This window comes from Sphingomonas aerolata (assembly GCF_023935825.1).
Classification (GTDB): domain Bacteria; phylum Pseudomonadota; class Alphaproteobacteria; order Sphingomonadales; family Sphingomonadaceae; genus Sphingomonas; species Sphingomonas aerolata.
On sequence record NZ_CP098762.1, the window covers coordinates 462,634 to 1,382,842 of the forward strand.

At 67.1% G+C, this 920,209-nt stretch carries 839 protein-coding genes, 13 tRNA genes, 2 pseudogenes and 6 riboswitches (2 of these 860 running past the window's edge); of the genes and pseudogenes, 461 read left to right on the top strand and 393 right to left on the bottom strand.

The window, feature by feature from the left end; all coding sequences use genetic code 11:
- Positions 1-100: the 5' end (the start) of a cytochrome b/b6 domain-containing protein gene (locus tag NEF64_RS02205; RefSeq protein WP_031396583.1), read on the bottom strand. It extends 677 nt beyond the left edge of the window; the window shows 100 of its 777 coding nt (coding positions 1-100); its start codon is at positions 98-100; its stop codon lies off the left edge, out of view.
- A 51-nt stretch (positions 101-151) separates the two neighbouring features.
- On the opposite strand from NEF64_RS02205, the gene NEF64_RS02210 reads away from it, so the two are divergent.
- Positions 152-769 (top strand): flavin reductase family protein, encoded by a 618-nt coding sequence (locus tag NEF64_RS02210; protein WP_056406790.1) that lies wholly within the window; start codon positions 152-154, stop codon positions 767-769.
- A 70-nt stretch (positions 770-839) separates the two neighbouring features.
- Here the strand turns inward: NEF64_RS02210 and NEF64_RS02215 are convergent, their stop codons facing one another.
- The 4 genes from NEF64_RS02215 to NEF64_RS02230 form a co-directional block, all read right to left on the bottom strand.
- Positions 840-1,598 (bottom strand): sulfite exporter TauE/SafE family protein, encoded by a 759-nt coding sequence (locus NEF64_RS02215; protein WP_261362613.1) that lies wholly within the window; start codon positions 1,596-1,598, stop codon positions 840-842.
- Positions 1,591-2,781, bottom strand: a complete 1,191-nt coding sequence (gene rlmN, locus NEF64_RS02220) for a dual-specificity RNA methyltransferase RlmN (protein ID WP_042466312.1) — start codon at positions 2,779-2,781, stop codon at positions 1,591-1,593. The genes NEF64_RS02215 and rlmN overlap by 8 nt, the downstream gene beginning before the upstream one ends.
- 216 nt (positions 2,782-2,997) lie before the next feature.
- Complete coding sequence (locus NEF64_RS02225) at positions 2,998-3,471, bottom strand: invasion associated locus B family protein (RefSeq protein ID WP_056406794.1); 474 nt, start codon at positions 3,469-3,471, stop codon at positions 2,998-3,000.
- A complete protein-coding gene (locus tag NEF64_RS02230; protein ID WP_056406796.1) occupies positions 3,468-4,151 on the bottom strand; it encodes a histidine phosphatase family protein in 684 nt (227 codons plus the stop codon). Before NEF64_RS02230 ends, NEF64_RS02225 begins: the two co-directional genes overlap by 4 nt.
- A 139-nt stretch (positions 4,152-4,290) precedes the next feature.
- Between NEF64_RS02230 and NEF64_RS02235 the strand changes: the two genes are divergently transcribed.
- From NEF64_RS02235 to gyrB, 6 genes are all read left to right on the top strand, one after another.
- On the top strand, positions 4,291-4,944 hold the full coding sequence (locus NEF64_RS02235; RefSeq protein ID WP_031439125.1) for an outer membrane protein: 654 nt from the start codon (positions 4,291-4,293) through the stop codon (positions 4,942-4,944).
- A 132-nt stretch (positions 4,945-5,076) separates the two neighbouring features.
- The gene (gene dnaN / locus NEF64_RS02240) at positions 5,077-6,195 is read left to right on the top strand and encodes a DNA polymerase III subunit beta (protein WP_031395114.1); all 1,119 of its coding nucleotides are present in this window, start codon (positions 5,077-5,079) and stop codon (positions 6,193-6,195) included.
- Positions 6,196-6,305: 110 nt separating this feature from the next.
- Complete coding sequence (locus NEF64_RS02245) at positions 6,306-7,058, top strand: Coq4 family protein (RefSeq protein ID WP_056406798.1); 753 nt, start codon at positions 6,306-6,308, stop codon at positions 7,056-7,058.
- Positions 7,059-7,139: 81 nt separating this feature from the next.
- Complete coding sequence (recF, locus tag NEF64_RS02250) at positions 7,140-8,264, top strand: DNA replication/repair protein RecF (RefSeq protein WP_056406800.1); 1,125 nt, start codon at positions 7,140-7,142, stop codon at positions 8,262-8,264.
- A 96-nt stretch (positions 8,265-8,360) separates the two neighbouring features.
- Positions 8,361-9,155, top strand: coding sequence for an OmpA family protein (locus tag NEF64_RS02255; RefSeq protein WP_252574577.1), 795 nt, complete (start codon positions 8,361-8,363; stop codon positions 9,153-9,155).
- 389 nt (positions 9,156-9,544) lie between these two features.
- The gene (gyrB, locus tag NEF64_RS02260) at positions 9,545-12,076 is read left to right on the top strand and encodes a DNA topoisomerase (ATP-hydrolyzing) subunit B (protein WP_031394810.1); all 2,532 of its coding nucleotides are present in this window, start codon (positions 9,545-9,547) and stop codon (positions 12,074-12,076) included.
- Positions 12,077-12,127: 51 nt separating this feature from the next.
- On the opposite strand, the gene NEF64_RS02265 is transcribed toward gyrB, so the two are convergent.
- From NEF64_RS02265 to NEF64_RS02285, 5 genes are all read right to left on the bottom strand, one after another.
- Positions 12,128-13,189, bottom strand: coding sequence for a LuxR C-terminal-related transcriptional regulator (locus tag NEF64_RS02265; protein ID WP_056406802.1), 1,062 nt, complete (start codon positions 13,187-13,189; stop codon positions 12,128-12,130).
- 114 nt (positions 13,190-13,303) lie between these two features.
- Complete coding sequence (locus NEF64_RS02270; protein ID WP_252574579.1) at positions 13,304-13,762, bottom strand: Csu type fimbrial protein; 459 nt, start codon at positions 13,760-13,762, stop codon at positions 13,304-13,306.
- Positions 13,750-16,053, bottom strand: a complete 2,304-nt coding sequence (locus NEF64_RS02275; RefSeq protein ID WP_162235398.1) for a fimbria/pilus outer membrane usher protein — start codon at positions 16,051-16,053, stop codon at positions 13,750-13,752. The genes NEF64_RS02270 and NEF64_RS02275 overlap by 13 nt, the downstream gene beginning before the upstream one ends.
- A gap of 10 nt (positions 16,054-16,063) precedes the next feature.
- Positions 16,064-16,753: a fimbrial biogenesis chaperone gene (locus tag NEF64_RS02280; RefSeq protein ID WP_162235399.1), complete on the bottom strand. Its 690-nt coding sequence runs from the start codon at positions 16,751-16,753 to the stop codon at positions 16,064-16,066.
- 66 nt (positions 16,754-16,819) lie between these two features.
- The gene (locus NEF64_RS02285) at positions 16,820-17,341 is read right to left on the bottom strand and encodes a Csu type fimbrial protein (protein WP_056406810.1); all 522 of its coding nucleotides are present in this window, start codon (positions 17,339-17,341) and stop codon (positions 16,820-16,822) included.
- 495 nt (positions 17,342-17,836) lie between these two features.
- Between NEF64_RS02285 and msrB (NEF64_RS02290) the strand changes: the two genes are divergently transcribed.
- Positions 17,837-18,289: a peptide-methionine (R)-S-oxide reductase MsrB gene (msrB, locus tag NEF64_RS02290; RefSeq protein ID WP_056406811.1), complete on the top strand. Its 453-nt coding sequence runs from the start codon at positions 17,837-17,839 to the stop codon at positions 18,287-18,289.
- A 40-nt stretch (positions 18,290-18,329) separates the two neighbouring features.
- On the opposite strand, the gene NEF64_RS02295 is transcribed toward msrB (NEF64_RS02290), so the two are convergent.
- From NEF64_RS02295 to NEF64_RS02345, 11 genes are all read right to left on the bottom strand, one after another.
- Complete coding sequence (locus NEF64_RS02295) at positions 18,330-18,755, bottom strand: organic hydroperoxide resistance protein (protein ID WP_056406813.1); 426 nt, start codon at positions 18,753-18,755, stop codon at positions 18,330-18,332.
- A gap of 111 nt (positions 18,756-18,866) precedes the next feature.
- Entirely contained in the window at positions 18,867-19,898 is a 1,032-nt protein-coding gene (locus NEF64_RS02300; RefSeq protein ID WP_031394818.1) for a sensor histidine kinase, read from the bottom strand.
- Complete coding sequence (locus NEF64_RS02305) at positions 19,899-20,342, bottom strand: response regulator (RefSeq protein ID WP_031394819.1); 444 nt, start codon at positions 20,340-20,342, stop codon at positions 19,899-19,901.
- A complete protein-coding gene (locus NEF64_RS02310) occupies positions 20,339-21,847 on the bottom strand; it encodes a sensor histidine kinase (protein WP_031394820.1) in 1,509 nt (502 codons plus the stop codon). Before NEF64_RS02310 ends, NEF64_RS02305 begins: the two co-directional genes overlap by 4 nt.
- A 186-nt stretch (positions 21,848-22,033) precedes the next feature.
- Positions 22,034-22,276 carry a hypothetical protein gene (locus tag NEF64_RS02315; RefSeq protein WP_056406816.1) on the bottom strand — a complete coding sequence of 81 codons (243 nt, stop codon included), beginning with the start codon at positions 22,274-22,276 and terminating at the stop codon, positions 22,034-22,036.
- Positions 22,277-22,633: 357 nt separating this feature from the next.
- Positions 22,634-22,879, bottom strand: coding sequence for a hypothetical protein (locus NEF64_RS02320; RefSeq protein WP_056406818.1), 246 nt, complete (start codon positions 22,877-22,879; stop codon positions 22,634-22,636).
- Positions 22,880-22,988: 109 nt separating this feature from the next.
- Positions 22,989-23,768 carry an exonuclease domain-containing protein gene (locus tag NEF64_RS02325; RefSeq protein WP_042467016.1) on the bottom strand — a complete coding sequence of 260 codons (780 nt, stop codon included), beginning with the start codon at positions 23,766-23,768 and terminating at the stop codon, positions 22,989-22,991.
- Between the two features lie 27 nt (positions 23,769-23,795).
- Positions 23,796-24,251 (bottom strand): PH domain-containing protein, encoded by a 456-nt coding sequence (locus tag NEF64_RS02330; RefSeq protein WP_031394824.1) that lies wholly within the window; start codon positions 24,249-24,251, stop codon positions 23,796-23,798.
- A 79-nt stretch (positions 24,252-24,330) separates the two neighbouring features.
- Positions 24,331-25,698, bottom strand: a complete 1,368-nt coding sequence (gene pgmG / locus NEF64_RS02335; RefSeq protein ID WP_252574581.1) for a phosphoglucomutase/phosphomannomutase PgmG — start codon at positions 25,696-25,698, stop codon at positions 24,331-24,333.
- A gap of 16 nt (positions 25,699-25,714) precedes the next feature.
- The gene (locus NEF64_RS02340; protein WP_056407417.1) at positions 25,715-25,969 is read right to left on the bottom strand and encodes a J domain-containing protein; all 255 of its coding nucleotides are present in this window, start codon (positions 25,967-25,969) and stop codon (positions 25,715-25,717) included.
- Positions 25,970-26,003: 34 nt separating this feature from the next.
- Positions 26,004-26,858 (bottom strand): division plane positioning ATPase MipZ, encoded by an 855-nt coding sequence (locus NEF64_RS02345; RefSeq protein ID WP_056406822.1) that lies wholly within the window; start codon positions 26,856-26,858, stop codon positions 26,004-26,006.
- 75 nt (positions 26,859-26,933) lie between these two features.
- On the opposite strand from NEF64_RS02345, the gene panC reads away from it, so the two are divergent.
- Both panC and NEF64_RS02355 read left to right on the top strand, forming a co-directional pair.
- On the top strand, positions 26,934-27,785 hold the full coding sequence (gene panC / locus NEF64_RS02350; protein ID WP_056406824.1) for a pantoate--beta-alanine ligase: 852 nt from the start codon (positions 26,934-26,936) through the stop codon (positions 27,783-27,785).
- Positions 27,786-27,865: 80 nt separating this feature from the next.
- Positions 27,866-28,162, top strand: coding sequence for an SEL1-like repeat protein (locus NEF64_RS02355; protein WP_031440481.1), 297 nt, complete (start codon positions 27,866-27,868; stop codon positions 28,160-28,162).
- A 44-nt stretch (positions 28,163-28,206) separates the two neighbouring features.
- Here the strand turns inward: NEF64_RS02355 and topA are convergent, their stop codons facing one another.
- A complete protein-coding gene (topA, locus tag NEF64_RS02360) occupies positions 28,207-30,828 on the bottom strand; it encodes a type I DNA topoisomerase (RefSeq protein ID WP_056406826.1) in 2,622 nt (873 codons plus the stop codon).
- A 413-nt stretch (positions 30,829-31,241) separates the two neighbouring features.
- On the opposite strand from topA, the gene NEF64_RS02365 reads away from it, so the two are divergent.
- Positions 31,242-31,508 carry a hypothetical protein gene (locus tag NEF64_RS02365; RefSeq protein ID WP_037531701.1) on the top strand — a complete coding sequence of 89 codons (267 nt, stop codon included), beginning with the start codon at positions 31,242-31,244 and terminating at the stop codon, positions 31,506-31,508.
- Here NEF64_RS02365 and dprA read toward each other — a convergent pair.
- A complete protein-coding gene (gene dprA / locus NEF64_RS02370; RefSeq protein WP_420833715.1) occupies positions 31,477-32,613 on the bottom strand; it encodes a DNA-processing protein DprA in 1,137 nt (378 codons plus the stop codon). The genes NEF64_RS02365 and dprA overlap by 32 nt on opposite strands.
- The gene (gene plsY, locus NEF64_RS02375; RefSeq protein WP_056406828.1) at positions 32,606-33,223 is read right to left on the bottom strand and encodes a glycerol-3-phosphate 1-O-acyltransferase PlsY; all 618 of its coding nucleotides are present in this window, start codon (positions 33,221-33,223) and stop codon (positions 32,606-32,608) included. The genes dprA and plsY overlap by 8 nt, the downstream gene beginning before the upstream one ends.
- A gap of 281 nt (positions 33,224-33,504) precedes the next feature.
- On the opposite strand from plsY, the gene murI reads away from it, so the two are divergent.
- A complete protein-coding gene (murI, locus tag NEF64_RS02380) occupies positions 33,505-34,299 on the top strand; it encodes a glutamate racemase (protein WP_056406830.1) in 795 nt (264 codons plus the stop codon).
- A gap of 136 nt (positions 34,300-34,435) precedes the next feature.
- Entirely contained in the window at positions 34,436-35,698 is a 1,263-nt protein-coding gene (gene hemA / locus NEF64_RS02385) for a 5-aminolevulinate synthase (RefSeq protein WP_042466797.1), read from the top strand.
- A gap of 11 nt (positions 35,699-35,709) precedes the next feature.
- On the opposite strand, the gene NEF64_RS02390 is transcribed toward hemA, so the two are convergent.
- From NEF64_RS02390 to NEF64_RS02405, 4 genes are read right to left on the bottom strand one after another with little or no spacing between them, the layout of a single operon-like run.
- On the bottom strand, positions 35,710-36,174 hold the full coding sequence (locus NEF64_RS02390) for a DUF3429 domain-containing protein (RefSeq protein WP_056406832.1): 465 nt from the start codon (positions 36,172-36,174) through the stop codon (positions 35,710-35,712).
- The gene (locus NEF64_RS02395; protein ID WP_235516400.1) at positions 36,174-36,893 is read right to left on the bottom strand and encodes an anti-sigma factor; all 720 of its coding nucleotides are present in this window, start codon (positions 36,891-36,893) and stop codon (positions 36,174-36,176) included. The genes NEF64_RS02390 and NEF64_RS02395 overlap by 1 nt, the downstream gene beginning before the upstream one ends.
- Complete coding sequence (locus tag NEF64_RS02400) at positions 36,886-37,455, bottom strand: sigma-70 family RNA polymerase sigma factor (RefSeq protein ID WP_056406836.1); 570 nt, start codon at positions 37,453-37,455, stop codon at positions 36,886-36,888. Before NEF64_RS02400 ends, NEF64_RS02395 begins: the two co-directional genes overlap by 8 nt.
- 10 nt (positions 37,456-37,465) lie before the next feature.
- On the bottom strand, positions 37,466-37,894 hold the full coding sequence (locus tag NEF64_RS02405; RefSeq protein WP_252574585.1) for a hypothetical protein: 429 nt from the start codon (positions 37,892-37,894) through the stop codon (positions 37,466-37,468).
- A gap of 160 nt (positions 37,895-38,054) precedes the next feature.
- Between NEF64_RS02405 and rpiB the strand changes: the two genes are divergently transcribed.
- The 5 genes from rpiB to NEF64_RS02430 all read left to right on the top strand — a co-directional run bounded on the left by rpiB (position 38,055) and on the right by NEF64_RS02430 (position 41,716).
- Entirely contained in the window at positions 38,055-38,513 is a 459-nt protein-coding gene (gene rpiB, locus NEF64_RS02410) for a ribose 5-phosphate isomerase B (RefSeq protein WP_056406840.1), read from the top strand.
- Positions 38,510-39,820: a serine hydroxymethyltransferase gene (locus NEF64_RS02415; RefSeq protein WP_056406841.1), complete on the top strand. Its 1,311-nt coding sequence runs from the start codon at positions 38,510-38,512 to the stop codon at positions 39,818-39,820. Before rpiB ends, NEF64_RS02415 begins: the two co-directional genes overlap by 4 nt.
- Positions 39,821-39,825: 5 nt before the next feature.
- On the top strand, positions 39,826-40,005 hold the full coding sequence (locus NEF64_RS02420; RefSeq protein ID WP_031394946.1) for a hypothetical protein: 180 nt from the start codon (positions 39,826-39,828) through the stop codon (positions 40,003-40,005).
- Complete coding sequence (nrdR, locus tag NEF64_RS02425) at positions 40,006-40,470, top strand: transcriptional regulator NrdR (RefSeq protein ID WP_056053297.1); 465 nt, start codon at positions 40,006-40,008, stop codon at positions 40,468-40,470. It abuts the gene before it with no gap.
- Between the two features lie 160 nt (positions 40,471-40,630).
- Positions 40,631-41,716, top strand: coding sequence for a TrmH family RNA methyltransferase (locus NEF64_RS02430; protein WP_082446897.1), 1,086 nt, complete (start codon positions 40,631-40,633; stop codon positions 41,714-41,716).
- Positions 41,717-41,867: 151 nt separating this feature from the next.
- Here the strand turns inward: NEF64_RS02430 and NEF64_RS02435 are convergent, their stop codons facing one another.
- Positions 41,868-42,167, bottom strand: a complete 300-nt coding sequence (locus NEF64_RS02435) for a chorismate mutase (protein ID WP_031394943.1) — start codon at positions 42,165-42,167, stop codon at positions 41,868-41,870.
- Between the two features lie 192 nt (positions 42,168-42,359).
- Between NEF64_RS02435 and rpsD the strand changes: the two genes are divergently transcribed.
- The 5 genes from rpsD (at position 42,360) to aguB (ending at position 47,071) form a co-directional block, all read left to right on the top strand.
- Positions 42,360-42,974, top strand: coding sequence for a 30S ribosomal protein S4 (gene rpsD / locus NEF64_RS02440; protein ID WP_031394942.1), 615 nt, complete (start codon positions 42,360-42,362; stop codon positions 42,972-42,974).
- Between the two features lie 277 nt (positions 42,975-43,251).
- Positions 43,252-44,883 carry a M28 family peptidase gene (locus tag NEF64_RS02445; RefSeq protein ID WP_252574587.1) on the top strand — a complete coding sequence of 544 codons (1,632 nt, stop codon included), beginning with the start codon at positions 43,252-43,254 and terminating at the stop codon, positions 44,881-44,883.
- A complete protein-coding gene (locus NEF64_RS02450) occupies positions 44,884-45,852 on the top strand; it encodes an agmatine deiminase family protein (RefSeq protein WP_252574589.1) in 969 nt (322 codons plus the stop codon). It abuts the gene before it with no gap.
- Complete coding sequence (locus NEF64_RS02455; RefSeq protein WP_056406845.1) at positions 45,852-46,202, top strand: DUF3147 family protein; 351 nt, start codon at positions 45,852-45,854, stop codon at positions 46,200-46,202. Before NEF64_RS02450 ends, NEF64_RS02455 begins: the two co-directional genes overlap by 1 nt.
- 8 nt (positions 46,203-46,210) lie before the next feature.
- Entirely contained in the window at positions 46,211-47,071 is an 861-nt protein-coding gene (gene aguB, locus NEF64_RS02460) for an N-carbamoylputrescine amidase (protein WP_031395228.1), read from the top strand.
- 6 nt (positions 47,072-47,077) lie between these two features.
- On the opposite strand, the gene NEF64_RS02465 is transcribed toward aguB, so the two are convergent.
- The gene (locus tag NEF64_RS02465; protein WP_031441050.1) at positions 47,078-47,749 is read right to left on the bottom strand and encodes a uracil-DNA glycosylase; all 672 of its coding nucleotides are present in this window, start codon (positions 47,747-47,749) and stop codon (positions 47,078-47,080) included.
- Between the two features lie 22 nt (positions 47,750-47,771).
- Here NEF64_RS02465 and folK point away from each other — a divergent pair, with 22 nt between their 5' ends.
- The 5 genes from folK (at position 47,772) to NEF64_RS02490 (ending at position 50,059) form a co-directional block, all read left to right on the top strand.
- Positions 47,772-48,248 (top strand): 2-amino-4-hydroxy-6-hydroxymethyldihydropteridine diphosphokinase, encoded by a 477-nt coding sequence (folK, locus tag NEF64_RS02470; protein WP_056406848.1) that lies wholly within the window; start codon positions 47,772-47,774, stop codon positions 48,246-48,248.
- 19 nt (positions 48,249-48,267) lie between these two features.
- A tRNA-Lys gene (locus tag NEF64_RS02475) sits at positions 48,268-48,343 on the top strand.
- Positions 48,344-48,435: 92 nt separating this feature from the next.
- Complete coding sequence (locus NEF64_RS02480; protein WP_056406850.1) at positions 48,436-48,855, top strand: HIRAN domain-containing protein; 420 nt, start codon at positions 48,436-48,438, stop codon at positions 48,853-48,855.
- A 175-nt stretch (positions 48,856-49,030) separates the two neighbouring features.
- Entirely contained in the window at positions 49,031-49,300 is a 270-nt protein-coding gene (locus NEF64_RS02485) for a DUF1488 family protein (protein WP_031395725.1), read from the top strand.
- 6 nt (positions 49,301-49,306) lie between these two features.
- A complete protein-coding gene (locus tag NEF64_RS02490) occupies positions 49,307-50,059 on the top strand; it encodes a phosphatase PAP2 family protein (RefSeq protein ID WP_082446898.1) in 753 nt (250 codons plus the stop codon).
- 12 nt (positions 50,060-50,071) lie between these two features.
- Here NEF64_RS02490 and galE read toward each other — a convergent pair whose 3' ends face one another.
- On the bottom strand, positions 50,072-51,052 hold the full coding sequence (galE, locus tag NEF64_RS02495) for a UDP-glucose 4-epimerase GalE (RefSeq protein WP_031438854.1): 981 nt from the start codon (positions 51,050-51,052) through the stop codon (positions 50,072-50,074).
- Positions 51,053-51,144: 92 nt separating this feature from the next.
- Here galE and msrA point away from each other — a divergent pair, with 92 nt between their 5' ends.
- On the top strand, positions 51,145-51,687 hold the full coding sequence (msrA, locus tag NEF64_RS02500; protein WP_031395728.1) for a peptide-methionine (S)-S-oxide reductase MsrA: 543 nt from the start codon (positions 51,145-51,147) through the stop codon (positions 51,685-51,687).
- An 88-nt stretch (positions 51,688-51,775) separates the two neighbouring features.
- On the opposite strand, the gene NEF64_RS02505 is transcribed toward msrA, so the two are convergent.
- Entirely contained in the window at positions 51,776-52,780 is a 1,005-nt protein-coding gene (locus NEF64_RS02505; protein WP_056406853.1) for an L-threonylcarbamoyladenylate synthase, read from the bottom strand.
- A gap of 46 nt (positions 52,781-52,826) precedes the next feature.
- Here NEF64_RS02505 and NEF64_RS02510 point away from each other — a divergent pair, with 46 nt between their 5' ends.
- Together NEF64_RS02510 and NEF64_RS02515 are read left to right on the top strand one after the other, a co-directional pair.
- Positions 52,827-54,539, top strand: a complete 1,713-nt coding sequence (locus NEF64_RS02510) for an acyl-CoA dehydrogenase family protein (protein ID WP_056406856.1) — start codon at positions 52,827-52,829, stop codon at positions 54,537-54,539.
- A 411-nt stretch (positions 54,540-54,950) separates the two neighbouring features.
- Entirely contained in the window at positions 54,951-55,781 is an 831-nt protein-coding gene (locus NEF64_RS02515) for an arylamine N-acetyltransferase family protein (protein WP_056406864.1), read from the top strand.
- Positions 55,782-55,816: 35 nt separating this feature from the next.
- Here the strand turns inward: NEF64_RS02515 and NEF64_RS02520 are convergent, their stop codons facing one another.
- Positions 55,817-56,173 (bottom strand): GntR family transcriptional regulator, encoded by a 357-nt coding sequence (locus NEF64_RS02520; protein ID WP_031394568.1) that lies wholly within the window; start codon positions 56,171-56,173, stop codon positions 55,817-55,819.
- A 37-nt stretch (positions 56,174-56,210) separates the two neighbouring features.
- Positions 56,211-56,786, bottom strand: a complete 576-nt coding sequence (locus NEF64_RS02525; protein ID WP_031394567.1) for a nitroreductase family protein — start codon at positions 56,784-56,786, stop codon at positions 56,211-56,213.
- A 164-nt stretch (positions 56,787-56,950) separates the two neighbouring features.
- Between NEF64_RS02525 and NEF64_RS02530 the strand changes: the two genes are divergently transcribed.
- Positions 56,951-58,744 carry a peptide MFS transporter gene (locus NEF64_RS02530; protein ID WP_056406865.1) on the top strand — a complete coding sequence of 598 codons (1,794 nt, stop codon included), beginning with the start codon at positions 56,951-56,953 and terminating at the stop codon, positions 58,742-58,744.
- 151 nt (positions 58,745-58,895) lie between these two features.
- On the opposite strand, the gene NEF64_RS02535 is transcribed toward NEF64_RS02530, so the two are convergent.
- Together NEF64_RS02535 and NEF64_RS02540 are read right to left on the bottom strand one after the other, a co-directional pair.
- A complete protein-coding gene (locus NEF64_RS02535; RefSeq protein WP_056406867.1) occupies positions 58,896-59,888 on the bottom strand; it encodes an aldo/keto reductase in 993 nt (330 codons plus the stop codon).
- Positions 59,863-61,137, bottom strand: coding sequence for a dicarboxylate/amino acid:cation symporter (locus NEF64_RS02540; protein WP_056406869.1), 1,275 nt, complete (start codon positions 61,135-61,137; stop codon positions 59,863-59,865). The genes NEF64_RS02535 and NEF64_RS02540 overlap by 26 nt, the downstream gene beginning before the upstream one ends.
- 69 nt (positions 61,138-61,206) lie before the next feature.
- Here NEF64_RS02540 and glmM point away from each other — a divergent pair, with 69 nt between their 5' ends.
- The 7 genes from glmM to NEF64_RS02575 all read left to right on the top strand — a co-directional run bounded on the left by glmM (position 61,207) and on the right by NEF64_RS02575 (position 67,903).
- Positions 61,207-62,547: a phosphoglucosamine mutase gene (glmM, locus tag NEF64_RS02545; RefSeq protein ID WP_056406872.1), complete on the top strand. Its 1,341-nt coding sequence runs from the start codon at positions 61,207-61,209 to the stop codon at positions 62,545-62,547.
- Complete coding sequence (locus NEF64_RS02550) at positions 62,547-62,762, top strand: DUF1272 domain-containing protein (protein WP_031395385.1); 216 nt, start codon at positions 62,547-62,549, stop codon at positions 62,760-62,762. The genes glmM and NEF64_RS02550 overlap by 1 nt, the downstream gene beginning before the upstream one ends.
- 199 nt (positions 62,763-62,961) lie before the next feature.
- Complete coding sequence (thiD, locus tag NEF64_RS02555; protein ID WP_056406874.1) at positions 62,962-63,753, top strand: bifunctional hydroxymethylpyrimidine kinase/phosphomethylpyrimidine kinase; 792 nt, start codon at positions 62,962-62,964, stop codon at positions 63,751-63,753.
- Complete coding sequence (locus tag NEF64_RS02560) at positions 63,741-64,379, top strand: ribonuclease HII (RefSeq protein WP_056406877.1); 639 nt, start codon at positions 63,741-63,743, stop codon at positions 64,377-64,379. Before thiD ends, NEF64_RS02560 begins: the two co-directional genes overlap by 13 nt.
- Positions 64,380-64,556: 177 nt before the next feature.
- Positions 64,557-65,699, top strand: a complete 1,143-nt coding sequence (locus NEF64_RS02565; protein WP_037531642.1) for a site-specific DNA-methyltransferase — start codon at positions 64,557-64,559, stop codon at positions 65,697-65,699.
- 156 nt (positions 65,700-65,855) lie between these two features.
- Positions 65,856-66,914, top strand: coding sequence for a dihydropteroate synthase (gene folP, locus NEF64_RS02570; RefSeq protein WP_056406879.1), 1,059 nt, complete (start codon positions 65,856-65,858; stop codon positions 66,912-66,914).
- Positions 66,915-67,018: 104 nt separating this feature from the next.
- On the top strand, positions 67,019-67,903 hold the full coding sequence (locus NEF64_RS02575; protein ID WP_031396098.1) for a bestrophin family protein: 885 nt from the start codon (positions 67,019-67,021) through the stop codon (positions 67,901-67,903).
- Between the two features lie 40 nt (positions 67,904-67,943).
- Here NEF64_RS02575 and NEF64_RS02580 read toward each other — a convergent pair whose 3' ends face one another.
- Entirely contained in the window at positions 67,944-69,362 is a 1,419-nt protein-coding gene (locus NEF64_RS02580) for a sigma-54-dependent transcriptional regulator (protein WP_056406881.1), read from the bottom strand.
- Between the two features lie 207 nt (positions 69,363-69,569).
- Here NEF64_RS02580 and NEF64_RS02585 point away from each other — a divergent pair, with 207 nt between their 5' ends.
- From NEF64_RS02585 to NEF64_RS02615, 7 genes are all read left to right on the top strand, one after another.
- The gene (locus tag NEF64_RS02585) at positions 69,570-69,692 is read left to right on the top strand and encodes an aa3-type cytochrome c oxidase subunit IV (protein ID WP_031396100.1); all 123 of its coding nucleotides are present in this window, start codon (positions 69,570-69,572) and stop codon (positions 69,690-69,692) included.
- A 4-nt stretch (positions 69,693-69,696) separates the two neighbouring features.
- The gene (locus tag NEF64_RS02590; RefSeq protein WP_056406884.1) at positions 69,697-70,818 is read left to right on the top strand and encodes an NAD(P) transhydrogenase subunit alpha; all 1,122 of its coding nucleotides are present in this window, start codon (positions 69,697-69,699) and stop codon (positions 70,816-70,818) included.
- Between the two features lie 69 nt (positions 70,819-70,887).
- Positions 70,888-71,181 (top strand): NAD(P) transhydrogenase subunit alpha part 2, encoded by a 294-nt coding sequence (locus NEF64_RS02595; protein ID WP_031394789.1) that lies wholly within the window; start codon positions 70,888-70,890, stop codon positions 71,179-71,181.
- 28 nt (positions 71,182-71,209) lie between these two features.
- Positions 71,210-72,643, top strand: a complete 1,434-nt coding sequence (locus NEF64_RS02600) for an NAD(P)(+) transhydrogenase (Re/Si-specific) subunit beta (RefSeq protein WP_056406886.1) — start codon at positions 71,210-71,212, stop codon at positions 72,641-72,643.
- A gap of 100 nt (positions 72,644-72,743) precedes the next feature.
- Positions 72,744-73,694 (top strand): helix-turn-helix domain-containing protein, encoded by a 951-nt coding sequence (locus NEF64_RS02605; protein ID WP_043157284.1) that lies wholly within the window; start codon positions 72,744-72,746, stop codon positions 73,692-73,694.
- 75 nt (positions 73,695-73,769) lie between these two features.
- Positions 73,770-73,845, top strand: a tRNA-Val gene (locus NEF64_RS02610).
- A 66-nt stretch (positions 73,846-73,911) separates the two neighbouring features.
- Positions 73,912-75,231: a M20/M25/M40 family metallo-hydrolase gene (locus NEF64_RS02615; protein WP_056406888.1), complete on the top strand. Its 1,320-nt coding sequence runs from the start codon at positions 73,912-73,914 to the stop codon at positions 75,229-75,231.
- Between the two features lie 22 nt (positions 75,232-75,253).
- Here NEF64_RS02615 and NEF64_RS02620 read toward each other — a convergent pair whose 3' ends face one another.
- From NEF64_RS02620 to NEF64_RS02635, 4 genes are all read right to left on the bottom strand, one after another.
- Positions 75,254-77,689, bottom strand: coding sequence for a hypothetical protein (locus NEF64_RS02620; protein WP_031395530.1), 2,436 nt, complete (start codon positions 77,687-77,689; stop codon positions 75,254-75,256).
- 52 nt (positions 77,690-77,741) lie between these two features.
- The gene (gene pncB / locus NEF64_RS02625; RefSeq protein ID WP_031395531.1) at positions 77,742-79,046 is read right to left on the bottom strand and encodes a nicotinate phosphoribosyltransferase; all 1,305 of its coding nucleotides are present in this window, start codon (positions 79,044-79,046) and stop codon (positions 77,742-77,744) included.
- A 21-nt stretch (positions 79,047-79,067) separates the two neighbouring features.
- A complete protein-coding gene (locus tag NEF64_RS02630) occupies positions 79,068-79,727 on the bottom strand; it encodes a nucleoside/nucleotide kinase family protein (RefSeq protein ID WP_031395532.1) in 660 nt (219 codons plus the stop codon).
- Between the two features lie 140 nt (positions 79,728-79,867).
- Positions 79,868-80,146, bottom strand: a complete 279-nt coding sequence (locus NEF64_RS02635; RefSeq protein ID WP_031395533.1) for a chorismate mutase — start codon at positions 80,144-80,146, stop codon at positions 79,868-79,870.
- Between the two features lie 101 nt (positions 80,147-80,247).
- On the opposite strand from NEF64_RS02635, the gene NEF64_RS02640 reads away from it, so the two are divergent.
- Positions 80,248-81,276, top strand: a complete 1,029-nt coding sequence (locus NEF64_RS02640; RefSeq protein WP_056406890.1) for a polyprenyl synthetase family protein — start codon at positions 80,248-80,250, stop codon at positions 81,274-81,276.
- Positions 81,277-81,354: 78 nt separating this feature from the next.
- Here NEF64_RS02640 and NEF64_RS02645 read toward each other — a convergent pair whose 3' ends face one another.
- From NEF64_RS02645 to mutS, 3 genes are all read right to left on the bottom strand, one after another.
- A complete protein-coding gene (locus NEF64_RS02645; RefSeq protein WP_056406892.1) occupies positions 81,355-81,801 on the bottom strand; it encodes a glycine zipper 2TM domain-containing protein in 447 nt (148 codons plus the stop codon).
- A gap of 52 nt (positions 81,802-81,853) precedes the next feature.
- Positions 81,854-82,822 (bottom strand): cation diffusion facilitator family transporter, encoded by a 969-nt coding sequence (locus tag NEF64_RS02650; protein WP_056406894.1) that lies wholly within the window; start codon positions 82,820-82,822, stop codon positions 81,854-81,856.
- 127 nt (positions 82,823-82,949) lie between these two features.
- On the bottom strand, positions 82,950-85,529 hold the full coding sequence (mutS, locus tag NEF64_RS02655) for a DNA mismatch repair protein MutS (protein ID WP_056406896.1): 2,580 nt from the start codon (positions 85,527-85,529) through the stop codon (positions 82,950-82,952).
- A 151-nt stretch (positions 85,530-85,680) separates the two neighbouring features.
- Between mutS and NEF64_RS02660 the strand changes: the two genes are divergently transcribed.
- Complete coding sequence (locus NEF64_RS02660; protein WP_031394701.1) at positions 85,681-87,939, top strand: NADP-dependent malic enzyme; 2,259 nt, start codon at positions 85,681-85,683, stop codon at positions 87,937-87,939.
- Between the two features lie 136 nt (positions 87,940-88,075).
- On the opposite strand, the gene NEF64_RS02665 is transcribed toward NEF64_RS02660, so the two are convergent.
- Complete coding sequence (locus NEF64_RS02665; protein WP_056406898.1) at positions 88,076-88,864, bottom strand: SDR family oxidoreductase; 789 nt, start codon at positions 88,862-88,864, stop codon at positions 88,076-88,078.
- A 344-nt stretch (positions 88,865-89,208) separates the two neighbouring features.
- Between NEF64_RS02665 and NEF64_RS02670 the strand changes: the two genes are divergently transcribed.
- A complete protein-coding gene (locus NEF64_RS02670; protein WP_081877380.1) occupies positions 89,209-89,823 on the top strand; it encodes a CHAP domain-containing protein in 615 nt (204 codons plus the stop codon).
- Positions 89,824-89,836: 13 nt separating this feature from the next.
- Here NEF64_RS02670 and msrB (NEF64_RS02675) read toward each other — a convergent pair whose 3' ends face one another.
- The 4 genes from msrB (NEF64_RS02675) to NEF64_RS02690 form a co-directional block, all read right to left on the bottom strand.
- Positions 89,837-90,343: a peptide-methionine (R)-S-oxide reductase MsrB gene (gene msrB / locus NEF64_RS02675; protein WP_056407427.1), complete on the bottom strand. Its 507-nt coding sequence runs from the start codon at positions 90,341-90,343 to the stop codon at positions 89,837-89,839.
- Between the two features lie 60 nt (positions 90,344-90,403).
- Positions 90,404-91,606: a cytochrome P450 gene (locus NEF64_RS02680; protein ID WP_252574916.1), complete on the bottom strand. Its 1,203-nt coding sequence runs from the start codon at positions 91,604-91,606 to the stop codon at positions 90,404-90,406.
- A 142-nt stretch (positions 91,607-91,748) separates the two neighbouring features.
- The gene (locus NEF64_RS02685; protein ID WP_056406900.1) at positions 91,749-92,978 is read right to left on the bottom strand and encodes an ABC transporter permease; all 1,230 of its coding nucleotides are present in this window, start codon (positions 92,976-92,978) and stop codon (positions 91,749-91,751) included.
- On the bottom strand, positions 92,975-93,886 hold the full coding sequence (locus tag NEF64_RS02690; protein ID WP_235516401.1) for an ABC transporter ATP-binding protein: 912 nt from the start codon (positions 93,884-93,886) through the stop codon (positions 92,975-92,977). Before NEF64_RS02690 ends, NEF64_RS02685 begins: the two co-directional genes overlap by 4 nt.
- A 44-nt stretch (positions 93,887-93,930) precedes the next feature.
- On the opposite strand from NEF64_RS02690, the gene queG reads away from it, so the two are divergent.
- Together queG and NEF64_RS02700 are read left to right on the top strand one after the other, a co-directional pair.
- Entirely contained in the window at positions 93,931-95,082 is a 1,152-nt protein-coding gene (queG, locus tag NEF64_RS02695; RefSeq protein WP_056406903.1) for a tRNA epoxyqueuosine(34) reductase QueG, read from the top strand.
- A gap of 125 nt (positions 95,083-95,207) precedes the next feature.
- Positions 95,208-96,194, top strand: coding sequence for an MlaA family lipoprotein (locus NEF64_RS02700; RefSeq protein ID WP_234387674.1), 987 nt, complete (start codon positions 95,208-95,210; stop codon positions 96,192-96,194).
- Positions 96,195-96,199: 5 nt separating this feature from the next.
- On the opposite strand, the gene NEF64_RS02705 is transcribed toward NEF64_RS02700, so the two are convergent.
- The 3 genes from NEF64_RS02705 to NEF64_RS02715 form a co-directional block, all read right to left on the bottom strand.
- Entirely contained in the window at positions 96,200-96,541 is a 342-nt protein-coding gene (locus NEF64_RS02705; protein WP_183936195.1) for a hypothetical protein, read from the bottom strand.
- A gap of 65 nt (positions 96,542-96,606) precedes the next feature.
- A complete protein-coding gene (locus NEF64_RS02710) occupies positions 96,607-97,305 on the bottom strand; it encodes an EI24 domain-containing protein (protein ID WP_056406908.1) in 699 nt (232 codons plus the stop codon).
- Between the two features lie 49 nt (positions 97,306-97,354).
- Positions 97,355-97,918 (bottom strand): helix-turn-helix domain-containing protein, encoded by a 564-nt coding sequence (locus NEF64_RS02715; RefSeq protein ID WP_056406910.1) that lies wholly within the window; start codon positions 97,916-97,918, stop codon positions 97,355-97,357.
- A gap of 105 nt (positions 97,919-98,023) precedes the next feature.
- On the opposite strand from NEF64_RS02715, the gene NEF64_RS02720 reads away from it, so the two are divergent.
- The 3 genes from NEF64_RS02720 (at position 98,024) to NEF64_RS02730 (ending at position 100,191) form a co-directional block, all read left to right on the top strand.
- Positions 98,024-98,626 (top strand): DUF6456 domain-containing protein, encoded by a 603-nt coding sequence (locus tag NEF64_RS02720; RefSeq protein ID WP_414711878.1) that lies wholly within the window; start codon positions 98,024-98,026, stop codon positions 98,624-98,626.
- Positions 98,611-99,552, top strand: a complete 942-nt coding sequence (dapF, locus tag NEF64_RS02725; RefSeq protein ID WP_056406912.1) for a diaminopimelate epimerase — start codon at positions 98,611-98,613, stop codon at positions 99,550-99,552. Before NEF64_RS02720 ends, dapF begins: the two co-directional genes overlap by 16 nt.
- Before the next feature lie 84 nt (positions 99,553-99,636).
- Entirely contained in the window at positions 99,637-100,191 is a 555-nt protein-coding gene (locus NEF64_RS02730; protein ID WP_056406915.1) for a fasciclin domain-containing protein, read from the top strand.
- Between the two features lie 87 nt (positions 100,192-100,278).
- Here NEF64_RS02730 and NEF64_RS02735 read toward each other — a convergent pair whose 3' ends face one another.
- Positions 100,279-101,544, bottom strand: a complete 1,266-nt coding sequence (locus NEF64_RS02735) for a NupC/NupG family nucleoside CNT transporter (RefSeq protein ID WP_031440507.1) — start codon at positions 101,542-101,544, stop codon at positions 100,279-100,281.
- A 174-nt stretch (positions 101,545-101,718) separates the two neighbouring features.
- Between NEF64_RS02735 and NEF64_RS02740 the strand changes: the two genes are divergently transcribed.
- The 6 genes from NEF64_RS02740 (at position 101,719) to NEF64_RS02765 (ending at position 105,747) form a co-directional block, all read left to right on the top strand.
- Positions 101,719-102,363 carry a queuosine precursor transporter gene (locus NEF64_RS02740; RefSeq protein WP_056406917.1) on the top strand — a complete coding sequence of 215 codons (645 nt, stop codon included), beginning with the start codon at positions 101,719-101,721 and terminating at the stop codon, positions 102,361-102,363.
- Positions 102,364-102,495: 132 nt separating this feature from the next.
- On the top strand, positions 102,496-103,413 hold the full coding sequence (gene argB, locus NEF64_RS02745) for an acetylglutamate kinase (RefSeq protein ID WP_056406920.1): 918 nt from the start codon (positions 102,496-102,498) through the stop codon (positions 103,411-103,413).
- Between the two features lie 220 nt (positions 103,414-103,633).
- On the top strand, positions 103,634-103,936 hold the full coding sequence (locus NEF64_RS02750; RefSeq protein WP_031395935.1) for a YggT family protein: 303 nt from the start codon (positions 103,634-103,636) through the stop codon (positions 103,934-103,936).
- A complete protein-coding gene (locus tag NEF64_RS02755) occupies positions 103,933-104,229 on the top strand; it encodes a DUF167 domain-containing protein (RefSeq protein ID WP_056406921.1) in 297 nt (98 codons plus the stop codon). The genes NEF64_RS02750 and NEF64_RS02755 overlap by 4 nt, the downstream gene beginning before the upstream one ends.
- A 10-nt stretch (positions 104,230-104,239) precedes the next feature.
- The gene (gene folD / locus NEF64_RS02760) at positions 104,240-105,130 is read left to right on the top strand and encodes a bifunctional methylenetetrahydrofolate dehydrogenase/methenyltetrahydrofolate cyclohydrolase FolD (protein WP_056406923.1); all 891 of its coding nucleotides are present in this window, start codon (positions 104,240-104,242) and stop codon (positions 105,128-105,130) included.
- Positions 105,127-105,747, top strand: coding sequence for a MarC family protein (locus NEF64_RS02765; protein ID WP_056406925.1), 621 nt, complete (start codon positions 105,127-105,129; stop codon positions 105,745-105,747). The genes folD and NEF64_RS02765 overlap by 4 nt, the downstream gene beginning before the upstream one ends.
- A gap of 297 nt (positions 105,748-106,044) precedes the next feature.
- On the opposite strand, the gene NEF64_RS02770 is transcribed toward NEF64_RS02765, so the two are convergent.
- Positions 106,045-107,835 (bottom strand): hypothetical protein, encoded by a 1,791-nt coding sequence (locus tag NEF64_RS02770; RefSeq protein WP_056406927.1) that lies wholly within the window; start codon positions 107,833-107,835, stop codon positions 106,045-106,047.
- Positions 107,836-107,947: 112 nt separating this feature from the next.
- Here NEF64_RS02770 and NEF64_RS02775 point away from each other — a divergent pair, with 112 nt between their 5' ends.
- Both NEF64_RS02775 and NEF64_RS02780 read left to right on the top strand, forming a co-directional pair.
- Positions 107,948-108,352, top strand: a complete 405-nt coding sequence (locus NEF64_RS02775) for a GtrA family protein (RefSeq protein WP_235516402.1) — start codon at positions 107,948-107,950, stop codon at positions 108,350-108,352.
- Positions 108,353-108,368: 16 nt separating this feature from the next.
- A complete protein-coding gene (locus NEF64_RS02780; RefSeq protein WP_056406929.1) occupies positions 108,369-109,097 on the top strand; it encodes a class I SAM-dependent methyltransferase in 729 nt (242 codons plus the stop codon).
- A gap of 36 nt (positions 109,098-109,133) precedes the next feature.
- Here NEF64_RS02780 and NEF64_RS02785 read toward each other — a convergent pair whose 3' ends face one another.
- From NEF64_RS02785 to NEF64_RS02800, 4 genes are all read right to left on the bottom strand, one after another.
- The gene (locus NEF64_RS02785) at positions 109,134-109,373 is read right to left on the bottom strand and encodes a hypothetical protein (RefSeq protein WP_056406931.1); all 240 of its coding nucleotides are present in this window, start codon (positions 109,371-109,373) and stop codon (positions 109,134-109,136) included.
- Between the two features lie 213 nt (positions 109,374-109,586).
- Positions 109,587-110,579, bottom strand: a complete 993-nt coding sequence (locus tag NEF64_RS02790; RefSeq protein WP_056406933.1) for a glycosyltransferase family 2 protein — start codon at positions 110,577-110,579, stop codon at positions 109,587-109,589.
- 71 nt (positions 110,580-110,650) lie between these two features.
- Positions 110,651-112,462, bottom strand: a complete 1,812-nt coding sequence (locus NEF64_RS02795) for a DUF885 domain-containing protein (RefSeq protein WP_252574591.1) — start codon at positions 112,460-112,462, stop codon at positions 110,651-110,653.
- A gap of 616 nt (positions 112,463-113,078) precedes the next feature.
- Positions 113,079-115,199 carry a RelA/SpoT family protein gene (locus tag NEF64_RS02800; RefSeq protein ID WP_031394869.1) on the bottom strand — a complete coding sequence of 707 codons (2,121 nt, stop codon included), beginning with the start codon at positions 115,197-115,199 and terminating at the stop codon, positions 113,079-113,081.
- Between the two features lie 131 nt (positions 115,200-115,330).
- Between NEF64_RS02800 and NEF64_RS02805 the strand changes: the two genes are divergently transcribed.
- Entirely contained in the window at positions 115,331-115,813 is a 483-nt protein-coding gene (locus tag NEF64_RS02805; RefSeq protein ID WP_056406937.1) for a winged helix-turn-helix transcriptional regulator, read from the top strand.
- Positions 115,814-115,817: 4 nt separating this feature from the next.
- Here NEF64_RS02805 and NEF64_RS02810 read toward each other — a convergent pair whose 3' ends face one another.
- Both NEF64_RS02810 and NEF64_RS02815 read right to left on the bottom strand, forming a co-directional pair.
- A complete protein-coding gene (locus NEF64_RS02810) occupies positions 115,818-116,246 on the bottom strand; it encodes an acyl-CoA thioesterase (RefSeq protein ID WP_056406939.1) in 429 nt (142 codons plus the stop codon).
- A gap of 287 nt (positions 116,247-116,533) precedes the next feature.
- A complete protein-coding gene (locus NEF64_RS02815; protein ID WP_031440657.1) occupies positions 116,534-117,742 on the bottom strand; it encodes an LL-diaminopimelate aminotransferase in 1,209 nt (402 codons plus the stop codon).
- A 391-nt stretch (positions 117,743-118,133) separates the two neighbouring features.
- Here NEF64_RS02815 and NEF64_RS02820 point away from each other — a divergent pair, with 391 nt between their 5' ends.
- Positions 118,134-119,891: a PHA/PHB synthase family protein gene (locus NEF64_RS02820; protein ID WP_056406941.1), complete on the top strand. Its 1,758-nt coding sequence runs from the start codon at positions 118,134-118,136 to the stop codon at positions 119,889-119,891.
- A gap of 205 nt (positions 119,892-120,096) precedes the next feature.
- Complete coding sequence (locus NEF64_RS02825) at positions 120,097-121,236, top strand: glycosyltransferase family 2 protein (RefSeq protein WP_252574593.1); 1,140 nt, start codon at positions 120,097-120,099, stop codon at positions 121,234-121,236.
- A gap of 18 nt (positions 121,237-121,254) precedes the next feature.
- Here the strand turns inward: NEF64_RS02825 and NEF64_RS02830 are convergent, their stop codons facing one another.
- Complete coding sequence (locus NEF64_RS02830) at positions 121,255-122,727, bottom strand: lipopolysaccharide biosynthesis protein (protein ID WP_056406945.1); 1,473 nt, start codon at positions 122,725-122,727, stop codon at positions 121,255-121,257.
- A 662-nt stretch (positions 122,728-123,389) separates the two neighbouring features.
- Between NEF64_RS02830 and NEF64_RS02835 the strand changes: the two genes are divergently transcribed.
- Both NEF64_RS02835 and clpS read left to right on the top strand, forming a co-directional pair.
- On the top strand, positions 123,390-124,229 hold the full coding sequence (locus NEF64_RS02835; protein WP_056406947.1) for a phasin family protein: 840 nt from the start codon (positions 123,390-123,392) through the stop codon (positions 124,227-124,229).
- A gap of 236 nt (positions 124,230-124,465) precedes the next feature.
- A complete protein-coding gene (gene clpS, locus NEF64_RS02840; protein ID WP_056407432.1) occupies positions 124,466-124,852 on the top strand; it encodes an ATP-dependent Clp protease adapter ClpS in 387 nt (128 codons plus the stop codon).
- A gap of 54 nt (positions 124,853-124,906) precedes the next feature.
- On the opposite strand, the gene NEF64_RS02845 is transcribed toward clpS, so the two are convergent.
- The gene (locus tag NEF64_RS02845) at positions 124,907-125,695 is read right to left on the bottom strand and encodes a Crp/Fnr family transcriptional regulator (RefSeq protein WP_081874263.1); all 789 of its coding nucleotides are present in this window, start codon (positions 125,693-125,695) and stop codon (positions 124,907-124,909) included.
- Between the two features lie 121 nt (positions 125,696-125,816).
- Here NEF64_RS02845 and murA point away from each other — a divergent pair, with 121 nt between their 5' ends.
- A complete protein-coding gene (murA, locus tag NEF64_RS02850) occupies positions 125,817-127,100 on the top strand; it encodes a UDP-N-acetylglucosamine 1-carboxyvinyltransferase (protein ID WP_031440515.1) in 1,284 nt (427 codons plus the stop codon).
- 165 nt (positions 127,101-127,265) lie between these two features.
- Here the strand turns inward: murA and NEF64_RS02855 are convergent, their stop codons facing one another.
- The 6 genes from NEF64_RS02855 to lgt form a co-directional block, all read right to left on the bottom strand.
- Positions 127,266-127,784 (bottom strand): phosphoribosyltransferase, encoded by a 519-nt coding sequence (locus NEF64_RS02855; RefSeq protein ID WP_056406949.1) that lies wholly within the window; start codon positions 127,782-127,784, stop codon positions 127,266-127,268.
- A gap of 187 nt (positions 127,785-127,971) precedes the next feature.
- Positions 127,972-129,315, bottom strand: a complete 1,344-nt coding sequence (locus tag NEF64_RS02860) for a cystathionine gamma-synthase family protein (RefSeq protein WP_373928262.1) — start codon at positions 129,313-129,315, stop codon at positions 127,972-127,974.
- A gap of 76 nt (positions 129,316-129,391) precedes the next feature.
- Positions 129,392-130,150 carry a peptidoglycan editing factor PgeF gene (gene pgeF / locus NEF64_RS02865; protein WP_056406951.1) on the bottom strand — a complete coding sequence of 253 codons (759 nt, stop codon included), beginning with the start codon at positions 130,148-130,150 and terminating at the stop codon, positions 129,392-129,394.
- Between the two features lie 150 nt (positions 130,151-130,300).
- Positions 130,301-130,810 (bottom strand): GNAT family N-acetyltransferase, encoded by a 510-nt coding sequence (locus NEF64_RS02870; protein ID WP_056406953.1) that lies wholly within the window; start codon positions 130,808-130,810, stop codon positions 130,301-130,303.
- Positions 130,807-131,859, bottom strand: a complete 1,053-nt coding sequence (locus NEF64_RS02875) for a class I SAM-dependent methyltransferase (protein WP_056407436.1) — start codon at positions 131,857-131,859, stop codon at positions 130,807-130,809. Before NEF64_RS02875 ends, NEF64_RS02870 begins: the two co-directional genes overlap by 4 nt.
- Before the next feature lie 143 nt (positions 131,860-132,002).
- A complete protein-coding gene (gene lgt / locus NEF64_RS02880; RefSeq protein ID WP_056407438.1) occupies positions 132,003-132,911 on the bottom strand; it encodes a prolipoprotein diacylglyceryl transferase in 909 nt (302 codons plus the stop codon).
- 94 nt (positions 132,912-133,005) lie between these two features.
- On the opposite strand from lgt, the gene NEF64_RS02885 reads away from it, so the two are divergent.
- The 4 genes from NEF64_RS02885 (at position 133,006) to phbB (ending at position 139,113) form a co-directional block, all read left to right on the top strand.
- The gene (locus tag NEF64_RS02885) at positions 133,006-134,694 is read left to right on the top strand and encodes a class I adenylate-forming enzyme family protein (protein WP_056406956.1); all 1,689 of its coding nucleotides are present in this window, start codon (positions 133,006-133,008) and stop codon (positions 134,692-134,694) included.
- A 465-nt stretch (positions 134,695-135,159) separates the two neighbouring features.
- Entirely contained in the window at positions 135,160-137,352 is a 2,193-nt protein-coding gene (locus NEF64_RS02890; protein WP_056406958.1) for a molybdopterin cofactor-binding domain-containing protein, read from the top strand.
- Complete coding sequence (hemH, locus tag NEF64_RS02895; RefSeq protein ID WP_056406960.1) at positions 137,349-138,356, top strand: ferrochelatase; 1,008 nt, start codon at positions 137,349-137,351, stop codon at positions 138,354-138,356. The genes NEF64_RS02890 and hemH overlap by 4 nt, the downstream gene beginning before the upstream one ends.
- A 34-nt stretch (positions 138,357-138,390) precedes the next feature.
- Positions 138,391-139,113, top strand: coding sequence for an acetoacetyl-CoA reductase (gene phbB / locus NEF64_RS02900; protein ID WP_031439092.1), 723 nt, complete (start codon positions 138,391-138,393; stop codon positions 139,111-139,113).
- A gap of 437 nt (positions 139,114-139,550) precedes the next feature.
- On the opposite strand, the gene NEF64_RS02905 is transcribed toward phbB, so the two are convergent.
- A complete protein-coding gene (locus NEF64_RS02905) occupies positions 139,551-139,937 on the bottom strand; it encodes a glycine zipper 2TM domain-containing protein (protein ID WP_056406961.1) in 387 nt (128 codons plus the stop codon).
- Between the two features lie 205 nt (positions 139,938-140,142).
- Between NEF64_RS02905 and NEF64_RS02910 the strand changes: the two genes are divergently transcribed.
- The gene (locus NEF64_RS02910) at positions 140,143-141,177 is read left to right on the top strand and encodes an esterase-like activity of phytase family protein (RefSeq protein ID WP_235516403.1); all 1,035 of its coding nucleotides are present in this window, start codon (positions 140,143-140,145) and stop codon (positions 141,175-141,177) included.
- Between the two features lie 242 nt (positions 141,178-141,419).
- Here the strand turns inward: NEF64_RS02910 and rpmB are convergent, their stop codons facing one another.
- Positions 141,420-141,710, bottom strand: coding sequence for a 50S ribosomal protein L28 (rpmB, locus tag NEF64_RS02915; protein WP_031395040.1), 291 nt, complete (start codon positions 141,708-141,710; stop codon positions 141,420-141,422).
- A gap of 227 nt (positions 141,711-141,937) precedes the next feature.
- On the opposite strand from rpmB, the gene NEF64_RS02920 reads away from it, so the two are divergent.
- Complete coding sequence (locus tag NEF64_RS02920; RefSeq protein ID WP_031395039.1) at positions 141,938-142,171, top strand: hypothetical protein; 234 nt, start codon at positions 141,938-141,940, stop codon at positions 142,169-142,171.
- Positions 142,172-142,250: 79 nt separating this feature from the next.
- Positions 142,251-142,679: a nucleoside deaminase gene (locus tag NEF64_RS02925; RefSeq protein WP_056407442.1), complete on the top strand. Its 429-nt coding sequence runs from the start codon at positions 142,251-142,253 to the stop codon at positions 142,677-142,679.
- A gap of 306 nt (positions 142,680-142,985) precedes the next feature.
- On the opposite strand, the gene NEF64_RS02930 is transcribed toward NEF64_RS02925, so the two are convergent.
- Positions 142,986-143,660, bottom strand: a complete 675-nt coding sequence (locus tag NEF64_RS02930) for a YiaD family glycine zipper/OmpA-like lipoprotein (RefSeq protein ID WP_056406963.1) — start codon at positions 143,658-143,660, stop codon at positions 142,986-142,988.
- A gap of 140 nt (positions 143,661-143,800) precedes the next feature.
- On the opposite strand from NEF64_RS02930, the gene NEF64_RS02935 reads away from it, so the two are divergent.
- Positions 143,801-145,102, top strand: a complete 1,302-nt coding sequence (locus tag NEF64_RS02935; protein ID WP_056406965.1) for a hemolysin family protein — start codon at positions 143,801-143,803, stop codon at positions 145,100-145,102.
- Positions 145,103-145,177: 75 nt separating this feature from the next.
- On the opposite strand, the gene NEF64_RS02940 is transcribed toward NEF64_RS02935, so the two are convergent.
- A complete protein-coding gene (locus NEF64_RS02940; protein WP_056406967.1) occupies positions 145,178-145,579 on the bottom strand; it encodes a hypothetical protein in 402 nt (133 codons plus the stop codon).
- 135 nt (positions 145,580-145,714) lie between these two features.
- Here NEF64_RS02940 and NEF64_RS02945 point away from each other — a divergent pair, with 135 nt between their 5' ends.
- Complete coding sequence (locus NEF64_RS02945; RefSeq protein WP_156360366.1) at positions 145,715-146,020, top strand: hypothetical protein; 306 nt, start codon at positions 145,715-145,717, stop codon at positions 146,018-146,020.
- A 41-nt stretch (positions 146,021-146,061) separates the two neighbouring features.
- Here NEF64_RS02945 and NEF64_RS19240 read toward each other — a convergent pair whose 3' ends face one another.
- Both NEF64_RS19240 and purD read right to left on the bottom strand, forming a co-directional pair.
- On the bottom strand, positions 146,062-146,871 hold the full coding sequence (locus tag NEF64_RS19240) for a hypothetical protein (RefSeq protein WP_056406970.1): 810 nt from the start codon (positions 146,869-146,871) through the stop codon (positions 146,062-146,064).
- Positions 146,872-147,004: 133 nt separating this feature from the next.
- The gene (gene purD, locus NEF64_RS02955) at positions 147,005-148,276 is read right to left on the bottom strand and encodes a phosphoribosylamine--glycine ligase (protein WP_056406972.1); all 1,272 of its coding nucleotides are present in this window, start codon (positions 148,274-148,276) and stop codon (positions 147,005-147,007) included.
- Here purD and xseA point away from each other — a divergent pair.
- From xseA to NEF64_RS02970, 3 genes are read left to right on the top strand one after another with little or no spacing between them, the layout of a single operon-like run.
- Positions 148,275-149,738: an exodeoxyribonuclease VII large subunit gene (gene xseA, locus NEF64_RS02960; RefSeq protein WP_082446904.1), complete on the top strand. Its 1,464-nt coding sequence runs from the start codon at positions 148,275-148,277 to the stop codon at positions 149,736-149,738. The genes purD and xseA overlap by 2 nt on opposite strands.
- 31 nt (positions 149,739-149,769) lie before the next feature.
- Positions 149,770-149,970, top strand: a complete 201-nt coding sequence (locus NEF64_RS02965; protein ID WP_031441717.1) for a DUF2093 domain-containing protein — start codon at positions 149,770-149,772, stop codon at positions 149,968-149,970.
- The gene (locus NEF64_RS02970) at positions 149,967-150,818 is read left to right on the top strand and encodes a M23 family metallopeptidase (protein WP_414711877.1); all 852 of its coding nucleotides are present in this window, start codon (positions 149,967-149,969) and stop codon (positions 150,816-150,818) included. Before NEF64_RS02965 ends, NEF64_RS02970 begins: the two co-directional genes overlap by 4 nt.
- Before the next feature lie 30 nt (positions 150,819-150,848).
- Here the strand turns inward: NEF64_RS02970 and NEF64_RS02975 are convergent, their stop codons facing one another.
- Positions 150,849-151,400 carry a hypothetical protein gene (locus NEF64_RS02975; protein WP_235516404.1) on the bottom strand — a complete coding sequence of 184 codons (552 nt, stop codon included), beginning with the start codon at positions 151,398-151,400 and terminating at the stop codon, positions 150,849-150,851.
- Between the two features lie 307 nt (positions 151,401-151,707).
- Here NEF64_RS02975 and NEF64_RS02980 point away from each other — a divergent pair, with 307 nt between their 5' ends.
- Both NEF64_RS02980 and NEF64_RS02985 read left to right on the top strand, forming a co-directional pair.
- Complete coding sequence (locus tag NEF64_RS02980; protein ID WP_056406974.1) at positions 151,708-154,845, top strand: TonB-dependent receptor domain-containing protein; 3,138 nt, start codon at positions 151,708-151,710, stop codon at positions 154,843-154,845.
- 415 nt (positions 154,846-155,260) lie between these two features.
- Positions 155,261-158,341, top strand: a complete 3,081-nt coding sequence (locus tag NEF64_RS02985) for a TonB-dependent receptor domain-containing protein (protein WP_252574595.1) — start codon at positions 155,261-155,263, stop codon at positions 158,339-158,341.
- A 69-nt stretch (positions 158,342-158,410) separates the two neighbouring features.
- Here the strand turns inward: NEF64_RS02985 and clpB are convergent, their stop codons facing one another.
- A complete protein-coding gene (clpB, locus tag NEF64_RS02990; RefSeq protein ID WP_056406978.1) occupies positions 158,411-160,990 on the bottom strand; it encodes an ATP-dependent chaperone ClpB in 2,580 nt (859 codons plus the stop codon).
- A gap of 170 nt (positions 160,991-161,160) precedes the next feature.
- Between clpB and NEF64_RS02995 the strand changes: the two genes are divergently transcribed.
- Entirely contained in the window at positions 161,161-161,562 is a 402-nt protein-coding gene (locus tag NEF64_RS02995; protein ID WP_056407449.1) for an acyl-CoA thioesterase, read from the top strand.
- A gap of 417 nt (positions 161,563-161,979) precedes the next feature.
- On the opposite strand, the gene NEF64_RS03000 is transcribed toward NEF64_RS02995, so the two are convergent.
- A complete protein-coding gene (locus NEF64_RS03000) occupies positions 161,980-163,374 on the bottom strand; it encodes a helix-turn-helix domain-containing protein (protein WP_252574597.1) in 1,395 nt (464 codons plus the stop codon).
- Between the two features lie 101 nt (positions 163,375-163,475).
- Here NEF64_RS03000 and NEF64_RS03005 point away from each other — a divergent pair, with 101 nt between their 5' ends.
- The 12 genes from NEF64_RS03005 (at position 163,476) to NEF64_RS03060 (ending at position 178,799) form a co-directional block, all read left to right on the top strand.
- Complete coding sequence (locus NEF64_RS03005; protein ID WP_056406980.1) at positions 163,476-165,002, top strand: acyl-CoA carboxylase subunit beta; 1,527 nt, start codon at positions 163,476-163,478, stop codon at positions 165,000-165,002.
- A gap of 59 nt (positions 165,003-165,061) precedes the next feature.
- Positions 165,062-165,370: a hypothetical protein gene (locus tag NEF64_RS03010; protein WP_056406982.1), complete on the top strand. Its 309-nt coding sequence runs from the start codon at positions 165,062-165,064 to the stop codon at positions 165,368-165,370.
- Positions 165,361-165,573: a hypothetical protein gene (locus NEF64_RS03015; RefSeq protein ID WP_056406984.1), complete on the top strand. Its 213-nt coding sequence runs from the start codon at positions 165,361-165,363 to the stop codon at positions 165,571-165,573. Before NEF64_RS03010 ends, NEF64_RS03015 begins: the two co-directional genes overlap by 10 nt.
- Positions 165,570-166,085 (top strand): hypothetical protein, encoded by a 516-nt coding sequence (locus tag NEF64_RS03020; RefSeq protein ID WP_056406985.1) that lies wholly within the window; start codon positions 165,570-165,572, stop codon positions 166,083-166,085. Before NEF64_RS03015 ends, NEF64_RS03020 begins: the two co-directional genes overlap by 4 nt.
- Entirely contained in the window at positions 166,082-166,501 is a 420-nt protein-coding gene (gene mce / locus NEF64_RS03025; protein ID WP_056406987.1) for a methylmalonyl-CoA epimerase, read from the top strand. Before NEF64_RS03020 ends, mce begins: the two co-directional genes overlap by 4 nt.
- 130 nt (positions 166,502-166,631) lie before the next feature.
- On the top strand, positions 166,632-167,417 hold the full coding sequence (locus NEF64_RS03030) for an enoyl-CoA hydratase-related protein (protein WP_056406989.1): 786 nt from the start codon (positions 166,632-166,634) through the stop codon (positions 167,415-167,417).
- Positions 167,418-167,539: 122 nt separating this feature from the next.
- Positions 167,540-169,684 (top strand): methylmalonyl-CoA mutase, encoded by a 2,145-nt coding sequence (gene scpA / locus NEF64_RS03035; RefSeq protein ID WP_056406991.1) that lies wholly within the window; start codon positions 167,540-167,542, stop codon positions 169,682-169,684.
- A gap of 113 nt (positions 169,685-169,797) precedes the next feature.
- Positions 169,798-170,841, top strand: coding sequence for a biotin synthase BioB (bioB, locus tag NEF64_RS03040; RefSeq protein ID WP_056406993.1), 1,044 nt, complete (start codon positions 169,798-169,800; stop codon positions 170,839-170,841).
- On the top strand, positions 170,832-171,197 hold the full coding sequence (locus tag NEF64_RS03045; protein ID WP_056406995.1) for a lysozyme inhibitor LprI family protein: 366 nt from the start codon (positions 170,832-170,834) through the stop codon (positions 171,195-171,197). The genes bioB and NEF64_RS03045 overlap by 10 nt, the downstream gene beginning before the upstream one ends.
- Before the next feature lie 55 nt (positions 171,198-171,252).
- A complete protein-coding gene (locus NEF64_RS03050) occupies positions 171,253-173,265 on the top strand; it encodes an acetyl-CoA carboxylase biotin carboxylase subunit (RefSeq protein ID WP_252574599.1) in 2,013 nt (670 codons plus the stop codon).
- Positions 173,266-173,691: 426 nt separating this feature from the next.
- The gene (locus NEF64_RS03055) at positions 173,692-176,103 is read left to right on the top strand and encodes a DUF3772 domain-containing protein (RefSeq protein WP_056406999.1); all 2,412 of its coding nucleotides are present in this window, start codon (positions 173,692-173,694) and stop codon (positions 176,101-176,103) included.
- Between the two features lie 65 nt (positions 176,104-176,168).
- The gene (locus NEF64_RS03060; protein ID WP_252574602.1) at positions 176,169-178,799 is read left to right on the top strand and encodes a TonB-dependent receptor; all 2,631 of its coding nucleotides are present in this window, start codon (positions 176,169-176,171) and stop codon (positions 178,797-178,799) included.
- 78 nt (positions 178,800-178,877) lie between these two features.
- Here NEF64_RS03060 and NEF64_RS03065 read toward each other — a convergent pair whose 3' ends face one another.
- Positions 178,878-180,434, bottom strand: a complete 1,557-nt coding sequence (locus NEF64_RS03065; protein ID WP_056407004.1) for an ABC transporter permease/substrate-binding protein — start codon at positions 180,432-180,434, stop codon at positions 178,878-178,880.
- On the bottom strand, positions 180,431-181,192 hold the full coding sequence (locus tag NEF64_RS03070) for an ABC transporter ATP-binding protein (protein WP_056407454.1): 762 nt from the start codon (positions 181,190-181,192) through the stop codon (positions 180,431-180,433). The genes NEF64_RS03065 and NEF64_RS03070 overlap by 4 nt, the downstream gene beginning before the upstream one ends.
- Before the next feature lie 53 nt (positions 181,193-181,245).
- Between NEF64_RS03070 and NEF64_RS03075 the strand changes: the two genes are divergently transcribed.
- The gene (locus NEF64_RS03075; protein WP_056407006.1) at positions 181,246-182,031 is read left to right on the top strand and encodes an SDR family oxidoreductase; all 786 of its coding nucleotides are present in this window, start codon (positions 181,246-181,248) and stop codon (positions 182,029-182,031) included.
- A 121-nt stretch (positions 182,032-182,152) separates the two neighbouring features.
- On the opposite strand, the gene NEF64_RS03080 is transcribed toward NEF64_RS03075, so the two are convergent.
- Positions 182,153-182,449 carry a 4a-hydroxytetrahydrobiopterin dehydratase gene (locus NEF64_RS03080; protein WP_031394518.1) on the bottom strand — a complete coding sequence of 99 codons (297 nt, stop codon included), beginning with the start codon at positions 182,447-182,449 and terminating at the stop codon, positions 182,153-182,155.
- A 47-nt stretch (positions 182,450-182,496) separates the two neighbouring features.
- Between NEF64_RS03080 and NEF64_RS03085 the strand changes: the two genes are divergently transcribed.
- The 3 genes from NEF64_RS03085 to NEF64_RS03095 are packed head-to-tail and all read left to right on the top strand — an operon-like array spanning position 182,497 to position 184,141.
- Positions 182,497-182,919, top strand: a complete 423-nt coding sequence (locus tag NEF64_RS03085; protein ID WP_235516405.1) for a metallopeptidase family protein — start codon at positions 182,497-182,499, stop codon at positions 182,917-182,919.
- The gene (gene ccmA, locus NEF64_RS03090; protein ID WP_056407011.1) at positions 182,916-183,500 is read left to right on the top strand and encodes a heme ABC exporter ATP-binding protein CcmA; all 585 of its coding nucleotides are present in this window, start codon (positions 182,916-182,918) and stop codon (positions 183,498-183,500) included. The genes NEF64_RS03085 and ccmA overlap by 4 nt, the downstream gene beginning before the upstream one ends.
- Entirely contained in the window at positions 183,500-184,141 is a 642-nt protein-coding gene (locus NEF64_RS03095; RefSeq protein WP_056407012.1) for a heme exporter protein CcmB, read from the top strand. The genes ccmA and NEF64_RS03095 overlap by 1 nt, the downstream gene beginning before the upstream one ends.
- Positions 184,142-184,271: 130 nt before the next feature.
- Here the strand turns inward: NEF64_RS03095 and NEF64_RS03100 are convergent, their stop codons facing one another.
- The 11 genes from NEF64_RS03100 to coxB all read right to left on the bottom strand — a co-directional run bounded on the left by NEF64_RS03100 (position 184,272) and on the right by coxB (position 194,196).
- Entirely contained in the window at positions 184,272-185,147 is an 876-nt protein-coding gene (locus NEF64_RS03100) for a class I SAM-dependent methyltransferase (RefSeq protein WP_056017567.1), read from the bottom strand.
- The gene (thrC, locus tag NEF64_RS03105; RefSeq protein WP_056407014.1) at positions 185,144-186,544 is read right to left on the bottom strand and encodes a threonine synthase; all 1,401 of its coding nucleotides are present in this window, start codon (positions 186,542-186,544) and stop codon (positions 185,144-185,146) included. Before thrC ends, NEF64_RS03100 begins: the two co-directional genes overlap by 4 nt.
- A gap of 11 nt (positions 186,545-186,555) precedes the next feature.
- Entirely contained in the window at positions 186,556-187,188 is a 633-nt protein-coding gene (locus NEF64_RS03110) for an SURF1 family cytochrome oxidase biogenesis protein (RefSeq protein WP_261362614.1), read from the bottom strand.
- Entirely contained in the window at positions 187,185-187,568 is a 384-nt protein-coding gene (locus NEF64_RS03115) for a DUF983 domain-containing protein (protein ID WP_056407015.1), read from the bottom strand. Before NEF64_RS03115 ends, NEF64_RS03110 begins: the two co-directional genes overlap by 4 nt.
- A gap of 238 nt (positions 187,569-187,806) precedes the next feature.
- On the bottom strand, positions 187,807-188,733 hold the full coding sequence (locus NEF64_RS03120; protein WP_031441784.1) for a cytochrome c oxidase subunit 3: 927 nt from the start codon (positions 188,731-188,733) through the stop codon (positions 187,807-187,809).
- A 29-nt stretch (positions 188,734-188,762) separates the two neighbouring features.
- Positions 188,763-189,302, bottom strand: coding sequence for a cytochrome c oxidase assembly protein (locus NEF64_RS03125; protein WP_031441785.1), 540 nt, complete (start codon positions 189,300-189,302; stop codon positions 188,763-188,765).
- Positions 189,302-189,445 carry a hypothetical protein gene (locus tag NEF64_RS03130; protein ID WP_166746380.1) on the bottom strand — a complete coding sequence of 48 codons (144 nt, stop codon included), beginning with the start codon at positions 189,443-189,445 and terminating at the stop codon, positions 189,302-189,304. Before NEF64_RS03130 ends, NEF64_RS03125 begins: the two co-directional genes overlap by 1 nt.
- The gene (locus NEF64_RS03135) at positions 189,442-190,341 is read right to left on the bottom strand and encodes a heme o synthase (RefSeq protein WP_056407017.1); all 900 of its coding nucleotides are present in this window, start codon (positions 190,339-190,341) and stop codon (positions 189,442-189,444) included. Before NEF64_RS03135 ends, NEF64_RS03130 begins: the two co-directional genes overlap by 4 nt.
- A gap of 92 nt (positions 190,342-190,433) precedes the next feature.
- Positions 190,434-191,075, bottom strand: a complete 642-nt coding sequence (locus NEF64_RS03140; RefSeq protein WP_082446907.1) for a L,D-transpeptidase family protein — start codon at positions 191,073-191,075, stop codon at positions 190,434-190,436.
- Positions 191,076-191,342: 267 nt separating this feature from the next.
- The gene (gene ctaD / locus NEF64_RS03145) at positions 191,343-193,007 is read right to left on the bottom strand and encodes a cytochrome c oxidase subunit I (protein ID WP_031393246.1); all 1,665 of its coding nucleotides are present in this window, start codon (positions 193,005-193,007) and stop codon (positions 191,343-191,345) included.
- Position 193,008: 1 nt separating this feature from the next.
- The gene (gene coxB, locus NEF64_RS03150) at positions 193,009-194,196 is read right to left on the bottom strand and encodes a cytochrome c oxidase subunit II (protein ID WP_320466472.1); all 1,188 of its coding nucleotides are present in this window, start codon (positions 194,194-194,196) and stop codon (positions 193,009-193,011) included.
- A 280-nt stretch (positions 194,197-194,476) separates the two neighbouring features.
- On the opposite strand from coxB, the gene pyrE reads away from it, so the two are divergent.
- From pyrE to NEF64_RS03175, 5 genes are all read left to right on the top strand, one after another.
- Positions 194,477-195,061 carry an orotate phosphoribosyltransferase gene (pyrE, locus tag NEF64_RS03155; protein WP_159512048.1) on the top strand — a complete coding sequence of 195 codons (585 nt, stop codon included), beginning with the start codon at positions 194,477-194,479 and terminating at the stop codon, positions 195,059-195,061.
- Positions 195,058-195,798: a pyridoxine 5'-phosphate synthase gene (locus NEF64_RS03160; protein ID WP_056407023.1), complete on the top strand. Its 741-nt coding sequence runs from the start codon at positions 195,058-195,060 to the stop codon at positions 195,796-195,798. The genes pyrE and NEF64_RS03160 overlap by 4 nt, the downstream gene beginning before the upstream one ends.
- A 180-nt stretch (positions 195,799-195,978) precedes the next feature.
- Complete coding sequence (acpS, locus tag NEF64_RS03165) at positions 195,979-196,401, top strand: holo-ACP synthase (protein WP_056407025.1); 423 nt, start codon at positions 195,979-195,981, stop codon at positions 196,399-196,401.
- The gene (gene lepB / locus NEF64_RS03170) at positions 196,398-197,393 is read left to right on the top strand and encodes a signal peptidase I (RefSeq protein WP_056407027.1); all 996 of its coding nucleotides are present in this window, start codon (positions 196,398-196,400) and stop codon (positions 197,391-197,393) included. The genes acpS and lepB overlap by 4 nt, the downstream gene beginning before the upstream one ends.
- Position 197,394: 1 nt before the next feature.
- The gene (locus NEF64_RS03175) at positions 197,395-198,462 is read left to right on the top strand and encodes an AI-2E family transporter (RefSeq protein WP_056407030.1); all 1,068 of its coding nucleotides are present in this window, start codon (positions 197,395-197,397) and stop codon (positions 198,460-198,462) included.
- Here the strand turns inward: NEF64_RS03175 and NEF64_RS03180 are convergent.
- Positions 198,407-199,498 carry a glycosyltransferase gene (locus NEF64_RS03180; protein ID WP_056407459.1) on the bottom strand — a complete coding sequence of 364 codons (1,092 nt, stop codon included), beginning with the start codon at positions 199,496-199,498 and terminating at the stop codon, positions 198,407-198,409. The genes NEF64_RS03175 and NEF64_RS03180 overlap by 56 nt on opposite strands.
- A gap of 178 nt (positions 199,499-199,676) precedes the next feature.
- Here NEF64_RS03180 and NEF64_RS03185 point away from each other — a divergent pair, with 178 nt between their 5' ends.
- From NEF64_RS03185 to NEF64_RS03195, 3 genes are read left to right on the top strand one after another with little or no spacing between them, the layout of a single operon-like run.
- Positions 199,677-200,645 (top strand): hypothetical protein, encoded by a 969-nt coding sequence (locus tag NEF64_RS03185; protein ID WP_234387567.1) that lies wholly within the window; start codon positions 199,677-199,679, stop codon positions 200,643-200,645.
- Positions 200,646-200,665: 20 nt separating this feature from the next.
- Positions 200,666-201,193 carry a DUF2141 domain-containing protein gene (locus tag NEF64_RS03190; RefSeq protein WP_056407032.1) on the top strand — a complete coding sequence of 176 codons (528 nt, stop codon included), beginning with the start codon at positions 200,666-200,668 and terminating at the stop codon, positions 201,191-201,193.
- An 18-nt stretch (positions 201,194-201,211) separates the two neighbouring features.
- Complete coding sequence (locus NEF64_RS03195) at positions 201,212-202,408, top strand: glycosyltransferase (protein WP_031440539.1); 1,197 nt, start codon at positions 201,212-201,214, stop codon at positions 202,406-202,408.
- Here the strand turns inward: NEF64_RS03195 and NEF64_RS03200 are convergent.
- Positions 202,290-203,789, bottom strand: coding sequence for a glycosyltransferase family 39 protein (locus NEF64_RS03200; protein WP_200912185.1), 1,500 nt, complete (start codon positions 203,787-203,789; stop codon positions 202,290-202,292). The two genes, NEF64_RS03195 and NEF64_RS03200, sit on opposite strands and share 119 nt — an antisense overlap.
- Before the next feature lie 223 nt (positions 203,790-204,012).
- Positions 204,013-204,753 (bottom strand): bifunctional 2-polyprenyl-6-hydroxyphenol methylase/3-demethylubiquinol 3-O-methyltransferase UbiG, encoded by a 741-nt coding sequence (ubiG, locus tag NEF64_RS03205; RefSeq protein ID WP_252574605.1) that lies wholly within the window; start codon positions 204,751-204,753, stop codon positions 204,013-204,015.
- A gap of 52 nt (positions 204,754-204,805) precedes the next feature.
- On the opposite strand from ubiG, the gene NEF64_RS03210 reads away from it, so the two are divergent.
- From NEF64_RS03210 to pal, 9 genes are all read left to right on the top strand, one after another.
- On the top strand, positions 204,806-206,059 hold the full coding sequence (locus NEF64_RS03210) for an aspartate kinase (protein WP_056407466.1): 1,254 nt from the start codon (positions 204,806-204,808) through the stop codon (positions 206,057-206,059).
- A gap of 97 nt (positions 206,060-206,156) precedes the next feature.
- Entirely contained in the window at positions 206,157-207,176 is a 1,020-nt protein-coding gene (locus NEF64_RS03215) for an NAD(P)H-dependent flavin oxidoreductase (RefSeq protein ID WP_031440024.1), read from the top strand.
- Between the two features lie 132 nt (positions 207,177-207,308).
- Positions 207,309-208,109, top strand: a complete 801-nt coding sequence (locus NEF64_RS03220; RefSeq protein WP_056407033.1) for a hypothetical protein — start codon at positions 207,309-207,311, stop codon at positions 208,107-208,109.
- A gap of 93 nt (positions 208,110-208,202) precedes the next feature.
- On the top strand, positions 208,203-208,664 hold the full coding sequence (locus tag NEF64_RS03225) for a YbgC/FadM family acyl-CoA thioesterase (RefSeq protein ID WP_031440026.1): 462 nt from the start codon (positions 208,203-208,205) through the stop codon (positions 208,662-208,664).
- Positions 208,661-209,353: a protein TolQ gene (tolQ, locus tag NEF64_RS03230; RefSeq protein WP_031440027.1), complete on the top strand. Its 693-nt coding sequence runs from the start codon at positions 208,661-208,663 to the stop codon at positions 209,351-209,353. The genes NEF64_RS03225 and tolQ overlap by 4 nt, the downstream gene beginning before the upstream one ends.
- A 35-nt stretch (positions 209,354-209,388) precedes the next feature.
- Entirely contained in the window at positions 209,389-209,826 is a 438-nt protein-coding gene (gene tolR / locus NEF64_RS03235) for a protein TolR (protein WP_037531582.1), read from the top strand.
- 27 nt (positions 209,827-209,853) lie between these two features.
- Complete coding sequence (locus NEF64_RS03240; protein WP_056407037.1) at positions 209,854-210,930, top strand: hypothetical protein; 1,077 nt, start codon at positions 209,854-209,856, stop codon at positions 210,928-210,930.
- Positions 210,931-211,130: 200 nt separating this feature from the next.
- A complete protein-coding gene (gene tolB, locus NEF64_RS03245) occupies positions 211,131-212,492 on the top strand; it encodes a Tol-Pal system beta propeller repeat protein TolB (protein WP_056407040.1) in 1,362 nt (453 codons plus the stop codon).
- A 52-nt stretch (positions 212,493-212,544) separates the two neighbouring features.
- Positions 212,545-213,072, top strand: coding sequence for a peptidoglycan-associated lipoprotein Pal (gene pal, locus NEF64_RS03250; RefSeq protein WP_031395926.1), 528 nt, complete (start codon positions 212,545-212,547; stop codon positions 213,070-213,072).
- A gap of 212 nt (positions 213,073-213,284) precedes the next feature.
- Here pal and NEF64_RS03255 read toward each other — a convergent pair whose 3' ends face one another.
- The 4 genes from NEF64_RS03255 to NEF64_RS03270 all read right to left on the bottom strand — a co-directional run bounded on the left by NEF64_RS03255 (position 213,285) and on the right by NEF64_RS03270 (position 216,873).
- Positions 213,285-214,151 (bottom strand): S1/P1 nuclease, encoded by an 867-nt coding sequence (locus NEF64_RS03255; RefSeq protein WP_056407042.1) that lies wholly within the window; start codon positions 214,149-214,151, stop codon positions 213,285-213,287.
- Positions 214,148-215,077: an isoaspartyl peptidase/L-asparaginase family protein gene (locus NEF64_RS03260; RefSeq protein ID WP_056407044.1), complete on the bottom strand. Its 930-nt coding sequence runs from the start codon at positions 215,075-215,077 to the stop codon at positions 214,148-214,150. Before NEF64_RS03260 ends, NEF64_RS03255 begins: the two co-directional genes overlap by 4 nt.
- 8 nt (positions 215,078-215,085) lie before the next feature.
- Positions 215,086-216,267: an acyltransferase family protein gene (locus NEF64_RS03265; RefSeq protein ID WP_056407046.1), complete on the bottom strand. Its 1,182-nt coding sequence runs from the start codon at positions 216,265-216,267 to the stop codon at positions 215,086-215,088.
- 84 nt (positions 216,268-216,351) lie between these two features.
- Positions 216,352-216,873: a DUF1993 domain-containing protein gene (locus NEF64_RS03270; RefSeq protein ID WP_056407048.1), complete on the bottom strand. Its 522-nt coding sequence runs from the start codon at positions 216,871-216,873 to the stop codon at positions 216,352-216,354.
- Between the two features lie 115 nt (positions 216,874-216,988).
- Between NEF64_RS03270 and ispG the strand changes: the two genes are divergently transcribed.
- Genes ispG through NEF64_RS03295 form a run of 5 tightly spaced genes read left to right on the top strand, consistent with a single transcriptional unit; the run spans position 216,989 to position 220,144 of the window.
- Positions 216,989-218,128: a flavodoxin-dependent (E)-4-hydroxy-3-methylbut-2-enyl-diphosphate synthase gene (ispG, locus tag NEF64_RS03275; RefSeq protein ID WP_031440350.1), complete on the top strand. Its 1,140-nt coding sequence runs from the start codon at positions 216,989-216,991 to the stop codon at positions 218,126-218,128.
- 36 nt (positions 218,129-218,164) lie between these two features.
- Positions 218,165-218,395: an AbrB/MazE/SpoVT family DNA-binding domain-containing protein gene (locus NEF64_RS03280; protein ID WP_056407050.1), complete on the top strand. Its 231-nt coding sequence runs from the start codon at positions 218,165-218,167 to the stop codon at positions 218,393-218,395.
- Positions 218,392-218,772, top strand: coding sequence for a type II toxin-antitoxin system VapC family toxin (locus NEF64_RS03285; protein WP_056407052.1), 381 nt, complete (start codon positions 218,392-218,394; stop codon positions 218,770-218,772). Before NEF64_RS03280 ends, NEF64_RS03285 begins: the two co-directional genes overlap by 4 nt.
- The gene (locus NEF64_RS03290) at positions 218,769-219,671 is read left to right on the top strand and encodes a DMT family transporter (protein ID WP_056407055.1); all 903 of its coding nucleotides are present in this window, start codon (positions 218,769-218,771) and stop codon (positions 219,669-219,671) included. Before NEF64_RS03285 ends, NEF64_RS03290 begins: the two co-directional genes overlap by 4 nt.
- Positions 219,668-220,144, top strand: coding sequence for a GNAT family N-acetyltransferase (locus NEF64_RS03295; RefSeq protein WP_031440353.1), 477 nt, complete (start codon positions 219,668-219,670; stop codon positions 220,142-220,144). The genes NEF64_RS03290 and NEF64_RS03295 overlap by 4 nt, the downstream gene beginning before the upstream one ends.
- 77 nt (positions 220,145-220,221) lie before the next feature.
- On the opposite strand, the gene NEF64_RS03300 is transcribed toward NEF64_RS03295, so the two are convergent.
- Entirely contained in the window at positions 220,222-221,373 is a 1,152-nt protein-coding gene (locus NEF64_RS03300; protein ID WP_252574608.1) for a DUF1176 domain-containing protein, read from the bottom strand.
- A gap of 90 nt (positions 221,374-221,463) precedes the next feature.
- On the opposite strand from NEF64_RS03300, the gene NEF64_RS03305 reads away from it, so the two are divergent.
- From NEF64_RS03305 to NEF64_RS03330, 7 genes and pseudogenes are all read left to right on the top strand, one after another.
- Positions 221,464-222,333, top strand: coding sequence for a 3-hydroxyacyl-CoA dehydrogenase NAD-binding domain-containing protein (locus NEF64_RS03305; RefSeq protein WP_056407059.1), 870 nt, complete (start codon positions 221,464-221,466; stop codon positions 222,331-222,333).
- A gap of 139 nt (positions 222,334-222,472) precedes the next feature.
- A complete protein-coding gene (locus NEF64_RS03310) occupies positions 222,473-222,994 on the top strand; it encodes a hypothetical protein (RefSeq protein WP_056407060.1) in 522 nt (173 codons plus the stop codon).
- Positions 222,994-224,316 (top strand): DNA-packaging protein, encoded by a 1,323-nt coding sequence (locus NEF64_RS03315; RefSeq protein WP_056407063.1) that lies wholly within the window; start codon positions 222,994-222,996, stop codon positions 224,314-224,316. Before NEF64_RS03310 ends, NEF64_RS03315 begins: the two co-directional genes overlap by 1 nt.
- A 123-nt stretch (positions 224,317-224,439) precedes the next feature.
- Positions 224,440-224,754, top strand: a pseudogene (locus tag NEF64_RS19345) (non-contractile tail sheath protein); the annotation flags it as partial.
- A 282-nt stretch (positions 224,755-225,036) separates the two neighbouring features.
- Positions 225,037-225,750: pseudogene (locus tag NEF64_RS19350) on the top strand (GTA baseplate fiber-binding domain-containing protein); the annotation flags it as partial.
- Between the two features lie 17 nt (positions 225,751-225,767).
- Positions 225,768-226,271 (top strand): DUF2793 domain-containing protein, encoded by a 504-nt coding sequence (locus NEF64_RS03325; protein ID WP_056407468.1) that lies wholly within the window; start codon positions 225,768-225,770, stop codon positions 226,269-226,271.
- Positions 226,272-226,389: 118 nt separating this feature from the next.
- Positions 226,390-227,514 (top strand): OmpA family protein, encoded by a 1,125-nt coding sequence (locus NEF64_RS03330; RefSeq protein ID WP_031396246.1) that lies wholly within the window; start codon positions 226,390-226,392, stop codon positions 227,512-227,514.
- Between the two features lie 417 nt (positions 227,515-227,931).
- On the opposite strand, the gene ygfZ is transcribed toward NEF64_RS03330, so the two are convergent.
- Positions 227,932-228,687, bottom strand: coding sequence for a CAF17-like 4Fe-4S cluster assembly/insertion protein YgfZ (ygfZ, locus tag NEF64_RS03335; protein ID WP_056407470.1), 756 nt, complete (start codon positions 228,685-228,687; stop codon positions 227,932-227,934).
- Positions 228,688-228,769: 82 nt separating this feature from the next.
- On the opposite strand from ygfZ, the gene pyrC reads away from it, so the two are divergent.
- Positions 228,770-229,804 carry a dihydroorotase gene (gene pyrC, locus NEF64_RS03340; protein ID WP_056407068.1) on the top strand — a complete coding sequence of 345 codons (1,035 nt, stop codon included), beginning with the start codon at positions 228,770-228,772 and terminating at the stop codon, positions 229,802-229,804.
- Positions 229,805-229,920: 116 nt separating this feature from the next.
- Here the strand turns inward: pyrC and NEF64_RS03345 are convergent, their stop codons facing one another.
- Both NEF64_RS03345 and NEF64_RS03350 read right to left on the bottom strand, forming a co-directional pair.
- Positions 229,921-230,271 (bottom strand): hypothetical protein, encoded by a 351-nt coding sequence (locus NEF64_RS03345; protein ID WP_056407070.1) that lies wholly within the window; start codon positions 230,269-230,271, stop codon positions 229,921-229,923.
- Positions 230,272-230,514: 243 nt separating this feature from the next.
- Positions 230,515-231,264 (bottom strand): DUF1134 domain-containing protein, encoded by a 750-nt coding sequence (locus tag NEF64_RS03350; protein WP_252574610.1) that lies wholly within the window; start codon positions 231,262-231,264, stop codon positions 230,515-230,517.
- A gap of 162 nt (positions 231,265-231,426) precedes the next feature.
- Between NEF64_RS03350 and NEF64_RS03355 the strand changes: the two genes are divergently transcribed.
- Together NEF64_RS03355 and NEF64_RS03360 are read left to right on the top strand one after the other, a co-directional pair.
- Positions 231,427-231,519 (top strand) — tRNA-Ser (locus NEF64_RS03355).
- Between the two features lie 205 nt (positions 231,520-231,724).
- Positions 231,725-231,994 (top strand): hypothetical protein, encoded by a 270-nt coding sequence (locus NEF64_RS03360; RefSeq protein ID WP_031393429.1) that lies wholly within the window; start codon positions 231,725-231,727, stop codon positions 231,992-231,994.
- 145 nt (positions 231,995-232,139) lie between these two features.
- Here NEF64_RS03360 and NEF64_RS03365 read toward each other — a convergent pair whose 3' ends face one another.
- From NEF64_RS03365 to NEF64_RS03375, 3 genes are read right to left on the bottom strand one after another with little or no spacing between them, the layout of a single operon-like run.
- Complete coding sequence (locus NEF64_RS03365; RefSeq protein ID WP_031393428.1) at positions 232,140-232,895, bottom strand: sterol desaturase family protein; 756 nt, start codon at positions 232,893-232,895, stop codon at positions 232,140-232,142.
- Positions 232,892-233,677: a fatty acid desaturase gene (locus tag NEF64_RS03370; RefSeq protein WP_234387274.1), complete on the bottom strand. Its 786-nt coding sequence runs from the start codon at positions 233,675-233,677 to the stop codon at positions 232,892-232,894. Before NEF64_RS03370 ends, NEF64_RS03365 begins: the two co-directional genes overlap by 4 nt.
- Entirely contained in the window at positions 233,674-234,165 is a 492-nt protein-coding gene (locus NEF64_RS03375) for a sterol desaturase family protein (RefSeq protein ID WP_042466627.1), read from the bottom strand. The genes NEF64_RS03370 and NEF64_RS03375 overlap by 4 nt, the downstream gene beginning before the upstream one ends.
- Positions 234,166-234,367: 202 nt before the next feature.
- Between NEF64_RS03375 and NEF64_RS03380 the strand changes: the two genes are divergently transcribed.
- Positions 234,368-235,342 (top strand): phosphatase PAP2 family protein, encoded by a 975-nt coding sequence (locus tag NEF64_RS03380; protein ID WP_031393425.1) that lies wholly within the window; start codon positions 234,368-234,370, stop codon positions 235,340-235,342.
- Here NEF64_RS03380 and NEF64_RS03385 read toward each other — a convergent pair.
- On the bottom strand, positions 235,290-236,597 hold the full coding sequence (locus NEF64_RS03385; protein ID WP_235516409.1) for a glycosyltransferase: 1,308 nt from the start codon (positions 236,595-236,597) through the stop codon (positions 235,290-235,292). The genes NEF64_RS03380 and NEF64_RS03385 overlap by 53 nt on opposite strands.
- Positions 236,598-236,866: 269 nt before the next feature.
- Between NEF64_RS03385 and NEF64_RS03390 the strand changes: the two genes are divergently transcribed.
- From NEF64_RS03390 to NEF64_RS03400, 3 genes are all read left to right on the top strand, one after another.
- Entirely contained in the window at positions 236,867-237,382 is a 516-nt protein-coding gene (locus tag NEF64_RS03390; RefSeq protein WP_252574612.1) for an RNA polymerase sigma factor, read from the top strand.
- 56 nt (positions 237,383-237,438) lie between these two features.
- Positions 237,439-238,275 carry a FecR family protein gene (locus NEF64_RS03395; protein WP_156360369.1) on the top strand — a complete coding sequence of 279 codons (837 nt, stop codon included), beginning with the start codon at positions 237,439-237,441 and terminating at the stop codon, positions 238,273-238,275.
- 79 nt (positions 238,276-238,354) lie between these two features.
- Entirely contained in the window at positions 238,355-241,378 is a 3,024-nt protein-coding gene (locus NEF64_RS03400; protein WP_252574614.1) for a TonB-dependent receptor, read from the top strand.
- A 178-nt stretch (positions 241,379-241,556) separates the two neighbouring features.
- Here NEF64_RS03400 and NEF64_RS03405 read toward each other — a convergent pair whose 3' ends face one another.
- Genes NEF64_RS03405 through NEF64_RS03415 form a run of 3 tightly spaced genes read right to left on the bottom strand, consistent with a single transcriptional unit; the run spans position 241,557 to position 243,203 of the window.
- Entirely contained in the window at positions 241,557-241,961 is a 405-nt protein-coding gene (locus NEF64_RS03405) for a barstar family protein (RefSeq protein ID WP_056407097.1), read from the bottom strand.
- Positions 241,962-241,980: 19 nt separating this feature from the next.
- Positions 241,981-242,121 carry a hypothetical protein gene (locus NEF64_RS03410; RefSeq protein WP_156360370.1) on the bottom strand — a complete coding sequence of 47 codons (141 nt, stop codon included), beginning with the start codon at positions 242,119-242,121 and terminating at the stop codon, positions 241,981-241,983.
- Positions 242,118-243,203: a Ca2+-dependent phosphoinositide-specific phospholipase C gene (locus tag NEF64_RS03415; RefSeq protein WP_200912187.1), complete on the bottom strand. Its 1,086-nt coding sequence runs from the start codon at positions 243,201-243,203 to the stop codon at positions 242,118-242,120. Before NEF64_RS03415 ends, NEF64_RS03410 begins: the two co-directional genes overlap by 4 nt.
- A gap of 243 nt (positions 243,204-243,446) precedes the next feature.
- Here NEF64_RS03415 and NEF64_RS03420 point away from each other — a divergent pair, with 243 nt between their 5' ends.
- From NEF64_RS03420 to NEF64_RS03430, 3 genes are read left to right on the top strand one after another with little or no spacing between them, the layout of a single operon-like run.
- On the top strand, positions 243,447-243,935 hold the full coding sequence (locus NEF64_RS03420; protein ID WP_159043639.1) for a YfiR/HmsC family protein: 489 nt from the start codon (positions 243,447-243,449) through the stop codon (positions 243,933-243,935).
- Positions 243,936-243,937: 2 nt separating this feature from the next.
- A complete protein-coding gene (locus NEF64_RS03425; protein ID WP_056407099.1) occupies positions 243,938-245,977 on the top strand; it encodes a TonB-dependent receptor plug domain-containing protein in 2,040 nt (679 codons plus the stop codon).
- A complete protein-coding gene (locus NEF64_RS03430; protein WP_056407102.1) occupies positions 245,967-247,787 on the top strand; it encodes a methyl-accepting chemotaxis protein in 1,821 nt (606 codons plus the stop codon). The genes NEF64_RS03425 and NEF64_RS03430 overlap by 11 nt, the downstream gene beginning before the upstream one ends.
- 38 nt (positions 247,788-247,825) lie before the next feature.
- Here the strand turns inward: NEF64_RS03430 and NEF64_RS03435 are convergent, their stop codons facing one another.
- A complete protein-coding gene (locus NEF64_RS03435; protein ID WP_056407104.1) occupies positions 247,826-248,509 on the bottom strand; it encodes an HPP family protein in 684 nt (227 codons plus the stop codon).
- 113 nt (positions 248,510-248,622) lie between these two features.
- Between NEF64_RS03435 and NEF64_RS03440 the strand changes: the two genes are divergently transcribed.
- A complete protein-coding gene (locus tag NEF64_RS03440; protein ID WP_056407106.1) occupies positions 248,623-249,294 on the top strand; it encodes a DUF6445 family protein in 672 nt (223 codons plus the stop codon).
- 2 nt (positions 249,295-249,296) lie between these two features.
- Here NEF64_RS03440 and NEF64_RS03445 read toward each other — a convergent pair whose 3' ends face one another.
- Positions 249,297-250,091 carry a ThuA domain-containing protein gene (locus tag NEF64_RS03445; protein WP_056407108.1) on the bottom strand — a complete coding sequence of 265 codons (795 nt, stop codon included), beginning with the start codon at positions 250,089-250,091 and terminating at the stop codon, positions 249,297-249,299.
- Between the two features lie 105 nt (positions 250,092-250,196).
- On the opposite strand from NEF64_RS03445, the gene NEF64_RS03450 reads away from it, so the two are divergent.
- Positions 250,197-251,141, top strand: a complete 945-nt coding sequence (locus tag NEF64_RS03450; RefSeq protein ID WP_056407110.1) for a 3-keto-disaccharide hydrolase — start codon at positions 250,197-250,199, stop codon at positions 251,139-251,141.
- On the opposite strand, the gene NEF64_RS03455 is transcribed toward NEF64_RS03450, so the two are convergent.
- Positions 251,104-252,111, bottom strand: coding sequence for an alpha/beta hydrolase (locus NEF64_RS03455; RefSeq protein ID WP_056407113.1), 1,008 nt, complete (start codon positions 252,109-252,111; stop codon positions 251,104-251,106). The two genes, NEF64_RS03450 and NEF64_RS03455, sit on opposite strands and share 38 nt — an antisense overlap.
- A 211-nt stretch (positions 252,112-252,322) precedes the next feature.
- Here NEF64_RS03455 and NEF64_RS03460 point away from each other — a divergent pair, with 211 nt between their 5' ends.
- The 3 genes from NEF64_RS03460 to NEF64_RS03470 are packed head-to-tail and all read left to right on the top strand — an operon-like array spanning position 252,323 to position 256,319.
- Positions 252,323-253,612: a cytochrome c gene (locus NEF64_RS03460; RefSeq protein ID WP_082446914.1), complete on the top strand. Its 1,290-nt coding sequence runs from the start codon at positions 252,323-252,325 to the stop codon at positions 253,610-253,612.
- The gene (locus NEF64_RS03465) at positions 253,609-254,100 is read left to right on the top strand and encodes a (2Fe-2S)-binding protein (RefSeq protein WP_056407115.1); all 492 of its coding nucleotides are present in this window, start codon (positions 253,609-253,611) and stop codon (positions 254,098-254,100) included. Before NEF64_RS03460 ends, NEF64_RS03465 begins: the two co-directional genes overlap by 4 nt.
- A complete protein-coding gene (locus NEF64_RS03470) occupies positions 254,097-256,319 on the top strand; it encodes a molybdopterin cofactor-binding domain-containing protein (RefSeq protein ID WP_056407117.1) in 2,223 nt (740 codons plus the stop codon). The genes NEF64_RS03465 and NEF64_RS03470 overlap by 4 nt, the downstream gene beginning before the upstream one ends.
- A gap of 38 nt (positions 256,320-256,357) precedes the next feature.
- On the opposite strand, the gene NEF64_RS03475 is transcribed toward NEF64_RS03470, so the two are convergent.
- The 8 genes from NEF64_RS03475 to NEF64_RS03510 form a co-directional block, all read right to left on the bottom strand.
- Positions 256,358-256,723 (bottom strand): DUF4440 domain-containing protein, encoded by a 366-nt coding sequence (locus NEF64_RS03475; RefSeq protein ID WP_056407119.1) that lies wholly within the window; start codon positions 256,721-256,723, stop codon positions 256,358-256,360.
- 150 nt (positions 256,724-256,873) lie between these two features.
- Positions 256,874-259,744 carry a TonB-dependent receptor domain-containing protein gene (locus tag NEF64_RS03480; RefSeq protein ID WP_276576759.1) on the bottom strand — a complete coding sequence of 957 codons (2,871 nt, stop codon included), beginning with the start codon at positions 259,742-259,744 and terminating at the stop codon, positions 256,874-256,876.
- 152 nt (positions 259,745-259,896) lie between these two features.
- On the bottom strand, positions 259,897-260,217 hold the full coding sequence (locus NEF64_RS03485) for an HNH endonuclease (protein WP_056407120.1): 321 nt from the start codon (positions 260,215-260,217) through the stop codon (positions 259,897-259,899).
- A gap of 32 nt (positions 260,218-260,249) precedes the next feature.
- A complete protein-coding gene (locus NEF64_RS03490) occupies positions 260,250-260,747 on the bottom strand; it encodes a metallophosphoesterase family protein (RefSeq protein WP_056407122.1) in 498 nt (165 codons plus the stop codon).
- Positions 260,744-261,256 (bottom strand): peptide-methionine (S)-S-oxide reductase, encoded by a 513-nt coding sequence (locus tag NEF64_RS03495; protein WP_056407125.1) that lies wholly within the window; start codon positions 261,254-261,256, stop codon positions 260,744-260,746. Before NEF64_RS03495 ends, NEF64_RS03490 begins: the two co-directional genes overlap by 4 nt.
- Positions 261,253-262,056: an SDR family NAD(P)-dependent oxidoreductase gene (locus tag NEF64_RS03500; RefSeq protein WP_056407126.1), complete on the bottom strand. Its 804-nt coding sequence runs from the start codon at positions 262,054-262,056 to the stop codon at positions 261,253-261,255. The genes NEF64_RS03495 and NEF64_RS03500 overlap by 4 nt, the downstream gene beginning before the upstream one ends.
- 10 nt (positions 262,057-262,066) lie before the next feature.
- Positions 262,067-263,605, bottom strand: coding sequence for a GMC family oxidoreductase (locus NEF64_RS03505; RefSeq protein ID WP_056407482.1), 1,539 nt, complete (start codon positions 263,603-263,605; stop codon positions 262,067-262,069).
- The gene (locus tag NEF64_RS03510; RefSeq protein ID WP_056407128.1) at positions 263,602-264,945 is read right to left on the bottom strand and encodes an alpha/beta hydrolase; all 1,344 of its coding nucleotides are present in this window, start codon (positions 264,943-264,945) and stop codon (positions 263,602-263,604) included. Before NEF64_RS03510 ends, NEF64_RS03505 begins: the two co-directional genes overlap by 4 nt.
- Positions 264,946-265,132: 187 nt before the next feature.
- Here NEF64_RS03510 and NEF64_RS03515 point away from each other — a divergent pair, with 187 nt between their 5' ends.
- Together NEF64_RS03515 and NEF64_RS03520 are read left to right on the top strand one after the other, a co-directional pair.
- Positions 265,133-265,897: a hypothetical protein gene (locus NEF64_RS03515; protein WP_082446915.1), complete on the top strand. Its 765-nt coding sequence runs from the start codon at positions 265,133-265,135 to the stop codon at positions 265,895-265,897.
- Between the two features lie 37 nt (positions 265,898-265,934).
- Positions 265,935-266,948: an alpha/beta fold hydrolase gene (locus tag NEF64_RS03520; RefSeq protein ID WP_082446916.1), complete on the top strand. Its 1,014-nt coding sequence runs from the start codon at positions 265,935-265,937 to the stop codon at positions 266,946-266,948.
- Positions 266,949-266,957: 9 nt separating this feature from the next.
- On the opposite strand, the gene NEF64_RS03525 is transcribed toward NEF64_RS03520, so the two are convergent.
- Both NEF64_RS03525 and NEF64_RS03530 read right to left on the bottom strand, forming a co-directional pair.
- Entirely contained in the window at positions 266,958-267,917 is a 960-nt protein-coding gene (locus NEF64_RS03525) for an alpha/beta hydrolase (RefSeq protein WP_056407130.1), read from the bottom strand.
- 49 nt (positions 267,918-267,966) lie between these two features.
- Positions 267,967-268,155, bottom strand: coding sequence for a hypothetical protein (locus NEF64_RS03530; RefSeq protein WP_156360372.1), 189 nt, complete (start codon positions 268,153-268,155; stop codon positions 267,967-267,969).
- 604 nt (positions 268,156-268,759) lie between these two features.
- Between NEF64_RS03530 and NEF64_RS03535 the strand changes: the two genes are divergently transcribed.
- A complete protein-coding gene (locus NEF64_RS03535) occupies positions 268,760-268,927 on the top strand; it encodes a hypothetical protein (protein ID WP_156360373.1) in 168 nt (55 codons plus the stop codon).
- A 17-nt stretch (positions 268,928-268,944) separates the two neighbouring features.
- On the opposite strand, the gene NEF64_RS03540 is transcribed toward NEF64_RS03535, so the two are convergent.
- The 5 genes from NEF64_RS03540 to NEF64_RS03560 form a co-directional block, all read right to left on the bottom strand.
- On the bottom strand, positions 268,945-270,114 hold the full coding sequence (locus NEF64_RS03540; RefSeq protein ID WP_056407132.1) for an AMP-binding protein: 1,170 nt from the start codon (positions 270,112-270,114) through the stop codon (positions 268,945-268,947).
- Positions 270,111-271,400, bottom strand: coding sequence for a sensor domain-containing diguanylate cyclase (locus NEF64_RS03545; RefSeq protein WP_056407134.1), 1,290 nt, complete (start codon positions 271,398-271,400; stop codon positions 270,111-270,113). Before NEF64_RS03545 ends, NEF64_RS03540 begins: the two co-directional genes overlap by 4 nt.
- Positions 271,401-271,409: 9 nt before the next feature.
- Positions 271,410-271,778 carry a phosphonate transporter gene (locus tag NEF64_RS03550; protein WP_031394610.1) on the bottom strand — a complete coding sequence of 123 codons (369 nt, stop codon included), beginning with the start codon at positions 271,776-271,778 and terminating at the stop codon, positions 271,410-271,412.
- Positions 271,779-271,846: 68 nt separating this feature from the next.
- Positions 271,847-272,449, bottom strand: coding sequence for a response regulator transcription factor (locus NEF64_RS03555; protein WP_056407136.1), 603 nt, complete (start codon positions 272,447-272,449; stop codon positions 271,847-271,849).
- Entirely contained in the window at positions 272,439-273,893 is a 1,455-nt protein-coding gene (locus NEF64_RS03560) for a sensor histidine kinase (RefSeq protein WP_156360374.1), read from the bottom strand. Before NEF64_RS03560 ends, NEF64_RS03555 begins: the two co-directional genes overlap by 11 nt.
- Positions 273,894-274,204: 311 nt before the next feature.
- Between NEF64_RS03560 and NEF64_RS03565 the strand changes: the two genes are divergently transcribed.
- From NEF64_RS03565 to NEF64_RS03595, 7 genes are all read left to right on the top strand, one after another.
- Positions 274,205-274,831 (top strand): LuxR C-terminal-related transcriptional regulator, encoded by a 627-nt coding sequence (locus tag NEF64_RS03565; protein WP_192069587.1) that lies wholly within the window; start codon positions 274,205-274,207, stop codon positions 274,829-274,831.
- A 157-nt stretch (positions 274,832-274,988) separates the two neighbouring features.
- Positions 274,989-276,185 (top strand): cupredoxin domain-containing protein, encoded by a 1,197-nt coding sequence (locus NEF64_RS03570; RefSeq protein WP_056407143.1) that lies wholly within the window; start codon positions 274,989-274,991, stop codon positions 276,183-276,185.
- Between the two features lie 20 nt (positions 276,186-276,205).
- Positions 276,206-277,273 (top strand): multicopper oxidase domain-containing protein, encoded by a 1,068-nt coding sequence (locus NEF64_RS03575; RefSeq protein ID WP_252574616.1) that lies wholly within the window; start codon positions 276,206-276,208, stop codon positions 277,271-277,273.
- On the top strand, positions 277,270-277,920 hold the full coding sequence (locus NEF64_RS03580) for an SCO family protein (RefSeq protein ID WP_082446920.1): 651 nt from the start codon (positions 277,270-277,272) through the stop codon (positions 277,918-277,920). Before NEF64_RS03575 ends, NEF64_RS03580 begins: the two co-directional genes overlap by 4 nt.
- Positions 277,921-278,289: 369 nt before the next feature.
- Positions 278,290-285,513, top strand: coding sequence for a peroxidase family protein (locus NEF64_RS03585; protein WP_252574618.1), 7,224 nt, complete (start codon positions 278,290-278,292; stop codon positions 285,511-285,513).
- Positions 285,514-285,516: 3 nt separating this feature from the next.
- Positions 285,517-287,277 carry a type I secretion system permease/ATPase gene (locus tag NEF64_RS03590; protein WP_056407150.1) on the top strand — a complete coding sequence of 587 codons (1,761 nt, stop codon included), beginning with the start codon at positions 285,517-285,519 and terminating at the stop codon, positions 287,275-287,277.
- Entirely contained in the window at positions 287,274-288,587 is a 1,314-nt protein-coding gene (locus tag NEF64_RS03595; RefSeq protein WP_252574620.1) for an HlyD family type I secretion periplasmic adaptor subunit, read from the top strand. The genes NEF64_RS03590 and NEF64_RS03595 overlap by 4 nt, the downstream gene beginning before the upstream one ends.
- Positions 288,588-288,599: 12 nt before the next feature.
- On the opposite strand, the gene NEF64_RS03600 is transcribed toward NEF64_RS03595, so the two are convergent.
- The 3 genes from NEF64_RS03600 to NEF64_RS03610 all read right to left on the bottom strand — a co-directional run bounded on the left by NEF64_RS03600 (position 288,600) and on the right by NEF64_RS03610 (position 291,263).
- Entirely contained in the window at positions 288,600-289,481 is an 882-nt protein-coding gene (locus NEF64_RS03600; protein ID WP_056407154.1) for a polysaccharide deacetylase family protein, read from the bottom strand.
- A 102-nt stretch (positions 289,482-289,583) separates the two neighbouring features.
- Positions 289,584-290,528 (bottom strand): GGDEF domain-containing protein, encoded by a 945-nt coding sequence (locus tag NEF64_RS03605; protein WP_031394411.1) that lies wholly within the window; start codon positions 290,526-290,528, stop codon positions 289,584-289,586.
- Between the two features lie 288 nt (positions 290,529-290,816).
- Positions 290,817-291,263 carry a hypothetical protein gene (locus NEF64_RS03610; RefSeq protein ID WP_235516410.1) on the bottom strand — a complete coding sequence of 149 codons (447 nt, stop codon included), beginning with the start codon at positions 291,261-291,263 and terminating at the stop codon, positions 290,817-290,819.
- On the opposite strand from NEF64_RS03610, the gene NEF64_RS03615 reads away from it, so the two are divergent.
- From NEF64_RS03615 to NEF64_RS03630, 4 genes are all read left to right on the top strand, one after another.
- Positions 291,264-292,469 carry a sugar transferase gene (locus NEF64_RS03615; protein WP_235516411.1) on the top strand — a complete coding sequence of 402 codons (1,206 nt, stop codon included), beginning with the start codon at positions 291,264-291,266 and terminating at the stop codon, positions 292,467-292,469.
- Positions 292,470-292,552: 83 nt separating this feature from the next.
- A complete protein-coding gene (locus NEF64_RS03620) occupies positions 292,553-292,876 on the top strand; it encodes a hypothetical protein (protein WP_031394409.1) in 324 nt (107 codons plus the stop codon).
- 1 nt (position 292,877) lies between these two features.
- The gene (locus NEF64_RS03625; protein WP_031394408.1) at positions 292,878-293,378 is read left to right on the top strand and encodes a PilZ domain-containing protein; all 501 of its coding nucleotides are present in this window, start codon (positions 292,878-292,880) and stop codon (positions 293,376-293,378) included.
- A 202-nt stretch (positions 293,379-293,580) separates the two neighbouring features.
- Positions 293,581-293,721 (top strand): hypothetical protein, encoded by a 141-nt coding sequence (locus tag NEF64_RS03630; RefSeq protein WP_156360375.1) that lies wholly within the window; start codon positions 293,581-293,583, stop codon positions 293,719-293,721.
- A gap of 287 nt (positions 293,722-294,008) precedes the next feature.
- Here NEF64_RS03630 and NEF64_RS03635 read toward each other — a convergent pair whose 3' ends face one another.
- On the bottom strand, positions 294,009-295,139 hold the full coding sequence (locus NEF64_RS03635) for a glycosyltransferase family 4 protein (protein WP_031394407.1): 1,131 nt from the start codon (positions 295,137-295,139) through the stop codon (positions 294,009-294,011).
- 84 nt (positions 295,140-295,223) lie between these two features.
- On the opposite strand from NEF64_RS03635, the gene NEF64_RS03640 reads away from it, so the two are divergent.
- Together NEF64_RS03640 and NEF64_RS03645 are read left to right on the top strand one after the other, a co-directional pair.
- A complete protein-coding gene (locus NEF64_RS03640; protein ID WP_031394406.1) occupies positions 295,224-296,378 on the top strand; it encodes a GumK N-terminal domain-containing glycosyltransferase in 1,155 nt (384 codons plus the stop codon).
- Between the two features lie 223 nt (positions 296,379-296,601).
- Complete coding sequence (locus tag NEF64_RS03645; protein WP_031396235.1) at positions 296,602-297,903, top strand: UDP-glucose dehydrogenase family protein; 1,302 nt, start codon at positions 296,602-296,604, stop codon at positions 297,901-297,903.
- Between the two features lie 66 nt (positions 297,904-297,969).
- On the opposite strand, the gene NEF64_RS03650 is transcribed toward NEF64_RS03645, so the two are convergent.
- From NEF64_RS03650 to NEF64_RS03710, 13 genes are all read right to left on the bottom strand, one after another.
- Positions 297,970-298,374: a hypothetical protein gene (locus NEF64_RS03650; protein ID WP_156360376.1), complete on the bottom strand. Its 405-nt coding sequence runs from the start codon at positions 298,372-298,374 to the stop codon at positions 297,970-297,972.
- Between the two features lie 150 nt (positions 298,375-298,524).
- Positions 298,525-298,767 (bottom strand): XrtV sorting system accessory protein, encoded by a 243-nt coding sequence (locus NEF64_RS03655; protein WP_031396237.1) that lies wholly within the window; start codon positions 298,765-298,767, stop codon positions 298,525-298,527.
- Positions 298,768-299,019: 252 nt separating this feature from the next.
- The gene (locus NEF64_RS03660; RefSeq protein ID WP_056407158.1) at positions 299,020-300,090 is read right to left on the bottom strand and encodes a glycosyltransferase family protein; all 1,071 of its coding nucleotides are present in this window, start codon (positions 300,088-300,090) and stop codon (positions 299,020-299,022) included.
- Positions 300,083-301,537 (bottom strand): lipopolysaccharide biosynthesis protein, encoded by a 1,455-nt coding sequence (locus NEF64_RS03665; protein WP_042467778.1) that lies wholly within the window; start codon positions 301,535-301,537, stop codon positions 300,083-300,085. The genes NEF64_RS03660 and NEF64_RS03665 overlap by 8 nt, the downstream gene beginning before the upstream one ends.
- 3 nt (positions 301,538-301,540) lie before the next feature.
- Positions 301,541-302,371 (bottom strand): polysaccharide pyruvyl transferase family protein, encoded by an 831-nt coding sequence (locus NEF64_RS03670; RefSeq protein WP_200912189.1) that lies wholly within the window; start codon positions 302,369-302,371, stop codon positions 301,541-301,543.
- Positions 302,368-303,108 carry a WecB/TagA/CpsF family glycosyltransferase gene (locus NEF64_RS03675; protein WP_056407160.1) on the bottom strand — a complete coding sequence of 247 codons (741 nt, stop codon included), beginning with the start codon at positions 303,106-303,108 and terminating at the stop codon, positions 302,368-302,370. The genes NEF64_RS03670 and NEF64_RS03675 overlap by 4 nt, the downstream gene beginning before the upstream one ends.
- A gap of 2 nt (positions 303,109-303,110) precedes the next feature.
- Positions 303,111-303,998: a CpsD/CapB family tyrosine-protein kinase gene (locus NEF64_RS03680; RefSeq protein ID WP_037530233.1), complete on the bottom strand. Its 888-nt coding sequence runs from the start codon at positions 303,996-303,998 to the stop codon at positions 303,111-303,113.
- On the bottom strand, positions 303,995-305,368 hold the full coding sequence (locus tag NEF64_RS03685; protein ID WP_056407162.1) for a GNVR domain-containing protein: 1,374 nt from the start codon (positions 305,366-305,368) through the stop codon (positions 303,995-303,997). The genes NEF64_RS03680 and NEF64_RS03685 overlap by 4 nt, the downstream gene beginning before the upstream one ends.
- Positions 305,352-306,665, bottom strand: a complete 1,314-nt coding sequence (locus NEF64_RS03690; protein WP_051916621.1) for an ATP-binding protein — start codon at positions 306,663-306,665, stop codon at positions 305,352-305,354. The genes NEF64_RS03685 and NEF64_RS03690 overlap by 17 nt, the downstream gene beginning before the upstream one ends.
- A 106-nt stretch (positions 306,666-306,771) precedes the next feature.
- Positions 306,772-307,854 (bottom strand): glycoside hydrolase family 5 protein, encoded by a 1,083-nt coding sequence (locus NEF64_RS03695; protein ID WP_235516413.1) that lies wholly within the window; start codon positions 307,852-307,854, stop codon positions 306,772-306,774.
- A gap of 280 nt (positions 307,855-308,134) precedes the next feature.
- On the bottom strand, positions 308,135-308,953 hold the full coding sequence (locus NEF64_RS03700) for an SLBB domain-containing protein (RefSeq protein WP_159043454.1): 819 nt from the start codon (positions 308,951-308,953) through the stop codon (positions 308,135-308,137).
- A 10-nt stretch (positions 308,954-308,963) separates the two neighbouring features.
- Complete coding sequence (locus tag NEF64_RS03705) at positions 308,964-310,208, bottom strand: outer membrane beta-barrel protein (protein WP_082446923.1); 1,245 nt, start codon at positions 310,206-310,208, stop codon at positions 308,964-308,966.
- Between the two features lie 207 nt (positions 310,209-310,415).
- A complete protein-coding gene (locus NEF64_RS03710; protein WP_051916620.1) occupies positions 310,416-311,138 on the bottom strand; it encodes a FadR/GntR family transcriptional regulator in 723 nt (240 codons plus the stop codon).
- Between the two features lie 164 nt (positions 311,139-311,302).
- Positions 311,303-311,391: riboswitch (TPP riboswitch) on the top strand.
- A 70-nt stretch (positions 311,392-311,461) separates the two neighbouring features.
- Here NEF64_RS03710 and NEF64_RS03715 point away from each other — a divergent pair.
- The 3 genes from NEF64_RS03715 to pnuC are packed head-to-tail and all read left to right on the top strand — an operon-like array spanning position 311,462 to position 315,554.
- The gene (locus tag NEF64_RS03715) at positions 311,462-313,774 is read left to right on the top strand and encodes a TonB-dependent receptor (RefSeq protein WP_082446924.1); all 2,313 of its coding nucleotides are present in this window, start codon (positions 311,462-311,464) and stop codon (positions 313,772-313,774) included.
- 14 nt (positions 313,775-313,788) lie between these two features.
- The gene (locus tag NEF64_RS03720) at positions 313,789-314,940 is read left to right on the top strand and encodes a phosphotransferase enzyme family protein (RefSeq protein ID WP_056407493.1); all 1,152 of its coding nucleotides are present in this window, start codon (positions 313,789-313,791) and stop codon (positions 314,938-314,940) included.
- The gene (gene pnuC / locus NEF64_RS03725) at positions 314,937-315,554 is read left to right on the top strand and encodes a nicotinamide riboside transporter PnuC (RefSeq protein WP_056407167.1); all 618 of its coding nucleotides are present in this window, start codon (positions 314,937-314,939) and stop codon (positions 315,552-315,554) included. The genes NEF64_RS03720 and pnuC overlap by 4 nt, the downstream gene beginning before the upstream one ends.
- On the opposite strand, the gene NEF64_RS03730 is transcribed toward pnuC, so the two are convergent.
- The 12 genes from NEF64_RS03730 to NEF64_RS03785 form a co-directional block, all read right to left on the bottom strand.
- Complete coding sequence (locus tag NEF64_RS03730; RefSeq protein ID WP_252574625.1) at positions 315,485-316,663, bottom strand: copper resistance protein B; 1,179 nt, start codon at positions 316,661-316,663, stop codon at positions 315,485-315,487. The two genes, pnuC and NEF64_RS03730, sit on opposite strands and share 70 nt — an antisense overlap.
- Positions 316,660-318,453: a copper resistance system multicopper oxidase gene (locus NEF64_RS03735; RefSeq protein WP_082446925.1), complete on the bottom strand. Its 1,794-nt coding sequence runs from the start codon at positions 318,451-318,453 to the stop codon at positions 316,660-316,662. The genes NEF64_RS03730 and NEF64_RS03735 overlap by 4 nt, the downstream gene beginning before the upstream one ends.
- Positions 318,454-318,533: 80 nt before the next feature.
- Positions 318,534-319,139: an RNA polymerase sigma factor gene (locus NEF64_RS03740; protein WP_414711875.1), complete on the bottom strand. Its 606-nt coding sequence runs from the start codon at positions 319,137-319,139 to the stop codon at positions 318,534-318,536.
- Positions 319,136-319,576, bottom strand: a complete 441-nt coding sequence (locus NEF64_RS03745) for a periplasmic heavy metal sensor (protein WP_235516415.1) — start codon at positions 319,574-319,576, stop codon at positions 319,136-319,138. Before NEF64_RS03745 ends, NEF64_RS03740 begins: the two co-directional genes overlap by 4 nt.
- Complete coding sequence (locus NEF64_RS03750; protein ID WP_056673976.1) at positions 319,573-319,851, bottom strand: hypothetical protein; 279 nt, start codon at positions 319,849-319,851, stop codon at positions 319,573-319,575. Before NEF64_RS03750 ends, NEF64_RS03745 begins: the two co-directional genes overlap by 4 nt.
- Positions 319,852-319,950: 99 nt before the next feature.
- The gene (locus NEF64_RS03755) at positions 319,951-320,862 is read right to left on the bottom strand and encodes an HNH endonuclease (RefSeq protein WP_056407173.1); all 912 of its coding nucleotides are present in this window, start codon (positions 320,860-320,862) and stop codon (positions 319,951-319,953) included.
- A gap of 64 nt (positions 320,863-320,926) precedes the next feature.
- On the bottom strand, positions 320,927-322,171 hold the full coding sequence (locus tag NEF64_RS03760; RefSeq protein WP_031441721.1) for a putative DNA modification/repair radical SAM protein: 1,245 nt from the start codon (positions 322,169-322,171) through the stop codon (positions 320,927-320,929).
- 61 nt (positions 322,172-322,232) lie between these two features.
- Entirely contained in the window at positions 322,233-322,418 is a 186-nt protein-coding gene (locus NEF64_RS03765; RefSeq protein ID WP_056407175.1) for a hypothetical protein, read from the bottom strand.
- 47 nt (positions 322,419-322,465) lie between these two features.
- The gene (locus tag NEF64_RS03770) at positions 322,466-325,861 is read right to left on the bottom strand and encodes a chromosome segregation SMC family protein (protein WP_252574626.1); all 3,396 of its coding nucleotides are present in this window, start codon (positions 325,859-325,861) and stop codon (positions 322,466-322,468) included.
- A gap of 135 nt (positions 325,862-325,996) precedes the next feature.
- On the bottom strand, positions 325,997-326,731 hold the full coding sequence (locus NEF64_RS03775; protein ID WP_031396513.1) for a thioredoxin domain-containing protein: 735 nt from the start codon (positions 326,729-326,731) through the stop codon (positions 325,997-325,999).
- A gap of 19 nt (positions 326,732-326,750) precedes the next feature.
- Entirely contained in the window at positions 326,751-327,413 is a 663-nt protein-coding gene (locus tag NEF64_RS03780) for a DsbA family protein (RefSeq protein WP_056407181.1), read from the bottom strand.
- Positions 327,414-328,022, bottom strand: coding sequence for a DUF721 domain-containing protein (locus NEF64_RS03785; RefSeq protein WP_081877807.1), 609 nt, complete (start codon positions 328,020-328,022; stop codon positions 327,414-327,416).
- A 26-nt stretch (positions 328,023-328,048) separates the two neighbouring features.
- Between NEF64_RS03785 and NEF64_RS03790 the strand changes: the two genes are divergently transcribed.
- From NEF64_RS03790 to nudC, 3 genes are read left to right on the top strand one after another with little or no spacing between them, the layout of a single operon-like run.
- Entirely contained in the window at positions 328,049-329,080 is a 1,032-nt protein-coding gene (locus tag NEF64_RS03790; RefSeq protein ID WP_056407182.1) for an A/G-specific adenine glycosylase, read from the top strand.
- Between the two features lie 10 nt (positions 329,081-329,090).
- Positions 329,091-330,458 carry a serine hydrolase domain-containing protein gene (locus tag NEF64_RS03795; RefSeq protein ID WP_056407184.1) on the top strand — a complete coding sequence of 456 codons (1,368 nt, stop codon included), beginning with the start codon at positions 329,091-329,093 and terminating at the stop codon, positions 330,456-330,458.
- On the top strand, positions 330,455-331,360 hold the full coding sequence (gene nudC, locus NEF64_RS03800) for an NAD(+) diphosphatase (RefSeq protein WP_056407185.1): 906 nt from the start codon (positions 330,455-330,457) through the stop codon (positions 331,358-331,360). The genes NEF64_RS03795 and nudC overlap by 4 nt, the downstream gene beginning before the upstream one ends.
- 1 nt (position 331,361) lies before the next feature.
- Here the strand turns inward: nudC and NEF64_RS03805 are convergent, their stop codons facing one another.
- Positions 331,362-332,264, bottom strand: a complete 903-nt coding sequence (locus NEF64_RS03805) for a prephenate dehydratase (RefSeq protein WP_056407188.1) — start codon at positions 332,262-332,264, stop codon at positions 331,362-331,364.
- A gap of 138 nt (positions 332,265-332,402) precedes the next feature.
- On the opposite strand from NEF64_RS03805, the gene NEF64_RS03810 reads away from it, so the two are divergent.
- Positions 332,403-333,107, top strand: a complete 705-nt coding sequence (locus NEF64_RS03810) for a c-type cytochrome (protein ID WP_031396507.1) — start codon at positions 332,403-332,405, stop codon at positions 333,105-333,107.
- A 105-nt stretch (positions 333,108-333,212) separates the two neighbouring features.
- Here NEF64_RS03810 and NEF64_RS03815 read toward each other — a convergent pair whose 3' ends face one another.
- A complete protein-coding gene (locus tag NEF64_RS03815; protein WP_056407191.1) occupies positions 333,213-334,106 on the bottom strand; it encodes an LOG family protein in 894 nt (297 codons plus the stop codon).
- A 46-nt stretch (positions 334,107-334,152) separates the two neighbouring features.
- Complete coding sequence (locus tag NEF64_RS03820) at positions 334,153-334,818, bottom strand: extensin family protein (RefSeq protein ID WP_056407193.1); 666 nt, start codon at positions 334,816-334,818, stop codon at positions 334,153-334,155.
- A gap of 233 nt (positions 334,819-335,051) precedes the next feature.
- On the opposite strand from NEF64_RS03820, the gene NEF64_RS03825 reads away from it, so the two are divergent.
- The 4 genes from NEF64_RS03825 (at position 335,052) to NEF64_RS03840 (ending at position 340,432) form a co-directional block, all read left to right on the top strand.
- Positions 335,052-336,206, top strand: a complete 1,155-nt coding sequence (locus NEF64_RS03825; RefSeq protein WP_056407195.1) for a phosphoserine transaminase — start codon at positions 335,052-335,054, stop codon at positions 336,204-336,206.
- A 188-nt stretch (positions 336,207-336,394) separates the two neighbouring features.
- Positions 336,395-337,972: a phosphoglycerate dehydrogenase gene (serA, locus tag NEF64_RS03830; protein ID WP_056407197.1), complete on the top strand. Its 1,578-nt coding sequence runs from the start codon at positions 336,395-336,397 to the stop codon at positions 337,970-337,972.
- A 39-nt stretch (positions 337,973-338,011) separates the two neighbouring features.
- Positions 338,012-339,112: an ATP phosphoribosyltransferase regulatory subunit gene (locus NEF64_RS03835; protein ID WP_056674010.1), complete on the top strand. Its 1,101-nt coding sequence runs from the start codon at positions 338,012-338,014 to the stop codon at positions 339,110-339,112.
- Positions 339,113-339,142: 30 nt separating this feature from the next.
- A complete protein-coding gene (locus NEF64_RS03840; RefSeq protein WP_031440105.1) occupies positions 339,143-340,432 on the top strand; it encodes an adenylosuccinate synthase in 1,290 nt (429 codons plus the stop codon).
- 68 nt (positions 340,433-340,500) lie between these two features.
- On the opposite strand, the gene NEF64_RS03845 is transcribed toward NEF64_RS03840, so the two are convergent.
- The 6 genes from NEF64_RS03845 to NEF64_RS03870 form a co-directional block, all read right to left on the bottom strand.
- Positions 340,501-340,998, bottom strand: coding sequence for a hypothetical protein (locus NEF64_RS03845; protein ID WP_056407201.1), 498 nt, complete (start codon positions 340,996-340,998; stop codon positions 340,501-340,503).
- A 56-nt stretch (positions 340,999-341,054) separates the two neighbouring features.
- A complete protein-coding gene (gene aroC / locus NEF64_RS03850; RefSeq protein WP_056407203.1) occupies positions 341,055-342,122 on the bottom strand; it encodes a chorismate synthase in 1,068 nt (355 codons plus the stop codon).
- Positions 342,119-342,532 carry an endonuclease domain-containing protein gene (locus NEF64_RS03855; protein WP_056407205.1) on the bottom strand — a complete coding sequence of 138 codons (414 nt, stop codon included), beginning with the start codon at positions 342,530-342,532 and terminating at the stop codon, positions 342,119-342,121. The genes aroC and NEF64_RS03855 overlap by 4 nt, the downstream gene beginning before the upstream one ends.
- A 62-nt stretch (positions 342,533-342,594) precedes the next feature.
- Positions 342,595-343,398: an enoyl-ACP reductase FabI gene (gene fabI / locus NEF64_RS03860; RefSeq protein WP_156360377.1), complete on the bottom strand. Its 804-nt coding sequence runs from the start codon at positions 343,396-343,398 to the stop codon at positions 342,595-342,597.
- Complete coding sequence (locus tag NEF64_RS03865) at positions 343,395-344,285, bottom strand: YihY/virulence factor BrkB family protein (protein WP_235516416.1); 891 nt, start codon at positions 344,283-344,285, stop codon at positions 343,395-343,397. Before NEF64_RS03865 ends, fabI begins: the two co-directional genes overlap by 4 nt.
- Positions 344,286-344,367: 82 nt before the next feature.
- Entirely contained in the window at positions 344,368-345,300 is a 933-nt protein-coding gene (locus NEF64_RS03870; RefSeq protein ID WP_082446926.1) for a DnaJ C-terminal domain-containing protein, read from the bottom strand.
- A gap of 95 nt (positions 345,301-345,395) precedes the next feature.
- On the opposite strand from NEF64_RS03870, the gene NEF64_RS03875 reads away from it, so the two are divergent.
- Positions 345,396-345,542, top strand: a complete 147-nt coding sequence (locus tag NEF64_RS03875; protein ID WP_156360378.1) for a hypothetical protein — start codon at positions 345,396-345,398, stop codon at positions 345,540-345,542.
- A 118-nt stretch (positions 345,543-345,660) separates the two neighbouring features.
- On the opposite strand, the gene NEF64_RS03880 is transcribed toward NEF64_RS03875, so the two are convergent.
- The 4 genes from NEF64_RS03880 to ku form a co-directional block, all read right to left on the bottom strand.
- On the bottom strand, positions 345,661-346,563 hold the full coding sequence (locus NEF64_RS03880) for a transglutaminase family protein (protein ID WP_056407208.1): 903 nt from the start codon (positions 346,561-346,563) through the stop codon (positions 345,661-345,663).
- Positions 346,560-349,067, bottom strand: coding sequence for a circularly permuted type 2 ATP-grasp protein (locus tag NEF64_RS03885; protein ID WP_252574629.1), 2,508 nt, complete (start codon positions 349,065-349,067; stop codon positions 346,560-346,562). Before NEF64_RS03885 ends, NEF64_RS03880 begins: the two co-directional genes overlap by 4 nt.
- A gap of 231 nt (positions 349,068-349,298) precedes the next feature.
- A complete protein-coding gene (gene ligD / locus NEF64_RS03890; RefSeq protein WP_234387413.1) occupies positions 349,299-351,797 on the bottom strand; it encodes a DNA ligase D in 2,499 nt (832 codons plus the stop codon).
- A 68-nt stretch (positions 351,798-351,865) separates the two neighbouring features.
- Complete coding sequence (ku, locus tag NEF64_RS03895) at positions 351,866-352,753, bottom strand: non-homologous end joining protein Ku (RefSeq protein ID WP_252574631.1); 888 nt, start codon at positions 352,751-352,753, stop codon at positions 351,866-351,868.
- Positions 352,754-352,866: 113 nt separating this feature from the next.
- On the opposite strand from ku, the gene pdxH reads away from it, so the two are divergent.
- Genes pdxH through NEF64_RS03910 form a run of 3 tightly spaced genes read left to right on the top strand, consistent with a single transcriptional unit; the run spans position 352,867 to position 355,221 of the window.
- Positions 352,867-353,445, top strand: coding sequence for a pyridoxamine 5'-phosphate oxidase (pdxH, locus tag NEF64_RS03900; RefSeq protein WP_031440566.1), 579 nt, complete (start codon positions 352,867-352,869; stop codon positions 353,443-353,445).
- Positions 353,442-354,389 (top strand): cation diffusion facilitator family transporter, encoded by a 948-nt coding sequence (locus NEF64_RS03905; protein ID WP_031440565.1) that lies wholly within the window; start codon positions 353,442-353,444, stop codon positions 354,387-354,389. The genes pdxH and NEF64_RS03905 overlap by 4 nt, the downstream gene beginning before the upstream one ends.
- 40 nt (positions 354,390-354,429) lie before the next feature.
- On the top strand, positions 354,430-355,221 hold the full coding sequence (locus tag NEF64_RS03910; RefSeq protein ID WP_056407212.1) for a PhzF family phenazine biosynthesis protein: 792 nt from the start codon (positions 354,430-354,432) through the stop codon (positions 355,219-355,221).
- A gap of 118 nt (positions 355,222-355,339) precedes the next feature.
- Here NEF64_RS03910 and NEF64_RS03915 read toward each other — a convergent pair whose 3' ends face one another.
- Both NEF64_RS03915 and mnmA read right to left on the bottom strand, forming a co-directional pair.
- Positions 355,340-355,588 carry a UvrB/UvrC motif-containing protein gene (locus NEF64_RS03915; RefSeq protein WP_031440563.1) on the bottom strand — a complete coding sequence of 83 codons (249 nt, stop codon included), beginning with the start codon at positions 355,586-355,588 and terminating at the stop codon, positions 355,340-355,342.
- Positions 355,589-355,603: 15 nt separating this feature from the next.
- Positions 355,604-356,728 carry a tRNA 2-thiouridine(34) synthase MnmA gene (gene mnmA / locus NEF64_RS03920; RefSeq protein ID WP_056407215.1) on the bottom strand — a complete coding sequence of 375 codons (1,125 nt, stop codon included), beginning with the start codon at positions 356,726-356,728 and terminating at the stop codon, positions 355,604-355,606.
- 136 nt (positions 356,729-356,864) lie between these two features.
- On the opposite strand from mnmA, the gene NEF64_RS03925 reads away from it, so the two are divergent.
- The 3 genes from NEF64_RS03925 to NEF64_RS03935 all read left to right on the top strand — a co-directional run bounded on the left by NEF64_RS03925 (position 356,865) and on the right by NEF64_RS03935 (position 357,854).
- The gene (locus NEF64_RS03925) at positions 356,865-357,092 is read left to right on the top strand and encodes a hypothetical protein (protein WP_031393005.1); all 228 of its coding nucleotides are present in this window, start codon (positions 356,865-356,867) and stop codon (positions 357,090-357,092) included.
- A gap of 102 nt (positions 357,093-357,194) precedes the next feature.
- On the top strand, positions 357,195-357,494 hold the full coding sequence (gene sciP / locus NEF64_RS03930) for a CtrA inhibitor SciP (RefSeq protein ID WP_031393004.1): 300 nt from the start codon (positions 357,195-357,197) through the stop codon (positions 357,492-357,494).
- 102 nt (positions 357,495-357,596) lie between these two features.
- A complete protein-coding gene (locus NEF64_RS03935) occupies positions 357,597-357,854 on the top strand; it encodes a GlsB/YeaQ/YmgE family stress response membrane protein (protein WP_031393003.1) in 258 nt (85 codons plus the stop codon).
- 66 nt (positions 357,855-357,920) lie between these two features.
- Here the strand turns inward: NEF64_RS03935 and NEF64_RS03940 are convergent, their stop codons facing one another.
- Entirely contained in the window at positions 357,921-358,661 is a 741-nt protein-coding gene (locus NEF64_RS03940) for an SIMPL domain-containing protein (protein ID WP_252574634.1), read from the bottom strand.
- Positions 358,662-358,878: 217 nt separating this feature from the next.
- On the opposite strand from NEF64_RS03940, the gene NEF64_RS03945 reads away from it, so the two are divergent.
- The 3 genes from NEF64_RS03945 to NEF64_RS03955 are packed head-to-tail and all read left to right on the top strand — an operon-like array spanning position 358,879 to position 364,581.
- A complete protein-coding gene (locus tag NEF64_RS03945; RefSeq protein WP_056407218.1) occupies positions 358,879-360,093 on the top strand; it encodes an efflux RND transporter periplasmic adaptor subunit in 1,215 nt (404 codons plus the stop codon).
- Between the two features lie 6 nt (positions 360,094-360,099).
- Positions 360,100-363,255 (top strand): efflux RND transporter permease subunit, encoded by a 3,156-nt coding sequence (locus tag NEF64_RS03950; RefSeq protein ID WP_031440559.1) that lies wholly within the window; start codon positions 360,100-360,102, stop codon positions 363,253-363,255.
- A gap of 57 nt (positions 363,256-363,312) precedes the next feature.
- Positions 363,313-364,581 (top strand): DUF445 domain-containing protein, encoded by a 1,269-nt coding sequence (locus tag NEF64_RS03955; RefSeq protein WP_056407221.1) that lies wholly within the window; start codon positions 363,313-363,315, stop codon positions 364,579-364,581.
- A gap of 9 nt (positions 364,582-364,590) precedes the next feature.
- On the opposite strand, the gene NEF64_RS03960 is transcribed toward NEF64_RS03955, so the two are convergent.
- Positions 364,591-365,271, bottom strand: coding sequence for an HAD family hydrolase (locus NEF64_RS03960; RefSeq protein ID WP_031440557.1), 681 nt, complete (start codon positions 365,269-365,271; stop codon positions 364,591-364,593).
- Between the two features lie 62 nt (positions 365,272-365,333).
- On the opposite strand from NEF64_RS03960, the gene NEF64_RS03965 reads away from it, so the two are divergent.
- The 4 genes from NEF64_RS03965 to NEF64_RS03980 are packed head-to-tail and all read left to right on the top strand — an operon-like array spanning position 365,334 to position 368,900.
- The gene (locus NEF64_RS03965) at positions 365,334-366,443 is read left to right on the top strand and encodes an ABC transporter permease (RefSeq protein ID WP_031396263.1); all 1,110 of its coding nucleotides are present in this window, start codon (positions 365,334-365,336) and stop codon (positions 366,441-366,443) included.
- Positions 366,443-367,339, top strand: coding sequence for an ABC transporter ATP-binding protein (locus tag NEF64_RS03970; RefSeq protein ID WP_031396264.1), 897 nt, complete (start codon positions 366,443-366,445; stop codon positions 367,337-367,339). Before NEF64_RS03965 ends, NEF64_RS03970 begins: the two co-directional genes overlap by 1 nt.
- A complete protein-coding gene (locus NEF64_RS03975) occupies positions 367,339-368,301 on the top strand; it encodes an MlaD family protein (RefSeq protein ID WP_031396265.1) in 963 nt (320 codons plus the stop codon). The genes NEF64_RS03970 and NEF64_RS03975 overlap by 1 nt, the downstream gene beginning before the upstream one ends.
- Before the next feature lie 8 nt (positions 368,302-368,309).
- Positions 368,310-368,900 (top strand): ABC-type transport auxiliary lipoprotein family protein, encoded by a 591-nt coding sequence (locus tag NEF64_RS03980; RefSeq protein WP_081874269.1) that lies wholly within the window; start codon positions 368,310-368,312, stop codon positions 368,898-368,900.
- 7 nt (positions 368,901-368,907) lie between these two features.
- On the opposite strand, the gene NEF64_RS03985 is transcribed toward NEF64_RS03980, so the two are convergent.
- The 8 genes from NEF64_RS03985 to NEF64_RS04020 form a co-directional block, all read right to left on the bottom strand.
- Positions 368,908-369,762: an HpcH/HpaI aldolase/citrate lyase family protein gene (locus tag NEF64_RS03985; protein WP_031396267.1), complete on the bottom strand. Its 855-nt coding sequence runs from the start codon at positions 369,760-369,762 to the stop codon at positions 368,908-368,910.
- 66 nt (positions 369,763-369,828) lie between these two features.
- Positions 369,829-371,448, bottom strand: a complete 1,620-nt coding sequence (locus tag NEF64_RS03990; RefSeq protein WP_056407226.1) for an alpha-D-glucose phosphate-specific phosphoglucomutase — start codon at positions 371,446-371,448, stop codon at positions 369,829-369,831.
- Positions 371,445-372,890 (bottom strand): glycogen synthase GlgA, encoded by a 1,446-nt coding sequence (glgA, locus tag NEF64_RS03995; RefSeq protein WP_056407228.1) that lies wholly within the window; start codon positions 372,888-372,890, stop codon positions 371,445-371,447. Before glgA ends, NEF64_RS03990 begins: the two co-directional genes overlap by 4 nt.
- Before the next feature lie 43 nt (positions 372,891-372,933).
- Entirely contained in the window at positions 372,934-374,196 is a 1,263-nt protein-coding gene (gene glgC, locus NEF64_RS04000; RefSeq protein ID WP_031396272.1) for a glucose-1-phosphate adenylyltransferase, read from the bottom strand.
- Between the two features lie 59 nt (positions 374,197-374,255).
- Positions 374,256-376,418 carry a 1,4-alpha-glucan branching protein GlgB gene (gene glgB, locus NEF64_RS04005; RefSeq protein WP_031396273.1) on the bottom strand — a complete coding sequence of 721 codons (2,163 nt, stop codon included), beginning with the start codon at positions 376,416-376,418 and terminating at the stop codon, positions 374,256-374,258.
- Complete coding sequence (locus NEF64_RS04010) at positions 376,415-378,841, bottom strand: glycogen/starch/alpha-glucan phosphorylase (protein WP_199848918.1); 2,427 nt, start codon at positions 378,839-378,841, stop codon at positions 376,415-376,417. The genes glgB and NEF64_RS04010 overlap by 4 nt, the downstream gene beginning before the upstream one ends.
- A 130-nt stretch (positions 378,842-378,971) precedes the next feature.
- The gene (locus NEF64_RS04015; protein ID WP_056407506.1) at positions 378,972-380,279 is read right to left on the bottom strand and encodes an Nramp family divalent metal transporter; all 1,308 of its coding nucleotides are present in this window, start codon (positions 380,277-380,279) and stop codon (positions 378,972-378,974) included.
- A 170-nt stretch (positions 380,280-380,449) separates the two neighbouring features.
- Complete coding sequence (locus NEF64_RS04020) at positions 380,450-381,073, bottom strand: DNA-3-methyladenine glycosylase family protein (RefSeq protein ID WP_252574637.1); 624 nt, start codon at positions 381,071-381,073, stop codon at positions 380,450-380,452.
- 72 nt (positions 381,074-381,145) lie between these two features.
- On the opposite strand from NEF64_RS04020, the gene NEF64_RS04025 reads away from it, so the two are divergent.
- Entirely contained in the window at positions 381,146-381,463 is a 318-nt protein-coding gene (locus NEF64_RS04025; protein ID WP_031396278.1) for a 2Fe-2S iron-sulfur cluster-binding protein, read from the top strand.
- Positions 381,464-381,499: 36 nt separating this feature from the next.
- Here the strand turns inward: NEF64_RS04025 and rlmB are convergent, their stop codons facing one another.
- Together rlmB and NEF64_RS04035 are read right to left on the bottom strand one after the other, a co-directional pair.
- Positions 381,500-382,246 carry a 23S rRNA (guanosine(2251)-2'-O)-methyltransferase RlmB gene (rlmB, locus tag NEF64_RS04030; RefSeq protein ID WP_031440547.1) on the bottom strand — a complete coding sequence of 249 codons (747 nt, stop codon included), beginning with the start codon at positions 382,244-382,246 and terminating at the stop codon, positions 381,500-381,502.
- A 21-nt stretch (positions 382,247-382,267) separates the two neighbouring features.
- Positions 382,268-383,917: a M20/M25/M40 family metallo-hydrolase gene (locus NEF64_RS04035; RefSeq protein WP_056407232.1), complete on the bottom strand. Its 1,650-nt coding sequence runs from the start codon at positions 383,915-383,917 to the stop codon at positions 382,268-382,270.
- 126 nt (positions 383,918-384,043) lie between these two features.
- Between NEF64_RS04035 and NEF64_RS04040 the strand changes: the two genes are divergently transcribed.
- The 6 genes from NEF64_RS04040 to NEF64_RS04065 all read left to right on the top strand — a co-directional run bounded on the left by NEF64_RS04040 (position 384,044) and on the right by NEF64_RS04065 (position 389,769).
- A tRNA-Tyr gene (locus NEF64_RS04040) sits at positions 384,044-384,130 on the top strand.
- Positions 384,131-384,318: 188 nt separating this feature from the next.
- The gene (locus NEF64_RS04045; RefSeq protein WP_056407234.1) at positions 384,319-385,332 is read left to right on the top strand and encodes a sigma factor-like helix-turn-helix DNA-binding protein; all 1,014 of its coding nucleotides are present in this window, start codon (positions 384,319-384,321) and stop codon (positions 385,330-385,332) included.
- Positions 385,333-385,365: 33 nt separating this feature from the next.
- On the top strand, positions 385,366-385,824 hold the full coding sequence (locus NEF64_RS04050; protein WP_042467030.1) for a hypothetical protein: 459 nt from the start codon (positions 385,366-385,368) through the stop codon (positions 385,822-385,824).
- Between the two features lie 41 nt (positions 385,825-385,865).
- Entirely contained in the window at positions 385,866-386,258 is a 393-nt protein-coding gene (locus tag NEF64_RS04055; RefSeq protein WP_042467029.1) for a helix-turn-helix domain-containing protein, read from the top strand.
- Positions 386,259-386,662: 404 nt separating this feature from the next.
- On the top strand, positions 386,663-388,396 hold the full coding sequence (mqo, locus tag NEF64_RS04060) for a malate dehydrogenase (quinone) (RefSeq protein ID WP_234387406.1): 1,734 nt from the start codon (positions 386,663-386,665) through the stop codon (positions 388,394-388,396).
- Between the two features lie 221 nt (positions 388,397-388,617).
- Positions 388,618-389,769 carry an acyltransferase family protein gene (locus NEF64_RS04065; RefSeq protein WP_252574639.1) on the top strand — a complete coding sequence of 384 codons (1,152 nt, stop codon included), beginning with the start codon at positions 388,618-388,620 and terminating at the stop codon, positions 389,767-389,769.
- Here NEF64_RS04065 and NEF64_RS04070 read toward each other — a convergent pair.
- Both NEF64_RS04070 and NEF64_RS04075 read right to left on the bottom strand, forming a co-directional pair.
- Positions 389,766-390,608 (bottom strand): glycosyltransferase family 4 protein, encoded by an 843-nt coding sequence (locus NEF64_RS04070; RefSeq protein ID WP_056407240.1) that lies wholly within the window; start codon positions 390,606-390,608, stop codon positions 389,766-389,768. The two genes, NEF64_RS04065 and NEF64_RS04070, sit on opposite strands and share 4 nt — an antisense overlap.
- Before the next feature lie 516 nt (positions 390,609-391,124).
- Positions 391,125-391,198: transfer RNA gene (locus tag NEF64_RS04075), tRNA-Gly, on the bottom strand.
- 160 nt (positions 391,199-391,358) lie between these two features.
- Between NEF64_RS04075 and NEF64_RS04080 the strand changes: the two genes are divergently transcribed.
- On the top strand, positions 391,359-392,678 hold the full coding sequence (locus NEF64_RS04080) for a methyltransferase family protein (RefSeq protein WP_082446927.1): 1,320 nt from the start codon (positions 391,359-391,361) through the stop codon (positions 392,676-392,678).
- Here NEF64_RS04080 and NEF64_RS04085 read toward each other — a convergent pair.
- The 3 genes from NEF64_RS04085 to NEF64_RS04095 all read right to left on the bottom strand — a co-directional run bounded on the left by NEF64_RS04085 (position 392,675) and on the right by NEF64_RS04095 (position 395,136).
- On the bottom strand, positions 392,675-394,063 hold the full coding sequence (locus tag NEF64_RS04085; protein WP_056407241.1) for a glutamate--cysteine ligase: 1,389 nt from the start codon (positions 394,061-394,063) through the stop codon (positions 392,675-392,677). The genes NEF64_RS04080 and NEF64_RS04085 overlap by 4 nt on opposite strands.
- Before the next feature lie 64 nt (positions 394,064-394,127).
- Positions 394,128-394,901: a 16S rRNA (uracil(1498)-N(3))-methyltransferase gene (locus NEF64_RS04090; protein WP_056407243.1), complete on the bottom strand. Its 774-nt coding sequence runs from the start codon at positions 394,899-394,901 to the stop codon at positions 394,128-394,130.
- 79 nt (positions 394,902-394,980) lie between these two features.
- On the bottom strand, positions 394,981-395,136 hold the full coding sequence (locus tag NEF64_RS04095; protein WP_166746254.1) for a hypothetical protein: 156 nt from the start codon (positions 395,134-395,136) through the stop codon (positions 394,981-394,983).
- Between the two features lie 84 nt (positions 395,137-395,220).
- Between NEF64_RS04095 and ubiA the strand changes: the two genes are divergently transcribed.
- From ubiA to NEF64_RS04110, 3 genes are read left to right on the top strand one after another with little or no spacing between them, the layout of a single operon-like run.
- The gene (ubiA, locus tag NEF64_RS04100; RefSeq protein ID WP_056407247.1) at positions 395,221-396,144 is read left to right on the top strand and encodes a 4-hydroxybenzoate octaprenyltransferase; all 924 of its coding nucleotides are present in this window, start codon (positions 395,221-395,223) and stop codon (positions 396,142-396,144) included.
- Positions 396,145-396,159: 15 nt separating this feature from the next.
- Positions 396,160-397,506, top strand: a complete 1,347-nt coding sequence (locus NEF64_RS04105) for a TldD/PmbA family protein (RefSeq protein WP_056407249.1) — start codon at positions 396,160-396,162, stop codon at positions 397,504-397,506.
- Positions 397,499-398,296, top strand: coding sequence for a 3'(2'),5'-bisphosphate nucleotidase CysQ (locus NEF64_RS04110; RefSeq protein WP_056407251.1), 798 nt, complete (start codon positions 397,499-397,501; stop codon positions 398,294-398,296). The genes NEF64_RS04105 and NEF64_RS04110 overlap by 8 nt, the downstream gene beginning before the upstream one ends.
- A gap of 151 nt (positions 398,297-398,447) precedes the next feature.
- Here the strand turns inward: NEF64_RS04110 and typA are convergent, their stop codons facing one another.
- Positions 398,448-400,292, bottom strand: a complete 1,845-nt coding sequence (gene typA / locus NEF64_RS04115) for a translational GTPase TypA (RefSeq protein WP_031393418.1) — start codon at positions 400,290-400,292, stop codon at positions 398,448-398,450.
- A gap of 260 nt (positions 400,293-400,552) precedes the next feature.
- On the opposite strand from typA, the gene NEF64_RS04120 reads away from it, so the two are divergent.
- From NEF64_RS04120 to NEF64_RS04135, 4 genes are all read left to right on the top strand, one after another.
- Positions 400,553-401,776, top strand: coding sequence for a toxic anion resistance protein (locus NEF64_RS04120; protein ID WP_056407253.1), 1,224 nt, complete (start codon positions 400,553-400,555; stop codon positions 401,774-401,776).
- 3 nt (positions 401,777-401,779) lie between these two features.
- The gene (locus NEF64_RS04125) at positions 401,780-402,493 is read left to right on the top strand and encodes a hypothetical protein (RefSeq protein WP_056407255.1); all 714 of its coding nucleotides are present in this window, start codon (positions 401,780-401,782) and stop codon (positions 402,491-402,493) included.
- A 155-nt stretch (positions 402,494-402,648) separates the two neighbouring features.
- Complete coding sequence (locus NEF64_RS04130) at positions 402,649-403,023, top strand: hypothetical protein (protein ID WP_031393114.1); 375 nt, start codon at positions 402,649-402,651, stop codon at positions 403,021-403,023.
- A gap of 89 nt (positions 403,024-403,112) precedes the next feature.
- Positions 403,113-403,391 carry a DUF3297 family protein gene (locus tag NEF64_RS04135; RefSeq protein WP_031393113.1) on the top strand — a complete coding sequence of 93 codons (279 nt, stop codon included), beginning with the start codon at positions 403,113-403,115 and terminating at the stop codon, positions 403,389-403,391.
- A gap of 116 nt (positions 403,392-403,507) precedes the next feature.
- Here NEF64_RS04135 and NEF64_RS04140 read toward each other — a convergent pair whose 3' ends face one another.
- The 7 genes from NEF64_RS04140 to NEF64_RS04170 form a co-directional block, all read right to left on the bottom strand.
- Complete coding sequence (locus NEF64_RS04140; RefSeq protein WP_031393112.1) at positions 403,508-405,376, bottom strand: ABC-F family ATP-binding cassette domain-containing protein; 1,869 nt, start codon at positions 405,374-405,376, stop codon at positions 403,508-403,510.
- Between the two features lie 172 nt (positions 405,377-405,548).
- A complete protein-coding gene (locus NEF64_RS04145) occupies positions 405,549-406,346 on the bottom strand; it encodes a LytR/AlgR family response regulator transcription factor (RefSeq protein ID WP_031393111.1) in 798 nt (265 codons plus the stop codon).
- Positions 406,343-407,485, bottom strand: coding sequence for a sensor histidine kinase (locus NEF64_RS04150; protein WP_056407257.1), 1,143 nt, complete (start codon positions 407,483-407,485; stop codon positions 406,343-406,345). Before NEF64_RS04150 ends, NEF64_RS04145 begins: the two co-directional genes overlap by 4 nt.
- A gap of 161 nt (positions 407,486-407,646) precedes the next feature.
- On the bottom strand, positions 407,647-411,000 hold the full coding sequence (locus NEF64_RS04155; RefSeq protein ID WP_056407259.1) for a TonB-dependent receptor: 3,354 nt from the start codon (positions 410,998-411,000) through the stop codon (positions 407,647-407,649).
- A 216-nt stretch (positions 411,001-411,216) separates the two neighbouring features.
- Complete coding sequence (gene ligA, locus NEF64_RS04160; protein ID WP_252574642.1) at positions 411,217-413,361, bottom strand: NAD-dependent DNA ligase LigA; 2,145 nt, start codon at positions 413,359-413,361, stop codon at positions 411,217-411,219.
- A 41-nt stretch (positions 413,362-413,402) separates the two neighbouring features.
- The gene (recN, locus tag NEF64_RS04165; RefSeq protein ID WP_107045238.1) at positions 413,403-415,067 is read right to left on the bottom strand and encodes a DNA repair protein RecN; all 1,665 of its coding nucleotides are present in this window, start codon (positions 415,065-415,067) and stop codon (positions 413,403-413,405) included.
- 218 nt (positions 415,068-415,285) lie between these two features.
- Positions 415,286-416,254, bottom strand: coding sequence for an outer membrane protein assembly factor BamD (locus NEF64_RS04170; RefSeq protein ID WP_056407265.1), 969 nt, complete (start codon positions 416,252-416,254; stop codon positions 415,286-415,288).
- Positions 416,255-416,490: 236 nt separating this feature from the next.
- On the opposite strand from NEF64_RS04170, the gene NEF64_RS04175 reads away from it, so the two are divergent.
- On the top strand, positions 416,491-417,315 hold the full coding sequence (locus NEF64_RS04175) for a pirin family protein (RefSeq protein ID WP_056407511.1): 825 nt from the start codon (positions 416,491-416,493) through the stop codon (positions 417,313-417,315).
- Here the strand turns inward: NEF64_RS04175 and NEF64_RS04180 are convergent.
- Complete coding sequence (locus tag NEF64_RS04180) at positions 417,291-418,874, bottom strand: glycerol-3-phosphate dehydrogenase (RefSeq protein WP_056407267.1); 1,584 nt, start codon at positions 418,872-418,874, stop codon at positions 417,291-417,293. The two genes, NEF64_RS04175 and NEF64_RS04180, sit on opposite strands and share 25 nt — an antisense overlap.
- Positions 418,875-418,963: 89 nt before the next feature.
- Between NEF64_RS04180 and glpK the strand changes: the two genes are divergently transcribed.
- Entirely contained in the window at positions 418,964-420,457 is a 1,494-nt protein-coding gene (glpK, locus tag NEF64_RS04185; protein WP_056407269.1) for a glycerol kinase GlpK, read from the top strand.
- 17 nt (positions 420,458-420,474) lie between these two features.
- Here glpK and NEF64_RS04190 read toward each other — a convergent pair whose 3' ends face one another.
- The gene (locus NEF64_RS04190; protein WP_031395863.1) at positions 420,475-420,855 is read right to left on the bottom strand and encodes a hypothetical protein; all 381 of its coding nucleotides are present in this window, start codon (positions 420,853-420,855) and stop codon (positions 420,475-420,477) included.
- Positions 420,856-421,172: 317 nt separating this feature from the next.
- Complete coding sequence (locus NEF64_RS04195) at positions 421,173-422,501, bottom strand: MFS transporter (protein ID WP_031395864.1); 1,329 nt, start codon at positions 422,499-422,501, stop codon at positions 421,173-421,175.
- Positions 422,502-422,721: 220 nt separating this feature from the next.
- Here NEF64_RS04195 and NEF64_RS04200 point away from each other — a divergent pair, with 220 nt between their 5' ends.
- The 10 genes from NEF64_RS04200 (at position 422,722) to NEF64_RS04245 (ending at position 432,297) form a co-directional block, all read left to right on the top strand.
- Complete coding sequence (locus NEF64_RS04200) at positions 422,722-423,933, top strand: ubiquinol oxidase subunit II (protein WP_051916611.1); 1,212 nt, start codon at positions 422,722-422,724, stop codon at positions 423,931-423,933.
- Between the two features lie 10 nt (positions 423,934-423,943).
- On the top strand, positions 423,944-425,944 hold the full coding sequence (cyoB, locus tag NEF64_RS04205) for a cytochrome o ubiquinol oxidase subunit I (RefSeq protein WP_031395866.1): 2,001 nt from the start codon (positions 423,944-423,946) through the stop codon (positions 425,942-425,944).
- 4 nt (positions 425,945-425,948) lie between these two features.
- Positions 425,949-426,593 carry a cytochrome o ubiquinol oxidase subunit III gene (cyoC, locus tag NEF64_RS04210; protein WP_042467557.1) on the top strand — a complete coding sequence of 215 codons (645 nt, stop codon included), beginning with the start codon at positions 425,949-425,951 and terminating at the stop codon, positions 426,591-426,593.
- The gene (gene cyoD, locus NEF64_RS04215) at positions 426,590-426,991 is read left to right on the top strand and encodes a cytochrome o ubiquinol oxidase subunit IV (protein WP_031395868.1); all 402 of its coding nucleotides are present in this window, start codon (positions 426,590-426,592) and stop codon (positions 426,989-426,991) included. Before cyoC ends, cyoD begins: the two co-directional genes overlap by 4 nt.
- On the top strand, positions 426,991-427,707 hold the full coding sequence (locus NEF64_RS04220; RefSeq protein ID WP_031395869.1) for an SURF1 family protein: 717 nt from the start codon (positions 426,991-426,993) through the stop codon (positions 427,705-427,707). The genes cyoD and NEF64_RS04220 overlap by 1 nt, the downstream gene beginning before the upstream one ends.
- A gap of 36 nt (positions 427,708-427,743) precedes the next feature.
- Positions 427,744-429,093: an ATP-binding protein gene (locus NEF64_RS04225; protein ID WP_107045234.1), complete on the top strand. Its 1,350-nt coding sequence runs from the start codon at positions 427,744-427,746 to the stop codon at positions 429,091-429,093.
- Positions 429,090-429,638, top strand: a complete 549-nt coding sequence (locus NEF64_RS04230; protein WP_197975339.1) for a response regulator transcription factor — start codon at positions 429,090-429,092, stop codon at positions 429,636-429,638. The genes NEF64_RS04225 and NEF64_RS04230 overlap by 4 nt, the downstream gene beginning before the upstream one ends.
- A gap of 66 nt (positions 429,639-429,704) precedes the next feature.
- On the top strand, positions 429,705-430,742 hold the full coding sequence (locus NEF64_RS04235; protein WP_236701606.1) for a radical SAM protein: 1,038 nt from the start codon (positions 429,705-429,707) through the stop codon (positions 430,740-430,742).
- A 132-nt stretch (positions 430,743-430,874) separates the two neighbouring features.
- Entirely contained in the window at positions 430,875-431,441 is a 567-nt protein-coding gene (locus NEF64_RS04240) for an NADPH-dependent FMN reductase (RefSeq protein ID WP_056407274.1), read from the top strand.
- 1 nt (position 431,442) lies between these two features.
- Positions 431,443-432,297 (top strand): pirin family protein, encoded by an 855-nt coding sequence (locus tag NEF64_RS04245; protein WP_056407276.1) that lies wholly within the window; start codon positions 431,443-431,445, stop codon positions 432,295-432,297.
- A 111-nt stretch (positions 432,298-432,408) separates the two neighbouring features.
- On the opposite strand, the gene NEF64_RS04250 is transcribed toward NEF64_RS04245, so the two are convergent.
- Positions 432,409-434,352, bottom strand: coding sequence for a CocE/NonD family hydrolase (locus tag NEF64_RS04250; protein WP_056407278.1), 1,944 nt, complete (start codon positions 434,350-434,352; stop codon positions 432,409-432,411).
- Positions 434,353-434,495: 143 nt separating this feature from the next.
- Between NEF64_RS04250 and NEF64_RS04255 the strand changes: the two genes are divergently transcribed.
- The gene (locus NEF64_RS04255; RefSeq protein ID WP_051916390.1) at positions 434,496-434,882 is read left to right on the top strand and encodes a potassium channel family protein; all 387 of its coding nucleotides are present in this window, start codon (positions 434,496-434,498) and stop codon (positions 434,880-434,882) included.
- Here the strand turns inward: NEF64_RS04255 and NEF64_RS04260 are convergent.
- Positions 434,879-435,763, bottom strand: coding sequence for a LysR family transcriptional regulator (locus tag NEF64_RS04260; RefSeq protein WP_031394236.1), 885 nt, complete (start codon positions 435,761-435,763; stop codon positions 434,879-434,881). The two genes, NEF64_RS04255 and NEF64_RS04260, sit on opposite strands and share 4 nt — an antisense overlap.
- Positions 435,764-435,857: 94 nt before the next feature.
- Between NEF64_RS04260 and NEF64_RS04265 the strand changes: the two genes are divergently transcribed.
- Positions 435,858-437,375: a CoA-acylating methylmalonate-semialdehyde dehydrogenase gene (locus tag NEF64_RS04265; protein WP_056407281.1), complete on the top strand. Its 1,518-nt coding sequence runs from the start codon at positions 435,858-435,860 to the stop codon at positions 437,373-437,375.
- Between the two features lie 93 nt (positions 437,376-437,468).
- On the opposite strand, the gene NEF64_RS04270 is transcribed toward NEF64_RS04265, so the two are convergent.
- The gene (locus NEF64_RS04270) at positions 437,469-437,789 is read right to left on the bottom strand and encodes a GIY-YIG nuclease family protein (RefSeq protein ID WP_056407513.1); all 321 of its coding nucleotides are present in this window, start codon (positions 437,787-437,789) and stop codon (positions 437,469-437,471) included.
- Between the two features lie 113 nt (positions 437,790-437,902).
- Between NEF64_RS04270 and NEF64_RS04275 the strand changes: the two genes are divergently transcribed.
- The 4 genes from NEF64_RS04275 to mmsB all read left to right on the top strand — a co-directional run bounded on the left by NEF64_RS04275 (position 437,903) and on the right by mmsB (position 442,092).
- The gene (locus NEF64_RS04275; RefSeq protein ID WP_056407515.1) at positions 437,903-439,048 is read left to right on the top strand and encodes an acyl-CoA dehydrogenase family protein; all 1,146 of its coding nucleotides are present in this window, start codon (positions 437,903-437,905) and stop codon (positions 439,046-439,048) included.
- Positions 439,049-439,160: 112 nt separating this feature from the next.
- The gene (locus NEF64_RS04280) at positions 439,161-440,201 is read left to right on the top strand and encodes an enoyl-CoA hydratase/isomerase family protein (RefSeq protein WP_252574645.1); all 1,041 of its coding nucleotides are present in this window, start codon (positions 439,161-439,163) and stop codon (positions 440,199-440,201) included.
- A 53-nt stretch (positions 440,202-440,254) separates the two neighbouring features.
- A complete protein-coding gene (locus tag NEF64_RS04285; protein ID WP_056407285.1) occupies positions 440,255-441,031 on the top strand; it encodes an enoyl-CoA hydratase in 777 nt (258 codons plus the stop codon).
- Between the two features lie 179 nt (positions 441,032-441,210).
- Positions 441,211-442,092 carry a 3-hydroxyisobutyrate dehydrogenase gene (gene mmsB, locus NEF64_RS04290; protein ID WP_056407286.1) on the top strand — a complete coding sequence of 294 codons (882 nt, stop codon included), beginning with the start codon at positions 441,211-441,213 and terminating at the stop codon, positions 442,090-442,092.
- Here mmsB and NEF64_RS04295 read toward each other — a convergent pair.
- Positions 442,089-442,949 carry a peptidylprolyl isomerase gene (locus tag NEF64_RS04295; RefSeq protein WP_056407289.1) on the bottom strand — a complete coding sequence of 287 codons (861 nt, stop codon included), beginning with the start codon at positions 442,947-442,949 and terminating at the stop codon, positions 442,089-442,091. The genes mmsB and NEF64_RS04295 overlap by 4 nt on opposite strands.
- Before the next feature lie 88 nt (positions 442,950-443,037).
- On the opposite strand from NEF64_RS04295, the gene NEF64_RS04300 reads away from it, so the two are divergent.
- A tRNA-Ser gene (locus tag NEF64_RS04300) sits at positions 443,038-443,128 on the top strand.
- A 327-nt stretch (positions 443,129-443,455) separates the two neighbouring features.
- On the opposite strand, the gene NEF64_RS04305 is transcribed toward NEF64_RS04300, so the two are convergent.
- The 5 genes from NEF64_RS04305 to NEF64_RS04325 form a co-directional block, all read right to left on the bottom strand.
- The gene (locus NEF64_RS04305; RefSeq protein WP_252574647.1) at positions 443,456-443,911 is read right to left on the bottom strand and encodes a Csu type fimbrial protein; all 456 of its coding nucleotides are present in this window, start codon (positions 443,909-443,911) and stop codon (positions 443,456-443,458) included.
- Positions 443,908-446,250, bottom strand: a complete 2,343-nt coding sequence (locus NEF64_RS04310) for a fimbria/pilus outer membrane usher protein (RefSeq protein WP_082446929.1) — start codon at positions 446,248-446,250, stop codon at positions 443,908-443,910. Before NEF64_RS04310 ends, NEF64_RS04305 begins: the two co-directional genes overlap by 4 nt.
- An 18-nt stretch (positions 446,251-446,268) precedes the next feature.
- A complete protein-coding gene (locus NEF64_RS04315; protein WP_056407294.1) occupies positions 446,269-446,961 on the bottom strand; it encodes a fimbrial biogenesis chaperone in 693 nt (230 codons plus the stop codon).
- Between the two features lie 47 nt (positions 446,962-447,008).
- Complete coding sequence (locus tag NEF64_RS04320) at positions 447,009-447,572, bottom strand: Csu type fimbrial protein (RefSeq protein WP_235516418.1); 564 nt, start codon at positions 447,570-447,572, stop codon at positions 447,009-447,011.
- A gap of 539 nt (positions 447,573-448,111) precedes the next feature.
- The gene (locus NEF64_RS04325; protein ID WP_056407296.1) at positions 448,112-449,233 is read right to left on the bottom strand and encodes a GGDEF domain-containing protein; all 1,122 of its coding nucleotides are present in this window, start codon (positions 449,231-449,233) and stop codon (positions 448,112-448,114) included.
- A 211-nt stretch (positions 449,234-449,444) separates the two neighbouring features.
- Here NEF64_RS04325 and NEF64_RS04330 point away from each other — a divergent pair, with 211 nt between their 5' ends.
- The 3 genes from NEF64_RS04330 (at position 449,445) to NEF64_RS04340 (ending at position 452,693) form a co-directional block, all read left to right on the top strand.
- On the top strand, positions 449,445-449,768 hold the full coding sequence (locus NEF64_RS04330) for a hypothetical protein (RefSeq protein ID WP_156360379.1): 324 nt from the start codon (positions 449,445-449,447) through the stop codon (positions 449,766-449,768).
- A gap of 256 nt (positions 449,769-450,024) precedes the next feature.
- The gene (locus tag NEF64_RS04335; RefSeq protein WP_051916249.1) at positions 450,025-450,396 is read left to right on the top strand and encodes a response regulator; all 372 of its coding nucleotides are present in this window, start codon (positions 450,025-450,027) and stop codon (positions 450,394-450,396) included.
- The gene (locus NEF64_RS04340; protein WP_252574650.1) at positions 450,396-452,693 is read left to right on the top strand and encodes a sensor histidine kinase; all 2,298 of its coding nucleotides are present in this window, start codon (positions 450,396-450,398) and stop codon (positions 452,691-452,693) included. Before NEF64_RS04335 ends, NEF64_RS04340 begins: the two co-directional genes overlap by 1 nt.
- 222 nt (positions 452,694-452,915) lie before the next feature.
- Here NEF64_RS04340 and NEF64_RS04345 read toward each other — a convergent pair whose 3' ends face one another.
- Together NEF64_RS04345 and NEF64_RS04350 are read right to left on the bottom strand one after the other, a co-directional pair.
- Entirely contained in the window at positions 452,916-453,566 is a 651-nt protein-coding gene (locus NEF64_RS04345) for a VOC family protein (RefSeq protein ID WP_252574652.1), read from the bottom strand.
- A 106-nt stretch (positions 453,567-453,672) separates the two neighbouring features.
- Positions 453,673-454,347, bottom strand: a complete 675-nt coding sequence (locus NEF64_RS04350; RefSeq protein ID WP_414711874.1) for a TetR/AcrR family transcriptional regulator — start codon at positions 454,345-454,347, stop codon at positions 453,673-453,675.
- Between the two features lie 138 nt (positions 454,348-454,485).
- Here NEF64_RS04350 and NEF64_RS04355 point away from each other — a divergent pair, with 138 nt between their 5' ends.
- From NEF64_RS04355 to NEF64_RS04420, 14 genes are all read left to right on the top strand, one after another.
- Positions 454,486-456,834: a TonB-dependent receptor gene (locus tag NEF64_RS04355; protein WP_056407301.1), complete on the top strand. Its 2,349-nt coding sequence runs from the start codon at positions 454,486-454,488 to the stop codon at positions 456,832-456,834.
- A 51-nt stretch (positions 456,835-456,885) separates the two neighbouring features.
- A complete protein-coding gene (locus NEF64_RS04360) occupies positions 456,886-458,157 on the top strand; it encodes a spinster family MFS transporter (RefSeq protein ID WP_031395745.1) in 1,272 nt (423 codons plus the stop codon).
- Between the two features lie 490 nt (positions 458,158-458,647).
- The gene (locus NEF64_RS04365; RefSeq protein ID WP_056407304.1) at positions 458,648-460,126 is read left to right on the top strand and encodes a putative bifunctional diguanylate cyclase/phosphodiesterase; all 1,479 of its coding nucleotides are present in this window, start codon (positions 458,648-458,650) and stop codon (positions 460,124-460,126) included.
- A complete protein-coding gene (locus NEF64_RS04370) occupies positions 460,123-460,863 on the top strand; it encodes a LysM peptidoglycan-binding domain-containing protein (protein WP_056407306.1) in 741 nt (246 codons plus the stop codon). The genes NEF64_RS04365 and NEF64_RS04370 overlap by 4 nt, the downstream gene beginning before the upstream one ends.
- Complete coding sequence (locus NEF64_RS04375) at positions 460,863-462,539, top strand: serine/threonine-protein kinase (RefSeq protein ID WP_235516419.1); 1,677 nt, start codon at positions 460,863-460,865, stop codon at positions 462,537-462,539. Before NEF64_RS04370 ends, NEF64_RS04375 begins: the two co-directional genes overlap by 1 nt.
- A gap of 17 nt (positions 462,540-462,556) precedes the next feature.
- Positions 462,557-463,561, top strand: coding sequence for a type VI secretion system-associated FHA domain protein (locus NEF64_RS04380; RefSeq protein ID WP_252574654.1), 1,005 nt, complete (start codon positions 462,557-462,559; stop codon positions 463,559-463,561).
- Positions 463,558-464,319, top strand: coding sequence for a PP2C family protein-serine/threonine phosphatase (locus tag NEF64_RS04385; protein WP_082446932.1), 762 nt, complete (start codon positions 463,558-463,560; stop codon positions 464,317-464,319). The genes NEF64_RS04380 and NEF64_RS04385 overlap by 4 nt, the downstream gene beginning before the upstream one ends.
- Positions 464,320-464,985: 666 nt before the next feature.
- Positions 464,986-466,320: a chloride channel protein gene (locus NEF64_RS04390; protein ID WP_056407309.1), complete on the top strand. Its 1,335-nt coding sequence runs from the start codon at positions 464,986-464,988 to the stop codon at positions 466,318-466,320.
- Positions 466,321-466,355: 35 nt separating this feature from the next.
- A complete protein-coding gene (locus tag NEF64_RS04395) occupies positions 466,356-467,819 on the top strand; it encodes a DUF389 domain-containing protein (RefSeq protein WP_056407312.1) in 1,464 nt (487 codons plus the stop codon).
- 140 nt (positions 467,820-467,959) lie between these two features.
- Positions 467,960-469,144: a trypsin-like peptidase domain-containing protein gene (locus tag NEF64_RS04400; protein WP_056407314.1), complete on the top strand. Its 1,185-nt coding sequence runs from the start codon at positions 467,960-467,962 to the stop codon at positions 469,142-469,144.
- A gap of 66 nt (positions 469,145-469,210) precedes the next feature.
- Entirely contained in the window at positions 469,211-469,888 is a 678-nt protein-coding gene (locus NEF64_RS04405; protein WP_031438913.1) for a winged helix-turn-helix domain-containing protein, read from the top strand.
- Positions 469,888-471,252, top strand: coding sequence for a sensor histidine kinase (locus NEF64_RS04410; protein WP_056407317.1), 1,365 nt, complete (start codon positions 469,888-469,890; stop codon positions 471,250-471,252). Before NEF64_RS04405 ends, NEF64_RS04410 begins: the two co-directional genes overlap by 1 nt.
- 63 nt (positions 471,253-471,315) lie before the next feature.
- Positions 471,316-472,083, top strand: a complete 768-nt coding sequence (locus tag NEF64_RS04415) for a bacteriorhodopsin (RefSeq protein ID WP_235516430.1) — start codon at positions 471,316-471,318, stop codon at positions 472,081-472,083.
- Complete coding sequence (locus tag NEF64_RS04420) at positions 472,080-472,952, top strand: Brp/Blh family beta-carotene 15,15'-dioxygenase (RefSeq protein ID WP_082446933.1); 873 nt, start codon at positions 472,080-472,082, stop codon at positions 472,950-472,952. The genes NEF64_RS04415 and NEF64_RS04420 overlap by 4 nt, the downstream gene beginning before the upstream one ends.
- 67 nt (positions 472,953-473,019) lie before the next feature.
- Here NEF64_RS04420 and NEF64_RS04425 read toward each other — a convergent pair whose 3' ends face one another.
- From NEF64_RS04425 to NEF64_RS04435, 3 genes are all read right to left on the bottom strand, one after another.
- Positions 473,020-474,264, bottom strand: coding sequence for a DUF2254 domain-containing protein (locus NEF64_RS04425; RefSeq protein ID WP_056407321.1), 1,245 nt, complete (start codon positions 474,262-474,264; stop codon positions 473,020-473,022).
- A gap of 188 nt (positions 474,265-474,452) precedes the next feature.
- Positions 474,453-475,568, bottom strand: coding sequence for a sialidase family protein (locus tag NEF64_RS04430; protein ID WP_235516420.1), 1,116 nt, complete (start codon positions 475,566-475,568; stop codon positions 474,453-474,455).
- Between the two features lie 161 nt (positions 475,569-475,729).
- On the bottom strand, positions 475,730-476,566 hold the full coding sequence (locus NEF64_RS04435) for a hypothetical protein (RefSeq protein WP_031393622.1): 837 nt from the start codon (positions 476,564-476,566) through the stop codon (positions 475,730-475,732).
- A gap of 311 nt (positions 476,567-476,877) precedes the next feature.
- Here NEF64_RS04435 and NEF64_RS04440 point away from each other — a divergent pair, with 311 nt between their 5' ends.
- Positions 476,878-477,549, top strand: coding sequence for a hypothetical protein (locus NEF64_RS04440; protein ID WP_056407323.1), 672 nt, complete (start codon positions 476,878-476,880; stop codon positions 477,547-477,549).
- A gap of 91 nt (positions 477,550-477,640) precedes the next feature.
- Here NEF64_RS04440 and NEF64_RS04445 read toward each other — a convergent pair whose 3' ends face one another.
- From NEF64_RS04445 to katG, 3 genes are all read right to left on the bottom strand, one after another.
- Positions 477,641-478,096 (bottom strand): SRPBCC domain-containing protein, encoded by a 456-nt coding sequence (locus NEF64_RS04445; RefSeq protein WP_031393620.1) that lies wholly within the window; start codon positions 478,094-478,096, stop codon positions 477,641-477,643.
- Positions 478,093-478,746, bottom strand: coding sequence for a TetR/AcrR family transcriptional regulator (locus NEF64_RS04450; protein WP_235516421.1), 654 nt, complete (start codon positions 478,744-478,746; stop codon positions 478,093-478,095). Before NEF64_RS04450 ends, NEF64_RS04445 begins: the two co-directional genes overlap by 4 nt.
- 394 nt (positions 478,747-479,140) lie before the next feature.
- Entirely contained in the window at positions 479,141-481,327 is a 2,187-nt protein-coding gene (katG, locus tag NEF64_RS04455; RefSeq protein ID WP_235516431.1) for a catalase/peroxidase HPI, read from the bottom strand.
- A 589-nt stretch (positions 481,328-481,916) separates the two neighbouring features.
- Here katG and NEF64_RS04460 point away from each other — a divergent pair.
- Positions 481,917-483,014 carry an alkaline phosphatase gene (locus NEF64_RS04460; protein ID WP_043156644.1) on the top strand — a complete coding sequence of 366 codons (1,098 nt, stop codon included), beginning with the start codon at positions 481,917-481,919 and terminating at the stop codon, positions 483,012-483,014.
- Between the two features lie 166 nt (positions 483,015-483,180).
- Here NEF64_RS04460 and NEF64_RS04465 read toward each other — a convergent pair whose 3' ends face one another.
- Together NEF64_RS04465 and NEF64_RS04470 are read right to left on the bottom strand one after the other, a co-directional pair.
- Positions 483,181-483,780: a putative antibiotic biosynthesis monooxygenase gene (locus tag NEF64_RS04465; RefSeq protein WP_156360381.1), complete on the bottom strand. Its 600-nt coding sequence runs from the start codon at positions 483,778-483,780 to the stop codon at positions 483,181-483,183.
- A 24-nt stretch (positions 483,781-483,804) separates the two neighbouring features.
- Positions 483,805-484,113, bottom strand: coding sequence for a hypothetical protein (locus tag NEF64_RS04470; RefSeq protein ID WP_056407329.1), 309 nt, complete (start codon positions 484,111-484,113; stop codon positions 483,805-483,807).
- Positions 484,114-484,270: 157 nt separating this feature from the next.
- Here NEF64_RS04470 and NEF64_RS04475 point away from each other — a divergent pair, with 157 nt between their 5' ends.
- The 4 genes from NEF64_RS04475 (at position 484,271) to NEF64_RS04490 (ending at position 489,765) form a co-directional block, all read left to right on the top strand.
- Positions 484,271-485,101, top strand: coding sequence for a 23S rRNA (adenine(2030)-N(6))-methyltransferase RlmJ (locus tag NEF64_RS04475; RefSeq protein ID WP_056407331.1), 831 nt, complete (start codon positions 484,271-484,273; stop codon positions 485,099-485,101).
- 289 nt (positions 485,102-485,390) lie between these two features.
- Positions 485,391-486,125: a metallophosphoesterase family protein gene (locus tag NEF64_RS04480; protein ID WP_056407333.1), complete on the top strand. Its 735-nt coding sequence runs from the start codon at positions 485,391-485,393 to the stop codon at positions 486,123-486,125.
- 575 nt (positions 486,126-486,700) lie between these two features.
- Positions 486,701-487,090, top strand: a complete 390-nt coding sequence (locus NEF64_RS04485) for a hypothetical protein (protein ID WP_156360382.1) — start codon at positions 486,701-486,703, stop codon at positions 487,088-487,090.
- A 65-nt stretch (positions 487,091-487,155) separates the two neighbouring features.
- Positions 487,156-489,765 carry an HWE histidine kinase domain-containing protein gene (locus NEF64_RS04490; protein WP_056407528.1) on the top strand — a complete coding sequence of 870 codons (2,610 nt, stop codon included), beginning with the start codon at positions 487,156-487,158 and terminating at the stop codon, positions 489,763-489,765.
- A 198-nt stretch (positions 489,766-489,963) separates the two neighbouring features.
- Here NEF64_RS04490 and NEF64_RS04495 read toward each other — a convergent pair whose 3' ends face one another.
- On the bottom strand, positions 489,964-492,852 hold the full coding sequence (locus NEF64_RS04495) for a PAS domain S-box protein (protein ID WP_082446934.1): 2,889 nt from the start codon (positions 492,850-492,852) through the stop codon (positions 489,964-489,966).
- 645 nt (positions 492,853-493,497) lie between these two features.
- On the opposite strand from NEF64_RS04495, the gene NEF64_RS04500 reads away from it, so the two are divergent.
- Positions 493,498-493,737 carry a formate/nitrite transporter family protein gene (locus tag NEF64_RS04500; RefSeq protein ID WP_261362625.1) on the top strand — a complete coding sequence of 80 codons (240 nt, stop codon included), beginning with the start codon at positions 493,498-493,500 and terminating at the stop codon, positions 493,735-493,737.
- On the opposite strand, the gene NEF64_RS04505 is transcribed toward NEF64_RS04500, so the two are convergent.
- On the bottom strand, positions 493,729-494,703 hold the full coding sequence (locus NEF64_RS04505; RefSeq protein ID WP_056407339.1) for a glutathione S-transferase family protein: 975 nt from the start codon (positions 494,701-494,703) through the stop codon (positions 493,729-493,731). The genes NEF64_RS04500 and NEF64_RS04505 overlap by 9 nt on opposite strands.
- Before the next feature lie 226 nt (positions 494,704-494,929).
- Between NEF64_RS04505 and NEF64_RS04510 the strand changes: the two genes are divergently transcribed.
- Both NEF64_RS04510 and NEF64_RS04515 read left to right on the top strand, forming a co-directional pair.
- Positions 494,930-496,048, top strand: coding sequence for an SGNH/GDSL hydrolase family protein (locus tag NEF64_RS04510; RefSeq protein ID WP_235516422.1), 1,119 nt, complete (start codon positions 494,930-494,932; stop codon positions 496,046-496,048).
- A 72-nt stretch (positions 496,049-496,120) separates the two neighbouring features.
- Positions 496,121-497,161, top strand: a complete 1,041-nt coding sequence (locus NEF64_RS04515; protein WP_056407343.1) for a cupin-like domain-containing protein — start codon at positions 496,121-496,123, stop codon at positions 497,159-497,161.
- A gap of 3 nt (positions 497,162-497,164) precedes the next feature.
- Here the strand turns inward: NEF64_RS04515 and NEF64_RS04520 are convergent, their stop codons facing one another.
- The 5 genes from NEF64_RS04520 to NEF64_RS04540 are packed head-to-tail and all read right to left on the bottom strand — an operon-like array spanning position 497,165 to position 504,846.
- Positions 497,165-498,907 carry a glycoside hydrolase family 9 protein gene (locus NEF64_RS04520; protein ID WP_056407345.1) on the bottom strand — a complete coding sequence of 581 codons (1,743 nt, stop codon included), beginning with the start codon at positions 498,905-498,907 and terminating at the stop codon, positions 497,165-497,167.
- Complete coding sequence (locus NEF64_RS04525; RefSeq protein WP_082446953.1) at positions 498,907-500,409, bottom strand: tryptophan halogenase family protein; 1,503 nt, start codon at positions 500,407-500,409, stop codon at positions 498,907-498,909. Before NEF64_RS04525 ends, NEF64_RS04520 begins: the two co-directional genes overlap by 1 nt.
- Positions 500,406-501,923, bottom strand: coding sequence for a tryptophan halogenase family protein (locus tag NEF64_RS04530; RefSeq protein ID WP_056407347.1), 1,518 nt, complete (start codon positions 501,921-501,923; stop codon positions 500,406-500,408). Before NEF64_RS04530 ends, NEF64_RS04525 begins: the two co-directional genes overlap by 4 nt.
- Complete coding sequence (locus tag NEF64_RS04535) at positions 501,920-503,323, bottom strand: tryptophan 7-halogenase (RefSeq protein WP_082446935.1); 1,404 nt, start codon at positions 503,321-503,323, stop codon at positions 501,920-501,922. Before NEF64_RS04535 ends, NEF64_RS04530 begins: the two co-directional genes overlap by 4 nt.
- The gene (locus tag NEF64_RS04540) at positions 503,320-504,846 is read right to left on the bottom strand and encodes a tryptophan halogenase family protein (RefSeq protein ID WP_414711873.1); all 1,527 of its coding nucleotides are present in this window, start codon (positions 504,844-504,846) and stop codon (positions 503,320-503,322) included. The genes NEF64_RS04535 and NEF64_RS04540 overlap by 4 nt, the downstream gene beginning before the upstream one ends.
- Positions 504,847-505,003: 157 nt before the next feature.
- Here NEF64_RS04540 and NEF64_RS04545 point away from each other — a divergent pair, with 157 nt between their 5' ends.
- Complete coding sequence (locus NEF64_RS04545) at positions 505,004-508,393, top strand: TonB-dependent receptor (RefSeq protein ID WP_056407353.1); 3,390 nt, start codon at positions 505,004-505,006, stop codon at positions 508,391-508,393.
- A gap of 101 nt (positions 508,394-508,494) precedes the next feature.
- On the opposite strand, the gene NEF64_RS04550 is transcribed toward NEF64_RS04545, so the two are convergent.
- The 5 genes from NEF64_RS04550 to NEF64_RS04570 form a co-directional block, all read right to left on the bottom strand.
- On the bottom strand, positions 508,495-509,637 hold the full coding sequence (locus NEF64_RS04550) for an endo-1,4-beta-xylanase (protein ID WP_031393584.1): 1,143 nt from the start codon (positions 509,635-509,637) through the stop codon (positions 508,495-508,497).
- Between the two features lie 137 nt (positions 509,638-509,774).
- The gene (locus tag NEF64_RS04555; RefSeq protein ID WP_252574657.1) at positions 509,775-511,181 is read right to left on the bottom strand and encodes a DUF2779 domain-containing protein; all 1,407 of its coding nucleotides are present in this window, start codon (positions 511,179-511,181) and stop codon (positions 509,775-509,777) included.
- Between the two features lie 58 nt (positions 511,182-511,239).
- Positions 511,240-511,611, bottom strand: coding sequence for a hypothetical protein (locus tag NEF64_RS04560; RefSeq protein ID WP_051916297.1), 372 nt, complete (start codon positions 511,609-511,611; stop codon positions 511,240-511,242).
- A gap of 23 nt (positions 511,612-511,634) precedes the next feature.
- Complete coding sequence (locus tag NEF64_RS04565) at positions 511,635-512,231, bottom strand: response regulator transcription factor (protein WP_031393582.1); 597 nt, start codon at positions 512,229-512,231, stop codon at positions 511,635-511,637.
- Positions 512,228-513,781 carry an ATP-binding protein gene (locus tag NEF64_RS04570; RefSeq protein ID WP_166746192.1) on the bottom strand — a complete coding sequence of 518 codons (1,554 nt, stop codon included), beginning with the start codon at positions 513,779-513,781 and terminating at the stop codon, positions 512,228-512,230. The genes NEF64_RS04565 and NEF64_RS04570 overlap by 4 nt, the downstream gene beginning before the upstream one ends.
- Before the next feature lie 230 nt (positions 513,782-514,011).
- Between NEF64_RS04570 and NEF64_RS04575 the strand changes: the two genes are divergently transcribed.
- The gene (locus NEF64_RS04575) at positions 514,012-514,296 is read left to right on the top strand and encodes a hypothetical protein (RefSeq protein WP_031395767.1); all 285 of its coding nucleotides are present in this window, start codon (positions 514,012-514,014) and stop codon (positions 514,294-514,296) included.
- 113 nt (positions 514,297-514,409) lie between these two features.
- Here the strand turns inward: NEF64_RS04575 and NEF64_RS04580 are convergent, their stop codons facing one another.
- Entirely contained in the window at positions 514,410-515,543 is a 1,134-nt protein-coding gene (locus tag NEF64_RS04580) for a hypothetical protein (protein WP_252574660.1), read from the bottom strand.
- A gap of 127 nt (positions 515,544-515,670) precedes the next feature.
- The gene (locus NEF64_RS04585; RefSeq protein ID WP_252574663.1) at positions 515,671-517,842 is read right to left on the bottom strand and encodes a TonB-dependent receptor; all 2,172 of its coding nucleotides are present in this window, start codon (positions 517,840-517,842) and stop codon (positions 515,671-515,673) included.
- Positions 517,843-518,010: 168 nt separating this feature from the next.
- Positions 518,011-518,249, bottom strand: a riboswitch (cobalamin riboswitch).
- 220 nt (positions 518,250-518,469) lie between these two features.
- Here NEF64_RS04585 and NEF64_RS04590 point away from each other — a divergent pair.
- The 9 genes from NEF64_RS04590 (at position 518,470) to NEF64_RS04625 (ending at position 527,869) form a co-directional block, all read left to right on the top strand.
- A complete protein-coding gene (locus tag NEF64_RS04590) occupies positions 518,470-520,170 on the top strand; it encodes a catalase (RefSeq protein WP_276576761.1) in 1,701 nt (566 codons plus the stop codon).
- 70 nt (positions 520,171-520,240) lie between these two features.
- Positions 520,241-520,813 carry an ankyrin repeat domain-containing protein gene (locus NEF64_RS04595; RefSeq protein ID WP_252574666.1) on the top strand — a complete coding sequence of 191 codons (573 nt, stop codon included), beginning with the start codon at positions 520,241-520,243 and terminating at the stop codon, positions 520,811-520,813.
- A 75-nt stretch (positions 520,814-520,888) separates the two neighbouring features.
- Complete coding sequence (locus tag NEF64_RS04600) at positions 520,889-521,098, top strand: hypothetical protein (protein ID WP_056406018.1); 210 nt, start codon at positions 520,889-520,891, stop codon at positions 521,096-521,098.
- Positions 521,099-521,239: 141 nt separating this feature from the next.
- Complete coding sequence (locus NEF64_RS04605; protein WP_056406019.1) at positions 521,240-523,552, top strand: glycoside hydrolase family 127 protein; 2,313 nt, start codon at positions 521,240-521,242, stop codon at positions 523,550-523,552.
- Between the two features lie 109 nt (positions 523,553-523,661).
- Positions 523,662-524,594, top strand: coding sequence for an NAD(P)/FAD-dependent oxidoreductase (locus tag NEF64_RS04610; protein WP_056406020.1), 933 nt, complete (start codon positions 523,662-523,664; stop codon positions 524,592-524,594).
- Positions 524,595-524,720: 126 nt separating this feature from the next.
- Positions 524,721-526,160: a 3-isopropylmalate dehydratase large subunit gene (gene leuC / locus NEF64_RS04615; RefSeq protein WP_056406021.1), complete on the top strand. Its 1,440-nt coding sequence runs from the start codon at positions 524,721-524,723 to the stop codon at positions 526,158-526,160.
- Positions 526,157-526,282, top strand: coding sequence for a hypothetical protein (locus tag NEF64_RS19245; RefSeq protein WP_261362615.1), 126 nt, complete (start codon positions 526,157-526,159; stop codon positions 526,280-526,282). Before leuC ends, NEF64_RS19245 begins: the two co-directional genes overlap by 4 nt.
- Positions 526,279-526,908, top strand: coding sequence for a 3-isopropylmalate dehydratase small subunit (leuD, locus tag NEF64_RS04620; protein WP_056406022.1), 630 nt, complete (start codon positions 526,279-526,281; stop codon positions 526,906-526,908). Before NEF64_RS19245 ends, leuD begins: the two co-directional genes overlap by 4 nt.
- Positions 526,871-527,869 carry an NADPH:quinone oxidoreductase family protein gene (locus NEF64_RS04625; protein ID WP_031441615.1) on the top strand — a complete coding sequence of 333 codons (999 nt, stop codon included), beginning with the start codon at positions 526,871-526,873 and terminating at the stop codon, positions 527,867-527,869. The genes leuD and NEF64_RS04625 overlap by 38 nt, the downstream gene beginning before the upstream one ends.
- Before the next feature lie 24 nt (positions 527,870-527,893).
- On the opposite strand, the gene NEF64_RS04630 is transcribed toward NEF64_RS04625, so the two are convergent.
- Entirely contained in the window at positions 527,894-528,091 is a 198-nt protein-coding gene (locus tag NEF64_RS04630; protein ID WP_056406023.1) for a hypothetical protein, read from the bottom strand.
- A 150-nt stretch (positions 528,092-528,241) separates the two neighbouring features.
- Here NEF64_RS04630 and NEF64_RS04635 point away from each other — a divergent pair, with 150 nt between their 5' ends.
- The 11 genes from NEF64_RS04635 (at position 528,242) to NEF64_RS04685 (ending at position 536,276) form a co-directional block, all read left to right on the top strand.
- Positions 528,242-528,565, top strand: a complete 324-nt coding sequence (locus tag NEF64_RS04635) for a DUF1476 domain-containing protein (protein ID WP_056406024.1) — start codon at positions 528,242-528,244, stop codon at positions 528,563-528,565.
- A gap of 4 nt (positions 528,566-528,569) precedes the next feature.
- Positions 528,570-528,800 carry a BolA family protein gene (locus tag NEF64_RS04640; RefSeq protein WP_031395261.1) on the top strand — a complete coding sequence of 77 codons (231 nt, stop codon included), beginning with the start codon at positions 528,570-528,572 and terminating at the stop codon, positions 528,798-528,800.
- A 10-nt stretch (positions 528,801-528,810) separates the two neighbouring features.
- Positions 528,811-529,137 carry a Grx4 family monothiol glutaredoxin gene (gene grxD, locus NEF64_RS04645; protein ID WP_056406025.1) on the top strand — a complete coding sequence of 109 codons (327 nt, stop codon included), beginning with the start codon at positions 528,811-528,813 and terminating at the stop codon, positions 529,135-529,137.
- Between the two features lie 351 nt (positions 529,138-529,488).
- Positions 529,489-529,857 carry a BlaI/MecI/CopY family transcriptional regulator gene (locus tag NEF64_RS04650; RefSeq protein ID WP_031441616.1) on the top strand — a complete coding sequence of 123 codons (369 nt, stop codon included), beginning with the start codon at positions 529,489-529,491 and terminating at the stop codon, positions 529,855-529,857.
- Positions 529,854-531,476 carry a M56 family metallopeptidase gene (locus NEF64_RS19250; RefSeq protein WP_056406026.1) on the top strand — a complete coding sequence of 541 codons (1,623 nt, stop codon included), beginning with the start codon at positions 529,854-529,856 and terminating at the stop codon, positions 531,474-531,476. The genes NEF64_RS04650 and NEF64_RS19250 overlap by 4 nt, the downstream gene beginning before the upstream one ends.
- A 148-nt stretch (positions 531,477-531,624) precedes the next feature.
- Complete coding sequence (locus NEF64_RS04660) at positions 531,625-532,476, top strand: MBL fold metallo-hydrolase (RefSeq protein ID WP_031395957.1); 852 nt, start codon at positions 531,625-531,627, stop codon at positions 532,474-532,476.
- Positions 532,461-533,201 carry a DUF4230 domain-containing protein gene (locus NEF64_RS04665; RefSeq protein ID WP_056406027.1) on the top strand — a complete coding sequence of 247 codons (741 nt, stop codon included), beginning with the start codon at positions 532,461-532,463 and terminating at the stop codon, positions 533,199-533,201. Before NEF64_RS04660 ends, NEF64_RS04665 begins: the two co-directional genes overlap by 16 nt.
- 14 nt (positions 533,202-533,215) lie before the next feature.
- On the top strand, positions 533,216-534,220 hold the full coding sequence (gene nadA, locus NEF64_RS04670; protein ID WP_056406028.1) for a quinolinate synthase NadA: 1,005 nt from the start codon (positions 533,216-533,218) through the stop codon (positions 534,218-534,220).
- Positions 534,217-535,062, top strand: a complete 846-nt coding sequence (nadC, locus tag NEF64_RS04675; protein ID WP_031395953.1) for a carboxylating nicotinate-nucleotide diphosphorylase — start codon at positions 534,217-534,219, stop codon at positions 535,060-535,062. The genes nadA and nadC overlap by 4 nt, the downstream gene beginning before the upstream one ends.
- A gap of 87 nt (positions 535,063-535,149) precedes the next feature.
- Complete coding sequence (locus NEF64_RS04680) at positions 535,150-535,551, top strand: hypothetical protein (protein WP_031441622.1); 402 nt, start codon at positions 535,150-535,152, stop codon at positions 535,549-535,551.
- A gap of 5 nt (positions 535,552-535,556) precedes the next feature.
- Positions 535,557-536,276, top strand: coding sequence for a ribonuclease T2 family protein (locus NEF64_RS04685; RefSeq protein WP_031395951.1), 720 nt, complete (start codon positions 535,557-535,559; stop codon positions 536,274-536,276).
- A gap of 7 nt (positions 536,277-536,283) precedes the next feature.
- Here NEF64_RS04685 and NEF64_RS04690 read toward each other — a convergent pair whose 3' ends face one another.
- The 5 genes from NEF64_RS04690 to rpsA all read right to left on the bottom strand — a co-directional run bounded on the left by NEF64_RS04690 (position 536,284) and on the right by rpsA (position 540,445).
- Positions 536,284-536,709: a DUF4112 domain-containing protein gene (locus NEF64_RS04690; protein ID WP_031395950.1), complete on the bottom strand. Its 426-nt coding sequence runs from the start codon at positions 536,707-536,709 to the stop codon at positions 536,284-536,286.
- Between the two features lie 5 nt (positions 536,710-536,714).
- On the bottom strand, positions 536,715-538,073 hold the full coding sequence (locus tag NEF64_RS04695; protein WP_235516349.1) for an ABC transporter substrate-binding protein: 1,359 nt from the start codon (positions 538,071-538,073) through the stop codon (positions 536,715-536,717).
- Between the two features lie 95 nt (positions 538,074-538,168).
- Positions 538,169-538,252 (bottom strand) — tRNA-Leu (locus NEF64_RS04700).
- 64 nt (positions 538,253-538,316) lie between these two features.
- Entirely contained in the window at positions 538,317-538,598 is a 282-nt protein-coding gene (locus NEF64_RS04705; protein ID WP_031393082.1) for an integration host factor subunit beta, read from the bottom strand.
- Between the two features lie 128 nt (positions 538,599-538,726).
- Positions 538,727-540,445 carry a 30S ribosomal protein S1 gene (gene rpsA / locus NEF64_RS04710; protein WP_031393081.1) on the bottom strand — a complete coding sequence of 573 codons (1,719 nt, stop codon included), beginning with the start codon at positions 540,443-540,445 and terminating at the stop codon, positions 538,727-538,729.
- 275 nt (positions 540,446-540,720) lie between these two features.
- Here rpsA and NEF64_RS04715 point away from each other — a divergent pair, with 275 nt between their 5' ends.
- Positions 540,721-540,978 (top strand): SemiSWEET family transporter, encoded by a 258-nt coding sequence (locus NEF64_RS04715; protein ID WP_031393080.1) that lies wholly within the window; start codon positions 540,721-540,723, stop codon positions 540,976-540,978.
- 242 nt (positions 540,979-541,220) lie between these two features.
- Here the strand turns inward: NEF64_RS04715 and cmk are convergent, their stop codons facing one another.
- Complete coding sequence (cmk, locus tag NEF64_RS04720; RefSeq protein WP_056406029.1) at positions 541,221-541,853, bottom strand: (d)CMP kinase; 633 nt, start codon at positions 541,851-541,853, stop codon at positions 541,221-541,223.
- Between the two features lies 1 nt (position 541,854).
- Positions 541,855-543,201: a 3-phosphoshikimate 1-carboxyvinyltransferase gene (aroA, locus tag NEF64_RS04725; protein ID WP_056406030.1), complete on the bottom strand. Its 1,347-nt coding sequence runs from the start codon at positions 543,199-543,201 to the stop codon at positions 541,855-541,857.
- Positions 543,202-543,299: 98 nt separating this feature from the next.
- On the opposite strand from aroA, the gene NEF64_RS04730 reads away from it, so the two are divergent.
- Both NEF64_RS04730 and NEF64_RS04735 read left to right on the top strand, forming a co-directional pair.
- A complete protein-coding gene (locus NEF64_RS04730; protein WP_031395784.1) occupies positions 543,300-543,626 on the top strand; it encodes a TIGR02300 family protein in 327 nt (108 codons plus the stop codon).
- A gap of 82 nt (positions 543,627-543,708) precedes the next feature.
- A tRNA-Ala gene (locus NEF64_RS04735) sits at positions 543,709-543,784 on the top strand.
- An 88-nt stretch (positions 543,785-543,872) separates the two neighbouring features.
- Here the strand turns inward: NEF64_RS04735 and NEF64_RS04740 are convergent.
- Positions 543,873-545,087, bottom strand: coding sequence for a methyl-accepting chemotaxis protein (locus tag NEF64_RS04740; protein ID WP_252574667.1), 1,215 nt, complete (start codon positions 545,085-545,087; stop codon positions 543,873-543,875).
- A 140-nt stretch (positions 545,088-545,227) separates the two neighbouring features.
- A complete protein-coding gene (locus tag NEF64_RS04745; protein ID WP_056406032.1) occupies positions 545,228-545,911 on the bottom strand; it encodes a peptidylprolyl isomerase in 684 nt (227 codons plus the stop codon).
- Between the two features lie 96 nt (positions 545,912-546,007).
- Between NEF64_RS04745 and NEF64_RS04750 the strand changes: the two genes are divergently transcribed.
- Positions 546,008-546,175, top strand: a complete 168-nt coding sequence (locus tag NEF64_RS04750; RefSeq protein WP_168427553.1) for a hypothetical protein — start codon at positions 546,008-546,010, stop codon at positions 546,173-546,175.
- On the opposite strand, the gene NEF64_RS04755 is transcribed toward NEF64_RS04750, so the two are convergent.
- Positions 546,165-547,496 (bottom strand): MFS transporter, encoded by a 1,332-nt coding sequence (locus tag NEF64_RS04755; protein ID WP_052148897.1) that lies wholly within the window; start codon positions 547,494-547,496, stop codon positions 546,165-546,167. The genes NEF64_RS04750 and NEF64_RS04755 overlap by 11 nt on opposite strands.
- Before the next feature lie 223 nt (positions 547,497-547,719).
- On the opposite strand from NEF64_RS04755, the gene pgsA reads away from it, so the two are divergent.
- Genes pgsA through NEF64_RS04770 form a run of 3 tightly spaced genes read left to right on the top strand, consistent with a single transcriptional unit; the run spans position 547,720 to position 548,979 of the window.
- The gene (gene pgsA, locus NEF64_RS04760) at positions 547,720-548,271 is read left to right on the top strand and encodes a CDP-diacylglycerol--glycerol-3-phosphate 3-phosphatidyltransferase (RefSeq protein WP_031395843.1); all 552 of its coding nucleotides are present in this window, start codon (positions 547,720-547,722) and stop codon (positions 548,269-548,271) included.
- A 4-nt stretch (positions 548,272-548,275) separates the two neighbouring features.
- Positions 548,276-548,533 (top strand): molybdopterin converting factor subunit 1, encoded by a 258-nt coding sequence (moaD, locus tag NEF64_RS04765; RefSeq protein WP_031395844.1) that lies wholly within the window; start codon positions 548,276-548,278, stop codon positions 548,531-548,533.
- Positions 548,530-548,979, top strand: coding sequence for a molybdenum cofactor biosynthesis protein MoaE (locus tag NEF64_RS04770; protein ID WP_056406033.1), 450 nt, complete (start codon positions 548,530-548,532; stop codon positions 548,977-548,979). Before moaD ends, NEF64_RS04770 begins: the two co-directional genes overlap by 4 nt.
- 6 nt (positions 548,980-548,985) lie before the next feature.
- Here NEF64_RS04770 and NEF64_RS04775 read toward each other — a convergent pair whose 3' ends face one another.
- From NEF64_RS04775 to NEF64_RS04785, 3 genes are all read right to left on the bottom strand, one after another.
- Complete coding sequence (locus tag NEF64_RS04775; protein ID WP_056406034.1) at positions 548,986-549,654, bottom strand: fasciclin domain-containing protein; 669 nt, start codon at positions 549,652-549,654, stop codon at positions 548,986-548,988.
- Positions 549,655-549,800: 146 nt separating this feature from the next.
- Positions 549,801-550,439 carry a fasciclin domain-containing protein gene (locus NEF64_RS04780; RefSeq protein WP_235188440.1) on the bottom strand — a complete coding sequence of 213 codons (639 nt, stop codon included), beginning with the start codon at positions 550,437-550,439 and terminating at the stop codon, positions 549,801-549,803.
- A 95-nt stretch (positions 550,440-550,534) separates the two neighbouring features.
- On the bottom strand, positions 550,535-551,452 hold the full coding sequence (locus tag NEF64_RS04785) for a LysR substrate-binding domain-containing protein (protein ID WP_031395848.1): 918 nt from the start codon (positions 551,450-551,452) through the stop codon (positions 550,535-550,537).
- Positions 551,453-551,603: 151 nt separating this feature from the next.
- Here NEF64_RS04785 and epsC point away from each other — a divergent pair, with 151 nt between their 5' ends.
- Positions 551,604-552,335 (top strand): serine O-acetyltransferase EpsC, encoded by a 732-nt coding sequence (gene epsC / locus NEF64_RS04790; protein WP_043158123.1) that lies wholly within the window; start codon positions 551,604-551,606, stop codon positions 552,333-552,335.
- A 9-nt stretch (positions 552,336-552,344) separates the two neighbouring features.
- Entirely contained in the window at positions 552,345-552,689 is a 345-nt protein-coding gene (locus NEF64_RS04795; protein ID WP_031395850.1) for a DUF2794 domain-containing protein, read from the top strand.
- A gap of 17 nt (positions 552,690-552,706) precedes the next feature.
- Here NEF64_RS04795 and NEF64_RS04800 read toward each other — a convergent pair whose 3' ends face one another.
- The 9 genes from NEF64_RS04800 to NEF64_RS04840 all read right to left on the bottom strand — a co-directional run bounded on the left by NEF64_RS04800 (position 552,707) and on the right by NEF64_RS04840 (position 561,496).
- Positions 552,707-553,621, bottom strand: coding sequence for an SDR family NAD(P)-dependent oxidoreductase (locus tag NEF64_RS04800; RefSeq protein ID WP_056406035.1), 915 nt, complete (start codon positions 553,619-553,621; stop codon positions 552,707-552,709).
- Positions 553,622-553,723: 102 nt separating this feature from the next.
- On the bottom strand, positions 553,724-554,092 hold the full coding sequence (locus tag NEF64_RS04805) for a hypothetical protein (protein ID WP_031395852.1): 369 nt from the start codon (positions 554,090-554,092) through the stop codon (positions 553,724-553,726).
- A 156-nt stretch (positions 554,093-554,248) separates the two neighbouring features.
- Positions 554,249-554,941 (bottom strand): phosphate regulon transcriptional regulator PhoB, encoded by a 693-nt coding sequence (gene phoB / locus NEF64_RS04810; protein ID WP_031395853.1) that lies wholly within the window; start codon positions 554,939-554,941, stop codon positions 554,249-554,251.
- Between the two features lie 5 nt (positions 554,942-554,946).
- Positions 554,947-555,630 carry a phosphate signaling complex protein PhoU gene (gene phoU, locus NEF64_RS04815; RefSeq protein ID WP_031395854.1) on the bottom strand — a complete coding sequence of 228 codons (684 nt, stop codon included), beginning with the start codon at positions 555,628-555,630 and terminating at the stop codon, positions 554,947-554,949.
- A 14-nt stretch (positions 555,631-555,644) separates the two neighbouring features.
- Positions 555,645-556,406, bottom strand: coding sequence for a phosphate ABC transporter ATP-binding protein PstB (pstB, locus tag NEF64_RS04820; protein WP_031395855.1), 762 nt, complete (start codon positions 556,404-556,406; stop codon positions 555,645-555,647).
- Entirely contained in the window at positions 556,406-557,620 is a 1,215-nt protein-coding gene (gene pstA, locus NEF64_RS04825; protein WP_031395856.1) for a phosphate ABC transporter permease PstA, read from the bottom strand. The genes pstB and pstA overlap by 1 nt, the downstream gene beginning before the upstream one ends.
- Positions 557,621-557,708: 88 nt before the next feature.
- Complete coding sequence (gene pstC / locus NEF64_RS04830; protein ID WP_056406037.1) at positions 557,709-559,085, bottom strand: phosphate ABC transporter permease subunit PstC; 1,377 nt, start codon at positions 559,083-559,085, stop codon at positions 557,709-557,711.
- 49 nt (positions 559,086-559,134) lie between these two features.
- Entirely contained in the window at positions 559,135-560,217 is a 1,083-nt protein-coding gene (locus NEF64_RS04835) for a substrate-binding domain-containing protein (RefSeq protein WP_056406038.1), read from the bottom strand.
- Positions 560,218-560,263: 46 nt separating this feature from the next.
- Complete coding sequence (locus NEF64_RS04840; protein ID WP_056406039.1) at positions 560,264-561,496, bottom strand: ATP-binding protein; 1,233 nt, start codon at positions 561,494-561,496, stop codon at positions 560,264-560,266.
- A gap of 142 nt (positions 561,497-561,638) precedes the next feature.
- Between NEF64_RS04840 and NEF64_RS04845 the strand changes: the two genes are divergently transcribed.
- The 4 genes from NEF64_RS04845 (at position 561,639) to NEF64_RS04860 (ending at position 564,196) form a co-directional block, all read left to right on the top strand.
- Positions 561,639-562,049, top strand: coding sequence for a hypothetical protein (locus tag NEF64_RS04845; protein ID WP_031441639.1), 411 nt, complete (start codon positions 561,639-561,641; stop codon positions 562,047-562,049).
- 4 nt (positions 562,050-562,053) lie between these two features.
- On the top strand, positions 562,054-562,341 hold the full coding sequence (locus NEF64_RS04850; protein ID WP_056406040.1) for an HPr-rel-A system PqqD family peptide chaperone: 288 nt from the start codon (positions 562,054-562,056) through the stop codon (positions 562,339-562,341).
- Positions 562,338-563,198: an HprK-related kinase A gene (locus NEF64_RS04855; RefSeq protein WP_056406041.1), complete on the top strand. Its 861-nt coding sequence runs from the start codon at positions 562,338-562,340 to the stop codon at positions 563,196-563,198. The genes NEF64_RS04850 and NEF64_RS04855 overlap by 4 nt, the downstream gene beginning before the upstream one ends.
- 71 nt (positions 563,199-563,269) lie before the next feature.
- Positions 563,270-564,196, top strand: a complete 927-nt coding sequence (locus NEF64_RS04860) for a nucleotidyltransferase domain-containing protein (protein ID WP_235516369.1) — start codon at positions 563,270-563,272, stop codon at positions 564,194-564,196.
- A gap of 16 nt (positions 564,197-564,212) precedes the next feature.
- Here NEF64_RS04860 and NEF64_RS04865 read toward each other — a convergent pair whose 3' ends face one another.
- Both NEF64_RS04865 and NEF64_RS04870 read right to left on the bottom strand, forming a co-directional pair.
- Positions 564,213-564,596, bottom strand: a complete 384-nt coding sequence (locus NEF64_RS04865) for a hypothetical protein (RefSeq protein ID WP_051916633.1) — start codon at positions 564,594-564,596, stop codon at positions 564,213-564,215.
- On the bottom strand, positions 564,593-565,312 hold the full coding sequence (locus NEF64_RS04870; RefSeq protein WP_031396148.1) for an HAD hydrolase-like protein: 720 nt from the start codon (positions 565,310-565,312) through the stop codon (positions 564,593-564,595). Before NEF64_RS04870 ends, NEF64_RS04865 begins: the two co-directional genes overlap by 4 nt.
- A 74-nt stretch (positions 565,313-565,386) precedes the next feature.
- On the opposite strand from NEF64_RS04870, the gene glmU reads away from it, so the two are divergent.
- Together glmU and glmS are read left to right on the top strand one after the other, a co-directional pair.
- On the top strand, positions 565,387-566,745 hold the full coding sequence (gene glmU, locus NEF64_RS04875) for a bifunctional UDP-N-acetylglucosamine diphosphorylase/glucosamine-1-phosphate N-acetyltransferase GlmU (protein ID WP_252574669.1): 1,359 nt from the start codon (positions 565,387-565,389) through the stop codon (positions 566,743-566,745).
- A gap of 96 nt (positions 566,746-566,841) precedes the next feature.
- Positions 566,842-568,665, top strand: a complete 1,824-nt coding sequence (gene glmS, locus NEF64_RS04880; protein WP_252574671.1) for a glutamine--fructose-6-phosphate transaminase (isomerizing) — start codon at positions 566,842-566,844, stop codon at positions 568,663-568,665.
- A gap of 12 nt (positions 568,666-568,677) precedes the next feature.
- Here the strand turns inward: glmS and NEF64_RS04885 are convergent, their stop codons facing one another.
- Positions 568,678-570,471 carry a putative bifunctional diguanylate cyclase/phosphodiesterase gene (locus tag NEF64_RS04885; RefSeq protein WP_056406046.1) on the bottom strand — a complete coding sequence of 598 codons (1,794 nt, stop codon included), beginning with the start codon at positions 570,469-570,471 and terminating at the stop codon, positions 568,678-568,680.
- A gap of 147 nt (positions 570,472-570,618) precedes the next feature.
- On the opposite strand from NEF64_RS04885, the gene NEF64_RS04890 reads away from it, so the two are divergent.
- Positions 570,619-571,545, top strand: a complete 927-nt coding sequence (locus NEF64_RS04890) for an ROK family protein (protein ID WP_056406047.1) — start codon at positions 570,619-570,621, stop codon at positions 571,543-571,545.
- 88 nt (positions 571,546-571,633) lie between these two features.
- On the top strand, positions 571,634-573,469 hold the full coding sequence (locus NEF64_RS04895; protein ID WP_056406048.1) for a putative bifunctional diguanylate cyclase/phosphodiesterase: 1,836 nt from the start codon (positions 571,634-571,636) through the stop codon (positions 573,467-573,469).
- Between the two features lie 27 nt (positions 573,470-573,496).
- On the opposite strand, the gene dinB is transcribed toward NEF64_RS04895, so the two are convergent.
- Entirely contained in the window at positions 573,497-574,585 is a 1,089-nt protein-coding gene (gene dinB / locus NEF64_RS04900) for a DNA polymerase IV (RefSeq protein WP_056406049.1), read from the bottom strand.
- A gap of 147 nt (positions 574,586-574,732) precedes the next feature.
- On the opposite strand from dinB, the gene NEF64_RS04905 reads away from it, so the two are divergent.
- Positions 574,733-576,127, top strand: a complete 1,395-nt coding sequence (locus NEF64_RS04905) for a phospholipase D-like domain-containing protein (RefSeq protein WP_082446801.1) — start codon at positions 574,733-574,735, stop codon at positions 576,125-576,127.
- A 30-nt stretch (positions 576,128-576,157) separates the two neighbouring features.
- On the opposite strand, the gene NEF64_RS04910 is transcribed toward NEF64_RS04905, so the two are convergent.
- Together NEF64_RS04910 and NEF64_RS04915 are read right to left on the bottom strand one after the other, a co-directional pair.
- Positions 576,158-577,837 carry a formate--tetrahydrofolate ligase gene (locus tag NEF64_RS04910; protein ID WP_056406051.1) on the bottom strand — a complete coding sequence of 560 codons (1,680 nt, stop codon included), beginning with the start codon at positions 577,835-577,837 and terminating at the stop codon, positions 576,158-576,160.
- Between the two features lie 4 nt (positions 577,838-577,841).
- On the bottom strand, positions 577,842-578,696 hold the full coding sequence (locus tag NEF64_RS04915; protein ID WP_056406052.1) for an ABC transporter permease: 855 nt from the start codon (positions 578,694-578,696) through the stop codon (positions 577,842-577,844).
- Between the two features lie 86 nt (positions 578,697-578,782).
- Here NEF64_RS04915 and NEF64_RS04920 point away from each other — a divergent pair, with 86 nt between their 5' ends.
- Positions 578,783-579,565 (top strand): GcrA family cell cycle regulator, encoded by a 783-nt coding sequence (locus NEF64_RS04920; protein WP_056406053.1) that lies wholly within the window; start codon positions 578,783-578,785, stop codon positions 579,563-579,565.
- A 339-nt stretch (positions 579,566-579,904) separates the two neighbouring features.
- Here NEF64_RS04920 and NEF64_RS04925 read toward each other — a convergent pair whose 3' ends face one another.
- Entirely contained in the window at positions 579,905-580,756 is an 852-nt protein-coding gene (locus NEF64_RS04925) for an outer membrane protein (protein WP_031394659.1), read from the bottom strand.
- A gap of 162 nt (positions 580,757-580,918) precedes the next feature.
- On the opposite strand from NEF64_RS04925, the gene parE reads away from it, so the two are divergent.
- On the top strand, positions 580,919-582,922 hold the full coding sequence (gene parE, locus NEF64_RS04930) for a DNA topoisomerase IV subunit B (protein ID WP_056406054.1): 2,004 nt from the start codon (positions 580,919-580,921) through the stop codon (positions 582,920-582,922).
- 52 nt (positions 582,923-582,974) lie between these two features.
- On the opposite strand, the gene NEF64_RS04935 is transcribed toward parE, so the two are convergent.
- Positions 582,975-583,772 carry a hypothetical protein gene (locus NEF64_RS04935; protein WP_056406055.1) on the bottom strand — a complete coding sequence of 266 codons (798 nt, stop codon included), beginning with the start codon at positions 583,770-583,772 and terminating at the stop codon, positions 582,975-582,977.
- A 247-nt stretch (positions 583,773-584,019) separates the two neighbouring features.
- Between NEF64_RS04935 and NEF64_RS04940 the strand changes: the two genes are divergently transcribed.
- The 5 genes from NEF64_RS04940 (at position 584,020) to queE (ending at position 588,907) form a co-directional block, all read left to right on the top strand.
- The gene (locus NEF64_RS04940; RefSeq protein ID WP_056406056.1) at positions 584,020-585,210 is read left to right on the top strand and encodes an aspartate aminotransferase family protein; all 1,191 of its coding nucleotides are present in this window, start codon (positions 584,020-584,022) and stop codon (positions 585,208-585,210) included.
- A gap of 168 nt (positions 585,211-585,378) precedes the next feature.
- Positions 585,379-586,302: an ornithine carbamoyltransferase gene (argF, locus tag NEF64_RS04945; protein WP_056406057.1), complete on the top strand. Its 924-nt coding sequence runs from the start codon at positions 585,379-585,381 to the stop codon at positions 586,300-586,302.
- Between the two features lie 164 nt (positions 586,303-586,466).
- Entirely contained in the window at positions 586,467-587,372 is a 906-nt protein-coding gene (hslO, locus tag NEF64_RS04950; RefSeq protein WP_056406058.1) for an Hsp33 family molecular chaperone HslO, read from the top strand.
- Between the two features lie 196 nt (positions 587,373-587,568).
- On the top strand, positions 587,569-588,273 hold the full coding sequence (gene queC / locus NEF64_RS04955) for a 7-cyano-7-deazaguanine synthase QueC (RefSeq protein WP_056406059.1): 705 nt from the start codon (positions 587,569-587,571) through the stop codon (positions 588,271-588,273).
- 1 nt (position 588,274) lies between these two features.
- Complete coding sequence (gene queE, locus NEF64_RS04960; protein WP_056406060.1) at positions 588,275-588,907, top strand: 7-carboxy-7-deazaguanine synthase; 633 nt, start codon at positions 588,275-588,277, stop codon at positions 588,905-588,907.
- Between the two features lie 57 nt (positions 588,908-588,964).
- Here queE and NEF64_RS04965 read toward each other — a convergent pair whose 3' ends face one another.
- The 3 genes from NEF64_RS04965 to lipB all read right to left on the bottom strand — a co-directional run bounded on the left by NEF64_RS04965 (position 588,965) and on the right by lipB (position 591,014).
- Positions 588,965-589,672: a hypothetical protein gene (locus NEF64_RS04965; protein WP_192097582.1), complete on the bottom strand. Its 708-nt coding sequence runs from the start codon at positions 589,670-589,672 to the stop codon at positions 588,965-588,967.
- Positions 589,673-589,951: 279 nt separating this feature from the next.
- Positions 589,952-590,200, bottom strand: a complete 249-nt coding sequence (locus NEF64_RS04970) for a hypothetical protein (protein ID WP_031396007.1) — start codon at positions 590,198-590,200, stop codon at positions 589,952-589,954.
- A gap of 91 nt (positions 590,201-590,291) precedes the next feature.
- Positions 590,292-591,014, bottom strand: a complete 723-nt coding sequence (lipB, locus tag NEF64_RS04975) for a lipoyl(octanoyl) transferase LipB (protein WP_261362616.1) — start codon at positions 591,012-591,014, stop codon at positions 590,292-590,294.
- 169 nt (positions 591,015-591,183) lie between these two features.
- On the opposite strand from lipB, the gene NEF64_RS04980 reads away from it, so the two are divergent.
- A complete protein-coding gene (locus NEF64_RS04980; RefSeq protein WP_056406062.1) occupies positions 591,184-592,017 on the top strand; it encodes a DUF7847 domain-containing protein in 834 nt (277 codons plus the stop codon).
- Positions 592,014-592,754, top strand: coding sequence for a YciC family protein (locus tag NEF64_RS04985; RefSeq protein ID WP_252574673.1), 741 nt, complete (start codon positions 592,014-592,016; stop codon positions 592,752-592,754). The genes NEF64_RS04980 and NEF64_RS04985 overlap by 4 nt, the downstream gene beginning before the upstream one ends.
- Positions 592,755-592,787: 33 nt before the next feature.
- Here the strand turns inward: NEF64_RS04985 and NEF64_RS04990 are convergent, their stop codons facing one another.
- From NEF64_RS04990 to NEF64_RS05000, 3 genes are all read right to left on the bottom strand, one after another.
- Complete coding sequence (locus tag NEF64_RS04990) at positions 592,788-593,381, bottom strand: GNAT family N-acetyltransferase (RefSeq protein ID WP_031393569.1); 594 nt, start codon at positions 593,379-593,381, stop codon at positions 592,788-592,790.
- A gap of 10 nt (positions 593,382-593,391) precedes the next feature.
- The gene (hemF, locus tag NEF64_RS04995; RefSeq protein ID WP_056406064.1) at positions 593,392-594,234 is read right to left on the bottom strand and encodes an oxygen-dependent coproporphyrinogen oxidase; all 843 of its coding nucleotides are present in this window, start codon (positions 594,232-594,234) and stop codon (positions 593,392-593,394) included.
- A gap of 68 nt (positions 594,235-594,302) precedes the next feature.
- Positions 594,303-594,752, bottom strand: a complete 450-nt coding sequence (locus tag NEF64_RS05000; RefSeq protein ID WP_031393567.1) for a tRNA (cytidine(34)-2'-O)-methyltransferase — start codon at positions 594,750-594,752, stop codon at positions 594,303-594,305.
- Positions 594,753-594,946: 194 nt separating this feature from the next.
- Here NEF64_RS05000 and petA point away from each other — a divergent pair, with 194 nt between their 5' ends.
- The 4 genes from petA to NEF64_RS05020 all read left to right on the top strand — a co-directional run bounded on the left by petA (position 594,947) and on the right by NEF64_RS05020 (position 598,578).
- A complete protein-coding gene (gene petA, locus NEF64_RS05005) occupies positions 594,947-595,513 on the top strand; it encodes a ubiquinol-cytochrome c reductase iron-sulfur subunit (protein ID WP_042467607.1) in 567 nt (188 codons plus the stop codon).
- A gap of 10 nt (positions 595,514-595,523) precedes the next feature.
- On the top strand, positions 595,524-596,822 hold the full coding sequence (locus tag NEF64_RS05010) for a cytochrome b (protein ID WP_031393565.1): 1,299 nt from the start codon (positions 595,524-595,526) through the stop codon (positions 596,820-596,822).
- Positions 596,823-596,843: 21 nt separating this feature from the next.
- Positions 596,844-597,686 carry a cytochrome c1 gene (locus NEF64_RS05015; protein ID WP_056406065.1) on the top strand — a complete coding sequence of 281 codons (843 nt, stop codon included), beginning with the start codon at positions 596,844-596,846 and terminating at the stop codon, positions 597,684-597,686.
- 244 nt (positions 597,687-597,930) lie between these two features.
- Positions 597,931-598,578 carry a hypothetical protein gene (locus NEF64_RS05020; protein ID WP_156360318.1) on the top strand — a complete coding sequence of 216 codons (648 nt, stop codon included), beginning with the start codon at positions 597,931-597,933 and terminating at the stop codon, positions 598,576-598,578.
- A gap of 4 nt (positions 598,579-598,582) precedes the next feature.
- On the opposite strand, the gene NEF64_RS05025 is transcribed toward NEF64_RS05020, so the two are convergent.
- The 3 genes from NEF64_RS05025 to ychF all read right to left on the bottom strand — a co-directional run bounded on the left by NEF64_RS05025 (position 598,583) and on the right by ychF (position 601,539).
- Entirely contained in the window at positions 598,583-599,044 is a 462-nt protein-coding gene (locus NEF64_RS05025; protein ID WP_056406067.1) for a MaoC family dehydratase, read from the bottom strand.
- Between the two features lie 14 nt (positions 599,045-599,058).
- Positions 599,059-600,369, bottom strand: a complete 1,311-nt coding sequence (locus tag NEF64_RS05030) for an alkaline phosphatase family protein (protein WP_056406068.1) — start codon at positions 600,367-600,369, stop codon at positions 599,059-599,061.
- A 72-nt stretch (positions 600,370-600,441) separates the two neighbouring features.
- Positions 600,442-601,539, bottom strand: a complete 1,098-nt coding sequence (gene ychF, locus NEF64_RS05035; protein WP_056406069.1) for a redox-regulated ATPase YchF — start codon at positions 601,537-601,539, stop codon at positions 600,442-600,444.
- Between the two features lie 332 nt (positions 601,540-601,871).
- Here ychF and NEF64_RS05040 point away from each other — a divergent pair, with 332 nt between their 5' ends.
- A complete protein-coding gene (locus NEF64_RS05040) occupies positions 601,872-602,936 on the top strand; it encodes an NAD(P)-dependent alcohol dehydrogenase (RefSeq protein ID WP_031393697.1) in 1,065 nt (354 codons plus the stop codon).
- Positions 602,937-603,118: 182 nt separating this feature from the next.
- Here NEF64_RS05040 and NEF64_RS05045 read toward each other — a convergent pair whose 3' ends face one another.
- The 4 genes from NEF64_RS05045 to NEF64_RS05060 form a co-directional block, all read right to left on the bottom strand.
- Complete coding sequence (locus NEF64_RS05045) at positions 603,119-603,724, bottom strand: TIGR02466 family protein (protein ID WP_056406070.1); 606 nt, start codon at positions 603,722-603,724, stop codon at positions 603,119-603,121.
- On the bottom strand, positions 603,721-604,290 hold the full coding sequence (pth, locus tag NEF64_RS05050; protein WP_031441582.1) for an aminoacyl-tRNA hydrolase: 570 nt from the start codon (positions 604,288-604,290) through the stop codon (positions 603,721-603,723). The genes NEF64_RS05045 and pth overlap by 4 nt, the downstream gene beginning before the upstream one ends.
- Positions 604,291-604,516: 226 nt before the next feature.
- Complete coding sequence (locus NEF64_RS05055) at positions 604,517-605,215, bottom strand: 50S ribosomal protein L25/general stress protein Ctc (protein ID WP_056406071.1); 699 nt, start codon at positions 605,213-605,215, stop codon at positions 604,517-604,519.
- Positions 605,216-605,470: 255 nt separating this feature from the next.
- Positions 605,471-606,337, bottom strand: a complete 867-nt coding sequence (locus NEF64_RS05060) for a TraB/GumN family protein (RefSeq protein ID WP_056406359.1) — start codon at positions 606,335-606,337, stop codon at positions 605,471-605,473.
- A gap of 203 nt (positions 606,338-606,540) precedes the next feature.
- Here NEF64_RS05060 and NEF64_RS05065 point away from each other — a divergent pair, with 203 nt between their 5' ends.
- The 3 genes from NEF64_RS05065 (at position 606,541) to ppdK (ending at position 612,498) form a co-directional block, all read left to right on the top strand.
- A complete protein-coding gene (locus tag NEF64_RS05065; RefSeq protein ID WP_056406361.1) occupies positions 606,541-607,380 on the top strand; it encodes a glycine--tRNA ligase subunit alpha in 840 nt (279 codons plus the stop codon).
- A 226-nt stretch (positions 607,381-607,606) separates the two neighbouring features.
- Complete coding sequence (glyS, locus tag NEF64_RS05070) at positions 607,607-609,772, top strand: glycine--tRNA ligase subunit beta (protein WP_252574675.1); 2,166 nt, start codon at positions 607,607-607,609, stop codon at positions 609,770-609,772.
- Between the two features lie 62 nt (positions 609,773-609,834).
- The gene (ppdK, locus tag NEF64_RS05075) at positions 609,835-612,498 is read left to right on the top strand and encodes a pyruvate, phosphate dikinase (protein WP_056406073.1); all 2,664 of its coding nucleotides are present in this window, start codon (positions 609,835-609,837) and stop codon (positions 612,496-612,498) included.
- Positions 612,499-612,701: 203 nt separating this feature from the next.
- On the opposite strand, the gene NEF64_RS05080 is transcribed toward ppdK, so the two are convergent.
- From NEF64_RS05080 to NEF64_RS05115, 8 genes are read right to left on the bottom strand one after another with little or no spacing between them, the layout of a single operon-like run.
- The gene (locus NEF64_RS05080) at positions 612,702-613,091 is read right to left on the bottom strand and encodes a hypothetical protein (RefSeq protein WP_056406074.1); all 390 of its coding nucleotides are present in this window, start codon (positions 613,089-613,091) and stop codon (positions 612,702-612,704) included.
- Positions 613,092-613,145: 54 nt separating this feature from the next.
- On the bottom strand, positions 613,146-614,141 hold the full coding sequence (locus tag NEF64_RS05085) for a type II secretion system F family protein (RefSeq protein ID WP_192070668.1): 996 nt from the start codon (positions 614,139-614,141) through the stop codon (positions 613,146-613,148).
- Positions 614,142-614,148: 7 nt separating this feature from the next.
- Entirely contained in the window at positions 614,149-615,120 is a 972-nt protein-coding gene (locus NEF64_RS05090) for a type II secretion system F family protein (protein ID WP_031441588.1), read from the bottom strand.
- A gap of 53 nt (positions 615,121-615,173) precedes the next feature.
- Positions 615,174-616,466, bottom strand: a complete 1,293-nt coding sequence (locus NEF64_RS05095; RefSeq protein WP_031441589.1) for a CpaE/TadZ family protein — start codon at positions 616,464-616,466, stop codon at positions 615,174-615,176.
- A complete protein-coding gene (locus NEF64_RS05100) occupies positions 616,466-617,101 on the bottom strand; it encodes a CpaD family pilus assembly protein (protein WP_056406075.1) in 636 nt (211 codons plus the stop codon). The genes NEF64_RS05095 and NEF64_RS05100 overlap by 1 nt, the downstream gene beginning before the upstream one ends.
- Positions 617,102-617,136: 35 nt before the next feature.
- The gene (locus tag NEF64_RS05105; protein ID WP_082446803.1) at positions 617,137-618,717 is read right to left on the bottom strand and encodes a type II and III secretion system protein family protein; all 1,581 of its coding nucleotides are present in this window, start codon (positions 618,715-618,717) and stop codon (positions 617,137-617,139) included.
- A 13-nt stretch (positions 618,718-618,730) separates the two neighbouring features.
- A complete protein-coding gene (cpaB, locus tag NEF64_RS05110; protein ID WP_056406077.1) occupies positions 618,731-619,786 on the bottom strand; it encodes a Flp pilus assembly protein CpaB in 1,056 nt (351 codons plus the stop codon).
- Between the two features lie 49 nt (positions 619,787-619,835).
- Complete coding sequence (locus NEF64_RS05115; protein WP_031395063.1) at positions 619,836-620,330, bottom strand: A24 family peptidase; 495 nt, start codon at positions 620,328-620,330, stop codon at positions 619,836-619,838.
- Between the two features lie 48 nt (positions 620,331-620,378).
- On the opposite strand from NEF64_RS05115, the gene NEF64_RS05120 reads away from it, so the two are divergent.
- Both NEF64_RS05120 and NEF64_RS05125 read left to right on the top strand, forming a co-directional pair.
- Positions 620,379-621,395: an alpha/beta fold hydrolase gene (locus NEF64_RS05120; protein WP_082446737.1), complete on the top strand. Its 1,017-nt coding sequence runs from the start codon at positions 620,379-620,381 to the stop codon at positions 621,393-621,395.
- Positions 621,392-622,474, top strand: a complete 1,083-nt coding sequence (locus NEF64_RS05125) for an NAD(P)/FAD-dependent oxidoreductase (protein ID WP_056406078.1) — start codon at positions 621,392-621,394, stop codon at positions 622,472-622,474. Before NEF64_RS05120 ends, NEF64_RS05125 begins: the two co-directional genes overlap by 4 nt.
- A 17-nt stretch (positions 622,475-622,491) precedes the next feature.
- On the opposite strand, the gene rnhA is transcribed toward NEF64_RS05125, so the two are convergent.
- Genes rnhA through ispH form a run of 3 tightly spaced genes read right to left on the bottom strand, consistent with a single transcriptional unit; the run spans position 622,492 to position 624,870 of the window.
- Positions 622,492-622,968: a ribonuclease HI gene (rnhA, locus tag NEF64_RS05130; protein WP_414711881.1), complete on the bottom strand. Its 477-nt coding sequence runs from the start codon at positions 622,966-622,968 to the stop codon at positions 622,492-622,494.
- A complete protein-coding gene (gene thrB, locus NEF64_RS05135) occupies positions 622,965-623,915 on the bottom strand; it encodes a homoserine kinase (protein WP_056406079.1) in 951 nt (316 codons plus the stop codon). Before thrB ends, rnhA begins: the two co-directional genes overlap by 4 nt.
- A gap of 1 nt (position 623,916) precedes the next feature.
- The gene (ispH, locus tag NEF64_RS05140) at positions 623,917-624,870 is read right to left on the bottom strand and encodes a 4-hydroxy-3-methylbut-2-enyl diphosphate reductase (RefSeq protein WP_031395013.1); all 954 of its coding nucleotides are present in this window, start codon (positions 624,868-624,870) and stop codon (positions 623,917-623,919) included.
- A gap of 176 nt (positions 624,871-625,046) precedes the next feature.
- On the opposite strand from ispH, the gene NEF64_RS05145 reads away from it, so the two are divergent.
- The 5 genes from NEF64_RS05145 to gcvPB all read left to right on the top strand — a co-directional run bounded on the left by NEF64_RS05145 (position 625,047) and on the right by gcvPB (position 630,862).
- Positions 625,047-625,685: a hypothetical protein gene (locus tag NEF64_RS05145; RefSeq protein ID WP_235516350.1), complete on the top strand. Its 639-nt coding sequence runs from the start codon at positions 625,047-625,049 to the stop codon at positions 625,683-625,685.
- A gap of 205 nt (positions 625,686-625,890) precedes the next feature.
- Positions 625,891-626,009, top strand: a riboswitch (glycine riboswitch).
- 1 nt (position 626,010) lies between these two features.
- Positions 626,011-626,114, top strand: a riboswitch (glycine riboswitch).
- 46 nt (positions 626,115-626,160) lie between these two features.
- A complete protein-coding gene (gcvT, locus tag NEF64_RS05150; protein WP_082446741.1) occupies positions 626,161-627,408 on the top strand; it encodes a glycine cleavage system aminomethyltransferase GcvT in 1,248 nt (415 codons plus the stop codon).
- Position 627,409: 1 nt separating this feature from the next.
- Positions 627,410-627,781 (top strand): glycine cleavage system protein GcvH, encoded by a 372-nt coding sequence (gcvH, locus tag NEF64_RS05155; RefSeq protein WP_031441599.1) that lies wholly within the window; start codon positions 627,410-627,412, stop codon positions 627,779-627,781.
- A gap of 121 nt (positions 627,782-627,902) precedes the next feature.
- Positions 627,903-629,261, top strand: coding sequence for an aminomethyl-transferring glycine dehydrogenase subunit GcvPA (gene gcvPA / locus NEF64_RS05160; protein ID WP_056406080.1), 1,359 nt, complete (start codon positions 627,903-627,905; stop codon positions 629,259-629,261).
- Positions 629,258-630,862 (top strand): aminomethyl-transferring glycine dehydrogenase subunit GcvPB, encoded by a 1,605-nt coding sequence (gene gcvPB / locus NEF64_RS05165; protein WP_056406081.1) that lies wholly within the window; start codon positions 629,258-629,260, stop codon positions 630,860-630,862. Before gcvPA ends, gcvPB begins: the two co-directional genes overlap by 4 nt.
- Positions 630,863-631,039: 177 nt before the next feature.
- Here gcvPB and NEF64_RS05170 read toward each other — a convergent pair whose 3' ends face one another.
- Complete coding sequence (locus NEF64_RS05170) at positions 631,040-631,936, bottom strand: DMT family transporter (RefSeq protein WP_056406082.1); 897 nt, start codon at positions 631,934-631,936, stop codon at positions 631,040-631,042.
- Positions 631,937-632,122: 186 nt separating this feature from the next.
- Here NEF64_RS05170 and NEF64_RS05175 point away from each other — a divergent pair, with 186 nt between their 5' ends.
- Positions 632,123-633,658 carry an aminoacyl--tRNA ligase-related protein gene (locus tag NEF64_RS05175; RefSeq protein WP_056406368.1) on the top strand — a complete coding sequence of 512 codons (1,536 nt, stop codon included), beginning with the start codon at positions 632,123-632,125 and terminating at the stop codon, positions 633,656-633,658.
- Here the strand turns inward: NEF64_RS05175 and NEF64_RS05180 are convergent.
- Together NEF64_RS05180 and NEF64_RS05185 are read right to left on the bottom strand one after the other, a co-directional pair.
- Positions 633,652-634,614: a cation diffusion facilitator family transporter gene (locus tag NEF64_RS05180; RefSeq protein WP_252574677.1), complete on the bottom strand. Its 963-nt coding sequence runs from the start codon at positions 634,612-634,614 to the stop codon at positions 633,652-633,654. The genes NEF64_RS05175 and NEF64_RS05180 overlap by 7 nt on opposite strands.
- 146 nt (positions 634,615-634,760) lie before the next feature.
- On the bottom strand, positions 634,761-634,919 hold the full coding sequence (locus NEF64_RS05185) for a hypothetical protein (RefSeq protein WP_166746134.1): 159 nt from the start codon (positions 634,917-634,919) through the stop codon (positions 634,761-634,763).
- Between the two features lie 191 nt (positions 634,920-635,110).
- On the opposite strand from NEF64_RS05185, the gene NEF64_RS05190 reads away from it, so the two are divergent.
- Positions 635,111-636,496, top strand: coding sequence for a helix-turn-helix domain-containing protein (locus NEF64_RS05190; RefSeq protein ID WP_056406084.1), 1,386 nt, complete (start codon positions 635,111-635,113; stop codon positions 636,494-636,496).
- Between the two features lie 198 nt (positions 636,497-636,694).
- On the top strand, positions 636,695-637,054 hold the full coding sequence (locus NEF64_RS05195; RefSeq protein ID WP_200912165.1) for a response regulator: 360 nt from the start codon (positions 636,695-636,697) through the stop codon (positions 637,052-637,054).
- A gap of 38 nt (positions 637,055-637,092) precedes the next feature.
- Here NEF64_RS05195 and NEF64_RS05200 read toward each other — a convergent pair whose 3' ends face one another.
- Entirely contained in the window at positions 637,093-638,040 is a 948-nt protein-coding gene (locus tag NEF64_RS05200) for an aldo/keto reductase (RefSeq protein WP_056406086.1), read from the bottom strand.
- A gap of 334 nt (positions 638,041-638,374) precedes the next feature.
- Positions 638,375-638,746 carry a hypothetical protein gene (locus NEF64_RS05205; protein WP_252574680.1) on the bottom strand — a complete coding sequence of 124 codons (372 nt, stop codon included), beginning with the start codon at positions 638,744-638,746 and terminating at the stop codon, positions 638,375-638,377.
- Between the two features lie 207 nt (positions 638,747-638,953).
- Here NEF64_RS05205 and NEF64_RS05210 point away from each other — a divergent pair, with 207 nt between their 5' ends.
- The 4 genes from NEF64_RS05210 to metH all read left to right on the top strand — a co-directional run bounded on the left by NEF64_RS05210 (position 638,954) and on the right by metH (position 644,796).
- Positions 638,954-639,907 (top strand): ArsR/SmtB family transcription factor, encoded by a 954-nt coding sequence (locus NEF64_RS05210; RefSeq protein WP_056406087.1) that lies wholly within the window; start codon positions 638,954-638,956, stop codon positions 639,905-639,907.
- Entirely contained in the window at positions 639,904-640,848 is a 945-nt protein-coding gene (gene metF, locus NEF64_RS05215; RefSeq protein WP_056406088.1) for a methylenetetrahydrofolate reductase [NAD(P)H], read from the top strand. The genes NEF64_RS05210 and metF overlap by 4 nt, the downstream gene beginning before the upstream one ends.
- A gap of 127 nt (positions 640,849-640,975) precedes the next feature.
- Positions 640,976-642,034 (top strand): homocysteine S-methyltransferase family protein, encoded by a 1,059-nt coding sequence (locus NEF64_RS05220; protein ID WP_031396518.1) that lies wholly within the window; start codon positions 640,976-640,978, stop codon positions 642,032-642,034.
- 134 nt (positions 642,035-642,168) lie between these two features.
- Positions 642,169-644,796, top strand: a complete 2,628-nt coding sequence (gene metH, locus NEF64_RS05225) for a methionine synthase (protein WP_056406089.1) — start codon at positions 642,169-642,171, stop codon at positions 644,794-644,796.
- Between the two features lie 57 nt (positions 644,797-644,853).
- Here metH and NEF64_RS05230 read toward each other — a convergent pair whose 3' ends face one another.
- The gene (locus NEF64_RS05230; protein ID WP_056406090.1) at positions 644,854-646,062 is read right to left on the bottom strand and encodes a cation:proton antiporter; all 1,209 of its coding nucleotides are present in this window, start codon (positions 646,060-646,062) and stop codon (positions 644,854-644,856) included.
- Positions 646,063-646,299: 237 nt separating this feature from the next.
- On the opposite strand from NEF64_RS05230, the gene NEF64_RS05235 reads away from it, so the two are divergent.
- Positions 646,300-647,232 (top strand): polysaccharide lyase domain-containing protein, encoded by a 933-nt coding sequence (locus NEF64_RS05235; RefSeq protein ID WP_056406370.1) that lies wholly within the window; start codon positions 646,300-646,302, stop codon positions 647,230-647,232.
- Positions 647,233-647,338: 106 nt separating this feature from the next.
- On the opposite strand, the gene NEF64_RS05240 is transcribed toward NEF64_RS05235, so the two are convergent.
- Positions 647,339-649,021, bottom strand: coding sequence for an alkaline phosphatase family protein (locus tag NEF64_RS05240; protein ID WP_056406091.1), 1,683 nt, complete (start codon positions 649,019-649,021; stop codon positions 647,339-647,341).
- 70 nt (positions 649,022-649,091) lie between these two features.
- Between NEF64_RS05240 and NEF64_RS05245 the strand changes: the two genes are divergently transcribed.
- From NEF64_RS05245 to NEF64_RS05260, 4 genes are all read left to right on the top strand, one after another.
- A complete protein-coding gene (locus NEF64_RS05245; protein ID WP_200912166.1) occupies positions 649,092-651,125 on the top strand; it encodes a protein-disulfide reductase DsbD family protein in 2,034 nt (677 codons plus the stop codon).
- Between the two features lie 71 nt (positions 651,126-651,196).
- A complete protein-coding gene (locus NEF64_RS05250) occupies positions 651,197-652,720 on the top strand; it encodes a circularly permuted type 2 ATP-grasp protein (protein WP_056406093.1) in 1,524 nt (507 codons plus the stop codon).
- The gene (locus NEF64_RS05255) at positions 652,720-653,655 is read left to right on the top strand and encodes an alpha-E domain-containing protein (protein WP_031439469.1); all 936 of its coding nucleotides are present in this window, start codon (positions 652,720-652,722) and stop codon (positions 653,653-653,655) included. The genes NEF64_RS05250 and NEF64_RS05255 overlap by 1 nt, the downstream gene beginning before the upstream one ends.
- The gene (locus tag NEF64_RS05260) at positions 653,655-654,467 is read left to right on the top strand and encodes a transglutaminase family protein (protein WP_056406094.1); all 813 of its coding nucleotides are present in this window, start codon (positions 653,655-653,657) and stop codon (positions 654,465-654,467) included. Before NEF64_RS05255 ends, NEF64_RS05260 begins: the two co-directional genes overlap by 1 nt.
- Positions 654,468-654,477: 10 nt before the next feature.
- Here the strand turns inward: NEF64_RS05260 and NEF64_RS05265 are convergent, their stop codons facing one another.
- Together NEF64_RS05265 and NEF64_RS05270 are read right to left on the bottom strand one after the other, a co-directional pair.
- Entirely contained in the window at positions 654,478-655,251 is a 774-nt protein-coding gene (locus tag NEF64_RS05265; protein WP_056406095.1) for an arginyltransferase, read from the bottom strand.
- Between the two features lie 126 nt (positions 655,252-655,377).
- Complete coding sequence (locus tag NEF64_RS05270) at positions 655,378-656,634, bottom strand: threonine ammonia-lyase (protein ID WP_056406096.1); 1,257 nt, start codon at positions 656,632-656,634, stop codon at positions 655,378-655,380.
- A gap of 57 nt (positions 656,635-656,691) precedes the next feature.
- Here NEF64_RS05270 and NEF64_RS05275 point away from each other — a divergent pair, with 57 nt between their 5' ends.
- Both NEF64_RS05275 and NEF64_RS05280 read left to right on the top strand, forming a co-directional pair.
- Positions 656,692-657,546 carry an NAD(P)-dependent oxidoreductase gene (locus NEF64_RS05275; protein WP_056406097.1) on the top strand — a complete coding sequence of 285 codons (855 nt, stop codon included), beginning with the start codon at positions 656,692-656,694 and terminating at the stop codon, positions 657,544-657,546.
- Positions 657,543-659,228 carry an amidohydrolase gene (locus tag NEF64_RS05280; RefSeq protein ID WP_252574682.1) on the top strand — a complete coding sequence of 562 codons (1,686 nt, stop codon included), beginning with the start codon at positions 657,543-657,545 and terminating at the stop codon, positions 659,226-659,228. Before NEF64_RS05275 ends, NEF64_RS05280 begins: the two co-directional genes overlap by 4 nt.
- A gap of 13 nt (positions 659,229-659,241) precedes the next feature.
- Here the strand turns inward: NEF64_RS05280 and NEF64_RS05285 are convergent, their stop codons facing one another.
- From NEF64_RS05285 to NEF64_RS05300, 4 genes are all read right to left on the bottom strand, one after another.
- Positions 659,242-659,421, bottom strand: a complete 180-nt coding sequence (locus tag NEF64_RS05285; protein WP_156360320.1) for a hypothetical protein — start codon at positions 659,419-659,421, stop codon at positions 659,242-659,244.
- Between the two features lie 277 nt (positions 659,422-659,698).
- Entirely contained in the window at positions 659,699-660,400 is a 702-nt protein-coding gene (ctrA, locus tag NEF64_RS05290) for a response regulator transcription factor CtrA (RefSeq protein WP_031396653.1), read from the bottom strand.
- Between the two features lie 185 nt (positions 660,401-660,585).
- Positions 660,586-662,079 (bottom strand): glucose-6-phosphate dehydrogenase, encoded by a 1,494-nt coding sequence (gene zwf / locus NEF64_RS05295; RefSeq protein ID WP_056406099.1) that lies wholly within the window; start codon positions 662,077-662,079, stop codon positions 660,586-660,588.
- A gap of 147 nt (positions 662,080-662,226) precedes the next feature.
- Positions 662,227-663,120, bottom strand: coding sequence for a LysR family transcriptional regulator (locus NEF64_RS05300; protein WP_031396651.1), 894 nt, complete (start codon positions 663,118-663,120; stop codon positions 662,227-662,229).
- Positions 663,121-663,235: 115 nt separating this feature from the next.
- Between NEF64_RS05300 and NEF64_RS05305 the strand changes: the two genes are divergently transcribed.
- Together NEF64_RS05305 and wrbA are read left to right on the top strand one after the other, a co-directional pair.
- A complete protein-coding gene (locus tag NEF64_RS05305) occupies positions 663,236-663,955 on the top strand; it encodes a pirin family protein (protein WP_056406100.1) in 720 nt (239 codons plus the stop codon).
- Between the two features lie 65 nt (positions 663,956-664,020).
- Positions 664,021-664,620 carry an NAD(P)H:quinone oxidoreductase gene (gene wrbA, locus NEF64_RS05310; RefSeq protein WP_031439461.1) on the top strand — a complete coding sequence of 200 codons (600 nt, stop codon included), beginning with the start codon at positions 664,021-664,023 and terminating at the stop codon, positions 664,618-664,620.
- Between the two features lie 32 nt (positions 664,621-664,652).
- Here wrbA and NEF64_RS05315 read toward each other — a convergent pair whose 3' ends face one another.
- Positions 664,653-665,408, bottom strand: coding sequence for a M15 family metallopeptidase (locus NEF64_RS05315; RefSeq protein ID WP_056406101.1), 756 nt, complete (start codon positions 665,406-665,408; stop codon positions 664,653-664,655).
- A 46-nt stretch (positions 665,409-665,454) separates the two neighbouring features.
- Between NEF64_RS05315 and NEF64_RS05320 the strand changes: the two genes are divergently transcribed.
- The 4 genes from NEF64_RS05320 (at position 665,455) to NEF64_RS05335 (ending at position 668,076) form a co-directional block, all read left to right on the top strand.
- Complete coding sequence (locus tag NEF64_RS05320; protein WP_056406102.1) at positions 665,455-666,180, top strand: RluA family pseudouridine synthase; 726 nt, start codon at positions 665,455-665,457, stop codon at positions 666,178-666,180.
- Positions 666,173-666,586 carry an alternative ribosome rescue aminoacyl-tRNA hydrolase ArfB gene (gene arfB / locus NEF64_RS05325; protein ID WP_056406103.1) on the top strand — a complete coding sequence of 138 codons (414 nt, stop codon included), beginning with the start codon at positions 666,173-666,175 and terminating at the stop codon, positions 666,584-666,586. The genes NEF64_RS05320 and arfB overlap by 8 nt, the downstream gene beginning before the upstream one ends.
- A gap of 19 nt (positions 666,587-666,605) precedes the next feature.
- Positions 666,606-667,088, top strand: coding sequence for a GAF domain-containing protein (locus tag NEF64_RS05330; protein ID WP_056406373.1), 483 nt, complete (start codon positions 666,606-666,608; stop codon positions 667,086-667,088).
- 130 nt (positions 667,089-667,218) lie between these two features.
- A complete protein-coding gene (locus NEF64_RS05335) occupies positions 667,219-668,076 on the top strand; it encodes an RcnB family protein (RefSeq protein ID WP_056406104.1) in 858 nt (285 codons plus the stop codon).
- Positions 668,077-668,079: 3 nt separating this feature from the next.
- Here NEF64_RS05335 and NEF64_RS05340 read toward each other — a convergent pair whose 3' ends face one another.
- Entirely contained in the window at positions 668,080-669,363 is a 1,284-nt protein-coding gene (locus NEF64_RS05340) for a M20/M25/M40 family metallo-hydrolase (RefSeq protein ID WP_166746727.1), read from the bottom strand.
- Between the two features lie 93 nt (positions 669,364-669,456).
- The gene (locus NEF64_RS05345) at positions 669,457-669,912 is read right to left on the bottom strand and encodes a universal stress protein (protein WP_031394497.1); all 456 of its coding nucleotides are present in this window, start codon (positions 669,910-669,912) and stop codon (positions 669,457-669,459) included.
- 134 nt (positions 669,913-670,046) lie between these two features.
- On the opposite strand from NEF64_RS05345, the gene NEF64_RS05350 reads away from it, so the two are divergent.
- The 15 genes from NEF64_RS05350 (at position 670,047) to NEF64_RS05420 (ending at position 691,221) form a co-directional block, all read left to right on the top strand.
- Positions 670,047-671,414, top strand: coding sequence for a pyruvate dehydrogenase complex dihydrolipoamide acetyltransferase (locus NEF64_RS05350; RefSeq protein ID WP_056406105.1), 1,368 nt, complete (start codon positions 670,047-670,049; stop codon positions 671,412-671,414).
- 111 nt (positions 671,415-671,525) lie between these two features.
- Positions 671,526-671,738, top strand: coding sequence for a hypothetical protein (locus NEF64_RS05355; protein ID WP_031393452.1), 213 nt, complete (start codon positions 671,526-671,528; stop codon positions 671,736-671,738).
- A gap of 44 nt (positions 671,739-671,782) precedes the next feature.
- On the top strand, positions 671,783-672,124 hold the full coding sequence (locus NEF64_RS05360) for an acyl-CoA thioesterase (protein ID WP_042466532.1): 342 nt from the start codon (positions 671,783-671,785) through the stop codon (positions 672,122-672,124).
- Positions 672,125-672,145: 21 nt separating this feature from the next.
- Positions 672,146-673,540: a dihydrolipoyl dehydrogenase gene (gene lpdA / locus NEF64_RS05365; RefSeq protein WP_056406106.1), complete on the top strand. Its 1,395-nt coding sequence runs from the start codon at positions 672,146-672,148 to the stop codon at positions 673,538-673,540.
- A gap of 201 nt (positions 673,541-673,741) precedes the next feature.
- Positions 673,742-674,263: a DUF2975 domain-containing protein gene (locus NEF64_RS05370; protein WP_252574686.1), complete on the top strand. Its 522-nt coding sequence runs from the start codon at positions 673,742-673,744 to the stop codon at positions 674,261-674,263.
- A complete protein-coding gene (locus NEF64_RS05375; RefSeq protein WP_031393448.1) occupies positions 674,263-674,493 on the top strand; it encodes a helix-turn-helix domain-containing protein in 231 nt (76 codons plus the stop codon). Before NEF64_RS05370 ends, NEF64_RS05375 begins: the two co-directional genes overlap by 1 nt.
- A 17-nt stretch (positions 674,494-674,510) precedes the next feature.
- On the top strand, positions 674,511-675,458 hold the full coding sequence (locus NEF64_RS05380; RefSeq protein ID WP_056406107.1) for an ABC transporter ATP-binding protein: 948 nt from the start codon (positions 674,511-674,513) through the stop codon (positions 675,456-675,458).
- A complete protein-coding gene (locus NEF64_RS05385) occupies positions 675,455-676,954 on the top strand; it encodes an ABC transporter permease (RefSeq protein WP_056406108.1) in 1,500 nt (499 codons plus the stop codon). The genes NEF64_RS05380 and NEF64_RS05385 overlap by 4 nt, the downstream gene beginning before the upstream one ends.
- Before the next feature lie 60 nt (positions 676,955-677,014).
- Complete coding sequence (locus NEF64_RS05390; RefSeq protein ID WP_200912167.1) at positions 677,015-679,048, top strand: M13 family metallopeptidase; 2,034 nt, start codon at positions 677,015-677,017, stop codon at positions 679,046-679,048.
- A gap of 406 nt (positions 679,049-679,454) precedes the next feature.
- Positions 679,455-682,613 (top strand): TonB-dependent receptor, encoded by a 3,159-nt coding sequence (locus NEF64_RS05395; protein WP_056406109.1) that lies wholly within the window; start codon positions 679,455-679,457, stop codon positions 682,611-682,613.
- A gap of 55 nt (positions 682,614-682,668) precedes the next feature.
- Positions 682,669-684,219: a tryptophan halogenase family protein gene (locus NEF64_RS05400; protein ID WP_056406110.1), complete on the top strand. Its 1,551-nt coding sequence runs from the start codon at positions 682,669-682,671 to the stop codon at positions 684,217-684,219.
- Positions 684,216-685,751: a tryptophan halogenase family protein gene (locus tag NEF64_RS05405; protein ID WP_056406111.1), complete on the top strand. Its 1,536-nt coding sequence runs from the start codon at positions 684,216-684,218 to the stop codon at positions 685,749-685,751. The genes NEF64_RS05400 and NEF64_RS05405 overlap by 4 nt, the downstream gene beginning before the upstream one ends.
- 159 nt (positions 685,752-685,910) lie before the next feature.
- Positions 685,911-687,461 carry a GH39 family glycosyl hydrolase gene (locus NEF64_RS05410; protein ID WP_320466483.1) on the top strand — a complete coding sequence of 517 codons (1,551 nt, stop codon included), beginning with the start codon at positions 685,911-685,913 and terminating at the stop codon, positions 687,459-687,461.
- 21 nt (positions 687,462-687,482) lie between these two features.
- Positions 687,483-689,039, top strand: coding sequence for an alpha-L-fucosidase (locus NEF64_RS05415; protein ID WP_056406113.1), 1,557 nt, complete (start codon positions 687,483-687,485; stop codon positions 689,037-689,039).
- Positions 689,040-689,172: 133 nt separating this feature from the next.
- Positions 689,173-691,221 carry a beta-galactosidase gene (locus tag NEF64_RS05420; protein WP_252574688.1) on the top strand — a complete coding sequence of 683 codons (2,049 nt, stop codon included), beginning with the start codon at positions 689,173-689,175 and terminating at the stop codon, positions 691,219-691,221.
- A 59-nt stretch (positions 691,222-691,280) separates the two neighbouring features.
- Here the strand turns inward: NEF64_RS05420 and NEF64_RS05425 are convergent, their stop codons facing one another.
- The 3 genes from NEF64_RS05425 to NEF64_RS05435 form a co-directional block, all read right to left on the bottom strand.
- Positions 691,281-692,273: an SDR family oxidoreductase gene (locus tag NEF64_RS05425; protein WP_056406115.1), complete on the bottom strand. Its 993-nt coding sequence runs from the start codon at positions 692,271-692,273 to the stop codon at positions 691,281-691,283.
- Between the two features lie 107 nt (positions 692,274-692,380).
- Positions 692,381-693,310: an AEC family transporter gene (locus NEF64_RS05430; RefSeq protein ID WP_056406116.1), complete on the bottom strand. Its 930-nt coding sequence runs from the start codon at positions 693,308-693,310 to the stop codon at positions 692,381-692,383.
- Positions 693,307-694,800 (bottom strand): FAD/NAD(P)-binding protein, encoded by a 1,494-nt coding sequence (locus NEF64_RS05435; RefSeq protein ID WP_082446745.1) that lies wholly within the window; start codon positions 694,798-694,800, stop codon positions 693,307-693,309. Before NEF64_RS05435 ends, NEF64_RS05430 begins: the two co-directional genes overlap by 4 nt.
- A 246-nt stretch (positions 694,801-695,046) precedes the next feature.
- On the opposite strand from NEF64_RS05435, the gene NEF64_RS05440 reads away from it, so the two are divergent.
- Complete coding sequence (locus NEF64_RS05440; protein WP_252574691.1) at positions 695,047-696,318, top strand: PQQ-dependent sugar dehydrogenase; 1,272 nt, start codon at positions 695,047-695,049, stop codon at positions 696,316-696,318.
- The gene (locus tag NEF64_RS05445) at positions 696,315-697,193 is read left to right on the top strand and encodes a hypothetical protein (RefSeq protein WP_056406119.1); all 879 of its coding nucleotides are present in this window, start codon (positions 696,315-696,317) and stop codon (positions 697,191-697,193) included. Before NEF64_RS05440 ends, NEF64_RS05445 begins: the two co-directional genes overlap by 4 nt.
- Before the next feature lie 715 nt (positions 697,194-697,908).
- Here the strand turns inward: NEF64_RS05445 and NEF64_RS05450 are convergent.
- Together NEF64_RS05450 and NEF64_RS05455 are read right to left on the bottom strand one after the other, a co-directional pair.
- Positions 697,909-698,334, bottom strand: a complete 426-nt coding sequence (locus tag NEF64_RS05450; protein WP_128082073.1) for a hypothetical protein — start codon at positions 698,332-698,334, stop codon at positions 697,909-697,911.
- A gap of 366 nt (positions 698,335-698,700) precedes the next feature.
- Entirely contained in the window at positions 698,701-699,252 is a 552-nt protein-coding gene (locus NEF64_RS05455; RefSeq protein ID WP_252574693.1) for an FxDxF family PEP-CTERM protein, read from the bottom strand.
- A gap of 399 nt (positions 699,253-699,651) precedes the next feature.
- On the opposite strand from NEF64_RS05455, the gene xrtV reads away from it, so the two are divergent.
- The 8 genes from xrtV (at position 699,652) to NEF64_RS05495 (ending at position 710,470) form a co-directional block, all read left to right on the top strand.
- On the top strand, positions 699,652-700,545 hold the full coding sequence (xrtV, locus tag NEF64_RS05460) for an exosortase V (protein ID WP_162235371.1): 894 nt from the start codon (positions 699,652-699,654) through the stop codon (positions 700,543-700,545).
- A 4-nt stretch (positions 700,546-700,549) separates the two neighbouring features.
- On the top strand, positions 700,550-701,239 hold the full coding sequence (gene epsI, locus NEF64_RS05465) for an exosortase-associated protein EpsI, V-type (RefSeq protein ID WP_162235372.1): 690 nt from the start codon (positions 700,550-700,552) through the stop codon (positions 701,237-701,239).
- 257 nt (positions 701,240-701,496) lie between these two features.
- On the top strand, positions 701,497-702,357 hold the full coding sequence (locus NEF64_RS05470) for a SurA N-terminal domain-containing protein (protein ID WP_056406121.1): 861 nt from the start codon (positions 701,497-701,499) through the stop codon (positions 702,355-702,357).
- A gap of 1,406 nt (positions 702,358-703,763) precedes the next feature.
- A complete protein-coding gene (locus tag NEF64_RS05475) occupies positions 703,764-704,780 on the top strand; it encodes an endonuclease/exonuclease/phosphatase family protein (protein WP_056406122.1) in 1,017 nt (338 codons plus the stop codon).
- A 289-nt stretch (positions 704,781-705,069) separates the two neighbouring features.
- Entirely contained in the window at positions 705,070-706,377 is a 1,308-nt protein-coding gene (locus NEF64_RS05480; protein ID WP_156360322.1) for a mechanosensitive ion channel family protein, read from the top strand.
- Positions 706,378-706,589: 212 nt separating this feature from the next.
- A complete protein-coding gene (locus NEF64_RS05485) occupies positions 706,590-707,612 on the top strand; it encodes a potassium channel family protein (protein WP_056406123.1) in 1,023 nt (340 codons plus the stop codon).
- A 151-nt stretch (positions 707,613-707,763) separates the two neighbouring features.
- Entirely contained in the window at positions 707,764-708,423 is a 660-nt protein-coding gene (locus tag NEF64_RS05490) for a glycoside hydrolase family 97 N-terminal domain-containing protein (protein ID WP_082446755.1), read from the top strand.
- A gap of 58 nt (positions 708,424-708,481) precedes the next feature.
- Positions 708,482-710,470, top strand: coding sequence for a BCCT family transporter (locus NEF64_RS05495; protein WP_252574695.1), 1,989 nt, complete (start codon positions 708,482-708,484; stop codon positions 710,468-710,470).
- A 932-nt stretch (positions 710,471-711,402) separates the two neighbouring features.
- Here NEF64_RS05495 and NEF64_RS05500 read toward each other — a convergent pair.
- The 6 genes from NEF64_RS05500 to NEF64_RS05525 all read right to left on the bottom strand — a co-directional run bounded on the left by NEF64_RS05500 (position 711,403) and on the right by NEF64_RS05525 (position 716,516).
- Positions 711,403-711,477, bottom strand: a tRNA-Glu gene (locus NEF64_RS05500).
- 47 nt (positions 711,478-711,524) lie between these two features.
- The gene (gene recJ, locus NEF64_RS05505; RefSeq protein ID WP_056406125.1) at positions 711,525-713,276 is read right to left on the bottom strand and encodes a single-stranded-DNA-specific exonuclease RecJ; all 1,752 of its coding nucleotides are present in this window, start codon (positions 713,274-713,276) and stop codon (positions 711,525-711,527) included.
- 84 nt (positions 713,277-713,360) lie between these two features.
- Entirely contained in the window at positions 713,361-714,044 is a 684-nt protein-coding gene (locus NEF64_RS05510; RefSeq protein ID WP_056406126.1) for a prolyl hydroxylase family protein, read from the bottom strand.
- Between the two features lie 91 nt (positions 714,045-714,135).
- Positions 714,136-715,044, bottom strand: coding sequence for an RcnB family protein (locus NEF64_RS05515; RefSeq protein ID WP_252574697.1), 909 nt, complete (start codon positions 715,042-715,044; stop codon positions 714,136-714,138).
- A gap of 124 nt (positions 715,045-715,168) precedes the next feature.
- Entirely contained in the window at positions 715,169-715,714 is a 546-nt protein-coding gene (locus tag NEF64_RS05520) for a (2Fe-2S)-binding protein (RefSeq protein ID WP_056406128.1), read from the bottom strand.
- Positions 715,715-715,754: 40 nt separating this feature from the next.
- Complete coding sequence (locus NEF64_RS05525) at positions 715,755-716,516, bottom strand: class II aldolase/adducin family protein (RefSeq protein WP_031438880.1); 762 nt, start codon at positions 716,514-716,516, stop codon at positions 715,755-715,757.
- A gap of 172 nt (positions 716,517-716,688) precedes the next feature.
- On the opposite strand from NEF64_RS05525, the gene NEF64_RS05530 reads away from it, so the two are divergent.
- Positions 716,689-717,996 (top strand): sugar MFS transporter, encoded by a 1,308-nt coding sequence (locus tag NEF64_RS05530; protein WP_056406129.1) that lies wholly within the window; start codon positions 716,689-716,691, stop codon positions 717,994-717,996.
- Positions 717,997-718,075: 79 nt separating this feature from the next.
- Here the strand turns inward: NEF64_RS05530 and NEF64_RS05535 are convergent, their stop codons facing one another.
- The 4 genes from NEF64_RS05535 to NEF64_RS05550 form a co-directional block, all read right to left on the bottom strand.
- Positions 718,076-719,221: a CaiB/BaiF CoA transferase family protein gene (locus tag NEF64_RS05535; protein WP_200912169.1), complete on the bottom strand. Its 1,146-nt coding sequence runs from the start codon at positions 719,219-719,221 to the stop codon at positions 718,076-718,078.
- Between the two features lie 136 nt (positions 719,222-719,357).
- Positions 719,358-720,554, bottom strand: coding sequence for an acyl-CoA dehydrogenase (locus NEF64_RS05540; RefSeq protein ID WP_056406386.1), 1,197 nt, complete (start codon positions 720,552-720,554; stop codon positions 719,358-719,360).
- A gap of 66 nt (positions 720,555-720,620) precedes the next feature.
- The gene (locus NEF64_RS05545) at positions 720,621-720,947 is read right to left on the bottom strand and encodes a hypothetical protein (protein ID WP_156360323.1); all 327 of its coding nucleotides are present in this window, start codon (positions 720,945-720,947) and stop codon (positions 720,621-720,623) included.
- Positions 720,944-721,132, bottom strand: a complete 189-nt coding sequence (locus tag NEF64_RS05550) for a hypothetical protein (protein WP_056406131.1) — start codon at positions 721,130-721,132, stop codon at positions 720,944-720,946. Before NEF64_RS05550 ends, NEF64_RS05545 begins: the two co-directional genes overlap by 4 nt.
- Before the next feature lie 90 nt (positions 721,133-721,222).
- Between NEF64_RS05550 and NEF64_RS05555 the strand changes: the two genes are divergently transcribed.
- Positions 721,223-721,855: a S24 family peptidase gene (locus NEF64_RS05555; protein ID WP_056406132.1), complete on the top strand. Its 633-nt coding sequence runs from the start codon at positions 721,223-721,225 to the stop codon at positions 721,853-721,855.
- Here NEF64_RS05555 and NEF64_RS05560 read toward each other — a convergent pair.
- On the bottom strand, positions 721,852-722,019 hold the full coding sequence (locus tag NEF64_RS05560) for a hypothetical protein (protein WP_167396669.1): 168 nt from the start codon (positions 722,017-722,019) through the stop codon (positions 721,852-721,854). The genes NEF64_RS05555 and NEF64_RS05560 overlap by 4 nt on opposite strands.
- A 173-nt stretch (positions 722,020-722,192) precedes the next feature.
- Between NEF64_RS05560 and NEF64_RS05565 the strand changes: the two genes are divergently transcribed.
- The 3 genes from NEF64_RS05565 to NEF64_RS05575 all read left to right on the top strand — a co-directional run bounded on the left by NEF64_RS05565 (position 722,193) and on the right by NEF64_RS05575 (position 730,196).
- Entirely contained in the window at positions 722,193-724,175 is a 1,983-nt protein-coding gene (locus NEF64_RS05565) for an autotransporter assembly complex protein TamA (RefSeq protein ID WP_056406134.1), read from the top strand.
- Entirely contained in the window at positions 724,172-728,335 is a 4,164-nt protein-coding gene (locus NEF64_RS05570; RefSeq protein ID WP_200912170.1) for a translocation/assembly module TamB domain-containing protein, read from the top strand. The genes NEF64_RS05565 and NEF64_RS05570 overlap by 4 nt, the downstream gene beginning before the upstream one ends.
- Positions 728,336-728,420: 85 nt before the next feature.
- Entirely contained in the window at positions 728,421-730,196 is a 1,776-nt protein-coding gene (locus NEF64_RS05575; protein ID WP_056406135.1) for an SLC13 family permease, read from the top strand.
- A gap of 34 nt (positions 730,197-730,230) precedes the next feature.
- On the opposite strand, the gene NEF64_RS05580 is transcribed toward NEF64_RS05575, so the two are convergent.
- Entirely contained in the window at positions 730,231-731,655 is a 1,425-nt protein-coding gene (locus NEF64_RS05580) for an aldehyde dehydrogenase family protein (protein ID WP_056406390.1), read from the bottom strand.
- A 104-nt stretch (positions 731,656-731,759) separates the two neighbouring features.
- On the opposite strand from NEF64_RS05580, the gene NEF64_RS05585 reads away from it, so the two are divergent.
- A complete protein-coding gene (locus tag NEF64_RS05585) occupies positions 731,760-732,725 on the top strand; it encodes a quinone oxidoreductase family protein (protein WP_056406136.1) in 966 nt (321 codons plus the stop codon).
- A gap of 256 nt (positions 732,726-732,981) precedes the next feature.
- On the opposite strand, the gene glnA is transcribed toward NEF64_RS05585, so the two are convergent.
- From glnA to aroQ, 6 genes are all read right to left on the bottom strand, one after another.
- Complete coding sequence (gene glnA / locus NEF64_RS05590) at positions 732,982-734,394, bottom strand: type I glutamate--ammonia ligase (RefSeq protein ID WP_031394506.1); 1,413 nt, start codon at positions 734,392-734,394, stop codon at positions 732,982-732,984.
- 120 nt (positions 734,395-734,514) lie between these two features.
- The gene (locus NEF64_RS05595) at positions 734,515-734,853 is read right to left on the bottom strand and encodes a P-II family nitrogen regulator (RefSeq protein ID WP_031394505.1); all 339 of its coding nucleotides are present in this window, start codon (positions 734,851-734,853) and stop codon (positions 734,515-734,517) included.
- 156 nt (positions 734,854-735,009) lie between these two features.
- The gene (locus NEF64_RS05600; protein WP_056406137.1) at positions 735,010-735,345 is read right to left on the bottom strand and encodes an arsenate reductase family protein; all 336 of its coding nucleotides are present in this window, start codon (positions 735,343-735,345) and stop codon (positions 735,010-735,012) included.
- 102 nt (positions 735,346-735,447) lie between these two features.
- Positions 735,448-736,800 (bottom strand): acetyl-CoA carboxylase biotin carboxylase subunit, encoded by a 1,353-nt coding sequence (gene accC, locus NEF64_RS05605; protein WP_031438893.1) that lies wholly within the window; start codon positions 736,798-736,800, stop codon positions 735,448-735,450.
- Complete coding sequence (accB, locus tag NEF64_RS05610; protein WP_037527677.1) at positions 736,800-737,288, bottom strand: acetyl-CoA carboxylase biotin carboxyl carrier protein; 489 nt, start codon at positions 737,286-737,288, stop codon at positions 736,800-736,802. The genes accC and accB overlap by 1 nt, the downstream gene beginning before the upstream one ends.
- A 14-nt stretch (positions 737,289-737,302) precedes the next feature.
- Positions 737,303-737,761, bottom strand: a complete 459-nt coding sequence (aroQ, locus tag NEF64_RS05615; RefSeq protein ID WP_037527679.1) for a type II 3-dehydroquinate dehydratase — start codon at positions 737,759-737,761, stop codon at positions 737,303-737,305.
- Between the two features lie 142 nt (positions 737,762-737,903).
- On the opposite strand from aroQ, the gene thiS reads away from it, so the two are divergent.
- The 4 genes from thiS to NEF64_RS05640 all read left to right on the top strand — a co-directional run bounded on the left by thiS (position 737,904) and on the right by NEF64_RS05640 (position 740,274).
- On the top strand, positions 737,904-738,911 hold the full coding sequence (gene thiS / locus NEF64_RS05625; RefSeq protein ID WP_082446759.1) for a sulfur carrier protein ThiS: 1,008 nt from the start codon (positions 737,904-737,906) through the stop codon (positions 738,909-738,911).
- A 105-nt stretch (positions 738,912-739,016) separates the two neighbouring features.
- Complete coding sequence (locus NEF64_RS05630) at positions 739,017-739,199, top strand: CsbD family protein (protein WP_031394577.1); 183 nt, start codon at positions 739,017-739,019, stop codon at positions 739,197-739,199.
- A gap of 141 nt (positions 739,200-739,340) precedes the next feature.
- Complete coding sequence (locus NEF64_RS05635) at positions 739,341-740,003, top strand: HAD-IA family hydrolase (protein ID WP_056406138.1); 663 nt, start codon at positions 739,341-739,343, stop codon at positions 740,001-740,003.
- A gap of 115 nt (positions 740,004-740,118) precedes the next feature.
- On the top strand, positions 740,119-740,274 hold the full coding sequence (locus NEF64_RS05640) for a hypothetical protein (RefSeq protein WP_156360324.1): 156 nt from the start codon (positions 740,119-740,121) through the stop codon (positions 740,272-740,274).
- A gap of 31 nt (positions 740,275-740,305) precedes the next feature.
- Here the strand turns inward: NEF64_RS05640 and NEF64_RS05645 are convergent, their stop codons facing one another.
- Both NEF64_RS05645 and NEF64_RS05650 read right to left on the bottom strand, forming a co-directional pair.
- Positions 740,306-741,376: a PA0069 family radical SAM protein gene (locus tag NEF64_RS05645; RefSeq protein WP_056406139.1), complete on the bottom strand. Its 1,071-nt coding sequence runs from the start codon at positions 741,374-741,376 to the stop codon at positions 740,306-740,308.
- Between the two features lie 82 nt (positions 741,377-741,458).
- Positions 741,459-742,181 carry an outer membrane protein gene (locus tag NEF64_RS05650; RefSeq protein WP_056406140.1) on the bottom strand — a complete coding sequence of 241 codons (723 nt, stop codon included), beginning with the start codon at positions 742,179-742,181 and terminating at the stop codon, positions 741,459-741,461.
- 150 nt (positions 742,182-742,331) lie between these two features.
- On the opposite strand from NEF64_RS05650, the gene NEF64_RS05655 reads away from it, so the two are divergent.
- Complete coding sequence (locus NEF64_RS05655) at positions 742,332-742,514, top strand: hypothetical protein (RefSeq protein ID WP_031394581.1); 183 nt, start codon at positions 742,332-742,334, stop codon at positions 742,512-742,514.
- Between the two features lie 9 nt (positions 742,515-742,523).
- Here the strand turns inward: NEF64_RS05655 and NEF64_RS05660 are convergent, their stop codons facing one another.
- The 4 genes from NEF64_RS05660 to NEF64_RS05675 form a co-directional block, all read right to left on the bottom strand.
- Complete coding sequence (locus NEF64_RS05660; protein WP_056406141.1) at positions 742,524-742,808, bottom strand: hypothetical protein; 285 nt, start codon at positions 742,806-742,808, stop codon at positions 742,524-742,526.
- A gap of 222 nt (positions 742,809-743,030) precedes the next feature.
- Positions 743,031-743,558, bottom strand: a complete 528-nt coding sequence (gene moaB, locus NEF64_RS05665; protein ID WP_252574699.1) for a molybdenum cofactor biosynthesis protein B — start codon at positions 743,556-743,558, stop codon at positions 743,031-743,033.
- A gap of 6 nt (positions 743,559-743,564) precedes the next feature.
- Entirely contained in the window at positions 743,565-745,436 is a 1,872-nt protein-coding gene (locus tag NEF64_RS05670; protein WP_252574701.1) for a lytic transglycosylase domain-containing protein, read from the bottom strand.
- A complete protein-coding gene (locus NEF64_RS05675) occupies positions 745,433-746,200 on the bottom strand; it encodes a uracil-DNA glycosylase (protein ID WP_031394585.1) in 768 nt (255 codons plus the stop codon). Before NEF64_RS05675 ends, NEF64_RS05670 begins: the two co-directional genes overlap by 4 nt.
- A gap of 150 nt (positions 746,201-746,350) precedes the next feature.
- Between NEF64_RS05675 and NEF64_RS05680 the strand changes: the two genes are divergently transcribed.
- The 6 genes from NEF64_RS05680 to NEF64_RS05705 all read left to right on the top strand — a co-directional run bounded on the left by NEF64_RS05680 (position 746,351) and on the right by NEF64_RS05705 (position 753,454).
- Positions 746,351-748,012 (top strand): electron transfer flavoprotein-ubiquinone oxidoreductase, encoded by a 1,662-nt coding sequence (locus NEF64_RS05680; RefSeq protein ID WP_056406394.1) that lies wholly within the window; start codon positions 746,351-746,353, stop codon positions 748,010-748,012.
- Between the two features lie 25 nt (positions 748,013-748,037).
- The gene (locus NEF64_RS05685; RefSeq protein WP_056406144.1) at positions 748,038-749,441 is read left to right on the top strand and encodes a tetratricopeptide repeat protein; all 1,404 of its coding nucleotides are present in this window, start codon (positions 748,038-748,040) and stop codon (positions 749,439-749,441) included.
- A gap of 20 nt (positions 749,442-749,461) precedes the next feature.
- Positions 749,462-750,319, top strand: a complete 858-nt coding sequence (locus tag NEF64_RS05690; protein WP_056406145.1) for a 4-(cytidine 5'-diphospho)-2-C-methyl-D-erythritol kinase — start codon at positions 749,462-749,464, stop codon at positions 750,317-750,319.
- A gap of 313 nt (positions 750,320-750,632) precedes the next feature.
- On the top strand, positions 750,633-751,706 hold the full coding sequence (recA, locus tag NEF64_RS05695; protein ID WP_031396669.1) for a recombinase RecA: 1,074 nt from the start codon (positions 750,633-750,635) through the stop codon (positions 751,704-751,706).
- A gap of 258 nt (positions 751,707-751,964) precedes the next feature.
- Complete coding sequence (locus NEF64_RS05700; protein WP_162235373.1) at positions 751,965-752,822, top strand: class I SAM-dependent methyltransferase; 858 nt, start codon at positions 751,965-751,967, stop codon at positions 752,820-752,822.
- The gene (locus tag NEF64_RS05705; protein ID WP_056406147.1) at positions 752,819-753,454 is read left to right on the top strand and encodes a glutathione S-transferase family protein; all 636 of its coding nucleotides are present in this window, start codon (positions 752,819-752,821) and stop codon (positions 753,452-753,454) included. The genes NEF64_RS05700 and NEF64_RS05705 overlap by 4 nt, the downstream gene beginning before the upstream one ends.
- 56 nt (positions 753,455-753,510) lie before the next feature.
- Here the strand turns inward: NEF64_RS05705 and NEF64_RS05710 are convergent, their stop codons facing one another.
- Positions 753,511-754,848 (bottom strand): dicarboxylate/amino acid:cation symporter, encoded by a 1,338-nt coding sequence (locus NEF64_RS05710; RefSeq protein WP_031441733.1) that lies wholly within the window; start codon positions 754,846-754,848, stop codon positions 753,511-753,513.
- A 72-nt stretch (positions 754,849-754,920) separates the two neighbouring features.
- On the opposite strand from NEF64_RS05710, the gene NEF64_RS05715 reads away from it, so the two are divergent.
- Positions 754,921-756,189 (top strand): M24 family metallopeptidase, encoded by a 1,269-nt coding sequence (locus tag NEF64_RS05715; protein ID WP_056406148.1) that lies wholly within the window; start codon positions 754,921-754,923, stop codon positions 756,187-756,189.
- Between the two features lie 16 nt (positions 756,190-756,205).
- Here the strand turns inward: NEF64_RS05715 and NEF64_RS05720 are convergent, their stop codons facing one another.
- From NEF64_RS05720 to NEF64_RS05740, 5 genes are all read right to left on the bottom strand, one after another.
- Positions 756,206-756,907 carry a phosphocholine cytidylyltransferase family protein gene (locus NEF64_RS05720; RefSeq protein WP_056406149.1) on the bottom strand — a complete coding sequence of 234 codons (702 nt, stop codon included), beginning with the start codon at positions 756,905-756,907 and terminating at the stop codon, positions 756,206-756,208.
- A gap of 1 nt (position 756,908) precedes the next feature.
- On the bottom strand, positions 756,909-758,000 hold the full coding sequence (locus tag NEF64_RS05725) for an inositol-3-phosphate synthase (RefSeq protein ID WP_031396675.1): 1,092 nt from the start codon (positions 757,998-758,000) through the stop codon (positions 756,909-756,911).
- 15 nt (positions 758,001-758,015) lie between these two features.
- The gene (locus tag NEF64_RS05730) at positions 758,016-758,786 is read right to left on the bottom strand and encodes a CDP-alcohol phosphatidyltransferase family protein (RefSeq protein WP_234387504.1); all 771 of its coding nucleotides are present in this window, start codon (positions 758,784-758,786) and stop codon (positions 758,016-758,018) included.
- A gap of 120 nt (positions 758,787-758,906) precedes the next feature.
- Positions 758,907-760,982, bottom strand: a complete 2,076-nt coding sequence (locus NEF64_RS05735; protein ID WP_056406150.1) for an NAD(+) synthase — start codon at positions 760,980-760,982, stop codon at positions 758,907-758,909.
- Positions 760,983-761,052: 70 nt separating this feature from the next.
- Positions 761,053-761,286, bottom strand: coding sequence for a hypothetical protein (locus tag NEF64_RS05740; protein WP_156360325.1), 234 nt, complete (start codon positions 761,284-761,286; stop codon positions 761,053-761,055).
- Between the two features lie 251 nt (positions 761,287-761,537).
- Between NEF64_RS05740 and NEF64_RS05745 the strand changes: the two genes are divergently transcribed.
- From NEF64_RS05745 to NEF64_RS05780, 8 genes are all read left to right on the top strand, one after another.
- Positions 761,538-761,894 (top strand): ArsC family reductase, encoded by a 357-nt coding sequence (locus tag NEF64_RS05745; RefSeq protein ID WP_200912171.1) that lies wholly within the window; start codon positions 761,538-761,540, stop codon positions 761,892-761,894.
- Positions 761,895-761,905: 11 nt separating this feature from the next.
- Positions 761,906-762,187 (top strand): DUF427 domain-containing protein, encoded by a 282-nt coding sequence (locus NEF64_RS05750; protein ID WP_056406152.1) that lies wholly within the window; start codon positions 761,906-761,908, stop codon positions 762,185-762,187.
- A 71-nt stretch (positions 762,188-762,258) separates the two neighbouring features.
- On the top strand, positions 762,259-763,131 hold the full coding sequence (gene panB, locus NEF64_RS05755; RefSeq protein WP_031395623.1) for a 3-methyl-2-oxobutanoate hydroxymethyltransferase: 873 nt from the start codon (positions 762,259-762,261) through the stop codon (positions 763,129-763,131).
- A 92-nt stretch (positions 763,132-763,223) separates the two neighbouring features.
- On the top strand, positions 763,224-763,961 hold the full coding sequence (locus tag NEF64_RS05760; RefSeq protein ID WP_031441741.1) for a tetratricopeptide repeat protein: 738 nt from the start codon (positions 763,224-763,226) through the stop codon (positions 763,959-763,961).
- Positions 763,958-765,280 carry an outer membrane protein assembly factor BamB family protein gene (locus NEF64_RS05765; protein ID WP_056406153.1) on the top strand — a complete coding sequence of 441 codons (1,323 nt, stop codon included), beginning with the start codon at positions 763,958-763,960 and terminating at the stop codon, positions 765,278-765,280. Before NEF64_RS05760 ends, NEF64_RS05765 begins: the two co-directional genes overlap by 4 nt.
- A 71-nt stretch (positions 765,281-765,351) precedes the next feature.
- The gene (der, locus tag NEF64_RS05770; protein WP_031395626.1) at positions 765,352-766,740 is read left to right on the top strand and encodes a ribosome biogenesis GTPase Der; all 1,389 of its coding nucleotides are present in this window, start codon (positions 765,352-765,354) and stop codon (positions 766,738-766,740) included.
- A gap of 15 nt (positions 766,741-766,755) precedes the next feature.
- Complete coding sequence (locus NEF64_RS05775) at positions 766,756-767,025, top strand: sulfurtransferase TusA family protein (RefSeq protein WP_261362617.1); 270 nt, start codon at positions 766,756-766,758, stop codon at positions 767,023-767,025.
- 55 nt (positions 767,026-767,080) lie between these two features.
- Complete coding sequence (locus tag NEF64_RS05780) at positions 767,081-767,518, top strand: Hpt domain-containing protein (protein ID WP_031395627.1); 438 nt, start codon at positions 767,081-767,083, stop codon at positions 767,516-767,518.
- 54 nt (positions 767,519-767,572) lie between these two features.
- On the opposite strand, the gene bfr is transcribed toward NEF64_RS05780, so the two are convergent.
- From bfr to purL, 3 genes are all read right to left on the bottom strand, one after another.
- A complete protein-coding gene (gene bfr, locus NEF64_RS05785) occupies positions 767,573-768,088 on the bottom strand; it encodes a bacterioferritin (protein ID WP_042467738.1) in 516 nt (171 codons plus the stop codon).
- A gap of 93 nt (positions 768,089-768,181) precedes the next feature.
- Positions 768,182-768,352 (bottom strand): (2Fe-2S)-binding protein, encoded by a 171-nt coding sequence (locus tag NEF64_RS05790; protein ID WP_037527780.1) that lies wholly within the window; start codon positions 768,350-768,352, stop codon positions 768,182-768,184.
- Positions 768,353-768,445: 93 nt separating this feature from the next.
- Entirely contained in the window at positions 768,446-770,665 is a 2,220-nt protein-coding gene (purL, locus tag NEF64_RS05795) for a phosphoribosylformylglycinamidine synthase subunit PurL (protein ID WP_166746066.1), read from the bottom strand.
- 159 nt (positions 770,666-770,824) lie between these two features.
- Between purL and NEF64_RS05800 the strand changes: the two genes are divergently transcribed.
- Positions 770,825-771,247: a hypothetical protein gene (locus NEF64_RS05800; RefSeq protein WP_056406156.1), complete on the top strand. Its 423-nt coding sequence runs from the start codon at positions 770,825-770,827 to the stop codon at positions 771,245-771,247.
- Between the two features lie 135 nt (positions 771,248-771,382).
- Here NEF64_RS05800 and map read toward each other — a convergent pair whose 3' ends face one another.
- Positions 771,383-772,210, bottom strand: a complete 828-nt coding sequence (gene map, locus NEF64_RS05805) for a type I methionyl aminopeptidase (RefSeq protein ID WP_056406157.1) — start codon at positions 772,208-772,210, stop codon at positions 771,383-771,385.
- A 52-nt stretch (positions 772,211-772,262) separates the two neighbouring features.
- Here map and NEF64_RS05810 point away from each other — a divergent pair, with 52 nt between their 5' ends.
- Both NEF64_RS05810 and NEF64_RS05815 read left to right on the top strand, forming a co-directional pair.
- Positions 772,263-773,021, top strand: a complete 759-nt coding sequence (locus NEF64_RS05810; protein WP_031441748.1) for a competence/damage-inducible protein A — start codon at positions 772,263-772,265, stop codon at positions 773,019-773,021.
- A 325-nt stretch (positions 773,022-773,346) separates the two neighbouring features.
- Positions 773,347-776,103, top strand: coding sequence for a response regulator (locus tag NEF64_RS05815; RefSeq protein WP_056406158.1), 2,757 nt, complete (start codon positions 773,347-773,349; stop codon positions 776,101-776,103).
- A 67-nt stretch (positions 776,104-776,170) separates the two neighbouring features.
- On the opposite strand, the gene NEF64_RS05820 is transcribed toward NEF64_RS05815, so the two are convergent.
- Positions 776,171-776,785: a TetR/AcrR family transcriptional regulator gene (locus NEF64_RS05820; RefSeq protein WP_031441750.1), complete on the bottom strand. Its 615-nt coding sequence runs from the start codon at positions 776,783-776,785 to the stop codon at positions 776,171-776,173.
- Between the two features lie 160 nt (positions 776,786-776,945).
- Here NEF64_RS05820 and NEF64_RS05825 point away from each other — a divergent pair, with 160 nt between their 5' ends.
- Positions 776,946-777,809 carry an NAD(P)-dependent oxidoreductase gene (locus NEF64_RS05825; protein WP_056406399.1) on the top strand — a complete coding sequence of 288 codons (864 nt, stop codon included), beginning with the start codon at positions 776,946-776,948 and terminating at the stop codon, positions 777,807-777,809.
- Here NEF64_RS05825 and NEF64_RS05830 read toward each other — a convergent pair.
- From NEF64_RS05830 to NEF64_RS05850, 5 genes are all read right to left on the bottom strand, one after another.
- Positions 777,806-778,177: a thiol-disulfide oxidoreductase DCC family protein gene (locus NEF64_RS05830; protein WP_056406159.1), complete on the bottom strand. Its 372-nt coding sequence runs from the start codon at positions 778,175-778,177 to the stop codon at positions 777,806-777,808. The two genes, NEF64_RS05825 and NEF64_RS05830, sit on opposite strands and share 4 nt — an antisense overlap.
- Positions 778,174-778,749, bottom strand: coding sequence for a TspO/MBR family protein (locus NEF64_RS05835; protein WP_082446761.1), 576 nt, complete (start codon positions 778,747-778,749; stop codon positions 778,174-778,176). Before NEF64_RS05835 ends, NEF64_RS05830 begins: the two co-directional genes overlap by 4 nt.
- A gap of 3 nt (positions 778,750-778,752) precedes the next feature.
- Complete coding sequence (locus NEF64_RS05840; RefSeq protein WP_235516353.1) at positions 778,753-779,004, bottom strand: glutaredoxin domain-containing protein; 252 nt, start codon at positions 779,002-779,004, stop codon at positions 778,753-778,755.
- Positions 779,005-779,095: 91 nt separating this feature from the next.
- The gene (locus NEF64_RS05845; RefSeq protein ID WP_056406160.1) at positions 779,096-780,115 is read right to left on the bottom strand and encodes a phytase; all 1,020 of its coding nucleotides are present in this window, start codon (positions 780,113-780,115) and stop codon (positions 779,096-779,098) included.
- Entirely contained in the window at positions 780,115-783,171 is a 3,057-nt protein-coding gene (locus NEF64_RS05850) for a TonB-dependent receptor (RefSeq protein ID WP_162235375.1), read from the bottom strand. Before NEF64_RS05850 ends, NEF64_RS05845 begins: the two co-directional genes overlap by 1 nt.
- Positions 783,172-783,449: 278 nt before the next feature.
- Here NEF64_RS05850 and NEF64_RS05855 point away from each other — a divergent pair.
- Positions 783,450-783,523: transfer RNA gene (locus NEF64_RS05855), tRNA-Gly, on the top strand.
- 95 nt (positions 783,524-783,618) lie between these two features.
- Here the strand turns inward: NEF64_RS05855 and NEF64_RS05860 are convergent.
- Complete coding sequence (locus NEF64_RS05860; protein WP_199848935.1) at positions 783,619-785,241, bottom strand: OFA family MFS transporter; 1,623 nt, start codon at positions 785,239-785,241, stop codon at positions 783,619-783,621.
- A gap of 123 nt (positions 785,242-785,364) precedes the next feature.
- Positions 785,365-786,039 (bottom strand): fumarylacetoacetate hydrolase family protein, encoded by a 675-nt coding sequence (locus NEF64_RS05865; protein ID WP_031393742.1) that lies wholly within the window; start codon positions 786,037-786,039, stop codon positions 785,365-785,367.
- Between the two features lie 141 nt (positions 786,040-786,180).
- Between NEF64_RS05865 and NEF64_RS05870 the strand changes: the two genes are divergently transcribed.
- Positions 786,181-787,272, top strand: a complete 1,092-nt coding sequence (locus tag NEF64_RS05870) for a catalase family protein (RefSeq protein WP_056406162.1) — start codon at positions 786,181-786,183, stop codon at positions 787,270-787,272.
- 1 nt (position 787,273) lies between these two features.
- The gene (locus tag NEF64_RS05875) at positions 787,274-788,038 is read left to right on the top strand and encodes a metallophosphoesterase family protein (protein ID WP_031393740.1); all 765 of its coding nucleotides are present in this window, start codon (positions 787,274-787,276) and stop codon (positions 788,036-788,038) included.
- A 113-nt stretch (positions 788,039-788,151) separates the two neighbouring features.
- Here the strand turns inward: NEF64_RS05875 and rpoC are convergent, their stop codons facing one another.
- Positions 788,152-792,438, bottom strand: coding sequence for a DNA-directed RNA polymerase subunit beta' (rpoC, locus tag NEF64_RS05880; RefSeq protein ID WP_031393739.1), 4,287 nt, complete (start codon positions 792,436-792,438; stop codon positions 788,152-788,154).
- A 169-nt stretch (positions 792,439-792,607) separates the two neighbouring features.
- A complete protein-coding gene (gene rpoB, locus NEF64_RS05885) occupies positions 792,608-796,789 on the bottom strand; it encodes a DNA-directed RNA polymerase subunit beta (protein ID WP_031393738.1) in 4,182 nt (1,393 codons plus the stop codon).
- Between the two features lie 662 nt (positions 796,790-797,451).
- Between rpoB and NEF64_RS05890 the strand changes: the two genes are divergently transcribed.
- Together NEF64_RS05890 and NEF64_RS05895 are read left to right on the top strand one after the other, a co-directional pair.
- A complete protein-coding gene (locus tag NEF64_RS05890; protein WP_056406164.1) occupies positions 797,452-798,639 on the top strand; it encodes an EAL domain-containing protein in 1,188 nt (395 codons plus the stop codon).
- Between the two features lie 126 nt (positions 798,640-798,765).
- The gene (locus NEF64_RS05895) at positions 798,766-800,100 is read left to right on the top strand and encodes a hypothetical protein (protein WP_056406165.1); all 1,335 of its coding nucleotides are present in this window, start codon (positions 798,766-798,768) and stop codon (positions 800,098-800,100) included.
- A 211-nt stretch (positions 800,101-800,311) separates the two neighbouring features.
- Here NEF64_RS05895 and rplL read toward each other — a convergent pair whose 3' ends face one another.
- Both rplL and rplJ read right to left on the bottom strand, forming a co-directional pair.
- Positions 800,312-800,686 carry a 50S ribosomal protein L7/L12 gene (rplL, locus tag NEF64_RS05900; protein ID WP_031392842.1) on the bottom strand — a complete coding sequence of 125 codons (375 nt, stop codon included), beginning with the start codon at positions 800,684-800,686 and terminating at the stop codon, positions 800,312-800,314.
- Positions 800,687-800,750: 64 nt separating this feature from the next.
- Positions 800,751-801,266, bottom strand: coding sequence for a 50S ribosomal protein L10 (rplJ, locus tag NEF64_RS05905; protein WP_252574703.1), 516 nt, complete (start codon positions 801,264-801,266; stop codon positions 800,751-800,753).
- Between the two features lie 401 nt (positions 801,267-801,667).
- On the opposite strand from rplJ, the gene NEF64_RS05910 reads away from it, so the two are divergent.
- Entirely contained in the window at positions 801,668-804,172 is a 2,505-nt protein-coding gene (locus tag NEF64_RS05910) for a PhoX family protein (protein WP_252574705.1), read from the top strand.
- 95 nt (positions 804,173-804,267) lie between these two features.
- Positions 804,268-805,122 carry an oxidoreductase gene (locus tag NEF64_RS05915; RefSeq protein ID WP_056406167.1) on the top strand — a complete coding sequence of 285 codons (855 nt, stop codon included), beginning with the start codon at positions 804,268-804,270 and terminating at the stop codon, positions 805,120-805,122.
- Between the two features lie 84 nt (positions 805,123-805,206).
- Here the strand turns inward: NEF64_RS05915 and rplA are convergent, their stop codons facing one another.
- Both rplA and rplK read right to left on the bottom strand, forming a co-directional pair.
- Complete coding sequence (rplA, locus tag NEF64_RS05920; protein WP_031439626.1) at positions 805,207-805,899, bottom strand: 50S ribosomal protein L1; 693 nt, start codon at positions 805,897-805,899, stop codon at positions 805,207-805,209.
- 4 nt (positions 805,900-805,903) lie between these two features.
- Positions 805,904-806,335, bottom strand: a complete 432-nt coding sequence (gene rplK / locus NEF64_RS05925; RefSeq protein ID WP_031392847.1) for a 50S ribosomal protein L11 — start codon at positions 806,333-806,335, stop codon at positions 805,904-805,906.
- Between the two features lie 447 nt (positions 806,336-806,782).
- Here rplK and NEF64_RS05930 point away from each other — a divergent pair, with 447 nt between their 5' ends.
- From NEF64_RS05930 to NEF64_RS05940, 3 genes are all read left to right on the top strand, one after another.
- Positions 806,783-807,172 carry a hypothetical protein gene (locus tag NEF64_RS05930; protein WP_056674699.1) on the top strand — a complete coding sequence of 130 codons (390 nt, stop codon included), beginning with the start codon at positions 806,783-806,785 and terminating at the stop codon, positions 807,170-807,172.
- A gap of 122 nt (positions 807,173-807,294) precedes the next feature.
- Entirely contained in the window at positions 807,295-808,674 is a 1,380-nt protein-coding gene (locus NEF64_RS05935) for a sensor domain-containing diguanylate cyclase (protein ID WP_056406169.1), read from the top strand.
- Positions 808,675-808,679: 5 nt separating this feature from the next.
- Positions 808,680-810,080, top strand: a complete 1,401-nt coding sequence (locus NEF64_RS05940; RefSeq protein ID WP_082446767.1) for a methyl-accepting chemotaxis protein — start codon at positions 808,680-808,682, stop codon at positions 810,078-810,080.
- A 33-nt stretch (positions 810,081-810,113) separates the two neighbouring features.
- On the opposite strand, the gene NEF64_RS05945 is transcribed toward NEF64_RS05940, so the two are convergent.
- From NEF64_RS05945 to NEF64_RS05955, 3 genes are all read right to left on the bottom strand, one after another.
- Positions 810,114-813,113, bottom strand: a complete 3,000-nt coding sequence (locus tag NEF64_RS05945; RefSeq protein WP_056406170.1) for a TonB-dependent receptor plug domain-containing protein — start codon at positions 813,111-813,113, stop codon at positions 810,114-810,116.
- Between the two features lie 130 nt (positions 813,114-813,243).
- Positions 813,244-813,921 carry a FadR/GntR family transcriptional regulator gene (locus NEF64_RS05950; protein ID WP_056406405.1) on the bottom strand — a complete coding sequence of 226 codons (678 nt, stop codon included), beginning with the start codon at positions 813,919-813,921 and terminating at the stop codon, positions 813,244-813,246.
- Positions 813,922-813,960: 39 nt separating this feature from the next.
- Positions 813,961-815,307 (bottom strand): GntP family permease, encoded by a 1,347-nt coding sequence (locus NEF64_RS05955; protein WP_056406171.1) that lies wholly within the window; start codon positions 815,305-815,307, stop codon positions 813,961-813,963.
- Positions 815,308-815,673: 366 nt separating this feature from the next.
- Between NEF64_RS05955 and NEF64_RS05960 the strand changes: the two genes are divergently transcribed.
- Both NEF64_RS05960 and NEF64_RS05965 read left to right on the top strand, forming a co-directional pair.
- On the top strand, positions 815,674-815,886 hold the full coding sequence (locus NEF64_RS05960; protein WP_037529849.1) for a helix-turn-helix domain-containing protein: 213 nt from the start codon (positions 815,674-815,676) through the stop codon (positions 815,884-815,886).
- 85 nt (positions 815,887-815,971) lie between these two features.
- Positions 815,972-818,968, top strand: coding sequence for a glycosyl hydrolase family 28-related protein (locus tag NEF64_RS05965; protein WP_156360338.1), 2,997 nt, complete (start codon positions 815,972-815,974; stop codon positions 818,966-818,968).
- Between the two features lie 33 nt (positions 818,969-819,001).
- Here NEF64_RS05965 and NEF64_RS05970 read toward each other — a convergent pair.
- The 3 genes from NEF64_RS05970 to NEF64_RS05980 all read right to left on the bottom strand — a co-directional run bounded on the left by NEF64_RS05970 (position 819,002) and on the right by NEF64_RS05980 (position 821,343).
- Positions 819,002-819,077, bottom strand: a tRNA-Thr gene (locus NEF64_RS05970).
- 17 nt (positions 819,078-819,094) lie between these two features.
- Entirely contained in the window at positions 819,095-819,949 is an 855-nt protein-coding gene (locus tag NEF64_RS05975; RefSeq protein ID WP_031396686.1) for a hypothetical protein, read from the bottom strand.
- Between the two features lie 74 nt (positions 819,950-820,023).
- Positions 820,024-821,343: a replication-associated recombination protein A gene (locus tag NEF64_RS05980; RefSeq protein ID WP_056406173.1), complete on the bottom strand. Its 1,320-nt coding sequence runs from the start codon at positions 821,341-821,343 to the stop codon at positions 820,024-820,026.
- 176 nt (positions 821,344-821,519) lie between these two features.
- Between NEF64_RS05980 and NEF64_RS05985 the strand changes: the two genes are divergently transcribed.
- Positions 821,520-822,131 carry a PadR family transcriptional regulator gene (locus NEF64_RS05985; protein WP_043157622.1) on the top strand — a complete coding sequence of 204 codons (612 nt, stop codon included), beginning with the start codon at positions 821,520-821,522 and terminating at the stop codon, positions 822,129-822,131.
- Positions 822,128-822,418 (top strand): DUF2218 domain-containing protein, encoded by a 291-nt coding sequence (locus NEF64_RS05990; RefSeq protein WP_031395273.1) that lies wholly within the window; start codon positions 822,128-822,130, stop codon positions 822,416-822,418. Before NEF64_RS05985 ends, NEF64_RS05990 begins: the two co-directional genes overlap by 4 nt.
- 37 nt (positions 822,419-822,455) lie before the next feature.
- Here NEF64_RS05990 and NEF64_RS05995 read toward each other — a convergent pair whose 3' ends face one another.
- A complete protein-coding gene (locus tag NEF64_RS05995) occupies positions 822,456-823,607 on the bottom strand; it encodes a glycosyltransferase family 4 protein (RefSeq protein ID WP_031395274.1) in 1,152 nt (383 codons plus the stop codon).
- Between the two features lie 124 nt (positions 823,608-823,731).
- Between NEF64_RS05995 and radA the strand changes: the two genes are divergently transcribed.
- The 5 genes from radA to NEF64_RS06020 all read left to right on the top strand — a co-directional run bounded on the left by radA (position 823,732) and on the right by NEF64_RS06020 (position 828,358).
- Positions 823,732-825,102: a DNA repair protein RadA gene (gene radA / locus NEF64_RS06000; protein ID WP_107929806.1), complete on the top strand. Its 1,371-nt coding sequence runs from the start codon at positions 823,732-823,734 to the stop codon at positions 825,100-825,102.
- A 115-nt stretch (positions 825,103-825,217) separates the two neighbouring features.
- Complete coding sequence (locus NEF64_RS06005) at positions 825,218-825,784, top strand: CvpA family protein (protein WP_031439610.1); 567 nt, start codon at positions 825,218-825,220, stop codon at positions 825,782-825,784.
- Entirely contained in the window at positions 825,781-826,269 is a 489-nt protein-coding gene (locus NEF64_RS06010) for an iron-sulfur cluster assembly scaffold protein (RefSeq protein WP_252574707.1), read from the top strand. Before NEF64_RS06005 ends, NEF64_RS06010 begins: the two co-directional genes overlap by 4 nt.
- Positions 826,269-828,032: a cation:proton antiporter domain-containing protein gene (locus NEF64_RS06015; protein ID WP_031439608.1), complete on the top strand. Its 1,764-nt coding sequence runs from the start codon at positions 826,269-826,271 to the stop codon at positions 828,030-828,032. The genes NEF64_RS06010 and NEF64_RS06015 overlap by 1 nt, the downstream gene beginning before the upstream one ends.
- Entirely contained in the window at positions 828,029-828,358 is a 330-nt protein-coding gene (locus NEF64_RS06020) for a DUF423 domain-containing protein (protein ID WP_056406176.1), read from the top strand. Before NEF64_RS06015 ends, NEF64_RS06020 begins: the two co-directional genes overlap by 4 nt.
- A 13-nt stretch (positions 828,359-828,371) precedes the next feature.
- On the opposite strand, the gene NEF64_RS06025 is transcribed toward NEF64_RS06020, so the two are convergent.
- Genes NEF64_RS06025 through NEF64_RS06035 form a run of 3 tightly spaced genes read right to left on the bottom strand, consistent with a single transcriptional unit; the run spans position 828,372 to position 830,148 of the window.
- Positions 828,372-828,512, bottom strand: a complete 141-nt coding sequence (locus NEF64_RS06025; RefSeq protein WP_081874135.1) for a DUF2256 domain-containing protein — start codon at positions 828,510-828,512, stop codon at positions 828,372-828,374.
- On the bottom strand, positions 828,512-829,612 hold the full coding sequence (aroB, locus tag NEF64_RS06030) for a 3-dehydroquinate synthase (RefSeq protein WP_056406177.1): 1,101 nt from the start codon (positions 829,610-829,612) through the stop codon (positions 828,512-828,514). The genes NEF64_RS06025 and aroB overlap by 1 nt, the downstream gene beginning before the upstream one ends.
- Positions 829,609-830,148 carry a shikimate kinase gene (locus NEF64_RS06035; RefSeq protein WP_031395245.1) on the bottom strand — a complete coding sequence of 180 codons (540 nt, stop codon included), beginning with the start codon at positions 830,146-830,148 and terminating at the stop codon, positions 829,609-829,611. The genes aroB and NEF64_RS06035 overlap by 4 nt, the downstream gene beginning before the upstream one ends.
- Positions 830,149-830,251: 103 nt before the next feature.
- Here NEF64_RS06035 and NEF64_RS19255 point away from each other — a divergent pair, with 103 nt between their 5' ends.
- The 4 genes from NEF64_RS19255 to NEF64_RS06050 are packed head-to-tail and all read left to right on the top strand — an operon-like array spanning position 830,252 to position 834,205.
- Positions 830,252-830,386: a hypothetical protein gene (locus tag NEF64_RS19255; RefSeq protein ID WP_260171443.1), complete on the top strand. Its 135-nt coding sequence runs from the start codon at positions 830,252-830,254 to the stop codon at positions 830,384-830,386.
- Positions 830,370-832,262 carry a hypothetical protein gene (locus NEF64_RS06040; protein ID WP_056406178.1) on the top strand — a complete coding sequence of 631 codons (1,893 nt, stop codon included), beginning with the start codon at positions 830,370-830,372 and terminating at the stop codon, positions 832,260-832,262. Before NEF64_RS19255 ends, NEF64_RS06040 begins: the two co-directional genes overlap by 17 nt.
- Before the next feature lie 13 nt (positions 832,263-832,275).
- Complete coding sequence (locus NEF64_RS06045) at positions 832,276-833,226, top strand: tyrosine-type recombinase/integrase (protein ID WP_056406179.1); 951 nt, start codon at positions 832,276-832,278, stop codon at positions 833,224-833,226.
- Positions 833,227-833,257: 31 nt separating this feature from the next.
- Positions 833,258-834,205 (top strand): acetyl-CoA carboxylase carboxyltransferase subunit alpha, encoded by a 948-nt coding sequence (locus NEF64_RS06050; RefSeq protein WP_252574709.1) that lies wholly within the window; start codon positions 833,258-833,260, stop codon positions 834,203-834,205.
- Positions 834,206-834,281: 76 nt separating this feature from the next.
- Here NEF64_RS06050 and NEF64_RS06055 read toward each other — a convergent pair whose 3' ends face one another.
- Both NEF64_RS06055 and NEF64_RS06060 read right to left on the bottom strand, forming a co-directional pair.
- Positions 834,282-834,455: a Flp family type IVb pilin gene (locus NEF64_RS06055; protein WP_031396231.1), complete on the bottom strand. Its 174-nt coding sequence runs from the start codon at positions 834,453-834,455 to the stop codon at positions 834,282-834,284.
- A gap of 120 nt (positions 834,456-834,575) precedes the next feature.
- On the bottom strand, positions 834,576-834,791 hold the full coding sequence (locus NEF64_RS06060; RefSeq protein WP_414711882.1) for a Flp family type IVb pilin: 216 nt from the start codon (positions 834,789-834,791) through the stop codon (positions 834,576-834,578).
- Between the two features lie 31 nt (positions 834,792-834,822).
- On the opposite strand from NEF64_RS06060, the gene NEF64_RS06065 reads away from it, so the two are divergent.
- Positions 834,823-835,233 carry a (deoxy)nucleoside triphosphate pyrophosphohydrolase gene (locus NEF64_RS06065; RefSeq protein WP_031396229.1) on the top strand — a complete coding sequence of 137 codons (411 nt, stop codon included), beginning with the start codon at positions 834,823-834,825 and terminating at the stop codon, positions 835,231-835,233.
- 39 nt (positions 835,234-835,272) lie between these two features.
- Here NEF64_RS06065 and NEF64_RS06070 read toward each other — a convergent pair whose 3' ends face one another.
- Together NEF64_RS06070 and gntA are read right to left on the bottom strand one after the other, a co-directional pair.
- A complete protein-coding gene (locus tag NEF64_RS06070) occupies positions 835,273-835,854 on the bottom strand; it encodes a DUF1989 domain-containing protein (protein ID WP_031439601.1) in 582 nt (193 codons plus the stop codon).
- Complete coding sequence (gene gntA / locus NEF64_RS06075; protein ID WP_056406180.1) at positions 835,847-836,545, bottom strand: guanitoxin biosynthesis heme-dependent pre-guanitoxin N-hydroxylase GntA; 699 nt, start codon at positions 836,543-836,545, stop codon at positions 835,847-835,849. Before gntA ends, NEF64_RS06070 begins: the two co-directional genes overlap by 8 nt.
- 122 nt (positions 836,546-836,667) lie before the next feature.
- Here gntA and NEF64_RS06080 point away from each other — a divergent pair, with 122 nt between their 5' ends.
- From NEF64_RS06080 to NEF64_RS06095, 4 genes are all read left to right on the top strand, one after another.
- Entirely contained in the window at positions 836,668-837,402 is a 735-nt protein-coding gene (locus tag NEF64_RS06080; protein ID WP_031394876.1) for a Crp/Fnr family transcriptional regulator, read from the top strand.
- Positions 837,399-837,617 (top strand): hypothetical protein, encoded by a 219-nt coding sequence (locus NEF64_RS06085; protein ID WP_042466584.1) that lies wholly within the window; start codon positions 837,399-837,401, stop codon positions 837,615-837,617. The genes NEF64_RS06080 and NEF64_RS06085 overlap by 4 nt, the downstream gene beginning before the upstream one ends.
- A 195-nt stretch (positions 837,618-837,812) precedes the next feature.
- Positions 837,813-839,882 carry a M3 family metallopeptidase gene (locus NEF64_RS06090; protein ID WP_235516354.1) on the top strand — a complete coding sequence of 690 codons (2,070 nt, stop codon included), beginning with the start codon at positions 837,813-837,815 and terminating at the stop codon, positions 839,880-839,882.
- Positions 839,882-841,171, top strand: coding sequence for an MFS transporter (locus NEF64_RS06095; RefSeq protein WP_056406182.1), 1,290 nt, complete (start codon positions 839,882-839,884; stop codon positions 841,169-841,171). The genes NEF64_RS06090 and NEF64_RS06095 overlap by 1 nt, the downstream gene beginning before the upstream one ends.
- Before the next feature lie 42 nt (positions 841,172-841,213).
- Here the strand turns inward: NEF64_RS06095 and NEF64_RS06100 are convergent, their stop codons facing one another.
- From NEF64_RS06100 to NEF64_RS06120, 5 genes are all read right to left on the bottom strand, one after another.
- Complete coding sequence (locus NEF64_RS06100) at positions 841,214-842,542, bottom strand: sensor histidine kinase (RefSeq protein WP_082446771.1); 1,329 nt, start codon at positions 842,540-842,542, stop codon at positions 841,214-841,216.
- Positions 842,543-842,594: 52 nt separating this feature from the next.
- Entirely contained in the window at positions 842,595-843,314 is a 720-nt protein-coding gene (locus tag NEF64_RS06105) for a response regulator (protein ID WP_031395033.1), read from the bottom strand.
- A gap of 84 nt (positions 843,315-843,398) precedes the next feature.
- Positions 843,399-844,052, bottom strand: coding sequence for an EF-hand domain-containing protein (locus tag NEF64_RS06110; protein ID WP_056406184.1), 654 nt, complete (start codon positions 844,050-844,052; stop codon positions 843,399-843,401).
- A gap of 148 nt (positions 844,053-844,200) precedes the next feature.
- Positions 844,201-844,977, bottom strand: coding sequence for a thioesterase family protein (locus tag NEF64_RS06115; protein ID WP_056406185.1), 777 nt, complete (start codon positions 844,975-844,977; stop codon positions 844,201-844,203).
- Positions 844,974-846,542: a class I adenylate-forming enzyme family protein gene (locus tag NEF64_RS06120; RefSeq protein ID WP_056406186.1), complete on the bottom strand. Its 1,569-nt coding sequence runs from the start codon at positions 846,540-846,542 to the stop codon at positions 844,974-844,976. Before NEF64_RS06120 ends, NEF64_RS06115 begins: the two co-directional genes overlap by 4 nt.
- Before the next feature lie 77 nt (positions 846,543-846,619).
- Between NEF64_RS06120 and NEF64_RS06125 the strand changes: the two genes are divergently transcribed.
- From NEF64_RS06125 to NEF64_RS06135, 3 genes are all read left to right on the top strand, one after another.
- Entirely contained in the window at positions 846,620-847,234 is a 615-nt protein-coding gene (locus tag NEF64_RS06125; protein ID WP_056406187.1) for a glutathione S-transferase family protein, read from the top strand.
- Positions 847,235-847,916: 682 nt separating this feature from the next.
- Complete coding sequence (locus NEF64_RS06130; protein ID WP_162235376.1) at positions 847,917-851,096, top strand: TonB-dependent receptor domain-containing protein; 3,180 nt, start codon at positions 847,917-847,919, stop codon at positions 851,094-851,096.
- Positions 851,097-851,175: 79 nt separating this feature from the next.
- Positions 851,176-852,498, top strand: a complete 1,323-nt coding sequence (locus NEF64_RS06135) for a spinster family MFS transporter (protein WP_235516355.1) — start codon at positions 851,176-851,178, stop codon at positions 852,496-852,498.
- Between the two features lie 64 nt (positions 852,499-852,562).
- Here the strand turns inward: NEF64_RS06135 and NEF64_RS06140 are convergent, their stop codons facing one another.
- Positions 852,563-853,792 carry a TetR/AcrR family transcriptional regulator gene (locus tag NEF64_RS06140; protein WP_056406190.1) on the bottom strand — a complete coding sequence of 410 codons (1,230 nt, stop codon included), beginning with the start codon at positions 853,790-853,792 and terminating at the stop codon, positions 852,563-852,565.
- A 156-nt stretch (positions 853,793-853,948) separates the two neighbouring features.
- Here NEF64_RS06140 and NEF64_RS06145 point away from each other — a divergent pair, with 156 nt between their 5' ends.
- The 5 genes from NEF64_RS06145 to NEF64_RS06165 all read left to right on the top strand — a co-directional run bounded on the left by NEF64_RS06145 (position 853,949) and on the right by NEF64_RS06165 (position 859,141).
- A complete protein-coding gene (locus tag NEF64_RS06145; RefSeq protein ID WP_056406191.1) occupies positions 853,949-855,232 on the top strand; it encodes an acyl-CoA dehydrogenase family protein in 1,284 nt (427 codons plus the stop codon).
- A 124-nt stretch (positions 855,233-855,356) separates the two neighbouring features.
- Positions 855,357-856,439 (top strand): Zn-dependent alcohol dehydrogenase, encoded by a 1,083-nt coding sequence (locus NEF64_RS06150; RefSeq protein ID WP_056406192.1) that lies wholly within the window; start codon positions 855,357-855,359, stop codon positions 856,437-856,439.
- Positions 856,436-857,515 carry a phosphotransferase family protein gene (locus NEF64_RS06155; protein WP_056406193.1) on the top strand — a complete coding sequence of 360 codons (1,080 nt, stop codon included), beginning with the start codon at positions 856,436-856,438 and terminating at the stop codon, positions 857,513-857,515. The genes NEF64_RS06150 and NEF64_RS06155 overlap by 4 nt, the downstream gene beginning before the upstream one ends.
- 35 nt (positions 857,516-857,550) lie before the next feature.
- Positions 857,551-858,315, top strand: coding sequence for an SDR family NAD(P)-dependent oxidoreductase (locus NEF64_RS06160; RefSeq protein ID WP_056406407.1), 765 nt, complete (start codon positions 857,551-857,553; stop codon positions 858,313-858,315).
- A 13-nt stretch (positions 858,316-858,328) separates the two neighbouring features.
- Entirely contained in the window at positions 858,329-859,141 is an 813-nt protein-coding gene (locus tag NEF64_RS06165; RefSeq protein WP_056406194.1) for an SDR family NAD(P)-dependent oxidoreductase, read from the top strand.
- A gap of 10 nt (positions 859,142-859,151) precedes the next feature.
- Here NEF64_RS06165 and NEF64_RS06170 read toward each other — a convergent pair whose 3' ends face one another.
- From NEF64_RS06170 to NEF64_RS06195, 6 genes are all read right to left on the bottom strand, one after another.
- Positions 859,152-859,565, bottom strand: a complete 414-nt coding sequence (locus NEF64_RS06170) for a BLUF domain-containing protein (protein ID WP_252574712.1) — start codon at positions 859,563-859,565, stop codon at positions 859,152-859,154.
- 76 nt (positions 859,566-859,641) lie between these two features.
- Positions 859,642-860,529, bottom strand: coding sequence for an acyl-CoA thioesterase (locus NEF64_RS06175; protein ID WP_056406196.1), 888 nt, complete (start codon positions 860,527-860,529; stop codon positions 859,642-859,644).
- Positions 860,530-860,601: 72 nt separating this feature from the next.
- A complete protein-coding gene (locus NEF64_RS06180; protein WP_056406197.1) occupies positions 860,602-861,729 on the bottom strand; it encodes an acyl-CoA dehydrogenase family protein in 1,128 nt (375 codons plus the stop codon).
- 90 nt (positions 861,730-861,819) lie between these two features.
- Positions 861,820-863,001 (bottom strand): acyl-CoA dehydrogenase family protein, encoded by a 1,182-nt coding sequence (locus NEF64_RS06185; RefSeq protein ID WP_056406198.1) that lies wholly within the window; start codon positions 862,999-863,001, stop codon positions 861,820-861,822.
- Positions 863,002-863,123: 122 nt separating this feature from the next.
- Positions 863,124-865,154, bottom strand: coding sequence for a 3-hydroxyacyl-CoA dehydrogenase NAD-binding domain-containing protein (locus tag NEF64_RS06190; protein ID WP_252574714.1), 2,031 nt, complete (start codon positions 865,152-865,154; stop codon positions 863,124-863,126).
- A 30-nt stretch (positions 865,155-865,184) separates the two neighbouring features.
- Positions 865,185-866,414, bottom strand: coding sequence for a serine hydrolase domain-containing protein (locus NEF64_RS06195; RefSeq protein ID WP_252574716.1), 1,230 nt, complete (start codon positions 866,412-866,414; stop codon positions 865,185-865,187).
- A 187-nt stretch (positions 866,415-866,601) separates the two neighbouring features.
- Here NEF64_RS06195 and NEF64_RS06200 point away from each other — a divergent pair, with 187 nt between their 5' ends.
- The 4 genes from NEF64_RS06200 (at position 866,602) to NEF64_RS06215 (ending at position 870,001) form a co-directional block, all read left to right on the top strand.
- Positions 866,602-868,311, top strand: a complete 1,710-nt coding sequence (locus NEF64_RS06200; RefSeq protein WP_056406200.1) for a class I adenylate-forming enzyme family protein — start codon at positions 866,602-866,604, stop codon at positions 868,309-868,311.
- A 243-nt stretch (positions 868,312-868,554) separates the two neighbouring features.
- Positions 868,555-869,703, top strand: a complete 1,149-nt coding sequence (locus NEF64_RS06205) for an AI-2E family transporter (RefSeq protein WP_081874318.1) — start codon at positions 868,555-868,557, stop codon at positions 869,701-869,703.
- 55 nt (positions 869,704-869,758) lie between these two features.
- Positions 869,759-869,835, top strand: a tRNA-Asp gene (locus tag NEF64_RS06210).
- Between the two features lie 89 nt (positions 869,836-869,924).
- Positions 869,925-870,001, top strand: a tRNA-Asp gene (locus tag NEF64_RS06215).
- A gap of 61 nt (positions 870,002-870,062) precedes the next feature.
- Here NEF64_RS06215 and NEF64_RS06220 read toward each other — a convergent pair.
- From NEF64_RS06220 to NEF64_RS06235, 4 genes are all read right to left on the bottom strand, one after another.
- Positions 870,063-870,263 (bottom strand): DUF2842 domain-containing protein, encoded by a 201-nt coding sequence (locus NEF64_RS06220; RefSeq protein ID WP_031396564.1) that lies wholly within the window; start codon positions 870,261-870,263, stop codon positions 870,063-870,065.
- Positions 870,260-870,793 carry a 5-formyltetrahydrofolate cyclo-ligase gene (locus NEF64_RS06225; RefSeq protein WP_056406201.1) on the bottom strand — a complete coding sequence of 178 codons (534 nt, stop codon included), beginning with the start codon at positions 870,791-870,793 and terminating at the stop codon, positions 870,260-870,262. The genes NEF64_RS06220 and NEF64_RS06225 overlap by 4 nt, the downstream gene beginning before the upstream one ends.
- A gap of 216 nt (positions 870,794-871,009) precedes the next feature.
- Positions 871,010-871,318, bottom strand: coding sequence for a cell division protein ZapA (locus NEF64_RS06230; RefSeq protein ID WP_031440961.1), 309 nt, complete (start codon positions 871,316-871,318; stop codon positions 871,010-871,012).
- On the bottom strand, positions 871,318-871,542 hold the full coding sequence (locus NEF64_RS06235; RefSeq protein WP_031396567.1) for a hypothetical protein: 225 nt from the start codon (positions 871,540-871,542) through the stop codon (positions 871,318-871,320). Before NEF64_RS06235 ends, NEF64_RS06230 begins: the two co-directional genes overlap by 1 nt.
- A 144-nt stretch (positions 871,543-871,686) precedes the next feature.
- On the opposite strand from NEF64_RS06235, the gene gap reads away from it, so the two are divergent.
- The 3 genes from gap (at position 871,687) to NEF64_RS06250 (ending at position 874,473) form a co-directional block, all read left to right on the top strand.
- Positions 871,687-872,697 (top strand): type I glyceraldehyde-3-phosphate dehydrogenase, encoded by a 1,011-nt coding sequence (gene gap / locus NEF64_RS06240; RefSeq protein ID WP_056406202.1) that lies wholly within the window; start codon positions 871,687-871,689, stop codon positions 872,695-872,697.
- Between the two features lie 178 nt (positions 872,698-872,875).
- Entirely contained in the window at positions 872,876-873,286 is a 411-nt protein-coding gene (locus tag NEF64_RS06245) for an MOSC domain-containing protein (RefSeq protein ID WP_052148901.1), read from the top strand.
- Positions 873,283-874,473 (top strand): phosphoglycerate kinase, encoded by a 1,191-nt coding sequence (locus NEF64_RS06250; protein WP_056406203.1) that lies wholly within the window; start codon positions 873,283-873,285, stop codon positions 874,471-874,473. Before NEF64_RS06245 ends, NEF64_RS06250 begins: the two co-directional genes overlap by 4 nt.
- Here the strand turns inward: NEF64_RS06250 and NEF64_RS06255 are convergent.
- The gene (locus tag NEF64_RS06255; RefSeq protein WP_056406204.1) at positions 874,470-874,979 is read right to left on the bottom strand and encodes a TlpA family protein disulfide reductase; all 510 of its coding nucleotides are present in this window, start codon (positions 874,977-874,979) and stop codon (positions 874,470-874,472) included. The genes NEF64_RS06250 and NEF64_RS06255 overlap by 4 nt on opposite strands.
- Positions 874,980-875,133: 154 nt before the next feature.
- On the opposite strand from NEF64_RS06255, the gene relB reads away from it, so the two are divergent.
- From relB to NEF64_RS06385, 26 genes are all read left to right on the top strand, one after another.
- The gene (gene relB, locus NEF64_RS06260; RefSeq protein WP_056406205.1) at positions 875,134-875,364 is read left to right on the top strand and encodes a type II toxin-antitoxin system RelB family antitoxin; all 231 of its coding nucleotides are present in this window, start codon (positions 875,134-875,136) and stop codon (positions 875,362-875,364) included.
- 14 nt (positions 875,365-875,378) lie between these two features.
- The gene (locus tag NEF64_RS06265) at positions 875,379-875,690 is read left to right on the top strand and encodes a type II toxin-antitoxin system PemK/MazF family toxin (RefSeq protein ID WP_037527513.1); all 312 of its coding nucleotides are present in this window, start codon (positions 875,379-875,381) and stop codon (positions 875,688-875,690) included.
- Between the two features lie 13 nt (positions 875,691-875,703).
- Entirely contained in the window at positions 875,704-876,624 is a 921-nt protein-coding gene (locus NEF64_RS06270; protein ID WP_056406206.1) for a class I fructose-bisphosphate aldolase, read from the top strand.
- A 75-nt stretch (positions 876,625-876,699) separates the two neighbouring features.
- Positions 876,700-877,386: a thiamine phosphate synthase gene (thiE, locus tag NEF64_RS06275; protein WP_056406207.1), complete on the top strand. Its 687-nt coding sequence runs from the start codon at positions 876,700-876,702 to the stop codon at positions 877,384-877,386.
- Positions 877,387-877,512: 126 nt separating this feature from the next.
- Positions 877,513-878,529, top strand: a complete 1,017-nt coding sequence (locus tag NEF64_RS06280; protein WP_056406208.1) for a L,D-transpeptidase family protein — start codon at positions 877,513-877,515, stop codon at positions 878,527-878,529.
- A gap of 4 nt (positions 878,530-878,533) precedes the next feature.
- A complete protein-coding gene (locus NEF64_RS06285) occupies positions 878,534-879,142 on the top strand; it encodes a M23 family metallopeptidase (protein WP_031393848.1) in 609 nt (202 codons plus the stop codon).
- Positions 879,143-879,215: 73 nt separating this feature from the next.
- Positions 879,216-879,779, top strand: a complete 564-nt coding sequence (efp, locus tag NEF64_RS06290; protein WP_037527514.1) for an elongation factor P — start codon at positions 879,216-879,218, stop codon at positions 879,777-879,779.
- A gap of 162 nt (positions 879,780-879,941) precedes the next feature.
- The gene (locus NEF64_RS06295; RefSeq protein ID WP_056406209.1) at positions 879,942-880,754 is read left to right on the top strand and encodes an inositol monophosphatase family protein; all 813 of its coding nucleotides are present in this window, start codon (positions 879,942-879,944) and stop codon (positions 880,752-880,754) included.
- A gap of 251 nt (positions 880,755-881,005) precedes the next feature.
- Positions 881,006-881,380: an NADH-quinone oxidoreductase subunit A gene (locus tag NEF64_RS06300; protein ID WP_031393845.1), complete on the top strand. Its 375-nt coding sequence runs from the start codon at positions 881,006-881,008 to the stop codon at positions 881,378-881,380.
- A complete protein-coding gene (locus tag NEF64_RS06305; protein ID WP_037527518.1) occupies positions 881,371-881,940 on the top strand; it encodes a NuoB/complex I 20 kDa subunit family protein in 570 nt (189 codons plus the stop codon). The genes NEF64_RS06300 and NEF64_RS06305 overlap by 10 nt, the downstream gene beginning before the upstream one ends.
- Positions 881,937-882,785 (top strand): NADH-quinone oxidoreductase subunit C, encoded by an 849-nt coding sequence (locus NEF64_RS06310; RefSeq protein WP_037527520.1) that lies wholly within the window; start codon positions 881,937-881,939, stop codon positions 882,783-882,785. Before NEF64_RS06305 ends, NEF64_RS06310 begins: the two co-directional genes overlap by 4 nt.
- 20 nt (positions 882,786-882,805) lie before the next feature.
- Positions 882,806-884,017: an NADH-quinone oxidoreductase subunit D gene (locus NEF64_RS06315; protein WP_197975229.1), complete on the top strand. Its 1,212-nt coding sequence runs from the start codon at positions 882,806-882,808 to the stop codon at positions 884,015-884,017.
- A complete protein-coding gene (locus tag NEF64_RS06320) occupies positions 884,017-884,685 on the top strand; it encodes a complex I 24 kDa subunit family protein (protein WP_031393841.1) in 669 nt (222 codons plus the stop codon). Before NEF64_RS06315 ends, NEF64_RS06320 begins: the two co-directional genes overlap by 1 nt.
- The gene (gene nuoF / locus NEF64_RS06325) at positions 884,685-885,986 is read left to right on the top strand and encodes an NADH-quinone oxidoreductase subunit NuoF (RefSeq protein WP_031393840.1); all 1,302 of its coding nucleotides are present in this window, start codon (positions 884,685-884,687) and stop codon (positions 885,984-885,986) included. The genes NEF64_RS06320 and nuoF overlap by 1 nt, the downstream gene beginning before the upstream one ends.
- Positions 885,986-887,980: an NADH-quinone oxidoreductase subunit NuoG gene (nuoG, locus tag NEF64_RS06330; RefSeq protein ID WP_031393839.1), complete on the top strand. Its 1,995-nt coding sequence runs from the start codon at positions 885,986-885,988 to the stop codon at positions 887,978-887,980. Before nuoF ends, nuoG begins: the two co-directional genes overlap by 1 nt.
- A complete protein-coding gene (gene nuoH, locus NEF64_RS06335; protein WP_031393838.1) occupies positions 887,977-889,026 on the top strand; it encodes an NADH-quinone oxidoreductase subunit NuoH in 1,050 nt (349 codons plus the stop codon). Before nuoG ends, nuoH begins: the two co-directional genes overlap by 4 nt.
- A complete protein-coding gene (gene nuoI, locus NEF64_RS06340) occupies positions 889,023-889,508 on the top strand; it encodes an NADH-quinone oxidoreductase subunit NuoI (RefSeq protein WP_031393837.1) in 486 nt (161 codons plus the stop codon). Before nuoH ends, nuoI begins: the two co-directional genes overlap by 4 nt.
- Before the next feature lie 119 nt (positions 889,509-889,627).
- A complete protein-coding gene (locus tag NEF64_RS06345) occupies positions 889,628-890,239 on the top strand; it encodes an NADH-quinone oxidoreductase subunit J (RefSeq protein ID WP_031440949.1) in 612 nt (203 codons plus the stop codon).
- Positions 890,236-890,544 carry an NADH-quinone oxidoreductase subunit NuoK gene (gene nuoK, locus NEF64_RS06350; RefSeq protein ID WP_031393835.1) on the top strand — a complete coding sequence of 103 codons (309 nt, stop codon included), beginning with the start codon at positions 890,236-890,238 and terminating at the stop codon, positions 890,542-890,544. Before NEF64_RS06345 ends, nuoK begins: the two co-directional genes overlap by 4 nt.
- A 5-nt stretch (positions 890,545-890,549) precedes the next feature.
- Positions 890,550-892,658: an NADH-quinone oxidoreductase subunit L gene (gene nuoL / locus NEF64_RS06355; RefSeq protein WP_056406211.1), complete on the top strand. Its 2,109-nt coding sequence runs from the start codon at positions 890,550-890,552 to the stop codon at positions 892,656-892,658.
- A complete protein-coding gene (locus tag NEF64_RS06360; RefSeq protein WP_056406212.1) occupies positions 892,658-894,190 on the top strand; it encodes an NADH-quinone oxidoreductase subunit M in 1,533 nt (510 codons plus the stop codon). Before nuoL ends, NEF64_RS06360 begins: the two co-directional genes overlap by 1 nt.
- Positions 894,190-895,635: an NADH-quinone oxidoreductase subunit NuoN gene (nuoN, locus tag NEF64_RS06365; RefSeq protein WP_056406213.1), complete on the top strand. Its 1,446-nt coding sequence runs from the start codon at positions 894,190-894,192 to the stop codon at positions 895,633-895,635. The genes NEF64_RS06360 and nuoN overlap by 1 nt, the downstream gene beginning before the upstream one ends.
- Positions 895,602-896,369 (top strand): biotin--[acetyl-CoA-carboxylase] ligase, encoded by a 768-nt coding sequence (locus NEF64_RS06370; RefSeq protein ID WP_082446777.1) that lies wholly within the window; start codon positions 895,602-895,604, stop codon positions 896,367-896,369. The genes nuoN and NEF64_RS06370 overlap by 34 nt, the downstream gene beginning before the upstream one ends.
- A gap of 72 nt (positions 896,370-896,441) precedes the next feature.
- Positions 896,442-897,218 (top strand): type III pantothenate kinase, encoded by a 777-nt coding sequence (locus NEF64_RS06375; RefSeq protein ID WP_031440944.1) that lies wholly within the window; start codon positions 896,442-896,444, stop codon positions 897,216-897,218.
- A gap of 63 nt (positions 897,219-897,281) precedes the next feature.
- Positions 897,282-898,919: a ribonuclease J gene (locus tag NEF64_RS06380; protein ID WP_252574718.1), complete on the top strand. Its 1,638-nt coding sequence runs from the start codon at positions 897,282-897,284 to the stop codon at positions 898,917-898,919.
- Between the two features lie 4 nt (positions 898,920-898,923).
- Complete coding sequence (locus tag NEF64_RS06385; protein ID WP_031393778.1) at positions 898,924-899,205, top strand: DUF1467 family protein; 282 nt, start codon at positions 898,924-898,926, stop codon at positions 899,203-899,205.
- Positions 899,206-899,228: 23 nt separating this feature from the next.
- Here NEF64_RS06385 and NEF64_RS06390 read toward each other — a convergent pair whose 3' ends face one another.
- Positions 899,229-901,523, bottom strand: a complete 2,295-nt coding sequence (locus NEF64_RS06390; protein WP_056406214.1) for a coiled-coil domain-containing protein — start codon at positions 901,521-901,523, stop codon at positions 899,229-899,231.
- A gap of 83 nt (positions 901,524-901,606) precedes the next feature.
- On the opposite strand from NEF64_RS06390, the gene NEF64_RS06395 reads away from it, so the two are divergent.
- From NEF64_RS06395 to NEF64_RS06410, 4 genes are all read left to right on the top strand, one after another.
- Positions 901,607-901,900, top strand: coding sequence for an Hpt domain-containing protein (locus NEF64_RS06395; RefSeq protein WP_056406215.1), 294 nt, complete (start codon positions 901,607-901,609; stop codon positions 901,898-901,900).
- An 80-nt stretch (positions 901,901-901,980) separates the two neighbouring features.
- Entirely contained in the window at positions 901,981-903,162 is a 1,182-nt protein-coding gene (locus NEF64_RS06400) for a glycosyltransferase family protein (RefSeq protein WP_056406216.1), read from the top strand.
- 34 nt (positions 903,163-903,196) lie between these two features.
- Positions 903,197-904,327, top strand: coding sequence for a DUF2336 domain-containing protein (locus tag NEF64_RS06405; protein ID WP_056406217.1), 1,131 nt, complete (start codon positions 903,197-903,199; stop codon positions 904,325-904,327).
- Positions 904,328-904,335: 8 nt separating this feature from the next.
- Complete coding sequence (locus NEF64_RS06410) at positions 904,336-905,742, top strand: sensor histidine kinase (RefSeq protein ID WP_056406418.1); 1,407 nt, start codon at positions 904,336-904,338, stop codon at positions 905,740-905,742.
- Here the strand turns inward: NEF64_RS06410 and NEF64_RS06415 are convergent.
- From NEF64_RS06415 to gltX, 3 genes are read right to left on the bottom strand one after another with little or no spacing between them, the layout of a single operon-like run.
- A complete protein-coding gene (locus NEF64_RS06415) occupies positions 905,698-905,898 on the bottom strand; it encodes a hypothetical protein (protein WP_252574720.1) in 201 nt (66 codons plus the stop codon). The genes NEF64_RS06410 and NEF64_RS06415 overlap by 45 nt on opposite strands.
- A gap of 1 nt (position 905,899) precedes the next feature.
- Entirely contained in the window at positions 905,900-907,183 is a 1,284-nt protein-coding gene (locus NEF64_RS06420) for a citrate synthase (protein ID WP_031395755.1), read from the bottom strand.
- 25 nt (positions 907,184-907,208) lie between these two features.
- On the bottom strand, positions 907,209-908,714 hold the full coding sequence (gene gltX / locus NEF64_RS06425) for a glutamate--tRNA ligase (RefSeq protein ID WP_081877730.1): 1,506 nt from the start codon (positions 908,712-908,714) through the stop codon (positions 907,209-907,211).
- A gap of 19 nt (positions 908,715-908,733) precedes the next feature.
- Here gltX and NEF64_RS06430 point away from each other — a divergent pair, with 19 nt between their 5' ends.
- A complete protein-coding gene (locus NEF64_RS06430) occupies positions 908,734-910,941 on the top strand; it encodes a ComEC/Rec2 family competence protein (RefSeq protein WP_235516356.1) in 2,208 nt (735 codons plus the stop codon).
- Between the two features lie 160 nt (positions 910,942-911,101).
- On the opposite strand, the gene lexA is transcribed toward NEF64_RS06430, so the two are convergent.
- Together lexA and NEF64_RS06440 are read right to left on the bottom strand one after the other, a co-directional pair.
- The gene (lexA, locus tag NEF64_RS06435; RefSeq protein ID WP_252574722.1) at positions 911,102-911,827 is read right to left on the bottom strand and encodes a transcriptional repressor LexA; all 726 of its coding nucleotides are present in this window, start codon (positions 911,825-911,827) and stop codon (positions 911,102-911,104) included.
- Between the two features lie 68 nt (positions 911,828-911,895).
- A complete protein-coding gene (locus NEF64_RS06440; protein WP_056406219.1) occupies positions 911,896-913,080 on the bottom strand; it encodes a molybdopterin molybdotransferase MoeA in 1,185 nt (394 codons plus the stop codon).
- 237 nt (positions 913,081-913,317) lie between these two features.
- Positions 913,318-913,530, top strand: a riboswitch (cobalamin riboswitch).
- A gap of 179 nt (positions 913,531-913,709) precedes the next feature.
- On the opposite strand from NEF64_RS06440, the gene NEF64_RS06445 reads away from it, so the two are divergent.
- The 4 genes from NEF64_RS06445 to NEF64_RS06460 all read left to right on the top strand — a co-directional run.
- Positions 913,710-914,747, top strand: a complete 1,038-nt coding sequence (locus tag NEF64_RS06445) for a HoxN/HupN/NixA family nickel/cobalt transporter (RefSeq protein ID WP_476727171.1) — start codon at positions 913,710-913,712, stop codon at positions 914,745-914,747.
- Between the two features lie 160 nt (positions 914,748-914,907).
- Positions 914,908-915,124, top strand: a riboswitch (cobalamin riboswitch).
- A 137-nt stretch (positions 915,125-915,261) separates the two neighbouring features.
- Entirely contained in the window at positions 915,262-916,311 is a 1,050-nt protein-coding gene (cobW, locus tag NEF64_RS06450) for a cobalamin biosynthesis protein CobW (protein WP_056406220.1), read from the top strand.
- Positions 916,312-916,316: 5 nt separating this feature from the next.
- Complete coding sequence (gene cobN, locus NEF64_RS06455; protein ID WP_056406221.1) at positions 916,317-919,616, top strand: cobaltochelatase subunit CobN; 3,300 nt, start codon at positions 916,317-916,319, stop codon at positions 919,614-919,616.
- Positions 919,613-920,209, top strand: partial view of a cobalamin biosynthesis protein CobG gene (locus NEF64_RS06460; protein ID WP_056406222.1) — the 5' portion only. The gene runs 534 nt beyond the window's last position; only the first 597 of its 1,131 coding nucleotides appear in the window; its start codon is at positions 919,613-919,615; its stop codon lies off the right edge, out of view. Before cobN ends, NEF64_RS06460 begins: the two co-directional genes overlap by 4 nt.

A 920,209-nucleotide genomic window follows, 5' to 3' on the forward strand; every position in this document is an offset into this window, starting at 1 on the left:
TCGCCACCGCGGTGATCCAGTGCCACAGCCGCGTCGCGATCCGGTGGCGTTTGATGACGGTGACAGGGGCAGTGGCGATAGGGCGGGCGGGATCGTTCATGCTTGGCCTTCGCTTTAGGCGACAAGCTCCGACCATAGCAGGGATACGCGTATGACCGAATGGCATTCTTACGAACCGGCGAGCGGCCATCGCCTGCCGCATGATCCGCTCAACGCGATCGTCGCGCCGCGCCCGATCGGCTGGGTGAGCACGCTGTCCGCGGGCGGCGTGCCCAATCTTGCGCCCTACAGCTTTTTCAACCTGTTCAACTACACCCCGCCGCTGATCGGCTTTTCGTCGATGGGGTGGAAGGACAGCGTCGCCAACATCGCCGCGACCGGCGAATTCGTCTGGAACCTCGTCAGCCGCGACCTGGGCGAGGCGATGAACGCGACCGCTGCCAATGTCGCGGCGGACGTCGACGAATTCGCGCTTGCGGGGCTCGAGACGCTGGCGTCGCTGCACGTGAAGCCGCCGCGCGTCGCGGCGAGCCGTGCGCAGTTCGAATGCAAGGTGACGCAGATCGTCCGGCTGGAAACCAAGGAGAGGCGCGAACTCGACCAGTGGCTGGTGCTCGGCGAGGCGGTCGCGATCCATATCGACCCGGCGATGCTCGACGACGGCGTGTACCAGACCGCGCGCGGCGAACCGATCCTGCGCGGCGGCGGTCCGGCGGATTACTTCGCGATCACCGAGGAGTCGCTGTTCAAGATGCGTCGGCCGGGTTGACCTGAGGAGGTTGGTTCACCCGCGAAGGCGGTGCCCAGACTGGTTCCCCGCCTTCGCGGGGAAACAATTCTCAGCCATACGCCCGCCAGAAGAACACGATCGTCGTCGCGATCGTTACCAGCAGCGTCCACACCCGGATGACCTTGGCGGGCAGCACCAGCCCGAGCTTCGCGCCGAAATGCCCGCCGACGATCCCGCCGAGCAGCATCGGTATGCACAGCGCCCAATAGACCATGCCGGTGGCGATGAAGACGAACGTCGCCGCCAGATTGGCGACCGCGAGCATCAGCGTGCGCGGTGCGGCAAGCATGGCGGGCGTTGCGCCCGACAACAGCCCCCAGGCGGCGGTCAGCATCAGCCCGACACCGCCGCCGAAATAGCCGCCATAGACGCCCAGCATCGCCTGCACCGCGACCAGCGATTTCGGCCCGATCTCGACGCGCGACCGCAGCCAGAGCGACGCCTGCGTGCCGAACGCGATCGCCAGCGTCGCGAACAGCAGCAGCCACGGCACGATCAGGTCGAACGCGCGCGCCGAGGTCGCGACGAGCAACAGGCTGCCGACGAGCCCGCCGACGAACGTGATCCCCGCCATCGTCCGCATGCCGACGCCCGACACCGGCTCCAGCCCGTGCCGGTAGGTCCATGCGCTAGCCATCGCGCCTGGCTGGAGCGAGACGTTGCTCGTCGCATTGGCGAAGGTCGACGGCACGCCCAGCCCGATCAGCGCGGGCATCGTCGCAAAACTGCCGCCCCCCGCCAGCGCGTTCATCGCGCCGCCCAGCAACCCCGCACCCGCCGCCAGTGCCACCACACCCAAATCAGGCAAGCGCGGCTTCGCGATCGAGTTGCGCGCGGCTCTTCTTCTCCGACGCGGTCTTCAGCTGGCCGCACGCGGCATCGATGTCGCGACCGCGCGGGGTGCGCACCGGCGCGGAGATGCCCGCCCCGAACACGATGCTCGAGAACGACTTGATCCGCTCGGGCGTCGAGCATTCATAGGCCGCACCCGGCCAGGGGTTGAACGGGATCAGGTTCACCTTGGCGGGCAGCTCGTATTTGCGCAGCAGCCTGACGAGTTCGTGCGCGTCGGCGTCCGAATCATTCTTGTCCTTCAGCATCACGTACTCGAACGTGATCCGGCGCGCATTGTTGGTGCCGGGATAGTCCGCGCACGCCTGGAGCAGTTCCTCGATGCCGTACTTCCGGTTGAGCGGCACGATCTCGTCGCGCACCTCCTTGGTCACCGCGTGCAGCGAGACGGCGAGGTTCACGCCGATCTCCGCGCCCGCGCGCGCCATCATCGGCACCACGCCGCTGGTCGACAGCGTGATCCGGCGGCGGCTGAGCGCGAGCCCCGCACCGTCCATCACCAGCTTCAGCGCATCGCGGACATTCTCGAAATTATACAGCGGCTCGCCCATCCCCATCATCACGATGTTGGTGAGCATGCGGCCCTCGGGCTGGCTTGGCCATTCGCCGAGCGAATCGCGCGCAAGCATCACCTGGCCGACGATCTCGGCGGGCGTCAGGTTGCGCACCAGCCGCATCGTGCCGGTGTGGCAGAAGGTGCAGTTGAGCGTGCAGCCGACCTGACTCGACACGCACAGCGTGCCGCGATCCGCGTCGGGGATGAACACCATCTCGTAATCCTGCGCGTCGTCCGATCGCAGCAGCCACTTGCGCGTGCCGTCGGTCGACACCTGCGCCTCGACCACATTGGGTCGGCTGATGACGAAGCGCTGCTCGAGCCACGGATGCATCGTCTTCGAGATGTCGGTCATCGCCGAAAACTCGGTCGCGCCGCGATTGTAGATCCAGTGCCACAGCTGTTTCGCGCGCAACTTGGCCTGTTTTTCCTCGAGCTGCGACGTCTCGAGCGCCATCCGCAGATCGGCGAGCGACAGCCCGAGCAGGTCGATACGCCCGTCGCTGCGCGGCACGAAGCTGCGGGGAACGGGCACGGGATCGATGTGCCCGGGGATGGGCATGAGGTTCGCGGCGGTCTGCATGGGGCGGCCCTTAGCGGAATTTTGCCGATTTTTCTACAGGCTGCGTGGAGCGAAGCGTTGCCGCCATGAACACCACGCGTAGCCCCACATGATAGCACCGCCCCGGCGAAGGCCGGGGCCCAGTTGGGGGACGGAGGTAAGGACGGTCAGCCCGTCGTTACGACCACCATTCCACCTGGCCCCCGGCCTTCGCCGGGGAGGTAGAGAGAAGGGAGGCTACCCCCCGCGACACGCCAGCACCGCGGCATCGATCGCCGTCGCCGCGCCAGACAGCGCATAGACATCCGCGAACGGCCGCCCGCCGACGCCGACCGCCTCGACGCTCATGCTGCGTCCCGAGCGCAGCGCGGCGACGATCGCGCGGTCGCTGGGGGCATCGCTCGCCCATGCGTCCAGCCCGTTCGCGACCAGCGCGAACCGGCGTTCGCCGACCGTCAGCGTCACCCCGGCGGAGCGATCACGCTCGCGGCTCAGGCGGATGTACAGCGAGGCGCGCAGGCCGCGTTTCGGCCAGGTTGCGATGGTCGCGAAACCTGTCGTGCGCCCGCCCGCCATCACCGGTCGCGCGATCGCGTAGCAGCGCGGCGGCATCGCGTCGCGGAACGCGCCCCATCCCCGGTAGATGCCGATCGTGTCGCGCGCCGTCGCCGGTGTCGCGACCGCGAAGGCCAGCAGGACCGCCAGCCTCACGCGGGGGCGAAGCCGGTGCCGCGGTGCGGAACCGTCGCGCTGCCCTGCTCGACCAGCGTCACCGACCCTTGCGGCAAGCCGGGCGCAACCGCGGTGCCGAGCACCGGATCGACCGGCGCACCCGTCATCGCGCCCAGCATCACCCGGCTCGAAATCCCGTGCATGATCACCAGCCGGTCGCCCGGATCCTGCGCGGTGTCCGCCAGCCAGCCGCCGACCCGTGCCGCGATCTGCGGATAGGTCTCGCCGTCGGGCGCGGGCTTCAGGGTGCCGCCGGGCATCATCACCGGCCCGACCTCGTCGACCACATCGGCATAATAGCGGCCCCCCCACGAGCCCATGTCGATCTCGACCAGCCGCGGGTCGGTGCGCGCATCGTGCCAGTCGAGCTCGAGATGCTCGCAGATCACCGCCAGCGTCTGCAGCGCACGCCCGGTCGGCGACGCCCACAGCGTCAGCACAGGCCTGGCCCCGAGCAGGTCCCGCAGCGCACGGCCGAGCTCGTCGGCCTGCGCGAATCCGGCGCGCGTCAGCGGCGTGTGCGCGGCATCGCCCTGCAACCGGTGCGCGGCGTTGAACACGGTTTCGCCGTGCCGTGCGACGAAATCCCGGCCAAGCCTGACGGGCGGTTTGCCGGTTGGACCGAGGTCCGCTGCACGTTGCCGAGGGCTTGGAATCATGGCCCGCATTTCAACCCCCTGTTGCGCAAAAGCAACGGATTTCCGTGTTTATCTGGGGTTCATGCAACGCCTGTCGGATTGGTCCATTGGAGCCATCCACCCCGCGTTCGGGGGTGACGAAGATCAATGGAGTATCCCAATGCGTAAGCTTATCGCCGCATCGCTGTTCGCGACCACCGCCGTTGCCGCCCCCGCGCTGGCACAGACCAACCCGACCTTCACCGGCCCGCGCGTCGAGGCCACGCTCGGCTACGACCACACCGGCGCCGGCAGCAGCGTGTCCAACAACAACGGGCGCGACGACCAGAAGATCGACGGCCTGCTGTACGGCGGCGGCATCGGCTACGACATCGCGACCTCGAGCAACATCGTGCTCGGCGCCGAGGCCGAACTGACCGGTTCGACCGCAAAGAGCGACCGCAACGACTATACCAGCGACTTCGGCTTCGGTCGCGTCAAGCAGGGCCGCGACATCTATGTCGGTGGTCGCGTCGGCTATGTCGTCGCGCCGACGACCATGATCTACGCGAAGGGCGGCTACACCAATGCCAAGCTGAACGTGCTGGCGGGCGACACCAACCAGACCACCGACACCGACTTTAACCTCGACGGCTGGCGGATCGGCGCGGGTGCCGAGCATGCGGTCGGCCCGAACAGCTATGCCAAGCTCGAATATCGCTATTCGAACTATGAGCGCAGCAACATCGACTATGCGACCGGCGGCACCAGCGGCCGATTCGACGTCGACACCGATCGTCATCAGGTCGTCGCCAGCTATGGCTTCCGCTTCTGATTGCGGTTTAACGCGACGTTTACCGTGATCAAAGAAGGGTCGGGGCGCTTGCTCCGACCCTTTATTGTTGGGTAAGCCATCTGCGGATTGCCCCCAGCCCCGAATCCGGCTGTGGAGGCCGGGGGAATTTTGATGAAGGCGACGATCGAACGCGCAACGCTCCTCAAGGGGCTGAGCCATGTCCAGTCCGTGGTGGAACGGCGCAACACCATCCCCATCCTGTCGAACGTGCTGATCGAGGCGACTGCCGAGGGCACGCTGAAGCTGATGGCGACCGATCTGGATCTGCAGATCAACGAATCGATTGCAGCCGCGGTCGATCAGCCCGGCGCGACCACCGTGTCCGCGCACACACTGTTCGACATCGCGCGCAAACTGCCCGAGGGCAGCCAGGTCCAGCTCGCCGCGTCGGAAGGCCGGATGAGCATCATCGCGGGCCGCGCACGCTTCTCGCTCGGCACGCTGCCGCGCGACGATTTCCCGGTGATCGCGGAAGGCGAACTGCCGACCCAGTTCGAACTGCCCGCCGAGACATTGAAGCAGATCATCGACAAGACGCGCTTCGCGATCTCGACCGAAGAGACGCGCTATTATCTCAACGGCATCTTCCTCCACGTCGCGGACGGCGACAGCGCGAACCCGGTGCTGAAGGCCGCCGCGACCGACGGCCACCGCCTCGCGCGCGTTACGCTGCCGCGGCCCGAGGGCGCCGAATCGATGCCCGACGTGATCGTGCCGCGCAAATGCATCGCCGAGCTCCGCAAACTGCTCGACGAGGTCGACGGCTCGGTCGGCGTCTCGCTGTCGCCGACCAAGATCCGCTTCGACCTCGGCCAGGCGATCCTGACCTCGAAGCTGATCGACGGTACCTTCCCCGATTACAGCCGCGTGATCCCGACCGGCAACGACAAGATCCTCAAGATCGACCCCAAGAGCTTTATGGAAGGCGTCGACCGCGTGTCGACGATCGCCACCGAGAAGACTCGCGCCGTGAAGATGGCGCTCGATCGCGACAAGATCACGCTGTCGGTGACCTCCCCCGAAAACGGCACCGCCGCGGAGGAAGTCCCCGGCGATTATGTCGCGCTCCCGTTCGAGATCGGCTTCAACAGCCGCTATCTGATGGACATCCTCGCGCAGATCGACGGCGACATGGTCGAGGTTCACCTCGCCGACGCCGCCGCGCCCACGCTGATCCGCGAAAACGACAAGTCGCCCGCGCTCTACGTACTGATGCCGATGCGCGTCTGACCGTCGCACGCTGGCGATCGCGTGAAAGGCCATCCTGCGGGGTGGCCTTTCTCGTTTGAAGGCTCCAGCGGATCTGATACTGACAATGCTGTTAGTAAGGAGTCGACTCGATGGCGAAGCTTCCTCCCTTTCCTGGTACGACCGGTCATCGCGACTGGCGGACCGCGATGGATGCGATCCGGAAGCTCCTCGCCAATGGCGACGACACGACGCAGGTGTTCCGGATCATGCGCGCGCTGAACGTCGGCAATGCGCCGATGAACTATGCGCGGCTGATCGCGACCGAGCGGGGCGGGCGGATCGCCTATGAGCAGGTCGAGCTGGCGCGGCGCTTCTCCGATCCGGTGTTCGTCGCGAGCTTTGCGCCCGGCACGGTCGGCGCGGCCTATCGCCATTTCCTCGAGACCACGGGTTATTCGGCGGACGGGCTCGTCGAGGTGTCGCGGCTGGTGCCGAGCGAGGACGATCTGGCGCATCCCTATGCGTGGTTCGGCCGGCGGGTGCGCGACACGCATGACATCTGGCACGTGCTGACCGGCTACAAGGCGGACGAGAGTCTCGGTGAGGCGGCGCTCGTCGCGTTCAGCTATGCGCAGGTCGGCGGGCTCGGCTGGGCGCTGATCGGGTCGGCGGCGGCGCTCAAGAGCCTCCGCGTCACCGGCAACGCCTTGTTCGCAAAGGCGGTCTGGGAGGGCTATCGCAACGGCCGCAAGGCAGAATGGATTTCGGGCGAGGATTATCTGACCCTGCTGCACGAGCCGCTCGATGCGGCACGCGCGCGGCTCGGGATCGCGACGCCGGTCGCCTATCTGCACGCGCAGCGCGAACTCGGCCCCGCGCTCGCCTCCTATCTGAGCGCGTAGAAGGCGGGCGCCGTTCCCGAGCGGATCGCCGCCTGACGCAAAGGCTGACAGCACGCCGGGATTGCCGCTAAGGCCGGTGCGATGCTGTCGCGCCTCGTCCTTACCGATTTCCGCAATCATGCCGACCTGACGCTCCAGCCGGGGGCGGGGTTCGTGGTGCTGACCGGTGCGAACGGCGCGGGCAAGACCAATATCCTCGAGGCGGTCTCGCTGCTCGCCCCCGGCCGGGGGCTGCGCCGGGCGGCGCTCGGCGAGATGGCGCGGCAGGGCGGTGCGGGCGGTTTCGGCGTCGCGGCGACGCTCTGCCCCTCCGCGCGAGGTGAGACGTCCGTAGCTGGGGACGAACGCGACCAGCATGCTGACGCCGGTAGCCACATCGGCGATGTCGATATCGCGACCGGCGCGCTGACATCGGCGCCCGAGCGCCGCATCGTCCGCGTCCAGGGTGCGACCACCACCGCCAATACGCTCGCCGAATGGCTGACGGTGCTGTGGCTCACCCCCGCGATGGACCGGCTGTTCGTCGCCCCCGCGGGCGAACGCCGCGGCTTTCTCGACCGGCTGACGCTCGCGCTTGCACCCGGGCACGCGCATCATGCCGCGCGCTACGAGGCGGCGATGCGCGCGCGCAACCGGCTGCTTGGCGACGAAGGCCGTCCCGATGGCGACTGGCTGTCCGCGCTCGAGGCGCAGATGGCCGACCATGGCGACGCGCTCGATGCCGCGCGCCGCGAAACGGTCGATCTGCTCGGCGCGCGGCTGGCGGGCGAGACGGACGGCGCATTTCCGCGGGCGGGCCTCGCGCTCGACGGCTGGGCCGGCGATGCCGCGCCGCTCGCGGTTGCGCTCGCCCAGGGTCGCGCGCGCGATGCCGCCGCCGGGCGGACCCTGGTCGGGCCGCACCGTGTCGACCTGATCGTCACGCACCACGACAAGGCGCGCGCCGCGTCGCTCGCTTCGACCGGCGAGCAGAAGGCGCTGCTGCTCGGCATCGTCCTTGCGCATGCCGAACTGGTCGCCGAGCGGACCGGCCAGCCGCCGGTCCTGCTGCTCGACGAGGTCGCGGCACATCTCGATCCGGCGCGGCGTGCGGCGCTGTTCGATCGGCTGGCGGGACGCGGGCAGGTGTGGATGACCGGCACCGAGGATGCGCTGTTCGATGCGATCGACGCGCAGGCGACGCGGATCGCGGTCGGGCCCGGCTGAACGCGCGCTGTCAATGCGCGTCACGGCGCGTTCAAGCGGGCGCGGGCAAATCCCGGTTCATCGCGCCCCGGTCCATAGCGGGGGCGACGGAGAGACATGATGAAGACGACTATCGCACGCGCCGCATTCGGACTGGTCATGATCGCGGCAACCACCGCACCGGCATTCGCGCAGGCGCGCTATGACATGAGCAACCCGCCCTGGTCGCGCCCCGGTTACAGGCTGGCGGGCGTGGGCGTGCCGATCCTGTTTCCCGAACTCCGCAATACCGCGCGGGGCCGTGCGTTCGTGATGCCCAATTTCGACGCGAACGGCGATGGCCGGATCAACCGGCAGGAGGCCGGTGACGCCAACCGCGAATTCGCCCGCATCGCCGGGCCGCGTCGCGACCGGTTCGACTGGGCCGCCTATGGCCGCGACCCGGGAGGCTATCGCGGCGACCGCGGCGGCGGCACCACTGTAGTCGAGACCACCACGACCTGGGACCGCGGCGCGATGCGCAACTACGGCTTCCGCCAGACGCCACGCGGCGCGACGCTGACCCTGCAGGAGGACGTGCTGTTCCGCACCGACAGCGCGGTGCTGCGCCCCGGCGCGATCGAGAAGCTGCGCCCGCTATCGCGCTATCTGCGCGGCAATCCGGGCGTCCGCGTCGCGATCGACGGATTCACCGATTCGCGCGGGTCCGATGCGCACAACCAGGACCTGTCCGAGCGCCGCGCGGCGAGCGTCCGCCAGGCGTTCGACGACATGGACGTCGTCCGCGCGCGCTTCAGCGTCGTCGGCCATGGCGAGCGCCAGCCGGTCGCGACCAACGCGACCGCCGCCGGCATGCGCCTCAACCGCCGCGTCGAAGTCACCCTGCTCGGCCAACGCGCCGACCGCTTCTGACGGTGAACTCCCTCTCCCCCCGGGGGAGAGGGAAGGGGCCCGCGGCCCTTGCCGTGGGAAGGGTGAGGGCAAGTGAGGCTCGGGAGCGCGCGCCAAAGCCCCTCACCCTTCCGTCGCCTGCGGCGCCTCCCTCCCTCTCCCCCGAGGGGAGAGGGGCAGGCCTGCCTCCACCACCCCGGCGAAGGCCGGGGCCCAGGTGGGGGACGTCATCTGACGGAAGGCGTCGCTGCGTTACGACGACCTTTCCAACTGGGCCCCGGCCTCCGCCGGGGAGGCGGCGTGTTTGGAGCAAGGCCAGAGCCGACCGCTGTCCTACGCCTCACGACCCGACCCCCGCGCCACAGGCCATTTCGCTTCCGTTTCGGGCGTGCGATGCCTATATGCTGGGCATGGCATCCAACCCTGAATCCAACAATCCCAACCTGCCCAACCAGGGCGACTATGGCGCAGACTCGATCAAGGTCCTCAAGGGCCTCGACGCGGTCCGCAAGCGCCCCGGCATGTATATCGGCGACACCGACGACGGGTCGGGCCTCCACCACATGGTGTTCGAGGTCAGCGACAACGCGATCGACGAGGCGCTGGCCGGGCATTGCGACCGGATCGACATCGTCCTGAACGCCGACGGTTCGGTCAGCGTCACCGACAATGGCCGCGGCATCCCCACCGGCATCCACACCGAGGAAGGCGTGTCCGCAGCCGAGGTCATCATGACCCAGCTCCACGCTGGCGGTAAGTTCGAGAACACCAGCGACGAGAACGCCTACAAGGTCTCGGGCGGCCTGCACGGCGTCGGCGTCTCGGTCGTCAACGCACTCAGCGAATGGCTCGACCTGACGATCTGGCGCGACGGCAAGGAGCATTACATGCGCTTCGCGTTCGGCGACGCGGTGCTCCCGCTCAAGATCGTCGGCGACGCGGCCGAGGGCCAGAAGGGGACGCGAGTCACATTCTTCCCGTCGCCCGCGACCTTCAAGATCACCGATTTCGACTTCGACAAGCTCGAGCACCGCTACCGCGAACTCGCCTTCCTCAATTCGGGCGTGCGCCTGTTCCTGACCGACGCGCGGCACGAGGAACTGAAGACCGTCGAGCTCTATTACGAAGGCGGGATTGCCGCGTTCGTGAAGTATCTCGATCGCGCCAAGCTGCCGTTGATGCCCGAGCCGGTCGCGATTTCGGGCACGCGCGACGACGTCACGATGGACGTCGCGCTTCAGTGGAACGACTCTTATTACGAGAACGTCCTCGCCTTCACGAACAACATCCCGCAGCGCGACGGCGGCACGCACATGGCCGCGTTCCGCGCCGCGCTGACCCGCACGCTTAACAATTATGCCGAGAAGTCGGGCCTGTTGAAGAAGGAAAAGGTCCAGCTCACTGGCGAGGACATGCGCGAGGGTCTGACCGCGATCGTCTCGGTCAAGCTGCCCGACCCGAAGTTCAGCAGCCAGACCAAGGACAAGCTCGTCTCGTCCGAAGTCCGCCAGCCCTTGGAAAGCCTGATGGCCGACAAGATGGCCGAATGGCTCGAGGAGAACCCCGCGCACGGCAAGGCGATCGTCGCCAAGATCATCGACGCCGCCGCCGCCCGCGAAGCTGCCAAGCGCGCGCGCGAACTGACTCGCCGCAAGGGCGTGATGGACATCGCCTCGCTGCCCGGCAAGCTCGCCGACTGCCAGGAGCGCGATCCCGCCAAGTCTGAGTTGTTCCTCGTCGAGGGTGACTCGGCCGGCGGTTCGGCAAAGCAGGGCCGCGATCGCCATTTCCAGGCGATCCTCCCCCTGCGCGGCAAGATCCTGAACACCGAGCGCGCGCGCGAGGACCGCATGTTGTCGAGCCGCGAGATCGGCACGCTCATCACCGCGATGGGCACCGGCATCCGCGACGATTTCAACGCGGACAAGCTGCGCTACCACAAGATCGTCATCATGACCGACGCAGACGTCGATGGCGCGCACATCCGCACGCTGCTGCTGACGCTGTTCTACCGTCACATGCCCAAGATCATCGAGGGCGGCTATCTCTACATCGCGCAGCCGCCGCTCTACAAGGCGACCAAGGGCCGCTCCGAGATGTACCTGAAGGACGATGCCGCGCTCGACGAATATCTGGTCGATGCAGGCGTCGGGTCGATGGTCCTCGAAGGGCCCGGTGGCGCCCGCTCGGGTCGCGACCTGAAGGATCTGGTCGATCATGCGCGCCGCATGCGCACGCTGATGCGCTACGTCCCCAAGCGCTATGACGCGGGCATGATCGAGGCGCTGGCGCTGGGCGGCGTGTTCGATCCCGAGGCGTCGGTCGCGGACCGCACGTCGCGGCTCGAGATCGTCACGCGTCGCCTCGAACTCGACGACGGCGATGCGCGCTGGACCGCCGAGCTGACGCAGGATGGCGGCATCCATTTCCAGCGCGCGTGGCGCGGGGTGACTGATCACCACATCATCGAGGCGAGCTTCCTCGTCTCGGCCGAGGCGCGCAAGCTGCACGCCCTGTCGGCCGAGCAGTCGGACAGCTATGCGCGCACCTCGAACCTCGTCCCCGCGAGCAAGGCGGCGCATGCCGACGAGCCCGAGGTGGAAGACGCCGCAGAGACCGGTGCCGGCGTGATCGGGTCCGCCACCGCGGTCGCGACGCGCGGCTCGACGCAGGTGTCGCGCCCGAGCCATCTGCTCGACGCGATCCTCGCCGCCGGCCGCAAGGGCCTTGCGATCCAGCGCTACAAGGGGCTGGGCGAGATGAACGCGGAACAGCTGTGGGAAACCACGCTCGATCCGTCGGTCCGCTCGATGCTGCGCGTGACCGCGGTCAATGCCGAGAGCGCGAACGAGATCTTCACGCAGCTGATGGGCGAAGTCGTCGAACCACGCCGCGAGTTCATCCAGGACAACGCGCTCAACGTCGCCAATCTCGACGTCTAGGACGCGCCGCCTGGCCGGACCGACGCGCAGGGATCGTCCGATCCGGGTGCGTCAGTCCGGTTTGGCAAGGCGTGGTGCGTCTTTCTTGCGGATGATCGCGCCGAAATGCGTCTGGCCGTCTTCGCGCCACATCGACAGCGACAGCGTGACGGCCAGTTTCGACCCGCCGCGGTGCGTCGCCTCGAGGGTGACGGTCGTCCCGACCAGATGCGCAGCGCCGCGGGCCGCGAGTTGCTGAAGGCTCAGGGCGTTACCCCGTTCTCGCGGATCGATGATCGCAATCGTCTGACCCAGCGCCTGGTCGGTGCTGAAACCGAACAGCGTCTCGCACGCCGCGTTCCAGACGATGATCCGGCCGTCATGATCCGCACATAGAATGCCATCGGGAGAGGTCGCGGCGAAATTGTCGAAGCGGGACCGACCCGGGTCGGGCAGCTGTGGCACGTGGTTCGCCAGTGGCGACCCCTCACGCAGGCTGCGCGCGAGTTCAGGCGTGTCCAGCCAGCGTTCGCGGGGCGCGAGCCCGCCATCGACCGCGACATAGACCATCTCCGCCACGCTGCTGACGTTCAGCTTGCGCAGCGCCTGCGCGCGATGCCCCTCGACCGTACGCGGGCTGATCGCCATCGCCTGCGCGATCGCCTTGTTCGTCTGGCCGACGATCATCGCGCGCACGACATTGCGCTCGCGCTCGGTCAGCAGGTCGAGACGCGCGCGCGCCGCGCCGCGCTGCAGCGTCCAGTTCACCAGCGTCGCGACCCGTTCGAACGCGCGGTCCAGCGCGGCCGCCAGCGTTTCGGGCTCGAGCGGCATGTCGAGCACCTCGGTCGCGCCCAGTTTCATCGCCTCGACGGTGACCGTCGCATCGGTCCGCGCCGTGATCGCGATCGCCGGCCAGCGGATGTCGCGTTGTACCAGCGCGGAGAGCAGCCCCAGGCCGTGCGCCGGCGGCGTCCGCAGCTCGATCAGGATCGGCGCAGGCTTGAGCGTCGGCAATTGCTCGAGGAACAGGTCGGCATGGGCAAAGGGCCAGACCGTGATGCCCGACGGCTTCAGACAGGCCTGCAGATGCCGCCGCGTGCCGCTGTCGTCGTCGATGACGTATAGGATCATGGCTGCTCCGGTCGGTGGCGGTGCCAGGGGCCCGAAAATGGTGCCGCGGCCGGGACGATGAAATTCGGCGTTACACGGTAAAGTTTAAGAGTTCGAGGGGGCTGTCGCGGGCGTTCAATAGGTTATGCTGACCCAGAGGATGTCGCTGTAGGATCCCGGCTTCAGCTGCGTCTGGCGGGCCGGTGCGCGGGCATAGACGGGAATCGCGGTGCTGGTCGCGACCGCGGTGCTGCTGACGGTGCTGCTGCCATTGGTGCCATCGCCCCAGACCCGGGAGTGCGCAGGATCGATATAGAGATTGTAGAGCAGCGCCTGGGCGCCGCCGGTCATGGTCCGCGTGCCATAATCGCCATTGCCCGGGCCGATCGCGATGACGACGCTGGTCTCGACGTCGCAGGTGATCGCGATGCCGGTGACCGCATCCTGGGGTGCGGTCGCGAACGGATCATAGGAGCCGAGCGTCAGCGCCTGCGGGCTTACGCTGCAACTGGCTGCCGCTGCCGGCGCCGCGGTCGCGGGTAGCGCGAAGACAAACGCGGCGGTGATCGCGCTGCGACCGATCATGAGGTGCATGTGAAGGTTCCGAGATCGGGTTGGGTCTGTCCGGCGGGGACGAAGTCGAAGGCGAAAGCACACCCGCCGCCGGCAAAGGTGGCGGACACGCGATTGCGCGTGGCCAGCCCGGTCAGATAGGCGTCGCCGCCGGGCGCCAGCAGAAAGGCTTCGCCCGCGCCGTTCAGGTGAAGCACGGTGCCGGCGGGAAGCGGGTTGCCGTCCGCACCGACCACCCGGAGCCGCGCATCGCTTGCCGCGCGTGCGCCGAACCGTACCGCGACGCCGCTGCGATCATAGGGCCGCACCGTACGCTTGGTCTCGTCGATGATCGCGTCGAGCGGCAGGTCCTCGGCCTCGATCCGGATATGATTGTCCTGAAACGGCAGCAGCCGCGGGATGACCAGCACGCCCGCCGCGTTCGTCCGGCCGACCAGCTGGTTGTCCGAATAGACGCGGACATTGGCGTAGGGGCCGACACGCACGGTCCCGAAGCTCTGCTCGATCCGGCGTGCGGCGAACACCGCGCCATCGACCGTCGCGACCGATCCGACCAGCTGCAGCCGCGCGCCCGACGCACCGTTCAGCCGGGTCACCTGCGCATCGATACGGCCGATGCCGCTCTGGGCATTGACCTCTGCATCAAGCCGCTCGATCGCCCCGGTTTCCGCCTGCAGCCGGTATCCGACGCCGTCTCCATAAGGGAGGTTGCGTTGCAGCGTCGTCGTCGCGCCGAGCTCGCCGTCGCGCAGCTGCACGCCGGCGGTGGCGCTCGTCCGCTGGCCGAACGGGACGGTGAGGCGGAACTGCACCGTCGTGTCGCGCGCGCCGGCAAAGCTCCGGCTCGCATTGAGGCTGAGCGCGCCGATCCGACGGAGCCGCATTGACGCATTGGCATTGCCCGACAGGATATCGCCGCGCTGGTCGCGGCTGCGTCGCCACAGGAGAGAAGCGGTGACCGATCCATAGGGCGTGGGCGTGCCGATAAAGCCGGTCACCGTGCTGCGCGCGCGCCGATAGGCAATCGAATCGCCGACCGTCGCATAGTCCGCGGTGGTGATCTCGCCATTGCCGCCCAGCGACAGGCCGCGCGTCTGGCGTTCGAACCCGATCCCGAACAGGCCGCCGCCGCCCCGGTCCGAATGGCTGCCCGCGGCCGAGAGCGAGAAGATCCCGACCGCGGGCCACAAGGCGCTGACCTGCATGCTGGTCGCCTGCATCTTGCGGGTGGTTTCACCATGCGCCTCGACCGTCAGCCGCTCGGTCACGCCGTAGCGATGCGTCGCCGACAGGATCGGCGTGCCATAGTCGAAGCTCGCCCGCGTGAAATTGCGCCGCAACACGCCGATCTCGTACGAGAAATCATGCAGCCCCCGGCGCAGGATCTGCGGCGCGGCATAATAGGATTGCGTCACCCGCGTCTCGCGACCCAGCGCGTCGCGCACCACCAGCTGGATATCGCCGCTGCCATTGACCACCGGGACGTCGGTCAGCGCGAACGGTCCGGACGCGACGCTCTGGCGGTTCTGGAGGATGTTGTTGACATAGAGGTCGACGACCGAGGGTACGGCGGCGCTGCCGTTCAGCGTCGGCAGCGCCATCGTCAGATAGCCCGGCTGCGTCGCGAAATTGGTTGCGAGCTGAAGGCCCGCGAACCGCAGCGCGCCGGTCCCGGTGCTGCCGCGCGTCACGCCGTCGCCGATCCGCAGCGATCGCAGCCGCGCCGGGTCGTCGATCGTCCAGTTGGTATCCAGCCTGACGAGGCTGCGTCGCCCGTCGCCACTGTTCCCCGTGCCGGCGATGAAGCCCGTCCCCATCGTCCCCGCGCCGCTGAACGCGCCCAGCTCGAACAGGCCGTCGAGCGAGGACGCGCCTGACGCGGTCTGTGCGGACAGGTCGTAATTGAGGAAGCCGCCGATCCCGCTGCGCGTCATCGGCCCGTCGGTCCGGCCCGACAGCAGCGCGCTCGACGGCATGAACAATGCCGCCGGCGCGGTGATCGATAATGTCTGCGTCGCATCGTCGAGGCCGGCGACGAGTCCTTCCGCCGTGTCGAGCCGAAGATAGGTCTCGCCCTCGAACAGCCGCGTGTCGTCCTCTTTCAGCACCAGCCGCCAGGCGAGCGCCGCGTCTCCGGTGACGTACAGCGCATCCGCATCGTACAGCACCCAGACCGGATCGGGCTGATCGATGCCGTTAATCCGTATCGCAAGCAACGCCAGACGCAGGTCCGCCGGCGCCGCAGCCTGCCCCGCAGCCGGGATGGGCGCGGGGTCGGCAGCGATGCCGGACGAACCCGCGGCCAGAAGCACGATTGCCAGACTAGCGCGCGGCCAGATTCGCCGTGACTTCGTGCTCGCCATCGGCGGTGCGGATCGCGAGCGTCAGCGGCGTCCCGGTCGTGAGTTCGGGGTGCTTGCCGATCTCCCATTGGCGCATGCTCTGCGGCAGGACGACGCCCATCGCGTTGCTCAACACGGTCGATGTGCCGCCCGTCCCCGTCCCCGTCCGATGTGCGATGCCGGTGACCTGCGCGATGGCGCCGCCGGTGTTGCGCGCCTCGAGCACGATGTCGCCGGCCGGACGCTGCCAGGCGGTCCAGGCGACGGCGGCCTTGGCGGCCGGATCGGCGACGATATAGAGCGGCAGGTTCAGTTTGACCGCGATGCGCACGCCGTTCGCCGTCGCCGGCCCGGGGATTTCCTGCAGCATCACGCGATAGGCGGCATTGGGCAGGCGGTGCCGCACGCCGATGCGGACGAGTTGCGGCGCCCGCGTCGCGGCGGTGAAGATGGGTGGCGACGCGATCAGGTCGTCGGTCGGCGTATAGACGTCCTTGCCGTCGACCTGGGTCCAGCGAAAGGCGGACACCCGGATCGATACCGGTACATCCTCGCCATTGGTGATGGTCAGCGATCCGATCGGGCGGTTGGCGGGCAGGGTGAGCGTGACCGGGCTGACGCGGAAGTTGCTCGCGACCGCATCGCCGGGCAGGGCGATGGCGGCGGCCATGCAAAGACCGGCCGCCGTGAGGCGACCGGTCTGCAAGAGGCTCATAAAGCGCATTGCTTGAAGAGCTTAGTAGTTGACCGTGACCTGGACGAGATCCGCATAGGTTCCTGCTGGTATGCCCGTCTGGCCAAGCGGGATGCTGCCGGCCAGCACGATCGGCACAACGACGCCGGTGCCGGTGCCGATGATCGGCGAGGTGCCGCCCGTGCCATCACCCCATGGGCTGGTCGCGGTGTTGTCGTTGTACAGGACGTAGTTCAGCGGCAGGCCGCCCCCGGCGGTCGAGGTCATCCCGCGCAAGGCCATCGTTGCATTTGCGCCCGTGCCGACATCGGCCGTCGCGGTCCAGGCCGTGCCACTGGTGCACATGACGTCCAGACCACCGGTGCCCGCATGCGCGGCGCCATCGGTCACATCGGCGCCGCCGAACTGCAGGGCGGTCGAGGTGACCACGCAGCTCTCGGTGACTTCAGCGTTGGCGGCGATCGTCGTGCCGGTGGTCTGCGCCGATGCCGGAAGGCCGACGAAAGCGGTCAGGCCGAGCGCGGACGCCAGCGCGAATTGGACGCGCATGTTGTTGATAGCCATTGGTAATTCCCAGGACTGGGCGCAGCAGGACGTACCTTGCGCCACTCATGTCGAGCCGTATCTGTCATCAAGAGGCTTCTTGAAAACATGCCGCCTCATCGATGCAGTTCTACGCCAATGGCATTGCGAAGACCTGAACAAATGTACAATATTTGCCACGTAGATTTACGTGGACATGCATGGTCTTGCCTTGGGATAATCGTCGATCATTGCCGTACATCATGACGCATCATGGTAAACGGAATGGGCTTCGATGGTTAATACTAGATGAAAGGCTGAATGCTGGCAAGCCGTGCAGTGCGCAGGGGCGCCACATGCCCCGGGATTGCGAAGATCGCGGCCCGGGCACCGGCTCATCGGCCTAACCATCACCGTCGCGCGGCCATTCCTATAGCGCCAACGCCTCCTATATCCCGTCGGCACCCTGCTGACCGGACGCAGCTTTCGCGCATCCCGGCCGGCCAACCGACGCGGATCGCCGCGTGAGAGGACAGCATGACAGAGTATAAGAAGACCGACGCCGCGCTCGCCAAGCTGACGCCCGAGCAATATTACGTCACGCAGGAAAGCGGCACCGAGCGGCCCGGGACGGGATCCTATCTCAACACCCGCGAACCCGGGCTCTATGTCGACATCGTGTCGGGCGAACCGCTGTTCGCGTCGGCCGACAAGTTCGACTCGCACTGCGGCTGGCCGAGCTTCACCAAGCCGATCACCCCCGCGCATGTCGCCGAGCTGCATGACCGCAGCCACGGCATGGTCCGCACCGAGGTCCGCTCGGCAGGCGCGGACAGCCATCTCGGGCATGTCTTCGAGGATGGGCCGCGCGACCGCGGCGGGCTGCGCTACTGCATCAACTCGGCCGCACTCCGCTTCGTCCCGCGTGACGCGATGAAAGCCGAGGGGTATGCGGATTATCTCGATCAGGTCGACGCCGCAGGCGCCTGAAGGAACGGCCGGCCGCTCGCGCGGCCGGCCACCCCGTGGGTCAGGCGAGCGTCAGCCCGACATCGACATTGCCGCGCGTGGCGTTCGAATAGGGGCAGATCTGGTGCGCGGTATCGACCAGCTTCTGCGCCTGCTCGCGGTCGAGACCCGGCAGCGCGACGGTCAGATCGGTGGTGATGCCGAACCCGCCCGCACTGCGCGGACCGATGCCGACCTTGGCGGTCACCGAGACATCGTCGGGCAGCTTCACCTTCAGCTCCTGTCCGGCGACCTTCAGCGCGCCGATGAAGCAGGCCGAATAGCCCGCTGCGAACAGCTGTTCCGGGTTGCTCCCGTCACCACCGGCGCCACCAAGCTCCTTGGGCGTCGACAGGGCCACCGCGAACCGGCCGTCCTCCGACCGTGCCTGACCGTCACGACCGCCGGTGGCGGTTGCCGTGGTGCTGTATTTCACATCGACCGACATGCTGAATCTCCTATTTGCTTATCGCGATAACTAAATAGGAGCATGGGTCGGCGCTGTCCAGAGCCGCGCGCTCGGACCAGCATCGACAATCCTGCTCGTGACTGACGGAGGTCAGCGCACCTCGGCGCGGAGCGTCGCGCGGACGCCGCGATGCGCGCGGTCATATTCGACGATCGAATGCAGGCTCTGCGCCATCGCGCGGATCAGCTTGGTGCCGAGCCCCGTACCGCGGGGCGTGGCATCGGCGGGCATGCCGCAGCCATCATCCTCGACCGCCAGCAGGAACTGGCCGTCATCGGTCTGCGACAGCGTCACGCGGACCTCGCCCGATCCCGTGGGATAGGCGTATTTGCAGGCATTGGTGACGAGTTCGGTGACGATCACGCCCAGCGACACCGCGCGGTCGGTCGCCAGCCGGATCGGTTCGGCGACCAACCGCAACGCGCGGGGCAGCGCCTCGCTCGACCAGGTCTCCGCCAGTTCGTCGACCAGCGCGCCGAGATATTCGCGCATGTCGACGCTCTCGACATCGTTGCTCGTATATAGGCGGCGATGGACCTGCGCGATCGCCTGGATCCGCCGCTGCGTATCCTCGAGCGCCCCGCGCGCGGCCGGGTCGGTCAGCGCCCCCGCCTGCAGGCTGACCATCGCCGAGACCAGCTGCAGCGAATTGGCGACGCGGTGGTTCACCTCGCCGAGCAGCGCCTCGAGCCGCGCATTGGTCGCGCGCAGATCGGCCTCGGCGACGGCCTTGGCCTGTTGCAGCACCGATCGTGCGCCGACCTGTTCGAACGCCGCATCGAGCAGCTCGAAAAACTCCTCGCCGACGGTCTTCACGACATAGTCGGCCGCGCCCGCCTTCAGTGCGGCGACCGCGATCCGTCCCTCGTCTGACCCGGTGACATAGACGACGGGCGGCGCATCGGGCAGCGCGCGCAGCACGTTCAGCGTCTCGAGCCCGTCCATCCCGGGCATGTAATGATCGACCGCGATCAGGTCATACGGTTCGGCGCGCGCCATCGCGATGCCGTCCGCGCCTGACTCGGCCAGCGTCATATGGTACCCGCGACGCTCCATCGCGCGCCCGACCAGCCGCCGGATACCCGCATCGTCATCGATATAGAGAACGCGTTTGCCGGTCATTCAACTCTCGGCCGAGGGGACCTGGATCACCGACAGGAACAGGCCGAGCTGGCGGATCGCCTGGGCGAAGCTCTCATAATTGACCGGCTTGGTGATATAGACGTTGCAGCCCAGATCATAGCAGCGCTGGATCTCGACCTTGTCGTCGGTGGTCGTCAGCACGACGACGGGCGCGCGTCGGAGCGGGCTGCCCTCCGCCTTGATCCGCGCGAGGATGTCGGTGCCGCTCATGTCGGGCAGGTTGAGGTCGAGCAGGATCAGCGCGGGGCCGCTCTTCGCCGGACCGTCGGCCGCATCGAACAGGAAGTCGAGCGCGGTCGTGCCATCGGTGAAATGGCGGATATCGTTGAGGATGCCCGCACGACGGATGTTCTTTTCGATGAGGCGTGCATGGCCCTCGTCATCCTCGATCATCACGATGCCGACGGATTTGTGATCGTTCATGCCACGGGATCCTGTAACCTGAGGTCGAAGGGAAGGTTGAGCCGGAAGGTCGCGCCTTCGCCGAGCGTCGAGACCACGTCGATCGTCCCGCCCAGCCGATAGGCCAGCGCGCGGACATGCGCGAGGCCGATGCCCTCGCCGGGCTGGTCCTGCGGCCCGGCACGCCGGAACAGGTCGAAGACGCGCTGATGATCGCCCGGCGCGATCCCGCGGCCATTGTCGATGACCGACAGGATCACGCGGTTGCGCTCGCGCGTGCCGGCAAGCCGGATCACGCCCGGCCGCCCGGGCTGAAGATATTTGGTCGCATTCTCGATCAGGTTCGACAGGATCTGTTCGAGCGCGAGCCGGTCGGTGACGAGTGCGGGCAGCGGGCGGTCGATCGTGACGGTCGCGCCGCGATCGTCGATAAGGTGCTGGATCGACGCGACGATCGCGTCCCCGACGGCGGCCGGGTCGACCGGTTCGGGGGTGATCGACCGCCGCCCCTCGCGCGACAGCTTCAGGATCGCGTTGATCAGCCGGTCCATCTTCTGCGTCGAGGCGCGGATGAAGCCGATCGCCTCGGGCAGGTCCTCGCGCGCGGCGATCCGCGCCTCGGGCGTGACGATCTCCGGGGCGATCGCCTCCGCCCGGTCGATCAGCGCCGCCAGCGGTGCGGCGGCCTCGGCCAGCTCCGCGGTGAAGCCCATCACGTTGACGAGCGGCGAGCGCAGGTCGTGGCTGACGATATAGGCGAAACGCTGGATCTCGTCATTCGCGCGGCTGAGATCCGCGGTCCGTTCGACCACCTGATCCTCGAGCGTCTCGTTGAGCAGGTGCAGCCGGTCGCGCGACGCACCGAGATCGGCGGTGTAGCGCCGGATCACCAGGATCGCGAGGATCGCCACGACGAGCAGCAGCATCGCCGCGACGCCCGCCACCGACAGGAACAGCATGTTCGACCGCTGCTGGCGGTCACTGCGGATTTCGAGCAGGCGAACTTCCTCGGCCGCCATCGCCCGCAGCCGGTAGCGGATGCTGCGCATCAGCGGGACGCTCGCATCGACCGTGAACCGGCGTTGCGCCTCGCCGATCCGGCCCGCGTCGACCAGCGCGATCGACTGGGTCCGCAGGCTGCGCAACTGGCCCACCCGCGGTTCGATCAGGTCGAGCCGCGCGGTCTGGCGTGGATTGTCGTGGGTCGAGGAGCGCAGCGCCGTCAGCGCCGGCGCGAGCCGTTGGGCCGTCGTCTCGTAGGCCGTCGAGAACAGGGGCAGGCCGGTCAGAAGATAGCCGCGCCGCGCGGTCTCCGACTGCTCCATCTCGACCTGCAACGTGGCGATCGCCTGGCGGACGTCCTGCGTATGAAGAATATCGGCGGTGTAGCGCGCGTTACGCACCGTGATCCAGCCGATCGCGACCGCGGCAGCGGCCAGCGCGACGAAGCCGAGCGTCATGAACGCGACCAGCCAGCGGGCGATGCGCCCTTCCGACTGGGGAAGTTTCAAGCTGATACGCGCCATATGCGACCCGTCTAGGATACCGCCTATCGTTACGCCAGCGATACTGACGGACGGCGGCCGGAGAGGGTGGATACCGGCGGCTTGCGCGACGGCGATTGCGAGGATCGGGGCGTCTGGCCACGCCGGATGGGCATCGACACCGGCCCGCCAGGGTGGGGCCGGCGCCAGCGCCGACCCCGTTATGTCTTAGTTGCTGTCGGAGTTGTTGTCGTCGTCGATCGCGAGATACAGCGCGCCGCCCACGGCGACGGCAGCGACGGCGACGATGACCAGACCGGCACCGGCAACCTTGTTCTTCTTGGCAGTCGGCGATGCAGTGCGCACCGACTTGGCGACCGACAGCGACGCTGCGGAATTTGCAGCGGCATTCGCCGCGACGGGCATGGCCGAGACGGCAACGGCAGCAGCCGTGAGAAGGATCTTACGCATGAGAACAACTCCGTAACTTTATGAGAAGAGCACACAGTATAGGCGTTTGTATTAAAAATGAAGCAACGTCTAAACCGATCGGGGGCAATTATCGGTCACCGACCGTGCCCCTGGGGCAACAGTTTTCGGGCGCTGGCCTTGCCAACGCGGCGGTCGCCACTGTGTCGCATCGATCGCGGGATTGGCCGAGACCCGGAGATCGCAATCGCGATCGGTCGGGACGGCCATCAAGGTCACGGATCATCATGACCCGGTGATATCGTCGTCCTGGTTCGACTTTGGCAGGCCCTCTAACCCGCCCGACAAGGCGGGACCGCTGCCGTTCGAGCGGATGACATCGCTACGCCGTTCGTTTGCTCAGTTGCTGTCCGAATCATCGTCGTCGCTCGAGGCGAGCAGAATGGCGCCGCCCACGATGACAACCGTTGCCAGCAGGGGGACGATCAGGCTCGGACCGGCAAGCTTGGTCTTCCTGACGGTCTGCGTCGATACACGCACCGACTTGGCGACAGTCAATGGCGCCGCTGCGTTGGTGGCTGCATTCGCGGTGGCCGGCATCGTAGAGATTGCAAATGCTGCAGCAGTGATGATGAACTTGCGCATGAAGGGTCTCCACTTCACCGAAGGAGACACGATCATAGTTCAATTCACGAATAATATAAACGCGCGCAATGTTTTGGTACGTATTGTAGGTATCCGCCGCGAAGTCGCGCTAAAGCAACAGTTCCTGCGCGCTCGCCTTGCCGACACGGCCGCCACCGCTGCGCCGATCCATCTCGTGATTGGCGGTGAAGCGGATATCGGGATCGCGATCGGTCAGGAATGCCATCAGGGTCTCGTGATCCAGTTCGGACCATTCCTTGCCGCGGTCGGGGCCATAGCGCACGCGCGGGATCAGGCCGGGATCGCGCGACCATTCGATCAGCTGCGCCAGGCTCGCCTCGTTGAGCATGTCGCGCAGATGGAAGGCGGTGACATAGGCGTCGGGGAAGGCGCGATGCGCGGGCAGGCCGCGCTCATGCTCCATCCCCGCTGGCTTGCGCCAATAGCGCAGCACCTGGTTCGAGAAGCTCGGCGAATCGGGCCACAGCCGCAGCGCGCATTTCCACGTGCAGATCCATTCGGCATCACGGGTCAGCGCGGGAGTACAGAATTTCTGTTCGAAATCGGCGCGGTGCGCGGCCAGCGCGAGCCGTCGCGGCCAGGGATCGAGCACCTGGCGCGCGCAATCATGCCACCAGGGCGCATCGGCGACATGCTCGTCGAGAATATGGTGGATCGCCTGCGTTACCGGCGGAATCAGCCGGCCGGGATTGACCAGCAGGCTGCCGCCCTCGCCGTAGATTTCCCAGCGCCCGTCCTCACCCAGCGCGACGTCCTGCCAGCCGATCTCGCACACGCCGTGCGCGGGGGGAGCCGATCCGGTGGTCTCGAGGTCGATGACCCGGATCATCTGCGGCTGGGGTTTGGGCTTTGCATAAGATGGCGCCATGACTGCCATGTGGGGACAAAAGCGCGGCTAATCCAGCGCGTATGCACCGTCGCGGTCGATATCGACCTCGCGCACGCCGCGCCGCTGGCGCGCACGGTCGACGAGCGTGCGCAGCCCTTCGCGCCGCTCGCGCGCCATCGGCACGTCGCGCAGGACGAATTCGCCGCCGCCGGTCGTGCGATCGGTCGACGTCAGCACGATCGTGCCGATGTCGGTCATCTGGTTGAGCAGCGAATAGCCGAGCCGGACGTCCTTGATCCGGTAGAGCTCGATCTCGTCGATCGTCTTGAACAGGATGCCGCGCTTCACGATCAGCCGCTGGTCGGTGATCTCGAAGGTCGTGCTCCGGTTCCGGAGCCAGCGCAGCCCGATCAGTACGAAGCCCACGCCGACCAGGCAGGTCAGCAGCGTTCCCCAGCCGGCAAAGCTGCCGAGCAGCCAGCGGCGCGTGCTGGACCGGAATTCGTCGATGGGTCGCTCCACGCGGCACTCCTTGGGATGATGGCGGAGGGTAGGGTCGCGCGGCCCCGAGTCAATCGCCGCACTCGGGGCGGCACGCGGATCAGGCTCGCGCCACCCCGCAGGCCGCGAGATGCGCGTCGACCGCCGCGAGCAGGCTGGCAAGCGCGTCGTCGGTGCGTGCCTCGGCGCGCACCGTCAGCATCGCCTGCGTGTTCGACGCGCGCAGCAGCCACCAGCCCTCGGGCGTGGTGACGCGCGCGCCGTCGGTCAGGTCGACCACCGCGCCGTCGCGCGCCAGCCGTGCGACGACCGCGTCCACCACCGCGAACTTCTCCGCGTCGTCGACCGGGAAGCGCAGATCGGGCGTCGCGACCAGCGCCGGCATCGCATCGTGCAGCGCGGTCAGTGACTGTCCCGACAGATGCACCGCGCGAATGAGGCGGATCGCGGCATAGGCGGCGTCGTCGAACCCGTAATAGTCGCCCGCGAAGAACAGGTGCCCGCTTAGCTCGCCGCCGAGCGGGGCGCCGGTGCGCGTCATCGCGGTCTTCATCAGGCTGTGCCCGGTCGGCGCCATCACCGCCTTGCCGCCAAGCGCGGTGATCCGGTCGAACAGCGCCTGGGACGACTTCACGTCCGCAACGATCGACGCGCCGGGATGCTCGCGCAGCGCGGGCTCGACCAATATGGACAGGATCTGATCCCCCCAGATCACCCGCCCCAGCGCGTCGACCGCACCGATCCGGTCGCCATCGCCGTCAAAGGCCAGTCCGAAGTCGAGGTTGTTTTTGGTGACGAGCCGTTTCAGATCGGCAAGGTTCGATTCTTCGGTAGGATCTGGATGATGATTGGGAAAATTGCCGTCGACTTCGGCGAAGATCACATGATGCTCACCCGGGAGGAGCTTGACCAGCGCCTCGATCACCGGGCCCGCGGCGCCATTGCCCGTATCCCAGCCGATCCGGTACGCGCCGCCGGCATAGCCCGCCATCAGCCGGCCGACATAGGCGTCGCGCAGGTCGACGGTGGTGACCACGCCGGCGCCTTCGCTCCACGCGCCCGACGCGGCAAGCGCGGCAAGATCCTGGATGTCGTCACCGAAAAATGGGGCGTGACGCAATACCATCTTGAAGCCGTTATACTCGGCGGGATTATGGCTGCCGGTTACGTGGATGCCGCTATCCACTTCTAGCGTCGCCTCGGCATAATAGAGCATCGGCGACGGGCCGAGACCGATCCGGACGACGTCGACGCCGCCCGCGATCAGCCCGGCGACCAGCGCCGCCTCGAGCGCGGGGGAGGACAGGCGGCCGTCATAGCCGACCGCCACGCGGGTGCCGCCGATGCCGCGGACGCGCGTCGCGAACCCCCGGCCGATCGCGGTGGCATCTGCGGGGCCGAGGCTTTTGCCGACGATCCCGCGAACGTCATATTCGCGCAGCGCGCTGGGGTCGAACCGGTGCGTCATTCTCTTCCGTGTCGGCTTATCGCGTGCGTTTGAGCAGCAGGTCGCGCGCGGCGTTCACCCGCCGCGTCAGGTCGGTCGAGCCGCCGCGGTCGGGATGGACCGAGGCGATCAGCCGCCGGTGCGCGCCACGGATCGCATCGACGTCCGCGTGCGCGTCGATCCCCAGGATCGCGCGCGCTTCCGCCTCGTCGGTCACCACGCGCTGTTTCGGCTTGGGGCGCAGATACCGCCAGGCCAGCCAGATCAGCAGCGCGGTGGCGATCCACGTCACGCCGCGGTCCTGCGGCGGACCGTGGTGCGGTCCGTCATGCAGCGACATCCGACACGGGGCCGGGCGACGACGGCGCGGCGGCGCGCGGCGCGGTTTCGGCGACCAGCTCGGGCAGCTGCAGCGCCGCCATCATCTCGCGCAGTTCCTGGCGCGCGGCGACGTGCGCCAGCCCCATGCCGCCGAATTCCTTCGCATCGATCATTGTCAGCCCGGCGGGGAACATCTCGCGGTAGATGACGCGCTCGCCGAGCCCCGGGATGATCCGGAACCCGACCCGCTTCGACAGCTGGACCAGAGCATCCGAGACGCGACGCATGTTGCGCGCTTCGATATGCTGGAGGCGGTTGCGCAGCACGACCCAGTCGATCGTCGTCCCGTCCGCGCGCGCACGCTGCTTGCGCGCGTCCCAGATCAGCTCGGAATAGAAGCTCGGCCGCGTCACCTGGAAGGTTTCGGGATCGACCTGCCCGATCAGATCGAAATCGACGAAGCTGTCGTTCATCGGCGTGACCAGCGTGTTCGAGAGCGCGGCGGCGGTGCGCGCAAACGGATCGTCGCGGCCGGGCGTGTCGACGACGAGGAAATCCGAGTCCGCGCACAGCGAATGCCACAGATCCTCGAACTGGTCCTCGGTCTGCGCCGACAGCGTCGCGTGACGCGGCATCGGCAGCGCGGAGCCGGTGCGCTTGATCGTCTCGGCGCGGTTGTCGAGATAGCGGCCGACGGTGCGCTGGCGGTGGTCCAGGTCGAGACAGGCGACCCGCGCGCCCCTGGCGGCCAGCGCGATCGCGACATGGACCGCGGTCGTCGATTTGCCCGTGCCGCCCTTCTCGTTGGCGAACACGATGACGTGCGTCGAAGCGTGAGGGGAATCCGGGCCCGTGGCCAACGCGCGTTTCCTTATTGATCGTGAGTGACGCCCTTCATAGAAGCCGCGACCGTACTTATCGAGTGGGAGTTTCACGTGGACACCGTCAGGGACCTGAATATGCTGCGCGAAAGCGTCGCCGCGTTCCGCGCGGCCGGCCAGCGCGTCGCGCTCGTCCCGACGATGGGGGCGCTCCATGCGGGCCATGTCGCGCTGATCGAGGCGGCGAAACGCCCGGGAACGAAGGTCGTCGCGTCGATCTTCGTGAACCCCAAACAGTTCGGCCCGAACGAGGATCTCGCGCGCTATCCGCGGCGCGAGATGGCGGACATCAGGCTGCTGAACGACGTCGGTTGCGACCTGCTCTGGGCGCCGGGCGTCGAGGACATGTATCCCGACGGCTTTGCCACCAATGTCAGCGTCGCCGGGGTGAGCGAGGGCTTTGACGGGGCCGCGCGTCCCGGCCATTTCGATGGTGTCGCGACCGTCGTCGCCAAGCTGTTCAACCAGGTCGGCGCGGATGCCGCCTATTTCGGCGAAAAGGACTTCCAGCAGCTCGCCGTGATCCGCCGGATGGTCACCGATCTCGACTTTGCGATCGAGATCGTCGGCGTGCCGACGCAGCGCGACGATGACGGCCTCGCCATGTCGTCGCGCAACATCTATCTCGATGACGACCAGCGCCGACAGGCGGTCGCGCTGCCGCGGGCGCTCGGCGTCGCCGCGCGTGCGATCGCCCGCGGCGAGGATGTCGCCGCCGTGCTTGACGACGCCCGGACCGCGCTGGTCGGCGCGGGCTTCGCGATCGACTATGTCGCGCTCGCGGATGCCGAGACTCTCGTCGAGCAGACGGGGGCGGAACAGCTCGGTGCGGGGCGCCCGCGGCGGCTGCTGGCGGCCGCGCGGATGGGCACGACCCGGCTGATCGACAACATCGCGGTCGACTAGGCAATCCTACGGAATGCCCCGTTAACCATTGTGCAGGCCGAGTCGGTCCAGTCTGTCGGCAGGAACAGCGGGGACCGACAATGGCTGGCAGGCTCAAGACCAAGAATTTCCTGATCGAACGGCGCCTCGCCGATGCCGCGCGCGGCGACGAGCGGGCGTGTTACGAACTCGGGATGGTGTATTCGACCGGCACCGCGGGCGTCGTGCTCGACCTGATCGAGGCGCATAAATGGTTCAACCTGGCGGCGGTGTCGGGCAATCACGCGGCGCAGGAATGCCGCGCGCAGATCGCCGAGGACATGAGCCCACGCGATATTGCGGTGGCGCAGCGCGCCGCGCGCGACTGGATGCAGTTGACGCAGCGCCGCGCGGCGTAAGCCTTCTGTCTGTATCCTCCCCCTGACGGGGGAGGATCAGGGCGTCATTCCGCTGCGGCCTTCTTCTTGGGCGCGGCCTTTTTCGCCGGCGCCTTCTTGGCCGGCGCCTTCTTCACCGGCGCCGCCTTCACCTCCCCGTCCTTGGCCGCAGCAGCCTTGGCCGGCGCCTTCTTTGCCGCGGGCTTCTTGGCGGGCGCCTTCTTCTTCTTCGTCGCAGGCGCCGCCGCGGCTCGCGCGTCGATCAGCGAGGCGGCTTCCTCCAGCGTCAGCTGGTCCTTCTCGATCGACTTGGGCAGGGTCGCATTGGTCGTGCCGTCGGTGACATAGGGGCCGTAACGCCCCTCCATCAGCTTGATCTCCGCCTCGGTGCGCGGATGGTTGCCCAGTATCTTGAGCGGCGCCTGCGCCCCGCGCGCGGTACGACCGCCGCCTGCCGCCGCTTCGGCCAGCTTCACGACCGCCGCGTTCATGCCCGTCTCGAACACGTCCGCGGTCGTGGTGAGGCGCGCATATTTGCCCTGATGCTTCAGATACGGCCCGAACTTGCCGATCGTCGCGATGATCGGCTCGCCGGTCTCGGGGTGATTGCCGACCGTCCGCGGGAGCGAGAGCAGCTTGACCGCCCATTCGAGGTTGAGCTCGCCGATATCCTTCGGGATCGACGCCATCTTGCGGTCCTCACCCTCGCCGATCTGCAGATACGGGCCGAAGCGTCCCGACTTGCGCTCGATCGGCTGGCCGGTATCGGGATGCGTGCCGAGCGTCGACGGACCCGCATCCGCCTCGGCGTCACCGCCGGGCTGCGCGAAGCGGCGGGTATATTTGCACTCGGGATAGTTCGAACACGCGATGAACGCGCCGAACTTGCCGCCGCGCAGCGCGAGTTGCCCTTCGCCGCAATTCGGGCAGAGCCGCGGATCGCCACCATCCGCCTTGGCGGGGAACAGGTACGGCGCGAGGAAGGTGTCGAGCTCGGCGGTGATCGCGCTGGGCTGCTGCTCCATCACCTCGGACGTGCGCGGCTTGAAATCGCGCCAGAACGCGTCGAGCACCGACTGCCACTGCGCGCGGCCGCCCGACACGTCGTCGAGCTCCTCCTCGAGTTCGGCGGTGTAATCATAGCCGACGTACTTCTCGAAGAAGCGTTCGAGGAACGCCGTCACCAGCCGGCCGGATTCCTCGGCGAAGAAGCGGTTCTTCTCGATCCGCACATAGGCGCGGTCCTTCAGCGTCTTGATGATCGAGGCGTAGGTCGACGGGCGACCGATGCCGAGCTCCTCCATGCGCTTGACGAGGCTGGCCTCCGAGAAGCGCGGCGGCGGCTGCGTGAAGTGCTGCTCAGCATCGACCTTCTTCTTGGCGGGGGCATCGCCCTCCTTCATCCGCGGCAGGCGACGTGCGTCCTCGTCCTGCGTGTCGTCGGCGCCTTCCTCGTACAAGGCGAGATAGCCGGGGAAGAGCACGACCTGCCCTGTGGCGCGCAGGATGTTGCGCCCCGTGCCGTCGGCCATCTCGACCGTCGTGCGTTCCATCCGCGCCGACGCCATCTGGCTGGCGAGCGCGCGCTTGAAGATCAGGTCGTAGAGCCGCGCATGATCGCCGCCGCCGGCCTTGTCCTTGGAAAAGTCCGTGGGACGGATCGCCTCATGCGCTTCCTGCGCGTTCTTCGCCTTCGACTGGTACTGGCGCGGCTTGTCGGGGACGTAGCTCGCATCGAAGCGGTTCGCGACCGCGAGGCGTGCGGCGGAAATCGCGCTGCCGTCCATCTGCACGCCGTCGGTACGCATATAGGTGATCGCGCCGTCCTCGTAGAGCCCTTGCGCGATCCGCATCGTGTGATCGGCGGAGAAGCCGAGCTTGCGCGACGCCTCCTGCTGCAGCGTCGAGGTCGTGAACGGCGGCGGCGGGTTGCGCGTGGCGGGCTTGGTCTCGACCGTCTGGACCGAGAAATTGCCGTCGAGCACCGCCTGCTTGGCACGCAGCGCGTCGCCTTCGTTGCCGATCGACAGGCGGTCGAGCTTGTTGCCCTCGAACTGCGTCAGGCGCGCCTGGAACGCGGTGCCGTCATGCTCCATCTCGGCCGTCACCGACCAATATTCCTGCGGCTTGAAGACGTCGATCTCACGCTCGCGCTGGACGATCAGGCGCAGCGAGACCGACTGGACGCGGCCGGCGGACTTGGCGCCGGGCAGCTTGCGCCACAGCACCGGCGAAAGCGTGAAGCCGACCAGATAATCGAGCGCACGGCGGGCGCGGTACGCATCGATCAGATCGTCGTCGAGCTCGCGCGGGTTCTTCATCGCCTCGGTGACGGTCGCCTTGGTGATCGCGTTGAAGGTGACGCGCTCGACCTCCTTCGGCAGTGCTTTCCGCGCACGCAGCACTTCGCGAACATGCCACGAAATCGCCTCGCCCTCGCGATCCGGATCGGTCGCGAGGATCAGGCGGTCGGCAGTCTTGGCGAGGTCGGTGATCGCTTTGAGCTGCTTCGACTTGTCGGCGTAATTCTCCCACGTCATCGCGAACTGGTCGTCGGGATCCACCGAGCCGTCCTTGGGCGGCAGGTCGCGGACATGGCCGTAGCTGGCCAGCACGCGATAGTCGCTGCCGAGATACTTCTCGATGGTTTTGGCCTTGGCAGGCGATTCGACGATGACAAGCTGCATGGGGAAACCGGGATCCTTACGTGTACGCGTACGAGGGTGACGGCGTTCGGGTGGTGCCGTCAAGCAGGCGCTTGGTCGGCATGAATGCGCCAGATAGGGCGCGCGCGCCCGTTTGTCAGAGGCAGGGCGGGCGCGGTGGCGGCATCGCGGTGCGCGATCGCGGGCGCGCATCGTGCAGACCGGATGGCGTCCCCGCCCGGGACTGGTCGAAGTGATGTCGATAGAGCATATGCTGGATAGTTGATCCAAATCAGGTTAATTGTTGGTGTAAGATCGCATCGATCGGCGCTCATTTCGGCGGATTGCATGACATATCAGGGCCCTCTGCCGCGCTGTACTGCCCCCGACCGGGAAAGCGCGTCTTGCCGCGCAGCGGCGTCGATCACTGTCCGGGTGGATCCGGCGGGCGTCGCATGACCCCCGCGGCACTCGTCCTCGCGCAACGCAAATGCGCGGTGTTGGCGCGACGGATCGCGACGCTGCGCCGGGCCGCGCTGCGCACGACCACGCCGCTCCTGATCGAGGACGACCAGCGCGAGCTCGACGGATTGATCGCGACGATCGAGCGGGCCTGCGACGATGCGGACGCGCTCGCCCGGAAACAGCGTGCGGCGATCGCGCTGGCACTCGCGACCACCGGCGGCGCGCCTAGCCGGCGGACCCGGCCCAGATCAGGCTGACGCGCCCGCCCGCATGCCGTTCCAGCCGGCCGGCCAGTTCGAGCTCGAGCAGGATCAGCTGGACGATCGCGGGCGCCCGGTGCGACTGGCGGACGAGTTCGTCGATCCCGACGGGGACGGGGCCGAGCAGGTCGGCGACCGCGCGCCGGTCGGCCTCGCTCGCATCGTCCGGATACCCACCGCCGGTGTCCTGCCCGGTATAGGCGTCGACGGGCGAGCGGACCGAGCGGCTGTCGAACGGGCGGATCTGTTCCAGAATGTCCGCCGCCGACTGGACCAGCGTCGCCCCCTCGCGGATCAGCAGGTTGCACCCCTGCGCGCGCGGATCGAGCGGGCTGCCGGGCACCGCCATCACTTCGCGTCCCTGCTCGGCGGCGAGCCGCGCGGTGATCAGCGAGCCCGATTTGGGCACCGCCTCGACCACCACCGTCCCGATCGAGAGCCCTGCGATGATGCGGTTGCGCGACGGGAAGTTGCGCGCCTTGGGTTCGGTCCCGGGCGGCTGTTCGGCGAGCAACAGCCCGTGCGTGGCGATCGCGTCCTGCAGTGCGGCGTTGTCGGGCGGATAGGCGATGTCGATACCGCTCGCGATCACGCCGATCGTGCCGCCGGATCCGGTCCCCGTCCCGTTCTTCCCGAGCGCACCGACATGCGCGGCAGTGTCGATGCCGCGGGCGACGCCCGACACCACGGTGGTGCCCGCCTCGGCGAGCGCATGCGCGAGTTCGCGCGCGAAGCGGCAGGCGGCGGCAGAGGCGTTGCGCGCGCCGACCATCGCGATGCATGGCCGGGTCGCATGCGCGATGTCGCCGCGCAGGATCAGCACCGGCGGCGCGGTCTCGGTCTCGGCCAGCAGGCGGGGGTAATCGGGGTCGTCGACAAAGAGGTAGCGGGCGCCGAGCCGCGCCGTCGCCGCCATCTCGCGGTCGACCAGCGTCCGGTCCGCGACCCGCGGGACGCGCCCGCCGCCGCGTGCGGCCAGCGTCGGCAGCGCGTCGATCGCGGCCTGCGCGCTGCCGAAGCGCGCGATCAGCTGGCGATAGGTGACCGGTCCGATCCCGGTCGTACGGATGAGCCGAAGTCTGGCGACCGCGGTGTCAGCCACCGCGCGGCCGGCTGGTGCCACCGATCCGCGGCTCGGTCCCGGCGAGCAGCCGCTGGACATTCTCGCGGTGTTTCCACCCGACGATCAGCGCGAGCGCGAGGAGCAGCAGGACCAGATCCATGCGTCCGAACAGTGCGGCGGCGAGCGGTGCGCTGAACGCCGCGGCGATGCCCGCGACCGACGAGATCCGCAGCTTGCCAAGCAGGCCGAGCCACACCACGGCATAGACCAGCCCGAGCGGCCAGTGGAGCGCGACGACGATTCCCATCAGCGTCGCGACGCCCTTGCCGCCGCGGAACCGCAGCCAGACCGGGTAGCAATGGCCGATAAAGGCGCCGGCCGCGGCGAGCAGCGCGTTGCCCGGGAACAGATGCGCGACCAGCAGCACCGCGACCAGACCCTTGGCCATGTCGAGCAGCAGCGTCGCCGCGGCGAGGCCCTTGCGCCCGGTCCGCAGCACGTTGGTCGCGCCGATATTGCCCGATCCGATCGTCCGCAGATCGCCCGCGCCGCCCAGCCGCGTCAGGATGACGCCAAACGGGATCGACCCCAGCAGGTAGCTGAGCGCCAGCGACAGCGTCGGCGCGACCCAGAATATGTCCGTCTGCAAGAAAGTTCCCCCGTTCCGCCCTGCTATAAACGACCCGCGGCGGACGGCAAATGCCCCCGACACCCATCCCGTCATCCTGACGAAAGTCAGGATCCAGAGCCACGCAGGACGACGCTCGCAACTCTGGATCCTGACTTTCGTCAGGATGACGGAAGAAGGGGGGCGGATACCGTAAGGCGCGGGCGGCGGAAGCGCCGTGCGGGCGACGGGCGACACCCCTGCCAACCTTCGGCCCTCCCGCCAGGCTGTCACCCGCCATCGATACCGCCTAAGGCGCGGTGATGGACGTTCGCCCCATCCTGTTCTTCGATTCCGGCGTCGGCGGCTTGTCGATCGTCGGCCCCGCGCGCGCTGCCCTGCCGGACGCGCCGTTCGTCTATGCCGCCGACTCGGCCGGCTTTCCCTATGGCACCAAGAGCGAGGCGGAGATCGCCGCGCGCGTGCCGGCGCTGCTCGGGCGGCTGGCGGAGCGGTATCGGCCGCGGCTGATCGTGATCGCGTGCAACACCGCGTCGACGATCGCGCTGCCGGTGGTGCGCGCCGCGCTCGACCTGCCGGTGGTCGGCACGGTCCCCGCGATCAAGCCCGCCGCCGCGCTGTCGGTGACGCGGACGATCGGCGTGCTCGGCACCGAGGCGACGGTCCGCCAGGCCTATGTCGACGATCTCGCGGCGCGGTTCGCGGCCGACTGCACCGTCCTGCGCCACGGCTCGGCGGCGCTGGTCGAGATGGCGGAGGCCAAGCTCCACGGCCGCGCGGTCGCGCCCGATCGCTATGCCGCCGTCCTCGACGGCCTGTTCGCGCAAGCGGGTGGCGAGGCGATCGACGTGATCGTCAACGCCTGCACGCATTTTCCGCTGGTCGCCCCCGAGCTGGCCGCTGCCGCCGGGACGCGGGACATCCGCTTCGTCGATGGCGGCCCCGGCATCGCCCGCCGGATCGTCCACCTGATGCAGGGTCAGTCCTGGGCCGGCGCCGGCGCAGGGGTCGCGGTCTTCACGCGATTCGGCCCCGACGAACAGGCGCTCGCCCCCGCACTCGCCCGGCACGGGTTCACCCGGATGGAGCAGCTCTGACGCAAGGCTTGGGACAATATGCCCGCTTGCGTCATGCGCGCAGCATGGCAATGTTCTACAAGGACGAGGAAAGCGATCACCGTAACAACGGTATTGCGCTGGATTAGACGGAAAGCGAGGCGTAGTGCCCCAGGTCATGATTACGGATGTCTCCACGACGGCCGACGGCATTGCGGGCCCACGAGTCGATTATTCGCGCGTCTTCACGCAGGCGATCGACCGCCTCCATGCCGAGGGCCGCTACCGCGTCTTCATCGATATCCTGCGCAACAAGGGCGCGTTTCCGAACGCGCGCTGCTTTGCCGGACACAACGGCCCCAAGCCGATCACCGTCTGGTGCTCGAACGACTATCTCGCCATGGGCCAGCACCCCAAGGTGATCGCGGCGATGGAAGAGGCGCTGCACGATGTCGGCGCCGGCTCCGGCGGCACGCGCAACATCGGCGGCAACACGCATTACCATGTCGACCTGGAAGGCGAACTCGCCGACCTGCACGGCAAGGAAGCGGCGCTTCTGTTCACCAGCGGCTATGTCTCGAACGAGGCGACGCTGGCGACGCTCGCCAAGGTCCTGCCGGGCTGCATCATCTTTTCGGACGAACTGAACCACGCGTCGATGATCGCGGGGATCCGCAATTCGGGCTGCGAGAAGCGCGTGTTCCGGCACAACGACCTCGCGCATCTCGAGGAGCTGCTCGCCGCCGAGGATCCGAGCGCACCGAAGCTGATCGCGTTCGAGAGCGTCTATTCAATGGAAGGCGACATCGCGCCGATCTCGGCGATCTGCGATCTCGCCGATCGCTACAACGCGCTGACCTATTGCGACGAAGTCCATGCGGTCGGGATGTACGGCGCGCGCGGCGGCGGCATTTCGGAGCGTGATCAGGTCGCGCACCGGATCACGATCCTCGAGGGCACGCTCGGCAAGGCGTTCGGCGTGATGGGGGGCTATATCGCGGCCGATCGCACGATCGTCGACGTGATCCGCAGCTATGCGCCGGGGTTCATCTTCACGACCTCGCTGTCACCCGTGCTCGTCGCGGGCGTGCTCGCCAGCGTGCGGCACCTCAAGGCGTCGAGCGTCGAGCGTGACGGGCAGCAGGCGTCGGCCGCGATGCTGAAGGCAATGCTGAAGGATGCCGGGCTGCCGGTGATGATCGGCGACACGCATATCGTGCCCTTGATGGTCGGCGATCCGGTCAAGGCGAAGAAGATCAGCGACGTGCTGCTCGCCGAATACGGCGTGTACGTCCAGCCGATCAACTATCCGACCGTGCCGCGCGGTACCGAGCGGCTGCGCTTCACGCCCGGCCCCGCGCATACCGAGGCGATGATGCGCGAACTGACCGACGCGCTGGTCGAGATCTGGAGTCGTCTGGACCTGCGCAAGGCCGCCTGAGCCGGACCAGCCTATAGTGCCGCCGCCCCGAGGGTCAGGACACCGAGCCCCAGCGACAGCGGCACGCGCAGCGCCATCCACCCCGGTGGCGCTATCCCCGCGCGGACCAGCGCGCGGTCGACAAGCAGCGCGCCGATCAGGCTGATCCCGAGCACCACCAGCGACGGCCCCGGCCAGCGCAGCCCGACCATCCATGGCCAGGCGGTCACCAGCGCGATCAGCGACGGCGCGACGCTCGCGAACCACAGCCAGCGCGGCGCGCCCTCGGTGCGCGCGGCCAGCCCCCACCACAGCCCCCCGAGAAAGCTGAGGATCAGCGCGGCATAGGCATAGGCGACCGCCAGCGCGGAAAACCGGCTTGCAGGATCGTTGCCGAGCAGCAGCGCGACCGCGCCGATCTGTGGCAACAGCCCCGACAGCCCGAGCAGCCGCGCGATCGGCGGAATGCCACCGGAGGGCGCGGGCGCGGGCGTCATCAGACCCGCGCGACCACGCCGGTCGCGACGACCGGACCGGTCGGCAGCCCGGTCGGCGAGCCGCCCAGCGGTTCGATCGAGATCGCCAGCGTCGCGCCCGGCGCGATCCGGCCGCGATCCGCGCCCTGCGGCGCCAGCACGGTCGGCCGCGCGGCAAGCAACCCGAGCGAATGCGGCACGCCATCGCCGCCGATCACCCAGAGCTGCGCGACGCGCGCATCGGGCACGCCCGGCCCGGCCGCGACGCGCAGCGCCCCGGTCGCCGGGTCGTAGACCGCGGCGACGGGCGACTTGGCATCGCCCAGCATCGCGACGAGCACGCTGCTCGGCCGCGCCGCCGGAATCGGCTGCGACACCGGCGGCGCCGACCGCGGCTCGACCGCGATGAACAGCAGCAGACAGGCGGCGATCGCGCTGCTCGCCGCCGCCAGCCACGGCCAGGGCGACCGCGCCCCGCTGCGGAGCGTGGTCACGCCGTCGGTCGCACGACCCGATTGGCGGGTGAGGGCGTCGAGACTCGTCTCGACCCGCGCCGCGAGCTGCGGTGGTGCGTCATGCTCGGGCCACAGGTCGAACAGCGCCGCGAACTGCGTGCGCCACCATTCGACATCGGCGGCGAAACCGGGTTCGGCGAGCAGGCGACGCACCGCCGCGGCCCGCTCGTCGCCCTCGAGCAGGCCCAGGGCGAATTCGCCCGCAAGCGGATCACGATCAGCCACCGAGGCAATCCTTCAATCGGGCCAGCCCGCGCCGCACCCAGCTCTTCATCGTCCCGAGCGGCACCGCGCGACGCAGCGCGAGCTCGGCATAGGTCACGCCATCGAAGAACGCGGTCCGGATCACGTCGCGCTGCTGCTGCTCCAGACCCTCGAGACAGGCGTGCAACCGCCGCGTCGCCTCTTCGTCGAGCAGCAGCGCCTCGGCGCTCGGCTGCGGGTCGGCAATGTCCGGCGCATCGTCGATCGGCGAGGCGCGGCGGACGCCCTGCGCGCGCTGCCAGTCAATCGCGCGGTTGCGTGCGATCGTCGCCAGCCAGGTGATCGGGCTCGCACGACCGGGTTCCCAGCCGCCGGCGCGCTTCCAGATCGTGAGATAGACGTCGTGCAGCACATCCTCCGCGGCTTGAGCATTGCCACAGATACGCAGGGTGATCCCGAAAAGCTTCGCCTGGGTCAGCGCATAGAGCTCGCGAAAGGCGTCACGGTCTTCCTCGCCGGTCCGGATCAGGACGCTCGAGAGATGGGCGCGGGCGGCATCCGCCTGGGGCTTGGACAGGGTCACGCGGCCGACACTAGCGCGTTGATCCGCGGCGACAATAGCCTTCGCCCGTCTTGACCGTCAGGCAGTCGGTCTTGCCGGCCAGATATTTCAGACCCGTCGCGTCGCCGTTCGTCGGCCGCAGGATCTCGCGCACGCCGTCGCGCGTGAAGACGATCGTGTCGCCCACCGCGCGCGCGTCGAACACCGCCTTGTGGTCGAGGTCCCACTGCATCGCGAGCCGGAACTGCCCCGGTTCGCCCGCCGGCGTCACGTCGAGGACCATGCCGTCGACGCCGATCCACCGCCCCGACAGGTCGCGCGTCGGCTCTGCGACGACCTTTTCGAGGCGCGTCGTCTCGGTCGCGCCCGCCGACGTCATGCCCGCGTCACCGCGCGTCTCGGGTGCCGGTCCGGAACAGGCGGCGAGGACGAGGGCGGCGGTTAGGGCGAGAGCTTTCATGGGAATCTCTTTGCAGGCGGCAGGGCGGTCATTGCAATCCTCCCCCTGGCGGCGGAGGGTCGTCACGCTCCATACGCCGCCTTCGCGAACAGGTGTGGCAAATCCCGGCTCGGCTCGGTAAAGGGCTGGGCACCCGATCCCGATCACAGGAACACGCCAGGTGCGCATCGCCATCGCGTCCGACCACGCCGCCGTTTCGTTGAAAGCGGTGCTGACCGCGTGGCTGCGCGAGGCCGGGCACGACGTGCTCGATCTTGGCCCCGAAGGCACCGCCAGCGTCGATTATCCCGATTACGGGTTCAAGCTCGCGTCGGCGATCGCCGATGGTCGCGCCGAGCGCGGCATCGCGCTGTGCGGCTCGGGCATCGGTATCTCGATCGCTGCCAACCGCAACTCCGCCTGCCGCTGCGCGCTCGTCTCCGAGCCGCTGTCGGCGAGCCTCGCGCGGATCCACAACGACGCCAATGCCATCGCGATGGGCGCCCGCCTGATCGGCGAGGAAATGGCAAAGGCGTGCGTCGAAGCCTTCCTGTCCGCCGATTTCGCCGGCGGCCGTCATCAACACCGTGTCGACAAGCTCTCCGCCGTCGACCGGACTTCCGCAAAGGTCCCCGCATGAGCACCCAGCCCAACACGCTCCATGACGTCCAGCCGGACGGCTTCTTCACCCGCGGCCTCGCCGATGCCGATGCCGCCGTCTTCGCCGGCGTCGAGGCGGAGCTCGAGCGCGAGCAGACCCAGATCGAGCTGATCGCGAGCGAGAACATCGTCTCCAAGGCGGTGCTCGAGGCGCAGGGCTCGGTCTTCACCAACAAGTACGCCGAAGGCTATCCGGGCAAGCGCTATTACCAGGGCTGCGCGCCGTCGGACACGGTCGAGACGCTCGCGATCGAGCGCGCCAAGCAGATCTTCGGCTGCGGCTTCGTCAACGTCCAGCCGCATTCGGGCGCGCAGGCGAACGGCGCGGTGATGCTCGCTTTGGTCAAGCCCGGCGACACGATCCTCGGCATGAGCCTCGACGCCGGCGGCCACCTGACCCACGGCGCCAAGCCCGCCCAGTCGGGCAAGTGGTTCAACGCGATTCAGTACGGCGTCGACGCCACCACGCACCTAATCGACTATGACCAGGTCGAGGCGCTGGCGGTCGAGCATCAGCCGAAGCTGATCATCGCGGGCGGCTCGGCCTATCCGCGCGTCATCGACTTCACCCGTTTCCGCGCCATCGCGGACAAGGTCGGCGCCTATTTCATGGTCGACATGGCGCATTTCGCCGGGATCGTCGCGGCGGGGCTTCACCCGACGCCGTTCGGTCACGCGCATGTCGTGACCACCACCACGCACAAGACGCTGCGCGGACCCCGCGGCGGCATGATCATGACGAATGACGAGGGCGTAGCGAAGAAGATCAACTCGGCGGTGTTCCCGGGGCTCCAGGGCGGGCCGCTGATGCACGTGATCGCAGCCAAGGCGGTCGCGTTCGGCGAGGCGCTCCAGCCCGACTTCAAGAGCTATATCGCCGCGGTCGTCGAGAATGCGAAGGTGCTGGCGGCGACGCTCAAGGAGCGCGGCTCGGATGTCGTCTCGGGCGGCACCGACACGCATCTCGCGCTGATCGACCTCACCCCGCTCGGCATCACCGGTCGCGATGCGGACGAGGCGCTCGAGCGTGCAGGCATCACCTGCAACAAGAACGGCATCCCCAACGACCCGTTGCCGCCGATGAAGACCAGCGGCATCCGCGTCGGCACCCCTGCCGGCACGACGCGCGGCTTCGGCCCCGCCGAATTCCGCGAGATCGGCAACATGGTCGCCGACGTGCTGGACGGGCTCGCGAAAAAGGGCGAGCATGGGGACCCGCAGGTCGAGGCGGACGTTCGGGCACGTGTTCGCACGCTGTGCGCACGCTTCCCCATCTATCAAGGATAACGAGCATGTCGAAGATCGATGACATCCAGAACGACATCAAGGCGACCCCGGGTCTCGGCAAGAGCATGGCCAAGTGGAGCGCACTCGGCGCGGTCGTCGCGATTCCAGTGCCGGTGATCGGCCCGATCTTCGGCGCGCTCGCGGGCGCGGGCTACGCCTATTACAAGGGCAAGAAGAAGGTCTGAATGCGCTGCCCCTTTTGCGGACATGAAGACAGCCAGGTCAAGGACAGCCGCCCCACCGAAGACGGGGCGGCGATCCGGCGCCGGCGCCAGTGCGAAGGCTGCGCCGCGCGTTTCACGACGTTCGAGCGCATCCAGCTGCGCGAACTGTTCGTACTGAAAAGCGAGGGGCGCAGGGAGCCATTCGACCGCGAGAAGCTGCTCCGCTCGCTCTCGATCGCCACGCGGAAACGCGCGATCGAGCCGGGACGGATCGAGAAGCTCGTCAGCGGCATCCAGCGCCGGCTCGAGACGCTCGGCGAGAACGACGTCACGTCGAAGCGGATCGGCGAGATGGTGATGGACGGGCTCAAGGGGCTCGATTCGGTCGCGTATATCCGGTTTGCCAGCGTGTACCGCGACTTCAGCGAGGCGAAGGACTTCGAGGCGTTTGCCGGGAGTGTCGAGGAGGTCGGGCGGGCGGAGTGATCCGGGCCTGTCCCTCGTCACGCGCTTTCGACAAGCTCGATCACTACTCGGGACGAACGGCTGCATTGCGGCACGACTCCCCGCAATCTCCCCCACCCCCGTTCGTCCCGAGTAGACGTCGAGCTTGTCGAGACGGCGTATCGAGGGATAAGCCCCGCGGATGACATTTTGGGCCTATGTGGTGCGCTGCGCCGACGACAGTTATTACACCGGACACACCGACGACCTCGAGCGAAGGATCGGTCAACACAACCTTGGCGAGATCGAGGGCTACACACAGACGCGCCGCCCCGTGACGCTGATGTGGAGCCAGGAGTTCCCCTCGCGACAGGAGGCACTCGCGGCCGAGTTCCAGGTCAAGGGCTGGTCGCGCAAGAAGAAGGAGGCGCTGTTCCGCGACGACTGGGCAGCGGTGTCGGCCGCGGCGCGCAAGCCGGAGCGCTCCGAATCTGTCCCTCGATACGAGGTCTCGACAGGCTCGACCTCTACTCGGGACGAACGGGATGGGGGAGCCGCAACCCCACCCCCGGTCATAATCCTCGTCCGCCCCCAGCTCGGCGAAAACATCGGCAAGGCCGCGCGTGCGATGCTCAACTTCGGCCTCGTCGAGATGCGCCTCGTCTCCCCGCGCGACGGCTGGCCCAACCCATCGGCCGGCCCCGCCGCCAGCGGCGCCGACATCGTCCTGCAAAACGCCAAGGTCTATGACAGCGTCGCCGCCGCTACCGCCGACTGCGCACAGGTCTTCGCGACAACGGTCCGCAAACGCGGCGTCACCAAGCCTGTCGTGACCCCCGAACAGGCCGCGACCGAGATCCACGCCGCCCCCGGCCGCTCCGCCATCCTGTTCGGACCCGAGCGCTCAGGGCTAGAAACCGACGACGTCGCGGTCGCGCGGACGATCATCACGGTGCCGATCAACCCCGAATTCGGCTCGCTCAACCTTGCCCAGGCGGTGATCCTGGTCGCCTATGAATGGTCGAAGGGGCTGACCGCGGAGCGCGAGCTCAGCCAGCCCTCGATCAATCCGATCATGCCGCCCGCACCGCAGGAAGAGCTCGACGGGATGATCGGCCAGCTCGACACGATGCTGATGGGCGCAGGCTTTTTCTATCCGCCCGACAAGATCCAGACGACGCGCCGCACGCTGCGCACGCTGCTGACTAAGCCGGGCTGGTCGAGCCAGGAAATCCGCACGATGCGCGGCGTGCTCTCGTCGCTGGCGGGGAAGAAGCCGCGGGGGTGAGGGGAGCGGACGCGCCTACCCGAATTCCGTCATCCCCGCGAAGGCGGGGATCCATACCGGCGAACGCTGGCGCTCAAGGGGCCAAACTTTGCCACTATGGGTTCCCGCCTCCGCGGGAATGACGGACTTGGTTAAAGGCAGGCCTGTTCTTCTAGCGCCGGTCGAACGCCGCCAGCTCATACGCGATCGACGCCTCGACCAGCCCCTCCCATAGATCCGCGATCGCCGCGTCCGGCAACCCCAGCCGCGCGGCCTCGGCCCGCGCATTCTCGATCACCTGAGTCTTGCGCGCCTCGTCGCGCACATGCCCCCGCTCGGGCTTGATGCGCGCGGCGGCGTCCATATAGGCAAAGCGTCTGGCCAGCAGCGCGACGAGCTCGCGGTCGAGCGCGTCGACGCCCGCGCGGACCTCGGTCATGGTGGTGCAATCGGGGCCGGATAGGATGGTCATGCCGCCTCTTGCCGAGCGGCCCGCACGCTGTCCAGCTTGACTCTGGCAGGCGCGGCGTCTAGGCGCCCGCCTTCGCAATGGCCCTGCACCCCGGTGAAGCGGTGGCCCTGCCTTGTCCGGACCCCTGGGTCCTATGACGACCAGCAGAGCGATACCGGGACCAACGTTGTTTGCATTTGCAAAGGTTTTATCATGTCGAAGCGTCAAAGCGCAAAGTACAAACTCGATCGCCGTATGGGCGAGAACATCTGGGGTCGCCCCAAGTCGCCGGTCAACAAGCGCGAATACGGCCCCGGCCAGCACGGCCAGCGCCGCAAGGGCAAGGTCAGCGACTTCGGCATCCAGCTGCGCGCCAAGCAGAAGCTCAAGGGCTATTATGGCGACGTGACCGAGAAGCAGTTCCGCGCCTGCTATTTCGAAGCCGCACGCATGAAGGGCGATACCAGCCAGAACCTGATCGGCCTGCTCGAGCAGCGTCTCGACATGATCGTCTACCGCGCCAAGTTCGCACCGACGATCTTCGCGGCTCGCCAGATCGTTTCGCACGGCCACATCCGCGTCAACGGCGTGAAGTGCAACGTCGCATCGCGTCGCTGCTTCGTCGGTGACGAGATCACGCTGGGCACCAAGGCGCAGGAGATGGCGCTGGTCATGGAAGCACAGACCCTCGCCGAGCGCGAGATCCCCGACTATGTCGCCACCGACGGCGCCGCCAAGGTCACCTTCACGCGCGTGCCCACGCTCGACGAAGTGCCCTATCCGGTGAAGATGGAACCGAACCTGGTCGTCGAGTTCTATTCGCGCTGATTTGATTTCCTCCCGTTCGTCCTGAGTAGCCGTCGAGTAGCGGCGCAGCCGCGTATCGAGGCGGCGTATCGAAGGACAGGTTGGCGCGTACCACTTGTGCTTCGATACGAGCCCTCGATACGGTGCCTTCGGCACCTACTCGGTCTCTACTCAGCACGAACGGTAAGGGTGTGAAGGGCGGTCCTGCGGGGCCGCCCTTTTTCGTTGCGCCTTTTCGTTTCGTGGACATGCACGCCCGGCTTTGCCAGAACCCGCGCAACTGATTGGGGAAATGACCATGCGCGCTGCCATCCTGTCTCTGTTGCTGCTCGGCACCGCCGCCTCGGCGCAGACCGCGCCCGCGATCTCGGTCGAAACGCTCAAGACCGTCACCCAGACGCTGTCATCGGACGCCTATGAAGGCCGCGCGCCGACCACGCCGGGCGAAGCGAAGACCGTCGCCTATCTCGTCGCGCAGATGAAGGCCGCGGGGCTGAAACCCGGCAACAAGGGCAGCTGGACGCAGGACGTGCCGATGGTCGAGATCACCGCCAAGGACGTCCGGCCGTTCGTCTTCACCGGCGGCACCGCCCCCGTCAGCCTCGCCTATCGCACCGACATGGTCGCCGGCACCTACCGCGTCGCGCCGACGTCGACCGTGACGAACAGCGACGTCGTGTTCGTCGGCTACGGGATCACCGCGCCCGAAAAGGGCTGGGACGATTATGCCGGCGTCGACGTGAAGGGGAAGACCGTCGTCATCCTCATCAACGACGCCGACTGGCAGACAATGGGCCGCGAAGGGCCGTTCGAGGGCCGCGCGATGACCTGGTATGGCCGCTGGCCGTACAAGTTCGAGAATGCGGCGAAGCACGGCGCGGCGGCGGCAATCATCGTCCATGACACCGAACCCGCGGCCTATCCCTGGGCGGTGGTGCAGTCGTCCTGGACCGGGCCGCAGCTCGAACTCGACGAGACGGGCGATCATCTCGACCAGTCGCAGGTGATCGGCTGGATGCAGAAGCCTGCCGCCGAGCGCGTCTTCGCGAGTGCGGGCAAGGACTATGCCGCGCTCGCCGCGGCGGCCAAGGTGAAGGGCTTCAAGGCGGTACCGCTCGGCCTCAAGCTGTCGACGGGCTTTGCCAACACGATCCGTCGCCAGGCATCGAAGAACGTCATCGGCGTGCTGCCGGGCACGACCGCACCGGACGATTACGTGCTGTATTCGGGGCATTGGGATCATCTCGGCCGCTGCGATGCGGTGGGTGGCGACGACATCTGCAACGGCGCAGCGGACAATGCGACGGGCACCGCAGGGCTGATCGCGCTCGCACAGGCGCATGTGAAGGCCGGCCCGGCGAAGCGCTCGATCGCGTTCCTCGCGGTAACCGCGGAGGAATCGGGGCTGCTCGGCTCGCGCTATTATGCCGAACATCCCGTCTATCCGCTCGCGCGGACGGTCGGCGGCGTGAACATGGACGTGCTGAACGTCGACGGCCGCGTGAAGGACTTCGTGCTGACGGGGGCGGGCAAGTCGGAGATCGAGGATCTGGTCAAGCCGTTCGTCGCCGCGCAGGGCCGCGTGATCGGCGTCGAGGCGAACCCCGAACGCGGCGGCTATTACCGCTCGGATCATTTCAGCTTCGCCAAGCTCGGCGTGCCGATGCTCGACGGCGGCAGCGGCGAGGACCTCGTCGTCGGCGGCACTGCGGCGGGTCATGCCGCGCGCGAGGACTATGTCGCCAACCGCTATCACAAGCCCGCGGACGAATATGACGCTACATGGGACTGGTCGGGTGCGGTCGAGGATCTGACGATCTATTACGGGCTCGGCCGCAAGCTCGCCGACGACACCGGGCTGTGGCCCAACTGGTACAAGACCGCCGAATTCCGCAACATCCGCGACAAAGATCGCGCAGGAGCCAAGTAAGTGACGACACTCCCCCCGCCCGCCGAATGGGCCCATCACAAGGCCGTGTGGATCGGCTTTCCGAGCCATGCCGATCTGTGGCTCGACGATCTCGAACCCGCGCGTGACGAGGTCGTCGCGTTTGCGTCCGCAGTCCATGCCGACGGCCGCGGCGAGACGGTGATCCTGGTCGCCGCGGACGAAGGGTCGGCGGGCACCGCACGCCGGCTCGCGCCGTTCGCCGAGGTCGTGGTCGAGCCGTTCGGCGACATCTGGCTGCGCGACACCGCGCCGATCATCGTCGGCGACGGCACCGCGCACCAGTTCGTGTTCAACGGCTGGGGCGGCAAATACGACCTGCCCGGCGACGACACGATCGGCCGCCGTCTGGCCGAGGGCCGTGGCAAGACGCTCGCGGCGTTCGACTGGGTGCTCGAAGGCGGCGCGGTCGATGGCGACGGCACCGGCGTGGTCGTCACGACCGAACAGTGCCTGCTCAACCGCAACCGCAACCCCGACCTCGACACGGCGGGGATCGAGGCGCGCCTGAAGTCCGACCTCGGCTTCAGCCAGGTCGTGTGGCTCGGCGACGGCCTCGTCAACGATCATACCGACGGCCATGTCGACAACCTCGCACGCTTCGTCGGCGAGGGCCGCGTCGCGATCCCCGAGGCAGCCGAGAACGACCCCAACTGGCAGGTCTATCAGCTGGCGAAGCGCGATGCGGAACGCGCCGGCCTGACGGTGGTCAGCATCCCGTCGCCCGGCCGCGTGCTGCGCGACGAGGAAATCGTCCCGGCCAGCTACATGAACTTCTACATCGGCAATGCCGCCGTCGTCGTGCCGCTCTACGGCGCGGAGAATGACGATGCCGCGGTCGCGGCGATCCAGGCGATCTTTCCCGATCGTCAGGTCGTCGGGCAGCGTGCGGACCATATCCTGACCGGCGGCGGCAGCTTCCACTGCATCAGCCAGCAAATCCCCGGCTGATGCTCGCCTTCGCGGTCCGCGCGGTCCTGTCCGGGATCATCGTCGCGCTGATCGCGCTGGTTGCCCGGCGGAGTCCGGCGGCAGGGGCGCTGGTCGCGTCGCTGCCGCTGCTGTCGGTGCTCGGCATGATCTGGCTGTGGCACGACACCGGCGACCGCGTCCGGCTGGCCGCACATGCCGAGGCGACCTTCTGGTACGTGCTGCCCTCGCTGCCGATGTTCCTGCTGATTCCGGCGCTGTTGCGGCACGGCGTCGGCTTCTGGGTTTCGCTCGCTGCCGGTTGCGTCCTGACGATCCTTCTCTATCTCGCGGTCGTCGCAATCGCGGCGCGCTTCGGCGTGACGCTATAGGAATTCGCATGACCGAGATCACTGTCGCCGCGCTCCAGCTCGGTTTCACTGCCGATATCGACAAGAACATCGCCAATGTCTCGCGGCTGGTCCGCGAAGCTGCGGCGCGTGGCGCGCAGGTGATCCTGCCGCCCGAATTGTTCGAGGGCGAATATTTCTGCCGCGTCGAGGACGAGGGCCTGTTCGCCAACGCCGCCCCCGTCGGCGAGCACAAGGCGGTGCTCGCGATGCAGGCGCTCGCCGAGGCGCTCAAGGTCACCATCCCGACCAGCTTCTTCGAGGCCGATGGCCCGCATCACTATAACAGCCTCGCGATGATCGGTCCCGACGGCGAGGTGCAGGGCGTCTATCGCAAGAGCCACATCCCCGACGGCCCGGGCTATGAGGAAAAATTTTATTTCCGCCCCGGCAATACCGGCTTCAAGGTCTGGCCGCATGCCGCAGCGCAGGGCCGCTCGACGCTCGGCGTCGGCGTCTGCTGGGACCAATGGTATCCCGAGACCGCGCGCGCGATGATGCTGATGGGCGCCGAAGTCCTGTTCTACCCGACCGCGATCGGCAGCGAGCCGCACGACACCAGCCTCGACACCGCGCGGCTGTGGCGGCGTGCGATGGTCGGGCATGCGGTCAGCAACGTCGTCCCGATCGTCGCCGCCAACCGCGTCGGTGTCGAGCATGGCCAGACCTTCTACGGCACCAGCTTCATCGCCGACGAGCGCGGCGACATTCTGGCGGAACTCGGCCGTGACGACGAAGGCGTGATCACCGCGACGATCGACCTCGACATCGTCAAGCGCCACCGCGCCGCCTTCGGCTTCTTCCGCGACCGCCGGCCGGATCTTTACGGGCGGCTCGTCGCGGACGTCTGACGCAGCTTATGCTGCGGCGATGCTGCGCCGCAGTTCCAGCGCCCGTGCGAAGACTGCCTCGAACATCTCGGGCGTCAGGACGCGGGTGTTCTGGTTGTAGCGCGAGCAGTGATAGCTATCGATCAGGATGCGGCCGTCGGGCATGACATGCTCGGCGAGATGGCCGAACTTCGCCTTGGGCAGGCGTCCGCCGAGCAGCTTGACGCTGGTCTGGTGCGCGATCTGGCCGAGTGCGATGAAGATCCGCGCCTTGGGCAATTCGGCGAGCTGCGATTCGACGAACGGGCGGCAGGTGCGGATTTCCTCCGGGGTCGGCTTGTTTTGCGGCGGCAGGCACTTGACCGCGTTGATGATGATCGCGCCGTTGAGCTTCAGCCCGTCATCGGGTTTCGCCGCGAAGACGCCGTCTGCCAGCCCGAACTTGCCAAGCGTGTCATAGAGCAGCTGCCCCGCGAAATCGCCGGTGAACGGGCGGCCGGTGCGGTTGGCGCCGTGCTTGCCGGGGGCGAGGCCGATGATGCCGAGCCATGCGTCGGGATCGCCGAAGGCGGGGACGGGCGCGTTCCACCAGGTCGGGAATTCGGCGCGCAGTTCGTTGCGGAAGGCGACGAGGCGCGGGCAATTGGGACAGTCGTGCGGCGGCTCGGTTTCGGGCAGCGGGGAGGGTGCGAAGTTCATCGCGGTGCGTTAGGCGGGTCGGATGGAGCGGACAACCTATGCGATCGCGCTCGGCTCGAATCGGCGCGGGATCCACGGCGCGCCCGCCGCGACGATCCGCGCCGCGCTGGCCGCGGTCGGCGGTGTCGTCGCCGTGTCGCCGATCATCGCAAGCGCACCGCTCGGGCCGTCGATCCGCCGCTATGCCAATGCGGTCGCGCTGATCGAGACGCGCGACTCGCCGCCCGTGCTGCTCGCGCGGCTGAAGCGAATCGAGACCGCGTTCGGGCGGCGGCGCGGGCGCCGCTGGGGATCGCGGGTGATCGATCTCGACATCATCCTGTGGTCGGGGGGTGCTTGGAGGGGGCCGGGGCTGACCGTGCCGCACGCCGCCTACCGGGACCGCGGCTTCGTGCTGGCGCCGCTCGCGCGCATCGCGCCGCGCTGGCGCGACCCGCTGACCGGGCAAAGCGTCCGCCATCTCGCGCACAAGGTTGACCGACCGCGGCTGCGCCCCTAGTGGCTCGCAGCCGATGTACGGGTCCGTAGCTCAGTTGGTAGAGCAAGCGACTTTTAATCGAGAGGTCCCGGGTTCGAGCCCCGGCGGACCCACCATCGGCACCTCCTCCTCTCGCAAGCCCCTGATTCGCCCCCCCCCCCGATTTGCACCGCTTGATCGGCCGCGCCGGCGCGCGCATCGTTGCGCGATGGACGAATTCACCACCTCGATCGTCGGCATCGACTTCCCCAATGCGGACAAGACCAGGAGCAACCGGCGGATGGAAATCCTGCTCTGTGCGCCGGGCGACCGCGTGACCTTGCGCCGCGAACCGAAGAATCCGCATGATTCGAATGCGGTCGGCGTGTGGAGCGAACGCGACATCCAGCTCGGCTATATCAGCGCCGAACGCGCGCCGATGATCGGCCGGCGGCTGCAGGCCGAGGAGACGAGCGCGCTGTTCCAGGCGATGCATCAGGGCAGCGCCTATATCCGCATCCGCTTCGGCGGGGGCGACCCTTCGCTGCCGCCGCCGATCGCCGATCCCGGCCCGCCGCCACCCCCGCCCGAACCCGACCGCGACGACGGCTTCTACCGCGACGAGGACGGGCCCGAATGGGGCGCCTGATCGCTGGGCGTGGTGAAACACCGCAGCGTGGACCTTTCCCGGATCGAAGGCCGGGCTCACGGGTTATCGCTGCCTGACCAACCCTGTATCGGCGAAGCGCAAAACGCGTTTTACCGGCTTGCCCTGCACGAGGGGCGAGGGCAGGGACGATCGCGTAACCCCGGGAGTTCAAGACATGGCCAGCAGCCTCGTAATCGACCAGAACAGCCTTACCGACAACGACCGCGAGCGGCAGGTCGAGTTCACCGCCGAGATTGACGGCGACGACCGTGATTTCGCGGTGAAATATGCCGTGCTGAAGGAACTCAGCGGCGACGAGCCCGAGGACGACGCGCTCGAGCTGTTCGAGCGTTTCAGCGACGAGATCGTCGACGTCTGCGCCGAAGCCGCGATGAAGAAGCCGTCCGCATCGCTCATCGTCATCGACGAGGGCGATCTGGAATAATTCCGCATGACGGCGTCGGCCGGCCGTGGCGACGGTGATCGCAGCGTGACGCCCGGCGTCGCCACCCCGGGCGAGGCGCATCGCCGTCGCCTGCCGGTGGTGCTTGCGGGCGCATCGGTCGGCGCGGTCGCGATCGCGCTCGTCCTGCTGATCGGTCTCGCGCTCGGCCACTGGCCGTTCGATTTCGACCGCGCGATCATCCTCAACCTGCGCGCCTGGGGCGGGCCGTCCTGGCTACCCAAGGTCGCCGCCGACGTCACCGCGCTCGGCGGCGGCGTCGTGCTGACGATCATCGTGGTGCTGGCGGCGGGGCTGCTCGCGGTCCAGCGGCTCTGGCTCAGCGCGGCGGCGACGCTCGCCGCCAGTGTCAGCGGCGGGATGGTCGTCGCGCTGGTCAAGACCGAGGTCGCCCGGCCGCGACCCGACATCGTCGACCATCTGGTCCAGGTGTCGAACATGAGTTTCCCGAGCGGGCATTCGGCGAACAGCGCGATCGTCTATCTCACGCTCGCCGGGCTCGCGTCGCAGGTCACCGTGTCGAATGCGGCACGGCGCTACATCCTCGTCATGGCGATCCTGATGGTCGGGGCGATCGGATGCAGCCGCGTCTATCTCGGCGTCCACTGGCCAAGCGACGTGCTCGCCGGCTGGAGCTTCGGGACGCTGTGGGCGCTCGGCTGGTGGCTCGCCACCGCCCGCGCCCGGGCGGCGATCGGCGGCGAGCGCCACGCCTTTGGCCGCCCGCCCGCCGACGCCTGATCGAGCCGGTTCCTAGCGCTGGCGCTCGGCAAGCGTGCGTTCCCAGGCCAGCGCATCGCGGACGATCCCGTCGAGATCGGCATGGCGCGGCTGCCAGTCGAGCGTCGAAAGGATCGCGCTGTTGTCCGAGATCAGCATCGCCGGATCGCCCGCGCGGCGCCCCTCGAGGCGGCGGTCGATCGTCATGTTGGTGACCTTGTCGACCGCATCGAGCACCTCGAGCACCGAGAAGCCGGTGCCATAGCCCGCGTTCAGCGTGTGGCTCTTCGCCGGCTCGGCGACCAGCAGGTCGAGTGCGGCGACATGCGCGGCGGCAAGGTCGCTGACATGGATATAGTCGCGCACGCCGGTGCCGTCGGGGGTGGCGAAATCGGTGCCATAGACGCCGACATGGCTGCGCTTGCCCGTCGCCGCCTCGACCGCGATCTTGATCAGGTGAGTCGCGCCGACCGTCGACTGGCCGCTGCGCCCCTGCGGATCCGCGCCCGCGACGTTGAAGTAGCGCAGCGCGGCATAGTTGATCGGGTGCGCCGCCGCGACGTCGCGCAGCATCGCCTCGGTCATCAGCTTCGACATGCCGTACGGATTGATCGGCACGGTCGGATCGCCCTCGGCGACCGGCACCTTTTCGGGCGTGCCATAGGTCGCCGCGGTCGACGAGAAGATGAAGTGCGGCACGCCTTCCGCCACCGCGCTCTCGATCAGCGACCGGCTGGCGGCGGTGTTGTTGCGGTAATATTTGAGCGGGTCGCTGACCGATTCGGGCACCACGACCGAGCCGGCGAAATGCATGATCGCGCGGACCTTGTGATCGCGGATCGCCGCGCGGACCTTCGCATCGTCGGCGACGTTCGCCTCGACCAAAGTCGCGCGGGGATCGACCGCCCAGTCGAAGCCGGTGACCAGATTGTCGACCACGACCACCTCATGCCCCGCGTCGAGCAGCGCCAGGACCGCATGGCTGCCGATATAGCCGGCGCCGCCCGTTACCATCACCCTGCCATCAAGCCTTGCACCGTCGATCACATGCGTCTCCTCTTTGTTGCGGGGTAGCGGCTTCCTATCTTGGCGGAAAGGAGATCGTGATGACGGATTATGTAACGCTGGCGGGCGGGTGCTTCTGGTGCACCGAGGCTGTGTTCAAGGACGTGATCGGCGTCGAGAGCGCCGAGAGCGGCTATATCGGCGGGCATGTGCCTGATCCGACCTACAAACAGGTGTGCGGCGGCGATACCGGCCATGCCGAGGCGATCCGGATCGGCTTCGATCCCGAACAGCTGAAGCTTGGCGACCTGCTCGACATCTTCTTCGCGACGCATGACGCGACGACGCTCAACCGGCAGGGCAACGACGTCGGCACGCAATATCGTTCGGCAATGTTCCCCGCCGACGACGCGCAGAAGGCCGAGATGCAGGCCGCGCTCGAGCGTGCACAGGCGGACAGCGCCAAGCCGATCGTCACGACGATCGAGCCGATGACGACCTGGTACGAGGCCGAAGGCTATCACCAGGATTATTGGGAAACCTCGGGGCGCTCCAACCCCTATTGCATGGCGGTGATCCCCCCCAAGCTGCAGAAGCTCCGCAAGAGCTTTGCCGCACGGTCGAAGGCCGCGGTCAGCGCGTAACGACGCTGTTCCCCCGCGGACGCGGGGGTCCAGCTAAATACCGGATGCCAACGCGACTCCTGAACCCCCGCCTGCGCGGGGGAACAGGTCAGCGATGCGCGGCGCGGCAGAGGCGGTCATTGATCGCCTCGCCGATGCCGTCGGAAGGAATGGGTGCGACGGCGATCTTCGGACGGTCGTTCGCATCGGCAGCGTGGAGCAGGTCGAACAGCTTCGCGGCGGCTTCGACGAGGTCGCCTGACGTCGACAGCGAGACATTCCCTGCAACCGCCCCGAACCCGATCAGCCACTCGTCGGCCTCGGCATCGAGCGCGCTCAACCGAAGCAACTTGCTCGGCGCATAATGGCTTTCAAGCTGCCCGGGCGCCGTAACCGCACGCCCCCCCGGCGAAGGCCGGGGCCCAGTTGCGGGACGATCGTGAGGCCCATCGTCCTTCGTTACAGCGACCTTTCCACCTGGGCCCCGGCCTCCGCCGGGGAGGTGGCTTAAGAGCAACTCCGCCGTCACCGGCCCCGGCCGCAACACCGTCCGCCCCGCCACGATCGTCGACTCGAGCCCCGCCTCGGTCGCGCCATCGTCGAGGATCAGCGGCACGTTCCCCCCCAGACTCGCCGCGACATGCGCCGCCGTCGTTGGCGAGATCCCCCCGCTCGCATTGGCCGATGGTGCCGCGAGCGGCCGCCCCGATGCCGCGATCAGCGCCTGCATCGCGCGGTGCCGCGGCACCCGGATCGCGATCGTGTCGAGCCCCGCGGTCACCAGTGCCGCGATCCCCGAATCGCTGCGCACCGGCAGCACCAGCGTCAGCGGACCCGGCCAGAACGCCGCGGCCAGCGCGCGCGCATCCGCATCGAACACCGCGATCCGTTCGGCCGCGGCAAGATCCGCGACATGCACGATCAGCGGGTTGAAGCTCGGCCGTCCCTTGGCGGCATAGATGCCCGCCACCGCCTGCGCGTCGGTCGCATCCGCGGCGAGTCCGTAGACCGTCTCGGTCGGCACCGCGACGAGTCCGCCGGCGCGAATCACCGCCGCCGCCTGCGCGACCGCCGCGGTGCCGTAGGGTAAAATCAGGGGGTGTGGACGCGTCATTCTGAAGGCCTATAGCGGGCGCAAAGCATAGCGATAAGAGGATGCCATGGCCTTCACCCCAGCAACCACCGAACAGCGTTTCGTGCTCGATCACGTCGTGCGGATCGGCGAACTCGCCGCCACCGACCGGTTCGCCGCCGCCAGCGACGACGTCGTCGACGCGGTGCTCGAAGGCGTGGGACAGTTCGCCGCGGGCGAATGGGCGCCGCTCAATCGCGCGGGCGACACCGTCGGCGCGAAATGGACCCCCGACGGCGTCGTCATGCCCGACGGTTTCGCGCAGGCGTACAAGGATTATGTCGAGGGCGGCTGGGGCACGATCGGCGTCGAGGAGGAATGGGGCGGGCAGGGCCTGCCCTTTGCGATCCAGACCGCGGTGCTCGACACGCTGGGCAGCGCGAACATGGGCTTCGCGCTCTGCCCGACGCTGACCGTCGGCGCGATCGAGGCGCTCGCGCATCACGGCAGCCCGGAGCAGCAGGCGCTCTACCTCCCGCATCTCGCGACCGGCGAATGGACCGGCACGATGAACCTGACCGAACCGCAGGCCGGCTCCGACGTCGGCGCGCTGCGCGCGACCGCCACCCCGCTGGGTGACGGCAAATGGTCGATCAAGGGCACCAAGATCTACATCTCGTTCGGCGATCACGACATGGCGCCGAACATCGTCCACCTCGTCCTCGCGCGGACGCCCGGCGCGCCCGCGGGTACCAAGGGCATCTCGCTGTTCCTCGTCCCGAAATACCGGCTGAACGAAGACGGCACGCCCGGCGACTTCAACGACGTCCGCGTCGTCTCGATCGAGCACAAGATGGGGCTTCACGCCTCGCCGACCTGCGTGCTGAGCTTCGGCGACACGGACGACTGCATCGGCGAGCTGATCGGTGCGGAACTCGGCGGCATCCGTGCGATGTTCACGATGATGAACAATGCGCGGCTCAATGTCGGGCTTCAGGGCGTGCAGGTCGCCGAGGGCGCGACTCAGGGCGCGGTCGCCTATGCGCTCGACCGCGTCCAGTCGGCGCGCGCGGGCTCGCCGAACAAGGAGTCGGTCAAGATCGTCGAGCATCCCGACGTCCGCCGCATGCTGCTGCGGATGAAGGCGCAGACCCAGGCGGCGCGCGCGCTCGTCTATTATGCCGCCGGGCAGGTCGACCGCGCCAATATGGGCGACGCCGCGGCGCGCAACCGCCTCGAACTCGTCACCCCGCTGGCCAAGGCGCACGGCACCGACATCGGCAACGAGGTCGCCTCGCTCGGCATCCAGGTGCACGGCGGCATGGGCTATGTCGAGGAAACCGGTGCCGCGCAGTATTTCCGCGATGCGCGCATCACGCCGATCTACGAAGGCACCAACGGCATCCAGGCCGCCGATCTGGTCGGCCGCAAGCTCGCGCTCGACAATGGCGGCGCGTTCGCCACGCTGATCGCCGACATCCGCGCGGAAGCCAGGGACGAGCGGCTGCTCGCGCTCGTCGACGCCTGCGACGCGATCGGCCGCCGCCTCGCCACCGCGGACGCCGACGACAAGCTCGCGGCCAGCTACCCCTTCCTGACGATGCTGTCGGTCGCGACCTGCGGCTGGCTGATGGAGCGCCAGGGTGCGGTCGCCGGCACCGACGATTTCGGACGGATGAAGGCGGCCTCGGTCCGCTTCTACCTCGACCAGATCGTCCCCGAAGCCATGGGCCTCGTCGCCGCCGCCAGCGCCAGCGCGGCGGTGCTCTACGCGATCGAACCGGCGCTCTTCGCGGCGTAAGCCCCCCTCCCGTCATCCTGACGAAAGTCAGGATCCAGAGCCACGCATGCGGGCGTCCGTGGCTCTGGATCCTGGGTCGAGCCCAGGATGACGGAGGGGCTGGTGCGCACACCCACCCCCGTTCGCCCGCTTCCATTCGCCCCATTCCCAAACACCCCACCCCCGTTCGCCCTGAGCGCAGTCGAAGGGCCGCCCCAAGCCCAGGTGCTTCGACTTCGCTCAGCACGAACGGCGGGGGCGAGGGGTGAGGGACGGGACGGCGACGGAGGCGCGGGGCGGGGGCGGGACCGTGGCGCACGCCCGCCCCAGAACCGCGGCCATGCCCCCCAACAGCCCACACCCGCCCTTCAGCACTCGACGGCCGCGCCACACGCACGGTAAGGGCAAACCCAAACGAGGACCCCCCGACCGATGTTCGATCTCGACGCTTACCTGACCCGTGTCGCCATGCCCGCGCGGCCGACGCTCGATTCGATCGGCCTCGGCCGGTTGCAGCTGGCGCACCGGCTCGCCATCCCGTTCGAGGATCTCGATGTCGTGCTCGGCCGCGGCATCGCGATCGACAGCGCCTCGGTGTTCGCCAAGCTCGTGACCGCGCGCCGCGGCGGCTATTGCTTCGAGCATAACCGGCTGTTCCTCGACGCGCTCGCCGAGCTGGGCTTTGCCGCCCGCCCGGTGCTGGCGCGCGTCTGGATCGCCGCAACCGAAGTGCCGCCGCTCACGCACACCTTCTCGCTGGTGACGATCGACGGGCAGGCCTGGATCGCCGACACCGGCTTCGGCGGCAGCTACACCCCCGTGCTCCCGCTCGCGGACGGGGCCGAGGCGACCGCGCCCGATGGCGCGCGCTTCCGGCTCGAGGCGACGAGCCGCGATCACGGCGAACAGGGCTGGATGCTGCTGCGCGACGGGGATCCGATGACCACCGACGGACGCGGCGCGAGCGGCGGGTTCCAGCCGCAATACAGCTTCACGATCGCCGAGGTGTTCGACGCCGACCTGCTGCTCGGCAATCACTGGACGTCGACCGCCCCCGCGAGCCGCTTCACGCAGACCGCGATCGCCAGCATCGTCCTGCCCAACGGCTTCGCGTCGCTGATGGGGCGCACCTATCGCCGGCGGTCGGGCACCGACACGGCCAGCGGCGAGATCACCGACCCGCGCGTCTACCGGATCCGCATGAGCCTGTTGTTCGGGATCGACCTGAGCGTCGAGGACATCGCCGCGCTGAATCTGTTCTGAGTCACCCGCCGCGCGGGATCACCCCGCGGGGCGGCTCAGGCCCGCTCGTGCGCCAGCAGGTCGCGCGCATCGAGACCGAGCAGGTCGATATGCCCGAGGATGCGCGGCCAGTGCGTGGTGACGAACGTCTCGCGTTCCGCCACGCGCAGGGCCTCCGCGGCACCCGGCAGGACAAACATGCCGACGCCGCGCCGGACCTCGACATAGCCGTCGTCCTGGAACGTCTGATAGGCCTTGGCGACGGTCAGCGGATTGGCGCCGTGCTCGGCGGCAAAGGCACGGACCGAGGGCAGCTGATCGCCTGCGCGATAGTCGCCGCGTAATATCCCGGCGGCGATCGTGGCGCGGAGGCGGAGATATACGGGGCTGTCTTCGCTGCTGAGCGCTGTCATGCTGCCTTAATACAGCAATTGGCCATTTCGTCGAGTCCTAGGGCCGCCAGCGCGAGACGACACGTTCCATATCGGGGCGGGGCCGTTCGTCGAGCGGCCGCGACGGCGTGCCGACGAACAGGAACCCGGCGATCCGCTCATGGCCCTCGCCGAACGCATCGCGCACCGTGTCCGAATAGCTCGGCCAGCCGGTCAGCCAGCCGCCCGCAAAGCCCAGCGCATGCACCGCGTGGAGCAGGTTCATGCACGCCGCCCCGGTCGACAATTCCTGTTCGAACACGGGGATGTGGCTCGGCTTGGGCGACGACAGCACGACGACCAGCGCCGGGGCCTGGTGCGCGAACTGGTCGAGCGCCTCGATCTCGGTCCGCGACGCGGTCGGCCGCTCGACGCGGTACGCATCGATGATCAGCGCGGCGAGCGCGGTGCGCTGGTCCTGGCCGACCACCACGAAGCGCCAAGGCGCGAGCTTGCCATGATCGGGAGTGCGCGCCGCGATCGCCAGGATCTGCGCGAGCTGGTCGGCATCGGGACCGGGCGCGACGAGGTCGCGCGGCTTGCCCGAACGGCGGGTCGCGAGCAGCGAAAGCGGGCTGGAAGTGTCGTTGAACATCGCCCCGCAGATAGGCACGGGGCGCGGCAATTTACAGCCGCATCCGCGATTTAGCAGGCGGTCGCGCGGCCACCGATATTTACAGTCCCGGCTTTGCCGCTAGGTAAGGCCGCAATGAAGCCGCCGCGTTCGACGGCGGCCCAGCGTTTCAGGGAGCGTAAAAGATGGTGGACACCCCGACCGCGGATACGCCGCGAGAACCGGATATCACCCATGTGAACCCCGCCACCGGGGAGACGTGGTTCGGCCATCCCCGCCAGCTCGCGCGACTGTTCACCACCGAAATGTGGGAGCGGTTCGGCTATTACGGCATGCGTGCGCTGCTCACGCTGTACCTCACCAAGCATTTCGTGTTCGGCGACCGCGAGGCGACCGGCCTGTACGGCGGCTATACCGCCCTGGTGTATCTGACGCCGCTGGTCGGCGGCTATCTTGCCGACCAGTATCTGGGTTCGAAGCGCGCGGTGAAGTTCGGCGCGATCATCATGGCGCTCGGCTATCTGCTGCTCTGCTTCGGCGGCGAGACCGCCAAGCCCTATGCGACGATCGCCAACCAGCGCTACGAAATCCAGGTCGTCGAGCAGGCCGACAGCGAGGTCCGCTACCTCGTCGACGGCGCGAACACGCTGAAGATCAAGGGCAATGACGACGGCACCGTCTCGCTGCTCGCCGCCGACGGATCGACCGCGCGCACGGTCGAGAAGGGCGGCTTTGAATCGGGCGCGGAACGCAGCAGCTTCTACGTCACGATCATGCTGCTCGCGCTGTGCATGATCTCGGTCGGCAACGGCTTCTTCAAGCCCAACATCTCGACGATGGTCGGCGAGCTCTACGCGCAGGGCGACAAGCGCCGCGATGCCGGGTTCACGATCTTCTACATGGGGATCAACCTCGGCTCGCTCTTCTCGCAGCTGCTCTGCCCGTTCCTCGCGGTCGCGTTCGGCTGGTGGGCCGGCTTCGGGCTGGCGGCGATCGGCATGCTGTTCTCGTGGACGCTGATCCAGTTCGATGGCGGCAAACTGAACGGATATGGCGAGCCGCCGGTGCGCAGCGGTCCCGATCGCGCGCTCGGCATCTATGCGCTCGCGCTGCTCGGCATCCCGATCTTCTACCTGCTGTTCGTCAACCTGATGAACGCCGAGCCGCCGGTCCCCGGATCAGGGATCATCGGCTACATCGTCTCGCTGTCGCTGATGGGGAAATTGCTGTTCGGCACGTTCTTGGTCGCGGTGCCGGGCATCCTGATCTGGTCGTTCGTCAATGGCGAGCGGCGCGAGTTCCAGATGATGCTCGCGGCGATGGTGCTGATCGTGTTCAACGTCGTGTTCTGGACGCTGTTCGAGCAGGCAGGCTCGAGCCTGACGCTGTTTGCGGATCGCAACACCGATCTCAGCGTGTTCGGCCTGTTCAGCATCTCGGCCGGGCAGACCCAGTTCTTCAACGCGTTCTTCATCGTCGCGCTTGCGCCGGTGATGTCGATCCTGTGGACCAAGCTTGCGGCCAGGGGCATCGAGCCGTCGATCCCGGTCAAGTTCGGCATCGCGCTGATCGGCGTCGGCGTCGGCTTCCTGTTCCTCGTCTGGGGTGCAAGCATGGTCGGGCCGACGTTCAAGGTCGCGATCTGGTGGCTGGCGGGTCTCTATTTCATCCACTCGTTCGCCGAGCTCTGCATCTCGCCGGTCGGGCTCAGCATGATCACCAAGCTGTCGATCGCGCGTGTCGTCGGGCTGATGATGGGCGTGTGGTTCCTGTCGATCTCGGTCGCGCAATATGTCGCGGGCATCGTCGCACAGGTCGCCAGCGTCGAGACGGTCGGCGGGCAGGTGACCAATCTCAAGGTCAGCCTCGACACCTATGCCGGCGTGTTCTGGACGATCGGACTGGTCTCGGCGGGGATCGGCGTGCTGCTGCTGCTGATCTCGCCGCTGATCAAGAAGTGGATGCACGGGGTCCAGTAATTCGGCTGGACCTACCAACGCATCATTCCCAATAATCCGTCATCCCCGCTGAGGCGGGGATCCAGACACTCTGCGGTTCGTAAGAGACCACGGGTCGCCAGTCTGGATCCCCGCCTCCGCGGGGATGACGATTATAAGGCAGTAGACCCGGTCAGATCCGCGTCATCGACAGCGCCTTCTCCCCATAGCGCGGCCCCGCCGTGCCACCCCTCGGCGCCGCCGCATCAAGCTTCGCCAGATCGTCCGCCGACAGCGTGACGTCGGCCGCCTTCATGCTGTCCTCCAGCGTGACGCGGCGCTTCGACCCCGGGATCGGCACGATGTCGTCACCCTGCGCCAGCAGCCACGCCAGCGCGACCTGCGCCGGGCTCGCGCCATGCGTGTCGGCGATCGCCTTCACCACCGCGACCATCTCCATGTTCTTGGCGAAGTTTGCGTCCGAATAGCGCGGGTCGTTGCGGCGGTAATCGCCCTCGGGCAGGTCCGACCGCGCGGTGATCTGCCCGGTCAGGAACCCGCGGCCCAGCGGCGAATAGGGCACGAACCCGATCCCCAGTTCACGGCACAGCGGCAGAATTGCGTCCTCGACCCCGCGCTCCCACAGCGAATATTCGCTCTGCAGCGCCGCGATCGGATGCGTCGCCGCCGCGCGCCGGATCGTGTCGAGCCCGGCCTCCGACAGCCCCAGATGCCGCACCTTGCCCTCGCGGACGAGCTCGGCCATCGCGCCCACCGTCTCCTCGATCGGCACGCCCGGATCGACGCGGTGCTGGTAGAGCAGGTCGATCGTCTCGACGCCGAGCCGCTTCAGCGATCCCTCGCACGCGCGCCGCACATTGGCGGGCGTGCTGTCGACGCCGGTCATGCCGTTCTCGTCATAGCGGAAGCCGAACTTGGTCGCGATCACGACGCCGTCGCGCTTGCCCCGGATCGCCTTGCCGAGCAGCTCCTCGTTGATCAGCGGACCATAGATTTCGGCGGTGTCGAACAGCGTCACGCCCAGTTCGATCGCGCGGTGGATCGTCGCGATGCTCTCGTCGGCGGGGGCGCTGCCGTACATGTCCTTGCCGACCCCGGCCATCGGCATGCAGCCGAGACCAAGCGCGGAAACCTCGAAATCAGGGCCGAGCGTGCGATACTTCATGCGGAATCTCCTCGGCGCCGCCGCCGTGATCGGACCGCGCCGCGACGGAGATAGTGACGGCGGTGTCCATCGTCACGTTCCCGACCGTGCGAAATAGGTCGGGAATGGTCTCCACCGCGATGAGCAGGCCGAGCACCTCGAGCGGGATGCCCATCGCCAGCGCGACCGGCGCGACCGAGGCGACGAAGCTGATCGTGCCGGGCAGCGAGATCGATCCCATCGTCGTGATCGCCGCGGTCGCGACGCCCGCGGCCATCTGCCCCGGCCCGATCGGCAGCCCCAGCCAGTGCGCGACATAGAGCGCGACCGCGAGGTTCATCGCCGGGCTGGTCGCGCGGAACACCGCGACCGACAGCGGCAGGACGATCCCGGCGGTGGCGGGCGACGCGCCGAGCTCGGTCGAGGCCTTCAGCATCGCCGGCAGCGAGGCGAGCGACGACTGGGTGCTGATCGCCACCGCCTGCGCCGGCGCGACCGCGCGCGCGAACCGGCCCAGGCTGACCCGGCCGCCGATCATCCCGATTGGATAGGCGCTCAGCAGGACGATGAAGCCGATCGCCGAGACGCAGACGATATAGTGCAGCAGCGCGCCGAACGCCGCCGTGCCGGTGCGCGCGCCGACCCCGTAGGCGAGTGCGAAGATGCCGATCGGTGCAAGCTTCAGCACCCATTTGATGATGATCAGCAAGGCGTCGACGACCGCCTGGAAGAAGCCGGTCAGCACCCGGCGGCGATCATCGGGCAGTTTCGTGACGGCGAACGCGAACGTCAGCGCGAAGACGGTGAGCGGCAGGAACGAATCGCTCGATGCCGCGGCGACGATGTTGGTCGGCACGATCGTGTCGAAGAACGCGCCGATCCCCGGCACCGGCCCGACCGGGGCGGCGCCGGTCAGCGCGGCGCGCAGAGCGGCACCGAGCCCGCGTGGCAGCGGGAAGGCATCGAGGATCAGTGGCATGACCAGCGCGGACATGATCGTCGAACTCCACAGGATGACGACGATCATCACCATCGCCCGCATCGTGATCCGCCCGGCGCGCGCCGCCTCGGTCGTCGCGCCGATTCCGGTGACGAGCAGCCCGACGACGAGCGGCACGATCACCATCTGCAACCCGTGCAGCCAGGCCGCGCCGATCGGCTGGGTCACCGCCGTCGCCGCGAGCGCGTGGGCCGGCGACCAGGCGGCCGCGGCGATGCCGATCCCGATGCCGCCGAACAGCGCTGCGAGTATCCGTGTAGTCTGCGACATGCTCGCCCTTCGTGTTCCACCGCGCTATCAGCGATGCCAGAGAGCGATACCGGACGGAAAGCATTGACGATGGCAAGGAAATATTTCGGCACCGACGGCATTCGCGGTGCCACCAACGCATCGCCGATGACCGCGGAGATGGCGATGAAGGTCGGCATGGCGGCGGGCGCCTATTTCCTGCGCGGCGATCACCGCCACCGCGTCGTGATCGGCAAGGACACGCGGCTGTCGGGCTATATGCTCGAATCCGCGCTGGTCGCGGGCTTCACCAGCGTCGGCATGGACGTGGTGATGGTCGGGCCGATGCCGACGCCTGCGGTCGCGATGCTGACCCAGTCGATGCGTGCGGATATCGGCGTGATGATCTCCGCCAGCCACAACCCCTATGCCGATAACGGGATCAAGCTGTTCGGCCCCGACGGCTTCAAGCTGTCCGACGAGGCCGAGACCGCGATCGAGGCGCTGATCGACGGCGACGTGCCGCTGGTCGCGTCGAGCAAGATCGGCCGCGCGCGCCGGATCGACGATGCGCAGGGGCGCTACATCCATTTCGCCAAGTCGACCTTCCCGGAAAATCTGCGGCTCGACGGGATGCGGATCGTGCTCGATTGCGCGAACGGCGCCGCCTACAAGGTCGCCCCCTCGGCGCTGTGGGAACTCGGCGCGGACGTCGTCGCGATCGGCGTCACGCCCGACGGCACCAACATCAATGATGGCGTCGGCTCGACCGCACCGCAGGCGCTCGCCGAGACGGTCGTCGCGAGCGGCGCGGATATCGGCATCGCGCTCGACGGCGACGCCGACCGGCTGATCGTCGTCGACGAGACCGGCACGATCGTCGACGGCGATCAGCTGATGGCGACGATCGCGGCAAGCTGGGCGCGGCAGGGGCGGCTCAAGGGCGGCGGCCTCGTCGCCACCGTGATGTCCAATCTCGGCCTCGAACGCCATCTCGCCGCGCAGGGGCTCGGGCTGGTCCGCACCCAGGTCGGCGATCGCCACGTGCTCGAAAAGATGCGCTCCAGCGGCTATAATGTCGGCGGCGAGCAGTCGGGGCACATCATCCTGAGCGACTATGCCACGACCGGCGACGGCCTGGTCGCAGCCCTCCAGATCCTCGCCGAGGTCAAGCGCTCGGGCGCGCGCGCGGGCGAGGTGCTCCACCGGTTCGAGCCCCTGCCGCAACTGTTGAAGAACGTCCGGTTCGGCGGCGGCAAGCCGCTCGACGACGAGGCGGTGAAAGCGGTGATCGCGCAGGCCGAGGCCGAGCTCGCCGGCAAGGGGCGCCTCGTCATCCGCCCGTCAGGCACCGAACCCGTCATCCGCGTGATGGCGGAAGGGGATGATCCGGGTCAGGTCGGGCGCGTCGTCGACCGGATCTGCGACGCCGTCCGCAAAGCGGCCGCCTGATGCTCGAGATGCGCCCCGCCTGCGAACGCTGCGCCGCCGAGCTTCCCGCCGACGCGCCCGGCGCGTTCATCTGCTCGTACGAATGCACCTTCTGCGCGTCCTGCGCCGACGCACTCGACGAGCGCTGTCCCAATTGCGGCGGCGAACTCCTCGACCGCCCGACCCGGTTCGGCGATGCCCCGCCACAGAGACCGGCCTCGGGCCGGCGGCACTAGACCCTCTCGAAACCTCAACCACCCCGGCGAAGGCCGGGGCCCAGTTGGCAAGGTCGCAGTAACGAAGCGCTGCGCTCAGCCAGCGCCGTTTGCCAACTGGCCCCCGGCCTCCGCCGGGGTGGTGGCGGGGGCCTGTCCCGCACCGTACCGACTATGCCATAGCCCGACCCATGATCTCCAACCCCGCCCGGCACCGCCAATGACCGCGAGACTCCTCATCATCGCCGGCTCCGATTCAGGCGGCGGCGCCGGCATCCAGGCGGACATCAAGACCGTCACGATGCTCGGCGGCCACGCGATGACCGCCATCACCGCGATCACCGCGCAGAACACGCTCGGCGTGCAGGCGGTCCACCCGGTGCCCACCGACATCGTCCTCGCGCAGATCGACTCGGTCGTGTCCGACATCGGCGTCGACGCGGTGAAGATCGGCATGATCGGCTCGGCCCAGACCGCCAACGCCGTCGCCGACCGCCTGACGTCAATGTTCTCCCGCGAACCGATACCGATCATCTTCGACCCGGTCATGATCGCCAGCAGCGGCTCGGTGCTCGCCGACCCCGACACGATCGCCGCCTTCGCCCGCCTCATGCGGATCGCCACGCTCGTCACCCCCAACCTCCCCGAACTGGCAGCGCTCGGCGGTGAGGCGGCGGTACGCGCGCTCGGGCCCGCCCTGCTCATCAAGGGCGGCCACGCCGAAGGCCCGCGCGTCACCGACCGCCTCGTCACCGACGCCGGCGAAACCCTCTGGACCAACCCCCGCATCGAAACCCGTCACGCGCACGGCACCGGCTGCACGCTCGCCAGCGGCATCGCCACCGGGCTCGGCCAGGGCATGCCGCTCGACGCAGCCATCGCGCGCGCGATCGCGTTCGTTCGCGCCGCGCTTGCGCAGCCGCCGGGGCTTGGCGCAGGGCACGGGCCGATGGGGCACGCGCTCGGCGTCAGCCCGTTCGACCAGCTGAAAGACCGCACATGCCCGGCATGAAACATGAAAAGCTCTGCGTCGGCCCCGTCGCCGGCGTCGACGAGGCCGGTCGCGGTCCGCTCGCCGGTCCGGTCGTCGCCGCCGCGGTGATCCTGCCGTCAAAGGGCGTGCCCCGCGGCATCGACGATTCGAAGAAGCTCTCCGCCTCCGAACGCGAACGGCTCTGCGCGCGGCTCAAGGGCTGTGCGATCGTCGGTATCGGCATCGTCGAGCCCGACGAGATCGACACGCTCAACATCTACTGGGCGACGATGAAGGCGATGACGCTCGCGGTCGACGCGCTCGCCACCGAACTCGGCCACGCGCCCGGCCACGTCCTCGTCGACGGCAACCGCCTGCCGCGCTGGACCTACCCCGCCACCCCGCTGGTCGGGGGCGATGCGAAATCGCTGTCGATCGCCGCCGCCTCGATCGTCGCCAAGCACACGCGCGACCTGATCATGATCGCCGCCGCCGACGCCCACCCCGAGTACAACTGGCATTCGAACAAGGGCTATGGCTGCGCGCACCACATGAAGGCGCTGCGCGATCACGGCCCCACACCGATTCATCGCCGCAGTTTCGCCCCCGTCGCGGCGGCCTATCTGACGCGCGAGGGCCTTTTCGCGAAGGAAGCGACGAGCTGAGTCTTTCGCGCCACACCCCAAGGGCTTGAGGCGCGAGTCTGTCACGACTCAACATCTGGGCGACGGCGACTCGTTTTGTCGCACCGACGGATTCGCACGCGCGCGCCGTTCATCAAACTCTGCTTGACGGAGTCGGACAATTCCGCAGCTATGGGGGTCGACAAGGGGCGCAAAAACATGGGTTTGATCGACACGATCGCGCGGCCGCGCGCGGTAAAGAAGGGAACGGCGCCGGCCGTGCAGCCCGCGCTGCCGCTCGACCAGATCCTGCGCGGCGACTGTATCGAGCGCATGAAAGCGCTGCCGTCGAACTCGATCGACATGATCTTCGCCGATCCGCCCTACAATCTCCAGCTCGGCGGCGAGCTCTATCGTCCCGATGGCAGCCATGTCGACGCGGTCACCGACGAGTGGGACAAGTTCGACACCTTCGCCGCCTATGACCGCTTCACCCGCGCCTGGCTGAAGGAAGCGCGCCGGATCCTCAAGGACGATGGCAGCATCTGGGTGATCGGCAGCTATCACAACATCTTCCGCGTCGGCGCGGCGGTGCAGGATCTCGGCTACTGGATCCTCAACGACATCGTCTGGCGCAAGACCAACCCGATGCCCAATTTCCGTGGCACGCGCTTCACCAACGCGCACGAGACGCTGATCTGGGCGTCGAAGGGCGAGAAGGCGAAATACACCTTCAACTACCGCGCGATGAAGACGCTCAACGACGAGCTGCAGATGCGCAGCGACTGGGAATTCCCGATCTGCGGCGGCCCCGAGCGGCTCAAGAAGAACGGCACCAAGGTCCATCCGACGCAGAAGCCCGAGGCGCTGCTCTACCGGATCCTGCTGGCCTGCACCAAGCCCGGCGACGTCGTGCTCGACCCGTTCTTCGGCACCGGCACCACCGGCGCGGTCGCCAAGCGGCTGGGGCGCAGCTGGATCGGGATCGACCGCGAGGGCGAGTATATCGAGGCGGCGCAGGAGCGGATCGAGGCCGCACTGCCGCTCGACGAATCCGCGCTCGCGACGATGATGAGCCCGCGCGCGCAGCCCAAGGTCGCGTTCGGCGTGCTCGTCGAGAATGCGTATCTCGCGCCCGGCACGGTGCTGACCGACGGCAAGCGCCGCTGGCGCGCGACGATCCGCGCGGACGGCTCGCTGCTCAGCGATTGCGGCACGATCGGCTCGATCCACAAGCTCGGCTCGACGCTCCAGAACGCGCCCGCCTGCAATGGCTGGAGCTTCTGGCATTACGAGAGCGACAAGGGGCTGAAGCCGATCGACGATCTCCGCCAGACCTATTTGCTGGCGACGACGGTCTAGCGAATTGCCGTTCGTGCCGAGTAGAGACCGAGCGTAGTCGAGGGCTCGTATCGAGGTACATGTTTCTCGATACGGCGTCTCGACGTGCTCGATGCCTATACGGGACGAACGGGATTAGCCGTTTGAACGGCATGCGGATTTGGGGAAAAGGGGGGCATGACCAGCCTCCACCTCCGCCCCGTCCAGTTCGTCGACACCCCGATCGGCCATCCCGACGGCAGCGTCGCGCGGCTCGCGGGCGGGATGCAGTGGTTCGCCGCCTATGAGGTGATCGAGCGCGGCACCCGCCGCACGATCCCGGTCGCCGACGTCGCGATGCTGGGCGACCGCGCGGCGCAACTCCACGCCATGATCACCGCGCCGCGCGCGCCGCTCGCGCTCGGCGAGCGCATGCTGCGCTTCGACCAACCGCTCGTCGCCGCTATTCTCAACGTTACCCCGGACAGCTTCTCCGACGGCGGCAAGCATGTCGACGACCCCGTCGCCGCCGCGGCCGCCGGGATCGACATGGCCGCGTCGGGCGCGACGATGATCGATGTCGGCGGCGAATCGACCCGCCCCGGCGCGGCGGCGGTCTGGGAAGGCGACGAGATCGCCCGGCTCGTCCCCGTCGTCGAGCGGCTCGCCCGCGCCGGCGCGATCGTCTCGGTCGACACGCGCAAGGCCGGCGTGATGGCGGCAACGCTCGCCGCCGGCGCGCATATCGTCAACGACGTCGCCGCCCTGCTGTGGGACGACCGCGCGCTCGAGGTCGTCGCGGCCAGCGGTTGTCCGGTCGTACTGATGCACTCGCCCGACCCCCGCGAGGGCGGCCACGGACGGACCGGCTACGCAAACGTCGTCACCGACGTGTTCGACTGGCTCGAGGCGCGGATCGCCGCGGTCGTCGCGGGCGGGGTCGATCGCACGCGGATCATCGTCGATCCCGGCATCGGCTTCGGCAAGACGCTCGCGGACAATCTCGCGCTGCTCAACGGCCTCGCGATGTTTCACGGGCTCGGCTGCCCGATCCTGCTCGGGGCGAGCCGCAAGCGGCTGATCGGCGCTTTGTCGAACGAGGCCCCGGTCGGCGACCGGCTCGCCGGATCGCTCGCGCTCGCGCTCAAGGGCGTCGAGGCGGGCGTCCAGATCCTGCGCGTCCACGACGTCGCCGAGACCGTCCAGGCGCTACGCGTCTGGCGCGGGATGCGCGACCTCGCGCTGGTTGGCGGCTGACCCGGCCCCGATCTTCTGGTCACATGTTCGGGGCGGAATATCGCCGCATTGCAGCGAAATGCGCGATCGCGCATTAGACAAGGCGTCAGCAAGGAGCCTTTCGTTTGATCGTTACCGCAACACCGCGCCTCAGCCAGATCCTCAGCGAAGTCTGGCGCCCGTTGCTCGGGCTCTTTGTCTGGGACGTCGTGGTGACCATCACCTATTATGTCCTGCCCTTTCATGCGCCGTCGCTGCCGCTGACGCTGTTCGGCACCGCGCTCGCGTTGTTCCTCGGCTTTCGCGACAATTCCGCCTATCAGCGCTGGTGGGAAAGCCGCGGCCTCTGGGGGCTGATGACCAACGCCTCGCGCAGCCTTGCCCGCATGACGCGCAACCTGCTGCCCGAACCCGAAGGCCATGATCTCAAGCGCACGATCGTCCTGCGCCAGATCGCCTATGTGAACGCGCTGCGCTGTCAGCTCCGTCGCCAGCCGGTCGCGCCCGATGTCCTGCGGTTCCTGTCGGAGGACGAGGCGTCGTTCGCCCTCGCGCGGACCAATCCTGCCAACGGCCTGCTCGACGGTACCGGGCGGCGGATCGACATCGCCCGCCGCAACGGCTGGATCGACACGATCCAGCAGGCGTCATTCGAACGGCTGCTGGTCGATATCGCCAATGCACAGGGCGGGATGGAGCGGATCAAGAACACCCCGCTGCCCAACCAGTACCGGTTCTTCCCGACGCTCTTCACCCGGCTGTTCTGCATCCTGCTGCCGATCGGGCTGGTTGAGACGCTCGGCTTCGCAACCCCGATCGGCTCGACGATTGCAGGGCTGATGTTCCTCGCGGTGCTTCAGATCGGCGACGATCTCGTCGATCCGTTTGCGGACACGATCCACGACGTGCCGCTCAACGCGATGTGCCGCACGATCGAGATCGACCTGCTCCAGGCGATCGGTGACGAGGCCCCCGAGCCGCTGAAGCCGGTCAAGGGCGTGCTCTGGTAGGTCGCTGCCTAATCCGGCTCCAGGATAACGTCGCCCGGGGTCAGGCGACGTTGTCGATCCCGAGCTCGGCGAGCTTGCGGTACAGCGTCGACCGCCCGATCCCGAGCCGTCGCGCGACCTCGGTCATCCGCCCGCGATAATGACCGATGGCAAGCCGGATGAGGTCCGACTCGATCTCCTCCAGCGTGCGCAGATGGCCGTCGGCACTGAACAGCGTCACCCCGCCGCCGCCGCCGGCCGCGGTCGCGGGCTCGGGCCGGCGACGGCTGCCGAGCGCCGCGATCTGCGGGAAATCGGCGCGTGTCAGCGCGTCGCTCTCGCACAGCACCGCGGCGCGGAAGAGCGCATTCTGCATCTGCCGGACATTGCCCGGCCAGTCATATTGGACCAGCAACGCCAGTGCATCGTCGGTGATGCCGAGCGGACGCAGTCCCGGCTGCTGCGCGATCCGCGCGAGCAGGTGGCGGGCGAGCGCCGGTATGTCACCGGTCCGCTCACGCAGCGGCGGGATCGTCACCTGCACCGCGTTCAGCCGGTAATAGAGGTCCTCGCGAAACCGGTCCGCCTCGACCTCGTCGATCAGCGTCGTGTTGCTCGCGGCGATCACCCGGACGTCGACCTGCTGCGGATGCCGCGCACCGAGTGCATGGACGTCGCCCGTATCGAGCAGATGGAGCAGCTTGATCTGCGCGTCGATCGGCATCGCCCCGATCTCGTCGAGGAACAATGTGCCGCCGTCCGCCTCGCGAAACCGGCCGATCTTGCGTTCGAACGCGCCGGTAAAGGCGCCTTCCTCGTGGCCGAACAGCTCGCTCTCGACCAGATTGGCGGGGATCGCGCCGCAATTGACGCTGATCATCGGGCGTTTGGCGCGCGGCGACGCCGCATGGATCGCCTCGGCGACGACCTCCTTGCCGACCCCGCTTTCGCCTTCGAGCAGGATCGCGACGCGGCCGCGCGCGGCCTTGGCGGCGATCGCCAGCGCGGCGCGGAAATCGGGCGACGAGCCGACGATCTCATCGAACGCGAGCAGTGCGGGGATCTTCTCGGTCAGCGGGCGCAGCTCGCCCGCGGTCGTGCCGGCGACGACCGCGTCGAGCGAGGCGAGGAGCCGGTCGGGCGCGAGCGGCTTGACCAGGAAGTCGGTCGCGCCCGCGCGCATCGCGTTCACCGCATGCTCGACCGATCCGTTCGCGGTCAGCATCAGGATCGGCAGTGCCGGACGACGATTGCGCAGCTCGGCGATCACCGCCGATGCGTCCTCATGCGGTGCGGAATGGTCGAGGATGATCGCGTCGAGCTGCATCCCGTCCTGCGTGCCGAGCGTGGCGATCGCCATCTCGCCGTCGCTCGCGAACACGGTCCGCCAGCCGCCACGCGACGCCAGTGCGGACACCAGCCGCCGTTGTGCAGGCTCGTTGTCGATCAGTAGTAGCAGGCGCTGCCCGTTGCGCGTCATGGCGAATCCTGTCCCGTTTGCGGACAGTCTTTAGCGTTTTCAGGTAAAGGGCGACTTAAATATCGCTTTGGGGCGGTTGCGAAGCGCTCCGATCGTGCCGCCGCGGCTGCACGACGGCGTGAAGCCGGGGTTTGGAAGCGCGGGGGTTGAGGCTGGGGCACCGGCCCGATAAGGTCGCACCGATAACAGAATGGCGAGGGACGGATCATGGCGGACGATGCAAACATCAAGGGTCATGCTGCGACCTATGACAGCGTCATCGGTGTGATGAAGATCGGCGCGATCGCCTGTGCGGTGATCGTCGCGATCGTCATCTGGCTGATTTCCTGATCCGATGAAGATCGCCGTCCTCAAGGAGCAGGTGGACGGCGAGCGGCGGGTTGCCGCGACGCCAGAAACCGTCCGCAAGTTCGTCGCGCTGGGCGCGACGCTCGCGGTCGAGGCAGGGGCCGGCCAGTCCGCGTCGATTGCCGACGCGGCCTATGCCGATGCCGGCGCGAGCGTAACCGACCGGGCGGCGGCGATTTCGGGTGCGGACATCGTGCTCGGCGTGCAGGCGCCGGATCCGGCAACGCTGGCGGGCGCCGCGCCCGGCGCCTGGGTCGTCGCGAGCTTCAATCCCTTTGGCGAGCGCGCCCGGGTCGATGCCTATGCCGCGGCGGGCCTCGAGGCGCTGGCGATGGAGTTCATGCCGCGGATCACCCGCGCGCAGTCGATGGACATCCTGTCCTCGCAGTCGAACCTGTCGGGCTACAAGGCGGTACTCGACGCGGCGGCCGAATATGGCCGCGCCTTTCCGATGATGATGACTGCGGCAGGGACGATCAGCGCGGCGCGCGTGTTCGTGATGGGGGTCGGCGTCGCCGGGCTCCAGGCGATCGCGACCGCGCGCCGGCTCGGGGCGCAGGTTTCGGCCACCGACGTCCGCGCCGCGACGCGTGAGCAGATCCAGTCGCTCGGCGCGAAACCGATCTTCGTCGAAAGCGTCGCCGGGATCGAGGGCGAGGGCACGGGCGGCTATGCGGGCGAGATGAGCCCCGAATATCAGGCCGCGCAGGCCGAGCTCGTCTCCGGGCACATCGCCAAGCAGGACATCGTCATCACCACCGCGCTGATCCCCGGCCGCCCCGCGCCGCGGCTGATCTCGGCCGCGCAGGTCGCGAGCATGAAGCCCGGCTCGGTGATCGTCGATCTCGCGGTCGAACAGGGCGGCAATGTCGAGGGTGCGGTCGCGGGCGAGATCGTCGAGGTGAACGGCGTCCGGATCGTCGGCCACCGCAACGTCCCCAGCCGCCTCGCGGCCGACGCCAGCGCACTGTTCAGCCGAAATTTGTTCAACTTTCTCAGTGCCTTCTGGGACAAGGAGACGGGGCGGCCGGTGCTCGATGCGGAAATCGGCGACGCGATCCGGCTGACCCGCGACGGCGCGGTCGTCAATCCGCGTTTGCAGCCATGACCCGGCACGATACAAAACCCCGTTTGCGTCTCAACATTCGCAACATTCGCGGGGCTCAGGAGGGCTGAGATGGACTTTATCGCGATCCTGTCGATCTTCGTCATGGCCTGCTTCGTCGGCTATTATGTCGTCTGGTCGGTGACGCCTGCGCTTCACACGCCGCTGATGGCGGTGACCAACGCGATTTCCAGCGTGATCATCGTCGGCGCGCTGATCGCGTCCGCCGCGGCGGGATCGCCGGTCGCGAAATATCTCGGGCTGCTCGCGGTCGTGCTGGCGAGCGTCAACATCTTCGGCGGCTTTGCGGTCACCGCGCGGATGCTGGCGATGTACAAGAAAAAGGAACGGCCGGTCGCCAAGTGACCGTCACGGATCCGAGGGGAACTGAGTGATGCATGACGTAGCCGTGAACCCCTGGGTCGCGCTGGCCTATCTCGTCGCCGGCATGTGCTTCATCCTCGCGCTGCGTGGTCTGTCCAGCCCGGCGACGAGCCAGCGCGGCAACCGGTTCGGCATGATCGGCATGACGATCGCGGTCGTCACGACGCTGGTCACGCATCTCAACGTCGGCATCTGGGAGATCGTCGTCGCGATCGGCATCGGTGCCGCGATCGGGCTCGTCACCGCCCGGCGGATCGCGATGACCGCGATGCCGCAGCTCGTCGCCGCGTTCCATTCGCTGGTCGGGCTTGCCGCGGTGCTGGTCGGGGTCGCTGCCTATCTCAACCCGCAGGCGTTCGGAATTTCGGACCTGATGATCCCGCTGCTCGGCGATCCGGTCGCGATCATCCGGCCGGTCAGCCGGATCGAGCTGGGGTTGGGCGTCGCGATCGGCGCGATCACCTTCTCGGGCTCGGTCATCGCCTTCCTGAAGCTCAACGGCAACATGGGCGGCAAGCCGATCATGCTGCCCGGGCGCCACGTCATCAACATCGCGCTGCTTGCCGCGATCCTCGGGCTGATCGCCTATTTCGTCACCAATCAGGAGCCCTGGATCTTCTGGACGATCACGGTCTTGAGCTTCGTGATCGGCTTCCTGCTGATCGTGCCGATCGGCGGCGCGGACATGCCGGTGGTCGTCAGCATGCTCAATTCCTATTCGGGCTGGGCGGCCGCGGCGATGGGCTTCACGCTGCACAATACCGCGATGATCATCACCGGTGCGCTGGTCGGCTCGTCGGGCGCGATCCTCAGCTACATCATGTGCCGGGCGATGAACCGCAGCTTCATCAGCGTGATCGCCGGCGGGTTCGGACAGTCCGCCGATGCCGGCGGCCCCGCGACCGCCACCGACCGCCCGTGGAAGCGCGGTTCGGCGGAGGACGCCGCCTTCCTGATGAGCCAGGCCGAACAGGTCGTCATCGTGCCCGGCTACGGCATGGCGGTCGCCCAGGCGCAACACGTCCTGCGCGAGATGGGCGACAAGCTGAAGGCGGAAGGGGTGCGCGTGAAATACGCGATCCACCCCGTCGCCGGGCGCATGCCAGGCCACATGAACGTCCTGCTTGCGGAGGCGAACGTGCCCTATGACGACGTGTTCGAGCTCGAGGACATCAACAGCGAATTCGCGCAGACCGACGTGGCTTTCGTGATCGGCGCGAACGACGTCACCAACCCGGCGGCAAAGACCGACAAATCATCGCCAATCTATGGCATGCCGGTGCTTGACGTCGAGAAGGCGAAGACGGTGCTGTTCATCAAGCGGTCGATGGGCGGGGTCGGCTATGCCGGTGTCGACAACGACTTGTTCTACCGCGACAATACGATGATGCTTCTGGCGGATGCGAAGAAGATGGTCGAAGACATCGTCAAGGCGCTCGACTGACGGCGTCCGCCTGTCCGCCGGATCCGCCGAGAACCGACCCATTTGGCGTGTGAATCCGGTACGATCCATGGCCTAATCGCGTCTGGTGGGGGATGCGGCAATGACGGCGATCGACACGCTATCGGCGGACATACGCTATGATGGCGGTGCCGCTGCGGTTCTGATTGCGGACCTTGGCGGTGCGGGGGCAGGGGATCGGCTCGCGACCGCGCTGGGTGCGCTGGGCGGGCGCCTGATTGCCCGGATCGACTGGCACGTCTTGCTCGATCGGTCCGCGACACCGCGTATCATTCTGGTCGATACGGTGGGGATCAACGCACCGCTGCTCGCCGAACGGATGGCACAGATCGTGGCCTGGGCCGCCGATACCGATGCTGCGCTGGTGGTCGCGCTGCGGCCCGACCAGATCGACGCGATCACCGCACTGACGCTAGGCGGTGCGACATCGCTGCTCGTCGATCCCGGGATCGGCGAGTGCGTGGCCGCGGTGGCGATCGCGATCGAACGATCGCGCCAGCCTGCCGGGGTCTTCGACGTCACCCGCGAAAGCGACGGGGCCCGGCTGGAGCGTCTAAGCGCGGAGGTCGGGCGCATTGCCGAGGCGCTTGCCCGACTGACACAGGCAGATCATGATCGATCGTCCGATCCCCCGGCGATCGTCGGCGATCGATCGGTCGCCTATCAGGCGGCGCCCGGGGCGACGCAACACGACGCCAGCGACATTCGACGCGCGATCCGCGCGCGGCGGCTGCGCGACCAGTTTTTCGGCGGCACGCTGTTCGAGGATCCGGGTTGGGACATGCTGCTCGATCTCTACGCCGCCGATCTCGAGCGGCGCCGTGTATCGGTGTCGAGCCTGTGCATCGCCGCAGCCGTCGCGCCCACGACGGCGTTGCGCTGGATCGCGCGCATGACCGATAGCGGGCTGTTCGAACGTCAGCCCGATCCGCATGATCGCCGCCGCGCCTATATGGCGCTGTCGCCGCCCGCGCGCGATGCAATGCGCGGCTATTTCGGCGCGGTCCTGCGCAACGAACTGCGGATCGCCTGAACGCATGTGCTTTGGGGCTTGCCCCGACGCCGCAGCTTTGGCATCGAACCCCGACCTCAGGGTCTTATCCCGAGAGGGCGCTTAGCTCAGCTGGTAGAGCGGCTCGTTTACACCGAGTAGGTCGGCGGTTCGAACCCGTCAGCGCCCACCATATCTCCCGACACTGGACGCGGCGGCCGAACCCCGCTTTCATGCTGCCAAGGGAGTTGAGACGCTTATGGCACGACAGAAATTCCGGTGGGTCGCGACGGTGGTCGGGGTTATCCTTCTCGCAGGGGCAGCGCAGGCGCGCCTCACGCCGGCAGAAATGCGGGCGGTTGCGACCGTCGACGCCGAGCATGAGCGCTCGATCGCACTGCTCAAGACGCTCGTCGACCAGAACAGCGGCACGATGAACCTCGCAGGGGTCGCCAAGGTCGGTGTGATGGTCCGTGCTGAGCTCGAACCCCTCGGCTTTGCGGTGACCTGGAAACCGATGCCACAGACGCAGCGGGCGGGACATCTGATCGCGCGGCACCCGGGCAAGCCTGGCGCCAAACGCCTGTTGCTCATCGGTCATCTCGACACCGTTTTCGAGCAGGATTCGCCGTTTCAACGGTTCGAACGCGAAGGCGAGCGCGCGACGGGGCCAGGTGCGGGCGACGACAAGGGCGGGATCGTCGTGATGCTGTCGGCGCTGCGGGCGATGAAGGCAGCCGGCCTGCTGGACGCCGCCGATATCGAGATCGTGCTGACCGGCGATGAGGAAGATGCGGGCGACCCGGTGGCGATCGCGCGGGGCGATCTGATCGCAGCGGGCAAGCGCGCCAATGTCGCGCTCGACTTCGAAGGCCTGTCGGTCGTCGAAGGTCGCGACATGGGATCGATCGCGCGGCGGTCGTCGAACGGTTGGGTGCTCACCACGTCGGGCAAGACCGGGCACTCGTCGCTGATCTTCTCGGACGCCTATGGTGACGGCGCCATCAACGAGATGGCCCGGATCCTGGCGGTATTTCGCAAGGATCTGCCCGAACCCAACCTTACGTTCAATACGGGCGTGGTCGCGGGCGGTGCGACGGCGACGCTCGACAGCGACGGCGTCCGGGCGAGCGCGACTGGCAAGGGCAATATCATCCCTGCAACCGCGGTGGCCCGTGGCGACTTTCGGACGCTGAGCGAAGATCAGACCATGCGGGTCCGTGCGAAGATGGAGCGGATCGTCGCGGCGCATGCGCCCGGCACGAATGCGACGATCCGGTTCGAAAGCGGGTATCCCGCCATGCCGCCGACGGTGGGAAATCGCGCGCTGCTCGACCGATTGAATCTGGTCAATCGCGACATGGGGCTGCCCGAGATGGCAGCGCTCGATCCGCTCAAGCGGGGTGCGGGCGACATTGCATTCGTTGCGGGTGACGTCGACGGGCTGATCGGGCTTGGAACCGCGAGCAGCGGGGATCATGCACCGGGGGAGACGGTCGACCTTGCGAGCATTCGCCGGCAGGCGAAGCGCGCCGCGATCCTGATGGCCCGCCTCTCACGCGAGCCAAAGGATCGGTGACAAGGCTCGACGCCTCGCTGGGCTAGCGGTCGACGACGTTCGGCTTGGCGCTCGCAACGACTGAATCGTCGTCGCGCAGCTTGAGGAACAGCGTGTCGGTCGGGCGCGGAATTGCGACCGTACTGGCGGTATAGCCGTCAGGAATTGCCGCAACGCCGGTGAACTGCGCGTCTCCGCCAACCGCGGCGAGCAGATACAGCGCGTCACCGCTCAGCAGGCACCGCGGCGCGCCCTTGTCGCAAGTCACCCCCGTCAGTGTGGGCAGGCGGACGAGGGTGATGAGCGGCGCCCAGTCGCTTTCCGCACCGTCCTGCAGGAGGCGGTATCGCAGCGGGCCATAGGCCGATACGCCTAGCGCCCTGGCCGGTTCGATCGTCGCAATCGCGACTTGTGCACTCTGGACGCGGTAGCCGTTCGCTGCGGCGATGACCGTCGACGCGCGTCCGTCGACCGTGGCGATCTCGACCTGTTCGCGTCCGCTGAACCGGGTCGCCCCCGCGCCGCGGAGCGAAAAGGTCAGGCTGGCATCGAGCGGCATGACGGTGCTCGACGGCAATATGATCGGCAGCGACGCTGCGTGCGCCGCCGGGGCGATGGTCTTGTCGATGAGTGTGACCGAAGGCCGCGCTAGAGCGACATGCACGGTGACCGGCAGCACGCGACCATCTTTCAGCGTCACCCGCCCCGATCGATCCTGGTCTGCGGTCCAGGCGGCGACCGGAGCAGGCGTGTCGACCGTCATGACGCGTTCGTCGGCTTTGCCGGTTCGAACCACCGCACCAGGGCTGAATACCGCGCCATCGACGCTCAGGGAGGCGACGGTGTCGAGCCGCGTGCCCGTCAGGACACCATGAAGATCGCCGGCGTGCAGCGTGAACGCGTCGATCCGCCCCGTCTCCGTCAAGGCGGTCAGGGCGATCGTGTCGACGTCAGCGATTCCCTGCTGGCGGACGAGCAGGCTGACCTGCCCCGCCGCGATCTGCGCCTTCGGGATCGTTGCGGTGATCCGACCATCCGGCAATGCGGCCCATTTGAGCGGCTCGGTCGTGCCGGACGTGCGGGCGAGCGCGATGTCCTCGACACAGGCGGCTGCTCCGCCCTCGATCGTCAGGCTGTTATCGCGTCCGGCGATCACTGTGGTGCCCTCGATCGCGCGCCAGCTGTTCGCGCGCGGATTCTGGATGCGAAAGCGTGGACCGTCGAACGGGGTGAAGCCCCATACGCCATGAAGCGTGGCGTCAAAACCAGCTCGCACCTCGCCGCCGTCGCTGCCCGGGCCGGCGAGAAGGAAACCCCCGCGTTCGACATCGGCGCTGACCGGGAGATCGAGCGTGCTGCCGTCGGCACGCGTCACGCGCACCGCCATGGCATGCGCATAGCGCGTGGCATAGATCAGCGGCGCGCCTTCAACCGGAAGCAGCACACCCTCTCGTGCCCGACACAGCGCGCGACCGGGCGCGATCGTGCGCAGCGGCGGCGGCTCGGGCGCCTCGATCGCCGGAAGCGCCGCGACCATGACCGACTTTGGCTTTGCAAAGGAGGGGGCGGCGTTCAGCAACAGCGACAGGCGCGACTCTGCCGCGCGGCCGAGGGCGGGAATATACTGGAACTGGGTCGACTGGAATGCACCGAAAATCCGGGCAAGATCGCGAACGACGCCGATATAGGAGCTGTAATAGCCGTATCCGGCCTCGGGTGTTGCGGCGAGTTGCAATGCCAGATCGGTGGGGGCGCCGACGAGGGTTTCGGTCAGCGATGCGCTGTGACTGTCGGCCAGCAGCAGCGAGCTCCGGCTCTGCGTCAGGCAGGCCGCCTGAAGATCTATCGCCTGTTCGAGGCATTCGGCCTTGAGCGTGATCGACAGGCTGCGAGTCAGGACGGGCGATACGGCTTCGATCCGTTCGGGATGCGTGCGCTCGAGGCGGTGGATCGACTCCAGGAAGGTGTCGAGCCGCGCGCGGTCGAGCGACGCCTGGTTAAGTTCCTGCGAGGCGCGGACGAACGCGCCGGGCTGTTTGCGGACGGCGTCGACGATCGAGTCATAACCCCCGCCGGTTTCCGGCGCGAGGAAGAGGATCAGCTGGCGTGCGCCCGCGGGCACGGTCAGGTCGAGGGTATTCTTCTTCCGCTCCCACGTCTTGGCCAGCGTGAACCAGTTTTTGGGGGGCGGATTGGTCGCGCCGCGCAGGAATGCGGCCACCAGCAGGTAATGGACACCCTGATCACGGGGTAAATCCGCACTCACCGCGATCCGGTCGCCTTCGCTGAGATTGGGTACCTGCCCGATCGGCAATGTCGTCGCGCCGTGTGTCACCGTGACGTTCAGCGCCGGACCAGACAGGTCGAAGGCCGCAGGGTCGGCCTGTGCGGGGGTGAGCGGCAGCAGCGCGGCGAAGAGCAGCGCGATGCGTCCCGACCGGGTAATCGACGCGCCGAGGGGGAATCGCGAAACAGCCATGGGCGCTACCCGTGGCGGCAGGGCATGGCCATTTTAGGGCGGTCGCACGGGTCTAGACCGCGACCTTCGCGTTCGTGCGGCCCTCGTCGCCGAAGATTTTCAGATACCGGGCAATCTCGCCCGGATCGCCGGTCGCCTTGGCCGGATTGTCCGACAGCTTGACCGCCGGGCGTCCATTGGCCTGCGTGACCTTGGCAACCAGCGAAATCGGCTCGAGTCCGGCCATGCCATCGGGGTCGCACCCTCGGAAATCGTTGGTCAGATTGGTCCCCCAGCCAAAACTCATCCGCACCCGGCCGTGGAATTGCCGATATGTCTCTTCGATCGTGTCGACATCCATGCCGTCCGAAAAGATCAGCAGTCTCGTTTTAGGGTCGCGACCCTGTGCCTTCCACCAGGCAATGATCGCTTCGCCACCGGCGATCGGCGGCGCACTGTCGGGGCGGAAGCCCGTCCAGTCGGCGACCCAGTCGGGCGCGTTGGCGAGGAACGCGCTAGTTCCGAACGCGTCGGGCAACGCGATCAGCAGATTGCCGCCATAATGGCGTCGCCAGTCATCGAGCACCCGGTAGGGGGCATCCGCTATCCCCCGGTCGTCGTCGGCCAGTGCTGCATAGACCATCGGCAATTCATGCGCGTTGGTGCCGATGGCTTCCAGATCGTTGTCCATCGCCAGCAAGACGTTCGACGTGCCGATGAAACGGCTGCCAAGCCCTTCCTTGAGCGCCTCGACGCACCAGCGTTGCCACAGGAAGCCATGGCGGCGGCGCGTGCCGAAATCGGACAGGACCAGATCGGGCAGATCCCTCAGCCGTTCGACCTTGTCCCATAATTTGGCCTTCGCGCGTGCATAGATCACGTCGAGCGCGAAACGTCCGCGATCGCGGACCGCCGCGCGCGCGCGCAATTCATTTATGATCGCGAGGGCGGGGATTTCCCACATCGTCGTTTCCGCCCAGCAGCCCTCGAAGCGCAGCTCGAACTGTCCGTCGACGGTCTGCAGCTCGTATTCGGGCAGCCGGAAGGCGGCGAGCCACTGCAGGAATTCGGGCGCAAACATGCGATCCTGGCCATAGAAGCTGTTCCCCGCGAGCCAGATCAACTCCTTCTTGCCGAATCGTACCGTGCGCGCATGGTCGAGCTGTGCGCGCAGCTCGCCTTCGTCGATGATATCCGCGAGCCGCACGTTCGTCGTGCGGTTGATCAGGGTGAACGTCGCCTGCACGGTCGGGTGGAGGTGACGGATCATCTGCAACATCAGCAGCTTGTAGAAATCGGTATCGAGCAGGCTGCGGACGATCGGATCGAGCCGGAAGCCGTGGTCATAGGTACGCGTGGCAATATCGGTGACGGCCATGCCGATCTCCTTCCGGGGCGTTCAGCGCAGCAATGCAACGATATCGCGTGCAATGTCCGCTGGCAGTCGCGAAGCGCCGGCCTCGACCGTCGATACGGTCGCCCAGCGGCCGAGCAGCCCTGCCGCCGCCATCGCGGCATAGTTGACGCGGACGCGGTCCTGGAGCCCGGTATCCGCTTCGTAAGCGTCGAACGCATCGTCGGTATAGGATCGCTTGCGCTTCTGGCGGATCAGCCCGCGTGCAATGTCTGCCGGGGTATCGAGGTAGACGGACAGATCAGGCGTCGGCAGGGCAAAGCTGCGCGTCTCGAGATCCGCGATCCAAGCCATCATCGTATCCGCTTCGTCGACGGGCACCTGCGCCGCCTGATACGCCATGTTCGACGCGATATAACGGTCGAACACGACGACGTCGTTCGCCGCCATCGTTGCCATCAGGTGATCGCGCGATTCCATCCGGTCGAGCGCGTAGAGCACCGCGGCGGCCTTTGGCGTCGTGCCGCGTGGTAGTGTGCCCGCGAGCATCGCCCCCAGCGCCCAGCCGCCGACCGTGTCCGTATAGCGCGGGAACGAAATGACCGCGGCGCTGCGCCCGGCGGCCTGCAACTGCTCGACGACCAGTGCGGAGGCCGTGGCCTTACCGGCGCCGTCGGCACCTTCGATAGCGAGGAGGAAGCTCATCGCGCTCCCCTAACCGACCGGCGCGTGCAGGTCGATAAAGCTGTGCTGAAGCGAATATACGGGAAGTGCGGCCTGGCGGAGATGTCGGCCGCCCTTGGCGATGCCGTGAATCATTCAATCGGCCACCACCGCCCAGCGCGTCATTGGCAAAGTTTCTGGTGGTGGCGGATCACCTCGTCGATGATGAACCGCAAAAACTTTTCGGAGAATTCCGGATCGAGCTGGGCTTCCTCGGCAAGCCGACGCAACCGCGCGATCTGACGCTCCTCACGTCCGGGATCGGCAGCCGGCAGCCCGTGCTCCGCCTTGTGCCGGCCAACCGCCTGCGTCACCTTAAACCGTTCGGCAAGCATATGAATCAGTGCCGCATCGATGTTGTCGATGCTCTGGCGATAGCCGCTCAGCAGGTCGTCGGGCATCGTGTAACCTCCACCTATTGCCGTCGCCTGCCTTTTGGTGAGGGTTTGCCGAGCCGGCAAGGGTTGCTTTGCGAGGCCGTAGCCGTCAGAGGCACGGGCAGATGAGCGCCACCGTCCACCGCCTCGACTCCCCTCGTTCGAATCCCGGGCCACAGCCTTCGCTGGACCCGATGGTCAAGCTCGTCACCACCGACATGGACCAGGTCAATGCGGTGATCGTCGCGCGCATGACCTCCGATATTCCGTTGATCCCCGAACTGGCGGGTCATCTGATCGCGGGCGGGGGCAAGCGGATGCGCCCGATGCTGACGCTCGCGAGTGCACAGCTGCTGGACTATGCCGGGACGCAGCATCACCTGCTCGCGGCGGCCGTCGAATTCATCCACACCGCGACGTTGCTGCATGACGACGTCGTCGATGGCTCTGACCTGCGGCGTGGGAACCGCACGGCGAACATCATCTGGGGCAATCCTGCCAGCGTGCTGGTCGGCGACTTCCTGTTCAGCCGCAGCTTCGAACTCATGGTCGAGGCGGGCAGCCTGAAGGCGCTCAAGATCCTTTCATCGACCAGCGCGGTCATCGCCGAGGGCGAGGTCAACCAGCTGACGGCGGCCCGCCGCGTCGATCTGGGCGAGGAGCGCTATCTCGACATCATCGGCGCAAAGACCGCAGCGCTGTTCGCTGCCGCCTGCCGAATCGCTGCCGTGGTGGCCGATCGGCCCGAGAATGAAGAGGCGGCACTCGACGCCTATGGCCGCAACCTCGGGATCGCTTTCCAGCTTGTCGACGACGCGATCGACTATGTTTCGGATGCGGATACGATGGGCAAGGATGCGGGCGACGATTTCCGCGAAGGCAAGATGACCCTGCCGGTGATCCTCGCTTATGCGCGCGGATCGGCCGAGGATCGTCAATTCTGGAAGGATGCGGTCGAGGGGCGTCGCGACACCGATGCCGACCTGCAGCATGCCGTGCGCCTGATCCGGGCAACCCGCGCGATCGACGACACGTTTGCACGTGCGCGGCATTATGGTCAGCGGGCGATCGATTCGATCGCGGGCTTTGCCAATGGCGAGGCGAAGGACGCGATGATCGAAGCGGTCGAGTTTGCGGTGGCTCGCGCTTATTAAGTTCAACCGGCTGAGGCAGACACGATAACGGCGGCCGATCGCTCGGCCGCCGTATCTTCATTTACCGAGCAAAAAAGCTCAGCGGCACTTGACGTTACCGCGGTCGACCGACCGTCCGAGCAGTGCACCGCCACCGGCACCCGCCAGCGTTCCGAGCGTGCCGCCGCCGATCAGATTGGCAAGAACGCCACCGCCGAGCGCGCCGATCACGAGCCCGGTCGTGCCATCGTTGCGCTTGCAATAGGCCCGGCCATCGTTGCCGCGATAGATCCGGTCGTTGCGACCGAGACGACGCTCGCGGTAGTTGCCGTTCTGATAGCTGCGCGAAGGATCCCAGTTGCGATCGTCACCGCGCCAGTTGCGGTCGTTGCCGCGGCGCGAATCGTTGTTCCGGCGGTCGTCATGGCCCCGGCGGTCGTCATGGCCCCGGCGGTCGTCATGGCGCTGTGCAACCGCTTCAACGGGCACCATTCCGGGGGCGACCACGGCGATGGACATCAGCGCGGCGATAAAATGCTTCTTCATCGGGTATTACTCCAGAACTATACTAGGATAACCCGCGCAACGCCCCAAAGGTTCATATCACTGCGTGGCGCGTCATCGAGCATGGCTGACCGTCGCCCGTCTCGACCTGCAACGTGGCATGGCCGATCCCGAAACGCTCCTGCAGCATCGTGCGGGTCGAGGTGAGGAACGGATCGCCGGGATGGCCGCCCGGCATGACCAGGTGCGCGGTCAGGACGGGCTCCGTCGTGCTCATCGGCCAGATGTGCAGATCATGGATCGCGGTCACGCCGGGGAGGGTGCATAGCGCCTCGTCGACCTGGTCGAATTCGATCCCGCGCGGCACCGCGGACAGCGCCATTTCGACGGTCTCACGCAGCAATCCCCAGGTTTGCCAGAAGATCAGGACCGCGATGACGATGGAGACCGCCGGGTCGATCCAGGAGATCCCGGTCTGCCAGATCAGCACGCCCGCGATCACGACCCCCGCCGACACCAGCGCGTCCGCGGCCATGTGCAGATAGGCGCCACGGATGTTGACGTCCCCCTTGCGACCGCGCGCGAACATCCAGGCGGTGATCGCGTTCACCGCGATGCCGATCCCGGCCACCATTGATACGGTCAGGCCCGCCGTGGGCGTCGGATCTGCGAAACGCTGCGTCGCTTCGAGCAGGATCGCCCCGAGCGCGACGAGCAACAGCAGCGCATTGGTCAACGCGGCAAGGATCGTCGACCCCTTCAGCCCATAGGTAAAGCGCTTGGTCGGCTCGGTTCGCGCGAGCATCGTCCCGCCCCAGGCGACGACCAGGCCCAGCACATCGGATAGATTATGCCCGGCGTCCGCGAGCAGCGAAACCGAGTTGATCCGCAATCCGACCAAGGCCTCGACCGCGACAAACGCCACGTTGAGCCCGATCCCGATCGCAAACGCGCGGTCGAACGATGCCGGAGCATGGCTGTGTGCATGTCCGTGCCCATGTCCCGCATGCCCGTGTGCATGCCCGTGCCCGTGTCCCGCATGCCCGTGCCCGTGTCCGCCCAAAGCCGATGCTCCAATGATTCGGCCGGCGCGTAGCATCCGTCTTGCATGTGATACTAGGACGCCGCGCGATGGGACTACAGATCGGGGGCAAGTATCGACGATACTGTGGTTTTCGCCGGGTTTGCGCTCAGCCCTCGGTCGCGAGCGCCTTCAACCGGTAGAGCGCATCGAGCGCGTCGCGTGGGCTCATCGCATCGATGTCGAGCTTCGCCAGGTCTTCGCGCAGCACGTCGCAGGCCACCTCCTCGATCTGTGCGGCGGCCGCGAACAGCGGAAGATCATCCAGCCCCGCCGCCAGACCGCCGGTTTTGGCACGCCCGGCTTCCAGCTTGGCAAGCACCGCTTTCGCACGCTGCACGGTGACCGGCGGCATGCCGGCGAGGCGCGCGACGGCGAGGCCGTAGCTGCGATCCGCGGGCCCGTCGGCGAGCTCGTGGAGCAGGACGAGTTCGCCCTTCCACTCTCGCGCGCGAACGTGATGCAGCGACAGCGCCTCGCAGCGTTCAGCGAGCCGGGTCAGCTCATGATAATGCGTGGCGAACAAGCAGCGGCATCGATTGTCCTCATGGATCGCCTCGACCACGGCCCAGGCGATCGCGAGGCCGTCATAGGTGGACGTGCCGCGACCGACCTCATCGAGAATCACGAAGCTTCGCGGCGTCGCCTGCGCGAGGATGGCGGCCGTCTCGACCATTTCGACCATGAAGGTCGAGCGACCGCGCGCAAGATTGTCCGACGCGCCGACGCGACTGAACAGGCGGTCGACGAGACCCAGCGTTGCCTTGGTGGCCGGCACATAGCTGCCCGCCTGCGCCAGGACCGCGATCAGCGCATTCTGGCGCAGGAAGGTCGACTTGCCGCCCATGTTCGGGCCCGTGACGAGCCACAGTCGCGAGGATTCCGACAGGTTGCAGTCGTTGGCGACGAACCGGTCGCCCGACTTGGCGACGGCGGCCTCGACGACCGGGTGCCGGCCTCCCTCGATCTCGAAACAGGCATGGTCGACCAGGATCGGGCGCGACCATTGCCCCTCGGCTGCGCGCTCGGCGAGACCGGCGGCGACATCGAGCCGGGCAAGCGCATCGGCGGTCGCGGCAATCGCCTCGCGACCGCCGAGCGCTCGCGCGGTCAGATCCTCGAGATGCGCCGACTCCGCCGCCGTGGCATGCGCACCCGCCTGCGAGACTTTCGTTGCGACATCGTGCAGCGCGGGCGTGTTGAAGCGTACGACACCTGCGAGGGTCTGGCGGTGCGTGAAACCGCTGTCGGGCTTCATCAGCGAATCGGCAGCTCGTGCAGGGACCTCGACATGATAGCCGAGCACGCCATTGTGGCGGATCTTGAGCGCGGACACGCCGGTCGAGGTGCGAAAATCGGCCTCCAGTGCGGCGATCGCGCGGCGTCCCCCAGCGCCGGTATCGCGCAGGTCGTCGAGAGCGGCGTCATATCCCGCCGCGATATACCCCCCGTCAGAGGCTTCGATCGGTGGCGATGGTACGAGCGCACGCTTGAGCAGGTCGATCAGGCTGCCATGCCCGCGCAACAGCGGTGCGACGTCGCTGAGCAGGCGCGGCGGATCGGTAAGTGCATCGAGCCGCTCCCCCAGGTTCCAGGCGCCGTCGAGACCGTCGCGCAACTGGCCAAGATCGCGCGGTGATCCTCGACCCGCGGCGAGGCGGCCAAGCGCCCGGCCGATGTCCGGCAGCGCGCGCAGCGTCGCGCGCAACCGTTCGCGCAGGGCCTGGTCGTCATGGAACAACCGGACGAGGTCGAGCCGCGCGTCGATCGCGGCCTTGTCCATCAGGGGCGCGCCGAGATCGGCACCGAGAAGGCGTGCGCCGGCACCGGTGACGGTGCGATCGACCGCGTCGAGCAGGCTCCCCTTGCGGACGCCCCCGGTGGTGCAGGTCAGTTCGAGGCTTTCCCGCGTCGCGGCGTCGATCGCCATCACCTGGGCTGCCCGCCCGATTCGTGGCGGGCGCAGGAAGGGCAGCGCGCCCTTCGCGTTATGTTCGAGATACGCGACCAGACCGCCCGCCGCGGCCAGCGCGGCCCGCCCGAACTGCCCGAAGCCGTCGAGGGTCGCGACGCCGTAGATCCGCTTGAGTCGCGCTTCGCCCGCACCACTGTCGAAATCGCTCCTGGGGCGCAGCGTCGTGGCGGCCTCCGCGAAACCACTCGCCTCGGCGACGACGATCTCGGCCGCGGCAAGTCGCGCCAGTTCGGCCCCGACCGCGTCGTCGGCGACGTCGATGACCTCGAACCGGCCGGTCGACACGTCGGCCGCGGCAATCGCGACGGATCCCCCGGCTTCACCGATCGCCACGCACCAATTGTCGCTGCGCGCGTCGAGCAAGGCTTCCTCGGTCAGCGTGCCCGCGGTCACGACGCGCACGATCGCGCGGGCGACCAGCGCCTTCGATCCGCCGCGCGCCTTCGCCTCGGCCGGGCTCTCGACCTGTTCGGCGATCGCGACGCGGTGCCCGGCCTTGATCAGTCGCTGGAGATAGGCGGTGGCCGCGTGGACTGGTACGCCGCACATCGGGATCGGCTTGCCCTCATGCTCGCCGCGGGCGGTCAGCGCGATGTCGAGCACCGCCGCGGCGATGCGCGCATCGTCCATGAACAGCTCGAAAAAATCGCCCATGCGGTAGAACAGCAGGCAATCCTGCGCCTCGGCCTTGAGGCCGAGATACTGCGTCATCATCGGGGTAGCGGCGGGAGTGGACATCGGCGCGGGGTAGCGAAAACCGTCCGCACGTCCAATAGCACTGCGAAGGGTTCCCAAGGGGTGACGAACAGCCACGCGTTCCGTAAAGGCAGGGGCTCCCCCTGCAGATACCCCCGAGGCCCCGCTTATGTCCGACGACAATAATCTCCAGTTCTCCGAACGCGAAGCGCTGCTGTTCCATTCGGAAGGCCGTCCCGGGAAGCTCGAGATCATTGCGTCCAAACCGATGGCGACGCAGCGCGACCTCGCGCTCGCCTATTCGCCCGGCGTGGCGATTCCGGTGCAGGCGATCGCCGATGACCCCTCGACCGCCTATGACTATACCGCCAAGGGCAATCTGGTCGCGGTGATCTCGAACGGGACCGCGATCCTCGGCATGGGCAATCTCGGCGCGCTCGCGTCGAAGCCGGTGATGGAGGGCAAGGCGGTGCTCTTCAAGCGCTTCGCCGACGTCGACTCGATCGACATCGAGCTGAAGACCGAGGATGTCGATCGCTTCATCGATGCGGTCGAGCTGATGGAACCGACGTTCGGCGGCATCAACCTCGAGGACATCAAGGCGCCCGAGTGCTTCATCATCGAGCAGACGCTGCGCGAGCGGATGAATATCCCCGTATTTCATGACGATCAGCACGGCACCGCGATCATCTGTGCGGCCGGGCTGATCAACGCCTGCCTCGTGACCGGGCGCAAGCTTGGCGACATCAAGCTGGTCGTCAACGGCGCGGGCGCCGCGGCGATCGCGTGCACCGAGCTGATGAAGGCGATGGGCGTGCGGCCCGATAACGTCATCATGTGCGACCGTACCGGCGTGATCTATCAGGGTCGCGACGACGTGAACCAGTGGCAGTCGGCGCATGCCACGACGAGCAGCGCGCGGACGCTGACCGAGGCGCTGGTCGGCGCCGACGTGTTCCTCGGCCTGTCGGCGGCAGGCGCGCTCAAGCCCGAGATGGTCAAGGACATGGCGGCCGCGCCGATCATCTTCGCCATGGCCAATCCCGAACCCGAGATACGCCCCGAACTGGCGATGGCCGCACGTCCCGACGCGATCGTCGCGACGGGCCGGTCGGATTATCCGAACCAGGTCAATAACGTGCTCTGCTTCCCGTTCATCTTCCGCGGTGCGCTCGACGTCCGCGCGACGGGGATCAACGACGCGATGAAGATCGCCGCGGCCAATGCGATCGCCGAGCTGGCGCGCGAGCGTGTGCCCGAGGAGGTTGCGCTGGCCTATGGTGTCAGCCACAGCTTCGGTCCGGCCTATATCATCCCCGCGCCGTTCGATCCGCGGCTGATGGAGGTCGTTCCCGTCGCGGTCGCCAAGGCGGCAATGGCATCGGGCGTCGCGACCAAGCCGATTCTCGACATCGAGGCGTATCGCCAGTCGCTGCGCGCGCGTCTCAACCCGACCACCTCGGTGCTGTCGATGGCCTATGAGGGCGCACGGGCGCATCCCAAGCGTGTCATCTTCGCCGAGGGCGAGGAAGAGGTCGTGCTGCGGGCGGCGATCGCGTTCAAGGAGGGCGGCTACGGTACGCCGGTGCTGGTCGGTCGCGACGACGTGCCCGACCGGTTGCGCGCGCTGGGCGTCACCGATCCCGAGAGCTTCGAGCTGCACAACAGCCGCGTCTCGCCGCTGGTGCCGAAGATGGTCGAGCTGCTCTACGCCCGGCTCCAGCGTCGTGGGTATCTGCGGCGCGACTGCGAGCGGATGGTGAACCAGGATCGCAACATCTTCGGTGCGCTGCTGCTGCAGCTCGGCGAGGGCGATGCGATGATCACCGGCATCACGCGCACGTACGGCGAGACGATGCGCCAGATCTACCGCGTGATCGATCCGGCGGCGGGCAAGACGCCGTTCGGCATCCACCTGCTCGTCGGGCAGAGCCACACGGTGTTCATCGCCGACACCACGGTCAACGAACGTCCGACCGCCGAACAGCTCGCCGATTTCGCCGAGCAGACCGCGGCGGTCGCACGTCGCATGGGGCATGAGCCGCGCGTCGCGTTTCTGAGCTATTCGAACTTCGGCAACCCGAAGGGCGAGTGGCTCGACAATATCCGCGACGCGGTGACCGTGCTCGACGGTCGTCAGGTCGGGTTCGAATATGAGGGCGAGATGGCGCCGGACGTGGCGCTCAACCCGAAGCAGCTGGCGAACTATCCGTTCGCGCGGCTGTCAGGGCCGGCGAACGTGCTGATCATGCCGGGTCTTCAGTCGGCGCATATCTCGGCCAAGCTGTTGCGCGAGCTCGGTGGCGATTCGGTGATCGGGCCAATGCTGATCGGCATGGAGAAGCCGGTGCAGGTCGCGCCGATGACGAGCACGGCGAGCGAGCTGGTGACGCTGGCGGTGCTCGCCGCGGGTGGAATTGCTCGCTGACGAGCGAGCCCTCTCCCCGGCGGGGAGAGGGAGCGAGCGGGGGTGAGGGCAGGGGCGGGAATGCGGCGCGTGCCCTCACCCTCCCACCGCTTCGCGGCGGGCCCCTCCCTCTCCCCTGAAGGGAGAGGGGTTTTGCTTAGGCGTCGATGCTGGTGCCTAGCGAGGCGTGGACGAGGCCGCCGTCGACGGTGATGGTCTCGCCGATCACGTAATCGCCGGCGCGGCTGGCGAGGTAGATCGCAGCGCCGGCCATGTCCTCGTCGACACCGACCCGCTTGGCCGGGATCCCTTGCGCAACCGCGTCGCCGTGATCGCGGGCCGCCTTGTTCATGTCGCTGGCAAACGCACCGGGGGCGATCGAGGTGACGTTGATCGAATCGGTCACGAGCCGCGCGGCCATGCGCTTGGTCAGATAGATCAGCGCTGATTTCGACGCGTGATAGCTGTAGGTTTCCCAGGGGTTGAGCCGCTGGCCGTCGATCGAGGTGATGTTGATGACCTTGGCCGGCCGGTCGCGCGAGCCCGAGGCCGTGAGCGCTGCGTGAAGCGCCTGGGTCAGGAAGAAGGGCGATTTGACGTTCAGGTCCATGACCTTGTCCCAGCCGACCTCCGAAAACTCCTCGAACGGGACGCCCCAGGCCGCGCCCGCATTGTTGACGAGGATGTCGAGCCGGCTCTCGTGCTCGGCGAACTGCGCCGCGAGCGCCTTGCAACCGGCGACGGTCGAGACGTCCTGGGGCAGCGCGATGCAGTTGGGGCCAAGTTCGGCCGCCGCGGCTTCGCAGGCATCGGCCTTGCGCGACGAGATATAGACCTTTGCGCCCTGCGCGATGAAGCCCGCCGCGATCATCTTGCCGATGCCGCGGCTGCCGCCGGTGATCAGCGCGACGCGGCCGTCGAGACGGAACAGGGTGGTCGTATCCATGCGGCATCCTCCAGAGATTTTTGCGACTGGTATCCCCGCGCGATGCGTGCCGCAAACCCGTTTTTCGAATTATGGCAACTTGAGTAGGTGGTGTGCCGTACTGTCATCGCAAAGCCGGCCTTCGTGTGCTCTTTTGGAGCGCGCGGCGCAGGGATGCCTGTATGCATTCGCGCGTTGGCTGCATCAGGGGCAGAACGCCGCATAAGGGGCAGCGTGACTGGCGAATAAAGGGGCTCGTCGGCGCGGCAACACGCTTCGTCGGATATGGTTCCGCGACGCCTTTCAATTAAATCCGCACTCCCGTAGCCAGACTGTGACGAACGGGTTTTGACCGGGGGGTCTCGATGAATTTCAAGGCGTTAGCAGCGCGTTTTGCGCTGGTGGTATCGTGCGGCCTGATGACGGCCACACCGGCAGCGGCCCAGTTCTGGCAGTGCGTGACCTTTGCCCGCTCGGTGTCGGGCATCGAGATCCGTGGCAATGCCAACACCTGGTGGAGCCAGGCCGAGGGCCGTTACGAGCGTGGCCATGCACCAAAGGCCGGTGCCGTCCTCGCCTTCTCGCCGACCTCGCGGATGCGCGTCGGCCATGTCGCGATGGTCTCCAAGGTCGTCAGCGACCGCGAAGTGCTCCTGACCCATGCCAACTGGTCGCGTCGCGGTGCGATCGAAACCAATGTCCGCGCGATCGACGTGTCCGACGCGGGTGACTGGAGCATGGTCAAGGTCTGGTACGGGCCGCAGGGCGATCTCGGTACCTCGGCCTATCCGACCAAGGGCTTCATCTATTCAGGCCATGCACCGCGTGGCGACACGCTCGACGCCCCCGCCCAGCCGTCGCTTCAGATGGTCAGCGCGCCCAGCGCGACGCAGCGTGCCAATGCCGCTCAGCTCGCCACGGTGCAGCATGGCCCGACCGACCCGCGCGGCATCTTCACGCTCGTAAACGACGCGGGCTGAACCAGTTAAGCGATTACCGGGCCGCCATCGCCCGGAACGTCAGCGCATCGCCGTTCATGCAATAGCGCTTTCCCGTCGGCTTGGGGCCGTCCTCGAACACATGGCCGAGATGCCCGCCGCAGCGTCGGCAATGCACTTCGGTCCGCGCCATCCCGAGCGTCGAATCGACCCGGGTCCGCACGGCATTGGGCAAGGGCTGCCAGAAGCTCGGCCATCCCGTCCCGCTCTCGAACTTGGTCTTCGACGAGAACGCAGGCAATGCGCAGCCGGCACACGAAAAGATCCCGGCGCGATGTTCGCCGTTGAGCGGGCTCGAATAGGGTCGCTCGGTCGCTTCCTTGCGCAGCACGTTATACGCGTCGGGCGACAGCTTCTTGCGCCACTGTGCATCGCTCAATGTGACCTCGAAGCGTTCGGCAGCCTGGGCGGACTGCGACGAACAGCCCCAGAGGGCAAAGCCCGCCGCGCCGGCGCCGGCGAGCGTGAGGAACGTGCGGCGATCGGGCGATGTATGTGTCATGGTCATGATATAAGTACGAACCTTGCCGCGAACAGGATGCGCGGGGGCGGGCGATGAAAGTCAGTAGCGGCTGATCTCGACCGGGAGCGAACGATAGCCGTGGACGAAACAGGCGGCGACACGGGTCGGCGGGCCGACCATGTTGATCCGCATGCGGCGGTTCGCCATTTCCTCGAGCAGGATCGCGAGCTGCATCTCGGCGAGCCTCGCCCCGACGCAGCGGTGGATGCCGTGGCCGAAGGCGAGATGGCGCCGCGCATTGGGACGGTCGACGCGGATCGCGTCGGCATCATCCCCGAACACGCTCTCGTCGCGATTTGCCGAGAGATACCACAGGGCCAGCTTGTCGCCGGCCTTGATCGACTGGCCCTGCAGTTCGGTATCCTGCGTTGCGGTCCGGCGCATGTGCGCGAGCGGCGTCTGCCAGCGGAGAATCTCGCTCACGGCGTTGGGAATGAGCGCCGGATCCGCTTCGAGCATGGCGCGGGCGTCGGGAAATGCGTCGAGGCCATAGGCCAGCGCCGACATCGAGTTGCGGGTCGTGTCATTGCCTCCGACGATCAGGAGGATCAGGTTTCCGATGAATTCGTGATGCTCCATATGCGCCATCGCATCCGAATGGATCATCATCGAGATCAGGTCGGGGGTCGGCGGCCGGTCGATCTTGGCGTTCCAGAGCGTCTGGAAATAGGCCCCGCAATCAAACATATGCGCGAGCCGCTGCTTGCGCGTCTCCTCGTTCTTGACGAGCTCGATGTCGCCCGCCCAGTCCGACCACAGGGTCAGCTTGCGCCGATCCTCCCAGGGAAAATCGAACAGGATCGCCAGCATCTGCGTCGTCAGCTCGATCGCGACGCGGTCGACCCAGTCGAACGGCGTGTTCCAGTCGAGCCCGTCGAGGATCTCCGCGGTGCGCCGGCGGATGTCGGGCGCCATGCGGGTCATCTCGCTCGGCGTGAAGGCGGGGGCGACCGTGCGGCGCTGGCTGGTGTGGATCGGGCGATCGCGCGCTATGAACATCGGCATGCGGACGTCGCGATCGCGATCGAAATCGGCGAGGGTGATGCCGCCGGCTTCGGAGGAATAGAGGTCGGGCAGCGACTCGACCTCGACGATCCCCCGGTAGTTCGAGACCGACCAATAGGGGCCGTAATCCGAGCTCGCGACATGGTGGACCGGGGCATGCGCGCGAAGATGGCGGAAGGGCGCGTGCCAGACATCGTCGCGGTAGAGGTCCGCGCGACTGACATCGAGCGGGTCGATCGGGTGTTTTCCGGTTGCCGCCCTGGTGGTTACGGGGCTGCCAAGCGGAGCCGTCGTGATTTCGCCTGCAAGCGTCGCCACCCATAACTCTCCTGTTTTCGGGCAGGAGACCAAGTACTGACAGGGATGTCAACAACCTGTGTCAGTGGGGTTTCGCGCGGCGCCAGAAGGGCCGGGCGCTGCCCGACTGGAGCACGCCGCGGCGGAACAGTCGTGCGCCCACGACGATGAAGATCGTCACCCACAGGGCCTGCCAGGCCAGCGCCGCGACGTGCGGCCAGAGCTCGGGGGAATTGGCCGCGTGCCCGGCCATCGCGAAGGGCGAGGAAAGCGGGAAGAGCTCGGCGAGCGTCGCGATCCAGCTGCCGGGGCGCGAGACCGCGGCGGACGAGAGACCGAACATCGCGACCTGAAGGATCGTGATCGGCAGCGACAGCATCTGGATCTCGCGCATCGTCGAGGCCTGCGCGCCGACGCCGAGAAACACTGATCCCAGAAGCAGATAGGCCATGGTGAAATAGCCAGCGAACAGCAGCGCGAACATCGGCCCGCCGACCGCCGGGCGGAGATCGCCGATCGCCGCCGCCGCGCCTGCGGGAAGCAATGTCGTGACCTGTCCGACGACGGTTCCCCAGAAGGCGACGAACAGCACCGCGACGCCGAACATGCCGATCAGCTTGCCGAAGAACACCGATTCGAGCGGGACCGCGGCGGCGAGCACCTCGATCACCTTGTTGTTGCGCTCCTCGGCCATCGTGCCGACGACCTGGCCGGAGAGGAACAGCGTCAGGAAGAAGATCCCGAACACCGCGAAGAAGGCGGACTGATGCTGGCCGCCGACCGAGCCGCGCGACCGCGTGATCCGGGTCTTGGTCACGTCGATCGGGGGCAGCGTGCCGCCCGCCTGTTGCGCCGCGAGCGTGGTCTGCGCGAGCGTCGCGAGATAGCCCGCCGCGCGGTCGCCGCGTGGCCCATAGAGGATCTGTGGCGCCGCGAGCGGGCCGTAAAGCACTGCGGCGGCGTCGATATCGTTGCGGTCGAAGGCGTTGCGCGCCTGTGCCGCCGGATCGGCGGCGGCCGGCTGGGTGGTCAGGTCGGGTGGTCCCTCGCCAGGCCGGAAGATGCCGCGCAGCTGCGTGTCGGCCTCGGCCATCATACGCGACTCGGCGGCGGGGAGGATCGCGATGATCTGCGCCTTGTCCTGCGCGCCGTCGGTGACGCTGGCCGCGCCGAGCCCGCCGACCGCCCCGAAGGCGCCCATGATCAGCGGCGCGAACAGGAAGAGCAGGAAGATCGGGGTGAAGACGGTTGCGGTGAAATCGCGGCGGGCGATGGTGAAGGTCTGGCGCAGCGTGCGGCGGAAGCGGGTCATGGCTGCGCCTCCTGCTGACCGACGATTCGCACGAACGCCTCGTGCAGCCCGGGGCGTTCGATCGAGAGCCCGGAAATGCCGTATCCCGCGTCGATCAGCCGCACCAGCAGCGTCTCGATCCCGCCGCCCGGCAGTTCGAACCGCCAGCCGTCGCGATCGGGCAGCGCGTCGGGGGGCAGGACGCCGCGGATCGCGGGGTCGGGGCGGTGCGGGGTGTAGTGGACGCGCTGGGGCAGGACGCCGCGCGCGTCGTCGACGGTGCCTTCGAACCGGCGCTTGCCGCCGGCGATGATCGCCAGCCGGTCGCACAGCCGTTCCGCGTGGCTCATGATATGCGTCGAGAACAGGATCGTCGCGCCGCGATCGCGCTCGACAAGGATAAGCTTTTCAAGACGTTCCTGGTTGACCGGATCGAGCCCGGAAAAGGGTTCGTCGAGCACGAGCAGATCGGGCTGATGGACGACCGAGCCGAGCAGCTGGACGAGCTGCGCCATGCCCTTCGACAATTTGCGGATCTTCTCGTCGACCGCATGGCCGAGCCCCGCCCCCTCCATCAGCGTGACCGCGCGCGCACGCCCGGTCTTCCAGTCGAGACCGCGCAGTGCGCCCATGAACGCGATCGCCTCGCGTGCCTTCATCGCGGGATAAAGTCCCCGTTCCTCCGGCAGATAGCCGACATGATCCGAAGCGTCGCGCGGGCTGTCGAAGCCAAGCAGGGTGCGGTGGCCTTCATCGGGTTCGATGATCCCGAGCAGCATGCGCAGCGTCGTGGTCTTGCCCGCGCCGTTGGGGCCGAGCACGCCGTAGATCGCGCCGGTTGGCACGGCGATGTCAACGTCGTCGACCACTCGCCGGTCGCCGAAGCGCTTGACCAGCCCGCTGGCCTTGACCGCCCATTCCTCGCCCACGCGTAAACTTCCTTCAAGCCGAGCGGCTGTGGTAGCGGGCGGACGTGCCCGACGACAAGCCATCCGAACTCGAATCGCGCGTGAAGGCCAAGGCGGCCGAACTGGGCTTTGCGGCGTGCGGGATTGCGCGCGCGGATGCGGCGCCGCTGGCGGGCGAACGGCTGCACCAGTGGCTGGCCGAAGGGCGGCATGGCGACATGATCTGGATGGAGGAGCGGCGCGATCAGCGGGCGAGCCCGGCCGGGCTGTGGCCCGCGGTGCGCAGCGTGATCGCGCTGGGCATGAGCTATGCGCCGAAGGACGATCCGCTGCGGCTGGCGGAGCAAGGCGAGGTCGGCCGGATCTCCGTCTATGCGCAGGGCGCGGACTATCACGACGTCATCAAGCGGCAGCTGAAGGCGCTCGGCCGGTGGCTGGCGAGCGACGCGGTCGGTGTCGAGTATCCGTTCGATCTCAAGGTGTTCGTCGACACTGCGCCGGTGATGGAGAAGCCGCTCGCCGAGGCGGCGGGGCTGGGGTGGCAGGGCAAGCACACCAATCTGGTCAGCCGGACAGAGGGCAGCTGGCTGTTCCTCGGTGCGATCTACACGACGCTCGAACTGAAGGGCGACGCCGCGGGCCGGGATCTGTGCGGGAGCTGCGACGCGTGCCAGCGCGCATGCCCGACCGATGCGTTTCCGGCGCCCTACAGGCTCGATGCGCGGCGTTGCATCTCGTATCTGACGATCGAGCATGCGGGGGTGATTCCTGAGGAATTCCGGGCGGGTATCGGCAACCGCATCTATGGCTGCGACGATTGCCTGGCGGTGTGCCCGTGGAACAAGTTCGCCGCCGCCGCGAACGCCAATCTCGCCTTCGCGCCGCGCGCCGAGCTGGTCGCGCCCGAGATCGCCGACCTGATCGCGCTCGACGATGCGGGGTTCCGCCAGGTCTTTGCCGGCTCGCCGATCAAGCGGATCGGGCGCGACAAGATGGTGCGTAACGCGTTGATCGCGGCGGGGAATAGTAATGACGCGACATTATCGGAGGGCGTCGCGGCGTTGCTGGGCGACCCGGCGCCGGTCGTGCGCGGGACGGCGGTGTGGGCCTTGTCGCGACTCGACGCGGTGCGATTCGCGGCCGAGAAAGCGGATCGTCGTGGCGGCGAAAATGACGATGGCGTCCGCGCGGAATGGGACCGGGCGAACTTAAGCTGACGCGGGCCAAGTGACGCGCGACAGGGGAAATTATTCACGAACGCCGGTGTAGGGGTGCGCATTCGAGACTTGCCTTGCGGGGGCAATGCGGACAGCGGTGGCGGTCCAAGGGGCGATGATTGCATATGTTGGCATTTTCCACTGCTACGATGGTCGCCGCGCTGGCGGTGCAGGCCGTCGACCCGCTGCCCGTCGCGCCGGTCCCGGTTGCGCCGTCGACGGTGGTTGCGGACGAGCAGCGCGTGCCCGAATCGCCCGTCGTGCCGGTATCGCCGCCCGTGGTGCCCGTAGCGCCGGTTGCAGCGTCCCAGACTGTCCCGGTTCCAGCGCCCGTGCCCGCCGAGCCGAACGCGCAGAAGGACATCGTCGTCGTCGGGCAGTCGCGTGATGCCGGGGATCCGCTGCGTGGCGTGAATGCCCAGGCGTTCGGGGCGACGCAGGCGGTCGACAGCGCGGTCGTTGGGCCGGTGGCGCGGGTCTACAAGCGCAAGGTGCCGAGCCCGATCCGCAAGGGTATTCACAACTTTCTCTATAACTTGCGCGAGCCGATCGTGTTCGTGAACTTCCTGCTGCAGTTCAAGCCGGGCAAGGCGGCCGAGACGGTCGGGCGGTTCGTGATCAATTCGACGGTCGGCGCGGCGGGGGTCATCGACGTTGCCAAGAAGCGGCCGTTCCGGCTGCCGCGCCGGTCGAACGGCTTTGCCAACACATTGGGGTATCACGGGATCGGCAACGGGCCGTTCCTGTTCCTGCCGCTGGTCGGGCCGACGACGGTGCGCGACCTGATCGGCGGGACGCTCGACCGGTTGCTGCTGCCCACTGCGATCGGGTCGCCGTTCACCGATGCGAGCTACACGGTGCCGGCCGGCGTGCTCGGCGCGCTCGACCACCGCGCCGATTTCGACGAAACTCTCAAGTGTTTGCATGACGATGTGGGCGATCCCTATGCATCGTCGCGCGCCTTTTACCTGCACCGGCGACAGGCGGAGATCGATCATCTCCACCGCCGGCCCCCGGCACCGCCGCCCGAATGCCAGGCGGCGCTGCCCGCGACGCGGATCCCGGTCGGCGCGGCGGGTGCGACCGAAACGGTGCCGCCGCCCGGGCCCTGAGCGGCCTAGCGGCCGCCGTCGCGGCGGGTGAGCGCGGCGACGCAGCTGGCGCGGTCGATCGTGCTGCCGTCGAGTTCGCGCGCGTCGATATAGGTGACCTTGGGCTCGCCCGATCCGGCGGGGTAGAGATAGGCGTCGAGCACGCAAATTCCGCTCTGGAACTGGAGCTTGCGCGCCACGCCCTCGCGGACATCGGCGTCGGGATCGCCGAACAGCCGGGTCAGGCCGGCGGCGGTCTGGCCGATCACGCGTTCGAGCCCGACGCTGGTATAGGGGATGGCGGGGCGGCCGACCGGCGCGGTCGCGACGGGAGCGGCGCAACCCGCGAGCGCGAGGCCGAGGGCCATCGCCAGGCCCGCGCCTGACCGCGCGATTGTTAGGCCTTTCAACGCGTTGACACGTGATCTCGTCATCAGCTGGTCCCCCGGGCGCGCACCGCTGCGCGCGTCCCGTGATAAAAATGCGTCGCCATCGCCGCGCCGAGCACGGGGGCGGCGATGTTGAGGATCGGAACCACGAACAGCGCGGTGTTCGCAAGACCCAGCACGAACCGCGACGCCCGCGTCGTCGCACGCCAGCCCCGCATCGCCGCGGCGTCCATGTGGCGCGCGGCGACCATGTCGCCGAGATCGCGCCCGAGCAGCCAGCCATTGACCACGAAAAACGCCGCCGCGGTGCCGACCCCGGTGACGAGCAGGCCGATATAGACGGGCACCATCAACAGGTTGACGAGCAGCACGCGGAACGCCGAGCGCAATCCCATCGCCAGGCTGCGCGCGAACGGCACGGGTCGCGCGGTAGCCAGACTGGCGGGATAATGCCGCGCCTCGACCGCGGCGACGACATCGTCGGCGAAGATCCCGACGACCGCGATGGCGACCGCGCGAAACAGGATCCAGACCGCGAGGATGGTCAGGAACAGCGCGACCGCGGCGGCGATCCCGGCCTGGTCACTGCCGAGCCAGGCGGCGAAAATCGCCTTTGCGCCCAGCCACATGAGCAGGCCGAGCGCGGCGAAGACGAGCAATGTCACCGCCATCGACTTGGCAAAGACGCGCAGCACCGGCGGATCGCCGAGCTGGCCGAGCGAGAGGAAAAAACCGCGGATCATGCGTCAGCGATGGCCCGCCGCCTCCGGGCCGTCAACGTTGGGCTTCGACTCAGAGCGTGCGGATCAGGCGGACCGCGCGGGCGATCCAGACGGGGCGCTCGATCTGCTGGGGCGCGGCATCGTCGCCGACCGGAATAAGCGTGGGGCTGCCGTCGGTTAGCGCGACCAGACGGCCAAAGGCGAAGCGGCCGGCGGGGCGGGGGACGAGCACGTCGCGGTAGAGCGCGCTCTCGAATTCGTCGGGGCCGAGCGTGGTGCACCAGAGCACGTCGCCCGTGCGGTAGTCGCCGACGCCGGCGGCCACCGTGACCGCGACCTGACCCGGCTCGACCTGCGGCGGCGTGGCGAGGTTGGGGCGGGTAGGGGCTTGAATTCCGGTCGAATCCAGGATCGCGACGACGGGCAGATCGGCGCGTTCGGGCATCGTCACGAGATCGACCGCGGCGACGTCGAGCGCGGCGGCGATCCGGTTGAGCCAGCCGACCGACACGGTCCGCGTCCCCGTCTCGAGCCGGCCGATCGTCTGCGCGGTTGTCGGGGGATCACAACGCCTTGCAACGTCGTCGAGCGTCAATCCCTTGGCGCGGCGGACGGCACGGATAGCAGTGATCATCGACAGGCTCCGTCGCTTGCACAAACCATATAGGTTAATTTCTCTTGCAATTTCTGGTCGAATATGGCAAGACAAACGGGACTCGGCAAATGGAAAGGGCGGCGCATGCAGGATCTGATCGAGGTCGCGATCGATGGGCGGGGCATGCGGCGGGAGCCTGACAGGGAAGGTGAGCGGGAAGCTGACAGGGTCGGTGAGCGGGAGGTGCAGCGGGAAGGTGTAACCCGGGGCGGGCGGAGCGTGACGGTCAACCGGGCAGAGTCGCCGCTGACCTGGCTGCGGTCGCGCGGGCTGATCGATGCGCGGCAGTTTGCGGCGGGCGAGCGGTTGCGCGGGGCCTACGAGACCGCGTCGATCGCGCCGAGCGTGACGATGCGCTGGACGCCGCGGGTCGATGGCGGCGGGCAGGATGCGCTCGACCCGACCAGCGCGCAGATCGCGGCGAAGCGGCGGTTCGATGCGGCGATCGCGGCGGCGGGGCCGGGGCTCGCGGATATCGTGTGGCGGGTGGTGTGCGCGGGCGAGGGGCTGCCCGCGGCGGAGCGCGCGCTGTCCTGGCCAGCGCGCGCGGGGCGGCTGGTGCTGACGCTCGCGCTCGACCGGCTGGCGGCGCATTATGAGGGCGGGGACGTTAGAGGGCGCGAGGGGGGCGGCGGCTCGCCTTTGCGCAGCGACGCGGGTAAGGGCGCGGCATGCGCTTCGAACTGATCAAATGTCATGGCTCCGGCAACGATTTCCCGCTGATCGACGCGCGTGCGCTGTCGCTGGGCGATGCGGACTGGGCGCGCGTCGCACGCGCGCTGGCGGATCGCGCGGGGCCGGTCGGCGGCGACGGGCTGCTGCTGCTGACCGCGGGTGACGAGGACGGGCGGGCGTTCGGGATGCGGATGTTCAATTCCGATGGCAGCGAATCGGAGACGTGCCTCAACGGGCTGCGCTGTGTCGCGCGTGCGGGGTTCGCCGCGACCGGGCTGACGCGCGCGACCGCTCGGCTGAAGACAAGCGATGCGCTGGTCGTGCGCGACGCGGAGATCGCGCCGGGCGTGTTCACGGTGCGCGAGACCGCGGGGCCGGCGTCGCTCGACGTCGCGGCGTGGCCGATGCATGTCGATGCGGACCAGATCGTCGAGGCGCCGCTCGCCGGACTGCCCTCGACGCGCGCGTTCACCGCGGTGGCGATGCCCAACCCGCATCTGGTGGCGTTCGTCGAGGCGGTCGACGATGCCGAGCTGGTCCGCGTCGGCGAGGCCTGCGAGGCGGCGCCCGACTGGCTGCCCAACCGCGCCAATGTGAGCTTTGTCGAGCTGCGCGGGACCGACCTGTTCGTCCGCACGCATGAGCGCGGGGTCGGGCTGACCGACAGTTGCGGCAGCGCGATGGCGGCGTCGACCTTCGCCGCGTGCCTGACGGGGCGGATCGCGTACGACACGCCGACGACGGTGTTCAACCGCGGCGGGCTGGTCCGCGCCGAGGCGGGGGCGGACGGCATGGTGACGCTGTCGGGCAATGCGACGGTCGAATGGACCGGGTCGGTGACGGTCGATCTCGAGTCCGGCGAACCGGGCGACCTGGTGATTGCGCGGCGGCATGACGAAGAGATTGCCGCCTGGGAAACATTGCGCACCGGAATGTAAAAAAGCGTGTGCATCGTTGCGGCCGGGGTGGCCGTATCTTCGCCGCGGCAGCCGGATCATCGGCGCCGATCAGGAGAGACCGTCATGACCCCCCTGTTTCGTACCACGATCATTGCCGCCGCTGTCGCCGTCAGCGGCACCGCGCTGGTCGCCGCGCAGACCAACCCGATGGTCGGCGGCGCCGCGATGTACCCGACCAAGACGATCGTCGAGAATGCGGTCAATTCGAAGGATCACACGACGCTGGTCGCCGCGGTCAAGGCCGCCGACCTGGTCGAGACGCTGTCGGGACCGGGGCCGTTCACGGTCTTCGCGCCGACCAATGCCGCGTTCGGCAAACTGCCCGCGGGGACGGTCGACACGCTGCTCAAGCCCGAGAACAAGGCGCAGCTGGCGGGCGTGCTGACCTATCATGTCGTGCCGGGGACGATCATGGCCGCCGACATCGCGGCGAAGGCCAAGGCGGATGGCGGGACGGCGAGTTACACCACCGTGCAGGGTGAGCCGCTGATGTTCATGAAGTCGGGTAGCGGCTGGGGCATCATGGACGGCAAGGGGCACAAGGGGCGGATCACGATCGCCGATGTGCGCCAGTCGAACGGGCTGATCCATGTGATCGATACGGTGATGCTGCCGTGAGGGGGTGAGGTTCTGAGCCTCGCGTGCCCTCACCCTCCCACGCTTCGCGTGGGCCCCTCCCTCTCCCCCTGGGGGAGAGGGGCTTGTTTAGCTGATCAGGAGGCCGGCTAGGGCGGCGGACATGAGGTTGGCGAGGCTGCCGGCGGCGAGGGCGCGGAGGCCGAGTTTGGCGATCATCGGGCGCTGGTTGGGGGCGAGGCTGCCGGTTACCGCCATCTGGATCGCGATCGACGAGAAATTGGCGAAGCCGCACAGCGAGAAGGTGATCACCGCGATCGTCCGCGGGCTGAGCCCGGGTTGCGTGCCGAGCGAGATATAGGCGACGAATTCGTTCAGCACGATCTTCTGCCCGAACAGCCCGCCGGCGATCCCCGCCTCGCTCCACGGCACGTTCAAGAGGAACATGATCGGCGCGAAGACATAGCCGAGCAGCCCCTGGAAGCTCAGCCCCGGCAGCCCGATCATGTTGCCGAGCCCGCCGAGCAGGCCGTTGGCGAGCGCGACCAGCGCGACGAAGGCGAGCACCATCGCGCCGACCGCGACCGCGAGGCGGACGCCGGTCTGTGCGCCCTGCGCCGCGGCCATGATCAGATTGGCGGGCTTTTCCTCGTCATGCGTCGCCTGCGGCATGGGCTCGCCCGCGGACGATTCGCCGGGCAGGTCGCCGAGCGCGAGTTCGCCCTCGGGCGGCGTGACGCGGTCGGGCATGATGATCTTCGCCATCAGGATCCCGCCCGGCGCGGCCATGAAGCTGGCGGCGAGCAGATAGTCGATGCGGATCCCCATCGATGCGTAAGCCGCGAGGATCGTGCCCGCGACGCCGGCCATCCCGCTGGTCATCACGGTGAAGAGCTGCGCCGGGGTGAGGCCGGCGAGATAGGGGCGGATGACGAGCGGCGATTCGCTCTGGCCGACGAAGATGTTCGCCGCCGCGCAGAGCGATTCGACCTTCGACACGCCGATCACCTTCTCGATGCCGCCGCCGACCCAGCGCACCACGAACTGCATGATGCCGAGATAATAGAGGATCGAGACGAGGCTGGCGAAGAAGATGATGACGGGGAGGGCGGCGATCGCGAAGCTCTGGCCGCCGATCTCGGGGGTCGCCATCTTGCCGAACAGGAATTCGGTGCCCTTTTGCGAATAGCCGAGCAGATTGGCGACGCCGCCCGACATGCTGCCGAGCACGACCTTGCCGAAGCTGGAATAGAGCACGAGGATCGCGATGCCCGCCTGGAGCGCGAAGGCGGCGCCGACGATCCGCAGCCGGATCGCGCGGCGGTCGCTCGACAGCAGCACCGCGATGCCGAGGATGACGGCGATGCCTGCAAGGCCGATGATCAGTCTTTCCATGGACGCCCTGCGTTTTGGTACGATGACACACGCGGCCCCCCGGCTGCGCAAGCGGCCGACATGACACGGGTACGCCGTGCTCGCCAGTCATTTGACGCCTGCACGCTTTCACGGCGCGGTTTCATGGGGGCTAGGCATTTGACGGCGCGCGGCATTTCGCTAGCGTCCGGCGCGATGACCACAGATCTTCCCACGTTCCCGCGTTCGCTCTTCATTTTCTCCGTCCTCTATGGCGGCATGGTGTGCATCGCCGGCGTGCTGGGGGTGAAACAGGTCGCGCTCGGGCCGCTCGCGGTCGAGGCGGGGATCTTCGCGTTCCTGCTGCTGGTGGTGATCAGCAGCGCGATTTCGGAGCTGCACGGGCAGAAGACCGCGACGTTCCTGGTGCGGCTGGGGTTCATCCCGCTGCTGGTGTCCGCGGCGCTGATCCAGCTGGTACTCGCGCTGCCGCATGATCCGGGGATGTACCCGCCTGCGGTCGACGCGTTTCCGGTCGTCGTCGGGCAGGGCGCACGGATGATGATGGCGGGGCTGATCTCCTACGGGATCTCGCAGACGCTCAACGTGCTGATCTTCGCGCGGCTGGCCGGGCCGGTCGGCGGCGAGGGGCGGCTGGTGTGGCTGCGCGGGATGATCGCGAGCATCGTGTCGCAGGTGATCGACACGGTGCTGTTCATCACCATCTCGTTCCTCGGCGCGCGGCCGATCGTCGAGCTGATGGCGGGGCAGATGCTGACCAAGGTGGTGCTGTCGGTGGTGCTGGTGCCGTTCGCGATCACCTTCTTCGTGCGGCTGGGGCGGCGGCTGGACCGGGTTTGAGCGGGCCGGCCACCTGATGTGTCCCCGCGAAGGCGGGGACCCAGACTGGGCTCCCGCCTTCGCGGGAGAACAGGGAGGCAGGCGGGCCCCCGGCGGCTTTCACTCCCTCCCTCAACTGGCTAAGGGGGCGGGATGACCGATCATACGCCCGATCCCGCCCTGCTCGCCAAGGCCGAGACGCTGACCGAGGCGCTGCCCTATCTGCAGCGTTATGCCGGCAAGACCTTCGTCGTGAAATATGGCGGGCACGCGATGGGTGATCCCGAGCTGCAGCGCGATTTCGCCGAGGACATGGTGCTGCTGAAGGCGGTCGGGATCAACCCGGTCGTGGTGCATGGCGGCGGGCCGCAGATCGGCTCGATGCTGAAGCGGCTGGGGGTCGAATCGCGGTTCGTCGACGGGCTGCGCGTGACCGACAAGGAGACCGCGCAGATCGCCGAAATGGTGCTGGCGGGATCGATCAACAAGGAAATCGTCGGCTGGATCGGCCAGGCGGGCGGCCGCGCGGTCGGGATTTCGGGGAAGGACGCCGGGCTCGTCCTCGCGCAGAAGGTCGGGCACGGGCGCGAGCCGGACAAGCTGCAGGGGATCGAGCGGCATGTCGACCTGGGGTTCGTCGGCGAGCCGATTGCGGTCGACCGGACGATCCTCGACACGCTGATCGCCGCGGACATCATCCCGGTGATCGCGCCGATCGGGATCGGTGCGGACGGCCACACCTACAACATCAACGCCGACACGATGGCGGGCGCGATCGCCGCCGCGATGGGCGCGGCGCGGTTCTTCCTGCTGACCGACGTGGTCGGCGTGCTCGACAAGCAGGGCGAATTGCTGACCGATCTGGACCCGGCGAAGATCGCCGAGCTGCGCGCCGACGGGACGATCACGGGGGGGATGATCCCCAAGCTCGAGACCTGCGTCGCGGCGGTCGGATCGGGCGTCGACGCGGCGGTGATCATCGACGGGCGCGTGCCGCATGCGATGCTGCTGGAGATTTTCACGCGGCAGGGGGCGGGCACGCTGGTGAGCGCGAACGGGCGGGCGCGGTAGGGGTTTTCTTCCGTCATCCTGGGCTTGACCCAGGATCCAGGGTTACGGGGGATGACGCTGCTTGGCTCTGGATCCTGACTTTCGTCAGGATGACGGCGTTGGGGCAGGGGGGATGCTCTCTTTTCGTCAGGATGACGGGTGGGGGTTGTTTGGGGCGGGCGGGGTTCTCGTTGTCGGTCCGCTGCCTTATATAAGGCATACACCAGCGGAGACCCTTGCCTTGCTCGCCCTTCTTCAGATCGTCCAGTTGCTGCTCAACCTTGTCTGGTGGGTCATCATGATCCAGGCGGTGATGTCGTGGCTCATCGCGTTCAACATCATCAACACGCAGAGCAATGTCGTCCGGTCGGTATGGGAGGCGCTGCAGCGGATCACCGAGCCGCTCTATCGGCCGATCCGGCGGATCCTGCCCGATTTCGGCACGCTCGACCTGTCGCCGCTCGTCGTGCTGCTGATCCTGTACATCCTGACCAACATCGTCGTGCCGAACATCGCGCAGAGCCTGCTCGCCCCCGGGCTGTGAGCGAACCGGCCGCCTGGCGTGCGGTGGACGGCGGTCTGGCGATCGCGGTCCGCGTGACGCCGCGCGGCGGGCGGGATGCGCTGGCGGCGGGGACCCCGGAGCATCTGGCCGCAAGGCTCGCGGCGGCGCCGGTCGATGGCGCCGCGAATGCCGCGCTGATCGCGCTGGTCGCCAAGAGCTTCGGCGTGCCGAAACGTGCGGTGAGGATCGTCGCGGGCGAGACCGCGCGGCTGAAACGGCTGCATGTCGCGGGCGACACGCCTGCGCTGGCGGAAATCGCCGCCGCGCTTTAGGACGGCGGGCATGAGTGCGACCATCATCGACGGCAAGGCCTTCGCCGCCGGCCTCCGGGCCCGTATCGCCACCGGCGTCACCGCCTTTGCCGCAGCGGCGGGCCGCGCGCCCGGGCTCGCGGTGGTGCTGGTCGGCGAGGACCCCGCGTCCAACGTCTATGTCCGGTCGAAGGGCAAGGCGACGCGCGAGGCGGGAATGGTGAGCGTCGAGCACCGGCTGCCCGCCGATGTCGGGGCCGAACAGCTGCTCGCGCTGGTCGCCGATCTGAACGCCGATCCGACGATCGACGGGATCCTCGTCCAGCTGCCGCTGCCCAAGCATATCGACGAGCAGGCGGTGATCGCGGCGATCGATCCCGACAAGGATGTCGACGGCTTCCACCCGATCAATGCGGGGCGGCTGGCGACGGGCTCGGCGGGGTTCGTGCCGTGCACGCCGCTCGGCTGCGTGATGCTGCTCAAGAGCGTCGTGCCGAACCTGAGCGGGATGGAGGCGGTGGTCGTCGGCCGGTCGAACATCGTCGGCAAGCCGATGGCGCAGCTGCTGTTGCGCGAGAGCTGCACCGTGACCGTGGTGCACAGCCGGACGCGCGACGTGCGCGCGCATGTCGGCGCCGCGGACATCGTCGTCGCGGCGGTGGGGATCCCCGAGATGATCAAGGGCGACTGGCTGAAGCCCGGGGCGACCGTGATCGACGTCGGCATCAACCGCACCGAGGCCGGGCTGGTCGGCGATGTCGATTTCGCGAGCGCGGTGGGCGTCGCGGGCGCGATCACGCCGGTGCCGGGCGGCGTCGGGCCGATGACGATCGCGTGCCTGTTGCGCAATACGCTCGTCTCGGCGGGGCGGCGCGCGGGCGTGGCGATCGACGAGGCGGCGCTCGACCGGGCCGGCGCATGATCGAGCTTTATATCTCGTCGCTGATCACCTTCTTCGTGGTGATCGATCCGCCGGGCTGCGCGCCAATCTATGCCGGGCTGTCGGCGAGCGCGTCGGCGGCACAGAAGCGTGCGATGGCGATCCGCGCGGTCGGCGTGTCGGCGGCGATCCTGTTCGTGTTCGCGCTGTTCGGCGAGGCGTTGTTGAAAGGATTGGGGATCAGCCTGGCGAGCTTCCGGATCGCGGGCGGGATCATGCTGTTCCTGATCGCACTCGAGATGGTGTTCGAGAAGCGCACCGAACGCCGCGAGGACCGCGCCGCCAAGGTCGCGAGCGATCCCGAAGCCGACGACGTGTCGATCTTCCCGATGGCGATGCCGATGATCGCCGGGCCGGGATCGATCGCGTCGGTGATGCTGCTGATGAGCCGCAACAGCGGGATCGAGCGCTCGGCGGTGGTGCTGGCGGCGATGGTGACGATCCTGTTGCTGACGCTGGTCGCGCTGCTCGCGGCGGGGCCGATCATGCGGATCCTGGGCGCGAAGATCGAGGCGGTGATCACGCGGCTGCTCGGCGTGCTGCTGGCGGCGCTGGCGGTGCAGTTCGTGCTGGATGGGTTGTCGGTGGTGTTGCGGTAGGCTGGGGTCGGCGTGCGCGGTGCGCCGATTGCCGTCATCCTGACGAAAGTCAGGATCCAGAGCCAAAACCGATACCGCACGTAACTCTGGATCCTGACTTTCGTCAGGATGACGGGGAGGGGGTGACGGTGTCGCAGCCCCCTTCGTCATCCCCGCGGAGGCGGGGATCCATAGGCTATGCGGTTGTTGATGACTCGCAGCGGTTGCCAGTCTGGATCCCCGCCTTCGCGGGGATGACGGTTGGGGGGCGGGGATGACGGTGCGCGTCCGCGTCCGTCGTGCGGGGGTGCCTGGGCCTTAGTCGACCTTGAAGAGCCGCAGCGGGGATTTTGCCGGGAGGGGGAGCGGGGTGAGCCACGCCGGGACCTCGTTCTTCGCCATCTGCGCGTAGAAGCCGTTGGGGCTGCGGGCCTTGTAGTTGGTCGATTCCGCCGCGTTGGGGCAGAGCAGCAACAGGGTCGCGCCGTGGCGCTTGATGATCGCGTGCGCTTCGTCGGGGGTGCGGCCAAAGGCGTGCTGGACGTCGAGGATCGCGGCGCCGTTGCGGTGATAGGGGCCGGCGATCGCATTGTGGTGCGTGATCGTGATCAGCCGCGGGCCCATGTCGACGAAGGTGAAGATCGTCTGCGCGGGGTATTTGTTCAGCGCGAGCAGCACGGTGGTGCGCAGGCAGTTGCCGGTCGCCATGTTGACGCGCTTTTCATAGCCCTTGGGCTTGCCCACGGGGACGTATTTCAGCGCGATGCCGACGAAGAAGCCCGAGACGATCACCAGCGCGCCCGCGGTGCCGAGCACGCGGACCAGCATCGAGCGGTGGCCGAGCAGCCGGGGGACGATCACCCAGGCGAGCGCGACGCCGCCGGGGACCGCGAGCATCTGCGCCGCGGGACCCGCGCGGACCTGCCACAACAGCATCAGCACCGCGAAGGTGGTGAACAGCGCGACCGCGACCCAGCCGATCGCGCTCGGGCGGCGGCGTGCGCGCCACGCGGCGAACAGCGCGCCGAGCAGGCCGATCACCGGCAGCGTCGCGATCGCGACGCCGGTGCGCCAGCTGTGCTTGTAGATCGGCTTGGCCTCACGGACATTGTTCAGCCAGTTGCGCTGAAGCTCGGGCGAGACGCCCTCGGGCCGGGCGAGGCATTGCGGGAACATCAGCGCGAAGCCGATGACGATCGCCGCGCCCGCCGCGACCGCGAGCGCGAGACGCACCCCGCGTGATGCAGGGCCGAAGCGCGCGAGCAGGAAGAGGAGCATTCCGGCCGCGATCATCACGCTGAGCCAGACCGGCGTCAGCGCGTCGCAGCGCATCGCCTGGTTCGCGTTCGAGGCGAACAGTGCGAAACCCAAGGTGCTGCCGCCGCCCAGGGTCAGCGCATAGACCGCGAGCCGCGGCGCCTCGGCGCGGTCCCAGACCCAGCGCAGGGCGATGATCGCGCCCGCCATCGCGGCATAGGGGAGGAGTTCGAGCCCGATCGACAGCGACACCGCGCTCGCGATCCCGACGAGCGCGCCGCCGCGTCGCGCGCGCGGGTCGCACAGGCCGGCGAGCGTCAGGCTGAGCATCGCGAGCTGCCAGCCGTGATGGTCGATGCGTTCGGGCATGTACATCAGCATCGTCGCGGTCGCGCCGACGAGGAACAGGATCGCGAGCGGCCAGGCGAGCGGGTGGATCAGCCGCCGCACTGTCGCGCCGATGCCGAGCATCGTGATCGACAGCGGTAGCAAGGGCGCGATCCCGCAGGCGAGCCGTTCGGCCCAGCTGTTGCTGGTGAACAGGCGGAAGAAGAGGATGAGCCCGGCGATCGGCAGGTCGACGATCCGGCTCCAGTGGATGTCGAAGCCCGCGGGCGGGTTCATCCGGTACTGGCGCAGGTCGTACCAGCCCTGGCCGTCCAGCCACGCGCGGACCTGCATCAGGCGCATATTGTCGTCGGTGTCGCCGAGCGACAGCCAGCGGACCTGACCCCAGCGGTCGGCCAGCGACCAGGCGGCGACGCCGAGCCATGCCAGCAGCGTCAACGCGACCCAGTGGCGATCGAGCAGGTCGCGCCCCCGCTGCCATGGGGACTGGTGGGGCTGATCCAAAACGCTTTCCTCCTGACCGCGCGCGGACTAATGCGCGGGGCGTGACGTTGAGCGCCGCTGTATCGACGCGCGTGTAAAGAACAAGGCGGGCATGCAGGCGATCAGGCGACAGATGGACCAGATGCGGGCGAGCGGCGTGCTCGGCCAGCTCTTCCGCTTCGGGATTGCGGGCGGGCTGTCGAGCGTGATCTATTCGCTCGTCTATCTGCCGCTGACCAAATTCGTGTTTCCGCCCGAGCAGGCGGTCGCGGCGGTGCCGTTCGCCTTTGCGGTGGCGGTGACCGCGGGCTATTTCCTGCACAGCCGGTGGAGCTTCAAGGGGCATGCCGCCGAGCCGGGCGGGGCGAAACACGTCAAGTTCGTGCTGGTGCAGGGGACGGGGCTCGCGCTCAACGCGCTGATCACCTGGGTCGGGACCGCGTTCCTCCATCTGCATCCCTGGGTGCCGCTGGTCCCTGCGGTGTTCCTTGCCGCGATTCTGACGTTCGTGCTCAACCGCTTCTGGGTATTCTCTTGATTATGGCCGATTGCTGATGGACCGCATCGTTTACGACCGGATGGCCGCGCATGATTCCACGCATTGGTGGTACCGCGCGCGCCGCGACATCCTGGCGGATTATCTGACGCGCTATGGCGGCCTGCCGGCGGATGCGAAGATCCTCGAGATCGGCTGCGGGACGGGGCACAACCTGCCGATGCTGGCGGGGTTCGGCGAGATCGACGCGATCGAGATCGATCCGGCGGCGCGCGAGATCGCGAGCGCACGGCTCGGCAAGCCGGTCGGGGCGGCGCCGCTCCCCGAGCTGCCGGGGGTGCCGCGCGGGCATTACGACCTGATCGCGGTGCTCGACGTGGTCGAGCATATCGCGGACGACGTCGCGGCGTTGAAGGCGATGGCGCAGTGCCTCGCGCCCGGGGGCAAGATCCTGATCGCGGTCCCGGCGCACCAGTGGCTGTGGAGCGCGCACGACACGGTCAACCATCACCATCGCCGCTATTCGAAGGCGACGCTGAAGACCGCGATCGCGGCGGCGGGGCTGAAGCCCGACAAGCTCGGCTATTTCAACTCGCTGCTGTTCCCGCTGGCGGCGGCGGCGCGGATCGCGGGGCGGCTGTCGGGCCGCGACGACAGCGACGATTCCCCGCCCGCCAAGCCGCTGAATGCGCTGTTCGAGCGGATCTTCCGGCTGGAGCGGCATCTGGTCGGGCGCGTGCCGATGACGCCGGGGGTGTCGATCGTGACGCTGGCGGTGCCTGGGTAGGGGGTGGCGAGCGCGACGATGTGTCTGCGCTCTCCATCACTCTTGCTGGTCGGGTGATTGCCGATATCTGTCCGGGATCGGACGGACGAACGCCGCCAGGACGCACCCGACGATCAGCGCGCCGAGCTTCACCAGGTCGAAAGAGTCGCCGTTCTGCACGGTCTCGATCAGGCCGGTGAGCGCGAGCCAACCGATCGCGAACGACAGAAATGGCGTCATGGCCATACGCAGCCGCGGGGGCAGCCTGTTCGCCAGCCGTGCTGTTACCGTCGCCATCCCAATCTCCTCTGTGCGAAGACATGTCACGATGGTTTGATGTCCGCAATCGGGCCAGGCGCCGCCCCATGTCCGTTCGCCCTGAGCTCAGTCGAAGGGTGGGTGCCGGGGGGCGGTGCTTCGACTTCGCTCAGCACGAACGGGGACTTTGCGAGCCGGTGCTTGCGGGGTGGGGCCCCACCCCAACCCCTCCCCTGAAGGGGAGGGGCTTTTTTATGTAACGGGGGTTTCTGGGGGTTCGGCGCGGAAGCCCAATGTGGCTTTGCCCTGGATGGGGCCGGCGATGTCGGCGACGATGTAGAGGGGGCGGCGTTTGGATTCTACATACAGCCGGCCGAGATATTCGCCGATCATGCCGAGCACGAACATCTGCACCGCGCCGAGGAACACCGTCACCAGCATCGTCGAGGTCCAGCCCTGCACCGCGCTGCCCGAGAGCCAGCCGATCGCGATGTAGACGAACAGCAGCAGCGAGACGCCGGTGAGTGCGAGGCCGGCATGGCTGGCGAAGCGCAAGGGGGCGGTCGAGAAGCCGGTGACCGCGTCGAAGGCGAGGCGCATCATCTTGGCGAGCGGATAGTTGGTCTCGCCCGCATGCCGCTCGGCGCGGTCATAGGCGAAGGGGACCTGGCGGAAACCGATCCAGGCGACCATGCCGCGGATGAAGCGGGCCTGTTCGGGTAGCGACAGGAACGCGTCGAGCGCGCGCCGGCTCATCAGCCGGAAATCGCCGGTGTCGACCGGGATCGGCGTGTCGGTCATCTTGGTCAGCAGCCGGTAGAAGGCGGCGGCGGTGGCCTTCTTGAACACGGTCTCGCCCGCGCGCTGGCGGCGGACCGCGTAGACGACGTCGGCCTGCTGCTCGGCCATCGCGGCGCGCATCTGGGGGAGGAGCTCGGGGGGATCCTGGAGATCGGCGTCGATGATCAGGATCTGCTCGCCCGCGCACAGGTCGAGCCCGGCGGTGAGCGCGAGCTGATGCCCGTGGTTGCGCGACAGGTTGATCGCGACGAGCCGGGGATCGGCGGTGGCGAGACGCTGCATCACCGACCAGCTGTCGTCGCGCGAGCCGTCGTTGATCAGGACGATCTCGTAATCCTCACCGACCGCGCTCTGCGCTGCGCCCGATATGCGCGCGTGGAGGAGGTCGAGGCAGGCCGCCTCGTTGTAGCAGGGGACGACGATCGAGAGCGCGGGACGGTGCATCCCCGCTCTCTAGCCGCCCCGTTGCGCGGCGTCATCGTCCGAAATCGCCGCCCCGCGTCGGGCCCCCCGTGTCAGGCCTTGGCGAGGGCCGTCGCGCGGGCCTCGACGAGGCGTTCGAGGATCGTGAGGGGGACGGCGCCGTCGCGCAGGACTTCGTGGAACTGCTTCACGTCGAACTTGTCGCCGAGGATCTTCTTCGCGGTGTCGCGGGCGCGGAGCCAGCTGATGTGGCCGAGCTTGTAGCTGCAGGCCTGGCCGGGCATCGTGCAGTAACGCTCGATCTCGCGCTGCGAACGGGGGCGGGCGAAGCCGACGGTGTCGACGAAATAGTCGGTCGCCTGTTCGCGCGTCCAGCGCTTGGCGTGGATGCCGGTGTCGGCGACGAGGCGCGCGGCGCGGAAGAGGAAGGACTGGAGATAGCCTGCGCGTTCGATCGGGCCGGCATAGCCGCCGAGCTCGTCGGCGAGCTGTTCGGCATAGAGCGCCCAGCCTTCGACATAGGCGCCGAAGAACGAGAATTTGCGCAGCAGCGGCGTGTCGAGCCCGGCGACGAGGCTGAGCTGGAGATGATGCCCCGGCACGCCCTCGTGATAGGTGAGCGAGGGGAGCGTGTATTTGGGCCAGTCGGCGACGCTTTTCAGGTTGATGAAGTAGATGGCGGGGCGCGACCCATCGAGCGCGGCGAGCCGGTAATAGCCGTTCGAGGCGCCGTCCTGGATATCGGTCGGGACCGCGCGGATCTGGAGCGGGGCGGACGGCGGGTTTATGAACGCCTGGGGGAGCTTGGCCTGCATCGCGGCGAGCCCGGTGTTGAGCCCGGCGATGAGGTCGGTGCGGCCGGCGGGCGTGTCGGGATAGAGCTGTGCCGGGGTGGCGTTGAAGGCGGCGAGGCGTGCGCCGATGCTGCCCTTGGTCAGGCCTTGCGCCTTGAGGATGGTGTCGAGTTCGGCGCCGATCTGCGCGACCTGGTCGAGGCCGAGCTTGTGGACCTCGTCGGGGGTGAAGTTGGTGGTGGTCGCCTGGGCGAGCGCGGCGGCGTAGATCGCGTCGCCGCCGGGGACCACCCAGAGACCGGCCTCGGCGCGGGCCGTGGTCCGGAGCTGCTTGACCAGCGCGATCTGGCGGTCGAGCGCGGGATAGACCTTGTCTGTCACGAGCGCGGTGGCGCGGCGGTCCCAGTCGCCGGTCAGCCCCGCGGCCCTGGTGCGCGTCGCGACCGAGGTGACGAGGCCGCTCTGCGCGGGCGCGGGGGCGCGCAGCGCCGCCATCTGGCCGAGCGCGAGGTCGAGCGAGAAGCCGGGGGCGACGAGGCCGCGTTTCGCACGCTCGGCCTGCGTCGCGGTGTCGCCGTCGAGCGCGGTCGCGAACGCGTCGAGGCGCGCGCAATAGGCGTCCGCGTCGGCGGCGGTCTTGATCGTGTGCGCGCTGTCGAGGAAGTCGGGGACGTTGAAATAGGCGCCGTCCTGCTGGCTGATGACATAGGGGTTGGTGGGGGAGCCGAGCCCGAACCGCTCGGCGGCGGTGCGCTGCTGGTTTTGCGAATAGAGCACCACCTCGCGGTTGAGGCGGCCGGCGTCGGAGAGCGTGGCGGGGGGCACGGCCTCGATCTGCGCGATCGTGCGGGTGGTGCGCGCGAGGTTCGCCCTGACCGCGCCGGGGGTGTAATCGCCGAGCCGGCTTTTCAGCGCGGCGTTGGCGCCCTTGTCGAGCCCGAGCTGGGTGGCGAATTCGGGGGCGTATTTGAGGTTCGCGTCGAAGATCGAGGTGAGGAGCGCGTCGAGCTTCGCGTCGCCGGGGGTGGCGCCGGCGGCGAGCGCGGCGCGGGGGACGAGGGCGAGCGTGGCGAGCATGCTCGCGGACGAGAGGAAGGCGCGACGGTTCATGTGATGGGTCCCCCGGGGTGTTGCGGGGGATAGTAGCTGGGGAATTGTGCGGGGCAAGCGCGGGGGGCTTGTCCCTCGCGTCGTCATCCCCGCGGAGGCGGGGATCCATAGGCTATGCGGGTTCATGGATCGCGGGCGGTCGCCAGTCTGGATCCCCGCCTGCGCGGGGATGACGGGGGAGGGGGCGGCCCTCCCCTTACGTCATCCTGGGCTTGACCCAGGATCCAGGGTTGCAGGCGGTGGTGCTGTTTGGCTCTGGATCCTGACTTTCGTCAGGATGACGGTGGGGATGGGGGCAGGGGCTTGTCCGCCCGCTCCGTCATCCCCGCGGAGGCGGGGATCCATAGTCTATGCGGTTGGTGATGAATCGCCGGCGGTCGCCAGTCTGGATCCCCGCCTGCGCGGGGATGACGGGGGAGGGGTGACTCTCCCCTTTCGTCATCCCGGGCTTGACCCGGGACCCAGGGTTGCGGGTGGTGGTGCTGCTGGGCTCTGGGTCCCGACTTTCGTCGGGATGACGGAAAGGGGGGAGGATGGGACGGAGGACGACGAAACGGGGGACGATGGAAAGCGGGATGGCGGGGACGGGACGGGGACGGCGGTGGGCCGCTTTCCCTTACACGCGTTCGACGGTGTTGACGGCGTCGGCGGCGCGGAGGCCGGCCATGAGGCGCATGAGTTGCTGGATGTCGTGGACCTCGACGTCGATCTCGTTGGTGTGGAAGCTGGTGTCGCGCGTGTCGAGGCGGAGGTTGATGATGTTGGCCATGTGCGTACCGATGATCGACGCGACCACGCCCAGCGAGCCGGGCTCGTTCTTGACCATCACCGAGATGCGCGCGACCGCGCCTTCGGTCTTTTCGCCCCAGGCGACGTCGACCCAGTCGGTCTCGTTCTCGGTCCGCTCGGCGAGTTCGGCGAGCACGCGGCAGTCGATCGCATGGACCTCGATCCCCGCATCGGGGCGGCGCAGGCCGACGATGCGGTCGCCCGGCACCGGGTGGCAGCAGGTGGCGAGGTCATAGGCGACGCCCGGCGTCAGCCCCTTGATCGAGATCGCGCTCGACTGCGGGGCGACCGCATGGCCGAGATCGGCGCCGGTCGAGCCCGGCATCAGCGCCTCCATCACCTGTTCGTCGGACACGGTGCGGCGCGCGATTGCGACCATCAGCGCGCCCTCGTCGGCGAATTTGAGCCGCTTGAGTGCGGGCTCGGTCGCGTCGGGGCCGATCGGGGCTGGGAGGCGCGAGGCGATGTCGTCGAACAGCGTGCGGCCGAGCGCCTCCTGCTCGACGCGCTCCTTGTGGCGCAGATGGCGGCGGATCGCGGCGAGCGCCTTGCCGGTGGTCGCGACGTTGAGCCAGTGCGGTTGCGGCGACTGGCCCTTCGAACGCAGGATCTGCACCTGGTTGCCGTTTTCGATCACGGTCGAGAGCGGCACGACGCGGCCGTCGATCTTCGCGCCGACCGCCTGGTCGCCGAGATCGGTGTGGACCGCATAGGCGAAGTCGATCGGCGTCGCGCCCTTGGGCAGCTGGATCAGCTCGCCCTTGGGGGTGAAGGCGAAGATGCGGTCGGCGTACATCGCCATCCGCGTGTGTTCGAGCAGCTCCTCGGGGCTTTCGGCGGTGTCGAGGATCTCGACCAGGTCGCGGATCCAGCTGACCTGATGCTCGCCGCCGCCGATCGTCTGGCCGCCGCTCTTCTGCTTGTAGGCCCAGTGCGCGGCGAGGCCGAATTCGGCCTGGGCGTGCATCGCCTCGGTCCGGATCTGGATCTCGATGCGCGCATTGTCGGCATGGATCACGCTGGTGTGGAGCGAGCGATAGCCGTTGCGCTTGGGCGTCGAGATGTAATCCTTGAACCGGCCGGGCACCATCGGCCAGCGCTGGTGGATGATGCCGAGCGCGGCGTAGCAGTCCGCCTCGGTCGGGACGATCGCGCGGAACGCCATCACGTCGGACAATTGTTCGAAATTGATGTGCCGTTCGGACATCTTGCGGAAGATCGAATAGGGATGCTTCTCGCGCCCCGCGACCTCCGCCTCGATGCCGGCGCGCGACAGCACGAGTTTGAGCCCCGAGGCGATCTTGGCGATGCGGTTGCCGTCGCCGTCCTTCAGCTGTTCCAGCCGGCGGTTGATCGATTCGGAGGCCTCGGGTTCGATCTGTTCGAAGGCGAGCGTCTGCATCTCCCGCATGAACTCGTACATGCCGATCCGCTCGGCGAGCGGCGCGTAGATGTCCATCGTCTCCTTGGCGATGCGACGGCGCTTCTCGGGCTTGGCGATGTGATGCAGCGTGCGCATGTTGTGCAGCCGGTCGGCGAGCTTCACCAGCAGCACGCGGATGTCGTCGGACATGGCCAGCAGGAACTTGCGCAGGTTCTCCGCGGCGCGCTCGTTCTCGGTCTGCGCCTCGATCTTGCTGAGCTTGGTGACGCCGTCGACCAGCCGCGCGACCGACGGGCCGAACAGCCGCGTGATCTCCTCGGGCGTGGCGACGGTATCCTCGATGGTGTCGTGGAGGATCGCGGTGGCGATCGTCTCGTCATCGAGATGCAGGTCGGTGAGGATGCCCGCCACCTCGATCGGATGGCTGAAATAAGGATCGCCGCTCGCACGCTTCTGCGACCCGTGCGCCTGCATCGAAAACACATAGGCGCGGTTCAGCAGGGCCTCGTCGGCATCGGGATCGTAATCGAGGACTCGATCGACGAGTTCATATTGGCGCAACACCCGACATAGATGGGGCCGCAGCGTGTTGCTTTGCAACCAAAAGCGTTGGGTCACCGTGATAGACGCACTCGATGAGCGCATCGCGCGGCAGGATGCTATAGAATAGACCGGGGTCGGGGGGAGCCGAGACGATGGGGATTTCGGGGGGAATTTCGCGGGGGATTTTGCGCGAGCCGCTGCGCGAATGCAGCCTGCCGGCGGCGCTCGAGGCGATGGGGGAGCGCTGGTCGTTCCTGATCCTGCGCGCGGCGTTCAACGGGCTGCATCATTTCGAGGAATTCCAGGCCGAGCTCGGCATCGCGCGCAACATCCTGGCGAACCGGCTCGCGCGGCTGGTCGAGCACGGGATCCTCGCGCGGCGGCCCTTGCCCGAGGATCGCCGCAAGATCGCCTATGGCCTGACCGAGAAGGGCTTTGCGCTGCTGCCGACGATGATCGCACTGCGGCAATGGGGCGAGCGGTGGGAGACGCGGATCCCGGCCTTCCCGATCCTGGTCGATGCGCGCGACCGGCAGCCGATCGAACAGGTCGCGGTGCGCGCGCATGACGGCCGCGTGCTGGGCCGGGGCGAGCTGATCTGGGCGCTGCCGGGGGAGATCGGCGCGACGGACTAAGCGGTCAGGCGGGGGTGGCGAGCCGCGCGATATGGTCGCGGATCGCGGGCGGCAGGGGTGCGGGGCGGCCGGTCGCGAGATCGACATGGACGCTGACCATCGTGATTACCGTGTGGAGCGCGCCGCTTTCGGCATGCGTCAGCTCGATCCGCTTGGTGAGGCTCGACGTGCCGACCCGCTCGATCCGGACATGCGCCGCGATCGTGTCGCCGAGGCGGAAGGGCGCGAGATAGTCGATCTCGGTGCGGCGGACGTTGAATTCGATGTCGTCCCAGCCGGGCACCGCGGCGGCGATCCCGCTCCAGTCCCAGAAGTCGGTGATCGCGACATCGGCATATTCGAGATAGCGCGAGTTGAAGACGATCTTCTGCCCGTCGATCTCGGCGTAGCGGACGCGCAGGGTGGTGGAGAAGGCGAAGCCGGGGCGGGTCATGGCTTTGGGGGATGGCTGGGGCGGGGGGTGGCGTCAACCTTCGGGGGGCATGGCCACCCGCTTCGTCATCCCCGCGGAGGCGGGAGTCCATAGTCTATGCGGGTGCGGCTGGACTCGCGGGCGTTCGCCGGTCTGGATCCCCGCCTGCGCGGGGATGACGGTTTGGGGTGGGGGTGCTGCTCTTCCCGCCGTTATCCTGGACTTAATCCGGGACTCAGAGCCACGGGCGGAGTGCTGCGTGGCTCTGGGTCCTGACGTTCGTCAGGATGACGGGGGTCGGCGGCGGGTCAGCCGGCGCCCTGGGCGGGGGTGTTGACGCCCATGCTCTGGAGGTAGCGCTTCACGTTGCGTGCGGCCTGGCGGAGGCGTTGTTCGTTTTCGACCATCGCGATGCGGACATAGCCCTCGCCATTCTCGCCATAGCCGACGCCCGGCGCGACCGCGACGTGCGCGTGGGTGAGGAGCTGCTTGGTGAATTCGAGGCTGCCGAGATGCGCGAGCGCGGGCGGGAGCGGCGCCCAGGCGAACATCGAGGCGCGCGGCGAGGGGATGTCCCAGCCGGCGCGGCCGAAGCTTTCGACCAGCACGTCGCGGCGCTTGTGATAGAGCTCTCGGTTGCGCGCGACGATGTCCTGCGGGCCGTTCAGGGCGGCGCAGGCGGCGGCCTGGATCGGGGTGAAGGCGCCGTAATCGAGATAGCTCTTCACCCGGCTCATCGCCGCGATCAGCGTCTTGTTGCCGACCGCGAAGCCGATCCGCCAGCCCGCCATCGAATAGGTCTTGCTGAGCGAGGTGAACTCGATCGCGATGTCCTTGGCGCCCTTGACCTGGAGGATCGAGGGGGTCGGATTGCCGTCGTAGTAAAGCTCGGAATAGGCGAGGTCGGAGATGATCCAGACCTTGTTCTCCTTCGCCCAGGCGACCAGCCGTTCGTAGAAGGCGAGATCGACCGCCTCCGCGGTCGGGTTCGACGGATAGTTGACGACGAGGATCGACGGGCGCGGCACGGTGAACGCCATCGCGCGCTCGAGGCTCTCGAAATAGGCGTCGTCGGGGGTGGTCGGCACCGCGCGGATCGTCGCGCCGGCGATGATGAAGCCGAAGGTGTGGATCGGATAGGACGGGTTGGGCGCGAGCACGACGTCGCCGGGCGCGGTGATCGCGGTGGCGAGGCTGGCGAGCCCTTCCTTCGAGCCCATCGTCACGACGACCTCGGTCTCGGGATCGACATCGACGCCGAAGCGGCGGCCGTAATAGTTCGCCTGGGCCTTGCGGAGACCGGGAATGCCGCGCGACTGCGAATAGCCGTGCGCGCCGGGCTTGCTGGCGACCTCGACGAGCTTGGCGATGACGTGCTCGGGGGGCGGCAGGTCGGGATTGCCCATGCCGAGATCGATGATGTCCTCGCCGCCCGCCCGCGCCGCCGCCCGCATCGCGTTCACTTCGGCGATGACATAGGGTGGCAGGCGTTTGATGCGGTAGAAATCGTCGGACATGATCGGCCCCGAGCTGGAGGAAGGGGTGCTGTACCGTATGCCGCGGGGGGCGTCATCCACCGCGTTTGGGTTGTGGCGGGAAAGGTGGGGGGTGCTCTCCACGTCGTCATCCTGGACTTGATCCAGGATCCAGAGCGGCAGGCGGGGGTGCTGCTTGGCTCTGGATCCTGACTTTCGTCAGGATGACGGGTTTTTTGGGGCGGGCGGTCGCTCTCCACGTCGTCATCCTGGACTTGATCCAGGATCCAGAGCGGCGGGCGTGTACGCTGCTTGGCTCTGGGTCCTGACTTTCGTCAGGATGACGGAAGGGGACGGAAGGGGCGGGAGGGTTGCTGGGTGCTTTCGCCGGGTGGGGGAGTGGGTTAGGCTTGGGCAAAAGGAGAGGTTGCCCATGTCCGAGACGCCGGGGATTGCCGCACCGACGCTGGCCGAGCTGCAGCACTGGACCTGGGTGATGGGGCGCGCGCAGCAGATGATGATGGCGCAGGGGCTCGATGCGATCACCGCGCCGCTCGATGCGGCGGTGCCCGAGGCGATGGTGGTGCCGGGGTTCAACGATCCGGCGACGCTTTCGCGGGTGCGCGATTTCTGGCGTGACGGGTTTGCGTTGTGGCAGCAGATGCTGGTGCCCCCGGGGGGCGGCGCGGCGCCGCAGCCCGAGCCCGGGCCCGCGACCGACAAAAGGTTCAAGGCGGCGCAGTGGCGCGAGCCGGTGTTCGACCTGATCCGGCAGAGTTACCAGACGATCGGCGACCAGATGCTGCGCAGCGTCGACGCGGTCGAGGGGCTGGAGCCGCGGCAGAAGGAGCAGCTGCGCTTTGCGACGCGCGGCTTCGTCGATGCGATGAGCCCGACCAATTTCGCGCTGACCAACCCCGAGGTGATCGAGAAGACGATCGAGACGCGCGGCGCCAACCTGTTGCAGGGCCTGCAGAACATGATGGCGGACATCGGTCGCGGGCAGCTCAGCCACACCGCGCAGGGCAGTTTCGAGCTGGGCCGCAACCTGGCGATGACGCCGGGCAAGGTCGTGCTGCGCACGCCGCTGTACGAGCTGATCCATTATGCGCCGACCACCGAGCGCGTGCAGGCGACGCCGCTGGTGATCTTTCCGCCGTGGATCAACCGCTTCTACATCCTCGACCTGAACCCCGAGAAGAGCTTCATCCGCTGGGCGGTCGAGCAGGGCTTGAGCGTCTTCATGGTGTCGTGGAAGTCCGCGGATGCGAGCATGAAGGACGTGATCTGGGACGATTATGTCGCCGCGCAGATCGAGGCGATCGAGACGGTGCGCGGCCTGCTCGAGGTGCCCGCGGTGCACACGATCGGCTATTGCGTGGCGGGGACGACGCTGGCCGCGACGCTGGCGGTGCTGAGCGCGCGGGGGCAGGCGGACCGCGTCGCGAGCGCGACGTTCTTCACGGCGCAGGTCGATTTCGCGGATGCGGGCGAGCTCGCGCATTTCATCGACGACGAGCAGATCGCGCTGCTCGGCACGCTGTCGCCCGAGGGGTTTCTCGACGGGCGCTATATGGCGGCGACGTTCAACCTGCTGCGCGGGCGCGACCTGATCTGGAATTACGTCACCAACAACTATCTGCTCGGCAAGGATTATGTGCCGTTCGACCTGCTCCACTGGAACGGCGACACGACCAATTTGCCGGCGAAATGGCACAGGGCCTATCTGACCGACCTGTACCGCGACAATCTGCTGGTCGAGCCGGGCGCGATGGTGGTGGACGGCACGCCGGTCGACCTCAGTTGCGTGACGACGCCCGCCTATGTCCAGGCGGGGCGCGAGGATCATATCGCGCCGGCGGCGAGCGTGTGGAAGCTGACGACCGCGCTGTCGGGGCCGGTCCGCTTCGTGCTGGCGGGATCGGGGCATATCGCCGGCGTGGTCAACCCGCCCGCCGCGGGGAAATATCAATATTGGACGCTGGACCCGGCCAGCACCGACACGCCGTCGAGCCTCGACGCGTTCGTCGCCGCGGCGGTCGAGACCAAGGGGAGCTGGTGGCCCGACTGGGTCGCGTGGCTGCGCGCGATGGGGGACGAAACGGTCGCGGCGACGGGGGCGCGGATCCCCGGCGAAGGCGCGCTGCCCGCGCTTGGCGAGTCGCCGGGAGACTATGTGCGGATGCGGTGAGCGGGGGTGCGTCCCCATGCGCCGGTGCGGGATTCGCGCCTGAGCCAGTCGTGGCGGCGTGTCGCGCTCCGGGCAGAGGCGCGGCGGGACCAAGGTCGCGCCACGCCGGTCGGTGTTCTTAACAGAGGATAATTTGCCGTTATGCATTGACCCGGACCGTGCCGCGAGGGCACCGGCCGCCAGCAACTCGCATAAAGGACGCCCCTTGACCGCCCAAATCGACGTGCTCATGTCGACCTATAATGCCGGCCGGTTCCTGCCCGAGACCCTGGCCAGCATTCAGGCACAGACGATCCGGGACATCCGGATCATCATCGTCGATGACGGCTCGACTGACAATTCACCGGAACTGCTCGCACAAGCCGCGCGGCAGGATCCGCGCATCCACGTCATCACGCAGGCCAATGGCGGGATCGTCGCGGCGCTCAATGCGGGGCTTGCGGCCTGCACCGCGCCCTTTATCGCCCGGCACGATGCCGACGACCTGTCGAACCCGGACCGGTTCGAGCGGCAGATCCGCTATCTCGAGGCGAACCCCGACTGTGTTGCGGTGGCGGGCGCGGCACGGCAAATCGACACGGATGGGCGCTGGCTCGGCACGCTGACGCGGCTTCGCGATCCCGCGCGCGCCGATCCGTTCAGCATCCCTGCGACCGAGCCCTACCTGCTTCAGCCGATGTTGATGGTGCGGACCGAAAGCTTTCACGCGGCCGGTGGCTATCGCCCTCTCCTGATCGCGGAGGATTCCGATTTGTATTGGCGGCTTCAGAGCTTCGGTCGGCTGCACAATCTTACCGAACCGCTGGGCGGCTACCGGATGCATGACGGCAGCATCACGAGCCAGTCGGTCGTTGCCGGGCGCCGGGGGGCCTTGTGCGCCCAGCTCGCCGCGATCTCGGCACAGCGTCGCATGCGTACCGTGCCGGATCTCGTGTTCGATGCCGCGCTGTACGACGCGATCAAGCAGGCGACGACGATGACAGACCTCTACACGGTGGGATGCGCGCAGCTGACCCCGGCAGAGCAGAACTGGCTTGCAGTGGCACTCTCCGCAAAACTCGTCGAGCTGTGCTTTTACAGACCGTTCGAGCCATCGGTCGAGGATTGCCGGTTTATCCGCGATGCACTGAACGCGCATGGCGATATCATGACGCCGGACAACCGCGCAGCGCTGCAGGAATTGTTAATCGGCACCGCCGTGCGCCTCGCCATCAAGGGGCTGATCGCAGAGGCGCTGGTGCTGGCGCCGGCGAAACGCCTGCCGACCGTGATGGCACGAATCCTGTTCCGCGTCGCGCTCCCGGGCACGCTGCGGACCCGGGTGAAGGCGCTGGTCGGGCGGTGACCCGGGACGATAGGTTGGCTAGGCGGACCGGCGTCGAGCCGCCAGGCCTCGCAGCTCGGTGATGATCGGGTGACGGTAGTAGAGAAGGGCGAGCGCCCAGAGCATACCACCGGCCACGACCGACATCGCGACTTGCACGAACGGGGTCCGGGCATCCCATCCGTGCCACATCATCAGCAGGAGCGGCGGGCAGATCGCTGCGATGGTGACCACCGCGCTACGTCTATAGATGGGGAGAAAGTCTCCGTCGTGACTTCCCGTCATTCTCTTGATGTGCGGCAGATAGAGGAATACGGCGAACATGCCTTCGGCGACGCGGCCCAGCATGGCGCCGGTGAGGCTGAACAGTGCGCCGGTCACGAACAGCGCAACCCCAACAGTCGCCCGGATAATTTCGAACCGTGCCTGTTTCGAGGTCTCCTTCGCGACCACGAAGAGCTCCCACGCCATCGTCACCGAAACCCACAGGATTCCGTTGAAGCACAGCACCGACAGTGGAAGCGCAAGCGCGGTCCACTTCGCGCCGTAGAGGATGTAGACCATCGGTCCCGCCAGAACGGCCATGCCGGCGAAGGCCGGCCACAGGATCGCGGTCATGAATTCGAGCACCCGAAGGTAGCGTAAGCGCAACGGTGCGCCGTCGCGTGCGATCTGGGCGAAATCGGCGATCAAAACCCGCGCAAGAACGGTATGCACGTTATCCGACAGGATGCTGAAAAGGTTGTTCGCGCGGGAATAGAGACCGAGGGCCGACAGCCCGCTAAGATTGCCCAGCGCAAAATTCGATACCTGGTTCTGCATCTGCACGACACCATTGATCATCAGCATCCGTGACCCGAACTTGTAGATATCGCGCCAGTGACGTGCGCCCAAGCGGAACTGGACGTGGCGCGGGGCGACGAGGCAGGTTGCAACTGAACTCATGACGGCCGTTATGACGCTGCCATAGGCGAGGCTCATGTAACTGAAGCCCGCGATCGCGAAAAGGACTGTGCAGATCGTCCCGGTCAGGGAGCTTATCAGGCGGATCGTCGAGATCGATTTGAAGTTCCCCTCGCGCTGGAGCAGTCCGGTCGGGACCAGCGACAGTGCATTGATCAGCGGCGTCCACGCGATCCAGAACAGCACTGTCTGAACCCCGGGATCCTTGAACAGCGCCTGACCCAGCAGACCGAATGCGACAATGATCGCGCTGATCGCCACAGACAGCAGAATGTTGACACTGAAGACCGACGACAGGACATCGCGATCCACGACATCAGCGCGAATCAGATAGTTGCCAAGGCCAAGCGACTGAAACGCGGTGATCATGCCGACCGTCGCAAGCGCAATCGCGAACACGCCAAGCTCGTACGGCGTCAAGATCCGCGCCAGCACCACGGAGCTGCCAAACTGTATGACGAGCATTCCCGTCTGTCCGATTGCCGCCCACAGGAATGAACGGCGAATGGAGCCGGGTGCCTTCCCCTTGTGATCAGATGCGACGTCCATAATTCGAGGCCCTTGAGCGAGCCCTATTCGGCAGCGAATAGAGCTCGATATCCATGGTTTGGGGGGTGCCGAAGCCCTGAAAGCCCATCAGGCCTGAGGCTTGGCTATGTTGGTAGTGATTGATCGGCGCTCTGCCGGCGGCTCTACGCGTAATCGATGGTCGCAGGCTCGCATGTATTCCAGTGCCGCGACCATCCGGGCAGGCCGCGTGGTCGTCGGATAGCCGGTTGCGCAAACGCGGTGGGGATATCCATGATTAGGCCGGACATATACGAGATGGGATCAAGCCCTTCGGTGCTGACAGACGTTGGGATCACTGGGCTGACCGAAGGCCATTGCTTCCAATAGCCCCGTTCCGGCGCTGCTGCCAAGAAAAACGTCTGGGATCATCGCGTTCGGAGAAGATTTGACGCGATCGCTTTCGCCGTGTGGGGATAAACGGGAAGGCATGTGGGGCACGATCCCCGTACGGTTACGACGCGACTCGGCTGGGTCCTGCCGTCGTGCGTTGACCGGCCTTGCGGCCCGGGCCGCGGAGGCGTGGAGCGTCGATATGCAAAGCCATTGAATCCGCTTTATATTGCACTGCACAAACGACATTGTTATCGTGTTTTGAGTCTGATATATTGCGCCGCAGCACAAGAATGCGGGGAGCGGTGGCGATGCGGGGGTCTGGGGCCAAGTCGGACGAGCACAAGGCGGTAAAGCTGGGTGCGACGCCGCGTCGCGCAGCCCGGGGCGGATCGCGCGCCGCCACACCGAAGACGGCGCAAGCCCTCGAAATCGCACCGCCCGAGACCGCGCCCGTCGCGCCTCCCGAGACTGTGCCCGAGATGGCTGTCGCTGCGGTCGAGGGGGCGGCGGGGATTGCTGCGGCGGACATCGCTGCGCAGCCCGTGAGCCCCGACGAGCCGCAGACCGCCGCGTCCGACGACGCACAGCCTGTGAGCACCGACGAGGTGCCGCCCGCCGTGACCGGCGTCGCGGTGCCGCTTGCAACACCCGTTTCGACACCAGCAGACATCGTCGTTCCCGTCGGAGCGGCGCGTACAGGAAAGGATGGCATGATGAATTTCGACACCGGCACGATCGAAAAGACCCAGGCAATGTTCGCCGACCTCTCGACCCGCGCGAAGGGCGCGATGGAGAAGAGCGCGGCCGCGTTCGAGGACGCCAATGCGTTCGCCAAGGGCAATATCGAGGCGATCGTCGAATCGTCGAAGATCGCCGCCAAGGGCGCCGAGACGCTGGGGCATGAGGTTTCGGCCTATGCCAAGGCGTCGTTCGAGGGCGCGACCGAAGCGATGAAGACGCTCGCCGCGGCCAAGTCGCCGACCGAATTCATGAAGCTCCAGGGCGACTACATGCGCACCGCGTTCGACACGCTGATCGCGGACAGCGCGCGTTCGACCGAGATGATGATGAAGATGGCGGGCGAGATCACGCAGCCTCTGTCCAACCGGGTCGCGATCGCGACCGAGAAGATGAAGATCGCGAACTGAGCCGGTGACCGGGGTCGGCGCCACGCGTCGTCCCCGGCCGGATGCGAGACGGGAGGGGCAGGCAGGGGATCCCTTGCCTGCCCCTTTTGCGTGGCGCTTGTGTCCAGCCCTTTTGCCGGGCCCTTTCGCCGGGCCTCATAGGTTGCCCTTTTAGCGGGCGGGGCTTGCTCTTCGACCATCAGGTGCCATATTTTCACGTCATGGCGCTGACACCGAAAATACTGGTTCCGATGACGATGACCGAGCGACGCTATAGCCGTGTTGAAGACGGGATCCGTGCCGAAGACGGGAATTCCGACGGCACCGGAGATTCCGGCGGCAACGACCGGGGCAATGTCGGCATCGCGACCAAGACGCGGTCGCGCACCAAGCAGCCGACGCCGTACCGCGTGCTGATGCTCAACGACGATTACACGCCGATGGAATTCGTCGTGCTGTGCCTGCAGCGCTTCTTCCGCATGGACATGGAGGCGGCGACGCGGGTGATGCTGCACGTCCACCAGAAGGGCGTCGGCGTGTGCGGGACGTTCAGCTACGAGGTCGCCGAGACCAAGGTCAGCCAGGTGATGGATTTCGCGCAGCAGAACCAGCACCCGCTGCAGTGCACGCTCGAAAAGGCCTGATCGCACGGTTTTGAGCGCGCGGCTGGCGCTGGGCCCCCCGCCGGGCCCGGCGGATCAGCGCGCGGGCGGGAGCCAGCGCAGGTCGAGACCGTCGAACCGGTTCACGTAATTGGCCGCGCGCAGCAGCGCGGTCTCGTCGGTGAACGACACGCGGCCAGCACCGCGCGCGATCAGCCCGTCCTCCTCGAGCTGACGGAGCATGCGGTTGACATGGACCGCGGTCAGCCCGGTCGCGTCGCCGATCTCCTCCTGCGTGAGCGGGAGTGCAAAGTCGGTGGTCGCGGCCTGTCCGGTCAGCCGGATGCGGTTGCGGATCTCGAGCAGCAGCGCGGCGACGCGGACCTTGGCGGAGGTCCGGCCGAGGGCTGCGAGCCGGTCGGTCAGCGCGACCTTTTCCATCTGGTTCATCACCATGATGACCGCGGCGAGCCGCGGATGTTCGGTCAGCAGCCCCGCCATCAGCGTCCGGTCGAACGGGCAGACGGTCAGGTCGGTCATCGCGACGATCGTCTCGGGCGAGTCGCGATAGACCAAAGCCGAGACCGCGAGCATGTCGCCGGGAAACAGGAAGCGCAGGATCTGGCGGCTGCCGTCGTCGAGCAGGACATAGCTCATCGCCATGCCGCGCTGGAGGATGAAGAGCTCGGCCATCGGGTCGTGCTCGCGCAGCAGGATCGTGCCGCGGCGCAGGTCGCGCGGGCGCTCCTCGAGGCGCGTCAGTGCCGTCGTCTCGCTCTCGGTCAAGGTGATGTAATCGCCGAGACGTTCGGCGAAGCAGCTGTGCGGCACTGTGATCGGCTCCCCGTCGTTGCTCCACAGAGCAAACCCCCCGATTTTACGCATTAAAGTCGATCAATAGGGCCGGTATGAGCCGCATTTGGTTGGCCGCCATGCGCGCCTGCGGAGGCAGGCCCGCCATGCGGCCGGGCTTGCGCGGATCGTGCGGGGCGATAGACAGCCGGGGATGGACCGTATTCTCATTCGCGGCGGCAACCGCCTGACCGGGCGCCTGCCCATTTCCGGCGCGAAGAACGCCGCGCTCACGCTGATGCCCTGCGCATTGCTGACCGAGGAGCCGCTGACGCTGCGCAATTTGCCGCGGCTGGCCGATGTCGACGGGTTCGGGCATCTGCTCAACCAGCTGGGCGCGTCGACCGCGATCCAGGGGACGCGGCCCGAGGATTTCGGGCGGGTGATGACGATCCGCGCGGGCAATCTGACCTCGACCGAAGCCCCCTACGACATCGTGCGCAAGATGCGTGCGTCGATCCTCGTGCTCGGGCCGCTGCTCGGGCGCGGCGGCGAGGCGACGGTGTCGCTGCCCGGCGGCTGCGCGATCGGCAACCGGCCGATCGACCTGCATCTGCGCGCGCTCGAGGCGATCGGCGCCGAGCTGGAGATGGCGGCGGGCTATGTGAAGGCGACTGCGCCCGGCGGACGGCTGACCGGGGGGCGCTATCGCTTCCCGATCGTGTCGGTCGGCGCGACCGAGAATGTCGTGATGGCGGCCGTGCTCGCGCGCGGGACCAGCGTGATCGAGAATGCCGCGCGCGAGCCCGAGATCGTCGACCTGTGCCGCTGCCTCGTCGCGATGGGCGCGTCGATCGACGGGATCGGCACCGAGACGCTGACGATCGAGGGGCGCGACCGGCTGCACGGCGCGACCTATGCGGTGATGCCCGACCGGATCGAGGCGGGCAGCTATGCCTGCGCGGCGGCGATCACCGGCGGCGACCTCGAGCTGACCGGCGTGACCGCGTCGGACATGGGCGCGACGCTCGACGCGCTGGTCGAGGCGGGGGTGAGCGTCACCCCGACCAAGGACGGCATCCGCGTCGCGTCGGACGGGCATCTCCAGCCGCTGACGCTGTCGACCGCGCCCTATCCGGGGTTTGCGACCGACATGCAGGCGCAGTTCATGGCGATGCTGTGCAAGGCGGACGGCGCGAGCGTGCTGACCGAGACGATCTTCGAGAACCGCTACATGCACGTGCCCGAGCTGGCGCGGATGGGCGCGGACATCCAGGTGCGCGGGCGCACCGCGGTGGTGCGCGGCGTCGACAAGCTGGTCGGCGCGCCGGTGATGGCGACCGACCTGCGCGCGTCGATGAGCCTGATCCTGGCGGGTCTGGCGGCGGATGGGGAGACGTCGGTCGGGCGGGTGTATCATCTCGACCGGGGGTATGAGCGGCTCGAGGAGAAGCTGAGCGCGGTCGGGGCGGATATCGAGCGGGCCAGCGACGGGTGAGGCTCTTTCCTCCGTCATCCTGAGGGGCGTCGGGACCCAGAGCCGTGAAGCGCGGCGCCTGTAACCCTGGATCCTGACTTTCGTCAGGATGACGGGTTTGGGGGGAGTGCGGCGTTTGGGACCCTGGGTCCTGACGTTCGTCAGGATGACGGGGTTGAGCGCGCGTCAGGCGATGCGGTCGGGGACTTCGGCGGCGTCGTGTTCGATCGTCGTGGCGGGGGCGACGGCTTCCCAGGGGAAGACGAACCAGTCCTTGGTGTCGCGGCGGTCGATCGTGCGCGCGGTGTAGTCAATGCGTTCGGCGGAGCTGAGATTGTCGATCAACGTCGCGAAGCGGATCGCGCCGGGGACGGCGCCCGCGGCGGCGAGCGCGGTGCGCAGATGGGTGATCGTGCGGCCGGAATCGTTGATGTCGTCGAGGAAGAGCAGGCGTTCGCCCGACTGGGTGCGCGCGGCGAGCTTGACGAGCGGCTGGTCGGCGAAATCCTCGACCTGGCTCGAATAGTCGACCGAGAGCGTCGGGAGGCCGATCGCGTGGCTGAGGAAGACCGCGGGGACGAGACCGCCGCGGCCGATGCCGATGATGAAATCGGGGGTCCAGTCGGCGTCGGCGCGCAGCTGTGCGGCGAGGGTGTGGATCGCGGCGACGAAGTCGTCCTGCGGGATGGGGGTGAAGATCGGCATCCGTTGCGCTTTAACGGGTGGGGGGCGCTGGGGCCAGATCGGATCGGGTAGGGTGGGTTTGCTTGGCTCTGGATCCTGACTTTCGTCAGGATGACGGGGGGAAGGCGGGGCTCCTAGTCCGGGTGTTTCCCCGCGAAGGCGGGGACCCAGTCTGGGCTCCCGCCTTCGCGGGAGAACAAGGTTAGGGTCAGATCGCTTCGAGCGCCTGCGTGAAGTCGGCGATCAGGTCGTCGGCATCCTCGACGCCGATCGAGATGCGCACCAGGTTGTCGGTGATGCCGAGCGCCTGCTTGCGTGCGTCGGGGACCGAGAGGTGCGTCATGCCGGCGGGGTGGCTGGCGAGCGTTTCGGTGCCGCCGAGCGAGACCGCGAGTTTCGCGATCTTGAGCGCGTCGAGGAAGGCGAAGCTCTCGCGTTCGCCGCCCTTGAGGTAGAGCGAGAAGGTCGAGCCGCCGCCGGTGCAGTGGCGGCGATAAATGTCGGCCTGACGCTCGGCGCCGGGTTCGTCGGCGAGGAAGCCGAGATAGCCGACGCGCTCGACCTTGGGGTGGTGACGCAGATAGGCGCAGACCTTGGCGGCGTTCTCGCCCGCGCGGCTCATGCGGAGCTCGAGCGTCTCGAGACTGCGCAGGAGCATCCATGCGGTGTTGGGATCGGTGATCGTGCCGATCGTGTTGCGCATCGTCCGGATCGTGTTGATGTGCGCCTTGGTGCCGAGCACGCCGCCCGCGACGAGATCCGAATGACCGCCGACATATTTGGTCAGCGAATAGACGACGATGTCCGCGCCGTGCTTGAGCGGCTGGAACCAGAGGGGTCCGAGGAAGGTGTTGTCGATCGCGATCGGCGGCTTTTCGTCACCGAAGATCGCGTCGCGGCTGGCGGCGACCGCTTCCACGTCGACCAGCGCGTTGGTCGGGTTGGCGGGGCTTTCAAGATAGATGAGCGCGACATTGCCGGTCGCGGCCTCGGTCATCACCGCGTCGATCTCCTCGCGGGTGGCGCCCGCGGGGAAGTCGAGCCACTTGACCCCGAACTTGCCGAGCACGCGGCCGATCAGCGTCTCGGTCGCGGCGTAAAGCGGCCCCGAATGGACGATCGTGTCGCCGGGCTTGACCATCGCGAGGAACAAGGTGGCGATCGCGGACATGCCGGACGAGAAGGCGAGCGCGTCCTCCGCCTCTTCCCAGACGCCGAGGCGATCCTCGAGGATCTCCTGGTTGGGGCCGTTGAAACGCGAATAGACGAGGCCCTCGGCACCGCCCGGACGCTTGCCGGTGACGCCCTCGAAATGGCGCTTGCCCGCGGCGGCATTGGGGAAGACGAAGGTCGAGGTGAGGAAGATCGGGGGCTTGAGCGACCCTTCCGACAGCGACGGGTCGTAACCATGGCCCATCATCAGCGTCGAGGGTTTCAGCTTGCGGCCGCCGATCTTCTCGACCTCGGGCTTGGGGGCGACGCGCGCGGCGACGCCGGTGAGGTCGGCTTCGGTCTCGGCGGGCATGCCGGTGGGGGTCGGGGTATCGGACATTCTAGGCTCCTGCATGACCCGTCTGGTGCGGGCCGATGCGGCGAGCCTAGCGATGCGCAGCCGGTTTGGGGAGGCGTCAGAGGCCGATGATACTGATCTGGCGACCATAAGTGGGTTCGCCGCGATGGGTCGCACGGCGATAGCTGAAGAAGGCGTCGTCTTCGGTGTAGGTGTCGCGGCCGAGCGCCTCGACCCGGCCGACCCCCGCGGCGGCGAGCCGGTTGACGACATAGGCCTCGAGATCGAACTGGTAATGGTCGGTGCGGGCATCCGCGAAGAAGCGTTCGTTCTCCGGATCGGCCTCGCAGAAGCGGCGGAGGAAGCCGGTGTCGACCTCGTAGCTGGCGCGCGCGATGCACGGGCCGACCGCGGCGACAATCCGGTCGCGGCGCGCGCCGATCGCCTCCATCGCGAGCAGGGTCGCGTCGGTGACGCCGCCGAGCGCGCCCTGCCAGCCGGCATGCGCGGCGCCGACGATCCCCGCCTCGCTGTCGGCGAAGAGGACGGGGGCGCAGTCCGCGGTGAGGATGCCGAGCGCGAGCCCGGGGCGGTCGGTGACGAGCGCGTCGGCGCGCGGGCGGAATGTGTCGTCGACCGGCGCGGTGATCGTCACCGCCTCGGCGGAGTGGATCTGGTAGAGGCCGACGAGCTGCGCGCCGGGGAGGACGGCGTCGGTCGCGCGGCGGCGGTTTTCGGCGATCGCGGTGGGGGAATCATCGGAACCGGTGCCGGTGTTGAGGCTGGCGTAAGGGCCGGTCGAGATGCCGCCGGTGCGGGTGAGGAAGCCGTGGGGGATGGGGGCGAGGGATTTTGCGCGGATGGGGGTGGGGGTCATGCGCGTGGGTCCTGTCTGTCGTCGAGCACCACCCCGGCGGAGGCCGGGGCCCAATTGGGGGACGGGTGTGACGGGGGGCGGTGCTTCATTACCGGGGACGTGCCACTTGGGCCCCGGCCTTCGCCGGGGTGGGGTTCGGTAGGTGCCGCGTCACAGCGCCAGGCGGAGGATGCGGTCGTCGTCGGCTTTTTCGCCGACCATGAAGACGTAGCGGCCGATCTCGGTGAAGCCGTAGCGCTGGTAGAAGCGGTGGGCGCGGTGGTTGTCGACATAGACGCTGAGGATCATCTCGGTCCGGGCCTCGGCGCGCGCGGTGGCGAGCGCCCAGTCCATCAGCGCGGGGCCGACGCCGGCGCCGTGCCGGTCGGCGCGGACATAGAGCTGGTAGAGCTCGACCGCGGTGGCGGGCCAGTCGCCGGGGAAGGCGACCGGGCCGGTCTTCGCGAAACCGACGATCGCACCATCGTCGAGCGCGACATGGATGCGGAAGGCGGGGTCGCCGATCTGCGACGGCAGGCCCTGCGGCCCGAACGCCTGGTCGAGGAACGCGGCGAGATCCTGCGGGCGGTAGAGCGTGCCGAACGTCTCGGTGAACGACGCGCGCGCCATCGCGGCGAGCGCGGGGCCGTCGGCGGGGACCGCGTCGCGATAGGTGATCATGCGAAGGCGGCCGGGTTGGGCCAGCTGGGCGACGTGATCGCGAGCGCTTTGAACAGGCTGCCCATGCCGTCCATCAGCCGGCGGCGGTCGGCGGCGAGCGCCTCGGCGCGGTCGGGCGAGGCCTTGGCGAGCGCGGACGTGCGCGTGTCGATGCCGAGACCGCCGAGCAGGTCGCGCTGTGCGACGGGGCCCCAGGCGACCGCGCCATCGGCCTGCGCGGCGGCGGCGAGCGTGGTGAAATCGACATGCGCGGTCAGGTCGTGCTCGCCCGGTGCCTCGAACGGGTTGGCGAAGGCGTGCGCGCGGACCGCCTGGAGCGTGTCGCCGAGCGCGGGGCCTTCATAGCCGTAGTCGATCGCGAGCAGCGCGCCGCCCTGTGCGACGAGGCGTTTCGCAAGCGCGCGGACGATGCCGACCGCGGCGGGGGCGGTCTCGAGGATCGATCCGGCGGGCGCGTCGCGGAACGGCTCGGGGATGACGGCGTCGGGCAGCGGCTTGCCCGCGATCGGGAGGAACAGCAGGTCCTGCGCGGCGACGAGGCGTTCGTGCCAGGCGTCCTCGCGCTTGAGCAGCTGGCGGATCGGCAGCGCGTCGAAGAATTCGTTCGCGACGACGATCAGCGGAAGCTCGGTCGGCAGCGTGTCGATCGCATCGTGCCAGGTCGCGGCGGGGACGCGTTCGGCCTGCGCGGTGCGGAGCGCGGGGCTGGTTTCGACGAAATGGACGGGGGGCACGAGGCCGGCCTTGGCCATGGCGCGGAGCGCGTCGGCGGCGAGCGTGCCGCGGCCGGGGCCGAGCTCGACCCAGGCGATGTCCGGGCGGCCAGCGCGGTCCCACAGGTCGGCGCACCACAGGCCGAGGAGCTCGCCGAACATCTGGCTGATCTCGGGCGCAGTGGTGAAGTCGCCCGCGGTGCCGAGCGGGTCGCGGGTCGCGTAATAGTGTGCGTTGGCGGCGGCCATGTACTGCGCGACGGGGACGGGACCGGCGAGGGTGATCGCGCGGGCGAGGCGTTCGGGGAGGGCGGTGTCGGGGGTGGTGTCAGTCATCATGTATTTCTCTGCCTCCCCGGCGGAGGCCGGGGCCCGGTTGGGGGACGGTGATGACGGGGGGCAGCACGCTCGTCACCTGGGCCTTCCCAACTGGGCCCCGGCCTTCGCCGGGGTGGGGATGAGGGTGAGGGTGGTGTCCGCTACGCGACGCTCTGCGCGCCGGCGATGGATTCGACGCGGATGCGGCGGCGGGCGGCGGTGAGGATCAGGAAGAGGCCGCCGAGGATCATCGGCACGCAGAGCCACTGGCCCATGTGGAGCCCGGTCTTCTCGGCAAAGGCGCGCAGCTGCGAATCGGGTTCGCGGAAGAATTCGACGGTGAAGCGCGCGAGGCCGTAGCCGAGCACGAACAGCCCGACGAGCTTGCCCGGGTCATAGCGCGCCTTGGTCTTCCAGAAGGCGAACCAGAGCAGCGCGAACAGCGCGAGCCCCTCGAGCCCGGCCTCGTAGAGCTGGCTCGGGTGGCGGGCGGGCTCGATCATGCCGAAGGGGACGGTGCGCGCGAAGACGATGCCCCAGGCGACGTCGGTCGGCTTGCCCCAGAGCTCGCCGTTGACGAAATTGGCGAGCCGCCCGAAGAACAGCCCGAACGGTACACAGCAGGCGATATAGTCGTGGACGCGCAGCCAGTTGAGCTTGTGCTTGCGCGCGAACAGGATCAGCCCGAGCGACACGCCGATGACGCCGCCGTGGAACGACATGCCGCCGTCCCAGAGCCGGAGGATGCGCAACGGCCGCAGGATCATCTCGGGTGCGTAGAACAGCACATAGCCGAGCCGCCCGCCGAGGATGATGCCGAGCGTCGCGTAGAAGACGAGGTCGTCGGCATGACGCCGCGCCATCGGTGCGCCGGGCTGGGCGAGCAGTTTCAGCAGATACCACCAGCCGAGCAGGATCCCGCCGATATAGGCAAGGCTGTACCAGCGCAGCGTGAAGAAGCCGATCGAGAAGACGTCGGGGTGGAGCCCCAGGTCCTCGAACCGGATATGTTGGCCCGTAGCGGGGCTAGGCAGGCCACCGGCTACGGCGGCTAAGGTCGACAGGATCAATGGCTTTTCCCCACGCGTTCGCGCCTGCATAATGAGCGGTGACGATAAGACCAAGGCGATAAGACCGGGGTCGTCGTAGCAATGGGAGAGCGAGATGCGGACCGAGCTAGACGCGGCGATGGATTCGACGATGGCGGCGCTGACCGCGCCCGGGGGGATGCTCGGGCTCGGATCGATCGAGCGGTTCGGCGTGACGCTGCCGACGATCGCCGTCGCGCCGCCCGCGCTCAACGCCTATTTCGCGCATTATGCCGGCGAGCACCGCGACCAGGTGTTCCTGGTCGCAGGCGACGAGCGGCTGACCTTCGCCGAGGTCGAGGACGCCGCCGAGCGCGTCGCCTGCGCGCTGGTGTCCGCGCACGGCATCCAGCGCGGCGACCGGATCGGCATCGCGATGCGCAATTCGCCGTCGTGGATCGTGCTGTACATGGGCATCATCATGGCCGGCGGGGTCGCGACGCTGCTGAACGGCTGGTGGCAGTCGGACGAGCTGGAAGCGGCGATCCGCGACGTCGACTGCAACATGGTGTTCGCCGATCCGCCGCGCGTGAAGCGGCTGGCGCAGATCGCCGGGCTGGCGACGCCGGTGATCGGGATCGACGACATGCTGCCGCTGCGAATCGCGCTCGACGTGCTGCTGAAGGAGGACCCGGTCGGCGTCGCGCTGCCGCCGCTGGGCCCCGACGACCATGCGACGATCCTGTTCACGAGCGGGTCGACCGGCCAGTCCAAGGGCGCGCTGTGCGATCACCGCGCGATCATCCAGGCGATCTTCAACTATCTGGGGCAGGCGATGATGATGCTCGGCATCGCCACCGCGCAGGGCAACCCGCCGGTCGGCCAGCCGGTCACGCTGCTGACGATCCCGCTGTTCCACATCACCGGCGAGGTGCCGGTGTTCCTGCAGAGCTTCGCGATGGGGCGCAAACTGGTGCTGATGCCCAAATGGGATGCGCGCGAGGCGATGCGGCTGATCGAGGCGGAGGGCGTGACCTATTTCGTCGGCGTGCCGCTGATGAGCTTCGAGATCCTCAACCATCCCGATCGCGGTGACTATGACCTGTCGACGGTGACCGACTTCGCCGCGGGGGGCGCGCCGCGGCCGGTCGAGCATGTCCGGCGGCTGGGCGAGGAGATGGGCGGAAGCGCGCCGCTGATCGGCTACGGCCTCACCGAGACGAATGCGGTGGGGACGGGCAACTGGCGGAGCAATTATATCGCCAAGCCCAATTCGGCGGGGCGGGCGAGCGCGCCGCTGGTCGACCTCGCGATCCTCGACGATGACGGGCGTGCACAGCCCGCGGGCGTGCGTGGCGAGGTGGGCATCCGCAGCGTGTGCAACTTCAAGGAATATTGGAACCGGCCCGAGGCGACCGCGGCGGCGTTCACCGCGGACGGCTATTTCCGGACGGGCGATATCGGGTTTCTCGACGAGGACGGCTATCTGTTCATCGTCGACCGCAAGAAGGACATCATCATCCGCGGCGGCGAGAATATCTCGTGCCAGGAGGTCGAGGCGGCGCTGTACCAGAACCCCGCGGTGGCGGAGGCGGCGGTGTTCGGGCTGGCGGACGAACGGTTCGGCGAGGTGCCGGGCGCGGTGGTGGTGCTGCAGGAGGGCGAGACGCTGACGCCGGACGATCTGTGCGCGTTCCTCCACCAGCATATCGCGGCGTTCAAGGTGCCGCAGCGGGTCTGGATCGCCGACGCGCCGCTGCCGCGGCTGGGGACGGAGAAGATCGACAAGGTGACGATCCGGGAGCGGTATCGGGGGATGGTCTGAGGGGGGTGCGGCTGGGATAGCTCGCTTCTTGCGTCATCCTGACGAACGTCAGGACCCAGGGTCCAGCGGCGTTGCGTTTTGGTACTCTGGATCCTGACTTTCGTCAGGATGACGGGGTGGGGGGCGTATGTTGGGGTGTCTCACTTCTTCTCGTCATCCTGACGAAAGTCAGGACCCAGGGTCCAGCAGCGTTGTGGCCTGTTACCCTGGGTCCCGACGTTCGTCGGGATGACGGGTGGGGGTGAGGGGAGGGTGGATGACCCACCCCCTCCCGTCATCCTGACGAAAGTCAGGATCCAGAGCCCAGCAGCGTTGCGTTTTGGTACCCTGGGTCCCGAATTTCGTCGGGATGACGGAAGGGGGGATGACGGAAGGGGGGAGACGGGTGGGGGTGGGGCGCGCTGCCCCTCATCCGGCGGTTTGCGGCGCCTTCACCGCGGGGGGGAGACGGGGTAGGGGCGCGGGATGATCAGCAGGCGGGGGATTTTGGCGGGGGGCGGCGTGGGGATCGGGCTGGTCGTGGCCTGGGGGCTGTGGCCGCGCGACTATGCGCCGACGCTGGTCGCGGATCCGGGGGAGAGCGCGTTCGGGGCGTGGCTGAAGATCGGCAGCGACGGGCATGTCACGGTCGCGGTGCCGCAGGCCGAACAGGGGCAGGGCGTCTATACCGCGCTGGCGCAGATCGTCGCGGACGAGCTGGGCGCGGACTGGCGGACGGTGGGGGTCGAGCCCGCGCCGCTCAACCCGCTCTATGCCAATCCGGTCGGGCTGAACGCGCTGTTCGAGGGGATGCCGGGCGTGGTTCCCGCAGCGGTCGCCGGCCCCGCGCCGATGCTGACCGCGGGATCGAGTTCGGTGCGGATGTTCGAGGCGGCGTGCCGGAGCGCGGGCGCGGCGGCGCGGGTGTTGTTGTGCAAGGCGGCGGCGCGGCGCTGGGATGCGGACTGGGCGGACTGCCGGACCGAGGCGGGGTTCGTCGTCCAAGGCACGCGGCGGATCCGCTTCGCCGCGCTGGCCGACGACGCCGCGCGCGAGACGCTCCCGGACGACTCCAATATCGGCGGGCCGGGCGCGGGGGCGCTCGCGGGGCGGTCGGTGCCGCGGATCGACACGCCCGCCAAGGTCGACGGATCCGCCAATTTCACCGGCGACGTGCGGCTGCCCGACATGGTCCATGCGGCGATCCGGCAGGGACCGGTCGGCGACAGCCGGCTGATCGGGGTCGACCGCGCCGCCGCGGACCGGGTGCGCGGCGTGCTGCAGATCGTCGAGACGCCGGCCTGGGTCGCAGCGGTGGCGACAACCGGCTGGGCGGCGCAGCAGGCGCTGTCCGCAATGGCACCGCGATTTTCCACGCGGGGCCCGCTGGTCGACAGCGGGACGATCGCCGCCGCGCTCGACGCCGCGTTCGAGACGTCGGGCGCGACGATGGCGCAGACCGGGGAGATCGGCACGCTGCTCGACGGGGCGGGGGTGGTGACCGCCGCCTACCGCGTCGCGCCCGCGGTGCATGCGGCGATCGAGACGCGCAGCGCGACCGCGGCGTACCGCGACGGGATCCTGGAGCTGTGGCTGCAGACTCAGGCGCCGGGGCCCGCGCGCGCGGCGGCGGCAAGCGCGGCGGGGATCGCCGAGGCGCAGGTGGTGATCCATCCGATGCCGGTCGGCGGGTCGTTCGGCGCCGCGCTGGAGCATGACGCGGCGGCGCAGGCGGCGGTGCTGGCGGTGCGGCTGAAACGCCCGGTCAGCCTGGTCTGGTCGCGGGCCGAGGACCTGATGCACGACCGCTATCGGCCCGCGGCGGCGGCGCGGCTGGCGGCGCGACTCGACGCGCGCGGGCGGATTCTTGCCTGGCGCACGGCGATCGCGGCGCCCGCGACCGGCGCGGAGATCGCGGCGCGGGTGCTGCCGGGGGTTGCGAGCCGCGCGGCGACCGCGCTGACGCGGGGCGATCCGCATGCGGTCGGCGGTGCGCTGCCCGCCTATGCGATCCCGGCGGTGGCGGTCGTGCATCATGCCGCCGAGATCGGCGTGCCGACCGGGGCGCTGCGCGGTGGCGCGCATGGCTATACCGCGTTCTTCACCGAGACGTTCGTCGACGAGCTCGCGCGGATCGCCGCGAGCGAGCCGATGTCCTACCGGATCGGCATGCTGGGCGGTGGCGCGAGACTCGCGCGGTGCCTGTCGACCGCGGCGTCGCTGGGCGGGTGGAATGGCGGCGTGCCCGGCAGCGGCCAGGGGATCGCGGCCCACGCCTTTCGCGGCAGTTTCATCGCGGTGCTGGCGGAAGCGCATCTCGGCGCGGACCGGCGGCCGGTGGTCGAGCGGCTGGTCGCGGCGGTCGATTGCGGGGTGCAGCTCAACCCCGATCTGGTCCGCCAGCAGATCGAGGGCGGGCTGATCTTCGGGCTGGCGACCGCGCTGGGCGCGGCGACCGGCTTCACGCGCAACCTGGCCGATGCGCGCGGGTTCGGCGACCTGCATCTGCCGCGGCTGGCGGACACGTCCGACATCACCGTCGAGCTGATCCGCAGCGACGAGGCGCCGGGCGGGGTCGGCGAGCTGGGCGTGCCCGCGGTCGCGCCGGCGATCGCCAACGCAATCTTCTCCGCAACGGGCTTTCGTCTGCGCGATTTGCCTTTAAGACCCTCGACATGACCCTGCCCCCCGACCATCCCGCGATTCCGAAGCCCCGGATCGGCGTCCTGCTGATGAACCTGGGGACGCCCGACGGCCCCGACGTGCGATCGGTCAAACGCTATCTCGGCGAATTCCTGTCGGATCGCCGCGTCGTCGAGATCCCGGCGATCGCGTGGCAGCCGATCCTGCGCGGCATCATCCTGAACACGCGGCCCAAGAAATCGGCGCATGCCTACAGCCAGGTGTGGCGCGAGGACGGATCGCCGCTCGCCGCGATCACGCGGTTGCAGGCGGCGGCGGTGAAGGAGTCGTTCGGGCCCGAGGTGCTGGTCGACTGGGCGATGCGCTATGGCCGGCCGGCGATCGCCGAGCGGCTGAGCGCGATGCAGGCCGCGGGCTGCGAGCGGATCCTGCTCGCGCCGCTCTATCCGCAATATTGCGCGGCGACGACCGCGACCGCGAACGACAAGGCGTTCGCGCATCTGGCGGGGCTGCGCTGGCAGCCCGCGCTGCGCACGCTGCCGCCTTATTATGACGATCCCTTGTATATCGACGCGCTGAAGACCGATCTCGAGACGTCGCTCGCCGCGCTCGACTTCGTCCCCGATGCGATCGTCGCGAGCTTTCACGGCATGCCCAAGCGGACGCTGGAGATGGGCGATCCGTACCATTGCCACTGCCAGAAGACCGCGCGGCTGCTGAGCGCGGCGATGGGGCGCGAGCTGACGGTGGCGTTCCAGTCGCGGTTCGGGCCGCAGAAATGGCTTGGGCCCGCGACCGACGAGACTCTGGTCGAACTGGCCAAGGCGGGGAAGACCAAGGTCGCGATCTTTGCGCCGGGCTTTTCGGCGGACTGTCTGGAAACGCTCGAGGAATTGTCGATTCGCGGGCGCGAGAGCTTCGAGGAGGCGGGCGGCAAGGACTTTGCCTATCTGCCGTGCCTGAACGATGGCCCTGCGGGGATCGCGATGCTCGAGCGGCTGCTCGCACGCGAGCTTGAAGGTTGGACGCGCCGCGGTTAGCCTCCGGTAAAACACGTATGGCGGGAGAGAAGGCATGGCACGCGTCGCGATCGTAACCGGGGGAACGCGTGGCATCGGCGAGGCGATCAGCCTCGCGCTGCAGAAGACCGGGCTGACCGTGGCGGCGACCTATGCGGGCAATGCCGAACGCGCCGAGGCGTTTGCCGCGCGGACCGGAATCGCGGTCTATCAATGGGATGTCGCGGATTATGACGCGTGCCAGGCGGGCTGTGCGAAGGTCGCGGCCGACCTGGGCGATGTCGACATCGTCGTGAACAATGCGGGCATCACGCGCGACGGCACGATCCTGAAGCTGAGCTATGACGACTGGAAGGCGGTGATCGACACCAATCTGGGCGGCTGCTTCAACATGGCCAAGGCGGTGTTCCCGGGGATGCGGACGCGGAAATGGGGGCGGATCGTCAATATCGGCTCGATCAACGGGCAGGCCGGGCAATATGGCCAGGTCAATTACGCCGCGGCGAAATCGGGCATCCACGGCTTCACCAAGGCGCTGGCGCAGGAGGGCGCGCGGGCCGGCGTAACGGTCAACGCGATCGCGCCGGGCTATATCGATACCGACATGGTCGCGGCGGTGCCGGCGGACGTGCTCGAGAAGATCGTCGCGAAGATCCCGGTCGGGCGGCTGGGCCAGGCGAGCGAGATTGCGCGCGGGGTGGTGTTCCTGTGCTCGGAAGAGGGCGGGTTCGTTACCGGCTCGACGCTGAGCATCAATGGCGGGCAGCATATGTATTGACGGTTTGGGCCCGGCTGCGGGGCAGCCGGGCCCAAACCGGCACGGCCGGCGGACGGGTGCAACCCGGTCCGGCCGACGGCTTTGCCGACGGGGTGGGGTTTCTCCGGGTCACTGGGGACGGTGGCCTGAGCTCTGGATCCTCACTTTCGTCAGGATGACGGGAGTGGGGTGTCGACCGGCCCGACCAAAAATCCCGTCATCCTGACGAACGTCAGGACCAGGGTTACGAGGGGCGACGCTGCTGGGCTCTGGGTCCCGACTTTCGTCGGGATGACGGAAGAGGGGTCGGTCGTGTTTGCGGAGGGTCTTGCGGCTTGACGAACACGAGGCCGGCCCCCTGTGGGGGACCGGCCTCTGCCCTCGATACGCTACGCGAGGGAACTGGGGGAACTGGGTGGCGCGGGTGCTCGGCTTGGCGAGCACCCGCGCTTTCGCGTTTAGCGGCGGCAGTAGCGCGGGTTGTCCGACTTATCGATCGCGTTGCCGGCGAGGCCGCCACCGGCGGCGCCGAGGAGGGCGCCGATCGTGCCGTTGCCGCGGCCCGCGACGGTGTGGCCGAGAAGGCCGCCGGCGAGCGCGCCGACGATCGTGCCGCCGGTGTTGTCGCAGCCGCGACGGTTGTTGCGGTCGTTGCGGTAGTTGTAGCGGCGGTCGTTGCCGCGATATTCGCGGTCATAGCCACGGCCACGGTCATAGCCGCGCCCGTCGTAACCGCGGTCATAGCCGCGCTCGTAACCGTAGCGCTGCGCCTCGGCGGCGACGGGGACCAGGGTCGCGGTGCCCATTGCGAGCGCGCTGACGGCGAGGGTGAAGGTCTTGAACATCAAACGTCTCCCATTTGGGACCTGGGGGAGTGCGCCGGTGGCGGGCCCTTCGATCCTGATGACAGCCTTATGGTCGAGTCGGATTGAGCCGAGCCTGAATGCGTTCGTTATCAACGGTTCAGGCGCGACTCCGGTCCCACGCCCTATCGCGCGCGCCTGACCGGAAGCGGGTGCCCCCGGGCGCGGCAGCGGCTATGGGGCGGGCGTGCGGCGTATCCCGACCCTGTTGTTCGTGCTGGCGAGCGTGCACCTGCTGGTGCCCGGATGGAGCGGCACGTCGCGGCTCCCGCTGCTGGGTGCGGCGGCGGACATGACCGCGACGCGGGTGCGGATCGATCCGGCCGATCCGTCGCGGCGGCGGCTCGGCGGGCTGACCTATCTGGGCGGGGTGGTGCTGCGCAGTCGCGATTCGGCGTTCGGGGGATATTCCTCGATCGCGGTCCGTCGCGGGGCTTCGCGGACACAGGTGACGCTGCTCAGCGATGGCGGGAATATCGTCCGCTTTCATATCGGTGACGACTGGCGGCCCGCGGGGATCGGCTTTGCCGCGCTGCCGGGTGGTCCCGGGCAGGGCTGGTCGAAGCGCGACCGGGACAGCGAATCGCTGACGATCGATGCGGCGACGGGGACCGCGTGGGTCGGGTTCGAATATTGGAACGCGGTCGGGCGCTATGCCGCAGGGGCCGACGGTACGCTGCTGGCGCGATTCGAGGGGATGGTCCGGCCGCGGGCGATGCGCGAATGGCCGGACAATGGCGGGCCCGAGAGCATGGTGCGGTTGCGCGACGGGCGATTCGTCGTGCTGTCGGAGACCGCGCGGCCGCGGGTGCGGACGAGCGCGGGCGGGGTCGGGCGCGGGACCGGGCGGCGGGGGCTGCTGTTTGCGGGCGATCCGCTGACGGCGCGCGGCGTCGGCTTTACCTATGTGCCGCCGACGGGGTTCAGTCCGGTCGATGTCGCCGAGCTGCCTGACGGGCGGCTGATCGTGCTCAATCGCGCCTTTGCCGCGCCGTTCGCGTTTTCCAACGCTGTTACGGTGATCGAATCGGGGGCGATTCGGGCGGGGGCGGTGGTGCGCGGGCGCGAGATCGCGCGGCTGGCGGCGCCGCTGGTGCACGACAATTTCGAGGGAATCGCGGTGATGCGCGAGGGGGACGACACGGTGGTGTGGATCGTGTCGGACGACAACGAGACCGTGCTGGAGCGGACCCTGTTGCTGAAATTTCGGCTGGAGGGGTAGCGGGGGTGGTGCGCCGGGGTGGCGGTGGTGTCTCGACTTCGCTCGACACGAACGGGAGGGGGCGCTCGACACGAACGGGAGGGGACGGTGCGCCGGGCGGGCGGTGTCTCGACTGCGCTCGACACGAACGGAGAGGGGGTGGAACGGGTTCGGCGGCGCGTTTCGGTGCGGCAAGCGCACAAACGCCGACGGCCCGCGCTCCGGTGGGAGCGCGGGCCGGGGCCGTGTCGCAGTCGCGCGGGTTAGGCGGCGGCGGCGATCTTCTTGACGACGTCGCGCTTCAGGCGGCGGGCCTTGAGCGAGAGCTTGTCGTCCGAGGTCTTGACGAGCCAGTTGTCGAGGCCGCCATTATGCTCGACCGAACGCAGGCCGTGCGTCGAGACGCGGAGACGAACGCTCTGCTCGAGCGAGTCGGAGATCAGCGTGACGTTCTGCAGGTTGGGCAGGAACGTACGCTTGGTCTTGTTGTTGGCGTGGGACACGTTGTTCCCGACCATCCGGCCTTTGCCGGTCAGTTCGCAAATGCGCGACATCTGTCTACCTATCAAGTGTCGGGAGGAACCCCGGAAAGGCGCGCGGATACCCGGCAAGCGCGGCCGCGTCAACCGATTCACCCGTTTTTGCCGATCGGTGCTCGCGCGGATGCGGCGAACGGGGCGGCACAGCGGCGCGTGCAACCGCGCGGGGTTGATCGACGTTGTTACGCCATCGAACCGGTCGACGCCCGTCATGGGTCGTGGCCTTATATAAGGGGAATCCCATGCGTACGCTCTTGTCTCTGGTCGCGATCGCGCTGCTCGCCGTCGTCGCGCTGATGTATTTCGGGATCATCAACATCGACCAGACGCGCGCCGGCGCGATCCAGACGCCGAAATTCGAGGCGGACGTCGCCAAGGTGCGGCTGGGGACCGAGACCAAGACGGTCGCGGTGCCGACGATCTCGGTCGACAAGCCGGGGACCGCGGCGGACAATGGCCAGGTGCCCGCCAACTGATCCGCGCCCGCGCTGCCCTGTGGCTTTACCTGATGGGGAAGGCAGGGCAGGGCGGGGCATGTTTCCGATCCCCGACCCGATGCGGCGCGCGCTGGACGCCGCGCGCGACGCCGCGGCGGCGGGCGAGGTGCCGGTCGGCGCTGTCGTGGTGCGTGCCGGGCAGGTGATCGCGACCGCGGCCAATGCGCCGCGCGCGCTGTGCGATCCGACCGCGCATGCCGAGATCCTCGCGATTCGCGCGGCGGCCAGGGCGCTGGGGCGGGATCGGCTGGAGGATTGCGATCTGTGGGTGACGCTCGAGCCGTGCGCGATGTGCGCGGGGGCGATCGCGCATGCCCGGATCGCGCGGCTCTATTACGGGGCGGCGGATGCGAAGGGCGGCGCGGTCGAGCATGGCGCGCGGTTCTTCGGCCAGCCGACGTGCCATCACCGGCCTGAGGTGTATGCGGGGATCGGGGAGCGGGAGGCTTCGGGGTTGCTGACGGGGTTTTTCCGGGGGCGGCGTTAGGGGGCTGTCGGCAGCTTGTTGGCTGGGCGTCGAAAGAGTGGGTTCACGCGAAGGCGCGAAGGCACAAAGATGTTGCGAGCGTGGAGCCGCGATATCTCAATCGCATCTGCAAAGTCGCATTGTGTCTGCCGGCCGAGAGGCCCGAATCTATGACTTCGCGCCTTTGCGCCTTCGCGTGAACGCGGTTCTTCTCTCTCTCCGCGCCTCCGCGCCTCTGCGCGAACCTCTGTCTTCTGCTGCCGGTCCGCCCGCGGCCCTGGGTCCCGGCTTTCGCCGGGATGACGGAGGGGTGGGCGGACGGTGGAGTTAGCGGAGGTCGTTCTGGGTGATGGGGACGATCTTGACCTCGACGCGGCGGTTGGCGGCGCGGCCGGCGTCGGTGTCGTTCGAGGCGATCGGCTGGCTTTCGCCGTAGCCGCGGGTGCCGATGCGGGCGGACTGGACGCCGTGGCTCGACAGGTAATCCGCGACCGAGGTCGCCCGGCGCTGCGACAGGGTCTGGTTGTAGGAGTCGCTGCCGGTCGAATCGGTGTGGCCGTACACGTCGATATAGGTCTGGTTATACTGGCCGAGCGTCGAGGCAACCTGGTCGAGCGTGCGCTGGAACTGCGGCTGCACGGTCGCGCTGTCATAGGCGAAGGTGATGCCCGACGGGATGTTGAGGACGAGGTCGTCGCCCTGGCGGATCACCTGGACGTCGGTCCCTGCGGTGCGCGCGCGCAGATCGCGCTCCTGCTTGTCCATGTACGCGCCGACGCCCGCACCCGCGAGACCGCCGATCCCTGCGCCGAGCAGCTTCTCTGTCCGGTCGTTACGCCCGCCGACGATGTCGCCGAGCAGATAGCCGCCGAGCGCGCCGCCGATGCCGCCGAGCGCGGTCTTCGAGATCGTCCGCTGGCCCGTCTCCGGATCGGTCGTGCAGGCCGACGTCGTGACGAGTGCGGCGAGCGCTGCGCCGATGAATATACCCTTGGCCTTCATGTCTCTGTCCCTTTTGATCATGCCGCAGATAACCCGGCATATTCGGCGATTGTTCCACCTGCGCACTGAACGCCCAATGACGATAAGTGTCGAGACCGGTTGTGAAGCGCGCGAATGTGCGCCAAGAGACGATCGAGCCAATGGCACCGCTTCCCCCCTTCCCCTGGATCGACGTCGCGATCATCCTCGCGCTCGTCGCGTTGAACGGCGTGTTCGCGATGAGCGAGCTCGCGATCGTGTCGTCGCGGCGTGCGCGGCTCGATGCGCTGGCGCGGACCGGACGCAAGGGCGCGAGCGCCGCGCTGCTGCTCGCCGCCGACCCCGGCAAGTTCCTGTCGACCGTGCAGATCGGCATCACGCTGATCGGGATCCTCGCGGGTGCCTATTCGGGCGCGAGTCTCGGCACGCCGACCGCGGCGCGGCTGCAGGCGCTGGGGCTGAGCGCGAGCACCGCTGAGACCGCGGGCTTTGCGATCGTCATCGGCCTGACCACCTATGCCTCGCTGATCATCGGCGAGCTGGTGCCCAAACAGTTCGCGCTGCGATCGCCCGAGACGATCGCCGCGTTCATGGCGCGGCCGATGCGCTGGCTCGCGATCATCACCGCGCCGATCGTGTGGGTGCTCGATTCGACGAGCGCGCTGATCTTCAAGGCGCTGCGCCTCAACCGCGAATCGGAGGAGCACGTCACCGCCGAGGAGCTCCACCTGATCGTCGCCGAGGCGTCCAAGTCGGGCGTGATCGAGGAGCATGAGCGCTCGATCATCTCGGGCGTGGTGCGGCTCGCCGACCGGCCGGTGCGCGAGGTGATGACGCCGCGGACCGATATCGACTGGCTCGACTGCAACTGGGATGCCGACGAGATCCGCGACACGCTGCTCGCGTCGCAGCACACGCGGCTGCCGGTCGGCGACGGGTCGATCGACCGCGTGCGCGGCGTCGTGCAGGCGCGCGACATCGCCGCCGCGCTGTTCCGCGGCGAGCCGCTCGACCTCAACGTGCTGATGCGCAAGGCGCCGGTGGTGATCGACCAGATCGACGCGATGGACGCGCTGATCGCGCTGCGCCAGGCCGAGGTGCCGATGGCGCTGATCCATGACGAATACGGGCATTTCGAGGGGATCGTGACGCCCGCCGACCTGCTCGCCGCGATCGCGGGCGAGTTCAAGTCGGATGCCGACCCCGACGATTCGCCGTCGGTGGTGGTGCGCGACGACGGCTCGCTGCTGGTCGCCGGCACGATGGCGGCGGATGCGCTGGCCGACCGGCTGGGCATCGACCTGCCCGAGGACCGCGACTACGCGACCGTCGCGGGACTGGCGCTCGCGGTGTTCCGCCATCTGCCCGGCGAGGGCGAGAGCTTCGTCGAGCAGGGATGGAAGTTCGAGATCGTCGATCTGGACGGGCGACGGATCGACAAGCTGCTCGTCAGCGAGGTCTGAGGCTGGGGGTGCGGGGCTTGAACGCGCCGGATCACCGACCCGGTTGATTTACCCGGGCGCTCATTGTTTCGACGCTTAGCGGTTGCCCGAGATTTTAAGCCGTCGCGACACGTACCGCACGCAGGCAAAAGCCGCGATTCCGACTACAAGAGACGGCGCATAGATCATTCCGACCCCGTAGATCGGGACGTCGCGAAGTGATTGGTAGTCATACCACGAGCTATAGATGACGTAGACGCACAGTGCGACGAACAGGATTGCGCACACGAGGATGGCGATCCTTGCTTCGGCGTCGACCTCCTCGTGTGCGACGGTTTCCGCATGCTCGCTGTTTGCCAGACGGTGCAGGACGGGACCAAGGAACACGCCAACGGCCAAACCGACCGCCAGGATAATGACAGGCTTGTCGAAGGCGACAGCAGCGCAGACGATTGGACCCAGACATAGATACGCAAGGATCAGCAGCCCCTTTGCCATCCCGTATCGTGGTTGCTGCATAGCCTGTCCGCCGCCTTATTGGTTTTCCTTGTCGTGGATGAAATTCGTTAACGGTGCGTGAGGCAGCGTCCGCGTCAACGCGGGCGGTGGCGGATGTTCGTGCTAGTGTCGGCCATGACCACCATAGCCTTTGTCTTATTGCTGCAAGCTGCCTCGGGGCAGATGGCGCCACCCGTGATCGTGCGGCCGGCGGATGACCGGACGGTGTCCGCCCCGCTTCGTGGGCTGGGCGACACGATGGAAATCGCGGGTCGCTGTTCGCGCTTCATCGCATCGGCCGACATGGACACGTTCCTTGCCGTGGCCAAGGCCAACCCCGCCGACGAGCCGTATCTCATCAGCCGGATCGGCCAGGGCAGCCAGCATCCGAAGGACCCCGCATGGTGCAATGCGGCGATCAAGACGCTCGGTCGGAAATAGCCTGTCGGGATAAGGCAGGCCGCTGACGCGCGGCCCGGGCGTCAGAGTTTGCCGAAGACCGCTTCGAAGCCGGGCTTGTCGCCGGCGGCGAGGAGGCGGGATTGTTCGATCCAGCGGTCGCGGCCCATGCGGCCGGTGAAGGCGCCGAGCTGCGCGTCGATGTTCTGCGCTTCGGTTTCGGAGAGTGCAGCCATGTCGCCGACGGTGGTGACGCCCAGCTCCGCGAGGCGGGTGGCGACCTTGGGGCCGAGGCCCTTGAGCTGGGTGACGGGGGCGGCGGCGTGGTCGACCGCTGGCGTCTGAGCCGGGGCGGGTGCCGGGGTCGGGGCTGGCGCCTCGGTCGGGGTGGCGGCTTCGGCGGCGGGGTTGGCGTCGAAGCTGGCGGCGGCGATCGGTTCGTCGGACAGCGGCGCGGGGGTTGGCGCGGGAGCAGGCGCGGGGGCGACTGGCTGCGGTGCGGGCGCGACCGGGCGCGCGACCGGAATCGGGGCGGGGATCGGATTCGGGGCGGTCTGGACCTGCGACTGGCTGGGCGCGGGGGTCGGTTTCGGGGCCGGCTTCGGGGTTGGGGCCGGGGGCGTTTCGGGGGCGGGAGCCGCGGCGGGCGTCGGCGCGGGGGGCAGATCGGGGGTCGGCTCGGGTGCGGGTTCGACGCCGGCTTCGCGGGCGTTGGCGATGACGTCGCGCGACGCCTTTTTGCGGCTGCGCTTGGCCTTGATGCCCCAGAGCAGCCCGGCGATCACGAAGAGCGCGAGCACCGCGATGATCGCGAAATGGATCGTCGTCAGCGTGGTGATGCCGTCGGGGAGCAGGCTGTCGCCCGAGGCGGACGTCGCGGAAGTTTCGTTCATTTGCCTATAGTAGCGGGGTGGGTCGGGGGGGGCGAGACTTAATGCGCGTTGGCGGTGGTATCAGTGGCGTTGCGTTTGGGGATGCGCCCCACCCCCAACCCCTCCCCTGAAGGGGAGGGGCTTTTGCTTTGGGTCAGCGGGTGAGTTCGCGCCAGCCTATGTCGCGGCGGTAGAAGCCTTCTGCGAAATCGATCGCCTCGACCGCGCGGTAGGCGTTGGCCTGCGCCGAGGCGAGGTCGTCGCCGGTGGCGGTGACCGCGAGGACGCGGCCGCCCGCGGCGACGAGGCCGCCATCCTCGAGGCGGGTGCCGGCGTGGAAGACGGTGCCGCCTGCCGCGCGTGCCGAATCGAGGCCGATGATCGCGCCGCCCGCCTTGGGCGTGCCGGGATAGCCCTCGGCCGCCATCACCACGGTCAGCGCGGTGGCGGCGCTGAAGCGGGCGGGGGGCAGGTCGGCGAGCCGGCCTTCTGCGACCGCGAGCATCGTCGCGATCAGGTCGCCCTCGAACCGCATCATCAGCACCTGCGTCTCGGGATCGCCGAAGCGCGCGTTATATTCGATCAGCTTGGGGCCCTGCGCGGTGAGCATGAGGCCGGCATAGAGGACGCCGCTGAACGGGATCCCGTCCGCCGCCATCGCGGCGACGGTGGGCGCGACGATCTCGTCGAGCGCGCGCTGTTCGAGCGCGGCGGTGAGGACGGGGGCGGGGCTGTACGCGCCCATGCCGCCGGTATTGGGGCCGGTATCGCCCTCGCCGACGCGCTTGTGATCCTGCGCCGAGCCGAACGGCATCAGCGTGGTGCCGTCGGTGAGGACGAAGAGGCTCGCCTCCTCGCCTTCGAGGAATTCCTCGATCACCGCCTCGGCCTCGCCGTCCGCGAACAGCGCGTCGAGCGCGGCGTCGGCCTCGGCGCGGGTGAAGGCGATGACGACGCCCTTGCCCGCGGCGAGCCCGTCGGCCTTGATGACCACGGGCAGCGAGAAGGTGCGGGTGAGCGCGACGTCGGCGTCGGCGCGGCTCGCGACGCGGACATAGCCCGCGGTCGGGATACCGGCGCGCGCGCACAGATCCTTGGTGAAGCCCTTCGACCCTTCGAGCTGGGCGGCCGCTTTCGACGGACCGAATACGGGGATGGCGGCGGCGCGCAGGGTATCGGCGAGGCCGTCGACGAGCGGCGCCTCGGGGCCGATCACGACGAGGCCGATGGCTTTCTCGCGGACGAAGGCGACGACGGACGCGTGATCCGTCGCATCGAGACGCACGAGCGTCGCAAGGCTGGCAATGCCGGGGTTGCCCGGCGCGGCATAGAGCGTATCGAGGCCTGGAGAAAAGCTGGCCGATTGCACCAGCTTCCACGCGAGCGCATGTTCGCGGCCCCCCGAGCCCAACAGCAGGACGTTCATGCCCGATCCCTTTTCCGATGACGTCGTGTCCAGCGACATGCTGGCGAGCGATATGGGGCGGCTGGTAGCCGAGCCGGTCGCCGGCGACAACGCACTCGCCATGTCGGTCGGCGAACTCGCGTTCAAGCTCAAGCGGATGGTCGAGGGCGAATTCGGCCATGTCCGCCTGCGCGGCGAGATTTCGGGATGGAAGCGCGTCGCGTCGGGGCATTGCTACATGGCGCTCAAGGACGATCAGGCGGTGATCGACGGCGTGATCTGGAAGGGGAGCGCGGCGCGCCTTGCCTTCGTGCCGCAGGACGGCGTCGAGGTGATCGCGACGGGCAAGCTGACGACCTATCCCGGGCGGTCGAAATACCAGATCGTGATCGACCGGATGGAACTGGCGGGCGCGGGCGCGCTGATGGCGCTGCTCGAGAAGCTGAAGGCGAAGCTCGGCGGCGAGGGACTGTTCGACGCGGGCCGAAAGAAGCCGCTGCCGTTCATGCCGCAGGTGATCGGCGTGGTGACGTCGGGGACGGGCGCGGTGATCCGCGACATTCTCCACAGGCTCGAGGATCGCTGTCCGACGCACGTCATCGTCTGGCCGGTCAAGGTGCAGGGCGAGGGATCGGCGGCCGAGATCGCCGCGGCGGTGCGCGGCTTCGATGCGATCGCGCCCGGCGGACCGGTGCCGCGCCCCGACCTGGTGATCGTCGCGCGCGGCGGCGGGTCGGTCGAGGATCTCTGGTCGTTCAACGAGGAGGTCGTCGTGCGCGCGGTCGCCGCCTGTTCGATCCCGATCATCTCCGCGGTGGGCCATGAGACCGACACGACCCTGTGCGACTATGCCGCCGACCTGCGCGCGCCGACGCCGACCGCGGCGGCCGAGATCGCGGTGCCGGTGCTCGCCGACCTGCGCCTCACGATCGACAGCCATCGCAACCGGACCGAGCGGTGCGCGCGACGCTATGTCGAGCGCGGGCGCGAGCGGCTCGACGCGCTCGCGCGGCATCTGCCCAAGCGCGACCAGCTGCTCGGGCCGCAGCGGCAGCGCGCGGACGATGCCGGGCAGCGGCTCGACCGCGGGCTCGAGCGGCGGCTGACGCTGGCGCGCGGGAGCCTCGACCGGTCGGGCGCGGCGTTGCGGCCGGCGACGCTCGAACGCAAGCTGGAGGGCGCGCGGGCGCGGCTCGATGCGACGTGGCGGCTGGTCCAGTCGCTCAACCCGGATGCGATCCTCGACCGTGGCTATGCGCGGGTGACGTCTCGGGCTCCGGGGGGCACGACGCTGGCGTCGGCGGCGGCGGCGCGTGCAGCGGGGGCGCTGACGCTGCATTTCCGCGACGGGATGGTCGATGCCACCGTCGATGGGGGTGACAGCGAGGTGGCCGCCAAGCCGAAGCCGGCGAGCCGGCCGACGCCGTCTGCCGCCCCGTCCGCTGCCGCCGGTGCCGCGCCGCGCCAGCCGACCCTGTTCTGATCCTTCCCTCTGTGACGACGAGAGAAACCCGATGCTGATGTCCAATTCCGACCGCGCCGCCAAGCTGCACTACATGGCGAACGGCTTTCGCGTGCTGAGCCCGGGGGATCATGTCGTGTGCGCGGTCACCGGCCACCGCATCCTGCTCGAGGATCTGCGCTACTGGAGCGTCGAGCGGCAGGAGGCCTATGCGACCGCGGCGGGCGCCGCCGAGGCGATGAAACCGCGGTGATCCGCCCGCTGCTGCTGCCGTTGGCGCTGCTGGCGTCGGGCGGCGTCGCGCAGACCGTGCCGGCGCCTGTCGCGGTCGCCCCCGCGGCGACGGGGTTCGTCTGGACCGGGACGCTGAGCCAGGGCGGGCTGATCCTGGGCACCGCGCCTGCGGGGACGCGCGCGCTGACGCTCGACGGGCGGCCGGTGACGGTCGCGCCCGATCGCCGCTTCGTCGCGGGGTTCGACCGCGATGCGGGGACGCAGGCGATGCTCGTCGCGACGCTGGCGGACGGGCGCGTCGTGCAGCAACCGCTGGGAATCGCAGCGCGCGGATGGGACATTTCGCGGCTGTCGAGCCTGCCCAAATATCCGGTCCCCGCGCCCGAATTCGCGCGCGTGCGCCCCGGCGAACTCGCGCAGATCGTCGCGGCGCGGCGGATCGGGGCGGTGTCGGACGGCTGGCGGCAGGCGTTCGTCTGGCCGGTGACGGGGCGGATCTCGACGCTGTTCGGGTCGCAGCGCGTCTATGCCAATGGCGAGGCGGGGTCCTATCATTCGGGGATCGACATCGCGCGGCCGACGGGGACGACCGTGGTCGCGCCCGCGGACGGCGTGGTGATCCTGGCGGCGGATCACCCCTTCACGCTCGAGGGCAATCTGCTGATGATCGACCACGGCATGGGGCTGAACAGCGCGTTCCTGCATCTGTCGCGGATCGACGTGAAGCCGGGCGACCGGGTGACGCAGGGCCAGCCGGTCGGCGCGGTCGGAAATAGCGGGCGTGCGACGGGTCCGCATCTCCACTGGAGTTTGCGCTGGGGGGACGCGAAGCTTGATCCGTTGCTGGTGGCGGGGGCGATGAAGTAAGCGCCGGACGCCAGAGGGGGCGCGCGACGGTCAGTTGAGGCGGCGGACCTTGACCGCGGGCTGACCGCCGACGCTCATCCGGAAACTGCCGAGTGCGGCGCGCTTGATGACGACCGCATCCTTCGCGCGCGGGCGCCGGGCGATCACATTGTCGTCGGTCTGAACCCAGCGCGCGCCGTCGGCGAGCTGGAAGCGCCAATGGCCGGAGTCGTCGACCGACGCACCCGCGAGAACCGCCTCGATCTGCGGCAGGTCCTCGGCCTTGCCGAGCAGGCCCGTCTCGGGGAGCGCGATGCCGAACACCGCGCGTCGCGTCTCGCGCACCTGCTGCTGATCGATGATGACGATCGTCCGGTTCGCTTCAGCCTGTTCGAGCGCGGCGACCGAGCGGTCGAAACAGGCGAGCCGCGCGGCGGTCTCCGACAGCGTGCGGCACTGGGTGAGCGCGACCAGCACGGGCGCGCGTCCGCCGCGGGGCGACCCCGCGGTCGCGGCGGACGGCAGGGCCGCGATCAGCAGGGCGGTGGTCAGCAGCGCGGCGATCAGCAGGCCGGGGGCCGCGCGTCGTGTCGATATGTGCATGTCCGTGTCATCCTCGTATCGGCTTCGGCAATCCGGGGCCGATCCGCGGCGGGGGCGCGCAGGGCCCGCCATCCCCGGAATATCCCCTTTGATTCCTTCGGAAAACCCGCCGCAGGGCGCCGGATTCACGATGTTGCCTTTTTGTAACAATGGTACGTCAATGCGATGATCCGTTACTATTTTACAATTTTATTTTGGACAAAAGCGCTGCCGTTTGCGTAACCGGCCCCCAGTCAGTGCGCCGGAGCGCGCCGCAACACATCGCGTCAGTCATCACGGATCGACGGCGCGAAAGGGGAATGAATACATGCGGAATCATATGTTTCGGGACTGCCTGCTCGCGTCCACGATGATCGCGGGCGCCGTCGTGGCGCTGCCGGCAGCGGCCCAGACCGCACCGGCTCCTGCACCGGCAGCCGAGCCGGCTCCAGCACCGCAGAGCACCACCAGCGACGACGGCGCGGCAGCGACGACCCCGGCGGTCTCGAACACGCCGAGCGAGGATCCCGCTGCAGCCGGAACCGCCGCGAGCACCGACATCGTCGTCACCGGATCGCGCATTTCGAACCCCAACCTGACCTCCGCCAGCCCGATCACCGTGGTCAACGCGGCGGACATCAAGCTGCGTGGCGCGACGCGGATCGAGGACGTGCTCAACAGCCTGCCGGCGTCGTTCGCGACGCAGACCTCGTCGGTGTCGAACGGTTCGACCGGTACGGCGACGATCAACCTGCGCAACCTGGGTGAATCGCGCACGCTGGTGCTGATCAACGGCCGCCGCCTGATGCCGGGCAACCCCTCGTCGAGCAGCACCGCGAGTGCGGCCGCCGACGTCAACATGATCCCCGCCTCGCTGATCAAACGCGTCGACGTGCTGACCGGCGGCGCCGGTTCGGTCTATGGGTCGGACGCGATCGCGGGCGTCGTCAACTTCGTGCTCGACACCGATTACGAAGGCTTCAGCGTCGACGTGTCGGGCGGCATCAACAACCACAACAACCGCAGCGAGCGGTTCCAGGCGCTGTCGGCGGCAAGCGGCTATCCCGCGCCGAGCGGCCAGGCGTTCGACGGCACGCAGTTCGACATCAACTTCAAGGTCGGCGCGGCAACCAGCGACGGCCGCGGCCATGTCGTCGGCTATGGCGGCTATCGCAAGATCGGCGCGATCCTGCAGGGGTCGCGCGACTATAGCTCGTGCGGGCTGAACGCGCCGTCGGGCAATGTCGGCAACGATTATGTCTGCGGCGGATCGGCCACCGCATTCCCGGCGAACTTCACGCTCGGCGATGCGACCGAGGGCGGGCCGCCGACCGGCTATACGCTGAACGCAGCAGGCCAGCTCGTCGCGGGGCGGACGCTCTACAACGCCAACCCGCTGAACTATTACCAGCGTCCGGACACGCGCTACACCGCGGGCTTCCTCGCCAAGTATGAAGTCAGCGACGCGTTCAAGCCCTATGCCGACTTCATGTTCATGGACGATCGCTCGGTCGCGCAGATCGCGCCGTCAGGTGATTTCAACAACACGACGGTCCTGAACTGCAACAACCCGCTGCTGTCGGCGGCGCAGGTCTCGACCTTCTGCCGTGCGTCCAACCTGGTGACCGACGCCAATGGCGCGGTGGTCAACCTGACCAACCCGGACGGCTCGCAGTATCAGCAGGCGAAAGTCCGCATCGGCCGTCGCAACGTCGAGGGCGGCGGGCGCCAGGCGGATCTTCGCCATACCCAGTATCGCTTCGTCGCGGGCGCGACCGGCGATATCGACAAGGGCATCTCGTACGAGGCCTATGGCCAGTTCGGCAGCACCGTGTTCAGCCAGGTGTATCGCAATGAATTCTCGATCTCGCGCACCACGCGCGCGCTCGACGCGATCACCGACACACGTCCCGGCTCGGCGACGCTCGGCCAGGCGGTCTGCCGCTCGGTCGTCGACGGCACCGATCCGAACTGCGTCCCGCTCAACATCTTCGGCGCGGCCGGGATCACGCCCGAGGCGCTGAACTATGTCCAGACCCCGGGCTTCCAGTCGGGCGAGAACAAGGAAACCGTCCTCAACGCGAACTTCACCTTCAAGGGCGCCGAATACGGCGTGCAGTCGCCGTTCGCGAGCGAGGGCATCGCGCTGAACGTCGGTGGCGAGTACCGCAAGGAATCGCTGAGCCTCGAAGTCGACAACGCGTTCCTGAGCGGCGATCTGGCCGGCCAGGGCGGCGCGACGTTGCCGATCCGCGGCAGCTACACCGTCAAGGAAGTGTTCGGCGAAATCCAGGTGCCGCTGGTCAGCGACCGCCCGTTCGTCAACGAGCTGACGGTCAATGGCGGCTATCGCTATTCGAGCTACAGCACCGCGGGTTCGGCGCATTCGTACAAGGGTGAGCTGGTCTGGGCGCCGGTCTCCGACGTCCGCTTCCGCGGCGGCTACAACCGTGCGGTCCGCGCGCCGAACACGCAGGAGCTGTTCGCACAGCAGTCGGTCCAGCTCGACGGTGCGACCGATCCCTGCGCCGGCGCCGCGGTCAACGGTCTGGTCAACGGCAACACGGCCGCGCAGTGCGCGCTGACCGGCGTTCCCGCGAACCGGTTCGGCCTGATCGCCGCCAACCCGTCCGAGCAGTATAACGGCCTGCTCGGCGGCAACCCGAACCTGCGCCCCGAAAAGGCCGACACGTTCACCGCGGGCGTGATCCTGCGGCCGTCGTTCCTGCCGGGCTTCAACCTGTCGGTCGACGGCTTCCGCATCAAGCTGAAGGACCGGATCGGCGTCGTCGGCGCGGACACGATCATCGCGCAGTGCCTCCAGACCGCCGACGACCAGTTCTGCAGTGCGATCAACCGCGATGCCAACGGCACGCTGTGGCAGGGCAATGCGGGCTTCATCGTCGACACCAATGTCAACGCAGGGTCGCTGACCACGCAGGGGATCGAGACCTCGGCGGGCTATACCTATCGCTCGGACAGCATCGGCACGATCGGCCTGTCGTTCAACGGCACCTATGTCGACAAGTTCACGTCGGACAAGGTCGGCACCAAGTTCGATTGCGCGGGCCTGTACGGCGCACAGTGCGGCTATCCGATGTCCAAGTGGCGTCACCAGGCGCGTCTGTCGCTGACCACGCTGGGTGGCATCGGCCTGTCGGGCAACTGGCGCCATCTGTCGGCGACCAAGTTCGAGCGGACCAGCGGCGATGCGGATCTGGCCGGGCCGTTCTTTGCCAATGACGGCCGCGTGAAGGCGCAGGACTATTTCGATCTCGCCGCGACCATCCGGGTCGCGGACAAGGTCACCTACCGCCTCGGCGTCAACAACGTGCTCGACAAGACGCCGCCGATCCTCAGCGCGACAGCCTCGCCGATCGGCTCGTTCGGCAACGGCAACACCTATCCGGGCATCTATGATGCACTCGGCCGGTACCTGTTCGTCGGCCTGACGATCGACATGTAAGCGATCCTTTCGGACGCGATATCGGGGGGCGGCGGATCATGGATCCGCCGCCCCTTTTTTTTGGTTCGGGCGGCCGGTCCGGAGTGACGCTGAAGCCCGAGCCGAGGCCTCGCCAAGCGCCTGTCGCGGGTGCGACGTGAAAATGCCTTTGCCTAATTATTATGCGTAGCGAGGATCTGCTGTCGGAAAAAGCAACAGATTGTAAGAAAAAGTACCAGTGATTGTGTCTTTTTCGCTACACGAGATTGCCAAAGCATTCGGCCGCCCGGATGCATTCTTTACAGGATGCGACAGCACCTCCATCCCATCGCCATTGTCCTTTGGGGTCGCGTCACTGCGCGCGATGAAGGGGGCGCGACATTGCCCGGCGGACTGCGATGCAGCCGCGAGGGTACAAGCGAGGGATAACGCTCAAGTGACCAATTCAAGTTTCGCACGCTGCGCGCTGCGCGGGGGAACCGCCTTGCAGGCGCTCATGCTGATGGGTGCCGGTATCGTCTTTGCCGGCCCGGCGTCGGCGCAGACCGTGCCGCCCCCCGCATCGGCGCCGACGACGGCCCCGACCAACGAAGCGGAGCCTGCTTCCGACGCTGCGCAGTTGCCGCCGACCGCCAGCACGCCACAAGATGGCGAGGATATCGTCGTCACGGGGTCGCTGTTCCGCGGGCGCGACACCGGCCCGTCGCCGGTCACCACGCTGACCGCCGCGACTCTGCAGGAGCGCGGCATCAACACCGCGGCCGAGGCCGTGCAGCGGCTGACGTCGAACGGTGCGGGTACGATCAGCCAGGGCTGGAACACGGGCAGCAACTTTGCGACCGGGGCGACCGCGGCGTCGCTTCGCGGCCTGTCGGTCCAGTCGACGCTGACGCTGTTCGACGGCCTTCGCATGGCACCCTATCCGCTGGCCGATGACGGCCAGCGCAACTTCGTCGACATGAACACGATCCCGAGCGCGCTGGTCGAGCGGATCGAAGTGCTCAAGGACGGTGCATCGTCGACCTATGGCGCGGATGCGGTCGCGGGCGTCATCAACGTCATCATGAAGAAGCAGGTCGAGGGTCTCCACCTCAACGGATCTGCGGGCATTTCGGATCGCGGCGACGGCGCCGAGCAGCGGCTCGATGCCACCTGGGGCTATGGCGACCTCGCCACCCAGGGCTATAACTTCTACGTCAACGGCGAGTATCAGAACACCGCAGCAGTCAATGCGAGCGATCGCGGCTATCCGTTCAACTCGTCGGACCTGAGCCGGATCTGCAACGACGCGGGCAGCTGCATCCGCCAGCCCGCCGGTGCACGCAACTTCTTCAACGCCGACGGTACGTTTTCCGGACTGGCGTCGACGACCGTACCGCTGGTCCGTCCCGTCGATGCGACCGGCGTCGCGCTCGGCCGGTACAATATCCTGAACGCGGCCGATGGGTGTCGCAACCTGAACCCCGTGACGGTTCTTCCCGGGCAGAGCCCGACCGCCGGGTCGGTTGTCTGTCAGCAGGACTTCCGCAAGCAGTATCTGCAGGTATTGCCGCAGCAGGAGCGGTACGGCTTTGCCGGTCGTTTCACCGCCAATGTCGGCGAGAACGCACAGGCCTATGTCTCGGGTAACTATTACCGGACCAACACCTTCACGCAGCTGAGCCCGCTCGGCTACAACAACCAGACCACGCCGCCGGGTGCGGTCGTGCTGAACCCGCTCTTCCTGCCGACCTATGTCTGCGCCGGCGGCGTTGGTTCGCTGACGATGCTGAACACGGGCTGCAACGTGGGGAACGGGGTTCTGAACCCGAACAACCCCTTCGCGGCAAGCGGCAACCGTGCGCAGCTGCTGAGCCTGTATGACCGGCCGCGTACGATCGAGACCAACTCGCGCGCGCTGCGCATCGCCGCAGGGCTCAAGGGTTCGTTCGGCGACGACTGGAACTACAATGCGGACTTCACCGCGTCGAACACCCAGCTCGACGTCATCCAGAAGAACTACCTGATCCCGCAGCGCCTGCTCGACGTGATCGCGCGGGGGACGTATAACTTCGTCAACCCGAGCGCGAACTCGGAAGAGAGTCGCAACTACATCGCGCCCGAAAACCGGACGCGCTCGACGGCCGATCTCTGGCAGATCCAGGGCAACATCTCGAAGGCGCTGTTTACGCTGCCCGGTGGTCCGTTGCAGGTCGCGGTGGGTGCGGCCTATCGCAAGGAGTCGATCGACAACCCCAGCGCGAACCCGCAGAACGACGCCGCCCCTTATGATCGCTATTATGGCGTGAATTCGGTCGGTGCAGTGGGTAGCCGCAACGTGAAGTCGGCCTTCTTCGAAATCAACGCGCCGGTCCTCGACCAGCTCGTGATCAACGGCTCGGGCCGCTATGACGACTATTCGTCGGGTCAGAGCAACTTCTCGCCAAAGATCGGTGCGAAGTTCACCCCGATCGAGCAGTTCTCGTTGCGCGGTACCTATTCGAAGGGGTTCCGCATCCCGAGCTTCAACGAAGCTAACGGCCTGCCGACCACGGGTTATGTCACGCGGTCGCTCGACCCGAGCATCCCGGCGCAGGCTGCGTTCATCGCCGCGCATGGCGGCAACTCCTATGCAACGGGTCAGTTCTCGGTCGGCAACACCTCAACGGGCAATCCGAACCTCGACCCCGAAAAGTCGACCAGCTGGACGCTCGGTGCGATCTTCGAGCCGACATCGCGGATCAACTTCACCGTTGATTACTTCAACATCAAGGTGAAGGGCATCATCAACCCGGCCAGCTCGGCCGGCGCGTTCGAGCAGTATTACGCGAACAATGGTGTCGTGAACCTGCCCGGCGTCGTCGTCCGTCCCGGCCTGGCCGATAATGACAACCCTGCGGCACTGCCACAGATCGGCTTCATCGAGGTCTCGTACCAGAATGCGGATCAGCAGAACGTGCAGGGTATCGATTTTGGTGCCAATGCGCGCTTCCCGATCGGCGACAACGTCACGTTCACCACGTCGGCCGATGCGTCTTACCTGCTCCGGTTCGACAAGCGGACTGCAGACGGCAACACCGAACGCTATGACGGTACGCTCAGCCCCTGCAACAACACGTCGTGCTCGGGTTCGCCCAAGTGGCGTGCGACGTGGCAGAACACCGTCGAAGTCGGAGCCGCGTCGCTTTCGGCGACCGCCTACTACACCGGGGGCTATGACCTGGCATCGACCGATGTCTCGAACGGTTACAGCGGTGTGAAGGGCGATTGCGAGGCGAGCATCGGTTCGTCGGTCGTGACGTACCAGGACGGCTCGCCCGTGCTGTGCAACGCGAAGGCAACGTGGAACGTCGACATGACCGCGACGGTCAAGGTCAACGACCGGTTTACGCTGTACACAAACGTGCTCAACATCTTCGACATCAAGCCCCCGTTCGATCCGAGCGGCGGGTACAGCATCAACCAGTACAACCCCGCATGGACGACGGCGAACGTCCTGGGTCGCTTCTTCCGGGTCGGCGCTCGCGTCGACTTTTAAGAACGAGCATTCTGCATGAGGGCGGGTCCTTCGGGACCCGCCCTTTTTTTGTGCCTGCGGTTCGGGGGCTCACCCGACCGCGAGCACCAGTTTCCCGTCGCCCTCGTCGATATGGACGGTGGCGCCGTCCTTGACCTCGCCGCGCAGGATCATGTCGGCGAGCGGGTCCTGGAGGTAGCGCTGGACCGCGCGTTTGAGGGGGCGCGCGCCGTAGACGGGGTCGTAGCCGACGCGGCCGAGCCAGGCGCGGGCGGCTTCGGTGAGGTCGAGCGTGATCTTGCGGTCGGCGAGCAGCTTGTCGACGCGCGACACCTGGATGTCGACGATCGGCGCCATGTGCGCCTGGCCGAGACGGTGGAACAGGATCACCTCGTCCAGGCGGTTGAGGAATTCCGGGCGGAAGTGCGACCGGACGATCTCCATCACCTGCGGTTCGACCGACGAGACGTCGTCGCCCTCGGCCATGTTGGCGAGATACTGGCTGCCGAGATTGCTCGTCAGGATGATCAGCGTGTTGCTGAAATCCACCGTGCGGCCCTGGCCGTCGGTCAGGCGGCCGTCGTCGAGCACCTGGAGCAGCACGTTGAACACGTCGCCATGCGCCTTCTCGACCTCGTCGAACAGGATCACCTGATAGGGACGCCGGCGGACCGCCTCGGTCAGCACGCCGCCCTCCTCATAGCCGACATAGCCTGGAGGGGCGCCGATCAGCCGCGCGACCGCGTGCTTTTCCATGAACTCGCTCATGTCGATGCGGACCATCGCCGAGGGATCGTCGAACAGGAATTCGGCGAGCGCCTTGGTCAGCTCGGTCTTGCCGACGCCCGTTGGCCCGAGGAATAGGAAGCTGCCCAAGGGCCGGTTCGGATCCTGAAGGCCCGCGCGTGCGCGGCGGACCGCGGTCGAGACGGCCTTGACCGCATGCGCCTGGCCGATGACGCGCTTGCCGATCGTCGCCTCCATCGCGAGCAATTTGTCGCGCTCGCCCTGGAGCATCCGCTCGACCGGGATGCCGGTCCAGCGGCTGACGACACCGGCGATGTCGTCGGCATTGACCTCCTCGCGCAGCATCGCGCCCTTGGTCGCGCCCGCGGCCTCGTCGAGCTGGCGTTGCAGGCCGGGGATCGTGCCGTAGGAGAGCTCGCCCGCGCGGGCGAGATCGCCCGAACGCTGTGCCTGGTCGAGTTCCAATCGCGCGGCGTCGAGCTGTTCCTTCAGCCGTGCCTCGGCGTTGATCTTGTCCTTCTCGCCCTTCCAGCGCGTCGTCAGCTCGGCGGACTGTTCCTCGAGATTGACGAGGTCGCCCTCGAGCGTGTCGAGCCGGTCGATCGAGGCCTCGTCGGTCTCGCGCTTCAGGGCCTCGCGTTCGATCTTGAGCTGGATGATGCGGCGGTCGAGATTTTCGATCTCCTCGGGCTTGGATTCGACCTCCATGCGGATCCGGCTTGCGGCCTCGTCCATCAGGTCGATCGCCTTGTCGGGGAGGAAACGGTCGGTGATGTAGCGGTTCGACAGCGTCGAGGCGGCGACGATCGCGCCGTCGGTGATGCGGACGCCGTGGTGGAGCTCGTATTTCTCCTTGAGGCCACGCAGGATCGAGATCGTGTCCTCGACCGTGGGTTCGCCGACCATGACGGGCTGGAACCGGCGCTGGAGCGCGGGGTCCTTCTCGACATATTTGCGATATTCGTCGAGCGTGGTCGCGCCGACGCAGTGGAGCTCACCGCGCGCCAAAGCGGGTTTCAGGAGGTTGCCCGCGTCCATCGCGCCTTCGGATTTGCCCGCGCCGATCAGCTGGTGCATCTCGTCGATGAACAGGATGACGTCGCCCTCGGCGGCCTTCACCTCGTCGAGCACGCCCTTCAGCCGCTCCTCGAACTCACCGCGATATTTCGCGCCCGCGATGAGCGAGCCCATGTCGAGCGACATCAGGCGGCGGTCCTTCAGCGTATCGGGGACGTCGCCATTGGCGATGCGCAGTGCCAGGCCTTCGGCGATCGCGGTCTTGCCGACGCCGGGTTCGCCGATCAGCGCGGGGTTGTTCTTGGTGCGGCGCGCGAGGATCTGGATCGTGCGGCGGATCTCCTCGTCGCGGCCGATGACGGGGTCGAGCTTGCCGTCGCGTGCCGCCTGGGTGAGGTCGCGCGCGAATTTCTTGAGCGCGTCATAGCGGTCCTCGGCGCCCGCGGTGTCCGCGGTGCGGCCCTGGCGGACGCTGTTGATCGCGGTGTTGAGCCCCTCGGGGGTGACGCCGCCGGTCTTGAGCGCCTTGCCCGCGGCGGTGTTGAGCGAGAGCGCGAGCGCGACGAGCAGGCGTTCGACGGTGACGAAGCTGTCGCCCGCCTTGGTCGCGATCTGTTCGGCCTGGTCGAGCACGCGGACCGCGTCATTGTCGATGCCCGGCGTGGTCTGCGCGCCCGAGCCCGACACGGCGGGGATCTTGGCGAGCGCGAGATCGGTCTCGGCGGTCGCGCGCTTGGCGTCGCCGCCCGCGGCCGCGATCAGCCCGGCGGCCATGCCCTGTTCGTCCTCGAGCAGCGCCTTCAGCAGATGCTCGGGCGCGATCCGCTGATGGTTCATGCGGATCGCGACGGTCTGCGCGGACTGGAGGAAGCCTTTCGCGCGGTCGGTGAATTTGTCGATGTCCATGGGCGTATCCCTGTGGTCTTTGGCCAGAGATGGTGTTGTATTTAGGCAACACAAGAGGGCGGCGTTGCATCATGCTAGGGACAAGCGCGGCGGGCCGGAATAGCGTTTATTGTCGGTGTCGAAGCAGCGTCGTGATCGCTATAAGCCCGCGCCCATGCTATATGGGTGGGGTGTCAACAGCCATTCCCCATATCTACGCCATCGGCATCGAGCCGGCCGACATCGACTTCATGGGTCACGTCAACAACGCGAACTATCTGAAGTGGGTACAGGCCGCGGTGATCGATCACTGGCAGCGGCTCGCGCCTGCCGACGCGGTGGCGGGGCATTTGTGGGTCGCGCTGAAACACGAGATTACCTACCGCAAGCCGGCGTTCCTGAACGACGACGTGATCGCGACGGTGCTGCTCGAGAAGGTGCAGGGCGCGCGGGCGTTCTACGAGACGATCATCAAGCGCGGCGAGGATGTGCTGGCCGAGGTGAAGTCGAGCTGGTGTTGCCTGGATGCGGAGACGCTGCGGCCTTCGCGACTGGCGAGTAACGTGGTGGAGCGGTTCTTTCCGAAGGATTGAGGGGGCGTTTGCCCCGGCCGTTCTCCCGCGGAGGCGGGAGTCCAGGGTTATGAAGCGCTGCGCTGCTTGACCCTGGGCCCCCGCTTTCGCGGGGGAACGGGTTTTTTTGACCGGGACGTGCGACCCGTGCCGTCATTCTCGCGGAGGCGGGAAGCCGGAGCGGCTGGCTTTTGTGGGTATCGCCGTGGTTTGCCGGTCTGGATCCCCGCCTTCGCGGGGATGACGGGTTTTGGGGGGCGGGCTGGATGCGGCCGCCTGTCCTGGGTCGCCGGATTGGGGCGAGCGGTCAGCGACGTACACTACCTCCCCGGCGGAGGCCGGGGCCCAGGTGGGAAGGCCCTCGTGACTCCGCTTCGCCTCACGTTATTTCCGGCCCCCAACTGGGCCCCGGCCTTCGCCGGGGAGGTGGCCTAGTCGTCACACCACCTCATACGGCACCGCGCCGCGGCGGTTGGGGTCGACGCGGATTTCGCTGGCGGCCGGCGGAAAGGCGCGCTGGTCGCAGTCGGGGCGCAGGCAGATGCGGCAGGATGCGCCGATCGGGGTGGCGATGCCGCCGGTGCCGAGCGCGTCGGCGTAGATGAATTCGGACGCGTTCGCTTCCTCGCAGCCCAGCGCCACCGCATAGCGGCGCGCGGGCCGGGTATAGGTTTCGGACGGTTTCACCAGCCCCTTGGCCATTGAGACGTAGCGGATGCCGTCGCTGGTCTCGAGCAATTGCGTCAGGATGCGGTCGGGGATCGCGACCGCTTCGTGGACGATCCACAAGGGACAGGCGCCGCCGAAGCGCGCGAACTGGAGGCGGGTGGCGGAGTGGCGCTTGGTGATGTTGCCCGCCATGTCGACGCGGCAGAAGAAGAACGGGATGCCGAGCGCGCCGGGACGCTGCAAGGTCGAGAGCCGGTGACAGGTCTGTTCGAAGCTGGTGCCGAAGATCCGCCGCAGCCGGTCGATATCGTGGCGGACGCTGCGCGCCTCGCTGCGGAAGCGGGTATAGGGCATGACGATCGCGCCCGCGGCGTAGTTGGTGAGCCCCGCGGTCAGCAGCGCGCGCGTGGTTTCCGACGCCATGTCGGAGGCGGCGACGATGTCGGCGATCAGATCGGCGAATTCGCCGCGCGCGACCTGATGCGCGAGCGAGAAGAGCGTGGTCTCGCCGGGCTGCGACCCGTCGAGCCGCAGCGTCGCGCCGTCATAGTCGCGTAACGGTGCTGCCAGGGCGCCCGAGATCGTCACCGAGACGCCGCGCGCCGCGAGCCGCGCCTCGAGTGCGGCGATCCGGTCACTGCCGAGCGTCTCGCCGATTTCCTCCGCGCGGCGATCGAGCGTGTCGACATAATTGCCCGCGGCGTGAAACCAGTCGCGGACATCCTCCCAGGGGAGCAGTCCGGGTGCGCCCGATCCGGCGACGAGACGGTCGTCGAGCGCGCGCAACTGCTCCTGCGCGCGGCGATAGGCGTCGTGCATCGCGACGAGGCGCTGGGCGAGCAGCGGCTGGTGCTTCACCGCGCGGCGGATCGCGCTTTCGTCCAGAGTCGGCGCGGCGACGCTGGTGTCGGTGACGGCCTCGAGCGTCGCGACGAGCAGCGCGGTGTCGTCGTCGGCGTCGATGCTGCCCCAGTCGGCGGGGAATTCGCGCGCCAATGTGACGAGCACGGCTTCGCTGACCGGGCGGTCGCCATTCTCGATCTGCGAGAGATAGCTGACCGAGATGCCGATCCGGACCGCCATCGCCGCCTGGCTGATCCCGAGCGTGCCGCGAAGGTCGCGCAGCCGGTGTCCGACGAAGAGGCGGCGTGGGGGATTGGTCATGCTGCGGGTGTAGTTTGCAAACATGGGTGGCACAAGTTTGCAACATTGCATTTGCGCATTGCGTCCCGCTCTGTGAAAGCCCCCAGCAGGACGGAGAGACGATGTCATCGACGATCGAAGAGCTTGAACGACGCCGCGAAGCCGCAAGAGTGGGCGGGGGTATCAAGCGGATCGGAGCGCAGCACGCCAAGGGAAAGCTCACCGCAAGGGAGCGCCTTGACGTGCTGCTGGACGAGGGATCGTTCGAGGAGCTCGACATGTATGTCGAGCATAACTGCGTCGATTTCGGCATGCAGGACCAGGTGATCCCCGGCGACGGCGTGGTTACGGGATCGGGCACGATCAACGGCCGCCTCGTCTTCGTGTTCAGCCAGGATTTCACGGTATTCGGCGGGTCGCTCAGCGAGCGTCACGCGCAGAAGATCTGCAAGGTGATGGACAGCGCGATGAAGGTCGGCGCGCCGATCATCGGGCTGAACGACAGCGGCGGCGCGCGCATCCAGGAGGGCGTGGCCAGCCTTGGCGGCTATGCCGAGGTGTTCCAGCGCAACGTGCTCGCGAGCGGCGTCGTGCCGCAGCTGTCGCTGATCATGGGCCCGTGCGCGGGCGGCGCGGTGTACAGCCCGGCGATGACCGACTTCATCTTCATGGTGAAGGATTCGAGCTACATGTTCGTGACCGGCCCCGACGTGGTGAAGACGGTGACGAACGAGGTGGTGACGCAGGAGGCGCTGGGCGGCGCGGTGACGCACACGACCAAGACGTCGGTCGCGGACAATGCGTTCGAGAACGACATCGAGGCACTGCTCGCGGCGCGCGACTTCTTCGACTTCCTGCCCGAATCGAACCGCGCCGGCGTGCCCGAGCGGCCGACTGCGGACGAGTGGGACCGGGTCGAGGAGAGCCTCGACACGCTGATCCCGGCGTCGGCGAACCAGCCCTATGACATGCACGAGCTGATCCGGAAGGTCGTCGACGAGGGCGATTTCTTCGAGACGCAGCCGGCGCATGCGGCCAACATCATCACCGGCTTCGGGCGGATCGAGGGGCGGACCGTCGGTTTCGTCGCGAACCAGCCGATGGTGCTCGCGGGCGTGCTCGACATCAACAGCTCGAAAAAGGCGGCGCGGTTCGTGCGCTTCTGCGACGCGTTCGAGATTCCGATCGTGACCTTCGTCGACGTCCCCGGCTTCCTGCCCGGCACCGCGCAGGAGCATAACGGCATCATCAAGCACGGCGCTAAACTGCTGTTCGCGTACGGCGAGGCGACCGTGCCGAAGATCACCGTGATCACGCGGAAAGCTTACGGCGGCGCGTATGACGTGATGGCGTCGAAGCATCTGCGCGGCGACCTCAACTATGCATGGCCGACCGCGGAGATCGCGGTGATGGGCGCGAAGGGCGCGGTCGAGATCATCTTTCGCGGCAAGACGCCCGAGGAGATAGCCGCGCGCACCGCGGAGTATGAGGCGCGCTTCGCGAATCCGTTCGTCGCGGCGAGCAAGGGCTTCATCGACGAGGTGATCCAGCCGCATTCGACACGGCGGCGGATCGCGCTGGGCCTGCGGAAACTGCGCGGCAAGGCGGTCGAAAATCCGTGGAAGAAGCATGACAACATCCCGCTCTGAAGGGGCGGCTTGTTGGGTCATGCCAAGCACATTATCATGTCATGCGAAGGAGTCGTGACATGCAGACCGAACGCGTGACGTTTCTGACCACCCCCGATCACAAGGCGGCGCTCGACGCGTTTGCGGCGAGCAACGGCATGTCCGTCGGCCACGTCGTTCGCGAGGCGACCTCGCGCTATGTCGTGGAGGGCGACATGACCGAGGACGACCGCTTCAAGCTGTTGATCCATGAACTCGACGAGGCGCTCCCGGCAATGCACGCCGCGCTCGATGCGGCGATCGAGGGGCAGCAGCGTCTGCGCGCCGATATCGACGCCAGGCTGCGCGAGGCCGGGTTGTCCGACGCAGAGCATGCCGCATGGGCATGATCGGCGACGCGATGCGGACGATCGAGTCCGTCATCCTGCTCCGCAGCAAGGTGGAACGGTTGAATGAGGAACTTGCCGCGACCAACGGGCAGGTGCGACGCGTGGTCGACTCGGTCATTCAGATCAACGGGCGCCTGATCCGCCTGGAAACGTTCGAGGAAATGCGGTCCGGGATACGACCGACCCCGAGGATCGAGCAATGATCGCGCTTCTGCTTCTTCAAGCCGCGGCTGCGACAAGCACAGCAACGCCCGCGTGGAAGCTCGCCGACCGGACCAATGCGGCGGGGGTGCGGAGCATCTCCACCTCGGTCACGGGCAATGACGGGCTGTCGCGGTTCGTCGTGAAGTGCGACGTCGGCACCGAGTCGATCGTGTCGATCCAGTTCATCCAGCCGCAGTCGCTCGGGCAGGGCGCGGACAAGCCGGTCGCGGTGCGCTTCGATGGTGGGCCGGCCTTCACCTATAACTGGCAGTTTCCGGGGACGGGAACGTACATCACCGATCCCGTGGCGATCACGCGGCTGACGACGTTCCTGGTGAAATCGAAGACGCTGCGGGTCGAGTCGACCAATGGCGCAGGCTTTGCGGTGCAGGCCAATTTCGCCGCGCCGGCGAGCGATGCGATGGTGCGGCAGGTGCTGGGGGTGTGCGGCTACACGCTGGGCGTCGTGCCGCCGCCGCCTGCGCCGCCCGCGGCGGAGGATGCGCAATGACTTTGGGCCGCCTCAACCATGTCGGGGTCGCGACGCCGTCGATCGCGAAGTCGGTCGAGACGTATCGGTTGCTGCTCGGCGCGACCGCGATCGGCGAGCCGTTCGACCTGCCTGCGCAGGGCGTGAAGGTGTGCTTCATCGATGCGCCCAATACGCAGATCGAGCTGATCGAGCCGTATGACGAGAGTTCGCCGATTGCGGGGTTTTTGCGCAAGAACCCGGCGGGGGGGCAGCATCATGTGTGTTTCGAAGTGGCCGATATCGCTGTGGCGGTCGCGGAGCTGAAAGCCAAGGGCGCGACGGTGCTCGGCGAACCGCGGATCGGTGCGCATGGCACGCCGATCGTGTTCGTCCACCCGAAGGACTTTGGCGGCATGCTCGTCGAGTTGATGGAGACGCCGGGGGAGGATCATTGACCCCGCATCCTTTGTCCGTTCGTGGTGGGCGTGGTCCGCGTGCGTGGGACTCAGGCCCTTCGACTTCGCTCAGGGCGAACGGCGGGGGTGGGGCTCGCGGACTGGGGCGTAATCGATGGGGGAGACTGGCATGACCGCCTATGTGCATATCCTGAGCGAGCGGCGTGGCGACGTGCTGGTGCTGACGCTCAACCGGCCCGACCGGCTGAATGCGGCGCCGCCGGCGATGTTCGAGGAGATCGCCGCCGCGGTCGCCTCGCTCGACGGTGCGCGGGCGGTGCTGATCGCGGGTGCGGGGCGGGCGTTCTGTTCGGGCGCGGATGTCGGCGGCGGGGCGCTGGGGTCGGATGATCCGGGTGCGGCGACCTATCAGGCGCTGACCGGCAGCTATAATCCGGCAATGGCGGCGATCGCCGATCTGGGCGTGCCGGTGGTAAGCGCAGTGCGCGGGCCGGCGGCGGGGATCGGGTGCAGCCTCGCTCTTGCCGCGGATTTCTGTGTCGCCAGCGAGAGCGCGTATTTCCTCCAGGCGTTCGTCAATATCGGGCTGGTGCCCGATGGCGGCGCGTCGTGGATGCTGCCGCGGCTGATCGGGCGTGCACGGGCGACCGAGATGATGATGCTCGGCGAGCGGGTGCCCGCGGCGAAGGCGCTCGACTGGGGGATGGTGCACAAGGTCGTCGCGGACGATGCGCTCGACGCCGAGGCGTTCGCGCTGGCGGAGCGGCTGGCGGCGATGCCGACGGTTGCGCTCGGGCTGATGCGGCGGGCGATCACGGCTGCGTATGCGAGCGATTATGCGGGCGCGATGGAGGCCGAGGCGGTCAACCAGCGTGCGGCGCGCGGGTCTGCGGATTCGATGGAGGGCGGGATCGCGTTCCTGACGAAGCGCAAGCCGGTGTTCACGGGGACGTGACGACACGCGCTTCTCGTTCCCCGGCGGAGGCCGGGGCCCAGGCTCGATGCGCAGCATCGAACGCGCTGCCGCGCGCGATTTATTTTAGGGCTGGGCCCCGGCCTTCGCCGGGGAACTAGAGTATGACTGACAAACCGAATCCGACGCTTGCCGAGTGGGAGGCTGCTGCTGCCAAGGAGGTGAAGGGCGCCGACCTGACCTGGGCGACCCCGGAGGGGATCGACGTCAAGCCGCTCTACACCGCTGACGACGTGACCGCCGACCCCGGCCTCCCGGGGTTCGCGCCGTTCACGCGTGGGGTGCGGGCGTCGATGTATGCGGGGCGGCCGTGGACGATCCGGCAATATGCGGGGTTCTCGACCGCGGAGGCGTCGAACGCGTTCTACAGGCGCAATCTTGCCGCGGGACAGAAGGGGCTCTCGGTCGCGTTCGATCTCGCGACGCACCGCGGCTATGACAGCGATCATCCGCGTGTGACGGGCGATGTCGGCAAGGCCGGCGTCGCGATCGACAGCGTCGAGGACATGAAGATCCTGTTCGACGGCATTCCGCTCGACAAGATGTCGGTCAGCATGACGATGAACGGCGCGGTGATCCCGATCCTTGCCTTCTTCATCGTCGCGGGCGAGGAGCAGGGCGTGCCGCGGCACCTGCTCGACGGGACCATCCAGAACGACATCCTCAAGGAGTTCATGGTCCGCAACACCTATATCTACCCGCCTGAACCCTCGATGCGGATCATCTCGGACATCTTCGGCTACACGTCGCGCGAGATGCCCAAGTTCAACAGCATCTCGATCAGCGGCTATCACATGCAGGAGGCGGGAGCGACGCAGCTCCACGAGCTCGCCTTCACGATCGCCGACGGCATGGAATATGTGAAATACGGCGTCGCGAGCGGGCTCGACATCGACAAGTTCGCCGGGCGGCTGTCGTTCTTCTTCGCGATCGGCATGAACTTCTTCATGGAGATCGCCAAGCTGCGCGCCGCGCGCGTGCTGTGGCACCGCGCGATGACGGAGCTGGGCGCGCAGGACGAGCGCTCGAAGATGCTGCGCACGCATTGCCAGACGAGCGGCGTGTCGCTGACCGAGCAGGACCCGTACAACAACGTCATGCGCACGACGATCGAGGCGATGGCGGCGATGCTGGGGGGCACGCAGTCGCTCCACACCAACGCGCTCGACGAAGCGATCGCGCTGCCGACCGACTTTTCCGCCCGGATCGCGCGCAACACGCAGATCGTGCTGCAGGAAGAGACGGGGATGACCAAGGTCGTCGATCCGCTCGGCGGCAGTTACTATGTCGAGAGCCTGACGCAGAGCCTGGTCGACGGGGCGTGGACGCTGATCGAGCGGATCCAGGCCGAGGGCGGGATGGCCAAGGCCGTCGCGGCGGGCTGGCCCAAGGCGATGATCGAGGAGGCCGCCGCGGGGCGCCAGGCGCGCGTCGATCGCGGCGAGGACGTGATCGTCGGCGTCAACAAGTACAGACTCGCCGAGCAGGACGCGATCGAGATCCTCGACGTCGACAATGTCGCGGTGCGCGCAGGCCAGGTCGAGCGGATCGCGCGGGTGAAGGCGACGCGGGACGAGGAGGCGTGCCGGGCGGCGCTGGATGCACTGCGCGAGGGCGCGAAGGGGTCGGAGAACCTGCTGGCGCTCGCGGTGGAGTGTGCGCGGGCGCGGGCGACGCTCGGCGAGATCTCGTCGGCGATGGAGGATGTGTTCGGGCGCTATGGCACGCAGCCGACGCCCGTGTCGGGCGTCTATGGCGGCGCGTATGAGGATGATGCGCGCTGGACGCGGCTGACCGACGGGGTCGAAGCGACCGAGCGGCGGCTGGGACGCAAGCCGCGCATGCTGGTCGCCAAGATGGGGCAGGACGGGCATGACCGCGGCGCCAACCTCGTCTCGTCGATGTTCGGCGATCTGGGGTTCGAGATCGTGCCGGGCGCGCTGTTCCAGACCCCGGCGGAGGTCGCCGCGCTGGCGCTGGCCAAGGACGTCGACGTGGTCGGCGCGTCGAGCCTCGCGGCGGGGCACAAGACGCTGATCCCCGAGCTGATCGGCCACCTGCGCGAGGCGGGACGCGCGGATATCAAGGTGATCGCGGGTGGCGTTATTCCCGCACAGGACTATCAGGCGCTGCGTGATGCCGGGGTCCAGGCGATCTTCGGACCCGGCACCAACCTGATCCAGGCCGCCGAGGACGTGTTGAAGCTCCTCGGCCATAATATGGGCCCGCAAGAGGAAGCCGCAGAATGACCGATACGATGATCCGCACGAGCCCCTCCGGTGACGGCTATGGGGCACCTGCGAGCCCCTCCCCTTCAGGGGAGGGGTTGGGGTGGGGTTCCGCCGCGAACGCGACGTCGGATATGCGGACAGGCCCCACCCCCAGCCCCTCCCCTGAAGGGGAGGGGGGTGAAGTAAGGACCGACTGGACGCGTCCTGAGATCGCGGCGTTGTTCGACCTGCCGTTCGACGACCTCATGTACCGGGCGCAGACCGTGCACCGGGCGCATCATGCGGTGAGCGAGGTGCAGCTGTGCACATTGCTGTCGATCAAGACCGGCGGGTGCCCCGAGGATTGCGGCTATTGTTCGCAGTCGGCGAGCGCGGACACGCAGCTGAAGGCGGAAAAGCTGATGGACGTCGATGCGGTGCTCGCGGACGCCGCGCATGCCAAGGCGGCGGGATCGCAGCGCTTCTGCATGGGCGCGGCGTGGCGCAACCCGAAGCCGCGCGACATGCCGAAGGTCGTGGCGATGGTCGAGGGTGTCCGCGCGATGGGGCTGGAGACGTGCATGACGCTCGGCATGCTCGACGCGGAGCAGGCGCGGCAGCTCGCCGATGCGGGGCTCGATTACTACAACCATAATATCGACACTTCCCCTGAGAATTACGGCAACGTCATCACCACGCGGACCTTCGAGGACCGGCTGGAGACGCTGGCCAATGTGCGCGATGCGGGCATCTCGGTGTGCTGCGGCGGGATCGTCGGGATGGGTGAGACGCGCGGCGACCGCGTCGGCTTCGTCCATGCGCTCGCCACGCTGCCGCGGCATCCCGAGAGCGTGCCGGTCAATGCGCTGGTGCCGGTCAAGGGGACGGTGCTCGGCAACATGCTCGCCGACACGCCGCTCGCGAAGATCGACGATATCGAGTTCGTGCGGACCGTCGCGGTGGCGCGGATCACGATGCCGCTGAGCATGGTGCGGCTGTCGGCGGGACGCGAGAGCATGTCCGAGGCGACCCAGGCCCTGTGCTTCATGGCGGGGGCGAATTCGATCTTCACCGGCGACACGCTGCTGACGACGGGCAATGCGGGCGACAGCGCGGATGCGGCGTTGCTGGCCAAGCTCGGCATGACGCCGATGGTCGGGCCGGAGCCGATGCGCGAGGCCAAGACATGCTGCTGATCGCACTTTTGATGGCCGCCGCGCCGATGCAGCCCCAGTCGCAGGCGCAGATGACCCGGTCCGCGGGCAGCAGCTATGCGCAGGCGGATGCGGCGATGACCGCGCAGTGGAAGCGGACCTACGCCTATATGAAGCGGCGCGATGCGCAGGACACGTCGCGTGGCGGTGGCTTCGGGTTTGCGGGATCGCTGCTCGAAAGCCAGCGCGCGTGGCTGAAGTTCCGCGACACGCAGTGCGTGATCGAGGGCGGGCAATATGCCGGCGGATCGGCGCAGGCGATGACGATCGCCGACTGTCGCACCGGCCTGACCAAGGCACGGACCGCGCAGCTCAAATCGATGATGTGGTACCAGTAAATACACGTCCGCACCCGGCGCCAAGCCGGGGAGACGGCACAGTTTAGGGCGAGAGATGTTCAAGAAAATCCTGGTCGCCAATCGCGGCGAGATCGCATGCCGCGTGATGCGCACCGCCAAGGCGATGGGGATCAAGACCGTCGCGGTCTATTCCGACGCCGATGTGCGCAGCCCGCACGTGCTGATGGCGGACGAGAGCGTGCGGCTGGGGCCAGCGCCCGCGGCGGAAAGCTATCTCAAGGCCGAGCTGATCCTGCTGGCGGCCAAGGAGACGGGCGCGGACTGTATCCATCCGGGTTACGGCTTCCTGTCCGAGCGCGAGAGCTTTGCGCGGGCGTGTGCCGAGGCGGGGATCGCGTTCGTGGGCCCGCCGCCGGCTGCCATCGCGGCGATGGGCGACAAGATCGAATCGAAGAAGCTCGCCAAGGCGGCGGGCGTCAACGTCGTGCCGGGCTATCTGGGCGAGATCGCGGACACCGACGAGGCGGTGCGGATCGCGGGCGACATCGGCTATCCGGTGATGATGAAGGCGTCGGCGGGCGGCGGCGGCAAGGGCATGCGGCTGGCTTATGGCGAGCAGGACGTCCGCGAGGGCTTCGAGGCGACCAAGCGCGAGGGGCTGGCGTCGTTCGGCGACGACCGCGTGTTCATCGAGAAGTTCATCGAAAGCCCGCGGCATATCGAGATCCAGCTGATCGGCGACCAGCATGGCAACATCGTCTATCTCAACGAGCGCGAATGCTCGATCCAGCGGCGGCACCAGAAGGTCGTCGAAGAGGCGCCGTCGCCGTTCGTGACGCCCAAGATGCGCAAGGCGATGGGCGAGCAGGCGGTCGCGCTGGCGCGGGCGGTCGGCTATTATTCGGCGGGGACGGTCGAGCTGATCGTGTCGGGCGCGGATACGAGCGGCGAGGGGTTCTACTTCCTCGAGATGAACACGCGGCTCCAGGTCGAGCATCCGGTGACCGAGGAGATTACCGGGCTGGATCTGGTCGAGCTGATGATCCGGGTCGCGGCGGGCGAGCCGCTGGGGTTCGCGCAGGACGACGTGAAGCTGAACGGCTGGTCGATCGAGAACCGGGTCTATGCCGAGGATCCGTATCGCGGGTTCCTGCCGAGCATCGGGCGGCTGGTGCGGTATAATCCGCCTGAGACGTCTCCCCTCCCGCTTGCGGGAGGGGGGGCAGAAGAACCCCGCGTCCGTGTCGACGATGGCGTGCGCGAGGGGGGCGAGGTCAGCATGTTCTATGACCCGATGATCGCCAAGCTGATCACCTGGGCGCCGACGCGCGAGGGGGCGGTCGCGGCGCAGATCGCGGCGCTCGACGCGTTCGAGCTCGAGGGGCCGGGGAACAACATCGATTTCCTGTCGGCGATCATGCAGCATCCGCGCTTCCAGTCTGGCGCGCTGACGACCGGGTTCATCGCCGAGGAATATCCCGACGGCTTCCACGGCGCGCCCGCGGATGCGGCGTTGCTGACGACGCTTGCCGCCGTCGCCGCGTTCGCCGCGACCGCGGAGGCCGATCGCGCGCGGCGGATCGACGGGCAGCTCGGGCGGCGGTTGCGGCCGCCTGCGGACTGGGTGGTGACGATCGGCGGGACGGATCACGACGTGCGCGTGTCGACCGACGGGATTTCGGTCGATGGCGTCGAGCTCGACTTGTCGCTCGAATATACGCCGGGGGACCGGATGGTGATGGTCGAGGGCGACGAGCATCTCACGATCCGCATCGCCAGGGCGCGCGCCGGGTTCAGGCTGACGACGCGCGGCGCGAGCCATGTCGCGCGCGTGCTGCCGGCGCGGGTCGCACCCTATGCCGCGCATCTGATCGAGAAGGTTGCGCCCGACCTGTCGAAATTCCTGATCTGCCCGATGCCGGGGCTGCTCGTGCGGCTCGACGTGGCGGCGGGGGACCGGGTCGAGGCGGGGCAGGCGCTCGCAGTGGTCGAGGCGATGAAGATGGAAAATATCCTGCGCGCGGAGAAGACCGGCGTGGTGAAGTCGGTGTCGGCCGCGGCGGGCGACAGCCTGGCGGTGGATCAGGTGATCTTGGAGCTGGAATAGGCGTTGCGGCCCTTGTGTCCCCGCGAAGGCGGGGACCTAGACTGGGCTCCCGCCTTCGCGGGAGAACAAGGGGTCCACCACCCCGGCGGAGGCCGGGGTCCAGTTGGGGGACGTGGCTAGGCTAGCGCTGCGCGTCGCCACCTCAGCCTTCCCACCTGGGCCCCGGCCTTCGCCGGGGTGGTTTGGTTTGTGGTGGGGTGGGGCTACCGCCGCACGCATTGTGCGCCACCCCGGCGGAGGCCGGGGTCCAGTTGGGGGACGTGGCTGGCTAGCGCTGCGCGTCGTCACTTCAGCTTTCCCAACTGGGCCCCGGCCGACGCCGGGGTGGTTCGTAGGGGTGGGGCAGCGTAGGGGTGCGCCATCCGGGCGGGGAGCCATCGCGGCGGGCTCTCCCGTTTTTGGCTGTGACGCTGTAGAGCCGGGCGGATGATCGTTCCCCGCTATTTCGCCGCGTTGCTGCTGCTCGTGTCCGCTCTGCCTGCCGTCGCGCAGGACGAGGCGAAGGTGGCCTCGGTGGCGGCGGGGCTGACGCGGGCGTCGGCGGAGTTGCAGGCGGTCGACGATGCCGCGGTCGAGGCGCGTGACGATGCGGCGCGGCAGGCGTTGCGGACGCGGGCGGAGGCGGTGCAGGCGACCGCAGCGGAGGCGGTGCGCGTGCTGACGCCCGAAATGGCGCTGGTCCAGGCGCGAGTGACCGAGCTGGGCGCGGCGACGCCGGGGGTGGTCGAGGCGCCCGAGATCCGCCAGCAGCGCCGGCTGCTCGCGCAGAGCCAGTCGGCGATCGATTCGGCGATCAAGCGCGCGCGGCTGATCGGGGTCGAGGCCAAGCAGCAGATCGACGATATCGGTGCGGCCGAGGCGGAGGAGCTAGGCCAGCAACTGTCCGAGCGCAGCGCGTCGCCGCTGTCGCCGACTTTGTGGACCGCGATCGTCGATCACCTGCCGCGTGACACCGCGCGGCTGAACCGGTTCGCGGCGACCGGCGCGCGCCAGTTCGTCCAGCGGTTCGACATGCAGGCGGCGATCATCGCGCTGACCGGGCTGCTCGCCGCACTGGTGCTGCTCGTGCCGGTGCGCGGTGCGCTGCACCGGCTGGGGCGCGGCTATGCGACCGATCATGCGCCGGGGGGGCGGATCCGGCGGTCCGCCTATGCGCTGTGGCTGGTGGTGATCGGCACGATGTTGCCGGGGCTGGCGGCGCTGGCGGTGGTCCAGTCGCTGCGCTGGTCTGCGCTGCTGTCGCCCGCCTGGAGCGAACTCGCCTCGACCTTTGTCGGGCTGTCCTTCTTTGCCGCGTTCCTGTCGTCGCTCGGCGGCGCGCTGTTGCTGCGCGGCCAGCCGAGCTGGCGGCTGCTGCCGATCGGCGACACCGCCGCGCAGACGCTCAGGCCCTATACCTGGGCGGCGGCGGCGCTGGTGTTCTTCGGCCCGCTGCTGATCGCGGCGAATGTGCAGGTCGGGGCGAGCGCGGCAGCATCGACCGCGGCCAATGCGCTGATCGCGCTGCTCCACCTCGCGCTGATCGGCAGCGTGCTGATGGCGCTGGCGCGGTTGCGTGCGGCGGCGCTGGCGGATCCGGCCGCGCCGGCGCGCAACAGCCTGCTGGCGATCATCGCGCTGGTGGTCTGGCTGGGCGTCGTCGTGGCGCTGGGCGCGACGCTGATCGGCTACGTCAATTTCGGGTTGAAGACCGGGCAGTGGATGCTGTGGGGCGCGATCGTCGGCGCGACCCTGTACCTGATGATGACGTTTACCGACGATGCGTGCCGCGCCGCCTTGTCGAGCAGCAACCGGATCGGGCGCAGCGCGAACAGCGGGTTCGGCGTCGGCAACCGCACCGTCGACCAGATCGGCGTGCTGGTGTCGGCGGTGCTGCGGCTGATGCTGATCATGCTGGCGTTCGGCGCGGTGATGGCGCCGTTCGGGGCGGGCGTGACATCGGTGTTCGAGCTGCTCGGCACGGTCGCGGGCGGGATCACGGTGGGCGAGATCACGATCTCGCCGGGCGCGGTGCTGCGCTCGATCGGGGTGCTGTTCGTCGCGCTGGCGATCATGCGCGGGCTGCAGCACTGGCTGGTCAACAGTTACCTGCCGACGACCGCGATGGATGCGGGCGCGCAGAATTCGGTGACGATGGTCGCGCGCTATGCGGGGATCATCGCCGCGGTGCTGTGGGCGCTCGCCGCGCTCGGGATCGGGATGGAGAAGCTGGCGGTGGTGCTCGGTGCGCTGTCGGTGGGCATCGGCTTCGGCCTGCAGGCGATCACGCAGAATTTCGTGTCGGGGCTGATCCTGCTCGCCGAGCGGCCGGTCAAGATCGGCGACTGGGTGCGGATCGGCAACCAGGAGGGCGATGTGAAGCGGATCAACGTGCGGTCGACCGAGATCCAGGTCGCGGACCGATCGACGCTGATCGTCCCCAATTCGGAACTGATCACCAAGACGATCCAGAACATGACGCTGGCCGCGCCGATCGGGCGGATCCAGCTGCAATTCTCGGTGCCGCTCGAAAGCGATCTCGACGCGGTGCGGACGATGCTGTTCACCGCCTTTGCCGACCAGAGCGAGGTGCTCGACGATCCCGAGGTGAAGGTGTTCATCGATTCGGTCGATGGCGGGCGCGCGAAGCTCAACTGCTTCGCCTATGTCGCGAGCCCGCGCGATGCCTATCCGGTGCGCAGCGCGCTGCTGTTCACGCTGTTGCGCCAGTTCCGCGAGGCGGGGATCGATCTGGGCGCGACGACGACGCGGATGGAGCTGATCGGGACGCCGCCCGCCGTCGGGGCCGCCGTCGGGGCTGCCGGAATCATGGCCGGACCGACCGACGCGGCGCGGTGAAGCGGCATAATCCTGCGACAATTGGCCCCTAGGTGCCGGGGTCAGGTCGATGGGATGTCAGGGTTATGCGTACACTGGGTTTGATGCTGGCGGTGAGCCTGCCGGCGATGGCGGCGGCGCAACAGGCGCCTGCGCCGGTGCCGGCGACAGAGGGCGCGCAGACGGACGGCGCCGCAGCCGAGCCGGAGGATGGCGTCGAGGGCGAGGAGATCGTCGTCACCGGATCGCGCAAGCTGCCGGGGTCGGTGGTCGGCGACATTCCGCCCGACCAGACGCTGGGGCAGGCGGACATCCGCTCCTACGGCGTCAGCTCGGTGTCCGACCTGCTCGCCGAACTCAGCCCGCAGACGACGAGCGGGCGCGGCAGCGGGGGGGCGCCGGTGGTGCTGCTCAACGGGCGGCGCATCTCGAGCTTTTCGGAAATCCGCGACATCCCGACCGAGGCGATCCAGCGCGTCGAGATCCTGCCCGAGGAGGTCGCGCTGAAATATGGCTATCGCGCGGACCAGAAGGTCGTGAACTTCGTGCTGCGCCGCCGCTTTCGCGCGGTGACCGCGGAGGCGATCGACCGGATGCCGACCGAGGGGGGGACGAATACGCCGCAGGCCAAGCTCGACCTGCTGACGATCGCGCGCGACCGGCGGGTCAACCTGCACGCCGAATATACGACGAGTTCGGCGCTGACCGAGGCGGAGCGCGACATCCTGCCGATCGCCGGGGGCAACGGCAGCGGGGCGGTGGGAGCGGGCGGCACGGTCGTCGATCCGACGCCGTTCCGCACGCTGCAGGGCCAGACGAGCACCTTCACCGCGAACAGCGTCTATGCGCGCAACATCTTCGGCAATGTCGGCGCGACGATCAACGGACGGCTCGAATCGACCGACAGCCGCAGCCTGAACGGCCTGCCCGTGGCCGCGCTGACGCTGGCGGACGGCAGCGTGATCAACCGCGCGCTCGACGATCCGGGCTTCCTGCCGCTGGCGCAGCGCGCGTCGTCGATCGCGGCGCATCTGGGCACGACGCTGAACGGCGATGTCGGCACGTGGCGCTGGACAGTGACGGGCAATTACGATCGCAGCGATACGCAGACCTTCACCGATACCGGCGTCGATGCGAGTGCGTTCAATGCGCGGCTGGCGGCGGGTGATCCGACCGCGGTGCCGCTGGGCGCGCTGACCGCGGCGGATATCGGCGCGGCGGCGGGCAACCGTGCCTATGCGACGCAGAGCATCGGCGGGATCGACGCGGTCGCCAATGGCCGGCTGTTCGCGCTGCCTGCGGGCGACGTGTCGACGACGCTCAAGCTGGGCGCGGAGACCGCCGACTTCGACAGCCGGTCGGATCGCGGCGGGTTCGCGCAGCGCGGGCAGGTGGCGCGCGACACGGTCAACGGCCAAGTCAATGTCGACCTGCCGATCGCGAGCCGGTCGAAGGACGTGCTGCCGTTCCTCGGCACGCTGTCGGCGAACTTCAACCTGGCGCAGGATCATTTGTCGGATTTCGGCACGCTGACCACGCTTGGTTACGGCGCGAACTGGGCGCCGATCCCGGCGGTGCGGCTGATCGCGTCGGTGACCGACACCGACCAGGCGCCGACCGCGCAGCAGCTGGGCAATCCGTCGATCACGACGCCCAATGTCCGCGTGTTCGATTATGTCCAGGGCACGACCGCGACCGTCACCACGATCAGCGGCGGCAATCCCGGGCTGAGCGCGGACAATAACCGCGTGACCAAGCTGGGGCTGACGGTGAAGCCCTGGGCGGGGCGCGAGGTGACGCTGACCGCCAATTATGTCGACAGCCGGACCGACAATCCCATCGCCGCCTTCCCGGCCGCGACCGCGGCGATCGAGGCGGCGTTTCCCGACCGGTTCGTCCGCGACGCGACGGGGTCGCTGTTGCAGGTCGACCGGCGGCCGATCAATTTCGCGCGCAGCGAACGCTCCGAACTGCGCTGGGGGATCAATTTCTCCGCGCCGCTGAAGTCGAAGATCCAGCGCGAGCTCGAGGCGTTTCGCGCGGGGACGGGGCCCAATCCGTTTGCCGGGATGCAGCCGCCGGGCGGCGGGCGGCCGCGGGGTGAAGGGGCGCGGGGCGAAGGACCGAGGGGGGAAGGTGCCGGGCCGGGTGAAGGACGTGGCGGCGGTGGCCCGGGCGGTCCGGGCGGCGGGGGCGGCGGCTTCGGGCGTGGCGGGCGCGGGCAGGGCGGCGGGCGTGTCCAGTTCGCGCTGTATCACACCTGGCGCTTTACCGACCGCGTGCTGGTCGCGGAGGGCGGGCCGGGTCTGAACCTGCTCGACGGCGATGCGATCGGCAATAATGGCGGGTCGGCGCGGCACAGCCTCGAGGCGCAGGCGGGCTATAGCAACAATGGGCTCGGCGCGCGGCTGTCGGCGAATTACGCGGCGGGCACCCGGGTCGATGGCGGGACCGCAGCGGCGCCCGAGACGCTCAATTTCGGCGGGCTGGCGACCGCCAATATGCGGCTGTTCGCGGATCTGGGGCAGCGGCTCGAATGGGTGAAGGCGCGGCCCTGGCTGCGCGGGATGCGCGTCACGCTGTCGGTCGACAATGTGTTCAACACGCGGCAGCGGGTGACGGATGCGAGCGGGGCGGTGCCGAATACCTATCAGCCGGATTATCTGGATCCGCTGGGGCGGACGGTGCGGCTGAGTGTGCGGAAGCTGTTTTTCTGAGGCTCGCGTCATCCTGACGGAAGTCAGGATCCAGGGTAACGGAGCGCTGTTCTGCTTGGCTCTGGATCCTGACTTTCGTCAGGATGACGGAAGGCCGATCTTGCTCGCGAGCCAGCGGGCGGCGGCTTCGGGGGTCTGTTTGTCGGTGTCGCGGTCGACCTGGTAGTTGGCGGTGCGCATCGCCTCGACCGGGATGCGGCCGACAAGCGGGCGGAGCGTGGCGGTGAAGCGCGCGTCGTTCGCGCGGGCGGGGGCGACCATCAGGATCGCGTCATAGCCCGGAATCGCGTGGCGCGGGTCGGTGAGCACGGTCAGCTTGTCCGCGGCGATCCGGCCGTCCGAGGAAAAGGCCGAGATGACGTCCGCCTTCCCGCTCTGCAACGCGCGGTACATGAAGGTCGGGCTGTACGGCGTGGTGCGCGCGAAGCGGAGCGGATAGGCGCGTTTCACCGCCGCCCATTCGGGGCGTTCGAGGAATTCGAGGTCGCTGCCGAGCGTCAGGCCTGGCGCGGCCTTCACCAGATCGTCGAGGCTCGCGATGCGCTGGCGGCGCGCAGGCTCCGCCTTCATCGCAAAGGCATAGGCGTTCTCGAACCCGAGCGTGCCGACCAGGCCGACGCCGTGCGTGCGGTTCGCCCAAGTGCCGATATCGGCGACCATCTTCGTGCGCTCGGGCACGTCGCTGCGTTTCATCTCGTTGGCCCAGATCGTGCCGGCATAGTCGACATAGACGTCGATATCGCCGCCTGAGAGCGCGCCGAAGACGAGCGCGGAGCCGAGCCCGTCGCGATAGGTGACGGTGTAGCCCGCGCGGGTCAGCCGGTCGCCGATCAGCCGCGCGAGGATATATTGCTCGGAGAAGTTCTTCGCGCCGACGACGACCGTCCGGTCGCCGCCGCCGCCGCCGCCGCGGGGCCAGAGCGGCGCGGTGGCGAGCGCGGTCCCTGCGACCAGCATCGCGGCGCTCGCGATCCACAGCCAGCGGCGGCGCGCGCGGATGCCCTGTTCGATCCCGCCGATCAGCGCGTCGACCGCGAGCGCGAGCGCCGCCGCGCTGACGCAGCCGGCAAGCACCAGCGCCCAGTTTTGTGTCTGGAGCCCGGCGAAGATCAGGTCGCCCAGACTCGGCTGGCCGACCGTGGTCGACAAGGTCGCCGCGCCGATCGTCCAGACCGCGGCGGTGCGGATGCCGGCGACGACGACGGGGGCGGCGAGCGGGGCCTCGACGAGGCGGAGCTTCTGCGCGGGCGTCATGCCGACTGCGTCGGCGGCCTGCGACACCGCGGGATCGAGCCCCTGCAGCCCCGCGACCGCGTTGCGCAGGATCGGCAGCAGCGCATAGAGCGTGAGCGCGATCAGCGAGGGGAGGAAGCCCAGCGCCGGGATCCCGCCGCCGACCAGCGCGGACAGGCTGAGCAGCAGCGGATAGAAGAGTGCGAGCAGCGCGAGGCTGGGGACGGTCTGGACGAGGCTGGCGAAACCAAGCGCGACGCGCGCGACCGCGGCGTTGCGCGCGGACCAGATCGCGAGCGGCAGGCTGATCGCGATGCCGAGCAGCAACGCCGCCGCGGACAGCAGGACGTGGCTGGCGAGCAGCGCCGGCACGCGGGTCAGCGCGTCGAGGAACGCGCTCATGCGACGAGCGCCCGGAGGCGGTCGGCCTGCGCGCGCGGGACCTGGACCAGAGCCTGGGCGTCGTCGCCGCCCTCACCCGCGACGAGCGCGGCGGGGGTCGCATCGGCGACGATCCGCCCGGCCTTCATGACGAGCACGCGGTCGGCGAGCAGCAAGGCCTCCGCCATGTCGTGCGTGACGAGGATGGTGGTGAGGCCCAGTCGGTCGTGCAGCTCGCGGATGCGCGTGCCGAGCGCGGCGCGGGTGACGGGATCGAGCGCGCCAAACGCCTCGTCGAGGAGCAGCAGCTTTGCCCCGGGTGCGAGCGCGCGGGCGATGCCGACGCGCTGGCGCTGGCCACCCGACAGCGCGTCGGGCAGACGTCCGGCGATGTCGCGCGGCAGGTCGACGAGATCGAGCAGCGCGCCGACATCGGCCTCGTCGCCGCGGCCGGCGATGCGCAGCCCGATCGCGATGTTCTCGGCGATCGTCATGTGCGGGAACAGGCCGATATTCTGGAAGACATAGCCGACCCGGCGGCGCAGCGCGGGCGCGGGGCCGTGCGTGACGTCGGTGCCGTCGAGCAGGACGCGGCCGTCGCTCGGCTCGACCAGGCGGTTGATCGTCTTGAGCAGGGTCGACTTGCCCGATCCGGAGGTGCCGACGAGCGCGACGAAGCTGCCGCCCGCGATGTCGAGCGAGACCGCATCGACCGCGATCGTCGCGCCGTAAGCCCTGGTGACGCGTTCGAAAGCGAGCGCTGGAGATTGATCTGGCATCTGGGCGCAGGATGCGGGAAACATACCGCAAAATCAAACGGAGAGGATCGGCCATGAGCCAGCAGAGCATATTCATCACCGGCGGCGGATCGGGGATCGGCCGCGCGACCGCTTTGCTGTTCGCGCGCAAGGGCTGGCGGGTCGGGCTGGCCGACGTCAGCGCCGCGGGGTTGGCGGAGACCGCGGCGCTGCTGCCCGAGGGGGCGTCGACCTATGTGATGGACGTACGCGACCGCGAGGCGTGGGTGGCGTCGCTCGATGCGTTCACCAAGGAGACGGGCGGGCGGCTCGACGTGCTGTTCAACAATGCCGGGATCGGCTCGGGCGGACCGCTCGCGACGACCGACTTCGCGGAGATCGACCGGGTGGTCGGGGTTAACCTGATCGGCGTGCTGAACGGCGCGAAGATCGGCCATGGCTATCTGAAGCGGACGCCGGGATCGTGCCTGCTCAACACCGCATCGGCGTCGGCAATCTATGGCTCGTCGGGGCTGGCGCCCTATTCGGCGACCAAGTTCGGGGTGCGCGCGATCACCGAGGCGCTCGACGGCGAATGGGCGGGCGACGGGATCAAGGTGCGCGCGATCGTGCCGAGCTTCATCGACACGCCGTTGTTGAACACGACCGCGGGGGGATCGAACCGGTCGATCCGCGAGACGGTGACGGGCGCGGGGCTCGAGCTGACCGGGGTCGAGGCGGTGGCCGACGCGGCCTGGGCGGCGGTGCACGGCAATGCGGTCCACACCTATGTCGGCAAGACGGCGCACCGCATGGCATTCGCCGCGCGCTGGATGCCGGGGTCGCTGCGCAAGCGGATGCGACGGAGCGTGAAGCGGTAGGGGGGCTTCCGTCATCCCGGGTTTGATCCGGGACCCAGAGTCACGGGCGTTGCCGTTTGGGGCTCTGGGTCCTGACTTTCGTCAGGATGACGGGGGGGGCGTCAGGATGACGGGAGGATCGTCAAGAGTCGCCGACGATGGCGTCGATGGCTTCGGCCATTTCGATGTCGCGGGGGGAGAGGCCGCCGGCGTCGTGGGTGGTGAGCAGGATCTCGACGCGGTTCCAGACATTCTTCCATTCGGGATGATGGTTGGCGCGCTCGGCGATCAGTGCGACCTGGGTCATGAAGCCGAATGCCTCGACGAAATCGGCGAACACGATCGTCCGCGTGATCGCGTCGCGGCCATCGTCATAATCCCACTCGTCGAGCCCATCGAGCGCCTCGGCCCGCTCGGTCTCGTTCAGTGCCTCGATCATTCGCGTACCCTTGCAGCTATGGATCGCCAACGCGTATGGCTGGAGCCATGAGCGGGCAAGCGACAATCCATGGTGATACGCAGGGGCTCGCGCCCGATGCGGCTGCGATCGAGGCGATGGGGCGCGCGACGATCGCGCGGCTGCCCGCCGAATTCCGCGTGCATCTGGGCGACGTCGTCTTCGCCATCGAGGAATTTGCCGACGAGGAGACGCTGGCAGAGCTCGGCATCGAGCATCCGCTCGACCTGTCGGGGGTGTATCAGGGGCGGCCGCTGGGCGAGAAATCGTCGATGGACACCGGCGCGATGCCTGATCGCATCACCTTGTACCGGCGGGCGATCCTCGAGGAATGGATCGAGACCGGGGTGCGGCTCGACGATCTGGTCGCGCATGTCACGATCCACGAGATCGGGCATCATTTCGGGCTGAGCGACGACGACATGCATGCGCTGGAAGACGCCGCGGCGTGAGCCTGGCGTTTCGCCGTGTCGCCTGCGACCGCGGCGGACGGCGGCTGTTCGACGACGTGTCGTTCGCGCTGGCGGCGGGTGAGGCGGCGGTCGTCGCGGGGCCCAACGGCGTCGGCAAATCGAGCCTGATCCGGATCGCCGCGGGGCTGTTGCCGCCCGCCGCGGGTGAGGCCACGGCGACCGGGCGCATCGCGCTGCTCGCCGAGGCGGCGGCGCTGGATGCGGAGCGCACGGTGCGCGAGGGGCTGGCATTCTGGGCGGCGCTCGACGGGGCGGACGCGGCGGCGGTGGCGCAGGCGCTCGACGCGGTCGGGCTCGCGGCACTGGCGGGGGTGCCGGTGCGGATGCTGTCGACCGGGCAGCGGCGGCGGGTGGCGATGGCGCGCGTGGTCGCGTCGGGCGCGCCGATCTGGCTGCTCGACGAGCCGGGCAACGGGCTCGATGCGGCGTCGCTCGGGCGGCTCGAGGCGCTGATCGCGCGGCACCGGGACGCGGGCGGGATCGTCCTTGCCGCGACGCATCTGCCGCTCGCGATCCCGGGGGCGCAGACGATCAACCTGGCGGGTGAGGAGGCGGCGTGATGCTGGCGCTGACCTTGCGCGACGTGCGGCGCGGCTATGCGGGGGGCGGGGCGGCGCTGGTCGTCGCGTTCTTCCTGCTGGTCGCGGTGCTGTTTCCGTTCGCGATCGGGCCCGATGCGGCGGTGCTCGCGCGGGTCGGGGGCGGGGTGATCTGGGCGGCGGCGTTGCTCGCGGCCTTGCTGCCGGTCGAGCGGCTGGTGGGGCCCGATCTGGAGAGCGGGGTGCTCGATCAGTTGCGCGTGCGCGGGGTGTCGCTGGCGCTGGTCGCTGCTTGCAAGGTCGTCGCGCACTGGGTGGCGTTCGCGCCGCCGCTGATGCTGGCGGCGGTGATCGCGGCGGGGTTGCTCGATCTGTCGGGGGCGACGTTGCTGCGGGTCGAGATCGGGCTGGCGATCGGGACGCCGGGGCTCGCGGCACTCGCGGTCGCGACGGGGGCGCTGGTCGCGGGGTTGCGCGGCGGGAGTGCGGTGGCGGGGCTGGTGATGCTGCCGCTCGCGGTGCCGTTGCTGATCTTTGGCGCAGGCGGGCTCGATCCGGTCGGCGGGGCGGGGGCGTTCAAGCTGCTCGGCGCGGTGAGCCTGGTGCTGGTGGCGGGGGCGCCGTTCGTGGCGGGGGCGGCGATGCGGGCGGGGATGGAGTAGGCGGGGGTTGGGGCAGGTGTTGGGGCTTGTGCTTCGACTTCGCTCAGCACGAACGGTTTGGGTTGGGGCCGGGCTGTGCTTCGACTTCGCTCAGCACGAACGGATCTAGGAGGAACGCGCGGGTCCCGCGTCAGTCGCGGGACCAGCGGGCCCAGATGGCGGTGGGGAGGGTGAGGCCGCGGGTTTCCTCGCGGACGCCGAGTTCGCCGGCTTCGACCTTGCCCGGCAGGTCGGCGAAGACCTGGTTGAGCAGTTCGCCGATCGCGAGCGCGGACATGCGTACCGCGTAGACCGTCAGGAACAGGAAGCGCGAATTCTCGTCGAGCAGCTTGCGGCAGTCGGCGATGAGGCGGGGGAGATCCTCCTCGAGCCGCCAGACCTCGCCCTCGGGACCGCGGCCATATTTGGGCGGGTCGAGCAGGATGCCGTCATAGCGGCGCCCGCGACGCACCTCGCGCGCGACGAACTTGGCGGCGTCGTCGGTCATCCAGCGGATCGGCGCGTCGGCCATGCCCGACAGGCGCGCATTGGCCTTGGCCGCCTCGACCGATTTCTTCGACGCATCGACATGGACCATGCGGACGCCCTTGGTCGCCATCGCCAGCGTGCCGACGCCGGTATAGCCGAACAGGTTCATGCATTCCGGGCTGTCGAGCCCGGCGACGCGTTCGCGCATCCAGCTCCACACTGGCGCCATGTCGGGGAAGAAGCCGAGATGGCGGAAGGGGGTGGTCTGCGCGGTGTAGGACACCTCGTTCCACTTGAGCGTCCAGCCCTCGCGGGGCACGGGTTCCGAAAATTCCCAGCGGCCGCCGCCATCCTCGTCCGAGCCGGGGACGAATTCGCCTTGCGCCTTCCAATCGGTCGAGGCGGGGGCCCACATCGCCTGTGGTTCGGGGCGGATGAAGCGGAAACGGCCATAGCGTTCGAGTTTCTTGCCGTGGCCCGAATCGATCAGGCCGTAATCCGCCCAGGGTTCGCCGATCAGGGTGTCGAGCGTCTTCATGCCGACGGCTTCGCGCGGTCGGCGATATAGGCGGTGATCGCGTCGAAGGTGGCAGGGAGCGTGACGTAACGCTCCTCGCGCTGGAACAGGTCGCCGACACGCGCGGGGAGCGAAGGCCGGACGCCGGTCGCGCGCTCGACCGCGTCGCGGAACTTGGCGGGATGCGCGGTGGCGAGCGTGACGATCGGCGTGCCAGGCGGCACCTCGGTGCGCAGCGCGGCGGCGAGGCCGATCGCGGTGTGCGGGTCGATCACCTGGCCGGCATGCTCGTGTGCCCAGCGCATCGCGAGCGTCATGTCGTCGAGATCGACGCGGTCGCTCTGGAACAGCGCCGCCGCCCCTTGCGACTGTGCGTTGGTCAGCCGCATCGCGCCAGACGATTCGAAGCCTGCCATCTGCGCGGCGAGCGCCGTGCCGTCGCGGCCGCCGAGGTCGAACAACAGGCGTTCGAAGTTCGAGCTGACCTGGATGTCCATCGACGGGGTCGGGGTCTGTTCGACGCCGGTCTTCGAATAGTCGCCGCTGCTGAGCGCGCGGTGGAGGATGTCGTTGACGTTGGTCGCGACGACCAGGCGCGCGACGGGAAGGCCCATGCGGGCGGCGACATAGCCCGCGAAGACGTCGCCGAAATTGCCGGTCGGCACGGAGAAGGCGACCTCGCGGTCGGGCGCGCCGAGGCGGACCGCGGCGTAGAAGAAGTACACGACCTGCGCCATCAGCCGGGCCCAGTTGATCGAGTTCACCGCGGACAGCGCGAACCGGTCGGAGAAGCCGGGGTCGTTGAACATCGCCTTCACGAGCGCCTGCGCGTCGTCGAAACTGCCTTCGATGGCGATGTTGTAGACATTGGGGCTGAGCACCGTCGTCATCTGGCGGCGCTGCACGTCCGAGATGCGGCCGGCGGGGTGGAGCATGAAGATGTCGATGCCCTCGCGCCCCGCGACCGCGTCGATCGCGGCCGAGCCGGTGTCGCCGCTGGTCGCGCCGACGATCGTCAGGCGCTTGGTGGTGCCCGCGAGGAAGCGTTCAAAGAAGAGGCCGAGCAGCTGGAGCGCGACGTCCTTGAACGCGAGCGTCGGGCCGTGGAAGAGTTCGAGCAGCCACTGGTCGTGGTCAAGCTGGACCAGCGGGACGACCGCGGCGTGCGAGAAGCGGCCATAGGCCTGGTCGCAGAGCGCCTTCAGCTCGTCGCGGGTCATCGCGTCGCCGACGAACGTCGCCATGACGGCGACCGCGGTGTCGACATAGGAGAGGCCGGCGAGCGCGGCGATCTCGTCGCGGGTCATCGTCGGCCATGTCTCGGGGAGGTAGAGGCCGCCATCGGATGCGAGACCGGCGAGCGTCGCCGCTTCGAAATCGAGGACGGGGGCCGAGCCGCGGGTGCTGATGTAACGCATGGCCAAGCCGGTTAGCGGGACGCAGCTTTCGACACAACCTTGCCGCGCCTGCCCAGTGCCAGGACATAAATGATCGCGGCGATGGCGGCGAAGAAGAACCACTGGCCGGCATAAGCGAGATGGTTGTTCGGGACCGCGTCGAGGTCGGGCTTGCCGTTGGGGGCGAGGCCGGCGGGCGGCGTGTCGGCGACGAGCATCAGCCGCGCCGGGGTCGGGTCGAACAGCGACCCGATCAGCGAGCGGCCGTCGGGGGCGTGGGTAATATAGCCCGAGACCGCGCCGCCGGGCCATTGCGGCTTGAGCTTCGGATCGCGCGTCGTGCCGAGCTGGACGATCATGCCGGGGCCCTCGGCGCCGGTGCGGCAGTCGGCGATGACGCGGAAGCCCGCCTTGCCCGCGCCGGCGAGGCGGATCGCGGTCGGCTCGAGGCAGACGCCGGTTGCGCGGCGGAACAGCAGCGTCTCGTCGGGGAGGCTCGGGAACGCCATGGGCGGGCGCGCGGGGTTGGCGGCGAGCTGGGCGAGGAACGCCTCCTTTTTCGGGAGGCGGTCGAGTAACTGCCACAGGCCGAGCGCGATCATCGCCGCGACCGCGAGGGCGACGAGGAGCGTCGGGAGGACGGGGAAACGTCGGGTGGTCGTCACGGCTGGCTGCGACCCTCGCGCGCGGCGTTGCGATATTCGGCGGACATGAGCGCACCCTTGGCGGCGCGGAGCAACAGGATGACGCCCGCGGCGGTGAACGGGATCCAGACCAGCATGTGCACCCAGAGCGGCGGGTGCAGCGTCAGCTCGAGCGTGATCGCGAGCGCGACGACGATCGCGCCGAGGATCAGTGTCAGGAACGCGGCGGGACCGTCGCCGACGTTGAACTTGCTGAAGTCGAGGCCGCAATTGGAGCAGCGGTCGGCGAATTCGGCCCATCTGGCGAAGAGGGTGGGCTTGCCGCAGCGCGGGCAGAGGCCCTTGAGCGCGACCTGGGCGATCGGGGGGGCGGAGGCGAGGGGGTAGGGGTCGGGGGTCATGCGCGGTCGCCTTGCCCAGCCTGGCTCCCCGCGGGGGCGGGGAGCCAGGCTGGGCTCCCGCCTTTGCGGGAGAACAGGGTGGGGCGGGCGGGCGGTTCGCCGGAGGCCACCTCCCCGGCGCAGGCCGGGGCCCAGTTGGGGGACGTTGCCAACGCAGGGCAGTGCTTCGTTACTGCGGCCTTCCCAACTGGGCCCCGGCCTTCGCCGGGGTGGTAGGCAGGGATGGTGGCGTGAACGCTCAACCGCCGTGGACGGGGGCGCCCCAGCCGCCCCAGACATAGACGGTGACGAACAGGAACAGCCAGACGACGTCGACGAAATGCCAGTACCAGGCCGCGGCCTCGAAGCCGAAATGCTGGCGGGGGGTGAAGTCGCCCTTATAGGCGCGGACGAGGCAGACGATCAGGAAGATCGTGCCGATGAGGACGTGGAAGCCGTGGAACCCGGTCGCCATGAAGAACGCGGCGCCATAGTTGATCCCCTTGAACGGGAAGGGCGCGTGCATGTACTCATAGGCCTGGATCGCGCTGAACAGCGCGCCGAGGATGACGGTCAGCCACAGGCCCTTGAGCACGCCGTCGCGGTTGCCGACGCCGATCATGCCCCACAGCCCGGTCTTCTCGCCACCGCGCTGGTTGTGGATCAGCGCATGGTGCGCCCAGGTGACGGTCGTGCCGGACGTCAGCAGGATCAGCGTGTTGAGCAGCGGAAGCTCGAAAGGGTTGATGACGGTGAGGCCCTTGGGCGGCCACTGCGCGGCGACCGCAGCCGCGCCTTCGGCGGCGCGTTCGACCTGGCCGTCGACGATGCTCATCGCCGTCGGGAAAAGCGAGAAGTCGAAGAAGGCCCAGAACCAGCCGACGAAGAACATGACTTCGGAGGCGATGAACAGGATCATGCCATAGCGGAAATGGAGCTGGACGACGGGGGTGTGATCGCCCGCGCGCGCCTCGGCGATGACCTGGGCCCACCAGCTGTAGAAAGTGAAGAGCAGCCCGGCGAGGCCGATGAAGAAGATCCAGCCGCCGCCATTGGGCTTGTCGACATGGCCGCCATGCATCCACATGACGCCGCCGACCGCCATCACGAGTGCGGACATCGACCCGACCAGCGGCCAGACGCTGGGCGGCAGGATGTGATAATCGTGGTTCTTGGCGCCAGCCATGGTACTCCCCTATGTTCTTTACGACTGTCCTAGCTTGCGTTTTTCGCGGAATCCACCGGGTAAAACGTGTAGCTGAGCGTGATCGTCTGGATATCCGCCGCGTCGGGATCCTTCAGGATCTTCGGATCGACGAAGAAGATCACCGGCATCCGCGCGGTCTCGCCGGGCTTGAGCGTCTGCTCGGTGAAGCAGAAGCACTGGATCTTGGTGAAATATTTGCCGGCCTGCGCGGGCGTTACGTTGAACGTCGCGGTCCCGGTGATCGGCCGGTCCGAGGTGTTGGTCGCGGTGAAGAACGCCATGTCGCGCGCGCCGACCGCGATCGTGTCCGACGGGTTTTCGGGCGCGAACTTCCACGGCAGCTTCGGGTTCACATTGGCGTCGAAATCGACGCGGATCTGGCGATCGGTCCCCCCCGGGGCGACGAGCCCGCGCTGCGTCGTGCCGTTGAGGCCGGTGACCTGGCAGAACAGGCGGTAGAGCGGCACGCTGGCAAAGGCGAGCCCGGTCATGAAGCAGATGCCGAGCACCGCGAGCAGGGCGGTTCGCGTGGTGCGCTCGACCCGCATCAGTGCGGCATCCCCGCCTGGATCTTGGCGATCGAGATGGCGAAGACGAGGATGACGAACGCGCCGAGCAGCAGCGCCATCACCTTGGCCCGGCCCATCTGGCGGCGGCGGATCAGGTCTTCGCGGGTCTTGTCGTCGTTCATGCCAGCCACCTATCGACGACGAGCGCGCCGAACATCGCAAAGAGATACAGGATCGAATATTTGAACAGCCGCCGCTCGGGCTTCATCGCGTCGTCGGTGCCGGTCGTGCGCGTCGCGACGACCACTACGAGCCAGGCGAAGATCCCCGTCAGGCCGGTCGCGACGACGCCATAGAAATTCCCGACCAGGCCGAGCGGCCAGGGGAGCACCGCGGCGAGCGCCATCGGGATGGTGTAGAGCCCGATCTGGGTCCGGGTGACGCGTTCGCCCGCGACGACGGGGAGCATCGGCACGCCCGCATTGGCGTAATCGGTCTTCACGAACAGCGCGAGTGCCCAGAAATGCGGCGGCGTCCACAGGAAGACGAGCCCGAAGAGCAGCAGCGGGAGCAGCGCGACATCGCCGGTCGCGGCAGCCCAGCCGATCAGCGGCGGGAACGCGCCCGCCGCACCACCGATGACGATGTTCTGCGGCGTGCGGCGCTTGAGCCAGACGGTGTAGACGAGGACGTAGAACAGGATCGAGACGGTCAGGATCGCGGCCGCGGCGAGGTTGACCGCGAGCCCCATCAGCAGGACCGAGAAGCTGGCCAGCCCGACGCCGAAATGCAGCGCGGCCTGGCGGTCCATCCGGCCCGCGGGGAGCGGGCGCTTCTGCGTGCGGCGCATCACCGCGTCGATGTCGGATTCATACCATTGGTTGAGCGCCCCCGCCGCACCCGCGCCGAGCGCGATGCACAGGATCGCGGTGAAGCCGATCACGGGATGGATGCCGACGGGCGCGGCGAGCATGCCGCACAGCCCGGTGAACACGACGAGCGTCATCACCCGGGGTTTGGTCAGCGCCAGAAAATCGCGCCATTCGGCGGGGGGAAGCAGGGGCGTCGCAGTGGTCATGGTTGCGCAGGCCTATACGCGACCCGGCGGTTCGAGGAAAGCCATGGTTCTGCTGGGCTTCTGCTGGGAAAATCGAAATCCGGGTATGCCGATCAGGCGGCGGTGATCGGCTGGCCGAGGTCGAGTCGCTCGCCATCGGTGACGATCACCCGGTCGCCGAGCTTCACCGCGTCGAAGATCCGCTTCGCGAACGCCCTGGGCACGCCGATACAGCCATGCGTGGCATAGCCGTCGCCAACATCGCTGCCATGGATCGAGATGCCGTCATTGGTCAGCCGCAGCATGTACGGCATCGGCGCATTGTAGAGGTTGGAGACGTGGTCGGCGTCCTTCTGCGTGATCGGGAAGACGCCCAAGGGGGTCGGCTTGTCGTCCGCGCCGTAGATGATGACCGCGGTGCCGATCTCATAGCCCGCGCGGAAGACCGAGACGGTCTGCGCGGCGAGGTCGACGGTGACGATGACGGGGCCCTGGGGGGCGCCGGTCTCGTCCCAGTAATGATCGCCCTGGTGCATGGGCCCGGGGATCTGGAGGATGCGCTTGACGGTGTAGGCGGCGGGATCGGGGGTGGCGGGTTTCGGGGCGGGTGCCGCGGGGCGGGCCTTTGGCGCGGTGCGGGGTGGGGCGGGGTCCTGGATCGCCGTCACGGGGCGGGCGCCGGTCAGCGCGATCGCGGTGCCGCCGGCGAGGGTCAGGCCGAGAATCGAGACGGCGAGGTGCTGGAGCGTCGGCATGGGCCGTGTTTGGGGACCCGCGCGGGGTTTGGCTAGCGGGGGATTTTGGGGCGTGCCGGGGTGGGACGATTTTCGGGCGCGCGCTGTCCGGCTGGGCTCTGGGTCCTGACGTTCGTCAGGATGACGGATTGGGGGGCGGATATGAAAAACGCCCCGGGTTGCCCCGGGGCGTCTTCTGGCTGGGCCCGACACGGGAGCAAGTCCCGTGTCGTCGGACGCGGCGTTGCCGCGCCGGCCGGGCGGGGGCCTGATGGCCCTGATCCGCCCTCAGTCGATCTTCGGCAGCGTCTCGAACTGGTGATAGGGCGGGGGCGAGGAGATCGTCCATTCGAGCGTCGTGGCGCCTTCGCCCCAGGGATTGTCCGCCGCCTTCTTGCCCGCGATCAGCGACCAGATCAGGTTGACGAAGAAGATCGCCATGCCCGCAGCCATGATCATGTAGCCGACCGTCGCGACATAGTTCCAGTGCGCGTAGGCGTCGGGATAGTCCGGGTAACGGCGCGGCATGCCCTGGAGGCCGAGGAAGTGCATCGGGAAGAACATGACGTTCACGCCGATGAAGAACACCCAGAAGTGGAGCTGGCCGAGGAACTCGTTGTACATCTTGCCCGACATCTTCGGGAACCAGTAGTAGAAGCCCGCGAACAGCGAGAACACCGCGCCGAGGCTGAGCACGTAGTGGAAATGCGCCACCACGTAATAGGTGTCCTGCATGTAATCGTCGATGCCGCCATTGGCGAGCACGACGCCGGTCACGCCGCCGACGGTGAACATGAAGATGAAGCCGATCGACCAGACCATCGGCGTCTTGAAGCTCATCGAGCCGCCCCACATCGTCGCGATCCACGAGAAGATCTTGATGCCGGTGGGAACCGCGATGACCATCGTCGCGGCGGTGAAGTACATCTTGGTGTTCACCGACAGGCCGGTGGTGAACATGTGGTGCGCCCAGACGACGAAGCCGACCACGCCGATCGCGACCATGGCATAGGCCATGCCGAGATAGCCGAAGACGGGCTTGCGGCTGAAGGTCGAGATGATCTGGCTGACGATGCCGAAGCCCGGCAGGATCATGATGTAGACTTCGGGATGGCCGAAGAACCAGAACAGATGCTGGTAGAGGACGGGATCGCCGCCCCCTGCCGGATCGAAGAAGGTCGTGCCGAAGTTGCGATCGGTCAGCAGCATCGTGATCGCGGCCGCGAGGACCGGGAGTGCGAGCAGCAGCAGGAACGCGGTGACGAGCATCGACCACACGAACAGCGGCATCTTGTGCAGCGTCATGCCCGGCGCGCGCATGTTGAAGATGGTGGTGATGAAGTTGATCGCGCCGAGGATCGACGAGGCGCCCGCGAGATGGAGCGCGAGGATCGCCATGTCGGTCGACGGCCCGGGCTCGCCGTAGGTCGAGAGCGGGGCATAGAGCGTCCAGCCATTGCCGGCGCCGCCGAAGAAGGGCGAGGCGAGCAGCAGCGTGAAGGCGGGGATCAGCAGCCAGAACGACACGTTGTTCATGCGCGGGAACGCCATGTCGGGCGCGCCGATCATGATCGGCACGAACCAGTTGCCGAACCCGCCGACCATCGCCGGCATGACCATGAAGAACACCATGATCAGGCCGTGCGCGGTGATCAGCACGTTCCAGAGGTGGAGCGATTCGTCGAGGCTGGCGCTGCCGCCGTGGAGCATGCCGGCCCAGCCCTGGAGATACTGGATGCCGGGCTCGGCGAGCTCGGCGCGCATGAGGCCCGAGACCGAGCCGCCGATGATCCCCGCGACGATCGCGAAGATCAGGTAGAGCGTGCCGATGTCCTTGTGGTTGGTCGACATGAACCAACGCGCGAAGAAACCGGGCTTGTGATCGGCATCGTGATGATGCGCATGCGCATCATGGGCGACGAACGCCGACGGGTTGAGAGCGGTGTCGGTCATCTTAGAGTCCCGCGTTGCCGGCGCCGGCCGGGTTGGAGGTGGCGCCCTGCGTGGTGGCGGGCGCTGCGGTGGTCACGTTTTCGACCGGGCCGGTGGCGTTGGCGGTTTCCGCCGCCTCCTCGACCTTGGCCGCGGAGCCGTCGGCGCCGGGCTGCGGAATGACCTTGTCGGAGGCCTGGCCCGGGGTCGGCATCGTGCCGCCCTTGGCCCGGACCCACGCCGCGAACTGCGCGGGCGAAACGGCCTGGACCGCGATCGGCATGAACGCGTGACGCGCACCGCATAGCTCGGAGCACTGGCCGAAATAGAGGCCGGGCTTGTCGATCGTGAAGCTCGTCTCGTTCAGGCGGCCGGGGATCGCGTCGAGCTTGATCCAGAAGGCGGGGACCGCCCAGCTGTGGATCACGTCGTTCGCGGTGGTGATGAGGCGGATCGGCACGCCGACCGGCAGGACGATGCGGTTGTCGGTCGCGAGCAGGCGCGGGCCGTCGGCATCGGTGCGCGCGCGTTCGCCCGCGCCGACGTCCTTGGCCTCCTTCAGCATGTTCGCGGTGACTTCGAAGCCGCCATTATCGGGATACTGGTAGGTCCAGTACCACTGGTTGCCGATCGCCTTGATCGTCACCGCGCCCGCGGGCGCCGGCTTGAACTGGGCGGAGAGCAGGCCGATCGACGGGACCGCGATCAGCACGAGGATGATCACCGGGGCGAGCGTCCAGATGATCTCGATCACGGTGTTGTGGCTGGTCTTCGACGGCACCGGGTTGGCGGCGCGGCGATAGCGGAAGACCACCCAGAAGAGCAAAGCGAGCACCAGCAGCGAGACCGCGGTGATCGTCGGCATCAGGATCGCATTGTGCATCCAGTGCGCGAAGACGCCGTTCTTGGTGACCTGAGGCTGGAGGCCGACGGTGCCGGGGGTGGGCTGGCCCACGCCGGGGGTCGGGGCCATCGCATAACCGCCATCCTCGGCGAGCGCCGGGCTGGAGGGATTCGCGGTCGCCGGGGCGGCAGCGCTGGTGGGTGCGGTGTTCGACACGCCGGCCGGGCCGGCCGCGGCCTGTGGTGCAGCGCCCACGGCGCCGGTGTCAGGCGCGGTCGCGGCGGCCTGCGAAGCCGGTGCAGCCTGCCCGGCGACGCCGCCAAGACTCGCCAGTGCGAGCCCCGCTGCGATCGCCAATCCTCTCATCCCCAGTATGCGCATCGTTTTTCTTGACCCCGGTTTGGTGCGAACCCGTATCACGGACGCGCGGATGTCTGCTTATCATTTTGACATTCGGCTATAGGCGGCGGCGGGGCGAGCCTCAACCCCGGTGCGGGCTTTGTTGAATTTGTTGCACGGGCCGGCAAATTTTTCGGGGCGTATGACGGCCGGCGCGGGGCGGTGGCGGGGGCGGTGGCGGTTGTCATTGCGTGGACTTTGCCGCGATCGTACAGCGCGACAGATTTCATTGGAGCGATGACCCGCGATGACCGAAGACGACGTGCTCGCCGAATTCCGCGCTGCCGAGGCGCTGCTCGAGGGGCATTTCATCCTGTCCTCGGGCCTGCGCAGCTCGCGCTATCTGCAATGCGCGCGCGTGCTGATGGACCCCAGGCGTGGCGCGCGGCTGGCGGAGGCGCTGGTCGCGCGGATCCCGGAGAACCTGCGCGCGTCGATCAGCGCGGTGGTGTCACCGGCGATGGGCGGGGTGATCTGCGGTCATGAGATGGCGCGCGCGCTGGGCGTCGAGGCGATGTTCCTCGAGCGGCCCGACGGCGTGTTCGAGCTGCGCCGCGGGTTCCGGCTGGCGCCGGGGCAGCGCGTGCTGATGATGGAGGACGTGGTGACCACCGGGCTGTCGTCGAAGGAGGCGATCGCGGCGATCGGGCGCGCGGGCGGCGAGACGGTCGCGGCGGCGGCGCTGGTCGACCGGTCGAACGGCGCGGCGGATCTGGGCGTGCCGTTCTTCCCGCTGATCCGGCTCGACGTGCCGACCTATGCGGCGGATGCGCTGCCCCCCGAACTCGCGGCGATCCCGGCGATCAAGCCCGGTAGCAGGGCGGTCGCATGAGCCCCCCCGGCACCGCGCATCTGCGCCTGGGCGTCAACATCGATCACGTCGCGACGGTGCGCAATGCGCGCGGGGCGGGCTATCCCGATCCGGTCCGCGCGGCGCTGGTCGCGGCGGCGGCGGGGGCGGACGGGATCACTGCGCATCTGCGTGAGGATCGCCGGCACATCACCGACGACGATATCGCGCGGCTGTCGACCGAGTTGACCATCCCGCTCAACCTGGAGATGGCGGCGACCGACGAGATGCTCGGCATCGCGCTGCGCCACCGGCCCCATGCGGCGTGCATCGTGCCCGAAAAGCGCGAGGAGCTGACCACCGAGGGCGGGCTCGACGTGGCGGGGCATTATGACCGGATGGCACGGCTGGTCGACGCGCTGGCGGGGGCGGGGATCCGCGTGTCGCTGTTCATTGAGCCCGACGCGCGGCAGATCGAGGCGGCGGTGCGGCTGAAGGTGCCGGTCGTCGAGCTGCACACGGGGCGTTACGCCGAACTGTCGGGCGATGCGCGCAGCGTCGAGCTGCGGCGGCTCGAGGATGCGGCGGCGCTGGCGGCGAAGAACGGCATCGAGGTGCATGCGGGGCACGGGCTCACCTATGACAATGTCGCGCCGATCGCGGCGATCCGGCAGGTGCGCGAGCTGAATATCGGGCATTTCCTGGTGGGCGAGGCGTTGTTCGTCGGGCTTGGCGAGGCCGTGCGGCGGATGCGCGAGGCTATGGATGCGGCGCGGTAATTTTAAGAAGGGTTTGTTCGCGCGGAGGCGCGGAGGCGCGGAGGAGAAGAGGGGGGCGGTGGTCGCTGCGACCCATCCGTTCCCTCACGTCATCCTGCCGCCCTTGCGGCCTTCATACTCTCCGCGCCTCCGCGCCTCCGCGCGAACAAACTCTTCTGTCTTCCGACTCCAGGCGTCGCGATGATCATCGGGTTGGGGTCGGACCTGTGCAATATCGAGCGCATCCAGGCATCGGTCGAGCGGTTCGGCGAGCGGTTCGAGCAGCGGGTGTTTACCGAGGTGGAGCTGGCCAAGGCGGCGCGGCGGCCGTTTACGAAGGCGGGGACGCTCGCCAAGCGGTTCGCGGCGAAAGAGGCGTTTTCGAAGGCGGTCGGTACCGGGTTTCGCGCGGGCGTGTTCATGAAGGACATCGGCGTCGTCAACGCCGCGAGCGGTGCGCCGACGCTGGCCCTGACCGGCGGGGCCAAGGCGAGGCTTGACGCGTTGACCCCCGAAGGCCACGCCGCGCGCGTACACCTGACCATGACGGACGATCATCCCTGGGCGCAGGCCTTTGTGATAATCGAAGCGATACCCCTGTTATCCGCGGATAAAGATCGATGAAGGAAGCGGCGTTGGACGGCAAAGAGTCGCTCGAAAATCCGGCAGCATCGCGGGTCGGCGCCACACCCGTCCCGCCCCCGGGCAACGACGGTTCCCCTCCCACCACGACGACGGCACCCGTGCGCCGCGGGACCGACTGGTGGGGCGAGGTGAAGGGCATATTCTGGCTGGTGCTGGTGGTGCTCGGCTTCCACAGCTTCATCGCCAAGCCCTTCTATATCCCGAGCGAATCGATGCTGCCGGGCCTGCGGATCGGCGACCGGCTGGTCGTCACGAAATTCGCCTATGGCTGGTCGTTCGTGTCGCCGACGATCCCCAACCCGGTCGCGATCTTCAAGAGCGTCGTGCTTCGCCAGCAGGAAGACAGCTGGAGCGTGCAGATCCCCTTCATCAAGGGGCGGCTGTTCGGGTCGCTGCCGACGCGCGGCGACGTGGTGATCGTGACGCCGCCGGGGACGCAGAATGACTATATCAAGCGCGTGATCGGCCTGCCGGGCGACCGGCTGGAAGTGCGCGGCGGGACGGTGATCCTGAACGGCGTGCCGGTGAAGCGCGGCCCCGTCCACGACACGCTGATCCCGGTCGACACCAACAGCCCGTGCAGCGAGGACGAATATCCCGGCGCGCGCGAGACGCGCCCCGACGGCGCGATGATCTGTCGCCTGCCGACGATCACCGAGACGCTGCCCAATGGCCGGCGGTTCGACACGATCGAGATGGGCTGGAGCCCCGGCGACGATTACGGGCCGATAACGATCCCGGCGGCTCATGTCTTCCTGATGGGCGACAATCGCGACCGGTCCGCGGACAGCCGTTTCGCGCTGACGCAGCTCGGCCTTGGCGGACCGGTGCCGTACGAGAATCTGGGCGGGCGAGCGGAGTTCATCACCTTCAGCCTCGACGGCGATGCGACCTACAACCCGCTGACCTGGTGGGGATCGCTCCGGTCGGATCGCGCGGGCACGTCACTGCACCCTGCGACGGCGAACTGACATGGCCGATGCGGGCGGCGCGACCAAGCGCGTCGACGAGGCCAGCCCGGTCGAGATGCGCGACCCGGCGCTGCGCACCGAAGTGCGGCGCGCGACGATCTGGTTGGGGCTCGCCTGCCTGATCGCACTGGCGATCGTGCTGGTGCAGCCGTTGCTGCTGATCTTCGCCGCGGTGGTGTTCGCGTCGCTGCTCGACGGCGGCGTCCGGTTGCTCGGGCGCGTGCTGCCGATCAGCCGCGGATGGCGGCTGCTGATCGTCGTGGTGCTGGTGCTGGTGTTCATGATCGGCACGTTCGTGCTGACCGGCGTGCAGGTGACCGAACAGGTGACGCAGCTGCGCTCGACGCTCGAGCTGCAGGCGAACCGGTTCACGGGCTATCTGGCGTCGCAGGGGCTGATGCCGGGCGTGTCGGACGTGAGCGGGATCGCCAAGCAGGCGCTGGGCTCGGTCGGGCGCGTGACCTCCTGGGTCGGCACCGCGATCGGCGCGCTGACCAGCCTGTTCATGATCTTGGTGCTCGGGCTGTTCATCGCGATGGATCCGGGCACCTATGCGCGCGGCGTGCAGTGGATGGTGCCGACCGACCTGCGCGACGAATTCGCCCGGACGATGGTGACGATGGGCGAGACGATGCGGCGGCTGCTCGCGGGGCGCTTGCTCGGCATGGCGGTCGAGGGGGTCGCGACGGGGATCGCGCTGGCGATCGGCGGTGTGCCGATGGCGATGCTGCTCGGGATCATCGCGGGCATCCTCGCCTTCATCCCCAATATCGGTGCGATCGTCACCGGCGTGCTGATGGTCGCGGTCGGCTTCAGCGCGGGCGTCGACACCGGATATTGGGCGATCGGTACCTATTTCGTGGTGCAGACGATCGACGGCTATGTGATCGTGCCGATGGTCGCCAAGCGCACCGTGGACCTGCCGCCCGCGCTGACGCTGGGCGCGCAGATCCTCGCGAGCGCGCTGTTCGGGATCCTTGGCCTCGCGCTTGCCGATCCGATGACCGCGATGCTCAAGACCGTGCTCGAGCGTCGGTCGGACCGCGAGGATGAGAAGGCCGCGGACTGACGAGCGTATCGAACAGCGCGAGATAGCGCTGGGCCGAGTCGTTGCCGGGTTGCGGGACAGGTGCGGGCCGCGAAATGCCGGGCGCGAGCCAGGCGTCGAGGGCTGCGACGAGTGCGGGGCCGTCGTCGCGCGCGACGATCGTGCCGCGTGCGGGGGTGTCGACGATCTCGGCGATCGCATGGCTCGAATCGGTCGCGACGACGGGCGTGCCGACCGACAGTGCCTCGCGCAGGACGCCCGGCACGCCTTCGAAATCCGACGTCAGCGCGACGACCTGTGCGCGGGCCATTGCCGGGAGCGGATCGGCGACATGGCCGGGCAGGTGCACGCGGGCGGCAAGGCCGAGTGCGGTCGCCTGAGCCGCGAGCGCACCGCGACATGCGCCCTCGCCGAGGATGACGAGCGTGATGTCGCGATCGGCGAGTGCTGCGACCGCGGCGAGCAGCCGGTCCCAGCGCTTCTGCGGTTCGAGCCGGCCGACGCCGAGGATGAACCGCGACGGCAGCACGGGGAGCGTCGCGCCCGGCGCCGCGCGTGCCGGCGGGTTGGGGATGACGCTGACCCGGCCCGGCATGCGCGTTGCAGCGGCGGCCTGGACCGCGGTGCCGGGGGTCATCGCGACGAGGTGATCGAGGAACCGGCCGTGCCGCGCGAGCCAGATGCGGTGTGCGGCGTGGAGCAGGCGGCCATGGTCGCCGCGGTCGGGCGCGTTCGACATCTTGGCGACGATCGGCGGACAGGCCCGGCCGAGCCTGAGCCGGATCCAGGCGGCGATGCCGGTATAATGATTGCCGGGGCAGAAGACGATGTCGGGGGCCATGCGGCGGACGAGGCCGGGCAATGTGCGCGCGGTGCCGGGGATGACCTCGAGCCCGTCGGGAAGCTCGGCGGCGAGCGGGCCGGTCGGGTCGCCGATCACCAGCGTGACGCGGCGCCCTGCGGCGAGCCAGCCGCGCGCGAGCCGTAGCTGCGCGCGTTCGACGCCGCCGCCGGACAGGTCGTCTGCATAGGTGAGGATGTGGTGCGCGCCGGGCATCGCGCACAGATGGCGCGGCCGGGGCGCGATGGCGAGAGGGTAAGCGGCGGCGAACCGCGCGGGTTCGGGGACGGATGACTCGATCTTCACGTGCAAGCCGGCGGCGGGGCGGCTATTGGCGCGGCGTGATGGCATGCCCGGAAAGGCCGGGTGCGCGGTACAGGACGAGGATCGTTCGATGCGTACGCGTATGACGGGCTCCGCGCTGACGGCCGGGAACCCGCCGGGTCGTTCCGCGGGCGGGGTGGTGCAGGCGGGAGCCGATATCGTCGGGCTCGAACCGCTCAAGACCTTCCGCAGCCGGTGGCCAGCGATCATCGGCGCGGTGCTGACGCTGGCGATGATCGCGGGGCTCGCGCGCGAGCTGTTCGCGCACGGGCTGGCCGGACTGTCGCGGTCGGTGCCGTCCGATCCCCGATTCTACCTCTGTTTCGCGCTGCTCTACATGTCGCCCCCGACGGGGGATTACGTGATCTTCCGCCGGTTATGGGGCATCCCGGTCGCGGGGCTGGTCGCGCTGATCAAGAAGCGGATCGCGAACGAGGTGGTGTTCGGCTATTCGGGCGACGCCTATTTCTATGCCTGGGCGCGGGCGCGGGCACGGATGGTGGCGTCGCCGTTCGGCGCGGTGAAGGACGTGACGATCCTGTCGGCGATCGCGGGCAACGCGATCACGCTGGCGATGGTCGCGATCGCGCTGCCGCTGAGCCGCGACCTGTTGCCGCCCGACCTGTTCAAGACGGTGCTGGGGTCGGCGGCGATCACCTTTGCAATCTCGCTGCCGTTCCTGATCTTCTCGCGGCGCGTCTTCTCGCTGCCACGCGCGACCTTGTGGTGGGTGTTCATGATCCACTGCATCCGGCTGATGTGCGGATCGCTGCTGATCGCGCTCGCCTGGCATTTTGCGCTGCCCGGCGTGTCGATCGCGATGTGGCTGTTCCTGGCGGCGGGGCGGCTGCTGGTGTCGCGGCTGCCGCTGGTGCCGAACAAGGACCTGCTGTTCGCCAATTTCGCGATCCTGCTGATCGGGCAGGACCAGGCGCTGTCCGAGCTCGTCGCGTTCACCGCGGCGCTGACGCTGCTCGTCCACGTCATTCTGATTGTCATATTCAGCGGGCATGCGATCGCGATGAGGACGCGTGCGTGAACCGATTCCTTGGGGCGGGGATGATGCTGGCGGGGCTGGTCGCGGGCGCCGCCCCGGCATGGGCCGGCGGCCGGACGGCGATCCAGGAGCCGATGCTCGGCAGCGACGCGCAGGCGTGCGAGCGCGACGAGGGGCCGGCGATCGCAGCGACGATCGTCGGACTGAAGGATCGCAAGGGCAATCTGAAGCTCGAACTCTATCCGCCCGACGAGGCCGATTTCCTGCGCGGCGACCGCGAGCTGATCACGGCGGGCAAGACGTTTCGCCGTATCAGCGTGCCCGCCCCCGCGACCGGTCCGACCGCCTTGTGCATCCGCGTGCCGCATCCGGGCCGCTACGCGCTGCTGTTCACGCACGACCGTGACGGCCGGGCCAAGTTCAGTGTCTGGTCGGATGGCGCGGGGTTCGTGAAGGGCGACCGGCTCGGGCGATCGCGACCCAAGGTCGACCAAGCGATCGTCGAGGTCGGGCCCGGACTCACGCATGTCACGATCCGCGCGCAATATCTGCGCGGGCTGGGCGGGTTCGGCCCATTGGACGGCAAGTGAGGGGGCGGGCGGGCTGAGATGCGGATCGTCGACGTCAACGAATTCTACTCGCCGACGGGCGGTGGCGTGCGCACCTATATCGACCGGAAGATGGGGATCCTCGCCGATCTGGGGCACGAGCTGATCGTCGTCGCGCCGGGCCGCGAGGACCGCGTCGAGGAGCGGCCGGGTGGCGGGCGCGTGATCTACCTCAAGTCGCCGGGGATGCCGTTCGATCGCAATTACGGGCTGTTCTGGGACCGTGCGGCGATCCACCGGGTGCTCGACGACCTCGATCCGGATGTGGTCGAATGCTGTTCGCCGTGGCGGCCGGCCTGGTTCGTCGGCGACTGGACGGGGCCCGACGGGCAGCAGCGCGCGCTGAAATCCTTCTTCATGCACAACGACAATATCGCCGCCTATGCGCAGCGCTGGTTCGCGGGGTTCGCCAGCCACGACCGGATCGAGCGCGCGTTCGGCTGGTACAGCCGCTACATGAACCGGTTCCTGACGCGGTTCGATACGGTCGTCACCAACGGACCTGCGCTGGAGAAACGGTTGCGCGCGCGTGGGGTCCGGATCGATGCGGCGATGCCGCTGGGGATCGAGCGCGGTCATTTCTCGCCACGGCTGCGCGACGAGGCGCTGCGAGGGCGGCTGTTGCAGCAATGCGGGTTGCCGGCGGACGCGATGCTGCTGATCGGGCTGGGCCGGCATCATGGCGAGAAGCGCTGGCCGCTGGTCGTCGACGCGGTCGCGCGCGCGGGCACCGACTTGCCGATCGGGCTGATCCTGTTCGGCACGGGCAGCCAGAGCAAGGCGATCGCGCGGCGGATCGGCGGATCGCCGCATATCCGGATGTTCGCGCCGGTCTATGACCGCGAGCGGCTGGCCGCGATCATGGCGAGCTGCGACGCGCTGATCCACGGGTCGGAGGCCGAGCCGTTCGGGCTGGTCGCGTCGGAGGCGATGGCGTCGGGGCTGCCGCTGATCGTGCCCGATACGGGCGGGTGCGCGGAGATCGCGGACCGGCATGCCAGCGAGCTCTATACCGCGCGCGATGCGACCGCGGCGGCGGCGGCGATCGCACGGCTGTTCGCGCGCGACCGCGGGATGCTCAGGCGCGCGGCGGTCGTGGCGTCGGCGCAGGTCCGCTCGGATCATGCGCATGCGGTGGAACTGGTGGACTATTATGCCGGTCTGATCGCGGCGCGACGGGGGCGGCTGGCGGCGTGACCGACAGCCGGAAGCGGGTGCCGGGGACGGCGACCGCTGCGGCTCCCGCCTTCTCGAGCGCGGCGTCGAGTTGCGAATCGCCCGCGGTCGCGGCGGATTCGCCACCGGTGAGGATGACGGTGCCGGGGGCGAGGTGCAGGCGATCGCGTGCGACGAGGTGGAGCCGGGCCTCTGCCGCGGGGTCGAGCAGGGTGCGGCTGCGGAAGTAGAAGGGGCCGGCGGCGAAGCGGGCATCGGGCAGGCGGCCGGTGGCGGGCAGGACCTGCGGCGACAGCGTGACGATCGGGCCGATGATCCGGCGTGCGTCGAGCGTCCGGGTCAGCGTGGCGGCTTCGCGCATGGCGGTGACGAGCGGGAGGCGGCCGGGCTCGACGAGCGCTGAGAGCGTGGGTGCGAGGCCGAGCAGCGCGAAGACGGCCATGATCCGGGTAGTCGCGCGGGTCGGCGGTTGCGCGGTCCAGACGGCGGCGAGCGCGACGAACAGCGGGGGGAGCATCGGCAGCAGATATTGCCGCCAGGTCGGCACCGGGAGCATCGCGGCGACCAGCCCGGCGAGGACGAGCAGATCGAGCAGGGTGACGCGCCGACGACGGATCGCGGCGCGCGCGACGAGGACGAGGGCGGGCAGCGCGGCACCGAGCGCGAGGAACTTCAGCGAATCGAGCGCCTTGGCGGCAAGCGAGAGCTTCCAGGGCCGGGCCGCGTAATATTCCGCGGGCGCCTGGGCGGGAAAGTGCAGCGTGCCGAACAGGAAGCCTTCGGGCGACAGCGCGAACGTCCAGCCGACGAAGGCGACGACCGGCAGCGCGCCGAGCGCGACCAGCCAGACGCGGTGGCGGGGATGGACCAGCGCGTAGAGGCCATAGGCGGCGGCGGGGAAGGCGTAGGAGATCTTTGCGGCGACCGCGGCGGCGAGCAGTAGGCCGATTGTCAGCGCGCCGGCGCGGGTCCGGTCTTCCCGGAGGATCAGCCAGAGCGCGGCGGCGAGGCAGGCGGCGGGGAGCGCGTCGTTGCGCGCGGTGCCGATGCTGAACAGCAGGATGTCGGTGGTCGCGAACAAGGCGGCGCAGAGGCGTGCAGTGGCGGGGCCGGCGCCGGTGCGGCGCGCGGCGGCGTGGACGAACGCGACGGTCGCGAGGCCGAGCAGCGCGTTGGTGAGGCGGAGCGCGGGCCAGGTCCAGGCGCCGGCGATCAGCGCTACAGGTGCGAGGAGGAAGGGCTGGAGCGGGGTCTGGAGATAGGCGAAGTCGCGATAGGGGAGCAGGCCGTGCGCGGTGAGGACGGCCGCGGCGACATACTGGCTCTCGTCGTGGTCGACGGGGCGGAGGAGGGCGAGCGCGATGTAGAGCGCGGCTAAACCCACTAGAAGAAGGATGTTCACCCGCGAAGGCGGGTGGCCAGTCTGGGCACCCGCCTTCGCGGGTGAACAGGGGTGGGGAGGGCTAGGCTCCATTATTTGGTCCACCCCGGCAGGATTCGGTTCCACACCGGCGGAGGCCGGGGCCCAGTCGGGGGGCGGTCATGGCTGAGGGTCGCGTTTCGTTACCCCGGCCTTCCCAACTGGGCCCCGGCCTTCGCCGGGGTGGTGTGGGAGGGGGCAAGGGTCAGGCTTTTACCGCGGTCAGGAAATAGTCGAGGCTGGTCGAATTGCTGAGCGTGAAGCCGGTTGCCGGCGAGAAGCCGAGGCCTTGCGTGTGGACGACGTGGAGGCCGGCGTCGCGCAACAGCGCGGTCAGTTCTTCGGGGGTGAGGAACTTGTTCCAGTCATGCGTGCCGCGCGGGATGCGGCCGGTGCCTTCCGCGATCGTGATCATCGCGAGCCGCGACAAGGGCGTGCGGTTGGGGGTGGACAGGATCAGCAGGCCATTGTCGGCCAGCACGCGCGCGAGCCCGCGGACAAAGCCGGCAGGGTCGCTGACATGCTCGATCACCTCGAGGCTGGTGACGAGGTCGAACTGGCCGTCGAGCCCCTCGACGCCGCCCGCGCGATAGTCGATCGCGAGCCCGCTCTGCGCTGCATGTATTTCTGCCGCGGCGATATTTTCGGGCGCGGCGTCGATCCCCGTCACGCTGGCGCCGAGCCGCGCGAGCGGTTCGCAGAGCAGCCCCGCGCCGCAGCCGACGTCGAGCGCGGTCCGGCCGGCGAGCGGGGTGAAGCCCGTGCCGTCGCCGTGCCAGTGCGTATCGACCCGGTCGCGGATGTAGCGCAGGCGGGGCGGATTGAGCTGGTGGAGCGGCGCGGACGAGCCCCTGGGGTTCCACCAGTCGGCCGCCATCGTGCCGAAATGCGCGGCCTCCCGGGGATCGATTGTTGCGCTTTCGTTGCGGTCACTTGCCAGTATCATGCGCGCTACCTATCAGGGCCGCCGCTTCGACCCAAAGGGATTTACGCTGCCCATGGCCCGTATCGTGATGAAATTCGGCGGGACGTCGATGGCCGGGATCGAACGTATCCGCAACGTCGCGGCGCGCGTGAAGCGCGAGGTCGATGCAGGCAACGAGGTCGCGGTCGTCGTCTCCGCAATGGCGGGCGAGACCGACCGGCTGGTCGGCTTCTGCCGCGAGGCGTCGTCGCTGTACGATGCGAAGGAATATGACGTCGTCGTCTCGGCGGGCGAGCAGATCACGAGCGGCTTGCTCGCGATCGCGCTGCAGGCCGCGGGCTGCAAGGCGCGGTCGTGGCTGGGCTGGCAGCTGCCGATCAACACTTCGGACGCGCATGGCTCGGCACGTATCGGCGAGATCGACACGGTCGCACTCGATGCGAGCCTTGCGGACGGGGTTGTCGCGGTGATCCCGGGGTTTCAGGGCGTGGCGGAAGGCCAGCGCGTCACCACGCTGGGGCGCGGCGGGTCGGACACGTCGGCGGTCGCGATGGCGGCGGCGATGAAGGCCGATCGCTGCGACATCTATACCGATGTCGACGGCGTCTACACGACCGATCCGAGGATCGTGCCGCGCGCGCGCAAGCTCGGCAAGGTGACGTATGAAGAGATGCTGGAACTCGCCAGCGTCGGCGCCAAGGTGCTGCAGACGCGGTCGGTGGGCCTGGCAATGAAAGAGAATGTGCGCGTGCGCGTGCTGTCCTCGTTCGAGGATGGCGATACGACCGATGGTCACCGCGGCACGCTGATCGTGGGCGAAGAGGAAATCGACGATATGGAACGCCAGCTCATCACCGGCATCGCGCATGACAAGAACGAGGCAAAGATCACGCTGACGCAGGTCAGCGATCGCCCGGGATCGGTCGCGGCGATCTTCGCGCCGCTCGCCGATGCGGGGATCAACGTCGACATGATCGTCCAGAACGTCGCGCATTCGACCGGGTCGACCGACGTGACGTTCACCGTGCCCTCGGCGGATCTGGCGCGGACGCTCGACGTGCTCGACAAGGCGAAGGACGCGATCGGTTTCGCGAGCCTGGTCCACGACACGCGCGTCGCCAAGGTGTCGGTGGTCGGCGTCGGGATGCGCAGCCATGCGGGCGTCGCCTCGACGATGTTCACCACGCTCGGCGAGCGCGGGATCAACATCCAGGCGATCGCGACGTCGGAGATCAAGGTCAGCGTGCTGATCGAAGAGGATTATACCGAGCTGGCGGTGCGCGTGCTGCATACCGCTTACGGGCTCGATGCCGAGGATGCGGCTTGACGGACACCGTCCGTTCGTTTCGAGCATTGTCGGGAAATATGTCACGGATACTGCGCGGGGTTTCTCGACTTCGCTCGACACGAACGGGAGTTTTGTAATGACCATCGGCAGCGACCGGCTTCAGCGTCGCATGGCGCGCGGCGCCGCATTCCTCGGGTCCGAGGTCGCGATCCTTGGCGGGGCGATGTCGTGGGTGAGCGAGCGCAACCTCGTCTCCGCGATTTCGAACGCGGGCGGGTTCGGGGTGATCGCGTGCGGGGCGATGACGCCCGCGCTCCTCGATGCCGAGATCGCCGCGACTCAGGCGATGACCGACAAGCCGTTCGGCGTGAACCTGATCACGATGCATCCCGACCTGGTCGAGCTGATCGCGGTGTGCACGCGGCACAAGGTCGGCCATGTCGTGCTTGCGGGCGGATTGCCGCCCAAGGGCAGCCTCGAGGCGATCAAGGCGGGCGGCGCCAAGGTCATCTGTTTCGCGCCGACGCTGGCGCTGGCCAAGAAGCTGATCCGCAGCGGCGTCGATGCGCTGGTGATCGAGGGCATGGAAGCCGGCGGGCATATCGGCCCGGTGTCGACGAGCGTGCTGGCGCAGGAGATGCTGCCCGAGATCGCCGAGCTGGTGCCGGTGTTCGTCGCGGGCGGGATCGGTCGCGGCGAGGCGATTGCGGGCTATCTCGACATGGGGGCTGCGGGCGTCCAGCTCGGCACGCGGTTCGTCTGCGGGACCGAATCGATCGCGCATGCCAATTTCAAGAAGGCGTTCATCCGCGCTTCGGCGCGCGATGCGATCGCCAGCGTCCAGCTCGACGCGCGGCTGCCGGTTATCCCGGTGCGCGCGCTGAAGAATGCGGCGGGCGAGCTGTTCTCCGCCAAGCAGCGCGAGGTCGCGGGGCATCTCGACGAGGGACGCGTGGCGATGGGCGAGGCGCAGTTGCAGATCGAACATTACTGGGCAGGCGCGCTGCGCCGCGCGGTGGTCGACGGCGATGTCGAGCACGGGTCGGTGATGGCGGGCCAGTCGGTCGGCATGGTCACGAAGGAAGAGCCGGTCGCGGACATCATCGCCGAGTTGATGGCACAGGCGGCGGCGGCGCTGGAGGCGCGCGCGGCCTGATCCTTCCCGGCCTAACACGCTGCGATCGTGCCGTTCGTCGCATTAGGGTTGCAGTCGCGTACGCGTTTTATACCCTGTTAACCTTATCGCGGCAGGTCTGTCTCGGTCGGGGGACAGCGAGGACTTGAGTCGATGAAGCGTCAGTTTGCGATGATTGCGGTGACCGCAGCCCTGCTCGCCGGGTGCGCGCGGAAGCCGGTCGAGGTCGCGGCGCCCGCACCGGCGCCGGTCGCGCCGGTACCGGTCGCCGCCCCGCTGCCCAAGGGTGCGTTCCCGGGGATGAAGATCCCCGCGGTGCTCGCCGACGGCACCTATCCGACGCCGAACCGCAACCTGACCGAATCCGCGAAGATCTGGCACCTGCGCGCTGCGCTGAACGTCGCGGCGCTCGCGTGCCGCGGACCGGACGAGGCGGTAATCGTCGCGGGCTACAACGCGATGCTCGCCGCGCAGAAGCCGGTGCTGGCCAAGGCCGAGGCGACCTATTCGGCGGAATATCGCGCGGGCGGCGGCGACTGGCAGGATCGCTACGACGATTCGATGACGCGGCTGTACAATTTCTTCTCGCAGTCGCCGTCGCGCGATGCCTTCTGCGAAGCGGCAGGGCGCGTGCTGGCGGAGGGCGCGAGCGTGCCGGGGCCGATGCTGGCGAGCTTTGCCGCGACGCGGCTGCCGATGCTGGAGCAGCCCTTCACCGATTTCTACCGTGCGTTCGACGCCTGGCGCGGCACTGCGGTGCAGCCGCTTCCGGCACAGCGCGTGATCTTTGCGAGCAACGGCGCAGTGCCGGTCGGCAGTTCCGGCGTGGCACCGCTGCCGTCCGCCGCGCCCGCCACGCCGGGGTTGCAGGCGCAGCTCCGGCCCGTCACGCAGCCGCCGCTTCCCGTCGTGCCGCGTCCGCAGCTGCAGGTCGATCCGGGCGCCCTGCAATAAGACGAGTCGTATCCGCCTGCTCCGGTGCGAAACCGCGGGCCGGGCGACGCGAATGCTTTCTTCGCGGCGATGCTTGGGTTAACAGCCCCCGGAATGGCTGACGCAGAGCAGGATCAACCGGCGGGAGGGCGCTTTGCGGGGCGCGAGCACCGGTTCGCGCTGCGCGTGTATTTCGAGGACACCGACCTGTCGGGCGTCGTCTATCATGCCAATTATCTGCGCTACATGGAGCGCGCGCGGTCGGACATGCTGCGCGTCGGCGGGATCGACCAGCGTGCCGCGTTCGAGGCGGGAGAGGGCTCCTATGCGATCGCGAGCCTCGCCATCCGCTATGCCGCGCCCGCGCGGCTCGACGATGCGCTGGTGATCGTCTCACGGATCACGCAGGTCCGCGCGGCCAGCGTCGCCATTCATCAACGAGTCATGTGCGGCGGGCTTGTCTTGGCCGAGGCGGACGTGGTGGCGGCGCTGATCGCCCCCAACGGCCGGCCGCGACGCCAGCCGCGCGCATGGACTGACATCTACGAACGCCTTGTCTGGCAGGGGGAAGCATGAATCCGGTTCTGACTATGGATAGCGCGACATTGTCGCCGATCCACTTGTTCCTACAGGCCGATCTGGTCGTGAAGGGCGTGATGATCGGGCTGCTGCTCGCCAGCGTCTGGACCTGGGCGCTGATCGTCGCGTTCTGGCGGCGGCTGGGCAAGACGCGCAAGGGGCTGGTGCGGTTCGAGCGCGACTTCTGGAAGGCTGAGGACATCGACGTGTTCTACAAGGCCGAGAGCGAGACCGACCTGCCGTCGGCGCGCGTGTTCGCGGCCGGGGTGACCGAGTGGCGGCGGTCGACCGCGGGCGGCACGATCGACAAGGCCGGGACGCGCGAGCGGCTCGCCACGACAATGGGTGCGGCGGTCGCGCACGAGATCGACACGCTGTCGGACCGGCTGAACGTACTGGCGACGGTCGGATCGGTCGCGCCGTTCGTCGGGCTGTTCGGCACCGTCTGGGGAATCATGCGCAGCTTCACGAGCATCGCGGCGGCGCAGAACACCTCGCTCGCCGTCGTCGCGCCGGGGATCGCGGAGGCGCTGTTCGCGACCGCGATCGGCCTGTTCGCGGCCATCCCGGCGGTGATCGCGTACAACCGCTTCAGCCACGGCATCAACCGGATCGAGGCGAGCCTCAACCGCTTCGCCGACGGCTTCCACGCGACGCTGTCGCGACAGCTGGACGGCGCGCGATGAGCGGCTGGCCGGTGCTGTGCACGGGAGGCGCGTAGATGGCGATGAACCTTCCTTCGGGTCGCGGTCGCGGGCGGCGCGCGCCGATGGCGGACATCAACGTCACGCCGATGGTCGACGTGATGCTGGTGCTGCTGATCATCTTCATGGTGACCGCACCGCTGATGACCGCAGGCGTGCCGGTGAACCTGCCCGATGCGCGTGCCAAGGCGCTGGATCAGGAGCAGAAACCCGTCGAGATCTCGATGGATGCGACGGGCGCGGTGTTCATCGACCAGGACCAGATCGGCGAGGACGCGCTGCCGGTGCGGCTCGCCTCGATCGCGGCGAGCCGGGCGGTCGGCAACGAGCCGCAGGTGCTGCTGCGCGCGGACCGCAAGCTCGACTACGGCCGGGTGATGCGCGTGATGGGCGAGCTCAACCGCGCCGGGCTGAACCGCGTCGCGCTGGTGACGGTCGAGGGCACACCCAACTGATGTCGCGGCGGTGATGGGCCCTTGGTGATGGATCGCTCCGAAAAGATCGGGTTCGGCGTCGCGCTGGTCGGGCATGTCGTGCTGTTCGCGCTGTTGTCGGTCGGGTTTCTCGACACGCCCGAGCCGCCCAAGCCGGTCCAGCAGCCGATCGACATCAGCCTGGTGCCCGACGTGGCGCTCGAGGCGACCGCGCCGCAATCGGCGGAGACGCCCGCCGAATCGGTCGCGCCCGACGAGGGCATGCCCGAGGATGCGGCCCCGCCCGCGCCGCAGGAGGCCGAGCCCGAGCCGCAGCCGGATCCGGTGCCGCCTGCGCCGCAGCCGGCGCCCCCCAAGCCTGCGCCCAAGCCTGCGCCGCCCAAACCGGCGCCCAAGCCCGAGCCGAAGCCCGAGCCCAAGCCGGTGGCCAAGCCCAGGCCCGCGCCGCCGAAGCCGGTGGCGAAGCCTGCGCCCGTTCCCAAGCCGGTGGCCAAGCCTGCGCCGGCCAAGCCGAGCCCGGCGAAATCCAAGCCTGCGCCCGCGAAACCGGCGGCCAAGCCTACGCCTGCCAAGGCGGCACCGGCGAAGAGCGCGTCCAAGTCGAGCGCGGCGCCCGCCAAGAGTGCGGCGTCCTCGGCAAAGCCCGCCAAGCCTTCGGCGACGAAGGGCAGTGGATCGACCGCAGAGGCCAAGGCGGCGCGGCCGCGCGGGTCGCGGCTGGGCGACAATTTCCTCAAAGGCCTGTCGGCGGATCCGTCGCCGAGCAAGTCGGAGGCGCCCAAGGCGGCCAAGCTGGGCGCGCAGGCGGCGGCCAATATCGGCTCGGCGATCCTGCGACAGGTGCAGCCCTGCGCGAACCGGCAGGTGACGCCGGGGCCGGGCGCGGAGCGGATCCGCGTGACGATCAACCTGAAGCTCAACCGCGACGGGACGCTGAAGTCGCGGCCGACGATCACCGGGCATGCGGGCGTCGACGACGAGAACAGGCGCTATGTCGACCGCGTCGACGATCTGGCGATCGCGACCTTCACGGGCTGTTCGCCGCTGCGCGGTTTGCCCGACGACCTGTATGACGTGCAGAATGGCTGGAGCAATTTCAGCCTGCGTTACAAGCTTCCCGGATGAGGATGTCCGTTATGTTCCGATCGCTGTCCCCCCGCCGGCCCGCCATGATCTCCAGCCTCTTCCCCGGCGAAGGCCGGGGCCCAGGTGGAGAGGTTTTCGTGACGGCGCGCACCGTGCTTGCAGCAGCTTCTCCCAACTGGGCCCCGGCCTTCGCCGGGGTGGGGTCTGGGGTGAGGGCGGTGCTTGCTTCGGTCGGGTTGATGGCACTCGTTGCCGGCGGTGCGGCCAGTGCGCAGGATGCGCCGGCGCCGGCGCCGGTACCGCAGGCGGGGGCGCCGGCGGCCGCGGACGATCAGGCCGGCGGGCTGGTGGTCGACGTGACGGGCGGGATCTCCGCGCCGATGCCGATCGCTGTGCCGGTAATGCCGACGTCCGCGGTCGTGTCGACGCCGGCTGGGTCGACCGACGTGCTCGGCCGGCAGCTGGCCGATATCGTCACCAACGACCTGCGCAATTCGGGGCTGTTCACGCCGCTCGCCCCCGGGCAGCTGCGCGCGATCGGCTTTCCCGAGGTCACCGCGCCGGGGTTCGATTACTGGGGCAGCACGGGTGCGCAGGCGCTGGTGCAGGGGTTCATCCGCGCGAATGGCGACGGGAACCTGACGGTCGGCTGCTATCTGTACGACGTGTCGTCGCGTGCCGAGCTGACCCGGCAGGGGTTCGTCGTGCCGCCGTCCGACTGGCGGCGTGCCGGGCATAAATGCGCGGACATGGTCTATACGCGACTGACCGGCGAGGGCGCCTATTTCGACAGTCGCGTCGTCTATGTCTCGGAAACCGGACCCAAAAACCGCCGCATCAAGCGGCTGGCGATCATGGACCAGGATGGTGCGAACCACCGCTTCCTGACCAATGGCCAGTCGATCGTGCTGACGCCGCGCTTCGCGCCGAACCAGCAGTCGATCGTGTATATGAGCTATGTGAACAACCGGCCGGCGATCTATGTCTATGACATCGGCACCGGGCGGCAGCGGCTGGTGGTGCAGAATGCCAGCCTGACCTTCGCGCCGCGCTTCTCGCCCGATGGCCGCAACATCCTGTTCTCGATGGCGCAGGGCGGCAATACCGACGTGTACCGCGTGTCGAGCCAGGGCGGCGCGCCGCAGCGGCTGACCAATTCGCCGGGGATCGACACCGGCGGGAGCTATTCGCCCGACGGATCGAAAATCGTGTTCGAGAGCGACCGGTCGGGCGGGCAGCAGATCTATGTCATGAACGCCGACGGATCGAACCAGCAGCGGATCAGCTTTGGCGGCGGGCGCTATGCGACGCCGGTGTGGAGCCCGCGCGGCGACCTGATCGCGTTCACCAAGCTGGGCGGGGGGTTCCGGATCGGGATCATGAGCCCGAGCGGCGGAGGCGAGAAGCTGCTGACCAACGACTGGCAGGACGAGGGGCCGAGCTGGTCGCCGAACGGCCGCGTGATCAACTTCTTCCGCTCCGGGCGCGGCGGCGGGGGTAAGGCGGATCTGTGGTCCGTCGACCTGACGGGCGTCAACGAGCGCAAGATTCCGACCCCGCTCGACGGGTCGGATCCAGCCTGGGGCCCGCTGCGGCCCTAGACCGATTATGTAATCTATGTTGGAATATGTTCCGACCACGGGAGAAGATGTGATGGCCAAGTTTACGACAACGCTGCTGTGCGCGACCGCGCTGATCGCCGTCGCGGGCTGCGCCAAGAAGCGCCCCGAGACCCTGCCGCCCGCCCCCGTCGATTCGTCGGCGGGCGTCGACCCGACCGGCGGGCTGGCCAATGGCGGCGCGAACGGCGCGATCGTACCCGGGTCGGACGCCGATTTCCGTCGCTCGGTGCAGAGCAACACGGTCAATTTCGCGCTCGACATGTACGATATCGATCCGACCGCGCGCGCGATCCTCGACAGCCAGGCCGAGTGGCTGGCGCGCAACCCCAATGTCCGCATCACGATCGAGGGGCATTGCGACGAGCGCGGCACGCGCGAGTATAACCTGGCGCTGGGCGACCGGCGGGCCAATTCGGCGAAGAACTATCTGGCGGCACGCGGCGTGTCGGCGTCGCGGATGACGACGATCAGCTATGGGTCGGAGCGGCCGGTGGCGCAGGGGTCGGACGATGCGGCCTGGGCGGAGAACCGCCGGGCGGTTACGATTGTGCTGAACTGAGGGTTGGGGGCGGGCCCTTCGGGGGCCTTTCCTGCCGTCATCCCCGCGGAGGCGGGGATCCAGATGGGCTGACGGTCGGGTCTAGTCGCCAGGGTAGCCGGTCTGGGTTCCCGCCTTCGCGGGAATGACGGGGGGGCTTGAGCCTCGTGCCCTCACCCTCCCATGCGCAAGGGCGCATGGGCCCCTCCCTCTCCCCCTAGGGGAGAGGGGTTTTAGGTCAGGGCGTTGTCTAGGAGTTTTGCCAGGCGGAGGCCGCCTTTGCGGACTTCTTCGCGGGAGACGGGCGCGATGCGGGCGATCGTGGCTTCGTCGAGCTTCACGCGCGGGGGGACGGGGGCGCAGGCGTCGCCGCCCAGCGCCGAGGCATAGGTGACGTCGTGCGCGACCTGCCAGCTTTCGCGGCTCCAGTCGGCGACGGTGCCGGCGGCGATGCGCGCGCGTTCGGCGGCGGGGTAGCGGCGGACGAGCGACGGTGGCGCGGAGATCGCGCGTTCGGCGAGCGTGCCGTCCCAGACCGAGTGGAGATTGAGCCGCGCGGGGGCGTAGATGCCGTAATCGGTCTTCACGTCGTTGCCGCCCTTGTCATGGCGATCGCCCGCGTGGAGCGGCTGATGCAGGTCGCCGACGAAGTGGATGAGGAAGGCGAGCGCCTGGACGCGGTCGTGCGGCGAGGTCCTGCGGTCGCGGAGCAGTCTCACGTCGCGGTCGATCTGCGCGGAGACGCAGTCGCCGTCCTTGCAGGCAGGCGTCAGGTCGAACGGCGCGCAGACATCGACATTCTGGTAATGCCAGCTGTACGCAAAGCCGAAGCGCGACTTGCCGTCGGCGGTCTTGAGCGGCTTTATGCAATCCGCCCAGACACTTGCCTCTTCGATCGTGCCGGCGGGGCATTCGGGGGTGTCGAGCAGCGCCTGCTGCGCGAGGAGGCGGCGGATCGCGACCTTCGTGCGCGGCGCGACATTGGCATAGGCGATCTGCGCGACCGTCTCATGCCCATATTCCCAATAGGCGGTGGCGGGGGCGGCGGTCAGCGCGGTCGCGGCGAGCAGGCCGAGCGCGGTCAGGGGCTTGCGAATCATGGCTGCTCACTAGCGTAGATGGCGACGTTGCGCGCGCCCTTTGCGGATGCGGTACCGCGGTACATGCCCGGCGTGGTGAACGACCAGGCCATGCTGCCATCGGGGGCGACGACGATCGCGCCGCCGGTGCCGCCGAGCGCGCGGACTTCGGCGAGGACCGCCTCGGTCGCGGCCTGGAGCGGTTCGCCGGTCAGGCGGACGCGCGCGGCGATCTCATGCCCGACGCCGACGCGCAGGAAGAACTCGCCCGAGCCGGTGCATGACACTGCGCAGGCACGATCGTCGGCGAAGGTGCCAGCACCAATGACGGGCGAATCGCCGATCCGGCCCCAGCGCTTGCCGGTGACGCCGCCGGTCGAGGTGGCGGCGGCGACATGGCCGTTACCGTCGCAGGCGACCGCGCCGACGGTGCCGTATTTCATGTCGACGTCGAACATGTCGCCGCTCGCCTGGAGCTCGGCGAACTGGCGGCGGCGCTCGTCGGTGGCGAACCAGTCCTGATCCGCCTGTTCGAGGCCGTGCTCGCGCGAAAACGCATCGGCGCCGGCACTTGCGAGGAAGACGTGGCGGCCGTCGTCGAGGATCGCGCGGGCGAGGCCGACCGGGCTGCGCGTCGCGGTGGCGGCGGCGACCGCGCCCGCGGCGCGCGTGCGGCCGTCCATGATCGCGGCGTCGAGCTCGATCCCGCCGTCATGCGTGAAGACCGCGCCGCGGCCCGAATTGAAGTGCGGATCATCCTCGAGCACGCGGACCGCGGCCTCGACCGCGTCGAGCGCGGTGCCGCCGCCCGCGAGCACGGCCGAGCCGGCGTCGAGCGCGCGCGACAGGCCGGCGCGCGCGCCCGAATCCTGCTCGGCGGAGAGCATCTCGCGGTCGAGCTTGCCCGCGCCGCCGTGGATGACAAGGGTCCAGTTGGGTTGGGGCATGGGGGCTTTCACAAGGTTGGCGGGGTGGGACGAAGGTGGAGACGCAGCCCGATCAGCGGGCGCAAGGGGGCGACCCTGCGGCCGATCCGGTAGAAGGCGAAGCAGCCGATCAGCGTCGCGGCGAGCAGCATCAGGAACTCCGCCCAGCCGGGAAGGCCGGCGGGGAGCAGCGCGTACATGACGAGGACGATGATCGTCTGGTGGATCAGGTAGAAGGGGAAGACCGCCTCGGTCAGCATCGGCCGCCAGCGATGGTCGCGGTTGAGATGGCGTTCGGCGAGCCCGATCAGCGCGACGATTCCGCCCCATTGCTCAAGCGCATGCGCGATGCCGTAGGCGGTATAGACCCAGTGCGGCTTCGCAACCCCGGCGGGCCAGCCGAGCTCTATGCCGAGGATCGTCGCATAGCCGAGCAGCGCGAGCCCGGCGCCGACCTTCCACAGCCGCGCGATCGCGGCGATCGCGGGTTCGGAGCGCGCGAGGCCGAAGCCGAACAGGAAGGCGGGGAAATAGGTGATGTGCGCGATCCAGTCGCCGAGCAGCGCCTGGCTCTCGGCCGCCATCTGGAACCACCAGCCATGGACGAAGATGAGCCAGGCGAGCGGCAAGAGCAGCACCAGCCAGCCGCCGAAGACGCGGTCAAAGAGCCGCTGCGCGCCGCGGCTGCGGACATTCTGGTGGCTGCGCAGGCTTCGCGGGCCCCGGACCAGCGCGACGCCGAGCGTCAGGACCGTCGTGTAGACAAAGAGATAGACGACGAACCAGAGGTGGTTCCAGGCGGGCAGCCAGAGCCCGTCGAGCGACCCGAAGCGGAAGGCGTCGTGCGTCCAAAAGGTCCAGTAGCTGCCCGCATAGCCGTGCCGGGTGACGAGTTCGACCCAGGGTTGCGGGGGGACGATGACGAGGATGCCGAAGGCGAGTGGCACGAGCAGCCGGTAGCAGCGCGTCGCGAAGAAGCGGACCGGGCCGCTCGACCGGCGGAGCAGCGCGCGGCTGGCATAGCCGGAGACGACGAACAGCAAGGTCAGCCGCCACGCATTGGTGGCGAGCATCGGCAGCCGCACCCAGTCCTCAACATGCGCCGACTTCACATGGAAGTTCCACGGCACGAAGACCATCGCGATATGGTAAAGGATCAGCAGGGCGAAGGCGCCGATCCGCAGCCAGTCCATGCCGTAATGCCGGGTCATCGCAGCGCCCTAGGCGGCGGGTGACGGGGCTGCAAGCACGCGCTGCCCCGTCACACCGGCGCGGGCCCGCCCGGCCCGGCCCGGTCAGGCGGCCATGCGGGGGACGCCGAGGAAGTCGCGTTTGCCGAGCGGGACGCCCTGCGCGCGCAGGATCGCGTAGGCGATGCTGGCGTGGAAGTAGAAATTGGGCTGTGAGAAGGACAAAAGGAAGTTGGCGCCGGTGAAGGGCATGACATAGCTGCCGAATTCGAACTTCGTCGCGGCGGTGGCGAGCGTATCGAACTCGGCCGGGTCATAGGCCTCGAGCGTCGCGATCGCGCCCTGTACCGCGGCGTGGAGCCCGGCGAAATCGGTCGGCCAGGCGCTGCGATCGGGGGAGAAGACGCCGTCGCGGACGCCCTGCACGCCGCCCGCCGAATGCGCGACGCACGACTTCACCTGATAGCCGAAGGGGAGCATGTCGTCGGCGAGCTTCGCGTCGATCAGCGTGGCGGGGTCGATCCCGCGCTCGGTGGCGAACGCCTCGGCCTTGTCGAGCAGGGCGTCGAGCGCGCGCAGGATCTGGAGGTTGGAGGGGATCGTCGCATCGTAGAGGGACAGGGTCATCGATCGGGCTCCGGGGTGAGGCGGCAACCTATGGCCGTGCGGCGGCATGTGCCAGCGTTGTTTCGCTCGCCGCGTCCAGCCGCTATATACGGCAGTGAACCCACGAGGAATCTTCATGTCCCTTCGTCCCTGGCGCGATATCACCCGCCGCACGAGCCGCCAGATCATGGTCGGCAACGTCCCCGTCGGCGGCGATGCGCCCGTCACCGTGCAGACGATGACCAACACGCCGACCGACGACATCAAGGCGACGGTCGACCAGATCCGCCGATGCGAAGAGGCGGGCGTCGACATCATCCGCGTCAGCTGCCCCGATGTCGAATCGACCAGCGCGCTCAAGCAGATCGTCCGCGCGAGCCGCGTGCCGATCGTCGCGGATATCCATTTCCACTATAAGCGCGCGCTCGAGGCGGCGGATGCGGGCGCGGCGTGCCTGCGGATCAACCCGGGCAATATCGGGTCTGCGAGCCGCGTGAAGGAGGTCGTCGACGCGGCGAAATCCAATGGCTGCGCGATCCGGATCGGCGTGAACGGCGGGAGCCTCGAGCGGCATCTGCTCGAGAAATATGGCGAGCCGTGCCCCGATGCGCTGGTCGAATCGGCGCTCGATCATATCAAGTTGCTGCAGGACCATGATTTCCACGAGTTCAAGGTCGCGGTGAAGGCGTCCGACCTGTTCCTCGCGGTCGCGGCCTATCAGCAGCTCGCCGAACAGGTCGACTGCCCGCTGCATCTCGGCATCACCGAGGCGGGCGGGTTCGTCGGCGGCACGGTCAAGTCGGCGATCGGGATGGGCAGCCTGCTCTGGTACGGGATCGGCGACACGATCCGCGTCTCGCTGTCGGCCGAGCCCGAGGAGGAAGTGCGCGTCGGGTTCGAGATCCTGAAGGCGCTCGGCATCCGCAACCGCGGCGTGCGCGTCGTGTCGTGCCCGAGCTGTGCGCGGCAGGGGTTCGACGTGATCCGGACGGTCCAGGCGCTCGAGGAGCGGTTGCAGCATATCCGCACGCCGATGTCGCTCAGCGTGCTCGGCTGCGTCGTGAACGGGCCAGGCGAGGCGCGCGAGACCGATATCGGGATCACCGGCGGCGGCAACGGCAAGCACATGGTGTATCTGTCGGGGGTCACCGATCATCATGTCCAGGATGCCGACATGGTGAACCACATCGTCAAGCTGGTCGAGGCCAAGGCGGCGGAGATCGAGGCGGCGGATGCGGCGGTCGCGGCGCTGGTGCCGGAGATGGCGGCGGAATAGGTCCGGTGCTATGCGTCGGGTACTGGAGGCTCGGCCATGACCTATCATGCCAAAGTGATCACTGGCGGCAAGATCGTGATTCCGGCGGACTTGCGCCGGGAATTGGGCATCAAGGACGGTGACTCGATCGTCCTCGAAGCGAACGCCGACGGCATCCTGCTTCGCCGTGAGGACCCCGATGCGGCGCTGGCGCGTCTGCGTCGCGGGCTCAGCGGATATAGCGTCGACCAGTTTCTTCACGAGCGACGCGTCGACTGGGGCGAATGAGACAGGTCATCGATGCGTCGGTCGTGCTGGCCCATCTTCGCGGTGAGCCGGGCGGCGATATTGTGGTTCGCGACGATGGCCCTTTCTGCCTGTCCAGCGTCAATCTGGCCGAGATCATGACGAAGGTAATCGACCTCGATCTTTCGGCGGATGACGTGACCAGCGTGCTCAAGACGCTGCCGATCGAGAGCTTCGCTTATGGCACGGAAGACGCGGTGCGGACGGCGACGTTGCGCACGGCAACGCGGCCGCTGGGTCTCTCGCTCGGCGATCGCGCGTGCCTTGCGCTCGCGACGCGCCTGGCGGTGCCGGTGTTGACGGCAGATACCGCGTGGGCCGGGCTCGATCTGGATATCGAAGTCCGCCTGATTCGATGACAGCCCGGCTCGTTTCGCCTGCTCTGGCCTTTGCTGTCGCCGCACTCGGGATCGGGTTGTTCTCGGTGATGGACGCGGTGATGAAGTCGCTGGTGCTGGGGATCGGGGTGTATAACGCGCTGCTCTGGCGGCAGATGGCGAGTGTCGGGCTGGGGGCGGTCGCCTGGAAGCTCGGGCGGAGCGGGCGGCCGAGCGGGCGGGCGCTGAAACTCCATCTTGCCAGAGGGTTGGTGACCGCGGCGATGGCGCTGCTGTTCTTCTGGGGGCTGGCGCGCGTGCCGATGGCGCAGGCGATTTCGCTGACCTACATCTCGCCGATCCTCGCGCTGCTGCTCGCCGCCGTCACGCTGGGCGAACGCGTCGGGCGCCGGGTCGTGGTCGCGTCGATCCTGGCGCTGGGCGGGGTCGGGATCGTGATGATCGGGCATGGCCGCGAGGGTGCGGCGGGGGCGGCGAGCCTGACGGGGGTCGCCGCGGTGCTGGGATCGGCGCTGCTCTATGCGGTCAACCTCGTGATCGCGCGGGTGCAGGCGCAGGCGGCGCGGCCGGGCGAGATCGCGTTCTTCCAGGCGCTGGTGGTGACCGCGACGCTCGCGCTCGCGGCGCCGTGGCTGGCGGTGGTGCCCGACGCCGCGACCTGGCCGCGGCTGCTGCTGGCGGCGGGGCTGGCGACCGCTTCGCTGTGGCTGCTCGGCTGGGCCTATGCGCACGGCGACACGGGATTTCTCGCTACGACCGAATATAGCTCTTTCGTCTATGCCGCCGGGCTCGGCTATCTGGTGTTCGGCGAGCGGGTGTCGGCGTTTACCGCGTGCGGCGCGGGTGTCATCGTCGTCGCATGCCTGTATGCGGCGCGGCGGCGCGATATCGCGCAGACGTCGATGGAGGCCGCCGCATGACCCAGATCCGTTCCGCCACCCGCGCCGATACCGGCACGATCCTGCGCTTCGTGCGCGAACTCGCGGCGTTCGAGCGCGAGCCCGATGCGGTCGAGGCGACCGAGGCGACGCTGGGCGAGGCGCTGTTCGGGGATGCCCCCGCGGCGGAGGCGGTGATCGCGGACGGGGCAGACGGGCCGGTCGGTTTCGCGGTGTTCTTCCACAATTTCTCGACCTGGACGGGCAAGCGCGGGGTGTATCTGGAGGATCTGTACGTGACCCCCGAGGCGCGCGGGCAGGGGGTCGGCGGCGCGCTGCTGGCGCATCTGGCGGGGATCGCGATCGACCGCGGGTGCGCGCGGTTCGAATGGTCGGTGCTCGACTGGAATGCGGATGCGATCGCGGTCTATCGCAAGCTGGGTGCGGTGGGGATGGAGGACTGGACGATCCAGCGGTTGACGGGGGATGCGCTGGTGAAGCTGGCGGGGCGGTAGGGGCGTCGTCATCCTGACTTTCGTCAGGATGACGGAAGAAGAAGAGGATGACGGAAGAAGAAGATGACAGGGGCGCGTCAGTTGCGGGCGACGGTGGTGCGCCAGATTACTGGCCAGGTGATCGCGCCGCGGCATTCGCCCATCATGCGCATTTCGGCGAGGCGGAAGCGGGTGCCGTCCCAGACATAGTCCTGGCCGACGCCGCAGTCGCCGATGCCGCGACCCTTGGCGTAGGAGCTGAGCAACCCGGTCTTCGGGTCGTAGCCCGCGTTGACGAGCGAGGGTTTCGCGCCGGGTTCGCCGAATTGCGGGGGCAGGTCGAACGGCGCTTCGCTGGCCTTGCCGTCGCGGACGATCAGCGCGCGGGTGATGACATTATACGCGCCGGATCCGCAGGATAGCAGGACGAGATCGGTTGTCGCGTCGAGCGCATAGGTCTCGTTGGTGACGGGGCCGAACTGGTCCGCGGCACAGCCGGTGCGCTGGCGCATCTGCGCGACGAGCGGCGCGGCGGGGGCCTGCGCGCGGCGGTCGGTGAGCGGGGCGGCGAGGATCGTCGGGAGTGCGGGCGGGGTGGTCGCGGGCGTCGTGTCGCCGGTCGCGACGAGCGCGGTGGCGGTGTCCGCGCGGCCCTGCTGCGCGTCGGCATAGCGGAGCGCGGCGGCGGCGCCGGTGATGACGACGGGGATCGTCCGGCCGTCGAGTCGCGCGGTCATCGCGGTGCCGGTGGCGAGGCGGCGGGCGAGCGTCATCGCGACCGGGCCGGTGACGGTGAAGCGCCGGTCGTCGCCGGGATTGCCGCTGGCGAGCGGGGTGCCGTCGATCGCAACGACGACGCGGCTGAGCGCGCTGCCCGGCGTGCCGATCGTCACCGACACGGGGGCGTCGGCGGCGGGGCCGCGCTCGATGACGATCGCCAGCTCTGCGATGCTCGAATCGTCGGGTGCCATCGAAACCGCAGTGCAATAGGCACCGTTGTCGCAGGCAATTCCCCAGGCGCCGAAGGTCTTTACGCTGGTCGGGCGGGGTCGCGCCTTCGAGTCGACGGCGGGCTCCGCGGGGGCCTGCGGGGCGGCGCCGCGCGCGACGGGGCGCGGTTTGGGGCGCGCGGGGGTTTCGAGCGGGACGGTGGCGTCGTTGGGCGCGCCGGTGTTGCCGCTGGGACTGCAGGCCGTCGCGGCCACCAGAACCGAAACGGGCAGAAGCGAAACGAGAACTGGATAGCGCATGCGACCTCCTGACCGGTCTGGCGGCGACGGTCCCGCTTCGATAGGGGCGGCTCGATAGTCGAACAACCGGCAATAGAGATGGAGAGTGCGATGCAGACGATCGGCGTAATCGGCGCGGGACAGATGGGCGCGGGGATCGCGCAGGTCGCCGCGCAGGCGGGCTACCGCGTGCTGCTGGCCGATATGGGCCTGCCCCAGGCCGAGGCGGGCAAGGCAGGGATCGGCAAGGCAATGGCGCGGCTGGTCGAGAAGGAGAAGATCACCGCCGACGTCCGCGAGACGACGTTGGCCAATATCGAACCGGTCGCGAGCGTCGCCGAGATGGGCGACTGCGTCATCGTCGTCGAGGCCGCGACCGAGCGCGAGGCGATCAAGCGGACGATCTTTGCCGAGGTCGGCAAGGTGTTGAAAGCGGACGCGATCCTGGCGTCGAACACCTCGTCGATCCCGATCACGCGGCTGGCGCAGGCGGCGCCCGATCCGGCGCGGTTCATGGGGGTGCATTTCTTCAATCCCGTCCCCGTCATGCGGCCGATCGAGCTGATCCGCGGGCTCGCCACGTCGGACGCGACGGTCGCCGCGGTCGAGGCGTTTGCGGAGAAGCTCGGCAAACAGGTGGTGCATGCGAACGACGCGCCGGGGTTCATCGTCAACCGCGTGCTGATGCCGATGATCAACGAGGCGTGCTTCGCGCTGGGTGAAGGCGTGGCGGGGGTGCGCGACATCGATCTGGCGTGCCAGCTGGGGCTCAATCACCCGATGGGGCCTTTGACTTTGGCCGATTTCATCGGGCTCGACACCTGCCTGGAGATCACCCGCGTGCTGTTCGAGGGGACCGGCGATCCCAAGTTCCGGCCCGCGCCGCTGCTGGTCAAATATGTCGAGGCGGGGTGGTTCGGGCGCAAGACCAAGCGCGGCTTCTATGACTATTCGGGCGCGGAGCCGGTGCCGACGCGCTAACCAGATCGGTTATTCACCCTTGACATCGTCACGCTGTTCTGGCACATAACGGGAACGATGACGAATTGCGAGTCGGGCCGGACGCGGTCGGGGTGATCCCCCGGCGGCGGACCGGCCCGATCCATTTGGGGGATGGCGGATGGCGGCGGGGGCGGGCGGGAAAGCGGGGCGGTTGCAGGTGCGCAAGGCCGCCAGGGGCGGCTGGACGCCCGCCAAGCGCGCGGCGTTTCTCGAGCATCTGGCGGCGACGTGCAACATCGCGGCGTCGGCGCGCGCGGTGGGGATGGCGCCGCGCGGGGCGCATGCGCTGAAGAAGCGCGACGCGGTGTTCGCGGCCGACTGGGCGGGGGCGATCGAGGCGGCGTACGAGACGCTCGAGGCGCGGTTGCTGGCCTATGCTCTGGGGGACGCCGAGGGGGAATCTGAGGCGGAGTCTGAGGCTGAAGCTGACGGGGATGCGGAGGCGGAGTTGCGCGGGGCGCATTTCGATCCGCGGGTGGCGGTGCAGGCGCTGGGGTTTCGCAAGCGCGGAGGCGCTGCCGTTGGAACGGGGGCGGGGACGCTGTGCAAGCGCGTGTCGCTGGCCGAGCTGGAGGCGGTGCTGGTCGCGCGGCTCGATGCGCTGGATGCGCAGGCGGCGTCCGTCACGGGGGATGCGTGATGGCGGATAGCGGGGGCGCGACCTTCGATCCTGCCGTGCTCGCGCGGTTGCGGGGGTTGCCGCGGGGGCAGCTAGTGACGCTGTTGCGCGGGTTGTCCGAGGCGGAACTCAGGACGCTGCACGAGAGCTGGGCGATCTGGGCGTTGCCGGGGCAGCGCGAACCCGCGGGCGACTGGCAGGTCTGGCTGATCCGCGCGGGTCGCGGCTTTGGCAAGACGCGGGCGGGCGCCGAATGGGTGAGCGCGCTGGCCCGCGCGATGCCGGGCGCGCGGATCGCGATGGTCGGCGGGACGATGGACGACGTCCGCAAGGTGATGGTCGAGGGCGAGAGCGGGCTGATCGCGGTGGCGCAGGCGGGCGAGACCTATCGCTGGCGGCGCGATGCGGGCGAGTTCGTGTTCGACAGCGGCGCGCGCGCCTTCGTCTATTCGGCGGAGGCGCCCGAGAAACTGCGCGGGCCCGAGCATCACGCGGCATGGTGCGACGAGCTGGCCAAGTGGCGCTATGGCGACGCGGCCTGGGACAATCTGATGATGGGGCTGCGGATCGGCGACCGGCCGCGCGTGCTGGTGACGACGACGCCGCGGCCGGTGCCGCTGATGCGGCGGCTGCTCGCGTTGCCGGGCCTGTTTGAATCGCGCGGGGGGACGGGGGAGAATCCGTTTTTGCCTGCGTCGTTCGTGGCGGCGATGACCCAGACCTATGCGGGGACGCGGCTGGGGCGGCAGGAGCTGGACGGCGAGCTGATCGACGATGTCGAGGGGGCGCTGTGGACGCGCGACCTGCTCGAGCGGCAGCGCGGCGGGGTGGTGCCGGCGCTGGTGCGCGTGGTCGTGGGGGTCGATCCGCCCGCGGGGACCGGGGGCGATGCGTGCGGGATCGTGTGCGTCGCGATGGGCGAGGACGGGCTCGCCTATGTCCTCGAGGATGCGAGCGTTGCGGGTCTGTCGCCCGAGGGCTGGGCGCGGGCGGTGGCGGAGTGCGCGGCGCGGCATGGCGCGGACCGGGTGGTCGCGGAGTGCAACCAGGGCGGGGAGATGGTGCGCAGCGTGCTGATGGCCGCGGACTGTGCGCTGCCGGTGCGGCTGGTGCATGCGAGCCGCGGGAAGGTCGCGCGGGCGGAGCCGGTGGCGACCTTGTACGAGGGCGGGCGGGTCGTTCATGTCGGGGCGTTTCCGGCGCTGGAGGACGAGCTCTGCGGGCTGGTGAGCGGGGGGTATGTCGGGCCCGGGCGCTCGCCGGATCGGGCGGATGCGCTGGTGTGGGCGTTGACGGAGCTGTGCTTGCGGCGGCGGGTTAAGGTGGGGGTTCGGGTGGTTTGAGGGGGGGGGGCTCTCCTCCTTCCCCTTTCTCCCTTTTGCGATCCCCCGTCCGTTCGTGCTGAGCGTAGTCGAAGCACTGGCGCGCGGGTCGTGCCCTTCGACTTCGCTCAGGGCGAACGGGGGGGGTGGGCGTCGCCGGCGTTCGATGTGCTGCAGCTGGAGGATTATGACTGGGTGACCGCGGGCGATGTCGCGTCGTCGGCGGATGCGGTCGCGCTGGTCGAGGGCCGGCTGGGCTATCCTGCCGCGCGGCAGCATTATCTGTCGGGGTTCGTGACCGCGCCCGAGCGCGCAGGCGACTGGGCGCGGATCGAGGCGGCGGCGGTGGCGGCGCGGGGGCGCGGCGTCGGCGAGACGTTCGTCTGGGCGCTGCCGCAGGTGATGCGCGATGGGTTCGTGCATTTCGAGACCGAAGAGGGGGAGACTCGGGTCGAGGCGATGGTGACGAGCCTGGTGCTGACCCCGCTCACGCCCGCGCCGCTGCCGGTGCGCGGGAGCAGCGGGCGGATCGTCGGTGCGGCGGATGCGCTGATCGGCACGACGCGGCTCGCGGCGTTCGAGACGCCGGGGCTCGAGGATGCGCCGCTCGCCGCGCCGCGGCTGTCGGTGGCGGCGACGGGCACGGGGGCGGGGTGGCGTCATGCGGCGCTGCTCTATTCGCTCGACGATGGCGCGAGCTGGATTGCGGCGGGAGCGAGTGCGGCCCCGGCGACGATCGGGACGATCGCGGTCGTCGCAGAGGCGGCGCCGGCGACGCTGAGCGACCGGGCGGGCGCATTCGAGGTGGTGCTGGTGCGCGGCGACCTGGCACTCGCGGACGCGGATGCGGCGGCGCTCGATGCGGGGGCCAATCTGGCGATGGCGGGGGGCGAGCTGATCCAGTTCGGTCGTGCGGTGCCGCTCGGCGGCGGGCGGTGGCGGCTGACGCAGCTGCTGCGCGGGCGGCGCGGGACCGAGGCGGCGATCGGCACGCAGGCGCCGGGCGACGGCTTCGTGCTGATCAGCGCGGATTCGGTGCGGACGATCGACCTGCCGGTCGCGGCGATCGGCGGGACGGTGCGCGTGATGGCGTCGGGGGTGGGCGATGCGGTGCCGGTCGAGACCCGGCTCGTGCTGGCGGGCGCGTCGGTGCTGCCGCCGTCGCCAGTCGGCTTGCGCGCAACGATCGCGGCGGATGGCGGTGCGACGCTGCGCTGGACGCGGCGGAGCCGGGCGGGGTGGCGCTGGATCGATGGCGGCGACGTGCCGCTGGGCGAGGGCGGCGAAGCCTATGCGGTGACGGTTCTGACCGGCGCGGGGGTGACGCGCCTCGTCGAGACGACCGCGCCGGTGGCGACGCTGTCCGCGGCGGAGCGCGTAGCGGGGGCGGTGCGTGTCGAGGTGCGCCAGCGCGGCGACTTCGGCGTGTCGCTGCCCGCGGTGCTGATGGTGTGACGAGGGGGAGAGTGGCGATGACGGACGAGACGAGCGCGCGGACGGGGTTGCCGCTGCTGCAGCCGGGGCAGGCGCAGAAGGAGATGGTGCATGACGAGGCGCTCGCGCTGATCGACCTGCTGCTCCAGCCGAGCGTGGTCACGGTCGGGCTGAACGTGCCGCCGGCCGCGCCCGCGCCCGGCGCGTGCTGGATCGTCGGGACCGCGCCGACCGGCGACTGGGCGAGCCATGCGCAGGCGCTGGCGGGCTGGACGGCGGGGGGCTGGCGGTTCGCCGCGCCGCGGGCCGGCATGACGGTGTGGCGCGAGGATCTGGCGACGCTGATCCGGCATGACGGCACCAGCTGGACAGCCGCCGATATCACCGGCGGGCGAGTCGTGATCGGTGGTAACCAGGTGGTCGGCGCGCAAGGCGCGGCAATTGCCGATCCGGTCGGCGGAACCGTGGTCGATACGTCCGCCCGGGCTACACTTTCCGCCGTTCTGGTGCTATTGAGGAGCCACGGATTGATCGCCGCCTAAACACTCGAAAAACTGTGGCGTTCCAGCAACACCTCGAACTTTTGTGCGCTTGCGTGGAAACAAGCCGAAGGATAGGGAGTTTGCGATGTCCGTGTGACACTCATGAAAGGGGATTTATATGCGGAAGCTTGCCGTCGTTCTGGCACTCGCCTCCACCGCACTCGCCACTCCTGCCCTCGCCCGCGACAAGTCGTGGTACGTTGGCATCGAAGGCGGTGCGATGATCGTTGAAGACATCGATTACGACATCGGTGCTCTGAACAATGCCGGTTCGGTCGACCATGACTATGGTTATGACGTCGACGCAGTCATGGGCTACGATTTCGGTGGCTTCCGCCTCGAAACCGAAGTCGGATACCGCAAGGCCACTGTGGACGGCTATTCGTCGACCACGACCACGCCAGCTTTCACGGGTGCAGGCGCACTCGTCAACGCACCGGCCAACAACTATGACTATGCTGGCGGTTCTTCGTCGGCACTCAGCTTCATGCTGAACGGCCTGCTGGACTTCGGTCCGGATGACGGCATCCAGGGCTTTGTCGGCGGTGGTGTCGGTGTTGCTCGCGTCAAGGCGAACTACGCCCTCAACAACAACGGTTCGTTCCTGAACGATTCGGACACCGTGTTCGCCTATCAGGGCCTCGCCGGTATCCGTGCACCGCTGACCGACCACATCGACGCGACGCTGAAGTATCGTTTCTTCAACGCCGAGAACGTCAAGCTGGTCGACAACACCAACCGCCTGTTCGACGGTCGTTACCGTTCGCACAGCATCCTTGGTGGTGTGACGTACAACTTCGGCGCCCCTGCCGAGCCGATGGCACCTCCTCCCCCGCCGCCGGCACCCGAGCCGATGGCTCCCCCGCCGCCGCCGGCGCCGGTCGAGGTCGTTTGCTCGCCTGGTCCGTTCATCGTGTTCTTCGAGTGGGACAAGTCGGACATCACGCCTGAGGCTGCGTCGATCCTCGACAACGCCGTCACGCAGTACCAGTCGTGCGGCAACGCACAGGTCATGCTGGCAGGCCACGCCGATAAGTCGGGTTCGGCGTCGTACAACGTCGGTCTCTCGCAGCGTCGTGCAGACGGCGTCCGCGCCTATCTGTCGTCGCATGCGATCCCGGATGGCGTGATCTCGACCGAAGCGTTCGGTGAGAGCCGTCCGCGCGTCGACACCGCCGATGGCGTGCGCGAAGTGCAGAACCGTCGCGTGGAAGTCACCTACGGTCCGGGTTCGGGCCAGTAAGACTTCCGCCTTCCGGTCCTTGCGGATCGGATGCGGGAAAAGATCGGGGAGGTCGGCGCGAGCCGGCCTCCCTTTTCTTTGTCTGCTGTTCTTTGGGGCGGGAAGAAGTTTGGTTCGCGCGGAGGCGCGGAGGCGCGGAGCCTTTTGGGGTAAGCCGCGGGGGTGCATCACGGAGGTCTCGGCAGGATTTGGCGTGCCGCACGGGATGCTTCGGCGCGGTCGCGCATGGGCGTGCGTTGGAAGTGTTCACGCGAAGGCGCGAAGGCGCGAAGATCTTGGGGCTGCCTTCTTGTGTGCCGCCGGGCGGCGGGGCGCGGCTTCGCTGATCGTGGTCGGGGCGGTCAGCCGGCTGACGTGCAATCTTTGCGCCTTCGCGCCTTCGCGTGAGATGCTAATCACTGCGCCTGGCGGCGGCGTTTACGACGTGGGGGGATCGTCGGCCTCGAGGGCGGGGGCGAGCCAGGTGGGGATGAGGGCGTCGCCGAGGGCGTCGGTGCGGCGGTGGTCGATCATCAGGGCGAGGTCGGGATAGGTGACGCGGGTGCGGCTGCTCGGTTCGGTGAAGGGCGCGACGACGAGGCGGCGGTTGACCTTCGAACGGTGGTGCATCCGCGCGGTGTTCTCCTGGCCGACATAGCAGCCCTTGGTGAAGCTGACGCCGTTCAGCTCGCGCGCGTTGCATTCGAGCCAGAGCGTCTCGCCATTGCCGAGCTCGGCGACGCCTTCGGTCACGCCGAGCGACAGGCGGTGCGCGTGCCAGGCGGGTGACGCATCGCCTGCCGCCGGGTCGGCGGGGGCGAGCCAGCGGTGACCGAGCGCGGGAAGCCGCGGGTCGGGGCTGCCCTGACTCCCCGTCGGCGACCAGTGGACGCGGAGCGGATCGGGCGCGATCGCGATCGCACGGCGCAGGCGGTAGAGCGTCAGCCGCTTCGCCAGCGCCTCGGCCTGCGTGGCTTCCACATCGACCAGCACGTCGGCACCATCCGCCCAGAGAATGAAGTCGAACAGCACCTTGCCCTGCGGCGACAGCAAAGCGGCCCAGGCGGGCGCACCGGGCGCGAGCAACGCGGTGTCGGCGGTCACCAGCCCCTGCAGGAAGCCGCGGACGTCCTCGCCCCAGATGCGCAGCACCGCGCGGTCGGCGAGAAGGGTTGCGCTGTCGGTCTGGGTCATCTCCTTCACCTAGTGCGTGCCCGGCGATTTCCAAGGCGCGCAACCGTCTGGCGTCGCCTGCCGCGCGTCGGTAGGAGGGCGCATGACCGACAGCATCACGATCCGCCGCCCCGACGACTGGCATCTCCACCTGCGCGACGGCGCGATGCTGGACGCGGTCGCGCCGCACAGCGCGCGGCAGTTCGCGCGCGCGATCATCATGCCCAACCTCACCCCGCCGGTGACGACGATCGCCGCCGCGCGCGCCTATCGCGAGCGGATCCTCGCGGCGGTCGGCGGTGCCGATTTCACGCCGCTGATGACCTGCTACCTGACCGACGGCACCGATCCCGCCGAGATCGCGCGCGGCCATGCCGAGGGCGTGTTCACCGCGTGCAAGCTCTACCCCGCGCATGCGACGACCAATTCGGCGCACGGCGTCACCGATATCCGCGCGCTGACCGGCGTGCTCGAGACGCTGCAGCGGATCGGCATGCCGCTGTTGATCCACGGCGAGGTGACCGACAAGGCGATCGACATCTTCGACCGCGAGGCGGTGTTCGTCGAGCGGACGCTCGCGCCGCTGACGCGCGACTATCCGGGGCTGAAGATCGTGCTCGAGCACATCACCACCGCGGAGGCCGCGGCGTTCGTCAGCGAGGCGGACCATCCGATCGCCGCGACGATCACCCCGCAGCATCTGCTGATCAACCGCAACGCGCTGTTCGACGGCGGGCTTCGGCCGCACGCCTATTGCCTGCCCGTGCTCAAGCGCGAGACCCACCGGCTCGCCGTGCGGAAGGCCGCGGTGTCGGGCAGCCCGCGCTTCTTTCTCGGCACCGACAGCGCGCCGCATGTCGTGGGCGCGAAGGAATCGGGCTGCGGCTGTGCAGGGATCTTCAACGCGCCGTTCGCGCTCGAGGCGTATCTCGGCGTGTTCGACGCGGAGGGCGCGATCGACCGGTTCGAGGGGTTCGCGTCGGAGCACGGCGCGCGCTTCTACGGGCTGCCGCTGAACGAGGGGACGGTAACGCTGGTGCGCGAGAGCGTGATCGTGCCCGAGCGGGTCGGGGAGGGGGACACGTCGGTCGTGCCGTTCCTGGCGGGGGCCGATGCGGGGTGGCGGTTCGCGGGCTAAGGCGCGCACGCCTCTGCCTTTTTCCGTCATCCTGACGAACGTCAGGACCCAGAGCCAAGCAGCGACCGCGTTCGTGACCCTGGGTCCTGACGTTCGTCAGGATGACGGTTGGGGGGTCAGTTCGCCGGATCCTCCTCCGCGAGTCGGTCGAGCCAGAGCCGCGCCTCTTTCTGTTCGCCGGGCGCGCTCGCGCTGACCGGCCCGCGCGCGGCGAAGAAGTCGCGGTGGAGCGCGAACGGATCGAGCATCAGCCGGTCGCGCATCGCGTCGATCTCGGTGCCCATCTCGGTCAGCGCGGCGATCGTTGGGGCGATCGCGGTGCGGACGCGGCGGTCGCTGCTGCGGTCGAACAGCCCGAGCGCGCCGTTCGCGGTCTTCTCCAGCGCGGCGATCAGTGTCGCGCGATACTCGGTTTCGAGGTCTTCGCGCTGGGCGTCTAGACGGGCGAGGCGGTCGGGTTTGGCCATTCGCGTGGCGTTAGGGGATTGTGGGGGTGGGCGCTACCGGAGGCTGTTGTCGCCGTGGGTGCCCGGCGGCCCGCCGCACACGCTGTTCTCCCGCGAAGGCGGGAGCCCAGGGGTGTGGGGGGTGAGGGGTGTTGGCGGGGGTGGTGCCGCGCCGCGGGCAAAGCCCGCGTCGTCGGACGGGCTGTCGCCCGCCGGCCGGGCTTGGTGGAGTCAGCCGGGCGTGGCCGGCTGCCCACCTTCGCCTTAAAAAGGCAACCACCTGCTCTTGTGCGTGATGTTCATGTACCCGACGTTCACCCCCGCGCGCCAGCCGACGCCGAGGCGGATCGGGATCAGCACGACGTTGCCGCGGCGGAGATAGGTCGCGGCGAATCCGCCGACGAGATAGAGCCGGCCCTCGACCGCGGGGAAGCGCTTGTAGAGCTCTTCGGTGTCGTAGAGGTTGTAGACCAGCACGAAGACCTTGTTCGCGTCGCCGCCGACGTCGAAGCCGACCGACGGCCCGGTCCAGTAGACCGGCTTCTCGCCCTCGACCTTGTGGTTCATCAGCCCCGAGCCGTAGCGCACGCCGAGGATGAACGCGCCCGACGCTTCGCGGCCGGCGATATAGGCATTGGGCTGGCCCTGGTCCTTGAGGATGTTCTCGAGGATGCCGCCGAGCCCGGCCGCGCCCTTTCCGAACACGCCTTCGCCCGCGGCGAGCAGATCGTCGCGCTCATAGGTGTCGGCGGCGCTCATCGTCGCCTCCGCGCGTGTCGTCGCACCGGGGCCAGGCGCGGGCGGGGGCGGCGCGGCGGGCTGGACCGGCTCGACCGGCGCGGGCTCCGGATAGCGCTGGTCGGGGACCTGCTGCCCCCGCGATGGGGTGGTGCTGGTCTGGGGCGCGAGATCCCCGTCGATCGCCTGGTTGGGATCGATCGTGCGGACCTGTGCGGGCGCGCTGCTCGCGATCGACGCTGCGAAGGCGCCGAGGCCAAGCCATAAACTGCGCATGATGCTATCTTCCCCAATGCCGATTGCGCGTGAGTTAACAAACCCCCGCCTGACCCCGCAATGAATGAAACGGCGGGAAGAGTCGAATTCGCGTCCGGTACCCGCGTAACGACGGTTGCCCCCGCCGCAGACCCTCGCTATAGCCCCGCATCTGCTGCAGCCGGAGACGTGGGTGAGTGGCTGAAACCAGCGGTTTGCTAAACCGCCGTACCGGGTTTACTGGTACCGAGGGTTCGAATCCCTCCGTCTCCGCCATTTTCGTCACCGCAGCGTATTGGTGATGTGCCTCCCATTGTAGCGTGCCGATGCGGGATAGCGGGCCGCTTCCGCGGTGGACCAACCGCGACTTTGACGTCCGGCCTCTTCGATCACCGCTGCGCTTCGATATCCCATCTAACGGATCGGCGTTGAATATCGGCTGTTGTCGTGTATGCGTGTGGCACCACTAAGAGGGTTGATCATGAAGAAGATTTTCGCTGTCGCCGTCGCTGCCGGCCTGTTCTCGCTCGCAGCCTGCAACACCAGCCCGCGCGAGCAGGCAGCCGACAACATCGAGTCGAACACCGAGGCGGTCGCTGACAACCTCGAGGACGCTGCCGACCTCACGGGCAACGAAGCAGCCGAAGAAAGCCTCGAGAACAAGGCTGACGCGGTGCGTGCGACCGGCCAGAACCAGGCTGAAGACATGCGCACCAACGACGCTGATACCAATCTGTCGAACGGTATCTGAGCCACAGCGCTCAGGGTGGCGGGCCAAGCTGCCTGCGTCCCCGAGCGACGTGCAGAAAAGGGCATCCGGGGCGACCCGGATGCCCTTTTTGCGTTCGGGATACGTGAGGAACGCCGCTGGCGACTTCTACCGCGCCGCCGGCCGGTCAGGCCGCATCGGCCCGCCGGGCGGCGCGGGCGTGTTCGCGGGTGAAATCGCCGACGCCGCGATCGGTGTGGCACAGCCGGTCCCAGTGGCGGAAATACAGGCCGTAATTGCAGCCATAGAGCTCGTGATGGCGCTGATGATGGCTGGCGGTGATCAGCCATCCGCCCAGCGGGCCGCTCCACATGAAGCGCGGGAAGATCTCCCATCCCATGTGGTTGGTCACGCCCATCACCGTCATGATCGTCAGCACGACTCCCAACCCGTAGATGTGGATCGGTACGAAGAAGACGAGCAGCGGAATGACGATGGCGCCGCTCAGCGCCTCGATCGGGTGGAACGCCATCGCCGCCCATGCCGTCGGCGGACGGCTGGCATGATGGAGCGCGTGCGCGAGCTTGAACGGGGCGGGGCGATGCATCCAGCGATGCGTCCAGTAGAACCAGGCATCGTGGAGGAGCAGATAGGCGAACACCGAGACCGGGAGATACCAGAGCGGATAGGCGTGGACATCGGCATAGACCTGCGTCCAGCCGCGATGCTGCCAGCCCCAGGCGACGACGCCGGCGGGAATGCCGTAGAGCGCGGCGGAGGCGAGGCTCCAGACGATCTCGCGCCGGACCTGCGGATCGAGCCCGAGATACAGCCCCGGATGCTTGCGCGTCGTGATCCAGGCGAACGCGCCCGACACGAGCAGATAGCGGACCCCGACGATGACGGTCATCGCAATGGCGGAGAGGATGATGGCAAGCGTCATGCGGGGTCCTCTACACCGCGGCGGTCGGCGGCGCGAACCGCAAGCGCACGCCGCCGCGCGGGCAGCCCCCACCACGGCGTGCCCGGCGAGAGATGATGTTCGTGATGATAGCCGCCGAAGTGGAAGCAGGTCATCAGCGACAGCGCGGGTCCGATGTCGAGGCTGTGTGCGCGGTGGGTATCCGCGAAGGGCAGGTCGCGCTCGCGGTGCGGCAGCCAGGTGCCGAAGACGAACAGCTGCGCGACGGCACCGAGCGCGGGCAGCGCCCAGAAGATCACGATGTTGCCGAGCGGCGCGCCGAGCAGCAACGTATAGACCAGCGCCACCAGCGTGATGCGGATGATCTGGCCGTGCGAATAATAGGTCTTGAAGAACTGCAGGAACCAGCGGGTCAGCCGCGGGTCGCCGCCATGGAAATCGGGATCCCCGGCGCGTCCGGTCTGCTTGTGGTGGAGATGATGCTGCGGGAGCAGGGACGCATAGGACAGGCAGGCATAGAGCGAGAGACAGGTCGCGCCGATCGCCCGGTTCAGCCTTGGATGCTCGGGCGCGAGCGCACCATGCATCGAATCATGCGCGACGATGAACAGCCCGGTGGAGAGCCAGGTCTGGACGAGGACCATTAGGACCGCGATCGGCAGCGTCGCGAGGCTCCACTGCCAGAAGAAGATGCCGGTGATGTGGATGGCGAGCCACGCGACCATGATCGCGGCGGACAGCGACACGCCGATCCGCATCTGGCGCTTCATCGCGTCCGACGGGTGGGCGGCGGTGATGCTCACCCGCGCTGGTCTGCCGGACTGGTGTTCGGGGTCCGCGCGGGACGGGCCGCACGACGCTGCGCATCGGCATTGGCGCGCAACTGCGCCTTCAGCACCGCGGGCTTGCGCGCGAACAGGAAGCCATGGCTGACGGTGCCGTCCTTGCCCTCGACCGCGTGATGCAGGCGATGCGCCTGGAGCAGCCGCTTGAAATAGCCCTGTTTGGGGACCCAGCGGAAGCCGCCGCGCTGATGCACGAGCATGTCATGGACGAAGGCGTAGATGCCGCCATAGACGGTGATGCCGAGCGCCGCCCACCAGAGCGGCGGGTACCAGAGCCCAACGACGAACAGCACGATCGGGACGATCGCGAAGACGATCGCATAAAGGTCGTTCTTCTCGAACCAGCCCTCATGCTCCTCGTGATGCGACTTGTGCCAGCCCCAGCCCCAGCCGTGCATCACATAGCGGTGCGTCGCCCAGGCGAAGCACTCCATGAACAGGACCATGCCGACGACGATCGCCAGTTTCTCGACCCAGGTCACGACGCGCGATCGGGCAAATCGGCGCTGACCAGAAGCAGTGCATTCAACATGACGTATATATAACCGTTCGGGGCGGACGATGCGAGGGCGCGCCGCCATAAAAGCACGCGCCGCACCGCGTCGGCGGCCGCGGGCCGGCGGTGGCATACACAGGTAAATCATACGGATGCGATCGATCGCGGCACCGCAGGGCGGGACGCTGCGTTCGACCCCGATGCCCGCTTCGAATTTCCGTGCCGACCACCGCGACACCCCGTCCTGGTTGCTGGTCGCAGCCATGATCCTCAGTTTCCTCGTCGCGCAGCAGGATGACCGCTTCACGGTCGATCCGCTGCGGGCGGTGCCGGCGGTCGTGTCGCTGCTCGCGCTGGGCGGCGCGCTGGCGATCGGCCGGTATAGCGCGCGACCGCGGCTTGCCGCGGGGGCGAGGGCGTTTCTGCAGATGACGCTGTTCACGCTGTTCGGCGTGGTCCTCGCCTATGCGCTGGCAGCGAAGTCCGGCACCTTGTGGGATGCCCGGCTGGCGGCGGCGGATCGTGCGGTCGGCTTCGACTGGCCGGTCGTGCTCGCGTTGCTCGACCAGTGTCCGCCGCTGATCTGGCTGCTGGGCATCGCCTATCACAGCCTGACGGTGCAGATGATCGTCGTCATCGTGGCGCTCAGCGGGATGGGGAAGTTCGACACGCTGCGGACGATGGTGTGCGCCGCGATCCTGTCCGGGTTCGTCACGATCCTCATCTCGGGTCTGACGCCCGCGATGGGAAATTTGTTCGACCCGGCGCGCTACGTGCATCTCTGGCCGTCGATCGCGTGGCTGGAACAGGGGCTGATCTCGGGGCTGCGCGACGGATCGCTGCGCGTGCTCGACCTCACCATGCTGATGGGGATCGTCAGCTTTCCCAGCTTCCATGCGACGCTCGCCGCGATCTTCATCTGGACCTTCGGTGCGATGCCGCGCCTTGCCGGACCGGGCCGCGGCTGGGCGATCCTGACGATCATCGCGACGCCGGTGTTCGGCGGTCACTACGGGGTCGACGTGCTGATGGGGCTGCTGCTCGCGCCGCCCGCGATCGTTGCGGCGCAGCGCCTCACGCAGCGCAGGCAGCCCTGTCCTCAGCCAGGTCCAGGCGTGCCGGCGTAACGGCCGCGTCGTCGCGCAGCGCCGCCTCGACGCGCGCGGCCGCGTCGGCGGCGCCCCCCGCCATCGCCATCTCCGCCGCGAGCAGGCCGGCCGCGCGGCGATAGCCCGGATCGGTCAGGACATGGCGGAGCGCGGGTTCGAGCCCGCCTTTGGCGGCGTCGGCGGCGGACATGATGCGCGCCGCGCCGATCCGCTTCAGCCGCGCCGCGGTCGCCGGCTGTTCGAACGCCAAGGGCACGGTGACGATCGGTACGCCCGCTGCGAGCGCGTCGAGCACGGTGTTGAAGCCGCCGTGGAGGATGGCTGCCGAACAGTGCGGCAGGATACGCGTCTGCGACCAGAAGGCGCGGACCAGCGGGTCGCCGGGCAGCGAGGCCGCGTCGCCGTCGCTCAGGCCACCGCCATGCGCGACCACCGCGCGCGCCCCGACCGCGGCACAGGCGGCGGTCATCGCGGCGAACAGCGACCGGCGCGCACCCTGCAGCGACCCCAGTGAGCAATATATGAGCGGTCGGCCGTCGCTTTCGGGGATGTCGTCCACGGGTTCGTCGAGGCGCCACGGCGCGCCGTACCGGAAGCTCGGTGGCAGGGCCGTGCGCGGAAAGTCGAGCCCTGCGGGGCATTGCGCGATCTGCAGCCGGTCGGACCATTGCTGCTGCGGATCGGGATCGAGCCCCCAAAGCTGTGCATAGGTCGTCACGATGCGGGTCACCGGGCGCATCAGCAGGTCGCTGACCGCATAGCCGCCATTGTTGCGATTCCGCCCGAGCGCATCGGCCCGGTAGGCCCAGCCGAGAAAGGGCGGTGGGATCATCGGCTCGCGGAGCAGCGGCAGCCCGGTGATCGCGGTCACGAACGGCAGGCCGAGATGGCGTGCCACCAGCGCCCCCGCCGGCTCGACCGAATCCGCCACGACCGCATCGACGCCGAGCCGTGTGAGGGTGGCCGGCAGCGCCGCGAGCAGGAGCTCGGTCATCGCCGCGGTGCTGCGGATCATGCGCGGCAGTCCGACCGGCCCCGAGGGCTGGGCGAGCTTGCGATAATGTTCGGCCAGCAGGCCCTGGCGATCGGCGGGATGGTCGAGCGGCGCGAACGCGACGTCGCCACGGGGCAGCATCGCCGCGACGTCGGCCATATGCACCAGCGTGACCCGGTGTCCCGCGGCGACGAGCGATGTGCCGAGCGCGACCAGAGGATTGAGGTGCCCGGCGGTCGGCGGCGCGATGATGGCGATATGCCGCCCTGCAACAGTCAATTCAGGAGCTTTCCGACGCCGTCTGGTAGGGCCGCCACTATCAGCATGGATGCGACGCGCGATAGTCGCAATACGGTGATCGAGTATAACTTGGTAACGATCTACCCCTGGGATCGATCTCGCCGCATGGTCGCGCCTGCCAAGACCCGCGCGGCTGCGCGGTGTCATCCCGGCTTCACGATGGACGCATAAGACGCCCCGAATCGCAAGCGGGGGGCGTGGTGAACAGGGACGCGGGGGTTTTCAGGGGCGTCGGGGAGCACCGGCCGGTGACGCCGGCGCTGGCGATGCAATGCCCGGACGCGGCGCTGTCACGCGCGCTGCGTGCGTTCGTGCACGGGCGACTGGGGCATCACGCTGACGGCGACGACGTCGTGCAGGGAACCTATCTGCGGCTGTTCACCTATCAGGCGAGCGCGCGGGTCGAGGATGTGAAGGCGCTCTGCTTCGCGATCGCGCGCAATTTGCTGCGCGATCATCACCGGGTCGCGCGGCGCGGCGCGCATGTCGAGCTGGACGAGGCGATGGTCTGTCCGCTGCCGGCGGCGGATCGGGTGGTGGCGTTCCGCCGCGCGGTCGCGCTGATGGCGGGCGCGCTTGAACGCATGCCGCCGCTGCGCCGCGAGATATTCCTGCGCCGACGGCTGGACGGCCTCACCACCGCGGCGATCGCCGAACGGCTCGACATGAGCACCGCCGCGGTCGAGAAGCACGTCGTCCGGGCCTTTGCCGACCTTCGCACCGCGCTGGCGCGGCGGGGGTTCACAATGGAAGCGGGGGCGTGACCGCCGGCAGCAGCAGCAGGGGTGGGGGCAGCAGGGGCGGGGGCGGGGGCGCGGCCGTGACCGATGCCGCGCTGACCGATGCGCTGCGGACCGCCGCTTTGCAGTGCGGCCGGCTGTCGGACGAGCAGGTCCGCGCGCTCAGGCGGCGGCGGTCCGTCGTCGTCGCGGCCACGACCGCGCCGGTCGTCGCCGTACTGCTCGTCCTCGGCCTCCGCATGGCCCCGCCGCCCGCCGCGGTGGCACCGTCGCCGCAGCTGTTCGCGACGCGGGCCGGCGAGCGCGCGACCGCGACGCTGGCGGACGGCACCACCGTCCGGCTGAACGGTGCGACGCGACTGCAGGTCGTCTACACGACCGCCGGGCGCAGCGCCCGGCTGCTGGCGGGCCAGGCGTTCTTCGACGTGCGCCACGATGCCGCGCGCCCCTTCGTCGTGCATGCGGGCGCCAGCCGGACGCGCGTGCTCGGCACCGCGTTCGACCTGGATCTGACACGGCGGCAGGTCGCACTGGCGGTCTATCGCGGCGCGGTCGGGTTCGACCCGCTCGACCCGGCGTCAGCAGGCGCGCGGCGCGGCGTCGTGGTCCGCGCGGGCTATCGCAGCAGCATCCGCAGCGGCGTGACGGCGGTACCCGAGCGCTTCGATCCGGGGCTGCCCGACTGGCGTCAGGGCTGGATCGACACCGCGGGCATGCGGCTCGACGATCTGGTCGAGATCCTCGACCGGCAGGGCGGCGTCCGGATCGCGCGCCCTGCCGAGCCGCTCGCCTCGACGACGGTGTTCGGCCGTTTCCGGACCGATCATCCGCGCCAGCTTCTGGCGGCGATCGGCGGCGGGTTCGGGTTCGCGCTGGTCGAGCGGGACGGGGGGCTCGCGCTCGAAACCGCGCGCTGAAAAAACACTGTCCGGATCCGTCGGGCTGCGCCGTCTTCCTCCCGAATGGCGCGTGGGGGCGCCATGACGGGGGATTATCATGACGCGGTTTTACGGAACGTCGGCACTCGCTCTGGCGGTGTGTGCGCTTATGGCGCCAGCGGCGGCACACGCCCGGCCGGCGGGGGCACAGCCGGCGGAAACGCGTGCGTTCGCCATTCCCGCAGGCGACCTCGCCGCGGCGCTGTCGGCCTATTCGAGCGCGACGGGGATGCAGGTGATCGCGGCGCCCGCGCTGATCCAGGGACAGCGGACCGGGGGGGTGAGCGGGCGGCTGACCGCGCCGGCGGCCCTCGCCGTGCTGCTGCGCGGTACGGGCCTGCACCCGGTCGAGAGCAACGGCGTGCTGGTGCTGCGACGCGCGCCGCCGCGCCCGGGCCTGCGCACCGTCAGCGCACCCGCGCCGGTAGCCACGCCGGCGGTTGCGGGGGCCGTCGCGGGGGGCGTGTCGACGCTGGCAGCCGACCCGGTCGCGGTCGCCGACGACATCGTCGTCAACGGCTATCGCCGCAGCCTGCTCGCCGCGCAGGAGCTCAAGCGCCGCGCGGTCGGGACCGAGGACAATATCGTCGCGTCGGACATCGCCGCCTTTCCCGACCTCAATCTCGCCGAAGCGCTGCAACGCGTCCCCGGCGTCGCGATCACCCGCGACACCGGCGAAGGCCGCCAGATCGCGCTGCGCGGGCTCGGCCCCGATTTCACGCGCACCCAGCTGAACGGCATGGAGGTGCTCGGCAACACCGCGTCGGGGATGGACAATCGCGGCAACGTCAGCCGCAGCCGCGGCTTCGACTTCAGCCTGTTCGCGTCCGAGCTGTTCAACCGCGTCAGCGTGCAGAAGAGCTATGCCGCCAATCAGGACGAGGGCGGCATTGCCGGGACGGTCCAGCTCTTCACCGCCAAGCCGTTCGACTATGACGGGCAGAAGATCGTGCTGTCGGCCAAGGGCCAGACCAACGACCAGACCAGCGGCATCACCCCGCGGCTCGTCGGGCTGTTCTCGCAGCGCCAGGGCGATTTCGGTGCGCTCGTCTCGGTCGCCTATTCGAAGATCCGCAACAACGAATATGGCTATCGCAACTGGAACTGGGGCAAGGTCACCTACGGCGCGAACAATATCGGGCCCGAGATCGATGCGGCGACGCGCGCGCTGCTGCGCGGCGGCACGATCTTCGCACCGCAGGCGCAGTCGCCCTCGACTTGGTACACCGACCGCGAGCGGATCGGCGTCACCAGCGCGCTGCAATATCATCCGGGCGATCGGTTCAAGCTGGATGTCGACCTGCTCTACGGACACCTCGCCGACAAGCGTGACGACTGGGCGATCGCGGCGGGCGGCTATAACGCGCTGACCGGCAATGTCAGCGGGACCCAGGTCATCCGCTCCGCGACGATCCAGGGCAATTCGCTCGTCGCCGCCAGCTATACCGGGATCGACCAGCGGACCGAGCATCACCGGGTCGAGAACCAGACCGATTTCTATCAGGCGGTGGCCAATGCCGAATGGAAGGTCGGCGATCGCCTGACGCTGACCGCGCTCGCCGGCTATCAGAAGTCGGCGTTCGCGCAGCCGACGTTCGACAAGATCTTCCTGCAGGCGCGCAACACCGCGTTCAGTTTCGACATGCAGCCGACGATCCCGGTCAACACCTATGGGTTCGACCTGACCAAGCCGGCGAACTGGAACGTCCAGCGGCTGGTGACGCAGGAAAACACGATCGACAACGCCTATCGCAACGGCCAGCTCCAGGCGGTCTATACGGTGTCGCCGATCCTGAAGCTCGAGCTTGGCGGCGAGTATAAGCGCTTCACCAACAGCGGGTACCAGTATCTCACCAACATCTTCTACGGGACGCAGGCGACCAGCGACCGCGCGGTACCCGACGCGCTGAAATACGTGATCAACCGCGACAGCCTGATCCCCTATATCGGCGGCGACGTCGCGGGCATCTACGCGCTGCTCGGCAACAACCGCAATCTGACCGCGGCGAACCTGACCGCGGGCAGCGACTTCCGCATCCGCGAGACGAGCTGGGCGGGCTTCACGCAGCTCGATCTGGATACCGAACTCGGCTCGATGCGGCTGCGCGGCAATGCGGGCGTGCGCTATTATCATACCGCGCTGGTCTCCAGCGGGTCGCTCGCGACCGCGACCAACGGCGTCACGGTACTCCAGCCCGTGACGGTCAAGACCAGCAACGACGACTGGCTGCCTGCGCTCAACATCGCGCTCGACCTCACGCCCAAGCTGATCGCGCGCGCGTCGGCGAGCCGCAACGTCAACCGTCCCGGCCTGCCGCAGCTTGCCGCCGCGGGCACGCTGACGGTCGCGCCGTTCGGCGGCACGGTGTCGGTCGGCAACCCCAACCTCCAGCCGTTCCGCTCGACCTCGGTGGAAGGCGGCCTCGAATATTATATGGATCGCAACGGCTTCGCGTCGGTCGGCGTGTTCTGGAAGGATCTGGCGAGCTTCATCACCTCGGAGACGTCGCAGGTGCCCTACAGCGCCACGGGCTTCCCGGTCTCGCTGCTGCTGCCGGGGCAGGACGGCACCACGCCGTACAACTATACGCGGCCGGTCAATGGCGACGGCGCCAGCATCCGCGGGGTCGAGGCCGCGGTCCAGCACGACTTCACCTTCCTGCCCGCGCCGTTCGACCATTTCGGCGTGGTCGCCAACGGCACCTGGATCGATGGCGACCAGAAGGCGATCTACAACGGCGTCGCCCAGACCATCCCGCTGTTCAACCTGTCGAAATGGGCCGCCAACGCGACGCTGTATTTCGAGACCGAGCGGTTCGGCGCGCGCGTCTCGACCGCCTATCGCAGCCGCTACATCACCGGCGCGGGCAGCAACGCCAATGTCGGCGACGGCATCCGGCCGACCAACAACGTCGATTTCCAGATCCGCTACAGCCCGGCCGAGAATCTCCGCTTCGTGATCGAGGGCATCAACGTCACCAACCGGCCGATCGAGCAGTTCGCCGATCTCAGCGCCGACCGGACGCTCGTCTATACGCGCAGCGGCCGCATCTTCACCTTCGGCGTGACCACCAGCTTCTGACCTTCGCGTCCGCGGCGATCCCCGCCGCGGACGCGGGCGTACGGCGTATCTCCACACACCTGCCACGGGAGTTTGCATGAAAAGCCAAGCTACATTGTTGTCCGCCGTCGGCCTGGCCGCCGACAACCTGTTCCGCATCCGCGCATCGGTGACGCCGCGATAACCCAATTGCGCCGGGTCAGGCGCGGACGAGGTGGATGTTGGGGTGGTCGGCGATGATGGTCAGGATGGTGTCGAAATAGGTCTCGCCGCGGCCCTGTTCGAGCGCGTCGAGCTGGGTGGTGATGCGTGCGGCGTCGAACGCCGTGTTCTGGAGCTTGGCGCGGAGATGGGCTCTGGTGGCGTCGATGCCGAGCGCGGCGCGGCTCGTCTCGATATCCTGCCAGACGAGGATGACCGGCGCCTTGCCCGCAAGCGCGCCGTAGCTGCCGTAGAACAGGTCGTCGAGCGCATCGAGGCTGGGGCCGAGCGACCAGTCCTCGCCCGCCATGAAGACGCGGTTGATCTCGTCGTAGAAGCTCGCAATGTCGCGGATCGCGCCGCCGGCGATGGTGAGGGTCGTGGCCTTGGGGTCGTCGATCATCCGCGTGCTGGTCCGTCTGCTAGCTGGCGCCGGCCTCGATCCGGCACTGCGACATATCGGGGACAGCGCCCGCGGCGTGCGCGAGTTCCGTGCGCGCGGCGTCCATGTCGCGGCGGAACTCGGGGGCGGTGTGCAGCGTCGCGACGAGAAGCGGCTTCACCTGGCGGATCCTTCGAGGTCGCCGCATTGCTTGGCGATGCGGACGGGATTGCAGCGCGCGACATGGCCGTCGGGCAGCGCGACGCGGTAGCCGCCGGCGAACCGCGGATCGGGCCAGAGATAGTCGGTCGAGACATAATGCGCGCCGCCCGCGAGCGCGGTGTCGCGCGGCACGCCGTCATTGGCGCGCGCCTCGCGCGTGTTGGCGTCGGCGCGGGTGCGGACGAGGAAGCCCGCGCGTACGTCGCGGCGGATGCGTTCGGCGTCGCGGACCGGGTCGTTGAGCGTCAGATAGGCGGCGGCGGGCGACGCCTCGTCGGTGTTGATGAAAAACACCCGGCCTTCGAGCGAGCGGCGCGTGCCGCGATAGACCGCGACCTTGGCGGGGGGCTCGTCGAGCGCGAACAGGAACTTGCCGCGCGACGCCTCGAGCAGCGGCCAGTTGTCGGCGAGGACGGCGTCACGCAGCGTCGGATAGTGGCCCTGCACGTCGTCGGGCACGATCAGCCTGGCCGGCGCGAGCACCGAGCGGATCTCCGCATCGAGCGCGTCATAGGCGGCTGCGTCGAACGGCAGCGCGTCGATGCCGCCGCGCGCGGCATTCTGCTCGTCCTTGGCGTTGAACATCAGCAGGATCGGGACGTGACGCGGGTGGCGGGCCGACCAGTTGCGGACGATTGTCAGGCATTCGGTGAGCAGGACGCAGCTCGACGCATTGTCGATGCCGGGGATGTGCAGCACCTTGAAGCCCGGCCGCTGCAGCTTCGGATCCGACGAGCCGCGCGCATAATGCCCGCCCTGCGGATCATAGTTCACGTCGATCTCGAGCTGGCGCGCGCCCGTGTCGAGCTGGTCGACGAGGCTGCGATGCGCATAGTCGAGCGCGTCGGCCATCGCCGGATCGGCGGCGCGCACCTTCGCCATCGTCGCGGCGGGCATCGGCTGCTTGTAGCTGTTGTGCGTGCCGATGACGGCGATGTCGTTGATCCGCAGCGGCGCGGCATCCTTTGCAGTTGCGGGGCCTGCGAGCATGGCGAGGGCCTGAACCGCCGCGGTCGCCCGCAGCATCGTCGAGATACGCATGATTGTCCTGCCCTGTTGGCGCCCGGCCGGCGTGGTCCGCGGGCTATGGCCGTGCCAGATGACGCGCCGAGGACCGTTCTGTTACGCGACCGTCTTAATTGGGCGCGCGGCGGCCCGCGCGATGGGGCCGCAGATTGTGTATCGCGGTCTCTAAGCCATTAACTAATTGGACAATATCGGGTGATACTCGCTGTCCCCTCAGTGGGGGACAGCGTGTTTAGACCTTGGATATGGATGTGCGGCGTGGCCGCGCTGGGCAGCGCGACGCCGTTGTCCGCGGAACTGAACGTGCCGATCGCGGCGCGGGTCGTGTCGTTCCTTCAGCCCGGTCCGGCGGGGACGGTCGCCGCGGCGATCGTGTTCGAGCCGGGCAATGCGGCATCGGAGGCCGAGGCGGCGGCGATCGAGCGGGCGATCGGATCGGGGCTGGCCGCCGGACGCAGCGCGATCCGCGCGCGCCGAGTGCCGGTCGGCGCGATCGGGTCGCTGGCCGGATTCCGGCTCGCCTTCGTCACGACGGGATTGCGCCCGGAGCATGCCGGCATCGCCGCCGCGGCCGCCAGATCGTCGGTCCTGACGATCTCGTCGGATCCCGCCTGCGTGCAGACCGCGCGGTGCGTGGTCGGCATCACCTCGGGTCCCAAGACCCAGATCACCGTCAATCGCGCCGCGGCGCGGGCTGCCAATATCAGATTCGGGTCGGCATTCCTGATGCTGATCAAGGAAATTTAACGATGACCGTTTCGACTTTCGCCACCGGATTGCGCGCCATGCTGACGGCCGGTGCGGTGCTGTGTCCGGCCGTCGCAGGTGCGCAGGCCGTCGATTACCAGGCGTTGCAGGAAACGATCGGCGAGCCGGTGACGACCAGCGTCACGGGCAAGCCACAGCGCGCGTCCGAACTGCCCGCCTCCGCGATCATCATTACGCGCGAGGATATCGCCCGGTCGCCCGCCCGCGACGTGCCCGGGCTGCTGAAGACGCATGCCGGCATCGACGTGAACAGCTGGACCGCGGGGCAGAGCGACGTGTCGGTGCGCGGCGGCGTGCAGACCTATAATGCGCGGCTGCTCGTGCTGGTCGACGGACGCCAGGTCTATCTCGATCATTATGGCATGACCGATTGGAATCTCCTGGGCGTCCAGCTCGAGGAGATCCAGCAGATCGAGCTGGTGCGCGGGCCGGCAAACGCGCTGTTCGGGTTCAACGCCGCCAGCGGTGTCGTCAACATCATCACCCGGCGCGTCGGCCAGACGCCGACCGTCACCGCGACCGCCGAGCTCGGCAATCACGACATCAGCCGGCTCGCCGGGTCGGTGACGCTGCCCGTCACCCCGGCGATCGGCATCCGCCTGGCCGGGGTCCGCGCGCGCGAGGACGAGCGTCGCATCCCGGCGACGCTGCTGCGCCCGGCGATGGTCAGCGACGTCGCGAGCAACCAGGTGTCGGGCGACATCACCGGTTCGTTCGACGGACTGGAGACGGTGCTGGGCGGCGGCCATTCGACCAATCGGCAGGCCGAGTATCTGCCGAGCCAGCTGCTGTCGAACCAGCGCTATCGCAGCGACAACGTCCATGCCTCGGCCACGCGCGACACGGGCTGGGGCGGCGTGACGCTGGGCGGCTATGTCAACTGGCTCGATGTGCAATATGGCGTCGGCGCGACGGCTGATGCGACCGAGCCGCTCGGGTTCAAGAACCGGATCATCGTCACCCAGGCGTCGACGCTGGTCCGGCTGGGCAAGAGCGATACGCTGCGGCTCGGCGGCGAATATCGCAACAACCGGCTGCGCTCGGCCTATCAGTTCGCCGAGCGGATCTCCTATGACGTCGGATCGGCCAATGCGATGCTCGACCTGCATCCGGACGAGGCGATTTCGATCACCGCGGCGGCGCGGATCGACCGGCTCTGGCTGCACCAGGCGGGCGCGATCGCGCAGCCGAGCTATGACGTGGCGAGCGATTTCAACCGCGCCTTCACCCGGTTCAGCTTCAATGTCGCGCTGCTCGTCCAGACCGATGCGCGCGGCCAGCTGCGGATCAATGGCGGTCGCGGCTACCAGCTGCCGTCGCTGGTGAATTACGGGATCCGCCTGCCGATCATCACCCCGGCGCCGGTGCCGATCTTCGTGGCAGGGTCGCCGCGGATCGATCCGGTCGGCGTGTGGAGCGGCGAGGTCGGCTATGCGCGGACGATCGGCGGGACGCAGATCGAGGCGAACGCCTTCGTGACGAAGACGGACAATGCGATCGCGTCGCCGGGCGACGGCTTGCAGACCGAGCTTTTCCTGACCCCGCTGCCCTCGCTCGTCGCGCGGTTCACGGCGATCGGCGACTATACCACCTATGGCACCGAGGTGTCGGCGTCGGGCGCGGTCGGTGCGCTCACATGGCGCGCCAATTATACCTGGACGCACACCGACGAGGAGCTGGCGTCGCTGACGCTGCCGATCCCCTATGCGCTGTCGCCCAAGTCGACGACGCCGGTCCACAAGGCGAATCTGGCGCTCGGCTATGACATCGGGCGACTGTCGCTGTCGGGGGTCGCGCGCTACACCTCGTCGACGCGGCAATTCGCCTTCTCGTCGACGCCGCAGCTGCTGCTCTACCGGGTCGACGACGCGGTGGCGCTCGATGCGCGGGCGGGGCTGCGGCTGACCTCCGCGCTCGAAGTCTATGTCGCGGGCGAAAATCTGGCGCTGGCGGACGGCGCCGCGGTATCGCCGATCCCGGCGGATCGTCGCGTGCGCGCAGGGGTGCGACTTGCGCTTTAACGCGTTCTTCCGGCTGTCGGACCGGCTCGACCGCAGGCTGGCGCTCGCCGACCGGCCGATCGCGGTCAAGGTCGCGGCGACGCCGGTCATCATGCTGGTGCTGTTCGTGGTGATGGCGCTGGCCAGCACCGCGGCGCTGCTGATCACCGGGCGCAGCGTCGACGACATCGTCAACCGCGACATGCGCGATATCAAGCAGCTCAACGCGATCACGCAGCGGTTCGATATCGCCAACGCGAACGTCTATCACCTGCTGGTGACGAAGGCGGCGACGCCGACGATCGCGGTCGACGGGCAGGTGGCGGCGATCCACCGCGACCTGGCCCGGGTCCGTACGGCGCTGGTCGGCTACCGCCGCAGCCATGCCGGGCAGCGCGCACAGCTGGGCCCGGTGCTCGCCGATCTCGACCGATATACCGCGACCGTCGACGTGCTGACGTCGATGCTCGAGGTCGACTTTGCCAGCACCGCGGCGATGGTCGACCCGTTTCGCGCCAATGCGCAGCAGATCGATATGCGGATCCGGCGCGTGACCGCCGCGGGGATCGGCCGCGCCGGGCAGGCGGCATCGGGGGCGCTGCTGGTCACGCATGTCACGATCGCGATCCTGCTGCTCGTCCTGCTCGTCGGCACGGGCGGCAGCCTGGTGATGGCCTATGTGATCGGGCGATCGATCATCGGTTCGATCACCGATATTGCGGCGGCGACGGATGCGGTGATGCACGAGGCCGCGATCGATCTGTCGACGCTCAAGCGGCATGACGAGCTGGGGCTGGTCGTCACCGCGCTGACGACGTTCCAGACGCAGCGCGAGGATGCGAAACGCCTCGCGGATCAGGCCGAACTGCTGCGCCTCCATGCCGAAGAGGAAAAGGCGCGCCAGGCCAGCGCGATCGCCGAGGTCGAGGCGCAGGCGCGGCGCGAGCGCGAGGCCACGCTGGCCGCGCTGGCCGAGGCGTTCGAACGCCAGGTCGGCGGCATCATCCGCGAGGCGCAGGAGGCGATGGCGCTGCTCGAGGCGAATGCGATCAGCCTGCACGAGACGATCGAGGGCAATCGCCGGCTGGCACAGGAGCTCGACGCGATCGCGCAGCTGTTCGCGACCGAGATGCTCGAGGCGGGCAAGGAGACGCATCTGCTGGCGCACACCTTCGAGGAGATCGACCGGGAGGTGGCGGGAACCAGCCTGGCCGCAAGGTCGATCAGCGACCATGCGCGCAGTGCCAACGACACCGTCGCGCTGTCGCAGGAACAGGCCAGCAGCATCGAGCAGATCGTCGACGTGATCAGTGCGATCACCAAGCAGACCAACCTGCTCGCGCTCAATGCGACGATCGAGGCGGCGCGCGCGGGACCTGCGGGCGCGGGCTTTTCGGTGGTGGCGGCCGAGATCAAGTCGCTGGCGACGCGGACGGGCGCGAGCGCGGGCGACGTGCGCTCGAAGATCGAGGCGGTCCAGGACCAGATCCGGTCGGTCGTGGCGAGCACGGGCAGTCTGGGGGCGCTGATCAACGGCATGGACGACGGTGCGGGCCGGGTGGCGGCGATGTCGCGTGCGCAGGCGCAGGCGATCGAACAGCTCAACGGGCGGATCGAGGCGGTCGAGGACCGCAGCCAGATGCTCACCGAGGCGAGCCAGCAGATCGCATCGTCGGTCGATCGCAACCTCGCTTCGGTCGACGAGGTCCAGCGGACCGGCGCGATGCTCAAGCGGACGCTGCAGTCACTGGCCGACGACGCGCATGCCTTTACCCGCCATTTCCTCGGCGATGACGCAGGCCCCGAGCGGCAGCAACGGCAGGTCGCGTGATCTTGCCGGACTGGCGCGCCGGGAGACCCGGTTCGCGCTCAGCCGCGCTGGCGGCGTTGCGCGTGGCGTTCGGCCCTGGCGAGCAGCGCGTGGAGATCGTCGCGGGCGATGTCGAAGCTTTCGTGCATATCCTCGAGCGCGGCGTCGATGTCGTCGGGGTGAAATCCCGCGGCGCGGCGGTCGGCCGCGATCGCGGCGGGGGGCAGCGCGCTGTGATGCGGATAGGGGTGCCGCGTCACGCGGTAGAAGAGGACGGCGACCAGCACGAGCACGACCGAATTGAGCGCGACGGGGACGAGCGCGAAGGCGTAGCCCGCCGCATGGATGCCGGGTCCGCCGATCACCGCGGTCAGCGCCGCGGCGCCGCCGGGCGGGTGCAGGCAGCGGAGCAGCGACATCGCCAGGATCGCAGCCCCGACCGCCACGCCCGCGGCCAGGCTGGCGTCGGGGATGAGCTGAAACGCGGCGACGCCGATCGCGGCGGACAGCGTGTTGCCGCCGATCACCGGCCAGGGCTGTGCCAGCGGGCTCGACCGGACCGCAAAGACGAGCACCGCCGACGCCCCCAGCGGCGCGACGATCTGGGGAACGTCGCCGGCGGGGAGCAGCGCGACGCAGACGAGCATCGTCAGCGCGATGCCGATACAGGCACCGACGCCCCCGAGCAGACGGTCGGCGGGAAAGGCCTTCGCCCAGAAGGCTTTGGCATGGGGCAGGGGCATGAGCGATCGTCCGTGTGACTGAGCGTGCCGCCCCTACGCTGCGCCCGTGCATTTCGCTATGTCGCGCGTCACCGGGATCGCTAGAGGACGGTGAAGATGGATGATGACGAGGCATGATGCTGGGGGATGTGACCAGGCGGCGTATCGGCCGGGAGGCGGAGCCGCTGGTGATCATCGACGGCTTTGCCGAGGATCCGGACGGATTGCGCAAGGCCGCGGCGGACGCGGCGTTCGGATCCGCGGGCGAGCATTATCCCGGTCTCCGCGCGGCGCTGCCCGAACATTATCTTACCGACCAGCTTCCGCGGATCGCCCGCGCGCTGGGCCGCGATTTCGGACCGTGCCGCCGCATCCATGTCGTCGATGCGCAATTCTCGATCGTCACGGTGACGCCCGACGCGCTCGAGATCCGGCAAAGGCTGCCGCATGTCGATGCCTATGCGCGCGACCGGATCGCGCTGATCCATTATCTGTCGCCGACGAACCGCGACGGGACCGCCTTCTTCCGTCATCGCGCCACCGGGTTCGAGACGGTCGACGAGACGCGCGCGCCCGCCTTTTTCGAACGGCTCGGCCGCGAGGTCGCGGCGATGCCGCCGCACGGCTATATCGCCGACGATACCGCGTTGTTCGAGCGGACCGCGCTGGTCGATGCCGCCTATAACCGGGCGCTGCTGTACCGCAGCTATGTGCTGCACAGCGGCGCGATCGCGGGCGATGCGGTGTTGTCGGCGGATCCGGCGGCGGGGCGGCTGACGGTCACCGCGTTCCTCGCGATCGAATGACGCTATTGCCGGCCCGCCCAGCGGATCGCGTTGACGAGAACGCGTCGATAGGTCGGGTCGTCATAGGCCTCTGGTAAATGGCCGAGCGCCGAATAGACCACGCGGCCTTTGGTGCGCGGGTTGGTCCAGATGACGGGGTGCGTCCCCATTGCGAGCTTGGCGCCCGGACGGTAGCTCGCCTCGTCGAGCGTCGCGAGCACGGTCATGCCGCGGGCGGCCGGATTGGCGTTGAACGAATACCATTCGTCGACCGCGGTCCAGGGCAGGCGCACCCCCGCCATGACCGGATGGTCGGCGCGATCGACGACGAGCCGCGCGCGCTGGAACTGATCCTCGCCGCCCGGATGGCCGATGAACTTCGTGCCGATCACCGTGTCGCTGTACCAGGCGTCGGTATGGCTGTCGTCGCCCGCAGCATGCAGCGCGACGACGCCGCCGCCGCGCGCGACGAAGCGGGCGAAGGCCGCGCGCTGGTCTGGCGTCAGGAAGCCGCCGCTGGCGCTGTTGAGCACGACGACGGAAAAGTGGCGCAACTGTTCGTCGTTGAAGACCGCCGCATTCTCGGTCGCGTAGCTCGTGCGACCCATTCCCTGCACGATGTCGGCGAGCACGCGGTTCGAATGCGGGATATGTTCGATATGCCGCCAGCCATTGGTCTTCGACACGATCAGCACCGCGTGATCGAGGCCCTTGGGCAGCACGGGGGCGACGGTGTCGGTCGTGGCCTTCGGCAGATGCGGATCGGGCGCGGCCTGCGCCGTGGTGAGCAGGGCGGCCAGCGCCAACATCTTGAGCATCGTGCAATCTCCCGCCCGGTCCTAGCGCGTGGGACCATCGGAGTTCAACTGGTAGCGATAACGCGCTATGCTGGGTCATAAATATGACGGGGGAGTTGAGAGCGAATGTCTGGAAGATCCAAGCGCGCGCTGGTCGCGCTGATGCTGGTGTCCGCGCCTGCGACCGCGCAGACGTCTCAGGACCGTGCGCGGGCGATTGCGGGGGAGCCCGTCGCGGGACCGCAGCGGCTCAGGCTGACCGACGTTCCCGTGGCGACGGGGAAGTCGACCGCGCTGTTCGACGGGCGCAGCCTCAAGGGCTGGACCGCGTGGCTCGGCTATGCCGACCCGTCGATCACCTATCAGGCAAGGCCGGGCACGCCGCCGATCGGCACGAGCCGGGATACCAAGGGCGATTTCGCGGTGCGCAGCGTCGACGGGGCGCCGGCGATCTGGGTGAAGGGCGAAACCTGGGGCAGCCTGGTCCACCAGGCCGACCTTCGCGACTATCACCTGCGGCTGCAGTTCAAATGGGGTGCCAAAACCTGGGCACCGCGGGCGACGCAGCCGCGCAACAACGGCCTGCTCTATCATACGCATGGCGCGCCGGGCGAGGTGTTCGGCACGTGGCGGCCCTCGGTCGAGTTCGAGATCATGACCGGATCGACCGGGATGATCGTCGCGGTCGGCAGCAAGCTGCGCGGCCGTACCGGGGTGACGTTCGACCCGTCGCTGGTCGAACCGCATCTCCGCTTCCGTGCCGGGGGACGCGAGATCGACATCGTCAACGGCACGCCGACCTGGAATGTCGAGGCGGCGGCCGATGCCGAACGGCCGGTCGGCGCGTGGAACACGCTCGACCTCTATGTCGTCGGCGACCGCGCGGTGCATGTCGTCAACGGCGTCCCGGTCGGCGAGGTGCATGATCTGGCGACGATCGGCCCCGACGGCCGGCAGCCGCTGACGCATGGCCGGATCCAGCTGCAATCCGAAGGCGCCGAGACCTGGTTCCGCGCGATCACGGTCGAGCCGATCACGACCCTGCCGAAGATCGTCGTCTCGGGGGAGTAGGGGGCGGGGCGTCCGCGGCGGCGGGCTGGTCGCGCCAGATCCAGCGGAGCATGTCGGGCAGGATCGCGCCGCCGTCCGCGTCCGAATGGCCACCGTGCGTCCAGGCCGTCCTGACGTCGTAGCGCGGGCCCGGGCGGTGCTCCGCATCGGCCTGCGCATTGGCCCAGGCGAGGCTCTTTGCCATCTGCTGGTTGGCGAGAAACCAGTTGCCATGTTCGTTGTCGAGATCGGCGGCCCCGTCCTGCAGGACGATGCGCAACGGGCGGATCGGGCTCTTGCGGATGAGCCCGGGATAGAGGTCGCCGCCAAGCGTGCGCGGTGCGCCGTCCGGGCCGAGCGTGAGGCCGATCGACGTATAGCTGCCGATGAAGCTGATCACGTTGCCGAACGCTTCCGGATGCCGCCACGCGATCGTCCAGGAGGCGATCGCGCCGCTCGACGTGCCGCCGATCGCGCGGCGCTTCGGATCGTTGGCGAACCGCCAGCGTGCCGCGACCGCGGGGAGCAGTTCGTTCAATGTCATCCAGCCATAATCGTCGGACAGCGCGTCATATTCCTCCACCCGGTGATCCGGATTGGCCATGCCGAGCGTGTCGGGATAGTGCGCCGCGCGGTGACCGGGGGTCACGAAGATGCCGAGCGTCGGCGGAATCGCGTGCTGCAGGATCAGCGTGTCGAGGACCGCGGGCACCCTGAGCGACCCTGCCGGATTAGTCGCGCGCTGTCCGTCCTGGAACAGCAGCAGATTGGGCGGGCGGCGTGGATCATAGCCTGGCGGGACATAGACCCAGTAGCGCCGCACCGTGCCTGCAAAGCGCCGCGACCGGAGCTCGAACGGGCCGGCCAGCGTTCCCCGCAGCGTTGGTGCCAAGGCCGGTGGGGGCGCAGTCTGCGCGGGGGGCTGCGCAGCTGCCGCCGACACGGTCAACACGGCGCCCAGCAGGGCCGCCGCCGTCAGGATCTCGCGCATCTCCGCCCCCCTCATAGTGTCGGGTCAGCCTAGCACAGCGCAGGCGCGGTGCGAATCGACGCGGCGGGGCGGGATTATCTCCCTGTGCGGGGAGATTGTCGGCATCCGGATCGTTCAATCCCCGTCCGATCGGCCCGTGCGTCCGATGTCACACGGGGGAGACGAGACGATGCGTATGACGGCGTTCGGCGACGCAAGGGGCTAGGCGAGGATGAGCCGGCCCGGGATCAGGCGCATCGTCGTCATCGCCGCGGCGCTGCTGGGTCTATGCGGGATCGCGTTTGCCGCAATCGCATACCGGCCCGCCATCGCCCGCGTGACGCGCCCGGATCCCCGGCAGTTCGATCCCGCGCTGGTCGCGCGCGGTGCGAATCTGGCGCGACTGGGCAATTGCGTCAGCTGCCATCAGGCGGCGGGCGGGCGTCCCTATGCGGGCGGCTATCCGATCAAGACGCCGTTCGGGACGATCTACGGCAGCAACATCACGCCCGATGCCGCGACCGGGATCGGATCATGGTCGCCCGCCGCGTTTCGCCGGGCGATGCGCGAGGGCGTCGGGCGCGACGGCAGCCATCTCTATCCGGCCTTTCCCTATACGCATTATGCGGGCGTGGCGGACGGCGATGTGGACGCGCTCTACGCATTCCTGATGACCCGGCCGGCGGTGCGCGCGGTGCCGCCCGCGAACCGGATGATCCCGCCGCTCGGCTTCCGGCCGCTGCTGGCGGGATGGAAGCTGCTGTTCTTCCATCCGCAGCCGGTCGTCGCCGATCCGCGCCAGTCGGCCGCGTGGAACCGGGGGCGCTATATCGGCGAGACGCTGGCGCATTGTACTGCCTGTCACAGTCCGCGCGGGCTGTTGCAGCAGGAGAAGCGCGGCGACCAGGCCTATGATGGCGGCTGGTCGGGCGGCTGGTATGCGCCGCCGATCAACGCGCACTCGCCCGCGGTCCGTGCCTGGACCGTCGAGCGGCTCGACGCCTATTTCCGGACCGGGCTCAGCACCGCGCATGCCGCAGCGGCGGGGCCGATGGGGCCGGTCACCTATAATCTCGCGCGTGCGGCGCCGGCCGATGTCCGCGCGCTCGCGACCTATTATGCGTGGCAGATGCGCGCTGCGCCTGCCGCGCGGGCCGAGCCGCGGCTGCCCGATCGTCGCGCGCTTGCGAGGCAGCGGCATCCCGAGGGCGCGCGGCTGTATGCGGGGGCGTGCGCGGTCTGCCACGAGCCGGGGGCGGCGATGATGGTCGCCGGGCGTCCCGCGCTGCCGCTCGGCACGCCGCTGCACGAGGCGAACCCGCGCGACACGATCCAGGTCATTCTTAAGGGCCTGAAACCGCCGGTCGCGCCGCGCGGGCCGTATATGCCCGCCTTTGCCGATGCGCTGGACGACCAGCAGGTGGCGGAGGTCGTGGCTTATCTGCAGGCCCGGCACGGGACGGGGCCGGCCTGGCCGGACCTCGAGAAAGACGTCGCTGCGGCGCGCAAGGAGGGTGAATGATCGACCTGACCGTCAACGGGGCGACCGCGCGCGTCGATGTCGATCCCGCCACCCCGCTGCTCTATGTGCTGCGCGACGACCTGAGGCTGCATGCGGCCAAGTTCGGGTGCGGGCTGGGGCAATGCGGGGCGTGCACCGTGCTGGTCGACGACCGGCCGGTCTTTGCCTGCCTGCTGCCCGTCGGTGCGGTCGGTACGCGCACGGTCACGACGGTCGAGGGGCTGGGCAGCGCCGCGGCGCCGGGCGACGTCCAGCGCGCGTTCCTGCACGAGCAGGCGGCGCAGTGCGGCTATTGCATCCCCGGGATGATCGCGCGCGCCGAGGGCCTGTTGCGCAAGACGGTCACGCCGACCGAAACCGAGCTGCGCAGCGCGATGGCGCCGTCGCTCTGCCGGTGCGGGACGCATATGCGGATCCTGCGCGCGGTGCGGCGCGCGGCGGTGATGCGCGGCGGCGGGGTGGTCGAGCCTGCGGAGCCGGTGACGTGAGCGGACAGGCGTCGCGGCGCGACATACTCGGCGGGCTGCTGGTCGCCTTCGCGCTCGCGCCGGCCGCCGCGCTGGCGCAGACCGGTGGCGGCGAGGGCAGTGGCGGACCGCCGACGGTCGCGCCCGATTTGCCGGGGACGCTCGCCAAATTCCCCGATCTCGACGCGTGGATCCGCATCGGTCCCGATGGCCGGGTCACGGTGTTCACGGGCAAGGTCGAGCTCGGCACCGGCGTGAAGACCGCGATGGCGCAGCTGGCCGCCGACGAGCTCGACGTCGCGATCGGGCGGGTCGACCTGATCACCGCGGATACCGCGCTGACCCCGAACGAGGGCGTGACCGCGGGCAGCCAGACGCTCGAGCAGAGCGGGACCGCGATCGCCAATGCCGCCGCCTGTGTCCGGCTGCTGCTCGCCGAGACCGCGGCGGCGCGCTGGGGCGTGGCGGCGACGACGCTGTTCACGCGCGACGGCGTCGTGCTGGACGGGCAGGGGCGGCGTGCGACCTATGCCGAGCTCGCCGCGTCGACGTCGCTGGCGGTGCGTGCGCGCGCCGACGTGCCGCGCAAGCCTGTGGCGGCGCGGCGGCTGATCGGGCGACCGGTGCCGCGCGTCGACCTGCCCGCCAAGCTGAACGGGCTGCCGAGCTATGTGCAGGACATGCGGCTGCCGGACATGGTGCATGCGCGCGTCCTGCGCGGGCCGTCGTCGGGGACGCGGCTGACGCCCGATCTTGCCGCGCTGCGACGGCAGCCGGGCGTCGCGCGGGTCGTTGAGGTCGGGCGGTTCGCGGCGATCGTCGGTCCGCGTGAATGGCCGCTCGAACAGGCGCTGCGCGTCGCCAATCAGGGTGCATGGACGCGCGACGCGGCTGTGCCCGCGCTGCCGCCGATGCCCGCGGGACTGCTGGAGATGCGGCGCGAGAGCAGTGTGATCGACACGCGGCGCGACGCATCCGCGGCGCTTGGCGTGCGGCGGCTGTCCGCGCGGTACGACCGGCCGTATCTGATGCACGGTGCGATCGGGCCGTCCTGCGCGGTGGCGCTGATGGCCAAGGGACAATTGACGGTGTGGACGCACAGCCAGGGCGTCGAGCCGCTGCGCACCGCGATCGCCGAGCTGGTCGCGATGCCCGCCGACCGCGTCCGCTGCGTCCACCGCGAGGGGGCGGGCTGTTACGGGCATAATGGGGCGGACGACGTCGCGGGCGATGCGGCGCTGGTCGCATGTGCGATGCCCGGCGTTCCGGTCCGGCTGCAATGGAGCCGCGAGCAGGAGCATGGCTGGGAACCGCTCGGCCCGGCGATGCTCGCGCAGATCGACGCGACGCTCGATGCGTCGGGGCGGATCGTCGACTGGCGGCATCAGGTGTGGAGCAATACGCACAGCACGCGGCCCGTCGCGGCGGGCGACCTGCTTGCGGGCGTGGAGGTGGTGTCGCCGTTCGCGCCGACGCCGCCCAAGCCGATCCCGCAGCCCAATGGCGGCGGCGATCGCAACGCCATCCCGCTCTATCGCTTCGCCAACCAGAGCATTGTCAGCCATTTCCTGCCCGACATGCCGGTGCGCGTGTCGGCGCTGCGCGGGCTGGGCGCGCATCTGAACATCTTCGCGCTCGAAAGCGCGATGGACGAGCTGGCGGCGGCGGCGGGGCGCGACCCGGTCGCGTTTCGGCTCGCGCATCTCGACGATCCGCGCGCCGCAGACGTGATCCGGCGCGCGGCGGCGCGGTTCGGGTGGAGCCGCTACCGGCCTCGGCCCAATCGCGGGCGGGGCTTCGCCTTTGCGCGGTACAAGAATCACGGCGCCTATTGCGCGGTCGCGCTCGATGTCGAGCGGATCCCCGACGAGGGGCGGCTGATCGTCCACCGTGCGGTCGTCGCGGTCGACAGCGGCGAGGCGGTCAATCCCGACGGCATCCGCAATCAGGTCGAGGGCGGGGTGCTCCAGTCGCTGAGCTGGACCGCCTACGAGGCGGCGGGGCACGACGGTGCGCGCCGGACCGATTATGACTGGAGCGGCTATCCGATCCTGCGGTTCGCAGACGTGCCGCGCAGCGTCATCGTCGAGGTCATCGACCGGCCGGGTACGCCGTTTCTGGGCACGGGCGAGTGCGCGCAAGGGCCCACCGCCGCCGCGCTCGCCAATGCGCTGGCGGCGGCGACGGGGGTCAGGACCAGGAGCATGCCGCTGGCGGGGGGGCTGGCGACGCGCTCCTGATCACCGGCGGTCACGGGGCGACCGCCGTATCGGTCGGGTCAGGCGCCGCCGGCAACCGGGGCGAGCGTCTGCTGGTGCTGGACCACGCGCCATTCCTCATGCTCGAGCCGGCGCATCGTGGTGGTGCAATAGGCGGTATAGCCGGTTGCGCCTTCGCGGCTCGCCTCGGCCTTGTAGGCGATCGCGATCAGGCCTTCCTGCGGGCGCATAATCTGCTGTTCGCTGAACCGGACCTCCGACCAGCGCGGCGTGTCGGCGACCGCCTTGATCGCCTGCGCCCCGGTCATCACGAAGGGCTGCTCGGGAAGCACCATCACGCATTCGTCGTCGATCAGCGTGTGATACTGGTCCGCGTCGCCCGTCCACAGGCTTTCTTCAAATGCCCAGACCCTGGTGTCGTCCATTGCTCGTCTCCTTCTGTCGGGGTCGAGCGCGGGGACGGCCTACTTCGTTCCTCACAATCGGTGAGACGAGGGTCTTTTGGCGATCGGAGCATCCTATGTTTCCGACGCCTGTGTGGCTGCCGACCGACGCGCCGGTCGGCAGCCCTCGTCCTACAGCCCGTAGGAGAGCCGCAGATAGCCGAACCGGCCCGGGATGTCATAGGTCGTCGGGTCGAAGTTGTTCAAGCTGCAGCTGAAGCAGGCGGGGGGATCCTTGTCGAAGACGTTGTTCACGCCGAAGGTCAGCGCGAGCTTCGAATCGAGCCAGGCCGGCCGGAACTGGAGCTGGACGTCGCCGTAGAGGCGGCTCTTCAGGGCGTTCTCCGCAGCGATCTCGTCGACATTGTCGATATAGCGTCCGGTGACGCTCGCGGTGACCGGTCCCACCGACCAGTCGATCGTGCCCAGTCCCTTGAAGTGCGGATAGGTCTGATCGGGCGAGCCGCGTTCGGTGCCGACATAGTCGGTCGTGACGAAGCCGTCGGTCGCGGGCGTCCGCTCGCTGTACTTGAGCAGATAGTTGCCCGAGACGTAGAGGCCGAAGCGCCCGGCGCCGGTCTCGCCCGAGCGGACCGTCAGCGTCGCGTCGATGCCCTTGGTGCGGATGCCGCCGGTGTTGAGCAGCAGGCCGTTGATCGCGGTCACGATGCCGCTGGGGGCACGCCGGACCGCCGCGCAGCTGAGCGCGTCGCCGGTCTGGGCGCAGCGGCTGAGCAGCACCTGGGCCGGGATCGACGCGATCGAGTCGTCGACCTTGATGTCGTAGTAGTTGACCTCGAGGCTGAGCGCCGAGAGCGTGCCGCCGCGGGCCCAGCTGGGGCTGTAGACGCCGCCGAACAGCAGCGTCCGGGCGGTTTCAGGGCGCAGCTCGCTGTTGCCGCCGGTGAGCACCGGCAACTGGCCCGAGGGTTCGGCATAGCTGCCATTGCCGGGCACGCCGTTGGCGACGCAGTTCGCGCGAACGGTCGGGTTGGACTGGAACAGCCCGCCCGCGGCGCTGGTGCAGGGATCGTCGATCGAGGCGTCGAACCGCGACTGCGCGCCGAATAGTTCGCCGATCGACGGTGCGCGCAGCGATTCGGCATATTGGCCGCGCAGCAGCAGGTCGCTGACGGGCTTCCACAGCGCGCCGCCGCTGAGCGTCGTATTGCCCCCGAAGGTCGAATAGTTCGAGTGGCGGACCGCGCCGTTCAGCTCGAGCGAGGCGATGCCGGGAATGTCGCGCAGCAGCGGCAGGCGAATTTCGCCATAGACCTCGTCGACGTTGAACTTGCCGCTCGCCGCCTGTGCCGGGATGTCCGCGCCGAGACCCGCCTGGATGATCGGGTCGGGCGTGAAGCTGCCGAACTGATAGCGATGCTCATAGCCGATCGCGATGCCGACCGGCCCGCCGGGCAGGTCGAACAGCTCGCCGGAGACGTTGGCGGTATAGTCGTTCAGCTTCTGGCGGCTGCGGTCGCGTTCGTCGAAGCCGATATAGCCGAGCATCGCCGGGGTGATCGAACCGACCCCGCCGAAGAAGTTGAACGGCACGCATTCGCCGGTGCACTGGCTGATCGGGCCGATCGCGCGGGCGAGGCGTGCGGCGTTGATGTTGCCGGTGAACAGCTGCTTGGCATCGTTATAGCCGATGACCGCGCTCGCATCCCAATACCAGTTGTGCCCGAACATCTGGAACTTGCCGTCCAGCGTGCCGGTCAGCGACATGGTGTCGACCTGCTGGCTGTAGGTGCGCTGCCCCGCCTCGACGAGGCGACGGAAGATCCCGGTGTAGTTCTGCCCGGGGACGAGCGTCACGCCGAACGGGTTGAACGGGTTGGTCGCATCGACCGAGAGCGTGTCGAGCATGTTGCCGTTGCCGACGTCGGGACCGATGCCGAGCGGGAGGAACGCCGCCTGATTCTGCGAATTACGGCGGTTATAGACCGCCTTCACGCGCAGGTTGAGCGCCTCGGAAAACTCGGCGCGCGTGTTGACGAAGCCGCCGAACCGCTCGACGGGGGTCAGGAAATAGTTGAGCGGGGCGAAGTTGAACCGATCGGCGGCGGTGAACGCCTTGAAGTCGCCGGTCGCGAGCGTCGGGTCATAGACCGGCCGACCGCTGGCGACGGGGCCGCGCAGCGTGATGTTCTGGCCGTTCACCAGGAACCGGCCGAAGGGCGTGAAGCTGGAGCAGCCGCCGATGGGTTCGGCGCAGCTCGTCTGCCCCGGATTGGGGAATTGCGAGATGTCGCGATCGGCGGCGCTGACCGATTCCTGCTTGGTGTAATAGCCGCCCGCGACGACGTGCACGCCCTGGCTGCCAAAGCCGTAGCTCAGCTGGTAATCCTGCGTCTTGCCGTCATTGTCGCCGAGATACTGGCCATATTGCGCCGATCCCTTGAACCCCTTCTGGTTCTGTTTGGTGATGATGTTGACGACGCCGGCGATCGCGTCGGACCCGTATTGCGTCGAGGCGCCCGATTGCAGCACCTCGATCCGTTCGATCATCGAGGACGGGATCGAGTTGAGATCGACCGTCGCCGGGATGCCGCTGGCCGACGCGCCGTTGACGAAGCGCAGGCCGTCGACGAGCACGAGCGTCCGCTTGGGGCCGAGATAGCGCAGGTCGAGCACCGCGGAGCCGGCGCCGACGCCGCCGCCATCGGGCGGGTTGCCGAAATTGCCCGAGCTGTTGAACTTCGAATTGAGGCCGCCCGACGAGGCGGGCAGGCGTTGCAGGATGTCCGCGACGGACGACAGACCGGTGCGCGCGATCGCGTTCTCATCCACGGTGATGACGGGCGATGGCTGATCGAGCGGGTCGCGGCGGATGCGCGATCCGGTGACGATGATGTCTTCGGTGGGGGCCTCGGTCGCCGCGGGGGCGGTGGGCGTCTGGGGGTCGGTCGCCAGTTGCGCCGCGGCGCCATTGGCCGCGATCAGCAGGCCCGCGCCCATCGCCATCCGCGACGAGCGCATCATCCATTTCGTCCAACGCATTTCTGTCCCCCTTGTGACACCCCGTTTTACGGCGGTGCACCATGGTTACGACGAAAATGGTTTTTATGACCATATGTTGCCGGTCCGTTACGATCGGCAGCGTTATATTGCGAAACGGGTGTTGCTTGTAGGTTACACCATCGGGTGTCCGTTCAGGGGGTGCTGCGCTTGCGCGTGGGGGCGCGGAAGTCGGGGGGCTTGTCGACGATCCAGCGCAGGTAGCGGCCGATATCTTCGCGCGCGCGGAGCTGGTCCATCGTCGCGTAGCTGGTGGCGAGGTCGCGGTTTGCGACGAAGGCGTGGATGGTGCGGTGGCAGATCGGATGGACCGGCACGGTCTGCGTACCGCCCTCGCTCTTGGGGACGACGTGATGGCGCTCGACGCGGTGGCCGAGCGGGCGGCCGCAGAGCGCGCAGGGCGGGTCGTCCGATGCCTGCGCGGTCCGCGCCGCTGCCTCGGCCAGTCCGGCCATCCGTTTCACGCGCCCGCCCATCCCCCTTGCACCTATCGCCGGGGCGCGAGCAGGCTGTCGAGCCGGACAGGCGCATAGTCGTGACCCTCGACATCGACGCCGACGTCGAACTGGCGGAGCATCGGCTTCAACCGGCCATGGCTGTGCCCGTGGAGATTGAGCGCGCCGCGGTGCTGGCCGTTCCAGCTGCGGAACGGGTAATGGCACAGGACGAGCCGCCGGTCGTCGAGCGTGATCTCCACATAGTCGGCGACGCTGGCCCAGCCCGGTGCCGCCAGCGTCGCATCGGGATCATTGTTGCCGCGCAGCAGGTGCTTGGTCCCGTGCAGCCGCGCGAGCAGCCCGGCCACGTCCGCGGGGCGACGCGCGACGTCGCCAAGGTGCCACACCACGTCCTGCGGCCCGACGACCGCGTTCCACCGCTCGATCAGCGCGGCGTCCATCGCGGCGGTGTCGGCGAACGGCCGGCGCGCGATGTTGATCGTGCGGTGGTCGCCGAAATGCGTGTCGGCGGTGAAGAACACGCTCACGCGCGCGGCTCCGCGGGCAGGGCGACGGCGGCGAAATGGGTGCGGATATAGTCGAGTTTGGGATCGATGTAGCGGCGGCAGAAGGGCCGGTCGGGATCGGTCCGGTAGTAATTCTGGAAGCGCGCGTCCGAGGGCCGGAAGCCGGTGCACGGCAGGACCAGCGTGCGGGCCGGCTCAGCGCTCTCGGCTACGAACCGGGCGATCGCGGCTTCGGCGTCGGGGCGCTGGTCGTCCTCGAACACATAGATGGCGCTGCGGTAGCGTCCGGCGGGGGAATAGCCGGATTTCGCCGAATGCGTGCGAAGATGGACCTCGGCCAGTGTCGCGAGGGTGATGACGGCGGGATCGAACGTCACGATCACACCCTCCGCCCAGGCGTCCGACGGCGCCTCGGACTGGAGGAAGCCCTGCTCGACCGTCTGCACGCCGAGGAGCGCCTGAAAGACGCCCTCGGTGCACCAGTGGCACCCGCCGCCGAACCCGATCCGGTGCACGCGCTGTTCCGTCATCCGGCGATCGTGAACACCGAGCCGGAATCGACGCGGATGCCCGCGCCGTTGATGAAGCTCGCGCGCTCCGAGCAGAGGAAGGCGACGGCGGCGGCGACCTCCTCGGCCTTGCCACGGCGCTTGAGCACCATGCCCGGGCGTTCCTCCTCGAGGAAGCTGTCGATCGCCGCGTCGAAGCTCTCGCCGCGTTCCTCGGCGCGCTTGCGCATCATCTTATCGGTCATCGGCGTCGCGATGAACGCGGGCGAGACGGTGTTCACGAGGACATTGTCGCCGCCATAGGCCTTGGACAGCCCTTTCGCGAGCGCGAGGATCCCCGCCTTCGACGCGCAATAGGCGAGTTCGTCGACATAGGGCTGCACCGCGTCTTCGGAGGCGAACAGCACGATCCGGCCCCAGCCGCCCTTGCGCATCGCCGGAATCGCCTCGCGACACATGCGCACCGCGCCCATGAGGTTGATGTCGAGCGTCTGCTCCCAGCCCGCATCGTCGACATCGAGAAAGTCGCCGGTCGCGCCCGTCACGCCCGCGGCGTTGACATAGATGTCCGGATCGCCGAGCCGCTCGCGCACCTCCGCCCAGATCGCGCGGACATCGTCGAGGTTGGTGACGTCGCCGGTCACCGCGACCACCTCGCCGAGCGGCGACAGTTCGGCGAGCGCCGCGTCGAGCGTGCCGCCCGGCTGGTCGGTGATCGCGACGCGCACGCCGGCCTCGAGGAGCAGTCGCGCGGTTTCCTTGCCCATGCCGGAATCCGCGCCGCTGATCAGCGCGATGCGCCCCTTGATACCCAGATTCATGTGAAACTCCTCAATCGTCGGATGCGAGAAAACGGTCGGCGGTGCGCAGCGACAGCGCCATGATCGTCAGCGCGGGATTGGCCGCCAATGCGCTGGGAAAGATGGAATTGTCGCAGATCCGCAGGTTCGCAATGTCGAAGCTGCGGCCGTCGGAATCAACCACTGCGGTGTCGCCGTCATGCCCCATGCGGCAGGTGCCGATCGTATGCGCCGAGCGATCGACCGCGAAGATGTCCTGCGCCCCCGCCGCCGCCCAGATGTCGCTGAGCGTGCGCCGCGCGTGGCGATCGATCGCCTGTTCGTTGGCATGATAGCTGAAGTCGATCCGCGCCTTGCGGTGGCCAAAGGCGTCGACCTCGTCGGCGAGCGTCAGCCGGTTGTCGGCATGCGGCAGGCATTCGCCGTTGATCCCGATCCCGGCCATCCGGTTATAGCCGCGCAGGAGCGTCTGCAGCCGTTCGCCCCACAGGCCGGCACCGCGGGCGAGCCCGGTGGCGAGGTTGACGGGGAGCACGCCGAGGCTCTGGATCAGATAGCCGCCCGCGCAGCCGGCATCGCCGGGTCGCATCATGTCCTCGCTGATCAGCGAGGAGGGATAGCCGCGGTTCATCCGCATCTCGGCGTCGAACCGGCCCCAGATCTGGGTCGCGACATGCGCCATGAAGTTGCGCCCGACCTGACCGCTCGAATTGGCGATGCCGAGGTTGAGCAGCAGACGCGGCGTCTCGATTCCGCCCGCGCACAGGAAGACCGCGGCGCAAAGCTGGCGATGCTCCTGCCCGTTCTGGCTGTACACGACCGCGCTGATCCGGCCGCGGCCGTCATAGTCGAACGCGATCACGCGGGCGCCGGCGCGGATCTCGGCCCCATGCGCCACTGCGAGGGGCAGATAGGTCGTGTCCATGCTCGTCTTGGCGGCGTTGCGGCAGCCCTGATGACAGGCGCCGCAATTGACGCAGGCCTGGCGCTGTCCCCAGTGCGGCTGGTCGCGATCGCGCGAGACCAAGGCGGCGGGGGCGTCGGTCGCGGTGATGCCGAGCGCCGCGCAGCCGCGCGCCATGGCGTCGGCGGCGGCGTTGCGCGCGACCGGGGGATAGGCGTAGCGGCGGGTGGCGTCCCACGGATAGTCGGCCGGGCCCGAGACGCCGGTGAACGCCTCGACCTCCGCGATGTACCGGGTCAGCTCGTCAGGATCGATCGGCCAGTCGGCGCCTTCGCCGGTCAGCGTCCTGAGCTGCAGGTCGCGGGGATCGGGACGCGGGCAAAAGGCGCCCCAGTGCAGCGTCGAGCCGCCGACGCCCATCCCCGAATTGTTCGACCCGAACGCGGTCGGCGTCGATCCGCCGCTCAGCCGTTCTTCCATCCAGTAGATGTCGGCCGCGACCTCGTCGGCGACATGCTCGTCGGGGCGGAAGGCGCGGCCCGCCTCGAGCGCGACGACCGACAGGCCCGCCTGTGCGAGCCGGGCCGTGAGCGGCGCACCGCCCGCGCCGGTGCCGATCACGACCGCATCGACGACGTCATTCGCGCCATGCTGCCTCGTCGTCACGCCCCGCGCTCCTGCGACGGGCGCTGCCACGCTTCGGGATCGTCGGCGCCGGTGCGGGTATAGCCCTGCTTGCGGGGGCCATCGCCGCCGATCGCAAAGCCGTCATAGCCGATCGCCGCCATCGTCGCGGGCTGCGCCATCCAGATGCGCACCGTCTCGGCGCGGACATCCTCGAACCAGAGCCGCATCTGCACGGGCGACAGGCGGGTCGCGTCCTCCTCGATGCCGACCGTGCCGCCGGCGATGCGATCGAGCCAGCCGTCCTGGTCCGGATCGGCCAGCGCGACGAAACCGCCGGTTGCCGTATCGAGCGTCGCGAGCCCGCGCGACCATGCCGCACGGTCGTCCGGCAGTTCGGCGAAGCGCCAGCCGTCGCCGACACCCTGCGCGACCGAGTCGAGGATGCGACCCGCCAGCGCACGGTCGGCGCCGCAATCGGGGAGGATCCGGGCCACCAGTGCCGCGACGGTCGCATGGTCGGCCTCGTCCCATAACGCGGTACCGACGGGCATCGGGTAGATCCGGTCGAGCATCGCGGCGCGCGTTCCGCTGCTGACGCGATCGGAGTCGAGCAGCCGGGCGAAATCTTCGGGCAGCGCAGCCGTCGTCGCCAGTGCCGCATGCTCGCGGATCAGCGCGGCGAGCGCGCGGGGTTGTTCATAGGGGATGAGGTGCGCGGCACCCTGGACGACGCGCATCCGGGCATTGGCATAATGCGGCAGGTTGAGCCGGCGTTGCGCATCCTCGCCGAGATCGCCGTCTTCGGTTCCGGCAATGATCAGCGCGGGGAGCGCGAGCTGCCCGACCGCGGCGCCCCAGTCCTCGCGGCTGCCGCGTTCGAGCCAGCCAAGCCAGGCCTCTCGGTTCGATCGCCGCACGTCGTCGATGGCCTGGTCGCGGAGGGCCTCCGGGAGCCTCTCGGCGCTGTTGGCATCGACGAAGGTTTCCGCATTTTCACGCGACGCCGGGCCATCGGCGAACCACCCGATCATCTCCGCCCGGCGTTTTTCGTCCATCGGTTCGGGTGAGGGAGGCGAGGCGGCGACGAGCACGACGCCGAGAATGTTCGCGAGACCCGGTTCGCCCGCGGCGGCGCGCGCGGCGACGAGCGTGGCGATCTTGCCGCCCATGCTGTGCCCGACGAGCACGCAGGCGGTGAGGTCGCGGGCGCGGATCTCCTGCGCCAGCCAGTCGGTCATCGTCCCGACATCGGCATGCCCCGTATCGGCCGCGTCGCCGAACCCCGGCAGATCGAGCGCGACGCAGTCATGATCGGACAGGTGATCGGCGACCTGCTGCCATTCGCGCGCGCTGGCGCCAAGAGCGTGTAAAAACAACAAGGTGGGTGGGGTCATGGGGCCTCGCGAAACTGACCCCTACCGGACGATGCAGGCGCGGAACCGTTCCATCGCACCGGCCGTCGTAATTGACATAGATCAATTTGACGTCGATCTGCGATCACTTTGGGTGCGTCTGTCGCACCGCGCGGGTCTGGACCGGGCGCGCAAAGACCGGCATCCTCGCGCGATGGACGACAATAGCGGTCAGCGCGCCCCGATGATCGACCGTGCCCGCAGCGTCGCGGCAGGGTTCGCCGATGTCGGGCTCACCCAGGCCGAAGAGCTGCTCCGGCGGCTGTCTCCCGAGGGCCGCGAGCAGGCGCGGCGCGAGCGCGAGGCGAGGGCGCGTCGGCAGAAGCGGCTGATGGTCCGGCTGGTCCTCGCGGCGATCGTTTCGCTGCTCGGCGGCGCGGTGTTCGCCGCGGTCCTGCCGGCGATGCTGGCGCTTGCCGTCGCAGCGGCGCTGATGCTGCTGCTGGTGATCATGATCGTCGCGCAGGCCGATCCGCGCGCACCGGGACGCGAGGCGCTGGTGGAGGCCGGGCTGGCCGGGCTCGCCGAGCAGGCGGGGATCTGGCTCGCCGCACAACGCCGCATGATGCCGCTGCCCGCGCTGCGGCTCGCCGATGCCCTGGGCAGCCGGTTCGAGGCGCTGGCGCCGCGCCTCGCCCGGCTCGATCCGCGTAGCCCGGCCGCGGCGTCGATCCGCAAGCTGGTCGCGGTCGAGCTGCCCGCGCTGGTCGACAGCTGGCGGATGGTCGGCATTTCAGCGCGGCGCGAAATGCAGGCGGATGGCCGGACGCCCGACGATCACCTGATCAACGGACTGCGGCTGATCGATGCCGAGCTCGCGCGCGCCGGCGAATGCCTCGGGCGGACCAGCCTCGACGAGATCGCGATCCAGGGGCGGTATCTCGAACTCAAATATGACGGGGAGGGTCCGGGCTTGTAGGACGGGACACCTCGTGGCGGCCGGTCGTTAGAGGCGGATGATCCGTTTGAAAATCCCCGCCGCGATCGCCGCCGTCGCTGCCTTCACCGCCTCCGCCACGCCGGGCCTTGCCCAGACCGTGCCGCTCGGCGCCAATCTCGAGCGCTTTGCCTATCCCGCGTCGCTGCGCTGGTATGACGGATCGTCGCAGGGGGAGGCGGTGCGGATGGCGTATCTCGACCTCGCACCGACCGCGCGCGCGAACGGCACGACGGTCGTGCTGCTGCACGGCAAGAATTTCTGTGCCGCGACCTGGGACGAGACCGCGCGCGGGCTGGCGGGTGCAGGCTACCGGGTGATCGCGCCCGATCAGGTCGGCTTCTGCAAATCGTCCAAGCCCAAGGGCTATCAATACAGCTTCAACGCGATGGCCGAACTGACCTGCGGGCTGCTCGACCGGGCCGGGGCGGGCAAGGTCATCCTGGTCGGCCATTCGACCGGCGGGATCCTCGCGACCCGGTTCGCGCTGCTCCACCCCGAGCGCGTGTCGCGGCTCGTGCTCGTCAATCCGCTCGGGCTGAACGACACGCTGGCGCAGGGCGTGCCCTATACCGATCTCGGCGCGCTGCGCACCGAGGAGGCGAAAACCGATGCCGCGTCGATCAAGGCGTATCAGCTGCGCAACTATTATCACGGGGAATGGCGCCCGGCCTATGATCGCTGGGTGGCGATGCTGGCGGGGCAATATGCCGGTCCCGACGGCGATGTGGTGCGCGATGCGCAGGCGCGGCTGTCGGACATGATCCAGACCCAGCCGGTCGCGGCCGAACTGCCGCGGCTGGCGATGCCCGTGCGGCTGATCATCGGCGACCGTGATCTGACCGCGTTCCGGGCGAACCGCGCCGCACCCGACCGGCGGGCACAGGTGCAGACCGTGCCGCAGGCGGCGGTGACCGCGGCACGACGCATCCCCGACGCGCGGCTGATCCGCCTCGAGGGGCTGGGTCATGCACCGCAGGTCGAGGCGCCGGCGCGGTTCCTGCAGACGCTGGAGGCGGCGATCGCGTCGTGAGGGGCGCGGTTACTGCGCGGGCTTGATCCAGCCGTGCATTGCCATCCAGCGCGCGAATTCGTCGAACCAGCCGGTGCTCGTGGTGGTCTTCGGATACATGCCGAAGCCGTGGCCGCCCTGTTCGAACAGGTGGAACTCGACCGGGCGTTTGGCGGTGCGCCAGCTGTCGATCAGGCCATAGCCGGCATTGCCGAACAGCGGATCGTCCGCCGCCAGCGCGACGAACATCGGCGGTGCGTCGGCGGGCACCGTCATCGCGGCGAGCGGGCCGTAGATGTTGCCGATGAATGCGGGCTTCGCGTCCTGACCTGCCAGTGTCGTCGCCATCGTCAGCATCGCGCCCGCGGAAAAGCCGACCATGCCGATGCGGGCCGGATCGACGTGCCATTCGCCCGCCCGCTTACGGACGAGTGCGAAGGCCGCGCGCGCATCGGCGATCTGCGGCGCGAGGCCCGCCATCATCGCCGCGGGGTCCCGGCGTGGCGGGGATGCGCCAGCGGGGGCACCCGCGGGGGCGGGACGTGCGAAGGTTTCGAGATCCGCCGGCGTCTGATTCAGCCGGTATTTGAGCACGAACGCGGCGACGCCCCGCGCGGCAAGCGCGCGCGCCACGTCCCAGCCCTCATTCTCCATCGACAGCGTGCGGAATCCACCGCCCGGCGCGACGATCACCGCGGTGCCGTTGGCCTTGGCGGGATCGGGCAGGACGGGGGTCAGCGTCGCGACCGTGACGTTGCGCGCGAACACGCTGCCATATTGGCTGTGCCAGGCTTCGGAAGCGGTCGCCCCGGGGAGTTTCCCGGTGCCGAGGTCGATTGCGCCGGGCTGCGCGGGAATGGCGATCGACGCCATGGTGTCGGAGGACTGCGCCAGCGCGGGCGGGGCGACTGCGATCGTCAGGCCGACCAGCCATGCAAGACGATGTCTTGCCCCTCGAACGACTTCGTTGCCGCGACATCCGATGCGCATATCCGCTCTCCCGTTTTCGACTGTTTTCGGGATGATATCGATAGCGCTATCACTGCACAATGGTGGCCGGACGCTTTTTCCTTGCGATCGGCGGTTGTGAGGAAGGTGAAAGGCGGGTGCGATAAATCACCGCTGCAATGCGCACAGACTTTGCTGCGGTGCGGCAATGTCGAAGGGCGTACAGGCTCAGAATTTTGACGAACATCCTTGTGAGCGATGGCGGGCGTTGCTGGCTCATCTGCCGCATCCGGCCGTCGGGTGAGTCTCGCTGGTTCGGCTGTACTTGCGTAGAGCGTCGGCCGCGATCGTCGCTTCTGTAGAGGCAGTGCGGACCGTGCGGCTCGCGGCGCGGCGAACCGTGTCTCCGTGCGGCGTGGGGCGCTGTGTCGGTTTGGGACAAGCCATTGCCCCTTTTGTAAGAATCTGAGCATGGGTCGGACGACGCGACGACAGCAGTGGGGCCGCAGGATGCCGGATTTCGCAAGAGACTGTTTGAAAGCCAGAAATGACGGCCGTATCGCCGCGAGCGATCCGGTCGCCCATCTCGCGCCTTGCCCCTATGACGAGATTCGCGATCCAGTGCTGCGCGCGATGTGGCAGGATGGGTTTGTTGTCACGCGTCTATATGGGTCAGAATCTTAACTCAGATTACCCGGCCGTGACGGCGACCGTGACGGCGGGAATCCGCGATGGCGATGCCGGAATAGTATCCGCAGCCGTGCGACGGCGCCCGGAGGTGCGCAACCTCTCTGGCCGGTTAAGCAGCGTTTTAAGCAGGTTGCGGCCGGAGGCAGGCCATTTATCGTCACGGGACATCGTGAAGAGGAATGAACGGCAGGCCCATGCCAGACCAAGACCCGACCCCCGACTATGAGCGGCTGACGATCGACGCGCTGGCCGCGGCCGCGGCTGCGGAGACCGACGAACAGCGTCACCTGCTCCTCGATCAGGCCGCGATCTACGCCGCGCTCGGCGAGAAGACCCGCGGCTATGCGCTGACTGGGCGCTAGACGCCGGCGGGGCGGCATCAGCCCCAGTCTTCGAGCTTTCCCATGGCCGTGCGCGGCACCGCCGTGCCGAAGCGATAGGCCTTCGGACGCTCGGGATCGGTGAGCCGGTTCGCCGCCAACTGCTCGATCCGCGCGGACAGCCGGGCGGGGTCCTGACCGGGGTGCGGCACGACGAACGCCTTCAACCGGCCATTGCCGTGCAGCCGCACCGCGACGTCCGCGACACCCTCCACCGTCCGCAGCACGCCGGCGACGCGCCCTGGCCAGACATTGTGCCCGGCGACCTGGACCGCCCCGTCGCGCCGGCCGACCGGGCGAATGACGCGCTCGCCGAGACGCGCGACATGGTCGGGTAGGTCGTGGTGCCGGCCGTCGCAGTCGACGAGCCGCCAGTCATCCGGGTCGGCGGCGGTGAGCTGCCAGCGGGGCAGCAGATCATAATCGAGCGCGGGCAGCGTGCGCATCGCGATACCGCCGGTTTCGGAGGCGCCGTAGATATCGGCCAACCCGGCAAGCCCCGCCGCGAGCAGCACGGCGGCGACGGCGTCGTCGAGCGGCCCGGCGGAACTGACGCCGACGACATCCCCCGGCCAGTGGTGCGTCATCCGCGACAGCGCGCGCCACTGATCGGGCACCGCGACGACGAGGTCGCCCGCCTCGAGCGACAGCGATGCGCCGACCGTCCGCACGACGACGGGAACGCCCAGCGCGTCGGGCAGCAGCGCGGTCCAGATCAGCCCGTAGAGATGATCGGCGGGGACCAGTGCGACGACCCGCCGCCGGTCGGCGAACCGTGTCGCGAAGAAGGCTGCTTCTTCAAGCAGTTCGGGGACGGCGTGGACGCACTGGCGCGGGCTGCCGGTCGAACCGGACGTCCGCACCGCGATCCGGCCGGGGCCGGTAGCGTGCGCGCGCAGGATCCAGTCGGTCCAGGCGCCGACCGTCTGCGGCGGACCCTCGCCGAGCGTGTCGTCGTCGAGCTCGAACGCCTCCGCCAGCGCGCCCAGCGCGCCGAGCTGCTCCATCGAATCGAGCCCGAGGCCCTCGTCGCCGATCGGCGTGGCTTCGGGCCAGTCGCCGCGTGTCGCGGCCGGCGGCGCGGGATCGCGCAGCCGCGCCATCTCGGTCGCGACGACCGCGCAGGCGATGCGGTGCACCGCGGCACGCGACAGTCCGGGCCGGGTCACGCGGTCGCGGTCTCGCGCGAGCGGACCCGGTTCCGCCCGGCATGCTTGGCGGCGTAGAGGCGATCATCCGCCAGCGCGAGCAGCGCATCGATCGAACCGTCGGTTTCGTTCAGCGCGGCGCAGCCCAGGCTGGCGGTGACGTGCAAGCCACCGCGCGGCGTGTCGACCGCGATGCCGGCGATCGCCGCGCGCATCGCCTCGGCGAGCGCCGCCGCCTGATCCTCGTCATAGCGCGGCAGCAGGACGCCGAACTCCTCGCCCCCGAGCCGCGCGAATATCCCGCAGGGCGGGAGCAGCGCGGTGCACACATCGGTAACGCGGCGGAGCAGCGTGTCGCCGACCGGATGGCCATGTGTGTCGTTGACCGCCTTGAAATGATCGAGGTCGAGAACGATCAGCGACAGCGATTGCCGCAGCTCGCGCCAGTGCCGCTGTTCGCGTTTCAGCACCTCGCCGAAATGCCGCCGGTTGGCGGCGCCCGTCAGGTGATCATGGTTCAACAGCCGGCGCATGTCCGCCGCCGCCTCGCCACGCCGCGGCACGTCGCGCAGGATGACCGAGAAGCCGGAGGCGCGGGGCTCACCCCGTTCGGACCGCGCGACGACGAGCCGCTGGCACCAGTAGCGCTCGCCATCCGCGCGCTGCTGCCATCCTTCCTGGAGATGCCAGCCCTCGCGCGCGGCGATCAGCAGTTGCTCGTCCAGGCGAAGATCGCCGCCGCTCGCCTCGCTCCCGCCGATCTCGGCGAGGTGGCGTCCGATGACATCGGCGGCGTCGTGTCCGGTCTGGCGGGCGAAGCAGGCGTCGGCGGACTGGATCTCGCCGCTGGGCGTGATCGTCAGCGCGGCATAATGGCTGACGCTGTCGAGCAGGGTGGCAAACCAGGTATCCGCCTGACGCAGCCGCGCCTCCTGGGCGACCTGCTCGCTGATATCGGACAGCGTCGCCATCAGTCGATCGGGGCCGAGCTTGACCAGGGTGCACGCCAGCACCTTGGGTGTGGTGGTGCGCCGTCGCGCGGCGAGATCGACGAAGATCCGGTGGCCGTCGCAGATCCGTCCCGTCGCCGGCGCATAGGCCGCGACGATGCTGCGCAATTCGGGCGCATGATGTTCAAGCGCGGCGAAGAGATTGCCGGGATCGCGCGGCCCGGCGAGCGGCAGGAGATGCTGCATCGCGTGCGGGTTCATCATCGCGATCGCGCCGCTGCTGTCGCACTCGATCAGGCCGACGGGGCAGGCGTACAGAAACTCGAGAAGCTCTTCCTCGGTCGACCTATCGCTCATCGAAGCGGCTTAGCGTTCGATGAGGATATAGCGGCGCGCAATGCCGGGTGCCGCGAGCAGACGCAGCCGGACCCTGGTCGGGCGCATCCGCAGCGTCAGGACATAGGGGACGATGTCGTCGATCTCGGGCTCGTCCTCGAACCGCTGCGCGACCATGAAATTGTTCATGCACTGCGCCACCGCATCGAAGAACGGCACGCCCATGACCGTTGCGGGATCCAGGCCCGACATCCGCGCCTCGGTCGCGTTATAGACCTGGACGAGCGTGTCGGCTTCGAACCCGACCACCCCGAACGGCAGGGTGTCGCGGTCCTCGACGCGCATCGTGTCGAGCTCGGGCAGCGCGACATTATCAAAACTGTATTGTTCCAGTACCATAGCCACGGTCTCCCTGCGACTGCGCTATGGGGCGGCGGGGTTAAGCATAGCCTAAGATCGGCTGTTTCTTACAACGGCACGCACGTGACGCGCGCCTCGACCGCGAACCGGACGAGCTGCGCCAGGCTGGTCGCGCCCGTCTTGCGCATGAGATGCTCGCGGTAGGTTTCGACCGTGCGCGGGCTGATATCCAACCGCGTCGCGATCTGTTTCGCGGTTAGCCCCTCGACGATCTGGCGCAGGACCTGGCGTTCGCGGTGCGAGAGCGAGGCGAGGCGCTGCTCGAGCAGGGTCGATTGCAGGATCCGGTCGCGGACCGCCGCCACCGCGCCGAGCAGCCGCTGCGCTTCGAACGGCTTTTCGAGCAGGTCGGCGGCGCCCGATTTCATCGCCGCTACCGCCATCGGGATATCCGCATGACCGGTGACGAGGATCACCGGGTCCGACCGGTCGAGCGAAGGGAGGGTCTGCAGCAGCTCAAGCCCGCTGAGGCCGCCCAGCGCGACGTCGCTGAGGATGATCCCGGGCGGAAGCCGCGGGAGGTCGCTAATGAACGCCTCGACGCTGGGGAAGGACCGGGTCTCGAAATCCTCCAGCGCGAGGAGCATTTCGAGCGAGCGGCACATCTGGGGCTCGTCATCGATGATGTAGATCGGCCGGTCACGCGGCATGGGCGACCATTTCTCCACTGGACCCGATACCAGGACGCTGTGGCAGCGAGATGCGGAAGGTCGCGCCGCCGCCGCTGTTCGTCACGGCGGTGATCGTCCCCTCATGCGCGTCGACGATCGCGCGGCAGATGGCGAGCCCGACGCCGAGGCCATGGGGCTTGCTGGTCCGGAACGGGGCGAAGATCGCCTGTTCCTGGCCGGGTGCGATGCCGGGGCCGGTGTCCGAGACGGTGATCGTGCACTGCCCGTCCGGCCCCGAGACGGCGCGCAGATCGATCACGCGGACCGCCGTGTCGGACACCGCATCGGCCGCATTGGCGATAAGGTTGAGCAGGACCTGCTGGATCTGGATCGCATCGATCCACAATTCGCCGAGATCGGGCGCGATACTGACCTTCAGCTCCGCTCCGGCCTGACGGACCGCGAGCATGCCGAGCATCGCCCCCTCCGCGATGATGTCGCGCGCATCGACCCATTGCGCCTGTAACGGGCCGCGCTCGACGAACCGACGCAGCCTTTTGAGCACGGCGGCCGCCCGGAAGATCTCCTGGACCGCGCCGTCGAGCGCTGCGCCGACCTCGCCTACGTCGCGGCCGCGCGCCAGCGCCGCCTGCGCAACGGTGGCGAAGTTCGCGGCGGTCGCCAGCGGCTGGTTCAGTTCATGCGCGATCGCCGAGCCGAGCTGGCCGAGCGCGGTGGCGCGTGCGAGCTGGTGGAGCTCCGCCTGCAACAGCGCGAGCCGTTCGGCGGCGGCGACCTGTTCGGTCTCGTCACGGAGATGGAGCGTGCGCAGCCCGGTCGCGGCGAACGGCAGCGGGCCGCTCGACAGCGACAGCGCGAGACGCGTGCCATCGGCGCGGCACAGCTCGTGCGCGGTCGCGGTGTCGCCGGACAGGTCGGGCAGGCCGGGAAGCAGGTCCGCGAGCCGCAGGCGTCCGGTATCGGGGTCGGTGATCCCGAGGATGCCGCGCGCGCTCCGGTTGATCGCGAGCACGTCGCCCGCCGCGTCGACGATGAGCATCGCCGCGGGCGTGGTGTTGAAGATCGAGTGGAGACAGAGTTCGCGCTGGTGCGACCGGCCCTGCGCGAGGCCGGCGCGCTGGCGCAGAAGGGTCATGCGACCGCCGAACAGCGCGAGGATGATCGCAAAACCGGTCACGACCAGCGTGTTCAGCGGCGTCACGAGCGGATGGTGCGCGCTGAACACCAGTGCGGTGGGAATCGTCGTCGCGGCGCCCACGCATGCGGTCAGCGCACCCCCCAGGACGGCGCCGATCGCGATCGCCGCCAGCGCGAAGGTGAAGGGCAGGTCGATCCCGAACAGGTGCCGACCGACCGCCGTGGCGACCAGCGCGGCGCTGCCGAAACCCACGCCCTGCAGCAGGTTCCAGCGCCAGTCGGACGCGGTCTCCTGCTGGTCGACGATGGCCCATAGCCGCTGCACGATCGCTCCAAATTCGAATCCGCCGGAAAGAACCAAAATGCTACGCTTTCCGCATAGGGGTTTCCAGATACCGGCCGGGGTCTTCGTGCAGTGCAACCGTCTCAAATTGAAGCAAAGCCGGTGTGGTGGGCATGGTGTGCCAAGCCTGAACAGACTGTCTGGGGTCCGTATCCGTACGGACTTGCCTAAGACCCGGCGTGGTCGCAGCCTCGGCCAATGGTCTAGGCAGCTTTGGTAAGATTATCGCGTAATATTACAAAAACATCCAATGGAGGGGCGTCATGAATGAGCAGTTCATTCGCAATGATGAATTGGATAGATCCAACGCTATTGTCGCAAGCAATGCCGAAATATTCCGCTACGCCATATCGAGCATTCTAAGCCAGCAGCATCTAGCCGATACGGTTCTGACGACATCGAACTGGAGCAGCGTCCAGGCGCATCTCCTGAGGGCGCACTGCACCAAGCTCGCCGTCATCAATACCGATGTTCTGAACGGCCAGGGTCACGGGATGATGCGCCGGCTGCGCCTGTCCTACCCGCACCTTCGGATCATCGTCGTCGGGCAGACGCGCGAGCGGATGAAGATCCTGTCGCTGATCAGCGCGGGCGCGCACGCCTATATCCTCGAGTCCATGCCGATGGACGAGATTGCCAAGGCGGTGCGGATGGTCGCCGCGGGCCATATCTACTTGCCCGACATGGTCGGCGACCTGTCGGCGCCCGAACCGGACTCGGTGCGGGCCGAGGGCGCGCTCACCCGGCGGCAGCAACAGGTGCTGCAACTGCTCGTCGGGGGCGCGTCGAACAAGGAGATCGCGCATGCGCTCAACCTCGCCGAGGGGACGATCAAGGTGCATCTGTCGGGGCTGTTCAAGGCGCTCGGGGTGCACAACCGAACCGGTGCGGTGGCGTCGGTGCATGCGCAGGCCTATTGACCCGGCCTGCAACCATGTCGCGCGGCGACCCGCCCGGGCCCTGCATCGTCCATGGTCTTAGACCGAGCGGCCTACTTGATCCTGCAGCAGCGTCTGGCACCTAAATACCGGGAAATCGGGCAGATATTGCGCTGCGTGAACGTCATGGGGATAGTCGATGGAGCGCCGGGACTTTCTGAAGATTGGGGCCGGCGCAACGACGGTGGCGCTGGCGGCGACGGCGCAGCAGATGATCACGCCAACCGACACGCCGCTCAGCAGCCCGGCGCCGACGCCGATGTCGCTATCGGGGTCGTCCGATCTTGCGCAGTCGCTCCGGCTGGTCATCGAGCCGGTCGAGAAGGAGATGATCGACGGCAAGATCGTCTACATGGTGTTCTATTTCCACGAAAGCGGCCAGCCGCAGCCGGTGTTGCGGTACCGCGAGGGCGAACCCGTCTCGATCAGCATCACGAACAACGACCTCGTCCCGCACGGTTTTGCGATCACCGGCATCCCGCAGGCGACCGTGCCCGAAATTCCCCCCGGCCAGACGCGGCAGGTGCCGGATTTCGTCGCGCCGGTCGGCGGCTCCTATCTCTATCACGATCCGTATGAGCCGCCGCTCAACCGCATCCTCGGGCTGCACGGCGCCTTCATCGTCGACCCTGCGCTGGGCACGACGGTCGCGGGCTCGGCCACGCCGTTCAGTCGCGCGATGCACACGCCGCAGATTGCCGCGGTGTTCGATGCGTTCGGGCGGCATCCGCGCTTTCCCGGCGAGCGGTGGAAGGCGGGGGATCCGGCCCGCGACAAGCTGTGGCTGTTTTCGCAGACCGATTCGGCGATCAACGCGCGCGTGGCGGCGGGGTATCGGATATCGGGCCAGGCGCTGATCGATGCGTTCCTGCCCGATTATTTCCACATCAACGGCCTGAGCGGGTTCGATACCGCGGTCCACGACACCACGGCCAGCGTCGACCGGGCGGCCGCGCAGGCGATCGAGCCGGTCGGGAAGCAGGGCCAGCCGACGCTGTTGCGGGTGATGAATGCCGGGCTGTGCACGCATTCGGCGCACATCCACGGCAATCACCTGTTCGAATGCACCGAGGCGGACGCGAGCGGCGTCCCCTATTGCGAGACCAACGTCTACGAACGCGACGTGTGGGTCATGCGGCCGATGGACCGCAAGGACATGATCCTGCCGTTCGAGCGGCCGCCCGACGTGCCGGTCTGGCCGCCGAGGGAGGAGCCGTTCCCGCTGAAATACGTCATGCACTGCCACACCGAGATGTCGCAGACCGCGGGCGGGGGCAATTATCCGCAGGGACTGGTCACGCACTGGACGATGACCAGCCCGATCTACGCCTTCTGATCCGGTCGAGACGATGGGGAATGACCATGGGCGATGAGAGTATCAGTCCGTCGGGGATCGACTGGACCAAGACCGCGGCACAGGGCGTCACCAATTTCCAGACGTTCGGGTGCAACGTCTTCAAGGCGAGCCTGCCGACGCCCGACCGGCTGACGCCCGACATCAGCTTCGTCCGGCAGGTGACGACCAGCGGCACCCTGGTCGCGCCCGACGGGGTGCGGCTGCGCTACTGGGCGTTCGAGGATCCGGCGAGCGGCATCAAATCACCCTATCCCTCGCCGCTGATGCGCGTGCGGCAGGGGCAGATCGTGCATGTCACGCTGCTCACCGCCAAGCATGCGCACACGATCCACCATCACGGCATCGAGCCGACGACGATGCATGACGGCGTCGGCCATGTGTCGTTCGAGGTGGCGAACCAGTTCACCTATCAGTGGAAAGCGTCGAGCCCGGGCACCTTCTTCTATCACTGCCACCGCAACACGCCGCTGCATTTCGAGATGGGGATGTTCGGCGGGCTGATCGTCGATCCGCCGGAGGGGCCCGGCTATCTCTATTCGTCGCCGATGGCGAATGCGCCGCACCAGCGCTATCAGGTCGAGCGGCTCTGGGTGTGCGACGACATGGATGCGCGCTGGCACAATGTGCTGAGCAACAACCATGATGCGGGCATGTGCGGCGAAAATGTCGGGCTGAACCGGTTCGAGCCCAAATATTTCCTGATCAACGGTGTGTTCCCGACCAAGACGATGACCGATCAGAAGGTCGCGGCGAAGGCGCGGGTCGGCGACACGATCCTGATCCGGCTGCTCAACGCGAGCTACTCGATCCTTCGGGTGACGTTCCAGGTGCCGGTGACCTGCGTGTCGTGCGACGGGCACCGGCTGGGCAAGGAAAACTGGAATGCGCCGATCGTCTTTCCTGCGGGCACCCCGATCGAGCTGACCAGCGCCGCTCGTCTCGATTTCCTGATCACCGCGACTCAGCGCGGGCCGATCGGCGCAACGATCGAATATCTCCACTGGATCACCCGCCGCGTCCAGGACAATGGCCGCGGCGTGGCCAAGACGCAGATTGTCGTATCATGACCACACCCCCGACCCGATCCGCCCCCCCGTCCGCACGTCCCGGCCATGCGACGCATGCGGCAATGCCCACGCAGCTGGGCGGGGCGTTCAACTTTTCCGATGTCGCAGGCCGCCCGATCGGGCCTTCGGACTTTCGCGATCGCTGGACGCTGCTGTTCTTCGGGTACAGCCGCTGCCGCGCGAGCTGCCCGATGGCCATTCCGCGGATGGTGCAGACGGCCGAACGGCTGCGCCAGTCGGGGATCGCGGCGCGTGCGCTGTTCGTCGACATCGACGTACCGCCGCTCGGCGTCGTGCGATTCCGCCGGCCGGGCGCGGCGGCGGCGATGGCGCTGCAGGCGCCGCCGCATCATGGTCATGGCGAGCTCGACCGCATTGCCGCGATGCGCGCGCTGGCCAAGAAGTTCGACGGGCGGCTGGTGGTCGCGACCGGCACGCGCGCGCAGCTGAACGCCGCGACGCAGGCGTTCAACGTCGCGCGCGAGCACATCCCACCAAGGCCCGGCGAGATGGGGCACAGCATCAACCATTCCTCGCTCATCTATGTCCTCGCGCCCGACACCCATGTCGCGGGCTATGTGATGCACGACCAGTCCTCGGTCGCGCTCGAGGACATGATCCGTCATCTGGCACGCCGCCGGGGCTGACCCGGCGGCTCTTGTGTCCAGTATCGTCTCGACCGGCTGACTCGCTCGCCGGATCGGGACCCCGCCGCCGGAAAGAGCCCCCCCTCACTGGCGGCGGGGTAGCGCCGCGCATGGCCCCGCTCGACCTCGCACAGCCCGGGATCCGAAGCGTGTTCGGGTCCATCGCCAGGCGAAGCGGCCGCGAACCCGGCCGTTCGGCCTAGGACAGGGCCTAGGCTGCCAGGGGCCGGCGTAGGTCCTTCATGGGCCTTATCCCGCCGAACGAAGAATGGAAGGTTGGCGTCACGACGTGTGCCGGTCTTCGATCACGACCCGATCACGATCGCTCGAGACGTTTCGCGTTTCGTCATTCAGAGGGGAAATTGCATCATGTCTGGTGACTTTACCGTCGATCTGGGAGATCTGAACTTCATCCTGGCGCAGATCAGGATCAGCGAGCGCAATGCCGCTGGCGAGTCACTCGCGGATATCCTGGGCCCCCAGGCGCAATTGATCCCCTATGGTCTGCGGACCGTCGATGGCAGCTACAACAATTTGCTGCCGGGCAATGCCGTGCTGGGCGCGGCGGACCAGCTGCTGCCGCGGCTGACGACGCCGGTGTTCCGTAATCTGAACGACGGCGCGACGTTCGGCACCGGGCCCGGCGGACCGGTCCTGACCAACACCGATTACGGCACGCCGGGCAGCGTGGTCGATGCCGATCCGCGGCTGATCAGCAACCTGATCGCCGACATGACCAACACCAATCCCGCGGCGATCGCCGCCTGGTACGTCAACGCGCATGCGCAGGCGGCCTATGCTGATGCGCATGGCGGCGACGCGCCACCCGACGGCTATATCCCGACCAACGAGGAACTGGCGTCGATCCCGAACCTGTCGCCGGACATCGGCCTGTCGCCGTCGTTCAACGCCTGGATGACGTTCTTCGGCCAGTTCTTCGATCATGGGCTCGACCTGATCACCAAGGGCGGCAACGGCACGGTGCTGATCCCGCTGCAGCCCGACGATCCGCTCTATGTGCCTGGCGGCCCCAATTTCATGCCGCTGACCCGGTCGACGCAATATGACGCCAACGGCAACCCGGTCGTCGGCGGGACCGAGACGGTCAACACCACGACGCCGTTCATCGACCAGAACCAGACCTATACGTCGCATGCGTCGCACCAGGTGTTCCTGCGCGAGTATAAATTCTCGGTCGACTCGGATGGCGACGGCGTCAAGGATTCGCATGCGATCTCGACCGGGCGGCTGCTCGACGGCGCGATCGGCGGGATGGCGAACTGGGCCGAGACCAAGGCGCAGGCGCTCACGATGCTCGGCATCCGGCTCGACGATTACGACGTGCACAATGTGCCGCTGCTGCTGACCGACGCGTACGGCCGGTTCATCCCCGGCGCGAACGGCTATGCGCAGATCACGCTGAAGGACGGCACGCTGCTCGAGGGGACGGCCGAGGGCGTGGCGGTGCCGGCGAACGCGTACTTCACCGGCCACGCGTTCCTCAACGACATCGCGCATCATGCCGAACCGGTGCTGGTCGACCTCGATCACAATCCGGCGACGCCCGCGGTGCGGCAGACCGCCGATACGGACATGCTCGACTTTAATGGCGACGGCGTGTCCGACGAGGCCGACCTGGTCGCGGGCGAGGGGCGGATCGTCGATGTGGATGGCGACGACGTGATCACGCTCGACGACCTGCGCGACGTCAATCTGGACGGCGTGATCAACGCGCGCGACCTGACCGCCGACGACAACAACCCGCTGACCTATGACGACGAGATGCTCGACGCGCATTTCGTCACGGGCGACGGCCGCGGCAACGAGAATATCGGGCTGACCGCAGTCCACACCATCTTTCATTCCGAACATAACCGCGTGGTCGAGGCGGACAAGCTGACGATCATCGCATCGGGCGACCTCGCCATCGTCAACGAATGGCTGCGCCCCGCCGCCGACGGCACACGCAGCGCGATCACGCAGGCGGAGCTCGATGCGATCGAGGCGCTGACCGGGACGGCGAAGACGCAGGCGATCGATGCACTCGACTGGGATGGCGAGCGGCTGTTCCAGGCGGGGCGGTTCAGCACCGAAATGCAGTATCAGCATCTGGTGTTCGAGGAATTCGCGCGCCGGATCCAGCCCAATATCGATCCGTTCATCTTCAGCAACACCGCCGACATCGACCCCGCGATCACCGCCGAGTTCGCGCATGCCGTGTACCGGTTCGGCCATTCGATGCTGACCGACACGATCGAGATCACCGATCCGACGCTGTCGACGCAATCGCTGAGCCTGGTCGAGGCGTTCCTGAACCCGCAGGCGTTTGGCGAAGCCGGTCTGGATCCCGTCACCGGCGAGGAGGATGCGGCGATCGCCGCAGGCGCCATCATCCGCGGGATGACGCGCGTCGAGGGCAGCGAGATCGACGAGTTCGTGCCGGATTCCCTGCGCAATTTCCTCGTCGGGCTGCCGCTCGACCTCGCCGCGCTCAACATCGCGCGCGGCCGCGATGCGGGGGTCGCGGCGTTCAACGTGGTGCGTGCGCAGCTCTATGCCTCGACCAACGATTCGCAGCTCAAACCCTATACGAGCTGGCTCGACTTCGCGCAGAACATCAAGAACCCGCTGTCGATCGTCAATTTCGTGGCCGCCTATGGCACGCACCCGCTGATCACCGGCGAGACGACGCTGGAGGGCAAGCGCGCCGCCGCGACCCTGCTGGTGATGGGCGGCTCCGATATCGTCGTGCATGCGAATGCCGCGATGGGCGTCGAGGAGCATGTGCTCCAGGCCCCGGCCGATCGGCTCAACTTCCTGCAGAGCAAGGGCAACTGGGCGCCCAGCATCGTCGACGGGGTCAATAGCCACGAAACCGGGCTGAACCTGGTCGATCTGTGGATCGGCGGTCTGGCCGAGGAGAAGATGGAATTCGGCGGGATGCTGGGTTCGACGTTCAACTATGTGTTCGAGCACCAGCTCGAAAGCCTGCAGAACGGCGACCGCTTCTATTATCTCAGCCGCACCCAGGGCATGAACATGCTCAACGAGCTGGAGAAGAGCAGCTTCTCCGATCTTGTCATGCGCAATTCCAATCTGGGCGACGTGCATTCGACGCATGTCGACGGCCAGATCTTCAACACCGCGGACTATATCCTCGAACTCGATCCGCTGACGCCGCAGATCACCAACCTCGGCGAGGACGGCGAATATCTGGCCGGGGGCACGTTCGATCCTATCTGGACGAACGGATTCCAGCAGACGATCGATCCCAAGGTGGTGCGGATCGCGCCCGGCCTGGACGTCGACGGCGACGGCTATGGCGATGGCGGGATGCTCAAATACAGCGGCGGCGAGCATGTCGTGCTCGGCGGGACCGAGGGCAATGACCGGCTGTACGGCGACAAGGGCATCGATACGCTGTGGGGCGATGGCGGCGACGATTACCTGAATCCGGGCATGGAGTCCGACCAGGTCTATGGTGGTGACGGCGACGACATCATCGAGGATCCGTTCGGCGACGATTTCCTGCGCGGCGGCGAGGGCAACGACGTCGTGAGCGGCGGCTCCGGGCTCGACATCATGTTCGGCGGCGGCGGCAACGACTTCATGGTCGGCGGCACCGATGCGAAGGAGATGTTCGCGGGCCGCGGCAACGACTTCCTGCTCGGCGGCAGCGGCAGCGACAATCTGATGGGCAATGAAGGCGACGACTGGCTCGAGGGCGGCGACGGCTTCGACGGGCTGACGGGCGAGAATTCGAACCTGTTCTTCAACAGCCCGATCATCGGCAACGACATCATGAACGGTAACGGCAACGATACCGATTATGACGGCGAGACCGGCGACGACATCATGGTCCAGGGCGCCGGGATCCAGCGCAACAACGGCATGGCCGGATTCGACTGGGCGATCCACCAGGGCGATCAGACCGCCGCGAATTCGGACCTCGGGCTGAGTGCCGCGGTCAACCAGCAGGCGTTCACGCTGCGCGACCGCAACGACCTGGTCGAGGCGCTGTCGGGCTGGAAATATGCCGACACGCTGACCGGCCGGCAGATCCCGCTCGGGCTGGTCGGCACGGGCGCCAATTTCCCCGACCTGCTCGGCGACACGAACCCTCGCATCCTCGGCAACGACCTGTACGAGGACGGCGTCCGGCTGATCACCGGTCTGCGCGAGTTGCTGAGCTTCAAGACCTGGGATGAGAGCGACGTCAACGCGCTGGTGCTCGACGGCGACACGACCGACGACCTGCTGATCGGCGGCGGCGGTGCGGACGTCATCAAGGGGCGCGCGGGCAACGACATCATCGACGGCGACGCCTATATGCACGTCTTCATCAGCGTGCGCGAAAACAAGGACGGCTCGGGTGCCGAGCTGTTCCGCGCGGATTCGCTGACCGAGATTCAGGCGCGGCTGGCGAACGGCACGATCAATCCGGGGCAGCTCGTCGCGTCGCGCGAGATCGTCTACCGCGAGACCGTCAACGGCTATGCTACGGGTACGGCGACGATCGGGTCGGGGATGGACACCGCCGTCTATATCGGCAACCGCTCCAACTTCACGATCACGCTGCGGCCCGATGGGCGGGTCAGCGTCGTCGACAATGTCGGCGACGAGGGCAGCGACATGCTGCGCAACATCGAGCGGATCCAGTTCGCCGACAGCGTCGCCGAGATCAACCGCCAGCATGTCGGCACCTTCGGAATCGACAATGTGACGCCGCAGCTCGATCAGGTGCTGACCGTCACGGCGGGCAGTTTCATCGATTATGACGGCACGACGAGCTTTGCGCGGCAGTGGCAGCGTCAAGTCGAAGGGACGTGGGTCGATATCGCGGGGGCGACCGGCGACACGTACAAGGTCACGATCGACGATATCGGCCAGCCGCTGCGCGTCGCGACCAACTATACCGACAATCGCGGGTTCAGCACGCAGGGGACGAACCAGCCGGAACAGGTGGTCTATTCCGACGCGACGACGGCGGTGGCGATCCCGGATTACGCGATCGTCGGCGACGGCGAGGCCAATATGCTCACCGGCACGGCTGGCGACGACCTGATCTTCGCGCGCGGGGGCGATGACACGCTGCTCGGGATGAACGGGAACGACCGGCTGTTTGGCGAAGCGGGCAACGACAGTCTCGACGGCGGTGCCGGAGCCGACCGGATGGCGGGGGGGCTGGGCGACGACACCTATGTCGTCGATGACGGTGGCGACACGGTCGTCGAGGGGAGCCTCGGCGGCACCGATACGGTGACCAGCAGCATCAGCTACACGCTGGGCACCGACGTCGAAAATCTGGTGCTCGGCGGCGTCGCGGGGATCAGCGGTACCGGCAATGCGGGCAACAACGTGCTGACCGGCAACGGCGGCGCCAACACGCTGACGGGGCTCGCCGGTGCCGATTTCCTCGATGGCGGGGCGGGCGCCGATACGATGGCGGGCGGGCTGGGCGACGACACCTATGTCGTCGACAACAGCGGCGACGTCGTCAGCGAAAGCGGGGGCGACGGGACCGATACCGTCATCAGCAGCATCGGCTACACGCTCGCGACGGGGCTGGAAAACGTCACGCTGACCGGGATCGCGGCGCTGAACGCCACCGGAAACGCGGCCGCGAACATCGTCACCGGCAATGACGGGGACAACAGCCTGGCGGGGCTTGCGGGGGACGACCGGCTGACCGGCGGCGGCGGCAACGACCGGCTGGACGGCGGCACCGGCGCGGACACGATGGCGGGTGGGCTCGGCAACGACACCTATGCGGTCGATAATGTCGGCGACGTCGTCGACGAGACCGGCGGTGACGGGGTAGATCTGGTCAACAGCAGCGTGAGCTTCGCGCTGGCGGCCGGGGTGGACAATCTCACGCTGACCGGCACTGCGGCGATCAACGCGACGGGCAATGCCGATGCGAACGTCCTGACGGGCAATGCCGGGGTGAACCGGCTGACCGGGCTGGACGGCGCGGACACGTTGCGCGGACTGGCCGGCAACGACCAGCTGTTCGGGGGCGGCGGGGCGGATGACCTCGATGGCGGCACCGGCGCAGACACCATGTCTGGCGGTACGGGTGACGACACCTATACCGTCGACAATGCCGGCGACGTCGTTGACGAGACCGGCGGCGACGGCGTCGACCTGGTCAAGAGCAGCGTGACCTTCACACTGGCCGCGGGCGTCGAGAATCTGACGCTGACGGGGAGCGGCTCGACCAGCGGCACGGGCAACACCGCCGCCAACATCCTGACGGGCAACGGTGCGGCGAACACGCTGACGGGTCTGGACGGCGACGACACGCTGATCGGGTTGTCGGGCAACGACCGGCTGAACGGGGGGGCGGGCGCCGACATCCTGAACGGCGGTACCGGTTCGGACATCATGACGGGCGGTGACGGCGACGATCTCTACATCGTCGATGCGGTCGGCGATGTCGTCGACGAGACCGGCAGCGACGGTATCGACACCGTCACCAGCAGCATCACCTACACGCTCGGCGCCGGCGTCGAACGCCTCACCCTGACCGGGACGGGGGCGACCGCGGGGCGGGGCAACGCCGCCGACAATGTCATCACCGGCAATGACGGCGCCAACGCGCTGTCGGGCTTTGCCGGCAACGACCAGCTGTTCGGCGGTGCGGGCACGGATACGCTCGACGGCGGCACGGGCCAGGACGTGATGTCCGGCGGGCGCGGCAATGACAGCTATGTCGTCGACGATATCGGCGACGTCGTCGACGAGACCGGCGGCGACGGCCTCGATACGGTCACCAGCAGCGTGTCCTTCACGCTGGGGGCCGGGGTCGAGCGTCTGACGCTGAGCGGGGTGGCGGCGATCGATGCGACGGGCAGCGCGGACGCCAACATCCTGACGGGCAATGCCGGCGTCAACATCCTGTCGGGCATGGAGGGGGCCGATACGTTGCGCGGGATGGCCGGCAACGATCAGCTGTTCGGCGGTGGCGGCGCCGACACGCTCGACGGCGGCACCGGCGCGGACGTGATGGCGGGTGGCCTGGGCGACGATATCTACATCGTCGACACTCTGGGCGACAGCGTCGACGAGACCGACGGGGACGGCGTCGATCTGGTCACCAGCAGCATCACCTTCACGCTGGCCGACGGGCTTGAGAACCTGACGCTGACGGGCACGTCCGGGGTGCACGGCAACGGCAATGCCGGCGCGAACGCACTGACGGGCAATAGCGCGGGCAATATCCTGTCCGGGTTCGACGGCGACGACCTGTTGCAGGGGCTGGGGGGCAATGACCAGCTGCTGGGCGGTGCGGGGCAGGACCGGCTCGTCGGCGGCACGGGCAGCGACCGGCTGACCGGGGGCACGGGCGACGACGTGTTCGTGTTCGTGACCGGGCAGGGCAATGACACGGTGGTCGATTTCGACTTCGATGCGGCCGGGGGGCAGGACCTGCTCGATGTTTCGGGTTGCGGCATCACCGCCGCCAATTTCGGGGCACAGGTGCTGATCTCGCAGGTCGGCGTCAACACGGTGATCACGATCGGCACGCAGACGATCACGCTCACCGGGGTGAACGCGACGACGATCGACCACAGCGATTTCGGGTTCTGATCGATGATGCAGATGTTCGGGGACCGGCTGCCACTGCCGGTACGTGACGCGGTCAGGCAGTGTCGGTCGCATGTGGTGGCCGCTCTGCTGTTCAGCGCGCTGGTCAACATCCTGTACCTCGCGCCGACGCTGTACATGATGCAGGTCTATGACCGGGTGGTGCCGACCGGGGGTGTCGTCACCTTGGTGATCCTGACGCTGGTGCTGGGGGCGGCGATCGCCACGATCGGGGTGCTGGAGGCCCTGCGGTCGCGGCTGATGGTCAAGGTGTCGCTGCGGCTCGACCAGCGCGTGTCGCGGGCGATCCTGGCGCGGCTGATCGAGCGCGGTCACACCCGGCAGCGCGACCCGACGACCGCACAGGCGATGCGCGAGTTCGATACGCTGCGGCAGGTGATCACCGCGCCGACGCTGGTCGGGATCTTCGATGCGCCCTGGACGCCGATCTATGTCCTGGCAGCGGTGCTGATCCATCCGCTGCTGGGGCTGTTCATCATCGCCGCGGGCGCGTGCCTCGCGGTGCTGACATGGATGTCCGAGCGGGGGACGCGCGGGCTGATGACCGTCGCGCACACCGCCAATGCCCGGTCGGCGATCGTCCAGGAGGATATCGCCCAGCAGGCCGAGCTCGTCCGCGCGCTGGGCATGGGCCGGGCGATGGTCGACCGGCAGATCACCGAACGCAGCGACGGGCAGGCAGCGCTGGCCGCGGCGCAGATGGCGACCGCGCGCTATGCCGCGATCGCCAAGTTCATGCGGCTGTTCCTCCAGTCGCTGGCGCTGGGGCTCGCCGCGATCCTCGCGGTCCAGCGGCAGATCTCGGTCGGATCGATCATCGCCGCATCGGTGCTGCTCAGCCGTGCGTTGCAGCCGGTCGAGCTGCTGATCGGCGGTTGGTCGAACCTGCAGAGCGCGAACGAGGCGCTGAAATCGCTGAAGCAGTTGTTCGACACGGACGCGGCGGCGGCGCCCGCGACCGTCCTGCCGGCGCCGCTCGGCCGGATCACCGCGCGCAAGATCACCACGCGCAGCGGCGATGGCGCGGCGATGCTGCTCAAGGGCGTGAGCTTCGACCTGCAGGCGGGGCAGATGCTGGGCATCGTCGGCGCGTCGGGGGCGGGCAAGACGACGCTGATCCGCATCCTCGCCGGGGGTATCGCGCCCGAATCCGGACAGGTGCTGCTCGACGGCGCGGACTCGATCCTCTGGGATGCGCAGCGGCTCGCGCGGTACCGCGGTTATGTGCCGCAGGAGCCCGGCTTCCTGACGGGCACGGTGGCGCAGAACATCGCCCGGTTCGCCGATCCGAACGCGGTGGACCCGGTCTCGTTCGACCGGCGGGTGATCGACGCGGCCAAGGTCGCGGGGTGCCACGCGCTGATCCTGTCGCTGCCCGGTGGCTATGACTGTCCGATCGGGCGCGGCGGGCTGGCGCTGTCGGCGGGTCAGCGGCAGCGGATCGCACTGGCGCGAGCGATGTTCGACGACCCGCCGATCCTCCTGCTCGACGAACCCAATGCCGCGCTGGACGCGGAGGGCGAGGCGGCGCTGATGCGCGCGCTGGAGACCAGTCGCCAGCGCGGCGCGACGATCGTGATCGCGGCGCACCGCACCAGCGTGCTGGCCGCCGCGGATCGGCTGCTCGTCCTCAACGCCGGATCGGTCGACTGCGAAGGTCCGGCCGAGGAGGTTCTGGCCGAGCTGGCGCGCCGCGCCGGCGGGAGCCGCGGCAATGTCGTCGGACTGAAGGGGGCTGTGTCATGAGCATGATCGACGATTCGGCGCGGGTGGAGATCCGGCGCGGCCTGCGCGTCGCGGCGCTGTTCTTCATCGGGCTGCTGGGGGGCGCGTCGATGATGCCGCTCGACGCCGGCGTCTATGCCCGCGGCGCGGTGATCGTGTCGGGCAAGCGGCAGGCGGTGCAGAACCGCGACGGGGGCATCGTCACGGCATTGCGCGCCGTCGAAGGCCAGAAGGTCGCCCGCGGGCAGGTGCTGCTCGAGATCGCGTCGGCGGATCTGCACGCGCTCGAACGCGGGATGACCGCCGAGCTGATGATGCTGTTCGCGCAGCGCGAACGCCTGCTCGCCGAACGCGACCGGCGCGCGGTGATGGCCGAGCCGGTCGAATTCCGCGCGCTGCCGGCGGCGGACCGGGTGCTGGCGGAGGATGCGCTGCGCGGGCAGCGGTTGCTGCTGGCGGCGCGCCTGCGGACCGCGCAGACCGAGAAGGCGGTGTGGATGCGGCGCGCCCACGCCAATGCCGAACAGATTGGCGGGTTCGGGGAGCAGATCACGGCGAACCGCCGGCAACGCGCGCTGCTCGACGACGAGCTGACGGGGATGCGGGTCATCGCCGCCAAGGGCTTTGCCTCGATCAACCGGATCCGCGCGCTCGAGCGCACCCAGGCCGCGCTCGACGGCGAGCATGGCGCGCTTGGTGCGCAGATCCTCCAGACGCGCGATGCGATCGGCGAAGCCGAACTGTCGGCCGCGGGCGTCGATCGTCGCCAGATCGAGGAGGTGGAGGGCAGCCTGCGCGATCTGCTGGTCCGGATGAACGAGCTGCAACCCAAGTTGCTCGCGGCGCGCGAACAGCTCGCCCGCTCGATGGTGCGCGCGCCGGTGGCCGGCACGATCGTCGGCCCGACGATCTACACCATCGGCGGGGTGGTCTCGCCGGGGCAGACGCTGATGGAAATCGTGCCCGATCGCAGGGCGCTGGTGATCGAGGTGCAGGTCTCGCCCGACGATGCCGACGACATGCGCCCCGGCCAGACGACGCAGGTCCGCTTCACCGGCTTCCACGACCGCGCGATGCCCGCGCTCGACGCCCGGATCGACACGGTGTCGGCGGACAGCTTCACCGAGGAGCGGACCGGCAACCGCTTCTTCCGGGCGGAGGCGTCGCTCCTGCCGGAAAGCTATCGGACGCTCGTCGCGCTGAAGGGGCCCGGCGCGCTGACGCCGGGCATGCCCGCCGAGATCCTTGTCCCGCTCCGGAAACGGTCTGCGCTCGACTATCTGATCGGCCCGTTGAAGGAGAGCCTGTGGCGCGGCGGTCGTGAGGCCTGAGTGAGTGCGGGGTCAGGCGGCCAGCCCGTTCGCCTCGACATGCGCGGCGATGTCGCCGGCGGTGGTCCACCAGATGCGCGGATCGTTCGCCGCGCGGAGTTCGGTCAGCACGCGGGCGAGGGCGGGGACGCGGTGTGCCTGTCCCATGATATAGGGATGGAGCGCGATGCCGAGGACGAGCGGACGCCGGTCGCATTCGGACAGCAGCTGTTCGACGCCGTCGCGGATCATGGCCGCGAACGTCACCGCCTCCTGCTTGCGCGCGATGATCGCGGGCAGGTCGTTGATTTCCTGGGAATAGGGGATGGAGAGCAGTCCGCCATGAGGGGTGGCGAGCCGGGTCGGCTGGTCGTCATGCGCCCAGTCGAGGACATAGCGATAGCCATTTTCGGCGAGCAGGTCCGGCGTGATGTCGCTCTCCGATATCCACGGCCCCAGCCAGCCGGTGGGACGTACGCCGAGTGTCGCCAGCCGCTCGGTCACGTCGGCGATCATCTGGGTCTCGCGCGGGTGCGCAAGGGATCCTTGCGCGGTCGCGTTGGTGCCGCCATGCGCCGCGATCTCGTCGCCGCGGTCGCGGCATGCCTCGGCCAGTCCGGGGCAGCGATCGAGGACGTCGGCGTTGAGCAGCGCGGTGGTGCGCAGGCCCAGCCGATCGAACAGATCGAACAATCGCCACGCCCCGACCCGGTTGCCATAATCGCGCCAGGCATAGTTCATCACGTCCGGGTCGGTCTGCGCGGGGGCCAGTTCCGGACCCAGCCCGCCGCCGAAATCGAACACCTCGTAATTCACCCCGAAATAGATGGCGAGGCGGCGGCCGTCGGGCCAGTCATAGTCCGGGCGGTCGACGATCGGGCGATAGGCGTAGCGGCCATGGTGCGAGATGCTCATCGCGCTGGAACGCGTGGATCGCGGGATAGAAACGCCATAATGCAGATACTTATCGAATCCATGATCGCGGCCGGAGCAAGCGAACCGTCGAATCCGACCCGCTCAGCCGTCCACAGGGGCGAAACCCTCGACGGTGGCACGGTACAGATCGGCGCGGGCCTGGCTCAGGGCGGCGTCCTGGTCGTCGCCCTGGCCGACGACCAGTCCCGCGAGCGCGCGGACCGGGCCGATCCATGCGCCGCTGCCGCGCAGCTTGAGGCGGCGGGTTTCGAAGGCGGCGATGGCTTCGTCGGCGAGATCGCGGGCCGCCGTCAGGGCGACGTCGGTCACGACCACGACGAATTCATTGCCGGTCCAGCGAATGATCTCCTCGTCGGGAAACACCCGTCGCAGGTTCGCGACAAAGGCGCTCAGCACATTGTCGCCGACGGCGTGGCCGAAGCGCTGATTGACCCCGGCCAGATCGGCGACGCTGAAGATCATGAGGACATAGCTTCGCGCCTGTTCGGCGAGTTGTGCGAAGATCGGCCGCGCGCCCTCGGACGTCAGCGCGCCGGTGGCTGCGTCGCGCATCGGATCGTGCCGCGCCGTACCGAGCGAGCCGAGGTCGGACTGGAGCCGGGCGACGTCGCGGCGCAGCTCGGCCAGCTCGCGTTCGGCATCGGCCAGTCGCGTCACGAGCAGTGTCGCATCGGGCCAGTTCTCCGCCTCGCTCGCCATCGCGCTGACGTCGTGGCTAAGCGACCGCGTCAGCGTCTGCGCATCGGTGGTCAGCGCGCCGAGCTGGTTCGCGCGTGCGGTGACCGCGCTGTCGCGTTCGGCGGTCGTGTCGCGCTTGATCGCAAGATGGCGTTCGCTGAGCGTTTCGAGCGCGCGTGCGGTCAGCCTCAGGCCGCCATCCGTCTCGGCCGCCACGGCGCGCGCCAGGTCCGATCCGGGATCGGCGACCACGGCAAGCGCGAAGGTATAATTTTCAGCAACCGGTGCGAGACGATGTGCCTCGAGAAAGGCGAGCGCGTCGCGCGCCGCACGAAAAGCCTCTGGCATGCTTGTCTCGAACCTTTTTATGTACTGGATTGTACAACGCGGGATCGCGCGCGTCTGTTTCATTCCGACGCCCCCTAGCGCGAAAGAGCGCGCGATCAATCCTTGCGCGGCGATCGGTTCCGCGTTCGGGGGCGTGTCGCTGCGACGGGTGGCGGCTGATCGCGGGCGGCAGCGGCGCGGTTTTTCTTATGATGGGGGGCATGTTCCGGGATGGGACGGCCCGCCGGCGCCGGTTGTCCGCTATAGAGGGATATGTTGCGCCAAGGGGAGAGTCCGGTCGTACCGGTTTCAGTCCATTGCCGGAATAGCCGCACCGGGCTGCTGGACGCTGCTGCGCGCATGCTGGGGGTGCTGCGGCGACGGCAAGGTGGTGGCGGTGGCATAGCTGCGGCGGGCGGCATTGCGCACGCGGCGCGGTGCGTGCCGACCGGGTGGCGCTCCGATGGGGTGAGCCGCGCATCTCGGCTCTGGTTTCTTCAAACCGCCTATGGCAGAGCCTTGGCCCTGCTGAGCATAAGTCGAGATTGTGGCGGGCAGGGAGCTGGCACTGTGGAAAATACTAAAGTTACCGGCACGCGCGGTGCAGTGTTCGATCGTTTTGGCTCGACCTCGCATCGTCACCAACTGCGCATCGCGCTTTATATCCTGTTGGTGTTTGCTGATCTGCTCGCGGTGGTTGCTGCATTCGAGCTCGGTATATTTGCAAAATATGGCCGTTTTGCTGTTACGTCGCATATGAACGTCGTCATCGTCACGGCGCCGATATATGTGCTGACGGCGTTCAATAATGGCGCCTACTCGATCGACGTGCTGCGCAAGGCCCGGGCCGGCATCATGCGCTCGGCGACAGCGCTTTTACTAGCCTTTTCAAGCTTTTTGTTCATCTCCTACTATTTCCGGGCGGTGCAGGCGGAATCCCGTGGCGTCATCAGCATCGGAATGCTCGGCAGCTTCGTGCTTCTCGCAGTCTTTCGATTGGTCATCGATCGGTTTGTCCGCCTGACGATTGGCGGCAACGTGACCACCGATCTGGTGATCTTGGACGACGTCGAATTCGCGGTGCCTGCACATTGCAAAGTCGTCGAGACGCGGGCCGCGAACCTTCGCCCGAACATGCAGGATCCGATGATGCTCGATCGACTCGCGCGCCAATTGCGCGGTGTCGACCGCGTCGTGATCGCCTGCCGGCCCGACAAGGAGCGCGAATGGGCGATGCTGCTGAAGGGCGCGGGCATTCGCGGCGAGATTATTTCGAACGAAATCGACCAGGTCGGCGCGATCGGGCTCGACACTTTCGTCGGGCGGTCGACGCTGGTCGTGGCGGTCGGACCGCTGAGCACGCGTAACCGGATGATCAAGCGGACGTTCGACCTGGCCTTCGCGGTGCCCGCGCTGATCGTCGTGCTGCCGCTGCTGCTGATCACCGCCGCGGCGATCAAGATCGACAGCCGCGGACCGGTCTTCTTCCGGCAGGATCGCGTCGGCCGCGGCAACGCGCTGTTCAAGGTGTTCAAGTTCCGGTCGATGCGGGTCGAGCAGTCGGACGCCAGCGGCAGCGTTTCGGCGTCGCGCACCGACGACCGGATCACGCGCGTCGGTCGCGTGATCCGCGCGACCAGCGTCGACGAGCTGCCCCAGCTGCTGAACGTGCTGCTCGGATCGATGAGCATCGTCGGGCCGCGACCGCATGCACTTGGGTCGCTGGCGGGACAGCAGCTGTTCTGGGAGGTCGATGAACGCTATTGGCACCGTCACGCGCTCAAGCCGGGGATCACCGGTCTCGCGCAGGTGCGCGGATTCCGGGGTGCGACGCATCGCCGCGACGATCTGACGCAGCGCCTTCAGGCCGATCTGGAGTATATCCTGGGCTGGTCCGTATGGCGCGACTTTGGCATTCTCGTGTCTACGGTACGGGTCGTTGTGCACCGCAACGCGTTCTAGTGCACCGTAAAACACGTACAAAAAATGCCGCGACAGCAATTTAACATACGCTTTCTTAACCACCAGTATGGCATGGTGTCGTCATGCCCCTTCACGCACCTCTTGCTAACCTGGCTGACCCCGTATCGCCACATGCGGCGTTTCGTGGCGGCGATCCGCTTTCCGGCGCTACGACGGATTCGTTCGACGGGGCGCGTTCCGTCGCAGACCCGCTCGCGGCCGAGCTTCAGGTCGTCGACCCGCGTGCCGCCAACCCGTTGGCCGGCGACCGGATCGACTACGAGAACTGGCTCCTTCCGGTCGAGCCCGCCTCGCTGGGTGAACGCGCGATCCGGGCCGGTTCGACCATCGCCGGCGTGGCGGTCTTCGCCGCGGCGCTCGCTGGTGTCCTTGCCTGGATCATCTAGCGTGCGTGCGGAGATGACGGTGATCGAGCCGGTGGCCGAGCGCCGGCGAAAGCCGAGTCGTGCGGCAATAGCGCGCGCGAGCACGGTCCGTGCGGCCGATGCACGGGCGATCGACGTCCGTGTCGAGGACCTGTCCGAAGGCGGTTTCCGTTTTTCCAGCGCCAGCGTCCTGCCGGTCGGTGCCCATATCCGCGTCGGCCTGGCCGGTGCGGGGCAGGCGACCGCGCGGATCGCATGGCGCGACGGCGAAGCGCATGGCTGCGCATTCCAGCCCCTGCTGACGAACGACCAGATCCAGTCGGCCTTCACGCACACGATCTGCGAGTCTGCGGTCCTGTCGTTGATCCCCGACAGCGCGGTGGTGTCCATGCCCGCCGCGGGTGCGGCACTGGCGCCGCCGCAGCGCTTTGCAGCGCCGGTGCGGCTTATCCTGCTGGTCGTGGCGAGCTGCGCATGCTGGGCCCTGGCGACGCTGCTCCTGCGCGGACTTGCATCGTTCTGAACCGACGCTGACGCCGGTGTAGTGGTCTGCGAGGTGCAGGCCTGCTCCGGGGGCGTTTGCCGGCCTTGCCGACCCGCTGAACGCACAAGATTTTCAGGATCTTAGCTAATTTTGCGCTAGTCTAGATATTAGTATTGATTATTTATGACCCCTGTCCCATGTTGAGACAAGACGGTTGAAACGACCGCTGAGGAGAGTGTTCATGACTGCGCTTCCCGGCCCGGCTATCCAGGCCCCATCCTATCCCGAAATCCCCTCGGCCGTGCTCGGTCTTATCACTGGCCTCGCGGTCAGCGTTGCGCTCTGGGCATTGATCGTCCTGATGGCGTTTTTCCTGGCCTGATTTCAAGCACATGGGCGGTCGCTATTTCGCGTCCGCCTGTGTCTGACGATCCCGGCCGTCGGATCGCCAAAGTGTTTGGGCGCCCGGGATATGGCGATGCGCCTTCGCCGTAGGGCTGCGGTGATCCTCAGGCTTGAGCGTTCGCCCGACCCGCTTGAAGCAACAGGGCCTGTACGCTCGCGGTAAACTCGGCTTGGGCGATGCGGGCATCGTGATCGATCCCGAGCGACGATACGCTTCTCCTCGCCGAATCGCCCCGGAATACGGGGCGCGGCACCCCGGCGTTGTCAGCCCCGCGCGCCGCGTTTCCGCAGGACATCTTGATACACATCGGCGAACTGCCGCGCGACGCTACGCCAGTCATAGGCCAGACTCGCGGCGATGTTATTCGCGCGGTTCGACTCATAGGCGGCGCTTGAATCGCGGTGCGCGGCTTCGATCCGGCCCGCACCAGCCTCGACATCGTCAATGTCGAACAGGATGCCGCTGCCGGACGAGCGGACCAGCCGGCGGAAGGGCGGGATGTCGCTGACGATCGGGGTCAGGCCTGCGGACAGGCCTTCGACCACGCTCAGCCCGAAGCCTTCGTAGCGTGACGCCGAGCCGATATAGCTGGCCTCGCCGATCAACGCCTTGATACCCTCGTCGCTGGGCGAGGGCACGAGCGTGACCGCTCGTTCGGTACCGGTCCGGCGCATATGCTCCTCGATCTGCGCAGGCGTGACGTCGGCCGGGCCGCCCGCGATGATCAGCCGCCAGTCGCCGTGAAGCCGGCCGAGCGCAGCGACGAGGTCGATCAGGCCGGTGATGTTCTTGTTCGAGGAAAAGCGGCCGATATAGATCATCGTCCGCGTCGGCTGCGGCGACCCTGCACCCTGCCACTTGCCGATATTGACGCCATTCTCGATCGTCACCGTCTTGCTCGCGGCGATCTCGTTGAACCGGGCGGCGTCGCTTTCGCTCGAGGCGATGATCCGGTCATAGGCGAGCGACGACGCGCGCGTGACGCTGGCGAAATAGGCGAGCTTCAGCCGGCTGGCGAAATCCGTGTGGAAGAAACCGCCATGCGTCGAGGCGACCATCGGCCGGCGGTGGAGCGGGCGGGTGAGCGCCATGCCGTCGAAGAACGAATCGATCGCATGGACATGGACGATGTCCGCTTGGCCGAGATGCTGCAGTACGGTGGGTGCGAGCGGATAGCGCGTCGAGCCGCGGAACGGGATCCGCTGCACGGGCACGCCCTGATAGGTGTCGCGCGGCGGCAGCGTCGCGTCGAGACGCGAAAACTGCCGGTCGAGCGTGACCACCGACGTCGTGATTCCGCAGTCCCGCTTGAGCGCGACCGCGAGATTGCTGACGGCGTCTTCCAGCCCGCCAATGGCCGGATAAAATTGACGAACGACGTGAAGAACGTGCATCGGCTTCCCAACGTGATCCAGATTGCCAGCCCCTTTGTCTGATTACGGCCAACCGTCCAGCCCAAAGTCGATGGAGTGTCATGCATGTCCGATAAGCCAGCGCCGGCGCAGCCAAAGCGTTCCCGTGTCGTCATCCTGTCGGCATTTCAGGATTACCGGACGCCCAAGCGCGCCAGCATCCACCAGGTCGCGCATGCGCTGGCGCAGGATGGCTGCGACGTGTCGTTCATCTCGACGCGGTTCAGCCTGATCTCGAAGAAGAAGGGCGATTCGCGCCTGTTCCTGTGGGACCAGGCCAATGCCTGGCACAAGGTGGACGGCGTCAATTGCTATCTGTGGCGGACGCCGCTGCATCCCTTTGCGACCAACAACGCGGTCGCCGATGCGGTGATGGCGAAGCTGTTTCCGCTGTTCGCCAGGCTGCCCAATGCCGATATCGACGGCGCGTTCCAGGCGGCGGACTTTATCGTCATCGAATCGAGCGTCGCAGCGATCTTCATCGACCGGATCAAGCGGCTCAACCCGACCGCCAAGATCATCTATTACGCCACCGACCGGCTCGATACCGTCGGCGCGCATCCCTATGTCCGCCGCCATCTGGTGAAGAACGCGCGGCATATCGACCATGTCTGCCTGCGGTCGACCAAGATGGTGTCGGATTTCCTGTGGGCGAAGGATCGCCTGTACCGTGCCGAATTCGGGATCGATCCCGCCGACTTCGAGACCGTCGGGCCGTCGCCCTATACCGCGCAGCGCAATGCCGTCGCGGTCGGGTCGATGCTGTTCGACGAAAGCTTCTTCCATGCGGTCGCGCCGCAGTTTCCCGATGTGCATTTCCACGTGATCGGCTGTGGGAAGAGCTTCAAGGGGCCCGACAACGTGTTCGTCCACAAGGAAATGCCGTTCCGCGCCACGCTGCCCTATATCAAGCATGCGAGCATTGGCATCGCACCCTACCGGCTGGCGCCGGGGGTCGAGTATCTTGCCGAGTCGAGTCTGAAATTGGGACAATATGAATATCTGCAGATCCCCGCGGTCTGCCCCGATTTCGCGGTCGGGACGAACCCGTTCCGCGCCGGCTATGTGTCGAACGATCCGGCGTCGATGATCGCGGCGACCGAAAAGGCGCTGGCGCTGGCGGGACAGGTGCCCGCGCGGCATTTCTCGACCTGGACAGAGGTTGCGGACCGCGTGCTTCGTCCCGAAAACTACCCTGACGCCCGCATCGTCGCGGACTAAATGGGCGGGGCCGGCGCGTCGCCCGCGGGCGCGGGCCGGCCCGCCAACCCTCTCGGTTATCGGCGTTTGATCGGTATCGGCACGGATCGCTGGAGCAGCGTACCGGCCCGCCGCATCAGGTGAACCACCTTATTGATGGCCGGCGGTTCATCTTCTAGGAGTTCCGCCGAATATCAATGTCCGTACGACGATCGTAGGGACCAACATCGTCTGAGGGATTATAATGCGCATAGCGATGGTGGGATCGGGTTACGTTGGTTTGGTGTCGGGCGCATGTTTCGCCGATTTCGGACATGACGTGATCTGCATCGACAAGGATGCCGGCAAGATCGCGGCGCTCGAAAACGGCATCATGCCGATCTACGAGCCGGGTCTGGATGCACTGGTGGCGCGCGGCGTCGAGGCCGGGCGGTTGCGCTTCGGTACCGATCTTGCCGCGAGCGTGAAGGGCGTCGACGCGGTCTTCATCGCCGTCGGTACGCCGTCGCGGCGCGGTGACGGTCATGCCGACCTGTCCTATGTCTATGCCGCCGCCGAGGAAATTGCCGGCGCGATCGACGGCTTCACCGCGATCGTCGACAAGTCCACGGTCCCGGTCGGCACCGGCGACGAGGTCGAGCGGATCATCCGCCGGGTCAATCCGGATGCCGACTTCGCGGTCGTGTCGAACCCCGAATTCCTGCGCGAAGGCGCCGCGATCGACGATTTCAAGCGTCCCGACCGTGTCGTGATCGGCAGCGACGACGAAAAGGGTCTTGCGGTCATGCGCGAGATCTATCGTCCGCTCGCCCTCGGTCGTTCGCCGCTCGTCGAGATGAGCCGGCGTGCTGCCGAGCTGACCAAATATGCCGGTAACGCGTTCCTCGCGACCAAGATCACCTTCATCAACGAGATCGCCGATCTGTGCGAGAAGGTCGGCGCGGACGTGCAGGACGTTGCGCGCGGCATCGGCCTCGACAACCGCATCGGCTCCAAGTTCCTGCATGCCGGCCCGGGCTATGGCGGTTCGTGCTTCCCCAAGGACACGCTCGCGCTGCTCAAGACCGCGCAGGATCACGACGCGCCGCAGCGCATCGTCGAGGCGGTCGTCGCGGTGAACGACAATCGCAAGCGCGCAATGGGCCGCAAGGTCATCGCCGCCGTCGGTGGCGACGTTCGCGGCAAGACGATCGCGGTACTCGGCCTGACGTTCAAGCCGAACACCGACGACATGCGCGACAGCCCGGCGATCGCGCTGATCCAGACGCTGCAGGATGCGGGCGCGACGATCAACGTCTATGATCCCGAGGGTCATGAGCAGGCGAAGGCGGTCATCAAGGACGTGACCTATTGCACCGGTCCCTATGAGACGATGGAGGGCGCCGAGGCGCTTGTCATCGTGACCGAATGGGACATCTTCCGCGCGCTCGACTTCAAGCGCGTCAAGTCGCTGCTGGCGTCGCCGGTGCTCGTCGACCTGCGCAACATCTATCCGCGCGACATGGTCGAGAAGGCCGGGCTGACCTATCACGCGGTCGGCCGCTGATCGACCGGGACGGGCGGCGCGCCGAGCGGTGCGCCGCCTGTCTAATTAAGCCAAGGGCCAGTCCGGTTATTCGACCAGGCTGGCATATTGCATATGATCCGGGTCCCGCATCGTGTCGGGGGGGATAACCGCATCGTCGGTATCGCTGGTGGCCGGTGTGCCCGCGTCGGCACTACCCGCCGCTGCAGGCGGTGCCGCTGCCGCAACCGCGATACCGGGTTCGCTCGGTCCGGCCCCCGATCTCACGACGACGATTCCCGCCTGTTCGGGCGCTTCGACCGCGGATCCGCAGGCGGCGAGCATCGCCAGCGCTGCGATGCCGACCATGCCGCGCAGGGCAGCGCCAAAGCGCTGAGGTCGACCACCATCACAAAGTGAGCGCGGCAGGACACGGTTTGGCGCATGCGGGCGAGCGGCCAGGGCCGGCGCGGCGGACGCGACGGCGCGGTGCGCGTCGTGGATCAGGGGCATTGGAAATTCTCCGTTGGCACCCGATCCTTCACTCGGCCGATGCAAAGGAGGTCTCTTCAAACCTGGTTAGCGGCGGGTTTAGGGTAATGCAGATCCTGTTCTACCATGATCGACCACTGCTGCCGGGGCCGGCGCGTCCGGCCGGCCGGATCAGCGCCCGGGCAGGGATGGGCGCAGCACGTAGATGATATAGCCGACACTGGCGGCAAGCACGAGCACGGCGGGGATCGCATAGCCTTCGTTGCCGAGCCAGTTGCTCAGCGCACAGGCGATCGCGGGCGGCAGATAATGCCACACCGTATCGACCGGCTCATCCTCCATCGAGCGTTGCAGATAGAGCAGCGCCAGGCCCGCAAATACCGCGACGCTCAGCCAATCGTAAATTGTTTCCATGATATACTTCCCAAGCCGCCCGGAACTCGGCCGGCGCCACAATCCGTCAGAGGCGATCCCTATGCCCGGTCCTTCTAGATTTTCTCATCGTCTCGGGCAAATGCAGTATCTTGCCCCCGCTCTCGCGGTGGGACTGCCTTGACGACGACCGCCGCGCTGCGCCAGACCGAATAGCTGCAATCGGGAATCAGCCAGCGTCAGGCGGTGCTGTGCAAGCGAAGATCGACGATGCGAAGGGCTTCGCGCCCGAGGTCAGCCCGACGCCAAATTCTTGAACCGCGCGAGCATCGCCTCGGACAGCCGCATCGGGTCGAGCGGCTCCAGATCGGGGCGGCCGCCCGGCGGGCTGGTGCGAAGCGTGTCGATGCTTGCGCGCAACGCCGGCGGCGCGAGCGGCGGATCGAACAGCGTGACCCAGCCGCCGGCGATCTCCGCCGCGAGGCTGGGCAGCGTGCCGACCGCGGGGGCGAGCAGCGGGCGGTCGAGCGACAGCGTGACGAGCGCGGTGCCCGAATTGAGCGTCGATGTCTGGTTCATCAGACAGGCATCGCAGGCGGCGATCGCCGAGGCGAAGCGCATGTCGTCGAGCGCGCCTGTTACGATACGGATCGTCCCGTCGGACCGGTCCGCGACCGCGGTAAGCCGCGCGGCGATGTCGTCATCGCCCGCATCGCCGGCGATCAGCAGCATCTCATCGGGCCGGCGGATCGCGAGGAACGCCTCCGCCGCCTCGACAAGATTCTTGCTGGGGCGGAGCGACCCGATCATGCCGAGCACCCAGATACCGTCGGGGATCGCCCAGGCCGCGCGCGCTTCGGCACGAGGGATCGCCGGATAGTCCTCACGATAATGCGGGTGCGGAATGATCGTCCCCGCCACCGCCTCGATTGCCGGATGCGCGGCGCGATAGCGCTCGAGCGAGGCAGCGGACAGGCCGATCAGGTGATCGATCTGGCCGAGGAGCCGTGCATGATAGGCGTGCCAGACCCGGTGCCGCCAGCCGGTCAGGTCGCGGTGCGGCGCGACATTGTGCGCGGTGACGACGAGCTTGCCGCCCGATCGCCGGATCCCCCGCGCGGCGTTCAGCACGCGCGCGGCCTTCGCCGCGACGATCGCCGGGTTGTTGCTGCCCGAGCCTTCGAAGATCCCCTCGGGCCAGTGGATATGGAAGATGTCCGCGGCGGGGATGCGCCGCATCAGCGGACGGAACGCGGTGACCGAGGCCGCGGGCGCGCGGAACGCGCCGTACATGCGGCGGACATAGGGGTTGAGGTCGCTCGGATCACCGGCGGGCCAGGCGAGGATGCGCAACGGTTCAGCCACGGGCCACCGCCGTCCGCGCGAAGCGGATGAGCGCGAGCATGTCGCGGCGGCCGATCACGAACAGCGCCGCGGCATAGACGACCGCGCCGACCGCGACGTGGATGACCAGCGCGAGCAGCGGAGAGGGGACGTCGATCGTCCGGTGCAGCAGAAGCAGCGCCCCGACCATCACCGCGGATGCGGCAAGCGAGGGTGCTATGCGGGCAGCATAGGCCATCGGTTTTATCCTCAGCAGGTGGAGGGCCGCGCCGACCGAGAGCGGGTAGAGCAGGACGGCACGGACGGTGAAGCCGATCGCGAGCGCCTGGAGACCATAGCGCACGACGACGAGGAACAGCGATATGTTGCTGACCGCGTAGATCGAGGTGAGGACCGTCTGCCAGTGCGGCTTGTCCTTCACCAGGATGATCGCCTGATTATACTGGCCGATCGTCGTCAGATAGGCGGTGCCGGCGATGATCGAGATGATCGGTGCCGCTTCCATCCATTTCGCACCGAGCGCGACGCGCACGACCAGATCGCTGACGGCGATGAGCGACAGGAACATCGGTGCGGTGATCGCGGTGGTGAACGATACCGCGTTCAGAAACGCGCCGCGGAGCCGTTCCTCGTCGTCGCGAAGCCCGGCAAAGGTCGGCAGCGCGACGCGCGACAGCGCGGACGCCATCAGCTGGTTGAGGCCGAGCAGGATGCGCTTGGCGGCGTTGTAGATGCCCGTCGCCGACGCGCCGAGATAATAGGACGAGAAGAAGGTGTCGCTCTGCGTGTTGGCGAAGTTGGTGAAGCCAGTGATCGCGACATGGCGGCCATAGCGCCAGGTCGCGAGCAGTTTGGCGCGCTCGACGCGCAGGCTCGGCCGCCAGTCGCTGACGACCCAGAGCAGGATCGTCGACAGCAAGGAGGTGGTGAGCTGCTGGACGACGAGTGCAGTCAGGCCCCAGCCGTTCATCGCGAGGAACAGGCCCGCACCGCCGCCGACGAGTAGCGCGAGGATCGAGCGGATCGCGAGCGGCTTGAACAGCAACTGGCGCGTCATCCACGCCTCATGCGTGCGCGACAGTCCTGAACTGAGGAGCAGCACCGAGGTCAGCCGGAGCGCGAACTCGATCCGCTCATTGTGCATGATCTCCGAGATGAACTGCGCCGACAGCAGCATCAGCGCCGCGCCGATCACCGCGCCGATCTGGATCAACAGGAAACAGGCATTGTAGTCACCGGCGTCGGGCGCACCGCGCGAAACGATGGCGGTGGCGAAGCTTTCGACCGAGATCTGTTTGAACAGCTCGACGAAGAGCAGGCAGGTGGCGAGGATACCGAAGTCGGCGACCGGGACGAACCGCGCGGTCACCAGGAACACCAGGAGGTTGATCACCTGGACGAGCGCGCTGTTGACGACCGACCAGATTGCGCCGCGTCCGACCTGTTTACCTAATGAGGGGGCAGCCATAACTCACTCCCACAAATCGTGCGGGAATGTCGCGAGCAGCGCCTGGGGATCGAAGGATATCGGCGGTGCGCCCCCCATTTCGAGCGCTTCGGCGACACTGTTCGCGGAGTCGATGCCGGATCGTCCGGTCCCGCGTGCGTAATCGTCATATTTGAACGGCGGTTCGGTCTCGGTCAGGCGCACATGCCGCGCGGGAATGCCGAAGGCCTCGGCGATCACGACGCCGTGGAGCGAACTTGCGAGCACCAGATCGGCGCCGACGATCTGCTCGACGACCGCGTTCCAGCCGCGCAGCGGCGACACGAACGGCAGGCCGAGCGTCGGCGCGAGCGTGAGGTCGTGGAGGTTGGGGACGAACAGCACCGGCTGTGCGCTATGCCGCTTGAACCGGTCGGGGAACAGCGTCGGCAGCAGCAGCGCGGGGTCGCCATAGACCGCCGGGACGTCCAGCCCGCGCTCCGAAAGAAACGCCGCGGTCAGCGGACCACGAACCGCGCGGATGTCGAGTGCGTCGAAAGCATGACGATCGGCAGGAATCTTGCCGTTGACGCCCGAGCCCCAGACGGTGTCGCCGGTCTTGGCGAAATGCATCACCGATCCGACCGTGAACAGCGTCGCGTCGCGCGCCGTCTCCTCGTCGAGGCTGCGTCCGTGCAGCGCGAGAACACGCTCGGCGACGACCGTCGCCAGCCGGTCGCCGAAGTTGATCGCGCTGCCCGCGGGACGCCATTCGAACACGTCGACGCTCGGATAGCGTTCGTCATAGGAGGGCGGCGGGGCATGCCGCAGACGCGAAAGTGCGCGGTGCAGGCGAGGAGGCATCATCTGTTTCATCGCTTCATCCGTTGTCCGAGCGTCGCGGCCAGGAAGGTCGCGTTGCCGACAAGATAGCGTGACGCCATCCGTCGGGGCTCCTGCAGAAGGCGGAAGGTCCATTCGATGCCCGCGCGCTGCATCCAGAGCGGCGCGCGGACGAACTGGCCCGCAGTGAAATCGAGAAAGGCGCCGATGCACAGGATCACCGCACCGACTGCGCCCGCATTGGCGGCCGCCCATTTTTCCTGCCGCGGCTGTCCCATGCCCGCGAGCACGAGTCGCGCGCCCGATGCGCGGATCCGCTCCGACAGGGCGGGTGCCTCGTCGGCGCTGAAAAAGCCGTGATGGCTGCCCGCGATACGGATGTTCGGGAAGCGCTCCGCGAGGATCGCAGCGGCCTTTTGCGCGACGCCCGGCGGGCTCCCGAGCAGGAAGACGCCCGTTCCCGCCGGCAGTGCGGCGAGCACCGCGGGCGTCAGGTCGGTGCCGTTGAGATTGGCCGGGAAGCGCGTGCCGTAGAGCAGCCGACTGGCGATATCGACGCCGCTGCCGTCGTTGAAGAACACGCCCGCCCGCGTCGCGGTCACGAAGGCGGGATCCGCCCGCGCAAGGTTGACGCTGTGCGCATTGCAGAAGCCGAAGATGGCCGGACCGTCGCCTTCTACCGCGGCAACGACCTGTGCAACGGCACCCGGTACATCGGTGGCGACCACATCGATGTGGCCGATTCGCCGAATCTCCATCATGCCCACCATGCTCAATCGATCAGGATCGAGCCGAGAACGGGGGTAGCATGCTCCTGCAGCACGGCCGCGGCGTTGCGCAGCGCGCGCGCGTCCGACCGGTTGCGGCGCGCGACGATGATCGCCGCGTCGAGTCCGAAACACGCCTCGAGCTGTGTCGCGCTGGCGGGGCCGGCATCGAAGATGACCAGCCCATAATGATCGCGCAGCGGATCGAGCGTGTTGGCAAGCCGCTGGCGGTCGAAGAGCTCGGACGCGTTGGGGACGCTCGGACCCGCCGACAGCAGCGACAGGCCGGGGATCGCGGTCGTCTGGGCGATCGCCTCGACGCGACCGCCCGACGACAACAGCGTCGACAGGCCGGTCCGGTTGGGCAGGCGGAAGAGCCCGTGCTGACGCGGTGCGCCGATGCCGCCATCGACCAGCAGCGTCGAATAGCCGGCCTGGGCGCACGCGACCGCCAGATTGGCGGTGAGCACGGTGGTGTGCAGGGTTTCGTCATCGATCCCGATCATCGCGATCCCCTGAAGCGGGGAGCCATCGGGGCGGACGTCGCGCGTCACGATCGCGCGAATGTCGCGCGCGGTGACCGCGATGGGATCGTCGGGCGCGAATGCTGCGACGACGAGCGGATCGACGCGCTCATCGCCCTCGGGCAGGACGGTGAAGCCCTGTTGCAGCTCGATCGCGCGGCGCACCTGCTCCTCGGTCGCAAAGCCGAGCTGGACCGCCGCCTCGCCGAACAATAGCCCGGTTTCGGCCTGGCGATGCTCGATCTGGCGATGCGCCTCGGGCGACAGCGACAGCAATTTGCCCAGAAGCTGCCGCTGGCTGGGCGCTTCGGCGCCCGGCGCGACCGCGGGACGAACGACATTTGCCGTTTCGCTCGAACGAAGCCTCATGACGTCTGCCTTCCACCCAGCAGCGACGCGACGCGCGACTGCGAAAACGATACCGAGCCCAGCACGGGCACACCCATGGCGGTCGCTGCGCCACTCGACGTCCGCACCCGCGGCCGCCACAGTTCGAGCGCCAGCGCCGTCCCCGCTGCCAGCATTCCGCCCAGCACGAGGCCGAGCGCCAACCGCATCGGTACGTTGGGCGAGGAGGGGAACATCGGCGGCTGCGCGACGTCGAGCTGGACGACGTTGGTCGACGGCGCTTCGCTCTGCAGCCGCATCGTGCCGAGACGCTGGGTGACGGTGTCATAGGCCGCACGCGCCGAATCGACGTCGCGCTGGAGCACGTCGAGCTCGGCGCGGTCGCCCGCCAGCGACAGCATCTTGCCGCGCTGCTGGTTCAGCAGGGCGCGCATCTGGCTTTCCTTGCTGCTCGCCGCACCGCTGGCGACGCGCACCGCATTGGTGCTCGTCCCGGTCTCGACCGCGAGCCGGCGACGCAGTGCCGACAGTTCCGCCTCGGCGGCCTGACGCTGCGGGTGGTTCGGACCAAGATCCGCGCTGAGCTGTGCGACTTCGGCCGTCTTGGCGGAGATCTGCGTGCGCAGACCCTGGACGACACCGGCCGACTGCACGTCGAGCCCGGTGCTGCCGCCGCCAGCCCGCGCGCCGGCATCCGCCGCCGCCGCTTCGGCTGCGGTCAGCTGGCCGGACAATTCGGTCAGGCGGGCGGCGTCGGTGTTGTTGGTCGTCGTGTCGACGATCCCGGTGCGACGCTGGAACGCGGTCAGCCGGCCCTGCGCCTGCTCGAGCGCGGTGCGGACCTCGCGCGTGCGATCCTCGAACCAGCGCGAATAGGTGCGGGCGGGATCGGTCTGCAGTTGTAGGCGCGCATCTAGGTAGCTGGTGGCAAAGCCATTGGCGACCTGGGCCGAGAATTGCGGATCGGCCGATTTGAAGCGGATCGCGAGCACGCGCGAGGTCCGGCCCGGTATGACCTCGAGCCCGCCGAGCAGCTGACGACCATACCAGGCGTTGACGTCGCCGGTGCCACCGGTGCGCGCACGCCACTGGTCAGCGATCTGCGGGTTGGCGGCAAGCTTCAGGTCGCGGACGACCGCGGCGGCGATCGCCTCACTCTGCAGGACGTCGGCCTGGGTCGCGACGAGCGCGGCCACGCCATCCTGCGGCGCCGCCTCGTCGGTAACCGACTGGGCCGGGCCACCGTCGAACAGCAATGAGGACTGCGCGACATAGGTCTTGGGCGTGACGGCCGTCCAGAGTGCGACCAGCACGACGATCAGCAGAATGATCGCCAGCTCGATACGCCAGCGCGCCTTGAGCGACGCGATCAGATCAGCGGGTATTAGCAAGGTTGCTCTCCTGCGGTGCGCCAAGCCGGGCCGCCGTGGTGGAAACAGGGGTCGTCATCAACAGCGCGATCAGCATCTGCGGCGCGGTACTGTCACGGAAATACACGCCATCGTGTTCGCCGTCATTGCCCCGTTCGCGGACCAATGCGGGGTCTAGCATCGAAATGGCACGATCATATCGATCGGTATCAAGCAAAACGACGTCCATCGTCGCGGCGGCGCGGGCCAAAGCCTCGAGCGCATCGCGCTGTTCGATCGTGCAGCCGAGCACGACCTTAGCGAACAGCCGTGCATCGGGCTCGTTCATCTGCGCCCAGTGGCTGAACGCATCGACGAAGCCGGTGCGGGTATGCGCCTTGGTGACGATATCCGCGTCGCTGCTGACAGCGGCGAGCGACGAATGCCCGGCCAGCATACGCAGGTGATAGGGCGAGCCACAGGCGGCATCGGCGATCATCGCGCGCGCATCGGTATCGAACCGGACGCCGGTATTGGCCTCGCCACGTGCGATCAGCGCGTCGACGCTGTCGGCGCCGATCCGGCCCAGCGACACGATCCGCATGTGCCGGCGCAGCGACGGGTGGCCAGCGACGACGTCGGACACGGTCCGCGCGATTCCCACCAGCACGAACAGCACCGGCACGAGCGCGTCGGACAGCAGCTTCATCGCCGCCGCGACGTCGCTCTTCACGCTCGCATCCTCGATCCGGTCGAACTCGTCGAAGATCAGGATCGTCGGCGCGGTGACGCGGTCTGCCACCAGATCGACGAACGCCCGCGGGCCGAAATTCTCCGGCATCTGTTCGAGCTTCTGCGCAAAGGCACGCTGTCCGCCGGGCGCGAAGGCTGCGGGCGGGAGCGCGTCGAGATAGAGCCGGATGATGTCGGCAAAGGTCGCATGCGGTTCGCACGCGAAATAGAGCACGACGGCGCCCGATTCATCCGCATGCTCACCGAGCACGCGCACCAGCGACGTCTTGCCCGAGCCGCGCGCACCGTGGATCACCGCATGCTGATGAAAGTCGAGCGTCGCGGCGAGCAGATGGTCGAGCTCGACCGCGCGTCCGAACAGCTCGCCGCGGGTCCGCACCGGGCGTGCGGCATCGAACGTGTCAGCGATCCGGCGCCGGTCGCCGATCAGCCGCGTCGCGGTGCTTGCCGGGACGGGATCCGCGGGCAGGTCGACGACCGGCGCGGCGGGCGGGGTGTAGCGATGCGTCAGCTCGATCACGGGGGGCTCGGCCCATCCGCGGCCGTCCAGCCAGCGCGTCAGCGATGCAATCCATGACTTCAACATAATTCTTGTATCTGCCTTGCCGATCCGGGGAGCGGGTACGCGACGTTGCTGCAACGCACAATAGGATTGCCGTACGGCTCCACCAGGCCACTATACCCTGTGATCATTAAGATTTGTGCCGTATCAGGATAGACATTTGCGGTTTGTCCCCGGTCTTGTCGGGTTGCACGCTGTACATATACGGCCCCCACAGGGCGCCGCCTGCCCAATAGGTCCAACCGAGCCAGACGTCCGAGCCCGCGTCAAGTGTGCCGAGCACCGCATCGAGCGCGGCGAGGCAGTTCGGGTCGCTGCTCGCGCCGAATTCGCCGAGAAATCCCCGTGCCTTGTTGGCGCGCAGCCAGGCGGTGGCCGAGTCGAATGCCTGTGCGGCGGCCTTTGGCGACACGCATTCCGGATGCGTTCCCGAGGAGTCGGCATCCGGATATTGGTGCATCTCGAACGCCATGTTGTTCGCCGGGTCGACGAGCGTTCTCAACGCCTCGCCGTTCGAGTCGCTGCCTTTCGTCCAGGAATGAGCACCCGACCAGTTCGTTCCCGGGACGAGCACCAGATTGCGCGCGCCCGTCGCGCGGATCGCCTGTAACGACGCCTCCGCAATCGGTCGCCACGCCGTGGCGGAGAGGCCATTGGGTTCGTTCATCACGCCGAACGCGATGCGCTGATCCCCGGCATAATGGCGGGCGAGGCGGGTCCAGAGGTCGGCGAGCATGGCGCCGCGCGGGTCGATCTGGTCGAGCCGTTGTCCCCGGTATTTGGCGTAATTGTGCACGTCGAGGATGATCAGGCCGAACCCGCCGAGCCCCGCGATCGATTCGTCGAGCCGTGCGAGTTCCGCGGCGTCGATCGGGGCATTGGGCCGCGGTTGCAGCCGTTCCCAGAGAACGGGCACGCGGATCGCGTTCATGCCCGCGGCGACGAAGGGCGCGGTCTCCTGTGGCTTGGGGTAGAAATAGTCGAAGCCGTAGCGCCCGGGAATGCGCTTGGAGGCAAAGCCGCCCGTCGCGATGTTGACGCCGGTATAGCGCGGATGCGCAGGCTTGCGCGGCCCAGTCGCGGAGGGGGCATCGGCGGCGGGATCGAGCGTGATCGGCAGACCGGTTCGCGCGGGCGCAATCATGACCGCAACGCCAGCCGTCGCGACCAGCGCAGCGCCCCCCAGCGCGATGAACAGGCCGTTATGTCGCATCGGCACGCCCATCACCCAAGCCGGTGACCCGTGCAAGCGTCACTCGACCAACGCCGGGGGAATCGCGACGGCTGGCCCGGGTAGCGGGGTGCGCCGGCGCCGGCGGCGACGGACGTGGCGGGGCAGTAGGGCATGAAAAAAGGCGCCCCATTGCCGGCGCGCCCTCTTCTCAGGCCGTGGCCGCAGACGTCAGGCTGTTGCGAAACGGACCTGGCGACGACGAACGCGCAGGGCACCGCATGAAACGAGACATCCCGGCCACCGGAATCCGATCACTGATTCAGAGCCATTTTTCATTGATGAAGACCGAGTCCTCGGCCTTCAGTTCGCCGTCGAGATCGACCTTCTTCAACTTCTCACCATCGCGGAAGATCGTGACGTTCCGCGTCGATCCGGCAAGCGTCGGACCACCGGCGCGGGCAAGCGCCTGGCGAACCGTCATCCCGGTCTTCAAGGGGAAGGATCCGGGCGAATTCACCTGACCGTAGATATAGACCACAGGCGCGACCGGAACGAAGAGCGTGTCCTTCGCCTCGAGCAGCGTCGCCGCGCTCCATTCGCCGCTGAGGTCCGAAAGGAGGATGCGGTGTTCGACCGGGTCGCCGTCGCGCTTCAGGATTGCAAAGTCCGCGCTTGTTCCACGCGTGCCGCCCGCGCGGGCGAGCGTCATGCCGACGGTCAGCTGCAGATCGAGCGGATAGATGCCGGGAGTTCCGACCTCGCCGAACACGGTTACCGAACTGCTGACGAACTGCGTGACCTCGACATTGACGACGGGCTTGACGAAATAGCCGCCGCTTCGCAGCCGGGCGGCGATGTCCGCGGCCAGTTCCCGCGCGGTCTGGTTGCGCACCTGGACCGCGCCGAGGAACGGCAGGGTGATCGTGCCGTCGTTTTTGACGCGCGTCTTGACCACCTGACCCGGACCCTGGCCGAAAATCGTCACCTCGACCTCGTCATTGGGGGCCAGCCGATACCCGTCGTTGGGCACGGCACCGGTCGACGCAGGCGTGGGGGGCGCGGTTGGTACCTGCGCCCCGGCGGCCGCAGCGGCCATGAGCAACGGCAGAACAAGCGAATGCGCCATGCGGATCTTCATCATCATCCCCTTAGAAACGGGCCGTGACACCCGCCGATGCGGATGTGGCCGTATAATCGTAAATCGCATTGTCGGCCGTGCGGCGCTGGTGAGCGACGTTCAGGCTGAGCCGTAGCGACCGGTGAAAATCGAATGCATAGCTTCCGCCGACGACGTTCAGCCTGTCCTTGCCGCGTGGTGGCTGAAGCGTGAGCGCCAGATCCTCGCCGCGCGGGTCGCGTCGCGCGCGCTGGGCGAACAGCGTGGCGGTGCTACGCGCCGAGAGCAGATAGGACACGTTGAGGTTGTAGCTGTCGGCGATGATATAGGTCGCGCCAAACGAGCTCTGATTCTGCACCGCACGGCGGCCGGAGCCGACGATCGTGAACCGGGGCACCGGGCGTATCGTCACCTGCGCGTCGAACGACGGGCCGCTGAAGGACGGCACGGCCGCGCGCTTGGGGTCGGCATGCGTGATGCCGCCGCCAAGCCGGAAGCTGACGCGCGGCGCGACCGAACGTTCGAAGATCAGCTGGACGTCGGTGATCATCGTCGAATCGTCGATTCCGGTCAGATCCTCGATACCCGGGCGCGCGATCTTGGCAACCGAGCCAATGAGCTGCAGCGTACCGAGGCTGGGCCGCCCATAGCCGATCCCCGCGCGCAGCGCGGACTGGTTCGTGTCCAGAACCTTGCGGCTGCTGTTGGTGAGCGACACGCGGTTGACGCCCACCGCGGGAAAGAAGCCCGCCGCGGCGCGGCAACTCGCGCCGACGTCATAGACCTGGCGCAGGAAGCTCTCGGTCACCACGGTGTTGGTGTCACCGAGATCGAACTGCGCGCGTTCGAGCGCCGCGCTGCCGGTCACGCTGCAGGGCGCGCCGACCGGGGTCGTCACGCTCGAGGTCAGGTTGATCCGCTCGCGATCGAGGCCGCTGAACCGGGTGTTGAAATCATAGCCGACCGTGCCGCCGGCGGTGACGCGGGTGCGTCCGAAGATGCGATTCAGGTCGACGGCCAGCGCCGGCGAAACGCGGATATTGTCGCGCGGCCCGCTCCCGCGCGCGTCGTTGAGACGCAGCACGTTGCTGTCATAGACGCTGGTGATCACCGGCACGACACGAAACCGGTCGACATTGCCCGCGACGGGCACGCTGACGGGTGTGTTGACGTTGACCGTCTGTGCCTGCGCACCGCTCACCAAACCGCCGGTCATGGCCGCCGCGAGCGCGACCTTGCCGATCCGTGCAGTTCGCTCGTCTCGAGCCCTTCGCATTGTTTCCCGTCATGTTTTCAATTGCTACCCGCATGATGCGCGGTCGCATTTCGTCCTTCGAGCTATTCCGGCGCTTGTCAAATCTCGACTCGCGGCACCGGGCCCAAGGGCACCGCGTCTCGATAAGTGAAAAGCGCGATCAGGTCGAGTGACGGCGTCACACGGTGCTGTCCCTTGATCGTACACCGGGTCGCGACGATTCGGGTGTCAGGCCTCGGCGATCAGGCTGAGCACGTCGCCGATCAGGCGTCGCATCGCGTCGCGCGCACCATCGGCATCGCGCGCGGCGATCGCGACGGCGACCGCGGCATGGTCGGCGATGTTCGCGCTGCGCCCCTTGATACGGTTGGTGAAGCGGATCGAGGTGCGAAGCGCGGTTTCGACCACCGACTGGAACTGTGCGTAGAAGGGGTTGCGCGACGCGCGCAGGACGGCGACGTGGAACGCGATGTCCGCGTCGAGTGGATCGTCATAGCTGCGCTCAGCCGCGGCCATCCGCGCCAGCCCCGCCTCGATCGCGACCATGTCCTGTTCGGTGTGGTACAGCGCCGCGAGCGCCGCCGCTTCGGGTTCGATCCCGATCCGCAGCTGGTTGAACTGCTGGAGCAGCTCGACCGAGAATTTGCGGTCCAGCAGCCAGCGCAGCACATCGGTGTCGAACAGGTTCCAGCTGCTCGCTGGCTGGACGATCGTGCCCTGTCGCGGGCGCGCGCTAACCAGTCCCTTGGCGGTCAGCATCTTGACCGCCTCGCGGGTCACCGATCGGCTGACGCCATGCGCCACCGCGATCTCCGCCTCGGTCGGGAAGGGCCGATCCGTATATTGGCCGGTCACGATGGCCTTGCCGAGCAGGTCGAGCATGCCATGCGTAAGGTTCCGTCCCAGATCCCGATTCTCCAGGGCAACGACGTCGGTCAGCACACGCTCCATAAAGCCTGTGTGGCGCAAACCGGTCCGGCTGTCACCCACTGCAAGCGTCTGGGTGGCGTGGATTGTCATATAATTCTGCCGCGCGTGTGCCGGGAAGGCGCTGCGGAAGGGCGAACGGGCAATAACGCTATCCCCGGAAGACCGAACCCCCTAGACGGCGCGCTCCCCGGGGGGCCGCTGACGCGCGGCTGAGAGGTGGGCTGCAGACCATGACCCGCTGAACCTGATCCGGTTGATACCGGCGTAGGGAGGGCTGGCGGCGCGTCCGTCGTCCCTCCGTGTGGAGTGGACGCAAGACCGTGATGATCCTTCGATTTGACCTGATGACGGGCCGGCCGCCCCGTGTTGCATGTACTGCGCTGGCAGTGGCACTTGCTGCTGTGGTGGCCTTCGCCCCCGCCAGCGCGCAGACGCAGGCGGATTCGCGGGACGGCGCCGACCCGGTCGATATCCGCGTGGTCGGCCTTCTCGATCCCGAGGGGCTGCTCCCCGACCAGACGGTGCCCAAGTCCGAGAGCGCGATCGCCGCGGCGTTCATCACCAAGCAGGCGCCGACGCTCAACGCGTTCCAGCTGGTCAACCTCCTGCCCGGCGCGACCGTCGCGTCGAGTGATCCTTACGGTCTGTCGACCAGTTCGAGCCTGACGTTGCGCGGGCTGGGGCAGGACGAGATCGGCGTGACGATGGAGGGCGCGCCGCAGAACGACATTGGCTATTATTACGCCTATCCCTCGCAGTTCGCCGATACCGAGAATCTCCAGCGGATCGCGCTGGCGCAGGGCGCGGTCGATATCGCGTCGCCGACGCTGGGCGGTGCGGGCGGGTCGCTGTCGCTCTGGCTCGACGATCCGAGTGCGGCGCCGCGCGGGCTCGTCGACCTGTCGATCGGATCCTATGCGGCGCGGCGCGGCTTCGTCCGGCTCGATAGCGGACGGATCGGCCAGACGGGGCTGCGGGCCTTCGTCTCTTATTCGAACACGCGCGCGAACAACTGGCGCGGTGCCGGCCATGACACGCGCCAACATGTCGATGCCAAGCTGCTCGGCGAATGGGGCAACGGCAACCGCGCGAGCCTGGCGCTGTCGTTCAACGACGCGAACTCGTCGACCTATCGCAGCCCGACGCTCGCCGAATGGCGCGCGCAGGGACGCGATTTCAACTTCGATGCGCGGTACAGCGCGGGCAACACCAATTACTGGCGGCTGTACCGCGCGCCGTTCCGCAACCTCTATGCGTCGGCGCCGGTGCATCTGGCGCTGGGCGCAGGGGTAACGCTCGACAGCACCAGCTATCTGCAGTTCGGCTACGGCAATTCGCCCTATGGGACGCAGCTCGGCACGACCGGCAATTTCCTCGGCATCGAGCCGCTCGCCGATCCGATCGCGCTGCCGGGTGCGGTCGACGGGGTCGCGACGGTGCTGGGCAATTATACCGGCGACCAGCGCCGCGTGGGCACGGTCAACACGCTGACAATCGAGCGCGGCATCCACCGGCTGACCGCGGGGCTGTGGTTCGATCACGGCACCGACCGCGTCGTCCAGTCCTACACCGCGGTCGGCGCCGACGGCGCACCGGCCGATCGCTGGGGGTATCGCGCAAAGGCGATCCGGACCGCGGACGGCCGGTTGCTCGCCTATGAGAACCAGCGGACCGTGACGGTGACCAAGGCGGCGTTCCTGGCCGACCATGTCACGCTGACCCCGCGTCTTGCGGTCGATATCGGGTTCAAGGGCGTCAACGTGCTGCGCAGCGGGCGCAACTACCTGCCCGGGCCGCAGGACCGCGTCCGCCTCGACAGCTTCGCCGCGCTGCCGCGGGCGGCGGTGCATTACGAGATCGACGACCGGCAGCAGCTGTTCGCCAACATCACGACGAACTTCCGCACGCCGAACGAGTTCACGCTCTACGACAGCTATGCGGGCGGTGCGCTGGTCAGCGCGGGGACGACCGCGCTGAAGAACGAATATGCGGTCTCGCAGGAGCTGGGCTATCGCTATATCGGTACAGCGCTGTCCGCATCGGTGACGGGGTTCCATTATGATTTCCGCAACCGCCAGTTGGCGACGGTCATCAACAATGGCGGCGCGCTGGTCAATTCGACGCTGAATGTCGGGGGGCAGAGTTCCTACGGGATCGATGCGGAGATCGACTATCGCCCGGCGCGCGGTGTCAGCGTCTATGTCTCGGGCGAATATCTGCGCGCGCGGATCAGCGACGACCTGCCGGTCGGCGACGATTATCTGCCGACCCGCGGCCGGCATGCGGTCTCCAGCCCGACCGTCCAGGTCGGTGGCGGCGGGACCTATGACGACGGACGGCTGTTCGGCAGTGTCGCGGTGAAATATGTCGGCCGGCAATATGCGACCTTCGTCAATGACGAGAGCATCAAGGGCTATGCGACGCTCGACCTGTCGGTCGGCGTGCATCTGGCGTCGATGCTCGACGGCAAGCGGACCGACCTGCGGCTGAACGCGATCAACGTGACCGATCCGCGCGTGCTGGCGGGGGTGCAGTCGGTCTCGACCAATGCGCGCGACGTGATCGGGCGCGGGGGGACGCTGATCGCGGGATCTGCGCCGACCTATTATGTCGGGAGTGGTGCGGCCGTCATGGCGACCATCTCGCGCGGCCTGTGACCGATGCCGGCGCGATGAGCGGCGCGGGCTCGCCGGCGGCGCATCTGGTCCACGGGATGGGCACCGACATGGCCGCGCCGAGCTGGCCGGCGATCACCGCCGAGGAAGCCGCGACCGTGGCCGCGCAGTTTCCGGCCGCCGGTCCGCTCGAGCGCGTGCACTGGCATTCGCCGCGGCCCTTCTCCGCGGCGGCGCTGATCGAGACCGGGCAGGGGATGTTCCTGCTCAAGCGGCATCACCGCCGGATGCGGACGCCCGATCAGCTTGGCGCGGAGCACCGGTTCATCGCGCATCTGCGGACGCGCATTACGGTGCCCGAGGTCATGACGCTCGCCCCCAGCGACAACGGCGCGCTGGCCCGTGGCGACTGGACCTATGAACTGCATCGCAAGGCCCCCGGCGTCGACCTGTATCGCGACCGGCCGTCCTGGACGCCGTTCCTGTCGCTCGCGCAGGCGCGTGCGGCGGGCGTTGCGCTGGCCCGGCTGCACCGCGCGTCGCAGGGGTTCGACGCGCCCGCGCGACCGCCGCAACCGCTGGTCGCCAGCTTCACCATCCTGCCCGATCCCGATCCGATCGCGGCGGCGGAACGCTATGTCGCGGCACGGCCGGCGCTCGCCGCGTTCCTTGCCCCGCGGCCGTGGCGGCGCGAGATCGCGTCGCTGTTCAGCGCGCTCGGCGACGGGTTGCAGCCGCGGCTCGCCGCGCAGCCGCCTTTGTGGACGCATAATGACTGGCATCCCTCCAACCTGCTCTGGGAGGCGGAGGACGTGCGGACCGTCTTCGATTTTGGGCTGGCGGACCGGACCTGCGCGCTGCACGACGTGGCGATCGCGATCGAACGCAGCGGTGTTGCCTGGCTGGCGCTCGGGCAGGGCGCAGACGCCGCGATCGGCCAGCCCGAGGCGGCGTGTGCGCTGCTGGCGGGCTATGGGGCGACGACCGCGTTTGGTGCGGAGGATCGGGCGACGCTCGTCCGGCTGCTGCCGCTGGTACATCTCGAATTCGCCCTGTCGGAGGTCGCGTATTTCGCGGGGGTGCTCGGCGACATGAGCGCGGCGGCGCTGGCCTGGGACGGCTATCTGATCGGCCATGCAGCTTGGTTCCTGTCCGAACCGGGGCAGGACTTCCTCCGCCGGATCGCCGATGCGGAGAGCGGCGCGTGACGATGCTCGAGATCGCCGCGGTCGCCGTCAGTTTCCTCGGCATCTGGCTGACCGCGGTGCGGCGGCTGTGGTGCTGGCCGGTCAATTTGCTGGCCTGTGCGCTGTACTTCAAGCTGTTCCTCGACGTGCGGCTCTATGCGGACATGATGCTGCAGGCGGTGTTCGCGGGCGCGCTGGTCTATGGGTGGCGCAACTGGGCGCGCGGGCGGCAGGATGCGGGCGATGTCGCCGTCCTACCGCTACGGCCGATCCACGCGCTGGCGGGGCTTTGCGCCGGTGCGGGTGCCGCGATGGCGATCGGCTTTTTTATGAGCCGCTATACCGACGCGGCGCTGCCCTGGATCGATGCGACGCTGAGCAGCTTCAGCCTCGTCGCGCAATATTGGACCGCGCGGCGGCACAGTGCGAGCTGGCTGCTGTGGATCGTCGTCGACATCGTCTATGTCGGGATGTTCGTCGTGAAGGGCCTGATGCTGACCGCGGGGCTCTATGCGGCGATGATCCTGCTCGCGCTGCTGGGCTATCGACAGTGGCAGGCGGCGCGTCAGAACCAGGCGCGCACACCGAGCGCGAGCGAGACCCCGCCGGTCGTATCGCCATCGCTGCGCGCATAACGCGCGGTGGCACCATAGCGCCGTTCCCAGGACAGTCCGACATAGGGCGCGAATTCGCGGCGGATCTCGTAGCGCAGTCGCAGGCCCAGTTCGGCGGTGGATAGCCCCGCGCCGATCCGGCTGCCAGGCATGTCCTGCGCGGCGAGGTTCAGCTCGACACGCGGCTGGAGGATCGCGCGCTGGGTGATGCGCTGGTCGTACCAGGCCTCCGCACGCGCCAGCACGTCGCCCTTGTCGGACAGGAACAGCGTGCCCTCGACGTCGAACCAATAGGGCGCCAGACCCTCGACCCCGAGCGCGGCATAGGTCCGTTTGGCGCCTGCGCCAAGATCCTGGCGGATGCCGGCCTGCAGGTTCCAGTACGGATCGAGCGCGCGCGAATAGAGCGCCTGTACTTCGGCGGCCTCGACCCGGTCGCCGAAACCGCCTTCGCCCTCGGTCTTGACGACAAGGCGGTGGATGTCGCCGCCGAACCAGCCCGCGCCGTCCCAGCGATAGCCGTCGCGACCGTTGCGCACCTGCACCTCGGCGAGGTTGAAGAGGATCTGGCTGAAGCGCATGCCGCCATGCTCGTCGCGCATCATCCGATTGGCCTTCGTCATCGTCGCGGAATCGTAGAAGCGCGCCGCCGCCAGCGTGGTCGGCGGCGCGGGGGGCGGTGCGGTGCCGGCGGGCTGGTCGGTGCCCGTCGGCGCGGCGGGACCGTCAGACGCGGCCGGGGTGCAATGGCCCATCGCGGCGTGTTCGGGCGGGCAGGCGGCGGCGGCCGTCGCCTTGGCTGGGGGTGGTGGGGCCGCGTCATTGGCGGCGGGTTTGCAATGGCCCATTGCGGCATGCTCGGCCGTGCAGGCGGCGGTCGGGGACATGTCCATCGCCGGCATTGTCGATGCGGCGGGCTTCGCAGCGCGCGCCCGCGCCGGCGTCGCCTTGCGTGCCGCGGGTTTTGCCGGGGCGGTCTGTTTAGGTGCCGGCCTTTTTGGTGCGGGCTTTTTGGGCGCGGGTTTGGCGGGCATCGCCATGCCGGGCATCTTCATCCCGTGCATCTCGTGCATCTGCGCCGCGGCGGGCGCGGCCGTAACGGTCGCTAGGAAGAGAGCGAGCGTCTTCATGCCGCTGCTCCCGCTTCGCTATCAGGGCGGACGGTGACAACCTGCATCATGCCCGCATGCATGTGGTAGAGCATGTGGCAATGGAACGCCCAGTCGCCGACCGCATCGGCGGTGAGGTCGAAGGTCGCGGTGCCGCCGGGGGCGACGTTGATCGTGTGCTTGCGCGGCGAATGATCGCCGTGGCCGGTCACCAGCTCGAAGAAATGGCCGTGCAGGTGGATCGGGTGCGCCATCATCGTGTCGTTGACCAAGGTGACGCGGACGCGTTCGCCCTGGCGGAACGGGATCGGCGCCTTCACCTCGTTCAGCTTCACGCCGTCGAACGCCCACATATAGCGTTCCATGTTGCCGGTCAGGTGGATCTGCAGCTGTCGCGTTGGCGCGCGCAGGTCGGGATTGCGCTCGAGCGCGACGAGATCGCGGTATACCAGCACCGTGTGGCCGGTGTCGCTAAGGCCCTGCGGCGGCTCGCCGGTGCGATCCATTGGCATCGGCGCGACGGTCTGTACGGTCGGCGTCCTCGGCAGGCCCGGCGCGTTGGCAAAGTCGCGCATGCTGTGGCTCATGGCCGGCATCGGCTCTTCGCCGGCGGGAGTCGGCGCGGGCTTGTCCATGCCCGGCATCGCGCCGTGGTCCATCCCCGCCGTGCCGCCCATCGCGCCATGATCCATCGCGGCCATGTCGCCCATGCCCATGTCCTTCATGGTCGCGAGCGGGCGTCTGCGCAGCGCAGGAACCGCGGCGACCATCCCGACGCGCGGCGCGAGCGTCGCGCGCGCCATGCCCGACCGGTCCCAGGCTTCGGCGACCAGCGTGTGGGCGACGGGCGCGGCGGGTTCGACGATCACGTCATAGGTTTCGGCGACTGCGATCTGGAACTCGTCGACCGTGACCGGACGCACGTTCTGGCCATCGGCCTGCACGACGGTCATCTTCAGCCCCGGAATACGGACGTTGAAATTGGTCATCGCCGAGGCGTTGATGATGCGCAGGCGGACGCGCTCGCCGGGCGTGAACAGCGCGGTCCAGTTGTCCGCGGGGCCATGCCCGTTGACGAGATAGGTATAGGTCGCGCCCGTGACGTCGGACACGTCGGTCGGGTCCATCCGCATCCCGCCCCACATCCGCCGTTCGCCCGCCGGCTGGTCCCGGCCCGCGAGCAGGCCGCCGAGCGTCTGCTTCTGATAGTTGAAATAGCCGCCCTGGAGCTTCAGCTTGCGGAAGATGGCATGCGGGTGAAGCGGGCTGTGATCCGACAGGACGATCACATGTTCGCGGTCCGACACGATCGGATCGGGACCTTCGGGGTCGATCACGATCGGGCCGTAATGCCCCATCTGCTCCTGCAGCCCCGAATGGCTGTGATACCAATAGGTCCCCGCCTGCACGACGGGGAAGTCGTAGGTGAAGGTCGATCGCGCCGGGATGCCGGGAAAGCTGATCCCGGGCACGCCGTCCATCTGGAACGGTACGAGCAGCCCGTGCCAGTGGATCGACGTCTCCTCGTCGAGGCTGTTGGTCACCGACAGCCGGACCTGCTGCCCCTGTTTCAGCCGGATCAGCGGCGCGGGGCTGGTGCCGTTGATGCCGATCGCGTGGCTGCGCGTGCCGTCGATCGTCCGCGTCAGATGCGCCACGGTCAGCGCGATATCGGTGCCGGACAGGATCGGCAGCGGGGTCGCGATCCCCGTGGACACGGGCTGGGCCCAGGCGGGCAGCCAGGGCAGCGCAAGCGCGCCGCCGCCAAGCGTGGCGTCGCGGAGGAATTGGCGGCGGGTCGGTCGGGTCATGCGGATCCTCGGGCCGGGAGCGGCCACGTCTGTCAGGTCATACGCCGCCGATCGGCTTGCCCCTCATGACGTTAGACAAATCAGGCCGCGCCGGCGAGCGCGGCGCGCGCGCGGCGGATCCGGGTCTCGACCGCCTTAACGCTGATCCCCAGCGCCTGCGCGGCCTCTGCCTGGCTGAGCTCGTGGATCGTGCACAGCAGCAGCGGCTCGCGCAGCGGGGCGGGGAGCCGCGCGATATCGGCCATCGTGCGGGCGAGGTCGTCGCGACCGATCGCGTTCGTCTCCGTATCCGCCGCCCCGTCCGCGACCCGCTCGCCCGCCTCGATCGGCAACACGCGGGCGAGCATATGGCGGACACGGCGGCGACGGTGCCAGTCGCGGCATTTGTTGATCGCGATCCGCGCGAGCCACGCGCGCAGCGACCGGTCGCGGTCATAGCGGGACAGCGCGGCGTGCGCCGCAACGAAGCTGTCCTGCAACAAATCGAGCGCCTCGTCGGGATCGCCGATCTGCGCGAGGATCAGGCGGTAGAGCGGCTGTTTGTGCCGCCGCATCAGCGCCGCAAACGCCGCCTGCCGGTCCGCCGCCGGTCCGGCGAGATGCGCGGTGACCAGCGCGGCGTCGTCATAGGCATCGAGATCGATGCTCGTGCGGCGCGCGGTCCTGTCGGGGCGGGGCGGGATCAATGCGCGGGGGTCAGCGCCTGCACGACGACCCGGTCGAACGCCGCGGTCTGGTCGGCGCGCATCAAGCCGCGCATCGCAAAGACGTGCGCGAGCGTCGCCTTTTGCAGCGCGCCCATCGTCCGGTGCGACCGGTCGACCGCGGCGGCGACCGCGGGGCCATTGGCATGTTCGCGCTCGATCGCGGCGGCGAGACGGACATTGTCGGCGCGCAGCTCCGCTTCCAGGGCCGCGCGGCGGACCGCGAACTCGGCCTCGAGCCGGTCGAGCGCTGCCTCCTGCGGGGCGTCGAGCACCACGTCGCGGTGGAGCAGCGTGTGGAGTTCGGTGCCGTGCGCTGCGCCCGGCGCCCGGATCCAGCCGCCGATAAACACACCGGCGATCGCCGCGAGGAAGGCAAGGACGATCGTCGGTGCCGCACGCCGGACCACGGACGTCACTGCCCGAGCAGCAAGGTCGAGGGGGCAAGCGCGCCGTCGATTCCGATCGGGATCGACGCCTGCGCCGGCGCACCATGGCCGATCGGTGCCGCCCCGCCGATCAAGCCCAGCACCAGCGCGGTACCGACCGACCACCGCCCGACCAGGAGGCTGGTGTGCCGACTGCGCGCATTCTCCGCGATGCTCTCGAACACCGACGCCTCGACGCCATCGAGCGCGCGCGGCACCGGCATCGCCGCCAGCCGGGTCAGTCCTTCATCGACAGGATCCTGCATCGTCCGCTCCCTCTGCATCCAGACATACGCACCGCCGCGCGCGATCCCGCATGATTTTTGCCCACTGGCGAGAATGGGCTTGCCGCCGCGATGCCGACGCTACTGCTTGAAGCAGTGCGCGCGGTGCCATTGCAGGAAATGCGGGTGCGGCCGATCGGCGGCGCGGGCCGGCGCGGTGGCATAGCCGCTCGCGTTGACGACCCCGCGGATCGTGTCGGGATCATTGGCCTGGCGCGATACGAGGATGGCGAGATCATCGGCGAGCGACAACAGCCCGCGGTCGAACATCCAGTGCGCGGTGCCCGACAGCGCGAGCCCGTTGCTGACGATATCGGGGCCGTTCGCCTCGACCGGGCGGATATGCGCCGCCTCGACCTCGGCACGGCCGCCGCCGTTGATAAGCTTCAGCCCTGTGATCGCGCAACGTTCGTCATAGGCGCGCAGGACGGTGCGGCGGAATATCCGGTCGCGGACTATCCGGGACGTGAGGCTGGCGATGCGCGGACGCTCGCCCTCGATCAGGAACGGGCTGCGCTCCTCGTGCCAATGGCCATCGTCTATTGTGTCGGCCACGGCATCGCCGGTGCGCGGCAGCAGCGGGGCATCGTCGTCGAGGCCGAGCGTGACGATCCGGTTGAAGTCGGCGGCGGAGATCGGGCGCACGGCGGACTGGGCGCGGCCGGATATCCGCCCCTGATCGTTCAGGACGCCCCGTTCGACCGGACCGTTAACGCCGGCAAAGGGCACGGGGGTCGCGAAGTCGAGATAGGAGCCGGGTTCGATGAGCGCGCGATACATCGCCGGCGTCGACGGATCGGGGATGATCCGTTCGACCTTGGCAACCGCGAAATAGCCGCGCGTGGCGACGACCTTGCGAGGTTCGTAATAGAGGATCCAGTCGCCGATACTGGGCTGCGCACGGCTCAGATACTGGGCTGGGAACTGGTATTGTTCGGCCGGGCTATCCTTGTAGATCGAGTCCGAGCGATAAATGAAAACGCCAAAGGCCATGGCCTGACCTTAGCGCATCGCCCCCGATCCACCAGCCGTCACCGTATGTGCCCCGACCGGGGTCTCAGGCGAACATTTCCATCTGGCGCGGTTTCGGCGCAACGATCGGGCGGAGTTCGGCGCGGTCGGACAGTGCGACGGGGCGCCAGTCCTCAGCGATGATGAACGGGCGAATCTTGGCGACCGACACGGTCAGCCGCGCGACATCGGCGAGGTGGAGGCGGCGCCAGCGGCGGCTGGTCAGGATGCCGTTGACCGCCTTCACGCCGAGCCCGGGGACGCGGAGCAGCATCTCGCGCGGCGCACGGTTGACGTCGACCGGGAAGCTGCCGCGGAACTTCAGCGCCCAGGCGAGCTTCGGATCGATGTCGAGCGGCAGCATGCCGGTCGCGTCGTCCGCCGCGGCGACGACCTCGTGCGGCTGGAATTCGTAGAAGCGCATCAGCCAGTCGGACTGATAGAGCCGGTGTTCGCGCATCAGCGGCGGGCGCTGCAGCGGCAAAACGGCGCTGGCGTCGGGGATCGGGCTGAACGCCGAATAATAGACGCGGCGAAGACCGAACCGGTCGTACAGCGTCGAGGCCTTGCGGACGATGTCGCCATCGGTCGCAGCATCGGCGCCGACGATCATCTGCGTCGACTGGCCTGCGGGGGCGAAACGCGGCGCGGACTTGTATTTGGCCTTGGCGTCCTTGCCGTCGACGATCGAGGCCTTGACCTCACGCATTGCGGTCTCGATCCGGACGCCGTCCTTTTCTGGGGCGAGCCGCTTGAGCCCGCCTGCGGTCGGCAGCTCGACGTTGATCGACAGGCGATCGGCATAGAGTCCCGCCTGGTGGACGAGCTCGGGGTCCGCATCGGGGATCGTCTTGAGGTGGATATAGCCGCGGAAATGATGATCCTCGCGCAAGCTGCGCGCGACCTCGACCATCTGCTCCATCGTGTAGTTGGACGAGGCGATGATCCCCGAGGAGAGGAACAGCCCCTCGATATAGTTGCGCTTGTAGAAGGCGATCGTCAGGTCGACGACCTCCTTGGCGGTGAAGCGCGCGCGGCGGACGTTCGAGCTCTTGCGGTTGATGCAGTAATGGCAGTCGAAGATGCAACTGTTGGTCAACAGGATCTTGAGCAGCGAGATGCAGCGGCCATCGGGCGCATAGGCATGGCAGATGCCCATGCCCTCGGTCGAGCCGAGCCCCTTGCCGTCCTTCGAATTGCGCTTGGCAGTGCCCGACGACGCACAGGATGCGTCGTACTTTGCGGCATCGGCCAGGATCTCGAGTTTCTCACGGGTGTCGAGCTGGGCCATGCGTTCATCTTACGTTCCGCGCATGGGCCTGTCGATTGATGCGGATCAACTGTCCGGGGAATTATCCAAACAGGCCAGCGACGTAGCGGATGATGTCGACGAAGCTGCCAAGGCTGATCGGGAGGAGCATCAGCGCGAGCGCATAGACGAGCAGCATGCGGCTGAGCGCCTTCTCATGGCGGAAGGCGGGTTTGCGCGGCGGAAGATCCTCCTTGCGCGGCCAGATCGTCGAGTCGTCGAGGAACATCCGACCATTATAGCGCGATTGCTCGCGTTTCGCAGCGGGTGACGCCTTTATGCAGCGACAAGGATGGTGGCGGCCTGAAGATCGACCGAGACGAGGCGACTGACCCCGGGTTCGATCATCGTCACGCCGAACAGCCGGTGCATGCGGCTCATCGTGACCGCATTGTGCGTGACGACGAGGTAGCGCGTGGCGGTGTCGCGCGCCATCCGGTCGAGCAGGTCGCAGAAGCGGTCGATATTGGCGTCGTCGAGCGGCGCGTCGACCTCGTCGAGCACGCAGATCGGCGCGGGATTGGTCAGGAACAGCGCGAAGATGAGCGCGACCGCGGTCAGCGCCTGCTCGCCGCCCGACAACAGCGCCAGCGACTGGAGCCGCTTGCCGGGGGGCTGGGCGAGGATCTCGAGTCCCGCCTCGAGCGGATCGTCCGAATCGACGAGCTCGAGATGCGCGCTGCCGCCGTTGAACAGCGTTGCGAACAGCCGTTGGAAGTGGCCGTTCACCGTCTCGAACGCCGCGAGCAACCGCTGGCGGCCCTCGCGGTTGAGGGTGCCGATCGAGCCGCGCAGCCGGTGGACCGCCTGACCCAGCTCGTCGCGGTCGGCTGCATTGCCGACCGCCTCGGTCTCGAGCGCGGCGAGTTCTTGGTCGGCAACGAGGTTGACCGCGCCGATCCGCTCGCGCTCGGCGGTCAGGCGGTCCTGCGCGCGAGCCTCGTCCGCGGGGGTGCGGACATCGGCGACCAAGAAGCCGAGGCGTTCGGGCAGGACGGGGGCGGGGCAGGCGAAACGCTCCCCCGACAGTCGCCCGAGCTCGCGGCGGTGCTGGTCCTGCGTATCGACGCGCACCAGCGCGCCGGCGCGGTATTCGCGGGCCTCGGCGAGCGCCTCGGCGGCGCGACGATGCGCGTCGTCGGCGGTGCGGAGCGCGGCTTCGGCGGCGCGTTCGACGGTCTGGAGCGTGTCGGCGTCGGCGCGGGCGGCGGTGTGCTCGGTATCGAGCGTGGCGATCGCGGCATCGAGGGTGGCGGGACGGTCCGTGAGCGCCTCTGCATCGGCGGCGACGTCGCGGGCGCGGCGGTCCAAGGCGGTGATGCGGGTTGCCGCTTCGCCCGCACGCGCACGCCAGCTGCGGATATCGGCCTGCGCGGCGGCGAGGCGTTCGCGCGTTTCGGCGCGCAGCCTGTCCTGCGCGGCGCGGTCGCTGCGCGCCTGTGCGACCGCGCCGCGGCGGGCCTCGGCGTCGCGGTGGAGCGTCGCGACCGCGTCGGCGCTGGCGCGACCGTCGGGCAATGCCGCGGCCGCGGCCTCGGCGGCGGCGAGGTCCGCGGCGGCATCGGCCTGTTCGGCATGGACGCGGTGGGCGCGCTGGTCGAGATCGGCACGCTGTCCGGCGCGGCGTTCGAGCGCGGCGGCGGCGCGATCCTCGCTGCGCTGCGAGTCACGGATGCGGGTCTCGGCGGCGGACAGGTGGGCGCGGGCGTCCTGGGCGGCTTGGCGGTGCGCGGCGATCTGCTGGTCGATCGCGGTGCGCGCCGCGTCGTGCGTGGCGAGCGCGGCGGCGGCCGCCGGGCGCGCGGCCTCCAGCGCGTGCAGGCGATTGCGACGTTCGAGCCGTTCGGCGGCCGCGGCGCCGCTGCCCTGCGCGACGAAGCCGTCCCAGCGGCGCAGCACGCCGTCGCGGGTGACGAGGCGCTGGCCGACCGCGAGCGGCTGGCCGTCGTCACGGTCGGTGACGAAGACCTGCGCGAGCCGGCGCGCGAGGGACGCGGGCGCGTCGACGTCGGCGGCAAGCGCGGTGGTGCCGGGTGGGGGCGCGGGATCGCCGGGTGCGGGCACAGCGCCTGCCCAGGCGGCGGGGTCGGTATCCAGATCGTCGCCGAGTGCGGCGGCGAGCGCGCGCTCCAGCCCCGGCATGGCGGTGACATGGTCGAGCAGCCGGTCGCGGCCGCTGCGCTGGGTCGCGCGGGTGAGCGCGGCGGCCTCGCTGTCGAGCGCGGCGAGTTCGGCGCGGGTGGTGGCGCGCGCGGTCTCGGCGGCATCGCGCAGGCCACTTGCGGCGCGTTCGTCGCTATCGGCCTGCGCGAGCGCGTGGCGGGCGGCGGCGGCGTCCTCCAGCGCGGCGAGGCGCGCCTCGGCGGCGGTGGCGCGATCGGCCTCGAGCGGGGCGGGGTCGCCAAGTGCGCGGTGCGCCGCCTCGATCTGCGCCGCGTCGCGTGCGGCGCGATCGGCGCGGGTGCGCGCGGCAGCGAGCGCGGCGGCGGCGACGCGCGCCTCGGCGACGTCGCTCGCATGGCGGGTCATCGCCTGCGCCAGTGCGACCTCGACGTCGCGCGCGGCGCGTTCGGCCTCAGCCTGCGCGGCGTCGAGCGCGGGAAGCGCGGCGGTGGCGGCGGCGATCGCGGCCTCGAGCGCGGCGATCTCGGTCGCGAGGCGGGCGAGCGCGTCGGCAGCGTCGCTGGCGAGGCTGCCCTCGCGCAGCCGGTCCTCGGCGATCCGTCGGCGCGAGTCGGCGAGATCGGCGAGGCGGCGGTCGAGCGCGGTGCGTTCGGTCCGCAGGCCGGCCAGCTTATGGCCGGTGCCGGCGGCATGGTCGCGCGCGGCGAGTGCGGCGGCGCGAGCGGTCGCGACCGCGGCGGCGTCGTCGTGCTGCGCCTTCGCGGTAAGGGATTCGGCGGCGGCGGCGGCGGCCACCCGCGCCTCGGCCTGCGCGGCGTCGGCGGTCGCCGACTCGGCGGCGGCGGCGGCGTCGCGCCAGCGCGCGAAGATCGTCCGTGCCTCCGCGACGCGGATCTGGTTCGACAGCAGGCGATAGCGTTCGGCGGCGCGCGCCTGGCGTCTGAGCGCGGCGGCGCGCGCGTCCTGATCGGCGATGACGGCGTCGAGCCGGGCCAGATTGGCCTCGGTCGCGCGCAGCCTCGCCTCGGCATCCTTGCGGCGGACGTGGAGTCCGGCGATCCCGGCGGCATCCTCGAGCATCGCGCGGCGGTCGGCGGGCTTGGCGGCGATGACCGCACCGATCCGGCCCTGGCTGACCAGCGCAGGGCTGTGCGCCCCGGTCGCGGCGTCGGCGAAGAGCAGCCCGACGTCCTTCGCACGGACGTCGCGGCCGTCGATCCGGTAGGCGGACCCTGCGCCGCGCTCGATCCGGCGGACGATCTCGCGTTCGTCGGCGCCGTCTGGGCCGGCGATCTCGGCGAGGATCGACACTTCGGCGAAATCGCGCGCGGGGCGGGTCGCGGTCCCCGCAAAGATCACGTCGTCCATGCCGGCACCGCGCAGCGACTTGGCGCTGGCCTCGCCCATCGTCCAGCGCAGCGCCTCGAGCAGGTTCGACTTGCCGCAGCCATTGGGGCCGACCACGCCGGTCAGCCCGGGTTCGATCACCAGGTCGGCGGGTTCGACGAAGCTCTTGAACCCGGTGATGCGGAGGCGTTTGATCTGCATGGCGCGCGCTCTCCCTTCACGATTGGCGAGCGTAGCGCGCTCCTGCTCTTCCGCGAAGGCGGCAGCCCGGACCGGGTCCCCGCCTTCGCAGGGGCACACTCCGGGCTGACAAATGCCCGCCGGACGGGATGCGGCTTACGCGCCGGCCGCCTTCAGCGCCTTTTCCATCTCGCTCCACGACAGCACGTTTTCCATCTTCTTGCCGTTCAGCAGGAAGGTCGGCGTACCGGTGACCGTGCCCGACTGCATCGCGTTTTCGGTCGGCTTGGCCATGATCTCGAGCTGCTTCTGGTCGGCGAGGCAGGCGCGCGCCTTGGCCTCGGGGATGCCACGCTGCTTGACGAAGTCGATCGCGCCCATGTGCTCGGCGAGCTTGGTCGCGACCGCGGTCGGGGCGAGATTGGCGAGGCTCTGCTGCATCGCCGGGGGCATCGTCTGGAGCTTGTCGAGGAAGGCGTTCTGGTTCTGGTACATCTGCTCGAGGATCGGGAAGAACGGCGCGGTCCCGCCGCACTGGCCGAGCAATGTCAGCGCGACGTCGGGCGCGCCGTGGACGAGGAAGTCGCGGAATTCGAAGCTGACCTTGCCGGTCGAGACATAATTGTCGGTCAGCGGCTTGAACGCCTCGCGCGCAAAGGCGCCGCAGGTCGGGCACGAGCGCGCGCCATATTCGACCAGCTTGATCGGGGCATTGGGGTTGCCCATCAGATAGCCCTCGTCGGTCTTGACGACGGTCTCGGTCCAGTTCTGGCCGGCGGGGGCGGTCGCCGCGGCGACAGGTGCTGCGGCCTGGGTGGTGTTCGACGAATCGCCCCCCGAACAGGCAGCGAGCGCGAGCGGCAGGACGGCGATGGCAGTGACGAACTTCATGCGGGATACTCCAACGAAATTAGCGGGCGCCGGCAGTGCGCAGCGCGGGTTCGAGCTGGGCCCAGCCGCCATGCGGCATGACCTTGCCGTTGATGAAGAAGGACGGCGTCGAATCGACCTCGGGCGGTGCCGCCGCGGTGATGGCGAGGATCCGGTCGATCTCCGCCGTATCCGCGAAGCACGCGTCGATCGCGGCGGCGGACAGCCCGCGCGCCTTGACCAGATCGGTCAGCCCCGCGCCATCGGCATAGGCCTTGAGCTGCGCCGGCCGCGGATAGAGGTTGATGCGCGCGGCGTTGACCTGCTGGAACTCGATCCCCTTTTCGAGCCAGGCGGGCTGCGCCGCGAAGATCGCCGCCGATGTCGGGAAGAAGCCACGCGGCCCGGTGCAGCGGGCGAGCACCGCCGCGGCGAGATCGAGCCGGTCGCGGATCATGTGGCGGAATTCGAGGCTGGTCGATCCCGACGCGATCATCCTGCCCTTCAGCACCGCCTGCGACTGGGTCGAGAAATCGGCACAATGCGAACAGGTGTAGCTGGCATATTCGACCAGCTTGACCCGGGCTGCGGGGCTGCCGAGCACATAGGTGCCGCTCGCCGTGCGGGTGACGGGCACGGGCTTCGGGGCGGGCGCGGCCGCGGTGAGCAGCGCGAGACCGAACAACGCAAAGAACAGACGCATTCAGCTGATCCTGGGAAGGCCGCTCGTCGAGGCGACGCCGGCGGCGAGGGATTCGAGGACCGCACGCAGTTCGGGATCGGCGATGCCCTTCAGGCTGAGACCGAGATCGGCGGGGACGGTGCGGAGCGGGGGTGGCGCCGCCTTGACGCGTGGCTTGGCAACCTCGCCCTGGCGGATGGTGATGCGCGCGACCGCGGCATAGCCGAAGAAGCGGTTCACGCGCTCGGTGATCTCGGGAATGACGTGCTGCATCATCGGCGCATGCGCGCCGCGCACGGTCAGCGTCAGGACGCCATCCTGTTTCTGCCCCATCGGGAAGCGGATCGATTCGGGCGTGCTGACGCCGGAAAACCGCTCGCCGACGATCTCGGGCCAGCGGCTGACGACCGACGACTGGATAAAGCCGAAGCGCCGGAACGCCGCGCCGCCGATCGCGGGGAGCAGCTCGGCGACCGCGCGCGACCGGTTGGCGCGCGGCGCATCGGCATCGACTTTGGGCTTGCGGGCAGCAGTTTTGCGGACGGCGGTCTTGCGCGCGGGCGGAACGTCCGTCGCGCTGGCCGCGGTCGCGGACTTTTGTTCGGTGGTGATACCGGGCGGGTTGCTCATCGCGCCACCCATGCCATAGGCGGCGCGTGAACGCCAAGCGCTCTTCGGTCCCCGTGGCCCTACTCGACTGGTATGACGCGCATCGTCGTGTGCTGCCGTGGCGCGCCCGGCCGGGCGAGACGGTCGATCCCTATCGCGTCTGGCTGTCGGAGGTGATGCTGCAGCAGACCACGGTCGCCGCGGTCACCCCGCGCTTCCTCGCCTGGACCGCGCGCTGGCCCGATTTCGCGAGCCTCGCAGCGGCGGACGATGCCGATGTGATGGCCGCCTGGGCGGGGCTCGGCTATTATGCCCGCGCGCGCAACCTGGTGAAGGCGGCGAAGGCGGTCGTCGCGGAGCATGATGGCGTGTTTCCGCGGACCGAGGCCGAGCTGCGGACGCTCCCCGGGCTTGGTGCCTATACCGCGGCGGCGGTGGCGGCGATCGCCTTCGGCGAGCGTGCGGTGGTGGTCGATGCCAATGTCGAGCGTGTCGTCGCGCGTCTGTTCGCGATTCAGACGCCGCTCCCCGCCGCGCGTCCGGCGATCCGTGCGGCCGCGGACACGATCACGCCCGACATGCGAGCCGGCGATTTCGCGCAGGCGATGATGGACCTGGGATCGTCGATCTGCACGACGCGAAACCCCAAATGCCTGCTGTGCCCGCTCCGCCCCGACTGCGACGGCTTTGCGCAAGGGGAGCCCGAACGGCTGCCGGTCAAGGCGAAGAAGGCCGCCAAGCCGCAGCGTCACGGGACGATCTTCTGGCTCGAGCGCGACGGACAGGTGTTGCTGGTGCGGCGCCCCGATACCGGGCTGCTCGGCGGCATGCGCGCGCTGCCGACCGGGCCCTGGACCGACCAGCCGCCGGGGTTCGAGGCCGCACCGGCACAGGCCGACTGGCAGATGCTCGACGACCGCGTCACGCATGGCTTCACGCATTTCGACCTCGAACTCGGTCTTGCGGTGGCGCGGGTGGAGGCGCATCAACCCGGCGAATGGTGGCCCGTCGAGACCCTGGATACCGCCGGGCTGCCGACCGTTTTCGCCAAGGCCGCCCAGGCTATACGGGCGCGATAGGGAGGCCTGCATGACGCGTGCACACTGGATTTCGACCGGCGTGATTGCCGCACTGGCGGCGACCGCCGCCCTGGGGCAGGCGCAACGACAGGCCACCCCCGGCCCGATCGCCGTCACCGAACGCGCGGGCGATCCCGCACGCGCCGCCTTGCCGAGCGTCGAACGGCTGTTCGACGGCTATGTCCGCGACAACAAGATGCCCGGTATCGTCGGCGCGTTCGGGCTGGGCGACCGGCCGACCCTGTTCCTGGCGAGCGGCAAAATCGGCGACGAGCCGGGGCGGCCGTTCGCCGACGCCGATTCGTTGTGGCGGGTCTATTCGATGACCAAGCCGATCACCGGTATGGCGGCGATGATGCTGGTCGAGGACGGTCGGCTGAACCTCGACGATCCGCTGAGCAAATACATCCCCGCATTCAAGACGATGACGGTCGCGACCAGCCCCGATACGTCGCTGGCGACGCGGCCCGCGACGACGCCGATCACGATCCGCATGCTGCTGACGCATACTGCGGGGCTCGGCTACAGCATCAACGTGAAGGGGCCACTGCTCAAGGAATATGAGCAGCGCGGCGTGCTGCCGATGTCGGTCAATGCGCAGATGGAAACGCAGATGGCCAAGGTGCGCCCGACCTCGCTCGAGGACTTCGCGAACCGTGCCGCGACGCTGCCGCTGGTTGCGGAGCCGGGGACCAAATGGAGCTATTCGATCGGGCTCGACGTGATGGGCCGGGTGATCGAGGTGGCGAGCGGGATGTCGTTCGAGCGGTTCCTGCAGACGCGGATGTTCGCGCCGCTCAAGATGACTTCGACCTTCTTCATGGTGCCACAGGATCAGGTGAAGCGGCTGGCGACCAACTATGCGTTCGTCGGCGACAACCGCACCCCGCTCGACCCCGCGGCGACGTCGGTGTTCGCGGAGCGGCCGAGCTTTCCCTATGGCGGCGCGGGGCTGGTGATGTCGGCGCGCGATTATGACCGGTTCCTGCACATGCTGCAGGATGGCGGGACGCTGGACGGCGTGCGGGTGATGAAGCCCGAGACGGTCGCGCTCGGCATGTCGAACCTGATGCCCAAGGGGGTGTCGTTCGGCGGGATCGGCACCGGGACCGGTGCGGCGGCCGCAGGTAATGCGATGGGGTTCGGCGCGGGCGGGTCGGTGTATCTCGCGGACGTGCCGGGCGGCGCATCGAAGGGCACCTATGGCTGGGGCGGCGCGGCGGGGACGTTCGCCTGGGTCGACCCGGTCCGTCATGTCCGGAGCACGGTGATGGTCAATTATTTCCCCGGTGAGAAATGGCCGCTGCGGAAAGAGGTGGTCGGCGCGCTGGTCGCCGATGTCGCGCGAAGCGGATCTGCGGGGGGCGTGCGCCGATGAGCTTGACCGCGGATCTCATGCCCGATGTCGCACCGGGTTTTACCGGCGGGATGCTCGAACGTGCCGACGCACTGCGCCACGATGCGGACGCGCTGGCGGCGGCGCAGGGCGACTGGCGGGCGCGGCTGCTCGCGCTCGACGGTCTGTTGCCGGGGGTGACCGATGAGGGGCGGCTGGCCTGGACGTCGATGGCCGACCTGCCCGACGATGCCGAACCGATCCTGCTCGGGCTCGACGAGAGCGGGCGGCCGCATTTCACCGCGCTGCTGGCGGGCATGGGGGTCGACAACGCCCCGGCGATGCGCTCGCCCGCGCTGATGGCGGTGCTGGGCAGCCTCGCGCCGGGCGAGGCGGCGACCTATGCCGCGGCGCGCAGCGTGCTCGACTGGCATGTCCGGCACCGCTTCTGCGCGAAATGCGGGACCGCGACGGCGATGTTCCGCGCGGGCTGGGCACGCAAATGCCCCAATTGCGCGACCGAGCATTTCCCGCGCGTCGATCCCGTCGTCATCATGATCGCCGAGCATGACGGGCGCGCGCTGCTCGGGCGCGGCAAGGGGTGGCCGCCGGGGCGCTATTCGGCGCTGGCGGGGTTTCTCGAGCCCGGCGAATCGATCGAGGAGGCGGTCGCGCGCGAGATCGCCGAGGAATCGGGCGTGCGCGTCGGCCGCGTCCGCTATGTCGCGAGCCAGCCCTGGCCCTTTCCCTCGTCGCTGATGATCGCGTGCGTCGCGGAGGCGGTCGACGACGCGATCACGCTCGACGTGAACGAGCTGGAGGATGCGATGTGGGTACCGCGCGAGATGGTGCGCGCGGTGCTGCGCGGCGAGGAGGGGCCGTTCCTGCCGCCGCCGCCCTATGCGATCGCGCACACGCTGCTGACCGTCTGGGCGAAGGGGTGACTCAGCCGCGCGTGCGCGCCTGGCGGTAGGTGCCGAGCACGCGGAGCCATTTCGAGTGGAAGCCCAGCTCCTCGAGCGCGTGGTCGAGGTTCGCGTCGCCCGGCTTGCCGACCACATCCGCGTAGAATTCGGTCGCGGCAAAGCTGCCGTTGCGCTGGTAGCTTTCCAGCTTGGTCATGTTGACGCCGTTGGTCGCGAAGCCGCCCATCGCCTTGTAGAGCGCGGCGGGAACGTTGCGGACCTCGAAGATCAGCGTCGTCATCCAGTCGCCGCCCGCCGGATCCTGCGCCGCCGGTGGCTTGCCGCCACGCGCGAGCGTGACGAAGCGGGTCGTGTTGTGATCGGCATCGGCAATGTCGGTCGCAAGCAGATCGAGCCCGTAGAGCGCGGCGGCGGCGGGCGGCGCGAGCGCGGCGATCGTCGGGTCGGCAAGCTCGGCGACCTTGGCCGCGGCGCCCGCGGTGTCGGGATAGCTGACCGGCTCGATCCCGTGCGCCTTGAGCCAGTGGCGGCACTGGCCGAGCGCCTGCGGATGGCTCATCGCCTGGCGAATGGCGTCGCGCGGACCGCAGCCCATCAGCGCGTGGCGGATCGGGAGAAAATGCTCACCCGTGATTACCAGCCCCGATTCCGGGAGCAGGAAATGGATATCGGCGACACGACCGTGCAGCGAATTCTCGATCGGGATGATCGCGCAGTCGGCGCGGCCGTCCTTCACCGCGTCGATCGCATCGGCGAAATCGAAACAGGGCAGCGGCAGTCCGTCCGGAAATGCCTCGGTCGCCGCGACATGGCTGTTGGCGCCGGGCGCACCCTGAAACGCGACCGCGCGCGCGGGCTCCGCCATCGCGGCTTGGGTCATCTGCGCGACGATCGGACGGGCGGGGGCGGCGAAGTTTTCCATCGCCACGGCGCGTAGCCAGCGGGCCGGATGCAATCAAGGGCGCGCGGCGCCCGCGCAAGACGGGGCGCAGCGTTTGCTTGCGGTGTCGGTCAGGCTTTTCTATGGCTGTCCTAAATCAAATAGGGGTGGGTGCGCTTTATGGACGACAGGACCAATACGATCGCCGGCTGGGTGCTCGCAGGTTGTGGTGCGGCGCTTGGGCTGTCGATCGTGGGGGGCATGTTGTTCCACGGCGAGCGCCCCGAGAAGATGGGCTATGCGATCGAGGGCGTCGTCGAGGAGGGTGCCGGCGGTGGCGCTGCCGAGGTGGCGATCGCGTCGCTGCTGCCGACCGCCGATGCCGCCAAGGGCGCCGAGGTCTTCAAGAAGTGCGCCGCGTGCCACACGATCAACCAGGGCGGCGCGAACGGGATCGGTCCGAACCTGTATGCGACGCTGGGCGAGGGAATCGCGCAGGGCAAGGGCGGCTATGCCTTTACCGACGCGCTGAAGGGCGTCGGCGGCAAGTGGGACTTCGACAAGATGAACGCGTGGCTGACCAGCCCGCGCAAGTTCGCGCCGGGCACCAAGATGACGTTTGCGGGATTGGGCAGTGCCGAGGACCGCGCGAACGTGATCCTGTATCTCAACCAGCAGGGGTCGAACCTGCCCTTGCCGGCAGCGCCTGCCGCCGGTGCAGAACCCGCCGCCGCTGGAGATCAGCCTGCGACCGCCAACGCCGCCGAGGCTGCGGTCGAGAACGGCGGCGATACCGCGGATATCGCGAACACCGGCACGGCCGCGTCGGGTGCACCGTCGGTCGATCCCGAAGCCGCACGCAAGGGTGCGCGGACGGAGCAGTAATCGCGGCTCCCTCTCCTCGGTGAGGAGAGGGGCTGTTTCGGGGTGTGCGCTGCCTGGCGGCCCCTCACCCCGGCCCTCTCCCCCGAGGGGAGAGGGGGCAGAAGGTCAGGCTCCTGCGGCCTCTGCGGCTTCGGCCGCAGCGCGCTCGCGGTAGAAGGACTGGACCGCGGCCCAGGCTTCATCGGCGGTCTCGACATAGCGGAAGATCGACAGGTCCTTTTCGCTGACCACGCCTTCCTCGACCAGCGCGTCGAAATTCACCACGCGCTCCCAGAACTGGCGACCGAACAGCAGCACGGGGATCGGCTGGATCTTGCCCGTCTGGATCAGCGTCAGCAGCTCGAACAGCTCGTCGAACGTGCCGAACCCGCCCGGGAACGCCGCCAGCGCGCGCGCGTGGAGCAGGAAGTGCATCTTGCGCAGCGCGAAATAGTGAAACTGCACCGACAGCGACGGGGTGACGTACGGGTTGGGGGCCTGCTCATGCGGCAGGACGATGTTCAGCCCGATCGATTCGGCGCCGACATCGGTCGCGCCGCGATTGGCGGCTTCCATGATCGACGGGCCGCCGCCCGAGCACACCACGAACTGACGCCAGCCGCGTTCGTCGCGGGGCAGGACGCTGACCTTGGCGGCGAGCTCGCGCGCGACGTCGTAATATTTCGACTTCTCGACCAGCCGCTCGGCGATCTTCTTCGACTTTTCGTCGCTGGCGAGTTCGAGCAGCGCCTGTGCCTTGGCGGGCTCGGGGATGCGCGCCGAGCCGTAGAAGACGAAGGTCGAGGCGATCTTCGCTTCCTCGAGCACCAGCTCGGTCTTGAGCAGCTCGAGCTGGAAGCGCACCGGGCGAAGGTCTTCGCGGAGCAGGAAGTCCATGTCCTGGAAGGCGAGCCGGTAATGCGGATGCTGGGTCTGCGGCGTGGAAACGATCTCGCGGGCGGTTTCAGCGTCCTGGCTGGCGTTCGCGAAAACGCGTGAGGGAATGCGGGTATCTGTCATTTCGGCGGATTTAGTCGAAAGCCGTGCGCAGGGCTAGACCGGTGTACTAGCGGCAGAAATTCGCGCGATCGTCCTCGAGATGGAGGTGATTGCGGTGCGCGGCGTTATAGTCGGGGCTGAGCACCGTCCCGAACCGCTTGCAGGCCGAGGCGCGGATCGTCTGGAGGAATTGGCGAACCTGCGGGTCGGGCGACGACCAGTCATTCAGGATGCTGATCCGTCGTCCGTCCTTCAGCACGAACCCGCCGATATCGACTGCGTTGGCGACCGCATGGCCCGAGCGGCGGCTCGCGTTGCGAGCCGAACCGACGACGTTGCGGCAGGCATAGCTGCCCATGCTGTCGATCCGCGCGAGTTCGCTGCCGAGCATCTGATAGGCGGCGGGGGCGACCGCGTTGCGCGTCCAGCCGATCAGCGCGCGCGCCGCGCCGCAGCGGACCGCGGTGAGGTTGGCGACCGGGACGCCGATATCGACCAGCTTGACGGTGCCCGCGAGCCCGCAGCCGGGACCGGTCTCGCGGTCGGGCAGGAGTTGGAACGAGACGTGGAGCTGGCGCAGGTCGGCGAGGCATTGCGCGGTCTCGCGATTGCTCGGGACCGAGAGGTTGGGGCGGGTCTGTTGCGGCGCGGCGGGGCGATCGGCGCGGCCGCAGGCGGCGAGCGCGAGAATGGGCGCGAGCGCGAGCAGGACAGGGTAAAGGACGCGGTACATGGGGCCATCATCCCCGCGTGGCACCGGCTTGTCACGCGTCGCGGGGCGGCGTTGCGGCGAGTCGAGGCATGGGCGTGTGCGGCGCGGCCCTTCGACTTCGCTCGGGGCGAACGGGGGAGCGTGGCGACGGAAGCGCATGCGCGGACATGGTTGACTCGCCGCGCCACGTCGTTAGGGCCGGCGACGGGCCACGCGGTCCCAACGCCGCGCGTGCTCTCTGTGAGGAGAGATACATGACTGATACGACCTACGCCACCGCCACAGGTGCGCCTGTGCTGCCTGCAACCAAGCCGGCACGCCCCTTTTTCTCCAGCGGTCCCTGCGCGAAGCCTCCGGGCTGGTCCGCGGACAAGCTCGCCACCGATTCGCTCGGCCGCTCGCATCGCTCGAAGATTGGCAAGACCCGCCTCCAGTACAGCATCGACCTGATGCGCGAACTGCTGAAGCTCCCCGATACGCACCGCATCGGCATCGTCCCCGGCTCCGACACCGGCGCGTACGAGATGGCGATGTGGACGATGCTGGGCGCGAAGCCCGTCACCGCGCTCGCCTGGGAAAGCTTCGGCGAGGGCTGGGTGACCGATGCGGTCAAGCAGCTCAAGATCGACCCGACCGTGGTGCGCGCCGATTACGGCCAGCTGCCCGATCTGGACTCGGTCGACTGGTCGAACGACGTGCTGTTCACCTGGAACGGCACCACCAGCGGCGTGCGCGTGCCCAACGCGGACTGGATCCCCGACGACCGCGAAGGCCTGTCGTTCGCCGATGCGACGTCGGGCGTGTTCGCCTATGACATCGACTGGACCAAGATCGATGTCGCGACCTTCTCATGGCAGAAGGTGCTCGGCGGCGAGGGCGCGCACGGCGTGCTGATCCTCGGCCCGCGCGCGGTCGAGCGGCTCGAGAGCTACACGCCCGCCTGGCCGTTGCCGAAGGTGTTCCGCCTCGTGTCGAAGGGCAAGCTCGCCGAGGGCGTGTTCAAGGGCGAGACGATCAACACCCCGTCGATGCTGGCCGTCGAGGACGCGATCTTCAGCCTCGAATGGGCGAAGTCGCTGGGTAAGGACGGGCTGATCGCGCGGTCGGACGCCAATGCTGCGGCTTTGGACAAGATCGTGGCGGAGCGCGAGTGGCTCGGCCATCTCGCGGCCGATCCGGCGACGCGCTCGAAGACGAGCGTCTGCCTGACGGTCGAGGGTGCGGACGAGGCGATGATCAAGGCAATGGCTGCCGCGCTCGAAAAGGCGGGGGCTGCCTATGACGTGGCGGGCTACCGCGACGCGCCGCCGGGCCTGCGCATCTGGTGCGGCGCGACCGTCGACACCGCCGATATCGTCGCGCTCGGGCCGTGGCTCGACTGGGCCTACGCGACCGCCAAGGCGGGTTGATCTAGCCTAGCCGCTCTCAACTTCTGTCCGTCATCCCGGCGCACGCCGGGACCCATGGATACGGAGCATCCGCTCATGACGCGGACCGCAACCATGGGCCCCGGCGTCCGCCGGGGTGACGGGGTTGGCGAGGCGGGTTTTCCACATTGAGCGCACCGCAGTTTCCCGACATTCCCAGGAGCAATCCCATGCCAAAAGTCCTCATTTCCGACAAAATGGATCCCCGCGCCGCCCAGATCTTCCGCGAGCGCGGCGTCGAGGTCGACGAGATCACCGGCAAGACGCCGCAAGAACTCATGGCGATGATCGGCGAGTATGACGGCCTCGCGATCCGCAGCTCGACCAAGGTGACCAAGGAGATCCTTGAGCATGCGACCAACCTGAAGGTCGTCGGCCGCGCGGGCATCGGCGTCGACAATGTCGACATCCCCGCCGCATCGGCCAAGGGCGTGGTCGTGATGAACACGCCGTTCGGCAACTCGATCACCACCGCCGAGCACGCGATCGCGCTGATGTTCGCGCTCGCCCGCCAGCTGCCCGAGGCCGACGCCTCGACCCAGGCGGGCAAGTGGGAAAAGAATCGCTTCATGGGTGTCGAGCTGACGTCGAAGACGCTCGGCCTGATCGGCGCGGGCAATATCGGCTCGATCGTCGCCGACCGTGCGCGCGGGCTCAAGATGAAGGTCGTCGCGTTCGATCCGTTCCTGACCCCCGAGCGTGCGATCGAGATCGGTGTCGAGAAGGTCACGCTCGACGAGCTGCTCGCGCGCGCCGATTTCATCACGCTGCACACGCCGCTGACCGACCAGACGCGCAACATCCTCTCGGCCGAGGCGCTCGCCAAGACCAAGAAGGGCGTGCGGATCATCAACTGTGCGCGCGGCGGCTTGATCGACGAGGTTGCGCTAAAGGCGGCGCTCGATTCGGGCCAGGTCGGCGGCGCCGCGCTCGACGTGTTCGTCGAGGAGCCCGCCAAGGCGTCGCCGCTGTTCAACACGCCGAACTTCATCAGCACGCCGCATCTCGGCGCGTCGACGACCGAGGCGCAGGTCAATGTCGCGATCCAGGTCGCCGAGCAGATGGCCGATTTCCTGATGTCGGGCGGCGTCACCAACGCGCTCAACATGCCGTCGCTGTCGGCGGAGGAAGCGCCCAAGTTGAAGCCGTACATGGCGCTGGCGGAAAAGCTCGGTGCGCTGGTCGGGCAGCTGACGCATGGCGCGGTGACGCGGATCTCGGTGCATACCGAGGGCGCGGCTGCCGAGCTGAACCCCAAGCCGATCACCAGCGCGGTGCTGGCGGGCTATCTCCAGACGCAGACCGCGACGGTCAACATGGTCAATGCGCCGGTACTTGCGCGCGAACGCGGGCTCGAGGTGCGTGAGGTGCGGACCGAGCGCGAGGCGGATTACCACACGCTGCTGCGCGTCTCGGTCAGGACCGAGGATGGCGAGCGCTCGGTCGCGGGCACGCTGTTCGGCGATTCGGCGCCGCGTCTGGTCGAACTGCTCGGCATCAAGATCGAGGCGGATCTGGCGGGGCCGATGCTCTATGTCGTCAACGAGGATGCGCCGGGGTTCATCGGTCGTCTCGGGACGGCGCTGGGCGAGGCGGGGGTCAATATCGGCACCTTCCATCTCGGCCGCCGCCAGGCGGGCGGCGAGGCGGTGCTGCTGCTGTCGGTCGACGAGGCGGTGACGCCGGAGCTGCTGACGAAGGTGCGCGCGCTGCCGGGGGTTAAGACCGCGATGGGTCTCAACTTCTAAGGCTCGCGAACGGGGGGCGAAGTGGTTAGAGGCACGCGCATGACTGCTTTGCTCCCCGAAGGTTTTCGAGACCGCCTGCCCCCCTTCGCCGATTCGGCAGCCGCGCTCGAGGCGCGTGTGCTCGAGGCTGCACGCCTGCATGGCTATGAGCGCGTCGATCCGCCGCTGGCCGAATTTGCTGATGGGCTAGAGATGCGGTTGAAGGCGGGCGGGCTGCACGATGCGGTGCGGTTCGTCGATCCGGTGTCGCAGCGTACGCTCGCGATCCGGCCCGACATCACCGCGCAGGTCGCGCGGATCGCGGCCACGCGGATGGGGCATCACCCGCGGCCGGTGCGGCTGAGCTATGCCGGCTCGGTGCTCAAACTGCGCGCGTCGCAGCTCGCGCCCGCGCGCGAGACGCGGCAGATCGGCTGCGAGCTGATCGGGCTCGATTCGGTCGCCGCCGCGCAGGAGGTCGTCGCGGTCGCGGTCGACATGCTCGGTGCGGCGGAGGTCCGCGGTGCGTCGATCGACTTCACGCTGCCGGATCTGGTGTCGACGCTTGCGGCGGGCCCGCTGCCGGTCGCGCCCGACCAGGTCGCGACGCTGCGCGACCGGCTCGATGCCAAGGATGCCGGCGCGGTCGCCGCGCTTGCGCCCGCCTATCTGCCGCTGATCGAGGCGGCGGGGCCATTCGCGCCGGCGATGGAGCGGCTGCGGATGTTCGATACGACAGGTGCCCTCGCGTCGCGGCTCGACGCGCTCACGCGGATCGCCGCAGCGCTCGACGGCCGCGTCGCGCTGACACTCGACCCGACCGAGCGGCACGGGTTCGAATATCAGACCTGGCTCGGCTTCTCGCTGTTCGCGGATGGCAGCGCGCGCGAGGTTGGGCGTGGCGGCACCTATACCGTGGTGCATGAGAGCGGGGCCGAGGAAGCGGCGACGGGCTTCTCGCTGTTTGCCGACCCGCTGGTCGACCGGGTCGTCAGCGTCGATCGCCGCCGCCTGTTCCTGCCGCTGGGTACGCCGGCCGCCGACGGCGCGGCGATGCGGGCGCAGGGCTGGGTCACGGTCGCTGCGCTCGACGCGGGCGATACCCCCGAAGCGCAGGTCTGCACGCATCTTTGGGTGGCGGATGCGCCCCGCGCGCTGTAGGCGCTGCGGGTAATTCTCAGGAGATAGAGTTTGGCCAACGTAGCAGTCATCGGCGCGCAATGGGGCGACGAAGGCAAGGGCAAGATCGTCGACTGGCTCGCCGAGCGTGCCGACATGGTCGTGCGGTTCCAGGGCGGTCACAATGCCGGCCACACCCTCGTCGTCGGCGAGAATGTGTACAAGCTGTCGCTGCTGCCGTCGGGCATCGTCCGCGGCACGCCGTCGTTCATCGGCAACGGCGTGGTGCTCGATCCTTGGGCGCTCAAGGACGAGATCGCCCGGCTCGGCGCGCAGGGTGTCGTCGCGACGCCCGAGACGCTGCGCATCGCCGATACCTGCGCGCTGATCCTGCCGTTCCACCGCGATCTCGACGGTCTGCGCGAGGATGCGAGCGGCGCGGGCAAGATCGGCACGACGCGCCGCGGCATCGGCCCGGCCTATGAGGACAAGGTCGGTCGCCGTGCGATCCGCGTGTGCGATCTGGCGCATCTCGACGACCTGGGGCCGCAGCTCGATCGTCTGACCGCGCATCACGACGCGCTGCGCGCCGGGTTCGGCGAGCCGCCGATCGACCGTGCGGCGCTGATCGCCGAGCTGCGCGAGATTGCCGGCTTCGTCCTGCCGTTCGCCAAGCCCGTGTGGCGCGACCTGAACGCGGCGCGCTCGGCCGGCAAGCGGATCCTGTTCGAGGGTGCGCAGGGCGTGCTGCTCGACGTCGATCACGGCACCTATCCGTTCGTCACCTCGTCGAACACGATTGCAGGCGCTGCGGCGGGCGGTTCGGGCCTGGGGCCAAGTGCAGTCGGGTTCGTGCTCGGGATCGCCAAGGCCTATACGACGCGGGTCGGGTCGGGGCCGTTCCCGACCGAGCTCGAGAACGAGACCGGCGAGCGGCTGGGCGTGCGCGGGCACGAGTTCGGGACGGTGACGGGGCGCAAGCGTCGCTGCGGCTGGTTCGACGCGGTGCTGGTGCGCCAGTCGGCGGCGGTCGGCGGCATCACCGGGATCGCGCTGACCAAGATCGACGTGCTCGACGGGTTCGAGACGGTGTCGATCTGCACCGGCTATCGTCTGCGCGGCGAGACGCTCGATTATTTCCCGGCGCATGCCGCCGACCAGGCGCTGGTCGAGCCAATCTACGAGACGATGGAAGGCTGGCAGGAAACGACTGCCGGTGCGCGCAGCTGGGCGGATCTGCCGGCGCAGGCGATCAAGTATATCCGGCGTATCGAGGAGCTGATCCGCTGCCCAGTGGCGCTGGTCTCGACTAGCCCGGAGCGGGCGGACACGATCCTGGTGCGGGATCCGTTCTCGGACTGAGGCGACGGTCGCTGACACGAAAAAGGCCGGGCGATTGCCCGGCCTTTTTTTGGATCAGCCCGTGTGGCTCAGCGTGGCGGCGTGCCGCCGACGGTGCCGCCAGTTGTTGCCGAACCGCCCATGGTGCCGCCCATGGTACCACCTGCGGCCGTGCCGCCCATCGTTCCACCCATGGTGCCCGGGCCGGTGCTGCCAGTCGACATCGAACCGGAGGTCGTGCCGGTCGTGGTGCCGGTGCCGGTCACCGTATCGGGACCCGTGGTCGTACCGGTCGTCGTACCCGTCGTGCCGCGCGTGCGGCTACGGGCGCGGGTACCGCGCTGCGTGCGGGTCTGGGTCGCGGAATCGGTCGCCGTGGTGCCCGACTGCGTCGTCGGTCCCGTGGACATACCGCCCATCGCGCCGCCGGTGGTGCCGCTACCCATGGTACCGCCCATGGTACCACCAGTCGTGCCGCCGCCCATGGTGCCGCCCATCGTGCCACCTGCGGTACCGCCGGTGGTCTGGGCCATGACGGCGGCCGGAAGGATCAGGGCTGCCGCTGCGATCGAGGTCAGAATACGCATGTTTCTCTCCTATCGTGTTGGAGACACAGCGTTTCGGTTCGACTTATGTTCCCCGGTCAGCCGCATTGGCCGCGGTGGAGCAGCGCCTGATCGGCAAGGACGAGTGCGACCATCGCCTCGACCACGGGGACTCCGCGGATGCCGACGCAGGGGTCGTGGCGGCCCTTGGTGGCGATCGTCGCGGCCTCGCCGGACGGGCTGATCGTCTCGACGGGGGTGAGGATCGAGCTGGTCGGCTTGAACGCGACGCGCAGCCGGATCGGCTGGCCGGTGGCGATCCCGCCGGCAATCCCGCCTGCATGGTTGGCCAGAAATTCGGGGCCTTCTGCGCCCGGTCGCATGGGGTCGGCATTGGCCTCGCCCGACAGTGCGGCGGCGGCGAACCCGTCGCCGATCTCGATCCCCTTGACCGCGTTGATGCTCATGCAGGCCGAGGCGAGTTCGGCATCGAGCTTGGCATAGAGCGGCGCGCCCCAGCCCGCGGGGACGCCGGTCGCCTCGCACGCGATCACCGCACCGAGCGACGATCCCGCCTTGCGCGCGGCGTCGACGAGCGCTTCCCAGCGCAGCGCCGCTTCGGCATCGGGGCAGAAGAAAGGGTTTTCGTCGATCTGCGCGTCGTCGAAGTTCGCCGGGTCGATCGCGTCGCCGCCAATCGCCTCGACCCAGGCGCGAACGCGGACCTGGGGCACGACGAGCCGCGCCACCGCGCCGGCAGCGACGCGCGCCGCGGTCTCGCGCGCGGATGAGCGGCCGCCGCCGCGATAATCGCGAAACCCGTATTTGGCGTCATAGGCATAGTCGGCGTGGCCGGGGCGATAGGCCTTGGCGACGTCGGAATAATCCTTCGAGCGCTGGTCGACATTCTCGATCATCAGGCTGATCGGCGTGCCCGTCGTGCGGCCGTCGAACACGCCCGAAAGGATCCGCACCGCATCGGGCTCGCGCCGCTGCGTGGTGAAGCGCGAGGTGCCGGGACGGCGCTTGTCGAGCCAGGGCTGGATATCGGCTTCGGTGAGGGGGATGCCGGGGGGGCAGCCGTCGACCACCGCGCCGAGCGCGGGTCCGTGGGACTCGCCCCAGGTGGTGAAGCGGAACATCCGCCCGAAGCTGTTGACGCTCACTTGGGCCTCTCCCCGACGGGGAGAGGGAGGGGCCCATGCGAAGCATGGGAGGGTGAGGGCACGCTGGTGAGCGCGGACAGGATCGCGGCAAGCACGTCGTCCATCCGCTGCATCACGTCGTTGTTCCAGACACGGATCACACGGTATCCCTTGTTCGCGAGGTAGGCGGTTCTGTCGGCGTCATAGGCCGCATCCTCGATATGCTGGCTGCCGTCTACCTCGACGACGAGCATGGCGTCCATGCACAGAAAGTCGGCGATGAACGGGCCGATCCACACCTGGCGGCGGAACTTGAAGTCGGCGAGGCGGCGGCTGCGGAGGTTCTGCCATAGCCGGGTTTCCGCGTCGGTCGCGTCGCGACGCAGCTTCCGCGCGCGGTTGAGTGCTTCGGTGCCGTCCTTCTGCCTCACCGTGCCCTCACCCTCCCATGCTGCGCATGGGCCCCTCCCTCTCCCCGGAGGGGAGAGGGTATTTACACCAGTGCGATGTCGGGGGCGTCTTCGGCTTTCATGCCGATCACGTTGTAGCCGGCGTCGACATGATGGGTCTCGCCCGTGACGCCCGATGCCAGATCGCTGAGCAGGTACAGCCCCGCGCCGCCGACATCGTCGATCGTCACGTTGCGCTTGAGCGGCGAGTTGAGCTCGTTCCACTTCAGGATCAGGCGGAAGTCGCCGATCCCGCTAGCGGCCAGCGTCTTGATCGGGCCGGCCGAGATCGCGTTGACGCGGATATTGTCGCGGCCGAGATCGACCGCGAGATACTGGACGCTCGTCTCGAGCGCGGCCTTGGCGACGCCCATGACGTTGTAATGCGGGATGACCTTCTCGGCGCCGTAATAGCTCAGCGTCAGCATCGACCCGCCCGGGTTCATCATCTTCGCCGCACGCTGGGCGACCGCGACGAACGAATAGACGCTGATGTTCATCGTCATCAGGAAATTGTCGAGGCTGGTGTCGACGAACCGCCCGCGCAGCTCGTTCTTGTCCGAAAAGCCGATCGCATGGACGACGAAATCGATCGTCGGCCATTCCTCGCCGAGCTTGGCGAAGGTCGCGTCGAGCGCACCCATGTCGGAGACGTCGCAGTCGAACAGCCGCGCGACGCCCAGTTGCTCGGCGAGCGGGCGGACGCGCTTCTCCATCGTCTCGCCCTGATAGCTGAACGCGAGCTCCGCGCCGGCCTCGGACAGCTTCTTGGCGATCCCCCAGGCCAGCGACTTGTCGTTCGCCAGCCCCATGATCAACCCACGCTTGCCCGCCATCAAACCGTTCACGCCGTTCTCGCCTTCGCCTCTACCTCGTCAGCCGGTTGCTCTAGCGCTGTTTCGAGGGGTTCCGCCAGTGCCGCGTTCAAATGCGCCCCGAACACCAGCCCCAGACCGATGACGTAGAAGAACAGCAGCATGATGACGACGCCCGCCAGGCTGCCATAGGTCAGGTCATAGCCACCAAGGCTCGACAGGACGATCGGCAGCAATGCGGTCGCGCTGATCCACCAGACGGCGGTGAAGAGCGCGCCGGGCCATTTGCGGCATTTCGAATAGCGATAGCGCGACGGCGTTACGGAATAGAAGAGCATGTAGAGCGCGCCGAACATCAGCAGCGCGGGGATCAGACGCGACAAGCCGACCCAGCCCGCGGCGTCCTGCGCGAAGGGGACGAGGCGGTAGATGAACTGTTCGGCCGCGGTCAGGATGCCCTGCACCAGGAAGGAGAGCAGTGCCATGATCACCGAGCCGACGATCACCGCGGACGATCCGAGCCGCGACTTCCAGAAGGGCGCGGTCGCCTTGATCCCGTAGGCGCGGTGGAAGATGTCGCGGATCGTCTCGACGAAGCTGCCGACGGTCCACAGCCCGACGAGTGCGCCGAGCCACAGCAGCGAGCCGGTGCGCGCGGCGAGGACGTCGGCAATCGGCTTGCGCAACAGGTCGGCAACGTTGGGGGGTAGAACATGGAGGAAGGACTCGACCGCACGGATCGTCTCGGTGCTCTGGCCGAACAGCGACAGGATCGCCGCGGCCACGATAAAGAACGGAAAGACCGTCATCAGCGCAAGATAGGCGAGGTTGCCCGCATGGATGAAGCCGTCGTTGAACACGCCGACCGCGGCGCGCTTGACGACCTCGAAGGCGTGGCTGCCCGGCTTGACCTTCGCCATGCCGCGATTGAGGCGCCGGCGCGTGCCGCCATGGTCGTGGGCGCGCGCCTCAGGCGTAAGATTGCTGTCGTTCACAAGGCGTTCAGACGCCCATGGCCCCCCGCGGGTTCCCGGTATTGCTCTTCGCCCAGCCCTCGACGAAGTCGGCAAGAGCCTTGTTGTCGGCTGGAATGTCGATCATCAGCGTGACGAGCTGATCGCCGCGGCCACCGGTCTTCTTGTGGAAGCCCTTGCCCTTGAGGCGCAGCGTCTTGCCCGAGGTCGTGCCCTTGGGGATCGTCAGCATGACCGGCTTTTCGACCGTCGGCGCCTTGATCGAGCCGCCGAGCACTGCCTCGGCGAGGCTGATCGGCAGGTCGATGCGGACGTCATCGCCGTCGCGTGTGAAGAAGCGGTGTGGCTGGACGTCGATGGTCAGGATCGCATCGCCCGCGCCGCCCGGCCCCTGCTCGCCCTTGCCCGCGAGCTTCATCTGCGTGCCGCTCTCGACGCCTGCGGGCAGTTTCAGATCGAGCGTCTTGCCATCGGAGAGCGTGACGCGCTGGGGCTCGAGCGTTGCCGCGTCGACGAACGGGACCTGCAGGCGATAGGCGACGTTTTCGCCCTTGGGCTGCGGGCGCCGGCCGAAGCCGCTCGCGAACCCGCCGCCACCGCCACGCTGGGCGCCGCCGAACAGCCCTTCGAAGATGTCGCTCATGTCGGGGCCGCCGCTCTCATAGCCTTCGCTGCGAAAGCCGCCGCCGGGCTGAGGGCGCCCACCACCGCCGCCACCGAAGCCGAACGGCGCGGCGGGGTTGCCGTCGCCATCGATCTCGCCGCGATCGAAGCGCGCGCGCTTGTCCTTGTCGTTCAGCAGGTCATACGCGTTGGTGACCTGGCTGAACTTCTCCGATGCCTTCGGATTGTCCTTGTTGCGATCGGGATGAAGCTCCTTGGCGAGCTTGCGATACGCCTTCTTGATGTCGGCTTCGTTCGCGTCGCGGGCAACGCCCAGGGTCTTGTACGGATCGGCCACTTAGGTCCCCACTCTGTCTTGCGCGTCTATGTGGGGCCGCCGCGGGCGCAACGCAATTCCCGTACCGTGCGTTTGGCGGGCGAGAGGAGACGATGATGGCTGACAAGCAACCGATGCAGGGCGTGCCCGAGGGCGATGATGGTGCCAAGCAGAAGGACGGCGTGAATGACGCGCCGGCCAAGGACAAGGGCGGCGAGAGTGGCGGCGGATCCTATCCGAACCCGCATGAGGGGAAGGACTGACGCGTGTCTCGTCATTCCCGCGAAGGCGGGAACCCATACCGGCAATCCTGCGAGACTATCGCAACCGTACGAGTATATTGGGTCCCCGCCTCCGCGGGGATGACGACCGTGGAGCAGGTTACCCGGCGACCCGGACCGGTGCCTCGTCCAGCGGCGCGACGTCGACGCTGACGTCCATGCTCTGTGCGCCCGAGCCCAGCACCACGCCGTCGACCGGTGCGATCTCGGCATAATCGCGGCCGACCGCCATGACGATATGGTCGCTCGCCATCCAGATGCCGTTGGTCGGATCCATCCCGACCCAGCCATGCACCGGCCCGCACCACAGCAGCACCCAGGCATGCGTCGCGTCCGCGCCGACCAGCCGCGGCTGGCCCGCGGGCGGGATGGTGCGGATATAGCCAGACGCATAGGCGGCGGGCAGGCCGGCGGCGCGCAGGCCGGTGATCATGATCTGCGCGAAATCCTGGCACACGCCCTTGCGGTGGAGGAACGCCTCGTGCGGCGGGGTGTCGACCAGCGTCGCATCCGCATCGAACACGAATTCGCGCTGGATCCGCCGGGCGAGCGCGATCCCCGCCTCCAGCGCGCCGCGCGCGGGGTCGAGATCGACCGTGCAATAGTCGGCGATCGCATGGTCGAGCGGGATCAGCGGCGAGGGATAGAGATAGGTGGCGGGGCTCGCCGCGGACAGGTCGGTGCTCGCGCGCGCCAACACCGCGATCTCGGCGAGCGTCGGGTCGCCGGCGGCGGGGACGGGGATGAGCCGGTCTACCGTGATCCGCGACCGGCTCTCGATCGTCAGGTGGCGGACCGGGCTGTCGACCACGAGCCGGGTGACGTTGGCGAGCCCCGCCTCGGCGCGCGCGGGGCTGACGCGTCCCGCGGGATGGACCGAGAGCGTGTAGTCGTCGAGCCGCTGGCCGGGCCAGTCGATGGGCTTCAGCCGGAGGTTGCAGCGCGCGAACTTGACGCTCGCGCCATAGTCGAAGGTGGTGACGTGGCGGATGTCGTAGATCATGCGAGCGTCAGTTCGCTGGTGCGGAGCGGCTCTGCGCCTTGGAGGAAATAGCGTCTCGCCAGCGCGTCCGACACGCCCGCCAGCCGGCGTTCGACGTCGCCCAGCGTATCCGCGTCCAGCTCGGCGGCGGTCGCGGTCATCACGATCGCCATGAGTGCGGTCGCCTGAGCCTGTTGCGGTTCGGCCATCTCGTCGTCGCTCAGCACCGGCAGCTCAGCGAGCCGGGCGGCGATGCGGTCGGCGGAGAAGGCGAGGCTGCGCGGGTTGCCGGGGTCGAGCGCGACGAGATCCATGACCGGCACGCGGGCGATTCCCGTTGGATAGCGCTGGCGATAGGTGATCTGGCTGTCGGCGAGGTTGAGCAGCACCGACAGGTCGTCGGGCGAGGCGCCGGGCATGCCGAACAGCCGGATCGCGCGGGCCATCGCCATCGCACGCTCGATCCGGCGGCCGAGATCGTGGAACCGCCATGCCGCGGTCCGTCCCATATGCTCGGCGGACAGCCCGGCGATCGCGGCATAGCGGCGCTGGAGCGAACCGGCGCGCTCGAGCATCCCGCGATGCGTGGGGAAGGGCGCCTCGAGCAGCCGGACCATGTCCGAGGACAGCCGGTCGCGCGATCCCTCGCCGATCGCACGCGCATGGCGGTTGATCGTCGCGACCGACTGCCACCCCTCGTCCTCCATCGCGGTGCGCGCGAACGCGGTCAGGTCGGCGCGACGCAGCGCGGGGGGATGCGGTGCGGCACCGCTGCCGACGATCAGCCCAACGAGCTTGCCGACGGTCTGCGACGACAGCACTGCGCCGCCGTCCGCGTCGATCGAATTGCCGAGCATGACGCGGATCGCGGCCAGCAACGCCTCGCCGCGCTCGAGATAGCGGCCGAGCCAGTAGAAATTGTCCGCGACTCGGCTGGGCAGCGTGCCGGGATTGCGCCGGACGTGGAGCGAATCCGGCGCGGTGAGCAGCGAGACGGGCGCAACGGGCTCGGGCCCATAGACGCAGACATCGGCGGACCAGATGCCCTCGCCCATCACCGCGGCGCGCGCGTCGGGATGCTCGCCGATCCGCGCGAACCCGCCAGGCAGCACGGTCCATTCGCCGTCGCCGCCGCGTGCTGCAAAGACGCGCAGCGTGAACGGGCGCGGCTCGAGCGTGTCGCCAACGACGACGGGCATGGTCGACAGGCGAACGATCTCCTGCCCGACATAATCCTGCGGCCGGCGGGCCATGTCGGCGAGCAGCGCGGCACGGTCGGCGCCGGTGATGTCGGCACCCGCGGTCGCACCGTTCGGCAGGCCGAGCGGGCGGGTGTGATAGGCGGGGGCGATCAGCAGCCGGTCGAGATCTGCCTCGACCGCGGTGCGCGCCGCGTCCTGCCCGCACCACCAGGTCGCGATGTTGGGGAGCAGCAGGTCTTCGCCGAGGATCGTGCGCGCGAGTTGCGGCAGGAAGGCCGAGAAGGCGGGGGCCTCGAGCACCGCGGAGCCGGGCGCATTCGACAGCACGACATTGCCCGCGGCATAGGCGTCGATGAGGCCGGGCACGCCGATCTGCGAATGCGTGTCGAACGCCAGCGGATCGAGCAGCCGCGGATCGAGCCGCCGCCACAGCGCGTCGATCCGCTTCAACCCGCCGATCGTGCGGACATAGAGCTTGTCCTCAAGCGCGGCGAGATCCGCGCCCTCGACGAGCAGCAGCCCCAGATAGCGCGCAAGATGCGCCTGTTCGGGATAGCTCGGGTTGAAGCGGCCGGGGGTGAGCAGCCCGATCCGCGGATCGGTGCGCTTGCACATCGCCGCCAGCCCCGCGCGGAACGCGGCGAAGAAGGGCGCGTGGCGCTGGACGTTCAGCCGCGCCTGCAGCCCGCCGAGCGTGCGGCCGACCGCGAGCCGGTTCTCGAGCGCATAGCCCGCACCCGCGGGCGCGCGCAGATGATCGGCGAGCACGCGCCATTCGCCGCTTGGACCGCGGCCGAGATCGATCGCGATGAAATCGAGGTGGCGGCCGCCCGGCGGATCGAGCCCGACCATCGGCCGCAGGAAGAACGGGCTGCCGGTGACGAGCGCGGCGGGGATATGGCCATCCGCGACCAGCTTTCCCTCGCCGTACAGATCGGCGATCACCGTTTCCATCAACGTCGCACGCTGGACGACGCCCGCCGCGATCCGCGCCCATGCGTCCGCCTCGATCAGCAGCGGGACGGGGGAGACCGGCCAGGGGCGCTCGTCGGGTTCGTCGGCGATGCGGAAGCCGGTGCCGATATCGACCGCGTGACGCTGGACGCGTTCGCGGACATGGCCGAGATCGTCCGAGGCGACCATCGCGAGCTCGGCGAAGGTCGCGCTCCAGGCGGGGTCGATGCTGCCGTCGGCGGCGGGGCAGAGCATGTCGGCGGCGGTGCTGCGCGCGCAATAGTCGGCAATCCAGCGCTCGGCATGGCGTGTCGCGTCATAGGCGCTCGATTGCGCCGTATCGGTCGGGGGCGTGGATTGCGTCGCCATCTCCATGCCTTGCTGCCCTTGATGCGTGGCGGGGGTGTTTCACCTTTCGCCGCCGCAGTGCAACCTAAAAGCGTGTCTGCGGGGCGGGTTTCGCCTACGCCTTCCACCCCGGCGGAGGCTGGGGCCCAATTGGGTGGAGGGGCGTAACGGCTAGCCACCCGTTATCACGGGCGTCCCCCAATTGGGCCCCGGCCTTCGCCGGGGTGGTGGGCGAGGGGGGCGTTTTCGCTTTTAGAAATCCGGCAGCACCTGGTCCGCCACACCCCAGCCCTTCAACCCGCGCGACCCGGCGCGTGCGATCAGGTCTTCGGCGTCGCGAACACCCCAGCGGGCGGCGGTGTCGATGTCGCGCAATTCGCTCCATGATACGGGGGCGGCGACAGGCGCGCCGGCGCGGGCGCGGGCGGAATAGGGCATCACCGCGGTGCTGCCGCGCTGGTTGCGCAGCCAGTCGATGAAGATGCGGCCCTTGCGCTTGGCCTTGGCCATCGATGCCACGAACCGGTCGGGCTCGGCACTTGCCAGCGCCCGCGCGAAACGGTCGGCGAAATCCTTGACCGCGGGCCATTCCGCCCTGGGGGTGAGCGGGACGATGACATGGACGCCCTTGCCGCCCGACAGCATCGCGAAGCTGACGAGCCCCAGTTCGGCGAGCTGCGTCTTCAGAAACTCTGCGGCCTTCTTGGTATCGTCGAAGTCGAGCCCCTCGTCGGGGTCGAGATCGAAGACCAGGCGATCGGGCTTTTCGAGGGTGTCGTTGGAGGATCCCCACCCGTGGAACTCGATCGTCCCCATCTGGACGCAGGCGACCAGCCCGTCGGCATCGTCGACATAGAGATAGTCCTCGGTCGATCCGTCCTTCTCGCGGATCGGTACCTGATGGACCGCGTCGCCGAAGCTGCCGGCATCGTGTTTCTGGAAGAAGCAGGCGCGCGACCGGCCCTGCGGGCAGCGGACGAGGCTGATCGGGCGGTTGCCCGCGAAGGGGAGGATGAGGCCCGACAGCGCGGCGTAATAATCGGCGAGATCGCCCTTGGTGACGTCGGACTCGTCGAAGATCACGCGGTCGCGGTTGGTGATCTTGATCTTGGTCTCAGGCGCAGCATCGGGGAGCGGGGCGGGGGTCTCGGCGACGACGTCCTTGGCCGCCTTGTCCTCGCGCAGAGCGATGAAGCTCGAATGGCGCAGCACGCCGTCGGGGGTGGTTTCGGCAAAGGCGATCTCGGCGACCAGCTTGGGCGTGACCCAGTGCGCGCCGCGGACCGCGGCTTTCGGGGCCTCGACCGTCGGCGTCTTGCGGTCGAGCGCATCGAGTTTCTCGCGCAGCTCGTCCATCAGCGCCTGGTCAAAGCCGGTGCCGACCTTGCCCGCATAGCGATAGGTCTTGCCCTCGCGGACACCAAGCAGCAGCGACTTGAAGCCGCGCTTCTTGTCGGACGGGAGCCAGCCGACGATGACGAATTCCTGGCGGTGCGTGCACTTGACCTTGAGCCACGCCTTGGTCCGCTTGCCCTGATAGGGCGCGTCGGCGCGTTTCGAGACGATGCCTTCGAGGCCCTCGCGGCACATCGTCTCGAACAGTTGCTCGCCCGCGCCGATGACGTGGTCGGAATAGCGCAGGCGGTCGTCATCGGCCGGGATCAGCGGTTCGAGCCGGGCCTTGCGGTCGAGATTGGACAGGCCGGTCAGGTCCTCGCCGTCGAGTGCGAGCAGGTCGAACGCGAACAGGGTCATGTCGCCGCCGTTGGAGATCGCGTCCTTCAGCGTCGAGAAATCGGGGTGGCCGTTCTTGAAGGCGACGATCTCGCCGTCGATCAGCGCGGATTTTACGGGGAGCTTCGCGGCAGCGGCGGCGATTCCGGCGAACTTGTCGGTCCAGTCGAGGCCGGTGCGGGTGAAGACCCTGGCCGTGCCGTTCGCGACCGCGACGAGCGCGCGGTAGCCGTCATATTTGACCTCGTGCAGCCAGGCGGTGCCGGTGGGAACGGCGTCGACGAGCGTGCAGAGCTGGGGGTCGCGGAATTCGGGAAGCGTGCCGTCATTCTGGCGAAGGCCAGGATCCGGAGTATCGGCCGCGACGCTTTTCGCTCTGGGTCCCGGCTTTCGCCGGGATGACGGGGGAGGGGCTGCTTTGCTCGCGCGTGCCGGCTTCTTGCCCTCGGCAATCTCCGCCATCGTGCGCCCGGTCGAGATGCTCGTCAGCGCTTCGTCGACCAGCGTGTCGGTGCCGCCCGCCGCGGCGTCGTCGATCTTGCGGAGCAGCCAGTTCTCGCGCTTTTCCTTCGCGCGGGGTTTCAGGCGGATCAGCAGCCATTCGCCTTTCATCCGTTCGCCATCGAGGACGAAGTGGAGATGCCCCTTGTCGAGGTCCTTCGCCGACTTCCCCTTGATCGGGGCCCAGGTGCCGCGGTCCCACAGCATCACCGTGCCGCCGCCATATTCTCCCGCGGGGATCGCGCCTTCGAAAGTGGCGTAGCTCAAGGGATGGTCCTCGGTGCGGACCGCGAGGCGCTTTTCGTCGGGATCGAGGCTGGGGCCGCGGGTGACCGCCCAGCTTTTGAGGACGCCGTCGATCTCCAGGCGCAGGTCCCAGTGGAGGCGGGTGGCGTCGTGCTTCTGCACCATGAAGCTGTTGCCGTTGCCGGGGGTCAGCGTGCCGGCGGGTTCGGCGGTCCTCGCGAAGTCCCGCTTGGCATTGTAGAGCGCGAGGGGGTCTGGGGTGTCAGCCACCATTATTCTCCCGCGAAGGCGGAAGCCCAGGCTGGGTCCTCGCCTTCGCGGAGACACAACAGGGGGCGTTACGCACGTTTCTTGGCCGGGGTCTTGGTCGCAGTCTTGGTCGCGGTCTTGGCCGGGGCTTTCTTGGCGGGTGCCTTCTTCGCAGCCGTGGCCGTGCCGCCCGATTTCTCCATCGATTTCTTCAGCGCCGCCATCAGGTCGACGACGTTAGACCCCTTGCTCTCGCCGCTGTCCTTGTCGTCTATGATCGTCTTGCCGTTCGCCTCGCGCTTGCGTTCGATCAGGTCCTTCAGCGCGTCGACATACCGATCGTGGAAGTCCTGCGGGTGGAAGTCGCCGCTGCGCTTCTCGATCAGCGCCTCGGCGAGTTCGAGGAGCTCCTCGGACGGCTTGTCGTCGGGGATATCGCGGAAATAGCCCTGCGCCTTGTGCACCTCGTCCGCGTAGCGCAGCGTCTCGAGCACCAAGCCGCGCCCGCACGGCTTGAGGCTGACGACATATTCGCGGCCGCGCATCGCCAGCTGGCCGAGCCCGACCTTTTTCGTACGGCGCAGCGCCTCACGCAGGACGATGAACGCCTCCTCCGCCAGATCGTCCGCAGGGACGACGAAATAGGGCTTCTGGTAATAGAGCACGTCGATCTCGCTCGCATCGACGAACTGGGTGAGTTCGAGCGTCTTCTTCGATTCGAGCTTCACCGCGTCGATCTCGTCCTGGTTCAGCAGGACATATTCGCCCTTTTCGACCTCATAGCCCTTCATGATCTCGTCGGCGTCGACCGGGCCGACGCCGGTGACGACCTTGTCGTAATGGATCGGCTGGCCCGAGGGTTCGTGGATCTGCTTGAACGAGACGGCCGCACCCGATTTGGTGGCGGAGTAGATCTCGACCGGGATCGAGACCAGCGCGAGCCGGATCTGTCCCTGCCAATAGGCGCGCGCTGCCACGGTGCGGTTTCCTTCGTTGCGAAACCGATTCAATCGTCGGCGTGGCGAGTCGTTCCGTGAGCGCCGTGCCGTGCGCTGTTTCGCGGCCCGCCAAGTTTCGCTATGGCGCTGCCATGTCCGATAACCCGATCACGCTGTTCGAGGCCTGGTACGCCGAGGCCAGGCAAACAGAAATCAACGACTCCAACGCTGTAGCCCTCGCCACTGCGGATGCGCAGGGACGTCCGTCGGTGCGGATGGTGCTGCTGAAAGGGCATGGCCCCGATGGTTTCGTCATCTACACCAACCGCGAGAGCCGCAAGGCGGGCGAACTGACCGCGAACGCGCATGCGGCGTTGCTCTTCCACTGGAAGTCGCTGCGCCGGCAGGTCCGGATCGAGGGGCGCGTCAGCCTTGTGAGCGATGCGGAATCCGACGCCTATTTCGCGACGCGCGGCCGTGATTCGCAACTCGGGGCATGGGCATCGGAGCAGTCGCGCCCGCTCGACACGCGCGACACGTTCGAACGCCGCTTTGCCGAGGCGCAGGCGCGGTTCGAGGGTGGCGACGTGCCGCGGCCGCCGCATTGGGGCGGGTACCGGATCGCGCCGGATCGCATCGAGCTGTGGCAGGACCGCGAACACCGCCTACATGAGCGGCGACTGTTCGTGCGCGACGGTGAAGGCTGGACCGAAGGATTGCTGTTCCCATGACCCAGGACGAACGCCGCAGGGTGATCCCGCTGGCGACGCGCGCAGCGCTCGCCAGCGTCGCGATGGCGTGTTTCCTGCTGCTGCTGAAGGGCTTTGCGGCGTGGACGACGGGGTCGGTCGCGATGCTCGGCTCGCTTGCCGACACCGCGCTCGACCTGCTCGCGAGCCTCGTCACGCTGTATGGCGTGCGGCTGGCGGCGACGCCGGCCGATCATGATCACCGTTTCGGCCACGGCAAGGCGGAGGCGCTCGCCGCGCTGTTCCAGGTGATGCTGATCACTGCGTCGGCGGCGGGCATCGCCTGGCGCGCAATCCTCGCGTTCAACGATCCTCAGCCCACCACGGGCGCCGATTTCGGCATCGGCGTGTCGGTCGTCGCGATCGTCGCGACGGTCTTCCTGCTCGCCTATCAGCGCCGGATCATCCGCCAGACCGGATCGGTCGCGATCCTTGCGGACAATGTCCATTACCAGTCGGACGTGCTGCTCAACGGGTCGGTGATCGTCGCGCTGGTGCTCGACCAGTATATGGGGTGGAGCGGGGCGGATCCGATCTTCGGCATCGTCATCGCGCTGTGGCTCGCCTGGGGTGCGTTCTCGGCCTCGTCGAACGCGATCGACCAGCTGATGGACAAGGAATGGCCCGAGGATCTGCGTGCGCAGTTCCTCGACGTGGCGGCGCGCCAGCCCGGTATCCGCGGCATCCATGACTTCCGCACCCGCCGGTCGGGCAGCCATGATTTCGCGCAGTTCCACATGGAGGTCGCGCGCGACCTGACCGTCGCGCATGCCCACGACATCGTCGAGGCGGTCGAGCGCAACCTTCGCACCGCGTTTCCGAAGGTCGAGGTGCTGATCCACCTCGATCCCGAAGGGCATGTCGATACCGACAATCCGCTGGTCGAGGCGGACGTGACGCCGCATTGGTTTGGCAAGCGGGTCTAACCCGCTAGGCGCCCGACAACCGGGTATGAGGGGCAGCAGCATGAGAATACCGTTCGCGCAGATCGATGCGTTCGCCGACACGGCCTTTGCGGGCAATCCGGCGGCGGTGATGCCGTTGTCGGCGTGGCTCGACGATGCGGTGCTGCTGGATATCGCGCAGGAGAACAACCTGAGCGAGACCGCGTTCATCGTCCCCTCGGCCGAAGAGGGCGTCGATTTCGACCTGCGCTGGTTCACGCCGGGCGCGGAGGTCGCGCTGTGCGGTCATGCGACGCTGGCGAGCGGGCATTTCGTGCTGTCGTCGGATAGCGCGCGCGACCGGGTCCGGTTCGCGACGCGGCAGGCCGGGATCCTCGAGGTCGCCTGCGCGGACGGCGGATACACGCTCGAGCTGCCGGCCTGGGCGCCCGCGCCGAAGGCGATGCCGGAGATCGTCGCGGCACTGACGATCGATTCGCCGGTCGAGACCTTGTGGCACGACAAGGGCTATGCGCTGGTGATCGTCGAGGACGAGGCGATCGTCCGGAACCTGAAACCCGATTTCGTCGCGCTGGCGAAGTTTCCGATCGTCGCGATCGTCGCGGCGAAGGGGTCCGCGACCGCGATCGTCAGCCGCGTCTTCACGCCTTATTATGCAATCAACGAGGACCCGGTGACGGGGTCGGCGCATGCGGTGATGGTACCGTACTGGGCGCAGACGCTGGGCGACAGCTTCACCGCTTTCCAGGCGAGCGCGCGCGGGGGGCGGCTGACGTGCCGGCTCGATGGCGACCGGGTGGTGCTTGGTGGCGCGTGCGTGACGGTGATCGAGGGCACGTTCCTGCTGCCGTGAGTGCGGTCTGACTCTTTGTCATCCTGACGAAAGTCAGGATCCAGAGCCAGGATCGTCTTGCTTCGTTACCCTGGATCCTGACTTTCGTCAGGATGACGGAAGAGGAGCGGCGTGGCGGCTAGCGCTTGCGGCCCTTGGTCATCGGGTCAGGCTTCTTGGGCTTCACCCAGCCCGGCGGCGGGGTCAGACGCTGCTGGCTGGTGCCCAGACCCATCGCGCCGGGTTGCTGCCGGGTGAGTCCCGCGGTGTCGGCGACGGTGCCGCCGCCGCGGAGCAGGCTGATCTGGTCGCGCAGCCGCCCCGCGGTCTCGAAGTCCATCGCCGCGGCGGCGGCTTCCATCTGGCGGCGCAGGTCGTCGATATCCATGCCACGCCCAACGCGTCAGGCGGCAGCGAGTGCCGCTTCGGTCGACGCGATCCAGCCGCCGCCGAGCACGCGGTCGCCGGCATAGAGGACGGTCGCCTGTCCCGGGGCGACACCATATTCGGGTGAGTCGAACACGACGCGGTCGCCGATCAGGCGCGCCGGGACGGGCTTGGCCATCGAGCGCACCTTGGCGGTGAGCGGCCCGGTGAAATCGTCGCCGAGCCAGTTGATGTCGCTCAGCTGTGCCGCCGAAACCGCGAGGGCACGACGCGGGCCGACCACGACGCGCTTCGTGTCGGGCTCGACGCGCACGACGTAAAGCGGCTCGGGGCTGCCGCCGATCTCCAGCCCGCGACGCTGGCCGACGGTGAAGTGGATCAGCCCGCGATGCTCGCCGAGCTTCATGCCGCCGATATCGACGATATCGCCCGCGGTATCCGCCTCCGGGCGCAGCTTCTTGACCAGCCCGGCGTAATCGCCGTCGGGGACGAAACAGATATCCTGGCTGTCGGGCTTGGCCGCGACGCCGAGGCCGAGTTCGGCCGCGATCTCACGCACGCGCGCCTTGGGCAGGCCGCCGAGCGGGAAGCGCAGATAGTCGAGCTGCGCCTGCGTCGTCGCGAACAGGAAATAGCTCTGGTCGCGGGCCGGATCCGCGCCGCGATGGAGTTCGGCGCCGTGCGTCCCCTCGACGCGGCGGACATAATGGCCGGTCGCCAGGCAGTCCGCGCCGAGATCGCGCGCGAGCTTCAGCAGATCGGTGAACTTGGGCCCCATGTTGCACTGGACGCACGGAATCGGCGTGCGCCCCGCGAGATAAGCGTCGGCAAAGGTGTCGACGACCTGTTCGCGAAAGCTCGATTCATGATCGAAGACGTAATGCGCGATGCCCAGCCGGTCGCAGACCGCGCGCGCGTCGCGAATGTCGCGGCCCGCGCAGCACGAGCCCGCGCGGCCGACCGCCTCGCCGTGGTCGTAGAGCTGCAACGTCACGCCGATCGTCTCCGCGCCGGTCGCATGCGCGAGCGCCGCGACGACCGAGCTGTCGACCCCGCCCGACATCGCGACGACGATCCGTCGACCGGCCAGCGACCCCGACCCTGGTGTCGCGCCGCCGAGCTGAAAATCCGCCTGTTCCATCGGTACACCATAGTCTCTGCGACGAGGCGTTGCAAAAAAAGCGACAGGCGCGACAACTCTTTGTCCCGAACTTTACCTCGTTTTCATTCCCCGGCGTTTAGACGGAACCTCTAGTTGGTGTTTTGCGAGTGTCGCGTTGGATCTGAGCTTCCCCCGTTTCGATCGAGAGGCCGAGCTGACCGTTCTGCCCGGTGACCTGGCGGTGTTGATCGTCGGGATCGCCGCGCGTCAGGCGGCGAGCCCGACCGCGGCGGTTCAGGCCGGGTTTTCGCGGGGTGCGATCGATCCCAAGCTGTTCGCCCCCGTCCACGGGGCGTTCAATGGGCCAATGGCGGATGCCTTGACGCGATGGAAACAGGAATGACCGCGGCGTTTACCGCGGCGTTTCAGCCATTCTTCAACTCCCTTGGCTACGGGTCGTAGCCACGTATCGAGAGGGGGCCCCCGCCCCGATCAGAGGTTGTAAATGATCGAGAACCAGAAGTTCCGCCCTGCCAAGGTCATCGGACCGCTTGGCGAGCAATTGACGCTGGATTCGCTGCCGCCGCCCAGCACGACGCGGTGGGTCGTACGCCGCAAGGCCGAGGTCGTCGCCGCGGTCAATGGCGGTCTGTTGTCGGTCGACGAGGTCTGCGACCGCTATGGACTGACGGTCGAGGAATTTGCCGGATGGCAGCGCGCGATCGACCGGTCGGGGATGCCGGGCCTGCGCGTGACGCGGATCCAGCACTATAAGTCGCTGTACGAAAGGCAGCAAAAATACTGACCCGAATCAGCATACATAATCAAAACGCGGGCGGAACAAACGTCCGTGCTCGCACGTCTTTCCGCCATCGCCCGGCTACGGGAACAACGGAGGGAAAGTAAAATGGGTATCATTCTTTGGCTGATCATCGGCGGCGTCATCGGCTGGATTGCCAGCATGATCATGCGCACTGACGCGCAGCAAGGCATCTTCCTGAACATCATCGTCGGCATCGTCGGCGCCTTCATCGGCGGCCTGATCCTGTCGGGTGGCTCGATCAACAGCGCACCGCTGACGCTGACCTCCTTCATCGTGTCGCTGCTTGGCGCGATCGTGCTGCTCGCGATCGTCAACCTCGTGCGCCGCGGCAGCGTCCGCTAATAGCGGTCGTTACACAGCGTTGAAAAAGGGCCGTCCGGGCAACCGGGCGGCCCTTTTTCTGTGCGCTCAGTTCAGCAGGAAGCGGACCGAGACCGAAACGGTGACGTCCTTCTCGCCCGCGACGATCTGCGTGCTGTCCTTGGCCATCGCGGCGCGCGCCATGAAGACCGGCGGGTTCGGGCTGCCGGCATTCTCGCCATTCTCGGTGATCGAGACGATCCGCGAGACGCGCATGCCGGCCGACCGCGCATAGATCTCGGCGCGGGCGCGCGCACGCTTGACCGCGTCGGCCCGCGCCTCGTCCAGTGCCGCATCGGGCTGGTCGATCGACAGATTGGGACCGTCGATCTGGTTCGCGCCCTCGGCGACCAGCGCATCGAGGATCGCGCCCGACTTCGCCACGTCGCGGAAGCGGATCGAGACGCTGTTGGTCGCCTGATAGCCGGTGACCGCCGGCGGCTGGTTGTCGGCATAGCGATATTGCGGCGCGAGCCCGACCGTCGCGGTGGCGATGTCGCGCGGCGCGACCCCGGCCTTCTTCAACGCTGCGAGCACGCGATTCATCCGCTGCGCATTGTCCGCCAGCGCAGCCGCGGCGGTCGTCGCCTGCGAGACGACGCCCGCACGGATTGTCGCGACATCGGGCACGCGCGTGGTGCGGCCCTCGGCGCTGACGTCGAGCACGGTCCCGGTCGCGGGGACCATCGGTTCGACCGTCGACGCCTGCGCCTGCGCCGAAGCGGCGGCGGGGATCGCGGCGGCGAGCGGAACCGCCGCCAGCGTCGCGATCATGGTGAACCTGGTCATATCGTGTCTCCCTGTAAGTCAGCCTGCTTTCGCGATTGATCGAAGCCGGGTCAACGCAGGCTGAACATCGCGTGCAGCTTGCAGACAGGTGCGATCCTGGTCATGTCTGACATTTGGCTGCGCGGCGTGCCGGGGGGCTTGAGCACGGTGATCTATTTATATAATACAGCTGGCGAGTGGTCCGGCGGATTCGGGTCGGGACGGGGATAGCGCGCGCATGAACTACGAAGCCAGGACGATCGGCGGCGAGCCGCAGCAGGTGCTGACGGATCAGACGCCGCCGTCGCATACCCGTCGCAACATCATCATCGCGGTGGTCGTCATCCTCGCGGCGCTGGCCATCGCCTGGTTCGCGTTCGGATCGGGCAAGAAGGATGCGGCGGCGCCCGGTGCGCCGACCGAGCAGATCCCGAGCGTCACCGTCATCGTGCCCGGTCGCCAGACCGTCGACCGGGTAATCGCCGCGACCGGTACGCTGGCCGCGCGGCGCGAAATGCCCGTCGGCGTCGCGGGCGAGGGCGGCATGATCACGCGCGTGCTGGTCGAGCCGGGCCAGTGGGTCGCGGCGGGGCAGGTGCTCGCGACGGTCGACCGCTCGGTCCAGACCGAGACCGCGGCATCGCTGTCGGCATCCGTAACCGTGGCGCGGTCGGACGAAACGATCGCACAGGCGGAGCTTGACCGCGCGCAGCAGCTGGTCGATCGCGGGTTCATCTCGAAGGCGGATCTCCAGCGCAAGGCGGCGACGCGTGATGCGGCGGCGGCGCGCGTCAAGGTGGCGCAGGCGTCGCTCGGCGAGGCCCGCGCGCGCAACGGGCGACTCGACATCCGTGCACCGGCCGCCGGCCTCGTGCTGACCCGCGGCGTCGAGCCCGGGCAGATCGTCAGCTCGGGGACCGGCGTGCTGTTCCGCATGGCGATGGGCGGACAGATGGAAATGCGCGCGGCGCTGGCCGAAAGCGATCTGCTCGGCCTTCCGGTCGGTGCGCGGGCGACGGTGACCCCGGTCGGTTCGGCCAAGGGGTATAAGGGCGAGGTCTGGCAGGTGTCGCCGGTGATCGATCCGCAGACGCGCCAGGGCGTCGCGCGAATCGCGCTCGCCTATGATCCCGCGCTGCGCCCGGGCGGGTTCGCCGCGGCGTCGATCGTCGGTGGCGCGACGGTCGCGCCGCAGTTGCCCGACTCGGCGTTGCAGAGCGACGACAAGGGCAGTTTCGTGTATGTTGTCGGTCCCGACGACAAGGTGGTGCGCCGCGACGTGAAGATCGGTCAGGTTTCCGACAGTGCGGTGACGATCGCAGGCGGGCTGCAGGGCAACGAACGCGTCGTCCAGTCGGCCGGCGGGTTCCTCGCACCGGGGCAGAAGGTCAAGCCCGTGACCAAGGCGACGACCAGCGCGACGACGACACCCACCAGTATCAAACGGGGCTGACGCACCATGGGTTTCCGCAACATCTCGGCTTGGGCGATCCGCAACCCGGTACCGCCGATCGTGCTGTTCCTCGCACTGACGCTGGCGGGAATCGTCAGCTTCATGCGGATGGACGTGAACAACGATCCGGATATCGACTTCCCGATCGCGATCGTCGTCATCAGCCAGCCGGGCGCGGCGCCCACCGAACTGGAAACCCAGGTCACGCAGCGGGTCGAGGCGGCGGTGCGGACGCTGCAGGGCATCGACCAGATCAGCTCGACGGTCACCGAAGGCACGTCGCAGACGGTCATCCAGCTCAATATCGGCACGCCGATCGACCGCGCGGTCAACGACGTTCGCGACGCGATCGCGCAGATCCGCGGCGACCTGCCCGAGGGGATCCTCGAGCCGCAGGTGTTCCGCGCCAACACCACCGACGAGGATATCGCGAGCTATTCCGCGATCGCCAGCGACATGACGGTCGAACAGCTCAGCTGGTACATCGACAATACCGTGGCGAAGGAGCTGCTGTCGGTATCGGGGCTTGCCGCGGTCAACCGCAATGGCGGGGTGAGCCGCGAGATTCGCGTGATCCTCGATCCCGTCAAGCTGCAGAGCCAGGGGCTGACCGCGAGCCAGGTCAACGCGCAGTTGCGTCAGGTCAATCTGAACGCGGCGGGCGGCCGCGCGGAGATCGCCGGATCCGAACAGTCGGTCCGTGTGCTCGGAAATGCCAAGAACGCTTATGACCTTGGCCAGACGCAGATCTCGGTCGGCGGGCGGACCGTGCGGCTGGCGGACATCGCGCAGGTCCGCGACCTTTATGCCGAACAGCGAACGGCGGCGGCAATCAACGGTCGCCAGGTCATCAGCTTCGACTTCCAGCGCGCCAAGGGCGCGTCCGACGTCACCGTGTTCAACGATGCGGTCAAGAAGCTCGAGGCGCTGGAGAAGCGCAACCCGGCGGTGCATTTCGTGCTGCGCTCGAACAGCGTGAAATATACCGAGGAGCAATATCACAGCGCGATCGATGCGATGATCGAGGGCGCGGTGCTCGCGGTGATCGTGGTGTTCCTGTTCCTGCGCGACTGGCGCGCGACGATCATCTCCGCGCTCGCGATTCCGCTGTCGGCGATCCCCGCCTTCTGGTTCATGGACCTGCTCGGCTTCACGCTGAACCAGATGACGCTGCTCGCGCTCAGCCTGGTCGCGGGCGTGCTGGTCGACGATGCGATCGTCGAGATCGAGAACATCGTCCGGCACATGCGGATGGGCAAATCCGCCTATCAGGCGTCGATCGACGCCGCCGACGAGATCGGGCTGGCGGTGCTGGCGACGACGATGTCGATCGTCGCGGTGTTCCTGCCGGTCGGGCTGATGCCGGGTATCTCGGGTCAGTTTTTCAAGAATTTCGGTCTGACCGTGGTCGCCTCGGTGCTGATGAGCCTCGCGGTCGCGCGTCTGATCACGCCGATGATCGCGGCCTATTTCCTGAAGGCGCATGGCACCGCCAGCCACGGCGAAGGCAAGCTGATGGACTGGTACATGGCGTCGCTGCGCTTCACGCTGCGGCACCGCTGGCTGCCGGTCGTGGCGGGTGCGGCCGCGACCGCGATCACGATCGCGATGTTCTTCGTCCTGCCCTCGACCTTCCAGCCGCCGCGCGACAGCGACACCAGCACCGCGACGATCGACATGGTCCCCGGCACGACGCTGGCGCAGACTCAGGCGGTCGTGACCCGGGTCGCGAGCATCCTCCAGGCGCAACCCGATGTCGCATCGGTCTATGCCCGTACCGCGGTCGGCAATGGCCGCGTCACCGCGACGCTCAAGGACGATCGCTCGATGAAGAGCACCGCGTTCGAGCGGAGTCTCGCGCCGCAGCTCGCGGCGATCCCCGATGCGCGCGTGTCGTTCCGGTCGCAGTTCGGCTGGGGCGGCAGCAATCGCGACGTGACGATCACGCTGGGCGGCGACGACCCGGTCAAGCTCGACGCGACCGCGCAGAAGATCGTGACCGAGATGGCTAAACTGCCGTCGCTGGTCGCGCCGCGCGTCGCGGGCAATCTGCAACGGCCTGAAATCGTCATCCGCCCGCGGCTCGATCTCGCCGCCAATCTCGGCGTGACGACGCAGGGCCTGTCGAGTGCGATCCGCATCGCGACGCTGGGCGATATCGACCAGAACAGCGCACGCTTCTCGCTCAGCGATCGCCAGATCCCGATCCGCGTCGCGCTCGACCAGAATGCGCGGACGAGCCTCGCGACGATCCAGAACCTGCCGGTCGCCACCGCGACGGGCGGATCGGTGCCGCTCAGCCTCGTCGCCGATATCGGGCTGGGCTCGGGGCCGACCAAGATCGATCGCGTCAACCAGCAGCGCCAGCTGTCGATCGGTGCGGATCTCGCGCCCGGCGTGATCAGCGGCGATGCGCAGAAGCAGATCCATGCGCTGCCGACGATGAACGCGCTGCCGATCGGGGTGAGCGAACTCGTGCTCGGCCAGGCCAAGTGGCAGGCCGAGATGATCAGCAACTTCATCGTCGCGGTGGTGGCGGGCGTGCTGCTCGTCTTCGCGGTGCTCGTGCTGCTCTATCGCCGTCTGTTGCCGCCGTTCGTCAACATGGGCTCGCTGATCCTCGCGCCGCTCGGCGGGCTGCTCGCCTTGTGGGTGACGGGTCATCCGATCTCGATGCCGGTCTATATCGGGCTGCTGATGCTGCTCGGGATCGTCGCGAAGAACTCGATCCTGCTGATCGACTTCGCGCTCGAGGAGATGGGCAAGGGCGTCGATATCTGGACGGCGATCGTCGATGCCGGGCACAAGCGTGCGCAGCCGATCGTCATGACCACGGTCGCGATGGTCGCGGGCATGGTGCCGACCGCGCTGTCGATCGGCGGCGACGGATCGTTCCGCGCGCCGATGGGAATCACCGTGATCGGCGGTCTGGTGATGTCGACCGTGCTGACGCTGCTGATCGTGCCGGCGACGTTCAGCATCGCGGTCGGGATCGAGCGCTGGGCAGGGCCGCGACTGGGTCGTCGCCTGCTCACCTTCCGGCCCGGCGACGACGGCGCGGAGGTGGTCGGGATCGCCGGCCCCAACGCGCCGGCGCTCGGGCCGGCGTCGCCCAAGATCGGCTTTCGCGACGGCGATGGCGGGACACAGCCGGCGGAATGATCGCCGGCGTGACACCTCACGGGTGAACTATCCCTGCGCTCGGGGATTGTTTCGGGCATGACATCGAATTCCCGCGTGCGCCTGGCCAAGGAAGCGACGAACCCGGCCCTCATTCGCATGCGGATCGTCGCGACCGGGCTGCTGGTGCTGATGGCGGTCGTGTTCCTGGTCAGCCGCGCGCTGGTCGACCGGCACCCTGCGATCGGCTTCGTCCGGGCCTTTGCCGAGGCGGCGATGGTCGGCGGACTCGCGGACTGGTTTGCGGTCACCGCGCTGTTCCGCCATCCGCTCGGGTTGCCGATCCCGCACACCGCGATCATCCCGCGGAACAAGGACCGGATCGGCGACACTCTCGCAATATTCCTGCGCGACAATTTCCTGCTGCCCTCGGTCATCTCGCGCCGGATGCGGCGGCTCGACGTCGCGGGCGCGATCGCACACTGGCTGACCGATCCGCCCGAAGGGGCAGGGGGGCGGTTCCGGTCGGGCGCGTCGAAGCTGGTCGCGCAGATTCTCGAAGGCCTCGACCCCGCGCGGCTCGGCGGCATGGTGAAGGCCGGCATCCGCGCAAGGCTGCGCCAGACCGAGATATCGCCGATCCTCGGCCAGTTGCTCAAGGCCGCGATCGCCGAGCGTCGTCACGCTCCGCTGCTCGAGGCGGCGATCCGCTGGGCATCGATCACGCTCGCCGCGAACGACCATCTCGTCCGCGCGATGGTGCACGAGAAGTCGGGTTCGATCCTGCGCTGGACGGGGCTCGACACCACTGTTGCGGACAAGCTGATCAACGGGTTCGACCGCCTGCTCGCGGAGATGGCAGAGGATCCGCAGCACCCGTTGCGGCTGAAGGCGGAGGAAGCGCTCGAGCGGCTGGCCTGGGACCTCCAATATGACCGCCGCATGCGCGAGCGGGTCGAGGCGATGAAGAACGACCTGCTCGACAACCCAGCGATGCAGCGCTGGCTCGACGGTTTGTGGGAGCAGGCGCGCGGCGCGCTGCTGGCGATCGCGCGCGATCCGGAGCGGGCGATGGCGGGCAAGCTGGGCGACGTGCTGCGCCAGCTCGGCGAGACGCTGCTCCACGATCCGCGGCTGTCGCATACGATCAACCGGTTCGTCCGCCGCGCGGTCGTCGGCATCGCGGCGGATTATGGCGACGGGATCGTCCGGCTCGTGTCGGAGACGGTACGCGGCTGGGATGCGGAGACGATCACCAGCCGGCTGGAGAATGCGGTGGGTCGCGACCTGCAATATATCCGCGTCAATGGCACGATCGTGGGCGGCCTCGTCGGCCTGGTGATCCACACCGTCGACCGGATCCTCTAGTCGCCCCGGTTATCGCTCCCAGTCGGGCATCGGCCAGCCCTTTGCCTTTGCCAGCAGGCGGAGCGGACCATGCGCGTTGACCGCGAACGGCTCGTCGGCCCAGGCAAAGGTCGGCGCATCGGAAACATGGTCCGAATAGAAGCGGACATGCGCATCGTGCCGCGCGATCCCCTCACGTGCCATCCAGCGCTCGATCATCGCGAGCTTGGCGGGGCCGTAGCAATTCTCGCCGTCGATACCGGCGAGCAGATGCCCGTTCGCGTCGCGCAGGCTCTCGGTACCGATCACCGCATCGAAGCCGAGCCGCTCGGCGATCGACTCGACATAGAAGCGGTAGGAGGCGGTCGCCATCACCAGCCTGTATCCCGCCGCGCGATCCGCCTCGATCTGGCGGAGCGCGGCGGCGAAGACACCATCGCGCATCACGCGGTCGGCGAACGCCTCGGCGGCACGACGCTCCTGCGCCGGGGTCAGCGTCTTGCCGAGCATCATCCGCTGCATGATGTGCTTCAGGCGGCCCCGGCTCATCAGCTTGGCGAGATATCCCGCCGCCGCGAGGGCTGCGACCGGCACCAGCGCGAGTCGCCACGGCGCGCCGCCGGTGCGCGTGGTGTGGATCAGGAACGGCGTCCAGGTCGGCGCGTGCGTGATCGTCTTGTCCATGTCGTAGATGGCGAGAAGCTGGGTCATTGGGCCGGCTTACACAGCATTCGTCTTGCCGATCCAGTCCGTTTGCCGCAAAGGTGCCGCCGATGAGCGCGATGGCCGATTTTCAGCAGGACGGTGCCGACACGGGTACGCTTCGCTTCACCGGCGATCTGTCGCTCGCCAACATCGGAAATCTTCCCGATCGGCTCGAGGCGGTCGATGCCGCGTCGATCAAGCGGGTCGACCTGAGCCAGGTCGACCGGATCGACACGATCGGCGCCTGGATCGTCCACCGCTTCGCCGCACGCAACGACGCGACGATCGACGGGCTTGATGCCGACGGCCAGAATCTGTTCGATCAGGTCGTCGCCTCCGACCAGCCGCTGGCGGCACGCGGCAAGCCGGTCGGTTCGGTAAAGCGCGTGCTGGGCGAGATCGGCGACGCGGTCGTGCTGACCGGCCGGACGATGCTCGGCCTGCTCGCCTTTCTGGGCGCGACGACGATCGCCTTCGGCAGTGTCATTCGCCACCCCAAGCGCTTCCGCTTCAACGCCGTCGTCCAGCGGTTCGAGGTCGTCGGCATCGCCGCACTCGGCATCGTCGGGCTGATGAGCTTCCTGATCGGCGTCGTCATCGCGCAGCAGGGCGCGGTCCAGCTCCGCCAGTTCGGGGCAGAGGTGTTCACGATCAATCTGGTCGGGCGTCTGACGCTGCGCGAACTCGGCGTGCTGATGACCGCGATCATGGTCGCGGGCCGGTCGGGCTCCGCCTTTGCGGCGCAGCTCGGCACGATGAAGCTGACCGAAGAGATCGACGCGATGCGGACGATCGGGGTGTCGCCGATGGAGGCGCTGGTCCTGCCGCGCGTGCTGGCGGCGATCGTGATGATGCCGCTGCTCGCCTTCTACGCATCGCTGATCGCGATCATCGGCGGTGGGCTGCTGTGCTGGATCCAGCTCGGCATCCCGCCTGTCACCTTCATCGCCCGGATCCGCGAAGTCGTGCCGATCACCGATCTGTACATCGCGCTGATCAAGGCCCCGGTCTTCGGCGCGATCATCGCGGTCGCGGGTTGTTTCCAGGGCATGCAGGTCGAGGCCGACGCCGAACAGGTCGGGCTGCGCACGACCTCGGCGGTGGTGCAGGGCATCTTCCTCGTCATCGTGCTCGACGCGTTCTTCGCGGTATTCTTCACCTGGATCGGCTGGGACTGATGGCCCGCAAGACTGACGACAGCATCATCTCCGTAAAGGGGCTGAGGAACGAGTTCGGCGATTCGGTCGTGCATGACGGCCTCGACCTCGACGTCCGGCGTGGCGAGATCCTCGGCGTGGTCGGCGGATCGGGGACTGGCAAGTCGGTGCTGATGCGCTCGATCATCGGCCTCCAGACGCCTGCCGAGGGCGCGATCACGGTGTTCGGGGAATCGAATATCGGCCGCGAGGAGACCGAGGCGACCGAGATCCGCAAGCGCTGGGGCGTGTTGTTCCAGGGCGGCGCGCTGTTCTCGACGCTGACGGTCGCCGAGAATGTCGAAGTGCCGCTGCGCGAATTCTATCCCGACCTGCCGCCCGCGCTACTCGCCGAGATCGCCGCGTACAAGGTCGTGATGACCGGGCTGCCGGCCGATGCCGCGAACAAGTTTCCCGCCGAATTGTCGGGCGGCATGAAGAAGCGCGCCGGGCTCGCGCGCGCGCTCGCGCTTGACCCCGAACTGCTGTTCCTTGACGAACCGACCGCCGGGCTCGACCCGATCGGCGCGGCGGCGTTCGATTCGCTGACGCAGTCGTTGCAGAAGACGCTGGGCCTGACCGTCTTCCTGATCACGCACGACCTCGATACGCTTTACGCGATCTGCGACCGTGTCGCGGTGCTCGCCGACAAGAAGGTGATCGCGGTCGGCACGATCGACGAACTGCTCGCGCTCGACCATCCGTGGATCGAGGAATATTTCAAGGGACCGCGCGGCCGCGCCGCGGTGGCGACCAAGGAGGCGCATCGCAGCGCCGACGCGGTTGCCGATGCCCACCCGACCGAAGTCCAGTCCAAGCAGTCCGCGCCGGACGACGCCGACGCGACATATGCCGAGAAAGAAGCAAGGACGCTCTGATGGAAACCCGTTCGAACCATGTCCTTGTCGGCGCCGTCGTGCTGATCCTGCTGGCGATGCTCGCGCTGTTCACCGTGTGGATCGCGCGGCTCGGTGGCACGGAAGAGAAGGAATATGACATCTTCTTCCGCCAGTCGGTCGATGGTCTGGCGCGCGGCTCCGCGGTGACCTTTTCAGGTGTGCCGTCGGGGCAGGTGAAGTCGATCTCGCTGTGGAAGAACGACCCGCAGTTCGTCCGCGTCCGCATCAGCGTGAACGAGGAGACGCCGGTGCTCCAGGGCACGACCGCGTCGATTTCGGGCGTCGGCTTCACCGGCGTCAGCCAGGTTTCGCTCGATGGCGCGCGCAAGGGTGCGCCCGCGGTCGGCTGCCCCGATTCGAACGGCCAGCCATGCCCGTATGGCGTGCCGGTCATCCCGACCAAGCAGGGTGGCCTTGGCGCGATCCTCAATTCAGCGCCGCAGCTGCTCGAGCGTCTGTCGACGCTGACCGAGCGGCTGACCGGGCTGCTGACCGATCGCAACCAGGCGTCGATCGCCGGGATCCTCGAGAACACCAATCGCCTGACCGATGCGCTGGCCGATCGCGGGCCGGAAATCGCCGCGACGCTGGCGCAGACGCGGGTCGCGATCCAGCAGGCGGGCGATGCCGCACAGCAGTTCGGCGTGCTCGCGCAGACCACCAACGGGGTGCTGTCCGAAGACGTGAAGCCGGCGATGGCCAATCTGAACAAGGCGATCCAGTCGGCACAGACCAGCGCCGAAACGCTGAACGCGGCGATCGGCGACGCGCGGCCCGGGCTGCAGGCCTTCTCGAAGACCACCATTCCCGAAGCCAACCGCCTCGTCCACGATCTGCGCACCACCGCCGCGGCGCTGTCCTCGGTCGCCGAACGTGTCGACCAGCAGGGGGCAGGCTCGCTCGTCGGGCAGCAGAAGCTTCCGGACTATAAGGGTAAGTGATGACCGCCATGAAGACACCGCTGTTCATCCTCCTCGCGGCGCTGCCGCTCAGCGCCTGCATCAGCTTTGGCGCCGCGCCGCCGCCGACCCTGCTGACGCTGACGACGCAGTCCGCGGTTGCGGTCGGGCAGAACCAGAATTCGGCGACGTCGAAGTCGATCACGCTGCAGGTGCCGACGGTGCCGCAAGCGCTGGCGACCGCGCGCGTGCCGGTGCAGGCCACCGCGACGTCGATCGCCTATGTGAAGGACGCGCAATGGGCCGAGCCGCCCGCGCGGCTGTTCGCGCGACTGATGTCCGACACGGTCGCCGCGCGCACCGGGATGGTCGTGCTGTCGACCGTCCAGGCAGTCGGCGATCCGAGTGCAATGCTGGGCGGGGAACTGCGCAATTTCGGGCTCGACGCGACGACGCGCGAGGCAGTCGTGACGTTCGATGCCTCACTGACGCGGGCAGGGATGCAGTCGGTCGAGAAGCGTCGCTTCGAGGCGCGTGTCCCGGTCGCGGCGATCGATGCGCCGTCCGCGGCGGCGGGGATCAACACCGCGGCCAATAGCGTCGCACAGCAGGTCGCGGACTGGGTCGGCCGCCCGCGCTGAGCCCGGGTCAGCCTTCGGGCTGATCCGCCTGCGCGAGCATCGCCTCAGCTTCGGCGAGGTGAAGTCGTTCGACCATTTGACCGTCTAGCCGGATCGCGCCCTTGTCCGCAGTGGCGCCGTCGGCGAACGCCGCGACCACCGTCTGCGCCCATTCGAGCTGGTCGGGGGTAGGGCCGAACGCAGTGTTCGCCACCGCGATCTGCGCCGGATGGATCAGCGTCTTGCCGTCAAAGCCGAGACCAGCGCCCTGTTCGGTTTCGGCGGCGAGGCGCGCCGGATCGTCGAGCGCGTTGCAGACGCCGTCCAGCGCCACGAGCCCGGCCGCGCGTGCGGCCGTCACGATCGCCATCAGCGCGGGGATGAGTGGCATTCGATCGACGCCCGGGCGGCAGCGCAGCTCCTTGGCGAGGTCGTTGGTGCCGGCAATCAGCGCGGTGAGCCGCGATCCCGCGGCCGCACGAGCGATCGCCGGGAGTTCGAGCACGCCGCCACAGGTCTCGATCATCGCCCAGATTGGTGGCCCGTCGGTACCCAGTGCGGCGCGGACGGCGGCAAGATCGGCAGCGCCGGAGATCTTGGGCACGAGCACCGCATCAATGCCGATACTGCGCAGCGCGGCAATGTCGTCGGCGCCCCATGGCGTATCGAGCGCGTTGATCCGCACCACCAGCTCGCGCGTACCGAAACCGCCCGTGCCGACCTCGGCAACGACACGGTTGCGTGCCGCCGCCTTCTCGTCGGGCGCCACCGCATCTTCGAGGTCGAGGATCACGACGTCGCAGGCCAGACTGCGGGCCTTGGCGATGGCGCGGGGGTTGGAGGCGGGCATGTAGAGCGCGCTGCGGCGACGGCGAAGGGTCATGACGCCCAGCCTAGAAGACTATGGCCGGGGTTTGAACCCCGGCCCGCCTGCTGCGGGGTGACGCGATCAGGTGACGACGTCGGGTGCGCTGCGGCCGGTGTGCTGCGCGATCCCCGCGATCGATTCGGCCGCCGCGACGATGCTTGCCAGCATGTCGCCGGTTTCGCGGTCGAGATCACCGCCGACGGGCTCATAGCGTTCGAGATAGACGCGCAGCGTCGCGCCGGTGGTGCCGGTGCCCGACAGGCGGAACACGACGCGGCTGCCGCCGGTGAAGAGAATGCGGACGCCCTGGTTGCGGCTGATCGAGCCGTCGGTCGGGTCGGTATAGGCGAACTCGTCCGCGGTCTCGACGGTGAGGTCGCCGAACTGCTTGCCGGGCAGGGTCGCGAGGCTTCCACGTAGCGCGGCCATCAGTGCGTCGGCGCGCGGCGTCTCGATGCCCTCGTAATCGTGGCGCGCGTAATAGTTGCGGCCGAACTTCGCCCAGTGATCGCGGGCGATTGCGTCGACGCTCTCGCCGCGAACTGCGAGGATGTTGAGCCACAGGAGCACTGCCCAGAGCCCGTCCTTCTCGCGGACGTGATCGGACCCGGTCCCGGCGCTTTCCTCGCCGCAGATCGTCGCCATGCCGGCATCGAGCAGGTTGCCGAAGAACTTCCAGCCGGTCGGCGTCTCGTACGCAGGAATGCCTAGAGCCTCGGCAACGCGGTCGGCAGCCGCGCTGGTCGGCATCGAGCGGGCGATCCCCTTGAGTCCACTGGCATAACCGGGGGCGAGGTGTGCGTTTGCCGCCAGCATCGCGAGGCTGTCCGACGGGGTCACGAAGCGGTGGCGGCCGATGATCAGGTTGCGGTCGCCATCGCCATCCGATGCCGCACCGAAATCGGGGGCGTCGGGCGCCATCATCGTCTCGTACAGCTCATGCGCGTGGACGAGGTTGGGGTCGGGGTGATGCCCACCGAAATCGGGCAGTGGGGTGCCGTTGCGCACCGTGCCCGCGGCAAAGCCCAGCCGGCGTTCGAGGATCTCTGTCGCATAGGGCCCGGTGACCGCGCTCATCGCGTCGAACGCCATCGTCAGCTTGGACGCGCGGATCGCGTCGAAGTCGAACAGCGTCTCCATCAGCGCGGCATAGTCCTCGACCGGATCGACCACCTCGACGGGCATGTCGCCGACCATGACCTCACCGTCCTGGTCGAGATCGATGTCGGCCGCGTCGACGGTCAGCCAGCGGCCGATCTCGAGCGTGCGCGCGTTGATCGCGTCGGTGATCGATTCAGGCGCGGGACCGCCATTGGCGATGTTGTACTTGATCCCGAAATCCTCGTCGGGACCGCCGGGATTGTGGCTGGCGGACAGGACCAGCCCGCCGATCGCGCCACGCTTGCGGATCATGTGGCTGGCGGCGGGCGTCGACAGTATGCCGCCACGCCCGACGATCACGCGACCAAAGCCGTTTGCGGCCGCCATGCGGATTGCGACCTGGATCACCTCGCGGTTGAGGAAGCGGCCGTCGCCACCAATCACCAGCGTCGCGCCGGCCTTGTCCTCGACCACGTCGAACACCGACTGGACGAAGTTTTCGGCATAATTGGCCTGCTGGAAGACCTTCACCTTCTTGCGCAGACCCGATGTGCCCGGCTTCTGGTCGGTATAGGGCGTGCTAGTAACGGTACGGATCATGTAGGCTCCACAAGGCTCGAATACAGGGTCGCATAACGCCGGCCACTCTCGTCCCACGAGAAGTCCGCGCGCATCGCATTGCGCTGCAACATGGCCCAGTGATCGGGGCGTGCATAGAGCGCGATCGTTCGGCGCAACGCATGGCTGAGCGCTTCGGGCGTGATACCGTCGTGCTGGATACCGGTGGCGACGCCCGCGGCGACCGCCGCCTCGTTGGCGTCGATCACCGTATCGGCCAGCCCGCCGGTGCGCGCGACGACGGGGATGCAGCCATAGGCCAGCCCGTAGAGCTGAGTCAGGCCGCAGGGTTCGAACCGCGACGGGATCAGGATCGCATCGGCACCCGCCTGGAGCAGATGCGAGACCGGCTCGTCATAGCCGATGCGAACGCCGACCCGGCCCGGATGCCGCTCGGCGGCGGCGAGAAAGGCGTGTTCCAGCCCGCTATCGCCCGACCCGAGCAGTGCCAGCCGGCCGCCGAGCGCCACCAGCTCGTCGATTGCCGCGACGAGGACGTCCATACCCTTTTGCCAAGTGAGCCGGCTGATGACGGTGAAGATCGGACCGTCGCCGGTGTCGAGGCCGTACAGCGTCTCGACCGCGCGCTTGTTGATGCGGCGGCGGGTGAGCGTGCGCGCGGTGTAGCGCGACGGCAGCGCGGCATCGGTGGCGGGGTTCCAGACCGCGGGATCGATCCCGTTGACGATCCCCGTCAGTCGATCGGCACGGACGTTGATCAGCCCTTCGAGACCCATGCCGAATTCGCCGCGACGGATCTCGGCGGCATAGGTCGGGCTGACTGTGGTGATCGCATCGGCAGCCTCGAGCCCGGCCTTCAGGAAACCGACGCCGCCATAATATTCGATCCCGTCGAGCGCGAACGCCGCGTCGGGCAGCGCGAGGTCGGCGAAGATCTCTGCGCCATAGCGGCCCTGGAACGCGATATTGTGGATCGTGACGATCGTCTTCGCCGCCGTGCCCGGCCCGGGGGCGTAGCGCAGATAGGCGGGCGCCATTGCAGCCTGCCAGTCATGCGCGTGCAGGATGTCGAACTGCTGGCCGTCGACAACGCCCGAGGCGAGATCGGCGGCGGCCCGGCTGAACGCGGCAAAGCGCAGCCAGTTGTCGACCCAGTCGGCGCCGGTCGTGTCGCCATACGGACCGCCGCCACGCGCGAAGAGGCCGGGGGCGTCGAGGATCAGCAGTGGATGGTCGCCGATGCTTGCCGCGAGGATCCGCGCCTCGACGCCGAGCAGGTCGGTGTAGCGGTGGACGACCTTTGCCGTCCGCATGACCGCGGCGAGCGCGGGATAGCCGGGAAGGAAGGTCGTCATCGCGACGCCGTGATGCGCAAGCGCCGCGGGCAGCGCGCCGACGACATCCGCAAGGCCACCGGTCTTGATCAACGGATAGGCTTCTGACGCTACCGAGAGAACACGCATCAGCCGGGCCCCTGTCCTGATCGAGAAAGCGTCGTATACACCCTCACGCGATCAGCCGGTCGATCATGGATTTGGTTACGAGCACCACGCCGCTGTCGGTACGGCGGAAACGCTGCGCGTCGAGTTCGGCGTCCTCGCCGACGACGAGGCCGTCGGGAATGACGACGCCGCGATCGACCACGACCTTCGACAGGCGCGCGCCGCGGCCGATCTCGCAATGCGGCAGGATCACCGCCTGATCGAGCATCGAATAGCTGTGCGCACGCGTGCCCGTAAAGATCAGGCTGCGGTGGATCGACGATCCCGAGATGATGCAGTCGCCCGAAACCAGGCTCGACACCGCCTCGCCGCGGCGTCCGTCATCGGCATGGACGAACTTGGCGGGCGGGGTGACCTCCGAATAGGTCCAGAGCGGCCAGCTGCGGTCGTAGAGGTCGAGCTTGGGCACCACGTCGGTGAGGTCGATATTGGCCTCCCAGTAGGCGTCGACCGTGCCGACGTCGCGCCAATAGGCCTCGACCTCGCTGCCCGAGCGGACGCAGCTGTCGGAGAAGCGATGCGCGACCGCCTTGCCGTGCTTGACGAGGTAGGGGATGATGTCCTTGCCGAAATCGCGTGCGGATCCCGGCGTCTCGGCATCGCGGCGCAGTTCGTCGAACAGCAGCTTGGTGTGGAAGACGTAGATCCCCATTGACGCTAGCGCGATGTCCGGATTGCCCGGGATCGCGGGCGGATCGGCGGGCTTCTCGACGAACGCGGTGACATTGTCATGCTCGTCGACCGCCATCACGCCGAAGCCGACCGCCTCCATCCGCGGCACTTCGAGGCAGGCGATCGTGACGTCCGCACCGGTCTCGCAATGCTGTTGCAGGATCAGCTCGTAATCCATCTTGTAGATGTGATCGCCGGCCAGGATGACCATGTATTCGGGCGCGTGGCTCTCGATGATGTCGATATTCTGATAGACCGCGTCGGCGGTGCCCTCATACCATTGGAACTCGCTGATCCGCTGCGACGCGGGCAGGATGTCGAAGCTTTCGTTGCGTTCGGAGCGCAGGAAGTTCCAGCCGCTCTGAAGATGGCGGATCAGCGAATGCGCCTTGTACTGGGTCGCGACGCCGATCCGGCGGATGCCCGAGTTGATCGCATTCGACAGCGCGAAATCGATGATCCGCGCCTTGCCGCCGAAATACACCGCGGGTTTTGCGCGGGTATCGGTCAGCTCCATCAACCGACTGCCGCGACCACCGGCCAGCACATACGCCATTGCGTCGCGCGCCAGTGGCTGTCCCCGCCGTTCAACCATGTCCGTCTCTCCCTAATCGTCCGCCGTATAACGCCCCGTTACCCGCGGCTTGTTCCGTCTCAGCCCTCAAACTCGAGCATGATCGTCGCGAGCGGGGGCAAGGTGACCCACGCCGCGCCGTCCTCCGCGACCACGCCGCCGAGGTTGCCGAGCCCGCTGCCCCAATATTCATGCGCGTCGCTGTTGATGATCTCGCACCAGCGGCCGTCGAGCGGCAGCGGGATGCGGTAAGGCGCGCGCGCGATCGGCGTCATGTTGGCGATGACGGCGACGGGCTTCGCGCCAGGTGCCTTGCGCAGCCAGGCGAAGACCGAATTGGCAGCGTCGTCGGCGATCAGCCATTCGAAACCCTCGGCCTCGCAATCGCGCGCATGGAGCGCGGGCTTGTCGCGATAGACCGTGTTGAGGTCGCGGACGAGGTTGCGGATGCCCTCATGGCTGCGGCTGTTGCGCAGGCACCAGTCGAGCGCGCGACCTTCGGACCATTCGCGGCGCTGCGCGAATTCCTGCCCCATGAAGAGCAATTTCTTGCCCGGATAGCCCCACATGAACGCGTAATAGGCTCGCAGATTGGCGAATTGCTGCCAGTCGTCGCCGGGCATCTTGGTCAGCAGCGAACCCTTGCCGTGGACGACCTCGTCATGGCTGAGCGGCAGGACGAAATTCTCGCTGAACGCATAGACCAGGCCGAAATTGATCTCGCCGTGATGATGCTTCCGGTGCAGCGGATCACGCGCCATGTACTGGAGCGTGTCGTGCATGAAGCCCATGTTCCACTTGAACCCGAAGCCCAGGCCACCACTCTTGCCGTCGTCGCCGACGGGGGCGGAGACGCCCGGCCATGAGGTCGATTCCTCGGCGATCGTGAAGATGCCGGGATGCTGGCCGTACACCGCGCGGTTCATGTCGCGCAGGAACGCGACCGCTTCCCAGTTCTCGCGCCCGCCGGTGTCGTTGGGGATCCATTCGCCCGCCTCGCGCGAATAATCGCGGTACAGCATCGACGCGACCGCATCCACGCGAAGCCCGTCGATATGATAGCGCTCGGCCCAGAACAGCGCGTTGTTGACGAGGAAGGACGATACTTCGCGCCGCCCGAAATTGTAGATCGCGGTGTTCCAGTCGGGGTGGAAGCCGAGCCGCGGGTCTTCATGTTCGTAGAGCGCGGTACCGTCGAAATGCGCGAGCCCGAACGCATCCGTGGGGAAATGCGCCGGCACCCAGTCGAGCAGCACGCCGATCCCCGCCAGATGCGCACCGTCGACGAACCGCGCGAACCCCTCGACATCGCCGAACCGCGCGGACGGCGCGTAAAGCCCGGTGGTCTGATAGCCCCAGCTCGGATCATAGGGATGTTCGCTGATCGGCATGAACTCGATGTGCGTGAAGCCCATCTCGACCACGTACGGGATCAACCGGTCGGCGAGCGCATCCCAGGTCAGGAACCAGCCCTCGGCATCGCGGTCCCATGATCCTGCATGCACCTCATAGATGCTGATCGGCACGCGGCGCGGATCGACCGAGGCCCAGTGTTTGCGGTGGCTCGTATCCGCCCATTCGTGCGCGAGCGTGCGGGTGATCGACGCGGTCGCGGGACGCAGTTCGCTGGCAAAGGCGAAGGGATCGGCCTTCAGCGGCTGGAGCCGGCCATCGGGACCGACGATCTCGTATTTATACGCGCGATATTCGGCGATGTCGGGGATGAAGATCTCCCAGACGCCGACGTCGCCGCGCCTGCGCATCGCATGGCGGCGGCCATCCCAGTCGTTGAAGTCGCCGACCACCGAGACGCGCTGCGCATTGGGGGCCCAGAGCGCGAAATGCACGCCCGGCGCGCCTTCGTGCTCGATCAGGTGCGCGCCCAACTTATCATGGAGGCGGTGGTGATTGCCCTCCGCCATCAGCAGGTCGTCGATCGGGCCGAGCACCGGACCGAAGCTGTACGGGTCGGTCACCCACCAGTCCGTGCCGCCGCCCTCGGCGTGATATTTCACCGGTTGCGGATCGCCGTCGATCGGCCCCTCGAACAGGCCGCGATCGTCGATCCGGGGGAGGGTGCCGAGTGTCGTGCCGTCGAGCGCATGCGCCTCAGCGGTCGTCGCACCCGGCAGCCACGCGCGCGCAAACGTGCCGCCGGGGCCGGCATGCACGCCGAGCAGCGAGAAGGGATCGTCGTGACGCCCCTCCAGCAGGGCAACGATGGCGCCTTCGGGTGGCTTCACATTACCGTCCAGATATCGCGGGCATATTCACGGATCGTGCGGTCCGAGGAGAACCAACCCACCCGCGCGACGTTGCGCACGGTCGAGGCGACCCAAGCGTCGCGATCGTTCCAGCGCGTGTCGACGCTGCGCTGCGCGGTGGCATAGCTGTCGAAATCAGCGGCGAGCATGAACCAGTCGCCCTCGTACAGCCCGCCCATCAGCCCGGCGTAGCGCTGACGATCATCGGGCGAGAACACGCCCGAGGCGATCGCCGAGACCGCCTGGCAGAGCTCGTTCGACCCGTCGATCACGCTGCGCGGATCATAGCCCGATGCGCGCTTCGCTTCGACCTCGTCTGCGGTCATCCCGAAGATGAAGATGTTGTCGTCGCCGACCCGGTCCTTGATCTCGATATTCGCGCCGTCGAGCGTGCCGATGGTCAGCGCGCCGTTCATTGCGAACTTCATGTTGCCGGTGCCCGACGCCTCGAGCCCCGCGGTCGAGATCTGTTCGCTGAGATCGGCGGCGGGGATGATCTGCTCCGCGAGCGACACATTATAGTTGGGCAGGAACGCGACCTTGAGCAGTCCACCGACCGACGGGTCCGAATTGATCCGGCGCGCGACGTCGTTCGCCAGTTTGATGACGAGTTTCGCATTGTGATAGCTCGACGCCGCCTTGCCCGCGAACAGCTTCACGCGGGGCGTCCAGTCGCGTTCGGGATGGCTGCGGATCTGGTCGTACAGCGCGACCGTCTCGATGATGTTGAGCAGCTGGCGCTTATATTCGTGAATGCGCTTGATCTGCACGTCGAACAGCGCGTCGGGGTCTATGCGCAGCCCCATGCTGTCCTTGATATGATTTGCCAATGCCACCTTGTTCGAACGCTTCACCGCCCAAAACCGCTCCCTGAACGCGGAATCGTCGGCAAAAACATCGAGATCGATCAGCCGTTCGGCATCATCGAGGAAGCCGTCGCCGATCGCGTCGCGGATCAGCGTGGTGAGGCCGGGGTTGCATTGCTGAAGCCAGCGGCGCGGCGTGATCCCGTTGGTCTTGTTGTTGATCCGCGTCGGATAGAGGCGGTGGAGATCCGCGAAGACCGTCTTCTTCATCAGCTGCGTATGCAGCGCCGCGACGCCATTGACGCTGTGCGATCCGGCAAAGGCGAGGTTGGCCATCCGCACGCGCCGCTCGCCGCCTTCGTCGATCAGGCTGATCGCGGCGATTGCGCGGTCGTCTATCCCTGTGACCCCGCGTGCCTCGCGCAGCAGCCTTGCGTTGATCGCGTAGACGATCTGCATGTGCCGCGGCAGCAGGCGCTCGAACAGCGGCAGCGGCCAGCTCTCCAGCGCCTCGGGCAGCAGCGTGTGGTTGGTGTAGCCGAAGGTCGCGCGCGTGATCTTCCACGCCTCGTCGAATGCGAATTCGTGATGATCGATCAGCAGCCGCATCAGCTCGGCGACCGACACCGCGGGGTGCGTGTCGTTCAGCTGGATCGCAGCCTTGTCGGGCAGCGTGCGGATGTCGCCGAAATACTGGATGTGGCGGCGGACGATGTCCTGGATCGAGGCGGACGAGAAGAAATATTCCTGCCGCAGCCGCAGCTCCTGCCCCGCGGCGGTCGAGTCGTTGGGATAGAGCACGCGCGTGAGCGTCTCGGCGCGGAGCTGGTCCGCAAGCGCACCAGAAAAGTCGCCCGCGTTGAACCGGTCGAGCTTGATCGGATCGAACGCGCGCGCGGTCCATAGCCGCAGCGTGTTGACGTGTTCGCCGCGCCAGCCGACGACGGGGGTGTCGACCGCCATCGCCTCGACCGCCTCTGCGGGACTCCAGTGAACCTGGCCGCTGTCGGTCGCGATGACCTCGCCGCCGAAGCCGATGAAATAGGCGCTCTCGCGGCGTTCGAACTCCCAGGGATTGCCGTGCGCGAGCCAGCTTTCGGGCATCTCGACCTGCCAGCCATCGTCGATCCGCTGGCGGAACATGCCGTTCACATAGCGGATGCCATAGCCATAAGCGGGCAGCGCGAGGCTCGCCATGCTCTCCATGAAGCACGCCGCCAGCCGCCCGAGCCCGCCATTGCCGAGCGCCGCATCGGGCTCGATCTCCTCGAGCGCGGCAAGGTCGACGCCGTGCAGCGCGAGCGCCCGCGACACCTCGCCGCTGCGTTGCAGGTTGGTCACCGCATCGCGCAGCAGCCGGCCGATCAGGAATTCGAGGCTGAGATAATAGACGCGCTTGGCGCCCGCCGCATGCGCCGCCTTGGTCGATGCCATCCAGCGTTCGACGATGTCGTTGCGCACGGTGAGGATCGTTGCCGCGAGCCAGTCGTGCGGAAGCGCGGCCTGCGCATCCTTGCCGATCCGGTGGACGAGCGTGTCGAGGATCGAATCGGCCAGCGACTGGACGGAGCGCTGCAGGGCGGGGTTTGCGGTCACGCGAATTCCGGATCTCGTTGTCGTCACCGGTGATCCTAGCCGCGCGGACACCTTTGTCACGCGGACTTGCGAGGTCGCGGGACGCGATCGGCCAGTTAGCCGTGCATCCCCTGATCCATGTCAGTTTATCTCAGAGCATGCCGATCAGCAGCGTCGCGTTGAGGCCGATAATGACCGCGGCGATGACCCAGGCGAGCGCTTTGAGCCAGACCGGGCTGACGAGCGAACCCATGATTCGCGCGTCCCCGGTGAACTTGACGAGCGGCACGACCGCGAAGGGGAGCTGGAGGCTCAGCACGACCTGGCTCAGTACGAGCAGCCGGGTCGCGCCCGCATCGCCCGCGGCGCCGACGACGAATACCGCGGGGATGATCGCGAGCAGCCGCGTCACCAGCCGGCGTAACCAGACGGGCATGCGCAGGTCGAGGAAGCCCTCCATCACGATCTGGCCGGCGAGCGTGCCCGTCACCGTCGAATTCTGCCCCGAGGCGAGCAGCGCGACTGCGAACACGACGCTCGCGGCCCCCATGCCGAGCATCGGCGCGAGCAGCGCATGCGCCTGGTCGATATCGGCGACGTCGGTGCGCCCGGCGACGTGGAAGGTCGCAGCGGCGAGGATCAGGATCGCGGCGTTGATGAAGAAGGCGAGGCCGAGCGCGATCGTGCCATCGATCGTCGCCATCGTCACCGCGTCGCGCTTGCCCGCCTCGGTCGCCGCGAACGCGCGCGTCTGGACGATCGACGAGTGGAGATAGAGGTTGTGCGGCATGACCGTCGCGCCGAGGATGCCGATCGCGATATAGAGCATCGCCGGGTTGGTGACGATCTCGGTCGTCGGCACCAGTCCGCCGAGCACCCCCGCCATGTCGGGCCGCGCGAGGAACAGCTCGAAGATGAAGCAACCGGCGATGATTACCAGCAGCGCGACGATGAACGCCTCGAGCTTGCGGAAGCCGAAGCGTTGCAGCGCGAGGATCAGGAACACGTCGAGCGCGGTGAGCACGACACCCCAGACCAGCGGGAGCCCGAACAGCAGTTTGAGCGCGATCGCGGTGCCGAGCACTTCGGCCAGATCGCAGGCGATGATCGCGATCTCGCACAGGAACCAGAGCACGACCGAAACGCGCTTCGAATAATGCGCGCGGCAGGCCTGGGCGAGATCGAGCCCGGCGACGATGCCGAGCCGTGCGGACAGCGCCTGAAGCACCATCGCCATCAGGTTGGACAGCAATACGACCGACAGGAGGGTGTAGCCGAACGCCGAGCCGCCGGCGATGTCGGTCGCCCAGTTGCCCGGATCCATATAGCCGACCGCGACGAGATAGCCCGGCCCGACGAACGCGAACAGCCGCCGCCAGAAGGGCGCGCCTTCGGGGATCGCGACGGTGCGATAGCTGTCGGACAGCGAATGGGCGAGGGCGGAACTGGGCGGCGGCATCGCGGGTGCTTTGCCGGATGCGCGCAAGGGGGACAAGCGGTTCGGTCGGCCGGCGGATATCGGACGGGCGGCGCACGGCTGTCCTTGCTCCCGTCATCCTGACTTTCGTCAGCATGACGGGAGGGGGCGAGTGGGGTCTCGCGGGCTTGGCCACGCTTGAGCGGCCGCGGTCAGATCACCTTCATGTCGGCCTGGTAATGATGCCATAGGAAGATCGCTGCCGCGCCGCGGTGCGGGCGCCAGGCTTCGGCGAGTTCGCGGGTCAGCTTCTCGCTCGGGCGGGCGTCGTGGCCGAGGATGCGGCCGATCTCGATCTGGACCGCAAGGTCGCCCGCGGGCCAGATGTCGGTGCGGCCCTCGGCGAACAGCAGATAGATTTCCGCCGACCAGCGGCCGATCCCCTTGACCCGGACCAGCGCTGCGATCGCCTCCTCGTCGTCGGCGGGCAGGTTCGTCAGGTCGAGCCGGCCGCTCGTGACCTCGTCGGCGAGGCTGCGGGCATAGCCGAGTTTCTGCCGCGACAGCCCCGCGCTGCGCAGCGTCTCGTCGCTGGCGGCGGCGATGTTGGCGGGGTCCGCGGCACCGCCGACAAGCGCGTCGAGCTTGTTCCAGACCGATTGCGCGGAGGCGACGCTGACCTGCTGGCCGAGGATGGTGCGGAGCAACGTCGCGAAGCCGCGCTCGCTGATCCGCGGGGCAGGGTGGCCCTTGTTCGCGACCGCGGCCGCGAAGGCGGGTTCGATCGCACACAGCGCGGTCATGGCAGCCTGCAACTGGTCGGCGTTCAGGCCCATGACGCGAACCTTGCAGCTTGATCGGGGCGGCGGCGCGCGGCATGGACCGCGCACGGTTTTTCGGAGGACAGCATGCCCAAGCTTATCGTCGTGACGCGGGACGGGGAAGAACGCGAGCTCATGGGCGAAACGGGTCTTTCGGTCATGGAAGTGATCCGCGACGCCGGGATCGACGAGATCCTCGCTTTGTGCGGCGGCTGCTGCTCCTGCGCCACCTGCCACGTCCATGTCGACCCAGAATTTGCGGCCAAACTCAAGCCGATGAGCGAGGACGAGAACGACCTGCTCGATTCGACCAGCGACCGCGACGACTATTCGCGGCTGTCGTGCCAGATCGACATGACCGATGCGCTTGACGGGCTGAAGGTCCGGATCGCCGCCGAGGATTGATCCGGCCCCTCTCCCCCGCGGGGGAGAGGGGGACGTTCAGCGCGTCGTGACCGCGTAGAGCGCGATCGCGGCAGCGTTCGAGACGTTGAGGCTCTCGACCTTTTCCGAGATGGGGAGCTTGGCGAGCTCGTCGCAGTGATCCTCGGTGTTTTTGCGCATGCCCTCGCCCTCGGCGCCGAGCACGATCGCGACGCGCTGCGTGCCCATCGCCTCGGACAACGTCTGCGTCGCATGGCCCGTGAGGCCGATCCGCCAGAACCCGGCTTCGGCGATTTCCTCGAGCGCGCGGGCGAGGTTCACCACGCGGATCCACGGCACCGTTTCGAGCGCGCCCGACGCGGCGCGGGCGATCGTGCCCGATTCGGGTGGCGCGTTGCGGTCGGGCGTGACGATGCCGAGCGCATCGAACGCCGCCGCCGAGCGCAGGATCGCGCCGACATTATGCGGATCGGTCACGCCGTCGAGGATGACGAGCGGACGGTTGTCGTCCTTGCCATGCTCGAGCAGGTCGGCGAGCCACATGTCCTCGAGCGGTTCGACCTCGATCACCACGCCCTGATGCGGGGCGTCGCCCGGCACCAGTCGCGCGAGATCGGTGGCCTCGGCGAAGGTCACCGGCACGGCGGCGGGGAGGTCGAACCCGGCCAGCGCCTCGCGCGTGCCCATGATCTTGCGCACCGTGCGTTCGGGATTGGCGAGCGCGGCGCCCACCGCATGCTTGCCCCAGAAGCGCGGACGCCCCGCGGGGGCCTTGCTCGGCCGGTGGCCCTTGCGTGCTGCCATCAGAGCGCTCCCGTCATCATATCAGTCATCGTCATCGCTATATCCATAAGGGTCGGTCACCACCGGCTTGGTCGGCAGTGGCGTGCGTGGCAGCGCCTTGTCCGCATTCGCCGCGCTGAGCAACACTGATGCGAGCACGATCGACGCCTGGCGCATGTCGTCGGCCTTCAGGTGATCGAAGGTGTCGGCCGACGTATGATGGATCCGGCTGCCATAATCGAGCGGATCCTGGATGAACTGGAACCCCGGCACGCCGACCTGCTGCAGGAAGACGTGATCGGTGCCGCCGGTCGGCCGCAGGACGACGTTCGACGCGCCCATCGACGCGAACGGGCTGAGCCAGTCGCGAAAGATCGGCACGACCGCGGGGTTGGTTTCCGCATAGAGCCCGCGCAATTTACCCGAACCATTGTCGATGTTGAAATAGGCGGCGAGGTCGGCATGACCCGGCAGCGGGGTGATCGGCCATTTCTGCGAAAAGCCGTAATAGCTCTGCATCCCGGTCTGCGGCGGGTCGTTGGGGCTGCCGCGCGTCGCCAGATGGCGGGTGACATAGGCCATCGAACCTAGAATGCCCTGCTCCTCGCCCGACCAGAGCGCGAACCGGATCGTCCGCTTCGGGCGGACGCCGGTTGCGGCCAGGATGCGGGCGGCCTCCATGATCATCGCCGAGCCTGCCGCATTGTCGGCGGCACCATCCGCAGCGACCCAGCTGTCGAGATGCGCGCCCGCCATGACATAGCCCGCCTTCGGATCGGTCCCGGGAATGTCGGCGATGATGTTGTACGCCTGCGCATCACTGTCGTCGAAGCGGACGTCGCTGACGATCTCGAGCGTGGGGGCGGGGCCCGCCTTGGCGAGCCGCGCGAGGCGGCGGTAATCCTCCGCGGCGATCTGCACGCCGGGCAGTACGGGCGTGTCGCCGACCCCGAACAGATAGCCTTCGCCGCTGACCAGCTTGCCGTCGTGATAGGCCATCGTCGCGGTCGCGACCGCACCTTCGCTTTTCAGGAACGCATCGAGTTTCTTCGAGAAATCGAGCCGCTTCATCCGGCGGTCGGCGGCATCGGGGTCGTAATTCGGCTGCTGGAACCGGTCGAGCCTCGCGATATCCTCGCCACTCAGCCGCTTGAACGCGGGCTCGGCGGGTTCGTCGCCGGTGCCGGGCCGCGTGAGCATCACGATTCTGCCGCTGAGCTTGCCGCGCCATTTCGCGAAGTCGCGCTCGCGCGCCATCGGTGCGACGATCACGGGCGCGCTTAGCGCGGTGCCGTTCGTGCCGGGCGTCCAGGCGACGGGGATCGCGGTCAGCTGTACCACCCGCGGCGTCGTCATCCGCACGCTCGACCGTTCGATCGACCAGCCGCGACCGAATGCGAACCCTTCCTTGTGGACATTCGTGAGGCCCCAGTCGGCGAAGCGGCGCTGCGTCCATGCCTCGGCCGTGCGCATCGACGGCGAATTGGTGAGCCGCGGGCCGATCACGTCGGTCAGATGCTGGACGGTCACCATGACCTGGCTGTGGTTGGTCCCTTCGTCGATGATGCGGTTGACCATGGGCTGATCGGGCTTTGCGGTGCCGCCACGCTCCTTGGCGGCCGCGGGGCTGAGCGCGATGATCGTTACGGTTGCGGCGAAAATGGCAAGTCGGCACGGACGCGATTGGTGCATGAAGGTCCCCCTGGGCAATTTTTTATGCATGAAAGGCTATGCGGGGGCGGAAGTTGGCGCAACCCGCGTTGACAGCACCGACAAGCTTCGCCATTGAGCCGCCTCGCTCGAGAGAGTGGCCCCGTTGGACAGGTGGCCGAGTGGTTAAAGGCAGCAGACTGTAAATCTGCCCGGGTTTCCCGTACGCTGGTTCGAATCCAGCCCTGTCCACCAAAGCTTTGCGGTATCACCGCCCAAGCTTTGGTCCTTCGCCGGTAGCAAGGCCAGGCGCGAACCTCACAACCTTCAGATCTGTGCCGGGATGTCGTGCGGACATCGTGCGCGAAAACGCGTCCCGCGACGGCATTTTGCGCGCTTCAAACAGGGATGCCTAACCGCGGAATTGCGGTTAATGTAGGTCTATGTCTGCCAGCCGCATTGATCTCCTGACCGAAGCGCAACGGGCCTGTCTTCGACTGGTCCTGACGCATCATAATTCAAAGGAGATCGCAGCGCTGCTCGGCGTGTCGCCGTCGGCGATCGACAAGCGGATCGAACGCGCGGTCCAGGTGCTGGGCGCGGGGTCGCGGTTCGAGGCTGCGCGGCTGTTGCAACGGCACGAAACCGCCGGGGATTTCGATGTGCCCGCAGAGCCCCGCGTCATGCCCTCCGCCACGCCCGCGCCCCGCGCTGCGAACGACAGGACGGAGGACGGGACGTCGCCAACGCCGTCGTCCGACCTGCTGGTCGCGACGTATGATCGGCTCCCATCCGAACCAATCGACGTAGCGCGCGCGCCGTCGCATCCGCCACAGGTCGGCCAGGACGATCCATGGGGGCTTGTCCGCCGCTTCATGGGGATGACGCCCGGAGGCGGACCGGAGGGAGCGGCGCGGAACCGCCTGTCCAAGGGGGACAGGCTGATCCGACTGGTCGGGCTCATGGCGTTGCTGGCGATCACCACGGTGGCGCTGGTGACGATGACGATGACCATGACGAGCCTGTTCAGGCAGGTTCGCGGCAGCGCCGCCTCTCCCCGGGTTGAGCATTCGTCGCGCTGGGGTGGGAAATTCGACATGTTGAAGGAACGTCGTCAGGCAACCGACAGGGTTACCGCGGACTTTCTGAAGGCAGAGGCAGCGGTCGACCAGGCCGCGTCGCTCGCTGCTTCCTGCGTCGCGACCTTGTTGCAGCAGCTTGCGGCGGCAAGATTGCCGGTCGCGACCGGGATCGCCGCGCTGCAACTCGTCGCGGATGCATCGTCCGATCTGATCAAGGCCCGCCAGCGCTTTGTCGACGCGCACCGGGCGCTGGTCGCGGTACGCAGCGAAATCGGCCTCGGTGCCTTTTATGCCTATGGTGACGAGGGCGAGTGTCCGCCCAACGAAGGGGCTTTGCGCGACGATGCGCGACTGCACCTCGTCGTTGCCGCCTGACGACGCGGCCGGTGGATCGCTTGACCCGATAACGTGGACCGCGTCTGGATCTTCAACGCGCTGCAACTGGCGGCGACCGGCTATGCATTCTGGCGTGGCGGTGCCCCCGAGCGGCTGACCGGGCTTGCCCTGCTGCTCGCGGCACTGGCCACGCGGATGTTTCACCAGCTTGGCGCAGGCGAGTTCGTCGACGTCGAGATCGGTATCATGACCGTCGACATCGTCCTGCTCGGCGTGATGATCGCCATCACGCTGCACGCCGATCGGTTCTGGCCGGCCTGGGTCACCGCGCTCCATGCACTGGGGACCGGGGCGCATCTGGCCCGGGCGATCAACCCCGACGTGATCCGGCTCGCTTATGCGGTCCTGTCGGTCATGTGGAGCTACCCCATCGTCCTGCTGCTCGCCGTCGGAACGATGCGGCATGCCAGACGGGTCCGGTCGCGAGGCTGGGATCTCGACTGGAGCCGCCAGGACCCGACCCTTCCTTAGCCCTGCATCTGAGGCTTTAAATGTCTTATGCCATTCCTTTCATGCGACTCTTGAACGGCGCACGGCCCGGGCCGGCTCTTGCACCCGCCGCCGTCGATCCCGCCCGCCTGGTGAGCGCTGCCAAGCATCTGTACGAACTGCGTCGCCAGCGCGACGCGGCATTCGGTGCGGACCTGTTCTCCGAACCCGCCTGGGACATGCTGCTCGACCTGTTCATCTCGCATCACGAGGGGCGTCAGCTCAGCGTGTCCGCGGTGTGCATCGGTGCGCGGGCGCCCTCGGCGACGGCGCTGCGCTACCTTGCGATCCTGCAGGAGGCGGGTCTCGTTCTGCGGACCCGCGACAAAAATGACGGTCGACGATCGCATATTCAGCTGTCGGTCGTCGGGCGTCAGCGGATGAGCGATCTGCTCGCGGGTCTGGTGGATTGCTGATCCGCAAGCCGGCCGGGTGACCGGTCGAGCTTGGCGGACGGACGAACAAGATCCCTGCGGCCGGCGCCGACCGGGCGTCTTCGCGGCTGCTGCCGCGCGGCTCGATACGCCGCGCATGGCGGGCCCCGATCCGGCCGTCCGCCATCCAAAGCTTGTAAAATTGCGCCTGTGATGGCATGTAAGTCTCGGATACCCGTCAATTTTACTGGTTTGCGGGCCTCCCAATAGATTCCGGCAAATGGGCGAGGACTTTGAGCAACGGTTGTGCTCGGTCGATCGCTTCTGTGCGTCTTTCGGCCGATCCTGCGCAGCCCATCCATCATCCGGCGATGCGCCCTTAGCCGTCTCCGCCCCTCGGGGGCCGGGATCGGGGGCGGGCAGGCGGTAACGAAAAAGGCATCATAGTGCGAATTGGATCGAACGACGACACGCGGACCGCCGAGCAGGCAGGCGATGCCCCGGCGGCCGGCACGGGCGTAACGCGCCGCAATCTTCTAGGCTCGGCGATCGTTGCAGGCGTCGCGGGGACCTCCGCCATGGTCCCCCTGTCGCCGGCGCAGGCCGCGACGACGGAACGGTCGGTCGACGTGCTGCTGATCGGCGGCGGCATCATGAGCGCGACGCTCGCCGTGCTGCTGCGCCAGCTCGAGCCGAGCTGGACGATCGAGCTGGTCGAGCGGCTCGACAAGGTTGCCGAAGAGAGCTCGGGCGGCTGGAACAACGCGGGCACCGGCCATTCGGCGCTGTGCGAACTGAACTATACGCCGGTCAACGCGGCCGACGGCCGTGTCGAGATCGCCAAGGCGGTCGAGATCAACGAGCAGTTCCAGGTCACGCGCCAGTTTCTCAGCCACCAGGTCAAGGCCGGCATGCTCGGCGCACCGCGGACGTTCATCAACTCGACCCCGCACATGAACCTCGTCTGGGGCGACGCGAATGTCGCCTTCCTGCGCAAGCGCTGGGAAGCGCTGGGCGCCAGCCCGCTCTTCTCGGGCATGGAATTCTCCACCGACCGCGCCCAGATCGCCAAATGGGTGCCGCTGATGATGCAGGGCCGCGACGCGTCGCTGCCGCTTGCGGCGACCCGCTCGCCGCTCGGCACGGACTGCGACTGGGGCACGGTGACGCGGCAATATATCGCCGCGCTCGACAAGCAGGCGAATTTCACGCTGACGACGGGGCATGAGGTTCGTTCGCTCGAGCGCAATGCCAAGGGCGGCTGGGAAGTCACCGCGCGCGACATGAAGACCGACGACAAGCAGGTCATCAATGCGCGCTTCGTCTTTGCCGGCGCGGGTGGCGGCGCACTGCCGATCCTGCAGAAGTCGGGCATCCCCGAGGCGGACGACTATGCCGGCTTTCCGGTCGGCGGATCCTTCCTGGTCGCGGACAAGCCGGAGATCACGCACCGCCATCTCGCCAAGGTTTACGGCAAGGCCGCGGTCGGCTCACCGCCCATGTCGGTGCCGCATCTCGACACCCGCTATCTCGACGGCAAGCAGGCGCTGCTGTTCGGACCGTTCGCGACCTTCTCGACCAAGTTCCTGAAGCAGGGGTCCTATTTCGATCTGCCTGCATCGGTGACGATCGACAATTTCCGGCCGATGGTCGCGGTCGGCTGGGACGATTTCGCGCTGGTCGAATATCTCGCAGGGCAGCTGATCATGTCGGATGCCGACCGGATGGAGGCGTTGCGCGAATATTTCCCCGGCGCCAAGGACGGCGACTGGCGCCTGTGGCAGGCGGGCCAGCGCGTGCAGATCATCAAGCGTGATCCTGAAAAGGGCGGCGTGCTGAAGCTGGGCACCGAGATCGTCGCGTCGAAGGACGGCTCGATCGCGGCGCTGCTCGGCGCGTCGCCGGGTGCGTCGACCGCGCCGTCGATCATGCTCGACCTGCTCAAGAAGGTGTTTCCGAACCGGCTGTCGACCGCCGGCTGGCAGGCCAAGATCCGCGAGATCGTCCCGAGCTACGGCATCAAGCTCAATGAGCATCCCGAACTGCTCGCCGATCACTGGGGCAATACCGCCGATACGCTGCAACTCGCCATCGCCTCGCCGGCCGTCCATGTCGCGACCAAGCCCCGGCCCGCCGCGATGCGCGTCAAGCCGGACCGCAGCCCCGACCTCGCCCTCTGACCTCTGTCCTCGATCGCGCCCTCCCCGGCATTGCCGGGGAGGGGTAAGCGATGGCGCGCAGGCGGGCCCTGCTGGCGGGAAATGCCTCATATCCGATCCACCCCGATAACGAAGATCGCCCACCTTGCGGTCATGCGTGAGCGATCATCAGAACGCCAGAATAGTAAAGCCGTCGAAATCATGTCGACCTGGGACGGTCTTGGTCAAAAAACACGATAGACTTGTCTGTCGATGCCCCCGACAGTTCTCTCGATATTCGTGTTTTGCCCCGCCTAATCGGGATAAGCGCTGGGGGAATGTATATGCAGCCTGTCCGGGCCGCCGAACACTCGAAACGTCGCTTTGTCGCACTGGATGGGTTGAGGGGGGGCGCGGCGCTGATGGTCGTGGCATACCATATCGGTATCTTCCTGAAGTTCCCGAGCGGAATGACGGTCCATGGTAATATCGCGGTGGACTTTTTTCTGTGTCTTAGCGGTTTCGTCCTCGCCTTCGCCCACGAGCGGCGGTTGCGCGAGGGCGGGGGTGAGCTGGCGCGCTTTCTGGTGTCACGGGTGGTTCGGCTCTGGCCAAGCGTGCTCGCCGGATCGGTGGTGGCCGTGCTCGTGGCGCTCGGCATGGCGGGCGGTCCGGGGGCGTCATCCGCCTATCGGGCGTTTGCCCTGTCCCTCGTCGTCCTGCCGCGGCTCGAGGGGCAGAACCTGGTCTGGTTCAACGGCGTCTATTGGTCGCTTTTTGCAGAGATCCTCGTCAATCTGCTTTGGGCGATATCCGTCAAGGCGCTTGGCAATCGACGGCTGATCGCGATCGCCTTCATCCTTTCGGTCGCGATCACCTGGATCGCCATCGACCATAATAGCGTCCATTTCTTTTATCAGTCGGTCGATATGATCGTGCCAACGACGGTCAGGGCCTTGGCGTCCTTCTGCATGGGGGTGGTCGTATACCGGATCTACGAGGCGCGTCGCGTGAAGGCGGATGTTGCGCCGGTGATCCTGGTCGCCGCACTCCTCTTTCCGATGATCGTGCCCGGCGTCTCCTGGTTTGGCATCCCGCTGTCGCTCTTCTACATCCTGTGCGCCAACCCGATGATCGTTTTGCTCGGCGCACTTGGACAGCGTGAGCAGTCGCGCGTGCTGACATGGCTGGGGAATATCTCCTTCCCGCTATATGCCACGCATCTGCCGGTCGTCATGCTGCTCTCTCGATTGGTGGCGGGCCAGCCGCTCGCCGAGCGACTGATCGCAGCGGTCGGTATTGTGGGGGCTGCGCTGATCGTGGCGGAGGTCGTCCGCCGCTACGTCGAAAAGCCGGCGCTCGCCTATCTGGGTGCGCGCCTGCTCGTCCCGCGTCGTGCCGTCTCGGTCGGCTAGCGCGAGGCGACGAGCGGCGGCGGCCGATGCTCGGCCTCGGCACGCAGAAAGGCCCTCCACGCATCGACGAAGGTCGGCATCGAGAACGCGTCGAGACGCGCCTCGAGATCGACCCGCCGTGCCGCGATCTGGTCCGGGCGGAGTTCGGCGAGTTGTATCATCCCCGCGGCGATGGCCTCGACGGAGTGCGGATCGACCGCGATCGCACTTGGTCCCGCGACCTCTTCGAGGACGCTGTCGGCGCTGATCAGCGGCACCAGTCCGTTACGCATCGCTTCCGCGACGGGGACGCCAAATCCCTCGAGAAGGCTCACCAGCACGAACCCCCGCGCATGCGCATAGAGCCAGCGCAACTGCTCGTCCGAGACATAGGGCAGGAGGATGACGCCGGGGGTTTGCTCCGCCTCGGCGATGACGGCCTCGGATCCCGGCTCGCGACTGCCGCAGATGACATAGCGATAGCCCGCATCGGCGAGGCCCGCGTGCGCGAATGCGCGGATGCTGGCCAGCTGGTTCTTGCGGCGCCCGATGCTGCCCACGGTCAGCAGAAACAGGCCTTCGACGCCGTCCACGGCGTGTTGCGCGCCACCCGCCACGCCGGTGCGGATCGGTGGATAGATCACGGTGGCGGGGGACCCGGTGCCATAGAGCCGCTGAAATGCTGTCCGCGATGCCTGGCTGACAAAGGCCATGCGGGGCTGGCGTTCGGCGATGCGTGCATAGACCCGCTCGTAGAGCGCGGTGACGGACGGGGCGAAGAGTTCGGGATGCGTCAGGGGGCCGAGATCGTGGCACAGCACGGCATCATGCGACGTGACGTGCCAGCCCAGCACGGTCATCGGATCGAGATGAAGGACCGCGCGTCGGCTCCGCTGTCGCGGCAGCAGCTTGGGATACCGGGCTCTGAGGCGATCCTCTTCGGCCCATAATCGACCGATGACTTTGCGGGACAAGGCATTGACGCCGACCCTTTCGGGAAGCCTCCATATCTTCACGCTGCAAAATACCTCCGGCAGCGTGTCGATAATGTCCCTGCCGATAAAATACTTTCCGGTTCGATTGTGAAGCGAAAGCGTGAAGTCGACATCCCATCGTTGAAAAGACTTGCTAATAGTATTTCATCCCGAAATCATCGGTAATATGCGTCGTAGAGCTACCAGAAATCAGCAAATGGGTCATGTCGAAATCGGAATGGGGGCCCCATTTCAAAGAATAACAGGCGCGGGGGGGGCGGGTGCTCTAAGGCACAGAATTCGCTATGCCGGCTGTCGTCGTTGATAACAGCGCGTATCACGGTATCGTCGGCCGACGATCGGGCTACGCCCGTCAAGACGGGTCGACACTCTTGGAAACGATGGAGCGGGTAACGGGAATCGAACCCGTGTATTCAGCTTGGAAGGCTGCTGTACTACCATTGTACTATACCCGCGAAGCCGGCGTTGCCGCGGCCTGCGCCCCCGCTCTGACCGTCGCGAAGGCGAGACGGGCGGCAGAAGGTGTAGGACCGCGATAGCGCGGCTCGTGGGGTGGTGCAAGCCGGGGCAGGATGGTTCATGGTTTGCTGACGAAAATCGGCTACCCCTGGCGCCATGTCCGACGCGCCTGTGCTTCCCGAGACGACGAGCCTGACCCTGCAACGGCGCCGCGCCGCGGATCCGCGCCCCGCGTCTGCCGTCAGTCACGGCGCCGGGCTGGCGGGGCTGGCGGGGGTGCTCGGATGGGTGGCGTGCGCGCGCGGCTGGGGGATGGACGGGCCCTATGCCGCGCTGGTCAACCTGCTCGCCTGCGCGGTCCCGATGATCCTGTGGTCGGTGCTGGTCGACAAGGTCCATCGCCGGCCGAGCACCGGGCTGGACTGGTCGCGGCCCCGGCCATGGCGCGAGACGATCGACGTCAGCCTGACCAAGCTCGCCGCCTTCTGGGTGACCTGGGCGGGGATCGCGGTGATCTATGGCACCGGGCGATTCTATTGGGAGGGGAATTTCGCCTTTGCGATGTGGTGCTTCACCAACGCCGTGCCGATCCTCGTGCTCGTGTCGATCCCCTATGTCCTCTGGCTCGACCGCTTTCTGGTGGAACCGAAGGACGGGGCCTGGTCGCTCGGGGCATGGCTGACCGGGCAGCCGGGGGTCGACCGTGCTGCGCTCCACAACCACCTGCGCAGCTGGGGAGTGAAGGCGTTCTTCCTCGCCTTCATGCTCGCGATCGTGCCCGGCGGGTTTGGCGAGTTCATCCGCGGCGACACAAGCGCGATCCTGCGCGACCCTGTCGCGCTCGCCAGGTGGCTGATCACCTTCATGTTCCTGATCGACGTCGCCTTTGCGACGGTCGGCTATGTCCTGACGCTGCGACCGCTCGATTCGCATATCCGCAGCGCCAATCCGTTTGCGGCGGCGTGGATGGCGGCGTTGATGTGCTATCCGCCGATCATCCTGATGAGTGACGGCGGGCCGATGGACTATCACCCGGGCACGCAGGAATGGGACGTCTGGTTCCAGTATCACCCCGTCCTGCTGGTGCTGATCGGCGCGGTGCTGGTCGCGCTGACCGCCATCTATGCGTGGGCGACGATGGCGTTCGGCTTGCGATTCTCCAATCTCACCAACCGCGGGATCCTGACGCACGGGCCCTATGCCTGGTCGCGGCACCCCGCCTATCTGTCGAAGAACCTGTTCTGGTGGCTGTCGACGATCCCCGTGCTGACGACGGGGACGCCGATCGACGCGATGCGCGCGACCCTGCTGCTCGCGGCGGTCAGCGGGGTCTATTACTGGCGTGCGCGGACCGAGGAGCGGCATCTGGGCTTCGACCCCGATTACCGCGCCTATAGCGACTGGATGGCGCGCAACGGACCGGTACCGCGCCTTCTGGCGTGGGTGGCTGGGTCAGGCCGGGCGTCAGGCGCCTAGAAGCTTTCCACGCCGTAGACCTTGGCGATATCGCCGCCCCAGACACCGTTATACTTGTCGAGCAGCAGCTCGGCGGGGACCTTGCCCGAGCGGACGATGTCGCGCAGCGGATCGAGGAAGCCGGTCTCGTTGTCGCCCGCCTTGTTCAGGCGCGCGCGCGACGACAGGCCGGCACCCGCGATATCGAGCACCTGTGCGGCGATGTCGCGCAACTGGCCGCCACCTGCGATCGGCGCATTCAGCCCGAGCTTGGGCACCGAATCGCGCAGCGACTGGCGTTCGTCGATCGTCCAGTCCTTCACCAGATCCCATGCCGCATCGAGCGCACCCTGATCGTAGAGCAGCCCGACCCAGAGCGCGGGCAGCGCGCAGATCCGGTTCCACGGCCCGCCATCGGCGCCGCGCATCTCGAGGAAGGTCTTCAGCCGCACCTCGGGAAAGGCGGTCGAGAGATGATCGGTCCAGTCGTCGAGCGTCGGCTTCTCGCCGGGCAGGACGCTGAGCTCGCCCTTCAGGAAGTCGCGGAAGCTGAGCCCCGCCGCGTCGATATATTTGCCGTCGCGGTAGACGAAGTACATCGGCACATCGAGCGCATAGTCAGTGTAGCGGTCATAGCCGAAACCATCCTCGAACACGAAGGGCAGCATGCCGGTGCGGTGCGGGTCGGTGTCGGACCAGATATGGCTGCGATAGGACAGCATGCCGTTGGGCTTGCCCTCGGTAAACGGCGAATTGGCGAAGAGCGCGGTGGCGAGCGGCTGAAGCGCGAGGCCGACGCGGAATTTCTTCACCATGTCCGCTTCCGACGCGTAATCCAGGTTCACCTGGATCGTGCAGGTCCGCAGCATCATGTCGAGCCCCATGCTGCCGACACGTGGCATGTGCCGCAGCATGATCGCATAGCGCCCCTTGGGCATGATCGGCAGCTCCGCGCGGGTCTTGTCGGGCCACATGCCGAGGCCGAGGAAGCCGATGCCGAGCTTTTCGCCCGCGGCCTTGACCTGTTCGAGATGGCGGCCGGTCTCGGCGCAGGTTTCGTGGAGGGTCTCGAGCGGCGCGCCCGAGAGTTCGAACTGGCCTGCAGGCTCCAGGCTGATGCTGCCGTCCGCACCGGTCATGGCGATGACGTTCTCGGTACCGTCGGGGCCGCGCTCGAACACGGGGGCCCAGCCATATTGCTCGAGCTCGCCGAGCAGCGCGCGGATGCCGCCCGCCTCGGTGTACGAAGGCGCACGATGGTCGTCCTTCGCGTACACGAATTTCTCGTGCTCGGTGCCGATCCGCCAGCGGTCCTTGGGCTTTTCACCGCGCGCGAAGCTGGCGATCAACTGGTCGCGCGACTCGATCGTCGGGCTGGTCTTTGCAGGGGCGGTCTTGCTCGTCATCGCCGCGCCTTACGCGGCGATGAACGAGGGTGCTAGAGGGGATTCGGACCGGTCGGTAGCAATGTCACGCGACGGGTGACGGGACGGGCGGTTCGGCCGCCCAATCGCCCGCCGCCGCCATCCACAGCGCGACCGCTGCCGCCGCTGCGGTTTCCGCGCGGAGGATGCGCGGGCCGAGGCCGATGCCGACCGCCTGCGGGTGCGCGCGAATCGCGGCACGCTCGTCGGCGTCGAAACCGCCCTCGGGGCCGATCAGGATCGCTGCGGGACCGGCATGCGCGCGCATTGCCGCGAGCGCGGGCGCGCCGCCGGTTTCGTCGGCGAAGAACAGCGTGCGATCGGCGGGCCAGTCGCGGAGCAACGCTGCGAGCTTCACGGGTTCGGCGACCTGCGGCAGCGCGGTGCGCCCGCATTGCTCGGCCGCCTCGATCATGTGCGTGCGCAGACGGTCGGTATTGGGCTTGTCGACCACGGTGCGGCGCGTGACGACCGGGACGAGCCGGTCGACGCCGAGCTCGCACGCCTTCTCCGCGAGCCAGTCGACCCGGCCTTTCTTGAGCGGCGCGGCGCAGAGCCAAAGATCAGGCACCGCCTCGCGTTCGCGGAGCCGTTCGGTCACGTCGAGGACGAGGTCGCGCTTGCCGACGCTGGCCGCGGTGGCGAGCCATTCGCCGGTGCGGTCGTCGAACAGCTTGACCGGGTCGCCGATCTTCAGCCGCATGACGCCGGCGAGATAATGCGCGGCGGGGCCGTCGGCCGGGAGTGGGCCGGGGCTGAGCGGGGTGTCGACGAACAGCCGCGGCGTGGATTGCGGCGGCCAGGCTGGGGTTGCAGGCATTGCGGGGGCCTAGCAAATCCCGCCGCATGCGGGGAGGGCGTTTCGCTCGTTCGCGATCCTCCGCCGTCCGGAGGATTGGTCAGCGGCGGTTCCAGAGTTTACGGGCGACGATCCATACGATGATCGCGACCGCGATGCCGAGGATCAGCGCGCCCGCGACCGCGCCGGCGACGCGGAAGATGCCCCAGAAGAGCGCCTCGACGAAACGGCCGACCGCGACCGAAAGGCCGATCATGCAAAGGGGCTCGAACGCGACACTGACGCTATCCTAGCCGCTGCGGGCTTGCGCGCCAAACGCCGTCTTCCTACGCCCCGCGTCATGCAGACCACACCGAGCCCGATGGACATCGTCCCCGACAGCGAACATCGCGGCCTGGTCGCGCGGCTTCCGCCGACGCTGCGCGGGCTGGCGCTGCTCGCGCGGTTCGACCGGCCGATCGGCTGGTGGCTGCTGTTCTGGCCGGGCGCCTGGGGGATCGCGCTGGCGGGCGGGGCGTGGGCGCGCTGGGATCTGATCGCGTGGTTCCTGCTCGGCAGCATCGCGATGCGCGGCGCAGGCTGCGTGTTCAACGACATCGTCGACCGCGATCTCGACGCGCAGGTCGCGCGGACGCGCGCGCGGCCGATCCCGAGCGGGCTCGTCTCGCTGCGGCTGGCGTGGATCTGGCTCGGCGTGCTGGCGCTCGTCGGGCTGGTCGTGCTGCTGCAGCTGACGCCGCTCGCCGCGATCGTCGCGCTGGCGAGCCTTGCGCCGGTCGCCGCCTATCCGTTCATGAAGCGGATCACCTGGTGGCCGCAGGCATGGCTCGGGCTGGTGTTCAGCTGGGCGTTGCTGGTCGGGTGGAGCGACATCGCCGGCGCGCTGACGTTGCCGATGTGGCTGCTCTATGCGGGCTCAATCGCCTGGGTGATCGGCTATGACACGATCTATGCGCTGCAGGACCGCGAGGACGATGCGATGATCGGTGTCCGGTCGTCCGCGCTGCGCATGGGGCGGCATGTAAAGGCGGGGGTCGGGATTTTCTATGCGATCGCGGTCGGGTTCTGGGCGGCGGCGTTCTGGACGATGCGGCCCGATCCGCTCGCGATCGCCGCGCTGGCGCCCGCCGCGCTGCATCTGGGGTGGCAGGTCGCGACGCTGCGCGCGGACGACAGCGCCGGTGCGCTCGCTCGATTCCGCGCCAACCGCTTCACCGGGTTGCTGATCTTCCTCGCCTGCGTGGTTGTCGGCACGAGCCTGTGACCCTAGATCGGCGACATGCTCACACCCGATCAAGCCCGCGACCGCGCCCATGACATCGTAGCGCGCGCCAAGGCCGCCGGCGCGGACGCCGCCGATGCGGTCTTCGCCGCCGATGCCTCGCTCGACGTTTCGATCCGCCTCGGCAAGCTCGAGGATATCGGCCGGTCGGAAAGCGAGGACCTGGGCCTGCGCGTGTTCGTCGGCAAGCGGTCGGCGAGCGTCTCGACCTCCGACCTGTCGTCCGCGGCGATGGACGCGCTCGCGGCGCGCGCGGTGGCGATGGCGCGCGAGGCCCCCGAGGATGCCTGGGCCGGCCTCGCCCCTGAAAATCGCTTGTTGCACGGCGTACCGCCGATGCTCGGGCTTGCCGATCACGGTGAGGTCTCGCCCGAGCAGCTACGCGATGCGGCAACCGCGGCGGAGGATGCGGCGCGCGCGGTGCCCGGCGTGACGAACAGCGAAGGCGGTGGCGCAAGCGCGTCGAGCAGCGTCTGGGCGCTGGCCACCAGCCATGGGTTCGCGGGCGCCTATGCCTCGACCGCCTATGGCGTGTCGGCGAGCGTGCTGGCGGGCGAGGGCGGCGCGATGCAGCGCGACTATGCCTATCACAGCGTGCGGCACCGCCAGCATCTCGAATCGCCCGAGGCGATCGGGCAGCGCGCGGGCGAGCAGGCAGTCGCGCGGCTCAATCCGGGGCGGCTCGCGAGCGGGCCGATGACGGTGGTGTATGACCCGCGCGTCGGCAGTTCGCTGCTCGGCCATCTGATCGCGGCGATCGCGGGGCAGGCGATCACGCGCAAGACCAGCTTCCTGCTCGATTCGCTGGGATCGCAGGTGTTTGCGCATGGCATCACGATCCGCGACGATCCGCATCGGCCTTACGGATTGCGGTCGCGGCCGTTCGATGGCGAAGGGCTGCCGGTGTCGCCGACCGCGATCATCGAGCACGGCATGCTCGAAAGCTGGCTGCTCGATTCGGCGTCGGCACGCCAATTGGGGCTTGAGCCGACCGGCCATGCCGCGCGCGGCGTCAACGGTGCGCCGGGTGTGTCGACGAGCAACGTCTTCATGGAAGCGGGCACGATGCCGCCCGAGACGCTGATCGAGGATATCGTGTCGGGCGTCTATGTCACCGAACTGATGGGCGGCGGCGCGAATGGCGTCACTGGCGATTACAGCCGCGGCGCGGCGGGCTTCAGAATCGAGAATGGCGTCATCACCGGGCCGGTCGCCGAATTTACGATCGCGGGCAATGCGAAGGACATGTTCCTGGCGATGACCCCCGCCAACGACCTCGAATTCCGCTACGGCATCAACGTGCCCACGTTGCGCGTGGAGGGGATGACGGTGGCGAGTGGCTGAACCGCCCCCGGGTCCGGCCACGACGTTGCGCGCGGCGGTCGAATCGATCGCTGCCGAAGCCGGGCAGACGGCGCTAGCGCGGTTCGGGACCGATTTCCGCCGCTGGGAAAAGACGCCGGGCAGTCCGGTGTGCGAGGTCGATATCGATATCGACCGGATGTTGAAGGTGCGGCTGTCCGCACTGCTGCCCGACGCCGGCTGGCTGTCGGAGGAAACCGCCGACAATCCCGCGCGGCTTGCGCGCGACCGGCTCTGGGTCGTCGACCCGATCGACGGCACGCGCGATTATATCCGGGCACGTCCGGGCTGGTGCGTGTCGATCGCGCTGGTCGAGCGCGGGCGGGTGGTGATCGGCGTGCTCGATGCGCCAGCGCGAGGCGAGGTCTGGTCGGCGGCGCTGGGCGAAGGCGCGACGCTTAACGGCGCGGTGCTGCGGGCCGGATCGCGCACCGACTTTCCCGGATCGCGCGTGCCGACCGATGCACTGCCCAAGGCGGACCGCGATCTGGTAGTGGTGGAGAAACCCAATTCTATCGCGCTTAGGATCGCGATGGTCGCAGCCGACCGGGCCGACCTGGTCGCGACGCTGCGCTGGGGAAATGAGTGGGACATCGCCGCCGCCGCGCTGGTCGCGAGCGAGGCCGGCGCGGCAGTGACCGACGCGGTCGGGATCCCGCTGGTGTTCAACAAGCCGCGCCCGCAGGCGTTCGGGGTCGTCGCGAGCACGCGCGGGATCCACCGCGCGGCGATCGCGCGGCTGGCGGATCGGGCGGCGGCTATTCTGGGGTAGGGCTGGGCGCTTCGCTGGACACGAAAAAGGCCGGAGGTTTCCCTCCGGCCTTTTTCGTTTTGGGGAGCGCCGCGGCGGAGCCGCGTCGTCGGACCTCGCCTGAGCGAGGCCGGCCGAGCTTGTAAGCTTGGCCGGCTTCGCCGTGCCAGGCTTACGCGCTCTGCTTAGCCCGGCTCGCGCGCTTGCGCTCGTTCGCGTCGAGGAAGCGCTTGCGCAGACGGATCGACTTCGGCGTGACTTCGACCATCTCGTCGTCGTCGATGTACGCGATCGCCTGCTCCAGCGTCGCACGCTTCGGCGGGGACAGGCGGACCTGGTCGTCCTTGCCGCCGCTCGCGCGGAAGTTGGTCAGCGCCTTGGTCTTCATCGGGTTGACCTCGAGGTCGTCCGGCTTGGCGTTCTCGCCGACGATCATGCCCTCATAGAGTGCCTCGCCGTGACCCACGAACAGGATGCCGCGCTCTTCGAGCGGACCGAGGGCATAGTTGTTCGCTTCGCCCGACCCGTTCGAGATCAGCACGCCGTTCTTGCGGCCTTCGATCTGGCCCTTGTGCGGACCATACTTCTCGAACAGCCGGTTCATGATGCCCGTGCCGCGCGTGTCGGACAGGAATTCACCGTGATAGCCGATCATCCCGCGGCTCGGCGCCGAGAAGGTGATGCGGGTCTTGCCACCGGTCGACGGACGCATGTCGGTCAGTTCGGCCTTACGGATGTTCATCTTCTCGACGACGGTGCCCGAATGCTCCTCGTCGACGTCGATGATGACGGTCTCGTACGGCTCGGTCTTCTTGCCGTCCTCGTCCTCGCCGAACAGCACGCGCGGACGCGAGATGCCGAGCTCGAAGCCCTCGCGGCGCATCGTCTCGATCAGCACGCCCAGCTGGAGCTCGCCACGACCGGCGACTTCGAAGCTGTCCTTGTCGGCTGCCTCGGTCACCTTCACGGCGACGTTCGACTCGGCTTCGCGGAACAGGCGCTCGCGGATCATGCGCGACGTCACCTTGGTGCCTTCACGGCCCGCCATCGGCGAATCGTTCACGGCAAAACGCATCGACAGCGTGGGGGGATCGATCGGCTGCGCGTGCAGCGGCTCGGTCACCGTGATGTCGGCGATCGTGTCGGCGACGGTCGCAACCGAAAGCCCTGCGAGCGAGATGATGTCGCCGGCCTTGGCTTCGTCGACCGGCACGCGGTCGAGGCCGCGGAACGACATGATCTTGGACGCGCGACCCGTCTCGATGATCTTGCCGTCGTTATCGAGCGCGTGGATCGCCTGGTTGGTCTTCACGGTACCCGAATTGACGCGACCGGTGAGGACGCGGCCGAGGAACGGATCGCGATCGAGCAGCGTGACAAGGAAGGTGAACGGCACGCCGGCAACTTCCACGGCGGGAGGCGGCACGTGCTTCACGATCGTCTCGAACATCGGGATCAGCGTGCCTTGGCGCGCGTCCATGTCGGTCGAGGCATAGCCGTTGCGGCCCGAAGCATAGAGCACCGGGAAATCGAGCTGGTCGTCATTCGCGTCGAGCGACACGAACAGATCGAACACTTCGTCGAGCACTTCCTGGATGCGCGCGTCGTTACGATCGACCTTGTTGACGACGACGATCGGCTTCAGGCCGAGGGCCAGCGCCTTGCCGGTGACGAACTTGGTCTGCGGCATCGCGCCTTCCGACGAATCGACCAGCAGGACGACGCCGTCGACCATCGACAGGATGCGCTCGACTTCGCCGCCGAAATCGGCGTGGCCGGGCGTGTCGACGATGTTGATGCGGATGCTCTCGCTCTCGCCCGGGGGCGTCCAGTCGACCGAGGTCGGCTTGGCGAGAATCGTGATCCCGCGCTCCTTTTCGAGGTCGTTGGAATCCATTGCGCGCTCTTCGACACGCTGGTTGTCGCGGAAGGTGCCGGACTGGCGGAAGAGCTGGTCGACCAGCGTCGTCTTGCCGTGATCGACGTGCGCAATGATCGCCACGTTGCGGAGGCTCATGGGAATGCTTTCGGTTTGGACGGAATTTGCAGGCGCGCTTAGCGTTTATTCCGCGATGCGGCAAGTTTGGCGTTTCGATTGCCGCCCGAATGGTTCCCCGCTGCCGGAAAAATCGCCGATCGCGAGCCTGTTTCGGGGTGGCCCGCGCCAGTCTCCGGGCGAGCCGCCAAGACGATTGCGTGGCTTGCGTGTATTATCTAGACACCACAGTTGAATGCGGGTGTCGTTCCCCTAGGATGCGGCACCGATTGGAGGATTGCATGGCGACGACACCCGAGACGCTGACGACCGAGCCTGGCCTGGTCCTGACGCCGCCCGACCCCGTGCCGACTGTCTCCGCGACGAAGGCCGCCGGGCTCGTGCCGGTCGATGCGGGAGTGAAGTCGCAGCTCGATGATCGGGTCGCCGGCTTTGTCACCGACCTCGTCGCGCAGGACGTCAACAGCCCTGAATTCGGCAAGCGCGTCGATGCGATCACCGCGATGGGGGCGAAGGAAATCCGCGAGGCGGCGGGCCAGTCGAACCGGTTCCTCGATCGCCCGGTCCGCGCGATGGATCAGGAAACCGGCGTCGGCAAGGATCTGGCGGAGCTGCGCCGCGTCGTCGAGGATCTCGATCCCGGCAAGAAGGGCAACCTGACCGCGCCACAGAAACTGTTCGGGATCATCCCGTTCGGCGGCAAGATGCGCAATTATTTCGACGGCTACAAATCATCGCAGACCCATATCGCGCAGATCCTGAAGAGCCTGTCGTCGGGCAAGGACGAGCTGCTGATGGACAATGCCGCGATCGATACCGAGCGCGCCAATCTGTGGGCGGCGATGGGGCGGCTCGAACAGATGATCCATCTGTCGAAGACGATGGATGCGAAGCTCGAGGATGTCGCGAATGATCTCGACCACAGCGATCCGGCCAAGGCCAAGGCGATCCGCGAGACCGCGCTGTTCTACACCCGCCAGCGCACGCAGGATCTGCTGACGCAGATGGCGGTCACCGTGCAGGGCTATCTCGCGCTCGACCTGGTCAAGAAGAACAATGTCGAGCTGGTGAAGGGCGTCGACCGCGCCTCGACCACGACCGTGTCCGCGCTGCGCACCGCGGTGACGGTCGCGCAGGCGCTGACCAACCAGAAGCTGGTGCTCGAACAGATCACCGCGCTCAACACGACGACCGCGAACATCATCGACTCGACCGGCAAGCTGCTGAAATCGCAGACCGCGCAGATCCACGAGCAGGCGGCTTCCGCAACCATCCCGCTCGAGACGCTGCAACGCGCGTTCCAGAATATCTACGACACGATGGACGCGATCGACGTGTTCAAGCTGAAGGCGCTCGACAGCATGAAGACCACGGTCGGCGCGCTGTCGAACGAGGTCGACAAGTCGCGCGGCTATATCGCGCGGGCTGAGGGGGCCACCCAAGGTCAAAATGGGGGGCAGCTGGGCGGCCCGTCGCCGAGCGCGTTCAAGCTGGAGGCGATGTAAGGCGTGAGCGAAGTCGACGACGCCATCGCCAGCGCGCGCGCCTCCTGGTCGCGGATCTCGGACGACCGCGGCGCGGTCGGCGCGGCCCGGCTGCCGACGCGGGGGCGGACACGCCGGACTCAGACGATCGGTAAGAGGCTGACGCGGATCGCGATCGCCGACGTCGCGATCCTTATTGCGGCGATGGTGATCGGCTGGATCGTCCCGCTCGGGATCGGCGGTTTTATGTTGGTCACCGCGTTGTTGGTCGCGGCGACATTGCTGTTCGCGGTGTGGCCCGCCGAGCGCGCGCCGACGCCCGAGCGGCTCGCATCGGTCGATATCAAGGCACTGCCGCGGCAGACCGAACGCTGGCTGGAGGCGCAGCGCCCCGCCTTGCCCGCGCCCGCGGTGACCCTGGTCGACCGGATCGGCGTGCGGCTCGAAACGCTCGCGCCGCAGCTCGCGCGGTTCGCCGACGACGCGCCCGAGGCGATCGAGGTGCGCAAGCTGGTCGGCGAGCAGCTGCCCGCGTTCGTCAAGGATTACGAACGCGTGCCCCAGGCGCTGCGTACGACGCCGCGCAATGGCCGCACGCCCGATGCCGAACTCGTCGCGGGGCTGTCGCTGATCGAGCAGGAGATTGGCGAGATGACACAGAGGCTCGCGCAGGACGATCTCGACACGCTGGCGACGCGCGGTCGCTTCCTCGAGATGAAATATCGCGACGAGACCTAGCACGCCGTGAGGGCGGGGCGGAGATGCTCTCCATGCCGTTAAACCTCAGCTTAACAGCACATTCCGCTTCGGTTCAGCCCGACTCGGATAGAGCGGGACCACGGTCGCGGTTCATGCGTTTGCTTCATGCGGACCGGACGTAGAGGAGGTTCTCGATGAACGGATTGATGAAAAAGGCAGGTCTCGGCATCGCACTTGCGGCGACCGCGTTGACCGCGGCAGCGCCAGCCGATGCGCAGCGTTGGGGTCGCGGCTATCGCGGCGGCGGCTGGGGTGGGTATCACCATCGCGGTGGCGGCAATGTCGCGGGCGCGGCGGTGCTCGGCGGTATTCTGGGGCTCGGCGTGGGTGCAGCGATCGCGAGCAGCAACCGCGACCGCTATGTCGACCGCGGCTATTATAATGGCGGCTATTATGATGGTCCGCCGGTACGGACCTATTACCGCCAGGATTATCGTCCGCGGTGCTGGAGCGAGTGGCGGGTCGATCCCTATTATGGCGATCAGGTCCAGGTGCAGGTCTGCAGCTGATCTGATCTGACGCAAAACGCGGCGTCGGGAGCAATCCCGGCGCCGTTTTTTTGTGGCGCCACCCGCCCGCTTGCGGCTAAGCGCGCGCGATGACCGACACGCCCCCAGATCGCCTTTCGACCAACCATCGCAGCCCGTTTTTCCAGCAGGAGCTGCTGGAGCGCGGGATCGGCATCCGCTTCAAGGATGGCGTGCGCCACGACGTCGAGGAATATTGCATCTCCGAAGGCTGGATCCGCGTCGCGCTCGGCAAGAAGGTCGATCGCAACGGCAACCCGTTGACGCTGAAGCTCTCGGGGCCAGTCGAGGCATGGTTCGAGCGGCCTGCGGCTTCGGACGGGGCTACGGACGACGCCGACGAGGGCTGAGCCTCTCGTTCACGAAACCTACCCCGTCATCCTGGACTTGACCCAGGATCCAGAGTCACAGGCACCACCCTGCGTAACTCTGGATCCTGACTTTCGTCAGGATGACGGGGCGTGGCTTACGCCGCCACGCCCTCCAGAGCCTCGCTCGCCTCGAGCCACTTGGCTTCGCTTGCCTCGAGCTTCGCATTCACCTCGGCGCGACGCTTGCTGAGATCGCCCATCGACATCCGCGAGAAGCGTGGCTCGGCATTGGCCGGGTCGACCATCGCGCGGTCGATCGCGTTGCGTTCCTTGGTGAACTTCGCGGTCTGCTCCTCGACCTCGCGCAGCGTCTTGCGCAACGCGGCGTCGTTGCTCTTGGCCTCCGCCGCGGCCTTCTTGCCCGCCTTCTTGTCGGCCTTCGACGCCGCATCGCCCTTGCCGGCATCGCCCTTCAGGACGAACGCGATGTAATCGTCGAGGCTGCCGTCGAATTCCTTCGCCGTGCCGCCATCGACCAGCACGAGCCGGTCGGCGGTGAGTTCGAGCATGTGACGGTCATGGCTGACCAGCACGACGGCGCCGGTATAGGCGTTGAGCGCCTGCACCAGCGCCTCGCGCGCGTCGACGTCGAGATGGTTGGTCGGCTCGTCGAGGATCAGCAAATGCGGCGCGTCGCGGGTGATGAGCGCGAGCGCGAGCCGGGCGCGTTCGCCACCCGACAGCTTGCCGACCTTGGTCGTCGCCTTGTCGCCGGAGAAACCGAAGCGGCCGAGCTGGCCGCGCACCGCGGCGGGCGTCGCGCCCTTCATCAGATGCGCCATATGCTCGATCGGCGTATCGTGCGGATCGAGTTCCTCGACCTGATACTGGGTGAAATAGCCGACCTTCATCTTGTTCGACGACGCCATGTCGCCGTCCATCGGCGTCAGCTGCGCCGCGAGCAGCCGCGCGAGCGTGGTCTTGCCGTTGCCGTTGCGCCCGAGCAGCGCGACCCGGTCGTCGGGGTCGAGCCGCATGTTGAGCCGCTTCAGGATCGGCACGTCCGCATAGCCGACCGTGGCCATGTCGAGCGTGATCAACGGCGGGCGGAGCTCGGTCGGGTTGGGGAAACCGAACGAGAGCGTCGGATCATTATAGCTCTCGGCGATCGGCTGCATCTTCGCCAGCATCTTCTGGCGCGACTGGGCCTGCTTGGCGGTCGAGGCGCGCGCGCTGTTCTTGGCGATATATTCCTGCAGCTTCTCGCGCTGCACCGCTTGGTTGGCGCGCGCCGCCTCGATCTGCGCGAGGCGCTCGGCACGTTGGCGCTCGAACGCGTCATAGCCGCCGGGATAGAGCGTGATCTTGCCGCCCTGCAGATGCAGGATGTGATCGACGACGTTGTTGAGGAAATCGCGCTCGTGGCTGACGACGACGATCGTCGCCTTGTAGCTTTTGAGGAAATCCTCGAGCCACATCACCGCTTCGAGATCGAGATGGTTCGACGGCTCGTCGAGCAGCAGCAGGTCGGGCTGCGAGAACAGCAGCGCGGCGAGCGCGACGCGCATCTTCCAGCCACCCGAGAAACTGTCGAGCGTGCGGGCCTGCATCTCCTCGTCAAAGCCGAGGCCGAGCAGGATCTGCGCCGCACGCGCGGGCGCGGTATAGGCGTCGATCGCGATCAGCCGCTCGTACACGTCGCCGAGCCGGTCGGGATCCTCGCTGGTCTCGCTCTCCAGCATCAGCGCGGCGCGTTCTAGATCGGCCTCGAGCACGGTCTCGAACGGGGTCTTCACGCCGTGCGGGGCTTCCTGCGCGAGATAGCCGATGCGAGCGCCCTTGGGCATGTCCGCGGAGCCGTCATCGGGCTCCAGCTGCCCTGCGATCACGCGCACCATCGTCGACTTGCCCGCGCCGTTGCGGCCGATCAGCCCGACCCGGCTGCCCGGCGGCAGCGCCGCACTGGCGCCGTCGAGGATAACGCGTCCGCCGAGGCGCACCGTGATATTGTTCAGGTTCAGCATGGCCGCGGGCGTTAGCAGATGCAGCATGGTTTTGCGAGGGGGCGGGCGAGGGGGGCAGCGCCGATCGCGGCGCGTCGTCGATCGCGGCACGGCGCCTCCACCTCCCGTCATCCTGACTTTCGTCAGGATAACGGCGGGGAGTATGGAACGGCGGGAGACGACCCGCCGCGTTTTAGTGGACGAAGCGCGCCACCACGTCGCGATAGGAGCGCGACACTTTCACGCTCGCACCCGAATTGAGCACCAGGAAGCATTCGCCGTTGGTATGCGGCTTCACCTGCTTGACGAGGTCGAGATTGACGATCGTCGAGCGATGCACGCGCTGGAACCGGCGCGGGTCTAGGCGCTTCTCCAGATCCTTCATCGTCTCGCGCAGGATCAGCGTGTTGTCGCCGGTGTAGATGCACATGTAATCGCCGGCCGCATCGATCCGCTCGATCGTGTCGACGTCGACGCGGAAGATCTGGCCGCGATCCTTGATGTTGATGAGCTTTTCGAAGCGGTTGGCGGACACCGCATCGCCGTCCGGCATGTCGGCCGCCGCATCGGGGGCGACGTCGGCGAGCACTTCGCGCAACCGATCGACCTCCTCGACGCCGCGCTTTTCCGAGAGGCGCTGGCGGACGCGTTCGATCGTGTCGGCGAGCCGCGACTCTTCGACCGGCTTCATCAGATAATCGACCGCCTGCGCCTCGAACGCGCGCAACGCGTGGTCCGAATAGGCGGTGACGAAGACGAACAGCGGCGGTTCGACTTCCATCAGCCCCTGGACGACGGAGAAGCCGTCAAAGCCGGGCATCTGGATATCGAGGAAGACGAGATCGGGCTTGTGCGTCTTGATCGCGCGAATCGCCTCGCGGCCGTTCGAGCATTTTTCGATGATCTCGACGTCTTCATGCGCCTGGAGGCGAAGTTCGAGCCCCTGGATCGCCAGCGGCTCGTCGTCGACGAGAATGGTACGGATGGTCATGCGGCCTCTCTGTTCACGTCTTCAAGCTGGTAGGGAATCTCGATCTCGACCGAGAAGCCGCCAGCGGGCGTGGAGCGGGTTTCAAAACGATGGTCGGGGCCATATGCCTGCGCCAACCTGTCTCTAATATTAGCGAGCCCGACGCCTGTTGAAAGGCTTGGACTGATCCGGCCATCGATCAAGCCCGGTCCGGTATCGGATACGGCGATCTGCACCCGTTCCCCGGCCAGCCGCACCGTGACGCAGATTTCGGCGCCTTCCTCCTGCGGCGTGACCGCATATTTGATCGCATTCTCGACCAGCGGTTGCAGCAGAAGCGACGGCAGCCGGGCGCGCTCGGCGCGCGGGTCGATGTCGAATTTGGGCCGCATCCGGTCCTCGAACCGCATCTTCTCGATCTCGAGATACAGCTTCAGCGTCTCCATCTCCTGCGCGACGGTGACGTGCGCGGTCGGCTCATTGGCCAGCGTGTAGCGCAGGAACGACGACAGCCGCGACAGCATCGCGTTCGCCCGCTCGGTCTGTTTGAGCAGCACGAGCGTCGAGATCGAGTTCAGCGTGTTGAACAGGAAATGCGGGTTCAGCTGATAGCGCAGCATCGCCAGCTGCGCCGAGGAGGCCTGATTCTCCAGATGCTGCATCTGGTCGATCTGCTCCTCGACGATCAGGTAGAAGTTGATCCCGAAATACAGCGCCGACCAGCCCGCCAGCGTGACGAAGTTGAGGAACACGAAGCCGAGCATGCGGGTGATCGTGATCCCCGGCGTCGCGGTCTGGATGAACGAGAAGGAAAAGGCGTCGAGCACCGCATAGAGAAAAGTCGCCGCCGCCAGCGTGGCGATCGTCAGGAACAGCCCGATCACGCGCGGGATGCGGCGGTAATAGCCATAGAGCGTCGAGAGCAGCAGCGTGATGCAATAGCCGACGATCGCCTCGATGATGACCGGGATGATCGAGGTGAGCGTGAGGCCATTCGACACCGACGACACGCCGCGCAGCATCAGATAGCCGCTCCAGCCGACCGCCTGCAGCGTCCAGAACGCACGCGCCTTGTTCTCGAAAAAGGGCCGCGCGGAAAAGGGCAGGCGGGGGGGCGTGCCGGGGGGCTGGGTGGAGGACGGGGCGGGAGAGCTGGCCATGGTTAGCGCCGGTCTTACACGCGGGCGGCGGCGGGCGCAAAAGTGGTTGCGGCTTCAGGAGATTTTCGTGCCGGCGGCGAAGGGCCGGTGACCGGACGCGAAAGGGCCGCCGTTTCCCATCTGGAAACGGCGGCCCGGTCGTCACGTCGAGGCGATAGGGCTCAGAAGCTGAACCGTGCGCCGACGCGGATCGAGTAGAGCGACTGACGCGAATAGATCGTGTCGCTCGGCGCCGATGCGGGCGCGCTGTACCGATATTGCGCGCAGGCCTGGCTCGAATTCGCCGTGACTGCTGCGCCCGGCGCCGTGCCGGTCGCGACCGCCGTCTGAAGGCACTGAACGCGAACCGCCGGGATCGTGTACGGGAACTGGTATTCGCGGATCTGGCCCCAGTTCTTGTTCAGCAAGTTGGTGACGTTCTCGATATCCGCGAACAGCTGGACGCGGCTGGCGCCGACGAAGGTCGGGATTTCCTGCGACAGATGAAGGTCGAAACGCGTGAACCACTTCGAGTTGAAGCCGTTGCGCGGCGTGATCTTGCCACGATACTTCTTCAGGTCAGTCGAGTTGATCAGCGCCTCGAACGTGTCCCGCGTTGCCACGCTGTCATACGACACGAGCGCATCGGTGGTCGAGGTCGGCACGTAGAGGAGGTAGCGCGATGCGCTGCCGATCGTGCCGAACACCGGCGACCGGTTCGAGGACAGATCCTGCATCGTGTAGCTGTACGGGCGACCGATACGCGTCTCGCCGAACAGCGTGAAGTTGGTCTTGTAGTCGCCGAAGAACGCGTGGTTGAAGCTGACGTTATACTTGATGTTGTGCTTCACCTGGTCGTTCGAAATGCCATAGGCGGCACCGTTGGCATCGAGGAACGCGCCATTGCCGTAGTTGGACGACGCGGTCGACGAGGTTGCCGGCGCCTGATCCTTGATGTCCTGATAGGTGTAGCTGACGCCCAGGTTGAGGCCGAAATCGAAGTCCTTGCTGACGCGCGCGACGCCGATGTAGCTGCGGCCACGCGTGGTGTTCGTCAGATACAGGTCCGAATTGGTGTCGGCGAACGTGGTCCGCGAGGCATAGCGTACGCGGCCATCTGGCGTCCGCAATGCCGTCGGCGCGACGCGCAGATCGGTGAAAAACACCTGGTTGCGGACGTCGGACCACAGGAAGTCGGCGCCGAAGTGCCAGCCATCGCCGAACGTGCCACCCCAGTTGGGATCATAGTCGGCCGACAGCGTGCCACGCCACTGCGACGGCACCTTGAAGTTCGGATCGAGTGCGTTGGTCGGCGAAAGCGTGTTGACCGTCGCGTTGGTGAGCACGCCATTGGCCGCCGCCGGGACCGCCGTGCCGTTCACGTTGGTCAGGATCGCGCCGCCGTTGGTCTGCGCGTCCGCCGCGGACAGCCCGGCGATCGTGTAGCTGTTGTTGTTGTTCTGGCGGACGTCGATCGCGTTGGTCAGGAAGCCCGTGTTCGAGAAGCTGTTCGAGACATAGACGTCGGGCGCGCCGCCCGAGAAGATGCCGATACCGCCGCGCAGCGACACCGCCGACACCGGCTTGAAGTCGAACCCGATGCGCGGCTGGAACACGCCGCGGCCCGAGATATAGGCGGTGTTCGGGAAGTTGTAGCGCGACAGGAATGCCGAGTTCAGCTCGGGACGGCTATGGCCGCCGAACGTGTCGTAGCGTGCGCCGTAGGACAGCGTGAACAGGTCGCTCACGCGCCACGTGTCCTGAACACCGAAGCTGTAGGACTGGTAGCGGAAGCGCGCGGCACCGTTGACCGGGTCGAGCGACGGAACGGCATTGCCATAACGGAAACGCTGCGCATTGCCGGCCTGGAAATCGGCGATCGAGTCGAAGTAGTAATCGCCCGCCGTCCGCTGGACGAACAGGTTGTTGATCTTCGAATCGGTGAACTCACCGAACACGCGGACGTCATGATTGTCCCGCGTCAGGCGCCCCTGCACGAGGCCGCCGAAGCTGCGGCTGGTCAGTTCGTTCGACTGGCGCGAGATGTCCGGTCCGAACGAGACGTTGCCAAAGCCCGACTGGCAAGTGTTGGACAAGTCGTTGTTGGTGGCGGTGCCGGTGCCGCGATCCGAGGTCGGCGCGGTGCAGACCTGCATCTGGGCGAAGCCGCGGCCGAGGATCGGGTCCTGACCGCGCTTGTAGTCCTTGTAGAAACCGCGGATTTCGGTCGAGAATTCCTCGCTCCAGTCGCTGTTCAGCTGCGCGACGCCGGTGTGGAGGCGGTTCGACGATATATAGCCGTTCGACTCGAGGCCGAGCCCGGGCGTGCCCGTGACGAAGGTGTTCTGACCGAGCTGGATCGAATCCTTCGTGTAGAGATAGGTCAGCGACGCGCGCTGCGTATCCGACAGGTTGGCGTCGATACGGGCGACGAGGCGATCGTCGCGATCGTTCGAATCCTGCAGCACACCGCCGGTGTCATAGCCGTAGCGCGAGTCCGCGATCTGCTGGATCTGGGCGACCTGTGCGTCGGTGATGTTGGGGACGACCGTACCGGCGTTGGTGCCGGCGGTACCCTCGACGATCGGGGTGTTCGCACGGATGCGCTCGCCCGCGATCATGAAGAACAGCTTGTCCTTGATGATCGGCCCGGACAGCTCCGCGCCGAAATTCTCGTACTTGAAGTCGGGAATGTTGACGCGGCCGGTGGGAACGCCGGGGCCTGCCTTCGTGCGGTTGCCGGTCAGGCTGTCGTCCGAATAGGCATAGAAGCCCGTGCCGTGGAATTCGTTGGTGCCCGACTTCAGGATTGCGTTGATCGCGCCGCCCTGGAAGTTGCCTTCGCGGACGTCATAGGGCGCGACCTTGGTCTGGAACTGGCCGATCGAATCGAACGGGATAGGCGCGCGGCGGGTCGGCAGGCCGTCGGGGTTGAGGCCGAAATTGTCGGTGACCGGCACGCCGTCGACCGAGAAGCGGTTGAAGCGCGCATTCTGGCCGGCGAACGAAACGGCACGACCGCCCGAGGGGGTGTCGTCGAGACGCGCGAACGGATCGCGGCGCATCAGGTCGCGGACGTCGCGGTTCACCGATGCGACCGAGCCGATCTGCTCGGCGTTCAGGACCGTTGCCGGGCCCTGGCTGACGTTGCGCGCGCGGGGCAGCGACGATGCGGTGATGACGATGTCTGCACCGCCGGATTCGGCGGCGGCCAGCTCGATCGGCAATTCATAGGTCTGCGCGACGGTGGTCTGGATGTCGGTGATCGACGTTTCGGGATAGCCCGCCGCGGTGACCGTGACGGTGAACGGACCACCCACGCGCAAACCGCCGGCGTTGAAGTTGCCCGAGGCGTCGGTCGTCTGCGTCGAGCGCGAGCCCGACGGTACGTTCAGGATCACCACCGACGCACCGGCTACGGGCGCGCCATTGGCTGTAACAGTGCCGCGGATCGAGGAGGTCGTCTCCTGCGCGGACGCGGCCATCGGCGCGATCAGCGCAATCGCCGCCGCACCCAGGAAAAGGTTGTTACGCATTTGAAATGTCCCCTTTGAGCTTATGCTCGAGATCCGCGACTTGATCGTTCGGTCAGCCGCGCCCCTGCGCTCCAAATATTTCGGTTCCATGACATTGGCGAGTCGCGTGTTGCGCCGGACGCACTCCGTCATATTGCGTTGCAAAAAAGCCACGGCCCGGTATCGATTGGTCCACGACGGAACCAATTTCGATCAAGTGCGTGCGGTACTGCGCATTCAGCTCGCCGCGACGATCGCCGCCCATTCCGCTTCGGTGATCACGCGAATCCCCAGGTCGGTCGCCTTCTTCAGCTTCGATCCCGCGCCGGGGCCGGCGATGACGAGGTCGGTCTTGGCCGAAACCGACGCCGCGACGCGCGCGCCGAGCAGCTCGGCCTGCGCCTTGGCCTCATCGCGGCTGAGCGTCTCGAGGCTGCCGGTGAAGACCAGCGTCTGGCCGCTGACGTCCGAATCGCGGGTTTCATGGACGACGTCGGCGGGCGTCACCTCGCGCAGCAGGTCGAACACGACCGCGCGATTGTGCGGTTCGGCGCAGAAGCCGATCAGCGCGTTGGCAACCTCGGGGCCGACGCCCGCCGTCTCGATCACGCCGACGAGCAGCTTGTCGCGGCGCAGGACATATTTGCGTTCGGGCTCGCCGATCACCGGCGTGATGCTGTGATACAGGAACACCGCGCGGCGCAGCATGCTGCCGAGCGCCTTGGCCGAGCGATAGCGGCGGGCGAGGTCGCGTGCGGTGATCTCGCCGACATGGCGGATGCCGAGCGAGAAGAGGAAGCGGTCGAGCGCGATGCTGCGTCGCGCGTCGATCGCCGCGATCAGCTTGGCCGCCCAGACGCGGCCGTCCTTCTTGCGCGCGACGAGCTGCTCCTCGGTGAGGCGGAAGATGTCGGCGGGCGATTCGATCAGCCCGTCGCGGAAGAACGCCTCGACCAGGGTCTGGCCGAGCCCGCCAATGTCGAAGGCGTGGCGCGAGGTGAAATGGATGAGCCGCTCGACACGTTGTGCGGGGCAGATCAGCCCGCCGGTGCAGCGATAGACGACCTCACCCTCCTCGCGCTCGGCCGCCGACCCGCAATCGGGGCAGAGCCGGTCGAAGACATAGGCGGGGCGATCCTCGGCGGCGGTCAGGCTCTCGACGATCTGCGGGATGACGTCGCCCGCGCGCTGGACGAGGACGCGGTCGCCGACGCGGACGCCGAGCCGCTCGATCTCGTCGAAATTGTGGAGCGTCGCATTGGTGACGACGACGCCGCCGACGGTGACGGGATCGAGCCGCGCGACCGGGGTCAGCGCGCCGGTGCGCCCGACCTGGATGTCGATCGCGTTGAGCGTGGTCTGCGCGCGCTCCGCGGGGAATTTGTGCGCGATCGCCCAGCGCGGCGCGCGCGCGACCTGGCCGAGTCGCGTCTGCCAGTCGAGCCGGTCGACCTTGTACACGACACCGTCGATATCGAAGGGAAGCTCGGCCCGGCCGGCCTCGATCGCGCGGTAGACTCCGAGCGCGCCCTGTTCGTCCTCGACGCGCGCAAAGCCGTCGGCAACCGCGAAGCCCCAGGCGCGGAACTGGTCGACGATCGCGGACTGTGTTTCCGCGGGGACGGTGCTCGCCTCGCCCCAGCCATGCGCGAGGAAACGCAGCGTGCGCTCGGCGGTGATGCTCGCGTCCTTCTGGCGGAGCGAGCCGGCGGCGGCATTGCGCGGGTTGGCGAACTGGCGCGCCTCCTTGCTGTTCTGCTCGGCGTCCGCGAGCAGGCGGGCGTTGAGCGCGGCAAAGTCGGCCTTTGCCATATAGACCTCGCCGCGGATCTCGAAGACCGCAGGGTAGGGGGGCTCGCCGGCCAGTTGCTGCGGGATGTCGGCGATCGTGCGGACATTGGCGGTGACGTCCTCGCCGACCTGGCCGTCGCCGCGGGTGAGCGCCTGGACCAGCCGGCCCTGCTCGTAGCGCAGCGAGCAGGACAGGCCATCGATCTTGGGCTCGGCGGTGAGCGCGACGGGGGCATCGTCGGCGAGCTTGAGGAAGCGGCGGACGCGGCGCACGAACTCCTCGACCTCCTCGTCCGAAAACGCGTTGTCGAGGCTCATCATCGGCTTGGCATGCGCGACCTTCGACAAATGCCCGGCGGGGGCGGCACCGACGCTTCGGCTCGGCGAATCGGCGCGGACGCTCGCGGGGAAGGCAGCCTCGATCGCGCTGTTGCGGCGAACCAGCGCGTCATAGTCCGCGTCGCTGATCTCGGGCGCGTCGTCGGTGTGATAGCGCGCATTGTGATAGGCGATGCGCTCGGCGAGCGTCGTCAGCTCGGCGGCGGCCTCCGCTTCGGTGGCGGGCAGGGCGGACGTGGGCAGCGCAGTCATGATCGCGGGGTTAGGCAGCTGCCCCGCGCGCGGCAAGAGTGTCAGGCGGTTTCGAGCAGTCGTTCGGCCTGTGCGCGCGCTTCGTCGGTGATCGTCGCGCCCGAGAGCATCCGGGCGATCTCCTCGCGGCGTTCGGCCTCGTCGAGCGCGCGGACGCCGGTGCGGGTGACGGTGCCGTCGTTGCTCTTGGCGATCAGCAGATGCTTGGCGCCGCGCGCCGCGACCTGCGGGCTGTGCGTGACGACGAGCAGCTGCGTGCTCTGCGCGAGGCGTGCGAGTCGCTCGCCGATCGCGCTGGCGACAGCGCCGCCGACGCCGCGGTCGATCTCGTCGAACACCATCGTCGTTGCGCCGCCTTCTTCCGCGAGCGCGACCTTGAGCGCGAGGATGAAGCGCGACAATTCGCCGCCGCTGGCGATCTTGGTGAGGCCGGCGAAGGGCGCGCCGGGGTTGGTCGAGATTTCGAACTCGACACGGTCCTTGCCCGCGCCCGACCAGCCCTCCTCGCCGAGCGGGGCGCAGACGGTGCGGAAGCGGGCGGCGTCGAGTTTCAGCGGCGCGAGCTCGCCCGCGACCGCGGTGTCGAGTCGCAGCGCGGCCTTGGCACGCCGGGCCGAGAGCGCGTCCGCAGCCTTGTCGTAGGCTGCGCGCGCCTTGGCAAGCGCTGCCTCGAGCACCGCGATACCGCCTTCGCCCGCGTCGAGTCGTTCGAGCCGGGCGCGCATCTCATCGGTCAGCGCGGCGAGGTCATCGGGCTGGACGCGGTGCTTGCGTGCCATCGCGCGGAGTTCGAACAGCCGCGCCTCGTCGTCCTCGAGGCTGCGCGGGTCATAGGCGAGGTCGATCCGCGCATCGCGCATCCGCTCCTCGGCGACCGATCCCTCGATCACCGCGCGGTCGACCGCGGCGAGCGCGTCGGCGAGCGCGACATGATCGCCCGAAATCCGTTCGAGCACACGCGCGGCCTGACGCAGCTTGGCGAGCCCGCCATCCGACCCTTCGAGATAGTCGTCGATCGCCGACAGGTCGTCCGCGATCTTCTCCGCGCGCTGCATCGAGCGGCGGGTATCGGCGAGTGTTTCCTCCTCGCCGGGTTCGGCGCCGAGCGCGGTCAGTTCGGCGACGGTGTGTTCGAGCCAGTCGCGATCGCGCGCCGCGCTTTCGATATCCGCGCGGGCAGTGGCAAGCGCATCCTCGGCCTCGCGAAGCGCGGTCCACGCGCGTGTCGTCGCGGCGGGTTCGGTACGGCCGAAAATGTCGAGCAGCGCGCGGTGGCCGCGCGGGTTGAGCAGGCCGCGCTCGTCATGCTGGCCATGAATCTCGACCAGCGTCGGCGCCATCTCGCGCAACAGACCAGCGGAGGCCGGCTGGTCGTTGACGAAGCCGCGGCTGCCGCCATCGGCCTTGACGATGCGGCGGATGATCAGCGGTTCGCCCGCTTCGATCGCCAGCCCGTTCTCATCGAGCAGCGCCATCAGCGGCGTGCCGGGGGCGGGCGGATCGAAGGTCGCGGTGACCACCGCCTGCGCAGCGCCATGCCGGACCAGTCCGCTGTCGCCGCGGCCGCCGAGCGCGAGCCCGAGCGCATCGAGCAGGATCGACTTGCCCGCGCCGGTCTCGCCGGTCAGCACGCCGAGCCCCGGGCCGAAGCCGAGGTCGAGCGCCTCGATCAATACCACGTCGCGGATGGAGAGTTCTGTCAGCATCGGTTCGTCCCTTAGACGATCCGGATGCGAAAATGATCCCCCAATGTTCTGGTTCGTCAGTGGGGCTAGGGGCCGTTCGTCATTTCGAAGCGCGCGACGCCAATCGTCATCCTGACGAACGTCAGGACCCAGGGTTACGAGCGTGCCGTTGATGGCTATGGGTCCTGACTTTCGTCAGGATGACGTTGCTCGGGGGACGGGGCCGAGCCCCTAGGGCCTCAGTTGCCGGGCGTGGTGCGCGTGGTACCGGCTGGGCCGACCGGGCCCGACCCGCCTGCCGCAGCGGAGCCCGAACCGCCGTTGCCGGGCGAGCCCGGGATTGCCGGGGTCTCGCCGAGGCCAGCGGCGGGGAGCGCGCCGGGGGTGCCGGCGGGGACGATCTGCGCGCCCGTCGCGATCGGCGCCAGCGGCTTGACCGGATGCTCCTGCATGAGCTTGTACGCGCGCTGATACCAAGGCGTGCCCGGATAGTTGCGACCCAGCACGGCCGCGGCCTTTTCGGCCTCGATCGGTACGCCGAGCGCGAGATAGGTTTCGGTCAGACGCATCAGCGCCTCGGGGGTGTGCGTGGTCTGCTGATACTGGTCGATCACGGTGCGGAACCGCCCGTTCGCCGCGAGCCACTGGCCGCGCGTCTCGTAGAAGCGACCGATCTCCATCTCCTTGCCGCCAAGGTGATCGTTGACGAGATCGATCTTCAGCCGCGCATCTGACGCATAGCGCGTGTTGGGATAGCGCCGTGTCAGCTCGCCCAGCGCGTCGAGCGCCTGGCGCGTGATCTTCTGGTCGCGCGTGACGTCGGTGATCTGCTCGTAATAGCCCAGCGCGATCAGATAATAGGCATAGGGCGCGTCGCGGTTGCCCGGGTGGACCGCGATGAACCGCTGCGCCGACTGGATCGACTTGGTATAGTCGGTGTCGAGATAATAGCTGAACGCGCTCATGATCTGCGCACGGCGGGCCCAGATCGAATAGGGATGCTGGCGCTCGACCTCGTCGAACAGCTGCGCCGACTCCTTGTAGCGCCCCTGGTCGAGCCGCTTCTTCGCCAGCGAGTAGAGCGTGCCCACGTCGCGCGCGACATACGGGATGTCGGTGGAGGTGCGCGAACTCGCGCACCCGGCCATGGGGAGCGCTATGGCGGCGAGGAGCGCGATCGAGAGCGCGCGAGACTGGGGGATACGCATGGACGTCGTCCTTAGCGTAACCGGGGGCACGCGAACAATCCCCCCTAGCGAGGGGGTTTGAAGGCGCCTGAAGCAGCGGCCTTCGGGGCGGTCTATTCAGCCACAATTCACCGGTCGACGGGCGCGATACGCCTGGCGCGATGCCGCGTCGACGACGGGACATTCCCGGCGTCTCGCCAGTTGGGCCCCGGGGCGCTATGTCGCGCCAGTCCGCCAGCCTTGAGAAGGAACGTTTGATGCCCGCCACCCTGCTTCACACCCATCGTGTCGAGAAGCCCTGGGGACGCCACACGCTGTGGCCCGGCTTTGACGATCCCGCCCCGGATGCGCCGGCGATCGGCGAGGTCTGGTTTCAGGAGCCCGGCGACACGACCCCCGATCTGCTGATCAAATATCTGTTCACCAGCGAGAAGTTGTCGGTGCAGGTCCATCCCGACGACGACCAGGCGCATGCGCGCGGCCTGCCACGGGGCAAGGACGAATGCTGGACGGTGCTGGCCGCCGAACCCGATTCGACGATCGCCGTCGGTACCAAGGCGCCGATGTCGCGCGACGACCTGCGCGCGGCCGCGATCGACGGCACGATCGAGGACAAGCTCTACTGGAAGCCGGTCAAGGCGGGCGATTTCATGTACTGCGCCTCCGACACGATCCACGCGATCGGCGGCGGCCTGACGGTGATCGAGGTTCAGCAGAACTCGGAAACCACCTATCGCCTCTATGATTATGGCAGCGACCGCGAACTGCACCTCGACGACGGCATCGCGGTCTCGGATCCGGTGCCCTATCAGCCGATCACGTCACCGGGCGTCGTCTCCGAAGGTCGGACGATCCAGGTCGAAGGCCCCAAGTTCGTGCTCGAGCGCTGGACCGGTGGCGAGCATGCGGTGACCCTGCCCGAGGGGCGGACCGCCTGGCTGATCCCGATCACCGGATCAGGCAGCGTCGCGGGTGTCGCGTTCAAGGCGGGCGAATGCGTCACCGTGACCGGGTCCGAGCGGATCGAGGCCAGCGACGACGCCGACCTGCTGTTCGCCTATGCGGGCGACACGCGGATCTGATCGGGCGCTGCGGCGGGGGGCGGTGCGCCTCCCGCCGCCCCATCGATGCGATCGGCCAGATACGCGTCGATCCGTGCGGCGGCGTCGGCGGGTACGTGCAGCCCGAGCTTGCTGCGGCGATAGAGGATATCGGCCGCCGATCGCGCCCATTCCTGATCGACGAGATAGTCGATTTCCGCAGCATGAAGCCCCGCGCCGAAATCCTCGCCAAGCTCGGCGGTGGTGCGCGCCGCACCGAGGATCCGGTCCACCCGCGTACCGTAGGCACGGCCGAGTCGGCGCAGCAGTGCGGCCGGCAGGTCGGGGTACGCCCGGATCAGCGCTTCGAGATACCGGTCGAAATTGCTCTCGGGCAGATCGCCACCGGGCAGCGCGACCGTCGCGGTCCAGCTTTTCGTCAAGTCCGTGTTTCGATCGGGGAAAAAGGGCGCAAGCTGAGTCATCGCGTGCTCGGCGAGCTTGCGATAGGTCGTGATCTTGCCGCCGAAGATGCTCAGCATCGCCGCGCGATCCTCCGCGGCGTCGAGATCGAGCACATAGTCGCGAGTCACCGCCGACGCGTTGGCGGCGTGATCGTCATAGAGCGGGCGGATCCCCGAATAGCTCCAGACGATGTCGGCGGGGGTGATGCCACGCTGGAAATACCGGTCGATCGTGTCGCACAGATAGGCGGTCTCGGCGGCGTCGATCGTCGCGGGGCCGGGCGCGCCCTGCCACGCCTCGTCGGTGGTGCCGATCAGCGTGAAGCGACCTTCATAGGGAATCGCGAAGACGACGCGCTTGTCCGGGTTCTGCAACAGCAGGGCGTGATCGCCCGCATAGAGGCGCGGCACGACGATGTGGCTGCCCTTGATCAGCCGGACGCCGCGGTCGCGGCGCGAATCGGGGACCTTACCCAGCACATCGGCGACCCAGGGGCCGGCGGCGTTGACGAGGACGCGGGCGGTGACGGTGCGCTCGCCCTGCGCATCGGCGATCGTCGCGGACCAGCCGCCGTCCCGTCGGGTCGTCGCGACCAGCCGGGTGCGCGTCAGGATCGTCGCGCCGTGCTCCGCCGCATCGCGCGCGTTGAGCACGACCAGCCGGCTGTCCTCCACCCAGCAATCCGAATAGACGAAGGCGCGCGTCGCGCCGGGTTTCAGCCCGTCGCCCAGCGGATCGCGGTCGAGATGCACCGTCCGCGTCGCGGGCAGGACCTTGCGGCCGCCCAGATGGTCGTAGAGGAACAGCCCGAGCCGGACCATCCAGGCGGGGCGCGGCGAATGCGTCTGCGGCAGGACGAACTGCAGCGGCCAGATGATGTGCGGCGCGATCGCCAGCAGCCGCTCGCGTTCGATCAGCGCCTCGCGCACCAGCCGGAGCTCGCCATATTCGAGATAGCGCAGCCCACCATGGATCAGCTTGGTGCTGGCCGACGAGGTATGGCTGGCGAGATCGTCCTGCTCGACCAGCAGGACCGACAGTCCGCGCCCGGCGGCATCGCGTGCGATCCCGGTGCCGTTGATGCCGCCGCCAACGATCAACAGGTCGACGTCGAATTTCGCGGGCGTTTTCATCATCGTCTCCCGTTTACCACCGCGGGCGGACCGGTGGCTAGCCTCGACGCGGGGCGGTGGGGCGGCCTAGAGCGGTCGCAAAGGAGAGCCGCATGGGCCAAGCCACGCACGTCCTCGCGATCGATCAGGGTACGACATCGACGCGCAGCATCCTGTTCGATGCGACGGCCAGACCGGTCGCGACGGCGCAGCGCGAATTCGCGCAGCATTATCCGCGACTCGGCTGGGTCGAGCATGACCCCGAGGACATCTGGCGCGACACGCTGGCGACCGCGCGCGAGGCGATCGCACGCGGCGGCGTGCCCGCGCGCGACATCGCGGCGATCGGTATCACCAACCAGCGCGAAACCGTTATCGTCTGGGATCGCGCGACGGGCACGCCGATCTACCCCGCGATCGTCTGGCAGGACCGCCGCACCGCGGATGTGTGTCAGAGCCTGAAGGCCGAGGGCGCGGAACAGATGGTCCGCGACAAAACCGGCTTGCTGCTCGATCCCTATTTCTCCGCAACCAAGATCGCGTGGATCCTCGACACCGTGCCGGGTGCGCGTGCGCGCGCGGACAAGGGGGAACTCGCCTTCGGCACGATCGACTGTTTCCTGCTGTGGCGGCTCACCGGCGGCGCGGTGCATGCGACCGACGTGACCAATGCCGGGCGCACGCTCCTCTATGACATTCGCCGACAGGACTGGGACGATGCGCTGTGCCGGCTGCTGCGCGTGCCGCAGGCGATGCTGCCCGAGGTGCACGACAACAGCCATGTGTTCGGCACGACCGCACCGGGGTTGTTCGACGTCCCGATCCCGATCGCGGGAATGGCGGGGGATCAGCAGGCGGCGTTGTTCGGCCAGGCCTGCTTCGCGCGCGGCATGGTCAAGTCGACCTATGGAACAGGATGTTTCATGCTGCTCAACACCGGCGACACGGCGATCGCGTCCGACCACCGGTTGCTGACCACGCCCGCCTATCGGCTGAACGGGCAGATGACCTATGCGCTGGAGGGATCGATCTTCGTCGCCGGCGCGGCGGTCAAGTGGCTGCGCGACGGGCTCGGCGTGATCACCAGCGCGCACCAGACGCACGACATGGCGACCGAGATTCCCGACAGCCACGGCGTCTACATGGTCCCCGCCTTTGTCGGGCTGGGCGCGCCGCACTGGGATCCCGACGCGCGCGGGCTCATCACCGGGCTGACGCTGGGCGCGACGGGCGCGCATCTCGCGCGTGCGGCGCTTGAGGCGGTCGGCTATCAAACGCTCGATCTGGCGCAGGCGATGGTCGCGGACGGCGGCGCGGCGCCCGCGACGCTCAGGATCGACGGCGGCATGGCGGCGAACGACTGGCTGTGTCAGTTTCTCGCGGACATGCTCGAGACACCGGTCGAGCGGCCGACGCATCTCGAGACGACCGCGCTTGGCGCAGCGTTCCATGCGGGGCTGGCGACCGGCGTCTGGCCCGATCTCGATGCGTTGTCGCAGACGTGGCGGCGGGGGGCGTGTTTCGAGCTGCGCATGGCGACGAACGACCGCGCCGCGCTGATCGCCGGCTGGCACGCCGCGTTACGCAAGGCGCTCAGTACGGACTGACGATCGGCCGGGCCGCCTCAGGATGCGACGCGCAGACCCGTCACGCGCTGGACCAGGACTTCGATCTGGCCGCGATGGAACCCGGCGGCGAGGAACCGCTCGATCTCGGCGACCGGCAGCGCGAAGCCGTGGCGCCACGCATGGACCGAGAGCCGACGCAGCGCCTCGAGCCGCGGGTCGGCCAGCGGCGAGCGCTCGGACAGGCCGAAGATCGTCCGCAGTGCACGGTCCAGCCGTCCCGGCACCGCCAGGCTGCGCAGGCCGTCTTGCTTGGCAAGCATGATGACGTGCCATTCGAGCTGCGTGAACCCGGCCCGGCCTTCGGTCTGCGCGGCGCTGATCGTCGGCCGGCTGGCGACGGGGGCGGCGAACAGGTTGTCGAGGTCGAGATAGGCCATGGTCGGGTCTCTTCGGATGGACAAAGGGGCACGCGGCGAGGGTGCCGCGTGGGAACAGGTCGAATTGTGGTGCAGCGCTTCGGGGCGGCAGCAAAATCATCGGTCGGTGAAGACCGGAGCAGGATCCCAGGACCCCGATCGTCTTCGATACCGCTCGGTATAGTAAGCGCAGGCGGGCGTCAATCGCCTTTTGTACCGCCGGGTAGGGTTTCGACAGGGGCTGAAAACCGTAACGTCACCCGCCGCGGGGGCGGCGAGTGACGTCAGTCGGGCAGTCTTGGATTGGCGGGCAGCTTTAAGCCGGCCCGGGGGGTGGCTCAGCCCTCGTTGGCGCGCTTCGCCAGTTCCTTGTTCACGCCAAGCGCGATCAGCGTGCAGACCGCACCCGAGAACAGATAGGCGCCGCTGGCAGCGAGGCCGAGCTTGCTCGACAGGAGCAGTGCGGCGAGCGGGGCGAAGCCCGCACCGAACAGCCAGGCCAGATCGGTCGTCAGCGCCGACCCGGTATAACGGTGCGTCTTGCCGAGGCTGGTCGCGAGCGAGCCCGACGACTGGCCGAACGACAGGCCGAACAGCGCGAAGCCAACGATCATGAACACCCACTCACCGGTCGCGCCGCCGTCGAGCAGCATCGGCGCGCCGATCGCGAACAGCGCGATCAGCACCGCGGTGCTGCCGAGCAGCGTACGGCGACCGATGCGATCCGCGAGCAGTCCCGACACGAGCGTCGCGCACAGGCCGATTGCCGCGCCGATCACTTCGATCGTCAGGAACCGGCCTGGCGTCTCGCGCGTGAACAGCACGATCCACGACAGCGGGAACACCGTCACCATGTGGAACAGCGCGAAGCTGGCGAGCGGGGCGAAGGCGCCGAGCACGATGGTGCGGCCTTCCGCGCGAATCGTGTCGAGCACGGGCGCCGGCTGCAGCGCACGCGATTCGAACAGCGTCGTGAACTCAGGGGTAACGACGAGGCGGAGACGGGCGAAGAGCGCGACGACGTTGATCGCGAACGCCACGAAGAACGGATAGCGCCAGCCCCAGTCGATGAAGTCGGCGGCCGGCAGCGTCGCGACGAAAAAGGCGAACAGGCCACTGGCCACCAGAAGGCCGAACGGCGCGCCGAGCTGTGGCAGCATCGCGTACCAGCCGCGGCGACCCTCGGGAGCGTTGAGCGAGAGCAGCGAGGCGAGACCGTCCCAGGCACCCGCGAGCGCGATGCCCTGCGCGATACGCAGGATCGACAGCAGCACGACCGACCAGTTGCCGACCTGCGCATAGCCGGGGAGGAAGCCCATCGCCACGGTCGCCGTGCCGAGCAGGAACAGCGCGATCGTCAGCTTGGCGCTGCGGCCATAGAGCCGGTCGACCGCGATGAAGATCACCGACCCGAGCGGGCGCGCGATGAAGGCGAGCGCGAACACCGCGAACGAGTAGATCGTCCCCTGCAGCCGGTCGACATAGGGGAAGACCAGCGTCGGGAAGACGATGACCGAGGCGATCGCATAGACGAAAAAGTCGAAAAATTCGGACGTGCGTCCGATGACGACGCCGATTGCGATCTCGCCCGGCGACACCTTTTTCCCGTGATCGTGAAGATCGCGGGCATCGTCTTCAAAAGACGTCGATGCGGCGTGTGCACTCATTCTCAAACTCGCTTCCGTGAGGCGGCTCGCCGCCCAATGGCCTTTTCGGACGGCGCACCGATCATACGCCTTTTCGTCGACTGCGGGCAGGGCCTTTCGGAGTCACACCGAGAAACCTATCTCTGTCGCATCATGAGCGCCATGCCTTTGCTGCAGTGCGGCGCCCATTGGACAAATTGTCCACTATGGAATGATTCAACAGCGGCGTAGGGGCGAGTACATGACCGCCGAGCTATCGAATTCCAGGCCCCGATCCTGGCTCTTACGCGCAGCAGCCCTGCTGCCCGCGCTGTTGATCAGTGGATGCAACTGGGTCGTGATGTCGCCATCTGGCGATATTGCGGTGCAGCAGCGTGACCTGGTCCTCATCTCCACCGGGCTGATGCTCATCATCATCGTCCCGGTGATCGCGCTGACGCTGTTCTTCGCCTATCACTACCGGCAGACGAACAAGAGCGCGAAGTACGAGCCGACCTGGGATCACTCGGTCGGGCTCGAGCTGCTGATCTGGGGCGTGCCGCTGCTGATCATCATCGCGCTCGGCGCATTGACCTGGACCAGCACGCATCTGCTCGATCCCTATCGTCCGCTCGGCCGCATCTCGGCGCAGAGCGGCGATATCGGCGAGAACACGCCGGTCGGGCAGCTCGCGGGCAACCAGCAGACGATCACGGGCGGCAAGCCGCTCGACGTCCAGGTGGTCGCGCTCGACTGGAAGTGGCTGTTCATCTATCCCGAATACGGCATCGCCACGGTCAATGAACTGGCCGCCCCGGTCGATCGCCCGCTGCGGTTCAAGATGACCTCGTCGTCGGTCATGAACGCCTTCTACATCCCCGCGCTCGCCGGCATGATCTACACCATGCCCGGGATGGAGACGACGCTGCACGCGGTGATCAACAAGCCCGGCAATTACGAAGGCTTCTCGTCCAACTATAGCGGCGCAGGCTTTTCGGGCATGCGCTTCCGTTTCCACGGCGTGTCCGACGCGGGCTTCGATGCCTGGGTCGCGAAGGTCCGGAACGGCGGCGGCGGTCTGAACCGTGCGAATTACATGCAGCTCGAAAAGCCGAGCGAGAAGGTGCCAGTCCGCTATTTCGGCGGTGTCGAGAGCTCGCTGTTCAAGGCGATCGTCGAGCAGTGCGTGAAGCCCGGCAAGCCGTGCATGTCGGACATGATGGGCAAGAACCCGCATGACGGCATGGCGATGCCCGGCGTCAATGGCGGCAGCGGGCCGCAGGATGCCGGCCCCCGACCCGAGGGCGGCTTGATGAAGGACGGCGACGAAAAGGGGAGCGGGAAACACTGGTCTGCGCCAGCCGACATAAAACGCGACGGCGCCAACGCCGCGCCCGGCTCGCCTGCCAACCGCAATCACACCATGCTGACCCCCTCAACCATGCCGGGCTCGCGCCCCGTCGCGAACGGCTAGAGAAAAGCTCATGTCAGACTCCATATTGAAGACGATCTTCGGCCGACTGACGCTGGAATCGCTGCCGCTGCATGAACCGATCGTCGTCGCGACGTTCGGCATGGTGGCGATCGGCGGTGCCGCGCTGCTGGCCGCGCTCACCTATTTCAAGGTGTGGGGCTATCTGTGGAACCAGTGGTTCACCAGCGTCGACCACAAGAAGATCGGGATCATGTACATGATCCTCGCGATCGTCATGCTGCTGCGTGGCTTCTCCGATGCGATCATGATGCGCCTGCAGCAGGCGATGGCGTTCGGGGGTAGCGAAGGCTATCTCAACGCGCATCACTATGACCAGGTCTTCACCGCGCACGGCGTGATCATGATCTTTTTCGTGGCGATGCCGATGGTCACGGGGCTGATGAACTATGTCGTCCCGCTCCAGATCGGTGCGCGCGACGTGTCGTTCCCGTTCCTCAACAATTTCAGCTTCTGGATGACCGCGGCGGGTGCCGTGATCGTCATGATGTCGCTGTTCATCGGCGAGTTCGCGCGGACCGGCTGGCTCGCAATGCCGCCGCTGTCGGGGATTGCCTATTCGCCCGATGTCGGGGTCGATTATTACATATGGGCGCTCCAGATCGCGGGCATCGGAACGTTGCTGTCCGGCGTCAATTTGGTCGCGACCATCGTCAAGATGCGTGCGCCCGGCATGGGCATGATGAAGATGCCGATCTTCACCTGGACCGCGCTGTGCACCAACATCCTGATCGTCGCCGCCTTCCCGGTGCTGACCGCGGTGCTCGCGATGCTGTCGCTCGACCGTTACATCGGTACCGCGTTCTTCACGAACGACGCGGGCGGCAACCCGATGATGTACGTCAACCTGATCTGGATCTGGGGTCACCCCGAGGTCTACATCCTGGTCCTGCCGGCGTTCGGCATTTTCTCGGAAGTCACCTCGACCTTCTCGGGCAAGCGCCTCTTCGGCTACAGCTCGATGGTCTATGCGACGCTGGTCATCACGATCCTGTCGTATCTCGTCTGGCTGCACCACTTCTTCACCATGGGGTCGGGGGCGAGCGTCAACTCGTTCTTCGGCATCACCACGATGATCATCTCGATCCCGACCGGGGCCAAGATCTTCAACTGGCTGTTCACCATGTACAAGGGGCGGATCCGGTTCGAACTGCCGATGATGTGGACGATCGCCTTCATGGTGACCTTCACGATCGGCGGCATGACCGGCGTCCTGCTCGCGGTGCCGCCGGCCGACTTCGTGCTGCACAACTCGCTGTTCCTGGTCGCGCATTTCCATAACGTGATCATCGGCGGCACGCTGTTCGGCATGTTCGCAGGGATCAACTACTGGTTCCCGAAGGCGTTCGGCTTCAAGCTGGACGAGAAGTGGGGCAAGGTGTCGTTCTGGTGCTGGGTGTCGGGCTTCTACTTCGCCTTCATGCCGCTCTATGTGCTTGGCCTGATGGGCGTGACCCGCCGCATGCGCTATTTCGACGATCCGAACCTGCAGATCTGGTTCGTCATCGCCGCCTTCGGTGCAGCACTGGTCGCGGTCGGCATCGCTGCCTTCCTGATCCAGATCTTCGTCAGCATCCGCAACCGCGAGGCGCTCGCCGATCACACCGGCGATCCCTGGGGTGGCCGGACGCTCGAATGGGCAACCTCGTCGCCGCCGCCCGACTATAACTTCGCGTTCACGCCCGTCGTCCATGACCTGGACGCCTGGTACGACATGAAGGACCGCAAGCATCAGCGGCCGGTCAGCGGCTTCCGCGCGATCCACATGCCGAGCAACACGGGTACCGGCGTCGTGCTGGGCGTGCTCAGCATCGCCTTCGGCTTCGCGATGATCTGGTACATGTGGTGGCTCGCGGGTCTGACGCTGGTCGGGATCTTCGCCACGACGATCTTCCACACCTTCAACTACAAGCGCGACTTCTACATCCCGGTCGAGGACGTGATCGCCAGCGAGGACGCGCGCACCCGCATGCTCGCGACCCAGGGAGCCTGACGCGATGTCTTCGGTATCATTGAAGAAGGACGGTCTGGACGAGAAGGGTGAGCCCCTCTCGTTCTATCAGCTCGAAGAGCATCACCATCCCGAGGGCAGCAGCACGATGCTGGGCTTCTGGATGTACCTGATGAGCGATTGCCTCATCTTCGCGGTGCTGTTCGCAGCTTACGGCGTGCTCGGCACCAGCTATGCCGGCGGACCGACGCCCAAGGAGATCTTCGAGCTGCCGCTCGTCGCGGTGAACACTGCGATGCTGCTGTTCTCGTCGATCACCTATGGTTTCGCGATGCTGTCGATGGAGGAAGGGCGTCAGCGCATCATGCAGATGTGGCTGGCCTTTACCGGGCTGTTCGGCCTCGCCTTCCTGTCGATCGAAATGTACGAGTTCGCCACCCTCATCCATGAGGGCGCGGGCCCGACCCGCAGCGCGTTCCTGTCGTCCTTCTTCACGCTGGTCGGCACGCACGGCCTGCACGTGACGATGGGCTTCATCTGGCTCGTCACGCTGATGGTGCAGGTGCAGAAGCACGGCCTGATCGCCGCGAACAAGCGCCGCCTGATGTGCCTCAGCATGTTCTGGCATTTCCTCGACGTCATCTGGATCGGCGTCTTCACCTTCGTCTATCTGATGGGTTCGCTGCGATGACCGACCGCCCCGCCACCGCGCACGACGCGCATGCCGACCACGCCCATGACGATCACGGGCATGGCGACGACCACGCGTCGCACGGGACGCGCAAGAGCTACCTCAAGGGGTTCTTCCTCTCGGTCATCCTGACCGCGATCCCGTTCTGGGCCGTGATGACCGGCGCGTTCAAGGATCCCTCGACCGCCGCACTGGTGATCATGCTGTTCGCGGTGATCCAGATCGTCGTCCACATGATCTACTTCCTGCACATGAACGGGAAGTCCGAGAATGGCTGGACGATGATGGCGCTGATCTTTACGATCATCCTGGTCGTGATCACGCTCAGCGGCTCGATCTGGGTCATGTATCACCTCAACACCAACATGATGCCGATGCAGGCCGCGGTAGATATGTGATGACACGGCATGCCCGGCCGCGGCCGGCGATCTGGGTGGCGGGCTTCATCGCGCTGCTGCTGTTCGCCGGGTTCTGCGCGCTGGGTGTGTGGCAGGTCGAACGGCGCGCATGGAAGCTCGACCTGATCCGGCAGGTGGCCGCGCGGTCGCAGGCCGCACCGGTCGCGCCACCCGGGCCAGCGCGCTGGCCGGCGATCACGGCGAGCAGCGATGCGTATCGCCGGATCCAGGTAAGCGGCATCTTCGCGCATGACCGCACGACGCTGGTCCGCGCCGCCACGGCGCTCGGCAGCGGCTATTGGGTGATGACGCCGCTGCGGACTGCGCAGGGCTTCGATGTTCTGGTCAACCGCGGCTATGTCTCGCCCGAACAGCGCAGCGCCTATGCGCGGCCGGTCGGGCCGGTCACCGTGACGGGCTATCTGCGGATCACCGAACCCGGCGGCGGCTTCCTGCGCAAGAATGATCCCGCGACCGACAATTGGTATTCGCGCGACGTCGCTGCGATCGCGGGCGCGCGTGGCCTTGGCCGCACGGCGCCCTATTTCATCGACGCGGACAAGGTCGGGGGCGGCGCACCGATCGGTGGCCAGACCGTCATCGCATTTCCGAACAATCATCTCGTCTACATGCTGACATGGTTCGGCCTCGCCGCGATGACGGTGATCGGCTTCGTCGTGTTCGTGCGCCACGATCGTCGTCGTGATAAGCGCTGACCGGCGACGTCGCGCGTTGAGCGCGTCGCAGGAGAGATGGACCGCGTGACGGCGCACGACACGATGAGATTGGCGATGGATTCCTCGCGGTGGCAGGCCTGGGTCAGCCGTGCGCGCGCGGATACCGATGCCGCGGGCAATGCGAACATGCGGCAGCTGGTCACGCTGCGCTGGATCGCGGTGGCGGGGCAGCTGGTCACCGTGTTGACGGTCCGCTTCCTGCTGGGGATCGACCTGCCGCTGGTGCCGATGCTGTTGGCGATGGCGGCGTCGGTCGCGCTCAACCTGGCGAGCATGCGGCTCTATGGCTGGCAGCGCGGGGCGAATGCGCAGCTGCTGCTCGCGATGCTGCTCGACGTCGGGTTGCTGACCGTCCAGCTCTACCTCAGTGGCGGCGCGACCAACCCATTCATCGCGCTGTATCTGCTGCAGGTCGTGCTGGGCGCGGTGCTGCTCGATCGCTGGTCGAGCTGGGCGATCGTCGGGGTGACGGGCGGGTGTTTCGCGCTGCTGACGATCCGGTATCGTCCGCTTGCCCTGCCGACCGATTATGCGGGCGAGTATTTCGCACTCTACACCGTCGGGTCGTTGCTCAATTTCCTGCTCGTCGCGACGCTGCTGGTGCTCTTCATGACGCGGATCACGGGCAATCTGCGCGCCCGCGACGAGCATCTGGCGGATCTGCGCCAGCAGGCGGCGGAGGAGGATCATATCGTCCGCATGGGCCTGCTCGCGTCGGGCGCCGCTCACGAACTGGGAACGCCGCTCGCATCGCTGGCGGTCATCCTCAACGACTGGAAGCGGATGCCCGCGCTCGCCACCGATGCGGGGATGCTCGAGGAGATCGGCGAGATGCAGGCCGAGGTCCAGCGGTGCAAGACAATCGTCACCAACATCCTGCTGGCGGCGGGCGAGGCGCGCGGCGAGGCGCCCGAGGTCGTGCCGCTCCACGTCTTCCTCGACGCGATCGTCGAGGACTGGCGCGCGCTGCACGCCGGTGTCGAGTTCGACTATACCAGCCGGCTCGGCGACGATCCGCTGATCGTATCGGATCCCGCGCTCAAACAGGTGATCGCCAACGTGCTCGACAATGCCGCCGAAGCATCGCCCGCCTGGGTCGGGTTTTCGGGCGAGCGGTCGGGCGATCATCTGGCGCTGATCGTGCGCGATCACGGACCGGGGTTCACGCGCGACAAGCTGGCGAGCTTCGGCAAGCCCTATCAGTCGAGCAAGCGCGATCCCGGCCACGGCCTCGGCCTGTTCCTCGCGGTCAATGCAATGCGCAAGCTGGGGGGCAGCGTGGCGGTCGCCAATCGCGAGACGGGTGGCGCAGAAGTGACGTTGATGCTGCCGCTGGCGGCGATCGCCCTGGAGCGTGACGAATGAGCGAGCCCGATATCCCCCCGGTCAAGCGCCTCGTGATCGTCGAGGACGACGAGACGTTCGCGCGCACGCTGAAACGCTCGTTCGAGCGGCGCGGCTATGCGGTCAGGCTTGCGGCGAGCCATGAGGATCTGGTCGTGCTGCTCGCCGACGACGTGCCGCAATATGCGGTGGTCGACTTGAAGCTCGGCGGCGCGTCGGGGCTGGTCTGCGTCCAGACGCTGCACGCGCATGATCCCGATATTCTCGTCGTCGTGCTGACCGGCTTTGCAAGCATCGCCACCGCGGTCGAGGCGATCAAACTCGGCGCCTCGCATTATCTGGTCAAGCCGTCGAACACCGACGACATCGAGGCGGCGTTCGACCGGACCGAGGGCAAGGTCGACACCGCGGTGACCGAACGCCGCGCGACGATCAAGACGCTCGAATGGGAGCGGATCCACGCGACGCTGGCGGAAACCGGGTTCAACATCTCGGAGACTGCGCGGCAGCTCGGCATGCACCGCCGGACGCTCGCGCGCAAACTCGAGAAGCGGCCGGTCAAATAGCCGCAACGCTTGGCGTGGGGCGGGCGTTATGGCGCGATGGTGTCGCCTTCTTCCTCCCGCCTCTGGGTGCCGCGGCGCCTGCTCGCGACGCCGTCGTCGCTCCTCTGGGACCATGGCGAACAGATCGTCGCGCGCGCACGGGCGCTGGACGTGGCGGTGACGACGCTGCCAAGCGATCGTCTTCGCCTCGACCTGCCCGACGATCCCCGGCAGCAATATGCACAGGCGAAGGCGACGCTGGCGCTCGTCGTCGCCCCGCCGTCGAAACGCCGGTTGCAGCCGATCGCGCCGAGCGCCGACTGGCGAATCGATCTCGCCGAAGGGTGCCCTGCGCATTGCGGCTATTGCTATCTCGCGGGGTCTTTGAAGGGGCCGCCGATCACGCGGGTCTATGCGAACCTGCCCGAGATCCTGGCCGAGCTTCCTGCGCATCTCGGCCAGGGGACAGTCACGTCGCGCTCCGCCACGCGCGCGCATGAGGGCACGACGTTCGAGGCGTCCTGTTACACCGATCCGCTCGCGATCGATCATGTCACCGGGTCGCTGTCCGCGCTGATCGCGCATTTCGGCGCGTGGGAGGCGGACGTGCAGCTGCGCTTCACGACGAAGTTCGACGCGGTCGAGCCGCTGCTCGCGCTCGATCACGCAGGACGGACGCGGATGCGCGCCTCGATCAACCCCGCCGGCTATGCGCGGTTCGAGGGCGGCACGAGCCCGGTCGCAGCCCGGCTGGTCGCGCTGCGCCGGATGGCGGATGCGGGCTACAAGATCGGGCTGACGATCGCGCCGATCATCGCCGCCGAGGGATGGCGCGACGCCTATGCCGAGCTGATCGCGCAGGCGGGGCAGGTGCTCGGCGATATCCCGGACCTCACGATCGAGCTGATCACGCATCGCTACACACCCGGGTCCAAGGCGGTGCTGCAGACCTGGTATCCCGGCTCGTCGCTCGATCTCGGCATGGCGAACCGCACCGAGAAGCGCACCAAGTTCGGCTCGGTCAAATATGTCTATGATGCGGACACGATGCGGGCGTTGCGCGCCTTCTTTGCCGACGAGATCGCGGCGCGCCTGCCCGAGGCGCGGATCCTCTACTGGACCTGATCGCCGTCCAACCGGGCAACACAGCGTTGCCGACCCTGCGCTGGTGGGCGCCGGTGCCGTCGCCTATCTGAATACCAAGATCTTGCGCGCGCCGTCGCCCGGCGCTCGCGCGTGACAACAGGAGATTATTGCATGCCCGTCCTTCTTGGTATTTCCGGCAGCCTGCGCCGCCAGTCGTTCAACGCCGCGATCCTCAATTCGCTCGCTGACGCGCTGGGGGACAAGGCGACACTGCGGATCTTCCCGCTCAACCCGATCCCGATGTACGATCAGGATGCCGATACCGACACGCCCCCCGAGGCGGTCGCCGCGCTGCGGGCGGCCATCGGTGAGGCGGACGGGATCGTGATCGCGTCGCCCGAATATAATCACGGCATGCCCGGCGTGCTGAAGAACGCGCTCGACTGGGCGTCGCGGCCTTATGGCAAGGCGACGCTGACGGGGAAGCCGGTGTTCACGCTGACCTCGTCGCCGGGCGCGGTCGGCGGCGCGCGCGCGCAGGCGCAGCTGAACGAGACGCTGGCGTCGATCGGCGCGCGCACGCTGCTGCGGCCGCAATCGGTGATCGGTTCGGTGCACGAGAAGATCGCCGACGGGCGGCTGAGCGACACGTCGACGCTCGACTTCCTGTTGAGCGGTATCGACGCCCTGCTGGCGGAGATCGAACGGCCCGCATCGGCCGTGCGCGAGGCGAACTGAGATGCGGCGCGTGCTGCGGACCTATCCCGCCCAGCGTGACGACATCGCCGATCTCGTCACGCGGCGCCCGCTGCCGGGGCCGCAGCTGCCGCAGGTCGATCCGTTCCTGTTCGTCAACCATCATGGGCCGCAGACCTATCGGCCCGGCAATAACGGCCTGCCGTTCGGACCGCATCCGCATCGCGGGTTCGAAACGGTCAGCTTCATCCTGAGCGGCGCGATGGCGCATCTCGACAGCGGCGGGCACGAAAGCGTGATGCAGGCGGGCGGGGTGCAGTGGATGACCGCGGGGTCGGGGCTGATCCATGCGGAGGTCTCGCCCGCGTCGTTCAAGCGCGACGGCGGGCCGCTCGAGATCCTGCAGCTATGGGTCAACCTGCCGGGGCGGCTGAAGATGACCAAGCCCGCTTATACCGGGCTCCAGCGCGAGGATATTCCGGCTGTCGCGGTCGACGGCGGTGTCGTGAATGTCATCGCGGGGACGTTTGAAGGGCAGGCGGGGCCGGTCGAGTCGCTGACCGGCGTCGCGATGATGACGGTCGAGCTGGCCGCGGGGCGGCGGGTTACACTGCCGGCACCGCAGGGTCGCAGCGTGTTCTTCTATGTGATCGAGGGGCGGCCGGAGGTCAGCGGGACGGTCGTGGAGCCGTGGCACCTCGTCACGTTCGACGAAGACGGCGATACGATCGAGGTCGCGGCGGCGGGGCCGGTGCGGCTGGTGTTCGGCCATGCCGATCCGATCGACGAGCCGGTGGTCGCGCACGGGCCGTTCGTGATGACGACGCGCGAGGAGATCGGCGAAGCGATCCGCGATTACCAGGCGGGGCTGTTCGGGGCTGCGCCGGTTATCGCCTGAACCCATAACCGTCATCCCCGCGGAGGCGGGGATCCAGACTGGCTGGCCTTGCTAACGATGCCGTGAGGCCAGCCAGTCTGGGTTCCCGCCTTCGCGGGAATGACGAAGAAGTTACTTCGCCAGCACGGCCGACTGGTCGACCGCGACCACCGGCAGCCACACCGCGCTGGCCGTCGCGCCGCCGCGTTCGATCGTCACCGTCGCCTTCTTGTAGTCCGCCTTCTTCGCAAGGAAGATGTTGGGAACGAAGGTCTGAGGGTTGCGGTCGTAGAGCGGGAACAGACTCGACTGGACCTGCACCATGATCCGGTGCCCCGGCTGGAACACGTGGTTCACGGTCGGCAGGCGGAACTTGTAGCGCTGCGTCTTGCCGGCAGGAATCGCACTCGGTTTGGCGAAGCTGTCGCGGTAGCGGCCACGGAAGATGTCGAGGCTGATCGGCAGTTCATAGCCGCCCATCTTCGGATCGCTCGCGACCTCGTCGGGATAGACGTCGATCACCTTGACGACGAAGTCGGCATCGGTGCCGGTCGTCTTGGCATAGATGTCCGCGATCGGTGCCCCCGACACGCGGACCGGCGTCGTCAGCACCTCGGTCGTATAGGTCATCACGTCGGTGCGGCCATCCACCCCGCGCTGGTCGCTGACCAGCCAGTCGCCCCAGCGGCCGTCGCCGAAATTGACCGGGCGCGGCAGATGCGGGACGGGCTTGGCGGGGTCGGAGACATAGCTGTCGCCGCCGCTCGCCGCCTTGGTGAAGCCCAGCCCGCCCTCGGCGCCGAGGTAGATAGGCTTGAGAGGCGCGGCACAACCGCTCTCGCAGGCGAGCGGCCAGGTCGTCAGCTTGTCCCAGTGATTCTCGCCGGTGTTGTAGATCGCCGCGGCGGGCAGCGTGACCGCGGGGCCGTCCTTCAGATACTGGTCGAACATCGGCAGCACCATCTGCTCGCGGAACTGCTGCGCGGTGTCGCCGTCCCACTCGAACGGGCCGAGGCTGCGGCCGTCGCGATTGACCTGGCTGTGCCGCCACGGACCCATGACGAGATGGTTGTTACCCATCTTGCCCTTCGCCTTCAGCGCCTCCCAGGCGGTGATCGCACCGTACATGTCCTCCTGATCCCACAGCCCCTGTTCCCAGAGCGTCGGCACGTTCGAGGGGTTGGCGGCGAGCAACTTGTCGAGCGCCTGACCCTGCCAGAACGCGTCATAGGCGGGATGTGCGACCATGCGCTGCCAATAGGGAAGCTGGTCATACCCCGACGCCTTGGCCCAGTCGCCCGCCGAGCCGATGCGGCGGAAATTCTCGTAATCGTCATAGCCGCCGGTCGGCGGCGCCTTGCCTGCGCCCTTGTAGCCGGTCTGGCCGCCGAGCCAGGCGATGTTGGCGAGGCGGAACGCGCCGTAATGGAACCAGTCGTCGCCCATCCAGCCGTCGATCATCGGGCTTTCTGGCACCGCGGCCTTGAGCGCGGGGTGCGGGTTCAGCAACGCCATGACGACGGTGAAGCCCTCATAGGACGACCCGATCATGCCGACGCGGCCGTTCGATTCGGGCAGGTTCGCCTTGTTCACCAGCCAGTCGATCGTGTCATAGGCGTCGGTGACATGATCGACCTTGGTCGGGTTGAGCGGGCCGATCACCGGGCGCGTGACGACATACTCGCCCTCCGAGCCATATTTGCCGCGGACGTCCTGATAGACGCGGATATACCCGCCCTTGACGAACATCTCGTCGGCAAGCGGCAGCGTCGAAAGGATGCTCGGGCTGTCCATCCGCGTCGCACGCGACTTGGCGTCATAGGGCGTGCGGGTCAGCACGATCGGTGCGTTGGTCAGCCCCTTGGGATAGACGATGACGGTGTAGAGCTTCGTCCCGTCGCGCATCGGGACCATCACCTCGCGCTTGACGTAGTCGCGGTTGGCGGTGGCGGGGACGAACTTCGCGGGCACGTCGCCGCCGACAGGCGCAGTCTTGTCAGAAACAGTCTGGGGCACCTGCGCCGACGAAACGGTGGCGAGCGCGATCGAGGCAAGAAGGACGAGCTTGAGGGTCATGAAACGCTCCGGAAGAGGATGCGGGCAAGCTAGGCGCAATTGTCGCGCGGGGGCAATCGGGTTCGTGATCGATCAGCCGCGTGCGTACCGCTTGAAATGTCGGCCGCTTGCTGGATGATGCCCCGAAACAACCGGGGGGTATCATGGCGCGCAGGGCAAAGGGATCGTGGCGGCCGTTCATCCAGGCCTTGCCGATCCTGATCGTCGGCTATGTATCGACCATCTTGATCTGCGCGGTGCTGTTTGCGACGTTCGAGGGCAAGCCGGTCGATGTCGGCATCTGGTGGTCGTTCGTGACCGCGATGACGATCGGCTATGGCGACGTGTTTCCGGTGACGATGGGGGGCAAGATCGTCGCGGTCGCGCTGATGCATGCGGTGCCGCTGTTCCTCGTGCCGCTGCTGACCGCGAAAATGGCGGCCAAGATGATCGTCGACAGTGACGCCTTTACGCATGCCGAGCAGGAGGAGATCAAGCTGGCGCTCGCGCGGATCGAGGCGATCCTTTCGCGTGAGCCGCGTCAGCCCTAGTCGGCGACCAGCACCGCGCGCTCGCGGCCGACGAGCGCGACGAGCCAGTCGGTAAAAGCGCGGATCGCGTCGAAACGGCCGGTGTCCTGGTGCGTGACCAGCCAGAAGGCCCGGCTGATGCGGATGTCGGGGAGGATCGCGACAAGCCCGGGATAGGCCTCGCCGATGAAGCAGGGGAGCACGCCGATGCCGGCGCCGGCCGCGATCATGTGCGCCTGCGCGTTGATGCTTGACGAACGCAGCACGGGGTCGCGGACGCCCGGGATCTCGTCGAGATAGCGCAGCTCGGGCGCATAGACGATGTCGGGGACATAGCCGATCATCCGCCGGTCGCGCAGGTCGGCGATGCCGTGCACCGGGCCGTGCGCCGCGAGATGCTCCGCCGATGCGTAGAGCCGCAGCGTGTAGTCGGTGAGCTTGCGGGTCCGCAACGGGCCGCGGCGCGGGCGGGCGAGCAGGACCGCGACGTCGGTCTCGCGCCGGGTCGGGTTGAGGAAGCCGCTGGTCGCGACGAGATCGACCGCGAGCTTGGGATGCGCCTGCGCGAGCGTGCCGAGATGCCGGCTGACGAACCAGGTGCCGAACCCTTCGGCGACGCTGACGCGGATCGTGCCGTCGACCTCGGTCCGGCCCGCAGGCGGGGTGCGGATGTCCGATGCGATCGCCGCCATCGCGGTCGCGCGCGCGAGCAGATCCTCGCCGGCGCTGGTCAGGATCTGGCCGTCGGGGCCCTGCTCGAACAGCCGCTGGCCGACCGCGGTCTCGAGCCGGCGGAGGCGGCGGCCGACCGTTGTCGCATCGACGCCGAGACTCGCCGCGGCACGGCCAAGCTGCTGCGCGCGGGCGACTTCAAGGAAGATCGGCAGGTCGCTCCAGTCCATGCAGACTGCAAATATGCAGCTCAGGGCTGCAAGTCTATCGCTTGTGTCGCAGGCGAGGCAGTGGTGTAGAGGCCGCAAAACAAGGAGAGGCGCCATGACCGTTCGCACCATCGAGCATCTGATCGCAGGCGGCACCGCGGGCGGGCCGCCCTCCGGCGGCGGGCGCACAGGTGACGTGTTCGATCCCAACAGCGGCGAGATCCAGGCGCGCGTGACGCTCGGCACGCAGGCGGACCTCGATGCCGCTGTCGCCGCCGCGCAGAAGGCGCAGCCGGGCTGGGCAGCGACGAACCCGCAGCGCCGCGCGCGCGTGATGTTCGAGTTCAAGCGGCTCGTCGAGGCGAACATGGACGAACTCGCGCGGCTGCTGTCGTCCGAGCACGGCAAGGTGATCGCGGATTCGAAGGGCGATATCCAGCGCGGGCTCGAGGTGATCGAGTTCTGCTGCGGTATCCCGCACATTCTCAAGGGCGAGTACACGCAGGGCGCGGGGCCTGGGATCGACGTCTACTCAATGCGCCAGCCGCTCGGCATCGGCGCCGGCATCACCCCGTTCAACTTCCCGGCGATGATCCCGCTGTGGATGAGCGGCGTCGCGATCGCGACGGGCAACGCGTTCATCCTGAAGCCGTCCGAGCGCGATCCGTCGGTGCCGGTGCGGCTGGGCGAATTGTTCCTCGAGGCGGGGTTGCCCGAGGGGATCTTCCAGGTCGTGCACGGCGACAAGGAAATGGTCGACGCGATCCTCGACCATCCGGCGATCTCGGCGGTCAGCTTCGTCGGGTCTTCCGACATCGCGCATTACGTCTACCGTCGCGGTGTCGCGGCGGGCAAGCGCGTCCAGGCGATGGGCGGTGCCAAGAACCACGGCATCGTCATGCCCGACGCGGACCTAGACCAGGTCGTCGCCGACTTGTCGGGCGCGGCGTTCGGGAGCGCGGGCGAGCGGTGCATGGCGTTGCCGGTGGTCGTGCCGGTCGGCGAGAAGACCGCGATTGCTTTGCGCGAGAAGCTGATCCCGGCGATTGCCGCACTGCGCGTGGGCGTCTCGACCGACAATGACGCGCATTACGGGCCGGTCGTGAACGCGGCGCATCGCAGCCGGATCGAGAACTGGATCCAGACGGGTGTCGACGAGGGTGCGGAACTGGTCGTCGACGGGCGCGGGTTCGAGCTTCAGGGGCATGAGAAGGGATTCTTCATCGGCCCGTCGCTGTTCGATCACGTGACGACGGACATGTCGGCGTACAAGGAAGAGATCTTCGGGCCGGTCCTCCAGATCGTCCGCGCCAAGGATTTCGAGGAGGCGGTGCGGCTGCCGAGCGAGCATCAATATGGCAACGGCGTCGCGATCTTCACGCGCAACGGCCACGCCGCGCGCGAGTTCGCGGCGCGGGTTAACGTCGGCATGGTCGGCATCAACGTGCCGATCCCGGTGCCGGTGGCGTATCACACGTTCGGCGGCTGGAAGCGTTCGGCGTTCGGCGACACCAACCAGCACGGCATGGAGGGCGTGAAGTTCTGGACCAAGGTCAAGACGATCACGCAGCGCTGGCCTGACGGCGGGGTGGGTGATGCCGCCAACGCGTTCGTCATTCCGACGATGGGGTGATCGGGTGCGTCACTCCCTCCCCGTCATCCTGGACTTGATCCAGGATCCAGAGTTACGGAGCGCAACGCCTGTGGCTCTGGATCCTGACTTTCGTCAGGATGACGGAGGGGTGGGGAGGGGGTCGAAGCCCCAGTCCTCGGCCAGATCGCGCCAGGTTGGGTTGTCCGTCTCGATCAGCGTGGTCTTCCACGACCGTTTCCAGACCTTCAGCTGCTTCTCGCGTGTGATCGCCGTGTCCATCGTGTCCGCCATCGCAAACCAAACCAGCCGGTTCACGCCGTATCGCTTTGAGAACCCGTCGAACATGCCATCGCGGTGCTGAACGATCCGCGCCATCAGGTCGGACGTGACGCCGATGTACAGCGTTCCGTTGCGCCAGCTCGCCATGATATAGACCGCGGGTTGCCTAGCCATATCCTTCCCCCACCCCGTCATCCTGACGAAAGTCAGGATCCAGAGCCGCAGGCGTCAGCATTCGCCGCTCTGGATACTGGGTCAAGCCCAGTATGACGACACAGGAAAGCCCGATGACCAACCAGTTCGACCTCACCGACGACCAGCGCGAGATCCAGGAGCTCGCGCGCCGCTTCACCGCCGACCGGATCACCCCGCATGCGGCTGAGTGGGACGAGAAGCACATCTTCCCGCGCGACACGATCAAGGCGGCGGCCGAGCTCGGTTTCGCGGCGATCTATGTCAGCGAGGAGAGCGGCGGGATCGCGCTCGGGCGCCTCGAAGCCGCGCTGATCATGGAGGCGATGTCGTATGGCTGCCCGTCGACGAGCGCGTTCATCAGCATCCACAACATGGCGGCGTGGATGATCGACCGGTTCGGCTCGGCCGCGGTGAAGGACAAGTATCTGCCCGATCTCGTCACGATGGACCGGCTGGCGAGCTATTGCCTGACCGAGCCGGGCTCTGGCTCGGACGCCGCGGCGCTCAAGACGCGCGCGGTGCGCGACGGCGACGACTGGATCGTGACGGGCTCGAAGCAGTTCATCTCGGGCGCGGGCGAGAACGAGGTGTACGTCACCATGGTCCGCACGGGTGAGGACGGCCCCAAGGGCATCTCCTGCCTGGTGATCGAGAAGGACATGCCCGGCGTGTCGTTCGGCGCGAACGAGAAGAAGCTCGGCTGGCATTCGCAGCCGACGCGGCAGGTGATCTTCGACGGCGTCCGTGTGCCGGGCGCCAACATGGTCGGCGGCGAGGGCGAGGGCTTCCGGATCGCGATGATGGGGCTCGACGGCGGGCGGCTGAACATCGGTGCGTGCTCGCTCGGCGGCGCGCAGCGGTGTCTCGACGAGGCGATCGCCTATACGCACGACCGCAAGCAGTTCGGTAAGCCGATCGCGGACTTCCAGAACACGCAGTTCATGCTGGCGGACATGGCGACCGAACTCGAGGCGGCGCGTGCGCTGCTCTACATGGCGGCGGCCAAGGTCACGGCGAACGCGCCCGACAAGACCAAGTTCGCGGCGATGGCGAAGCGGCTGGCGACCGACACCGGCTCGTCGGTGGTCGACCGCGCGTTGCAGCTGCATGGCGGCTATGGGTATCTGCAGGATTACCCGATCGAACGCTTCTGGCGCGATCTGCGCGTGCATTCGATCCTCGAGGGCACCAACCAGGTCATGCGCATGATCGTCGGTCGCGAGCTGACCCGGCAATGAGCCCGCGCAGCGATCCCATTTTTCTTCTCTGCGCTCTCTGCGTCTCTGCGTGCAAAGGTTTTTCGCGCGGAGGCGCAGAGAGCGCAGAGATGTCGCTCGAAAGGCTTGCGTCGTGACCGACCTGATTGTCGAAAATGAGGCGCCTGTCGGCCGGATTCGGTTGAACCGGCCCAAGGCACTGCACGCGCTGAACCTCGCAATGTGCGAGGGCGTGCTGGACGCGCTCGAGGCGTGGCGCGGGGATGCGTCGGTTCAGGCGATCGTGGTGGATCACGCCGAGGGTCGTGGGTTCTGCGCCGGGGGCGATATCCGGATGCTGGCCGCGTCGGGCGCCAGCGACGGCGTCGCGGCACGCGCGTTCTTTCACGCCGAGTATCGGATGAACCACCGGCTGTTCGTCTATGCCAAGCCGATCGTCGCGTTCATGGACGGGATCACGATGGGCGGCGGCGTCGGGCTCGCTTTGCCGTGCACGTACCGGGTGGCGACCGAGAACACGAAGTTCGCGATGCCCGAGACCGGGATCGGGCTGTTCCCCGATGTCGGCGTTGGCTGGTATCTGTCGCGGCTGCCCGGGCGGATCGGGCAGTATCTCGCGCTGACCGGGCATCGGCTCGATGGCGCGGAGTGCGCAGCGCTGGGGCTGGCGACGCATTATCTACCGAGCGAGACGCTCGACACCGCCAAGGCGCGGATCGCGGAAGCACCGCAGGATATTGCTGGCGTTCTGAACGCGCTGTCGACCGAGGCACCCGAAGCGGCGATACTTGCGCGCAAGGACGATATCGACCGGCTGTTCGCGTCCGATGTGCTCGAGGAAATCTATGCCGCGCTCGACGCCGATGGTGGCGAGTGGGCCGCCAAGACGCTCGCGACGCTCAGGACAAAGTCGCCGCAGACGATGAAGGTCTCGCTCCGGCTGCTCCACGAAGGCGCGGCAATGGCGAGTTTCGCGGACGAGATGAAACAGGAATATGCGGTCGGCGCGCATGTCGTGCAGCGGCACGACTTCATCGAGGGCGTGCGCGCGGTGATCATCGACAAGGACAATGCGCCGCGCTGGGATCCGGCGACGCCTGAGGCGGTGAGCGATCATGTGATCGACCAGATCTTCGCGCCGTTGCCCGAGGCCGAGGCGTGGACGCCGGGTTGAACATAGAGCACGTCACCTCAGCGTTCGCTGAGGTGACGGAACTGGAGACTGAGATGGCCGATTACGAAACGATCCTCGTCGAGCAGCGCGGTGCGGTGACGCTCGTCACGCTCAACCGGCCGCAGGCGCTCAACGCGCTCAACTCGCACGTGCTTGCCGACCTGATCGCCGCGTTCGCCGCGTTCGATGCGGATCCGTCGCAGGGCTGCGCCGTGCTGACCGGCTCGGCCAAGGCGTTCGCGGCGGGGGCGGACATCAAGGAGATGCAAAGCCAGGGCTTTGCCGACATGTATGCGAGCAACTTCTTCGCGGGTTGGGAGCAGGTGACGCGGACGCGCAAGCCGATCATCGCCGCGGTCGCCGGCTATGCGCTGGGCGGCGGCTGCGAGGTCGCGATGATGTGCGACTTCATCCTCGCCGCCGACACCGCCAAATTCGGCCAGCCCGAGATCAAGCTCGCCGTCTCCCCCGGCATGGGCGGATCGCAGCGCCTCACGCATGCGGTCGGCAAGGCCAAGGCGATGGAGATGGTGCTGACCGGGCGGATGATGGATGCGGTCGAGGCCGAGCGCGCCGGGCTGGTGTCGCGGATCGTGCCTGCCGACGAGCTCGTCGAGGAAGCGGTGAAGACCGCCGCGACGATCGCCGCGATGGCGCCGCTGGCGGTGCTGGCGAACAAGGAGATGGTCAACGCGGCGTTCGAGACGGGGCTCGCGATGGGCGTGCAGTTCGAGCGGCGGCTGTTCCACGGGCTGTTCGGCACCGCGGACCAGAGCGAAGGCATGGCCGCGTTCGTCGAGAAGCGCGCGGGGGCATGGACGGGCAAGTAACGCGGCCACCCGTCATCCTGACGAACGTCAGGACCCAGGGTTACGGGCGCCGGCGGTGTTTGGCTCTGGGTCCTGACTTTCGTCAGGATGACGGGGTTGGGGCGTGCGGGACGTAGTCGCGAATGGCGGGGTTGGATCGCGAGCGACACAGTCGCCGCGGCAGATTTAGGAGAGAGAACATGGCACGCATCGGATTCATCGGCCTCGGCAATATGGGCGGCGGCATGGCCGCGAACCTCGCGAAGAACGGCCATGACGTCCACGCGTTCGACCTGAGCGCCGACGCGCTGGCCAGGGCGAAGGCGGCGGGCTGCCTGCCCGTCGACTCCGCGGCCGAGGCCGCGGACGGGGCGGAGGCGATCGTGACGATGCTGCCCGCGGGCAAGCACGTCGCCGAGGTGTATGACGCGCTGTTCGGCGTCGCGGGCCCAACCGCGATCCTGATCGACTGTTCGACGATCGACGTCGCGACCGCGAAGCAGGTCGCCGACGCCGCGCAGGCCAAGGGGCTCGCGGCGGTCGACGCGCCGGTCTCCGGCGGGATCGGCGCTGCCAATGCGGGCACGCTCACCTTCATGGTCGGCGGTTCGGCGGCGGCATTCGAGCGCGCCGAGCCGATCCTCGCGGCGATGGGCAAGGCGGTGATCCACGCCGGCGCGAACGGCGCGGGGCAGGCGGCGAAGATCTGCAACAACATGATTCTCGGCGCGACGATGATCGCGACCTGCGAGGCGTTCGTGCTGGCCGACAAGCTCGGGCTCGACGCGCAGGCCTTTTACGACATCGCCAGCGTCTCGTCGGGGCAGAGCTGGTCGATGACGAGCTATGCGCCGCTGCCGGGGATCGGCCCCGACACGCCCGCCGACCATGATTATCAGGGCGGGTTCGCGGCGGCCCTGATGCTGAAGGACCTGCGGCTCGCGATGGCGGCGGCGCAGGATGTCGGCGCCGACACGCCGATGGGCGCGAAGGCGGCGGAGCGCTACGAGGCGTTCGCCGAGGCCGGGCAGGGCGGGCTCGACTTCTCCGCGATCATCCGCACGTTGCAGGGCAACGCCTAACCCGGCGTGCGGCGGACCGGCGGGAGCGCGTTGCAGATGTCCGCGCCGCCCGCCGGCACCGTGAAGAACGGCGGCGTCCGGTTCTCGCGCCCCGCGATCCAGGCGGTGAAGCGCGGGTTCGCCGTCGCGCGGTACTGGAAGTGCGGGCGGGTGGCGGCGGGAAGGTCGCTCGCCAGCCGCGCCGAGACGATCGGGCTGCGCTCCGCAGGCTTGGCGTAGAAGCCGAGCTCGCCCGTCCCGCGCGGCAGCGACGACAGCCACTCGATCCCGTCGACCACCCGCCCGACGACCGCGATGTTGCGGTCGAGCGCGCGCGGCGCATGGCCGATGACGGTGTAGAGCTCGGCGCCGCTGCCGACGCTAGGCGCCAGATCACGCGCAACGCCGACCATCCCGTAGCAATGCGGCAGCCATTGCCGTGCGCCCGAGCCGGCGAGCGGCCAGCCATCCGCGCTGTAGCCCGCCCATTCGGCATAGGGATCGCGCTTCGTCAGCCGCGCGACCGCGGCCGGCCCGGCCAGGTCATATTCGGCGGCGATCCCGTCCGCGACGCCGGGGACGAGCGGCTTCTTCTCGGTCGCATCGCCCCATTGCGCGACATAATTGTCCTGCACGCGGTACACGCTTGTCGCGCTGTCCCACCAGCGCGCGCGGGCGAGCGCGCGGATGTTGGCGACGTGCGCGGGGGCATAGCCAGGCGCGAGCCGGAGCGTGAAGCCGTGCCCGTTCGCCAGCGTGAAGACGAGGATCTCGTCATCGGGCACCGCCACCCAGTCCGCCGCGACCGGATCGGACGGCAGCGGTGCTGGCGCCGGCGTAGCTTGGGCGAGGGCGGCGGCGAGCAGGGCGGTGATCATCGCCGTGAGACTGCCCGAGCGCCGCCCCGCACGCAATCGCTTGCGCCGCAGCCAAACCCGCTCTAGCAGGCGCGTTCCAGAGCAATGCGGAGCGGTGGCCGAGTGGTCGAAGGCGCTCGCCTGGAAAGTGAGTATACGTCAAAAGCGTATCGAGGGTTCGAATCCCTCCCGCTCCGCCACACCCCTTGGATCTAAGCCCAAAGTTGCGATCAAGTCGTCGGGTTCGCATAACCGTTCCCCGAAAGCGCGCGCGCTTGAAGCCGACCGTCGCTGCACGATTTCCGCGGGTATCGCTGGCCGTGGTTTATGTCGCGTTAGGCCGCGCCCCTGTATTGCGTACGGCCTATGCTCAGAGTTGACAGGTAAAAACGGTGGAAATCCGCCCGTCCGCTTTCGGGCGGCGATTGCCGCGAACAGCCGTTCGTTCAGACGATGGGCTACGGGTTTAGTCGTCTGACCCTTCCCCAGATCGGACGTCTTTTCAAATGTAGTAAATACGGGATCAATCAATAGCTTACTGTAATCACAATCGTATCATTATAGGCTCCGGGGCGTGGCGAGAGCCTGGCGGGGACTCTTCCGTAAATCTGGTAGGTCGAACTCCCGCCAAGCAACGGGATGATATCGAAGGACCGCACGGTGAAGCTCCCGCCCGACCCGTCGCCCCAGATCTGCGTTCGTGCCGGATCCGCATAAAGCTGATAGGGCAAGGTCGCCGTTCCAGAGATCATGCGTCGCGCCGTATAGCTGCCATCTCGTCCCGGGCTGAGCGCGATCGTGTACCCGCCGAGACCGGAGAGTATGAAGCAGTTGATCGTGATCGTGCCCGTCGCGTCGTCCGCCGACGTGGCGGACCCGTCATAGTTCCCGAACGCGACCCCGCTGGCCGATATCGAGCATCCCGCATCCGCGGCAGCCGGTATCGCGAGGCAGAAGAGCGCGAACAGCACGCGGGCGATCACGGGGCTGTCTCGACACAGGAAAACGGGCCAAGCCGCGCGAGACCCCGCTCCCGTGCAGCGACGGACAGTCCAACACGGCAGCGTGTGCCGTCGGGGCGCGCGACGTTCAGGACGGTGTGCTGGTCGAGCCCCTCGACGAAGGTCTCCCCGTCAAAGCCCAGGGGAAACGTCGCCCCGGACGCTTCCAGCGTGACGGTGCTTCCCGGTGGAAGTGGTCTGCCGCTTGCCTCGACCAGGACCAGCACTGCGCCATTTGGTCGTTTGATCGGAAACCTGAGCACGACGCCTGCCCGATCCTGTGGCCGGACATCGCGTTCCCCGGTTGCGATCACGGCATCGGGCGGCAGATCGGTCGGCTCGATGGCGAGGTGATTGACCTGGAACGACCGCAGGTCCGTAACCATCAGCTTGCCCGACCGGCCGGTTCGGCCGGCGACCCTGTTTTCGTGTAGCACCCGAACACCTGCCAACCCTTGCGTGTCGACAATCGCGAAACTGTCGTTGATCGTATTCGACAGAAATACCGAGCCATCGATTGCGGACACGGACCCGCGCGCCTGGGCACGGATCGTCGTTGCACCGTTGGTCCGATCGATTCCGGCGGCCAGCCATCCGATGCGGGACCGATGTTGTACTTCGACAAACTGGCTGTCGATCGCGCCGCGCCCGATCGCCGCCTGATAGCCCCATGAATCGGCCTCGCTCGTGCCGCGGGCCGCCTGCAGCTGGCTTTGCCAGCGGCCGCCTTGCATCTGCCGATCAACGCTCGCCTGACTTCGCCGTCCGAAGGGAAGCGACAGGCCGAACATGATGCTGCGGCCGCCGCGTGCGCTGGTGTCGTGCGAGCCGTTCGCGTAGATCGATACCGGTCCCCGCTGCACGCTGTACGTGACGGACGCCAGACGGACCGCGGAACCGCGGCCAAACATCGCCGGCGCGCCCTTCAGCCTTCCCCAGGCGACGTCGCCTGCCTGATCGAGGGCGGTATAGCCGAGGGACATCGTACCGGCCGGACCCATTGCAAGCGCAATGCTGGCGTCGGTCTGCCTTCGAATGGCAGGATAGCCATCGCTTGCCGCGTTGTCGCGAAAGGCCTTCGTCGCAAATCCGTGGGACAGCCTGAGTGACACCAGTGAGTCGCGGTGTTCGATTTGCGCGACGCAGCGCACGCCGTTCCCGTCCCGCCCGCTGCTGGCCGCGCAATCACCCGTGGCGATTGCCAGGTTGGCCAGGTTTACCGACACGCCCGACCCGACGAGCGCCGCGCTGCGGGTTGCTTCGGCATAGAGCGCCGCCGTCAGCCGAGGCGATACGCCCCAGCGGTAGCTGCCGCTTGCCGCAAGCTGTCCGTAGGCGTTGCTCTGGCTCCCGAATTGGTGCCGGATCACGCCAGCCTGGACAGCGAACGTGTGCAACCCGGGTGCGAGCAGAGCATTGCTCGCATAATAGGCCACCGTCGTCCTGACGGATTGTCCCAGGGAATTCTGGAGGTTCAGCGAGACTTTGCCGCTGCCCGTCTGCACCGGCACGTTGCGGATCTCGAAGGGACCAGCGCCGATAGGCAGGGATATCGCGGATGCGTCGTTCACAAGGATGTCGGCGATGGTGGGAACGACCGCGTTGCCACGAAAATCGGGCAGCGGCATCGTGATCAGGTCGGGGCGCAGCGCGAAGTCCGAACCGAACTGGATGCCGCCGAGCCGGATCGCCCGTTGCGAGTCCGCGCCCGACGTTATGAAGTCGCCCAACCTGAGCCGCAGCAGGCGGTCGGGCAGCGAAACGGTGTAGTTGAAATCGAGCCTGGTCGCGCGATAGGTCGTCGTCGTCCCCGAACGGAATGCGGTCATCAAGGCCTGACCAGCCGCAACCCCATGGCCTGAAAAGACGCGTGCATCGAGGTACGCGGAAAAGGCCTGGCGACGAGCATCGCCGGTCGCTGTCGTATCGTAGTTCAGCGTGGAACCGGTCCCGCTCTCCACTGCTCCGGCCATGGCAGGATCGGCAGCGGCCGAGATCGTCGTTCTCACCAAACGCCCCTCGGAGGCGGTCACGTAGAGTCGGCCGGTAGCCTGGTCGACGTGCCAGCGAAAATCACGGTCGGCGACGATGTCCGCAAGTTCATCGCCGGGCGTGGTGCGCGGGGAAAGGCCGAGTTCGGCGAGTTCCTTGGGGGTTGCCGCCAGTCCGTCGCCGCGCAGAACAAACTCGCCGATTTTCCCGGTCGGGCGCCCATTGATCCAGACCTCCAGCAGCGTCGGTGCGGGAGCGGCCCCGGCATGGTCAGCGAGGCAGATCATCAGGAGAAATCGACAGGTCGATCGGAGGGCTTTGGCGCGCATCGCACGGTCCCGTCCCCGCTACCGCGCGAGGGCAACGGTGATGGGGCCCTTTCCGCCCTCCATCGTCAATCGATAGCGGCCATCCACGGCGGGTTGGACGGGCATGTCTTGGACCGGAAGTTCCCGCGTCGCGCCAGCCAGCAGATAGGGTGAACCACCATTCTTGACGGCGATCGGCGCGCCGTTCGTGTCGCGCAGGACAACGTTGCGCAGCGTCTCATGGCGCGCTCCCGGATTTTCGAGCACCAGAACCGTGTCACCGTCTCGGCGCGCCAGCCGAAATCGAACGCCGGGGTTCGCCGGAGCGACGGGCTCGACGAAGATCGGCATGGAAATGCGCAGGACCATGCGCACGGCACCGGGTTCGGACGCGCGCGGGATCTGATCGAGGATCAACCGGTACGTCAGTTCCTTGGACGTCGCCTTATGCCGCACGAGAACCCGGAAGACCTGGTTCGAACGGGGTGGGATCGTCACGATGCGGGGACTGACGACCACATCGTCGGCCGGTACAAGGACATCCTCGGGCTGTTGCATCCAGGCGAAGGGCCGGATCTGGACCACCGTTTCCTCAGCGCCATCGTTGCGGACCGTCAGGCTCGTCGCCTGTTGCGAGGCGGCAAGATTGAACGTGACCGGGCTCACCGACAGGGATTGTGCCTGAAGCGGGGCGATGCACGTTGCCAGGACGATCCCGTATCCGCTCGCCATCGACCAGCGACGAAGCCTCTCGAAGCGAAAAAAACATCCCCGGGCCATCAGTAGGTGATCGTTGCGGTCAGAGTATCCGAATAGGCTCCGGGAACGGGCAATTGACCCGCTGCAAGGCGCCCATAAACGGTAATGGCCTGAGCGCCGCCGTTGCCGGTGCCCGACACCGTGTCCGTACCGATCGTCGTGCCCCAGCTATTGGTACGCGCACTGTCGCGATAGACGGCATAGGCGAGCACATCGACGCTGGGGCCGTTCATGTACCGGTTCGTTACGGTCGCCCCCGTGCCCAAGCCTGCGCTGACGCCGATGGTGTAGGCGGTGGTATCCGTGCAGGTCGCGGTGATCGTCGAAGTCGCGTCGGTTTGGGCCCCGGTATAGGTTCCGAACGTCAGTGCGGTCGCCGAAATCTGGCAACTCGACACGACGTTGGCCGTCACATTGAACGTCGTGTTCGCCGTCGATGCGCTTGCCGAGCCATTCGCCACAACCATGCATAGGGGAATGCTCAGAACGCGAGCCTGCGTTTTGAAAAAGGCTGTAGTGGTGTGAAGCGACGGCCGACCTATGCGCAGTAACGCAATATGCCGGGCCAAGTTCTGCGTAATCATAAAACGGCGACCTTTCTCAGGCAATTATAGAATGCCAGCCAAAGGAAGGGCGTCAGCCTCAGGAAAAACGTCACCATTTATATGCGGGGATTCATTACCGGTGGCCCTAGCCAACTGCAGATTATTGCGAATTAGGGAGTTGTCTAGAGTCCGCATGGATTAAGGAGTCTGGACGGTAATTCTTCACCTCATCGTACTGAAGGGCTTGCCCGCTCAAAAAGAGTGGCTGAGATTTACCGAGCATTTGTATGAATACGTGCACGCCGCGATCAAGCCGAACGGCGCCGATTATCATTCTTGCAGCCGTTTGAACCAATGGCGGCCTCCCACCGACTGCCCTAAATCGGACGCGCCGCTTTTTTCTCGATCACGGCGTCCATGAGGAAATATCCGCCGCCAAAAGCCGCCAGCGCGAACAGGGAAATGCTTGAAATCGGGGAGCGGGGGAGGTGGCAGCAATGGCCGGATTTGGGTCGAATGTGTCAGTGTAGTGCAAGCGATGAATCAGACGGGTACCTTCCGCAGGTCTCAAACTTGACTTATGCGACCTTGCCGAACCCTTCACTGAAGCGCCACGTGCCTCGACCCCGCCGCTTCGCGTCGTAAAGCGCAACGTCAGCGGATTTGAGGATTGTTTGTATGCTGTCGCCGTCGCCGGGATAAAGCGCGATGCCGATGCTGAAACTTAGTCTCATCTGTCCTCCGTTGAAGTCGACAGCAGGCTGGACGCCATCTACGATGCGACCGCATGCCGCATCGATATCGGCGGTGCTGCCGATGTCGGGTAAGAGTATGGCAAACTCGTCACCGCCGAGCCGCGCGACATGGCTCAACTCGCCGACGGCTGCACGCAGACGCTCTCCTGCCGCGACGAGGAGCGCATCGCCAGCATCGTGACCGAACGTGTCGTTGACGACCTTAAAATGGTCAAGATCGATCAGGAGCAAGGCGAACCGGGACCTTTGACGATCGGACAGTTCGATGAGATTGCGCATGTGTCGTGTGAACTGTCGACGATTGGCAAGGGAGGTAAGTCCGTCGAAATAGGCCAGATATTCGAGCTCGTCATGAGCTTTGCGTAGCGCCGCATCGCTCCGCCAGTTTGCTCGCACGCTTGCGAAGATATAACTGATGCAAAGACCCGACGCGATTGTCGACGTGAGAGTAGTAAAATAGCTTGCTGGTTCGACCAGCCAAGGCAGCGCGAGCATTGCGCTGGCGGGAACACCAACCTTGAACGCCACGATCGACGGGGCGCGGAAGGCAAAGGCTTGAGCGTGGATCAGCTGCGAGATCAGCATGACGATAACCGCTGAACCTATATCAGGTACCCTGCTCCACCACAGCAAAACCGGCAAGCTCGTCCACGCGATCGTCGTCATGAGTGCGGAGGCAATATAATTGAGCCGCAGCGGCAGGCGCCCGCCATCCGGTCGCGCCAGCATGATACTGCATTGCCTGCACCACAGCTCCGCAAAGCCGACAAAGCTGATCCATTGTATCGCAGCGCGAGAACCCAGATGGGTGAGCAACAGCAAACTCGCCAGAGCGGCGATCACCAATCGCGGCAACAGCGTTTTCAGGCCGTCCAGCGCCGCCCCATCGAGCCGATGGTCTCCCAGCCGTTCCAGCCAACCGGGCGATATCAGACCGCGGAGCATGATAACGTGTTCCCTGATGCCAGCACAGCCAGGACTGGGCGAATCCGGTCGCAGGGGCAGTGCGTAGTCCTGTGCCGCCGATCGTGATGGTAGGGAAAAGCGCCGACATGCATGCGCGCATTATAGGACAGCGTGAATCAATCGAGATAACGACACCGAAAAGTTCAGCGATCGGACCCAGTTCCCGGTCGCGGTCCTCGAAGTCGCAGACGTGGCTGAATTCCAAATCGAGCATTCCCGATACCCGGGCACGCTCGACGCGGCCGCGAAAGTCGGGATTGTCCATACAGGGCGCGATCCTGCTGAAGAAGTCGAGGCCGAGGCGGTCGTGATTGCCGGAGCCCGACAGGCGCCGCTCTGCCGCACCATAATATTCGGCCTTGCCATGGTCACCGATCCGGATTGCGCCAGAGGGCAAGGCGTCGATCGTTTCGCTTGGCAGCGCCTCGATCACCATCGCAGCTGGGGCTCGTTGAAATCGTGCAGCTCACGGGCGTCAACCATCATCGCTCCCCCACCGCTTCACGTTCGATGACAACCGCACCGACGATATGATCGACGACGATCCCGTCCGACGAGAAGGCAGCAACAGCCGCTCGAATGTTTCCCTATACCCGTCACCAAGGTTGATACGCGTTGCGAGAGAGGTGTCGTGGCGGCGGCCGACGATCCGGGACGTCGCGATTAAGGCGCAGGCTCATCAACGTCGACGTTTATTCACGTCGCCATTTACACGTTGAAAACTTCGCGTTCTTATCTTGAGCTTGCGTCACCATTGAAAGTGCCCAACAATGATCTTGGTCGTCGAGGACGAGACCGACGTCCGGGAGGAGTTGGTTGAAATGTTAGAATTGCGCTCGTTCGCGGTTAGCGGCGCAGCGTGTGTGGCCCTTGCGCTGGAGAGCTTGAAGCAAGGTTCCAGCCACGTAACCCTGTTGACGGACCTCCGCTTACGAGACGGCAGTGGCCTTGACCTGGTCCGCGCAATCCGAGCCGACCCTGACCTGCGGGCAAAGGTGAACACCATAATCCTGATGACAGGCCACACCGATCTGACCGAACAAATAGAGCATGAAACCAAGAAGAAGGATCTTCATGTCCTTTTCAAGCCAGTCGACTTAGAATTGCTCCTGTCACTGCTTACACAAGACGGGCGGGGTTGATGAATGACATCGTAAACCGCTTACGCCACGGCGGCGAGTTTCAGCTAGCCGCAGAGCCGCTACGGCAAATGACCGTCCAGGGATGGGCTCTGACGATCGTCCTTTTGGCGGTGGCCATCGGCGCGAGTTCCTTCCGCATTATTCTTGCGCCCGGGTTCGAAATGTATCTAGGCCCCCTTTTCTACCTTCTCGCATACAGGTTGGGTGGTCTGCGGCTAGCCATTCCCATGGTGCTGCTAACGATGGCGTCATCCTGGTTCTGGTGGGGCCATATCTTTACCATCGCGCTGGCGCTGGGGCATGTAGTTTTCATCAATTGGACTCGCTTCGCTGGCTCGTCACTTGCCATCGCCACCGCCGTCTTTTTGCTTACCATCGGGACGGCGGCGGGGTTTCTATTCCTGCGCATCAACTACGATGCGTCGCTAACGATTTTCGCGCTGACGATGATCCGCAAGCTTCTCAACGATGTGTTGATGGCAGCGCTGGTCGATCTAGCGCTGTCACTCTTCGTCGTGAACCTTCCAGCCGGTCGGGTCTCGCTGCGCCGCACGATCAGCCTCGCCCAGCTCTTGCCGGCATCCATTACACTCATCGTGCTCGCGTGCGCGCTCGTCATGTTTGTCAGCAGTGTCCGGCGCTTTCCGGAAGAATTTAAATCCTTCATGGCCGAAACCGCGCTTCTGGCTGAGGTGCGGATCGGTCGCGGGCTCGTGACCGGAAATGGGTTCTTGGGCGTGGCAGAAACGCACAATACAGGAAGGCACCCCCAACGACTACTTATCTCGGACGACGAAAGCAGCCTGCGCTCCGCACAAGCGATGCAGCTTTTCGGCTGCACACGGATCGATGATGGACTGCAAGTGACGGGGCCGAACGACCGCAATACGTTCGCCTACTGGGTTACCGCGTGCCAGCTCGGCCGTTACACTCTTCCTGACCGCAAATATTTCTATCTCTACTCAACCCGACCCGCTGCCGAGAGTGCCTATCGCGTGGTGCTTCTAGAGATGCTCGGCCTGGGTGTCATTCTCGTCGTGTCGATCTTGCTGCAGCTGCTCATCACGCGCGCCCTGCGTCGTTCGCTGCAGGCCTGGAAGGAAGTCGCGGAAGGGTTCGGCCAGCCTGGCCTTTCGCTGCCTCAAAAGCTTACATTCAACGAGTTCGACCGCCCGATCGCAGCTATCGTCACCGCGAACAACAGCTTTGCCGAGTTGGTGCAAGAGCGCTTGCGAATTGCCCGGGCATTCATCGAACTCAAAAAGGAAATGGACCTGAGTCTTGCGGCGGATATCCGCTTCGACGCTGCCAAGGGCACCCTCGCTTTTCTGGACATGAACATCGAACGGGTTGCACAGGAGCGGTCCGAAGCAATACATACCAATGATTGTCTAGCTTTTGCGGACATCTGCGATGATGCCGAGGCGTTTGTCGAGTTTCGGCTTGCAGACCAGGAATCGAGTGATTGGTATCTATTCGTCGGTCGCGACCTCCTGGCTCCCGGCCATTGGCGTTCGGGGTGGTTGGTGCGCCTCCGGCAGTCGAAGCTGGCGCAGAATCGGATGCTTCAGCAGGCGCGTCTCGTCGAGCTCGGGGGCATGGCCTCAGCCCTGAGTCATGAACTCAAACAACCTCTCTTCACCATCTCGCTTTCTGCCGAGAATGGCCGATTGTTGCTCGATCAGGCGAGTCCCGATGGCGCGGCGCGTGCTCGCGACAAGTTTGATCGGATCAGCGAACAGGTAAACCGTGCACGCGATATCATCACGCGTATTTCGCGCTACGCTCGGATCGAGAATGACAGCCCCGAACCGCTTGATCTGGGCGACGTCGTCAGCACAACATTGTCCTTCATGCGGCCGTTGCTGATCCAGCACGATGTCGGCGTGAAAATGACGTTGCCAGACGGGCCGCCGGTTCTGCTCCTTGCTCCGCGCGTCGGCCTCGAGCAGGTGCTCGTCAACGCCATTCAGAACGCGGTCGACTCCATCGCAACGCGACGCGAAGCCGAGGACGCTAGCCTGACCGGTGCCGTCGAACTGGAGGTAACTGTCTCAGAGAGCGGCGTTCGGATTAGTATTGTGGACAATGGCGCCGGGCTGTCTTTGAGTCATCCGGACCGGGCATTCGATGCCTTCATGACCACCAAAAAGACGGATCGCGGGACAGGTCTTGGCCTTTATATCTCCCGGCAGATCGTCATGGAAATCGGCGGAAAGATCAGTATCAGATCGCGCGAAGCTCCGGAGCGAGGCGCGATCCTGGCCATCGATTTTCCCGATTTTGTAGCTATTTAGCCTATCAGGCTTCCATTGGAGACGGTGGATCGAACCTGACCGCCGCGCTGCTGACGCTGAGCCTGACCAAATGGCCGTTCTTCTCTCATAGCGTACGTTCCGCGGCTGTTAGTTGCGGTAGAATCGCACGGCAGGACGCGATTTGGCGTTCGCGGAGCCGGGTTGCCCGCCACCGCAATTCTCGGCGAGCGTCCGAAACTTCCCATTTCTGGCGAGAAGGGCTTACTTTGATGCAGTCTCGGCCTTCGGCTCCCACAACTCTATCTTGGTCTCGTCCGGATCAACGATCCACGCAAATTTCCCGATTGCGTCGGTGTCATCCCTTTTAAGTATCGCGACGCCCTTGGCTTTCAGACGATCAACGAACGCGTCCAGGTCATCTACCGCGAAATTCAGCATGAACTCGTGCTTTGAGGGTTCCATGTAGTTGGATCCCTCCTGAAATACATTCAGAGTGAGTACTGGCGGGTGCTCCGGCGCGTCATAGGGCAGCACGACTCCGCCCCACGCCTCAACTTTGAGGCCGAGAACATCGCGATACCACGCCATGAGGGCTTTCGGCGCTTTGCTCTTGAAGAAGATGCCACCGACGCCGGTAATTCTGCCGATCGGTTCTGCGGAAATAGTCATGGGCATCAATGCGGACAAGACGGCAACGACTGATAGTAGCCTGCGGATAGTCGGCACAGCATTAGCCCCCCCCATCGTTGCTGGCACGATGTTATCGGCGTGCGGATCGCCTGGCAACTTTATTTCCGATCGGCCATTCTCTTTGCAGAAAGCGGCAGTCTCGCAATATCGGTTATTGCCACGGGCCTTCCCGTAAGCGGACGGCCAGCAATCCTTCCCATCATGACGTTCATGGTCGAACACCGGACAACGAAAGCGGTCCGCGCGGAGATGAACGAATGACTGACGTTGGGGAGCGGGGAAGTCCGCGTGAATGGCCGAATTTGGGGTCGTGTATCCAATCGGCCCATCAAGTCTTGACCTCGGACATGGCTCGATCATCCGGGCTGCGTAAGATGCCCTCTTTTAGCATTTTCGCGACGACCTTCGCGATCTCATCTGGTGTCTCGTCTTCGCTCCAGACGCCGTAGCGAAGTCCGAGGAATACGTTCATTCCCATGATCGCCCAACCATGGACCTCGCTGACGTCGCCCTTGACCTCGCCGCGGTCTGCGGCCTTTCGCAGGCGACGCGTGATCCGGTCCGCCGTGGTCGCATAATGCAGGTGAAAGCTCTCAGGATCGACGAATTCGGACTCGTCGATGATCCGGTAGATTTCCTTGTGGTCACGGACGAAGCTGATGAATTCGCGAAGCCCCGCCTGCTCGGCCGCGATCTGATCGGGTGCGGACCGGATCGCCGGGGCGACATGATCGCGAACCTGGTCGGACATGTCGCGGACGAGCGCGCGGAACACCGCGTCCTTTGAGTCGAAATAGGTGTAGAAGCTGCCGAGCGCGACGCCGGCGCGCCGCGTGATGTCGCTGATCGAGGCCTGGTGGAATCCGTTGTCGCCGAACTCGATCGCGGCGGCGTCGAGGATCGCGCGCATCGTCCGGCGGCCACGATCGGTACGCGGAACCTTGGCCTCGCCAATGACCGCGGCTCCTGCCGGCGTCGTCTCCTGCGCCTTCGCCATTCTCATCTGCCCTCGATACACAAGTTGAATACTGGTTCAGGTTTCAGTATAGGCTGAAGCCAAGGCGTACAACCCGGATCATACCGGGCGCATCACGCGGGCGCCGCAGGAGGGGATGACACCGTGGCACAGCCGAAATCCGTCATGATCTTGTTGAACGCCGGTGTTGCGCTCGGCGCGCTGCTGGCGGGATCCGCGTCCGCGCAGACGCAACCCGTCGCGCCGGCAGCAGACGCGGCTCAGGCCGGGCCCGTCATCGAGGAGGCCGGGATCGACGGCGATATCGTCGTCACCGCACGCCGCCGCGAGGAACGGCTGCTCGACGTGCCGATCGCGATCACCGCGTTCACGGGCGCGCAGCTCGAGGCGTCGGGGGCGCTCGACGTCACCGATCTCGCCGCTGTCACGCCGAACGTCACGCTCGAAACATCGCGCGGCACCAATTCGACGCTCACCGCCTTCATCCGCGGCGTCGGCCAGCAGGACCCCGTCGCCGGGTTCGAGGCGGGCGTCGGCATCTATCTCGACGACGTCTATCTCAACCGACCGCAGGCTGCGGTCCTCGACATTTACGACGTCGAACGGATCGAGGTGCTGCGCGGGCCGCAGGGCACGCTCTATGGCCGCAACACGATCGGCGGCGCGGTGAAATATGTCACCCGCCGGATCGGCGCCGACCCGACGCTGAGCATTCGCGCAACCTATGGCAGCTATGACCAGGCGGACGGTGTCATCAGCGCGAGCACGCCGATCGGCGATACGGGGTTCCGGATCGGCGGCGCGGTCGCGCGACTGAGCCGGGGCGGGTTCGGCACCAACCTCACCACGGGCCAAGACAATTACAACAAGGATTTCTGGGGTGCGCGCGGCACGCTGCAATATGAGACGGGCGACAGCGCGTTCTTCCGCCTGTCGGGGGATTATACGAAGGACGACAGCAACCCGCGCGGCGGGCATCGGCTGATTCCGGGGCTGGTGTCGCGCACGCCGGTGCTGTCCGACGTGTTCGACAGCCGCGGCGGGCTGGTCGCACCGAAACAGTCGGTCGAGGCCTATGGCGGGTCGCTCTTCGCCGAACTCAAGCCCGCCGCATATCTGACCCTGCGCAGCATCACCGGCTATCGCAAGGACGACAGCGCGACGCCGATCGATTTCGACGCGCTGCCCGCGGTCGATGTCGACGTCCCCGCCTTCTATAATAACGAGCAGTTCAGCCAGGAGGTGCAGCTGCTGGTCGATGCCGGGCCGTTCAACATGCTGGCGGGGCTCTATTATCTCGATGCCAAGGCGCGCACCGTGTTCGACGTGCGCTTGCCGGGGACAGTCACCGCGCTGACCTTCGGGAATGTGCGGACCAATACGGTGGCGGTCTTCGGCGATGCCACGCTCGACGTGACGTCGATGCTCAGCGTGTCGGTCGGCGGCCGCTATACCTGGGACGATCGCATGTCGCAGATCCAGCGCAACGTGTATCTGGGCGCGTCGCCCTTCTTCGGCGGCACGACCGCGCCGATCGCGCGACAGACCGACTTTCGCGGGACGGCGAGCTTTGCCAAGTTCACGCCGCGCGCGTCCGTCAGCTTCAAGCCCGATGCCAACAACACGCTGTATGCGAGCTGGTCGAAGGGGTTCAAGGGCGGCGGGTTCGACCCGCGCGGCGTCGGCACCGCGGCACCCGACCTCAACGGCAACGGCATCACCGGTGCCGGTGGCGACCGGCAGGATATCTACAACTTCCTGTCGTTCGAGCCCGAGAGCGTCGAAAGTTTCGAAGCTGGATACAAGGCGTCACTGTTCGATCGGCGGCTGACGCTGGCGATTGCGGGGTTCCATTCGAAATATACCGACGTCCAGGTGCCCGGATCGGTCGGTGCCACCGTCGGCGGCATCCAGACCTTTATCGGCATCACGACCAATGCGGGCCGCGCCCGGATCAACGGTGTCGAAGGCGAGGCCAATCTGACGGTCGCGGAGGGCATTGCGGGTGCGGGCGACCGCGTCAACCTGTCGGGAACGATCGGCTATCTCGATGCCAAATACACGCGCTTCATCGATTCCCGCGGGATCAATGTGGCCGCCAATCGCAAGTTCCAGAACACGCCCGACCTGACCGCGAGCGGGACGCTCGCCTATCATGTCCCGGTCGGATCCGCGGGCGCGATCGACGCGAGCACGACGCTGTCCTATCGCAGCGATTCACAGCAGTTCGAACTGCGCACGCCGCTGCTCGACCAGCCCGCCTATGCGCTGCTCGACGCGAACCTCGTCTATACGATCGACGCGCGCTTCTCGATCGGGGTGCACGGCAAGAACCTGACGAACAAGCGCTATGTCGTGTCGGGCTACAACTTCCTGCTGCAGAACCCCGATACCGGCGACTATCTGCGGACGGCGGCGGGCGCGTTGCGGCCATCGCTCGGCAGCGACGGCGTGCTGACCGCCTATTATGGCAACCCGCGTCAGGTCTTTGCGACCCTCACCGCGAAATTCTGATGGAGCGCAACCGGGGGGCGGGTGATCGCCCTGCGTTTGCTGGAGCAATATATGGCGAGTGATATCCCGGCGACCCCGCGCGAGGGCCGCCGCTACCGCGTGACGGCGCTCGTCATGCTGTTGCTGGTCTACACGTTCAACTTCGTCGACCGGCAGATCCTTGGCATCCTCGCGCCGACGATCAAGGCGGACCTGGCATTGACCGACACGCAATTGGGCTTGCTCGGCGGGCTGGCGTTTGCGTTGCTCTATTCGACGCTTGCGATCCCGCTGGCGTGGCTGGCCGACCGGACGAGCCGCACCTGGGTTATCACGCTCTCGCTCGCTGTGTGGAGCGCGTTCACTGCCCTGTGCGGTGTGGCCAGCAATTTTGCGCAGCTCTTCGCGTTCCGGATCGGCGTGGGGGTTGGCGAGGCGGGGGGCGTCGCGCCGTCCTATGCCGTGATCGCAGACACGTTCGCGCCCGACCGCCGTGCGCGCGCGCTGGCGGTCTATTCGCTCGGCATCCCGCTCGGGTCGGCAGCCGGCGTGATGCTCGGCGGCTATATAGCGACGTCGATCGACTGGCGGACCGCGTTCATCGTGGTCGGTGTCGCAGGGCTGGTGCTCGCGCCGGTGTTTCGGCTGTGCGTGCGCGAGCCGGTTCGTAGGTCCGATACGTGCGACCGCGAGCCCGTCCGCCGCGTGTTCGGCATTCTCGTGCGCAAGCCGAGCTTCTGGCTGCTCGCGTTCGGCGCCTCGGCGAGCTCGATGCTTGGCTATGGCCTGGCCTTCTGGCTGCCGTCGTTGATGCAGCGGAGCTTCGGGCTCGACCTGATCGAGACCGCGCAATTCTATGGCGGCGTGCTGTTGCTGGGGGGTGTTGCCGGCGTTCTGCTCGGCGGCGTGCTCGGCGACCGGCTGGGTGCGCGCGATCGGCGGATGTACGCGCGCGTCCCCGCGATCGCGTTCGTCATCGCGGTGCCGCTGTTTGCCGCAGGAATCCTGTCGTCCTCGGTGACGGCGGCGTTCGTCTTCTTCCTCGTGCCCCAGGCGCTCGCCTATGTCTGGCTCGCGCCCGTCATCACGGCGATCCAGCATCTGGTACCCGGGCATATGCGCGCCACCGCATCGGCGACGTTCCTGCTGATCAACAACCTCATCGGTCTTGGCGGCGGCAGTTTTGCGCTTGGCGCACTGTCGGACGGTCTCGTCGCGCATTATCGCGACGAAGCGCTGCGCTATGCGATGCTCATGGGGCTCGTGCTGTATCTGGTGGCCGCGTTGCTGATGTGGCTGGCGTCGACACCGCTCCGTCAGGACTGGGTCGATCAATCGACTTAAGACGCCAACACCGACAGCCGGATGGCGCCAGCCGGGACTGTCTGGGCGTGTGCTCGCGGAATGCGGATAGCGGATTGTGAAGCTTTGATAGCGTCCAGTCGCTTGGAACAGGCACGAGAACGGCGGTACCGCTCGACGCCTGCCGCGAGCTCCGCCACTTTCATGTTAGATTTATGCTTACGCGGCGCCCCGTTGATGTGATCCTCGGTGAATTCGGCCTTGCCGCATCGCTCCGCTCCGTCTGACGAGCTGATTACCAATGCCGTGGCGTCCGGGGATCAGGTCTGACGCACAGGCGGGGCCATATTAACACATCCGTATGATAATGGCCGCTATTCAGGTCGTTATGGGGTTTTCAACGGCGATTCCGCCTGCGCAGCGTTGGTGCATCGGGCTACTACCAATAGCGGCGGCTATCGTCACGTGGCGGTTCGTCGATCGCAGTGTCGCCGCCATAGCGTCCGTTGCAGTGTGTCTCGGTTTCGCAGCAATGGCGTATTCGATTGCCCAGCATTGCCGGGTGTCGCGACTGATCCGGCATTTGCAGAATCTCGCCGGGACGTCTCCGACGGTCTCGCGTGGTGAAAGGCTGGCACAGAGCGTAGCGACCATCGCGGATCGACTGCAGGCTGTCGAGCATCGCACCAGTCATCGCCACGCGATTACCGGCTTGCCGACCCGCGAGCCGTTGATCGAGCGGGTGATGGCGGACGGGCGCGGCGTACTCGGTATCATCGGATTCATGGACTTCGATCGGCTGTGCGCGTTTGACCCGGCGCTGGGCGAACGCCTGCTGCTGACGATCGTCGACCGGCTGACGCGGATGTTGCCCGAAGAACGACTGATTGCGCATGTCGATCGCGCCAGCGTCGCGATCTGGTTCGGCCCGGATGTCGTCGAGGAAGCCGCGCAGACCGAACTGGATGTGCTGCGATACGCGCTGGGCGACGTGGTGATCGACGGCGACCGGGAAATCCTGCCCGAAATTCGCGTGCGCCAGGCCAGGATGCCGGCCGAGGGTGTGAACGCGCAGGCGATGTTGTCCCGCACGTTGGCGTCACTGACAGTACAGCCCGGTGCCGTGGTCGCGGTCGCCAGCCCTGTCCTCGATCTCGCAGCCCTGGCCAGCGAGCGGTATGCCCTAGAACAGGACCTTCGCCAGGCGATCGCGCGCGGCGAACTGGAAATGCGATACCAGCCGTTGATCGACGCCGGGGAAGGTCGGGTGTCGGGCGCGGAGTCGCTGATCCGCTGGTTTCATCCCACCCTCGGGCAGGTCTCGCCGTCGCGGTTCGTGCCGGTGATGGAGGCGATGGGGCTGGCGCATGAAATCGGGATGTGGACCCTCAACGCCGCTGCGCGGGAGGCGCGGTCATGGCAGGCACAGGGCCTGGACGCCCTGCGGGTCGCGGTGAACGTGTCGGGGCATCAGCTCGACCGCGACGACATGGCGGCACTGGTCGCACGCACGCTTGCGCGGCATTCGCTGGGGGCGGCTGCGCTGGAGATCGAATTGACCGAGAGTGTCGCGATGAGCGACGGTACGCGCGCCACTCAGCTGTTCGACGCGTTGCGGGCGGCTGGCGTGCGGATCGCGATCGACGATTTCGGCACCGGCTATTCCAGCTTCAGCACGCTGCGCACGCTGGCGTTCGACAAGATCAAGATCGACCGCGAATTCGTGACGAACGTCGATACGCTGCGCGACAGCCAAGCGATCTGCCAGAGCATCGTCGCGCTGGGGCGCGGGCTCGGCATCCGCGTGCTCGCCGAAGGGGTCGAGCGACGCGCAGAATATGAGTGGCTGTTGCGTCACGGCTGCACGCATTTCCAGGGCTATTATTTCTCGCCACCGCTGAAGGGCGCGGAGTTCGTCGCGTTCGCACGCGATTCCGCCGGGCTCGCGAAGTTGCTGGCCATCGACCCGTACGCGATGCGGGACCGGATCACCGAAAGGCTTACCGCATGAGTTTCTCTCTTCGACAGGTCGCGCGGACCGGCGCGCTGGCGCTCGCGCTTGCGATTACCGCCTGTTCGCATGGGCCCAAGGCGGGACCGCAACCGGCGCCTGCGCCGCAGACGACGCCGGCGAGCGAGATCGACGCAATCCTGCTATTGCTCGATCAGGGCGATAGTGGCGCAGCGAAGAAGCGGATCAACGCCGCGTTGAAGCGCGATCCGATGAATCCTTCGGTCCAGGTGCTGCGCGACTCGATCGACCGCGATCCGAAGGATCTGCTGGGGCCGACGAATTTCACCTATACCACGCGGGACGGCGACACGATGTCGGGACTGGCGCAGCGGTTCCTGGGCAATCGTCTGAAGGCGTATCAGCTCGCACGCTATAACGACATCGCCAAGCCTGCTGATCTGGTGGCTGGCCGGACGCTCCGTATTCCAGGCGAGCCCCCGCGCATCGAGGCGCCCCGGCGATCCGAGCCGCGACCCGTGCCGGCCGCTCCCACCCGCATGAAGCCTGTCGCGCCCAAGCCGGCGCCGGCGACGAAGCCGACTGCACCCACGGTCAATCGGGTCGCCGCGCGTCAGGCGCGCGCGACGGGGCTGGCGGCGCTCAATTCGGGGAATGTCGTGCGCGCGGTCGGCCTCTTGCGCCGCGCCGCTGCGCTCGATCCCGGCAACCCGGTCATCGCGCGCGACCTGACGCGTGCCGAGCGCATCGCCGCCACCGTGAAGGCGCGCAAGTGATGGCCGAGATGCTGGGACGCTACCGGATCGACGGTCGGCTGGGCGAGGGCGCGATGGCGGACGTGTTCCGCGCGTTCGATCCGGGGATCGGGCGCACCGTGGCGATCAAGGTGCTAAAGCCGGAATATGGTCGCGACCCCGAACTGGGCGAGCGCTTCCTGCGCGAGGCGCGCGCCGCGGGCGCGCTGAACCATCCCAATATCGCGACCGTCTACGATGTGGGCGAGGCGGACGGTGTCGCCTATATCGCGATGGAGCTGATCGAGGGGCAGCCGCTCGACACGCTGCTGCTGGCGCAAGGGCGACTCCCGTATGAACGCGTCCTGGCGTTGGGTCAGCAACTCGCCTCGGCGCTCGACTATGCACACAGGGCGGGCGTCGTGCACCGCGACGTGAAGCCATCGAACATCCTGCTGTCGGCGGACGGCCGCACCGCCAAGCTGCTCGATTTCGGCGTCGCGCGGATCGGCGATATCGACGTGTCGGGCACCGAAGGACGCCTTGCGCGCACGCAGGTCGGCCAGATGATCGGAACGCCGCGCTATATGAGCCCGGAACAGGCGCTCGGCATCCCCGTCGACCAGCGGTCGGACCTCTTCTCGCTGGGCGTGGTGCTGTACGAGATGGTGACCGGCAAGGTTGCATTTCCCGGCATGGGGCTGGCGACGCTGGCCATCCAGATCGCGCAGGAGCGTGTCGAGCCGATCGCGCGCTCCGCCGCGGACTGCCCGCCGGGCCTGCGTTTTGTGATCGACAAGCTGCTGGCGAAGAAGCCCGAGCAGCGGTTCGCCGACGGCCATGCGGTGTACGAGGCGCTGACCCGCGAGATCGCGGCGACCGCCGAGGCAGCACCCGGCCGCCGTGGTCTGCCGCTGAAGATCAAGCTCCCGCTGGCGCTCGTCACAGTAACCGCGATCGCGCTGGTCGCGAGCGTCTCGTCGATCCTGGGGCGGCAGCAACGCACGCTTGAGCATATGGCGATCGTGTCGGGTCGCTCGATCGCGGCGTTCGTCACCGGCAACACCGCGGTGCTGGCGGCCGATAATGCGGGCCTCGCGCCCGAGCAGCAGGACTGGACCGCGCTGCAGGCCTTCGTCGCCTCGGCCTCGCGCGATCAGGAGATTCGCGACATGGTGGTCGCCGATACCGGCGGGATCGTCCGCGCGGCAGACGACGCGAAGCTGATCGGCACGCGCTATCGCCGCACCTTTGGCGAAGCGGCGATCGGCAGCGGCGCCGGCGTGACCGCGGCACCCGACCGGGGCAAGGGCGCAGGACTGCGGTTCGTCCGGCCGATCCGCTATGCCGGGGCCGAGTTCGGCACGGTCGACCTGGTGCTGCGCCGGACCGCGCTGGACGCCGCGATCGACAATGCGCGGATGCTGCTGACGGTGCTGTCGCTGGTGATCATGGGTGTGGTGCTGGTGATCGGCTATCTGAGCGGCGCTATGGTGGCCCGGCCGCTCGCCCGACTGCGCAAGGCGCTGGACGAGGCGGCGAAGTCCGATTTCGCCCTGCGCATATCGCATCGCCGCCGCGACGAATTCGGCGCCGCGTTCGACGCGTTCAATCGCGCCGCCGCCGCAGTCGAGCCGCATCTGGCGGGGACCGGCGCGCAGGCCGACATCGCGATGCGCGCTACCCGCGTCGTGCCGTCCGCTCGTCTGGCCGCCTGAGGATCCGTTCGATGTACATGCTCCAGCTTTTCGACCGAGACGACATGGTCCAGCCGCTCGATGCGCGGCTGATCCGCGAGGGTCTGCTCCGCATCGGTCGTGATACCGAGGCGGACTGGCCGATCGCCGACCCCGATTGCGCGCTGTCGCGGGCGCATTGTGAACTGCGCGTCGACGGCGATGGGCTGACACTGCGGGCGCTCGGCGCGAATGGCGTATTCGATGCCGATACCGGGCAACGGTTTCCCGATGCGGTCGACGTGGTGCTGCCGGTGCCGAGCGCGCTGAGGCTCGGCCGATTCAAGATGGTCGCGACGCAGGCCCCGCATGGCGACCTGGAAGTCGATGGCGCGCTGACCATGGTGCTGACGCCGCCGCTGGGATCGTCGGTGGAGGTGCCGAGCGACTGGGCCGATGCCGGTGAGGCGCGACCGCCGGGCGATGGGTCGTTGCTGGAGGCATTCTGCGAGGGCGCCGGGCTGGACTGTTCGCTGCTCTCCGAAGAGGAGCCGACCGAGATCATGCGGCGGGCTGGTGCGGTGTATCGGCAGATGGTGCTGGGGATCGGCGACCTGATGGCCGAGCGCGGCCATGCGCGCGGACGCTATCAATTGACGCGCACGACCATCAGCGGTGCGGACAATAATCCGTTCAAATGGGCGCCGACACAGCGGCTGGCGATCGACCTGCTGCTTGCGGGCTCCACCGGGTTCCTGTCGGGCCCGGCGGCGCTGAAGGCGTCGTTTCGTGACGTGAAGCGGCATCTGGTCGCCACGTTCGCAGGCCTGCAGGGGAGCCTGCGTGCGGCGATCGGCACGTTCGAGCCGGCATCTGTCGATGCGGCAATCGCGGACCGCGCGACGCTGCTGAAAAGTCGTGCGAGCCTGCAGATGGCAGAAGTCGCTGACCGTCATGCCGACCTGACACGGCAGATCGTGGCATCCGCACCCGGCTCGCTCGATCGCGCCTTCGCCCTCGCCTATGACGCCGCGGATTCGGCCATGGCCCGCGATCCCGCATGAAGATCGCCGGCCTGTTGCGACGCAAACCCCGAGGCGGTCCGTCGCTCGCTGAGGAAACCGTCTATGTGTCGCAAAACCGATCCCATGTCGGGCGGGTGCGCAGGGTCAACGAGGATCGGCTTCTCGATCGGGCAGACCGTGGGCTCTGGGCGGTCGTCGACGGCATGGGCGGCCATAGCGGCGGCGCCGCCGCCGCGGAAACGGTGGTCGATGTCTTGCAGGCACTGGCGGATGATCCGGCGCCGATCAACGCGGCAGCGGTGCGCGCCGCGGTGTCGCATGCCAATCGCGCGATCTACGATGTGCATGCGACCAGCGGCGCGACGATCGTGATCGCGCTGATCGAGGGCAGTGAGGCGACGATCTTCTGGGCGGGGGACAGTCGGGCCTATCTGATGCGCGGCGGCGGCGGCGGCGGGGCGGAGCAACTGACCCACGATCACAGCGTCGTGCAGGAGATGATCGACGCGGGTGTCCTGACGGAAGCCGCGGCGGACCGTCATCCGCAAGCCAATGTCGTCACGCGCGCGCTCGGCGTTGCGCCGGCCGTAGCGCTGGATAGCGTCACCACACTAGTCCAGCCGAACGATCGACTTCTGCTGTGCTCGGACGGCGTTTCGCGATCGCTCGATCCGCGCGATTTCGCGACGATGCCCGCGGCGATCGGGGACATGGCGGACCGCATTCTTGAAAACGCACTGCAACGTGATGGCAGTGACAATGCAACGCTCGTCGTGATCGCAGGGCTATCGGGGTGAGACCTGTGCGTTCACCCGTAGCGGAACGCACGACCGCTGCTCTGTTGCTATGCAGCGTCATGCAGAACCGTGTACTATCTGCTAGCCTGGTATAAGAATACTAACGTTCCATAACGCGCTGCCGTCGAACGGCCGGCACACATAAATGTTCGCCGATAACTCAAGCTCTGTCGATGACGGGAATTCAACGTGATGCAAGCCATTTGGTTTTTTCGCATCGGGAATGACCGGGCTGGCGGTTAGCGCGGCTGGCGGCGTCCCATGCTAAATGATAGCCAAGTGCTGGTGCCATTTAGGGGGCATCACATCCTCGCAAATGGCAGAGATGCCAAATCGCCGCCGCATAGATCCGGGCCGCGGCAAGCGCGATTCTTGGCAGGTTAGGCCGCGTTCGTGGTCTGTAGGGCAGGCATGCCCCATCTCCGTCAAATATTCACGCTTAAGCGCGTCAGGTTTAGTCATTGCGGTAGGCAGCCAGATCACGACTGTCGGCGTATCGGTCGGACTTGTGCAGCTTCGCATCTGTGTCATCTCGCTCCTATCGAGAATGTCCGCTTGAGGGAGGAGGCACCGGATAAGACCGCTATCGGGCGGCTGTGGAAGGGCCGCATCGTGACGTCCGGTGTCAGGGGTGGCCTAACTGGCGCCGCGACCTAAAAGAGCCCGATGGCTGGCCTGTTCAATCGTCTCTTACCGTCCAAACGCTGGACGCCGTCGCGGTATCGGGCGTTGCTGCGCGCGCGCGGGCCGCGATCGACGCAGTTCCGGACGCGGGGTGCGATCCTTGCGGGGGCGATCCTGATCGGGATCGTCGCGACGCTGTTTGCGGAGGCGGCCGATTGGGCGGGCGAGGTTTTCAGTGACTTTGCAAAGACCTGGCATTGGTTGCCGCTGGTCACGACGCCGCTGACGTTCATGGGGCTGGTCTGGCTGACCCGTCGCTATGCGCCGTTCGCGCGGGGATCCGGGATTCCCCAGGTGATCGCGGCGCAGGCCAATCCGAATGATGCGACCGGGACGCTGATCTCGATCCGGACGGTGGCGGCCAAGGCGGTGCTGACGATCGGCGCGGTACTGGGTGGCGCATCGGTCGGCCGGGAAGGGCCGACCGTCCAGCTGGCGGCGGCCGTCATGGGATTTACGCATCGTCTCGTCCGCGTGCCGTTGCGGGGCGGGGTTCTCATCGCCGGTGGTGCCGCAGGCGTCGCGGCGGCGTTCAACACGCCGCTCGCCGGGCTGCTGTTCGCGATCGAGGAACTCGCGTCCGCCTATGAGCAGAGGGTGACGCTGCTCGTCCTTGCCGCGATCGTGATCGCGGGGATGGTCGCGCAGTCGGTGCAGGGCGACTATATCTATTTCGGCGCGATCGGTGCGCATATGCCGCTGCTGTCCGCGCTGATCGTCGCGCCGGTCGCAGGGATCGCGGGTGGCATGACCGGCGGGCTGTTCTCGCGCATTCTCCTGGCGATGGCGGTCAGCCGCAATCGCGTGACGGGGTGGACGCGCGCGCATCCCGTCGCGTTCGCCGGGATCTGCGGGGGCATAGTCGCGGTGCTCGGCGTCGTGACCGGGCTGACATGGGGAACCGGCTATGCCCCGGCGCGCGCGATGATCGTCGGCGTGGATGCGCCGCTCTGGTTCGGGCCGGCCAAGCTGGTCGCCACCGCCGCGACGGCGATCGCGGGCCTGCCGGGTGGGATCTTCGCGCCGTCGCTCGCCGTCGGCGCTGGCGTCGGCAATCTGCTGCGCGAGATCTTCCCCGGCGAGCCCGCCAGCGCGATCGTGATCCTCGGCATGGTCGCCTATTTCGCGGGCGTCGTCCGCGCGCCGCTCACCGCGGTCATCATCCTGTCGGAGACGACCGCGAGCCGTGGCCTGATGCTGCCGATGTTCGCGACCGCGTTCATCGCCGATGCGGCCAGCCAGTGGGTATGCCGCGAGAAGCTGTACCATGGTCTATCGAAGACCTTCGCCATGACGGAGACGACCCGATCCACCTGAACCCTGCACAATTCGCAACGCTTCCCCGGGCGTGGATGGCCAAGGCCACCGAAGGCGTCGACCATGACGGCGTCCTGCGACAGATTGCCGAGGAAGCGGGATGGTCGGGACGCTACGCCTTCCTGATCGTCATTTCGGCCGCGATCTCGTTGCTCGGTCTGCTGATGCCCTCGGTCGCGGTGCTGATCGGCGCGATGCTGCTGTCGCCGCTGATGATGCCGATCATCGGCCTGGGCTTCGGCATCGCGACGCTCGACTTCCACGAAATACGCCGCGCGGCGACCGCATTGATGCTGGGGGCGGCCATCGCGGTGGCGCTGTCGGTCGTGCTGATCCTGCTCTCCCCGGTCCAGACGATCACGAGCGAGATCGCCGGGCGGACGCAGCCGACGCTGTTCGACCTGCTCGTCGCGCTACTGTCGGCAATCGCAGGGGGCTATGCGCTGATCCGCGGGCGCGGGGGTACGGTCGTCGGCGTGGCGATCGCCATCGCCCTGATGCCGCCGCTGGTGGTGGTCGGGTTCGGCATCGCGACGTGGAACTGGGTGGTGTTCTCGGGCGCGCTGTTGCTGTTCCTCACCAATGCCATCACCATCGCGCTGACCGCCGCACTCGTCGCGCGCTGTTACGGTTTCGGCAGCCACCTGTCGCCGCACCACACCGGGTGGCAACTCGTGCTGTTCGCGGTCGCGATCGGAGTCCTGTCCATTCCCCTTGGTGCCGGTCTGCGTCGCATTGCGTTCGAGGCGGTCGCCCAGCGGCAGGTACGCGATGCACTGGGCGAGGATTTTCCCCCGGGCGCGCGGTTGAGCCAGGTCGAGATCGACCATGGCGCGAACCCAGTCCGCGTTCGTGCGGTCATGCTGACGCCGCGGATCGAACCGGGGGCGGATCGCAAGCTCGCGGCGGACCTTCGCCAACGCCTGTCGCGGCCGGTCGATGTCCATGTCGACCAGGTCCGCATCTCGCCCGAGACCGGCGCGGTCGAGGCGGCGCAGATCGCGCGGGCGGGCAATGGCGATGCGCTGCGCGTCGCACGCGAGCGCGATCGGGCGATCGCGGACGTCGCGCTGATCGCCGGCATTCCCGTTTCATCGGTGCAGCTGGGTTCGGCGGCGCGAACGATCCGCGCGACGGCGGCGCCCCTGACGGGTCTCGGCATCGCGGGCTATCGCGATCTGGAACGTCGTGCGGACGCGGTGGTCGCCGATTGGCATGTCAGTCTCAATCCCCCGAACGACGTGGCCTTGCCGGACGTCGGTATCAAATCCGGCGTCATCGACGATCAGGCGCTCGGCGACGCAGCCTGGGTATCCGCCCGGTTCGCGCGGGCGATCGACGTGCTGGGCGGGACCCTGCGTCAGCGCACAGCGATAGCACAGGGTATCGTCGCGCGAGGGGGCAGGGCAGCCCCCGGGCGTGCGGGCGGTCGCCTGCGCCTGATATGGTCGGTCGACACCGACCCGTCTCCGGCGGAAACAGGCGAGCGCGGGGCATAGCCGCTCCGGCTGGAAAGATTGCACGGATGTAATGTTCAAAACAGGCTGCGCCCATCATCCGGGTCCAGAAAGAAGCATCTGCTTCAAACTGAACAAGGACATGGATCGTGATATTCAAGCGTCGCCTGACTGTACGTCCAATGATCGCTGCCGTCACGCTTGGCACAACCGCGCTCGTCGGTGTCGCGGGCGGCGCGATTGCTGCGGACGATGGTCGCGTGAATATCGCCGACCGGTTCATTGCATCCGGTCCTGCTGCCGTCGCGTCGACGGGTGTGCACGCCTCTTTGTCGGATATGGTCGAGGCCGTAGGACCGAGCGTCGTTCAGATCCAGGTCAAGCCCGCGGCTCTTCAGGCGTTGCAATTCGAACCGACACAGTTCGGCTCAGACGATAGCGAACTGGCGGATCGTCTGGGGCAGCTGTTCGGCTTTGGCATGCAGGATCGCCGAGGGCAATTCGAAGCGCCGCAGCAGCAGCAAGGCCCGCAGCGCGGATCGCTCGGCTCGGGGTTCATCGTCGATGCCTCCGGGATCGTCATCACGAACAACCATGTCGTCAACGGCGCCGACCGCGTCACCGTCCAGATGTCGGACGGACGGGAGTTTTCCGGTCGCGTCCTGGGCCGCGATCCCAAGATTGATGTCGCCGTGGTGAAGATCGACGGGAAGGGCAAATTCACCCCGATCAAATGGGGTGACAGCGGTCATATCCGGGTAGGCGATAGCGTGTTTGCGGTCGGCAGTCCCTTCGGCCTCGGCAATACCGTGACGTCCGGCATCGTGTCTGCCCGCGGCCGTGAGATCGGGGCCGGGCCGTATGACGATTTCCTCCAGGTCGACGCTGCGATCAACAGCGGCAACTCGGGCGGGCCCTTGTTCGATGGTGCAGGCCGGGTGGTCGGCGTGAACACCGCCATCTTCTCGCCGACGGGCGGTAACGTGGGCATCGGCTTTGCGATACCCGCCGCAATGGCGCGCAAGGTCGCGCTTCAGATTGCGCAAAACGGCCACGTGTCGCGGGGGCGGATCGGCGTTTCCTTGCAGGACATGTCACCGGACATCGCGCGTGCGATGGGCTCGGACGTCACCAAGGGCGCGCTTATCGCCGAAGTCGAAGATGGCGGGGCCGCTGCCCGATCCGGCCTGCAGCGCGGCGACGTCGTTCGACGCTTCGGATCCAGGCCGGTAGATAACGGGCGCGACCTTGCCCGGGCCGTAGCAGAGGCTCGGATCGGTTCGATCGTCCCGACGCAGGTGGTGCGTGACGGCCGTCAGGTCTCCCTGAACCTGCGCATCGCCAGCGAAACGTCGGGCCAGTCCTGAGCGTGTGGAACCGGGGGGCAATACACGCGTCCGCTTCCTGAACACCTGAAAAGGATTATCGCGCGCTTGAAGCTGCTCCTGATCGAAGACGATGCACAAACCGCTGAGTATGTCCGCCGCGGGCTGGTCGAACTCGGACACGCGTCGGATCATGCCGCCACCGGCATCGACGGTCTCACGGCCGCTATCGTCGGCAAATACGATGCGATCATTCTGGACCGGAACCTGCCCGGGCTCGACGGACTTTCGGTGCTGAAGTCGCTGCGCGCAAAGGGTGACCAGACGCCGGTGCTGCTTCTGTCCGCGCTGGGGCAGGTGGACGACAGGATCGCAGGGCTGCAGGCCGGCAGCGACGATTACCTCGCCAAGCCGTTTTCGTTCGGCGAACTCGTTGCCCGTCTGGAGGCGATCGTGCGGCGGCGCAGCGATACGCACGCCACGCAAGGTACCAGGCAGACGGGCTCGTTGACGCTCGACCTGCTCGGCCGCACGGCCATGCGCAACGGCAGACGTATCGAACTGCTCAACAAGGAGTATCAGCTGCTCGACTATCTGACCCGCCATGCCGGGCAGGTGGTGACGCGTACGATGCTGATCGAGGCGATCTGGGATTATAACTTCGATCCGGGGACGAATGTCGTCGATGTCCATGTCAGTCGTCTGCGTGCCAAGATCGACGGTCCGGAGGATGTCCCGATGATCAGAACGGTGCGCGGCTCCGGCTATCGACTGGATGCTGTCTGATGATGCGCTTGCCCTCAACGGCCGCATTGCGCGGCGCGCTCTGGATCACGCTGATCGCACTCATCGCAACGGGGATCGCCCTGAGCGTTCAATATGTCCAGACGATACGCCTGCTCGACGCGCGTGCCCAGGCGGCAGTCGACGACGAGACGGCAGGCCTGATCGAGCGTTATCAGAGTGAGGGGCCATTTGCCGTCGCGCAGTCGGTGTCGCGTGCGGTCGGGCGCCCGCGCGTCACCGACTTCATCTATTTGATGACGGACGCGTCGGGACAGCCGGTTGCGGGCAATCTTGCCAAATGGCCTGACGAGATCGACCGCACGGGGTATCGTACCTTTGAAACCCAGGTTGCGACGACACGCGGCAGGGTGTTCGAACGACAGGTCGCCGCGCGCACGGTGCTTCTTGGTAACGACTATCGACTACTGGTCGGCAGCCTCTCGGACGATCGCCGCCTGCTGCACGACCGCTATGTGTCGGCACTAGCCTGGTCACTGACCGCCACCGGAGTGATCGGCCTGCTTTTCGGCTTCTGGTACAGCCGGCGCGGGCTTGCCTTTATCGATGCCGCCAGCACCGCCGGCGATCGTTTCCGGGCGGGACATCTTGACGAGCGCTTGCCCGTGACGGGGCGCGGCGACGAATATGACCGGCTTGCAGCGACGCTGAACCATGGCTTCGCGGAGATCGAACGCCTGGTGGATTCGCTGCGAACCGCGACGGATGCGCTTGCTCATGACCTGAAGACGCCGCTGACGCGGATCCGGTCTCGGCTCGAGCTTGCAGCACTGGGCGGGGGGCATGGTGACGCGACATCGGATATGCGCAGCGATCTCGACGCCCTACTTCGCACGATCGACGATACGCTAAGACTGGCCCGTGCCGAGACGACGATGGCCAGCGAGTTCGGTCCTGTCGATCTGGCCGCAATCGTCATCGAGGCCGTGGAGCTTTTCGAGCCCGTGGCAGACGATCGTGGACTGGATCTGACGGTCGAAACGACGCCGGTGACCATAAGGGGCGTTCGTTCGCTATTGGGGCAGATCGTCGCCAATCTGCTCGACAACGCGATCAAATATGCGCCGCCCGGCGGGTCGATCCGCGTGACGCTTGGGCATGAGGTCGATGGGTTCACGCTCGTCGTGGCAGATACGGGACCGGGTATACCGGTTGACCAGCGCGAGCATGTCATGACGCGCTTCGTTCGGCTCGACACGAGCCGGCATTCCGAAGGTTCTGGCCTTGGTCTCAGCATCGCACAGGTCGCGGCCCGCGTTCATGGCGCATCGCTGACATTAACCGACAACGCGCCGGGTCTTCGTGCGGCTGTACACTTCTCGAGGACACAGGAAATCGTTAGTTGAGACGCCGTCAAACATGACAGCTTCATGAACTTATCGCGAGCCAGGACCCAAAACATCTGAGTGATGTTGGTGGCTCAAGGTCGGCGCCGGGTCGTCCTCATGATAGGGGGCTCCCTGGTGGATCAAACCGCTTTCCTGATCGGCTTCAGCGTGATGTCGGTCGCGTCGCTGGCCATATATGCTACGGGTAAGAAGACGCAGCCGTCGGGCCATCATACGCTCCTGCACGCCAGCGTGCCGTTCATCGCGGCGACCGCGTATCTCGCAATGGCCTTTGGCATCGGCACGCTTATCAACAGCGACGGTTCGCTGACATATTTGGCACGCTACGTTGATTGGTCGGTGACGACGCCGATCCTGTTGTCGGGTCTCGTGCTGCTGGCTTTTCACGAGCATGGGAAGACGGGTGAGGTTGGTGGGTATCTGACCTCGGTCATCGTGCTCGATGTCCTGATGGTCGTCACGGGGCTGATATCGTCGCTTGCCGCACCATCGATGGCGAAATGGATCTGGTACGGATGGTCCTGCGTCGCGTTTCTGGGCGTCCTGTATCTTCTATGGGGTCCGCTGCGATCACTGGCGCTCAGCCGTGGTGATGCCTTGGGAATGGCCTATGGCAAGAACCTCACCTTCCTGACCGTCATCTGGTTCCTCTATCCGATCGTCTTCCTGATCGGACCGGAAGGCCTCAAACTGATCACCGATCCTGCGTCGGTCTGGGCTTTCCTCGTAATGGATGTGATCGCCAAGGTCGTCTACGCATTCTACGCGGCAGCCACCCTCGACAAGGCGTTGGCGTACGATCACGGCGAACGCGGCCACCGGGCATGACACGGCGCGCCCCGGCTCTTGGCTGGGGCTTCCTTCTGGCGGGGGCTTTGGTCGCCTCGTTTTGCGTGCTCACCGTACAGCTCGCGTTCGCAGCCCTTGCTGTCGGGGTCGTCGGCATGGCGCACGGTGCCAGTGATCTCGCTATCGTCGAGCATCGGCGGCGCCCGGCATTCCTGATGCTGTACGCATCTGCACTACTTGTCTGTCTTATGTGGTGGATCGTCGATCCTGCGATCGCACTCCCTGCATTCCTGCTGGCGTCGGCAGTCCATTTCGGCCTTGAGGATGCCCCCGCGAGCAGGCCGTTCGAAAGGATTGCCCGCGGTATAAGCCTGGTCGCCACGCCTGCGACGCTGCATGCGGCAAGCCTCACCCGCATTCTCGATCTTGCCGGAGTTCGAGAGTCTGGTGCGCCGGCCATGGTCAGCATTTTGGCAGTTGCGGGTGGCGTAGCAGCCGCCTGCCTGGTGATCATCGGCGCGGCGCGCCATGATCGACGTCTTCTGGTCGGAACGACCGCGCTTCTCATTCTGCCCCCGCTCGTCGGGTTCTCGGTCGGGTTTCTGGTGCTGCACGCCGTGCCGCAGACGAAAGAGCGTCGAGATCGGTTGCGGTGCGTGACGACCATTGCGTATCTCCGCGCCACGGGCCCGATCCTCGTCCTGGCTGTGTTGCTGGTCGGAATCATGGGCGGAGTGCTGCTGCGGTGGGACCCCTCGGGCGTGCGGTCACTCTTTGCCGGCGTCGCGGCACTGGCGATGCCGCATCTGCTGGTGACGCCCTATTTCGACAGGGTTACGCAGCGATCCGGGTTGATGGGGCTGCCACGTGCCCACAGGGACGTGATGCGTGCTCATGTCCTTGAATGACGTCAGGTTGTCGGCAGAGGCTATGGGTGTAGTCGAACCAGATGGCAGCATACCGCCTGATCGTGGCTCAAGCGGGCCAGTGCCTGTGATAGGCTTCGTTGAATGCCGTCAGGTCGTCGGGATCTTCCATGGTCGTCGCCACCCGCTTCGCGTGGCGGTTGGCCCAGTGCTCGATCTCCCGACGCGCAGCCGGCAGGCTTGCGTGCATCGCCGCAAGCGTAGCCGTCAGGCGCAACGACACCTCGACCTCTGCAATCCCTTCGCGCAGGATCGGGCCGAAGGCATCACCGAGCATATCCCCCATGGTTGGCTGGCCGATGTGAACCCGTGGGGAGTCCGGCTCCTTATCGACACGCGCCGCGCCGGGGCTCAGCGTCAGGAACACGCGAAGTAGGGCATTGAGAACCTCGATCCCCGTTCCTGGATCATTGGTCGCCGGTGCGAGGGCCCGGCTGGCAATTTCGGACAGCGCGATCAGCCCCAGTCGAGGATCCTGGTCGAACGAGCGATGCCGTTCGATGGTGAACGTCTTGACCAGTTCGCTCCGGATGCCGTCGTCGATCTTTCCCGAGACCTGCAGAAGCGTACGAGCGGGATGCATCATCGCGCCAGGCAGCGCATCGACATACACCGTCAGGTCATTGCGGTCTGCGATCGTGCCAAGTGCGGTGATGTCGATATGCGTGACATATCCGGTCTGCACCGCGGTGACTGTGACGGCATCGGCAGGGATGGCGACAGCCGCACGGCCGCCAAGATGAGGGTGCGCAGCAAAATCCTGCATTGCCTGGGTCGCGGCCTCTTCTACGCGGTCGATCACATCGGCCATCCGTCCAAACGCCGTGATATGCCCGATCCAGCGCAGCAGCGTGCCGACCACCAGCAGGATGATCAGCACGGTCGCTGCGAACAGGATGATCCGGCCGTCATGGCCATAGGCGCTGGTGTTCAGGCCAACGATCCCGACCATCGAGAAGACGAAGGCGCCGAGGAAGGTCGACAACGCGTTCTGCGATGTCGGATCGCTGACCATCAGCTGGGTCGCACGCGGCGTCGCCAGCTGGGTCGCGGAGGAATAGGCACTGACCATTGCGGTCAACGAAAAGGTCGTGACCGCCAGCATGCTTGAGGCCATGATCTGAAGGATCGTGCCGACAGATTGCTGCCCGATATCGGCATCGAACGTGTACGGCAGATACGGCGTGACAAAAGCGGCGAGGATCGCCAGCGCGACGCTCAGCAGGCTGATGATCGCTGCCCGGAACCAGACCTGCCGGACGATCCGGCTCAAAATCCATGTCCATTGCGTCATTTAGCGCTCCTTGAGCGGGCTGGTAGCCGAATAGTCGCGACGACAACAGCCTGGCGATCCAGCGGCTCCGCTCGAACTCTCCGCAGATCATCTGTGCGAAGCAAATCAAGCCGCGCGTTGATCACATTCAGCGGCTGGCGCCGGGAAGATCTTACCTCGTGACGGGGCGCTGGAGCGTGACCTCCTACTCAGCGCAGCTGTGTCGGATCGATCACGACGTGACGGATTTTGGTACGGTTATGCGTGTAGGTGACGTGGACCAGCCCATCGCGCGTCTGGATTACCGCCGGATAGGCATAGCCGTCGGGTCGCGGCTTGCTCTCGAGTGTCAGAGCGTTGCGCCACCGCACGCCGTCGTCGGACAAACCGATGTTGAGCGGCCAGCGTGCGCCATCGCCCGGCCGCTCGGGTAGATGCGCGCTGTGATTGTAGACGATCAACTGGCGCCCATCGCGCAGTGTCACCGCATCGGTACCCGCATTGGGATTGGGCAGGTCGATCGCCGCGATTGGCGACCAGTGGCGCCCGGCGTCGCGTGACCAGCTCATCGCAAGCGCACCCTGCCGCGTCCGCGCCACCAGCTCCAGTCGACCATCGCGGTGAAACAGGATGCTCGGCTGGATCGCCTCGATGTGCATCGGTGAGGCCACCGCGTCGCCGACCTGCCAGCTTCGCCCGCGATCGGTGCTCCGCTCGATCCGGATCGACCAGATATTGGCCTCTGCGCTGCCTTCCTCGCGGCTCGACGGCGACACCCAGCTGCCGTCCGGCGCAACGACGGGCTTGTTCTTGATCGGTCCCAACACGCCATCCGGCAGGCGCTGCGGCTGGCTCCAATGTCGTCCGCCATCCGTGGAGCGGATGACCATGCCCCACCACGCCCGCGGATTCGGCCCGACCTTGTAGAAGAGATGCAGGGCACCGTCCGCAGGCTGAAACAGCACCGGGTTCCAGGTCGGAAATCGCTGACCGTCCGCGGACACTCCATCAGCGACCGCAACCGGGGTCTCCCATCGCGTCGCGCCGCGTCGTGCGAACCAGATACGGACGTCAGGCTGGCTTTCGCCGGAACCGCCGAACCAGGCTGCGGCCAGCGTCCGGTCAGGCAGTTCGACGATCGTCGAGGCATGCGCCTGCGGGTAGGGCGCATCGGTATATATGAATTCCGACGATATGATCGGCGACCGAAGCGGGGCCGCAGCAGCCGACGGGGCATGGCCGAACCGGGCTTGCGCCGCGGCGCTGACCGCGAGTGCGATTGCCGCGACCTTCACCATCTGCGCCAGAAATGCCCTGAACTTCATCGCTGTACCCCAACAACGTTGCGGGTACGCGCAGACCCGTGTTGCGCGAGCCGGATAGCATGGGGTTTCCAACCGAGCCAATGGCGGCTGATGTGCGCGATGGTCCGTGTTCGTGGTCTGCCTGACCGTTCGATTTGGGAGCGCACCGCCCGCGCCATAGTCTAGAAGCGGCGTGGTTCGTGTCCGATCAGGTCGCACGTGCCCCGAAAGCCATAATCACTCATGCCCGTGACCGTGATGCGGCCGCTGCGCCGATCGATCACGAGCCGTGGCTTGTTCAAGCCGTTCAGGCGGTAACTCGCGCGGACCGTATCTGGGCTGACCGACACGTCGGACAAATCCCACCATCCCTGATTGCCACGGGAATTGATCGGCGGGATCAGCGACTTGGGTAGCCGGATACGTCCACCACCTGCCCAGGTCTGTACCATGAGCGAGGCGTCGAAGACCTCCTTCCTGGTTTCGGTGTACGTGCCGGACTCATAGCGGTCACGATCACGGTTCCAGTTCCAGGTCGTCCCGCTCGCAAAGCCGGTTTTCGATCCGTCCCCAAAACACACGAGCCCGAGTTCGACGTTTCTGCCGTCAACAACAGGTCCTCCCGAAGGATATCGATCCTGACCGCCGCCGGGGCCCGCTGGCGCGCGTCCATAGGCCAGATCGGGGTCATAGTCGGGACGCGGTCGTGGCGCAGCCTGACCACCATGGCCAAGGTCGGGGCGGAGGTTCGCGGGCTTCCTGCAATCGGGGGAGGTGGTCGGCTGGATGGAATTGTAGCGGCCTTCCATCGTCGCAATGCTCACGCACTGGCGGCGATCGGCGTTCCACCAATAGGTATAGACGCGATCGTCGCCTTGCTCACCCCGGATGTTGACGTAGCCGCGTCGTTGCAATTCCATCTCGGCCTGACCTGCACGGGCGCCTACCATGTCCTCGAGACCCGTGGATTGCGCGTGGGCAATCGTGGGAAATGCCAAGCCCATGACAAGGGCGGTCATAGTCGTGGACAGGCCAGACGGACAACGCATCGCGATTCTCCCGCTCGTTCGAAATCACCTCATCATCAGTTGAACGATTGTATAAAAAGAAGGCGACGGCGTCGATCGCTGTCAACGGCGTTCGGCCACCGAATGCCCCTGGGAATTGGAGGGCGAGAATGCTCGCTTCGGCCGAAGAGCCGTTTGGTCGGTGCTGGTCTTCATTACATACGGCAGGACCCGCAATAGTGCGTCTTCGGCAAGCACTAGGGGGCGGAGTCTAGCACAGGGCAGGCCGTTGCGATCGACGCCCGGATCGAACATGATGCAGCATGGACTTCATGAAGTGGCTCAATTCGCTCGACGAACTTCTGTACGAAGTGATGAGCTGGGTGGTCTTCTTCCCCCTTACGCTTTGGCAGGCGCTCTTTCGACCGATCCGTACGATGGAGGAGATCGAGCGCGAAGCCGCGCTGCCCGACGATGAACGCTACGCGTCGATACTCAGTCCGCCCCTTTTTCTGGCTCTCACGCTGTTGCTGGGGCACAGCGTCGCTACGGCGTTGGGCCAGACCGACGAAATCATCGCCAATCATCATGGTCTGGCCGACCTGGTCAACGACAATGCCAGCGCCCTGGTCCTCCGCGTTGTCGTTTTCGCGGGTTTCCCACTATTCCTCGCAGCCCGCATGGTGCGCCAACGCAGGATCAAGCTCGATCGCAATTCCCTGCAGCAGCCATTTTATGCGCAATGTTATCCGGCGGCCGTCTTTGCGCTGGGTCTGAGTGTCGGCAGCAGTTTCGGGATGGACCATCATCAAACGACGCGCATGATTGGACATTGGCTCGTCGGATCGAGCATCCTGAACTTCTGGATCGTCGAAACGCGGTGGTTCGCGCAGGTGTTGGGGATCAGCCTGGTGCGCGCGACCTGGAACGTCTTTGTCGGGCTGCTGGAAGGCGCGACATTTCTTTTCGCCGTGGGCTTTTTGTTCACCCGCTAGCGCGGACTTTGCGATCACGGGAGAACCGCCCGCCCCACGCTTGCCAGGCGGTCCTCTAAGACCTGCGAAAGCATGATCACAGAAATGGCGGTTACAGCGCACCTCCCTCGGCCAGCGTCTGGAGCTGATCGGCCATCGCGCCCCAGCCGGCTTCGAAGCCCATCGACCGGTGGCGCTCCCACGCTTCGTCGGTCCAATGACGTGCCGCGGCGGTAAAACGCGTGCCGTCCCCGTCTTGCGCGATCTCGAACAGGCCGACCATGAACGGCCCACTGGGCTGCCAACCCGCTGTAAAAGCATCGGTGAATACGAAGCGGCGGTTAGGCTCATAGTCGAGGACTACGCCCTCATTAAGGATCTCCTCACCGTCGGGGCCATGCATGACCACCAGGCTACGGCCTCCGGGGCGCCATTCGATCTCGCGTGCTTCGGCGCGCCACGGTCGCGGACAGAACCACTCCTCGAAGCGATCGACCATTGTCCGCCAGACATCCTCCACGGGGGCAGCGATGCGGCGCTCGACGCTGAGTTCACGGATATTGCTCATCGTTTCTCTCCTCGGCACAAGAGGGTCACGTAGCGCTTCAGGTGCCGCACGCTCTCGCGCGCCGCTTGCGGATCACCAGTTGCCTTGGCGACGACGAAACCGCCTTGGAGCACCACTTGAAAGTGGAGCGCGAGGCTCGCTGCATCGACGTCGGCAACGCCGTGATCAGCCAGCGCTTCGGCGACGTCGCCTTCGAGCGTGCGCGCATGGCCGACGATTGCCGCCTCAGTAGCGCGCGCAATCGCGGGGTGTGATTGATGCACCTCCTGCGCGAGCGTGCCAGCCAGACAGGTGAAGGCGTCAGTGCCGCCGTCGATCAGCGCCTCGCGCAGGTCAAGATAGCCCAACACGCGCGCTAGTGCCGCGGGTTCGCAATGATAGTCCGCATCGGCGAATAGCGGCGTTGTGATCGCCAGCCAGTGGCCGGCGGCGGCCACCCCCAGCGCTTCCTTGGATACGAAATGGTGGAAGAAGGCGCCCTTGGTGACCCCGGCAGCCCCACAAAGCTGGTCGACGCTGGTGGCCGCAAAGCCGTTGCGGCGGATGAGCGTCACGGCTGCGTCCAGCAGCTTGTCGCGAGCGCTATTGGAAGATCCTCGACTCGTCATAGTGCCGGCATACCAACCGGTCGGTATGTCGGCAAGGATCATTGAGACGGTGCTCGGAAGCGATCGTCGCAAAGGTCGGGATTGAAAGTCGGTGCCCCTATCGAATGGTAGGAGCTGAGGGGGGCGAACGCGTCGCGAATGTCCGGGCCCGGGTCCATGCACCAAGCCGTCGGGACCAGTACACAGGTCGTACGATTTCGACCGGGATTGCCTCAAACGCTATTCAGCGCGGGTCGCTCTGCCGTCGGGGCCAAGGGCACAAGCAGCCACCCTTATAACTGCGATAACGGCGGCTGCAGTGCGACCTGGAAGCCCATGGCTAAAGGGCACGGTAAAGATCAGAATCTATATCTCATAACTCAGGCCAGTGACGGATAAGCCGTGTACGTTCGGAAACTTCCCCGATCGACACGGCCTATCCACCCACCGACGTAGCTTACGTCGCCTGGTTCGACGATACCGGCTTGGCGGTGACATCGAAGCGGTCGGCGTTCATGACCTTGACCCAAGCACGGATAAAGTCGCGCACGAACTTTTCCTCGTGACCGTTCTCGGCATAGACCTCGGCCGTCGCGCGCAACTGCGAGTTCGAGCCGAAGACCAGATCGGTGCGGGTCGCCTGCCACTTCTTTTCACGACCGCCGCGATCATAGCCGATGAACTTCTCGTCGCTCGACGTGTCGACCAGATCCCAGAACGTGTCATTGTCGAGCAGGTTGACGAGGAAGTCGTTCGTCAGCTGCCCCGGACGCTTGGTCAACACGCCGTCGGGCGCATCGCCGAAGTTTGCGCCGAGCACGCGCAGGCCACCGACCAGCACGGTCATTTCCGGCGCGGACAGGCCGAGCAGCGAAGCCTTGTCGAGCAACAGCTCCTCGGTCTTCACCGGGTGACGCGTCTTCAGATAGTTGCGGAACCCGTCGGCCTGCGGCTCCATCCACACGAAGCTCTCGACATCCGTCCACTCCTGCGTCGCATCGCCGCGACCGCCAAGGAACGGTACCGCCACGTCGTGCCCGGCGTCGCGTGCCGCCTTCTCGACTGCTGCCGAACCCGCCAGCACGATCGCGTCGGCCAGCGACATGCTGCCCCGCAAGTCGTTCAGCTTTGCCAGAACCTGGCTGAGCTGCTCGGGCTCGTTGACCGGCCAGTCCTTCTGCGGCGCGAGCGCGATGCGCGCGCCGTTCGCCCCACCGCGGTGGTCCGACCGGCGATAGCTCGATGCCGAAGCCCAGGCGGTCTTGACCAGCTGGCCGATCGTCAGCCCGCTCGACAGCACGGCGTCCTTGAATGCCGCGACGTCAGCGTCCGACGGTGCGGTGCCTTCGGGGACCGGATCCTGCCAGATCAGCGTCTCTTCAGGTACCTCGGGCCCAAGGTACCGGACCCGTGGCCCCATGTCGCGGTGCGTCAGCTTGAACCATGCGCGTGCGAACGCGTCGTCGAGCGCCGCCTGGTCGTCGCGGAAGCGCAGCGCGATCTCGCGGAACTCGGGGTCGACCTTCAACGCCATGTCCGCGGTGGTCATCATCGTCGGCACACGCTTGCTGGGGTCGCGCGCGTCGGGGGCCATGTCCTCCGGTTCCGGGTTGACCGGCTGCCACTGCTTTGCGCCAGCGGGGCTTTCGGTCAGCTCATACTCGTATTTGAACAGCAGACGCAGATAATCACCGGTCCACTTGGTCGGGTTGTTCGACCACGCGCCCTCGATGCCCGAGGTCGTGATATGGCCCTGGCCGATCTCCTCGCTGTCGGTCAGCCAGCCGAGGCCCTGCATGTGGACAGATTCCGAAGACGGGGCCTTGAAATGCGGTGCCGGCTTTGCACCGTGCGCCTTGCCGAAGGCATGACCGCCGGCGGTCAGCGCCACGGTTTCCTCGGAGTTCATCGCCATCCGCTGGAACGTCGCTTTCATGTCGCGTGCGGACATGAGCGCGTCGGGCTCACCGCCCGGACCCTCCGGATTGACGTAGATCAGCCCCATCTGGATCGCGGCGAGAGGCCCTTCGAGCTCGGGCATGTCCTCGCTGATACGCGTCTGCGCACCCTCGTTGACCCAGATCTCCTCGGCGCCCCAGAAGGTATCGCCCTCGGACGCGAAGACGTCCTTGCGGCCGCCAGCGAAACCGAACACCGGTCCGCCCATGCTCTCGATCGCGACGTTGCCAGCGAGGATGAACAGGTCGGCCCAGCTGATGTTCTTGCCGTACTTCTGCTTCAGCGGCCACAACAGGCGACGGGCCTTGTCGAGGTTGCCGTTATCGGGCCACGAGTTGAGCGGCTCGAAGCGCTGCTGACCCGACGACGACCCGCCACGGCCGTCGGTCACCCGGTAGGTGCCGGCGGCATGCCATGCCATGCGGATCATGAACGGGCCGTAATGACCATAGTCGGCAGGCCACCAGGCCTTGCTGTCGGTCATCAGCGCCGTCAGATCCGCCTTGAGTGCTGCATAGTCGAGCTGCTTGAACGACTCGGCATAGTCGAACTCTTCGCCCATAGGGTCGGGAGAGACGCCGTGCTGGTGCAGCATGTCGATCGGCAGCGCGTCTGGCCACCAATCCTTGTTCGTGCGACCGAGAAGCGAGCGGGCCTTAACCTCGCCGCCACCCTGGGGGCCCATTGGGCAACCGCTTGCCTTAGGCTGTTCGTAATCGGCCATCTTGGCGTCCTCTCCTAATGAGTTTTACCACCGTGCTGGTAAAATGCCGGATCTCGGGTACATTTGTCCAATCGATTATACGGGCGACAGCTATCATCGCACTCGATCACAGAGGGCTGTGAGCGCGTCGTCTGACGGCGCGTACATTCGCGATGATCCGGGTCATCATCATCGTCAGGCCGACAGACGTCGCGGCAACTGATCTGATCAAGGTGTCGCCAAACTTACATTTACTGCGGTTAGAGGACGGGCGTCTTTAGTCTGGTTCAGAGTTTTTCGTCGTGACCGCGCCCCAAGTCCGCCCGATAGATCGTTGGTTCGTCGACCTCGAAAAGCGTGGCGTGTTCGCAGACCCGGCTAGCCGTGAAGGACGGGACTTCGTCTATCGCCGCAGCGCGGCGGGTGCATCGCAGCAACGTGAAATGCTCGTTCCGGCGTGGACCGAGAGCGCAAGACCGGGCGCTGGCGATCCCCGTCCGCACGACCCGATCAATCCGCAATACGACCCGGCAACGCCCTCGGCACCGGCCCCGATGCAAGGACCTCTGCAATGAAAACCGCGATCTACAAATTCCTCGGCGGCACGGCGTTTGCTGGCGCGATGCTCGCGGTCTGCAGCACGCCCGCTGCAGCGCAGGAGGCACGCAACGTCATCCTCTTCCTCGGCGATGCGGGTGGCCTGTCGACGCTCGGCGCCGCTGGGATCCTGGCGCACGACCGGCCGCAATCGCTGTTCATCCAGTCGATGCCCAACGTCGCGCTGTCGGATACGTCCGCGCTCGACCGATGGGTGACCGATTCCGCGGCCGGGATGACCGCGATCATGACGGGGCACAAGACGAACAACGCGATGGTATCGACGACGCCCTCTGGACCGGGCGGCCGCGCGATGCCGGTCAAGACCCTTCTCGAATATGCCGAGCAGCGCGGGCTGTCGACGGGTGTCGTCACCAACATGAACATCTGGGATGCGACCCCGGCTGCGACCTTTGCGCATGTCGCCGCGCGCGCGGACAAGGGCGAGATATTCCGCCAGATGCTCAAGCCCCGCTTCGGCGACGGCGTCGATATCCTGATCGGCAAGGGCCGCGCCGACGCCGTCGCGACATTCGCCGGCCCGGGCACGAGCGCGGAACAGGCGTTCAGGACCGCCGGCTACCGCTTCGGCGAGGATCCCGCGCTGGTCGCCCAGGCACTCCGGACCGCGGTGCTGCGCGATGCCGACTTCGCGCCGCTTCCTGCCGTGGAGGCGACCGTCGCGCAGCTCGCCCGCAACCCGAAGGGCTATTTCCTGATGGTCGAATGGGACATGCACACCGACGATCCCAAGGCAGGCCTGCGGCATGTCGTCGAGATGGACGACATGATCCGCCGGATCAGCGCGGTTGCCGGCAAGGACACGCTGATCCTGTTCACCGCGGACCACAGCTTCGGCCTGCGGATGACCGGCGGCAAGCGCACGACGCCGCTCGCGACGCAATATGATCCCGATGCGAAGTCGGTGATCAGCGTCGAACCCGGCCATACCGGCGAAGAGGTCGTCGTCGCCGCAAGCGGCCCCGGTGCGGACAAGGTCCGGGGTTTCATGCCCAACACGCGGCTCTTCGACATCATGCTGTCGGCATTCGGCTGGAAGAAGGACAAATGATCCGCTCTAAGCCTGCGTAACGGCTTTTATCGTTCCCGGATCGCGACGCGTATGACGAGGGACTAGCGGCCGGAAGCAGTCAGCCCAACGATGAATGAATGTACGAAGCTGGGGAATGGGGTGAGGGCGCGCGTGATGTTCGGCAATGCGCCGTCATGCCTTATCCTCACCTCTGCAGCCGGCCCGAGCTGTCTTGCAACAGCCAGAAGCGGGTATAGCGTTGCAGGCGCGGGAGAATGATCCACTGCAGGGTCGCGGTGAGCAGCAGGGACGAGGGCAGGAGTTGCAGCGGCAGTGGTGCGTCCTTCAACACCGTGCGAACCAACATGCTGATGAGGAGGAGGACCGGGAACACCGTCAGCCATGTCGTCACGAACCGCTTCCACTTGCTGGCACTCGCATCGCTCGGCAGCTCGAAGGTGACGCCGTCGCCAGTTTCGAGCTGGCGGAGCGCCGTGGAGAAGCGGTCCGCGACAGCGACATGCGCGCGCATCCTGGGGTCGTCATGCCATGTATCGGCTGCGGCGCGATCGTCGAAGCGAAAGAGCAGGTGCTGAAAGCCGGCGGTCTGACCGAGCCGGATCGCAGCCCGATACCCCGGCGCCGCACGGGCGTGCCGGTTCAGTTCCTCCACCCAGCGTTCGAAATCCTGCTCATGGCCGGCACGGATGGCCCGGCTGGTGATGATCGTGGCGGTCTGGTCAGGATCGATTGGCATAATGGCGAGAACAGACGAGGCCGCCGGTACGTTGCGCGGCCGCTTCATGCATTTCGCCCGTGTCGCCCCGCATCAGGACAGGCCTGTCAGCTTTAGCGCCTGACAGACCGTATAGCGTGTCACCGGACCGCCACGGGACGCCGTGAGACCAGAAGCACTGCACGCGGCGATCAGCGCGCCAATCGTCGGGCGACCGTCACGATCGCCGCCGTCGCGGCGATAGGCGGTGATCGCATCCTGAATGCACCGGATCACCGGTTCATTCCGTTCATAAGCCCGGGCGCGGCGATCGCCATGCCGGAGCGCCATATCTGCAATGCCATCCATCATCGTCGACGGTCGATAACCGATTATCGCGACGGGATCATCATCGTCCGACACAAGGCCAGGGCGTGTGGCCCGTGCCATGATCAGAACGGCGTTGAAGGTTTCCGCGCGACTTTATAATGGCACCGGACCGGTTACTTCGGTCACCTCGCGCCCGGCAATTGTGCCCGGCAGCCCGCATGCAGGCAGAGCGTCAGGGTCTTACGTCACAATGAATTATCGCCATTCCTTCCATGCGGGCAACAGTGCCGATGTCGTGAAGCACAGCCTGCTGATCGCGCTCGTGCGGGCCTTGCAGCAGAAACCGGGCGCGCTGACGCTGATCGACACGCATGCCGGCTGCGGGCTGTACGACCTTGACGGCGAGGACGCGCAACGCACCGGCGAGTCCCTACAAGGCGTGCTGCGGGCCTTTGCCGAGCCGAACCCCTTGCTGGACGACTACCGCGCCGCCGTGCAGGCGGTGAATTCCGGGACCGAGCCGCAATTCTACCCCGGCTCGCCGCGGATCCTCGCGCAGCTTCTGCGCCCGCAGGATTTGCTGATCCTGAACGAGAAGCACCCCGAGGACGCCTATACCCTGCGCGGGGTGATGCGCGGCACGCCCGCTGCGGTGCATGAGCGCGACGCCTATGAGCTTTGGCTGGCGATGCTGCCGCCCCGGACCGCGCGTGGCGTCGTGGTGGTCGACCCGCCGTACGAGCAGCCCGATGACCGCGACCGTATCACCGCGACCCTCGCCGCCGCGCATCGCAAATGGGCGCATGGCGTGACGGTGATCTGGTATCCCCTGAAGGACCGCGCCACGCATACGCGGTGGACGGGGCAGTTGCGCAGGCTCGGTATCCCCAAAGTGCTGGGGGTGGAGCATTGGCTGTACGATGCCGATCAGTCCGGCATTTACAATGGCGCGGGCCTGTATATCGTCAACCCGCCCTACGCCTTCACGCAGGCGCTGCCGCCCATGCTCGAAGCGCTGCGCGCGGTGCTGGCGCCGGAGGGGCATAGCGGCGAGATCACCGCCGCGTGGCTTGGCGATTAGCGTAAACCCGCATCGCCCCGCTCTGCCCGGCTGCAAACGGCCGGGCTGCCAACGTCAAAAGACCGGACGCTCTGGCAGGCAATTCGCATTGTCGAGAGCGGCCGTCCGTTAAGTACGATCATTCCCGATTCTCCAGCTCCGGTCGGCGATTTCGGGAAGATCTATTGGGACCAGTAATCCGTGCCGCCGGGGGGCGCCAAGCTGCTGACGGTTCCGAAGCCGGCCTCAGGTTTGTCATTGCCGAAGCGCGGGGGTTACGATCGCACGGCGAGATCGTTATAGGTCCGTAATGAAGATCGCTGCAATTTCCGACATTCACGGGAATGTCGCTGCCCTCGACGCAGTTCTCGGCGACATCGCCACCCGGCACGTGGACCAGATCGTGAACCTCGGGGACATCTGCTCAGGGGGCCTGTTCCCGCAGGAAACGGCCGATCGACTGATGCCTCTGGGATTGCCCACTATACGCGGCAATCACGAACGTCAGATCTCGGAGCAGCCTCGCGAGCGCATGGGATTGTCCGATCGCCACGCCTTCGACCAGCTGAGCGCTGAACAGCATGCGTGGCTGACAGCATTGCCCACGACCATGCGCCTGTCCAAAGATGTGCTGCTTGTTCATGGCACGCCGGACAGCGACCTGACCTATTTTCTAGAGACGGTGACGGAGGCGGGGCTTCGTCAGGCCACTCGCGAGGAAGTTCGACACCGTGCGGGAATTGTCGATGCAGCCGTGATCCTCTGCGGCCATACGCATCTCCAGCGGGTGATGACGCTCGACGACGGGCGCATCATCATAAATCCGGGAAGCGTCGGTCTTCCGGCCTATGACGATGACCGACCCCACGCTCACCTAGTCGAAAGCGGATCACCGCATGCGCGCTATGCCGTCTTGTCCAACGAAGGTGATGGCTGGGTGGTAGAGTTTCTGTCCGTCGATTATGATTGGGAACAAGCGGCCCGTGATGCCGAGGCGAATGCCCGTACCGACTGGTCCAGACCTTTGCGAACCGGTCGGGTCTAGCACGGGGGTATCGTATTTCTCGATGCGAGGTGCGTTTCGGGAGGCCGTGTGGCTTCTCGAAAACCGGTGCTTCAGGGAACGGAATCAGCGCCGAGCCTCCCCAAAGCCAATTTTCCGCAGTCGCCGACCAAGCGTCACGTGTGAGCCCGACGCCATCAACGTTACCGGCATCATCATCAGGCAGCGTATGCGCCGCGGGGTTATTGGTCGCGTCCTGAAGCTTGGCACCGTAGACATATCGCAGGGTCGGTTTCGCTGCCGGGGATGCGTGTTGGGTACATAGTTTTTCCTTTTCTGCCTTGCGGGAAATTACGAGCATTCGTTTACGCCATCGACGTATCTGGCCATCAATGCTTTGACTTGGCTGAGAAATTTGTACGTAAACATGTCAAAAATCATGACATACTCGTTCTAGGGCATGAGCACGGCGCTACGGGAATAATTGCGATGATTGTCGCAGCGGCAAACCGATAAGCAACATTCGCTAGGCAAGATTTCGAAAATATGGTGTGGATACGGCAACGTCGAGGAATGCCACGGCAATCATCGACCGTACGTCTTGATCGAGGAATCCAATGCGCGCGTCAGTGTTACAGGCGTCCGCTGCGGTCGGAACCACCCTGCGCGGCAAGCATCCGAAAGCCCCGATGCCTGCTCGCCAAGGCAGCGTGCCGACACCGAGGGGCCGCTCCGGGTTGCAAACCGCCACGGGCGACATTCACGAACGCCGGCATCATCATCCCGTGCTTTCGCGTCGGGCGGCAAGCTCGGCCGACCGGGACGAATATCGTCAGCTTTTCGGCCACACATACCGTTTTCATACCGTCAACGAACCTATGCTCGGTGTCGGCGGTGGACTGACCGGCTGCCTCGTCTGGGACCTGCCCGAACCACAACTGAGTATCGGTGGCTGGAGCCGGTGTGCCGTCGGGCTGGACACCAACCTACCCGACGCTGCCGTGTAGGACCGACCTGCTGCAACGGCAACGGCGCTGTCGATGTTTGCGGCGTATGAGAAATGGATGTCGGCATGACGCAGCAAATGGACGGTGCCGTCGATCTGACCAACTGCGATCGCGAGCCGATCCATATTCCCGGCTCGATCCTCCCCCATGGTGCGATGCTCGTGGTCGATCCTGCAACGATGCTGGTTGAGCAGGTCGCAGGCGACACCCTCGGCCTGTTCGGCAGGGATGCGGCGTCGCTGACCGGGCAGGACCTGGCGGACGTGTTGAATGCCGAGCAGCTTCAGCGGCTTCGCGAGTTGCTTCAAAGCTCCAGCCTCGCGCGCCCGCGTCACCTGCTGGATCCGTTGCTGCGGGTCGTCCCCGACCGCGCGATCGATGCCAGCGTCCATCTGAGCGATGGCGCGCTGGTGATCGAGGTCGAGGATGCCGACCTGAGCGACCGTCATGCCGTCGATCCGCTCGCCTGCGTCCAGGAAATGTTCGACGGACTTGGCGACGCTCCCGATCTCCAGGCCTATTGCCAATTGGCGGCCGAGCGGGTGCGGGCGGTCGCGGGCTACGACCGGGTGATGGTCTATCGCTTCATGCCCGACGATTCAGGCTGGGTGTTCGCCGAAGCCCGGAACGCCGACATCACGCCATTCCTCGATCTGCACTACCCCGCGTCGGATATCCCGAAACAGGCCCGCACGCTGTATTTGACCAGCTGGCTGCGTCTGATCACCGAAGTCGATTACACGCCCGCGCCGCTGCTGCCGTCGATCAATCCGCGCAGTGGCCTGCCGCTCGACATGAGCCACGCGACCCTGCGTGACGTTTCGCCGATCCACCGGGAATATCTGCGCAACATGGGCGTCGACGCCTCGATGTCGATCTCGATCATCTTCGAAGGCAGGCTTTGGGGGCTGATCGCCTGTCACCATCATACGCCGCGCCGCCTGCCGCGTCATCTCCGCGGCGTCTGCGAACTGTTCGGATCGATGTTCTCGCTGCAACTCGAAGTGCGGCTGCGCGCCGAGCAGCTCGAGGCCCGGTTGCTGTCCCGCAAGGCGCTGTCCGGCATCATGCACGCGCTGGCGAGCGAAGACGATTACGGTGCCGGACTGGTCGCGCAGCAGCAGCAGCTGCTCGATTACATATCCGCGGGAGGACTCGCGCTGCGGGTGGGGCAGACCCGTGGCGGTGTCGCCATCCGGGTCAACAGCGGCATCACCGCGTTGGGCAATACGCCCGATGACGACCAGATTGGCGCCCTGACGGACTGGCTGACCCTGCGCATGGGCACGTTCGAAGGGGTGTATGCCACGGATCGGCTGGGCGAAGACTATCCGCCGGCCAAGGCCTATGCGGAGATCGCCTCCGGGTTGCTTGCCGTGTCCGTGTCGCGCGAACCGCGCGACTTCGTGCTGTGGTTCAGGCCCGAGGTCGTCGAGACCGTGCAATGGGGCGGCGATCCGACCAAGCCCATGGAGGTCGGTCCGAACGGCATCCGGCTGACGCCGCGAAAATCCTTTGAAGCGTGGACCGAAACCGTGCGCGGCCGGTCGACCCCCTGGTCGCCGTCCGACAACGATGCCGCGTTCGACCTGCGGGTGTCGCTGCTGGAGGTCGTCCTGCGGCGGATCGATGCTGCCGCACGCGAACGGCTGCGCGCCTGGCAGCAGGAACAATTGCTGATGGCCGAACTCGACCACCGGGTGAAGAACACCTTGGCCAGCATTCAGGCGATGGTGGCGCAGACAAGCCGAAGTGCGTCCTCGCTCGCTGCTTTCACCCACGGGCTCGACCGGCGGATCCGGTCGATGTCGCGCGCGCACAGCCTGCTCACGCAAAGTCGATGGGAAGGCGTGTCGCTCATCGTGCTGATCCAACAGGAGCTAGATGCGTATCGGGCGGAGCATGCGAACGTCACGATCACCGGTCCGGATGTCATGCTTCTCCCCAAAGCGGCACTGGCGCTGTCGTTGGCGATCCACGAGCTTGCCACCAACGCCGGCAAATACGGGGCCTTGTCGGCCGCCGGCGGTCATGTCGACATTCGTTGGCAGTTTGACCCGCAGGCCGGACTGGAGCTGCGCTGGCAGGAAAGCGGCGGTCCTCCGGTCAGCAAGCCCACACGGCGCGGTTTTGGATCGACCTTGATCGAGCGGGCCTTGGCGCTGGAAACGAGCGGATCTTCAACCCTGACGTTCGACCCGGGCGGGGTGGCGTGCGCGATCGTCATGCCCGCGTCGGTGGCGCAGTCTGGCGGCACCGCCTCCCACGCCTCTATCGCCCATGATGCCCCTGCGAAGGTCACAGACATTCCTACCGACAATCCGCCGCGGATCCTGATCGTTGAAGATTCAGCCATGGTGCTGATGCTCATCGAGGATGTGGTCATCGATCTGGGCTGGGACATTGTCGGTCCCGCGATGCGGCTGCCGGAAGCCTTAAAGCTTGCTTGCGAGGCGGCGATCGATGCCGCGCTCGTCGACGTCAATCTCGATGGCGAAATGTCGTGGGACGCTGCTGCCATCCTGCAAGATCGCAAGATCCCGTTCGTCTTCACCACCGGCTACGACAGCGCCACCGTCCTGCCGGAGCGGTTCGCCGGCCATCCCGTGCTCAACAAGCCGTTCTCGGCCGAAGACGTTGGACGCACGTTGCAAACCTTGTTGAGCCGGCACTGAGCGTGCCGCAGGTGAATGCCGGGCAGCGTATACTGATCGACCATGCCTGGCCGCGACCGGTTGCGGACGTTCGTTCATGCTTGGCGACACCGTTGAAAAATGGCTGGCATCCAACGATGATCGACTGCGGTTCCTGCGATTGCTCTCTTTGCAGCAAGCGCAATGTCACAACCGTCCGGTCGCGCGACCGCTTACGCTTCATCGACGGCGTGACACCTTCTTGAGAGCGCGCGACAATGTGTCGATCGAATAGGGCTTATGCACCAGTTCGAACCCGTGCGTACCGCTTTGTGCCAGAACCTCGCTGTACCCGCTGGTCAACACGACCGGCAGCTTAGGATACAGCCGGCCGATCTCCTGACCCAGCTCGATACCGGACATGCCCGGCATCATCACGTCGGAGAAGACGATGTCGAACCTGCCTGCATCTGTCGCCAGTTCGGCGAGTGCCTTGGAGGCGTCCATCGCCAAGACGGTGTGATAGCCCAACTCTCCCAACGCCTCGGTCGCGAACATGCCAACCTCGGCATTGTCCTCGACGACCAGCACACAGGCGCCTTCGCCGAGCGGCAGGGAGTTGTCGCCTTCTTCGGCCGCTCCGCCGTCCAGCCCGTCAACCCGGGGTAGGAACATGGTGAACGTTGCGCCTTCGCCTTCGTCGCTTGTGACGACGACGCCCCCGCCGGACTGCTTCGTGAAACCGAAGACTTGGCTGAGGCCAAGGCCTGTCCCTTCGCCTACCCCCTTGGTGGTGAAGAACGGTTCGAAGATCCGTTCAATGTTGTCGGCTGGAATACCGGGACCGCTGTCGGCCAAGGAGACCGTCACGAACTCGCCCGGCGTGGCCGGATGCGACCGTATGGCGGGCATGCCGGAGGCTGCCGCCACCACGATGGACAACTCGCCCGCGCCGTTCATGGCATCGCGCGCATTGACCGCCATGTTGACGATCGCGGTGTCGAACTGGCTGCGGTCCGCGTCGATGTAGCAAGGCTCCGTCGGCAGCCGATGCGATACCTTGATGCGTGCGCCCGTCAGCGTCCGCACCATGTCGCTGACCGTCCGCACGCTTTCTGAGACATCGAAGACTTCGGGTTTGAGCGACTGGCGGCGCGCGAATGCGAGCAGCTGGTTGGTCAGTTTGGTCGCGCGTTCGGCGGTGTCGGAGATCGCGTCGATATAGCGTTGCCGGCGTTCGTCGGAGAGACCGGGGCGGCGCAATAGGTCGATGGAACCCCGGATGACCGTCAGCAGATTGTTGAAGTCGTGCGCCACCCCACCGGTGAGTTGCCCGATTGCTTCCACCTTCTGCGATTGGCGCAACGCGTCCTCGGCCTGGCCGAGGTCGGCGGTTCGCTCGGCAACGCGCTGCTCCAGCGTTTCGGCGAGCGCGCGGAGATCGGCGACAGCACGGTCGCGCTCCGCTGCGATGCTCCGCCGTTCCTCGACGTCGATCAGGACCCCGGGAAAGCTCAGCGGCGTTCCGTCGGGTGCATGGTCAACCCGACCGTTCGCCTCGATCCAATAATATCGACCGTCAGCCCGGCGGACCCGGTATTGATGCGCATAGGACCCACTGCGGGCGATTACCGCGTTGATGGCCTCCGTCAGTCCTGCCTGATCGTCGGGATGTACCGTTGCTGTAATCTGCGCGAGCGGAATGCCGGATCGGCCGAGCGCCGGATCAAGGCCGAAGGCACGCGCGAATGCCTCGTCTACGGTGAATTGATCGCTTGGCAGGTCCCAGTGCCAGGTGCCGATGATGGCGCCGGCTTCCAGCGCGAGTTTCACCCGCTCGACGTTCTGACGCGCGACGGCTTCACTGACACGCAGGCGTTCCTCCGCTTCTCGGCGGGCGGTCACGTCGTTGAAAATAATTGCGATCTGTCGATCTGCGGGATCGCCAACCCTTACTGCGCGTACGTCGAACCAGCGCTGGAATGCCTCGGCATAATTCTCGAAATTGGTTGCTTCACCGGTCTTGGCAACATGCCCGTATGTCTCGAACCAGAACTGCTCGAGGTCAGGTGCGAATTCCGTGACCCACTTGCCGCGCAAGTTGACGCCGGACTGGCGTTCAAAAGCGGGGTTGGCTTCGACAAACCGGTAATCGACGGCTTTGTCATCCTCGTCGAACTTGACCTCGACGATGGCGAAAGCCGCATCGACCGTGTCGAAGATTGTCTGGAAGCGCTGCTGCGCTTTCCGGAGCGCTTCGCCGGCAAGATGCTCTTCGGTACGATCACGAAGAACCTTGACGTAACCGGTATGGCGGCCGGCCGAATCCCGGAGCAGGGATAGCTCACCGCTGGCCCAAAAAGGCTCGTCCCCTTTGCGCACATGCCAACGCTCATCAGTGGCCCGCCCCGTCTCACGGGCGCAGGCCATCTCCTGCACCGGCACCCCGGCGGCGCGGTCTTCATCCGTGAAAAACAGGAAGACGCTTTGACCGATCACCTCGTCTTCCGACCAGCCCAGCACCCGTTCCGCGCCATAGCTCCATTCGATGATACGGCCTTCGAGATCGCAGGCTACGATGGCGAAGTCCTGTGCGCTATCGACGATCGCCCGCTGGCGCGCTTCGGCTGCAATCAGCCGTCCCGTTGCAACACGCTGCTCGAACTGCACCATGACCTGTCGCGCCATGACGCGGATCGTCTGCTTCTGAACCTCGGTCAGGTCGCGGGGGCGATGGTCCAGAACGCAGAGCGTGCCGATCGGAAAGCCATCAGGCGACTTCAACAGGGCTCCAGCATAGAAGCGTAGATGCGGCTCACCCGTGACCAGGGGATTGCAGTCGAACCGTGGGTCGTCTGTCGCATCGGGGACGAGCAGGAATTCATCCTCGAGGATTGCACGCCCACAGAAAGACGTCTCCAACGGCGTCTCACGAACGCCAAGCCCGACTTCCGCCTTGAAGAACTGGCGGCCGTCCCCGATCAGATTCACGATCGCGATTGGCGCCTCGCAGATCGCCGCCACCAGTTCGGCGATCTCGTCGAACGCCGCTTCGCGCGGAGTGTCCAGCAGGTCATATTCTGCGAGGGCAGCCAGTCTCTGCTTCTCGTGCGCGGGCAGATCGGTCATCGGACTCCAAAGGTTTAGCGGATCACTGTGCTGTAGCATCGTCACCGCCAAGCTCAACGTTGGTCGTTCTTAAACTGTCGAAACTGGCCGGTTGGGGCACCCGCAGCGGCGCATGCTCTTTCCCGTTCCTCGACGATGCTCCATGATCTGAAATTCCTGCATCGCGACCGCTGCAATCACTGAAAGATCCGACGACAGGGAACCTCGGCATGCCTCTCACGTATGTTGGTTAACGAATATATTGTGGGATTGGGACGAGGGGTCGATGACTGAGACTGGAAGAGTTGCCTATCATCGCGACCGGGCTGAGCAAGAACGAAGGCGCGCGAGCCAGGCAATCGATGACCGCAGCAAGAATGTTCATATCGAACTGGCCCTGGCCCATGGAAAAGCGGTCGTTCTTGGCGGGCATCGTCTTCGCGCAGCGCATGATCGATGATGCGGGCCGAAGAGGCTTGACGGTATTACCTCTCGGACGCCCGCGCAAAGAGCGCTGATCATGCGGCGACTGGGGGTCGGAACGGGATGCCGGTGTCTGTCCAGGTTCCACCGTCCGACCACAAGCGATTGTAACACGAGATCAGGTAGCGAATGCTGTCCAGCCCATCGCATCGGAATAGGTGTCGATCCGACGCGGCATGAACGATCGGCGACGCTGTAGACGCGACGATGGATTCGAAGCTGGACAAGTCTGCGCGCGCGACGCTGACATCGGGTGTCCTGGCGAACATGCTGGTCTGTCTGGCCGTGTTGATGGCGACGTTCGCCAGAACGCTGTCGGGCAACGTCGCCGTGATCATAGGCCCCGTCGCCATCTTAGTCGCCGCGGGCTTCGAGCATTCCATCGCCAACATGTCCCTGCTGCCAATCGGCTGGTCAGGTTAGCGTCTGATCGCCTCCCGCGGTGAGGTGAGCCCAAGGGAGGGCAGGACCGACGGGCACGATTCCGCAAGGGTTGAGGTCGCGGTGGCTGGCGTAGTAATGCGTCTTGATGTGATCGAGATGCACCGTCGCGGCGATGCGCGGATCTGCCAGCATCCGTGCGACGTAAGCATCCAACGCCGGATAGTCGGAGATGCGGCGCACGTTGCACTTGAAATGGAAGTGATAGACCGCATCGAAGCGGACCAGCGTGGTGAAGAGCCGGATATCGGCCTCCGTCATCGCCTCGCCCACCAGCCAGTCGCTGCCGGACAGCCTCTCTTCCAGCCAGTCGAGCGATTCGAACAGTGGGCGCACCGCCGCCTCGTAAGCGTCCTGCGTCGTGGCGAAGCCGGCCTTGTACACGCCGTTGTTCACCGTGTCGTAGACACGGTCGTTGACCTCATCGATCTGCTGGCGCTGGGCTTGAGGATAGAGGTCCGGTCCGGATCCGCCGAACGCCGCGAGCATCCGGATGATGTCCGCCGATTCGTTCGACACGATCGAGTCGGTCTCACGATCCCACAGGACGGGTACGGTGACCTTGCCGGAATAGTCCGGCCTGGCGCGGGCGTACAACTGCCACAGGAACTCGGCGTCGTGCAGCGGATCGCCGCTGCCGCCGCGGTTCGTGCCGAAGGTCCAGCCATTGTCCAGCATGACAGGGTCGACCACCGAGACACCGATCGCGTCGTCCAGCCCGTACAGCGCGCGCACGATCAGCGTCCGGTGCGCCCAGGGGCAGGCATAGCTGACATAGAGGTGATATCGACCGGGCGTCGCCGGATGGCCGGACTGTCCGTCCTGGCCGGGGCTCCCCACCGGGGTCAGCCAGTCGCGAAAGCCCGCATCCTGCCGTTCGAACGCGCCGCCCTTGCTGTCTTCCGTCACCTTGCCCGCGTGCCACGCGCCGTCGATCATTCTACCCATGTCATCCCTCCGTCGAAATCGGACCTCAAGCAAGATCCGCCACCGTTTCCCCTCACGAACGACCAAAGGCTCTTTTTGTCCCATGCGATGCCTCTGGCGGCGGGTTCGGGACCGGTCGCCCCGGCTCAGGCAACAGCGGCCGCAGGTCGACGGTCGCGTCCACCACGCCGGTCGCCGGGTCGTCGCGAAAGGGATAGGAGGTGCAGGAGCGGTAGGAGGTTCTTGAATGGCAAAGCATGGTCGGATGGCAGGGATGGCGGCTGGGTTGATGATCCTCGCGGCGACGGTCGAGGCTGCCGCACAGCCTCGCGTCGAGCGCGTGACCGAGAGGCCTGTCGCGCTGACGCTGTTGCCGGCCACAATGCACGGCCGTTTCGAGCGGAAAGGCGCCGGCTTTGTCCGCCAATGGCCGGGCAGTTATGCCGAGACGGCGTTTTGGGGCTCGGCGGTATCGTTCGACGTGGGGCCGGGCGAGGTGGCACTTCACGTATTCGTCGATGGGCGCAGGATCACCACGCTCGTCAAGCCGGTTCCCGGCCTGTACCGCGTCGCCGGGATGCCCGCCGGCCGCCACGCGTTGCGCATCGAGGTCGCTTCGGAAAGCCAGTCCGGTCCGACCGGCATCGGGCCGTTCTTCGCCGAGCGGGGGACGGTCGGAACGAGGTTGCCGCAGCGCACGCGGCAGATCGAGTTCGTCGGCGATTCGCATACCGTCGGCTATGGTGTGACGTCGCCCAAACGCGAATGTACCCAGGACGAGGTCTGGGCGACGACGGATACGTCGCGCGGCTTTGGTGCGCTCCTCGCCCGCCGCTACGGCGCGGATTACGCGGTCAATGCGATCTCCGGGCGCGGGGTGGTGCGCAACTATGGCGGGTTCGCGGCCGACACGCTGCCAGAAGCCTATCCGTTCACCCTGTTCGATCATCGATCCCGTGCCAACGCGCCCGGCTGGCATCCGCAGGTGATTATCGTCTCGCTCGGCACCAACGATTTCACCACACCGCTTCACGCCGGCGAGACATGGGCGAACCGCGACGCGCTCCATGGCGATTACGAACGACGCTATGTGCGCTTCGTGCAGGCGCTTCACGCGCGCGATCCACGCGCACAGATCGTGCTGTGGGCCACGGACATGGCCAATGGCGAGATCCAGGCGGAGGTGGCCAAGGTCGCCGCGACCTTGCGCAGATCCGGCACGCCGTGGCTCACCTATGTTCCGGTCAACGGCCTTTCCTTCAGCGGGTGCCACTCGCACCCCTCGCTCGCGGATCAGACCGTGATTGCCGACCGGATCGCGGCGGTGATCGACGCGCGCGTCGCGGGATGGGCGCGGCGACCCTGATCGACGGACGGCCGGTTCGTCGGGCCGGCAAACGCAATAGGGCGCGGCGCATTATCCTGCTATCGCAGCGGGATGACGATATCGCATCCTGCCCCCACCGATGCCCGTGTCGAGGAACGCGCCGCGGTCGACGCCGCCACCTTTGCTGCCGAGATCGCGGTGCGCGACGCGCCGATCGTGCTACGCGGTCAGGTCGCGCACTGGGCCAGCGTCCGGGCTGCGGCGGGTGGCGATCGCGCGACGGCGGCGTATCTGACCGGGCTCGGCGATGGCGGCAAGCCGATGGAGGTGCTGATCGGCGGCCCGGCGTTCGGCGGCAAGTTCTTCTATCGCGGCGATAATCTGGAAGGGTTCAACTTTCACCGCGAAAAGGCGCCGCTCGGCGTGTTGCTGAGCGAGTTGCTGCGCCTGTCGGACGTCCCCGAAGCCGAACGCCATATCCTTTATGCGAACGCAGCGACCGCGCCCGAGCATCTCCCGGGATGGGCGGCGGCGAACCCGCTCGACCTGCCGATGGGCGGGGCGACGCCGCGGTTGTGGATCGGCAACGGATCGCAGACCGCGACGCATTATGACGGGTCGACCAATCTGGCCTGCGTGGTCGCGGGCGAGCGGCGGTTCACGCTGTTTCCCCCCGATCAGGTCGGCAATCTCTACCTCGGGCCGCTCGACCGGACGCTGGCGGGGCCGCCTTCGAGCATGGTCGATCCGCTCGCGCCCGATCTGGAGCGGTATCCGCGCTATGCCGAGGCGCTCGGCCACGCGGTGGTGGCCGATCTGGCGCCGGGCGATGCGATCTTCGTCCCTGCGATCTGGTGGCATCACGTCCAGGCGTTCGGGACGCTCAACGTGCTGTGCAACTATTGGCGCGCCTATGATTCGAGTGTGTCGGCGTTCCATGCGGTGGTGCACGCGATGATGGCGGTGCGCGACCTGCCCGCGGCGGAGAAGGCGGGCTGGCGCGCGTGGTTCGAGCATTATGTCTTCGCCGACGAGGCGGCGGCGGCGGGCGATCATCTGCCCGCGCCCGCGCGCGGCGTGCTCGGGCCGGCCAGCCAGGACCGGACCGAGCGGATCCGCGGCTATCTGCTGAAATCGCTCCAGCGCCGCTGAACGTCAGTCGCTGTCGAGATAGGCGGCGACCCAGACGAGCGGCGCGTTCCAGTTGATCGCCACCTCGTTCAGCGCATAGGCGTTGATGTCGTCCGCCCAGCAGCGTTGCGGCGCGCACCGGCCCCTAAGTGTCATGGCGACCGGATCGACCATCGCGCTGTTATTGGGGCCGCCCGAAACCACCCCCGGCGGCGGCGGTGGCGAAGATGCCGACAGCTGATGCGCCCAGAACCGGTGATGCGGGTTGGTCAGCGGCTTCCAGCCGGTCCCCGAGACATAGGATTGGCCCAGCGGATTGCGGCCGAGGATATAATCGGCCGCATCGACGACGCCGGCGCGGTAGCGCGCATCGCCGGTGAAACGCTGTGCTAGGCCAAGCAGCATCGCGCGGTTGAGGATGCTGGAATTCGACCCCCAATTATAGGTCTGCGACGCGTAGGGGATGCGGTAGCCGGTGCGCGTGGTTTCGGCGAGGAATCCGTCGGCGGCAGCGACGATCGCCGCACGCGCACCATCGCGGATCGTCGCGGGCACGCCGCTGGCGGTCGCGAGCGTGATCATGCCGAGTGGTGCGACGCTGGCCCAGCCGGGTTCGCCGGTCGCGCCGGTCGGCAGCGCTGCGCGGTAGGCGGTATCGCCGGTCGTCGCGAACAGCTCGGCTGCAGCCCAGGCGCGTTCGTCGTCGAGCGTCTCGTCGCCATAGCCGCCGCTGCCGGTGAATCCCTGCGCCGCGAAGATCGCGGGGTTGCGCTGCGCTGCGGTCCAGGCGGCGCGCGCGGCGGCAAGGCACCGCGCGGCAAAGGCGGGATCGATCGGCCGCCACAGCCGCGCGGCCTGCGCTGCAACCGCGGCAAGATTGAGCGTTGCCGCGGTCGAGGGCGGGTAGAGGAGCCGCGGTTCCTTGTCGTCGGCGGGTGCGGTCGGCAATGTCGTCCAGCGCGCGTCGGCGACCTTGTGATGCGCCATGCCGCCCGCGTCGACCGGCGTCAGCGCAAGCCTGCCGGAGCGATCATGCGGGCCGACGGGGAGTGCGACGCGGGTGCCCGCGGGGACTTGCATCCGCAGCATCCACTCGACCTCCCACCGCGCCTCGTCGAGCAGGTCGTCGCGGCGGTTGCCGGCTTCTGGCAGCCGCGCCTGACCGTCGGCGAACACGCGACGCGCAAGCCCGGTCTCGTAGAGATTCTGCAGCGTCCACACCGCGATGCCGCCGTTGACGACATATTTGCCGTGGTCGCCCGCGTCGTACCAGCCGCCGGTGACGTCGAGCGTATAGGGGCAGCCGGGCCAGACATTGCCCTTCTCGTCCGCGCCCGAAAAACAGGCGGCGACTTCGCGCGGATGGCCGGCCGCGCGCACCCAGCGCTTGCCCACCCAGCGCGCGTCGATCGGCGTGCCGGCGCGCTGCTGGTAGAAGAAGTTGAGCGCGTTCAGCGCGAGCGGGGCGTAGACGTCGCGGCCGACGCGGAAGCGGCCGCTTTCGGTCCCGTCGACGCGCAGCCGGTAGTTGCCCGGGCGGGTGAGCGCGGTGAAGCGCGCGACATGGACATGATCGCCCGACGCCGCGTCGTCACCGCCGACGCTGGTGCGTCCCGTCAGCACGGTCTTGCCGGCGTCGTCGACCACGACCCAGTCGAGCGGCCGAGTCGCGTGATCGGCGACGATCGCAAGCTTGGGGTCTTCGGGACGGAAGCCGAGCTGGTTGAGGTTGATGACGGCCGCGGCAAGGAAGAGGGCGATGGGCATCAGATTGTCCTGTCCTGGCCCAACCGTGCCAGCGCGTCGGCATGGGGGGGCATGTGCGTCAGCGAGGTGGCGACGACGCGTTCTATCTGAGCGAGCCGCTTTGCCGCGATGGCGATCGGCAGCGCGTCGCAGATTGGGTCATGGCCGGTCACGGGTGCGTCCTGTCCGGTCAGCAGAGCAAGCCAGCTGACCTCGTTGAACAGCTCGTCCGCTTCGCGGAAAATGCGTCCGCCGGCGCGGAACAGCGCGAGCTTTTCGGCGAGGCCATCCGGGATCGGCGCCGCCGCGCGCTCGCGCCAGAAGGGTTCGGGACGGGAATTGAGGTGGTAATGGGCGACAAGGAAGTCGCGGATCCGGACGAACTCGCTGGTCATCGTGCGGTTGTACCGGTCGACGATCGCCGGGGCAGGGGGACCGCCCGCCGGCAGCATCCGCAACAGATGCTGAAGCCCGCTCTGCACCAGATGAATGCTGGTCGATTCCAGTGGCTCCATGAACCCCGCCGCCAGGCCGAGCGCGATGCAGTTGCCGCTCCAGAACCGGGTGCGGTGCCCGGTGGCGAAGCGGATCACGCGCGGGTCGGCCAGTGCCTCACCGTCCAGCCCGGCGAGCAGCGTCGCGGTCGCTTCGTCCTCGCTGGTGTGGCGGCTGGAGAAGACATGCCCGTTGCCGGTGCGATGCTGCAGCGGGATACGCCAGCGCCAGCCGGCGGGTTCCGCGATCGCCCGCGTGAGCGCGAGCGGCGCGGCGTCGGCGGCCGAAGGGACCGCGACCGCACGATCGCACGGCAGCCACTGTGACCAGTCGGTCCAGCCCGCCTGCAGCGCGCCTTCGATCAGCAGCGCGCGAAACCCCGTGCAGTCGAGGAACAGGTCGCCCTCGATACGGCTGCCATCGGCGAGATGGATTGCGGCAATTCCGGCGGGGCCACGCTCGACGCGGTCGACCCGACCCTCGCGGCGGATGACGCCGTGCGCCTCGGCCTGCGCGCGCAGGAACGCGGCGTAGCGGCCTGCGTCGAAATGATAGGCATAGCCGATCCGCGACAGCGGTGAATCACCGTTCGCGATCGGGCGCGAGAAGCGGCCGGCTTCGGCGGCGCGGGCTTCGAGCGAATAGGCGCCGAGCGCGTCGGCAGCACCCGCCTGGCGGGCGCGCAGCCACTGCGCGGCGAACGGCACGCCCGCGATGTCGGTCCCGATCTGGCCGAACGGATGGACGTAGGATTCGCCCGGGCGCGTCCAGCCCTCGAAACGGATCCCGAGCTTGTAACTGCCGCCGGTCGCGCGGAGGAAGGCGTCCTCGTCGATCCCGAGCATCGCGTGAAAGGTTCGGATCGGCGGGATCGTTGCCTCGCCGACGCCGATCGTGGCGATGTCGTCCGATTCCACGAGGGTCACGCGCGTCCCGGCCGGGCCCAGCAGTCGGCCGAACGCGACCGCGGCCATCCAGCCCGCGGTGCCGCCGCCGACGATCACGACCGATCCGAGCGTGCCGGTCAAGCGCGCACCCGCGTCGGGCAAATGCGGGCCAGATAGTCCTCGTGCCGGGGCATTCGCGATGCGGCATCGGCGAACATCGCGCGCAGCCGGTCGAACCGTGCATCGACCTCGCGCGCATCGACCGCATCGGCAAGCCGGTCCCAGCCGTCGGGAACGATGCCCTGGCCCAGCAGCACCGCGACCCAGCTCGCCTCCGCGAATAGATCATCCTCCCAGCGGAACAGCCGTCCGCGGCGACGCCACAAGGCGAGCTTCTCGCTCAGGCTGTCGGGGATCGCCCGCGCACGTGTCTCGCGCCAGAACGGCGAATCATCGCGGCGCGTCGCATGGTAATGGAGGATGAGGAAGTCGCGGACCTGGTCGAACTGAGTCGCTGCCAGCCGATTATAGGTGTCGATTTCGACCGGCGAGAAGCCCTGGTCAGGAAACAGGGCGAGCAGCTTCGAGATGCCCGTCTGGACCATGTGGATGCTGGTCGATTCGAGCGGTTCGGTAAAACCGGACGCAAGGCCGAGCGCGACGACGTTGCCGATCCACTGCTTGCGCCGCCGTCCCGCGGTGAACCGCAGCAGGCGTGGTTCGGCAAGCGGGGTGCCGTCGACCCCGGCGCGCAGCGTCGCCGCGGCCTCGTCGTCGGAACAATGCGCGCTGCTGTAGACATAGCCGTTGCCGGTGCGGTGCTGCAGCGGGATGCGCCATTGCCAGCCGGCCGCGCGCGCGGTCGAGCGGGTATAGGGGGTGATCGCCGGGCCGGCGTTCGCAGTCGGCATCGCGACGGCCCGGTCGCAGGGCAGCCAGGGCGTCCAATCCTCATAGCCCGCGCCCAGCGTCTGCTCGATCAGCAGGCCGCGGAACCCCGAACAGTCGAGGAACAGGTCCCCTTCGATGACGCGGTCGCCGGCCAGCGTGACGTGGCGGACATGGCCGGTCTCGCCGTCGAGCGTGACGTCGACGACATCGCCTTCGACGCGCACGACACCGTCGCGCTCGGCGCGGCGGCGCAAGAAGCGTGCATAAAGCCCCGCATCGAAATGATAGGCGTGCGCCATCTGCGACAGGACCGACGCCGGGTCGGGCGAGGGGGGCATGAACCGTCCCGCGCGCGCGGCGACCGCGCACAGCGAATAGGCTTCGATATCCTCGACGATCCCGGCGGCGCGGCGGCGACGCCAATATTGGTGGAAGCGCACACCCTCGATATCGAAACCGAACCCGCCAAAGGGATGTAGATAGCGCTCGCCAAGCGCACCCCAGTCGACGAACTCGATCCCGAGCTTGAAGCTCCCCGCGGTCGCGGCGAGGAATTCGGCTTCGTCGATTCCCAGCATCGCGTTGAAGCCGCGGATCGGCGGGATCGTCGCTTCGCCGACGCCGACGGTGCCGATCGCGTCGGATTCGACCAGGGTGATGCTCGCCCCGGTCGGGATCAGCCGGGCAAGCGCGGCCGCCGCCATCCAGCCGGCCGTGCCGCCGCCGACGATGACGATGCGGCGGACGGGGGCGCCGATCGTCATGCGCGCGCGCGCAACGCGGCCATCGCCTGCGCATAAGGGGGAAGCGCGCGGACCTGCGCGATGACCCGCGCACGCTGCCCGGCCAGATGCCGCTCGATCGCCGCCAGCGTCACTATGTCCGCGCGCGCATCGTAACGGCGCGGCATGAGGCCCATCGCGTCGAACATCACCGCCCAATCCTCCTCCTCGAACACTTCGTCGTCATACATCGGCAACCGCCCGCGCGCCGCAAACAGATCGTGTTTGGCGGCCAGTGGTCCGGGTAGCGATGCCGTGCGGCGGTCGTCCCACAGCGCGCCGGCGCGACCGGCCACGGCATAATGCGCGATCAGGAAGTCTCGCGCGCCCTGCAGCGCCGCGGCCACGGTGCGGTTGAAGGCGGCGGCTTCGACGGGTGCCTGCGGTCCGGCGGGCCAGAGCTGGATCAACTGCGCGAGCGACCGCAGCAGCAGCGTCAGTGCGGTCGGGTGCAGCGGTTCGAGCAGGCCCGCGGCGGCGCCCAGTGCGACGCAATTGCCGCGCCATGCCTCGACCCGCCGCGCCGCGCGGAACGGCTTGCCGGTGCCCCCGATGCTGCACGTCAGTCGGACATCGGCGCCGTCGAGCGGCCAGGTTGCCGTCCAGCCCGTGTCCTGCGCATCGACCTGCGTATAGGGCGGGGGCGCGCCCTGCGCGGGCACCGTCTCGGCATGCGTCCGGTCGCACGGCAACCAGCCGGACCAGTCCTCGGACGCGGGGCTGGTACGGCTGGCGATGCGCGCGTCGGTTCCCGAACAGTCGAGGACGAGCCAGGGTTGGACTGCGGTACCGTCCGCGAGTGTCAGCCTCTCGACAATGCCGTTCGCTGCGATCTCGGCATCGACGAAGTCCGCGGACGCGCGTTCCGCTCCCGCCCGCATCGCCGCCTTCCGCAGCAGCGCTTCATAGGGCGCGACGGGCAGATGCAGCGCGTGCGCGATCGGCGCCCCGGGCGCGAACCGGCCCGCCTGCGCGGCGATCGCGGACAGCGCATGATCAGCCAGCCGGACCGGGTGCCCCGCCGCGCGCAGTCGTCCGGCGAGCTGGTGAAACGCGATTCCCTCGAGCGGCGCACCGGTCTCGCCATAGGACAGGAACGCCGCTGCGCCGTCGGCCCGCCAGCCACCGAACGCGACGCCCAGCGCATGGCCGCCGCCGGTCATCCGGACCAGCGTCGTCGCATCGAGACCGAGATCGGCATGAAAGCCCGCGAGCGCGGGCGGCACCGCGATCACCGGCGCGAAATCGCCCAGGCCATCGCCGCCGGTGCCGTCGTCGATCACCACCACGCGGTAGGATTCGCGTGGCAAGCGCCGCGCCAGCGCCGCCGCGGCGATCCAGCCGCACAGGTTCGCGCCCAGCACAGCGACCGTAGCTGTCACGCGGCAGCCCCGATCCGTGCAAGATAGTCCACATGCGTCGGCATCCCCTCGGCGGTGCGGCGGCAGGCGTCGGCGACCGCCGCGACACGCGCGCGCGAGTCCGCGACGGGCAGTGCGGCGACGAGGGGGTGGATGCGTTCGGGCATGATTCGCTGGCCATAATAGACCGCAAGCCAGCTTGCGGGCAGGAACATGCCCTCGCGATATTGTTCGACGATGCCGCGATCGCGAAAGGCGGCGATCTTCCCGGCCAGCGAGGGGGGCAGGTCCATCGTCCGCATGTGGCGCCAGAACGGCGTATCGTCACGCTCGGTCGCGCAGTAATGCAGAACGAGGAAGTCGCGGACGCGATCATATTCCAGCGCCATCGCGCGGTTGAATTCCGCGGCATCCGCAGGGTCGAGCACGGCGTCGTTCGGGAACAGCTCGATCAGCTTGCCGATGGCGAGCTGGATCAGGTGGATGCTGGTCGACTCGAGCGGCTCGAGGAATCCGGCGGAAAGACCGATCGCCACGCAATTGTCGATCCACTGGCGGTGCCGACGCCCGGTGCGGAATCGCAGCATCCGCGGCTCGGCCAGCACCTCGCCCTCGAGCGTGTCGAGCAGCACCGCGCGTGCGCGTTCCGGATCAGTGAAGCGGGTCGAGAAGACATGACCGTTCCCGGTGCGATGCTGCAGCGGGATCCGCCATTGCCAGCCGGCGTCGCGCGCGGTGGCGCGGGTATAGGGGACGAGAGGTCCGGCGTTCGCCGTCGGGACCGCCCAGGCCGCGTCGCAGGGCAGCCAGTGCGCCCAATCCTCGTGTCCCGCCCTCAGGGCGCCTTCGATCAGCAAGGCGCGGAACCCCGAACAGTCGACGAACAGATCGCCCTCGATCCGCTGCCCGTCCGCCAGGCGAAGGGCCGCGATACCGCTCGGGCCCCGTTCGACGTGCTCGACGCGACCCTCGATCCGCGTCACGCCGCGGGCTTCGGCATAGTCGCGCAGATACGCGGCATAGAGCCCGGCATCGAACTGATACGCATAGGAATAGGTCGACCCGACCGATCGCGGATCGTCGAGCGGCGGCGTGAACCGCTCGGCACGCGCGGCGACGATCGGGAGCGAGCAGGCGGCGAGCGCGGGCGTCTCATCCGGCTTGCCCCGGGTCGCGTGGAGCCAATGCTGATGGAATGGCAGTCCGTCGATGTCATGGCCGAAATCGCCGAACGGATGGATGTAGCTGTCGCCGATCCGACCCCAATCGCAGAACTCGATGCCCAGCTTGAACGTCGCCTTGGTACGCCGGACGAAATCGGCTTCGTCGATACCCAGTCTTTGATTGAAGAACCGGATGTGTGGCACCGTGGCCTCACCGACACCGACGGTGCCGATCTCCTCGGACTCAACCAGCGTGATATCGGCCAGCCGTGCCGCGGACGGCGTACCGGTCGTGAGACCGAGCGTCGCCGCGGTCATCCAGCCTGCGGTACCGCCACCAACGATAACGATGCGTAGCCGAGCACGTTCGTCCAATTCCACCCCCCGACTATGTTGCAATCATGCAACAAGCCTAGCAATTCACTAAAAAACCGTCCGATTCAGTCTAGGCCGAACTCATCCCTCTCGCTACCAAACATTGTAAGAAAAAAGCGCTTACAAATGATAGCGCTAACACAATGAGGGGATGCCGGGAGTCATGGCCAAGTTCGAGATCACACGCGCCGCGCGTCGCGGGAACCTCCTCAAAGGTGGTGCCTCCTTGCTTGCGCTGTGCCTGGCCGCCGCGCCAAACGGCGCTCTGGCTCAGCAAGCCGATGCCGCCGCCGGCCAGACCACGCTGACGCCGAACGCGGCCGGGCGTACCGCATCTTCTGATCGCACTGCGGCGACGGTGGCCGGGGCGCCCCAGGCGGGCGCGGCACAGCCCTCCGCCAACGGGCAGGTGCCCTCGGGCGATGCCGAGGTGACGCAGGCCGAGCAGTCGACCGCAACGCCGCAGGACGAAGCCGCCGATCAGGACATCGTCGTCACCGGCATCCGCCAGAGCCTGAAGAGTGCGCAGGCGATCAAGCGCAATTCCGAAGTCGTGGGCGATTCGATCTCGTCCGAAGACATCGGCGCACTGCCCGATCGTTCGGTCACCGAAGCGCTGCAGCGCGTGCCTGGCGTGTCGATCAGCCGCTTCTCGGCCGGTGCCGATCCCGATCACTTCGCGACCGAAGGGTCGGGCGTCACCGTCCGCGGCCTCAGCTACACGCGCTCCGAGATCAACGGCCGCGATTCGTTCAGCGCGAACAACGGCCGCGGCCTGTCCTTCGCCGACGTGCCCGCCGAACTGCTTGGCGGCGTCGACGTGTTCAAGAGCCCGTCCGCCGACATGATCGAAGGCGGCATCGGCGGCTCGGTCAATCTGCGCACGCGCCTGCCGTTCGATTCCACCGGACTGGTGCTGGGTGGGACGCTCGAGAACAACTACGGCGATTTCGTCAAGAAGTCGGCACCGACGGTCTCGGTGCTCGGCAGCAACCGCTGGGAAACCGGCATCGGCGACTTCGGGGTCCTCGCCAGCTTCGTGCGCTCGCAGGTCCGCAGCCGCGCCGACAGCGTCCAGATCTCGAACTGGGGCGAGCGCGTGATCGGCGCCGACGGGTCGCTGTTGCAGCCGGTCGACGCGACCACCGGCGTGGTCAACACCGGCCGCACCGTCTACGTGCCCCGCGGCGCGGCGATCCGCAGCCAGGAATTCAACCGCACGCGCTACGGCTATTCGGCCGCCGGCCAGTGGCGCAGCCCCGACAAGTCGATGACCGCGACCGCGCAGTTCCTGCGGACCGACTCGCGCGAGGCGTGGACCGAGAATTCGATCGAGGTCGCGACCGACAACGTGCTGGCGGCAGGCGACACGCAGCCCTTCCCCGGCACCAGCTTTGCCTATGACGACGATAACGTCTTCACCAGCGGGATCATCACCGGCCCGAACGGCTATCGCGCCGATCAGGATCCGGCGAACGGCGGCGACCAGCGCACGCCGAGCAACGGCCTGCAGAGCAACAACATCTCGCGCGGCAACCAGTCGCGCTTCCGCACCAACGACGCCAGCTTCAACCTGAAGTGGCAGGCGACGAACCGGCTCGGCATCAACCTGGACTACCAGCATGTCTGGTCGCAGGTGAAGGTCACCGACCTGACGGTCTGGGGCACGACCTTCCAGAATGCCGATATCCGGCTCGACGGGACCAACCCGGCCTATGTGAACTTCATCCCCGTGACGAACACGCCGAACAATTACCAGAACGCCGCGCACCCGAGCTATCTCGACGCCTATAACAACTTCTACCGTTCGGCGATGGACCATATCGAGGACAGCGAAGGCAACGAGGATGCTGCGCGCATCGACCTCGATTATTCCTTCCCGGAGGATAGCTGGCTGACCTCGGTCCGCGTCGGCTATCGCTTCGCCGATCGCCAGAATGAAGCGCGTTCGACCGGCTATAACTGGGGCGTGCTCAGCGAGATCTGGGGCGGCGGCAACAACCAGGACAATGCAGCGGCGCCGACCGGCCCAGGTGGCCCGGTCTGGTTCGATCGCCCGATCGATGGCAATCCCGTCACGCGTAATACGGGCAATCTCGGCCCGCAGCAGGCCTTCCTCTACGACAACTTCTTCCGCGGCAAGGCGAACGATTCGTCGAACGGCGGGCGCGTGTTCGTGCCAGGGTCGTTCCTCCAGGATTATGGCGCGGCGACGCAGGCGATCAGCCAGATCGCGCAGGAATGGCGCAACTTCACGAGCAACCTGTCGGGTGCCAATGGCTGGGTGCCGCTGGCAAGCCGTGCCGGTGTCGTCGCCGGGACGCCGTTCCTGCCCGGTGAGATCAACCCGGTCAGCGAGCGCAACAACGCGGTCTATGCGATGGCGCGATTTGGCAACGACCTGTCGAACGGCTGGAACCTGAGCGGCAATATCGGTGTGCGGTACACCAAGACGGATCGCGTCTCGTCGGGCTTCTTCGCCTTCCCGCAACAGTCGTTCAGCTGCGTCGCGCCGACCAACGGGCAGCCGGTCTCGCGGTTCTGCGCGTTGCCCCAAGCCGTACGCGACGCCGCGGCGGCGTTCCAGAACGGCAGCACGACGCCCAACGACGCCAAGCTGAGCTACGACTATTTCCTGCCGAGCTTCAACGTGAAGCTGGCGATGGGCGGCGGTCTTCAATTCCGCGCGGCGTTCACCAAGAGCGTCGCTCCGCCGGATTTCGGGCTGACCCGGTCCTATTACAACATCAATCTGAACACGAGCGACCAGACGATCCTGTTCAATGGTGCGCCGGTCGCGACCTTCCAGGTCGGCAACCCGTTTCTGAAGCCGGTCCGTGCGGACAATTACGATGTGACCGCGGAATGGTATTTCTCGAATGTCGGCCAGCTCACGCTGTCGCTGTTCAAGAAGGACCTGTACGGCGTGCAGACCAACAGCCTGCAGCGTCAGAGCTTCACCAACAACGGCGCGACATTCGACGGGATCATCACGACCCCGCTGAACTCGACCGAGACGGGTCGCGTAAAGGGGTTCGAGGTCGGCTATCAGCAGACCTATGATTTCCTGCCGGGGTTCCTGAGCGGGTTCGGTCTCGCGGCCAATTTCACCTACGTGAAATCGTCGGGCGTGTCGCAGCAGAATCTCGACTCCGACGATCCCAACGTCACAGCGGGGATCATCTCCAACGTCGACACCAGCGGGCTGCCGTTGCAGGGGCTGTCGAAATACCAGTTCAACTTCGCGCCCTTCTATCAGCGTAACGGGCTGGAGGTACGCGCCGCGTATAACTGGCGGTCCAAGAACCTGCTGACGATCCGCGACGTGATCGTGCCGAACTCGCCGGTCTACGCGGAGAAATACGGGCAGCTCGACGCCTCGATCTTCTACGCGGTGACGCCAGCGATCAAGATGGGGTTCCAGGGCGTCAACCTGACCAACTCGATCACGCGCACGTCATATGTGATCAACGATGATCTGCTGACGCGGCCGCGCAACTGGTTCATCGCGGATCGCCGCTTCACCTTCTCGATCCGCGCATCGTTCAGATAAGCGCGAAAGGGTCGGGCGGTTCGGCCGACGCTCCCGATTTTCTTCCCGTTCTCCCCCCTGGGCGCCGCGCGACAATCGCGGCGCCCTTTTTTGTCTGGGCGTCAGGTGCGGGGCGGGGCGGCAGCAAGCGCGGCGGCGATCGCTGTGTACATCGGTTTGGGCTTGAACGCGGCGTCATAGGGGCAGGGGCGGCGGCGGGCCTTGTCCTTGCGCGGCTCGAACCCCTCGATCCAGCTATAGCGGTCGGTCATTCCCCACAGCAGCACGTCGCGAAGCTGCGGATAGGCGAGCATCACGTCGAGATAGCCGCGCGTGAAATCGGCCACCGCCTGGTCGCGGACCGTGAAGTCGGCAGGGAGTGCGTTGTCGCGGACGTCGAGCTCGGTGATCACCAGGCCATAGCCCATCGCGGTGACCGCATCGAGGAAGCGACGCCACTCGCCCTCGAGCCCTGCGATCGTCGCGCGCGCGTCGATCCCCTGGGTGACGAGGTGAGACTGTACGCCCAGCGCATCGACCGGCACGCCGCGCGCCTTGAACCCTTCGAGCAGCTTGAGCACGCCGGCGCGGTGCGTGGCGTTGCCGTGTTCCCAGCTCATATAGTCGTTATAGACCAGCTGCGCGTGCGGCGCGACGCGGCGCGCGGTGTGGAAGGCGAGGTCCAGCGTTGCCTCGGGGCTGCCCAGCGCGCGCGACAAAGCGGTCTGGTACAGGCTCGCATCCTTGGGATCGACCGCCTCGTTGACCACGTCATAGCTGCGGATCCGCGTGCCATAGCGGCGGCATACCGTGGTGATATGATCGACCAGCAGATGTTCGGCGGCGCGCGCGGGGGTCGCGCCGAAATCATGCGCTTCTTCCCAGCGCGGCATCCATTTGGGCTGATGCCACAGCAGATTATGCCCGCGCACCGGCAGTGCGTTGGCGTCCGCCCATGCCATCATCGCATCGAAGCGGGCAAAGTCGAAGGCGGTCGCGCTCGGCCGCAACGCCTGCCACTTCATCTCGTTTTCGGCCACGAGCAGACCACAGTCGCGCTTGAGCAGGTTGGCGTAGGCTGGGTTCGCGAACGAGCCGCGATCGGCACCCGGGGCACCCCATGCGAAACTCGATCCCACCCGCATCCCCTTGGCCGCGGCGATGCCGTGCAGGCCGGTCGGCGCGGGTGCGGCCGTCCCACGGGCGCCGGCCGATACGGCAAGACCCGTCAGCATCGCCAGCCCGGTGCGTCGCGTAATTTCCACAGCACATCCTCTCTTTTATGATAGCGCTAACGCTGGCGGTTTCTCCGCAACAGGTCAATCCCGAAGCCTCTGGTTTGATACGCAAACTGGATGGCCGAAGACGCAACGGTTCGGTGGCAAGCGGGCCCTGGACGTGTCTATGCAACGGGGGAAGGCGGGCCCGGTTCAATCAGCCGTTCTGCAACGACCCGCATCGCCTCAACATCCCGGCCGCAATAGAGGCGCAGGGCGGCATCGAGTTCGGCGCGGCGCTCTGGCGTAGATGCGACGTCGACCGCTTCGCGATACGCCGCGACCGCGTCGCCGCCGTCCCGTACGGCCAGCGTGGCATAATCAAGATGCGGTGCGATCGTCGGCAGGACCGCCTTGATCGACCAGCTTCCGCGCTGGTCCCGGTGGTACCAATGGTCGCGGGTGACGGGCAGCAGGTCGACGATGCGCGCGGCGAGATTGTCGAGCACGGCGGCGAGATCGGGGTAGGCACGCGCGAGGCGCAGCACGACGTCGCGTTCGAAACAGGCGTGCCAGGCAATGACCGCGCCGGTCCGTGGCAGTGCGGCAAGCGCCTCGGCACAGGCGCGACGCGGATCATCGCCGCTCAGATCGAGAAACTCGCGCCGTACGATGCCGTGGTCAGCGGCTTCGACATCCGCGACGAATTGAAACGGCCTTTGCTCATAGGGCGAGCAGCCGGGCCAGACCGGCACCGCGTCGCTGACGGTTTCGAAGTCCAGCCAGATGCGCGGATACGACCAGCCGGCCATCGCCTGCGCAGCGCCCGCGGGATCATGCTCGACCTGCCCAGTCATCGTGGCGCGGTGGACGCGGCGGTCGGTGTCGGAGCGCAGATCCTCGACTGGGACGAGCGTCAGGTCGTCGATGCCGCGGCGCAGGAACGCTTTGCCTGCGCCGCGCGGCAGGATCGTCACGGGCCAGTACGGACCTGCGGGCAAGTTTTCATGGCAGTGGTCGACGAAGGCGCAAGCGTACGGCGCGTGGCAGTGATCGCCGACGATCGCCGCAGGTTCGCTTTGTGTAAGCAAGGCCTTGGCCGCACCGATGCGCGCGCCTTGTGTCGCCACGATCGGCGCAACCACCGCGGTCACGTCGGTATCGACGAACAGCCCGCCGCGGTCCCCCGAGCGGTCCAGTGTGAAGTCCCGATTGAGGTGGCGGACGTGAACCGATGTGATGCGGAGGCCGTTGGCGGCGGCGACCCAGGCCTGAGTCGCGAGTGCGGCGAGATGGTCCGGCTTTGCCTTGGTCGAACCGCGAACGGCAATGATGCGCCAGCCGTCGCCATCCGGTTCGAGGATATCGACGATCGCCTGAACGCCGTCGTGCAGGAACTGCGCGCCCGCGATGGTCTGGCGCGTCGCAATCGCTGCGCCGGTCGCTGCTGACGCTGCCGATCGACCGGAGGCGGGGTCGATCATGACCATGTCAGGCATTTGCCGCCGCGCCTCGGCAGCAATCACATGCGCGGTCGCCCGACGATCGGCGGCATCGTCCGCCAGGCCTGCGCTGTCGGGCCGAAACGTCATTAGCCACAATTGCCGCGGGCACCGCTCGAACGCGGCGAGGCGCGATGGCGAGAGCGTGTCAGGCGGCAAAATCACACCCCTCCATCGACCATCCGTCCCAGCGCATCACGAGGTCCCGCGCGTCGCGCGACGTTGCGGGATCGACCGCGACCGCGTCGATCCGTTCGGCCTGGCGTTCGATCAGGCCGAGCCATTTGGCGCGGACCGGCTCGACGTCCGCCGGGAGCATGTAGCGATGCCATAATCGCGCGACGCGTCGTTCGATGAAAAGGCGCTCGAGCACGTCGCGCGTGCGGTCCAACGGCAGTCCCGCATGGCTGCGCCGCAATTCGCCGACGATATGCGACGGATAGATCTCGCGGCGGGTCTTGAGCAAATCGAGAATGGCCCGTTCGATCATCGTCTCGTCGATCGCCGTGGTGGTCGGCATGAAACCTCCGTCAAAGGGTGCGGTCACCGCGCGAGCGCGATCAATTGGGCAAGACCGTTGGTGCCGGTCTTGGCGACGATGGCGGCGCGGTGATCTTCGACCGTCTTGGGGCTGAGCCCGAGGATGTCGGCAACGGCCTTGTTGCTATGTCCCTGCACGAGCAGGTCGAACACCTGACGTTCGCGCGCCGACAGGGCTGCGGTTCGTGCGCGGATGCTGCGTTGGCGCCGGGACCATGCGACCCCCTCGTCGACCGCGCTGAGGAGGCGTGTCTCGTCGAGCGGCTTTTCCAGATAATCGAGGCCGCCATAGCGCCGCACCGAATCCACGGCATTCGCGGTTGTCGGCCACGCGGTCATGAAGACGATCGCAACCGCGGGGTCGATCATCCGCACGCGGTCGGCAAAGCCGAAGCCGTCGAGGTCGCCCATCATGATGTCGGTGACGATGCACAGCGCCGGTGCTTCAGCGTAGACCGACAGCAGCATGACCGGGTCGAGAAAGGGTTCGGCGGCATGACCGTGACGGCAGAGCAGTCGTGCGACGGCCGCGCCGAGGTCATGGTCGTCATCGACGACATAGACGGCGGCACGATCCGGCTGATTGGCGGGGAGTGTCATGGCTCGGCTCCGGGGCGCGGGAGGGATAGCGTCGCGCAGATGGTGCCGTCGGCGTGCGTGACACGCTCCACCGTGCCGCCATGGGCTTCGACGATCGCCCGCGCCACGAGCGCCCCGACGCCCATGCCGGGGCGTGCTTCCCGCCGATCGGGGCAGCGGTTCACGACCATGACCACGACCCGGTCATCGTTCTGATGGGCGGAGAGTGCGACACGACCGTCGCACGCCTGCACCGCATTGCGGACCAGATTGACCACCGCCTGCGCGAGCTCGATCTCCTGGCCGAAGACGACCAGGTCGGGATCGATCGGCGACACCTCCACCACGACCCGCGCCGCCCTGGCTTCGGCACGGGTCAATGCCGTGACGGTCTCGACCAGCGCGGACAGGGGCAGGGCGCTCGGTTCGTCGACCGATCGACCGCCGAAACGACGCAGCCGGCGGACCAGCGTGGACAGCGCCGCCGCCTTGCGGTCGATCAGCGCGGCGGTCTGGGCGATGTCCGGATCGGCGGCGACGGTGATCTCGTGCAGGTGCTTGGCCTCGATCGCCAGCGTCGAAAGCGGCTGGCTGATCTCGTGGATCACCGCCACCGACATCGCGCGCAGCGTCTTCAGCCGTTCCGCCTGGAACAGCATGCGGTCGCGGCGCGACAGGTCGCTCTGCGCCCGCGCCTGCGCATCGGCAAAGCTGCCCGCGAGGTAGCCTACGACGACGATCGATGCGAGGCTCATGTGCAAGGCGAGCCGTTCCGCGACGGGCAGGTCGGTCGCGGTAAAGGGAAGGACGATCGCCGCCACGATCACGATCGCGCACCAGCCTGCGGTGCGGCCGAAACGCAAACCGATCCAGGCGACCGCGAGCAGCGCCGGGGCGGCGGGGACGCCCAGCCCGATCTCGGCCAGCAGCGTGCTCGCGGCGATCGCTGCGCCGAGGACGAGGGCCGCTTCGGCCAGTCCGGCAAGCTGGCGGAGCGTCGGGCGGTGCAGTGCCCGGGGCCGGTCCTGCCCCGCATGGACCACCCAGAGCAAGGGCGGGGCGATCAGCAACACGCCGAGCAGGTCGCCGACGACAAAGCCCGTCAGCGATGCCACCGTCTGACGAAGGCCCGAGACGCCCGTTAATTCGGGACTGAACAAGGTCCAGGGCAGCGCCGCCATGGTCGCCGCGACCGGCGCGGTGACTGCGGCGAGGCCGAGCGGCATCGGCGCGACGCCGAGGCTCGATTGCGACCGCGCCGCGACGTGGCGGACCAGCCAGACGACGATGCCATAGGTCAGCGCGGGCCGGGCGACGCCGTTTGCCGCGGTCAGCCAGCCGGCCTGGCCCGGAACGATGATGCCGGCGATCGTCTGCACGATCAGTTCCGTCGCCATCACCGCTAGCGTCAGCCGCGGGCCACGGCTCCACAGCAGCGCCAGCCTGACGCCAGCGGCGGGATAGAGCAGCGAGTAGAAGCCCTGACCGCCCCATCCTGCCGCGGCCTGGTGCGCGGCCGCAAACGCTGCTGCATAGCCGATGAGCCAGGGAAGGTCGGCCAATCGTGGCACTGTTTTGCCGGCTACGGCACCGATCGAGAGGCGGGGCGGAGAGGGAGGCAGCGGCATTGAGGGCTGCCTAGCCGCATCCGGCGCCGATAGGCCATCGGGGAAATTCCCGGGTTTTCGGCGCGGCGGCGATGGCCATGATGATCGTGAGCCAGCCCCGGGAATGTATCGATGCCAGCCCATAGTGTCTCGCGATCGCGGAATCGTCACCGCGTAACGGGCGCAGCCGTACGATGACGGAAGGACCTGATCCGATTCACGAGGTGCGCGAGCTCTGGTACCAGGAGGATGGCAGCGTCATCGTCTACAGCCATCAGGTCGTGCCGCGGCGGTGGTGGAACCGCCTGACGCGGCCGATCGGCGTGCTGCTGATCGTGCTCGCCGTCGCGTGGCCCGCATTGCTGCTATCTCATGGATGGACATGGCTGGGTCTGGCGTTTGCCATTGGCGACGTGTGCGTCGTGCTCGTCGGCCGCGATCTGATCCTGTGGGGGGCCAGGCGCTGGAGCGATCCGTAGGCAACCGCGCTTAGACGCGGAATCGGAAGGTCTGCGCAGCAGGGCGGGTGCCCTGACGGGCTTGTCGCTCGCCAGGGCACATCATGGAATGGCCGGCTCTGCCGACCAGCGGGTCAGTCGCCGGGGAGGGCGGCACCGGCGACTGCGAACAGATCCGCCGCGGAGTGGCGGGACAGGTCGATCGGAAACGCCGCGCTCATCGACACGCCCGCCGGCGCGTCGTTCGCATCGAAGCCGAGCGCGCGGCAGGCCGCCACGCTTGCCTTGGTCCGGCAGGCGAGCCCACCGCCATGTGCAAAGACGTTCAGCAGCACCCGGCGTGCGTGCGAGCGCGGCCGGATGCGCAGATCGGGAACGTCGGTATAATAGATCTCCAGCGCGCCGGGGCAGAGCCGGGCGAGATCGTCGAGCAGCGCCTCGCGCTCGTTCGGTGCGGCGGTCGGTTCGGTGCGCAGCGCCTCCTCGTCACCGTCGGTTTCATCGTCGGCCTCGCTCTCTCCGGCCAGATCTTCGACGGCGGGTGCGGGGCGGTCGGCGAGCAGCCGGGCGAGCCGCTCCTCGAACGCGACCGGATCGACCGCTGGCGCGTCGCCGGGTTCGGTGCCGTCGTTGCAGGGCGGCATGAACGCGGCAATGAGATTCCGCTCGATCGGCGCGAGCCAGTGCTTCTTCACCCATGCGCTCGGCCGCTGCCCGGGCTCGGGGAGAACGGTCGCGGCCAGGTCGCGCGGCAATTGGAGATAGGTGAAGCCGAGGTGATCGAGCATCGTGGCCTCGTTCCCCGGCCCGAACACATCCCAGTGTGCGGCCGCGAGCTGCGCCTTGGCGAAGGTGCAGCTGCCGCCCTTGCGCTGGAGAAGCGGGCTTTCATCGCCGTTCAGCGCCAGCATCGCGACGATCGTCTCGATCGGTCCGTTGGGCTCTGCGGCGGCGAGCGCATGCAGATGCTTGAGATGCCGACGGGCGAAGGTGACATAGGGCGAGCGCAGCGTCTGATAGGTGACGTGCTTCTCCCAGCGCTCGAGGACCGATCCGCCAAAGGGCCGCTCAGCCTTGCCGGCATATAGGCCGACATAGACGAGCCGGTCGTCATGGAACATGCCGTAGATGCCGGGCCCGCGCAGTGCCTCCGGCTCCCCCGCCCAGGGTGCCCGCGGTACGGCGCGCAGGTTCATCCATGCCGGCTTGCCGAGTGTGGGCGGCACGGGACGCAGGGTAAACAGCTCGGAAGCCCGGTAAAACGGCATGCGCAATGTCTCCTCATGGGGTGGCCATGCGGCTTAGGCGGGCGCGCGCGCGACCGGCTATCCGGGGTTTTCCCGGGGGGCGACATCGCCGGTGGCCCGTCCCAAGGGCTGCCGGCCGCGGGGCGCGCTAGAAGCCGACGCGAAGCGAGACGTCGATGGCGCGGGGACGGCCGAGGACCCATTGATGGTTGTTGTACGTGCTGATCGCATAGTCGCGGTCGAACAAATTGTAGCCGTGGATGTCGACCGCGAGCTGCGGCGTCACCGCATAGGAGAGCGTGGCATCGACCGTGGCGTAGCTGGGGACGCGGAAGCTGTTCGCATTGTCCGAATAACTACGCCCGACGTAGCGCAGGCCGGCGCGCGCCTGCAGTGCACGCGTCGCGTTCCAGCGCAGCCAGAGGTTGGCTAGCGCCTCAGGCACGTCCGGCGGGGTATTGCCATCGAAGCGCGTACCGCCTGAGAGGAAGTCGTCGAACGTCGCGTCGAGCACGCTGCCGTTCGCATCAATGCCGACACCGTAAGGCAGATCGAGCGATACCGCGGCCTCGATACCCTTGGCCGATCGCTGGCCGACCTGCTCGACCGGGCTCGTCGGGGTCAGCTGCGCCAGCAGGCGTTTCTTGATGATGCGGTAGGCGGCGAGGGTGGCGGTGCCGCGACCGTCGAGGAACACCGCCTTCGCGCCGACCTCGACCTGATCGCCAACCGCGTTGCTGAACTGCACCTGCCCGGTCGAATAGGTCGTCAGCGTCCCCAGCGGGTCCACGCCGGTGGCATATTGCCCATAGAGCGACACCGTCGGGATCGGCTGATAGACGCTCCCGATCCGCCAGGTCACATTGTGCAGCCGCTTGGCGAGCACGAACGTCTCGGTGCCGGTGCCGCCCGGATAGTCGATCGACCAGCGGCGGATTGTGTCGCGCTCGTAGCGGACGCCACCGATGATCGAGACGTGGGTGCCGAGCTTCAGCCGATCCTCGGCAAAGACCGCATATTCGGTCGTGCGCGTGCGATAGCGCGGTGCGATGCCCTGTGTGTCGACGATCAGACCGGGATCGAACGCGAAGGGGTCGACCTCCGAAACCTGCGGGTCAGACCCGAAATTGTGGGAGTAGGTCAGTTTGATGAGGTTGACGTCGAAGCCCATGACAAGGTCGTTGCCGACGCCATCGGCGATGCCTGTTCGGAGCGTCACGCTGCCCTGATCGCCCCATTGCATCTGGTCGTGGACGATGCCGGTCATGTCGGTACGCACGATGCCGCCGGGCGTACCGGTGTTGCCGCTGCCGTTGGCGCAGACCCCGTCCGCAGCGATCCAGCAATAGGTTTCGAGATTGAGCCAGGAGCGTTTGGAGGTGAGGCGATAGGCCTGGTTGCTGACGGTGACCGCATCGCTCGGCGTCCAGTCGACCTGCAGGCTGGTGCGGTTGTCCAGGTAGCGGATGCCGCCGTCGCGTGTGTTGTAGTTACGCTCCCGGATGCGGTCGTCGAGCCGTCCGTCGATCAGCGGCGTGCCGAAATAGCGCATCGGCTTCTGGTCGCCATAATCATCCCGCGCGGTGACGACGAGCGTGTCGGTCGGCGCCCAGCGCAGCGTGCCCGACACGGCATGACTGCGCGACTGGCCGCGATCGACATAGCCGTCCGATCGGCGATAGCTGCCGTCGATGCGATAGGAGAGGCGCTCGGTGATCGGCCCGCCTGCGCCCGCCGCGACATGGAAGCTGTCCTGCGAGCCGTAGCCGATCTCGCCCTCCACGTGCGTCCGCTGCGTATCGGGTTTACGCATCAGGACATTCACCGCACCGCCCAGCGCGCCCTGGCCGTAGAGCACCGAGGCTGGGCCGCTCAGGATGTCGATCCGCTCGACCATCCACGGATCGGTCGGAAAGGTTATCGTGCCGGCAGCCGGGAACAGCCTTATACCGTCGATCAGCTGAAGCACGGATCCCTGGCCGCTGAAGCCGCGCGCGGCGAGCGCGGTGCCGCCATTGCCGGGGTTTCCGGCGTTGCTGATGCCCGGTGCGCGGCTCGTCGCGTCGATCACCGACAGGTCGCCGCGCGCGCGGATCGTGGCGCCATCGATGACCGAGATCGTCGCGGGGGTCTCGAGCGGCGTGAGGCCCAGGCGGCTGCCGGTCGCGTTCGGCGTGGTGAGCGTGTCGCGCGCCTGCTGGCCGACAACCAGAATGTCCTCATTGTCCGAGACAGGCAAAGACTGAGCGTTGAGCGGTGCTGCGAAAACAGGTGACAGCAAAGCCCCCGCCACCGCGAGGCGAGACAATAGGAATGGCATTACGGTAATCCCCGGGGCGTCGAGCGAACCCGGCAGGGACCTCCCGCGAACGGCCGACATCCGCGCCAGCCGGACGCCATCGCGACCGGCACGCATGCCCGTGCGGTCCCCACCGCACACGTCGTCGCTCGACGGAGTACCGTGCCGCGGCCACCCCCTGGGCCAGGCAAGAGCGACCAGACGCCGGCAGGTCTCCTGGCTCACGGGTCACCACACGATGCACGGCCTTCCCAGGCCCTCATGACGAAACGTCTGGCCCAGTGGCTGCTCCTTCCGGTCGAGGAAGAAGCGAAATGCATCGCGCTCGCCGCTTACAGTTGCAGGGACAGCCTCGGCTTCAGGTAGCGAACCACCCTCACCGCGTTCCCTATTAAGCCCCTTTCGGGGCACCGACGCGATCATGCCGCCCTGCTCGGATCGAACAGGTCAGCGGCGCCGGTCTATCCCGGTCAGGATCGTTCGGCAATCGTCCGGCGAGCGGCGCGATGGCGGCTCGATCGTCCTGCTCGATTGCTGTGATCCAGAAGCTCCGTTTGGCGCGATACGCCTCCTCGATCAGGAGGCGGCGGTGCCGCACGCTCTGTGCGGAAATGCCACGCTGATGGCATGCAGGATTAAGGGATCGAGATGAAGAACGTGAAGAGCCGTCAGGCCGTGACGGCGATGCTGCTGGCTGCGACATCGGCGGGTGCCATGATTCAGCCGGTTGCCGCGCAGACGGTGGCGCCGGCCGAGACGCAGGCGGAAACCCGCATGACGACCGCGGCGGCACCGTCCAGCGCCGGCAAGCCCGCGCTGGCGCAGGCCGGTGTGGCCGGCACCGTTGAAGCCAAGGGTGATTCAGCCAGTGCCGCCGCACCGCAGATGACCCGCGACAATGGCGCGCCGATCGGCGAGAACCGCCACTCGAAGGCGGCGGGCGACCTTGGCCCCGTCCTGCTTGAGGACACGACGCTGATCGAGAAGCTCGCACGCTTCGACCGTGAGCGCGTGCCCGAGCGCGTCGTCCATGCCCGCGGGACCGGTGCCCACGGCGTGTTCACCGCGACCGCGGACATTTCGAGCATCACCAACGCATCCTTGTTCATGCCCGGCAAGCAGACGCCGGTGTTCGTCCGCTTCTCGACCGTGATCCACCCCTCGGGCAGCCCCGAGGGCATGCGGGATCCGCGCGGCTTTGCGACCAAATTCTATACCGATCAGGGCAATTGGGATCTGGTCGGCAACAACCTGCCGATCTTCTTCATCCGCGATGCGATCCAGTTTCCGGACATGATCCACGCGCTCAAGCCCTCGCCTGTGACGAACAAGCAGGACCCCAATCGCTTCTTCGACTTCTTCTCGGCGACGCCGGAGGCGACCAACATGCTCGCGCATGTCTATTCGAACCTCGGTACCCCGGCGTCCTACCGGACGATGGACGGCAACGGCGTCCATGCCTTCAAGCTGGTCAATGCTAAGGGCGAAACGGTGTTCGCCAAGTTCCGCTGGATCAGCCGCCAGGGCGTGCGCAACCTGAACGGCGCGCAGGTGGCGACCGCGACCTGGAACTACCTGACCGACGATCTCTATGGCGAGATCGGCAAGGGCAACTTCCCCGTCTGGGACCTGATGGTGCAGACGATGTCGGCGTCGGCGTTCGCCAAGCTCGACTATAATCCGTTCGACGACACCAAGGAATGGCTGGGCGTACCGTTCCGCAAGATCGGCGAGATGACGCTCAACAAGGTGCCGACCAATTTCTTCGACTATACCGAGCAGTCGGCGTTCGCACCGGCCAACCTCGTGCCGGGGATCGAGGCGTCGCCGGACCGGATGCTGCAGGGCCGGCTGTTCTCCTATTCGGACACGCAGCGCTATCGCATCGGCGCCAATGCGATGCAGTTGCCGGTCAATCGTCCGCTCGCGAGTGTCGTCAACAATTACCAGGACGGCCAGCTCGACCACGCCAACCGCGCGTCCGACGTGAATTACTTCCCGGCGGCGACCGCGGCAAAGTCGACCGATGCCCGCTTCCGCGCCGCGCCCTATGGTGTCGACGCGACCGTCGATGCGAAGCCGATCGCCAAGACCAACAACTTTGCCCAGGCGGGCGAGTTCTACCGGGCGCTGAAGCCGCAGGACAAGGCGGATCTGGTGACCAACCTGGCGGGTGATCTCAATGTCGTGACGTCGGCACGGACGAAGACGATCATGGTCAGCTACTTCTACCAGGCGGACAAGGACTTCGGCACGCGCCTCGCAACCGCGGTGAACGTGCCGATCGCCGACGTGTCGCGCGCGGTGGCGGACTATCGCGCCGCCAATCCGGGCCAGAGCGCCCGCTGATCCCGGGGCAGGGGGCGCGCCACGGCGCGCGCCGCCTGCCGTGGCAGACTTCAAGGAATCGAGACCGACGATGCTGACTTATCTTGCCGCGCTGCTCGCCGCGGCCGGTCCACAGGCCGCTGCGACCGAGCGACAGACGCCCCCTGCGGTCGCGGCCTTGCCATCACCCGAGCGTCGCCAGCAGCTGCTGTTCGAGGCGGCCCGGCTCGGTCGGACGGACATGATCGATCCGCTGCTCAAGGCCGGCGCCGACATCAATGCCTATGACGAGCGCGGTTTCACGCCCCTGATCCTGGCGGCGTATAACGGACAGCTTGCCACGGTCGACGCGCTGATCGGCAAGGGCGCCGACGCCTGCCGTCCGGATCGCGACCAGGGCAACAGCGCGCAGATGGGTGTCGCGTTCAAGGGCGAGGATGCGATCGCGGCGCGGCTGCTGAAGGCAGGGTGCGACGTGAACGCGCGCAATCATGCCGGGCAGACCGCGCTGATGATGGCATCGCTGTTCAATCGCCGGGCACAGGTCGACCTGTTGCTGGCGGCGGGTGCGGTCCGGACGATCGAGGATGCGGCGGGACGATCGGCAGGTTCGGTCGCGGCCGGGCAGGGCAACGCCGCGATGGCGGAACGCGTCAAGCGCTGACGCAAGTCTTCGGGCGGGCGCGTCACTACCGTTCCGCATTGACGCGGCGCGGCATCCGGGGCCATCGCGTTGGCCATGACCAAGAGCAAGGGACGCACCGGCGCGCACGCGCGCGCCAATATCCAGCCTGCGCCGACAGCCGCCGAGCTCGACGCAGCTAGGCGCGAGGCCGTTCAGATCGAGGGGCGGCTCGCCGGCCTCGCGGCCGGGCATCCGTCGGTCAAGATCTGGAAGGCCCGCCTCCGGGCCGCGCAGGCGGTGATCGCTCGCGCGCCGCGCGACTGAGACGCTCATAGAGGTGCGGCCGGGTCTGGATCACGGCGCACCGATGTTCACGATCACACCGTCAGCTCATGTCAGTCGCGGGATTTACTCCGACAAGTGAAGCCGATAGCCTGTGTCTAAAGACGTGGCTGGGAGAGTGACATGGGTTGGACGCGTCGCGGCGCGCTAGGCGCGGGGATCGCACTGGGGGTGGTGCCGCCATTCGCCCTGGCGGCGGCGGATGCACCCTCGGCGGCGACCCCCTTTCCGCTGTCGCAGGTGCGGTTGCGGCCGTCGATCTTCCTGACGTCGGTGCAGGCGAACCAGCGCTATCTGCTGTCGCTCGATGCGAACCGTCTGCTGCACAATTTCCATGCCGGGGCAGGGTTGCCGACCAAGGGCGAAGTCTATGGCGGATGGGAGTCGCGCGGGATCGCCGGGCATTCGCTCGGCCATTATCTCAGCGCGCTGTCCCTGATCTATGCGCAGACGGGGGATCAGCAATTCCGTGACCGCGCGGCCTATATCGTCGCCGAACTCAAGGCGATCCAGCGGAAGCAGGGGGATGGCTATGCCGGCGGGACGACCGTCGAGCGTGACGGCAAGACCGTCGATGGCAAGGTCGTGTACGAGGAGCTGCGCAAGCGGGAGATCCGGTCGACCGGGTTCAGCCTGAACGAAGGGTGGGTGCCGCTGTACACCTATCACAAGGTCATGGCGGGCGTGCTCGACGCGCACCGGCATGCCGGACTTGCAGAGGGTCTGGCCGTGGCGATCGGGCTTGGGACCTATCTCGGCACGATCCTGGAAGGACTGAACGACGTCCAGGTCCAGGATATCCTGCGGACCGAGCATGGCGGGCTGACCGAATCCTATGCCGAGCTGTACACGCGAACCGGCAATCGCCGTTGGCTGACGCTGGCCGAACGGTTGCGGCATCACGCGATCGTCGACCCGCTCAGGGACGCGCGCGACGACCTCGCGGGGCACCACGCCAACACCCAGATCCCGAAGATCGTGGGGGAGGCGCGCCTGCATGAGCTGACCAGCGATACCGATCATGCCAGGGTCGCGCGGTCGTTCTGGACGATCGTGACGCGCGACCACAGCTATGTCATCGGCGGCAATTCGGACCACGAGCATTTCGGCGAGCCGCGCAAGCTTGCCCAGCGGCTCGACCAGCAGACGTGCGAGGCGTGCAACAGCTACAACATGCTGCGCCTGACCCGGCATCTCTATGGCTGGACCGGTGATGCGCGCTATTTCGACTTTTACGAACGCGCGCATCTCAACCACATCATGAGCCAGCAGCACCCCGACACGGGGATGTTCACCTATTTCACTGCGCTGGCGCCGGGCATGGGGCGCGTGCATTCGAGCCCGACCGAGGATTTCTGGTGCTGTGTCGGGTCGGGCATGGAGAGCCATTCGAAGCATGGCGAGAGCATCTACTGGAAGCGCGGCGATGCGGTTGCGATCAACCTCTATTATGCCTCCACGCTGGATGCCCCCGAGGCGAAGCTCGACATCGATACGCAATTCCCGCTTGGCGACACGGTGCGGATTGCGGTCAGGACGGCGCCACGGACGCTGGCGCTCCGCGTGCCCGGCTGGTGCGCCGCGCCGCTGTTGCAGGTGAACGGCAGAACGGCCGGCGTGCGCGCCGGCGCGTATCTGCTGCTGACCGGGCTCAAGGCGGGCGACCGGATCGCCTTGTCGCTGCCCATGCCGGTGCGCGTCGAAGCGATGCCCGACGATCCCAGGCTGATCGCGTTCCTCAGCGGCCCGCTGGTCCTGGCGGCGGATATGGGCGCGGGGGACCGTCGGGCCGACGGGCCGGACCCCGCGCTCGTCACCGACCGGGCGGAACCCGTGCTGGCGGCGGCAGGCGGGTTGCACCGGTATCGACTGGGCGGGCAGGGCAAGCCAGGTGATCTGATGCTGCGGCCATTTTTCGCGCAGCACGACAACCGCACCGCGGTCTATTTCCGCCGGTTCGGCACCGCCGAGTGGCCGACCGCGCAGCTCGCCTGGGCGCGTGCGTCGCAGGAGCAGGCGGCGCTGGCCGCGCGGACGGTCGATGTGATCCGGCTGGGCGAGCAGCAGCCCGAAGTCGATCACGCGTTCGCCGACAGCGGCAACTCGGCGGCGGTGTCGCATGTCGCCGACCGCAGCCGCAACGTGAACGTCGGATATTTCGAATTCGACCTGGCCGTCGCGCCGGGGCCGCTGACGCTGCAGGTCGAATATGGCGGCGGACAGCGCAACAAGGATTTCCGGATTTCCGTCGACGGCACGCTGCTGACCCGCGAGCGGCTCATCGGTGACGTCACCGCCGCCCGCAACATCCGGACCTATACGCTGCCGCCCGATACCACGCGCGGCAAGTCGAAAATTCGCGTCCGCTTCGAGTCCGACACATGGCAGGGGGTCGAGGTCTATACGGTGCGGACGATGCGATCCGAGACGATCTGACCGGTACGACGGAAATAGGTTTGGACGGTAAAGTCGGGGGATTTCCGGCTGGTCGGTTAGGTCTGGGGGCGTTATCGGGCCACCCCGCGGATCGTCGATCGGAGACGTCATGAAGGTTGCGATCATTGGTGCAGGAATTGCGGGCCTGAGCTGTGCGCTGCGACTCCAGCAGGACGGCTGCGAGGTGACACTGTTCGACAAGGGACGCGGGGCGGGTGGTCGGATGGCGACGCGGCGGATCGAGACGCCCGGCGGCATGATCGCGTTCGACCATGGCGCGCAATATCTGACGATGCGCGACCCAGATTTCGTGGCGGCGATGCAGGGCTGGGCGGCGGCGGGCGTCGTCGCGCGCTGGCCCGCGGCGGGGCCCGATGCCTGGGTCGGGATGCCGGGGATGAACGCGATCGTCGGGCATCTCGCAGCGCAGACGGACGTCCGCTGGAACACCCAGGTCACCGCGCTGCGCAAGACGGCGACGGGGTGGCAGCTCGATCCCGGCGAAGCGAAGCTGTTCGACAGCGTCGTCGTCGCGATCCCTGCGGAACAGGCGGCGGGGCTGCTCGCACCGCATGACGCGGCGATGGCGCGCGTCGCAGCGGACAGCCGGTCGGCGCCGTGCTGGACGGCGATGTTCGCGTTCGAGACGCCGCTCGCGATTGCCGACGATGTGCTGAAGGATCGCGGCATCATCGGCTGGGCCGCATGCAACAGCGCCAAACCCGGACGCGATGGTCCGGAGGCGTGGGTCGTCCAGGCGACGCCAGACTGGTCTCGCGATCATCTGGAAGACGCGGCGGAGACTGTGGTCGACCAGCTACAGGCGGCGCTCGCCGCGCAGTGTGCCGATGCGCTGCCCGCGCCGATCGTCCGTGTCGGGCATCGCTGGCGCTATGCGCGCGCCGCGGCAGGTGAGTCCGGCTGTCTGTGGAATGCGGGCGAACGGATCGGGGCGGCGGGCGACTGGCTGCTGGCGCCGCGGATCGAGAGCGGCTGGTTATCTGGCCGACGCCTTGCCGAGCAGATGCTGGCAGACGCGTAACGACGGATCCCGGCGCCGCGCCCGGTCGTCACGCGGACCACGCATCGACGCGATAGGGCCATGGTCCGGCGCATGAAAATTGCCGCGAACCTTTGCGTGGCAGGCATTATCGGTTAACGGGGCCGCATGGCCACCCGTCCGCAGACCCTCTACGAAAAGATTTGGGCATCGCACGTCGTCGAACGGCGCGACGATGGCACCTGCTTGATCTATATCGATCGCCACCTCGTTCACGAGGTGACCAGCCCACAGGCATTCGAAGGCCTGCGCGTCGCCGGACGGCGGGTGCGGCGGCCCGATCTGACGCTGGCGGTGCCCGACCATAATCTGCCGACGACCGCACGCGTCGACGCCGCGGGTGTGCCGTTGCCGATTGCCGATCCTGAGAGCGCGCAGCAGCTCGACGCGCTGCGTCGCAACACGACCGAGTTCGGGATCGACTATATTGACGCGACCGCGGTGCAGCAGGGGATCGTGCATGTGGTGGGGCCCGAGCTCGGCTTCACGCTGCCCGGCTCGACGCTGGTCTGCGGCGACAGCCACACCTCGGCGCATGGTGCGCTTGGCGCGCTCGCCTTCGGGATCGGCACCAGCGAGGTCGAGCATGTGCTCGCCACGCAGACTTTGTTGCTGAGCCAGTCGAAGACGATGGAGGTCCGCGTCGACGGCACGCTGGGCTTCGGCGTCAGCCCCAAGGACGTGATCCTGGCGATCGTCGGGCGGCTCGGCGCCGCGGGCGGGACCGGTCATGTGATCGAATTTACCGGCGACGTGATCCGCGCGATGTCGATCGAGGGGCGGCTGACCGTCGCAAACATGTCGATCGAGGCGGGTGCGCGGGCTGGCCTCGTCGCGCCCGACGAGACGACCTTCGCCTATATCAAGGGCCGGCCGATGGCGCCGAGTGGCGAGGCGTGGGAGCGCGCGCTGGCCTGGTGGAGGACGCTGCCGAGTGATGCGGCGGCGTCCTATGACAAGTCCGTCGTGCTGCAGGCGAGCGATATCGCGCCGGGCCTGACCTGGGGCACCAGTCCCGAGGACGTCGTGCCGATCACCGGTCATGTCCCCGACCCGATGAGCTTTGCCGACCCCGCCAAGCAGGCGGCTGCGCGCAAGTCGCTCGAGTATATGGGGCTGACGCCGGGTACCGCGATGCAGGACGTCGCGATCCAGCATGTCTTCATCGGCAGCTGCACGAACAGCCGGATCGAGGATCTGCGCGCGGCTGCGGCGATCGCGAACGGTCGGCGGGTCGCCGACGGTGTCCGCGCGCTGGTGGTCCCCGGATCCGGCCTCGTGAAGCGTCAGGCCGAGGCCGAGGGGCTCGACCGGATCTTCACCGGCGCGGGATTCGAATGGCGCGAGCCGGGCTGTTCGATGTGCCTGGCGATGAACCCCGACAAGGTGCCGCCGGGTGAGCGTTGCGCCTCGACGAGCAACCGCAACTTCGTCGGACGGCAGGGGCCGGGTGCGCGCACGCACCTCGTCTCGCCCGCGATGGCGGCCGCGGCTGCGGTCACGGGCCGGTTGAGCGACGTGCGCGACCTGATGGGACATGAGTTATGAAGCGTGTGATGATGCTGTTGATGGCCGGCGCGGTGATGAGTGGCGTTGCAGCCTATATGGCGGCGGCGCGGACGCTGCCGGGCACCGGACGTGTCGCCCCCGCCGAGACCGGCCCGCGATGAAGCCTGTTTCGACGGTTTCGGGGCGCGCCTATCCCTGGGGGGCGAAGAACGTCGATACCGATGTGATCATCCCCGCGCATTGGCTCAAGACGATCACGCGGACGGGGCTCGGGCGCGGCGCGTTCGAGACGGTCCGTGCGCAACCGGACAATGTGTTCGACGATCCGCGCTATGCCGGCGCGCCGATCCTGATCGCAGGCGACAATTTCGGCTGCGGGTCGAGCCGCGAGCATGCCGCCTGGGCGCTCGCCGACATGGGCATCGCCGCGGTGATCGCGCCGAGCTTCTCGGACATCTTCTCGGGCAACGCGTTCAAGAACGGCATCATCGCCGTCGTCCTGCCGCAGGATGCGATCGACCGGCTGATCGAGGTCGCACGGACCGACAGCGTGACGATCGACCTCGAATCGATGACCGTCACCACCCCGTTCCAGGACCGCTTCGTCTTCGATCTCGATGCGTTTCGCCGGCAATGTCTGATCGAAGGGCTGGACGAGGTCGGGCTGACACTGGCAAGAGATACCGCGATTTCAAAATTCGAGGAGGCGGTGGCCGAACATCGCCCCTTTCTGGAGAGGGAAAGCGGTTATGCGGGCATTGCTGTCGAAGGCGTCGGGCGGACCTGAAACTCTGATATTGTCGGAACTGCCTGATCCGGTCGCCGCGCCGGGCCAGGTCGTGATCGCCGTCAAGGCCTGCGCGATCAACTTTCCCGACGTGCTGATCATCGAGGACAAATATCAGTTCAAGCCCGAACGCCCCTTTGCACCCGGCGGCGAAATCGCGGGTATCGTCGCCGAGGTCGGTGACGGGGTCGAGGGCTGGGCGGTCGGCGACCGGGCGATCGCGATGCTCGGTCATGGCGGACTGTCCGAAAAGGTCGTTGCCGACCCGGCCAAGCTCTACCGCCTGCCCGAGGGGCGCGACTTTGCGGAGGGCGCTTCGCTGATCCTCACCTATGGCACGACGATCCATGCCTTGCTCGACCGTGGGCATTTGAAAGCGGGGCAGACGTTGCTCGTGCTGGGCGCGGCGGGCGGCGTCGGGCTGGCGGCGATCGAGCTTGGCAAGGCGTTCGGTGCGCGGGTCGTCGCTGCTGTCTCGTCCGAGGAGAAGGCGGCCGCCGCGCGTGCGGCGGGTGCCGACGAGACGATCGTCTATGCACGCGCGCCGTTCGACAAGGACCAGTCCAAGGCGCTGGCCGAGCAGTTCAAGGCCGCGGTCGGCAAGGCGGGTGCCGATGTGATCTATGATCCGGTCGGTGGCGACTATGCCGAGCCCGCGCTGCGCTCGATCGCCTGGGAGGGGCGGTATCTGGTCGTCGGCTTCCCCGCCGGTATCCCGCGGCTGCCGCTCAACCTGACTTTGCTCAAGAGCTGCGACGTGTGCGGCGTATTCTGGGGTGCGTTCGCTGCCCGTGACCCGAAGGCCAACCAGGCGCATATCGAAACGCTCTTCGAGCTGTGGCGCGACGGCAAGATCGCGCCGCGGGTGACCGAGCGGTTCGCGCTGGAGGACGGTGGCAAGGCGATCGCGAAGATGGCCGCACGCGCCGCGATCGGGAAGCTGGTCGTCGAACTCGGCTGATGATGTCTCTCGCGCCGTGCCGGTTCAGAGCAGGCGCGAGATCGTCATGACGATCGCCATCCACAGGATCGCGGATGCGGCCGCACCGAGTGCCATGCCATGCGCGATCGAAGGGAATCGACCGCGACCATGATCACTGGCACCGATCGGCGGCGCTGCGGGGTGACGCGATACGGCGGTGTCGGACGGCGGCGAAATGCTCCTTGGATGGCGGCCAGTCATTCTACTCTCCATGCCCGTGCCCTGTGTCACGTGACTGTCTTATAGATGATGGATGTGCCGGCATTGTTCCAGAGCCGCACCAAATTATTGCGGAGCCGCGGACCGCTACCTATCTGCTAAGCTCGACACGCCGGAGGGAACACGTGCGCCATGACGACTTTTGACGATCGCGAGCGATCTTTCGAGGCAAAATTTGCCCGCGACGATGAACTCGCATTCCGTGTCACGGCGCGGCGCAACCGGCTGCTGGGGCAATGGGCCGCGGCCGAGATGCTGCTGACCCGCGAGGAGGGCGACGCTTATGCGACGGCCTTGGTGCATGCCGATCTCGAAGGCGGGGGCGACGACGATGTCGTCCGCAAGCTGGTCGGTGACATGACTGCCGCGGGTCTCGACCATGACGAGGCGACGGTGCGCCGTGCGCTGGCGACGCAGATGATCGAGGCACGTCGCCAATTGATGGAGGCCCAGTAATCCAATGCCGATGACCGCCGACGATATCCGCACGATGATTCGCGACGCCATTCCCGATGCCGAGGTCGAGATCACCGACCTGGCCGGGGACGGTGATCATTATGCTGCGCGCGTGACCAGCGCGAGTTTTGCCGGGCTCAGCCGGGTGAAGCAGCACAAGAGCGTTTACGACGCGCTGGGGGGCCGCATGGGCGGCGTCCTTCATGCGCTGCAACTGACCACCGTGATTGCATAAGGACGACGACATGACTGACGACACGCACGCGCGCATCGACGCGCTGGTGAAGGCCAACCCCGTGGTACTCTTCATGAAGGGCAGCCCGCTGTTCCCGCAATGCGGGTTTTCGAGCCGCGCGATCGCGATCCTCAACCATCTCGAGGTCGAGTTCGAGAGCGTCGACGTGCTGCAGGACCAGGGCATCCGCCAGGGCGTCAAGGCCTATTCGGACTGGCCGACCATCCCGCAGCTCTATGTCGACGGCGAATTCCTCGGCGGATCGGACATCATGATGGAGATGTACGAGAGCGGCGAACTGAAGCAGGTCCTGGACGCGCAGAAGGCGGCAGGCTGAGTATTTGACGAGGCTCTGGATCGCGCGGGGGTATCTGGCCGCCGCGCGGTCGGGGCTTGAAGGGTACCGGGTGAGGGTGGACCGGTGCGAGACCTGAATGACAGCGACCCGTCCACCCTGCATAAGCGCTGAACGCGCGGTAACGCATGAGACGGTGCAGGCGATGTGCCAGTTCGCCCGAGTTGCGGACTTTCGCCGGTCTCGGTGGTTAATCGGCCGCAGCGCCGACCGCTGATCGTAAAGAAACCCGACACAGACGGTCATCGGCGTCGATCGCGAAACCGTAAGAAACTGACATTGACTACGACCGTAAACGAGCTGATTACAAGCGTAGTCAGTAAGGAGTGAGTCGTGGCCGAACGGATCAGTGATGCCGAACACAGCGTCATGGAGGTGCTGTGGGACGAATCCCCGCTCAGCGCGCAGGATGTCGCCGAACGCGTCGACCCGGCGCGCGGCTGGAGTGCCAACACGGTCAAGACGTTGCTCGGGCGGCTGATCGCGAAATCGGCGATCACGCATGAGGAGGATGGCCGGCGCTATCTCTATCGTCCGACCGTCGCGCGCGGTGATTATGTCGCGGGCGAATCGCGGCGGCTGATGGACCGGCTGTTCGGCGGCAGGCTGACGCCGCTGGTCGCGCATCTCGCCGAACGCGACGAACTGACCGCGCAGGACATTGCCGAGATCGAGGCGTTGCTGAAGGATCTCAAGGCATGAGCGCGGGGCCAATCCTGTCCGGGGGGATCGGAGACGGCCCCGCCGCCGCCCTCCAGTCGATCGATACGGCCGCGCTCGCGGGCTGGGCGAGCGACGCGCTGATCGCATCGACGCTGCTGATGCTCGTCGTGCTGCTGGTCCGCGCGCCGGTGCGCCGCGCCTTCGGGGCGCAGGTCGCCTATGCGCTCTGGGCGCTGCCCGTGTTGCGGCTCGTGCTGCCGTCGATGCCCGAGACGTGGCACGCGGCGGCGACGCCCATTACCCGCGCTGGTGAGACGATCAGCGTCTACATGATCGCGCCCGCTGCAACGGCCGCGACGACGGGGGCAACGATGGCTGCGGCGACACCGGATGTGGTGGAACCGTCGTTCGGCGCTGTTGTTGCGGGAGTGTTCGGGGGCGGGCTCGGCAGCGCGCTGGGGGCCGCATGGGCGGTCGGGGCGCTTGGGCTGCTCGTCTGGCATCTGCTTCAGCATCGACGGTTCTGCCGGCGGATGCTCGACAGCGCGGACCGGCTCGACGACCGCGACGGGGTGCGCGTGATCGCCACCGCGGCGGCGCCGGGTCCGCTCGCCTTCGGTCTCGTCCGCCGCTACGTCGCGTTTCCGCGTGATTTCGCGGATCGCTATGACGCGGACGAGTGCGAATTGGCGCTGGCACACGAGATTGGCCATCACCAGCGCGGCGACCTGTTCGCCAACTGGGTGGGGTTGATCGTGCTCGCGCTCCACTGGTTCAACCCGGTCGCCTGGCATGCGTTTCGCCGGTTCCGCGCGGACCAGGAGCTTGCCAACGACGCACGCGTGCTCGCCGGCCGGTCCGCGGTCGACCGCCACATCTATGCCTGCGCGATCGTCAAGGCGGCGCATGGCGGCGCGGTGTCGGCCGCGTGTCACCTCCACACCATCACCGATCTGAAAGGGAGATTGCGCATGTTGACGACTTCTCGGATTTCACGCGGCCGGATCGCGACGGGGGCGGCCTCGGTCGGCCTGCTGGTCGCGACGGGGCTCGCGCTGACCGCTTCGGGCACCAAGGCCGCCACGGCGATCCGTGCCGGTGTCGAGGACCGCGTGGCGCCGGTTGCCCCGGCGGCACCCCTGCCGCCCCTGCCATCTATGCCAGTCTTGACCCCGGTCGCACCCGTGGCGCCTGTCGCGCCTGCTGCGCCGCTTACCGCACGCCCCGCCGACGCGCGTCAGGTCACGACGATCGTCACGCGCGACGGCAAGACTGTCAGCACGCGGGTCATCCGTGCGAAGCCGGGCAGCACGATCGTCGCGTCGGGGATGGTACCCGAGGTGACCGAACGCACCTGCGTCGATGGCAAGGACGGGCCGGGCAAGCACTATGTGATCGACCGGACCGAAGGCGGCGTGCGCAAGATGGTCATCTGCACCAATCGCATCGAACAGGCCGCCGCCGACGCCGCGACCGCCGCGATCAACAGCCGTGAGATCGAGGCGAGCGCCTACGCCTCCGCACTCGCCAGTCTGAAAATCGCGCGGGCGTCGATCGAGAAGAACGCCGACATGACCGCCGCGCAACGCCGCGAGGCGCTTGCCGGTATCGACGAGGGTATGGCCGAGGTCCAGGCCGACATGGCCAAGCGGGATTGACCGGCATTCTGGGGTAGGGGGCGGTGCCTGCGGCCCTGGACTCTGACTTTCGTCCGGATGACGGGATCGGGGTGGTATCACAGGGTCGGGCGGCGGGGTCTCGGGTTCGGGTCTTGCCATGCGCGCCGCCAGCCGCCATTTCGGGGGCATGGCTGAGCATCCGACCGGCATCCCGATCCAGCTCGAGCCGCTCGTCGTCCGCGTGCTCGCGCCGAACGCGTCGCCCTATACCTTCACCGGCACGCAGACGCATATCGTCGGGACGACCGCGCTGGCGGTGATCGATCCCGGGCCTGACGATCCCGCGCATCTCGATGCCTTGCTGCGCGTGATCGATGGCCGTCCCGTCGCCGCGATCGTCGTCACGCATCATCACCGCGACCATAGTCCGGCGACGCGCCCGTTGCAGGCCGCGACCGGCGCGCCGATCGTCGGTGCCGCCGCGTTCGTGCCCGGTGCCGCGGCCAATAGTTCGTTCGACGCGCTCTATGCACCCGATCGCGTGCTGGCCGACGGTGAGACGGTCGGCGCGGCGGGCTGGACGCTCGAGGCGATCGCGACGCCGGGGCATACGTCGAACCATCTCGCCTTCGCCCTGCGCGAGAGCGGGGCGCTGTTCTCGGGCGATCACGTCATGGGCTGGTCGACCAGCGTGGTCGTGCCGCCCGATGGCGACATGACCGATTATATGGCGAGCCTCGAGCGGCTGCTGGGACGCGACGACCGTGTCTATTATCCAGGGCATGGCGAGGCGATCGAGCGGCCGCAGCGGCTGGTGCGCGGGATGCTCGGCCACCGCAAGCAGCGCGAGGGGCAGATCCTCCGTTTGCTGCGCGAGACGCCGCGCGGTGTCGCGGCGCTGGTCGAGCGCATGTATGTCGGGCTCGATCCGCGGCTAGTGCCGGGGGCGGAGGGATCTGTGCTCGCGCATCTGTACGACCTGCGCGGTCGCGGGCTGGTCGGCGAGACGGAAGGGGATGGTGCATGGCGGATGGCGTGAACGAGGACAGCCGCAGCACGGACACTGCGCGGCGTAGCGGGGTCGGGTCGTTCCTGGCCAAGGGGGCGGGGGTGCTGGTGCTGCTCGCATTGGCCGCACTGATCGCTCTGTGGGGCGTGCAGCGGTACGTGCAGAGCCGCCTGACCCCCGACCCGACGACGATCGCTAGCGCGAGCCTGGAGGGGCTGCGCGAACAGAATCGGCTGTCGACCTTTGCCGCGCGGTTCGTCGCGGTGGTGACGTCGCGCCAGTCGCAACTGGGCTTCACCACCGAGAAGACGCTGATCATGCCGGGGATGGTCCGCTACGAGGTCGATCTCGGCAAGCTGTCGCAGCGCGACGTCGCCTGGGATGCCGCGACGCGGACGCTCGCGGTGCGATTGCCGCCGGTCGAGGTGGAGGGGCCGCAGATCGACCTCAATGCGCTGCGCGAATATGGTTCGGGCGGCGTGCTGGCGACGCTGACCGATGCGGAGAAGCGGCTCGACACCGCCAACCGGCGCGCGGGCCAGATCGAGCTGGTCCGCCAGGCGCGCGAGCCCGCAATGATCCGGCTGGCGCGCGACGCGACGCGGCGTGCGGTCGAGCGGAGCTTCGCGATGCCGCTGCGCGCCGCAGGGGTGGATGCGACCGTCAGCGTGCGCTTCGCCGACGAGGCGCAGGCGTCGACCGAGCGATGGGACACGTCGCGTTCGCTGCAGGACGTGCTAGGGAACCGCAACTAAACCGGGATACGACAATGGAACTTCACCAAAATTTTGCGGGCATCGACATTCGCGGCGAGATCGAGCGGCTCCGCAAGGAGAAGAACGCGATCATCCTCGCGCATTATTACCAGAAGCCCGAATTGCAGGACATTGCCGATTTCGTCGGCGACAGCCTCGACCTGTCGCGCAAGGCGGCGGCGACCGAGGCGGATGTCATCGCCTTCTGCGGCGTGCGGTTCATGGCGGAGACCGCCAAGATCCTGTCGCCCGACAAGATCGTCGTACTGCCCGACATGGATGCCGGCTGCAGCCTCGAGGACAGCTGTCCCCCCGAACAGTTCGCGGCGTTTCGCGCCAAGCATCCCGATCACATCGCGCTGACGTACATCAACTGCTCGACCGAGGTGAAGGCGCTGTCCGACATCATCGTGACGTCCTCGTCGGCGGAGAAGATCCTGTCGCAGCTGCCCGCCGACCAGAAGATCATCTTCGGGCCGGACCGCAATCTCGGCGGCTATCTGGTGCGCAAGACCGGGCGCGAGATGCTGTTGTGGCCGGGCGTGTGCATCGTCCACGAGGCGTTCAGCGAAAGCGAGCTGCTCAAGCTCAAGGCCGCCAATCCGGGCGCGCCGATCGTCGCGCATCCCGAATGCCCGCCGATCATCCTCGACCATGCCGATTATATCGGGTCGACGCGCGGCATCCTCGATTATGCGATGGCGATGCCGGGCGACACGCTGATCGTCGCGACCGAGCCGCATATCATCCACCAGATGGAAAAGGCGTTGCCGAACAAGCGGTTCATCGGTGCGCCCGGCGCGGACGGCAACTGCAACTGCAACATCTGCCCGTACATGGCGCTCAACACGATGGAGAAGCTGTACGTCGCGCTGCGCGACCTGTCGCCGCGGATCGAGATCGAGGAGGGGCTGCGGCTCCAGGCGAAGAAGAGCCTCGATGCGATGTTGGCGATGGCCTCGGGCACCGTCGGGATGGGCGATCTCGGCCCGGCGCAGACGAGCGGGCTGCGTTCGTGAGTGCAGCGCTGGCGGGCTTCGACATCGATAGGTTCGTCGCTGCGACGCTTGCCGAGGATCTGGGCACGATCGGCGACATCACCTCTGCGGCGGTGATCCCCGCCGAGGCGCGCTTTGCGGGGGTGATGGACAGCCGCGATGCGATCACCGTCGCCGGTCTCGCCCTCGCCGATGCGTTCTTCCGCGCGCTCGATCCCGAGGTGCGGATCGAGCATCTCGTGGAGGACGGGCAGGCGGTCGCTGCGGGGACCGAACTTATGCGGATCGAGGGCCACGCGCGCGCGATGCTGACAGCCGAGCGGTCTGCGCTGAACACCGTCCAGCACCTGTCGGGTGTGGCGACGATGACGCGGGCTTATGTCGATCGGATGCAGGGCACCGGCGCCATCCTGCTCGACACGCGCAAGACCATCCCGGGCCTGCGCGTGCTGGAGAAATATGCGACGCGCATGGGCGGTGCGAAGAACCACCGCATGGGGCTGTGGGATGCGGCGATGATCAAGGACAATCATGTCGCGGTCGCCGGCGACGTCGGCGAGGCGGTGCGCCGGGCGAGGGATGCGGGCATCGCGCAGATCATCGTCGAGGTCGACCGTGTCGACCAGATCGAGCCCGCGCTGGCGGCGGGGGCGACGCATCTGCTGCTCGACAATATGCCACCCGAGATCCTCCGCAATGCGGTCGCGCTGGTCGATGGCCGCGTGCCGACAGAAGCATCGGGCGGCGTGTCGCTCGACACGATCCGCGCGATCGCCGAGAGCGGGGTCACCTATGTCTCGGTCGGACGGCTGACCCAGTCCGCGCCCGCCGCCGATATCGGGCTCGATTTCGCGACGCTTTAACTGGCGCGCGGGCAGAGACGCGGTATCGTGCCGCCACGACATGATCGCGAAGTGAACAGGGTGAAAATGCGTCCCAAATCCGTTGTATTGGCCGAATGGCTGTATCTCGCCTCGATCGGTCTGCTGATCGCGGTCAGCGTGCTGACCTGGGATGCCGCGGTTGCGCAGGGCGGCTTCGCACTGGCGGCAGGGGTAACGGCGTTCGGTGTCGGACTGTCGCTGCTGCTGCTGATCCTGACGACGCGCAGGGGTAGCCGGGTTGCCCTGTGGCTGCTCGTCGCGCTGACGGTGCTCGGCGCGGCTGGGGTGATGCTGCAGGTCGCGACGGGGGTGCTCGCGACGGGGCTGATCGGGATGCTGACGATCGCGCAGCTCGTGCTGACGATCCTGCCGATCGTCCTGCTGTTCCGGCCCCGAGCGCGCGCCTGGTTCGACGAGGTCGCGGACCGTGGCATCGACGACGATGCCGAGGAGGAGATCGAGGCATGACACGGATGAACCGGCTCGCGGGCATGATCATCGTCGCCGGGCTGTCGGCGCCGGGCATTGCCGCGGCGCAGGCCTATAGCTGTTCGGCGCCCATCGGCGGCACCGACCGCGTCCGCCCCGACCTGCCGTCCGCGCGCGAACCCGCGCGGATCCTGCCGATCGCTAGCTATACGCTCGCCATCACCTGGGCCCCGCAATATTGCCGCGAGAAGGGCGACCAGCCGAGCGCGCGGTTCCAGTGCGGGGCGGGCAACCGGTTCGGCTTCACGCTCCACGGCCTGTGGCCCGACGGCGCGGGCAAGACCTGGCCGCAATATTGCCGCGCGACCGCGATCGTCCCGCAGGCAGTGATCAAGCGCCAGCTCTGCACGACGCCGTCGGCGCAGCTGATCCAGCATGAATGGGCCAAGCACGGGACCTGCATGCCGGGCTATCAGCCCGCACGCTATTTCCGCCAGTCGAGCCGCCTCTACGCCAAGCTGCGCTATCCCGACATGGACACCCTGTCGCGAAGCCCGCTGACCGCCGGGCAGTTCGCCAGGGCGATGGCGAAGGCCAATCCCGGCCTTAACGCGGCAATGATGCGGGTTACGACGACCAAGCAGGGCTGGCTCGACGAGCTATGGATCTGTCTCGACACCGCCTTCCGTTACAAGCGCTGCCCCGCGCACGCAGGCGGGGTCGCGCAGGGCACGCCGATCAGGATCTGGCGCGGCGAGACCTGACCCGCACTCAGCCCGCGAGCGTTACGGTCGATGGGTGGTGCTTGTCGAGGTGACGCTTGATGATCCGCAGGTTGCGCGTGTTCGACCGGAACATGAAATCCGCAGCGTCGCCGACGAACGGCACCAGCCCGAGCGCTGCGTCGAACCCGACATTGCCCATCATCCGGGCGAGCTGGAACTTCGACATGCCGAGGTTGCGCGCCTCCCATACGAGCCAGCTTCCCATCAGCGCACCGATCAGGTCACCGACGACGGGGATCAGCCCGACGATCGCATCGAGCCCGATCGGGCGGTTGATCCCGGGGACCATGAACGCGCGTTCGAGAATGCGCTCCAGCGCCTCGACCCGGGCGCGGACCGAGGCCGGATCCTGACCGATCGCGAAGCTGCTGGCCAGCGTGGCGGGATCGATGCGAGTGGCATTGTTGGTCATGCGACTCACTTGGTGTCGGGACGAAGCCTGTTCAACGGGTGCCATGCGCGGCTGTTCGGCTGCCATTGTTGCAGCCGCGTCGCTACCAGCGACCAGCGGAGCGGCCGTGCGAGCGGAATGAAGGGCACGTCCTCGTTCAGCGCGGCATCGGCCGCCGCAATCCGCTGGCTGCGTTCGGCGAGCGTCGGTGCCGCACGCGCCGCGTCGAGTGCCGCCTGCGCGGGGGCGCTGCAGACGATGCACGCGTTCGCCAGATACCAGCGCGCGCTGTCATAGGGCGCCACCAGGTCGATCAGCCGCAGATCGGCGGGGGCGTCGATCGCGACGCGCTCGGGCAGGATACCGATCCGGAGCAGGGCGGCGGCGACATGCGCGTAGAGGATGGTCGCGCCGGATCCGGCGGGCAGCGCGATCCGCATCGCGATCGGCCCGCTCTGCGCCTGCTCGCGCCACGTCGCGACGCGTAACCGGGCACCTGCGCGGCGCTCGTCCTGGTTCAACAGCGTCCATGACGGCACCTGCGGAAGCCCGGCGGAGTCGAGCGGCTCGGCGAGGATGCGGTCCGCCGCCTCCCAATTCGGGGCGATCGCGGCGGTCAGCGCGGTGCGATCGATCGCCTGCGAGATCGCCGCGCGGTTCGCCGCCTCGGCAAGGAAGCCCGTCCGCGAAACGATCGCGAGCCCGAACAACCCGACCGTCGGGTCGACCCGGATCGCGGCGGGGGCGATATCGGCCGTCGCGAGAAGCGGCCAGTCAGCGAAGCTGCCGCCGCTCACCAGATCCGAGTCGCGATGCGCAAACCGCGCGATCGCCCGTGCCGCACGCTCGCCGATCAGGCGGACGTCACGTTCCGGCTGCATCTCGAGCTGGTCTTCGGGGTCGGCGCGGTTGAGGTCATAGACCGGGCGCAGCAGCGGCGCGGCGCCAGGCTGGGCGATGCGGAACGGGCCGCTGCCGCCGGTCGGCCGCAGACGTAGCAACGCGAGTTCGGGCTGTGCGAACAGCTTGAGCAGGTCGGGACGCGGCCGCGACAACCGGACCTCGATCACCTGCGGCGTCATCACGACGATCTCGTCGACCGCGCTGAGAAAAGGGGCGAGCGGATTGCGCGATGCCGGCACGATCTGGCGTTTGAGCCTCGCGACGATCTGGTCCGCGGTGATGCGGCTACCGTCGCTCCACGTGGCTTCGCGCAGGCGGAAAATATAGCTCATGCCATCATCGATGACGATCCAGCGTTCGGCGAGGCCAGGCTCGATCTGGCCGGCAGCATCGAACCGGACCAACCCCTGCGCCGTCGAATCGATCAACAGGCGCGAGGGGAGGTCGATCGGGCCCCGGCGGGCATCCGCGGCAGCAGGCACCCCGCCGATCGCGCTGACGACGACCGCGCCCGAGTCGCGGCGCCGGTTGCAGGCCGCCGGTGCGAAGAGCAGCGCGGCGGCACAGGCAAGCGTGATGGTGCGGACGGCGGGACTCGAACCCGCACTCCAGGGGAGGGAGATTTTAAGTCTCCTGCGTCTACCGGTTTCGCCACGTCCGCACACGGGAGTCAGAAAGACGAGGTCGAGCGCAGGGTCAACCCATGTTGGACCCGCAGGTGCCGCTCAATCGACGTTAAGACGCGAGCGCATTTCCTTGCCGGGCTTGAAATAGGGGACGCGCTTGGCGTCGACGGCGACGACTTCGCCGGTCCGGGGATTGCGTCCGGTCCGCGCATCGCGCGCGCGCGTGGAAAATGCGCCGAAGCCGCGCAGTTCGACCCGGCCGTCGGCGGCCAGCCGCTTCGATATCTCGTCGAAAAAACACGAGACGATCAATTCGACCTCGCGCGGCTCCAGGTCCGGATGCGCATCGGTCAATTTTTGAACAAGCTCAGATCTGATCATGGTAACGAGCCCCCGCCCATATGTGATAATACTGATTTAGGTCAGTAATTGGGGCGATAGCACCAAATGAGTTTCAAGCCAAAAGCAAAAGGGACCGAAATGCATCGAGCATCCCGGTCCCAATTCGCTTACTTCTTTTCGGCTTCCGTGCGGGCCTTGAGAGCCTCGCCCAGGATGTTGCCGAGGGTCGCGCCGGAGTCCGACGAACCATACTGAGCGACAGCCTGCTTCTCTTCGGAGATCTGCATAGCCTTGATCGAGAAGGTCGGCTTCTTCGAACGATCGAAGCCCGTCACCATCGCGTCGAACTTCTGGCCGACCTGGAAACGCTCCGGACGCTGCTCGTCGCGATCGCGACCCAGATCCGTGCGCTTGATGAAGCCGGTCGCGCCATCGTCGCCCTGCTGAACTTCGAGACCCGCGTCGCGGACTTCGAGAACGGTGACCGTGACGATCGCGTTCTTGTTCAGCTTGTCGCCTGCTGCTGCGATGCCGCCGGCCGAAGGCCCGCCGCGCTCGAGCTGCTTCATGCCAAGCGAGATACGCTCCTTCTCTGCGTCGATGTCGAGCACGACGGCCTCGACGGTCTCACCCTTGCGATGCAGGTTGAGCGCGTCCTCGCCCGAAACGCCCCAGGCGATGTCGGACATGTGGACCATGCCGTCGACGTCGTTGTCGAGGCCGATGAACAGACCGAATTCGGTCGCGTTCTTGACTTCGCCCTCAACGGTCGAGCCGATCGGATGCGCGGCGGCGAAGGCCTCCCAAGGATTGGCCTGAGCCTGCTTGAGGCCGAGCGAGATGCGACGCTTCTCGGAATCGACTTCGAGGACCATGACGTCGACTTCCTGCGAGGTCGACACGATCTTGCCCGGATGGACGTTCTTCTTGGTCCAGGACATTTCCGACACGTGGACAAGGCCTTCGATGCCCGCTTCCAGCTCGACGAACGCACCATATTCGGTGATGTTCGTGACGCGGCCGGTGAGCTTTGCGCCGACCGGGTACTTGACCATCGCGCCATCCCAGGGATCGCTCTCCAGTTGCTTCATGCCGAGGCTGATGCGCTGGGTGTCCTTGTTGATGCGGATGATCTGCACCTTGACGGTGTCGCCGATGTTCAGGACTTCGCTCGGGTGACCGACGCGCTTGTAGCTGAGATCGGTGACGTGCAGCAGGCCATCGATGCCGCCGAGGTCAACGAACGCACCGTAATCGGTGATGTTCTTGACGACGCCGTCAATGATCTGGCCCTCAGCGAGGCTCAGGATCAGGCCCGAACGCTGCTCTGCACGCGTCTCTTCGAGAACCGCGCGACGCGACACGACGATGTTGCCGCGCTTGCGGTCCATCTTCAGGATCTGGAAGGGCTGGGGGATGTCCATCAGCGGGGTGACGTCGCGCACGGGGCGGATGTCGACCTGCGAGCCCGGCAGGAACGCGACGGCGCCGTTCAGGTCGACGGTGAAGCCACCCTTCACGCGGCCGAAGATCACGCCCTCGACGCGGGTCGTCTTCGAGAATTCGGTTTCCAGCTTGTCCCATGCGGCTTCGCGGCGCGCACGGTCGCGGCTGAGCATCGCTTCGCCATGGACGTTCTCGACGCGGTCGACATAGACTTCGACTTCGTCGCCGACCTTCAGGTCAGCCTTCTGGCCCGGCGCTGCGAATTCGCGAAGCGGCACGCGGCCTTCCGACTTCAGACCGACGTCGATGACGGCCATGTCGTTCTCGATACCGGTCACGGTGCCATGCACCACGCGGCCCTCGAAGCTGTCGGCGTCGCCGAGCGTCTCGTTCAGCATCGCGGCGAAATCGTCGCGCGACGGCATTACCTGGGTTGCCATAGAATTCAGTAATCCTAGTCTGTTTCCGGCCAAGCGGTTGGATCCGCTGGTCTTGGCCTTCGTTGCCGCGACGACCGAACGCCGGCACGGCATCCGGACGGCACGAGGCGCAGAGGATGTAGACGCTGGATGCGAAAACGGCGCGTAAGACTCAAAGGTCTCCGCGCCTTCCTCCACGAGCATCGCTCGCCGGACGCTCCTGTGTAGCGGAAACCCCGTCTCGGAGCAAGTTCGCCGCTGCAGCGTTAGGGGCGGCTTACAACAGGAGCGAAGATTTGAGCGAACGCGGCATTCTCGTGCTGGGCTGGATCGCCACGGCGACGGCGATCGTGATGTACCTGTCGTATATCGACCAGATCATGCTGAACCTGGCCGGGCAGAAGGGATCGGTGGTCCAGCCGTTCGCGACGATGGTCAATTGCGGGCTGTGGGTCGCGTATGGCGCGCTGAAGCCGAAGCGCGACTGGCCGATCGCGGTGGCGAACTTCCCGGGGGTGGTGCTGGGGGCGATCACGCTGGCGACGGCGTTGTAAGGGAGGGAGTTTCCGCGCGTCCTTGTTCTCCCGCGGAGGCGCGAGTCCAGTCTGGGTCCCCGCCTTCGCGGGGAAACAGCGTTCTTTTACGGTACACTAGCCCAACCAAAAGCCACCCCGGCGAAGGCCGGGGCCCAGTTGGGGGACATCGCTGACTGAGTGCAGCGCTCCGTTTCTGCGACCTTTCCAACTGGGCCCCGGCCTCCGCCGGGGTGGTTTTCCCCTCTTGGTGAGCGAAAGGTCTAACCCGCCTTCTTCGCCCGCTGCGCCTCGACCAGCGCCACCGCGCGCTGCACCGAGGCCTCGATCGACAGGAAGCTCGTATCGAGCAGCGCCGCGTCCGGCGCCATCACCAGCGGGGCGGTCGAACGGCCGGTGTCGCGGGCATCGCGCGCGCGAATGTCCGCTAGCACGCGGTCCTTGCTCGCCGTCCCGCCACGCGCCTGCAGCTCGGCATGGCGTCGCTGCGCGCGGATATTGGGGGTCGCCTTCACGAACAGCTTGGCGTCCGCATCCGGTGCGATGACCGTGCCGATATCGCGCCCGTCGAGAATCGCGCCGCCCGCCTGCGCGGCAAACCGCTTCTGTCGCTGCATTAACGCTGCACGGACCAGCGGGTGTGCGGACACGATCGAGGCCATCGCCCCGACATCGTCGTCGCGCAGCGCCGGGTCCGTCATCACCGCATCGTCGAAATCGGACGCGGCGACCGCATCGGCTTCCTGTTCGGGATCCAGCCCCATCCGCGCCACGTTCAGCGCGACCGCGCGGTAGAGCAGGCCGGTATCGAGATAGGGGAGGCCGTAATGCTTCGCCAAGGCGCGCGCGATCGTGCCCTTGCCCGATGCCGCCGGACCGTCGACTGCGATGATCATCTTAATTCCCCTGGCCGGTCGCCCGACCCGTTAATTCGTCGAGCGACCGGAAGAACACGGGATAGCTCGTCGCCACCGGCGATATGTCGTCGATCGTGATGGGCTCGGCGCTGCCAAGTCCAGCCACCACCATGCTCATTGCGATGCGATGATCGAGTTTCGAGGCGACCCGAGCGCCACCGCGAATCGCCGTCCCGCCCGAACCGGTGATCGCCATGCCGTCTTCGAATTCCTCGCACACCACGCCGCACGCCTCGAGCGCGATCCGCATCGTCGTGATGCGGTCCGATTCCTTCACCCGCAGCTCGTGCGCGCCCCTGGCGACGGTCGTGCCGGACGCAAACGCCGCGGCGACGAACAGCACCGGATATTCGTCGATCATGCTCGGCGCGAGATCGGCGGGCACCTCGATCGCGGTCAGCGCGGCATGGCGGACGCGCAGATCGGCGACGGGCTCGCCGCCGACGGTCCGCGGATCGAGCTCGGTGATGTCCGCGCCCATCATGCGCAGCGCCGTGACGATGCCGATCCGTGTCGGGTTCAGCCCGACATTGCGCACGACGATGTCCGACCCCGGCACGATCGACGCCGCGACCAGCCAGAAGGCTGAGGACGACGGATCGCCCGGCACGACGATATCCTGCGGGGTCAGCTCCGCCTCGCCGGTGATCGAGATCACGCGGCCCTGGTCCGTTTCCTCGACGGTCAGGTGCGCGCCGAACCCGGTCAGCATCCGCTCGCTGTGATCGCGCGTCGCGACCGGCTCGATCACCGTGGTGATGCCGGGCGTGTTGAGCCCCGCCAGCAGGATCGCCGACTTCACCTGTGCCGACGCGACCGGCAGCGTGTAGGTGATCGGCACCGCGGGGCAGATTCCGCGCACCATCAGCGGAAGCTTGCCGCCGGGCGACGCGGTGATGTCCGCGCCCATCTGCGACAGCGGCTCGATCACGCGGCCCATCGGCCGTCCCGACAGCGAGGCGTCGCCGGTGAAGGTGCAGGTGATCGGGTGGCTGGAAACGAGCCCCATCAGCAGACGCGTCGAGGTGCCCGAATTGCCCATTTCGAGTGCGGTCTCGGGCTGGAGCAGCCCGCCGACACCGACGCCGTCGACGATCCAGATGCCGTCGTCCTGCCGTTCGATCGTCGCGCCCATCGCGCGCATCGCCGCCGCGGTGGCGAGCACGTCCTCGCCCTCAAGCAGCCCGGTGATCCGGCTGGTGCCGACCGCGAGGCTCGCGAACATCAGCGCGCGGTGGCTGATCGACTTGTCGCCGGGGACCGCGATCGAACCGGTCAGCGGACCGCGCGCGACGACGTCCAGCGGTTGGGGGAGGGGGTGTGTCATGGGGCCGGGCTTTTGACAGTGGCCTTGCGCTATGGCAAGGCGCGCCCACTTTGCGGGGGCATCCCCCACAATCTATCCATTCGAAAGGTTCTATCGGCATGATCAAGCCGGAATGGGGCACGAAGCGTTCGTGTCCGAAATGCGCGACGCGTTTCTACGACCTCGAAAAGGCCGACCCCGTCACCTGCATCGAATGCGGGTATGCGTGGGAGCCCGAGCCGATCCTGAAGTCGAAGCAGCCGCTGCCGTTCGAGGTCGCCAAGCCCGACACCAAGAAGCCCGATGCGGATCTCGAGGGTGACGAGGAAGAGGATATCGCCTCGATCACCGGCGAGGACGAAGAGCCGTCCGCGGACGACGAAGTCGATCTGGGCGGCGACGACGACCTCGGCGTCGAGACGCCGCAGGACGAGCACGAGCGTTGAGATAAAGAAATTTGGCAGGCGGCGTTTACGCCGCTTGCCAACCCGGGCGGCTCCGGTTAGTGAGCCGCCTCCCAACGGGAATGGGGCCGTAGCTCAGCTGGGAGAGCGTTCGCATGGCATGCGAAAGGTCAGGGGTTCGATCCCCCTCGGCTCCACCATTCTCGTTGATACGCGACGCGGTCGCGGTCCCATATTTGTGATGGATACCCCGCAGCGGGTCTTACCGCTGCCAACCCGGCACGAGTCTCAATAGGTCGCCTGGAAGGTCTCGGTGGCGACGCTGAGACCATGGGTCAGGGCGTGGACGGACTCGAGCTGCTGGCCGATCCGCCGGGCCAGGCTGATGAAGCGCTGGTTTCGGACTTCGAGATGCTCGACGCTGTCGGTCATCGCGCGTGCGGTGAGCGCGGTTTCGTCGATCGCGGCGGTGATCGCGAGGATGCGCTCGTTCTGACTATGTGCGGTGTCGGTCACGATGACCGCGCGGGTCTGGATATCGGCGATGTCGTGCACGATCGCGCGATTCGCGGCGACGACGTCGCGCGTCGCGATCTGCATCGCCGAGATCTGCGGCTCGATCCGCGCGACCGCATCGGACGTCTGCGTGGCAAGCGTCTTCACCTCGGCTGCGACCACCGCGAAGCCGCGCCCGGCCTCTCCGCTGCGCGCCGCCTCGATCGCGGCGTTGAGCGCGACGAGGCTAGTCTGCCGGGCGACCGCGCGGATGATGTCGAGGATCGAACCGATCGATCCGGCATGGTCCGACAACCCTTGCGACAGCGCCACCGTCTCGTGCGCATGCGCCATCGCGCCGCTGGCGGCGCTGCTGGTGTGGCGGACCTGGTCGACGACCGTGTCGATCATGCCCGCCATCATCGCCGAGGTCTGTGCGGCATCCTGCATCGCGGCGGTGGATTGCTGCGCGGCGACGACGACGTCCCCCAAATCGCGGACGATCAGTTCGAGTTCGGCTTCGCCCGCGCGGCCCATCGCCTGGCCTTCCGCCGCCGCGGCATCGGCTTCGGTGACGACGGTGGCGATCTCCTTGCGGAAGCGCCCCGACTGCGCGGCTTGCGCCGCGACGACGTCGGTCAGCCGTCGCTCGACCGTGACGTCGCGGTAGGTGATCACCGCGCAGTGCCCGGGCAGCGGGGCGAAGTTGATATGCAGGATCGTCCCGTCGTCGAAATGATGATCGATATCAACGCCTTCCTGCCGGGCCTGCCAGCGACGGTGATTGTCGACCACCGTCGCGATCCGTGCCGCGGACCAGCCGACGGCGGTGCCGACGACTCCGAGAAAGTCCGCCATGTCCATGCCCATCATGACGCGGTCCGGGTCGAAGCGGAACAGCGCAGCCACGCGCGGATTGACCAGCGCGATCCGCTCCGCCGCGTCGAAGACCACGACGCCGTCGGCGACCGCGGTCATCGCGATCGCCAGCAAGACGTCGGGGGGCATCGTCCCCGTGCCTGGCGCGGTTTCCACCGCTGGCGAGGGGCGGGGGATTACGGCATGTCGCGTCTGCATCGCCGCGGACTAGCCCAAAATGGTTTTAAGTCCGTTACTTAACCCCGATCGGTTGCCCTTTACGACGGGCGTCACCGTGTCGCGGGCGGGGTCCGCCGGGCGGTCAGGATGCGGATCGGTGCGGCGATCATCTGGCCCTTCATCACGCCTTCGCCCTTGGTCGGCGAGGTGGGCGCGGCAAGGATGCTGCGGACGATGTCCATGCCCTGGACGACGTGCCCGAACACGGCAAAACCCGCATTGTCGCCCGGCTTCTCGGGATGCGCGTCGAGGAAGGGGATCGCGCCGACGGTGATGAAGACGTCGGCGCGCCCGGTCCCCGGCGCCAGCCGTGCGAGCGAAATCGTGCCGTCGGTGTGGAGCAGGCCGGTCTTGCTGGTCGGCTCGTGCGCGATCGGCGGGAAGGCCCGCTTGGGATCGCCCTCGATCCCGCCCTGGATCAGTCCCGTATCCGGCCCCAGCCGCAGCGCGCGATAGAAGGTCGTGCCGTCGAGCTTGCGCGCGTCGACATAGCGCAGGAAATTCGCGGTGGTGATCGGTGCGCGCTCTTTCTCAAGTTCGAGCACGATCGGGCCGAGGCTGGTGGTCAGCGTCACGCTGACGGTCGCGGGGCGCGGAGTCGCAGCGGGCACCGGGGGCGACGCATCTGCGGGCGCGCGGGCGGGTGTGCTGGCAGGCGCTGGCACTGGTGGCACGCTCTGTGCGGCAAGCGGGGCGCTGCTTAGCAGGGTGGCGAGGACGGCGTATCGCAGCATGTCGAAACTCCTGAATTCTGTCCCATTCGCGGACGGGTTAAAACGGGACGATTTTGTCGCTGGTCGAAAAGGTAAACACCGCGTTAACCGGTCGCCATGACCCGACGCCTAGTCCTGACCAACGAAGCCGCGCGCCACCCGTTTCGACGGACGCTGCCCCCGCCCGTGATCGCAGCGCCGGGCGGGCGCGACGATCAGGACGTCAAGCTGTTCGTCCTGAGCTTCGCGGCCTTCTTCACCTGTTTCTACAGCTTCATTTTCTGATCACGGGCAGGCAGGTTTCGGCATCGTCGTCGCAGGCGCGGTGCAGCTTCTGCGCGATCCAGGCGGATACCAGGCACATGCCGGCGACCAGGAACAGCAGGTCTTCGGGCGTCACGCCCGCCATCGTGATGCCGATGACCGCAATCGACCCGATCGTCATCGCGCCCGAATTGACGACGTTGTTCGCGGCCACCGTCCGCGCGGTCTGATCCTTTTCGACCGTCGTCGTCAGGAACGCGTATAGCGGCACGACGAACATCCCGCCGGTGATCGCGATCATCATCAGCGTGCCGAGCACCGGCCAGGCGCGCGGCTGTGCGAGGAATCCGGCCCAGTCGTAGAAATGGCCCGGCGCCGCCGGTGTCCAGGTCCGTACCAGGACCGAGAAGATAAGGACGAATACGCCCATCGCGATCACCGATGCGGGTGCGTAGCGCGCCGAGATCCGGCCTTTGAGCATCGTGTTGATCACCACCGAACCGATCGCGACACCGATCGAGAACACCGCGATCACGAAGCTCGCAACCCGCTCGTCCGCGGTCAGCACGTTCTTGACCAAGGGCGGGAAGATCACGATCAGCACCGCGCCGATCGTCCAGAAGAAGCTGATCGCGCAGATCGCCAGGAACAGCCGCGGGATGTGCATCGTCGCGCTGATCAGCCGCCACGACGCGGTGAACGGGTTGTAGTTGAGCACCAGCGGCGGGCCCTCGCGCGGTGCCGGCGGCACCTGGCGACCCGCGAACCAGCCGATCACCGCGATCGCCAGCACCGCGATCGCCGCGCGCTCGATATGATCGGTCATGAACCCGGCGGTGATCGTCCCCATCAGGATCGCCAGATAGGTACCGGCCTCGACCAGCCCGGTGCCGCCGAGCACGTCGCATGGCGGCAGATGCTGCGGCAGGATCGCGTATTTGATCGGCCCGAAGAACGTCGAATGCACCCCCAGACACAGTACCGCCCCGAGCATCAGCCCGAGGCCGATCGTCGAATGGCCGCTGCGCGCCACCATCAGCCCCGCCGCGCCGAGCGCCATGATGCCGATCTCCGCGCTCTTCACGAGCCGGATGATCCGCGCCTTGTCATGGCTGTCCGCGAGCTGCCCGGCGAGTGCCGAGAGCAGGAAGAAGGGAATGATCGCAATTCCGGTGGCGAGTGCGTTGAAATTCGCCTCCATCCGCGGATCGTTGAAGATCGCATAGGTCGCGAACAACACCATCGACGTCTTGAACAGATTGTCGTTGAAGGCGCCCAGAAACTGTGTCGTGAACAGGGGCAGGAAGCGTCGTTGCTTCAGCAACCCGAGTGCGTTGCGCATGCGAGAAAAGGCCCTGATCGTGGCAATAAGACTGCCGCGGCCTTAGCCCAGCGGGGGCGGTAGGCCAATGGTTTAGCGCCGCCCGCGTCGGCCGGGTGTCCGCGTACGGGATCCGAACGAGGCCCCGCGACGCGGTCCGGTGTCCGCGCTTGCCGCACATTAGTCGGCACCGATCGGTAAAACCCGGTTTCGCCAAGGGCATGACCGGAGTAGGGAAGGCGGGGTGTGGACCCTGCCCAACCTTCTGACGCTGTCGCGCATTGTCGCGGTACCCCTTCTCGTCGGCTTTCTGTGGTGGCCCGGCTGGGCGGCCGGCTACGGCATCGCCTTCGCGCTCTACTGCCTGATGGGCATCACCGATTATTTCGACGGCTATCTCGCGCGGTCGAACGGTGCGGTGTCGCGCCTCGGGATCTTCCTCGATCCGATCGCGGACAAGATCATGGTCGCGGCGGTCATCCTGATCCTGGTCGGCACGCGCGACATTGCGGGCGTCCATGTGATCGCCGCGCTCGTCATCCTGCTCCGCGAGATCGCGGTGTCGGGCCTGCGCGAATTCCTGGCGCAGGTGCAGGTGTCCGTGCCCGTCTCGCAGCTCGCGAAATGGAAGACGACGCTGCAGCTGGTCGCGCTGGGGGGACTGATCCTCGCCGGTGCGCTGCCCGACATGCCGTGGGTGCACGGCGTCGGGCTCGCCGCGCTCTGGGGGGCTGCGGTCCTGACGCTGGTGACGGGCTGGGATTACCTGCGCGTCGGCCTGAAGCATATGGATTGAGCGCATGACGGTGACGATGGTGTATTTTGCGTGGGTCCGCGAACGGATCGGGACGGGCGAGGAACGCGTCGATCCGCCCGCATCGGTGACCACGATCGCTGAACTGGTCGACTGGCTGGCGCTGTCCAGCCCGGGCCATGCCGCCGCCTTTGCCGATCCCGCCCGGCTGCGCGCCGCCCTTGATCAGGCGTTCGTGCCGATCGATACCCCGATCGCCGGCGCGCGCGAGATCGCACTCTTCCCTCCGGTGACGGGCGGATGATCCGGATCATCGTCCAGACCGCGCCGATCGATGTGCTGGCGGAGATCACTCAGGCCGAAACTGCCGGCGAACGCGGCGCGGGCGCGGTGGCGACGTTCACTGGTCTCGTGCGCGCAGATGACGGCGTCGAGACGCTCAAACTGGAACATTATCCCGGTGCGACCGAGGCCGCGCTCACCAAGGTGGCGACGGGTGCCGTCGAGCGCTGGGGGCTGAGTGCGGTGACGATCGTCCACCGGGTCGGGCCGATGCATCCGGGTGAACGGATCGTCTTCGTGGCGGCGGCGTCCGCACACCGTGCGGCGTCGCTCGAGGCCTGTGCCTATCTGATCGATCGGTTGAAGACCGATGCGCCGTTCTGGAAACGCGAGACCCGCGGCACACAGGCCAGCTGGGTCGAAGCGCGCGACGCCGACAAGGACGCCGCCGCGCGCTGGATCTCCTAGACGGCGTTAGCCGATCTTGGGAACGCTCATGCCATTGGTGAGATGGACGACACCGTTGGTCGCCTTGACGTCTGCCGTGTCGACATAGGCCTTGCTGCCGGCAACGTCCGTCAGTTCGATATTGCCGTTCGGACCCACCGATGCCGTCAGCGGTTGGCCGGCCAGCGTCGTGAGAACGGCCTTGCCGCCACCCGACGTGATCTGCGCCTTCAGCTGATCCGACGTCACGGCGCCTGCGACGACGTGATACTTCAGGATCGTCGCCAGCGTGGGCTTCGCCTCTGGCTTCATCAGCGTGTCGAGCGCGCCGGCGGGAAGCCGCGTGAATGCCTCATCGCTCGGTGCGAAAACGGTGAAAGGGCCGGGGCCCGCAAGCGTCGTGCCGAGGCCGGCGGCAGTCACCAGCTTGGCGAGCGTCGCGCGGTTTGGAAGAGTCGGCAGTGCTGCCGCGATCGTCGCGGTCGCTGCAGGCTGCGCTGCGGCGGGTGCTGCTGGAGCGCCGGCCATCGGTGCGGCGGTACCAGCCTGTGCAGGGGCCTGCATTGGGGTCTGTGCGGGCGCCGTGCCAGTTGGCGCGGTCTGTGCGGGCGTCGTGCCGCTCGGCGCGGTCTGTGCGATTGCCGGTGCAGCCGCGAAAAGCGTTGCGGCAAGGACGAGAGGGGTCTTGGTGATCATGGATTTCTCCTGGCTGAAACAATCGTGAAATAAATTCTGCGATAGAACGTATGGAGTCACGCGGCGGTTTGCCAAGTTACGGACGCGCCAACAGGACCAAGTGCGCCGTTGACGCGACGAGGTGTTGGCAAGCTACCACACCTCGCTCAAGACAAGCGGGGTACGATTACCCCGTTGACGACATGAACTATGCCGTTCGACTGACGCACATCGGCGGTCTCGATATAACTTTTGTTACCGTTGACGTCGGTGAGTGCAATGATATCTCCGACGAGGGTCACCGTGATTGCATCACCTTCGACAGTCGTCAGTGCGGCAGTGCCGCCACCCGCCGCGACACGCGCCTTCAGGTCGGCAGCGGTGATGTCGCCGGGCACGACGTGATAGGTCAGCACTTTCGCCAGCGAAGCCTTGTTCTCGGGCTTGAGCAAGGTCTGGACCATGCCGGGCGCGAGCCGGCCGAACGCGGCGTCGGTCGGTGCGAAAACGGTGAACGGCCCGGTCCCGGACAGCGTCGCGGTCAGGTCCGCAGCCTTCAGCGCGGTGACCAGCGTCGCGAGATTGGGTGCGGCGGAGGCATTGTCGACGATCGTCCGCGTCGCGATCATCGGCACGCCGCCGACGGTCGGGTTGGCAACTGCGATCGGCCCGTTGGGCGTCGACAGTGCGGGGTTGGCGGGGGGCGGCGCGGTCGGCGTGCCGAGGTCGCTGTTACCGCTGCTGCAGGCGGCGAGCGCGAGCGCGACAAGGCCCGTGGTGCCCAGACCAATATACAGGGGGCGCATGTTCGACATCGAAATCTATCTCCTCAAACGAGCGCTTGCGAACCGCAACTACGGTTGAGCCCGGAAATTGTTGCAGTGCGAGCCAGCGCGACCGGTCAGCGGGCCTCGGCAAGCGCCTTGGCGAGCAACTGGAAATCCTTCTCGCGCGGCGAGGCCTTGCGCCATACCAGCGCGATCCGGCGAAACGCGTTCTCGGCGTCGAGCGGCAGCGCGGTGATCCCGGTATTTTCGAGGATCCCGGCGTTCAGCGCCATCTCAGGCAGCATCGTGATGCCCAGGCCGTTGTCGACCATCTGCACGATCGTGTGCAGCGACGTGCCCATCATCGTCGCCTCGGCACGGATCTCCGGCCGGTTGCACGCGGCGAGCGCATGATCCTTCAGGCAATGCCCGTCCTCGAGCAGCAACAGCCGAGTCTCGTCGATCGCCGAGGCGGGAATGGCGGAGGCGGGGATCGAGGTCCGGTCCGCGGGCACGTCCTCGGTCGGGAAGGCGACGAACAGCCGGTCGTCGAACAGGGGCTCGAACGCGACTTCGCCGCAGGCATAGGGCAGGGCGAGCAATACACAGTCGGTGCGGCCGTTGTGCAGCCCCTCGCACGCCGCGCCGCTCGGCTCCTCGCGCAGGAACAGCTTGAGGTCGGGATAGTCGCGTCGCAGCCGCGGCAGGATGCGCGGGAGCATGAACGGCGCGATCGTCGGGATCACGCTCATCCGCATGTCGCCCGACAGCGGCCGGCCGGCGGCGCGCGCCATGTCGCCAAGTTCCTCCGCCTCGCGCAGCACGCGGCGCGCCTTGTCCGCGATCCGATCCCCCAACGGGGTGAAGCGGACGACGCGGCGCGTGCGTTCGACGAGTACTACCCCGATCAGCGTCTCGAGCTCGCGCAGCCCCGCCGACAGCGTCGACTGGGTCACGAAACAGGCCTCGGCAGCACGACCGAAATGGCCATGGTCCTTCAGCGCGACGAGATATTGCAGTTGCTTGAGCGTGGGGAGATAGGTTGCAGCCATTGATCGCCCATATCGATCGTGCACCCCCTTTTGTCCATGCCGGGTCGATAATGAGGCCGTCAGCGCAGGGCGTCCGCCGCGGCGTTGCCCCCGCCCGCTGGAAATCGCCCCTGTGAACGCCTAAATGAGCGGACCGCCAAGGGGAATGCGCATGTTCAGCCGGTTAGGGGCTTATCTCGACTCGATCCGGGCGCGTGACCCGGCGCCGCATTCTCGCGCGGAGATCATGCTCTACCCCGGCGTCTGGGCGCTGGGGATGCACCGTATCGCACACCGGCTGTATAGTAGGCAGAATTTCTTCCTCGCGCGGTGCGTCAATCATTTGTCGCGGTTCCTGACCGCGATCGACATCCATCCCGGCGCGACGATCGGTCGCAACTTCTTCATCGACCACGGCTTCGTCGTGATCGGCGAAACCTCGCTGATCGGCGACGACGTGACGATCTATCAATGCGTGACGCTGGGCGGGACGAGCCCAGACAATGGGGTTGCCGGCAAGCGCCATCCGACTATCTCGGACGGCGCGATCATCGGATCGGGCGCGCAGGTGCTCGGGCCGATCACGCTCGGCCGGCGCTCACGAGTCGGCGCGAATGCGGTTGTGACGCGCGACGTCCCCGAGGGCACGACCGTCGTCGGCATCCCGGCGCGCGCGACGACGGTAGAGGGCGGCGCCGCCCCCGAGGCACCTCGCTTCGTGCCCTATGGCACGCCGTGCACCGAGGCCTTCGACCCGGCGACGCAGAAGATGGAGATCATGCGCTGCGAGCTGGAGATGATGCGCAAGCGTCTGGATTCGCTGCTCGCCGATCAGGACCTGTCGACCGATCGCGACGGGCTCCGTCGCGGCCCGGTCGAACAGGATCTGCGCGATCGGGCCTGATCCGTCCTGATGAACAACGTCACGCCCTTCCCGACCCGCAATACCGCCCCCACCCAGATCGGCTTCGATCGGCTCGAACTGATGCGGATCCTCGACCTCTACGGACGCATGGTCGCGGCGGGGCATTGGCGGGACTATGCGATCGATCTCGGCCGCGAGGCGGCGGTGTTCGCCTGTTTCCGCCGCGCGGCCGAACGGCCCGAATTCCGGATCGAGAAACGCCCCGCGCTTCGCAACCGCCAGGGCATGTGGGCCCTGGTCGGCGAAGGCGGGGCGGTGATCAAGCGGGGTCATGACCTCGGCCCGATCCTCGCCCCGGTCGAGCGACGGCTGATGAAGCTCGTCGAAAGCTGAGCCCGCCGGCGCGGTGGTCAGCCGCGCTGGAGCTTCGCCAAGATCGTCATCGCCTGGTCGGCGCCCGATTGCGGGACGATCTCGCCGTTGCGGTCGGTAATCGCCGCCCAGTGGGCCGCCACCCCTTCGACCGACAGGTTCTCGCCCGACAGCAATGCGCCCGGCGTCAGCGTGACATAGGCGGCCTGGAACACGCCCGCGCCGGCGCCGAGGATCATGTTGGTCGGGGCATCCTCCGACACCAGGAAGACCGCGCCCGGCGCGACCTTGTCGGGGGAGAAGGCCTTGAACGCCTCTTCGGGAAAGATGTCCTGCGTCATCCGCGTGCCCGCGGTCGGGGCGATCGTGTTGACGCGGATGTTGTTCTTCGCCCCCTCGATCGCGAGCGTCTTCGTCAGACCGGCAAGGCCGAGCTTGGCGGCGCCGTAATTGGCCTGGCCGAAATTGCCGTACAGCCCGGTCGACGACGCGGTCATCAGGATGCGGCCGTAATTCTGCGCGCGCATCCCGTCCCAGACCGCCTTGGTCGCGTTGGCCGAGCCGTTCAGATGGACGTCGACGACGAAATTGAAGTCGGCGGGCTCCATCTTGGCGAAGCTCTTGTCGCGCAGCACGCCGGCATTGTTGATGAGGATATGGACGCCGCCCCATTTTTCGGACGCACGTGCCACCATCTCGACCATCTGGTCATAGTCGGTGACGCTGCCGCCATTGGCGATCGCCTCGCCGCCCGCGGCCTCGATCTCCTCGACGACCTTCAGCGCTGCGTCAGACTGCCCCGTACCGTCGCGCGAGGCGCCCAGATCGTTGACGACAACCTTTGCACCGCGCCGGGCGAGCTCGAGCGCATATTCGCGGCCGAGCCCGCCGCCTGCGCCGGTGACGATCGCAACGCGGCCAGCAAAACCGAAGGATCCAAAGCTGTCGGACATGGAAAAAGGCGCCCCTCTCTTATCGTGGAGCGCCTTTCCTAGAACGTAAAGCAGTCGGCGCAAGCCGCGGCGTCAGCCACGGCCCGCACCGCTGCGGATCGCTTACTTACCGCCGCGGTTCTTGCAGCCGTCCTTGACGGTGCGCGAGCAGGTTGGATATTCGGCAGGCGCCGGGGTCGGCGGCGTCACCGTCGGCTGACCGAAGACGATGTTCGCACCACCGGGTGCAGCCATCGGGGCCTGGGGCGCTGCGGGCGGCGGCGGTGCCATCGCTGGATCGGCAGGGGCTGCAGGATCGGCTGCCATCGCCGGATCGGCGGGAGCGGCGGGATCTGCGGCTGGCGGTGCCATTGCCGGATCGGCGGGCGCGGTCTGGGCGGCCGGGTCTGCTGGCGGCATCGTCTGCGGCGCGGTCTGCGCGAGCACGGGCGAGGCGAGCAACGCTGCAGCGGCGAGAAGAATGGACTTCATGCGAATCTCCTGAATACTTGGAGCGCAAATTCGTTAGCGCCACGGTTGAACGCACTAAAACCCGCTTGGGTCCTTCGTTTCGCGTCCGATTCTAACCGGCTTGTCTTGGTCCTGCACTAATGACGCGGTCGGCGACCGCTTGCAGCACCCCGAATTTCACCCGCCAGTATCAAGCGAATAGCCAGCCGAGCGCACCGTGCGGATGATATCAGGACGTTCGCCGGTGTTGATCGCTTTCCGCAGCCGCCGGATATGCACGTCGACGGTGCGCGATTCGATGTCCGAATCATGCCCCCACACCGCATCGAGCAGCCGTTCGCGCGAGAAAACCCAGCCGGGATGTTCGAGGAAATGCTTGAGCAGCCGGAACTCGGTTGGCCCGAGTGCGACGACCTCGCCCGAGCGACGGACCTTGTGGCCGACGGTGTCCATCTCGATGTCGGCATAACTCAGTGCCTCGCCGGCAAGCGCGGGGCGGACGCGGCGCAGCACCGCGCCGACGCGCGCGACCAGCTCGCGCGGCGAGAAGGGCTTGGTGACGTAATCATCGGCGCCGGTCTCGAGCCCGCGGACACGGTCTTCCTCTTCCCCACGCGCGGTCAGCATGATGATCGGCACGTTCTGGGTCTCGGGCGCGCGACGCAGGCGGCGACACACCTCGATCCCCGACAGGCCTTCGACCATCCAGTCGAGCAGGACGATATCGGGCACCTTCTCACGCGCGAGCAGCAGCGCCTCCTCGCCATCGGGGGTGTGCGCGATCTCGAAATCCTCGCGCTTGAAATGCCAGACCAGCAGTTCGGCGAGCGCCGCGTCGTCCTCGACCAGCAGCATCCTTGCACGGGCCATGTCGATTACTCCTGTATGCCGCCGCGGTCGCGGTCGGCCATCTGGGTGCCGGTCGCGGCAAAATAGACCATCTCGGCGACGTTGGTCGCGTGGTCGCCGATCCGTTCGAGATTCTTCGCGACGAACAGCAGGTGCGCGACCTGGCTGATCGTCTTTGGATTTTCGACCATATAGGTCACCAGCGTGCGAAAGATGCTGTCGTAGAAATCGTCGAGCGCGGCGTCGCTTTCGACGACGAGCATCGCCGCCTCGAAATCACGCGCGGCAAAGGCGTCGAGCACGTCATGCACCATCTCGCTCGCCATCCGGCCCATGGCGGGCAGGATCGAGATCGGATCGATCCGGTGCTCGCTTTCGATCATCGGCACGCGCTTGGCGATGTTCTTGGCATAATCGCCGATCCGCTCGACCACGCCCGCGATCTTCAGCGCGGCGACGACCTCACGCAGGTCGATCGCCATCGGTGCGCGCAGTGCGATGATCTGCACCGCCAGCCGCTCGACCTCCGCCTCGATCGCGTCGATCTGCTTGTCCGCCGCGCGCACCTCGCGTGCGAGCGCGACGTCGTTGCGCTGGAGCGCCTTCATCGCATTGGCGATCGCGTCCTCGGCGAGGCCACCCATCTGCGAGATGAGGCCGCGCAGGCGGCCGATCTCGTCGTCGAAGACCTTTACGGTATGCGTGTTCATCGATCCCGTCCCCATCAGCCGTAACGGCCGGTGATGTAATCCTTGGTGCGTTCCTCGCGCGGATTGGTGAAGATGGCGGAGGTGTCGCCATATTCGACCAAGGTGCCGAGGTGGAAGAAGGCGGTGCGCTGGCTGACGCGGGCCGCCTGCTGCATGTTGTGCGTGACGATCACGATCGCATAGCGGCCGCGCAGCTCGTGGATCAGCTCCTCGATCTTGGCGGTCGCGATCGGGTCGAGCGCGCTGCACGGCTCGTCCATCAGGATCACCTCGGGATCGACCGCGATGGCGCGCGCGATGCACAGCCGCTGCTGCTGTCCGCCCGACAAGGCGGTACCGCTGTCGGTCAGGCGATCCTTCACCTCGTCCCAGAGACCCGCACGCCGCAGCGACTTCTCGACGATCTGGTCGAGGTCACTCTTGGCACCCGCGAGCCCGTGGATGCGCGGGCCGTAGGCGACGTTCTCGTAGATCGACTTGGGGAAGGGGTTCGGCTTCTGGAACACCATGCCGACGCGTGCGCGCAGCTGGACCACGTCCATGTCGGGGGAATAGATGTCGTGGCCGTCGAGCTCGATCTTCCCCTCGACCCGCGCGCTGGCGACGGTGTCGTTCATGCGGTTGAGCGTGCGCAGGAAGGTCGACTTGCCGCAGCCCGACGGGCCGATGAACGCGGTGACATTGTCCATGTCGACGTCGATCGACACATTGTCGATCGCGCGTTTCTGCCCGTAATAGACGCTGACGTCGCGCGCGGTCATCTTGTGGTTGGTCATCACCAGCGGGTCTCGAATTTGTTGCGGAGGTAGATCGCGACGCCGTTCATCGCGAGCAGGAAGACGAGCAGGACGATGATCGCGGCCGAGGTCTTCTCGATGAAGCCGCGGCTGACCTGGTCGGACCACAGGAAGATCTGCACCGGCAGCACGGTCGCAGGGTCACGCAGCCCCGAGGGCGGCGCGGCGATGAACGCGCGCATGCCGATCATCAGCAGCGGTGCGGTCTCGCCGAGTGCGCGCGCCATGCCGATGATCGTGCCGGTCAGGATGCCGGGCAGCGCGAGCGGCAGGACGTGGTGGAACACGACCTGCACCGGCGACGCGCCGATCCCGAGCGCTGCGTCGCGGATCGATGGCGGCACCGCCTTGATCGCGTTGCGCCCGGCGATCACGATTACCGGCATCGTCATCAGCGCGAGCGTCAGCCCGCCGACCAGCGGCGCCGATCGCGGCATGCCGAAGGTGCCGAGAAACACCGCAAGCCCGAGCAGCCCGAAGATGATCGAGGGCACCGCGGCAAGGTTGTTGATCGAAACCTCGATCAGGTCGGTCCAGCGGTTCTTCGGGGCATATTCCTCGAGATACAGCGCGGACAGCACGCCGATCGGGAAGGCGAGCAGCAATGTGACGATCATCGTCAGCAGCGAGCCCTTGAACGCGCCCCAGATGCCGACCCGCGTCGCGTCGGTCGAATCGGCGGTCGTCAGGAACGTCATGCTCAGCCCGCGCGTCAGCACGCCGCGCGCCTTGAGCCGAGCGACGACCGCCTCCGCCTCAGGCGGGCCATCGCCCTTGGCGGCCATGTCGACCGGGCTGGCGACGGGCACTGCGATCACCGTCTTGCGTGAAAGCAGCCCGGGATCCGCCTTGAGCGCATCGCGTACCGTCACCCACGCGCCGTCCGACAACAGGCCTTCGCCGTCCTTGCCGAACGCGCGCGTCGCGGCGCTGTCGACCGCACCCTCGAGACCGGCACTGGCGAGCGCGAGATCGGCGCCGCGGCTTGTCAGCCGCGCGGGTTCGATCGGCAGTGCGGCGGCGGCGAAATCGATCGGCAGCGCGACGCGCGTCTCGACGAACCCGCTCGCGCCCTGCCACAGCATCGACGACAGCAGGAAGGCGAGGAAGCCCGCGGAGAGCCAGACCGCGGCCAGCCCGGCGAGGCGGAACCGGCGTTCCGCGGCATAGCGGCGGCGGATGCGGCTCTGCATCGCCTTGGTGGTCCAGTCGGTCGGCACGCGCGCGGTGGCGGGCTTCGCCGATGCCGTAGCGTCTGGCGTACCGATGAAGGGGGTGACGCTATTCATAGGCTTCGCGGTACCGTTTCACGACCGTCAGCGCGACGATGTTGAGGAGCAGGGTGACGACGAACAGCGTCAGCCCGAGCGCGAAGGCGGCGAGCGTCTTGGCGCTGTCGAACTCGGCCTCGCCGGTCAGCAGATCAACGATCTGCTTGGTCACCGTCGTCGTGCTGGCGAACGGGTTGAGCGTCAGCGTCGCGACGCCGCTGGCGGCCATCACCACGATCATCGTCTCGCCGATCGCGCGGCTGACCGCGAGCAGGACGCCGCCGACCACGCCGGGCAGCGCGGCGGGGAGCAGCACGCGGCGGATCGTCTCGGACGAGGTTGCGCCCATCGCGAGACTGCCGTCGCGCATCGACGAGGGGACCGCGGCGATTGAATCATCGGCCATCGACGACACGAACGGGATGATCATGATCCCCATCACGAGCCCCGCCGCCAGCGCGCTCTCCGATGAGGCCCAGCTAATCCCGATCCACACCGCGAAATCGCGCACCGCGGGCGCCACCGTCAGCGCGGCGAAATAGCCATAGACGACAGTCGGCACACCCGCGAGCACCTCGAGGATCGGCTTCATCCATTTGCGCGTGGTCGGGGCGGCATATTGCGTGAGGTAGATCGCGCTCATCAGCCCGAACGGGATCGCGACGATCATCGCGATCACCGCGCCGATGAAGAACGTCCCCCAGAACAGCGGCACCGCGCCGAGCGATGCGCCCGGATCGCGCGCGTCGACGACCTGCGGGCTCCAGTGCGTGCCGAACAGGAAGTCGGAGATCGGCACGATCGAGAAGAAGCGCGCGGATTCGTAAAGCAGCGAGGCGACGATGCCGACCGTGGTCAGGATCGCGATCAGCGACGCACCAAGCAGCAGGATCATCACGATCCGCTCGACCCGCGTCCGCGCGCCGAAGCCCGGCCGCACGCGCAGGAACGCGAACGCACCGCCGGCAAAGGTGAGCAACAGCGCGAGCGCGGTCGCGATCCAGTCGTAGCGCGACTGCGCGGCGGCATAGACCGGCGACAGGACGCGCGCGAGCTCGTGGAACGCGCCGAAGCTTCGTCCCTCCGCCAGGCTGCGCGCCTCGGACAGGATCGAGGCCCGGTCGAAGCCGGGCGGGGGCAGCTGCACCGCGGCGGGGCTGGCCAGCACGGTGTCGGTCACGAGTGCGGGTGCGACCATCGACCAGCCGACCAGGAAGAGCAGCGGCGGGATCGCGGTCCACAGCGCGACATACCAGCCGTGATGCGCGGGCAGCGAGCTGAACCGCGCGGTGTTGCCGACCCGGAACCGCGCGGCGCGCATTCGTGCGCTCAGCCACGCGATCAGGCCGAGCCCGAGAACGAGGAAGAAGAGGGCGAGCGCCGACATCAGGCCGTCTCCACCGGTTTCGGGGCGGCGGTCGTGTTCCAGTAGTGCATCACGACAGTACCGCCGGGTCGAGAATCGTCTCGTTGGCGATGATCGCCGCCGACCGGGCCTGGACCGCGGGCGGTGCGGCGATCAGGCCGCGCTTCACCAGCGGTCCGGTCGCGCCCCAGTTGGCGGCATAGAGCTTCAGGAACGTCCGCAGCCCCGGGATCGCGCTGAGATGCGCCTTCTTCACATAGATGTAGAGCGGGCGTGACCCCGGATAGCGATTGTCGGCGATCGTCGCATAGGTCGGCTCGACGCCGGAAATCGCGACGCCGTTCACGTCGTTCTTGTTCTCTTCGAGATAGCTGTAGCCGAACACGCCGATCGCATTGGGGTTGGACTGGAGCTTCTGGACGATCAGATTGTCGTTCTCGCCCGCATCGACATACATCCCGTCCTCCCGGACGCGGGTGCACAGCGCCTTGTGCGCATCGGGATCGGACTTGGCGAGCGGCTTGGCGCTGGGGTCGCTGGCCTCGCAGCCCTTGGTCAGGATCAGCTCGGCGAGCGCGTCGCGCGTGCCGCTGGTCGCGGGCGGGCCATAGACCTGGATCGGCACCGGCGGCAGCGCGGGGTTCACGTCGCGCCACACGCGCGCGGTGTTGGGCCGGCCACCGGGACTGGCGGCGAGCGCCTTATACAGGTCGGTCGGGGTAAGCTGCATCTTCGGGCCGTTCTTCGCCTCGGCGAAGGCGATGCCGTCGATCCCGACCTGGATTTCCAGGATCTGGCCGGCGCCGTTGGCGGCGCAATCCTTATACTCGCTCGCCTTCATCCGCCGCGACGCATCCTCGATATCGGGATGGCCGGCGCCGATGCCTGCGCAGAACAGCTTCATCCCCGCGCCGGTGCCGGTCGATTCGATCACCGGTGCCTTGGCATCGGGATCGTTGGCGACGAGCTGTTCGGCGATCATCGTCGTGAAGGGGTAGACCGTCGACGATCCGACCGCGGTGATCTGATCGCGCGAACCCGCGCCGCCGCCATTCGCCTGATCGACGCATCCGCCGATCAGCGTCGCGCCCGCCAGTGCCGTGACCGCCAGTCCTGAAATCGCCCCGAAACGCTGCACGTCAATTCCCGTCATGCCTGCCCGATAGCGCGGCTAGACCGGATCCTGTGTGACAGTCGCGTTACCGTTTAATGACACGCGACGAATTGGCGGGGCCGGCACCAGCCGGCGGCAGGATCACCGCGACCGTCGTGCCGACCCCGACCTGGCTCGCGATGTCGAGGCGACCGCGATGCCGCTCGACGATATGCTTGACGATCGCCAGCCCCAGTCCGGTGCCGCCGAGCGAACGGCTGCGCCCGGCATCGGCGCGGTAGAATCGCTCGGTCAGCCGCGGGATGTGCACCGCGGCGATGCCGTCGCCCTCGTCGCGCACCGCCAGCCTGACCATGCCGGTCACGTCGCGCGCCAGGGTAATCGTCACCGGCGTCCCCGCACGGCCATATTTCATCGCGTTGCCGACCAGATTGTGCAGCATCTGCGACAGCTGCACGCGGTCGCCCGACACCGGGGGGACGGCGGGCTCGATCGTCGCGACCAGATCAAGGCCGCGATTGCCCGCGCCGTCGGCCAGTTCGGCCCGCACGTCGCCGACCAGAATGGCCAGGTCGATCGGCGTGTCGGGGACGCGGTATTTCTCCGCCTCGATCCGGCTGAGCGAGATCAGGTCCTCGATCAGCCGCAGCATCCGCTTTGCCTCGTCGTCCATCACCTTGAGGAAGCGCGCGCGGATCGCCGGATCCTCGCCCGCTTCCTCGCTCAGCGTCTCGATGAAGCCGAGGATCGAGGCGAGCGGCGTGCGCAGTTCGTGGCTCGCATTGGCGACGAAATCGACGCGCATCCGTTCGGCGGCATAATTGCCGGTCTGGTCAATCAGATGGACGATGCGCTGGCCGTCGGACAATTCGCCGACGCGCATTTCCCAGCGCTGGTCGCGGGTGCCAAGGCCGACCAGCTCGATCGGCGGAGTCTCGCCCAGCGCGGCGGGGGACGACAGCGCTTCGGCCGCGGCGGGGTGGCGGATCGCCACGCGCGCATCGTCGCCGATGATGTGTTCGCCGAGCAGCGCACGCGCGGCGCGGTTGGCGAGCACAACGCGGCCGTCGCGGACCAGCAGCACGGGCTCAACGATCAGGTCGAGCGTCTCGTCGAGGATCGCCGGATTGACCGGCGCGGGATCGGCGGCGGCGGGCGGCTCGTCCCCGGTCCCGGCGGCGACCAGTGCGGCGGCGATCCCGCCGACCAGCGCGACCAGCCCCGCCTGGATCGACGTGCCGATCGCGAATACCGCGATTGCGGCACCACCGGCCACAATGATCGCCCAAAAGGTGCGCAGTCCAAATCCGGTCAACATGCGCGCGTGTCTAGGCCAGTCGCTGCCCCGCGCGCCAGCCCGTCCCGCAGCGGCACAGCGCCGGCCCCATCGCCCCCTGCAAAGCCCGGTTGCTTGCGCGAGGTTCATGATTGTGAAAGGGCATGATGCTAGCGGAGACCCGATGAGCGACGACACGCGCCCCGACACCGATCCGATCGAGACGACGCCGTCGCGGCGCCGCGTCCTGACGCTCGGCGCGGTCGGTGCCGCTGCGGTCGTGTCGATCCGTCCGGCGCTGGCGCAGACCGCGGGATCGGTGCTCAATTGCGACATTCCGGTGCCCGATGCGGGCCGCGCAGGCAGCTTCATCGATGCGCAGGGCAAAATCGTGCCATCGGGGACCAAGGGCGCGTTTGCGGGCGCCAGCCGGCCATTCAAGGGCGAGGAGGTCCGGCGCGTGCTCAACAGCGGCGGCCAGCTGCCCGGCACCGATTCCGAACGCAGCCGCGCCTATGTGAACTATATCCGCCGGTTGCAGCGCGGCCAGGGCGGCTTCACCTGCTTCGCCTCGTTGCAGATGCCGCGCGGCTGAGGCCGTGGACGACGCCGCACCCGGGCCGATCTACCGCGCCGACCCGCCGGGCGGGCTGGTCGTCACGCCGCTCGACGCGTTTACCGCGGTCTATCACCGGCGATCGGGCATGACTCACCTGCTGACCGAACCCGCGCCGCAGATCCTGGCGATCCTCGGCGAGGCCGGGCTGTCGCTGGACGCGCTGCTCGACCGGCTGGCGGACGACTATGATCTCGCCGACGCCACAGCTTCGGCGCTGGCGGCGCGGCTCGACGAGCTGGTCGCCGCCGGGCTTGTCGCAACGTCGTGAGACACGCCTTCGCGCTGCGGATCGGTCCGATCGGGTTCCGGATCGGATCGGACTGGCGCGCGCCGATCGACCAGCTGCGCAGTCTCTACCGCGATTATCCCGCGCCGCAGGACGGGGTGGCGGATTACACCGTCCGTCTCTTTGCACGTCGACCCTGGCGGCGGTGGCTTCGCCCGTCGGTCGAGATCGGCGGCGATTACATGCTGCCCGAGGCCGCGCCGCTGCCGCTGCGGCACGGGCTGCTGGCCGCCGAAATGGCGATGAACCTCCAGATGGCGCTCGGCGCACGCCGCCACCTGTTGCTCCATGCCTCTGCGGTCGAACGCGATGGCCGGGCGGTGCTGATGACCGGGGTGTCGGGTGCGGGCAAATCGACGCTGGCGACGCTGCTTGCGGCGCGGGGCTGGCGGTTCATGGGTGACGAATTTGTGCTGCTCGACCCCGCGACCGGGCTGCTCCACGCGTTTCCGCGGCTGATCAGCCTGAAGAATGCGGCGATCCCGGCGGCCGAGGCCGCCTGGCCAGACGCGCGGATGGGGCCGCTGATGGCGGCGACTCCGAAGGGCGATATCCGTCACATGGTCCCTGATGCGCGTGCGATCGCCGCGATGGATCGGCCGGCGACCCCCGCCTTGCTGCTGTTTCCCCGCTACGGCGATGCGGCGGCGGTCCGGCCCGTGCCGCCTGCCGAGGCGTTCGTGCGGATGACGCAGGCCTCGACCAACTATGTCGCGCTCGGCGAGCCGGGATTCACCGCGATGACGCGCCTGATCGCGCAGGTCCCCGCGGTCGCGATCGACTATCCCGACGGTGCCAGCGGGGTCGCGCAGGTCGAGGCGTTATGCGCGGCGCTGTGACAGACCTCCCGCATACCGTGGCGGCGGACGCACGCCTGCTCGCCTGTGCGCTCGCCGATCCGGGACGCGTCATGGCGCTCGGCGCGGAAGGCTGGACCAGCCTGCTGACGATCGCCCGCGCCGAACAGCTGATCGGGACGCTGGCGCTGCGTCTCGACGGTCTGCCGCTGCCGCGCGCGGTCGAGGCGATCCTCGGCGATGCACGCGCCGCCGCGGAACAGGGCCGCCGCGCGGCGCTGTGGGAGGCGGAGATGGCGCGGCGCGCGCTTGCACCGCTCGGCTGCCCGGTCGTGCTCCTAAAGGGGACGGCCTATGCCGCGGCGGGACTGCTCGCAGGGCAGGGCCGGTCGATCGGCGATCTCGACATCCTCGTGCCGCGGGCGGCGCTCGACCGGGTCGAGGCGGCGGTGCTCGGCGCGGGGTGGGAATGGGTGAAGCCCGACCCGTATGACGACGCCTATTACCGGCGCTGGATGCACGAACTGCCGCCGCTGATCCACCGCGAGCGCGACCGGATGATCGACGTCCATCACACGATCCTGCCGCTCACCGCGCGTGTCACGCCCGATCCCGAACGGCTGATCGCGGACAGCGTGCCGCTCGGCAACGGCCTGCGCACGCTGTCGCCCAACGGCATGATCGTCCATGCCGCCGCGCATCTGTTCGCGGACGGCGACCTGGCGGGCGGCCTGCGCAATTTGTGGGACATTCGGTGTCTGGTCGAGGAGTTCGGCACCGAGGGGCTCGCGGAAGCGGCGGCGCGGCATGGTCTGCGCCTCCCCGTCGCGCGCGCGCTGCGCCTCGTCGATGGGCTGTTCGCCGGGGGCCGGCTGGCGGGCAGCGACCGCCTCTGTGTGCGGCGGCTGACCGCGCGCGACGGCTGGGGGCGGCCGACCCGCCCGGTCACGCGGCTGGCCTTCTACGTCCGGTCGCACGCGCTGCGGATGCCGCCGGCGATGCTCGCGCGCCATCTGTGGACGAAGTGGCGCAAGGCGTGAGCGCCCGCGCGGGGGATCAGTGCAGCGTGCGAAGCCGCGGCGGCCGTGTCCGCCGTACCATCGCGATGATCGCGACGACGACGGCGATCGCGATCGTGTCGGCGATCCAGTCGCGAATGTCGCAGTCGCGGTGCAGCGACGGGATCGACTGCGCCACCTCGACCATCGCGCCGAGGAAGGACAGGCGTTCGAGCACCTTGCGTCCGCGCGCAGCGGGATAGGCGAACGACGCCAGCGCGGCGAGCGTCGCGAAGGCCAGCATGTGCTTAAACGTGTCGCCGAACTGGTCGATCGGCAGGTGCGGCGGCTTGGGGAGCAGTGCCATCGTCACGGCGAAGACGATCGCCAGCGCCAGCGCGATCTTGAAGAACCCGGTCAGGTCGCGGTCGCGGCCGTTCACGCTGCGGTGCGCCGGGCGAGGTCGTCGAGCGCAGGGATCAGCGCATCGAATCCGTCGATCACTGCCTCTGCCCCAAGCTCGTCGACCGGCTGCATCAGAAAGCCGAAGCTGCACGCGATCGTCGGCAACCCTGCCGCCTGTCCCGCCTGGATATCGAAGATCGAATCGCCGACGAACGCCGCGCGGGGGGCGGCACCTTGCGCCCCGGCGCGCTTCGCGTCCGCCACCACGGCGCACTGGCGCACCATTTCGAGGATCGGCATCGGCGACGGCTTGCCCTCCGCCATCGTGTCGCCGCCGAGGATGCAGGCGAACCGGTCGGTCAGGCCGAGTTCGTCGAGCACGGTGCGCGCGAATCGTTCGATCTTGTTGGTGACGATCCCGATCGTGACACCGCGCGCCGCCAGCGCGTCGAGCGCCTCGATCACCCCGGGATAGGGCCGTGTCAGCACACAGATATGCGCCTCGTAATAGGCGAGCAGCGCGGCGTGCAGCCGGTCGAGCATCGCCTCGTCATAGCCGCCGGTCGCGGTCAGCCCTTGTTTCAGCATGTGCCGCGCGCCGCCGCCGATCATCGGCTTGACCTGTTCGACGCTCAGCGCCGGCCGGTCCGCAAGCGCGAGTGCATGATTGACCGCCGCGGTCAGGTCGCCGCTGGTGTCGAGCAGGGTGCCGTCGAGATCGAACCCGACGATATCGAATGAAAAATGCGTCATCGCCGTGATGCCTGCCAGCGCGGCTATGGAATTGGCAAGGCTTTCGTGGCAGCGGTCCTTCCATGACGACGCATATGCACGACCAGTCCATCGCGGTGATCATCCTGGCGGCCGGCAAGGGCACCCGGATGAAGTCCGACCTGCACAAGGTGCTGCACCCGATCGCGGGGCGGCCGATGCTGCACCATCTCGTCGCGAGCGCGGCGACGCTGCACCCGGCGCGCACCGTCGTGGTGACGGGTGCCGGGCGCGAGCAGGTCGAGCGTGCGGTCGCCCCGCTCGGGATCGCGACGGCGCTTCAGGCCGAACAGCTCGGCACCGGCCATGCCGTGGCGCAGGCGCGCGCCGCGCTGGCCGGGTTCGAGGGCGATGTGCTCATCCTCTATGGCGACGTGCCGCTCGTGACCGCCGCGACGATGCAGCGGATGATCGACCGGTTGCACGGCGACGACGCGCCCGCAGCGGTGGTGCTCGGTTTCCGTCCCGCCGATCCCGGTGCCTATGGTCGCGTCATCGCCGATGCCGCCGGGCGGATCGACCGGATGGTCGAATATAAGGACGCCTCCGACGCCGAACGCGCCGAGACATTGTGCAATTCGGGGCTGATGGCGGTCCATTCGCGCGACCTGTTCGCGTTGCTCGCGCGCGTCGGCAACGACAATGCGGCGGGCGAATATTATTTGCCCGACATCGTCATGCTCGCCGCCGCCGACGGCCGGGCCTCGGCGGCGATCGAGACGGGCGAAGGCGAAGTGGCGGGCGTCAACAGCCGCGGCGAGCTCGCCGCGGTCGAGGCGGCCTGGCAGGCGACGCGCCGTGCCGCCGCGATGGCGGACGGCGCGACGCTGATCGCGCCCGACACGGTCTGGTTCGCGCACGACACGCTGCTCGGACGCGACGTGACGATCGAGCCGAACGTCGTCTTCGGCCCCGGCGTTCGCGTCGCGGATGGTGCGGTCATCCATGCCTTCAGCCATGTCGAGGGTGCGGTGATCGGCGAAAAGGCGGACGTCGGCCCGTTCGCGCGCCTGCGGCCCGGTGCGGATCTCGGTGCCGGATCACGCGTCGGCAATTTCGTCGAAGTAAAGAAGGCGACGATTGGCGTCGGCGCGAAGGTCAATCATCTGAGCTATATCGGCGATGCCGAGATCGGCGCGCGCGCGAACATCGGCGCGGGCACGATCACCTGCAATTACGACGGCTATTTCAAATATCGTACCGTCGTCGGCGAGGACGCGTTCATCGGCTCGAACTCCGCGCTGGTCGCGCCCGTGACCGTCGGCCGCGGCGCGATCGTCGCGGCGGGGTCGGTGCTCACGCGCGACGTCGACGCCGACGCACTTGCGCTCGTCCGTCCGCCCCAGGTCGACAAGCCCGGATGGGCGGCGCGGTTCCGCGAAATGATGGTGGCCCGGAAAGCCGCCAGACGGTGACGCCCCGCGCGACCGATCGCGCGCGGCTCCCGACTGGACCAGGATCATGCGGAGCGTGTCGCACGCCTCGCTCGACAAGACGAATGGATAGATAGCATGTGTGGCATCGTGGGAATCCTGAGCAATGACGCGGTTGCCGAGCGGTTGCTCGACGGTCTCAAGCGGCTCGAATATCGCGGCTATGATTCGGCCGGCATCGCGACCGATCATGACGGCGCGATCGAGCGCCGGCGCGCATCGGGCAAGCTGGTCAACCTGGCGAACGAGCTCGCCGCGCATCCGCTGCCCGGCAGGACCGGGATCGCCCACACGCGCTGGGCGACGCATGGCGGGCCGACCACCAACAATGCGCATCCGCACGCGACCGGCGAGGTCGCGGTCGTCCACAACGGCATCATCGAGAATTTCAAACCGCTGCGCGACGAACTGATCGCGCGCGGGCGGACCTTCACCAGTGAGACCGACACCGAAGTCGTCGCGCACCTGATCAGCGAGAAGGTCGAGGCCGGCAGCGATCCGATCTCGGCGGTGCGCGAGATCCTGCCGCGGCTGCACGGCGCGTTCGCCTTAGCGATCCTCTTCCGCCAGCATCCCGATCTGCTGATCGGCGCGCGGCTCGGCTCGCCTTTGGTCGTTGGCCACGGCGAGGGCGAGATGTTCCTCGGGTCGGACGCGCTCGCGCTCGCGCCGCTGACTCAGCGCATCGCCTATCTCGACGAGGGCGACTGGGTCGTGCTGACGCGCGACGGCGCGCAGGTCTATGACCGCGACAACGCGCCCGTCGAGCGCGCGATCACACTGTCGGGGATCACCGGCGAGGTAATCTCGAAGGGCAATCACAAGCATTACATGCTCAAGGAGATCTACGAGCAGCCGATCGTCGTCGCACAGACGCTGCGTTCGTATCTGAAGCGGATGGAGGGCGAGGTCTCGCTGCCGATCCCCGAATTCGACCTGTCGACCATCAAGCGCGTCACGATCGTCGCGTGCGGGACGAGCTTCTATGCGGGCATGGTCGCCAAATACTGGTTCGAGCAGTTCGCGCGCGTCCCCGTCGACCTCGATGTCGCGTCCGAGTTTCGTTACCGCGCGCCGGTGATGGAGGAGGGCGGCCTCGCGCTGTTCATCTCGCAGTCGGGCGAGACCGCGGACACCTTGGCCGCGCTGCGCCATGCCAAGGCCGAAGGGCAGAAGATCGCGGTCGTCGTCAACGTGCCGACCAGCAGCATGGCGCGCGAGGCGGACCTGTTGCTGCCGACGCATGCCGGCCCGGAGATCGGCGTCGCCTCGACCAAGGCGTTCACCTGCCAGCTTGCGGTGCTCGCCGCGCTCGCCGCCAATCTGGCGCGCGCGAAGGGCCTGCTGACTCGCGAGCAGGAGCGCGAGATCGTCCGTCACCTCGCCGAGGCGCCCGCCGCGCTCAACGGCGCGCTGGCCTATGATGAGGCGATCGAGGCGATGGCGCACACCGTCGCCGGCGCGCGCGACGTGCTGTATCTCGGCCGGGGCACGGATTATCCGCTCGCGCTCGAGGGGGCGCTGAAGCTGAAGGAAATCAGCTATATCCATGCGGAGGGCTATGCCGCGGGCGAGATGAAGCACGGCCCGATCGCGCTGATCGACGAACATGTGCCGGTCATCGTCATCGCACCGTCGGGGCCGTTGTTCGACAAGACCGTCAGCAACATGCAGGAGGTGATGGCGCGCGGCGGCAAGGTCGTGCTGATCAGCGACTATGACGGCATCCAGGCGGCGGGCGAGGGCTGCATGGCGACGATCACCATGCCCAAGGTCCACCCGCTGATCGCGCCTCTGGTCTATGCGGTGCCGGTCCAGCTGCTCGCCTATCACGTCGCGGTGCTCAAGGGGACCGACGTCGATCAGCCGCGCAACCTGGCGAAGTCGGTCACCGTCGAATAAGGGCGCCGCGGCTCAGGCCGCCTCGCGGTGGGGCAATGGCGGCATCTGGTCGTCGCCGTTGAACCGCGCGATCCAGGGCAGGACGTCCTGCGCTTCGAGCGGGCGGGCGAAGACATAGCCCTGTGCCTCGTCGCACGCCATCCGCGTCAGCGTGTCGACGGCGCCGACGGTCTCCACGCCCTCGGCCACCACGCGGAAACCGAGCTTCTTCGACAGTGAGATCATCGTCGCGATCACCGTCCGGCTGCGGGCGTCGTCGGTGTCGAGCGGGTCGACGAACGACTTGTCGATCTTGACCACGCTCGCGGGCAGCGTCTGGAGATAGGCCAGGCTGCTGTGGCCGGTCCCGAAATCGTCGATCGCGACGCGGACCCCGGTCGCCGCCAGCGCATCGAGCCTGGCGAGCGACTGCGCCGAATTCTCCATCATCGCGCTTTCGGTCACCTCGACTTCGAGCATGTCGGGCGCGACATTGTGCGTGTCGAGCGCCGCGGCGATTGCCGCGACGAGTCCGTCCTCGTCGAGATTGGTCGCCGAGATGTTGATCGACAGAGGCAGCGAGACGCCACACGCCTGCCACGCCGCCAGCTGACGCAGGGCGGTGTCGAGGACGAATGCGGTGGTCGGCTTGGCCAGCGTGGTCCGTTCGACGATCGGGATGAACTCCGCGGGCGATACGTCGCCCAGCGTCGGGTCGTTCCAGCGCAGCAACGCTTCCGCCCCGACGCAGCGACGTGATCCGAGGTCGATCCGCGGCTGATAGACCAGGCGGAGCGACGCGCCGTCCTCCAGCGCGGTGCCGAACGCGCTGAGCAACACGATATTGCGCCGGTATTCGGAATCGTTCGACGTCGCATAGACGCTGATCAGGCTGTCCTTGGCCTGCGCATCCTGTGCGGCGCTATGGGCCGCGCGCAGGATTTCCTGTGACCGGATCGCGCCCAGCGTCACGGGGACGATCCCGGCCGCCATCGTCGTCACGAACCGCGCGATCGAGCCCGCGGCACTGACCGCGAGCCCGGCGCTCACCACGTCCAGATAGCCGGGCATGGTCGCACCCGGCGCGGACAGGAAGGCAAACTGGGTCGCGGCCACGTGATAGAGCGTTCGCGCGGATCCCAGTTGCTCGCGCAAGGTCCGCGCCGATTCCTTGACGAGCGTTTCGATATAGCCGGCGCCCATCACCCGGATCAGCGCATTCAGCTGGTCGGCGCGCGCGAGGTCGAGCAACACGACGAAGCGCTGCTCGCCGGGCGTGTCACCCGCTAGGTCGTCAAGATCTTCCAGAAACCGGAAGCGGTTGGGCAGTGCGCTGACCGGATCGACCCGCCCGACCGCATGCTGGAGGTCGATCTGTGCCATGACCATCGCCGCAAGGTCGGTCAGCGCGGCAAGCTCCTCGGGCGAGGCGGTTCGGGGTTCGGCGCCCAGCACGCAGAGCGACCCGAGCCCATGGCCCTCCCGCGTGATCAGCGGCGCACCCGCATAGAAGCGGATGCCGGACTGCGCGAGCGGGCTGTTGGCATAGAAGCCGTCGGCCGCCAGGTCGGGTATCACCAGACCCTGCGTCGTCTCGGCGACCTCCGCGCACGGGGCCTTGGCCCGCGCGATGTGGTCGTGCGTGATTCCGACGCGCGACTTGAACCATTGCCGGTCGGTATCGGTCAGCGAGATTGCGGCGATCGGCAGCCCAAAGATCTGGCCCGCCATCCGGGTGATGCGATCGAAGCTTTCGCTGGCGCTGGTGTCGAGCAGGCGCAATTGGCGCAATGCATCAAGCCGTGCCGCCTCTTCATACGCGCGCATTTCTATGCTCCAGTCGCCAGCATTATGCGCAACGAGTCGACTTGCGCGATAGACTTATGTTGTTAACATGGAGTAAATTACAGCAACTTGACGGATCTGCCCCGCCGGACGAATTGCTGCAGCCAAAGCATTGGTTTGGGGACAGGGATGAGTGAAATACCATTGGTGGCCGGGATCGAACTTGGCGGGACCAAGTGCATCTGTATCCTGGCGCGAGGGCCCGATGCGATCGAGGAAATCGTACGAATTCCGACAACTCGCCCCGATGAGACGCTTGCCGCGATCGAAGCCGTGCTCGACCGCTGGACCGGTTTCGTCGCAATCGGGATCGCAAGCTTCGGCCCGGTCGGGATCGACCGGCGCGGTGGTGACTACGGCCATATCACCTCGACGCCCAAGCCCGGTTGGGCGGGGACCGACGTCGCCGGGCGCCTGCAGCGTCGCTATGCGGTGCCGACCGGCTTCCATACCGACGTCATCGGCGCGGCGCTGGCCGAGGCGCGCTGGGGTGCGGCGCAGGGCTTGGCGGATATCGCCTATGTGACGGTCGGCACCGGGGTCGGCGCAGGGCTGATCGCGGGGCATCGACCGGTCGACGGCCTGATGCATTCGGAACTCGGGCATATCCGGCCGGTCCGAACGCCGGGCGACGACTGGATCGGCAGTTGTCCATTTCACGGCGCCTGCCTCGAGGGGCTCGTGTCGGGGCCGGCGATCGCCGCGCGGCTCGGCCATCCCGCCGACGAGGCCCCCGCCGATCATCCGGTCTGGACGGGCGTTGCGGAGGCGCTTGGCCAGTTGTGCCACACGCTCGTGCTCACCGGCATTCCGCGCAGGATCGTCATCGGTGGCGGCGTGATGGGCGCCGGTCACCTGTTTCCGCGGGTCCGTGCCGCGCTGACGCGCAGTCTCGGGGGGTATATCGCATTGCCCGAGCCGACGCTGGTCGATACGTTCGTCGTACCGCCGGCACTCGGCGGCAATGCCGGCCCGCTCGGCGCGATTATCCTTGGTGGCCAAGCGCTTGGTGACTCGGTCGGAGGGTCGGGAAGCTCGGCCTTCATGTCATATTAATTACAGATGCCTACCCACCGGGCCGCGCGATAGGGCCTGGAAAACCGCTTACACGGGCGGGGTCAGGTATCGCGAGGAACGGTGTCCGATGCGTATTCTGATTGTCGACGACGAACCCGGAGTTCATGACGACTACGCCCGTGCGATACTCGGGACGGAACCGGCGGCGGCTGACCCGCAGGCCGACGCGTTTTCGATAACCTCCGTCGGGACCGGCGTCGACGCGATCGCCGCGGTCGAATCCGCAATCGCCGAGACCGCGCCGTTCGCGGTCGCCTTCCTCGATCTGCAGATGGCGTCGGGGCTCGACGTCTGCGAGACGGCGCGCCGGATCCGTGAACTGGATCCCGACATCAATTTCGTGATCGTCACCGCGCTCGACGGTGCCTCGCTCGCTGGGATCGCCAAGGTGGCCGGGCCGGTCGACAAGGTCTTCCATATCGCCAAGCCGTTCGTCGGCGCCGAGCTGCGCCAGACCGCGCTGGCACTGACGCAGCGCTGGCAGTTCGACCATGACTGCAACGCGGTGCGTGCAGCGCTCGTGCGGCAGGTGGCGCAGCTCGAGGTCCGGGCTGCCGAGCTGGCGGCCAATGAAAGCCGTGCGATCCATCTGGCGACGCATGATTCGCTGACCGACGCGCCCAATCGGCTGGCGTTCCTCCGCGCGCTTGCCGAACGCACCCGCGCGGACGGGTGGTTCGCGACGGTGATGATCGATCTCGACCGGTTCAAGCTGGTCAACGACACGCTGGGGCATCTTGCCGGCGACGCGCTGATCCGCGAGATCTGCGCGATCCTCGGCCGGTCCTCGCCCGACGGCGCGCTGGTCGCGCGGCTCGGCGGCGACGAATTCGGCGTGTTGTTCAGCACTGCGGACGAGACCAGCGCCCTGCTCGCCTGCGAACGGATGATCGCGGCCTGTTCGGTCAGCCTCCAGGTCTTTGGCAGTTCCGTCCAGGGCGGCGCCTCGGCCGGGCTGGTCGTGACGCATGGCGGGCAGGGCAGCGACCCGGTCGACGTCATGCGGCGGGCCGACCTCGCGCTCAACGATGCCAAAAGAAGCGGTCGACGCATGGCGCGCGTGTTCGACGAGAGCATGGACGAGGATATCCGTTTCCGCCGGCGCGTCGAAAGCGGGCTCGGCGAAGCGATCGCGAACAACGAACTCAGCCTGGTGTTCCAGCCGATCGTGTCGCGCGAATCGATCGAGGTGGTCGGGTTCGAGGCGTTGCTGCGCTGGAACACGATGGCTTACGGCCCGATCAGCCCGGGCCTGTTCATGCCGATCGCGGAGGAATCGAACCTCATCCACGATCTGGGCGACTGGGTGCTGCGCAACGCGCTCGCGGTCCTGACGCAGTGGCCGGGTCAGTATGTCTCGGTCAATTTCAGCCCGCGACAGTTCCGGCGCCACCATTTCGTCGACTATGTCAGCGAGAGCGTCCGCCGTGCCGGGGTCGATCCCAGCCGGTTGCAGATCGAGATCACCGAGACCGCGATCTTCGACGATGCCGAGCGTGCGGCGGAGACGCTAGGCGCGCTGCGCCGCATGGGGTTCCGCATCGCGCTCGACGATTTCGGGACGGGCTATTCGAGCCTGCACAACATCCGCACCTTCGCGCTCGACTGCCTGAAGATCGACCGCAGCTTCATTGAGGGGATGGGCCGCGAGCGGGAAAGCGCGGCGATCGTTCATTCGATCATCAGTCTGGGGCGCGCACTCGGCATCGGGGTCATCGCCGAGGGCGTCGAGACCGAGGCGCAGGTCCAGGCCTTGCGCCTGGCGGGGGCCAGCCATCTCCAGGGCTTCTTCTTCTCGCACCCGGTGCCTGCTGCGATCGCCCGGACCATGGCGGAAGCACGCGGTCTGGGTGGGGATCCCGCCGCGGCGCCCCGCGTCATGGCACCCCCGCAGGGCGTCTGACCCTACACCCGCGAAGCGAGCGGCGGGTCAGAGCAGGACGGGCTGTGCATCGTCCGGCTCGTCGCCGACCAGCCCCGACAGCGTCAGGCCGAGCAGCCGGACGCCCTGCGGTACCGGAAGCTGCGCCATCAGCAGGTCCAGTCCCGCGGCGACGAACGCAGCCTTGTCGACCACCGCGGCGCTCGAAGAGCGCGCGCGCGTGATCGTCCGGAAATCGGCATGGCGCAGTTTCAGCGTGACCGTTCGCCCGCGCGTGGCGTGCCGCTCGATCCGCACCCACGCCGCATCCGCAACCCGGTGCAACGCCTCGCGCAGCGCCGCCGGATCGCTCAGGTTGGTCTCGAACGTCCGCTCCGCACCGACCGACTTGGCGGCACGGTTGACGCGCACCGGGCGGTGATCGATCCCGCGTGCTGCCCCGTACAGATAGTCCGCATAGCTGCCGAAATGCGCCTGGAGGAACGCCAGCGGGCGTTCGAGCAGATCGGCACCGGTCAGGATGCCGAGCTGTTCCATGCGCTTGGCGGTGACCGGGCCGACGCCGTGGAACCGCTTGACCGGCAATGACGCGACGAACGCGGCACCGCGTTTCGGCGTTATGACGCAGATCCCGTCGGGCTTGTTCTGGTCCGACGCCAGCTTAGCGATAAACTTGTTGTAGCTGACCCCGGCCGACGCGGTCAGCCCGGTATCGGCCCTGATCCGCGCGCGGATTTCCTCCGCGATCGCCTGCGCCGATCCTACCCCACGGATATCGGCGGTGACGTCGAGATACGCCTCGTCGAGCGACAGCGGTTCGACGAGCGGGGTGAAGTACGCGAAGATCGCGCGGATCTGGTCGGACACCGCACGGTACACGTCGAAGCGCGGCGGCACGAAGACGAGGTCGGGGCAGCGCCTGAGCGCGGTGACCGACGGCATCGCGCTGTGCACCCCGAAGGTGCGCGCCTCGTAGCTCGCGGCGGCGACCACCCCGCGCGCGCGCGAACCACCCACCGCGACCGGCCGACCTTTCAGCGTAGGGTCGTCGCGCTGTTCGACCGAGGCATAGAAGGCGTCCATGTCGACATGGATGATCTTGCGCTGCACCGGCGGCGGGGTAGGAGAAGCGGCCATCTGCACCGCAGATAGGTTCTGACGATGCGCGGAAACAGAGCGTCGTTACGGCGTTGAACGAATTCGGCCGGGCGCAAGCGGCGACGACAAGGGGACCTGGACGTGCGGATCGGAACCGAATGCTGGCGTATCGAACGCGCGGACCAGATGTCCGTGATCGTCGATGCGGAGGAATATTTCCGCCAGGCGCGCGTCGCCATGCTCAATGCCAAGCGGCGGATCATGCTGATCGGCTGGGATTTCGATGCGCGGATCCAGCTGGAACCCGGGGTCGACCGCCCCGGCGAACCGCCGACACTCGGCGCCTTCATCCTGTGGCTGGTCGAACGCCAGCCCGAACTCGAGATCTTCCTGCTCCGCTGGGACACGGGTGCGATCAAGTCGCTGTTCCGCGGCTCGACCCTGTTCACGATGATGAAGTGGATGCGGCATCCGCGCATCCATACCAAGCTCGACGGGCATCATCCGACCGCGGGGTCGCATCACCAGAAGATCGTCATCATCGACGATTGCCTCGCCTTTTGCGGCGGGATCGACATGACCGGCGACCGCTGGGACACGCGCGAGCATCGCCATGACGATGCGCGGCGGCGGCGTCCCTCGGGCCGTCCCTACAAGCCGTGGCACGACGCGATCAGCGCGGTCGCAGGCCCCGTCGCAACCGCATTAGGGCAGCTGTTCCGCGATCGCTGGGTGCTGGCCGGCGGCGTGCCGATCGCCGAGGCGAACCCTGGCGCGGCCTGCTGGCCCGACGAACTCGGCGTGCATTTCCGCGATGTCGACGTCGCGATCGCGCGGACCGAACCCGAGATGGATGATCAGGTCCCGGTGCACGAGAGCGAGGCGCTGTTCCTCGCGCAGATCGCCGGGGCCAAGCGGCATCTCTATATCGAGAGCCAGTATTTCGCGTCGCGCAAGATCGCCGAGGCGGTCGCGCGCCGTCTCGACGAGGCGGACGGGCCCGAAATCGTGATCATCAACCCGGTGACTGCGCAGGGGTGGCTCGAGCCGATCGCGATGGACACCGCGCGCGCGCGCCTCATGACCGCGCTGGCGCACCGCGACGTCCACAAGCGGCTGCGCATGTATCATCCCTACACCAGCGGCGGGGAGGCGATCTATTGCCATGCCAAGATCCTGATCGCGGACGACCAGATCTTCCGGCTCGGGTCGTCGAACATGAACAACCGTTCGCTGCGGCTCGACACCGAATGCGACCTCGCGATCCGCGCGCATGACGAGGCGACGAGCACGGGGATCACCGCGATCCGCAACGACCTGATCGCCGAACATCTCGCGGTCGATGTCGAGGTAGTGACCACGATGATCGCCGAGACCGGGTCGCTGATCGAGACGATCGAGCGGCTGCGCGGGCAGGGCAAGTCGCTGCGCGCCTATGAGGCGCCCGACCTGACCGCGGTCGAGGAATGGCTGGCGGACAATGAGGTACTCGATCCCGAGGGCCCCGAGGAGATGTTCGAGAGCTTCGCGAAGCGCGGCCTGTTCCGCCGCCTCCGCCACCGCCGCCCGAAGAAGAAGTGAGCGATCCTCCCCGCCAGGGGGAGGATCAGATTAGAACAGCCCTTCGATCAGCCCGTCCGCATCGAGCCGGATGGCTGCCGCCGCGGGGACGCGCGGAAGGCCCGGCATCGTCATGATCTCGCCGCAGATCGCGACGACGAAGCCCGCGCCCGCCGCCAGCCGAACCTCGCGCACCGGCACGATATGCCCGGTCGGCGCGCCGAGCAGCGCGGGGTCGCTCGAAAAGCTGTACTGCGTCTTGGCAAGGCAGACGGGCAGGTGGCCATAGCCGGCATCCTCCCAGCGCTTGAGCTGCGCCAGCACGCTGGGCTCCGCGACCGCATGCTCGGCGCGGTAGATGCGCCGGGCAACCGTGTCGATCTTGTCGAACAGCGACAGCTCGTCGCCATAAAGCGGCGCGAAATTCGCGGCATGCGTGTCGCACAGCTCGGCCACCGCGTCGGCGAGCTTGGTTGCCCCCGCGCCGCCCTCGGCCCAGTGGCGGCACAGGATCGCACGGGCGCCGTGCGCGCTCGCCGCCTCGTGCACGACCGCGATCTCGGCCTCGCTGTCGGTGTAAAAATGGTTGATCGCGACGACCGCGGGAACGCCGAACTGGCGGATATTCTCGATATGGCGGACGAGATTGATCGCACCGCGCCGGACCGCCTCGACGTCCTCGGCGCCGAGATCGGCCTTGGCGACCCCGCCGTTCATCTTGAGCGCGCGGACTGTCGCGACGATCACCACCGCATCGGGGGACAACCCTGCTTGGCGGCATTTGATGTCGAAGAACTTCTCCGCGCCCAGATCCGCGCCGAAGCCCGCCTCGGTCACGACATAGTCGCCCAGCGCCAGCGCCGCGCGCGTCGCGATCACCGAGTTGCAGCCATGCGCGATATTGGCGAACGGCCCGCCGTGCAGGAAGGCAGGGTTGCCTTCGAGCGTCTGGACGAGGTTCGGCTTGATCGCCTCTGCCAGCAGGACCGCCATAGCGCCGTCGGCCTTCAGGTCGCGCGCGGTGATGGGGCTGCGATCGCGCGTATAGGCGACGACGATGTCGCCCAGCCGCCGCTCCATGTCGGCCAGATTCTCGCTGAGGCACAGGATCGCCATCACCTCGGAGGCGACGGTGATGTCGAACCCCGATTCGCGCGGATAGCCATTGGCGACCCCGCCGATCGACTGGACGATGTCGCGCAGCGCACGATCGTTCATGTCGAGCACGCGGCGCCACACCACGCGCCGCACGTCGATCTGCAGCGCGTTGCCCCAATGGATATGATTGTCGATCATCGCCGCGAGCAGGTTGTGCGCCGCGGTGATCGCGTGGAAATCGCCGGTGAAATGGAGATTGATGTCCTCCATCGGCGCGACCTGTGCCCGCCCGCCGCCGGTCGCGCCGCCCTTGGTGCCGAAGCACGGCCCGAGCGACGGTTCGCGCAGCGCCAGCACCGTCTTGCGCCCGGTCAGGTTCAGCGCGTCGGCCAGCCCGACCGAGGTCGTTGTCTTGCCCTCACCCGCGGGCGTCGGGTTGATCGCGGTGACCAGCACCAGCCGGCCACGCCGCGCCCCCTCGCGGCGGCCATGCGCCTCGAGCCAGTCGAGTGCGATCTTGGCCTTGAACCGGCCGTAGGGCTCGACCGCGTCGTCGGGGATGCCGAGCGCGTCGGCGACGTGCGCGATGGGGCGCAGCGCGACGCTGCGGGCGATGGCAATGTCGGTTGTCATGAGCCTAGTTCTTCAGTTTCCAGCCGCTTTTCAGCAGCATGTAGCACAGGGTGGCGAGCGCGACGTCGATCGCCAGGATGACGAGGCCGCCGACGATCACCGGCGAATCGGCGACGCCCAGAAAGCCGTAGCGAAAGCCCGAGATGATGTAGAAGAACGGATTGACGTGGCTGAACGCGCGGAACGCGGGCGCCAGCGTGTCGACCGAATAGAAGGTGCCCGACAGCAGCGAGAGCGGCGCGACGACGAAGTTGGTGACCGCGGCGGCATGGTCGAACTTGTCCGCCCAGATCGACGTCAGCACGCCGAGCAGCGCGAGGAAGGTCGCGCCGAGCAGGCCGAACCACAGGATTGCGAGCGGCGCATGCGGCGTGACGTGCACGCCCGGATACAGCGCCATCGCCGCCCAGACGACGCACCCGACCAGCACCGCGCGCGTGACCGCACCGCCGACCAGCGCGGCGAGCAGCTCGGCGGTCGACAGTGGTGGCTGAAGATAGTCGACGATCGTGCCCTGCATCTTGCCTACCAGCAGCGAAAAGCTCGCATTGGCGAAGGCGGGGCCCATCATGCCCTGGCTGATGATCAGCCCGGGGGCGATGAAATCGGCGAACATCACGGTCTCGCCGCCGACCAGCACGGGGCGTTTGGCGCCCGTCGCGATGGTGAAAACGATCAGGAACAGCAATGTCGTCATCGCCGGCGCCCACACCGTCTGCAGCTGGACCTTGAAGAACCGGCGCACCTCCTTGATATAGAGGGTACGAAGTCCCTCCCAGTTCACGTTGCGAATGACGGGAACGCCGGGGGCGGATTGCACCGCCGACTGGATTTCACCGATTGGGGGCTGGCTGCTCATGGGGGTTGCGGGTAATCGCTGCCGCTGTCGCCCGCAACCCGGTTGACGAAGACTATACCGGCCGACCCGAAGACTGAGGAACGAACATGTCCTGGACCGACGAGCGTATCGAGACGCTCAAGACGATGTGGGAAGCCGGCCAGACCGCCAGCCAGATCGCCGAAGCGCTGGGTGGCGTCAGCCGCAACGCCGTGATCGGCAAGGCGCACCGCCTCGAGCTTCAGGCGCGCCCGTCGCCGGTGAAGCCCAACGATCCCGACGCGAAGAACGCAGAAGCGAAGGTCGCGGAGGCGAAGGCGGCGGAGGCGAGGCCGGCCGAGTCGCCCGTTGTCGACACGCCGCCCGTGGTCGCCGCCGAACCCGTCGCCGCAGCGCCGGCTCCCGCGCCTGAACCCGCACCCGTTGCCGCTGCACCCGAGCCCGCACCGCGTGCGGCGCCCGTCGCCGCCGATGCGGATGAAGACGCCGACGAGGACGAGGATGAGGACGACGACGCGGTCGAACCCGCCGCCGCACCGGTCCGCGCACCACAGCCGATCCTGCGCTCGATCGGACCCGGCGGCTTTCTCCGCCAGGCGCCCGGCGAGCAGCAGCCGCCGAGCACGCCCGCCCCGCCGCGGCGTCTCGTCCCCGCCAAGCCTTCGCCTGAAATGGCGGGCAAGACGAGCCTGCTCGAGCTCAACGACCGCATCTGCAAGTGGCCGCTCGGCCATCCCGGCGAGCCTGATTTTCACTTTTGTGGTGACAAGGTGAACCCGGGCTTCCCGTACTGCGTCGCGCATTGCGGTCACGCCTATCAGGCACAGCTGCCCCGCCGCGACCGCCGCCCGACGCCGCCACTCCCCTTCGGCGGCCCGCGCGCACGCTGAGATGGGGGGGGGCGTTTTCGCTATCCGTGCTTCGGATGCATGCCTGTCGCGGAGCCAATCCCCAAGGCACCACCCCGGCGGAGGCCGGGGCCCAGTTGGGAAGGCCGTGGTAACGGCAGGCAACGCGTAATTGCCTCGGTCGCCCAACTGGGCCCCGGCCTTCGCCGGGGTGGTGTTTTGCGGAGACCATATTCACGAAAAAAGGGCCGCCTCCCTTATCGGGGAGCGATCCTTTATCCTCACCCGCGCCGCGGCGAAGCCGCGTCGTCGGACGTCGCTAGTGCGGCGCCGGCCGAGCTTGGGTGGTGTGACGCCGTTTGGCGTCACACCACCCTGCGCTTAGAACCGGAATGCCGCCGTCGCGCGCAGGCTGTGCCAGCGGAACTTGTCGTCGCTGCGACGGAAGTCCGTGCCGGTCGTGTTTGGCGCCAGCACGAACGGGTTCGTCGCCGGCTGGGTGCCCTGCGTCACGCGGACGCGGAAATCGTCGTCCTGATACTGGTGGAACATATATTCCATGCCGACAGAGATGTTCGGCGTGACCTTTTGCTCGATGCCGCCGCCGCCGAGGATGCCGAACTGCTGGCGCTTGCCGCTCTGCTGATAGGCGTTGCCGGTGTTGGTGCTGTAGAAATCCCGGTCGATCTTGGCATAGCCCGCACCGAACGTGCCGTAGAACAGCGTGGTGTTGACCGCATAGCCTGCACGGCCGCGGATCGAGGCTTCCCAGTCGACGCTGCGCGTCATCACATAGCTGGCGGGCGTCGTCGAGAAAGCGGTGACGCTGTCGGTGATCTCGCTCTTGCCGAATTCGCCGACCACGCCGACGACGATGTTGCCGCGCTGCGCGTCCATGCCGACGCGGCCATAATATGCGGCGCCGTCCTTATCCTTGCGGCAGCCGCGGCCACCGGTCAGCGTCGTGGCGGTCGTCGCGCCGTTGCAGAACCCGCTGCTGAACGCGTTGGCGCCGGCTGCCGTCGTCACCGCATCCCCGAACCGTCCGTCGAGATTGCGGTCGAACAGGATCGACGATCCCGCGTCGTTCGGCTGCACGTCATAACCGCCCGCTGCGCCGACATAGAGACCGTTGAACGGTGCGTCCTCGGTGGTCTCCTGCGCAAATGCCGGCGATGCCGTGAGACCGAGAATGACCGCGCCAGCGAGGCCGGCATAGAGGGATGTGCGCATGTAAGCTCCGGATATGATTGATCTAAGACGACCAAGAAACGGAGCGTCCCGCCGATATATCCGCGATCATGACGTAAACATGACAGAAAGTTCATGTTGTGGCTTTTCCGCAACAGCGGTTGCGCGCTTGCACGGATCGCTGGCTAAGCCATATACCACGTCATGCCAGAAGACCTGCCTGAAGGCCTGTTCACGACCCCGTCAAAGACCGCCCCGACCTATGACGCGTCCTCGATCGAGGTGCTCGAGGGGCTCGAACCCGTCCGCCGCCGCCCGGGCATGTATGTCGGCGGCACCGACGAGCGCGCGCTGCACCATCTCGCCGCCGAAGTGCTCGACAATGCAATGGACGAGGCGGTCGCGGGTCACGCGACGCGGATCGAGGTCACGCTCGAGCCCGGCAACCGCCTGACGATCGTCGACAATGGCCGCGGCATCCCGGTCGACCCGCATCCCAAATTTCCTGACAAGTCCGCGCTCGAGGTGATTCTTTCGACGCTGCATTCGGGCGGCAAGTTCGCGGGCAAGGCCTATGCGACCTCGGGCGGTCTGCACGGTGTCGGCATCAGCGTCGTCAACGCGCTGTCGTCCGACACCGTCGTCGAGGTCGCACGCGACCGTCAGCTCTATCGACAGCGCTTCGCCAAGGGGCAGACGCTCGGCCCGATCGAGCGGCTCGGCACCACCCCCAACCGCCGCGGCACCAGCGTCGCCTTCACGCCCGACACCGAGATCTTCGGCAACGAGCTGCACTTCAAGCCGCAGCGGCTGCACAAGCTCGTCCGGTCCAAGGCCTATCTGTTCGCGGGCGTCGAGATTCGCTGGCACTGCGCGCCCGAACTGATCAGCGACGATACGCCCGCGCAGGCGGTGTTCCAGTTCCCCGGCGGGCTCGCCGACCATCTGCGCGATCAGGTCGCGGGTCGCGAATGCGCGACCGCCGACTTCTTCTCCGGCTCGCAGGATTTCCCGAGCGCGCAGGGCGAAACGCAGGGGCGCGTCGAATGGGCGATCGCCTGGCCGCTGTGGAGCGACGGCTCGTACAGCTGGTATTGCAACACCATCCCGACCCCCGATGGCGGCACGCACGAACAGGGCCTGCGCCAGGCACTGGTCCGCGGCCTGCGCGCGTTCGGCGATCTGGTCGGCAACAAGAAGACCAAGGATATCAGCGCGGACGACGTGATGATCGGCAGCGAACTGATGCTGTCGGTGTTTATCCGCGAACCGCAATTCCAGAGCCAGACCAAGGATCGCCTGACCAGCCCCGAGGCCGCGGGCCTCGTCGAGAAGGCGGTGCGCGACCATTTCGACCATTTCCTCAGCCACAATATGGACCGCGGCAAGGCACTGCTGAACTATGTGCTCGAGCGGATGGACGAGCGCCTGCGCCGCAAGCAGGAACGCGACGTCAAGCGCAAGACCGCGACGTCCGCCCGCAAATTGCGACTGCCCGGTAAGCTGACCGACTGTTCCGCCAACTCGCCCGAGGGCACCGAGCTGTTCATCGTCGAGGGTGACTCGGCCGGTGGATCGGCCAAGCAAGCGCGCGATCGCAAGACGCAGGCGATCCTGCCGATCCGCGGCAAGATCCTCAACGTTGCGTCCGCGACCAGTGCGAAGATCTTCGCGAACCAGGAAATCGCCGACCTGACGCTGGCGCTCGGCTGCGGCACGCGGAAGGACTGCGTGGCGGACAATCTGCGCTACGAGCGCGTCGTCATCATGACCGATGCCGACGTCGACGGCGCGCATATCGCGACGCTGCTGATGACGTTCTTCTTCCAGGAGATGCCCGACATCGTCCGCCGCGGGCACCTCTATCTCGCGCAGCCGCCGCTCTATCGCCTGACCTCGGGCACCAAGTCGCTCTATGCGCGCGACGACGCGCACCGTGCCGAACTCGAACGCACGGTGTTCAAGGGCAAAAAGGTCGATGTCGGCCGCTTCAAGGGGCTTGGCGAGATGAACCCCGGCCAGCTCCGCGAGACGACGATGGACCCCGCGACGCGCGGCATGCTGCGCATCACCCTGCCGCAGGAATATGAGGAGCGGGCAGGGGTGAAGGACCTGGTCGACCGCCTGATGGGCAACAACCCCGCGCACCGCTTTGCCTTCATCCAGGAAAATGCCGGCCGGCTGGACGAGGAAGCGATCGACGCGTGACCATTGGGGCAAGCGGGGGCCGTTCGATAGCCGCCCCCGCTTGCCTCCGGAATTACTGCCTGTGCGCGACCATCGTCGAGGTCTTCCCGTGTTTCAGGTCGTTGACCGCGGTGGTCATCGTCGTGCCGTCGGGCGAGAGCGACATGCTATACGTACCAATCGGCGTATCGCCCTCGTAATCGGTTTCGAACAGAGTCGTCGGTCCGGTCTGTTTCAGAGCGACCTTCGTCCAGCCCGGATCCCCGGTCACCGTTGCCGGCGGACCGTCGATCGTCGCGGCATAGGATATGCCAGTCGGCGTCGAGAAGGCCATGGTCTTACCGTCCTGTGCGAAGGTGAAGACGAGGCCCGTGTCGGATACCTGCGTATCCGTGGTTTCGCGCCACGCACCCGATAACGCATGGGCACCCGCCGGGGCGGGTGCGACGCGCGCATTGACCGTCGTTCCCGTCACCTCCACGCCGCTCGGTGCGGTCCGGTCGACAAAGGCGGAGGACGAACTCTGCCCGTCCGCGGCCAGCGTCACCGTCGCCTCGGCGACTGTCTTTCCGCTCTTCCGGAACGCGCGCTTGACCGTCGTCGCATCCACCACCGCGACCGATGCCTCGTCATAATAGGGATTGCCGACGATCGGGTGAAACGCGCCATCGGCGGGGAATTTCAGCGCGGGCTTGCACGTCGTGCAGCTGAAGGTGCCCGCCTGCAGGAGGATGATCGAGGGATTCTCCGCGGGTTGGCTCGCCTTCACATCTCCCTTCCAGGTGCCGTCGAACACGCCCTTGGCAAGCGCGGGGGTGGTGGCAAGAGCCATGGCCAGCATCACTGCCAGGCCGGTCGCATAGCGTTTCATACGTCAACCTCCTCTCGATGGGGACGCGACTGGGCTTGCGCCGGCGCGTTTGCGACGTCGGATGGAGCCGAGGGGAAGATTGCGCGTGCTGCCGGGGCGCCGCAAGCGGAGTCCGCGCCTTGGTACGGATCAGACAGGGCTGCGTCGGACGTCCGCGGTGTTGACGCCCATCCCCCGTCACCGGTATTAGGCGCCTCCGGGGCGGTCCATCACGGGCCGCCCTTCTCGTTTCGAAGAGGAAGCGCCTGTGACCATCACCCCGCTCATGCCCGTCTACCCGCGGTGTGGCGTGCGTCCGGTCCGAGGCGAGGGCGCCTATCTGTTCGGTGAGGACGGCCAGCAATATCTCGACTTCGCCAGCGGTATCGCGGTCAACGCGCTTGGCCATGGCCACCCCCATCTGACCAAGGCGATCGCCGATCAGGCCGCGACGCTGATGCACGTGTCGAACCTGTACGGGTCACCACAGGGCGAGCATCTCGCGCAGCGGCTCGTCGACAATACGTTCGCCGACACCGTGTTCTTCACCAATTCGGGTGCAGAAGCGGTCGAGTGCGCGATCAAGACCGCGCGCCGCTATCATTTCGCGAACGGCAATCCCGAGCGTCACACGCTGATCACGTTCGACACCGCGTTCCACGGCCGCACGCTCGGGACGATCTCGGCGACCAATCAGGCCAAGATGCGCGACGGGTTTGAGCCGCTGTTGCCCGGATTCGCCTATGCCAAGTTCAACGATCTCGAGGGTGCGCTCGCGCTGATCGACGACAACACCGCAGGGTTCCTGGTCGAGCCGATCCAGGGCGAGGGCGGTATCCGCCAGGCGAGCCCCGAATTCCTCCAGGGCCTACGCAAGGCCTGCGACGAGCACGGGCTGCTGCTCGTCCTCGACGAGGTCCAGTGCGGCTATGGCCGGACCGGCAAGCTGTTCGCGCATGAACTCTACGGCATCACCCCCGACATCATGTCGGTCGCCAAGGGGATCGGCGGCGGCTTCCCGCTCGGGGCGTGCCTTGCGACCGAGGAGGCGGCCAAGGGCATGGTCGCGGGGACGCACGGCTCGACCTATGGCGGCAACCCGCTCGGGATGGCGGCGGGCGAGGCGGTGCTCGACGTGATCCTCGAGGACGGGTTCCTGGAGCATGTCGCGACGATGGGCGACCGGTTGCGCCAGGGGCTCGAGCAGATGATCCCCAATCACGATCACCTGTTCGACAGCGTGCGTGGCACCGGGCTGATGCTCGGGCTGAAGCTGAAAAGCGACAGCCGTGCGTTCGTCGCGTTCGCACGCGATCATCACAACCTGCTGCTGGTGGCCGCGGGCGAGAACGTCATCCGCATCCTGCCGCCGCTGGTGATCGACGAGAGCCATATCGCCGAGTGCATCGACAAGCTGTCGACCGCGGCGCGTATCTACGTGCCCGCCGCCGACGATTGAGTGCCTTTGCGCGGTCACTAAACCCCGTTCGTCCTGAGTAGCCACTGAGCGAAGTCGAAGTGGCGTATCGAAGGACTGGCCCGCTTGGGGCATTGTCCTTCGATATGGGTCTTTGGCTTCGCTCAGCCCCTACTCAGGACGAACGGAACTTCTTACGGGGTCGTTACAATGAGCAACCGCCATTTCCTGAATCTCACCGACGCCGGCGCCGACGGCATCGCCGCGATGCTTGCCGACGCGCTCGATCGCAAGGCGGCGCGCGCCGGCTTCACCAAGGGCCGCGCCGACGCCGATGCGCCGCTCGCCGGCCACACGCTGGCGATGGTGTTCGAAAAAAACTCGACGCGCACGCGGTTCAGCTTCGACATGGCGATCCGCCAGCTCGGCGGGACGTCGATCGTCGCCGATGCCGGCAGCATGCAGCTCGGGCGCGGCGAATCGATCGCCGACACCGCGCGCGTGCTGTCGGGCTATGTCGACGCGATCATGATCCGCACCGACGATCATGCCAAGGTCGAGGAGATGGCGCATCATGCCAGCGTCCCCGTCATCAACGGGCTAACCGACGCGTCGCATCCGTGCCAGATCATGGCCGACCTGCTGACGATCATCGAGAGCGGCAAGGCGCTGCCCGGGCTCAAGGTCGCGTGGCTGGGCGATGGCAACAACGTGCTCGCCTCGATTGTCGAGGCCGCCGGGCTGATGCAATTCGACGTCGTCGCCGCCTGCCCACAGGGGTTTCAGCCCGAGGAAGAGGCGATCGTCCGCGCCTCTGGCCGCGCGCGCGTCGTCGCCGATCCGCGCGAGGCGGTCGAACGTGCGGACATCATCGTCACCGACACCTGGATCTCGATGGGGCAGGCCAATGCCGAGAGCAAGCTGAAGGCCCTTGCCCCCTATCAGGTCGACGCCGCGCTGATGGCGCTCGCGCGGCCCGATGCGAAGTTCCTCCACTGCCTCCCCGCGCATCGCGGTGAGGAGGTCACGCCCGAGGTGATCGACGGCCCGCAGTCGCTGATTTGGCAGGAGGCCGAAAACCGCCTCCACGCGCAGAAATCGGTGCTGCGCTGGTGCTTCGGGCAGATTGGTTGAAGCGCCCGGTTGGTTGATCGGGCGCAGGTCAGCCCCCATTTCCGTCATTCCCGCGGAGGCGGGAATCCATAAACTCCGAGCTGGTGGTGAGACCACCAGCGTATGTCGCTCTGCATCCCCGCCCGCGCGGGGATGACGCCGCGACGGGGGATGCCGAAGGAACGATGGTGAACGACCCCAACATGACCGATCTCGACCGCGCGCTGGCGTTTGCTATCCCCGCGCGCAGCGCCCGTGGCCGGATCGTCCGGCTCGGTACCGCGCTCGACGAGGTGCTCGCCGCGCATGCCTATCCGCCTGCGATCGAGAAGCTGCTCGCCGAGGCGCTGACGCTCGCCGCGCTGATCGGCTCGACGCTGAAGGACGCGAGCGGTCAGCTGACGATGCAGACGCGGACCGACAATGGCGTCGTCCAGTTGCTGGTCTGTGATTATCGCGGCGGCGAGGTGCGCGGCTATATCGAATATGACGCGGACAAGCTTGCCCAGGCGCCCGCCGAGCCGACGCTGTTCGCCCTGTTCGGCCAAGGCTATCTCGCGATCACCTTCGACATGGCGAGCAGCAACGAGCGGTATCAGGGCATCGTCCCGCTCGACGGCGATACGCTGTCTGAGGCCGCGCAGAGCTATTTCACCCAGTCCGAACAGATTCCGACAATAGTCCGCACCGGCATGGCGAAGGGGCCCGACGGGCGCTGCGTCGCGGGTGGTCTGTTCCTCCAGCATCTGCCCGAGGGCGAGGACGGCCGCGAGCGGCTGCACACCAAGCTCGACCATCCCGAATGGGAGCATGTCGCGACGCTCGGCAACACGATGGGCGCGGATGAGCTGACCGATGCGGCGCTCCCGCTCGAGACGCTGGTGTGGCGGCTGTTCAACGAGGACAGCGACGTCCGCATCCTTGCCGATATTCCCATCACGCGCGGCTGCCGGTGCGATCCCGACTATATCCGGGGTGTGATCGCGAAATTCCCGATCGACGAACGCCGCGACATGGCGGACGAGAGTGGCTTCATCCAGGTCGACTGCGCATTCTGTGCAAAGAAATTCCCGGTTCCGATCGAGGAATGACGCGTTTCTCAAGCGCGCGACGGTGAGAAATTGCGCGGCGTTAATGCGCTGTTTACCGCGCCGGGCTATACCTCCCTCGTGCTTTAGAGATTTCAGCACGTTTCTCCCTTGAGGCTGCTATTAGCGCCAACCTTTCAGGGCCGTCTTCGGGCGGCCCTTTCTTTTTGCCGCGGTCTGGCCTAGCGCGTCGCGCATCATGACATCATCAGCTCCCTTAGCGGTCGCCCTCGTCTCGGGCGGCCTCGACTCGATGGTTTCCGCCGCCATGCTGCGGGAATCCGGCCGGCGTCTGCTCGCGCTGTCGTTCGATTATAACCAGCGCCACCGCGTCGAACTCGACGCCGCGCGCCGCGTCGCCACCGCGCTCGGCGCCGAACGCCACATCGTCCTGCCGATGGACCTGTCCGCGTTCGGCGGCTCGGCGCTCACCGCGGATATCGACGTGCCCAAGGACGGTGTCGGCACCGATGATGCGGGTGGCATCCCCGTCACCTATGTCCCCGCGCGGAACACGATCTTCCTCAGCCTCGCGCTCGGCTGGGCCGAGGCGGCGGGCGCACGCGACATCTATATCGGCGTCAACGCGCTCGATTATTCGGGCTATCCCGATTGCCGCCCCGAATTCATCGCCGCGTTCGAGGGGCTGGCCGAACTCGCGACCAAGGCGGGGGTCGAGGGCGATCCGTTCCGCATCCAGGCGCCGCTCCAGCACATGACCAAGGCGGACATCGTCCGCGAGGGCACGCGGCTCGGGCTCGATCTCGGGCTCAGCTGGTCGTGCTACGACCCGACGCCCGACGGCAAGCATTGCGGCGAGTGTGACAGCTGCCGTCTCCGCTCGCGCGGCTTCGACGAGGCTGGGATCGCCGATCCCACCGTCTACGCGGTCAAGCCGGTCTGACATGAGTTACGCGGTCAAGGAAATGTTCCTGACGCTGCAGGGCGAGGGCGTGAATGCCGGCCGCCGGGCGGTGTTCGTGCGCTTTGCCGGGTGCAATCTGTGGTCGGGACGCGAACAGGACCGCGCGACCGCGGTCTGCCGGTTCTGCGACACCGATTTCGTCGGCACCGACGGGCTGGGCGGCGGCAAGTTCGCCGATGCGCGCGCGCTGGCGGATGCGGTGGCGGGGTTTTGGGGCACGGGCACGCAGGACCGGTTCGTCGTGCTCACCGGGGGCGAACCGATGCTCCAGATCGACGATGCGATCGTCGATGCGCTTCACGCGGCAGGCTTCCGGATCGCGATCGAGAGCAACGGCACGCTGCCGGTCCATCCCGGCATCGATTGGGTGTGCATCAGTCCCAAGGCGGGCAGTGTCGTCGTCCAGCGTCACGGCGACGAGCTGAAGCTGGTCTGGCCGCAGCTTGGTACCGACATCGCCGATATCGAGACATGGGATTTCGCGAACCTGCTGCTCCAGCCACTCGACGACCCGCAGGCGGATACCAATCGCGATGCCTGTGTCGCGCTGGTGATGCAGCGTCCGCAATGGCGGCTGTCGCTCCAGACGCACAAGATGCTGGGGCTGCGCTAGGCCGTCTTCCCGATCCGGCAGGGAAAGCCCCCGGCTCAAGGGCCGGGGGGTAAACGTTCAGCGGTTGGCGATGCCCACGCCCGCGGCGGGGGGCCAGTCGAGCGCGCCGCACTTCTTGGCGACCCATTCGGCCTTCTTGTTCCAGCAGATCGGGTCGAGCCGCGGCATCTTCACCCGGTCGCGGCCGATATAGCGCGGGAAACGCTGTTCGCCCCAGGGGATCAGGCTGTTGCGCAGCTCGCGCGTGCGCTGCAGCGTCAGATCGCCGAACTGCCCGCGCGGCGTGAACAGCGCGTCACGGCCGATCGACGCGGTCGTCTGGCAAAAGCCATATTGCGCCGCGACCGTCGCGAAGTTCGAATAGGTGCGCGTGCCGAACTGGTCGAGCGCAGCCTGGCCGGCCTTCGCACCCTTGGCCTTGTTGACGCGCAGGAAGTATTTGCCGAGCGTGTCGAAGGCGCCCTGCAATTCGGTACCGTGATCGGCGAGGATCGCATTGTAGTTCGACACAGTCAGCAGCGTCGGTTCGAACTGGCACTGGAGCGCCGCGACGTTCAGCGCCGCGCGCATGTGCCAGACCATCGCCGCGCGCTTCTCCGCGCTGGTGGCGTCGGGCATCGCCTGGCCGAGATCGGCCTCGTCCCCGGTCACCGCTGGCGCGGAGAAATCGCGTGATTGCAGAAAAAACTGGGCCGAGGCGGGCTGAGCCAACGCCATCGAGCCGCTCGCCGCGCAGAGCGCCAGCGCAGTACGCACCATCTTCATTCCCAACTCCCCGGGCATTCCATCCCGAGATTTCTAAAGCGTTTCTTGCCAACTCCCAACTGTTTTGAGGGGCCCGGCAGCCGATCGCGGCTTCGGGTATGGTCCGGGCCGCAGATTTCCGTCGCAGCCGAAACGAGATCGCGCATTGCGGGCAACAAACCGGGCTAGCGGTGGCATCGCGCATCCCGTCGCCCAGCGGTCGACTTGGCCCCAACGACAAGGGGCCGCCCGGTTTCCCGGACGGCCCCCCGCATCACATAATCTTCCGAAACCGGAAAATTACATCATGTTGTTGGTCATCATGGTGTCGTTCGACATCATCGTGTCGTTCGCCATCATGCCGTCGTTCATCGCGCCGTCAACGGCGGTCATGTTGTCGGTCATCGTGTCCATGCCTTCGGTGGCATTCATGTCGGTGACCATCGTGTTGTCGGTCGTGGTCTCGGTCTTCGGACCGCATGCCGAAACGGCAAGCGCTGCGCTGGCGATCAGCGAACCGGTCAGAACCTTGGAGATGAGTGAACGCATTTGGAAGCTCCCTAGATAGAGGATTTGGTAGGCCTGGAGGCCAGGTATATACCCAAATCGTAGTGGACATTAATCTGTAAAGGCCTGGCCCTCAAGCCTCGTTTTCTTGAGCCAAAGAAAGTGTTTCAAGGAACACGCCGCTCGTCAACGTCAGGGCAGCGTCAAAAGTTGCCATGTCGACCTTCGTGCCAAGCGATTTCAGGCTGGTAACGGGGTATTCCGCAAGGCCGCACGGCACGATTCCGCCGAAATGCGTCAGGTCCGGATCGATATTGACCGCAAAACCGTGCAGCGTCACCCAGCGCTTCACGCGCACGCCGATCGCACCGATCTTCGCCTCGCGGCCGCCGAGATTGGGATCGCGCGTCCAGATGCCGACGCGGCCCTCGACCGAAAACGCGGCGACGCCGACCTCGCCGAGCGCCGCGATCACCCAGTCCTCGACCGCGTGGACGAAGCGCCGGACGTCGCGCCCGCGTCGCCCGAGGTCGAGCACCAGATAGCCGATCCGCTGCCCCGGCCCGTGATAGGTGTATTTGCCGCCCCGCCCGGTATCGAACACGGGAAAGCGCGGATCTACCAGGTCGACCGGATCCGCGCTCGTCCCCGCGGTATAGACCGGCGGGTGTTCGAGCAGCCAGATCAGTTCGCGCGCATCGCCTGCGGTCACCGCGGCGGCGCGCGCCTCCATTTCGGCGAGCGCAGTGGCATAGGGGGTCAGGCCGGTATCGGTCCGCCATTCGAGCCCGTCGAGGCGCGACGGTGGATCGGCGGGCGCGAGGCGGCCGGAGGTCGGGAAGGGGGAAGCGGTCACGCGACCCATCTGCGCACTCGCCGCTGGTGATGCAAGCGGGCGGGGGCTTGCCACGCCGGCTGGTCCAACCGTCGCGGGAGTGGTCAAGCCCTGGGGCTTGGGCTACGTCGCGGCGGTATCGGGCATGCGTGCCAGGCGGCGAACGGGGAACAGGCGGATGGGAAGAGGCGTGAAAATCGGCACGGTCTGGGATCGTACCACCGAGGTGCTGTCGGGGCGTAGCGGCCAGATCGCGGCGGTTGCGTTGCCGACCCTGGTCCTCCTGCCGGTCGTCAACAACGCGCTCGTCCTGCTCGTCCCGCCGCAGCCGGCGGTGCAGCTCGTCGCCGGCATCGTCGCCGGCATCGTCGCCGTGGCGTCCGCGTTGCTCGCGATCCTGGGGTCGCTCGCGATTCTCGCGCTGGCGACGCAACCCTCGACCGGCCGCACCGACGCCTATCGTCAGGCGTGGGCGCGGCTGCTGCCCGCGCTCGGCGTGTCGCTCGTCGTCGGACTGATCGCGCTGGTTCTGATGGCGCCGGTGTTCATCGCGCTGATCGCGTCGCATTTCGACTTCGCCGCCGCGTCCGCTGCCGCCAGCGCGCCCGCGCGAATGCCGCAGCTGCCGCGTGCGACGGCGATGTTCGTCGTCCTCTACAGCCTTGCGCTGATCCTGCTCGCCATCTGGGCCAGTGCGCGGCTGATGCTGCTGACCGCGGTCGTGCTCAACGAACGGCTCGGGCTCGGCGCGATCCGCCGCTCGATCGCGCTGACCCGCGGGCTCACCTGGAAGCTGATCGGCGTGCTTCTGCTGTTCGCGATCGTGTTCGCGATCGCCACCTTCGCCGCTCAGGCCGTTGTCGGGCTCGTCTTTCGCCTGATCCTCGGCGGGGACCAGATCCCGACCGCGATGTTCCTTGCCGGGATCGCCGGCGCGCTTGCCAGTGCGGCGCTGATGGCGCTCGCCTATGTCTTCACGGCACAGCTCTATGTCGCCACCCGAGAGAAACCGATCACCGAATGAAAATCGACTTTACGGGCGTGTTGAAAGACGCCTGGGCCCTGTTCAAGCGCGACCGCGATCTGCTGCTCCGGATCGCCGGGCCCTTCCTGTTCCTGCCTGCCTTCGCGCTCGCGCTCGTCGTGCCCGACCCGCCGCTGCCCGATGCGGCGACGCGCGGCGACGAGGCGCAGGCGCTGGTCTGGGCGCAGGCGGTGACCGACTGGGCGGGGGCGAATGGCGGCTGGTACTGCCTGGCCTATGCGCTCAGCTTCTTCGGCATGGCGGCGGTCTATACGCTGTATCTCGACCGTGACCGGGTCGATATCGGCACAGCGCTCAGGCGTTCTGCCACGCTCCTGCCGCGCTATCTGCTCGCGATGATCCTGGTGTCGCTGCCAGCGGGGGCGGGGCTGCTTCTCTATGCGATTCCCGGCCTCTACATTCTTGGCCGGACGATGATGACCGGGCCGGTGCTTGTCGCCGAGGGACCGATCGGCGCGTTCGCCGCGATCCGGCGCAGCCTGTCGCTGACGCGCGGCGCCGGCCTGCCGCTCATGTCGCTCGCCGCGTTCGGCTATATGAGCGGTTGGGTGCTCGGCATGCCGTTCATGGCGCTCGATGGCGCGATGCGCGATGGTGGACAGGGCAATCCGGTGGCGATCGCGCTCGTCGATGCCGGCGCGGCGGCGGCTGCCACCGCCTCGGGGGTCGCGATGGCGCTGATCGCGGTGTCGGTCTATCGGCGGCTGGGGCGCTAGGCGGTCGCGGACCGTCGTGATCCGCCCGCGGGTCTAGCGGCGTCCGCCCAGAAACGGGATCTGCGGCGCGACGTCGGCGGGCAGCATCCCGGTCGCGCGCGGATCGGGAAAGGTCTCGATCGTCCGCCGCGTCGCGACGAAGCCCTGCGCGCGGTAGAAGCCGAGCGCGTTTGGATGGTCGAGCGTACAGGTGTGCAGCCAGACCCGCTCGACACCCCTGGTCCAGGCCCGCGCAAGCGTCTCCGCCATCAACCACCGACCATGTCCCTGGCCGGCGAGTTCGGGGATCAGCCCAAAATAGGAGATCTCGCAAGCGCCCGCCCGGCGCAGGTCGAGTTCGAGCATCCCCACCTCGATCCCCGCCGGGTCGACCACCGCATGCACCGCAATGCCCGGATCGCCAAGGATCGCAGCAAGCGCGGCATCGTCCATCGCCAGCCGCGAGAACCACAGCCAGCGCGATCCGACCCGGGCGAACAGCGCACGATAGCCCTCCAGCGTCGGCCGCTCCCAGCGCAGCAGCCGCAGTCGCGACGTCGGCATCGGCCTGAGCGGCGGCTTGCGCGGCATTTCGAGCGTGGTCACGATCGTGGCGAGCACGTCGTCCGCGACGGGGATCAGCGCCACCGGCCCCCGCTCACGACCATGTGGCGCGGGGCGGCAGGCTCATCAGGATCGCCTCGATATTGCCCCCGGTCTTCAGCCCGAACAGCGTGCCGCGGTCATAGACGAGGTTGAACTCGGCATAACGACCGCGCCATTCGAGCATCGCGGCCTCGTCCTGCGGTGTGAACGGCGTGTCCATCCGCCGCCGGACGATCCGCGGATAGGCGTCGAGAAACGCTTCGCCGACGTCGCGCGTGAACGCGAAATTGGCGTCGAAATTGCCGTCGAGATGATCGAAGAAGATCCCGCCGACGCCGCGGTTCACCTTGCGGTGGGGGATCTGAAAATAGGTCTCCGCCCAGTCCCGGAAGCGCGGGTAGTAAGCCGGGTCGTGCGCGTCGCAGGCGGCCTTCATCGTCGCATGGAAATCGGCGGTGTCCTCGGCGATCGGCAGCGGCGGGTTGAGATCGCCGCCACCGCCGAACCAGCGCTTGGTCGTGTTGAGGAAGCGGCAGTTCATGTGCACCGCTGGGACGTGCGGGTTGGCCATGTGCGCGACCAGGCTGATCCCGGTCGCGAAGAACCGCGGATCCTCGCCCGCTCCGTGGATCGACTTGGCGAACTCGCCCTCGAAGGTGCCGCCGACGGTCGAGACGTTGACGCCGACCTTTTCGAACACCTTGCCCTTCATGACGCCGCGCACGCCGCCACCGCCGGGTTCACCCGACGGATCGATCCGATCCCAGGGGGTATAGTCGAACACGGCATCCGACCCGGCCTCGCGCTCGATCGTCTCGAACTCCGCGCAGATCCGGTCGCGCAGCGATTCGAACCAAATGCGGGCGGCGGCTTGCTGGGGGTCGAGCTCGGTCATGGCACTGTCCTACAAATCCTGGTCGGGGCGGGGAAGGGGCGCGTTCGCCCGACACTCCCCCCGGTAGGTCAGGCGGGCCAGCCGTCCGTCTGCCGCAACGCCTCTGCCGCGACGATCGCGGTCGCGACCGAGATGTTCATCGATCGCAGGCCGGGCCGCATCGGGATCAGCACGCGCAGATCGGCGCGGGCATGGACGTCGTCGGGGACGCCCGCGCCCTCGCTGCCCATCAGCAGCACGTCGTCGGACTGGAACGTCGCCGCGTCGAGCCGGACCGCGCCCTTCGTCGTCAGCAGGACGATGCGCCCGCGGACCTGGTCGCGAAACGCCGCCCAGTCGACATGCCGGACGATCTCGACCGCGCCGACATAGTCCATCCCGGAGCGTGCGACCGCCTTTTCGTTCCAGGTGAACCCCATCGGCTCGATCAGATCGACCGCGAGTCCGAGACAGGCGGCGGTCCGCAAAATGGCGCCGACATTGCCGGCGATATCAGGTTGGTAGAGGGCGATACGCATACCGCTGCCTCTAATCCGGAACGCGCCGCAGTCAAAATGCTGTTGGCAAAGCGGGCTTGCGCCGTCTATCACCTATGGGCCTCCGTGGGGACGGTCGGGCAGGATGGCGTGCGGTGCGGCGAACCGGCATGCGCATCGGGCCACGAGAATAAAGATAAACTGCAAGGGCGAGATGAATGGCGATAGTCGACGACATGGTTCCACCCGGCGAGTCGCCTGAACCGTTTCACGAAGAGGCGCACGACCCGCGCCGCCGCGATTTCATCAATATCGCCGCCGTATCCTTCGCCGGGGTCGGCGCCGTCGCGATCGTCCTGCCGCTGATCAACCAGATGAACCCTTCGGCCGACGTGCTCGCGCAGTCGACCACCGAGATCGACCTGTCGAAGATCCTGCCGGGCCAGGCGATCAAGACGAGCTTCCGCAAACAGCCGCTGTTCGTGCGCAACCTGACGCCGAAGGAAATCAGCGAGGCCGACGCCGTCGACGTATCGACGCTGCGCGACCCGCAGACGCTCGCGGAGCGGACCAAGGCGGGCAAGAAGAACTGGCTGATCACGCTGGGCGTCTGCACGCATCTCGGTTGCGTCCCGCTCGGCGCTGGCGAGGGTGAGAACAAGGGCCCGTTTGGCGGCTATTTCTGCCCGTGCCACGGCTCGGCCTACGATACCGCCGCGCGCATCCGCAAAGGCCCCGCACCGACCAATCTCCAGGTTCCGGACTATGCCTTCAACTCCGACACCGTCGTCACGGTAGGCTGAGGAAACAACCATGAGCTTTCCCTGGGCCAAGCAATACGAACCGAAGCTGCCGCTGACGCGGTGGCTGGATGAACGGCTTCCCGTTCCCCGGCTCGTCTACAACGCGGTCGGCGCCGGTTACCCGGTCCCGCGCAACCTCAATTATTTCTGGAATTTCGGCGTCCTTGCCGGTGCCGCGCTGGCGATCCAGATCATCACCGGCATCACGCTGGCGATGCATTACGCCGCCAACGGCGCGGTCGCGTTCGACTCGGTCGAACACATCATGCGCGACGTCAATGCGGGCTGGTTCCTGCGCTATGCGCACGCCAACGGCGCGTCGATGTTCTTCATCGTCGTCTACACGCACATCTTCCGCGGGCTCTATTACGGCTCGTACAAGGCGCCGCGCGAGATGGTCTGGCTGCTCGGCGTGACGATCTTCCTGCTGATGATGGCGACCGCATTTATGGGCTATGTCCTCCCCTGGGGGCAGATGAGCTTCTGGGGCGCGCAGGTCATCACCGGCTTCTTCTCGGCGATCCCGCTGGTCGGCGACACCATCCGCATCTGGCTGCTCGGCGGATTCGCGCCGGACAACGCCGCGCTCAACCGCTTCTTCTCGCTGCACTATCTGCTGCCATTCGTGATCGCGGGCGTCATCATCCTGCACATCTGGGCGCTGCACATCCCGGGGTCGAACAACCCGACCGGCGTCGACGTGAAGGGCAAGCAGGATACCGTGCCGTTCCACCCCTATTACACCGCGAAGGACGGCTTCGGGCTCGGCATCTTCCTGCTGGTGTTCGCCGGCCTGCTGTTCTTCTTCCCGAACTATCTCGGCCATCCGGACAATTACATCCCGGCCAACCCGCTCTCGACGCCCGCGCACATCGTTCCCGAATGGTATTTCTGGCCGTTCTATGCGATCCTGCGCGCCTTCACCGCGGACTTCATCCTGCCCGCAAAGCTGTGGGGCGTGCTGGCGATGTTCGGCTCGATCCTGCTGCTGTTCTTCCTGCCGTGGCTCGATAATTCGCCGGTGCGGTCGATGAACTACCGTCCCAAGGCGCGGATCGCGTTCTGGGTGCTGGTCGCCGACATCCTGATCCTGGGCTATTGCGGCGGTGCACCGGCGACGGCGACCTATGTGATCCTCAGCCAGATCTGCGCTGCCTATTATTTCGCGCATTTCCTGATCATCCTGCCGCTGATCTCGCGGTCCGAACGGCCTCGGCCGCTGCCCAATTCGATCACCGAGGCAGTGCTGGCCAAGCGTGGCGGGACGAGCCCGGCGCACACCGCGCTCTCCCCCAAGCCCGCGCACTGATACGGACTAGAGGATACATATATGGTTCGTCTCATCGCATCCCTGGTCGGCGCCGCCTTCGTGCTGGTGCTCGGCATCGCGCTCTTCGGCAGCGTGTCGGGCGTCATCAGCGACCCCGTCGCGCCGTCTGCCGAGAGCGTCGCGCACAAGCATCCCAAGGAACTCGAGCTCGCCTCGAACGGCGTCTTCGGCAAGTTCGACCGTCGTCAGCTCCAGCGCGGGTTCCAGGTCTACAAGGAAGTCTGCTCGGCCTGTCACTCGCTGCGGCTGGTGTCGTTCCGCGATCTCCAGAAGATCGGCTATTCGGAGCCCGAGGTTAAGGCGATCGCCAACCAGTGGGTGATCGAACAGCCGACGATCAACCCCGAAACCGGCGAGGCCGCGACCCGCAAGAACATCCCGTCGGATCGCTTCCCGTCGCCGTTCGCCAACGAGGTCGCTGCCCGCGCCGCCAACAACAACGCGCTGCCACCCGATCTCTCGCTGATCACCAAGGCGCGCGAGGAGGGTACCGCCTATGTCCACTCGCTGCTGACGGGCTACACCGATCAGCCTGCCGCGCTGATCAAGCAGTTCCCGGACATCAAGACGCCCGAGGGTCTCTACTACAACCCGTATTTCGCGAACCTCAACATCGCGATGCCACCGCCGATCACTGCGGACGATCAGGTGGCTTATGCGGACGGGACCAAGGCGACGAAGGAACAGATGTCGGCAGACGTCTCGGCCTTCCTGACCTGGACGGCAGAGCCGAACCTGGAGTCGCGTCACGCCGTCGGCGTCGCGTCGATCCTCTTCATCCTCGTCTTCTGCGGTCTTGCCTGGGGCGCCTATCAGAACGTCTGGCGTGACGTGAAGCATTGATCCCGCGCCGCGGCTACCGCGGCATCAGGGCGTGAAGGACGGCGGATCGGGGCAACCCGGTCCGCCGTTTCGCGTTTGGCGACCCGCTGGCTGCACGTGTCCGTGTCCGGGACCACGCGACCCATGCCCAACCTGCGGTCCCGGCGCGCGTCAGCCGTCGTTCATGGAACCTGCGGTAGGTCGGTATTGTTGTGCGACCAATGGCGGCGCGTTGGGTCCGCTCTCCAGGTACGGGAGATTTTCGATGTTTTTCAAACGACTAGGACTGGTCAGTCTCGCCATTGGTGTCGGCCTCGGCGTGGCCGGTTGCACCGACGGGTATGGCTATGGCGGCGGCGGGATCGGCTATGCGAGCGATCCCTATTATGGCGGCGGCTACGGCAACGGCTATTATGACGGCTATGGCGGCGGATACGGGGCCGGTTATGCGGGCGTCGGGCTCGGCTCCTATTATGGCTGGTATGGCGACTATTATTATCCGGGTACCGGCGGATACGTCTATGATCGCAACCGTCGTCCGCACCGCTGGAATGGCGCTCAACAGCGCTACTGGCAGGGGCGTCGCGGCAATTACCGCGGTGCCGGCAACTGGGGCAATTTCGCCCGCGGCAACAGCCCCGCCGCGCGCGACTATCGCCAGGACCGGCGTGGCGCGAACCGCGACTTCCGCCAGGGCCGGCGCGAGGACCGCAACCAGCTGCGCGACGGCCAGATCACGCGCGAGCAATATCGCGGCGAACGGCGTGAAGCGCGGCAGAGCTATCGTGGCGAGGCACGCCAGGACCGGCGTGAATATCGTCAGGAGCGCGGCAATGGCGGCGGGTTCCGCGGTCGTGGCGGCGGCGGCGGCGGCCGGGGCGGCGCCTATATGAACGTCCCCGTCCCGAAGTGACGGATCAGGATGCAGGCGCGCCGGTCGGGCGCGTCTGCATCAGCGCGTTCGACACGAACGTCATCACCATGACATCGTCCTGATTGAACACCTGCATCCGGCTCTTCACGATCCCCATTTCGGGGCGGCTGGCGGAAACCCGTTTGTCGAGCACCTCGGTCACGCAGCGCAGCGTGTCCCCCGGATAGACGGGCTTCAGCCATTTGAGTTCATCGATCCCGGGCGATCCGAGACTCGCCTGACGGTGCTCACGGATGTGCTCCACCAGCATCGCCATCGTCATCGCGCAGCTATGCCAGCCGCTTGCCGACAGCCGACCGAAATGCGTCTTCGCCGCGGCCTCGTCGGACAGATGAAAGGGCTGCGGGTCGTACTTCTCGGCAAAGGCGATCACCTCGTCGCGCGTCACCGGATAGTGGCCGAACGCCGCGGTCGCCCCGACTGCGATATCTTCGAAATACTGCACGCCCGCTGCTCCTCCTATCGTCGCAGCACCTTTTGGAAGGGCGCGTCGTTGCCGTCCAGCCCCGGTTCCGCAGGCAGCCCGATCAGGTCGCGGAGCAGCGGCTCGACCGCGACATTGTCGAAGCTCGCGATGGTCTTGCCACCGATGAACGCAGGACCGTTCGCGATGAACAGCGCGCGCATTTCGGGGGCGGCATTGTCATAGCCGTGCGAGCCGCCGGCCGAGACCCTGGTGGGCGTCGTCCGATCGACGCGCCAGCCGACGTCGGCGAGGCACAGATAGCTCGGGACGCGCGGATTGCGGCCATAATGGAAGCGTGCCGGGATCTCCGCCTTGCGCCAGCATTGCAGGTGGTCGTGCTTCCGAAGCAGTCTGGCCTCGAGCGCGTCCTCATGCCCGGGCGCCGCGAACAATGTCGCATAGGCGCCCGTCTCGACGACGCGATAGTCGGCCGGCGCCGCGATCCGGTCCATCGCGACGACACGCGTGCTGCTGGTCGCCGCCATGCCGTGATCCGACACGATGACCAGATTAGCCGGCTGGCCAAGCGTCGCGAGCCCGGCGACGAGGCTGCCGATGCTGTCATCCACCTCGGCGGCTGCCTGTGTTGTCAGGGGGGAGTCGGGGCCATTGTCGTGTGCGGCCATGTCGACGGTATCGAAGTACAGTGTCACCAGCTTCGGCCGGATCGTGGCCGGTCGCCGCATCCAGTCAAGCACCGCGTTGACGCGCTGCGTGGCGCTGATCTGCTGGTTGAACTGCTGCCAGTCCTGCGGCCGGGTGCCGCCGTCGATCGCGCCGTGGCTGTTGGGTTTCGGCGTGCCGCCGACCGCGACATTGGCGCCCGGCCAGAACATCGTCGCGGTCCGGATCCCCGCCTTTTCTGCGTCGACCCAGATCGGCGAGCTTTGGCTCCACCAGAAGGGATCGTCGCTCGCCATGGTGAATTTCTCACCGGGCCGCGCGGGATCCTCCATCGTGTTGCCGACGATGCCGCTGCGATCGGGTCTGAGCCCGGTCACCAGCGTCCAGTGATTGGGGAAGGTGACGCTCGGGAAGGACGGTCGCATCGCCGCAAAGACGCCGCCGGCGCGCAACCGGTTCAGGTTCGGCGTGACGCCCCGGTCGAGATAATCGGGGCGGAAGCCATCGATCGACACGAGGATCGTCACCGGTGCCCGGACCGCCAGCGGCTGCGCGCCCTGAGGAGCGGCGGTGGCGGTATCGGGGGCAGCCTGAGTCACCGGCGCCAGGGCAGGGGGCGTCGCCGGATAGGCACAGCCCCCGAGCGCGAGTGCCAGAGCTGAAAACGTCGCGTGTCTCATGCCGTCTGTTCTGCTCGCTACGCCCGCCCCCGGCGCGTGACTACACACGCAGGGGCCGCGACATTGTTGGGATCAGCTGTGCAGGAAGTGCATCACGTCGCCGTCATGGACGACATAGGCCTTGCCCTCGGCGCGCAGCTTGCCCGCCTCGCGCGCCTTGGATTCGCCGCCCAGCGCGATGAAGTCGTCGAACGCGATCGTCTCGGCGCGGATGAAGCCCTTTTCGAAATCGCCGTGGATCTCGCCCGCCGCCTGCGGCGCGGTCGCGCCCGCATGGACGGTCCAGGCGCGTGCCTCCTTCGGGCCGACCGTGAAGAAGGTCAGCAGGTGGAGCAGCTTGTAGCCCGCGGTGATGACGCGAGCGAGGCCGGTCTCTTCCAGCCCCAGCTCGCCCAGGAATTCGCCACGATCCTCGACGGGCATCGTCGCGATCTCGGCCTCGATCGCCGCCGACACGACGACCGCCTCGGCGCCCTCGGCCGCCGCCTTCTCGAACACGCGCGCCGACAGCGCATTGCCGTTCGCGGCATCACCCTCGTCGACGTTGCACACGTAGAGGACGGGTTTGGCGGTCAGCAGCTGCGCCTGAGCGAACACGCGCGCCTCGTCCTCGTCCTTGGGCACCGTCAGCCGCGCGGGCTTGCCTTCGCGCAGCAGTTCGAGCGCCTGGCCGAGCACGGCGGCGCCGATCTTGGCCTCCTTGTCGCCCTGCATGCCCTTCTTGGCGAGGTTGGGGACGCGCTTCTCCAGGCTTTCGAGATCGCTCAGCATCAGCTCGGTCTCGACGGTCTCGGCATCGGCGATCGGATCAACCTTGTTGTCGACATGAGTCACGTCGCCATTCTCGAAACAGCGCAGCACATGGACGATCGCGTCGACCTCACGGATGTTGCCGAGGAACTGGTTGCCGAGCCCTTCGCCCTTCGACGCGCCGCGCACGAGGCCGGCGATGTCGACGAAGCCGAGTTGGGTCTCGATGATCTTCTGCGAGCCGGCGATCTTCGCCAGCGCGTCGAGCCGCTTGTCGGGCACGCCGACATTGCCGACGTTCGGCTCGATCGTGCAGAACGGATAATTCGCCGCCTGCGCCGCGGCCGTCTCGGTCAGCGCGTTGAAGAGGGTGGACTTGCCGACGTTCGGCAGCCCCACGATGCCGCAGCGAAAACCCATGATATGCCCTTGGTATAAGATTGTGCGGGCGCTTTAGGCGACCGCGCGAAGGAACGCCAGCAAGGACGCCTGCGCATGACTGGGTGCGACCTCCATTATCCCCACCACCCCGGCGAAGGCCGGGGCCCAGTTGGGGGACGTTGCTCATGAAGGTCGGCACGCCGTTACTGCCACCTTTCCAACTGGGCCCCGGCCTTCGCCGGGGTGGACCCTCGGCTCCCGACTGATCGACCTAAACGATTGCCGCAATGCAGCAAAATTATCGTACCGCTCGGTAGATATTGCGAATCCCGTGCGTATATCGCGCTCTGCCAGTCAGATTTAGGAATAGCATGACCACCACCGCCAAGGGCTACGCCGCCCAGTCGCCCGAGACGCCGCTCGCACCGTTCAGCTTCGAACGCCGCGCGCCGGGCAAGACCGACGTTGCGATCGATATCGCGTTCTGCGGCGTCTGCCATTCGGACCTCCACACCGCCAAGGGCGAGTGGGAAGGCACACTGTATCCGTGCGTTCCGGGCCATGAGATCGTCGGCCGCGTCACGGCAGTCGGTGACGACGTCACCAAGTTCAAGGTCGGCGACATCGCCGGCGTCGGCTGCATGGTCGACAGCTGCGGCCAGTGCCCGTCCTGCACCGACGGCGAGGAGCAATATTGCGAGACGACCGGGTTCGTCGGGACGTATAACGGCCCCGATCCCGTGCTCGGCGGCCACACCTTCGGCGGCTATTCGGACCATATCGTCGTCGACGAGGGCTTCGTGCTGAAGGTTTCGCATCCCGAGGCCGATCTCGCCGCGGTCGCGCCGCTGCTCTGCGCCGGGATCACCACCTACTCACCGCTGAAGCACTGGAAGGTCGGCCCCGGCCAGAAGGTCGGCATCGTCGGTCTCGGCGGTCTCGGTCACATGGGCGTCAAGATCGCCAACGCGATGGGCGCCGAGGTCTATGTCTTCTCGACCTCGCCCAACAAGCGCGAGGACGCCAAGCGTCTCGGTGCCAAGGACCTGATCGTGTCGAAGGATGCCGATGCGATGGCGGAGCATGCGAACAGCTTCGACTTCATCCTCAACACCGTTGCCGCACCACACAATCTCGACCCGTTCCTCGAGCTGCTCAAGCGCGACGGCACGATGACTCTGGTCGGCGTCCCCGCCGAGCCGCATCCGTCGCCGTCGGTCGGCAACCTGATCTTCCGCCGTCGCCAGCTGGCAGGCTCGCTGATCGGCGGGATCGCGGAGACCCAGGAAATGCTCGATTTCTGCAACGAGCACGGGCTGGTCTCGGACATCGAGATGATCAAGATGGACGAGATCGAGCCGGCCTATGACCGCATGGTCAAGAGCGACGTGAAGTACCGCTTCGTCATCGACATGGCGTCGATGCCGACGGCCTGATCGGGCAGGGGCGGCGCTCGCAGAGAGTGCCGCCCTTTCCCCAATTACCTCCCCGGCGAAGGCCGGGGCCCAGGCGGGAAGGCCAATGTAATGCAGGCCAGCCCTTCGTTAGCGACCTTTCCCACCTGGGCCCCGGCCTTCGCCGGGGAACGGTCGTTTCAAACGGTCACCCGGCCCCTACCTCACCACCGATAGTTAAAACTGATGCTGATCCGCTCGCCCTTCGCAGCATTCGGCACGACCTCGTGCCGCAGCCAGCTCTCCCACAAAAACACGCTCCCCGGCTTAGGCACCGCGTAGACGAACGTTCGCAGATCCTCCGGCGCATCGTCGAGCCGCGTCGGCGCGGCCATCATCATCGGCAACCGCGGGTCCTCCAGCTTCAGCGCGCCGGCCCCTTCGGGAATCGTCACGTACATCGTCCCCGACACGACGCTGTGCGGGTGGATATGCCCAGAATGCGCGCCGCCCGGCTTCAGGACGTTCACCCACAGGCTGTCGAGCTTCAGCTTCCGCCCGCCCAGATCGAACGCGCAGTCCTTGGCGAACTGCGCGACATGCTTGTTGAGCAATCGCACCAGATCGCCGAAGCGCGGGTCGCGCAGCGGCAGGTCGTTCAGCGAGGCGTAGGACGTGTACCCGCGATAGCCATGCGCCTTGGACCAGCCGATCCCGGCGCGGTCCGCCTTGGACAGTTCGAGCGCCGCGTCCTCAAGCTCCTCGACCAGATCGTCATCGCCGAGATCGGACTCGTAGAACCGGGTGGCGAACAGCGAGCGGGTGGTCATGGTTGCATCCTCACAGCGACATCATTCATGAAGCGGACGTCGTCGCCCGCCGCCAGCCACGCCGCCTCCGCCGCGATCGCGCCGAGCATGTCGGACAGCGGTTCGATCTCGGTCTTGGCGTAGTTGCCGAGCACATAGCCGGTGACCCGGTCCTTGTGACCCGGATGCCCGATGCCGAGCCGCACGCGGCGGAAATCCGGGCCCAGATGCTGGTCGGTCGAGCGCAGGCCGTTATGCCCCGCGGTCCCGCCGCCGGTCTTCACCTTGACGCGGAAGGGGGCGATGTCGAGCTCGTCGTGGAATACCGTCAGCGCGTCGACGTCCAGCTTGTAGAAGCGCAGCGCCTCGCCAATCGCGCGGCCGCTCTCGTTCATGAAGGTCGCGGGCTTCAGCAACAGGATCTTTTCCGATCCGATTCGGCCTTCCTGCGTCCAGCCCTGGAACTGCTTCTTGACCGCGCCGAAGCCGTGCACCGCGGCGATCGCGTCGGCGACCATGAACCCGACATTGTGCCGGTGCATCGCATATTGCGCCCCCGGATTGCCGAGTCCCGCCCAGATCTGCACGTGTGATTCTCCAAAAACGATCGTTCCCCGCGCCCTAAACCGTCATTCCCGCGGAGGCGGGAACCCATAGTGGCAAACCTCTCAATTCCATAGGAAGGTCCGAGGGTCTGGATCCCCGCCTGCGCGGGGATGACGGTTTTTTGGGTGGGCGGAATGGCTTACAAAACGAAACGGGCGGGAAAGCCCTAGCTTTCCCGCCCGCCAGATCGTCCGAAGACGAAGGAGATTAGTCCTTCTTCTGCGGCGTGATCTTGTCGTCGTCGTTGTGATCGTCGTTAGGCTCGACCACGGGCTCTTCGTCCGAAGCAGCTTCGGCAGCCTGCGCCTCGGCGACTTCAGCCTCGAGCTCTTCGTCCTCGACGGTCGGGACAGTCGGCGGCACGATCGTGGCGATCGCGAAGTCGCGGTCGTCGATCGCGGGCGTCGCGCCCTTGGGCAGCGTCACGTCGCTGATGTGGATCGAATCACCGATTTCCATGCCGGCGAGCGAAATCGTGATCTCGCTCGGGATGTCCGATGCGTCGACGACCAGCTCGACCTCATGGCGCGTGATGTTGAGCACACCCTTGCCGCGCTTGATGCCGGGGGCATCGTCCTCGTCGGTGAACACGATCGGTACGGCGACCGTGACGGTCGAATGCTCGCCGATGCGCAGGAAATCGACATGGATCGGGCGGTCCGTGACCGGGTGGAACGCAACGTCCTTGGGCAGCGTGCGCACGCCGTTGACCATCACGACCGAATTCATGAAGTGGCCGGTCATCAGCGCCTTCATCAGCGCCTTTTCCTCGAGGTGAACCGAGGTGGGTTCCTTGTTCAGGCCGTAGATCACGGCAGGCACGCGGCCATCACGACGCAGCGCCCGGGAGGCTCCCTTGCCAACCCGGTCACGCGTCTCGGCTGCGAGCGTCAACTGGTCGCTCATCGATATTCTCCGAAACTCGTTTGTTGTTCTTCCCGCCCACGCCTCCAGGGATGACCATGGACCGGAAGCGCGGGCGCATAGCGGAAGTGCACGTTTTAATCAACTACACTCTCTCCCCTCGGGGGAAAGGGAAGGGCCCGCGTGCTCTTGCACGTGGGAGGGTGAGGGCACGGTGTGCCCCAAACGCGTGCCCTCAGCCTTCCGTCGCCTACGGCTCCTCCCTCCCTCTCCCCCCGGGGGGAGAGGGTAAGTCGCTCAATACGTAACCCGCTCCGCCTTCACGCCGAGCTTCGCCAGTTGTGCCTGAACGCTATCGGCGCCCGCAAGATGCCCGGCGCCGACCGCGACGAACACCGTCCCCGGCGACTTCATCCGGTTCGCGACCCACTCCGCCCATCGGGCATTGCGATCGACCAGCAGGGCCTTTGCCACCTCGGGCGAATCTTTCAGGCTCTCATTCATTTCGCGCGCGAGCGCCTCCGGATCGCCCTTCGCCCATTCGTCGACCATCGTCGCCATCGTCGTCTCGAGCTTGGGCAGTTCGTCGATCGTGCTGCCGAGGAACTGCAGCTGTGCCTGTTGCGACAGCCCGCCGAAATAGCCCAGTTGCTGCTCCGCGGTCTCCAGGCCCGTCACCGGCTTGCCCGCCGCCTTGGCCGCGGCAGTGATCACCTGCTCGGGCCCGTTCGCGGCGTCATAGCCAAGCTTTGACAGCGGCGCGATCGACAGGTTGGTCGCCGCAAGCCAGGGCCGGAACCGGTCGAACGCGTTCGCCGGCAGCCCCAGATCGGTCACCGCCTTGGCATAGGCGGCGCGCTTGTCCGCGGGCAGCTGTTCGGTCAGCGTCGGCCCGTCCTTCGTCACGCCGGTCGCCATGACCAGGGTCTGCATCTTGGCGGGATCGGGCATCACCAGCTCGAGCACGACCTGCTGCGACCGGTCGAACGCGGTCTTCACCGCCTCGTCGAACCAGGTCATGCCGGGTTTGAGCACATGGATCGTCCCGAACAGGTAGATCGTCGTGTCCTTGTCCTTCACCACCCACAGGGCGGGATCGGCATCGTTGGCGGCCTGCGCCGGTTTCGGCGCGACCTGCGCGCAGGCGGGCAGCGCGAACGCCATCGCAATGGCGGACAGCGTCGAGCGCAGCGGGGCGGAGCGAAGCGGCGCGAGTCGGGAAAACAGCTTCAAGGGGAGGGCATCCTCATCGTTGGTCGGCCCCATGTAGGATGCGCGATCGCAACGCACCACTTGCCTCGCGCACCCCCATCCGCCAAAGCCCGCGCGTGACCCAGCCCCTGAAAAAGCCTCTCAGCTTCCAGCGCATGATCCTCACGCTCCATGACTATTGGAGTGATCACGGGTGCCTGATCCTGCAGCCCTATGACATGGAAATGGGTGCGGGCACCTTCCACACCGCCACGACGCTCCGCGCGCTCGGGCCGAAACCGTGGAATGCCGCGTTCGTCCAGCCCTGTCGCCGTCCCACGGATGGCCGCTATGGCGAGAATCCGAACCGGCTCCAGCATTATTACCAGTATCAGGTAATCCTGAAGCCGAGCCCTGCGAACCTCCAGGAGCTGTATCTGGGCTCGCTGGCTGCGATCGGCATCGACATGCTGAAGCACGACATCCGCTTCGTCGAGGACGACTGGGAGAGCCCGACGCTCGGTGCCTGGGGGCTCGGCTGGGAGGTCTGGTGCGACGGCATGGAGGTGACTCAGTTCACTTATTTCCAGCAGATGGGCGGCTTCGACATGAAACCCGTCGCGGGCGAGCTGACCTACGGGCTCGAGCGGCTGGCGATGTATATCCAGGACAAGGACTCGGTGTACGACCTCGCGTTCAACGACGCAGGCGTGACCTATGGCGAGGTGTTCCTGGAGAATGAGCAGGAGATGTCGAAGTGGAACTTCGAGGTCGCCGACACGGACTCGCTGTTCGACCAGTTCCGCAAGCACGTCGCCGAATGCGAGAACTCGCTCGCCGCAAAGCTGCCGATCCCGGCCTATGAGCAGGCGATCAAGGCCAGCCACGTCTTCAACCTGCTCCAGGCCCGCGGCGTCATCTCGGTCGCCGAACGCCAGGCCTATATGGGCCGCGTCCGCGACTTGGCGAAAGGCGCCTGCGCCGCCTGGATGGACAAACACGGATGGGCGGCGTGATACGCGTGGTAGAAGATGGGTTCACGCGGAGACGCGGAGCCGCGGAGAAGAGGGTCGGCGACGTGTCGCGCTTCTGCGGTTTAGCGCCCACGATCCAGCATGGTGAGAGACGCCTACGGCGTCGAACAGCCGCGCGCAGCGCCCCAGACCTTTCTTCTCCCCTTCTGCTCCGCGTCTCCGCGTCTCCGCGTGAACAAAATTCTCCCTTCTTCGCGTGCGAATTCAAATGACCGATTTTCTCCTAGAACTCCGCTCCGAAGAAGTTCCCGCACGGATGCAGGCGAAGGCGCGGGACGATCTCGCAAGGCTGTTCAGCGTCGAGCTCGCCAAGGCCGGCATCGTCACCAGCGCCATCGTCACCTACGCGACGCCACGCCGCCTGACACTTATCGCGCGCGATCTGCCGATCGAGACTGCTGCGGTGTCCGAAGAGGTGAAGGGGCCAAAGACGTCGGCGCCCCCGCAGGCGCTCGAAGGGTTCCTGCGCAAGACCGGCCTCACGCGCGAGCAGCTGGTCGATCGCGGCGGCACGTTGTTCGCGATCACCGAAAAGCCCGGCCGCGCCACCGCGGACGTGCTTGCCGAGGCGATCCCCGCGATCGTCCGCGCGTTTCCCTGGCCCAAGTCGATGCGCTGGGGCGATGCGTCCGCCAGCACCGAATCGCTGCGCTGGGTCCGCCCGCTGCAGGGCATCGTCGCGCTGCTCGGCGAGACGATCGTGCCGTTCGAGATCGCCGGCATCGCAAGCGGCGCTGCCACGCTCGGCCACCGCTTCCACCATCCGTACCAGATCACGATTGGCGGCGCGCACGACTATGTCGAGAAGCTGCGCGCCTGCCACGTCATCGTCGACCAGGACGAGCGCGCGACGCTGATCCGCGATCATGCGCGCGAGGCGGCGATGCAGGCCGGGCTCGAACTGATCGAGGACGAGGGCCTCGTCGCCGAGAATGCCGGGCTCACCGAATGGCCGATCCCGCTGCTCGGCCGGTTCGATCCCGCGTTTCTCGACGTGCCGCCCGAGGTGATCCAGCTCACCGCGCGCGTGAACCAGAAATATTTCGTCTGCCGCAGCGCCGACGGGACTCTGGCGAACGCGTTCGTCTGTACCGCTAACATTGCCGCGCACGACGGCGGCGCGAAGATCGTCGAGGGCAACCGCAAGGTCCTCGCCGCGCGTCTGTCGGATGCGAAATTCTTCTACGACACCGACCTGAAGGTGCCGCTCGAAGAGCAGGCGGGGAAGCTCGAGAAGATCGTCTTCCACGAAAAGCTCGGCACGGTGGCGGACAAGGTCGACCGCATCGCCAAGCTCGCACGCTGGCTGGTCGAAGAGGGTATCGTCACTTCTGCCCCCCTCTCCTTCAGGGGAGGGGCCGGGGGTGGGGAGTCTCCGCAAATGCCCAAGTCCGTGTCCGCGGACAGCCCCCACCCCAACCCCTCCCCTGAAGGGGAGGGGCTTGCAGATCTTGCCGAGCGCGCCGCCCGTCTCGCCAAGGCGGATCTCGTCACCGGCATGGTCGGCGAGTTCCCCGAATTGCAGGGCCTGATGGGCGGCTACTACGCCGCAGCCCAGGGCGAGCACCCCGCCGTCGCTGCCGCGATCCGCGACCATTACAAGCCGGTCGGGCAGGGCGATGATGTCCCGACTGACCCGGTGACGGTCGCGGTCAGCCTGGCGGACAAGCTGGATACGCTATTCTCGTTCTTTGCCGTGAAGCTATTTCCAACTGGCTCAAAAGACCCGTTCGCTTTGCGAAGGGCCGCTCTAGGTGTCTTGCGGACCATTCAAACGGCCAATCTCAAATTCAAGATCGACGCGGCAGCTCGCGCCTGGTCTGGGGAAGAGAATGCTGCGCTCGGTATAATACTCTCCGACTTTCTGCATGATCGCCTCGGCGTTCAGCTGCGCGAAGCCGGCATCCGCTATGATTACGTCCAAGCTTCCACCGGTTGGGGCACTGGAAGCGACGACCGCATTGATCGGGTCGAAGCGCGGGCCAAAGCGCTCGCGAATTTTATATCGACCGAGGATGGGAAGAACCTCCTCGCCGGCTACAAGCGCGCGGCCAATATTCTGAAGAAGGAAGCCCCTTCTACTCCCCCTCTCCGCGCAGGGGAGAGGGATCAGTATGCGCCCGAACCCGCAGAGGCCGCGCTCCAGTCCGCGCTCGACTCCTCGGAACCCCGCGCAACTGCAGCAATCGCGGCCGAAGACTTCGCCGCCGCGATGGCGGCGCTCGCGTCGCTGCGGGCGCCGATCGATGCGTTCTTTGATAGCGTTATCGTCAACGATGCCGACCCCGCCAAGCGCTCCGCCCGTCTCGCGCTACTTGAGCGTATTCGCGCCGCAGTGCACAACGTCGCGGACTTTTCGAAGATCGAGGGCTGACCGCCCCGCTTGCAAAGACAATCTCTGCCGCCTTGCGCGCAACAACACCTAGAGGACCTGCGATGACCCAATATGTGTACCGTTTCGGCGGCGGTGTTTCGGACGGCGGCAAGGGCGACAAGAACCTGCTCGGCGGCAAGGGCGCGAACCTCGCCGAGATGGCGTCGATCGGCCTGCCGGTGCCGCCGGGCTTCACGATCTCGACCGATTTCTGCGCGGTCTATTATGACGAGGGCGGCCAGTTCCCGCAGGGCCTGCGTGACGAGGTTGCCACCGGCCTCGCGCATATCGAGGGCGTGACCGGCAAGATGTTCGGCGACGCCGCTGACCCGCTGCTCGTTTCGGTCCGCTCGGGTGCCCGCGCCTCGATGCCGGGAATGATGGACACCGTCCTCAACCTCGGGCTCAACGACGAGACGGTCGAGGGCCTTGCCGCCAAGTCCGAGGACGCGCGCTTCGCCTGGGACAGCTATCGCCGCTTCATCCAGATGTACGCCGACGTCGTCCTCGAGCTCGATCACGGCGCGTTCGAGGAAGCGCTCGAGATCGCCAAGGAAGATCAGGGCTTCACGCTCGACACCGAGTTGAGCGCGGACGACCTGCGCGCGCTGGTGACCGAATATAAGGGCCTCGTCGAGAAACTCTGGGGCAAGCCCTTCCCGCAGGACGTCCACGACCAACTCTGGGGCGCGGTCGGTGCGGTGTTCGGCTCGTGGCAGTCGGAGCGCGCGAAGGTCTATCGCCGGCTCAACGACATCCCCGCCAGCTGGGGCACTGCGGTCAACATCCAGGCGATGGTGTTCGGCAACATGGGCGACACCTCGGCGACTGGCGTCGCGTTCACGCGCGATCCGTCGAAGGGCGACCGCGCCTATTACGGCGAGTTCCTGATCAATGCGCAGGGCGAGGACGTCGTCGCGGGCATCCGCACCCCGCAATATCTCACCAAGGTCGCGCGCGAGGACGCCGGCGCCAAGGCCGCCTCGATGGAAGAGGCGATGCCCGAGGTGTACGGCCAGCTCGCGGGTGTGTTCGACACGCTCGAAAACCATTACCGCGACATGCAGGACATCGAGTTCACGGTCGAGAAGACCAAGCTCTGGATGCTCCAGACGCGCGCGGGCAAGCGGACCGCCAAGGCCGCGCTCAAGATCGCGGTCGACATGGCGAATGAGGGGCTGATCACGCGCGAGGAGGCGATCCTGCGCGTCGAGCCGATGGCGCTCGACCAGCTGCTCCACCCGACGCTCGATCCCAATGCCAAGCGCGACGTGCTGACCAAGGGGCTTCCCGCCTCGCCGGGCGCAGCCTCGGGCGCGGTGGTGTTCGATGCGGATGCGGCGGAGAAGAAGGCCGCCGACGGCGTCGCGGTGATCCTCGTCCGGACCGAGACCTCGCCCGACGACATTCATGGGATGCACGCGGCGCGCGGCATCCTGACCGCACGCGGCGGGATGACCAGCCATGCGGCGGTCGTCGCACGCGGCATGGGGCGCCCGTGCGTCTCGGGCGCGGGCACGCTGTCGATCGATACCAAGGCGAAGATCATGCGCTGCGGCGGCCGCGAGGTGAAGGAGGGCGACCTGCTCACGATCGACGGGAGCACCGGCGAGGTGATGATCGGCGCGGTCGCGACCGTGCAGCCCGAGCTGTCGGGTGATTTCGGCACGCTGATGACCTGGGCGGACGAGGTTCGTCGCCTCAAGGTCCGTGCCAATGCCGAGACGCCCGAGGATTGCCGGGTCGCCCGCGAGTTCGGCGCGGAAGGCGTCGGGCTGTGCCGCACCGAGCACATGTTCTTCGAGAGCAGCCGCATCACCAACGTCCGCCAGATGATCCTGGCGAGCGACGAGAAGGGCCGTCGCGCCGCGCTCGAGAAGCTGCTTCCAGAACAGCGCAAGGACTTCACCGAGATCCTCGAGGTGATGGCCGGGCTGCCGGTGACGATCCGCCTGCTCGATCCGCCGCTCCACGAATTCCTGCCGCACGAGGAGTCCGAGTTCGCTGAGGTCGCGACCGCGGCGGGAATCGACGTCGACACGCTCAAGCGTCGCGCGGCCGAGCTGCACGAGTTCAACCCGATGCTTGGCCATCGCGGCTGCCGTCTCGGCGTGACCTATCCCGAGATCTACGAGATGCAGGCGCGTGCGATCTTCGAGGCGGCGGTCGACGTCGCGGAGAAGTCCGGCGCGGCCCCGATTCCCGAGGTCATGATCCCGCTGGTGGCGACCCGCCGCGAGCTGGAGCTGATGAAGGCGGTCGTCGACAAGGCCGCGCAGGCGGTTTTCGCCGACAAGGGCCGGACGATCGAATATCTGGTCGGCACGATGATCGAGCTGCCCCGCGCCGCGCTGCGGGCAGGGGAGATCGCGGAAGTCGGCGAGTTCTTCTCGTTCGGCACCAACGACCTGACGCAGACGACGCTGGGCGTCAGCCGCGACGACGCGGCGCGGTTCCTCGGCGCCTATGTCGAGCAGGGCATCTATGCGAAGGACCCGTTCGTCAGCATCGACGTCGAGGGTGTCGGCGAACTGATCGAGATCGCCGCAGAACGTGGCCGCAAGACGCGCTCGGGCATCAAGCTCGGCATCTGCGGTGAGCATGGCGGCGACCCGGCGAGCATCGCGTTCTGCGAGAAGGTCGGGCTCGATTACGTCTCGGCCAGCCCGTACCGCGTGCCGATCGCGCGGCTTGCGGCGGCGCAGGCGGCGCTGAACAAGCAGTAACCAACCACCCCGGCGGAGGCCGGGGCCCAGGTGGAATGTCCAGAGTAACTAGGGACCCTCCACAGTTACCAAACGTCCCCAACTGGGCCCCGGCCTCCGCCAAGGTAGTGCAAAAGAGTGTTTCCCCGCGAAGGCGGGGATCCAGACTGGGCTCCCGCCTTCGCGGGAGAACAAACTTTGGGGGGACGGCGCCCCCCGAATCCTCACCGACGCTGGTTGAAGTCGAACCAGCCGCGCTTGGTGCCGTCGGTCGCATAGCCCGGCCGGCATGTTGCATAGCCGTCCGAATAGGCCACATCCCGGTCCCGCGAGACGGGCGCCGCCGTCGTCCGGGCGACCGGTGCAGCCACCGGCGCTGCCGCTGCCGCCTTCACCAATCGCGCATTCTCATGCTCCGCCTCGACCGCACGCTGTTCGGCGGCACTCGCACGCAGGTCGGTCTCCTTGCGGGTCGCGCCATGTGCATCGCGCTCGGCGAGGTAGCGCGCCTTCCACTTCTTGCCGCCGGGATGGCTGGCGAGGCCCAGCAGCCAGCCCGCGATCAGGACCAGCCCCAGTGCGGCGAACTGCGTCGGTGTGGAAAACAACGGCATCGTGAAAACCCTCCTGTTACGGGGGCTCAACGAACCGCTGCGGCTGGGGTTGCCTCAGCTCTTGAGCAACGCATCCGAGATCGAACAGGCCGCCGGCCCGAGGATGACGACGAACAGCACGGGCAGGATGAACAGGATTAGCGGCACGGTCATGATCGCCGGCAGCCGCGCGGCCTTTTCCTCGGCGCGCATCATCCGTTCGTTGCGAAACTCGTTCGACAACACGCGGAGTGCCGAGGCGAGCGGGGTGCCGTATTTCTCGGTCTGGACCATCGTCGTGACGACGCCCTTCACCGCGTCGAGCTTGACCCGGCCGGCGAGATTCTCGAACGCGCTGCGCCGGTCGGTCAGGAAGCCCAGTTCGATCGCGGTCAGCGTGAATTCCTCACCCAGTTCGGGATAGGCGCGGCCGAGTTCGCGCGCCACGCGGTGGAACGCGGCATCGATCGTCAGCCCCGCTTCCGCGCAGATCACCAGCAGGTCGAGCGCGTCGGGCAGGCCCTTGCGGATCGCATCGGTGCGCTTGGTGATCTTGTTGTCGAGATACAGGTCGGGGGCCTTGTAGCTGAGGATGAAGCTGACCGCGACGAGACCGTATTTCTTGAGCGGGCTCCACGTCGCGAAGCCGTCCGTGCCATAGACCCAGATGACCATCGCGCCGCCGATCACGATCGGCAGAACGAGCCGCCCGAAGATCACCGCGGGCGCCCATTCCTTCGACCGGATTCCCGCCTGCGCCAGCTTGACCTGGACCGCCTTGACCTGGCTGTCCTGCAGGACCTTCATCGACGACAGCCAGCCGCGCATACGGTCCGCGGCATCATGGCGCTGCACGAGCTTGGCGCGGCGCTTGGTCGAGGCGGTGATGCCCGCTTTAAGCTGTTCACGACGATCGTTGAGCGCCTTGACCCGCTTGGCCATCGGATCGCTGACCGTGGTGGCGGCATAGATCGCCACCATCACCGCGAAGGCGGCGATTCCCGACAGGATCGTCGCGACCCACAGGACGTCGAATCCTAGCAGCATAGGTCCGGCGGTCTCACCCATCATCCTGCTCCTAAATCTCGAAGCTGATCATCTTGGACATGATGAACGACCCGATCGCCATCCAGCACAGCCCGCCCATGCCGATCACCATCAGCCGTTCGTCGATGAAGAACTTCTGCATGTACGTCCCGTTGATGAACCAGATCAGCCCGAACACGATGAACGGCAGCGCGCCGATGATATAGGCCGATGCTTTGGACTCGGACGACATCGCCTTGATCTTCAGCTTCATCTGCGCGCGCATCCGCAATACGTGGGCGAGATTGGCGAGCGTCTCGGCCAGATTGCCGCCGGTCTCGCGCTGGATCGCGATGGTGATGACGAAGAACTGGAATTCGGGCGTGCCGAGCCGGTCCGCGGTCTCCTGCAGCGCGACGTCCATCGTCCGGCCGATCTTCATCTTGTCGCTGACCGATCGGAATTCCTCGCCGACCGGACCATCGACCTCGGCGCCGACGACGCCGATCGTCTCGCTGATCGGCAGACCGGAGCGCAAGCCGCGCACCAGCAGCTCGATCGCGTCGGGAAACTTCTGCGTGAACTTGGCCACCCGGCGCTTGAGGACCTTGCCGACCACCAGATGCGGGATCCCGATGCCGACGAACAGGCCGACGAACAGCGCGAGGAAGATCGGCATGCCACGCACCAGCATCAGGAACGCAACGACCAGCGTCAGCCCCGCGGTCGCCATGCCATATTGGCCGACGGTCCAGTCCTTGCCGGTCATCGCCAGGCGCTTGGCAAGCTCGGCACGGTTGGGCAGGAACCGCCCGACCGCCAGATCCATCCGCGTGTCGCCCGCCATCGCGATCCGCCGCATCTGCGCCTCGGGCATGGCGACGCCATCGCCGTGGCGCAGACGCAGCGACGCGACCCGGCGTGTCTGGGCGCGCCCGGTGGAGGGACCGGCAAAGGCGAACACGAGCAGGCCGAGCACGGTGCAGCCGCCCAGCGCGACCATGATGACGGGAAGCATGTCCATCGCCGCCTAGGCCCTCTGCGCCCGATCGGCGCGCATCCGCGACCCGCGCGGCGTCACGACTTGGTCGCCCGCTTGGCCATCAGCCCCTTCAGGTCGCTGAACTTGCCGAGCAACGAGACGCCGCCCGACCGGCGAGGCGTCTTGGCGCTCGCCGCCTCCGTGCCGGTGGCGTCGACCGCGACCATCAGTTCGGTGACGAGCGCGACGATCGGCGCGATCGTCTTCGACGTCTTGCCGGCCTCGACGATCGGCTTGCCGAGCTTGGCGGCCTGCGCCGCGAGCTTTTGGTCGAATACCACGACATGATCGATCCGGCGCTCGATCGAGCCCTCGAAATCCTTGCGACTGATCTCGAGCTGGCCGCCGGCATGCATCCGGTTGGCGAGCACGAGCACCCGGGTCTTCGGCGCGTTGGACTTCATCCACGACAGCAGGCGGATCGTGTCGCGCGCCGCCGCCAGCGTCAGGTCGGTGACGAGCACCGCGAGGTGGACCTCGCTGATCAGATGCGGATGCTGGACCAGCATGCCGCGCGGCAGGTCGACGATGGTGCAGTCGAACGCCGCGCACATCTCCTCCTGCAACTGGTAGAAGGCGGCGCCGTCGGTCATCAGCGGCGCGTTGATCGGCGCCTCCGCGCTCAGCACCGACAGCTTTTCCGACGCCTTGACCATCGCGCGCTCGATGAACAGCCCGTCGATCCGGCTCGGATTCTCGATCGCATCGGTCAGTCCGCGGCCCGGCTCGAGATCGAGCGACAGCGCGCCGGTGCCGAAATGCACGTCGAGATCGAGCAGCGCGGTCGCGCGCTGTTCCTTCTCCGCGATCAGCCAGGCGACCGACGTCGCGATCGTCGATGCGCCGACGCCGCCGCGCGTGCCGATGATCGCGATCGAGCATTGCGGACGCGCCGGGGCATGTTCGACATGCTTGGGCGCGCTGAGCATCGCCTGCGCATGGCCGAACGCCTCGCGCAGCATGTCGGGATGCAGCGGCTTGAGCAGATAGTCCTGGATCCCGCTGGCGACGAGATCGCGGTAGAGCCGGACATCGTTCACCTGGCCTGCCGCGATCACCACCGTGCCGGGCTCGCACACTTCGGCCAGGGCGTTGATGTCGTTGAGCGGATCGCCCGATTCGGCGAGGTCGACGAATAGGATCTGCGGGCTGGCGGACACCGACAGCGACTGGATCGCGTTGCGCAGGCCACCCTTGCTGACCTTGTCGACCGACCAGCCGAGCTCGGCCGCGATCGGGCGCAACGCCTCGGCGGTCGCCTCGTCGCAGACATAGGCGGCGAAGGGTTCGCGGTGCGCGATGCCTGCGGGTTTCCAGGGTGCGTTCATCACTTGCCCCCTGTGGTTTCGGACCGCAGCGCGTTGTTTGCGCCGGTCGGCACCGCGCGGCGATACACATCGATCGCCTTGAACGAGGAGGCCGGGTCATAGGTCTCGGCGTCGCCGGAGCCGCGGACGAGATCCTCGGGCCGCGCGACCATCGCCGCGAGGTTGCGGTTCATCGCGCACCCATAGTTGGACGACGTATGGCTGGCGATGTCGATGCTTGCGTCGCGCGACCAGTCGGGGCAGCCGGGGACATCGGCGCGCATCCGCGTGACGACGATCCGGATCGCGCCGGGGCTGACCGGCGCCTGCGTGACCGGGGTGTCGGGAGACAGCAACAGGCCATAGCCCGCGACGACGTCGGCGATCTCGGCGCGCGCCATCGGTGCTTCGCCCGCGGGATCGTCGATCGCGACGCGGTCGCCATAGCCGACCCGCATCGTCGTCATCCAGCCTGCCAGCCGCCGTGCCTCGCCCTGCGCCAGCGTGCCGCCGGCGGTGCCGAGGTCGAGCGCATAGTTGGCGCGGCTCACGACCGGCTGGTGGACCGATTCGAGACCACGATTCTCGGTTCCCATGCAGCCGCCGAGCAGCAGCGCAGATCCGAGCGATAGCAGCAGGATCGGGTGTTTCGTCATCGTGCGAAGTCCTTGAAACATGGCGCGGCGCGGGATCAGTTGGAGAAGCCGGGCATCGGTGCGGCGCCCTTGCTCATCTTCGGCTTGGTGCCCGTCTTGATGGCCGGCTGCTGCGGGTCGCGGGTCGGGATGGGGCCGACCGGGGCGGCAGCGCCGATCGCGGGGTTCGCATAGCCCATTGGCGCGACGCTCGGCACCGGCCGGCGCCCGCCCGTCGTTCCGCCGCCGAGATCGCCGAGCAGGACCCGGCCGGCATCGGTCGGTGCCTTGTAGCCGTCGGTAGGCAGCGCGATGTCGGCCGGGTTGTTGACCGGCTTGACCAGATAGGGGGTGATGATCACCACCAGCTCGGTCTCGTTGCGCTGGAAGCTGTTCGACCGGAACAGCGCGCCGATGATCGGCAGGCTCGCGAGCCCCGGCGTCTTGTCGTAGGTGTTGTTGTGGTTGTTCGACAGCAGGCCGCTGATCATCATGCTCTGGCCCGAGCCGAGCTCGACCGTCGTCTCGGTCCGTCGGGTCGTCAGCCCTGGCACGCGGGTGCCGTTCAGCGTGACCGCGTTGGAGTAATCGAGCTGCGACACTTCGGGGCGGACGCGAAGCGAGATGCGACCGTCCGAGAGCACGGTCGGGGTGTAGGCGAGGCTGACGCCATATTGCTTATACTCGACTGACACCGTGCCCAGCGCCTGCGCGATCGGGATCGGCACTTCGCCGCCCGCGAGGAACGTTCCCGTTTCCCCCGACAGCGCGGTGAGGTTCGGGTTGGCGAGCGTGGAGACCTGTCCGGTCTGTTCGCCAAGATCGATCGCCGCGAGCAGGTCGAGCCCCAGCAGGCGCCCGGCCATCCCGATCGTCGAGCCGGTGGTGGACTTGGAGGGGAAGCCGAACAGCGTGTTGCCCGGCACCGCACCGTTCACGTCGACTGCTGCGCCGGGAACCCCGACGACTCCGGGGACCGTGGTGATCGTGCCTTGCCGCCCCTGCGCGATGTTGAAGAGGAAATTGCCCGATCCGCGGCTGGTCAGGTTGACGCCGATCGTCTTGACGAAGCTGCGCGAAACCTCGGCGACGCGGACCTGCAGATTGACCTGGAGCGGCGTCGCGGTCTTGAGCCGCGACAGGACCTTGGTCGCATCGCCGACGAACGCCTGCACCAGGCGTTCGGCCTCCGCCGCATCCTCGGGCGCGGCGACCGTGCCGGTGAGCAGGACCAGCCCGTTCATCGGCGTCGCGACAACCTGCGCCTCGGGCATCGCCAGCCCGAGCATCTGCTGGATCGAATCAAGATTGTTGCCGACCCGGACGGTCGAGCTGTAGACGATTGCGCCGCCCTTGGCCGTCGCCGAGATCGTCGTCTCGCCGGTCTTCTTGCCGAAGATGTAGAGCTGCGTTGGCGAGCGGACCTGGACGTCGGCGATCGTGTCGTCGGCGACAAACAGGTCGCTCATCGGCCGCGACAGCGTCACCAGCCGGCCACGCCCGGTGTTGACCTGAACCAGCCCGGCGGGAGCGGCCGAGACCTGCGCCTGGGCGATGGCCGGCGCGGAGGGCGCGGTGCCTGCCGTGGCGAGCACCGCGGCGAACGACCAGCCGAGCGACGCCCGCATCCCTGTCATGCTCGTACGCATCTTACTTCCCCCCCACCGGAACGATGGTCATGCTGTTGCCGCGGGCGACCCGGACGACCGGGCCCGACGCGATCGGGCCCGAAGGGGCTCCCGCCGGCGCGCCGCCGGGTACGCCAGCCGGCATCATCATCTGTGCCGAGCCCCCCGGACCGCCTGACGCGACCGCCTTGCCCGGCACGGTGCTGCGCTGGTAGCGCGACACGTCCGCGCCGGTGACGTAGCTGCTCGCACCCGACGACGGCTGGCTCGCGAGACGCAGCAGCATCGCGCGCTCCGCCTTGGGATCCGACCCCGCGGGCACGCTCACGCTGCCCGACGCGATCGCGTCCTCGAGCTCGCCCGCATTGTCCGCGATCGAACGCAGCGACAGCGACAGCGTCCCCACCGTCTGCGCGACCGCGATCTCCTCGGCCATTTTGGGCGTCGTCTCGACCGTGACCGTCGAGAAGGTGCTGACGACGGTCTTGCCGTCGTCGCCGACCTTGTTGTCGGTACGCTGGTCGGTCGCGAGCACGCGCACGTTGCGCATGATCGTCTCCGACACCTTCAGCGGATCGCCGTCGCCGCCCCCCGCCACCGCCTGGGTCAGGACCAGATCGATCCGGTCGCCCGGGAACACGAAGCCCGCGACCGATGCCTGTTCCGAAACGGGGACCGTCACAGCGCGCATGCCGGGCCCGAGCGCGGCCGCCAGGAAGCCGCGGTCGCCGGGCTTGACCAGCGCGCCCTGCGTCACCGGCTGCCCCGCGGTGATCATGTTGCGCACCACGGTGCCCTGCAGCGCCTTCAGGTCGGTCTTGTCCTTCAGGTAATAGGCGTTGTCGACCAGCTCCTTGGGCCAGGGCTGGAACTTCAATGCGGTCGCGTCGAGGATCGTGCCGACCGGCAGTGCGCGGGTCGCGACCAGCACTTCCGGGCCGTCGATCACGGCAGGCTGCATCGCCACCGCGGTCGCCTGCGGGGCTGCGCTGCCCGCGATCAGCGTGCGGGCGAAGAAGGCCGTGACCGCCGCCACGATCAACGCACCGACCAGCAATATGAGCTTGCGACTATCCATGACTCATCGTGCCTTTCGGGCGCCGTGTGATTGATCGAACATTAAGTATCTACCGCAGGGAGTTAAGGAGTGGTTCGTGGACCGCGACGAGCCCTGCAAAGGCGATCGCGATGCCGTAGGGCACCTCGATCGCGGCGTTTTCGACGCCCGAATCGGCGCGGCGCATGGCCAGCTTCCTTGCGATCAGCATCCCCGCGGTCAGCACGCCGCCCGCGATCGACATCACCATCAGCATCGCCATGAACGCGCCGAACGGCAGCCACAGCGACAGCGCGACGATCAGCTTGACGTCGCCGCCGCCCATCAGCCCGAAATGAAAAGCGATGCAGAACAGCGCGAAGACCGCCGCGGCGATCCCGATCTGGATCGCCATGTCGGGCCAGGGCGACAGGCCGTTGGCCCACCACCATAATGGCGCGAGCAGCACGATCGCGGCGGTCTTCGCATTGGCGATCTCCCGCGTCCGTGCGTCCTCGATCGCAGCGAGGACAAGCAGCCCGGCGAGCAGAAAAAGTAGAATTGGAAGAGTAAACGTCGACCCCATGCACTACATTTAGCGGGTATGGCTTTCGAAAAAGTAACTGTGTCGCCGATGTTCGATTCTGATCCGACCTCCGGGCCCGCCTCCGGTCCGGCCCGTTCGCATGCCCGCACCACCGTCGCACCGATCGTGCCAGCCGCGAGTCGGCGCGCGATTCCCGACGATGCCCGCGTCAGTCGCTGGGTCGCGCCCGACGGCTGGAGCCTGAGGCGGTTCGACTGGCCGGCACCGAATCCGCGCGGACGTTTTCTCTTCCAGGCCGGTCGCGGCGACAGTTTCGAGAAATATCTCGAGACGATCGCGCATCTGCGCAGCGTCGGCTGGTCAGTGACCTCGCTCGACTGGCGCGGGCAGGGCGGGTCGGGGCGGCTGTCCCCCGACCCCTATGTCGGCCATGTCGACGACTTCGCGACCTACGATGCCGATCTCGCCGGCTTCTGGCGGCAGTGGCGCGGCGAAGGCGATGGCGGCATCCCGACGGCGATCCTTGGCCACTCGATGGGTGGGCTGATGGTGATGCGCGCGCTGACGGCGGGGACGATCGACCCGGCGGCGGCGATCCTTGTCGCACCGATGCTGGGCCTTCGCTCTCCCCTCGGCGCGCGGCTGAGCGGCCGGATCGCGCGCTACATGGCGCGGCGTGCACCGATTCGCGCGGCCTGGCGCCAGAACGAGCGGCCCGGGCCCGTCGCGTCGCGCCAGCGTCTGCTCACCCACGACGCCGACCGCTATCACGACGAACGCTGGTGGCACGAGGCGCAGCCCGACCTGCAGCTCGGTCCGCCAAGCTGGACCTGGCTGTCCGAAGCATTCGCCGGGTCCGCCGCGCTCGCCTGCGATCCGCGCGTCGAGACGATCGCGACGCCGGTGCTGATGCTGCTCGCGGATGCCGACAAGCTGGTCGATCCGCATGCGGCGGTCCGGATCGTCGAGCGGCTGCGCGACGCGCGGCTGGTGCGGTTCGGTCCTGAATCGGCGCATGAGATCCTGCGCGAATCGGATGCCGTACGTGACCGTGCGCTCGCCGCTCTCGACGCGTTTCTCGACGACACGGTGCCGCGCCGATGAAAGTCTACGACGTCGCGATCGTCGGCGCGGGAATGGCCGGCGTCAGCCTCGCCGCGATGCTCGCGCCGCATGCGCGCGTGCTGCTGCTCGAGGCGGAGGACATGCCGGGCTACCACGCGACGGGGCGGTCCGCGGCCTTCTGGTCGGAAACCTATGGTGGCCCCGACATCCAGCCGCTGACGACCGCGTCGGGCCCGGTGCTCAGGGCCGGCGGGCATCTTCAGCCGCTGGGTTCGCTCCATATCGGCCGTACGCAGGACGCGCCGGCGATCGACCAGTTCCTCGCCGAGTTCGCCGACAGCGATGTGCAGCTCGACCGGGTCGATCCCGCGGCGTTCCTCCCCGGGCTGCGCCCCGACTGGACGCTCGGCGTGCACGAGCCGAGCTGCGCCTATATCGACGTCGCCGGACTGCACGCGCGCGACCTGGCGACCGCGCGGGGGGGCGGGGCGGATCTCGTCACCGGCGCTGCACTGCAGGCCGCCCAACGCGACACGGGCCAGTGGAGCATCGAGACGCCCGCGGGGACGTTTCGCGCCGCCGTGCTGGTCAATGCGGCGGGGGCCTGGGCCGATAGCGTCGCGCGATGCGCGGGCGTGGCACCAATCGGACTCCAGCCCTACCGGCGGACGATGGTTCAGTTGCGGACCGATCCCGCAGCCGCGGCGGGCATGCCGCATGTCGCCGACGTTTCAGGCGGCTTCTATTTCAAGCCCGAGCCCGGCGGCCGGCTCTGGCTGAGCCCGCATGACGAGACGCCGACCGACCCCTGCGATGCCGCGCCCGAGGAGATCGACGTCGCGATCGCGATCGACCGGCTCGAACAGGCGGTCGACTGGCAGGTCACACAGGTCGAACGTCGCTGGGCAGGCCTGCGGACCTTCGCGCCCGACCGGCTGCCGGTTTACGGCTTCGACGCCGCCGAACCCGGCTTCTTCTGGTGCGCGGGGCAGGGCGGCTTCGGCATCCAGACCGCACCGGCGGCGGCGCGTCTTGCGGCCGCGTTGCTGCTTGGGACGTCGCCTGATCCTGCGGTGGCGGGGATCGATCCGCACCGCTATTCGCCCCGTCGTTTCTAACGCCGCTTCGTGTCAGCCTAGCGGCGGCCGGGCGTCATCGCCGCAATCGCGGCGTTGCTGGCGAGCGTGTCGGCACGCTCGTTCTCGGGGTGGCCGGCATGACCCTTGACCCATTGCCACTCGATCTTGTGCCGCGCGACCGCGGCGAGCAGCGCGTGCCACAGCTCGGCATTCTTCACCGGCTTCTTGTCCGCGGTCCTCCAGCCGTTGCGCTGCCAGCCCTTCACCCATTTGGTCAGGCCATCCATCACATATTTGCTGTCGGTATACAGCGTCACCGCGCAGGGCCGGGTGAGGATGTTGAGCGCCTCGATCGCCGCGGTCATCTCCATCCGGTTGTTGGTCGTCTGCGGCTCGCCGCCCGACAATTCCTTCTCGTGCGCGCCCATCCGGATCACCGCGCCCCAGCCGCCCGGTCCCGGATTCCCCTTGCAGGCGCCATCGGTATAGATCTCGACCTTGGTCATCATTGTCGCGGCAGCGTCGTCGGTCATGCGAACAGGTCGTCCTTGAGATAGGCTTCGAGCCGCCGCCAATAGGCGAGCGGATCCTTGCGCGTCACCAGCGCATCGGCCGGCGTGTTGACCCAGTCCCAGGCGCGCGTCAGCAGGAAGCGCAGGCAGGCGCCCTGCGCGAGGATCGGCAGCGCGGCACGCTCCGCCTCGGACAGCGCGAACCGGCTTTCATAGCCCGCGATCAGCGCCGCGCCGATCGCGGGGTCGTAACGCTCGCCGGTCGCGTCGAACGCCCAGGCACTGTGCATCACCGCCAGATCATAGGCGCGGATGTCGGTGCAGGCGAAATAGAAGTCGATCACCCCGGTCACGCGGTCGCCGAGCATCAGGACATTGTCGGGGAACAAGTCCGTATGGATCGCCGCCATAGGCAGATCGCGCGGCCACTGCGCCAGAACCCGCGCCAGTGCCGCCTCGATCCGTGCAAACAGCCCGGGTTCGATCGTGTCGATCCCCGCACCGCACCGCTCGAGCAGCGGGCGCCAGGTGTCAGCGCCCAGCGGGTTGGCGCGGGTCGGTGCGAAGTCCGCCAGCCCGGCATGGAGCTGGCCCATCGCCGCGCCGGCCGCGCGTGCCTGTGCGGGGGTCGGGTGCGACACCGACACGCCGGTCAGGAATTCGATCAGACAGGCCGAGCGCCCGGCGAGCTGCTGGATCGCGAGACCGTCGCGATCGGGCAGCGCGCGCGGCACCGGATTACCCGCCGCCGCCAGATGATCGAGCATCGCAAGGAAAAAGGGCAGGTCGTCGGTCGACGTCCATTCCTCGTACAGCGTCAAAATGAACCGGTCCGCGGTGGTCTCGACGAGGTAGTTGCTGTTCTGCACCCCCTCGGCGATCCCCTTGGCAGAGACCAGCGCGCCCTGGTCGTACCGCGCGAGGAACGTTCCAAGCGCCTCGGCCGAGACCTGCGTATAGACCGCCATGCTAGGCGGCGGCTTCGAGCCCGCGGGGCAGCTTGAAGGCGATCGTCTCGCGCGTCGTCTCGACCTCGCGCTCGGACACCTCGAACCGCTCGGCGAGGCGCGTGACGAGTTCGCGGACCAGCAGCTCGGGCGCGGACGCGCCTGCGGTGATGCCGAGCGTGCCGACTCCAGCGAGGAAATCCCAGTCGAGTTCGCTGGCGCGCTGGATCAGCATCGCGGGCGTGCCCTCGCGCTGCGCGACCTCGACCAGCCGCACCGAATTGGACGAATTGGGCGCGCCGATCACCAGCATCGCGTCACACCCATGCGCGATCGCCTTGACCGCGGCCTGGCGGTTCGAGGTCGCGTAGCAGATGTCCTCGCCACGCGGCGGCAGCATCTCGGGGAAACGTCGCTGCAGCGTCGCGACGACCGCCGCGGTGTCGTCGACCGACAGCGTGGTCTGCGTCAGGAAGGCGAGATTGGCGGGGTCGATCGGCGCGAAGACTTCCGCATCCTCGACCGTTTCGATCAGCGACATCGCGCCCTCGGGCACCTGGCCGAAGGTGCCGATCACCTCGGGATGGCCGGCATGGCCGATGAACACGATATGCCGCCCCTGCGCGACCAGCCGCTCGGCCTGGCGATGGACCTTCGAGACCAGCGGGCAGGTCGCATCGAGATATTCGAGCCCGCGCGCCTGCGCGTCGAGCGGCACCGATTTGGGGACGCCGTGCGCGGAGAACACCACCGGCGCATCGTCGGGCACCTCGCTCAGATCCTCGACGAACACCGCGCCCTGCGCCTTCAGCGTGTCGACGACGAACTTGTTGTGGACGATCTCGTGGCGGACATAGACCGGCGCGCCGTGCTTCTCGATCGCCAGTTCGACGATGCGGATCGCGCGGTCGACGCCGGCGCAGAAGCCGCGCGGCGCCGCGATCAGCAGTTCGAGCGCGGGTTTGTCGCCGCGCATGGCCGGCTCAGCGAGCGAGGTTGCGGGGTTTGCGATGGGCTCTGGGGGGATGCTCATAGTCGTCGGGCTCTACGCGATTGCTTGCCTGGACGAAAGCCGGTTCCTATGGTGCCCGGTGACAGGGGCCGGTGCGGTTGCGCAGGCCCTTTCGCTCGTTCGAGAAGGTACGCGTCCCCGTGAAAGCCCCCATCCTTGCCGCTTCGATCCTCGCGCTCGCCCTGGGCGGTTGCGCTTCCAAGGGAGAGATCGACGCGACCGGCGGCATCTCCGCGATCCGCACCGCGTGCCCGACCGTGGCGGTGCCGGCCGCGACCGGCGACGTCACCGTGTTCGACCCCGTCACCAGCCGCGACCAGTCGGCGATCGACGTCACCGCGCTGATGACCAATGTCCGTTCGACCTGCGTCGACGCTAACGACCCGATCCTGACGAACGTGACGTTCACTGTCCAGGCGCGGCGTGCGCGGGCCGACGCGGCGCGCGACGTCGTGCTGCCCTATTTCGTGACCGTCGTGCGCGGCGGCAGCGCGGTCGTTGCCAAGCGCGTCGGCCGTGTGACGCTGCACTTCGATGCAGGCCAGCTGCGGGCGGAGGCGAATGCCCAGGGCACCGCGACGATCACGCGCGCGGCGGCAACGCTGTCGGCGGACGTCCGCGAGAAGCTGACGCGCAAGCGCAAGGCCGGTGACGAGGATGCGGCGGTCGATCCGCTGAGCACGCCCGAGGTGCGGCAGGCGGTGCTGCGCGCCAGCTTCGAGACGCTGGTCGGGTTCCAGCTGACCGCCGACCAGCTGAAGTACAACGCCACCCGCTGAGTCACCACCATCCCGTCATCCTGACGAAAGTCAGGATCCAGAGCCAAGCTGCGGCCCGTGCGTGATCCTGGATCCTGACTTTCGTCAGGATGACGGGGCATGAGGCCGCCGCGATCGCAGCAAAAGAACGATCACGCCAAACCGCCGATTGACTAAGATTGTGCGGCGCGGCACAGCTTGACGCGTCGATGCCGGGCAACCGGCATGGCACCGCGCGGGAGAGCGTTTCCTGGTCCTTTGAGGATCGGCCCTGAAAGGGGCAGGGGGCCGCCGAAGGAGCAACCACCCCGGAATCTCTCAGGCACCAGAGACCGCGCGGGGCTGATCGACACTCTGGAAAGCGTCCTGGCTCCGTGCCGAGGGCCACCGAAGGGGTAAGCCGCCAATCAGGCGGTGAAAGCTCTCAGGTTCCGTGACAGAGGGGGTCGGATCGCAGCACCACAGGGTGCCGCGCGCCCCTTCGACGGAGACCGACATGAGCGACGCCGACATTCGAGACTATGCCAGCATCATCGACGAGGCCGACGATTACGTCGAGCCCGAGGTGCTGCCGTTGCCGCTCGACGCGTGGCACCGCGCGAACGGCGCACGGATGGTCGAATTCGCCGGCTATCAGATGCCGATCCAGTATGACGGCATCATGGCCGAACACGCCTGGACGCGCGAATCGGCCGGCCTGTTCGACGTCAGCCACATGGGGCAGCTCGTCTTTTCGGGCGAAGGCGTCGCGAGCGCGCTCGAAACCGTGCTGCCGGGCGACATCGCCGGGCTTGGCGAGGGCAAGATGCGCTATTCGCTGCTGCTCGCGCAGGATGGCGGCATCCTCGACGACCTGATGGCGACGCGCCTGCCCGACGATCAGCCCTCGCCCTTCTCGGCGCAGGACGTCGAGCCCGAGGCGTACGACCCGCTGCACCCGTCGCCGACCGCGAGCGGCAGCTTCTACGTCGTCGTCAACGGCGCGACCAAGTACGATGATGTCAGCTATCTGATCGAGCATCTGCCCGACGACGTCACGATCAACATCCTCGAGGACCAGGCGCTGCTCGCGGTACAGGGCCCCAAGGCGGTTGACGCGGTCGCGCGGATCGTCCCCGGCATCGACAGCCTCGTGTTCATGACCGCGGGCGCGTTCCACTGGAACGACGTACCGCTCTGGATCAGCCGATCGGGCTATACCGGTGAGGACGGCGTCGAGATCTCGATCCCCGCCGAGCATGCCGTCGCGTTCGCCGACGCGCTGCTCGCACTGCCCGAGATCAAGCCGATCGGCCTTGGCGCACGCGATTCGCTGCGCCTCGAAGCCGGTTTGCCGCTCTACGGCCACGATCTCGATCCCGAGACCACGCCGGTCATGGCGGACCTTGGTTTCGCGCTGTCGAAGCGACGCCGTGAGGCTGCCGACTTCCCCGGCGCCCAACGTATCCTCTCGCAGCGCGAGAATGGCCCCGCCACCAAGCGAGTCGGCCTGATCGTCGAGGGCCGCCAGCCCGCACGCGAGGGGTCCGAGGTGATCGACGACACCGGCGCGACGATCGGCCGCCTCACCAGCGGGGGCTTCGCGCCGACGCTCGGGAAGCCGATCGCGATGGCCTATGTGCCGCTCGCGCTGGCGACGCCGGGCACCCGCATCGAGATCGCACAGCGCGGCAAGGTCCATAGCGCGACCGTCACCGCGATGCCCTTCATTCCCCACCGCTACGTCCGCGCAGGAGCCAAGTGATATGAGCCGTTATTTTACGCAGGATCATGAGTGGGTCGATGTCGACGGTGACGTCGGCACGGTCGGCATCAGCGAATATGCGCAGAGCCAGCTCGGCGACGTCGTGTTCGTCGAGGTTCCCGAGGCCGGCAAGCAGCTGACCAAGGGCGCCGATGCCGCAGTCGTCGAATCGGTCAAGGCCGCGTCGGACGTCTATTCGCCGGTGTCGGGCACCGTCATCGAGGGCAACGCCGCGCTCGCCGACGATTCGAGCCTGGTGAATTCGGACGCCGAAGCCGCCGGCTGGTTCTTCAAGCTGACGCTCAGCGATCCCGCCGAACTCGACAGCCTGATGGACGAAGCTGCCTACGCGGCGTTCGTCGAAGGGCTTTAATTCGTCAAAGCCCCTCCCCTTCAGGGGAGGGGTTGGGGTGGGGCAGTGCGACAGACGCGCCGCCTGTGGAAACGCCCCACCCCCAACCCCTCCCCTGAAGGGGAGGGGCAAGGAGAGTTCCATGCGCTACCTTCCCCTGACCCAGCCCGACCGCGAGGCGATGCTCGCCGTCATCGGTGCCGCGACGATCGACGACCTGTTCGTCGACGTGCCCGAGGCCGCGCGCCTGGACGGTCCCGTCCGCGACCTGCCGATGCACGCGTCCGAAATGGCGGTCGAACGCCATATGTCGGCGCTCGCCAAGAAGAACCTTACTGCGGGGGAAGCCCCGTTCTTCCTCGGCTGCGGCGCGTACAAGCATCATGTTCCCGCCAGCGTCGATCACCTGATCCAGCGCGGCGAGTTCCTGACAGCCTACACGCCGTATCAGCCCGAGATCGCGCAGGGCACGTTGCAGATGCTGTTCGAGTTCCAGACGCAGGTCGCGCGGCTGCTAGGCACCGACGTCGCCAACGCGTCGATGTACGACGGCTCGACCGCGTGCTGGGAAGCGATCGTGATGGCGCGTCGCATCACCAAGCGCGGCAAGGCGATCCTGTCGGCGGGGCTGCACCCGCATTACGTGTCGGTGTCGAACACGATGGCCAGGTTCACCGGCGACGTGCTCGATACGACCGACCCGCGGCTGGTGCCCGAAATGGACCTCGACCGGCTGATCGCGAAGATCGACGACGACACGTCGTGCGTGGTCGTCCAGTATCCCGACATCCTCGGCCGCATCGCCAATCTGCGTCCGCTCGCGGATGCGTGCCACGCGAAAAAGGCGCTGCTGATCGCGGTCGTCACCGAGCCCGTCGCGCTCGGCGCGATCACCTCGCCCGGCGAGATGGACGCGGACATCGTCGTCGGCGAGGGGCAGTCGCTCGGCGTCGGCCTCCAGTTCGGCGGGCCCTATGTCGGCCTGTTCGGGTGCAAGGACAAATATGTCCGCCAGATGCCCGGCCGGCTTTGCGGCGAAACCGTCGACGCCGATGGCCGCCGCGGCTTCGTGCTGACTCTGTCAACGCGCGAGCAGCATATTCGCCGCGAAAAGGCGACGTCGAACATCTGCACCAACTCGGGGCTCTGCGCGCTGGCCTTCTCGATCCACATGACGCTGCTGGGTGAGGCGGGCCTGCGCCAGCTCGCCGAGGTGAACCATGCGGGTGCCGTGGCCGCCGCCGAGCGGCTGTCGCAGATCCCCGGCGTCGAACTGATCAACGACAGCTTCTTCAACGAATTCACGCTGAAGCTGCCGGTCGAGGCACGCCCCGTCGTCCGTACGCTCGCCGATCGCGGCATTCTTGCGGGTGTCTCACTCGGGCGTCTCTATCCGGGCAAGGACGATCTCGCGAACGGCCTCGTCGTCGCGGTGACCGAAACGACCACCGCGGAGGACGTCGAAACGCTTGCGTCCGCACTCCAGGAGATACTGGCATGAGCATCAACCAGAGCGGCTGGCGCCCGACCGCGCCCGAGCAGGGCAAGGGCAACGTCCCCGCCAGCGTCACCGGCAACAAGGCGCTGATGCTGGAGGAAGCGCTGATCTTCGAGATCGGCGATACGCACACGACGGGCGTCGATTTTTGTTCACCCGCGAAGGCGGGTGCCCAGACTGGGTCCCCGCCTTCGCGGGGAAACAAGCTTGGGGCGCTCGCTCGCGCCAACCCGATCGGCCTCCCCGGTCTGTCGGAGCCAGAAACCGTCCGCCATTACACGCGCCTGTCGCGCCAGAATTACGGCATCGATCTCGGCTTCTTCCCGCTCGGCAGTTGCACGATGAAGCACAATCCGCGCCTCAACGAGAAGATGGCACGGTTGCCCGGATTCTCCGACGTCCACCCGCTCCAGCCGGTCGACACCGTGCAGGGCGCGCTCGAGGTCATCCATCAGCTTGCGCACTGGCTCGTCACGCTTACCGGCATGACCTCGGTCGCGATGAGCCCCAAGGCGGGCGCGCATGGCGAGCTGTGCGGGATCCTCGCGATCCGCGCCGCGCTCGAAGCCAAGGGTGAAGGGCACCGCAAGGTCATCCTCGTCCCCGAGAGCGCGCATGGCACCAACCCCGCCACCGCGGCGTTCGCGGGCTATGGCGTCGAGGATATCCCCGCCACCGCCGAGGGGCGCGTCGACACCGCCGCGCTGAAGGCTCGGCTCGGCCCCGACGTCGCGGGCGTGATGATCACCAACCCCAACACCTGCGGGCTGTTCGAGCGCGACATGCGCGAGATTTCGGACGCAGTGCATGCGGCGGGCGGCTTCGTCTATTGCGACGGCGCGAACTTCAACGCGATCGTCGGCCGCGTCCGCCCGGGCGATCTCGGCATCGACGCGATGCACATCAACCTGCACAAGACCTTCTCGACCCCGCATGGCGGCGGCGGCCCGGGCTCGGGTCCGGTGGTGTTCTCGGCGGCGCTCACGCCCTACGCTCCGCTCCCGTTTGTCGAAAATCAGGATGGGCAGTTCGTCCTCGTCGAGGAAGAAACCGCGGGCGAGCATCATGCCGGCAGCTTCGGCCGGATGGTCGCGTTCCACGGCCAGATGGGCATGTTCACGCGCGCGCTGACCTACATCCTCAGCCACGGCGCGGACGGCCTGCGCCAGGTGTCGGAGGATGCGGTGCTCAACGCGAACTACATCCTGCGCAGCCTCGACGACACGCTCGACGCGCCGTTCGGCCCGTCGGGTCCGTGCATGCACGAGGCGCTGTTCTCCGACTCGGGGCTCGCCGAGGGCTTCTCGACGATCGACGTCGCCAAGGGGCTAATCGACGAGGGCTTCCACCCGATGACGATGTATTTCCCGCTCGTCGTCCACGGCGCGATGCTGGTCGAGCCGACCGAGACCGAATCGAAGGCGGCGCTCGACCAGTTCATCGCCGCGCTGCGCTCGGTCGCCGAACGCGCCAAGGCAGGTGATCCAAGCCTCAAGACCGCCCCGCACTTCGCCCCCCGCGCGCGCCTCGACGAGACGCTCGCGGCGCGCAAGCCCGTGCTGGTCTGGAAGGATCCCGTGCCGCTTGCGCAGGCGGCGGAATAGGCCCCTAGCCAGCGACACCTCGGCTTCCCGAAGCATGGCGAAGACGGAGCGCGCCCCACGCGCTCCGTCTCCGTCATCCTGACGAAAGTCAGGATCCAGGGTAACCGAGCGATACCGTTTGTGGCTCTGGATCCTGACTTTCGTCAGGATGACGGGCGGGGGACGTCCCTGAGACTGTCAGGCGATCGCGCGGTCGGTTTCGTCCTGCCGGCGGACATGTTCGCGCCAGACGATGTAGAGGCCGCTCGCGACGATGACGGGGGCGCCGAACCAGGTCGCCTCGGCGGGCAGCGTGTCGAACACCAGCCAGCCGAGCAATGTCGCCCATAACAGGCTCGAATAATCCATCGGCACCACCACCGACACCGGCCCGAGCCGCAACGAGGTCGTCATCGCGATCTGCGCGAGGCCCCCGAAGATCCCGACGCTCGCAAGGCATGCCCAGGTCACGAAACCATGTGACTCCGCTGCGCGCGCGTAGATCACCGACAGCGGCACCAGCGACAGCGCGGAGAACCAGAACACCGTCGTCAGCGCGCTCTCGGTCTTGCCGATCTGCCGGAGCAGGATCGACACGCTCGCGGTCCCGAACGCGCCCGCCAGCGCACAGCCCGCGCCCCATAACGGAAAATGATCGCCGCTGCCGGGCTGCGCGACGATCAGCACGCCCGCAAACCCCGCCGCCACCGCCGCCCAGCGATGCCAGCCGGTCGGCTCGCGCAGCACCAGTGCCCCGAGGATCGTGGCGAAGATCGGCACGGTGAAGCCGATCGTCGTCGCTTCGGCCAGCGGCAGCGCGACGATCCCGTTGAAGGTGAACGCCATCGCCGACAGCCCGACGACCGCGCGGATGATGTGCGCGGGGAGGCGCTTCGTCGCGATCGAGGGCAGGCCGGGTCCGGCGGTGATGACGGCCGACACCAGCAGGCACGCGCCGAACTGGCGGAAGAACAGGATCTCCGACACGCTCGCGCCGTGGCGTTCGGCCAGTTTGATCGCGGTGTTCATCAGCGCGAAGATCACGACCGACAGCAACCGCATACCGATGGCGGGAAGGATGCGGTCTGAAGGCATTGCCTGCACCTACGCAAACCGCGCCCGCGATCCCACCCTCAAACCGCCGTCACCCTGACGAAAGTCAGGACCCAGGGTACCACGCGCGCCCTCCTTGGCTCTGGGTTCTGACTTTCGACATGATGACGGCGGTAGGGGCGGTGGGATGGGGTGACGAAGCGCCGCGTTCGCGATAAGCGCGACGCCATGATAAAGCGCGCACTCCCCGTCACCCGCGAGGCAGATTTTTCCGCCTGGTACCAGGCCGTCATCACCGAGGCCGACCTCGCCGAGGAATCCGGCGTCCGCGGCTGCATGGTCATCCGCCCCTGGGGCTATGGCATCTGGGAGCGGATCCAGCGACTGCTCGACGACCGGATCAAGGCGACGGGGCATGAGAACTGCTATTTCCCGCTCTTCATCCCGCTCTCCTATTTCGAGAAGGAGGCCGAGCATGTCGACGGATTCGCCAAGGAAATGGCGGTCGTCACGCATCACCGGTTGAAGGCGGATGGCTATGGCCGACTCGTGCCCGATCCCGACGCCAAGCTCGAGGAGCCGCTGGTCGTGCGCCCCACGTCGGAGATGGTCATCGGCGCCGCGTTCGCGCGCTGGGTCCAGTCGTGGCGCGACCTGCCCGTGCTGATCAACCAATGGGCCAATGTCGTCCGCTGGGAAATGCGCACGCGCATGTTCCTGCGCACCAGCGAGTTCCTCTGGCAGGAGGGGCATACCGCGCACGCGACCGTCGACGAAGCGCGCGACGAGACGCTCAAGATGCTCGAAGTCTACCGCGACTTCGCCGAGGAATGCCTCGGTCTCCACGTGATCGCGGGCGAAAAGCCCGAGAATGAGCGCTTCCCGGGCGCGGTCGCGACCTATTCGATCGAGGCGATGATGCAGGACGGCAAGGCGCTCCAGGCGGGCACCTCGCATTTCCTCGGCACCAATTTCGCCTCGGCACAGAATATCCGCTTCCAGAACGCAGCCGGCGAGTTCGAGCTCGCCAACACCACCAGCTGGGGCGTGTCGACGCGGATGATCGGCGGCGTCATCATGGTTCACGGCGACGACGACGGCCTGCGCGTGCCGCCGATGATCGCGCCGTGGCAGGTGGTGATCGTGCCGATGCTGCGCGACAATCCCGACGACGCGGCCATCGTCGACTATTGCAAGTCGCTTCAGGCAGAACTCACCAAGCAGTCCGCACTCGGCGAGCCGGTCCGTGCGCTGCTCGATCTGAAACCCGCCAAGGCGGCGACCAAGCGCTGGGGCTGGGTCAAGAAGGGCGCACCGATCGTGATCGAGGTCGGCGGCCGCGACATGGCGGGCGGCAACGTCTCGGTCATCCGCCGCGACCGGCTCTACCGCGAGGACGGCAAGCTCGACAGCGTCGCGACCCCGCGCGATGCCTTTGTCGAAGCGGTGTCGGGCGTGCTGGCGGACGTGCAGGGGGCGTTGCACGTCGAGTCGATGGAGCGGCTGCGCGCGAACATCGTGCCGATCGACGACTTTGCGGCGCTCGAGACGCATTTTGCCGATGGCGTGAAGAACCCGGGCTGGGTCGATGTGCGCTGGGCGAAGCCGACCGGCGCGGCGCTCGACTCGGTCGTCGAGCGGTTGAAGGCGCTCAAGCTGACGATCCGCAACGCGCCGATCGGCCAGACCGGATGCGACGATGGCGCCTGCATCTTTACCGGCCAGCCTGCGGTCGAGCGGATCCTGATCGCCCGCGCCTATTGATCCTCCGGGACGCCCTCGTGAACCACGACGGCGTTCTCGCGCTTTTCGGGACGGATATAGATCGAGGCGAGCATGGGCACCGCAGCGCGGAGCTCGCCTTCCATCGCCTCGATCATCGTCTCGCCTTCGCCCATCGTCAGCGTGTCGACAAAGTCCGCGCTGATCGCGGCGAAGATGCTGTCGGGCGCGGTGTGGATCGTCCGGACATGGTTCACCGCGGCGATTCCAGGGTGCGCTGTGACGATGCCGCGAATCGTCGCGATCACGGCGGAGTCCGCACGCTCGCCGATCAGCAGCCCCTTCGATTCGCGTGCCAGGATCACCGCGACGAGCGCGAGGATCAGGCCGATCAGGATCGACGCGACGCCGTCGATCCGGGGGTCGGCAAAGGCGTGGCTGGCCCAGATGCCGAGCCCGGCGATCAGCAGCCCGGCCAGCGCCGCCGAATCCTCGAACAGGACGATGAAGCCTGCCGGGTCCTTCGAGCGGTGGATCGCGGTCCACCAGCCCGAATCCCCCTTGGACTTGGCGAATTCGCGAACTGCGATCGTCCAGCTGGTACCCTCGAGTAGAACCGCGACGCCCAGAACGATATAGGCGATGAGAGGGTCGGACAGCGGCTCGGGCCGCAGCATGTGCCGATACCCTTCATAGATCGACACGCCCGCGCCCACCGCGAAGATCAGGATCGCGACGACGAACGCCCAGAAATAGAGCTCGCGGCCATAGCCGAACGGGTGGGCGGCATCCGCCGGCTGCTTCGCCCGCGATTGCCCGTACAGCAGCAGGATCTGATTGCCGCTGTCGACCAGCGAATGGACACCCTCGGTCAGCATCGACGACGAGCCGGTCAGCCCCGCGGCGACGAACTTTGCGACGGCAATGCCGAGATTGGCGGCAAGCGCCCCGTAAAGGACGATATCGTCCTTGATCTTGTTGAGAATTCCATCGGCCATACCGCCTCCTAGGCGAGGACGGCGGCGTCGGCCAGACGCGGAAAAGCCCATCGATGCCTGCGCACCAATGGGCCCTTTTCCTCCCCAGGAAATCGCTCGGTCCGGCGCGCGTGCCTATTGGCAAAATGCCCGTCGAACGGTGGCGGTCAGCCGAGCCGGCCGAGCCGGTGATACAGCGCGCTGAGGCGGCTCAATTTTACGTCGTCGACCGAAACCTTGGTAATCAATTCGCCAATAGCTTCCTTGAGCAATTCGAAATCTGCGGTCGAGAAAACGGCGCGGGCGCGCATTGGTTCGGTCGTCATGCCCATCTCCTTCATGGCGAATGTGTCTCCCCGTTTACAAACTCGAGCAACCGGGGCGGCGATGACATCATAAAGCCTGATGTTTGCGGGGTTTGGAAGCGGGAGCGAGCGAATGGCCGGGTTGTGCTGTCGTTGGGCGTTGCGCGGACCCTGTCTCTCTGTAACTATCGTGACAAGGACGGGGAGGTGGAATGGCCGAGCGTAAATTACTGGCAGGGCATGCGATCAGGCGGTTGCGGCGCGGTGCCGGACTGACCCAGGCCGCGATGGCGGAGATGCTTTCGATCAGCCCGAGCTACCTCAATCTGGTCGAGCGCAACCAGCGGCCGATTTCCGCAACGCTGCTCGTCAAGCTCGCGGAAAGCTTCGATTTCGATCCGCGGACCCTGGCGGCGGCCGAACCGGGCGGCGGTTCGGAGGCGATCCGCCGTCGTCTGGCGCACCCCATGTTCGCCGACCTGGCGATCGACCGCAACGAGGTCGAGGAATGGCTGGCCAGCGCGCCCGGTGGTGCCGAGGCCTTTGCGCGCGTGTTCGACCGGATGGGGGAGGGGGATGGTGCGATTGCGCCATCCGACGACCCGGTCGCACTGGTGCGCCGCGAGATCGAGCGGTGGCGGAATCACTTTGCCGATCTCGACGCCGCCGCCGAAGCGCTGGCGGACGAGCTGCGGCTGGGGGCCGGCGACCTTTACGGGGCGATCACCGAGCGCCTGCGCGCCAAACACGGCATCACGATCCGCGTCCTGCCCGCCGACGTGCTGCCCGACACGTTGCGGCGGCTCGATCTTCATGCCCGGCAGCTGCAACTGAGCGAGGTGCTCGACCCTGCATCACGGACGTTCGCGGTCGCGTTCCAGCTTGGCCAGATCGAGGCGCAGGCGGAGATCGATGCGCTGGCCAAGGCCGCGGGCTTCAGCGACCGCGCTGCCGAGCGACTGTACCGACGCCATCTGCTCAGCTATTTCGCGGCGGCGGTGATGATGCCCTATGCGCGGTTCCTGCGCGGCTGCGAGGCGACCGGCTACGATATCGAACTGCTCCAGCGACGGTTCGGCGCAGGGTTCGAACAGGTTGCGCACCGGCTGACGACGTTGCAGCGGGTGGGCGCGAGAGGGCTTCCCTTCTTCATGATCCGGATCGACCGCGCCGGGCAGGCGTCGAAGCGCTATCCCGGCGCGAGCGGCGCGGCACTGGTCGAGGCGGAAGGCCGGTGCCCGCTGTGGCAGCTCCATCACGCGTTCGATCGTCCGGGGGACCTGGTGGTGCAGCTGGTCGAGATGGAGGACGGCGCGCGCTGGCTGACGATGGCGCGGACGGTGCGTCCGCAGGGGCGCCGCTTCGGAGCGGTACGCGCGGAGTTTGCGATTGGATTGGGGGTCGAGGCGGCACTCGCGCGCGGGCTGGTCGCTGCGAGCGGTATCGATCTGACGGGCGCGGCTATGCCGATCGGCATCGGCTGTCGCGGATGCTTCCGCGCGGATTGCCCGCAGCGTTCCGCAGCCCCCGCAGGCCGCGCGTTGATCGTCAACGAACGCGAGCGTCGCACCTCGGCACTGACGTTCGTCGGCGACTGAACGCCGATACGGCTGGACGCGCCAGGAATGCGACAGGACGCATGTGATGCAACGAAAATCGGCGTCGGCGATGCGTCCGAATTCGCCGCCGACCGTTCATAGCGGGTTCGCGCCTCACGCGTCCCGACCTGCCTCAGGCGGACCGATCGTGAGCCGACCCTGAATTTGTGTATGGGGTTTCCATTGTTCGCACCGCCATTGATCAGACGCCCCGCTGCGGGGATCGTTCTGATTGTCGAAGATCATCTGCTTGTTCAAATCACCGCGACGGCGCGGATCGAGGATGCCGGACTGTCGACGCTCGTCGCCGACGATGCGGACGAGGCGATGGCGATTCTGACGTCGCGTGACGATGTCGCGGCGGTATTCACCGATATCGACATGCCGGGCTCGATGGACGGACTGGCCCTCGCCGCGATCATCCGCCGGCGCTGGCCGCAGATCCAGGTCGTCGTCACGTCCGGCCAGCGGCCGAGCAAAGCCGCAGGTCTGCCCGACGGCGTCGCCTTCTTTCAGAAACCCTACGACTATTCGAACCTGGTGAACCATTTTCGCTGAGGCATAGACCGCGCCCAGTCACCCGGGCGCGGGACGCATCACGCCCCCGCCAGCGTCAAGGCCGAAAGCTGCTCGTCAGATAGCTCAAGCGTCATGGCGGGCAGAAGATCCTCGATCTGACGCGCGCTGGTCGCGCTTGCGATCGGTGCGGTAATTCCGGGCTGTGCCAAGAGCCACGCGAGCGCGATCTGAGCGTGGCTGGCACCCGTGTTCGAGACGACGGCATCCATCGCCTCGAGGACTGCCTTCCCCTTTCCGTCGAGGAGGTCGCGCATGCCACCGCCACGCACGCTTGCGCCCAGATCGTCGGGCGTGCGGTATTTGCCGGTGAGGAAGCCCGACGCGAGACCATAATAAGGAAGGACGCCGATATTCTCGGTCACGCAATAGTCCTGCAATTCGCCTTCGAACTTGTCGCGGCTGACGAGATTATATTCGGGCTGGAGGACATGATAGCGCGGCAGGTCGCTGGCCTTTGCGGCGTCCACCGCAGACTTCAGGCGTGCGGCGTGGAAGTTCGACGCGCCGATGACGCGCACCTTTCCGGCATCGACGAGCTTGCCGAAGGCCTCGAGGACAGCCTCCTGCGGCACCGTGTCGTCATCCTGATGCGCATAATAGAGATCGATGCGATCCGTGCCGAGACGCTTGAGCGATGCTTCGGCCGCTGCCGCGATGCGCGCCGGCTGGAGCTTCTCGCCACCTTCACCCGGTAACATGCCGACCTTGGTCGCGATCAGCACGTCATCGCGCCTGCCGCTCGTCCGCAGCCAGTCGCCGATCATCGTTTCGGATTCGCCACCCTCATGGCCGTCCACCCATGACGAATACATGTCGGCAGTGTCGATCATCGTCCCGCCACCCGCGACGAATGCATCGAGGACCGCAAAGCTGGCGGTCTTGTCCGCTGTCCATCCAAAGACATTCCCCCCGAGAACGAGGGGGGCGATCTTGAGATCGGTCGAGCCGAGGCGGCGATTCATCATTGGGGCTGGTCGCTTTGCGAGGGGGAGGGGGACGGTGTCGTGCCGTCAGCGGTCGAGTTGCCAACAGGGGGTGGGCCGTCGGGGCGCATGCTGTTCACTTCGAGCATGGTCGCGGCATCGTTGAGCTGCGCTGCCTCGTCCTGCGTGACCGCGCCGGGTTGTTCCGGAGTCGGGGAACAGGCGCCCAGCAGGGCCAGAGACAGAACCGCCCCGAGCCGGCCGCCAGACGCGAAACCCGTCGATCGTCCGCGTCCTGACCAGGCAGGCCGGGAGCGCAGGACCATCGACCGGATCGCGGTCGGACAACGCGGTGCGGGGCGGTCCGTGACGGCGATTAGTCCTTGATCGCGTTGCCGGCGCGGGTCAGTGCGTTACCCGTCGCGTCTGCTGCGCGGTCGGCGCTGTTGTTGATCGCGGCACCCGCACGGTCTACATTGGCCTCTGCGCGCTCGCCGGCGCGGTCGGCGCTGGCGTCGAGACGGTCAGCGGCGTTGTCCATGCGCGCACCGGCATTGTCGAGCGATGCTTCAGCCGAGCCGAGCGCACGATCGCTGGCGGCATCGACATCGGCAACCGCATTCTGGGTCGTCGCGCTTGCGTCGGCCGCGATGGCGTTCGCCGCTTCCGCGGTCTCGTTCTGCGCATTGTTGCTGCACGCTGCGAGGCCGGCCGTCAGGACTAGCGCGGGGATCAGAAACTTCTTCATGAATAACACTCCCATCATCAAATTCGGCGTCGATCCGGGCGGACCTGACGTTTGTGAGCCGGATGCTTTCCAGTTCATAGCGTGTTCGAACGCCGGCCAAGCGTTTCCGATCCGTCGACGTTGGGACGACCCTGGGGCCAGCATTCCTCCAGCGACACGCTACGGCCTGCGTTGACCTCATATAAAGAATTCTTTATATGACTTCCCATGACGATGGCGCTCGAAATCTTCCGTGCGATGGCGGATGCGACCCGATTGCGTATTCTCGCGCTTCTGCGTCGCATGGAGCTGTCGGTTGGCGAACTCGCGCAGGTGCTCGGGCAGAGCCAGCCGCGCGTGTCGCGCCATGTGAAGATCCTGTGCGATGCCGGTCTGGCGGAGCGTCGCAAGGAGGGCAGTTGGGTGTTCGTCGGCGTGGGGCGCAGCGATGTTGTCGATCCGGTCGCTGCCGCTCTCGATAGCTGGGCTAAGGCAGAACCCGATCACTGGGCGGTTGCCGACGCGGCGCGGCTTGCTGCGGTGCGCGCCGATCGGGCGGCGAGCGCGGCGGCGTGGTTCGAGGGGCATGCCGACGAGTGGGATGCAATCCGTTCGCTGCACGTCGCCGAAAGCGAGGTCGAGGCGGCGATGGCGGCGATGCTCGGCGATGCGCGGGTCGGTACGTTGATCGACATCGGCACGGGGACGGGCCGGATGCTCGAGCTGTTCGGTGGACATGCCCGACTGGCGCTGGGGATCGATCGCAGTTCGGAGATGCTGCGTCTGGCGCGCGCCAAGCTGCACGATATGGCACATGCCGAATTGCGGCAGGCGGATCTGTACGCGCTGCCGCTCGACGACGGGGCGGCGGACGTCGCGATCCTGCATCACGTGCTTCATTTTGCACAGCAGCCGGGCGCCGCGGTCCGCGAAGCCGCGCGCGTGCTGGCGCCGGGCGGGCGGTTGCTGATCGCGGATTTTGCGAGCCATGACCGCGAGGAATTGCGGCTGAGCGATGCGCATACGCGCCTCGGCTTTGCCGACGATCAGATGACGGCTTGGTTCGACGCGGCCGGTTTGCAGACCGCGCGCGTCGAGACGCTCGAGGGCGGTGAGCTGACGGTGAAATTATGGCTCGGCCGCAGGATTGGCATGAGTTTGCGTGAGGTGAAGGCGGCATGACGACAATCACTATTCCCCAACTGGCCGAGGCGCGTCGTGCGCTCGAAGAACCGCTCTTTGCCGACCTCGCGGGCGACGTGGGGATCAGCTTCGAATTCTTCCCTCCCAAGAGCGACAAGATGGACGCCCAGCTTTGGGACGCGATCCGCACGCTCGAGCCGCTCGGTCCCGATTTCGTGTCGGTGACCTATGGCGCGGGCGGGTCGACGCGCGAGCGGACGCACGCGACCGTCGCGCGGATCCAGCGCGAGACGTCGATGAACGCCGCCGCGCACCTGACATGCGTCGAGGCGACCAAGGCCGAGATCGATCAGGTTGCCGAGGAATATTGGGCGGCAGGCGTACGGCACATCGTCGCGCTGCGCGGCGACATGCCGACGCTGGGTCAGCCCTATCAGGCGCATCCCGGCGGGTATGAGAATGCGGCGGCGCTGGTCGCCGGGCTGGCACGGCTGCATCCGTTCGAGATTTCGGTCGCGGCCTATCCCGAATGCCACCCCGAATCCGGCGGGCATGACGTCGATCTCGACAACCTCAAGCGCAAGCTCGACGCGGGCGCGACGCGGGCGATCACGCAGTTCTTCTTCTCGCCGGAAGCCTATTTCCGGTTCCGCGACCGGGTGGCCGCGGCGGGGATCACCGCGCAGATCCTCCCGGGTATCCTCCCGGTCTCGAACGTCGCGCAGACGCGCAAGTTCGCGAACGCGTGCGGGGCGGAGATTCCGGCCTGGATGGACCGGCTGTTCGAGGGGCTCGACGATCATCCGGCGGCCCGACAGCTCGTCGCGGCGACGATCGCGGCCGAGATGTGCCGGCGGCTCTATGCGGGGGGCGTGAAGGATTTCCACTTCTACACACTCAACCGCGCCGAACTCGCCTATGCTATCTGTCACATGCTCGGCGTCCGCGCGAAGCCGAGCGAAAAGGTCGCCGCGGCATAATTCATCACCCCTCCCGCAGGCGGGAGGGGCCGGGGGTGGGCTCGCGTTCGCCCCCAACGATACCGCCCGAGGATAGCGGGCGCCCACCCCCGACCCCTCCCGCTTGCGGGAGGGGGGAGTCCAATCGATGACACCACGTGAACGTTTCAACGCGGAAGCCGCCAAGCGCATCCTGATCACCGACGGCGCGTTCGGCACCGAGATCCAGAACTGGAAGCTCGACGAGGCGGCCTATGCGGGCGACCTCGGGCTGAGCCATGATCAGAAGGGCAACAACGACATCCTGGCGATTACCAGGCCGGACGTGCCCCAGACGATCACGCGCGAATATCTCGACGCGGGGTCGGACATCGTGTCGACCAATACGTTCAGCGCGAACATCATCAGCCAGGCGGATTACGGCGCCGAGCATCTGGTCCGCGCGATCAACGTCGAAAGCGCGAAGATCGCACGGGCGCTCGCGACCGAATATGAGGCGAAGGACGGCCGGCCGCGGTTCGTGGCCGGCGCGATCGGGCCGACGAACAAGACGCTGTCGCTGTCCCCCGACGTCAACGATCCGGGCTATCGCGAGATCGACTTCGATTATCTGAAGGGCGTCTACCGCGAACAGATCGACGCGCTGCTCGAAGGCGGCGAGGGGGTTGGGGTCGATTTCATCCTGATCGAGACGGTGTTCGATACGCTGAACGCCAAAGCCGGGATCATGGCCGCGATCGAGGCGGGCGACGATCTCGGGCGCGACGTGCCGATCATGCTGTCGATGACGCTGACCGATCTGTCGGGCCGCAACCTGTCGGGGCACACGGTCGAGGCGTTCTGGCACGCGGTGCGGCATGCCAAGCCGATCACGATCGGGCTCAACTGCTCGTTCGGTGCAGAGCAGCTGCGGCCGCATGTGAAGACCCTGTCCGGCATCGCCGACACGCTGATCATGATCTACCCGAACGCCGGGCTGCCCAACGAACTCGGCGAATATGACGAGATGCCGGCGACGACCGCCGGGCTGGTCGGCGAATGGGCGGTGGCCAAGCAGGTCAACGTGCTCGGCGGCTGCTGCGGCTCGACGCCTGCGCATATCAAGGCGATGGCGGACGGCGTGCGCGGGCTGGAACCGCGGGCGGTCTCGCGGCCGGAGGTGCGGACCAAGCTTGCCGGGCTCGAACCGTTCACGATGGCGGCCTGACTTTCTTCCCCTCCCGCAAGCGGGAGGGGGCCGGGGGTGGGCTCGCGCGCTCCCCCAACGACTAGGCCCGCGGATGGCGGGCGCCCACCCCCCGACCCCCTCCCGCTTGCGGGAGGGGGGGAAGAAATGAACCGATGACCACTCCCTCCTCCACGTCCTTCGTCAACATCGGCGAGCGCACCAACGTCACCGGCTCGGCCCGCTTCAAGAAGCTGATCATGGCGGGCGACTATCCCGCCGCGGTCGAGGTCGCACGCCAGCAGGTCGAGAGCGGCGCGCAGGTGCTCGACGTCAACATGGACGAGGGGCTGCTCGACGCGCACCACGCGATGACGACGTTCCTGAAGCTGATCGCCGCCGAACCGGACATCGCGCGCATCCCGTTCATGGTCGACAGCTCGAAATGGAGCGTGATCGAGGCGGGGCTGAAGTGCGTCAGCGGCAAGCCGATCGTCAATTCGATCAGCATGAAGGAGGGCGAGGAGCAGTTCCTTGCCCAAGCGCGCAAGTGCATGGCATACGGCGCCGCGGTCGTCGTGATGGCGTTCGACGAGGTCGGACAGGCTGACACCAAGGACCGCAAGGTCGAGATCTGCGAGCGCGCCTACAAGCTGCTCGTCGGCATCGGTTTTCCGCCCGAGGATATTATCTTCGACCCCAACGTCTTCGCGGTCGCGACGGGGATCGAGGAGCATGACAATTACGGCGTCGACTTCATCGAGGCGTGCCGCGAGATCAAGGCGCGCTGCCCGCACGTCCATATCTCGGGCGGGCTGTCGAACTTCAGCTTCTCGTTCCGCGGCAATGAGCCCGTGCGCCGCGCGATGCACAGCGTGTTCCTCTATTATGCGATCCCCGCGGGGATGGACATGGCGATCGTCAACGCCGGCCAGCTCGACATCTATGACGATATCGATCCCGAGCTGCGGCAGGCGGTCGAGGATGTCGTGCTCAACAAGGATCCCGAAGCGGGTGAGCGGCTCGTCCAGCTCGCCGAGCGCTATCGCGGCACCGATGTCGTCGCGGAGAAGGCGGCCGCCGAATGGCGTTCGCTAGGCGTCAACAAGCGGCTCGAATATGCGCTGGTCAAGGGCATCGACCTGCACGTCGTCGAGGATACCGAGGAAGCGCGGCTGATCATCGACGGCAATGGCGGTCGCCCGATCGAGGTGATCGAGGGGCCGCTGATGGACGGGATGAACGTCGTCGGCGACCTGTTCGGCAGCGGCAAGATGTTCCTCCCGCAGGTCGTGAAATCGGCGCGCGTGATGAAGAAGGCGGTCGCGCATTTGCTGCCTTACATCGAGGCGGCCAAGGAGCCCGGCGCGCGCGGCAAGGGCAAGATCATCATGGCGACGGTCAAGGGCGACGTGCATGACATCGGCAAGAACATCGTCGGTGTGGTGCTCCAGTGCAACGGGTTCGACGTGGTCGATCTGGGCGTCATGGTGCCGTGGTCGAAGATCCTCGAAGCCGCGAACGAGAATGACGCGGACATGATCGGGCTGTCGGGGCTCATCACGCCGAGCCTCGACGAGATGGTGACCGTCGCCGAGGAGATGAAGCGCGCAGGCATGACGATGCCGCTGCTGATCGGCGGCGCGACCACGTCGAAAGTGCATACTGCGCTCAGGATTGCGCCCGCCTATGACGGCCCGGTGGTGCACGTGCTCGATGCGAGCCGCGCGGTGGGTGTCGCGTCGACGCTGGTCAGCGACACGATCCGCGACGAGTTCGTGACCAAGACCGCGGACGAATATGAAGCGGTCAGGGTGGCGCGTGCCAACAAGGGCCAGAGCGAGCTTATCCCGATCGAGACGGCGCGCGAGCGTGGGTTCGTCGCGGACTTCGCGTTGAAGCCCGGGGCGCCCGCGAAGCCCGGCGTCCATGTGTTCGCGGACTGGGACCTGACCGACCTGCGCGACTATATCGACTGGACGCCGTTCTTCCGCGCCTGGGAGCTGGCGGGCAACTTCCCGGCGATCCTGACCGACGAGGTCGTCGGCGAGAGTGCGAGTTCGCTCTATGCGGATGCGCAGGCGATGCTCGACACGATCGTCGCGGAAAAATGGCTGACGCCGCGCGGGGTCGTGGGGCTGTGGCCGGCGCGGCGCGAGGGGGACGATGTGGTCGTCTCGCACACGCGCCGCCACGACATGCCGCACGAGGACGTGCGCCTGCCGATGCTGCGCCAGCAGATTTCGAAGCGTGAGGGGCGCGCGAACATGTGCCTCGCCGATTTCGTCGATCCCGCGGGCGACTGGTTCGGCGGGTTCGCGGTCGGCATCCACGGGATCGACGAGCATATCGCGCGGTTCAAGGCGGGGCATGACGATTACAACGACATCCTGCTGAAGGCGCTCGCCGATCGCTTCGCTGAGGCGTTTGCCGAACGGCTGCACAAGCATGTCCGTCAGGAGCTGTGGGGCTATGCACCCGAGGAACAGCTGACCAACGACGCGCTGATCAAGGAACAGTATCGCGGCATCCGCCCTGCGCCGGGCTATCCGGCCTGCCCCGACCACAGCCTGAAGCCGATCCTGTTCGACCTGCTTGATGCCGAGACCGCGACCGGGCTCGAACTGACCGAGAGCTTCGCGATGTTCCCGACCGCGGCCGTTTCGGGCTTCTACTTCGGCCACCCGCAGGCGGAGTATTTCGGTGTCGCCCGCGTCGGTCGCGACCAGTTGGAAGACTATGCGGCGCGGCGCGGCGTCGACCTGCCGATCGCGGAGCGCTGGTTGCGTCCGAACCTGGACTGAACCCCGAACCGTGACGTCACCCCGGCCTTCGCCGGGGTGGCGCCATGATTATGGCTGTCAGGCGCTACGCCCGACCAATGCCGCCAGCTTCTTCAGTTTCGGCGCCACCATCGGTACGCTCAGCATCGTGCTGGCCAGCGCCATCAGCAGCAGCGCGGTGAAGGTCTCGTTGGTGATGATCGCCTTGTCGAGCAGGATGTTGACGAAGATGATCATGATCAGCGCCTTGGTCTGAAGCAGCCAGCCGATCGCCGACGCCTCGCCCGGGCGCCATTTGAGGATCCGCCCGGCGGCGTGGACGCCCGCCAGCTTGCCGCCGACCGAGGCGAGCAGCAACAATGCGGCGGCGGCGAACACCGCGATCCCGCCGACCGCCCACTGCGTCTTCAGGCCGGTCGACAGGAAGAACACCGGCATCACCGCGAGCAGCACGAAGCGGCGGAAGTCGTCCATCCGGACCTGGTCGAACCATTTCGCGTCGAGCACCGCGCCCGACAGGAACGCGCCGACCATGAAATGCAGTCCCGCCCAGTCCGCGGCGAACCCGCAGCCGGCGAGCCAGATCAGGCTGACATACCAGCGATCGCGCTCAGGGATCCGCGCCATCAGTCGGCGGATCAGCAGGGTGGCGACCGCGAAGCCGATCAGAAAGCCCGCCTGCCGGCCAACCCGCTCCCAATCGAGCAGGATCAGCGCGAGCACGCCCCAGATCGCGATATCGTCGAGGCTGGCATAGCGCAGGATGCGCTGGCCGATCGGCTCACGCAGGACCTCGAGCTTTTCAAGGAACAGCACGAGGATCGGCAGCGCGGTGACCGCGCAGGCCATGCCGATGCCCAGAACGACCTGCCACCGCGCGCCCGACACGCCTGCCCAGCCCGGATAGCGCAGCATCAGCGCGGCGGCGATGCTGCCGGTCGCGAGCGGCACTGCCAGCGCGAGGCCGGCGGTGACCGCGGTCTCGCGGCGATGTCGCCATGCCGCGCCGAGATCGAGTTCGATGCCAGCGACCCACACGAACATCATCACCGCCCACCACGCGACGCCGTTCAGCGAGCCGATTGTCGCAGGCGTGAAGATCGTCGCATAATAATCGGGGAAGAGCGCGCCGAGCACGCCCGGTCCGAGCAGGATGCCGCCGAAGATCTGCACCACGACCAGCGGTGCCCAGTAATCGGTCCGGCCCAGCCGCCAGACCAGATAGGGGACGCTGAAGATGATGAGCATCGCAAGGAGGAAGACCTCCGTCGGTGTCATGGCGTGCATGCATTCCCCCTCTCGCGCAGTCGGGGGCCCCCCGCCGGCTTTATGCTGCGGGGTGGTATGCGGCCGGGCAGGCGGCGGCAATATGCTTCGCTACGGTCGAACCGGTGTCGATCCGTTTGCAGGCTGCGCCATTGCGGGACGCGGGGCGGGCCCCCGCTATCGGCAGCCGGGGCGCATCCGCGCTAAGCACGGGGCGTGGCGGCGCAATCGTGGCTGGCCGATGAGGGAGTGCCCTGCTTGAACCGATCGCTCTTATTGCTCGTGCTGGTTGCTGCGTCCGCCTCGGCCCAAGCGCCGGTGCGGCGCGCGTCGCCCTTCACCGTCGACGGGCAGGGCTTTGCGACGCTGCAGGAGGCGGTCTCATCGATCCGGCTCGGCACCGCGACGATCCTGATCGCGCCCGGCACCTACCGGCAATGCGCGGTGCAGGCGGGCGGGCGGATCACCTTCAAGGCGGTGGAGCCGGGCACCGCGATCTTCGAAGGCGTGGCTTGTGAGGAGAAGGCGGCACTGGTGCTGCGCGGGCAGGGATCGGTCGTCGATGGCCTGGTCTTTCGCGGCTACAGCGTCCCCGACGGCAATGGCGCGGGGATCCGCACCGAGATGGGGGACCTCAATGTCGTCAACGCGATGTTCCTCGACAGCCAGGAAGGCATCCTCGGCGGCGAGCCAAGCGAGCAGCGGATCACGATCGACCGGTCGACCTTTTCGGGGCTAGGCCAGTGCGACCAGTCGCCGAGCTGCTCGCATGCCGTGTATCTGGCGAACCAGGGCAGCGTGACGATCACCCGCTCGCGGTTCGAGCGCGGGACCGGCGGGCATTACGTCAAACTGCGCGTGCCGACCGTCTCGATCACCGACAACAGCTTCGACGACAGCGCGGGGCGGAAGACCAATTACATGATCGACCTGCCCGAAGGCGCGACCGGGCTGATCGCGCGCAACACCTTCGTGCAGGGGCGGCAGAAGGAGAACCACACCGGGCTGATCGTCGTCGCGGCGGAAGCGAAGACCTATCGCTCGACCGGGTTGCGCGTCGAGGACAATGACGCGCGGCTGGCACCGGGCGATGCGACCAGTCCCGCATTCCTGGCGGATTACAGCCATGACGGGCTGGCGCTGGGGGCGAACCGGCTGGGGCCGGGGTTGCGGGCGTTCGAGACGCGGTAGTTTTTGGCAGAGCCGTCGGGAAAAGTGGGCTGGTAGCACCGCGTCCACACCCCCCGTCATCCCAGCTTTCGCTGGGATGACGGAAGGGGCGGGGTGGCGAGCCCCGTCAATTCGGGCAGGTGCTCGCCGCGCCCGCGTCGAGGTCGAGGCAGCGGCCGTCGAGCCCCGATACCGGCAGGCCGATTGTCGCGGCGAGCGTCGGGACGATGTCGACGGTTTCCACCGACAGCGGCTGTTCGAACCCGGCGATCCCCTTGCGCCAGAACAGGATCGGCACGCGGCGGTCATAGTCCCACGGGCTGCCGTGCGTTTCGACATAGCCGCCGGCGGGCGACACGATCGTCGTCACGCGCGGCTTGAGGAGCGTGACCAACTGGCCCGAGCGGCCCTCGGCATAGGAGGCGCGCGCGCGTTCGATCAGCGTCCAGGTCTCGGGCGGGGTGGTCGGCATCGGCGTCGCCATGATCTCGGCAGCCGAGAAGGCAGCGGCGACCTGCGGCAGCGCACGGTAGCGGCGCAGCGCCTCGGTCAGCACCCTGGCGCGTGTCTTGGCGGGCAGCGCATCGTCGATATAGACGTCGCCCTCGGTCCCGAGCAGGACGCTGCCGGGCAGGCCCAGGTCCTTGGCGATCGCGGTGCCGACCTGCTTGGCGAGCACATTCTCGTCCATATGCGCCTCCATCGGCATCGCGCGCTGCTGCTGGCGCTCGGTCGCATCGTGCGCACCGTGATCGGCGGTCAGCACGACCTCGTAATCCACGCCGGTCTCGTCCAGCACCGCGAAGAAGCCGCCGAGCGTCTTGTCGAGCTCGGCCATCTGGATGCACATCTCGGACCCCTGCGTGCCGTAGGTGTGGCCGATATAATCGGTCGCCGAGGCGCCGATGTCGATGATGTCGGTCTGCGGCCCTTGGCCGAGCTTCATGTCCTGGACCAGCGCGGCGGCCATCGCGAACACCGCGGCATCGGACGCGGGCGACACGCGGAAGCCCTTGGCGTCGCCCGCCTCGCGCTCGAAGCGGCCCTGGCCGTACGTCTTGCCCGCGATCACGATCGGGTGGTTCACGCCTGCGCAATAGCCGGGCAGCGGCAGCGCGGCCTGGGGCAGCGCGATCAGCCCGGCGACTGCGGCGCGCGTGCGCTGCACCGCCGGCGGTACGGCGCGGCCCGCATAAGAGACATAGGTCTTGCCGTCCCACCACCAGAGCTCGTCGACCTTGTGGCCGCCCATCATCACCGCCGCGCGATCCTTGCCCGCGACCGAGACCGAGCGGGTGCGCGGATCCCGCGCCTTCATCATCTCGCCGAGCGTCGGCACCTTCAGGTGCATGTCGGACACGGTGTAGCTGTCATGCGTGCTGCCGGCGACGCGCTCGTCCTCCGAGCAATAGACGATCTTGTCGGGGCGGCCGGCGCGCTGGTCGACCCAGTTGTTCGCGATGATCCCGGTATGCGCGGGACGCATGCCCGTCAGGATGGTCGAGTGGCCGGGGCAGGTCTCGGTCGCGGCATGGCTCTGATAGCCGCTCGGAAACACCACGCCGTTCAGCAGGCGGGTGAAGCCGCCGGTGAAGTGGTTGCGATATTGCTGGAACAGGTCGGCGGCGAACTGGTCGACCGAGATCGCCACGATCAGCTTGGGCGGCGTGGCGGGCGTCGGTGCCGCAACCGCCGGGGCGGGGGTCGGGGTCGGAGCGGTCTGCGCGGACGCGGTCACGGACGCGGCCGGGGTCAGGAGCAACGCGGCGATAAGTGCTTTCACGGACAGTCCTTTGACGAGCAGCGGCATGACTGCTTTCGGATGTAATGCGGTGTCGTCCTCGCTATGGCTGTGGCCGATGAACGAAACAAGGATGGCCATGCGCAGTTTACGTTGCGTCCTGATGACGATGCTGCTCGCGCTGTATGGCCTCGTGGCGACGCCGGCGCTGGCGGACTCGCTCGACGGGTCGAGCCGGCATCTGAGCATGCGGCTGGTTGCCGAGAGTGACCATCCGAAAGCGGGCGCACCGCTGACCATCGCGATTGCAACGACTCCCGATATGGGCTGGCACGGCTACTGGGCCAATCCGGGCGATGCGGGATTCCCCGCGACGTTCGACTGGACACTCCCGCGCGGAGTGACGGCGGGGCAGCCCGAATGGCCCGTCCCGACGACGCTGCTCATCGCGGGGCTGATGAACTATGTCTACGAGGCGCCCTATGCGCCGCTCGTGACGATCCAGGTGCCGGCGGGGCTGGCGGCGGGCGCCAAGCTGCCGATCCGGCTGAAGACGTCCTATCTGGTCTGTTCGGCGACGATCTGCGTGCCCGAGGAGCAGGCGCTCGCGCTCGACCTGACGATCGGTGACGGCGCGCCGTCGCAGGCGAGCGCCTTTGCCGGCTGGCGGCGGGCGATCCCCAAACCGCTCGATTCGGGCGCGACCTATGCGGTCGACAAGGGCGTGCTGCGCGTCGCGGTGCCGTTCCCCGCCGGGGCCAAGGCGCAGGATGCCTATTTCTTCCCGTTCACCACCGGCGTGATCGACAATGGCGCGCGCCAGACCGTGACGCGGTCGGGCGATACGCTGACGATCGCGACGCGACTAGCGGCCAATGGCAAGGCCAATGCGCCGATCGAGGGTGTGCTGCGGATCGGCGACGCGCAGGGGCTCGCGGTCAGCGCCGCGCCCGGGATCGTTGCGGCGGGGTCATCGGATAATGCGGGCGGGCTGTGGGCGACCGCACTGGCGGCGTTTGCGGGCGCGGTGCTCGGCGGGCTGATCCTCAACATCATGCCCTGCGTCTTCCCGATCCTGAGCCTGAAGGCGCTCAGCCTCGCGCGCGGTGGCGCCAGCGAACGCGAGGCGCGGCACGAGGCGCTCGCCTATACCGCGGGCGTCGTGCTGGTGTGCATTGGCCTTGGCGCGGCGATCCTCGCGCTGCGTGCGGGCGGGTCTGCGGTCGGCTGGGCGTTCCAGTTGCAGCATCCCGCGGCGATCATCGTGCTGCTGCTGCTGAGCACCGCGATCGCGTTCAACCTGGCCGGGCTGTTCGAGGTGCCGACGCCGCGGTTCGCGGGCGAGAGCGGTGCGAGCGGCGCGTTTGCGACCGGCGCGCTGGCTGCGTTCATCGCGACGCCGTGCACCGGGCCGTTCATGGGTGCAGCGCTGGGCGCTGCGCTGGTGCTGCCCTGGCCCGCGGCGATGGCGGTGTTCGCCGGGCTGGGACTCGGGCTATCGCTGCCGTTTCTCGCGATCGGCTTCGTACCCGCGTGGCGGCGCTGGCTGCCCAAGCCCGGCGTCTGGATGGAGACGTTCCGGCATGTCCTGTCGGTGCCGATGTTCCTCACCGCGATCGCACTCGCCTGGGTGCTGGGCCGTCAGACTGGCGTCGACAGCCTGACGCTCGCGCTCGTCGCGGTGCTCGCGATCGGCGCGGTGCTGTGGGTCGGCGGCACCCGGCAGCGCAAGGGCAAGGCGTTCGGCGCAGTGACCCTTGCCGCGCTGGCAATCGTGTTCGTCGGCAGTGCGGTCGTCATCGCCCGCGCGCCGCCGGCCGCGGCCAAGACGGCGGTCGCCGGCGACGAGGCGTTCAGCGAGGCGAAGCTTGCCGCGCTGCGCGCCGATAAACGCGGCGTATTCGTCTATTTCACCGCCGACTGGTGCCTGACATGCAAGGTCAACGAGAAGGCGGCGATCGAGACCGCGACGGTCCGCGACGCGTTCGCCAAGAACAAGGTCGCGGTGCTGATCGGCGACTGGACCGACGGCGACCCGGTCATGGGCCGCTTCATCGAGGCGCATAACCGCGCCGGCGTGCCGCTCTATCTCTATTATGCGCCGGGCGCGGCCGAGCCGACCGTCCTGCCGCAGGTCCTCACGCCGGCGCTGCTGGCGGGGCTGGGCGTCTAATCCGGCTTGTGCAGCGCAGGGAAGCGTTGCAGCATGGAACCGCAACGCTTGATGGGGAATTTACCATTTCGATGGGGAAACAAGCGTTCGACGAAATCATGGGGGCACCGGGTGATACCCGCGTCCGTCCCGAACTGGCCGCTCTGGGCCGCTGGATCGAGGAGACGCCCGACGCCGAGTTGCGGCGTCGTCAGCAGGCGGCTGAAACGACGTTTCGGCAGCTCGGCATTACCTTTGCCGTCTATGGCGAGAACGAGGCGGCCGAGCGGATCATCCCGTTCGACATCGTCCCGCGGGTGTTCCTGCACGACGAATGGACCCGGCTATCCGAAGGGCTCGTCCAGCGCGTCGAGGCGATCAATGCGTTCCTCGAGGATATCTATGGCGAACGCCGCATCCTGAAGGAGGGGATCCTCCCCGAGGATCTCGTCATGGGCAATGCGCAGTTCCGTCCCGAAATCGCCGGGATGCGCCCGCCGCACGGGGTCTGGGCGCATATCTGCGGGATCGATCTGGTACGCACCGGGCCCGACGACTTCTTCGTGCTCGAGGACAATGCGCGGACGCCCTCGGGGGTCAGCTACATGCTCGAGAATCGCGAGGCGATGCTGCGGCTGTGCCCCGAGCTGTTCCGCGAGTTCCGCGTCGCGGCGGTCGACAGCTATCCCGACCGGCTGCTTGAGACGATGAAGTCGGTTGCGCCGCACGGCGTCAGCGCACCGACCTGCGTCGTGCTGACGCCGGGGCATTACAACTCGGCCTATTACGAGCACAGCTTCCTCGCCGATACGATGGGCGTCGAACTGGTCGAGGCGGCCGATCTGGTGGTCGACGACGATGTCGTATGGATGCGGACGATCGCGGGGCGCGTGAAGGTCGACGTGATCTATCGCCGGATCGATGACGACTATCTCGACCCCCTCGTGTTCCGTCCCGACAGCGCGCTCGGCGTGCCGGGGCTTATCGCCGCCTATGCCGCGGGCAATGTCGCGATCATCAACGCGCCGGGCAACGGCATCGCCGACGACAAGGCGATCTACAGCTACATGCCCGACATCGTGAAATTCTATTCGGGCGGCGAGTGCAAGCTGCCCAATGTCGAGACGTGGCGGTGCCGCGAGCCCCAGGCGCTGAAATATGTCCTCGACAATCTCGAGGACGTCGTCGTCAAGCTGGTCGACGGTTCGGGCGGCTATGGCATGCTTGTCGGCCCGACCGCGACGAAGCAGGAGATCGAGGATTTCCGTGCCGCGCTGATCGCCGAGCCGCATCGCTATATCGCGCAGCCGACGCTCGCGCTGTCGACCGTGCCGACGATGGCCGAATCGGGGCTGTGCCCGCGGCATGTCGATTTCCGGCCGTTCGTGCTGACCGGATCGAAGGGCGTCCAGGTCGTGCCAGGCGGGCTGACGCGCGTCGCGCTGAAGCAGGGATCGCTGGTCGTGAATTCGAGCCAAGGTGGCGGCACGAAGGACAGCTTCGTCCTGATGGCGGATCAATCGCAACGCATGGGGGCGGGCGGCATGACGCAGACGCTGGGCGGGATGACGCAGACCCTCGGCGAAGGCATGCCCGGGCCGGAGGCGCAATCCTGATGCTGTCGAGGACCGCTTCGTCCCTTTACTGGCTGGGACGCTATTTCGAACGTGCCGATTTCATCGCGCGCCTCGTCGAGGCGACGGTGCGCCTCGACGTGCTGTCGTCGCAGCCTGCGGGCGAGGCGGCCTGGGCATCGGCGCTGGCGGTCACCGAGACGGACGAGGCCTTTGCCAAGACCGGGGTGCCGGTCGGGCAGCGCGACGTGGTGCGCTTTCTCACGCTCGACGCCAGCCATCCGGGATCGATCGTCCGCTGCCTCGACATGGCGCGCAACAATGCCAAGGCGGTGCGGACCGCGCTGACGCGGGAATCATGGACCGCGATCAACCGTGCGTGGCTGTTGTTCGAAAACCGCGCGACCCCCGGCAGCACGACCGCGCAGCTCAACCTGGTCGAGGCGGTCAAGACCGAGACGCGCGGGTTCGAAGGTGCGATCCACCGCATGCTGCGCAATCAGACGACCTGGTTCATCCGGCTCGGCCAGGCGGTCGAGCGCGCGGACAACACCGCGCGGCTGCTCGACGTCAAATATCATATTCTGCTGCCGGAGGGACAGAAGCTGGGCGGCGCGATCGATCGCGACCAGTGGACGACCATATTGCAGACGGTGTCGGCGGTGACCGCCTATCGCTGGATGTACAATGACGGCCTTCGGCCGGCCGACGTGATCGATTTGTTGCTGGCGCGCGCGGAGTTGCCGCGTAGTCTTGCAGCCTCGGTCGAGGAGACGGTGGACGTGCTCAATCTGCTTGCGAAACGCACCGGCCAGCATGGCGAGGCGGACCGGATGGCGCGGCTCCGTGCCTCGCGGCTGGGGCGAACCCGATCCGGCGAGGTGATCGCATCGGGCTTGCACCAGTATCTGCAGGCCTTCATCCAGGAAAATGCGCTGCTTCACGGTGCGATCGGCCGGCAGTTCAAGTTCCTTTGATGCGGTTGTCGGTCGATCACCGCACGATCTATCGCTTCACCGAGCCGCAGAGCCGACTCGTCCAGATGCTTCGCATGACCCCGCAGAACACGCATGACCAGACGGTCGCGCAGTGGCGGATCGATATCGATTGCGATGCCCGGCTGCGGCAGGGGCGCGACGGGTTCGGCAATGCCATCACGATGCTCTATATCGACGGCCCGATCGACGGGATCGAGATCGACGTCACGGGCGAGGTGTTGACCAGCCATTCCGACGGCGTCGTCCACGGCGCTTATGAGGTGCTGCCGCCGGCGCTGTTCCTCCGGCCGACCGAGACCACTGCGCAGGACAAGGCCATTGCCGATTTCGCCGCACGCGTCACGACCCCTGCGCAGGGCCGGATCGGCGCGCTGCACCGGGTGAACGAGGCGTTGCACGAACGCTTTGCCGCCAATCCCGGCCGTCGCGAGCCAAATCTCGGCGCGGCGGCGGCGTTCCGGCTCGACAGCGCCACCTCGCGGGACTTTGCGCAGATGTTCATCGTCGCCGCGCGGTCGCTGGGGGCGCCGGCGCGCTATGTGTCGGGCTATCTGCTGACCGAACGCGAGGACGATCACCGTCCGACGCCGCATGGCTGGGCGGAGGCGCATGTCGACGGGCTGGGCTGGATCGGGTTCGACCCGTTCACCGGCGACTGTCCAGAAGAGCATCATGTCCGTGTCGCGGTCGCGCTCGATGCCGCAGGGGCCGCGCCGGTGGCAGGATCGCGACTCGGCGAAGGCGGCGAGCGGCTGGAGGTCGATGTCGTCGTGTCGCGGGACGGCCAGTGACCGTCGGCGACTAGTCCTTCCCCTGCCCTGGGGCGGCCGCCAGCAGGTCCTCCTCGCTCAGGCGGCTCCATCCGCCCGGGCCGAGCGCCTCGATCGGACGATAGCGGATCTTGTATTCCATCCGGCCCGATCCCTTCACCCAATAGCCCAGATAGACATAGGGTAGCCCCGCACCGCGTGCGCGCAGGATGTGGTCGATGATGATGTAGTTGCCGAAGCCCGGCCGCGATGCGTCGTCCGCGGCGAAAAAGCTGTAGATCATCGACAGCCCGTCGGCCTGGCGATCGGTGAGGCAGGCGCCCACCAGCCGGCCCGGGGCACTGCCGATGCCCGGTTCGCGATATTCGACGATCAGCGAGTCGACGGGCGAATGCTCGACCATGTCGGCATAATCGTCCTCGTCCATCCCGGCCATGCCGCCGTCCGGATGACGCGCCGACAGATAGCGGCGCAACAGCTGGAACTGTTCGTCGGTCGCCCATGCGCGACAGACGGTCGCGGTGATGTCGCCGTGCCGCTTGAGCAACTTGCGCTGCGTCGCATTGGGCGTGAATTCCGGCGTCACGACACGGACTGACACACAGGCGCTGCAGCCGGTGCAGCTCGGCCGATAGGCGACGCCCTGGCTCCGTCGAAACCCGATCCGGCTCAGCGCGTCGTTGAGCTCGACCGCATGCGGGCCGTTCAGCTCGGTGAAGACCTTCCGCTCCTCCCGATTGGGCAGATAGGGGCAGGGGCCGGGGCTGGTCACGAAGAACCGGGGAAACCGAAAAGGCGCAGTCATCGCGAAGTGCCCCTCTCTCGGCTTCAGCGCTCTCAAGGCGCGGGCGGTATATGATTCCTGTGCGGGCCGCTGGAAAGTGGGGCGGCCCGCGGTGGTAAAAGAAATTCCGGCGGCGTTGGCCGGGGATCAGGCCAGTTCGACCGTGCTCGTCTCATAGCCCGCCGCCTTCAGCGCGGTGACCAGCCGATCGAGATGCGCGCGATCGCGGGCCTCGCATTCGATATCTGTGATCAGCCCCTTTGCCGGCAGCGTCGTAAAGACGCGCTGATGATACACCTCGATGATGTTCACCCGCTCCTGATCGAAGATCCGGGCGACGTTGTACAGCGCGCCGGGCTGATCCTGCAGGCGGATGCGCAATCGTGCGAGCCGGCCCGAGCGTGCGAGATCGCGCAGCAGGACGTTGGCGAGCAGCCGCGTGTCGATATTGCCGCCGCACAGGATGATCCCGACGGTGCGCCCCTTGAAGCGCTCGGGATGCTGGAGCAGCGCGGCGAGGCCGGCGGCGCCGGCGCCCTCGACGACCGTCTTCTCGATCTGGAGCAGCAGGCTGACCGCCATCTCCAGGCTGCGTTCGCTGACCAGGACGATGTCGTCGACGAGTTCGGCGACCATCTTGGAAGTGATGCCGCCGGGCTCCTTGACCGCGATCCCCTCGGCCAGCGTGTCGCCGGCGCAGGGCATCGTCGTCCCGTTGATGCGGTTGTACATTGACGGGAACAGCTCGGCCTCGACGCCGACCACCTCGATCGCATGACCGCCCTGCGCGGCGTTCGCCCGCGTCACGGTCGCGACGCCCGAGATAAGACCGCCGCCGCCGATCGGGACGACCATCATGTCGATCTCGGGCACGTCCTCGAGCATCTCGATCGCGGTCGTGCCCTGGCCGGCGATGACGCGGGCGTCGTCGAACGGATGGACGAAGGTGAAGCCGCATTCGCCCTCGAGGATGCGGGCATGCGCATAGGCGGCGTCGAAGGTGTCGCCGAACAGCACGACTTTGGCGCCGTGACCTTCGGTCTGCGTGACCTTCACAGTCGGGGTGTTGGTCGGCATGACGATCGTCGCGGGGATGCCGAGCCGGTTGGCGTGATAGGCAAGACCCTGTGCGTGATTGCCTGCCGACGCAGCGATCACGCCCTTCGCGCACGCCTCGGGCGACAGCTGCAACAGCGTGTTGAGCGCGCCGCGTTCCTTGTACGCCGCGGTGAACTGAAGATTCTCGAACTTCAGATAGACGGTCGCGCCGGTCATCTGGCTCAGCGTGCGGCTGATCAGCGTCGGCGTGCGGACGATCGAGGCGCGGATCCGGTCATGCGCGGCGCGAACGTCGTCGATGGACACGGGAAGGGTGGGTGCCGCTACGGCAGCGAGGGTAGCCATAGGCGTTGCGCTAGACCATCTGGCGCGCAGGGGAAACACCGCTTATGCGCTTGATCCATGGCAAAACTGGCATTCATCGGGACTGGCGTGATGGGCGCGCCGATGGCGGGGCATCTCGTCGCGGCAGGGCACGACGTTACCGTCTATAATCGCTCCCAGGCCAAGGCTTTGGCATGGGCCGATAAATATGGCGGATCGGTCGCGGACACGCCTGCTCTGGCGGCGCGCGATGCGGATGCGGTGTTCACCTGTGTCGGCAATGACGATGATCTTGCCGCGGTGACATTGGCTGAAGACGGTGTGTTCGCGGCAATGCGCGACGACGCGGTATTCGTCGACCATACCACCGTCTCCGCTGCGATCGCCCGGCGGCTGGCGGACGCCCGCGCCCTCGTCGTCGATGCGCCGGTGTCGGGCGGGCAGGCGGGGGCCGAGAACGGCAAATTGTCGATCATGTGCGGCGGTTCCGCCGACGCCATGGCGAAGGCCGAGCCGTATATGCAGGCCTATGCCGCACGGATCGTCCATGTCGGCGACGCGGGCGCGGGCCAGACGACCAAGATGTGCAACCAGATCGCGATCGCCGGGGTGATCCAGGGCGTGTCCGAATCGATCCGCTTCGCGCAGAATGCCGGGCTCGACCTCGACAAGGTGTTCGAGGCGATTTCGGGCGGTGCGGCGCAGAGCTGGCAGATGGTCAATCGCTGGCCGACGATGGCGAAGGAAGAATTTGACTTCGGCTTTGCGGTCGACTGGATGCGCAAGGATCTGGGGCTCGCGCTCGTCGAGGCGCGGCGCAACGGTGCCGTCCTGCCGGTCGCGGCGTTGGTCGATCAATTCTATGCCGATGTGCAGGCCATGGGCGGCGCGCGGCAGGATACGAGTGCGTTGGTGCGGAGATTGCCGAAGTGAAGCCTGTCCTGTTCGCAAGTGCCGCCCTGTCGCTGTTCGCCACCCCGGCGCTGGCCGACGGGATCGTCGACAACGTCAACGGCCTGACCATCACCGAGGGCGGCAAGATCGTCCGGTTCAAGGCGATCCTGGTCGATAAGGACGGCCGCGTGACCCGGCTGGTGCCGCCGGGGGAGGAGCCCCCCAAGCTCAGCCGCAAGGAATTGAAGAAGAACGCGGGCAAGCCGCTCTATGACTGGCGCACCGACATGGGCGGCAAGACCGTGCTGCCCGGCTTCGTCGATGCGCATGGCCATGTGATCGAGCTCGGCTTCGGCGCGCTGTCGCTCGATTTGTCGGCGGCGACATCGCTCGACGACGCAAAGTCGCGGATCGCGGCCTATGTCGCGGCCAATCCTGATCGCAAATGGGTGCTCGGCCGCGGCTGGAACCAGGAAGCCTGGGGGCTCGGGCGGTTCCCGACCGCTGCGGATCTTGACTCGGTTTCGGGCGGCCATCCGATCTGGCTGTCGCGCGCGGACGGCCATGCCGGCTGGGCGAACAGCGTCGCGATGCGCGAGGCGGGGATCACCGGTGCCACGGTCGCCCCGGCGGGCGGGCGCATCGAAAAAAGCGGCGGCGCGCCGTCGGGCGTGTTCGTCGACGCCGCGCAATCGCTGGTCGAGAAGGTCGTGCCGCAGCCTCTGCCCAAGGAGCGCGACGCGGCCTTCCTCACCGCGCAGCGGATCCTGCTCGGGTACGGCGTCACCGCGGTCGCCGACATGGGCACCACGCTCGACGACTGGCTGACCTATCGCCGGATGGCGGATATCGGCGGATTGCGCGTCCGGATCATAAGCTATGCGCTGGGCGTCGAGACCGCAGGGCGGATCGGCGGCAAGGGGCCGACGCCGTGGCTGTATGACGACCATCTGCGGATGGGCGGGGTGAAGCTCTATGCCGATGGCGCGCTCGGCTCGCGCGGCGCGTGGCTGCTAAAGCCTTATGCCGATGCGCCGGGGCAGACCGGGCTGGGCTTCCTCACCGATGCGCAGCTCCAGAACCAGATGAGCCGCGCGGCGATGGACGGGTTCCAGGTCGCGGTGCACGCGATCGGCGATCGCGCGGACCAGCAGGTGCTCGACGCGATCCAGGTCGAGAGCGAGACCTACAAGGGCGACCGGCGCTGGCGTGTCGAGCATGCGCAGATCGTCGATCCCACCGACCTGCCGCGCTTCGGCAAGTTCGGCACGATCGCGTCGATGCAGCCGACGCACCAGACCAGCGACCGGACGATGGCGGAGGCGCGGCTCGGGCCGAGTCGGCTGACCGGCGCCTATGCCTGGAAGTCGATGCTGGCGAACGGATCGAAGCTCGCCTTTGGTACCGATTTCCCGGTCGAGAAGCCCGATCCGTTCGCCACCTGGGCCGCGGCGTTCACCCGGCAGGATGCCAACGGCCAGCCGCAGGGCGGGTGGCAGCCGCAGGAACTTATCTCGCGCGAACAGGCGTGGTGGGCGATGACCGGTGCCGCCGCCTATGCAGGGTTTGCCGAGACGAAGTTCGGCGCGCTCGCCGCCGGGCAGCGCGCGGACTTCATCGTCGTCGACCGCGATCCGATGATCGCTTCACCGACCGAACTGCGTGCGATCAAGGTTGCCGAGACCTGGGTCGGGGGCGAGAAGGTCTGGGTTCGGAAATAGCCGGCCGGTAGCCTCAAAGGTCGCCGCTGGCGTCCTTCGATGCGCGCGCGTTGATCCGCGCCCAGACCGCCTTGTGTTCGGCCTTCGCGTAGAGCGCAGCCCGCTGGCGGGGCGGTGCCGCTGCGAGAGTGGTCGGCAGGTCGGGGAAGGTCGCCAGGACGAGCCGCAACCGCGCCTCGCGCTCGCGTTGCATCGTCGGCGTGATCGACGGGGGCGAAATGTTCGTGCGCGGCGTCCAGCCGGGATTTCCGGGAAACGGCGCGCTGGTACCTATCAAGCCGCTGGGGCCAGGAACGCCAAGTTGCGCAGAAGCGGCCGCAGAACAGCCAATCAGTCCGACAGCGAGCAGGATAGTCTTCATGGAACACCTCCGATGAAGACTAAACTGACACCATCAGGCAAGGTTGCAAGCCTAAACCTGTGAAGTGAAGCGGCGCGACCCTGGCCTTTGGGTCGCGCAGCCGAGCAGATCAGGCGACCTGCGCTTCGACCATCTCGTCGGGTTCGCGCAGGACATAGCCGCGGCCCCAGACGGTCTCGATGTAGTTTTCGCCGTCGCACGCCAGGCTGAGCTTCTTGCGCAGCTTGCAGATGAAGACGTCGATGATCTTGAGTTCCGGCTCGTCCATCCCGCCATAGAGGTGGTTGAGGAACATTTCCTTGGTCAGCGTGGTGCCCTTGCGCAGCGAGAGCAGCTCGAGCATCGCATATTCCTTGCCGGTCAGGTGGACGCGGCTACCATCGACTTCGACCGTCTTGGCATCGAGGTTCACGGCGAGCTTGCCGGTGCGGATGACCGACTGCGAATGGCCCTTCGAACGGCGCACGACGGCATGGATCCGCGCGACGAGTTCTTCACGGTGGAACGGCTTGGTGACGTAATCGTCCGCGCCGAACCCGAAGCTGCGAACCTTGGAGTCCATTTCGTTGACGCCCGACAGGATCAACACCGGCGTCGCAACACGCGCAACACGAAGACGCTTCAGGACATCATAGCCGTGCATGTCGGGCAAGTTCAGATCGAGCAGGATGATGTCGTAATCATACAGCTTGCCAAGATCGAGGCCCTCTTCGCCCAGATCGGTGATGTACACGTTGAAGCCCTCGGTCGTGAGCATAAGCTCAATGGCCTTGGCGGTGGTAGGCTCATCCTCGATCAGCAGCACGCGCATGGGTTGTCCCCCGTTTAGCGAAAACGCCAGCCCCTGCTAAGCGATCCGCCGTTGATTCATTAACCAAAGAACATCTGAAAGCAAAAGGTTAATTCCGTCTTAAATGAGAGCGTTATACGAACTCTTGGTACGGAACCGACCAAAACTCCGTGATCAGAGCCCGGCAACCGAGTCGCGGCGCGAGCTCACGTCTTTGCCGGGTCGAGCGTGTGCCAGGCAAACCCGTCGCGCGCGAGCAGTTCGTCTGCCGCCGCCGGTCCTGTCGTACCCGCGGCGTAAGTGTCGGGTGCGCCTTCGCTTGCCCATGCGTCGAGAAACGGCTGGACCGCGGCCCATCCCGCCTCGATCGCGTCGGCGCGCTGGAACAGCGTCTGGTCGCCCGCGAACAGATCGTGGATCAGCGACTCATACCCGGTCATCGCCCCGATATCGAACGAGTCGGCGTAGCGGAAATCCAGCGCGATCGGCGCAGTGTCGACCTCGAGCCCGGGGCGCTTGATATTGATATCCATGCTGAGCCCCTCGTCGGGCTGAATCTGGATGATCAGGCGGTTCGGCGGCAGTTTCTCGGCGGCGGTCGCGTGAAACTGGGCGAACGGCACGGGCTTGAAGGTGATCACGACCTCGGTATCGCGAATCTCCATCGCCTTGCCGGTGCGAAGGTAGAAGGGCACGCCCGCCCAGCGCCACGTGTCGACCATCAGCTTCAATGCGACATAGGTCTCGGTGGTGCTGTCGGGGGCAATGTCGGGCGATGCGGTGAAGGCGGGGACGGCGCGTTCGCCGATCGTCCCCGCACCATAGGCGCCGCGGACGCCGTTGCGGCGCGCCTTGGCGGGTGAATAAGCCCGAACGGCTTTCAGCACCTTGCCCTTTTCGTTGCGGATGGCCTCCGCGTCGAAACTTGCAGGGGGCTCCATCGCGACCATCGCCAGCAGCTGGAACAGATGGTTCGGGACCATGTCGCGCAACGCACCCGTCGCGTCGTAGAACGCACCGCGCGTGCCGACGTCGACGGTCTCGGCGGCGGTGATCTGGACATGCGCGATACAGTCGGCATTCCAGACCCGTTCGATCATCATGTTCGCAAAGCGCGCGGTCATGATGTTCTGGACGGTTTCCTTGCCGAGGAAATGGTCGATCCGGTAGATCTGCGTCTCGGCGACGTGCGACAAGATGCGCGCATTCAGCGCCTGCGCGGAGGCGAGGTCGTGGCCGAACGGCTTCTCGATCGCAATCCGGCGAAACGCGGATTTGCTCTCATGCGTCAGCCCGTTGGCCGCGAGCCGATCGACGATGTCGCCGAAGAACCGCGCGGGCACCGCGAGATAGAAGGCGGCGTTGCCCGATAGCCGGTCGCTCAGCCGTGCATAGACGTCGTCCTGTGTGAAATCGCCCTGCATATACTCGACGCGCGCCTGCAACCGGTCCCAGGCGGCTTCCTGCTCGGGCGATTTATGCGCCGTGGAAGCGCTGGCGCGAAAGGTGGCGAGCGCGGTGCGCAGCGTGTCGTCGTCGCCGGGTTCGATACCGATCCCGAGGACCGAGAAATCGTCACCGATCATGCCGAGCCGGGTCATGTTGGTCAGCGCGGGCATCAGCAATCGGCGGGTCAGGTCGCCCATCGCACCGAAGATGACGAGCGTGGTCGGCGGGGCGGGATGGATCGCGCCGGTCATGCGCGGCGGGTCCGGGACGCGGTCTGGTAGGGGGGCATCGACATCCTTCCGTGGTGACGCACAGCAATAGCCTGGCGGCGGGCATTGTTCCGTCGGGGTTCCGTCGGGGTTCCGTCGGGGGTTCCGTCGGGGTCCAGCCGGCGCGGTTCAGCCGGGGTCGCGAAGCCGCGCGCCGAGGAACGCGATGAGCGCCTCGACCCGGGCCGGGCGGAGCGGGCTGGGCGGGGTCAGTAGGTGGAGGCCGATCGGTGCGGGCGCCCAGTCATCGAGCAGCGTCACCAGCGCACCCGACGCGAGCTGCGCCTCGATGATGAAATGGGGCAGCCGCGCGATGCCGAGACCGGCGACGAGCGCCGGGACGACCGCTTCGCCGCTATTGGCGGTGAGCTGACCCTGCAACCGCACCGAAACGTCGCTTTCGCCGGGGCGCTGAAACCGCCAGGGCCCGACGACATTCGAATAGCCGATCAGGCGGTGTTCGCCGAGCTGCGCGGGATGCGTCGGCGTCCCATGCGCCGCCAGATACGCAGGCGCGGCGACGGTGTGCGCCTGGATGCTGCACAGCCGTCGCGCGCGGAGCGAGCTGTCGGGCAGCTCCGCGATGCGCAACGCCACGTCGAACCCCTCCGCGACGATGTCGACGCGGGCGTCCGACAGATGCAGGTCGATCTCGATTCCAGGATGCGCGGCCAGGAACTCGGCCAGCAGCGGCGCGACATTGGTGATGCCGAAACTCATCGGCGCCGCCAGTCGCACGCGACCCGTCGGCGCGCTCGCGGCGTCGTTTGCCGATTCCTCCGCAAGCCGCGCTTCGCCCAGGATCCGCGCGGCGTGCTCGGCGAGCGGCTTGCCCGCCTCGGTCAGCGCGAGCCGGCGCGAGGTGCGATGAAACAGCGACTGGCCGAGATGCGCCTCGAGCCGCGTGATCGCCTTGGATACGGTCGCCTTGCTCAGCCCGATCGCGTCGGCGGCGGCGCTGAACGAGCGATGTTCGACGACGCTGGCAAAGATAGCCCAGGCTTCGAGGTCGGGAAGGCGCATCATTCACTCTCCGCAGCGGTCACGGTTGCTAGCAATCGAAACGATCGGTTTCCAGCGTTTCTATTTACGGTGCGATGCCAGTGTCTATCTTGGTGCCAACAAGTGGAGACCTCTCATGACGACCACGACTCTCAACACCGTAGACCGCCGCCCCTTCGACAGCCTGGGCCATGCCGATCATGGCTGGCTGAATGCGCGGCATCATTTCTCGTTCGCGAGCTATTATGATCCTGCGCGGATGGGCTGGGGCGCGATCCGCGTCTGGAACGACGACCAGATCGCCGCCAATTCGGGTTTCCCGCCGCATCCGCACCAGGACATGGAGATCATCACCTATGTCCGCAGCGGCGCAATCACGCATCAGGACTCGCTCGGCAACAAGGGCCGCACCGAGGCTGGCGACGTCCAGGTAATGAGTGCCGGTTCGGGCGTCCGCCATGCCGAATATAATCTGGAGCCCGAGACGACGACGATCTTCCAGATCTGGATCGAGCCCAGCCGCAAGGGTGGTTCGCCGAGCTGGGGTGCAAAGCCGTTCCCCAAGGGCGAGCGCTCGGGGCAGTTCGTGACGCTGGCAAGCGGTTTTGCCAACGACGGTGACGCGCTGCCGATCCGGGCGAATGCGCGGGTGCTGGCCGCGACGCTGAAGGCGGGCGACAGTGTCGACTATGCTGTGGGCGAGGGGCGTCACGCCTATCTTGTCCCGGCGACCGGCGCGATCACGATCGACGACGAGACCATCAACACGCGCGACGGTGCGGCGCTTTCGGGCGGCCAGACGGTGCGGATCACGGCACTCGACGAGGCCGAGATCGTTCTGGTGGATTCCGAGTAATTTTACCGATCATCCTATGACCATTCCGGCCTGTGCCGGGATGGTCTGCCTTTGAGGAGACTGACATGACCAAGGTTCTGGTTCTCTATTATTCGTCCTACGGCCATATCGAGCAGATGGCGGATGCCGTCGCCGAAGGCGCGCGCGCGGGCGGCGCGGAAGTCGACATCCGCCGGGTCGCCGAGACCGCACCGCAGGCGGTCGTCGAGTCGGCGCATTTCAAGACCGACAGCGCGCATGCCGAGATCGAGGGCCCCGATGCACTGAAGGACTATGACGCGATCATCGTCGGTGCACCGACCCGGTTCGGGCGGATGCCTGCGCAGATGGCGTCCTTCTGGGACACGACCGGTGGCCTGTGGTTCTCCGGCGCGCTGGTCGGCAAGGTCGGCGGTGCGTTCACCTCGACCGCGAGCCAGCATGGCGGGCAGGAGACGACGTTGTTCTCGATCCTGACCAACCTGCTCCATCACGGCATGACGATCGTCGGTCTGGACTATGGCTTCCAGGGGCAGATGGGCGTCGACGCGGTCAAGGGCGGCTCGCCCTACGGCGCGACGACGATCTCCGATGGCGATGGCAGCCGGATGCCGAGCAGCGTCGAACTCGACGGTGCGCGCTACCAGGGCAAGCGGATCGCCGAGACGGCCGCGAAGCTGAAGTAAGCGCGAGTGATCCCTCCGGGCGACCGGGGGGATCAGCGCTTGCGGCGTTTGCCCTTTTCGGGCGGGGGCCCCGGGACGGGCGCGGCCGGCACCGCGGGTGCGACGACGGGCGGGGGCGCGGGGGGCAGGATCGCCGGGTCGGCAGGATAGAGCCGCCGCGCCCTGGCGAACACGAACCGCGCCTTTGCCGCGCCGGGTGCATCGGCGGTCACGCCGACCCAGCGCCAGTGCCAGGGTTCCCATTTGACGTTCTGCTTGTTGCCGCCGGGGAAGGATTGTTCGAATCCGAACCGCGTCGCGTTCGCGCGCAGCCAGCGCGCGGCGGGTGTCGCCGCCATGCACGCCTCGGCATCGCGACAGCCATTGGCGGGCCGGATGGCGAAGTCGACGACATAGCCGGTCGAATGCTCGCTATAACCCGGCGGCGCGACCGAGATCGCGCGTTCGGCCGCCGATGTTTCCGACTCGCGGCAGAACACGCTGCGCTGCTGCGCGATCGAACGCTGGCACGACAGGCCGCGCAATTCCCCCATCACCGCCGGGTCCGTTTTGGCCGCCGCGAGCAGGCGGAGCAGGTCGGGCAGCATGTCGCGGCGGACCACGCAGGTCTGGTGGATGCCGAAGTCGGACGGGGCGGCGACCAGCTCGGACGGGGCGGCGTCGCCGTAAGGCAGATGCCCGAACGCGCGACCATCGGCGGCGATCGCCGCGCTCTGTCCGGCACAGAGTTGCGCATTGGCGGCGGCCGGGATCAGCAGCAACGAAAGAACTAGGGGGCTACGCAACATCGTGCGGGCTCTGGCATGCGGGCGCAGATGCTGGCAAGGGCGGCACATGCATGGTGAACGCGTACTTTTCCTCGACGGCGAGGCCCTGATCATCGACAAGCCCGCTGGGCTGCCGGTCGATCCTCCTCGTGACGGCTCGCTGAGCCTCGAGAATCATCTCGAAAGTCTCAAATTTGGATTCCAGCGCTGGCCGATGCCGGTGCACCGGCTCGATCGCGACACGAGCGGCTGCCTGTTGCTGTCGCGCAATCCCAAGGCGCATGCGCGATTGCAGCAGGCGTTCGAGCAGGGCCTGGTCTCGAAGCGCTACCTCGCGGTGCTCGACGGCGTCCCCGCCGAAGAGACCGGGACGATCGACATGCCGCTCGGCAAGATCAGCAGCGCCGAAGAGGGCTGGCGGATGGTCGAGGACGCCAAGGGCAAGGCGGCGCGGACCGGCTGGCGCGTGCTTGCGACCCGCGACGGGCGCTCGCTGGTCGAATTCATCCCCCAGACCGGGCGGACGCATCAGATCCGTGTCCATGCCGCGCTGGGCCTCGGCGCAGCAGTCGTCGGTGATCCGGTCTATGGCCAGAAGGATCGCCTGGGCATGATGCTCCACGCGCAGCGGCTGGTCGTGCCGCGGCCAGGCAAGGCCGATGTCGTTGGTATCGCGCCGCTGCCAGAACGGTTCGCGACCGCGGGCTTCGGCGAGGAACCGGGCGTCGAGGCGACGCCGTCCCCGCAGGACGCACCCGCGCCGGATCCGCGTCCCGAACCCGATAATGGCTGACGTGATCGACGCCTCCCTGCTTGAGGGGGCGATCGAGGAGAAGTTCCTCGCGGCCTCGGGGCCGGGCGGGCAGAACGTCAACAAGGTGGCGACCGCGTGCCAGTTGCGCGTCGACATATTCGCGCTGGGCCTGCACCCCGAAACCTATCGCCGGCTGAGGCTGGTCGCGGGCAGCCGGATGACCGCGGCGGGGGTGCTCGTCATCACCGCGCGCCGGTTTCGCACGCAGGAGGCCAACCGCGCCGATGCGCGCGACCGCGTGCTCGAACTGATCGCGCAGGCGCAGCACCGTGACGCGCACCGGGTCAAGACCAAGCCCTCCCGCGCCGCCAAGGCACGGCGGGTGGATACGAAGAAGGTCCGCAGTTCGGTCAAGGCCGGGCGCGGGCGGGTTCGCGAAGACTAACCGCAGACAAGAGGCGATGATGTACCAGTTCGATATTTCCGGCGGTTCGAAGGCCGATCTGTACCGCGACCTGCTCGCGGCGCTCGACGCGCTGACCGTGGACGAGCGCGATCCAATCGCGAACATGGCGAATGCGGCCGCGCTGGTCTGGGAATATCTGCCCGATCTCAACTGGGCGGGCTTCTACCGTGCGGTCGAGGGCGAGCTGGTCCTGGGGCCGTTCCAGGGCAAGGTCGCCTGTATCCGGATCGCGATGGGCAAGGGCGTGTGCGGCACTGCGGCGGCGGCGCGGACGACCCAGCTGGTCGAGGACGTCCATGCGTTTCCCGGACATATCGCCTGCGACGCGGCAAGCCGGTCCGAGCTGGTCGTGCCGGTCGTCAGCGACGGGCGGTTGATCGGCGTGCTCGATCTCGACAGCCCCGAGCCGGCACGGTTCGATGCCGAGGATGCAGCCGGGTGCGAAGCGCTGGTCGCGTTGCTGGCGTCGCGCATCGGCTGACGCCCCGACCTGACGCCTGCTCCGAATCGGGACCGGGTTGCGGCTGGCCGTGCCAGAGCGGCTTTGGTACGCACTGCGTCAGCATAGGACGCTGCCCTGAAGCGTACGGTGCGTCAGGGGAGAAGATGTCATGCGCATGAAGGTGATCGTCGGTCTCGCACTGATCATGGCGGTGGCGGGCACGACGGCCGAGGCGCAGCGGCGTCCGGACGGGGCATCGCGGCCCGGTGCGACTTATCCCGTTCCTGCCCGCAGCGCGGTCAGCGTAAGCCCGGAGCCCGCCGCGTCCCGCGACGCGCGCCGGGGCAGCAGCGTCGATGGTCGCTGGTCGGCAGGGGCGAACGCGCCGGGCGGCTGGAGCGGCTATCGTCGGCCGTACCGGGGCTGGGCGCTGCCGGCCTATTGGATCGCGCCGCGGTTCGGGATCGTCGACTGGCGCGACTATGGGCTCGTGCCGCCGCCGCCGGGCTATCGCTGGACGCGCTATTTCGACGACGCGGTGCTGATCGATGCGCGGGGATCGATCTTCGATACGCGTGCCGGGATCGACTGGAACGGCGCCGTCGGCGGCGATGCCGCCCCGCGCTATGACGTGCAAAGCTTTGACGGGCGGGCGGACGACCGGGTCTATGCCCGCCGCCAGCCGCGGCCGGTAACGCGGCGGACCTATGTGACGACCCGCGTCGAAGCGGCGCCGGACTTTGCGGGGGCCGCCTATCGCGACCAGCCATTGCCGCCCGTCCAGCAGCGTGGCGGGACATGGGTGTCGCCCGACGGGATGACCACCGTGACGACCACCGGCGGCGGCTATCCCGGCAGCGACGCCTATGCCGGCGACGGGACGACGACGGTCACCGTCCAGTCGGTGCCGGTCACGACGACCACGACGACGACCGAATATATCACCGAACCCGTGACCTATCGGCGGACGACCCCGCGTCGCGGACCGGGCCGGACGCGGGGCGGCACCCTGGGGTCGGCGCGATAGCGCTCAGCGTCGGCGTTCGCGGCCCGCGAAACTGACGACGCTCTCGCTGCCATCCGCGCCGAGTGCGGACACGCCGACGAAATGGTCGTCGACGGGGGTCTGGGCGAGCAGCGTCTCGGTGCCGGTGACGTCGCGCACGTCCTTCCAGTCCTGCGTGTCGTTGCGCCGCCAGCGGACTCGGTAGCCTGCCGCACCCGGAACCGCGGCCCATTTGACCTGGGTGTCGCGCGACAGGGCACCCGCGATCGACACGTCGCCCGGTGCCGCGGGCGCGGCGGCGAGGCGGGCGAGCGTGGCGATGTTGATCGCGGTCACCTTGGCCAGATAGGGGAAGTCCATCCCGGCGATCGTGTCGCCATAGTCGACCCCGTTTTCGGTGCGCAGGTCCTGGTGCTGGCGATCCCAATTCTCCGCCGCGACCGAGAAGCGGACGGCGGGATAGCCGAGCTTCAGAAAGGGTTCGTGATCGCCGCCGCGGCCGAACCGGTCGGGGCGACGGTCGAGCATCACGTCGAGCCCGCCGGGAATCGTGCCCGCGACGCCGTCGATCGTCTTGGCGAGCGCGCGGCTGGGGCCATCGTCCTCGCCACCCTCGGCGCGACGACCGATCTGCGCGGCAAGGTCTTCGGATGCGCGAATGCCTTCGGAAAAGACGCGGACGCTCGACGCCATGCGGACGCCGCCCTGGCCGACCGTGTTGCCGACAATGTCGTTGTTGAGCATCGCGGTGACGGTCCAGCCGCGCGCCTTGGCGGTGTCGGCGAGCAGCTCCGCGCCCCACAGCCCCTGTTCCTCACCCGAAAACACCGCATAGACGATGGTCGCGTCGAACTGCCGCTTTGACAGCGCGCGGGCGGCTTCGAGCACGAGCGCGACGCCCGAGGCATTGTCGTTCGCGCCGGGCGCGTCGCTCGTCACGTTCATGACGTCGGTGACGCGGCTGTCGATATGCGCGCCGACGATCACGACGCGATTCGGATCGCGCCCCTTCTGGATGCCCAGCACGTCCTCGACATAGACGCCGGTCGGTGCGCGCGGACCCGACACGGTGCGGCCGATCCGCTCGACGGTGACGCAGCCGCCACAGGCGCGGCCGATCTCGGTGAAGCGCGCCGCGGCCCAGCTGCGGGCGGCACCGATGCCGCGCTTCGGATCGGTGGTGGTCGATGCGGTGTGGCGCGTGCCGAACCCGACCATCGCGGTCACATCGGCCTTGAGGCGGGTGGCGGAGGGCGCGGGAAGCGCGGCGGCGGCTGCGGCGAGCAGCGGAAGAGCGAGGATCGGCATCGGCGTCACCGTGGCGGCTTCGGCCGGGGAGCTCAAGCGGGGAGTGTTGGATTCGCTCGGTTTAGCCCTCCGCCTCCGTCATCTCCGCCGCCGTCAGCTCAGCCGGTCGATCGCCTCGCTGGTCAGCGACCCCGGGATGATCATGACCGGCACGGGCAGTGCACCCGCATCGGTGCCGGAGAAATGCGCGATCAGCGCACCCGGCGCACCGCTCGCCGCAGCGCCGAGCACCAGCGCGGCAATATTGGGGTTGGCGGCGATCATCTCGCGGATGATCTTGGGGCCTTCACCCTCGCGCACGGTGATCGACGGGCGCAGATCCGATTCCTCGATCAGCGTGCCCGCTGCGGCGGCGACGAGGCCCTCGGCATGCAGCCGCGCCTCCTCTTCGATCGTCGCCTGGACACCGCCGAACGCGATGAATTCCTGCGGCGGGATCAGCGTGAGGATCTCGACGCCGCCGCCGGTCTTCACCGCGCGCCGCGCCGCAAAGCGCAACGCGATACCCGCCTCGGGCGACTCGTCGATGACCACGAGATAGACACGCATCATATTCCCCTGTTTATCGGGCTTAGGTGCCGTGCAGATGCGGTTCGCGCAAGGGGAAGGCGGCTTCGCGGGGTTGACCCGGACGGGCGGGGGCGCGAGTAGGCATGCCGTTACGTAACGCCCTGGGGACCTCCATGTCGATCGAGATCAAAATGCCTGCCCTGTCGCCGACCATGGAGGAGGGCACCCTCGCCAAATGGCTGGTGAAGGAAGGCGATACGGTGAAGTCCGGCGACATCATGGCCGAGATCGAGACCGACAAGGCGACGATGGAATTCGAAGCGGTCGACGAAGGCGTGATCGCCAAGATCCTGGTGGCCGAGGCGACCGACAATGTGAAGGTCGGCACCGTCATCGCGATCCTGGCCGAGGAAGGCGAGGATGCGTCCTCGGTGTCCGCGCCGACCAAGAGCGAGACGCCCGTTCCCGCGGCCAAGGAATCGGAGGCCAAGCCCGATCCCAAGGATCCCAACGACACCGGCAGCGAGGCCAAGCCCGTCGCCCGGACCGAGACGTCGGCCGAGGATCATGGTCGTCCCGCCAATGCGGGCGCCGCATCCGAGTCCAAGCCCGAGTCAAAGCCCGCCAGCGGTGACCGCGTGAAGGCGAGCCCGCTCGCCCGCCGCCTCGCCGCCGACAAGGGGATCGACCTTGGTTCGGTGTCGGGTTCGGGGCCGAAGGGTCGCATCGTCAAGGCTGATGTCGACAGCGCGAAGCCCGGGGCCGCACCTGCCGCCGCGACCGAAGCCGCCGCACCGGCCGCCTCCGCTGCCGCGCCAGCACCCGCGGCCAAGCCCGCGGTCGTGCCGGATATCCCGCACGAGTCGACCAAGCTCAGCAACGTGCGCAAGACGATCGCGCGCCGCCTGACCGAATCGAAGCAGACCGTTCCGCACATCTACCTGACCGTGGACGTGCGCCTCGACGCGCTGCTCAAGCTGCGCGGCGAGCTGAACAAGAGCCTCGAAGCGCGCGGCGTGAAGCTGTCGGTCAACGATCTGCTGATCAAGGCGCAGGCCGTCGCGCTGATGCAGGTCCCGACCTGCAACGTGATGTTCACGCCCGACCAGCTCATCAGCTTCCAGCGCGCCGACATCTCGGTTGCGGTCAGCACGCCCTCGGGTCTGATCACGCCGATCATCGTCGGTGCGGACACCGCCTCGCTGTCGTCGATCTCGACGCAGATGAAGGACCTTGCCGCCCGCGCCCGCGACGGCAAGCTGAAGCCCGAAGAATATCAGGGCGGCACCGCCTCGATCAGCAACATGGGCATGTTCGGCATCACGCAGTTCGACGCGGTCATCAACCCGCCCCAGGCGATGATCCTCGCGATCGGTGCGGGCGAGAAGCGTCCCTATGTGATCGGCGACGAGCTCACCGTGGCGACCGTGATGTCGGCGACCGGCAGCTTCGACCACCGCGCGATTGACGGCGCGGACGGCGCGCAGTTCATGAAGGCGTTCAAGCAGCTCGTCGAGAACCCGCTGGGCATGCTGGCGTAAGACCGTGACCGCTGTGGCCCCTCTCCCGTTCGCCCTGAGCGAAGTCGAAGGGCATGAGTCCCATGTGCCTCGACTTCGCTCGGCACGAACGGGGTCGGGCCGGGTCGCGCCATGACCAGGACGCTCATCGAGATCCTGCACATCCTCGTCGGGCTCGGCGTCGCGGTCGCGATCACCTGGGCGGCGGCCTGGTCCTATCCGCTCGGGCAGGACGTGATCTGGTGGTGCGGGGCGGCGGCGATGGTCGTGACCGTGATCATGGGCATCGGGCCGCTGCGGCAGGCTCGCATCCTCGACCGACAGACCAGCAGGAGCCACGCGTGACCGACCTGCCCCCCGACAAGGCGCCGACGATCCGCGTCACCGCGATGCCCGCCGATGCCAACCCTTACGGCGACATCTTCGGCGGATGGCTGATGGGGCAGATGGATCTGGCCGCCGGTTCGGTCGCCTCGCGCCGCAGCGGCGGGCGTGCGGTGACCATTGCGGCGGACGCCATGAAATTCCACATGCCCGTCGTCGTCGGCGACGAGGTGTCGGTCTATGCAGAGCTGATCGCGGTCGGCCGCACGTCGATGACGATCGAGGTCGAGGCGTGGCGCCGCGCGCGGCACAGCAACGACAGCTGCAAGGTGACACAGGCGCGCTTCATCTTCGTCGCGGTCGGCGACGACCGCAAACCGCGGCCCGTGCCGCCCGCTTCCAACTGATTCACTTGAAGGACTCTCCACGTGGCTGACACCTATGATCTGGTCATCCTTGGTTCGGGCCCCGGCGGCTATGTCGCGGCAATCCGCGCGAGCCAGCTCGGCCTCAAGGTCGCGATCGTCGAGCGCGAGCGCCTGGGCGGCATCTGCCTCAACTGGGGCTGCATCCCGACCAAGGCGCTGCTGCGCACGTCGGAAATCTATCACTACATGCAGAACGCCGAGAGCTATGGTCTGAAGGCGGACAATGTCGGCTTCGATCTCGCCAAGGTCGTCGACCGCAGCCGTAAGGTCGCGGGCCAGCTGAATGCGGGCGTGAAGGGCCTGATGAAGAAGAACAAGGTGACCGTCGTCGAAGGCGTCGGCACCGTGACCGCAAAAGGCAAGCTGAGCGTCAAACAGGGCGACAAGACCGTCGAGCTCGAAGCCAATAACATCATCGTTGCCACCGGCGCGCGCGCACGCGACCTGCCGTTCGCCAAGGCCGACGGGAAGACGATCTGGACCTATCGTCACGCGATGGTGCCGACCGAGATGCCGACCAAGCTGCTGGTCATCGGATCGGGCGCAATCGGCGTCGAGTTCGCCAGCTTCTACAACGACATGGGCGCCGACGTGACGATCGTCGAGATGCTCCCGCGGATCCTGCCGGTCGAGGACGAGGAAGTCTCCGCGTTCATGGACAAGGCGCTGACCAAGCAGGGCATCAAGCTCCTGACCGGCACCGGCCTCGAAGGCCTGGCGCCATCGGGCAGCGGCGTCACCGCGAAGATCAAGCACAAGGACGGCAAGGTCGTCGAGGAGACGTTCAGCCACGCGATCGTCGCGATCGGCATCGTCCCCAACACCGAGAATATCGGGCTTGAAGCGCTCGGCGTCGAGACCGACCGCGGGCACATCAAGACCGACGGCTATGGCCGTACCAATGTCGACGGCATCTGGGCGATCGGCGACGTCACCGGCGCGCCGTGGCTCGCGCACAAGGCGAGCCATGAGGGCATCATCGCGGTCGAGAAGATCGCGGGCGGTTCGCCGCACCAGATGGACAAGGCCAACATCCCCGGCTGCACCTATTCGCGCCCGCAGGTCGCGAGCGTCGGCATGACCGAGGCGAAGGCCAAGGAAGCCGGCTATGATCTGAAGGTCGGCAAGTTCCCGTTCATCGGCAACGGCAAGGCGATCGCGCTCGGCGAGGCCGAGGGCTTCGTGAAGACGGTGTTCGACGCGAAGACCGGGGAGCTGCTCGGCGCGCACATGGTCGGCGCGGAGGTCACCGAGCTGATCCAGGGCTATGTCGTCGCACGCCAGCTCGAGACGACCGAGGCCGAGCTGATGGAAACCGTGTTCGCGCACCCGACGCTCAGCGAGATGATGCACGAGAGCGTGCTGGGAGCCTACGGCCGCTCGATCCACTACTGAGCCCAACCGCGTGACGTCACCCCCGCTTCGGCGCGGCGGGTGGCGGCACCGTTTACGATGCGGCGCGCGATCAGACCGATCGCGCGCCGTTTTGCCGTCGCCATGAGGCGATGAGCGTCCCGACCAAAATGGACCAATGAATCGACTTGCCGTTTATCGATAGGCCCCATATCGTTTTGCAATATGCAGGCGGGGGCGGCGATGAACAGGGATCGGGTTCTTTGGGGGGCGACGGGGCTGCTTCGGCTGATGCTGGTCCTCAATATCGTCTGCGCCGCGGTGTTCGCGCTGGCGTTGCTGCTGTCCTGGCCGATGCAGGAAATGCTGGGCGCGCGGCTGGCGCATAAATACGGCGCGATGCTCGATCTGGACCAGGCGGTGCTGGCGATCCGCATGATGCTGTTCGTCGGCATCGCCGGCGGCGTCGCGCTGCATCCGATCTTCTCGAACCTGCTCCGAATCGTCGCGACGGTCGAGGCGGGGGATCCGTTCGTCGACGACAATGCCACGCGGCTCGCGCGGATTGGCTGGGCGCTGCTGGCGCTGCAATGCCTCGATCTCGCCTTTGGCGGCGTGGTCCGCTGGATCTCGCTGCTCAAGCTCGACGTGACCGGATGGACGCCGTCGCTGGGCGGGTGGATCGCGGTCGTGATGATCTTCGTGCTCGCGCGCGTCTTCCGGATCGGTGCGCGGATGCGCGACGACCTGGCGATGACGGTCTGATGCCGGTCGCGGTCAGCCTGGACGCCATGCTGCATGCGCGGCGGATGACGCTGACCGAGTTGTCGGAGGCGGTCGGCATCACGCTCGCCAATCTGTCGATCCTGAAGACGGGCAAGGCCAAGGCGATCCGCTTCACGACGCTGGAGGCGATCTGCCGCGTGCTCGACTGCCAGCCGGGCGATCTGCTGCGGGTCGTCGACGAGGATGAACGGGGCGAAGACGGAATTTAAACGGGGGGGATGGTCCGATGGACGCACTGGTTCTGGACGGGGTGACGAAACGGTTCGGCGAGCGGACCGCGGTCGACGCGCTGAGTTTTGCGGTACGGCCGGGGGAGATCTTCGGCTTTCTCGGCGGGAATGGCGCGGGCAAGACGACGTCGCTGCGCATGGTGCTCGACATCGTGCGGCCGACGGCGGGGCGGATCTCGGTACTCGGCTGTCCACCGGGTCGAGAAAATGCCGCCGATCTGGGGTTCATGCCCGAGGAACGCGGGCTGTACCGCGGAATGACCGCGATCGACACCGTCACCTATTTCGGGCGGCTGAAGGGCATGTCGGCGGCCGCGGCGCGCGCGAAGGGCCATGCGCTGCTCGACCGGTTCGGCCTTGCGGCATCGGCCAAGATGCAGATCGACAAGCTGTCCAAGGGCATGGCGCAAAAGGTCCAGCTCGCCGCGACGCTGGTCAACGGCCCGAAGCTGCTGCTGCTCGACGAACCCTTTTCGGGTCTTGACCCGGTGAACCAGGGGCTGCTGGAGCACGAGATCCTGGAGGCCGCACGGGGCGGGGCGACCGTGGTGTTCTCGACGCATGTGATGCAGCATGCCGAGCGGCTGTGCGACCGGCTGTTGTTGCTCTCGCAAGGGCGCAAGGTGTTCGAAGGCACGCAGGCGGAGGCGCGCGGGCGGTTGCCGGCTCGCCTGACGATCGTCGCGCGCGATACGCCGATGCGGTGTCCCGGCGTCGAGCGCGCGGAGCCCGGTGCGGCCGATGCGCAGGGCTGGCGCGACTATGACGTGACGCTGGCCGAGGGGATCGATCCTGCCGACGTGCTGCAATGCCTGACCGAGCAGGGCGTGACGCTGCGGCGTTTCGACCAGCACCGCGTCAGCCTGCACGACGTCTTTCTCCATCTTGTCGGCAACCCTCCAGCCGGGCCTGCCGACCCGGCTATGGCGGAGCATGCAGCATGACCCACAATATCCTTCTCGTCGCGATGCGCGAGTTCCGACAGATCACGGGCATGCGCAGCTTCTGGCTGACGCTGCTGATCCTGCCGCTGGCACTGGCGGTCGGGCCGATCGCGAGCCGCCTGACACAGTCCGAAAAGACCCAGCGCGTCATGCTGATCGATGCCGATGGCCGTGCCGCGGCGGCGATTCGCGCGCGGCTCGATACCGATCACCAGCGCCGGATCCTGACCGCGCTGTCGCGTTACGCGCAGCGCTACGGGCTCGATCGTGCCGTTCCGGGCGCGCTGTGGGCGCAGCATGACCGGTTGTTCGGTGATGCCGACGTCGCGACGTTCGTGAAGGCCGGCGGCCTGCCTGCCGCGCTGGCGGCGATGCGGCCGGCGACGACCTCGGAAACGCCGAAGTTCGATGCGCCCGAGGCCGATTTCGTGGTCCTGCCGACGCCGCCCGCCATCGCGCGCGCGGCGCCCGGCGCGCTCGATGCGCAGCTCAAGCCGCTGCTCCAGCCGGGCGAATTCGGCGACAAGACGGCCAAGCCGATCGACTATGCAGTCTATATCCCGCGCGGCTTCGGCGTGCAGACCGCCGATGTGTGGCTCTGGTCGAGCGAGCAGCCTGGCGCGAATTTCGTCCAGCCGTTGCAGACCGTGCTCACGCAGGACCTGCGCACCGCCTATCTCGAGTCGACCGGGCTTGCGCGCGATCAGGCGCGTATCGCGACCAGTCTGGTCCCGGCGATCGCAGTCTCAACCCCGGCGCCTGGGGGCGGGCGCGAACGGATGCTGGTGCGATCGGTGGTGCCGTTGCTCAGCGCCTATATCCTGCTGATGTCGCTGCTGTTGTCGGGCAACTGGATCCTGCAGGGGCTGGTCGAGGAGCGGTCGAACAAGCTGATCGAGACGGTGCTCGCCTGCATCAGCCCCGACGAGCTGCTCTATGGCAAGCTCGCGGGGACGGTCGCGGTCGGGCTGACGATGGTCCTGGTCTGGGGGCTGTGCGCGACCGGTGCCGCGGTGGCGACGCAGGGGGCGGTCGGCGCGTTCCTGCACGTCGCACTCACGCCGCTCGCCTCGCCCTGGATCATCCTGGTGATGCTGTATTTCTTCCTCGCGGGCTATCTGATGGTGTCGATGATCTTGCTGGCGATCGGTGCGATGAGCGATTCGATGCGTGATGCGCAGAGCTATCTGACGCCCGTGCTGCTGGTCATCGCGATGCCGTTCACGGTCGTCGCGCAAGGCATTCTGTCGAACAGCGGCGCGACCGCGATCAAGGTGCTGACCTGGATCCCGATCTACACGCCGTTCACGATGCTCGCGCGGCTCGGCAGCGGGGTTTCGACCATGGAGATCGTCGGCAGCGGCCTGATGCTGGCGGTGTTCATCGGCATCGAGTTCGTCTTGCTCGCGCGTGTGTTTCGCGCCAGCCTGCTCAATGCGGGGCAGAAGCCCAACCTCGCCGCACTGGCCCGGTTGATGCAGCGTACGCCCGCCTGACGCATGCGTACCGTTCATATCATTTCGGGGATCCAACCCCGGTTTTCTGGAGGAGCTATGATGTCGTTCAATCGTATTTCGCGTCTGTCGTTGGGGGTGGCGCTGCTTGCCCTGTCCGCACCTGGTCTGGCCCAGACGGGCGCGCGCTATGGCAGCTTCGGGATCGACCTGACCGCCGCCGACAAGGCGGTGAAGCCGGGTGACGATTTCTGGACGCACGCCAACGGTGCCTGGGACAAGCGTACGGCGATCGCACCGGATCGCACGTCTGCGGGCGGCAGCGTGATCCTGGCGGATCAGGCCGAGCAGCAGGTCCGCGCGATCCTCGACGATGCCGCGCGCGATCCCGCCGCGGTCGGCGCCGGGGCCAAGCAGTTCGGCGATCTCTATGCGAGCTTCATGGACGAGGCCGCGATCGAGCGCGCCGGCGCCGCGCCGCTCAAGCCCTATTTCGCGAAGATCGACGCCGCCACCGACAAGCAGAAGCTCCAGACGCTGTTCTCGACGGTCGGCTATGCGTCGCCGGTCGAGGTCGGGCAGCTGCCCGATCCCGCCGATCCGAAGCGTTATGCGGTGGCCGCGGGGCAGGGGTCGCTCGGCATGGGCGGCCGGGATTATTATCTCGAGCAGGGCGCCAAATACGACACCTTCCGCACGGCGTATCGCGCCTATGTCGAGAAGATGCTGACGCTGTCCGGCGTGGCGGATGCGTCGGCCAGGGCGGACCGGATCGTCGCGCTCGAAACCGCGATGGCCAAGGTCCAGTGGTCGCCGGTCCAGTCGCGCGACCTGCAGGCGATGCTGAAGCCGATGGATGCGGCGGGCCGCAAGGCGCTGGCGCCCGATTTCGACTGGCCGCTGTTGCTGTCGACCGCGGGCTATGCCCAATTCCCGGTCGTCTACATGACCAACTCGACCGCGCTGACCGAGCTCGGCAAGATCTTTGCCGCGACGCCCGTGTCGACGTGGCAGGACTGGATGAAGTTCCGCCTCGCCTCTGCAAGCGCCGGTGCGCTGCCCAAGGCGTTCGATCAGGCGACGTTTGATTTCTACGGCAAGACGCTGGCCGACCAGCCGCAGCAGCGCGCGCGGTGGAAGCGCGGCATCGCGCTGGTCAACGGCACGATGGGTGAGGCCGTCGGCGAAGTCTATGTGAAGCGGCATTACCCGCCCGAGAGCGAAGCGAAGATGAGCGAGCTGATCGCCAACCTGCGCGCCGCGTACAAGGAGCGGATCACCGCGAACAGCTGGATGGATGGCGCGACCAAGACCCAGGCGCTGGCCAAGCTCGCCGCGTTCGATCCGCGGATCGGCCACCCGGTCAAATATATCGACTATTCATCGCTCAACGTCGTCCGGGGCGATCCGGTCGGGAATGCGATGCGTGCGGGCGAATTCCAGCATCAGCTCGACCTCTCGCGGCTCGGCAAGCCCGTCGATCGTACGCTGTGGGGCATGACGCCGCAGACGGTGAACGCCTATTACGACCCGCTCAACAACCAGATCACCTTCCCCGCGGCGATCCTGCAGCCACCCTATTTCGATCCCAAGGCGGATGCGGCGGTCAATTACGGCGCGATCGGCGCGATCATCGGGCATGAGATGGGGCATGGTTTCGACGACCAGGGCAGCCAGTTCAGCGCGACGGGCAAGTTCGAGAACTGGTGGACGCCGGCTGCTCGCACCGCCTTCACGCAGCGCACCGCCGCGCTGTCGAAGCAGTTTGATGCCTATGAGCCGATCCTGGGTGTCCGCGTGAAGGGGGCGTTGACGCTGGGCGAGAATATCGGCGATCTGGGTGGCGTCGAGACTGCCTATGCCGCGTATCAGAAATACCAGGCGGAGCATGGCAAGGCGCCCGTGATCGGCGGGCTGACCGGCGACCAGCGCTTCTTCCTTGCTTACGCGCAGGCGTGGCAGGCGAAGCTGCGTGAGGGCGCCGCGCGCGCACGGTTGCTCACCGATCCGCACTCGCCGCCCTTCTACCGCGTTAACGGGATCGTCCGTAACGTCGATGCCTGGTATACGGCGTTCGGGGTCAAGCCCGGCGATGCGCTGTATCTGGCGCCCGGCGACCGCGTTCATATCTGGTAACATCTCGCGGGGCGTGTGGTCGTCCACACGCCCCGATTGTCTTGTGCGCACCACGCGCGACCCGGCCGTGATATCGCTATCCGAGATAGCGCCCAACTGCGACCCGAAGGCCGGTGCGCCCAACGAGGGCAATGGATACGGGACCAGGCTAGCCTGACGGGCCGGCGGGCACTCAGCAACAAAGGTAAGCACCCGTGTCGCAAATATCGGCTCACAGCTGCGTGTTTGCTTGGTTTTAACAAAATCAATTTATGATTTGATTGCTTTCGTTTAAGTCTCACATCCTCGCTTTGTCTCTATTGTCTTCTAAATCAGATCAGCCTAACGGCGGTAGCGGTAGCATTCGTTTACAGATGCGCCGTTGCTGATGTGGTGCGTCTGATGCGCTGCGGCATGGGGAGGGGTTATGAAGGCGTTCGTTCTGAATTCGGGGCCACGTGGGCGTGTGGCGATCGCGATGCGGGTCGGTGTGTCGCTTGCGGCGCTGCTGGCAGCAGGCGCGGGCAGCGCTGCATGGGCGCAGGCGGAAACGCAGACCGTGTCGCCCGACACGACCCAGGCCGCGACGCCGGGACAGGAGGTCGGGCAACCCGCCGCCGATGCGACCGGGGACGGTGATATCGTCATCACCGGCCGTCGCGCCGCGCTTGAGGCAGCGGACGAGCGCAAGCGTCGCAGCGAGACGATCGTCGATTCGGTCGTCGCCGATGATGCCGGCAAGCTGCCCGACAACTCGATCACCGAAGTCCTGCAGCGCGTCTCGGGCGTCTCGATCGTCCGTTTTGCCGCGCTCGGCGATCCCGACCATTATTCGGTGCAGGGGTCAGGCGTGCAGGTCCGTGGCCTGACGGGCGTCGCGTCGCGGCTGAACGGCCGCGAGATCTTCAGCGCGAACAACGGCCGCGCGATCCTTTGGAGCGACGTCACGCCCGAGCTGATGGCGGCGGTCGACGTCTACAAGGCATCGACGGCCGACCTGATCGAGGGCGGCACCGGCGGCCAGATCGACCTGCGCACCAAGATGCCGTTCGACTTCAACGGCAAGTTCCACATTGCTGGCACCGGCGAACTCGCGCTCGGCGACATGGCGAACAAGGCGGATCCGTCGGGATCGGTCCTGATCACCGATTCGTTCGATACGCCGATCGGCCGGATCGGCCTGCTCGGCGACGTCGCGTTCAGCCAGTTCAGCTCGCTATCGCAGTTCATCCGCGTCAGCCCGTATTTCAAGACCAAGCTCAGCGATGGCAACGAGCGGTACGTCCCCAGCGGATTCGCCTATGGTGACGAGGCGTTCCAGTACAAGCGCTACGGCATCTATGGCGCGGCACAGTGGCAGCCGGCCGAATCGCTGACCTTCACCGGCAGCTTCTTCCAGTCGCGCTACAAGAGCCAGTCGAGCGATTACGGTACGCAGCTGGATTCGCAGACTCTGGCGGTCGATCCGGCGAGCAGCTCGTTCGACAGCAACGGCCTGCTTACCAAGACGAGCGCGCTCTTCAACCGCGACACGGCGACGTTTGCCCCGACGGGTGGGTCGGTCAACAGCAGCGGCAACAAGGGGTTCGTCGAGAGCAACACGCGGACGCGCGATTATTCGCTGTCGTTCGTCTGGGCACCCACAGACAGCCATGTGTCGCTGAAGGGATCGTTGCAGCGCGTCGATTCGCGGCAGATCTATGATCGCCTCGACATCTTCCGCGACGTCGGCTTCGGCCAGAGCTTCGGCATGGATCTCACGGGCGACCTGCCGCAGATCACCGTCAGTCCTGCGACGCAGGCGTCGTTCGCCGATCCGGCCAATTATTTCTGGACGGCGTCGATGCCGCACAACGAACGGAACAAGGGGCGGCTCGATTCAGGGCAGCTCGATGCCGAATATACGTTCGACAACAGCTTCTTCCGGTCGGTCAAGGTCGGCGGCCGCTATGCCAAGCGGACCGAGCGCGATCTGTCGAACGGCTATAACTGGACCGCGCTGGGTCGCGGCTGGAACGGTGATCCGCAGCTTACCTATGCCAATGCGGCACCGGGCGACGTCGCCAGCCATGCATTCAAGGACTTCTTCCGCGGCAACACGACGCTGCCGGGCAACCTGATGTTCGCATCGGAGGATCTGGCGTCGCGGTTCAATGAAAACCGTACCGGGCTGGTGACTGCACCGCCCGCCGGCTTCTGCGGCCCTGCGACCGTTGACGACGACAACAACCCCGCGACACCGAACGTGGCCAGCCCTCTCTATAGCAATTGCTCGTCCAAGGGGCAGCTCCCGGTCACCGGCTATGGCGGCCAGTTCAACCCCGACGGCACGCTGGCGATCCGGCCTGTCGGGTTCGTCCTGCCGGGCGATCAGGTCAACAATCGTACCGAGAATATCGCGGGCTATGCATTGCTCCGCTTCGGACCCGAGGAAGGCGCACGCGGCATTTCCGGTAACGTCGGCGTGCGTGTCGTGCATATCGAGAATGAAGGCAGCGGGTTCATCCAGCAGAATGGCGGGACCGTCTTTATTCGCAACGGCGCGCAGGTGACGCTGGCAAACACGTTCCTCGCCCGCGGCGGCAAGGCGGACTTCACGCGCGTGCTGCCGTCGATCAATCTCGAATATTCGCCCACCGACCGGATCAAGGTTCGCGGCGGCTACAACATCACGATGGATCTGCCGAGCTTCAACGCACTGCGCGCGTCGGGTTCGATCGGCGTGGCAACGACCCCCAGCCAGACGCCCGGCGGGATCGGGACGTTCAACAACTTCACCGCGGACACCGGCAATCCGTTGCTGAAGCCGACGCTGTCGAACAATGTCGACCTCTCGCTCGAATATTACGGCCGGGCAGGGACGTCCTTCCATCTGGCCCCGTTCTACAAGCGGCTGACCAACCTGCCGATCTATGCGCTGACCAGCCGGCAGGTCACGATCCAGTTCACCGACGGGACGACCGAGAATGTGGCGGCATCGGCCACCGATTATGTCAACTCGACCAAGGCGGCGACCGTCAAGGGCGTTGAGGCCGGTGGCCGCTTCTTCCTCGACATGCTGCCCGGTGCGCTTGCCGGGATCGGGTTCGAGGGCAACTACACCTTCATCAAGAGCAGCAATCCGGGCGATGTCTACCGCGACATCACCGGCGCCGCTCGCAACGACGCGCCGCTGGTGGGTCTGTCGAAGCATAATCTGAACGCGACGCTGTTGTACGAGCGCAACCCGATCTCGTTGCGCGTCGCCTATTCCTGGCGCTCGCGCTATCTGTTGTCGACGAACAGCAACGGCACGAACGGCACCTATACCTATTATAGCGCGCCGGGCGTCGTGACCAACCAGGATGGCGGCCTCGATGCGTCGACGCAGATCGCGTTGCCCATCTATGGCGGCAATTATGGCTCGGTCGATGCCGGTGTGCGGTTCAAGGTGAACGACCAGTTCTCGTTCGGCGTGCAGGGGACCAACCTAACCGCCGCGACGCAGCGGACGCTGATGGGTGGCTATCCCGGCGGCAAGCTGGTCGGGCGCAGCTGGTTCCAGGCCGATCGCCGTATCAGCACTGGCATAAACCTCGCCTTCTGACGATGATGCGTCCCCTGTCGACGCGCTGTCGGCAGGGGACGGAGCGGAGCGCGTGATGCGGAAGAGGATCCTGATCGTTGGCGGCGGTACCGCCGGCTGGCTGACCGCGGGCTATCTGGCGAAGCGGCTGGGCGCCGATCTGGCGGGCGGGGTCTCGATCACGCTGGTCGAATCGCAGGACATCGGCATCCTCGGCGTGGGGGAAGGGACCTTCCCAACGATCCGGCGGACCCTGGCGACGATCGGCATCGACGAGGCCGAGCTGATCCGGCGATGCGGCGCGACGTTCAAGCAGGGGGCGAAGTTCGTCCATTGGCGCCACGCGCCCGGGCAGGGCCGCCCCGATCATTACTCACACCCGTTCCAGGTCGCCGATGCGAGCGACGGCCTCGACCTGCTGCCCTATTGGCTGCTGGGGCATGGCGGCGCGGAGAATTGGGACGAGGTCTCCAATCCGCAGAAAAAGGCCGCGGATGCGATGCGCGCGCCCAAGCTGGCGACCAACCCCGATTATGTCGGGCCGCTCAACTACGCGTTTCACTTCGATGCGGTGGCGCTCGCCGGGCTGTTGCGCGAGCATGCGGTCAGGAACGGTGTCCGGCATCTGACCGACACCGTGTCCGAGGTGGTGCTCGCTGAGGATGGTGCGATCGGCGGGGTGCGCACCAAGCGGAACGGGATGCTCGACGCCGATCTCTATATCGATTGCACGGGCTTTCGTGCCGAACTGATCGGCAAGGCGATGAAGGTGCCGTTCCGGTCGTGCCGCGACGTGCTGTTCTGCAACCGCGCGATCGCCGCGCAGCTGCCTTATGCAAAACCCGGCGATCCGATCGCGTCCTATACGATTTCGACTGCGCAGGAGTCGGGCTGGATCTGGGACATCGGGCTCGATCGCAGGCGTGGCATCGGGCACGTCTATTCGTCCGACCATAGCGACGACGAGACCGCCGAACGCGTGCTGCGCGGCTATCTGGGCGCGGGCGGCGACGAGGCCGAGGTGCGCCATTTCAAGTTCGATGCGGGGTACCGCGAGGTCAACTGGGTCAAGAATTGCGTCGCGGTCGGGCTGTCGAGCGGGTTTTTCGAGCCGCTCGAGGCGACGGGGATCGCCTTTGCCGAAGTCTCGGCGGGGATGATCGCGAACCTGTTCCCCTGGGGCGGCGACTACGAGACGTCGGCGCGCCAGTTCAATGCCAACATGCTGCGCCGCTACGAGCGCGCACTCGATTTCATCAAGCTGCACTACTGCATCTCGGAACGGCGCGACACGGCGTTCTGGCGCGACAATGTGGCCGACGCCTCGGTCCCCGACAGCCTGCTCGAGCTGCTCGACCGGTGGCGGTTCCGGCCACCCAACGAGCTCGACATCGACGGGCAAGTCGACATCTTCACCGACGCCAGCTGGCAATATGTCCTGTACGGCATGGGCTGGAAGACCGACCTGAGCGCGAAGGCCGGCGCGCTGCGCTATGCCGAGGATGCCCGGCGTGCGTTTGCCGAGGTCCGGCGTCAGGCCGACTATGCGGTCCGCAACCTGCCGTCGAACCGCGATCTGGTCGCCTATGCGCAGCACCATCATTTCGGTGCGCGAGCGGCGGCGTGACCGATCCCGGCCCGGCCCGCATCACCAAGATCGTCATTGTCGGCGGAGGAACGGCCGGGTGGATGACCGCCGCCGCGATGGCGCGGCTGGTCGAGAGCGGCGTCGCGGTGACGCTGGTCGAATCCGAGGAGATCGGCACGGTCGGCGTCGGCGAGGCGACGATCCCCTCGCTGCTCGACTATAACCGGATGCTCGGCATCGACGAGGACGACTTCGTCCGCGCGACGGGGGCGACGTTCAAGCTGGGGATCGAGTTTCGCGACTGGGGGCGGCTGGGCGACGCGTATTTCCACCCGTTCGGCACGCATGGCCGCGACGTCGAGGGGGTGGCTTTCCATCAGCTCTGGCTGCGTCAGGCGGGCCTCGCGCAACCCGGCATGCCGGAAGCCATCGGCGACTATTGCCTGTCCACGGTCGCGGCGCGCAACGGGCGTTTCACGCGACCGTCGGCCAATCCGCAATCGGTCCTGTCGACGCTGTCCTATGCCTTCCACTTCGATGCCGCACTCTATGCCAGATATCTGCGCGACCTTGCCGAGGTCGCGGGGGTGGTGCGGATCGAGGGGCGCGTGGTCGCGATCGATCGGCATGGCGGGACCGGCTTCGTCGAGGCGGTCCGGCTCGCGGACGGGCGCGCGATCGACGGAGACCTGTTCATCGATTGCAGCGGGTTTCGATCGCTGCTGCTCGGCGATGCGATGGACGTCGGGTTTACGAGCTGGCAGCACTGGTTGCCTTGCGATCGCGCCTGGGCGGTGCCGAGTGCACCCCGCGATGCGCCGGCCCCGCATACACGCGCGACCGCGGAAGCGGCCGGCTGGCGCTGGCGGATCCCGCTTCAGCACCGCGTCGGCAACGGCCATGTTTATGCGAGCGACCATGTCGACGACGAGACCGCGCTGCGGGTGCTGCTGGACGGACTGGACGGCCCGCCGCTCGCCGATCCGCGCCAGTTGCGGTTCGTCGCGGGGCGGCGCGACCGGCTGTGGGAGCGCAATTGCGTCGCGATCGGGCTGGCCGGCGGCTTTCTCGAGCCGCTGGAATCGACGAGCATCCATTTGATCCAGTCGGGTATCGCGCGGCTGATGAGCCTGTTCCCCGATACGGGTTTCAGCGCGGTGGAGATCGCCGAATATAACCGGCAGATGCTCCGGGAGTATGATCAGGTCCGCGACTTCATCATCCTTCACTACCATGCGACGACGCGGACGGATTCGGCGTTCTGGCGGCATTGCCAGAGCATGACGCTGCCGCCGTCGCTGCAGGCCAAGCTCGATCTCTGGGCGGGACGGGCGCGGATCTTTCGCGAACAGGGCGAATTGTTCACCCCCGACAGCTGGATTGCGGTCCTGCTCGGGCAGGGTATCTGGCCGGCGTCGGTCGATCCGCTGACCGCGGGGCTGCCGGTGGCGGAGAGCGCCCTGTTCCTCGACCATGTGCGGGAGATGGTCGCTAAGACCGCCGAGGCGATGCCGCGCCACGCCGACTTCATCGCCGGACATTGTGCGGCACCGCTGCGGACCGCGGCCTAATCCGATCTACACGTCGCCGCGATCGCTAAAAAGCTTATTTGTCGGACAAAGCTTGCCCTTCCGCCTGATCGCGCTACCATCATAGCAATTCGTATAAGAACGGGAGCGGGTATGCGGTGGGCGTCGAGCGCGGGAATGGCTGCGTCAATAGTCGTAGCGTTGAGCACTCTACCGGCTGCAGCGGCCCCCGTTGCCGGCGGAGGCGAACGGCGCGTCGTCATCGATGCCGCCAAGGTCGCAGGCCCGGTCGATCGATCCTTCGACCTGTCGATCGGTTCGGATTTCCCGGGCACGCTGATCCGCAGCGACAGCCAGGCGCAGCTCAAGACCGCGGTCGACGAGCTCGGCTTCCGCTACATCCGCTTCCACGACATCTTCCACGACGTCCTCGGCACGGTGCGCAAGACGGATGCGGGGATCGTCTATGACTGGACGAAGATCGATCAGCTCTATGATGCGCTGCTCGCCAAGAAGATCCGGCCCTTCGTCGAGCTCGGTTTCACGCCCAATGCGATGCGGACGTCGGAGCAGACGATCTTCTACTGGAAGGGCAATACCTCGCATCCCGATCCGGCGCTGTGGCGCGGGCTGATCGATGCCTATGTCCGCCATGTGCGGCAGCGTTATGGCGCCGACGAGGTTCGCCGTTGGTATTTCGAGGTCTGGAACGAGCCCAATCTCGACGGGTTCTGGGAAAAGGCCGATCAGAAGGCGTATTTCGATCTCTATGCGGACACCGCGCGGACGATCAAGGCGATCGATCCGGCGTTGCGGGTGGGTGGGCCATCGACCGCGGGCGCGGCCTGGGTGCCCGAGCTGCTCGCCTTTACGAAGCGGAACGCCGTGCCGATCGATTTCGTGACGACGCACACCTATGGCGTCGAGGGCGGTTTTCTCGACGAGGAGGGCAAACAGGACACCAAGCTGTCGGCGTCGCCCGACGCGGTGGTCGGCGACGTGCGCCGCGTTCGCGAGCAGATCGAGGCGTCGGCCTATCCGGGGCTGCCGCTCTACTTCACCGAATGGAGCACGAGCTACACGCCGCGCGACTTCGTCCATGACAGCTATATCAGCGCGCCGTACATCCTGACTAAGCTGAAGCAGTCGCGGGCCTATGCGCAGGGCATGAGCTACTGGACCTATACCGACCTGTTCGAGGAGCCGGGCCCGCCGCCAACGCCCTTCCATGGCGGGTTCGGGTTGATGAACCGCGAGGGTATCCGCAAGCCGGCCTGGTTCGCGTATAAATATCTGAACGCGCTCAAGGGCCGCGCGATACCCGTGGCGGACGACACGGTGCTTGCCGCCGCCGATGGCGCGCGGATCGCGGCCGTGCTTTGGGACTGGCAACAGCCGGTCCAGACGCTGAGCAACAAGCCCTTCTACACCCGGCAGGTGCCCGCGGTCGCGGCCCGACCGATCGCCCTGACCTTCGACCATGTGCCTGCGGGGACGTACCGGCTGACCATCCGCCGGACCGGCTATCGCCGGAACGACCCGCTCTCGCTCTATATCGACATGGGCATGCCCGCGTCGCTCGATCCCGCGCAGCGCAAGGGGCTCGAGCAGGCCACGCAGGATCTGCCCGAACAGGCGCGGACCGTCCGGGTCGGTCGCAACGGATCGACGCGCGTCACGGTGCCGATGCGCAGCAACGACATCGCGCTCGTCACGCTGGAACCCGCAGGCACCGCGGGCATCGAAGAATAATCGGGCAAAAGGGGAGAAGACATGGCGGGATTTAGCAAGCGCGACGTGCTGGCCGCACCGCTGCTCGGCGCCTTGGGAGTCGGCGCGGCGCGGCTGGGGGCTGCGGCGGCTCTGGCAGGCGCAGCACGCGGCGGCCCGGCAATCCCCGCGGGACGGTTCGACGCGTCGGTCGCCTCGCTCAAGACCTATCAGACGCCCGACTGGTTTCGCGACGCCAAGTTCGGGATCTGGGCGCATTGGGGCCCGCAGGCGCTACCGCGTCAGGGCGACTGGTACGCGCGCTTCATGTATGTCCCCGGCCACCCGCATTACGAGCATCATCTCAAGACCTACGGCCATCCGTCGGAGCACGGCTACAAGGACCTGCTGCCGTTATGGACCGCGAACCGGTTCGATCCGGACGCGTTGATGGAAAAATATGCCGCCGCGGGCGCCAAATACTTCGTCTCGATGGCGGTGCATCACGACAATTTCGACCTCTGGCGTTCCAAGCATCAGCGCTGGAACGCGGTGGCGATGGGGCCGAAGCGCGACGTGGTGGGGGAATGGAAGGCCGCGGCGACGCGGCGCGGGCTGCGCTTCGGCGTGTCCGAGCATCTCGCTGCGAGCTATACCTGGTGGTATCCGAACCAGATGTACGATCAGTTCTGGCCGAAGCTCGGGCTGGACTATGACGGTGTCGATCCCGCCAATGCCGATCTCTATCACGGCAATCGCGACGAGCCTTACCGCAACACGCCCGCCTCCTGGTACACCACGAACGCCGCCTATCAGCGGCACTGGTTCGACCGGATCGTCGATCTGGTCGACAGTTATCAGCCCGACCTGCTCTATTCGGATGGCGGGCTGCCGTTCGGGGCCGTAGGCCGCGCCCTTGTCGCGCATCTCTACAATGGGAGCATCGCGCGGCGCGGCCGGCTCGAAGCGGTCTATACCTGCAAGAATTCGGGGTCGGGGGAGTTCCACCGCGAGGCGTCGGTCGAGGATGTCGAGCGCGGGGTGCTCAAGGGCATTAATGCGCTGCCGTGGCAGACCGATACGTCGAATGGCGACTGGTTCTTCAATGACCGCCACCCCTACAAAACGACCAGCCAGATCGTCACGATGCTCGCCGATATCGCAAGCAAGAACGGCAACATGCTGCTCAACGTCGTGATGTATCCCGATGGCAGCCTGCCACCGGAGTCCGAGACGCTTCTGGCGGAACTGGCGCCGTGGATGGCGGTCAACGCGCCGGCGATCCATGGCACGCGGCCCTGGAAGATCTTCGGCGAGGGGCCGACCGAAACCGCCGCGGGCATGTTCTCGGAAAAAGCGGATTACACGCCGCGCGATATCCGGTTCACGACCAAGAAGGACCAGCTGTTCGCGATCACGCTCGGCGAGCCTGCCGGGACCGTGGCGATCGCCGCGCTGGCGCTTGGCAATCCGAACGAGCCGCGCGCGGTGCGGGCGGTCCGCCTGCTCGGCCATCGCGGGCCGATCCGCTTTCGCCAGACCGGGCAGGCGCTGGTGATCGACGTGCCCGCGACACTCCCGACCCGCCACGCCAGCGCGTTCCGGATCGACTTTGCCTGAGCGTCCGGTCCCCGCGTCACCGATCCCCCCATTCGCCAGCTTGGCGCAGTACCAGCGCCCCCCGACGGTGGGCACCGCTTCGATAAGGACGACCATCTCCATGCTACGCCGCCGCGCGCAATCCATTGCCCTGATGTTGACCCTTGCAACGGCCGCGCCGGCGCTGCTCGCAGCTCCTGCGGGCGCGCAGAGCGCCGCCGGCCATCCCGGCTGGCCCGGCAAGGGGCAGCTGTTCGTCGGCACCTGTTATCAGCCCGTCGACCGCAGCCCGGCGCAGATCACCAGCGATATCGCGGTGATGAAAGCGGCCGGGTTCAACATGGTCCGGATGGGGGATCTGGCCTGGGACTATTTCGAACCCGAAGAGGGGCGGTTCACCTTCGAGCGCTTCGACGATGTGCTGCGTCAGATGCAGGCGGCGGGCATCCGGGTCATCGTCGACATTCCGGGCCAGCCGGCGCCGATCTGGCTGCACAAGCGCTATCCCGGCGTCGACATCGTCACGCAGGACGGGTTGCGGGTCAACGCGGCCTCGCGCTACTGGGACAATATCAGCGATCCCGATTATCGCCGCCTCGCCGGTCGGCTCGCCGAGCGGATGATGCAGCGTTATGCCAAGCATCCCGCGGTGATCGCGCTGGGCTATGACAATGAGATCGGCAATGGCCAGATGTCCTATTCGGCGGCGGACCGGGATCGGTTCGTCGTCTGGCTGAAGCAGAAATACGGGACGGTCGACGCGCTCAACACCGCATGGGCGACGCAGCGCTGGTCCCGCCGGATCGGCGACTGGGATCAGGTCGACCTGCCCTATGGCCGGGGTCCGGGGCCCAATGAGCGCTATCTCGACCTGAGACGCTTCTGGTCGGACGACACGATCGGCGCGCTGAAGGACCTCGAATCGATCCGCAAGCGCTTTGCCCCGAACCTGCCGGTCGCGTCGAACTTCTGGCCGACGGCAGGGACCAAGGGGTTCGATTATCTCCGGTCCTGGGAAGATGTCTCGACCTATGGCGCGCAGGGATTCTATCCCGGCGACCCGCTCGGTGCGGGGTTCGAGGTCATGATGAACCGGGCCGGGCATCAGACGCCGGTCTGGTTCAACGAGTTCACCGCCGGCGGCGGGGGCTATTACGGCACGCCTGGGCGGTCGCGGATGTGGGCGTATTTCGGGCTACTGCATTATGCACAGACGGTCCTCGCCTGGACCTTCAACTCGCATCTCGGCGGAGAGGAGCAGGCCTTGTTCGGGCTGGTCGACCATGACGACCGGCCGTCGTGGAAGGTGGGCGAATTCGCGCAGATCGCACGCGAGTTCCGCCAGCTCCAGACGATGGGTTTCCCCCGCTACGACCCGCCGCAAGTCGCGGTGCATTATTCGTTCGACACGATGTGGCTGACCAGCCCGCCGCCGGGGCCGAACACCACGCCCGAATATTTCAAGACCGACTACACGACGGCGGTAAAGGCGGCCTTTGCGCCGCTCTACCGCGACAATATCGATGCGGCGGTGATCGACATCGGCCACGACCCGATCGACGCCTATAAGCTCGTAATCGTGTCGAGCGCGTATCTGATCGATGCGAAGATCGCGGCGGCGCTTCGCGGTTACGTCGAGCGGGGCGGCACGGTCGTCATGACGGGCTATTCGGCGAAGGTGGATGCGACCGGGAAATGGTTCGGCACGCCCCTGCCGGGCGGCATGACCGACGTGTTCGGGCTGCGGACCAACGCCTTTTACCGATCCGAACAGCCGCTCCGCGTCCGCTTCAAGGGCCGCGAACTCAGCGGTACGGACCCCTATTACGAGGTGCTCGAGCCGAGCACGGCAAAGGTCCTCGCGCGGTTCGAAAACACGCCCGACAAGAGCCCGGCGATCACCGTCAACACATTCGGCAAGGGGCAGGCGATCTATCTCGCGACCGCGGCGCAACCGGGGTTGATCGATCCGCTGATTCGGTCGCTCTACGCCCAGCTGAAGATCCGGACGGGGCCGGCAACTCCCGACGGGGTGGTCGCGCGGACGGTCGAAGGGCGGACGCTCTACGTCAATACCACGCCCGGTACATTGAGCGTGGCAATGCCCGGCGCGAAGTCGGGGACGGCCCGCGACGTTCTGACGGGACGCAAGCTGCCCGGCGCGCTCGACCTCGCGGGCTATGGCGTCGCCCTGGTCGAGTGAGGATTGTCGCGCTGGGGGATCGAGGCTGATGCTTCGAGCCCCGCCCACGACAACACGCGTCAGGCAGGCTGGCCGTTCCCGCCGGTCGAGCCGAAGATCTGGCCGGTCGAATAGCTGAGCGACGGATCGGCCGCTGCGACATAGAGCGCGGCGATTTCGGCCGGCTGGCCCGCACGCGCCATCGGCGAATCGCCGCCGAAGCTGCGCAGCTTTTCAGGCGTCGCGCCGCCGCTGACCTGCAACGGGGTCCAGAACGGGCCCGGCGCGACCGCATTGACGCGGATCCCGCGGCTGGCGACCTGCTTTGCCATGCTCTTGGTGAAGTTCAGCACCGCCGCGCGGGTGAGTGCATAATCGACGATGTCGGGCGACGGGTTGCCGGCCTGCTCCGAAGAGGTGTTCACGATCACCGCGCCTGCACCCATCCGCTCGAGCGCGGCCTTGGTCAGCCAGAACGGCGCATAGACGTTGGTCTTCATCGTATCGTCGAAATCCTGGCTCGAGATATCGGCGATGCCCGGGCGGGTCTGCTGGCGCGCGGCATTGTTGACGAGGATGTCGAGCCCGCCAAGCTGTTCGGCGGCCTGTTGCACCAGCTTGCGGCAGAAGCGTTCGTCACGCAGGTCGCCGGGAATCGCGACCGCCTTGCGCCCCTCGGCCCGGATCAGCGCGACGACCTCGCGCGCGTCGGGTTCTTCGGCTGGCAAGTAGTTGATCGCGACGTCTGCGCCCTCGCGTGCATAGGCGATCGCCGCGGCACGCCCGATCCCGCTATCGCCGCCGGTGATCAGCGCCCGCTTGCCGGTCAGCTTCCCCGACCCCTTGTAGCTCGTCTCGCCATGATCGGGCCGCGGCGTCATCTTCGACGCGAGACCCGGCCAAGGCTGACGCTGGACGGGATAGGGCGGCTTGGGATAGGCGGCAGCGGCAGGCGTCGGCGCGGCGGCGGGCTTGCCCCCACCCTGAGCCGCAGCGGCAACGGTGGTCGCGGCGAGCGCGCCAGCGGTGACGGCGGCGCCCGACACGAAGGTGCGGCGTGTTGGATCGGTCATGGTTCAGCTCCCGGGATGCGTGACATCCAAAGCGCCAAGTGACTGTGTCTGTTCCAGATCCTACCGAGATTGTTTCAGGGCGCGCACCGCAGTGCTTTGCGCAATCCTTAAGTAGGTATCGCCGAGTGAAACACGCCGACGACCAGCAGGACGAGCACCAGCGAGACAGCGCTCGACAGTGCGACGAGGACGGCCGCGGCCTTGCGGTTCGTGTCGAGGAGGGTCGCGAACAGCGTGACGTTGCTCGCGATCGGAAACAGTGCGATCAGCCCGACGATGACGCGGTCGCGGGGTGCGAGGATGCCGATGAACGCGGCTTCGAGCGCAAGTGCGGCGCCGATCAAAACGAGCCCGCTCGCCTGCCTGACGCCGAGAATCCGCGTCATCAGCCGGGGCCGCCAGTCGTCGCGGCCAGTCTCGGCAAGGTTGAGGCCGATGACGGCCATGCCGAGAACTGACACCAGTGTACCGGCGACCGACAGGATGGGCGACGCCGCCTCGGGCATCGTGACACCCGCCGACTTCGCGATGATCGCGCCGACGATCACATAGACGACGGGCACGCGCAGCGCCTTGGTCGCGGCCTTGCGCGTACCCTCCTTGGTCCGCGCGATCAGGAAATAGCCGATCGTGTCGCCGTACAGCGCGCTGCCGATATAGGCGCAGATCACCGTCGAGACGCCGACCTCGCCGAACAGCGCCTGGCTGACGGGCACGCCGAAGAAGGCGACGTTGAAGAACGAGAAGGAGGCCGACAGCAATTTGGGATCGAAATCGTCGCCAAGCCGCTTGGCCAACCGGTGGGCAGGGATGCTCATCAACGCCGCGACCGCGAACATCAGCGGGGGGATCACCAGCAACTGCTGCGTTTCCGCGCCGAGCACCTTGTCGATGACCAGCAACGGGATGAGGCCGAAGACGAGGATGGTCGAGAACAGCTTCGCCGCCCAGGGCACACGCGCCCCGACGCCCCAGGCGAGCAGGATCACGCCATAAAGCGGCAGCAGTGCCGCCGCGATGTTGCCGAGCGCGCTCATTGCTGGCGCAGGATATCGTCGATGGCGCGGCCTGCGCACTCGACGTTGAACCAGACTGCGTTGGTGTCGCGCAACTCGCCGTTGAGCAACTGGCCGAGCGCGTAGATGCATGGTGCGTCACGGCTGGCGGAGATGATCCGGCAGGTCGCGCGGTGGGCGATGGCACCACCGACCGGGTGTGGTTGCAGCCAGTCCTTGGCGAGCAGATCCTTGACGAGCGTTTCCTTCATCTCGGCGAGGGTGGTCGCTTGGCCGGTGGCGTTGACGACGATCGGCGTCTCGAGCGTGTCGCCCGTCGTGAACCGGACGACGAAGCCGGTGCCGGTCGGGCTGGCGACGGTTTCATCGACCCGCCCGCGGACGCTGAGCTGCCCGCGCGTCATCGCCTCGGCGAGGCGCCGCGCGTTCACCATCGGCGTGACGAACCGCGCCGCGGCGAAATGCGGCGCCAGCCATTGCCCGAACCGCTTCTGGTCGGCGGGTCGCAACAGATTCCAGATCGCGGTGGAATCATGGCGGGCGGCGGTCAAGATGCGCTGGAACGGCTCGTCGCCGGCGTCAGCCGCGGCGATGTCGTGCAGCAGCGCGGCCTGGGCGTCGCCGTCGGCGCGATCCTCGGCCTGCCAGTCGATCGCGCGTCCCGCGGCAGTCTCGGCCTCGATGCGGAAGAGGCGGAACAGATCCACGACCGAGAAGGCGGCGCCGCGTTCGCGGATATGCCGGTGGACGCTTTCAAGCGTGAGATGCTGACGGTCATACCCCGTCTCGGGCGCGGGGATCTCGACCCGCGGCAGCAGGCCTTCCTTCGAAATCAGGTGGATATGTCCGCGGTGCCCTTCGTCGAGCAGCGTCATCACCGCGTCGATCGCGCTGAGACCGCTGCCGAGGATGACAACGGACTGATCGCTGTCGATCCCCCTCGTCATGCGATCGGCGGGATAGGGCGAGTCGAAATAGCCGGGCTTGCCGTTCAGGGTGGCGAACCGGTCGGGATCGGGGGTGCCGATCGTCAGTAGCACGACGTCCGTCGCGATCGTCGATCCGTCCGAGAAGGCGATGGTCGCCGCATCATGGTCGCCCTCGATGCTGACGGCTTCCTGATGGTGGATCCGGACGTCAATCCCCGCGCGCCGGGCCTGATCGAGCGCCTGGTCGAGGACCTCCTGCATGTAGAGGCGATATTCCCGGCGCTCGGGATATTCGACGCCATCGGGATCGAGCGGAGTCCCGGCTGCCGCGCGCTGCGCCTCGAGCCAGGTCCGGAAATGACCCGGCTCGCGGTCGTAGAGCCCCATGAGACGGGATTCGGTGTTCAGGCGATGCCCCGGCTGTTCCGTGCCGAACGCCAGGCCGCGTGCGAGTTCGTCGTCCCGCTCGACCAGATGGAGGATCCATCCATCGCCCGGGTCATAGCATAATCGCGTGACAGCTTCGGCGAAGGCAGCGACGCCACAGGCACCCATGCCGATAATAGTCAATGTTTTCGGCATGATATCCCATTCGCTGACGAACGGGGACAACGCTCGGGCGCTATATGGTGCCACGGCCGAGATGAAAATTTTGTCATGTCGGCGACGTCTCGTTCCGGCGGCGGTTTGGTGGCTTCGCGGTGGTGACCCAGGCTGTTGCCGAGGGGATTGGTCGCGGCATCGCCAAATTAATCCGCGGCGCTGGCAGCCTCATGGATATCGTTGATTGTGAGAGGGTTACACTCTTGTCATGTTCCGGGAGACATTATGAGGACGATCCTTGCCGCCGTCAGCGCATTGGGTTTGGCAGCTGGCGCGATGGCCCAGACCCCACCGCCGGTGCTGGGTCTGAAGACGCAGGCTGAGCCCTATGCGACTGCGTCCGTGGTCAACCATCCCAAGACGATCGGCTGGCCCGACGGGCGCAAACCCGTGGCGCCGCGAGGGTATGAGGTCATCAAGTTTGCGGGCGGTCTGGACTATCCGCGCCAGGCGCTGCTGCTGCCCAATGGCGACATGCTGGTCGCGGAGGCGCGCACGAAGCCCAAACTGGATGCCGAACCCGACGTTCAGCGCGGTCAGGCGCTGTCGAAGACGACCGGCTTCAGCGCCAACCGTATCACCCTGTTGCGCGACGCGGACCGCGACGGGGTCGCGGAACAGCGTTTCGTGCTGATCGACGGGCTCAACCAGCCGTTCGGGATGCAATATGCGAACGGGCGGCTGTACGTCGCCAATACCGACGGCGTCGTCAGCGTTCCGTTCTCGCCCGGCCAGACGCGCGTGACCGCAACCCCGCAGCCGCTCGTGTCGCTGCCCGCGGGGGGCTACAACAATCACTGGACGCGCAACCTGCTGCTGAGCCCCGATGCGCGGACGCTGTACGTATCGGTCGGTTCCGCCTCGAATGTCGGCGAGCATGGCATGGACGAGGAGAAGCGACGAGCGGCCATCCTCGCGATCGATCTGCGTAGCGGGCGCGAGCGTCTCTACGCGTCGGGGCTTCGCAACCCGGTCGGCATGGCCTGGGCGCCTGGTTCGAACACTTTATGGGCGGCGGTCAACGAACGCGACCAGCTCGGCGATGATATCGCGCCCGACTATCTGGTTGGCGTGCGCGATGGTGGGTTCTATGGATGGCCCTACAGCTATTACGGCAAGCAGGATCCGCGTCACGCCAATACCAGGCGCGAGTTGCTGGCGACGACGTCGCTTCCCGACGTTGCCGTGGGGCCCCATGCCGCGGCGCTGGGCGTGGCGTTCGCCAAGGGAACGTCCGCCGCGCAGCAGGTCGCCTATGTCGCGCGGCACGGTTCGCGGAACCGGTCCGCGTTCATCGGCTATGTCGTCCTCGCGGTCCCCTTTGCCAATGGCAGGCCGACCGCCGCGCCGCAGCCATTCCTGACGGGGTTCGTCGCGAACGAAAAGTCGGGCGAAGTCTATGGTCGACCGGTGAGCGTGCAGACGCGCGACGATGGCGCGATCTTCGTCGTCGACGATGCCGGGGATACCGTCTGGCTGGTGCGACGCACCGCGTGACCGCCAAGGCGCTGATCGGTCTGGCGGCGATGTGTGCGTGTGTCGATGCGTCCCGCGTGTCGGCGCAGACCGTGCCGTTCATCGATACCGAAGACGCAACCCTGTCGGAGGTCGATGTCGGCGACGGGACGGTCCATCCGATCGTCACGCTCGACGTCCGCAACGGCGACTATGCGCGCGGCGCCTATGACGACGATGATGCCGGCCTCGCCAGGGTCCCGGTGCATATCTCGGTCGGTGGTGCCGCAGTGCTGACGCGCCGAGCGGACGGGCAGGGAGCCCTGTTCCTGGTCGGGCAAAGCTCGAACGGCTTTCACGCGCCGCGCGCCGACGAGCGGTCGCGCCCGCGCAGCTGGTATGAAAGCAACACGATCGTCGGTCTTGCATGGCGGCCTGTCGATGGGCTCTCCACCGCTGCGGCCTATGCCATCAAGGCCAGCCCCAACGGGGTGGCGAACACAACCCACGAGGCCAGCCTGACGATCCTCTACACCGGCGATAATGCAGTGGGATTTCTCGCGCCGCGTTTCGCCGTGACGAAGCGGACAAAAGGCGAGGGGGGTTTTTACACGATCGCCGGCATCGCCCCCGCCTTTGCGCTGACACGGGGAGGGGGTGGCCCGACGCTTACGGTGCCGGTCTCGGCCGGCGTCGGCTGGCGGGGCTTCTATGCGGCGGACAGCGGCGACAGGGTATATGGCAGCGCCGGGGTAACGGTCGCGCAGCCCGTCAAGATCGCCGGCGCCACGGCATCGTTGCAGGGCGAAATCCTCGCCGTGGTCCGTGACCATCAGCTGGCCCGGCTCGACGCTCCCGGTGGCACCACCGCCGATGTCGTGCCCTTGGCGACCCTGTCGATCACCATGGCCTGGTGACTTCAGCGCGCAAGCGGTTGCCGCCTCCGCGATTTCGATCCGGAGCTTGCAATGGTCCGTTGCGGGTCGAGGCCGCCACGTCGTTCGAGCTCGCCTTGGATAGGACGCGGGGGCAATCCAACCGCCATTTTGCGCACGCCCTGACACTCAATCGCCGATCTTCCCTGCCAATGCGCGGCTGACGAAGCGGAAGCCTGGATCGTTGCTGAAGCGTCAACAGGACGGGGAGATGCTGACCTCAGCGGTGGACCGCGATTTCGGCGGCGAGGCTCGGGTGCCCTGTTCGCGGGTGAACGCTCCGAGAGCGTCAATGCATCATCATGCGCGCAGCAAATTGAAATTCACAATTTGCGGTTAATGCACTTTAAACCGCTTGCAGTCGCAATTACGAAATGAATTTGCTGCATATGTCTCCTTGTCGAAAGACAGACACTTTTTCAATGAGGGGGATTCACATGCGCTACTGGCCAATCGGCAAGCCCATCAGGGGCTAAACAGTCAACAGCCTGTGCTCTTATATTATTCAATTAACGCATCCTGCACGGCATAATGCAATGTGTTACTAGAGATATAGTAAGGCTCACAGGAGTGATGACTGGCAAATATTGTCATGAATAGTATCATGAGCCAATTTGCGATATTGGAATACCGTGAAGCCCTATAACGGCTGAACTCGAAAATGCCCGGCTTACCAAGCCGGGCATTTTTTTTGCCATCAAGACCTGGCCATAGCCTTTACCGGCATCTCAAAGGTGAAGGCCCGAGGAACAAGCCCAAGTACTTTTACAGCCTTTTGCATGGCTTCGTTATGCGTCGATATCGTGAAGTGGATTTCGGTGAACCAACCGTTCAGATGAGTTTTCCGAAATCGCGATAGCACGGCAGCAAAGGCTGCGGGAGCGGTAGGCGAACCCCACGCGAACGTGATCGTGAGCGTTCGATCATCATGGTCCTCGCCCCAATTGATACCGCCAACGCACGTTCCGCTTTCGTCAAAAGCGAGAATTGCGGGATGATCCCATTTGCATGGGGGATATCTCAGCCAGCCATTCTGCTGATGATCAACACCCGCGGCGTAGGCGGCTCTCAGGCCTTCTTTGCTGTGTGCAAGTTTGGTAACATGCTCCAACCGCAAACTCATGTTACAGCTCTCCGCCTGTACTTGAAGATCAAGAGATTGCAGAACGGCGCACACAGGTGCTCATTGCCAGTCCCAGCCGCGTACGGGGCTTGGAGCAGTTGTCGACCGATGGGTGCCGATACCAGGCTTTGTGCTCGGTAACTGGTGACATCCATTCAGGCGCGTTCGCGATCTCGGGGTTTGTGCCGTTGGGCGCCGCATGGACCGGCCCGCTTGCCCAATTCTCGATCAACGGCGCTCGTTGCGCCGCATGGATCCTTTCGCGGACCCGTCCGGGCCGTAGACTAAACAAAAACAGCCGCCAACCTCGAGAGGTTGACGGCTGCCTTCACACAGATGGACACTGGGACCAGCTGTGAAATGCGCTTAGGCGAAAGCGATCTTCGCCTGGCGACGACGAACGCGCATCGATGCGCCGATCCCGCCGATACCGAACAGCATGAGCGCCCAGGTACCTGCCTCGGGAACTGCTGCGGTCGGCTCAAAGGTTGCAGTGCCGGCATAGGAGCCGTTACCGCGCGACGTGCCGGTCACGACGATCTGGTTCGTCGCACCCGCGGCGATCGCCACGTTGTTGATCTCGAAGAACTCGGCTTTGCCGACAATGGTTTTCGTCGCTTCGAAACCATTGATGAATACCGACAGAATGTCGAGATCGGTCGGGCTATTGAACCGCGTCGTGCTGGTGCTCAGCGTGCCGCTGGCCAGGCCAGCCTGATCGATGATGAAGTTGAACGTGTCCTGGAATGCGCCGGCAGCGATGCCCGAACGGCCGAAATCTGCCGAAACGGTACCATTATTGATGTTGCCCTCGACCGTGAACTCCGGGTTGCCCGGGACATAATCGACTGCATGAGCCGCTGGGGCCATCGCGAAAGCGGATGCGAATGCCATAGTCGAAAGAAGTAAACGCTTCATGACGGTTCCCTTTATTTGATCCTTAACAAGCTGCTACCGGGCGCCCTGGCGATTCGCAAACCTGTTTATCGCCGGAATTTTCCCACGATCTCAATAATGTCCAAGTTTGGGACAATCAGCCCTCGTTCGTCGCAGACAGAGCCTGAGGGCGCGTTTCGCATCCTGCGCTGCAAGGCATTTTGCGCGCCTTAAAACCCGCTCAGGGCGACCGAAAACCCTCACTCCGGCTCATGAAGGTGCCCGACGCGATTGGGATAGTATGGCCTCGCCGTGTGCCGGGGCGATACGGGTGGCCTATCAAGGGCGCCGGTGACGACATTCCCGGCGACCGCGGCGATGGCTTTGAAAATTAGGTAAAAGACGCTAGCCTTACCGCTCATAGTTCGTCGGGAGAAATGCGTGATACGGGTAGAGGCGCGGCCGCAGCCAAGCGGGTCGTGGACTGACGTCGGTAGCGGCCTGGCGCGCTGGACAGCGCGGTGGTGGCCGCTTCTGATAGGATTGGCGTGCCTCATCCTGCCGACGCTGAGCCGGCTGGCGACCGTCAGCTGGTCCACCGAACAGGGCGCACATGGGCCCATTATCTTCATTTCCGCGCTGTGGCTGATCTGGCGTGCGCGGCCGTGGGAGGTCGCCAAGCGCCAATCCTTCCTTCCTGTCGGCTTGCTGCTGGTCCCCGCGCTGCTCCTCTATTCCGTAGGGCGTATTACGAGCATCTTGGCGATCGAGGCGCTGTCCCTCTACACCGTGATCGTAGTCCTATTATGGACTTATCTCGGTAAGGAGGCACTCAAGAGGCTGTGGTTCCCCCTGGTGTACCTGCTGTTCATCATCACGCCGCCGGAGAACTGGGTTTTCGTCGCCACGCGTCCCATCAAGGACTTGATCTCCGATGCTTCCGTAAACTTGCTGGCCGCATTTGGTCTGCCGATCGGGAGTACCGGAACGGTTATCCAGATTGGTGGATATCAGTTGCTGGTCGCGACGGCGTGTTCCGGGATAAACTCCCTGATCGGCATTTGCGCGTTGGGCGTTTTCTATGTCTATCTTCGGCATGGCAATGCGCCGCGCTACGCGCTCTTGCTGATATCGCTGATGATACCATTGGCTATAGCGGCAAACTTTCTGCGTATCATCATCTTGGTGCTAATGACCTATTACATCTCGGAAGAGGCCGCGCAGGGCCTGGCGCACGAGCTGGTCGGCATGGGCATGTTTATCCTGGCATTGCTTATGCTGCTGGGACTGGATGCGGTGCTGCATCCTATTGTTTCACGTTGGGCCCGAAAGTAACGACATGACAATCGCTCGATTTACCCGACGAGAAGCTGCCCTGGGTCTCGTGTTCGGCATAACCGCAGGCGTCACCTATGCTCGACGCCCTACCGAGCTCGTCGTTGCCATTCCTTCCGGAAACCTGAACGACGCCATTCCAAAGCAGGCCGCACCTTGGGCGATGGTGCCGGATGTCAGCTTTGTTCTACCCCCCGAGGATGAAGCAAAAGCGGCCGCTGTCTATGAGAAGCAGTTGATGCGCAGTTACGGTGCCGAGGGCGCTCCGCCCATCATGCTTTTGATCGCCTATGCGTATCGGCAGAGCGGCATGTTGATGGTGCATCGTCCTGAGTCCTGCTACCCCGGATCCGGTTTTACGATCACCGATATACGAGACATGGATATTCCACTGGGCAAAGGCATCAGTGCACCAGGGCGCTTCCTAACGACAGTGCGCGATACCCGTACAGAGCAGGTTCTTTATTGGACTCGACTGGGGAATCGTTTCCCGGTGTCGTGGGATGATCAGCGGCGGTCCATCGCAATGCAGAACCTTGCCGGCCTTGTCCCCGATGGGGCGTTGATACGATTTTCGATCATCGATCCGGATGCCAAGGCTGCAGAGGCAACCATGATGGGCTTTGCGAAAACGTTGTTCGAGTCCTGCGGCGCCTCCGGCCGCGCACTTCTCGCTGGCCCGATCAACGCCTAGGTGATGAGGGTCGCAAGGCACTGAATATATCGTCAAGTTTCGCCGCGACCATAATATGGTGGGAGCGGCGGCGCCCTCATTGTCACGTCACTTGCTCAGCGCGCACAGCAAATAGCACCACACCGTATCAACCGGCTTTTCATCCATCGACCGCCGCAGGTATAAAACGCGCAAGCCCCGCAAAAATCACGACGCTCAGCCAGTTCTATACGGTTCCCATCTCGTTTCCTTCTGCATTATGTCTAAGGTAATTGCTTATGTCAGCATCCTCCAGGTTCCTCATCACCAAGCGGCAAACCCTTTCTGCCGCAGCACTCGCACTCACGCTGGCGGCAGCGGCCTGTAATAAATCCGGACCTAGCGGTCAGACGGTTGCTACGGTCAATGGCGAAGCCATCACGCAAAGCGAACTCAATTTCGAGCTGGGGTTGAGCGGGGCCAACGCGCAAAACTCGAAAGACCTTCAGCCAAAGGCCTTGCAGGCCCTTATTGATCGAAAGCTGGTCATCCAGGCCGGCGAGCGCGATGGTCTTTACAAGAAGCCGAACGCTGTTCTTGCCGTGGAGCGTGCCAAAAATATCGTGATGGCGAACCTTGCGCTGCAATCGGTCGCAGCAGGTGTGCCTCAACCGGTCACGACGCGCGACGTCGAGACGTATCTAGCGAAGCATCCCGAACTGAGTAGGGAGCGCCGGACACTGTCGGTGGAACAGATTCGTTTTCCGGCACCAAATAATCCGAGCCTGATCGCGGCTATGAAGCCGGCAAAGACACTGGCGGAATTGACAGCAGTTCTGGATAGCCGGGGCGTGAGTTATCAGCGGGCAACGGTGGAGCTCGACAGCGCAAGTCTGGACCGTAACGCACTCGGTCGATTGATGACGACGGTGAACGGTGAGCCTTTGCTAATTCTCGAAGGCGCAACGGCGATCGCCAATCATGTCATAAGCGTCCGTCCAGCCGAAGCGAGCTCTGCTGCTATCAATGAACTCGCCAAGCAGGGTATCGCACGTGACCGCATCCAGGCAGGCATCGTTCAGCATCAGGCGGCGCTGCGGAACGCCGCAAAGATCGAGTATGCCAAACCCCTCGATCCCAAGGCGAAGGCTTCTCAGTAATTCCTATTGAAGGCTCTTTCGATCGGCGCCCGTTGGCGCGGAGTGCGTTAGCCTCCGCTACAACGGGCAAGGACGTGCCGCTGACGTCCGCGACAGAGGGGACTCTGCGGATCTGACATGCCGCTGGGTGAAGTTTCGTCTGAGGGCGGCAGCGTCGCGGACGCATGCGGGCGCGGCCGCGATGATGCCGTGTCGACTCTATGTCAGGCAAGCGTCGCCGGCTTGGATAGGACCGGCAGATGTATCGCGGGTTGCACCGTTTGCCAGCGGACGCCTCGGTGCGATCAGGCCGTCGTTCACGCCGCCGCATCGACCCGCGGCGCGATCGTAATACGTACCATGATGACTGGGTATCGCCCAAGGTCTGGTGAACTGACCGCTTTGCGGTTCGGTAAGGTCGCGCCGATGCGGACCAGGCCTGCCTCGCCACGCTTGTGTGCGATGTTGCCTACGCGCTGGAAAGCAGTGGAGACTTGTTCTCGGTGCGTCTCAAGCTGTGTTCAAGTGCGGCGTTTACGCTGTCCAGCAGCTTCAGCCACCTGACAGCATCTGCGATTATCATTGGGTGAAGGACCCTAAAGAGAGCCATCGGCGCCATCATTCGGCGCTGAATTACCGCTGGTTCGCGCGCAATGTGGGCAGCAGAAGGTAAAGATGATTTAGATTATGGTCGGCAGAGCATGTCTCATGCCTGGCGCCAACATCTTCGGTATCATCACAGCAACCCTAAGGCGGCTGAAAACCGTCAGACAGGCTGTTCCGATCCAAAAGTTATCCGGGATAAGAACTCAGAAGCCGTCGCTTGTCGCAAGAATGAATCTTTTCCAGTCGATTCATCATAACGTAAAAAAACTGTAACAATTTTATCAATGCCATAGCATGCAAAAACAAAGTACGACCCACTATCAGATAGCGAGTCGTCCTTTATGTTCGACTTAACCCTTGAAAGGCTTGCCGTTCTGCCAATAACGCATAAAATTTCCTTTGAGTTAAATGGATTATGCTGCCGCCCCGCGGCAAGACCGTCCTGCCCGGTCGTGGTTAATATGGCAATCTACTAAAACCGAGTCGGGATCCAATATTCGTTGAACAGAGCGTTTTGGCCGACGAATCGGTGGAACTCCCGTTACTAGGGTGACGACTCGTTAATCAGTGTTACACGAGGCCCAAGGTGGCGAGGGCGATTGCGGAGAGGGACGGGCTTCGGCCATCGATCGTTGCGACTGACGCCGCCGCGCCCGTTCGTCAAACGACCGAACATGGCCTCGATACGGCTCCGGCTTCGGCAGCAGCGCCGGTGATATCTCGGCCTGAAGGTTATAGGGCTTGGTCCAAGGCAAGGCCGCTCTTAGGCATCAGCAATGCGGCTAGCTACATTTCCGATCCGTGCCCTCACAGGCGTATTGATGCTCGTAACCGGGCTCAGCATCATCGAGTCCAATGAATGGTGGATCAGGATCTGGGACTTTCCCCGGGTCCAGATACTCGGCCTCCTGCTCTTGGGCGGAGGCTTGGCGCTGTGGCTGGATCGGCAGGCAGGACGATGGATCGCGTTGGGGTGCGCCGTTGCAGCCGGGTGGCAACTCTATCGCATCTATCCGTATACGCCGCTTGCGAAGACGGAGCTGGCCTTTGCGGATGATGCCTCAACTGCACAGAGCCGGTGTTTCGGCGTCCTTTCGCTGAACGTGTTGGAGTCCAATCGAGACTATGGGCGAACGGCGCGGCTGATCGACCGGGTTCGGCCCGATATCCTGCTATTGATGGAAACCGACCAGCGCTGGGCCGATGCATTGGCCAAGCAGCTTGCGCGCTATCCACACCGGCTCGAACAACCGATCGGCAATACCTACGGCATGATCTTCGCCACGCGGCTGCCGATGCACGATGGGCGGATCGAAACGATCGCCCAAAAGGATACGCCGTCGGTCCATGCCGAGCTGACGGCCGGTGGTCGATTTCGCGTGATAGCACTTCACCCGCGCCCGCCCGTTCCCGGGCAGGATACCGAGGCACGCGACGCCGAGATCGCGATCGCGGCGAGTCGCGCCGCCCGTACGAAGTTGCCGGTATTGGCGATCGGCGACTTCAACGATGTCGCATGGTCGCACACCTCGCAGCTGTTCAAACGCGTCGGAGGCTATCTCGACGCTCGGATCGGTCGGGGCACGTTCGCGACCTTCCCCGCGCGCACGCCGCTGCTCGGTTGGCCGCTCGACCACATGTTCGTCACACCCGAGTTCAAGGTGCATAGCCTGGAGGTGCTGGAAGATGTGGGTTCAGACCATCTCCCGATACATTCGCGTCTTTGCCTGACCGGCCGGTCAGGCGCCAACAAGGCGCCTGACGCAGTGTCGAACGAAGACCGCAAGGACGTGAAGGAGGTCCTTCAGGAGTATCACGAGGACCGGCGCGAGCGGTAAGCCAAGCTCACCGATTTGACGTACATGATTGGGACAGAGCCGTTGCACGACGACCAGCTCAAGACACTGGTATCTGGCGAACGGCTTTGGCGTCGCATGACAGGGCAGGGGGCACAGAGATGGTGCCGATCAATCGCCCGTCCTTCGCGCTGCTTCACCAGCGATCCCTTGCCCGGAATGGCGCAAACGGCACGGCGGTAACGCGCATGACGTACAAGGGCTGACCGGGGTGCCAAGTCCGTTTAACAGGGATCCGGCGACCAGATGGGAATGACGCTGTGATTGTCGGGTGACCGACGCCGACGAGATGGCATTGGAGAACCGGTTGGAACAAGATGCCTGGTGGCAGACCTATCTGGATCAATGGACGGCACTGCCGTTTCATGACCTGATCGCGGCTGTTGCGATCCTGAGCACGGCCCTTCTTCTGGGTATCGTTGCAGCGCGTCTTGCCTGTAGGTACCTCCTGCCGGCCTTGGCGCCGCGTCACGCCGACGTGGTCGCGCCGCGCCTGATGGCGATTACCCGTGCCGGCATGACGGCGCTGGTCCTGACGGCGTTTCTTGGCGTTCGGGGGCTCAACCCCGGCGCCGATCTTCTTCTTGCGGCTGGTCTCGGCATCGCGGTCGCGGCGCTGGCCTATCAGTTCGGCCGTGCGCTCGGTCTTCGGAGCCGACCGGCGTCGCTGATTGCCGCCACCCTGTTTCTCATCGTGCTGGCAAGTCGACTGGGGGGCCTGACCCCGTTGATCGCGGGGCTGGACCGCGCGAGCATGGGGGTCGGCACCCGGCGTATTTCGCTGCTCGACATCGTCAACGCGGTCGGCTTGTCGCTCCTGCTGTTCCTCGCCGCGCGCGCGCTGCTCGGGCTGATCCTGCGCTGGATCGGACAGGCGCGGCTGCTCGACGCGGCGCAACGCGTGCTGTTCCAGAAACTCGCTCAGATTGCGGTCGTCACCGTCGCGATCTTCGTCGGTATCGATCTTCTCGGCATCGATCTCACCGCGCTGGCCGTGTTCTCCGGCGCGTTCGGGCTCGCGATTGGTTTCGGCTTGCAGAAGACGCTCGGCAATCTGATCGCGGGCCTCATCCTGCTGCTCGACCGATCGATCAAGCCCGGTGACGTCATCGCGGTCGGCGATACCTTCGGCTGGGTCAACAAGATCGGCGTTCGTGCGGTCTCGGTTCTGACCCGCGATGGCAAGGAGCATCTGATCCCGAACGAACGGCTGATGACCGACGAAGTCGAAAACTGGTCTTTCTCGAGCCGGGACGTCAGGGTTCATGTCGGGTTTCGGGTCTCGTTCGATTGCGATCTGCGACTGGCGCAGCGGCTTGCCGTCGAGGCCGCGTCCGTCTCGCCGCGCGTGCTGACCGAACCCGCGCCTGTCTGCTGGATCAAGGAATTCGGCGACAATGGGGTGGAATTCGACCTGCGGATCTGGATCGACAGCCCCGAGGCGGGGGTTGGGAATGTCACAAGCGACGTGTTCTTTCGCATCTGGGACCTGTTCAAGGAACACGGCGTTACCATTCCGGTGCCTCAGCGCGATCTCCGTTTTCACTCTAACTCAGGCGAGCAAACGCCCCCGGCCTAGGCCACTGCCGCAGTGATCAGGGCGCCCGTTCGATAAAGCGGGGCACTGCTCCGCGGTGTACGGCCCGGATCCTGCTCGGGATCCTCATGTCGATCCACCGTAAGCGATTGCAGACAGGCGCTGTCGAGAGTCTGTAACTCCCCCAAATGCCAACCAATCAAGCGGATCACCGAAAGACTTCACAGCGGCACTGCGGATGGGCAAGAGACGGCATGCACACTGACGATGCAGACACGGTGCACTATCGCCTGCGCCGCCAGAGCCGAACCCCGGCGTGGCTGGCCCTGTCGTGGCGGGCGCTTGTCGCGTTGGCGCTGATCGGCATCGCGCTCGCGGTCCACTGGTTCGATCGCGGCGGGCTGCGGCAGAATTCGGGCGAGCCCGTGACCTTCGCCGACATTCTGTATTTCACCATGATTACCGTGACGACGGTCGGCTACGGCGACATCGTGCCTGTGACCCAGCAGGCGCGGATGTTCGATACCTTCGTCGTGACGCCGATCCGGCTCTTCGTATGGCTCATCTTTTTAGGTACCGCATATGATTTTCTGCTCAAGGGCGTCTGGGAGAAATGGCGTATGTCGGTGATCCAGCGACGCCTCGAAGACCATGTCGTGGTCGCCGGTTTCGGCACGAGCGGGTCGGAGGCCGTCAGCGAACTCATCCGTCGCGGTGCCGATCCGAGCATGATCGTCGTCGTCGACGAGCGCGCCGCGGCGTTACGCACGGCGGAGAGTTGCGGCACGACGGTGATGGAGGGAAACGCCACGCGCAATGCCGCGCTGGAGGCAGCTCGTCTCTCAAAGGCCCGCGCGCTCATCGTTTCCGCCGGCCGTGACGATACCTCGATCCTTATCGTGCTGACGGCAAGGCGGATCGCGCCCGATCTGCCGATCAGCGTGGTGATCCGGTCGGAGGACAATGAAGCGATTGCGCATCAGGCGGGCGCAAACGTGGTCATCAACCCGGCCAGCTTCGCCGGCCTTTTGCTCGCTGGGTCCACGCACGGCGCTCACACTGCCGAATACATGGCCGATCTTGCCGCGTCGGGCGGGCGTGTAGTCCTGCGGGAACGCGAGGTCGCTGCAGAAGAGGTCGGCAAACCGCTTGCCGCCATCGCCACCGGACTCGGCCACCGCATCTATCGTGGGCATCAGGACTTCTGCTTCTGGGAACCCGAGGCCGCCCGTCTGGAAGCGGGCGATATTATTGTCGAGGTTGTTCCGCGGCGCTAAATTACCGCCACGTGTCCGGCCAGCGCCGTTTTTTTGCGGGGGCACCTCGTCTACCGGATCCATGGCGTTCTTCATCAAGATAGTGCGAGGCCTCGTTTCGATCGCCTGACGGCCGAACCGAAATCGTCGCCGGCCGGCTGAAAATGGCGGATTGGCCGTTCGGATCCGGCATGATGATCGAGATGTGCTTGTTCCCTCGGACGTCGGTTTGCGGCCAGAGGGCGATGCGTACGGCCCCATGATCATCGAAGGCTCGGAGGCTGTTGCGTCGGCCAACGACGATGAAGCGCGACACGGGGAATTGCTGGTCAGGGCGCGTGAGCTCAATGGCGGTAAACGGGCATTCCCGCTGCGCCTGCGGGCCTATAATCAGGGCGCAGCGTTCAGGCTCGAGATTCCTGCCGAGCCAAGAGAGGGAGAAATACGGCTTTCGTCCGAGATGACCGCGCTTCGCTTCCCGCGCGATTACGCATGCCGAGGGCGAGACGTATCGATAACAGTTTTCCGACACCGTCCATCGCTTGTCGAGTTCGATCGACGCGCCGGCATAGAGGTCGGTTTCGTACCAGCCCGGCAGGGCGCCATCGTTCGGCTGGCCGAGCCCGGGCTTCGACCCCTGGATACTGTTTCATGTTCTGGCAAGCACACTCGCCTTCTTCTCGGCCGGCAGCATCGTCTCGGTCAGACGCTCATCGCTTTGCTTAACCGGGCGTCCTGCGCTGCCGCCGACGACAGCACCACCGACAGGGCGAGGCCGCAAGCGAGAGGCCGGGTCAATCGTTTCCCCATCGTAACACTCGTTCGCAACTGACAAGGCTCAGCGTCGTTCCATTCACAGGACAGGACATTAACCATGAATAGGGGGTACATTGACCGAGCCGGTACCGAGTGACGCGCCACAGCCAGCAGCGGGGCGCAAGGCGGAGATCAATCCGCCTGTATTCTTCGTTTCGGCTGGCCTGATCCTGGCCTTCGCCCTCTTCGGCGCGCTCGCCCCGGAGACCGCGAACCGGGTGTTCACGACCGTGCAGGCGCTGATCGTCGCGGATTTCGGCTGGTTCTACATCGCCGCCGTCGCGGGGTTCCTGATCTTCGCCATTTTCCTGATGCTCAGTCGCTATGGCGATGTGAAGCTCGGGCCCGACGACAGCGAACCGGATTACAGCTACCCGTCCTGGTTCGCGATGCTGTTCAGTGCGGGGATGGGGATCGGCCTGATCTTCTTCGGCGTGGCCGAGCCAATCCAGCATTATGCATCGCCGCCCGTGGGCGAGGGGAAGACGATCGCGGCTGCACGCGAAGCGATGGTCCTCACCTTCTTTCACTGGGGCCTGCACGCCTGGGCGATCTATATCGTGGTCGGGCTGGCGCTTGCCTATTTCGCGTTTCGCCGTGGACTACCGCTCACCATCCGCTCGGCACTCTACCCGCTGATCGGCAAGCGGATCTACGGCCCGATCGGCCACGCCGTCGACATCTTCGCGGTGCTGGGCACGATGTTCGGTGTTGCGACGTCGCTTGGTCTCGGCGTGCTGCAGGTGAATGCCGGGTTCAATCACCTGTTCGGCCTGCCGACGAGCATCCCCGTTCAGCTCGTCTTGATCGCCGCCATCACCGGCATGGCCACGCTTTCGGTCGTCGCCGGACTGGACAAGGGCGTGAAGCGCCTGTCCGAACTCAATATCATCCTGGCCGGACTGCTGCTCGCCTTCGTCCTCGTCACCGGGTCGACGGTGTTCCTGCTCCAGGCCTTTGTGCAGAACATCGGCACCTATCTCGGCGAAGTCGTGCCGCGCACCTTCCGCCTCTACGCCTACGAACCCAACCCGTGGCTGGGCAATTGGACCTTGTTCTATTGGGGTTGGTGGATCGCCTGGTCGCCCTTCGTCGGCATGTTCATCGCCCGCATTTCGCGTGGGCGCACGATCCGCGAATTCATCGGCGGCGTGCTGCTGGTGCCGACCCTATTCACCTTCCTGTGGATGACGGTGTTCGGCAACACCGCGATCGCGCTGGACATGGCCGATACGGCCGCCATCGCCGACACCGTCGCCAACAATCTGCCGGTGGCGTTGTTCGAGACACTGGAGCAGCTGCCCTTCGCAACGATCGTCTCAGGTATCGCGACACTCTTGATCATCACCTTCTTCGTCACGTCGGCGGATTCCGGGGCATTGGTCATCGACATGATCACGTCGGGCGCGGCGGAGAACCCGCCGGTTTGGCAGCGTGTGTTCTGGGCGGTATCCGCGGGCGCCGTCGGTGCTGTGCTGCTGGTCGCCGGTGGACTCCAGGCCCTTCAGACCGCCGCGATCGCCAGTGCATTGCCATTCGCGGTGGTGATGGTGTTCATTTGCTATGGGCTGCTGCGCGCCTTGCAGACCGAGGGCCAGGAAGCGTTGGACCTGTCCGCCGCGGGTTCCGATCCGATCGCCGAAAGGCCGTTGAGTTGGCAGCAGCGCCTCGCGACCATCACGCGCTTCCACGACAAGCGTGAGGTTGCGGCGTTCCTCACCGGTACGGCAAGCCCGGCGCTCGACGCGGTAGCGGCACAGATGCGCGACAGCGGCCTCTCGCCAACCCTCGTTCAGGACGAAAACCAGGTCGAGCTTCGCATCCCGCACGGCGAGCGTGGCGAGTTCCACTACGGGGTTCGGTCACGCGGCTTCCGCCAAGCAAGCTTCGCTTGGGCGGCATCGCGCAAGGCGAACGAACAGGAGCGTCTCCACTACCGGGCGGTGGCGCATTCCTCGGAGGGAGAGCCGGCGCATGATGTGACCGGCCTGAGCGACGAGCAGCTGATCAACGATCTCCTCAACCGGTATGCGCGCTTCCGCCACGCTCGGCGGATGACCTGAGCAGGGGCTGTTCGCCGACCAGGAGCCGCCGCCGCCGAGAATGACACGCCGAACAGAGAAAAGATCACGGACAGTGCCGACGAGCGCGCCATCGACGAGCCGATTGCCGGCACCCCGCAAGACCTCCCCCGATGACGCGCTCTCGCCTGGCGAGGACCTGCCGGAGGCGTCAAGTGAGGAGGACGTTGCGTGGGTCGCGGCCAAGCGCGGTGCGCCTGACCCAACCAATAACTTCCTAGGTCTGCGATAGGCCTGGTTTTTCCGGGTCGATCGGCGTGACTTCGTCCGCAGGTTCGAAGCGTAGCGTCCACCGGGGGTAGCCTTCCGGTGAAATCTCGATGTCGGGCAGGCCGACCGGGTCCGAGCCGGTTTCTACCCATCCAGCGCCATGGCACCGATCGCAGGCAGTGCGCTTACAGCGGAAGCTTACGAGATCAATCTCGGTATTCCATTGGCCCCGGCCTTTGCACAATGGGCACAGTGCATCCAAGCTCCCCTTACGGGGTTGGATCGGAACGATGTCGAAGGCGTGGGGGCTGTCTGGACCGTCGCAATAGACGATGTTGCTGGCGTGAGGCATGCGCCGCAGTCGCGGAACAGCCGTCTCAATGCAATACGGCCTTGGTGCGCTCAGCGACCATTTGTCAGTCGGTGATCCCGTCTCGCGCTGCCTGATCTCGGCAAGCATGCGATAACCAGCACGGCGCGCCTCCTACGCGCCAGGAACGGGTCGGTTGTTCTCAGACACCCTGTCCACGCCGGATTGCCGATGACCCCTCGGACACCCTCCGCAACGATCATTCGAAACTGCGAGAAACGCGATCTGCCGCGCTCGACGGAATGCGGTATGCGACGCCATCTGTAGCACTGGGCGCCTCGCGAGGCGTTGATTCTATTGATATATCGCCAATCTCAGCCGCTTGGCGATGAGATGGTGACCCCTACGGGAATCGAACCCGTGCTTCAGCCGTGAAAGGGCCGCGTCCTAACCGCTAGACGAAGGGGCCTGCGTGGTTGGAGGCGCCTAAGGCCAAGTGGCTGGCCCGTCAACCCTTCAATCGGCCCAGGCGGCATCTTCGACGTGCAATTCTGCTGCGGGGCGCGATGCCCAGTCGTCGATCTTGGCGCGACCGGCGAGCCAGAGCTTGCGGTGCGGGGCCGCGCCGAGCAGCGCCTGGCCGAGCGGCGTCTCGGCGGCGCGGAACGCCATCGCCTTGACGCTGCGGCCGTCGTCACCCGCCACGATCGTGCGGACATGGCCATTGCCCACCACATCCGCCTTGATCACGCGGACCGGCCCCATCGCGACGCGCGGTGCGGGCCAGCCCATCCCATAGGGGCCACCTGCGTCCATCGATTCGACCAGCGCAGGATTGACCCCGCCCGCGGCAAGGACCGCATCGAGCAGCAGCGCGCGGCCGTCATTGGACTGCGAGACCGCTGCGGCGAGCCGGTCCTCGAGGAAGTCGGCGAAAGCCGGGATCGCCGCTTCGGCAATCGTCAGTCCGGCCGCCATCGCGTGGCCGCCCCCTGAAACGAGCAGGCCCTGCTCACGCGCCGCCATCACCGCCGCGCCGAGGTCCACGCCCGGGATCGACCGGCCCGATCCCTTGCCGATGCCGTGTTCGTCGATCGCGATGACGATCGCGGGCCGGCCGAGCTTTTCCTTCAGGCGGCCTGCGACGATGCCGATGACGCCGGGATGCCAGGCCTGTCCGGCGACGACCGCGACGCTGCGGTCGCGACTGGCGAGCAGGTCGGCGGCCTCTTGCACCGCGGTCTCGATCGCGCGGCGTTCCTCGTTGAGACGGTCGAGCTCCTCGGCGATCCCGCGCGCCTCATCGGGGTCCTGCGTCGTCAGCAGGCGGACGCCGAGATCGGCGCGGCCGACGCGCCCGCCGGCGTTGATCCGCGGGCCGAGCGCGAAGCCGAGATCGGTGCAGGTCGGGTTGCGCGTCAGTCGCGACGCCGAGATCAGCGCCGCGACGCCGATGTTGCGGCGCGCGCCCATGACCTTCAGCCCCTGCGCGACGAACGCACGGTTGAGCCCGCGCAACTGCGCGACGTCGGCGACGGTGCCGAGCGCGACGATGTCGAGCAGGTCGATGAGCTTGGGCTCGGCGCGATCCGCGAAGTAGCCGCGCGTGCGCAGCGTGCGGACGAGCGCGGCAGCAGCGAGGAAGCACATGCCGACCGCGGCGAGATGGCCGTGCGCGGCGCCCTCATCCTCGTCGAGCCGGTTGGGGTTCACCAGCGCCAGCGCGTGCGGGAGTGCGGTCGAGCATTTGTGGTGATCGATCACGATCACGTCCACCTTCGCATCGCGTGCGGCATCGAGCGCGTCGAATGCCTGCGCGCCGCAGTCGACGGTGACGATCAGCGAGGCGCCTTCGCCTGCGAGCCGGACCATGGCCTCGCCCGACGGGCCATAGCCTTCGAGCAGGCGGTCGGGGATATAGGCGCGCGCCTCGATCCCCAGATCGCGCAGCACAAGGATCATCAGCGCGGCAGAAGTCGCGCCGTCGACGTCGTAATCGCCGAAGATCGCGACCTGTTCGCCCGCCTGCACCGCATCGGCGAGCCGATCGGCCGCGCGGTCCATGTCGCGGAAGATCGACGGGTCGGGCATGAACGCGCGGATCGACGGCGTGCGGTGCGCGTCGAGCGCCTCACGCGGGCAGCCGCGTGCGAGAAGGAGCTGGGTCACCAGATCGTCGCCGCCGAACCCGTCGCGCGCGTCCGCGGCGAGCGAGCGCCAGCGCCAGGGCTGGCCGAGGATCGAGGAGGTTACACCGAGAACTGTCATGCGCCGGAGGTAGTGGCTGCGGGGGGATTGTCGAGCGGGTTCACCGACGCGGGCAGGCGATCCTCCCCCGACGCGGGAGGGGCGTCACTTGATCCAGGGGCGTTCGCGAAACCATTTCGTGACGATGTATTTGACGCCCTCGACCACCGGCATGCCTTCGTGGAGCGTCAGGCCATTGGGGCTGCCGTCGGGGCTCATGTTGTTCCACGCGAGCAGCAGCCCACGTTTGGGCGCGACCTTGACGCCCGCCTGCGGGAACCACGTGGCGCCGCCTTCGGGCACGTCGTTCAGATAGACCATCGCGGTCCAGGTTCGCTGGCCGCCCTGTTCCTGCATCTTGTCCCAATAGCTTTCGCTGGCGTGGAAATAATCGTGATGCGCGCGGAATTGCTGGCCGGGGGCGTAACGCTGCCCCTGCATCGTCTCGCCATGCGGCAGGTCGATGCCGAGCAGCGCGGCGATCGCCTCGTCGGTGGGTTGCACATCGGGGGACCAGCGATCCATGTCGCAGCTCTCCGACGTGCGGAAACTGCTGTTCGGGCGGTCGGATAGCAGCGTCGACGGCCGCCGCTTCGAATCGATCAGCGCGATGAGCGCACGACAGGTCGCGGCGTCGAGGAAGTTGGCGTGGTGATAGAATTGCACCCCGTCGATCGCGACCCGCTGGACCTTCGGATTGGCGTCGAGCCGCGCGGCGACGCTGGCGCCGGCCGCCTGCCGTGTCGGCGCCATTGGATCCTGCGGCTTGGCTTTGGTGAATAAACCCATGGATCCGAATTTGCGCAGCCGTCCGCGAAACGCAAGGGGGCGCAACTGGGACGGCACGACGGGCGGGGTCGCTCGTCGTGCCGCGATGTGCCTACCAGAAGATGTCGTAGACCGTGTCGACCACCCGCCCGCTGTCGAGATCGACGAGCAGCGCGTCGTTGTAATAGCGGACCCAGCGATACGGCCCATAGGCCTCGGGCAGGCGATAGGTGTAGGGATCCTGAATCCAGTAATTCTGGTTGTACAGGATGCTGTTCAGCGAAAAGCCGATGCTGAAGCGGCGATAGCCCGAGCCCCAGCCGTTCGGCGCATAATAGCGCGGCAGGCGGTAGGCGCCGCGGTTGCTCGCGCGATAGTCGCTCCAGCCATAGCGAGTGTCACTGCGCCAGCCGCGGTTCCACGCCCCGCGCTGGCCATATCCGCCGCGGCCATAGCCCTGGACGGTGCCGTAGCCGCCGAAATGCTGGCCGTTGCGATAGCCGCCCCGATCCCGATCCCGATCCCGATCCCGATCGCCGTCGCGCCCGCGCCAGTCGTCGCGGCCGCGGGGGTCCGGGCGGCCGCGCCAGTCGGCGCGCCCGCGTGGATCGTCGCGATAGCCGCGGTCCTCGCCGGGGCGGCCGTCGAAGCGGGCGCGGTCGGGCTGACCGCGGCGATCGTTTCGGACGTCCTGGCGGGCGGCATCGCGCTGCGCATTGCCGCGGACCCAGTTCTCGCGAACCTGGTCGGCCTGTCGGTCCGACGCCACGCGCGCATTCCAGTCCTGACGGGGGCCGTCCGGTCGGCCGTTGCGCGCATCGGGCGTATCGCCGCGTGCCGTGCCCTGCACGATCGCCCCCCGGTCGGGCCGCTGCGGCCGATCGCCGCGATCGCCGCGATCGCCCCAATCACCGCGCATCTCGCCATTCCCCGGCGCCTCGGCACCGAACCGCTGCGCCTGTGCGGCAACCGGCACCAGTGCGGATGCCACGAGCAAGATCTTCAGGAAACTCCGCGTCATTGCCGTCGTCCTCGACTGCCGGCGCACGAGCCGGCTCCTATGGTGCACCCCGTCTAGCCTTACGGGCGTGAGGCGACGCTGAATGGCTTGGTCAGCGATCCGACAGGATTCGTGCGCGGGCGCCCTAGCGCGCGGGCGGCGGGACGAGCGCGGGGACGAGCCGTGCGGAATCCGCCGGGTCGATTCCGGGGCGGGGGCCAGCGGGCAGGACCTCCTCGCCGCGGGTTGCGCGGCCCGCGCGCTGGATCGCCTCGACAACGCGCGGATAGACGCCGCAGCGGCACAGATTGGTGATCTGTTCGCGGATCACCGCCTCGCTCGGGTTTGCATCGCGTTTCAGCAGTGCGGCGGCGGCCATGATCATGCCGGGGATGCAGAAGCCGCATTGCGGCACCGCTTCGGCGATGAAGGCGAGCTGCAGCGGGTGGTTGCGTTCGTGCGACAGCCCCTCGATCGTGGTGACATAGCGCCCCTCGATCGACCCGATCGGCACACGGCAGCTGCGCACCGCACGACCGTCGATATCGACCGTGCATGCGCCGCAATGGCCGGTGCCGCAGCCATATTTGGTCCCCGTCAGGTTCGACGCGTCGCGCAGCGCCCAGAGCAGCGGCGTCGCGGGATCGAGCCGATATTCGATCGCCTGGTTGTTGACGGTGAAGCGGGTCATCCCCGCGCGCTAGCCGATCCCCCGGGCGGAGGGGAGGGGGCTATTGCCGCCAGCTCGTGTCGCGCTTGTCGACCAGCCGGACCATCGCCTCGAAATCCGCCTTGCCTGCACCACCGGGCAGCGAGACCTTGCCCAGATCGCGCTGGTGCACCTTGACGACATCGTCGGGGATCAGGATCGGCGTGCCCATCGACGCCGTTGCGACCTGGATCTCGCAGGCGCGCTGCAGCGACCAGTGCTTGATGAACGCCTCGGGCAGCGTCCGGCCCATGACGAGGATGCCGTGATTGCGCAGCAGCATCACGCGCTTGTCGCCGAGATGCTCGATCAGCCGTTCGCCCTCTTCCGACCGGACGGTGACGCCCTCGAAATCATGATAGGCGATCTGGCCGATGAAGTTGCAGGCATAGAAATTGGTCGGCTGAAGCCCGCCCTCGACCGCGCTGACCGCCATGCCCGCGGTGGTATGCGTGTGCATGATGCAATGCGCGTCGGGCAGGTGCTTGTGGAACAGCGCGTGCTGCGTGAAGCCCGCGAGATTGACCGGATAGGGGTTCTGGTCGAGCTTGTTGCCGTCGATGTCGATCTTGACGAGACTCGACGCGGTCACCTCGCTGAAATGCAGCCCGAACGGGTTGATCAGGAACGCGCCGTCCTCGCCGGGGATCTTCAACGTGATGTGGTTGTAGATCATCTCGGACCAGCCGAGCATGTCGAAGACCCGGTAGCAGGCGGCAAGCTGCTGGCGGGCTTCCCATTCCGCGGGTGAAACCGTCGAATTGCGCAGCGCTGCGGTCGCCATTTCATGCTCTCCCTTGTCGCGTTTGCAAACGGCATACCCGAAGCCCGAAAGCGCGGCAATCGACGGGTGGCACGCCGCAGCCGGGCGCGCGAACGCGCCTCTGCCATTGCCACGCGCGGTCGCCCCGGCTTATGCCGCCGCCCAACAAGACCGCGAGAGGGCGCAATTTATCATGCATGTCGACACCCATCACACCGCCGCCGCGGGAGGCGCCGCCGCAGAGGGCGATGCCAATCACGGTTACGACGCCCCCGACCTGCGCGTCTTCGTCTTCGCCCTGTTCTTCATCTTCGGCGGCATCACCTCGCTGAACGACATCATCATCCCGAAGATGAAGGAGCTGTTCACGCTCGACCATGCGACCGCGATGCTGGTCCAGTCGGCCTTCTTCCTCGCCTATGCGCTGTTCTCGATCCCCGCCGCGGCGATCGTGCGCAAGGCGGGTTATATGCGCACCGCCTCGATCGGGCTGGTGACGATGACCGTCGGGTGCCTGTTGTTCATCCCGGCGGCGGGCAAGGCCAGCTTCGAGATGTTCCTGTTCGCGCTGTTCGTGCTGGGCGCGGGCATCACCGTCGTCCAGGTCGTCGCCAACCCGCTAATCTCGGCGCTCGGCGCGCCGAAATCGGCATCGAGCCGGCTGACCTTCGCGCAGGCGTTCAACTCGCTCGGCACGACGATCTTCCCCTATGTCGGTTCCGCGGTCATCCTCGGTGGTCTCGCGACGGTGGATTCATCGACGCTGACCGGCGCCGCGCTTGACGCCTACCGGACCGAATCGTCGCGGACCGTTGTGCACACCTATATCGGCCTCGCGATCGCGCTGCTGATCGTCGCCGCCGTCGTCTGGACGCGGCGCAACCGGCTGAACGAGGAGCAGGAGCAGACGGGCAGCATCCTCCATGCCTTCACGCTGCTCAAGCGCCCGCGCTTCGCGATGGGGACGGCATGTATCTTCCTCTATGTCGGCGCCGAGGTCGCAGTCGGCTCGCTGATCGTCAATTACCTGATGCAGCCGAGCGTGATGGGCCTGAGCGACGTCGCCGCCGGTCAGCATGTGCCCTTCTACTGGGGCGGCGCGCTGATCGGGCGGTTCATCGGGGCCTATGTCCTCAACAAGGTGTCGCCGGGCAAGGTTCTGGCCGGTGTTGCGACGGGAACGCTGGCGCTGATCCTGATCTCGGCGAATACCGAGGGTGCCGTGTCGGGTTGGGCCTTGCTGTCGATCGGGCTGATGAATTCGGTGATGTTCCCGACGATCTTCGCCTTGGCATCCGAAGGCCTTGGCAAGCGTGCGGCCGAGGGGTCGGGCGTGATCGCCACGGCGATCGTCGGCGGCGCGATCATACCCTATTTCACGGGCGTGCTCGCGGATTCCTCGGGCAGCCTGCACTTCGCGCTGCTGCTGCCGGCGATCTGCTACGCGCTGATTCTCGCTTATGGACTTTATGCACGCAAGCCGGCGGTGACGGCCGCCTGACCCCTTTCGTCATCCTGGGCTCGACCCAGGATCCAGAGCCAGGAACGCTAGCGCAACTGGCTCTGGATCCTGACTTTCGTCAGGATGACGGGTGTCTTGGCAGCATCGGTGCCGCACGACCGGTCGCGAGATCGGCATCCGAGAAGCGGATCGGCGTACGGAGACCCGGCACGCTCGATCCATCCGGACGCACGACGTCGATCGCCATGCCGCGCGCGATCACGTGCGGATCGTCGAACGCCTGCGCGACGGTGTTGATCGGCCCGGCGGGGACGCCGACCGCCTCCAGCCGCGCGAGCAGCTCGAGTTTAGGCACCAGTGACGTCGCCGCCTCGATCGTCGCGAACAAGATGTCCTTGAAGGCGAGCCGCCCGGCATTGGTCGCGAACCGCGGATCGTCGCGCATTTCGGGCAAGCCCATGGCATCGCAGAACCGCCGGAACTGGCCGTCATTCCCGACCGCGAGGATGAACCACCCGTCGCTCGTCGGGAAGACGGCATAGGGGCACACGTTCATGTGCGCGTTGCCGACCCGCGTCGGCGAGACTCCGCTCGCAAACCAGTTCATCGCCTGATTTGCGAGCACCCCGGTCATCGTATCGAGCAGCGCCATGTCGATCTGCTGCCCCCGACCGGTCCGCTCGCGCATCGCGAGCGCCGCCTGGATCGCGATCACCGAATACAGCCCGGTCATGATGTCGGCAAAGGCCACGCCGATCTTTTGCGGCGCCCCATCGGGCTCGCCGGTAAGATCCATGATCCCGCTCATGCCCTGGACGATGAAGTCATAGCCCGCGCGCGGTGCGTAGGGGCCGTCCTGGCCGAAGCCGGTGATCGAGCAATAGACGAGCCGCGGATTGATCGCGGCGAGCGTCGGATAGTCGAGGCCGTATCTGGCGAGCCCGCCGACCTTGAAATTCTCGATCACGACATCGGCGTCGGCGATCAGCGCACGAACCGCAGCCTGTCCCTCGGGTGTCGTGAAGTCCGCGACGACCGAGCGCTTGCCGCGGTTGGCGGCGTGGAAATAGGCTGCGTCGCGGGTGCCGTCGGGGTTGTCGATGAACGGCGGGCCCCATGTCCGGGTGTCGTCGCCCGCCGGGCTCTCGACCTTGGTCACGTCGGCGCCGAGATCGGCGAGTACCTGGCCCGCCCAGGGGCCGGCGAGGATGCGGGCGAGTTCGACGACCTTGAGGCCGGCGAGGGGTGTAGGTTTGCCTTCCACGATTAAATCACCACCCCGGCGGAGGCCGGGGCCCAGTTGGAAAGGTTGTAGTAACGACACGCAGCATCAGCCAAGGCGCGTTCCCCAACTGGGCCCCGACCTTCGCCGGGGTGGCAAGCAAGCACGTGGCCTATCACTAGAACGCTGCAATACCCGTGATCGCGCGGCCGAGGATCAGCGCGTGGACGTCGTGTGCGCCCTCATAGGTGTTCACCGTCTCGAGGTTCATCATGTGACGCATCACCTGATATTCCCCCGAAATGCCGTTGCCGCCGTGCATGTCCCGGCTCATCCGCGCGATGTCGAGCGCCTTGCCGACATTGTTGCGCTTGACGATCGAGACCATCTCGGGCGCGAACCGCCCCTCGTCCATCAGCCGCCCGACGCGGAGTGACGCCTGAAGCCCGAGCGCGATCTCGGTCTCCATGTCGGCGAGCTTCTTCTGATAGAGCTGCCGCCCGGCGAGCGGCGTGCCGAACTGGTTGCGATCGAGGCCATATTGCCGCGCGGCGTGGAAGCAGAACTCCGCCGCACCGAGCGCCCCCCACGAAATCCCGTAGCGCGCACGGTTGAGACAGCCGAACGGCCCCTTCAGCCCCTGGACGTCGGGAAGCAGCGCCTCCTCGCCGACCTCGACCTCGTCCATCAGGATCATGCCGGTGATCGACGCACGCAGCGACAGCTTGCCCTCGATCTTGGGCGTCTCTAGCCCCTTCATCCCGCGTTCCAGGATGAAGCCGCGGATGCCGCCGCCATGCTCGTCGGACTTGGCCCAGACCACGAACACGTCGGCGATCGGCGAGTTAGAGATCCAGGTCTTGGCGCCCGAGATGACATAGCCGTTGGCGGTCTTCTTCGCGCGCGTCGTCATGCCGCCGGGGTCCGAACCCGCATCGGGCTCGGTCAGTCCGAAGCACCCGATGAACTCGCCGGTCGCGAGCTTCGGCAGATATTTGCGCTTCTGTGCTTCGGAGCCGAACGCATTGATCGGGTACATCACCAGGCTCGACTGGACCGACATCATCGAGCGATAACCCGAGTCGATCCGCTCGACCTCGCGCGCGACCAGGCCGTACGCGACATAGGAGGCACCGACGCCGCCATATTCTTCCGGAATGGTCGGCCCAAGCAGGCCGAGATCGCCCATTTCGCGGAAAATCGCGGGATCGGTATGTTCGTGCTGGAACGCGTCGATGATCCGCGGCGCGAGCTTGTCCTCGGCATAGGCGCGCGCGGTGTCGCGAATCATGCGTTCGTCTTCGCTCAGCTGGTCGTCGAGCAGGAACGGATCCGCCCATTCGAACTTGCCCATTCCGGCGCCGGTGCCTGCCATCGTCATCTCCTTCATTGGCCGCCGACTTCGTGTTTCCAGGGCCGAAAGTCCAGCCCCAAGGCATGGCTATGCGTCGATCAGCGTCAACGCCGCGATGGTGACACGCAGCCGCGACCCGACCTGCTCCACCGCGTCGATCGCGAGATCGGCGAGGATGTGCCCCCGTAGCGGCAGCTCGGCATCGGGCAGGGCGGCAAGCCAGGATCGAAAACCGGGTATGGGATCCGCCAGGATGACCAGATGATGTAGCTCGCCCGAGAAGGTCGCGCTTGCCCACGGGCGCGAAACCGTCTCGATCACCTCGAATGGCGTGCCCGATGCTGCGGCACTGGCGTGAAGTGCGCGGATCAACCGCGTCGCGACATCGGGGCCGCGCAGGGGGTCCATCCTCACGACCGGCCGCGCCCGGACGTGTTCGCGATGAACGCCTCGATCCGCGCGACCAGTCCCGCGCGTGGCTGGCGACCGCGTCTGAGATCCGCGACGAGCCGGGAATCATTCACCGAACGCCGTCCGAAGGTGGCCGCCCCCATGTCGGTCTGCCGCAGATATCGGTTGATCTTGACCAGTACGGACATCGTTTGCTCCTCGTGATTCCCTGTCTATGTTCACGATCTGTTCCTTGAAATCTAACTTGTCTAGGATTTTTCCTGCGCTATGGTCTCGCCATGTCCGATCCCGATCCCCGAGCAGCGCTGGCACGGCTCGCGGCTGCGCGCGGGGACAGTCTGGCGGCCCTGTCGGCAATGCTGGGACGCAACGCGGCCTATCTGCAGCAGTATGTGAAGCGCGGGTCGCCACGACGATTGGCGGAGGACGATCGCCGGCTGCTCGCGCAGTATCTCGGCGTCGAGGACCATGTGCTCGGTGGGAGCGGGGGGAAGACGGGGAAGAGTCCCACCGGATTCCAGATCGCCCGGCTGGCGGTGCAGGCGTCGGCCGGGCCGGGTGCGCTGGTCGATGACGAGGTGTTGCTGGGCACCGACGTGATCGACCCGGCACTGGCGCGGCGGCTCGGGCTGCGCGACGGGCAGGCGGCGATCATCCGGGTCCGGGGAACATCGATGGAGCCCGGCCTGCAGGACGGCGATCACATCATCGTCAATATGGCGACCACGGTGCCGGGCGCGCGCGGGCGGCTCTACGTCATCCGGGTCGATGGCCTGACGATGGTCAAGCGCGTCGCGCTGCGGGACGGGACGCTCAGCGTGTCGAGCGACAATCCTGCCGCGCCGCCGGTACCCGACGGCCCGGTCGACATTGTCGGCCGCGTCGTCTGGCAGATGCGCGAACCCGCCTAGCGGCGGTCGCGAATCCAGACGAGGAGCGCGGCGGCGACGCCGATCGCGGTGCCGATCAGGAGGCCGGGCGTGGCCTGGCCGATCGCAAATCCGACCCCGGCACCGCCAAGGATGCCGAGTGCGATCAGGAAGCCGCCAGCAGCGGTCGGACGTTTGTCAGCCATGTCCCGCACCTGCCACGTCGCGCGCGCGGACGCCAGTGCCGGCTGCCGACGCGGACGATGCACCGCGCAACGCGCTGATTGTCCGGCAGGATATTTCGATGTCATGACGAAACGTGGCGAAAATGCGTCACGAACGACTGTCGCGGGGGGCCAAGCCCGGCTAGGAGGCGAGCATGGTGTACCGCTTCGGGTGGGTCGGGATCGGTACGGCCACCGCCGTCCTTGTCGTGCCGATGCTGACGGCGCCCCCCCGCGCCGCCGCCCAGACACGCGTATCCACGCCGCAGGAGGGCGCTGCGGCTGCGGACGCGCCGGTGTCGCTCGATCCGATGTCGCCGCTCGCGCCGCTGCCGGATATCGGCGTCGCCTGGCCCGATCTTGCCGCCGCCACCGATGATCCGGTCACCGTCGCGACCAACACCGATGCGACGACCGAGACGCGCTATTCGTGGCGGCTGGAAGGGATCGACTCGATCGAGAACGCGCTGCTGAAACAGCGGTTTGACCAGCTCTCGACGCTCAACGCGAACGACGGCGAGGTCGCCAACGCAGCGCAGCTCGATCGCCGTGCGCGCGAGGACGGCGACCTGCTCAACAGCCTTTTGCGCGCCGAGGGCTATTATGACGCGCGCGTCACCACCCGGGTCGAGCCGGGGCAGAAGCCGCTGGTGATCGTCTCGGCCGAGCCCGGCACGCGCTACACCTTCACGGGCGTGACGATCGACGGTCTTGCGGCGGCGGGGGACAAGGCGCCCGCGCTGGCCCAGGCCTTCGGCATCAAGCCTGCCGACCCGGTCAATTCGGACGCGATCGTCGCGGGCGAGGCGAAGCTGACGACTCAGATCGGGCGCGAGGGCTTTCCGTTCGCCAAGGTCGGCGATCCGGCGATCGTGGTGGACCATGCGACACGCACCGCCACGCTCGACCTGTCGATCGTCCCGGGCGGCCAGAAGCGCTTTGGCCGGATCGTCGCGCTGCCCGGTAACCGCGTGTTCGATGCAGACCATGTGCAGGAAATCGCGCGGTTTTCCCCCGGTCAGCCCTATGATGCGGGCGAGCTGGACGATCTGCGCCGGGCGCTCGTCCAGACCAGCCTGGTGTCGTCGGTCGAGGTCAGGCCGATTCCCGGCAGCACCGCCGACAGCGTCGATATCGGCGTAAAGCTCGACCGCGCGCCGCCGCGCACGGTCGCGGGCGAGCTTGGTTATGGCACGGGCGAGGGCGCACGCGCCGAGGTCAGCTGGACGCATCGCAACCTGTTTCCGCCCGAAGGCGCGCTCACGCTGCGCAGCGTCATCGGGACGCAGGAGCAGCTTGGCGCGATCGTCTATCGCCGCAACAACTTTCATGCGCGCGACCGCGTGCTGACCGCGCAGGTCTCCGCGGTGCATATCAACCGCGATGCCTATGAGGCCAAGACCTTCACGCTGGCCGGCAGCATCGAACGCCAGACGAACATCTTCTTCCAGAAGACCTGGACCTGGTCGCTCGGCGCGGAGCTGATCGCGTCGGACGAACGCGACGTGATCGTGTCGACCGGCGACCCGCGACGCCGCACCTTCTTCATCGGCGCGCTGCCGACCACGCTGAATTATGACGGATCGGATGACCTGCTCAACCCGACGCGCGGGTTCCGGCTCGGTGGGCGGTTGAGCCCGGAGGCGTCGTTCCAGGGATCGGTGTTCGGCTATGCCCGGACGCAGATCGACGCGAGCGTGTACCGGACGGTCAGCGACGGGATCGTGCTGGCGGGGCGGACCCGGCTCGGTACGATCGTCGGCGCGCCGCGCGACCAGGTGGCACCGTCGCGGCGTTTCTATGCCGGCGGCGGCGCGTCGATACGCGGCTATGGCTATCAGTCGATCGGTCCGCGCGATCCGAACAACGATCCGATCGGCGGTCGCAGCCTGACCGAATTCTCGATCGAGGCGCGGATCAAGGCGTTCGGCAATTTCGGGGTCGTGCCGTTCCTCGATGCGGGCAACATCTACACGTCGCCGCTGCCCAAATTCACCGGTCTGCAATATGGCACGGGGATCGGGGTGCGCTATTATTCGAACTTCGGCCCGATCCGATTCGATGTCGGGACGCCGATCAACCCGCAACCGGGCGACAGCCGGATCGCGGTCTATGTATCGCTGGGACAAGCGTTTTGACCGACGCCGCGACCGAGACGACGGAGCCGGGCCGGCCTGTGCCACGGCGCCGCTGGTGGCGCTGGCTTGCGGCGGCATTCTTGGCCCTGGTGGCGATCCTCGGTGCCGCGCTGCTGATCGTCGATACCGATATCGGCCACCGCTATGTCGCCAATCGGGTCGGCGCGATCCGTGCGGCCAACGGGCTGCGTTTCACGATCGGGCGGATCGACGGGTCGCTCTATGGCGATACGCGGCTGACCGATCTGCGCGTCTATGATCTCGACGGGCTCGTGTTCCAGGCACCGCGCGTCGCGCTCGACTGGTCGCCCACCCGCTGGTTTTCGAACCGGCTCGAAATCCGCCGGCTCGCGATCGATCGCGCGACGCTGTTCTACGTCCCGCGCACGCGACCGTCGAAGAGGCGCACGCCGATCCTGCCGGATTTCGATATCCGGATCGGGCGGCTCACGGTCGGACGCCTGCTGCTCGACACCCGCGTGCTCGGCACCGCCCGCGTCGCGCGGCTCGACGGCCGTGCCGATATCCGCTCGGGACGCGCGCTCGTCGATGTGAATGCACTGGTCGCGGGTAGCGACCGGCTCAAGCTGCGGATCGATGCGGAGCCAGCGCGCGACCGGTTCGATCTGGACGTAGCGGCGCGCGGGGCGGCGAACGGGGTGCTCGCCCGGATGATCGGCGCCCGGAGCAACGTCGCGCTCGTCGTCACCGGTGACGGCCGCTGGGCACGCTGGACGGGCCGCGCACAGGGTAATGTCGGCACGGCACGCGCGGTCGATCTCGCGCTTTCACAGGCGAGCGGACGCTATACGCTGTCGGGAACGCTCGCCCCCTCGGGGCTGCTCAGCGGACGGCTCGCAGCGCTCACGACGCCGCGGGTTCTGGTCAATGGCGCCGCGACGTTCGTCGAACGCCGGCTCGACGGGCGGCTGTCGCTGCGGTCGCCGGCGCTCTCGCTCGACACGACGGGTATCGTCGATCTCGGCGCGAACGCATTTCGCAACTTTCGCGTGAAGGCGCGGCTGCTGCGGCCGACGGCGCTGATCGGGACGATGGGGGGCAGCGGCATCGAACTGCGCGCCATTCTCGGCGGTGCCTTCGCGACCGCCAGCTTCGACTACCGCCTCGATGCGGCACGGCTGGCCTTCGACAAGACCGGATTCGATCGCGTGCGGATCGCTGGCAAAGGGCGATTGTCTGCAGCGCCGGTCACCGTCCCGATCCGCGTCACCGCCGCCCGCGTGACCGGGGTCGGCGATGTCGCCGGGGGGATCCTGCGCAACCTGTCGGTCGATGGGCGGCTGCGGATCACGCCTGCGCTGTTGACCGGTGACGACCTCGTGCTGCGCTCCGACAAGCTCAACGGACGGATCGGCATCAGGGTCGATCTGCGCACCGGGCGGTTCGACGTCGGGGTGAATGGCCGGCTCGGTCGCTATCTGATCCCGGGGCTGGGGATCGTCGACGTCACGTCGACGCTGCGCGTCGTTCCGGGGCCGAACGGCAAGGGGACGCGGGTGATCGGGCAGGGCGCCGCGCGGGTGCTGCGGCTCGACAACGCCTTCTTCCGCAGTCTCGCAGGCGGTCTGCCGCGGCTCACCGCCAATCTCGAACGGACGACGGACGGAGTCCTGCATTTCAACACCCTCGTCCTCGTCGCGCCGCAGATCCGGTTGAGCGGCAGCGGCTACCGGCGGCGCGACGGCAGTTTCCGGTTCGAGGGCGGTGGACGCCAGCAAAACTACGGGCCGGTCACGCTGACGCTGGACGGCAGGATCGAGCGGCCGACGCTCGACCTCGTCCTCGCCAGCCCCAGTCCGGCCCTGGGGCTGACCAACGTGCGGGCGCATCTCGATCCGACCGCGCAGGGCTATGCTTTTGCCGCTGCGGGTGGCTCGCGGCTTGGCCCCTTTACCGCGGGCGGGACGCTTCTCCTGCCGCGCGGCGCGGGTGCCACGATCGCGATCGCCGCGCTGGATGTCAGCGGGACCCGCGCGACGGGGACGCTCGCGATCGTCGATGGCGGCTTCAACGGGCGGCTCGCGGTGGCGGGCGGCGGTCTGGCGGGTGAACTGCTTTTCCGGCCGGTCGGCGAGAATCAGCGCGTCGAGGCGCATCTCGATGCGCGCGCGGGGACGCTCGCCGGCTGGACTTTGCGGCGTGGTCATATGGACCTCGTCACGATCCTCGACCCTGCGGGCACCTCGATCGAGGCGACCGCGACCGGCGCAGGCTTGCAACGCGGCGCGCTCAGCATCGGGCGGCTGGCGGGCAGCGCGTCGCTGCGCGGCGGGGTGGGGCAGATCAAGGCGTCGATCGCCGGGTCGCGAGGACGCGCGTTCGATATCGAGAGCGTGACCGACGTGACCGCGGACAGCTATCGCATCGCTGCGCAGGGCACGCTCGACCGGCGACCGCTCCGGCTGTTGAGCCCTGCGATCGTGACCCGCGACGGCGATGGCTGGCGCCTCGCACCGACGCGTCTGAGCTTCTCGGGGGGCGAGGCGGCGGTCGGCGGACGCTTCACCGGATCGACCAGCGCGATCGACGCGAGCATGACGCGGATGCCGCTGGCCATCCTCGATATCGGCTATCCGGGACTCGGGCTTGGCGGTCTGGCATCGGGGACGTTCAGCGTCGCGACGAGCGGCGGGAACCCGCCGACGGGCAAGGCGGACGTGACGATCCGTGGCCTCAGCCGTGCGGGGCTCGTGCTGTCGTCGCGGCCGATCGATGTCGGGGTCGCAGCGCTTCTGTCGCCCGACAAGCTCGGCCTGCGTGCGGTGATCGCCTCGGGTGGCAAGACGATCGGGCGCGCACAGGCGCAGCTCGCACCGCTCGGTGAGGGCGACCTCGCCACGCGGATCGCGCGCGCGCGGCTGTTCGGACAGCTGCGCTACAGCGGGCCTGCGGACACGCTGTGGCGGCTGACGGGGGTCGAGCTGTTCGACCTGTCGGGACCGGTCGCGATCGGGGCGGACGTCGTCGGTACGCTCGAAGCGCCGGTAATCCGCGGCGTCGTCCGTGCAACGAACGCCCGCATCGAAAGCGGCACGACGGGGACGATCCTGTCGAACGTCCAGGCCAGCGGCCGGTTCGGCGGCTCGCGCCTGGTGATCGACCGTTTCGCAGCGGACGCGGGCAAGGGCGGCCGTGTGACGGGGGTTGGCCAGTTTGATTTCGCGGCCAGGAACGGGCTCGGCATCGACCTGCGGCTTCAGGCCGCGAACGCTGTGATGATCAACCGCGACGATATCGGCGCGACCGTGACGGGGCCGCTGACGTTCACGTCGGACGGGATAGGCGGCGTGATCGCAGGCGACGTGGTGATGAACAAGAGTCGCTACCGGCTAGGTCAGGCGACCGCGGCGAGCGCGGTGCCGCAGCTCAACATCCGGGAGATCAACCTGCCCGAGGGCGGGGAGGAAAAGGCTGCGCCGACGCGCCCCTGGACGCTGGCGATCAAGGCCCGCGCGCCGAACCAGGTCATGGTCAGCGGACTGGGGCTGACGAGCGAATGGTCCGCCAATCTGCAGATCGCCGGCGAACCGCAGAACCCCGCGATCACGGGACGTGCGACGCTGATCCGTGGCGATTACGAATTTGCCGGGCGCGAATTCGAACTGGCGCGCGGCGTCATCCGGTTCGATGGCGGCGTCCCCGCCAATCCCGCGCTCGACATCGAGGCGAATGCGGACTCGACCGGGCTTAACGCCTCGATCCGCGTCACGGGCTATGCGCTCAAGCCCGAGATCGGGTTCACCAGCACGCCTGCGCTGCCGCAGGACGAGCTGCTCTCGCGCCTGCTGTTCGGGACGTCGATTACCAACCTGTCCGCGCCCGAGGCCCTGCAGCTCGCGGCGGCGGTGGCGGCGTTGCAGGACGGCGGCAACGGGATCAACCCAATCAACGCAGTGCGGCGTGCAGCGGGTCTCGACCGGTTGCGCATCCTGCCTGCCGATCCGCAGACGGGGCAGGGCACGTCGATCGCCGCGGGCAAATATGTGACGCGGCGGCTCTATGCGGAAATCGTCACCGACGGCCAGGGCTATAGCGCGACGCAGGTCGAGTTCCAGGTCACCCGCTGGCTGTCGCTGCTGTCGAGCATCTCCACGCTTGGCAGGCAGAGTGCGAACGTCCGCATTTCCAAAGACTATTGAACCGGCGGCAAACGCCGGAGGAACCCTTGTCGTGGGAACCAGCGCTTTCGGCCATGGTTGATCGGCAGTCACATATCGAGGCCAGATGACCCTTCCCCAATCCCTTTCGATCGCCACGCTCATCGGCATGATGATGCTCTTCATCTGGGGACGGTTTCGCTACGACGTCACAGCGATCCTGGCGTTGCTCGCGAGCATCGCGCTCGGGATCGTCAGTCCGAAGGACGCTTTCAAGGGCTTTTCCGACGACATCGTGATCATCGTCGGTTCGGCGCTCGTCATCTCGGCGGCGGTCCAGCGCTCGGGGGTGATCGAGCTCGCGCTGGCGAAGCTCGCAAAGCGGGTCACGCGGGTGCGGTCGCAGCTCGTCGTGCTGACAGCGTCGGTGGGGTTCTCGTCTGCGTTGGTCAAGAATATCGGCGCGCTGGCGATGCTGATGCCCGCCGCGTTCCAGATGGCCAAGAAGAACAACACCTCGCCATCGGTGTTCCTGATGCCGATGGCGACCGCGTCGCTGCTCGGCGGTCTCATCACGCTCGTCGGCACCTCGCCCAACATCATCGTCAGCCGCGTCCGCGAGCAGATGACCGGGCACCCCTTCGGGATGTTCGACTATGCGCCGGTCGGCCTCGGCCTGACGGTGATGGGGCTGATCTATCTGCGTTTCGCCTATCGGCTGCTGCCGCGCGACCGGCGGGCTGCGCCAACGATGGGCGAAGCGCTCGATATCAAAGGATATATCACCGAAGCCGCAATCCCCGAGACGTCCCCCGCGGTCGACGAGTCGGTCGAGGATTTTCTCGCACGGCACGACGGCGAGGTGTCGATCACGCGGATCCTGCGCGCGGGCATGCGCAGCGCGCCGAACGAGCATACGCACCTGAGGGCGGGCGACGTACTGATCCTCGGCGGCGAACCCGATGCGCTCGAACGCGTGATCGCGCGCGACCGGCTGAAGCTCGAAGGCGAGGACCGCGAAAAGGCGGATCAGGCGGATGACGATGAAGTTGGCGTGATCGAGGCGGTCGTCAATGTCGGTTCGCCGCTGGCGGGCCGGACCGCGGCGCGGCTTGCGCTGCAGGCGCGGTTCGGGGTCAATCTGATCGCGATCTCGCGACAGGGCGAGCATCTGTCGCGCAGGCTGGCGAATATCGAGCTGCGCGCGGGCGACGTGCTGGTGCTGCAGGGGCCGCTCGAACAGCTACCCGGCAAGCTGCGTGACTTGGGCTGCCTGCCGCTGGCACAGCGCGAAATGCGGCTTGGCGTGTCGAAGCGCAGCTGGCTGCCGATCGGGATCCTCGGCGTCGCGATGGGCGCGACGGCGATGGGCTTCGTGCCCGTCGCGGTGGCGTTCTTCGCGGCGGCGGGGCTGATCATGGCGACCGGCGTGCTGCCGGTGCGCGAGGCCTATGACCATGTCGAATGGCCAATCCTGATCATGCTTGGAGCGTTGATCCCGGTCAGCGACTCGCTTCGCACCACCGGCGCGTCGGATGTCATCGCGACCTGGCTGTCCGCGACCGCATCGACGCTGCCGCCCTGGGGCGCGGTCGCGCTGATCCTGGCGGCAGCGATGGCGGTGACGCCGTTCCTGAACAATGCCGCGACCGTGCTGGTGATGGCGCCGATCGCAGCGACGTTTGCGGGCGATCTCGGCTATCGGCCCGAGGCGTTTCTGATGGCGACCGCGGTCGGGGCAGGGTGCGACTTCCTCACGCCGATCGGTCATCAGTGCAACACGCTGGTCATGGGGCCGGGCGGCTACAAGTTCAGCGATTACGCCCGGCTCGGCGCGCCACTGTCGCTGCTGGTGCTGCTGGTCGGCACGCCGCTGATCGTCGCGGTCTGGCCGATGCACTGAGCCCCCTCCCGCGGGGGAGGGGGCGTCGGCGGCATCAGCCGGGCAGGCCCACCACCGTCTTCACTTCCATGAAGTCGGTCAGCCCGTAGCGGCCATTCTCGCGGCCATTGCCCGATTGCTTGTAGCCGCCGAACGGCGCGCCGATGTCGGGGCTCCACGAGTTGATCGTGACCAGCCCCGCACGCAGCTTTGGCGCGACCTTCGCGGCGGCGGCGGGGTCACCGGAGATCGTCGCAGAGAGGCCGTATTCGGTTGCGTTGGCGATGCGGATGCCCTCATTCTGGTCGGCATAGGCGGTGATCGTCGCGACCGGGCCGAACGTCTCCTCCTGCGCGATCCGCATGTCGGGGCGGACATCGGTGAACAAGGTCGGCTGGATGTAATAGCCCGCGTTGCGCCCGTCAGGACGCCCCACGCCGCCGGTCACCAGCGTCGCACCCTCGTCGATCGCCGACTGAATCAGCCCCTGGATCTTGTCGAATTGCGCCTTGTTGACGACGGGGCCGATATGCTGGCCCATCTCGGCGGGGTCGCCGACCCTGGTCTGCTCCATCATCGACTTCACGATCGCGGTGGCCTCGGCGACCTGGCTGGCATGGACCAGCAGCCGCGTCGGCGCGATGCAGCTCTGCCCCGAATTGGCGAGCACGCCCGCCACCGTCGGCGGCAGCACGCTGGCGAGATCGGCGCCCTCGAGCACGAGGTTCGCTGCCTTGCCGCCCAGCTCCTGATGGACGCGCTTGACCGTCGGTGCGGCGGCCTGCGCCACCGCGATGCCCGCGCGGGTCGAGCCGGTGAAGCTGACCATGTCGATGTCGCGGTGGCTCGACAGGGCGACACCGACGCCGGGGCCATCGCCGTTGACGAGGTTGAACACCCCCGCCGGGACGCCCGCGGCGTCCATGATCTCGGCGAGGATGATCGCGCAGGAGGGCGCCTCCTCGGACGGCTTCAGGATCATCGTGTCGCCTGCCGCCAACGCTGGCGCGACCTTCGCGCAGATCTGGTTGAGCGGCCAGTTCCAGGGCGTGATCATCGCGACGACGCCGAGCGGTTCGTGCACGACGGTCGCCTTGCCGATGACTTCGGAGAATTGGAACGCCGCCAGCGCCTTGGCGGTCGCGGAGAAATGCGCGAGGCCGGTCGGCGCCTGTGCCATCGATGCGAGCGCCATCGGTGCGCCCATTTCCTGCGACATCGCCTTGGCCAGATCGGGCATGCGCGCCTTGTACTCGGTCATGATCCGACCGAGCACGTCGAGCCGCTCCTGAACGCTTGTCTGGCTCCAGCTTTCGAACGCGGCGCGGGCGGCGGCGACCGCCTTGTCGACATCGGCCGCGGTGCCGAGCGTGATCTCGGTGCAGGGCTGTTCGGTCGAGGGATCGATGACCTGGTGAATCCGGCCGCCGTCGCTGTCGACCCAGGCGCCGTCGATATACTGCTTCAGATAGCTCTTCATCATGCCTCTCCGCATCGTGTTTTGCAGAGGAATGGGCGTCGGGCGGATCGGTTGCAACCCGAAACGCGGAGCCTAGTTAGGGTCATGACCAACAGGAGACGGGCATGGCACGCGTAGCGACAATCAGGACGACCGGTGGCCCCGAGGTGATCCAGTGGGACGACGTCGAACTGCCCGCGCCGGGCAAGGGCGAGGTGTGGATGCGCAACACCGCAGTCGGGCTGAACTATATCGACACCTATCACCGCAGCGGTGTCTATCCGGTAGCATTGCCCTCCGGGCTCGGCAGCGAGGCGGTTGGCGTGGTGATGAAGGTGGGCGAGGGGGTGACGGGCTTTGCCGCGGGCGACCGCGTCGGCACCTTCGGACCCACGCGCGGGGCCTACGCCACCGAGCGCAACGTGCCCGCGGGCGAGCTTTTCCACCTGCCCGACACGCTCGACGACCGCACCGCGGCGGCGATTCTGCTGAAGGGCTGCACCGCGGAGTTCCTCATAGAACGCTGCGCACGGGTCGAGGCGGGGCAGACGGTCCTTGTTCATGCCGCTGCGGGCGGGGTCGGGCATATCCTCGTCGGCTGGCTGAAGGCGATCGGCGCGACCGTGATCGCCAGCGTCGGGAGCGAGGCGAAGGCCGAGCGGACGCGCAAGGCGGGGGCTGACCATGTCATCCTCCACAGATCCGAGGACATCGCGGCGCGGGTGCGCGAGATCACCGGCGGGAAGGGCGTGCCCGTGGTGCTCGACGGCGTCGGTGGCGCAACGTGGGCGGCGTCGCTCGACAGCGCGGCGAAGCGCGGGCTGATCGTTAGCTTCGGCAATGCAGGCGGCGTGGTCGATGGCGTCAATCTCGGCGTACTGGCGGCCAAGGGATCGCTGTTCGTGACGCGCCCGACGCTGTTCGATTATGCCGAGCACCGGCAGGCGATGGTCGACCGGGTGTTCGCGATGCTCGCGCAGGGCGCGTTCAAGCCGGAGATCGGCCAGACCTTCGCGCTGGAGGATGCGGCAGATGCGCACCGGGCGCTCGAGGCAGGGGAGACGTTCGGGAGTAGCGTGCTGCTGGCCTGAGCGCGCCGCAGCCATGTTCTCCCGCGAAGGCGGGAGGCCAGACTGGGACGCCGCCTTCGCGGGGACACAGGGTCTGGATGTATCGTGCAGTTTGAGCCTCCCCGGTCGGTGGAGTTTGCAGAGCACGTCAACGGAAAAAGGGCGCCCGCATTGCTCCGGGCGCCCTTTTCTCTGTCAGCGCCGTGGCGAAGCCACGTCGTCGGTCGTCGCTATAGGCGACGCCGGCCGACAGCGGCTACGCTGCCGGCACGGCAGATTAGCCGCTGTAGTACATGTCATACTCGACCGGGCTCGGCGTCATTTCCCAACGCGCGACTTCGGCACGCTTGATCTCGACATAGCTCTCGATCTGGTCCTTCGAGAACACGTCACCCTTCAGCAGGAAGTCGTGATCGGCGAGCAGGCAGTCGAGCGCCTCGCGGAGAGACCCCGCGACGGTCGGAACCTGGGCGAGTTCTGCGGGCGGCAGGTCGTACAGGTTCTTGTCCATCGCTTCGCCCGGATGGATCTTGTTCAGGATGCCGTCCATGCCCGCCATCATCAGCGCCGCATAAGCGAGATACGGGTTGGCCAGCGCATCGGGGAAGCGCACTTCGACGCGCTTCGCCTTGGGGCCGGTGCCGTACGGAATGCGGCACGAGGCCGAGCGGTTGCGCGCCGAATAGGCGAGCAGCACGGGCGCTTCGTAGCCGGGGACGAGGCGCTTGTAGCTGTTGGTCGTCGGGTTGGTGAACGCGTTGACCGCCTTGGCATGCTTGATGATGCCGCCGATGAAATACAGGCACATGTCGCTGAGGCCCGCATAGCCATTGCCCGCGAACAGCGGGGTCTTGCCATCCCAGATCGAGAAGTGCGTGTGCATCCCCGAGCCGTTGTCCTCCTTGATCGGCTTGGGCATGAACGTCGCCGTCTTGCCGTATGCGTGCGCGACCTGGTGGACGACGTACTTGTAGATCTGCATGCGATCCGCGGTCTGCGTCAGCGTGCCGAAGGTCAGGCCCAGCTCATGCTGTGCAGCCGCGACCTCGTGGTGATGCTTGTCGCACGGCAGGCCCATCTCGATCATCGTCGAGACCATCTCGCCGCGGATGTCGACGGCGCTGTCGACCGGCGCGACCGGGAAATAGCCACCCTTGGCGCGTGGACGGTGGCCGAGATTGCCACCCTCATATTCGCGGCCCGAATTGCCCGGCAGCTCGATGTCGTCGATCTTGTAATAGCTGGTCGAATAGCTGTTCTCAAAGCGGACGTCGTCGAACATGAAGAATTCGGCTTCGGGGCCGACATAGACGGTGTCGCCGACGCCGGTGGTCAGCAGATACGCCTCGGCGCGCTTGGCGGTCGAGCGCGGATCGCGGGCGTAGAGCTCGCCGGTCGACGGATCGGCGATGTCGCAGATCAGGATCATCATCGGCGTCGCCGAGAACGGATCGACATAGACCGCGTCGAGATCGGGCTTGAGCGTCATGTCGCTCTCGTTGATCGCCTTCCAGCCCTCGATCGACGAGCCGTCGAACATCAGGCCGTCGGTCAGCTCGTCTTCGCCGATCAGGCTGGCGACCATCGTCAGATGCTGCCACTTTCCCTTGGGATCGGTGAAGCGCAGATCGACCCACTCGATCTCCTGGTCCTTGATCATCTTCAGGACGTCGTTGGCCGAATTTGCCATGATGCTAAGCCCTCTTTGCTCGATAGGTCGGCAGATATGCCGGAAATGATAGTGCGGCGCAGCGTGCTAATTCCACAGATTGTTGCGCCGCGTCAAATGAAGTCGGTGTCAGTTAAGCCGTTAAATCGCGTCGTCGTCGCGCTCGCCGGTGCGGATACGCAGCGCGCTTTCGACGGGAATGACGAAGATCTTGCCGTCGCCAATCCGGCCGGTCTGCGCGGCCGCGGCGATCGCCTCGACGACGCGCTGTGCCAGACCATCCGCGACGACGACCTCGAGTTTCACCTTGGGCAGGAAGTCGACGACATATTCGGCGCCACGATACAGTTCGGTATGGCCCTTCTGCCGGCCGAAGCCCTTGGCCTCGGTCACGGTGATGCCGCTCACGCCGATCTCGTGCAGCGCTTCCTTCACCTCATCAAGCTTGAACGGCTTGATGATGGCTTCGATCTTTTTCACAGGTACGCCCCCGATTGTCGTTGAAACCAACGCCCTACAGGGCGCCTTGCACCAAACGTGCCAGTTGTCGCCACCTCGGGCAACGACCGATTCACCCGTAAACCCTGCTCGAAAATACAGCATCCGGAAGGGATGTGCACGATGCGGGGGCAGCGATCACAGAATTTCGTGAAGCCGCGCGATGGGCCGTCCGAGGCGGACGCCCTTTTCGGTTTCGACCAGCGGGCGCTCGATCAGCAGCGGATCGATCATCATCGCGTCGAGGATCGCCTCGGCGTCGCCGTGCTTGATCGCCTTCGCGCCACCCTCTGCCATGCGCAGACCCTGGCGCGGCGTCATGCCTGCGCGCTCGTAGAGACGGACGAGTTCGGCGCGCGACGGGGGAGTCTTCAGATATTCGACGATCGTGACGTCCGCACCGGCCTCTTGCAGCAGCGCGAGCGCCTCGCGCGACTTGGAGCATTTCGGATTGTGGTAGATCGTCGCCTTCACGAATGCTCCGTCGTCGTTGGACTAGCCTCGGCCAGACCATGTGTCCCGCCCGGTTCTTGTTCTCCCGCCTTCGCGGGAGAACATTCTAAGTGGCAGGAGCGCTTACGCCCCCTGCTTGGCGAGCCACTCTTCCAGCCACTTGATCGTGTACGCGCCCTCCTGGAACTCAGGATCGTCGAGCAGTGCACGGTGCAGGGGAATCGTCGTCGTGACGCCCTCGATCACCATCTCCTCGAGCGCACGCCGCAACCGCCGTAGCGCGCCCTGACGCGTCGCGCCGTAGACGATCAGCTTGGCGACCATCGAGTCGTAATAAGGCGGCACACGGTAGCCGGCATAGAGCCCGCTATCGACGCGGACATGCATCCCGCCCGGCGCATGATAGAGCTTCACCAGACCCGGCGACGGCGCGAAGGTGCGCGGATCCTCGGCATTGATGCGGCATTCGATCGCATGGCCGCGGAACTGCACGTCTTCCTGGCGCAGCGTCAGCGGATGCCCCTCGGCGATACGGATCTGTTCGCGCACCAGGTCGAGGCCGGTGATCATCTCGGTCACCGGATGCTCGACCTGAAGCCGGGTGTTCATCTCGATGAAGTAGAATTCACCCGCTTCCCACAGGAACTCGATCGTCCCCGCGCCGCGATAGCCCATGTCGGCCATCGCCTTGGCAACGATGCCGCCCATCCGCTCGCGCTCTTCCGCGGTGATGATCGGCGAGGGGGCTTCCTCGAGCACCTTCTGGTGGCGGCGCTGGAGCGAACAGTCGCGCTCGCCGAGATGGATCGCGTTGCCCTCGCCGTCACCGAAGATCTGGAATTCGATATGCCGCGGATTGCCGAGGTATTTTTCCATGTAGACGGTGGCATCACCGAACGCGGCCTTCGCCTCGCTGCCGGCCTGCTGCATCTGCGTTTCGAGGTCTTCGGCGTCGGTGACGACCTTCATCCCGCGACCGCCGCCGCCGGAGGCCGCCTTGATGATCACCGGATAGCCGATCTCGTCGGCGATCCGCTTGGCCTCGGCGATGTCGCTGATCGCGCCGTCCGAGCCGGGGACGAGCGGCAGCCCGAGCGCGCCTGCGGTACGCTTGGCCTGGACCTTGTCGCCCATCGTGCGGATATGCTCGGGCTTGGGCCCGACGAACAGGATGTTGTGCAGCTCGACGATCTCGGCGAACTGCGCGTTCTCGCTGAGAAAGCCGTAGCCCGGATGGATCGCATCCGCGCCGCTGATCTCGGCGGCGGAGATGATGTTGGGGATGTTCAGATAGCTGTCGGTCGCCGACGGCGGTCCGATGCAGATCGCCTCGTCCGCGAGCCGCACGTGCATCGCGTCGGCGTCGGCGGTCGAATGGACCGCCACCGTCTTGATGCCCATCTCATGGCAGGCACGGTGGATCCGCAGCGCGATCTCGCCGCGGTTCGCAATGAGCAGCTTCTTGATTTGCTTCATTATTCGACCACGACCAGCGGCTGGTCGAATTCGACCGGCTGGCCGTTCTCGACGAGGATCGCGGTGACGGTGCCGGCCGAGGGCGCGACGATCGTGTTCATCACCTTCATCGCCTCGATGATCAGCAGCGTGTCACCCGCATTGACCTTCTGGCCGACGGTAGAGAACGGCTTCGCCTCGGGGTTGGCAGCGAGATAGACGGTGCCGACCATCGGCGACTTGACCGCGCTTGCGCTGATCGCCGGGGCAGACGCGCCGACCTCGGCCTGCGGGATCGCCAGTGGTGCGGAGACGGCGGGCGCCGCAGGGGCGGGGGCATAGTGCGCGACGGGTGCGGCCTGCGCTGCCTTGCGTGCGACGCGGATGCGGCGCGAGCCGTCCTCGACTTCGATCTCGGTCAGCTGCGTGGTGTCGAGCAGTTCGGCGAGCTGGCGCACCAGGGTCACATCGACCTGCATTGCGCCTGTTGTTTCTGGTGTATCGGTCATGGCGGGGCCTCCTGTCAGAACCGTGCGACGGCTTCAAGCGCGAGCAGATACGAAAGCGCGCCGAAACCCGCGATCGTGCCCTTCGCCGCCTGTCCGACCAGGCTGATGTGCCTGAACGATTCGCGTGCATGGGGATTGGAAAGATGAACCTCGATCACCGGCGTCTTCACGCCCTTGATCGCGTCATGGACCGCGACCGAGGTATGAGTGAACGCGCCGGCATTGAGGATGACGGCCTTCGCGCCGCGCGCCTGCGCCTCCTGGATCCAGTCGACGAGGTGCCCTTCGTGATTCGACTGGCGCATGTCGATTGTCAGGTCGAGCTCGCGCGCGCGATCCTCGAGCTGGCCGGCGATGTCGTCGAGCGTCTCGTCGCCGTAAATCTCCGGCTCGCGCGTCCCCAGCAGGTTGAGGTTAGGGCCGTTCAGGACGAAGATTGTCGCGGGGACGGTGGCAGGGACTGTCGCGGGCAAAGGCTGCTCCTGGTTGCAGGGGCGGCAAACCACCCTCTATATGCACCCCCCTTACCCGTTCGTGTCGAGCGAAGTCGAGACATGAGACCGGCAGCGGACGGGTGGTTTCCCGACTTCGGTCGAAACGAACGGAAAACTCTGCATGCCCCACTCCGACGGCACCGTCTCGATCACCGTGAACGGCGAGCACAAGCGTGTTTCCACCGGCCTCAGCCTTGCAGGGCTCGCGACAGAGCTGGGCCTCATCCCCGAAAAGATCGCAGTCGAACGCAATATGGAGGTGGTGCCGCGCTCGACGCTGGCGGACGTGATGGTCGAGGATGGCGACGACCTCGAGATCGTGCACTTCGTCGGCGGCGGCGATCATGCCGCGGCGATCGACACCGACAGCTGGACGGTCGCCGGCCGCACCTTCCGCTCGCGACTGATCGTCGGCACCGGCAAGTACAAGGATTTCGCGCAGAACGCCGCCGCGGTCGAGGCCTCGGGGGCGGAGATCGTCACCGTCGCGGTGCGTCGCGTCAACGTGTCGGATCGCAATGCGCCGATGCTGACCGACTTCATCGATCCGAAGAAGATCACGTACCTGCCCAACACCGCGGGCTGCTTCGACGCCGAATCGGCGATCCGGACGCTGCGGCTGGCACGCGAGGCGGGCGGCTGGGACTTGGTGAAGCTCGAAGTGCTGGGGGAGGCGAAGACGCTCTACCCCGACATGGTCGAGACGCTGCGCGCAACCGAGATCCTGGCGAACGAGGGCTTCAAGCCGATGGTCTATTGCGTCGACGATCCGATCGCCACCAAGCGGTTGGAGAATGCGGGCGCGGTCGCGATCATGCCGCTGGGCGCGCCGATCGGCTCGGGTCTGGGTATCCAGAACCGCGTGACGATCAGGCTGATCGTCGAGGGGGCAGGGGTGCCCGTGCTCGTCGATGCGGGCGTCGGCACGGCATCGGATGCGGCGGTGGCGATGGAGCTTGGCTGCGACGGCGTGCTGATGAACACCGCGATCGCCGAGGCGAAGGATCCGCTGATGATGGCGGCGGCGATGAAATCCGCGGTCGAATCGGGGCGGCTTGCCTATCGCGCGGGGCGGATGGGGCAGCGACGTTATGCCGATCCCTCGAGCCCGCTTGCCGGCCTGATCTGAGCGCATGACGCAAACGTCACGGAACCCTCGATAAAGACGGCCGTTATAGTCTCACAAGTTCAGAGCGGTACGATTGGCGTATCGCACAACATAGTGGAGGCTCTCATGGGCGAATTCACCGATAAGGTCGCAGCCGCAGGCAACAAGGTCGCAGGCAACGTCAAGGAAGCCGTAGGCAAGGCGACCGACAACGACCGTATGGTCGCAGAGGGCGAAGCACAGCAGGCCAAGGGTACTGCGCAGAACGTCAAGGGCAGCGTCAAGGGCGCACTCGGCGACGACATCTAAGCTTAGGCTTGATGACAGAAATATGGCCGCTTCGGGAAACCGGAGCGGCCTTTTCTTTGGCGTCGCCGTCGCGCGCTGCGCGGGACCTGGTAATGGTGTCGCTGCCGACCAGGACAGCCAAATGACCAAGCGAGATACTCCATGACCCTGCCGACCCGCAGCTACGCCGCCTTTCTGTTCGATATGGATGGCACGATCCTGACGTCGATCGCATCTGCCGAGCGGACCTGGACGGCATGGGCGATCGCGCACGGCCTGGATGTCGCGACGTTCCTGCCTACCATTCACGGCGTTCAGTCGGTCGAGACGGTTCGGCGGCTTGGTCTGCCCGGCGTCGACCCGGTCGTCGAAGCGGCTGCGATCACTGCCGCCGAGATGGAGGATGTCGGGGACATTACCCCGATCCGTGGTGCGGCTGATTTCCTCGCGACACTGCCGGCTGGGCGCTGGACGATCGTGACCTCGGCACCGCGCGCGCTGGCCGAGCGGCGTCTTGCCGCCGCGGGTCTGGCGATCCCGGCGCAGTTCATCGCGGCCGAGGACGTCGCAAACGGCAAGCCCGCGCCCGACTGTTTCCTGCTGGCCGCCGAGCGTCTGGGTGTACCGGCATCCGACTGTCTTGTCTTCGAGGATGCACCGGCAGGTATTGCGGCAGCCGATGCCGCGGGATCCGATGTCGTCGTCATCACGGCAACGCATGGCCGCGACCACCGCGTGGACGCAGCGCGGCATGCTATCGTGGATTATGACGGTGTTGAGCTTACGGCCGAGGGTCCTGGTCGCTGGCGGCTTGGCCGCGAATAAGGGCTGGATCATGACATCGTCGATCCGGCCGCATGACGGGTAACTATCCGAGATTGATCTGTTTTCGACGCATTATGGATATACACTGGTAATGAGTTGAGCGCAGGATCGGCGGATGGAATTTCCGGTGCGACCAGCCAAGCTCGAACGCTTCATGGACGACCAGGCCGTACTCGCGCGCATCGCACCGAACCCCGCGGTCGCGCAGATGCACCGCGACCTCGAACGATATTATCGCGAGCAACTGGATCAGGCGCTGCGCCTGATCTGATCGCAGGGGCCGTAACCGGCCCGGGCCTGGATCAGAATAACTCCCCCTGCGGCCCCTGTGGCGCGCGGAACAGGTCACACCGCAGTCCGACCCGTTCCGCGTTCAACCCGTGCTTGCGCACGGCAATGTCGAACCTCGTCTTCAGCAGGTCCGCCCAGGGCCCTTGCCCCTTCATCCGGCTGCCGAATCCCGGATCATTGTCGCGTCCGCCGCGGATCGACTGGATCGTCGCCATGACCTTGCTGGCGCGATCGGGAAAATGCGCGTCCAGCCATGCCCGGAACAGCGGCGCGACCTCCCAGGGCAGCCGGACCGGGATGAAGAAAGCAAAACGCGCACCGGCCTGCGCGGCGCGCGCGATCAGATGCTCGATTTCGTGATCGGTGATCGCAGGGATCACCGGCGCGATCGAGACATAGACCGGCACGCCCGCCGCCGCGAGCGCGCTGACCGCCGCAAGCCGTCGCTCGGGATGCGGCGCGCGGGGTTCGAGCGTTGCCGCGATCTTCGGATCGAGCGAGGTGATCGACATCGCGACCGCGGCCAGACCCTTTGCCGCCATCGGGGCGAGCAGGTCGAGATCGCGGATGACGCGATCCGACTTGGTCGTGATGGTCAGCGGGTGGTTGGTCTCGGCCAGCACCTCGATGATGCCGCGTGTGATCCGCCAGTCGGCTTCGATCGGCTGATAGGGATCGGTGTTGGTTCCCAGCGCCATCGGCCGCGCGCTGTACCCCGGTTTCGCCAGCTCGGACCGGAGCAGCGCGGCGGCGTCGGGCTTGGCGAACAGCCGGCTTTCGAAATCGAGCCCGGGCGACAGATCGTGAAACGCGTGGCTCGGCCTGGCAAAGCAGTAGATGCAGCCATGCTCGCAGCCGCGATAGGGATTGATCGAGCGGTCGAAGGGGATGTCGGGTGACGCATTGCGACTGATGATCGTCCTGGCCCGCTCGACCGTGACGGTCGTCCGTAATCGGGGTGCAGCACCGTCGATCGCATCGCGCGCATCAAGCCAGTCGCCGTCCGCTTCGGTCTGCGGAAGGTTGAAGCGCGTGCTTTCGCCGTTCAGCGTCGCGCCGCGTACCGGGCGGGGTCTGGTCATGCCCGATCCTAGCATCGGGCGAAGAACGAAGAAAGAACAAACGGGCGGCGTCCTCGACGCCGCCCGGTGTCGTCATGCGCGTTCAGAACCTGACGCCGAACCCCGCGATCGCCTGGTGGCGACTGAAATCGAGGCTGGTCTTGGTCGTGCCGTCGTTCACCTCATAGCCGTTATAATCGGTGTAGACGTACTCGAGCTTGCCATAGAAGCGCGATGAGAACGCGGTCTGGATACCGGCCCCCGCGTGGAAGCCGCTGAGCGAGTCGGACCCCGCGACGTTGTTTTCCTCAACCGTCGCGTTGCGGTTGCTCAGGCGCAACCGGCCACTCGAAAAGCCGCCCTTCACATAGAGAAGCGTGGTCGGGGACAGGAGATAGCCGCCGCGGGCGCCGACGGTGATGTTGCGGTTCGCGGCGATGCAGGTGCGATCGCCCACGCTCACGATGTCGTTCTCGCACTCCTTCGCGCTCGACCCTTCGAGACCGGCATAGACGCCGAGCACCGCGCTGACATTGACCTGCGCGTCATAGCCGACCTCGCCGCCATAGGTGACGCCGCTCTTGCCGACGCGGACACTTGCCGAGTCGTTCGCCGTGTCGACGTTCAGCTCCGAAATGACGCGTTCATAGCCGATCCGCGGTTCGACCCGCAGGCCCGACACCTGGCTCGCCGGATTGCCGCGCGAATCGCGGTCGAATCGGTCATAGGCGCGACCGTCATAGGTCCGGCCGTCGGACGATTGCGCCACGACAGGCGTGGTGGCGGTCCCGGCTGCGACGAGCGCGAGCAGGTAGATGTTACGCATACTGATACTTCCCCCTTGCCGCCGTCGTCGTCGACGGGCGGTACGGGCCTGGTATCGCGCGGGAATGCTGACAGGACGTTAACCGGAAGCGCGGCAGCCGGGTAAGGCGCCGCGGATGGTCGCGCGGCGGTTTTGCGCGTAGAACGGGGCATGGCAGAGAATCTGACGACGGTGGAGCGGGCCTTCGAACTTGCGCGGTCGGGCGAGTGCGATTCGGTCAACGGCCTGCGCCAGCGATTGCGTCGCGAGGGGTATGACGCAGTACATCTCCACCTCCACGGCGCGGCGATCAACAAGCAGCTCGTCGATCTGATCCACGCCGCGAGAGGCTGAACGCCACGATCATTTCTGGGCGAGGATCAACTCCTTCGGCATGTCGAGGCCCGACGCGGCCCAGGCGGATGCGGTGCGGCAGGTAATCCGGTCGATGCGGGTGCCGGTGACTGCGGGTTCGGTCAGGCAATATTTGCGCGACTTCGCATCATATTTCAGCGTCGTCATCTGGGCCTGTGTCGCGCTTCCCCGCGGTGCGGCGTTCGCGATCGTCGGGCTGACGGCCGTGGCGATGGCGATCGTGATGAGGGCGACGGTGCGGCCGAGCGTGCGCGTGGTTGGCAGAGCGGGCATGACGGTGTGTCCTTCCAGAAGATGAGGTCGAGCCGCCCGGGGGCGGCATGAAGACCAATGCATCTGGCGTGCCAGTTGACTACTACACTAAGACACTTCGCTTCTGCGCTCTAAAACCTCGTCTTTTTCGCACGCAGCGGCGATCGGCACGATCCACGCCCAGCGGAAATCGCGCCATCAGTTGGGAATCGATGCCGAAACATGGCCCGTCGACGTGCGCGGTCAGCGCTCGAGCAAGCGCGGCATCAGTTCGACGAAGTTGCAGGGCCGGTGACGGCTGTCGAGCTGGTCGCGCAGGATCCCGTCCCACCCGTCCTTCACAGCGCCGGTCGAACCCGGCAGCGCGAAGATATAGGTGCCGTGCGCGACACAGGCGCAGGCCCGCGACTGCACCGTCGACGTGCCGATCGTCTTGTAGCTGAGCATCCGGAACAGCTCGCCGAACCCGGGGATCATCTTTTCGGCGACGCGCTCGACCGCCTCGGGCGTCACGTCGCGGCCGGTGACGCCGGTGCCGCCCGTGGTGATGACGCAGTCGACCGCCGGATCATCGATCCAGGCGCGGAGGCGGGCGACGATCGTCTCGACGTCATCCTTCTCGATCCGGCGGTCGGCGAGCACATGCCCTGCCTCTGCCAGCCGCGCGACGAGCGTATCGCCCGAGCGATCCTCGGCCAGCCCGCGCGTGTCGGACACCGTCAGCACGGCGATCCGGACCGGCAGGAAGGTCCGGCTTTCGTCGATTGGCATAAAAGATCAGTCCGCGCGTGTGACGGTGGAGGATTGCGCGCCGACGCTGGCGTTGACCGCGATCATCGGCTGATGCGCGGTGAGGCTCGCGCTCGCGCGCGCATTCGGCCGGGCGTTCATGCGGATCGCGGTCGCGCCGGGCAGGCCGGGGAACCGCGGCCACATGCCCTGCGCCAGTGCGTTGCGGCTGGTCGAGGCCTTCCGCCCACCCTGCGCTTCGTACATCCAGTAGTTGCGCAGCACGGTGGTGACGTAGCCGCGCGTCTCCCAATAGGGAATGCTTTCGATATACAGCAGCGGATCGCCATTATCGTGGACGATCGCGTTCCAGTCGCCGACCGGGCGCGGGCCCGCATTATAGGCTGCGATCACCTTGGGCAGCAGCCCGCCGGTAACGCCGGCCATGTCGCGCAGCCGTTCGAGATGCCGCTGGCCGATGTCCATGTTGGTCGACGGCTTGGTCAGCGCCTTGAGGTCGATCGACGTGCCGCGTTCGCGCGCAAAGTCGGTCGCCGCCGCGGGCATGATCTGCATCAGGCCGTAAGCGCCCGCGGGGCTGCGCACCGTGTTGCGGAAGCGCGATTCCTCGAGCGTGTGCGCGTAGACCAGCGCCTTGTCGATGTGCCAGCCACTGTCAGGCGTCCAGTTCGGCGTCGGATAGCGCGCCTCGGCCGCGGTCGTGATCCCTTGCGGACAGTTGTGGGCGAGCCAGACGGTCGTCGCGGGCAGGCTGAGCGCCTCTGCGACCCGGACGAGATTGCGGAATTCGCGGGGATCGCCGATCTTGGCCTGCTGGCGGATGACGGTATCGGCCAGTTCGGTCTCGCCGACCTCGACGAGCGCAGCTGCGACGCGGACATTGGGGCGCTTCTCGACGACCTTCCAGTCGCGCGCGACGACGCCGCCAGGACCGCTGCCGCCGACCCGCGCGGGATCGGCCATCGCGAGCTGCTGTCGTGCGAGCTGGCCGTAGAAGCTTTCGCCGAACTGCGCCGCGGCCTTCAGCCGACCCTGGATCTTGTCGGGACGGGCACACACCATGTCGGCGCGCGACGCCCAGTAGAGCGCCGCCGCGCGCAGGTCGACATCGCCCGCGCGTGCCGCGACGCCCTCGAACCCCGTGCCGGCGTTGGCACAGTCATTCTGCCGCCACGCAGCCAGCGCGCCGACCCAGCGGGCCTGGACCGCCCATTCACCGATGCCGTCCTGGCCCTTGGCGGCCATCACGCGCGCATTGGCGTCGTCACCCTGGAGGAAATAGATCCACGCGATCTTCTGCTGCCATTCGGTCAGCGTCTCGGGCGTGAGACCGGGCGTGCTGTCGAGCAGCGACTGTGCCTCGCGGCCCATGTCGGCCTTGACGTAAGGCTGCATCTTCAGCGCGAGGTCGGCGGCGATCATATCGCCTTTGAGGCTCTTCGCGCGCACCCGACGCGGTGCGCCGTCCTGCCAGATCAAACGCTGCGCGACGGGCAGGGGAGGCAGATCGACCGCACCGCGGACCGTGGCGAGGCGTGCAATCTGTTCCGCCTCGGGGAGCTCGGGGGCCTCGTTCAGCAGCGCGACGAGCGGCGCCATCTCGATCCTCGGCGATCCCTTGGCGACGTACATCTCGGCGCGCGCGATCGCATGGAGCGGGCCGGGCTTCATGGTATCGAGCCGGATCTGCGCATCGGTCCATTTGCCGTCGCGGATCGCGCCGAAGACCGCGCGATAGGCGTCACGCTGCGCCGGATCGAGCTGATCGGGAATCTGTTCGGCGGTCGGTGCACCGGCAACGAGTCGGGCATCGCCCGTACCGCTGTCGGCGATCGGTGCCGCCAGAGCGGGCAGCGGCAATGCCGCACAACCGAGCAGGATTACGAGCGTGCGGGTCATGCCCGCGTCTCCTGAGACATCTGGCCCCCCATCAACATCTGCAAATCCTTCCAGGCTTCTGCCTTGGCCGCCGGCTTCTCGATCAGAAAGCGCGGGTGAAAGCTGGCGACCACACCTGCTTCTCCGACCTTATGGCTAATTCCATGTAAACGTCCCCGCGCCGCCTGTAATTCCATCCCGAGGATGGCACGGCTCGCCGCATTGCCGAGCAGAAGCAACCGCTTGGGCGCAACAAGTTCGATGTGATGCTTGGCGATCTCCGCCAGCCGGTCCTCGACCTCGCGCTGGATGCGGCCCGCGGTCGGGCGCTTGGCGCAGACCGCCGCGACATGGACCTCCGACCGGGTCAGTCCGATCGCCGCGAGCATGCGGTCGAGCAGGCGACCCGATGCGCCGCTCAGCAATTGTCCGGCGCCGCCATTGTCCGTGCCGTCGTCGCGATCGGGGCAGTCGGCAAGCACCATGACCGTAGCGTCAGCGGGCCCCTCGGCCGCCAGCGAAATGCCGTTCCATCCCGCCTCGGGCACATCCGCACCGGTGCGCCAGGCCAGGAATTCGGTCAGCGACAGCGGCATCGTGGCGACCGCCACCGGCGGCGCGACGGGCACGCCGGCGGGCGCCGGCGGCGCGATAACCAGCGGTTCGGGTGCCGCGAACCAGTCGCGCGGGGCGTCGTCGACGAGCATGTCGACACCGGCATCGTGCCACCAGTCGAGCACGCTGACCGCGGCGTTGCGCCAGTCGATGGTCTGATCCGCCCCCATATGTCTCCTATGCTGCGTGGTTGACGTGGCGGTCAACTCGCGCAATCGCCTAAATAGACGCGACACGGACAAGACGGTGCCGGCCCGAGCCCGAACGAACGGGAGGGGCGGGAAGCCGGGCAGACAGGGACCATCCCCCGGGAGACGATGATGACGACACGTGAATCGATGCCCTACGACGTAGTGATCGTCGGCGCAGGTCCGGCGGGGCTTTCGGCAGCGATCCGGCTGAAACAGCTGGCGGCCGAGAAGGACGCGGACATCTCGGTCTGCGTGCTCGAAAAGGGATCCGAGGTCGGCGCGCACATCCTGTCGGGCGCGGTCATCGATCCCAAGAGCCTCGACGAGCTGCTGCCCGACTGGCGCGAGGATGGCTGCCCGCTGGCGGAAGTGCCGGTGACGGAGAATCATCACTGGATCCTTAGCAAGACGAAGAAGAGCGAGATGCCGCACTTCGTCACGCCGTCGTTCATGCACAACAAGGGCACCTATACCGGCAGCCTCGGCAATCTGTGCCGCTGGATGGCGGGCAAGGCGGAGGAGCTCGGCGTCGAGATCTTCCCCGGCTTCGCGGCCGCCGAGATCCTGTTCAACGACGACGGATCGGTGAAGGGCGTCGCGACCGGCGACATGGGCGTCGCGCGCGACGGCACGCACAAAGGCGACTATACCCCGGGGCTCGAACTCCACGCCAAATACACCTTCTTTTCCGAAGGCTGCCGCGGTCACCTGACCAAGCAGCTGATCGCGAAGTTCGATCTCGCCAAGGACAGCGACCCGCAGGTCTATGGGCTCGGCATCAAGGAATTGTGGGACATCGATCCCGCGCTCCATTCGCCCGGCCGCGTCATCCACACGCAGGGCTGGCCGCTCAGCGAAGCCGACGGGTCGAATGGCGGCGGCTGGATCTATCACCAGGCCAATGGCCAGGTCTCGATCGGGTTTGTCACCTGGCTGAACTACACCAATCCGCATCTGTCGCCGTTCCACGAGATGCAGCGCTGGAAGACGCATCCCGAGATCGCGGCGCTGCTGAAGGGCGCCAAGCGGGTCAGCTATGGCGCGCGCGCGATCAGCGACGGCGGGCTGCAGTCGATTCCGAAGCTCGTGATGCCGGGTGCCGCACTGATCGGCGACAGCGCCGGCTTCCTTAACGTGCCGCGGATCAAGGGCACGCACACCGCGATGAAGTCGGGCATGATGGCAGCCGAGGCTGCGGTCGAGGCGATCGTGTCGCAGCGCGGGCATGACGAACTCGCCGCCTATCCGGAGGCGTTCGAACGCAGCTGGGTCAAGAAGGAGCTGTCGGTCGTCCGCAACGTCGTGCCCCTCGTCAAGAAATTCGGCGACATGCTAGGGTCCGGGCTTGCCGGTGTGACGATGTGGCTCGAGCATTGGGGGCTGAAGGTGCCGTTCACGATGCACCATCATCCCGATCACGAAAGCCTGTGGCGCAAGGATCTGGTCAAGCCGATCGTCTATCCCAAGGCGGACGGCGTGCTGACGTTCGACCGGCTGTCGTCGGTGTTCATCTCGAACACCAATCACGAGGAGGACCAGCCGGTCCACCTGACGCTGAAGGACCCGGCGGTGCCGATCGCCTACAACCTGCCGATGTACGACGAACCCGCGCAACGCTATTGCCCGGCCGGTGTTTACGAGGTGGTGGGCGAAGAGACGGGCGATCCGAAGTTCGTGATCAACGCGCAGAACTGCGTCCACTGCAAGACCTGCGACATCAAGGACCCGACGCAGAACATCAACTGGGTCGTGCCCGAGGGCGGTGGAGGCCCCAACTATCCCAACATGTAAGCATGCCCTGCTGGCGATCGGTCTGTTGACCGCCCCGACGGCGGCGCTGGCCGACACCGGCGGTCTCTCTGCCTATCTCAAGGCGCGCGCCGCAGATGCGGACGGCCGGGTGACGATTGCCGCGGACCAGTATGCCCTGGCACTGGCGGCGGCGCCCGACGATCCGGTCGTTGCGATCCGCGCCTACCGGGAGGGAATCGAGGCGGGTGACATGCCGCTGGTCGCGCGCGCGGCGGGGGTGCTGGCGAAAGCCGGGGTCGCGCCCGCGGACGCCGCACTGTTCCCGCTCGCCGCCGCCGCGCGCAAGGGCGACACCCGGGCGACCCGGACGGCGATCGCCACGCTCGGCAAGGGCCCGCTGGTGGTGCTCGCACCATCGCTGAACGCGTGGGTGGCGCGTGCCGAGCATCGTGACCCAGGCGCGGCGCTGGCGACCGCGGGCGAGGATCCGGTCGCGCGCCGCTTCGCCGCCGAGACGCGTAAGCGCATCGCTGCCGCCCCCGCGCGCCAGCCGCTCGGCCTTGCCGTCGCACAGACACTCGCCGGGCTGGCAGGGGACCTCGTAGCGGGGACGCCGTCGCCGCTCGCAATCGCGCTCGCCCAGGCTGCTGTGGAGGCCGATCCGGATTATGCCCCCGCGCGAATCGTCCTTGCCGACGCGCTTGCGCATAGCGACCGGGTCGACCGCGCGCTGGCGGTGCTCGACAGGGTCGGTGGCACGTCGCCGTCCGCAGAGGCGGCGATCGCCAAGCGTCTCGAAATCCTGTCGGTTGCCGGCCGTGACGAGGCGGCGCTGGCCATCGCGAGGACATGCGCCGAGCGGCAGGAGGCGGTCGCCGGTGACTGGCAGCGTTACGCCGACCTGTTGCTGACGACCGGCGATGCGGCGGCGGCGGCGCAGTGGTATGGCCGGGTTCTGGCGGCGGATCACGGCGCGCCGGCGGCCGCGCGCGGCGGCTGGGGGGCATGGCTGCAATATGGCGGGGCACTCGATCAGGCGGGGCGCTGGCCCGAGGCGCGCATCGCGCTCCGCAAGGCAGTTGCCCTCGCCCCGACGCAGCCGCTCGCGCTCAATTATCTGGGATTCGCGCAGGTCGAGCATGGCGACGACATCGCGGGTTCGATTCGCCTGCTCGAGCGGGCAAGCCGGCTCGACCCCGCCAATCCGTCCGTCACCGACTCGCTCGGCTGGGCCTATCACCGCGCCGGTGATACGCGGCGCGCGCTGCCGTTGCTCGAGCGTGCCGCGCAGGCGGAGCCGACCAATGCCGAAATCGGCGATCATCTCGGCGATGCCTATTGGAGCATGGGCCGACGCTACGAGGCGCGCTATGCGTGGCAGGCCGCGATCGTCACCGGCGATGCCGAGGAGCGCGCGCGCATCGCCGCGAAGATCGACACCGGCCTGCCGATCGCTGCGCGCCGTTGACCCCTGATCCCGAGACCCCGATGCCGACGACGACCGAAACCGCACCAGCCAAGATCAACCTCGCGCTGCATGTGCGTCACCGCCGCGCGGACGGCTATCACGAGCTCGAGACGCTGTTCGCCTTTGCCGAGCATGGCGACGTCGTCACGGTGCGCACGGCGGACGCGGACAGCTTTGCCATCATCGGGCCGTTCGCCGCGGCATTGCGCCCGCAAGCAGGGGGCACGGACGCGGCGCCGTGGAACGGCAACCTGGTAACGGCCGCGGCGGATGCTTTCGTCGCGACGTTCGGGATCGCCGCGCATCACGCGATCACGCTCGACAAGCGGCTGCCGATCGCATCGGGGATCGGTGGCGGCTCCGCCGATGCCGCGGCGACGCTGCGCGCGCTGGCGCGGTTGTACGGCGTCGCGGTGCAGGATCCGGCTCTCCACGACATTGCCGCCCGACTGGGTGCGGACGTGCCCGCGTGCCTCCTCAACCGGACGACGTTCGGGACTGGGCGCGGCGACATGCTCGTCGCGGTCGACGGGCTGGCGGGAACGCCGTTGCTGTGCGTCAATCCGGGCGTGGCGGTGTCGACCGCGGCGGTATTCGGCGCGTGGGACGGGATCGACCGCGGGCCGCTCGGCAAGGGGCCGCTGCTCGAACGCGCGATTGCCGGGCGGAACGACCTCGAGGCGCCGGCCTGCGCGATCGCGCCGGAGATTGCCCGCGTCCGCGCGCTGCTGGACGCGGCGCCGGGCGTGCTGCTCGCGCGCATGTCGGGATCGGGGGCGACCTGCTTTGCGCTGTTCGACAGAATCGCGGCCCGTGATTCCGCGGCGGCGGATGCTGGTGTGCAGGGTTGGTGGACGCTGGCGTGCACGCTGCGCTGAACGCGGGTTAAATGCCGCGTTGAAACTGTTCGGCTTTGGGACTCCGGACGCTGTAAAATTGATTGCATCGTACCGGTCGGCGGCGTCAAATCATGGTGTCCACTACCGGATCGGCGCCATGGTTTGCCGACCGGCCCAAGGTTTCTCCCAAGACGCCGAAGCGGACCCATGATGGGAGGGCGGTCACCGAAAGGCGGCCGCCCTTTTTCACATTCCCCGATGTTCCGCACTTGTTCCGTGAGAACAAAAGCAATACATGGCGTTTGACGCGTTGAATGGCACGCGCGCTTGCTTTAGCGATGGGAGCTTATCGATGGCCGCTAATCTGAAAGTGATCGACACCGGCATGGCAACAGCAACCAACGACCGGCAAAAGGCGCTCGATGCCGCACTCGCGCAGATCGACCGCGCGTTCGGCAAGGGCTCGGCGATGCGTCTGGGCTCAAAGGAGACGATGCAGGTCGAGGTGATCTCGACCGGCTCGCTTGGGCTCGACATCGCGCTCGGCGTCGGCGGCCTGCCGCGCGGCCGCGTGATCGAGATCTACGGTCCGGAAAGCTCGGGCAAGACCACGCTCGCACTCCACGTCATTGCCGAAGCGCAGAAGAATGGCGGCACCGCGGCATTCGTCGACGCCGAGCATGCACTCGACCCGGTCTATGCCAAGAAACTCGGCGTCAACATCGACGAACTGATCGTGTCGCAGCCGGACACCGGCGAGCAGGCGCTCGAGATCGTCGACACGCTGGTCCGCTCGAACGCGATCGACGTACTCGTCGTCGATTCGGTCGCAGCGCTCGTGCCGCGCGCCGAAATCGAGGGCGAGATGGGCGACAGCCATGTCGGGCTTCAGGCGCGTCTGATGTCGCAGAGCCTTCGCAAGCTGACCGGCTCGATCAGCCGGTCGCGCTGCATGGTGATCTTCATCAACCAGCTGCGCATGAAGATCGGCGTCATGTACGGCAACCCGGAGACGACGACGGGCGGCAACGCGCTGAAGTTCTACGCCTCGGTCCGTCTCGACATTCGCCGCATCGGTGCGGTCAAGGCGGGCGATGAGGTCACCGGCAACCAGACGCGCGTGAAGGTCGTCAAGAACAAGGTCGCGCCGCCGTTCAAGCAGGTCGAATTCGACATCATGTACGGGCAGGGCGTTTCGAAGCTCGGCGAGATCCTTGATCTCGGCGTGAAGGCCGGGCTGGTCGAGAAATCGGGTGCGTGGTTCAGCTATGACAGCGTCCGGCTCGGTCAGGGTCGCGAGAATTCGAAGACCTTCCTCAAGGACAATCCCGAGACCGCCGATCGTCTCGAAAAGCAGATCCGCGCGCGCACCGACAAGGTCGCCGAGGAAATGATGGTCGGTCCCGACGCCGAAGACGACGCCTGAGTGAGAGTCGGAGCCCTTTTCCTCGCGGGGAAGGGCTCCGCGTCTTGTGACAGGGCGAGCAGCGTTCCGGGCTGATGAAGCGGTCGGGCCTCGGCTCGCCGAGTTGAGCTAAAGTGCCGCGACCTGGACGCATGTTGGGTAATTGTCCGGAAATCCAGCGAACCTTGACGGGCATATGCTTCACGACTTGCGTCAAACGCGCCACAAGAGCTGTCTCGTGCGCACAGACGGGAGTTCGACCATGCGATACGGCGGATGATGACCAGTGATCGAGACTGGACCGGACGCGTCGGCGACATCTGGGCCACGGAATGGCGCCGTACGGACCGCAGCTTCGAGGGGCTTGCGCCCGTACTGAACGCCGCGATCCTTGCAGCGGCAGGACCGCAGAGCCGCACTGTCGTCGATATCGGTTGCGGCGCCGGCGCCACGTCGCTGGCCAGCGCGCAGGCGCTGCCGGACGGGCAGGTAATAGGCATCGATCTCTCCCCGACGCTGATCGCAGTGGCGAACCACCGCGCCGGGCACCTGACCAATGTCGTGTTCCGCTGCGCCGACGTCGCGGCGAGCGTCGAGACGCTAGCGCCGATCGACCTCTATGTCTCGCGGCATGGGGTTATGTTTTTCGCCGATCCGGTGGCCGCCTTTGCCCAGCTCGCTGAGGCCGCCGCCCCCGGCGCCGGGCTCGTCTTTTCGTGCTTTGCCGAGCGTGCAGCCAATCGCTGGGCGGTGGAAACTGTCGCGGGTGCGGATGACGCATCCGGACCGACGGGGGCCATGACCACGCCGGGGCCCTTTGCCTTCGCTGATCCGGCCTATGTTGTGGAGATGCTGAAGCAGGCCGGTTGGAGCGCGACGACACCACAGCGTGTCGAGTTCGCTTATCGCGCGGGGGGCGGCGCGGATCCGGTGGCGGACGCGGTCGACTATCTCAGCCGGATCGGCCCCGCGGCGTCGCGGATCCGCGAGACGCACGGCGCGGAACGCGGACAGGCGCTGGCGCGTCTGACCAGCGCGTGCGTCGATCGTCTGGCCGGGGATGCGGTCGAATTTCCGGCCGCCGCCTGGATATGGACGGCACACAGGCCGCGCGACAGCCAAGGGAGCCTGCCATGATCACCGTCCACCATCTCGAAAACTCGCGGTCGCAGCGGATCCTGTGGATGCTCGAGGAACTCGGGCTGCCCTATGAGATCAAGCGCTATGCGCGCGATCCGAAGACGATGCTCGCCCCCCCGGAACTGAAGGCGGTCCATCCGCTCGGCAAGTCGCCGGTAATCGAGGACGGCGACGTTGAGGGTGGCCGGGTCGTGGCGGAGACGGGCGCGATCGTCGAGTATCTCGTCGACAAGGCGGACGGTCGGCTCGGGGCCCCCGCCAAGCGCGCGGATGCGCTGCGCTATCGTTTCTGGCTGCATTATGCCGAAGGCTCGATGATGCCGCCGCTGTTGCTCAAGCTGGTACTCGCGAGGATCCCGGTGATGGGGAAGATCGCGCTGAAGCGCATTCAGCCGATGATCGATGTCCATCTCGATTATGTCGAGGCCGAACTGTCGAAGCGCCCCTGGTTTGCGGGCGACCAGATGACCGCGGCGGACATCATGATGAGCTTTCCGCTCGAAGCGGCGCGCAGCCGTGCGGGGCTCGACGAATCACGCCCCGCGACGATCGCCTGGCTCGGCAAGGTTCATGCGCGACCGGCCTATCAGGCGGGGCTCAAGAAGGGTGGCCCCTATGCCTATGCCTGATCCGGGTGCAGACCACGAGGCGGGCGGGCCGATCGTCTCCTGACGTCCCGTGCCGCTCAGGCCTGGCCGGGTTTGATCTTCTCATAGCTGTCGACATTCACCTTCGGGCCATGCCCGGTCGGTGCGTGCGGCGGGTCGCGGTCGGCGGGTTCACGCTCGTCGAGCCCGCCCTCCCACTTTGCGACCACAGTCGCGGCGACCGCATTGCCGATGACGTTGGTCGCCGATCGGCCCATGTCGAGGAAGTGATCGACCGCGAGGATGAGCAGGATGCCGGCCTCCGGAATTTTGAACATCGACAGCGTCCCCGCGATCACCACGAGCGAGGCACGCGGCACGCCCGCGATGCCCTTCGACGTGACCATCAGCACGAGCAGCATGGCGATCTGCTGCCCGATCGGCATGTCGATGCCGTAGGCCTGGGCGATGAACAGCGACGCGAACGTCATGTACATCATCGACCCGTCGAGATTGAACGAATAGCCGAGCGGCAACACGAAGCTGGCGATCCGCGGCGGCACGCCGAAGCGGTCGAGCGCCTCGAGCGTGCGCGGATAGGCCGCCTCCGACGATGCCGCGGAGAAGGCGAGGATCAGCGGGTCGCGGATATAGCGCACCAGCAGCCGCGTCCGCGGGCCGATGAGCAGGAAGGCGATGCCGATCAGCATCAGCCAGAGCAGTGCCAGCCCGAGATAGAAGGTCAGCATGAAATAGCCGAGATCGCCGAGGATGCTGGGGCCCCGTTCCGCGAGCGTCGCGGTCACCGCGGCGAACACCGCGAACGGCGCGAACCGCATCACGTAATTCGTGATCTGCAGCATGACCGCGACGAGCGCCTCGATCGCCTTGACGAGCGGGGCGGCCTTTTCGCCGACCGCGGTGATCGCGACGCCGACGAACACCGAGAAGACGACGATCTGAAGAATCTCGTTGCTCGCCATCGCCGAGATCATCGAGTCGGGAACGATATGGGTGATGAACTTGGCGAGATCGAAGGCGGCTCGGTCGACGCCGCTCGACGCGGTCGCCGGCGGGATGGCGAGCGCGAGGCCGACCCCGGGCTGCAGCACGTTCACCAGGATCATGCCGAGCGTCAGCGACAACAGGCTCGCACAGATGAACCAGCCGAGACTGCGCAGGCCGACGCGGCCGAGCGCCCCGGTGTCGCCCATATGCGCGATGCCGACGACCAGCGTCGAGAAGACCAAGGGCGCGATGATCATCTTGATCAGCCGCAGGAACAGCGACGTGACGATCGAGAAATAGCCGGCAATGTCCTTCAGCTGCGCGGCGGATTGCGCGCTGCCGTCGTCGATCGACGCGTTGAGGATCCAGCCGACGGCCATGCCGGCGACCAGCCCGAACAGGATATAATAGGTTAGCCGCTTGGCCATTAAACGCTCCCGAAACTCGCGCAGGAGGGAAGGGGATTGCGGCGCCCGGGTCAAGGACCCTATCGTCCCGGCATGGCAATCTCTCCCGATTTACCCACCAGGCGCACGCTCCTCGGTGCCGCCGCCGCGCTCCCGCTGCTGTCGATCGGCGCGGTGCTGCGCGCGGCCGAGCCCGACCTGTCGGCGCTGTCCGATCTCACGGGGGGTGCCAAGCCGATCGATGCGGACGAGCGCGCCGCCCGGCTGTCGCGCGCCCAGGCGCTGATGAAGGCGGCAGGGATCGGCGCGGTCCTGATCGAGCCTGGATCGTCGATGCTCTATTTCACCGGTGTCCGCTGGAGCCGGAGCGAGCGGCTGACCGCCGCGATCCTGCCGGTCGAGGGGCAGCCCTGTATCGTCACGCCGTTTTTCGAGGAGCCGTCGGTGCGCGAGACGCTCGCAATGCCGGCGGAGGTCCGCGTCTGGCAGGAGGATCAGAACCCGCTCGCGGTGGTGGCGGGCTTCCTGCGCGATCGCAGGCTGATCGCGCGGCCGATCGCGATCGAGGAGACGATGCGCTTCTTCGCCGTCGACGCGCTGCGTCGGCTGGTACCGGAGGCGCGGATCGTATCCGCCAACCCGGTCGTGCGCGGCTGTCGGATGATCAAGACGCCCGCCGAGATCGCGCTGATGCAGACAGCGACGGACGTCACGCTCGCCGCCTATCGCTGGACACATGCGCGGGTCGAGACCGGCATGACCGGTCCCGAGATCGGCGCGCTGATGACGGCCGCGACGCGGAAGCTCGGCGGGGCGCCCGAATTCTCGATGGCGCTGGTCGGCGAAGCCTCGGCCTATCCGCATGGCAGCCGGGAGATCCACCGCGTCGCGAACGGGCAGGTCGTGCTGATGGATTGCGGGTGCACCGTGCAGGGCTATCAGTCGGACATCTCGCGCACCTGGGTTCACGGATCGGCTACCGCCGACCAGCGCAAGACCTGGGACCAGGCGATGCGCGGTCAGCAGATCGCGTTTGCCGCCGCGCGGATCGGCGCGACCGCGGGCAGCGTCGACGATGCGGTGCGGCAGCATTACCAGGCGCTGGGCTATGGTCCGGGCTATAAGCTGCCCGGGCTGTCGCACCGGACGGGGCACGGGATCGGCATGGACGGGCACGAACCGGTCAATCTGGTACGGGGCGAGACGACTAAACTCGCGGCAGGCATGTGTTTCAGCGACGAGCCCGGCATCTACATCCCCGGGCGCTATGGCATCCGGATCGAGGATTGCTTCCACATGACCGAAGCGGGGCCGACATGGTTCAGCGTGCCGCCCACCTCGCTCGACCGCCCGCTGGGCTGACGCGCCCGGGGCCTGTTCAGGCGGCCTGGCTCATCCAGCGTTCGGCATGTGCGAGGGCGGCTGCGTCGTCGACGTCGATCCAGTCGATATCGCTGCAGTCGACCACGTCGGCACCGTTCTCCGCGACGAGCATGCGGACGCCTTCGGTCAGCGAGGGACTCGCGAGCGTGGCAAGCGCGGCGCCGAGGCGCGGCGAGATCGCAAAAACGCCCGTGTCATAGGCGTCATGCGGTTCGAGGCCCTTGCCGATCGCCACGATCGCCGACCCGTTGGTCGCGACACACGTGACGTCTTCGGGGTCGACCCAGGGATGGCCGAGCCGGCGGTCGATGCCGAGCCGAAGCCCGTTGCCCGATCCGGCGGTGGCCATGCGGCGATACAGCGCGGGGAGAACGAGGTGGTCGCACATCGCAAGAATCGCGTCCTCACCGGCCAGCGCGTCGGTCGCGGCAAGCACCGATACGCCATTGGGCTCGCGGTGATCCGCAAGGACGGTTTCGACATGGAGCGGCCAGCTGCGGCTGGCGAGATAGGCCTCGATCGCATCGCGGCCATAGCTCAGCGTGACGATCGCACGCTTGAGGCCGGCTTCCGCAAGACCCTCGAGCGCGTGCGCGATGAGGGGGCGGCCGGCGACCGGGCAGAGGGGTTTATAGGGCGCCGAGGCGCGAAGACGGCTGCCCTCCCCGGCGGCGAGGATGACAGCCGTCTCGATCATGTCAGGCGGCCTTGATGAACCGCTCGACCTCGATCTGCGCGAGATCGTCGGTCATCTGCGTGCGGGGATGCTTGCAGAAATAGGCCGAGGCAGGGTCGATCACGCCGGCGATGCCGCGATCCTTGGCGATCTTGGCGCAGCGGATCATGTCGATCGCGACACCCGCCGAGTTGGGCGAATCCTCAACCGAAAGACGCAGCTCGAGGTTCATCGGCACGCCGCCGAACAGCTGGCCTTCCATGCGCAGGAAGCAGACCTTGTTGTCGTTCTGCCAGGGGACATAGTCCGACGGGCCGATATGGACGTTGTCGTCATCCATCCGCTCGGCCGCGACCGACTGGACGGCTTCGGTCTTCGAGATCTTCTTCGACTCGAGACGGCGATGGTTCGACATGTTGAGGAAGTCGGTGTTGCCGCCGGTGTTGAGCTGGTAGGTGCGATCCAGCTTCACGCCGCGCTTGGCGAACAGGTCGGTCAGCACGCGGTGGACGATCGTCGCACCGAGCTGTGCCTTGATGTCGTCGCCGATGATCGCGACGCCGGCGTCTTCGAACTTCTTTGCCCAGACGGGGTTCGATGCGATGAAGACGGGGATGTTGTTGACGAACGCCACGCCGGCTTCGATCGCGCAGTCGGCATAGAATTCGGTCGCTTCCTGCGAACCGACGGGCAGGTAGTTCATCAGCACGTCGGCGCCTGACGCCTTCAGATCCGCGATGACCTGCTCACGCGTCGGCTCTGCGGCGTCGGCGAGGAGGAACGTACGGTCGTCCTTGAAGTCGGACATGTGATCGGCGACGCCGTCGAGCGTCTTGCCCATCTTCACGATGGTGCCGGTGTTGCCGACATTGGGGGCGAACACTGCGGTGCAGTTGGGCTTGGCGAAGATCGCCTCGGCGACGTCCTTGCCGACCTTGCGACGATCGACGTCCCACGCCGCGACGACCTTGATGTCGCTTGGCTTGTAGCCACCCATATCGAAATGCATCAGGCCGACCTGGTCGTTTGCCCCCTCGCGATAATGCTCGAGACCCTGGACGAGCGAGCTCGCGCAGTTGCCGATGCCGACCACGGCGATCCGAATGCTATTCATTACTGACCCTGTTCCTTACGAAAGATGCATGCGCGACGCGGTCTTCGATCGCGGCGGTGTGGTATTACGGACGAAAGCCCGTTCGACACGACGGTGCCAGACGAGCCCGACGATGGCGACGAGCGTCAGAGGGACGATCTCGAACCACCAGAAGATGCGCGGGTTGCCCGCAAAGCAGGCGACGAAGATCGCCCATACTCTGACATTCGCGGTTAGCAAGGCCATGAAGCGCAATGGCGCGACGGCGCGCGTGGCATAGCTCTGGCCAAGCGCGACAGGATCGCTGGCCTGACCGAGCGTGCGTTCGAACGGCATCGCGATCCGGTCGATGCTGCCGGCCACCCCGTCATAGAAGCGGACGAGCGCGTTGCCGGTCGGCACCGGCGGCGCGTCGAGCGCGACGCCGCGGATCCGGCGATGGAAGCGCGAGCGCTCACCCTCGTACATGTTCGACTGCACCGCGTGCGCGGCGCCCGCCGCAACCGCGAGGATCCAGGCCTCTGGCGTGTCGATGGTGAGGGCGAGCGAGATGTAGATCAGCGCGAACACACCGTGATCGCACAGGCCGTCGAGCATCCGCCCGAGCGGGCTCGCGGTCTTGGTCGCGCGGGCGACCATGCCGTCCAGACCATCGGCGATCAGCCACCCGATCGACAGGGCCAGGCCGATTAGTGCCAAAGCGGGATTGCCCCAATGCGTATAGGCCAGCGCAGCAGCGCCCCCCAGGACCAGTCCCGCCACCGACACCGTGTTCGCCGAGATGCGACGCGCGAGTGCGAGGGGCAAAAGCGCGCGGCCTGCCGGGTGAATCAGCCAAAGGTTAGATGGGATCTCGATCCGGCGATCGCGCGATCCATCCGGTGGAGCCACTGTCATAGGATTTTCATAATGCGCGCGGCACGCAATTTATGCAAGGTCGCCCGGCTCGGCCTGCGGAACGGCTGAGCGCAATTCGTCGATCCAGACCCGCGCGGTTCCATCCGACGGTGCGCGCCAGTCGCCGCGCGGCGACAATGCGCCGCCCGCCGAGACCTTTGGCCCGTTCGGCAGCGCAGAGCGCTTGAACTGGCTCGTCGCGAAAAAGCGCTGAAGAAACCTTTCGAGCCATGCGGTTATCGTCGGCAGGTCATAGGCGACGCGCGCAGTCGCCGGCAGGTCCGCGGGCCATGCCCCGCTCTCCGCATCGCGCCAGGCATGCCAGGCGAGAAACGCGATCTTCGACGGCGCGAGGCCATAGCGGATCACGTAATGCGCGAAGAAATCGTTCAGCGCATAAGGCCCGATCATCGATTCGGTGCTCTGCAGCGCGCCGTCCACCCCCGCGGGGACGAGTTCGGGAGAGATTTCCTGGGCGACGATCGTCGACAGGATCGCATCGGTCGCCGCGTCATACTGGCCGGTGCGGATGCACCAGCGGATCAGGAACTGTATCAGCGTCTTGGGCACGCCCGCGTTGACCGCATAATGGCTCATCTGGTCGCCGACGCCGTAGGTGCACCAGCCCAGCGCCATCTCGCTCAGGTCGCCCGTGCCGACGACGATCCCGCCGCGCTGATTGGCGAGACGGAACAGATAATCGGTCCGCAACCCCGCCTGGACGTTCTCGAAGGTGATGTCATAGGTCGGCGCGCCATCGGCGAAGGGATGCCGCATATCCTCAAGCATCCGCCGCGCCGCGGGGCGGATGTCGATTTCCTCGGCGGTGATGCCCAGCGCGCGCATCAGCGCCCAGGCATTCGCCTTCGTGCCTTCGCCCGTCGCGAAACCGGGCATGGTGAAGCCGAGGATGTCGGCGCGCGGGCGGCCGAGCCGGTCCATCGCCTTGGCCGCGACGATCAGCGCGTGGGTCGAGTCGAGCCCGCCCGACACGCCGATCACCAGCGTGCGGGCGTGCGCGGCCTCGAGCCGCTTCGCCAGCGCTTCCACCTGGATGTTGAACGCCTCGTAACAATCCTCGTCGCGGCGGGCGGGATCATTGGGGACGAACGGGAAGCGGGGGACGACGCGTTCGAGCCCGACATCCGCGACGGCAGGATCGGTCAGGTGATCGAACGCGATCCGCCGGACGCGCGTCTCGGGATGCCCCGCAAACGCCGCCGCGTCGTTGAACGTGCCGGTCCGCAGCCGTTCCTGCGCGATCCGCTCGCAATCGACGTCCGCGACGACAAGATCCGGCTCGGTCGCGAAGCGGCGCGATTGCGCGAGCTGTTCGCCGAGCTCGTGGATCAGCCCCTGGCCGTCCCATGCAACCTCGGTCGTGCTCTCACCCGGGCCCGCCGCGGAATAGACATAGGCGCAGACCGCGCGCGCCGATTGCGCCGCCGCCAGCATCTCGCGCTCGCGCGCCTTGCCGATGACGATGTTCGACGCGGACAGGTTGCAGCAGATCAGCGCGCCGGCCAGCGCGCCCGCGGTCGACGGCGGGGTAGGGGCCCAGTAATCCTCGCAGATTTCGGCATGGACCACGAAGCCCGGCAGGTCGCGCGCCGCAAAGATCAGGTCGGTGCCGAACGGCACGGACTCGCCGCCGAGATCGATCGACAGCCCCGTCAGTCCCGCGCCGCTCGCGAACCAGCGCTTTTCGTAGAATTCGCGGTAGTTGGGCAGGAAGGTCTTCGGCACGACCCCGAGCACGCGACCGCGCGCGATCACCACCGCGCAATTATACAGCCGCCCCGCGCGCACCAGCGCCGCGCCGACCAGCAGCACCGGTCGCAGCGTCGCACTCGCCGCGACGACGCTGTCGATCGCCGCCAGCGTCGCACGCTGCTGCGCGGTCTGCAGATGCAGATCGTCGAGCGCATAGGAGGTGAGGTTGAGTTCGGGAAAGACGACGAGGTCGACATGCTGCGCATCCGCCTGCGTCGCCAGTGCGATCGTCGCCGCGGCATTGGCGGCGGTATCCCCGACCGACGCCCGCGGTGTTGCTGCAGCAACCCGGATCAGGCCGTGCGTGTGGATCGCGTAGAATGGATGCGTCATGCCCGCATCGTTAAACGCGCGGGGCAGTTCATGCTACCGGCTTCACCGGCCGGATATGCGGAGGCTGCTGTCAGGGGGCGCTCTGCGCAGACGTGGAGCCGATGACCCCCTGCACGGCACGGGCGCGCCGGCGTTCGAGCTTCTGCCGTTCGGAGATCTGGTAGGTCTTCGCAATCCGGTACCGCTGCTGCTTCGTCTTCGCGTCGACACTGCCCAGCGCGAGTATGCCGCCAAATGCGAGGATCGCGAATAAGAGGGTAATGAGGTTCAGTTGTCGCGCTTCTGCAGCCTTGTCCGTCATCATCCCGCTCCCATCGCCTGCCGTCATCGGACCCGACAGGTCTTTCACGGCATCCCGCCGAAAAACCTTCTATGTCCGCAACTTGTCTTGGTCATTCCGTACATCGTACAGCCATTTCGCGGCGCCGAGGTTCCACCGTCCATGGCAAAAATCCGCACTGCGGCTGTTGCGCGATCGGCAGGCAGATCTGCTATCGGGACTGACAGGCGATGGCACGCGGGATGCGTGGCAGGGTGTTTTATGGGGAAGCGATTTTGACGATCACGCTGTTCGGGATCAGGAATTGCGACACGATGAAGAAGGCGCGCGCGTGGCTCGAAGCGCATGACGTCGCCTATGTGTTTCATGACTACAAGACCGCCGGAATCGAGGACGCACGGCTGCGCGACTGGATCGGCCGGGTCGGGTGGGAGCCATTGCTCAACCGCGCCGGCACCACGTTCCGGAAATTGCCCGAGCCCGAGCGCGCCGATCTGGACGCGGACAAGGCGGTCGCGCTGATGGTCGCGCAGCCGTCGATGATCAAGCGCCCCGTGCTCGATACCGGCGTGACACTGCTGGTCGGGTTCAAGCCCGAGCGGTATGAGGCGGCGGGGCTGGGGAACGCCTGAAGGAGACGAGCATGCCTGTCGCTACATGGAACGGCCAAGAAATCGCCCGGTCCGACGATACCGTCGTCGTCGAGGGCAATCACTATTTCCCCGCGGACAGCGTCGATCCCGCGCTGCTCGAAGGCAGCGCGACGCAGTCGAACTGTCCGTGGAAGGGCACCGCGCGCTACAAGACGCTGGTCGTCGACGGCAAACGGAACGTCGATGCGGTCTGGTACTATCCCGATCCCAAATCCGCCGCGGCCGAGATCAAGGATCGCTATGCCTTCTGGAAGGGCGTGACGGTCGGCTGAGACACGCCGCCCGGGTGGGCGCGATCGGACGGGCTGGGCGAGCGGTGTCGGCTTCGCTAGAACGCGCGCCCATGTCCACGACCTACACGCTCGACACCGCGACGAGTCGCGCCAACCCGACACCCGCCCCGCTCAAGCGCCTCACGATCCCCGCGATCCGCCGGCAGAAGGGGCAGGTGCCGCTCGTCATGCTCACCGCCTATACGGTGCGCAACGCGCAGCTGCTGGATCCACACTGCGACATGCTGCTGGTCGGCGACAGCCTGGGGCAGGTGATCTACGGCCTGCCCTCGACCGTGCCCGTCACGCTCGAAATGATGGCGGCGCACGGCGCGGCGGTGGTGCGCGGCAGCTATCACGCGGTGGTCGTCATCGACATGCCGTTCGGCAGCTATGAAGCGTCACCCGAAAAGGCGTTCGAAAGCGCCGCGTGGCTGCTGAAGCAGACCGGCGCGGCGGCGGTGAAGCTCGAGGGTGGCACCGCGATGGCGCCGACCGTACGGTTCCTGGTCGAGCGCGGCATCCCGGTGATGGGGCATGTCGGCCTCACCCCGCAGGCGGTCAACGTGCTGGGCGGCTATGGCGCGCGCGGCCGTACGCCCGAGGAGGCGGCGAAGATCGTCGCGGATGCCAAGGCGGTCGCCGAGGCGGGCGCATTCGCGCTCGTGATCGAGGGGGTGGTCGAGCCGATCGCGATCGAGATCACGCGCGCGGTCGCCTGTCCGACGATCGGCATCGGCGCATCGGTCGAGTGCGACGGCCAGGTGCTTGTTGCCGAGGACATGCTCGGCCTGTTCGACCGTACCGCCAAGTTCGTGAAGCGGTTCGAGGATCTCGCCGGCAAGATCTCGGGCGCGGCGGAGACCTATGCCGACGAGGTTCGCGCCCGCGCCTTTCCGGGACCCGACCAGAGCTATGCGCCGCGCGCCGGCACGGTGGATTGATCCGGCTTTTGTTTCGGACGCGTGGCGGCTAAGGTCCGCGCCATTCCACCATCCCCCGATATCCTTTCCTCCCTTTGTCTCCGGAGTCACCCTTGGCCCTGCCGCCGAAAACCGATGAAGCGTTCCTCCGCGAGGTCGACGAAGAACTGCGCCGCGATCAGCTCGCGGGTTTCTGGACGACCTGGGGCAAATGGGTCGCGCTCGGGGTGGTCGCAGCACTCGTCGCGCTGGCCGGATTCCTCTATTATCAGCACCGCACCGAAACCCAGGCGGGTGTCGAGGGCGAGCAGCTCCAGGCCGCTTATGACGCGCTGGCCGCGGACAAGGTCGCCGAGGCGAACACGACGCTGACCAAGCTCGCCGCGTCCGACCGTGCCGGTTACAGCGCGCTGGCGAGGTTCACGGAAGCGGATATCCTTCTCCAGAAAGAGGATATGAAGGGCGCTGCGGCCAAGCTGGCGGCGATCGCCGCCGACACGTCGGTTGCCAAGCCGTTCCGCGACCTTGCGCTGGTCCGGCAGACGTCGGCGGAATATGACACGCTCAAGCCGCAGGTCGTGGTCGAGCGGCTGCGTCCGCTTGCGGTGACGGGCAACCCCTGGCTCGGCAGCGCGGGCGAGATGGTCGCCGTCGCCTATGTCCGGATGAACCAGACCAAGCAGGCGGGGACGCTTTTCGGCCAGATCGCGGCTGATCCCGGCGTGCCCGAGACGATTCGTCAACGCGCTGTTCAGATGGCCGGTGTACTGGGCGTCGACGCCGTTGCCAGCACCGGGACGGCCGGGACCGCCGCTGCTGCTGCATCAAATGAGGATACCAACGCGCAATGACGAAGTCTTATCGGGTGACGGTCGCGGTGGCTGCGCTCATGGCCTTGAGCGGCTGCGGCATCTTCAAGGGTGGCGTCAAGAAGACCCCGACGGTCGGAAACCGGGTATCGATCCTGACCTCCGAAAACGGGGTCGAGACCGACGCGACGATCGCCGATGTGCAGGTCCTTCTGCCGGCCCCCTCGGTCAACGACGCCTGGGCACAGCCGGGCGGCAATCCTGCCAAGTCGATGGGCCAGCTTGCGCTCGCCGCGCAGCCCACCAAGGCATGGCAGGCGTCGATCGACGGTGGCTCCAACCGCGAACGCATGGCCGCGCCGCCCGTCGTCGGTGAGAACAAGCTGTTCGTGATGGACGTCCACGGCGTCGCGCATGCGTTCAAGTCCGACACCGGCGGGGCGTTGTGGACCACGCCGATCACCGAGGGCAAGATCAACCAGTCTGCGCGGTTCGGCGGCGGCGTGAGCTATGACGACGGCAAGGTCTATGCGACCGACGGCGTCGGCGATGTGGTCGCGATGAACGCGTCGGATGGCGCGATCCTGTGGCGCGCCAAGCCCGGCGGCCCGTTGCGTGGCTCGCCGACCGTGTCGAACGGTGCGGTCTATGTCCTGACGCAGGACAACCAGATCTTCTCGCTCAACCAGGGTGACGGCAAGGTCCAGTGGGTCCAGTCGGGCACGCTGGAGACGCAGGGCGTGTTCGGCGTCGCGGCACCCGCGGTCAGCCAGGGTACCGTCGTGTCGGGCTTCTCGAGCGGCGAGCTCAGCGCCTATCGCTACGAGAATGGCCGCATCCTGTGGCAGGACGCGCTGTCGCGCACGTCGATCACCACATCGGTGTCGAGCCTGTCGGATATCGACGCGGCCCCGGTCATCGATGGCGGCCGTGTATATGCGGTCGGGCAGGGCGGGCGCATGGTCGCGCTCGAACTCTCGACCGGCCAGCGTCTGTGGGAACAGAATTTCGCGGGCATCTCGACCCCCTGGATCGCGGGCGAATGGCTGTTCGTGGTGACCGACGATGCGCGGCTGGTCTGCCTGTCGCGGTCGAACGGCAAGGCACGTTGGATCGCACAGCTGCAGCGGTTCGATAACGAGAAGAAGAAGAAGGGGCCGGTGACCTGGTATGGCCCGATCCTGGCGGGCGGACGCCTGATCCTGACCAATTCGCGCGGCGAGATCGTCTCGGTCAATCCGGGCGATGGCGCGGTCGGCAGCACGATTGAGACCAAGACGCCCTTCACTTTGCCGCCGATCGTCGCGAATTCGACGCTCTACACGCTCGACCAGAAGGGCAAGATCACCGCCTATCGGTGAGCCATCACCCCTCTCCCGGTGGGAGAGGGGTAACAGGTGACGACGGAGCGTTCCCGCGCTAAGGGCACGGCATGTCCAAACTCCCTGTGGTCGCAATCGTCGGCCGCCCCAATGTCGGCAAGTCGACCCTGTTCAACCGCCTCGTCGGCAAGAAGCTCGCGCTGGTCGACGACCGGCCCGGCGTCACGCGCGATCGCCGCGAGGGCGATGCGTCGCTGATCGGGCTCGATTTCCGCATCATCGATACCGCCGGATATGAGGATCATGACGCGCAGACGCTGCCCGGGCGGATGCGTCAGCAGACCGAGGCTGCGGTCGGCCAGGCCGATGTCGCATTGTTCCTGTTCGACGCGCGCGCCGGCATCGTGCCGCTCGACGAGGAGATCGCCCGCTGGCTGCGCACCGCCGACGTGCCGGTCGTGCTCGTCGCCAACAAGGCCGAGGGCCGCGCGGGCAATGACGGCGTGCTCGAGTCGTTGGCGCTCGGCTTCGGCGATCCGGTCGAACTGTCCGCCGAGCATGGCGAGGGCATGGGCGACCTGTTCGAGGCGTTGCTTCCGCTGCTCGAAGGCAAGGACGAGGTTCCGGAGGAACAGCCCGACAATGAATATGAGGGGCCGCTGAAGCTCGCGATCGTCGGACGTCCGAACGCGGGCAAGTCGACGCTGGTCAACCGCATCTTGGGCGAGGACCGGATGATCACCGGTCCCGAGGCCGGCATCACGCGCGACTCGATCAGCGTGGATTACGACTGGCATCCGACCGGCGGCGAATCGCGCAAGGTCCGGCTGATCGATACGGCGGGGATGCGCAAGCGTGCGAAGGTCCAGGACAAGCTCGAGAAGATGTCGGTCGAGGACGCGCTCCACGCGGTCGACTTCGCCGAGGTCGTCGTGCTGCTGCTCGACGCGACGCTGGGGCTCGAGGCGCAGGACCTGCGGATTGCCGACAAGGTGCTGCAGGAGGGCCGTGCGCTCGTCATCGCACTGAACAAATGGGATATCGCCGAGAGCGCGTCGTCGTTGTTCAACGGCGTCAAGCGCGCGCTCGAGGACGGGCTCAGCCAGGTCAAGGGCGTGACCGTGATGACCGTGTCGGGCGCGACCGGCAAGGGCATCGACCAACTGCTCCAAGCGTGTTTCGACACGCGCGACGCCTGGTCGAAGCGCGTCGGCACCGGCGAGCTCAACCGCTGGTTCGAACGCGCGATCGAGGCGACGCCGCCGCCGGCGCCGGGCGGCAAGCGGATCAAGATGCGCTATGTCACGCAGGTCAAGACGCGTCCGCCGAGCTTCGTGATCTTCGGCACGCGCGTCGACCAGCTGCCCGCGAGCTACGAGCGCTATCTGGTCAATTCGATGCGCAAGGATCTGGGCTTCGGTGCGGTGCCGGTCCGGCTGATGTTCCGCGCGCCGAAGAACCCGTACGACGATAATCGCGGTGGCGGCGGCGGCTACTAGACGGTGGCGTCCGGGGTGGTCCGCATCGACGCGCGGGGCATGCGGTGCCCCTGGCCCGCGATGCGGCTGGCCAGAACGCTGCGTCAGGCGGGCGACGGATCAGGCTCGGACGGGATGCCGGCCAGTGTTCGGATCGAGGTCCGCGCCGATGATCCGCGTGCGCCTGCCGAGCTGGCGGCGGTCGCCGCGGCGGCGGGCGCGGACATGGCGATCATTTCCGATCCAGTCGCGCCAATATTTGTCGTGACACGCGGGTCCGACAGCAACAATGTCTTTACGGAATAGCGATAGGCTGACCGTCGACGTTCATGGCGGGCCGGCCAAACGGGAGTAGGCGTCAGTGTCATTCGAAGGAAACACCCTGGTCGACTGGCCGGCGTTTCAACAGGCCCGCAGCGAGCTTGGCGGCGGGTTCATCCGCATCCTGGGCTATTTCCGCGAAGACGGCGTGAAATCGGTTGCCACGATCGAGGCGGCGATGCGCGCCGGCAGCGCCGCGGCGCTGATCATCCCCGCGCATACATTGAAGGGCGAGGCGCGCCAGTTCGGCGCAGAGCCACTGGCGGACCTCGCGGAGACGATCGAGACGATCGCACGCGACTGTGTCGAGCTTCACGATACCCCGGATGCCGCGCTCGAGCATGTCGCGCGGTTGCGGCCACTGTTCGGCGAGACGTTGACGCTCCTCGAACGCGAGGCCAATCCGCTGGTCCCTCGCCGTCCCGCGGCTGGCGGGTTCGGGCGGCGTGCCGTTCCATCGGGGTTCGGCGCCGAATAAGCACACCGCCGGCGCGCGTTGCCGGTCGCCGTGGACGACGACCGGCAGACGGGCTCAGCCCTTCAGATAGGGTGCTGCACCGGCCTTGGGCGAATCATGCTCGGAGATCGAGTTGAGCTGGATGTAGTTGTGGATGCCCATCCGCGCGATCATCTCGAACTGGCGTTCGATCGTGTCGACATGCTCTTCCTCGCTGGCAAGGATACGCGCGAACAGGTCGCGGCTGATATAGTCCTTCACTTCTTCGCAATAGGCGATCGCGCTCTTCAGCTGGATCGTCGCCTCGACCTCGAGCGCGAGGTCCGATTTCAGAACCTCCTCGACGGTCTCGCCGATGCGCAGGCGGCCGAGCAGCTGGAAATTGGGCAGGCCATCGAGAAACAGGATGCGCTCCGACAGCCAGTCGGCATGCTTCATCTCGTCGATCGACTCCATGCGCTCATACTGGGCAAGCTTGTAGACGCCCCAATGCTCGAGCATCCGATAATGGAGCCAATATTGGTTGACCGCGGTCAACTCGTTCTTGAGCGCCTCGTTCAGAAAATCGATTACCGTGGGATCGCCGCGCATTGCCATAACTCCGTCACCTCTGAGCGGCATGTAGCGGTTTTACGTTCGTGGCGGCAAGGGCGACGGGATCGCGCCGCGTGGTGCCGCGCCCGGTCAGGCTGCGGCGCGTTCCTCGTTGATGATCGCCCGGGCGACCGATGTGCACTGACCGCATTTCGGCTGACGGCCCAGCGAACGGAACGCCTGGCAGGGCGTCGTGCACCCGCCCCGCGCACAGCTGCGGACGTCGGATTCTCGAATGGCATTGCAGACGCAGACGACCATGGAAGCTCCCTCGTGAGAGCTTCCAATTAGCGATAATGCGAACCAGTCGCAAGCGCTTTTGCGTCTGATTCGCAACTAATGCCGCGTTGTTGTTCAGGCCAGCGCGGCGTCTGCCCCCATCAAATTCGGGAAGAAGCCCTCATGCGCGGCGCGCAGCGTGTCGAGTGCGATCACGTCGTCGCGGTCGGGGCGTTCGAAGATCAGGCGCTTGCCGCCGGTGCGGCCCAATGGTTCGGCCTCGACATCGGCGGCATGTGCGGCGCCGAGGAAGTCGAGCAGCGCGTGATCCTCGACGGTGACGATATAGACGCCCTGGTCCTCCGCAAAGAAAGCGCGTGCGCAGTCGAAGGGCTGCTTGCGGTCGATCATCGCGCCGATGCCGCCCGCGAGCGCCATTTCGGCCAGGGTCACGGCGATGCCGCCGTCCGAGACGTCGTGGACCGCCGAAAGCTGGCCCTCGGCGATCGCGTTGCGGATGAGGTCGCCGACGCGACGCTCCGCCGCCAGATCGACCGCGGGCGGGGGGCCTTCCTCACGGCCATGGCATTCGCGCAGCCACAGCGACTGGCCGAGATGACCGTGTCGCGTACCAACCGCGAGGATGATGTCGCCCGAGCCCTTGAACGCGATCGTCGCATTCTTCTGCCAGTCGGCGAGCAGGCCGATCGCACCGATCGCGGGCGTCGGCAGGATCGCCGAGCCGCCGCCGGTCGCCTTGGATTCATTGTAGAGCGAGACGTTGCCCGACACGATCGGGAAGTCGAGCGCGATACACGCGTCGCTCATCCCCTCGAGGCAGCCGACGATCTGACCCATGATCTCGGGACGCTGCGGGTTGGCGAAGTTGAGGCAGTTCGTCACCGCGAGGGGCAGCGCGCCGACCGCGGTGAGGTTGCGCCATGCCTCGGCGACCGCCTGCTTGCCGCCCTCAACAGGATCGGCGAAGCAATAGCGCGGTGTGCAGTCGGTGGTCATCGCCAGCGCCTTCTGCGTGCCGTGGACGCGGACGACCGCGGCGTCGCCACCGGGGCGCTGCACGGTGTCGGCGCCGACCATGTGGTCATACTGCTCCCAGATCCAGCGGCGCGAGGCGATGTCGGGCGAACCCATCAGGGTCACCAGGTCGGCAGCAATGTCGTTGCTGTGCGGCACGTTTTCGAGCGGTGCGGGCTTGGGCGTCGGCACGTGCGGTCGATCGTAGAGCGGTGCCTCGTCGGCAAGCGGCCCGAGCGGAATGTCGCAGACCGTCTCGCCCTTGAACGTCAGCACCATGCGGCCGGTGTCGGTCACGCGGCCGATCACCGCGAAATCGAGCTCCCACTTCTTGAAGATCGCCTCGGCCTCGGCCTCGCGGCCGGGCTTCAGCACCATGAGCATCCGCTCCTGGCTTTCGCTCAGCATCATCTCGTACGGCGTCATGCCGGTTTCGCGCTGCGGCACGTCGTCCATGACGAGTTCGATGCCGACTCCGCCCTTCGACGCCATCTCGACCGATGAGGAGGTGAGGCCGGCCGCGCCCATGTCCTGGATCGCGACGATGACGTCGGTCGCCATGAGCTCGAGGCAGGCCTCGATCAGCAGCTTTTCGGTGAAGGGATCGCCGACCTGAACGGTCGGGCGCTTGGCGTCCGAGTCCTCACCGAAGTCCGCGCTCGCCATCGTCGCGCCGTGGATGCCGTCGCGACCGGTCTTGGAGCCGACATAGACGATCGGATTGCCGATGCCGCTGGCGGCCGAATAGAAGATCTTGTCCTGATCGGCGATCCCGACGGTCATCGCGTTGACCAGAATGTTGCCGTCATACGCCGCGTGGAAGTTCACCTCGCCGCCGACGGTCGGCACGCCGACGCAATTGCCATAGCCGCCGATGCCGTGGACCACGCCCGAGATCAGGTGCCGCATCTTGGGGTGATCGGGCCGGCCGAAGCGCAGCGCGTTCATGTTGGCGATCGGTCGCGCGCCCATCGTGAAGACGTCGCGCAGGATGCCGCCGACGCCGGTCGCCGCGCCCTGATAGGGTTCGATGTAGGACGGGTGGTTGTGGCTCTCCATCTTGAAGATCGCCGCCTGGTTGTCACCGATATCGACGACGCCGGCATTCTCGCCCGGGCCGCAGATGACGCGCTCGCCCTTGGTGGGCAGCTTCATCAGATGGATCTTGCTCGACTTGTAGCTGCAATGCTCGGACCACATCACCGAGAAGATGCCGAGCTCGACGAGATTGGGCTCGCGGCCGATCGCGTGGAGCACGCGCTCATATTCTTCGGGGGACAGGCCGTGGTCGGCGACGATCTGCGGTGTGATCTCGGTCATGGGCGGGCTTTAGCGGGGTGGGGGGCGACTTGCCAGCGTCGATCCTGCTCGAAGCGCGAGGGACTGGCGACGTGCAATTGCCATGTCATGAAACGGCGTCAGACTTCCCGTCGATACCGCCCGGTATATGGCAGGGCGGTCGTCATTCGGGGGGTGTAAATGAAGATCGCGTCGATACTGGCGATTGCGGCGCTGGGGAGCACGGCGACGCAACTGCCCGCGCAGGCACCGACGAGTTTCTGCGAGCGGCTTGCTCCCAAACTCAACATGAAACAGGCCGGATCGAAGCCCGCGCGGGCCACCGAATGGCGCGTCAATACGATGGGTCTTGGATCGCATCTGTTTGGCGGGTCGTCGATGGTGTCGTTCATGGTCCGGCCGTCGGGCGAGCAGACCCAGGCGGCCTATGACAAGGCGACGAAGGCCTGCAGCCAGTCGCCCAAGGGTATCCTGTGCCGGATCGAGGGGCCGGCCGAGCTGACGGTGCAGACTAGGGGTCTCGAAGCGAAGGGTGATGCGGCCGCCGGTGAAAGCGCCGAGGTGGAGTTGCGGAAGGCTGCGATCCTCTGCCGCGACCTGTAGTCGTCATCCCACTCTGCGTCGTCATCCTGACGGACGTCAGGATCTAGGGTAACGAGGTACGCGCCTTGCGGCTCTGGATCCTGACTTTCGTCAGGATGACGGGAGGGGGGCGATTGCGCCCCCCTCCCGTGCGTATCACCCGTAGGGCGGCTGCGTGTAACCGTTGGGGCTGAGCGTGAAGATGTCGCAGCCGGTTTCGGTGATGCCGATCGAGTGTTCGAACTGCGCCGACAGCGAACGGTCGCGCGTCACCGCGGTCCAGCCATCGTCGAGCAGCTTCACGTCGGGGCGGCCGATGTTGATCATCGGTTCGATCGTGAAGATCATGCCGGGGCGCAGTTCGGGGCCGGTGCCGGGCTTGCCGACATGGACGACTTCGGGTGCGTCATGGAACAGGCGGCCAACGCCGTGGCCGCAGAAATCGCGGACCACGCCGTAGCGGTGCTTCTCGGCATGACGCTGGATCGCATGAGCGACGTCGCCCATGCGGTTGCCGGGCTTGGCCTGCTCGATGCCGAGCATCAGGCATTCATAGGTCACCTCGACGAGGCGCCGCGCCTTGATCGGCACGTCGCCGATCAGGTACATCCGGCTCGTGTCGCCGTGCCAGCCGTCGAGCAAGGGCGTGACGTCGACATTGACGATATCGCCCGACTTCAGCGCCTTCTCACTCGGGATGCCGTGGCAGACGACATGGTTGATCGAGATGCAGACGCTGTGCGTATAGCCGCGATAGCCGAGCGTCGCCGGCACCGCGCCGGCGGCTGTGACGAAGTCGTAGATAAGCCGGTCGATCTCGGCGGTGGTCACGCCCGGCACCATGTGCGGGACAATCATGTCGAGCGTTTCGGCAGCGAGCCGCCCGGCCTTCATCATGCCTTCAAAGGCGGCGGGGCCGTGGAGCTTGATGGCGCCGGTGCGCGCGTCCGGCGCGTCGGACGTGACGGTTACATATTCGGTCATGGCGAGCGATATAGCGTGGCGGCGCAACTTTTGCGAGGCTATGCGAAGGGCCATGACACAGGAACGCATCTGGACGGCCGCACTGACGATCATCGGCGACGAGATCCTGTCGGGCCGCACGCAGGACAAGAACGTCGCGCAGATCGCGGCCTGGCTTAATGTGCAGGGCATCCGGCTGGCCGAAGTGCGCGTCGTCGCCGACCGGACCGAGGCGATCGTCGAGGCGGTGAACACCTTGCGCGCACGCAACGACTATCTGTTCACCACGGGCGGGATCGGCCCGACGCATGACGACATCACCGTCGATTCGATCGCCGAGGCGCTGGGTGTCGCGGTCGAGCATCATCCGCGCGCGATGGCGGTGCTCGAGGCCTATTATGCGACCCGCGGCGGGCTGACCGAGGCGCGTGCGCGGATGGCGCGCGTGCCGGTCGGTGCGGACCTGATCGACAACAAGGTGTCGGGCGCGCCGGGGATCCGGATCGGCAACATCTTCATCATGGCGGGGGTGCCGCACATCACCGCCGGCATGCTCGACGCGCTCACCGGCACGCTCGAGGGCGGACGCCCGGTCGTGTCGAAGACGATCGGCTGCTGGGTGGCGGAGAGCGAAGTCGCCGACCTGCTGCGCGATGCCGAGAAGGCGCATGACGGCGTCGCGGTCGGCAGCTACCCGTTTTTCCGCGACGGCCGGACGGGCGCGAATTTCGTCGTGCGCAGCGCGGACGCCGCGCTGGTCGATCGCTGCATCGCCGATCTGGTCGGCGCGCTCGAGGCGACCGGGCGCGTGGTGACACCCGAAGGCATCTGACGCCGCGGGCGTACTTCAGGTTGGTGGACGGCCCGCTGGGCCAAGCCGCTTGCAAAGCACGGCAATACCCGTCAGCCTTCGTAAAAATACGAAGGAGAGGCTGGATGACTGCAAGCAATCTGATGCTGATGATCGTGGGCTGCATGGCAGTGCTGCCGCTGGTGGCGCTCGCCTTCGTGATGTGGCGCCCGGTGACCAAGCCCCTCGACTGAGGGGCTTCTCGCCGCGTGCACGTCGGTCGTGCGCGCGGCTCGCTCCGTCTGGTGGGTCCAGTGCCGGAGCCAAGCGCGATTGACAGGCGCGGTCGGAAAGCTACCCCGGTGGCATGGTTACCCGACAGACCCGCAACCCGGTGCTCGCGTCCGAACTCGACCGCTTCATCGATGCCCAGGTAATTGCCGGCACCGGCACCAGCGCCGATGCGGTTGCCGCTGAGACCCTGACGCTGCTGCGCGACCGGGTGGGGCGATCCGTCGCCGCCACCCCGGTGGCCTGGCCGATCGCCGGCGGGGCATGTGGCGCAGCGATACGAGCGCATGACTGGAGCGCGACGCCGCTCGGCGCGATCGACACCTGGTCCCCGCAGCTTCGCTCGACCGTCAATACGGTGGTCAACTCGCCCGTCGCCAAGGTGCTGATGTGGGGCGCCGACGGCCTCATGCTGTATAATGACGGCTATGCCAGGCTCGCGGGCGGCAAGCATCCGGCTGCGATCGGTGCGCGCGCCGTCGACGTCTGGCCCGAGCAGGCGGACTTCAACCGCCACGTGCTGGGCGAGGTGATGCGCGGCGAGGTCATGCTGTTTCGCGACCAGCCGATGACGCTCCATCATGACGGAGCGGCGCACGCGGTGACGCTCGACCTCTTCTACACCCCGGTGCATGATTTCGACGGCAGCGTCGGCGGCGTGCTGGGCACGGTCATCGACAATAGCGAGCGGGTGGCGGCGGAACGGCAGCTGGCGCGGAGCGAATCGGAGCTGCGGATCGTCACCGACGCGCTGCCCGTGCTGATTTCCTATATCGATCGTGACTATATCTATCGGTTCGCCAACAGCTTTTACGAGGACTGGGTCGGGCTGACACCCGCGCAGGTCGTCGGACGGCATGTCCGCGACGTCATCGGTCAGCCCGCCTTTGCCGTACGGCAGCCGATGATGGACCGGGCTCTGGCCGGCGAGACGGTAACCGCCGATGCGCGGCTGCCGCACCGCGACGGCGGCGACCGCGCGTCCGAGCTGCGCTATATCCCGCGGATCGAACCCGATGGGGCGATCAACGGCTTCTACGTGCTGGTCTTCGACGTCGAGGAGCGCGTCAATCGCACGCTGCAGCTCGAACGACAGATCAGCCACCGTGAACGCGCCGAGCGTCAGCTGCGCGTCCTCAACGAGACGCTCGAGGCGCGCGTCATCCGCGAGATCGAGGAGCGTCGGCTTGCCGAAGCGGGGCTCGCCCAGGCGCAGAAGATGGAGACGATCGGCAAGCTGACCGGCGGTGTCGCGCACGACTTCAACAACCTGCTCCAGGTCGTCTCGGGCAATCTGCAGCTGCTCGGCAAGGACATTGCCGGGAATGCGCGTGCCGAGCGCCGGGTCAGCAACGCGATGGCGGGGATCGAACGCGGCGCCAAGCTCGCCGCGCAGCTGCTCGCCTTCGGCCGACGTCAGGCGCTCGAACCCAAGGTGGTCAACGTCACGCGGTTCGTGCGCGGGATGGACGACATGCTGCGGCGTGCGATCGGCGAGGCGATCGAAGTGGAGACGGTCGTCGGTGGTGGGCTGTGGAACACGTTCATCGACCCGACGCAGATCGAGAACGCGTTGCTCAACCTCGCGATCAATGCGCGCGACGCGATGGAGGGGCGCGGCAAGCTCACGATCGAGCTCGGCAATGCCAGCCTCGACGACGCCTATGCGCGCGGCCATCTGGAGGTCGCGGCGGGGCAATATGTCATGCTGGCGGTCACCGATACGGGCAGCGGCATGACGCCCGACATCATCGACAAGGTGTTCGAGCCGTTCTTCTCGACCAAGAGCGAGGGCAAGGGATCCGGGCTCGGCCTGTCGATGGTCTATGGCTTCGTCAAGCAATCGGGCGGCCATGTGAAGATCTACAGCGAGGTCGGCGAAGGCACGACGATCAAGCTCTATTTGCCGCGCGCGATGGGCCCCGAAGACGTCGAGGTCGCGACCAGCGGTGGGCCGATCATCGGCGGTACCGAGACCGTACTGGTGGTCGAGGACGACGACGAGGTCCGTGCGACCGTCGTCGAGATGCTCGGCGACCTCGGCTATGGCGTGCTGAAAGCGGTCGACGCGGGCAGTGCGCTGAACGTCATCGAAAGCGGCGTGCCGATCGACATGCTGTTCACCGACGTGGTGATGCCGGGGACGCTGAAGAGCCCCGAGCTCGCCCGTCGTGCGCGCGAGCGGATCCCCGATCTCGCGGTGCTGTTCACGTCGGGCTATACGGAGAACTCGATCGTCCATGGCGGCCGGCTCGACGTCGGCGTCGAGCTGTTGTCCAAGCCCTATACGCGCGAGGCGCTCGCGCGGAAGTTCGAACAGGTTCTCGCCGGCCAGCGCGCGCGGCGGCGCGCGGCGGAGGGTCACGAGGATGCGCCGCGGTCGGGAGGAGACGTCCCGATCCGCGTCCTGCTCGTCGAGGATGACGCGGCGATACGTGCAGGTGCCGCCGAAATGCTGCGCGATCTGGGCATGGCGGTGATCGAGGCGGCCAGCGCCGAAGCGGCGCTGGCGGCGCTGCAGGCGAGCCCGGTCGATGTGCTGGTCAGCGACGTCAACCTGCCGGGGCTGTCGGGCCCGGAGCTTGCCGAAGCGGTCCGCATGCGTCGGCCGGGCATCGGGGTCGTGTTCGCAACCGGCGACAGCGAGGTCGCGCTCGTGCCGTGGGATCCCGAGGCGATCCTGCTGCCGAAGCCCTATGGCGTCGAGGCACTGCGCTCGGCTGTCGTCAGGGCGGCGTCGAAGGCAGCGATCGACAGGCCAGCGCCGGCCAATACTGCGGCCGAGGGACCTGTGCTGATGCAGATCGCGTCAGACGGACGTAACAGAGGGTAATCCTGACCGGCAGCAACCGTGCCTTGGGGGAGGGGAGCGCGCGATCGAGGCGTGCGTGCCCCGGCACCTAGCGCGTCGGCCAGACCATCATGCAGGTGTCGACAAGCTGATTGAGCTCGCCACAGGTGGCGCCCGATCCGCCCTGGATCGCCAGCCCTTGCATGACCGCGAACAGATAGCGCGCGAGAGCGGGCGACTCGAGACCGTCGGGGAACTCGCCCGCAGCCTTGGCCTCGTCGAACCGGCGGATCAGCGCAGCCTGTGACGACTCGCGGCGTTTGGCGACCTCGGCCTTGATCGGTTCGGCCTCGACGCCACAGGCAACGCTGCTGATGATGCTCAGGCACCCCTTGGGATCGCAGGTGCTCGTCTGCATCTGGAGTGCCCCGCGCAGCAGCCGCTCGGCCACGGCCTTGGCGGTCGGCGCATCGAGCGCGGAGGTCATATAAGCGAGCTTTTCGCGTTCGTAGAGGTCGAGCGCCTTGTGAAACAAGGCTTCCTTGTTGCCGAACGCGGCATAGAGGCTCGGCTTGGTAATCTTCATCTCGGCCGTGAGTTCGGCCATCGACGCCGCCTCATACCCGTTTCGCCAGAAAACGCGCAGCGCGGCCGCAAGCGCCTCCTCGAGATCGAACTCGCGGGGGCGGCCCTTGGGGGCAGTGAGCGTGCACAAGCTATTCATACCAGTCGGTATATAGGCACAAGTGGAAAAACGTCCAGTATCCCGGACGTTCCGGGACCGATCAACCGGCGTGCGCGCGTCGAACATCCGCGCCGCCCGCGCGTTGGGCGGGGCAGGACCGGCGGGTGATCCTCCTGCGGTCGGACAAGGGATTATGATCATGAGAATCGGGTTTATCGGTCTGGGCCAGATGGGGCATGCCATGGCCGCCAATCTGGTCGAGGCGGGTCATGAGGTGACGGTGTGGAACCGCTCGCCGGACAAGGCCGATGCGCTGGTCGAACGTGGCGCGGCTCGCGCCGCGACGCCCGCCGAAGCGGCGCAGGGCGACGTGGTGATGACGATGCTGGCGGACGATGCCGCACTGGAGGCGGTGGTCTACGGCGATGACGGGATCCTCGGTGCGCCGGCGGTCCATGTATCGCACAGCACGATCAGCGTCGCGCTGGCGGAGCGGCTGACGGCGGACCAGAACGAGGCCGGTGGCTATGTCGCGGCCCCCGTCTTCGGTCGTCCGCCCGCGGCGGCGGCGGCGATGCTGTTCGTCGTCGCGGCGGGACGCGACGATCTGATCGCCCGGTGCGAGCCCGCACTGGATGCGATCAGCCAGCGCGTGTTCCGTGTCGGCGAGATGCCGTCCGCCGCCAATCTGGTGAAGCTCAGCGGCAATTTCATGATCATGGCGGCGGTCGAGGCGATGGCGGAGGCGATGACGCTGGCGGAAAAGGGCGGGGTCGAACCGGCGCTGCTGCTCGAGGTGCTGACGGGTACGCTGTTCAACGCGCCGGTCTACAAGACGTATGGCGAGATGCTGGTCGAACAGCGGTTTACACCCGCGGGCTTTGCCGCACCGCTGGGGCTGAAGGACATGAACCTCGTCGACACCGCGGCGGGCCGACTGCGTACGCCGATGCCGCTGCTCGGCGTGGTGCGCGATCATCTGCGCGCCGCGATCGCGCAGGAGGGGGAGGATGTCGACTGGTCGGCGGTGGGCGCCGCTGTCCGGCGCAACGCCGGGCTTTAGCGCCGCCGCTCGTCTGCATGCCGGCCGCGCAATGCGGCCCGCAGGCGGGGTCGCACCACGAGAAAGCCGAGATAGGCACGCTCGAGCAGGCGGAGCGCCGTGCCATTACGCGCGAGCAGGCCGAGCGGCCGCAGCATCGGGATCGCGCGCCACATCGCGGCGAACGCCGCGGCGCCCGACAGCATCGTCCCGTCCTCGCGCGCATGAAACCGCGCGAGCAGGTCCCGGCGGTCGATCGGGCAACTCGCATCGGGATCGGTGGCATCGACAAAGGTGATCGCGCCGCGCCGGTCGAGCCGCCGCATGAGCGCGATCTCGCGCCGGCATAACGGGCAGTCGCCATCATGCCAGACGACCAGATCGGTCACCGGGCGTCCGCCGCGTCGGAGTCTGGATTGCGCGCGCTGATGCGCGTGGCGAGCAACGTCGCAAAGCCGAGCCAGCCCACGAACGGCACGCCGAGCAGCGCCGCGGGACGATCGACCTTCGCCGCCGCCGCGACATACGCACCGCCGGTTGCGACCATCGTGCCTGCGACGACTGCACCGGATCGCAGCGCCCGCTTGCGAAAGAAGATCTCGGTCCAGCCGCCGACCATCGCGGTGTTGAGCAGCCACAGCCCGACCGCACTCGTGCGACGTGGCCCCGCGGGCTGGCGGAGCAGACGATATCCGCCGACCGCGAGCCCGGTCTCAAGCACCGGCCACACCGCGCCGAACACGGCATCGGGCGGGGTATAGCTGGGCTTGTCGAGCCGCTTGTACCAGCGGCGGGTCCGCGGATGAGAGGGGTCGGGCGCATTGCGGCGACCGATCGCGGCGCTGACGCCGAGGACCGACACGACGATCAGTGCGGCAGCGGTCCGCGACAGCACTGGCGGTGGCGGTGGCGCATGCGCCGGAACGGGCGACGCGACCGGATGGTGATCAGGATGGGCCATCGCTCAGCGCTCCGCCAGATAGCGTTCGAGATCGTCGCAACCACCGATCGTTTCGCCATCGATCACGATCAGCGGGGTTGTCGCGATGCCGTGCTCGGTCTTGAACGCCTCGACCGCATCCCGGTCGCGCAAAATCTGGTCGTCGACGTCATAGCCTTCGGCCTGAAGCAGCTGCTTGGCGCGGACGCCGAACGGGCAGGTGTGATCGGGCAGCACCATCCGGTGCAGCGTCGCGGTACGGGTCTGGGTCATCATCGTCCTCGGATCTGCGGCCTCTCGATACGCCGATCGATGCCAGATCCTATAGCGCGGGATGGCCCCAGACGTTCCCCGCGGCTGTCGCAGGCTAGTGCCGCAGGGCGCGACGCACGGCGGTCCAGCTGACGAACTTGAAGTTCTGCGTGTCGGGGGCGTTGTCGCCGTCCTGCGCGACGAACAGGCCGCCCGGATAGGCCGGGCCGAAATCGCCGAGCATCAGGTCGATGCCGTCGGTATCGCTGGTCCCGTCGATCGCCCCGCCGCCGATCCGGAACCGCCCCGCATAGGTGACGCCGGGCAGGCGGTAGAGCGTATAGGCGTTGTCGCCTTGGCTTGAGACAACCAGATAGCCGCCGCGTCGGCCCGAGGGCGCGAGCGCGAGGCCTTCCGCATCGGCGACGAGCGTCTTGCCGTCGACCCGCGCGATCGACGTCGCGGTCGCCGGTGCCGCCGGATCCGCGTCGAACCGCCAGAGCCCGACATCTTCTTCCGCGACGTAGAGCAGCCCGGTCCGGTCGTCGACGACGCAGCCCTCGGCCTGGCTCGCGAGCTTCATCGAGCGGACTGTCGTGACCTTGGGGACCGTGCCCGAGACGTCGATCGCGAGCTGATCGATCCGCCCGTCCTTCAGCACGACGAAGCCGAACAGCGCGTGATCGCGCGCGCGCGTCCACAGGCACATGCCATAAGCCTCGCCCGGGCCGACCGGGAAGCGGCCGAGCGGCACGAGCCTCGCCGCCGCGGTGTCGAGCGTGAACAGCGACACATGCGCGGTGTCGACATCGGCGCGGTCGCTTGCCGCCGCGATCACGCGCGTGCCGACGGTGCGCAGGTCGACATTGTTCAGCCGGTCGGCGGGCGTGAAGCTCAGCCGCTTGCCGGCCAGGCTGTAGACGTGGATGCCCGCCTTCTTGTCCGTCCCGATGACCAGGCTCTTCGCCGGGTCCGCGGGGTTGCGCCAGATCGCGGGATCGTCCGCCGCATCCGCCGCGGTATCGACCGGATCGGTTTCCGCAGTCGCCGCGACCAGCGGCGCGGTGGCCGTCTGGGGCACGCTCGTGGTCGCGCAGCCGGCGAGGATCAGCGCGACGAGCGGCAAAGCGCGCATCAGAAGGTCACCCGCACGCCGCCGGTATAGCGCCGCCCGAACGTCTCATGCTCGATCGTATAGGCGGACGAGCCGGCATAGCGGCGGCCGGGGCCGTTCAGGAGATTGGCAAAGTCGCCGTAGATCTCGACATTGTTGTTGATCGCGTACCGCACGCTGGCGTCGAGCTCATTGTCCTTCGCCCAGTAGAAGTCGCCGCCGTCGATCCCGCGGACGACGCCGCCGATCGTGTCGGTGCCGCCGATCGCATCGAGCCATGCCGAGCGGTTCTGATAGGACACCCGCGCCGAAAAACCGTATTTCTCATAATAGGCGATCAGATTGTAGATCGCGTCCGACGCACCGGGCAGCGGCACCTTGCGCGAGGGCAGGGCAGCGGTCCCCGGCGTCTCGGCGCGGCTCTTGTTGATCGTCGCGTTGAGCTGGACGCCGAAGCCACCCATCCATTCGGGCAGCCCGAGATCGGCAGTGAAAGGCTCGAGCTGCTGCTGGATCGCACCCTCGATGCCCATGATATAGCCGCTGCCGCCGTTGACGATCGTCGAATAGAGATAGCCCGATCGGTCGACGCCGCCGGTGTTCAGCGTCGTCCGCCCGAACGTCTGCGTCGAATCGAACAAGACGTCGGTGACGTCCTTGTAATAGGCACCGATCGAGAGGAAGCCGCGCGGCATCGTGTAATATTCGACATAGAGATCGACGCCCTTCGCCTTTTCGGGCTTCGCATCGGGATTGCCGCCGGAGATGGTGGCGTTCGCATCGTTATAGCTGAGATTGGGGCGCAGCTGATCATAATCCGGACGCGCGGCGCCGGTGTTGAACGACAGCCGTGCCTTCATCCGGTCGTCGACGTCCCAGTTGAGGTGTAGGCTGGGATAGACCAGCGTCTGGCTCGACTTCACGTCGATCGGGGTGGTGACCGTCGTCGCCGCGCTGCCGGTGCCGACCGTGCCGATCGAGAAGGCGCGTGCGTCGTTGCGGATATGCTCGACGCGGGCGCCGCCGATGATGCTGCCCCAGCCGGTCGTCGCGGTCGCCATCGCATAGGCCGAATAGACCTTTTCGCCGACGTCGTAGAAATTGGCGTCGCTGCGCACATAGCTGCCGACCGCCTTGGCCTGATCGACCAGTCCGAGAACCTTGTCGCGGTCGAAATACTGGAAGGTGTAGCCGAGCGGGATCTCGCCCTGGAACCCGCCGGGCTTGGCGATCGCCGAATAGTCCGTCGCGATACCCGCCGCGGCGAACTGCGCGGGCGTCGACAGGTCGAGGAGATATTCGTTCGACGTCTTGGTGCGGTCGTCATAGCGCACGCCGGCGGCGAGGATCGTCGAGGCGCCGAACACCGACGCCTCGCGGCTGACGTCGAGCTTGGCGGTATAGGCCTCGGTCACGTCCTGCGCCTTGAGCGAGCGCAGGCGCGACAGGGTGCGCGGGAAATCCTCGATCGCCGTGACCCGGTCGCCGCGCGAAAAGCTGCCATCGGCGTTGCGGATCGTCCGGTACAGCTGCACCTTGGCGAGCTGCGGATCGGTCAGGTCATAGCCGACGGTCAGGCGGTTGGCGGCATTCGCGCCGTTGGTGCCGAACGAGGGGCTGTCATAGTTGAGCTGCGCAGGCTGCGACCGGTCGTCGATCGACCGGGTGTAGTTGCCGCGCCACGCGACCTTCCAGTCGCCGAGTTCGTGATCGCCGCCCAGCGTGTTGGTGAACACCGACTGCTTGTACTTGCGCACCGTGAAGTTCGAATTGAGATCGATCCCGTACACCGTGCCGAGCAGGGGGGTGTTGCCGGTGCAGACATCGGCATAGCCCGTGGTGCCCGAGGCGGGTCGCGCATTGACCGCGCACGCTGCGGTGCCGTTCGGGGTGCGCGACTGCTGGTCGTCCAGATCGAAGATGTAGTTGTTACGCTGCTCGTCATCCTCGAACGCCGAATAGATCGTCTCGGCGAACAGCTTGTGGCCGGGGGCGGGGCGCCAGTCGAGCCGGCTCGACAGCGAATAGTTCTTGCGCGTCAGCCGGTAGAGCTTGTTCTCGGTCTCGCGCGCCCAGTTGCGCGTCTCGTACCCGGGGCGCAGGTCGCGGTCGACCGCTTCGAAATCGGTCTCGAAATTGTCGGTGACCATGCCGCGGCGATAGAGGCTGGCGGACGAGACGATGCCGAATTCGCCGATCCCCGTGTCGAATCGGTCGGACACGACGAGCGAGCCTTCATATTCGGTCTTCTTGCCGAGCTCGACATGGCCGAGGCCGCCCTTGGCCTGAACCTTCAGCCCCGGATAGTCGAACGCCGACCGGGTGATGATGTCGACATTGCCCGCGATCGTCTCGCCGGTCATGTCGGGGGTCACCGCTTTCCGCACGATGATCTGCGACGCGATCGCCGAGGGGATCGAATCGAACCGTGCGTCGCGACCTTCCGGGCTGACCACGTTGATCCCGTCGAACGACAGCGTCGTCCAGTTGATCGGGCTGCCGCGCAGCGTGATGTAGCGGGCCTGGCCCTGGTCGCGCTGGACGCCGACGCCGGGCAGGCGGCTGACCGCCTGCGCGACATTCTGGTCGGGCAGGCGCCCGATCGAATCCGACGCGATTACCGAGACAAGCGAGGGGCTGGTCCGCTGAATCTGCAGCGCTGCCGCTTCTGACTCGGCGATCGGGCGCGATCCCGAAACGACGATCTCGTCGCCGGCCGCGTTGGTCTCGATCGTCATTGCGACATCGAGCACGACCGCCGCGTCGGTGACCGTGACGCTGCGCCGGGCATCGGGAAAGCCGACATAGCGGACGACGACGTCATGCGTCCCGGCGGGGATCCCGGCCAGCGTAAACTGGCCCGCGCGATCTGCCGCGGTCGCGAGCCCCAGCGCGGGGATCGAAACCGATGCGCCGTCGAGATAGTCGCCGCTGCCGGCCTGCGAGATCGTCCCGGTGATGCTGGCATTGCCACGCGGGGCGGGGGCTGCGGCTGCGGCAGGGCCATCGACCGGTTCGGCGCGGGCGATCCCGATCGCGAGCGGGATCATCGCGCTGCCGATAAGAAGCGCGCGCAAGACAGCAGGGCCGCGTGCGCGGTGTGACAGGCCGATGATCATGATGGTCCCCCGATTGGTCCAGCTATGGGCTGGCTTGCCGGGGTGCCTATTGCAGACCAATGGCAGCGTGGTGACACGGGGGTGACAGTTTCGTTACGTCGTGCCCCGCGTCCCTCGACACAGCGCGCCATTCCGCGTCGAGAAGCATCTTGCGTCGCTAACGCCGAGCCGATAGACGCTCGCCATCGCATCGCGACCGCCGGCGCTCATCCGCCGCACGGACGTACAGTCGATATGCGGGTGTAGCTCAATGGTAGAGCTTTTGCTTCCCAAGCAAGTGACGAGGGTTCGATTCCCTTCACCCGCTCCACGCCGACACCGTCGGTGCCAACGCAAATCCCTTTCCACGCCGACCACCGGGTCGCGATCGCCTGTCCGGCGATGCGACCGCGGTGTCGCGTTCGTTCACTTGATCAGGATGACCGCCTTCGACAGCGTCATGTAGATCCCCCAGAGGATCGGCACGCCCACCGCCAGCCAGGCGAGGATGACGGTCGACCGCGATCCACCGCCATGCTGTGCGCTGGTGGTGGCCGTCGCGGCGTCGACGGCAGTCGTCGACGCCACACCCTCGGTAACCGGCATGTGGAAGCGGCTTGCCACCGGCTTGACGAACAGGTTGGCGACGAAGCCGACCACGAGCATCGCCGCTAGCATCAGGAAGATCGGCTGATAGACCTGATCGCGCGGGATCCCTGCGGCGATCCGCCCGTCGCGCATGTTGGCGACGAGCAGCGGCCCGACGACGCCCGCGGTCGACCAGGCGGTCAGCAGCCGGCCGTGGATCGCGCCGACGAACTTTGTCCCGAATATGTCCGCCAGATAGGCGGGCACGGTCGCGAAGCCGCCGCCATAGGTCGAGGCGAGGATGCAGAAGACGAGGATGAAGAGACCGAGGCTGGTGCCGGCGAGTGCGGGGGCGGCGATACCATAGAGCACAGCGCTGATCGCCAGGATCACCGCGTAGAGCGGCTTGCGCCCCAGCCGGTCAGAGAACCACGCCCAGAAGAAGCGGCCACCGATGTTGAACAGGCTGATCGCGCCGACGAACCCGGCACCGACCGCCGCCGCGGCGACCTTCTGACTGTCGCTGAATGCGGTGAAGAGCACGCCCGGCGCATCGATCAGGCGACCGCCGAAGATCTCCTGGAGCATCGGCGAGGCGACACCGATGATGCCGATCGACGCGGAGACGTTGAGCAGCAGGACGATCCAGATGAGCCAGAATTGCGGCGTCTTGTGCGCATCCTTCAGATCGACGTTGAACCGGCTGATCGTTGCCTTGGCATCGGTCGGCGGGGTCCAGCCGGCGGGCTTCCAGCCCTCGGCAGGCACGCGGTAGCCGAGCGCGCCGGCCATCATGAACACGAAATAGATGACTGCGAGGACGAGGAACGTCTGCCAGACGCCGACGCCGGTCGGGCCGGAGAAGTGCTTCATCAGAGAATTGGCGAGCGGGCTGCCGATCATCGCGCCGCCGCCAAAGCCCATGATCGCCATGCCCGTCGCCATGCCGCGCCGGTCCGGAAACCATTTGATCAGCGTCGAGACGGGCGAGATATAGCCGAGACCCAGACCGATGCCGCCGATCACGCCCGAACCGAGCCAGATAAGCCACAACTGGTGCATCGACACGCCGATCGCGCCGATCCCCATCCCGCCGCACCAGCAGAACGCGGCGACGACGCCGGCCTTGCGCGGACCGGCGCGTTCGAGCCAGCCGCCCCAGATCGCCGCGGCGGCGCCGAGGACGACGAAGAAGAGCGTGTAGGTCCAGACGAGGTCGCTGACCCGCCAGTCGCAGGTCGTGGTCGTCAGCGCCTGGGCCAGCGTCATGCTTTCGCAGAGCACCGGATCGGTGATTCCGATCGCGCGCGACAGCGGCAGCCAGAACACGCTGAAGCCATAGGCCATGCCGATGCACAGATGGATGGCGAGCGCGCAGGGCGGCACCAGCCAGCGATCAAAACCCGGCCCCGCTACCGTCCGTGCCCGGTCGAGCAGCCCGCCGGTTGATCCATCCGCCATCATCATCCCCTTTTTATGAAGGGGATGCATGCGGGCGGGCGGCGACAAAGGAAAGCCGACTAAGGTCGGGGACGACTATATTTATACAAAAACATCGTCCCCGCCACGTCGATCAGGGGTCGGTCAGGCGTCGAACAGGATCTCGAGCGGCTCGAGATCGGTGATCGTCGCGCGGACCTGTGCCCCGGGCAGGATCGGCCCGACGCCCGCGGGGGTGCCGGTGAAGATCAGATCGCCGGGGGCGAGCTCGACCTGACGCGACAGCGCGGCGACCACTTCGGCAACCGACCAGATCATCATTGACAGGTCGCCCGACTGGCGCGGTTCGCCGTCGATCGTCAGCCCGATCGCACCCGTTGCGGGCGGCGCGCCGGGCGTGAGCGCGGCGATCGGGGCGGACCGGTCGAACCCCTTGGCCATGTCCCATGGCCGCCCGGCCGCCTTGGCCGCCGCCTGCAGGTCGCGCCGCGTCAGGTCGATACCGACCGCATGACCGAAGATCTTCGCCGTCGCCTCCGTCGCATCGATGTCCCGCCCGCCCGCGCCCAGCGCGACGACCAGTTCGACCTCGTGATGCAGATCCTGCGTCATGCTCGGATAGGGCAGGGTGCCGCCTCCGGGCACGACGGCATCGGCTGGCTTGGAGAAGAAAAAGGGCTGCTGCCGATCGGGATCCGACCCCATTTCGCGCGCGTGGTCGGCGTAATTCTGCCCGACGCAGAAGATCCTGCGGACCGGAAACCGCGCCGAGGATCCGACGATCGCGATCGTGGGGGCGGTGACGACGGGAATCTGCATCGGTTTCTCCTTCGATGGGCGCCGACCGCGTGGACCGGGGCGCGGTGCTTTGCAACAGCGTGCGGGATCGTACCGATCGCCCGTGCAGCGGGAACGTCGCGGAGTTCGGCGGGTTTGGATCGGAAACGACAGGAGATCCGCATGTCCACCCAGCCCGTACGATTCGCCCCCTCGGTCGAAACCATCGCCGACGACGAGGCCGAGACGCTGGCGTCGCTCAAGGACAGCTTTCGCGAGATCCTCGAGACCACGTCGCAGGACTATGCGCATGCCGTGCGCGCGGTTCATGCCAAGGCGCATGGCATCGCGCGCGGCACACTCACGATCGCCGACGGCCTGCCCGAAACGCTCGCGCAGGGCATTTTCGCGCAGCCGGGGCGTCATGAAGCGGTGCTGCGCATCTCGACGAACGCGGGCGACATTCTGGATGACAGCGTCAGCCTGCCGCGGGGCGTCGCGCTGAAGATCTTGGACGTCCAAGGCGATCGCCTGCCGGGTTCGGAAGGCGAGACGACGCAGGACTTCATCATGGTCAACGCGCCCGTTTTCGCGGCACCCGATCCCAAGGCCTTCTCGAAGAACCTCAAGCTGCTCGCCAAGACGACCGACCGTTTCGACGGTGTGAAGAAGGCGATGTCGGCGACCTTCCGCGTCGTCGAATCCGCACTGGAGGCGGTCGGGGCGGAGTCCGCGAAGCTCAAGACGCTCGGCGGCGCAAAACCCGTCCACCCGCTTGGGGAAACCTATTTCTCGCAGACGCCGCTGCGCTACGGCAATTATATCGCCAAGGTCGCGCTGTTCCCGGTCTCGCCCGCGCTGACGCGACTGACCGGCGATACGGTCGACATCACCGCGCGCCCCGATGCGTTGCGGGAAGTCGTGCGCGAGGAGCTGATCGAGCATGGCGGTGTCTGGGAACTGCGCGTCCAGTTGAACACCGACCTCGACGCGATGCCGATCGAGGACGCGACGGTCGAATGGGATCAGCAGGTGAGCCCGTTCGTCACGGTCGCCACGCTCGAGGTGGCGCCGCAAATCTCCTGGGAACATGGCGTCACCGATCATACCGACGATGCACTGTCCTACAGCGTTTGGCACGGGGTGGTCGACCATCAGCCGCTGGGCGGCGTCAATCGCGTCCGCAAGGAGACCTATGAGCTCTCGGCGGGATTCCGCGGGACGTTCAACGGGTGTCCGATGCACCAGCCCAAGACGCTGGCCGAACTTGCCTGACATGGCAGATGTTTCAGGACGCTCGCACACGCTGTTTCACGTCAGCGACGTTCATTTCGGGGCGGAGGATCCGGCAGCGCTCGCCTGGTTCTCCGCCTGTGTCGAGGCGGAGCGGCCCGACGCGGTGATCATGACCGGCGATCTGACGATGCGCGCCACGAAGGAGGAGTTCCAGCGTGGCGGCGACTGGTTGCGCAGCCTTGGCGTGCCCGTCACGCTCGAGGTCGGCAATCACGACATCCCCTATTACTGGGACCCGTTCCGCCGGTTCTTCTCGCCCTATCAGCGTTACGCTGCGGTCGAATCGATGATCGAGAAGCCCCTGGAACTGCCCGGGATCACGATCGTCCCGCTCAAGACGACGGCACGCGCGCAGTGGCGCTGGAACTGGTCGAAGGGGCGTGTCAGCCCGGGGTCGCTGTCGCGCGCGCTGGCGATGATCGAGGATGTGCCGAAGGATCACCTGGTCTTCGTCGCGGCGCACCATCCGCTGATCGAAGGCGGCACGACCGGGACAGCAAAGACCCGCCATGGCGACAGCGCATTGACCGCACTGGCCGATGCGGGAGCGCATGCCGTGCTGTCAGGTCATGTCCACGATCCCTTCGACATTCCCGTCGAACGCAGCGGCCGGGAAATCCGCATGATCGGTGCCGGCACCCTGTCCAAGCGGACGCGCGGCAGTCCGCCCGCGTTCAACGAACTGCGCGTCACCGGCCAGCAGCTCCGGACTATCCCGCGCACGATGGGCGAAAGCGCCGGCTGAAGCCGTGACGGGGCGCGCTTCGACCGGTCCGCCCCGCCATTCGCCTGAAACGACAAAGGCCGCCGCCCGGATATCCGGACGGCGGCCTTTTTATTGGCGTCTGATGCGCCCGATTACTCGGGCTTGTTCAGATACTCGCCGGCATCCGCATCGGTGCCGGTGCCCGAGGTCACGACTTCGCCAAGCGCGTCGTCCCCCGTGCCGCCGGAATCGCGCGGCGAGCGGGCGAGTTCGGCGTCATGCTCTTCCTTCGCCGACTTCGGCGCGATGATCGAGGCTTCGGCCATCTTGCGCTGGGCGACGCGCATCGAGGCATCGCGGCTGTTCGCCACGACCCGCAGGCGGTTGAGGCCTGCGCCGGTGCCTGCCGGGATGAGCCGGCCGACGATCACGTTCTCCTTCAGACCCATCAGCATGTCCTGCTTACCCTGGACCGCGGCCTCGGTGAGAACGCGGGTGGTCTCCTGGAACGATGCCGCCGAGATGAAGCTGCGGGTCTGCAGCGACGCCTTGGTGATACCGAGCAGGATGGGCTTGCCCTGTGCACGGGTCTGCTTCTTGTCGAGCTTCTCGTTGGTCGCGTCCATTTCCTCGCGATCGACCTGCTCGCCCTTCAGCAGCGTGGTGTCGCCGCCGTCGGTGATCTCGACCTTCTGCAGCATCTGACGAACGATCGTCTCGATGTGCTTGTCGTTGATCTTCACGCCCTGGAGTCGATAGACCTCCTGGATTTCCGACACGAGATACTCGGCGAGGGGCTCGATACCCATCGTCTCGAGGATGTCGTGCGGATCGGGCGAGCCGCCGATCAGGTTGTCGCCGCGCTTGACGTAATCGCCTTCCTGCACGTCGATGACCTTCGACTTCGGCACCAGATACTCGACGACGTCGCCGCCATCCTCGGGCTGGATGCCGATCTTGCGCTTCGCCTTGTAATCCTTGCCGAACACGACGCGGCCCGAGATCTTGGCGATGATCGCCGAGTCCTTTGGGATACGCGCCTCGAACAGCTCGGCAACGCGCGGCAGACCACCGGTGATGTCGCGCGTCTTGGCGCTCTCGCGGCTGACGCGGGCCACGACGTCGCCGCCGAACACCTGTGCACCATCCTCGACCGACAAGGTCGCACCGATCGCCAGCATGTAGCGGCCGGTCTCGCCCGACGTCTCGTCGAGCAGGGTCATGCGCGGACGCAGATCCTCCTTCGACTTGGTCGCCGCACGATATTCGATCACGACGCGCTGGGCGATGCCCGTGGCTTCGTCGGTCTGCTCGGTGAGCGTCTTGCCCTCGATCAGGTCGACATACTTGATCGTGCCCGGGTTCTCCGTGATCACCGGCATGGTGAACGGATCCCACTCGGCCATCCGGTCGCCGCGCGACACGATGTGGCCATCGTCGAACAGCACATATGCGCCGTACGGGATACGATCGACCGAGAGCTCGCGGCCGTCCATGTCGACGATCGCGATTTCACCCGAGCGGCTGAGCACCACACGACGGCCACGCTGGTCGACGATGATACGCAGATCGCGGAACTGCACCGTACCGTCGGCATGCGCCTCGAGGTTCGACGTTTCGTTGAGCTGCGCTGCACCACCGATGTGGAACGTACGCATGGTCAGCTGCGTGCCCGGCTCACCGATCGACTGCGCGGCGATGACGCCGACAGCTTCACCGATGTTCACCGGCGTACCGCGGGCGAGATCGCGCCCGTAGCACTTGCCGCAGACGCCGATCTTGGATTCGCAGACCAGCGGGCTGCGGATCTTGCACGACTGCGTGCCGAGGCCCTCGATCGTCGTGATCATCGGCTCGTCGAGCAGCGTTCCCGACGGGATGATGACCTTGCCGGTCTTCGGATCAGTGATGTCCTCCGCGGTCGTACGACCGAGGATGCGCTCGCCGAGGCTTGCGATCGTCGAACCACCCTGAAGGATCGCCTTCATCTCGAGTGCGCGCGTCGTGCCGCAATCGGGTTCGATGATGACGCAATCCTGCGACACGTCGACCAGACGACGCGTGAGGTACCCCGAGTTCGCCGTCTTCAACGCCGTATCCGCGAGGCCCTTACGAGCGCCGTGGGTCGAGTTGAAGTACTCAAGGACGGTCAGGCCTTCCTTGAAGTTCGAGATGATCGGCGTCTCGATGATCTCGCCCGACGGCTTGGCCATCAGGCCACGCATACCGGCAAGCTGCTTGATCTGCGCCTGCGAACCACGAGCACCCGAATGGGCCATCATGTAGATCGAGTTGATCGGCTTTTCACGGCCGGTCTCCGTATCGACCTTCACCGCACGGATCTCGTCCATCATGGCGTTCGCGACCTGGTCACCGCAACGGCTCCAGGCGTCGATCACCTTGTTGTACTTCTCCTGCTGCGTGATCAGACCGTCCTGATACTGCTGCTCGAAGTCTTTCACGAGTGCCTTGGTATCGTCGACCAGACCGACCTTGGCGTCCGGAATGATCATGTCGTCCTTGCCGAACGAGATGCCGGCGCGGAAGGCGTGACGGAAGCCGAGCGTCATGATCGCATCGGCGAACAGCACGGTCTCCTTCTGGCCGGTGTGACGATAGACCTCGTCGATCACGTCGCCCACGTCCTTCTTAGTGAGCAGGCGGTTGACGGTGTCGAACGGCACCTTGTGGCTGTGCGGCAGGCACTCGCCGAGCAGCATGCGGCCCGGCGTCGTCTCGTAGCGCTTGAGATACTGCTTGCCGTTCTCATCGGTCTGCGGAACGCGGCTGATGATCTTGCTGTGCAGCGTCACGGCCTGGGCGTTCAGTGCCTGATGCACTTCGGCCATGTCGCCGAGCAGCATGCCCTGGCCCGGCTCGTTCTCCTTCATCATCGACAGATAATAGAGACCCAGCACCATGTCCTGCGACGGCACGATGATCGGCTTGCCGTTGGCGGGCGACAGGATGTTGTTCGTCGACATCATCAGGACGCGCGCTTCGAGCTGCGCTTCGAGCGACAGCGGGACGTGGACGGCCATCTGATCGCCGTCGAAATCGGCGTTGAACGCGGAGCAGACCAGCGGGTGAAGCTGGATCGCCTTGCCCTCGATCAGCACTGGCTCGAACGCCTGGATGCCCAGACGGTGAAGCGTGGGCGCACGGTTCAGCATGACCGGATGCTCGCGGATCACCTCGTCCAGGATGTCCCAGACCTCCTTGCGCTCCTTCTCGACCCACTTCTTCGCCTGCTTCAGGGTCATCGACAGACCCTTCGCATCGAGACGCGCGTAGATGAACGGCTTGAACAGCTCGAGCGCCATCTTCTTCGGCAGGCCGCACTGGTGCAGCTTGAGCTCAGGCCCGGTCACGATGACCGAACGACCCGAGTAATCGACGCGCTTGCCGAGAAGATTCTGGCGGAAGCGGCCCTGCTTGCCCTTGAGCATGTCGGACAGCGACTTGAGCGGACGCTTGTTGGCGCCCGTGATCGTGCGACCGCGGCGGCCGTTGTCGAACAATGCGTCGACGGCCTCCTGCAGCATGCGCTTCTCGTTGCGGACGATGATGTCCGGCGCGCGAAGCTCCATCAGGCGCTTCAGGCGGTTGTTGCGGTTGATCACGCGGCGATACAGATCGTTCAGATCCGACGTCGCGAAACGACCACCGTCCAGCGGCACCAGCGGGCGCAGCTCGGGCGGGATGACCGGCACGACCTCGAGGATCATCCATTCGGGGCGGTTGCCCGAATCGATGAAGCTCTCGACGACCTTCAGGCGCTTGATGATCTTCTTGGGCTTCAGCTCGGACTTGGTGACCGCGAGCTCTTCGAGCAGCGTGGTACGCTCACCTTCGAGATCGAGCGACTCCAGCATGATGCGGACCGCCTCGGCACCGATGCCGGCCGAGAACGCGTCCTCGCCATACTGGTCCTGCGCGTCGAGGAGCTCGTCCTCGGTCATCAGCTGATACTTCTCGAGCGGGGTCAGGCCCGGCTCGATGACGATGTACGCCTCGAAGTACAGCACGCGCTCGAGCTGCTTGAGCTGCATGTCGAGCAGCAGGCCGATGCGCGACGGCAGCGACTTCAGGAACCAGATGTGCGCGACCGGGGCGGCGAGCTCGATATGGCCCATCCGCTCGCGGCGGACCTTTGAGACGGTAACCTCGACGCCGCACTTCTCGCAGACGATGCCCTTGTACTTCATGCGCTTGTACTTGCCGCACAGGCACTCGTAATCCTTGATCGGACCGAAGATGCGCGCGCAGAACAGGCCGTCACGCTCGGGCTTGAACGTGCGATAGTTGATGGTCTCGGGCTTCTTGATCTCGCCGAACGACCAGCTGCGGATCTTGTCCGGCGATGCGATGCCGATCTGGATCTGGTCGAACGTCTCGGCCTTGGCGACCGGATTGGCGAAGGGGGTCATCTCGTTCATGAGCTGTCCTTAGGAAAAATCTTCCCCCCTACCGCTTGCGGGAGGGGGAGGGGCCCAGCCTCTTCAGGCTGGGAGGGGGTGGGCGCCCGGCATCGGCATCGCGTTTCGCTGCCGGCCGGGAGCCCACCCCTCGGTCCCCTCCCACGAGCGGGAGGGGAGGGCACAGGAGTTACTCCGCCGCGATCTGGATGCCGTCGCTGTCGAAGCCGGGCTCCGACTGCTTCAGGTCCACATTCAGGCCCAGCGAGCGCATTTCCTTGACGAGCACGTTGAAGCTCTCCGGAATGCCCGCCTCGAATGTGTCGTCACCCTTGACGATCGCCTCGTAGACCTTGGTGCGGCCGACCACGTCGTCCGACTTCACCGTGAGCATTTCCTGCAAGGTGTACGCCGCCCCGTAGGCCTGGAGTGCCCAGACCTCCATCTCGCCGAAGCGCTGACCACCGAACTGCGCCTTACCACCCAGCGGCTGCTGCGTGACGAGCGAGTACGGCCCGATCGACCGTGCGTGGATCTTGTCGTCGACCAGATGGTGGAGCTTGAGCATGTAAATGTACCCAACCGTCACCTTGCGATCGAACTTGTCGCCGGTACGTCCGTCGAACAGGTCCGACTGGCCCGACGGGTCGAGACCCGCCAGTTCCAGCATCGCCGACACGTCCGCCTCGCGTGCACCATCGAACACCGGCGTCGCCATCGGCACGCCGCCCTTCAGGTTCTTGGCCAGCTCGATGATCTCGTCACCCGAACGGGCGTCGATCTCTTCGTGATACTGCTCGCCATAGACCGTCTTGAGACGATCGCGGACCGCCTCCGGCATCGCACCGGCCTTGGCCTCCGGATTCTCCTCGCGCCAGGTTTCGAGCGCGTGGGTGATCTGCTGACCCAGACCGCGTGCGGCCCAGCCCAGATGCGTCTCGAAGATCTGCCCGACGTTCATGCGCGACGGCACGCCCAGCGGGTTGAGCACGATATCGACCGGAGTCCCGTCGGCGAGGAACGGCATGTCCTCCGCCGGCAGAATGCGGCTGATGACGCCCTTGTTCCCGTGACGGCCGGCCATCTTGTCGCCCGGCTGCAGCTTGCGCTTCACCGCGACGAACACCTTTACCATCTTCAGCACGCCCGGCGACAGCTCGTCACCACGCTCCAGCTTCTCGCGACGATCGTGGAACTTGTCCGTGATCAGCTTGGCGGCATCGTCATACTGGATCTTGACCGCTTCCAGATCGCTCTGGATCTTGTCGTCGGCGACCGCGAACTTCCACCACTCGTGGCGGTCGACGCTGTCGAGCAGATCCATGTCGATCACGACGCCCTTCTTGACGCCCTTGGGCGCCGAAGTGGCCGTCTGGTCGAGCAGCATCTCGCGAAGACGCGACCAGGTCGCACGGTTCAGGATCGAACGCTCGTCGTCCGAATCCTTCTTCAAGCGCTCGATCTCCTCGCGCTCGATCGCCATCGCGCGCTCGTCCTTGTCGATGCCGTGACGGTTGAAGACGCGAACGTCGACGACCGTACCCGACACGCCCGGCGGCAGGCGAAGCGAGGTGTCGCGCACGTCGCTGGCCTTCTCGCCGAAGATCGCGCGGAGAAGCTTCTCCTCCGGCGTCATCGGAGATTCACCCTTCGGCGTGATCTTGCCCGCGAGAATGTCGCCTGGCTCGACCTCTGCACCGATGTAGACGATGCCCGCTTCGTCGAGGTTGCGAAGCGCTTCCTCGCCGACGTTCGGGATGTCACGCGTGATGTCCTCAGGCCCGAGCTTCGTGTCGCGGGCCATCACCTCGAACTCGTCGATATGGATCGACGTGAACACGTCGTCCTTCACGATCCGCTCGGAGATCAGGATCGAATCCTCGTAGTTGTAGCCGTTCCACGGCATGAACGCGACGAGGCTGTTGCGACCCAGCGCCAGCTCGCCGAACTCGGTCGACGGGCCGTCGGCAAGCACGTCGCCGGCACGGACCACATCGCCCACCTTCACCAGCGGACGCTGGTTGATGCAGGTCGACTGGTTCGAGCGCTGGAACTTCATCAGCGTGTAGATGTCGACGCCCGACTTGCCGGCATCGATCTCGCCCGTTGCACGGATCACGATACGGGCCGCGTCGACCTGGTCGACGATGCCCGCACGCTTGGCCGAGATCGCGGCGCCAGAGTCACGCGCGACCGTCTCTTCCATGCCGGTGCCGACGAACGGCGCCTCGGCCTGGACGAGCGGCACGGCCTGACGCTGCATGTTCGAGCCCATCAATGCGCGGTTGGCGTCATCGTTTTCCAGGAACGGAATGAGCGATGCGGCGACCGAGACGAGCTGCTTGGGGCTGACGTCCATCAGCGTGATGTTGTCGGGCAGCGCCATCAGGAATTCGCCCGCCTGACGCGACGAGACAAGTTCCTCGGTGAAGCCGCCGTCACCGGTCAGATCGGCGTTGGCCTGCGCGATCGTGTGCTTGGCCTCTTCCATTGCCGACAGGTACACGACGTCGTCGGTCACCTTGTGGTCGACGACCTTGCGGTACGGCGTCTCGATGAAGCCGTACTTGTTGACGCGGCTGAACGACGCGAGGCTGTTGATCAGACCGATGTTCGGGCCTTCCGGCGTCTCAATCGGGCAGATGCGGCCGTAATGCGTCGGATGAACGTCGCGGACTTCGAAGCCGGCGCGCTCACGCGTCAGACCACCTGGTCCAAGTGCCGACACGCGACGCTTGTGGGTGACTTCCGACAGCGGGTTGGTCTGATCCATGAACTGCGACAGCTGCGACGAGCCGAAGAATTCGCGGACCGCGGCAACCGCAGGCTTCGCGTTGATCAGGTCGTTCGGCATGACGGTCGAGACGTCGACCGACGACATGCGCTCCTTCACGGCGCGCTCCATGCGGAGCAGGCCGACGCGGTACTGGTTCTCGAGCAGCTCGCCGACCGAACGGACACGACGGTTACCGAGGTTGTCGATATCGTCGATCTCGCCCTTGCCGTCCTTGAGGTTCACGAGCGTCTTGATGACCTCGAGAATGTCCTCGGTGCGCAGCGTCGTGACGGTGTCCTCGACGTCGAGGTCGAGACGCATGTTCAGCTTCACGCGGCCCACGGCCGACAGGTCGTAGCGATCCGGATCGAAGAACAGACCCGAGAACAGCGCCTCGGCCGTCTCCAGCGTCGGCGGCTCGCCGGGGCGCATCACGCGGTAGATGTCGGACAGCGCCTGCTCGCGCTCTTCGGCCTTGTCGACCTTGAGCGTGTTGCGGATCCACGGGCCCGTTGCGACGTGATCGATGTCGAGCAGGTCGAGACGCTCGATGCCTGCCTGGTCGAGCAGTTCGAGGTTCTCGGCGGTCACTTCGTCACCGGCTTCGATGTAGATGCGGCCGGTCGACTCGTCGATCAGGTCGTATGCCGAATAGCGGCCGAAGATTTCCTCGGTCGGGATCAGCAGGTCGGTGAGACCGTCCTTGAACGCCTTGTTCGCGGCGCGTGGGGAAATCTTCTGGCCGTTCGGGAACACGACTTCGCCGGTCTTCGCATCGACGATGTCGAACATCGGCTTCTGGCCACGCCAGTTCTCGACCTGGAACGGAACGATCCAGCCACCCTGGCCGCGGACGAACGTCACGCGGTTGTAGAAGTAGTTGAGGATCTCTTCCGACGTCATGCCGAGCGCGTAGAGCAGCGCCGTGACGGGCAGCTTGCGCTTGCGATCGATGCGGACGTTGACGATGTCCTTCGCGTCGAACTCGAAATCGAGCCACGAGCCGCGATACGGAATGACGCGGGCAGCGAACAGATACTTGCCCGACGCGTGCGTCTTGCCGCGATCGTGATCGAACAGCACGCCCGGCGAACGGTGCATCTGGCTAACGATGACGCGCTCGGTGCCGTTGATGAAGAAGGTGCCGTTCTCGGTCATGAGCGGCATGTCGCCCATGTACACGTCCTGCTCCTTGATATCGATGACCGACTTGGCCTCGGTATCGGGATCGACCTCGAACGCAGTCAGACGCAGCGTGACGCGCATCGGCGCGGCATAGGTGATCCCGCGCTGGCGGCATTCCTCGACGTCGAACTTCGGCGGCTCAAGGACGTAATCGTCGAAATCGAGATAGGCGGTGCCGGCGAAATCCTGGATCGGGAACACGCTGCGCAGCGTCTTCTCGAGACCCGAGACGTGGCCGATCGACTTGTCGGAGCGCAGGAACTGCTCGTAGCTCTCGCGCTGGACCTCGATCAGGTTCGGCATCTGCACGACTTCGTGGATGTTGCCGAAGACCTTGCGGATGCGACGCTTTGCGGTGCCGCCGTCGCGACGCTGCTTGGCAGCGCCCTCGTTGATCGCCTTGGAAGCCATAGGTTATTTGCCCTCAATAAACTGACGGGTCAGCCGTAATTTCGTGCCCGGGAACCCCCGGACGGGGCGTGCAGTAACGCAAAAAGGCCGCGCGCAATCACATGCGGCGGCTTTCGGCGAATGAAACCCCGGCATCCAATACGATCGACATGCTGCGCGACGGCCTGTCATTTCCCGGATGCTGTGGTGAGTGGCTCATATAGGACGGTGACCGGCACTTGTCAAAGCGGTCCGGTCTCGCGCTGAAAATGTCGAAGACGGGATGCCCTTGCGGCCAGGAGAGCGCGGCGCAGTGGCTCGTGGAAAAATATTTGTAATAAAATCACAATGCCACGCAACGGCTTATTGGGCGACGAGCGACCTAGCGCGGACGCGGCGCTGTTCGCGGGGATGACAGTCCTGATCAGGATTAGTAGATACCAATTCGCTACCGGGATTGAATCCGCCGCACGGCGGGGCCTTGCCGGTGTCGTTCAGCCGTCATTCGTCAGCGTCCACCCTATTGCCGAGTTCACGCCCATGTCGATAGCCGCCCGGTCGGACCCGTCCGCGTGAGCGCCGATCCCAGTCTGGCGCCCCCAACGGGTGCGGCAGCAGGTTTCGGCCCGGGGGTGGGAAGCCCGGCCTCCGCTCGTCTGCCTGTGGCGGGCGCTTGTCTGCCTGTGGCGGGGGACGGGAGCGCGGTTCTGCCGCGACTGCTGTTCGTCCATGCCGCCGACGCGGCATCGTGCCAGGCGCATGCCGAGCTTCGGTCGCGCGGCTACTCCGTCGCCTGGATCGGCCATGCGGCGGAGATTGCGGCGGGAACGGCGTTCGCGCCTGACGTCGTGATTGCCGACGCGCAATCACGGGGCGACGATCTGATCACCGTGCTTGATCAGATCGGGCACGACGGCCGGATCTGCCCGGTGATCGAGTTACGGCCACCGGGCGAATATCCGTCCGCCGTCCTCGGGGAGGCGATGATCGGCGAGCATCCGCTCGTCGGGTCGCTCGAGCGGACCTACAAGATCGGCGCACTCACCGCGATCCTCGCGTCGCTCGCGACCGGGACGGGTCGATCGGAAGACGCCGCGGGCGACCGGCGCATGATCGCGGCGCTGCTTGCCGGATCGCGGCTGCTGCCGAACCTGCATTACGAGTTCCTGCCCAAGATCGACCTGACCACTGACCAGGTTGCCGGCTATGAAGCGCTCGCCCGGCTGCGCAACATCCCGGGTGTGAACCCCGAATGGCTGTTCGCCGCGATGACCGACGCGGGGATCGAGGCGGCAGCGACGATGAAGGCGGTCACCGCCGCGCTCGACCTCTGGCTTGCGCTGAGCGTCGAGCAACGGTCCGCGCCGGTCGCGATCAACTGCAGCCAGGCGGTGCTGGCCGATCCGCTGTTCCAGGCGGCGCTGGGCGATGAACTGCGCCGGCGCGGTGTCGCGTCGAACGGACCGGGACGGGGCGTCCTGATCATCGAGATCACCGAGGATGCCCGGCCGGTCGATACCCAGCGGCTGGTCCGCGACATGAACGGGTTGCGCGATCTGGGCGTGGTGTTCTCGCTCGACGATTTCGGCAAGGGGGCGACGAATTTCGATCGCGTCTTCACGCTGCCGATCGCCGAGCTGAAGATCGACAAGGACTTTTTTGGCCATTGCGCACGCCACGTGCACGAACTCGGCATACTGCGCGAGGTCGTCCGGTCCTGCCACGCGCGGGGGCTGAGCACGGTCGTCGAGGGGGTCGAGACTGAAGAGCATCTCGCGATCGCCCGCGACCTGGGCGCTCGCTGTGCACAGGGCTTCTACTGGGGCCGGCCGATGGCGGCGGGGAGCTTCGCGCACGTCCGCGTGATCTGAAGGCCAGCAGTTCGCGATGCGGACGATCATCTGGTCGCCCTCGCGGCGCGGCTCATCGCATGGCGACTTGCCGCCGCGACCCGTTCGGCCTCCCCGCGCTAGCGTTGCAGGAGGGAATTTTCGACGATGAGCATACAATGGCGCCGCGCGCTTCTGATCGTGCCGGCTGGCCTGGCGCTGGCGCCGCCCGTGGTCGCGCAGGAGGCGGGCCAGACGTCGGACGCCGCGTCGCAGCAGTCGACCCCACCGGCGCCTGCCGGGACGGTTCGCGGGCTCGAGCCGCTCCAGGCCCGCGACACTGGGACGGCAGCGGTTCCCGTACCCGATACGCCACGACTGGTTCTGCCGGCTCCGACGACCGCAGACGCGCCGCCGCGCAGCCGCACCCCCGCGCGCGCGCCGGCGACACGCACTGCGGACCCGGATACGCCGAGGGCCGCGCGGGTCGACGCCGCGACGACGTCCCGGCGTGCAGCGGAGCCCGTGCCGTCCGTCGCACCGCGCGACGCGGCGGACGTTCGGACGGATCCGGCGGCCGCGTCGCCCGCCACCACGGTACCGACGACACCGGCACCGGCCGCTTCGGCAACCACCGCGAGCCCCGAAGTCGCCCCCGTCGTCGCGCCGTCCTCCGCCCCCGTCGAGCGCACGATCGCCGCGCCGGAGCAGGGCAGGGCGATGCCGTTCTGGCTCTGGCTGGCAGTCATCCCGATCGTCGTCATCGCGCTGTGGTTGCTGCGCAGGGGGCCGCGTAAACGGCATGATCGGCTGGACTATCACGAGCCCGAACCGCTGATTGACGCCGAGGCACCGCCGGCAAGACCGCTACCCACGCCGGCGCCGGTCCCGCCGAGCCCCGCGCGGGTGGCGACGCCGACCCCGGCGATCGCACCGCCGTCCCCGCCTGAGCCCGCGACGGCGGCAACCCCGCAATTTCTCGACCGGCGCGCGCGCGAGCCGGAGCGGGCGCGTCTGTCGGTCGAGCTGCGCCCGGTTCGTGCTGGGCTGAACCTGCTCAGCGCGACGGCTGAATGTGAGCTCGTGGTGACGAACGTCGGCGCGGGCGTCGCGGAGGCGATCCGCGTCCAGGCGGTCTTGCTGAGCGCGCATGCCGGTCAGGACGCCGATCTGACGGCCGTGAATGCGGGTCAGGTCCCGCGTCCGGCGACCGCGCCGTTCACGCTCGCTCCGGGCGAGTCACGCACGATCCGGACGGTCTCGGCCATGTCGCGCGAGGCAATCCATAGCATGACCGCGGCCGACCGGCCGATGTTCGTGCCGATCGTCGCGGTCAACATCCGCTATGCCAGCGGGGCGATTGCCGGTCAGACCGCGCGTGCCTGGGCGATCGGTGTCGAGCGGGTCGATTCGGCCAAGCTTGCGCCGTTCTGGCTCGATATCCCCGCGCGCATGTATGACGGGATCGCCGCGCGTCCCCATGCGCCCGCGATCGAAGTCTAGGCGGGCTTAGGCGAGGGGCCGGGTATCATCGATCCGGCCCCGTCGTTTTCTATCAGGCACAAAAAAAGGGCGACCCCATCGCTGGGGCCGCCCTTTTTTTAGCTGCGGCCAGCAGGCGAAAGCCCCTGCTTCGTCGGTCGGTGCAAGCACCGCCGGCCGGCCTTGCGGGGAGTGCGCCTCAGCGTGGCTGAAGCGTCTCTCCCGCTGCGGCTTACTTGACCTCGACGGTCGCGCCAGCTGCTTCGAGCTGTGCCTTGATCTTGGCGGCTTCGTCCTTCGACACGCCTTCCTTGACGGCCTTGGGAGCCGACTCGACCAGCGTCTTTGCTTCGGTCAGGCCGAGCGACGTGATCGCGCGGACTTCCTTGATGACGTTGATCTTCTTGCCACCGTCGCCGGTCAGGATGACGTCGAATTCGGTCTGCTCTTCAGCGGCCGGTGCGGCTGCGCCGCCGCCAGCTGCCGGTGCTGCGACCGCTGCTGCGGCCGAAACGCCCCACTTCTCTTCGAGCAGCTTCGAAAGCTCAGCTGCTTCGAGAACGGTCAGTTCGCTCAGGCTCTCAACGAGCGCGTTCAGGTCTGCCATGATAAATCTCCATCTCGGGGCATGTGCCCCATCAGTTCAAAAAGTAACGAAAGAGCCTGCAAGATCAGGCGGCTTCCTTCTCCGCGTAGGCGGAAAGCACGCGCGCGAGCTGCGCTGCCGGAGCCTGCGTGATCGTCGCCAGCTTCGTGGCAGGTGCCACGATGAGGCCGAGGATCTTGGCACGCAGTTCATCCAGCGAGGGCAGCGTTGCGAGCGCCTTCACACCGTCGACGTCGAGGGTCGTCGCGCCCATCGCCCCACCCACGATTTCGAACTTGTCGTTCGTCTTCGCGAATTCCACGGCCACCTTGGCGGCCGCGACGGGATCGATGGAGCTGGCCAGACCGACCGGACCCGTGAGCATGTCGCCCAGCGAGCTGTAGTCGGTGCCGTCCATTGCGATCTTGGCAAGCTTGTTCTTCGAGACCTTGTAGGTCGCGCCGGCGTCGCGCATCTTGTTCCGCAGCACAGTGGACTGTGAGACGGTCAGGCCGAGGTTGCGCGTCACAACGACGACGCCGACCTCGGAGAAGGTGCGGTTCAGCTCGGCTACGGCCGCGGTCTTTTGATCACGATCCATGCCATTCTCCACGTTTTCAGGTTCACCATTTGCACGGTGGACCCGGTTACTAACCGGAGGCGCAGACAAGCCCGCGCTTCCGGGTGTCTCGTCGATGGGGCATGGGAGAGGGCAGGCGCCGGAGCGCTCCGCAAAATCTCATTCCCCGTCTAGGTGGGAGATTAAGCGCCGGCAAACCCGGTGCACCCACTGTCTCGGACGGAGTTCGGCAGGCGGACCCGCCGAACGAAGCCGCCGCATAGCCGAATCGCTCGCGAAGTCAATCGCCCGGATGCGGTCCGGTGCGTGTCGCGAAACCGTCACGCGACTGACGCGAAGGTGTCTCCGTTCCTTCACCGCACTGCCGCTTTACCCGGCCAAAGCTCCCCGCAGCGGTCAGATCGGCCGATCCGGGGGGACGTATGAAAAATCCGACGAACATGACGATGGCCTATCACGACGGCGATATCGATACGAACACCAGCGCCAATCCGCATCTGAACGATCTGATCGCGGTGCGCTATTCGCGTCGCCAGACGCTGATGGGCGGCCTGTCCGCCGCGACCGCCGCGGTGTTCGGCGGCATGCTGCTCGCAGGGTGCGACGAGGATGACCCGCGGCGTGCGGTCACGGTGCAGGCCGGTGCATCGGGTGCGACCTCGGCAGGCAAGACGGTCACGCTGACGGGCACGGTAGCGTCGGGCAGCGCGACGGGCGTCGCCTGGGCCCAGACCGGCGGCCCGGCCGTGACGCTCGCCAACGCGAACACCGCGACCGCGACCTTCACCGCGCCCAGCGTCGCTGCCGACACCACGCTCACCTTCACCTTCACCGGCACCAGCACCGACGGCATCCGCAGCGAGACCTCGACCAGCGTCACGGTCAGCCCGGCGCGGCTCGACTTCACCGCGGTCCCCAAGAGCCTTGCCGATGTCGTCGCGGTACCGGCCGGCTACAGCGTCACCGTGCTCTATCGCCTGGGCGATCCGATCGCGAGCGGCGTCGGCGCCTATGCCAATGACGGCAGCGACACGAACTTCGCACGCCGTGCGGGCGACCATCATGACGGCATGAGCTATTTCGGGCTGGCCGCGACCGGCAGCACCCCAGACGCCAACGGCAACACGCGCGGCCTGCTCGTGCTCAACCACGAGAATATCACTCAGGCCTATCTGCACCCCAACGGCGCGACCAGCACCGGCGGCGCGATCGGTGCGGGCGGTGTCCGCCCCGAGTCCGAGGCGCTGAAGGAAATGGAATGCCACGGCGTCTCGGTGATCGAGATCAGCCGGTCGGCCACCGCCTGGAGCTATGTCCCCGCCTCGGCGCTCAACCGCCGTATCACGCCGCTGACGCCGATGAGCTTCAGTGGTCCGGTCCGCGGCAATGCGCTGCTCAGGACGCGCTATTCGACCGACGGCACGGCGGGCCGCGGGACGATCAACAACTGCGCGAACGGCACGATGCCGTGGCACACCTATCTGACCAACGAGGAGAATTGGGCGGGCTATTTCCGTCGCCAGTTCGGTGACGTCGCCGCGCGGGGCGGGTCGACCGCCAAGCAGAATGTCTCGCTCGCCCGCTATGGTATCCGCGAGACCGCCAACGCCACCACGTTCAACGGCAATTACGGCTGGGCGTCGGTCGTGCCGGCCGATTCCGCCAACACGCTCTATGCGCGCTGGAACGTCACCACGACCGCCGCGACCGATGCCACCGGCGATTTCCGTAACGAGGCGTTCCAGTTCGGCTGGGTGGTCGAGATCGATCCGTTCGATCCCGCCTCGACCCCGCGCAAGCGCACCGCGCTCGGCCGCATGAACCATGAGGGTTGCGAGATCGGCCGGACGATCGCGGGCGTCAAGCCGGCCTTCTACATGGGCGACGATGCGCAGAACGAATATATCTACAAGTTCGTGTCCGCCACGCCCTGGTCGGCGGCAGACGCGACCGCGACCAACCGGCTCGCGATCGGCGACAAATATCTCGACGCGGGCACGCTCTATGTCGCCAAGCTGAACGCCGACGGTTCGGGCCAGTGGCTGCCGCTGGTGTTCGGTCAGGGGCCGCTGACCAGCGCCAACACGACCTATCCGTTTGCGGATCAGGCCGATGTGCTGATCAATGCGCGTCTGGCGGGCGACGTGCTGGGCGCGACCAAGATGGATCGTCCCGAATGGACCGCGGTGAACCCGGCGACGGGCGAGATGTACTGCACGCTGACCAACAACTCGTCGCGCACTGCGGCGAATGTCGATGCGTCCAATCCGCGCGCCTATACCGATCCCAAGACGACCGGTGGCCAGACCACGGGCAACGCCAACGGCCATGTCATCCGTCTGCGCGAGACCGGCGACACGTCGGAGGCGACCGCCTTTACGTGGGACATCTACGCATTCGGTGCGGGCAGCGATCTCGATGCGACCAACATCAACCTGTCGGGGCTCGACGCGACGAACGACTTCTCGTCGCCCGATGGCCTGTGGTTCGGCCTGCCGAGCAATCCGACCGGCAACGTCACGCCGGTGATGTGGATCGAGACCGATGACGGCGCCTATACCGACGTCACCAACTGCATGCTGCTCGCGGCAATTCCGGGCCGTGTCGGTGACGGCGGTACGCGGTCGGTGACGAGCACGCTCGGCGGGACCAGCAACACGGTCACGACGCGGATCGGCAAGGCACCGGCCACCACGCTCCGGCGCTTCCTGGTCGGACCGAAAGAATGCGAGATCACCGGCATCCATTCGACCCCGGATGGCCGCTCGCTGTTCGTCAACATCCAGCATCCCGGCGAGAATGGTGGTCCCACCAACATCACCAGCAGCTGGCCCGCGAACCAGGCCGGCGCGGTTGCGACCCCGTCGCGTCCGCGTTCGTCGACGATCGTCATCACCAAGAACGATGGCGGTATCATCGGGCTGTAAGCAGGGCAGGGGGCGGGTCGCATAACGGACCCGTCCCCGGCTTTCGGCGTTACCTCCTGCGAACGCATATCCAGCGTATCCGGAAAGGTTCGTCCATGACTCTCCCCGCATCGCCCGTCTGGTTCATCACGGGTTGCTCCACCGGCTTCGGCCGCGATCTCGCCAGGCTGGTCCTGGATCGCGGGTGGCGCGCCGTCGTCACCGCGCGGGACGCCGACCGGGTCGCCGACCTGGTCGAGGGGCATGACGATACCGCGCTCGCCCTGGCGCTCGACGTCAACGACCAGGCGCAGGTCGAGGCTGCGGTCGCGGCGGCCAAGGCGAGGTTCGGCCGGATCGACGTGCTCGTGAACAATGCTGGCTATGGCTATCAGGCGACCGCCGAAGAGGGGGACGAGGCCGAGATCCGTGCCCAGTTCGACACCAATGTGTTCGGGCTATTCGCGATCACCCGCGCGGTCCTGCCGATCATGCGCGCGCAGGGCAGCGGCAACATCGTCAACTTCACCTCGGTCGCCGGGCTCATCGGGTTTCCGGGATCGGGCTATTATGCGGCATCGAAGCACGCGGTCGAGGGCTGGTCCGACGCACTGCTCGCCGAGGTCGGGCCACTCGGCATCGGCGTGACCTGTGTCGAGCCGGGCCCGTTCCGCACCGACTGGGCGGGGCGATCACTGCGCCAGACGCCAAGCCAGATTGCCGATTATGCCGATACCGCGGGCGCGCGGATGGCGGGAACGAAGGACGTCAGCGGGACGCAGGCCGGTGATCCGGGCCGGGCAGGCGAGGCGATCATCGCCGCGGTCGGCCAGGACGTGCCGCCGCGCCATCTGGTGCTCGGCGCATTCGGCTATGAGGCCGTGACCGCAAAGCTGCGTGAACGGCTGGCCGCGATTGAAGCAGCGCGCGACATCAGCCTGGGTGCGGACTTTCCAGCCGATGCGACCTGAGCGCATCAGGCGGCCCTGACGCAAAAAGGGCCGGGAGATCGCTCTCCCGGCCCCTTTCCTAACACTCGAAAGCGCGAACGCCGATCAGGCGCCGGCGACCTCCGTCGTGTCGACCTTGATCCCGGCACCCATGGTGCTCGAAACCGCGATCTTGCGGACATACTTGCCCTTCGCGCCCGACGGCTTGGCCTTGACCACGGCGTCGACCAGCGCGTCGAAGTTCGCGCGCAGGTCTTCTGCCGGGAACGACGCCTTGCCGATGCCCGAGTGGATGATGCCGGCCTTCTCGACGCGGTATTCGATCTGGCCGCCCTTGGCGTCCTTGACCGCCTGCGCGACGTTCATCGTCACCGTGCCGAGCTTCGGGTTCGGCATCAGGCCCTTGGGGCCCAGAACCTTACCGAGACGACCGACGATGCCCATCATGTCCGGGGTCGCGATGCAGCGATCGAAATCGATCGTGCCACCCTGGATGGTCTCCATCAGGTCTTCCGCGCCGACGACGTCTGCGCCTGCTGCGAGAGCCTCTTCAGCCTTCGCGCCGCGGGCGAACACGCCGACGCGGACGGTCTTGCCGGTGCCCTTGGGCAGCGTCACCACGCCGCGGACCATCTGGTCTGCGTGACGCGGATCGACGCCCAGGTTCAGCGCGACTTCGATCGTCTCGTCGAACTTCGACGTGGCGCCCGAACGTGCGAGCGCGATCGCCTCGTCAATTGCGTGCAGCTTGACGGTGTCGACCGTGACGGCCTTCTGCTTCTTGGTCAGCTTTGCCATGATATCAGCCCTCCACCACTTCGAGGCCCATTGCGCGGGCGCTGCCTTCGATGATCTTCGTCGCAGCGTCGATATCGTTGGCGTTGAGGTCCTTCATCTTCGTCGTGGCGATCTCGCTCAGCTGCGAGCGCTTGATCTTGCCAGCGACGACCTTGCCCGGCTCCTTCGAACCCGACTTGAGGCCGGCGGCCTCCTTGATCAGGTACGATGCCGGCGGGGTCTTCGTCTCGAACGAGAACGAGCGATCCGCATAGACCGTGATGACGGTCGGGATCGGCATGCCCTTTTTCAGTTCGCTCGTGCCGGCGTTGAACGCCTTGCAGAACTCCATGATGTTCACGCCGCGCTGACCCAGCGCAGGCCCGATCGGCGGCGCGGGCTTTGCCTCGCCTGCAGGGACCTGCAGCTTGATGTATCCGGTAATCTTTTTAGCCATGTCACTCTCTTGATAGGGGCCGCCCGCCTTCGCGCGCACAGCCCGGTTTCGAGTCTAGCGGTACGAACGACGCACGCTCGACGCGCGTCTCCCGCAGGTTCCATCATCAGATGTTGGAAGCTGGCGCGCATAGCCGAGGCGTGCCGCTGGTGCAAGCCTGTGCACTGACCATTGGCGATCGCGGCGCAGGCGCCGGCCATGTCCCGGCGTCGGGATCACCCGACCGGTCACAGCAACGGCTGCCGCCGAGTATGCAACCGATTGCAGTCCGAAAGTCTTCACCTTCACCGCAATGATCCAGCTCAGCAAATTTCAAGTTATTCGTACAAGATGATCTAAATCATGAGCGGAAACACAGCAAATGTGGCAAGTCGTGCACGAGGAGAGATTAGGACAGCCATGAGAGCGGCCTTTGATCATGACAGCTGAACATTGAGATTCCTTACAATGGCGCTCGGGCTTGCGCTTGGTTTGATGATCCCACTTGGATTCATATTGGCATGCTCGCTTATACTTGACCGGCCGGTGACGATACTTATCGTCGGAATTATCGTTGGAATATCCGCAACCTATGCCCTGTCGGTGATCCTGATGCGGCCGTCGAAGCATGACGAGGAGCATGTCGGGGACGCCGTTCCCAAGGTTTCGCTTGCCATGATTTGCCTGGCAACGGCGCTGATCGTCTGCGGGTTCAGCATCTATGTGTCCGACCGGCCGCATTATCTTCTCTACCGGGACATGCCCCATATCGCTGCAGCGATGCTGTTCCTTCCCGGCATGCTCATTGGGTCTGGCTGTATCCTCTGCATGATCGCCGGGCGCGCCGTCTCGCGCTAGGCCGCTCGGTTCGTCGCCCGGACCGCGCCAAAAAAGCGCCGACGCGCCCGGTGCCCCGTGGTGCCGGCCTATAATGGAGGCCGGACGTGTCGTTGCACGCCCGTCACTCCGAGAGTTTCGGCATGGATACGATGATCAACGTCGCGGACGACGGCGGCAGATGGGATATGGCGAACGCCCCGTTCGTCGTCGACGCGCTGGCGCGGTCGATCCCGACGGTGCAATTCTCGATGGAAGGCGAGGTGCTGGCGGTCAATGATCGCTATCTGCGCATCTTCGGTCGCGAGGCGCAGGACCTGATCGGCGGCCATCACAGCAGCTTCGTCCGGCTGACCGCGGCGGGGACGGCGGACTATGCGACCGTCTGGAACACGCTGCGCAAGGGGCGTCTGATCCAGACCGAGTTCGGCAGCATCGCCAAGGATGGTCGCGAAGTCTGGTTGCAGGCGACCTACATGCCGGTGCTGGACAGCAACGGCGTCCCGCAGCGCGTGTTCAAGCTCGCCAACGATATCACGCATGAGCATCAGCATGCCGCGGACAAAATCAAGATGCTCGAGGCGATCTCGCGATCGACCGCGATGATCGAATTCGCGCTCGACGGGACGATCCTGTCCGCCAATCCGCTCTATCTGGCGATCACCGGCTATACCGAGACCGACATTCGCGGCCGGCATCACCGCATGTTCGTGACCCCCGAGGACGCCTGCGATCCCAGCTATGACCGATTCTGGGAACGGCTGCGCGAGGGGGAGTTCATACGCTCCGAATTCCGCCGGATCGGGCGGGACGGGCGGCCGATCTGGCTGCAGGCGAGCTACAACCCCATCCTCGACGCGTCCGGCAAGCCGACACGGATCGTCAAGATCGCGACCGACATCACCGAATCGGTCGAGCTGCGCCTCGAAAACGCGCATCACGCGTTCAGCGACGCGCTGACCCAGCTCGCCAATCGGCGACGGTTCAACCGGACGCTGGCGGAGGAGGTACGCCGCGTGATCCGGTCGGGTGACGACCTGTCGCTGATCCTCATCGACATCGATCATTTCAAGCGTTTCAACGATACCCATGGTCATCAGCAGGGCGATGCGTGCCTGCGGATCGTCGCGACCGCCATCCGGTCGGCGGTGCGGCGCGCCAACGATCTGGTCGCGCGTTTCGGCGGCGAGGAATTTGCGGTGCTGCTGCCCAGTGCCGGTGCCGATGTTGCGGCGACCGCGGCGGAAACGATCCGTGCGGCGGTCGAGACGTTGCGCGTCGACCATCAGGACGGGACACGCCCGGTGCTGACCGTCAGCGTGGGTCACGCATCGCTCAGCCGGGATCACCGCAGCGCCGACGTCCTCGCCGATGATCTCGTCGAGCGCGCGGACCGTGCGCTCTACCGGGCCAAGGAAGCCGGCCGCAACACCGTGTGCGACGACCGCGCCATCCACCCGAGGGGGTCCGCGACGCCGTCGTCCCGCGCGCCACTTTCCCGCTCGATCTCTCCCAAAGGATAACCCGAATGCTATGGTTCAAAGCCGACGCGCCTATCCGCCTGAAACTGCTGATCGCCTTTTCCAGTTTCGTCGTTCTGGTCGCCTGCACCGCGATTGCGGGATTGGTCCTTAAGGGCACCGCGCTGATCGGCGCGGACGTCGCGGCAACGCTGATCGCGGTTGGGCTCGGCTATACCTATCGCGAGATGATCGCGGTGCCCTATGTCACCACCGTCGTTCGTATGGAGGCGCTGGCCGCGGGTGATCTCGAAAGCCCGATCGAGTTCACGAACTTTCGCGACTGCGTCGGCCGCATGACCAAGGCGATGGGAACGTTCCAGGAGAATGCGCGGGTGCAGATTGCACTGAACGTCGAGGCGTCGCGCAACGCCGATGTGGTCAACCGCATGGCGCAGAATTTCAAGCAGGTGGCCGAGGGCAATCTGACTGTCGACATCACCGAGGACTATCCGGCGATCTACGAGGACCTGAAAGCGAACTTCAATATCGCGCTTGCCAGCTTGCGCGACCTGATCCGCTCGGTCGCGCAGGGCGCCTCCAGGATCCAGATCGGCTCGGGCGAGATTGCGCAGGCGTCCGAGGATCTGGCGCGGCGAACCGAGAGCACCGCGGCGAGCCTGGAGGAGACGTCGGCGGCGATCCATCAGATGGACAATCGCCTAAAGGATACCGCGCAGGGCGCGACGCGGTCGGTGGCGACCTCCGAGCAGGCGCTGAGCGCGCTCGATCATGGACGCCACAAGACCGACACAGCGGTCCAGGCGATGGAGCGCGTCAGCGATAGCGCCAAGGGGATCGACAGCGTCATCGAGGGACTCGACAAGATCGCGTTCCAGACCCGCGTCCTAGCGATGAACGCGGCGGTCGAGGCGGGACGCGCAGGCGATGCCGGACGAGGCTTTGCGGTGGTCGCCGATCTGGTGTCCGCGCTGGCGATGCGCGCCGAGGAAGAGGCCAAGCGCGCGCGTAACCAGCTGACCGTGACGCAGGTCGATATCGGAGCGGCGGTCGACGCGGTGCAACTGGTCGATCAGGCACTGTCGGGGATCGTCGCCTCGGGGCGTGAGGCGGCGGATATTTCGCGGCAGATCGCGACCGACAACCAGGCGCAGGCCCTCGCGATCACCGAGGTGAGCGCCGCGGTCGGCAGCATGGACCAGGCGACGCAGAAGAACGCGGCGATGGTCGAGCAGACGTCCGCCGCGGCGCGGCAGCTCGCGCAGGAGGTCCAGCTGCTCGCGCAGCACGCGCAACGCTTCGTCGTCGATGGCGGCGGGGCCCGGCAGGCGGCACCGGCCTCGGCGGCGCAGCCGGCAACGGGCGGACGCGACCATTATACGCTGGCGAGCGATACCCGGCGGCTGCCCGCCTCCGCGATCACCGCGCTGACCCGGCCGAGCTGGTAGGATCGACCAGCCGGGTCGGGGGCGGGTCCCGGTCTAGAAGCGGGCTCGCATGCCGAGGCGGTAGATGCGGCCGAGCGTGTCGTAGAGCGCGGGGTTCACGTCGAGGCCGGTATTAGTCTGCGGCGCGGGTTCGGGATCGTGATCGAACAGGTTGTCGACCTTGAAGAACAGACTGACCTGTTTGGACAGGTTCACCGACCCGCCGAGATCGACGTAGAAGGCGCCTTTCATCGTGTTGTAATCGATCGTCGGGTTATTGGCGGTCGAAGCGGGGCAGGCGGTCGTGCACACGACATACTGGTTGCCGAAATTGCCGTCGGAGAACCAGCGTTCCTGCAACGTCAGGCTGAAGAGGTCATTGTCGTAGCTCTGCGTAGCGAGCCATTTCCAGTCGGGTGTCGCACCATTGTTGGCGCCCGCCTGGTCGACCGTCGCGACACCGGCGATGCCCGCCTTCACTAGGAACTCGCGAACATTGGTGCCGAGCGCGCGGAGGGTGAAATTGCCCGGCAGGCCGAGCGGCTGCTTCCACTGGTAGCTCGCCTCGATGTCGAACCCGCTGGTCTTCCACGAGGCGAGGTTGAACGGTTGGACGTTGATGAAGTTGCCGCCTTGGGTCGGGCTGTTCAGCACGAAGCCGCCGCAGAACGCCTGATTGCCCTCGAAGCAGAAGCGCACGATCTGGTCGGCCGACAGCGTCGAGATCACGCCGTCGAGCTTGATGCTGTAATAGTCGAACGACAGGCCGAGCCCGGGCAGCCAGGACGGGTGTGACAGGACGATGCCGGCTTCGGTATTGCGCGCGATCTCGGGCTTCAGGTCCGGATTGCCGATGGTGTTCTGGAACGCCTGGACGCCGCCGCCGGGGGGGAAGGGGTTGGTGAAGTTGGGCAAAGTCGTGACGGTCGGCGCGGCGAACAGTTCGGACAAATTGGGCGCGCGAACGTCGCGCGACGTCACTGCGCGCAGGCGGATGCCGTCGAGCGGCGTCTCCCAGGTGCCGCCGATCTTCCATGCCCAGATCGTCCCCGACGTGCTGTAATGCGTGACGCGGCCCGCGCCGTTCAGGTTCGCGCGGCCGATCGCGTCGCCCTTGAACAGCGGCAGGTTCAGCTCGAGAAAGCCTTCATAGACCTCGTATTTGCCGCCACCGTTCTTGTAGTTGCCCGCCGCCCAGTTGCTGCCCAGCGTCGAATTCAGCAGCGGGTCCGCGGGATAGTCGGCGCTGTTGGGGCTGAGCGCCGTGACCCCGGCGCCATAGGGATCGCCGTGGACGCGGTAATATTCCCGCCGATATTCGCCGCCGAACGCGACCGCGAGCGGCCCCGCCCACAGGCCGAGCGGCTCACCCGAGAAGTTGAGGCTGGCGACGTCCTGCGTCAGCTTAGTGCGCTGCAACGGTCCGTTGACCGGCGTGACATAGGCGAGCGCCGCGGCGGAGGGGGGCGACCCGCCGAAGATGTTGATCGGCTGACACCCGGCAGCGCGAGCGGCGGCGTCGGCGCAGACGATCGCGCCGTTCAGCGTGATCGCGTTGGCAGCCGCGACATAGCGGTTCTGCAACACGGTGTTCTCGACATCGATATGCGCGATCGTGATGCCATGTTCGTAATAGCCGTCGTAATTCCAGTCGGTGCCGGCCAGATCGAACCGCCCCTTAAGCCCGCCCACGAACCGGTATTGGCGGCGGTCGGTCTGCACCAGCGGATCGGGGAAATTGCCGTTGCTCGTGCCGAAGCCGAACTGCGTGATCCCGGCGGTCGCGCAGCGATCGCGGATCAGCTGCGGCAGATACGGATTGGCGCACTGCACGGTCAGACTGGGGCGGTTATAGCCCGGGCTCGGTTGGTTGCTCGTCTTCACCTGCGCGAGGTTGACGGTGACATAGGCTTCGTTGTTCTCGGCAAAGTCGAAACCGACGCGGGTAAAGCCATTGAGGCGTTCGAGTGAGGACTTGAGCGACGCGCCCGACCCCGGCGCACCCGACAGGTCGCCGCCGACGCAGAAGCTGTTGCCGGGGAAGCAGCCGGTCACGCCACCCGTTCCGGTCGGGCGGCCGTTCGACCCGTAGTTGAAGTTGAACGGCGCGCCATTCTGGTCGAACGCGATCCCCTGCAAGGGGCCGTTGTTGATCAGCCCGAACCGCGCATATTGATAGGGCTGGGCATAGTCGCGATAGTTGAACTGCGGCAGGCCGTTGTTCGCCTGGCCGGTATTGACCAAAGTCGTCGCGCGGTACCAGTCGCGCCCCTTGGCGAGATCGGTGCCGAAATCGCCGGGCCCGACGCCGTCCTCATGATCATATTCGGCGCTGACGATCAGGTGCAGCCGGTCGCCCAGCAGCGATTTGCCGAACGCCGCCTGGACCAGCGCCTGCTGATCGTCGCCGTAATTGGTGATGCCGCCCTGGATATTGCCCTTGAACCCGGTGAACCGCGTGTCGGTGATGAAGTTCACCACGCCGCCGACCGCGTCCGAGCCATAGGAGGCGGACGCACCGCCCGTGACGACGTCGACGCGCTTGACGAGCAGCTGCGGGAACATGCTGATGTCCGGAACGCCCGTCACGTTCGCGCCGACGACGCGTTGCCCGTCGAGCAGGGTCAGCGTCCGGATCGGTCCAAGACCCCGCAGCGAAAACGAGCTGAGCCCCTGCGTTCCGCTCGACGTGCTGAACGTGCCGGTCGCCGCGCCGGTCGAGCCTTGCAGCGACGGCAACTGCGCGATCGCGTTGAAGATGTTCGGCTGGGCATTTTTGAGAATCTGTTCCTCGCCGATCACGGTCGTCGGCGTCGGCGCGTTGAACCCGCTGGTGGTGATGCGCGTGCCGGTGACGACGATGTCGGCCGCGGACGCCGGCGGCGGGCTGTCCTCGGCAAGCGGCGGCGCCGGCGTCACGGTCGGGGGCGGGGCCGGGGGGGCGGTCTGGGCGAGAACGGGTGTCCCGATCAGCGCGATCGCCGACACCATCATCCCGGTCGCGGTGCCGCCGATGCGTGCGGCAAAATCTCGGTCGTGCCTGGCCTTCGCCATGATCCCATCCCCTTTCGGTCATGGCCCAGACCGTCTGTCCGGTCCGGGTCCGCAATCCGTTATGCGGCGATCCTATCGTGGACCGGCGGGGGGAACATCTACGACCATCGTCGCAACGTTCGGGGGGCAATCAGGGCATGAGACGCTTGCGGCCCTGCGACAAATGCCAGCGCATCGCCAGCGCGGCACCGTCCGCGTCCTGCGCCCGGATCGCCTCGACGATCGCGTCATGCTCGTCCATCATCGCGCCGATCACCTCCGGCGCGCGCGATCGCGATATGTCCACACCGGCGCGCAGGATCCGCATCACCGCATCCTGGAGATGCTCGAACACCGGCAGGAACGCCGCGTTGGCGGTCGCCTCGACGATCGCGCGGTGGAGCAGCCAGTCCTCGTCATGCGCCGGGGCGTTCGACAGCAATGCCGCGCGCAACGCCTCCAGCGCCTGCTCGATCGCCGCAAGCTGTTCGTCCGAGCGTCGCTGTGCCGCCAGCCGCGCCGCCTCCGCCTCCAGCACGAAGCGGACCTCATAGGTGCCGAGCGTCGCGGCGAGCGCATCCATCGGCATGTGCGTGCCGAGCCGCGCGGACGGCCGCCGCTTGACATAGGAGCCCGCGCCAAGCCGTGCCTGGGTGATGCCGTCCGAAGCAAGCCGGGCCAGCGCCTCGCGGACGATCGTCCGGGACATGCCGAACATCGCCGCGAGCTTCGCCTCCGATGGCAGCCGGTCGCCGATCGCGAGTTCGTCATCGGTGATGATCCGCACGATCGCGGTATAGGCGCGATCCGCCAGCCGCCCCTCGCTCACGAGCACCCGCCCCCTCTCGTCACCGCATCCTGTCCCATCTCAGACGACATAGCTCAGCGCCAGGACGAGGACGAGGCCGACCACCGAGATCGCGGTTTCGAGCAGCGACCAGGTGCGGAAGGTGTCGGCAGTGCTCGTGCCGACATAGCTCTTAACCAGCCAGAAGCCGGGATCGTTGACATGGCTGAAGAAGACCGAGCCCGCGCCGATCGCGAGCACGACGAGTTCGGGGGAGACGCCTGAGTTCGCAACGACGCCGGGCATGATCCCGACCGCGGTGATCGTCGCGACCGTCGCCGACCCCGCCGCGAGCCGGATCGCGACCGCGACGAGCCAGCCCAGCAGCAGCGGGGAGATTGCGTACATCAGCACCGTCCGCGCGAGCAGGTCGGACAGCCCGGCGGTCACCAGCACCTGTTTCAGTGCGCCGCCCGCGCCGATCGCCAGCAGGATCGCCCCCGCCGCGCCCATCGTTTCATGCCACACCGCGTCCTGGATCGCCGCCTCGCGCAGCCGTCGCCCGAACAGCAGCGGCAGCGCGACGAGGTTGGTCAGCAGCAGCGCGACGACCGGGTTGCTCGCCGCGACGAGCCAGCCCGCCCCCTTCAGCGCGGGCATCATCTGCCCCAGCTCACCGGTCGCGATCATCAGCACCGGCAGCAGCACGATCAGCAGCGACCAGAGCTGCGGCGGCGGTGTGATGGCGAGCCCGGCATCGGTCGCAACCGGTGACGCAAGCCGGACGCCGCGCGTCGTGATCTTCGCCAGCAGCGGACCCGCGATCACCGCGGTGGGGATCGCGATCAGGATGCCGTACAGCATCGTCCGCCCCAGATCCGCGCCCAGCGCCTCGACCGCGAGCAACGGGCCGGGATGCGGCGGGACGAGCGCATGGACGACGCCGAGCCCCGCCAGCGCGGGCATGATCAGCCGGAGCTTGGCGGCATCCCGTACCGGGCCGTCCTCGCCCGTCATTTCCTCCGCGGCGGCGACGACGATCGGCAGCAAAAGGACGAGCCCGGTTTCGAAGAACAGCGGCAGGCCGACGACGATCGCAATGCCCAGCGTTGCCCAGGGGGCGGCGCGTGCGCCGGTCATCTGCAGCGCGCCGCGGGCGAGCGACGCCGCGGCCCCCGACAGATGCAGCATCGCGCCAAGCGACAGGCCGAGCGCGACGACCAGCCCGGTCCCGCCGATGATGTCGCCGACACCCTTCTGCACCGCCTTGGCGACGTCGGGCAGCGGCAGGCCGGCCAGCAGCCCGACGGTGAACGCGCCGCACAACAGGCCGATAAAGGGATGCAGCCGGCCGCGGACGATCATCACGACGGCCAACGCGATGCCAGCCAGCGCCGCGATCACGAGCCTCAGGTCGCCGCCGATCACGGATGGGTGCCGTTCGTTCGCGTGCGACCGCGCTGTGACTGCATCATCGACATCACTCCCAATGATCCGACGACGCGTTCGCCTGCCGGTTTGATAACAGCTGTAGGACAGGTTTCTGTCTAACGACACCGAAAAGGCTTGATCACCGCGAAAATGCGGAGGCATAGTGAGGACCTGTCCAACCGACTCCGCAAGAGAGTTCGATGGGCCGGCACTGAGAAGCCTTTGACCGCGGCGATCGACCGGGGCGTGAAAAGCCGACAGCAGAGGAGGATGACCATGGACGGGACTGCCCAGACCGCACGGCAAATCCAGCACGCCCCCACGACCTCGAACGCGATCTCGAACGCGGGCCAGGCGCTGGCGATGCGCGCGCCGCTGCCGCGGCTGACGCCGACGCAGATCAAGGTCCTGCGCGGGGTGCATTCGGGATTGCTCAACAAGCAGATCGCCTTCGATCTCGGCATCGCGGAAGCGACCGTGAAGGCGCACATGACGGCGTTGATGCGCAAGCTCAACGTGCGCAACCGCACGCAGGTCGCGGTGCTCGCGCATACGCTCATGCTGCAGGCGGCCTGACCGGACTACGACCTTTGTCGCGCCTGAAGCGATCAGCGGCCTTCGTTAGGCCGGCACCCGGGCGGCACTCACGGAGAGATGAATGATGGACGTGAAATGGCTGGCGGGCACAGCGCTGCTGCTGCTCGCGACCCCGGCGTTCGCCGGGACGACGTCGGTCTATCACACCGCGCCGGCCGATCCGCGGGCGATCACGGTCCGCGGTGTCGGCGATGGTCGTGCCGATGACAGCGCCGCGATCCAGCAGGCGATCGACGCGGCGGCGGCGGGCGGCAAGGGCGGCGTCGTCTTCCTGCCATCTGGGCGCTACCGGATCAGCCGGACGATCTTCGTCCGCTCCGCTGTCCGACTGTTCGGGGTGGGAGCGACCCGGCCCGAGATCCTGCTCGCCGATAACAGTGCAGGCTTCGCATCCGGGGTGGCCGCGATGGTCAGCTTCACCGGCGAGGATCAATACCGGGTCGGCAAGGCACCGGTGCCGCCGCGGACCAGCGTGCCGTTCGATCCGAGCATCTTCGACGCGACGTCGAGCACCTTCTACTCGGCGCTGTCGAACATCGACTTCCGGATCGGCGCGGGCAATGCGGGCGCGGTCGCGGTGCGCTTCCGTGTCGCGCAGCATGGCTATCTGCGGCATGCCGACTTTCACATCGGATCGGGGCTGGCGGGCGTCTATCAGGCGGGCAATGCCTTCGAGAATCTGCGCTTCTTCGGTGGGCGCTATGGCATCATGTCGGAAAAGACGTCGCCCGCCTGGCAGTTCACGCTGCTCGATTCGGAATTTTCCGGGCAGCGCGATGCAGCGATCCGCGAGCATGAGGTCGATCTGACGCTGGTCAACGTCGTCATCCGCGACACGCCGGTCGGTATCGAGATCGATCGCGGCTATTCGGATTCGCTGTGGGGGAAGGACGTCCGGTTCGAGAAGGTGACGCGCGCCGGCGTCGTCGTCTCGAACGAGGGCAGCGTCTTCACGCAGATCGGGTTCGACAATGCGGTGGCGGTCGATACCCCGGTCTTCGTGCGGTTTCGCGATAGCGGCAAGACGGTGGCGGGATCGGGCGCGCGCTACCGGGTCAGCGATTTCTCCTATGGCCTGAAGCTGCCGGCACTGGGTGTGATCGGCGACTATGCGACCGACGTCGCGATGACGCCGCTTGCACGTACGCCCGCGCGGCCCGCGCGCGCAATCCGGGCCATGCCGCCGGTTCAGGACTGGGCCAATGTCCATGATCTCGGCGTCAAAGGCGACGACGAGACCGACGATACCGCCGCGCTGCAGCGCGCGGTCGACACGCACCGCGTGCTGTATTTCCCGACCGGGCGCTACCGGGTCACCGACACCATCCGCCTCCGGCCCGACACCGTGCTGATCGCGCTCCATCCCGGCCTCACGCATCTCTATCTGGCCGATTCGACACCGGCCTTCATGGGGGTCGGGGGACCCAAGGCGCTGATCGAAAGCGCCAAGGGGGGCGATGCGATCGTGTCCGGGCTGGGGCTGTGGACCGGTGGGGTCAACCCGCGCGCGACCGCATTGCTGTGGAAGGCGGGCGAGGCGTCGATGGTCAACGACGTCAAGATCCAGGGCGGCGGCGGCACCGCGCTGACCAAGGGAAGCCCGATCGGCTTCGGCGATCCGCGGGCGCGCTTCGACGGGCAATATCCCAGCATCTGGGTGACGGACGGCGGCGGCGGCACCTTTGCCGCCTTGTGGTCCCCCAACACGCTGGCATCGGCGGGGTTTCACGTGTCGAACACCAGCACGCCGGGCCATGTCTACCAATTGTCGGCCGAGCATCATTATCGCGCCGAAATCGTGCTCGATCATGTCGCGAACTGGGAATTCCTCGCACCACAGACCGAGCAGGAGGTTCGCGACGGCGTCGACGCGATCTCGACCGAGATCCGCCATTCGCGCAACATCCTGTTCGCCAATTATCACGGCTACCGCGTCACCCGCTCGATCAAGCCGATGGATGCGGCGATCAAGCTCTACGAGTCGGGCGATATCCGCTTCCGCAATGTGCATGTGAACGCGGAGAGCGGCTTTGCGAGCTGCGATGCCAAGGGCTGCGGCACCTTTCTGCGGGCGAGCAAATATCCGTTCGAAAACGCGATCAAGGACATCACCGGCGGACAGGAGGTCCGCGAGCGCGAATTCGCCCGGCTCGACGTGCCTGCGACTCCCGCGCCCAGGGTTCCGGCTCCGACGGCGGTCGAGAAGCTCGCCGACGGCTTCTATTCGATCGCCGGCGGTGCGGTCGACGCGAACGGCAAGCTCTACTTCATCGACCGCCATTTCCAGCGCATCCATGGCTGGTCGAAGCGCGAAGGGCTCTCGATCGTCGCGGAGGCACCGCTCGATCCGGTCAATCTGATGGTCGATCGATCGGGGCGGCTGCTGGTCCTGTCGTCGGCAGGACGCGATGCCACGGTCTACAGCATCGATCCGGCAAAGCCCGCCGATGTCCGGGTCATCGCGCCGACCGCGATCGCCGAGTCCGGCCCGGCGAACAGGGATGCCGCCACCGTGCTGCCCGTCAACGTCTGGGAAAACGGCGAATTCGCGGACCGGATCGATCCCGTCACCTATCAGTATCCGACGATGGCGGACCTGTTCGCGGCGAAGATGGGCGAGGCCAAGGCGGCGCACTATGTGTCGCCCGACGGTTCGCTCGCACTTCCTGCCTTTCGCGTGTGGAATCAGGGGCCAGACGATCATCAGGGATGGCGCTGGTCGGATACGCTCAACGCGAACGGCTTCGTCGCCGCGCGGCCCGGCGAGCGCGTCGTCCAGACCAACGCGTCGGAGAACCGCACCTATAGCGGCCTGGTCGGGGCGCAAGGCAGGGTCACCGACCTGAAGCCGGTGGCCGATCGCGGCGGTGAAAGCGTCGCCCGCGATGCCTCGGGCCGGCTCTACGTCGCCAATGGGCAGGTGTTCGTCTACGATGCCGGCGGCGCGCTGGTCCGGCGGATCGACGTGCCCGACCGTCCGCTGCAGCTGGTGATCGGCGGCCCCGACAATCACACGCTCTTCATTCTCTCCCACCATGCGCTGTACGCCACAGCGATCTGAGGGCGCGGGTGGTGGTGCGGTCGGGTGGAGGAGTGGTGCCGGTTGCAGGAATCGAACCCGCGACATCCAGTTTACAAAACTGGCGCTCTACCAACTGAGCTAAACCGGCAGCGGGCGCCTCATGCGTCAGGTGACGCCGAACGTCCAGCCTTCGGTTGCAGCAATAAGCGAAGTCATCGCTCGAGGACACCAGAAATCGGCGTTCTTCGCATTGGCGCGGAGCCAGGCTGCGGTAAGGATCGCGTCGGTCGCATGGTCGTCATAGCGCGCGAGGGGGTGGTGCGGTGCGGAGCCGAGCGCTGCGAGCGCGTCGTCGAGCGTCGCGCCGTCGCGCATCTTGCTGCGGCCGACGGGGCGCCCCGCGGCGCGTGCGGCGATGCTGGTATAGATTTCGACGATCGCGGCGCCCGATCGCGGCGGGGCATCGAACGGCCAGACCGGGATCCGCCCGTCGAGACGGTGCAGCAGGCGCATCCCGGCAAAGCTCGCCTTGGCGACCTGCGCCGCGCCGATCGCGTCATACACGGTCGAAGGTTTGCGGCTGCCGTCGTCCGGCATCTCGCACCGACGCCAGTGCAGGAAATCCGCCTTGGTCCCGTCCGCCGCGCCGAGATAGAAATGCGTGCCGCGGCGGCGCTCGATGAACGATGCCGCGCCGAGATCGGCATCGTCGCTCTGCGCGTCGACCATCGCCCAGAGCGCGCGGGCATCGGCGGTCGGCGGTTCACCGGGCAGATGCGCACCACGGGTCACGAAGGGGGCGGAAAAGCTGAAGTCGAAGCCGGCAAGCAACGGCAAATCGCGGCGTGCGACCAGCCAGTCGAGCACCGCCTGGCGTGACCAGATCCCGTCCGGCGCGGGGACAAGCGTCGGGGCGGCGTGATCACGGCCACAGATCGCAACGGCGATCCCCTTGTGCCGCTGTCCTTTCGCGCCGGACCAGTCGATCGCGACGAACTGCGTGAAGTGATCGGGGGTCATCGAAGACGCACGCAGCACACATCGACCCGGCGGGGCGCGGGCCGTCCAGTCGTCTCACAGGCGTTCATGCGGGGCTAGGCGTCCTTGGCCTGCCGGCGTTCGTCCCACCAGGCGAGGCGCTCGGCAATACGCTTCTCGAACCCGCGGTCGGTCGGCGCGTAGAAGGTCTGCGGCGTCATCTCGTCGGGCCAATAGTCCGACCCCGAAAAGGCGTTCTCGGCATCATGGTCATAGGCATAGCCCTTGCCATAGCCGATATCGCGCATGAGCTTGGTGGGGGCGTTGCGGATCGCGGCGGGCGGCATCAGCGACCCCGTCTCGCGCGCCGATTTCCAGGCCGCCTTCTGCGCCTTGTAGACCGCGTTCGATTTGGGCGCGGTGGCGAGATAGACACAGGCCTGGGCGATCGCGAGTTCGCCTTCGGGACTACCAAGGAAATCATAGGTGTCCTTGGCGGCGATACACTGGACGAGCGCCTGGGGGTCGGCGAGACCGATATCCTCGACCGCGGCGCGCGTCAGGCGGCGCAGCAGGAACAGCGGTTCCTCGCCCGCGGTAAGCATACGTCCGAGATAATAGAGCGCCGCCTGCGGATCGCTGCCGCGGATCGATTTGTGCAGCGCGCTGATGAGGTTGTAATGCCCTTCGCGATCCTTGTCGTACACCGCGACGCGGCGCTGGAGGAAGTTCGACAACCCCGCCGGATCGAGCGGTTCGGGCAGGTCGACCGAGAACAGCGTCTCGGCCTGGTTGAGCAGGAACCGTCCGTCGCCATCGGCACTGGCGATCAGCGCATCGGTCGCCTCGGGCGTGAGCGGGAGCGGGCGGTCCATCAGCGTCGCCGCGCGGGTCAGCAACAGCTCGAGCGCACCGCGGCCCAGTCGCTCAAGGATCAGTACCTGCGCACGGCTGAGCAGTGCCGCGTTGAGCTCGAAGGACGGGTTTTCCGTCGTCGCGCCGACCAGCGTCACCGTGCCGTCTTCCACATAGGGAAGAAATCCGTCCTGCTGCGCGCGATTGAAGCGGTGAATCTCGTCGACGAAGAGCAGCGTACGCTTGCCCAGTCGCGCGTGGTCGCGGGCTTCGGCAAACGCCTTTTTTAGATCGGCCACGCCCGAAAACACCGCGGAGATCGCGACGAACCGCAGATCGACCGCGTCCGCAAGGAGGCGCGCGATCGTCGTCTTGCCGGTGCCGGGCGGTCCCCAGAGGATGATCGACGACAGTCGTCCCGCCGCCACCATGCGCCCGATCGCGCCGCCTGCGCCGGTGATGTGATCCTGCCCGACAACCTCGTCGAGCGTCCGCGGACGCAGGCGATCGGCGAGCGGTGCGTTTTCGGGATGCGCGTCGGGTGGGGGGGCGGGTTCGAAACCCGCAAAAAGGTCGGCCATGCTCGCAATGTAGTCGATACGCCCGACTCTGCCACCCTGGGCCTAGCCTCGCGTTCCGCTGTCTGACCACGCGTCCTCTGCCCAAGACATGCGAAAGATATATCTTGGTAGATCTTGCGAAGCACAGCTGAAGATATATCTTGCACGTATCGGGATGCGCTCGACAGGAGATTCGAATGTTCATGCACATGCACGGCCGCGGATGCGGTCATCGTGACGGACACCATGCCGCGATGGGCGGCGGCTATGGCGGCGGTCGGGGCGGCGGGCGCTTCGCCTTCGCCTGGGGGCCGGGTGAGGGTGAGCGGCCGGGTGGCGGGCGGCAGCGGCGGATGTTCGACGGGGGTGAACTGCGCCTCGTCCTGCTCAGGCTGATCGCCGACTCACCGCGCCACGGCTATGACCTGATCCGCGCGATCGAGGAGTTGACCGGGGGCGCCTATGCGCCGAGTCCGGGCGTGGTCTATCCGACGATCACGCTGCTCGACGAAATGGGGCTGGTCGAGGAGCAGCAGTCCGAAGGCGCGAAGAAGCGCTTTGCGATCACGCCGGCCGGCACCACGCATCTTGACGAGAATGCAGAGCAGGTCGCGGCGTTGATGGCGCGGCTGGCCGCGGTCGGCGAGCACCGCGAACGCGCGGATCGGGCTCCCATCCGGCGCGCAATGGGCAATCTGCGCCATGCGGTGCAGGACCGGCTGCTCGGCGACGGCTTTTCGGAAGAGGCGGCGCACCAGGTGGCGGCGCTGATCGACGAGGTCGTCCAGAAGATCGAGCGCGTGAAGTGAGCGTGTCGGTCGCACGCGTGCCGACGCAGTCGGCGAGCCGATATCTTCAGCAGCTCGCCAAGCACTGGAGCCACAAGATGGAAGTGCGCTTCACCGAACAGGAGGGGCGTATCGCGTTTCCGGGTGGTGCGGTGCTCGAGATGCGCGCGGACAGCCAGACGCTCGACGTCGCGCTGACGGTGCCCGAGGGCGGGGATGTCGAACGGATGCGCGACGTGGTGTCGAGCCATCTCGACCGGTTCGCGTTTCGCGAGGCGCCGCTGACGTTCGATTGGGTGGACGCGTAACCTTACGGGTTCGCGTCGCCCGCAATTACTCCGACGATTATCGGTGCCGGCGCGCCGTCACCGCCAGATAGGTGTCGAGTACCGTCTGGTTGATCGTGTCCCAGCGATAGCCCGCGGCCTTGGCGTGTCCGGCTTCGCCCATCGACTGCCGCAGCGCGGGATCCGACACGATCCGACCGATCGCATCCGCATAGGCGCCGATATCGGTGGGTGGTACGAGGAAGCCGGTCGTGCCGTCCTCGATCAGGTCGACCGCGCCGGTCGCGCGCGCGGCGACCACGGGCACGCCCGCCGCCATCGCCTCGAGCGTCACGTTGCCGAAGGTCTCGGTGATGCTCGGATTGAAGAACACGTCCATCGACGCGACTGCGCGGCCGAGCGCGTCGCCCGACTGGAAGCCGGCGAACACGGCTTCGGGGACATGGCCCGCGAACCAGTCGCGTGCAGGACCCTGACCGACGACGACCACGCGGTGCGGCACGCCCCGGCGGCGCAGTTCGGTGACGACGTCGGCAAAGACGTCGAGGCCCTTTTCCTTCACCAGCCGGCCGAGAAACCCGACCACCATCTCGTCGTCCGCGATGCCGAGCGACCGGCGCCAGGCCGTGTCGCGCCGCGCCGGGTCGAACCGCGCGTGATCGATACCGCGCGACCAGATGCCGATCGACGACTTCACGCCCCAGCCGCGGAGCAGCTCGGCCATGCTGGTCCCGGGCACCAGGACCTCTTCCACGCGGTTGTAGAAGCGCGTCAGCCGCTTCTTTGCGATCGGCTCGAGGAAGCCAAGCCGGTAATAGCGAAAATAGGTCTCGAACCGGGTGTGGAAGGAGGCAACGGTCGCGATGTCGCGTTTGCGCGCATAGGCGACCGCGGCATGGCCGAGAAACTCGGGCGCCGAGACATGGACGATATTGGGGGCGAACGCGTCGATGTCGCGGCGGACGCGCGGCGTGATCCCGAGTGCCGCGCGATATTCGCCGCGTCCGCCGACCAGCGGGATCGCGGGCACGTCGACCAGATCGCCGATCGCGGGGAAGGCGGGCTCCGCGACCGTTGGCGAATAGACCCGCACCTTGACGCCGCGCGACAGCAAATGGCCGACGAGCAGGTTCAGCGACTGGTTCGCACCATCGCGGACGTAATTGTAGTTGCCGCTAAACAGGGCCACGCGGAGGTCGGTCGGCTGCATCGCTCGGGCGGATAGCGTTGCCCGTCGGTTAGCGCCAGACAATCCTCTGTCGCCGAGGCGGTGGCGTTTCGCCGCGCGGGTGATCGCTGTTCCCTTATCGTTCCTATCTGGCTACACCGCGGCGATGGCGAAAATTCAGAAACGGTATGTGTGTCAGGCGTGCGGATCGGTCGCATCGCGCTGGGCCGGGCAATGCGCCGACTGCCACGAATGGAACACGCTGGTCGAGGAGGCGAATACCGCCGCGACGCCGTTTCATTCGAAGCACAATCTGCAGACCGGCGGCCGCGCGATCCAGCTCGTCGGGCTGGATGCGGAGATCAAGCTGCCCGACCGGATGGCGACCGGTATCGCCGAGCTCGACCGTGCGCTGGGCGGGGGCTTCGTCGAGGGGTCGGCCACGCTGATCGGCGGCGATCCCGGGATCGGCAAGTCGACCTTGCTGTTGCAGGCGGCAGCGAAGATGGCGCTTGCCGGCCAGTCGGTGGCCTATGTCTCGGGCGAGGAGGCGGCGGACCAGGTCCGGCTGCGCGCGCGGCGTCTCGGGCTCGGCAATGCGCCCGTGCAGCTCGCGGCGGCGACCTCGACGCGCGACATCCTGACGACGCTGCAGACAAAACCGCCGGCGATGCTGGTGATCGATTCGATCCAGACGATGCATTCCGACCTGATCGAAGGCGCACCCGGTACGGTCAGCCAGGTACGGGCATCGGCGCAGGAGCTGATCCGGTTCGCCAAGGAGCGCGGGACCGCGGTGGTGCTGGTCGGCCATGTGACCAAGGACGGCAGCATCGCGGGCCCGCGCGTGCTCGAGCATATGGTCGACACGGTGCTGAGCTTCGAAGGCGAGCGCAGCCACCAGTACCGGATCCTGCGCGCGATCAAGAACCGCTTCGGCGGCACCGACGAGATCGGCGTCTTCTCGATGCAGACCGAGGGGCTGGCGGAGGTCGGCAACCCGTCGTCGCTGTTCCTGACGACGCGCGACGACGCGATGACCGGCGCCACGGTGTTCCCGGCGCTGGAGGGGACGCGACCCGTGCTGGTCGAGATCCAGGCGTTGACGGTGCGGCTGGCGAGCGGCGCTACGCCGAGGCGCGCGGTGGTCGGATGGGATTCGGGGCGGCTGGCGATGATCCTCGCGGTGCTCGAGGCGCGGTGCGGGCTGAGCTTTTCGTCGGCCGAGGTCTATCTCAACATTGCCGGCGGGTACCGGGTGCAGGATCCCGCCGCCGATCTCGCGGTAGCCGCGGCGCTGATATCGGCGATGGCGGAACGTCCCGTACCGGTCGATGCGGTGGCGTTCGGCGAGGTCGCCTTGTCGGGCGAGATCCGGCCGGTCGCGCACGGTCCGCTGCGTCTGAAGGAAGCGAGCAAGCTGGGGTTCGAGCGCGCGCTCGTCCCCGCGTCGATGAGCGACGAGAAGAGCGGCATGCGGCTGTCGGGGTTCAAGACGCTCGCCGCGTTCGTCGACCACATGCTCGGGCGGGGATGAGCCGGGGCGGGACGCGGCGTCCGGCGTTGCGGTGAACGACGATGGTGTGGCCATGATCCGGCGGTTCGTGCGGCTGCACTAGCGGTTCGCGGCACTCGTCCCTATTCCAGACATCATGAACCTCACCGCCCTCGATGTCATCGTCCTGCTCGCGGTTGCCGGCGCCGCCGTACTCGGCCTGATTCGCGGGTTCGTGACCGAGGTGCTTTCGATGTTCGCCTGGGTCGCGATGGTCGCGATGCTCAAGCTGTTCCACATCCCCGTCGCGGCCGCGCTGACGCCGGTCATCGGGACGGTCAGCGGTGCGGCTGTCCTTGCCTTCGCGCTCATCACCGGGCTGACCTATATCGGCGGGCGGCTCGTCGCCAACGCGATCGGCGCGCGGACGCGGACGTCGATCCTGGGACCGGTCGACCGCGCGCTCGGGTTCGGGTTCGGGGCGCTGAAGGGACTGATCCTTGCAAGCCTCGTCTTCCTGCTCGCGACGCTGGTGATCGACACGATGAGCGGCGGTGCGGCGCGGCGGCCCGAATGGATGACCCGTTCGCGCACCTATCCGCTGCTCAATGCGACGAGCGCGAGCATCGCCGATTTCGTCGATCGCCGCCGTCGCGGCAAACCGGTGTTCGGCACGAAGCCGAACGTCTCCCGATCCGATACCGCAAGTGAGCCGACCCCATGAACGCCCCCCTCTACAATGCCGAGATCCTGCGTCTTGCCGCGTCGATCCCCCATCATGAGCGCCTGACCGCGCCGATGGCGACCGCGGAACGCCGCTCGCCAATCTGCGGCAGCCGCGTGACGGTGGACGTCGATATGGGCGCGGACGGGCGCGTCGCCGCGGTTGGGCTGCTGGTGCGTGCCTGTGCGCTGGGTCAGGCGTCCTCGTCGTTGCTCGCCTCGAGCATCGTCGGGCGGACGCCTGCGGAGCTGGCGGCGGCACGCGATGCGATCACCGCCTGGCTCGCGCGCACCGGCGACGCACCCGACTGGCCCGGGATGGATGTCTTCGCACCCGCACTCGACTATACCGCGCGGCATCCGTCGATCCGCCTCGCTTTCGAAGCGGCGGCGGAGGCGGCCGAGGCCGCGGCGAACACTGTGTCGGGTCATGCGGAGGTGTCGGTCACTGCACCCGCGAGCGCATCTGCCGGGACCGATGTCTGATGCATGACGGCACGCCGACGTCGCTGTTGCGGGACGGGGTGGTCCTGCTCGGCTTCGGGCTGGTGTTCGTACTGCTGTTCCGAAGGATCGGGCTCGGCGCGACGCTGGGCTATCTCGTCGCGGGGGCGGTCGTCGGGCCGCATGTCCTAGGACTGGTAGGCGACGCCGAGGCCAAGCTCGGCTTTGCCGAACTCGGTATCACGTTGCTGCTGTTCATCGTCGGGCTCGAGCTCAACCCGAGCCGGCTGTGGCGGATGAAGCATGAAATCTTCGGGCTGGGCCTGATGCAGGTGGTCGCCTGCGGTCTCGCGATCACCGCGATCGTGTGGCTCGGCGCGCGCTTCTCGCTGCCCGCCGCGCTCGCCTTGGGACTGCCGCTCGCGCTGTCGTCGACCGCGCAGGTGTTGCCGATGCTGCAATCCTCGGGGCGGATGCGGACGCCCTTTGGCGAGCGCGCCTTCTCGATCCTGCTGTTCCAGGATCTGTCGATCGTCCCGCTGATTACGATCGTCGCGGCGATGAGCCGTAATCCCGCCGATGCGAATGCGCCGCCCGGATGGCTGCTCGCGCTCTACACGGTCGCCGCGGTCGTCGGGCTGATCATCGCCGGGCGGTTCCTGTTGCGGCCGTTCTTCCGGCTGATCGGCAATATGGGCGAGCGCGAGATGTTCGTGTTCGCTGGCCTGTTCACAGTCATCGCCAGCGCCGCAGTGATGGAATGGCTCGGCCTGTCGACCGCGCTCGGTGCGTTCATCGCCGGCGTGATGCTCGCGGACAGTCCGTACCGGCATGAGCTCGAGGCCGATGTCGAGCCGTTCCGGTCGATCCTGCTCGGGCTGTTCTTCCTCGCGGTCGGCATGCTGCTCGATCTCGGCGCGATCGCCGAGCGGCCGCTGTTCGTGCTGGCGATGGCCGCGGCGCTGATCGCGACGAAGACCGGCGTGATCATGGCGATCGGCATGGCGTTCAAGATGACCTGGCGGCAGGCATTCGCGCTCGGCCTGTTGCTGAGCCAGGGCGGTGAATTCGGGTTCGTGCTGTTCGCGCAGGCGCAGGCGGGGCTGCTGATCGATCCGGAAGCAGCGAGCCTGTTCGGCGCGATCATCACGCTGTCGATGGCGACGACGCCGTTCCTGATGGGGATCACCCGCCGGTTCCGGACCGAGCCGATCGCACCGGGCACCGATCGCGAGGGCCCGGTCGCCGATGGCGCCAATGCGATCATCGTCGGCTATGGCCGGTTCGGGCAGACGGTCGGTCAGATGCTGCTGGCACAGGGCATCCCGGTCACGCTGATCGATACCGATATCGAGATGATCGACATTGCGGGCGAGTTCGGGGCCAAAGTCTATTATGGCGACGGCACCCGGCTCGACCTGTTGCGTCAGGCGGGGGCGGCGGACGCCGAACTCATCTGCATGTGTATCGACGGCGATCAGATCGAGCCGGAGACGATAGCGGCGATTCACGAGGCATTCCCCAAGGCGGAGATCTATGTCCGCGCGTTCGATCGCCGTACGCTCGTCAAGCTGAAGAACGGCCCGGCGACCTATGTCGTTCGCGAGGTTCTCGAATCGGCGGTCAAGATGGCGCGGCTGGCGCTGCGCGGGCTCGGCGTCGCGCCCGCGGAGATCGATCGTGCCGAAGAAGCGTACCGGGCGCGCGACAAGGAGCGGCTACGCATTCAGATCGCCGCCGGCGACATTCGCGCGGCGCGCACCGAAACCGCGCAGCGCTTTCCATGGGGGAATGATCCACAATGATGCTCGCAGTACTGGCGGCGCTGTCGGGCGCTATCGCGGTCGGGGCGGGGGCGTTCGGTGCGCATGGCGCCAGCGGTCCCGCGGTGGAGTGGCTGAAGACGGGCGCGCAGTATCAGCTGATCCATGTCGTCGCGGCGCTGGTCGCGGTGCGGATGGAGGCGCGGGGGCCGGCATGGCTGTTCGTCATCGGCGCGGCGATCTTTGCGCTGACGCTCTATGCCATGGCGCTGGGGGCGCCGCGCTGGTTCGGTGCGATCACGCCGATCGGCGGCGCGTTGCTGATTGGCGGCTGGCTGTGGCTGGCGTGGAGCGCAGCCCGCAGCTGACGGTGCTGCTGCGCTATCGCTTCTTGCGGCAGGCATCCGAGCAGTAGATTACCGAATCCCAGTCGCGCGCCCATTTCTTGCGCCAGGTGAACGGCCGTTCGCAGGCCGGGCAGATCTTCGTCGGCAGGTTCTGCTTGGCGACGCCATTGGGCATTAGCGGGGCTCCGCGTCGAGGAAGGCGGCAACATCGGCGAGGTCGACGGTCGTGTCGAGATAGGTCCGGCCGATCCCACGAGCGAGCAGGAAGGGCAGGGTGCCCGCCGCCATCTTCTTGTCGTGGCGCATGTGATCGACGAGCGTCGCGCCATCAGCGGCGACATGCGCGCCGGCCAGTCCGTCGGGGAGCTGAACCGCACGCCAATGGGCCGCCACCCGATCGGCCTCGTCGCGCGGGCACAGTCCGTGGGCCGCCGAAAAGCGGAACGCCAGCGCACAGCCCGCGGCGACGCCCTCACCGTGAATCAGCGTCTGCGAGAAGCCCGTCTCGGCCTCGAGCGCATGGCCGAAGGTGTGGCCCAGATTGAGCAGCGCGCGCGTGCCGGTCGTCTCATGCTCGTCCGCCGCGACGATGCGCGCCTTGGCGGATACGCTGTGGATAATGGCGTATTCGCGCAGCGCGATGTCGCCGGCGAGCAACGCCGCGCCGTTCGTCTCGCACCAGGCGAAGAAGGCGGGGTCGTCGATCAGCCCGTATTTCACCACCTCGGCATAGCCCGCGCGCAGCTCGCGGATCGGCAGCGTGTCGAGCACCTGCGGGTCGATCAGGACCATCGCCGGCTGGTGGAAGGCACCGATCAGGTTCTTGCCCGCACGCGTATTGATCGCGGTCTTGCCGCCGACCGAACTGTCGACCTGTGCGAGCAGCGTGGTCGGGATCTGGACGAAGCGGCAGCCGCGCTTGAGGATGGCGCAGGCGAAGCCGACGAGATCGCCGATCACGCCGCCGCCAAGCGCGACGACGTGATCGCCGCGCTCGATGCCGATGTCGAGCAGGCGGTCGCACAGCCGTTCCAGCGTCGCCCAGCTCTTCGATCCCTCGCCGGGCGAAAGCACGATCGCCTCGCTCGCGACGCCGTGCGCCGTGAGTGACGCCTGCAGTGTCGCCAGATGGCCGCTCAGATTCTCGTCGGTGACGATCGCCATCGTCCGACCGCGCGCGAGCGGCGCCAGATGATCACCGGCATCCTCGAGCAGCCCGGCCCGAATATGGATCGGATAGGTCCGCGCACCTAGGTTCACGGTGATGACGGTCATAGGCCGATGGCTTTCAGGATGGAGGCGACGGTCGCCTCGTGCGGCGCCTTGTTGCTCGCGATGTGGATATGCGCCTTGGCGTAGATCGGGTTGCGGACGCGCGCGAGCTCGGCAAGCACCTGGCCCGCGTCGCGGTTGCGCAGCAGGGGACGGGTATTGCGACGCCCGACGCGTTCGACGAGGATTTCGGGCGGCGCGCTGAGCCAGATCGCGGTGGCTTCGGCGAGGATCAGGCTGCGCGTCTCGTCGTTGATGAACGCGCCGCCGCCGGTCGCGATGACCTTCGGCGTGCCGTCGATCAGCCGCGCGATCACGCGGCGCTCGCCGTCGCGGAAATAGGCCTCGCCATATTTGGCGAAGATCTCGCTCACGCTCATGCCGGACGCCGCCTCGATCTCGTGATCGGCGTCGACGAAGGGCAGCCGCAAGCGGTGCGCGAGGCGGCGGCCGACGGTGGTCTTGCCCACGCCCATCAGGCCGACGAGCACGATCGGGGGGCCGCTCCAGGGGGCAATCGGGTTGTGGCTTTGCAACATCGCGGTCCGCGCTATACAGCGGCACTGCGCGGGGGGAAACGGCATCCGCATGCCTATTCGCATCCGTCAGCAATGTCCTATCAGTCATTACAAGGTTTTGCGTATGTCCCGCCTGATAGTCTCGGTCGTCGTTATCCTGGTCGTCGTCGTCGGTGGGTTGTTCCTGCTCGCCGGTCGCGCAACCGAGCGCCCGCAGACGCAAGTCGAGAAGGCTGTGACGCTTGCGAACCTGTCCTAAGGTCACGCTGGCGGCGCTCGCCGCCGCCTGCAGCTTGGCCGCGCTTGCGCCGGCAATCGGGCAGGACCGACCGGAATCACTCCTGCCGCCCGGCTTCGGCGATACGACGCCAGCCCCTGCGCCGCGCCGGACGCCGCCGGCCGCCAGCCCCGCGCAATCGCAGCCCAACGGGTCGGCGCCAGCCCGGTCCGCACCGACGACCCCGTCTTCGGGAGCGGCCGCGTCCCCCGGCGCTCCCGTTCCGGCGCCGCCGGCCGGGATGGCGACGATCCAGCCGCTACCCGCACCCGATGGCAGCCTTGCGCCGCTGACGGCGACGCCAGCCGCTGACACGCCGCCACCGATCGATCCGGCGGTGCTCGCGCAATATGAGATGCCGGCCTCGGCCCGCCGTTCGCTCGACCGTGTGGGGCCGATCGGTCCCGGCGAGGGCGGCCTTGCGGCCGAGGCGTTCGGAGATGCCGAGGGCCCCTATCTCGAAACGCTGATGCGGCGGTTGAGTGCGCCGCTCCCGTCGCGCTGGATGTCGATCCTGTTGCGGCGAGCGCTCGTGTCGCGGGTCGAGACCCCGGTCGGTGTCAACGGCGCGGATTTCGCCGCCGAGCGCGCCTGGCTGCTGCTGCGCATGGGCGAGTCCGTCGCCGCGCGTGCGGTGGTGCAGGGCGTCGATACCGGCAATTACACGCCCAAACTCTATCAGGTGGCGATGAACGCCGGTCTCGCCGCGGGCGATCCGGGGGCGTTGTGCCCGCTCGTCGAGGGCGCGATGCAGCGCGCACCGGCGCGTGGCTGGACGATGGCGCAGGCGATGTGCGCGGGGCTGTCGGGATCGCCGACCCAGGCCGGCACGCTGATCACCGCGGCACGGCGCCGCAACGTCGCGTCGGGCGTCGACATGCTGCTCGCGCAGAAGGTCGTCGGCGCAGGCGGGCAGGGGCGTCAGGCGGTCACGATCGAATGGGATTCGGTCGACCAGCTGACCTCGTGGCGGTTCGGCCTGGCGATGGCGACCGGCGTCGCCGTGCCCGATGCGCTGTACCGGACCGTCGGCATGCAGGCGACCTATTGGCGCGCGCTGTCGCCTGCGATGACGATCGCCGACCGCCTGCCCGCCGCGGACGCCGCCGCGGCGCAAGGGGTGCTGTCGAGCGCGGCGCTGGTCGATCTCTACGCCGCAGCGGAGGCGGACGACAGCGTGCAGAGCGCGGTGGCCGCGACCGTGCAGGACCTGCGCACCGCCTATGCCGACCGCAATGCCGAAGGCCGGATGACCGCGCTGCGATCGATCTGGGGCAAGGCGGAGGACGCGTGGCCGTCCTATGCCCGGATGGTGCTGACCGCGCGGGCGGCGGCACGGATCCCGCCTGCAAATGGCGAGCGCGATGCCGACCGGATGGTCGCCGCGATGCTGTCCGCGGGGCTCGACCGGACCGCGGCCCGCTGGCGCGGCACGGTTGCCAAGGGTGGCGATGGCTGGGCGATGATCGCGCTGACGGATCCCGATGCGACCGGTCGCCTGAGCTATGGCGATCTGGCTGCCTATAGCGGTGGCCGCGGCGATTCGGCCCTGAAGCAGCGTCTGCTGTTCGCCGGACTGGCCGGGCTCGGCCGTCTGAGCGCGGGCGATATCGAACGGGCCGCGCAGGCGCTGGCGGTTCCGATCGGCACCGAAAATGGCTGGACGCGTGCGCTCGACACGGCAGCGCGAGCGGGCCAGCCGGGGACGGTCGCGCTGCTCGCGGCGACGGGCATGCAGACCGCCAGCTGGCACGGCATGCCGCCCGAGGCCTTGTACCGGATCGTCGCCGCGTTGCGCGCTGTGGGTCTTGAGGGCGAGGCGCGTATGATCGCGGCCGAGGCAATCGCGCGCGCGTGACGCGGGCCCGATCATGACCGATGCGGTCGCCGGGGCGGATGCGGTCGAGCGCGCGCCGCCGGCGGCGAGCGACCGGGCGCTGATCGAGCGGTTCCTCGAGATGATGGCGGCGGAATCGGGCGCTGCGCCGAACACGATTGCGGCGTATCGCAGCGATCTCATGCTCGCATCACGCGTTGCCGAGGGTGCGCTGGCGGGCGCGGACGGCGATGCGCTGGGGCGGCTGGCGGACAGCTGGAGCAGCCTGTCGCGCGCGACGGTCGGCCGCAAGTCTGCAGCCTTGCGCCGGTTCTTCGGATTTCTCGCGGACGAAGGGCATCGCAGTGACGATCCGGGCAAGGCACTGCCGCGGCCAGGGACGGCACGCCCCTTGCCGAAGATCCTCAGCCACGGCGATGTCGACCGGTTGTTCGCCGCGATCGTCGAGCGCGTGGCGCGCGATCCGATGGATCCGGTCGACCTGCGGCTCTCCGCGCTGATCGAACTTCTTTACGGATCGGGGCTGCGTGCGACCGAGCTCGTCAGCCTGCCACGCGCCGCGGTGCACCCCGACCGGCCGTTCCTGATCCTGCGCGGCAAGGGCGGACGCGAGCGGCTCGTGCCGATCTCGGACCGGGCGCGTGCCGCCGTCGCGCTGTGGCGCACGCACGTCGCGGCGGATCAGCCCTGGCTGTTCCCCTCAGGCAAGGGGCATTTGTCACGAATTCGCCTGTACCAGATCGTCAAGGCGCTGGCGGCAGAGGCGGGGGTGCCCCCCGACCGCGTCAGCCCGCATGTCCTGCGCCACGCCTTCGCGACGCATCTGCTCGCGGGGGGCGCCGATCTGAGGGCGTTGCAGGTGATGCTCGGGCATGCCGATATCGCGACCACGGAGATCTATACGCATGTCGAGGCGAGCAAACTCATCGAGCTCGTCAACACCCGCCACCCCCTGACCGATCCTGAGCACGCGACCTCACGTTGACGTTCCGGCGCGCGCCCCGTAACCGACGCGGATGCCAAGCTTCCTCGACTTTGAGAAACCCATCGCCGAACTGCAGGGGCGGATCGACGAACTTCGTGAGACCGCCAGCGATGGCAATCTCGATCTGTCCGCCGATATCATGCGGTTGCAGGCGAAATCCGACAAGCTGCTGAAGGACACATTCGCCCGGTTGACGCCGTGGCAGAAGACGCAGGTCGCGCGCCATCCCGAGCGGCCGCACTTCAAGGATTATGCGGCCGCGCTGTTCGAGGAATTCGTGCCGCTCGCCGGTGACCGGGCGTTCGGCAACGACCAGGCGATCCTGGGAGGCTTTGCGACGTTCCGCGGCCGCAAGATCATGGTGCTCGGCCATGAGAAGGGCGACGATACCGCGAGCCGGTTGCGGCACAATTTCGGCATGGGCAAGCCCGAGGGCTATCGCAAGGCGATCCGCCTCGTTGAACTCGCGGACCGTTTCGGCCTGCCGATCGTGACGCTGGTCGACACGTCGGGGGCGTTTCCCGGCATCCAGGCGGAAGAGCGCGGACAGGCGGAGGCGATCGCCCGGTCGACCGAAGCCTGCTTGAACGCAGGCGTGCCGATCGTCTCGGCGATCGTCGGCGAGGGCGGATCAGGTGGCGCGGTCGCGCTGGCGGCGGGCAACCGCGTGCTGATGTTCGAACATGCCATTTATTCGGTGATCAGCCCCGAAGGCTGTGCGTCGATCCTGTGGCGTACCGCGGACAAGGCGGCCGAGGCCGCGGAGGCGATGCGCATCACGGCGCAGGATCTAAAGGCGTTCGGCGTGATCGACACGATCGTCCCCGAACCGCTGGGTGGCGCGCACCGTGACCGCGCGGTGGCGATCGACGCGCTGGGCAGCGCGCTGACGGATGCACTCGACTCGCTCGTTCCTTTGTCGCCGGTCGAGCTGCGCAAGGAGCGCCAGGCCAAGTTCCTCAAGATGGGCCGTCTCTGAGCCCGACAACGAAAGGGCGGCGGATCCGAAGATCCGCCGCCCTATGCGTTTCGTTTCGATCCTGGGACCGAGCAGATCAGGTCGTCGAGCCGTTCAGCTTGGTCGAGACGTTGTTGAACGTCTTGTTCAGGCTGCCACCCAGGCCCTGCATTGCGGCGATGGCTGCGACGGCGATCAGCGCGGCGATCAGGCCGTACTCGATTGCGGTTGCGCCCTTGGTATTCTTGAAAATCTTCCGAAGCGTCTGCATTCCGGTCTCCATCGTTAAAAGCATCAGTCACCCGGCCGCCCGGGGCTACACCGGATCAGCAATTTCGTGACTAGACGTGACCCATTGAGAAAAGCTTAAACGGGCGGATTTTTGCTATGGTTAGCGCGCGTTAGCCACTCGGTTGTGCAGCATACCCCAGAGCGCCGTGGTGCCATCAGCAAGATAGACGAGTCCGGCAATCATGCCGAGAACGACCAGCGCAAGAATAAGGCCGTATTCGACTGCGGTAGCGCCGCGCCGATCGGTGATAAGCGCGGCCGCAGCGGCGCGGATCTTGCGACGCATGGTCTTTACGACGATCAGCTTCGGCCTCATGGCGTGCCTTATACAGCGCGGAGATTAACGAATGACCAAAGCCGCTTACCTATTGCCGGTCGTCGCCGCCGCGCTGGTCGATGCGGATGGCCGCGTCCTGTTGCAGCAGCGCCCCGAGGGCCGCTCGCTGGCCGGGCTGTGGGAGTTTCCGGGCGGCAAGGTCGAGCCAGGCGAAACGCCCGAAGCCGCCTTGATCCGCGAGCTTGAAGAGGAACTGGCGATCACCGTGCCGCAGGCCTGCCTTGCCCCCGCCGCGTTTGCCAGCGCGCCGCTCGACGACCGGCATCTGCTCCTGCTGCTCTATATCACGCGCAAATGGATCGGCGTGCCTCGCGCGCTCGAGGCATCCGCGTTGCGCTGGGTCCGCCCGGCGGACATGCACGACCTGCCGATGCCACCTGCCGACCGGCCGTTGATCGGACTGCTCGACGCCTTGCTGTAAGCGCACCCTCGGCGTTTCGGCGCCAAAGGGCACATTGCGTCAGTCGATCCGGTACTGGATCGGCTTGAACGCGCCGCCATTGGACTGGAGCGCGGAACAGGCGGTCAAGCCGATGATCAGGTCCATCTCCGCGCGGAACGTGACGGTGTCGCCGGCGCGGCTGAGCGGTGGTTCGACGGTAAACGCCCCCGTCGTGCCATCGATCGGCACGTTCATGAAGCAGTTGAACGCGACCGGGATCGCATCCGGCTCGATACCATAAGGCGCGAGCGCCGCCGCGAGATTGCCGAAGCAGCCCCGGTGCGGATCGGTGTCGCCGTAGATGATGGCGAAGGTTTCCTTCGAACACGGCGTGAGCAGGAAATCATGCCGGCCGACATCATCGGCGATGATGTCGAGCATCACGGTGCTGCGGTTCGAATAGAGCCGGTCGCCGGTGGTGAGATACAGCCGGCTGGCATAGTCCAGCGTCCGCCCCGACGAAATCACCTCGCGCGTGTCGGCGCGGCTATAAGCCAGAAGATCGGCGACCTGCCGACCCTCGGGATCGATCACGGTCAGCGTCTGGCCACGATCGAGCGTGAAGGCGGTCCCGGACCGGGGACTGATCGTCTCAACCATGCGCACTGCTCCGCTTGAACGGGCATTTCCAAGAATCGTCGACGGCCCGCCCGCTATACTGGCGTGCCTCGCTCGATTCGCCGTGCCGCGCAAGCATCGGGTTCATCGACCCCGCCAGCTCGAGATCGCGCGCCAGGATCGACGTGCGCAACTTGTCGTAGCGCTGTTGCGTCCGCAGCACCTCGAACTGATCGTGGAGGTTGAACACCATCGCCGGCGCCTCGAAACGACGCGCGGGGCGGCTGGCCTGCGGATGCAGGCCGACGACGAAAAACGCCTCGCCGGAAAAGCTCAGCGAAAAATGCGGATCGTCGGGATCGGCGCTGACCGAGGGATCGGGACGATGGCCTAGCCACGCGTCCTTGTCGCTCAGCGACTGGGCCCGCGCCCAGAGGTGCGATTCGAATTCCTCTTCGCTCAGGTGCGTGGCACTGTCGGCCGGGCCTTCGAACAACACCACGAGCGTACGGAAGATCGCGCGATCCTGGTGATATTTGCGGACCGTGTCGCCCAACATGGGCAGGATGCGCAGGTCGTCCCATGCCGATCGAAGGTCGCGCGCAACGATGATGTCCATCTGCCCCTTCGCCAGCGCCGACTTGGCGCCGACACACGGGAAGGCAGTGTCCTTGATCGTCGCGATGAACGCGCGTGCGAGCGGATGGTCGTTTTGGGATTGCGGCTGATACATGGTCGACGAGGAACAGATGGCCGGCGGCTTTGTTTCGCCTTCGACGCGATTGACTCATCTCGATCAATATGAATCCGCTGATGAGCGCGTCACGTGCGCGGTATTGCGGTGGGGAAACAGGCATGCTGACGGAAAAATTTTTGCTGGGCCGAGGCCGCGAGGACCTGAGCGCACAGGAAAAGCAGATCCTGGAGGACAGCGTCGCCGAGGTAAGGTCGCTGCCGCCGCGCCATCGCCTCGTGCGTGCCGGCCAGCCCGTCCAGACGAGCACCCTGCTGCTCGAAGGGTTCATCTGCCGTTACATGGATGATCGGGATGGTCTGCGGCAGCTCGTCGCCGTCCATATCCCGGGGGATTTTGTCGATCTTCACGCCTTCCCGATGAAGCGGCTGGATCATGACGTCGCCACATTGGGGCCGGTAAAGGTCGCGACGTTCGACCATGCGACGCTGAAGACGATTACGGAACGGCATCCGCATCTGACGCAGCGGCTCTGGTTCAGCACGCTGCTGGATGCAGCGATGCACCGCGAATGGATTTTCCGGATGGGGCGGCTCGGCGCCGAGGGCCGCGTGGCGCATCTGTTCTGCGAGATCTACGCAAGGCTGGCGATGGTCGGCTTGGCGAAGGACGGCTGCTACACGCTGCCGATGACCCAGCCCGATCTGGCGGAGGCCTGCGGCATCACCGGCGTCCATGTCAATCGCGTGCTGCGCTTGCTGCGAGAGCGCAAGCTGGTGACATTCCGGGCAAATACCGTCGAGATCATGGATCCAGCCGGGCTGGCGAGTGTTGGTGAATTTCAGCCCGACTATCTTTACGGGACGAGCGCCACCCCCGCCGGAGCCTTTGCATGAACGACAGGTTGAAGCCGGAGGATGAGCCGGGCGTAGCGGCGGCCGAGCAGGGGCAGGTGACGCTCGATGGTCCCAATGGCCTGGCGATCGCGATGACGCCCGCGGCGGCGGCCGAAACGGGCCGCCGGCTGATCGAGGCGGCACGTTTGGCTGAACAGCAGACCCCGCCTTTAAACGCTATGGATGGGCATTCAGAGGCGTCTGACGACGTCTAGTCCCGGGCAGCCTGACCGGTCCTTTGGCACCATGGACACGGCCTGCCAGCGCGGGCCGGGGGGTGCCGCCGCGGCACGCGGGGTTCCGCATCTGCACATTGTCTCTATGATGGCGTCAACATCGTCCGGGAGAACCATGTGCATTTTCTACCCCTCGCAATCAGTGCAGCCGCATTGATGGCGTCAGCATCTACCATGGCGCAGACCGCGGTCGCGCCCTCCGCCAATCCGCTGCTTGCCGACTGGACCGGCCCCGCCGGCGGGGTACCGCCCTGGAACAAGGTCCGCCCCGCACTGTTCCCGCAGGCGTTCGAGACGACGCTGGCGGAGCGCACCGCCGAATATCGCAAGATCGCCGACAACCCGGCCAAGCCGACCTTCGCGAACACGATCGTGCCGATGCAGCTTGCGGGCAAGCGCTACGGGCAGGTGATGACGCTGTTCGGCGTGATGACCGGCAACATGAACACGCCCGCCTATCAGAAGCTCGACCGCGAATGGTCGCCCAAATTCTCCGCTGCGTCGGATGCCATCACGTTCGACAAGCCGCTGTTTGCGCGGATCCAGGCGATCTACGACGCGCGCAACTCGAGTGGGCTGGACGCGCAGCAGATCCGGCTCGTGACGCGGATCTATGACAGCTATGTGCGCCAGGGCGCGAAACTAAACGATGCGCAGAAGGCGCAGCTGTCTCAGTATAACCAGCAGCTGGCGACGCAGTTCTCGACCTTTGGCGAGAAGCTGCTCGCCGACGAGAGCAAGGCGATCTCGGTCACCGACGAGGCGCAGCTGGCCGGGCTTCCCGACAGCGTGAAGGCGGTCGCCAGGGCCGCGGCGGCCGAGCGCAAGCTGCCGGGCTTCGCGATCGTCAACACGCGCTCGGCGGTCGATCCGGTGCTGACCTACGCGACCGACCGCGCCCTGCGTGAGAAGGTGTGGCGCGCGTTCGTCAATCGCGGCGATAACGGCGATGCCAACGACACGAACGCGACGATCGCGCAGATCGTCAAGCTGCGTGCCGACCGCGCGCATCTGCTCGGGTTCAAGACGCATGCCGACTGGCGGATGCAGGACACGATGGCCAAGACGCCCGCCGCGGCGATGGACCTGATGATGCGTGTCTGGCCCGCCGCCAAGGGGCGCGTCGCCGAAGAGGTCGCCGACATGCAGAAGATCGCCGGCACGTCGCTGACGATCGAGCCGTGGGATTACCGCTTCTACCAGGAGAAGGTGCGCAAAAGCCGGTACGATCTCGACCAGGCGCAGCTCAAGCCGTATTTCGAGCTCGGGAACATCATCCAGGGATCCCTCTACGCCGCCAACCGGCTGTACGGGCTGAACTTCAAGGAGATCACCGGTACCGTTCCGGTGTTCGAGCCGAACATGCGCGTGTGGAGCGTGACGGACAAGGCCGGCAAGGATGTCGGGCTGTTCTACCGCGACGATTTCGCCCGGACGGGCAAGCGGTCGGGCGCCTGGGCGAACACCTATCGCGGGCAGCGCGGGCTTGCCCCGGCGCAGCTGGTGCTGTCGTCGAACAACAACAATTTCGCCAAGGGCGCACCCGGCGAGCCGATCCTGATCAGCCTCGACGATGCGCAGACGCTGTTCCACGAATTCGGCCATGCGATCCACGCGATGCTGCAGAACGTCCAGTATCCGGGCCTTGCAGGGACGCCGCGCGACTTCGTCGAATATCCGAGTCAGGTGAACGAGCATTGGCTGCTGACCCGTGACGTGCTCGACAAATATGCGCGGCATTACCAGACCAAGGCGGCGATGCCGCAGGACCTGCTCGACAAGATCGAGAAGTCACGGACGTTCAACCAGGGCTTTGCCACCGCGGAATATCTGTCGTCGGCGATCGTCGACATGAAGATCCACACCGTGGCCAATGGCGTGATCGACCCGGACAAGTTCGAGGCGGCGACACTCGCCGAAATCGGCATGCCCAAGCAGCTGGTGATGCGGCACCGCGTGCCGCAGTTCCAGCATCTGTTCTCGTCCGACAGCTATTCGGCGGGCTATTACAGCTATCTCTGGTCCGAGACGATGGACGCGGACACGTTCGCTGCGTTCGAGGAGGCGGGCAGCCCCTGGGACAAGCCGACGGCAGACAAGTTCGCAAGGCTCCTGCTGTCGACGGGTAACGAGACCGATCGTGCCGAGGCGTACCGCGCCTTTCGCGGTCGCGACCCGGATGTGAACGCGTTGCTCAAGAAGCGCGGCTTTGCCCCAACTCAAGCCGCACAGGACGCGAAATAATGGCCCCCGATCAGAAAACGCGCCTGAAAGCGATCATCGGCGGATCGACCGGCAATCTCGTCGAGTGGTTCGACTGGTACGTCTATTCCGCCTTCACGCTCTACTTCGCACCGCATTTCTTCCCGTCGACGGATCGCACCGCGCAGCTGCTTAGTGCGGCGGCGATCTTTGCCGTCGGCTTCCTGATGCGGCCGATCGGCGCGTGGATCATGGGGGTCTATTCGGATCGCCACGGCCGCAAGGCGGGGCTGACCGTCGCGGTCACGCTGATGTGCGCAGGCTCGCTGATCATAGCCTGCACGCCGGGATACGAGACGATCGGCGTGTTCGCGCCGATCATGCTGGTGATCGCACGCCTGATGCAGGGGCTGTCAGTCGGCGGTGAATATGGCGCGTCGGCGACGTATCTGACCGAAATGGCAGGCAAGGATCGCCGCGGCTTCTTCTCGTCGTTCCAGTATGTCACGCTGATCTCCGGACAGTTGCTCGCGATCTGCGTGCTGCTGGTGCTGCAGTCGACGATGAGCGAGGCGGCACTCGATTCCTGGGGCTGGCGCATTCCGTTCGCGATCGGTGCGGTCCTGGCCGTGGTCGTGTTCTACATCCGTCGCGGGCTGGCCGAGACGCAGAGCTTCGAGAACGCCAAGTCCGAGGCGGGCGACGGCAAGCCCAAGTCGGGCTTCCTCCAGCTGATCACCAAGCATCCGCGCGAGACGATGACGGTGATGCTGCTGACCGCAGGCGGCACGCTCGCCTTCTATGCCTACTCCATCTACATGCAGAAGTTCCTGGTGAACACGAGCGGCTTCAGCCGTGAGGTGGCGAGCCAGATCAATGCCGCGACGCTGTTCGTGTTCATGCTGCTGCAGCCGATTGCGGGTGGTCTTTCGGACCGGGTCGGCCGCAAGCCGCTGATGATCGCGTTCGGCATTGCAGGCGTGCTGTTCACCTACCCGATCTTCACCGCGCTCGAAACCGCGACCAACCCGATCTATGCCGGGTTGCTCGTCATGGCGGCGCTGCTGATCGTGACGGGCTACACCTCGATCAACGCAGTCGTGAAGGCGGAGTTGTTCCCCGCGCATATCCGTGCGCTGGGTGTGGCCTTGCCCTATGCGCTCGCCAACACGCTGTTCGGCGGGACCGCCGAATATGTCGCGCTCAAGTTCAAGGATTCCGGGTTCGAGCGCGGTTTCTACTGGTATGTGACCGGGATGATCGCGGTGTCGCTGATCGTGTATCTGCGGATGAAGGATACGCGGACCAACAGCCAGATCGTCGAGGACTAGGCGAGCATTGTCCCCCTCTCCGGTGGGGAGGGGGAAGACCGGTCAGCGCGGGAGTTCGATGATCGCGTCCAGGCCGCCGCCCGTGCGGTTGACGAGGCGGATCTCGCCGCCGGCCTCGCGGATGATAGCGCGGGCGAGCGCAAGGCCCAGCCCGATGCCCCCGGTTTCGCGGTTGCGCGACGTTTCCAGCCGGGTGAACGCGTCGAACACGTCGCCCATGCGATCTTCGGGGATCCCGGGTCCCTGATCGGCCACGACGATCGCGACGCGGCGCGCGTCCGCTTCGACGCGGACCTCTGCCGACACACCATATTTGACCGCATTCTCGATCAGGTTGCGAACCGCACGCCGGATCAGCGAGGGCCGCAGGTGCATCCGCAATCGGCCCGCCTCGACGAAGGTCACGTTGTCACCGATATCGCGGAAATCCTCGACCACCGCGTCGACGAGCGCCGCCAGATCGACATCGGTCGGCGGCTCGCTCGGACGGCCGAGCCGGGCGAGCGAAAGGATGTCGTCGAGCGTGCGGTTCATCTCGGCAATCGTGTCCGCCATCCGCGTGCGATCGGTGTCGTCTTCGACCGATTCGATACGGACACGCAGCGCTGCCAGCGGCGTGCGCAGGTCATGGCCGATCGCACCGAGCATCCGATCCTTCTCGTCGAGCATCGCGGTGACGCGCAGCCGCAGCGCGTTGAATGCGGCGACCAGCGCGGCGACGTCGTCGGGGCCGCGAACCGACAGCGCGATGCCCGGCTCACCCGGCCGGAACGCCTCCGCCGCAGCGCGCAGATCGCGCAACGGGCGCGACATCCGCCGGACGATCCACAGCACTGGCAATAGCACGATGACGTACAGGATCGCGGTCTGGCTCAACAGTGCGAACAGCAGCCGCCAGCCCGGCTGCGGCCACGGCGCGGTGATCGCCAGCCACCCGCGGCCCGGCTGTTCGACCGCGATCACCAGCGTTCCGCCCTGCCGGTCGCCCTGTCGATCACCCTGCCGGTTGGTGTTGCGAAGACCCTTCCGCCGCCGGGGCTCTGCATCGTCGTCGGAAACCGGGCGCAGACCGGTATCGATCCGGCCCACCGTCAGCCCTTGGTCGGCAAGCTGGCGACGGAGTTCCGCCGCGACCTCCGGATGCCGTTGATAGGCGAACGGGGCGATCGGGTTGGTCGCCAGTCGACGGACCCGGCCGCGGTCGGCGGTCAGCGGTCGCCCGGCATGCGCCTCGCGTTCGAGCGCATCGGCAATCCGCGTCGCCACCGGTCGCGTCGCCTGGGCGAGACGAAATTCGGTCCTGTCGCGAAGGATGAGCCCGAAATTGATCGCCTGCGCGACGAACAGAGCGAGTGCGATCAGCAGCGCCATCTGCCCTGCCAGACTGCGCGGCCAGGGTCGGGACGCCGTCACGGGTGCGTGATCACAGGCGGATGACCTCTGCCGCCAGCGTATAGCCGCCGCCCCAGACCGTCTTGATCAGTTCGGGCGTCTTCGCATCCGCCTCGATCTTGCGCCGCAGCCGGCTGACCTGATTGTCGATCGCGCGATCGAACGCGGCGGCCTCGCGCCCCTGGGTCAGATCGAGCAGCTGGTCGCGGGTCAGGACCTGGCGCGGTCGCGTGACGAGCGCGAGCAGCAGGTTGTACTCGCCGGTCGACAACGGCACCGACACGCCTTCACGGTCGACCAGCGCGCGTTCGCCCGATTTCAGCACCCAGCCGGCAAAGGCGTAGGAATTGGCCTCGGGCGCATGCTGACGTGCGCCGCCCGCGGTGGCGCGGCGCAGGACGACCTTCACGCGCGTCGCGAGTTCGCGCGGCGAGAAGGGCTTCACGACATAGTCGTCCGCGCCCATTTCCAGCCCGACGATCCGGTCGGTTTCCTCGGCGCGCGCGGTCAGCAGGATGACCGGCACGTCGCTGGTCGCGGCGATGTGGCGGCACAGGCTCAGCCCGTCCTCGCCCGGCATCATGATGTCGAGAATGACGAGGTCAATCGCATAGGCGGTCAGCCGCGTCCGCGCGGCCTCCGCGTCGCCCGCCTGCGTGACGCGAAATCCCTGCTTGGTCAGATAGGCGGCCAGCGGCTCGCGGATCGAACGCTCGTCATCGACGAGCAACAGATGCGGCATGTCTCCCATGGGGGCGACGTCTAGCATGGTGCGTGTCCAAAGGAAGCGCCGGACGATCGCAGACCGTCCGGCACGCAGGGGCAGGGGGGCGGATTACTGATCGGTATCGCCGCCCGGCCGGTCCATCCGGTGCCCGCGACCATGGCGCATCGCACGGCGATCCGGCCGTTCGCTCGCGTCGAGCCGTCCGTCACGATTGGCGTCCATCCGGTCGAAACGCTGCCCGGCACGGTCGATGAATTCGGCCCGCGTGAGCACGCCGTCACCGCCGCCGCGCTTGCCGCGCATCATCTGGTCCTTCCTGCCGTCCGCCATGCCGGCACGCTCGGGCGGGAGCGTCTTGCCGCGTGCCGCCATCCGGGCCTCGCGACGGTCGCGCATCGCTTCGCGTGCCGCCTGACGTTCGGCCGCGGTCACGATGCCGTCGCCGTCGGCGTCCAACCGGGCGAACTGGGTCTCGGCCTGCGCGACGACTTCGGCGCGGGTGAGGACACCGTCGCGATCGGTGTCAGCCTGCATCATCGGCCCGCCGCGCATCCGGCCTGCGCGCTGCGGGCCGGGACCGCGCGGGCGAGATTCGGGCGCCGCCTGCGTCTGGCCGGCGATGGTCGTCTGCAGCGCGGCGCGGTTGGCGGCGCTGGTGGCGGCGGCGTCGGCGCGGTCGGCGGCGGCGGCGGACTGTGCGCCGCATGCCGTGGCGGCAAAGCTGCTGGCTGTCAGCGCCAGCGTGAGCAGGGTCTTGCGCATCGCGTATCTCCGGTCGGACGGGGCTGATCCCCATCGAATGTCCCGGTTATGACGGTCGGCTGTCGCGACGCTTTGTCAGGTGACGGATAAACTGTCGCAATCTGTATCGTGCACGTCACATTCGCGCGCGGCCGACCTGACGTGGCGGTCAGGCGAAGATCGCGACGCTCTGCATCTGTTCGGCGATCGGCAGGCCTTGCGCGTTCCAGATCGCCATCGACTGGCTCGAACTGCCGTCGCGGACATAGTCAGTCGTTGCGCGCAGCAGCCACCAGCCATCGTGCGTCACCGGTTGCGGGCCGAGAATGTTGAGCAGCCAGGTCATCGAGCTGAGTGGTGCCGGCCCGCCGAGCAGCTTGAGCGCGGAGGGTGGCAGGCAGTCCGCGACCGCGATCAGCTCGACCATTGGATCGAGCCCGTCGCGATCCGCCAGCCGGACCCAGCGCAGCCATTCGGCGGGGCCGACGCTGTCGTCGCGGCGGTCGAGCAGATCGAAATTGCGCGAGAAGGCGACCGCGCTGTGGCCGCGATAGGTCGCGGTGTCGGCGTCGGGTACCGCGAAGGCGGGCGCGGTGCCGGTGTGGTGGTCGACGCGCGAGGCGATCGGCCCCATGAAGACGAAGGTCGCGCGCAGCCCGAGCCCCGCCGCGCTTTCGACGTCCGCCTGGACGAACGCGGCATTGCGGCCGCGCCGCAGCCGCGTCGCGCGGATCGTTATGTCGCCCGACAGCGGGCCGATGAACGCGACCTGCGCCGAGCGGAGCGGTGGCAGGTCGGTGTCCGACATTTGCGCCGCATGTAGTGCAAGCGCGGCCGAAAACCCGCCATAGGCGGTGCGCCCCTGCAGCCAGTTCTCCGGAACGGTCCCACGCCAGCCGTCCTCGGTCGGTTGCAGCGCGTCGATCGCCTGTCGGAGACTGATCATGCCGGCGTGCCCGTCAGGGAATCGCGCAGTTCGCGTTTGAGCACCTTGCCGATCGCGCTGCGGGGGAGTTCGCTGACCGGACGGATGCCCGACAGGCGCTGGGTCTTGCCGAGCTGCGCGTTGGTCCATGTCAGGATTTCAGCCGGGTTCGCCGCGGGCGAGCGAGGGACGATGACCGCGACCGGCGTCTCGCCCCACGCCTCGGATGGCATGCCGATGACCGCGCAGTCGGCGACGTCGGGATGTGTGGAAAGCACCGCCTCGAGGTCGGAGGGGTAGATGTTGAACCCGCCCGAGATGATCAGGTCCTTCTTGCGGTCCATCAGGATGAGGAAGCCGTCCTCATCGAACCGACCGACATCGCCGTGCCGGATATAGCGGTTGCCGTCGGCGTCATACCATTCGGCGTCGCGCGTCGCATCGCTGCGGCCGTGATAGCCGTTCATCATCGCGGGCGAGCGGCCGACGACCTCGCCCAATTCGCCCGGCGGCACCTCGACACCGTCATCGTCGATCAGGCGGATCTCGTGCCCCGGCATCGGCTGACCCACGCTGTGCAGCTTGGTCGGATGCGCGGTCGCGTTGAGCGCGCAGCTCGCCCCGCCTTCGGTCATGCCGTAGAACTCGACGAGCAACCCTGGCCAGCGCGCGACGACGTCGGCCTTGAGCGCGGCGGAGAAGGGCGCGCTTGTGCTCGTCTTGAAGCGGAAGGCCGACAGGTCGAACGCGTCGAAATCGGGGAGCGCCATGATCCGCTGATACTGGACGGGGACGAGCATCGTGTGCGTCGCGCGGTAGCGCTCGGCGAGCGTCAGATAGCCGCGCGCGTCGAACTTGCCCATCAGCACGACGCTGCCGCCCCAGCCGAGCGTCGGCAGGACGCTGACGAGCGTAGTGTTCGAATAAAGCGGGGTCGCGATCATCGTGACCGCGGTGTCGAACCCTGCGGCGCTGTTGCGCGCGATATGCGCCCAGCGCATCGCATGGCTCTGGACGATCCCCTTGGGGGTGCCGGTCGTGCCAGACGAGTAGATGATGTTGAACGCATCGCCAGGCGCGATCGCCACGGGCGTGGGGCGTGCGCCATCGGGCGCGAGCCAGCGCTCCAGCAGCTCGGCGTCGCCGGACGGCCCCTCAGGCGGCAGGTGGGCGTCCGACAGGAGCAGGATCCGCGCGGTGACGCGTTCGTCCGCCAGAGCCTGCGCCATGGGCTCGTCGAGAACGACGATCGGCGCGCCGCTGTCCGCGATCATCGCCGCGATCGCCGCGGGAGTCGCCGACGGCGCGATTGGCGTCGCGACACAGCCGGCCCGTACCGCGCCAAGGAAAACAGAAAGATAGCTGGTCGACGGCGCGGCGGCGATCGCGATCGCCTGTCCCGCGGCGATGCCGTCGCGTTGCAGTGCGGCCGCGACGCGGTCCATCGTCCGGTCGAGCGTCGCATAGTCGATGCTGCCCTGCGAATCCGCGATGGCGGTCGAGGATCCGCGTTCACGGGCGTGCGCGCGGATCAGATCCGGCAGGGTCGAGAAGTCGGTAGCGAGCAAATCTGAGGCGATCGTCATATCCGCGTGGCTAGGCGAAGTGCGCATCGAATGCCATACGCGATATTCGAAAAGGCGACTCGCAAAAGGATCAGCCGATGTTGTTCTACGACAGTGCCTCGCCGGCGCCCAACCCGCGCCGCGTCCGGATCTTCCTCGCCGAAAAGCAGGTGCGCATCCCGATGGTGCAGGTGTCGATACCCAAGGCGGAGCACAAGGCGGCGCAGTTCCTCGCGGTGAACCCCTATGGGCAGACGCCTGCGCTGGCGTTCGACGATGGCCGCGTGCTGACCGAGAGCGTCGCGATCTGTCGATATTTCGAGGCCCTGCATCCGGAGCCGCCGCTTTTCGGGCACGGCGCGCACAATATCGCCGAGGTGGACATGTGGACGCGGCGGGTCGAATTGCGGCTGATGACGCCGCTGTCGCTGGTGTGGCAGCATACGCATCCCTGGACGGCGCGGATCGTGAAGCCGCAATATACCGAATTCGGCGAAACCCAGCGGCCGCGTGTCCGGTCGGCCATGGCCGAGTTCGACGCTGCGCTGGCGGGCATCGAATGGCTCGACGGGGTGCGCTATACCGTCGCCGACATCGTCCTGCTGACGACGATCGATTTTGCCGCGTTCGTCGGCATTCCCATCCCGGACGAACTGACGCATCTCAGGGCCTGGCACGACCGTGCGTCGGGCCGCCCGAGCGCACAGGCCTAGCGCCGCTGGCGTCCCGGGTCTTGGCCCCGGCCTCGTGCTCCGGACCGGCCGGACGTGGTCGGAGGGCTCTCAGGCCGGCATCCCCGACTTTAGTCCGGCATCCGCGACGGCGCCCGAACTTCCCTTTGCATCCCCCGGCGAATCATGCCAATAGCTGCCCATACCTGATGTTCAGTTTCGGAAAGAGACGGACTTAGGGTGGTTGAGCCTCGCAGCACTCTCGAAGTGCTCGGCATCACCAGGCAGGCAGTCCAACAGGTCGCCGCCTTGACGAGTTTGGAGAGGGGATAAGGCGGAAGGACGGCAAGGCCGTACCTTCCGCCGTCCTTCCTGAAACCCCAGCATCAGCGAGCATCGTGCGACCTGGCCTGACGCCGCGTGCGCTGCCCCGTTTTGCGGAATCATCCGGCGTGACCTGACTGTGGCGCTTGAAGGCCGGCGGCGGCTGGTTTCCTTAGGTCGGACCGCTGCGGCAAAGGCCCTCTCCCCGGGGCCACATTATCGCAAGATCGAAAAATGGTTCTGGCCGATCCGGAACTGCCGAAAGCCGTCTACATGACAGTATTGGCAGGAATTAGTAGCAATATGCTACGATTTTCCCGCTTGACGCGTAAGGCGTAGAAGAATCTATTCGATGATGCGGTACGGGCCAAAGTGCTTCGGCCGAACAGGGGAGAGTGATGTGGCCAAGCAGCGCTATTTCGTCGCGTCCGCGTTTTTCGTCATTGCATGGGCCCTTGCCGTTCCGGCGGCAGCGCAAATCGGGGGTGATCCACAACCATTGGGAACGACGGGAGCGGGGCAGGTCGCAGCGAATCCCGCGCAGTCTGCCGTCGCCCAGTCCGAAAATGCCGACATCATCGTCACGGGCTCGCTGATCCGCGGGTCGTCCGAGGATGCCGCCGCACCCGTCGACGTGATTTCGGGCGATGAACTCGCGAAGCAGGGCGCGCCGACCGCGGTCGAACTGCTCAAGAACCTGCCGACCTCGAACGGCGTGACCGGCGACGCGAACCAGTTCGACAGCCGCAGTCAGGGCAATGAGGGCGTCGCGTCGGTCAATCTGCGCGGGCTGGGGCCGCAACGTACGCTCGTGCTGCTCAACGGCAAGCGGCTGGTGCCCGTCGGTGGCGGTATTCCGATCGTCGATATCAACCTGATCCCCTCGGCCGCGATCGGCCGTGTTGAGGTGCTCAAGGACGGCGCCGCCGCCACCTATGGCTCGGACGCGATCGCGGGCGTGGTCAATTTCATCACACGGACCGACCAGCAGGGTTTCCTGGTGTCGGGCGACTACCGCTATATCGACGGGTCGAAGGGCGATTACGGCACGGCCATGAGCTATGGCCACAGCGGTAACGGCGTGCGGATGCTGGCGTCGTTCGGCTATCAGCACCGGTCCGAGCTCCGAACGACCGATCGGGACTTCACCATTCAGCCCTACGCCAACAATCCCCAGGGCGGGTGGACCGGCGGCGGCAACCCCGGCAACCTCGATTTCAACGCGACCGTCCCGTTTCTCGACCCGGTCAGCGGGCGTCTGTTCACCGGCTATGGCGCGAACGGCGTGTCGAACGGGGTAAATTTCGTTCGCGATCTGGGGTGTGAATCGCTCGGCGGATTCCGCAGCGTCGCGGGCTCGACGACACCGACGCCGACCGCGGTCGGGACGATCGCGGTGCCGACCGATCGATGCTTCAACAATTACGGTCAGTTCGGCAATCTGGTCGAGCCGGAAGACCGGTATCAGGCCTATGCCGAGGTCGCGATCGACCTCACCAGTTCGCTGCAATTCACCGCGACCGCGCTCTATGGAGCGACCTCGACGCGGATCACGACGTCGCCGACCTATCTGCCGACGCTGCCGCCATCGGCGAATGCGGCGGGCGGCGGTGCGGGCTTCTTCCAGGTACCGACCTATGCGCCGGCACTACGCGACTATTGCCAGGTCTATGGTACGGCGGCGGGCTGCCTGACCGCGAACGGCACGCCGCTCGCACCCGCGCTCGCCTTCCCCGTGCTCTTCCGTCCGGCACTGCTCGGTGGCAATCCGGTCATGCGGGGCGGGGACAATGACCGTGGATCGGCATTCTCCAAGCGCCAGTCCGAGGAAATGCGCTTTACCGCGGACCTGTCGTGGGATGTCACCGACCGGATCAACCTGACCGCGAGCGGGACCTATTCGCAATATGTCCGCGAGAATGAGGGGACCGACACGTTCGGTGACCTGCTGCAGAACGCGATCGCGGGTTTTGGTGGCCCCAATTGCGCCTATGCGACCACCGCGTCGCGCGCCGGGCTGACCGCTGCGCAGATCGCTTCGCTTGCCGGAACGAATGGCTGCACCTTCTTCAACCCGTTCTCGACCGCGGTGGCGGCCAATCCGGTCACGGGCCAGGTGAACCCCAATTACGCCGGGTCGCGGAGCACCAACGGGCTCAGCACCGCGCCCGGTGCGGGGCTGGTCAACGACATTGCGACGGTCGACAACTTCTTCCGGACGACGCGCACCGTCTACAACACGCAATTGTTCGTCGGCGACCTCGTGCTCGGTGGGCGGACCGGGCTGCGGCTGCCCGGTGGCGATGTCGGCTTTGCGATCGGCGGCCAGTATCGGCGCAATTATTATGCCGTGAACTATAATGCCGACAGCAATCTGGCGGTGAATCCCTGCCCGGGGACCCCGCTCAATCCACGTGCGACCTGTACGCCGCAGACGGGTGCGCTGGGCTTCCTCGGCACCAACCGGAACGCGTCCTCGGTGGGCGACGTGAAGGCGCTGTTCGCCGAGCTGCAGCTGCCGATCCTCGAGGCGATCAACGCCCAGCTGTCCGCGCGGTACGAGGATTATGGCGGCAATGTCGGGTCGACCTTCAATCCGCAAGGGCGGTTGCGCATCCAGGTGGCGCCGTGGCTTGCGTTGCGCGGCGGGGCCGGGACGACGTTCCGCGGACCGCCCGCGCAGCAGCTCGAAGGCAATCTGACCGCGCTGCAGATCATCGGCACCTCGTTCCGCGCGGTCGACATCAACGGCAATCCAGATCTCGAGCCTGAAAAGGCGACGACCTATAGCGGCGGCGTGATCCTCGACGCGGGCGGGTTCAATGCGAGCGTTGACTATTTCCGGTACGACCTGAAGGGGCCGATCGAGCAGGAGCCGACACAGGGCATCGTCAACGCATTGTTCGGTGCGAGCGGCGCGGCGAATTGCGGCAATGCCGCCTTTGCCGCTCTCCAGCAGCGTTTCACCTTCACCGGTGCGGGCTGCGGCGTCGGCAATGTCCAGCGGTTGCGCACCGTCTATGTCAACAGCGCCAATGTCACGACCTCCGGTCTCGACGTCCAGGCAAGCTTTCGCGGCGAACTCGGGCTGGCGACCGTCACGGTGGGCGCGACCGGCACCTATGTCATCGACTACAAGACCAAGGACGTGACGGTCGAGGGGATCGTCGTGCAGCCCGCATTCGACGGTGTCGGCCTGCTCAACTACCAGACGACCGCCTATCCGGTGCCCGAAATCAAGGGCAACTGGTATGTGCAGGGTGATTACGACGTCGCCAGCCTGCGCGTGCAGTTCAACTATATCGATGGCTATACCGATCAGCGCGGCGCGGCGATCTTCGGGCCGAACTTCGGTGCCCTGGCGGGCGGATCGGTGACGGGCGGCAAGGAGATCGGCGCGTTCAAGACGATGGACGCCACGCTGAGGATCGCGTTGCCGACCGGATCGACGGTGTCGCTGTCCGCGCTCAACATCTTCGACCGCGCACCGCCCTTCGCACGGCTGGATCAGAATTACGATCCGTTCACCGCCTCGCCGCTCGGGTTCACCGCAAAACTCGGTTTGTCGCAGAAATTCTGATTACTCTCGGCGCTGGCCTTGCTTTCCATGATTGGGTACGGTCCCAACAGGGTCGCAAGGCCAGCAACGATACGAGAGGATGACCATGGCGACAGCGTTGAAGACGCATTCCGACATCGCCGATTCCCTGGCCATGAAGCGCCGCGGCCTGACGCTCACCCTGCTCACGCTCACCTATTTCTTCAGCTATATGGATCGGCAGATCCTCGCGATCCTGCTCGAACGGATCAAGGCGGACCTGGTGCTGACCGACACGCAGCTCGGGCTGCTCTCGGGACTGGTGTTCGCGATCTTCTACGCCACGCTCGGCATCCCGGTCGCGCGACTGGCCGACCGGACAAGCCGCCGCAACATCATCGCGGTGAGCCTGACGATCTGGAGCGCGATGACCGCGATGTGTGGTCTGGCGCAAAACTTCACCCAACTCATGCTGTTCCGCATCGGCGTCGGGATCGGCGAGGCCGGGTCCAGCCCGCCCAGCCATTCGATCATCGCCGATCTCTATCCCCCCGAAAAGCGCGCGGGTGCGATGGCGGTCTATTCGCTCGGCGTGGTGCTGGGGGCGGGGTTCGGGACGCTGATCGGTGGCGTCGTCGCACACAGCTATGGCTGGCGGGTGGCGATGATGACCGTCGGGCTGCCCGGTATCGCGCTGGCGGTGCTCGTCCGGCTGTTCATGGTCGAACCGCGTCGCGGCCTTTCGGACGCCGGTCCGGTCGCTGCGCCAGCGCCGATGCCGAGCGTCGCGCAGGGCTTTGCCTCGATGTGGGCGAGCGCGCCCGCGCGGCATCTCGTCGTCGGCGTGACCCTGACCTCGATGATCGGGTACGCGCTGACGGGGTGGGGGCCGAGCTTCATGCAGCGATCGCTGGGTATCTCGATGCTCGACGTATCGCGCTATATCGCGCTGCCGGGTGCCCTGTTCGGGGCAATCTCGGCGCTCGCCGGCGGCAAGATCGCCGATGTCCTCGCCAAGCGCCACGGCCTTCACGTGCAGAGCTGGGTCGTGCTCGTCATGAAGGGGCTGTCGCTGCCCTTCGCGCTGGCCTTCTACCTGATCGACGTGCCGGCAATCGCGATCGGCAGCTATTTCATCTACCTGATCTTCGCCAACTCCTATCTGGGGCCGAGCTTCGCGCTGATCCAGCATCTCGCACCGCTGAAGACCCGTGCGATGTGGGCGGCGATCACGCTGCTGGTCATCAACCTGGTCGGCCTTGGCCTCGGCCCGACGATGGTCGGGTGGCTGAGCGACCTGTTGAAGCCGACCTTTGGCGAGGAATCACTACGCTATGCGCTGGTCATCATCGTGATGATGACGCCTTGGGCGCTCTATCATTATTGGCGTGCGGGCGTGCTGCTCAAGCACGCCGAGGATCAGGCCGCGCTCGCGGCGGCGTGAGGCGTGGGGGGCGGGGACCGGCGCGGCACGCAGCCTGTGCCGGTCCCCGCCGCCCCTCTGCCGATCAATCGTCGAACAGGCCGTACATCAGCGTCGAGGCATACATCGCCACGGCCCGTTCGCGCGGCATGGTCGACGCCCATTTGCGCATGTCGAAGGCGGCATTCTGGACCGCCATCAGCGCCTGTGCGGCGATCAGCGCATCGACCGCGCGGATCGAGCCTTCGCCGATCCCGTCCATCATCATCCCCGCGTAGCGCCGCGCGATCCCGTTGGACCGCTCGACCATCGCGTCGCGGACGCTCGGCGGCAGGCCGCTGAGCGCGGTCGTGCGGAGCAGCGGACCGCGCTCGGCGAACTGGACGTCGAGCAGCGTCGCAACCGTGCTCGACAGCTTGTGCCAATAGCTGCCGCCCTCGGCCTCACCGCGGCCTTGCGCATCGGCGATCGTATCGAAGCTGCGGCGATAACAGGCAATGACCAGATCGTCCTTGGCATCGAGATGGTGGTAGAAGCTGCCCTTGGTGACGTTCAGTTCGGACGCGATCTTTTGCACCGAGGCGCCGCGATAGCCGAGTTCGTTGATCAGCCGCGTCGCCGCTAGCAGGAACGCCTCGCGCCCCGGCTCGGCATCGTCATGGCTGAGATCGAGCAGCGTCGGCGCCCAGCGCGCGCCCGGCCCGGCGATGCCGTGCGCGAACACGTCCATCAACCGCGCCTCGACACGGGCATATTGGTCGGGCTCGTAGCGCGTCAGCCAGATCGGCAACCAGAAGGTATTTTCGAGCAGGACGTGCGCGCGCGCGCTCTGAATGTCGGTCTGCGCGCGGCCGGTCGACGGGCCCCAGAGGAGGCGGGTGCGGCGGAACACCTCGCGCCAGCCGTTCATCAGCCGGCTGCGGATCGGGTCTTCGGTGGCGCGCAGATCGGAGAGGACCGCGAACGCCTTTTCCTCGCCGCGCTGGATCCGGCCGAGCCGCGCCATGTTGAGCGCGAGATAGCGGGCGACGCGCGCCTGCGGGGTCGGTTCGACCATCGCCTCGTCGAGCATCCGCAGCAAATAATCGAGCGTGTTCTCGAACGCGGCGGCGGCAAGGTCTTCCTTGCGCTTGAAATAGTAAGTAACGCTCGTCGTGTTGAGCCCGACGCGCCGCGCAACGTCCGCGAAGGTCATGCCCTTGGCGCTTTGCTCGTTGATCGCCTCTGCGGCTGCGGCGAGGATGGCGTCACGCTTGGCACGGAAGCGCTTCGTGCCCTGTTCGCCGTCTTCGATCGCCTCTGCCGGAACCTTCATCAAAATACCCTAACAGCTTCGATTTGAAGTTACAGTGCTTTTTAGGCGCTTTCGTGGCCGAGTGGAAAACCGGCTTTCGGCAGGCTCCGGGATGCTTTACCGAATACGCGGTATGGTCTAATCGACCGCCAGACCGTGGACCGATGGAGAGCCCGCATGGATTTCAGCTTCAGCGACCGAGAGACCTATTTCCGAGATCGCGTGCGCGACTTCATCGACCAGAATATCCGCCCGCGTCAGGCCGATTACGACGCGCAGGCCCACCATGGCGAGCGCTGGAAGGTGATTCCGGTGATCGAGGAGATGAAGGAAAAGGCCAAAGCCACGGGGCTGTGGAATTTTTTCATGCCCCCCCATTCCGGGCAGACTCACGTCGATGACAGCTTCGTATTCGAGGGGACGCAGCTGACCAATCTTGAATATGCGTTATGCGCCGAGGAGATGGGCAAGGTCAGCTGGGCGAGCGAATGTTTCAACTGCTCGGCGCCCGATACAGGCAATATGGAGGTATTCCATCGCTATGGAACGCGCGAGCAGAAGGAGGCGTGGCTCGGCCCGCTGATGCGCGGCGAGGTCCGGTCCGCCTTTTTGATGACCGAGCCTGCGGTGGCGTCGTCGGATGCGACCAATATCGAGACGTCGATGGTCCGCGATGGCGATCATTATGTGATCAACGGGACGAAATGGTGGTCGTCGGGGGTCGGCGATCCGCGCTGCAAGATCGCGATCGTCATGGGCAAGACGAGCTTCGAGGGATCGCGGCACCAGCAGCAGAGCCAGATCCTGGTGCCGATGGACACGCCCGGCGTGACGATCAAGCGGATGCTGTCCGTCTATGGCTATGACCACGCGCCGCACGGGCATGGCGAGGTCGTGCTCGAGAATGTCCGCGTGCCGGTCGAGAACGTGCTGCTGGGCGAAGGACGCGGGTTCGAGATTGCGCAGGGGCGGCTCGGGCCGGGCCGCATCCACCATTGCATGCGGACGATCGGCGTCGCGGAGACCGCGATCGAGGCGATGGCGAAGCGGCTGCTGAGCCGTGTCGCGTTCGGCAAGCGGATCGCCGATTTCTCGGTCTGGGAGGAGCGGATCGCGACCGCGCGGATCGATATCGAGATGACGCGGCTGCTGTGCCTGAAGGCCGCGGACATGATGGACAAGGCCGGCAACAAATCCGCGCAGATCGAGATCTCGATGATCAAGGTCGCCGCGCCGAACATGGCGCTGAGGATCCTCGACGATGCAATCCAGGCGCATGGCGGCGGCGGCGTGTCGGACGATTTCCGGCTTGCGCACGACTGGGCGGCAATGCGGACGCTGCGCTTCGCCGATGGTCCCGACGAGGTCCACAACCGGTCGATCGCGCGCAACGAATTCGGCAAATACGGGGACTTTCGCAAAGGCGGCGTGTCGAGCGGGGATGTCGGGGTGAGCCGCTAACCCTGTCCCGTTCGTCCTGAGCGCAGTCGAAGGACATTGCCCCGAACGAGCCAGTCCTTCGACTTTGCTCAGGAAGAACGGCATTTTTGATTGCGCGCCCGCCAAATCTGGAGCCAGACCACCCATGAAAGCCGCAGTCCTTTTCGAAGCCAACACCCCGCTCAGCATCGAGGACGTCACCGTCTCGAAGCCGGGTCCGCGCGAGGTGTTGATCCGTACCGTCGCGGTCGGGGTGTGTCGCTCCGACCTGCACTTCGTCGACGGCGCCTATCCGCATGCGATGCCGACGATTCCGGGGCACGAGGCGTGCGGCGTGGTCGAGGCGGTCGGTGACGAGGTCGCCATGGTCAAGGTGGGCGACCATGTCGTCACCTGCCTCTCGGCGTTTTGCGGCCACTGTGAGTTTTGCGTGACCGGTCGCATGGCGCTCTGCGTCGACAGCTCGGTGCGGCGTCCGAAGGGCGCGCCGCCGCGGCTGATGCTGGGTGACCGGCCGATCGCGCAGATGCTCAACCTGAGCGCCTATGCCGAGATGATGCTGGTGCACGAACATGCCTGTGTCGCGATCGACCGCGACATGCCGATGGACCGTGCGGCGCTGCTCGGCTGCGCGATCACGACCGGGGCAGGCGCGGTGTTCAACACGACTGACGTGACGCCGGGCGAGACGGTGTGCGTCGTCGGGTGCGGCGGGATCGGGCTGGCAGCGGTGAACGCGGCGAAGATCGCGGGTGCGGGAAAGATCATCGCGCTCGATCCGGTGCCGGAGAAGCGCGCGATGGCGGAGAAGCTCGGCGCGACGCACAGCTTCGACGCGTTGTCCGAGACCGCCGCGGACGAGGTCGTCGCGCTGACGAAGGGCGGCGTCCACCATGCGATCGAGGCGGTCGGCCGGACGCAGTCGGCGGCGACCGCGGTCAAGGTGCTGCGGCGCGGCGGGACCGCGACGATCCTGGGGATGATGCCGCTGGGCGAGAAGGTCGGGCTGTCGGCGATGGACCTGCTGTCGGGCAAGCGGCTGCAGGGCGGGTTCATGGGGTCGAACCGGTTTCCGGTCGACATCCCGCGGCTCGTCGACTTCTACATGCGCGGGCTGCTCGATCTCGACACGATCATCGCGGACCGCATGCCGCTCGAACGGATCAACGACGCGTTCGACGAATTGCGCCGCGGCGACACGACGCGCAGCGTGATTACCTTTTCATGAGCGGCGACGCAGCCAGCACGATGGTCGGTACGATCCCGGTCGGCGAGCGGGACCGGCTCGATCTCGACCGTCTGACGGCATGGATGACGGAGGCTGTCGAAGGCTTTGCCGGGCCGCTCACCTATGCCAAATTCGCCGGCGGCCAGTCGAATCCCACCTATCGGCTCGACACACCGGCGCGCGCCTATGTCCTGCGCCGCAAGCCGTTCGGGCCGATCCTGCCCTCGGCGCATGCGGTCGAGCGCGAATATGCGGTGATCGCCGGGCTTCATCCGACAGGCTTTCCGGTGCCCCGGCCGTACGGGCTATGCGAGGATCCCGACGTCATCGGCGCGCCGTTCTATGTGATGGAAATGGTCGAGGGTCGGACGATCTGGGACGGCGCGATGCCGGGTGCGACGCCCGCCGAGCGCCGCGCGCATTATGACGCGATGATCGACGCGCTCGCCGCGCTTCACAACACCGATTATGCGGCGGCGGGGCTCGCATCCTATGGCAAGCCCGGCAATTATTTCGAGCGGCAGGTGGGGCGCTGGACCAAGCAATATCGCGCGGCGGAGACCGAGCGGATGGAAGCGGTCGAGCGGCTGATCGAATGGTTGCCGCGCACCTTGCCCGACCAGACGCGGACGTCGATCGTCCACGGCGACTACCGTATCGACAACATGATCTTCGCTCACTCTACGGACGGCGCGGGGGCGAAGGTCATCGCGGTGCTCGACTGGGAGCTGTCGACGCTCGGCGATCCGCTCGCCGACTTTTCCTACATGCTGATGAGCTGGGTGACCGAGCCCGAAGGCCGGTCGGGGGTGCTCGGCCTGACCGGTCCGGAGACCGGGATTCCGACGATCGAGCAGGTCGTCGCGCGCTATTGCGCTGCGACCGGGCGGGACGGCGTCCCCGATCTCAACTGGTATTTCTCCTATAACCTCTTCCGCCTCACCGGGATCGTCCAGGGGATCAAGAAACGCATCATCGACGGCACCGCGTCTAGCGCGCAGGCCGAGGCGACGGTCGCCAAGGTGCACGCGCTGGCGGATGCGGCATGGGGCTTTGCGGTGAAGGCGGGCGCGTGACGCACGTCCCGCAGGCAGAAGGGGAGAGGCAGGGCATGACGCAGTTCGACCTGACCGGAAAGGTCGCGATCATCACCGGATCGTCGCGCGGGATCGGCAAGGCGAGCGCTTTCGAGCTGGCGGCACATGGCGCGAGGGTCGTGATCTCCAGCCGGAAACAGGAGGCGTGCGATGCGGTCGCTGCGGAGATCAACGCGCGCTACGGCGAGGGCCGCGCGATTGCGGTCGCGGCGAACATCGCCGACAAGGCGGCGCTCCAGCATCTCGTCGACACAACCCGCAGCGCGTTCGGCCGTATCGACGTGCTGGTCTGCAACGCCGCCTCCAACCCCTATTACGGGCCCCAGGCGGGGATCGGCGACGACCAGTTCCGCAAGATCCTCGACAACAACATCGTTTCCAACCACTGGCTGATCCAGATGGTCGCCCCCGGCATGACGGAGCAGCGCGACGGCAGCATCATCATCATCTCCTCGATCGGCGGGCTTCGCGGATCGCCGGTCATTGGCGCCTATTGCATCAGCAAGGCCGCCGACATGCAGCTCGCGCGCAATCTCGCGGTCGAGTTCGGCCCGTCGGGCGTCCGTGTGAACTGTATCGCGCCAGGACTGATCCGCACCGATTTCGCGCGCGTGCTGTGGGAGGATCCCGAGCGGATCGCGGCGGCGAATACCCGCGTGCCGCTGCGACGCATCGGCGAACCCGAGGAAATCGCGGGCGCGGTGGTGTTTCTCGCCGCATCCGCGAGCCGTTTCATGACCGGGCAGACGCTGGTCATCGACGGCGGCGTCACGATCTGAAGGGGAGGGCATCATGCGGTTCGAGAACAGGTCGATCATCGTCACCGGCGCAGGATCCGGCATCGGCCGGGCGGCGGCATTGCTGTTCGCGGCGGAGGGCGGGCGTGTCGTCGTCGCGGACCGTACCGAGGGTGCGGACGAGACAGCGCATCTGATCAGCCAGGCCGGCGGCGTCGCCACCCCGATCCGCGTCGACGCGGGGGAGGAGGAGGACGTGATTCGCATGGTCGCGCTCGCCTGTGATACATATGGCGGGCTCGACGTGCTGTTCGCCAATGCCGGCATCTCGGGCGGCATGGCCAATCTCTTCGACACCGACGTCGCGCTGATCACCGAAGTGCTGCGGGTCAATCTGATCGGTCCGTTCCTCGCCATCAAGCACGCGGCACCACGGATCGTCGCGCGCGGGGCCGAGACGCGCAGGGGCGGCGCGATCGTCCTGACCGCGAGCGTCGCCGGGTTACGGTCGGGCGCAGGGTCGCCGGCCTATTCCGCGTCCAAGGCGGGGGTGATCAACCTGGCTGCGGTGTCGGCGCAGCAGCTGTCCGGTGCGAACGTCCGGGTCAATGCGATCTGCCCCGGGCTGACCGAGACGGGAATGACCAAGCCGGTGTTCGACTATGCGCGCGAGGCCAACAAGATGGACCGCGTCGGCCGTCTCAACCCGCTCCACCGCGGCGCGCAGCCCGAGGAGCTTGCCCGGGTCGCGGTGTTCCTCGCCTCCGATGACGCAAGCTACGTCAATGGTCAGGCGATCGTGGTCGATGGCGGATTGTCGTCGAGCCATCCGGTGACGCGGCAGGATTACGGCAAGACCGCAGCCTGAGGCAGTCCGCTCAGGCGGCTGAGAGATGGAGGTCGGCGAAACCGGTGAAATAGCCGCGTAGCGTCGGATCCTCGATCGGCGCGATCAGGGCCGCGATCGTGGCGGCGGGCGACGTCGCGCCACCGCCAAGCGCGGCGCCGCTGGCAAATCCCATCGACCAGCTGCCGAAGCTGCGCTCGGTGATCGTCTGTTTCGCGAGCTGCACCATCGCGAAATGCCGGTCGTCGCGCTGGATGCGATCGAAGGTGCGCGACACGGCGAGATCATCGCCTTCGAGCACCTGAAGGAACCTGTTGCCGCCAGCGATGAGCAGACCGGTCACGCCCGCGGCGGCATTGTTGCGCCGCGAGACCCGCAGAATCTCGTCGATGACCGGCTGTGTCACACGGCCACGCGAGGTGCTGATATAGAGAAGGCGCTGCATGCCGATGATCCCGGAGAATGATCGCGCGGGACTAATCGGAATTTACGAAGACCGGGTTAACCCGCGTAAACCAAGGTTATTTTCGCATCCGGATCAGCCCCTCCTGCGCGACGCTCGCGACCAGCCGTCCGTCGCGGGAGAAGATCTTGCCGCGGTTGAAGCCGCGCGCATGGCCCGACCAGGGGGCATCGCAGGCATAGAGCAGCCAGTCGTCCGCGCGGAAATCCTCGTGCAGCCATAGCGAATGATCGAGGCTGGCGGTCTGCAGACCTGGCGTGATCCAGTTGATCCCGTGCGGCAGCAGCGCGGTTCCCAGCAACGCCATGTCCGAGGCATAGGACAGGACCGCGCGGTGCATCGCCGGGTCATCGCCGATCGGCGCCACGATCCGAAACCAGTTGGCATGGTTCGGTGCCTGCGCGGGCGGATCGATCCAGCTGCGTGGGTTGACCGGGCGGACCTCGATCGGGCGCCAGCGCAGCATGTGCGCACGAAACTTCTCGGGAATGCCGTCGATATTCTCCAGCCGCAGGTCACGATCGGAGCGCAGCTCCTCGGGCGGCGCGACGTCGGGCATCGCGTCCTGATGGTGGAGCCCGGCCTCGGGGGTCTGGAACGACGCTGCCATGTTGAGGATCGGCTGGCCCTTCTGCATCGCGATGACGCGACGCGTGGCAAAGCTGCGGCCCTCGAAATCGCGGACGACGCGGTAGACGATCGGGTAGTCCTCGTTGCCCGGCCGCATGAAATAGGCGTGAAGCGAATGCGCGGCCTTGGGCGCCTCGGTCGAGCGCTGCGCGGCCTGGAGCGCCTGCGCGATCACCTGTCCACCGAACACGCGGCCGACGCCGCCGGGCTGCCGCTTGCCGACATAGAGGTCGGTGTCGACCTCGTCGATCTCGAGCAGGTCGACGAGGCCCTGGGCTAGGGCTTGGGATGTTACTTCGGCAGTTTCGTCAGGCATTTGACCTCCTTGGTCTCCCGCAACGGCGGGAGCCCAGTCTGGGCCCCGCCTTCGCGGGGGTACAAGTTCGGGTCAATAGCCCGCGGCGATGGCCAGCCGGTCGGCATGGAAGTTGGCGTCGCCGAACAGTTCGGCCAGCACGCGCGCGCGCTTCATGTAGAAGCCGATGTCATATTCGTCGGTCATGCCGATGCCACCGTGCATCTGCACGCTTTCCTGCACGCTGAGCGTCGTCGCGAGCGCGGTCATCGCCTTGGCGACCGAAACGGCCTCGTCGGCCTTGTCGTGGCCCAGATCGAGCAGCTGCTGGGCCTTCAGGACCGCGGCGCGCGCGACCTCCATCTCCGAATAGAGATGCGCGGCGCGGTGCTGGAGCGCCTGGAAGCTGCCGATCAGCGTGCCGAACTGTTTGCGCTGCTTCATATAGCCGATCGTCATGTCCATCGCGCCGCCGCCGACGCCGAGCAGCTCGGCGGACGCGCCGGTGCGACCCGCGCGGAGCAGGCGGTCGAGCGGCGCGCGGCCGGCATCGACCTCGCCGATCACCGCGTCGGCATCGACCTCGACCCCGTCGAAGTCGAGCCGTGCGGCCAGGCTCGCATCGGCGAGGCGTTCGGCGTTCGCGCTGAGCCCGGCGGCGTCCTTCGGCACCGCGAACAAGGTGATGCCGTCGGCATCGTCCGCGCCGCCTGCGGTGCGCGCGGCGACGATGATCAGGTCGGCGGTGTGGCCATGCGCGACGAAGCGCTTTGCGCCGGTCAGTTTAAAACCGTTGCCGGCGCGTTCGGCGGTCATCGCGATGCTGTCGCGGTGCTTGGCGGCCTCGTCGATCGCCAGCGCTGCTACCGTTTCGCCGGCGATGATGCCGGGGAACCAGCGCTCGGCCTGGCCGGTGCCCTTGAGCGCCTCGACCGCGGCAACGGCGGTGGTCAGGAACGGGGAGGGCGACAGGTTGCGACCGATCTGTTCGAGCACGACGCCCGCCTCGATATGGCCGAGGCCGAGTCCGCCCTGGTCATCGCCGATCAGGATGCCGGTGAAGCCCATCTCGGCGAACTGCTTCCACAGGTCGCGCGAAAAGCCCGTGGCGTCCTCCGCATCACGCAGCGCGCGCATATGGCTGACGGGGGCGTGTTCGGCGACGAAGTCGCGGATCGTGTCCTGAAGGACGGTCTGGTCGTCATCGAGATAGAGTGGCATTTCTGTTCCCCCGCGGAGGCGGGGGCTCAGGAGCCCCGCGCGCAGCGTTCGTGATTCTGGGCTCCCGCTTTCGCGGGAGAACGGTAGAGCTCAGGCCGGCAGTTCGAGGATCCGCTTGGCGATGATGTTGAGCTGGATCTCGCTCGTCCCGCCCTCGATCGAGTTTGCCTTGGTGCGCAGCCACGAGCGCGGGATCGCACCGCCGCGCGAGCGGTCGCTCTCCCATTCGAGCGCGTCGGAGCCGCCCGCCGCCATCATCAGTTCGTAGCGCGACTTGTTCAGCTCGGTGCCGTAATATTTCATCATGCTCGGCTGCGCGGGGTGGGCCTTGCCTGCCTTGAGTTCATCGATGAAACGTTCGGACATCGCCCCGAACGCCTTGGCGCGCACCTCGAACAGCGCGATCGACGCGCGGAGCAGCGGGTCGGCGAGGCGGCCGTCATGGCCGAGCCCGACGGTGGCGATCGCGCCGTCGATCAGCGGGTTGCCGCCCGACGAGGCGAGCCCCATGCCCGAGATCATCTCGCGTTCGTGACCGAGCAGATATTTGGCGACGTCCCAGCCCTTGTTCTCCTCGTACACGCGGTTGACCTTGGGGACCTCGACATTGTCGAAGAAGGTCTCGCAGAAGGGCGAATTGCCGCTGATCAGCAGGATCGGCTTGGTCGAGACGCCGGGGGTGGCCATGTCGAACAGCACGAAGCTGATCCCGCCCTGCTTCGACGTCTTGTCGGTGCGGACGAGGCAGAAGATCCAGTCGGCCTTGTCGGCATAGCTGGTCCAGACCTTCTGGCCGTTGACGAGATAATGGTCGCCCTTGTCCTCGGCCGAGGTGGCGAGCCCGGCGAGATCGGAGCCGGCATTGGGTTCGGAATACCCCTGGCACCAGCGGATCTCGCCGCGCGCGATCTTGGTGAGGTGGTCGAGCTTCTGCTCCTCGGTGCCATATTTGAGCAACGCCGGCCCAAGCATCGAGATACCGAACGAGTTGAGCGGGTTGCGTGCCTTGATCGCTGCCATCTCCTCGCGCAGGATCTTGGTCTCGGCGGGCGACAGGCCGCCCCCACCATAGGCCTTGGGCCAGTCGGGGACGGTCCAGCCCCTGGCGGCCATCCGGTCGAGCCAGTCCTTCTGCGCGGGGCTCGTTGGCTTAAACTGGCGACCGCCCCAGCAGACATCGTCCTCCGAGCGGACGGGCTTGCGCATCTCGGGCGGGCAGTTTTCCGCGAGCCAGGCGCGGGTTTCGGTGCGGAAGGTGTCGAGGTCGGTCATCGGGTCTTCCTTTCTCCCTCTCCCCTGCGAGGAGAGGGTGGGGTGAGGGGCTGCCAGGGGCGGAGCACGGCTTGGCTGCCCCTCACCCCGGCCCTCTCCCCCGAGGGGAGAGGGCGTAGAATTTACTTGATCTTCCCACCGCTCGCGGCGGCGTCCTTGAGCGACTTGGCAACCGGGAAGCCGTATTTTTCGAGCCCGGCGACGACCTTTGGCAAGCCTTCCGACTGCGCCCAGAACATCGGCCCGCCGCGATAGACCGGCCAGCCGTAACCGTAGATCCAGACGACATCGACGTCGGACGCACGCTGCGCCTTGCCCTCTTCGAGGATCAGCGCGCCTTCGTTGACCATCGTGTAGAGCGTGCGCGCGACGATCTCCTCGTCGCTGATCTCGCGCGGGGTGACGCCCGACTTGGCGCGGAAATCGTCGATGATCTCGGCGACGCGGGGGGAGTTCGACGGCGTGCGCTTCTCGTCATAGTCGTAGAAGCCCGCCTTGGTCTTCTGGCCCCAGCGGTTCTCGGCCGCCAGCGCATCGCGGATATTCTCGATCCGGCTCGGGTCGCGGTGCCAGCCGATGTCGACGCCGGCGAGGTCGCTCATCTGGAACGGGCCCATCGGCATGCCGAACGCGACGTGGACGCGGTCGATCTGCTCGGGGCTCGCGCCTTCGAGCAGCAGCTTGGTCGCCTCGACCTGGCGCGGCATCAGCATGCGGTTGCCGATGAAGCCATAGGTGACGCCCGCGACCACCGCGACCTTCCTGATCTTCTTGGCAAGCGCCATGACGGTCGCGAGCACGTCGTTCGCGGTCTTGTCACCGCGAACCACCTCGAGCAGTTTCATGACGTTGGCAGGCGAGAAGAAGTGCATGCCCACGACGTCCTCGGGCCGCTTCGTGCACGCCGCGATCTCGTCGATGTTCAGATAGGAAGTGTTCGAGGCGAGGATCGCGCCGGGCTTGGCGATTGCGTCGAGACGCGTGAAGATGTCCTTCTTCACCTCCATCGTCTCGTACACCGCCTCGATGATCAGGTCGCATTCGGCGAGATCGGCGAAGTCGAGCGTGGGCTTGAGCGCGGCCATCGCCTGTTCGACCTGTTCGGGCTTCATCCGGCCCTTGGCCGCGGTCGCCTCGTAATTCTTGCGGACGACGCCGGTGCCGCGGTCGAGCGCCTCCTGCTGCATCTCGACGATCGTGACGGGGATGCCGGCGGACAGGAAGTTCATCGCGATGCCGCCGCCCATCGTGCCCGCGCCGATCACGCCGACGCGTTTGATCTCGCGCAGTTTGGTGTCCGCGGGGACGTCGTCGATCTTGGCGGCCTGGCGCTCGGCGAAGAAGATGTGGCGCTGCGCGGCGGACTGGACGCCCATCATGAGCGCCATGAACTGTTCGCGCTCGAACGCGATGCCGTCGGCGAAGCTCGACCCGTCGGCGGCCTTCTCGACGCAGGCGATGTTGGCGGCGGGGGCGTCGAAGTTGCGGAAGCGGCGGGCGTTCTCCTTCTTGAATGCGGCGACCGCGTCGGGATCGGCCTGCGCGGTCTTCTCGGACGCGCGGGGCAGGGGGCGCTTCGCCGCGATCTCGCGCGCGAAGGCGATCGCGTCGTCTTCCAGGCTGTCCTCGCCGACGATCTTGTCGATCAGGCCGGCGTCGAGCGCCGTCTTCGCCGAGATCGGATCGCCCTTGGCAGTCATCTCGAGCGCGAGCTTGACGCCGGCGATGCGGGGGATGCGCTGCGTGCCACCCGCGCCGGGCAGCAGGCCGAGCTTGACCTCGGGCGTGCCGATCTTGGCCGAGGGGACGGCGACGCGGTAATGGCAGCCGAGCGTGACTTCGCAGCCGCCGCCAAGCGCGGTGCCGTGGATCGCGGCGACGACGGGCTTGGACGACGCCTCGATCATGTCGACGACGGTCGGCAGGCCGGGCTCGACCATTGGCTTGCCGAATTCGGTGATGTCGGCGCCCGCGAAGAAGGTCCGGCCGTCGCAGCGGATCACCATTGCGGTGATGCTCGCGTCGGCGACGCCGGCCTTGATCGCGGCCTCGAGCCCCTGGCGGACTGCGGCGCCGAGCGCGTTGACCGGCGGGTTGTTCGAGACGATGACGAGAACGTCGTCATGGCGTTCGGTGCGGATCGGGGTGGTCATTATTCTCTCCTGGTGACGGCCGCTGACGGGTCAGGTCATGGCGGCGTAGATCATCGTCTTGAGCTCGCGGCGGATGGGGTAGAGGCTGCTGGGCGAGACCTGGGTCATGAAGACCATCGACAGGCGTTCGACCGGATCGATGAAGAAGGCGGTCGAGAACATCCCGCCCCAGTAATATTCGCCCTTCGACCCCGGCATCATCGACCGCACCGGGTCGATCGTCACCGCAAAGCCCAGTCCGAAACCGGTGCCGGCATTCGTCGCCTCGCTGAACATAGACCGGGACATCGTCGTCAGATCGGCGCCGCCGGGCAGATGGTTCTGGGTCATGAGTTCGAGCGTCTTGCGGCCGAGGATCCGCGCACCGTCGAGTTCGCCGCCGTTGAGGCACATCTGGCAAAAGCGCTGATAGTCGAGCGCGGTCGAGACGAGCCCGCCCCCGCCCGACAACAGCGTCGGCGGACGGCTCCACGCGCTCTTCTCGCCGCGATCGAGCATCGTTCGCCCCTTGCCCGGTGCGACCGTGTAGCAATCGGTCAGGCGATCCGTCTTGTCGGCAGGAACCTGGAATCCCGTGTCGTCCATCTTCAGCGGCACGAAGATGCGCGTCGTGAAGAAGGTGTCGAGCGTGACGCCCGAGACGCGCTCGACGACGGCACCCAGCACGTCGGTTGCCACCGAATAATTCCACGCGGTCCCCGGCGAGAATTCGAGCGGCAGCGCGCCCAGCGCGGCGACGAACCCGTCGAGATCGAGATTGCCGTGCCAGTTCTCGATCTTGCCTTCGCGATAGGCGGCGTCGACGTTCGACCGGTTCTGGAAGCCGTAGGTCAGACCCGAGGTGTGGCGGAGCAGGTCGATCATCCGCATCGGCTCGGCGGTCGGTTTCACCGCAAAGGGGACCCCCGCACCGCCGCCATTATAGACGCCGATCCCCTTGAACGCGGGCAGGACGTGATGGACCGGCGCGTCGAGCGCGACGAGGCCCTGTTCGACCAGCATCATGAACGCGACCGAGGTGATCGGTTTGGTCATCGACGCGATCCGGAACAGCGAGGTCTCGTCGATCGGCGCGCCGCCCTCGCGGGCGAGGCCCTGATGCGAGAAATGCACGGTTTCGCCGTCGCGCGCGATCAGCAGCTGCGCATTGGGGAGCTTGCCGGTGACGATATAGCGGTCTTTCAACAGCCTATCGATCGCGGCGAGCCGTGCCGGATCGAAGCCATGCCGTTCAGCCGCCCCAGCGAACGCGGCGGTCATCGCCAGCTTCCCCGCATGCACCATACCCCCGGTTCGAACATGGGCACTCCTATTGCCTTGAGTGGCGTGCAAATCAACTCTAAACGTGCATCCGGTTGGCGGATAAGCCAAACCCGAAATTCATATTTGGAGTAGGCTGGCCTTGGCTCATGAACCAATCATCGCCCTGGACCCCAACTGGCCGGTCATGTCGATGGCGGAAACCGAACGGCGGCTGACTGCGCCCGGCGGCAAGTTCGAGATGGAGACCGTGACGATCGGCGGGGTCGCGACGCGCGTGTGGAAGAATGCGCCGCCGTCGCTGCGCTACCTGATCGAGGCCGCGCGCGGACATGGCGAGCGCGTCTTCACCATCTATGAAGACGAGCGCGTGACCTATGAGGCGACGTGGCGCGCGGTGACGACGCTGGCGTCGCATCTGCATTCCCTGGGCATTGGACCGGGCGACCGCGTCGCGCTGGCGATGCGCAATCTGCCGGAATGGCCGGTCGCGTTCTTCGCAGCGACGGCGATCGGGGCGGTGATGGTGCCATTGAACGCGTGGTGGACGGGTGCTGAGATGGCTTATGGTCTCGCCGATTCGGGTGCCCGGGTCCTGATCACCGACGATGAACGCCATCACCGGCTCGAGGATATCTATGCGACGATCCCGTCGCTAGAGCAGGTGCTGGTCAGCCGCGCGGTCGCGCCGCTGACTGGCATCGCAGCGCCGCTGGAGGACGTGATAGGGGCGTCGTCGCATTGGGCGACGCTGCCCGACCAGCCGCTACCCGACGCGGTGATCGCGCCCGACGACGATGCGACGATCTTCTATACGAGCGGCACGACCGGTGCCCCCAAGGGGGCGCTGGGGACGCATCGCAACATGATGTCGAACATCCTGACCGGTGGCTATTCGGGCGCGCGTTCGGCCCTGCGGCGCGGCGAGATGCCGCCCGAGCCGACCCCGCGCGTGACGCTGACGGTCATCCCGCTCTTCCACGTCACCGCCTGCTCGGCGGGCATGATGGGCGTGATCGCGACGGGGAGCACGATGATCTTCATGCGCAAGTGGGACACCGTCCGCGCGATGGAGATCATCGAACGCGAAAAAGTGAACGTGACCGGCGGCGTGCCGACGATCGCGTGGCAGCTGATCGAGCATCCCGACCGCGGCAACTATGATCTCTCGTCGCTCGAATCGATCGCCTATGGTGGCGCGCCCTCGGCACCCGAGCTGGTCAGGCGCATCCATAGCGAGCTCGGTGCGCTGCCCGGCAATGGCTGGGGCATGACCGAGACGATGGCGACGGTCACGCATCACGGCGCGGAGGATTATCTCAACCGGCCGAGCAGCGCGGGCCCCCCCGCGCCGGTCGTCGACCTGAAGATCGTCGCGGAGGACGGCGTCACCGAGCTTCCGGTCGGCGAGGTCGGCGAGCTCTGGGCGCGCGGGCCGATGATCGTGAAGGGCTATTGGAACAAGCCGGAGGCGACCGCGACGACGTTCATCGACGGCTGGGTGCGGACGGGGGATCTCGCGCGCCTCGACGAGGAGGGGTTCTGCTACATCGTCGACCGCGCCAAGGACATGATCATTCGGGGTGGCGAAAACATCTATTCGTCGGAGGTTGAGAATGTCCTCTATGCGCATCCCGCGGTCACCGACTGCGCGCTGATCGGGCTGCCTCACCGCACGCTGGGCGAGGAGCCGGTTGCCGTCGTCCACCTCGCTCCCGGTGCGCAGGCGAGCGAGGCGGAACTGCAGGCCTGGGTGCGCGAACGGCTCGCGGCGTTCAAGACGCCCGTCGCCATCCGCTTCGTGCCCGAGACCTTGCCCCGCAACGCGAACGGCAAGATCCTGAAAAAGGACCTGCAATCGCTTTTTGCGGATCGGATTCCCGCCACGGCATCATAGTTTAGGGCGATTCGTTCTGCATCGCGCAGGCGGAGCGTCAACACCGCTTGAATGCCGCCCCGATTGTGACAAGGGGAAGGGCAAGCGAGGGGTAACGGCATGGCGAACGACGATTATACGGCCCAGGCGGGTACGGCGGACGTCCATGAGGGAGGGCCGCCGCCCGCCGGGGGTGGGGCGACCACGCCGGCCAGCGCGGACGGTGTGTTCGAGCCGGCCCTCGGCGTCGGTGTCGAGGATGCGATGCGGATCGCGCAGCGGCGCGATCGCCTGCTCGCCGCGCTGACGCTGACCGCCGGGATCGGGCTGGTCATCGCCTTGCCGTTCGCGTTGAAGGCAGGGGCAGAGTTCTTCCTGCCGCTGACGACCGCGCTGGTGATCGCCGTCGCGCTGATTCCCGTGCTCGAATGGCTCGAACGGCGCGGCGTGCCGTCGCCGATCGCGGCGCTCGCGTGCATCCTGGTGTTCCTGGTTGCCGCCAATGTCGCGATCGCTGCGATCCTCGTGCCGGCAACCGACTTCTTCCGGCTGCTGCCGACCCGGCTCGACCGGATCCAGAGCAACCTTGCGCCGTTGCTTGATCTGTATTCCAGCCTCGAGAAATACGTGAACAAGACGCTGCGGCAGGTCGCGTCGACGCCGATCAAGCAGCCCGCGACGGCGGGCGTCGCGGCACCGAGTTCGATCCTGGAATTCGCCGCGACATCCGCGCCGGCGGTCATCGTCCAGCTGCTGTTCGGGATCCTGATCGTGTTCTTCTTCCTGTCCGGCTGGACGGGCATGCGGCGGCAGACGATCACGGGCCGCACGAGCTTCGACGGGGCGATGGCGACCGCCCGCGTGATTCAGGACGTGGTCGACGACGTCTCGGCCTATCTCGGCACGATCACGGTCATCAACGTCCTGCTCGGGATTGTGACCGGCACCGCCTTGTGGGCGATCGGCATGCCCTATCCGGCGATGTGGGGCGGGATCGTCGCCCTGCTGAACTACATCCCCTATTTCGGACCCGTGATCGGCGCGTTCCTGCTCGGGCTGGGCGGATTGATGACGTTCTCCGACATCTGGATGGCGCTGCTTCCCCCGGCTTTGATGTACGGCCTGCACCTCGTTGAGGCGAATGCGATCACGCCGTTCATCGTCGGCCACCGGCTGACGATCAGCCCGCTGCTGATCCTGATCTCTCTGAGCTTCTGGGGCTGGGTCTGGGGCACGCTCGGCGCGTTGCTGGCGGTGCCGTTGCTGATCATCATCCAGACCGTGCTGGGCGCGGCGGGGAAGCCCGATATCGCAGGGTTCCTGTTCGAGCACGGCACGCTCGTCCAGCAGAAAAGCGGGCGGAATCGCCGTCGGGGGGACGCGTCCGACGACCAACGTGAAACAGGCGGCTGAATGGGGGTTGACGCTATCCCAACCCTCGCCTAGTTGCCGCCTCCACGCTGTTTTAGCGGGTGTAGCTCAGTTGGTTAGAGCGCCGGCCTGTCACGCCGGAGGTCGCGGGTTCGAGTCCCGTCACTCGCGCCATCGTTCGTCGATGGTGTGAGATAGTGTCTACGACGGTGACGACTGCCAGACCCGTTTGCGGGTGCTGTGCAGAGTTCGTCATTGGGAATGCGGGTGTAGCTCAGTTGGTTAGAGCGCCGGCCTGTCACGCCGGAGGTCGCGGGTTCGAGTCCCGTCACTCGCGCCACCCTAAGGGGTGGCCGAGCCCCCCTTTAAAATTTTAGCCGCCGTCCGGACAGCGACCGGGATCAGCGCCCCGTTTCCATCCAGCGCAGCACGGGTTTCAGCGGCGCTATCCAGATCAGCCCTGTGACGAGATAGAATGCCAGCTGGCCCAGCCAGTGCCAGCTGCCGACGATCGTCGACAGGCTGACGATTGCGACGCACCACAGCGTGATCAGCAAGAGGATGCCGAGCATCCCGGCGGGTTTGCGCCAGCTAGGTGTCATGGCGTGATCCAGTCCTTGTCTGTGGCAATGGCGTGAAGCGGCACGTCCCAGGCGTCGGGCGTCAGCGCGTCGACCTCCTGGATCGCCAGCGCGATGCCGATTCGCCATGCGTCGGGATGCGCGAGAAATGCGCGGTCGTAATAGCCTGCGCCCTGGCCGATGCGATTGCCGTGGCGATCGAACCCCACCAGCGGGGTCAGGATGATGTCGGGGGCGAGCGCGGCGGCATCGGCCGGGGGCTGGTGAAGCCCGAAGGGGCCTGCGATCAGCGCCGCCTCCGTCTCCCAGGCGAGAAACCGCATCGGCTGGTCGCGGCGCACGACGTGGGGAAGCGCGATGACGCACCCTGCCTCGACAGCGGCGCGTGCGAAGGGGGAGGGATCCGCCTCACCAGCCATCGGAACATAGGAGGCGACGGTCAGGCCGGGCGAGAGCCGTGCCAGGAACGCGTCCGGGACGCGGATCTCGACCGGCGCGGCGGCCGCACGGGCGGCCCGCAATGCGGTGCGGAGCGCGGCCTTGTCGCTCACGGGTGCGGATCGATCATGCGGGTATCGTCCGATGACGGGAATGGTGATGTGGCGGGCCCACCATGGCCGTGTGCCGGGTTATCCACTGACGCACGGTACGTCAGGTGGGGACCATATGCTTCGGACCAGGGTCCTAACAGGGACAGCCCCCTATGGATGATGAATAGCCTCAGGGATAATAAAGGCTCGTACCGGGCAGAACCCGCCAACGCCAATCTAGGCGCTCGGCGGGCTTTGCTCAAGGGCCTGTGCAAGTCCTTCGAGACGATCGGCGATGCGCGTCAGCGCGATCTCGCTGACCGCCGATCCTTCGGGCGGCCGATGCGCGGCTTCGTCCAGATCGTCGGCGAGCATCAGTGCCACGAACAGCATTGCGCGTTCGGCGCTGAGCCCCCCGGCGGCGCGGTCCGCGACCGGCCAGCGTTCGGCGAGCATCGCGCCGAGCAGACGCACGCGCGATTCCTCGCCGTCGCGACACGCGACCGCATGCGGGCGGCCACCGATATCGAGCATGACCTGTGCCATCAGTTGGGGCTCCCTCGGGTGATGACGTCGTCGAGCGCGGCGACCGCCTCCGCCATGCGCGCCTTGAGCGCGGCATGCCGCCTGGCGAGCGCGTCGCCGCTTTCGGCGCGTGCGTGGATCGCGGCTTCGATCCGGCCGATAGCGGCGTCGATCCTGTCGACCGCGGTTGGACCGTCGGGAGGCCTGTCGACGGCCGTCGGCGCGTCGGGAAGAGTATCTGGCATAGATTGCGAGATAGCATGGCCGGGGGGCGCGGCAAGCGGCTTTCGCCCGTGCCGCACACCGTCCATGGTGTTGACAGGGCGCCCCACCGCCCCGCAAAGGCAGCGCGCCCGGAACGGACTCACGGGCGTAGCGGAGATACAGCAATGACGGTCAAGGTTGCGATCAACGGTTTCGGGCGGATCGGCCGGCTCGTTGCCCGCGCGGTTCTCGAGCAGTCGAACGGCGCACTCGAACTCGTCGCGATCAACGATCTCGGCGACGCCAAGTCGAACGCCTGGCTGTTCAAGCGCGACAGCGTTCACGGCAAATATCCGGGCGACGTGTCGGCCGAGGGCAATGAACTCGTCGTCGACGGCAAGCGCATCCGCGTCACTGCCGAGCGCGACCCCGCCAACCTGCCGCACGCCGAACTGGGCGTCGACATCGTGCTCGAATGCACCGGCTTCTTCACCGACAAGGCAAGCTGCCAGAAGCATCTCGACGCCGGCGCCAAGAAGGTGCTGATCTCGGCACCGGGCAAGAATGTCGACCTGACGGTCGTCTATGGCGTCAATCACGACAAGCTGACGGCCGATCACACGATCGTGTCGAACGCGTCGTGCACGACCAACTGCCTGGCCCCCGTCGCCAAGGTGCTGAACGACGCGATCGGCATCGAGCGTGGGCTGATGACGACGATCCATGCCTATACCAACGACCAGAAGATCCTCGACCAGATCCACCCGGACCTGCGTCGCGCACGCGCTGCGGCGATGTCGATGATCCCGACCACGACGGGCGCGGCGCGCGCCGTCGCCGAAGTGCTGCCCGAACTTAAGGGCAAGCTCGACGGCTCGGCGATCCGCGTCCCCGTGCCCGACGTCTCGCTGATCGACCTGACCTTCACGCCGTCGCGCGACACGACGCGCGAAGAAGTGAACGCGGTCCTCAAGGCGGCATCCGAGAGCGGTCCGCTGGTCGGCGTGCTCGACTGGTCGGACGAGCCGCTCGTCTCGATCGATCTCCAGCATACCCCGGCCTCGTCGACGATCGACAGCCTGGAGACCGCGGTGATCGACGGCAAGCTGGTCCGTGTCGTCAGCTGGTACGACAATGAATGGGGCTTCTCGAACCGCATGGTCGATACGGCCACCGCGATGGCGAAGTTCATCTGAGGTTGCGATCTATGTACCCCCTCTTCCGTTCGCTTCGCGCGCAGTCGAGAAGTCGCCGTCCGTGAAAGATGGTGTCTCGACCACGCTCGACACGAACGGGCAGGGGGCGGTGGCCTCGACCTTGACGAGCGCAGGCACGATCGCCGGCATCGCGCGTCACGCTCGCGCGAAAGCCCCGATGGAGGTCATCGACCATGTCGAGATCACCATCGAGGCCGGCTTGCACGGTGACTTTCGCGGCTATGTAAAGCCCGGTGGCCGGGGACGGCGCCAGGTCACGTTGCTCGAACGCGGCGACTGGGACGCCGCGATGGCCGAGGTCGGCTGCGATATTCCCTGGTACGAACGCCGCGCGAACCTTCTCGTCGACGGCTTCGACCTTCCCCAGATACCCGGCACGCGGCTCCGCATCGGCGCGGACGTGGTGCTGGAGGTGACGCGCCACACCGATCCGTGCGAACGGATGGAAGCCCTGGCGCCAGGATTGTTCGCCGCGCTCACGTCCGACTGGCGGGGCGGGGCGTGTACCCGCGTTTTGATGGGCGGCAGAATCGCCGTCGGTGACGAGATCAGGATCGAAGAACCATGAGCAAGCCATTCAAGACGCTCGACGACATGGGCGATGTGCGGGGCAAGCGCGTGCTTGTCCGCGAAGACCTCAACGTGCCGATGGCCGAAGGCGCCGTCACCGACGACACGCGCTTGAGGGCGACCGTCGCGACGGTCGGCGAACTGGCGGACAAGGGCGCGATCGTCCTGATCCTCGCCCATTTCGGCCGCCCCAAGGGCAATCCGAGCCCGGAATTCTCGCTCTCGCAGGTCGTCCGGCCGTATAGCGACGTGCTGGGTCGCGAGGTTCGCTATGTCGACTGGGAGGGCGCGGACGACGCGGTCGCGATGCTCGAACCCGGCGATATCGCGGTGCTGGAGAACACGCGCTTCTTCGGCGGCGAAGAGACGAATGACCCGGCGGTGGTCGCGCGTTTCGCCAGCCTGGGCGATCTCTACGTCAACGACGCCTTCTCCGCCGCGCACCGCGCGCACGCGTCGACCGAGGGGCTGGCACACGTCCTGCCGGCCTTTGCCGGTCGTGCGATGGAGGCCGAGCTCGACGCGCTTCAGAAGGCGCTCGGCGCACCGGAGCATCCCGTCGCGGCAGTCGTTGGCGGCGCGAAGGTTTCGTCGAAGCTCGCCGTGCTGCGCCACCTGGTCACGCGCGTCGATCACCTGATCATCGGCGGCGGCATGGCCAACACCTTCCTCGCGGCGCGCGGCGTCGATGTTGGCAAGAGCCTGTGCGAGCATGAACTCGCTGCGACCTGTGAACAGATCATGGAGGCTGCCGACAAGGCGAACTGCACCGTCCATCTGCCCTATGACGTCGTCGTTGCGAAGGAGTTCAAGCCGAACCCCGCCACGCGTACGATCAACGTGCACGAGGTCGCAGCGGACGAGATGATCCTCGACGTCGGCCCGGCTGCGGTCGAATCGCTTGGCGACGTCCTGAAGAATTGCCGGACCCTGGTCTGGAACGGTCCGCTCGGCGCGTTCGAGACGCCGCCGTTCGACACCGCGACGGTCGCGCTCGCCAAGACGGCGGCGGCGCTCACCGAGGGTGGTTCGCTGGTCTCGGTCGCAGGCGGTGGCGATACGGTCGCGGCGCTCAACCATGCCGGCGTCGCGGATGCGTTTACCTTCGTGTCGACCGCGGGCGGTGCGTTCCTGGAATGGATGGAGGGCAAAGACCTGCCCGGCGTCGCCGCGCTGACCCGTTAAGGCGTCGGCGCCGGCTCGTTGAGCAGGGGCACGAGCAGCCTGTTCAGGTCGGCCAGGTCGAACGCGCCGGGTTTCGCATAGCGGACGACCCCGGCGCGATCGATGATGTAGTTGGTCGGCAGCGCGCCCATGACGCCGAACGCCCCCTTGATCCGCCGCGCCGATGGTATCGCCAGCGCCGCGAAGACTGGTTTCAGTTTGTACGCCGGAAGCGAGTCTTCGGTTGCGACCGCGAAGACGCGCAGGCCATTGTCCTTGCGCAGCCGGTAATAGGTATCGAGCAGCGGCAATTCTGCCTTGCACGGCCCGCACCATGTCGCCCAGAAATTGAGGATGACGACCTGTCCGTGCAGGTCGGTGCTGCTGATCCTGCTGCCGTCGATCAGCGTCATCTCGAATTTCGGCGCCCGGTCGCCGACCTTGATCGTCGCTGACGCGTGAGACGGCGTCATCGCGATCGCCAGCGCCAGAGCGCTCGCGATCACGCCCTTTATCGAAACCGTCATTGCGCGCTCTCCCCCCGGAGGTTTTCCCGACGCCATCCTCGGCGTCCGGGGATGGTGCGTCAATCCGTCCCTGGCGCGCGTTCGAGTGCGGTCGGGCAGGGGTTGATCAAGCGCCGCCCCTTGCCTATGTTTAACATGTTAAACGGAGACTCGGATGCTCGGCGTCAGGCTCGATAGCGACCTCGAAGAACGACTCGCGGCGGTCGCCCGCACGCAAGGGCGCAGCAAGAGCGATATCGCACGTGAAGCCGTACGCCGCTACGTCGAACGCCACGATGAGGCCTTTCTCGCGGAGGCAAAGCGGCAATCGCTTGTCGCTGCCGCACATGATCGACACGCGAAGGACGAAGACTGGGATGTCATGTTCGCGGAGTCCCTGACGTGAAAATTACACGGGGCATGGTCGTGATCGGGGCTGGCAAAGGGGAGTCTTCCCGGAAGCCACGACCGTTCCTCGTCGTTCAGTCAGACCTGTTCGCTGATCATGGCACGGTCTCGCTGTGCCCACTCACCAGCGTCATCACCGGCACCAGCCTCTTTCGCGTGTCGCTCGAGGCGTCGCCCGAGACGGGTCTTCTCTGCGACAGCGAGATTCAGGTCGACAGGCTCGACACGCTCGACCGCAACGCCATCGTCAAGATTATCGGTACGATACCCATCACCACCATGACCCGGGTCGACGACGCGCTGCGCCGCTGGCTCGAACTCTAAGACAGGAATGACCATGACCTCGACCATCACACCGCACGTCAAATCCATCCTCGACAAGTATGAGGCCACGAGTTCGGCGGTAAAGGCGAACCTTGCGCGCATCCTGATGCAGGGCAAGCTCAGCGGTACCGGCAAGCTGGTGATCCTGCCCGTCGACCAGGGTTTCGAGCACGGCCCGGCGCGCAGCTTCTCGGTCAATCCGGCGGCCTATGACCCGCATTACCATTATCAGCTCGCGATCGACGCCGGGCTCAGCGCCTATGCAGCGCCGCTCGGCATGCTCGAGGCGGGCGCGGACACGTTCGCCGGACAGATCCCGACGATCCTGAAGTGCAACAGCTCGAATAGCTGGGCGACGTCGATCGACCAGGCGGTGACCGCGACCGTGGCGGACGCGGTGCGGCTCGGCTCGGCGGCGATCGGCTTCACCATCTATCCGGGCGCGGACCAGTTCTTCGACCTGGTCGAGGAAATCCGCGAGCTGAGCGAAGAGGCCAAGTCGGTCGGCATCGCAACCGTGATCTGGTCCTATCCGCGCGGCGGCGAGCTGACCAAGGATGGCGAACTCGCGCTCGACGTCGGCGCCTATGCCGCGCACATGGCGGCGCTGCTCGGTGCGCACATCATCAAGACCAAGCTGCCGACCGATCATATCGAGCAGAAGGAAGCCAAGCCGCTTTATGCCGGCACCGACTGGTCCAAGCAGGCCGATCGCGTCAAACACGTCGTCCAGTCGAGCTTTGCCGGGCGTCGCATCAACGTGTTCTCGGGCGGCGCGTCCAAGGGTGCCGATGCGGTCTTCCAGGATGCACGCGACATTCGTGACGGCGGTGGCAACGGCTCGATCATCGGCCGCAACACCTTCCAGCGTCCGCGCGACGAGGCGCTGGCGATGCTCGACCGGATCATCCGGATCTACAAGAACGAGGAATAAGCGCGGCTTCGCCCGTCCGTTATCCCGGCTCTGCGCCGGGGTGACGGGCGCGGCGCGACCCGCTAGGGGCGGGGAATGACCGAAGAAGATCCGCTGGGCCCGCTCGACCCGACATTCGCCGAGAATTTCCGCCGCGACATGCGGCGGCCGCCATGTCAGCTCTATCTCGTCTCGCCGCTCGACGTCGGCGGCGACTTTCCCGAGCGGCTTGCGCGCGCGCTCGACGCCGGGCCGGTGGCCGCGTTCCAGTTCCGCGTGAAGGACATCGACCAGCATGCCGCCGCCGCGCTCGGCGCGCCGCTGCGCGCGATCTGCGCCGAGCGCGACGTCGCGTTCATCGTCAACGACGATATCGGGCTGGCGAAGCGGCTCGACGCGGACGGCGTGCATCTCGGGCAGAGCGATGGCGATCCGCGCGAGGCGCGCGCGCAGCTCGGCCCCAATGCGCAGATCGGCGTGACCTGTCACGGCAGCCGGCATCTGGCGATGGAAGCGGGCGAGGCCGGCGCCGACTATGTCGCGTTCGGGGCCTTTCATCCGACCACGACCAAGACGGTCGAGCATCTGGCCGAGCCCGTGCTTCTGTCCTGGTGGTCGACGCTGTTCGAAATGCCGTGTGTAGCGATCGGCGGGATCACGCCGGAGAATGCCGCGGCGCTGGCGGCGGCGGGGGCCGATTTCGTCGCGGTGTCGGGCGCCGTCTGGAATGGTGACGAGGTCGCTGCGGTCAAGGCATTTGGCGAAGTGCTCGCCAAGCGCTGAGCCGGATGCGGGACTGGTATTACACGGACTGCACTTCCAGCCTGTGACGGTGCTTGCGCCAAGCCGTTGGAAACAACAGACGTCCCGACCGTTTGATCCACAGGCGTAACGGTTTGGGATCACGGTATGACGACAGCATTTCTGACGAAGACCTCGGTTCTAGCCGCCGTTCTGCTCGGTGCGACCACGTCTGCATCCGCACAGTCGACCTCCGTTACCCCCGTGCCGATCGATCGCAACGTCTTGCATGTACAGGTCATTCTCGACCATCTGGGCTTTGGGCCCGGGGTGCTGGACGGTCGCGGCGGGCAATCGCTCGTGGCCGCGCTCAAGGGGTTCCAGGAGGCGAAGGGGCTGCCGATCACGGGCAAGCCCGACACGCAGACGATGCGCGCGCTGTATCCCTATCGTGCGGCACGGCCGACCGTCACGGTCGCGCTGACGCCCGAGATGCTGGCGGGGCCATTCGTTAATCCGCTGCCCAAGGACCCGGCGAAGCAGGCCGAGCTTCAGACGATCGGTTACCGGACGGTCATGGAGAAGCTGGGTGAGATGTTCCACACCACGCCCGCGGTGATCATGGCCCTCAACTCGCCGTCGACCAAGCTGTCGGCGGGGACAAAGGTGGTGTTCCCCAACGCTCTGCCGACGTCGCGCGACTATGATCCGAAGTTCCGTCCCGACTGGCGCGCGACGCTCAACATGCTCAACGTCGACGCAAAGCAGCTTCAGGCGGATCACGTCGTTGTCGACAAGTCCGATGGCGTGCTGCGGGTGCTCGACGCGAACGACAAGCTGATCGCGCAGTTCTCCGCGACGATGGGGTCGAGCCACGACCCGCTGCCGCTGGGGACGTGGACGATCAAGGGCTCCGATTATAACCCCAAATTCCACTTCAACCCGGCGCTGTTCTGGGATGCGAAGAAGGGACAGAAGAAGGAGATGCTGCCGCCGGGACCGAACGGTCCGGTCGGCGTCGTCTGGATGGACCTGTCCAAGGATCATTACGGCATTCACGGCACGCCCAATCCCGAGACGATCGGGCGCGCCGAAAGCCATGGCTGTATCCGCCTGACGAACTGGGATGCGGCGCGACTGTCGATGATGATCAAGCCGGGGACCAAGGCGGTCTTCCAGGCCTGATCGCATGACGCGGACGTTCTGGGTTATTCTCGCGCTGATCGTCGCGGTTGGCGGCGCGTTCGCTTCGATGCTGTCGTTCGGCGACGGTGGGCGGCAGGCGGTGGCGTGGCGCACACCGTCGCCAGCCTCTCCGAAGGCTGAGGCAGAGGTCCAGAATGCTGATGCGCCGCGAGCATTGACGATGCCGGTGCTCGGCGTGAAGCGCACCGCGGTCGGCAACAGCTGGAACGATCCGCGCGGCGGCGGGCTGCGCGGGCATCACGGCACCGACATCATGGCTGCGGGCGGCACACCGGTCGTCGCCGCGGCGCCTGGACGAATCGAGAAGCTGTTTCAGAGCGCGCTTGGCGGGATCACCGTCTATGTCCGGTCGCCCGACCGGCGCTGGACCTATTATTACGCGCACCTCGCGGGCTATGCGCCGGGCGTGCGCGAAGGGATGGCGGTCGCGGCGGGGGACCGGCTTGGCTATGTCGGCGACACCGGCGACGCGGGCGCAGGCAATTATCACCTGCATTTCGGGGTAAGCCGGATGCAGCCGGGCCAACGCTGGTGGCAGGGCGAAGAGGTCAATCCCTACCCGCTGCTTGCCCGCGCGCGGCCATCCCGCTAAAGCGCGCGGCTTCGGGTTTCCGCACGGCCTTGCCTGGCGGACGGCCCCTAGCTCTTTCCAGCAGGAATCGGTCATGAAGATCAACGCGGTCGAGATTCGTCCCGGCAACATCCTTGAATATGAAGGCGGCATCTGGCGCGCCGTGAAGATTCAGCACACCCAGCCCGGCAAGGGCGGCGCCTATATGCAGGTCGAGATGAAGAACCTCATCGACGGCCGCAAGAGCAACACGCGCTTCCGCTCCGCCGAGAGCGTCGAGAAGGTGCGGCTCGACACGGTCGATTTCCAGTATCTGTTCCGCGACGGCGACGCGCTGACATTCATGGACAAGGTCAATTACGAGCAGATCACGCTCGATGCCGACATCCTGGGCGACGCCGCGGCGTTCCTGCAGGACGGCATGGATGTCGTGATGGAGCTCTGGGAAGAGCGGCCGATCTCGGTCCAGCTGCCCGACACGATCGAGGCGCTGATCGTCGAGGCGGATGCGGTCGTGAAGGGGCAGACCGCCTCGTCGTCGTACAAGCCCGCGGTGCTCGAGAACGGCGTGCGCGTGATGGTGCCGCCGCACATCGGTGCCGGCACGCGGATCGTGGTCGATGTCTATGAGCAGACCTACGTACGTCGCGCTGATTAAGGCCGAGCGGCCGAGACGGATAGCTTAAGCTATCCGCACGACCCGCCGGCCCGGCCGGCGGGCATGGCCCGGCCGACGACGCGGGCTTTGCCCGCGGCCTCGGTCTGCGGCACTGCCCCACCCCAACCCCTCCCCTGAAGGGGAGGGGCTGAAAGGATTGAAATGCCCAGCCATTCCGGCATCATGACCGTCATCGAGCGCGCCGCCCGCAAGGCCGCGCCGCGCCTGCGCCGCGATTTCAACGAGGTCCAGCAGCTGCAGGTCAGCCGCAAGGGCCCCGCCGATTTCGTCAGCCAGGCCGACCAGCGCGCCGAGCAGACGATCTTCGAAGAGCTGAGCCATGCACGCCCCGACTGGGGCATGTTGATGGAGGAGCGTGGCGAGGTCGCGGGTGATCCCAACAAGCCGCGCTTCATCGTCGACCCGCTCGATGGCACGTCGAACTTCCTCCACGGCATCCCGCATTTCTGCATCTCGATCGCGGTCGAGGAGCCGATGCCGAACGGCAAGCGCGAGGTCACGACTGCGCTCGTGTATCAGCCGCTCACCGATGAGAGCTTCTGGGCCGAGCGAGGCCGCGGCGCGTGGCTGACCGACCAGCGCCTGCGCGTGTCGTCGCGGCGCGATCTGTCCGAATCACTCATCGCGACGGGTATTCCGTTCCTCGGTCATGGCGATTTCGCGCAGTGGAGCCGCATCTTCGGTGCGGTCGCACCCGAGGTGGCCGGGATCCGCCGTCTCGGCGCGGCGGCGCTCGATCTCGCCTGGCTGGCAGCGGGGCGGTTCGACGGCTTCTGGGAATCGAACCTGAAGCCGTGGGACGTCGCGGCCGGAATGCTGCTGGTCAAGGAAGCTGGCGGCTACGTGACCGACTTCCGCGGTGGCGACCGTGCGATGGAGCGCAACGAGTTCCTCGCGGCGAATGACGCGCTGCATTCGCGGCTGCATAAGCTGGTGGCCGGCGCGCTGCGCTGATGCGTTGGGGTCGGTAGGCCGGGCCGGCCTGCCAAATGTCCGTCACCCCGGTATTTGCTGGGGTGACGGTATTGCTGGGGGCTACGACCGGCGCCCGGCGGTTGCCGTTGCTTGCACAACCATGCAGGTAACGCAGGTTTCCCGCGGGGCTCATACAGCTCTTGCGAGTGATTCTCACGGGCCGCCAGCCTTGCCCCACAGGGCCCATCGGCCTAAAGGCTCCCCATCTGTTCGCATCTGCGAGAAGCCATTTGGTCGACCTGTCGCACTATCTTCCGATCCTCCTGTTCCTCGGGGTCGCCATCGCATTGTCGAGCACGTTCGTGTTCCTGCCGATGGCTGTCTCAAGGCTCACCGGGTCGCACAAGCCTACGCCCGAGAAGCTGAGCGAATATGAGTGCGGCTTCCCCGCATTCGAGGATCCGCGCAGCCAGTTCGACGTGCGCTTCTACCTGATCGCCATCCTCTTCATCATCTTCGATCTCGAGGCGGCGTTTCTGTTTCCCTGGGCCGTCTCGGTCTTCACGCTCGGCTGGACCGCGTGGATCTCGATGATGATCTTTATCGGCGAACTGGCCCTCGGCCTCGCCTATGCATGGAAGAAGGGAGCACTCGATTGGGAGTAGAGCTCACATCGCAGCCCGGTTCCGGTCTGCTGGCACCCGCCGGCGGTGGCGCGATCGTGCCGCCCGACCAGGGCTTTTTCGACGGCCTGAATGGTGAACTGACCGACAAGGGTTTCCTGGTCACCTCGACCGAGGAGCTGTTCCAGTGGGCTCGTACCGGGTCGCTGTGGTGGATGACGTTCGGGCTCGCCTGCTGCGCGGTCGAAATGATCCACGTCAACATGCCGCGCTACGATCTCGAGCGCTTCGGCGCCGCACCGCGCGCGTCGCCGCGTCAGTCGGACGTGATGATCGTCGCCGGAACGCTGTGCAACAAGATGGCGCCCGCACTTCGCAAGGTCTACGACCAGATGTCGGAGCCGAAATACGTGATCTCGATGGGATCGTGCGCGAACGGCGGCGGCTATTATCATTATAGCTACAGCGTCGTGCGCGGTTGTGACCGGATCGTGCCCGTCGACATCTATGTCCCCGGGTGCCCGCCGACCGCGGAAGCGTTGCTGTACGGCATCATGCAGTTGCAGCGGAAGATCCGGCGGTCCGGGAGCATTGAACGGTGAGGGCGCCCGCACCAGCCTATGCCGCCAATGACGGCACGATCGACGCGGCCCGCGCGGCGCTCGGCGGCATGCTGCTCGACGCGGTCGACAAGGTCGGCGAGGTCGCTCTGCACGTCCGTCGTGAAGACCTGTACGACGCGATGATCGCGTTGCGCGATACGCCGGGGCTTGCCTATCAGCAGCTCATGGAAATCGCCGGCGTCGACTATCCCGATCGTGCCGAGCGGTTCGAGGTCGTCTATTGCATGCTGTCGCTGACGCGGAACCACCGCCTGCGCGTCCATGTCGCGACCGACGAGGACAAGCCGGTGCCGTCGGTTACCGACATCTGGCCGGTCGCCGGCTGGCTCGAGCGTGAAGTGTACGACATGTACGGCGTGCTGTTCAGCGGCAACCCGGACCTGCGCCGCATCCTGACCGATTACGGCTTTCGCGGCCATCCGCAGCGCAAGGACTTCCCGCTGACGGGCTATGTCGAGCTGCGCTATTCGGAAGAGGCAAAGCGCGTCGTGTACGAGCCGGTGCAGCTCGCGCAGGATTTCCGCACGTTCGATTTCATGAGTCCGTGGGAGGGCGCCGAATACGTCCTTCCGGGTGACGAGAAGGGCGCGCTGCCACAGGCCAAGGGCGCGCAGACGCCGCTGTCGGCCGATACGATCGTCAAGGCGGATGCGGCGCAGAGCGCGACCAAGGCGCCCGACGCGCCGAGCGAGCCCTATGCGAAGAAGGACGTCCAGAACACCACGCAGAGCGGTGCGGGCGAGCCCGATCCGGGCAACCAGAAGCAGGACAAGCCCGTGGAGTCGGACGTGATCCCGACCAAGGGCGGAGGACAGAACCAGTGAGTCTCTATGTAGAGGAGCTTCTGGGCGAGGGCGATGCGGCCGATCCCACGACCGGCGACGTCACGATCCAGAACTACACGATCAACTTCGGTCCACAGCATCCCGCGGCGCACGGCGTGCTCCGTCTGGTCATGGAGCTCGACGGCGAGATCGTCGAGCGCGTCGATCCGCATGTCGGGCTGCTTCACCGCGGCACCGAGAAGCTGATCGAGTACAAGACCTACACGCAGGCGCTCCCGTATTTCGATCGTCTCGATTACTGCTCGCCGCTGTGCATGGAGCATAGCTGGGTGCTGGCGGTCGAGAAGCTGCTTGACCTCGAAGTCCCTGAGCGTGCGCAGTATCTGCGCGTGTTCTTTGCCGAGCTGACGCGCATCTCGAACCACATGCTCAACCTCGGCAGCCACGTCATGGACGTCGGTGCGATGACGCCGAACCTGTGGCTGTTCGAGATCCGCGAAGACTGCATGAACTTCTTCGAGCGCGTCAGCGGCGCGCGCATGCATTCCAATTATTTCCGTCCGGGTGGCGTGCATCAGGATGCGCCGCTCAAGCTGCTCGCCGATATCGGCGATTGGCTCGACACGCGCCTGCCGCGGCTGTTCGAGGATGCGATTTCGCTCGTCGCGGACAACCGCATCTTCAAGCAGCGCAATGTCGACATTGCGATCGTCAGCCGTGACGATGCGATCAAATGGGGCTTTTCGGGCCCGATGATCCGCGGCTCCGGCATCGCCTGGGATCTGCGCAAGTCGCAGCCCTATGACGTCTACGCCAAGATGGACTTCGACGTGCCGGTCGGCACGCGTGGCGACTGCTATGACCGGTTCATGGTGCGCGTCGAAGAAGTGCGTCAGTCGGCACGGATCATGAAGCAGTGCCTGCGCGACATGCCCGAGGGTCCGATTGCGTCGCTCGACCGCAAGGTCGTGCCGCCCAAGCGCGCCGAGATGAAGCAGTCGATGGAAGCGCTGATCCATCACTTCAAGCTCTATACCGAGGGCTTCCACGTGCCCGCCGGCGACGTCTATGTGGCGACCGAAAGCCCCAAGGGCGAGTTCGGCGTGTATCTGGTCGCCGACGGCAGCAACAAGCCGTACCGCTGCAAGATCCGCCCGACCGCGTTTTCGCATCTCCAGGCCTTCGACTTCATGGCGAAGGGTCACATGCTGGCAGATACGACCGCGATCCTCGGCGCGATGGATATCGTTTTTGGTGAATGTGACCGCTGATGGCTGAAGCTCCGAAAATTCCCGATGAGGCAGAGACCCGCGCACGCTGGGGCTCGTTCGCCTGGACGGACGAGAACCAGGTGAAGGCGAACGAGATCCTCGGGCGCTACCCCAAGGGCCGCGAGCAGTCGGCGTCGATCCCGTTCCTCGATCTTGCCCAGCGCCAGGTCGGTGCGGAAACGCAGACCCAGGGCTGGTTGCCGGTGCCGGTAATCGAGTTCGTCGCGCGTCAGATCGGCGTGCCGTACATGCGCGTCTATGAGGTCGTGACCTTCTACACGATGTTCAATCTCGCACCGGTCGGCCGCTATCACGTACAGGTCTGTGGCACGACGCCGTGCATGTTGCGCGGGTCGGACGACGTGCTGGCTGCGTGCAAGAACCGTGGCCTCGTCAAGGGCGGCACGACGCCGGACGGCATGTTCACGCTGACCGAGGTCGAGTGCCTGGGCACCTGCGCGAACGCGCCGATGGTTCAGATCAACGACGATAACTTCGAAGATCTCGACTACGACAAGACGACCGAGATCCTCGAGGCGCTTGCCAGTGGCGGCACGCCGACGCCGGGGCCGCAATTCGGTCGCCGCGCGAGCTGCCCCGAAGGCGGCCCGACCTCGCTCAAGGCGATGGTCGACGCGAACCACGATTACCGGGGGGAGTGGGCCTGATGCTCGCCGACAAGGACCGCATCTTCACCAACGTCTACGGTTTTCAGCCGTGGAATATCGACGCGGCGATCATGCGCGGCGATTGGGACAATACCAAGGACCTGATGGCGCTCGGCCAGGACGCGATCATCGACGTGATGAAGGCGAGCGGCTTGCGTGGCCGCGGCGGGGCAGGGTTCCCGACCGGCACCAAATGGTCGTTCATGCCCAAGGAGCCGAAGCCCGACCGGCCGAACTTCCTCGTCATCAACGCCGACGAATCCGAGCCGGGCAGCTGCAAGGATCGCGAGATCATCCGGCACGATCCGCACAAGCTGATCGAGGGCGCGCTGATCGCCGGGTTCGCGATGCGCGCGCGCGCCGCGTACATCTACATCCGCGGCGAATATATCCGCGAGGCCGAGACGCTGTTCGCGGCCGTTGCCGAGGCCTATGATCGTGGCTTCGTCGGCAAGAATGCGTGCGGGTCGGGCTACGACTTCGACGTGTTCGTTCACCGTGGTGCGGGCGCGTACATCTGCGGCGAAGAGACCGCGATGCTCGAGAGTCTCGAGGGCAAGAAGGGCCAGCCGCGCCTCAAGCCGCCATTTCCGGCGGGCGCAGGCCTCTATGGCTGCCCGACGACCGTCAACAACGTTGAATCGATCGCGGTCGCACCGACGATTCTGCGGCGCGGTGCGGCCTGGTTCTCGAGCTTCGGCGCAGAAAACAACCGCGGTACCAAGCTGTTCCAGATCAGCGGCCATGTGAACAAGCCGTGCGTTGTCGAGGAAGAGATGAGCATCTCGTTCCGCGACCTGATCGAGACGCATTGCGGCGGGATTCGTGGCGGCTGGGACAATCTGCTCGCCGTGATCCCTGGTGGCTCTTCGGTGCCGCTGGTGCCCGCCGCGCAGATCATGGACTGCGCGATGGATTTCGATGGCCTGAAGGCGGTCGGTTCGGGCCTCGGCACCGCGGCGATCATCGTCATGGACAAGTCGACCGACATCGTCCGTGCGATCAGCCGCATCTCCTACTTCTACAAGCATGAGAGCTGCGGCCAGTGCACGCCGTGCCGCGAAGGCACCGGCTGGATGTGGCGCGTGATGGAGCGGATGCGCACAGGCGATGCCGAGCTGTCCGAGATCGACATGCTCCAGCAGGTCACCAAGCAGGTCGAGGGTCACTCGATCTGCGCGCTCGGCGACGCCGCAGCCTGGCCGATCCAGGGCCTGATCAAGCATTTCCGCCCAGAGATGGAACGCCGTATCCGCGAACGTGGTGGTGACACCGCGCCGATGATGGAAGCCGCAGAGTAATGCCCTTAGTCAAAGTCGATGGCGTAGAGATCGAGGTGCCGCAGGGTGCCACCGTGCTGCAGGCGTGCGAGCTTGCCGGCAAGGAGATCCCGCGTTTCTGTTATCACGAGCGCCTGAGCATTGCCGGCAATTGCCGGATGTGCCTGGTCGAGGTGAAGCCCGGTCCGCCCAAGCCACAGGCGTCATGCGCGCTGCCGGCCGCGGACAAGCAGGAGATCTTCACCAACTCGCCGATGGTCAAGAATGCCCGCGAGGGCATCATGGAATTCCTACTGATCAACCATCCGCTCGATTGCCCGATCTGCGATCAGGGCGGCGAGTGCGATCTGCAGGACCAGTCGGTCGCTTATGGCCGCGGCCATTCGCGCTATGACGAGAACAAGCGCGCGGTCACCGAGAAATATATGGGTCCGATCGTGAAGACGGTCATGACCCGCTGCATCCAGTGCACGCGCTGCATCCGCTTTGCCGAGGAAGTGTCCGGCGTCGAGGAGATCGGTGCGATCTTCCGCGGCGAGGACATGCAGATCACCTCGTACCTCGAGAATGCGGTCAAGAGCGAGCTGTCGGGCAACGTCGTCGATCTGTGCCCGGTCGGTGCGCTGACGTCGAAGCCGTACGCGTTCGAGGCGCGTCCTTGGGAGCTCCGCAAGACGCTGACGATCGACGTTATGGACGCGGTCGGCACCAACATCCGGCTCGACAGCCGCGGTCGCCAGGTGTTGCGCTGCGTGCCGCGGATCAACGAGGACGTGAACGAGGAGTGGGCGACCGACAAGACGCGCCACGCGATCGACGGTCTCGTGCGTCGTCGTCTCGACAAGCCGTATGTTCGCGTGAACGGCAAGCTCCAGCCCGCGACCTGGGACGAGGCCTTCGCGGCGATCAAGGCGGTTGACGCCGGGTCGAGCGTGGCCGCGGTCGCAGGCGACCTGGTCGATTGCGAGACGATGTACGCCGCCAAGGCGCTGCTCGCGAAGATGGGCTCGACGATGCTCGAGGGCCGCCAGACCGGCATGGCCTATGACGCGTCGAACATCGCCGCGGTCAATTTCAACACGACGATCGCCGGTACCGAGCGTGCTGACGCGATCCTGCTGGTTGGCACCAACCTGCGCTGGGAAGCGCCGCTGGTGAACACGCGGGTTCGCAAGGCGATCAAGAAGGGCGCGAAGGTCTTCGCGATCGGGCCTGAGACCGAGCTGACCTACAAGGTCGAGTGGCTCGGCGACGATCTGGCGCTGCTCGGCAATCTGCCCGACGCGGTGACCGAGGCGTTCGGCAAGGCTGAGCGTCCGATGGTGATCGTCGGTGGCGCGGCGCTGAAGGGTGGCCACGGCGCCGCGCTGAAGCTCGTCGACACGCTGGGCCTCGTCAAGGACGGCTGGAACGGCTTCAACGTGGTCCATATGGCGGCGTCGCGGATGGGCGGGCTGATGCTCGGCTATGCGCAGACGGGCGGCATCGCCGACGTGATGGGGGCGAAGCTCGGCTTCTTCCTCGGCGCGGACGAGGTCGATTTCAGCCAGTTCGCGGGTTTCAAGGTGTTCGTTGGTCATCACGGCGACAAGGGTGCGGCGGCTGCCGACGTCATCCTGCCGGGCGTGACCTATGCCGAGAAGTCGGGAACCTGGGTCAACCTCGAGGGTCGCGTCCAGCGCGGCGAGCGTGCGGTGTTCGCCCCCGGCGATGCGCGCGACGACTGGTCGATCTTCCGTGCGCTGTCCGACACGCTTGGCCACACGCTGCCGTTCGACAGCTTCGAGGGGCTGCGCGAAGAAATGTTCGCTGCCGTTCCCGCGCTGCGTCACCAGGCGCTCGCGACGTTCGAGTGGAACCCGCCGTCGCTCGGCGGTGCGGGCGAGGGGGTTCTGGCCGGCTATCCGATCAAGGATTTCTACCTGACAAACGCGATCTGCCGCGCATCGCCGACGATGCAGCGCTGCTCGGCTGAACTTCTCCACGGGGAAGACTTTGCGGAGGCAGCCGAATGATCTCCTGGTTCGAATCCTCGCTCGGTTACGACTGGGCGTTCTTCCTCGCGACGATCATCGACATTCTCGCGATCGCGCTGCCGGTGATGCTGGCGGTCGCGATGATCATCTATGCCGATCGCAAGATCTGGGCGGCGATGGCGCTTCGGCGTGGTCCGAACGTGGTGGGTCCCTTCGGCCTGCTGCAGAGCTTTGCCGACGGCCTGAAGGTGTTCCTGCAGGAGACGATCGTCCCGGCAGCCGCCAATCGCGCGCTGTTCCTGCTGGCGCCGATCATCACCTTCACGGTCGCGCTGATCGTCTGGGCGGTGATCCCGTTCCAGCCCGGCGTCGTGCTCGCCGACATCAATGTCGGCTTGCTCTACGTGCTCGCGGCGTCGTCGCTCGGCGTGTACGGGATCATCCTCGCGGGCTGGGCGTCGAATTCGAAATATCCGTTCTACTCGGCGCTGCGTGCGGCCGCGCAGATGGTCAGCTACGAAGTCGCGATCGGGTTCATCCTGATCTCGGTCGTGTTGTGGTCGGGCACGTTCAACCTGTCGGGCATCGTGACCGCGCAGCAGAACATGTTCGGGCTTCATATCAACGGCTACATCGTCAATCCGCTGCTGTTCCCGATGGCGGTGATGTTCTTCATCTCGAGCCTGGCGGAAACGCAGCGTGCACCGTTCGATCTGACCGAGGCGGAGAGCGAGCTCGTCGCCGGCTACCAGACCGAATATTCGTCGATGGCATTCGCGCTGTTCTGGCTGGGCGAGTACGCCAACGTCATCCTGATGTGTGCGCTCAACGCGACGCTCTTCTGGGGTGGGTGGCTGCCGCCGGTTGACTGGGCACCGCTCTATTACGTGCCGGGGATCATCTGGCTGTTCGCCAAGATCCTGTTCTTCTTCTTCCTGTTCAGCTGGGTGAAGGCGACCGTGCCGCGCTATCGCTATGATCAGCTGATGCGGCTCGGCTGGAAGATTTTCCTGCCCGTCTCGCTGTTCTGGGTTTTCCTCGTGTCGGGCGTGTTGATGCTGACGCGCGTTGGAGTGGGTTCATGAGCGTTGCTCAGATCATCAAGTCGTTCACCCTGTGGGAATTCGTGAAGGCGCACGCGTTGACGCTTCGCTATTTCTTCAAGGAAAAGGCGACGATCAACTATCCGTACGAGCGTAACCCGGTGTCCCCGCGGTTCCGCGGCGAGCATGCGCTGCGTCGTTATCCCAACGGTGAAGAGCGGTGCATCGCGTGCAAGCTGTGCGAGGCCGTGTGCCCCGCCCAGGCGATCACGATCGAGGCCGAGCCGCGCGACGACGGCTCGCGCCGCACGACGCGCTACGACATCGACATGACCAAGTGCATCTATTGCGGCCTGTGCGCCGAGGCGTGCCCGGTCGATGCGATCGTCGAGGGTCCGAATTACGAATTCTCGACCGAGACGCGCGAAGAGCTGATCTACGACAAGTCGAAGCTGCTCGATAACGGCGATCGCTGGGAAAGCGCGATCGCGGCGAACCTTGCCGCCGATGCGCCGTACCGTTAAGCGAGCGCCGCGATGACACAGATTAACTCCGTCATCCCAGCGCAGGCTGGGATCTCCCCGTTTCCGAGCGCGCCCGCGCGGCGTGAGACCCCGGCTTTTGCTGGGGTGACGAGGACCTCATGATCCAGGCCTTAGCCTTTTATCTCTTCGCCTTCGTCGTCGTCCTGTCGGGCGCCATGACGATCGCGTCGCGCAATCCGGTCCATTCGGTGATGTGGCTGATCCTCGCCTTCTTCAACGCGGCGGGTTTGATGATCCTCGTCGGGGCCGAGTTCATCGCGATGCTGCTCGTCATCGTCTATGTCGGTGCGGTCGCCGTGCTGTTCCTGTTCGTCGTCATGATGCTCGACATCGACTTTGCCGAGATGCGTGCCGGCGTGGCACGGTACTTCGGTATCGGGCTGGCGCTCGCGGTCGCGCTCGCCGCCGAGGTGATGATCGCGATCGGCGCATGGAGCACGGGGCCGATCCAGCTCGCGCGGCGCGCGGCGCCGATCGATGCGCGGGTGCCCAACATCCAGGCGATCGGCAACCTGCTCTACACGCGCTATTTGTTCGTGTTCGAGGCGGCCGGGCTCGTCCTGCTCGTCGCGATGATCGGTGCGATCGTGCTGACGCATCGCCAGCGTGGCGGCGTGAAGGCGCAGAACATCAGCCGCCAGAACGCACGCCGTCCGCAGGACGCAACGCGCAACACGCGCCCGGTCGTCGGGCAGGGAGTCGAACTGTGACGATCGGTCTCGTCCACTATCTCGTCGTCGCGGCGATCCTGTTCACCATGGGGGTGCTCGGCATCTTCCTGAACCGCAAGAACCTCATCGTCATCCTGATGGCGATCGAGCTGATCCTGCTCGCGGTGAACATCAATCTCGTCGCCTTCTCGGCTTTCCTCAACGATCTCGTCGGACAGGTGTTCGCGATGTTCGTGCTGACGGTCGCGGCGGGTGAGGCCGCGATCGGCCTGGCCATTCTGGTCATCTATTTCCGCGGTCGCGGCACCATTGCGGTCGACGACGTCAACCGGATGAAGGGGTAATACGGTTGATCCAGCTTATCGTCTTCCTGCCGTTACTGGCCGCGATCGTTGCCGGGTTCGGCAATCGCGCGATCGGCAACGTGCCGGCGAAAATCGTCACCACGGCCGCATTGTTCGCGTCGTGCCTGTTGTCCTGGCCGATCTTCCTCGGTTTCATGGCGGGCACGAGCAGCGCGACCGTCGAGCCGTTGCTCAACTTCATCCAGTCGGGCGACATGAACGTCGCGTGGTCGCTGCGCGTCGATGCGCTGACCGCGGTGATGCTCGTCGTCGTCACGTCGGTGTCGGCACTCGTCCATCTGTATAGCTGGGGCTATATGGACGAGGATCCCGACCAGCCGCGCTTCTTTGCGTATCTGTCGCTGTTCACCTTCGCGATGCTGATGCTCGTGACTGCGAACAACCTCGTCCAGATGTTCTTCGGCTGGGAAGGCGTGGGCCTCGCATCCTACCTCCTGATCGGGTTCTGGTTCCGCAAGCCATCGGCAAGCGCCGCGGCGATCAAGGCGTTCGTCGTCAACCGCGTCGGCGATCTGGGCTTCATGCTCGGCATCTTCGGCACGTTCCTGGTGTTCGGCACGGTCTCGATTCCCGAGATCCTGGCGGCTGCACCCGGCATGGCCGGATCGACGATCGGCTTCCTCGGCTACCGCTTCGATACGATGACGGTGCTCTGCCTGCTGTTGTTCATCGGCGCGATGGGCAAGTCGGCACAGCTCGGCCTGCACACGTGGTTGCCGGACGCGATGGAGGGGCCAACGCCGGTGTCGGCGCTGATCCACGCGGCGACGATGGTTACCGCAGGCGTGTTCATGGTGTGCCGCCTGTCGCCGATGTTCGAGATGAGCCCGGTCGCGCTGACCGTGGTCACCTCGGTCGGAGCCGCGACCTGCCTGTTCGCCGCCACTTGCGGCCTCGTCCAGACCGACATCAAGCGCGTCATCGCCTATTCGACCTGTTCGCAGCTCGGCTACATGTTCTTCGCCGCGGGCGTCGGCGCCTATGGCGCGGCGATGTTCCACCTGTTCACGCATGCCTTCTTCAAGGCGCTGCTGTTCCTGGGTGCGGGCTCGGTGATCCATGCGATGCACCACGAGCAGGACATGCGCTATTATGGCGGCCTGCGTAAGAAGATCCCGGTGACGTTCTGGGGCATGATGGCGGGTACGCTCGCGATCACCGGCGTCGGCATCCCCGGCATCTTCGGCAACACCGCATTCGGGTTCGCTGGCTTCCATTCGAAGGATGCGATCATCGAGGCGAGCTGGGCTGCGGGTCAGCCGGGCGTGTGGTTCGTCGGTGTACTCGTCGCATTGCTCACCAGCTTCTATTCGTGGCGCGTGATGTTCCTCACCTTCTGGGGCAAGCCGCGCTGGGCCGCATCGGAGCACATCCAGCACGCGCTCCACGATGCGCACGGTCATGACGACCATGCGCACGACGCGCATCATGTCGACGATCATCATGCGAACCCGGCCAAGGCCGAGGAGGCAGGCCATGCGCCGCACGATCATCACGATGCCGTGCATGCGCCGGCAGAAGGCGATGGCGGGTATCACCCGCATGAGAGCCCGCTGCCGATGCTGATCCCGCTGATCGTCCTGTCGATCGGTGCGGTGCTGGCGGGCTTCGTCTTCCACGGTTACTTCATCGAGCCGAGTGCAGGCGAAGAGTTCTGGAAGGGCGCACTCGCGTTCCGCGAACATCTGATGCACGAGATGCACGGCGTGCCGCTCATCATCAAGCTGTCGGCGACGATCGCGATGCTGCTCGGCCTGCTGACCGCCTGGTACGCCTATATCAAGAACCCGTCCTTCCCGGGCAAGGTGATCGAACAGTTCGGCGTGCTCTACGACTTCCTGCTGCATAAGTGGTATTTCGACGAGCTGTACGACCTGATCTTCGTCCGCCCCGCCTTCGCGATCGGCCGCTTCCTGTGGCACCGCGGTGACGAGAAGACGATCAACCGGTTCGGCCCCGACGGGTCGGCCTGGCTGGTCCAAGTCGGCGCGCGCGTCGCCGGCCGCTTCCAGACGGGATATCTCTACACCTATGCCTTCGTCATGCTGATCGGCCTGACAGCCGCCGTAACCTGGGCGATCGGACTCTATTGATGACCGGCTTTCCTATCCTTTCCGTCCTGATCGCGGTCCCGATGATCGCGGCCATCGCGTGCCTGTTCGTCTCGGCGAACACGGCACGGGTGCTCGCGCTGGCGGCAACGCTGATCGACTTCGTGCTCGGCATCATGCTGTGGATGAACTTCGACATCGGCGGCGCACAGTGGCAGTTCGTCGAACATGCCCCCGGCATCTTCGGTCCGTTCGGCTGGTCACTCGGCATCGACGGCTTCGCGCTGATGCTGATCATGCTCAGCGTGTTCCTGATGCCGATCTGCATCGGCGCCAGCTGGCGCTCGATCACGACCCGCGTGCCTGAATACATGGCGGCGTTCCTGTTCACCGAAGTGCTGATGATCGGCACGTTCGCGGCACAGGACCTGTTCCTGTTCTACGTGTTCTTCGAAGCCGGCCTGATCCCGATGTACCTGATCATCGGCATCTGGGGCGGCGCGAACCGGATCTACGCGTCGTACAAGTTCTTCCTGTACACGCTGCTCGGCTCGGTCCTGATGTTCATCGCGATGCTGTACATGGCGAAGACCGCGGGCACGACGAGCATCCCGGCGCTGCTGAACTATGACTTCCCGGCGCATGTGCAGACTTGGCTGTGGCTGGCGTTCTTCGCATCGTTTGCGGTCAAGATGCCGATGTGGCCGGTCCATACCTGGTTGCCCGACGCGCACGTGCAGGCGCCGACCGCAGGGTCGGTGATCCTGGCGGGCGTGCTGCTGAAGCTCGGCGGATACGGCTTCCTGCGCTTCCTGCTGCCGATGTTTCCCGAGGCGTCGGGCCAGCTCACCTGGCTGATTTTCGGCCTGTCTGCGGTCGCGGTCATCTACACGTCGCTCGTTGCGCTCGTGCAGTCGGACATGAAGAAGCTGATCGCCTATTCGTCGGTCGCGCATATGGCGATCGTCACGATCGGCCTGTTCGCGTTCAACCGCCAGGGTATCGAAGGCGCGATGATCATGATGCTGAGCCACGGGCTGGTATCGGGTGCATTGTTCCTGTGCGTCGGCGTGATCTACGACCAGCTCCATACCCGCGAGATCTCGCGCTATGGCGGCCTGGCGATCAACATGCCGCGCTATGCGATCTTCTTCCTGTTCTTCACCATGGCGTCGATCGGCCTGCCGGGCACCAGCGGCTTCGTCGCCGAGTTCCTGTCGCTGATGGGCACCTATCAGGTCTCGACCTGGACGGCGTTGCTCTGCACGACGAGCATCATCCTCGGTGCTGCGTACATGCTGTATCTGTATCGTCGCGTGGTCTTTGGCGAGATCAAGTCGGACGAGGTTCGCGGCATGGTCGATCTGTCGGCGCGCGAATTCTGGTTGCTCGCACCGATCGCAGCCGTCGTGCTGTGGATGGGCGTCTATCCCGAGAGCTTCCTCGCGCCGATGCGCAAGGATGTCAGCGTCCTGCTCGCGCGCGTCGACCGCGCCAAGCCGGCCAGCGATTCGAACCCAACTGCGGGGAAGCCCGCCACCGTGCATGAAGCCGCGCACGGGGAGGCACACTGATGGAATACGCCGCTAACCTCGCAATGACGCTGCCCGAACTGGTGCTGGCACTGGGAGCGATCGCGCTGATGCTCGTCTCGGCCTGGGGCGGGGATAAGTCCACGCGCGCCGTGTCGATCGCGTCCGTGTTCGTCCTGGTCGGCGCCGGGATCGCGCTGGTCGGTCCGGCGTCGTCGGGTGGCTACGCCTTCGACGGCCTATATCGCGCCGATGCGTTCGGTGCGTTTGCCAAGGTGCTGATCTACATCGCCTCCGCGGTCGCGATCATGATGGCGCCGAGCTTTTTCGCACGGTCGCAGGGTGAGGATCTTCGTCCCGAATATCCGGTGCTGATCCTGTTGTCGGCGTGCGGCATGGGCATCATGGTCTCGGCCAGCGACATGCTGACGCTCTATGTCGGTCTCGAGCTGCAAAGCCTTGCGGCGTACGTCCTCGCCAGCTTCATGCGGCGCGACGGGCGTTCGGCCGAGGCGGGTCTGAAGTATTTCGTGCTCGGCGCGCTCGCCAGCGGCATCCTGTTGTACGGTATTTCGCTGGTCTACGGGTTCAGCGGTACGACGCTGTTCTCGGGTATTGCCGATGCCTATGCCGGGACCAAGTCGCTCGGCCTGCTGTTCGGTCTGGTGTTCGTGTTCGCAGGGCTCGCATTCAAGATCAGCGCGGTGCCGTTCCACATGTGGACGCCCGACGTTTATGAGGGCGCACCGACGCCTGTCACCGCCTTCTTCGCCTCGGCTCCCAAGGTCGCGGCAATGGCGATGGCGGTACGTGTCGCGGTCGATGCGATGGGGCCGGCGACGGACCAGTGGCGGCAGATCGTGATCTTCGCGGCGCTCGCCTCGATCATCCTCGGCGCGGTCGCCGCCATCGGCCAGACCAACGTCAAGCGCCTGCTGGCCTATTCGTCGATCAATAATGTCGGCTTCGCACTAATCGGTCTCGCTGCAGGGACGCCGGAAGGTGTGTCGGGCGTGCTGATGTATCTGACGATCTATGTCGCGATGACCTTGGGGTCGTTCCTGGTCGTGCTGCAGATGCGCGGCGATGACGGGCAGCCAGTCGAGACGATCGCGAGCCTTGCGGGCATGTCGCGGACGCGGCCGGGGCTCGCTGCAGCACTCGCGATCTTCATGTTCAGCCTTGCCGGCATCCCGCCGCTGTTCGGCTTCTACGCGAAGTTCGCGGTGTTCAGTGCGGCCGTCGATGCTGGGCTCTTCCCGCTGGCCGTGGTCGGCATCGCGGCATCGGTGATCGGCGCTTATTATTACCTGCGTGTCGTCAAGACGATGTACTTCGACGATCCGGCTCCCGCCTTTGCGCCGATGGACAACAAGGTCGAGGGCGGGTTGATTGCGCTCGCGGCGGTGTTCGTCTCGCCGGCCGGCTATCTGCTCATCCCTGTGCTCGGCGCATGGACGATGGCGGCAGCGCGGGCGTTGTTCTGAGCACCATCCGGACCGTTGCGGAGACAGGATCGACCAATGCCGACCTGCTGGCGCTGGCCCGCACCGGCGCCGATGACGGCCTCTGGCTGAGGGCGGTTCGGCAGACTGCGGGGCGCGGCCGGCAGGGGCGGGAATGGTCATCGCCCGACGGTAATCTTTATGCGAGCACGCTCGTGCGGCTGCGTCCGAGCGATCCGCCCGCCGCCAGCCTCGCGCTGGTCGCGGCGGTCGCGTTGTATGAGGCCGTGTCGACCTTCCTAGTCGCCGGTATCCAACAGGGATCCACGGACTCGAGCGCGACGCTGCTGCTCAAATGGCCGAACGACCTGCTGCTCGCCGATGCCAAGCTTTCCGGTATCCTGCTCGAGCGCACGGACGATGCGGTCGTCGTTGGTTTCGGCGTCAACATCGCGCACCATCCCGAGTTGCCTGATCGCAAGACGACAGATCTCACGGTGCACGGCGTCGTCCTTGAGCCCGGGTCGTTCCTCGATATCCTTGCCGAGGGATTTGCGCGCTGGGTCGCGCGCTGGCGGACCGAGGGGCTGGCACCGGTCCGCGCGCGCTGGGTCGATTGCGCGCATCCGGCGGGCACCGCGCTGACCGCGCGGCTCGCGGACGGCGACGCGGTCGAGGGGCTGTTCGTGGGGCTCGATAGCGATGGCGCGTTGATCCTACGCACCGCGTCGGGCGAGCGTCGTGTCATCCACGCCGCCGACATATTCCTGCTGTGATGCGGCGCGTCATCGCCATCGCCGTGGGTCTCGACTATGCACTATCCGCACGGAAAGGTTGAAGGTCCCCGCATGCTGCTCGCCATCGATGCCGGCAATACCAATGTCGTGTTCGCGCTCGTCGAGAAGGGCGTCATCGTCGCGCGGTGGCGGATCGCGACCGATCCGCGTCGTACCGCGGACGAGTATGCGGTGTGGCTGAGCCAGCTGATGCAGCTCGGCGGGCATGACCGGGGCGCGGTCGAGGGCGTGATTATCGCGACGGTCGTGCCGCGCGCGCTGCACAATCTGCAGGTGCTCGCGTCGAAATACTTCGCGACCGAGGCGCTGATCGCCGGCCGTGCACCGGTCGAATGGGGGATCGCGATCGATGTCGACGAGCCGGCATCGCTTGGTGCTGACCGTGCGGTCAACACGATCGCCGCGCATGCGCTGCACGACGGCGACCTGATCGTCATCGATTTCGGCACTGCGACCACGTTCGACCTCGTCGACTATCGCGGCGCGTATAAGGGCGGCATCATCGCGCCGGGGATCAACCTGTCGCTCGACGCGCTGGTCACCGCTGCCGCCAAATTGCCGCGGATCGCGATTGAGGCGCCCGCCGATACCAGCGTGATCGGGCTGAACACGGTCTCGCAGATGCACATCGGCATCTATTGGGGCTATGTCGCGATGATCGAGGGGCTGGTCGCGCGGATGAAGGCCGAGGTCGGGCGTCCGGTCAAGGTCATCGCGACCGGCGGACTTGCTACCCTCTTCGAAAAACAGACCGACGTGTTCGACGTCATCGAGGCCGACCTGACGATCCAGGGGCTGGCGATGATGTGGGACCGTCACCATATCTAGGGCCATTGGGCTCGCGCCAACCGGCCTGCGGGCCACATTCTCCTGTAATCCTGAAAGTAATCAATGACTCCGAAGAACGAACTCCTTTTCTGTGGCCTTGGCGGCTCCGGCGAAATCGGCATGAACGTCAACCTGTATGGCTGCCAGGGCAAATGGGTGATGGTCGATCTCGGCATTACCTTTGCCGATCCGCAATATCCCGGCGTCGACGTCATCCTGCCCGACCTGTCCTTCATCGAGGAGCGGATCGACGATCTGCTCGGCATCGTGATCACGCACGGGCATGAAGACCATATCGGATCGCTGCCCTATCTCGCCGAAGACCTGGGCGTGCCGATCTATGCGACGCCGTTCACGATGGGGCTGGTCCGCGGCAAGCTCGAGGAAGAGGGGATCGCCAACCGCGTGAAGCTCAAGATGATCCCGATGGGCGGCAACTTCCAGCTCGGGCCGTTCGGCTTCACCTTCGTCGAGATGTCGCATTCGATCCCCGAGGCGAACGCGCTGCTGATCGACACGCCCTATGGCCGCGTGTTCCACACCGGCGACTGGAAGCTCGACAAGAACCCGGTGATCGGCAATCCGACCAAGCCAGAAGGCTTCATGGCGATCGGCGACAAGGGCGTCGACGTGCTGGTCTGCGATTCGACGAACATCTTCAACACCACCGCGTCGGGCAGCGAGAGCACGGTCCGCAAGGGCCTGTTCGAAGAGGTCAGCAAGGCCAAGGGCCGGGTGATGATCACCAGCTTCGCGTCGAACGCCGCACGGCTTCACACGTTCGGCGAAGTTGCGAAGGAAACCGGGCGCAAGCTGTGCGTCACCGGACGCTCGCTCGACCGGATCATCAAGGTCGCGCGTGCGACGGGGTATCTGAAGGACTTCCCCGAGACGATCGATCCCGACACCGCGATGCGTCTGCCCAAGAACAAGGTGCTGATCATCGCCACCGGCGGGCAGGGCGAGGAGCGCGCTGCGCTCGCGCGGGTCGCCAATGGCAGCCACACGATCACGCTCGAGGCCGATGATACGGTGATCTTCTCGTCGAAGCAGATCCCCGGCAACGAGGTCCAGATCGGCCGCATCCAGAATACGCTGGCCGCCAAGGGCATCCGGATGGTGACCGAGCGCCAGGCGCACGTCCACGTCTCGGGCCATCCCGGCCAGCCGGAACTCGCGCAGATGTACGAGTGGCTGCGTCCCGACACGCTGATCCCGACGCATGGCGAGATGCGCCACATGATGGAGCATGCGCGCTTCGGGCTGGAGCAGGGGATTCCCCGTGCGTTGGTGCAGAGCAACGGCGACATCGTCCGGCTGGCGCCCAAGGGGCCGGTCAAGATCGGCAATGCGACGGTCGGCCGCCTGGTCCTCGACGGTGACGTGATCCTGCCGGCGGACGGCGCGACGTTGAACGAGCGTCGCAAGCTGGCGATCAACGGCCAGATTTCGGTCGCGGTGGCGATCGGCAAGGACGGGCGGATGCTCGGCCAGCCGCAGGTCCGCGTCCAGGGCGTGCCGGTGGAAGAAGATCGTGCCGCGTTCGTCGCGGATGCGGTCCAGGCGGTTGCCGACACCGTGCGGGGCGGCAAGCGCGATATCGACAAGATGCGCGAGCAGGTCCGGCTTGCAGTCCGCAAGGTCTCGACGCGCTGGACGGGCAAGAAGCCGATCGTCGACGTTCTGCTGATCGAAGGCTGAGCCGATGCGCTGGACCTCGGCACTCGCGATCTACGTCCTGTTCTGGGCGTTCTCGGTGTTCCTGGTCCTGCCATTCGGTGTTCGGACGACGCGTGAGGTCGGGGGCGAAACCGTCCCCGGCCAGTCCGAGAGCGCGCCGCATGATTTCCACGCCGGCCGCGTCGCCTGGCGCGTGACGATCGTCGCTACGACGCTGTTCGTGCTGTTCCAGCTGAATTACGCCTATGGCTGGATCACGCCGCAGATGTTCGACCTGTTCGACACACGCGACATGGTCCGCCGCTAGCGCGACCGGGGCGGGCGCCCCCTTTACCGTAGGCGTTCTATCGCTTGTGCGAGCGCCACGTAGAGCTTGCCCATATCCGACGAGAGCAGGGTGACGCCGAGCGGTGAGCCGTCGCGCTGTGCCAGGATCGCGCGCAACATCGATTCGAAGTCGTGGATGTAGCGGTTCACCATCTCGCGGAAGCCCGCATCGTCGTCATACAGGTTCGCGATCGACCGGGCGTCGTTCGCATCGAGGATGCGCACCGCACGGCGGGTGAAGACGCCGCGATCACCCTTGAGATAGGCGGCCCAGGCGCTGTCGGCGACTTCGGGCGCGAAGGCCTTGGCGATATCGATCGAAGCAGAATTGAGCGATTCGATGAGCAGCGAGACCCGCCGCGCGAAGGTGTCGCGATCGGCGGTCTCGCGGTCGTTGCGCGCCTCTTCGAGCCGGGTTTCGACGACCGCGGTCTGTTGCGCAATCGCCTCGACCTGTGCCGCCAGCCGCTCGGTTGCACGCGTCGTCGCGTCGACCGCGGCGTCGGTCGCATCGCCGATCGCCTGGATCTGCCGATCGACGGTGTCGCCGGTCGCGCGGCGCAGTGCAGCACTGCTGGCGAGCTCAAGCGCCTGCGCGGCGTCGGGAATGACCTGAGCGAGCGTGTGGCGCGCGGTATCCGCCGCGGCGGTCGCGGTCTCGCGGACGCGCAGCAACGCCTCGACGAGACGCGGTGCGGCCTCTTCGGAGAAGCTGTTGGTGCGATCGATCGTCTCGTCGACCATCTGGCCCAGTGCGTCCGCCTTGGCGCGACCCGAGGCCAGCGTGTCGAGCAGCGTGTTCGACAGGCGATCGAGCACGCTACGCTGTTCGGCGATGACACCGGCAATCGCCTCAATCGCGTCGTGCGTACTTTCGGCCGCGGTGACGAGCGCGAGCAATTCGGGCTTTGCCGCGACCACGATCGCCTTGCTGTCAGCGACGCGCCGGTCGAGCCGGGACAGCGCGTCAGGCAGGGTTTCGTCGATCTCGCGCGCCGCGGCGTCGAGGGCGATCAGCAGCGATTCGGTCGTGCCGATCGTCCGCCCCGCCATCGCCTCGCCCGAGCGGAGCGCCTCGGTCATCGCGTCCGCCGAGCCGCCCAGTGCGCTGATCGACGCAGCGAGCAGCTGGGTTCGTTCGACACCATGATGGTGGAGCGTGTCGATCCGCGTCTCGACCTGGTCGAGGCCTGAACCGAGCGAGCCGAGGATATCCTCCCCGGCTGTACGCTGATCCTCTAGGCGGCGCGCCACCTGGGCGATCGCCGAATCGACGCCGGCGATCCGGTCGGCGATTGCCTCGGCGCTCGCGCGCGTCGCGCCGTCGAGTGCAGCCTGATTGGCACTGACCATCGCCAGCACCGCGTCACCCTGCGCGGCGATGCCCTTGCGTGCCTCGTCGACCGCATCGGCGGTGCGCCCGAGCAGCGCGTCGACCGCTGCGGACATCGTCTCGGTGACGGCCTCGAGGCGCGCGCCCGCGGTTTCGCTGGTCGCCTCCATCCGGATGATATGCGCGGCCAGCCGCTGCGCCGCGCCGCTCGCCACCGCATCGGCCTCCCGGCCACGGGCCGCCAGCGCGCCGATCTGTGCGTCGAGGGCACCGGCATGCTCGCTGGCGGAAAGGCCGGCGCGTTCGAGCTGGTCCGCCATCGCTTCGGTCTCGGCATGCGCGCGCGGCAGCGATGCAAGCAGGACACCGAGCGACGTCTGCGTCGCGTCGGCCGCGGCAACGAGGCTGCGCGTGTGTGCGTCGGCGCGTTCGATCTCGGTCGCGAAGCCTTCGCCGATCGCGCCGAGAAACTGATGCGCGGTCTCGCCCATCGTCATCAACGTGTCGACCTGATCCGCCAGATGACGGCGATTGCGGTCGATCGTCTGCGCGGTCGCGGCGACCGCCTGTTCGAGCCGGGCGGATTCCGCCTGCATCGCGCGCGCCGTGACACCGAACCGCGCCGCCTCCGCCCGGCTCGTCCGCATCGCGAGCAACCAGATGATGCCGATCAGCGCCGGCACGACGCACAGCGCCGCGAGAAGCTGGACCAGCGCGACCGGTCCGATCGCATCGATCTCGCCGCGGACGAGCCAGAGCATGACGGCGAGCCAGAGCAGGACCGCGGCGATTGCGGCGCCCGCAAAGATCCGGCCGCGATCGGCGCCGTCGTCGTCCGCCGGCAGGATATAGTCGTCGATAAACACGGGTGCGCGTTCCTTCAAAGGCGGTGGTGGGACGTCGCCAAGGTCCGGATCCCGGGCAGGGTCCGCGCGCAGGCCGATGATGGAAGAACCCCCGTTCATGCCCGGGTTTTACCATGAAATCGGCTTTGACAAAGCGAATAGCGCAACCTCCCGTTAAGTCGGTCGCGTGTACGCCCCATCTCATGGCCTATGATCCCGGAGCAATCGACGCCGCCCTGGCAGCCGCGGTCGGGGACGATCCGCTGCTGATTGCCGACCTGCACCTCGCCTTCACCCACAGCGCGGCCGACGCGCTGGACGCTATGGTGGACGCATCCGACGCCGAGGCGTGGCGCGCCGCGGCATGGCGGCTGAAGGGGCTGGCGGCGAGCTTTGGCGCGATGCCGCTCATGACGCTGGCGCGCGCTGCGGCCGACACCCCGCCCGGCGACGACAACATGCTGCGCCGGCTGCGCGACGCGGTCGAGCAGCTTTGATGCGCATGCAGGGCGTCGATCTGAACGCGCTTCCGACGCGCGGGCTTTGCATCCGCCGTTTCGACGCCTAACAGCCGCAGATGCTTGCCGGGCTTCTCTTTGCTATTCACGATGCCGACGATCGCCCCGATCGCCTGGCTGCCACTCTGCCGTTCAGCGGCGTCACGCTGATCGAGTATCAGGCGCGGTTGTTGATCGCAGCCGGCGTGCGTCAGGTCATCGTCGTCGTCGCGCGGCTGACGCCCGAGTTGCTGGGCGCGATCAACCGCATCAACCGCCGCGGCGTCGCGGTCGATACCGTCCGGACTGCGGCCGAGGCGATGGAGAAGCTCCATCCGCTGGCGCGCGTCTTGATGCTCGGCGACGGGCTGGTCACGACCGAGAGCATCGTCGCGGCGATGGCGAACGAGGGTGGCGATGCGCTGCTCGTCGTGCCGGAGGACGATGCCGGACCCGGGTTCGAGCGCGTCGGCGGCCAGATGGCATGGGCCGGTGTCGCCCGGCTGGAACCCGCCCGGATCGCCGAAGTCGCTGGCCTGCCCAATGATTACGACCTGCAATCGACGCTGCTGCGGATCGCGGTGCAGGCGCGCGCGGTGCAGATCCTGTTGCCGACCGATGCAATTCGCAGCGGGCACGGCATCGAGCGCGAGGCGCGGACGCTGGAAGAACGCGGCCGTGCCGTGCTGGCGACCATCGTGTCGGGGCGCAGCGGCTGGTTCGACCGTTTCGTGCTCGCGCCGATCGCCAGGCTCGGCCTGCCGTTCCTGGTCGATAAGAGCGTTGCCGGCACGACCGTTGGCGCGACGTCGCTGGGTATCGCCGCCGCCGGGCTCGGCGCCATGCTGTTCGGCTGGCTGGCGACCGGACTGGTGCTCGCCAGCACGGCCTGTGTCGGTCTGGCGATCGGCTCGGTGCTGAGCGGGCTGCGCGATGATGAATCGGTCGCGACGATGCAGACGCGCGGGATCGGCGTCGTCAGCGCGCTCGCCGTTCTGCTGTTTGCCTTCCTATGGGCGGGCTATTCGGCGGACAACAGCGCGCTGGTCATGGCGGCCGCGCTGCTTGCGATCGCGGCACTGGGGGAACGCGCGATCGTCGAGCGCGCGCGCCACATGTGGTGGGGCAGTGCGCCGGCCTATCTGCTGATCGTCACGATCGTCGCGATCCTCGGATTTCCGCTGTTGGGCCTTGCGATCGCCGGGCTGTACGCGACGGTCACGCTGGCTGCGGCAATCGAGCATCTTCGTCTTCAGCCTTAGTACCGCCTTAACAATAAGGGGGTAGGCACGGCGCATGTCGGTTGGCTCTGAACCCTTGCCTGATCCCGCGCTGTCACGCGCGAGTGCGATCGCGCGCGCCGCGCGTGCGCGTCAGCGGGCCGACGACCGGCTGGAAACCACGATCACCGACTTTTTCCTGACCGCCGATGCGCGGCTGGAGGAACGTACGCGGTTGATGCTGGCGCATGTTCTGCGCGGCATCATCGGGGCGATCGAAGCGGATATCCGCCGCCATGCCGCCCGCGTTCTCGCCGGGCTTGGGGAGACGACGCGGGCGGAGGCGATCCTGACGCAGGGCGGCGCCTTGCTGCGGCTGACGCGGTCGGGGGTGTTGCGCGATCGCGACCTGATGAAGGACCTGATCGCACGCGTCCGGCACGACCTGATCGCAGACGCCCTTCCCGCCGCGATCGCCGGTCCCGAGGAGCCGAGCCTGTTGATCCGCCTGACGGGGGTGTCGGATACGACCGTCGCCACCGCGGCCGGCGCGCTGCTCGCGGCGGAAAGCCGGCGTCGCGCGGCTAATGAGTCGGGAACGATCGCGGGAAGCGACGTGCCCGCTGACCTGCATCGCCGCCTCGTCTGGTGGGTTGCCGCGGCGGTGCGCGACGGACTTGACGATGCCTTGAAGGACGCTGGCGAGATGGTCGCGATGCAGGGCCGCGGCCAGAGCGATCAGGCGATCACCGAAGCGGCGCTGCGCAGCCTTGCCGCGCATGATGACGCGGAGCGCCCCGAAGCGGTCGCGATCCGCCTCGCCGCGGCGATCGATGCCCGTCGCGACGAATTGCCGGCGCTGCTGGTCGAGGCGCTCGGCGACCGGCGTCTGACGTTGTTCGTTGCGGTGCTGGCGCATGCGATCGGGATCGATGCCGAACAGGTGCGGGTGATCGTACTCGATCCCGACGGAGAGCAATTGTGGCTGGCACTGCGGGCGGCGGATCTCGACCGGGAAACGATCGCGCGGATCGGGCTGGCGCTGGCCGATGCCGATTCACGCCGTGATATCGAAAGTTTCGCCGACGCGCTCGACAGCATCGCGAGCGTCGCGGTCGACGACGCGCGCGCGGCGATCGCACCGCTGGCAATGCACCGCGAGTTTCGCGCTGCGTTGCGGGCGCTGGCCGGGGCAGACCGACGATGACGGGATATATGACCGGCGACACTGCGGTCGCACTGGCGGAAGTGGCAGGGGACGGCGTGTTGCTGTCGGCGGATCCGATCCTGCTTGCGCTCAACAGCCGCGCCGGGGGGGTGATCGGCGCGCCGATCGCGGTGCCGCAGCTCGCGATGATCGCCCGCCTGGCGCGCCGGCTGGGAATCGCGGTTTCGCGCAGTGTGGTGATCGCCGATGACGACGTCGATCTCGATCTGTGGGTCCGTGCGCAGCCCGAGGGCGATACAGTCGGCCTTGCGGTGAGCGGCTGGCGCGAACTCCAGCCGTGGCGTCCAGCGGCACCGAACCCCGGTGCAGGCGTCGATTTCCTGTCGAGTGGTGCCGACTGGCGCTGGGAAACCGACGCAGCACTTCGCCTGACATTCGTATCGCCCGACGCAGGGCCTCGCATGGGCGTCGACCCGCTGGCGTTGCTCGGCAAGCCGCTGACGAGCCTCGTCATGCTCGACAGCGGCGATGACGGCGCGCTGCCGATCCTCGACGCGGTCGCGCGCCGCCAGCCGCTCGACGCACAGCCCGCGCGCCTGCGGGGGTCGGGCCGCGCGATCATGCTGAGCGCCGTGGTTCGCCGTGACGCGGAACGCGCCTTTGCCGGGTTCATCGGCAGCGGGCAACTGATCGACGATCCCGCGGACGTGCCATCGCCGCCCGCCAAGCCCCGGCCGGCGGGGGCAGACCAGCTGTCGCCGACCTTCACCGCCGGGCTCGACCGGGCGTTGCGGACACCGCTGGCGCGCATCGTCGCGAACGCCGACAGTATCCATGCCCAGACCGATGGTCTGGTGCAGCCCGATTATACCGATTATGCCGCCGACATAGCCAATGCCGGTCGCCATCTGCTGGCGCTGGTCGACGATCTGGTCGATCTTCAGGCGGTCGAGCGGCCCGACTTCGCGCTGCTTCTCGAGACGATCGATATGGCCGACATTGCGCGGCGTGCTGCCGGGCTGCTGGCGGTGCGAGCGGGCAACGCGAATGTGACGATCACCCGGCCCGCCGCTGAAGCCCGCGTCGTCGCGCGCGGCGATTTCCGTCGCGTGTTGCAGATCCTGGTCAATCTGATCGGCAACGCGGTGCGCTATTCGCAGTCGGGTGGCGCGGTGCTGGTGACGGCGCATGCGGGGAGCGATCAGGTGACCGTCGTCGTCGCGGATACCGGCAAGGGCGTGGCGCCCGCGGATCATGCGCGGATTTTCGAAAAGTTCGAGCGGGTCGACGCGTCCGAGCCGGGCGGCAACGGCCTGGGCCTCTATATCGCGCGGCGGCTGGCACGCGCGATGGGCGGCGACCTGACGATCGACAGCGCGATCGGCGAGGGGGCGCGCTTCGTGTTGTCGTTACCGACGCAGGCGACGCGCGGCCAGGATCAGTACCAGGCCTAATACCGCGAGCGCGGCGCCGCGGTCCGCCCAAGGCCGCTGATCGAGCATGAAGCTCGATCGCGGCCAATGGACATAGCCAAGCCCCTGGCCGATCCACAGGAACCCCATCAGCGCGCACAGCACGCCGATGGCCATGAGGATCGGCCGCAGCTTCATCTCAGCGCGACGCCATCGGCGTATAGTCGCGCTGCGTCGGGCCGCTGTAGAGCTGGCGCGGACGGCCGATCTTCTGGTCGGGATCGGTGATCATCTCGTTCCACTGCGCAACCCAGCCGACGGTACGGGCAAGTGCGAAGAGCACCGTGAACATCGAGGTCGGGAAGCCGATCGCCGAGAGGATGACGCCCGAATAGAAGTCGACGTTCGGGAACAACTTCTTCTCGATGAAGTAGGGATCGCTCAGCGCCAGACGCTCGAGCTCGATCGCGACGTCGAACACAGGGTCGGTGACACCCAGCTCGCCGAGTACTTCCTTGACGGTCGTCTGCATGACCGCCGCGCGCGGATCGTAGTTCTTGTAGACGCGGTGACCGAAGCCCATCAGGCGGAACGGATCGTTCTTGTCCTTCGCGCGGGCGATGAACTCGGGGATCCGGTCAACCGTGCCGATCTCGTGCAGCATGTTGAGCGCGGCTTCGTTCGCGCCGCCATGCGCGGGGCCCCACAGGCAGGCGATGCCGGCCGCGATGCACGCAAACGGGTTGGCACCCGACGAGCCGGCGAGACGGACGGTCGAGGTCGACGCGTTCTGCTCGTGATCGGCGTGGAGGATGAAGATGCGGTCCATCGCCTTTTCGACGATCGGGTTCACGACGTACTTCTCCGCTGGCACGGCGAACGTCATCTTCAGGAAGTTGCCGGTGTAGCTCAGCGTGTTGTCCGGATAGACGAACGGCTGGCCGACGCTGTACTTGTACGCCATCGCGGCGATCGTCGGCATCTTGGCGATCAGGCGATGCGACGCGATGACGCGCTGTGCCGGATCGTGGATGTCGGTCGAATCGTGATAGAAGGCCGACAGCGCGCCGACGACGCCGCACAGGATCGCCATCGGATGCGCGTCGCGACGGAACCCGCGGAAGAACTGCGCGAGCTGCTCATGCACCATCGTGTGGCGCGTGATCGTGTTCGAGAAGGTCGACAGCTCTTCTTCGCTGGGCAGTTCGCCGTTCAGCAGCAGATAGGCGACTTCCATGAAGTTCGACTGTTCGGCGAGCTCGCCGATCGTGTAGCCGCGGTGGAGCAGCGTGCCCGCATCGCCGTCGATATAGGTCAGCTTCGACTGGCACGAGGCGGTCGAGGTGAAGCCCGGATCATAGGTGAAATTGTCGGTCTGCGCGTACAGCTTGCGGATATCGATGACATCGGGGCCGACCGTACCGGACATGACCGGATAATCGAATTCCTTGCCGTCGACCTTGAGGTTTGCGGTCTCGCTCATGCTTGTATCCTTCCTCGAAATCTTATCAGTCTGCCATCCGGTCGGCGATCCGACCGAGGCTCTCGTCACGCCCGAGCAGGTCGAGCACATCGAATATTCCCGGCGACGTCTTGCGACCGGTCAGCGCGGCGCGAAGGGGTTGTGCAACCTGCCCGAGCTTTAGGCTTCGCGCTTCGGCCACGCGCCGTACCGCGCCTTCGAGCGCTTCCGTATCCCACTTGTCGAGCGCGTCAAGTTCAGCATGCGCGTTCGTCAGAATCGCACTCGCTTCACCCTGCAAAAGGCTCGCTGCGGCGTCATCCATCGCCAAAGGTCGCTGGCTGAACAGGAAATTCGAACCTTCGGCGAGTTCGTTCAGGTTCGCTGCACGTGGCTTCAGGACCGGCATGGCGCGAGTCAGAAGGTCGAGTCCGCCATCGGGCAGGGCATGCCCGAGCCGATCGGCGGCGAGCTGGGCCAGACGCGCATCATCGGCCTCGCGAATATAGTGGCCGTTCAGATTCTCGAGCTTCTTCAGGTCGAAGCGCGAGGGCGACTTGCCGACGCCCGACAGGTCGAACCATTCGACCGCCTGTTCGCGGCTGATGATCTCGTCGTCACCGTGCCCCCAGCCGAGCCGCAGCAGGTAATTGTCGAACGCCTCGGGCAGGATGCCCATCTCGTCGCGATAGGCCTCGATGCCGACCGCGCCGTGACGCTTGGACAGCTTGGCACCATCGGGGCCGTGGATCAGCGGGATGTGCGCATAGATCGGATCGGGCCAGCCGCCCTCGATCGCGTCCATCGCACGGTAGATCGGCAGCTGGCGGAACGCGTTGTTGAGGTGATCGTCACCGCGGATGACGTGCGTGACGCCCATGTCGTGATCGTCGACGACGACCGCGAGCATGTAGGTCGGCGTGCCGTCCGAACGGAGGAGGACAAGATCGTCGATTTCCTCGTTGCGGACCGTCACCGATCCCTGGACGCGATCCTCGATCGTGACCGCACCCTCCTGCGGCGCGCGCAGTCGGACGACATGGGGAAGATCGGGGGCCTCGCTCGCCGGACGATCGCGCCATGGGCTGCGGATGCGAAGCGGCTTCTTGGCCGCCTGCGCCTCGGCGCGCATCGCCGCGATCTCGTCATTGGTCATGTAGCAGCGATAGGCGTGGCCGGCCTCGACCATCTGGTGCGCGACGCGGGCGTGGCGATCGGCGCCGGCGAACTGCATGACGACGTCGCCGTCCCAGTCTATCCCTAGCCAGCGCATCCCGTCGATGATCGCGTCGATCGCCGGCTGGGTCGACCGCACGCGGTCGGTATCCTCGATACGCAGCAGGAATTTGCCGCCGTTCGCCTTGGCGAACAGCCAGTTGAACAACGCCGTGCGCGCGCCGCCAAGATGCAGGAACCCCGTCGGCGACGGAGCGAAACGAGTAACCACGGGTGCGGCCGAAACGACGGCATCCGTATCAGATATTGCGCCCAACCGCGGGTGCTCCCAGACTGTAGAAACGATGGCCGGATCAGCCGTCGCCGCCTCTAGCATGCGTCCCCGGCGGCGACAAATGGGCGTGCCGCCCTGGATGGCGGAGCCGGGCCGGGCGATCGAACGCTGGCTGGAGGCGGAGCGCGACCAGCTCATAACCTGGTTGCCCGTGGGGCTTGGGGGCGGCATCGCGCTGTGGTTCGTGCTGCCCGATCCCGTGGCATGGGGCACCGCGATCCTGGTGCTGGTCGCTGGCGGTTTGGCCGGACTCGCGGCGGGTCGCGGCGGGCGCGCGGCACGGATGCTCGCGATCGGCGCGATCGCGGCGGCGCTGGGCATCGGGCTGATCTGGGTGCGATCGCACCGCGTGGCGGCACCGGTGCTCGCGGGGCCGACTTTCGTGCAGCTGTCGGCGCGGGTCGAGACGATCGAACCACTCGTCGCGCGCCGGCTGGTGCGGTTGACGGTGCGGCCGGTCGGGCTGGGGCAGGACGCCGATGGCGCGCCGGTTGCGTTGCCCGGCCGCGTCCGCATCAACCTGGCAGAGGCGGATGCGCCAGCGGCGCTGGGGATCGGCGCGACGATAAAGCTTCGCGCGCGACTCATGCCGCCGCCCTTGCCCGCGGTGCCCGGCGCCTATGACTTTGCGCGCGTCGCCTGGTTCGGCGCGATCGGCGCGACGGGGCGGGGCTTTTCGCCCGTCGTTGTGACAGTGCCGGGCCGCGGTGGCGCAGGGGTCCGGGTGGCGTTGTCGCGGCATATCGTCGCGCAACTCAACGGGAGCGCAGGCGGGATCGCGGCGGCGCTGGCGACCGGCGACGTCGGCGCGATCAGCGACGCCGATGCAGAGGCGATGCGGCGCGCCGGGCTGGCGCATCTCCTGTCGGTGAGCGGCCTCCACATCACCGCCGCGGTCGCCGCGACGATGCTGATCGTGATGCGGCTGCTTGCGCTCAGCCCGTGGCTCGCGCTGCACACGCGACTGCCGTTGATCGCCGCGCTTGCCGGTGCGGCGGCGGCGATCGGTTATACCGTGCTGACGGGCAGCCAGGTGCCGACGATCCGCTCCTGCGTCGCGGCGTTGCTGGTGCTGGTTGCGTTGGCGATGGGGCGCGAGGCAATGACGTTGCGGCTGGTCGCGACGGGGGCGATCGCGGTGATGCTCGCGCTGCCCGAATCGCTGGCCGGGCCGAGCTTCCAATTGTCGTTCGCCGCGATCACCGCGATTATCGCACTGCACGAGCATCCCGTCGTCCGTGCCACGTTCGCGCCGCATGACGAGGGCCGCGGCAGGCGCCTGTTGCGCGGCGTGGGGTCGCTGTTGCTGACCGGGCTCGTCGTCGAGGCGGCGCTGATGCCGATCGCGGTCTATCATTTCCACAAGGCCGGGCTGTACGGCGCGGTCGCCAACATCGTCGCGATCCCGCTGACCACGTTCGTCGTGATGCCGTTCGAGGCGCTGGCGCTGCTGCTCGACACGATCGGGATTGGCGCGCCCGCCTGGTGGCTGGTGCAGCATGCGCTCGACGCGCTGCTGTGGCTCGCGCGCGGTGTGGCGCATGCACCGGGCGCGGTCCGCGCGTTGCCGGCGGTTCCCGACGGGGCGTTTGCCTTGATGGTCGGCGGCGGTGTGTGGATCGCGCTGTGGCGGACGCGGTGGCGACGGATCGGAATCCTGCCCTTGGCGGTCGGCGCGATCTGGGCGCTGACGACGCCGTCACCCGATATCCTTGTGACGGGCGATGGTCGCCACGTCGCGGTCCGGACCGCCGCCGGGCTCGCGCTGCTCCGCGATCGGGCGGGTGACTATGTCCGCGATACGCTGGCGGAGAATGGTGGGGTCGACGGTGAGCCGCTGCTGCTCGCGGATCAGCCCGATGCGCGGTGCAGCCGCGACCTGTGCCTGACCGATGTTGTCGCCCGCGGCCGAGCCTGGCGCGTGCTGGCGACGCGGAGCGTTTACCGGGTGCCGATCGCGGAGATGGTTGCCGCCTGCCGGCGCGCGGACATCGTCATCAGCGAGCGCGGGCTGCCGCGTGGTTGTACGCCGCGATGGCTGAAGCTCGATCGATCGGTGCTTGAGCGGACCGGGGGGATCGCGTTGACGCTGACCACGGGGCGGATGGTGACGGTGCTCAATCCGGGAGATCGGCACCCGTGGCGCGATCCGCCGACGCTGGCGCGGCCAATGCGACGGTTCGGGGCGGCGGGCGATCAGCATGGGCTGGCCGGGGGGGCGGCGTCGGTCCGGTTTCGGGTGCCGGCTCGGGGGTGGTCAGAGCGATAGGTCGCGACTGGGTATGTCGGGTCATGATACTGCGAAGGTGGGGCCTCCGATTGGGAGGGCCGCAATTCCGAAACGCGGACGATGGTGCCTGGGGCCGTTGGTCACGAACGCCACTGCCGGTTGCGTGGCGGTGATGACCGCCAGCGCCACCCGGCATTCGTCAGTCGTAGCGGCGCAGGATACCCGACAGCTTGCCCTGAACCCGGACCTGTGCGGGCGCATAACGCTGGGGGTCATAGGCGCGGTTGGCCGGGTCGAGCCGGACCATTGCGCCCTCGCGGCGGAAATATTTCAGCGTCGCTTCGCTGTCCTCGATCAGCGCGACGACGATCTCGCCGTCGCGTGCGATCTCGGTACGGCGGATCAGCGCATAATCGCCGTCAAGGATGCCGGCTTCGACCATCGAGTCCCCCGAAACCTCCAGCGCATAATGCTCGCCAGTGCCAAGCAAAGCGGCCGGGACGGCGAGCATCGAACTGCCTTCAAAGGCTTCGATTGGGACGCCGGCGGCGATCCGGCCGTGCAGCGGGATCTCGACGACGTCGTTCGCCGCGATGCGATCGGGCGACGCGGGCGTGGCGCTGGCCGTGTTCGGCGCAGATACGGTGTCGGCCGATGCCGCCACCTTCGGCCCCGACTTCGCCGCCATCTGCCCTGTTGCAGACTCGGGACGCTCGGGCATCCGCAGCACTTCGAGCGCGCGCGCACGGTTGGGCAGGCGTCGGATGAAGTTGCGCTCCTCAAGCGCGCTGATCAGACGGTGCACGCCCGATTTCGATTTCAGGTCGAGCGCGTCCTTCATCTCCTCGAACGAGGGCGACACGCCCGTCTCGGCGAGGCGGTCATTGATGAAGCAGACAAGCTCGTGCTGCTTGCGCGTGAGCATAACGGTTCTCCGTCCGGAACAGACGAGGAACTTCTATGGAACACTTGCAGCTTCGTCAAGCGGTGACGTCACGCGATGACGAGGATTTCCGCCGAGTCGCCCGCCCTTGCCGCCGGCGCGTCGCCGTCGCGGATGATCAGGCAGGACGAACGGGCGAGCGTCAGCAGCATCGAGCTGTCCTGGATGGTCGAGGCATAGGCGCGACCCTTGCGCAGTTCGGCGCGCATATAGTCGGTCCGCGACTGGTTGGGCGGAAGATCCTCGCCGAGCAGCGCATGCGTCGTCTGCGGCAGGGGATCGCGCGCGCCGAGCATGTGCGCGACCACGGGGCGGACGAACAGGATCGCGGTGACGAAGGCGGAGACGGGATTGCCCGGCAGGCCGAGCAGCATCGTCCGGCCAAGCGTACCCGCCATCATCGGCTTGCCCGGGCGCAGCGCGATCCGCCAGAAGTCGATTGCCCCGCCGGCCGCCTCGATCGCGGGGCGGACGAGGTCGTGATCGCCGACCGACGCGCCCCCCGTGGTTACCAGCAGATCGGCGTCGACCCCGGCAAAGGCGTCACGCAGCGTGTCGAGCCGGTCGGGGAGGATTCCGAGATCGATAATGTCGACGGGCAGGTCGGCGAGCATCGCGGCGAGCATGATGCCGTTTGATTCCGGTAGCGGGACGGGGTCGCTGGTCGAGCCGGGCGGAACGAGCTCGTCCCCCGTCGCGGCGACCGCGACGCGCAGCCGGCGGCCGACCGACAGCGTGCCGTGTCCGCCGGTCGCAGCGACCGCGATGCGCGCGGGCGTCAGCCGATCGCCGGCCGCGATCAGCCGCGTGCCGGTCGCGAAGTCGAGCCCCTTGCGGCGTGTGTTGCGGCCTTCAAAGGCGGGGCCTTCGCCGTCGAGCATCAGCCGGTCGCCGTCGCGCGCGGCCTCTTCCTGAACAAGGACGGTATCAGCGCCGGGCGGCATCGCCGCGCCGGTGAAGATGCGCGTCGCCTCGCCCGGGGCGAGCGTGCCGGCGAAGGGGCGGCCGGCCGCGCTCTCGCCGATGACCGTCCACGGCCCGGGTAGATCGGCGTAGCGGATCGCATAGCCGTCCATCGCCGAAAGGTCGGTCGCAGGCTGGGTGCGGCGGGCGAGAATGTCCTCCGCCGCCCAGCGACCCATCGCGGAGCGCAGCGGCACGGTTTCGGCCGGCACGCGCGATGCCATGGCGAAGAGGCGGGACTGGGCTTCGGCGACGGGGACGAGAGGGCGCATGCGGGCTCCGTTCAGCGGGGCGATGAAGGTCTGCGCTGCTCGCACGAATGCCGCGGGGCGGAAAGCGGGCAACGCCGCGACCGGCAGGACACCGGTCGGTTATGCGATCAACGTACGAGGTAAGGCAGACGTTGCGGTGAGATGGGACGACATGCCCTGCGTTGCGTCGCGCGCAAATCCTGTCGTCAGCGCAGGCAAAACGCGCTAGCCCTGTGGCGCAGGTCCGACGCAAGCCGGATCCGCACAGATCGCGTCGGTGCCCCTCGGGGCTTGAATGGGAATGCGGTGCGGGGTTTGCCCCAAGACCGCAGCTGTCCCTGCAACTGTAAGCGGCGAGCGACACGCACGCGCCCCCTGCGACGGGGGCAGCCACTGGGCCGATGGCCTGGGAAGGTGTGCGTCGAGCCTTGACCCGTGAGCCAGGAGACCTGCCGGCGTCTGGTCGCTCTTGTCCCGGTCCAGGGGGTGGCCGAGGCACGGTGAACGCCGTCTGAGCGACGACCATGCGGCGGGGGCCGCATCGGCGACGCATGCCGGCCGCTCAGGGCGTCCGGTCGGCGCGCGTCCCGGTCGTTCGCGGCAGGCCCCCGTCCTCGTCGGACGCCGGGGATGTGCCAATGACCAAGATCATGACCGGGCGGACCGCCGGTCGTTCGACGCGACACCGGATCGGCTGGATGTTCGCGATGCTGGTGGCGGCCAATATCGCCGCCTGGGGATGGGCGTTCGCGCTGTTCCAAACGCAGCCATTGATGCTGGGCACCGCGATGCTCGCCTGGGGGCTGGGGCTGCGCCATGCGGTCGACGCCGATCATATCGCGGCGATCGACAACGTGACGCGCAAGCTGATGCAGGACGGGCAGCGGCCGATCGGGGTCGGCTTCTGGTTCGCGGTCGGCCATTCGGGGATCGTCCTGATCGCCGCGGTCGCGATCGCGCTGACCGCGAGTGCGCTGGCGCAGTTCGAGGCGTTCAAGCAGGCGGGCGGGGTGATCGCGACACTGATCTCCGCGCTGTTCCTGTTCACGATCGCGGCGATGAACCTGATCATCCTGCGATCGGTGTGGCGGACCTTCGGCCATGTCCGCGGCGGGGGGCGCTATGTCGAGGAGGATCTCGACCTGCTTCTCGGCAATCGCGGGCTGCTCGCGCGGCTGTTCCGGCCGATGTTCCGGCTGGTCACGCGCAGCTGGCACATGGCGCCGCTCGGGTTCCTGTTCGGGCTGGGGTTCGACACCGGGACCGAAGTCGCGATCCTCGGCCTGTCTGCAAGCCAGGCGGCGGACGGGCTGTCGATCGGCACGGTGCTGGTGCTGCCGGTGCTGTTCGCGACGGGCATGGCACTGGTCGACAGTGCCGACGGGGTGGTGATGCTCGGCGCGTATGAATGGGCGTTCGTGAAGCCGATCCGCAAGCTCTATTACAACATCACGATCACGCTGATCTCGGCGATCGTCGCGATCGCGATCGGCGGGATCGAGACGCTCGCGCTGCTGGCGTCGAAGCTCGGCCTGAGCGGGGGCGTGTGGGACGTTGCTTCGGCGCTGGGCGAGAATTTCAACGGGCTGGGCTTTGCGATCATCGCGCTGTTCGTGGCGTGCTGGGTGCTGAGTTTCGCGATCTACCGGTGGAAGCGGTTCGACGAGATCGAGGTGGTGCGGGGGTAACGAGCAGCGTCGTCATCCCCGGCTCGACCCGGCGCCCAGAGCCAATCACCGGATCATGCGTGGCCCTGGATCCTGACTTTCGTCAGAATGACGGAGGTCAGGTGCATTGGCACAGTCACGAAACTCCTCTAAACCCAACCCCGAGGTTTGGTTCTACCGAACCTCAACAGATCGCGCCGGTGCCCTTCGGGGCTTGAATGGGAATGCGGTGCGGGAGCTTTGCCTCCCAATGCCGCGGCTGTCCCTGCAACTGTAAGCGGTGAGCGAGACGCACAGGCCCCCGATGCGGGGGCAGCCACTGGGTCACGGGACCTGGGAAGGCGTGCATCGAGCTTCGACCCGCGAGCCAGGAGACCTGCCAGCGTCATGGTCGCTCTTGCCTTGATCCAGGGGATGGTCGCGGCACGGTACTCCGTCTGAGCGACGAACGCGTGCGGCCTTCAGGTCGTGCGCGCGTGTGGCTGCGGGCGTGCGCCCGTCCGTGGCCGTCGTTCCAACGCCCGGAGAGTATCGCATGACCGACCCCCAGCCGACCCTGGCCAAGATTCCCGTTACCATCGTCACCGGATTCCTCGGCGCGGGCAAGACCACGCTGATCAGCCACCTGATCCGGAATGCCGGTGGCCGGCGGCTCGCGGTGATCGTCAACGAATTCGGCACGCTCGGTATCGACGGCGACATCTTGAAGGGCTGCGCGATCCCCGATTGCCCGGCCGAGAATGTCGTCGAGCTCGCCAATGGCTGCATCTGCTGCACCGTCGCGGACGATTTCATCCCGACCGTCGAGACTTTGCTCGCGCTTGACCCGCGGCCCGACCACATCCTGATCGAGACGTCGGGGCTCGCTTTGCCCAAGCCGTTGCTCAAGGCGTTCGACTGGCCCGCGATCCGGTCGCGGATCACAGTCGACGGGGTGATCGCTCTGGCCGATGCGGAAGCGGTCGCCGCGGGACGGTTCGCGCCCGACCTCGCCGCGATCGAGGCGCAGCGGCGCGCGGATCCGAGCGTGGATCACGAGACGCCGCTTGCCGAGGTGTTCGAGGACCAGCTTGCCTGTGCGGATCTGGTGCTGCTGACCAAGGCGGATCTGGCGGGCGAGGCGGGGGTGGCTGCGGCGCGCGCGGTGGTCGCGACGGAGTCCCCGCGTGCGTTGCCGGTGATCGCGCTGACCGACGGGGTGATCGATCCGCGCGTCGTGCTCGGGCTGAACGCGGCGGCGGAGGACGACATCGCCGCGCGACCGTCGCACCATGATGGCGCGGACGATCACGAGCATGACGATTTCGACAGCATGATCGTCGACCTCGGCGAGATCGCGGACCCGGCGGCGCTCGCCGCGCGGATCGAGACCCTCGCGCGCGACGCCGACATCCTGCGCGTGAAGGGCTATGCCGCGGTGACGGGCAAGCCGATGCGGCTGCTGGTGCAGGCGGTCGGGGCGCGGGTGCGGACGCAATATGACCGGCCGTGGCGCGGCGACGAGGCGCGCCAGACGCGGCTGGTGGTGATCGCGGAGCATGACCGGATCGACCCCGCAAGGATCCGGGCCGCGCTTCAGGGCTGACGACGATGCACGTCGTCTTCCGCGAAAGCCACGGGCTGGAGGAGAGCGCGGTCCCGCAGGACCTGGCGCAGAGCCCGGCGGATCTTGTCGTCCTGTCCTTTTCGGACGGGGATCTCGGCGCGTTCGCGGCCGGGTGGCGGCGTGCGGCGGCGAGTGGGAGCCCGCTGCCGTCGCTCCGGCTCGCCAATCTGTCCGCGCTCGCGCATCCGCTGTCGGTCGATACCTATGTCGAGCGGACGCTGAGCGGGAGCGGGAGCGGTGGGGCGAAGGGGATCGTGATCCGGCTGATCGGCGGGCGGTCCTACTGGTCCTATGGGTTGCAGCAGGTCGAGGCACTGGCGCGGGCGCGGGGGATCGCGCTGGCGGTGCTGCCGGCCGACGGGCGGATCGACGCACGGCTCGATGCGGCGTCGACGGTGCCGGTGTCGACGCTGCGCCGGCTCGCCGCCTTGTGCGACGATGGCGGCGCGGTCGCGGCGCAGGCGGCGCTGGCGCAGATGGCGCTGGCGGCAGGGCTCTATGCGGGGCCGGTCGCGGGGGTGAAGACGGTCCCAGAGGTCGGCGGCTGGCAGCCGCGCGACGGGGTGACGTGCCCCGCGGCGTTCGCGATGACTGCGACGCGGCCGCGAATCCTGCTGATCTTCTACCGTTCCTACCTGACCGCTGCCGATCTCGACCCGGTCGAGGCGCTGCATGCCGGGCTGAGCGCGGCGGGGTTCGAGGTCGTCGGGCTGTTCGCGCCGTCGCTGAAGGCGCCGGGCGCGGCGGGGTGGCTGGCGCGTTGGGTCGTCGCACTGCGCCCGGCGGCGATCGTGAACGCCACCGCCTTTTCCGGCCGCGGCGCCGATAACAGCTCGCCGCTCGACGGGGCGGGGGTGCCGGTGTTCCAGGTCGCGCTGGCGACATCGGACCGCGCCGCCTGGGCGGGATCGACGCGCGGGCTGTCCCCCGCCGACCTGGCGATGCACGTTGTTCTGCCCGAGGTCGACGGACGGCTGTTCGCAGGCGTCGCGAGCTTCAAGGAGGACGGCGTCCGCGACGACGCTCTCGGCTATGCGCGGCGCGAGCACCGGGCCGAGCCCGCCCGGATCAACGCGATCGTCGCGCGCGTCGCGGCCTGGGTGCTTCTGGCGGAGCGGCCGGTCGCCGAGCAGCGGCCCGCGGTCGTGCTGTCGACCTATCCGGGCAAGGAGTATCAGATGGCGCATGCGGTCGGGCTTGACGCGCTGGCGTCTGCCGAGGCGATCGTCGAGGACCTGGCGGCCGCGGGTTATGCGACCGGGGAGACTGCATCCGGAGGCCTGGCCGAGGCGCTGGCGACGGGGCGGATCGCGTGGCCGGTCGCGGCGTATCGTGCGGCGCTTGGGGGCTTGCCGGCCGTGTTGCGCGAGGCGCTCGAGGAAAGCTGGGGCGCGCCCGAGGACGATCTGGCCTGTGTCGACGGCGCGTTCGGGTTCGCGGGCGTCGAGCGGGGGGGCGTGGTGATTGCGCTCCAGCCCGAACGCGGGCGCAGTGCGGCGCGGGTCGGGGAGTATCACGACCTGTCGCGCTGTCCCCGTCATGCCTATGTCGCCTTCTATCTGTGGCTGCACGCGCGGGGGAGTGATGCGCTGATCCATGTCGGCGCGCACGGGACGCTCGAATGGCTGCCGGGCAAGGCGGTCGCGCTGTCGGGGGAATGCTGGCCCGAGGCGCTGACCGGGGCGATGCCGGTGCTCTATCCGTTCATCGTCAACGATCCGGGCGAGGCGGCGCAGGCGCGGCGGCGGATCGGCGCGGTGACGATCGGCCATGTCCCGCCGCCGGCCGCGACGACGCGCAGCGGCGCGGGGCTGGGGCGGCTCGAATCGCTGCTCGACGAGTTTTCGACCGCCGACGGGCTCGACCCCGCGCGGCGCGACCGGCTGCAGCGCGACATTGCCGACGAGGCGCGCGCGACCGGACTGGCGGCGACGCTGCGGCTCGACGAGGCGGCGAGCCAGGCGGAGGCGATCACGCGAATCGACACGTTCGTGTGCGACGTGAAGGAGAGCCAGTTCGGCGACGGGCTGCACGTCTATGGGCGTGGCGAACAGGGGGAGGCCGAGCGCGACGGGCTGCTGAACGCGTTGCGCGGCATGCGGATCGCGGCGGGGCCGTCGGGGTCGCCGTGGCGCGGACGCAGCGACGTCCTGCCGACCGGGCGCAACCTGTATGCGACCGACGCGCGCGCGGTGCCGTCGCGCGCGGCGCATGCGCAGGGCGTGCGGCTGGCCGACGAGTTGGTCCGCCGGCATCTGCAGGACGAGGGCGACTATCCGCGCGCGCTGGTCGTCGACCTGTGGGCGTCGGCGACGATGCGGACCGCGGGCGAGGAGTTCGCGATGGCGCTCCACCTGCTCGGCGCGGAGCCGGTCTGGGATCACGCGTCGGACCGCGTCACGGGGGTCGAGATCCTGCCGCTGGCGAGGCTCGACCGGCCGCGGATCGACGTGACGCTGCGCGTATCGGGGCTGTTTCGCGACGCGTTTCCCGCGCTCGGCCAGATGTTCGGGCAGGCGGTGCGCGCGCTGGCGCTGCGCGACGAGCCCGGCGACTGGAACCCGTTCGTTGGCGCTGCCGTCGGTGCGCGGGTCTATGGGCCGGAGCCGGGTCGCTACGGACTGGGTCTTGGCGATGCGGGCGAGACGTACGGCGAGGCGGCCCGGGCGGCGGCGGGTGCGGCGTGGCTGGCGGCGTCGAGCCACGCGCTCGACGGGGCGGGCGACGACGGTGCGACGCGGTTCGATCCGGCGGGGATCCGCGACCGGGTCGCCGCCGCCGACGCGTTCGTCCATGTTCAGGACCTGCCCGAAACCGACCTGTTGCTCGCCGCGGATTATGCTGCACACGAGGCAGGGTTTGCGGCCGCGCAGGCGGTTGCGGGGGGCAAGGCCGCGGCGCTGTATCATCTCGATGCGCGCGACCCAGAACGGCCGCGTGCGCGGTCGCTGGACGAGGAGATTGCGCGGGTCGTTCATGCGCGGGCGGCGAACCCGGCCTGGGTCGAGGGGATGATGCGGCACGGGTTTCGCGGGGGCGCGGAGATCGCCGCGACGCTCGACCATATGGCGATGTTCGCGCAGCTGGCGCGGGTGGTGTCTCCCGAGCTTATCGATCTCTACTATGATGCGACGCTGGGGCGCGACGCGGTGCGCGCGTTTCTGGAAAGCGCGAACCCCGCGGCGCTGGCGGCGATGACCGCGCGGTTCGCGGCGCTGCATGCGGCCGGTCTGTGGCCGACGCGGCGCAATTCGATCCTCGCGCAGCTCGAGCTGCCGGCATGAGCGCGTTCGCCGTCAAGGGATGGTGCCCCGATGCGTGGCGGCCGATGGCGGCGGGCGACGGGCTGCTGGTGCGGATCCGCCCGCCGCTCGGCCGGCTGACGCGCGCGCAGACACTCGCGCTGTGTGATGCGGCGATGGCGTGGGGGAATGGCGAGGTCGACGTGACCAGCCGCGCGAACCTGCAGATCCGCGGCGTGGCCGAGGCGGGCTGGCGGGGGCTGGTCGAGGCGTTGTTGGCAGTCGGGCTGATCGACCCCGATCCGGAGCGCGAGGCGCGGGGTGCGGTTCTGGTTGCGCCCGACTGGCAGGACGGGGACGATACGCAGCATATCGCCACCGCGTTGCGCGAGCGATTGGCTGACCTGCCGGTGCTGCCCGGCAAGGTCGGTTTTGCAATTGATGCCGGCCCGGCGCCGGTGCTGACCCGCGCGCCCGCCGATTTCCGGGTCGAGCGCGCGGTGGACGGCAGGCTGCTGGTCCGCGGCGAGGGGCGTGCGGCGGGGGTGGACGTGACGCGCGACACCGCGGTCGACGCGCTGATCGCGCTGGCGCGGTGGTTCGTCGACAGCGGCGGTGCGGCGGCGGGGCGGATG

Coding starts and splice junctions, on each gene's coding strand:
- NEF64_RS02210 (WP_056406790.1), top strand. CDS start 152: ATGACCGAATGGCATTCTTACGAACCGGCGAGCGGCCATCGCCTGCCG.
- rlmN (WP_042466312.1), bottom strand. CDS start 2,781: ATGCAGACCGCCGCGAACCTCATGCCCATCCCCGGGCACATCGATCCC.
- NEF64_RS02230 (WP_056406796.1), bottom strand. CDS start 4,151: ATGATTCCAAGCCCTCGGCAACGTGCAGCGGACCTCGGTCCAACCGGC.
- NEF64_RS02235 (WP_031439125.1), top strand. CDS start 4,291: ATGCGTAAGCTTATCGCCGCATCGCTGTTCGCGACCACCGCCGTTGCC.
- dnaN (WP_031395114.1), top strand. CDS start 5,077: ATGAAGGCGACGATCGAACGCGCAACGCTCCTCAAGGGGCTGAGCCAT.
- NEF64_RS02245 (WP_056406798.1), top strand. CDS start 6,306: ATGGCGAAGCTTCCTCCCTTTCCTGGTACGACCGGTCATCGCGACTGG.
- recF (WP_056406800.1), top strand. CDS start 7,140: ATGCTGTCGCGCCTCGTCCTTACCGATTTCCGCAATCATGCCGACCTG.
- NEF64_RS02255 (WP_252574577.1), top strand. CDS start 8,361: ATGATGAAGACGACTATCGCACGCGCCGCATTCGGACTGGTCATGATC.
- gyrB (WP_031394810.1), top strand. CDS start 9,545: ATGGCATCCAACCCTGAATCCAACAATCCCAACCTGCCCAACCAGGGC.
- NEF64_RS02265 (WP_056406802.1), bottom strand. CDS start 13,189: ATGATCCTATACGTCATCGACGACGACAGCGGCACGCGGCGGCATCTG.
- NEF64_RS02270 (WP_252574579.1), bottom strand. CDS start 13,762: ATGCACCTCATGATCGGTCGCAGCGCGATCACCGCCGCGTTTGTCTTC.
- NEF64_RS02280 (WP_162235399.1), bottom strand. CDS start 16,753: ATGGCCGCCGCCATCGCCCTGCCCGGCGATGCGGTCGCGAGCAACTTC.
- NEF64_RS02285 (WP_056406810.1), bottom strand. CDS start 17,341: ATGGCTATCAACAACATGCGCGTCCAATTCGCGCTGGCGTCCGCGCTC.
- msrB (WP_056406811.1), top strand. CDS start 17,837: ATGACAGAGTATAAGAAGACCGACGCCGCGCTCGCCAAGCTGACGCCC.
- NEF64_RS02295 (WP_056406813.1), bottom strand. CDS start 18,755: ATGTCGGTCGATGTGAAATACAGCACCACGGCAACCGCCACCGGCGGT.
- NEF64_RS02300 (WP_031394818.1), bottom strand. CDS start 19,898: ATGACCGGCAAACGCGTTCTCTATATCGATGACGATGCGGGTATCCGG.
- NEF64_RS02305 (WP_031394819.1), bottom strand. CDS start 20,342: ATGAACGATCACAAATCCGTCGGCATCGTGATGATCGAGGATGACGAG.
- NEF64_RS02310 (WP_031394820.1), bottom strand. CDS start 21,847: ATGGCGCGTATCAGCTTGAAACTTCCCCAGTCGGAAGGGCGCATCGCC.
- NEF64_RS02315 (WP_056406816.1), bottom strand. CDS start 22,276: ATGCGTAAGATCCTTCTCACGGCTGCTGCCGTTGCCGTCTCGGCCATG.
- NEF64_RS02320 (WP_056406818.1), bottom strand. CDS start 22,879: ATGCGCAAGTTCATCATCACTGCTGCAGCATTTGCAATCTCTACGATG.
- NEF64_RS02325 (WP_042467016.1), bottom strand. CDS start 23,768: ATGGCGCCATCTTATGCAAAGCCCAAACCCCAGCCGCAGATGATCCGG.
- pgmG (WP_252574581.1), bottom strand. CDS start 25,698: ATGACGCACCGGTTCGACCCCAGCGCGCTGCGCGAATATGACGTTCGC.
- NEF64_RS02355 (WP_031440481.1), top strand. CDS start 27,866: ATGGCTGGCAGGCTCAAGACCAAGAATTTCCTGATCGAACGGCGCCTC.
- topA (WP_056406826.1), bottom strand. CDS start 30,828: ATGCAGCTTGTCATCGTCGAATCGCCTGCCAAGGCCAAAACCATCGAG.
- NEF64_RS02365 (WP_037531701.1), top strand. CDS start 31,242: ATGACCCCCGCGGCACTCGTCCTCGCGCAACGCAAATGCGCGGTGTTG.
- murI (WP_056406830.1), top strand. CDS start 33,505: ATGGACGTTCGCCCCATCCTGTTCTTCGATTCCGGCGTCGGCGGCTTG.
- hemA (WP_042466797.1), top strand. CDS start 34,436: ATGATTACGGATGTCTCCACGACGGCCGACGGCATTGCGGGCCCACGA.
- NEF64_RS02390 (WP_056406832.1), bottom strand. CDS start 36,174: ATGACGCCCGCGCCCGCGCCCTCCGGTGGCATTCCGCCGATCGCGCGG.
- NEF64_RS02405 (WP_252574585.1), bottom strand. CDS start 37,894: ATGAAAGCTCTCGCCCTAACCGCCGCCCTCGTCCTCGCCGCCTGTTCC.
- NEF64_RS02415 (WP_056406841.1), top strand. CDS start 38,510: ATGAGCACCCAGCCCAACACGCTCCATGACGTCCAGCCGGACGGCTTC.
- NEF64_RS02420 (WP_031394946.1), top strand. CDS start 39,826: ATGTCGAAGATCGATGACATCCAGAACGACATCAAGGCGACCCCGGGT.
- nrdR (WP_056053297.1), top strand. CDS start 40,006: ATGCGCTGCCCCTTTTGCGGACATGAAGACAGCCAGGTCAAGGACAGC.
- NEF64_RS02430 (WP_082446897.1), top strand. CDS start 40,631: ATGACATTTTGGGCCTATGTGGTGCGCTGCGCCGACGACAGTTATTAC.
- NEF64_RS02435 (WP_031394943.1), bottom strand. CDS start 42,167: ATGACCATCCTATCCGGCCCCGATTGCACCACCATGACCGAGGTCCGC.
- rpsD (WP_031394942.1), top strand. CDS start 42,360: ATGTCGAAGCGTCAAAGCGCAAAGTACAAACTCGATCGCCGTATGGGC.
- NEF64_RS02445 (WP_252574587.1), top strand. CDS start 43,252: ATGCGCGCTGCCATCCTGTCTCTGTTGCTGCTCGGCACCGCCGCCTCG.
- NEF64_RS02455 (WP_056406845.1), top strand. CDS start 45,852: ATGCTCGCCTTCGCGGTCCGCGCGGTCCTGTCCGGGATCATCGTCGCG.
- aguB (WP_031395228.1), top strand. CDS start 46,211: ATGACCGAGATCACTGTCGCCGCGCTCCAGCTCGGTTTCACTGCCGAT.
- NEF64_RS02465 (WP_031441050.1), bottom strand. CDS start 47,749: ATGAACTTCGCACCCTCCCCGCTGCCCGAAACCGAGCCGCCGCACGAC.
- folK (WP_056406848.1), top strand. CDS start 47,772: ATGGAGCGGACAACCTATGCGATCGCGCTCGGCTCGAATCGGCGCGGG.
- NEF64_RS02480 (WP_056406850.1), top strand. CDS start 48,436: ATGGACGAATTCACCACCTCGATCGTCGGCATCGACTTCCCCAATGCG.
- NEF64_RS02485 (WP_031395725.1), top strand. CDS start 49,031: ATGGCCAGCAGCCTCGTAATCGACCAGAACAGCCTTACCGACAACGAC.
- NEF64_RS02490 (WP_082446898.1), top strand. CDS start 49,307: ATGACGGCGTCGGCCGGCCGTGGCGACGGTGATCGCAGCGTGACGCCC.
- galE (WP_031438854.1), bottom strand. CDS start 51,052: ATGGTAACGGGCGGCGCCGGCTATATCGGCAGCCATGCGGTCCTGGCG.
- msrA (WP_031395728.1), top strand. CDS start 51,145: ATGACGGATTATGTAACGCTGGCGGGCGGGTGCTTCTGGTGCACCGAG.
- NEF64_RS02505 (WP_056406853.1), bottom strand. CDS start 52,780: ATGACGCGTCCACACCCCCTGATTTTACCCTACGGCACCGCGGCGGTC.
- NEF64_RS02510 (WP_056406856.1), top strand. CDS start 52,827: ATGGCCTTCACCCCAGCAACCACCGAACAGCGTTTCGTGCTCGATCAC.
- NEF64_RS02515 (WP_056406864.1), top strand. CDS start 54,951: ATGTTCGATCTCGACGCTTACCTGACCCGTGTCGCCATGCCCGCGCGG.
- NEF64_RS02520 (WP_031394568.1), bottom strand. CDS start 56,173: ATGACAGCGCTCAGCAGCGAAGACAGCCCCGTATATCTCCGCCTCCGC.
- NEF64_RS02525 (WP_031394567.1), bottom strand. CDS start 56,786: ATGTTCAACGACACTTCCAGCCCGCTTTCGCTGCTCGCGACCCGCCGT.
- NEF64_RS02530 (WP_056406865.1), top strand. CDS start 56,951: ATGGTGGACACCCCGACCGCGGATACGCCGCGAGAACCGGATATCACC.
- NEF64_RS02535 (WP_056406867.1), bottom strand. CDS start 59,888: ATGAAGTATCGCACGCTCGGCCCTGATTTCGAGGTTTCCGCGCTTGGT.
- NEF64_RS02540 (WP_056406869.1), bottom strand. CDS start 61,137: ATGTCGCAGACTACACGGATACTCGCAGCGCTGTTCGGCGGCATCGGG.
- glmM (WP_056406872.1), top strand. CDS start 61,207: ATGGCAAGGAAATATTTCGGCACCGACGGCATTCGCGGTGCCACCAAC.
- NEF64_RS02550 (WP_031395385.1), top strand. CDS start 62,547: ATGCTCGAGATGCGCCCCGCCTGCGAACGCTGCGCCGCCGAGCTTCCC.
- thiD (WP_056406874.1), top strand. CDS start 62,962: ATGACCGCGAGACTCCTCATCATCGCCGGCTCCGATTCAGGCGGCGGC.
- NEF64_RS02560 (WP_056406877.1), top strand. CDS start 63,741: ATGCCCGGCATGAAACATGAAAAGCTCTGCGTCGGCCCCGTCGCCGGC.
- NEF64_RS02565 (WP_037531642.1), top strand. CDS start 64,557: ATGGGTTTGATCGACACGATCGCGCGGCCGCGCGCGGTAAAGAAGGGA.
- folP (WP_056406879.1), top strand. CDS start 65,856: ATGACCAGCCTCCACCTCCGCCCCGTCCAGTTCGTCGACACCCCGATC.
- NEF64_RS02580 (WP_056406881.1), bottom strand. CDS start 69,362: ATGACGCGCAACGGGCAGCGCCTGCTACTACTGATCGACAACGAGCCT.
- NEF64_RS02585 (WP_031396100.1), top strand. CDS start 69,570: ATGGCGGACGATGCAAACATCAAGGGTCATGCTGCGACCTATGACAGC.
- NEF64_RS02590 (WP_056406884.1), top strand. CDS start 69,697: ATGAAGATCGCCGTCCTCAAGGAGCAGGTGGACGGCGAGCGGCGGGTT.
- NEF64_RS02595 (WP_031394789.1), top strand. CDS start 70,888: ATGGACTTTATCGCGATCCTGTCGATCTTCGTCATGGCCTGCTTCGTC.
- NEF64_RS02600 (WP_056406886.1), top strand. CDS start 71,210: ATGCATGACGTAGCCGTGAACCCCTGGGTCGCGCTGGCCTATCTCGTC.
- NEF64_RS02605 (WP_043157284.1), top strand. CDS start 72,744: ATGACGGCGATCGACACGCTATCGGCGGACATACGCTATGATGGCGGT.
- NEF64_RS02615 (WP_056406888.1), top strand. CDS start 73,912: ATGGCACGACAGAAATTCCGGTGGGTCGCGACGGTGGTCGGGGTTATC.
- NEF64_RS02620 (WP_031395530.1), bottom strand. CDS start 77,689: ATGGCTGTTTCGCGATTCCCCCTCGGCGCGTCGATTACCCGGTCGGGA.
- pncB (WP_031395531.1), bottom strand. CDS start 79,046: ATGGCCGTCACCGATATTGCCACGCGTACCTATGACCACGGCTTCCGG.
- NEF64_RS02630 (WP_031395532.1), bottom strand. CDS start 79,727: ATGAGCTTCCTCCTCGCTATCGAAGGTGCCGACGGCGCCGGTAAGGCC.
- NEF64_RS02635 (WP_031395533.1), bottom strand. CDS start 80,146: ATGCCCGACGACCTGCTGAGCGGCTATCGCCAGAGCATCGACAACATC.
- NEF64_RS02640 (WP_056406890.1), top strand. CDS start 80,248: ATGAGCGCCACCGTCCACCGCCTCGACTCCCCTCGTTCGAATCCCGGG.
- NEF64_RS02645 (WP_056406892.1), bottom strand. CDS start 81,801: ATGAAGAAGCATTTTATCGCCGCGCTGATGTCCATCGCCGTGGTCGCC.
- mutS (WP_056406896.1), bottom strand. CDS start 85,529: ATGATGACGCAGTATCTCGGCCTCAAGGCCGAGGCGCAGGATTGCCTG.
- NEF64_RS02660 (WP_031394701.1), top strand. CDS start 85,681: ATGTCCGACGACAATAATCTCCAGTTCTCCGAACGCGAAGCGCTGCTG.
- NEF64_RS02665 (WP_056406898.1), bottom strand. CDS start 88,864: ATGGATACGACCACCCTGTTCCGTCTCGACGGCCGCGTCGCGCTGATC.
- NEF64_RS02670 (WP_081877380.1), top strand. CDS start 89,209: ATGAATTTCAAGGCGTTAGCAGCGCGTTTTGCGCTGGTGGTATCGTGC.
- msrB (WP_056407427.1), bottom strand. CDS start 90,343: ATGACACATACATCGCCCGATCGCCGCACGTTCCTCACGCTCGCCGGC.
- NEF64_RS02685 (WP_056406900.1), bottom strand. CDS start 92,978: ATGACCCGCTTCCGCCGCACGCTGCGCCAGACCTTCACCATCGCCCGC.
- NEF64_RS02700 (WP_234387674.1), top strand. CDS start 95,208: ATGTTGGCATTTTCCACTGCTACGATGGTCGCCGCGCTGGCGGTGCAG.
- NEF64_RS02705 (WP_183936195.1), bottom strand. CDS start 96,541: ATGGCCCTCGGCCTCGCGCTCGCGGGTTGCGCCGCTCCCGTCGCGACC.
- NEF64_RS02710 (WP_056406908.1), bottom strand. CDS start 97,305: ATGATCCGCGGTTTTTTCCTCTCGCTCGGCCAGCTCGGCGATCCGCCG.
- NEF64_RS02715 (WP_056406910.1), bottom strand. CDS start 97,918: ATGATCACTGCTATCCGTGCCGTCCGCCGCGCCAAGGGATTGACGCTC.
- NEF64_RS02720 (WP_414711878.1), top strand. CDS start 98,024: ATGCAGGATCTGATCGAGGTCGCGATCGATGGGCGGGGCATGCGGCGG.
- dapF (WP_056406912.1), top strand. CDS start 98,611: ATGCGCTTCGAACTGATCAAATGTCATGGCTCCGGCAACGATTTCCCG.
- NEF64_RS02730 (WP_056406915.1), top strand. CDS start 99,637: ATGACCCCCCTGTTTCGTACCACGATCATTGCCGCCGCTGTCGCCGTC.
- NEF64_RS02735 (WP_031440507.1), bottom strand. CDS start 101,544: ATGGAAAGACTGATCATCGGCCTTGCAGGCATCGCCGTCATCCTCGGC.
- NEF64_RS02740 (WP_056406917.1), top strand. CDS start 101,719: ATGACCACAGATCTTCCCACGTTCCCGCGTTCGCTCTTCATTTTCTCC.
- argB (WP_056406920.1), top strand. CDS start 102,496: ATGACCGATCATACGCCCGATCCCGCCCTGCTCGCCAAGGCCGAGACG.
- folD (WP_056406923.1), top strand. CDS start 104,240: ATGAGTGCGACCATCATCGACGGCAAGGCCTTCGCCGCCGGCCTCCGG.
- NEF64_RS02765 (WP_056406925.1), top strand. CDS start 105,127: ATGATCGAGCTTTATATCTCGTCGCTGATCACCTTCTTCGTGGTGATC.
- NEF64_RS02775 (WP_235516402.1), top strand. CDS start 107,948: ATGGACCAGATGCGGGCGAGCGGCGTGCTCGGCCAGCTCTTCCGCTTC.
- NEF64_RS02780 (WP_056406929.1), top strand. CDS start 108,369: ATGGACCGCATCGTTTACGACCGGATGGCCGCGCATGATTCCACGCAT.
- NEF64_RS02785 (WP_056406931.1), bottom strand. CDS start 109,373: ATGGCGACGGTAACAGCACGGCTGGCGAACAGGCTGCCCCCGCGGCTG.
- NEF64_RS02790 (WP_056406933.1), bottom strand. CDS start 110,579: ATGCACCGTCCCGCGCTCTCGATCGTCGTCCCCTGCTACAACGAGGCG.
- NEF64_RS02795 (WP_252574591.1), bottom strand. CDS start 112,462: ATGAACCGTCGCGCCTTCCTCTCGTCCGCGAGCATGCTCGCCACGCTC.
- NEF64_RS02805 (WP_056406937.1), top strand. CDS start 115,331: ATGGGGATTTCGGGGGGAATTTCGCGGGGGATTTTGCGCGAGCCGCTG.
- NEF64_RS02810 (WP_056406939.1), bottom strand. CDS start 116,246: ATGACCCGCCCCGGCTTCGCCTTCTCCACCACCCTGCGCGTCCGCTAC.
- NEF64_RS02815 (WP_031440657.1), bottom strand. CDS start 117,742: ATGTCCGACGATTTCTACCGCATCAAACGCCTGCCACCCTATGTCATC.
- NEF64_RS02820 (WP_056406941.1), top strand. CDS start 118,134: ATGTCCGAGACGCCGGGGATTGCCGCACCGACGCTGGCCGAGCTGCAG.
- NEF64_RS02830 (WP_056406945.1), bottom strand. CDS start 122,727: ATGGACGTCGCATCTGATCACAAGGGGAAGGCACCCGGCTCCATTCGC.
- NEF64_RS02835 (WP_056406947.1), top strand. CDS start 123,390: ATGCGGGGGTCTGGGGCCAAGTCGGACGAGCACAAGGCGGTAAAGCTG.
- clpS (WP_056407432.1), top strand. CDS start 124,466: ATGACCGAGCGACGCTATAGCCGTGTTGAAGACGGGATCCGTGCCGAA.
- NEF64_RS02845 (WP_081874263.1), bottom strand. CDS start 125,695: ATGCGTAAAATCGGGGGGTTTGCTCTGTGGAGCAACGACGGGGAGCCG.
- murA (WP_031440515.1), top strand. CDS start 125,817: ATGGACCGTATTCTCATTCGCGGCGGCAACCGCCTGACCGGGCGCCTG.
- NEF64_RS02855 (WP_056406949.1), bottom strand. CDS start 127,784: ATGCCGATCTTCACCCCCATCCCGCAGGACGACTTCGTCGCCGCGATC.
- NEF64_RS02860 (WP_373928262.1), bottom strand. CDS start 129,315: ATGTCCGATACCCCGACCCCCACCGGCATGCCCGCCGAGACCGAAGCC.
- pgeF (WP_056406951.1), bottom strand. CDS start 130,150: ATGACCCCCACCCCCATCCGCGCAAAATCCCTCGCCCCCATCCCCCAC.
- NEF64_RS02870 (WP_056406953.1), bottom strand. CDS start 130,810: ATGATCACCTATCGCGACGCGGTCCCCGCCGACGGCCCCGCGCTCGCC.
- NEF64_RS02875 (WP_056407436.1), bottom strand. CDS start 131,859: ATGACTGACACCACCCCCGACACCGCCCTCCCCGAACGCCTCGCCCGC.
- NEF64_RS02885 (WP_056406956.1), top strand. CDS start 133,006: ATGCGGACCGAGCTAGACGCGGCGATGGATTCGACGATGGCGGCGCTG.
- NEF64_RS02890 (WP_056406958.1), top strand. CDS start 135,160: ATGATCAGCAGGCGGGGGATTTTGGCGGGGGGCGGCGTGGGGATCGGG.
- hemH (WP_056406960.1), top strand. CDS start 137,349: ATGACCCTGCCCCCCGACCATCCCGCGATTCCGAAGCCCCGGATCGGC.
- phbB (WP_031439092.1), top strand. CDS start 138,391: ATGGCACGCGTCGCGATCGTAACCGGGGGAACGCGTGGCATCGGCGAG.
- NEF64_RS02905 (WP_056406961.1), bottom strand. CDS start 139,937: ATGTTCAAGACCTTCACCCTCGCCGTCAGCGCGCTCGCAATGGGCACC.
- rpmB (WP_031395040.1), bottom strand. CDS start 141,710: ATGTCGCGCATTTGCGAACTGACCGGCAAAGGCCGGATGGTCGGGAAC.
- NEF64_RS02920 (WP_031395039.1), top strand. CDS start 141,938: ATGCGTACGCTCTTGTCTCTGGTCGCGATCGCGCTGCTCGCCGTCGTC.
- NEF64_RS02925 (WP_056407442.1), top strand. CDS start 142,251: ATGCGGCGCGCGCTGGACGCCGCGCGCGACGCCGCGGCGGCGGGCGAG.
- NEF64_RS02930 (WP_056406963.1), bottom strand. CDS start 143,660: ATGAAGGCCAAGGGTATATTCATCGGCGCAGCGCTCGCCGCACTCGTC.
- NEF64_RS02935 (WP_056406965.1), top strand. CDS start 143,801: ATGGCACCGCTTCCCCCCTTCCCCTGGATCGACGTCGCGATCATCCTC.
- NEF64_RS02940 (WP_056406967.1), bottom strand. CDS start 145,579: ATGGCAAAGGGGCTGCTGATCCTTGCGTATCTATGTCTGGGTCCAATC.
- NEF64_RS02945 (WP_156360366.1), top strand. CDS start 145,715: ATGACCACCATAGCCTTTGTCTTATTGCTGCAAGCTGCCTCGGGGCAG.
- NEF64_RS19240 (WP_056406970.1), bottom strand. CDS start 146,871: ATGAACGAAACTTCCGCGACGTCCGCCTCGGGCGACAGCCTGCTCCCC.
- xseA (WP_082446904.1), top strand. CDS start 148,275: ATGCCCGATCCCTTTTCCGATGACGTCGTGTCCAGCGACATGCTGGCG.
- purD (WP_056406972.1), bottom strand. CDS start 148,276: ATGAACGTCCTGCTGTTGGGCTCGGGGGGCCGCGAACATGCGCTCGCG.
- NEF64_RS02965 (WP_031441717.1), top strand. CDS start 149,770: ATGCTGATGTCCAATTCCGACCGCGCCGCCAAGCTGCACTACATGGCG.
- NEF64_RS02975 (WP_235516404.1), bottom strand. CDS start 151,400: ATGCACATATCGACACGACGCGCGGCCCCCGGCCTGCTGATCGCCGCG.
- NEF64_RS02980 (WP_056406974.1), top strand. CDS start 151,708: ATGCGGAATCATATGTTTCGGGACTGCCTGCTCGCGTCCACGATGATC.
- clpB (WP_056406978.1), bottom strand. CDS start 160,990: ATGGACATCGACAAATTCACCGACCGCGCGAAAGGCTTCCTCCAGTCC.
- NEF64_RS03000 (WP_252574597.1), bottom strand. CDS start 163,374: ATGACCAATCCCCCACGCCGCCTCTTCGTCGGACACCGGCTGCGCGAC.
- NEF64_RS03005 (WP_056406980.1), top strand. CDS start 163,476: ATGTCATCGACGATCGAAGAGCTTGAACGACGCCGCGAAGCCGCAAGA.
- NEF64_RS03010 (WP_056406982.1), top strand. CDS start 165,062: ATGCAGACCGAACGCGTGACGTTTCTGACCACCCCCGATCACAAGGCG.
- NEF64_RS03015 (WP_056406984.1), top strand. CDS start 165,361: ATGGGCATGATCGGCGACGCGATGCGGACGATCGAGTCCGTCATCCTG.
- NEF64_RS03020 (WP_056406985.1), top strand. CDS start 165,570: ATGATCGCGCTTCTGCTTCTTCAAGCCGCGGCTGCGACAAGCACAGCA.
- mce (WP_056406987.1), top strand. CDS start 166,082: ATGACTTTGGGCCGCCTCAACCATGTCGGGGTCGCGACGCCGTCGATC.
- NEF64_RS03030 (WP_056406989.1), top strand. CDS start 166,632: ATGACCGCCTATGTGCATATCCTGAGCGAGCGGCGTGGCGACGTGCTG.
- scpA (WP_056406991.1), top strand. CDS start 167,540: ATGACTGACAAACCGAATCCGACGCTTGCCGAGTGGGAGGCTGCTGCT.
- bioB (WP_056406993.1), top strand. CDS start 169,798: ATGCGGACAGGCCCCACCCCCAGCCCCTCCCCTGAAGGGGAGGGGGGT.
- NEF64_RS03045 (WP_056406995.1), top strand. CDS start 170,832: ATGCTGCTGATCGCACTTTTGATGGCCGCCGCGCCGATGCAGCCCCAG.
- NEF64_RS03050 (WP_252574599.1), top strand. CDS start 171,253: ATGTTCAAGAAAATCCTGGTCGCCAATCGCGGCGAGATCGCATGCCGC.
- NEF64_RS03055 (WP_056406999.1), top strand. CDS start 173,692: ATGATCGTTCCCCGCTATTTCGCCGCGTTGCTGCTGCTCGTGTCCGCT.
- NEF64_RS03060 (WP_252574602.1), top strand. CDS start 176,169: ATGCGTACACTGGGTTTGATGCTGGCGGTGAGCCTGCCGGCGATGGCG.
- NEF64_RS03065 (WP_056407004.1), bottom strand. CDS start 180,434: ATGAGCGCGTTCCTCGACGCGCTGACCCGCGTGCCGGCGCTGCTCGCC.
- NEF64_RS03070 (WP_056407454.1), bottom strand. CDS start 181,192: ATGCCAGATCAATCTCCAGCGCTCGCTTTCGAACGCGTCACCAGGGCT.
- NEF64_RS03075 (WP_056407006.1), top strand. CDS start 181,246: ATGAGCCAGCAGAGCATATTCATCACCGGCGGCGGATCGGGGATCGGC.
- NEF64_RS03080 (WP_031394518.1), bottom strand. CDS start 182,449: ATGATCGAGGCACTGAACGAGACCGAGCGGGCCGAGGCGCTCGATGGG.
- NEF64_RS03085 (WP_235516405.1), top strand. CDS start 182,497: ATGAGCGGGCAAGCGACAATCCATGGTGATACGCAGGGGCTCGCGCCC.
- NEF64_RS03095 (WP_056407012.1), top strand. CDS start 183,500: ATGCTGGCGCTGACCTTGCGCGACGTGCGGCGCGGCTATGCGGGGGGC.
- NEF64_RS03100 (WP_056017567.1), bottom strand. CDS start 185,147: ATGAAGACGCTCGACACCCTGATCGGCGAACCCTGGGCGGATTACGGC.
- thrC (WP_056407014.1), bottom strand. CDS start 186,544: ATGCGTTACATCAGCACCCGCGGCTCGGCCCCCGTCCTCGATTTCGAA.
- NEF64_RS03115 (WP_056407015.1), bottom strand. CDS start 187,568: ATGACCCCCGACCCCTACCCCCTCGCCTCCGCCCCCCCGATCGCCCAG.
- NEF64_RS03120 (WP_031441784.1), bottom strand. CDS start 188,733: ATGGCTGGCGCCAAGAACCACGATTATCACATCCTGCCGCCCAGCGTC.
- NEF64_RS03125 (WP_031441785.1), bottom strand. CDS start 189,302: ATGCGGGTCGAGCGCACCACGCGAACCGCCCTGCTCGCGGTGCTCGGC.
- NEF64_RS03130 (WP_166746380.1), bottom strand. CDS start 189,445: ATGAACGACGACAAGACCCGCGAAGACCTGATCCGCCGCCGCCAGATG.
- NEF64_RS03135 (WP_056407017.1), bottom strand. CDS start 190,341: ATGACCACTGCGACGCCCCTGCTTCCCCCCGCCGAATGGCGCGATTTT.
- NEF64_RS03140 (WP_082446907.1), bottom strand. CDS start 191,075: ATGCCGACGCTCCAGCACCTCGCCGTCTCGATTCTCGGCCTGACCCTC.
- ctaD (WP_031393246.1), bottom strand. CDS start 193,007: ATGACCGACACCGCTCTCAACCCGTCGGCGTTCGTCGCCCATGATGCG.
- coxB (WP_320466472.1), bottom strand. CDS start 194,196: ATGAGAGGATTGGCGATCGCAGCGGGGCTCGCACTGGCGAGTCTTGGC.
- pyrE (WP_159512048.1), top strand. CDS start 194,477: ATGACCGAAGACGACGTGCTCGCCGAATTCCGCGCTGCCGAGGCGCTG.
- NEF64_RS03160 (WP_056407023.1), top strand. CDS start 195,058: ATGAGCCCCCCCGGCACCGCGCATCTGCGCCTGGGCGTCAACATCGAT.
- acpS (WP_056407025.1), top strand. CDS start 195,979: ATGATCATCGGGTTGGGGTCGGACCTGTGCAATATCGAGCGCATCCAG.
- lepB (WP_056407027.1), top strand. CDS start 196,398: ATGAAGGAAGCGGCGTTGGACGGCAAAGAGTCGCTCGAAAATCCGGCA.
- NEF64_RS03175 (WP_056407030.1), top strand. CDS start 197,395: ATGGCCGATGCGGGCGGCGCGACCAAGCGCGTCGACGAGGCCAGCCCG.
- NEF64_RS03180 (WP_056407459.1), bottom strand. CDS start 199,498: ATGCCCGGCGCGCACCACATCCTCACCTATGCAGACGACCTGTCCGGC.
- NEF64_RS03185 (WP_234387567.1), top strand. CDS start 199,677: ATGCGTACGCGTATGACGGGCTCCGCGCTGACGGCCGGGAACCCGCCG.
- NEF64_RS03190 (WP_056407032.1), top strand. CDS start 200,666: ATGATGCTGGCGGGGCTGGTCGCGGGCGCCGCCCCGGCATGGGCCGGC.
- NEF64_RS03195 (WP_031440539.1), top strand. CDS start 201,212: ATGCGGATCGTCGACGTCAACGAATTCTACTCGCCGACGGGCGGTGGC.
- ubiG (WP_252574605.1), bottom strand. CDS start 204,753: ATGATACTGGCAAGTGACCGCAACGAAAGCGCAACAATCGATCCCCGG.
- NEF64_RS03210 (WP_056407466.1), top strand. CDS start 204,806: ATGGCCCGTATCGTGATGAAATTCGGCGGGACGTCGATGGCCGGGATC.
- NEF64_RS03215 (WP_031440024.1), top strand. CDS start 206,157: ATGACCATCGGCAGCGACCGGCTTCAGCGTCGCATGGCGCGCGGCGCC.
- NEF64_RS03220 (WP_056407033.1), top strand. CDS start 207,309: ATGAAGCGTCAGTTTGCGATGATTGCGGTGACCGCAGCCCTGCTCGCC.
- NEF64_RS03225 (WP_031440026.1), top strand. CDS start 208,203: ATGGCTGACGCAGAGCAGGATCAACCGGCGGGAGGGCGCTTTGCGGGG.
- tolQ (WP_031440027.1), top strand. CDS start 208,661: ATGAATCCGGTTCTGACTATGGATAGCGCGACATTGTCGCCGATCCAC.
- tolR (WP_037531582.1), top strand. CDS start 209,389: ATGGCGATGAACCTTCCTTCGGGTCGCGGTCGCGGGCGGCGCGCGCCG.
- NEF64_RS03240 (WP_056407037.1), top strand. CDS start 209,854: ATGGATCGCTCCGAAAAGATCGGGTTCGGCGTCGCGCTGGTCGGGCAT.
- tolB (WP_056407040.1), top strand. CDS start 211,131: ATGGCACTCGTTGCCGGCGGTGCGGCCAGTGCGCAGGATGCGCCGGCG.
- pal (WP_031395926.1), top strand. CDS start 212,545: ATGGCCAAGTTTACGACAACGCTGCTGTGCGCGACCGCGCTGATCGCC.
- NEF64_RS03255 (WP_056407042.1), bottom strand. CDS start 214,151: ATGATTCGCAAGCCCCTGACCGCGCTCGGCCTGCTCGCCGCGACCGCG.
- NEF64_RS03260 (WP_056407044.1), bottom strand. CDS start 215,077: ATGCCCCAACCCAACTGGACCCTTGTCATCCACGGCGGCGCGGGCAAG.
- NEF64_RS03265 (WP_056407046.1), bottom strand. CDS start 216,267: ATGACCCGGCATTACGGCATGGACTGGCTGCGGATCGGCGCCTTCGCC.
- NEF64_RS03270 (WP_056407048.1), bottom strand. CDS start 216,873: ATGACCCTGTCCCTCTACGATGCGACGATCCCCTCCAACCTCCAGATC.
- ispG (WP_031440350.1), top strand. CDS start 216,989: ATGTCCCTTCGTCCCTGGCGCGATATCACCCGCCGCACGAGCCGCCAG.
- NEF64_RS03280 (WP_056407050.1), top strand. CDS start 218,165: ATGACCTATCATGCCAAAGTGATCACTGGCGGCAAGATCGTGATTCCG.
- NEF64_RS03285 (WP_056407052.1), top strand. CDS start 218,392: ATGAGACAGGTCATCGATGCGTCGGTCGTGCTGGCCCATCTTCGCGGT.
- NEF64_RS03290 (WP_056407055.1), top strand. CDS start 218,769: ATGACAGCCCGGCTCGTTTCGCCTGCTCTGGCCTTTGCTGTCGCCGCA.
- NEF64_RS03295 (WP_031440353.1), top strand. CDS start 219,668: ATGACCCAGATCCGTTCCGCCACCCGCGCCGATACCGGCACGATCCTG.
- NEF64_RS03300 (WP_252574608.1), bottom strand. CDS start 221,373: ATGCGCTATCCAGTTCTCGTTTCGCTTCTGCCCGTTTCGGTTCTGGTG.
- NEF64_RS03305 (WP_056407059.1), top strand. CDS start 221,464: ATGCAGACGATCGGCGTAATCGGCGCGGGACAGATGGGCGCGGGGATC.
- NEF64_RS03310 (WP_056407060.1), top strand. CDS start 222,473: ATGGCGGCGGGGGCGGGCGGGAAAGCGGGGCGGTTGCAGGTGCGCAAG.
- NEF64_RS03315 (WP_056407063.1), top strand. CDS start 222,994: ATGGCGGATAGCGGGGGCGCGACCTTCGATCCTGCCGTGCTCGCGCGG.
- NEF64_RS03325 (WP_056407468.1), top strand. CDS start 225,768: ATGACGGACGAGACGAGCGCGCGGACGGGGTTGCCGCTGCTGCAGCCG.
- NEF64_RS03330 (WP_031396246.1), top strand. CDS start 226,390: ATGCGGAAGCTTGCCGTCGTTCTGGCACTCGCCTCCACCGCACTCGCC.
- ygfZ (WP_056407470.1), bottom strand. CDS start 228,687: ATGACCCAGACCGACAGCGCAACCCTTCTCGCCGACCGCGCGGTGCTG.
- pyrC (WP_056407068.1), top strand. CDS start 228,770: ATGACCGACAGCATCACGATCCGCCGCCCCGACGACTGGCATCTCCAC.
- NEF64_RS03345 (WP_056407070.1), bottom strand. CDS start 230,271: ATGGCCAAACCCGACCGCCTCGCCCGTCTAGACGCCCAGCGCGAAGAC.
- NEF64_RS03350 (WP_252574610.1), bottom strand. CDS start 231,264: ATGCGCAGTTTATGGCTTGGCCTCGGCGCCTTCGCAGCGTCGATCGCG.
- NEF64_RS03360 (WP_031393429.1), top strand. CDS start 231,725: ATGAAGAAGATTTTCGCTGTCGCCGTCGCTGCCGGCCTGTTCTCGCTC.
- NEF64_RS03365 (WP_031393428.1), bottom strand. CDS start 232,895: ATGACGCTTGCCATCATCCTCTCCGCCATTGCGATGACCGTCATCGTC.
- NEF64_RS03375 (WP_042466627.1), bottom strand. CDS start 234,165: ATGGTCCTGTTCATGGAGTGCTTCGCCTGGGCGACGCACCGCTATGTG.
- NEF64_RS03380 (WP_031393425.1), top strand. CDS start 234,368: ATGCGATCGATCGCGGCACCGCAGGGCGGGACGCTGCGTTCGACCCCG.
- NEF64_RS03400 (WP_252574614.1), top strand. CDS start 238,355: ATGACGCGGTTTTACGGAACGTCGGCACTCGCTCTGGCGGTGTGTGCG.
- NEF64_RS03405 (WP_056407097.1), bottom strand. CDS start 241,961: ATGATCGACGACCCCAAGGCCACGACCCTCACCATCGCCGGCGGCGCG.
- NEF64_RS03415 (WP_200912187.1), bottom strand. CDS start 243,203: ATGCGTATCTCGACGATGCTGCGGGCGACCGCGGCGGTTCAGGCCCTC.
- NEF64_RS03425 (WP_056407099.1), top strand. CDS start 243,938: ATGACCGTTTCGACTTTCGCCACCGGATTGCGCGCCATGCTGACGGCC.
- NEF64_RS03435 (WP_056407104.1), bottom strand. CDS start 248,509: ATGCCCCTGCCCCATGCCAAAGCCTTCTGGGCGAAGGCCTTTCCCGCC.
- NEF64_RS03440 (WP_056407106.1), top strand. CDS start 248,623: ATGATGCTGGGGGATGTGACCAGGCGGCGTATCGGCCGGGAGGCGGAG.
- NEF64_RS03445 (WP_056407108.1), bottom strand. CDS start 250,091: ATGCTCAAGATGTTGGCGCTGGCCGCCCTGCTCACCACGGCGCAGGCC.
- NEF64_RS03450 (WP_056407110.1), top strand. CDS start 250,197: ATGTCTGGAAGATCCAAGCGCGCGCTGGTCGCGCTGATGCTGGTGTCC.
- NEF64_RS03455 (WP_056407113.1), bottom strand. CDS start 252,111: ATGCGCGAGATCCTGACGGCGGCGGCCCTGCTGGGCGCCGTGTTGACC.
- NEF64_RS03460 (WP_082446914.1), top strand. CDS start 252,323: ATGAGCCGGCCCGGGATCAGGCGCATCGTCGTCATCGCCGCGGCGCTG.
- NEF64_RS03465 (WP_056407115.1), top strand. CDS start 253,609: ATGATCGACCTGACCGTCAACGGGGCGACCGCGCGCGTCGATGTCGAT.
- NEF64_RS03475 (WP_056407119.1), bottom strand. CDS start 256,723: ATGGACGACACCAGGGTCTGGGCATTTGAAGAAAGCCTGTGGACGGGC.
- NEF64_RS03480 (WP_276576759.1), bottom strand. CDS start 259,744: ATGCGTTGGACGAAATGGATGATGCGCTCGTCGCGGATGGCGATGGGC.
- NEF64_RS03485 (WP_056407120.1), bottom strand. CDS start 260,217: ATGGCCGGACTGGCCGAGGCAGCGGCGCGGACCGCGCAGGCATCGGAC.
- NEF64_RS03495 (WP_056407125.1), bottom strand. CDS start 261,256: ATGACGGAACAGCGCGTGCACCGGATCGGGTTCGGCGGCGGGTGCCAC.
- NEF64_RS03500 (WP_056407126.1), bottom strand. CDS start 262,056: ATGAATCTGGGTATCAAGGGGCGCATCGCGCTGATCAGCGGCGCGGAT.
- NEF64_RS03515 (WP_082446915.1), top strand. CDS start 265,133: ATGGACGACAATAGCGGTCAGCGCGCCCCGATGATCGACCGTGCCCGC.
- NEF64_RS03520 (WP_082446916.1), top strand. CDS start 265,935: ATGATCCGTTTGAAAATCCCCGCCGCGATCGCCGCCGTCGCTGCCTTC.
- NEF64_RS03525 (WP_056407130.1), bottom strand. CDS start 267,917: ATGCGCATCGGATGTCGCGGCAACGAAGTCGTTCGAGGGGCAAGACAT.
- NEF64_RS03530 (WP_156360372.1), bottom strand. CDS start 268,155: ATGAGCCAGCAACGCCCGCCATCGCTCACAAGGATGTTCGTCAAAATT.
- NEF64_RS03535 (WP_156360373.1), top strand. CDS start 268,760: ATGCCAGACCAAGACCCGACCCCCGACTATGAGCGGCTGACGATCGAC.
- NEF64_RS03545 (WP_056407134.1), bottom strand. CDS start 271,400: ATGAGCGATAGGTCGACCGAGGAAGAGCTTCTCGAGTTTCTGTACGCC.
- NEF64_RS03550 (WP_031394610.1), bottom strand. CDS start 271,778: ATGGTACTGGAACAATACAGTTTTGATAATGTCGCGCTGCCCGAGCTC.
- NEF64_RS03555 (WP_056407136.1), bottom strand. CDS start 272,449: ATGCCGCGTGACCGGCCGATCTACATCATCGATGACGAGCCCCAGATG.
- NEF64_RS03570 (WP_056407143.1), top strand. CDS start 274,989: ATGGAGCGCCGGGACTTTCTGAAGATTGGGGCCGGCGCAACGACGGTG.
- NEF64_RS03575 (WP_252574616.1), top strand. CDS start 276,206: ATGACCATGGGCGATGAGAGTATCAGTCCGTCGGGGATCGACTGGACC.
- NEF64_RS03580 (WP_082446920.1), top strand. CDS start 277,270: ATGACCACACCCCCGACCCGATCCGCCCCCCCGTCCGCACGTCCCGGC.
- NEF64_RS03585 (WP_252574618.1), top strand. CDS start 278,290: ATGTCTGGTGACTTTACCGTCGATCTGGGAGATCTGAACTTCATCCTG.
- NEF64_RS03590 (WP_056407150.1), top strand. CDS start 285,517: ATGATGCAGATGTTCGGGGACCGGCTGCCACTGCCGGTACGTGACGCG.
- NEF64_RS03595 (WP_252574620.1), top strand. CDS start 287,274: ATGAGCATGATCGACGATTCGGCGCGGGTGGAGATCCGGCGCGGCCTG.
- NEF64_RS03600 (WP_056407154.1), bottom strand. CDS start 289,481: ATGAGCATCTCGCACCATGGCCGCTACGCCTATCGCCCGATCGTCGAC.
- NEF64_RS03605 (WP_031394411.1), bottom strand. CDS start 290,528: ATGCCAGAGGCTTTTCGTGCGGCGCGCGACGCGCTCGCCTTTCTCGAG.
- NEF64_RS03610 (WP_235516410.1), bottom strand. CDS start 291,263: ATGCGACGTAACAGCAAAACGGCCATATTTTGCAAATATACCGAGCTC.
- NEF64_RS03615 (WP_235516411.1), top strand. CDS start 291,264: ATGAACGTCGTCATCGTCACGGCGCCGATATATGTGCTGACGGCGTTC.
- NEF64_RS03620 (WP_031394409.1), top strand. CDS start 292,553: ATGCCCCTTCACGCACCTCTTGCTAACCTGGCTGACCCCGTATCGCCA.
- NEF64_RS03630 (WP_156360375.1), top strand. CDS start 293,581: ATGACTGCGCTTCCCGGCCCGGCTATCCAGGCCCCATCCTATCCCGAA.
- NEF64_RS03635 (WP_031394407.1), bottom strand. CDS start 295,139: ATGCACGTTCTTCACGTCGTTCGTCAATTTTATCCGGCCATTGGCGGG.
- NEF64_RS03640 (WP_031394406.1), top strand. CDS start 295,224: ATGTCCGATAAGCCAGCGCCGGCGCAGCCAAAGCGTTCCCGTGTCGTC.
- NEF64_RS03645 (WP_031396235.1), top strand. CDS start 296,602: ATGCGCATAGCGATGGTGGGATCGGGTTACGTTGGTTTGGTGTCGGGC.
- NEF64_RS03650 (WP_156360376.1), bottom strand. CDS start 298,374: ATGCCCCTGATCCACGACGCGCACCGCGCCGTCGCGTCCGCCGCGCCG.
- NEF64_RS03655 (WP_031396237.1), bottom strand. CDS start 298,767: ATGGAAACAATTTACGATTGGCTGAGCGTCGCGGTATTTGCGGGCCTG.
- NEF64_RS03665 (WP_042467778.1), bottom strand. CDS start 301,537: ATGGCTGCCCCCTCATTAGGTAAACAGGTCGGACGCGGCGCAATCTGG.
- NEF64_RS03670 (WP_200912189.1), bottom strand. CDS start 302,371: ATGAAACAGATGATGCCTCCTCGCCTGCACCGCGCACTTTCGCGTCTG.
- NEF64_RS03675 (WP_056407160.1), bottom strand. CDS start 303,108: ATGGTGGGCATGATGGAGATTCGGCGAATCGGCCACATCGATGTGGTC.
- NEF64_RS03680 (WP_037530233.1), bottom strand. CDS start 303,998: ATGAGGCTTCGTTCGAGCGAAACGGCAAATGTCGTTCGTCCCGCGGTC.
- NEF64_RS03690 (WP_051916621.1), bottom strand. CDS start 306,665: ATGTTGAAGTCATGGATTGCATCGCTGACGCGCTGGCTGGACGGCCGC.
- NEF64_RS03695 (WP_235516413.1), bottom strand. CDS start 307,854: ATGCGACATAACGGCCTGTTCATCGCGCTGGGGGGCGCTGCGCTGGTC.
- NEF64_RS03700 (WP_159043454.1), bottom strand. CDS start 308,953: ATGAAGATCCGCATGGCGCATTCGCTTGTTCTGCCGTTGCTCATGGCC.
- NEF64_RS03705 (WP_082446923.1), bottom strand. CDS start 310,208: ATGCGAAGGGCTCGAGACGAGCGAACTGCACGGATCGGCAAGGTCGCG.
- NEF64_RS03710 (WP_051916620.1), bottom strand. CDS start 311,138: ATGGAGCGTGTGCTGACCGACGTCGTTGCCCTGGAGAATCGGGATCTG.
- NEF64_RS03715 (WP_082446924.1), top strand. CDS start 311,462: ATGACGGGCCGGCCGCCCCGTGTTGCATGTACTGCGCTGGCAGTGGCA.
- NEF64_RS03720 (WP_056407493.1), top strand. CDS start 313,789: ATGAGCGGCGCGGGCTCGCCGGCGGCGCATCTGGTCCACGGGATGGGC.
- NEF64_RS03730 (WP_252574625.1), bottom strand. CDS start 316,663: ATGAAGACGCTCGCTCTCTTCCTAGCGACCGTTACGGCCGCGCCCGCC.
- NEF64_RS03735 (WP_082446925.1), bottom strand. CDS start 318,453: ATGACCCGACCGACCCGCCGCCAATTCCTCCGCGACGCCACGCTTGGC.
- NEF64_RS03750 (WP_056673976.1), bottom strand. CDS start 319,851: ATGCAGGATCCTGTCGATGAAGGACTGACCCGGCTGGCGGCGATGCCG.
- NEF64_RS03755 (WP_056407173.1), bottom strand. CDS start 320,862: ATGGCCTTTGGCGTTTTCATTTATCGCTCGGACTCGATCTACAAGGAT.
- NEF64_RS03760 (WP_031441721.1), bottom strand. CDS start 322,171: ATGGCCCAGCTCGACACCCGTGAGAAACTCGAGATCCTGGCCGATGCC.
- NEF64_RS03765 (WP_056407175.1), bottom strand. CDS start 322,418: ATGTTCCTCGACGACTCGACGATCTGGCCGCGCAAGGAGGATCTTCCG.
- NEF64_RS03770 (WP_252574626.1), bottom strand. CDS start 325,861: ATGCAGATCAAACGCCTCCGCATCACCGGGTTCAAGAGCTTCGTCGAA.
- NEF64_RS03775 (WP_031396513.1), bottom strand. CDS start 326,731: ATGAAGTTCGTCACTGCCATCGCCGTCCTGCCGCTCGCGCTCGCTGCC.
- NEF64_RS03780 (WP_056407181.1), bottom strand. CDS start 327,413: ATGCGTCTGTTCTTTGCGTTGTTCGGTCTCGCGCTGCTCACCGCGGCC.
- NEF64_RS03785 (WP_081877807.1), bottom strand. CDS start 328,022: ATGAGCAACCCGCCCGGTATCACCACCGAACAAAAGTCCGCGACCGCG.
- NEF64_RS03795 (WP_056407184.1), top strand. CDS start 329,091: ATGACGCGTGCACACTGGATTTCGACCGGCGTGATTGCCGCACTGGCG.
- nudC (WP_056407185.1), top strand. CDS start 330,455: ATGAGCTTGACCGCGGATCTCATGCCCGATGTCGCACCGGGTTTTACC.
- NEF64_RS03805 (WP_056407188.1), bottom strand. CDS start 332,264: ATGGAAAACTTCGCCGCCCCCGCCCGTCCGATCGTCGCGCAGATGACC.
- NEF64_RS03810 (WP_031396507.1), top strand. CDS start 332,403: ATGGACGACAGGACCAATACGATCGCCGGCTGGGTGCTCGCAGGTTGT.
- NEF64_RS03815 (WP_056407191.1), bottom strand. CDS start 334,106: ATGACAGATACCCGCATTCCCTCACGCGTTTTCGCGAACGCCAGCCAG.
- NEF64_RS03820 (WP_056407193.1), bottom strand. CDS start 334,818: ATGTACCGCGTCCTTTACCCTGTCCTGCTCGCGCTCGCGCCCATTCTC.
- NEF64_RS03825 (WP_056407195.1), top strand. CDS start 335,052: ATGACTGATACGACCTACGCCACCGCCACAGGTGCGCCTGTGCTGCCT.
- serA (WP_056407197.1), top strand. CDS start 336,395: ATGCCAAAAGTCCTCATTTCCGACAAAATGGATCCCCGCGCCGCCCAG.
- NEF64_RS03835 (WP_056674010.1), top strand. CDS start 338,012: ATGACTGCTTTGCTCCCCGAAGGTTTTCGAGACCGCCTGCCCCCCTTC.
- NEF64_RS03845 (WP_056407201.1), bottom strand. CDS start 340,998: ATGCGTATTCTGACCTCGATCGCAGCGGCAGCCCTGATCCTTCCGGCC.
- NEF64_RS03865 (WP_235516416.1), bottom strand. CDS start 344,285: ATGGCGAAGGTCAAGCCGGGCAGCCACGCCTTCGAGGTCGTCAAGCGC.
- NEF64_RS03875 (WP_156360378.1), top strand. CDS start 345,396: ATGGCTGACAAGCAACCGATGCAGGGCGTGCCCGAGGGCGATGATGGT.
- NEF64_RS03880 (WP_056407208.1), bottom strand. CDS start 346,563: ATGATCTACGACATCCGCCACGTCACCACCTTCGACTATGGCGCGAGC.
- NEF64_RS03885 (WP_252574629.1), bottom strand. CDS start 349,067: ATGGCGACGCAATCCACGCCCCCGACCGATACGGCGCAATCGAGCGCC.
- pdxH (WP_031440566.1), top strand. CDS start 352,867: ATGTCCGATAACCCGATCACGCTGTTCGAGGCCTGGTACGCCGAGGCC.
- NEF64_RS03905 (WP_031440565.1), top strand. CDS start 353,442: ATGACCCAGGACGAACGCCGCAGGGTGATCCCGCTGGCGACGCGCGCA.
- NEF64_RS03910 (WP_056407212.1), top strand. CDS start 354,430: ATGAGAATACCGTTCGCGCAGATCGATGCGTTCGCCGACACGGCCTTT.
- NEF64_RS03915 (WP_031440563.1), bottom strand. CDS start 355,588: ATGGATATCGACGACCTGCGCCGCCAGATGGAAGCCGCCGCCGCGGCG.
- mnmA (WP_056407215.1), bottom strand. CDS start 356,728: ATGGAACAGGCGGATTTTCAGCTCGGCGGCGCGACACCAGGGTCGGGG.
- sciP (WP_031393004.1), top strand. CDS start 357,195: ATGATCGAGAACCAGAAGTTCCGCCCTGCCAAGGTCATCGGACCGCTT.
- NEF64_RS03935 (WP_031393003.1), top strand. CDS start 357,597: ATGGGTATCATTCTTTGGCTGATCATCGGCGGCGTCATCGGCTGGATT.
- NEF64_RS03940 (WP_252574634.1), bottom strand. CDS start 358,661: ATGACCAGGTTCACCATGATCGCGACGCTGGCGGCGGTTCCGCTCGCC.
- NEF64_RS03945 (WP_056407218.1), top strand. CDS start 358,879: ATGAACTACGAAGCCAGGACGATCGGCGGCGAGCCGCAGCAGGTGCTG.
- NEF64_RS03950 (WP_031440559.1), top strand. CDS start 360,100: ATGGGTTTCCGCAACATCTCGGCTTGGGCGATCCGCAACCCGGTACCG.
- NEF64_RS03955 (WP_056407221.1), top strand. CDS start 363,313: ATGACATCGAATTCCCGCGTGCGCCTGGCCAAGGAAGCGACGAACCCG.
- NEF64_RS03960 (WP_031440557.1), bottom strand. CDS start 365,271: ATGACCCAGCTTCTCGCCATCTACGACATGGACAAGACGATCACGCAC.
- NEF64_RS03965 (WP_031396263.1), top strand. CDS start 365,334: ATGAGCGCGATGGCCGATTTTCAGCAGGACGGTGCCGACACGGGTACG.
- NEF64_RS03970 (WP_031396264.1), top strand. CDS start 366,443: ATGGCCCGCAAGACTGACGACAGCATCATCTCCGTAAAGGGGCTGAGG.
- NEF64_RS03975 (WP_031396265.1), top strand. CDS start 367,339: ATGGAAACCCGTTCGAACCATGTCCTTGTCGGCGCCGTCGTGCTGATC.
- NEF64_RS03980 (WP_081874269.1), top strand. CDS start 368,310: ATGAAGACACCGCTGTTCATCCTCCTCGCGGCGCTGCCGCTCAGCGCC.
- NEF64_RS03985 (WP_031396267.1), bottom strand. CDS start 369,762: ATGACCCTTCGCCGTCGCCGCAGCGCGCTCTACATGCCCGCCTCCAAC.
- NEF64_RS03990 (WP_056407226.1), bottom strand. CDS start 371,448: ATGATCCGTACCGTTACTAGCACGCCCTATACCGACCAGAAGCCGGGC.
- glgA (WP_056407228.1), bottom strand. CDS start 372,890: ATGCGTGTTCTCTCGGTAGCGTCAGAAGCCTATCCGTTGATCAAGACC.
- glgC (WP_031396272.1), bottom strand. CDS start 374,196: ATGGTTGAACGGCGGGGACAGCCACTGGCGCGCGACGCAATGGCGTAT.
- NEF64_RS04015 (WP_056407506.1), bottom strand. CDS start 380,279: ATGCCGCCGCCCAGTTCCGCCCTCGCCCATTCGCTGTCCGACAGCTAT.
- NEF64_RS04020 (WP_252574637.1), bottom strand. CDS start 381,073: ATGGGCCTGAACGCCGACCAGTTGCAGGCTGCCATGACCGCGCTGTGT.
- NEF64_RS04025 (WP_031396278.1), top strand. CDS start 381,146: ATGCCCAAGCTTATCGTCGTGACGCGGGACGGGGAAGAACGCGAGCTC.
- rlmB (WP_031440547.1), bottom strand. CDS start 382,246: ATGGCAGCACGCAAGGGCCACCGGCCGAGCAAGGCCCCCGCGGGGCGT.
- NEF64_RS04035 (WP_056407232.1), bottom strand. CDS start 383,917: ATGCACCAATCGCGTCCGTGCCGACTTGCCATTTTCGCCGCAACCGTA.
- NEF64_RS04045 (WP_056407234.1), top strand. CDS start 384,319: ATGTCTGCCAGCCGCATTGATCTCCTGACCGAAGCGCAACGGGCCTGT.
- NEF64_RS04055 (WP_042467029.1), top strand. CDS start 385,866: ATGCGACTCTTGAACGGCGCACGGCCCGGGCCGGCTCTTGCACCCGCC.
- NEF64_RS04070 (WP_056407240.1), bottom strand. CDS start 390,608: ATGACCGTGCTGGGCTGGCACGTCACGTCGCATGATGCCGTGCTGTGC.
- NEF64_RS04080 (WP_082446927.1), top strand. CDS start 391,359: ATGTCCGACGCGCCTGTGCTTCCCGAGACGACGAGCCTGACCCTGCAA.
- NEF64_RS04085 (WP_056407241.1), bottom strand. CDS start 394,063: ATGACGAGCAAGACCGCCCCTGCAAAGACCAGCCCGACGATCGAGTCG.
- NEF64_RS04090 (WP_056407243.1), bottom strand. CDS start 394,901: ATGCCTGCAACCCCAGCCTGGCCGCCGCAATCCACGCCGCGGCTGTTC.
- NEF64_RS04095 (WP_166746254.1), bottom strand. CDS start 395,136: ATGATCGGCCTTTCGGTCGCGGTCGGCCGTTTCGTCGAGGCGCTCTTC.
- ubiA (WP_056407247.1), top strand. CDS start 395,221: ATGCAGACCACACCGAGCCCGATGGACATCGTCCCCGACAGCGAACAT.
- NEF64_RS04105 (WP_056407249.1), top strand. CDS start 396,160: ATGCTCACACCCGATCAAGCCCGCGACCGCGCCCATGACATCGTAGCG.
- typA (WP_031393418.1), bottom strand. CDS start 400,292: ATGAGCCTCCGCAACGTGGCGATCATTGCGCACGTCGATCACGGCAAG.
- NEF64_RS04120 (WP_056407253.1), top strand. CDS start 400,553: ATGGCGACGACACCCGAGACGCTGACGACCGAGCCTGGCCTGGTCCTG.
- NEF64_RS04130 (WP_031393114.1), top strand. CDS start 402,649: ATGAACGGATTGATGAAAAAGGCAGGTCTCGGCATCGCACTTGCGGCG.
- NEF64_RS04135 (WP_031393113.1), top strand. CDS start 403,113: ATGACCGACACGCCCCCAGATCGCCTTTCGACCAACCATCGCAGCCCG.
- NEF64_RS04140 (WP_031393112.1), bottom strand. CDS start 405,376: ATGCTGAACCTGAACAATATCACGGTGCGCCTCGGCGGACGCGTTATC.
- NEF64_RS04145 (WP_031393111.1), bottom strand. CDS start 406,346: ATGACCATCCGTACCATTCTCGTCGACGACGAGCCGCTGGCGATCCAG.
- NEF64_RS04150 (WP_056407257.1), bottom strand. CDS start 407,485: ATGGCCAGCTCTCCCGCCCCGTCCTCCACCCAGCCCCCCGGCACGCCC.
- NEF64_RS04155 (WP_056407259.1), bottom strand. CDS start 411,000: ATGCGTAACAACCTTTTCCTGGGTGCGGCGGCGATTGCGCTGATCGCG.
- ligA (WP_252574642.1), bottom strand. CDS start 413,361: ATGACTGCGCTGCCCACGTCCGCCCTGCCCGCCACCGAAGCGGAGGCC.
- recN (WP_107045238.1), bottom strand. CDS start 415,067: ATGCTGACAGAACTCTCCATCCGCGACGTGGTATTGATCGAGGCGCTC.
- NEF64_RS04170 (WP_056407265.1), bottom strand. CDS start 416,254: ATGCGTATCCCCCAGTCTCGCGCGCTCTCGATCGCGCTCCTCGCCGCC.
- NEF64_RS04175 (WP_056407511.1), top strand. CDS start 416,491: ATGCCCGCCACCCTGCTTCACACCCATCGTGTCGAGAAGCCCTGGGGA.
- NEF64_RS04180 (WP_056407267.1), bottom strand. CDS start 418,874: ATGATGAAAACGCCCGCGAAATTCGACGTCGACCTGTTGATCGTTGGC.
- glpK (WP_056407269.1), top strand. CDS start 418,964: ATGGGCCAAGCCACGCACGTCCTCGCGATCGATCAGGGTACGACATCG.
- NEF64_RS04190 (WP_031395863.1), bottom strand. CDS start 420,855: ATGGCCTATCTCGACCTCGACAACCTGTTCGCCGCCCCCGTCGCCAGC.
- NEF64_RS04195 (WP_031395864.1), bottom strand. CDS start 422,501: ATGAGTGCACACGCCGCATCGACGTCTTTTGAAGACGATGCCCGCGAT.
- NEF64_RS04200 (WP_051916611.1), top strand. CDS start 422,722: ATGACCGCCGAGCTATCGAATTCCAGGCCCCGATCCTGGCTCTTACGC.
- cyoB (WP_031395866.1), top strand. CDS start 423,944: ATGTCAGACTCCATATTGAAGACGATCTTCGGCCGACTGACGCTGGAA.
- cyoC (WP_042467557.1), top strand. CDS start 425,949: ATGTCTTCGGTATCATTGAAGAAGGACGGTCTGGACGAGAAGGGTGAG.
- cyoD (WP_031395868.1), top strand. CDS start 426,590: ATGACCGACCGCCCCGCCACCGCGCACGACGCGCATGCCGACCACGCC.
- NEF64_RS04220 (WP_031395869.1), top strand. CDS start 426,991: ATGACACGGCATGCCCGGCCGCGGCCGGCGATCTGGGTGGCGGGCTTC.
- NEF64_RS04225 (WP_107045234.1), top strand. CDS start 427,744: ATGGACCGCGTGACGGCGCACGACACGATGAGATTGGCGATGGATTCC.
- NEF64_RS04230 (WP_197975339.1), top strand. CDS start 429,090: ATGAGCGAGCCCGATATCCCCCCGGTCAAGCGCCTCGTGATCGTCGAG.
- NEF64_RS04240 (WP_056407274.1), top strand. CDS start 430,875: ATGCCCGTCCTTCTTGGTATTTCCGGCAGCCTGCGCCGCCAGTCGTTC.
- NEF64_RS04245 (WP_056407276.1), top strand. CDS start 431,443: ATGCGGCGCGTGCTGCGGACCTATCCCGCCCAGCGTGACGACATCGCC.
- NEF64_RS04250 (WP_056407278.1), bottom strand. CDS start 434,352: ATGACCCTCAAGCTCGTCCTTCTTGCCTCGATCGCGCTCGCCACCGTT.
- NEF64_RS04255 (WP_051916390.1), top strand. CDS start 434,496: ATGGCGCGCAGGGCAAAGGGATCGTGGCGGCCGTTCATCCAGGCCTTG.
- NEF64_RS04260 (WP_031394236.1), bottom strand. CDS start 435,763: ATGGACTGGAGCGACCTGCCGATCTTCCTTGAAGTCGCCCGCGCGCAG.
- NEF64_RS04265 (WP_056407281.1), top strand. CDS start 435,858: ATGACCGTTCGCACCATCGAGCATCTGATCGCAGGCGGCACCGCGGGC.
- NEF64_RS04270 (WP_056407513.1), bottom strand. CDS start 437,789: ATGGCTAGGCAACCCGCGGTCTATATCATGGCGAGCTGGCGCAACGGA.
- NEF64_RS04275 (WP_056407515.1), top strand. CDS start 437,903: ATGACCAACCAGTTCGACCTCACCGACGACCAGCGCGAGATCCAGGAG.
- NEF64_RS04285 (WP_056407285.1), top strand. CDS start 440,255: ATGGCCGATTACGAAACGATCCTCGTCGAGCAGCGCGGTGCGGTGACG.
- mmsB (WP_056407286.1), top strand. CDS start 441,211: ATGGCACGCATCGGATTCATCGGCCTCGGCAATATGGGCGGCGGCATG.
- NEF64_RS04295 (WP_056407289.1), bottom strand. CDS start 442,949: ATGATCACCGCCCTGCTCGCCGCCGCCCTCGCCCAAGCTACGCCGGCG.
- NEF64_RS04310 (WP_082446929.1), bottom strand. CDS start 446,250: ATGCGCGCCAAAGCCCTCCGATCGACCTGTCGATTTCTCCTGATGATC.
- NEF64_RS04315 (WP_056407294.1), bottom strand. CDS start 446,961: ATGGCGAGCGGATACGGGATCGTCCTGGCAACGTGCATCGCCCCGCTT.
- NEF64_RS04320 (WP_235516418.1), bottom strand. CDS start 447,572: ATGATTACGCAGAACTTGGCCCGGCATATTGCGTTACTGCGCATAGGT.
- NEF64_RS04325 (WP_056407296.1), bottom strand. CDS start 449,233: ATGCTCCGCGGTCTGATATCGCCCGGTTGGCTGGAACGGCTGGGAGAC.
- NEF64_RS04335 (WP_051916249.1), top strand. CDS start 450,025: ATGATCTTGGTCGTCGAGGACGAGACCGACGTCCGGGAGGAGTTGGTT.
- NEF64_RS04340 (WP_252574650.1), top strand. CDS start 450,396: ATGAATGACATCGTAAACCGCTTACGCCACGGCGGCGAGTTTCAGCTA.
- NEF64_RS04350 (WP_414711874.1), bottom strand. CDS start 454,347: ATGAGAATGGCGAAGGCGCAGGAGACGACGCCGGCAGGAGCCGCGGTC.
- NEF64_RS04355 (WP_056407301.1), top strand. CDS start 454,486: ATGATCTTGTTGAACGCCGGTGTTGCGCTCGGCGCGCTGCTGGCGGGA.
- NEF64_RS04360 (WP_031395745.1), top strand. CDS start 456,886: ATGGCGAGTGATATCCCGGCGACCCCGCGCGAGGGCCGCCGCTACCGC.
- NEF64_RS04365 (WP_056407304.1), top strand. CDS start 458,648: ATGGCGTATTCGATTGCCCAGCATTGCCGGGTGTCGCGACTGATCCGG.
- NEF64_RS04370 (WP_056407306.1), top strand. CDS start 460,123: ATGAGTTTCTCTCTTCGACAGGTCGCGCGGACCGGCGCGCTGGCGCTC.
- NEF64_RS04375 (WP_235516419.1), top strand. CDS start 460,863: ATGGCCGAGATGCTGGGACGCTACCGGATCGACGGTCGGCTGGGCGAG.
- NEF64_RS04380 (WP_252574654.1), top strand. CDS start 462,557: ATGCTCCAGCTTTTCGACCGAGACGACATGGTCCAGCCGCTCGATGCG.
- NEF64_RS04385 (WP_082446932.1), top strand. CDS start 463,558: ATGAAGATCGCCGGCCTGTTGCGACGCAAACCCCGAGGCGGTCCGTCG.
- NEF64_RS04390 (WP_056407309.1), top strand. CDS start 464,986: ATGGCTGGCCTGTTCAATCGTCTCTTACCGTCCAAACGCTGGACGCCG.
- NEF64_RS04395 (WP_056407312.1), top strand. CDS start 466,356: ATGGCCAAGGCCACCGAAGGCGTCGACCATGACGGCGTCCTGCGACAG.
- NEF64_RS04400 (WP_056407314.1), top strand. CDS start 467,960: ATGATCGCTGCCGTCACGCTTGGCACAACCGCGCTCGTCGGTGTCGCG.
- NEF64_RS04410 (WP_056407317.1), top strand. CDS start 469,888: ATGATGCGCTTGCCCTCAACGGCCGCATTGCGCGGCGCGCTCTGGATC.
- NEF64_RS04415 (WP_235516430.1), top strand. CDS start 471,316: ATGTTGGTGGCTCAAGGTCGGCGCCGGGTCGTCCTCATGATAGGGGGC.
- NEF64_RS04420 (WP_082446933.1), top strand. CDS start 472,080: ATGACACGGCGCGCCCCGGCTCTTGGCTGGGGCTTCCTTCTGGCGGGG.
- NEF64_RS04425 (WP_056407321.1), bottom strand. CDS start 474,264: ATGACGCAATGGACATGGATTTTGAGCCGGATCGTCCGGCAGGTCTGG.
- NEF64_RS04430 (WP_235516420.1), bottom strand. CDS start 475,568: ATGAAGTTCAGGGCATTTCTGGCGCAGATGGTGAAGGTCGCGGCAATC.
- NEF64_RS04435 (WP_031393622.1), bottom strand. CDS start 476,566: ATGACCGCCCTTGTCATGGGCTTGGCATTTCCCACGATTGCCCACGCG.
- NEF64_RS04440 (WP_056407323.1), top strand. CDS start 476,878: ATGGACTTCATGAAGTGGCTCAATTCGCTCGACGAACTTCTGTACGAA.
- NEF64_RS04445 (WP_031393620.1), bottom strand. CDS start 478,096: ATGAGCAATATCCGTGAACTCAGCGTCGAGCGCCGCATCGCTGCCCCC.
- NEF64_RS04450 (WP_235516421.1), bottom strand. CDS start 478,746: ATGATCCTTGCCGACATACCGACCGGTTGGTATGCCGGCACTATGACG.
- katG (WP_235516431.1), bottom strand. CDS start 481,327: ATGGGCCCCCAGGGTGGCGGCGAGGTTAAGGCCCGCTCGCTTCTCGGT.
- NEF64_RS04460 (WP_043156644.1), top strand. CDS start 481,917: ATGAAAACCGCGATCTACAAATTCCTCGGCGGCACGGCGTTTGCTGGC.
- NEF64_RS04465 (WP_156360381.1), bottom strand. CDS start 483,780: ATGAAGCGGCCGCGCAACGTACCGGCGGCCTCGTCTGTTCTCGCCATT.
- NEF64_RS04475 (WP_056407331.1), top strand. CDS start 484,271: ATGAATTATCGCCATTCCTTCCATGCGGGCAACAGTGCCGATGTCGTG.
- NEF64_RS04480 (WP_056407333.1), top strand. CDS start 485,391: ATGAAGATCGCTGCAATTTCCGACATTCACGGGAATGTCGCTGCCCTC.
- NEF64_RS04485 (WP_156360382.1), top strand. CDS start 486,701: ATGCGCGCGTCAGTGTTACAGGCGTCCGCTGCGGTCGGAACCACCCTG.
- NEF64_RS04490 (WP_056407528.1), top strand. CDS start 487,156: ATGACGCAGCAAATGGACGGTGCCGTCGATCTGACCAACTGCGATCGC.
- NEF64_RS04495 (WP_082446934.1), bottom strand. CDS start 492,852: ATGACCGATCTGCCCGCGCACGAGAAGCAGAGACTGGCTGCCCTCGCA.
- NEF64_RS04505 (WP_056407339.1), bottom strand. CDS start 494,703: ATGGGTAGAATGATCGACGGCGCGTGGCACGCGGGCAAGGTGACGGAA.
- NEF64_RS04510 (WP_235516422.1), top strand. CDS start 494,930: ATGGCAAAGCATGGTCGGATGGCAGGGATGGCGGCTGGGTTGATGATC.
- NEF64_RS04515 (WP_056407343.1), top strand. CDS start 496,121: ATGACGATATCGCATCCTGCCCCCACCGATGCCCGTGTCGAGGAACGC.
- NEF64_RS04520 (WP_056407345.1), bottom strand. CDS start 498,907: ATGCCCATCGCCCTCTTCCTTGCCGCGGCCGTCATCAACCTCAACCAG.
- NEF64_RS04530 (WP_056407347.1), bottom strand. CDS start 501,923: ATGACGATCGGCGCCCCCGTCCGCCGCATCGTCATCGTCGGCGGCGGC.
- NEF64_RS04545 (WP_056407353.1), top strand. CDS start 505,004: ATGGCCAAGTTCGAGATCACACGCGCCGCGCGTCGCGGGAACCTCCTC.
- NEF64_RS04555 (WP_252574657.1), bottom strand. CDS start 511,181: ATGACGTTTCGGCCCGACAGCGCAGGCCTGGCGGACGATGCCGCCGAT.
- NEF64_RS04560 (WP_051916297.1), bottom strand. CDS start 511,611: ATGCCGACCACCACGGCGATCGACGAGACGATGATCGAACGGGCCATT.
- NEF64_RS04565 (WP_031393582.1), bottom strand. CDS start 512,231: ATGACACTCCCCGCCAATCAGCCGGATCGTGCCGCCGTCTATGTCGTC.
- NEF64_RS04575 (WP_031395767.1), top strand. CDS start 514,012: ATGACGGAAGGACCTGATCCGATTCACGAGGTGCGCGAGCTCTGGTAC.
- NEF64_RS04580 (WP_252574660.1), bottom strand. CDS start 515,543: ATGCCGTTTTACCGGGCTTCCGAGCTGTTTACCCTGCGTCCCGTGCCG.
- NEF64_RS04585 (WP_252574663.1), bottom strand. CDS start 517,842: ATGCCATTCCTATTGTCTCGCCTCGCGGTGGCGGGGGCTTTGCTGTCA.
- NEF64_RS04590 (WP_276576761.1), top strand. CDS start 518,470: ATGAAGAACGTGAAGAGCCGTCAGGCCGTGACGGCGATGCTGCTGGCT.
- NEF64_RS04595 (WP_252574666.1), top strand. CDS start 520,241: ATGCTGACTTATCTTGCCGCGCTGCTCGCCGCGGCCGGTCCACAGGCC.
- NEF64_RS04600 (WP_056406018.1), top strand. CDS start 520,889: ATGACCAAGAGCAAGGGACGCACCGGCGCGCACGCGCGCGCCAATATC.
- NEF64_RS04605 (WP_056406019.1), top strand. CDS start 521,240: ATGGGTTGGACGCGTCGCGGCGCGCTAGGCGCGGGGATCGCACTGGGG.
- NEF64_RS04610 (WP_056406020.1), top strand. CDS start 523,662: ATGAAGGTTGCGATCATTGGTGCAGGAATTGCGGGCCTGAGCTGTGCG.
- leuC (WP_056406021.1), top strand. CDS start 524,721: ATGGCCACCCGTCCGCAGACCCTCTACGAAAAGATTTGGGCATCGCAC.
- NEF64_RS19245 (WP_261362615.1), top strand. CDS start 526,157: ATGAAGCGTGTGATGATGCTGTTGATGGCCGGCGCGGTGATGAGTGGC.
- leuD (WP_056406022.1), top strand. CDS start 526,279: ATGAAGCCTGTTTCGACGGTTTCGGGGCGCGCCTATCCCTGGGGGGCG.
- NEF64_RS04625 (WP_031441615.1), top strand. CDS start 526,871: ATGCGGGCATTGCTGTCGAAGGCGTCGGGCGGACCTGAAACTCTGATA.
- NEF64_RS04630 (WP_056406023.1), bottom strand. CDS start 528,091: ATGACTGGCCGCCATCCAAGGAGCATTTCGCCGCCGTCCGACACCGCC.
- NEF64_RS04635 (WP_056406024.1), top strand. CDS start 528,242: ATGACGACTTTTGACGATCGCGAGCGATCTTTCGAGGCAAAATTTGCC.
- NEF64_RS04640 (WP_031395261.1), top strand. CDS start 528,570: ATGCCGATGACCGCCGACGATATCCGCACGATGATTCGCGACGCCATT.
- grxD (WP_056406025.1), top strand. CDS start 528,811: ATGACTGACGACACGCACGCGCGCATCGACGCGCTGGTGAAGGCCAAC.
- NEF64_RS19250 (WP_056406026.1), top strand. CDS start 529,854: ATGAGCGCGGGGCCAATCCTGTCCGGGGGGATCGGAGACGGCCCCGCC.
- NEF64_RS04660 (WP_031395957.1), top strand. CDS start 531,625: ATGGCTGAGCATCCGACCGGCATCCCGATCCAGCTCGAGCCGCTCGTC.
- NEF64_RS04665 (WP_056406027.1), top strand. CDS start 532,461: ATGGCGGATGGCGTGAACGAGGACAGCCGCAGCACGGACACTGCGCGG.
- nadA (WP_056406028.1), top strand. CDS start 533,216: ATGGAACTTCACCAAAATTTTGCGGGCATCGACATTCGCGGCGAGATC.
- NEF64_RS04685 (WP_031395951.1), top strand. CDS start 535,557: ATGAACCGGCTCGCGGGCATGATCATCGTCGCCGGGCTGTCGGCGCCG.
- NEF64_RS04690 (WP_031395950.1), bottom strand. CDS start 536,709: ATGACCAACAATGCCACTCGCATCGATCCCGCCACGCTGGCCAGCAGC.
- NEF64_RS04705 (WP_031393082.1), bottom strand. CDS start 538,598: ATGATCAGATCTGAGCTTGTTCAAAAATTGACCGATGCGCATCCGGAC.
- rpsA (WP_031393081.1), bottom strand. CDS start 540,445: ATGGCAACCCAGGTAATGCCGTCGCGCGACGATTTCGCCGCGATGCTG.
- cmk (WP_056406029.1), bottom strand. CDS start 541,853: ATGATCATCGCAGTCGACGGTCCGGCGGCATCGGGCAAGGGCACGATC.
- aroA (WP_056406030.1), bottom strand. CDS start 543,201: ATGACACACCCCCTCCCCCAACCGCTGGACGTCGTCGCGCGCGGTCCG.
- NEF64_RS04730 (WP_031395784.1), top strand. CDS start 543,300: ATGATCAAGCCGGAATGGGGCACGAAGCGTTCGTGTCCGAAATGCGCG.
- NEF64_RS04740 (WP_252574667.1), bottom strand. CDS start 545,087: ATGCCCCCCGACGTCTTGCTGGCGATCGCGATGACCGCGGTCGCCGAC.
- NEF64_RS04745 (WP_056406032.1), bottom strand. CDS start 545,911: ATGCTGCGATACGCCGTCCTCGCCACCCTGCTAAGCAGCGCCCCGCTT.
- NEF64_RS04750 (WP_168427553.1), top strand. CDS start 546,008: ATGACCCGACGCCTAGTCCTGACCAACGAAGCCGCGCGCCACCCGTTT.
- NEF64_RS04755 (WP_052148897.1), bottom strand. CDS start 547,496: ATGCGCAACGCACTCGGGTTGCTGAAGCAACGACGCTTCCTGCCCCTG.
- moaD (WP_031395844.1), top strand. CDS start 548,276: ATGACGGTGACGATGGTGTATTTTGCGTGGGTCCGCGAACGGATCGGG.
- NEF64_RS04770 (WP_056406033.1), top strand. CDS start 548,530: ATGATCCGGATCATCGTCCAGACCGCGCCGATCGATGTGCTGGCGGAG.
- NEF64_RS04775 (WP_056406034.1), bottom strand. CDS start 549,654: ATGATCACCAAGACCCCTCTCGTCCTTGCCGCAACGCTTTTCGCGGCT.
- NEF64_RS04780 (WP_235188440.1), bottom strand. CDS start 550,439: ATGCGCCCCCTGTATATTGGTCTGGGCACCACGGGCCTTGTCGCGCTC.
- NEF64_RS04785 (WP_031395848.1), bottom strand. CDS start 551,452: ATGGCTGCAACCTATCTCCCCACGCTCAAGCAACTGCAATATCTCGTC.
- epsC (WP_043158123.1), top strand. CDS start 551,604: ATGTTCAGCCGGTTAGGGGCTTATCTCGACTCGATCCGGGCGCGTGAC.
- NEF64_RS04795 (WP_031395850.1), top strand. CDS start 552,345: ATGAACAACGTCACGCCCTTCCCGACCCGCAATACCGCCCCCACCCAG.
- NEF64_RS04800 (WP_056406035.1), bottom strand. CDS start 553,621: ATGTCCGACAGCTTTGGATCCTTCGGTTTTGCTGGCCGCGTTGCGATC.
- NEF64_RS04805 (WP_031395852.1), bottom strand. CDS start 554,092: ATGAAGTCCATTCTTCTCGCCGCTGCAGCGTTGCTCGCCTCGCCCGTG.
- phoB (WP_031395853.1), bottom strand. CDS start 554,941: ATGGCCCGTGCAAGGATGCTGCTGGTCGAGGACGACGCGGCGCTCGCC.
- phoU (WP_031395854.1), bottom strand. CDS start 555,630: ATGAACACGCATACCGTAAAGGTCTTCGACGACGAGATCGGCCGCCTG.
- pstB (WP_031395855.1), bottom strand. CDS start 556,406: ATGACCAACCACAAGATGACCGCGCGCGACGTCAGCGTCTATTACGGG.
- pstA (WP_031395856.1), bottom strand. CDS start 557,620: ATGCAGAGCCGCATCCGCCGCCGCTATGCCGCGGAACGCCGGTTCCGC.
- pstC (WP_056406037.1), bottom strand. CDS start 559,085: ATGTCGGCGCTCGCCCTCTTCTTCCTCGTTCTCGGGCTCGGCCTGATC.
- NEF64_RS04835 (WP_056406038.1), bottom strand. CDS start 560,217: ATGACGGGAATTGACGTGCAGCGTTTCGGGGCGATTTCAGGACTGGCG.
- NEF64_RS04840 (WP_056406039.1), bottom strand. CDS start 561,496: ATGTTGACCGGATTTGGACTGCGCACCTTTTGGGCGATCATTGTGGCC.
- NEF64_RS04845 (WP_031441639.1), top strand. CDS start 561,639: ATGAGCGACGACACGCGCCCCGACACCGATCCGATCGAGACGACGCCG.
- NEF64_RS04860 (WP_235516369.1), top strand. CDS start 563,270: ATGGCGCTCGGCGCGGAAGGCTGGACCAGCCTGCTGACGATCGCCCGC.
- NEF64_RS04870 (WP_031396148.1), bottom strand. CDS start 565,312: ATGACGCATTTTTCATTCGATATCGTCGGGTTCGATCTCGACGGCACC.
- glmU (WP_252574669.1), top strand. CDS start 565,387: ATGCACGACCAGTCCATCGCGGTGATCATCCTGGCGGCCGGCAAGGGC.
- glmS (WP_252574671.1), top strand. CDS start 566,842: ATGTGTGGCATCGTGGGAATCCTGAGCAATGACGCGGTTGCCGAGCGG.
- NEF64_RS04885 (WP_056406046.1), bottom strand. CDS start 570,471: ATGCGCGCGTATGAAGAGGCGGCACGGCTTGATGCATTGCGCCAATTG.
- NEF64_RS04890 (WP_056406047.1), top strand. CDS start 570,619: ATGAGTGAAATACCATTGGTGGCCGGGATCGAACTTGGCGGGACCAAG.
- NEF64_RS04895 (WP_056406048.1), top strand. CDS start 571,634: ATGCGTATTCTGATTGTCGACGACGAACCCGGAGTTCATGACGACTAC.
- dinB (WP_056406049.1), bottom strand. CDS start 574,585: ATGGCCGCTTCTCCTACCCCGCCGCCGGTGCAGCGCAAGATCATCCAT.
- NEF64_RS04905 (WP_082446801.1), top strand. CDS start 574,733: ATGTCCGTGATCGTCGATGCGGAGGAATATTTCCGCCAGGCGCGCGTC.
- NEF64_RS04910 (WP_056406051.1), bottom strand. CDS start 577,837: ATGACAACCGACATTGCCATCGCCCGCAGCGTCGCGCTGCGCCCCATC.
- NEF64_RS04915 (WP_056406052.1), bottom strand. CDS start 578,696: ATGAGCAGCCAGCCCCCAATCGGTGAAATCCAGTCGGCGGTGCAATCC.
- NEF64_RS04920 (WP_056406053.1), top strand. CDS start 578,783: ATGTCCTGGACCGACGAGCGTATCGAGACGCTCAAGACGATGTGGGAA.
- NEF64_RS04925 (WP_031394659.1), bottom strand. CDS start 580,756: ATGCGCACATCCCTCTATGCCGGCCTCGCTGGCGCGGTCATTCTCGGT.
- parE (WP_056406054.1), top strand. CDS start 580,919: ATGCCAGAAGACCTGCCTGAAGGCCTGTTCACGACCCCGTCAAAGACC.
- NEF64_RS04935 (WP_056406055.1), bottom strand. CDS start 583,772: ATGAAACGCTATGCGACCGGCCTGGCAGTGATGCTGGCCATGGCTCTT.
- argF (WP_056406057.1), top strand. CDS start 585,379: ATGAGCAACCGCCATTTCCTGAATCTCACCGACGCCGGCGCCGACGGC.
- hslO (WP_056406058.1), top strand. CDS start 586,467: ATGGTGAACGACCCCAACATGACCGATCTCGACCGCGCGCTGGCGTTT.
- queC (WP_056406059.1), top strand. CDS start 587,569: ATGACATCATCAGCTCCCTTAGCGGTCGCCCTCGTCTCGGGCGGCCTC.
- queE (WP_056406060.1), top strand. CDS start 588,275: ATGAGTTACGCGGTCAAGGAAATGTTCCTGACGCTGCAGGGCGAGGGC.
- NEF64_RS04965 (WP_192097582.1), bottom strand. CDS start 589,672: ATGAAGATGGTGCGTACTGCGCTGGCGCTCTGCGCGGCGAGCGGCTCG.
- NEF64_RS04970 (WP_031396007.1), bottom strand. CDS start 590,200: ATGCGTTCACTCATCTCCAAGGTTCTGACCGGTTCGCTGATCGCCAGC.
- NEF64_RS04985 (WP_252574673.1), top strand. CDS start 592,014: ATGAAAATCGACTTTACGGGCGTGTTGAAAGACGCCTGGGCCCTGTTC.
- hemF (WP_056406064.1), bottom strand. CDS start 594,234: ATGACCGAGCTCGACCCCCAGCAAGCCGCCGCCCGCATTTGGTTCGAA.
- NEF64_RS05000 (WP_031393567.1), bottom strand. CDS start 594,752: ATGCGTATCGCCCTCTACCAACCTGATATCGCCGGCAATGTCGGCGCC.
- petA (WP_042467607.1), top strand. CDS start 594,947: ATGGTTCCACCCGGCGAGTCGCCTGAACCGTTTCACGAAGAGGCGCAC.
- NEF64_RS05010 (WP_031393565.1), top strand. CDS start 595,524: ATGAGCTTTCCCTGGGCCAAGCAATACGAACCGAAGCTGCCGCTGACG.
- NEF64_RS05015 (WP_056406065.1), top strand. CDS start 596,844: ATGGTTCGTCTCATCGCATCCCTGGTCGGCGCCGCCTTCGTGCTGGTG.
- NEF64_RS05020 (WP_156360318.1), top strand. CDS start 597,931: ATGTTTTTCAAACGACTAGGACTGGTCAGTCTCGCCATTGGTGTCGGC.
- NEF64_RS05030 (WP_056406068.1), bottom strand. CDS start 600,369: ATGAGACACGCGACGTTTTCAGCTCTGGCACTCGCGCTCGGGGGCTGT.
- ychF (WP_056406069.1), bottom strand. CDS start 601,539: ATGGGTTTTCGCTGCGGCATCGTGGGGCTGCCGAACGTCGGCAAGTCC.
- NEF64_RS05040 (WP_031393697.1), top strand. CDS start 601,872: ATGACCACCACCGCCAAGGGCTACGCCGCCCAGTCGCCCGAGACGCCG.
- NEF64_RS05045 (WP_056406070.1), bottom strand. CDS start 603,724: ATGACCACCCGCTCGCTGTTCGCCACCCGGTTCTACGAGTCCGATCTC.
- NEF64_RS05055 (WP_056406071.1), bottom strand. CDS start 605,215: ATGAGCGACCAGTTGACGCTCGCAGCCGAGACGCGTGACCGGGTTGGC.
- NEF64_RS05060 (WP_056406359.1), bottom strand. CDS start 606,337: ATGGCGTTCGCGCTGCCCGCCTGCGCGCAGGTCGCGCCGAAACCGGCG.
- NEF64_RS05065 (WP_056406361.1), top strand. CDS start 606,541: ATGATCCTCACGCTCCATGACTATTGGAGTGATCACGGGTGCCTGATC.
- glyS (WP_252574675.1), top strand. CDS start 607,607: ATGACCGATTTTCTCCTAGAACTCCGCTCCGAAGAAGTTCCCGCACGG.
- ppdK (WP_056406073.1), top strand. CDS start 609,835: ATGACCCAATATGTGTACCGTTTCGGCGGCGGTGTTTCGGACGGCGGC.
- NEF64_RS05080 (WP_056406074.1), bottom strand. CDS start 613,091: ATGCCGTTGTTTTCCACACCGACGCAGTTCGCCGCACTGGGGCTGGTC.
- NEF64_RS05085 (WP_192070668.1), bottom strand. CDS start 614,141: ATGATGGGTGAGACCGCCGGACCTATGCTGCTAGGATTCGACGTCCTG.
- NEF64_RS05090 (WP_031441588.1), bottom strand. CDS start 615,120: ATGGACATGCTTCCCGTCATCATGGTCGCGCTGGGCGGCTGCACCGTG.
- NEF64_RS05095 (WP_031441589.1), bottom strand. CDS start 616,466: ATGAACGCACCCTGGAAACCCGCAGGCATCGCGCACCGCGAACCCTTC.
- NEF64_RS05100 (WP_056406075.1), bottom strand. CDS start 617,101: ATGACGAAACACCCGATCCTGCTGCTATCGCTCGGATCTGCGCTGCTG.
- NEF64_RS05105 (WP_082446803.1), bottom strand. CDS start 618,717: ATGACAGGGATGCGGGCGTCGCTCGGCTGGTCGTTCGCCGCGGTGCTC.
- cpaB (WP_056406077.1), bottom strand. CDS start 619,786: ATGGATAGTCGCAAGCTCATATTGCTGGTCGGTGCGTTGATCGTGGCG.
- NEF64_RS05115 (WP_031395063.1), bottom strand. CDS start 620,330: ATGGGGTCGACGTTTACTCTTCCAATTCTACTTTTTCTGCTCGCCGGG.
- NEF64_RS05120 (WP_082446737.1), top strand. CDS start 620,379: ATGTTCGATTCTGATCCGACCTCCGGGCCCGCCTCCGGTCCGGCCCGT.
- NEF64_RS05125 (WP_056406078.1), top strand. CDS start 621,392: ATGAAAGTCTACGACGTCGCGATCGTCGGCGCGGGAATGGCCGGCGTC.
- rnhA (WP_414711881.1), bottom strand. CDS start 622,968: ATGACCGACGACGCTGCCGCGACAATGATGACCAAGGTCGAGATCTAT.
- thrB (WP_056406079.1), bottom strand. CDS start 623,915: ATGGCGGTCTATACGCAGGTCTCGGCCGAGGCGCTTGGAACGTTCCTC.
- ispH (WP_031395013.1), bottom strand. CDS start 624,870: ATGCGCGGCGACAAACCCGCGCTCGAACTGCTGATCGCGGCGCCGCGC.
- gcvT (WP_082446741.1), top strand. CDS start 626,161: ATGAGCGACGCCGACATTCGAGACTATGCCAGCATCATCGACGAGGCC.
- gcvH (WP_031441599.1), top strand. CDS start 627,410: ATGAGCCGTTATTTTACGCAGGATCATGAGTGGGTCGATGTCGACGGT.
- gcvPA (WP_056406080.1), top strand. CDS start 627,903: ATGCGCTACCTTCCCCTGACCCAGCCCGACCGCGAGGCGATGCTCGCC.
- gcvPB (WP_056406081.1), top strand. CDS start 629,258: ATGAGCATCAACCAGAGCGGCTGGCGCCCGACCGCGCCCGAGCAGGGC.
- NEF64_RS05170 (WP_056406082.1), bottom strand. CDS start 631,936: ATGCCTTCAGACCGCATCCTTCCCGCCATCGGTATGCGGTTGCTGTCG.
- NEF64_RS05175 (WP_056406368.1), top strand. CDS start 632,123: ATGATAAAGCGCGCACTCCCCGTCACCCGCGAGGCAGATTTTTCCGCC.
- NEF64_RS05180 (WP_252574677.1), bottom strand. CDS start 634,614: ATGGCCGATGGAATTCTCAACAAGATCAAGGACGATATCGTCCTTTAC.
- NEF64_RS05185 (WP_166746134.1), bottom strand. CDS start 634,919: ATGACGACCGAACCAATGCGCGCCCGCGCCGTTTTCTCGACCGCAGAT.
- NEF64_RS05190 (WP_056406084.1), top strand. CDS start 635,111: ATGGCCGAGCGTAAATTACTGGCAGGGCATGCGATCAGGCGGTTGCGG.
- NEF64_RS05200 (WP_056406086.1), bottom strand. CDS start 638,040: ATGATGAATCGCCGCCTCGGCTCGACCGATCTCAAGATCGCCCCCCTC.
- NEF64_RS05205 (WP_252574680.1), bottom strand. CDS start 638,746: ATGAAGAAGTTTCTGATCCCCGCGCTAGTCCTGACGGCCGGCCTCGCA.
- NEF64_RS05210 (WP_056406087.1), top strand. CDS start 638,954: ATGACGATGGCGCTCGAAATCTTCCGTGCGATGGCGGATGCGACCCGA.
- metF (WP_056406088.1), top strand. CDS start 639,904: ATGACGACAATCACTATTCCCCAACTGGCCGAGGCGCGTCGTGCGCTC.
- NEF64_RS05220 (WP_031396518.1), top strand. CDS start 640,976: ATGACACCACGTGAACGTTTCAACGCGGAAGCCGCCAAGCGCATCCTG.
- metH (WP_056406089.1), top strand. CDS start 642,169: ATGACCACTCCCTCCTCCACGTCCTTCGTCAACATCGGCGAGCGCACC.
- NEF64_RS05230 (WP_056406090.1), bottom strand. CDS start 646,062: ATGCACGCCATGACACCGACGGAGGTCTTCCTCCTTGCGATGCTCATC.
- NEF64_RS05240 (WP_056406091.1), bottom strand. CDS start 649,021: ATGCCGCTGCTCGTCAAAGGACTGTCCGTGAAAGCACTTATCGCCGCG.
- NEF64_RS05245 (WP_200912166.1), top strand. CDS start 649,092: ATGCGCAGTTTACGTTGCGTCCTGATGACGATGCTGCTCGCGCTGTAT.
- NEF64_RS05250 (WP_056406093.1), top strand. CDS start 651,197: ATGGGGAAACAAGCGTTCGACGAAATCATGGGGGCACCGGGTGATACC.
- NEF64_RS05255 (WP_031439469.1), top strand. CDS start 652,720: ATGCTGTCGAGGACCGCTTCGTCCCTTTACTGGCTGGGACGCTATTTC.
- NEF64_RS05260 (WP_056406094.1), top strand. CDS start 653,655: ATGCGGTTGTCGGTCGATCACCGCACGATCTATCGCTTCACCGAGCCG.
- NEF64_RS05265 (WP_056406095.1), bottom strand. CDS start 655,251: ATGACTGCGCCTTTTCGGTTTCCCCGGTTCTTCGTGACCAGCCCCGGC.
- NEF64_RS05270 (WP_056406096.1), bottom strand. CDS start 656,634: ATGGCTACCCTCGCTGCCGTAGCGGCACCCACCCTTCCCGTGTCCATC.
- NEF64_RS05275 (WP_056406097.1), top strand. CDS start 656,692: ATGGCAAAACTGGCATTCATCGGGACTGGCGTGATGGGCGCGCCGATG.
- NEF64_RS05285 (WP_156360320.1), bottom strand. CDS start 659,421: ATGCAACGCGAGCGCGAGGCGCGGTTGCGGCTCGTCCTGGCGACCTTC.
- ctrA (WP_031396653.1), bottom strand. CDS start 660,400: ATGCGCGTGCTGCTGATCGAGGATGAGCCTACCACCGCCAAGGCCATT.
- zwf (WP_056406099.1), bottom strand. CDS start 662,079: ATGACCGGCGCGATCCATCCCGCCCCGCCGACCACGCTCGTCATCTTC.
- NEF64_RS05300 (WP_031396651.1), bottom strand. CDS start 663,120: ATGCGCCTTCCCGACCTCGAAGCCTGGGCTATCTTTGCCAGCGTCGTC.
- NEF64_RS05305 (WP_056406100.1), top strand. CDS start 663,236: ATGACGACCACGACTCTCAACACCGTAGACCGCCGCCCCTTCGACAGC.
- wrbA (WP_031439461.1), top strand. CDS start 664,021: ATGACCAAGGTTCTGGTTCTCTATTATTCGTCCTACGGCCATATCGAG.
- NEF64_RS05315 (WP_056406101.1), bottom strand. CDS start 665,408: ATGTTGCGTAGCCCCCTAGTTCTTTCGTTGCTGCTGATCCCGGCCGCC.
- NEF64_RS05320 (WP_056406102.1), top strand. CDS start 665,455: ATGCATGGTGAACGCGTACTTTTCCTCGACGGCGAGGCCCTGATCATC.
- arfB (WP_056406103.1), top strand. CDS start 666,173: ATGGCTGACGTGATCGACGCCTCCCTGCTTGAGGGGGCGATCGAGGAG.
- NEF64_RS05330 (WP_056406373.1), top strand. CDS start 666,606: ATGTACCAGTTCGATATTTCCGGCGGTTCGAAGGCCGATCTGTACCGC.
- NEF64_RS05335 (WP_056406104.1), top strand. CDS start 667,219: ATGCGCATGAAGGTGATCGTCGGTCTCGCACTGATCATGGCGGTGGCG.
- NEF64_RS05340 (WP_166746727.1), bottom strand. CDS start 669,363: ATGCCGATCCTCGCTCTTCCGCTGCTCGCCGCAGCCGCCGCCGCGCTT.
- NEF64_RS05345 (WP_031394497.1), bottom strand. CDS start 669,912: ATGCGTGTCTATCTCGTGGTCATCGACGAGTCGCCCGAGGCGGGTATC.
- NEF64_RS05350 (WP_056406105.1), top strand. CDS start 670,047: ATGTCGATCGAGATCAAAATGCCTGCCCTGTCGCCGACCATGGAGGAG.
- NEF64_RS05355 (WP_031393452.1), top strand. CDS start 671,526: ATGACCAGGACGCTCATCGAGATCCTGCACATCCTCGTCGGGCTCGGC.
- NEF64_RS05360 (WP_042466532.1), top strand. CDS start 671,783: ATGCCCGCCGATGCCAACCCTTACGGCGACATCTTCGGCGGATGGCTG.
- NEF64_RS05370 (WP_252574686.1), top strand. CDS start 673,742: ATGAACAGGGATCGGGTTCTTTGGGGGGCGACGGGGCTGCTTCGGCTG.
- NEF64_RS05375 (WP_031393448.1), top strand. CDS start 674,263: ATGCCGGTCGCGGTCAGCCTGGACGCCATGCTGCATGCGCGGCGGATG.
- NEF64_RS05380 (WP_056406107.1), top strand. CDS start 674,511: ATGGACGCACTGGTTCTGGACGGGGTGACGAAACGGTTCGGCGAGCGG.
- NEF64_RS05385 (WP_056406108.1), top strand. CDS start 675,455: ATGACCCACAATATCCTTCTCGTCGCGATGCGCGAGTTCCGACAGATC.
- NEF64_RS05390 (WP_200912167.1), top strand. CDS start 677,015: ATGTCGTTCAATCGTATTTCGCGTCTGTCGTTGGGGGTGGCGCTGCTT.
- NEF64_RS05395 (WP_056406109.1), top strand. CDS start 679,455: ATGAAGGCGTTCGTTCTGAATTCGGGGCCACGTGGGCGTGTGGCGATC.
- NEF64_RS05400 (WP_056406110.1), top strand. CDS start 682,669: ATGCGGAAGAGGATCCTGATCGTTGGCGGCGGTACCGCCGGCTGGCTG.
- NEF64_RS05415 (WP_056406113.1), top strand. CDS start 687,483: ATGGCGGGATTTAGCAAGCGCGACGTGCTGGCCGCACCGCTGCTCGGC.
- NEF64_RS05420 (WP_252574688.1), top strand. CDS start 689,173: ATGTTGACCCTTGCAACGGCCGCGCCGGCGCTGCTCGCAGCTCCTGCG.
- NEF64_RS05425 (WP_056406115.1), bottom strand. CDS start 692,273: ATGACCGATCCAACACGCCGCACCTTCGTGTCGGGCGCCGCCGTCACC.
- NEF64_RS05430 (WP_056406116.1), bottom strand. CDS start 693,310: ATGAGCGCGCTCGGCAACATCGCGGCGGCACTGCTGCCGCTTTATGGC.
- NEF64_RS05435 (WP_082446745.1), bottom strand. CDS start 694,800: ATGCCGAAAACATTGACTATTATCGGCATGGGTGCCTGTGGCGTCGCT.
- NEF64_RS05440 (WP_252574691.1), top strand. CDS start 695,047: ATGAGGACGATCCTTGCCGCCGTCAGCGCATTGGGTTTGGCAGCTGGC.
- NEF64_RS05450 (WP_128082073.1), bottom strand. CDS start 698,334: ATGAGTTTGCGGTTGGAGCATGTTACCAAACTTGCACACAGCAAAGAA.
- NEF64_RS05455 (WP_252574693.1), bottom strand. CDS start 699,252: ATGAAGCGTTTACTTCTTTCGACTATGGCATTCGCATCCGCTTTCGCG.
- epsI (WP_162235372.1), top strand. CDS start 700,550: ATGACAATCGCTCGATTTACCCGACGAGAAGCTGCCCTGGGTCTCGTG.
- NEF64_RS05470 (WP_056406121.1), top strand. CDS start 701,497: ATGTCAGCATCCTCCAGGTTCCTCATCACCAAGCGGCAAACCCTTTCT.
- NEF64_RS05475 (WP_056406122.1), top strand. CDS start 703,764: ATGCTCGTAACCGGGCTCAGCATCATCGAGTCCAATGAATGGTGGATC.
- NEF64_RS05485 (WP_056406123.1), top strand. CDS start 706,590: ATGCACACTGACGATGCAGACACGGTGCACTATCGCCTGCGCCGCCAG.
- recJ (WP_056406125.1), bottom strand. CDS start 713,276: ATGACAGTTCTCGGTGTAACCTCCTCGATCCTCGGCCAGCCCTGGCGC.
- NEF64_RS05510 (WP_056406126.1), bottom strand. CDS start 714,044: ATGGGTTTATTCACCAAAGCCAAGCCGCAGGATCCAATGGCGCCGACA.
- NEF64_RS05515 (WP_252574697.1), bottom strand. CDS start 715,044: ATGACGCGGAGTTTCCTGAAGATCTTGCTCGTGGCATCCGCACTGGTG.
- NEF64_RS05520 (WP_056406128.1), bottom strand. CDS start 715,714: ATGACCCGCTTCACCGTCAACAACCAGGCGATCGAATATCGGCTCGAT.
- NEF64_RS05525 (WP_031438880.1), bottom strand. CDS start 716,516: ATGGCGACCGCAGCGCTGCGCAATTCGACGGTTTCACCCGCGGAATGG.
- NEF64_RS05530 (WP_056406129.1), top strand. CDS start 716,689: ATGCATGTCGACACCCATCACACCGCCGCCGCGGGAGGCGCCGCCGCA.
- NEF64_RS05540 (WP_056406386.1), bottom strand. CDS start 720,554: ATGGCAGGCACCGGCGCCGGAATGGGCAAGTTCGAATGGGCGGATCCG.
- NEF64_RS05550 (WP_056406131.1), bottom strand. CDS start 721,132: ATGTCCGTACTGGTCAAGATCAACCGATATCTGCGGCAGACCGACATG.
- NEF64_RS05555 (WP_056406132.1), top strand. CDS start 721,223: ATGTCCGATCCCGATCCCCGAGCAGCGCTGGCACGGCTCGCGGCTGCG.
- NEF64_RS05560 (WP_167396669.1), bottom strand. CDS start 722,019: ATGGCTGACAAACGTCCGACCGCTGCTGGCGGCTTCCTGATCGCACTC.
- NEF64_RS05565 (WP_056406134.1), top strand. CDS start 722,193: ATGGTGTACCGCTTCGGGTGGGTCGGGATCGGTACGGCCACCGCCGTC.
- NEF64_RS05575 (WP_056406135.1), top strand. CDS start 728,421: ATGACCCTTCCCCAATCCCTTTCGATCGCCACGCTCATCGGCATGATG.
- NEF64_RS05580 (WP_056406390.1), bottom strand. CDS start 731,655: ATGAAGAGCTATCTGAAGCAGTATATCGACGGCGCCTGGGTCGACAGC.
- NEF64_RS05585 (WP_056406136.1), top strand. CDS start 731,760: ATGGCACGCGTAGCGACAATCAGGACGACCGGTGGCCCCGAGGTGATC.
- glnA (WP_031394506.1), bottom strand. CDS start 734,394: ATGGCAAATTCGGCCAACGACGTCCTGAAGATGATCAAGGACCAGGAG.
- accC (WP_031438893.1), bottom strand. CDS start 736,800: ATGAAGCAAATCAAGAAGCTGCTCATTGCGAACCGCGGCGAGATCGCG.
- accB (WP_037527677.1), bottom strand. CDS start 737,288: ATGACCGATACACCAGAAACAACAGGCGCAATGCAGGTCGATGTGACC.
- thiS (WP_082446759.1), top strand. CDS start 737,904: ATGCCCCACTCCGACGGCACCGTCTCGATCACCGTGAACGGCGAGCAC.
- NEF64_RS05630 (WP_031394577.1), top strand. CDS start 739,017: ATGGGCGAATTCACCGATAAGGTCGCAGCCGCAGGCAACAAGGTCGCA.
- NEF64_RS05635 (WP_056406138.1), top strand. CDS start 739,341: ATGACCCTGCCGACCCGCAGCTACGCCGCCTTTCTGTTCGATATGGAT.
- NEF64_RS05640 (WP_156360324.1), top strand. CDS start 740,119: ATGGAATTTCCGGTGCGACCAGCCAAGCTCGAACGCTTCATGGACGAC.
- NEF64_RS05645 (WP_056406139.1), bottom strand. CDS start 741,376: ATGACCAGACCCCGCCCGGTACGCGGCGCGACGCTGAACGGCGAAAGC.
- NEF64_RS05650 (WP_056406140.1), bottom strand. CDS start 742,181: ATGCGTAACATCTACCTGCTCGCGCTCGTCGCAGCCGGGACCGCCACC.
- NEF64_RS05655 (WP_031394581.1), top strand. CDS start 742,332: ATGGCAGAGAATCTGACGACGGTGGAGCGGGCCTTCGAACTTGCGCGG.
- NEF64_RS05660 (WP_056406141.1), bottom strand. CDS start 742,808: ATGCCCGCTCTGCCAACCACGCGCACGCTCGGCCGCACCGTCGCCCTC.
- moaB (WP_252574699.1), bottom strand. CDS start 743,558: ATGCCAATCGACGAAAGCCGGACCTTCCTGCCGGTCCGGATCGCCGTG.
- NEF64_RS05670 (WP_252574701.1), bottom strand. CDS start 745,436: ATGACCCGCACGCTCGTAATCCTGCTCGGTTGTGCGGCATTGCCGCTG.
- NEF64_RS05675 (WP_031394585.1), bottom strand. CDS start 746,200: ATGGGGGCGGATCAGACCATCGACTGGCGCAACGCCGCGGTCAGCGTG.
- NEF64_RS05680 (WP_056406394.1), top strand. CDS start 746,351: ATGACGACACGTGAATCGATGCCCTACGACGTAGTGATCGTCGGCGCA.
- NEF64_RS05690 (WP_056406145.1), top strand. CDS start 749,462: ATGCCGACGACGACCGAAACCGCACCAGCCAAGATCAACCTCGCGCTG.
- recA (WP_031396669.1), top strand. CDS start 750,633: ATGGCCGCTAATCTGAAAGTGATCGACACCGGCATGGCAACAGCAACC.
- NEF64_RS05700 (WP_162235373.1), top strand. CDS start 751,965: ATGACCAGTGATCGAGACTGGACCGGACGCGTCGGCGACATCTGGGCC.
- NEF64_RS05705 (WP_056406147.1), top strand. CDS start 752,819: ATGATCACCGTCCACCATCTCGAAAACTCGCGGTCGCAGCGGATCCTG.
- NEF64_RS05710 (WP_031441733.1), bottom strand. CDS start 754,848: ATGGCCAAGCGGCTAACCTATTATATCCTGTTCGGGCTGGTCGCCGGC.
- NEF64_RS05715 (WP_056406148.1), top strand. CDS start 754,921: ATGGCAATCTCTCCCGATTTACCCACCAGGCGCACGCTCCTCGGTGCC.
- NEF64_RS05720 (WP_056406149.1), bottom strand. CDS start 756,907: ATGATCGAGACGGCTGTCATCCTCGCCGCCGGGGAGGGCAGCCGTCTT.
- NEF64_RS05725 (WP_031396675.1), bottom strand. CDS start 758,000: ATGAATAGCATTCGGATCGCCGTGGTCGGCATCGGCAACTGCGCGAGC.
- NEF64_RS05735 (WP_056406150.1), bottom strand. CDS start 760,982: ATGACGCATCCATTCTACGCGATCCACACGCACGGCCTGATCCGGGTT.
- NEF64_RS05740 (WP_156360325.1), bottom strand. CDS start 761,286: ATGATGACGGACAAGGCTGCAGAAGCGCGACAACTGAACCTCATTACC.
- NEF64_RS05750 (WP_056406152.1), top strand. CDS start 761,906: ATGCCTGTCGCTACATGGAACGGCCAAGAAATCGCCCGGTCCGACGAT.
- panB (WP_031395623.1), top strand. CDS start 762,259: ATGTCCACGACCTACACGCTCGACACCGCGACGAGTCGCGCCAACCCG.
- NEF64_RS05765 (WP_056406153.1), top strand. CDS start 763,958: ATGACGAAGTCTTATCGGGTGACGGTCGCGGTGGCTGCGCTCATGGCC.
- der (WP_031395626.1), top strand. CDS start 765,352: ATGTCCAAACTCCCTGTGGTCGCAATCGTCGGCCGCCCCAATGTCGGC.
- bfr (WP_042467738.1), bottom strand. CDS start 768,088: ATGCGCGGCGATCCCACGGTAATCGATTTTCTGAACGAGGCGCTCAAG.
- NEF64_RS05790 (WP_037527780.1), bottom strand. CDS start 768,352: ATGGTCGTCTGCGTCTGCAATGCCATTCGAGAATCCGACGTCCGCAGC.
- purL (WP_166746066.1), bottom strand. CDS start 770,665: ATGACCGAGATCACACCGCAGATCGTCGCCGACCACGGCCTGTCCCCC.
- NEF64_RS05800 (WP_056406156.1), top strand. CDS start 770,825: ATGAAGATCGCGTCGATACTGGCGATTGCGGCGCTGGGGAGCACGGCG.
- map (WP_056406157.1), bottom strand. CDS start 772,210: ATGACCGAATATGTAACCGTCACGTCCGACGCGCCGGACGCGCGCACC.
- NEF64_RS05810 (WP_031441748.1), top strand. CDS start 772,263: ATGACACAGGAACGCATCTGGACGGCCGCACTGACGATCATCGGCGAC.
- NEF64_RS05815 (WP_056406158.1), top strand. CDS start 773,347: ATGGTTACCCGACAGACCCGCAACCCGGTGCTCGCGTCCGAACTCGAC.
- NEF64_RS05820 (WP_031441750.1), bottom strand. CDS start 776,785: ATGAATAGCTTGTGCACGCTCACTGCCCCCAAGGGCCGCCCCCGCGAG.
- NEF64_RS05825 (WP_056406399.1), top strand. CDS start 776,946: ATGAGAATCGGGTTTATCGGTCTGGGCCAGATGGGGCATGCCATGGCC.
- NEF64_RS05835 (WP_082446761.1), bottom strand. CDS start 778,749: ATGGCCCATCCTGATCACCATCCGGTCGCGTCGCCCGTTCCGGCGCAT.
- NEF64_RS05840 (WP_235516353.1), bottom strand. CDS start 779,004: ATGATGACCCAGACCCGTACCGCGACGCTGCACCGGATGGTGCTGCCC.
- NEF64_RS05845 (WP_056406160.1), bottom strand. CDS start 780,115: ATGCGCGCTTTGCCGCTCGTCGCGCTGATCCTCGCCGGCTGCGCGACC.
- NEF64_RS05860 (WP_199848935.1), bottom strand. CDS start 785,241: ATGGCGGATGGATCAACCGGCGGGCTGCTCGACCGGGCACGGACGGTA.
- NEF64_RS05865 (WP_031393742.1), bottom strand. CDS start 786,039: ATGCAGATTCCCGTCGTCACCGCCCCCACGATCGCGATCGTCGGATCC.
- NEF64_RS05870 (WP_056406162.1), top strand. CDS start 786,181: ATGTCCACCCAGCCCGTACGATTCGCCCCCTCGGTCGAAACCATCGCC.
- NEF64_RS05875 (WP_031393740.1), top strand. CDS start 787,274: ATGGCAGATGTTTCAGGACGCTCGCACACGCTGTTTCACGTCAGCGAC.
- rpoC (WP_031393739.1), bottom strand. CDS start 792,438: ATGAACGAGATGACCCCCTTCGCCAATCCGGTCGCCAAGGCCGAGACG.
- rpoB (WP_031393738.1), bottom strand. CDS start 796,789: ATGGCTTCCAAGGCGATCAACGAGGGCGCTGCCAAGCAGCGTCGCGAC.
- NEF64_RS05895 (WP_056406165.1), top strand. CDS start 798,766: ATGAGCATACAATGGCGCCGCGCGCTTCTGATCGTGCCGGCTGGCCTG.
- rplL (WP_031392842.1), bottom strand. CDS start 800,686: ATGGCAGACCTGAACGCGCTCGTTGAGAGCCTGAGCGAACTGACCGTT.
- rplJ (WP_252574703.1), bottom strand. CDS start 801,266: ATGGATCGTGATCAAAAGACCGCGGCCGTAGCCGAGCTGAACCGCACC.
- NEF64_RS05910 (WP_252574705.1), top strand. CDS start 801,668: ATGAAAAATCCGACGAACATGACGATGGCCTATCACGACGGCGATATC.
- NEF64_RS05915 (WP_056406167.1), top strand. CDS start 804,268: ATGACTCTCCCCGCATCGCCCGTCTGGTTCATCACGGGTTGCTCCACC.
- rplA (WP_031439626.1), bottom strand. CDS start 805,899: ATGGCAAAGCTGACCAAGAAGCAGAAGGCCGTCACGGTCGACACCGTC.
- rplK (WP_031392847.1), bottom strand. CDS start 806,335: ATGGCTAAAAAGATTACCGGATACATCAAGCTGCAGGTCCCTGCAGGC.
- NEF64_RS05930 (WP_056674699.1), top strand. CDS start 806,783: ATGGCGCTCGGGCTTGCGCTTGGTTTGATGATCCCACTTGGATTCATA.
- NEF64_RS05935 (WP_056406169.1), top strand. CDS start 807,295: ATGGATACGATGATCAACGTCGCGGACGACGGCGGCAGATGGGATATG.
- NEF64_RS05940 (WP_082446767.1), top strand. CDS start 808,680: ATGCTATGGTTCAAAGCCGACGCGCCTATCCGCCTGAAACTGCTGATC.
- NEF64_RS05945 (WP_056406170.1), bottom strand. CDS start 813,113: ATGGCGAAGGCCAGGCACGACCGAGATTTTGCCGCACGCATCGGCGGC.
- NEF64_RS05960 (WP_037529849.1), top strand. CDS start 815,674: ATGCGCGCGCCGCTGCCGCGGCTGACGCCGACGCAGATCAAGGTCCTG.
- NEF64_RS05965 (WP_156360338.1), top strand. CDS start 815,972: ATGGACGTGAAATGGCTGGCGGGCACAGCGCTGCTGCTGCTCGCGACC.
- NEF64_RS05975 (WP_031396686.1), bottom strand. CDS start 819,949: ATGACCCCCGATCACTTCACGCAGTTCGTCGCGATCGACTGGTCCGGC.
- NEF64_RS05980 (WP_056406173.1), bottom strand. CDS start 821,343: ATGGCCGACCTTTTTGCGGGTTTCGAACCCGCCCCCCCACCCGACGCG.
- NEF64_RS05985 (WP_043157622.1), top strand. CDS start 821,520: ATGTTCATGCACATGCACGGCCGCGGATGCGGTCATCGTGACGGACAC.
- NEF64_RS05995 (WP_031395274.1), bottom strand. CDS start 823,607: ATGCAGCCGACCGACCTCCGCGTGGCCCTGTTTAGCGGCAACTACAAT.
- radA (WP_107929806.1), top strand. CDS start 823,732: ATGGCGAAAATTCAGAAACGGTATGTGTGTCAGGCGTGCGGATCGGTC.
- NEF64_RS06005 (WP_031439610.1), top strand. CDS start 825,218: ATGAACCTCACCGCCCTCGATGTCATCGTCCTGCTCGCGGTTGCCGGC.
- NEF64_RS06010 (WP_252574707.1), top strand. CDS start 825,781: ATGAACGCCCCCCTCTACAATGCCGAGATCCTGCGTCTTGCCGCGTCG.
- NEF64_RS06015 (WP_031439608.1), top strand. CDS start 826,269: ATGCATGACGGCACGCCGACGTCGCTGTTGCGGGACGGGGTGGTCCTG.
- NEF64_RS06020 (WP_056406176.1), top strand. CDS start 828,029: ATGATGCTCGCAGTACTGGCGGCGCTGTCGGGCGCTATCGCGGTCGGG.
- NEF64_RS06025 (WP_081874135.1), bottom strand. CDS start 828,512: ATGCCCAATGGCGTCGCCAAGCAGAACCTGCCGACGAAGATCTGCCCG.
- aroB (WP_056406177.1), bottom strand. CDS start 829,612: ATGACCGTCATCACCGTGAACCTAGGTGCGCGGACCTATCCGATCCAT.
- NEF64_RS06035 (WP_031395245.1), bottom strand. CDS start 830,148: ATGTTGCAAAGCCACAACCCGATTGCCCCCTGGAGCGGCCCCCCGATC.
- NEF64_RS19255 (WP_260171443.1), top strand. CDS start 830,252: ATGTCCCGCCTGATAGTCTCGGTCGTCGTTATCCTGGTCGTCGTCGTC.
- NEF64_RS06045 (WP_056406179.1), top strand. CDS start 832,276: ATGACCGATGCGGTCGCCGGGGCGGATGCGGTCGAGCGCGCGCCGCCG.
- NEF64_RS06050 (WP_252574709.1), top strand. CDS start 833,258: ATGCCAAGCTTCCTCGACTTTGAGAAACCCATCGCCGAACTGCAGGGG.
- NEF64_RS06055 (WP_031396231.1), bottom strand. CDS start 834,455: ATGCAGACGCTTCGGAAGATTTTCAAGAATACCAAGGGCGCAACCGCA.
- NEF64_RS06060 (WP_414711882.1), bottom strand. CDS start 834,791: ATGAGGCCGAAGCTGATCGTCGTAAAGACCATGCGTCGCAAGATCCGC.
- NEF64_RS06065 (WP_031396229.1), top strand. CDS start 834,823: ATGACCAAAGCCGCTTACCTATTGCCGGTCGTCGCCGCCGCGCTGGTC.
- NEF64_RS06070 (WP_031439601.1), bottom strand. CDS start 835,854: ATGGTTGAGACGATCAGTCCCCGGTCCGGGACCGCCTTCACGCTCGAT.
- gntA (WP_056406180.1), bottom strand. CDS start 836,545: ATGTATCAGCCGCAATCCCAAAACGACCATCCGCTCGCACGCGCGTTC.
- NEF64_RS06080 (WP_031394876.1), top strand. CDS start 836,668: ATGCTGACGGAAAAATTTTTGCTGGGCCGAGGCCGCGAGGACCTGAGC.
- NEF64_RS06085 (WP_042466584.1), top strand. CDS start 837,399: ATGAACGACAGGTTGAAGCCGGAGGATGAGCCGGGCGTAGCGGCGGCC.
- NEF64_RS06090 (WP_235516354.1), top strand. CDS start 837,813: ATGGCGCAGACCGCGGTCGCGCCCTCCGCCAATCCGCTGCTTGCCGAC.
- NEF64_RS06095 (WP_056406182.1), top strand. CDS start 839,882: ATGGCCCCCGATCAGAAAACGCGCCTGAAAGCGATCATCGGCGGATCG.
- NEF64_RS06100 (WP_082446771.1), bottom strand. CDS start 842,542: ATGGCGCTGCTGATCGCACTCGCTCTGTTCGTCGCGCAGGCGATCAAT.
- NEF64_RS06105 (WP_031395033.1), bottom strand. CDS start 843,314: ATGGGAGACATGCCGCATCTGTTGCTCGTCGATGACGAGCGTTCGATC.
- NEF64_RS06110 (WP_056406184.1), bottom strand. CDS start 844,052: ATGCGCAAGACCCTGCTCACGCTGGCGCTGACAGCCAGCAGCTTTGCC.
- NEF64_RS06115 (WP_056406185.1), bottom strand. CDS start 844,977: ATGATCAGTCTCCGACAGGCGATCGACGCGCTGCAACCGACCGAGGAC.
- NEF64_RS06120 (WP_056406186.1), bottom strand. CDS start 846,542: ATGACGATCGCCTCAGATTTGCTCGCTACCGACTTCTCGACCCTGCCG.
- NEF64_RS06125 (WP_056406187.1), top strand. CDS start 846,620: ATGTTGTTCTACGACAGTGCCTCGCCGGCGCCCAACCCGCGCCGCGTC.
- NEF64_RS06135 (WP_235516355.1), top strand. CDS start 851,176: ATGACCATGGCGACAGCGTTGAAGACGCATTCCGACATCGCCGATTCC.
- NEF64_RS06140 (WP_056406190.1), bottom strand. CDS start 853,792: ATGAAGGTTCCGGCAGAGGCGATCGAAGACGGCGAACAGGGCACGAAG.
- NEF64_RS06145 (WP_056406191.1), top strand. CDS start 853,949: ATGGATTTCAGCTTCAGCGACCGAGAGACCTATTTCCGAGATCGCGTG.
- NEF64_RS06150 (WP_056406192.1), top strand. CDS start 855,357: ATGAAAGCCGCAGTCCTTTTCGAAGCCAACACCCCGCTCAGCATCGAG.
- NEF64_RS06155 (WP_056406193.1), top strand. CDS start 856,436: ATGAGCGGCGACGCAGCCAGCACGATGGTCGGTACGATCCCGGTCGGC.
- NEF64_RS06160 (WP_056406407.1), top strand. CDS start 857,551: ATGACGCAGTTCGACCTGACCGGAAAGGTCGCGATCATCACCGGATCG.
- NEF64_RS06165 (WP_056406194.1), top strand. CDS start 858,329: ATGCGGTTCGAGAACAGGTCGATCATCGTCACCGGCGCAGGATCCGGC.
- NEF64_RS06170 (WP_252574712.1), bottom strand. CDS start 859,565: ATGCAGCGCCTTCTCTATATCAGCACCTCGCGTGGCCGTGTGACACAG.
- NEF64_RS06175 (WP_056406196.1), bottom strand. CDS start 860,529: ATGCCTGACGAAACTGCCGAAGTAACATCCCAAGCCCTAGCCCAGGGC.
- NEF64_RS06180 (WP_056406197.1), bottom strand. CDS start 861,729: ATGCCACTCTATCTCGATGACGACCAGACCGTCCTTCAGGACACGATC.
- NEF64_RS06185 (WP_056406198.1), bottom strand. CDS start 863,001: ATGACCGACCTCGACACCTTCCGCACCGAAACCCGCGCCTGGCTCGCG.
- NEF64_RS06190 (WP_252574714.1), bottom strand. CDS start 865,154: ATGACCACCCCGATCCGCACCGAACGCCATGACGACGTTCTCGTCATC.
- NEF64_RS06195 (WP_252574716.1), bottom strand. CDS start 866,414: ATGACCGCCGCGTTCGCTGGGGCGGCTGAACGGCATGGCTTCGATCCG.
- NEF64_RS06200 (WP_056406200.1), top strand. CDS start 866,602: ATGTCGATGGCGGAAACCGAACGGCGGCTGACTGCGCCCGGCGGCAAG.
- NEF64_RS06205 (WP_081874318.1), top strand. CDS start 868,555: ATGCGGATCGCGCAGCGGCGCGATCGCCTGCTCGCCGCGCTGACGCTG.
- NEF64_RS06220 (WP_031396564.1), bottom strand. CDS start 870,263: ATGACACCTAGCTGGCGCAAACCCGCCGGGATGCTCGGCATCCTCTTG.
- NEF64_RS06230 (WP_031440961.1), bottom strand. CDS start 871,318: ATGGCACAGGTCATGCTCGATATCGGTGGCCGCCCGCATGCGGTCGCG.
- NEF64_RS06235 (WP_031396567.1), bottom strand. CDS start 871,542: ATGCCAGATACTCTTCCCGACGCGCCGACGGCCGTCGACAGGCCTCCC.
- gap (WP_056406202.1), top strand. CDS start 871,687: ATGACGGTCAAGGTTGCGATCAACGGTTTCGGGCGGATCGGCCGGCTC.
- NEF64_RS06245 (WP_052148901.1), top strand. CDS start 872,876: ATGGAGGTCATCGACCATGTCGAGATCACCATCGAGGCCGGCTTGCAC.
- NEF64_RS06250 (WP_056406203.1), top strand. CDS start 873,283: ATGAGCAAGCCATTCAAGACGCTCGACGACATGGGCGATGTGCGGGGC.
- NEF64_RS06255 (WP_056406204.1), bottom strand. CDS start 874,979: ATGACGGTTTCGATAAAGGGCGTGATCGCGAGCGCTCTGGCGCTGGCG.
- relB (WP_056406205.1), top strand. CDS start 875,134: ATGCTCGGCGTCAGGCTCGATAGCGACCTCGAAGAACGACTCGCGGCG.
- NEF64_RS06265 (WP_037527513.1), top strand. CDS start 875,379: ATGGTCGTGATCGGGGCTGGCAAAGGGGAGTCTTCCCGGAAGCCACGA.
- NEF64_RS06270 (WP_056406206.1), top strand. CDS start 875,704: ATGACCTCGACCATCACACCGCACGTCAAATCCATCCTCGACAAGTAT.
- thiE (WP_056406207.1), top strand. CDS start 876,700: ATGACCGAAGAAGATCCGCTGGGCCCGCTCGACCCGACATTCGCCGAG.
- NEF64_RS06280 (WP_056406208.1), top strand. CDS start 877,513: ATGACGACAGCATTTCTGACGAAGACCTCGGTTCTAGCCGCCGTTCTG.
- NEF64_RS06285 (WP_031393848.1), top strand. CDS start 878,534: ATGACGCGGACGTTCTGGGTTATTCTCGCGCTGATCGTCGCGGTTGGC.
- efp (WP_037527514.1), top strand. CDS start 879,216: ATGAAGATCAACGCGGTCGAGATTCGTCCCGGCAACATCCTTGAATAT.
- NEF64_RS06295 (WP_056406209.1), top strand. CDS start 879,942: ATGCCCAGCCATTCCGGCATCATGACCGTCATCGAGCGCGCCGCCCGC.
- NEF64_RS06320 (WP_031393841.1), top strand. CDS start 884,017: ATGGCTGAAGCTCCGAAAATTCCCGATGAGGCAGAGACCCGCGCACGC.
- nuoF (WP_031393840.1), top strand. CDS start 884,685: ATGCTCGCCGACAAGGACCGCATCTTCACCAACGTCTACGGTTTTCAG.
- nuoG (WP_031393839.1), top strand. CDS start 885,986: ATGCCCTTAGTCAAAGTCGATGGCGTAGAGATCGAGGTGCCGCAGGGT.
- nuoH (WP_031393838.1), top strand. CDS start 887,977: ATGATCTCCTGGTTCGAATCCTCGCTCGGTTACGACTGGGCGTTCTTC.
- nuoI (WP_031393837.1), top strand. CDS start 889,023: ATGAGCGTTGCTCAGATCATCAAGTCGTTCACCCTGTGGGAATTCGTG.
- NEF64_RS06345 (WP_031440949.1), top strand. CDS start 889,628: ATGATCCAGGCCTTAGCCTTTTATCTCTTCGCCTTCGTCGTCGTCCTG.
- NEF64_RS06360 (WP_056406212.1), top strand. CDS start 892,658: ATGACCGGCTTTCCTATCCTTTCCGTCCTGATCGCGGTCCCGATGATC.
- nuoN (WP_056406213.1), top strand. CDS start 894,190: ATGGAATACGCCGCTAACCTCGCAATGACGCTGCCCGAACTGGTGCTG.
- NEF64_RS06370 (WP_082446777.1), top strand. CDS start 895,602: ATGGACGATGGCGGCAGCGCGGGCGTTGTTCTGAGCACCATCCGGACC.
- NEF64_RS06375 (WP_031440944.1), top strand. CDS start 896,442: ATGCTGCTCGCCATCGATGCCGGCAATACCAATGTCGTGTTCGCGCTC.
- NEF64_RS06380 (WP_252574718.1), top strand. CDS start 897,282: ATGACTCCGAAGAACGAACTCCTTTTCTGTGGCCTTGGCGGCTCCGGC.
- NEF64_RS06385 (WP_031393778.1), top strand. CDS start 898,924: ATGCGCTGGACCTCGGCACTCGCGATCTACGTCCTGTTCTGGGCGTTC.
- NEF64_RS06390 (WP_056406214.1), bottom strand. CDS start 901,523: ATGAACGGGGGTTCTTCCATCATCGGCCTGCGCGCGGACCCTGCCCGG.
- NEF64_RS06395 (WP_056406215.1), top strand. CDS start 901,607: ATGGCCTATGATCCCGGAGCAATCGACGCCGCCCTGGCAGCCGCGGTC.
- NEF64_RS06400 (WP_056406216.1), top strand. CDS start 901,981: ATGCTTGCCGGGCTTCTCTTTGCTATTCACGATGCCGACGATCGCCCC.
- NEF64_RS06405 (WP_056406217.1), top strand. CDS start 903,197: ATGTCGGTTGGCTCTGAACCCTTGCCTGATCCCGCGCTGTCACGCGCG.
- NEF64_RS06410 (WP_056406418.1), top strand. CDS start 904,336: ATGACCGGCGACACTGCGGTCGCACTGGCGGAAGTGGCAGGGGACGGC.
- NEF64_RS06415 (WP_252574720.1), bottom strand. CDS start 905,898: ATGAAGCTGCGGCCGATCCTCATGGCCATCGGCGTGCTGTGCGCGCTG.
- NEF64_RS06420 (WP_031395755.1), bottom strand. CDS start 907,183: ATGAGCGAGACCGCAAACCTCAAGGTCGACGGCAAGGAATTCGATTAT.
- gltX (WP_081877730.1), bottom strand. CDS start 908,714: ATGCTAGAGGCGGCGACGGCTGATCCGGCCATCGTTTCTACAGTCTGG.
- NEF64_RS06430 (WP_235516356.1), top strand. CDS start 908,734: ATGGGCGTGCCGCCCTGGATGGCGGAGCCGGGCCGGGCGATCGAACGC.
- lexA (WP_252574722.1), bottom strand. CDS start 911,827: ATGCTCACGCGCAAGCAGCACGAGCTTGTCTGCTTCATCAATGACCGC.
- NEF64_RS06440 (WP_056406219.1), bottom strand. CDS start 913,080: ATGCGCCCTCTCGTCCCCGTCGCCGAAGCCCAGTCCCGCCTCTTCGCC.
- NEF64_RS06445 (WP_476727171.1), top strand. CDS start 913,710: ATGACCGGGCGGACCGCCGGTCGTTCGACGCGACACCGGATCGGCTGG.
- cobW (WP_056406220.1), top strand. CDS start 915,262: ATGACCGACCCCCAGCCGACCCTGGCCAAGATTCCCGTTACCATCGTC.
- cobN (WP_056406221.1), top strand. CDS start 916,317: ATGCACGTCGTCTTCCGCGAAAGCCACGGGCTGGAGGAGAGCGCGGTC.